Annotated in this window: 804 protein-coding genes, 11 tRNA genes, 6 rRNA genes, 17 pseudogenes, 3 riboswitches and 1 other annotated feature (2 of these 842 cut by a window edge); of the genes and pseudogenes, 376 read left to right on the top strand and 462 right to left on the bottom strand. The window is 69.8% G+C overall.

Features of this window, described 5'->3' with window-relative positions; genetic code table 11:
• Window positions 1–733 carry the 3' portion of a 4-aminobutyrate--2-oxoglutarate transaminase gene (gabT, locus tag MYK68_RS07300; protein WP_247867204.1) on the top strand. 599 nt of this gene lie to the left of the window's left edge, so only the last 733 of its 1,332 coding nucleotides appear in the window; the start codon falls outside the window, past its left edge; its stop codon occupies window positions 731–733.
• A gap of 32 nt (window positions 734–765) precedes the next feature.
• Window positions 766–2,220: an NAD-dependent succinate-semialdehyde dehydrogenase gene (locus MYK68_RS07295; RefSeq protein ID WP_247867203.1), complete on the top strand. Its 1,455-nt coding sequence runs from the start codon at window positions 766–768 to the stop codon at window positions 2,218–2,220.
• Between the two features lie 107 nt (window positions 2,221–2,327).
• Here the strand turns inward: MYK68_RS07295 and MYK68_RS07290 are convergent, their stop codons facing one another.
• Window positions 2,328–3,608 (bottom strand): lysine N(6)-hydroxylase/L-ornithine N(5)-oxygenase family protein, encoded by a 1,281-nt coding sequence (locus MYK68_RS07290; RefSeq protein WP_247867202.1) that lies wholly within the window; start codon window positions 3,606–3,608, stop codon window positions 2,328–2,330.
• A 129-nt stretch (window positions 3,609–3,737) separates the two neighbouring features.
• Between MYK68_RS07290 and MYK68_RS07285 the strand changes: the two genes are divergently transcribed.
• Window positions 3,738–4,910, top strand: a complete 1,173-nt coding sequence (locus MYK68_RS07285; protein WP_247867201.1) for an isochorismate synthase — start codon at window positions 3,738–3,740, stop codon at window positions 4,908–4,910.
• On the opposite strand, the gene MYK68_RS07280 is transcribed toward MYK68_RS07285, so the two are convergent.
• Entirely contained in the window at window positions 4,900–5,130 is a 231-nt protein-coding gene (locus MYK68_RS07280; RefSeq protein ID WP_247867200.1) for a phosphopantetheine-binding protein, read from the bottom strand. The two genes, MYK68_RS07285 and MYK68_RS07280, sit on opposite strands and share 11 nt — an antisense overlap.
• A gap of 63 nt (window positions 5,131–5,193) precedes the next feature.
• On the opposite strand from MYK68_RS07280, the gene MYK68_RS07275 reads away from it, so the two are divergent.
• The gene (locus tag MYK68_RS07275; protein WP_247867199.1) at window positions 5,194–6,498 is read left to right on the top strand and encodes an MFS transporter; all 1,305 of its coding nucleotides are present in this window, start codon (window positions 5,194–5,196) and stop codon (window positions 6,496–6,498) included.
• Here the strand turns inward: MYK68_RS07275 and MYK68_RS07270 are convergent.
• Genes MYK68_RS07270 through MYK68_RS07260 form a run of 3 tightly spaced genes read right to left on the bottom strand, consistent with a single transcriptional unit; the run spans window position 6,458 to window position 9,464 of the window.
• Window positions 6,458–7,318: an ABC transporter ATP-binding protein gene (locus tag MYK68_RS07270; RefSeq protein WP_247867962.1), complete on the bottom strand. Its 861-nt coding sequence runs from the start codon at window positions 7,316–7,318 to the stop codon at window positions 6,458–6,460. The two genes, MYK68_RS07275 and MYK68_RS07270, sit on opposite strands and share 41 nt — an antisense overlap.
• Before the next feature lie 17 nt (window positions 7,319–7,335).
• Window positions 7,336–8,400 (bottom strand): FecCD family ABC transporter permease, encoded by a 1,065-nt coding sequence (locus MYK68_RS07265; RefSeq protein WP_247867198.1) that lies wholly within the window; start codon window positions 8,398–8,400, stop codon window positions 7,336–7,338.
• A complete protein-coding gene (locus MYK68_RS07260) occupies window positions 8,397–9,464 on the bottom strand; it encodes an iron chelate uptake ABC transporter family permease subunit (RefSeq protein ID WP_247867197.1) in 1,068 nt (355 codons plus the stop codon). The genes MYK68_RS07265 and MYK68_RS07260 overlap by 4 nt, the downstream gene beginning before the upstream one ends.
• 130 nt (window positions 9,465–9,594) lie before the next feature.
• Between MYK68_RS07260 and MYK68_RS07255 the strand changes: the two genes are divergently transcribed.
• From MYK68_RS07255 to MYK68_RS07235, 5 genes are all read left to right on the top strand, one after another.
• Window positions 9,595–17,121 (top strand): non-ribosomal peptide synthetase, encoded by a 7,527-nt coding sequence (locus MYK68_RS07255; RefSeq protein WP_247867196.1) that lies wholly within the window; start codon window positions 9,595–9,597, stop codon window positions 17,119–17,121.
• Window positions 17,122–17,387: 266 nt separating this feature from the next.
• Entirely contained in the window at window positions 17,388–18,422 is a 1,035-nt protein-coding gene (locus MYK68_RS07250; protein ID WP_247867195.1) for an ABC transporter substrate-binding protein, read from the top strand.
• A complete protein-coding gene (locus MYK68_RS07245) occupies window positions 18,422–24,823 on the top strand; it encodes a condensation domain-containing protein (RefSeq protein ID WP_247867194.1) in 6,402 nt (2,133 codons plus the stop codon). The genes MYK68_RS07250 and MYK68_RS07245 overlap by 1 nt, the downstream gene beginning before the upstream one ends.
• Entirely contained in the window at window positions 24,820–29,337 is a 4,518-nt protein-coding gene (locus tag MYK68_RS07240) for a non-ribosomal peptide synthetase (protein WP_247867193.1), read from the top strand. The genes MYK68_RS07245 and MYK68_RS07240 overlap by 4 nt, the downstream gene beginning before the upstream one ends.
• A 38-nt stretch (window positions 29,338–29,375) precedes the next feature.
• Window positions 29,376–30,260: a siderophore-interacting protein gene (locus tag MYK68_RS07235; RefSeq protein ID WP_247867192.1), complete on the top strand. Its 885-nt coding sequence runs from the start codon at window positions 29,376–29,378 to the stop codon at window positions 30,258–30,260.
• Window positions 30,261–30,291: 31 nt separating this feature from the next.
• Here the strand turns inward: MYK68_RS07235 and MYK68_RS07230 are convergent, their stop codons facing one another.
• A complete protein-coding gene (locus tag MYK68_RS07230) occupies window positions 30,292–31,869 on the bottom strand; it encodes a (2,3-dihydroxybenzoyl)adenylate synthase (RefSeq protein WP_247867191.1) in 1,578 nt (525 codons plus the stop codon).
• Window positions 31,870–31,892: 23 nt separating this feature from the next.
• Between MYK68_RS07230 and MYK68_RS07225 the strand changes: the two genes are divergently transcribed.
• From MYK68_RS07225 to MYK68_RS07215, 3 genes are all read left to right on the top strand, one after another.
• Window positions 31,893–32,525 (top strand): isochorismatase family protein, encoded by a 633-nt coding sequence (locus tag MYK68_RS07225; protein WP_247867190.1) that lies wholly within the window; start codon window positions 31,893–31,895, stop codon window positions 32,523–32,525.
• Window positions 32,522–33,241 carry an SDR family oxidoreductase gene (locus MYK68_RS07220; RefSeq protein WP_247867189.1) on the top strand — a complete coding sequence of 240 codons (720 nt, stop codon included), beginning with the start codon at window positions 32,522–32,524 and terminating at the stop codon, window positions 33,239–33,241. The genes MYK68_RS07225 and MYK68_RS07220 overlap by 4 nt, the downstream gene beginning before the upstream one ends.
• Window positions 33,242–33,386: 145 nt before the next feature.
• Complete coding sequence (locus MYK68_RS07215; RefSeq protein WP_247867188.1) at window positions 33,387–35,120, top strand: hypothetical protein; 1,734 nt, start codon at window positions 33,387–33,389, stop codon at window positions 35,118–35,120.
• Window positions 35,121–36,398: 1,278 nt separating this feature from the next.
• Here the strand turns inward: MYK68_RS07215 and MYK68_RS07210 are convergent.
• Complete coding sequence (locus MYK68_RS07210) at window positions 36,399–37,739, bottom strand: IS256 family transposase (RefSeq protein ID WP_247867961.1); 1,341 nt, start codon at window positions 37,737–37,739, stop codon at window positions 36,399–36,401.
• A 156-nt stretch (window positions 37,740–37,895) separates the two neighbouring features.
• Between MYK68_RS07210 and MYK68_RS07205 the strand changes: the two genes are divergently transcribed.
• Window positions 37,896–39,086: an IS110 family RNA-guided transposase gene (locus tag MYK68_RS07205; protein ID WP_502798306.1), complete on the top strand. Its 1,191-nt coding sequence runs from the start codon at window positions 37,896–37,898 to the stop codon at window positions 39,084–39,086.
• Between the two features lie 517 nt (window positions 39,087–39,603).
• On the opposite strand, the gene rrf (MYK68_RS07200) is transcribed toward MYK68_RS07205, so the two are convergent.
• From rrf (MYK68_RS07200) to MYK68_RS07190, 3 genes are all read right to left on the bottom strand, one after another.
• A 5S ribosomal RNA gene (gene rrf / locus MYK68_RS07200) occupies window positions 39,604–39,720 on the bottom strand.
• 94 nt (window positions 39,721–39,814) lie between these two features.
• A 23S ribosomal RNA gene (locus MYK68_RS07195) occupies window positions 39,815–42,961 on the bottom strand.
• A gap of 479 nt (window positions 42,962–43,440) precedes the next feature.
• Window positions 43,441–44,963, bottom strand: a 16S ribosomal RNA gene (locus MYK68_RS07190).
• Together the 16S, 23S and 5S rRNA genes form the textbook arrangement of a ribosomal RNA operon.
• A gap of 532 nt (window positions 44,964–45,495) precedes the next feature.
• On the opposite strand from MYK68_RS07190, the gene mftM reads away from it, so the two are divergent.
• Window positions 45,496–46,341, top strand: a complete 846-nt coding sequence (gene mftM, locus MYK68_RS07185) for a mycofactocin oligosaccharide methyltransferase MftM (RefSeq protein WP_247867187.1) — start codon at window positions 45,496–45,498, stop codon at window positions 46,339–46,341.
• A 40-nt stretch (window positions 46,342–46,381) separates the two neighbouring features.
• Here the strand turns inward: mftM and MYK68_RS07180 are convergent, their stop codons facing one another.
• The 7 genes from MYK68_RS07180 to murA form a co-directional block, all read right to left on the bottom strand.
• A complete protein-coding gene (locus tag MYK68_RS07180) occupies window positions 46,382–47,044 on the bottom strand; it encodes a MadR family response regulator transcription factor (RefSeq protein WP_247867186.1) in 663 nt (220 codons plus the stop codon).
• Complete coding sequence (locus tag MYK68_RS07175) at window positions 47,041–48,354, bottom strand: MadS family sensor histidine kinase (RefSeq protein WP_247867185.1); 1,314 nt, start codon at window positions 48,352–48,354, stop codon at window positions 47,041–47,043. Before MYK68_RS07175 ends, MYK68_RS07180 begins: the two co-directional genes overlap by 4 nt.
• 2 nt (window positions 48,355–48,356) lie before the next feature.
• On the bottom strand, window positions 48,357–49,529 hold the full coding sequence (locus MYK68_RS07170; RefSeq protein ID WP_247867184.1) for an iron-containing alcohol dehydrogenase: 1,173 nt from the start codon (window positions 49,527–49,529) through the stop codon (window positions 48,357–48,359).
• Between the two features lie 49 nt (window positions 49,530–49,578).
• A complete protein-coding gene (gene madC, locus MYK68_RS07165; RefSeq protein WP_247867183.1) occupies window positions 49,579–51,129 on the bottom strand; it encodes a MadC family VWA domain-containing protein in 1,551 nt (516 codons plus the stop codon).
• Window positions 51,113–52,180: a MadB family AAA-type ATPase gene (locus tag MYK68_RS07160; protein ID WP_247867182.1), complete on the bottom strand. Its 1,068-nt coding sequence runs from the start codon at window positions 52,178–52,180 to the stop codon at window positions 51,113–51,115. Before MYK68_RS07160 ends, madC begins: the two co-directional genes overlap by 17 nt.
• Before the next feature lie 117 nt (window positions 52,181–52,297).
• Window positions 52,298–53,569 (bottom strand): NDMA-dependent methanol dehydrogenase, encoded by a 1,272-nt coding sequence (mdo, locus tag MYK68_RS07155; protein WP_247867181.1) that lies wholly within the window; start codon window positions 53,567–53,569, stop codon window positions 52,298–52,300.
• A 153-nt stretch (window positions 53,570–53,722) separates the two neighbouring features.
• Window positions 53,723–54,979, bottom strand: a complete 1,257-nt coding sequence (gene murA / locus MYK68_RS07150) for a UDP-N-acetylglucosamine 1-carboxyvinyltransferase (protein ID WP_247867180.1) — start codon at window positions 54,977–54,979, stop codon at window positions 53,723–53,725.
• Window positions 54,980–55,014: 35 nt separating this feature from the next.
• On the opposite strand from murA, the gene MYK68_RS07145 reads away from it, so the two are divergent.
• A complete protein-coding gene (locus tag MYK68_RS07145) occupies window positions 55,015–55,605 on the top strand; it encodes a cob(I)yrinic acid a,c-diamide adenosyltransferase (RefSeq protein WP_247867179.1) in 591 nt (196 codons plus the stop codon).
• 14 nt (window positions 55,606–55,619) lie between these two features.
• Here the strand turns inward: MYK68_RS07145 and MYK68_RS07140 are convergent, their stop codons facing one another.
• From MYK68_RS07140 to rpmE, 16 genes are all read right to left on the bottom strand, one after another.
• A complete protein-coding gene (locus MYK68_RS07140) occupies window positions 55,620–56,072 on the bottom strand; it encodes a DUF2550 domain-containing protein (protein ID WP_247867178.1) in 453 nt (150 codons plus the stop codon).
• A gap of 105 nt (window positions 56,073–56,177) precedes the next feature.
• Window positions 56,178–56,555 (bottom strand): F0F1 ATP synthase subunit epsilon, encoded by a 378-nt coding sequence (locus tag MYK68_RS07135; RefSeq protein ID WP_247867177.1) that lies wholly within the window; start codon window positions 56,553–56,555, stop codon window positions 56,178–56,180.
• 9 nt (window positions 56,556–56,564) lie between these two features.
• The gene (gene atpD, locus MYK68_RS07130) at window positions 56,565–58,010 is read right to left on the bottom strand and encodes a F0F1 ATP synthase subunit beta (RefSeq protein ID WP_247867176.1); all 1,446 of its coding nucleotides are present in this window, start codon (window positions 58,008–58,010) and stop codon (window positions 56,565–56,567) included.
• A 29-nt stretch (window positions 58,011–58,039) separates the two neighbouring features.
• Window positions 58,040–58,999, bottom strand: coding sequence for a F0F1 ATP synthase subunit gamma (locus tag MYK68_RS07125; RefSeq protein WP_247867175.1), 960 nt, complete (start codon window positions 58,997–58,999; stop codon window positions 58,040–58,042).
• Window positions 59,000–59,001: 2 nt separating this feature from the next.
• Window positions 59,002–60,639 (bottom strand): F0F1 ATP synthase subunit alpha, encoded by a 1,638-nt coding sequence (atpA, locus tag MYK68_RS07120; protein WP_247867174.1) that lies wholly within the window; start codon window positions 60,637–60,639, stop codon window positions 59,002–59,004.
• Between the two features lie 58 nt (window positions 60,640–60,697).
• Window positions 60,698–61,513, bottom strand: a complete 816-nt coding sequence (locus tag MYK68_RS07115) for a F0F1 ATP synthase subunit delta (protein WP_247867173.1) — start codon at window positions 61,511–61,513, stop codon at window positions 60,698–60,700.
• Window positions 61,514–61,614: 101 nt separating this feature from the next.
• Window positions 61,615–62,190, bottom strand: coding sequence for a F0F1 ATP synthase subunit B (locus MYK68_RS07110; protein ID WP_247867172.1), 576 nt, complete (start codon window positions 62,188–62,190; stop codon window positions 61,615–61,617).
• Window positions 62,191–62,204: 14 nt separating this feature from the next.
• The gene (locus MYK68_RS07105; protein ID WP_247867171.1) at window positions 62,205–62,453 is read right to left on the bottom strand and encodes an ATP synthase F0 subunit C; all 249 of its coding nucleotides are present in this window, start codon (window positions 62,451–62,453) and stop codon (window positions 62,205–62,207) included.
• Between the two features lie 102 nt (window positions 62,454–62,555).
• The gene (gene atpB, locus MYK68_RS07100) at window positions 62,556–63,377 is read right to left on the bottom strand and encodes a F0F1 ATP synthase subunit A (RefSeq protein WP_298446630.1); all 822 of its coding nucleotides are present in this window, start codon (window positions 63,375–63,377) and stop codon (window positions 62,556–62,558) included.
• Between the two features lie 210 nt (window positions 63,378–63,587).
• On the bottom strand, window positions 63,588–64,079 hold the full coding sequence (locus MYK68_RS07095; protein WP_247867170.1) for a Cg1360 family ATP-synthase-associated protein: 492 nt from the start codon (window positions 64,077–64,079) through the stop codon (window positions 63,588–63,590).
• Between the two features lie 23 nt (window positions 64,080–64,102).
• Entirely contained in the window at window positions 64,103–65,284 is a 1,182-nt protein-coding gene (locus MYK68_RS07090; protein WP_283255283.1) for a glycosyltransferase family 4 protein, read from the bottom strand.
• 10 nt (window positions 65,285–65,294) lie between these two features.
• Complete coding sequence (glyA, locus tag MYK68_RS07085) at window positions 65,295–66,488, bottom strand: serine hydroxymethyltransferase (RefSeq protein ID WP_247867957.1); 1,194 nt, start codon at window positions 66,486–66,488, stop codon at window positions 65,295–65,297.
• A 44-nt stretch (window positions 66,489–66,532) separates the two neighbouring features.
• A complete protein-coding gene (locus MYK68_RS07080) occupies window positions 66,533–67,204 on the bottom strand; it encodes an L-threonylcarbamoyladenylate synthase (protein ID WP_247867169.1) in 672 nt (223 codons plus the stop codon).
• Window positions 67,201–68,106, bottom strand: a complete 906-nt coding sequence (gene prmC, locus MYK68_RS07075) for a peptide chain release factor N(5)-glutamine methyltransferase (protein ID WP_247867168.1) — start codon at window positions 68,104–68,106, stop codon at window positions 67,201–67,203. The genes MYK68_RS07080 and prmC overlap by 4 nt, the downstream gene beginning before the upstream one ends.
• Entirely contained in the window at window positions 68,103–69,173 is a 1,071-nt protein-coding gene (prfA, locus tag MYK68_RS07070; protein WP_247867167.1) for a peptide chain release factor 1, read from the bottom strand. The genes prmC and prfA overlap by 4 nt, the downstream gene beginning before the upstream one ends.
• 138 nt (window positions 69,174–69,311) lie before the next feature.
• Window positions 69,312–69,524 (bottom strand): 50S ribosomal protein L31, encoded by a 213-nt coding sequence (rpmE, locus tag MYK68_RS07065; RefSeq protein ID WP_247867166.1) that lies wholly within the window; start codon window positions 69,522–69,524, stop codon window positions 69,312–69,314.
• Between the two features lie 281 nt (window positions 69,525–69,805).
• On the opposite strand from rpmE, the gene MYK68_RS07060 reads away from it, so the two are divergent.
• Genes MYK68_RS07060 through MYK68_RS07045 form a run of 4 tightly spaced genes read left to right on the top strand, consistent with a single transcriptional unit; the run spans window position 69,806 to window position 79,129 of the window.
• Window positions 69,806–75,118 (top strand): glutamate synthase-related protein, encoded by a 5,313-nt coding sequence (locus MYK68_RS07060; RefSeq protein ID WP_247867165.1) that lies wholly within the window; start codon window positions 69,806–69,808, stop codon window positions 75,116–75,118.
• A gap of 12 nt (window positions 75,119–75,130) precedes the next feature.
• Complete coding sequence (locus tag MYK68_RS07055) at window positions 75,131–76,927, top strand: sulfite reductase subunit alpha (RefSeq protein WP_247867164.1); 1,797 nt, start codon at window positions 75,131–75,133, stop codon at window positions 76,925–76,927.
• Window positions 76,927–77,904, top strand: coding sequence for a ChuX/HutX family heme-like substrate-binding protein (locus MYK68_RS07050; protein WP_247867163.1), 978 nt, complete (start codon window positions 76,927–76,929; stop codon window positions 77,902–77,904). The genes MYK68_RS07055 and MYK68_RS07050 overlap by 1 nt, the downstream gene beginning before the upstream one ends.
• Before the next feature lie 49 nt (window positions 77,905–77,953).
• Window positions 77,954–79,129, top strand: coding sequence for a diflavin oxidoreductase (locus MYK68_RS07045; RefSeq protein ID WP_247867162.1), 1,176 nt, complete (start codon window positions 77,954–77,956; stop codon window positions 79,127–79,129).
• A 601-nt stretch (window positions 79,130–79,730) separates the two neighbouring features.
• Here MYK68_RS07045 and MYK68_RS07040 read toward each other — a convergent pair.
• The 7 genes from MYK68_RS07040 to argS form a co-directional block, all read right to left on the bottom strand.
• The gene (locus MYK68_RS07040) at window positions 79,731–81,983 is read right to left on the bottom strand and encodes a protein kinase domain-containing protein (protein WP_247867161.1); all 2,253 of its coding nucleotides are present in this window, start codon (window positions 81,981–81,983) and stop codon (window positions 79,731–79,733) included.
• A gap of 466 nt (window positions 81,984–82,449) precedes the next feature.
• Window positions 82,450–84,279, bottom strand: a complete 1,830-nt coding sequence (gene rho, locus MYK68_RS07035) for a transcription termination factor Rho (RefSeq protein ID WP_247867956.1) — start codon at window positions 84,277–84,279, stop codon at window positions 82,450–82,452.
• 262 nt (window positions 84,280–84,541) lie between these two features.
• The gene (gene thrB / locus MYK68_RS07030) at window positions 84,542–85,507 is read right to left on the bottom strand and encodes a homoserine kinase (protein ID WP_247867160.1); all 966 of its coding nucleotides are present in this window, start codon (window positions 85,505–85,507) and stop codon (window positions 84,542–84,544) included.
• A gap of 9 nt (window positions 85,508–85,516) precedes the next feature.
• Window positions 85,517–86,602 carry a threonine synthase gene (gene thrC, locus MYK68_RS07025; protein ID WP_247867159.1) on the bottom strand — a complete coding sequence of 362 codons (1,086 nt, stop codon included), beginning with the start codon at window positions 86,600–86,602 and terminating at the stop codon, window positions 85,517–85,519.
• Complete coding sequence (locus MYK68_RS07020) at window positions 86,595–87,920, bottom strand: homoserine dehydrogenase (protein ID WP_247867158.1); 1,326 nt, start codon at window positions 87,918–87,920, stop codon at window positions 86,595–86,597. Before MYK68_RS07020 ends, thrC begins: the two co-directional genes overlap by 8 nt.
• A complete protein-coding gene (lysA, locus tag MYK68_RS07015; protein WP_247867157.1) occupies window positions 87,913–89,334 on the bottom strand; it encodes a diaminopimelate decarboxylase in 1,422 nt (473 codons plus the stop codon). Before lysA ends, MYK68_RS07020 begins: the two co-directional genes overlap by 8 nt.
• A gap of 9 nt (window positions 89,335–89,343) precedes the next feature.
• Complete coding sequence (argS, locus tag MYK68_RS07010) at window positions 89,344–90,996, bottom strand: arginine--tRNA ligase (RefSeq protein WP_247867156.1); 1,653 nt, start codon at window positions 90,994–90,996, stop codon at window positions 89,344–89,346.
• 106 nt (window positions 90,997–91,102) lie between these two features.
• Between argS and MYK68_RS07005 the strand changes: the two genes are divergently transcribed.
• The gene (locus MYK68_RS07005) at window positions 91,103–91,654 is read left to right on the top strand and encodes a Uma2 family endonuclease (RefSeq protein WP_247867155.1); all 552 of its coding nucleotides are present in this window, start codon (window positions 91,103–91,105) and stop codon (window positions 91,652–91,654) included.
• 21 nt (window positions 91,655–91,675) lie between these two features.
• On the opposite strand, the gene MYK68_RS07000 is transcribed toward MYK68_RS07005, so the two are convergent.
• On the bottom strand, window positions 91,676–92,518 hold the full coding sequence (locus MYK68_RS07000) for a shikimate 5-dehydrogenase (protein WP_247867154.1): 843 nt from the start codon (window positions 92,516–92,518) through the stop codon (window positions 91,676–91,678).
• Between the two features lie 76 nt (window positions 92,519–92,594).
• Between MYK68_RS07000 and MYK68_RS06995 the strand changes: the two genes are divergently transcribed.
• The 9 genes from MYK68_RS06995 to MYK68_RS06955 all read left to right on the top strand — a co-directional run bounded on the left by MYK68_RS06995 (window position 92,595) and on the right by MYK68_RS06955 (window position 98,357).
• Window positions 92,595–92,852, top strand: coding sequence for a hypothetical protein (locus tag MYK68_RS06995; protein ID WP_247867153.1), 258 nt, complete (start codon window positions 92,595–92,597; stop codon window positions 92,850–92,852).
• Window positions 92,853–92,857: 5 nt separating this feature from the next.
• Window positions 92,858–93,877 (top strand): hypothetical protein, encoded by a 1,020-nt coding sequence (locus MYK68_RS06990; RefSeq protein ID WP_247867152.1) that lies wholly within the window; start codon window positions 92,858–92,860, stop codon window positions 93,875–93,877.
• 77 nt (window positions 93,878–93,954) lie between these two features.
• On the top strand, window positions 93,955–94,155 hold the full coding sequence (locus MYK68_RS06985) for a hypothetical protein (protein WP_247867151.1): 201 nt from the start codon (window positions 93,955–93,957) through the stop codon (window positions 94,153–94,155).
• Window positions 94,156–94,275: 120 nt separating this feature from the next.
• On the top strand, window positions 94,276–94,527 hold the full coding sequence (locus tag MYK68_RS06980) for a metallothionein (RefSeq protein ID WP_247867150.1): 252 nt from the start codon (window positions 94,276–94,278) through the stop codon (window positions 94,525–94,527).
• Window positions 94,524–94,895, top strand: a complete 372-nt coding sequence (locus MYK68_RS06975) for a hypothetical protein (RefSeq protein ID WP_247867149.1) — start codon at window positions 94,524–94,526, stop codon at window positions 94,893–94,895. The genes MYK68_RS06980 and MYK68_RS06975 overlap by 4 nt, the downstream gene beginning before the upstream one ends.
• Window positions 94,892–95,560, top strand: coding sequence for a methyltransferase (locus MYK68_RS06970; RefSeq protein WP_247867148.1), 669 nt, complete (start codon window positions 94,892–94,894; stop codon window positions 95,558–95,560). Before MYK68_RS06975 ends, MYK68_RS06970 begins: the two co-directional genes overlap by 4 nt.
• Window positions 95,557–95,757, top strand: coding sequence for a CDGSH iron-sulfur domain-containing protein (locus tag MYK68_RS06965; protein ID WP_247867147.1), 201 nt, complete (start codon window positions 95,557–95,559; stop codon window positions 95,755–95,757). Before MYK68_RS06970 ends, MYK68_RS06965 begins: the two co-directional genes overlap by 4 nt.
• Window positions 95,758–96,039: 282 nt before the next feature.
• Window positions 96,040–96,387, top strand: a complete 348-nt coding sequence (locus tag MYK68_RS06960) for a hypothetical protein (RefSeq protein ID WP_247867146.1) — start codon at window positions 96,040–96,042, stop codon at window positions 96,385–96,387.
• Entirely contained in the window at window positions 96,318–98,357 is a 2,040-nt protein-coding gene (locus MYK68_RS06955) for an HNH endonuclease signature motif containing protein (RefSeq protein ID WP_502798305.1), read from the top strand. Before MYK68_RS06960 ends, MYK68_RS06955 begins: the two co-directional genes overlap by 70 nt.
• 27 nt (window positions 98,358–98,384) lie before the next feature.
• Here the strand turns inward: MYK68_RS06955 and MYK68_RS06950 are convergent, their stop codons facing one another.
• Window positions 98,385–99,341 carry an iron-containing redox enzyme family protein gene (locus MYK68_RS06950; protein WP_247867144.1) on the bottom strand — a complete coding sequence of 319 codons (957 nt, stop codon included), beginning with the start codon at window positions 99,339–99,341 and terminating at the stop codon, window positions 98,385–98,387.
• Window positions 99,342–99,507: 166 nt separating this feature from the next.
• Here MYK68_RS06950 and MYK68_RS06945 point away from each other — a divergent pair, with 166 nt between their 5' ends.
• Complete coding sequence (locus MYK68_RS06945) at window positions 99,508–100,260, top strand: hypothetical protein (protein WP_247867143.1); 753 nt, start codon at window positions 99,508–99,510, stop codon at window positions 100,258–100,260.
• Here the strand turns inward: MYK68_RS06945 and MYK68_RS06940 are convergent.
• The 4 genes from MYK68_RS06940 to chaB all read right to left on the bottom strand — a co-directional run bounded on the left by MYK68_RS06940 (window position 100,253) and on the right by chaB (window position 103,272).
• On the bottom strand, window positions 100,253–100,918 hold the full coding sequence (locus MYK68_RS06940) for a PAS and ANTAR domain-containing protein (protein ID WP_247867142.1): 666 nt from the start codon (window positions 100,916–100,918) through the stop codon (window positions 100,253–100,255). The two genes, MYK68_RS06945 and MYK68_RS06940, sit on opposite strands and share 8 nt — an antisense overlap.
• Before the next feature lie 238 nt (window positions 100,919–101,156).
• Window positions 101,157–101,933 (bottom strand): SigB/SigF/SigG family RNA polymerase sigma factor, encoded by a 777-nt coding sequence (locus tag MYK68_RS06935; RefSeq protein WP_247867141.1) that lies wholly within the window; start codon window positions 101,931–101,933, stop codon window positions 101,157–101,159.
• A gap of 203 nt (window positions 101,934–102,136) precedes the next feature.
• Window positions 102,137–102,940: an SDR family oxidoreductase gene (locus MYK68_RS06930; protein WP_247867955.1), complete on the bottom strand. Its 804-nt coding sequence runs from the start codon at window positions 102,938–102,940 to the stop codon at window positions 102,137–102,139.
• A 98-nt stretch (window positions 102,941–103,038) separates the two neighbouring features.
• Window positions 103,039–103,272 (bottom strand): putative cation transport regulator ChaB, encoded by a 234-nt coding sequence (gene chaB / locus MYK68_RS06925; protein ID WP_247867140.1) that lies wholly within the window; start codon window positions 103,270–103,272, stop codon window positions 103,039–103,041.
• Window positions 103,273–103,384: 112 nt separating this feature from the next.
• Here chaB and MYK68_RS06920 point away from each other — a divergent pair, with 112 nt between their 5' ends.
• A complete protein-coding gene (locus MYK68_RS06920; RefSeq protein WP_247867139.1) occupies window positions 103,385–103,717 on the top strand; it encodes a hypothetical protein in 333 nt (110 codons plus the stop codon).
• A gap of 33 nt (window positions 103,718–103,750) precedes the next feature.
• Here MYK68_RS06920 and MYK68_RS06915 read toward each other — a convergent pair.
• From MYK68_RS06915 to MYK68_RS06895, 5 genes and pseudogenes are all read right to left on the bottom strand, one after another.
• A pseudogene (locus tag MYK68_RS06915) lies at window positions 103,751–103,969 on the bottom strand (serine hydroxymethyltransferase); the annotation flags it as partial.
• A gap of 205 nt (window positions 103,970–104,174) precedes the next feature.
• A tRNA-Arg gene (locus tag MYK68_RS06910) sits at window positions 104,175–104,247 on the bottom strand.
• Between the two features lie 66 nt (window positions 104,248–104,313).
• The gene (locus tag MYK68_RS20765) at window positions 104,314–106,917 is read right to left on the bottom strand and encodes an AAA family ATPase (RefSeq protein WP_283255281.1); all 2,604 of its coding nucleotides are present in this window, start codon (window positions 106,915–106,917) and stop codon (window positions 104,314–104,316) included.
• Complete coding sequence (locus tag MYK68_RS06900; protein ID WP_247867138.1) at window positions 106,914–108,131, bottom strand: metallophosphoesterase family protein; 1,218 nt, start codon at window positions 108,129–108,131, stop codon at window positions 106,914–106,916. Before MYK68_RS06900 ends, MYK68_RS20765 begins: the two co-directional genes overlap by 4 nt.
• A gap of 70 nt (window positions 108,132–108,201) precedes the next feature.
• Window positions 108,202–109,704 (bottom strand): DHA2 family efflux MFS transporter permease subunit, encoded by a 1,503-nt coding sequence (locus MYK68_RS06895; protein ID WP_371308443.1) that lies wholly within the window; start codon window positions 109,702–109,704, stop codon window positions 108,202–108,204.
• Between the two features lie 149 nt (window positions 109,705–109,853).
• On the opposite strand from MYK68_RS06895, the gene MYK68_RS06890 reads away from it, so the two are divergent.
• The 3 genes from MYK68_RS06890 (at window position 109,854) to MYK68_RS06880 (ending at window position 118,425) form a co-directional block, all read left to right on the top strand.
• Window positions 109,854–110,672: a hypothetical protein gene (locus MYK68_RS06890; protein WP_247867136.1), complete on the top strand. Its 819-nt coding sequence runs from the start codon at window positions 109,854–109,856 to the stop codon at window positions 110,670–110,672.
• A complete protein-coding gene (locus MYK68_RS06885) occupies window positions 110,669–114,487 on the top strand; it encodes an ABC transporter ATP-binding protein (RefSeq protein WP_247867135.1) in 3,819 nt (1,272 codons plus the stop codon). Before MYK68_RS06890 ends, MYK68_RS06885 begins: the two co-directional genes overlap by 4 nt.
• Before the next feature lie 167 nt (window positions 114,488–114,654).
• A complete protein-coding gene (locus tag MYK68_RS06880; RefSeq protein ID WP_247867134.1) occupies window positions 114,655–118,425 on the top strand; it encodes a multifunctional oxoglutarate decarboxylase/oxoglutarate dehydrogenase thiamine pyrophosphate-binding subunit/dihydrolipoyllysine-residue succinyltransferase subunit in 3,771 nt (1,256 codons plus the stop codon).
• A gap of 70 nt (window positions 118,426–118,495) precedes the next feature.
• Here the strand turns inward: MYK68_RS06880 and MYK68_RS06875 are convergent, their stop codons facing one another.
• Entirely contained in the window at window positions 118,496–119,131 is a 636-nt protein-coding gene (locus tag MYK68_RS06875) for a TetR/AcrR family transcriptional regulator (RefSeq protein ID WP_247867133.1), read from the bottom strand.
• 80 nt (window positions 119,132–119,211) lie between these two features.
• On the opposite strand from MYK68_RS06875, the gene MYK68_RS06870 reads away from it, so the two are divergent.
• Genes MYK68_RS06870 through MYK68_RS06860 form a run of 3 tightly spaced genes read left to right on the top strand, consistent with a single transcriptional unit; the run spans window position 119,212 to window position 122,454 of the window.
• Window positions 119,212–120,723, top strand: coding sequence for a flavin-containing monooxygenase (locus MYK68_RS06870; protein WP_247867132.1), 1,512 nt, complete (start codon window positions 119,212–119,214; stop codon window positions 120,721–120,723).
• Window positions 120,724–120,749: 26 nt separating this feature from the next.
• Window positions 120,750–121,583, top strand: coding sequence for an SDR family NAD(P)-dependent oxidoreductase (locus MYK68_RS06865; RefSeq protein WP_247867131.1), 834 nt, complete (start codon window positions 120,750–120,752; stop codon window positions 121,581–121,583).
• A gap of 34 nt (window positions 121,584–121,617) precedes the next feature.
• The gene (locus tag MYK68_RS06860; protein ID WP_247867130.1) at window positions 121,618–122,454 is read left to right on the top strand and encodes an SDR family NAD(P)-dependent oxidoreductase; all 837 of its coding nucleotides are present in this window, start codon (window positions 121,618–121,620) and stop codon (window positions 122,452–122,454) included.
• 73 nt (window positions 122,455–122,527) lie between these two features.
• On the opposite strand, the gene MYK68_RS06855 is transcribed toward MYK68_RS06860, so the two are convergent.
• The 4 genes from MYK68_RS06855 to MYK68_RS06840 form a co-directional block, all read right to left on the bottom strand.
• On the bottom strand, window positions 122,528–123,364 hold the full coding sequence (locus MYK68_RS06855; protein ID WP_247867129.1) for a hypothetical protein: 837 nt from the start codon (window positions 123,362–123,364) through the stop codon (window positions 122,528–122,530).
• Window positions 123,365–123,456: 92 nt separating this feature from the next.
• A complete protein-coding gene (locus tag MYK68_RS06850; RefSeq protein ID WP_247867128.1) occupies window positions 123,457–124,362 on the bottom strand; it encodes a DUF222 domain-containing protein in 906 nt (301 codons plus the stop codon).
• Window positions 124,363–124,603: 241 nt separating this feature from the next.
• Entirely contained in the window at window positions 124,604–125,467 is an 864-nt protein-coding gene (locus tag MYK68_RS06845) for a glycine betaine ABC transporter substrate-binding protein (RefSeq protein WP_247867127.1), read from the bottom strand.
• Window positions 125,468–125,504: 37 nt separating this feature from the next.
• Window positions 125,505–126,071: a MarC family protein gene (locus MYK68_RS06840; RefSeq protein WP_502798325.1), complete on the bottom strand. Its 567-nt coding sequence runs from the start codon at window positions 126,069–126,071 to the stop codon at window positions 125,505–125,507.
• A 106-nt stretch (window positions 126,072–126,177) separates the two neighbouring features.
• On the opposite strand from MYK68_RS06840, the gene MYK68_RS06835 reads away from it, so the two are divergent.
• Window positions 126,178–127,290 carry a magnesium and cobalt transport protein CorA gene (locus tag MYK68_RS06835; protein ID WP_371308439.1) on the top strand — a complete coding sequence of 371 codons (1,113 nt, stop codon included), beginning with the start codon at window positions 126,178–126,180 and terminating at the stop codon, window positions 127,288–127,290.
• Between the two features lie 7 nt (window positions 127,291–127,297).
• On the opposite strand, the gene MYK68_RS06830 is transcribed toward MYK68_RS06835, so the two are convergent.
• The 6 genes from MYK68_RS06830 to MYK68_RS06805 form a co-directional block, all read right to left on the bottom strand.
• Window positions 127,298–127,939 carry a suppressor of fused domain protein gene (locus MYK68_RS06830; protein WP_247867125.1) on the bottom strand — a complete coding sequence of 214 codons (642 nt, stop codon included), beginning with the start codon at window positions 127,937–127,939 and terminating at the stop codon, window positions 127,298–127,300.
• Window positions 127,939–129,108, bottom strand: a complete 1,170-nt coding sequence (locus MYK68_RS06825) for an ABC transporter ATP-binding protein (RefSeq protein ID WP_247867124.1) — start codon at window positions 129,106–129,108, stop codon at window positions 127,939–127,941. Before MYK68_RS06825 ends, MYK68_RS06830 begins: the two co-directional genes overlap by 1 nt.
• Window positions 129,109–129,111: 3 nt before the next feature.
• Entirely contained in the window at window positions 129,112–129,843 is a 732-nt protein-coding gene (locus MYK68_RS06820) for a carbohydrate ABC transporter permease (RefSeq protein WP_440712271.1), read from the bottom strand.
• Window positions 129,844–130,149: 306 nt separating this feature from the next.
• A complete protein-coding gene (locus tag MYK68_RS06815; RefSeq protein ID WP_283255280.1) occupies window positions 130,150–131,379 on the bottom strand; it encodes a carbohydrate ABC transporter permease in 1,230 nt (409 codons plus the stop codon).
• Window positions 131,376–132,839 carry an extracellular solute-binding protein gene (locus MYK68_RS06810; protein ID WP_247867123.1) on the bottom strand — a complete coding sequence of 488 codons (1,464 nt, stop codon included), beginning with the start codon at window positions 132,837–132,839 and terminating at the stop codon, window positions 131,376–131,378. The genes MYK68_RS06815 and MYK68_RS06810 overlap by 4 nt, the downstream gene beginning before the upstream one ends.
• A 147-nt stretch (window positions 132,840–132,986) precedes the next feature.
• Window positions 132,987–133,466, bottom strand: coding sequence for a YflT domain-containing protein (locus MYK68_RS06805; protein WP_247867122.1), 480 nt, complete (start codon window positions 133,464–133,466; stop codon window positions 132,987–132,989).
• Between the two features lie 56 nt (window positions 133,467–133,522).
• Here MYK68_RS06805 and MYK68_RS06800 point away from each other — a divergent pair, with 56 nt between their 5' ends.
• From MYK68_RS06800 to MYK68_RS06785, 4 genes are all read left to right on the top strand, one after another.
• Window positions 133,523–134,806 carry a magnesium transporter MgtE N-terminal domain-containing protein gene (locus MYK68_RS06800; RefSeq protein WP_247867121.1) on the top strand — a complete coding sequence of 428 codons (1,284 nt, stop codon included), beginning with the start codon at window positions 133,523–133,525 and terminating at the stop codon, window positions 134,804–134,806.
• Window positions 134,803–135,321 (top strand): DUF1003 domain-containing protein, encoded by a 519-nt coding sequence (locus MYK68_RS06795; protein WP_247867120.1) that lies wholly within the window; start codon window positions 134,803–134,805, stop codon window positions 135,319–135,321. Before MYK68_RS06800 ends, MYK68_RS06795 begins: the two co-directional genes overlap by 4 nt.
• 126 nt (window positions 135,322–135,447) lie before the next feature.
• Entirely contained in the window at window positions 135,448–136,593 is a 1,146-nt protein-coding gene (locus MYK68_RS06790) for a lytic transglycosylase domain-containing protein (protein WP_502798304.1), read from the top strand.
• 33 nt (window positions 136,594–136,626) lie between these two features.
• Window positions 136,627–137,769 carry an Mrp/NBP35 family ATP-binding protein gene (locus MYK68_RS06785; RefSeq protein ID WP_247867119.1) on the top strand — a complete coding sequence of 381 codons (1,143 nt, stop codon included), beginning with the start codon at window positions 136,627–136,629 and terminating at the stop codon, window positions 137,767–137,769.
• Window positions 137,770–138,078: 309 nt separating this feature from the next.
• On the opposite strand, the gene tatB is transcribed toward MYK68_RS06785, so the two are convergent.
• The 4 genes from tatB to sigE form a co-directional block, all read right to left on the bottom strand.
• Window positions 138,079–138,567 (bottom strand): Sec-independent protein translocase protein TatB, encoded by a 489-nt coding sequence (gene tatB / locus MYK68_RS06780; protein ID WP_247867118.1) that lies wholly within the window; start codon window positions 138,565–138,567, stop codon window positions 138,079–138,081.
• Window positions 138,568–138,577: 10 nt separating this feature from the next.
• Window positions 138,578–140,074 carry a S1C family serine protease gene (locus tag MYK68_RS06775; RefSeq protein WP_440712216.1) on the bottom strand — a complete coding sequence of 499 codons (1,497 nt, stop codon included), beginning with the start codon at window positions 140,072–140,074 and terminating at the stop codon, window positions 138,578–138,580.
• A gap of 3 nt (window positions 140,075–140,077) precedes the next feature.
• On the bottom strand, window positions 140,078–140,428 hold the full coding sequence (locus MYK68_RS06770; protein ID WP_247867117.1) for a zf-HC2 domain-containing protein: 351 nt from the start codon (window positions 140,426–140,428) through the stop codon (window positions 140,078–140,080).
• An 88-nt stretch (window positions 140,429–140,516) separates the two neighbouring features.
• Window positions 140,517–141,134, bottom strand: coding sequence for an RNA polymerase sigma factor SigE (gene sigE, locus MYK68_RS06765; RefSeq protein ID WP_247867116.1), 618 nt, complete (start codon window positions 141,132–141,134; stop codon window positions 140,517–140,519).
• Between the two features lie 201 nt (window positions 141,135–141,335).
• Between sigE and MYK68_RS06760 the strand changes: the two genes are divergently transcribed.
• A complete protein-coding gene (locus tag MYK68_RS06760) occupies window positions 141,336–141,968 on the top strand; it encodes an O-methyltransferase (RefSeq protein ID WP_247867115.1) in 633 nt (210 codons plus the stop codon).
• Between the two features lie 114 nt (window positions 141,969–142,082).
• Here MYK68_RS06760 and manB read toward each other — a convergent pair whose 3' ends face one another.
• The 3 genes from manB to rfbD are packed head-to-tail and all read right to left on the bottom strand — an operon-like array spanning window position 142,083 to window position 145,046.
• A complete protein-coding gene (gene manB, locus MYK68_RS06755; protein WP_247867114.1) occupies window positions 142,083–143,186 on the bottom strand; it encodes a mannose-1-phosphate guanylyltransferase in 1,104 nt (367 codons plus the stop codon).
• 5 nt (window positions 143,187–143,191) lie between these two features.
• Entirely contained in the window at window positions 143,192–144,130 is a 939-nt protein-coding gene (locus tag MYK68_RS06750) for a glycosyltransferase family 2 protein (RefSeq protein WP_502798324.1), read from the bottom strand.
• A 22-nt stretch (window positions 144,131–144,152) separates the two neighbouring features.
• Window positions 144,153–145,046, bottom strand: coding sequence for a dTDP-4-dehydrorhamnose reductase (rfbD, locus tag MYK68_RS06745; RefSeq protein ID WP_247867112.1), 894 nt, complete (start codon window positions 145,044–145,046; stop codon window positions 144,153–144,155).
• A gap of 137 nt (window positions 145,047–145,183) precedes the next feature.
• Between rfbD and MYK68_RS06740 the strand changes: the two genes are divergently transcribed.
• Window positions 145,184–146,953, top strand: a complete 1,770-nt coding sequence (locus MYK68_RS06740; protein WP_247867111.1) for an LCP family protein — start codon at window positions 145,184–145,186, stop codon at window positions 146,951–146,953.
• On the top strand, window positions 146,941–147,684 hold the full coding sequence (locus MYK68_RS06735; RefSeq protein WP_349306162.1) for a TIGR03089 family protein: 744 nt from the start codon (window positions 146,941–146,943) through the stop codon (window positions 147,682–147,684). The genes MYK68_RS06740 and MYK68_RS06735 overlap by 13 nt, the downstream gene beginning before the upstream one ends.
• Window positions 147,685–147,716: 32 nt before the next feature.
• Here MYK68_RS06735 and MYK68_RS06730 read toward each other — a convergent pair whose 3' ends face one another.
• Together MYK68_RS06730 and MYK68_RS06725 are read right to left on the bottom strand one after the other, a co-directional pair.
• A complete protein-coding gene (locus MYK68_RS06730; RefSeq protein ID WP_247867110.1) occupies window positions 147,717–148,880 on the bottom strand; it encodes an acyl-CoA dehydrogenase in 1,164 nt (387 codons plus the stop codon).
• 89 nt (window positions 148,881–148,969) lie between these two features.
• Complete coding sequence (locus MYK68_RS06725) at window positions 148,970–149,560, bottom strand: TetR/AcrR family transcriptional regulator (RefSeq protein ID WP_247867109.1); 591 nt, start codon at window positions 149,558–149,560, stop codon at window positions 148,970–148,972.
• A gap of 50 nt (window positions 149,561–149,610) precedes the next feature.
• Here MYK68_RS06725 and MYK68_RS06720 point away from each other — a divergent pair, with 50 nt between their 5' ends.
• Window positions 149,611–150,243 carry a Type 1 glutamine amidotransferase-like domain-containing protein gene (locus MYK68_RS06720; RefSeq protein ID WP_247867108.1) on the top strand — a complete coding sequence of 211 codons (633 nt, stop codon included), beginning with the start codon at window positions 149,611–149,613 and terminating at the stop codon, window positions 150,241–150,243.
• A gap of 34 nt (window positions 150,244–150,277) precedes the next feature.
• On the opposite strand, the gene MYK68_RS06715 is transcribed toward MYK68_RS06720, so the two are convergent.
• Complete coding sequence (locus tag MYK68_RS06715; protein WP_247867107.1) at window positions 150,278–150,889, bottom strand: ASCH domain-containing protein; 612 nt, start codon at window positions 150,887–150,889, stop codon at window positions 150,278–150,280.
• A 38-nt stretch (window positions 150,890–150,927) separates the two neighbouring features.
• Between MYK68_RS06715 and MYK68_RS06710 the strand changes: the two genes are divergently transcribed.
• The 3 genes from MYK68_RS06710 to MYK68_RS06700 are packed head-to-tail and all read left to right on the top strand — an operon-like array spanning window position 150,928 to window position 152,806.
• Entirely contained in the window at window positions 150,928–151,299 is a 372-nt protein-coding gene (locus MYK68_RS06710) for a PNPOx family protein (protein ID WP_247867106.1), read from the top strand.
• Window positions 151,296–152,117, top strand: a complete 822-nt coding sequence (locus MYK68_RS06705; protein WP_247867105.1) for a dienelactone hydrolase family protein — start codon at window positions 151,296–151,298, stop codon at window positions 152,115–152,117. The genes MYK68_RS06710 and MYK68_RS06705 overlap by 4 nt, the downstream gene beginning before the upstream one ends.
• Entirely contained in the window at window positions 152,114–152,806 is a 693-nt protein-coding gene (locus tag MYK68_RS06700; RefSeq protein WP_247867104.1) for a GNAT family N-acetyltransferase, read from the top strand. The genes MYK68_RS06705 and MYK68_RS06700 overlap by 4 nt, the downstream gene beginning before the upstream one ends.
• Before the next feature lie 182 nt (window positions 152,807–152,988).
• On the opposite strand, the gene MYK68_RS06695 is transcribed toward MYK68_RS06700, so the two are convergent.
• Window positions 152,989–154,563, bottom strand: coding sequence for an HNH endonuclease signature motif containing protein (locus MYK68_RS06695; RefSeq protein WP_247867103.1), 1,575 nt, complete (start codon window positions 154,561–154,563; stop codon window positions 152,989–152,991).
• A 318-nt stretch (window positions 154,564–154,881) separates the two neighbouring features.
• On the opposite strand from MYK68_RS06695, the gene MYK68_RS06690 reads away from it, so the two are divergent.
• Window positions 154,882–155,892 (top strand): NAD(P)H-dependent flavin oxidoreductase, encoded by a 1,011-nt coding sequence (locus MYK68_RS06690; RefSeq protein ID WP_247867102.1) that lies wholly within the window; start codon window positions 154,882–154,884, stop codon window positions 155,890–155,892.
• Here MYK68_RS06690 and MYK68_RS06685 read toward each other — a convergent pair whose 3' ends face one another.
• Genes MYK68_RS06685 through MYK68_RS06675 form a run of 3 tightly spaced genes read right to left on the bottom strand, consistent with a single transcriptional unit; the run spans window position 155,893 to window position 158,098 of the window.
• A complete protein-coding gene (locus tag MYK68_RS06685; RefSeq protein ID WP_247867101.1) occupies window positions 155,893–156,357 on the bottom strand; it encodes a mycothiol transferase in 465 nt (154 codons plus the stop codon).
• Window position 156,358: 1 nt separating this feature from the next.
• A complete protein-coding gene (purE, locus tag MYK68_RS06680) occupies window positions 156,359–156,865 on the bottom strand; it encodes a 5-(carboxyamino)imidazole ribonucleotide mutase (RefSeq protein ID WP_247867100.1) in 507 nt (168 codons plus the stop codon).
• 9 nt (window positions 156,866–156,874) lie between these two features.
• The gene (locus tag MYK68_RS06675; RefSeq protein ID WP_247867949.1) at window positions 156,875–158,098 is read right to left on the bottom strand and encodes a 5-(carboxyamino)imidazole ribonucleotide synthase; all 1,224 of its coding nucleotides are present in this window, start codon (window positions 158,096–158,098) and stop codon (window positions 156,875–156,877) included.
• A gap of 173 nt (window positions 158,099–158,271) precedes the next feature.
• Here MYK68_RS06675 and MYK68_RS06670 point away from each other — a divergent pair, with 173 nt between their 5' ends.
• Window positions 158,272–158,832, top strand: coding sequence for a GtrA family protein (locus MYK68_RS06670; protein ID WP_247867099.1), 561 nt, complete (start codon window positions 158,272–158,274; stop codon window positions 158,830–158,832).
• On the opposite strand, the gene MYK68_RS06665 is transcribed toward MYK68_RS06670, so the two are convergent.
• Genes MYK68_RS06665 through MYK68_RS06655 form a run of 3 tightly spaced genes read right to left on the bottom strand, consistent with a single transcriptional unit; the run spans window position 158,804 to window position 161,397 of the window.
• On the bottom strand, window positions 158,804–160,114 hold the full coding sequence (locus MYK68_RS06665; protein ID WP_247867098.1) for a sensor histidine kinase: 1,311 nt from the start codon (window positions 160,112–160,114) through the stop codon (window positions 158,804–158,806). The two genes, MYK68_RS06670 and MYK68_RS06665, sit on opposite strands and share 29 nt — an antisense overlap.
• A gap of 3 nt (window positions 160,115–160,117) precedes the next feature.
• A complete protein-coding gene (locus MYK68_RS06660) occupies window positions 160,118–160,804 on the bottom strand; it encodes a response regulator transcription factor (RefSeq protein WP_247867097.1) in 687 nt (228 codons plus the stop codon).
• Window positions 160,801–161,397 (bottom strand): PH domain-containing protein, encoded by a 597-nt coding sequence (locus MYK68_RS06655; protein ID WP_247867096.1) that lies wholly within the window; start codon window positions 161,395–161,397, stop codon window positions 160,801–160,803. The genes MYK68_RS06660 and MYK68_RS06655 overlap by 4 nt, the downstream gene beginning before the upstream one ends.
• A gap of 113 nt (window positions 161,398–161,510) precedes the next feature.
• Between MYK68_RS06655 and MYK68_RS06650 the strand changes: the two genes are divergently transcribed.
• Window positions 161,511–162,140, top strand: a complete 630-nt coding sequence (locus MYK68_RS06650) for a hypothetical protein (RefSeq protein WP_247867095.1) — start codon at window positions 161,511–161,513, stop codon at window positions 162,138–162,140.
• 3 nt (window positions 162,141–162,143) lie between these two features.
• Here the strand turns inward: MYK68_RS06650 and MYK68_RS06645 are convergent, their stop codons facing one another.
• Complete coding sequence (locus MYK68_RS06645; RefSeq protein ID WP_247867094.1) at window positions 162,144–162,959, bottom strand: biotin--[acetyl-CoA-carboxylase] ligase; 816 nt, start codon at window positions 162,957–162,959, stop codon at window positions 162,144–162,146.
• Between the two features lie 188 nt (window positions 162,960–163,147).
• Here MYK68_RS06645 and MYK68_RS06640 point away from each other — a divergent pair, with 188 nt between their 5' ends.
• The 5 genes from MYK68_RS06640 to MYK68_RS06620 all read left to right on the top strand — a co-directional run bounded on the left by MYK68_RS06640 (window position 163,148) and on the right by MYK68_RS06620 (window position 168,100).
• Window positions 163,148–164,818, top strand: a complete 1,671-nt coding sequence (locus tag MYK68_RS06640) for an HNH endonuclease signature motif containing protein (RefSeq protein WP_247867093.1) — start codon at window positions 163,148–163,150, stop codon at window positions 164,816–164,818.
• Window positions 164,819–165,161: 343 nt separating this feature from the next.
• Window positions 165,162–166,787, top strand: coding sequence for an acyl-CoA carboxylase subunit beta (locus MYK68_RS06635; RefSeq protein ID WP_247867092.1), 1,626 nt, complete (start codon window positions 165,162–165,164; stop codon window positions 166,785–166,787).
• 26 nt (window positions 166,788–166,813) lie between these two features.
• The gene (locus MYK68_RS06630) at window positions 166,814–167,020 is read left to right on the top strand and encodes an acyl-CoA carboxylase subunit epsilon (RefSeq protein WP_247867091.1); all 207 of its coding nucleotides are present in this window, start codon (window positions 166,814–166,816) and stop codon (window positions 167,018–167,020) included.
• Between the two features lies 1 nt (window position 167,021).
• On the top strand, window positions 167,022–167,693 hold the full coding sequence (locus MYK68_RS06625; RefSeq protein ID WP_247867090.1) for a Maf family protein: 672 nt from the start codon (window positions 167,022–167,024) through the stop codon (window positions 167,691–167,693).
• Complete coding sequence (locus MYK68_RS06620) at window positions 167,690–168,100, top strand: acyl-ACP thioesterase domain-containing protein (protein WP_247867089.1); 411 nt, start codon at window positions 167,690–167,692, stop codon at window positions 168,098–168,100. Before MYK68_RS06625 ends, MYK68_RS06620 begins: the two co-directional genes overlap by 4 nt.
• On the opposite strand, the gene MYK68_RS06615 is transcribed toward MYK68_RS06620, so the two are convergent.
• Window positions 168,087–169,400, bottom strand: coding sequence for an ISL3 family transposase (locus tag MYK68_RS06615; protein WP_247864711.1), 1,314 nt, complete (start codon window positions 169,398–169,400; stop codon window positions 168,087–168,089). The genes MYK68_RS06620 and MYK68_RS06615 overlap by 14 nt on opposite strands.
• A gap of 114 nt (window positions 169,401–169,514) precedes the next feature.
• Here MYK68_RS06615 and MYK68_RS06610 point away from each other — a divergent pair, with 114 nt between their 5' ends.
• Entirely contained in the window at window positions 169,515–169,934 is a 420-nt protein-coding gene (locus MYK68_RS06610; RefSeq protein WP_247867088.1) for an acyl-ACP thioesterase domain-containing protein, read from the top strand.
• Between the two features lie 7 nt (window positions 169,935–169,941).
• Here MYK68_RS06610 and MYK68_RS06605 read toward each other — a convergent pair whose 3' ends face one another.
• Window positions 169,942–170,850, bottom strand: coding sequence for a neutral zinc metallopeptidase (locus MYK68_RS06605; RefSeq protein WP_247867087.1), 909 nt, complete (start codon window positions 170,848–170,850; stop codon window positions 169,942–169,944).
• Between the two features lie 138 nt (window positions 170,851–170,988).
• Between MYK68_RS06605 and MYK68_RS06600 the strand changes: the two genes are divergently transcribed.
• The 4 genes from MYK68_RS06600 to MYK68_RS06585 all read left to right on the top strand — a co-directional run bounded on the left by MYK68_RS06600 (window position 170,989) and on the right by MYK68_RS06585 (window position 175,735).
• Window positions 170,989–171,879: a sulfurtransferase gene (locus tag MYK68_RS06600; RefSeq protein WP_247867086.1), complete on the top strand. Its 891-nt coding sequence runs from the start codon at window positions 170,989–170,991 to the stop codon at window positions 171,877–171,879.
• A gap of 10 nt (window positions 171,880–171,889) precedes the next feature.
• Window positions 171,890–172,324, top strand: coding sequence for a SufE family protein (locus tag MYK68_RS06595; RefSeq protein ID WP_247867085.1), 435 nt, complete (start codon window positions 171,890–171,892; stop codon window positions 172,322–172,324).
• Between the two features lie 23 nt (window positions 172,325–172,347).
• Entirely contained in the window at window positions 172,348–173,733 is a 1,386-nt protein-coding gene (locus MYK68_RS06590) for a condensation domain-containing protein (RefSeq protein ID WP_247867084.1), read from the top strand.
• Between the two features lie 202 nt (window positions 173,734–173,935).
• Window positions 173,936–175,735 (top strand): acetyl/propionyl/methylcrotonyl-CoA carboxylase subunit alpha, encoded by a 1,800-nt coding sequence (locus MYK68_RS06585; protein ID WP_502798303.1) that lies wholly within the window; start codon window positions 173,936–173,938, stop codon window positions 175,733–175,735.
• Window positions 175,736–175,840: 105 nt separating this feature from the next.
• Here MYK68_RS06585 and MYK68_RS06580 read toward each other — a convergent pair whose 3' ends face one another.
• Window positions 175,841–176,509, bottom strand: coding sequence for a TetR/AcrR family transcriptional regulator (locus MYK68_RS06580; RefSeq protein ID WP_247867083.1), 669 nt, complete (start codon window positions 176,507–176,509; stop codon window positions 175,841–175,843).
• A 102-nt stretch (window positions 176,510–176,611) separates the two neighbouring features.
• Between MYK68_RS06580 and MYK68_RS06575 the strand changes: the two genes are divergently transcribed.
• Both MYK68_RS06575 and MYK68_RS06570 read left to right on the top strand, forming a co-directional pair.
• Complete coding sequence (locus MYK68_RS06575) at window positions 176,612–177,031, top strand: hypothetical protein (RefSeq protein WP_247867082.1); 420 nt, start codon at window positions 176,612–176,614, stop codon at window positions 177,029–177,031.
• 237 nt (window positions 177,032–177,268) lie between these two features.
• A complete protein-coding gene (locus tag MYK68_RS06570) occupies window positions 177,269–182,755 on the top strand; it encodes an ATP-binding protein (protein WP_247867081.1) in 5,487 nt (1,828 codons plus the stop codon).
• 366 nt (window positions 182,756–183,121) lie between these two features.
• On the opposite strand, the gene MYK68_RS06565 is transcribed toward MYK68_RS06570, so the two are convergent.
• Both MYK68_RS06565 and MYK68_RS06560 read right to left on the bottom strand, forming a co-directional pair.
• Window positions 183,122–183,709: a hypothetical protein gene (locus MYK68_RS06565; protein ID WP_247867080.1), complete on the bottom strand. Its 588-nt coding sequence runs from the start codon at window positions 183,707–183,709 to the stop codon at window positions 183,122–183,124.
• Window positions 183,710–183,838: 129 nt separating this feature from the next.
• Window positions 183,839–184,042: a hypothetical protein gene (locus tag MYK68_RS06560; protein WP_247867079.1), complete on the bottom strand. Its 204-nt coding sequence runs from the start codon at window positions 184,040–184,042 to the stop codon at window positions 183,839–183,841.
• Window positions 184,043–184,351: 309 nt separating this feature from the next.
• A riboswitch (cobalamin riboswitch) is annotated at window positions 184,352–184,547 on the top strand.
• A gap of 140 nt (window positions 184,548–184,687) precedes the next feature.
• Here MYK68_RS06560 and metE point away from each other — a divergent pair.
• Window positions 184,688–186,976: a 5-methyltetrahydropteroyltriglutamate--homocysteine S-methyltransferase gene (metE, locus tag MYK68_RS06555; RefSeq protein ID WP_247867078.1), complete on the top strand. Its 2,289-nt coding sequence runs from the start codon at window positions 184,688–184,690 to the stop codon at window positions 186,974–186,976.
• A gap of 667 nt (window positions 186,977–187,643) precedes the next feature.
• On the opposite strand, the gene MYK68_RS06550 is transcribed toward metE, so the two are convergent.
• From MYK68_RS06550 to prpD, 5 genes are all read right to left on the bottom strand, one after another.
• Entirely contained in the window at window positions 187,644–188,267 is a 624-nt protein-coding gene (locus tag MYK68_RS06550; protein WP_247867077.1) for an NUDIX hydrolase, read from the bottom strand.
• 27 nt (window positions 188,268–188,294) lie between these two features.
• Window positions 188,295–191,684, bottom strand: coding sequence for a pyruvate carboxylase (locus MYK68_RS06545; RefSeq protein WP_247867076.1), 3,390 nt, complete (start codon window positions 191,682–191,684; stop codon window positions 188,295–188,297).
• Between the two features lie 144 nt (window positions 191,685–191,828).
• The gene (locus MYK68_RS06540; RefSeq protein WP_247867075.1) at window positions 191,829–192,962 is read right to left on the bottom strand and encodes a bifunctional 2-methylcitrate synthase/citrate synthase; all 1,134 of its coding nucleotides are present in this window, start codon (window positions 192,960–192,962) and stop codon (window positions 191,829–191,831) included.
• Window positions 192,959–193,879 (bottom strand): methylisocitrate lyase, encoded by a 921-nt coding sequence (prpB, locus tag MYK68_RS06535; RefSeq protein WP_247867074.1) that lies wholly within the window; start codon window positions 193,877–193,879, stop codon window positions 192,959–192,961. Before prpB ends, MYK68_RS06540 begins: the two co-directional genes overlap by 4 nt.
• Before the next feature lies 1 nt (window position 193,880).
• Window positions 193,881–195,383: a 2-methylcitrate dehydratase PrpD gene (gene prpD / locus MYK68_RS06530; RefSeq protein WP_247867073.1), complete on the bottom strand. Its 1,503-nt coding sequence runs from the start codon at window positions 195,381–195,383 to the stop codon at window positions 193,881–193,883.
• 119 nt (window positions 195,384–195,502) lie between these two features.
• Between prpD and MYK68_RS06525 the strand changes: the two genes are divergently transcribed.
• Complete coding sequence (locus tag MYK68_RS06525) at window positions 195,503–196,954, top strand: short-chain fatty acyl-CoA regulator family protein (protein ID WP_247867072.1); 1,452 nt, start codon at window positions 195,503–195,505, stop codon at window positions 196,952–196,954.
• A 343-nt stretch (window positions 196,955–197,297) separates the two neighbouring features.
• On the opposite strand, the gene MYK68_RS06520 is transcribed toward MYK68_RS06525, so the two are convergent.
• Complete coding sequence (locus MYK68_RS06520; RefSeq protein ID WP_247867071.1) at window positions 197,298–198,509, bottom strand: PucR family transcriptional regulator; 1,212 nt, start codon at window positions 198,507–198,509, stop codon at window positions 197,298–197,300.
• Between the two features lie 139 nt (window positions 198,510–198,648).
• On the opposite strand from MYK68_RS06520, the gene MYK68_RS06515 reads away from it, so the two are divergent.
• Together MYK68_RS06515 and MYK68_RS06510 are read left to right on the top strand one after the other, a co-directional pair.
• Window positions 198,649–200,163, top strand: coding sequence for a flavin-containing monooxygenase (locus MYK68_RS06515; RefSeq protein ID WP_247867070.1), 1,515 nt, complete (start codon window positions 198,649–198,651; stop codon window positions 200,161–200,163).
• Between the two features lie 110 nt (window positions 200,164–200,273).
• Window positions 200,274–201,800: an acyl-CoA synthetase gene (locus tag MYK68_RS06510; RefSeq protein ID WP_247867069.1), complete on the top strand. Its 1,527-nt coding sequence runs from the start codon at window positions 200,274–200,276 to the stop codon at window positions 201,798–201,800.
• Here MYK68_RS06510 and MYK68_RS06505 read toward each other — a convergent pair.
• Complete coding sequence (locus MYK68_RS06505; RefSeq protein ID WP_247867068.1) at window positions 201,790–203,013, bottom strand: acyl-CoA dehydrogenase family protein; 1,224 nt, start codon at window positions 203,011–203,013, stop codon at window positions 201,790–201,792. The two genes, MYK68_RS06510 and MYK68_RS06505, sit on opposite strands and share 11 nt — an antisense overlap.
• A gap of 59 nt (window positions 203,014–203,072) precedes the next feature.
• Between MYK68_RS06505 and MYK68_RS06500 the strand changes: the two genes are divergently transcribed.
• Window positions 203,073–204,356 (top strand): serine hydrolase, encoded by a 1,284-nt coding sequence (locus tag MYK68_RS06500; RefSeq protein ID WP_371308394.1) that lies wholly within the window; start codon window positions 203,073–203,075, stop codon window positions 204,354–204,356.
• Between the two features lie 9 nt (window positions 204,357–204,365).
• Complete coding sequence (locus MYK68_RS06495; RefSeq protein ID WP_247867067.1) at window positions 204,366–204,833, top strand: SRPBCC domain-containing protein; 468 nt, start codon at window positions 204,366–204,368, stop codon at window positions 204,831–204,833.
• A gap of 14 nt (window positions 204,834–204,847) precedes the next feature.
• Here the strand turns inward: MYK68_RS06495 and MYK68_RS06490 are convergent, their stop codons facing one another.
• The 3 genes from MYK68_RS06490 to MYK68_RS06480 are packed head-to-tail and all read right to left on the bottom strand — an operon-like array spanning window position 204,848 to window position 206,443.
• Window positions 204,848–205,351 carry a histidine phosphatase family protein gene (locus MYK68_RS06490; RefSeq protein WP_247867066.1) on the bottom strand — a complete coding sequence of 168 codons (504 nt, stop codon included), beginning with the start codon at window positions 205,349–205,351 and terminating at the stop codon, window positions 204,848–204,850.
• A gap of 1 nt (window position 205,352) precedes the next feature.
• Window positions 205,353–206,180: a CbtA family protein gene (locus MYK68_RS06485; protein WP_247867065.1), complete on the bottom strand. Its 828-nt coding sequence runs from the start codon at window positions 206,178–206,180 to the stop codon at window positions 205,353–205,355.
• A 26-nt stretch (window positions 206,181–206,206) separates the two neighbouring features.
• Complete coding sequence (locus MYK68_RS06480; RefSeq protein WP_247867064.1) at window positions 206,207–206,443, bottom strand: CbtB domain-containing protein; 237 nt, start codon at window positions 206,441–206,443, stop codon at window positions 206,207–206,209.
• A 231-nt stretch (window positions 206,444–206,674) separates the two neighbouring features.
• Here MYK68_RS06480 and MYK68_RS06475 point away from each other — a divergent pair, with 231 nt between their 5' ends.
• Together MYK68_RS06475 and MYK68_RS06470 are read left to right on the top strand one after the other, a co-directional pair.
• Window positions 206,675–211,354, top strand: a complete 4,680-nt coding sequence (locus MYK68_RS06475) for an ATP-dependent helicase (protein ID WP_247867063.1) — start codon at window positions 206,675–206,677, stop codon at window positions 211,352–211,354.
• Window positions 211,347–212,201 (top strand): DNA-formamidopyrimidine glycosylase family protein, encoded by an 855-nt coding sequence (locus MYK68_RS06470; RefSeq protein ID WP_247867062.1) that lies wholly within the window; start codon window positions 211,347–211,349, stop codon window positions 212,199–212,201. The genes MYK68_RS06475 and MYK68_RS06470 overlap by 8 nt, the downstream gene beginning before the upstream one ends.
• Before the next feature lie 134 nt (window positions 212,202–212,335).
• Here the strand turns inward: MYK68_RS06470 and MYK68_RS06465 are convergent, their stop codons facing one another.
• The 8 genes from MYK68_RS06465 to MYK68_RS06430 all read right to left on the bottom strand — a co-directional run bounded on the left by MYK68_RS06465 (window position 212,336) and on the right by MYK68_RS06430 (window position 222,017).
• Entirely contained in the window at window positions 212,336–212,710 is a 375-nt protein-coding gene (locus MYK68_RS06465) for a carboxymuconolactone decarboxylase family protein (protein ID WP_247867061.1), read from the bottom strand.
• 93 nt (window positions 212,711–212,803) lie between these two features.
• The gene (locus MYK68_RS06460) at window positions 212,804–213,457 is read right to left on the bottom strand and encodes a 3-oxoacid CoA-transferase subunit B (protein WP_247867060.1); all 654 of its coding nucleotides are present in this window, start codon (window positions 213,455–213,457) and stop codon (window positions 212,804–212,806) included.
• Window positions 213,457–214,245, bottom strand: a complete 789-nt coding sequence (locus MYK68_RS06455) for a CoA transferase subunit A (RefSeq protein WP_247867059.1) — start codon at window positions 214,243–214,245, stop codon at window positions 213,457–213,459. The genes MYK68_RS06460 and MYK68_RS06455 overlap by 1 nt, the downstream gene beginning before the upstream one ends.
• Before the next feature lie 11 nt (window positions 214,246–214,256).
• The gene (locus MYK68_RS06450) at window positions 214,257–215,042 is read right to left on the bottom strand and encodes a hypothetical protein (protein ID WP_247867058.1); all 786 of its coding nucleotides are present in this window, start codon (window positions 215,040–215,042) and stop codon (window positions 214,257–214,259) included.
• Between the two features lie 82 nt (window positions 215,043–215,124).
• Complete coding sequence (locus MYK68_RS06445; RefSeq protein WP_247867057.1) at window positions 215,125–217,428, bottom strand: hydantoinase B/oxoprolinase family protein; 2,304 nt, start codon at window positions 217,426–217,428, stop codon at window positions 215,125–215,127.
• 29 nt (window positions 217,429–217,457) lie between these two features.
• Window positions 217,458–219,587: a hydantoinase/oxoprolinase family protein gene (locus MYK68_RS06440; protein ID WP_247867056.1), complete on the bottom strand. Its 2,130-nt coding sequence runs from the start codon at window positions 219,585–219,587 to the stop codon at window positions 217,458–217,460.
• Between the two features lie 47 nt (window positions 219,588–219,634).
• A complete protein-coding gene (locus MYK68_RS06435; RefSeq protein WP_247867055.1) occupies window positions 219,635–220,063 on the bottom strand; it encodes an acetone carboxylase subunit gamma in 429 nt (142 codons plus the stop codon).
• A 46-nt stretch (window positions 220,064–220,109) separates the two neighbouring features.
• On the bottom strand, window positions 220,110–222,017 hold the full coding sequence (locus tag MYK68_RS06430) for a hydantoinase/oxoprolinase family protein (protein ID WP_247867054.1): 1,908 nt from the start codon (window positions 222,015–222,017) through the stop codon (window positions 220,110–220,112).
• 218 nt (window positions 222,018–222,235) lie between these two features.
• Between MYK68_RS06430 and MYK68_RS06425 the strand changes: the two genes are divergently transcribed.
• Together MYK68_RS06425 and MYK68_RS06420 are read left to right on the top strand one after the other, a co-directional pair.
• Window positions 222,236–224,083, top strand: a complete 1,848-nt coding sequence (locus MYK68_RS06425) for a sigma-54-dependent Fis family transcriptional regulator (RefSeq protein WP_247867053.1) — start codon at window positions 222,236–222,238, stop codon at window positions 224,081–224,083.
• Window positions 224,084–224,327: 244 nt separating this feature from the next.
• Window positions 224,328–224,891: a hypothetical protein gene (locus MYK68_RS06420; protein ID WP_247867052.1), complete on the top strand. Its 564-nt coding sequence runs from the start codon at window positions 224,328–224,330 to the stop codon at window positions 224,889–224,891.
• Window positions 224,892–224,906: 15 nt separating this feature from the next.
• Here MYK68_RS06420 and MYK68_RS06415 read toward each other — a convergent pair whose 3' ends face one another.
• Window positions 224,907–225,323 carry a pyridoxamine 5'-phosphate oxidase family protein gene (locus MYK68_RS06415; protein ID WP_247867051.1) on the bottom strand — a complete coding sequence of 139 codons (417 nt, stop codon included), beginning with the start codon at window positions 225,321–225,323 and terminating at the stop codon, window positions 224,907–224,909.
• An 85-nt stretch (window positions 225,324–225,408) separates the two neighbouring features.
• Window positions 225,409–227,151, bottom strand: coding sequence for a glycerol-3-phosphate dehydrogenase (gene glpD / locus MYK68_RS06410; RefSeq protein ID WP_247867050.1), 1,743 nt, complete (start codon window positions 227,149–227,151; stop codon window positions 225,409–225,411).
• Window positions 227,152–227,202: 51 nt separating this feature from the next.
• On the opposite strand from glpD, the gene glpK reads away from it, so the two are divergent.
• The 3 genes from glpK to MYK68_RS06395 all read left to right on the top strand — a co-directional run bounded on the left by glpK (window position 227,203) and on the right by MYK68_RS06395 (window position 231,552).
• Window positions 227,203–228,723: a glycerol kinase GlpK gene (gene glpK / locus MYK68_RS06405; RefSeq protein ID WP_247867946.1), complete on the top strand. Its 1,521-nt coding sequence runs from the start codon at window positions 227,203–227,205 to the stop codon at window positions 228,721–228,723.
• 232 nt (window positions 228,724–228,955) lie between these two features.
• Complete coding sequence (locus tag MYK68_RS06400) at window positions 228,956–230,314, top strand: SLC13 family permease (protein WP_247867049.1); 1,359 nt, start codon at window positions 228,956–228,958, stop codon at window positions 230,312–230,314.
• A 29-nt stretch (window positions 230,315–230,343) separates the two neighbouring features.
• Window positions 230,344–231,552 carry an amidohydrolase gene (locus tag MYK68_RS06395; protein WP_247867048.1) on the top strand — a complete coding sequence of 403 codons (1,209 nt, stop codon included), beginning with the start codon at window positions 230,344–230,346 and terminating at the stop codon, window positions 231,550–231,552.
• A 13-nt stretch (window positions 231,553–231,565) separates the two neighbouring features.
• On the opposite strand, the gene MYK68_RS06390 is transcribed toward MYK68_RS06395, so the two are convergent.
• The gene (locus MYK68_RS06390) at window positions 231,566–232,216 is read right to left on the bottom strand and encodes a DUF2306 domain-containing protein (RefSeq protein ID WP_247867047.1); all 651 of its coding nucleotides are present in this window, start codon (window positions 232,214–232,216) and stop codon (window positions 231,566–231,568) included.
• Between the two features lie 195 nt (window positions 232,217–232,411).
• Here MYK68_RS06390 and MYK68_RS06385 point away from each other — a divergent pair, with 195 nt between their 5' ends.
• Window positions 232,412–232,789, top strand: coding sequence for an ArsR/SmtB family transcription factor (locus MYK68_RS06385; RefSeq protein WP_247867046.1), 378 nt, complete (start codon window positions 232,412–232,414; stop codon window positions 232,787–232,789).
• A 13-nt stretch (window positions 232,790–232,802) separates the two neighbouring features.
• Entirely contained in the window at window positions 232,803–233,294 is a 492-nt protein-coding gene (locus MYK68_RS06380) for an SRPBCC family protein (RefSeq protein WP_247867045.1), read from the top strand.
• Here the strand turns inward: MYK68_RS06380 and MYK68_RS06375 are convergent.
• Window positions 233,257–234,744: an MFS transporter gene (locus MYK68_RS06375; RefSeq protein WP_247867044.1), complete on the bottom strand. Its 1,488-nt coding sequence runs from the start codon at window positions 234,742–234,744 to the stop codon at window positions 233,257–233,259. The two genes, MYK68_RS06380 and MYK68_RS06375, sit on opposite strands and share 38 nt — an antisense overlap.
• A gap of 4 nt (window positions 234,745–234,748) precedes the next feature.
• The gene (locus tag MYK68_RS06370) at window positions 234,749–236,152 is read right to left on the bottom strand and encodes an NAD(P)H-quinone dehydrogenase (protein ID WP_247867043.1); all 1,404 of its coding nucleotides are present in this window, start codon (window positions 236,150–236,152) and stop codon (window positions 234,749–234,751) included.
• Window positions 236,153–236,258: 106 nt separating this feature from the next.
• Here MYK68_RS06370 and MYK68_RS06365 point away from each other — a divergent pair, with 106 nt between their 5' ends.
• Entirely contained in the window at window positions 236,259–236,750 is a 492-nt protein-coding gene (locus tag MYK68_RS06365) for a gamma-glutamylcyclotransferase family protein (RefSeq protein WP_247867042.1), read from the top strand.
• Window positions 236,751–236,781: 31 nt separating this feature from the next.
• Here the strand turns inward: MYK68_RS06365 and MYK68_RS06360 are convergent, their stop codons facing one another.
• Together MYK68_RS06360 and MYK68_RS06355 are read right to left on the bottom strand one after the other, a co-directional pair.
• The gene (locus tag MYK68_RS06360) at window positions 236,782–237,963 is read right to left on the bottom strand and encodes an amidohydrolase (RefSeq protein ID WP_247867041.1); all 1,182 of its coding nucleotides are present in this window, start codon (window positions 237,961–237,963) and stop codon (window positions 236,782–236,784) included.
• Complete coding sequence (locus MYK68_RS06355; RefSeq protein ID WP_247867040.1) at window positions 237,963–238,658, bottom strand: enoyl-CoA hydratase/isomerase family protein; 696 nt, start codon at window positions 238,656–238,658, stop codon at window positions 237,963–237,965. Before MYK68_RS06355 ends, MYK68_RS06360 begins: the two co-directional genes overlap by 1 nt.
• 53 nt (window positions 238,659–238,711) lie before the next feature.
• Between MYK68_RS06355 and MYK68_RS06350 the strand changes: the two genes are divergently transcribed.
• The 3 genes from MYK68_RS06350 to MYK68_RS06340 are packed head-to-tail and all read left to right on the top strand — an operon-like array spanning window position 238,712 to window position 241,805.
• Complete coding sequence (locus tag MYK68_RS06350) at window positions 238,712–239,524, top strand: purine-nucleoside phosphorylase (RefSeq protein WP_247867039.1); 813 nt, start codon at window positions 238,712–238,714, stop codon at window positions 239,522–239,524.
• A 56-nt stretch (window positions 239,525–239,580) separates the two neighbouring features.
• Window positions 239,581–241,065: a phospho-sugar mutase gene (locus MYK68_RS06345; protein WP_247867945.1), complete on the top strand. Its 1,485-nt coding sequence runs from the start codon at window positions 239,581–239,583 to the stop codon at window positions 241,063–241,065.
• Window positions 241,062–241,805: a hypothetical protein gene (locus tag MYK68_RS06340; protein ID WP_247867038.1), complete on the top strand. Its 744-nt coding sequence runs from the start codon at window positions 241,062–241,064 to the stop codon at window positions 241,803–241,805. The genes MYK68_RS06345 and MYK68_RS06340 overlap by 4 nt, the downstream gene beginning before the upstream one ends.
• A gap of 5 nt (window positions 241,806–241,810) precedes the next feature.
• On the opposite strand, the gene upp is transcribed toward MYK68_RS06340, so the two are convergent.
• Window positions 241,811–242,455: a uracil phosphoribosyltransferase gene (gene upp / locus MYK68_RS06335; RefSeq protein WP_502798323.1), complete on the bottom strand. Its 645-nt coding sequence runs from the start codon at window positions 242,453–242,455 to the stop codon at window positions 241,811–241,813.
• 87 nt (window positions 242,456–242,542) lie between these two features.
• Between upp and MYK68_RS06330 the strand changes: the two genes are divergently transcribed.
• Genes MYK68_RS06330 through MYK68_RS06320 form a run of 3 tightly spaced genes read left to right on the top strand, consistent with a single transcriptional unit; the run spans window position 242,543 to window position 245,023 of the window.
• Window positions 242,543–242,842: a type VII secretion target gene (locus MYK68_RS06330; RefSeq protein WP_247867036.1), complete on the top strand. Its 300-nt coding sequence runs from the start codon at window positions 242,543–242,545 to the stop codon at window positions 242,840–242,842.
• On the top strand, window positions 242,839–243,747 hold the full coding sequence (locus MYK68_RS06325) for a C40 family peptidase (protein ID WP_247867035.1): 909 nt from the start codon (window positions 242,839–242,841) through the stop codon (window positions 243,745–243,747). Before MYK68_RS06330 ends, MYK68_RS06325 begins: the two co-directional genes overlap by 4 nt.
• A 10-nt stretch (window positions 243,748–243,757) precedes the next feature.
• A complete protein-coding gene (locus MYK68_RS06320; protein WP_247867034.1) occupies window positions 243,758–245,023 on the top strand; it encodes a SatS C-terminal domain-containing protein in 1,266 nt (421 codons plus the stop codon).
• A 26-nt stretch (window positions 245,024–245,049) separates the two neighbouring features.
• On the opposite strand, the gene MYK68_RS06315 is transcribed toward MYK68_RS06320, so the two are convergent.
• Window positions 245,050–246,168 (bottom strand): adenosine deaminase, encoded by a 1,119-nt coding sequence (locus MYK68_RS06315; RefSeq protein ID WP_247867033.1) that lies wholly within the window; start codon window positions 246,166–246,168, stop codon window positions 245,050–245,052.
• 164 nt (window positions 246,169–246,332) lie between these two features.
• The gene (locus MYK68_RS06310; RefSeq protein WP_247867032.1) at window positions 246,333–248,369 is read right to left on the bottom strand and encodes a DUF222 domain-containing protein; all 2,037 of its coding nucleotides are present in this window, start codon (window positions 248,367–248,369) and stop codon (window positions 246,333–246,335) included.
• A 295-nt stretch (window positions 248,370–248,664) separates the two neighbouring features.
• On the opposite strand from MYK68_RS06310, the gene MYK68_RS06305 reads away from it, so the two are divergent.
• Window positions 248,665–249,438: a hypothetical protein gene (locus MYK68_RS06305; protein WP_247867031.1), complete on the top strand. Its 774-nt coding sequence runs from the start codon at window positions 248,665–248,667 to the stop codon at window positions 249,436–249,438.
• Window positions 249,435–250,199: a hypothetical protein gene (locus MYK68_RS06300; protein WP_247867030.1), complete on the top strand. Its 765-nt coding sequence runs from the start codon at window positions 249,435–249,437 to the stop codon at window positions 250,197–250,199. Before MYK68_RS06305 ends, MYK68_RS06300 begins: the two co-directional genes overlap by 4 nt.
• Here the strand turns inward: MYK68_RS06300 and MYK68_RS06295 are convergent.
• From MYK68_RS06295 to MYK68_RS06285, 3 genes are all read right to left on the bottom strand, one after another.
• Window positions 250,192–251,214, bottom strand: a complete 1,023-nt coding sequence (locus MYK68_RS06295) for an LLM class F420-dependent oxidoreductase (protein ID WP_247867029.1) — start codon at window positions 251,212–251,214, stop codon at window positions 250,192–250,194. The genes MYK68_RS06300 and MYK68_RS06295 overlap by 8 nt on opposite strands.
• A gap of 112 nt (window positions 251,215–251,326) precedes the next feature.
• The gene (locus MYK68_RS06290) at window positions 251,327–252,652 is read right to left on the bottom strand and encodes a thymidine phosphorylase (RefSeq protein WP_247867028.1); all 1,326 of its coding nucleotides are present in this window, start codon (window positions 252,650–252,652) and stop codon (window positions 251,327–251,329) included.
• A complete protein-coding gene (locus MYK68_RS06285) occupies window positions 252,649–253,059 on the bottom strand; it encodes a cytidine deaminase (RefSeq protein ID WP_247867027.1) in 411 nt (136 codons plus the stop codon). Before MYK68_RS06285 ends, MYK68_RS06290 begins: the two co-directional genes overlap by 4 nt.
• A gap of 193 nt (window positions 253,060–253,252) precedes the next feature.
• On the opposite strand from MYK68_RS06285, the gene sdhC reads away from it, so the two are divergent.
• From sdhC to MYK68_RS06260, 5 genes are all read left to right on the top strand, one after another.
• Window positions 253,253–253,660: a succinate dehydrogenase, cytochrome b556 subunit gene (sdhC, locus tag MYK68_RS06280; protein ID WP_247867026.1), complete on the top strand. Its 408-nt coding sequence runs from the start codon at window positions 253,253–253,255 to the stop codon at window positions 253,658–253,660.
• A gap of 15 nt (window positions 253,661–253,675) precedes the next feature.
• Window positions 253,676–254,110 (top strand): succinate dehydrogenase hydrophobic membrane anchor subunit, encoded by a 435-nt coding sequence (locus tag MYK68_RS06275; protein ID WP_247867025.1) that lies wholly within the window; start codon window positions 253,676–253,678, stop codon window positions 254,108–254,110.
• 16 nt (window positions 254,111–254,126) lie between these two features.
• Window positions 254,127–255,881, top strand: coding sequence for a succinate dehydrogenase flavoprotein subunit (gene sdhA / locus MYK68_RS06270; RefSeq protein WP_247867024.1), 1,755 nt, complete (start codon window positions 254,127–254,129; stop codon window positions 255,879–255,881).
• Window positions 255,881–256,663 (top strand): succinate dehydrogenase iron-sulfur subunit, encoded by a 783-nt coding sequence (locus MYK68_RS06265; protein ID WP_247867023.1) that lies wholly within the window; start codon window positions 255,881–255,883, stop codon window positions 256,661–256,663. Before sdhA ends, MYK68_RS06265 begins: the two co-directional genes overlap by 1 nt.
• A 108-nt stretch (window positions 256,664–256,771) precedes the next feature.
• Window positions 256,772–258,106, top strand: a complete 1,335-nt coding sequence (locus MYK68_RS06260) for a D-alanyl-D-alanine carboxypeptidase family protein (RefSeq protein WP_247867022.1) — start codon at window positions 256,772–256,774, stop codon at window positions 258,104–258,106.
• 13 nt (window positions 258,107–258,119) lie between these two features.
• Here the strand turns inward: MYK68_RS06260 and MYK68_RS06255 are convergent, their stop codons facing one another.
• Genes MYK68_RS06255 through MYK68_RS06235 form a run of 5 tightly spaced genes read right to left on the bottom strand, consistent with a single transcriptional unit; the run spans window position 258,120 to window position 262,779 of the window.
• The gene (locus MYK68_RS06255) at window positions 258,120–259,187 is read right to left on the bottom strand and encodes a YhjD/YihY/BrkB family envelope integrity protein (protein ID WP_247867021.1); all 1,068 of its coding nucleotides are present in this window, start codon (window positions 259,185–259,187) and stop codon (window positions 258,120–258,122) included.
• Between the two features lie 33 nt (window positions 259,188–259,220).
• Window positions 259,221–260,249 carry a tryptophan--tRNA ligase gene (gene trpS, locus MYK68_RS06250; protein ID WP_247867020.1) on the bottom strand — a complete coding sequence of 343 codons (1,029 nt, stop codon included), beginning with the start codon at window positions 260,247–260,249 and terminating at the stop codon, window positions 259,221–259,223.
• 13 nt (window positions 260,250–260,262) lie between these two features.
• Window positions 260,263–261,120, bottom strand: coding sequence for an exodeoxyribonuclease III (locus MYK68_RS06245; protein ID WP_247867019.1), 858 nt, complete (start codon window positions 261,118–261,120; stop codon window positions 260,263–260,265).
• A gap of 34 nt (window positions 261,121–261,154) precedes the next feature.
• Window positions 261,155–261,940: a crotonase/enoyl-CoA hydratase family protein gene (locus MYK68_RS06240; RefSeq protein ID WP_247867018.1), complete on the bottom strand. Its 786-nt coding sequence runs from the start codon at window positions 261,938–261,940 to the stop codon at window positions 261,155–261,157.
• Window positions 261,937–262,779 carry a hypothetical protein gene (locus tag MYK68_RS06235; RefSeq protein ID WP_247867017.1) on the bottom strand — a complete coding sequence of 281 codons (843 nt, stop codon included), beginning with the start codon at window positions 262,777–262,779 and terminating at the stop codon, window positions 261,937–261,939. The genes MYK68_RS06240 and MYK68_RS06235 overlap by 4 nt, the downstream gene beginning before the upstream one ends.
• 56 nt (window positions 262,780–262,835) lie before the next feature.
• On the opposite strand from MYK68_RS06235, the gene MYK68_RS06230 reads away from it, so the two are divergent.
• From MYK68_RS06230 to MYK68_RS06215, 4 genes and pseudogenes are all read left to right on the top strand, one after another.
• Complete coding sequence (locus tag MYK68_RS06230) at window positions 262,836–264,371, top strand: aldehyde dehydrogenase family protein (RefSeq protein WP_247867016.1); 1,536 nt, start codon at window positions 262,836–262,838, stop codon at window positions 264,369–264,371.
• Window positions 264,314–265,711, top strand: coding sequence for a hypothetical protein (locus MYK68_RS06225; RefSeq protein ID WP_502798322.1), 1,398 nt, complete (start codon window positions 264,314–264,316; stop codon window positions 265,709–265,711). Before MYK68_RS06230 ends, MYK68_RS06225 begins: the two co-directional genes overlap by 58 nt.
• A gap of 16 nt (window positions 265,712–265,727) precedes the next feature.
• Complete coding sequence (locus tag MYK68_RS06220) at window positions 265,728–266,084, top strand: MDR/zinc-dependent alcohol dehydrogenase-like family protein (protein WP_247867014.1); 357 nt, start codon at window positions 265,728–265,730, stop codon at window positions 266,082–266,084.
• Between the two features lie 56 nt (window positions 266,085–266,140).
• Window positions 266,141–266,740: pseudogene (locus MYK68_RS06215) on the top strand (VIT1/CCC1 transporter family protein); the annotation flags it as partial.
• Here MYK68_RS06215 and MYK68_RS06210 read toward each other — a convergent pair.
• The 3 genes from MYK68_RS06210 to MYK68_RS06200 all read right to left on the bottom strand — a co-directional run bounded on the left by MYK68_RS06210 (window position 266,666) and on the right by MYK68_RS06200 (window position 270,850).
• Window positions 266,666–267,790 (bottom strand): cutinase family protein, encoded by a 1,125-nt coding sequence (locus tag MYK68_RS06210; protein WP_247867013.1) that lies wholly within the window; start codon window positions 267,788–267,790, stop codon window positions 266,666–266,668. The pseudogene MYK68_RS06215 and the gene MYK68_RS06210 overlap by 75 nt on opposite strands.
• Window positions 267,791–268,006: 216 nt before the next feature.
• Window positions 268,007–269,245 carry an MFS transporter gene (locus MYK68_RS06205; RefSeq protein ID WP_247867944.1) on the bottom strand — a complete coding sequence of 413 codons (1,239 nt, stop codon included), beginning with the start codon at window positions 269,243–269,245 and terminating at the stop codon, window positions 268,007–268,009.
• Window positions 269,246–269,293: 48 nt separating this feature from the next.
• Entirely contained in the window at window positions 269,294–270,850 is a 1,557-nt protein-coding gene (locus MYK68_RS06200; RefSeq protein ID WP_247867012.1) for a cutinase family protein, read from the bottom strand.
• Window positions 270,851–271,094: 244 nt separating this feature from the next.
• On the opposite strand from MYK68_RS06200, the gene MYK68_RS06195 reads away from it, so the two are divergent.
• On the top strand, window positions 271,095–272,396 hold the full coding sequence (locus MYK68_RS06195) for a bifunctional o-acetylhomoserine/o-acetylserine sulfhydrylase (RefSeq protein WP_247867010.1): 1,302 nt from the start codon (window positions 271,095–271,097) through the stop codon (window positions 272,394–272,396).
• Between the two features lie 8 nt (window positions 272,397–272,404).
• On the top strand, window positions 272,405–273,556 hold the full coding sequence (gene metX / locus MYK68_RS06190; RefSeq protein ID WP_247867008.1) for a homoserine O-acetyltransferase MetX: 1,152 nt from the start codon (window positions 272,405–272,407) through the stop codon (window positions 273,554–273,556).
• A gap of 1 nt (window position 273,557) precedes the next feature.
• Here metX and MYK68_RS06185 read toward each other — a convergent pair whose 3' ends face one another.
• The 3 genes from MYK68_RS06185 to MYK68_RS06175 all read right to left on the bottom strand — a co-directional run bounded on the left by MYK68_RS06185 (window position 273,558) and on the right by MYK68_RS06175 (window position 275,297).
• A complete protein-coding gene (locus MYK68_RS06185) occupies window positions 273,558–273,881 on the bottom strand; it encodes a DUF3017 domain-containing protein (RefSeq protein ID WP_247867007.1) in 324 nt (107 codons plus the stop codon).
• The gene (locus MYK68_RS06180) at window positions 273,878–274,741 is read right to left on the bottom strand and encodes a bifunctional methylenetetrahydrofolate dehydrogenase/methenyltetrahydrofolate cyclohydrolase (protein ID WP_247867005.1); all 864 of its coding nucleotides are present in this window, start codon (window positions 274,739–274,741) and stop codon (window positions 273,878–273,880) included. The genes MYK68_RS06185 and MYK68_RS06180 overlap by 4 nt, the downstream gene beginning before the upstream one ends.
• A 79-nt stretch (window positions 274,742–274,820) precedes the next feature.
• Complete coding sequence (locus tag MYK68_RS06175) at window positions 274,821–275,297, bottom strand: PASTA domain-containing protein (RefSeq protein ID WP_247867003.1); 477 nt, start codon at window positions 275,295–275,297, stop codon at window positions 274,821–274,823.
• Window positions 275,298–275,461: 164 nt separating this feature from the next.
• Here MYK68_RS06175 and MYK68_RS06170 point away from each other — a divergent pair, with 164 nt between their 5' ends.
• The 4 genes from MYK68_RS06170 to MYK68_RS06155 all read left to right on the top strand — a co-directional run bounded on the left by MYK68_RS06170 (window position 275,462) and on the right by MYK68_RS06155 (window position 279,235).
• On the top strand, window positions 275,462–275,698 hold the full coding sequence (locus MYK68_RS06170) for a YgaP family membrane protein (RefSeq protein ID WP_247867001.1): 237 nt from the start codon (window positions 275,462–275,464) through the stop codon (window positions 275,696–275,698).
• Window positions 275,699–276,102: 404 nt separating this feature from the next.
• Complete coding sequence (locus MYK68_RS06165) at window positions 276,103–277,494, top strand: IS1380 family transposase (RefSeq protein WP_247865770.1); 1,392 nt, start codon at window positions 276,103–276,105, stop codon at window positions 277,492–277,494.
• A 189-nt stretch (window positions 277,495–277,683) separates the two neighbouring features.
• Window positions 277,684–278,688 carry a type I restriction endonuclease gene (locus tag MYK68_RS06160; RefSeq protein ID WP_247866997.1) on the top strand — a complete coding sequence of 335 codons (1,005 nt, stop codon included), beginning with the start codon at window positions 277,684–277,686 and terminating at the stop codon, window positions 278,686–278,688.
• A gap of 61 nt (window positions 278,689–278,749) precedes the next feature.
• Window positions 278,750–279,235 carry a tRNA (cytidine(34)-2'-O)-methyltransferase gene (locus MYK68_RS06155; protein ID WP_247866990.1) on the top strand — a complete coding sequence of 162 codons (486 nt, stop codon included), beginning with the start codon at window positions 278,750–278,752 and terminating at the stop codon, window positions 279,233–279,235.
• A 68-nt stretch (window positions 279,236–279,303) separates the two neighbouring features.
• Here MYK68_RS06155 and MYK68_RS06150 read toward each other — a convergent pair whose 3' ends face one another.
• Window positions 279,304–280,908 carry an HNH endonuclease signature motif containing protein gene (locus tag MYK68_RS06150; protein WP_247866989.1) on the bottom strand — a complete coding sequence of 535 codons (1,605 nt, stop codon included), beginning with the start codon at window positions 280,906–280,908 and terminating at the stop codon, window positions 279,304–279,306.
• 362 nt (window positions 280,909–281,270) lie between these two features.
• Between MYK68_RS06150 and MYK68_RS06145 the strand changes: the two are divergent.
• Window positions 281,271–281,528 (top strand): annotated as a pseudogene (locus MYK68_RS06145) (transposase family protein); the annotation flags it as partial.
• 174 nt (window positions 281,529–281,702) lie between these two features.
• Here MYK68_RS06145 and MYK68_RS06140 read toward each other — a convergent pair.
• Window positions 281,703–283,094 carry an IS1380 family transposase gene (locus MYK68_RS06140; RefSeq protein ID WP_247865770.1) on the bottom strand — a complete coding sequence of 464 codons (1,392 nt, stop codon included), beginning with the start codon at window positions 283,092–283,094 and terminating at the stop codon, window positions 281,703–281,705.
• Window positions 283,095–283,218: 124 nt separating this feature from the next.
• Between MYK68_RS06140 and MYK68_RS06135 the strand changes: the two are divergent.
• Window positions 283,219–284,274: pseudogene (locus MYK68_RS06135) on the top strand (ISL3 family transposase); the annotation flags it as partial.
• A 15-nt stretch (window positions 284,275–284,289) separates the two neighbouring features.
• Window positions 284,290–284,548, top strand: a pseudogene (locus MYK68_RS06130) (transposase); the annotation flags it as partial.
• 88 nt (window positions 284,549–284,636) lie between these two features.
• Here the strand turns inward: MYK68_RS06130 and MYK68_RS06125 are convergent.
• The 5 genes from MYK68_RS06125 to MYK68_RS06105 form a co-directional block, all read right to left on the bottom strand.
• The gene (locus MYK68_RS06125) at window positions 284,637–286,607 is read right to left on the bottom strand and encodes a glucose PTS transporter subunit IIA (protein ID WP_247866986.1); all 1,971 of its coding nucleotides are present in this window, start codon (window positions 286,605–286,607) and stop codon (window positions 284,637–284,639) included.
• A gap of 1 nt (window position 286,608) precedes the next feature.
• Entirely contained in the window at window positions 286,609–287,535 is a 927-nt protein-coding gene (gene murQ, locus MYK68_RS06120; protein WP_247866984.1) for an N-acetylmuramic acid 6-phosphate etherase, read from the bottom strand.
• A 44-nt stretch (window positions 287,536–287,579) separates the two neighbouring features.
• Window positions 287,580–289,679 (bottom strand): glucose PTS transporter subunit IIA, encoded by a 2,100-nt coding sequence (locus tag MYK68_RS06115; protein WP_247866983.1) that lies wholly within the window; start codon window positions 289,677–289,679, stop codon window positions 287,580–287,582.
• 44 nt (window positions 289,680–289,723) lie between these two features.
• Entirely contained in the window at window positions 289,724–290,494 is a 771-nt protein-coding gene (nagB, locus tag MYK68_RS06110) for a glucosamine-6-phosphate deaminase (RefSeq protein WP_247866982.1), read from the bottom strand.
• A gap of 356 nt (window positions 290,495–290,850) precedes the next feature.
• Window positions 290,851–294,168, bottom strand: coding sequence for an error-prone DNA polymerase (locus tag MYK68_RS06105; protein ID WP_247866980.1), 3,318 nt, complete (start codon window positions 294,166–294,168; stop codon window positions 290,851–290,853).
• Window positions 294,169–294,275: 107 nt separating this feature from the next.
• Between MYK68_RS06105 and MYK68_RS06100 the strand changes: the two genes are divergently transcribed.
• Entirely contained in the window at window positions 294,276–294,740 is a 465-nt protein-coding gene (locus MYK68_RS06100; RefSeq protein ID WP_247866979.1) for a hypothetical protein, read from the top strand.
• On the top strand, window positions 294,737–295,030 hold the full coding sequence (locus MYK68_RS06095) for a winged helix-turn-helix domain-containing protein (RefSeq protein ID WP_247866977.1): 294 nt from the start codon (window positions 294,737–294,739) through the stop codon (window positions 295,028–295,030). The genes MYK68_RS06100 and MYK68_RS06095 overlap by 4 nt, the downstream gene beginning before the upstream one ends.
• Window positions 295,031–295,060: 30 nt before the next feature.
• On the opposite strand, the gene MYK68_RS06090 is transcribed toward MYK68_RS06095, so the two are convergent.
• Window positions 295,061–295,477, bottom strand: a complete 417-nt coding sequence (locus MYK68_RS06090) for an MmcQ/YjbR family DNA-binding protein (RefSeq protein ID WP_247866975.1) — start codon at window positions 295,475–295,477, stop codon at window positions 295,061–295,063.
• On the bottom strand, window positions 295,474–296,307 hold the full coding sequence (locus tag MYK68_RS06085) for a DUF1295 domain-containing protein (RefSeq protein ID WP_247866973.1): 834 nt from the start codon (window positions 296,305–296,307) through the stop codon (window positions 295,474–295,476). Before MYK68_RS06085 ends, MYK68_RS06090 begins: the two co-directional genes overlap by 4 nt.
• Before the next feature lie 173 nt (window positions 296,308–296,480).
• Here MYK68_RS06085 and MYK68_RS06080 point away from each other — a divergent pair, with 173 nt between their 5' ends.
• Window positions 296,481–298,424, top strand: a complete 1,944-nt coding sequence (locus MYK68_RS06080) for an SDR family oxidoreductase (protein WP_247866972.1) — start codon at window positions 296,481–296,483, stop codon at window positions 298,422–298,424.
• Between the two features lie 3 nt (window positions 298,425–298,427).
• Window positions 298,428–299,549 carry an alanine racemase gene (locus tag MYK68_RS06075; protein ID WP_247866971.1) on the top strand — a complete coding sequence of 374 codons (1,122 nt, stop codon included), beginning with the start codon at window positions 298,428–298,430 and terminating at the stop codon, window positions 299,547–299,549.
• 10 nt (window positions 299,550–299,559) lie between these two features.
• Here MYK68_RS06075 and MYK68_RS06070 read toward each other — a convergent pair whose 3' ends face one another.
• From MYK68_RS06070 to imuA', 3 genes are read right to left on the bottom strand one after another with little or no spacing between them, the layout of a single operon-like run.
• Entirely contained in the window at window positions 299,560–300,846 is a 1,287-nt protein-coding gene (locus MYK68_RS06070) for a hypothetical protein (RefSeq protein WP_247866969.1), read from the bottom strand.
• Window positions 300,847–300,891: 45 nt separating this feature from the next.
• A complete protein-coding gene (locus tag MYK68_RS06065; RefSeq protein WP_247866968.1) occupies window positions 300,892–302,493 on the bottom strand; it encodes a DNA polymerase Y family protein in 1,602 nt (533 codons plus the stop codon).
• A complete protein-coding gene (imuA', locus tag MYK68_RS06060; RefSeq protein ID WP_247866966.1) occupies window positions 302,475–303,215 on the bottom strand; it encodes a DnaE2-dependent mutagenesis accessory factor ImuA' in 741 nt (246 codons plus the stop codon). The genes MYK68_RS06065 and imuA' overlap by 19 nt, the downstream gene beginning before the upstream one ends.
• A gap of 118 nt (window positions 303,216–303,333) precedes the next feature.
• On the opposite strand from imuA', the gene MYK68_RS06055 reads away from it, so the two are divergent.
• On the top strand, window positions 303,334–303,888 hold the full coding sequence (locus MYK68_RS06055; RefSeq protein WP_247866965.1) for a hypothetical protein: 555 nt from the start codon (window positions 303,334–303,336) through the stop codon (window positions 303,886–303,888).
• Between the two features lie 11 nt (window positions 303,889–303,899).
• Window positions 303,900–304,655: a hypothetical protein gene (locus MYK68_RS06050; protein WP_247866963.1), complete on the top strand. Its 756-nt coding sequence runs from the start codon at window positions 303,900–303,902 to the stop codon at window positions 304,653–304,655.
• A 64-nt stretch (window positions 304,656–304,719) separates the two neighbouring features.
• Here MYK68_RS06050 and MYK68_RS06045 read toward each other — a convergent pair whose 3' ends face one another.
• Both MYK68_RS06045 and MYK68_RS06040 read right to left on the bottom strand, forming a co-directional pair.
• Complete coding sequence (locus MYK68_RS06045) at window positions 304,720–305,376, bottom strand: LuxR C-terminal-related transcriptional regulator (RefSeq protein WP_247866961.1); 657 nt, start codon at window positions 305,374–305,376, stop codon at window positions 304,720–304,722.
• A complete protein-coding gene (locus MYK68_RS06040) occupies window positions 305,373–306,653 on the bottom strand; it encodes an ATP-binding protein (RefSeq protein ID WP_247867943.1) in 1,281 nt (426 codons plus the stop codon). Before MYK68_RS06040 ends, MYK68_RS06045 begins: the two co-directional genes overlap by 4 nt.
• A gap of 115 nt (window positions 306,654–306,768) precedes the next feature.
• Between MYK68_RS06040 and MYK68_RS06035 the strand changes: the two genes are divergently transcribed.
• Window positions 306,769–308,004 carry a PspC domain-containing protein gene (locus MYK68_RS06035; RefSeq protein ID WP_247866959.1) on the top strand — a complete coding sequence of 412 codons (1,236 nt, stop codon included), beginning with the start codon at window positions 306,769–306,771 and terminating at the stop codon, window positions 308,002–308,004.
• Complete coding sequence (locus MYK68_RS06030; protein ID WP_247866958.1) at window positions 308,001–308,207, top strand: hypothetical protein; 207 nt, start codon at window positions 308,001–308,003, stop codon at window positions 308,205–308,207. The genes MYK68_RS06035 and MYK68_RS06030 overlap by 4 nt, the downstream gene beginning before the upstream one ends.
• 137 nt (window positions 308,208–308,344) lie before the next feature.
• Here the strand turns inward: MYK68_RS06030 and MYK68_RS06025 are convergent, their stop codons facing one another.
• Complete coding sequence (locus tag MYK68_RS06025; protein WP_247866956.1) at window positions 308,345–309,034, bottom strand: LpqN/LpqT family lipoprotein; 690 nt, start codon at window positions 309,032–309,034, stop codon at window positions 308,345–308,347.
• Window positions 309,035–309,290: 256 nt separating this feature from the next.
• On the opposite strand from MYK68_RS06025, the gene MYK68_RS06020 reads away from it, so the two are divergent.
• The gene (locus MYK68_RS06020; protein ID WP_247866955.1) at window positions 309,291–309,824 is read left to right on the top strand and encodes a hypothetical protein; all 534 of its coding nucleotides are present in this window, start codon (window positions 309,291–309,293) and stop codon (window positions 309,822–309,824) included.
• Here MYK68_RS06020 and MYK68_RS06015 read toward each other — a convergent pair.
• Window positions 309,781–310,149 (bottom strand): hypothetical protein, encoded by a 369-nt coding sequence (locus MYK68_RS06015; RefSeq protein WP_247866953.1) that lies wholly within the window; start codon window positions 310,147–310,149, stop codon window positions 309,781–309,783. The two genes, MYK68_RS06020 and MYK68_RS06015, sit on opposite strands and share 44 nt — an antisense overlap.
• A 152-nt stretch (window positions 310,150–310,301) precedes the next feature.
• Between MYK68_RS06015 and MYK68_RS06010 the strand changes: the two genes are divergently transcribed.
• The 3 genes from MYK68_RS06010 to MYK68_RS06000 all read left to right on the top strand — a co-directional run bounded on the left by MYK68_RS06010 (window position 310,302) and on the right by MYK68_RS06000 (window position 313,512).
• Window positions 310,302–311,768 carry a hypothetical protein gene (locus MYK68_RS06010; RefSeq protein WP_247866952.1) on the top strand — a complete coding sequence of 489 codons (1,467 nt, stop codon included), beginning with the start codon at window positions 310,302–310,304 and terminating at the stop codon, window positions 311,766–311,768.
• A gap of 28 nt (window positions 311,769–311,796) precedes the next feature.
• Complete coding sequence (locus tag MYK68_RS06005; protein ID WP_247866950.1) at window positions 311,797–312,903, top strand: hypothetical protein; 1,107 nt, start codon at window positions 311,797–311,799, stop codon at window positions 312,901–312,903.
• Window positions 312,904–313,014: 111 nt separating this feature from the next.
• Complete coding sequence (locus MYK68_RS06000; protein WP_247866948.1) at window positions 313,015–313,512, top strand: LysM peptidoglycan-binding domain-containing protein; 498 nt, start codon at window positions 313,015–313,017, stop codon at window positions 313,510–313,512.
• A gap of 7 nt (window positions 313,513–313,519) precedes the next feature.
• Here MYK68_RS06000 and guaA read toward each other — a convergent pair whose 3' ends face one another.
• From guaA to MYK68_RS05980, 4 genes are read right to left on the bottom strand one after another with little or no spacing between them, the layout of a single operon-like run.
• Entirely contained in the window at window positions 313,520–315,106 is a 1,587-nt protein-coding gene (guaA, locus tag MYK68_RS05995) for a glutamine-hydrolyzing GMP synthase (RefSeq protein WP_247866947.1), read from the bottom strand.
• 31 nt (window positions 315,107–315,137) lie between these two features.
• Window positions 315,138–315,458 carry a putative quinol monooxygenase gene (locus MYK68_RS05990; RefSeq protein ID WP_247866945.1) on the bottom strand — a complete coding sequence of 107 codons (321 nt, stop codon included), beginning with the start codon at window positions 315,456–315,458 and terminating at the stop codon, window positions 315,138–315,140.
• A gap of 52 nt (window positions 315,459–315,510) precedes the next feature.
• On the bottom strand, window positions 315,511–316,743 hold the full coding sequence (locus MYK68_RS05985; RefSeq protein ID WP_247866943.1) for an alpha/beta hydrolase family protein: 1,233 nt from the start codon (window positions 316,741–316,743) through the stop codon (window positions 315,511–315,513).
• Window positions 316,744–316,769: 26 nt separating this feature from the next.
• Window positions 316,770–318,047, bottom strand: a complete 1,278-nt coding sequence (locus MYK68_RS05980) for a lipase family protein (protein WP_247867942.1) — start codon at window positions 318,045–318,047, stop codon at window positions 316,770–316,772.
• A 114-nt stretch (window positions 318,048–318,161) separates the two neighbouring features.
• A riboswitch (cobalamin riboswitch) is annotated at window positions 318,162–318,347 on the top strand.
• A 25-nt stretch (window positions 318,348–318,372) separates the two neighbouring features.
• Between MYK68_RS05980 and MYK68_RS05975 the strand changes: the two genes are divergently transcribed.
• The 4 genes from MYK68_RS05975 to MYK68_RS05960 all read left to right on the top strand — a co-directional run bounded on the left by MYK68_RS05975 (window position 318,373) and on the right by MYK68_RS05960 (window position 321,939).
• A complete protein-coding gene (locus tag MYK68_RS05975) occupies window positions 318,373–319,341 on the top strand; it encodes an ABC transporter substrate-binding protein (RefSeq protein ID WP_247866942.1) in 969 nt (322 codons plus the stop codon).
• A gap of 65 nt (window positions 319,342–319,406) precedes the next feature.
• The gene (locus MYK68_RS05970) at window positions 319,407–320,402 is read left to right on the top strand and encodes a FecCD family ABC transporter permease (RefSeq protein ID WP_349306160.1); all 996 of its coding nucleotides are present in this window, start codon (window positions 319,407–319,409) and stop codon (window positions 320,400–320,402) included.
• The gene (locus tag MYK68_RS05965) at window positions 320,399–321,211 is read left to right on the top strand and encodes an ABC transporter ATP-binding protein (RefSeq protein WP_247866939.1); all 813 of its coding nucleotides are present in this window, start codon (window positions 320,399–320,401) and stop codon (window positions 321,209–321,211) included. Before MYK68_RS05970 ends, MYK68_RS05965 begins: the two co-directional genes overlap by 4 nt.
• Window positions 321,208–321,939, top strand: a complete 732-nt coding sequence (locus tag MYK68_RS05960) for a (2Fe-2S) ferredoxin domain-containing protein (protein ID WP_247866935.1) — start codon at window positions 321,208–321,210, stop codon at window positions 321,937–321,939. The genes MYK68_RS05965 and MYK68_RS05960 overlap by 4 nt, the downstream gene beginning before the upstream one ends.
• A 67-nt stretch (window positions 321,940–322,006) precedes the next feature.
• On the opposite strand, the gene MYK68_RS05955 is transcribed toward MYK68_RS05960, so the two are convergent.
• Window positions 322,007–323,308 carry an alpha/beta hydrolase gene (locus MYK68_RS05955; protein ID WP_247866931.1) on the bottom strand — a complete coding sequence of 434 codons (1,302 nt, stop codon included), beginning with the start codon at window positions 323,306–323,308 and terminating at the stop codon, window positions 322,007–322,009.
• A 265-nt stretch (window positions 323,309–323,573) separates the two neighbouring features.
• Between MYK68_RS05955 and MYK68_RS05950 the strand changes: the two genes are divergently transcribed.
• A complete protein-coding gene (locus MYK68_RS05950) occupies window positions 323,574–324,200 on the top strand; it encodes an HdeD family acid-resistance protein (RefSeq protein ID WP_247866929.1) in 627 nt (208 codons plus the stop codon).
• A 106-nt stretch (window positions 324,201–324,306) separates the two neighbouring features.
• Here MYK68_RS05950 and MYK68_RS05945 read toward each other — a convergent pair whose 3' ends face one another.
• The 3 genes from MYK68_RS05945 to MYK68_RS05935 form a co-directional block, all read right to left on the bottom strand.
• Window positions 324,307–325,389, bottom strand: a complete 1,083-nt coding sequence (locus MYK68_RS05945) for a Fic family protein (protein ID WP_247866927.1) — start codon at window positions 325,387–325,389, stop codon at window positions 324,307–324,309.
• A gap of 457 nt (window positions 325,390–325,846) precedes the next feature.
• Window positions 325,847–326,101, bottom strand: a complete 255-nt coding sequence (locus MYK68_RS05940; RefSeq protein ID WP_247866925.1) for a hypothetical protein — start codon at window positions 326,099–326,101, stop codon at window positions 325,847–325,849.
• 84 nt (window positions 326,102–326,185) lie between these two features.
• Window positions 326,186–327,856, bottom strand: coding sequence for a cation:proton antiporter (locus tag MYK68_RS05935; RefSeq protein ID WP_247866923.1), 1,671 nt, complete (start codon window positions 327,854–327,856; stop codon window positions 326,186–326,188).
• 18 nt (window positions 327,857–327,874) lie between these two features.
• Between MYK68_RS05935 and MYK68_RS05930 the strand changes: the two genes are divergently transcribed.
• From MYK68_RS05930 to cysE, 6 genes are read left to right on the top strand one after another with little or no spacing between them, the layout of a single operon-like run.
• Window positions 327,875–328,444, top strand: coding sequence for a biotin transporter BioY (locus MYK68_RS05930; RefSeq protein ID WP_247866921.1), 570 nt, complete (start codon window positions 327,875–327,877; stop codon window positions 328,442–328,444).
• The gene (locus MYK68_RS05925) at window positions 328,441–329,121 is read left to right on the top strand and encodes an energy-coupling factor ABC transporter ATP-binding protein (protein ID WP_247866919.1); all 681 of its coding nucleotides are present in this window, start codon (window positions 328,441–328,443) and stop codon (window positions 329,119–329,121) included. The genes MYK68_RS05930 and MYK68_RS05925 overlap by 4 nt, the downstream gene beginning before the upstream one ends.
• A gap of 20 nt (window positions 329,122–329,141) precedes the next feature.
• Window positions 329,142–329,549, top strand: a complete 408-nt coding sequence (locus MYK68_RS05920; RefSeq protein WP_247866917.1) for a VOC family protein — start codon at window positions 329,142–329,144, stop codon at window positions 329,547–329,549.
• A complete protein-coding gene (locus tag MYK68_RS05915; RefSeq protein ID WP_247866915.1) occupies window positions 329,550–330,146 on the top strand; it encodes a CbiQ family ECF transporter T component in 597 nt (198 codons plus the stop codon).
• Between the two features lie 48 nt (window positions 330,147–330,194).
• Window positions 330,195–331,130 carry a cysteine synthase A gene (gene cysK, locus MYK68_RS05910; RefSeq protein WP_247866913.1) on the top strand — a complete coding sequence of 312 codons (936 nt, stop codon included), beginning with the start codon at window positions 330,195–330,197 and terminating at the stop codon, window positions 331,128–331,130.
• On the top strand, window positions 331,130–331,711 hold the full coding sequence (gene cysE / locus MYK68_RS05905) for a serine O-acetyltransferase (protein WP_247866912.1): 582 nt from the start codon (window positions 331,130–331,132) through the stop codon (window positions 331,709–331,711). The genes cysK and cysE overlap by 1 nt, the downstream gene beginning before the upstream one ends.
• On the opposite strand, the gene MYK68_RS05900 is transcribed toward cysE, so the two are convergent.
• A complete protein-coding gene (locus MYK68_RS05900) occupies window positions 331,702–332,040 on the bottom strand; it encodes a DUF1801 domain-containing protein (RefSeq protein WP_247866910.1) in 339 nt (112 codons plus the stop codon). The genes cysE and MYK68_RS05900 overlap by 10 nt on opposite strands.
• A 38-nt stretch (window positions 332,041–332,078) precedes the next feature.
• On the opposite strand from MYK68_RS05900, the gene MYK68_RS05895 reads away from it, so the two are divergent.
• Window positions 332,079–333,092 carry a DUF6670 family protein gene (locus MYK68_RS05895; RefSeq protein WP_247866909.1) on the top strand — a complete coding sequence of 338 codons (1,014 nt, stop codon included), beginning with the start codon at window positions 332,079–332,081 and terminating at the stop codon, window positions 333,090–333,092.
• 10 nt (window positions 333,093–333,102) lie between these two features.
• On the opposite strand, the gene MYK68_RS05890 is transcribed toward MYK68_RS05895, so the two are convergent.
• The 4 genes from MYK68_RS05890 to guaB are packed head-to-tail and all read right to left on the bottom strand — an operon-like array spanning window position 333,103 to window position 337,982.
• The gene (locus MYK68_RS05890; RefSeq protein WP_247866908.1) at window positions 333,103–334,824 is read right to left on the bottom strand and encodes a GMC family oxidoreductase N-terminal domain-containing protein; all 1,722 of its coding nucleotides are present in this window, start codon (window positions 334,822–334,824) and stop codon (window positions 333,103–333,105) included.
• A gap of 50 nt (window positions 334,825–334,874) precedes the next feature.
• On the bottom strand, window positions 334,875–335,273 hold the full coding sequence (locus tag MYK68_RS05885; protein ID WP_247867941.1) for a DUF1622 domain-containing protein: 399 nt from the start codon (window positions 335,271–335,273) through the stop codon (window positions 334,875–334,877).
• Between the two features lie 26 nt (window positions 335,274–335,299).
• The gene (locus MYK68_RS05880; protein ID WP_247866906.1) at window positions 335,300–336,442 is read right to left on the bottom strand and encodes a GuaB3 family IMP dehydrogenase-related protein; all 1,143 of its coding nucleotides are present in this window, start codon (window positions 336,440–336,442) and stop codon (window positions 335,300–335,302) included.
• A gap of 28 nt (window positions 336,443–336,470) precedes the next feature.
• Window positions 336,471–337,982, bottom strand: coding sequence for an IMP dehydrogenase (guaB, locus tag MYK68_RS05875; RefSeq protein WP_247866904.1), 1,512 nt, complete (start codon window positions 337,980–337,982; stop codon window positions 336,471–336,473).
• A gap of 55 nt (window positions 337,983–338,037) precedes the next feature.
• Here guaB and MYK68_RS05870 point away from each other — a divergent pair, with 55 nt between their 5' ends.
• A complete protein-coding gene (locus tag MYK68_RS05870) occupies window positions 338,038–338,430 on the top strand; it encodes a DUF5319 domain-containing protein (protein ID WP_247866903.1) in 393 nt (130 codons plus the stop codon).
• A gap of 10 nt (window positions 338,431–338,440) precedes the next feature.
• On the opposite strand, the gene MYK68_RS05865 is transcribed toward MYK68_RS05870, so the two are convergent.
• From MYK68_RS05865 to MYK68_RS05855, 3 genes are all read right to left on the bottom strand, one after another.
• A complete protein-coding gene (locus tag MYK68_RS05865) occupies window positions 338,441–339,235 on the bottom strand; it encodes an anti-sigma-D factor RsdA (protein WP_247866901.1) in 795 nt (264 codons plus the stop codon).
• Window positions 339,232–339,804 carry a sigma-70 family RNA polymerase sigma factor gene (locus MYK68_RS05860; protein ID WP_247866899.1) on the bottom strand — a complete coding sequence of 191 codons (573 nt, stop codon included), beginning with the start codon at window positions 339,802–339,804 and terminating at the stop codon, window positions 339,232–339,234. Before MYK68_RS05860 ends, MYK68_RS05865 begins: the two co-directional genes overlap by 4 nt.
• Before the next feature lie 88 nt (window positions 339,805–339,892).
• Window positions 339,893–340,654, bottom strand: coding sequence for a hypothetical protein (locus MYK68_RS05855; RefSeq protein ID WP_247866897.1), 762 nt, complete (start codon window positions 340,652–340,654; stop codon window positions 339,893–339,895).
• 257 nt (window positions 340,655–340,911) lie between these two features.
• On the opposite strand from MYK68_RS05855, the gene MYK68_RS05850 reads away from it, so the two are divergent.
• Window positions 340,912–341,223 (top strand): WhiB family transcriptional regulator, encoded by a 312-nt coding sequence (locus MYK68_RS05850; RefSeq protein WP_247866895.1) that lies wholly within the window; start codon window positions 340,912–340,914, stop codon window positions 341,221–341,223.
• A 38-nt stretch (window positions 341,224–341,261) separates the two neighbouring features.
• On the opposite strand, the gene groES is transcribed toward MYK68_RS05850, so the two are convergent.
• The 17 genes from groES to rplM form a co-directional block, all read right to left on the bottom strand.
• On the bottom strand, window positions 341,262–341,561 hold the full coding sequence (gene groES, locus MYK68_RS05845; RefSeq protein ID WP_247866893.1) for a co-chaperone GroES: 300 nt from the start codon (window positions 341,559–341,561) through the stop codon (window positions 341,262–341,264).
• Between the two features lie 155 nt (window positions 341,562–341,716).
• Window positions 341,717–342,745, bottom strand: coding sequence for a tRNA (adenosine(37)-N6)-threonylcarbamoyltransferase complex transferase subunit TsaD (gene tsaD / locus MYK68_RS05840; RefSeq protein WP_247866889.1), 1,029 nt, complete (start codon window positions 342,743–342,745; stop codon window positions 341,717–341,719).
• Window positions 342,742–343,218, bottom strand: a complete 477-nt coding sequence (gene rimI, locus MYK68_RS05835; protein WP_247866887.1) for a ribosomal protein S18-alanine N-acetyltransferase — start codon at window positions 343,216–343,218, stop codon at window positions 342,742–342,744. Before rimI ends, tsaD begins: the two co-directional genes overlap by 4 nt.
• Window positions 343,215–343,871, bottom strand: coding sequence for a tRNA (adenosine(37)-N6)-threonylcarbamoyltransferase complex dimerization subunit type 1 TsaB (gene tsaB / locus MYK68_RS05830; RefSeq protein ID WP_247866886.1), 657 nt, complete (start codon window positions 343,869–343,871; stop codon window positions 343,215–343,217). The genes rimI and tsaB overlap by 4 nt, the downstream gene beginning before the upstream one ends.
• Window positions 343,864–344,331 (bottom strand): tRNA (adenosine(37)-N6)-threonylcarbamoyltransferase complex ATPase subunit type 1 TsaE, encoded by a 468-nt coding sequence (gene tsaE, locus MYK68_RS05825; RefSeq protein WP_247866884.1) that lies wholly within the window; start codon window positions 344,329–344,331, stop codon window positions 343,864–343,866. The genes tsaB and tsaE overlap by 8 nt, the downstream gene beginning before the upstream one ends.
• A complete protein-coding gene (locus MYK68_RS05820; RefSeq protein WP_502798302.1) occupies window positions 344,318–345,490 on the bottom strand; it encodes an alpha/beta fold hydrolase in 1,173 nt (390 codons plus the stop codon). The genes tsaE and MYK68_RS05820 overlap by 14 nt, the downstream gene beginning before the upstream one ends.
• Window positions 345,487–346,632, bottom strand: a complete 1,146-nt coding sequence (gene alr, locus MYK68_RS05815) for an alanine racemase (RefSeq protein ID WP_247866876.1) — start codon at window positions 346,630–346,632, stop codon at window positions 345,487–345,489. The genes MYK68_RS05820 and alr overlap by 4 nt, the downstream gene beginning before the upstream one ends.
• Window positions 346,629–348,056, bottom strand: a complete 1,428-nt coding sequence (locus MYK68_RS05810; RefSeq protein ID WP_247866874.1) for an NAD(P)H-hydrate dehydratase — start codon at window positions 348,054–348,056, stop codon at window positions 346,629–346,631. The genes alr and MYK68_RS05810 overlap by 4 nt, the downstream gene beginning before the upstream one ends.
• Window positions 348,057–348,058: 2 nt before the next feature.
• Window positions 348,059–349,921 (bottom strand): glutamine--fructose-6-phosphate transaminase (isomerizing), encoded by a 1,863-nt coding sequence (gene glmS / locus MYK68_RS05805; protein WP_247866872.1) that lies wholly within the window; start codon window positions 349,919–349,921, stop codon window positions 348,059–348,061.
• An 11-nt stretch (window positions 349,922–349,932) separates the two neighbouring features.
• Window positions 349,933–350,889, bottom strand: coding sequence for a dienelactone hydrolase family protein (locus tag MYK68_RS05800; protein WP_247866870.1), 957 nt, complete (start codon window positions 350,887–350,889; stop codon window positions 349,933–349,935).
• A gap of 163 nt (window positions 350,890–351,052) precedes the next feature.
• Entirely contained in the window at window positions 351,053–351,613 is a 561-nt protein-coding gene (locus MYK68_RS05795) for a hypothetical protein (protein WP_247866869.1), read from the bottom strand.
• Window positions 351,600–351,905 carry a hypothetical protein gene (locus MYK68_RS05790; RefSeq protein WP_247866864.1) on the bottom strand — a complete coding sequence of 102 codons (306 nt, stop codon included), beginning with the start codon at window positions 351,903–351,905 and terminating at the stop codon, window positions 351,600–351,602. Before MYK68_RS05790 ends, MYK68_RS05795 begins: the two co-directional genes overlap by 14 nt.
• Before the next feature lie 53 nt (window positions 351,906–351,958).
• Window positions 351,959–352,285: a hypothetical protein gene (locus MYK68_RS05785; RefSeq protein WP_247866863.1), complete on the bottom strand. Its 327-nt coding sequence runs from the start codon at window positions 352,283–352,285 to the stop codon at window positions 351,959–351,961.
• A gap of 45 nt (window positions 352,286–352,330) precedes the next feature.
• On the bottom strand, window positions 352,331–352,636 hold the full coding sequence (locus MYK68_RS05780) for a helix-turn-helix domain-containing protein (RefSeq protein ID WP_247866862.1): 306 nt from the start codon (window positions 352,634–352,636) through the stop codon (window positions 352,331–352,333).
• A 209-nt stretch (window positions 352,637–352,845) separates the two neighbouring features.
• Window positions 352,846–354,174, bottom strand: a complete 1,329-nt coding sequence (gene glmM / locus MYK68_RS05775) for a phosphoglucosamine mutase (RefSeq protein ID WP_247866860.1) — start codon at window positions 354,172–354,174, stop codon at window positions 352,846–352,848.
• 2 nt (window positions 354,175–354,176) lie between these two features.
• Complete coding sequence (rpsI, locus tag MYK68_RS05770; RefSeq protein ID WP_247866858.1) at window positions 354,177–354,695, bottom strand: 30S ribosomal protein S9; 519 nt, start codon at window positions 354,693–354,695, stop codon at window positions 354,177–354,179.
• On the bottom strand, window positions 354,692–355,135 hold the full coding sequence (rplM, locus tag MYK68_RS05765; RefSeq protein WP_247866856.1) for a 50S ribosomal protein L13: 444 nt from the start codon (window positions 355,133–355,135) through the stop codon (window positions 354,692–354,694). Before rplM ends, rpsI begins: the two co-directional genes overlap by 4 nt.
• A gap of 245 nt (window positions 355,136–355,380) precedes the next feature.
• Between rplM and MYK68_RS05760 the strand changes: the two genes are divergently transcribed.
• Window positions 355,381–355,908, top strand: coding sequence for a YceI family protein (locus tag MYK68_RS05760; RefSeq protein ID WP_247866854.1), 528 nt, complete (start codon window positions 355,381–355,383; stop codon window positions 355,906–355,908).
• A gap of 81 nt (window positions 355,909–355,989) precedes the next feature.
• Window positions 355,990–356,304, top strand: coding sequence for an EthD family reductase (locus MYK68_RS05755; RefSeq protein WP_247866852.1), 315 nt, complete (start codon window positions 355,990–355,992; stop codon window positions 356,302–356,304).
• 28 nt (window positions 356,305–356,332) lie between these two features.
• Here MYK68_RS05755 and MYK68_RS05750 read toward each other — a convergent pair whose 3' ends face one another.
• Window positions 356,333–357,487, bottom strand: a complete 1,155-nt coding sequence (locus MYK68_RS05750; RefSeq protein ID WP_247866851.1) for a type VII secretion-associated protein — start codon at window positions 357,485–357,487, stop codon at window positions 356,333–356,335.
• A complete protein-coding gene (gene eccCa / locus MYK68_RS05745) occupies window positions 357,484–361,425 on the bottom strand; it encodes a type VII secretion protein EccCa (protein WP_247866850.1) in 3,942 nt (1,313 codons plus the stop codon). The genes MYK68_RS05750 and eccCa overlap by 4 nt, the downstream gene beginning before the upstream one ends.
• Before the next feature lie 86 nt (window positions 361,426–361,511).
• On the opposite strand from eccCa, the gene eccD reads away from it, so the two are divergent.
• The gene (gene eccD, locus MYK68_RS05740; RefSeq protein ID WP_247866849.1) at window positions 361,512–362,966 is read left to right on the top strand and encodes a type VII secretion integral membrane protein EccD; all 1,455 of its coding nucleotides are present in this window, start codon (window positions 361,512–361,514) and stop codon (window positions 362,964–362,966) included.
• Window positions 362,967–364,310, top strand: a complete 1,344-nt coding sequence (gene mycP, locus MYK68_RS05735) for a type VII secretion-associated serine protease mycosin (RefSeq protein ID WP_247866847.1) — start codon at window positions 362,967–362,969, stop codon at window positions 364,308–364,310.
• A gap of 45 nt (window positions 364,311–364,355) precedes the next feature.
• Here mycP and MYK68_RS05730 read toward each other — a convergent pair whose 3' ends face one another.
• A complete protein-coding gene (locus tag MYK68_RS05730) occupies window positions 364,356–364,559 on the bottom strand; it encodes a hypothetical protein (protein WP_247866836.1) in 204 nt (67 codons plus the stop codon).
• Between the two features lie 284 nt (window positions 364,560–364,843).
• Complete coding sequence (locus MYK68_RS05725; RefSeq protein ID WP_283255278.1) at window positions 364,844–366,043, bottom strand: MFS transporter; 1,200 nt, start codon at window positions 366,041–366,043, stop codon at window positions 364,844–364,846.
• A gap of 96 nt (window positions 366,044–366,139) precedes the next feature.
• Between MYK68_RS05725 and MYK68_RS05720 the strand changes: the two genes are divergently transcribed.
• Complete coding sequence (locus MYK68_RS05720; protein WP_247866834.1) at window positions 366,140–367,279, top strand: cysteine desulfurase family protein; 1,140 nt, start codon at window positions 366,140–366,142, stop codon at window positions 367,277–367,279.
• Window positions 367,280–367,349: 70 nt separating this feature from the next.
• Here MYK68_RS05720 and MYK68_RS05715 read toward each other — a convergent pair whose 3' ends face one another.
• Entirely contained in the window at window positions 367,350–368,330 is a 981-nt protein-coding gene (locus MYK68_RS05715) for a 4-hydroxy-3-methylbut-2-enyl diphosphate reductase (protein WP_247866832.1), read from the bottom strand.
• Between the two features lie 34 nt (window positions 368,331–368,364).
• On the opposite strand from MYK68_RS05715, the gene MYK68_RS05710 reads away from it, so the two are divergent.
• The 4 genes from MYK68_RS05710 to MYK68_RS05695 are packed head-to-tail and all read left to right on the top strand — an operon-like array spanning window position 368,365 to window position 371,153.
• Window positions 368,365–369,066 (top strand): lipid droplet-associated protein, encoded by a 702-nt coding sequence (locus MYK68_RS05710; protein WP_247866831.1) that lies wholly within the window; start codon window positions 368,365–368,367, stop codon window positions 369,064–369,066.
• A 4-nt stretch (window positions 369,067–369,070) separates the two neighbouring features.
• On the top strand, window positions 369,071–370,309 hold the full coding sequence (gene xseA / locus MYK68_RS05705) for an exodeoxyribonuclease VII large subunit (protein WP_247866828.1): 1,239 nt from the start codon (window positions 369,071–369,073) through the stop codon (window positions 370,307–370,309).
• On the top strand, window positions 370,306–370,515 hold the full coding sequence (locus MYK68_RS05700; protein WP_247866826.1) for an exodeoxyribonuclease VII small subunit: 210 nt from the start codon (window positions 370,306–370,308) through the stop codon (window positions 370,513–370,515). Before xseA ends, MYK68_RS05700 begins: the two co-directional genes overlap by 4 nt.
• 11 nt (window positions 370,516–370,526) lie before the next feature.
• Window positions 370,527–371,153: a hypothetical protein gene (locus MYK68_RS05695; RefSeq protein ID WP_247866824.1), complete on the top strand. Its 627-nt coding sequence runs from the start codon at window positions 370,527–370,529 to the stop codon at window positions 371,151–371,153.
• A 16-nt stretch (window positions 371,154–371,169) separates the two neighbouring features.
• Here MYK68_RS05695 and MYK68_RS05690 read toward each other — a convergent pair whose 3' ends face one another.
• Window positions 371,170–371,724 (bottom strand): DUF4245 domain-containing protein, encoded by a 555-nt coding sequence (locus tag MYK68_RS05690; protein WP_247866822.1) that lies wholly within the window; start codon window positions 371,722–371,724, stop codon window positions 371,170–371,172.
• A gap of 119 nt (window positions 371,725–371,843) precedes the next feature.
• On the opposite strand from MYK68_RS05690, the gene glpX reads away from it, so the two are divergent.
• The 3 genes from glpX (at window position 371,844) to MYK68_RS05675 (ending at window position 375,259) form a co-directional block, all read left to right on the top strand.
• Window positions 371,844–372,830: a class II fructose-bisphosphatase gene (glpX, locus tag MYK68_RS05685; RefSeq protein WP_247866820.1), complete on the top strand. Its 987-nt coding sequence runs from the start codon at window positions 371,844–371,846 to the stop codon at window positions 372,828–372,830.
• Between the two features lie 4 nt (window positions 372,831–372,834).
• Window positions 372,835–373,638 (top strand): immunity protein CdiI family protein, encoded by an 804-nt coding sequence (locus MYK68_RS05680; protein WP_247866819.1) that lies wholly within the window; start codon window positions 372,835–372,837, stop codon window positions 373,636–373,638.
• Window positions 373,639–373,717: 79 nt separating this feature from the next.
• Window positions 373,718–375,259 (top strand): phospholipase C, encoded by a 1,542-nt coding sequence (locus MYK68_RS05675; protein ID WP_247866818.1) that lies wholly within the window; start codon window positions 373,718–373,720, stop codon window positions 375,257–375,259.
• Between the two features lie 11 nt (window positions 375,260–375,270).
• On the opposite strand, the gene MYK68_RS05670 is transcribed toward MYK68_RS05675, so the two are convergent.
• Window positions 375,271–375,933 carry a trimeric intracellular cation channel family protein gene (locus tag MYK68_RS05670; protein WP_247866817.1) on the bottom strand — a complete coding sequence of 221 codons (663 nt, stop codon included), beginning with the start codon at window positions 375,931–375,933 and terminating at the stop codon, window positions 375,271–375,273.
• 73 nt (window positions 375,934–376,006) lie between these two features.
• Here MYK68_RS05670 and MYK68_RS05665 point away from each other — a divergent pair, with 73 nt between their 5' ends.
• The 3 genes from MYK68_RS05665 (at window position 376,007) to MYK68_RS05655 (ending at window position 379,906) form a co-directional block, all read left to right on the top strand.
• The gene (locus MYK68_RS05665) at window positions 376,007–377,707 is read left to right on the top strand and encodes a fumarate hydratase (protein WP_247866815.1); all 1,701 of its coding nucleotides are present in this window, start codon (window positions 376,007–376,009) and stop codon (window positions 377,705–377,707) included.
• 164 nt (window positions 377,708–377,871) lie between these two features.
• Window positions 377,872–379,266, top strand: coding sequence for a class II fumarate hydratase (locus MYK68_RS05660; RefSeq protein ID WP_247866813.1), 1,395 nt, complete (start codon window positions 377,872–377,874; stop codon window positions 379,264–379,266).
• Window positions 379,267–379,345: 79 nt separating this feature from the next.
• Window positions 379,346–379,906 (top strand): Uma2 family endonuclease, encoded by a 561-nt coding sequence (locus MYK68_RS05655; RefSeq protein WP_247866811.1) that lies wholly within the window; start codon window positions 379,346–379,348, stop codon window positions 379,904–379,906.
• A gap of 8 nt (window positions 379,907–379,914) precedes the next feature.
• On the opposite strand, the gene selB is transcribed toward MYK68_RS05655, so the two are convergent.
• The 3 genes from selB to MYK68_RS05640 all read right to left on the bottom strand — a co-directional run bounded on the left by selB (window position 379,915) and on the right by MYK68_RS05640 (window position 383,134).
• A complete protein-coding gene (selB, locus tag MYK68_RS05650; RefSeq protein WP_247866809.1) occupies window positions 379,915–381,696 on the bottom strand; it encodes a selenocysteine-specific translation elongation factor in 1,782 nt (593 codons plus the stop codon).
• Window positions 381,696–383,012 carry an L-seryl-tRNA(Sec) selenium transferase gene (gene selA / locus MYK68_RS05645; RefSeq protein ID WP_247866807.1) on the bottom strand — a complete coding sequence of 439 codons (1,317 nt, stop codon included), beginning with the start codon at window positions 383,010–383,012 and terminating at the stop codon, window positions 381,696–381,698. Before selA ends, selB begins: the two co-directional genes overlap by 1 nt.
• A 26-nt stretch (window positions 383,013–383,038) precedes the next feature.
• A tRNA-Sec gene (locus tag MYK68_RS05640) sits at window positions 383,039–383,134 on the bottom strand.
• 33 nt (window positions 383,135–383,167) lie between these two features.
• On the opposite strand from MYK68_RS05640, the gene selD reads away from it, so the two are divergent.
• Window positions 383,168–384,163 carry a selenide, water dikinase SelD gene (selD, locus tag MYK68_RS05635; RefSeq protein WP_247866806.1) on the top strand — a complete coding sequence of 332 codons (996 nt, stop codon included), beginning with the start codon at window positions 383,168–383,170 and terminating at the stop codon, window positions 384,161–384,163.
• Here the strand turns inward: selD and nrfD are convergent.
• The 3 genes from nrfD to fdnG are packed head-to-tail and all read right to left on the bottom strand — an operon-like array spanning window position 384,150 to window position 389,553.
• Complete coding sequence (gene nrfD / locus MYK68_RS05630; protein ID WP_247866803.1) at window positions 384,150–385,253, bottom strand: NrfD/PsrC family molybdoenzyme membrane anchor subunit; 1,104 nt, start codon at window positions 385,251–385,253, stop codon at window positions 384,150–384,152. The genes selD and nrfD overlap by 14 nt on opposite strands.
• A complete protein-coding gene (locus MYK68_RS05625) occupies window positions 385,250–386,284 on the bottom strand; it encodes a 4Fe-4S dicluster domain-containing protein (protein ID WP_247866802.1) in 1,035 nt (344 codons plus the stop codon). Before MYK68_RS05625 ends, nrfD begins: the two co-directional genes overlap by 4 nt.
• On the bottom strand, window positions 386,284–389,553 hold the full coding sequence (gene fdnG / locus MYK68_RS05620) for a formate dehydrogenase-N subunit alpha (protein ID WP_247866801.1): 3,270 nt from the start codon (window positions 389,551–389,553) through the stop codon (window positions 386,284–386,286). Before fdnG ends, MYK68_RS05625 begins: the two co-directional genes overlap by 1 nt.
• 24 nt (window positions 389,554–389,577) lie before the next feature.
• Between fdnG and MYK68_RS05615 the strand changes: the two genes are divergently transcribed.
• From MYK68_RS05615 to MYK68_RS05600, 4 genes are all read left to right on the top strand, one after another.
• Entirely contained in the window at window positions 389,578–390,258 is a 681-nt protein-coding gene (locus MYK68_RS05615) for a PIG-L deacetylase family protein (RefSeq protein ID WP_247866800.1), read from the top strand.
• Window positions 390,259–390,555: 297 nt separating this feature from the next.
• A complete protein-coding gene (locus MYK68_RS05610; RefSeq protein WP_247866799.1) occupies window positions 390,556–391,626 on the top strand; it encodes a hypothetical protein in 1,071 nt (356 codons plus the stop codon).
• A 236-nt stretch (window positions 391,627–391,862) separates the two neighbouring features.
• On the top strand, window positions 391,863–393,362 hold the full coding sequence (locus tag MYK68_RS05605; protein ID WP_247866797.1) for a hypothetical protein: 1,500 nt from the start codon (window positions 391,863–391,865) through the stop codon (window positions 393,360–393,362).
• Between the two features lie 41 nt (window positions 393,363–393,403).
• The gene (locus tag MYK68_RS05600) at window positions 393,404–393,856 is read left to right on the top strand and encodes a hypothetical protein (RefSeq protein ID WP_247866795.1); all 453 of its coding nucleotides are present in this window, start codon (window positions 393,404–393,406) and stop codon (window positions 393,854–393,856) included.
• An 846-nt stretch (window positions 393,857–394,702) separates the two neighbouring features.
• Here the strand turns inward: MYK68_RS05600 and MYK68_RS05595 are convergent.
• From MYK68_RS05595 to MYK68_RS05575, 5 genes are all read right to left on the bottom strand, one after another.
• Window positions 394,703–396,253, bottom strand: coding sequence for an HNH endonuclease signature motif containing protein (locus tag MYK68_RS05595; RefSeq protein ID WP_247866794.1), 1,551 nt, complete (start codon window positions 396,251–396,253; stop codon window positions 394,703–394,705).
• Window positions 396,254–396,482: 229 nt separating this feature from the next.
• On the bottom strand, window positions 396,483–397,004 hold the full coding sequence (locus MYK68_RS05590; RefSeq protein WP_247866792.1) for a DUF3558 domain-containing protein: 522 nt from the start codon (window positions 397,002–397,004) through the stop codon (window positions 396,483–396,485).
• Window positions 397,005–397,137: 133 nt separating this feature from the next.
• Window positions 397,138–397,554, bottom strand: coding sequence for a hypothetical protein (locus MYK68_RS05585; RefSeq protein WP_247866790.1), 417 nt, complete (start codon window positions 397,552–397,554; stop codon window positions 397,138–397,140).
• 206 nt (window positions 397,555–397,760) lie between these two features.
• Window positions 397,761–398,807, bottom strand: a complete 1,047-nt coding sequence (locus MYK68_RS05580; protein ID WP_247866788.1) for a protein phosphatase 2C domain-containing protein — start codon at window positions 398,805–398,807, stop codon at window positions 397,761–397,763.
• Between the two features lie 3 nt (window positions 398,808–398,810).
• Window positions 398,811–399,482 carry a vWA domain-containing protein gene (locus MYK68_RS05575; protein WP_247866786.1) on the bottom strand — a complete coding sequence of 224 codons (672 nt, stop codon included), beginning with the start codon at window positions 399,480–399,482 and terminating at the stop codon, window positions 398,811–398,813.
• Window positions 399,483–399,740: 258 nt separating this feature from the next.
• On the opposite strand from MYK68_RS05575, the gene MYK68_RS05570 reads away from it, so the two are divergent.
• Together MYK68_RS05570 and MYK68_RS05565 are read left to right on the top strand one after the other, a co-directional pair.
• Window positions 399,741–400,046, top strand: coding sequence for a CD225/dispanin family protein (locus MYK68_RS05570; RefSeq protein WP_247866785.1), 306 nt, complete (start codon window positions 399,741–399,743; stop codon window positions 400,044–400,046).
• A 44-nt stretch (window positions 400,047–400,090) separates the two neighbouring features.
• Entirely contained in the window at window positions 400,091–401,542 is a 1,452-nt protein-coding gene (locus tag MYK68_RS05565) for a hypothetical protein (RefSeq protein WP_247866783.1), read from the top strand.
• 692 nt (window positions 401,543–402,234) lie between these two features.
• Here MYK68_RS05565 and MYK68_RS05560 read toward each other — a convergent pair.
• On the bottom strand, window positions 402,235–403,104 hold the full coding sequence (locus MYK68_RS05560) for a L,D-transpeptidase family protein (RefSeq protein ID WP_247867938.1): 870 nt from the start codon (window positions 403,102–403,104) through the stop codon (window positions 402,235–402,237).
• Window positions 403,105–403,221: 117 nt separating this feature from the next.
• Here MYK68_RS05560 and MYK68_RS05555 point away from each other — a divergent pair, with 117 nt between their 5' ends.
• Window positions 403,222–403,833, top strand: a complete 612-nt coding sequence (locus tag MYK68_RS05555; RefSeq protein WP_247866781.1) for a class I SAM-dependent methyltransferase — start codon at window positions 403,222–403,224, stop codon at window positions 403,831–403,833.
• A gap of 112 nt (window positions 403,834–403,945) precedes the next feature.
• Here the strand turns inward: MYK68_RS05555 and phoH2 are convergent, their stop codons facing one another.
• From phoH2 to MYK68_RS05530, 5 genes are all read right to left on the bottom strand, one after another.
• The gene (gene phoH2, locus MYK68_RS05550; protein ID WP_247866779.1) at window positions 403,946–405,247 is read right to left on the bottom strand and encodes an RNA 5'-3' helicase PhoH2; all 1,302 of its coding nucleotides are present in this window, start codon (window positions 405,245–405,247) and stop codon (window positions 403,946–403,948) included.
• Between the two features lie 223 nt (window positions 405,248–405,470).
• The gene (locus MYK68_RS05545; protein ID WP_247866776.1) at window positions 405,471–406,229 is read right to left on the bottom strand and encodes a DUF6199 family natural product biosynthesis protein; all 759 of its coding nucleotides are present in this window, start codon (window positions 406,227–406,229) and stop codon (window positions 405,471–405,473) included.
• Between the two features lie 57 nt (window positions 406,230–406,286).
• Complete coding sequence (locus MYK68_RS05540; RefSeq protein WP_247866775.1) at window positions 406,287–407,156, bottom strand: acyl-ACP desaturase; 870 nt, start codon at window positions 407,154–407,156, stop codon at window positions 406,287–406,289.
• Window positions 407,157–407,177: 21 nt separating this feature from the next.
• Complete coding sequence (gene glyA / locus MYK68_RS05535) at window positions 407,178–408,470, bottom strand: serine hydroxymethyltransferase (RefSeq protein WP_247866774.1); 1,293 nt, start codon at window positions 408,468–408,470, stop codon at window positions 407,178–407,180.
• A gap of 10 nt (window positions 408,471–408,480) precedes the next feature.
• Window positions 408,481–409,710 (bottom strand): DUF885 domain-containing protein, encoded by a 1,230-nt coding sequence (locus tag MYK68_RS05530; protein ID WP_247866773.1) that lies wholly within the window; start codon window positions 409,708–409,710, stop codon window positions 408,481–408,483.
• Window positions 409,711–409,757: 47 nt separating this feature from the next.
• Between MYK68_RS05530 and coaA the strand changes: the two genes are divergently transcribed.
• Window positions 409,758–410,699, top strand: a complete 942-nt coding sequence (gene coaA, locus MYK68_RS05525) for a type I pantothenate kinase (RefSeq protein WP_247866771.1) — start codon at window positions 409,758–409,760, stop codon at window positions 410,697–410,699.
• 12 nt (window positions 410,700–410,711) lie between these two features.
• Here the strand turns inward: coaA and MYK68_RS05520 are convergent, their stop codons facing one another.
• A complete protein-coding gene (locus tag MYK68_RS05520) occupies window positions 410,712–411,227 on the bottom strand; it encodes a hypothetical protein (RefSeq protein WP_247866770.1) in 516 nt (171 codons plus the stop codon).
• 85 nt (window positions 411,228–411,312) lie between these two features.
• Between MYK68_RS05520 and MYK68_RS05515 the strand changes: the two genes are divergently transcribed.
• Complete coding sequence (locus MYK68_RS05515) at window positions 411,313–411,525, top strand: helix-turn-helix transcriptional regulator (RefSeq protein WP_247866769.1); 213 nt, start codon at window positions 411,313–411,315, stop codon at window positions 411,523–411,525.
• A 1-nt stretch (window position 411,526) separates the two neighbouring features.
• A complete protein-coding gene (locus MYK68_RS05510) occupies window positions 411,527–412,015 on the top strand; it encodes a hypothetical protein (RefSeq protein WP_247866768.1) in 489 nt (162 codons plus the stop codon).
• A gap of 4 nt (window positions 412,016–412,019) precedes the next feature.
• On the opposite strand, the gene ybaK is transcribed toward MYK68_RS05510, so the two are convergent.
• Both ybaK and MYK68_RS05500 read right to left on the bottom strand, forming a co-directional pair.
• Entirely contained in the window at window positions 412,020–412,508 is a 489-nt protein-coding gene (ybaK, locus tag MYK68_RS05505) for a Cys-tRNA(Pro) deacylase (protein ID WP_247866767.1), read from the bottom strand.
• The gene (locus MYK68_RS05500; protein ID WP_247866766.1) at window positions 412,508–413,290 is read right to left on the bottom strand and encodes an isoprenyl transferase; all 783 of its coding nucleotides are present in this window, start codon (window positions 413,288–413,290) and stop codon (window positions 412,508–412,510) included. Before MYK68_RS05500 ends, ybaK begins: the two co-directional genes overlap by 1 nt.
• 60 nt (window positions 413,291–413,350) lie before the next feature.
• On the opposite strand from MYK68_RS05500, the gene trhA reads away from it, so the two are divergent.
• From trhA to MYK68_RS05485, 3 genes are all read left to right on the top strand, one after another.
• The gene (gene trhA, locus MYK68_RS05495) at window positions 413,351–414,022 is read left to right on the top strand and encodes a PAQR family membrane homeostasis protein TrhA (protein WP_247866764.1); all 672 of its coding nucleotides are present in this window, start codon (window positions 413,351–413,353) and stop codon (window positions 414,020–414,022) included.
• 30 nt (window positions 414,023–414,052) lie between these two features.
• Window positions 414,053–414,586 carry a hypothetical protein gene (locus MYK68_RS05490; protein ID WP_247866762.1) on the top strand — a complete coding sequence of 178 codons (534 nt, stop codon included), beginning with the start codon at window positions 414,053–414,055 and terminating at the stop codon, window positions 414,584–414,586.
• A gap of 85 nt (window positions 414,587–414,671) precedes the next feature.
• The gene (locus MYK68_RS05485) at window positions 414,672–416,162 is read left to right on the top strand and encodes a PepSY-associated TM helix domain-containing protein (protein ID WP_247866761.1); all 1,491 of its coding nucleotides are present in this window, start codon (window positions 414,672–414,674) and stop codon (window positions 416,160–416,162) included.
• Here MYK68_RS05485 and MYK68_RS05480 read toward each other — a convergent pair.
• Window positions 416,159–417,247 (bottom strand): 3-deoxy-7-phosphoheptulonate synthase, encoded by a 1,089-nt coding sequence (locus tag MYK68_RS05480; RefSeq protein ID WP_247866747.1) that lies wholly within the window; start codon window positions 417,245–417,247, stop codon window positions 416,159–416,161. The genes MYK68_RS05485 and MYK68_RS05480 overlap by 4 nt on opposite strands.
• A 258-nt stretch (window positions 417,248–417,505) precedes the next feature.
• Here MYK68_RS05480 and MYK68_RS05475 point away from each other — a divergent pair, with 258 nt between their 5' ends.
• Entirely contained in the window at window positions 417,506–418,129 is a 624-nt protein-coding gene (locus MYK68_RS05475; RefSeq protein WP_247866744.1) for a histidine phosphatase family protein, read from the top strand.
• Here MYK68_RS05475 and MYK68_RS05470 read toward each other — a convergent pair.
• The 3 genes from MYK68_RS05470 to mca are packed head-to-tail and all read right to left on the bottom strand — an operon-like array spanning window position 418,122 to window position 421,449.
• Window positions 418,122–420,260 (bottom strand): thioredoxin domain-containing protein, encoded by a 2,139-nt coding sequence (locus tag MYK68_RS05470; protein WP_247866742.1) that lies wholly within the window; start codon window positions 420,258–420,260, stop codon window positions 418,122–418,124. The genes MYK68_RS05475 and MYK68_RS05470 overlap by 8 nt on opposite strands.
• A 20-nt stretch (window positions 420,261–420,280) precedes the next feature.
• Window positions 420,281–420,601: a hypothetical protein gene (locus tag MYK68_RS05465; RefSeq protein WP_247866740.1), complete on the bottom strand. Its 321-nt coding sequence runs from the start codon at window positions 420,599–420,601 to the stop codon at window positions 420,281–420,283.
• Window positions 420,598–421,449 (bottom strand): mycothiol conjugate amidase Mca, encoded by an 852-nt coding sequence (mca, locus tag MYK68_RS05460; protein ID WP_247866738.1) that lies wholly within the window; start codon window positions 421,447–421,449, stop codon window positions 420,598–420,600. Before mca ends, MYK68_RS05465 begins: the two co-directional genes overlap by 4 nt.
• Before the next feature lie 78 nt (window positions 421,450–421,527).
• Here mca and MYK68_RS05455 point away from each other — a divergent pair, with 78 nt between their 5' ends.
• The 3 genes from MYK68_RS05455 (at window position 421,528) to greA (ending at window position 423,378) form a co-directional block, all read left to right on the top strand.
• The gene (locus MYK68_RS05455; protein WP_247866736.1) at window positions 421,528–421,986 is read left to right on the top strand and encodes a DUF4307 domain-containing protein; all 459 of its coding nucleotides are present in this window, start codon (window positions 421,528–421,530) and stop codon (window positions 421,984–421,986) included.
• Between the two features lie 31 nt (window positions 421,987–422,017).
• Window positions 422,018–422,758, top strand: coding sequence for a queuosine precursor transporter (locus MYK68_RS05450; RefSeq protein WP_371307344.1), 741 nt, complete (start codon window positions 422,018–422,020; stop codon window positions 422,756–422,758).
• 128 nt (window positions 422,759–422,886) lie between these two features.
• Window positions 422,887–423,378 carry a transcription elongation factor GreA gene (gene greA / locus MYK68_RS05445; protein ID WP_247866734.1) on the top strand — a complete coding sequence of 164 codons (492 nt, stop codon included), beginning with the start codon at window positions 422,887–422,889 and terminating at the stop codon, window positions 423,376–423,378.
• Window positions 423,379–423,566: 188 nt separating this feature from the next.
• On the opposite strand, the gene MYK68_RS05440 is transcribed toward greA, so the two are convergent.
• From MYK68_RS05440 to MYK68_RS05430, 3 genes are all read right to left on the bottom strand, one after another.
• Complete coding sequence (locus MYK68_RS05440; protein WP_247866732.1) at window positions 423,567–423,938, bottom strand: helix-turn-helix domain-containing protein; 372 nt, start codon at window positions 423,936–423,938, stop codon at window positions 423,567–423,569.
• Between the two features lie 574 nt (window positions 423,939–424,512).
• Window positions 424,513–425,115 carry a DUF3558 family protein gene (locus MYK68_RS05435; protein ID WP_247867936.1) on the bottom strand — a complete coding sequence of 201 codons (603 nt, stop codon included), beginning with the start codon at window positions 425,113–425,115 and terminating at the stop codon, window positions 424,513–424,515.
• A gap of 71 nt (window positions 425,116–425,186) precedes the next feature.
• Entirely contained in the window at window positions 425,187–425,471 is a 285-nt protein-coding gene (locus MYK68_RS05430) for a hypothetical protein (protein ID WP_247866730.1), read from the bottom strand.
• 681 nt (window positions 425,472–426,152) lie between these two features.
• On the opposite strand from MYK68_RS05430, the gene MYK68_RS05425 reads away from it, so the two are divergent.
• Window positions 426,153–427,073, top strand: a complete 921-nt coding sequence (locus MYK68_RS05425) for an alpha/beta fold hydrolase (RefSeq protein WP_247866728.1) — start codon at window positions 426,153–426,155, stop codon at window positions 427,071–427,073.
• Window positions 427,010–427,693, top strand: coding sequence for a hypothetical protein (locus MYK68_RS05420; protein ID WP_247868151.1), 684 nt, complete (start codon window positions 427,010–427,012; stop codon window positions 427,691–427,693). The genes MYK68_RS05425 and MYK68_RS05420 overlap by 64 nt, the downstream gene beginning before the upstream one ends.
• Window positions 427,694–427,718: 25 nt before the next feature.
• Here the strand turns inward: MYK68_RS05420 and MYK68_RS05415 are convergent, their stop codons facing one another.
• Entirely contained in the window at window positions 427,719–428,891 is a 1,173-nt protein-coding gene (locus MYK68_RS05415; protein WP_247866726.1) for a cystathionine gamma-synthase, read from the bottom strand.
• On the bottom strand, window positions 428,888–430,297 hold the full coding sequence (locus tag MYK68_RS05410) for a cystathionine beta-synthase (protein WP_247866724.1): 1,410 nt from the start codon (window positions 430,295–430,297) through the stop codon (window positions 428,888–428,890). Before MYK68_RS05410 ends, MYK68_RS05415 begins: the two co-directional genes overlap by 4 nt.
• A 54-nt stretch (window positions 430,298–430,351) precedes the next feature.
• On the opposite strand from MYK68_RS05410, the gene MYK68_RS05405 reads away from it, so the two are divergent.
• On the top strand, window positions 430,352–431,575 hold the full coding sequence (locus MYK68_RS05405; RefSeq protein ID WP_247866722.1) for an acetyl-CoA C-acetyltransferase: 1,224 nt from the start codon (window positions 430,352–430,354) through the stop codon (window positions 431,573–431,575).
• A 297-nt stretch (window positions 431,576–431,872) separates the two neighbouring features.
• On the opposite strand, the gene MYK68_RS05400 is transcribed toward MYK68_RS05405, so the two are convergent.
• The 3 genes from MYK68_RS05400 to MYK68_RS05390 are packed head-to-tail and all read right to left on the bottom strand — an operon-like array spanning window position 431,873 to window position 435,677.
• The gene (locus MYK68_RS05400; protein ID WP_247866720.1) at window positions 431,873–432,760 is read right to left on the bottom strand and encodes a Bax inhibitor-1/YccA family protein; all 888 of its coding nucleotides are present in this window, start codon (window positions 432,758–432,760) and stop codon (window positions 431,873–431,875) included.
• 47 nt (window positions 432,761–432,807) lie between these two features.
• Window positions 432,808–433,443, bottom strand: coding sequence for a TetR/AcrR family transcriptional regulator (locus MYK68_RS05395; protein WP_247866710.1), 636 nt, complete (start codon window positions 433,441–433,443; stop codon window positions 432,808–432,810).
• 20 nt (window positions 433,444–433,463) lie between these two features.
• Window positions 433,464–435,677, bottom strand: coding sequence for an MMPL family transporter (locus MYK68_RS05390; RefSeq protein WP_247866702.1), 2,214 nt, complete (start codon window positions 435,675–435,677; stop codon window positions 433,464–433,466).
• Window positions 435,678–435,828: 151 nt separating this feature from the next.
• Between MYK68_RS05390 and MYK68_RS05385 the strand changes: the two genes are divergently transcribed.
• Both MYK68_RS05385 and MYK68_RS05380 read left to right on the top strand, forming a co-directional pair.
• Window positions 435,829–436,953, top strand: coding sequence for a phosphotransferase family protein (locus tag MYK68_RS05385; RefSeq protein ID WP_247866700.1), 1,125 nt, complete (start codon window positions 435,829–435,831; stop codon window positions 436,951–436,953).
• A gap of 11 nt (window positions 436,954–436,964) precedes the next feature.
• Window positions 436,965–438,112: pseudogene (locus MYK68_RS05380) on the top strand (Rv3169 family protein).
• Here MYK68_RS05380 and MYK68_RS05375 read toward each other — a convergent pair.
• The gene (locus MYK68_RS05375) at window positions 438,085–438,747 is read right to left on the bottom strand and encodes a DsbA family oxidoreductase (RefSeq protein ID WP_247866698.1); all 663 of its coding nucleotides are present in this window, start codon (window positions 438,745–438,747) and stop codon (window positions 438,085–438,087) included. The pseudogene MYK68_RS05380 and the gene MYK68_RS05375 sit on opposite strands and share 28 nt — an antisense overlap.
• Window positions 438,748–438,976: 229 nt before the next feature.
• On the opposite strand from MYK68_RS05375, the gene MYK68_RS05370 reads away from it, so the two are divergent.
• Window positions 438,977–439,050: transfer RNA gene (locus MYK68_RS05370), tRNA-Leu, on the top strand.
• Here the strand turns inward: MYK68_RS05370 and MYK68_RS05365 are convergent.
• Complete coding sequence (locus MYK68_RS05365) at window positions 439,051–439,962, bottom strand: aminoglycoside phosphotransferase family protein (RefSeq protein WP_247866696.1); 912 nt, start codon at window positions 439,960–439,962, stop codon at window positions 439,051–439,053.
• A gap of 168 nt (window positions 439,963–440,130) precedes the next feature.
• Here MYK68_RS05365 and MYK68_RS05360 point away from each other — a divergent pair, with 168 nt between their 5' ends.
• The 3 genes from MYK68_RS05360 (at window position 440,131) to MYK68_RS05350 (ending at window position 442,164) form a co-directional block, all read left to right on the top strand.
• Complete coding sequence (locus tag MYK68_RS05360; protein WP_247866694.1) at window positions 440,131–440,832, top strand: nucleoside/nucleotide kinase family protein; 702 nt, start codon at window positions 440,131–440,133, stop codon at window positions 440,830–440,832.
• A 52-nt stretch (window positions 440,833–440,884) separates the two neighbouring features.
• Entirely contained in the window at window positions 440,885–441,679 is a 795-nt protein-coding gene (locus MYK68_RS05355; protein WP_247866692.1) for a tyrosine-protein phosphatase, read from the top strand.
• A gap of 89 nt (window positions 441,680–441,768) precedes the next feature.
• Window positions 441,769–442,164 carry a DoxX family protein gene (locus MYK68_RS05350; protein ID WP_247866691.1) on the top strand — a complete coding sequence of 132 codons (396 nt, stop codon included), beginning with the start codon at window positions 441,769–441,771 and terminating at the stop codon, window positions 442,162–442,164.
• Here MYK68_RS05350 and MYK68_RS05345 read toward each other — a convergent pair.
• A complete protein-coding gene (locus MYK68_RS05345; protein WP_247866689.1) occupies window positions 442,148–443,383 on the bottom strand; it encodes an MFS transporter in 1,236 nt (411 codons plus the stop codon). The two genes, MYK68_RS05350 and MYK68_RS05345, sit on opposite strands and share 17 nt — an antisense overlap.
• A gap of 80 nt (window positions 443,384–443,463) precedes the next feature.
• Between MYK68_RS05345 and MYK68_RS05340 the strand changes: the two genes are divergently transcribed.
• Window positions 443,464–444,135 (top strand): FadR/GntR family transcriptional regulator, encoded by a 672-nt coding sequence (locus MYK68_RS05340; RefSeq protein ID WP_247866688.1) that lies wholly within the window; start codon window positions 443,464–443,466, stop codon window positions 444,133–444,135.
• On the opposite strand, the gene MYK68_RS05335 is transcribed toward MYK68_RS05340, so the two are convergent.
• Window positions 444,136–445,074 (bottom strand): M23 family metallopeptidase, encoded by a 939-nt coding sequence (locus MYK68_RS05335; protein ID WP_247866687.1) that lies wholly within the window; start codon window positions 445,072–445,074, stop codon window positions 444,136–444,138. It lies immediately after the preceding gene.
• 168 nt (window positions 445,075–445,242) lie between these two features.
• On the opposite strand from MYK68_RS05335, the gene MYK68_RS05330 reads away from it, so the two are divergent.
• The 11 genes from MYK68_RS05330 to MYK68_RS05280 all read left to right on the top strand — a co-directional run bounded on the left by MYK68_RS05330 (window position 445,243) and on the right by MYK68_RS05280 (window position 458,853).
• The gene (locus MYK68_RS05330; protein WP_247866686.1) at window positions 445,243–446,655 is read left to right on the top strand and encodes an endoglycoceramidase I; all 1,413 of its coding nucleotides are present in this window, start codon (window positions 445,243–445,245) and stop codon (window positions 446,653–446,655) included.
• Between the two features lie 10 nt (window positions 446,656–446,665).
• Window positions 446,666–447,322: an HAD-IA family hydrolase gene (locus tag MYK68_RS05325; protein WP_247866685.1), complete on the top strand. Its 657-nt coding sequence runs from the start codon at window positions 446,666–446,668 to the stop codon at window positions 447,320–447,322.
• Window positions 447,323–447,403: 81 nt separating this feature from the next.
• Complete coding sequence (gene nagE, locus MYK68_RS05320; protein ID WP_247866684.1) at window positions 447,404–449,437, top strand: N-acetylglucosamine-specific PTS transporter subunit IIBC; 2,034 nt, start codon at window positions 447,404–447,406, stop codon at window positions 449,435–449,437.
• Between the two features lie 18 nt (window positions 449,438–449,455).
• Complete coding sequence (locus MYK68_RS05315; protein WP_247866682.1) at window positions 449,456–450,850, top strand: YibE/F family protein; 1,395 nt, start codon at window positions 449,456–449,458, stop codon at window positions 450,848–450,850.
• Between the two features lie 10 nt (window positions 450,851–450,860).
• Window positions 450,861–451,469, top strand: coding sequence for a phosphoribosylanthranilate isomerase (locus tag MYK68_RS05310; RefSeq protein ID WP_247866680.1), 609 nt, complete (start codon window positions 450,861–450,863; stop codon window positions 451,467–451,469).
• A 44-nt stretch (window positions 451,470–451,513) separates the two neighbouring features.
• On the top strand, window positions 451,514–453,763 hold the full coding sequence (locus MYK68_RS05305) for an MMPL family transporter (protein ID WP_247866673.1): 2,250 nt from the start codon (window positions 451,514–451,516) through the stop codon (window positions 453,761–453,763).
• Complete coding sequence (locus tag MYK68_RS05300) at window positions 453,760–454,356, top strand: TetR/AcrR family transcriptional regulator (RefSeq protein WP_349306159.1); 597 nt, start codon at window positions 453,760–453,762, stop codon at window positions 454,354–454,356. The genes MYK68_RS05305 and MYK68_RS05300 overlap by 4 nt, the downstream gene beginning before the upstream one ends.
• Before the next feature lie 11 nt (window positions 454,357–454,367).
• Window positions 454,368–455,903 (top strand): serine/threonine-protein kinase, encoded by a 1,536-nt coding sequence (locus tag MYK68_RS05295; RefSeq protein WP_247866671.1) that lies wholly within the window; start codon window positions 454,368–454,370, stop codon window positions 455,901–455,903.
• Window positions 455,904–456,008: 105 nt separating this feature from the next.
• Entirely contained in the window at window positions 456,009–456,170 is a 162-nt protein-coding gene (locus MYK68_RS05290; protein ID WP_247866669.1) for a hypothetical protein, read from the top strand.
• Complete coding sequence (locus MYK68_RS05285) at window positions 456,167–457,024, top strand: SDR family NAD(P)-dependent oxidoreductase (protein WP_247866667.1); 858 nt, start codon at window positions 456,167–456,169, stop codon at window positions 457,022–457,024. Before MYK68_RS05290 ends, MYK68_RS05285 begins: the two co-directional genes overlap by 4 nt.
• 32 nt (window positions 457,025–457,056) lie before the next feature.
• Window positions 457,057–458,853 carry an acyl-CoA dehydrogenase gene (locus MYK68_RS05280; protein WP_247866665.1) on the top strand — a complete coding sequence of 599 codons (1,797 nt, stop codon included), beginning with the start codon at window positions 457,057–457,059 and terminating at the stop codon, window positions 458,851–458,853.
• A gap of 260 nt (window positions 458,854–459,113) precedes the next feature.
• Here MYK68_RS05280 and MYK68_RS05275 read toward each other — a convergent pair whose 3' ends face one another.
• Window positions 459,114–459,959, bottom strand: a complete 846-nt coding sequence (locus MYK68_RS05275; protein ID WP_247866663.1) for an alpha/beta hydrolase — start codon at window positions 459,957–459,959, stop codon at window positions 459,114–459,116.
• Window positions 459,956–460,408: a hypothetical protein gene (locus tag MYK68_RS05270; RefSeq protein WP_247866661.1), complete on the bottom strand. Its 453-nt coding sequence runs from the start codon at window positions 460,406–460,408 to the stop codon at window positions 459,956–459,958. The genes MYK68_RS05275 and MYK68_RS05270 overlap by 4 nt, the downstream gene beginning before the upstream one ends.
• A 128-nt stretch (window positions 460,409–460,536) precedes the next feature.
• Between MYK68_RS05270 and MYK68_RS05265 the strand changes: the two genes are divergently transcribed.
• From MYK68_RS05265 to MYK68_RS05250, 4 genes are read left to right on the top strand one after another with little or no spacing between them, the layout of a single operon-like run.
• Entirely contained in the window at window positions 460,537–461,520 is a 984-nt protein-coding gene (locus MYK68_RS05265) for a pirin family protein (protein WP_247866659.1), read from the top strand.
• Window positions 461,521–461,522: 2 nt separating this feature from the next.
• Window positions 461,523–461,993 carry a MarR family winged helix-turn-helix transcriptional regulator gene (locus MYK68_RS05260; protein ID WP_247866657.1) on the top strand — a complete coding sequence of 157 codons (471 nt, stop codon included), beginning with the start codon at window positions 461,523–461,525 and terminating at the stop codon, window positions 461,991–461,993.
• The gene (locus MYK68_RS05255; RefSeq protein WP_247866655.1) at window positions 461,990–462,715 is read left to right on the top strand and encodes a pirin family protein; all 726 of its coding nucleotides are present in this window, start codon (window positions 461,990–461,992) and stop codon (window positions 462,713–462,715) included. Before MYK68_RS05260 ends, MYK68_RS05255 begins: the two co-directional genes overlap by 4 nt.
• A gap of 10 nt (window positions 462,716–462,725) precedes the next feature.
• On the top strand, window positions 462,726–464,060 hold the full coding sequence (locus tag MYK68_RS05250) for a M20/M25/M40 family metallo-hydrolase (protein WP_247866653.1): 1,335 nt from the start codon (window positions 462,726–462,728) through the stop codon (window positions 464,058–464,060).
• A 28-nt stretch (window positions 464,061–464,088) separates the two neighbouring features.
• Here the strand turns inward: MYK68_RS05250 and MYK68_RS05245 are convergent, their stop codons facing one another.
• From MYK68_RS05245 to MYK68_RS05230, 4 genes are all read right to left on the bottom strand, one after another.
• Window positions 464,089–465,084: a serine hydrolase gene (locus tag MYK68_RS05245; RefSeq protein ID WP_349306158.1), complete on the bottom strand. Its 996-nt coding sequence runs from the start codon at window positions 465,082–465,084 to the stop codon at window positions 464,089–464,091.
• 131 nt (window positions 465,085–465,215) lie between these two features.
• Window positions 465,216–466,127, bottom strand: a complete 912-nt coding sequence (locus MYK68_RS05240; RefSeq protein ID WP_247866651.1) for a serine hydrolase — start codon at window positions 466,125–466,127, stop codon at window positions 465,216–465,218.
• Window positions 466,128–466,139: 12 nt separating this feature from the next.
• Window positions 466,140–467,606 carry a serine/threonine-protein kinase gene (locus tag MYK68_RS05235; RefSeq protein WP_247866649.1) on the bottom strand — a complete coding sequence of 489 codons (1,467 nt, stop codon included), beginning with the start codon at window positions 467,604–467,606 and terminating at the stop codon, window positions 466,140–466,142.
• Window positions 467,603–468,175 (bottom strand): TetR family transcriptional regulator, encoded by a 573-nt coding sequence (locus MYK68_RS05230; protein ID WP_247867933.1) that lies wholly within the window; start codon window positions 468,173–468,175, stop codon window positions 467,603–467,605. The genes MYK68_RS05235 and MYK68_RS05230 overlap by 4 nt, the downstream gene beginning before the upstream one ends.
• A gap of 238 nt (window positions 468,176–468,413) precedes the next feature.
• Here MYK68_RS05230 and MYK68_RS05225 point away from each other — a divergent pair, with 238 nt between their 5' ends.
• The 11 genes from MYK68_RS05225 to MYK68_RS05175 all read left to right on the top strand — a co-directional run bounded on the left by MYK68_RS05225 (window position 468,414) and on the right by MYK68_RS05175 (window position 480,072).
• Window positions 468,414–469,490 carry a ferredoxin reductase gene (locus MYK68_RS05225; RefSeq protein ID WP_247866647.1) on the top strand — a complete coding sequence of 359 codons (1,077 nt, stop codon included), beginning with the start codon at window positions 468,414–468,416 and terminating at the stop codon, window positions 469,488–469,490.
• A 45-nt stretch (window positions 469,491–469,535) separates the two neighbouring features.
• Window positions 469,536–470,723 (top strand): fatty acid desaturase family protein, encoded by a 1,188-nt coding sequence (locus tag MYK68_RS05220; RefSeq protein ID WP_247866645.1) that lies wholly within the window; start codon window positions 469,536–469,538, stop codon window positions 470,721–470,723.
• A gap of 104 nt (window positions 470,724–470,827) precedes the next feature.
• Window positions 470,828–471,169 (top strand): hypothetical protein, encoded by a 342-nt coding sequence (locus MYK68_RS05215; protein WP_247866643.1) that lies wholly within the window; start codon window positions 470,828–470,830, stop codon window positions 471,167–471,169.
• A complete protein-coding gene (gene recQ / locus MYK68_RS05210) occupies window positions 471,166–473,025 on the top strand; it encodes a DNA helicase RecQ (protein ID WP_247866642.1) in 1,860 nt (619 codons plus the stop codon). Before MYK68_RS05215 ends, recQ begins: the two co-directional genes overlap by 4 nt.
• Before the next feature lie 163 nt (window positions 473,026–473,188).
• Window positions 473,189–473,707: a DUF4395 domain-containing protein gene (locus MYK68_RS05205; RefSeq protein ID WP_247866640.1), complete on the top strand. Its 519-nt coding sequence runs from the start codon at window positions 473,189–473,191 to the stop codon at window positions 473,705–473,707.
• 85 nt (window positions 473,708–473,792) lie between these two features.
• Window positions 473,793–474,464, top strand: coding sequence for a phosphatase PAP2 family protein (locus tag MYK68_RS05200; RefSeq protein WP_247866638.1), 672 nt, complete (start codon window positions 473,793–473,795; stop codon window positions 474,462–474,464).
• Window positions 474,465–474,507: 43 nt separating this feature from the next.
• On the top strand, window positions 474,508–475,170 hold the full coding sequence (locus tag MYK68_RS05195) for a phosphatase PAP2 family protein (RefSeq protein ID WP_247866636.1): 663 nt from the start codon (window positions 474,508–474,510) through the stop codon (window positions 475,168–475,170).
• A complete protein-coding gene (locus MYK68_RS05190) occupies window positions 475,167–475,973 on the top strand; it encodes a COG4705 family protein (protein ID WP_247866634.1) in 807 nt (268 codons plus the stop codon). The genes MYK68_RS05195 and MYK68_RS05190 overlap by 4 nt, the downstream gene beginning before the upstream one ends.
• Window positions 475,954–477,342: a sensor histidine kinase gene (locus tag MYK68_RS05185; RefSeq protein ID WP_247866632.1), complete on the top strand. Its 1,389-nt coding sequence runs from the start codon at window positions 475,954–475,956 to the stop codon at window positions 477,340–477,342. Before MYK68_RS05190 ends, MYK68_RS05185 begins: the two co-directional genes overlap by 20 nt.
• Window positions 477,343–477,483: 141 nt before the next feature.
• Window positions 477,484–479,031 carry an HNH endonuclease signature motif containing protein gene (locus tag MYK68_RS05180; protein WP_247866631.1) on the top strand — a complete coding sequence of 516 codons (1,548 nt, stop codon included), beginning with the start codon at window positions 477,484–477,486 and terminating at the stop codon, window positions 479,029–479,031.
• Between the two features lie 189 nt (window positions 479,032–479,220).
• Window positions 479,221–480,072, top strand: a complete 852-nt coding sequence (locus tag MYK68_RS05175) for an alpha/beta hydrolase family protein (RefSeq protein ID WP_247866630.1) — start codon at window positions 479,221–479,223, stop codon at window positions 480,070–480,072.
• 6 nt (window positions 480,073–480,078) lie between these two features.
• On the opposite strand, the gene MYK68_RS05170 is transcribed toward MYK68_RS05175, so the two are convergent.
• The gene (locus tag MYK68_RS05170; protein WP_247866629.1) at window positions 480,079–480,756 is read right to left on the bottom strand and encodes a response regulator transcription factor; all 678 of its coding nucleotides are present in this window, start codon (window positions 480,754–480,756) and stop codon (window positions 480,079–480,081) included.
• A gap of 126 nt (window positions 480,757–480,882) precedes the next feature.
• Here MYK68_RS05170 and MYK68_RS05165 point away from each other — a divergent pair, with 126 nt between their 5' ends.
• The 3 genes from MYK68_RS05165 (at window position 480,883) to MYK68_RS05155 (ending at window position 483,704) form a co-directional block, all read left to right on the top strand.
• Entirely contained in the window at window positions 480,883–481,563 is a 681-nt protein-coding gene (locus tag MYK68_RS05165; RefSeq protein WP_247866628.1) for a metal-dependent transcriptional regulator, read from the top strand.
• An 81-nt stretch (window positions 481,564–481,644) separates the two neighbouring features.
• Window positions 481,645–482,334, top strand: a complete 690-nt coding sequence (locus tag MYK68_RS05160) for a metal-dependent transcriptional regulator (RefSeq protein WP_247866627.1) — start codon at window positions 481,645–481,647, stop codon at window positions 482,332–482,334.
• Window positions 482,331–483,704 carry an ATP-binding protein gene (locus tag MYK68_RS05155; protein ID WP_247866626.1) on the top strand — a complete coding sequence of 458 codons (1,374 nt, stop codon included), beginning with the start codon at window positions 482,331–482,333 and terminating at the stop codon, window positions 483,702–483,704. Before MYK68_RS05160 ends, MYK68_RS05155 begins: the two co-directional genes overlap by 4 nt.
• Here MYK68_RS05155 and MYK68_RS05150 read toward each other — a convergent pair.
• The 6 genes from MYK68_RS05150 to MYK68_RS05125 form a co-directional block, all read right to left on the bottom strand.
• Complete coding sequence (locus MYK68_RS05150) at window positions 483,668–484,354, bottom strand: response regulator transcription factor (protein ID WP_247866625.1); 687 nt, start codon at window positions 484,352–484,354, stop codon at window positions 483,668–483,670. The genes MYK68_RS05155 and MYK68_RS05150 overlap by 37 nt on opposite strands.
• Before the next feature lie 15 nt (window positions 484,355–484,369).
• The gene (locus tag MYK68_RS05145; RefSeq protein ID WP_247866624.1) at window positions 484,370–485,359 is read right to left on the bottom strand and encodes a Ppx/GppA phosphatase family protein; all 990 of its coding nucleotides are present in this window, start codon (window positions 485,357–485,359) and stop codon (window positions 484,370–484,372) included.
• Entirely contained in the window at window positions 485,356–485,865 is a 510-nt protein-coding gene (locus MYK68_RS05140) for a DUF501 domain-containing protein (RefSeq protein ID WP_247866623.1), read from the bottom strand. The genes MYK68_RS05145 and MYK68_RS05140 overlap by 4 nt, the downstream gene beginning before the upstream one ends.
• Window positions 485,862–486,341 carry an FtsB family cell division protein gene (locus MYK68_RS05135; RefSeq protein ID WP_247866622.1) on the bottom strand — a complete coding sequence of 160 codons (480 nt, stop codon included), beginning with the start codon at window positions 486,339–486,341 and terminating at the stop codon, window positions 485,862–485,864. Before MYK68_RS05135 ends, MYK68_RS05140 begins: the two co-directional genes overlap by 4 nt.
• Window positions 486,342–486,359: 18 nt before the next feature.
• A complete protein-coding gene (eno, locus tag MYK68_RS05130; protein ID WP_247866621.1) occupies window positions 486,360–487,637 on the bottom strand; it encodes a phosphopyruvate hydratase in 1,278 nt (425 codons plus the stop codon).
• Between the two features lie 75 nt (window positions 487,638–487,712).
• Window positions 487,713–488,462 carry a lytic transglycosylase domain-containing protein gene (locus MYK68_RS05125; protein ID WP_247866620.1) on the bottom strand — a complete coding sequence of 250 codons (750 nt, stop codon included), beginning with the start codon at window positions 488,460–488,462 and terminating at the stop codon, window positions 487,713–487,715.
• Window positions 488,463–488,741: 279 nt separating this feature from the next.
• On the opposite strand from MYK68_RS05125, the gene efeU reads away from it, so the two are divergent.
• The 4 genes from efeU to MYK68_RS05105 are packed head-to-tail and all read left to right on the top strand — an operon-like array spanning window position 488,742 to window position 492,833.
• A complete protein-coding gene (gene efeU, locus MYK68_RS05120) occupies window positions 488,742–489,620 on the top strand; it encodes an iron uptake transporter permease EfeU (RefSeq protein WP_247866619.1) in 879 nt (292 codons plus the stop codon).
• A complete protein-coding gene (gene efeO, locus MYK68_RS05115) occupies window positions 489,604–490,818 on the top strand; it encodes an iron uptake system protein EfeO (protein ID WP_247866618.1) in 1,215 nt (404 codons plus the stop codon). The genes efeU and efeO overlap by 17 nt, the downstream gene beginning before the upstream one ends.
• Complete coding sequence (efeB, locus tag MYK68_RS05110) at window positions 490,815–492,191, top strand: iron uptake transporter deferrochelatase/peroxidase subunit (protein ID WP_247866617.1); 1,377 nt, start codon at window positions 490,815–490,817, stop codon at window positions 492,189–492,191. Before efeO ends, efeB begins: the two co-directional genes overlap by 4 nt.
• 42 nt (window positions 492,192–492,233) lie before the next feature.
• The gene (locus MYK68_RS05105; protein WP_247866616.1) at window positions 492,234–492,833 is read left to right on the top strand and encodes an NPCBM/NEW2 domain-containing protein; all 600 of its coding nucleotides are present in this window, start codon (window positions 492,234–492,236) and stop codon (window positions 492,831–492,833) included.
• Between the two features lie 7 nt (window positions 492,834–492,840).
• Here the strand turns inward: MYK68_RS05105 and MYK68_RS05100 are convergent, their stop codons facing one another.
• Window positions 492,841–493,056 (bottom strand): hypothetical protein, encoded by a 216-nt coding sequence (locus MYK68_RS05100; protein WP_247866615.1) that lies wholly within the window; start codon window positions 493,054–493,056, stop codon window positions 492,841–492,843.
• Window positions 493,056–493,358, bottom strand: a complete 303-nt coding sequence (locus tag MYK68_RS05095; RefSeq protein ID WP_247866614.1) for a hypothetical protein — start codon at window positions 493,356–493,358, stop codon at window positions 493,056–493,058. Before MYK68_RS05095 ends, MYK68_RS05100 begins: the two co-directional genes overlap by 1 nt.
• Window positions 493,359–493,489: 131 nt before the next feature.
• On the opposite strand from MYK68_RS05095, the gene MYK68_RS05090 reads away from it, so the two are divergent.
• Window positions 493,490–494,131 carry a cysteine hydrolase family protein gene (locus tag MYK68_RS05090; protein ID WP_247866613.1) on the top strand — a complete coding sequence of 214 codons (642 nt, stop codon included), beginning with the start codon at window positions 493,490–493,492 and terminating at the stop codon, window positions 494,129–494,131.
• 35 nt (window positions 494,132–494,166) lie between these two features.
• Here the strand turns inward: MYK68_RS05090 and MYK68_RS05085 are convergent, their stop codons facing one another.
• Together MYK68_RS05085 and MYK68_RS05080 are read right to left on the bottom strand one after the other, a co-directional pair.
• Complete coding sequence (locus MYK68_RS05085; protein WP_247866612.1) at window positions 494,167–496,245, bottom strand: GmrSD restriction endonuclease domain-containing protein; 2,079 nt, start codon at window positions 496,243–496,245, stop codon at window positions 494,167–494,169.
• A gap of 314 nt (window positions 496,246–496,559) precedes the next feature.
• Window positions 496,560–496,982, bottom strand: a complete 423-nt coding sequence (locus MYK68_RS05080) for a nitroreductase/quinone reductase family protein (RefSeq protein ID WP_247866611.1) — start codon at window positions 496,980–496,982, stop codon at window positions 496,560–496,562.
• 37 nt (window positions 496,983–497,019) lie between these two features.
• Between MYK68_RS05080 and MYK68_RS05075 the strand changes: the two genes are divergently transcribed.
• The 5 genes and pseudogenes from MYK68_RS05075 to MYK68_RS05055 form a co-directional block, all read left to right on the top strand.
• A complete protein-coding gene (locus tag MYK68_RS05075; RefSeq protein WP_247867932.1) occupies window positions 497,020–497,898 on the top strand; it encodes a LysR family transcriptional regulator in 879 nt (292 codons plus the stop codon).
• A 133-nt stretch (window positions 497,899–498,031) separates the two neighbouring features.
• Window positions 498,032–499,228, top strand: a complete 1,197-nt coding sequence (locus MYK68_RS05070) for an NAD-dependent formate dehydrogenase (protein WP_247866610.1) — start codon at window positions 498,032–498,034, stop codon at window positions 499,226–499,228.
• Between the two features lie 186 nt (window positions 499,229–499,414).
• A complete protein-coding gene (locus tag MYK68_RS05065) occupies window positions 499,415–500,851 on the top strand; it encodes an HNH endonuclease signature motif containing protein (protein WP_247866609.1) in 1,437 nt (478 codons plus the stop codon).
• A 47-nt stretch (window positions 500,852–500,898) separates the two neighbouring features.
• Window positions 500,899–501,147 (top strand): hypothetical protein, encoded by a 249-nt coding sequence (locus MYK68_RS05060; protein WP_247866608.1) that lies wholly within the window; start codon window positions 500,899–500,901, stop codon window positions 501,145–501,147.
• A 59-nt stretch (window positions 501,148–501,206) separates the two neighbouring features.
• Window positions 501,207–503,954 (top strand): annotated as a pseudogene (locus MYK68_RS05055) (DEAD/DEAH box helicase); the annotation flags it as partial.
• Between the two features lie 17 nt (window positions 503,955–503,971).
• On the opposite strand, the gene MYK68_RS05050 reads toward MYK68_RS05055, so the two are convergent.
• Window positions 503,972–505,480, bottom strand: a complete 1,509-nt coding sequence (locus tag MYK68_RS05050) for an IS1634 family transposase (protein WP_502798321.1) — start codon at window positions 505,478–505,480, stop codon at window positions 503,972–503,974.
• 36 nt (window positions 505,481–505,516) lie between these two features.
• Between MYK68_RS05050 and MYK68_RS05045 the strand changes: the two genes are divergently transcribed.
• Window positions 505,517–505,915: a DUF3427 domain-containing protein gene (locus MYK68_RS05045; RefSeq protein WP_247866606.1), complete on the top strand. Its 399-nt coding sequence runs from the start codon at window positions 505,517–505,519 to the stop codon at window positions 505,913–505,915.
• Between the two features lie 114 nt (window positions 505,916–506,029).
• Here the strand turns inward: MYK68_RS05045 and MYK68_RS05040 are convergent, their stop codons facing one another.
• The 8 genes from MYK68_RS05040 to MYK68_RS05005 all read right to left on the bottom strand — a co-directional run bounded on the left by MYK68_RS05040 (window position 506,030) and on the right by MYK68_RS05005 (window position 515,843).
• The gene (locus MYK68_RS05040) at window positions 506,030–507,247 is read right to left on the bottom strand and encodes an AAA family ATPase (protein WP_247866605.1); all 1,218 of its coding nucleotides are present in this window, start codon (window positions 507,245–507,247) and stop codon (window positions 506,030–506,032) included.
• Between the two features lie 76 nt (window positions 507,248–507,323).
• Window positions 507,324–508,754, bottom strand: coding sequence for a nucleoside triphosphate pyrophosphohydrolase (locus tag MYK68_RS05035; protein ID WP_247866604.1), 1,431 nt, complete (start codon window positions 508,752–508,754; stop codon window positions 507,324–507,326).
• Window positions 508,755–508,836: 82 nt separating this feature from the next.
• A complete protein-coding gene (mfd, locus tag MYK68_RS05030; RefSeq protein ID WP_247866603.1) occupies window positions 508,837–512,463 on the bottom strand; it encodes a transcription-repair coupling factor in 3,627 nt (1,208 codons plus the stop codon).
• Between the two features lie 10 nt (window positions 512,464–512,473).
• Entirely contained in the window at window positions 512,474–513,634 is a 1,161-nt protein-coding gene (locus MYK68_RS05025; RefSeq protein WP_247866602.1) for a Dyp-type peroxidase, read from the bottom strand.
• Window positions 513,631–514,110, bottom strand: coding sequence for a copper chaperone PCu(A)C (locus tag MYK68_RS05020; RefSeq protein WP_247866601.1), 480 nt, complete (start codon window positions 514,108–514,110; stop codon window positions 513,631–513,633). Before MYK68_RS05020 ends, MYK68_RS05025 begins: the two co-directional genes overlap by 4 nt.
• A gap of 43 nt (window positions 514,111–514,153) precedes the next feature.
• Window positions 514,154–514,654, bottom strand: a complete 501-nt coding sequence (locus tag MYK68_RS05015) for a hypothetical protein (RefSeq protein ID WP_247866600.1) — start codon at window positions 514,652–514,654, stop codon at window positions 514,154–514,156.
• On the bottom strand, window positions 514,651–515,157 hold the full coding sequence (locus MYK68_RS05010; RefSeq protein WP_247866599.1) for a GNAT family N-acetyltransferase: 507 nt from the start codon (window positions 515,155–515,157) through the stop codon (window positions 514,651–514,653). Before MYK68_RS05010 ends, MYK68_RS05015 begins: the two co-directional genes overlap by 4 nt.
• A complete protein-coding gene (locus MYK68_RS05005) occupies window positions 515,154–515,843 on the bottom strand; it encodes a TetR/AcrR family transcriptional regulator (protein WP_247866598.1) in 690 nt (229 codons plus the stop codon). The genes MYK68_RS05010 and MYK68_RS05005 overlap by 4 nt, the downstream gene beginning before the upstream one ends.
• Before the next feature lie 1,195 nt (window positions 515,844–517,038).
• Between MYK68_RS05005 and MYK68_RS05000 the strand changes: the two genes are divergently transcribed.
• Window positions 517,039–518,298: an IS256 family transposase gene (locus MYK68_RS05000; RefSeq protein WP_247865287.1), complete on the top strand. Its 1,260-nt coding sequence runs from the start codon at window positions 517,039–517,041 to the stop codon at window positions 518,296–518,298.
• Window positions 518,299–518,925: 627 nt separating this feature from the next.
• Here the strand turns inward: MYK68_RS05000 and rrf (MYK68_RS04995) are convergent.
• The 3 genes from rrf (MYK68_RS04995) to MYK68_RS04985 form a co-directional block, all read right to left on the bottom strand.
• Window positions 518,926–519,042: ribosomal RNA gene (rrf, locus tag MYK68_RS04995) — 5S ribosomal RNA — on the bottom strand.
• 94 nt (window positions 519,043–519,136) lie between these two features.
• Window positions 519,137–522,283: ribosomal RNA gene (locus tag MYK68_RS04990) — 23S ribosomal RNA — on the bottom strand.
• A gap of 479 nt (window positions 522,284–522,762) precedes the next feature.
• A 16S ribosomal RNA gene (locus MYK68_RS04985) occupies window positions 522,763–524,283 on the bottom strand.
• A gap of 435 nt (window positions 524,284–524,718) precedes the next feature.
• On the opposite strand from MYK68_RS04985, the gene MYK68_RS04980 reads away from it, so the two are divergent.
• Window positions 524,719–525,120, top strand: a complete 402-nt coding sequence (locus tag MYK68_RS04980) for a hypothetical protein (RefSeq protein WP_247866597.1) — start codon at window positions 524,719–524,721, stop codon at window positions 525,118–525,120.
• 9 nt (window positions 525,121–525,129) lie between these two features.
• On the opposite strand, the gene MYK68_RS04975 is transcribed toward MYK68_RS04980, so the two are convergent.
• Together MYK68_RS04975 and MYK68_RS04970 are read right to left on the bottom strand one after the other, a co-directional pair.
• A complete protein-coding gene (locus tag MYK68_RS04975; RefSeq protein ID WP_247866596.1) occupies window positions 525,130–525,978 on the bottom strand; it encodes a glycosyltransferase family 2 protein in 849 nt (282 codons plus the stop codon).
• On the bottom strand, window positions 525,975–535,196 hold the full coding sequence (locus tag MYK68_RS04970) for a non-ribosomal peptide synthetase (protein WP_247866595.1): 9,222 nt from the start codon (window positions 535,194–535,196) through the stop codon (window positions 525,975–525,977). Before MYK68_RS04970 ends, MYK68_RS04975 begins: the two co-directional genes overlap by 4 nt.
• On the opposite strand from MYK68_RS04970, the gene MYK68_RS04965 reads away from it, so the two are divergent.
• The 4 genes from MYK68_RS04965 to MYK68_RS04950 are packed head-to-tail and all read left to right on the top strand — an operon-like array spanning window position 535,150 to window position 539,271.
• The gene (locus MYK68_RS04965) at window positions 535,150–536,055 is read left to right on the top strand and encodes an ATP-binding cassette domain-containing protein (protein ID WP_247867931.1); all 906 of its coding nucleotides are present in this window, start codon (window positions 535,150–535,152) and stop codon (window positions 536,053–536,055) included. The two genes, MYK68_RS04970 and MYK68_RS04965, sit on opposite strands and share 47 nt — an antisense overlap.
• Window positions 536,052–536,864 (top strand): ABC transporter permease, encoded by an 813-nt coding sequence (locus MYK68_RS04960; RefSeq protein ID WP_247866594.1) that lies wholly within the window; start codon window positions 536,052–536,054, stop codon window positions 536,862–536,864. Before MYK68_RS04965 ends, MYK68_RS04960 begins: the two co-directional genes overlap by 4 nt.
• On the top strand, window positions 536,861–537,715 hold the full coding sequence (locus MYK68_RS04955) for an ABC transporter permease (RefSeq protein WP_247866593.1): 855 nt from the start codon (window positions 536,861–536,863) through the stop codon (window positions 537,713–537,715). Before MYK68_RS04960 ends, MYK68_RS04955 begins: the two co-directional genes overlap by 4 nt.
• 47 nt (window positions 537,716–537,762) lie before the next feature.
• On the top strand, window positions 537,763–539,271 hold the full coding sequence (locus MYK68_RS04950) for an IS1634 family transposase (RefSeq protein ID WP_502798321.1): 1,509 nt from the start codon (window positions 537,763–537,765) through the stop codon (window positions 539,269–539,271).
• A 163-nt stretch (window positions 539,272–539,434) separates the two neighbouring features.
• On the opposite strand, the gene MYK68_RS04945 is transcribed toward MYK68_RS04950, so the two are convergent.
• From MYK68_RS04945 to MYK68_RS04930, 4 genes are read right to left on the bottom strand one after another with little or no spacing between them, the layout of a single operon-like run.
• On the bottom strand, window positions 539,435–541,315 hold the full coding sequence (locus tag MYK68_RS04945; protein WP_247866591.1) for a glycosyltransferase family 2 protein: 1,881 nt from the start codon (window positions 541,313–541,315) through the stop codon (window positions 539,435–539,437).
• Entirely contained in the window at window positions 541,312–543,804 is a 2,493-nt protein-coding gene (locus tag MYK68_RS04940) for an AMP-binding protein (RefSeq protein WP_247866590.1), read from the bottom strand. The genes MYK68_RS04945 and MYK68_RS04940 overlap by 4 nt, the downstream gene beginning before the upstream one ends.
• Window positions 543,801–544,805: an alpha/beta hydrolase gene (locus MYK68_RS04935; RefSeq protein ID WP_247866589.1), complete on the bottom strand. Its 1,005-nt coding sequence runs from the start codon at window positions 544,803–544,805 to the stop codon at window positions 543,801–543,803. Before MYK68_RS04935 ends, MYK68_RS04940 begins: the two co-directional genes overlap by 4 nt.
• Window positions 544,806–544,856: 51 nt before the next feature.
• Window positions 544,857–546,296 (bottom strand): amidase, encoded by a 1,440-nt coding sequence (locus tag MYK68_RS04930; RefSeq protein ID WP_247866588.1) that lies wholly within the window; start codon window positions 546,294–546,296, stop codon window positions 544,857–544,859.
• Between the two features lie 143 nt (window positions 546,297–546,439).
• On the opposite strand from MYK68_RS04930, the gene MYK68_RS04925 reads away from it, so the two are divergent.
• From MYK68_RS04925 to MYK68_RS04880, 10 genes are all read left to right on the top strand, one after another.
• The gene (locus MYK68_RS04925; RefSeq protein ID WP_247866587.1) at window positions 546,440–547,414 is read left to right on the top strand and encodes a helix-turn-helix transcriptional regulator; all 975 of its coding nucleotides are present in this window, start codon (window positions 546,440–546,442) and stop codon (window positions 547,412–547,414) included.
• Between the two features lie 169 nt (window positions 547,415–547,583).
• On the top strand, window positions 547,584–548,174 hold the full coding sequence (locus MYK68_RS04920) for a tyrosine-type recombinase/integrase (protein ID WP_247866586.1): 591 nt from the start codon (window positions 547,584–547,586) through the stop codon (window positions 548,172–548,174).
• 128 nt (window positions 548,175–548,302) lie between these two features.
• The gene (locus MYK68_RS04915; protein ID WP_247865287.1) at window positions 548,303–549,562 is read left to right on the top strand and encodes an IS256 family transposase; all 1,260 of its coding nucleotides are present in this window, start codon (window positions 548,303–548,305) and stop codon (window positions 549,560–549,562) included.
• An 87-nt stretch (window positions 549,563–549,649) separates the two neighbouring features.
• The gene (locus MYK68_RS04910) at window positions 549,650–550,204 is read left to right on the top strand and encodes a tyrosine-type recombinase/integrase (RefSeq protein WP_247866585.1); all 555 of its coding nucleotides are present in this window, start codon (window positions 549,650–549,652) and stop codon (window positions 550,202–550,204) included.
• A gap of 79 nt (window positions 550,205–550,283) precedes the next feature.
• Complete coding sequence (locus MYK68_RS04905; protein WP_349306155.1) at window positions 550,284–550,541, top strand: helix-turn-helix transcriptional regulator; 258 nt, start codon at window positions 550,284–550,286, stop codon at window positions 550,539–550,541.
• Window positions 550,538–551,101 carry a hypothetical protein gene (locus tag MYK68_RS04900; protein WP_247866583.1) on the top strand — a complete coding sequence of 188 codons (564 nt, stop codon included), beginning with the start codon at window positions 550,538–550,540 and terminating at the stop codon, window positions 551,099–551,101. Before MYK68_RS04905 ends, MYK68_RS04900 begins: the two co-directional genes overlap by 4 nt.
• Window positions 551,094–552,407, top strand: a complete 1,314-nt coding sequence (locus tag MYK68_RS04895) for a hypothetical protein (RefSeq protein ID WP_247866582.1) — start codon at window positions 551,094–551,096, stop codon at window positions 552,405–552,407. The genes MYK68_RS04900 and MYK68_RS04895 overlap by 8 nt, the downstream gene beginning before the upstream one ends.
• Window positions 552,404–552,817, top strand: a complete 414-nt coding sequence (locus tag MYK68_RS04890) for a hypothetical protein (protein WP_247866581.1) — start codon at window positions 552,404–552,406, stop codon at window positions 552,815–552,817. The genes MYK68_RS04895 and MYK68_RS04890 overlap by 4 nt, the downstream gene beginning before the upstream one ends.
• A 288-nt stretch (window positions 552,818–553,105) precedes the next feature.
• The gene (locus MYK68_RS04885; RefSeq protein ID WP_247866580.1) at window positions 553,106–553,366 is read left to right on the top strand and encodes a hypothetical protein; all 261 of its coding nucleotides are present in this window, start codon (window positions 553,106–553,108) and stop codon (window positions 553,364–553,366) included.
• A 334-nt stretch (window positions 553,367–553,700) separates the two neighbouring features.
• Window positions 553,701–554,912: a phage major capsid protein gene (locus MYK68_RS04880; protein WP_247866579.1), complete on the top strand. Its 1,212-nt coding sequence runs from the start codon at window positions 553,701–553,703 to the stop codon at window positions 554,910–554,912.
• A gap of 752 nt (window positions 554,913–555,664) precedes the next feature.
• Here the strand turns inward: MYK68_RS04880 and MYK68_RS04875 are convergent.
• The 17 genes from MYK68_RS04875 to MYK68_RS04800 all read right to left on the bottom strand — a co-directional run bounded on the left by MYK68_RS04875 (window position 555,665) and on the right by MYK68_RS04800 (window position 569,656).
• A complete protein-coding gene (locus MYK68_RS04875) occupies window positions 555,665–556,066 on the bottom strand; it encodes a hypothetical protein (protein WP_247866578.1) in 402 nt (133 codons plus the stop codon).
• Window positions 556,063–556,350, bottom strand: coding sequence for a hypothetical protein (locus tag MYK68_RS04870; protein ID WP_247866577.1), 288 nt, complete (start codon window positions 556,348–556,350; stop codon window positions 556,063–556,065). Before MYK68_RS04870 ends, MYK68_RS04875 begins: the two co-directional genes overlap by 4 nt.
• Window positions 556,347–556,472 carry a hypothetical protein gene (locus MYK68_RS20760; protein WP_283255277.1) on the bottom strand — a complete coding sequence of 42 codons (126 nt, stop codon included), beginning with the start codon at window positions 556,470–556,472 and terminating at the stop codon, window positions 556,347–556,349. The genes MYK68_RS04870 and MYK68_RS20760 overlap by 4 nt, the downstream gene beginning before the upstream one ends.
• Window positions 556,473–556,623: 151 nt before the next feature.
• Window positions 556,624–556,698: transfer RNA gene (locus MYK68_RS04865), tRNA-Gln, on the bottom strand.
• Window positions 556,699–556,765: 67 nt separating this feature from the next.
• Window positions 556,766–557,671 (bottom strand): oxygenase MpaB family protein, encoded by a 906-nt coding sequence (locus tag MYK68_RS04860; RefSeq protein WP_247866576.1) that lies wholly within the window; start codon window positions 557,669–557,671, stop codon window positions 556,766–556,768.
• 18 nt (window positions 557,672–557,689) lie between these two features.
• Window positions 557,690–558,598: an oxygenase MpaB family protein gene (locus MYK68_RS04855; RefSeq protein ID WP_247867930.1), complete on the bottom strand. Its 909-nt coding sequence runs from the start codon at window positions 558,596–558,598 to the stop codon at window positions 557,690–557,692.
• A 74-nt stretch (window positions 558,599–558,672) separates the two neighbouring features.
• Complete coding sequence (locus MYK68_RS04850) at window positions 558,673–559,278, bottom strand: Rv1363c family protein (RefSeq protein ID WP_247866575.1); 606 nt, start codon at window positions 559,276–559,278, stop codon at window positions 558,673–558,675.
• Window positions 559,268–560,497, bottom strand: a complete 1,230-nt coding sequence (locus tag MYK68_RS04845) for an MlaD family protein (protein ID WP_247866574.1) — start codon at window positions 560,495–560,497, stop codon at window positions 559,268–559,270. Before MYK68_RS04845 ends, MYK68_RS04850 begins: the two co-directional genes overlap by 11 nt.
• Window positions 560,494–561,576, bottom strand: a complete 1,083-nt coding sequence (locus tag MYK68_RS04840; RefSeq protein ID WP_247866573.1) for an MCE family protein — start codon at window positions 561,574–561,576, stop codon at window positions 560,494–560,496. The genes MYK68_RS04845 and MYK68_RS04840 overlap by 4 nt, the downstream gene beginning before the upstream one ends.
• Window positions 561,573–562,727, bottom strand: coding sequence for an MCE family protein (locus MYK68_RS04835; protein ID WP_247866572.1), 1,155 nt, complete (start codon window positions 562,725–562,727; stop codon window positions 561,573–561,575). The genes MYK68_RS04840 and MYK68_RS04835 overlap by 4 nt, the downstream gene beginning before the upstream one ends.
• A complete protein-coding gene (locus tag MYK68_RS04830) occupies window positions 562,727–563,770 on the bottom strand; it encodes an MCE family protein (RefSeq protein ID WP_247866571.1) in 1,044 nt (347 codons plus the stop codon). The genes MYK68_RS04835 and MYK68_RS04830 overlap by 1 nt, the downstream gene beginning before the upstream one ends.
• A gap of 9 nt (window positions 563,771–563,779) precedes the next feature.
• The gene (locus MYK68_RS04825; protein WP_247866570.1) at window positions 563,780–564,799 is read right to left on the bottom strand and encodes an MlaD family protein; all 1,020 of its coding nucleotides are present in this window, start codon (window positions 564,797–564,799) and stop codon (window positions 563,780–563,782) included.
• Entirely contained in the window at window positions 564,796–566,112 is a 1,317-nt protein-coding gene (locus tag MYK68_RS04820) for an MCE family protein (RefSeq protein WP_247866569.1), read from the bottom strand. The genes MYK68_RS04825 and MYK68_RS04820 overlap by 4 nt, the downstream gene beginning before the upstream one ends.
• A gap of 3 nt (window positions 566,113–566,115) precedes the next feature.
• Window positions 566,116–566,976 (bottom strand): MlaE family ABC transporter permease, encoded by an 861-nt coding sequence (locus MYK68_RS04815; protein WP_247866568.1) that lies wholly within the window; start codon window positions 566,974–566,976, stop codon window positions 566,116–566,118.
• Window positions 566,976–567,785 (bottom strand): MlaE family ABC transporter permease, encoded by an 810-nt coding sequence (locus MYK68_RS04810; protein WP_247866567.1) that lies wholly within the window; start codon window positions 567,783–567,785, stop codon window positions 566,976–566,978. The genes MYK68_RS04815 and MYK68_RS04810 overlap by 1 nt, the downstream gene beginning before the upstream one ends.
• A gap of 174 nt (window positions 567,786–567,959) precedes the next feature.
• Window positions 567,960–568,634, bottom strand: coding sequence for a TetR/AcrR family transcriptional regulator (locus MYK68_RS04805; protein ID WP_247866566.1), 675 nt, complete (start codon window positions 568,632–568,634; stop codon window positions 567,960–567,962).
• A gap of 266 nt (window positions 568,635–568,900) precedes the next feature.
• Window positions 568,901–569,656 carry an SDR family oxidoreductase gene (locus tag MYK68_RS04800; RefSeq protein WP_247866565.1) on the bottom strand — a complete coding sequence of 252 codons (756 nt, stop codon included), beginning with the start codon at window positions 569,654–569,656 and terminating at the stop codon, window positions 568,901–568,903.
• A gap of 180 nt (window positions 569,657–569,836) precedes the next feature.
• Between MYK68_RS04800 and glmU the strand changes: the two genes are divergently transcribed.
• From glmU to MYK68_RS04760, 8 genes and pseudogenes are all read left to right on the top strand, one after another.
• Window positions 569,837–571,231, top strand: a complete 1,395-nt coding sequence (glmU, locus tag MYK68_RS04795; RefSeq protein ID WP_247867929.1) for a bifunctional UDP-N-acetylglucosamine diphosphorylase/glucosamine-1-phosphate N-acetyltransferase GlmU — start codon at window positions 569,837–569,839, stop codon at window positions 571,229–571,231.
• Window positions 571,228–572,205, top strand: a complete 978-nt coding sequence (locus tag MYK68_RS04790) for a ribose-phosphate diphosphokinase (RefSeq protein ID WP_247866564.1) — start codon at window positions 571,228–571,230, stop codon at window positions 572,203–572,205. Before glmU ends, MYK68_RS04790 begins: the two co-directional genes overlap by 4 nt.
• 4 nt (window positions 572,206–572,209) lie before the next feature.
• A complete protein-coding gene (gene arsC / locus MYK68_RS04785) occupies window positions 572,210–572,551 on the top strand; it encodes an arsenate reductase (glutaredoxin) (protein ID WP_247866563.1) in 342 nt (113 codons plus the stop codon).
• A 102-nt stretch (window positions 572,552–572,653) separates the two neighbouring features.
• On the top strand, window positions 572,654–574,258 hold the full coding sequence (locus MYK68_RS04780; protein ID WP_502798320.1) for a GMC oxidoreductase: 1,605 nt from the start codon (window positions 572,654–572,656) through the stop codon (window positions 574,256–574,258).
• Window positions 574,255–575,919 (top strand): thiamine pyrophosphate-binding protein, encoded by a 1,665-nt coding sequence (locus MYK68_RS04775; RefSeq protein WP_247866561.1) that lies wholly within the window; start codon window positions 574,255–574,257, stop codon window positions 575,917–575,919. The genes MYK68_RS04780 and MYK68_RS04775 overlap by 4 nt, the downstream gene beginning before the upstream one ends.
• Window positions 575,916–576,581, top strand: a pseudogene (locus tag MYK68_RS04770) (SRPBCC family protein). Before MYK68_RS04775 ends, MYK68_RS04770 begins: the two are co-directional and overlap by 4 nt.
• On the top strand, window positions 576,578–577,609 hold the full coding sequence (locus MYK68_RS04765) for a 3-oxoacyl-[acyl-carrier-protein] synthase III C-terminal domain-containing protein (protein ID WP_247866560.1): 1,032 nt from the start codon (window positions 576,578–576,580) through the stop codon (window positions 577,607–577,609). The pseudogene MYK68_RS04770 and the gene MYK68_RS04765 overlap by 4 nt, the downstream one beginning before the upstream one ends.
• On the top strand, window positions 577,606–578,403 hold the full coding sequence (locus MYK68_RS04760) for a pyridoxal phosphate-dependent aminotransferase (protein WP_247866559.1): 798 nt from the start codon (window positions 577,606–577,608) through the stop codon (window positions 578,401–578,403). Before MYK68_RS04765 ends, MYK68_RS04760 begins: the two co-directional genes overlap by 4 nt.
• Before the next feature lie 113 nt (window positions 578,404–578,516).
• Here the strand turns inward: MYK68_RS04760 and MYK68_RS04755 are convergent, their stop codons facing one another.
• A complete protein-coding gene (locus tag MYK68_RS04755) occupies window positions 578,517–578,975 on the bottom strand; it encodes a limonene-1,2-epoxide hydrolase family protein (RefSeq protein WP_247866558.1) in 459 nt (152 codons plus the stop codon).
• A 202-nt stretch (window positions 578,976–579,177) separates the two neighbouring features.
• On the opposite strand from MYK68_RS04755, the gene MYK68_RS04750 reads away from it, so the two are divergent.
• From MYK68_RS04750 to MYK68_RS04740, 3 genes are read left to right on the top strand one after another with little or no spacing between them, the layout of a single operon-like run.
• On the top strand, window positions 579,178–579,789 hold the full coding sequence (locus tag MYK68_RS04750) for a 50S ribosomal protein L25/general stress protein Ctc (RefSeq protein ID WP_247866557.1): 612 nt from the start codon (window positions 579,178–579,180) through the stop codon (window positions 579,787–579,789).
• Window positions 579,790–579,797: 8 nt separating this feature from the next.
• A complete protein-coding gene (gene pth, locus MYK68_RS04745; RefSeq protein ID WP_502798319.1) occupies window positions 579,798–580,373 on the top strand; it encodes an aminoacyl-tRNA hydrolase in 576 nt (191 codons plus the stop codon).
• Window positions 580,374–580,399: 26 nt separating this feature from the next.
• The gene (locus MYK68_RS04740; protein WP_247866556.1) at window positions 580,400–581,527 is read left to right on the top strand and encodes a LuxR C-terminal-related transcriptional regulator; all 1,128 of its coding nucleotides are present in this window, start codon (window positions 580,400–580,402) and stop codon (window positions 581,525–581,527) included.
• 11 nt (window positions 581,528–581,538) lie between these two features.
• Here the strand turns inward: MYK68_RS04740 and MYK68_RS04735 are convergent, their stop codons facing one another.
• Window positions 581,539–582,381: an SGNH/GDSL hydrolase family protein gene (locus MYK68_RS04735; RefSeq protein WP_247866555.1), complete on the bottom strand. Its 843-nt coding sequence runs from the start codon at window positions 582,379–582,381 to the stop codon at window positions 581,539–581,541.
• A 102-nt stretch (window positions 582,382–582,483) separates the two neighbouring features.
• On the opposite strand from MYK68_RS04735, the gene MYK68_RS04730 reads away from it, so the two are divergent.
• The 4 genes from MYK68_RS04730 to MYK68_RS04715 all read left to right on the top strand — a co-directional run bounded on the left by MYK68_RS04730 (window position 582,484) and on the right by MYK68_RS04715 (window position 587,399).
• The gene (locus tag MYK68_RS04730; protein WP_247866554.1) at window positions 582,484–583,845 is read left to right on the top strand and encodes a GH1 family beta-glucosidase; all 1,362 of its coding nucleotides are present in this window, start codon (window positions 582,484–582,486) and stop codon (window positions 583,843–583,845) included.
• Window positions 583,842–585,113, top strand: coding sequence for an MFS transporter (locus MYK68_RS04725; protein ID WP_247866553.1), 1,272 nt, complete (start codon window positions 583,842–583,844; stop codon window positions 585,111–585,113). Before MYK68_RS04730 ends, MYK68_RS04725 begins: the two co-directional genes overlap by 4 nt.
• A gap of 88 nt (window positions 585,114–585,201) precedes the next feature.
• Complete coding sequence (locus MYK68_RS04720) at window positions 585,202–586,320, top strand: beta-ketoacyl-ACP synthase 3 (protein ID WP_247866552.1); 1,119 nt, start codon at window positions 585,202–585,204, stop codon at window positions 586,318–586,320.
• A 62-nt stretch (window positions 586,321–586,382) separates the two neighbouring features.
• The gene (locus tag MYK68_RS04715; protein WP_247866551.1) at window positions 586,383–587,399 is read left to right on the top strand and encodes a beta-ketoacyl-ACP synthase III; all 1,017 of its coding nucleotides are present in this window, start codon (window positions 586,383–586,385) and stop codon (window positions 587,397–587,399) included.
• A 2-nt stretch (window positions 587,400–587,401) separates the two neighbouring features.
• Here MYK68_RS04715 and MYK68_RS04710 read toward each other — a convergent pair whose 3' ends face one another.
• Both MYK68_RS04710 and MYK68_RS04705 read right to left on the bottom strand, forming a co-directional pair.
• Entirely contained in the window at window positions 587,402–587,872 is a 471-nt protein-coding gene (locus tag MYK68_RS04710; RefSeq protein WP_247866550.1) for an Rv1443c family protein, read from the bottom strand.
• A gap of 56 nt (window positions 587,873–587,928) precedes the next feature.
• On the bottom strand, window positions 587,929–589,518 hold the full coding sequence (locus MYK68_RS04705; RefSeq protein ID WP_247866549.1) for an HNH endonuclease signature motif containing protein: 1,590 nt from the start codon (window positions 589,516–589,518) through the stop codon (window positions 587,929–587,931).
• Window positions 589,519–589,692: 174 nt separating this feature from the next.
• Between MYK68_RS04705 and MYK68_RS04700 the strand changes: the two genes are divergently transcribed.
• A complete protein-coding gene (locus MYK68_RS04700; protein WP_247866548.1) occupies window positions 589,693–591,315 on the top strand; it encodes a peptide chain release factor 3 in 1,623 nt (540 codons plus the stop codon).
• Window positions 591,315–592,004, top strand: coding sequence for a glutamine amidotransferase (locus MYK68_RS04695; RefSeq protein ID WP_247866547.1), 690 nt, complete (start codon window positions 591,315–591,317; stop codon window positions 592,002–592,004). Before MYK68_RS04700 ends, MYK68_RS04695 begins: the two co-directional genes overlap by 1 nt.
• 25 nt (window positions 592,005–592,029) lie before the next feature.
• Here the strand turns inward: MYK68_RS04695 and MYK68_RS04690 are convergent, their stop codons facing one another.
• On the bottom strand, window positions 592,030–593,034 hold the full coding sequence (locus MYK68_RS04690) for an enoyl-CoA hydratase/isomerase family protein (protein WP_247866546.1): 1,005 nt from the start codon (window positions 593,032–593,034) through the stop codon (window positions 592,030–592,032).
• A 164-nt stretch (window positions 593,035–593,198) separates the two neighbouring features.
• Between MYK68_RS04690 and MYK68_RS04685 the strand changes: the two genes are divergently transcribed.
• Window positions 593,199–594,101, top strand: coding sequence for an SGNH/GDSL hydrolase family protein (locus MYK68_RS04685; protein WP_247866545.1), 903 nt, complete (start codon window positions 593,199–593,201; stop codon window positions 594,099–594,101).
• An 18-nt stretch (window positions 594,102–594,119) separates the two neighbouring features.
• Complete coding sequence (locus MYK68_RS04680) at window positions 594,120–595,343, top strand: adenylate/guanylate cyclase domain-containing protein (protein ID WP_247866544.1); 1,224 nt, start codon at window positions 594,120–594,122, stop codon at window positions 595,341–595,343.
• A 19-nt stretch (window positions 595,344–595,362) separates the two neighbouring features.
• Here the strand turns inward: MYK68_RS04680 and eno (MYK68_RS04675) are convergent, their stop codons facing one another.
• From eno (MYK68_RS04675) to MYK68_RS04645, 7 genes are all read right to left on the bottom strand, one after another.
• On the bottom strand, window positions 595,363–596,652 hold the full coding sequence (gene eno / locus MYK68_RS04675) for a phosphopyruvate hydratase (protein WP_247866543.1): 1,290 nt from the start codon (window positions 596,650–596,652) through the stop codon (window positions 595,363–595,365).
• 326 nt (window positions 596,653–596,978) lie between these two features.
• On the bottom strand, window positions 596,979–598,814 hold the full coding sequence (locus MYK68_RS04670; protein ID WP_247866542.1) for an ABC-F family ATP-binding cassette domain-containing protein: 1,836 nt from the start codon (window positions 598,812–598,814) through the stop codon (window positions 596,979–596,981).
• 55 nt (window positions 598,815–598,869) lie between these two features.
• Window positions 598,870–599,787: a 4-(cytidine 5'-diphospho)-2-C-methyl-D-erythritol kinase gene (locus tag MYK68_RS04665; RefSeq protein ID WP_247866541.1), complete on the bottom strand. Its 918-nt coding sequence runs from the start codon at window positions 599,785–599,787 to the stop codon at window positions 598,870–598,872.
• Complete coding sequence (gene rsmA, locus MYK68_RS04660) at window positions 599,784–600,668, bottom strand: 16S rRNA (adenine(1518)-N(6)/adenine(1519)-N(6))-dimethyltransferase RsmA (RefSeq protein WP_247866540.1); 885 nt, start codon at window positions 600,666–600,668, stop codon at window positions 599,784–599,786. Before rsmA ends, MYK68_RS04665 begins: the two co-directional genes overlap by 4 nt.
• Window positions 600,669–600,690: 22 nt before the next feature.
• A complete protein-coding gene (locus MYK68_RS04655) occupies window positions 600,691–601,803 on the bottom strand; it encodes a resuscitation-promoting factor (protein WP_247866539.1) in 1,113 nt (370 codons plus the stop codon).
• 89 nt (window positions 601,804–601,892) lie between these two features.
• Entirely contained in the window at window positions 601,893–602,750 is an 858-nt protein-coding gene (locus MYK68_RS04650; RefSeq protein ID WP_247867927.1) for a TatD family hydrolase, read from the bottom strand.
• A gap of 17 nt (window positions 602,751–602,767) precedes the next feature.
• On the bottom strand, window positions 602,768–603,634 hold the full coding sequence (locus MYK68_RS04645; protein WP_247866538.1) for a PhzF family phenazine biosynthesis protein: 867 nt from the start codon (window positions 603,632–603,634) through the stop codon (window positions 602,768–602,770).
• Window positions 603,635–603,672: 38 nt separating this feature from the next.
• Between MYK68_RS04645 and MYK68_RS04640 the strand changes: the two genes are divergently transcribed.
• The 4 genes from MYK68_RS04640 to MYK68_RS04625 all read left to right on the top strand — a co-directional run bounded on the left by MYK68_RS04640 (window position 603,673) and on the right by MYK68_RS04625 (window position 610,021).
• The gene (locus MYK68_RS04640; RefSeq protein WP_247866537.1) at window positions 603,673–604,371 is read left to right on the top strand and encodes a beta-phosphoglucomutase family hydrolase; all 699 of its coding nucleotides are present in this window, start codon (window positions 603,673–603,675) and stop codon (window positions 604,369–604,371) included.
• A gap of 148 nt (window positions 604,372–604,519) precedes the next feature.
• Window positions 604,520–606,802, top strand: coding sequence for a glycoside hydrolase family 65 protein (locus tag MYK68_RS04635; RefSeq protein ID WP_247867926.1), 2,283 nt, complete (start codon window positions 604,520–604,522; stop codon window positions 606,800–606,802).
• A 13-nt stretch (window positions 606,803–606,815) separates the two neighbouring features.
• Window positions 606,816–608,357, top strand: coding sequence for a methionine--tRNA ligase (metG, locus tag MYK68_RS04630; protein ID WP_247866536.1), 1,542 nt, complete (start codon window positions 606,816–606,818; stop codon window positions 608,355–608,357).
• A gap of 449 nt (window positions 608,358–608,806) precedes the next feature.
• Window positions 608,807–610,021, top strand: a complete 1,215-nt coding sequence (locus MYK68_RS04625) for an aminodeoxychorismate synthase component I (protein WP_247866535.1) — start codon at window positions 608,807–608,809, stop codon at window positions 610,019–610,021.
• Here the strand turns inward: MYK68_RS04625 and rsmI are convergent.
• Window positions 610,002–610,808 (bottom strand): 16S rRNA (cytidine(1402)-2'-O)-methyltransferase, encoded by an 807-nt coding sequence (gene rsmI, locus MYK68_RS04620; protein ID WP_247867925.1) that lies wholly within the window; start codon window positions 610,806–610,808, stop codon window positions 610,002–610,004. The two genes, MYK68_RS04625 and rsmI, sit on opposite strands and share 20 nt — an antisense overlap.
• Before the next feature lie 101 nt (window positions 610,809–610,909).
• Here rsmI and MYK68_RS04615 point away from each other — a divergent pair, with 101 nt between their 5' ends.
• The gene (locus MYK68_RS04615; RefSeq protein WP_247867924.1) at window positions 610,910–612,448 is read left to right on the top strand and encodes a dolichyl-phosphate-mannose--protein mannosyltransferase; all 1,539 of its coding nucleotides are present in this window, start codon (window positions 610,910–610,912) and stop codon (window positions 612,446–612,448) included.
• A gap of 19 nt (window positions 612,449–612,467) precedes the next feature.
• On the opposite strand, the gene MYK68_RS04610 is transcribed toward MYK68_RS04615, so the two are convergent.
• Window positions 612,468–612,821 carry a hypothetical protein gene (locus tag MYK68_RS04610; protein ID WP_247866534.1) on the bottom strand — a complete coding sequence of 118 codons (354 nt, stop codon included), beginning with the start codon at window positions 612,819–612,821 and terminating at the stop codon, window positions 612,468–612,470.
• Between the two features lie 142 nt (window positions 612,822–612,963).
• Between MYK68_RS04610 and MYK68_RS04605 the strand changes: the two genes are divergently transcribed.
• Window positions 612,964–613,833 (top strand): universal stress protein, encoded by an 870-nt coding sequence (locus tag MYK68_RS04605; protein ID WP_247866533.1) that lies wholly within the window; start codon window positions 612,964–612,966, stop codon window positions 613,831–613,833.
• Window positions 613,830–615,014: an MFS transporter gene (locus MYK68_RS04600; protein WP_247867923.1), complete on the top strand. Its 1,185-nt coding sequence runs from the start codon at window positions 613,830–613,832 to the stop codon at window positions 615,012–615,014. The genes MYK68_RS04605 and MYK68_RS04600 overlap by 4 nt, the downstream gene beginning before the upstream one ends.
• On the opposite strand, the gene MYK68_RS04595 is transcribed toward MYK68_RS04600, so the two are convergent.
• Window positions 615,004–616,692: a cation:proton antiporter gene (locus MYK68_RS04595; RefSeq protein ID WP_349306154.1), complete on the bottom strand. Its 1,689-nt coding sequence runs from the start codon at window positions 616,690–616,692 to the stop codon at window positions 615,004–615,006. The genes MYK68_RS04600 and MYK68_RS04595 overlap by 11 nt on opposite strands.
• 151 nt (window positions 616,693–616,843) lie before the next feature.
• Between MYK68_RS04595 and MYK68_RS04590 the strand changes: the two genes are divergently transcribed.
• The 4 genes from MYK68_RS04590 to MYK68_RS04575 all read left to right on the top strand — a co-directional run bounded on the left by MYK68_RS04590 (window position 616,844) and on the right by MYK68_RS04575 (window position 621,517).
• On the top strand, window positions 616,844–617,857 hold the full coding sequence (locus tag MYK68_RS04590; RefSeq protein WP_247866532.1) for an AurF N-oxygenase family protein: 1,014 nt from the start codon (window positions 616,844–616,846) through the stop codon (window positions 617,855–617,857).
• 55 nt (window positions 617,858–617,912) lie between these two features.
• The gene (locus MYK68_RS04585) at window positions 617,913–619,397 is read left to right on the top strand and encodes a 4Fe-4S binding protein (RefSeq protein ID WP_247866531.1); all 1,485 of its coding nucleotides are present in this window, start codon (window positions 617,913–617,915) and stop codon (window positions 619,395–619,397) included.
• A gap of 153 nt (window positions 619,398–619,550) precedes the next feature.
• Window positions 619,551–619,835 (top strand): hypothetical protein, encoded by a 285-nt coding sequence (locus MYK68_RS04580; RefSeq protein ID WP_247866530.1) that lies wholly within the window; start codon window positions 619,551–619,553, stop codon window positions 619,833–619,835.
• Window positions 619,832–621,517 (top strand): alpha/beta hydrolase, encoded by a 1,686-nt coding sequence (locus MYK68_RS04575; RefSeq protein WP_247866529.1) that lies wholly within the window; start codon window positions 619,832–619,834, stop codon window positions 621,515–621,517. Before MYK68_RS04580 ends, MYK68_RS04575 begins: the two co-directional genes overlap by 4 nt.
• 10 nt (window positions 621,518–621,527) lie before the next feature.
• Here MYK68_RS04575 and MYK68_RS04570 read toward each other — a convergent pair whose 3' ends face one another.
• Window positions 621,528–622,949 (bottom strand): carboxylesterase/lipase family protein, encoded by a 1,422-nt coding sequence (locus tag MYK68_RS04570; protein WP_247866528.1) that lies wholly within the window; start codon window positions 622,947–622,949, stop codon window positions 621,528–621,530.
• Window positions 622,950–623,042: 93 nt separating this feature from the next.
• On the opposite strand from MYK68_RS04570, the gene MYK68_RS04565 reads away from it, so the two are divergent.
• Window positions 623,043–624,008, top strand: a complete 966-nt coding sequence (locus MYK68_RS04565) for a GmrSD restriction endonuclease domain-containing protein (RefSeq protein WP_247866527.1) — start codon at window positions 623,043–623,045, stop codon at window positions 624,006–624,008.
• Here MYK68_RS04565 and MYK68_RS04560 read toward each other — a convergent pair.
• Together MYK68_RS04560 and MYK68_RS04555 are read right to left on the bottom strand one after the other, a co-directional pair.
• On the bottom strand, window positions 623,960–625,057 hold the full coding sequence (locus MYK68_RS04560) for an AI-2E family transporter (RefSeq protein ID WP_247866526.1): 1,098 nt from the start codon (window positions 625,055–625,057) through the stop codon (window positions 623,960–623,962). The two genes, MYK68_RS04565 and MYK68_RS04560, sit on opposite strands and share 49 nt — an antisense overlap.
• Before the next feature lie 521 nt (window positions 625,058–625,578).
• Window positions 625,579–626,922 carry a PQQ-binding-like beta-propeller repeat protein gene (locus MYK68_RS04555; protein WP_247866525.1) on the bottom strand — a complete coding sequence of 448 codons (1,344 nt, stop codon included), beginning with the start codon at window positions 626,920–626,922 and terminating at the stop codon, window positions 625,579–625,581.
• 143 nt (window positions 626,923–627,065) lie between these two features.
• Here MYK68_RS04555 and MYK68_RS04550 point away from each other — a divergent pair, with 143 nt between their 5' ends.
• Entirely contained in the window at window positions 627,066–627,269 is a 204-nt protein-coding gene (locus tag MYK68_RS04550) for a cold-shock protein (RefSeq protein WP_247866524.1), read from the top strand.
• Window positions 627,270–627,410: 141 nt separating this feature from the next.
• Here the strand turns inward: MYK68_RS04550 and MYK68_RS04545 are convergent, their stop codons facing one another.
• The 7 genes from MYK68_RS04545 to sepX all read right to left on the bottom strand — a co-directional run bounded on the left by MYK68_RS04545 (window position 627,411) and on the right by sepX (window position 631,651).
• Window positions 627,411–627,890, bottom strand: a complete 480-nt coding sequence (locus MYK68_RS04545; RefSeq protein WP_247866523.1) for a hypothetical protein — start codon at window positions 627,888–627,890, stop codon at window positions 627,411–627,413.
• A 32-nt stretch (window positions 627,891–627,922) separates the two neighbouring features.
• Window positions 627,923–628,288 carry a hypothetical protein gene (locus MYK68_RS04540; protein WP_247866522.1) on the bottom strand — a complete coding sequence of 122 codons (366 nt, stop codon included), beginning with the start codon at window positions 628,286–628,288 and terminating at the stop codon, window positions 627,923–627,925.
• Between the two features lie 66 nt (window positions 628,289–628,354).
• Window positions 628,355–629,089 (bottom strand): hypothetical protein, encoded by a 735-nt coding sequence (locus MYK68_RS04535; protein ID WP_247866521.1) that lies wholly within the window; start codon window positions 629,087–629,089, stop codon window positions 628,355–628,357.
• Between the two features lie 402 nt (window positions 629,090–629,491).
• A complete protein-coding gene (locus MYK68_RS04530; RefSeq protein ID WP_247866520.1) occupies window positions 629,492–629,854 on the bottom strand; it encodes a hypothetical protein in 363 nt (120 codons plus the stop codon).
• Window positions 629,855–630,164: 310 nt separating this feature from the next.
• A tRNA-Ala gene (locus MYK68_RS04525) sits at window positions 630,165–630,237 on the bottom strand.
• Window positions 630,238–630,426: 189 nt separating this feature from the next.
• Complete coding sequence (locus tag MYK68_RS04520) at window positions 630,427–630,603, bottom strand: hypothetical protein (protein WP_247866519.1); 177 nt, start codon at window positions 630,601–630,603, stop codon at window positions 630,427–630,429.
• A 10-nt stretch (window positions 630,604–630,613) separates the two neighbouring features.
• Window positions 630,614–631,651 (bottom strand): divisome protein SepX/GlpR, encoded by a 1,038-nt coding sequence (gene sepX / locus MYK68_RS04515; RefSeq protein WP_247866518.1) that lies wholly within the window; start codon window positions 631,649–631,651, stop codon window positions 630,614–630,616.
• Window positions 631,652–631,780: 129 nt separating this feature from the next.
• Here sepX and MYK68_RS04510 point away from each other — a divergent pair.
• Window positions 631,781–632,505 (top strand): annotated as a pseudogene (locus MYK68_RS04510) (ABC transporter ATP-binding protein).
• Complete coding sequence (locus MYK68_RS04505) at window positions 632,502–633,260, top strand: ABC transporter permease (RefSeq protein ID WP_247866517.1); 759 nt, start codon at window positions 632,502–632,504, stop codon at window positions 633,258–633,260. Before MYK68_RS04510 ends, MYK68_RS04505 begins: the two are co-directional and overlap by 4 nt.
• Before the next feature lie 204 nt (window positions 633,261–633,464).
• On the opposite strand, the gene MYK68_RS04500 is transcribed toward MYK68_RS04505, so the two are convergent.
• The 3 genes from MYK68_RS04500 to MYK68_RS04490 all read right to left on the bottom strand — a co-directional run bounded on the left by MYK68_RS04500 (window position 633,465) and on the right by MYK68_RS04490 (window position 636,416).
• Window positions 633,465–634,121, bottom strand: coding sequence for a GNAT family N-acetyltransferase (locus MYK68_RS04500; RefSeq protein WP_247866516.1), 657 nt, complete (start codon window positions 634,119–634,121; stop codon window positions 633,465–633,467).
• A gap of 4 nt (window positions 634,122–634,125) precedes the next feature.
• Complete coding sequence (glp, locus tag MYK68_RS04495) at window positions 634,126–635,430, bottom strand: molybdotransferase-like divisome protein Glp (RefSeq protein ID WP_247866515.1); 1,305 nt, start codon at window positions 635,428–635,430, stop codon at window positions 634,126–634,128.
• Window positions 635,431–635,522: 92 nt separating this feature from the next.
• Window positions 635,523–636,416 (bottom strand): UTP--glucose-1-phosphate uridylyltransferase, encoded by an 894-nt coding sequence (locus MYK68_RS04490; RefSeq protein ID WP_247866514.1) that lies wholly within the window; start codon window positions 636,414–636,416, stop codon window positions 635,523–635,525.
• Between the two features lie 80 nt (window positions 636,417–636,496).
• Here MYK68_RS04490 and MYK68_RS04485 point away from each other — a divergent pair, with 80 nt between their 5' ends.
• Window positions 636,497–637,084 carry a 5-formyltetrahydrofolate cyclo-ligase gene (locus MYK68_RS04485; protein WP_247866513.1) on the top strand — a complete coding sequence of 196 codons (588 nt, stop codon included), beginning with the start codon at window positions 636,497–636,499 and terminating at the stop codon, window positions 637,082–637,084.
• Window positions 637,085–637,186: 102 nt separating this feature from the next.
• Here MYK68_RS04485 and MYK68_RS04480 read toward each other — a convergent pair whose 3' ends face one another.
• Complete coding sequence (locus MYK68_RS04480) at window positions 637,187–637,489, bottom strand: FmdB family zinc ribbon protein (RefSeq protein WP_247866512.1); 303 nt, start codon at window positions 637,487–637,489, stop codon at window positions 637,187–637,189.
• An 87-nt stretch (window positions 637,490–637,576) separates the two neighbouring features.
• Window positions 637,577–638,800 carry a Na+/H+ antiporter NhaA gene (nhaA, locus tag MYK68_RS04475; protein ID WP_247866511.1) on the bottom strand — a complete coding sequence of 408 codons (1,224 nt, stop codon included), beginning with the start codon at window positions 638,798–638,800 and terminating at the stop codon, window positions 637,577–637,579.
• A 79-nt stretch (window positions 638,801–638,879) separates the two neighbouring features.
• On the opposite strand from nhaA, the gene MYK68_RS04470 reads away from it, so the two are divergent.
• The 3 genes and pseudogenes from MYK68_RS04470 to MYK68_RS04460 all read left to right on the top strand — a co-directional run bounded on the left by MYK68_RS04470 (window position 638,880) and on the right by MYK68_RS04460 (window position 640,747).
• Entirely contained in the window at window positions 638,880–639,485 is a 606-nt protein-coding gene (locus tag MYK68_RS04470) for an SAF domain-containing protein (RefSeq protein ID WP_247866510.1), read from the top strand.
• 14 nt (window positions 639,486–639,499) lie between these two features.
• Window positions 639,500–640,018: pseudogene (gene mscL / locus MYK68_RS04465) on the top strand (large conductance mechanosensitive channel protein MscL); the annotation flags it as partial.
• A 51-nt stretch (window positions 640,019–640,069) separates the two neighbouring features.
• A complete protein-coding gene (locus MYK68_RS04460) occupies window positions 640,070–640,747 on the top strand; it encodes a biliverdin-producing heme oxygenase (protein WP_247866509.1) in 678 nt (225 codons plus the stop codon).
• Window positions 640,748–641,177: 430 nt separating this feature from the next.
• On the opposite strand, the gene MYK68_RS04455 is transcribed toward MYK68_RS04460, so the two are convergent.
• Window positions 641,178–641,540, bottom strand: a complete 363-nt coding sequence (locus MYK68_RS04455) for a hypothetical protein (protein WP_247866508.1) — start codon at window positions 641,538–641,540, stop codon at window positions 641,178–641,180.
• Window positions 641,541–641,766: 226 nt separating this feature from the next.
• Here MYK68_RS04455 and MYK68_RS04450 point away from each other — a divergent pair, with 226 nt between their 5' ends.
• Window positions 641,767–643,407 carry a DUF222 domain-containing protein gene (locus MYK68_RS04450; protein WP_247866507.1) on the top strand — a complete coding sequence of 547 codons (1,641 nt, stop codon included), beginning with the start codon at window positions 641,767–641,769 and terminating at the stop codon, window positions 643,405–643,407.
• A 199-nt stretch (window positions 643,408–643,606) separates the two neighbouring features.
• On the opposite strand, the gene MYK68_RS04445 is transcribed toward MYK68_RS04450, so the two are convergent.
• From MYK68_RS04445 to MYK68_RS04415, 7 genes are all read right to left on the bottom strand, one after another.
• Window positions 643,607–644,284, bottom strand: coding sequence for an MspA family porin (locus MYK68_RS04445; RefSeq protein ID WP_247866506.1), 678 nt, complete (start codon window positions 644,282–644,284; stop codon window positions 643,607–643,609).
• 3 nt (window positions 644,285–644,287) lie between these two features.
• Window positions 644,288–644,950 carry an MspA family porin gene (locus MYK68_RS04440; protein WP_247866505.1) on the bottom strand — a complete coding sequence of 221 codons (663 nt, stop codon included), beginning with the start codon at window positions 644,948–644,950 and terminating at the stop codon, window positions 644,288–644,290.
• A 29-nt stretch (window positions 644,951–644,979) separates the two neighbouring features.
• The gene (locus MYK68_RS04435; RefSeq protein ID WP_247866504.1) at window positions 644,980–645,597 is read right to left on the bottom strand and encodes an MspA family porin; all 618 of its coding nucleotides are present in this window, start codon (window positions 645,595–645,597) and stop codon (window positions 644,980–644,982) included.
• Between the two features lie 387 nt (window positions 645,598–645,984).
• Window positions 645,985–646,521 (bottom strand): MogA/MoaB family molybdenum cofactor biosynthesis protein, encoded by a 537-nt coding sequence (locus MYK68_RS04430; RefSeq protein WP_247866503.1) that lies wholly within the window; start codon window positions 646,519–646,521, stop codon window positions 645,985–645,987.
• Between the two features lie 19 nt (window positions 646,522–646,540).
• Window positions 646,541–647,965 carry a S1C family serine protease gene (locus MYK68_RS04425; protein ID WP_247866502.1) on the bottom strand — a complete coding sequence of 475 codons (1,425 nt, stop codon included), beginning with the start codon at window positions 647,963–647,965 and terminating at the stop codon, window positions 646,541–646,543.
• A 333-nt stretch (window positions 647,966–648,298) separates the two neighbouring features.
• Window positions 648,299–649,717 carry a HAMP domain-containing sensor histidine kinase gene (locus MYK68_RS04420; protein ID WP_247867921.1) on the bottom strand — a complete coding sequence of 473 codons (1,419 nt, stop codon included), beginning with the start codon at window positions 649,715–649,717 and terminating at the stop codon, window positions 648,299–648,301.
• 57 nt (window positions 649,718–649,774) lie between these two features.
• Window positions 649,775–650,461 carry a response regulator transcription factor gene (locus tag MYK68_RS04415; RefSeq protein ID WP_247866501.1) on the bottom strand — a complete coding sequence of 229 codons (687 nt, stop codon included), beginning with the start codon at window positions 650,459–650,461 and terminating at the stop codon, window positions 649,775–649,777.
• 299 nt (window positions 650,462–650,760) lie between these two features.
• Here MYK68_RS04415 and MYK68_RS04410 point away from each other — a divergent pair, with 299 nt between their 5' ends.
• Entirely contained in the window at window positions 650,761–650,967 is a 207-nt protein-coding gene (locus tag MYK68_RS04410; RefSeq protein WP_247866500.1) for a hypothetical protein, read from the top strand.
• A gap of 28 nt (window positions 650,968–650,995) precedes the next feature.
• Here MYK68_RS04410 and MYK68_RS04405 read toward each other — a convergent pair whose 3' ends face one another.
• The 3 genes from MYK68_RS04405 to MYK68_RS04395 are packed head-to-tail and all read right to left on the bottom strand — an operon-like array spanning window position 650,996 to window position 653,691.
• Window positions 650,996–651,166 carry a hypothetical protein gene (locus tag MYK68_RS04405; RefSeq protein ID WP_247866499.1) on the bottom strand — a complete coding sequence of 57 codons (171 nt, stop codon included), beginning with the start codon at window positions 651,164–651,166 and terminating at the stop codon, window positions 650,996–650,998.
• 10 nt (window positions 651,167–651,176) lie between these two features.
• Complete coding sequence (locus MYK68_RS04400) at window positions 651,177–652,760, bottom strand: FAD-dependent oxidoreductase (protein ID WP_247866498.1); 1,584 nt, start codon at window positions 652,758–652,760, stop codon at window positions 651,177–651,179.
• Window positions 652,761–652,770: 10 nt separating this feature from the next.
• Entirely contained in the window at window positions 652,771–653,691 is a 921-nt protein-coding gene (locus tag MYK68_RS04395; RefSeq protein WP_247866497.1) for an AurF N-oxygenase family protein, read from the bottom strand.
• 181 nt (window positions 653,692–653,872) lie between these two features.
• Between MYK68_RS04395 and MYK68_RS04390 the strand changes: the two genes are divergently transcribed.
• Window positions 653,873–654,643 carry an SDR family oxidoreductase gene (locus MYK68_RS04390; protein WP_247866496.1) on the top strand — a complete coding sequence of 257 codons (771 nt, stop codon included), beginning with the start codon at window positions 653,873–653,875 and terminating at the stop codon, window positions 654,641–654,643.
• Between the two features lie 198 nt (window positions 654,644–654,841).
• Here the strand turns inward: MYK68_RS04390 and MYK68_RS04385 are convergent, their stop codons facing one another.
• Together MYK68_RS04385 and rpmF are read right to left on the bottom strand one after the other, a co-directional pair.
• Entirely contained in the window at window positions 654,842–657,100 is a 2,259-nt protein-coding gene (locus tag MYK68_RS04385; protein WP_247866495.1) for a CocE/NonD family hydrolase, read from the bottom strand.
• A gap of 214 nt (window positions 657,101–657,314) precedes the next feature.
• Window positions 657,315–657,488, bottom strand: a complete 174-nt coding sequence (gene rpmF, locus MYK68_RS04380; RefSeq protein ID WP_247866494.1) for a 50S ribosomal protein L32 — start codon at window positions 657,486–657,488, stop codon at window positions 657,315–657,317.
• A gap of 191 nt (window positions 657,489–657,679) precedes the next feature.
• Between rpmF and MYK68_RS04375 the strand changes: the two genes are divergently transcribed.
• Complete coding sequence (locus tag MYK68_RS04375; RefSeq protein ID WP_247866493.1) at window positions 657,680–658,612, top strand: AEC family transporter; 933 nt, start codon at window positions 657,680–657,682, stop codon at window positions 658,610–658,612.
• A gap of 130 nt (window positions 658,613–658,742) precedes the next feature.
• On the opposite strand, the gene MYK68_RS04370 is transcribed toward MYK68_RS04375, so the two are convergent.
• Genes MYK68_RS04370 through MYK68_RS04355 form a run of 4 tightly spaced genes read right to left on the bottom strand, consistent with a single transcriptional unit; the run spans window position 658,743 to window position 663,358 of the window.
• On the bottom strand, window positions 658,743–659,201 hold the full coding sequence (locus MYK68_RS04370; protein ID WP_247866492.1) for a hypothetical protein: 459 nt from the start codon (window positions 659,199–659,201) through the stop codon (window positions 658,743–658,745).
• Between the two features lie 17 nt (window positions 659,202–659,218).
• Window positions 659,219–659,881: a DUF1707 SHOCT-like domain-containing protein gene (locus tag MYK68_RS04365; RefSeq protein WP_247866491.1), complete on the bottom strand. Its 663-nt coding sequence runs from the start codon at window positions 659,879–659,881 to the stop codon at window positions 659,219–659,221.
• 56 nt (window positions 659,882–659,937) lie between these two features.
• Window positions 659,938–661,926, bottom strand: a complete 1,989-nt coding sequence (locus tag MYK68_RS04360) for a vWA domain-containing protein (RefSeq protein ID WP_247866490.1) — start codon at window positions 661,924–661,926, stop codon at window positions 659,938–659,940.
• Entirely contained in the window at window positions 661,916–663,358 is a 1,443-nt protein-coding gene (locus MYK68_RS04355; protein ID WP_247866489.1) for a sigma 54-interacting transcriptional regulator, read from the bottom strand. The genes MYK68_RS04360 and MYK68_RS04355 overlap by 11 nt, the downstream gene beginning before the upstream one ends.
• Window positions 663,359–663,400: 42 nt before the next feature.
• Between MYK68_RS04355 and MYK68_RS04350 the strand changes: the two genes are divergently transcribed.
• Entirely contained in the window at window positions 663,401–663,985 is a 585-nt protein-coding gene (locus MYK68_RS04350) for a TIGR03086 family metal-binding protein (RefSeq protein WP_247866488.1), read from the top strand.
• A 133-nt stretch (window positions 663,986–664,118) separates the two neighbouring features.
• Here MYK68_RS04350 and MYK68_RS04345 read toward each other — a convergent pair whose 3' ends face one another.
• From MYK68_RS04345 to MYK68_RS04320, 6 genes and pseudogenes are all read right to left on the bottom strand, one after another.
• Window positions 664,119–664,898, bottom strand: coding sequence for a PaaX family transcriptional regulator (locus MYK68_RS04345; RefSeq protein WP_247866487.1), 780 nt, complete (start codon window positions 664,896–664,898; stop codon window positions 664,119–664,121).
• Window positions 664,899–665,061: 163 nt separating this feature from the next.
• Window positions 665,062–665,951, bottom strand: a pseudogene (locus tag MYK68_RS04340) (TauD/TfdA dioxygenase family protein).
• The gene (locus MYK68_RS04335; protein WP_502798301.1) at window positions 665,948–666,793 is read right to left on the bottom strand and encodes an ABC transporter ATP-binding protein; all 846 of its coding nucleotides are present in this window, start codon (window positions 666,791–666,793) and stop codon (window positions 665,948–665,950) included. The pseudogene MYK68_RS04340 and the gene MYK68_RS04335 overlap by 4 nt, the downstream one beginning before the upstream one ends.
• Window positions 666,771–667,808, bottom strand: a complete 1,038-nt coding sequence (locus MYK68_RS04330) for a taurine ABC transporter substrate-binding protein (protein ID WP_247866486.1) — start codon at window positions 667,806–667,808, stop codon at window positions 666,771–666,773. The genes MYK68_RS04335 and MYK68_RS04330 overlap by 23 nt, the downstream gene beginning before the upstream one ends.
• A gap of 5 nt (window positions 667,809–667,813) precedes the next feature.
• Window positions 667,814–668,575, bottom strand: coding sequence for an ABC transporter permease (locus MYK68_RS04325; protein ID WP_247867919.1), 762 nt, complete (start codon window positions 668,573–668,575; stop codon window positions 667,814–667,816).
• Between the two features lie 201 nt (window positions 668,576–668,776).
• Entirely contained in the window at window positions 668,777–669,184 is a 408-nt protein-coding gene (locus tag MYK68_RS04320) for a YchJ family protein (protein ID WP_247866485.1), read from the bottom strand.
• A gap of 87 nt (window positions 669,185–669,271) precedes the next feature.
• On the opposite strand from MYK68_RS04320, the gene MYK68_RS04315 reads away from it, so the two are divergent.
• The 6 genes from MYK68_RS04315 (at window position 669,272) to MYK68_RS04290 (ending at window position 674,223) form a co-directional block, all read left to right on the top strand.
• On the top strand, window positions 669,272–669,646 hold the full coding sequence (locus tag MYK68_RS04315; RefSeq protein ID WP_247866484.1) for a GntR family transcriptional regulator: 375 nt from the start codon (window positions 669,272–669,274) through the stop codon (window positions 669,644–669,646).
• Between the two features lie 2 nt (window positions 669,647–669,648).
• Complete coding sequence (locus tag MYK68_RS04310; protein WP_247866483.1) at window positions 669,649–670,557, top strand: ATP-binding cassette domain-containing protein; 909 nt, start codon at window positions 669,649–669,651, stop codon at window positions 670,555–670,557.
• Window positions 670,554–671,258, top strand: a complete 705-nt coding sequence (locus MYK68_RS04305; RefSeq protein ID WP_247866482.1) for a hypothetical protein — start codon at window positions 670,554–670,556, stop codon at window positions 671,256–671,258. The genes MYK68_RS04310 and MYK68_RS04305 overlap by 4 nt, the downstream gene beginning before the upstream one ends.
• 61 nt (window positions 671,259–671,319) lie before the next feature.
• Window positions 671,320–672,204, top strand: coding sequence for an endonuclease domain-containing protein (locus MYK68_RS04300; RefSeq protein WP_247866481.1), 885 nt, complete (start codon window positions 671,320–671,322; stop codon window positions 672,202–672,204).
• A 376-nt stretch (window positions 672,205–672,580) separates the two neighbouring features.
• Window positions 672,581–673,687 (top strand): DNA polymerase III subunit beta family protein, encoded by a 1,107-nt coding sequence (locus tag MYK68_RS04295; protein ID WP_247866480.1) that lies wholly within the window; start codon window positions 672,581–672,583, stop codon window positions 673,685–673,687.
• Window positions 673,684–674,223 carry a hypothetical protein gene (locus MYK68_RS04290; protein ID WP_247866479.1) on the top strand — a complete coding sequence of 180 codons (540 nt, stop codon included), beginning with the start codon at window positions 673,684–673,686 and terminating at the stop codon, window positions 674,221–674,223. The genes MYK68_RS04295 and MYK68_RS04290 overlap by 4 nt, the downstream gene beginning before the upstream one ends.
• A 65-nt stretch (window positions 674,224–674,288) precedes the next feature.
• Here the strand turns inward: MYK68_RS04290 and MYK68_RS04285 are convergent, their stop codons facing one another.
• The 11 genes from MYK68_RS04285 to MYK68_RS04235 all read right to left on the bottom strand — a co-directional run bounded on the left by MYK68_RS04285 (window position 674,289) and on the right by MYK68_RS04235 (window position 689,389).
• Entirely contained in the window at window positions 674,289–675,035 is a 747-nt protein-coding gene (locus MYK68_RS04285) for a sulfite exporter TauE/SafE family protein (RefSeq protein ID WP_247866478.1), read from the bottom strand.
• A gap of 296 nt (window positions 675,036–675,331) precedes the next feature.
• A complete protein-coding gene (gene purH / locus MYK68_RS04280; protein WP_247866477.1) occupies window positions 675,332–676,912 on the bottom strand; it encodes a bifunctional phosphoribosylaminoimidazolecarboxamide formyltransferase/IMP cyclohydrolase in 1,581 nt (526 codons plus the stop codon).
• Window positions 676,909–677,532 carry a phosphoribosylglycinamide formyltransferase gene (gene purN / locus MYK68_RS04275; protein WP_371307475.1) on the bottom strand — a complete coding sequence of 208 codons (624 nt, stop codon included), beginning with the start codon at window positions 677,530–677,532 and terminating at the stop codon, window positions 676,909–676,911. Before purN ends, purH begins: the two co-directional genes overlap by 4 nt.
• Before the next feature lie 10 nt (window positions 677,533–677,542).
• Window positions 677,543–679,045 carry a cell division protein PerM gene (locus tag MYK68_RS04270; RefSeq protein WP_247866476.1) on the bottom strand — a complete coding sequence of 501 codons (1,503 nt, stop codon included), beginning with the start codon at window positions 679,043–679,045 and terminating at the stop codon, window positions 677,543–677,545.
• Window positions 679,046–679,160: 115 nt separating this feature from the next.
• Window positions 679,161–680,192, bottom strand: coding sequence for a DUF5336 domain-containing protein (locus MYK68_RS04265; protein ID WP_247866475.1), 1,032 nt, complete (start codon window positions 680,190–680,192; stop codon window positions 679,161–679,163).
• A 78-nt stretch (window positions 680,193–680,270) separates the two neighbouring features.
• Window positions 680,271–682,394, bottom strand: a complete 2,124-nt coding sequence (locus tag MYK68_RS04260; RefSeq protein WP_247866474.1) for an acetoacetate--CoA ligase — start codon at window positions 682,392–682,394, stop codon at window positions 680,271–680,273.
• Window positions 682,391–684,058 (bottom strand): AMP-binding protein, encoded by a 1,668-nt coding sequence (locus MYK68_RS04255; RefSeq protein WP_247866473.1) that lies wholly within the window; start codon window positions 684,056–684,058, stop codon window positions 682,391–682,393. Before MYK68_RS04255 ends, MYK68_RS04260 begins: the two co-directional genes overlap by 4 nt.
• 17 nt (window positions 684,059–684,075) lie before the next feature.
• On the bottom strand, window positions 684,076–684,576 hold the full coding sequence (locus MYK68_RS04250; protein ID WP_247866472.1) for a MaoC family dehydratase: 501 nt from the start codon (window positions 684,574–684,576) through the stop codon (window positions 684,076–684,078).
• Window positions 684,573–685,721 (bottom strand): acyl-CoA dehydrogenase family protein, encoded by a 1,149-nt coding sequence (locus MYK68_RS04245; protein ID WP_247866471.1) that lies wholly within the window; start codon window positions 685,719–685,721, stop codon window positions 684,573–684,575. Before MYK68_RS04245 ends, MYK68_RS04250 begins: the two co-directional genes overlap by 4 nt.
• A 19-nt stretch (window positions 685,722–685,740) precedes the next feature.
• On the bottom strand, window positions 685,741–687,747 hold the full coding sequence (locus MYK68_RS04240) for an acetyl/propionyl/methylcrotonyl-CoA carboxylase subunit alpha (RefSeq protein WP_247866470.1): 2,007 nt from the start codon (window positions 687,745–687,747) through the stop codon (window positions 685,741–685,743).
• A 61-nt stretch (window positions 687,748–687,808) separates the two neighbouring features.
• A complete protein-coding gene (locus MYK68_RS04235) occupies window positions 687,809–689,389 on the bottom strand; it encodes a carboxyl transferase domain-containing protein (protein WP_247866469.1) in 1,581 nt (526 codons plus the stop codon).
• Window positions 689,390–689,630: 241 nt separating this feature from the next.
• On the opposite strand from MYK68_RS04235, the gene MYK68_RS04230 reads away from it, so the two are divergent.
• Entirely contained in the window at window positions 689,631–693,155 is a 3,525-nt protein-coding gene (locus tag MYK68_RS04230; RefSeq protein WP_247866468.1) for an indolepyruvate ferredoxin oxidoreductase family protein, read from the top strand.
• Window positions 693,156–693,170: 15 nt separating this feature from the next.
• On the opposite strand, the gene MYK68_RS04225 is transcribed toward MYK68_RS04230, so the two are convergent.
• The 6 genes from MYK68_RS04225 to sucC form a co-directional block, all read right to left on the bottom strand.
• On the bottom strand, window positions 693,171–693,782 hold the full coding sequence (locus MYK68_RS04225) for a TetR/AcrR family transcriptional regulator (protein WP_247866467.1): 612 nt from the start codon (window positions 693,780–693,782) through the stop codon (window positions 693,171–693,173).
• Window positions 693,783–693,796: 14 nt separating this feature from the next.
• Entirely contained in the window at window positions 693,797–694,444 is a 648-nt protein-coding gene (locus MYK68_RS04220; protein WP_247866466.1) for a DUF5336 domain-containing protein, read from the bottom strand.
• The gene (locus tag MYK68_RS04215; RefSeq protein ID WP_247866465.1) at window positions 694,441–694,914 is read right to left on the bottom strand and encodes an RDD family protein; all 474 of its coding nucleotides are present in this window, start codon (window positions 694,912–694,914) and stop codon (window positions 694,441–694,443) included. Before MYK68_RS04215 ends, MYK68_RS04220 begins: the two co-directional genes overlap by 4 nt.
• Window positions 694,911–695,570, bottom strand: a complete 660-nt coding sequence (locus MYK68_RS04210; protein ID WP_247866464.1) for a hypothetical protein — start codon at window positions 695,568–695,570, stop codon at window positions 694,911–694,913. Before MYK68_RS04210 ends, MYK68_RS04215 begins: the two co-directional genes overlap by 4 nt.
• A gap of 92 nt (window positions 695,571–695,662) precedes the next feature.
• Window positions 695,663–696,565, bottom strand: a complete 903-nt coding sequence (gene sucD / locus MYK68_RS04205; RefSeq protein ID WP_247866463.1) for a succinate--CoA ligase subunit alpha — start codon at window positions 696,563–696,565, stop codon at window positions 695,663–695,665.
• A gap of 16 nt (window positions 696,566–696,581) precedes the next feature.
• Entirely contained in the window at window positions 696,582–697,745 is a 1,164-nt protein-coding gene (gene sucC / locus MYK68_RS04200) for an ADP-forming succinate--CoA ligase subunit beta (protein WP_247866462.1), read from the bottom strand.
• Window positions 697,746–698,026: 281 nt separating this feature from the next.
• On the opposite strand from sucC, the gene MYK68_RS04195 reads away from it, so the two are divergent.
• Entirely contained in the window at window positions 698,027–699,040 is a 1,014-nt protein-coding gene (locus MYK68_RS04195; protein WP_247866461.1) for a M23 family metallopeptidase, read from the top strand.
• A 60-nt stretch (window positions 699,041–699,100) separates the two neighbouring features.
• On the opposite strand, the gene MYK68_RS04190 is transcribed toward MYK68_RS04195, so the two are convergent.
• Together MYK68_RS04190 and MYK68_RS04185 are read right to left on the bottom strand one after the other, a co-directional pair.
• Window positions 699,101–701,581 carry a UvrD-helicase domain-containing protein gene (locus tag MYK68_RS04190; protein WP_247866460.1) on the bottom strand — a complete coding sequence of 827 codons (2,481 nt, stop codon included), beginning with the start codon at window positions 701,579–701,581 and terminating at the stop codon, window positions 699,101–699,103.
• Between the two features lie 61 nt (window positions 701,582–701,642).
• A complete protein-coding gene (locus tag MYK68_RS04185) occupies window positions 701,643–703,478 on the bottom strand; it encodes a hypothetical protein (protein WP_247866459.1) in 1,836 nt (611 codons plus the stop codon).
• Between the two features lie 26 nt (window positions 703,479–703,504).
• On the opposite strand from MYK68_RS04185, the gene MYK68_RS04180 reads away from it, so the two are divergent.
• A complete protein-coding gene (locus MYK68_RS04180; protein WP_247866458.1) occupies window positions 703,505–703,837 on the top strand; it encodes a chorismate mutase in 333 nt (110 codons plus the stop codon).
• Between the two features lie 103 nt (window positions 703,838–703,940).
• Here MYK68_RS04180 and MYK68_RS04175 read toward each other — a convergent pair whose 3' ends face one another.
• The 3 genes from MYK68_RS04175 to MYK68_RS04165 all read right to left on the bottom strand — a co-directional run bounded on the left by MYK68_RS04175 (window position 703,941) and on the right by MYK68_RS04165 (window position 706,733).
• The gene (locus MYK68_RS04175) at window positions 703,941–704,258 is read right to left on the bottom strand and encodes a DUF2853 family protein (protein WP_247866457.1); all 318 of its coding nucleotides are present in this window, start codon (window positions 704,256–704,258) and stop codon (window positions 703,941–703,943) included.
• Window positions 704,259–704,324: 66 nt separating this feature from the next.
• Complete coding sequence (gene pgi / locus MYK68_RS04170) at window positions 704,325–706,007, bottom strand: glucose-6-phosphate isomerase (RefSeq protein ID WP_247866456.1); 1,683 nt, start codon at window positions 706,005–706,007, stop codon at window positions 704,325–704,327.
• 39 nt (window positions 706,008–706,046) lie between these two features.
• Complete coding sequence (locus tag MYK68_RS04165) at window positions 706,047–706,733, bottom strand: SDR family oxidoreductase (RefSeq protein ID WP_247867917.1); 687 nt, start codon at window positions 706,731–706,733, stop codon at window positions 706,047–706,049.
• Window positions 706,734–706,929: 196 nt separating this feature from the next.
• Between MYK68_RS04165 and MYK68_RS04160 the strand changes: the two genes are divergently transcribed.
• The gene (locus tag MYK68_RS04160) at window positions 706,930–708,261 is read left to right on the top strand and encodes a glycoside hydrolase family 183 protein (protein ID WP_247866455.1); all 1,332 of its coding nucleotides are present in this window, start codon (window positions 706,930–706,932) and stop codon (window positions 708,259–708,261) included.
• Between the two features lie 96 nt (window positions 708,262–708,357).
• Window positions 708,358–709,251: a DUF559 domain-containing protein gene (locus MYK68_RS04155; protein WP_247866454.1), complete on the top strand. Its 894-nt coding sequence runs from the start codon at window positions 708,358–708,360 to the stop codon at window positions 709,249–709,251.
• A 65-nt stretch (window positions 709,252–709,316) separates the two neighbouring features.
• On the opposite strand, the gene MYK68_RS04150 is transcribed toward MYK68_RS04155, so the two are convergent.
• Window positions 709,317–710,177, bottom strand: coding sequence for a DNA-formamidopyrimidine glycosylase family protein (locus MYK68_RS04150; RefSeq protein WP_247866453.1), 861 nt, complete (start codon window positions 710,175–710,177; stop codon window positions 709,317–709,319).
• A gap of 47 nt (window positions 710,178–710,224) precedes the next feature.
• Between MYK68_RS04150 and MYK68_RS04145 the strand changes: the two genes are divergently transcribed.
• Window positions 710,225–710,974, top strand: coding sequence for a 3'(2'),5'-bisphosphate nucleotidase CysQ (locus MYK68_RS04145; protein WP_247866452.1), 750 nt, complete (start codon window positions 710,225–710,227; stop codon window positions 710,972–710,974).
• Here the strand turns inward: MYK68_RS04145 and cobF are convergent.
• Genes cobF through MYK68_RS04130 form a run of 3 tightly spaced genes read right to left on the bottom strand, consistent with a single transcriptional unit; the run spans window position 710,963 to window position 713,054 of the window.
• Window positions 710,963–711,757, bottom strand: coding sequence for a precorrin-6A synthase (deacetylating) (gene cobF, locus MYK68_RS04140; RefSeq protein WP_247866451.1), 795 nt, complete (start codon window positions 711,755–711,757; stop codon window positions 710,963–710,965). The two genes, MYK68_RS04145 and cobF, sit on opposite strands and share 12 nt — an antisense overlap.
• Window positions 711,757–712,569, bottom strand: a complete 813-nt coding sequence (locus tag MYK68_RS04135; protein ID WP_247866450.1) for an SDR family oxidoreductase — start codon at window positions 712,567–712,569, stop codon at window positions 711,757–711,759. Before MYK68_RS04135 ends, cobF begins: the two co-directional genes overlap by 1 nt.
• Complete coding sequence (locus MYK68_RS04130) at window positions 712,566–713,054, bottom strand: sunset domain-containing protein (RefSeq protein ID WP_247866449.1); 489 nt, start codon at window positions 713,052–713,054, stop codon at window positions 712,566–712,568. The genes MYK68_RS04135 and MYK68_RS04130 overlap by 4 nt, the downstream gene beginning before the upstream one ends.
• Before the next feature lie 211 nt (window positions 713,055–713,265).
• On the opposite strand from MYK68_RS04130, the gene MYK68_RS04125 reads away from it, so the two are divergent.
• The 4 genes from MYK68_RS04125 (at window position 713,266) to MYK68_RS04115 (ending at window position 714,217) form a co-directional block, all read left to right on the top strand.
• Window positions 713,266–713,338 (top strand) — tRNA-Arg (locus MYK68_RS04125).
• 152 nt (window positions 713,339–713,490) lie between these two features.
• Window positions 713,491–713,616 (top strand): hypothetical protein, encoded by a 126-nt coding sequence (locus tag MYK68_RS20755; protein ID WP_283255273.1) that lies wholly within the window; start codon window positions 713,491–713,493, stop codon window positions 713,614–713,616.
• Window positions 713,613–713,828 (top strand): hypothetical protein, encoded by a 216-nt coding sequence (locus MYK68_RS04120; protein WP_247866448.1) that lies wholly within the window; start codon window positions 713,613–713,615, stop codon window positions 713,826–713,828. Before MYK68_RS20755 ends, MYK68_RS04120 begins: the two co-directional genes overlap by 4 nt.
• Complete coding sequence (locus MYK68_RS04115; RefSeq protein WP_247866447.1) at window positions 713,825–714,217, top strand: hypothetical protein; 393 nt, start codon at window positions 713,825–713,827, stop codon at window positions 714,215–714,217. Before MYK68_RS04120 ends, MYK68_RS04115 begins: the two co-directional genes overlap by 4 nt.
• A gap of 588 nt (window positions 714,218–714,805) precedes the next feature.
• Here the strand turns inward: MYK68_RS04115 and MYK68_RS04110 are convergent.
• Window positions 714,806–715,111, bottom strand: coding sequence for a hypothetical protein (locus MYK68_RS04110; RefSeq protein WP_247866446.1), 306 nt, complete (start codon window positions 715,109–715,111; stop codon window positions 714,806–714,808).
• Between the two features lie 653 nt (window positions 715,112–715,764).
• Between MYK68_RS04110 and MYK68_RS04105 the strand changes: the two genes are divergently transcribed.
• Window positions 715,765–716,556: a DUF6414 family protein gene (locus tag MYK68_RS04105; protein WP_247866445.1), complete on the top strand. Its 792-nt coding sequence runs from the start codon at window positions 715,765–715,767 to the stop codon at window positions 716,554–716,556.
• 9 nt (window positions 716,557–716,565) lie between these two features.
• Here MYK68_RS04105 and MYK68_RS04100 read toward each other — a convergent pair whose 3' ends face one another.
• From MYK68_RS04100 to MYK68_RS04050, 11 genes are all read right to left on the bottom strand, one after another.
• Complete coding sequence (locus MYK68_RS04100) at window positions 716,566–716,871, bottom strand: HNH endonuclease (protein ID WP_247866444.1); 306 nt, start codon at window positions 716,869–716,871, stop codon at window positions 716,566–716,568.
• Between the two features lie 127 nt (window positions 716,872–716,998).
• A complete protein-coding gene (locus tag MYK68_RS04095; protein ID WP_247866443.1) occupies window positions 716,999–717,850 on the bottom strand; it encodes a hypothetical protein in 852 nt (283 codons plus the stop codon).
• Between the two features lie 3 nt (window positions 717,851–717,853).
• Window positions 717,854–718,024 (bottom strand): hypothetical protein, encoded by a 171-nt coding sequence (locus MYK68_RS04090; protein WP_247866442.1) that lies wholly within the window; start codon window positions 718,022–718,024, stop codon window positions 717,854–717,856.
• A 1-nt stretch (window position 718,025) separates the two neighbouring features.
• Complete coding sequence (locus MYK68_RS04085; RefSeq protein WP_247866441.1) at window positions 718,026–718,358, bottom strand: hypothetical protein; 333 nt, start codon at window positions 718,356–718,358, stop codon at window positions 718,026–718,028.
• A complete protein-coding gene (locus tag MYK68_RS04080) occupies window positions 718,342–718,677 on the bottom strand; it encodes a WhiB family transcriptional regulator (protein WP_247866440.1) in 336 nt (111 codons plus the stop codon). The genes MYK68_RS04085 and MYK68_RS04080 overlap by 17 nt, the downstream gene beginning before the upstream one ends.
• Window positions 718,674–718,895, bottom strand: a complete 222-nt coding sequence (locus tag MYK68_RS04075) for a hypothetical protein (protein ID WP_247866439.1) — start codon at window positions 718,893–718,895, stop codon at window positions 718,674–718,676. The genes MYK68_RS04080 and MYK68_RS04075 overlap by 4 nt, the downstream gene beginning before the upstream one ends.
• Complete coding sequence (locus MYK68_RS04070; RefSeq protein ID WP_247866438.1) at window positions 718,892–719,320, bottom strand: hypothetical protein; 429 nt, start codon at window positions 719,318–719,320, stop codon at window positions 718,892–718,894. Before MYK68_RS04070 ends, MYK68_RS04075 begins: the two co-directional genes overlap by 4 nt.
• Window positions 719,317–720,561 carry an AAA family ATPase gene (locus MYK68_RS04065; RefSeq protein ID WP_247866437.1) on the bottom strand — a complete coding sequence of 415 codons (1,245 nt, stop codon included), beginning with the start codon at window positions 720,559–720,561 and terminating at the stop codon, window positions 719,317–719,319. The genes MYK68_RS04070 and MYK68_RS04065 overlap by 4 nt, the downstream gene beginning before the upstream one ends.
• Window positions 720,554–721,114 carry a hypothetical protein gene (locus MYK68_RS04060; protein WP_247866436.1) on the bottom strand — a complete coding sequence of 187 codons (561 nt, stop codon included), beginning with the start codon at window positions 721,112–721,114 and terminating at the stop codon, window positions 720,554–720,556. The genes MYK68_RS04065 and MYK68_RS04060 overlap by 8 nt, the downstream gene beginning before the upstream one ends.
• An 82-nt stretch (window positions 721,115–721,196) precedes the next feature.
• Window positions 721,197–721,394, bottom strand: coding sequence for an excisionase family DNA-binding protein (locus tag MYK68_RS04055; RefSeq protein WP_247866435.1), 198 nt, complete (start codon window positions 721,392–721,394; stop codon window positions 721,197–721,199).
• A gap of 551 nt (window positions 721,395–721,945) precedes the next feature.
• Complete coding sequence (locus MYK68_RS04050; RefSeq protein ID WP_247866434.1) at window positions 721,946–723,145, bottom strand: tyrosine-type recombinase/integrase; 1,200 nt, start codon at window positions 723,143–723,145, stop codon at window positions 721,946–721,948.
• Window positions 723,146–723,452: 307 nt separating this feature from the next.
• On the opposite strand from MYK68_RS04050, the gene MYK68_RS04045 reads away from it, so the two are divergent.
• Window positions 723,453–724,058 (top strand): hypothetical protein, encoded by a 606-nt coding sequence (locus MYK68_RS04045; RefSeq protein ID WP_247866433.1) that lies wholly within the window; start codon window positions 723,453–723,455, stop codon window positions 724,056–724,058.
• On the opposite strand, the gene MYK68_RS04040 is transcribed toward MYK68_RS04045, so the two are convergent.
• Complete coding sequence (locus tag MYK68_RS04040; RefSeq protein ID WP_247866432.1) at window positions 724,023–724,463, bottom strand: type II toxin-antitoxin system Rv0910 family toxin; 441 nt, start codon at window positions 724,461–724,463, stop codon at window positions 724,023–724,025. The genes MYK68_RS04045 and MYK68_RS04040 overlap by 36 nt on opposite strands.
• Here MYK68_RS04040 and MYK68_RS04035 point away from each other — a divergent pair.
• A complete protein-coding gene (locus MYK68_RS04035; protein ID WP_247866431.1) occupies window positions 724,441–725,103 on the top strand; it encodes a DNA-3-methyladenine glycosylase in 663 nt (220 codons plus the stop codon). The two genes, MYK68_RS04040 and MYK68_RS04035, sit on opposite strands and share 23 nt — an antisense overlap.
• Window positions 725,104–725,149: 46 nt before the next feature.
• Here the strand turns inward: MYK68_RS04035 and MYK68_RS04030 are convergent, their stop codons facing one another.
• Genes MYK68_RS04030 through MYK68_RS04020 form a run of 3 tightly spaced genes read right to left on the bottom strand, consistent with a single transcriptional unit; the run spans window position 725,150 to window position 729,032 of the window.
• The gene (locus tag MYK68_RS04030; RefSeq protein WP_247866430.1) at window positions 725,150–725,326 is read right to left on the bottom strand and encodes an antitoxin; all 177 of its coding nucleotides are present in this window, start codon (window positions 725,324–725,326) and stop codon (window positions 725,150–725,152) included.
• 11 nt (window positions 725,327–725,337) lie between these two features.
• A complete protein-coding gene (locus MYK68_RS04025) occupies window positions 725,338–727,812 on the bottom strand; it encodes an HAD-IC family P-type ATPase (protein WP_247866429.1) in 2,475 nt (824 codons plus the stop codon).
• Window positions 727,809–729,032: an MBL fold metallo-hydrolase gene (locus MYK68_RS04020; protein WP_247866428.1), complete on the bottom strand. Its 1,224-nt coding sequence runs from the start codon at window positions 729,030–729,032 to the stop codon at window positions 727,809–727,811. The genes MYK68_RS04025 and MYK68_RS04020 overlap by 4 nt, the downstream gene beginning before the upstream one ends.
• An 85-nt stretch (window positions 729,033–729,117) precedes the next feature.
• Here MYK68_RS04020 and MYK68_RS04015 point away from each other — a divergent pair, with 85 nt between their 5' ends.
• Both MYK68_RS04015 and MYK68_RS04010 read left to right on the top strand, forming a co-directional pair.
• Window positions 729,118–730,365: an alanine racemase gene (locus MYK68_RS04015; RefSeq protein ID WP_247866427.1), complete on the top strand. Its 1,248-nt coding sequence runs from the start codon at window positions 729,118–729,120 to the stop codon at window positions 730,363–730,365.
• Window positions 730,362–731,675, top strand: coding sequence for a D-arabinono-1,4-lactone oxidase (locus MYK68_RS04010; protein ID WP_502798300.1), 1,314 nt, complete (start codon window positions 730,362–730,364; stop codon window positions 731,673–731,675). Before MYK68_RS04015 ends, MYK68_RS04010 begins: the two co-directional genes overlap by 4 nt.
• Window position 731,676: 1 nt before the next feature.
• Here MYK68_RS04010 and MYK68_RS04005 read toward each other — a convergent pair whose 3' ends face one another.
• From MYK68_RS04005 to MYK68_RS03995, 3 genes are all read right to left on the bottom strand, one after another.
• Window positions 731,677–732,408 carry an enoyl-CoA hydratase gene (locus MYK68_RS04005; protein WP_247866425.1) on the bottom strand — a complete coding sequence of 244 codons (732 nt, stop codon included), beginning with the start codon at window positions 732,406–732,408 and terminating at the stop codon, window positions 731,677–731,679.
• A 183-nt stretch (window positions 732,409–732,591) separates the two neighbouring features.
• Window positions 732,592–732,951, bottom strand: coding sequence for an FKBP-type peptidyl-prolyl cis-trans isomerase (locus tag MYK68_RS04000; protein ID WP_247866424.1), 360 nt, complete (start codon window positions 732,949–732,951; stop codon window positions 732,592–732,594).
• A 2-nt stretch (window positions 732,952–732,953) separates the two neighbouring features.
• Window positions 732,954–734,267, bottom strand: a complete 1,314-nt coding sequence (locus MYK68_RS03995) for a citrate synthase (RefSeq protein ID WP_247866423.1) — start codon at window positions 734,265–734,267, stop codon at window positions 732,954–732,956.
• A 150-nt stretch (window positions 734,268–734,417) separates the two neighbouring features.
• Between MYK68_RS03995 and MYK68_RS03990 the strand changes: the two genes are divergently transcribed.
• Genes MYK68_RS03990 through MYK68_RS03980 form a run of 3 tightly spaced genes read left to right on the top strand, consistent with a single transcriptional unit; the run spans window position 734,418 to window position 736,916 of the window.
• Entirely contained in the window at window positions 734,418–735,083 is a 666-nt protein-coding gene (locus MYK68_RS03990) for a 5-oxoprolinase subunit B family protein (RefSeq protein ID WP_247866422.1), read from the top strand.
• Window positions 735,071–735,931: a 5-oxoprolinase subunit C family protein gene (locus MYK68_RS03985; protein ID WP_247866421.1), complete on the top strand. Its 861-nt coding sequence runs from the start codon at window positions 735,071–735,073 to the stop codon at window positions 735,929–735,931. Before MYK68_RS03990 ends, MYK68_RS03985 begins: the two co-directional genes overlap by 13 nt.
• Window positions 735,932–735,953: 22 nt before the next feature.
• Window positions 735,954–736,916 (top strand): oxygenase MpaB family protein, encoded by a 963-nt coding sequence (locus tag MYK68_RS03980; protein ID WP_247866420.1) that lies wholly within the window; start codon window positions 735,954–735,956, stop codon window positions 736,914–736,916.
• 82 nt (window positions 736,917–736,998) lie between these two features.
• On the opposite strand, the gene MYK68_RS20880 is transcribed toward MYK68_RS03980, so the two are convergent.
• Window positions 736,999–737,889 (bottom strand): PDDEXK-like endonuclease domain-containing protein, encoded by an 891-nt coding sequence (locus MYK68_RS20880; protein WP_502798318.1) that lies wholly within the window; start codon window positions 737,887–737,889, stop codon window positions 736,999–737,001.
• On the opposite strand from MYK68_RS20880, the gene MYK68_RS03970 reads away from it, so the two are divergent.
• Entirely contained in the window at window positions 737,821–738,096 is a 276-nt protein-coding gene (locus MYK68_RS03970; protein WP_247866418.1) for a hypothetical protein, read from the top strand. The two genes, MYK68_RS20880 and MYK68_RS03970, sit on opposite strands and share 69 nt — an antisense overlap.
• 5 nt (window positions 738,097–738,101) lie before the next feature.
• On the opposite strand, the gene MYK68_RS03965 is transcribed toward MYK68_RS03970, so the two are convergent.
• Genes MYK68_RS03965 through MYK68_RS03950 form a run of 4 tightly spaced genes read right to left on the bottom strand, consistent with a single transcriptional unit; the run spans window position 738,102 to window position 742,626 of the window.
• Window positions 738,102–739,391, bottom strand: a complete 1,290-nt coding sequence (locus tag MYK68_RS03965; protein ID WP_247866417.1) for an MFS transporter — start codon at window positions 739,389–739,391, stop codon at window positions 738,102–738,104.
• Window positions 739,392–739,420: 29 nt separating this feature from the next.
• Window positions 739,421–740,080 (bottom strand): pyridoxamine 5'-phosphate oxidase, encoded by a 660-nt coding sequence (gene pdxH / locus MYK68_RS03960; RefSeq protein ID WP_247867916.1) that lies wholly within the window; start codon window positions 740,078–740,080, stop codon window positions 739,421–739,423.
• Between the two features lie 57 nt (window positions 740,081–740,137).
• Entirely contained in the window at window positions 740,138–741,730 is a 1,593-nt protein-coding gene (locus MYK68_RS03955; protein ID WP_247866416.1) for an efflux permease Rv1217c-related protein, read from the bottom strand.
• Window positions 741,727–742,626 carry an ABC transporter ATP-binding protein gene (locus MYK68_RS03950; RefSeq protein WP_247866415.1) on the bottom strand — a complete coding sequence of 300 codons (900 nt, stop codon included), beginning with the start codon at window positions 742,624–742,626 and terminating at the stop codon, window positions 741,727–741,729. The genes MYK68_RS03955 and MYK68_RS03950 overlap by 4 nt, the downstream gene beginning before the upstream one ends.
• 103 nt (window positions 742,627–742,729) lie before the next feature.
• Between MYK68_RS03950 and MYK68_RS03945 the strand changes: the two genes are divergently transcribed.
• From MYK68_RS03945 to sepH, 5 genes are all read left to right on the top strand, one after another.
• On the top strand, window positions 742,730–743,476 hold the full coding sequence (locus tag MYK68_RS03945) for a hypothetical protein (RefSeq protein ID WP_247866414.1): 747 nt from the start codon (window positions 742,730–742,732) through the stop codon (window positions 743,474–743,476).
• 122 nt (window positions 743,477–743,598) lie between these two features.
• Window positions 743,599–743,730 (top strand): hypothetical protein, encoded by a 132-nt coding sequence (locus tag MYK68_RS20750; protein WP_283255272.1) that lies wholly within the window; start codon window positions 743,599–743,601, stop codon window positions 743,728–743,730.
• A 75-nt stretch (window positions 743,731–743,805) separates the two neighbouring features.
• Window positions 743,806–744,393, top strand: coding sequence for a hypothetical protein (locus MYK68_RS03940; protein ID WP_247868150.1), 588 nt, complete (start codon window positions 743,806–743,808; stop codon window positions 744,391–744,393).
• Between the two features lie 77 nt (window positions 744,394–744,470).
• The gene (serC, locus tag MYK68_RS03935) at window positions 744,471–745,604 is read left to right on the top strand and encodes a phosphoserine transaminase (RefSeq protein WP_247866413.1); all 1,134 of its coding nucleotides are present in this window, start codon (window positions 744,471–744,473) and stop codon (window positions 745,602–745,604) included.
• Between the two features lie 108 nt (window positions 745,605–745,712).
• Window positions 745,713–746,753 (top strand): septation protein SepH, encoded by a 1,041-nt coding sequence (gene sepH, locus MYK68_RS03930; protein WP_247866412.1) that lies wholly within the window; start codon window positions 745,713–745,715, stop codon window positions 746,751–746,753.
• 20 nt (window positions 746,754–746,773) lie between these two features.
• Here the strand turns inward: sepH and MYK68_RS03925 are convergent, their stop codons facing one another.
• On the bottom strand, window positions 746,774–747,619 hold the full coding sequence (locus tag MYK68_RS03925; RefSeq protein ID WP_247866411.1) for a TrmH family RNA methyltransferase: 846 nt from the start codon (window positions 747,617–747,619) through the stop codon (window positions 746,774–746,776).
• A gap of 104 nt (window positions 747,620–747,723) precedes the next feature.
• Here MYK68_RS03925 and MYK68_RS03920 point away from each other — a divergent pair, with 104 nt between their 5' ends.
• Window positions 747,724–748,896 carry a GNAT family N-acetyltransferase gene (locus MYK68_RS03920; RefSeq protein WP_247867915.1) on the top strand — a complete coding sequence of 391 codons (1,173 nt, stop codon included), beginning with the start codon at window positions 747,724–747,726 and terminating at the stop codon, window positions 748,894–748,896.
• A gap of 364 nt (window positions 748,897–749,260) precedes the next feature.
• Here MYK68_RS03920 and MYK68_RS03915 read toward each other — a convergent pair whose 3' ends face one another.
• A complete protein-coding gene (locus tag MYK68_RS03915) occupies window positions 749,261–750,754 on the bottom strand; it encodes an NCS2 family permease (RefSeq protein WP_247866410.1) in 1,494 nt (497 codons plus the stop codon).
• 24 nt (window positions 750,755–750,778) lie between these two features.
• On the opposite strand from MYK68_RS03915, the gene MYK68_RS03910 reads away from it, so the two are divergent.
• A complete protein-coding gene (locus MYK68_RS03910; protein ID WP_247866409.1) occupies window positions 750,779–751,027 on the top strand; it encodes a DUF2530 domain-containing protein in 249 nt (82 codons plus the stop codon).
• On the opposite strand, the gene MYK68_RS03905 is transcribed toward MYK68_RS03910, so the two are convergent.
• The 3 genes from MYK68_RS03905 to MYK68_RS03895 are packed head-to-tail and all read right to left on the bottom strand — an operon-like array spanning window position 751,024 to window position 755,112.
• Window positions 751,024–751,602, bottom strand: coding sequence for a phosphatase PAP2 family protein (locus MYK68_RS03905; RefSeq protein WP_247866408.1), 579 nt, complete (start codon window positions 751,600–751,602; stop codon window positions 751,024–751,026). The genes MYK68_RS03910 and MYK68_RS03905 overlap by 4 nt on opposite strands.
• On the bottom strand, window positions 751,599–754,322 hold the full coding sequence (locus MYK68_RS03900; protein ID WP_247866407.1) for a sacsin N-terminal ATP-binding-like domain-containing protein: 2,724 nt from the start codon (window positions 754,320–754,322) through the stop codon (window positions 751,599–751,601). Before MYK68_RS03900 ends, MYK68_RS03905 begins: the two co-directional genes overlap by 4 nt.
• A gap of 28 nt (window positions 754,323–754,350) precedes the next feature.
• On the bottom strand, window positions 754,351–755,112 hold the full coding sequence (locus MYK68_RS03895; protein ID WP_247866406.1) for a DUF3027 domain-containing protein: 762 nt from the start codon (window positions 755,110–755,112) through the stop codon (window positions 754,351–754,353).
• Between the two features lie 99 nt (window positions 755,113–755,211).
• On the opposite strand from MYK68_RS03895, the gene MYK68_RS03890 reads away from it, so the two are divergent.
• Complete coding sequence (locus tag MYK68_RS03890) at window positions 755,212–757,068, top strand: MFS transporter (protein WP_247866405.1); 1,857 nt, start codon at window positions 755,212–755,214, stop codon at window positions 757,066–757,068.
• 9 nt (window positions 757,069–757,077) lie between these two features.
• Complete coding sequence (locus MYK68_RS03885) at window positions 757,078–757,746, top strand: DUF2771 family protein (RefSeq protein WP_247866404.1); 669 nt, start codon at window positions 757,078–757,080, stop codon at window positions 757,744–757,746.
• Between the two features lie 131 nt (window positions 757,747–757,877).
• Here MYK68_RS03885 and MYK68_RS03880 read toward each other — a convergent pair whose 3' ends face one another.
• A complete protein-coding gene (locus MYK68_RS03880; RefSeq protein ID WP_247866403.1) occupies window positions 757,878–759,902 on the bottom strand; it encodes a DUF222 domain-containing protein in 2,025 nt (674 codons plus the stop codon).
• A 392-nt stretch (window positions 759,903–760,294) separates the two neighbouring features.
• Window positions 760,295–760,708 (bottom strand): cold-shock protein, encoded by a 414-nt coding sequence (locus MYK68_RS20745; protein ID WP_283255299.1) that lies wholly within the window; start codon window positions 760,706–760,708, stop codon window positions 760,295–760,297.
• A 126-nt stretch (window positions 760,709–760,834) separates the two neighbouring features.
• On the opposite strand from MYK68_RS20745, the gene MYK68_RS03870 reads away from it, so the two are divergent.
• From MYK68_RS03870 to MYK68_RS03860, 3 genes are all read left to right on the top strand, one after another.
• Window positions 760,835–761,044 carry a hypothetical protein gene (locus MYK68_RS03870; protein WP_247866402.1) on the top strand — a complete coding sequence of 70 codons (210 nt, stop codon included), beginning with the start codon at window positions 760,835–760,837 and terminating at the stop codon, window positions 761,042–761,044.
• Entirely contained in the window at window positions 761,041–761,598 is a 558-nt protein-coding gene (locus MYK68_RS03865; protein ID WP_247866401.1) for a flavin reductase family protein, read from the top strand. The genes MYK68_RS03870 and MYK68_RS03865 overlap by 4 nt, the downstream gene beginning before the upstream one ends.
• 264 nt (window positions 761,599–761,862) lie before the next feature.
• Window positions 761,863–762,045: riboswitch (cyclic di-AMP (ydaO/yuaA leader) on the top strand.
• A 10-nt stretch (window positions 762,046–762,055) separates the two neighbouring features.
• Window positions 762,056–762,652, top strand: a complete 597-nt coding sequence (locus MYK68_RS03860; protein WP_247866400.1) for a transglycosylase family protein — start codon at window positions 762,056–762,058, stop codon at window positions 762,650–762,652.
• A gap of 140 nt (window positions 762,653–762,792) precedes the next feature.
• On the opposite strand, the gene MYK68_RS03855 is transcribed toward MYK68_RS03860, so the two are convergent.
• Window positions 762,793–762,984 carry a hypothetical protein gene (locus tag MYK68_RS03855; protein WP_247866399.1) on the bottom strand — a complete coding sequence of 64 codons (192 nt, stop codon included), beginning with the start codon at window positions 762,982–762,984 and terminating at the stop codon, window positions 762,793–762,795.
• 87 nt (window positions 762,985–763,071) lie between these two features.
• Between MYK68_RS03855 and MYK68_RS03850 the strand changes: the two genes are divergently transcribed.
• The 4 genes from MYK68_RS03850 to MYK68_RS03835 all read left to right on the top strand — a co-directional run bounded on the left by MYK68_RS03850 (window position 763,072) and on the right by MYK68_RS03835 (window position 768,939).
• A complete protein-coding gene (locus tag MYK68_RS03850; protein WP_247866398.1) occupies window positions 763,072–765,402 on the top strand; it encodes a helicase-associated domain-containing protein in 2,331 nt (776 codons plus the stop codon).
• A 13-nt stretch (window positions 765,403–765,415) separates the two neighbouring features.
• Entirely contained in the window at window positions 765,416–767,062 is a 1,647-nt protein-coding gene (locus tag MYK68_RS03845; RefSeq protein ID WP_247866397.1) for a DNA repair helicase XPB, read from the top strand.
• Window positions 767,063–767,120: 58 nt separating this feature from the next.
• Entirely contained in the window at window positions 767,121–768,236 is a 1,116-nt protein-coding gene (locus MYK68_RS03840) for a pyridoxal phosphate-dependent aminotransferase (RefSeq protein ID WP_247867914.1), read from the top strand.
• 64 nt (window positions 768,237–768,300) lie between these two features.
• Entirely contained in the window at window positions 768,301–768,939 is a 639-nt protein-coding gene (locus MYK68_RS03835) for an alpha-ketoglutarate-dependent dioxygenase AlkB (protein ID WP_247866396.1), read from the top strand.
• 16 nt (window positions 768,940–768,955) lie between these two features.
• Here MYK68_RS03835 and MYK68_RS03830 read toward each other — a convergent pair whose 3' ends face one another.
• The 10 genes from MYK68_RS03830 to MYK68_RS03785 all read right to left on the bottom strand — a co-directional run bounded on the left by MYK68_RS03830 (window position 768,956) and on the right by MYK68_RS03785 (window position 778,187).
• A complete protein-coding gene (locus tag MYK68_RS03830; protein ID WP_247866395.1) occupies window positions 768,956–769,834 on the bottom strand; it encodes an oxidoreductase in 879 nt (292 codons plus the stop codon).
• A complete protein-coding gene (locus tag MYK68_RS03825; RefSeq protein WP_247866394.1) occupies window positions 769,831–771,567 on the bottom strand; it encodes an adenylate/guanylate cyclase domain-containing protein in 1,737 nt (578 codons plus the stop codon). Before MYK68_RS03825 ends, MYK68_RS03830 begins: the two co-directional genes overlap by 4 nt.
• A gap of 87 nt (window positions 771,568–771,654) precedes the next feature.
• On the bottom strand, window positions 771,655–772,209 hold the full coding sequence (locus MYK68_RS03820) for a YceI family protein (protein WP_247866393.1): 555 nt from the start codon (window positions 772,207–772,209) through the stop codon (window positions 771,655–771,657).
• Between the two features lie 130 nt (window positions 772,210–772,339).
• Window positions 772,340–773,503 carry a zinc-binding dehydrogenase gene (locus tag MYK68_RS03815; protein ID WP_247866392.1) on the bottom strand — a complete coding sequence of 388 codons (1,164 nt, stop codon included), beginning with the start codon at window positions 773,501–773,503 and terminating at the stop codon, window positions 772,340–772,342.
• 8 nt (window positions 773,504–773,511) lie between these two features.
• Entirely contained in the window at window positions 773,512–774,663 is a 1,152-nt protein-coding gene (locus MYK68_RS03810; protein ID WP_247866391.1) for an LGFP repeat-containing protein, read from the bottom strand.
• A gap of 23 nt (window positions 774,664–774,686) precedes the next feature.
• Window positions 774,687–777,602 carry a ring-infected erythrocyte surface antigen domain-containing protein gene (locus MYK68_RS03805; protein WP_247866390.1) on the bottom strand — a complete coding sequence of 972 codons (2,916 nt, stop codon included), beginning with the start codon at window positions 777,600–777,602 and terminating at the stop codon, window positions 774,687–774,689.
• Between the two features lie 139 nt (window positions 777,603–777,741).
• A tRNA-Asp gene (locus MYK68_RS03800) sits at window positions 777,742–777,818 on the bottom strand.
• Window positions 777,819–777,876: 58 nt separating this feature from the next.
• Window positions 777,877–777,950: transfer RNA gene (locus tag MYK68_RS03795), tRNA-Phe, on the bottom strand.
• Window positions 777,951–778,001: 51 nt separating this feature from the next.
• Window positions 778,002–778,078, bottom strand: a tRNA-Asp gene (locus tag MYK68_RS03790).
• Window positions 778,079–778,114: 36 nt separating this feature from the next.
• Window positions 778,115–778,187 (bottom strand) — tRNA-Glu (locus MYK68_RS03785).
• A gap of 132 nt (window positions 778,188–778,319) precedes the next feature.
• Between MYK68_RS03785 and MYK68_RS03780 the strand changes: the two genes are divergently transcribed.
• Complete coding sequence (locus MYK68_RS03780; RefSeq protein WP_247866389.1) at window positions 778,320–778,949, top strand: TetR/AcrR family transcriptional regulator; 630 nt, start codon at window positions 778,320–778,322, stop codon at window positions 778,947–778,949.
• Between the two features lie 65 nt (window positions 778,950–779,014).
• A tRNA-Lys gene (locus MYK68_RS03775) sits at window positions 779,015–779,087 on the top strand.
• Window positions 779,088–779,135: 48 nt separating this feature from the next.
• Here MYK68_RS03775 and MYK68_RS03770 read toward each other — a convergent pair.
• The 3 genes from MYK68_RS03770 to MYK68_RS03760 all read right to left on the bottom strand — a co-directional run bounded on the left by MYK68_RS03770 (window position 779,136) and on the right by MYK68_RS03760 (window position 781,591).
• Window positions 779,136–780,041, bottom strand: coding sequence for an alpha/beta fold hydrolase (locus MYK68_RS03770; RefSeq protein ID WP_247866388.1), 906 nt, complete (start codon window positions 780,039–780,041; stop codon window positions 779,136–779,138).
• Window positions 780,042–780,117: 76 nt separating this feature from the next.
• A complete protein-coding gene (locus MYK68_RS03765; protein WP_247866387.1) occupies window positions 780,118–781,032 on the bottom strand; it encodes a CopD family protein in 915 nt (304 codons plus the stop codon).
• Window positions 781,025–781,591 (bottom strand): copper resistance CopC family protein, encoded by a 567-nt coding sequence (locus MYK68_RS03760; RefSeq protein WP_247866386.1) that lies wholly within the window; start codon window positions 781,589–781,591, stop codon window positions 781,025–781,027. Before MYK68_RS03760 ends, MYK68_RS03765 begins: the two co-directional genes overlap by 8 nt.
• Window positions 781,592–781,626: 35 nt before the next feature.
• On the opposite strand from MYK68_RS03760, the gene MYK68_RS03755 reads away from it, so the two are divergent.
• From MYK68_RS03755 to MYK68_RS03745, 3 genes are all read left to right on the top strand, one after another.
• Window positions 781,627–783,645, top strand: a complete 2,019-nt coding sequence (locus tag MYK68_RS03755; protein WP_247866385.1) for an NAD(+) synthase — start codon at window positions 781,627–781,629, stop codon at window positions 783,643–783,645.
• A 121-nt stretch (window positions 783,646–783,766) separates the two neighbouring features.
• Window positions 783,767–785,563, top strand: a complete 1,797-nt coding sequence (locus tag MYK68_RS03750) for an N-6 DNA methylase (RefSeq protein WP_247866384.1) — start codon at window positions 783,767–783,769, stop codon at window positions 785,561–785,563.
• 28 nt (window positions 785,564–785,591) lie between these two features.
• Window positions 785,592–786,356, top strand: coding sequence for a hypothetical protein (locus MYK68_RS03745; protein ID WP_247866383.1), 765 nt, complete (start codon window positions 785,592–785,594; stop codon window positions 786,354–786,356).
• Between the two features lie 25 nt (window positions 786,357–786,381).
• Here MYK68_RS03745 and MYK68_RS03740 read toward each other — a convergent pair whose 3' ends face one another.
• A complete protein-coding gene (locus MYK68_RS03740) occupies window positions 786,382–787,896 on the bottom strand; it encodes a WS/DGAT/MGAT family O-acyltransferase (RefSeq protein WP_247866382.1) in 1,515 nt (504 codons plus the stop codon).
• 175 nt (window positions 787,897–788,071) lie between these two features.
• Here MYK68_RS03740 and MYK68_RS03735 point away from each other — a divergent pair, with 175 nt between their 5' ends.
• From MYK68_RS03735 to phoU, 5 genes are all read left to right on the top strand, one after another.
• A complete protein-coding gene (locus tag MYK68_RS03735) occupies window positions 788,072–788,602 on the top strand; it encodes a nuclear transport factor 2 family protein (RefSeq protein ID WP_247866381.1) in 531 nt (176 codons plus the stop codon).
• Between the two features lie 173 nt (window positions 788,603–788,775).
• Window positions 788,776–789,771 (top strand): acyl-ACP desaturase, encoded by a 996-nt coding sequence (locus MYK68_RS03730; RefSeq protein ID WP_247866380.1) that lies wholly within the window; start codon window positions 788,776–788,778, stop codon window positions 789,769–789,771.
• A gap of 152 nt (window positions 789,772–789,923) precedes the next feature.
• On the top strand, window positions 789,924–791,009 hold the full coding sequence (gene dusB / locus MYK68_RS03725) for a tRNA dihydrouridine synthase DusB (RefSeq protein ID WP_247866379.1): 1,086 nt from the start codon (window positions 789,924–789,926) through the stop codon (window positions 791,007–791,009).
• 77 nt (window positions 791,010–791,086) lie between these two features.
• Complete coding sequence (locus MYK68_RS03720; protein WP_247866378.1) at window positions 791,087–793,381, top strand: LCP family protein; 2,295 nt, start codon at window positions 791,087–791,089, stop codon at window positions 793,379–793,381.
• Between the two features lie 65 nt (window positions 793,382–793,446).
• Window positions 793,447–794,109 (top strand): phosphate signaling complex protein PhoU, encoded by a 663-nt coding sequence (gene phoU / locus MYK68_RS03715; RefSeq protein ID WP_247866377.1) that lies wholly within the window; start codon window positions 793,447–793,449, stop codon window positions 794,107–794,109.
• A 182-nt stretch (window positions 794,110–794,291) separates the two neighbouring features.
• On the opposite strand, the gene pstB is transcribed toward phoU, so the two are convergent.
• From pstB to MYK68_RS03675, 8 genes and pseudogenes are all read right to left on the bottom strand, one after another.
• Window positions 794,292–795,068 carry a phosphate ABC transporter ATP-binding protein PstB gene (gene pstB, locus MYK68_RS03710; RefSeq protein ID WP_247866376.1) on the bottom strand — a complete coding sequence of 259 codons (777 nt, stop codon included), beginning with the start codon at window positions 795,066–795,068 and terminating at the stop codon, window positions 794,292–794,294.
• 30 nt (window positions 795,069–795,098) lie between these two features.
• Window positions 795,099–795,956, bottom strand: a complete 858-nt coding sequence (gene pstA, locus MYK68_RS03705) for a phosphate ABC transporter permease PstA (RefSeq protein ID WP_247866375.1) — start codon at window positions 795,954–795,956, stop codon at window positions 795,099–795,101.
• Between the two features lie 3 nt (window positions 795,957–795,959).
• Window positions 795,960–796,967 carry a phosphate ABC transporter permease subunit PstC gene (gene pstC, locus MYK68_RS03700; protein ID WP_247867913.1) on the bottom strand — a complete coding sequence of 336 codons (1,008 nt, stop codon included), beginning with the start codon at window positions 796,965–796,967 and terminating at the stop codon, window positions 795,960–795,962.
• Between the two features lie 14 nt (window positions 796,968–796,981).
• On the bottom strand, window positions 796,982–798,052 hold the full coding sequence (gene pstS / locus MYK68_RS03695) for a phosphate ABC transporter substrate-binding protein PstS (protein ID WP_247866374.1): 1,071 nt from the start codon (window positions 798,050–798,052) through the stop codon (window positions 796,982–796,984).
• A gap of 119 nt (window positions 798,053–798,171) precedes the next feature.
• Window positions 798,172–799,200, bottom strand: coding sequence for a mycothiol synthase (gene mshD / locus MYK68_RS03690; protein ID WP_502798299.1), 1,029 nt, complete (start codon window positions 799,198–799,200; stop codon window positions 798,172–798,174).
• Window positions 799,201–799,254: 54 nt separating this feature from the next.
• Window positions 799,255–799,941, bottom strand: a complete 687-nt coding sequence (locus MYK68_RS03685; RefSeq protein WP_247866373.1) for a hypothetical protein — start codon at window positions 799,939–799,941, stop codon at window positions 799,255–799,257.
• Window positions 799,942–800,127: 186 nt separating this feature from the next.
• The gene (locus MYK68_RS03680) at window positions 800,128–801,387 is read right to left on the bottom strand and encodes an IS256 family transposase (protein WP_247865287.1); all 1,260 of its coding nucleotides are present in this window, start codon (window positions 801,385–801,387) and stop codon (window positions 800,128–800,130) included.
• 133 nt (window positions 801,388–801,520) lie between these two features.
• A pseudogene (locus MYK68_RS03675) lies at window positions 801,521–802,744 on the bottom strand (ISL3 family transposase); the annotation flags it as partial.
• A gap of 297 nt (window positions 802,745–803,041) precedes the next feature.
• On the opposite strand from MYK68_RS03675, the gene MYK68_RS03670 reads away from it, so the two are divergent.
• Window positions 803,042–804,100 (top strand): IS630 family transposase, encoded by a 1,059-nt coding sequence (locus MYK68_RS03670; RefSeq protein WP_247866371.1) that lies wholly within the window; start codon window positions 803,042–803,044, stop codon window positions 804,098–804,100.
• A gap of 74 nt (window positions 804,101–804,174) precedes the next feature.
• Here the strand turns inward: MYK68_RS03670 and MYK68_RS03665 are convergent, their stop codons facing one another.
• Window positions 804,175–804,714: a hypothetical protein gene (locus MYK68_RS03665; RefSeq protein ID WP_247866370.1), complete on the bottom strand. Its 540-nt coding sequence runs from the start codon at window positions 804,712–804,714 to the stop codon at window positions 804,175–804,177.
• A gap of 491 nt (window positions 804,715–805,205) precedes the next feature.
• On the bottom strand, window positions 805,206–806,462 hold the full coding sequence (locus MYK68_RS03660) for a hypothetical protein (protein WP_247866369.1): 1,257 nt from the start codon (window positions 806,460–806,462) through the stop codon (window positions 805,206–805,208).
• A 63-nt stretch (window positions 806,463–806,525) separates the two neighbouring features.
• Between MYK68_RS03660 and MYK68_RS03655 the strand changes: the two are divergent.
• Window positions 806,526–807,775 (top strand): annotated as a pseudogene (locus tag MYK68_RS03655) (IS3 family transposase); the annotation flags it as partial.
• Window positions 806,813–806,944: a sequence feature (AL1L pseudoknot), on the top strand. It overlaps the preceding pseudogene by 132 nt.
• Before the next feature lie 800 nt (window positions 807,776–808,575).
• Here MYK68_RS03655 and MYK68_RS03650 read toward each other — a convergent pair.
• From MYK68_RS03650 to MYK68_RS03640, 3 genes and pseudogenes are all read right to left on the bottom strand, one after another.
• A complete protein-coding gene (locus tag MYK68_RS03650) occupies window positions 808,576–808,923 on the bottom strand; it encodes a hypothetical protein (RefSeq protein WP_247866368.1) in 348 nt (115 codons plus the stop codon).
• Window positions 808,920–809,377: pseudogene (locus tag MYK68_RS20825) on the bottom strand (MspA family porin). Before MYK68_RS20825 ends, MYK68_RS03650 begins: the two are co-directional and overlap by 4 nt.
• Window positions 809,378–810,003: 626 nt before the next feature.
• On the bottom strand, window positions 810,004–810,711 hold the full coding sequence (locus MYK68_RS03640; protein WP_247866367.1) for a winged helix-turn-helix transcriptional regulator: 708 nt from the start codon (window positions 810,709–810,711) through the stop codon (window positions 810,004–810,006).
• Between the two features lie 90 nt (window positions 810,712–810,801).
• Here MYK68_RS03640 and MYK68_RS03635 point away from each other — a divergent pair, with 90 nt between their 5' ends.
• From MYK68_RS03635 to MYK68_RS03625, 3 genes are all read left to right on the top strand, one after another.
• Window positions 810,802–811,683, top strand: a complete 882-nt coding sequence (locus tag MYK68_RS03635) for an LmeA family phospholipid-binding protein (RefSeq protein WP_247866366.1) — start codon at window positions 810,802–810,804, stop codon at window positions 811,681–811,683.
• A 75-nt stretch (window positions 811,684–811,758) separates the two neighbouring features.
• The gene (locus MYK68_RS03630) at window positions 811,759–812,586 is read left to right on the top strand and encodes a sulfurtransferase (protein WP_247866365.1); all 828 of its coding nucleotides are present in this window, start codon (window positions 811,759–811,761) and stop codon (window positions 812,584–812,586) included.
• A 17-nt stretch (window positions 812,587–812,603) separates the two neighbouring features.
• Window positions 812,604–812,909: a DUF1416 domain-containing protein gene (locus MYK68_RS03625; RefSeq protein ID WP_247866364.1), complete on the top strand. Its 306-nt coding sequence runs from the start codon at window positions 812,604–812,606 to the stop codon at window positions 812,907–812,909.
• A gap of 228 nt (window positions 812,910–813,137) precedes the next feature.
• Here the strand turns inward: MYK68_RS03625 and MYK68_RS03620 are convergent, their stop codons facing one another.
• A complete protein-coding gene (locus MYK68_RS03620; protein ID WP_247866363.1) occupies window positions 813,138–813,725 on the bottom strand; it encodes a flavin reductase family protein in 588 nt (195 codons plus the stop codon).
• 189 nt (window positions 813,726–813,914) lie between these two features.
• Between MYK68_RS03620 and MYK68_RS03615 the strand changes: the two genes are divergently transcribed.
• On the top strand, window positions 813,915–814,532 hold the full coding sequence (locus tag MYK68_RS03615; protein ID WP_247866362.1) for a heme-binding beta-barrel domain-containing protein: 618 nt from the start codon (window positions 813,915–813,917) through the stop codon (window positions 814,530–814,532).
• A gap of 23 nt (window positions 814,533–814,555) precedes the next feature.
• Here the strand turns inward: MYK68_RS03615 and MYK68_RS03610 are convergent, their stop codons facing one another.
• The 6 genes from MYK68_RS03610 to MYK68_RS03585 form a co-directional block, all read right to left on the bottom strand.
• On the bottom strand, window positions 814,556–815,524 hold the full coding sequence (locus MYK68_RS03610; protein ID WP_247866361.1) for an acyl-CoA thioesterase: 969 nt from the start codon (window positions 815,522–815,524) through the stop codon (window positions 814,556–814,558).
• 200 nt (window positions 815,525–815,724) lie between these two features.
• Window positions 815,725–817,446 carry a thiol reductant ABC exporter subunit CydC gene (cydC, locus tag MYK68_RS03605; protein ID WP_247866360.1) on the bottom strand — a complete coding sequence of 574 codons (1,722 nt, stop codon included), beginning with the start codon at window positions 817,444–817,446 and terminating at the stop codon, window positions 815,725–815,727.
• Window positions 817,443–819,230 (bottom strand): thiol reductant ABC exporter subunit CydD, encoded by a 1,788-nt coding sequence (gene cydD / locus MYK68_RS03600; protein WP_502798298.1) that lies wholly within the window; start codon window positions 819,228–819,230, stop codon window positions 817,443–817,445. Before cydD ends, cydC begins: the two co-directional genes overlap by 4 nt.
• A complete protein-coding gene (gene cydB, locus MYK68_RS03595; RefSeq protein WP_247866358.1) occupies window positions 819,143–820,204 on the bottom strand; it encodes a cytochrome d ubiquinol oxidase subunit II in 1,062 nt (353 codons plus the stop codon). The genes cydD and cydB overlap by 88 nt, the downstream gene beginning before the upstream one ends.
• 18 nt (window positions 820,205–820,222) lie before the next feature.
• Entirely contained in the window at window positions 820,223–821,788 is a 1,566-nt protein-coding gene (locus tag MYK68_RS03590; protein ID WP_247866357.1) for a cytochrome ubiquinol oxidase subunit I, read from the bottom strand.
• Window positions 821,789–821,994: 206 nt separating this feature from the next.
• Window positions 821,995–822,867 (bottom strand): aminodeoxychorismate lyase, encoded by an 873-nt coding sequence (locus MYK68_RS03585; protein ID WP_247866356.1) that lies wholly within the window; start codon window positions 822,865–822,867, stop codon window positions 821,995–821,997.
• 53 nt (window positions 822,868–822,920) lie between these two features.
• Between MYK68_RS03585 and ygfZ the strand changes: the two genes are divergently transcribed.
• Entirely contained in the window at window positions 822,921–824,084 is a 1,164-nt protein-coding gene (ygfZ, locus tag MYK68_RS03580; protein WP_247866355.1) for a CAF17-like 4Fe-4S cluster assembly/insertion protein YgfZ, read from the top strand.
• A gap of 167 nt (window positions 824,085–824,251) precedes the next feature.
• Window positions 824,252–824,437, top strand: a complete 186-nt coding sequence (locus tag MYK68_RS03575) for a DUF3073 domain-containing protein (RefSeq protein ID WP_247866354.1) — start codon at window positions 824,252–824,254, stop codon at window positions 824,435–824,437.
• Window positions 824,438–824,574: 137 nt separating this feature from the next.
• Here the strand turns inward: MYK68_RS03575 and purM are convergent, their stop codons facing one another.
• The 3 genes from purM to MYK68_RS03560 form a co-directional block, all read right to left on the bottom strand.
• The gene (purM, locus tag MYK68_RS03570; RefSeq protein WP_247866353.1) at window positions 824,575–825,669 is read right to left on the bottom strand and encodes a phosphoribosylformylglycinamidine cyclo-ligase; all 1,095 of its coding nucleotides are present in this window, start codon (window positions 825,667–825,669) and stop codon (window positions 824,575–824,577) included.
• Between the two features lie 102 nt (window positions 825,670–825,771).
• Window positions 825,772–827,328 (bottom strand): amidophosphoribosyltransferase, encoded by a 1,557-nt coding sequence (gene purF / locus MYK68_RS03565; protein ID WP_247866352.1) that lies wholly within the window; start codon window positions 827,326–827,328, stop codon window positions 825,772–825,774.
• 113 nt (window positions 827,329–827,441) lie between these two features.
• Window positions 827,442–827,828 (bottom strand): sterol carrier family protein, encoded by a 387-nt coding sequence (locus tag MYK68_RS03560; protein ID WP_247866351.1) that lies wholly within the window; start codon window positions 827,826–827,828, stop codon window positions 827,442–827,444.
• A gap of 139 nt (window positions 827,829–827,967) precedes the next feature.
• Here MYK68_RS03560 and MYK68_RS03555 point away from each other — a divergent pair, with 139 nt between their 5' ends.
• The 4 genes from MYK68_RS03555 (at window position 827,968) to MYK68_RS03540 (ending at window position 832,215) form a co-directional block, all read left to right on the top strand.
• Entirely contained in the window at window positions 827,968–828,828 is an 861-nt protein-coding gene (locus MYK68_RS03555) for a PHP domain-containing protein (RefSeq protein ID WP_247866350.1), read from the top strand.
• A gap of 82 nt (window positions 828,829–828,910) precedes the next feature.
• The gene (locus tag MYK68_RS03550; RefSeq protein WP_247866349.1) at window positions 828,911–829,819 is read left to right on the top strand and encodes a tyrosine-protein phosphatase; all 909 of its coding nucleotides are present in this window, start codon (window positions 828,911–828,913) and stop codon (window positions 829,817–829,819) included.
• Between the two features lie 60 nt (window positions 829,820–829,879).
• Window positions 829,880–831,391, top strand: coding sequence for a glutamate-cysteine ligase family protein (locus MYK68_RS03545; RefSeq protein ID WP_247866348.1), 1,512 nt, complete (start codon window positions 829,880–829,882; stop codon window positions 831,389–831,391).
• Window positions 831,392–831,396: 5 nt separating this feature from the next.
• Window positions 831,397–832,215, top strand: coding sequence for a glycerophosphodiester phosphodiesterase (locus MYK68_RS03540; protein ID WP_247866347.1), 819 nt, complete (start codon window positions 831,397–831,399; stop codon window positions 832,213–832,215).
• Between the two features lie 13 nt (window positions 832,216–832,228).
• Here MYK68_RS03540 and MYK68_RS03535 read toward each other — a convergent pair whose 3' ends face one another.
• From MYK68_RS03535 to purL, 4 genes are all read right to left on the bottom strand, one after another.
• A complete protein-coding gene (locus tag MYK68_RS03535) occupies window positions 832,229–832,819 on the bottom strand; it encodes a hypothetical protein (protein ID WP_247868149.1) in 591 nt (196 codons plus the stop codon).
• A gap of 1 nt (window position 832,820) precedes the next feature.
• Window positions 832,821–833,294 carry a DUF2752 domain-containing protein gene (locus MYK68_RS03530; RefSeq protein ID WP_247866346.1) on the bottom strand — a complete coding sequence of 158 codons (474 nt, stop codon included), beginning with the start codon at window positions 833,292–833,294 and terminating at the stop codon, window positions 832,821–832,823.
• 22 nt (window positions 833,295–833,316) lie between these two features.
• Window positions 833,317–833,961: a CD225/dispanin family protein gene (locus MYK68_RS03525; protein ID WP_247866345.1), complete on the bottom strand. Its 645-nt coding sequence runs from the start codon at window positions 833,959–833,961 to the stop codon at window positions 833,317–833,319.
• A gap of 72 nt (window positions 833,962–834,033) precedes the next feature.
• Window positions 834,034–836,313, bottom strand: coding sequence for a phosphoribosylformylglycinamidine synthase subunit PurL (gene purL / locus MYK68_RS03520; protein ID WP_247866344.1), 2,280 nt, complete (start codon window positions 836,311–836,313; stop codon window positions 834,034–834,036).
• A 161-nt stretch (window positions 836,314–836,474) separates the two neighbouring features.
• Between purL and MYK68_RS03515 the strand changes: the two genes are divergently transcribed.
• The 5 genes and pseudogenes from MYK68_RS03515 to MYK68_RS03495 all read left to right on the top strand — a co-directional run bounded on the left by MYK68_RS03515 (window position 836,475) and on the right by MYK68_RS03495 (window position 842,940).
• Complete coding sequence (locus tag MYK68_RS03515) at window positions 836,475–837,890, top strand: ethanolamine ammonia-lyase subunit EutB (RefSeq protein ID WP_247866343.1); 1,416 nt, start codon at window positions 836,475–836,477, stop codon at window positions 837,888–837,890.
• Window positions 837,887–838,669 (top strand): ethanolamine ammonia-lyase subunit EutC, encoded by a 783-nt coding sequence (eutC, locus tag MYK68_RS03510; RefSeq protein WP_247866342.1) that lies wholly within the window; start codon window positions 837,887–837,889, stop codon window positions 838,667–838,669. Before MYK68_RS03515 ends, eutC begins: the two co-directional genes overlap by 4 nt.
• A 79-nt stretch (window positions 838,670–838,748) precedes the next feature.
• Entirely contained in the window at window positions 838,749–840,563 is a 1,815-nt protein-coding gene (gene eccA / locus MYK68_RS03505) for a type VII secretion AAA-ATPase EccA (protein WP_247866341.1), read from the top strand.
• Complete coding sequence (locus MYK68_RS03500; RefSeq protein ID WP_247866340.1) at window positions 840,560–840,976, top strand: hypothetical protein; 417 nt, start codon at window positions 840,560–840,562, stop codon at window positions 840,974–840,976. Before eccA ends, MYK68_RS03500 begins: the two co-directional genes overlap by 4 nt.
• A 651-nt stretch (window positions 840,977–841,627) precedes the next feature.
• A pseudogene (locus MYK68_RS03495) lies at window positions 841,628–842,940 on the top strand (ISL3 family transposase).
• 312 nt (window positions 842,941–843,252) lie between these two features.
• Here the strand turns inward: MYK68_RS03495 and MYK68_RS03490 are convergent.
• Window positions 843,253–843,801, bottom strand: a complete 549-nt coding sequence (locus MYK68_RS03490; protein WP_247866339.1) for a hypothetical protein — start codon at window positions 843,799–843,801, stop codon at window positions 843,253–843,255.
• 80 nt (window positions 843,802–843,881) lie between these two features.
• On the opposite strand from MYK68_RS03490, the gene MYK68_RS03485 reads away from it, so the two are divergent.
• The 3 genes and pseudogenes from MYK68_RS03485 (at window position 843,882) to MYK68_RS20870 (ending at window position 845,633) form a co-directional block, all read left to right on the top strand.
• Entirely contained in the window at window positions 843,882–844,247 is a 366-nt protein-coding gene (locus tag MYK68_RS03485) for a hypothetical protein (protein WP_247866338.1), read from the top strand.
• Window positions 844,248–844,378: 131 nt separating this feature from the next.
• Window positions 844,379–844,937, top strand: a pseudogene (locus tag MYK68_RS20875) (FAD-binding protein); the annotation flags it as partial.
• Window positions 844,938–844,958: 21 nt separating this feature from the next.
• Entirely contained in the window at window positions 844,959–845,633 is a 675-nt protein-coding gene (locus tag MYK68_RS20870) for a HEAT repeat domain-containing protein (RefSeq protein ID WP_502798317.1), read from the top strand.
• Window positions 845,634–845,698: 65 nt separating this feature from the next.
• On the opposite strand, the gene MYK68_RS03475 is transcribed toward MYK68_RS20870, so the two are convergent.
• The 4 genes from MYK68_RS03475 to MYK68_RS03460 form a co-directional block, all read right to left on the bottom strand.
• A complete protein-coding gene (locus tag MYK68_RS03475; RefSeq protein WP_247866337.1) occupies window positions 845,699–847,021 on the bottom strand; it encodes a serine/threonine-protein kinase in 1,323 nt (440 codons plus the stop codon).
• Window position 847,022: 1 nt separating this feature from the next.
• The gene (cysC, locus tag MYK68_RS03470; RefSeq protein ID WP_247866336.1) at window positions 847,023–848,861 is read right to left on the bottom strand and encodes an adenylyl-sulfate kinase; all 1,839 of its coding nucleotides are present in this window, start codon (window positions 848,859–848,861) and stop codon (window positions 847,023–847,025) included.
• Window positions 848,861–849,775 (bottom strand): sulfate adenylyltransferase subunit CysD, encoded by a 915-nt coding sequence (cysD, locus tag MYK68_RS03465; RefSeq protein ID WP_247866335.1) that lies wholly within the window; start codon window positions 849,773–849,775, stop codon window positions 848,861–848,863. Before cysD ends, cysC begins: the two co-directional genes overlap by 1 nt.
• A gap of 114 nt (window positions 849,776–849,889) precedes the next feature.
• A complete protein-coding gene (locus MYK68_RS03460; RefSeq protein WP_247866334.1) occupies window positions 849,890–852,220 on the bottom strand; it encodes a thiamine pyrophosphate-binding protein in 2,331 nt (776 codons plus the stop codon).
• 131 nt (window positions 852,221–852,351) lie between these two features.
• Here MYK68_RS03460 and MYK68_RS03455 point away from each other — a divergent pair, with 131 nt between their 5' ends.
• Window positions 852,352–852,825 carry an Lrp/AsnC family transcriptional regulator gene (locus MYK68_RS03455; RefSeq protein ID WP_247866333.1) on the top strand — a complete coding sequence of 158 codons (474 nt, stop codon included), beginning with the start codon at window positions 852,352–852,354 and terminating at the stop codon, window positions 852,823–852,825.
• Between the two features lie 103 nt (window positions 852,826–852,928).
• A complete protein-coding gene (locus MYK68_RS03450) occupies window positions 852,929–853,645 on the top strand; it encodes a TetR/AcrR family transcriptional regulator (RefSeq protein ID WP_247866332.1) in 717 nt (238 codons plus the stop codon).
• A 64-nt stretch (window positions 853,646–853,709) separates the two neighbouring features.
• On the opposite strand, the gene MYK68_RS03445 is transcribed toward MYK68_RS03450, so the two are convergent.
• The gene (locus MYK68_RS03445; RefSeq protein ID WP_247866331.1) at window positions 853,710–854,306 is read right to left on the bottom strand and encodes a hypothetical protein; all 597 of its coding nucleotides are present in this window, start codon (window positions 854,304–854,306) and stop codon (window positions 853,710–853,712) included.
• A gap of 52 nt (window positions 854,307–854,358) precedes the next feature.
• Between MYK68_RS03445 and MYK68_RS03440 the strand changes: the two genes are divergently transcribed.
• Complete coding sequence (locus MYK68_RS03440; protein ID WP_247866330.1) at window positions 854,359–855,321, top strand: hypothetical protein; 963 nt, start codon at window positions 854,359–854,361, stop codon at window positions 855,319–855,321.
• On the opposite strand, the gene MYK68_RS03435 is transcribed toward MYK68_RS03440, so the two are convergent.
• From MYK68_RS03435 to MYK68_RS03395, 9 genes are read right to left on the bottom strand one after another with little or no spacing between them, the layout of a single operon-like run.
• Window positions 855,293–856,477: an acyl-CoA dehydrogenase family protein gene (locus MYK68_RS03435; RefSeq protein WP_247866329.1), complete on the bottom strand. Its 1,185-nt coding sequence runs from the start codon at window positions 856,475–856,477 to the stop codon at window positions 855,293–855,295. The two genes, MYK68_RS03440 and MYK68_RS03435, sit on opposite strands and share 29 nt — an antisense overlap.
• 23 nt (window positions 856,478–856,500) lie before the next feature.
• A complete protein-coding gene (locus MYK68_RS03430; protein WP_247866328.1) occupies window positions 856,501–857,658 on the bottom strand; it encodes an acyl-CoA dehydrogenase family protein in 1,158 nt (385 codons plus the stop codon).
• On the bottom strand, window positions 857,658–858,539 hold the full coding sequence (locus MYK68_RS03425) for a 3-hydroxyacyl-CoA dehydrogenase family protein (protein WP_247866327.1): 882 nt from the start codon (window positions 858,537–858,539) through the stop codon (window positions 857,658–857,660). Before MYK68_RS03425 ends, MYK68_RS03430 begins: the two co-directional genes overlap by 1 nt.
• The gene (locus MYK68_RS03420; protein WP_247866326.1) at window positions 858,536–859,303 is read right to left on the bottom strand and encodes an enoyl-CoA hydratase/isomerase family protein; all 768 of its coding nucleotides are present in this window, start codon (window positions 859,301–859,303) and stop codon (window positions 858,536–858,538) included. Before MYK68_RS03420 ends, MYK68_RS03425 begins: the two co-directional genes overlap by 4 nt.
• Entirely contained in the window at window positions 859,300–860,496 is a 1,197-nt protein-coding gene (gene pcaF, locus MYK68_RS03415; protein WP_247866325.1) for a 3-oxoadipyl-CoA thiolase, read from the bottom strand. Before pcaF ends, MYK68_RS03420 begins: the two co-directional genes overlap by 4 nt.
• Complete coding sequence (locus MYK68_RS03410) at window positions 860,493–862,115, bottom strand: AMP-binding protein (protein WP_247866324.1); 1,623 nt, start codon at window positions 862,113–862,115, stop codon at window positions 860,493–860,495. Before MYK68_RS03410 ends, pcaF begins: the two co-directional genes overlap by 4 nt.
• A gap of 13 nt (window positions 862,116–862,128) precedes the next feature.
• A complete protein-coding gene (locus MYK68_RS03405) occupies window positions 862,129–862,872 on the bottom strand; it encodes an SDR family NAD(P)-dependent oxidoreductase (RefSeq protein ID WP_247866323.1) in 744 nt (247 codons plus the stop codon).
• A gap of 30 nt (window positions 862,873–862,902) precedes the next feature.
• Window positions 862,903–864,048 carry an acyl-CoA dehydrogenase family protein gene (locus tag MYK68_RS03400; protein WP_247866322.1) on the bottom strand — a complete coding sequence of 382 codons (1,146 nt, stop codon included), beginning with the start codon at window positions 864,046–864,048 and terminating at the stop codon, window positions 862,903–862,905.
• 23 nt (window positions 864,049–864,071) lie between these two features.
• Complete coding sequence (locus MYK68_RS03395; RefSeq protein ID WP_247866321.1) at window positions 864,072–864,869, bottom strand: enoyl-CoA hydratase-related protein; 798 nt, start codon at window positions 864,867–864,869, stop codon at window positions 864,072–864,074.
• A gap of 133 nt (window positions 864,870–865,002) precedes the next feature.
• On the opposite strand from MYK68_RS03395, the gene MYK68_RS03390 reads away from it, so the two are divergent.
• Both MYK68_RS03390 and MYK68_RS03385 read left to right on the top strand, forming a co-directional pair.
• Window positions 865,003–865,671 carry a TetR/AcrR family transcriptional regulator gene (locus tag MYK68_RS03390; RefSeq protein ID WP_247866320.1) on the top strand — a complete coding sequence of 223 codons (669 nt, stop codon included), beginning with the start codon at window positions 865,003–865,005 and terminating at the stop codon, window positions 865,669–865,671.
• A gap of 30 nt (window positions 865,672–865,701) precedes the next feature.
• Complete coding sequence (locus MYK68_RS03385) at window positions 865,702–866,781, top strand: GTP-binding protein (protein ID WP_247866319.1); 1,080 nt, start codon at window positions 865,702–865,704, stop codon at window positions 866,779–866,781.
• A gap of 304 nt (window positions 866,782–867,085) precedes the next feature.
• On the opposite strand, the gene MYK68_RS03380 is transcribed toward MYK68_RS03385, so the two are convergent.
• The 3 genes from MYK68_RS03380 to MYK68_RS03370 all read right to left on the bottom strand — a co-directional run bounded on the left by MYK68_RS03380 (window position 867,086) and on the right by MYK68_RS03370 (window position 872,151).
• Window positions 867,086–867,388 carry a hypothetical protein gene (locus MYK68_RS03380; protein ID WP_247866318.1) on the bottom strand — a complete coding sequence of 101 codons (303 nt, stop codon included), beginning with the start codon at window positions 867,386–867,388 and terminating at the stop codon, window positions 867,086–867,088.
• A gap of 186 nt (window positions 867,389–867,574) precedes the next feature.
• Window positions 867,575–868,174, bottom strand: a complete 600-nt coding sequence (locus MYK68_RS03375) for a class F sortase (RefSeq protein ID WP_247866317.1) — start codon at window positions 868,172–868,174, stop codon at window positions 867,575–867,577.
• 101 nt (window positions 868,175–868,275) lie between these two features.
• Entirely contained in the window at window positions 868,276–872,151 is a 3,876-nt protein-coding gene (locus tag MYK68_RS03370) for a hypothetical protein (RefSeq protein WP_247866316.1), read from the bottom strand.
• A gap of 392 nt (window positions 872,152–872,543) precedes the next feature.
• Here MYK68_RS03370 and MYK68_RS03365 point away from each other — a divergent pair, with 392 nt between their 5' ends.
• From MYK68_RS03365 to fdxA, 5 genes are all read left to right on the top strand, one after another.
• A complete protein-coding gene (locus MYK68_RS03365) occupies window positions 872,544–873,515 on the top strand; it encodes a LacI family DNA-binding transcriptional regulator (RefSeq protein ID WP_247866315.1) in 972 nt (323 codons plus the stop codon).
• A gap of 37 nt (window positions 873,516–873,552) precedes the next feature.
• Entirely contained in the window at window positions 873,553–874,272 is a 720-nt protein-coding gene (locus tag MYK68_RS03360) for a hypothetical protein (protein ID WP_247866314.1), read from the top strand.
• Complete coding sequence (locus tag MYK68_RS03355; RefSeq protein WP_247866313.1) at window positions 874,272–874,424, top strand: hypothetical protein; 153 nt, start codon at window positions 874,272–874,274, stop codon at window positions 874,422–874,424. Before MYK68_RS03360 ends, MYK68_RS03355 begins: the two co-directional genes overlap by 1 nt.
• Window positions 874,425–874,517: 93 nt before the next feature.
• The gene (locus tag MYK68_RS03350; protein WP_247866312.1) at window positions 874,518–875,114 is read left to right on the top strand and encodes a DUF2249 domain-containing protein; all 597 of its coding nucleotides are present in this window, start codon (window positions 874,518–874,520) and stop codon (window positions 875,112–875,114) included.
• Window positions 875,115–875,118: 4 nt separating this feature from the next.
• Window positions 875,119–875,466, top strand: a complete 348-nt coding sequence (gene fdxA / locus MYK68_RS03345; protein WP_247866311.1) for a ferredoxin — start codon at window positions 875,119–875,121, stop codon at window positions 875,464–875,466.
• 39 nt (window positions 875,467–875,505) lie between these two features.
• Here the strand turns inward: fdxA and MYK68_RS03340 are convergent, their stop codons facing one another.
• Window positions 875,506–876,771 (bottom strand): Fic family protein, encoded by a 1,266-nt coding sequence (locus MYK68_RS03340; protein WP_247866310.1) that lies wholly within the window; start codon window positions 876,769–876,771, stop codon window positions 875,506–875,508.
• Window positions 876,772–876,958: 187 nt separating this feature from the next.
• Here MYK68_RS03340 and MYK68_RS03335 point away from each other — a divergent pair, with 187 nt between their 5' ends.
• The 5 genes from MYK68_RS03335 to MYK68_RS03315 all read left to right on the top strand — a co-directional run bounded on the left by MYK68_RS03335 (window position 876,959) and on the right by MYK68_RS03315 (window position 882,969).
• On the top strand, window positions 876,959–877,861 hold the full coding sequence (locus MYK68_RS03335; RefSeq protein ID WP_247866309.1) for an enoyl-CoA hydratase: 903 nt from the start codon (window positions 876,959–876,961) through the stop codon (window positions 877,859–877,861).
• Window positions 877,861–879,027 (top strand): acyl-CoA dehydrogenase family protein, encoded by a 1,167-nt coding sequence (locus MYK68_RS03330; protein WP_247866308.1) that lies wholly within the window; start codon window positions 877,861–877,863, stop codon window positions 879,025–879,027. Before MYK68_RS03335 ends, MYK68_RS03330 begins: the two co-directional genes overlap by 1 nt.
• Complete coding sequence (locus MYK68_RS03325; RefSeq protein ID WP_247866307.1) at window positions 879,027–880,031, top strand: acyl-CoA dehydrogenase family protein; 1,005 nt, start codon at window positions 879,027–879,029, stop codon at window positions 880,029–880,031. Before MYK68_RS03330 ends, MYK68_RS03325 begins: the two co-directional genes overlap by 1 nt.
• Complete coding sequence (locus tag MYK68_RS03320; RefSeq protein ID WP_247866306.1) at window positions 880,028–881,083, top strand: acyl-CoA dehydrogenase family protein; 1,056 nt, start codon at window positions 880,028–880,030, stop codon at window positions 881,081–881,083. Before MYK68_RS03325 ends, MYK68_RS03320 begins: the two co-directional genes overlap by 4 nt.
• A gap of 275 nt (window positions 881,084–881,358) precedes the next feature.
• A complete protein-coding gene (locus MYK68_RS03315) occupies window positions 881,359–882,969 on the top strand; it encodes an HNH endonuclease signature motif containing protein (RefSeq protein WP_247866305.1) in 1,611 nt (536 codons plus the stop codon).
• A gap of 135 nt (window positions 882,970–883,104) precedes the next feature.
• Here MYK68_RS03315 and MYK68_RS03310 read toward each other — a convergent pair whose 3' ends face one another.
• Window positions 883,105–884,106: an IS481 family transposase gene (locus MYK68_RS03310; protein ID WP_247864463.1), complete on the bottom strand. Its 1,002-nt coding sequence runs from the start codon at window positions 884,104–884,106 to the stop codon at window positions 883,105–883,107.
• A gap of 252 nt (window positions 884,107–884,358) precedes the next feature.
• Between MYK68_RS03310 and MYK68_RS03305 the strand changes: the two genes are divergently transcribed.
• Window positions 884,359–885,750 (top strand): wax ester/triacylglycerol synthase domain-containing protein, encoded by a 1,392-nt coding sequence (locus MYK68_RS03305; protein ID WP_247866304.1) that lies wholly within the window; start codon window positions 884,359–884,361, stop codon window positions 885,748–885,750.
• A 48-nt stretch (window positions 885,751–885,798) separates the two neighbouring features.
• Here the strand turns inward: MYK68_RS03305 and MYK68_RS03300 are convergent, their stop codons facing one another.
• The 5 genes from MYK68_RS03300 to hsaA form a co-directional block, all read right to left on the bottom strand.
• On the bottom strand, window positions 885,799–887,040 hold the full coding sequence (locus MYK68_RS03300; protein ID WP_247866303.1) for an Nramp family divalent metal transporter: 1,242 nt from the start codon (window positions 887,038–887,040) through the stop codon (window positions 885,799–885,801).
• 40 nt (window positions 887,041–887,080) lie between these two features.
• A complete protein-coding gene (locus MYK68_RS03295) occupies window positions 887,081–887,701 on the bottom strand; it encodes a TMEM175 family protein (RefSeq protein WP_247866302.1) in 621 nt (206 codons plus the stop codon).
• An 87-nt stretch (window positions 887,702–887,788) separates the two neighbouring features.
• Window positions 887,789–888,301, bottom strand: coding sequence for a 3-hydroxy-9,10-secoandrosta-1,3,5(10)-triene-9,17-dione monooxygenase reductase subunit (hsaB, locus tag MYK68_RS03290; RefSeq protein WP_247867911.1), 513 nt, complete (start codon window positions 888,299–888,301; stop codon window positions 887,789–887,791).
• A 63-nt stretch (window positions 888,302–888,364) separates the two neighbouring features.
• Window positions 888,365–889,282: an iron-dependent extradiol dioxygenase HsaC gene (hsaC, locus tag MYK68_RS03285; RefSeq protein WP_247866301.1), complete on the bottom strand. Its 918-nt coding sequence runs from the start codon at window positions 889,280–889,282 to the stop codon at window positions 888,365–888,367.
• Between the two features lie 8 nt (window positions 889,283–889,290).
• Window positions 889,291–890,475, bottom strand: a complete 1,185-nt coding sequence (hsaA, locus tag MYK68_RS03280) for a 3-hydroxy-9,10-secoandrosta-1,3,5(10)-triene-9,17-dione monooxygenase oxygenase subunit (protein WP_247866300.1) — start codon at window positions 890,473–890,475, stop codon at window positions 889,291–889,293.
• Between the two features lie 122 nt (window positions 890,476–890,597).
• Here hsaA and MYK68_RS03275 point away from each other — a divergent pair, with 122 nt between their 5' ends.
• Window positions 890,598–891,770: a 3-ketosteroid-9-alpha-monooxygenase, oxygenase component gene (locus tag MYK68_RS03275; protein ID WP_247866299.1), complete on the top strand. Its 1,173-nt coding sequence runs from the start codon at window positions 890,598–890,600 to the stop codon at window positions 891,768–891,770.
• The gene (locus MYK68_RS03270) at window positions 891,770–892,159 is read left to right on the top strand and encodes a hypothetical protein (RefSeq protein ID WP_247866298.1); all 390 of its coding nucleotides are present in this window, start codon (window positions 891,770–891,772) and stop codon (window positions 892,157–892,159) included. The genes MYK68_RS03275 and MYK68_RS03270 overlap by 1 nt, the downstream gene beginning before the upstream one ends.
• 151 nt (window positions 892,160–892,310) lie before the next feature.
• Here MYK68_RS03270 and MYK68_RS03265 read toward each other — a convergent pair whose 3' ends face one another.
• Window positions 892,311–892,805 carry an FBP domain-containing protein gene (locus MYK68_RS03265; RefSeq protein ID WP_247866297.1) on the bottom strand — a complete coding sequence of 165 codons (495 nt, stop codon included), beginning with the start codon at window positions 892,803–892,805 and terminating at the stop codon, window positions 892,311–892,313.
• Window positions 892,806–892,903: 98 nt separating this feature from the next.
• On the opposite strand from MYK68_RS03265, the gene MYK68_RS03260 reads away from it, so the two are divergent.
• From MYK68_RS03260 to MYK68_RS03245, 4 genes are all read left to right on the top strand, one after another.
• Window positions 892,904–893,680 (top strand): VOC family protein, encoded by a 777-nt coding sequence (locus MYK68_RS03260; RefSeq protein WP_247866296.1) that lies wholly within the window; start codon window positions 892,904–892,906, stop codon window positions 893,678–893,680.
• A gap of 98 nt (window positions 893,681–893,778) precedes the next feature.
• Entirely contained in the window at window positions 893,779–895,500 is a 1,722-nt protein-coding gene (kstD, locus tag MYK68_RS03255) for a 3-oxosteroid 1-dehydrogenase (protein WP_247866295.1), read from the top strand.
• 4 nt (window positions 895,501–895,504) lie between these two features.
• Window positions 895,505–896,368 (top strand): enoyl-CoA hydratase ChsH3, encoded by an 864-nt coding sequence (chsH3, locus tag MYK68_RS03250; protein WP_247866294.1) that lies wholly within the window; start codon window positions 895,505–895,507, stop codon window positions 896,366–896,368.
• Between the two features lie 33 nt (window positions 896,369–896,401).
• Window positions 896,402–896,833 (top strand): DUF6918 family protein, encoded by a 432-nt coding sequence (locus MYK68_RS03245; RefSeq protein ID WP_247866293.1) that lies wholly within the window; start codon window positions 896,402–896,404, stop codon window positions 896,831–896,833.
• Window positions 896,834–896,846: 13 nt separating this feature from the next.
• On the opposite strand, the gene MYK68_RS03240 is transcribed toward MYK68_RS03245, so the two are convergent.
• Window positions 896,847–896,993 (bottom strand): hypothetical protein, encoded by a 147-nt coding sequence (locus tag MYK68_RS03240; protein WP_247866292.1) that lies wholly within the window; start codon window positions 896,991–896,993, stop codon window positions 896,847–896,849.
• Window positions 896,994–897,076: 83 nt separating this feature from the next.
• Here MYK68_RS03240 and MYK68_RS03235 point away from each other — a divergent pair, with 83 nt between their 5' ends.
• Both MYK68_RS03235 and MYK68_RS03230 read left to right on the top strand, forming a co-directional pair.
• Complete coding sequence (locus MYK68_RS03235) at window positions 897,077–898,684, top strand: MFS transporter (RefSeq protein ID WP_247866291.1); 1,608 nt, start codon at window positions 897,077–897,079, stop codon at window positions 898,682–898,684.
• 9 nt (window positions 898,685–898,693) lie between these two features.
• Window positions 898,694–899,923, top strand: coding sequence for an SLC13 family permease (locus MYK68_RS03230; protein WP_247866290.1), 1,230 nt, complete (start codon window positions 898,694–898,696; stop codon window positions 899,921–899,923).
• A 360-nt stretch (window positions 899,924–900,283) separates the two neighbouring features.
• On the opposite strand, the pseudogene MYK68_RS03225 reads toward MYK68_RS03230, so the two are convergent.
• Window positions 900,284–901,787: pseudogene (locus MYK68_RS03225) on the bottom strand (HNH endonuclease signature motif containing protein).
• Window positions 901,788–901,991: 204 nt separating this feature from the next.
• On the opposite strand from MYK68_RS03225, the gene MYK68_RS03220 reads away from it, so the two are divergent.
• Entirely contained in the window at window positions 901,992–902,537 is a 546-nt protein-coding gene (locus tag MYK68_RS03220; RefSeq protein WP_247866289.1) for a hypothetical protein, read from the top strand.
• A 41-nt stretch (window positions 902,538–902,578) separates the two neighbouring features.
• Window positions 902,579–903,205: a DUF2461 domain-containing protein gene (locus tag MYK68_RS03215; protein ID WP_247866288.1), complete on the top strand. Its 627-nt coding sequence runs from the start codon at window positions 902,579–902,581 to the stop codon at window positions 903,203–903,205.
• Between the two features lie 15 nt (window positions 903,206–903,220).
• Here MYK68_RS03215 and MYK68_RS03210 read toward each other — a convergent pair whose 3' ends face one another.
• The gene (locus tag MYK68_RS03210) at window positions 903,221–904,276 is read right to left on the bottom strand and encodes an FUSC family protein (RefSeq protein WP_247867910.1); all 1,056 of its coding nucleotides are present in this window, start codon (window positions 904,274–904,276) and stop codon (window positions 903,221–903,223) included.
• Between the two features lie 144 nt (window positions 904,277–904,420).
• Between MYK68_RS03210 and MYK68_RS03205 the strand changes: the two genes are divergently transcribed.
• Window positions 904,421–905,344 carry a LysR family transcriptional regulator gene (locus MYK68_RS03205; protein WP_247866287.1) on the top strand — a complete coding sequence of 308 codons (924 nt, stop codon included), beginning with the start codon at window positions 904,421–904,423 and terminating at the stop codon, window positions 905,342–905,344.
• 13 nt (window positions 905,345–905,357) lie between these two features.
• Here the strand turns inward: MYK68_RS03205 and MYK68_RS03200 are convergent, their stop codons facing one another.
• From MYK68_RS03200 to MYK68_RS03190, 3 genes are read right to left on the bottom strand one after another with little or no spacing between them, the layout of a single operon-like run.
• A complete protein-coding gene (locus MYK68_RS03200; RefSeq protein ID WP_247866286.1) occupies window positions 905,358–907,085 on the bottom strand; it encodes a SulP family inorganic anion transporter in 1,728 nt (575 codons plus the stop codon).
• 58 nt (window positions 907,086–907,143) lie between these two features.
• Window positions 907,144–908,364: a sensor histidine kinase gene (locus MYK68_RS03195; RefSeq protein ID WP_247866285.1), complete on the bottom strand. Its 1,221-nt coding sequence runs from the start codon at window positions 908,362–908,364 to the stop codon at window positions 907,144–907,146.
• Entirely contained in the window at window positions 908,361–909,002 is a 642-nt protein-coding gene (locus MYK68_RS03190; protein ID WP_247866284.1) for a response regulator, read from the bottom strand. Before MYK68_RS03190 ends, MYK68_RS03195 begins: the two co-directional genes overlap by 4 nt.
• Before the next feature lie 184 nt (window positions 909,003–909,186).
• Between MYK68_RS03190 and MYK68_RS03185 the strand changes: the two genes are divergently transcribed.
• The gene (locus tag MYK68_RS03185) at window positions 909,187–909,645 is read left to right on the top strand and encodes a hypothetical protein (protein WP_247866283.1); all 459 of its coding nucleotides are present in this window, start codon (window positions 909,187–909,189) and stop codon (window positions 909,643–909,645) included.
• Window positions 909,646–910,161: 516 nt separating this feature from the next.
• Window positions 910,162–911,766 carry an HNH endonuclease signature motif containing protein gene (locus MYK68_RS03180; RefSeq protein WP_247866282.1) on the top strand — a complete coding sequence of 535 codons (1,605 nt, stop codon included), beginning with the start codon at window positions 910,162–910,164 and terminating at the stop codon, window positions 911,764–911,766.
• A gap of 387 nt (window positions 911,767–912,153) precedes the next feature.
• Here MYK68_RS03180 and MYK68_RS03175 read toward each other — a convergent pair whose 3' ends face one another.
• The 7 genes from MYK68_RS03175 to MYK68_RS03145 all read right to left on the bottom strand — a co-directional run bounded on the left by MYK68_RS03175 (window position 912,154) and on the right by MYK68_RS03145 (window position 920,968).
• Window positions 912,154–913,773, bottom strand: coding sequence for an AMP-binding protein (locus tag MYK68_RS03175; RefSeq protein ID WP_247866281.1), 1,620 nt, complete (start codon window positions 913,771–913,773; stop codon window positions 912,154–912,156).
• Window positions 913,774–913,802: 29 nt separating this feature from the next.
• Entirely contained in the window at window positions 913,803–914,981 is a 1,179-nt protein-coding gene (locus MYK68_RS03170) for a lipid-transfer protein (RefSeq protein WP_247866280.1), read from the bottom strand.
• Window positions 914,978–915,421, bottom strand: coding sequence for a MaoC family dehydratase (locus tag MYK68_RS03165; RefSeq protein WP_247866279.1), 444 nt, complete (start codon window positions 915,419–915,421; stop codon window positions 914,978–914,980). Before MYK68_RS03165 ends, MYK68_RS03170 begins: the two co-directional genes overlap by 4 nt.
• Window positions 915,418–916,515 carry a bifunctional MaoC family dehydratase N-terminal/OB-fold nucleic acid binding domain-containing protein gene (locus MYK68_RS03160; protein WP_247866278.1) on the bottom strand — a complete coding sequence of 366 codons (1,098 nt, stop codon included), beginning with the start codon at window positions 916,513–916,515 and terminating at the stop codon, window positions 915,418–915,420. The genes MYK68_RS03165 and MYK68_RS03160 overlap by 4 nt, the downstream gene beginning before the upstream one ends.
• Entirely contained in the window at window positions 916,512–917,678 is a 1,167-nt protein-coding gene (locus MYK68_RS03155) for an acyl-CoA dehydrogenase family protein (protein ID WP_247866277.1), read from the bottom strand. Before MYK68_RS03155 ends, MYK68_RS03160 begins: the two co-directional genes overlap by 4 nt.
• Complete coding sequence (locus MYK68_RS03150) at window positions 917,663–918,724, bottom strand: acyl-CoA dehydrogenase family protein (RefSeq protein WP_247866276.1); 1,062 nt, start codon at window positions 918,722–918,724, stop codon at window positions 917,663–917,665. The genes MYK68_RS03155 and MYK68_RS03150 overlap by 16 nt, the downstream gene beginning before the upstream one ends.
• 78 nt (window positions 918,725–918,802) lie before the next feature.
• Complete coding sequence (locus tag MYK68_RS03145; RefSeq protein WP_247866275.1) at window positions 918,803–920,968, bottom strand: acyl-CoA dehydrogenase family protein; 2,166 nt, start codon at window positions 920,966–920,968, stop codon at window positions 918,803–918,805.
• A 99-nt stretch (window positions 920,969–921,067) separates the two neighbouring features.
• Between MYK68_RS03145 and kstR the strand changes: the two genes are divergently transcribed.
• Together kstR and MYK68_RS03135 are read left to right on the top strand one after the other, a co-directional pair.
• Window positions 921,068–921,724: a cholesterol catabolism transcriptional regulator KstR gene (gene kstR / locus MYK68_RS03140; RefSeq protein ID WP_247866274.1), complete on the top strand. Its 657-nt coding sequence runs from the start codon at window positions 921,068–921,070 to the stop codon at window positions 921,722–921,724.
• A gap of 46 nt (window positions 921,725–921,770) precedes the next feature.
• Window positions 921,771–922,746, top strand: partial view of an acyltransferase gene (locus MYK68_RS03135; protein WP_247866273.1) — the 5' portion only. The gene runs 416 nt beyond the window's last position; the window shows 976 of its 1,392 coding nt (coding positions 1–976); its start codon is at window positions 921,771–921,773; its stop codon lies off the right edge, out of view.

The following is a 922,746-nucleotide window of genomic DNA, read 5'->3' as shown; positions in this document are numbered from 1 at the left end:
GCAGGCCGCGGCCGACGCGATCGACCGTATCGAGAAGCAGATCGGCGCGGACTCGCTGGCCGCGATCATCATCGAGCCCATCCAGGGTGAGGGCGGCTTCATCGTGCCGGCTCCGGGCTTCCTGCCCGCGCTCGCCGAGTGGGCACGGATCAACGGCGTCGTCTTCATCGCCGACGAGGTGCAGACCGGTTTCGCGCGCACCGGCGACTGGTTCGCGTGCGACGACGAGGGCGTGGTCCCCGATCTGATCACGATGGCCAAGGGCATCGCCGGCGGCATGCCGCTGTCGGCGGTCACCGGACGCGCCGACCTGCTCGACGCCGTGCACCCCGGCGGGCTCGGCGGCACCTACGGCGGCAACCCGGTCGCCTGCGCCGCGGCCCTCGCCGCGCTCGACGTGATGGAGGAACGGCAGCTGGCCCGTCGGGCCCGGGAGATCGGCGAGCGGATCGTCACCCGGCTGCGGCGGGTGGCCGACGAGACCGGCATCATCGGCGACCTGCGCGGCCGCGGCGCGATGATCGCCGCCGAGCTGGTTCACCCCGGGACCACCGAACCGGCGCCCGAATACGCCCGCGCGGCGGCCGCGGCCGCGCTCGCCGAGGGCGTCGTGATCCTCACCTGCGGCACCTACGGCAACGTGATCCGGCTGCTGCCGCCCCTGGTGATCGGCGACGACCTGCTCGACGACGGCCTCGAGGTCCTGGCCGCCGCGCTGGCGAACGCGCTGTAGAAGAACTCCCCTCACGGAAGGTTCCGCACCCGATGAACGATGTGAACGCTCTGCTCGACTCCGTGCCCACCGGCCTGTGGCTGGCCGGCGGTCCGGCCGCGGCCGCCTCCGGCGCCACCTTCGACGTCGTCAACCCGGCAACCGGCGACGTGCTCGTCGGTGTCGCCGATGCCGGGGTCACCGACGCCCACCTCGCCCTCGATCAAGCCGTGGAAGCCGGGGCCGCCTGGGCCGCCACGGCGCCCCGCCGGCGCGGCGAGATCCTCCGCGCGGCCTTCGACGCGGTGACCGCGCGCGCCGACGACTTCGCCCTGCTGATGACCCTGGAGATGGGCAAGATCCTGGCCGAAAGCCGCGGCGAGGTGACCTACGGCGCCGAATTCCTCCGCTGGTTCAGCGAGGAGGCGGTGCGCGTGCACGGGCGCACCGCGACCGCCCCGGCCGGGAACGGCCGGATCGTCGTCGTCAAGCAGCCGGTGGGCCCGGCGCTGGCCATCACGCCGTGGAACTTCCCGCTGGCGATGGGCACCCGCAAGATCGGGCCGGCGCTCGCCGCGGGATGCCCGATCATCGTCAAGCCGGCCGAGGACACTCCGCTGACGATGCTGCTGCTGGCCAAGGTGTTCGCCGATGTCGGCCTGCCGCCGGGCGTGCTGTCGGTGATCCCGACGACCAGCGCGGCCGACGTCTCCGCCGCGCTGATGTCCGACCCGCGCCTGCGCAAGGTGAGCTTCACCGGCTCCACCGGTGTGGGCCGCGCACTGATCCGGCAGTCCGCCGACCAGGTGCTGCGGACCTCGATGGAGCTGGGCGGCAACGCCCCGTTCATCGTGTTCGACGACGCCGACCTCGACGCCGCCGTCGACGGCGCCATGCTCGCGAAGATGCGCAACGGCGGCGAGGCCTGCACCGCCGCGAACCGGATCCTGGTGCAGAACGGCATCCGCCCGGCGTTCACCGAGGCGCTGACCGCCCGGATCGCCGCCATGTCGGTGGGCCCCGGGTACGACGACGGCAGCGACCTCGGGCCGATCATCAACGCCAAGCAGGTGGACAGCGTGGCCGCGCTGGTCGACGAGGCCGTCGCCGGTGGCGCGACCGTGCACACCGGCGGGCACCGCCTCGACCGGCCGGGCTACTTCTACGCGCCGACGCTGATCACCGGCGCGCCGGAGGACTCGCGGATCGCCGGTGACGAGATCTTCGGGCCGGTCGCGGTGATCTCCGGATTCGACACCGAGGCCGAGGCTATCGCCCGGGCCAATGACACCGAGTACGGCCTGGCGTCGTACTTCTACACGCGCGACCTCGACCGGGCCATGCGGGTGTCGGCGGCGCTGGAATACGGCATGGTCGGCGTGAACCGCGGCGTGATCTCCGATCCGGCGGCCCCGTTCGGCGGCATCAAGTCGTCCGGGCTGGGTGTCGAAGGCGGCAGCGAGGGCATCGAGGAGTACCTGAACACCAAGTACATCGCGCTGACGTAGGGGCGGGGCTTCGACACGGTCTCGCCCTGGCGGGCTCGACCGGTGGTTCCTGAGCGAAGTCGAAGGGCTCAGCCGGCGGCCAGGCGGCTCAGCCGGTGCCTCGCCGCTCAGCCGGCGCGCGGGGCGGCGAGGCGGGAGTGATCGACCGTCTCGGCGAGCGTGTCGACGATCTCGCCGGCGCGGACGGCGACGTTCGAGAGCAGGCTCGAGGTGAGCCCGTGCGAGTGCTCCGAGTTGCCCTGCACGAAGATCGAGCCGGTGATGTGCGGGTCCGTCGACAGTCGGTAGCGGCGGTCCAGCACCGGCCGTCCGGCCGCATCGGTGCGGCACGACGACGCCAGGCCGCCGAGCAGCCGCTCCACCGGCACCGGCTCGAAGCCGGTCGCCAGGATCACCGCGTCGCAGTCGAGCACGGTCACCTCACCGGTGAGCCGGCTCCGCACCCGCAGGCGCGCGCCGTCGCCGGTCTCGGCGAGATCGGCCGTCTCGGAGGCGCCGTGGACGAAGAAGCGACGCGCGCCGCTCACCCGCTCGGCGTACTCGCGCCGGTACAGCTGCTCGATCAGCTCGCCGTCGACGGCGGAGTAGTTGGTGCCGCGATGGTCGTGCAGGAGCCGCTCGCGGGAACCGGCGTCGGCGCCGAAGAACTCGTCGACGGTGGACGCGTCGAACACCCGGTTCGCGTACGGGCTGTCGTCGGCCGGGGTGTAGCCGTACTTGCCGAAGACCGCGTGCACCTGCGCGCCGGTGGTCGACAGCAGGTACTCGGCGACCTCGGCGCCGCTCTGTCCGGAGCCGATCACCGCGTACCGTCCGTGCGCGGGCTCGGGCAGTTCGGCGAGCCGGTCGAGCAGGTCGTGATTGTGGAAGACGTGCCGGGACGGCGTCACCCCGGCGGGGAGCTTGGCCCGGATACCGCTGCCCAGCACCAGGTTCCGGGCGCGATACACGCCACCGCGACCGCGCACCACGAAGGCATCACCGTCCCAGTCCACGGAGGTGATCTCGCAGCCGTAGTCGACCGGCACGCTCACCCGCGCGGCGGCCCAGCGCAGGTAGTCGCAGAACTCCGCGCGCAGCGGGAAGAAGCTCTGCAGGTTGATGAAGTCGGCCAGCCGCCCGCGATCGGCGAGGTAGGCCAGGAAGGTGTAGCCGCTGCGGGTATCGCGCTGGGTCGCCAGGTCTTTGAAGAACGACACCTGCATCGTCGCTCCCGGCAACAGCATGCCGGGATGCCACGCGAACGACGCGCGGCGCTCGAAGAAACGTGCGGTCAGGCCGGTCCCGAAGGCGGCGTTGTGCTCTTCGAGCGCGATCGCCAAGGCCAGATTCGACGGACCGAAGCCGACGCCGATGAGGTCGTAGACCCGGATCGACTCACTGCGCACTGTCCACTCCTCGTGTCATCGCCCATGCGTGAGGCCGGATTCACACACCGCACACTCGCACCGCTAAGTAGGTGAGTCTATCCTAACCAAAGGGGTCAAATCGGACCCCCACCGCCTAGGAGGAGACCGATGACCGTGTCGACGACAGCGCCGGCCCCCGGCCGAGACGACCTCGCCGACGACGCAGGCCGGAAGGCCGATCGACCGGACTTCCTGTTGTGCCGCAACGGATACCGCGCGGTGGCCCACGGCCGGGCCGGAAGCTTCGACGATGCCGCCGAGGCCGCCGAAGCGCTGCGCTCCGGGCGCGCTCCGGCCGTCACCGGGGCGCTCCCGTTCGACATCCGCGAGGCCGCGGCCCTGTCCGTGCCCCGGCGCATCGACGTCGTGCACGGCGCCTGGGCGCCCGGCCCGGTGACACTCGGACCGTCGACTCGCATCGCACGCCTCGATCCCCCGCTCGACGAACACCGGCGGCGCGTCACCGCGGCCGTGGCGGCACTCGCCGACCCGGGCACCGACCTGCAGAAGGTCGTCCTGGCCCGCAGCGTGCTGCTCGACTGCCCGGACCCGATCGGCGCCTGGGAGCTCGCCGCCGCACTGCGCGCGCAGGACCCGGCCGGATCGGTGTTCGTCACCGGACTGGCCCCGGCCGGCCGGCCCGGCGCCCTGGTCGGCGCGAGTCCCGAGGTCCTCGTCCGCAAGACCGGCACGACGGTGAGCGCCCATCCGCTCGCCGGGTCGGCGCCGCGCTCGGCCGACCCGGCCGTCGACGACGCGCGGCGCCGCGCCCTCGCCGGCTCGCCGAAGGACCACGCCGAGCACGGCTACGTGGTGGCGGCGATCGCCGATGCGCTGGCGCCCCTGTGCCGTCGGCTCGACGTGCCCGCGCGCCCCGAGCTGATGTCGACGCCCGCGATGTGGCATCTCGGCACCCCGATCACCGGTGAGCTGGCCGACCCCACGCTCACCGCCCTCGATCTGGCGCTCGCCGTGCACCCGACGCCGGCGATCTGCGGCACCCCGACCCGCGCCGCGCGCGATCACATCCTGGCCACCGAGTCCTCACGCGGCTTCTACTCGGGCGCGGTCGGCTGGGCCCGGGCCGGCCACGATGGCGGCGACGGCGAGTGGATGGTCTCCATCCGCTGCGCCGAGGTCTCGGGCGACGGCCGGTCGATTCGCACCTGGGCCGGCGGCGGCATCGTCGCCGACTCGGACCCGGACTCGGAAGTGGCCGAGACCGAGGCCAAGCTGGCGACGGTGCTGCGCGCCGTCGGCGTCGAGCGGGCTACGCGGTGAGTTCGCGCACCCACGCCCCGACGACCGGCTCGCCGGCCAGCACGACGATGTCGGCGCGGGTGGCCCCGGCCGCGCGCCAGCGCTCAACCAGCGACATCAGCCGCACCGAGTCCAGCCCCATATCCAGCACGTTCGCGTCGTCGCCGAGTTCCTCGGCGGGCACGTCGAGCACCTCGGCGAGGTCGGCGACGATGCGTTCGCGGTCCAGGGTGTTGGTCATGAATTGCTCCTTCGGTCGGGTATCGGAGTATCGGCGGCGGCCAGCATACCCACGGACGCGCTGATGTCCACCACACCCGTTCTCCTCGACCTGTCCCCGCTGCGGATCTCGCCGGCCTTCCGGCGGATCTTCGTCGCGCGGGCCGTTTCGCTGATCGGCATCGGCATGCTGATGGTGTCGGTGCCCGTGCAGATGTGGCAGCTGACCGGGTCGTCGTTCCAGGTCGGCGCCGCCACGGCGGTGACCGGCACGACCACCTTCGCGGGCATGCTGATCGGCGGTGCCGCGGCCGACCGGATGGACCGGCGGACGCTCATCCTGGCCGGCCGATCCGCGGCCGCCGCGTCGTTCCTCGGGCTGAGCCTCAACGCCTTCGGCGTCTTCGGCGGCTCGCCCCTGGTGTGGATGGTCTACGCACTGGCCGCGGTCGACGGCCTGCTCGGCGCGCTGTCGAGCGCGGCGCTGATGGCCGCGGTGCCCACCCTGATCCCCCGCCGGCGACTGGCCGCCGTCGGCGCGCTGACCTCGCTGACCGTCCGGGTGGGGACCGCCGTGTCGCCCGGTATCGCGGCGGCGATCATCGGGGCCGCCGGGGTCGAATGGGCCTACGCGGCGGCGACCCTCCTGGCCGCCGTGACCGTGGTGATCCTGCTCGGTCTCCCGGAACTGTCCCCGCACGCCGCCCTCGCCGACGACGCCCCGCCCGCCGGCGACGTGCCCGTCACCGACGAGGCGGCCGGCGCCGACGACCCGCGGCGCGGCGGCGTCGCGCCCCCGGGGCTCGCCGCGTTCTTCCGGGAGTCCCCGGTGGTCCTGTCGGTGATGGGCGTCGGCGTCCTGACCATGCTGGCCACCGGCCTCGTCGCGCTGCTGCCCGCCCTGGTCTCCCACCGTTTCGGCGACCAGACCGGGGTGGTCGGCTATCTGATGGCGGCCACCGCGGCCGGCGCCCTGCTGGCCACCCTGACCAGCGGCTGGATCGGCCATGCACGACGCCCCGGTGCGATTCTGCTGAGCGCCACGACCGCCGGACTCGCGCTGATCGTCGTGGTCGGCGTCGCCACGGCGCTGTGGGTGGTCGTGATCGTGCTGGTGGCGATCGGCTTCCTCGATGCGACGGCCGAGGTGATCCGGTACACGCTGATCCAGCAGCACACGCCGGGACCCCTCCTCGGCCGTGTCAACGGCATCTGGATGGCGCAGGAGGTCAGCGGCGTCACGGTCGGCTCGCTGATCGCCGGTGCTCTCGGCACGCTCTGGGCCGCGCCGACCGCGATCGTCTACTACGGCCTGGTGCTCACCGCGCTGGCCGTGATCGCCGTGCTCGTCATGCGGTCGCTGTGGACCGCCCGGCAGCCCGGCTGCTGACCAGCGGCACCACCAGCGGGGTATGCGATTCCGGGTCGTCGATGATCCGGCACGGCAGGTCGAACACCCGCTGGATCAGGCCGGCGTCGACGATCTCGCCGGGCGCCCCCTGAGCGACGATCTCGCCGTCCTTCATCACCACCAGGTGATCGGCGTACCGGAACGCGTGGTTCAGGTCGTGCAGCACCGCGACCAGCGTCCGGTTCTGTTCCCGGTTGAGCTCGGCGCAGAGGTCGAGGAGTTCGATCTGGTGGGCCAGGTCGAGATACGTGGTCGGCTCGTCGAGCAGGATCAGCGGGGTCTGCTGGGCCAGCACCATCGAGATCCAGACGCGCTGGCGCTGCCCGCCGGACAGTTCGTCGACCAGCCGTCCGGAGAGGGCATCGACCCGGGTGGCCCGCATCGCCGCGACGACGGCGGCCTCGTCGTCGTCGGTCCACTGGCGGATCAGGCTCTGGTGCGGGAAACGCCCGCGCGCGACCAGGTCGGCCACCCGGATGCCGTCGGGCGCGGTGGAGGTCTGCGGCAGCAGCCCGAGGCGGCGAGCCACCTCCTTGGCCGGCAGCGAGGTGATCTGCGCGCCGTCGAGCAGGACGGTCCCGCTCTCCGGGGAGAGCAGGCGGGAGAGCGCGCGCAACAGCGTCGACTTGCCGCAGGCGTTCGGGCCGATGATCACCGTGAACGAGTTCTCCGGCACGGTCAGGCTCAGCTCGGTGCTGATCACCCGCTTGTCGTAGCTGAGGGTCAGGTCCTCGGCCATCAGCCGCGGCCCGTCGGTCACCGGTGCGGGCACGTGCGCGCCGCGGCGGAACCAGCTCATGTCACTTCTTCCCATCGTCAGTTCCTTCTCGTCTCGCGGGCCACCAGCCACACCAGGTACAGGCCACCGATCGACACCGTGACCACGCCGACCGGCAGCTGGGTCGGCGCGAACAGCCGCTGCGCCACCAGATCCGACGCCGAGAGCAGCAGCGCGCCCATCGCCGCCGCGGGCACCAGGCTCACCCCGGCGGTGCGGGTGAGCCGCTTGGCGAGCTGCGGCGCGGCCAGCGCGACGAAGGCGATCGGCCCGGCGATGGCGGTCGCGAGGGCGGTGAGCGCCACACCCAGGATCAGCAGCACCAGCCGCGTGCGCTCGGCCCGGACGCCGAGCGCCGTCGCGGCATCGTCGCCCATCTCCAGCAGCTTCATCCGCCCGGCGTACGGCACCAGCGCCACCGCGAGGACGACGAGCACGACGACCGCGATCCACACCTGCGCCCACGTCGACGTGCTCAGCGAGCCCGCGCCCCAGGCGGCGGCCGACATCGCGGTGTCCAGGTCGGCGGTGAGGATGAGCCAGGTGTTGAACGAGGCCAGCATGGCGCTGAGCCCGATGCCGACGATGATCAGCCGGAAGCCCTGCACACCCTGCCGGTACGCCAGGAAGTACACCGCCAGCGCGGTCGCGATACCGCCGACCAGGGCGCCGCCGGACTGGCCGAGGACGGCGCTGCCGCCGCCGAGCACGATCACCACCAGCGCACCGGTGTAGGCACCGATGTTGAAACCGATCACGTCCGGGCTGCCGAGCGGGTTGCGCGTCAGCGACTGGATCACCGCGCCGCTGATGCCCAGGGCGATCCCCAGCAGCACAGCGAGCAGCGCCCGCGGCAGCCGTTTGGTGACCACCACGTAGTGCTCGCGGTGTTCGACGCGGGTGGTGGCCTCGGTGAAGATCGCCCGGAACACACCGCCGGCGCTCACCTGGTAGTCGCCCACCATCAGCGCGGTCAGCGTGATGCCGAGCGCCGCCACGACCATCACCGTCACCACGACGGCGACGCGGACGTCCATCCGCAGCGAGAACGGGCCGGTGCGCCTGCCGAGGACCGCCACCGGGCGGCCGAAGTCGATGCTCACAGGCCGCTCGCCTTGCTTCGGCGGACCAGCCAGATCAGCACCGGCGCACCCACGAACGAGGTGACGATGCCCACCTGCAATTCGTCGGGACGCACCACGACGCGCCCGATGATGTCGGACACCAGCAGCAGAATCGGGCCGAGGACCAGGCTGTAGACCAGGATCCAGCGTTGCTCGGGACCGACGATCCAGCGCGCGACGTGCGGAATCATCAGCCCGACGAAGGCGATCGGGCCGGCCGCGGCCGTCGCCGCACCGCAGAGCGCGGTCACCGCGAGGAAGCCGATCAGCCGGGTGCGCAGGGTGTTGGCGCCGAGCGCACGGGCCAGGTCGTCACCCAGCGCGAGGGCGTTGAGCGGGCGCGCGACGGCCACCGCGAGAACCACCCCGGCCACGACGAACGGCACGATCGCGGTCGTCACGCTCAGGGTGCGCCCGGCGATGGAGCCGGCCTGCCAGAACCGCATCTGGTCGAAGGCCTTCGGATCGAGCAGGACCAGTGCGGTGGTGATGCCGGTGAGCAGGGCGGTCACCGCGACCCCGGCGAGGGTGAGCCGGACCGGGCTGGCTCCCCCGACGCCTCGCGAGCCCACCGCGTAGACCACCGCGGCCGCGACGATCGCGCCGACGAAGGCGAACCAGATGTACGTCCAGATGCCGGTGTAGCCGAACACCCCGATCGCGAGGGCGACGAAGAACGCGGCGCCGGCGTTGACACCGAGGATGCCGGGATCGGCGAGCGGATTGCGGGTCATGGCCTGGATCAGCGCACCGGCGACGGCCAGCGCGATGCCGACCAGGATGCCCAGCAGGGTGCGGGAGATCCGGCCGTCGCGCACGGTCAGCTGCTCCAGCGAGCCCGTGTAGTGAAAGACCGTGTCCCACACCGTGCTCAGCGGGATCGACGTCGGGCCGATCGCCAGGCTGCCGACGACCACGCCGAGCAGGACCGCCGCCAGCACCAGCAGGCCCAGCGCCCGGAACGCATCGGTCCGGGCCACGCCGACCGTGCGCTCGGCGGCGCTCTCGCCGGGCGGCGCGGCCACCTCCGCCACCCCCGTCATCGATGCACCACCCGCACAGCGGCTCCCACAGTCCGGGTTCGGATCGTACGGACCCGAACATCTTTCAAAGGTTTGGTAATGCTTACCTTAATAAGAGCATTGTCCCGATCGAACAGGACCCCCGCCGCCGATGAAACTCGCCGAGATCTTGCCGCTGACTCCGGTGCAGGATGGACTGCTGTACGCGTCCACCCTGGTCGGCGACGGCCCTGACCCGTACACGGTACAGGCCGACATCGCCCTGACCGGCGACCTCGACCCGGGACTGCTGCACCGCAGCGCCCAGGCCGTCTTCACCCGGCACCCCAACCTGCGCACGGCGTTCAGCCGGCGCAAGAACGGGATGCCGGTGGCCCTGGTCCTCGACGGGGCCGAGATCGGCTGGGCGGAGCACGACCTGCGGGAGGACCCCGACCGGTGGGCGGCGATCTGCGACGACGCCCGCGACGAACGCTTCGACCTGGCCCGGCCGCCGCTGCTGCGGCTGACCCTGGCCCGGACCGGAGAGCGCGACTGGCGGCTCCTCATCACCAACCACCACCTGATCCTCGACGGCTGGTCGGCGCCGCTGCTGCTGCGGGAGATCGCGCTGACCTACGCCGCCGGTGGCTCCACCGCGACCTTGCCACCGGTCCGGCCGTTCCGCGACTACCTCACCTGGCTCGGCGAGCAGGACCGCGAAGCGGCGCTCGACCGCTGGCGCCCACTGCTCGACGGGGCCGAGGCGACGCTCCTCGCCGGACCCGACCCGGCGGGGATGGGCGCGCGGCCGCGCGAGGTCCGTCTCGATGACCTGGGAACCCTCGGCGAACGGCTGGCCGACCGGGCCCGCGCCGCCGGGGTCACCCTCGGCAGCCTCGTCCAGACGGCATGGGGACTGACCCTCGGGTACGAGACCGGGCGCACCGATGTGCTGTTCGCCGCGACGGTCTCCGGCCGCAGCCCGGACTTCTCCGGTGCCGAGTCATTGATCGGGATGACGATCGGCGCCGTTCCGGTCCGGGTCCGCGCCGCCGGCGCCGACCGGGTGATCGACGTCGCCGGGCGCGTGCAGCACGACCAGTCGACGGTGCTCACCGACCACTGGGTGGGCCTGCCGGCGATCGCCGGCGCGATCGGCGCGGGCGAGCTGGCCGACACCCTGCTCGTCGTCGAGAACCATCCGGCATCGTCCGGGCCGCTGCGCGAGGCCTTCGCTGCGACCGGTCTCGGGCTCGCCGGGATCGCCCCGCGCGATTCGACGCACTATCCGCTCACCGTGCAGGTGGTCGTCACGCCGCACCTGGAGATCCGCCTGCACCACCTGCCCGCCGCGCTCGGCGCCGAGCGCGTGACCCGGATCGCCGGGACGCTGGTCTCGATGCTCGAGGTGCTCGCCGACCGGCCGGATACACGTGTCGCGGCCTCGGCACCGCCGCCCGCCGCGGTGCTCGCGCTGGGTGCCGGACCCGAGCGGGAGCAGCCCGATCTCGCCGGGCTGCTCCGGGATGCCGGACCGCGCGAACCCCGGGTCCGCGCGCTGACGGCGGCGCTGCGCGCCGCCGGCGCGGGCACCGATGCGGTGGTCGCCGTCGCCCTGCCCCGCGGCGACGATGCGGCGGCCGCGATCCTGGCGACGCTGCGCGCCGGGGCCGCGGTGTTGCCGATCGACCTCGGCTACCCGCGGGAGCTGGTCGAATACATCCTCGGCGACGCCGGTCCCGCGGTGCTCGTCACGACCGCCGATGCCGCGCTGCCGCCCGTCGCGGCGCACCGGATCGTCGTCGACGACCTGCCGGACGACGCCGACGACCATCCGCATCCCGCCGCGCCCGGCTCGGCGCTGGCCTACCTCGCCTACACCTCCGGATCGACCGGGGTCCCCAAGGGTGTCGCCGGCACCCGGGACGCGCTCGCCACCCGGATCGCGTGGGCCACCGCTCTGTGGCCGGCCGCGCCGGGCGACGCGCGACTGCTGAAGAGCTCGTTCGCCTTCATCGACGGGCTCACCGAATTGCTCGGCGCCCTCGCCGCCGGTGCGCGCCTGGTGATCGCCGACGACGCCGAGCGCGTCGACCTCGCCGCCCAGGCCGCCTTGCTGCGCGCCGAACCGGTCGCCCAGGTCACCGCGGTGCCGTCACTCGCGGCCACCCTCGCCGCCACCGAACCGGCGGCGTGCGCCGGCATCACCCGGTGGGTGCTGTCCGGGGAACCGCTCGGCGCCGACGTGGCCGCGGCCCTCCGGGCGGTCTCGCCCTCCGCCCGGGTGGTGAACTCGTACGGGTCGTCGGAGGTGGCCGGTGATGTGACGGTCGCCGAGCTGGATGCCGACGGCGAGCCGGTGACCCTCGGGCGGCCGGTCCCGGGATCGACGGTGCGCGTACTCGACCCGCTGCTGCGGCCGTCGCCGCCGGGGGTGATCGGCGAGATCTACGTCGCCGGACCGCAGATCGCCCGGGGATACCTGGGGCGGTCCGCGCTGACCGCCGAACGGTTCGTCGCCGATCCGTTCGGCCCCGGCCGCCTCTACCGCACCGGCGACCTCGGCCGCTGGCGGCCCGGCGGTCTTCTCGAATTCCACGGCCGTGTGGACGGGCAGGTCACCATCCGCGGCCACCGGGTCGAGACGGTCGGCGTCGAAGCCGCGCTGCGCGCGGTCCCCGGGGTCACCGGGGCGGCCGTCGTCACCCGTCCGGACGCCACCAGGGCATCGGCCCTCTGGGCCTACCTCACCGTCGCACCCGGCGGCCCCGACCGCGAGCGGATCACCGCGGCGCTCGCCGCGCGGCTGCCCTCGTATCAGGTGCCCGCGGTGGTCCTGCTCGACGCGATGCCCACACTGCCCAACGGCAAGGTGGACCGGCGTGCCCTTCCCGATCCGGCCGGTCTGCTCACCGTCGCCGACGAGGCGCCGCGCACGCCGACCGAGATCGGCCTTGCCGCGGCGTTCGCCGAGGTACTCGGCGTCGAGCGGGTCGGGACCGGGGACGACTTCTTCGCGCTCGGCGGGCATTCCCTGCTCGCCACCCGGCTCCTCCACCGGATCACCACCGACCGGGATCTGCCGCTGACGGTGCGGAGCGTCTTCGACCACCCGACCGTCGCGGCGCTGGCCGCCGAGATCGACCGGCATGCCGCCGATCCGGCGCCGACCGGTCCGGTGCCGCCCGGGCCGCGCCCCGACCCGCTGCCGGCGACCGCCGCCCAGCGCGGCGTCTGGGCCGCCGAACAGCTCACCCGGCAAGCACCCGGGACGGCCGAGGCGTCGTACAACCTGCCCTTCGCGGTGTCGTTGCGCGGACTACTCGACACCGCGGCACTCGCCGCCGCCTGCGGGCACCTCGCCGACCGGCACGAGGCCCTGCGCACGCGCCTGATCGCCGGTGACGGCGGCGCCCTCGTGCAGGTCATCGCACCGCCCGGCACGCCCGTTCCGTTCGTCGTGCACGACGACCCCGACGGCCTCGCCGCGGCCCGCGAGCGGCCGTTCGACCTGGCCAGTGAGCTTCCGCTGCGGGTCGACGTCGCCCGTCGCGGCGACGCGTCGTGGACCGTGCAGCTGACCGTGCACCACATCGCCGCCGACGAATGGTGCGCGCCGCAGCTGTTCGCCGAACTCGCCGAGGACTACCGGGCGGTCGTGAACGGCGAGGCTCCCGCCGGGCCCGCCCGGTTGCAGTACGCCGACGCCGCCGGCTGGCAGGAGCGGTCCGTCGACCGGCCGCGCGAGCGTGAGCACCATCGCGCGGCCCTCGCCGGGATCCCCGACGAACTGGCTCTCCCCTACGACCGGCCGCGGCCCGAGACGCCGACCTGGCGCGGCGGCACGGTCGAGTTCACGCTGCCCGGCGACCTCGGCACCGCCGTGCGGGCGCTGGCCGCCCGCGCCTCCGCGACTCCGTTCATGGTGATCCACGCCGCGGTCGTCGCGGTCTGGGCCCGGCTGAGCGGGTCCGGCGACATCGTTCTGGGCACCCCGGTCGCCGGTCGCGGCCATCCCGATCTGGACGCGGTGATCGGCATGTTCACCAACACCGTCGCGGTACGCACCCGCGTCGACGACGACCCCACCGTCACCGAGTTACTCGCCCGCGTCCGGGAGACCGACCTCGCGGCGCTGGAGCATCAGCTGATGCCCTTCACCGAGGTGGTCGACGCCGTCGACCCGCCCCGGCGATTCGGCCGGAACCCGTTGTTCCAGACCATGATTCAGTACCGCGGCCCGGTCCCCGTCCCGGACTTCGCCGGGCTCGAAGCCCGGGTCGAACCGCTCGCGCCGGTGGGCGCGAAGTTCGATCTCACCGTCGAGTTCCTGGAGCGGGCCGATTCTCCGGCGCTCTCCGCCCGGATCGAGTACGCCCGTGATCTGTTCGACCGGCCGACCGTCGAACGGATCGCCGGACTCCTCGCCGCCGCCCTGGCACAGATGACGGCCGATCCCGGGCTGCGGCTGCGCCGGCTCGACCTGCTCGGTGCCGCCGACCGCCGGAGCCTGGACGCGGCGAACACCACCGCGCATCCGGTGCCCCCGGGCGCCGACCTGACCGGGCTCATCGCGGCGGCCGCCGCGGCACATCCCACCGTGACGGCGGTGCTCGCCGACGGCGAGACCACGACCTACGCCGACCTGCTCGCCGCATCCGGCCGGCTCGCCGCACAGCTCGCCACCGCGGGCGCCGGGGTCGACGACGTCGTCGCCGTCGATCTGCCGCGCGGGACGGCGCTCTCGGTGGCGCTGCTCGCCGCGCACCGGGTGGGCGCGGCGTATCTGCCGCTCGACCGCGAACATCCACCCGCGCGGCGGCGCTTCCTGCTCGACGACGCCGCACCGGCGGTGCTGATCACCGACCGCGCCGATACCGGCGACGAGGTGCCCACGCTGGTCGTGAACGCGCGCGGAATCTGCGATCGGCCCGTGCCCGCCGCCGGCCCGCCCGCACCCGGATCCCTCCCGGACCGGCGCGCCGCCTATCTGATCTACACGTCGGGGTCGACAGGCACCCCGAAGGCGGTCGTCGTCGAGCATCGGGCGATCGTGAACCGGCTGTGCTGGATGCAGGATCGCTACGGGCTGGTGCCCGGCGAGCGGGTGCTACACAAGACACCGACCGGCTTCGACGTCTCGGTCTGGGAGCTGTTCTGGCCGCTCATCGCCGGGGCGACGGTGGTGATGGCCGAACCGGACGCCCATCGAGACCCCGCGCGGATCGCCGAGATCCTGCGCCGGGATGCCGTCACGACCGTGCACTTCGTGCCGTCGATGCTCCGGGCGTTTCTCGCCGCGGCCACTCAGCCCACGACGCCCCCTAGCCCCACGACGCCCCCTGACCCCACGACGCCCCCTGACCCCACGCCGCCCCCTGACCCCACGCCGCCCCCTGACCCCACGACGCTCCCTGAGCCCGTCGAAGGGCTGCGCCGGATCCTCTGCTCCGGCGAGGCCCTGACCGCACCCCTGCGCGACGGCGTCGCGGAGCGTTTCCCCGATGCGCGCCTGCACAATCTGTACGGCCCCACCGAGGCCGCCGTCGACGTCACCGAGATCGACGTCACCGGGCTGACCGGACCGGTCGTGCCGATCGGCCGGCCGGTGTGGAACACCGGCGCCCGGGTGCTGGGTCCGGCCCTCGATGAGCGCCCGATCGGCGTCTGGGGCGACCTCTATCTCACCGGGGTGCAGCTGGCCCGCGGCTACGCACGGCGACCGGGCCTGTCCGCGGCGCATTTCGTCGCGTCGCCGTTCTCCCCGGGTGAGCGCATGTACCGCACCGGCGACGTCGCCCGGTGGACCGCCGACGGTGTCCTGGAATACGCCGGACGCAGCGATGCGCAGCTCAAACTGCGTGGTCAACGCGTTGAACCGGGCGAGATCGAGCACGCGCTGCTGCGCACCGGCTCGTTGGCGCAGGCCGTCGTCGTGGGCCATCGCACGGCCGACGACCGGACCGTGCTCGCCGCCTACGGGGTCGCCTCGAGCGGCGCCGACGGCGTCGAGCCCGCCGGCCTGCTCGCGGCCGTCGCCGACGAGCTGCCGGCGCATCTGGTCCCGGCCACGCTCACCCTGCTCGACGCGCTGCCGGTGACCGCGAACGGGAAGCTCGATCGCGCGGCGCTGCCGGATCCGGTGATCTCCGGTACCGGGGAGGCGGTCGAGGGGGCCGCGGAGCGCGTGATCGCCGAGGTCTTCGGTGAGGTGCTGCGCCTCCCGGAGGGGGTGAGCGCGGCCCGCGACGACGACTTCTTCGCCCTCGGCGGCGACAGCATCGTGGCGATCACCGTCGTCAACCGGCTGCGGCGGCGCGGTCTGGAACTCTCCGTGCGCGAGGTCTTCGAGGCCCGCACGGTGGCGCGTCTCGCCGGTCTCGCCCGGGAGGTCGCGGTGAGCGATCCCGACGGCGTCGTCCCGATCACCGAACGCACCCGGCCGCTCCCGCTCACCCCGATCGCCGCGCAGCTGGCCGCGCGGACCGGGCGCTGGCAGTCGTTGGCCCAGTCGGTCACCGTCGCGCTTCCGCACGGTATCGGCGTCGATCGCCTGACCGCCGTGCTCGACGCCGTGCTCGCCCGCCACGAGGCGCTGCGCCTGCGAGTCGGGGTCGCCGCGGGCGGCGTGTGGTCGCCCACGCCGCGCGCCGTCGCCGACTGTCGCGCGGCGGACCTCCTGTCCGTGCACCAGGTGGCCGCCGATCCCGGGGAGGCCGAATTCGCCTCGATCGCGGACCGGGTTCACGCCCGCCTCGACCCGACCGTCGACGGCTGCCTGCAGGCCGGGGCGGTGTTCGCGCCGGACGGCGCGTGGCTGGTCCTGGTGATCCATCATCTGGCGATCGATGCGGTGTCCTGGCGCCTCCTGCTCGACGACCTCGCCGTCGCCGACGCGGCGCTCACCGCCGGGCGCCGCGCCGCGCTCGGCGCACCCCTGACCGGTTTCGCCGATTACGCCGACGCGGTCGCCGCGCTCGCCGCGGCCCCGGAGACCACCGCCGACGCCGCCCGATGGCGGACGTTGCTGGCGAGCGCCTCGCCACTGTTCCCGGCGGCCGCCGGTCCGGCCGTCACCCAGGCCGACCTGCGCACCCGGACGCTGCGCCTGCCCGCCGAGACGCCGACCGCGCCGTCGTTCGTCGCGGCCGTCGCCGATGCCCTCGACCGCTGGCGGGCCGGGCACACCTCGGGCGACGCGGCGCCGTTCCTCGTGGACGTCGAAGGCCACGGCCGTGATCTGGTCGACGCCGATCTGTCGGAGACCGTCGGCTGGCTCACCGCGCTGTGGCCGGTGCGGTGCGATCCGGCCGCGTCCGACGGGCGGGACCGGATCGAGGAGCAGCTGGCGGAACCGGGATACGGCTACGGGCTGGCCCGCTACTGCAATCCACGCACCGCTCGTCTGCTGGCGCGGTCCCCGCGGGCGCAGGTGCTGGTCAACTTCCTGGGCGTACTCGACCTCGGCGCGGAGCAGCCGTGGCGGCCGGCCCCGCAGTCGCGGTGGACACGCACCACCCCGGCGGCGGATCTGGAGGTGGACCACCCGCTGACCGTCGACGGCCGCGTGGAGGTCGCGGCCGACGGCGCCCAGACGCTGGTGGTGGAACTGACCTGGTCGTGCACCGTCCTCACCGACGGTGACGTGGACGCGATCGCGGCCCATCTCGGCGCCGCCCTCCCCGCCCCGGCCTGACGATCCGGGTCTCGGCCCGAAACCCCGCTCAGGAAGACCGTCCCGGCTCGCCCGCGACACTCCTTCCGCCCACACGACAGCCGGCGGTGACGCGACGACCGCGGGGGTCGCATCGCCGCCGGCTGTCGCGGACGTGGTGCGGGTGTCGCGGCACGACCGCGCGCGGCGTACCGGGCATATCCCCCGAGCCGCCACCTCGTGGACTGTAGGTTACCCTAACCTCAGTGCCGAGACCGTCGGCCCCGACCCGCGAAGGAAATCCCACGATGGCAACCCTTTCTCCCCGGCGTCGCCGGGTGCGCCTGGCCGCCGCGTTGCTGGCGACCGGCACCCTGCTCGCCGCGTGCAGCAGCAACGACGGCAACGACTCGTCGTCGCCCTCCACCGGCGCCAATCCCGCGGTGCCCTGCGCATCCGGCGACCTGAGCGGCGAGCGCACCGTGACCGGCACCTACCTCGGCGACGTGAAGGTCCCCGCCGCGCCGAAGCGCATCGTCTCGGGCTGGCTGGTCGGTACCCAGCTGATCGACCTCGGCGTGACGCCGGTCGGCATGCTCGACGACTACAAGCAGAACGCCACCCCCGAGGAGCTGAAGAAGGTCCAGGGCGTGCCGGACATCGGTTCGATCACCGCGGGCGTGAACACCGAGCAGGTGCTCAAGCTCAACCCGGACATGGTGATCTCGTACGTCCGCAAGGACGTCGCCGACAAGCTCGCGATCAAGGAGGTCAACGAGATCGCGGCGCCGACCGTCGCCTTCGAGATCCAGGAGCCGACCGACGTCTGGGACGACTACCAGAAGGTCGCCGACTCGATCGGCTGCGGTGAGTTCGCCAAGAAGCGGCTGGCCGGTCTGGACGACCAGCTCAAGGCGATCGGCACCGACAACAAGGACGCCATCGCCAAGCTCGGCAGCGTCGGCTACGTCGAGGCGTCGACCGAGCCCGGCACCTACACCGTGGCCACCAGCAAGTCCCTGGTCTACGAGCGCCTCACCATGGCCGGCCTGAAGTACTTCGACGCCGTCCCCAATCCGCAGCGCTTCAACCAGAAGATCTCGATGGAGGATCTGGGCCGCCTGTCGTCGGCGAACGTGCTGTTCTACGAGGCCGACTACGAGGGTAAGCCCACCAAGCGCACCCAGGCCCTGCTCGACAACCCGGCGTTCAAGGAACTGCCCGCGGTCAAGGCGGGCAACCTGTTCCCGTACCGCACGCCGTACTCGTACACGACGGCCGCCGTCGAGCGTCAGGCGCAGGACATCGCCGCCGCGGTGAAGGCCGCGAAGCCCGCGCCGTAATGACGACGGATCAGTCTTCCCCCACCCGCACCCTCACCCCGCTCACCGCGGCCCAGCGCGAGATCTGGCTGGCCGACCGGGTGGCCGACGACGCCACCGCGTACTCGACCGCCCTGGTCGCGCACACGGCCGGACCGGTCGACTTCCCCGCGATGACGGCCGCGATCGACGCGACGCTCGCCCGCTCGGAGGCGGCCCGCGTGCGGTTCGTCACCGCCGGCGGCGAGGTGTGGCAGGAGATCACCGACCGCGACCCGCGGTGCGAGGTGATCGACTTCCGGGGGAAGACTGATCCATCATCGGCGGCGCGCGCGTGGATCGACGACGCGCTCGCCCGGCCCTACGACACCGCGGCCGGCCCGCTGCTGCGCGCGTGCCTGCTGCGGGTCACCGACGACCGCACGCTCGCCTTCCTCGCCGCCCATCATCTGGTGCTCGACGGCACGGCCGTCGGCATGCTGCTGTCGGCGGCGCTGACCCGCTACGCCCGGAGCCGGGAAGCCGGGACCCGGGCCCGCGCGGACCGTGAATCCAACGAGACCGCCTGGTCGCTGGACACCCTCGTCGCCGCCGACGAGACCTACCGCGCGTCGCCGCGGTTCGCGGCCGACCGGGACTTCTGGCTCGGCCAGGTGGCCGACGCCCCGGCCCCGCCGCGGCTGCTGGAGAACGTCGAACCCGGCGCCCGGCGCGCCGAGATCGTCGCCGTGCCGCTGACCTCCGATGAGAGCACGGCACTCTACGGCCGGGCCCGGGAACTGCGGGTTCGCACCGCGGGACTGCTCTTGGCGACCCTCGCCGGCTTCCTCTACCGCCGCACCGGCCAACCCGATCTGCTCCTCGCGACCCCGATGTCCGGACGCAGCGAACCCGATCTGCGCGCCCACCTCGGCACCCTCGCCACCGTCCTCCCGCTGCGGGTACGACTGCGCGCGGGCACCACCTGGCGACAGCTCGCCGGGGACATCGACACGCTCCTGAGCGACGTCCACCCGCACAGCCGCTTCCGCGGCGAGGACCTGCGCCGCGCCCTGCGCGACGTCGCGCCCCCGCGCCCGCTCTTCGGGGTCGGCGCCAACATCCTGCCGATCACCACCCGGGCGTTCACCGCCGCCGGTCTGGACGCCCGCCTGGAGATCCTCTCGTCCGGTCCCACCGGCGACGTCGACGTCTTCTTCGAGGTCGACGCAGCGGCCCGCTCCGTCGCGATCTTCTTCCACGGCCCCGGCGCGCAACGGCCGGAGATGACCCGGCTCGCCGCCGAGTACGCCGACTACCTGCGCGAGCTGCTGACCGGGACGGATGCCCCGATCGGTCCGCCGCTGCGGCCGGCATCCGTGCTCCCCGCCGGGCACCCGCACGACGTACCGGTCGGCACCCTGCCCGGTACTGAGGAGTGGGTCATCGCGCACGACGACCTGGACGAGGATGCCCCGGCGGTGACTCCGGCCGTCTTCACCGTCCCGACCCCGCCGCGTGCGCTGCCGGCTCAGGTCCGCGCGGTGTGCGCGGCCGTGAGCGCCGCCCATCCCGAGCTGGCCCTGCGCCCCGAGCGGCCGATCCCCGGCCTGTGGGAGTACGTGCCCGGCCCGGGCGGCGCCGCCTTCGGCTGGATCCCCGGCACCGGCGCGGCGCCCGGCACCCTGGTGATCAGCGCGCATCCGCTGCTCGTCGACGGTCCCGGCCGCGCCCTGCTGCGCAACGAGGTGGCCGAGGCGTTCGCGGCCATCGGCCGCGGTGAGCCGCCCGCACCGCCCGCCGCCGACGAACCGGCCGCCCTGTTCGACCGGTGCGCGCAGCGCGCCGGTGCCTCCGAGGTGCTGGCGCGGCTCGACCGCTGGCGCGACCTGACCGCCCGTGCGCTGCCCGCGACGCCGCTCGACGCCCCGCGGACGGCGGTGGTCGACGGCCTCGACACGGCGGTCTTCGCCGCCGCCGGCCTGACGCCCACCGGCGCGGCGCTCGCCGCCCTCGGCCTCGCGCTCGGCCTGCTGGGCGAGTCGGCGCACAGCGTCGTCGCCGCCGCGGACGACCGGCGCGACGGCGCGCGCACCACCCTGCCGCTCGGCGTGGCGACACCCGCCGTCGTGCGGATCGGCACCGACCCGGCCGCGGCGCTGCGCGACGCACGAAGCGCCGCACTCGAGGACGGCGCGTCGACGGCGGCCGATTTCGGTCTGCTGCGCCACCTGCATCCGCAGGCCGGACCCGCGCTCACCCCGCCCGGCCCGCTGTTCACCGTCGGCGCCGACGACGACCGCGGACTGACCGTCGTCGACCACGGCACCGCGGCCCACCCCGACCTGCACCTGAGTCTCGGCGACGCCGCCACGACGATCACCCTGCGCGCCCGGCCGCCCGGGACCGCCGCCCCCGAGACCTTCCTCGAGGCGCTGCGCCGGGCCCTGGAACTGCTCGCCGCGGCGGCCGCCGATCCGGCGAACCGGCCGATCGCCGCGGTCTGGGGGCTGTCACCGCTGCAGGAAGGCCTCTACTTCCAGTCCGCGGTCTCCGGTGAGCACGACGTCTACAACGCTCAGTTCGTCCTCACCTTCGACCGTGCCCTGGAACCCGGGCGCCTGCGCCGCGCCCTCGCCGCCCTGATGGCCGATCACCCGGTGCTGCGTGCCGGATTCACCCACGACGGCCGGCCCGCGCCGGTCCAGTTCCTGGTCGACCCCCTCAAGCCGCCGCTGGAGACCGTCGACCTGCGTGGGCTCACCGGTGACGCGCTGGCCGCCGCCACCGATCAGGTGATCGCCGCCGATCGCATCCGCCGCTTCGACCTGGACACGCCGCCGCTGTGGCGCGTCACCCTGGTCCGCCGGACCGGAGGCGACGCACTGGTGGTCTCCCGCCGCTTCCTGCTCTGGGACGGCTGGTCCAACGGCCTCGTGATCGGCGGTCTCCTCGCCCACTACGCCGGCACCGCACCGGCCCGCCACGACATCGGCGAGCCGGTCTTCGCCCGCTATCTGCGCTGGATCGACGAGCGCGACCGCGACGCCGCGACCGCCGCCTGGGCCGGCTACCTCGACGGCTACGACGAGCCCTCGCTGCTGCGCCCCGGCGCCGACCCGGTGGTCCGCGGCGGCACCCGCGTCGTCCGGCGGACCCTCGATGCCGCGGCCTCGGCCGGTCTCACCGCCACCGCGCAGCGCGCCGGAGTCACCCTCAACACCGTGCTGGCCACCGCGCTCGCCCTGGTGACCGGCCGGTGGTCCGGCCGCGGCGACGTGGTGATCGGTCAGACCGTCGCCGGCCGCCCGAGCGAGGTGGACGGCGCCGATACCGCCGTCGGCATGTTCCTCAACACCGTCCCCGTCCGCGCCCGGCTGCGCCCGGCCGCGGGCGTCGCCGAGTTCCTGCGCGAGCAGCAGGCCGGCCGCCTCGACGTCCTCGGGCACGACTGGCTCAGCCTCGGCGAGATCGCCGCGGCCGCCGGTACCCCCGCCCTGTTCGACGTGCTCCTGGTCCTGCAGAACTTCATCGACGACGGCCGGCTCGGCGCGGAGCACGGGGTGACCGACCACGACAGCGAGGATCACACCCACTTCGCACTGACCGTCGTCGCGACGCCCGGGCCGCAGCTCGCGGTCGCCGTCGAGACCCGCGACGACCTGATCGACGACGCCACCGCCGCGGGCCTGGCCGACGACCTGTTCGCACTGCTCACCGCGCTGTCACGCCCGGACGTCGACGACGTGCCGCTCGCCCGGCTCCCGGTGACGGCCGCCGAGCCGCCCGACCGCGGGCGCACCCTCGACGTGCCCGGCCTGTCGGTGTCGGAACTGCTCGCCGCCACCGCGGCCCGCGAGCCCGCGGCCCCGGCACTGGTCTTCGCCGACGCCACCCTGACCTTCGGTGAACTCGACGCCGAGATCAACCGGCTCGCCCGGCTGCTGCTCGCCGAGGGCGCACGCTGCGAGACGGTGGTCGCGCTGGCGATCGAGCGGTCCATCGAGATGGTCGTCGCCCTGTTCGCGGTGCTGCGGACCGGCGCGGCCTACCTGCCGCTGGAACTGGTCCATCCGGCACCGCGGCTGCGCGGTCTGGTCGACGATGCGCGCCCGGTGCTGGCGCTGACGGCCGGGGCCGATCCCGGCGATCTCGACGCGATCTTCGACGGACGGCGGCCCCCGCTCGACCTGCGCGCCCCGGACGTCCGCGCCCGGCTGGACGCGCTGTCCAGCGACCCGCTCGACGACACCGAACTGGGCGCGTTCGCCCGCGACCAGCCGCGCCGCCTGGACCATCCCGCCTACCTCATCTACACCTCGGGCTCCACCGGCAAGCCCAAGGGCGTGGTCACCGGCTATCGCGGCCTGACCACGATGTATCTCAACCACGAGGACGAGATCTTCCGGCCGTCCGTCGCGCTGGCGAGCCGGGAGGGCCGCCGGCGCCTCGCGGTGGCCCACACCGTCTCCTTCGCCTTCGACATGTCGTGGGAGGAACTGCTGTGGCTCACCTACGGGCACACCGTCCACATCTGTGACGAGGACCTGCGCCGCGATCCGCAGGCGCTCGTCGCCTACTGCGATGCCCACCGGGTGGACGTCGTCAACGTGACCCCGACCTACGCCGAATACCTGATCGGCGCCGGTCTGCTGGACAACCATCGGCCGGCGCTCGTGCTGCTCGGCGGCGAGGCCGTCGGCACCGGGGTGTGGGACCGGCTGCGTGACGAGCCCGGCACCCTCGGCTACAACCTGTACGGCCCCACCGAGTACACGATCAACACGCTCGGCGGCGGCACCACCGACTCGGCGTCACCGACCGTCGGCCGCCCGATCGGCAACACCGTCGTCCATCTGCTCGATCCGTGGCTGCGGCCGGTACCGCCCGGCGTCGCCGGGGAACTGTACGTCGAGGGCGACGGCCTGGCGCGGGGCTATCACGACCGGCCCGGTCTGACCGCGCTGAGCTTCGTCGCACATCCGGACGATCCCGGTCGCCGGCTCTACCGCACCGGCGACCTGATGCGGCGCCGGGCCGGCGCCGGGAGCGCGGCGAGCGGGCCGAATGTCACCGACGGTCTGCTCGACTACCTGGGCCGCACCGACTTCCAGCTCAAGATCCGCGGATTCCGGGTGGAACCGACCGAGATCGAGGCCGCCCTCGTCGCGATCGACGGCATCGACCGCGCGGTGGTCACCGCCCGCGGCACCGGCGCGCAGGCCACGCTGGCCGCATATCTGGTACCGGACGGCACACCACCAGACTTCCGTGAGGTGCGCCGGACACTCGCGATCACGTTGCCGCCGTACATGATTCCGTCGTCGTACACGCTCATCGACGAGATCCCGGTGACCGTCAACGGCAAGCGGGATCTGGCGGCGCTGCCGGCCCCGGCCGCCGAACTCGCGAACGGCTCACGGACCGGATCGCTGCTCGAACGGGTCCTCGCCGAGATCGCCGCGCAGACCTTCGGGCTGCCCGAGGTGGACGTCGACGCCAATCTGTTCGACCTGGGCGCACACTCCCTGCAACTGATGACCTTCGCCGACGCCGTCCGCGCCCGGCTCGGTGTGGAACTCGCGGTCTCCCAGGTCTTCGCCGATCCGTCCATCGCGGCGATCGCGGCGATGCTCGACGGCGACACCGCCGCCGACCGGCTCCGCGCGCCGGTGATCGGTTTCCGCACCGGCCGCCCCGGGACCGCCCCGGTGGTGGTGCTCCCGCCGGGCACCGGCCTGGGCTGGCGCTTCGGCCAGCTCCTGCCGCACCTGCCCGAAGAGCGCGGGGTGTACGCGGTCCAGTCCCCGCAGATCAGCGGCGACGATGCCCCGGAGCGTCCGGCGGCCGTGGTGGCCGCCTTCGCCGACCGGATCGATGCGGCGGTCCCAGCCGGGCCGGTCGTGCTGCTCGGCTGGTCGTTCGGCGGTTCGCTGACGCCGGCCGTCGCCGACGAACTGATCCGGCGCGGCCGGTCGATCGACGCGCTGGTGCTGCTCGACGCCTGGGCGCAGTCCCCGGACGAGTACTTCGCGTATCTGGACACGCTCTCGCCGGACGCCTCGGCGCTCGGCGCACTGGGGGTGCCGGTGCCCGGCGGACGCGGCACCGACCTGAGCCGCGAGGAGGCCATCGACCTGGTTCGCGGCGGAGCCTCGGTGTTCGCCGGTCTCGACGCGGAACTCGTCGCCGCCGTGCTCGATTCGAGCGCGTGGTCGCTGCGGGTGATGCGCGAGCTGCCCGCCCGACAGACGCCGGTCGATGCCGACGTGCTCTATGTCGAGGCCGAACCCGCCGGCTCGCTGGCCACCTGGGGCGGCACCCTGGCACCGCGCCGGCACCTGCCCGTGCCGTGGGCGCACGGCGACCTCCTCGGACCCGACGCCGTCGCGGCGTGGGGCCCGGCGCTGACCGACTTCCTGGCCGGAGATCCCACCGCATGACGAACCGCACCCCCGTCCCGCTCACCATGAGCCAGGCCGCGCTCTGGTTCGGCCAGACCCTCGACCCGGAGAACCCGACCTTCAACGTCTGCGACGCGGTCGAGTTGTCCGGCGAGATCGACCTCGAACTCCTCACCCGCGCAACGCATCTCGCGGTCACCGAGTCCGACGCGCTGACCACCCGGATCGTCGAGACCGGCGACGGCATCCGGCAACTGCCGGGCGATGCCGTCCTCGATCCGCCGCCGGTACTGGCCTCCGGGACCGGGAACCTCTGGGACCGCGCGCACGAGGTGATCTCCGCGTGGACCGCCCGGCCGCACGACCTGACCGCCGAACCGGGGGTGGCGCACTGGATCCTGCACGGCGGCGACCGCACGCTCTGGATCCTCGCCGCTCACCACGCGCTGATCGACGCGTACGGGCTCTCGCTGGTGTTCACCCGGGGCGCCGAGATCTACCGCGGCCTGGCCGCCGGGGACGACGCCGCCGGCCGACGGCTCGGTTCCCTGCACGAGGTGATCACCGCCGACCTGGACTACCTGGACTCCCCCACCTGCGCCGACGACGCCGCGTTCTGGGCCGGACGGCTCGACGGATCGAGCGATCGCCCGGCGGACGCCGCACAGGCCCGCACGGTCCGCAGCATCCGCACCACCATCGCGCCGCTGACCGGTGGGAACTGGGCCGCGACGGTGGTCGCCGCGGCCGCCGCCTTCGGGGCCCGCCGCACCGGTACCCGCCACCAGAGCCTCGGCTTCCTGCTGATGAACCGGCTCGGTCTCGCCGCCGCCCGCGTCCCGACCACCGCGGTGAATCTGGTGCCGCTCGCCGTGCCGACCCGGCCCGCGGACCAGGTCGCGGCCGTCATCGAGGCCACCGCCACCGCGATGCGCACGGTCTCCGCGCACCAGCGCCATCGCGGTGCACTCATCGGCGACGACCCCACTCTCACCGCGGGCCTGGCCCGGCACGCGGGCACCGTCGTCAACGTCAAACCCTTCGCCACCGTCCTCGACTTCGCCGGGATCCGCGGCGTCGTTCACTCGATCGACCGCGGGCCCGTGCAGGACTACGCGCTGACCGTGGCGATCGGCCCCGACGGCCGTCCGGAGGTGATCCTCGACGCCGACGCCGCCCGGTACGACGTCGCGGAAGCCACCGCGCTGCTCGATGCCTTCGCGGCGTTCCTGCAGGATTTCGCGGCGCCGGAGGCCGCCGGGCGCCCGCTGGCGTCGTTGCCGCTGACCACCGCGGCACAGCGCGCCCACGTGCTGGCCCTCGGCGACGGCGGCACGAATCCGGAGGGCACGACCCCGGTGCTGGACCGCTTCGACGCGACCGTCGCCGCGCAGCCAGAGGCGCTCGCCGTCGTCGCCCACGACGCGACGCTCACCTTCGCCGCGCTGGCCGAACGGTCACGCCGGGTCGCCGTCGCGCTGCGTGCGGCGGGGGTCGAGGCGGAGGACCGCGTCGCCGTCGTCGCCGAGTCGTCGGCGGCCGCGCTGGCGGCGATCCTCGGCGTCTGGCGCGCCGGAGCGGCGTACGTGCCGGTCGACCCGTCGTATCCGGCCGCGCGGATCGCTCATCAGCTCACCGACAGCCGGCCCGCGGCGGTGCTGGTCGGCGCGCCCGATCGCGGTCTGGTGGAGGGTCTGACCGGCGCGACGATCCTCGACCTCGCCGGGCACCCGGCGTCGTCCGGCGAATCCGCCGGACGACGCTCGCACCCGGATGCGGCCGCCTACGTGATCTACACCTCCGGTTCCACCGGCACGCCCAAGGGCGTGGTGATCACCCAGCGGGCGATCGCCACGCTGCTCGGCGCGCACCGGAACTTCACGATGCGGGCACCGCGGCAGCGACTGCTCGCCACCCACACCCTCTCGTTCGATTCGTCGGTCTCGAACATCGCGTGGCTGTGCGACGGCCACACGCTGCACGTCATCGAGCGCGCCGATGTCACCTCCGCGGACCTGGTGGTCGACTACGTGCGCCGGCACCGGATCGACTACGTCGACGCGGTGCCGGTCCTGATCGAGGAGTACGTCCGCGCCGGGCTGATCGAGCCCGCGGCGAGGCGGCATGTCCCTGGCACGCTCTCCACCGGCGGCGAGGCCTTCCCACCGGGGCTGTGGGAGCGACTGACCGACCGTCCCGACGTGACCGTCTTCAACCTGTACGGCCCGACCGAGGCCACGGTGGAGATCACCTACACCGAGGTCACCGACACCCCCGTCCCGTCGATCGGGGTGCCCGCGCTCGGCGCGCGGCTGTACGTGCTCGACGCCCATCTGCAGTTGGTCGCCGAGGGGGCGACCGGGGAACTGTACGTCGGCACGCCGCAGCTGGCACGCGGCTACCACGACCGGCCCGCGCTCACCGCCGAACGCTTCGTGGCGAGTCCGTTCGGCGACGGAACACGCTTGTACCGCACCGGTGATCTGGTGCGCTGGAACGCCTTCGGCGGGCTGGACTACCTCGGCCGCGCCGACGACCAGGTGCAGCTGGCCGGCTTCCGGATCGAGTTCGGCGAGGTCGAGGCGCTGGTCGAGGCCGCGGCCCGGCAGACCGGGATCGGTGTGGAGCGCGTCGTCGCCGACGTCCGGCCCGCCCCGAGCGGGCCGCGCCGCCTCGTGGCGTACCTCGTCGGCACCGACGGCGACGACTTCGCCGGGCTCCGCGCCGCACTCGCCGCGACCGCGCCGGCCCACCTGGTGCCCGCCGTCTTCGTTCCGGCGGCGACGCTGCCGCGCGCCCCGTCCGGCAAGACGGACCGCGCCGCGCTGCCGGACCCCTGGGCGGGCCGAACCGGGGCGATCGTCGCGCCGGGCGACGGCGCCGAAGCGATCCTCGCGAAGATCGTCGCCGATCTCCTCGACCTGGACGAGGTGGACCCGGACGACGACTTCTTCACGCTCGGCGGGGACAGCATCATCGCCATCGGCGTGACCTCGCGGGCCCGCGCCGCCGGCCTGACCGTGACGCCCCGCCAGGTCTTCGAATTGCGTACCCCGCGGGCCCTCGCCGCGGCCGCCACCGACAGCGCCGGACCCGCGGGAGCGGCCGACCCGGTGCACGCGGCCGGCCGGGCACCGCTGACCCCGCTCATGCGCCGGGTGCTGCGCCACGGCGGAATCGGCGGCTTCGCACAGGCGCGGGTACTGCGGGTGCCCGCCGGGCTCGGGACCGGGCTGCTCGACGAGGCGCTGACCGCCGTCGTGCACGCCCACCCGGTGCTGGCCGCCGCCCTGGACGGCGACGCCCTCGTCGTACCCGGGCCGGCGGCGACACCGGCCGTCGCCCTCACCGAGCACGACCTGTCCGGCACCGTCGACCTCGAGGCGCGCGTCGAGGCCCTCGCCGCGGCCGCCGCTCGCGATCTCGACCCCGCGGGCCCGGGCCTGCTGCGGGCGCTGCTGCTCCGCGGCCTCCCGGGCGAGGACGACTGGGACGCGCTGGTCCTCGTGGTGCATCACCTGGCCGTCGACGGGGTGTCGTGGCGGATCCTCACCGAGGATCTGCGCGCGGTGACCGGGCAGCTCTCCCGTGCCCGGGCGGCCGCCCCCGACCCGGAGGGCACGTCGTGGCGGGAGTGGGCGCTGGCGCTCACCGCGCGTGCTCAGGAGCCCGACATCCTCGACTCGTCCCCGCGGTGGGCGCACCCGGGCGGCGCGCCGTCCGAGATCGGCCTCGGGACCCGTCCCCTCGACCCGGCCGTCGACACCGCGACCGGGATGCGGCGCCGGGAGATCGAGTTCCCGGCCGACGCGGCCGTCGGGCGCCTGCCCCAGCTGTACAACACCGGCCCCACCGAGATCCTGCTCGGCACCCTCGCGGTGGCGATCGGCACCGTCGCCGCGGCGCCGGGCTCCCGGCGGCTGTTCGTCGACGTCGAAGGTCACGGCCGTGACGAGGCACTGGTCCCCGGCACGGATCTGTCGCGCACGGTCGGCTGGTTCACCGCGCTGCGGCCGGTACCGGTCGATCTGCCGTCCGGGACCGGCCCGGCCGAGATCGACGCGGCCGAGGTCGACGCGGTGATCAAGCAGGTCAAGGAGACCCTCGCCGCACCGCGCTTCTCCGGTCTGGAGTACGGGCTGCTCACCGAGCTGGGTCCCGCGGCGACGGCACGCCCGGCGTCGCCCGTGCTGTTCAACTACCTGGGGCGGCTCACCACCGGCGAGGGAGACGCGCCGTTCTCGTCGCTCTGGCCGCAGCGTCCGCTCCTGGTCCTCCGCGACGACGCGATGCCCGCGTCGCACCCGCTCGAGGTCAACGCCGTGACGGTGCCCGCCGTCTCCGGAAGTGTGGTCCGCGCCGAGTTCTCCTGGGCCGCGGGAGTCGTCGACGACGCGCACATCGACGAGATCGCCCGGGCCTGGACCGCGCTGCTCACCCTGCTGGACGACCCCGAGCTGCACCCCGCGCTCGGCGGTGCCACCCCCTCGGACTCGCTCGTCGACGACCTGACCCAGGACGAGATCGACGAGTTCTCCGCCCTGTTCGCCTGACCCCGGCGAGCATCCTCCGCCGATCACAGAAAGACGCCATGCCTGCCCTCCTGTTCACCGCCGAGTCCGTCGAGGACATCACCCCGCACATGCGCCGGATCGTCTTCCGCGGCGAGCCGGTGGCCCGGTACATCGCCACCGGCCAGTTCCCGAACATCAAGATCCTGCTGCCGCGGCCGGACGGGTCGTACGGGGTGCCCGAGCTCGACGACCCGTCGTGCGGCGCCGACACCGCGATCCGGACGATCCCCGAACTGCACGAACGCGTCCGCACCTACACCGTGCGGCGGTACGACGCGCAGGAGCAGACCCTCGCCATCGACTTCGTGCTGCACGGCGACGAGGGCCTCGCCTCCGCGTGGGCGCACCGCGCGCAGCCCGGCACCACCCTGGGCATCGCCGGTGGCGGTGGGCGCCCGATCAGCCCCGCCGACGACTACGTGATCGCCGGCGACGAGACCGCGCTCCCGGCGATCGGCAACATCCTGGAGAATCTGCCCGCGCACGCGCGCGGCACCGCGTACATCGAGGTCGGCGACGAGTCCGCACGGCAGGAGCTGACCGCCCCGGCCGGATTCGAGATCCGGTGGCTCTGCCGGGAGGGCGCCCCGGCGGGCACCGCCACCCTGCTCTCGGCGGCCGTCGCCGATCACCCGGTCACCGACGGCACCTTCGCCTGGGCCGCCGCCGAGTCGGCGGAGGTCCTGGCCATCCGCAAGGACCTGCGCGGCCGCGGCGTCGAGCGCCGGAAGATGCTGGTGATCGGCTACTGGCGGCGGGGCCTCGACGAGAACGGGTACGCCCGCAAGGCCAACCACGACCGCGACGACCGGGAGTACGACGACCACGACCACCACGGCGTCGGCGAGACCGTCCGCGGCGGCGCCGCGCGCCTGGCCTCCCGGCTCAGCCGGAAGCGCTGAGCACGCCGGCTGAGCCGTCCCGAGCGCCGGCTCAGCCGGAGAGCGCCTCGCGCAGGGCGCGCCGGCTGACCTTGCCGACCCCGGTCTCCGGGAACGTCTCGAGGATCTTCACGGTGTCCGGCAGCTTCCACTCCGCCAGCCCGGCGCCGCGCAGACTGGACCGCAACTCGGCTAGCTTCGGCGGCGCCTCGGGGTCCGCCGGGATCACGTAGGCGCAGGTGCGTTCGCCGAGGTACTGGTCGGCGACGGCCACCACGATGGCATCGCGGACGGCCGGATGCGCCAGCAGGTGCTCCTCCACCTGCTCCGCCGAGACCTTCTCGCCGCCCCGGTTGATCCGGTCGGTGCCGCGCCCGCGGACGATCAGATTGCCGGCCGGCGAGAATTCGACCACGTCTCCGGTGCGGTACCAGCCGTCCGGGGCGAACGACGACGGGCTGACCCCGTCCCAGTACGAGCGGATCGTGTACGGCCCCTGGGTCTCCAGGAAGCCGGGACCGTCGGTGACGAGCGCGCCGTCCTCGTCGACCAGCCGCAGCTGATCCCAGGTCGACATCGGCCGGCCCTGGGTGGTGACGACCTCGTCTTCGTCGTCGCCGAACCGCGTGTAGCAGACCAGCCCCTCGGCCATGCCGAACACCTGTTGCAGCTCCACGCCGAGGGCCGGGCCGATGCGCCGGGCCAGCTCGTCGGGGCAGCGCGCCCCGCCGACCTGCACCGTGCGCAGACTCGACAGGTCGTGCGCGGCGCCGTTCTCCGCGGTCTCGGTCCAGAGCCGGGCCAGCGGCGGAACCAGGCCCACCATCGTCGCGCGCCGCGCCTCGAGCAGCGGCCAGGCCGCCGACGGCGCGGGCGAATCGGCGAGCACCACCGTGCCGCCGGCGTGCAGCGCGCCGAGGATGCCCGGCGAGCTCATCGGGAAGTTGTGACCGCACGGCAGCACCACCAGGTAGACGGTGGCGTCGTCGACGCCGCAGACCTCGTTGCTGCGGCGCACACTGTAGAGATAGTCGGCGTGGGTTCGCGGGATCAGCTTCGGGGTGCCGGTGCTGCCACCGGACAGTTGGAGGAAACCGAGGTCCTCCGGATCGGCCCGGCCGTGGTCGATCGGCGGCGCCCACAGGTCCTCCAGACCGTCGCAGTCGATCAGCTGAGTCACACTGTCGACCTGTGCGGCGACCGTCTCGGCCAGTGCCCGGTAGTCGAATCCGAGCCGGGCCGCGGGCGAGATGATCGCCGCCGCGCCGGCCGCCCGCGCGATGCCGACGAGCTCGCTCTCCCGGTGCGCGGGGAGGCCGAAGATCGGCAGCGCCCGCGCCCGCCAGAGCGCGAACAGCGCCTCGATGAAGGCCACGCAGTTCGGGATCTGCAACAGCACCCGGGTGTCCGGGCCGATTCCGCGGGCGGCGAATCCGGCGGCCAAGGCGCCCACTCGCTCGTCCAGTTCGGCGTAGGTGAGCGCGCGCTCGGCGTCGGCCACGGCGATCCGGCCGGCGAACGCCGGGTCCGTCGACCGGGCGGTGAGCAGGTCGTCGAAGACCTGGTCGGTCCACACGCCGTCGGCCAGGTACTGAGCACGGAGTTCGGGGGGCCACGGTGTCACTCGCATGAAGGTCAGGCTAGCCTAATACAGTGCCTATCCCCGCCATCGCCCCCTATCCGATTCCGAGCGGCCCGTTCCCCCAGCGCGTGGACTGGGGCCTCGAACCCGGGCGCAGCGCTCTCCTCGTCCACGACATGCAGCGCTACTTCATCACCGCCTACCGGCCCGACGCCGAACCGATCGCGACCGCACTGCCGAACATGGTCGCCATCCGGGAGGCCTGCCATCGCGCGGGCGTGCCGGTGATCTACACGGCGCAGCCGGGCGATCAGCACCCGTCCCGCCGCGGCATCCTCGCCGATTTCTGGGGCGACGGTCTGGCCGGCGGCCCGGACGAGGGCATCGTCCCCGAACTCGCGCCCACCGGCGACGACATCCAGGTCACCAAGTGGCGCTACTCGGCGTTCCAGCGCACCGACCTGCGGCAGCTGCTCGCGCACCATGGACGTGACCAGCTGATCGTCGTCGGCGTGTACGCGCACATGGGCTGCATGATCACCGCGACCGAGGCCTTCATGAGCGACGTCGAACCGTTCTTCGTGGTCGACGCGATGGCCGACTTCAGCCGCGACGAACACGAGATGGCCGCCGAGTACATCGGCAAGCGAGCCGGGCGCGTGCTGTCCACCGCGGACGTCATCGCGGCCCTGGACCGGCCGTGACCGGCACCGTCGTTCCGGGCGTCACCGGCGAGACGGTCGCCGTGACCGGCGCCGCCGGCGGTATCGGCTCGGCGGTGTGCGCGGCGTTGCGCACGGCCGGCGCGACCGTCGTCGCCTGGGATCTGGCCGGCGACGGTATCGAACCGCTCGACGTCACCGACACCGCCGCCGTCGCCGCGGCGTGGGCGGACGCCGAGCGCCGCCACGGCCCCATCACCGGACTGATCTGCGCCGCCGGCGTGATGAGCGACGACTGGGACCGTTGCCTGGCGGTGAACGCCGGCGGAGTGCGCAATCTGCTCGACGCCGCGTTGCCGGCCATGATCGAGCGACGCCGGGGGTCGGTCGTCGTGATCTCCAGCAATGCCGCGGCCACCCCGCGCGCGGCGATGCCGTCGTACGCCGCCTCCAAGGCCGCGGCGACCGCCTATACACGCAGCCGCGGCATCGATGCGGCTGCCGCCGGGGTTCGCGTCAACATCGTCTCACCCGGCTCCACCGATACCCCGATGCTCACCCAGCTGCTCGACGACGACACCGCCCGCCAGGCCGTGCTCGACGGCGATCCAGCCCGCTTCCGCCTGGGGATCCCGCTCGGCCGGATCGCCGCACCGGCGGACATCGCCGAAACGGTCCTGTTCCTGGCGTCCGATGCCGCGCGGCACATCACCCTTCACGACCTGCGCGTGGACGGCGGAGCCACCCTCGACCAGTGAGCTCCCGGCACCGGTGTGACCCTCGCCACCCCGACAAATCGAACACCATTACTTAGGCTAAGCTAAGTCCATTCTTGGGTGGGTCGGGGCCACGCGGACGAGAACGCGCGCGGACATCCACTCAGCACCGACAAGGAGTGGATCGATGACGCCGAAATCTGCCCAGCGGTGGGCCGTCCGCCTCGCCGCCGTGGGCATGCTGAGCACGCTCGCGCTCAACGACGCGGTCCCCGATGCCCGGGCGGCGGAACTGTTCGTACCGCAGCGCACCGTGACCGCCCCGGCCGCCACACCGGCGGCGACGCTGAAGAAGAAGCGCACCAAGCCGGCGGAGACCTACCAGGAGCGCCAGCAGCGGATCGGCGGGTCCCAGCGGTCGATGCTGGCGCCGCTCGCCGAGAACAAGGGCAAGCAGACCACCTGTGTGAGCGCGGAGTTCACCACCCTCGACGTGGTCTTCGACTCCGTCGTCGAGTCGTTGCTGCCGAGCCTCCCGCCGCAGTTGCGGGAGGCCGCGACCGCCAACCAGGCCGGGATCAAGAAGTGGATGCGCGAGGTCACCGTCTCGACCCTCGCCGTCTCGAACAACCCGCTGACCCGCGGCGCCGACCTCGACGATCCACAATACCGCACCGCCCTCTCCCAGCTGGTCGTCGACGATCTGCTGAAGATCCGCGACGGCAAGCAGAACGACGCCATCCCGGTCGCCAACATCACGCTGAGCCAGGCCGTCGAATCGGTGTGGCTGTACGTGTTCGTCGGGATCCTGGCGCCCGCCAAATTCGGCCTGTCGTTCGTGCCGAGCCTGGGCAGTCCGTTCAGCGAGCCGCCGCTCGCCGCCACGCCGCTGTCGTTCCTCGGTGGCTTCGTCACCTACAACACGCTGCTCAGCCTCGGCCTGACCATGAGCCAGCTCGGCATGCAGTACCTGTACCAGGGGACGTCGAGCGCGATCCTCAACCAGTGCGTCGCGCAGGTGACCGAGGAGCAGAAGGAGCGCGCGGGCAAGCCGAGCGAGAAGGTCAAGTACGACATTCCGATCCACCCGCTGATCCAGGGCGCCGCCGATCAGCTCGCGCTCGCCGACAGCGACACCTGCCAGCCGATCGGTGACCTCACTCTCGCCCGGATCGTCACCCGCACCGGCGACTACGCCAAGTCGACGGCGCCGAACGCCGCCACCAAGCGCCGGATCGACGCCGAGGTGGCGAAGATCCTGCGCACCATGAAGACCACCCGTGTGCCGCACAATCTGATTCCGGCCGATCCCGCCGACTTCAGCAACGTCGAATCGATCGCGTCGTTCGCCGGCAACATGGTTCCGTACATCGGCGGCGCCCCGCTCGACATCCTCATCGGCCTCGGCCACAACATCGGCCAGGGCGACGACATGGGCGAGATGGTCAGCCTGCACGATCTGACGGTGACCAAGTCGCTCACCGCGGCCTACTACACGTACTACTTCTCGCTGTATCTCTTCACCACCGTCGGCGGGCTCGCCCTCGATCCGATCTACCAGGCCACCGGCATCGATCCGCTTCCGCTCAGCCCGGTGCGGGTCATCGGCGCCGTTCTCGGTCTGCCGCTCACCTACGGCCTGGTGACCTTCCACCACGTGGTCCGCAGCATGTGCTTGATCGAGGACGACACCACCGGTACCGGCCGCGGCGCCGAGGCCAACAAGCTCGACCCGGCCGCCCACGACAAGGCCGTCGCCGCCAAGAAGAAGGCCGACGCCGCGAAGGCCACGAAGTCGAAGGCGGCGAAGTCGAAGGCGCGCCAGCCGAAGCGGTCCCACTCCACGCCGCGACAGACCCCGTCCAAGCGGACGCCCCCGTCCCGCACGACGCCTCCCACCGGCTCCGCCACACCTTCGTAGCGCCGGCCGGGCCGCGACGGTCCGAGGAAGTTGACGACGGGTCGACCGGAGGTCGATGATGGTCGACCTCCCCTGACCGGCGAACGCGGCCCCGGTGGTCGATCGGCTCCGCCGGCGGTCGAGCGGAGTCCATGATGGGCGCCCTTCGACCGAGGGTCGTCGCTTCGGTCGGACACCCATGCGCGGGACCGGCGGAGTCGAGACCACGCCCACACCCGGAACGGCACAGGCCAGATCAGAGTCACCCGACTCCGGGCTTTCGCCCCTTCGCCCGGTACCTCGTTCTCGCCCCCACTGCCGAGGGGGCGAGAACGAGGTATGGGTGCCGGGCACCCCTGCCACGGGGCGACGCTTGCCACCGCTCCCAGTGAGCCCCGATGACGGTCGAACGCGGAACTCCCCATCCCGGAACGGCTGAGTGCACGAATAGTACGGTCGAGCGGGCTCGGGTCCCCGTCCCGGCCGTGCGGAACCGCTATGCCGGTCAAGCGCACGCACGATGGTCGAGCGCAGTCCCAGACGGTCGCCCTTCGACCGCGGTGTCGTCGCTTCGGTCGGCCACCCATGCTCGGGACCCGCGAAGTCGGACCATCCGCCGAATGGCACAGGCCTACCAGCAGTAGGCCTGCACCAAGATTCCTGCTCCCTTCATCCAGTCACTCGTCTTCGCCCCATCGCCGAGGGTCCGAGAACGGGGGTGGGTGCCGGGCACCCTGTCACAGGGCGACACCTCCGTGCGCGATCGAGCGGAGGCTCGTGGCCGGTCGAGCGCGGCTCTGTAGCGGTCAAGTGCACCATATGGCGGGCGAGCGCAGCCCATGATGGTCAAGCGGAGTCGAGACCATCCCCGGTGTCGGTAGGTGGTATCGGTCGGATAGGCGTGGCCTGGCGCCGAGATTCTTGCGCCTTTCGCCGGGTTCCTCGTTCTGGCCCTCATTGTTGAGGGGGCGAGAACGAGTTATGGGTGCCGGGCATCCCTGGCATGGGGGCGATGACGTTCTGCCGGTCGAATCGAGTTGTGACCCCGCGACGGTCGGTCGGGGTCGCCCGTGCTCGTCAACTGGCACCCCGTTACCTTCTAGGTAGCTCTTCACCGAGGAGCTGCGGTCGCCAGGTCCGGTATGACTGAGCGCCCCTGTCTCACGCATGATCGGGGGGGTGATGTCGCCGGACGTGGTGGACGTCGATGAATCGCTGATAGGGACAGGACCACTCTTCGAGCAAGGTCTCTTCGTAGAGCCTGTCAAGTTTTCTGTGTATGTCGTTCGGGTGTTCGGGTTAGAGGTGATGGTTGATTCGTTCGGGGTAGATCAGGGAGAGTTGTTCCAATGCTCGTTTCCAGTTCGTGGTGACTTGGCCTTCGACGAGTCGGCCAGGGGCTCGGCGTTGATCGGCGGGTAGTCCTTTCTCCTTCTCGCGTTCACGGGCGCGTTTGTCCTCGATGTTGCCGATCGCCATCCACAGCAGCTTCACGGCGGCTGCGTCGTTCGGGAAGTGCCCGCGGTTCTTGATGACCTTGCGCAACTGGTAGTTCAACGATTCGATGCTGTTGGTCGTGTAGATCACCCGGCGCAGCTCCGGCGGGAACGCCAGGAACGGGGTGAACCGTTCCCAGGCGTCGCGGAAACTGCGCACCGTCGACTGGTAGCGGCGCCCGAGTTCGGAGGCGTCGAACTCCTCCAGGGCCTGGAGAGCAGCGTCGGCGCTGGAGGCCTGGTAGACCGGTTTGAGGGCGGCGGCGACGGCTTTGCGGTCACCGTAGGACACGAACCGCATCGACGCCCGGATCAGGTGGACCACGCACGTCTGCACGGTAGCCTGCGGCCAGGTCGCCTCGACCGCGTCGGCGAACCCGGTCAGCCCGTCACAGCACACGATCAGCACGTCCTGCACGCCGCGATTACGGAGTTCAGCGCACACCGACGCCCAGAATTTGGCGCCCTCGGTCTGCGCGATCCAGATCCCCAGGACGTGCTTGATACCGTCCACGTCGACACCGACGGCCAGGTGCGCGGACTTGTTGATCACGTGCCCGCCGTCACGGACCTTGACCACGATCGCGTCGAGGTACATCACCGGGTACAGCGGTTCGAGGTCACGTTGCTGCCACTTGATCACCTCGTCGGCGACCTCTTCGGTGATTTTCGAGATCGTCTCGTGCGACAGGTCCGTGCCGATCGTGGAGGCCAGATGGTGCTGGATATCGCGGATCGTCATCCCGCCGGCGTAGAGCGAGACGATCATCGCGTCCAGACCGTCCAGACGGCGCTGGCCCTTGCGGACCAGCATCGGGATGAACGAGCCGTCGCGGTCACGCGGGATACGTAACTCCACGTCCCCGACCTCGGTGGCGACAGTCTTGGTGCCGTAACCGTTACGGGAGTTGGGAAACGACGACGCCTCCGGGTCGCCGGCCTCGTACCCGAGGTGATCGCTCAACTCGGCGTTCAAACCACGCTCCAGGGCCGCCTTCATCAGCGACCCGAGCAGACCGCCCTCGCCGGTCAACGGCTCGCCGCCATCGATCTTGGCAAGGACATCATCGAGCGCACCCGAGGCGATGAGCGCATCGGTGGCCTCGTTCTGGCGGCGACGCCGCTCTTCTCGTGACTGATCCACAGTCACATCATCGATGGTCACAGTGAGAGTTCCTTTCAGGACTCACCCTCCCGACTTACACAGACCATCTGACACGCCCTCTTCGTAACGTGGGTGCCGAACATTGACGTCAGATCGGCGACCGCCCGATTCAACACCGAATCGAGGTCGATCGACATGACCGAGTACGCCGTCTATTGCGGCATTGACGTGGGAAGATCCGGGCACTACGCCATCGGGCTCGACCCGCAAGGCGCACGCATCTACGACAAGGTCCTCCCCAACGACGAAGCCCGACTCAGAGCCGTCTTCGCGGCATTGGCCAAACGCGGTGAACTGCTCGTGATCGTCGATCAGCCCAACACCATCGGGGCCCTGCCGGTCACCGTCGCCCGGGCCTGCGGGCACACCGTCGCCTACCTTCCCGGCCTGACGATGCGCCGCGCCGCCGACCTCTACCCCGGCCAAGCCAAAACCGATGCCCGCGACGCCTTCGTCATCGCTGACGTCGCACGCACGATGCCGCACACCTTGCGCCGGGTCGACCTGGGTGATGACACGTTGGCCGAGCTCGACGTGATCGTCGGCTACGACGACGACCTGGCCGCTGAAGCGACCCGCACCAGCAACCGCATCCGCGGCCTGCTCACCGGCCTTCACCCGGCCCTCGAACGCGTGCTGGGCGAGAACATCACCCACCCCGCAGTCCTGGAAATCCTCTCCCGATTCGGTGGACCAGTCGGGATTCGCACCGCCGGCCGACGCCGCGTGAGCACCGTGGCAAAGAAGCACGCACCCCGGATCGGAACCCGTCTGACCGACGAGATCTTCGCCGCCCTCGACGAACAAACGGTCGTCGTCCCCGGAACCACCGCCGCCGAAGCAGTGCTGCCCAAACTCGCCGAATCATTGAAAGTGACTCTGCGGCAACGCCATTCACTCGAAACCACGATCGAGGAGATGTTCGCCGCGCACCCTCTTGCCGCGGTCCTGACCTCGATGCCAGGCATCGGCGTCAGGACCGGCGCCCGCATCCTCCTCGAAGTCGGCGACGCCAGCGCCTTCCCCTCCGCCGGGCACCTCGCCGCCTACGCAGCGATCGCCCCCATCTCCCGAATCTCGGGTACCTCCATCAAGGGCGAGCACCCCGCACGCGCCGGGAACCGCAAGCTGAAACGAGCCCTGTTCCTCTCCGCGTTCGCCGCCCTGCACGACCCGACCAGCCGCACCTACTACGACCGCAAACGCGCCGAAGGCAAGAAACACAACGCCGCACTCATCTGCCTCGCCCGCCGCCGCTGCGACGTCCTCTACGCCATGATCAAGAACCGCGAACCCTACCGAGCACCCGTACCCGCCGCGGCTTGACAAGTGTCATAGGGACCCCCCCTATTGGGCGCGCTTCGGGTGTGAACCCTCGCCTTCCCTGACACCGCCAGGAGTTCGCTCGCGACAACTCCCGCGCTGGGTGCCTCCGGTCCGTGCCGTTCCTGGACACAGGGTGTTCTCGACTTCGCTCGGCGACCATCGCGGGTTCACCTGCTCAGCATGAGTGCCTCTCTTCGCCCGATGGTTCGGGGTGTCCGCTATCACTGGAGGGTAAGACCGAGATTGAGCCCCGGCTTCGCTGGCCGTCATGCGGGTTCGCTCGACTGTCATAGGAGCGCCGGCTGACGACATGGCCTCGATTTCGCTCGACCATCGTGCGGGTTCGGCTGCCGGCGGTGTGGTCTGGACTTCGTGGTTCCTGGGCGTGTGTGGCGGAGCGAAGGCGACGACACCGCGGCCGGAGGGCGTCTGTCGTCGGTGGCTGGTGTGGTTGTTGGCCCGGGGATGCGGGAAGGCCCCGAACCATGACTGGTTCGGGGCCTTCCCTTGAGGTTGTGTTCGGCGGTGTCCTACTCTCCCACACTGACTAAAGTGCAGTACCATCGGCGCTGGAGGGCTTAGCTTCCGGGTTCGGAATGGAGCCGGGCGTTTCCCCTCCGCTATAGCCGCCGTAACAATATGAAACTGTCACACAACATTACTGCCGTGTGTTGTTTCAGAAGTACATAGTGGATGCGGTCACATCAAACATTTGGTGTTTGGGTGTTGTTGGTAAGTCCTCGGCCGATTAGTACCAGTCACCTGAACACATTACTGTGCTTACAGTTCTGGCCTATCAACCCCATCATCTGTAGGGGGCCTTACCCCACCACAAGGGTGGGTGAGAAACCTCATCTTGGAACAGGCTTCCCGCTTAGATGCTTTCAGCGGTTATCCCTTCCGAACGTAGCTAACCAGCAGTGCTCCTGGCGGAACAACTGGCACACCAGAGGTTCGTCCGTCCCGGTCCTCTCGTACTAGGGACAGGTTTCCTCAAGTTTCTAGACGCGCGCGGCGGATAGAGACCGAACTGTCTCACGACGTTCTAAACCCAGCTCGCGTGCCGCTTTAATGGGCGAACAGCCCAACCCTTGGGACCTACTCCAGCCCCAGGATGCGACGAGCCGACATCGAGGTGCCAAACCATCCCGTCGATATGGACTCTTGGGGAAGATCAGCCTGTTATCCCCGGGGTACCTTTTATCCGTTGAGCGACACCGCTTCCACATGCCGGTGCCGGATCACTAGTCCCGACTTTCGTCCCTGCTCGACATGTACGTCTCACAGTCAAGCTCCCTTGTGCACTTACACTCAACACCTGATTGCCATCCAGGCTGAGGGAACCTTTGGGCGCCTCCGTTACACTTTAGGAGGCAACCGCCCCAGTTAAACTACCCACCAGGCACTGTCCCTGAACCCGATCAGGGTCCGAAGTTAGAAGCCCAATACGATCAGAGTGGTATTTCAACAACGACTCCACCACCACTAGCGTGACGGCTTCACAGTCTCCCACCTATCCTACACAAACCGTACCGAACACCAATACCAAGCTATAGTGAAGGTCCCGGGGTCTTTTCGTCCTGCCGCGCGTAACGAGCATCTTTACTCGTACTGCAATTTCGCCGAGTCTGTGGTTGAGACAGCAGAGAAGTCGTTACGCCATTCGTGCAGGTCGGAACTTACCCGACAAGGAATTTCGCTACCTTAGGATGGTTATAGTTACCACCGCCGTTTACTGGGGCTTAAATTCTCAGCTTCACCAACAAAGTTGATTAACCGGTCCTCTTAACCTTCCAGCACCGGGCAGGCGTCAGTCCGTATACCTCGTCTTACGACTTCGCACGGACCTGTGTTTTTAGTAAACAGTCGCTTCTCTCTGGTCTCTGCGACCACCCCCAGCTCACAATGCAAGATTGGTCACCGGGCGTGGTCCCCCTTCTCCCGAAGTTACGGGGGCAATTTGCCGAGTTCCTTAACCACAGTTCTCTCGATCGCCTTAGTATTCTCTACCTGACCACCTGTGTCGGTTTGGGGTACGGGCCGTGTACCAACTCACTAGAGGCTTTTCTCGGCAGCATAGGATCACAGAATTCACCACACATTGGCTACGCATCACCTCTCAGGCTACCCGGAACACGGATTTACCAATGCTCCACCCTACCGGCTTACACCAAGACAACCATCGCTTGGCCCTGCTACCTTCCTGCGTCACCCCATCGCTTAACTACTACACACAAGGTCCCACGCAGCCACACCCAAAACCCTCCGAAGAGGATAGAGAGTGTCTTTGGGTGGTTAGTACATGTGGCTCGTCATTGGGCGCGGATACACGGGTACGGGAATATCAACCCGTTGTCCATCGACTACGCCTGTCGGCCTCGCCTTAGGTCCCGACTCACCCTGGGCGGATTAACCTGGCCCAGGAACCCTTGGTCATCCGGCGGACAAGTTTCTCACTTGTCTTTCGCTACTCATGCCTGCATTCTCACTCCCACACCCTCCACAGCCCCTCACAGGACAGCTTCAACGAGTGCAGGACGCTCCCCTACCCAACCACACCACTACACCCACACCCGCAGGCATGGATGGATGTCATGTGTGATTGCCGCGGCTTCGGCGGTGTACTTGAGCCCCGCTACATTGTCGGCGCAGGACCACTTGACCAGTGAGCTATTACGCACTCTTTCAAGGGTGGCTGCTTCTAAGCCAACCTCCTGGTTGTCTCAGCAATCCCACATCCTTTTCCACTTAGTACACGCTTAGGGGCCTTAGCCGGCGATCTGGGCTGTTTCCCTCTCGACTACGAAGCTTATCCCCCGCAGTCTCACTGCCACGCTCTCACTTACCGGCATTCGGAGTTTGGTTGACGTCAGTAACCTAGTAGGGCCCATCAGCCATCCAGTAGCTCTACCTCCAGCAAGAAACACGCAACGCTGCACCTAAATGCATTTCGGGGAGAACCAGCTATCACGGAGTTTGATTGGCCTTTCACCCCTACCCACAACTCATCCCCTCCATTTTCAACTGAAGTGGGTTCGGTCCTCCACCACATCTTACTGTGGCTTCAACCTGGCCATGGGTAGATCACTCCGCTTCGGGTCTAGACCCAGCGACTCAAATCGCCCTATTCAGACTCGCTTTCGCTACGGCTACCCCACACACGGGTTAACCTCGCCACTGAGCACTAACTCGCAGGCTCATTCTTCAAAAGGCACGCCATCACCCACCACAGACTAAACTGTGCACAAGCTCTGACGGATTGTAAGCGTCCGGTTTCAGGTACTATTTCACTCCCCTCCCGGGGTACTTTTCACCTTTCCCTCACGGTACTAGTCCGCTATCGGTCACCAGGAAGTATTCAGGCTTACCGGGTGGTCCCGGCAGATTCACAGCAGATTCCACGAGCCCGCTGCTACTCGGGAAACACACAAACCAGAGGAACCATTTTCAGTTACCGGACTCTCACCGTCTACGGCAGACCATTCCAGGCCACTTCACCTAACAGAACCTTTTATCACTGGCCGTCCAGCCGGCAGACCAAACAAGCATGCTCCCACAACACCACACGCACAACCCCTGCCGAGTATCACATACGCGCGGTTTAGCCTCCTCCGCTTTCGCTCGCCACTACTCACGGAATCACAATTGTTTTCTCTTCCTGTGGGTACTGAGATGTTTCACTTCCCCACGTTCCCCCCGCACCGGCTATACATTCACCGGGCGGTAACACCACACAACTGGTGCTGGGTTTCCCCATTCGGACACCCTCGGATCACAGCTCGTTTGACAACTCCCCGAGGACTATCGCGGCCTACCACGTCCTTCATCGGCTCCTGGTACCAAGGCATCCACCGAACGCCCTAAAACACTTACAACAACACCCACAAACCCACCCCACCACAGCGGGGCACGAATGTGGCTGTCCCACAAATCACATGAGTATATCTATTTACACAGAGACACAACAAAATATTAATTGCAGTACAAACACCAAAAACAAGAAGTCCTGTCTTCACAGTCCTTGATTATTGATGCTCGCATCCACTATGCACTTCTCAAACAACACACACCCACACACCCCTGCACCCCCAACAACGGAAGGCGGAAAATCTGTGAGCAGATCAAGAAAACCCTGCCACACCCGCACACCTCACGGTGCCGGCTGCAGGCCTGTTTTCTCAGAACCCCGATAGTGTGCAATGACTACCCCTGCGGTCACCCGCAGGGAATCCACCTACCCCGAAAACGTCACAGTGACATTCTCAGATCGTGGTGGTTTCTTGTGTTTCACCCATGAACAAACACCCACCGCGGCTCGAACGGCCACGTAATGGGAGTGTTGTTTGCTCCTTAGAAAGGAGGTGATCCAGCCGCACCTTCCGGTACGGCTACCTTGTTACGACTTCGTCCCAATCGCCGATCCCACCTTCGACGGCTCCCTCCCTGACGGGTTAGGCCACCGGCTTCGGGTGTTACCGACTTTCATGACGTGACGGGCGGTGTGTACAAGGCCCGGGAACGTATTCACCGCAGCGTTGCTGATCTGCGATTACTAGCGACTCCGACTTCATGGGGTCGAGTTGCAGACCCCAATCCGAACTGAGACACGCTTTAAGGGATTCGCTCCACCTCACGGTATCGCAGCCCTCTGTACGCGCCATTGTAGCATGTGTGAAGCCCTGGACATAAGGGGCATGATGACTTGACGTCATCCCCACCTTCCTCCGAGTTGACCCCGGCAGTCTCCTGCAAGTCCCCGGCATAACCCGCTGGCAATACAGGACAAGGGTTGCGCTCGTTGCGGGACTTAACCCAACATCTCACGACACGAGCTGACGACAGCCATGCACCACCTGTACACCAACCACAAGGGAAACGACATCTCTGCCGTCGTCTGGTGTATGTCAAACCCAGGTAAGGTTCTTCGCGTTGCATCGAATTAATCCACATGCTCCGCCGCTTGTGCGGGCCCCCGTCAATTCCTTTGAGTTTTAGCCTTGCGGCCGTACTCCCCAGGCGGGGTACTTAATGCGTTAGCTACGGCACAGAACCCGTGAAAAGAGTCCCACACCTAGTACCCACCGTTTACGGCGTGGACTACCAGGGTATCTAATCCTGTTCGCTCCCCACGCTTTCGCTCCTCAGCGTCAGTTACTACCCAGAGACCCGCCTTCGCCACCGGTGTTCCTCCTGATATCTGCGCATTTCACCGCTACACCAGGAATTCCAGTCTCCCCTGTAGTACTCAAGTCTGCCCGTATCGCCTGCACGCCTACAATTGAGTTGCAGGATTTCACAGACGACGCGACAAACCGCCTACGAGCTCTTTACGCCCAGTAATTCCGGACAACGCTCGCACCCTACGTATTACCGCGGCTGCTGGCACGTAGTTGGCCGGTGCTTCTTCTCCAGGTACCGTCACTTGCGCTTCGTCCCTGGCGAAAGGAGTTTACAACCCGAAGGCCGTCATCCCCCACGCGGCGTCGCTGCATCAGGCTTGCGCCCATTGTGCAATATTCCCCACTGCTGCCTCCCGTAGGAGTCTGGGCCGTGTCTCAGTCCCAGTGTGGCCGATCACCCTCTCAGGTCGGCTACCCGTCGTCGCCTTGGTACGCCATTACCGCACCAACAAGCTGATAGGCCGCGGGCCCATCCTGAACCGCAAAAGCTTTCCACCCCCCACCATGAAACAGGAGATGAATATCCGGTATTAGACCCAGTTTCCCAGGCTTATCCCGAAGTCCAGGGCAGATCACCCACGTGTTACTCACCCGTTCGCCACTCGAGTACCCAGCAAGCTGGGCCTTTCCGTTCGACTTGCATGTGTTAAGCACGCCGCCAGCGTTCGTCCTGAGCCAGGATCAAACTCTCCAAACAAAAATCAGAGAAAAGACCTGACCAAAAAATAATCCAAAAAAATAAGAAATTGACTGGCAAAAAAATTCGTCTTGTCAATGACAAACTCCCTCCATGCCAGACAATCACTGGCACAAGAAAATCCATCACACACTATCGAGTTCTCAAAAAACACACACCCATTGACACCACACAACCACAGTCATGCGAACTTCAATGAGCAGAGTTTGCCACCCGCAAGCGGGCAACTGTTCCAGACTAGCGTCTGCAACCCCGGGCAGTCAAACCGCAACCGCCCCGGTGACAGGAACTCTATCAGAGTCCCGGCCCGCCGCGCAACCCCTGGATCCGGATTTCTCCGGGAAACCTTGGCCCTGGCGACCTCGACTAAGTTACACACACCCCAACACAAACACAACTCCGCAGGTCAACGGCCGGATCGAAGCACGACAGGGATGCAACCCGGCGATCGGCGAAGACCCTGTCCGGTCGGTCAGTCGTTGGGCCCGCTCGGCCAGTGACCACTCGCCGCCGGCGCTCCTAGCGTGAAATCATGACCGCTTCCCTCGACGTCCCCACCTCGCTCGACGGGACTGCGCAGCCCCGGACCATCGTCGCCGGCCGCGGACCCGGCGTTCCCGAGCACGACCTCCCGGGACCGCGGTTCCGGGCCGCGACCACCGGGAGCACCGTCTGGATCGAGCACGACCTGTCGCTCGCCACGGTCAGCGATCACCGGCTGGTCACCGGCCTGCTCGGGCTGGTCGCCGACGGGGTGCTCGCCGGCCAGGACGAGTTCGAGCGGGCGTTCGTCGAGGTGGTCACCAGTTGCGCGCCGTCGCGGCCGGCCGCGTGGTCGGCGTTCTACCGCAACTCCCTCGTCGAGCTCCGGGCCGGCACCGCCGACTTCAGCCCGGTCCACCGCCGCGCCCGCTCACTGCTCGCCGGCGACAGCGTCCTCGAAGTCGGTTCGTGCTTCGGTCTCTTCGCCCTGCAATGCGCGCAGGACGGCTTCCGCGTGTGCGCGGCCGACATCTGCCCGGAATCGCTGGACCTGCTCGAGGCGGCGTCGGACGCGCTGGGCATCCCGGTCGGCACCCGCCTCGCCGACGCACGCGCTCTGCCGTTCGCCGACGGCGACGTCGACACGGTGACCCTGATCCATCTTCTCGAGCACCTGGACGACGACGGTGTCGACGCGGCGATCGGCGAAGCCCTGCGCGTCGCCCGCCGGCGGGTGGTGATCGCCGTCCCCTACGAGGACCGGCCCAGTCCGCACTTCGGTCACCTGACCGCGCTCACACCGGCGGACCTGCAACGCTGGGCACGACGCCACCCGGACGTGCCGTCGCGCGTCTTCGCCGATCACGGCGGCTGGCTGGTCTTCGACCACCCCTGAGCCGCCCGGATCCGCCCTGAGCCGCCCGGATCCACCCGGCTCAGATGAGCCCGCGTTTGGTGGCCACGTAGACGGCATCGGTGCGCTTGCTGACACCGAGCTTGCGGATCAGATTCCGGATGTGGAACTTGACCGTCGACTCCGAGATGTACAGGCGCTGCCCGATCTCCACATTCGACAGGCCGTTGGCCAGCAGCTGGACGATCTCGCGCTCGCGGTCGGTCAGTTCATGCCCGACGGTGCGCTCACCGGCCATCGTGCGCATCATGATCGTCGAGCTGCGCGGATCGAAGGCGCTGCCCCCGGCGGCGAGCGCCCGGATCGCCCGCACCAGCTCGGTCGTGTCGACGTCCTTCACCACGTATCCGCGCGCTCCGGCGCGGACGGCCCGGATCACCAGGTCGTCGTCCAGGAAGGTGGTGAGAACCAGCACCGCACCGTCGGGATTCCAGCGGGTCAGCTCCTCGATCAGCCGCATGCCCTCGTAGTCGGTGCCCGCGGTCAGTTTGAGATCGACCACCACCACGTCGGGCCGGGTGTGCGCGACCTCCGCCATCGCGGCGTCGAAGGTGCCGGCCTCCCCGCACACCTCGATGCCGTCGTGGCGCTCCAGCACCGCCCGCAGCCCCTCGCGCAGCAGCGCGTGGTCGTCCACCAGGACCGTCCGGATCGGCCGCTGAGCACCCGCCGTGTCGCCGTTCATCCCTGCGCTCCCTGCTCGATCGGTATCTCCACCGCGATTCGCACCCCGCCGGACCGCGAGCGGCGTATCCGCAGCGTGCCGCCGAGTTCCTCGGCCCGCGACGCCATGTTGAACAGACCGCGGCCCCGGCCCGACCCGAGGTCGCCGGCCGCCGCCGCCCGTAACCGCCCACGCAGGAGTCCGGGATCTCCGTCGCCGTCGTCGTCGACGGCCAGGCTCACCCGATTGTCCGCATAGACCAGCGTGACCGTCACCTGACCGGTGTCGGCGTGCATGGCCGCGTTGAACAACGACTCCCCGGCGATCCGCAGCAGCGCGTGCTGGACGTCGCCGGGCAGTTCCCGCGGGCGGCCGCGCACCACCACCGAGGTCTGCGTCGACTCCGGAAGGTGCAATTCGCACAGGCCGGCGAGGGCATCGGCGATGCTCTCCGAGGCCTCGGTCTGATCATTGAGCGTGTAGATCGCGTTGCGCAGCTGCGTCACGGCCTCACGCGAGAGCCGCATCGCCTTCTCCAGGTGGTCGGCGACGCCCTCCGGCACCTGACCGCGGCACAGTTCGATCTGCAGGCCGGCCGACAGCACCGACTGGCCCACCGAGTCGTGCAGCTCCCGGGCGATCCGGGAACGCTCGCCGTTGAGCAGCGCGGTCCGCTGCACCGCGGACAGCTCGCGTTGCGTCAGTTCCAGTTCCGCGTTCCGGTCGGCCAGCTGCTGCGCCCACCGCCGGGTCTCCAGGAACAGCTCCGAGTTGATCAGCGCCACCGCGGCCTGCCGCGCCAGGATCGTCAGGACCATCAGATCGGTGCGGTCGACCGGCCGCCACTGCGGACTCCACGCCGAGATCCCGCCGACCACCCGGCCGCCGTACTCGATCGGCACGTGCAGGTGGTGGTCGTCGAGGATCGGCGCCGCCAGCACCGTCACCTCACCGCGCAGCACGTCGATCAGCCGGTTCAGCACCGACACCGGCAGCTCGGTCGGCGGGTGGGCCACCCCCACCCCCTCGAACGCCAGAATGCCCTCGTCGCGCCCGGCGATCAGATGCCTCGGCACCACCTGCTCCAGTTGCCCGTCCGCCAGGGCGAACAGCACCCAGTCGGCGTCGAGGTGCTCGGCGATCGCCTCCAGCACCGCGACCGCCAGTTGCTCGGGCCCGCGGTCGGTCTGCACCAGCGCCGCCGAGATGCTCTCCAGCGCGGTGATCATCCGGTTCAGGCGGGCCTCGGTGCCGCGGTACTGGCCGTAGTGACCGCCCTTGACACTGCTCAGCCCGACCAGGCTGGCGAGATCGGCGTCGGGCGTCGTCATCGCTACAGCGCCTGCCGGTAGAGGTCGAGGATGCCCTGCGCCTCCGGGCGGCGCGGGTTGGTCAGCATGCACGAATCGACCAGTGCCCGCTCCGTGAGCAGTTCCAGCTGGTCGGCGCCCACCCCGAGCGGCGCCAGGGTCGACGGCATCCCGATCCGCCCGGCGAGCGCCCCGATCTGGTCGGCGAGCCGGTCGGCGACGGTCCGCGCGTCGCCGGTCGACGACAGGCCCACCGCCCCGGCGAGCTCGGCGAAGTCGTCCGCGCAGACCTTCGCGTTGTACCGGATGACGTGCGGCAGCAGCACCGCGTTGATGGTGCCGTGCGGGGCGTCGCAGTATCCGCCGACCGGATGGCTCATCGCGTGCGTGGCGCCGAGGATCGCGTTGGTGAACGACATCCCGGCCCGCAGCGCGGCCAGCGACATCTCGGCGCCCGCCCGCGCATCGGAGGGGTCGTCGATCAGCCGTTCCAGATTGGTCCACAGCCCGGTCAGCGATTCGACGGCGAGCGCATCGGTGAGCCGCCCCCGCGCGAGCGACACGAAGGCCTCCACCGCGTGGGTCAGCGCATCCATCCCCGCCTGCGCGATCACCTCCGGCGAGGCGGTGGTCAGCAGCACCGGATCGATCACCGCCACATTCGGGACCAGCGTGCGCCCGATGATCGTCACCTTGGTGCGCTGCGCGGTGTCGTTGATGACGCAGAACTGCGAGACGTCGGCGCCGCTGCCCGCCGTCGACGGCACGGCGACCAGCGGCGGCAGCGCCGTGCGCGCCTTGTCGATCCCCTCGTACTCGAGGATGTATCCGCCGTTGGCGGCGAGTACCGCCACCCCCTTCGCGGTGTCGATCACCGAGCCGCCGCCGAGTGCGACCAGCCCGTCGGCGCGATGCGCGGCGTACGCGCGCTGCCCGGCGGCCACCTCCTCGGCGCGCGGATTGGGCGTCACCCCCAGGTACGGCGCGGGGGTGAGCCCGCGTCCACGCAGATCGGCGAGCAGCCGGTCGAACCACGGCGTCTCCGCCAGATTCGCATCGGAGACGACGAGGGGCCGCGCCACCCCGAGGGCGGCGACGGCGTTCGCGGCCTCCGCGAGGGCCCCGGGGCCGAACAGGATCTCCGGGGTGTGGAACTTCACCACCCGGTTCAGGCCGTGGCCCGCTGCCGCACTCATGTGCTTCCGCCTTCCGCCTATGTTTGCCCGAACCGCCCGCCGGCCGCACTCACCGCAGTGCCGCGCCCAGATCGTCGCAGCGTTCGAGGATCTCGGCCCCGTCCCGCGCGCTGATCACCCCGGAACACTCTTGTGCGTAGGCGTCCAGGGCGCATCCGGTCTGGCTCCAGTAGCGCTCCGGCTCCGGTGTGAGCCAGGCTACCCGGTAGGCCCGCCGCGCGACCTCCGCGAACAGATCGGTGCGCGGATCGAACGCGTTGTGCCGGGCGTCGCCGACGACGAGAACGCTGGTGCGCGGGGTGATCAGGTCACCGTGCTCGTCGAGCAGTTCGTGCCACATCCGGCCGTAGTCGCTGGTCGCCGACAGATCGAGGCCGTCGGCGGCCAGCACCGCGGCCAATGCGCCGTCCGGGGAGGCGGTGCGCAGCGCCGGCGTCACCAGTACCGGACGGTCGACGAAGGCGATCACCTCGCAGCGGTCCCCGAAGTCGTGCAGGGTCTGCGCGAGCCGGAGGATGAATCCGGTGACCGGCCGGACCGAGAGGGAGACGTCGATCAGCACCAGGAGCTTGACCGGTCCGGGCGTCGCCGTCCGCCGCCACAGCGCCAGCGGCACCCCGTCGGTGGCGACCGCACCCCGCATGGTCCGGCGGAAGTCGAGTCGTCCGCTGTCGGCCAGGCGGCTGATCCGCCGCGGTGCCCCGCGCATCCGCTGGATCAACCGGTGACAGGCGCGGTCCAGGTCGGCTTGATCGCGATGCGCCCGCCCGGCCGTGCCCTCCTCGTCGTCGTCGACGACGATCGCGGTGGCGGCCAGTCGTTCGGTGAGCGCCTCGACGAAGCGATTCAGGGCCTCCTCCAGTTCGGCGACGGCCTCGTCGTCGAGTCCGGCGGCCCCGTCCACGCCGTAGGCCTGCCGGCCGTCCGCCTGGTCCAGGGCCCGTAGCAGTGCCGCGGCATCGGCCAGCGCCAGGGTGGTGCCCTCGACCCGGGTGGCGGCGGCAGTCAACTCCCCCACCTGCGAGGCGTCGGCGTGATCGACCTCCACGGTGTAGGTCACCCCACCGGACACGCTCGACGAATCGGTGCTCACCTCCAGTTCCTCGGCGCCGCCCGAGACGGAGAAGTCGTTCTCCTCGCGGTGCGCGCTCTCCGCGTGCCGCTCGCGGGCATCCGGGTCGTCGATCATCAGGTCACCGATCTCGACGGTGTGCTCGTCGGCCCCGATCATCCGGCCCGCGCCCTCGAAGTCCTCGGCCCAGACGACGTCGTCGGGCAGGCCGGACAGCAGGCCGCGCACCCGCGGCAGCTCGCCGTCGTCGCCGGCCGGCCGCTCACCGAGGAAGTAGAGGGCGAACGCCTCCTCGAAGGGCTCCCGCTCGTACTCGTACTTCACGGTCACCGCGCGCAGCGCGGTGCGCAGCACGTCGGGATCGGCGGCGCCGACCACGTCGAGCACCCGCCGGATCTCGATCACCTCGGCGGGTGACGCCGCGACCGACAGCGCCCGGAGGACGCGCCCGAAACCGACGGCCACCTCGCCGAGGAGCCGCTGCGGCGCGGCCTGCCCAGCCGCGGAGGGCTCAGCGGCGGGCCGCACTGCGGGCCCGTCCGGCGCCGAAGGCGCGCTCGGTGACCGTGCCGCCAGGGCTGCTGCCGTCGACGGCGACCGGGGCACCGGCAGCGGCGTCCGCCCCGGCGAACGCCCGGCGGACATGGTCGAGGTCGGTCCCGAATTTGACCAGCAGACTCATCAGGGCCGGGTCCTGTCCGCCGATCGGCTCGCCGGTTCGCGGAGCGCCGGCCTCCGACAACCGGGCGGCGGCGCGAGCGGCGTCGATCACCTCCGCGATCGACGGGCTCTTGCGCAGCGGCAGTTCCCGGAGCCGCCGCGCCAGGTCCACCACCTCGCCGATCACCGTCGGCTCGACGTCGGGAGCGCGGACCGCCACGATCGCGCGCTCGCGCTCGGCGTCCGGGTAGGCCACCTGGAAGTGCAGGCAGCGGCGCTTCAGCGCGGGCGACAGTTCCCGGGTGTCGTTGGAGGTCAGGATCACCCACGGCGACGATCGCGCGGTGAAGGTGCCCAGCTCGGGCACAGTCACCTGACGCTCGGCCAGTACCTCGAGCATCACCGCCTCCATCGCCTCGTCGGTGCGATCGATCTCGTCGACCAGCAGCACGGTCGGCTCGGGCGACATGATCGCGGCCAGCAGCGGCCGGGGCACCAGGAATTCCTCGCTGTACACGCCGACCTCGGTCCGCGCGAGCGCCGCGGAGGCGTCGGCGAGCGTGTCGTAGGCGGCGAGCTCGTCGCTGATGCGGTCCCGCAGCATCTGCACGTGCAGCAGCTGCCGGGCGTAGTCCCACTCGTACAGCGCGCGGGCGTCGTCGAGCCCCTCGTAGCACTGCAAGCGGATCAGTTCGCGCCCCGAGGCGGCCGCGAGTGCCTTCGCCAGTTCGGTCTTGCCGACACCGGCCGGCCCTTCCAGCAGCAGCGGGCGGTCGAGGAGGGTCGCCAGATGCAAGACCACCGCGAGATCGTCGGCGATCAGATAGCCCTGCCCGGCCAGTGCCTCGGTGAGTTCACCGGTCGAGGCGAAGTGACGGTCGTCGGCGGGAGTGGCGGTGGCGGTGGTCTGGTGGTTCATGAGGGTCCTTGACGTCGATGTCGCGGTGGCGGGGAGGCGGAGTCCGGGTCGGTGAGAACGGGGCGGACCTGCCGGGTCGGCAGATCCGCCCCGCGCAGCGGAGGTCCCGGCGCGGACTCAGTAGCTGTCGACCATCGCGTGCCGGACCATCGGGATCATCGACTCGACGGTGCAGGTGCGCGGGTTGCCCGGGGTGCACCAGTCGTCCATCATGTGCTCGGAGATCGCCCGGATCTGGTTCTCGGACGTGTCGACCCCCTCGCCGCGACCGTGGTACTTGCCGGTGTTCATCCGGTTCTTCTCGTAGCTGTTGACCGTCAGCTGACCGAAGTTGTCCGGGATGCCGACGTCCTTGGAGATGCGGATGGCTTCCTCGACGGCGGCGTCCGCGGCCTGCACCGTGGTCATGTTGCGGGTGTCCACGCCGAGCAGCCGGGCGATGTCGGCGAAGCGCTCGTAACGGGCGGGCAGGTTGTACTCCCACACGCGGGGCAGCGCGATCGCGTTGTTGAGCCCGTGGTGGCTGTCGTAGAACGCGCTGAACGCGTGCGACAGCGAGTGCACCAGGCCGAGGCCGCCGGAGTTGAACGCCTGCGCCGCGATGTACTGGGCGTGCATCATGCCGGTGCGGGCTTCGAGGTTGTGCGGCTCGAAGACGGCGGTGCGCAGGTGGTCGCGGATCAGCTCGATCGCGTACTTGGCGTTACCGAGCGAGGGCGCGAAGTCCAGCCGCGAGACGTACGGCTCGGAGCAGTGCGCGAGCACGTCGAAACCGCAGAAGGCGGTGAAGTGCTCAGGGCACGAGTAGTACAGCAGCGGGTCGTCGATCGCCAGATCCACCAGGCAGGTGTCGTCGAAGGCGACCCACTTGTGCGGATGGTCCATATCGGAGGTGTCGGTGATGACGTAGGCCCACGACGTCTCCGAGCCGGTGCCCGCAGTGGTCGAGACCGCGATGTGCTTCGGGTTCTCCTTGTTGGTGGCCTTGGAGAAGCCCTCGAACTCGTTGATGTTGCGGCCGTCGTGCGCGATCACCATGCGGGCGCCCTTGGCGGCGTCGTGGCTGGACCCGCCGCCGACGGAGATGATGCCGTCGCAGCGCTCCTCCTGGTACCGCGCCGCGGCGTCCATGACGTTGTAGTCCTTGGGGTTGGACTCGACCTCGTCGAACACGACGACGTCGACGCCCTGATATTCGATCTTGCCCTTGAGCTCGTCGATGATCCCCGAGCCGCGCAGGCCGGTGGTCATCAGCAGCACGCGCGTCATGCCGAGGTCCTTGGCCTCGACGCCGATCATGTCGTGTGCGCCGACGCCCAGCTTGGCCTTGGGGAAGGGGTGGAACTCCTTGATCGGGAAGTCCCAGATCTGGTTCAGCTCGATTGCCATCGCGGATGTCTCCTGTATCGCAGCGGGTTGTGTGGAACACATCCAGACTCAGCGATGACATAGGACACAACAAGGGTCCCTGACCCGTCGTGGCCAGGGTCGGCCCCTCGGGTCAGGACACCCACCTGTCCGACCGGCCAGGTGGCCCGGCGGCTACCCGGTGACGCGCTCGATGGTGCCGCCGAGGCTGCGGAGGTTCTGCTCGAAGTGCGGGTAGCCGCGATCGATGTGCTCGATGTCGTGCACCTCGGTGACGCCGTCGGCCACCAGCCCGGCCAGCACCAGCCCGGCCCCGGCGCGGATGTCGCTCGACCACACCGGCGCACTCGACAGCTCCTCGATGCCGCGGACGACGGCGTGATGCCCGTCGGTACGCGCATCCGCACCGAGGCGGACCATCTCCTCGACGAAGCGGAAACGGGCCTCGAAGACGTTCTCGGTGATCAACGACATGCCCTCGGAGATCGTCGCCAGCCCGATCGCCATCGGCTGCAGATCCGTCGGGAAGCCGGGGAACGGCAGCGTCGCGGTGTTCACGGCGCGCGGCCGCGCATCCTGCCGCACCCGGAAACCGTCGTCGTAGCGTTCCACCGCGGCGCCCGCGTGTTCGAGTTTGGTCAGCACCAGCGCCAGATGCTGCGGGTCGATCCCGCGCACGGTCACATCGCCGCGCGTCATCGCCGCCGCGATCCCCCAGGTGCCGGCGACGATCCGGTCGCCGACCACGTGGTGCCGCGTCGGGCTCAGCCGCGCCACCCCGGTCACCGTCAGCGTCGAGGAGCCCAGGCCGTCGATCCGCGCGCCCATCTGGATCAGCATCTCGCACAGGTCGACGATCTCCGGCTCGCGCGCCGCGTTGTCGATGGTGGTGACGCCCTCGGCCAGCACGGCGGCCATCAGGATGTTCTCGGTGGCGCCGACCGACGGGAACTCCAGCGAGATCGCCGCACCCCGCAGGTGATCGGCCTGCGCGACGACGCACCCGTGCTCGATGGCGCTGGTCGCCCCGAGCGCCCGCAGCCCCGACTGATGCATGTCGAGCGGCCGCGAACCGATCGCGTCGCCGCCCGGCAGCGCGACGACGGCGCGCTTGCAGCGGGCCATCAGCGGACCGAGGACGCACACCGACGCACGGAACTGCTTCACCGCGTCGAAGTCGGCGTGGAACTCGGGCACCTCCGGCGCGTCGATCACCACGGTGTCGCCCTCGATCTGCGCCTCGGCGCCCAGACCGCGCAGCACGTCGGCCATCAGCGGGACGTCGGCGATCTCCGGCACGTTGGTCAGCACGGTGCGGCCGTGCGCCAGCAACGACGCCGCCATCAGCTTCAGCACGCTGTTCTTCGCTCCCCCGACGACGACCTCGCCCGACAGCCGCGCCCCACCCGTCACCAAATAGCGATCGCTCACCGAAGTAGCTTAACCGGCGGCGTAGGTTGGCACCCATGGCCGTACACCTGACGAAGATCTACACGCGGACCGGCGACGACGGCACCACGGGACTGTCCGATTTCTCCCGGGTGTCCAAGACCGATGCGCGCGTGGTCGCCTACGCCGACTGCGATGAGGCGAACACCGCGATCGGTCTCGCCCTCACCCTCGGCGGCGACGTCCCCGCCGACATCGCGGCCGTGCTGGCCACCGTGCAGAACGACCTGTTCGACGCCGGCGCCGACCTCTCCACCCCGGTCGTCGAGAATCCCAAGTACCCGCCGCTGCGTATCGAGGAGGAGTACATCGACGCCCTGGAGGGCTGGTGCGACCGTTTCGGTGCCGAGCTCACTCCCCTGGACTCGTTCATCCTGCCCGGTGGCACTCCGCTGGCCGCGCTGCTGCATCAGGCCCGGGTGATCACCCGGCGCGCCGAGCGCGCGGCGTGGAGCGCCGTACACGAGAATCCCGACCACACCTCGGTGCTGCCGGCCAAGTACCTGAACCGCCTGTCCGACCTGCTGTTCATCCTGGCCCGGGTCGCGAACGTGCGCGCAGGCACGACCGACGTGAAATGGGTCCCGGGCGAGGGCCGCACCCGCTGACCCGGAGCGGTGCGCTACGGCGCCGAACGACGTCGCCGTGACCGGCTCGGCGGTCGCGCCTCCAGCCACGACAGGAACGCCGTCGCCAGTACCGGATCCATCCCGATCTCGTATTCGGTGACCCCGCGCCCGCGTTCGGTCACCCGCAGTTCGAGGACCGCCATCGACGGCTCCATGATCTCGAGTTCGGTGCCCGCCGGCGCCCGGCGCCCGATCAGCTCGGTCCCGCGCCGCGACAGCGTCTCGGTCGGTCCCGGCAGCAGGGCCGTCAGCCGGTAGTAGACGAGCGCCTCGTCGGTGTAGTGCACCGAACCGTGCCGCCAGCCCTGATCCTGCGCGGCGGGCAGCCGGCGCAGCAGCACCGGGGTACCCGCCCGGCGCACCTCCTGAACCCGATGGACCAGTCCGGCCGCCAGCAGCACACCGCCGACCACGACGACGACGATCAACCAGAACCACCACGGCATGGGCGTCACCTCGTCTCGGAACAGCGGATACGGGAGAAAAACGGCCACCAGCCGCCCCGGAGACCGGGACGGCTGGTGGCGTACATCATTGCGGACTCGCCGGGATCAGCTCAGCGCGTCGACCGCGCGAATACGCGACCGGGCGGCGAGATACTCCTCGGTGCCCTCCTCGGCCGACTCCAGCACCGCGCGCTCGGCCTCGACGTCCACCTCGCGGGCGAGCTGTGCCGACTCGGCGAGCACCTTGGCCTCGGTGCCGGTGACGGACAGGAAACCACCCTGCGCCGCGATCGCGACCTTGCTGCCGTCGGCCTCGGTGACCACCACGGCCCCGCCGGGCGCGAGCTCGGCGAAGATCGGCGCGTGGCTGGCCAGGATTCCGACCTCGCCGTCCGTCGTCTGTGCCCGCAGGAACGTCGCGCTCCCCGAGTACAGCACCTGATCGGGCGAGACCACGTCCACCTGGAAGGTCTTGTCAGCCATGGTCCGTGACTACTTTCCGGCGATCTTGGCGGCAGCGGCCTCGACGTCGTCGAGCCCACCGCAGCTGTTGAAGGCCTGCTCGGGCAGGTGATCGAACTCGCCCTTGCAGACGCGGTCGAACGCCTCGATGGTATCGGCGAGCGGCACCACGGAGCCCTTCTGGCCGGTGAACTTCTCGGCGACCAGGAAGTTCTGGCCCAGGAACTTCTGCAGACGACGGGCCCGCGCGACGGTGACCTTGTCCTCTTCGGAGAGCTCGTCCATACCGAGGATGGCGATGATGTCCTGCAGTTCCTTGTACTTCTGCAGGATCCGCTTGACCTCGTTCGCGACGCGGAAGTGCTCGTCGCCGACGATCGACGCCTCGAGGATGCGCGAGGTCGAGGTCAGCGGGTCCACGGCCGGGTAGATACCCAGCTGCGAGATCGGCCGCGAGAGCTCGGTGGTGGCATCCAGGTGGGCGAAGGTGGTCGCCGGCGCCGGGTCGGTGTAGTCGTCCGCGGGGACGTAGATCGCCTGCAGCGAGGTGATCGACCGGCCCTTGGTCGAGGTGATCCGCTCCTGCAGCTCACCCATCTCGTCGGCCAGCGTCGGCTGGTAACCCACCGCCGAGGGCATGCGACCCAGCAGGGTCGAGACCTCGGAACCGGCCTGGGTGAAGCGGAAGATGTTGTCGATGAACAGCAGCACGTCCTGGTGCTGCACGTCGCGGAAGTACTCGGCCATGGTCAGGGCCGAGAGGGCGACGCGCATACGCGTCCCCGGCGGCTCATCCATCTGGCCGAACACGAGGGCGGTGTCCTGGAGGACGCCCATCTCCTCCATCTCGAGGTGGAGGTCGGTGCCCTCACGGGTGCGCTCACCGACGCCGGCGAACACCGACGTGCCGGAGAACTCACGCGCGATACGGGTGATCATCTCCTGGATGAGAACGGTCTTGCCGACACCGGCACCACCGAACAGGCCGATCTTGCCGCCCTTGACGTACGGGGTCAGCAGGTCGATGACCTTGATGCCCGTCTCCAGGATCTCGGTCTTGCCCTCGAGCTGGTCGAAGGCCGGGGGCTTGCGGTGGATGCCCCACTGCTCGCCGTCGCGGCCGGTGCCCGGCGCGTCCAGGCAGTCGCCCAGCGCGTTGAACACGTGGCCCTTGACCACGTCGCCGACCGGCACCGAGATCGGCTTGCCGGTGTCGGTGACGGCGGCACCGCGGACCAGGCCGTCGGTGGGCTGCATGGAGACGGTGCGCACCACGTTGTCGCCGAGGTGCTGGGCGACCTCGAGGGTCAGCACCTTGGCCACGGCCGGGAGGGTGATCTCGGCGTGGAGGGCGTTGAACAGGTCGGGCACGGCGCCGCGCGGGAACTCGACGTCGACGACCGGGCCGATGACCCGGGCGACACGACCGGCGGTCGCCGAAGCGGCCACGGTCGGGTCGGTGACTGCTGCAGTCATGGTTTCTTCTCTTTCCTCGATATGTCTTGTCAGTGCGCGAGCGCTTCGACGCCGCCGACGATCTCGCTGATTTCCTGGGTGATCTGCGCCTGGCGGGCCGCGTTGGCCTGCCGGCTCAGGTTCTTCTCCAGCTCGGTCGCGTTGTCGGTCGCGGCCTTCATGGCGGTACGACGCGCAGCGCTCTCCGACGCCGCCGAATCGAGCAGCGCGGCGAAGATCCGCGCGGCCACGTACTTCGGCAGCAGCGCGTCGAGCAGCGTGTCGGGGTCGTCGCCCTCGAACTCGATGTCGGCCTGGACACCGTTGCCCGGCCGCTCGTCGAGCATGTCTTCCCCGAGGCTCAGCCGCTCCAGCTCGAAGTCGACGTCGATCGGCGCCATCCGGCGCACGGCCGGCTGCTGCGACAGCATGGACACGAACCGCGTGTACACGATGTGCAGTTCGTCGACGCCCTCGATCTGGCCGCTGCCGTCCGGGAGTTCGACGAACTCGCCGGTTCCGGCCAGGAACGCCTCGACCAGGTGACGCACCGCGGGCGCGCCGTCGGCGAAGACCGGCTGCTGCGAGAAGCCCGACCAGCTGCCGGCGATCTCGCGGTCACGGAAGGTGTAGTACCCGATGCCCTTGCGGCCCATCACGTACAGCACCGGCGTCTTGCCCTCGGAGCGGAGCAGCGACAGCAGCTCCTCGGTCTCCTTGAGGACGTTCGAGTTGTAGCCACCACACTGGCCGCTGTCGCTGGTCACGACCAGCACCGCGGCCCGCTTGGGGTCGTGCCGGGCGGTGAGCAGCGGAATGCTCTCCAGGTTGGCACGACTCGCGAGAGTCGTCACGACCTTGGTGATCTCGTCCGAGTACGGACGAGCAGCGGCCACCCGAGCCTGGGCCTTGGTGATCCGCGAGGTCGCGATCAGCTCCTGCGCCTTGGTGATCTTCTTGGTCGACTGGATCGACCGGATCCGCGAACGCAGCTCTCGAATGGACGCCATGGCTACTTGGTCTTCTTCGTCACGCGCAGCGTCTCGGGCTCGACGGCCTCCGGCGAGAGCGCGTCGGCCTCGGCCTCGACGACGCGGGTGCCGTCCGAGGCGATGAAGCCGGTCTTGAAGTTGTTGGTCGCGGTCGCGAGCGCGGCCTTGTCCTCGTCGCCCAGCTTCTTGGCGCCGCCGGCGATGTTCTCGTACACGCCCTTGGCACTGTGGTGCAGGTCGGCGAGCAGTTCGCTCTCGAAGCGGCGGACGTCGGCGACGGGCACCGAGTCCATGAAGCCCTCACCGCAGAGGTACAGCGAGATGATCTGATCCTCGACCGAGACCGGGCTGTACTGGTCCTGCTTCAGCAGCTCCACCCAGCGGGCACCGCGCTCCAGCTGCGCCTTCGAGGCGGCATCCAGGTCCGAGGCGAAGGCCGAGAAGGCCTCCAGCTCACGGAACTGCGCCAGCTCCAGACGCAGCGAACCGGAGACGTCCTTCAGACCCTTGGTCTGGGCGGCGCCACCGACGCGGGAGACCGAGATACCGACGTTGATCGCCGGGCGGACGCCCTTGTTGAACAGGTCCGACTCCAGGAACACCTGGCCGTCGGTGATCGAGATGACGTTGGTCGGGATGAACGCCGAGACGTCGTTGGCCTTGGTCTCGATGATCGGCAGGCCGGTCATGCTGCCGCCGCCGAGCTCGTCGGACAGCTTGGCGCAACGCTCCAGCAGGCGCGAATGCAGGTAGAACACGTCGCCCGGGTACGCCTCGCGGCCCGGCGGACGGCGCAGCAGCAGCGAGATCGCGCGGTAGGCCTCGGCCTGCTTCGACAGGTCGTCGAACACGATCAGGACGTGCTTGCCCTGGTACATCCAGTGCTGGCCGAGGGCCGAGCCGGTGTACGGGGCGAGCCACTTGAAGCCGGCCGAGTCGGACGCCGGGGCGGCGACGATGGTGGTGTACTCCATCGCACCGGCCTCTTCGAGGGCGGTCTTGACGCCGGCGATGGTCGAGCCCTTCTGGCCGACCGCGACGTAGATGCAGCGGACCTGCTGCGTCGGGTCGCCGGTCTCCCAGTTGGACTTCTGGTTCAGGATGGCGTCGATGCAGACCGCGGTCTTACCGGTCTTGCGGTCGCCGATCACCAGCTGGCGCTGGCCGCGGCCGATGGCAGTCATCGCGTCGATGGCGGTGATACCGGTGGCGAGGGACTCCTCGACCGGCTGGCGCTCCAGCACCGAAGCGGCCTGCAGCTCCAGGACGCGGTCGGTCTCGGCGTCGATGGTGCCGAGACCGTCGATCGGCTGACCGAGCGGGTTGATGACGCGGCCCAGGAAGGCGTCGCCGACCGGCACCGACAGCACGTTGCCGGTCCGCTTGACCTCCTGGCCCTCCTCGATGTTCTCGTAGTCGCCCAGGATGACCGCGCCGACGGCATCCAGGTCGAGGTTCAGGGCGACGCCGCGAATTCCGCCGGGGAACTCCAGCAGCTCATTCGCCATGGCGCCCGGGAGACCGCTTACGTGAGCGATGCCGTCGCCGGTGTCGGTGACGATGCCGATCTCTTCACGAGTGGCCTCCCCGCGCACCTCCTCGGTGTAATTTGCGATCGCGCTCCGAATTTCATCGGAGGAGATGGTCAACTCGGCCATATTCCTGCCTGCTCTTCCTGGGCTTTCTAAAGGGTCTGGGAATCGTACTTAGTGGGGGTCACCGCATGCCGCGGCGCAGGGCCGCCAGCTTGCCGGCGATGCTTCCGTCGATGCGCTCGTCGCCCACGCGGACGACGACACCGCCGAGAAGCTCGGGGTCGATCTCGACGTGCAGGGTGACCGGCGCGTCGAAGATGGCGGACAGCTTGCCGGCCAGCGCGGTGCGCTGGGCGGCCGACAGTTCACCGGCGGACGTCACGTAAGCGACCTTGCGGCCACCCGCGGCGGCGGCGAGCCCGGAGAGCTCGTCGATCACATCGCCGGGCGCCTCGGTGGAGGTGGTCACGGCCTGGACCGCGAGCCGCTTGGTCACGTCGTCGACCTTGCCGTCGATCAGCCCGGACAGCAGCCGCGCCCGATCGGCCTGCGACCGCGTGCGGTCGGACAGGGCCTGCTCCAGCTCGGTGTTCTCCTTGACGACGCGGCCGAGACGGAACAGCTCCTCCTCGACGGTGTCCAGGCGGCCCTCCCGCTTGGCGGCCTGCAGCAGAGACTCGCGTCCCAGCTCGAGCAGGGCGTCCGCCAGGTCGGCGTCGCTGGACCAGTGGCGCGCGGCGGCCGACGCCACCGTCTGCAGCGTGACCTCGGTGACCTTGCCGGAGAGAACCTCGCGGGCGATCGCCGCGCGAGTGTCAGGCGGCGTGACCGAGTCGGCCAGAGCGGTACGCAGCGCACGGTTGTCGGACACGGTCTCGGCGACCGACAGCAGCTGTTCACCGGTGGTGACTGCGTCGTCGGTCGTGACGCCGCGCAGGGCGGCTTCCAGCTCGACCCGAGCCCCGTCGAGGGCCTCACGGCTTGATGCTGCGTACATCTACCTACATTCCTTTTGGGTGGCGTTTCGCGACGGAACGGCAACAGGTGCGGCGAACCCGGGTTCGCCGACCTGCACCTGCTCCGACATCATCGAGACTCTTACTTCGCGGCCGGGTCGGCGACGTCGTCGAGCTCCGCGAGGAAGCGATCGACCGTGCCGGCCTGCTTGGTGGCGTCCGACAGATCGGTGGCGACGAGCTTCTCGGCCAGGTCGACCGACAGGCGACCGACGTCGTTGCGCAGTTCGGCGACGACCTGCTGACGCTGGGCCTGCAGCTGCGCGGCACCGTTGGCGATGATCCGGTCGCTCTCGGCGGTGGCCTGAGCCTTCATGTCCGAGATGATCTGCGTGCCCTGCTGGCGCGCCTCGTCGCGGATCGCCGACGCCTCTTCACGAGCGCCCGCGAGCTGTTCGCGGTAGGCGACCAGCGACGCGTTCGCCTCGGCCTGAGCGGCCTCGGCGCGCTCGATGCCGCCCTCGATGGTCTCGCGACGCTCGTCGAGCACCTTCTGGTACATCGGTACCACGAACTTCCAGAAGACGAACAGAACGACGGCGAAGGCGACCAACGACCAGATGATGTCGTACCAGTGCGGAAGCAGCGGGTTCGGTTGCTCCTCAGTGCCCTCGCCGGCCGTGGCCGCGAGGTAGAGGACTCCAGTGGTGTTGATCATGTCGATAGCTCAGATCAGAAGATGAAGCCGACGACGATACCGATCAGCGCCAGCGCCTCGGAGAGTGCGATACCGAGGAACATGGTGGTGCGGATCTGGCCGGCCAGCTCGGGCTGACGGGCGATGCCCTCGATGGCCTTGCCGGCGACGATGCCCACGCCGATGCCCGGGCCGATGGCGGCCAGGCCGTAACCGATGGCGCCGAAGCCGGAACCCTCGAAGGTGGTCTTGGTGTCGGCGAGAGTCTGGGCGATGTAGCTCATCTTGCGATTCCCTTTTCTTTCTTGGGTGGCTCCCCGCCCGGGCGGGCGAGTGAGTCAGTCTGTGGTGGTGGGTCGGGCGGTCTGGGGCGCTGACGGCGGGCGTCAGTGCTGATCGGCGTGCAGCGACAGGTCGATGTAGACGGCCGTCAGCAGCGCGAAGATGTAGGCCTGCAGGCCGATGACCAGCAGCTCGAAGAACGTGAAGCCGACGCCGACGATCAGCGAGAACGGCGCGAACACGATGTGCCAGGTGCCGCTCAGCAGGAAGTACTGGGTGGCCGCGAAGAACAGCACCAGCATGATGTGGCCGGACAGCATGTTGGCCATGAGACGGACGGTCAGCGTGAACGGCCGGAGGATGAAGGTGGAGACGAACTCGATCGGGATCAGCAGCGGCTGGATCGCCATCGGAACACCCGGCAGCACGATGGACGACTTGATGAAGCCGAAGAAGCCGTACTTGCGGATACCGACGCCGACGTAGGTGACGTAGGCGACGGCGGCCATCACCAGCGGCATACCGATCCGGGCGTTCGACGAGATGTTCAGGAACGGGATGATCGACGTCAGGTTGAGGAAGATCGTCGCGAAGAAGATCGTCGCGATGAGGGTGAAGAACTTGCGGCCGTTCTCCTTGCCCAGGATCTCTTCGGCGATGTTGATCCGGACGAAGTCGAGCATGGATTCGGCGACGTTCTGCATACCGCTCGGCACCAGCTTGGCGCCGCGCATGGCCAGCGCGAAGAAGAGCGCGACCAGGCCGGCGACCGCCAGCCGGATGATCATCAGACGATCGAGAGCGAACGGGGTGTCCGCGAAGGCCACGGCCTTCGGGAAGAAGTCGTTCAGGCTCGGCGCGTGGAACTCGGCGGCGGCAAGGATGACGCTCAGCGTTCTCTCCCGTGTTCGGGACCAGACAGTCAGTCCGGCTGTCGGTCCGATCGGCAATCTGTGCGGGCACGAACCATCTACAGCGCCTCACGGCGTTGCGAAGACGGTTGTCGTGCGCTCAGAACTTTATCAAGTGGTTACTTCGTGCAGGTAATCCGGCCCTGGTGACCGGCCTCCCGGCGCCCGGATCGGACCCCTACTATCAGGCGTAGTAGCAGGTCGCGGGCTCCGGAGTGGGACTCGTCACTTCCCGGCGTCGGCGTTGTCCGGATCGACATAGGGCTGGTTGGTGCGCAGCACCCCCCACACCTCCGAACCCAGCACGGCGACGATGGCACCGATCAGCATGCTGACCAGGGCGCCCTTGGAATAGAAGTGCATGTTCGACAGCATCGCCATCACCACCAGCACCACGACCATCTTGAGGAACCACGAGCCCATCACCGCGATCATCGTCGTCGACGGCGGCAGTTTGGTGGTACCCATGATGGTGAGCACCGTGAGCAGGATGAACGAGCCACCGACACCCGCGCCGATCAGCACGCCCCACACTCCGGGCAGGCCGCTGACCGGCCACCAGATCGCGAGGCCGATCAGGGTGAGGGCGAGCAGCCCGAACAGGCCGTAGCGCAGACCGTTCTTGAGGGGAGTGAGCGAGTCGTACGTGGTCTCGGTGACGGTCACGTCACCGGGCTCGTCCGGTCCGGGTTCGGGGCTATCGCTGTTGCTGGGCACGCCGACCAGGCTAGGGCACTCCCCTAGCGGCTGGCGAGTCGGCGCCGCCGGATCCGGGGCGCGAAGGTCGCCGTCAGGGCGATCAGCAGACCGGCGGCGAAGAACGGTGCCACGGTCAGCGGGGAGAACAGCGTGCACGCGGCCACCGAGAACGCCAGCACCCCGACCCACAGGTAGATGAGCAGGGCGACGCGCCGCTGCGAGTGCCCGAGTTCGAGCAGCCGGTGGTGCAGATGCATCTTGTCGGGCGTGTAGAAGCCGACGCCCGCGCGGGTGCGGCGGATCACCGCCATCACCATGTCGAGTATCGGGATGAACATCACGGCGGCCACCAGCACCAGCGGCGAGAGCAGCGTGAACAGGTCCGCGGTGCCGTAGGCGCTGCGCGCCGGGCGGCCGGACGCACTCGTCGCCGCCGCGGCCAGCATCAGTCCGAGGAGCATCGCCCCGGAGTCGCCCATGAAGATCCGGGCCGGCGAGAAGTTGTGCGGCAGGAAGCCCAGGCACGCCCCGGCGAGCGCGGCGGTGATCAGCGCGGGCGGGTAGTAGCTGACGTCGCCGCCCTGATCGTGCAGCAGGCCGAGCGAGAAGATCAGGATCGCGCTGGCCGCGATCAGGCCGAGCCCGGCGGCCAGGCCGTCGAGCCCGTCGACGAAGTTCATCGCGTTGATGGTGGTGACGGTGATGAGGACGGTCAGCAGTCCCGCTTGCAGCGGGTCGAGCACCACCGTCTGAATCCCGGCGAACGGCACGTACAGCGAATTCCAGCTGACGCCCATCACCACCAGGACTCCGGCCGCGGTGAGCTGACCGACGAACTTGGTCAGCGCGTCCAGCCCCCACCGGTCGTCGATCACGCCGACCAGCACGATCACCAGGCCCGCGGTGACCACCGCGATCATGTCGTGCGAGTAGGCGAAGCCGCGGTTCAGGGCGGGCAGCTGTGAGGCCAGGGTGACCGCGCAGACCACCCCGGCGTACATGCCGACGCCGCCGAGCCGCGGGGTGGGGATCACGTGGACGTCGCGTTCGCGCGGGACGGCGACCGCGCCGGCCCGCACCGCGAAGACGCGGACCAGGGAGGTGAGCAGGTAGGTGATCCCGGTGGCGGTGAGGGCGACGAGACCGAGTTCGCGCAGCGGTACACCGGCGCCCCCGACAGCGTCGAGCGCGAGCAGCCCCACGCCGCTTCCGGGTCCAGTCACGATGCCCAGGCTACCGAGCACCGAGCGCCGCGACCTGCTGCGCCAGCGCCTCGTGTCGCGCGTGATCGTCGGCCGGGGTGCGCATCGCGGCGACCATCAGGTCGGCGACGGCCGGCGCATCCGCGGAGGTCAGGCCCTCGGCGACGGCCGCGGCCGTGCCGAAGCGGATCGCCGAGCCCTGCGCGACGGGCGCCGGATCGAACGGGGTGACGGCCTTGTCGACGTAGATGCCCGAGGCGGCGAGCCGGACCGCGGCCTCGCGCCCGGTGATGCCCAGCGCGGTGACCTCGACGATGCCGAGGTGGGTGTCGGTGCCGCCGGCGACGGGCCGCAGTCCGCGGTCGGCGAGTTCGCTCGCCAGGGCGCGCGCGGAGTCCGCGACCGACGACGCGTAGTCCCGGTAGCCGGGGGTCGCGGTCTCGGCGAAGGTGACGGCCTTGGCGCCGATGGCGTGCATCGGCGGCGCGCCCTGCAGGAACGGGAACACGGCGCGGTCCAGGACCCCGCCGTGTTCTTCGCGGGCCAGCAGCAGGCCGCCGCGCGGTCCGCGGATCACCTTGTTGGTCGCGACCGTCACCACGTCGGCGTAGGGCACGGGAGACTCGAGCACTCCCCCGGCCACCAGTCCGGCCAGGTGGGCGGCGTCGACCCAGAGGATGCAGCCGGCCTCGTCGGCGATGGCCCGCAGCCGGGCGTAGTCCCAGGTCCGCGCGTACGACGTGCCGCCGGCCACCAGGATGCGCGGGCGGTGGATCATCGCCAGCTCGTGCATCTTCTCGTAGTCGATCTGTTCGGTGTCCTCGCGGACGCCGTAGTTCACCACGGTGAACCAGCGGCCCGAGGAGTTGGCGCGCGAGCCGTGCGTCTGGTGGCCGCCGTGCCGCAGGCTGAGCGACAGCAGCGGGTCGCCGGGCTGGGCGAACGCGGCCAGGACGGCCAGGTTCGCCAGCACCCAGGACAGCGGTTGCACGTTGGCGTAGTCGGCGCCGAACAGGTCGCGGGCCCGCGCCAGCGCCAGCTCCTCCACCTCGTCGACCACCTCGCAGCCGGCGTGGTAGCGGCGCCCCGGGTAACCCTCGGCGTACTTGTCGGCCAGCACCGAGCCGACGGCGGCGCGCACCGCCGGGGTGGCGACCGATTCGGCGGCCAGCAGTGGCAGCCCGCGGCGGCGCCGCTGCTGTTCGCGGTCGATCAGGGCGGCCATCGCCGGATCGGCGGCGGCCAGCGGGTCGTTCGGGTTCGCTCCGGTCACCGCGCGTCGTCCTTCGCGGGGCGCAGGTCGGCGACGGGCAGGTCGAGCACGTCGGCGATCTCGTCGATCGAGACCGCGCCCTCACGCAGCACCTGCGGGATCTCGCCGGTCAGATCGACGATGGTCGACGCGACCGCGTGCTCGGCGGGCCCGCCGTCGAGGTACACCGCCACCGAGTCGCCGAGCTGGTCGCGGGCCTGCGCCACGGTCGACGACGGCGTGCCGCCCGACACGTTCGCGCTGGACACGGCCATCGGTCCGACCTCGCGGAGCACCTCGATGGCGACCGGGTGCAACGGCATGCGCAGCATCACGGTGCCGTCGGCGTCGCCCAGATCCCACGCCAGCGACGGCGCCTGCTCGACGACGATGCTCAGGCCCCCGGGCCAGAACGACTGGACCAGCGCGCGGGCCTGCGGGCTGACGCGCTGCACCAGGCCGTCGACGGTGTGCCAGGAGCCGACCAGGACCGGCACCGGCATGTCACGACCGCGGCCTTTCGCGGCGAGGAGCGAGGCGACCGCCTCGGCGTCGAACGCATCGCAGCCGATGCCGTAGAGGGTGTCGGTCGGCAGGACCACCAGGCGACCGCCGCGCGCGGCGCCGACCGCCGCGTGCAATCCGGCTGCTCGTTCGTCCGGGTCACTGCAGTCGTAGACGGCGCTCACGCGTTCCATCCTTGCACGGCGGTCACCGGGCGTCGTCGCGCGGTGACGTATCGGGGGCGGCCGGCCAGATCGTCGTGGCCGACGACCTCGGTGAAGGCGCCATCGGCCCCGAAGACGTCCCGGGTACGCCCGCCGGTGGTGTCGTCGTGCTCGATGGCGACCGTGCCGCCGGGCACCAGGGACCCCGCGATCAGCGGAACCATCGCGGTGATCACGTCCATGCCGCTCTCCCCCGAGAAGACGGCCTCGGCCGGGTCGTGACCGACCTCCGGCGACACCAGCGACGATGCGGGGACATAGGGCGGATTGCTGACGATCACCTCGCAAGGCCCGATCAGTTCCCAGACCCCGGGATCGGTGACATCGCCGGCGACGACACGCACCCGCTCGGACACGCCGCCGGGCTGCGCGGCCACGTTGCGCCGCAGATACGCCAGCGCCTCCGGCGACCGTTCGACGGCGATCACCCGCGCCCGCGGCACCGCGGTGGCGATCGCCAGCGCCAGCGCCCCGCTCCCCGAACAGAGGTCGGCGATGCGGATCGTCTGGGCCCCGAAGTGCTCGCGTGCGCAGATCCCGGCGGCCCACTCGACCAGCAGTTCGGTCTCCGGGCGCGGGATGAACACCCCGGGCCCGACGGCGAGTTCGACGCCGGCGAAGTGCGCGGTCGCCGTCAGATGTTGCAGCGGGATGCGCTCGGCGCGGCGCGCGATCAGGGCCTCGTACTCGGCGCGCCGGGCGGCGTCGACGTCGTCGATCAGCAGCAGCCGCCCGGGCTGCGTGCCGAGCACGTGGGCCAGCAGCCAGGCGGCGTCGACCGCGGCACAGTCGATACCGGCCCGCGCGAGGGTGGCCGTCCCGGCCGCGCGCAGCGCCGAGGCGGAGATCACGGAGCCGTTCACTGCTCCAGGCGGGCCTGCTTGTCGGCCTCGACCAGGGCGCCGAGCAACGCGTCCATGTCGCCGGCCAGGACCGCGTCGAGGTTGTTGGCCTTGTAGCCGATGCGGTGATCGGTAATGCGATTCTCCGGGAAGTTGTAGGTCCGGATGCGTTCGGAGCGGTCGACGGTGCGGATCTGCGCGGCGCGGCCGGCGGCGGCCTCGGCCGCGGCCTCCTCCTCGGCGGCGGCTTGCAGCCGGGCGGCCAGCACCTGCATGGCGCGGGCCTTGTTCTGCAGCTGGGAACGCTCGTTCTGGCAGGTCACGACGATGCCGGTCGGCAGGTGGGTGAGGCGGACCGCCGAGTCGGTGGTGTTGACGCCCTGGCCGCCCTTGCCGGAGCTGCGGTAGACGTCCACGCGCAGGTCGTTCTCGTCGATGGCGACCTCGGCCACCTCGTCGGGTTCGGGATAGATCAGCACACCGGCCGCGGAGGTGTGGATACGCCCCTGCGATTCGGTGACCGGCACGCGCTGCACTCGGTGCACACCGCCCTCGAACTTCAGGCGCGACCAGACCCCGTCCCGGCTCGCCTCGCGCGCCTTGATGGAGAGGGTCACATCCTTGTAGCCGCCGAGGTCGGACTCGGTGACGCCGAGGACGGTGGTCTTCCAGCCGCGCTTCTCGCAGTACTTGAGGTACATGCGGACCAGGTCGGCGGCGAACAGCGCCGATTCCTCGCCGCCGGCACCCGACTTGACCTCCAGCACCACGTCGTCGCCGTCGTGCGGGTCGCGCGGGGCCAGCAGGTCGGTCAGAGCGGCGTCGAGTTCGGCGACGGTCTCCTCCAGCCCGGGGACCTCCTCGGCGAACGCCGGGTCGGCCTCGGCCAGTTCACGCGCGGCTTCGAGGTCGTCGCGGGCCGCGGTCAGCTTGGTGTACGTGGCCATCACCGGCGCGAGTTCGGCGAAGCGCTTGCCCACGCGGCGGGCGTTGGCCGGATCGTCGTGCAGCGCCGGATCGGACAGCTGCTGCTCGAGACCGGCGTGCTCGGCGAGGACGTCGTCGATCGCGGTTGCCTGCCTGCTCACTGGTGTTGCTCTCAATCGTTGTGATGCCGCTCATTGAGTCGTTGTGATGCCGCTCATTGAGCCTGTCGAAATGGAAGTAGATGCGAACGACGCCCGGCCTGCGATCGGAACGATCGTGAGCCGGGCGTCGTCTGCGAGCTACTTCTGGCGCTTGCCGTACCGCTTCTCGAAGCGGGCCACGCGGCCGCCGGTGTCGAGAATCTTCTGCTTACCGGTGTAGAACGGGTGGCACTGCGAGCAGACTTCGACGTTGATCCGTCCGTCCTTCTCGGTGCTCCGGGTCTCGAAGGTGTTACCGCAACCGCAGACGACGGTCGTCGCCACGTACTCGGGATGAATCTGCTGCTTCATGCGCTGGGTCCTTAATCTCTGTGGTCGCCGGGTCATCGGTGCGAAGACCCCGATGTGAACCGGAACCGGACTGACCGATCGATTATTCCACAGGCCGTCGGGCCGGGCGAAATCGAGCGGCTCGCCGCGCGGCGCCGGGACGACCGGAGTGTGACGGATATTTCATTTCTACTTAGTGTTGCCTAAGCTAAGTTCAGTTCACACGTGTGTCGCTTCACCGTCGCAGCGCCCACCGGCCCCATGCCCGTATCCCGGGTATCCCTGTCTGCGAGGTGAGTCCATTGCGACCCGAATCCACTGCTGCCGCGACCCTGTGGGATCCGGCGGGCGAGAAGAGCAGTTGCGGCGTCGGCTTCATCACCCGCAAGGACGGCGTGCAGAGCCACGACGTGATCACCATGGCCGCCGAGGCCCTCTGTTCGGTGCCGCACCGCGGCGGCATCAACGCCGAGGGCGTGGGCGACGGCGGCGGCGTCTCGATGGACCTCTCGCAGGCCTTCTTCCGGAAGATCACCGGTCAGCGCGACTTGCGGCTCGGCCGTTTCTGCGTCGGCAACTTCTTTCTCCCCGGCGACGACGCCGCGGCCTCGCAGGCCGCGCGCCTGATCACCTCCACGATGACCGATCGCGGCTTCACCGTCCTCGCCGACCGCGAGGTGCCGGTGGATGATTCGGCGCTGCCGCCGGCCGGACCCGCGGCCCAGCTGCCCATCCGCCAGTGGGTGTTCGCGGCCCCGGATCCGTGCCCGAGCCCGGCCGGCCTGGACCTGCTGGTCCAGGAAGCGCTGCTGCACATCGAGGCGATCGGCTACGCCGACCCGGCGCTGACCGGCCTGTACCCGCTCTCCCTGTCAGCCCGCACCCAGGTCCTCAAGGGCCGGCTCTCGTCGCACGAGGTGATCGACTATTTCGTCGATCTCGCCGACCCCGACCACGCCGTGCACACCCTGTACTTCCACACGCGCTTCTCCACCAACACCGATCCGCATCCGACGATCGCGCAACCGTTCCGCTACCTGGCCCACAACGGCGAGCTGAACACCGACAAGAAGAACCGGATCGCCCAGACCACCGCGGCCGCCGCCGCGCGGCGCACCGTCGTCCGGCCGCCCGGTCAGTCCGACAGTTCACGGCTGGACCAGACCGTCGCGACACGCGTCATCGAGGACGGCCTCGACCTGGTGACCGCGATCGTCTCGATGATGCCGCCGGCCTGGGAGAACGACCTCACCCTCTCCCCGCGCGTCCGCGCGATGTTCGAGTACTTCTCGCTCTACGAAGAGAAGAACGACGGTCCCGCGGCCGTCGTGTTCGGCGACGGCACCGTGATCGGCGCCCGCCTGGACCGGCTCGGCCTGCGCCCGCTCCGCTCGGTCGAGACCGCCGACTACCTCTGCGTCTTCTCCGAGGCGGGACAGATCGACATCGAACCGTCGACGGTCCTCTCCCGCGGCCGCGTCCGCGCGGGCGGAATGATCTACTACGACCACCGCGAACAGCGCACGTACACCACCGACGAGGTGTACGAGAAGCTCGCCGCCGCGGCCGACTACCCCGCGTTGCTCGCCGCCGCCAAGGTCGATCTCGCCGAACTGACCGGAGTCGACGGGCCCCGGCAGACCCCGCCGGCCACGACGCTCACCGATCACCAGCGCTACCGCGCGTACTACCTGGACCAGGAGAGTTTCCGCTTCTTCCTCGATCCGATGATCGAGACCGGCGGGGAACTGATCTCGGCGATGGGCTTCGGACTCGCGATCAACGCGCTGACCGATCGGGAGCCGAGCGTCGCGCGGTTCTTCAGCCAGCGGTTCGCGCAGGTGACAAACCCGCCGCTGGACAGTATTCGGGAAGCCGACGCCATGACCATGCGCGTCGCGCTCGGTGCCCGCCCGCAGGTCTTCGCCTCGGCCCGCGCGCGCGGCGACGAGTCCGCGACGTCGTGCCAGATCGTGCTCACCTCGCCGGTGATCTCCGGCGACCAGCTCGACGTCCTGACGACCCAGCGCCGGGTCCCGGTCGCCGAATTCGATGCGACGTCGCCGGTGCCGGGCGAGGCCGGCGGCGCGGCGGCGCTCTCCGCCGCCATCGAGACGCTGTGCGACGACGTGGTCGCCTTCGCCGGCGCCGCCGGCGGCATCGCGGTGCTCACCGACCGGCGTATCGGGCCGGACGCGATGGCCCTCCCCATGGTGTTCGCCGTGTCGGCCGTGAACCAGCGCCTGATCGCCGCGGGCCTGCGGTTGCGGGTGAGCATCGTCGTCGACTCCGGCCAGGTCGAATCGAGCCATCACCTGGCGCTGCTGCTCGGTTTCGGCGCGTCGGCCGTGCATCCGCACACCGTGCTGCGGCGAGCCGTCGACATGTTCGGGCCCGACGGCGCCGGCGCCGCGTTCGATCGGTGGCGCAAGGCGGCCGAGAAGTCGCTCGGCAAGACCATGGGCCGGGTCGGCCTGTGCACCGTCGAGAGCTACATCGGCGGCGAGTTCTTCGAACCCAACTTCCTCGACACCGACGACCCCGACCTGCACCGGTGGTTCGGCACCATGACCTCGCCCGCCGGTGGTGTCGGCCTGGCCCCGATCGCGGACGCCCTCGTGGCCGCCCACACCGCGGCGATGACCGGCGAGCTCACCGGCGACCGCGACCTGCCGCTGCTCGGCCTCTTCAAGGAGCGCGCCGACGGCGCCGGTCACTCGTTCGGGGCGACGGCCGTCCGCCGCTGGGAGGAGATGAACGCCGCCGGGCTCACCTACGACGGTGCCGAGCGCGATTCGCCCGACGCGGTGGGCGCCGGCGCCCCGGACGCTCTGCGGACGCTGACCCTCGCCGAACTGAACAGCGCGTTCGGGCTGACCGCGAAGGTCTACGACGGCAGCGGCTACGACCGGCTCACCGACGAGCAGATCGACGGATTCGCGATCACCGACGCCTACCGCATGTTCGCCGCCGACATCGCCGCGGCGCGTGCCGAGCGGCCGTCGACGGTCCGCGACGTGCTCGCGATCGCGCCCGCCGGGGACGCGGTACCGCTCGAGCTGGTGATGCCCGCACACGAGATCACCCCGGCGTTCGCGTCCGGCGCGATGAGCCACGGCGCCCTGGTCGCGGCGGCGCACGAGGCCGTCGCCCACGGCACCAACATGGTCGGCGCCCTCAGCAACAGCGGGGAGGGCGGCGAGCACATCTCCCGCTACGGCACCCTGCGGGCCTCGGCGATCAAACAGTTCGCCTCCGGCCGGTTCGGCATCTGGGCGGGCTACCTGGCCGATCCGAACCTGCGGGAACTGGAGATCAAGATCGGCCAGGGCGCCAAGCCCGGCGAGGGCGGTCAGCTGCCGGCGGCCAAGGTGACGGTGGAGATCGCCGCGGCCCGCGGCGGCACCCCGGGTGTCGAGCTGATCTCGCCGCCCCCGCACCACGACACCTACTCGATCGAGGACCTGGCCCAGCTGATCCACGACTGCAAGGCCGCCCGCGTGCGCGTGATCGTGAAGCTGGTCTCATCGGAGGGCATCGGCACGATCGCCGTCGGCGTGGCGAAGGCCGGCGCCGACGTCATCAACGTGGCGGGCAACACCGGTGGCACCGGTGCCGCCGCGGTCACCAGCCTGCGATACGCCGGCCGGGCCGCCGAGATCGGCCTCGCCGAGGTGCATCAGGCGTTGTGCGCCAACGGATTGCGGAAGAAGGTGATCCTGCGCGCGTCGGGGGCGCACCAGACGGGCCGCGATGTCGTCGTCTCGGCTCTGCTCGGCGCCGACAGCTTCGAGTTCGGCACCGCCGCGCTCATGTCGATCGGCTGCGTGATGGCCAAGAACTGCAACATCAAGTGCCCGGCCGGCCTCACCACCAATCCCGAACTCTTCGAGGGCGATCCGCGCGCGATGGCGCAGTACCTGCTGAACGTGGCCGCCGATGTCCGCGAGATCCTCGCGGGCCTTGGGCTGCGCAGCCTCCGTCAGGCCCGCGGCCGAGCCGACCTGCTCAGCGTGATCGACCATCCCGCGATGGTCGGCACCATTCGCCCGGACAAGCTGCTCGCCGTCGTTCCCGAGTCGGTGATCGACGAGCCGATCTACTACGAGGCCGACTTCCGCGTCGACGACGCGCTCCTCGAGCAGGTCCGCCGCGCCCTCGTCGAGCGGAATTCCGGCACCGTCGTCACCGAGCCCGTACACCTGGGCAACCGCGACAAGAGCGTCGGCGGCCGGCTGGCGATCGACCTCGAACGCCTCCTCAACTGGGAACTCGACGCCGAACGGGCCGACGCCCTGACCGCCGTGCTGCACGACGAGCGCGGGCGGCGCTACCTCGCACCCGACGCGGTGACGATCCCGACGACGGGTTCGGCGGGACAGTCGTACGCCGCCTTCTGCAACGACGGCCTGCGCATGACGCACAGCGGCACCTGCAACGACGGCGTCGGCAAGTCGATGTCCGGCGGCACCGTGGTGATCTCGTCACCCGGCGGCGGTTCGACGTCGGCCGGCGGAAACGTGCTGGTGGGCAACTTCGCGCTCTTCGGCGCGACCGGCGGGCGGCTGTTCGTCGAAGGTGAGGCCGGCGACCGCTTCGCCGTGCGGAACTCCGGAGCGACCGCCGTGGTCGAGGGGCTCGGCGAGTACGGCTGCGAGTACATGACCGGCGGGGCCGTGCTCAATCTCGGCGGCTACGGCAAGGGCCTGGCCAACGGGATGAGCGGCGGCTTCCTCTACCAGTACGACCCCGCGTGCCGCGTGGACGAGTATGTCAGCGCCGACTCGGTCATCCTCGGCTCGATCACCGGTGTCGACGACCCGTTCGCGGCGCTGCACCACGCCGCGGTGTTCCAGCTCGTGCAGTGGCACGCCGACGCGACCGGCTCGCGGCTCGCGACACGCCTCCTCCAGAACTGGGAGACCGAACGGCACTACATCACCTACGCGATGCCGAGAGCGCTCGTCGTGCACCAGGATTCGGCGACGATCATGGCGACGCTGGATCGTCGCGAGCTGCTCGACGAACTGTCCGGCGCCATCGCCGTCGACCAGGTCTGCGCACTCAAGCGCGGCGCCCGGACCGGGGTCCCGGTGATCGACGGCGCCGTGCCCGCGTTCGGGCACACCGACGACGAGGCCACCTACGCTCTCCTCGCCGCCTTCACCGTGTTCGAGCTCGCCCGGGAGGTGGCCGCGCGGCGCCTGCGCAAGTCGCGGCACGGCACCCGCCTGACGGCGAACGACAAGACCGTCGCACATGCGGCCCGCAATCTGGTCCTGACCGAGGACTTCGATCTGCTCGGCCGGGTGGCCCGGTACGCGCGGGACATCCTGGCCGAGTACCCGGCCGAGCATCTCGCGGCGCTCATCGGCGCCAAACGGGTCACCGACTACAAGCAGGCGCTCGCGCTGCGCAACGTCCGGTCGATGGACGCGCCGGCGACCTACGGCTGGCTCCTGTTGCAGGACGCGCGGAACCGGGAAGTGCTCGGCGAACTCACGAGCTTCGCCGAACTGTTCGCCACCCGCGCCGTACCCGACATCGCCGAGGCCATGCGCCCTCCCGCGCCGGCCTCGTCCACCGACCCCGCGGCTGTCGCCGCCCCGAGGTAGAAGGCGGTCCCCATGGAACTCCCCTACATTCCGTCCGACATCCCGTTCACCGGTGAGCAGAAGGCCTGGTTCGCCGGGTTCATGTCCGGTCTGCACACGCGCATGGCGATGCCGACCGGTGTGGCCGACGCGGCCCTCGCGGGAACGGCGACCAGCACGCTCGCGCCGGCCGGTGGTCCGGGCCCGCTGCTGATCGCCTACGGCACCCAGACCGGCAACGCCGAGATGATCGCCGAGCAGGCCGGCGAGGCGGCCGCGAGCCTCGGCTTCCGGGTGCGCGTCGCCGACATGGGCGACCTGACCGCGGCGGACATCGCCGCGTCCGGCAAACTGCTGGCGGTCGTGTCCACGTACGGCGAGGGCGACATGCCCGACGCCGCCGAGGATCTCTGGGGCGCGCTCGCCGAGGCCGGCGCACCGCGCCTGGAGGGTCTGCGCTACGCCGTGTGCGGGCTCGGCGACTCGATCTACGACGGTTTCTGTCAGGCCGCGAAGAACCTCGACGGCCGGCTCGCCGAACTCGGGGCCCAGCGTCTCGTCGACCGGGTCGAGTGCGACGTCGACTTCCAGCGCCCGGCCGACGCGTGGCTCCCCGGTGCGCTGCAAGCGCTCGCCGACGCTCCGGCGACCGCGCTCAGCACGACGGCGCCGTCTCCGTCGCCGTCGTCGAAGGACCCGGGAGAGGTCGCGTGGGGCCGCAAGAGGCCGTACCCCGCGACGATTCTCGCGAACTCGATCCTCTCGGGCCCCACCTCCGGCAAGGAGGTGCGGCACGTGGTGATCTCGTTGGGCGACAGCGGGATCGAGTACCAGGCGGGCGACGGACTCAGCGTGGTGCCGGTGAACGACGAGACGCTGGTCGCCGCGCTGCTGTCCCGGATCGGCGCGACCGGCGACGAGGTGATCACCGACCGCAAGACGCAGCGGACCCTGCGCGATGCGCTCACCCACCACTACGAGATCTCCACCCCGTCGAAGTATCTCGTCGACTACGTCGCCTCGCGCACCGGCGACGACGAACTGACGCACCTGTCGGTCACCGGCGACACCGACGCACTCGACGCCTGGCTGTGGGGCCGGGACGTGCTCGACGTCCTCAACGTGGATCCGTCGCTCACGCTGACGCCGGAGGAACTGATCGGCGAGCTGCGCCCGTTGGCGCCGCGCGTGTACTCGATCTCGTCGTCGCCGGCCGCCCACCCCGGCACCGTGCACCTCACCATGGCGACCGTCCGCTACACCTCGGAGAATCGGGAGCGAGGCGGCATCTGTTCGACCTTCCTGGCCGACCGCCGCGCGACCGGCGAGCAGGTGCACGTCTACATCACCCCGAACAAGGCGTTCCGGCTGCCCGAGGACGACGCCGCCCCGGTCATCATGGTCGGGCCCGGCACCGGTATCGCCCCCTTCCGGAGCTTCCTGCACGAGCGGGCGGCTCGCGGCGCCGTCGGCGAGAACTGGCTGTTCTTCGGCGATCAGCACCGCGACGCGGACTTCCTGTACGAGGCCGAGCTCGAGCAGTTCCGCGCCGACGGCGGGCTCACCCGCTTGGATCTGGCCTTCTCCCGCGACCAAGCGCACAAGGTGTACGTCCAGGACCGCATGCGCGAGCGGGGCGAGGAACTCTACCGATGGCTCGAGCGCGGCGCCTACCTCTACGTGTGCGGTGATGCGAGCCGGATGGCGCACGACGTCGACGTCGCGCTGACCGAGATCGTCGCCCGGCACGGCGGCATCGATGCCGAGAAGGCCGGCCTGTACGTCGGTGAGTTGAAGAAGGACAAGCGGTACTGCAGGGACGTGTACTGATGAATGGACAGCAGCCGGAGGATCGGTCACGCCCGGACGACTGCCCGTGCCGGAGGTGTCCACGCGCGCGGGGCCGCGGCACCGACCTGGAGCAGGTGCTCGACGCGCCGGGATCGGCGAGCACTCTCCTCGACGGTCCGGTCGACATCGTCCTGAGTGCGCTGCCCCTGCTGGATGAGGTGGTCGGTGTGACGGCCGCCGGCCCGGTGCTGACCAGCGCCACCGGCGCGCATGCCGCACCCATCGGCGCGGGCGGTCCCCTCCTCGCACCGGCCAGGACGATCGCCCTGCGCGTGCGGCCCGCCGCGCTGGGGCCGATGGTGATCACCGAACCGGTCGACCGCACTCCCCCGACGCTGCGCTTCTTCGACCGGGACGGCACCATCGCGCACGCCGTCTATCTGACGCGCGGCTCCGACCGGCTCGTCTTCGAGTCGCTGTCCCTGGTGGGGCCGTCGGTCGGCGGGGGCGGACTGGCCGGAGTCCACCTCGGCGAAGGACCGAGCACACCGGGTGACTCCGGCGACCAGCTCGCGATGCTCGACGATGTGCTCACCGACCGCGGATGCCGGCGCGGTGCAGCGTTGGCGAGCGGAACCCAGGCCGGCGCGATGCGCGTCGCGTCGTCGCAGGTCGTCGCCGCGCTCACGCACGCCGCCCGGCTGTCCATGCCGATCACCACCTGCGCCGTCGCACCCGGAATCCTCGCGATCCATCACGACCGCCTCGACGGGGTCCGCGAACACGCGGGCGTCATGGTCATGGCGTCCGGCGGCACCAGCACCATGATCGACTTCAATGACATCGAGCACTGCTGGCTCACCCGCGCCGACGGCTCGCGCGGACGCACGAGCGCCGTCGAACTGTACGACCGCCACGGCCGGTGCTGTTTCCTCGCCTCGGTGACCGGCCCGATCACCGAGTCGACGTGGGCCGGATGGGAGCAGCTGATCGATGATCTGCGCGACCACTCGTGACCGCCCGAGCCTGACGGGTACCGCGCGTACCGCGGGGTAGATTACGACCATGACGACCGAATCCGAGCGGCCCGCGGGCCGGGCCAAGAAGGTCCGCTGGTCTCGCCGCAATCCCTACGAGGCGCGGGTCATCGAGAACACCCTCCTCACCGCCCCGGAGAGCGAGAAGGAGGTTCGTCACCTGGTGCTCGACGTCGCCGACGCGGGTCTGGAATACGAGCCCGGCGACGCCGTCTCGGTGCTCCCCACCAACGACCCGTCGCTGGTCACGGCGATCATCGCGCGGCTCGGCGTGCCGCCGGAGACGGAGATCACCGACCGGAAGGGCTCGCAGACGCTGTCGAACGCGCTCACCCACGGGTTCGAGATCACCTCGGTGTCGATGTATCTGCTCGACCACCTGGCGAAGGCCCTCGGCAACACGGCGGCGGCCGCCCTGCTCGACGGTGACCGGGCCGACCTCGACGCCTGGGCGCGCGGCCGGGACGTGCTCGATCTGCTGAACCTGGAACCCGACTGGACGCCGACCCCGGAGGCGCTGCTCGCCGAGCTCCGGCCGCTCGCCGCGCGCACCTACTCGATCTCGTCGTCGCCGAACGTGCACGCCGGGACCATTCACCTGACCCCGGCGACCGTCCGGCACTTCGCCACCGACGACTGGGGCGACGGGCGCGACCGCGGCGGCGCGGCGTCGACGTACCTCGCCGACCGGGTGACGCCGGGCGACACCGTCGGCATCTACCTGACCCCGAACAAGAGTTTCCGCCTGCCCGAACCGGACACCGACATCATCATGATCGGCCCCGGTACCGGAATCGCCCCCTTCCGCGGCTTCCTGCACGAGCGCGCCACCGCCGGCGGCGCGGGCCGCAACTGGCTGTTCCACGGCGCCCGCCGCCGCGACCAGGACTTCCTGTACCGCGAGGAGATCCACGAACTGCACGCCGAGGGCGTCCTGGACCGCCTGGACGTGGCCTTCTCCCGCGAACAGGAGGAGAAGGTCTACGTCCAGCACCTGATGGACGGCCACGGCGAGGACCTCTACCACTGGCTGCGCGACGGCGCGGTCCTCTACGTCTGCGGCGACGCCGACGCCATGGCCGCCAGCGTCGACGACGCCCTGGTCTCGATCATCGCGACCAACGAGGGCCTCGACGACACCGCCGCCCGCGCCCGCCTGGAGGAACTGCGCACCGCCGGCCGCTACCGCCGCGACGTCTACTGACACTTCCTCTGGGACGAGCCCCCAGCCCGTCGAGCCGACCCGCCCCCACCACCCATCGAGCCGACCCTCCCCCACCGCCCGGCGAGCCGATCCGCCCACAGCCCGCTGAGCGGACTCGCCCCCACAGCCCGTTGAGCCGACCCGCCCCCACAGCCCGCTGAGCCGACTCTCCCCCACAGCCCGTTGAGCCGACCCGCCCCCACAGCCCGCTGAGCGGACTCTCCCCCACAGCCCGCTGAGCCGACCCGCCCCCACAGCCCGCTGAGCCGACTCGCCCCCACAGCCCGCTGAGCCGACCCGCCCCCACAGCCCGCTGAGCCGACCCGCCCCCACAGCCCGCTGAGCCGACTCGCCCCCACAGCCCGTTGAGCCGATCGAGGCGCTAGCCGAGATCGTGTCGAAACGCCCTCCTAGCAGCACATCTCCACACGGCCGACGATCTGGGCACCGCGGGAGCAAGACGTCGCGGATCTTGTCGCGGCCGAAATCTGTCGTGGACACGCCGCCGGATCCGGCAAGAATCGCGACATGTGTCGACCGGCGACACGATCCGCGACCGATCGCCGGGCGCGCCGGGGCCGGGGAAGCGCGGGGCGGTCGCTCAGAGCAGGCGACGGTTGCGGTCGTACAGCTTCCCGCCGACGGCGAGCAGCGTGTACCGATCGTCGAGCGTCTGGCGCCACAGCGGGGTGGACGAGTCGATCCCGAACGCGGCGAAGCTGTCCGAATCGAGCGAGACCAGCAGGCGCTCACCGTCGGTACCGAGAGCAGTCCCGAACTGCGCGTCGAAGGTCCCGGTCTTCCCGTCGTACGCGTCGAACCAGCCGAAGGGGTAACCGTCACCGTTCGACGCGGCGGTCCCGGCCGACGGAAACGTCACCACGACCTTGGTGCCGACCGCACCGGTGATCAGACCCGCGGGTTCGGGCCACGTCACAGTCGCGACGGGCTTTCCGGTCGCCGGGTCGAAGGTGGCCGTCTGCTTGGTCGCCTCGTCAGTGAGCACCGGCAACCCGGTGGCGCTCGCACCCTCGTCATAGCCGACCGGCGACCAGCCTCCCTCGACCGTCGCAGTCTTGGTGCCTGCCGCGTTGTACAACTCGACCCGATTGCCGGCGTTGATGACGAATCCCGTGCGGAAGGCTCCCCAGCTGGACTCCCGCTCCGGATCGAGCCCGGACGCCGCGTCCTCGGAGAACACCGTCCGTCCCGTCGCGATCTCCCTGACGGTGAACGTCCGGCCATCGGACAGCGCGATGACCGGTGATCCCTCGACCGGGAGTCGCCACGCGGAAGCCGAACTCTGCGCGGACCACTTCGCAGCTCCGTCGGCGCCGTACGCGGTGATCGCGCCGCTCTTGGCAATGGTCACGACCGTGTCGCCGGACACGATCACGCGGCCGCCGCGCCCCACGGACAACGGGTGGAGCTTGCCGGTGGCCAGGTCAATGATCACGTACGCGCCCTCCACGACATCCGTGGCGCACACCACCGCGTCGCCGGGCTCGAGACCGTGGCAGGAACTCAGCACGACACCCGAGCCGGGAACCGTCCACTGGTGGACGCCCTTGCCCGATCGCGCGTCCACCACGTAGACGGTCGCGCCACCGGAGCCACCGTCGCTAGTCATCATCACGTATCGTTCGTTGCCGCCGACCGCCTGCACCGACCGGGGACCCGCCCCGGTGAACACCCATTTCGGGTCCGTGGGTGCGCTCTTCAGCGAAGCCATGTCCGGGGTCACCAGGAGGCGGCCGTTACGCGCCGAACCTCCGTCGTCGCCGCGCCCCAGCGTCACCACCAGTGCGACGACCAGCGCGATCACCACGACGACCGCGGCGGCGACTCCCGCGATCACCCGGCCCGATCGCCGCGGGCGTCTCCCTGGTACGGGCGCGGACGGCACCGGGACAGCCGGGGCGGGCGGCACGACGACGGGCGGTACGACAGCCGTCGGCACCGCGGCGGTCGCCGAGTGCGGAGCCCCGGGAGCGGATGGGACCGTCGGCGACGGTGCGGCATGAATCGCGCCGCCGAGGGCTCCGGCGAGCGCGTCGACGAAGGCAACGCTCGTCGGGAATCGGTCGGCGGGGTTCTTGGCGAGGGCCCGGAAGAACACGGCGTCCACCGCCGGCGGCAGGCCGGGATTGCGTTGCACCGCACTCGGAATCGGCGAGGTCACGTGCTGAACCAGGATGGCCCCGGCATTCACACCACCGTACGGCGCGCTTCCGGCGAGCAACACGAACGCGGTGCACGCGAGCGCGTATTGGTCGGCCCGGGCGTCGACGGCCATACCCTGCAGTTGCTCGGGTGAGGCGTAGGTGACGGTCCCGACCGTCATCCCGGTCCCGGTCAACTCCGCCGCCTCCGACACCAGATGCGCGATCCCGAAATCCGTCAGCAACGCCCGGCCACGACGATCGACCAGAGTGTTCGCCGGCTTCACGTCCCGATGCACCAGCCCGTACCCGGCCGCCTCATCCAGCGCCGAAGCGATCTCCCCCAGCCACCGCACCGTATCGGCGAACGGCACCGGCCCACGGGCCGTCACCGCGGTCAGATCCGCGCCGTCGATCAACTCCAGCGTGATCCACAGCCGCCCCTCGGCCTCCCCACGGTCGTACACCTTCACGATGTTCGGATGACTGAACCCGGCCACCGCATCGGCCTCCCGCTCGAAGCGGCGCCGGAACTGATCGTCGGCGGCGAGCCCCGGAGCCAGTATCTTCAGGGCGTCCCTGCGCGGAAGACGCGGATGCCGAGCGACATACACCTCGCCCATGCCACCCGCCCCGAGTAGCCGTTCGATCGTGTACCCGGCGAAGACCTCGCCGGACTGCAATGTGCTCACCCGCCCCCTCACATCGACCCCGGTAACGCTACCCTCCCCAGTTTCGGGGCTCGGCTTCGACACGGTCTGCGCCCCGCCACCTGGCGGGAACTTCCAGAGCGGATCCGAAGGGTGGTCTCAACTTCGCTCGACCAGCATGGGCCACACGCCAGGCGAGCAAGATGTCGCGGATCTTGTCGGGCCCGAAATCTGTCGCGGACACGCCGAGAGATCCGGCAAGATCCGCGACATCTGTCGAAGCGCGACACGATCCGCGTCATATCCGCCGGGGTCAGTCGCTATCGAGCTCGCCCAGGGCCGTCTGGACTCGGCGAGGCGGAGAATAGTCCAGGCAACGCTCCCGCGCCAAGGCCACTTCGCCAGGCGTCCACGCCGAACACGTCGATCGACGCGGCCACCCTGCACCGCGCGGAGCGCCGACGACTGACCCACCCAGACGACGGAAGCCAGACGAAAAGACCCGAGGTCAGTCGTTGTCGATACCGCCCGGGGCGGTCTTGGAGACCTGCATCAGGAACTCGACGTTGTTCCGCGTCTTCTTCAGCTGGCTCACCAGCAGGTCGATCGCCTGCTGGCTGTCCAGGCCGGCGAGGAGCCGGCGCAGCTTGTGCACGATCGCGAACTCGTCGGGCGAGAGCAGCAGCTCATCCTTGCGGGTGCTCGACAGGTTGACGTCGACGGCCGGGAAGACGCGGCGCTCGGAGATCTTGCGGTCGAGCTTGAGCTCGGCGTTGCCGGTGCCCTTGAACTCTTCGAAGATCACCGTGTCGCCGGTCGAGCCGGTCTCCACCAGCGCGGAAGCGATGATGGTGAGCGAACCGCCGTTCTCGATGTTGCGCGCCGCGCCGAGGAACCGCTTCGGCGGGTACAGCGCGGTGGAGTCGACACCACCGGACAGGATACGGCCCGACGCCGGGGAGGCGTTGTTGTAGGCGCGGCCCAGGCGGGTGATCGAGTCGAGCAGCACGACGACGTCCTTGCCCTGTTCCACGAGACGCTTGGCGCGTTCGATCGCCAGTTCGGCGACGGTGGTGTGGTCCGACGGCGGGCGGTCGAAGGTGGAGGCGATGACCTCGCCCTTCACGCTGCGCTGCATGTCGGTGACCTCTTCGGGCCGTTCGTCCACCAGCACGACCATGAGATGGCACTCGGGGTTGTTGGTGGTGATCGCGTTCGCGATGTCCTGCAGGATGGTGGTCTTACCGGCCTTCGGCGGCGACACGATCAGGGCGCGCTGGCCCTTGCCGATCGGCATGATCAGGTCGATCACGCGCGTCGACAGCCGCTCGGGCGTGGTCTCCAGCCGCAGGCGCTGATTCGGGTACAGCGGCGTCAGCTTGGTGAAGTCGGGCCGCTTGCGCGACAGCTCCGGATCGCCGCCGTTGACGGTGTCCAGGCGGACCAGCGGGTTGAACTTCTGCCGCTGGTTGCCGCCCCCGCCGCCCTGCTCGCCGTCGCGCGGCACCTTCACGGCACCGGTGATCGCGTCGCCGCGCCGCAGGCCGTAGCGGCGGACCATGTTCATCGAGACGTAGACGTCGTTCGGGCCGGGCAGGTAGCCGGAGGTCCGGACGAAGGCGTAGTTGTCGAGCACGTCGAGGATGCCGGCGACCGGTGCGACGACGTCGCCCTCGTTCAGCTGCGGCTCCGCCCCGCCGCCACCGTCGCCACGATCGCGGTTGCGGCGGTTGCGTTCCCGCAGCCGACGGCCGCGGCGGCGGCCGCCGCCCTCACCGTCGTCCGACGGGCCCTGGTTGCCCTGGTTCTGGTTGCCCTGGTTCTGGCCGCCCTGCCCCTGGTTGCCCTGGTTCCGCTGGCCGCCCTTGTTGCCGCCGTCGTTCCTGTTTCCGTCGTTCCTGTTTCCGTCGTTCCTGTTGCCGTCGTTCTTGTTGCCGTCGGACTTCTCGCCGCGCGCGTCGTTGTTCTTGTCGGCGGTGTTCTTGTCGCCCTGCTTGGCCGCACCCTTGTCACCGTTGTCCGGCTTGTTGGCCCCGTTCCGGTTCTCACCGTTCCGGTTGTCGCGGTTCTCGCCGCGCCGCGCGCCGCGGCCGCGCTCCTCGCCCTGCTCGGGGCCGGACTTCGGCGCGGAATCGGCCGGGGCCTTCTCCGCCGGGGCCTTCTCGGCCGTCTTCGCGACGACGGGCTTGTCGGCGGCGGGCTTCTCGGCAGGTGCGGTGTTCGCGGCCCCACCGGACTGCTGAGCGCGGATCGCGTCGATCAGCGCGCCCTTGCGCATTCCCGAAATGCCCTTGATGCCCAGGCCGGCGGCCACGGTGCGGAGTTCCGGGAGCAGCATGCTGCTGAGGCCGCGCTTGGCCGTGTCGGGAGTGCTCAGGTCCGTATCGGTCACGGATGTCCTTTCGTTGCCCGCGGCAGAGGCCGCCGGGCCCACAACAATGAAGAAGTGGTGTGGAGATTCTCTGTGCTCCGCCGCGGCGAAAGATCACGACCGGCCGACGCTGCGGCCGGTCGGAGTCGACGGCCTGTGGCGGTGTGTACCGAAGACGTGAGAGAAGATGTCTTCGCGGCGGAACGCTGCCAGTGTAGCACCGTACCGGTCAGTTGTGGGGTTTGACACCCTCGCCGATGGGCAGCGACAGCATCGCGAAGCCGTGTTCGGCCCCCAGGGCGCGGGCGTCGTCGCCGAGTTCGGCCTCCCCCAGCACCAGGACCGACGGACCGGCGCCCGACACGGTCGCCGCGTGTCCGCGGCGCCGCAGCTCCGCGACCAGCGCCGTGGTCTCCGGCAGCGCCGTCGATCGGTAGTCCTGATGCAGGCGGTCCCGGGTGGCCTCCATCAGACAGCCGGGATCGCTGGTGAGTGCGACGACGGCCAGTGCCGCACGACTCAGGTTGAAGATCGCGTCGCCGCGGGGCACCGCGTCGGGCAGCAGCCCGCGGGTCACGGCCGTCGACGACTCGATCTGCGGGACGAACGCGGTGGCGACGATCGCCGGGTGCAGGTGCAGGCGGCGGGCGAAGTAGCCGGTGTGGCCGGACTCGTCGGTCATCCAGGTCACCACGGCGCCGCCGAGCACGCTGGCGGCGGCGTTGTCGGGGTGCCCCTCGAACTCACCGGAGAGCTGCACCAACTCGTCGTCGGTGAGCGCGGGACGTCGTCCGTCGGCGGCGATGAGCGCCGACGCGGCGGCCAGCCCGCCGACCACCGCCGCGGCCGACGACCCCAGGCCGCGCGAGTGCGGAATGACGTTGGTGCACTTCAGGTGCAGTCCCGGCGCGGCGATACCGGCGAACTCCAGACCGCGAATCACCGCGCGGGCCACCAGATGACGGCCGTCGCGCGGCACGTCGCCGGCGGCCTCGCCGGTCACCTCGACGGCCACGCCGCCGTCGGTCACCGTCACGACGATGTCGTCGTACACGCCCAGCGCCAGGCCGAGACAGTCGAAGCCGGGGCCGAGGTTGGCCGACGACGCCGGGACGCGCACGCCGGCACGCAGGCCGGGGCTCAGCCGCAGGTCCGCGTCCGGTGCGCCGAGCAGCGCGAGGGGGCTAGCACTCATGAGGACGTACTATCCCACGCCGAGCGCCCCGGCGACCGCAACCGGGTCGACGGCGATGGCATCCACCTGCGGCATGTCGCGCAGGGCGGTGTCCGGATCCTTCAGGCCGTTGCCGGTGACGGTGCAGACCACCAGCGAGCCGGGCTTCACCCAGCCGTCGGCGTGAGCGGCGAGCAGGCCGGCCACGCTGGCGGCCGAGGCGGGCTCGACGAAGACGCCGACCTTCCCGGCGAGCAGGCGGTAGGCCTCCAGCAGCTTCTCGTCGGTCGCGGCCCGGAACTGGCCGTTCGACTCCTCCTTGGCGGCGACGGCCTGGTTCCAGCTGGCCGGGGCACCGATGCGGATCGCGGTGGCGATGGTCTCCGGGTTCAGTACCGGCTCGCCGAGGACGAGCGGCGCGGCGCCGGCGGCCTGGACGCCGAGCATCCGCGGCAGCGCGTCGATGATCCCGTCGGCGTGGTACTCCTTGTAGCCCTTCCAGTACGCGGTGATGTTGCCCGCGTTGCCGACCGGGAGAGCGTGCACGTCGGGGGCCCGGCCGAGGACGTCGACGATCTCGAACGACGCCGTCTTCTGGCCCTCGATGCGAGCCGGATTCACCGAGTTGACCAGCTCGATCTCCGGGTAGTCGGAGGTCACCTTGCGGGCCAGCTCCAGACAGTCGTCGAAGTTGCCCTGCACCTGGATCACCTTGGCACCGTGCATCACGGCCTGGGCCAGCTTGCCCATCGCGATCTTGCCCTCGGGGATCAGCACCGCGCTGGTGATGCCCGCGCGGGTGGCGTAGGCGGCCGCCGAGGCGGAGGTGTTGCCGGTGGACGCGCACAGCACGGCGCGCTTGCCGTTGTTGACGGCGGTGGTGACGGCCATCGTCATGCCGCGGTCCTTGAACGACCCTGTCGGGTTGAGGCCCTCGACCTTGAGGTAGACCTCGCAGCCGGTGACCTCGCTGAGGTACGGCGCCGAGATCAGCGGGGTGCCGCCCTCGAGCAGCGTCACGATCTTCCAGTCGTCGCCGACCGGCATGCGCGAGCGGTAGGCCTCGATCAGGCCGGGCCAGCCGCGGTGAACAGGTGCGTAGGTGGTGTCAGTCATCGGTTCCCTCCAGGCGGAGCACACTGGACACCTCGATCACGGAGTCCATTTCTTCAAGTCCGGCAACGGTTTCCGACTGAGCGCGGTCGGAGGCGCGATGGGTGACGATGATCAGGCGCGCGTCCTCGCCCGCACCCTCCTGGCGCATGGCGGAGATGCTCACGCCGCGTTCGGCGAACGCGCCGGAGATCTGGGCGAGCACACCGGGGCGGTCGGCGACGCGCATCGACACGTAGTAGCGGGTGGGCACGTCGTCGATCGGCGCGATCGGCAGCGACGCGTAGGTCGACTCCAGCGGACCGCGGCCGCTGTAGACGCGGTTGCGCGCGGCCATCACCAGATCGCCCATCACGGCGGCGGCGGTGGGCGCGCCACCGGCGCCCTGCCCGTAGAACATCAGCCGGCCGGCGTTCTCGGATTCGACGACGACGGCGTTGAACGCACCGTTGACGGCCGCCAGGGGATGCTCCAGCGGAATCAGCGCCGGGTAGACGCGTGCCGAAATCCGTTCTGCCCCTTCATCATTCAGTCGCTCGCAGATCGCGAGGAGCTTGACGGTGCAGTCGAACTTCTTCGCCGCTTCGAGGTCGTCGGCGGTGATCGCGGTGATGCCCTCGCGGTAGACGTCGTCGGCGGTCACCCGCGAGTGGAAGGCGATGGAGGCGAGAATGGCGGCCTTGGCGGCGGCGTCGTAGCCCTCCACGTCGGCGGTCGGATCGGCCTCGGCGTAGCCCAGGCGACCGGCCTCGGCGAGCACGTCGGCGTAGTCGGCGCCGGTCTCGGCCATCTCCGAGAGGATGTAGTTGGTGGTGCCGTTGACGATGCCTGCCACCCGGTTCACCGAGTCACCGGCGAGCGACTGGGTCAGCGGCCGGATCACCGGGATCGCACCGGCGACGGCGGCCTCGAAGTACAGGTCGACGCGATTGCGCGCCGCCGCCTCCGACAGCTCGCCGGAATACGCAGCCATCAGCGCCTTGTTGGCGGTGATCACCGACTTGCCGGCCTCCAGAGCGGCGCGGATCAGCGTCCGCGGCGGCTCGATGCCGCCGACCAGCTCCACCACGAGGTCCACGTCGTCACGGGCGACGAGTGCCTCGGCGTCGCCGGTCAGCAGCGCCGGGTCGATGCCCGGGCGTTCCCGCGCGGTGTCGCGCACGGCGACACCGCGCAGCTCCACCGGCGCACCGACGCGGGCGCGGATGTCGTCGGCGTTCTCGATGAGGATGCGGACCACTTCGGTGCCGACATTGCCCATCCCCAGGACCGCGACGCCGATCGGGCGCCCCGGAAGCTCCTGCACTGCGGAGTCACTCATTGCCTACCTCCAGGCTCAGGAAGTCATCGACGCTCTCTCGCCGCAGCAGGGTGCGGGCGGCGCCGTCGCGAACCGCCACCACCGCGGGCCGCGGCACCAGGTTGTAGCGGCTCGACATGGAATAGCAGTACGCGCCGGTGGCGCCGACGGCCAGCAGGTCACCGGGCCGCAGGTCCTCGGGCAGCCAGCAGTCGCGGACGACGATGTCCCCGCTCTCGCAGTGCTTGCCGACCACGCGGCACACCACGGCGCGGGCCTGCGACGCGCGCGAGGCCAGCCGGACGTCGTACTCGGCGTCGTACAGCACGGTGCGGATGTTGTCGCTCATACCGCCGTCCACCGAGACGTACCGTCGCACGGCCTTGCCGTCGAGCGCGACGTCCTTGACGGTGCCGACGCGGTAGAGGGTGACACCGGCCGGTCCGGCGATGGCGCGGCCGGGTTCGACGGCGATCTTCGGGGTCGGCAGTCCGAGTTGTGCGGACTCCCGCTGAACGATCGCGGCCAGCGCATCGGCGAGGACCTTGACCGGCGGCGGATCATCGCTCGGCATGTACGAAATGCCCAGTCCCCCACCGAGATCCAACGTCTCGATCTGCGAGGTCTTCGCGACGCCGAACTCGGCGACGATCTCGGCGAGCAGGCCGAGGACACGGTGGGCGGCCAGTTCGAAGCCGTCGATCTCGAATATCTGCGAGCCGATGTGGCTGTGCAGGCCGACCAGGCGCAGATGGTCGGTGGCGAACACGGCCCGCACGGCGTCCATCGCCACTCCGCCGTTCAGCGCGAAGCCGAACTTCTGGTCCTCGTGGGCGGTCGAGATGAACTCGTGGGTGTGCGCCTCGACGCCCGGAGTGACGCGGACCAGCACGTCCGCGACCACGCCGCGCTCCCCGGCGAGGCGGTCCAGGCGCTCGATCTCGATCATCGAATCGAGCACCACGTGCCCGATGCCCGCGTCGAGCGCGGCGGCCAGCTCGGTCTCGCTCTTGTTGTTGCCGTGCAGGGCGATCCGCTCGGCCGGGAAACCGGCGCGCAGGGCCACCGCGAGCTCGCCGCCGGAACACACGTCGAGCGACAGGCCCTCGGATTCGACCCACGTGGCGATCTGCACCGAGAGGAAGGCCTTCGACGCGTAGTGCACGCGGCCGTAGGGCGCGAAGGCCGCTTGCATGTCGGCGCAGCGCGAACGGAAGTCGTCCTCGTCGTAGACGAAGAGCGGCGTCCCGTAGTCGGCGGCCAGTCGGTCGACGGTCACTCCGGCGATCTCCAGGACACCATCGGCATCACGAGAAGCGTTGCGCGGGAAGACATTTGCGGGAATCTCGGCCATCGCCTCGGGGGAACTCGGCCGCTCCGCGAGATGCGGGGCGGCCAGGATCTCGGCGTGCCGGGGGCCTGCGGGGTGTGCCATATCGGTTCTCTACATCCGTTCGGGGGCGCTGACGCCGACCATGTCGAGGCCGTTGGCGAGCACCTGGCGGGTCGCGGCGCACAGGGCGAGACGCGCGGCATGCACGTCGCCCGCCTCCTCGTCACCCTGGGGCAGCACGCGGCAGTGGGCGTAAAAGCGGTGGTAGCTCCCGGCGAGGCTTTCCAGGTAGCGCGGAATCCGGTGCGGCTCACGCAGTTCCGCGGCGGTGGCCACCGTGGAGCCGAAGTCGCCGAGGGTCCGGATCAGCTCACCCTCGGCCGGGTCGGTGAGCAGGTCGAGGTGATCGAGGCTCGCGGTCAGGCCCAGTTCCGCGGCGTTGCGGGCGAGCGCGCAGAGTCGCGCGTGGGCGTACTGCACGTAGTAGACCGGATTCTCCGCGGACTGCTTGCGCAGCAGGTCGAGGTCGATGTCGATGTTGGCGTCGATGGACGAGCGGATCAGCGCGTAGCGGGCGGCGTCGACGCCGACGGCCTCCACGAGGTCGTCGAGGGTGATGACGGTGCCAGCCCGCTTGCTCATGCGGACCGACTTGCCGTCGCGCACCAGGTTCACCATCTGCCCGATCAGCACCTCGACGCTGTCCGCGTCGTAGCCGAGCGCGGCCGCGGCCGCCTTCAGGCGCACCACATAGCCGTGGTGGTCGGCGCCGAGCATGTAGATGAGGTGATTGAAGCCGCGGTCGTGCTTGTCCTTGAGGTACGCGATGTCACCGGCGATGTAGGCGGCGTTGCCGTCGCTCTTGAGGACCACACGGTCCTTGTCGTCGCCGTAATTGGTGGAGCGCAGCCACCAGGCACCGTCGGCCTCGTACAGGTTGTCGCTGGCCTTGAGGTCGGCGATCGCGTCCTCGACCAGGCCGCGATCGAACATCGAGTTCTCGTGGGTGTAGACGTCGAAGACGGTGCCGAACTCGGCGAGCGTCCGCTTGATGTGGGTGAACATCAGGTCGACACCCTGCGCGCGGAAGGTCTCCAGGCGCTCGTCGTCGGACTCGTCCAGCACGCCCGGGTGAGCGGCGACCACCGCGTCGGCGATGTCGTTGATGTACTCGCCGGCGTAGCCGTCCTCCGGCGCCGGGAGACCGCGGGCGGCGGCCTCGAGAGAGCGGGCGAAGCGGTTGATCTGTTCGCCGTGGTCGTTGAAGTAGTACTCGCGGGTCACCGTGGCGCCGCGGGCGGCCAGAACACGGCCGAGGGCGTCGCCGACGGCGGCCCAGCGGGTGCCGCCGAGGTGGATCGGGCCGGTCGGGTTGGCCGAGACGAATTCGAGGTTGACCACCGAATCGGCGAGTTCGTCGCCGAGACCGTACTTCTCGCCCTGCTCCAGGATGGTCGCCACGGTCGCGTTCTGCGCCGCGGCGGCCAGCCGCAGGTTCACGAAACCCGGACCGGCGAAGTCGGCGTCGTCGATGCCGTCGGACGCCCGCAGTTCCTCGACCAGCCAGCCGGCCAGCTCGCGCGGGTTGACGCCGGCCCGCTTGCCCAGCTGAAGTGCGATGTTGGTGGCGTAGTCGCCGTGCTCAGGGTTGCGGGGCCGCTCCACCACCACGGTCTCGGGGACGAGCGAAACGTCCAGGTCGTGCGCGGCGAAAACAGCCAGCGTCGCAGCACGAATCAGGGCGGCGAGATCGGTGGGAGTCACGGCTCCCCATTCTATGGCCGCGCCGGTCGCGGGCGACAATCGGGCTGCGGCCGGGCCTGTGGACAACGCGCTTTCCGCCGTCCGGGTGCGCGCCTATCGTGGTCGTATGACCGCGCAGCACTCCCCCATGCCCGAGCCTCTCGGGTTGCTGACGCTGTCCGACTGGGCCGCGATGCCCGAGGACGAGCTCGTTCACACCGAGCTGCAAGAGGGCGTACTGCGGGTGTCACCGAGGCCGAGACAAGAGCATCAGAACGCGCAGTTCGAGATGCTGGCGGCGCTGCGTGCCGCCTGCCCGCCGGGTATACAGGGATTCGGCGAGATCGATGTCGTCGTCGAAGCGCGCGGCCCCGCGACGGTGCGAGTGCCCGACATCGCCGTGATCCGCACCGGAGGCCCACAGCCTGTCGCGGCCTCGGACGTCGTCCTCGTCGTGGAGATAGTCTCCCCGGGCAGTGCCGGGACCGACCGGGTGATGAAGCGGTACGAATACGCCCGCGCGGGCATCCCGCACTACTGGATTCTGGAACCCGACCGCTCACTCACCGTGCTGAGACTCGGCGACGACGGCGAGTACACCGAATCGTGTCCGCCCGTCACCGGCGTGTTCCGTACCGCCGATCCGTTCCCCGTCGAGATCGACCTGCCGGGGATGTGAACGTCGTGACCGGCGGCGCCCCTACGACCTCGCGTATTCCGACGCCGCCCGGACCAGTTCGGGCGGCGGGGTGACACCGGTGTACAGCACGAACTGCAGTGCCGCCTGACCGGCGATCACCGCGTCGCCGCTGATCACCGGCTTGTCCGCGGCGCGCAGTCGTCGTACCAGCGGGGTGTCCGGCGGCATCGCGACCACGTCGAACCCGGCCAGGGCGGCGTCGATCACCGCGTCCGGGAAGGGTGCCGACTCCGCCGCGTCACCCGCCATCCCGATCGGGGTGGCGTTGACCAGGAGCGCGGGGCGGTCGTCGTCGTTCAGCACCGGGCGGTAGGCGAACCCGTAGCGGCCGGCGAGGTCGGTGCCGGTGGAGGTGTTGCGGGCGACGACGGTGACGTCGCCGAACCCGGTGTCGCGCAAGGCCGCCACCACGGCCTTGGCCATCCCGCCGCTGCCGGCGACGGCGACCGGCCAGGCGCGGTCGAATCCGGACCCCTCGAGCAGGTCGGCGACGGCCTGATAGTCGGTGTTGTAGGCGCGCAGCACCCCGTCGTCGTTGACGATCGTGTTCACCGATTCGATCGCCGCGGCCGACGGTTCCATGATGTCGACCAGGTCGATCACCGCTTCCTTGTACGGCATCGATACCGCGGCGCCGCGGATCGGGAGGCCGCGGATGCCTTCGACGGCGGCGGCGAGGTCGCGCGGTGCGAAGGACTTGTAGACGTAGTTCAGCCCGAGCGCGTTGTACAGGTAATTGTGGAATCGGGTGCCGTGGTTCGACGGCCGCGCGGCGAGCGAGACGCAGAGCGCGGTGTCGCGGTCGAGGGCGCGGGCGTGCGGCGGGTCCGGCAGGTCGGTCATGTGCTCAGCGTAGGCGGAAAACACGAAGCCGACTGGTGCCCGGGCCATCGCACACGCCCATGGCAGGATGAACGCCATGCGTGTGAGCGGATTCCTGGTCCTCATGGTCGGCCTCGGCTTCGTCGGGGTGATCTGGGCGATCGTCGACGTCGTCAACCGCGGATGGTCGCACGTCCCCGGCAGCACCTACGCGTGCGGCGTCCTCGGCCTGATCCTCGCGGTGTTCGCGCTCTACCGCGAGTTCGGCGGCCAGTCGTTGATCACCGAGAATCCCGAGCACGAGAGCGCCGCTGCGCAGTACGAGGAGCAGAAGCGCCGGGACGGGCTGAACTGACCGCCATGAGCGACGTATCGATCGCCGAGCAACTGCTCGACGCGCAGGTCCGCTGGGCGCTGGGACGCCTCACCGGCGACGAGGTCACCGAGGTCACCACTCGGCTCGTCGACGACGTCCTGGCCGCCGCCGAGAAGACGACCGTGGGCGAGCTGGTCGACCCCGCCCAGGTGAAGTCCCTGGTCAGACTTCTCGCCGCGCGGCTGCCGGCCAGTTCCGCAGCGACGACGCTCGCCGAGTCGGGAGCGTCGATCGTGGTCGGCAACCCGGCCGGTGAGTACACGCTCCGCGAACTCATCGACCGCGACAACATCGAACGGCTCACCGACGAGACGCTCGCGCTCACCCCCGCCCTCGAACGCGCGCTGGACGAGCTCACCAGCAGCCCGCTCGTCGCCTCGCTGGCGTCCCGCTTCGTCGGGCGCATCGTGAACGACGTCCTCGCGGGCAATCGCGCGGTCGCCGAGAAGATCCCCGGCGTCGGCTCGCTGGTCAACCTGGGCACCTCCGTCGCCGGCAAGGCCATCGGGAAGACCGGCGAGCAGTTCGAGCAGTTCTTCGGCGACACCGCCGCCAAGGGCGCGGAATTCGCGATGAGCAGGCTGAACAAGATCATCATCGCCACCCTGAACGACCCGCAGACCCGGACCGCCGTCCTGGAGGTCTTCGATCTGTACGCCGATCGCCCGGTCCGCCGCCACGACACCGTGCTCTCCCCCGACGACGCCCTGCGCGTCGCCGGGCTGGCCCAGGACGTCGTGATCGCGGCCGCCACGAGCCGGCCGGTCATCGCGCTGGCCGAGGCGTTCGTCGACGGATTCTTCGACACCTATGCGGGGCACCCCGCGGCCGTGCTCATCGAGGACATCGACCTGACCCGCGACGATCTGGTCGGCTACGCCGTCCAGATGGCACCCCGTCTGCTGGCGGCGTCCGCCGCGAACGGCGAACTGGAGCGGATCGTGCGCGAACAGCTCGCCCCGTTCTACGCCTCACCGGAGGTCACGGCGATTCTCGCCGGCTGACGTTTAGCACTCGCCCGCTCGGGTACTCCTTGGCCGCGGAGCTTCCGCGACAACACACGACAAGGAGGTGTTCGACGATGGCAGATCCGAACAACCCAGGACAGTTCGGCAACCGGTCCGACACGGAGGAACAGGCTCACAAGGGCGGCGAGGCCAGCCCGGGCAAGTTCGGTTCCCCGGAAGGCGCCGACCCGCATGAGGCCGGCCGCAAGGGTGCCGAGCAGCAGCCGCACGAGGCCAAGGTCCGCGGCGGCGAGCACAGCCACGGCGGCCAGTGACACGGGGCGGGAGGGGAAACGCGATGACGCTCCCCTCCCGTTCGCATCCGTTCACCGCTCAGCCCGTGACGCATACCGGGCGAGCGGAGTCGAGACCACGCCGCCGGAGAGAGGATTCCCATGGCTACCTGTGACATCTGCGGCAACGAGTACCGCAACGCACTGCTGATCTCGGTGGAAGGACTGCCGGGACGCGGCGTCTACGACAGCTTCGAGTGCGCCATCGCCGGTCACGCCCCGCGGTGCGCGCGGTGCGGCTGCGCGATCATCGGCCACGGCGTCCAAGACGACGTGTCCATCTACTGCTGCGCGAACTGCGCCCGGCGCGACGGCAACCGCGAACTCGTCGACAACGCCGGAGTGCGGTCATGAGCGGGCCCCGAAGGCCCGCCCACGATCCGGCGGCCGACCTGCTCCCCGGCGAAGTGGCCCGGCCGCTGAAGGCGCTCGGGCTCCTCGGCTACGTTCTGCTTCTGATCGCGATCGCACTGATCGGCATGGCGATCGCCGCCGCGGCCCTCGGCTGGGCACTGACGGGCTGGGTCGCCGGCGCCGTCGTCTGCACGGCGTTGGCGCTAGGCTGCCTGGTGGGCGGGCGTGCCGCGCTCACCACGCGGCCCCAGCACGACCGTGCCGAGCACGATCCGTTGATCCCGGAGGTCACCGCGGAGGAGGCCGCCGACTATCGGCGCCATCATCCGCATCCGCCGGTCCCGCCCGACTCGCGAGGGCCCCAGTGACTGCCCCGGCGCCCGCCGCTGCGGCCACGGTCTACCGGCCTCAGGAAGACACTCGACTGCTGATCGACGCGCTGTCCCGTCTGCCGGTCCGCGGTCGGCGGGTGCTCGATCTGTGTACCGGATCGGGCCCTGTCGCCGCCGCCGCGCTCAGGCTCGGCGCCCGCGAGGTGATCGGCGTCGATTCCAGCGAGCATGCCGTCGCCGCCGCCCGCGCACGCAGTTCGTCGCCGACATGGACGACGCTGGAGGGCACCGTCGCCGAATTCACCCACCCGGAACTCTTCGACATCGTGACCTGCAATCCGCCGTACGTCCCGGCGCCGTCGGATCCGGCGGACTGTCGTGCGGTGCCGGGCCCGGCGCACGCCTGGGATGCCGGGATCGACGGCCGCGCCGTCCTCGATACGCTGTGTCGCCGGGCTTCTGATCTCGTCGCACCGGAGGGACATCTGCTCGTCGTGCAGTCGCAGCTCGCCCAACCCGAACGGACCTGGGACCTGTTGCACCACAACGGCTTTCACGTCGTCAAAGCGGGATTCTTTCGCATTCCGTTCGGCCCCGTGATCCGCGCGCGGCGCGGCTGGCTCATCCGGCGCGGGCTTCTCGGTGCACACGAACCCGGCGAACTGCTCACCGTCCTGCTCGCCCGCCGGAGTCGACGATGACCGCCGGCCCCGACCGTCCCGCCCGCCGCGTGCGCATGGTGCGCGGCGGTCCGCTGATCATCGACGGTCCGGTGGAGATCGACTATCACGGCACCACTCTCTACTGCGATCGTTTCAAAGTCGCACTGTGCCAATGCGGCCGCAGCCGAATCAAGCCCTTCTGCGACACGAGTCATCGCCGCCTCCGCCACCGGTGACTTGTCGAGTGAGATTCGCGGTGTCGGTCGAGGGGCTCGTCATGATGGTCGAGCGGAGTCGAGACCTCCCTCCCGGCCGAGGCAAGTCGTTCATCTGTTCGGATTGTCGGAGGGTCGTGTCATGATGTAGCCAACAGCACAAAGACGCCGGAAAACCGATGTTGACCAGCACGGATCGTCGAGTGGATGGTGGGTATGTTGCTCGGATTCGCGCCGTCGGCGTGGCCGGCCGCGGACTTGTCTGCTCTCGGTCTGGGTCCTGCCGGGCAGGACGTGTCCGGATTGACGCAGGCCGAGGTGGCCGGGCGGATCAATACGGTGAAGAAGGCTCACGCGTTCCTGGATTGGACACAGTTCCAGGGTGCGCTCGTGATCTACGATCAGGTCGCCGCGAAGGCCGCCGCCGAGGCGGTCGAGGATGCGGGGCGGGCCGCGCATAAACTCCTCGACGTCGATGCGCAGGTGATCCTGTGTCTGGCCCAGTATGTCGAGGGCACCGAGCATCAAGGGCGTTGCTCGACGATGCGTTCGCCGCCCGCGACCGGCTTCCCCGGTGTGCGGTGTTGTTGCGGGACGGGATTCTGGACCGGCGACGGTTCCACAAACTGGTCCTGGCGGTCGAGTTGGTGACCGACCCGGTCACGCTCGCCGCCCTGGACGCCCAGCTCAGCGGAGAACTTCTCCGGCTCCACGGTCGGCGTGCGGTGCTCTCGGAGAAACAGGTCACCGATCTGGCGAACCGGTTCCTCGCCTTGGCCGATCCGGATGCGGCGCGGCGCCGGCGCGAAGACGCCAAGGCCCGCCGCACCGTCTACGTCGATACGCGGCCGGACGGGATGTCGGCGGTCACGATCGTTGCTCCGGCCGAGGACAATCGTCTGCTGCTGGCTGCCGCGGACGCGTTCGCCGCCGGGGTGTGCGCACATGATCCGCGGACCGCCGGTGCCCGGCGGGCCGATGCGATCAACGCCCGAGTCACCGGACAGGAGTTCACCTGCCGGTGCGGGCGTGAGGACTGCACCGCCCGGCCCGATCCGGCCGCGTTGGATGAGCGACTCAAGCGAGTGGTGATCCACGTCATCGTCGATTCGGCCACGCTAGAGGGCGGCGACCAGCCGGGTTATCTGGACGGGCACGGGGTGATCTCGGCTGATCACGCCCGGGATCTCGCTGGTCGGGAGGATGCGGTGATCCGGCCGGTCGACCTCAACGACGTGTGCGAGCCCACCGACTCCACTGGTCACAGCGATCCGGCCGAAGCCGGCGATCCGGTCACGACCAGCGGCGACGCCGCGGTGCATCGACGACGACCCCGCCCCGCCACCTCCGACGAGCGCGGAGGCGATCACCGGCGCCCCGGCCCCGCCGCAGACGACCCGCGCGACGACGAGAGCCACGACGACATCGAGGCAGACACCACAGAAGATGCCACCGACGCCGAAGACTCGAGCCTTGGCGGCATCAGAGCCCGGGACCGCGCCCAGTGCGCACCCGAATCCGATCTGCACGTCGGATGCGGTGAGGGCGACGCCGCCGAGGAGGGCCGGGACGGCCTCGATACCGGCATGGGTCCGGTCACCACGGACCGATCAGACCCGGCCGCGCTCCGGGGCGACTCGGCATGTTGGTCACGGCGTGTCTGTGATCTCGACGATGCCGACATCGCCGTCCTCTTCGCCCAACTGGTGCGCGAGGCCGGACTGCACGACCTCACCGAGCGAGACGACCTCACCGAGGGGATCGACCCGGCCGGACAGAAGGACCCGGCCGCGCTCATCGATCACTCTGTTCCGGACGCGCCGCGCGGTGGTCACCCGTCCGGCTCCGGTCCACCGAACAGTGGCGGCCCGTGCGCGGAGACGTGCTCCAACGACATCGGGGCCTGGTTCGATTCGGTCTTCGGCGGCGTCGACTGGGCTGCTGTCGATACGGCTGCTCTGGCGTATATCGCCGACCGCGCCATTCCCTTCGACATCGCTGACGCAACGATCGCGGACGCCGCGAGCGCTCACTCGGCACCGTCCGGGCGAGTCATCAGCCGTACCACTCTGCCGAGCGACCCCTATCGGCCGAACACCGTCACCGACACCGTCGCCCGGTTCCTCTGGGGCACCTGCTCGATCCCCGGCTGCGGACACGCCGCATTCTCCTGCGATCTCGACCACGTCACCGAGTTCGATCAGGTCTGCCCTCGCGAGGGCGGACCGACCTGCTTGTGCAACCTCTTGCCGAAGTGTCGCTATCACCACCTCGCGAAAACCCATCTCCCCGGATTCGTCGACGAACTCTGGATCGACGACGACGGCCTCTACCACTGCGCGATGACCCTGTTCGGGATTACCACCGAAACCCTCGCACCCAACCAGTGGCTATTCCCTCGACTGGAGCGACTGCGCTGCCGGCACCAACTCGCCGGACAGACATCGCGAGCCGGCCGACCCGATCACGACGCCTACGACCTGGGTCCAGACCGGGCACGGACCCGCACGCAGGCCAAACACGCACGCCGCCGTGCCGAACGCGAGGCCAACCGCCGCGAACGCCACGCCCGCGACGCCGACGGCGGATACCCGGGCTTCCCCGAAGAGCCGCCGTTCTGACCCGGTCGACCGGCACGGCGAGCGGACTCAGATCGATTCGAACAGCGTGTCGACGGCCGGCATCAATGTGTCCCCCGCTTCCCAGGCAGTCAGGAAAGCTCGTTCGAGGTGGTTCTCCGCCCAGGTGAAAGCCCGGATACCCGAGACCACGTCGTCCTCGAGATCCGGCTCGGCGGCGAGCAGACCCGCGACCACCTCGTCGCGCATCACCTGCTCGTGCACGGCATCGGCTTCCACGTGCTCGCGGTAGAAGTGGCGGGCCGCCTCCGGAGCGTCGAGTCGTTCGAGCCCGGCGAGCAATCTCGCCGAGCCCGGAGAGGACGTCACCTCGGTCGCCGCGAAATGGCCCACCGTCGCGCCGCACCGGCTGCGGCGCAGCCCCAGCGCCGTCATCAGCGTCACCGGAACCAGCGCCGGTGCGGGCGCACCCGGCAGGTAGGCGAGGTACCCGGCGTCGAGGCCGAGGGAACTCAGCAGATCCGCGAACAGCCGCTGATGGACGTGCGACGCCCGGCCACCCCCGTACTCGTCGAATTCGACCGCCACGAATGCCGCCTTCGCCGCCGTCGGCAGCCGCGGGATTGCCCAGGCGTGCGGATCGGCCTCCTTCAGGTGATACAGCGACCGGGCGGCGACATAGTCGGCGAATTCACGCTCGGTACCGCGGTCCCGCAACCACTCCGACACGCCGCCGCGGCCGTTCGACCCGATCAACACGCCGAATTCCGCACCGGCACCGTCCGACGGGCCCGCGCAGTCCGCGTCGATCACGGCAAGCATGGCGTCCTCCAGCGCGGTCCGCAGACCTATCAGGGCGGTATCCCACTCCCGGCGCGGGTCGACGCCCACCCATCCGCGATAGTGCAGCTCCTGCAAGACGAAGAGCGCCGATTGATGATCAGCCCCCAGCGGATCGTCGTCGCCACGCACGGCGACGACGGGTTCGGTGCCGTCGCGCAGCGCCGCGACGACCGCACCGGACATCGGACCGCACGGTCGCGGCAGACTCGGACCGACCAGAGGCGCTGCGCGCGCGGGAATCGTCGTCGTACTCATGCTCTGGGATACCCGCAGACCTCGCTCGCCAAACCGGGGACCGCACACCACGGCCCGCACGATTGATCCGGCGCCGCCTCGGGTATCCACCGGCATGACCCGCCGCGACCGCTTCTCCCATCGACCCGCCCTGACCGGCGGGCCGATCGGCTGGCTCGCGCGCCTCCGGCAAGGCCGGGTGTTCCATCCGAGCGGCACACTGTGCACCGGATACGCGACGATCGGCGACCCGGTCCTCCCCGTCCGCTCGGGAGCGGTGACCTTGCGGCTCTCCAAGGGACTCGGCACCCCGCGGGGACTGCCCGACGTTGTCGGGGTGGCGGTCCGGCTCCAGACCACCCAGCGCACGACGCCGACGACCGGACGCTCGGCGACCGGCGCCTGGGATCTGTTGCTAGCCGGCCCGGTCCGCTACCACACCGGACTCCCGTTCCCGGTGCCGTTGCCGGCGCTCACCTGGGATGACATTCCGCTGTCGAGCATTCAGCGCTTCCGGTACGACGGCACCGACTGGCGTCTGGAGGGCCGGCTGCTGATCCCGGCGACCGCGCACGGACACTCCGTTCCCGGCGGTGAGCCGGTACCGCCCGGCCTGGACGTATCGGCCACGGTGGCCCGGCTGTCGCACGCCCCCGGAGTGCTGGCCCTCGGCGCCGGCGATCGCGCCGGCCGAACCCGGCCGCTCGGCGTCGTCAACTTCACCGCTGCTCCCCGCGACCGCGACATCGCGTTCGATCCGATGCGCGTACGCCCGCCGGAAATCGTTCCGGTACCGGGCTGGCTCGATCGGGTGCGCCGCTCCGCGTACCGGGCGAGTCGTGCCGGCCGCGGCGCGCGCCTCAGCTAGACGTCCGCGAACAGCCGCCGTCGAATGGACTGAGGACTATCAGATCGAATTCCCGACGCAGTTGCTCAGGGATCCGCAGCCGAGCGGGTGCCAGGTCGACGAGCGCGCGGCACATGTCGTTGAGTTTGCGATTCTCCTGCTGCGAGCGCCACCGCAGCACATCGAACGCGCGGTCCTCGTCGATCCCGTACATCAGCATGAGCATGCCCTTGGCCTGCTCGATCGACGACCGCTGCCGGCGGAAGCTCTGCACGTGCGTGTTCACCTCGTCGCGTACCTCATCGCCCACGAGCACACCGAGATCGACGTAGTAGCCCTCCGACCCGGCGACCGCGCCGTCCTCGGTGAAGGTGCGGCCGATCACGGCGACCGAGTGCACGCGTCCGCGGGTGTCGACGATCCGGTGCCGGCTGGAGAACTGCGTCCGGGTGCGGCGCATGGTGTCGACGAGCGCGTCGAATGTCGCCCGGTCGTCGGGGTGTTTGTGCCCGCGGAGAAGCTCCGTGGTGGGTTCGCACTCACCCGGGCCGTAGCCGTGCATCGCGGCCACTTCCGGCGACCACTCCCAGACATCGGAGTCGAACCAGTAGCGGAAGCCGCCGACCCGGTTGCCGAGGGGATTGTGCGCCGCGGTCCGTCGCGCCGGTTCCTGCTGCATCTGACAGCCCCCTATCGAGGGAACGATGTGGCGCTCCAGCGCGGATCCGCACGATCGCGAGCTCTGCTCGAAGGCCCGGACATCTCTCCACGCTACGCAGAAGCCGTCGCCTTCGCGCCACCTCAAGAGCCGACGAGCAGTCACGGCCACAGAAGCGATGATCCGCTCGCGCAGCAGATCCTTGCCGAGCGTGGCGCCCTTGCGGCTGTCAGGACCAAGCCCTCGCGTCGACCGCTGCTCAGGCCGCGGCGGGCAGCGGCTCGAGTACCCGGCGCAGGTGGTTCAGCGTCCGGCGCAGCAACCGGGACACATGCATCTGGGAGATCCCGATCTCGTCGGCGATCTCGCTCTGCGACATCAGCCGGACGAACCGCAGGCCGAGGATGCGACGTTCCCGGCGGCCGAGGTCGCCGAGCGCCTCCCCGAGTTCCAGGGAGTCGTCGACGCGGCGGTAGCCCGGGTCGACGTCGCCGAGCCGGTCGATCACGGCGGGGCCGGCCTCGTCATCGACGGACCGGCACTGGTCGAGGGAGATCGCGGCACCGGCGCGGCAGTCGTCGATCGCCTTCCGTACCTGGCCGGGTTCGGCGCCCAGCCGCTCGGCGATGTCGGTCGTGGTCGGCATGCACGACCGTTCCTGCGCGAGTTCCTCGCGGACGGCGAGCACCTTGTCGTGCAGGTCGCGCGATCCGCGGGGCACCCGCAGCACCGGCGCCCGGTCGCGGAAATGGCGGCGCACCTCGCCCATCACGGTCGGCACCGCGAAGGAGAGGAAGTCGTGCCCGGCGCCCGGATCGAAGCGATCGATCGCCTGAATCAGCCCGAGCCGGGCCACCTGCAACAGATCGTCGTACGGTTCGCCGCGGCCGCTGAAGCGCCGCGCGATGTGTTCGGCGAGCGGCAGGCACTCGACGATGCACTCCTCGCGCAGCCTCGCGGCGCTCTCGCGGGAACACTCCGGTCGTGCCCGCTCCGTCATCAGTTCCGTAGCCCGCTGGTATTGATCGGTGGTCATCGTTCCTGGACTCCTCTGTTCGATGGACGACGCATGAAGTCGGCAGCGACCGGCGGTGAGAATCGACCGGGGGGTGAAACGCCGCCGCGCGTCGTCGATGAACGGCGGCGCACCGAAAGGGGCCGCCCGGGGAATCCCGGCTGTGTGTTGAACCGGGTGTGCCCGACGTTACGACGGGCCGCCGCCGATCTCAACCCCCGTCCTCAGCCGGGCAGGGTCTCGCCGCCGACCGGCGAGAGGACCTCGCCGCTGTAGTAGGACGACAGCCGGTCGCTGGCGAGGAAGACGTACGAGGGCGCGATCTCGTCCGGTTCGGCGGCCCGTCCGTACGGCGCCTGGGAGCCGAACTCGCCGACCTGCTCGGCCGGGAGCGTCGCCGGGATGAGCGGCGTCCAGACCGGTCCCGGTGCGACGCAGTTGACGCGGATGTTCCGGTCCATCAGCGCCTTGGCCAGGGAGAAGGTCAGCACATGCACGGCGCCCTTGGCGGCCGCGTAGTCGATGAGCTGCTTGTTGCCGCGCAGGCCGTTGATGGAACCGGTGTTGATGATCGTGCCGCCCGGCGTCAGGTACGGCAGCGCGGCGCGCGTGGTGTGGAAACAGCTGTCGACGTTCACCGCGAACGTGCGTGCCCACTGCGCCGGACTCAGGTCCGCGAAGTCGTCGACCGGCGCCTGAAAGGCCGCGTTGTTGACGAGGATGTCCAGCGTGCCGAACGCCGCGACCGTCCGTTCGACGGCGCGATGGCACTGCTCGGCCTCGGCCAGGTCGCCGCGGATGGCGACCGCCGCGCGGCCCTGCGCCTGCACCAGGCCGACGGTGTGCGCGGCATCGTCGTCTTCCTCCTCGGACAGGTAGGCGATCGCCACGTCGGCGCCCTCCTTCGCGAAGGCGACCGCGACCGCCCGGCCGATCCCTGAGTCGCCGCCGGTGATGAGGGCACGACGCCCCCGCAGCAGGCCGCGGCCCTGGTAGTCGTGCATCTCGTCACGCGGCTGCTCGGGCATGTCGCCGGTGGCGCCGGGATAGCCGGTGGTACGGGGCGGATGGGAACCCGACGCGCCCGGAGTGCGCGGGCCCTCGGTGCCGGGATCGAACCGCCGCATCACGAGTCCCGGTGCCACTTGTCGTCGTCGCCCTTGCGATAGCCGCCCTTCTCGACGGCGGACCACGCCACCTTGTGCGCCGTCTCCTCCCGGCCGGCGTGGCCGCGGCGCTTGTCCGGGTCGGAATACTCGTCGTAGGCGTGGTTGAACGCCTCGCGATAGATCTCCTGCGCGTGGGCGGGCAGCACGTGCTGCACCGAGTCGGGCAGTTCGCTTCTGGATTCGTACGGCATGGTTCTGCTCCTTCGATCGGTGACCGGGCCCTCTCCGCGTACCCGTTCCACCTCGACGGTAAACCTCACCTGGAAGCTGGACCGCGACGCCGGGGACGCGTAGACCGGAGACATGGCTACCGACGAAGAACCCCTGGACCCCGGTCGCCGCGACGTCGAGAAGCGGTGGTCCGACCCCCGCCCCTACCGGGCGCCGACGGTCTACGCGCTCGCGGTGATCGTGCTCGCCCTGGTGGTGCTGGCCGTCTTCGCCGCCCTCGGCGGCGACAACCGCGGCCTGGCCCTCGCCGTGCCCGGTGTCTTCCTGCTCGGCGGGATCGGTGCGCTCGGCACCGGCATCGCGGTGTACACGCGTGGCAAGCCGTGGGTGCCGTGGCAAGGCGCGGGCTGGTTTCTGCTGGTCCTGATGCTCGGCGCCCTGACCGTCCCCTACGCTGCGTGGTGACCACGCGAGGGGACGGCCAGGGCGCCGATCCGGTCAGGACAGACCGGGGTACAACTCGAATCGCTCCGCGAGCACCGAGACCCGCTCGGCCAGCGCGGTGAGATTTGCGCCGTCGGGCGCCGTCAGCGCCTGCGCAATCACGTCGGCCACCTCCCGGAACTCGTCCGCGCCGAAGCCCCGCGCGGCGAGCGCGGGCGTCCCGATGCGCAGTCCCGAGGCCGGAATCCGCGGCGGGCAAGCTCCACGTCCGACCAGGCAAGTTGCATACTCTGCAACAGGTCTCACTATCCAATAGTGAAGTGTGAGGCACGACACATGAGCCTGTCAATGCAAACTGATATATCTATCGGACTCAGCGAGATGGCAGTCCCGGCAGCAAACGACGGACGGGGCGCAGAAAGACCACTGGCCAGGACCGATAGGGTCCTGGCCAGTGGTCTTCTTCTGCGTTTATCTGTGCCCCCCGTAGGATTCGAACCTACGACCTTCCGCTCCGGAGGCGGACGCTCTATCCCCTGAGCTAGGGGGGCGGGTGAAGCGAGAGCAACATTAGCGCACCCATGCCGCGGACCCCAACACGGGGGTCGCGGCGCGCGCTAGACGGCCACCACCCGGGCGTCGGGCACCGCCGCGTAGCGATCCGGGGTGCAGGTCAGGACGATGATCTGCGCGCCGCCGGCGGCGTCGCCGAGCACACCGGCCATCGAGGCCAGCCGCGCCGGGTCGGAGTAGCCGAGGGCATCGTCGAGGATCACCGGGACGCCGTCACCGGGGTCGACGATCATCGCGCAGGCGAGCCGGGCGATCAGGCCCAGCTGCTCCCGCGCTCCCCCGGACAGGGCGCTCGCATCGACGGTCACACCGTCGAGCGTGCGGCTGGCGATGGTGAAGTCGTCATCGACCTCGAAGCGCACCGACTCCCCGAAGACGGGCTTGGCGAGCGTCTCCAGCCGCTCGGTGAACGGCGCGACATACCGCGCACGACTCTCGGCGCGCGTACGCGTGAGCGTCCGGTACAGCAGCCGGGCGCCCTCGGCCCGCCGGGTAACGCGCTCCAGCTCGGCCGCGGCGGCCCGATCGGCGGTCTGGGCACGGGTGAGGTCGTCGAGCCGGTTCTCGGTGCGGCACTGCTCGATCAGCGTGCGCAACTGCGTCCGCTGATCCCGCAGCGACCCGATCCGGCCGCGCAACCGGTCCAGCCGCTGTTCGGCCTCGGCGCAGGCGGCACGAAGCCCCGGCAGGTCCAGCCGCTGCGCCCGAGCCCGCTGCTCGTCGACGACGGCACACGCCTCGGCGTGCTCGGCCCGCGCCGTGTCCGCGACGCCGGACAGGGCCTCGTCGCTGATCCGCGCGCGCTGTTCCAGCAGTTCGGCACGAGCGACGGCCAGGTCCGACGCCGCCCGCTCGGCGGTCTCCGCCTGCGCCTGCGCACGCACCCGCGCCGCGGCGGCCTCCGCACGACGCGCACTCGCCGCCCGCTCGCCACGCGCCACCAACCCCTGCTGCTCACGCTCGGCGGCCCGCAACCGGTCCACCGGCCGGTCGCCGGCGGCCGGCGCCTCGCCGGGCGACGCCGCGAGCAGCCGGTCACGCTCGCCGGACAGCGCCTGCTCCGTCGACCCGCCGAGCAGCCGCCGGCCGGCGGCCTCGACGTCGGCGAGCGCACGTTCTGCGGCGCCACGCTCGGCGGCGCGCACGGCCACCTCCGCCAGCGACTCGACCCGGCAACCGGTCAGCAGTTCCCGTTCCGATCGCCGCAACGCATCGAGGTCGTCCGACAGCGCGCGAGTGCCCGCGGCGCCGATCACCCGGACCCGGACACCGGTGGTCTCGATCACGGTGTCCCCGACAGCGGACAGCGCGACCGCGTCACCGATCGCCGCACCGTCGACGAGGACCTCCTCGCCGCCGAGCGGGGTGACCTCGACGCGGGCGGCAGCGGCCTCGACGCGCGCCTGCGCGACGGCCAGCGCACGATCCAGGCGCACCGCCTGCTCCGCCTGCTCCGCGCCGACCGGATTCGACTCCAGTCCGGCGACGATCCCGGCGCGCGAGGCGGCGAGTTCACTCAGCTCGTTCAGCACGGCCTCGATCTCGGCGATCCGGGCGCGATCGGCACGTACCCTCTCGGCCTCGACTGCGGCCGTCAGCTCCGCGGCCAGCGCCTCGTGCCGCGCCCGCGCCGCCGTCACGGCCCCGTCCAGCTCTGCGACCTCGGCGTCGGCGCGCTCCGCCGTCCCGGCCAGCTCCGCGGCCGACTCCCGTGCCGCGTCGACCTGGTCCGCGAGGACGGCGACCCGGCGCTGAGCGTCCTGGCGGTCGGCCAGGTCACGCTCGGCGAGCCGCACGGCGATCTCCCGGCGCTGCGCCCGCTCGGCGGCCTGATCCAGCGCGGCGGCGACCTTCTCGGCGTCCGCCACCCGACGGCCCGCGTCTGCCAGTTCCTCGAGCGCGTGCACCTCGGCCGCCGTCGCCTCCCGGTACGCCTGCTCCACCTCCGGCAGTTCGGCGGCGGCCCGTTCCGCCGCGTCCAGTCCACGATGGCGCTCGTCCAGCTCCGCGCGCGCCGCCCGGGCCGCCGCCATCGCCGCGGCGAGCTCACCGGCCGGGCGGCCCGCCTTGAGCGTGTAGTACCGCTGGTACTCGGCTTCCGCGGCCGCGATCAGCGCCTGGGCGTCCGCGTCGCCGTCGCCGTCGTCCGCGTGAGCGTCGACCGGTGTGGTGACCCGATCGAGGGCCCGCGCCAGCGCCGACGAATCGCTCAGCCGACCGAGTTCGGGCGCACCCGACTGCTGCAACCGCAGCGCCCGGTAGAGCGGGCTGTCCAGCGACTCGGCGAGGATCTGCTCGACGCGCTCGTGCGCCGCCCGCCCGGTGAGCTGTTCGCGGCGCGGCTCGATGATCGTGAGCGCCGCCTCGGCCTTCTTGTTGAACCGCTTGAAGTATTCGAAACGCCAATGTCCACAGCTGATCTCGGCGAAGACCTCCGAACCCACGTCCCGCCCGGCCGGCTGCACCGCGCGCACCGCCGTGCTCTTGCTGCTCGACGGATATTGCAGCAGCAGGTCGAGCGCCTCGATCATCGACGACTTGCCCGCCTCGTTCGCACCCTCGACCACGGTGATCCCCGAGTCGGCGAAGTCGATCTCCCGCTCGGCGATGCCGCGGTAGTCGCGCAGGCGCAGCCGGTGGAGTCTCACGACGACGATCCCGCCAGCCGGAACAACAGCGACAGCGCGCTGCGCGCCGCCCCGGCCTCGGGCGTTTCGCCGGCGGCGAGAGCCGACAGCTCGTCCGCCGCCTGCGCCGCGTACCCCTGCAGACCGAGCGCCGACACGTCGGACGGATCGGCGACGACGGTCAGGTCGTGGTGGCGCTCCCACAGCCACAGCCCGGCCAGGCGCTCGGCGAACTCGGCGAAGAGCGCATCGAAGGCCGCCTCGTCGGCCAGGCTCAGGGTGCCCACCAGGGCCAGTTTGACCACGGTCCGCGACTTGTCCGGCAGCGCCGTCAAGCGTTCCCGCAGCACCTCGAGGTCGGCGGCGCCGTCGACGTCCTGGCGGAGAGTCGTGAAGGTCCACTGTCCGACGCGGTGCGGGACCACCTCCACCTCGCGCGCGGCCCCGGCATCCCGGCCCACGGTCACCGCCAGGACCTGGCCCGAGCCGGTCTCGACGTGATCGAAGTCGGTGACCTCGGGGGCACCCGCGTACCAGATCCGGCCGGACTCCCCGATCGGCGTCGCCGAGTGCCGGTCGCCCAGTGCCACGTAGTCGACCAGACCGGACCGTACCGCGGCCTCCAGATCCGCCGCGGCCACCCGGGCCGGATCCGACCCCGGACTGAACGTGTCGACACCGCCGTGCCCGACCACGATCCGCACCTCGTCGGCGGGCCCCAGCCGGGCCAGCTGCTCGGCGATCAGGTCGCCGTCCGGGCGCTTGGTGGTCCACGGCGCCGCCACCAGGGTGACCCCGTCCCGGACACGGACGAGGCCTGCTTTCTCGAGCACGTGCACGTTCGGCGGGCAGGCCGCGGCGAAGGTCGCACTCCGGTACACCGAGGTCGCGTCGAGCGGGTCGTGGTTGCCGGGCAGCAGATACACCGGTGCCGGATAGTCGCCGAGGGCGTCGAGCGTGCGGCGGATGATCCGCGACGAGACGCGCGGGTCGTCGAACACGTCGCCGCAGACCACCACGAATTCGGCGCCGGTCCGGGCCGCGAGCCTGCCTATCTCGGCGACCGCGTCCGCGCGGGCGGCGTCGTACGTGTGCTGCGCGTCGGCGCCCAGGAAATGCCGGGTCATGCCGAGCTGCCAGTCGGCGGTGTGCAGGAAGGTGACCTCGCGCGCCGCGTCGCCGCCGACGGCGGTTCCGGGCTCCGACTCGGGCAGATCGAACAGTGGCACGGTCATGGCGGCCCCCTTTCGCTGTCGTCGACCACCTCGTCGAGACGATGGTAGGAGGCCCCTCCGACAAAGTCGGTCAGGCCGCGCCGCGCGGCGATCCCTGATGGTCGGGCCGGACCAGGAAGAGGGTGGCGATCGCACCGACGACGAGCACCGCCGCGCCCAGGAACAACGACTGTCCCATGGCCGAGGCGAAGCCCTCGCGCACGTGCACCCCGAACACCACCTCGGGCAGCCGGTGCACCTTCGATCCCTCCGAGGCCGCCGCGTTCATCCCCGGCAGCTTGTCGGCCAGCAAGGTCATCATCAGCGCGCCGATCGCCGCCGTGCCGACCACCGAGCCGATCATCCGGGTGGTGTTGTACACACCCGCGCCCGCGCCGGCGTCGCTCCACGGCAGATTGCGCGTGGCCGTCGCGGCCAGCGGCGCCCAGATGCACGCCGACGACAGGCCCATCAGGCACGTCGGGATCAGCAGCTGCCACACCGGCGTCGACGGCGTCATCAGCCAGCCGAGCAGCCCGGTCGCGATCGCGTACCCGGCCAGGCCGGTGGAGATGATGTTGCGCGGATGCACCCGGTCCAGGATCCGCCCGACGATCGGCGAGCACACACCGGTGAGCACGGCCATCGGCACCATCATCAGCGCCGACCGCGTCGGCGACATGCCGCCCACGAACTGCAGGAAGAACATCAGCGGAATCATCGAGCCGGACACCGCGAAGCCCATCGAGGTGATGCCGACGTTGCAGAGCGAGAAATTGCGTTCCCGGAACAGGCTCAGCGGCACCAGCGCCTCGGTGCGCGTGCGGGCCTCCCACAGCAGGAACAGCCCCATGAGCGCCACCCCGACCGCGATCAGCACCCAGATCCACGCCGCCCAGTGATAGGTCTGGCCCTCCTGGACGCCGAAGACGAGCGCCGTCAGACCCAGCCCGGAGAGGATCACGCCGATCCAGTCGAAACGGTGATCGTGCGTCTCCACCTGCGGGACCAGCGTCGCGGCCAGGACCAGGCCGACCGCGCCGACCGGCACGTTGATGAAGAAGATCCACTCCCAGCCGAGATTGTCGGTCAGGATGCCGCCCAGCAGCGGGCCGACCAGCGTCGCGACACCGGCGACGGTGCCCCACACGCCCATCGCCGCACCCCGCCGCTCGGGCGGGAAGATCCGGGTCACCAGCGCCATGGTCTGCGGAGTGATCAGCGCCGCACCGATACCCTGCACCGCGCGAGCCGCGATCAATTCGCCGATCGAGCCGGCCAGACCGCACCAGATGCTCGCGAGCGTGAACACCACGAGGCCCACCTGGTAGACGTTCTTCGGCCCGAACTTGTCGCCGAGCCGGCCGGCGATCAGCAGCGGCACCGCGTAGGTGAGCAGGTAGGCGCTGGACACCCAGACGATCCCGTTGACGCCGGCGTGCAGCGCCTCCATGATCTCCGGCTGTGCGACCGCCACGATCGACATGTCGACCAGGATCATGAAGAAGCCGACGCACAGGGCGAGCAACGCGGCCCACGGGCGGTCGGTGACCGACTTGAACTGCGGCGGAGCGGGAACGGTCATAACGGTCATCCTCGGTTCGGCGGGGCCGCGAGCGCGGCCCGCGGCCGCACCTGTCAGCGGAGCGAGCCGACAGTAGCACCGACCGCCGACAACGCGAGTTCCCCTAATCTGGACGGCGGCGGAGAACAGCCCGTCCGCCCGCGAGAACGGAGCAGCAGATGGCGCGAAGAAGCAAGGCCGCGAAGACCGTCGTGGACCCGCACGCCCGGCTCGACGTCTACCACGGCGGCGCGCTCCCGGTGCCGGTGAGCGACGTCGCCGTCCCGGAGACGGCACTGCCGCGTGACGCCGCCGAGAAGTCCACGCGGACCGTCGCGCTGGTCACCCGGATCGTCGAGAAGGCGCATCGGCTGCAACAGCCGGCCGTCGCGAAGTACGTCACCCGGCTGCGCGCCAAGTACCCCGACGACTCTCCCGAACAGATCGTCCGGCGCCTCGAGCGCCGGTACCTCAACGCGGTCACCACCTCCGGCGCCGCGGTCGGCGCCACGGCCTCGATCCCCGGCGTCGGCACCATCACCGCGCTGTCCGCGCTGACCGCCGACACCGCCGTGTTCATCGAGGCCTCCGCGCTGCTCGCGCTGGCCACCGCCGAGGTGCACGGCATCTCGCCGCACGAGGCGGAACGGCGCCGCGCCCTGGTCCTGGCCGTCGCCATGGGCGAGGAGGGCGTCGCCGCCCTCGGCAAGGTCGCCGGGACGCGCGGCACCGACGCGATCGTGCGAATGGCCGGAGGACGCGTGTCGGCCGGCCGGCTGGCGAGCCTGAACAAGACGCTGACCACCAAGCTGGTCAAGAAGTTCGCCGTCCGCCGGGCCCCGATCCTGGTCGGCAAACTGATCCCGGGCGGGATCGGCGCCGCGGTCGGCGGTGCGGGCAACCGCGCCCTCGGCTCGCTGGTGCTGCGCAACGCCCGCGAGGCCTTCGGTCCCCCGCCGCGCTTCTGGGACGTCGACGGCACCGTGCTGCCACGGTGACGCCCGGCTGGCTGGCGGCACTCGCCGCTCGTTGCTGGGAGCATCGGCGTCTCACGCTGCTGACCGTCGCGGTGACGCTCGGCGCGGTGGCCGTCGACCTGGTGACGCCGCTGATCGCCCGGTCCGCCATCGATCACGCCACCGGCGAGGTCCGCGGCGGGGTCGCCCTGTCGGTGCTGGTGGCGGCGCTGCTGGTGGCCGCGCTGATCCGCTACGGCTGCCAGTTCGGCCGGCGGCTGCTGGCCGGGCGGCTGTCCATCGTCGTGCAGGACGGGCTGCGCCGCGCGATGCTCGCGACCCTGTTGCGGCTCGACGGACCCGCCCAGGAGACGCTGCGCACCGGGCAGGTGGTGTCGCGGTCGATCTCCGACCTCCAGGTCGTGCAGGGGCTTCTCGCGATGGCGCCGCTGTCCCTCGGCGGCGCCGTGCAGGTGGTCCTGGCGATCGGCATCATGGCCTGGCTCTCCCCGCTGCTGACCGTCGTCACGCTGGTCACGGTGCCGCTGGTCGCCGTCGTCGCCTATCGCGGGCGGCGGCGCCTGTTCGCGGCCACCTGGTCGGCGCAGCAGGCCGCCGCCGAGCTGGCCGGGCACGTCGAGGAGACGGTCACCGGCGTGCGGGTGGTGAAGGGCTTCGGCCAGGAGCGGCGCGCCACCGCCGAACTCGCCGAACTCGGCGGCACCCTGTTCCGCCTGCGGATGCGGGCCGCCCGCCTCTCCTCCCGCTTCACGCCGACCATGGCGGCCGTCCCCGAGCTGGGCATGGTGCTGGTGATCGCGGTCGGCGGCTGGCTCACCCTGCGCGGCTCGCTCACCGCGGGCACCTTCCTCGCCTTCACCACCTACCTCGCGAGCATGACGGCGCTGGCCCGCATCCTCACCAACCTGGTGGTCGCCAGCCAGCTCGCGGCCTCTTCGGCGTCCCGCGTGTTCGACGTGATCGACCACCCGCTCGACCCCGCACTGACCAACACCGGGCAGCTCCCAGACGGCCCGCTCGGACTGCGTCTCGACGGGGTGGCGCTCACCCGCGGGACGCGCCCGGTGCTGGCCGGGGTCGACCTGCGCGTGGCACCCGGCGAGGCCGTCGCCGTCGTCGGCGGCCCCGGCTCGGGCAAATCGACGCTCGCCGCGCTCCTGGAGGGCGCGTCGCGGGCCGACGCCGGCCGGGTCAGTCTCACCGATGCGGACGGGCACCGGTACGACGTCGACGCGCTCGACCCGGACGCGCTGCACGGCGCGCTCGCGGTCGCCTTCGACGAGCCCTTCCTCTACTCGGACACCATCGCCGCCAATGTCGCGCTCGGCCCGCTGCCGCCGCCCGACCCCGGCGATCCGGCGCTGCGCGCGGCCACTGACGAGGCCGCCGCCACCGACTTCGTCGACGACCTGCCCGACGGCTTCGCCACCACCGTCGGCGAACGCGGCCTCACCCTGTCCGGCGGGCAGCGGCAGCGCATCGCCCTGGCCCGCGCCTTCTACGCGCAGCCGCGCGTCCTGGTCCTCGACGACGCCACGTCGGCGGTCGACGCGGTCACCGAGGCGGCGATCCTCACCCGGCTGCGCGCCCGGCGCACCACCATGCTGCTGCTGGCCCACCGCCGCTCCACTCTGGCGGTCGCCGACCGGGTGGCGGTGCTCGACGAGGGCCGCATCCTCGACATCGGCACGGTCGAGGAGCTCGACGCGCGCTGCCCGAGGTTCGCCGAACTGATGTCCCCGCCCGACGGCGCCGAGGCCGAGCGCGCCGCCGCGCAGCGGGTGGCCCGGCAGGCCGCGCTGACCGTCGACGACCTGTGGCGCGCCGACGCACCGCGCGCCGCCGAACCGGCCCGCGCCGCGGCCGCGTCCCCCACCCGCCCCGGTCCCGGTGGCGGAGGCGGCGGTGGCGGCGGGGCCCGCGGCGGCGGACAGCTGTCCAGTGCCCTGGGCAGCATGCCGGCCACCCCGGAGATCACCGCGGCCGTCGCCGCGCTGCCGCCGGCCGACGAGGATCCGCGGGTCGACGTCGCGGCGGCCGCCGCCGAGAACCCGGTGTTCTCGCTGCGCCAGATCCTGCGCCCGGTGCGCGGCCTGCTGGTCGTGATGCTGGTCGCCCTGGCGCTCGACACCCTGATCGGCCTCGCGTACCCGTCGCTGGCCCGGGTGGTTCTGGATGCCGGCACGCACGACCGGGCCGATCTGCTGTGGGCGGCCACCGGGGTGGGCCTGGCCCTGGTCGCGGCCGGCTGGGTGGTGGAGGCGGTCAACACGCTCGTCTCGGCACGGACCGGCGAACGCGTCCTCTACGCGCTGCGCGTGCGCAGCTACGCCCACCTGCAACGACTGGGCCTCGACTACTACGAGCGCGAACTGTCCGGCCGCATCATGACGCGCATGACGACCGACGTCGACGCGCTCTCCACCTTCATCCAGACCGGCCTGGCCTCCGCGGTGGTCGCGATCTTCACCGTCGTCGGCGTGTTCGCGATGCTGATGGTGACCGACTGGGAGCTGGGCCTCACCGTGCTGCCGGTGTTCCCGATCCTCGCGCTGGCGACGCTCTGGTTCCGCCGCGTCGCCGCGGGCGCGTACCGCCGGGCCCGCGAGCTGGTGTCCGCGGTCAACGCCGACTTCCAGGAGAACATCGCCGGGCTCGCCACCACCCGCGCCTACCGCCACACCGCCATCGCGCAGGCCCGGTTCGGCCGGCTCAGCGACGCCTGGGTGGCCGCGCGGATGAGCAGCCAGCGCGCGATCGCGTCGTACTTCCCGTTCATCACCTTCTGCGCGGACGTCGCGGCCGCCGTCGCGATCGGCTTCGGCGCCCATCAGCTGGCACACGGCCGGCTCTCCGCGGGCACGCTGGTGGCCTTCGTGCTGTACCTGTCGATGCTGTTCGGGCCGGTACAGCAGCTGACCACCGTGTTCGACGGCTATCAGCAGGCCAGTGTCGGTCTGCGCCGCATCGGGGACCTGCTGACCACCCCGAGTTCCCTCGTCGAGGCCGCCGTCGTGGCCGAGGAGGCGGCGATCCCGGCTCCGCTCGACCGGCACGGGGACCACCGTTCCGGGATGGCCGACGTCCGGCTCGACGGGGTCAGTTTCCGCTACTCGGGCGCGCCTGCCGACGCGCTGCACGACGTGGACCTGCATCTCCCGCCGGGCGCGTCACTGGCCCTGGTGGGGCCCACCGGCGCCGGCAAGTCGACCATCGTCAAACTGCTCGCCCGCTTCTACGATCCGACCCGCGGCGCGGTGGAGTACAACGGCGACGATCTGCGGACCCTCGATCTGCACGACTACCGCGCCCGGCTCGGCGTGGTCCCCCAGGAACCGCATCTGTTCGCCGGGACCGTCGCCGACAACATCGCCTACGGGCGCCCCGGCGCCGGTCGCGAGGAGATCGCCGAGGCCGCCCGCCGGGTGGGTGCCGCGGCGATGATCGCCGGTCTGCCCGGCGGCATGAACTTCGCCGTCTCCGAGCGCGGCCGCGGTCTGTCCTCGGGGCAGCGGCAGCTGATCGCGCTGGCGCGTGCCGAGCTCGTCGAGCCCGAGCTGATCCTGCTCGACGAGGCCACCGCAACCCTCGATCAGGCCACCGAGGCGCAGGTGCTCGCCGCAGGCACCGCGCTGCGCCGGAAGCGGACCAGCGTGATCGTCGCGCACCGCCTGGCGACCGCGGCCCGGGCCGACACCATCGCCGTCGTCGAGGCCGGCCGGATCGTCGAACGCGGTCCGCACGACGCCCTGCTGGCGGCCGGTGGCACCTATGCGCGGATGTGGGCGGCGGGCGTCGCGCCCGACGATGCGGGCGCCACAGCCGGACGCCGGTAGTGATTCCCGCCACTTACTCGTGAGTCGGCCGGTCAGGGCGCCCGGAAGCCGGGCGTGCGGACTTTTCTGGGCGTACGATCGACTGTTGGCCGGTGCTGCACGCAATCCGACGCGGCCGGCCGGCGATCGAAGACCACATCGATATATCTAAGAGGCGAGACGACGCTGTGAGCAGTTCGACATCCCAGACCGACTACGGACAAAACGAATGGCTGGTCGAGGAGATGTACCAGCGATTCCAGAAGGATCCCGGATCGGTCGATCCCAGTTGGCACGACCTGCTCAAGTCGTACAAGCCCGACCAGGTCGCCCCCGCCCCCACACCCGCCGCCCCGGTGGCACCGGCCGCGCCCGCCGCCCCGGCCCAGGTGGCCCCCGCCGATCCCCCGGCCGCCGCGACCGGACCGGTCTCGGCCAAGCCCGCGATCACCCTCGACGCCGAGCCCACCCGCACCACCGCCCCGCGCAAGGCGGCCCCGGCGCGCGAGGCCGCCGCCACCAAGGCCGCCTCCGGCGTCAGCCGCTCGGCCGCCGTCGCCAAGCCCGCCAGCGAGCCCGCCGCCGACGAGAACAAGGTGATCCGCGGTCCCGGCGCCGCCATCGTCAAGAACATGAACGCCTCGCTCGAGGTGCCCACCGCCACCAGCGTCCGGGCCATCCCGGTGAAGCTGATGTTCGACAACCGCGTCGTCATCAACAACCATCTCGCCCGTACCCGCGGCGGCAAGGTGAGCTTCACTCACATCCTCGGCTACGCGATCATCCAGGCGCTCAAGTCGTTCCCCAACCTGAACCGGCACTTCGCCGAGATCGACGGCAAGCCGAACGTGGTGACCCCGGCGCACTCGAACCTCGGCCTGGCGATCGACCTGCCGGGCAAGAACGGCCAGCGCACGCTCGTCGTCGCCGCCATCAAGGGCTGCGAGACGATGGGCTTCGGCGAGTTCTGGGCCGCCTACGAGGACATCGTCCGCCGCGCGCGCGACGGCAAGCTGACCGCCGAGGACTTCGCCGGCGTCACCATCTCGCTCACCAACCCGGGCACCATCGGCACCGTCCACTCGGTCCCCCGCCTGATGCCGGGTCAGGGCGCCATCATCGGCGCCGGTGCGATGGAGTACCCCGCCGAGTTCCAGGGGTCGAGCGATCAGCAGCTCGCCGACGCCGGCGTCGGCAAGGTGATGACGCTGACCTCCACCTATGACCACCGCATCATCCAGGGCGCCGAGTCCGGCGACTTCCTGCGCCGGATCCACGAGCTGATCCTCGACGACGCCTTCTGGGACGAGATCTTCACCGCGCTGCACATCCCGTACGAGCCGATCCGCTGGCGCCGGGACATCCCGGCCGGCGCGGTCGACAAGAACACCCGCGTGCTCGAGCTGATCGCCGCCTACCGCAGTCGCGGCCACCTGATGGCCGACACCGATCCGCTGATGATGGAGAGCGACGCCCGCGCCGCCCACCCGGATCTCGACGTGCTCACCTACGGCCTCACCCTCTGGGACCTGGACCGCACCTTCAAGGTCGGCGGCTTCCACGGCCAGAACGAGATGAAGCTGCGCGACGTCCTCTCCATCCTGCGCGATGCCTACTGCCGCCACATCGGCGTCGAGTACACGCACATCCTCGACCCGGGGCAGCAGCGCTGGCTCCAGGAGCGCGTCGAGGTGAAGCACGTCAAGCCGCCGGTGGCCGAGCAGAAGTACATCCTGAGCAAGCTCAACGCCGCCGAAGCCTTCGAGACCTTCCTGCAGACCAAGTACGTCGGCCAGAAGCGCTTCTCGCTGGAGGGCGCCGAGTCGGTGATCCCGATGATGGACGCGGTGATCGACCGCAGCGCCGAGCACAGCCTGCAGGAAGTCATCATCGGCATGCCGCACCGCGGCCGCCTCAACGTGCTGGCCAACATCGTCGGCAAGCCGTACTCCAAGATCTTCACCGAGTTCGAGGGCAACCTGGGCAGCGCCCAGGCGCACGGTTCCGGCGACGTCAAGTACCACCTCGGCGCCGAGGGCACCTACTACCAGATGTTCGGCGACAACGAGATCAACGTGTCGCTGACCGCCAACCCCAGCCACCTGGAAGCCGTCGACCCGGTCCTGGAGGGCATCGTCCGCGCCAAGCAGGACCTGCTCGACGAGGAGCACCAGTTCGACATCCTCCCGCTGATGCTGCACGGCGACGCCGCGTTCGCCGGCCAGGGCGTGGTTCCGGAGACTCTGAACCTCTCCATGCTCAACGGCTACCGCACCGGCGGCACCGTGCACATCGTGGTCAACAACCAGGTCGGCTTCACCACCGCGCCCGAGTACTCGCGGTCGTCGCAGTACTGCACCGATGTCGCCAAGATGATCGGCGCGCCGATCTTCCACGTCAACGGCGACGACCCCGAGGCCTGCGTCTGGGCCGCGCAGCTGGCCGTCGACTACCGCGAGCAGTTCCACCGCGACGTGGTGATCGACATGGTCTGCTACCGCCGCCGCGGCCACAACGAGGGCGACGACCCGTCGATGACGCAGCCGGCCATGTACGACGTGATCGACAATCTGCGCAGCGTCCGCAAGAGCTACACCGAAGCGCTCATCGGCCGTGGTGACATCTCCACCAAGGAGGCCGAGGACGCCCTGCGCGACTACCAGGGCCAGCTCGAGCGGGTCTTCGTGGAGGTCAAGGAGCTCGACCGCTTCCAGCCGGAGCCCAGCGAGCCGATCACCGAGGACCAGCAGCTGCAGGTGAACCTGAACACCGGGGTCCCGACGGCCGCGCTGGAGCAGATCGGTGACGCCTTCCTGAACGTGCCGGAGGGCTTCACCCCGCATCCGCGTGTCAAGCCGGTCCTGGAGCGCAGGCACGACATGTCGCGCAATGGCGACGTCGACTGGGCGTTCGCCGAGTTGCTGGCCTTCGGCACCCTGGTGCAGGAGGGCATCACGGTGCGCCTGTCCGGTCAGGACTCGCGCCGCGGCACCTTCACCCAGCGGCATTCGGTCCTCATCGACCGAGAGAACGGCAGCGAGTACACCCCGCTGAACACCCTGGCGCCGCAGGGCCCGGGCCGGTTCATGGTGTACGACTCGCCGCTGAGCGAGTTCGCGGTGCTCGGCTTCGAGTACGGCTACGCGATCGGCAACCCGGACGCGCTGGTGCTGTGGGAGGCGCAGTTCGGCGACTTCGTCAACGGCGCCCAGTCGATCATCGACGAGTTCATCAGCTCCGGCGAGGCCAAGTGGGGCCAGCGCAGCGACGTGGTCCTGCTGCTGCCGCACGGCCACGAGGGCCAGGGCCCGGACCACACGTCCGGCCGGATCGAGCGCTTCTTGCAGCTGTGCGCCGAGGGCTCGATGACCGTCGCCCTGCCGTCCACCCCGGCCAGCTACTTCCACCTGCTGCGCCGCCACATGCACGACGGCATCAGCCGCCCGCTGGTGGTCTTCACGCCGAAGTCGATGCTGCGCAACAAGGCGGCCGTCTCGCCGATCGAGGAGTTCAGCGAGGGCAAGTTCCTGTCGGTGCGCGACGATCCGCGCTTCGCCGGCAACTTCCGCGGCGACGGCGACAAGCTCGACCGCTCGGCCGTCACCCGCGTGCTGCTGACCTCGGGCAAGCTGTACTGGGAGCTGGTCGCCCGGGCCAAGAAGGACGGCCGCGGCGACATCGCGATCGTCCGGATCGAGCAGCTGCACCCGGTGCCGCACCGCCGTCTGGGCCGCATCCTGGAGCAGTACCCGAACGCGACGGACTTCGTCTGGGTTCAGGAGGAGCCGGCCAACCAGGGTCCGTGGCCGTTCCTCGGGCTGTGGCTGCCCGAGCAGCTCCCCGAGCTGCTGTCGGGTCTGCGGCGCATCTCGCGCCGCCCGATGGCCGCACCGTCGTCCGGCTCGTCCAAGGTCCACGTCGTGGAGCAGGCCGAGATCATCGACGGCGCCTTCTCCTGACGGGCCGTACCGCCTGACGACGACGGGGCCGCACCTGCACTGGTGCGGCCCCGTCGTCGCCGGTCGGGGTTCACTCGATCAACGACGCGCTCGCGGCGAGGGCGGGCAGCGAGCCGACCAGCATCCCGAGGACCTGGTCGCGGTTCAGTTCCGGCTCCGGATCGGTGATCCAGCGGATCACGACGTCCTCGACGAAGGCGGTCCAGCCGCGGACCGCGGTCGCGACGGCCGGCGACGGCTCGATCCCCAGCCGCGGCGCGTGGTCCAGCACCCGCCGCGCCATTGCCGCGCGCGTGCCGTCGACCACCCGCCGCATCGCCGGGTCCGAGCTCATCGCGCCGCGGAGCAGGCCGACGAAATGCTCCTTGAACTCCTCGACGTAGTCCAGGTACGACGACATCGACACGACCAGCGCGGCGAGCGGGTCATCGACCTCGGACGGCGGCAGCGTGCGGGTGAGCATCACCTCGGCCTGCTCCTGCACCAGCGCCACGTGGAAGTCCTGTTTGGACTCGAAATAGTGGAAGATCAGCGCCCGCGACACCCCGGCCCGCTCGGCGACCTCGTCGATCGTCACCTGTTCCAGCGACCGCTCCAGGGCGATCTCCTGGCCCAGATCGAGCAGCTGGCGACGCCGCTCCTCCGGGCTCATCCGCCTGCGGCGCACCGTCCCGGCAGCGCCGGCGTCCTTCCCGGTCACCGTCATACATCTCACTGTAGGGCACTTGTTGACTTCGATTCAACAAGTCGTTGACTCCGATTCAGTAAGGCTCTATCGTGAGCACCATGACAACACGCGATGTAGAGATCGTCATCGTCGGAGCGGGCTTCTCCGGGCTCGGCGCGGCCATCAAGCTGGGACAGAACGGCTTCGACGACTACCTGGTGCTCGATCGCGGCGCGGACTTCGGCGGAACCTGGCGCGACAACGTCTACCCCGGCGCCGCGTGCGACGTGCCCTCGCACCTGTACTCCTACTCGTTCGCCCAGAACCCCGACTGGTCGCGCTCGTACTCGCACCAGCCGGAGATCCATCGCTACCTCAACGGCGTCGCCGACCGGTACGGCATCTCCGAGCGGACCTGGTTCGGCACCGAGGTGACCCGCGCCGACTGGGACGAGGACACCGCGCGCTGGACCATCGCGATCGAGCGCGACGGCGAGGCGAGCACCGTCACCGCGCGCCAGCTGATCGGCGCGATCGGCCCGCTGTGCGAGCCGAATCTGCCCGACATCGAGGGCTTCGACGATTTCGCCGGCACCATCGTCCACTCCGCCCGCTGGGACGCCGACGCCGACTACGCGGGCAAGCGGATCGCCGTCATCGGCACCGGTGCCTCGGCCATTCAGATCGTCCCCCGTCTCGGCGAGATCGCCGGTCACCTCGACGTCTACCAGCGCACCGCCCCGTGGATCGTCCCGCGCACAGAGCGCCCGTACCTGCCCGTCGAGAACTGGGCGTTCAAGCACGTGCCGGGCCTGCAGAACCTGATCCGCGGCACCATCTACACCGCCAACGAGTCCGTCGCGGCCGGCATGACCTACGCCCCCAAGGCGCTCAAGCCGGTCGAGGCCCTCTGCAAGGCGAACATCTTCCGCGGCATCCGCGACCCGGAGCTGCGCGCCCGCGTCACCCCGACCTTCGCCGTCGGCTGCAAGCGCATCCTCAAGTCCAACGAGTGGTACCCGACCCTCGACCGCGACAACGTCGACCTGGTGACCTCGGGTATCGAGAAGATCACCGCCGACGGCATCGTCACCCGCGACGGCGAGTCGCACCCCGTGGACGTCATCGTCGTCGCGACCGGCTTCCACGTCACCGATTCGCCGATGTTCGACGCCATCCACGGCGCGGACGGCCGGAGCCTGGCGCAGGTGTGGGCCGAGAGCGGGATGGCGGGTTACAAGGGCAGCTTCGTCCACGGTTTCCCGAATCTGATGCTCCTGGTCGGCCCGGGCACCGGCCTCGGCCACACCTCGATGGTGTACATGATCGAGTCGCAGCTCAACTACCTGGTCGACTACCTGCGTCAGGTGCGTGAACGCGGCCTGACCCGCGTCGACGTCTCCGCGGCAGCGCAGGAACGCTACAACGCCCGTCTCCAGCAGACCCTGCGCCACAGCGTGTGGGAGAACGGCGGCTGCTCGTCCTGGTACAAGGATGAGCACGGCAACATCACCACCCTGTGGCCCGGCTTCACCTTCGTCTTCCGCAATGCGACGCGCCGTTTCGACATCGCGGCCTACGACGTCTCGACCACCGTATCCGCCCCCACCGCCACCCCGGCGCACGTCTGACAGCCCCAGAAAGAGAGCACTCCCGCATGAAGAACTTTCGCGACAAGGTCGTCGTCGTCACCGGGGCCGGTTCCGGGATCGGCCGGGCGCTAGCGATCGATCTCGCCCGGCGCGGTGCGAAGCTGGCGATCTCCGACATCGACCCGGACGGCCTGGCCACCACCGAATCGTTGATCACCGAGGCGGCGGCCGGCACGCAGGTCCACTCGCAGTTGCTCAACGTCGCCGAGCGCGAAGCCGTCCTGAGCTACGCCGACACCGTCGCCGAGCACTTCGGCACCGTGAACGCCATCTTCAACAACGCCGGGATCGCCCATCACGGCGATGTCGAGGTGATGGAGTTCAAGGACATCGAGCGCGTGATGGACATCGACTACTGGGGCGTGGTGAACGGCACCAAGGCGTTCCTGCCGCACATCATCGCCTCCGGCGACGGCGCCGTCGTCAACGTCTCCTCCCTGTTCGGCATCCTCTCCGAGCCCGGTCAGAGCGCCTACAACTCGGCCAAGTTCGCGGTCCGCGGCTTCACCGAATCGCTCCGCCAGGAGATGCTGCTGAGCCACCCCGAGGTCGCCGTCACCTGCGTGCACCCCGGCGGCATCAAGACCGCCATCGCCCGGAACGCGACCACGTCGGGTGACCTGGAGTCCTTCTCGGACATGTTCGACAAGTACCTCGCGCACACCTCGCCCGAGCGCGCGGCGCGGATCATCCTGTCGGCCGTGCACCGGGAGAACGCCCGCGTGCTGGTCGGCGCCGACGCGAAGATCATCGACGTGCTGGTGCGTCTGACCGGTTCGGCCTACCAGGGCTTCACCGCGCGCGTCACCAAGTTCGCCTTCGAGAAGCTGAACCGATGACCCGACCGGGCCGTCACTCACCGAGCGCGCCGCGATGAAGGATCTGCGCGACAAGGTCGTGGTGATCACCGGCGCCGGATCGGGCATCGGCCGTGAACTCGCGGTGCTGGCCGCGCGCCGCGGCGCGAAGGTCGCGATCTCCGACGTCGACGCGGAGGGACTGGGCGCCACCGAGCGTCTGGTGACCGGTGCGGTGCCGGGCGCGCAGGTGCACACGCAACTGCTCAACGTCGCCGAACGCGAAGCCGTCCTGACCTACGCCGACACCGTCGCCGAGCACTTCGGCACCGTGAACGCCGTGATCAACAACGCCGGGATCGCCCACAACGGGGACGTCGAGACCATGGGGTTCACCGATCTCGAACGCATCATGGACGTCGACTACTGGGGCGTGGTGAACGGCACCAAGGCGTTCCTGCCGCACATCATCGCCTCCGGCGACGGCGCCGTCGTCAACATCTCCTCCCTGTTCGGCATCCTGTCCCAGCCGGGTCAGAGCGCCTACAACTCGGCCAAGTTCGCGGTCCGCGGCTTCACCGAATCGCTCCGCCAGGAGATGCTGCTGAGCCACCCCGAGGTCGCCGTCACCTGCGTGCACCCCGGCGGCATCAAGACCGCCATCGCCCGCAACGCCACCGCGTCGGGTGACCGCGATGCGAAGGCCGGCGCCGACTACTTCGACAAGCACCTGGCCCGCACATCGGCCGAGCGGGCGGCCCAGATCATCCTGAACGCGACCGTCAAGGAGCGGGCCCGCGTCCTGGTCGGCCCCGACGCGAAGGTGCTCGATCTCGGCGTCCGGCTGGCCGGTTCCTGGTATCAGGGCATCTCGGCGCGGGTGACCAGACTCGCCGGGCCGTCCGCCGACTGAGCCGGCGAGGCGATAGCCGAGCCGCGTCGAAGCCCCTCAGTTCCCGGCCGCGCCAAGGCAGTGGGCAGTGGCGCTAGAACGGTGGTGGGCCGTCAGCGGCCTCGGCGCGCTCCCGGGCACGACGCAGTCGCGCGCGTTCGGCGCGGCGCCAGGCGTGTTTGTACGCGGTCGCGGCCCGCAAACCACCCCCAGCCACGCTCCCACCCGCACCGCCGGGTCGTGTTGGACCCGTTGGCGATGATTCGGGTGGCGGGTGGGCCCGGTGGGCACAACTCACCCCGGCCAGCTGGGGGAACAGCCACTGATTCTCCGCGCGGGTCTCGACGGTGATGCCGTAGGCGGTGATCGCCGTCCACACCACACCGCGATCGTCGATCCACTGCTCATCGACCCACCCATCCTCGGGATTGGCCGCGCCGAGGAACGTTTTCAGCAGGTGATGACGCTTACATTTGGGTCCGACATTGCACAAGCAGGTCGGGCCGCCGGAAGCGGGACAGAACTGGTCGAACTCCTCACAGTGATCGAGTTCGCAGTTCCACGCCGGCTGCTCGCAGCCGGGCACGGTACAGGTCCCGAACAGGGCGCAGACCAGGACTCCCAGGGCTTCGGTGGGCCGGTAGGGGTCACTCGGCAGGGCCTGCCCGGCCAGAAACGCCGCCGGAAGCCCGCCGCCAGATTCGGCCGGCTCGGCCGGGTGCTCTTCGGGGTCGGGTGCCTCGAATGCCGGTTCGTTGTTCTCGACCTGTCCGCACTCATCAGTGGGCCGGAACTCGGCCAGCCATCCGGCGTCGGGATCGGTGGCGTGCTCGTCCGAGTCGACGGGAGCACCGGCCGATGCGTCGCCGTCCTCGCGGGTCACCGCATCGGGCCGGGGACGCAGCAGGGCACCCAGGTCGAGGTCCCGCACCAGCGCGTCGGGGCGCTGGGCGAGATCGCGGACATGCCCGGCACTGATCGGGCCGTGCCCATCAAGAAGCGCCGGCTCATCATCGTCGCCGGTCAGGTCGACTTCTGACAGATCGCGTGCACGATGATCCGCGCCTGCCGCTCCGAAATCTCCTCCTCACCCAACGTCGCTGTACACGCTTCTTTGTCGGTGCACGCACAGGTGAACGGCAGCCGCCGCAGGCGTGCGATAGCAGCCGCCGACCGGAGCATGCCCTTGGTACGGGGGTCGTTCGGGCAGACCCCGGCGATCATCGCCTCCACCGCCTCATACGCCAGGCGGGCTTCTTCGGCGTCGGCGGTGATGGTGACCCCACCCAAACCATCGGTGAAATCACGACTGGTGACATTCTTCCGCCGCCGCGCCTTCTCCCGCTGCTTCCGCTCCGCATCGGCGTCGCGCTTGTGCACCACCCGATCGGCGATCCGCTCGGCCGCCTTCTCCGAGATGTGCCCGGCCGCGGCGAGCGCACCGGCCAGATCGGCGTCGACCTGCGCCATGATCGCGCTGTCGTCGACGATGTCCGTGCGATAGGCGACCTTGTCGAACATCTCCGGCGAAATGACGGTCCGGCGCAACAGGTCCGCGGTCTGCGGGAGCCGCTGGGCGGCCGCGATCGCCGTCCCGACCAGCGCGCGGGTGGCCCGCCGATTCCCGGCGAAGTAGCACGCGAAGAATTCCACCGCCGCCGTGTACGGATCGAACAAGTCGTGCTGGTCCTCGCCCGCGCAGACCCGGTCATCCAGGGCGGCCAGGGCGATGTCGAGGAACTGACCGACCGCATACAACTGCTGCCAGTACAAGAACGTCTGCCCCCGCCAGGCCGCCTCGGCATAGACGGCCCACGACCGGCACTGCGTCTTGTCGTCATCAGCCCGGTCCGCGGGGACAATCCCGGCCCCAGTGAGGTCGACCGCGGCCCAGCGGGCGGCGAACACGTCGCCGATCGCGTCGGCCATGGCGGTCACCTCCCCCGAAGTGAGTGTTCGATCTACCTATGGTCAACAGTACTGGCACATCACGGTGTGCGCCACCCTCGTTTTCGGTACCGTCAAAATGACTATAAGACCTGGATACGACACCAAACGACGACCCGGTGACGATCGCGGAATCGCACCGAATCGGCGATGCTTCACCCGTTGACGTCATCCAATCGGGGGTGACGTGTTCGAATACAATTCGCGAACATCTCCGGGCCTCTCAGTCCCCGGCGCCGGACAGCCAGTCGGCGGCGACTACGCGCGGGTCCTCCCCCGCCCGCACCCGGGCGGCGAGCTTCGCGAGGTCGCCGGTGGTGAGTTCCCCGGCGATCCGGCCGAGCTGCTTGAGACCCGACTTGCTCAACGCCGCACTGCGGTACACCGGCACCAGATCCTGCGCGCGGGGCGCACCGGTCGCTTTGAGCGCCTGCACGTCGCCCAGGTCGCCGGCCCCGGCGGTGTCCAGCGCGGGCAGCACGCCCAGTGCCTGCCCGGTCGACACCCGGGCGATCACCGCGCGCGGATCGGCGACCGTCTCGACCGGCCCGGGACGGCAGCCGGCGAACGCCGCGAGCGTCTGCGGCCCGGGGTCACCGGTCACCACCAGCGGCAGTCCGGCGGGCAGCCGCCCGCAGTCGTCCAGAGTCGCCACGTCGTGCCGGTCCCGCAGACCGGCCGCGATCAGCAGTTGCGGGCGGTTGCTCGCCCCGGTCGGGTCGCCGATGGAGACGCCCTGCGGCAGCGCGCGGGCCACCTCGGTCAGCAGGTCCTCGCCACCCATCGCCTCGGGCGTGCTGGAGAGCTGGGTGAGGAGGTCGCCGGTGAAGGCGGGGAACAGATCGACGCGGCCGGTCCCGGCATCGCCAAGCAGCTGCGCGTCCGATCCGGTCGGTGCGCCGTCGGTGGTCGCCGGGATACCGGCCCGGGTCAGCGAGACCGCGTACACGGCGGCCGCGGCCCGCATGGCGGGCGACGACGACGAGCCGATCAGCAGGGGGCGCGCGGTGTCGTCACCACACGCGGTGAGGGTCGCCAGCGCCGCGAGGATCGCCAGGATCGCGGCCGGGATACGCAGCTTCAGCATCGTTGCCCACGGTAGCCGACCCGACGCCGACGCGAACTCACGAGGCGGCCTGCACGAATCCGGTCACCGAGGTCGCGATCAACTGGACGGCGATGGTGGCCAGCAGCAGACCGGCGATCTTGGCCAGCAGGGTGATGCCGCTGACCTTCAAGACGCGGATCAGTACCGTCGAATACAGCAGTGCCAGGCAGACCACGGCGTGCGCCGTGATGATCGCCGCCGCGATCGCCAGGTAGGCGCCCGGCCGGCCGTGCGCTTGGCTGACGGCGACGATCACCGCGGCGATCGCACCGGGGCCGGCCAGCAGCGGGGTCCCCAACGGCACCAGCGCGACGTTGACCTCGTCGTCGGCCGCCGCGGTCTTCGGGCCGCCGGTGGTGGTCAGCAGTTGCAGCGCCACCAGAAGCAGCAGCAGGCCGCCGGCCCCCTGCAACGCCGAGATGGAGACGTGCAGGTAGTTGAGGATGAACCGGCCGGCCACCGCGAAGATGCTGATGACCAGCAGCGACACCAGCGGCGCCTGGATCGCCGCGCGTCTGCGGTACTCGGGTGAGCGGCGTCCGACCAGGGACAGGAACACCGGAACCTGGCCCGGCGGATCCATGATGACGATCAGCGTGATCGCCGTCGTGGTGTAAACCGCCGTCTCGAAGTGCACGGGGCGCATGTTACCCGGGCCCCGCGGCACGATGCGCCGTACGATCGTGGACGTGCCCTCACTCCCCTGGGGCGGCAACGGCGGCCGCCGCGGCGGCGACGGCCCGATCCTGCCGCCGATACCGGCGAGCCGCGCCATCGTGGACTGCGGCATCTACGTCGACGGCAGGCGCGTGTCCGCGCATGTCGACTACGCCAGCGCGCACGAGATCGTCCGCGAGACCGGCGAGGGCTTCGTGTGGCTCGGCCTGCACGCGCCGACCCAGGGTCAGATGAACACCGTCGCCGAGGTCTTCGGCCTGCACCCGCTGCTGGTGGAGGACGTGGTGCACGCGCACCAGCGGCCGAAGCTCGAACTGTACGACGGCACGCTCTTCATGGTGCTGCGCACCATGAAGTACATCGACCACGACTCGCTCGACCGGGCCAACGACATCGTCGACACCGGCGAGATCATGATCGTCGCCGGCCACGACTTCGTCATCACCGTGCGGCACGGCGACCACACCGGGCTCGCCGGCGTGCGGGCGCGGCTGGAGACCAACCCCGAGCGCCTGGCCGTCGGTCCGCCCGCGGTGGTGCACGCCATCGCCGACCACATCATCGACGGCTACCTGGCCGTCGTCGAGGAGATGCAGGACGACGTCGACGAGGTGGAGGAACGGGTGTTCTCCTCGAGCACCAAGAACCTCGACATCGACGTGGTCTACCTGTTCAAGCGGGAGATCCTGGAACTGCGGCGAGTCGTGATGCCGCTCGACGAGCCGCTGGCCTGGCTGTCCGGCGACGACCAGCGGCCGCGCGCGCTGCTGCGCGTGGAGCGCACCGAGACCTTCCGGCAGAAGGAGAATCGCCGGCACTTCCGTGACGTGCACGACCACCTGCGCACCGTGATCGACGCCGTGACCGAGTACGACGAGCGGCTCACCTCGCTCCTGGGCGCCGCCGCCACCAAGGTCGGTATCCAGCAGAACACCGACATGCGCAAGATCTCGTCGTGGGCGGCGCTGGCCGCGGTCCCGACGATGGTCGCCGGCTTCTACGGCATGAACTTCGACTGGATGCCCGAGCTGCACTGGCATTGGTCGTATCCGGTGCTGCTGCTCAGCGTGATCAGCGTGTGTCTGCTGCTATGGCGGACCCTGCACCGCAACCACTGGCTCTGACGCCCGGTCAGGCGGGGGTCACGCCCCCGCGGGCCGGATCGGTGACGTCCACGCCGCCCTCGGCCCACGCCTCGCGGAGCGCCGCCGCGCCCTTGAGCCGCACCCAGGCGGCCTCGTTCGCGGTGATCGGGACGGCCCGCAGAAAGCGCACCGGGTCGGCCGGGGCGTCGAGCGGCAGGTCGTCGACGCCGGAATCGGCCGACAGCAGCAGCGCCGAACACACGGCGCCGGCCCAGAGCGGTTCCTGCAGGTCGATCAGCGAGTCATCGCCCAGGACCAGGCCCTCCACCGCGGGCGCGGCGGCCACCGTCGCGAGGGAGCGGTGCAGCCCCGGCAGCGGCGACACCGCGCGCATGCGCACCACGAGTTCGGCGCGCGGCCCTCGCTCCGGGTCCGGCGCGAGGTCGGCCGGGTCGTGCATGGGATGACGGGCGCAGCCCACCGTCGCGAACACCAATTCCGCCGCCCCCTGAGCCCCGTCCATCGCCCCCTGAGCTCCGTCCATCGCCCCCTGAGCTCCGTCGAAGGGACCGAAACGCAGCACGTCGATCGGTTCGACCCCGAGGAAGGTCACCGACGCGCGCTGCGGCTGCGCACCGAGTCGCGCGGTCAGGTGGGCGGCGATGCGATCGGTCGTCGACGCCGCCACTACCGGAGCGCGACGCCGGACGCGGCGTCGAACACGTGGAGCAGGCGCGGCTCCATCGCCAGGTGCAGGATGCCGCCGCGCGGCACCCGGGTGGCCGGCAGCAGACGCGCCACCTTCTGGCCGCCCGAGGTGGTGGCCCCGAGGTCCTCGGCGAGCTGATTCAGCAGGTCCGCGTGGCGCCCGCCGTCGTCGAGGGTGAAGTAGTAGTACTTGTCCGAGCCCATCGACTCGACGATGTCCACGCGGGCGTCGAAGGTCTTCATGATCGGCAGCTGCGCCGGGTCCATCTGTTCGGCGTCGGCCAGGTGCTCGGGGCGGATGCCGAGCAGCACCTCGCCGGAGGAACCCGCGCGCTGGGCGGCCTCGACCACCCGCGCGTAGTCGGGCAGCTCGATCGGTCCGAGCACGCTGTCGACACCGGTCTGGGTGAGCCGGCCGGGAATGAAGTTCATCGCCGGGGAACCGATGAAACCGGCGACGAACAGGTTGGCCGGATGGTCGTAGAGGTCCTGCGGCGCCCCGACCTGCTGCACCACACCGCCGCGCATCACCACCACGCGGTCGCCGAGGGTCATGGCCTCGGTCTGATCGTGGGTGACGTACACGGTGGTGACCCCGAGCCGGGACTGCAGTTCGGCGATCTCGGTGCGCATCTGCACGCGCAGCTTGGCGTCGAGGTTGCTCAGCGGCTCGTCCATCAGGAACGCCTTGGGGTGCCGGACGATCGCCCGGCCCATGGCGACGCGCTGCCGCTGGCCGCCGGACAGGTTGGCCGGCTTGCGGTCCAGGTATTCGGTGAGGTCGAGGATGCGGGCGGCCTCGTCGACCTTGGCCGCGATCTCCGCCTTCGGCAGCTTCGCCAGGCTCAGCGGGAAGGCGATGTTCTCCCGCACCGTCATGTGCGGGTAGAGCGCGTAGCTCTGGAACACCATCGCGATGTCGCGGTCCCTCGGCGCGACGTCGTTCATCCGCTCGCCACCGATGTACAGGTCGCCGCCGGAGATGTCTTCCAGGCCGGCGATCATGTTGAGCGTCGTCGACTTGCCGCAGCCCGACGGGCCGACCAGGATCACGAACTCGCCGTCGGCGATCCGCAGGTTGACGCCGTGCACGGCCGTCGAGCCGTCCGGGTACTGCTTGGAGACGTTCTCCAGAACGATGTCGGCCATGGGTTATCCCTTCACCGCGCCGGAGGTGAGACCGGCGACGATACGACGTTGGAAGAAGAGTACGAAGACGATGATCGGGATCGTGATCACCACGGCGGCCGCAGCGATCGATCCGGTGGGTTCCTCGAACTGGCTGCTGCCGGTGAACTGCGAGATCGCGACCGGCGCGGTGATCGCCCGCGGGGTCGAGGTCAGCGACAGGGCCAGCAGCAGGTCGTTCCAGGCGAAGATGAAGACCAGGATCGCGGCGGTCACCACGCCCGGCGCGGCGAGCGGCACGATCACCCGGCGGAAGGCCTGCCCGGAGGTGGCACCGTCCATCATGGCCGCCTTCTCCAGATCCCAGGGGATCTCCCGGAAGAAGGCCGACAGCGTGTAGATCGCCAGCGGCAGCGCGAACGCCACGTACGGGATCACCAGGCCGGTCCAGGTGTCGAACAGACCGAGCCGGCGCTCGATGTTGAACAGCGGCGTCACCAGCGAGATCTGCGGGAACATGGCGATCAGCAGTGCGACGCCGACCAGCAGCTTCTTACCGCGGAACTCCAGGCGCGCGACCGCGTAGGCGGCCATCGTGCCGAGAATCACGGCCACGGCGGTGGTGATCAGGCCGACACCGATCGAGTTCAGCAGCGGCCGCCCGAAGTTGCCACCGTCGGTCAGCGGCACGATGATGCCCCAGATCAGGCCGACCACCCAGGCCACCGAGAGCACCGCGACCAGCGCGGTCGCCACGCGCTTGCGCTGGGCGTCGCCCGACTCCTCGGCACCGCGGCGCCACCACAGCGCGACGGCGAGCACGACGCCGCCGATCGCGAGCCCGAGCAGCGCCCACAGCAGGTCGGTGAGCACCCCGGAGGCGAACAGCCCGCGATAGTTCTCCATGGTCCACTCGCGCGGAATGAAGTTGCCGTCGAGCACGCTGCCCGAGGGCTTGAACGACAGGCTGATGATCCACCAGAGCGGCACGATCGCGTACAGGATCACCAGCACGTTGGCGACGGTCCAGCCGACGCGGCGATTGACGTTGTTCACCTCCGGCTACCTCCCCTCGTTGTCGGAACCGGGCGCGGCGGCGCCGAAGACCTTGATGAAGATGAAGGCGATGATCGCCACGCACACGAAGATCAGGATGCTGATCGCCGAGCCGACGCCCAGGTTGAAAGCCTTGAACAGGTTGTCGTAGCCGAGCATCGAGACCGAGCCGGTCTGATTGTTGCCCTTGGTCAGGATGTAGATGTTGTCGAAGATCCGGAACGCGTCCAGCGTGCGGAACAGCAGAGCGACCAGGATCGCCGGCTTCATCAGCGGGATGATGATCTTCCGCAGCCGCGTCCAGGCCCCGGCGCCGTCCACCTGCGCGGCCTTGAGCAGGTCGTCGGGCACCAGCGCCAGACCGGCCAGCAGCAGCAGCGCCATGAACGGGGTGGTCTTCCACACCTCGGCCAGGATGATGATGAACAACGACGGCCACTGCTCGGTGAGCGGCGGCGTGGCCCCGTCGGGCAGCAGGTTCGCCAGGTAGCCGGTGCCCGGGGTCCAGGCGTAGTACCAGGAGAACGCCGCCGCCACCGTGACGATGCCGTACGGGATCAGCACGACGGTCCGGATGGTGCCGCGGCCGAAGATGGTGCGGTGCATCACCAGCGCGATCATCATGCCGAGGACCAGTTCGATCGCCACCGAGACGACGGTGATGAACAGTGTCACCCAGAGCGAATTCCACCAGTAGCTGTCGGTCAGGACGGTCGCGTAGTTGCCGAAGCCGATGAACTTGTTGTCGTCCGGCGCGGTCAGCGTCGCCTTGTTCAGCGACAGCCAGAACGCGTAGACGATCGGGTAGCCGGTCACCAATAGCATGACGATCGCGGCAGGCGCAACCAGCAGATACGCCAGCCGGCGCTCGCCGGCCTTGCGGGCGGTGGCGCCGCGCGAGCGCACGGGCTTGGCCTTCGCCGCGGGGGCGGCGGGCGGCGGGGGCGATGCGTCGAGCAGGTCGGTGATGGAGCCGGTCGCGGTGGCCGCCGGCGCGGGCCGCGGCGTCTGCGGCCGCGGCGGCTGGGCCGGCTGCGCGGGCGGCCCCTGCGGCGGCAGCGGCCGCGGCGCCGACGGCGGCGGCACCCAGGCGTCGGAGTGCACCGGCGCGATGGGGCCGGTCTCGGCGGGTCCCGCGGGCGGCGCCGGCCGCGTCTCGTCGCCGCGGGAGTGACGGCCGGGCGCGTCGTCGCCGGCCGGGGTCTCGCGGGTGGTGTCGTCGTCACCGGTGGTCATGGGATGATCCCCTCCCCGTCGATCGCCTTCTGCACCTGCTCGGCCAGCTTGTCGACCATCGACGCCGGGTCCCATCTGCCGACCGGGCTGAGCGTGGCGGTGACCAGCGTCGACATCGCCTGGTATTGCGGGGTGGCCGGACGCGGCGCCACGTGGTCGGCCTCCAGCTGGGTGCGGATGTCGTCACCCATCGGGTAGGCGACCTTGAAGTCCTTCTCGTCGTACAGCGACGCCACCGTCGGCGGCAGCGCGCCCTCCAGGGCGTACACGCGCTGGGCGTCCTTGCTGGTGAGGCAGGAGGCGACCTTGGCCGCGAGTTCCGGTTGCCGCGAGGTGGAGGCCACCGCGATGTTCAGGCCGCCCAGCGTCGACTTGGCCGGCAGGTCCTTCGACACACCCGGGTAGAGCGCGAAATCGAACCGCGTGCGCAGTTCCCGGTTGATCGGGACCAGCTCGGCCGCGGTCGGCGGGTTCTCCTCATCGAGGATCCGCTTCGCGAACGGGGCCATCTCGGTCTTGAGGAAGTCGATGTTGCCGGAAGCGCCGTTCTTACGGGCCGAGTCGAAGACGAACGGCCAGTTGATCTCGAAGGCGGCCTCGCCACGCTCCATGCCGTCGCGGGCCGAGCCCTCGTCGGAGTTGCTGATCGACGGATCGGCGCCCGGATAAGTGGACACCGCCTTGAGGATCTGCAGCGCCCTGAGGGTCGCCGCGCGGTGCTCGGGCGTGTCGTTGAGGGTCTGCTTGGACGGGTCGTCCGGGTCCAGGATGTGGCCGCCGGCGCTCTGCAGCACCGAGTTGAACCACACCATCAGGCCTTCGTACTGGCTGCCCTGCACCAGGATCTGGGTCGGCCCCTTGGGGTCCTGCCGGTGGATCTCGGTGGCGTTCTCGATCATCTGATCCCAGGTGACCGGCACCTGGGACTTGCGCCCGAGGAACTTCTTCAGCACGTCGGGGCGGTACCACATCAGCTCGGTGTTGGTCCAGATCGGCAGCGCGTACAGCCGCTTCTCGGCGTCGTCGGGCCGCTTCCACATGGCGGTCTCCACCGGGCCGGCGAGATTGTTCTCGATCACCTGCTCGGCCTCGGCGTCGGGCACCGGCACCAGCCATCCGGCGTTGGCGAACTCGGCGGTCCACACCACGTCCATCGCCATCACGTCGAGGCCGTGGTCGTTGCCGGCCAGGCGGCGGGCCAGCTGCAGACGCTGACCGTCGGCGTCCTTCGGGAGGATCGTGACCGCGGCACGGTACGCCCCACCGGATTCCTTGTTGCAGATCGCGGCGCGCGCGGTGATCTGGTCGGCGCCGTCGGCGGGCGCGTAGACGTTGATCACGCCGGGCGAGTAGCCCGAGCCGCAGGCTGCCAGCAGCGGCACCGCGGCGGCGGCCGCGACCGCGGCGGCCGTCAGCCGGGTGCGCGCGCGGCGGCGCTTCGTTGAAGACTTCCGGACCATCTCGCTAGACGCCTCCTCGACACATACGGCCACCGGCGTAGCTGAAAAACGCCTGTGAAAATTGCTGTGCCGCTTAGGCTAACCCACCGGCGAGTGACAAACCGCACACATCGGCCGGGACGGAGTGTCGCCCGGGGGCGACGGGTCCTAGAGCGCGAGCTTGGTCAGCATGTCGCGGGCCTGCTCGGCGCTGCCCGGATCGCAGAGGACGTCGTACCGCCCGGCGACCAACTGCATGGTCGACGCGAAGTCGCGCTGGCCGCGGGTCGCGGCGTACGGGATCGCGCCGCTGATCACGCCGAAGACCATGCCGGCGATCACGCAGAACACGATCGGCCACCAGAAGTCCTGGCCGTTGAAGAAGATCGAGATGATCAGACCGACGAACAGGCCGAACCACGCGCCCGACGCCAGCCCGCCGCCGAGCACCTTGCCCCACGTCAGTCGGCCGAGGACACGCTCCACCTGCATCAGGTCGACGCCGACGATCGTCAGCTTCTCCACGTGGAACTGGTTGTCGGACAGGTAGTCGACGGCCCGCTGCGCCTGCTCGTAGGTGTCGTACGAGCCGACGGGCCAGCCGGTCGGCTTGGTCGGCAGGCCCGGGGTGGGTCGCGGCTGAGTCATGGTTCCCCCTCGAGGAATGTGCGTGGCAGCGGGCGGCTACTTCTACTCTTGAGACCATGACGTCAACGCTCAAGGTCTTCGTGGCCAGATTAGTCGGTCTCGTCGTCCTGGGTCCGGACGGCGAGTCGATCGGGCGTGTGCGCGACGTGGTGGTGTCCATGTACCTGCCCGGTCAGCGCCCGCGCGCGCTCGGCCTCGCCGTCGAACTGGCCGCCGGCCGGCGCCGGATCTTCGTGCCGATGAGCCGGGTGATCAACATCGACGCCGACGCGATCACACTCACCACCGGCCGCATCAACATGCGCAAACTGCAACTGCGGGTGAACGAGGCGCTGGCCGTCGGCCAGATCCTGGAGAGCCGGGTGCAGACCGACGACCCCGACCATCCCGAACTGCACGGCACCGGGCTGTCGGTGGTCGACATGGAGATCGAGCGGACCCGCAGCCTGGACTGGGTGATCGGGCGCGTCGCGCTGCGTACCACCCGTAAAGGCCTGCGCCGCCGCGGCGAGACGGTCGTCGTGCCGTGGAATCACGTCGTCGGCATCACCGAACTGAACCTCAGCCAGCCCGGGCACGGGGTGGAACTGGCGCTGGCCCAGTTCGAGGGGATGCGCCCGGCGGATGTCGCCAACGCACTGCGCGAGTTGCCGGAGAGCCGCCGCGAGGAACTGGCCGCCGCCCTGGACGACGAGCGCCTGGCCGACATCCTGCAGGAGATGACCGCCGACGACCAGACCGCGCTGCTGGCCAGCCTGAAGCCCGCCCGCGCCGCGGACGTCCTGGAAGCGATGGACCCCGACGACGTCGCCGACCTGCTCGGCGAGATGCCGGCCGCCGAGGCCGAGGCGATGCTGGCCCGGATGGACCCCGAGGAGTCGGCACCGGTCCGCCGCCTGCTGCTGCACTCCCCCGACACCGCCGGCGGCGTGATGACGCCGGAGCCGATCATCGTGGCGGCCAACGCCACCGTCTCCGAGGCGCTGGCCCGGGTCGCCAACCCGGACATCGCCTCGGCGGGCGCGAGCATGGTCTTCGTCGTCCGCCCGCCGACCAGCACCCCGACCGGAAAACTCCTCGGCGCCGTCCACACCCAGGCCCTGTTGCGCGAGCCGCCGGCCAACCTGGTGGCCGGCATCCTCGACGCCGACATCCCGCGCCTGAGCCCCACCGACTCCCTGGAGGTGATGACGCGATTCTTCGCGACCTATAACCTGGTCCTCGCGCCCGTGGTCGACGACGACGCGCATCTGCTGGGCGCCGTGGCGGTCGACGATCTGCTCGACGCCGTGCTGCCCCGCGACTGGCGCGATCAGGAACCGGAGGCCCTCCCGCGATGAGCCCACGCCGCCTCGACACCCCCAGCGAAGGCCGGCGCCGCTTCTCTCCGCAGATCGACGCCGACGTGATCGGTGTCTACGCCGAGCGGGTGGCCCGGTTCCTCGGCACCGGCAGCTACCTCGCGATCCAGACCATCATCGTGGTGGTGTGGATCGGGCTGAATCTCGGCGCGTTCGCCTGGCGCTGGGATCCGTACCCGTTCATCCTGCTCAATCTGGCGTTCTCCACGCAGGCCGCCTACGCCGCCCCGCTGATCCTGCTGGCCCAGAACCGGCAGGAGAATCGCGACAAGGTGGCCCTCGACGAGGACCGTCGCCGGGCCGCACAGACCAAGGCCGACACCGAGTTCCTGGCCCGCGAACTGGCCGCCGTCCGGCTCGCGGTCGGCGACACCGTCACCCGCGACTACCTGCGGCGCGAACTGGACGATCTGGTCGACGAACTCGTCGAACGGCTCCGCGAGCAGCCCGGAACCGGCGGTACCGAGGCCGGTGAACCGGAGATCGCGCGGTAGCCCTGACCCGCCGGGCTACCGCAGGGTATGCTGGCTCACAGTCAGCGTCCGGAGGGCCCGGCCTCACCGGGGAGGGACGCCACCGACGACGGCACAGCACAGTACCGACTGGAGTAATCGGAACCGATGGGGATCAGTTTTTTGCGGCGCGGGGACCGCCCGGCACCCGGCATACCGTGGCGTGGCGTGGCCGTCACCACCGGCATCGCGGCCGTCGGCGCCGTCATGCTCGCGGGCGCGACCGCCAGTTCCTCCAGCTCACCGGCCGCCGCCTACACCGTAGCCAGCGTGACCGTTCCCACCGCCGGCGACGCGTCGGCCGTCGCCGCGTCGGTCCCGGCGGATGCCACCCAGTTGTACGGCTTCGCGCCGCCCGCCGAGGCCGCGCCCGCCGCGAACCCGCAGTTCCGGATCGCGGCGGACCTGCCCAGCGGCCCGCTGGGCATCCCCGGCGTGGTGCTGCAGGCCTACAAGCTGGCCGCCACCCGCGTCGCCGCGGAGAGCCCGCAGTGCAAGCTGCCCTGGTACCTGCTCGCCGGGATCGGCCGCATCGAGTCCGGTCACGCCGACGGCGGCGACGTGGACGCGTACGGCAACACCCGCGTCAAGATCCGCGGACCCGTGCTCGACGGTTCACTCGCCGGCAACGCGGTGATCCACGACAGCGACGGCGGCCGCCTGGACGGCGACGCCGGACACGACCGCGCGATGGGCCCGATGCAGTTCATTCCCAGCACCTGGGCGTCGTGGGGCTCGGACGCCAACGGCGACGGCAAGGCCGACCCGGACAACATCTTCGACGCCACCTACTCGGCGGGCCGCTACCTGTGCGCCGGCGTCACCGACATCATGTCGAGCAGCAACAAGGTCGCCGCCGTGCTGCGCTACAACCGCTCGATGGCCTACGTGAACAACGTCCTCGGCTGGGCCGCGGCCTACGCCACCGGCGTGATCCCCACCGGCGGCATCCCGGAGATGAGCCACGCACCGGCGACCAAGACCGACGCGAAGAAGAAGCCCGGCGACAAGACCAAGCCGGGCGAGACCACCAAGCCGGGTGACGGCTCCACCGCGCCGTCGACCACGACGCCCACGCCCACGCCGCCCCCGCAGAACTGCCTCGGCGCACTCTGCCTGCCGCCGGGCATCGGCCCCGCTCCCCAGCCCCAGCCGAAGGCCCCGAAGAGCGCCGCCCCCAAGTCGAAGGCCCCGCAGGCCAAGCAGCCGACCACCAAGAAGCCGACGGCCAAGACCACCGTCCAGCCGCGCTGAGGTCCCGCCGGGCGGGTCGCTAGTCTGGATTGCGTGACTAGTGCAGCCCTCCCCACCGAGTCCGCCGTCCGTTCGGCGCTGAGCAAGGTCTCCGATCCGGAGATCGGCCGGCCGATCACCGACCTCGGCATGGTCAAATCGGTGGCCGTCGCCGACGACGGCACCGTCGACGTCGGCGTCTACCTGACCACCGCGGGCTGCCCGATGAAGACCAAGATCAGCGAGAACGTGGTCTCGGCCGTCTCCGACGTCCCCGGCGTCGGACAGGTGCGCGTCGAGCTGGACGTGATGAACGACGAGCAGCGCACCGCGCTGCGCAAGCAGCTGCGCGGTGACCGCCCCGAGGCGGAGATCCCGTTCGCCAAGCCCGGCAATCTGACCCGGGTGTACGCGGTCGCCTCCGGCAAGGGCGGTGTCGGCAAGTCGAGCGTCACGGTGAACCTGGCGGCCGCCCTCGCCGCCCGCGGTCTGTCGGTCGGCGTGCTCGACGCCGACATCTACGGCCACAGCGTGCCCCGGATGCTCGGCAGCGACGCCCGGCCGACACAGGTCGAGTCGATGATCATGCCGCCGATCAGCCATGACGTGAAGTTCATCTCGATCGGACAGTTCACCGACGGCAACACCCCGGTCACCTGGCGCGGCCCGATGCTGCACCGCGCGCTGCAGCAATTCCTCGCCGACGTCTACTGGGGCGACCTGGACGTGCTGCTCCTCGACCTCCCGCCGGGCACCGGCGACGTCGCCATCTCGATCGCCCAGCTGATCCCGGGCGCGGAGATCCTGGTGGTCACCACCCCGCAGCAGGCCGCCGCCGAGGTCGCCGAGCGGGCCGGGTCGATCGCGCTGCAGACCAAGCAGAAGGTGCTCGGCGTGGTGGAGAACATGTCGTGGATGGAGCTCCCCGACGGCTCCCGGATGGAGCCCTTCGGTTCCGGCGGCGGCGCGCGGGTCGCCGAGAGCCTCAGCCGGCTGATCGGCGCACCGGTGGAACTCCTCGGTCAGGTGCCGCTGGAACAAGATCTGCGCGAGGGCGGCGACGCCGGCACCCCGGTGGTGCTGTCGTCCCCAGACTCGGCGTCCGGGACGGCGCTGCGGGCCGTCGCCGACAAGCTCGCCGTCCGCAAGCGCGGGCTGGCCGGGATGAGCCTGGGCATCGACACCGTCCGCCACTGAGCGGGACCGCACGACGGCCCGGGCCGGTGACGTTTCGACACGCCGACTCGCCCTTGCGGGCTCGTCGTCGGCTCAACGGGCTGCAAAGGGCCCACCGTCAGCTCAACGGGCTGTGCAAAGGGCCACCGTCAGCTCAACGGGCTGCAAAGGGCCACCGTCAGCTCAACGGGCTAGAAGGGACTCGTCGGCGGCTAACACCGGCCACACGACAACGACCGCTCGGCGACATTTCGCACAGCCCGTTGAGCCGACGAGCCGCTAGGCGAGATCGTGTCGAAACGCACCCTGGCCCACAAGGAGAGCCTCAGGCTACGTGGCGTCCCAGTCGGCGACGTCGTGGCGACGCGGGGTGCCCGAGGGTTTCGGCGGAGCGGGGACGTCGCCGTTCAGCCGGCCCGGATCGGCCTGTGTCGCGCGCTCCAGGCGGTCGACGTCGGCGGCGTCCGGCTGCGGATGCGGGTTGGCCGGGGCGGTGCCGCTGATGCTGAGCGAGTCGCGGACCGAGGACTCCAGCGAATCGAGCGTCGACGCGTCGCCGTCGAACAGATGCTTGGTGACGAGCGCTTTCGGCGTCATCTGGCGCAGTTCGTTGAGTTGCTGCAGCGGCTCGCGGAGCGAATCGAAGTCGGTGCCCATCTGCTCCTGCAGGTCCTGGGAGGCGCCCGTCGCGTAGTCGCGCGCCTTCTTCAGCGACTGCACGGTCCAGGTGATGGCGCCGGGGAGGCGTTCCGGACCGAGGATGACCAGAGCGGCGACGAGCAGGATGAGGACCTCGCCCCACCCGATACTGCTGAACATCGCGCCGCCTCTAGTCGCTCGCCGGCGTGATGGTGCCGTCGAAGGTGCGGCCGTCGCGCCAGTAGGTGAACTTCACCTCGCCACCGATCTTCGACTTCCGGACGGCGACCGTCAATTCGTCAGCGCCCTCGATCGGCTTGCCGTTCCACTTGGTGATCACGTCGCCCTCCTTGAGCCCGGCGCGGGCAGCGGGGCTGCCGTCGGCGATGCTCTTGACCTGGGCGCCGAACACCTGGTCGTTGCGGACCGTGGCGGCGCTGACACCGATCTGCGGATGGTGGATCTTGCCGTCCTTGATCAGCGTGTCGACCACCGGGATCGCCTCGTTGATCGGGATCGCGAAGCCCAGGCCGATGGAGCCGCCGCCGGTCACCGCCGCGGCGGTATTGACGCCGACCACGCGGCCCTTACCGTCCACCAGCGGTCCACCGGAGTTGCCGGGGTTGATCGCCGCGTCGGTCTGAATGGCGTTGATCACCGCGTCGGTGTCGGAGTCGGCGTCCGGCCGCAGCGGCACGGCCCGGTCGACGGCGCTGACGATGCCGGTGGTGACGGTGCGGTCGAGCCCGAGGGGCGCGCCGAACGCGATCACCGGCTGCCCGATCTCCAGCTTCGACGAGTCGCCGAGCTTGGCGACCGTGATGTTCTCGACGTTGTCGACCTTGAGCACCGCGATGTCGGTGCGGATGTCGCGGCCGACGATGCGGGCCGGCACCCGGCTGTGGTCGTCGAAGACCACCTCCAGCTTGGCCTCCTTGTCGTTGGCGGCCTGGCTGATCACGTGGTTGTTGGTGACGATGTAGCCGAGCTTGTCGACCACGAACCCGGAGCCGGTACCACCGCCGCCCGCGGTGCGGACCTCGATCATCACGACGGCGGGGGCGAACGCCTTGGCCACCTGGGCGACGTCGCCGGAATCGGCCTTGCTGTGGTCGACGTGCAGCTCCACCGCATTGGTGTTGCGCGGCGGGATCACCTCGGCGGTCCAGCGGCCGAGCAGGCCGCCGCCGAGACCGATCAGCACCGCGACGAGCGCCAGGGAGACCAGCGCCCACCAGTGCACACGGTCGCCGAACAGCAGATCCCGCACGCCCAGCTTGGGACCGGCGGTGAGGACCGGTTCGCCGGTCGATGCGCGCAGCGCCGGCCCGTCGAGCCGCGCGGCGCTCGCCGGATCGCGCCACGGATCCTCCGGTTCGGCCTCACCCTCCGGTGCGCCGTAGGTGGCGTAGGGGTCACGCTGCAGGGTGTCGGCCGCGCCGGCCGGCCGGCCGAAGGCTTCGGCGAGCACCGGGTCCGGCGGGGCGATCTGCGGCTGCGGTACGGGCGTCGACGACCGGTTGCCGAACGAGTCCTCGACGCCGGGCGGACGACCGAACACGGCGGCGACCTGCTCCGGCACCGGCGGACGGGTCACCCGTGACGGCACAGCGGTCACCGGGTCGGTCGCGCGATCGGCCGGGGGCCGATTCTGGTCGCGGTCCGACCAGTCGGGGGTATCGGTCACGTGTCAGCGGCTCCGGCGGTCGAGGTCCCGCACATCGATCTCGCGGGTCGGGATCTTGCTGAGCTGGCCGATCAGATCCATGGGCGCGGACACGTCGCGACTGGCTCTCAGGACCGACCGGGCACCGGCCTGCGCGGCGACCTCGGCGGCGCACTGTGTGCACAGTGCGAGATGCCGTTCGGCCCGCCCCTGGGCGGACGCGCTCAGCACGCCGTCGACATACGCGACGACGGCGTCGGCGGCGAGGTGATCGGTGGAACCGAACGCACGACCGGCGCGGTATTCGGGGTTGGGCGCGAACGTGGCACCCACCGGCGCCCAGCGCCCGGGCCGCGAGGAACGCTCGTCACCCACGCACGGCTCCCCTCGTCGCTCGGAACAGCTCCCGCCGCGGACGCGGCGAAGTCGACCCCAGCTTATCGGAACGTTGCGGGCGGTGCGCTCAGGCATCGCTGCCGACAGCCACCGAACGACTGCCGGTGTGACCGCGCGCGAGCAGGAACTCCCGGATTCCCTGGCGTCCACGATGGATCCGGCTGCGCACCGTCCCCTTCTTGACGCCCATGGTCGCGGCGATCTCCTCGTACGACAGACCCTCGATGTCACAGAGCACCACGGCGGCGCGGAACTCGGGCGCCAGCGCGTCGAGCGCCTGCTGCAGATCCGGGTCCAGGCTCGCATCGGCGTACGCCTGCTGCGGGTCGGGCGTGTCGGCGCTGATGCGCTCGTAGCCGGTCTCCAGCGTCTCCATCCGGATCTTGTTGCGGCGCCGCACCATGTCCAGGAAGAGATTGGTCGTGATGCGGTGCAGCCAGCCCTCGAAGGTGCCCGGCTGATAGTTGTGCAGCGAGCGGAACACCCGGATGAACGTCTCCTGGGTCAGATCCTCGGCGTCGTGCTGATTGCCGCACAGCCGGTACGCGAGCCGGTAGACGCGGTCGGCGTGCTCGGCGACCAGGTCCTCCCACGACGGCATCAGCGCGGCGTCGCCCGTCTCGTCGAATCCGGCGGTACCGGCGAACGGCGAAGACCCCTGCCCGCTGTGTCGAACCTGCTTCACCGCTCTGCACGGCTCCTTCCCTGACCTCGCCCGGTGAAACGCCGTGACCGGCGCCGGTATTCCGGGCTGCTTGCGGTTCAGCCTCTCCCACCGGCGTGTGCCAGTGCTGTTACTCGCCTAAGTGTTTGCTGAGGATGCCGATCGGCCCCTCGCGGCGTGCCACCCGCACCGGCCGGACCACGGTCTGGCACCCTCGTGAGCATGAGTGACACCTCCGCATTGGCCGCCTACGCGGACTCGGCGATCCTGGAAGACGAGGCGCTCCGTGCCGCGCGGGCGCGGGCCGCCGAACTCGGCGCGACGACGATCAGTCCCGCGGCCGGTGCGCTGCTCTCGGTGCTCACCCGCGTCGCCGGCGCCCAGCATGTCGCCGAGATCGGCACCGGGGTAGGTGTGAGCGGTCTGTGGCTGCTGGCCGGGATGCCGGTCAGCGGGGTGCTGACCACCATCGACCCCGAACCCGAGCACCACCGCGCCGCCCGCCAGGCGTTCGCCGATGCCGGGATCGCGCCCGGCCGCACCCGGCTCATCACCGGTGCCCCGTCGGACGTGCTCACCCGGCTCGCCGACGAGTCGTACGACGTCGTCTTCGTCGACGGCCCGCTGCTCGGCTATCCGGCGTTCGTCGCCGAGGGCGTCCGGATCCTGCGGCCCGGCGGCGTGCTGGTGCTGACCGATGCGTCGGCCGGGGGCACCATCGCCGACCGCGACGTGACCGATCCGCGGACGCTCGCGGTTCGCGAGGCCGCGCAGCTGATCGCCGACGACGACCGCCTGCTGCCCGCGGTCGTCCCGGTGGACACCGGCCTGCTGGTCGCCGCGAAGGCGCGGTAGGGGCTTCGACAAGCTCAGCCGGCGAGGTGGACAGCTCAGCCGGCGAGGTGGACGGCCCAGCCGGCGAGGTGGACGGCTCGGCCGGCGGGTTCGACAAGCCCTGTCGGCGAGGACCTACACGTCGGTCGAGAAGCGGATTCCGGCCTCCGGGATCTGCACGCCGGGCCACACGCGCGCGCCGCGCAGCAGCTCGCAACGGTTGCCGATGTGGGCCTGGTCGCCGATCACCGTGTCGCGGATCAGGGCGCCGCGGCCCACGCGGGCACCGAAGCCGACGATGCTGCGCTCGATCGCCGCGCCCGCCTCGATGATGGCGCCGTCGAAGATCACCGCGCCGTCGAGCCGCGCACCCGGACCGATCTGCGCGTCGGCGCCGACCACCGTGCCACCGACCAGAACGGCATCGGCGGCGACGTGCGCCCCCTCCTTGACCAGCGATTCCCCGCGCTCGCCGTCGAGCACCGGCGACGGCGCGATGCCGCGCACCAGGTCGGCCGAGCCGCGGACGAAGTCCTCCGGGGTGCCCATGTCGCGCCAGTAGGCGCCGTCGACGTGGCCCTGGATGTGGCGGCCCTCGGCGAGCAGCCGCGGGAACACCTCGCGCTCCACCGACACCGGCCGGCCGGTGGGGATCTCGCCGATCACCGAGCGGCGGAACACGTAGGTGCCGGCGTTGATCTGGTTGGTGGGCGGGTCCTGCGTCTTCTCCAGGAACGCGGTGACGCGCCCGTCGCCGTCGGTCGGCACGCAGCCGAAGGCCCGCGGGTCGCCGACCTGCACCAGGTGCAGCGTGACCTCGGCCCCGGAGGTGCGATGGGTGTCGAGCACCTCGCGGATGTCGGTGCCGCCGAGGACGTCGCCGTTGAACACCAGGACGGTGTCGGCGGTCAGCGAGTCGTACACGTTGCGGATGCCGCCGCCGGTGCCGAGCGCCTCCTTCTCGGTGACGTACGTCAGCCGTACCCCGAGGTCGGCACCGTCGCCGTAGTACTCGGAGAACACCTCCGCCTGGTACGACGTGCCCAGCACGATGTCGGTGACCCCGGCCTCACGGATACGCGCGATCAGATGGGTCAGGAACGGCACCCCGGCGGTCGGCAGCATCGGCTTGGGCGCCGACAGGGTCAGCGGCCGCAGCCGGGTTCCCTTGCCGCCCACCAGGATCAGGGCCTGCACATCGGGATTCTGGGACCTGGGATTCTGGGATTCGGGAGCCACAGCGCTCACCCTTCTCTTGCGGCGGTCGACTGCTGCTCGGCGGCGCGCAGTTCTCGGAGAGCGGAGGCGACGGCGATGCGCCGGCGCACGGCGAGGCCGCCGCGCAGTGCCCAGCGCACCGGTGCCCAGCGGGCACCGGGATGGCGGTCGGCCTGGAATCGGTACGCACTGTCGTGGTGCGCGGTGAGCATCCGCTCGGGGTGCTTGGACACCGAGTGGCTCTTGGCGTGCATCACCCGCGCCGAGGGGACGAAGACGTTGAGCCAGCCGGCCTTGGCCAGCCGGTCACCGAGGTCGACGTCCTCCATGAACATGAAGTAGCGCGAGTCGAAGCCGCCGATCGAGTCGAACGCGGCCCGGCGCACCAGCAGGCACGAGCCGGACAGCCAGCCGACCGGCCGCTCGGTGACGTCGTCGTTCTCGTTGCGGTAGGCGACCGTCCAGGGGTTGCCCGGCCAGATCGTGCCCAGGATCGCGTGACCGGACCCGGACACCAGGTCCGGGACCCGCCGCGCCGACGGGTAGACGGTGCCGTCGGGCTCGGTGATCAGCGGGCCGAGGGCTCCGGCGCGGGGCCAGCGGCGCGCCGCGTCGAGCAACTCGTCCAGCGATCCGGGCGTCCATTCGACGTCCGGATTCGCGATCACCACGAACTCCACCTCCGGGGCGATCTCCGCGATGCCGCGGTTCATGCCGCCGCCGTAGCCGAGATTGCCGCCGGTGTGCACCAGGGTCACCTCGGGCCGCTGCGCCGCGGCCTCCTCGGGCGCACCGTCGGTGCTGCCGTTGTCGGCGATCACCACCTGCACCGGGCGCGTCGTGGCGGCGCCCAGCGTGCGCAGGAAGCTATGCAGATACTCCCCGGACGAATACGTCACGGTCACCACGGCGACGGGCTCGGCGTCGCCGCGTCCGGCGGCGTCGGGTCCAGAAGTCACCGCCATAGAGTAGGACATCGGCCCGCTCTCACCGGCTTTCGAGGGCCTCGGTGAGGGCCTCGCGCCAGTCGCGCAGCGGCGTCAGACCGGCCTGAGCCCACGACCGTCCGGAGAGGACGGAGAACGCCGGGCGCGGCGCCGGACGCGGGAATTGATCCGTGGTGCACGGGAGTACACGGCCCGGATCGGCGCCGAGACCTGCGAAAACGGCCTGCGCGAGCTGAAACCAGGTGGCCTCGCCCGCGCCCGTGGCGTGCAGATCCGCGCCGGCGGTGGTGTCACTGGGTGCCCCGACATGCCCGACCAGCTCCCACAGGCCGCGCGCGAGATCGCTCACATAGGTCGGCGAGCCGCGCTGGTCGTCGACCACCGAGATCTCCGGACGGCCGGCTTCGAGGCGGCGCATGGTGCCGACGAAGTCGGGCGAGTCCGGTCCGCCGGTGTACACCCAGGCGGTGCGGACCACCGTCGACGACGGATCGGCGGCCCGCGCCGCCCGCTCCCCCGCCAGCTTGCTCGCGCCGTAGATCGACTCCGGCTCGGCCTCCGGATCCAGATCGCCGGGTTCCAGAGGCACGGTCCACCCCGGCGGGGCGCTGAACACGTAGTCGGTGGACAGGTGCACCAGCCGGGCCCCCGCGGCGGCGGTCGCCTCAGCCAGCAGAGCCGGACCGTGCGCGTTCACCCGGAAGGCCAGGTCCCAGTCGGTCTCGGCGTCGTCGACGGCGGTGTAGGCGGCCGCGTTCACGACGACGTCGCCGGAACGCAGACCGGCCAGCGCGTCGCGGACCGAGAGGCGGCGGATCAGATCGATATCGTCGGAGGTGTACGGCTGCACGACGGCCCCAGCCGGGGCGGTCGCTCGCAGAGCCGTGCCGAGCTGCCCGGAGGCGCCGATCAGGTGGACGGTGCGCTGTGACATGGCTCCCATGCTGCCGCACCCGGACTCGGCGGACCCGGACACCCCGGCGTTGCGTTCCGGGCACGGCGGTCCGAAACCAGTACCCTGAACACCACACTTGTCACATCAGCCACACGAACGGAAGGAACCGAGGCGCGGTGGAAGAACGACGCGAAGGCCGCGCCCGGGCCGAGGGTGCCCGCGCCGGACGCGCCGCACCCCGGCCGCGGACCACGCCGACCTCGACCCGCGGCACCGGAACCACCAAACGCAAGACGAACACGTCGGCCGAGATCCACACCCGCCGCCGCACCTCCGCCGAACGCGGCCGGCCCGAACGCACGGCGGGCACACGCGAGAACGCGGGCCGTCCGGCGCGCGCCCGCCGCCCGGCCCGGCCCACCCCGCGGCCCGCGGCCGGCCGCGGTGGACCGCCGCGCGGACCACGCACCTTCCTCGCCCGCCTGACCGGCGGCCGCCCGGGCGCGGCGCTGCCGATCGGTCGCGGACTCATCGCACTGATCACCGCCGTCGTCCTGATCGTCACCGGCGTCGCCTGGAACCGGATCGCGAGCCTCAACTCGGCGGTCACCCTGCTGGGCGGCCTGGGCCTGGGCGGCGGCAGCGACGGCGCCGTCGACATCCTGCTGGTCGGCACCGACTCGCGCGTCGACGCCAAGGGCAACCCACTCTCGCCGGACGAACTCAAGTGGTTGCGCGTCGGCGACGACATCACCACCTCCACCGACACGATCCTCCTGATCCGGATCCCCAACGACGGCTCCGGCGCGACGGCCATCTCCATCCCGCGTGACTCGTACGTCGAGGTCCCCGGCCTCGGCATGAGCAAGATCAACGCCGCGTACGGCGCCACCCGCGAGCAGGTGCGGCGCACCGAGGTGGAGAGCGGCACCGCCGAGGCCAAGGCGGAGGCCGACGGCACCAAGGCCGGCCGCAAGGCCCTCATCGAGTCGGTCGCCGGCCTCACCGGCGTCACGGTCGACCACTACGCCGAGGTCGGCCTGCTCGGCTTCGCGCTGCTGACCGACGCGGTCGGCGGCGTCGACGTCTGCCTGAAGAACGCCGTGAACGAGCCGCTCTCCGGCGCTCATTTCAAGGCCGGACGGCAGACCCTGAACGGGCCGAAGGCGCTGAGCTTCGTGCGCCAGCGGCACGACCTGCCGCGCGGCGACCTGGATCGCATCACCCGCCAGCAGGTGTACATGGCCTCGCTCGCGCAGAAGATCCTGTCCACCAAGACGCTCACGAACCCCGGCAAGCTGACCGAGCTGGAGCACGCCGTGTCCCGGTCGGTCGTGATCGACGACGGCTGGGACGTGGTGAAGCTCGCCGAGCAGATGAAGGACCTGACCGGCGGCAACGTCAAATTCACCACCATCCCGGTGGTCAGCGAGCATGGCTGGAGCGACGACGGCACGCAGAGCGTGGTCGAGGTGGATCCGAAGCAGGTCCAGACCTTCGTCGACCGCCAGCTCGGCAAGGCGTCGACCGTGAAGACCGGTCGCGGCGCCTACCAGGTGGACGTGGTCAACGCGGGCACCGTCGACGGCCTCGCCGCGAACGTCTCGGGTCTGCTCACCGCCAAGGGCTACCGCGAGGGCGCGACGTCGAGCAAGCCGATGAACGAGTTCAACTCGATCGTCTTCGCCAAGGACCCCGACGGTGACGGCGCCAAGCAGCTGGTGAAGGACCTCGGCGGGGACATCGAGATCCGGAAGGACACCTCGCTCCCGGACGACCGGCTGCGCGCGGTCCTGACCAACACCTACACCGGTACCGGGGCCATCTGGAACACCGGACCGCAGGGCGACAACGCCAACGACCAGACGTCCGGCGCCTCCGACGGCGAGGTGAAGGCCACCCCGGCCATCAAGGCCGACACCAACGGCCCGGTGTGCGTGAACTGATGCCGTCGACCGTCACCGGGGCCGTGTTCGAGGCCGTCACCGACCGCGCCCGCCCGCTGCTCACCTACTACGGCACCGGGGCGCCGGGAGCGGGCCCCGATATGCCGACTCAGCGCGTCGGGCTGTCCGGGGCGACGCTGGAGAACTGGTCGGCCAAGATCGCGAACTATCTGCGCGACGAGGCCGGCCTGCTGCCCGGCGACACGGTGGCCGTGGACCTGCCCGAGCATTGGCAGAGCGCCGCCACGCTGCTCGGCGCCTGGTGGGCCGGGCTGCGGGTGGCACTGCCGGGTGACACCGGTGACGCGCGCGTCGTGTTCACCACCGCCGGCCGGCTGGACGATCATCCGGAGGCCGAGGAACTGATCGCGGTGCCGCTGGACCCGTTCGGCGGCCGGGTCCCCGGCCTCCCCGCCTTCGCCGGCGACTTCGGCGATACGGTGCGCCCGCACGGCGACCGCTTCTCCCCCTCCGGAGCCGGCCCGCTGGCGCTCGGTGAACTCGGTGTGGCCGACGTCCTCGCCCGCGCCGCCGCGGCCGCCGAGACGGCGGGCATCACGGCCGGAATGCGGGTGCTCTCCACCCGTCCGTGGCGCACCGACGACGGCGTCGTCGATCATCTGCTGGCCCCGCTGCTGGCCGGAGCGGCCCTGGTGTGGGCCGATCCTGTTGCGGGACTTGATCTTCCGGCGATCGCCGAGACGGAGAAGACCGGCCTCACCCTGGGGTGAGACCGGCCTTGTCGTCGTCGTGCGGCTGGGCGTCAGCGCAGAAGCTGCCGCGCCATCACCAGGCGCTGGATCTGGTTGGTGCCCTCGTAGATCTGGGTGATCTTGGCGTCGCGCATCATGCGCTCGACCGGGAAGTCGGTGGTGTAGCCGGCACCGCCGAACAGCTGCACGGCATCGGTGGTGACCTCCATGGCGACATCCGACGCGAGGCACTTGGACGCCGAGCTGATGAAGCCCAGGTTCTTCTCGCCGCGCTCGGCACGCGCGGCGGCGGTGTAGACCATCAGGCGCGCGGCCTCCACCTTCATCGCCATGTCGGCGATCATGAACTCGACGCCCTGGAACTGGCTGATGGTCTTGCCGAACTGCTTGCGGTCCTTGACGTAGGCGATCGCCTGGTCGAGGGCGCCCTGCGCGACACCGACGGCCTGCGCGCCGATGGTCGGGCGGGTGTGGTCGAGGGTGGCCAGCGCGGTCTTGAAGCCGGTGCCCTCGTCGCCGATGATGCGGTCCTCCGGGATGGTGCAGTTCTCGAAGTACAGCTCGGCGGTGGGGCTGCCCTTGATGCCGAGCTTGTGCTCCAGCGGGCCGACGGTGAAGCCCGGGTCGTCCTTGTGGACCATGAACGCCGAGATACCGTTGGCGCCCTTCTCCGGGTCGGTCACGGCCATGACGGTGTACCAGGTGGACTTGCCGCCGTTGGTGATCCAGCACTTGGAGCCGTTGATCACCCAGGTGTCGCCGTCCTTGCGGGCGCGGGTCTTCATCGACGCGGCGTCGGAACCGGCCTCGCGCTCGGACAGCGCGTACGACGCCATCGCCTCACCCGACGCGATCGACGGCAGCACCTTCGCCTTGAGCTCGTCGGAACCGGACAGGATCAGGCCCATGGTGCCGAGCTTGTTGACGGCCGGGATCAGCGACGCCGAGACGTCGACGCGGGCGACCTCCTCGATCACGATGCACGCGGCCACCGAGTCGCCGCCCTGGCCGTCGAACTGCTCCGGCACGTGGATGGCGTTGAAGCCGCTGGCGACGAGGGCCTCGCGGGCCTCCTCGGGGAAGCGGGCCTTCTCGTCGACGTCCTTGGCGTGCGGGGCGATCGCCTTCTCGGACAGATCGCGGATCGCCTCGCGCAGCGCCTGGTGCTCCTCGGGCAGCTGGAACAGGTCGAAGTCGGGGTTGCCGTAAGCCATTGTCATCTCCTCTTGGCACTGAGTGCCACGTCTGGGCTGTCCCTAGTGCACCACGGACGCGGCGGTAGGTCAACCGCGCCGCGGGAGACTCAATCGTGGCCGATGGTGTCCGCCAGCCGCCGCAACTCGGCGGCGAGCGCCTCGGCGGTGGCCGTCTCGTCGCCGCGGCTCATCCGGCGCAGCAGGTAATTGTGCACCCCGGTCACCGCGGCGGCGTAGGCGACGATCCGGGTCCGCGCCACCTCGGGCAGCTCGCGGGACAGGAAGTCCTCGAACAGCCGCTGATAGCGCGACGACATCACCAGTTCCCGATCACGCAGCGGCGCCACCCGGGAGACGACGGCGTAGCGCCGCGCGGCGAACTCGCGGTCCGCGGCGAAATGGGTGAAGACCAGTTCCGCCCCCTCGGCGACCGCCGTCCACGGATCCCGGCCCTCCCGGCCGGCCGCGGCCAGGTGCGCGGCCACCTGTTCGAGCAACGCGTCGTGGTCGGCGAAGATCAGCCCCTCCTTGGAGCCGAACTGCCGGAACAGGGTGCGCCGGGACGTTCCGGCGGCCGCCGCGACGTCGTCGACGGTGGTCGCGTCGTAGCCGCGCTCGGCGAAGAGCCGGATCGATTCGGCCGCCACCCGGCGGCGCAGATCGACCGCTTCGCCGGATACCTGATCGGTCGCTGCCATGGGTGCCAGTATGTCGCACACCCCGGCGTCTCCACCGATAGCCTCGACCCGTGGACCTCGCGCTGCTGTCGTGGGGTGCGGGCGCGCTACCGGGATTCCTGGCCCGCACCACCGGGAAGACCGCGGAGCAGACTCGCCTCGGCTATCTGAACGACGCGGCGCTCCCCTACGAGGACGCGGAGTTCGTCAATATCGACCGCTACCGCCTGATCGACTTCGGCTACCGGCCGACGACGATCACCGCGCGCGATGTCCCGACCGCCGCCGAGTTCGCCGATGTCCTGGACGGACTCGACGCGCTCTACGTGTGCGGCGGCGAGACCTTCGTACTGCTCGGCAACCTGCATGCGCGCGGTCAGGACGAGGTGCTGGTCGAGAAGGTGCGCGACGGCCTGCCGTACCTCGGGCCGTCGGCGGGCGCGGTGATCGCCGGGGCCGGCGCCGAACCCGCATCGCTGATGGACGACCCGTCCTTGGCCCCCGGACTGACCGACCACCGCGGGCTCGGGCCGGTCGGCACCTCGATCGTGCCGCACGCGGACGGCCGGATCGAACTCTTCCCGCCGGAACTGATCGCCGAGGCGTCGCGGGTGTATTCACCGCGCCTGCAGCTGACGCTTCTTCACGACGACCAGGCCCTCGTGGTCTCGGACGACGCGATCGACATCGTCGAGTCTCGCTGAGGGGTCCGGGCGCAGATCACTCCGGCCGCCGCGGTCACCGCCGCAGCCAGGCGAGATAGGCCGCGCCGCGCGGGGACAGTTCGTAGCCGACGTCGTGGCTGATGGTCAGGCCCAGGGACTTGAGCTTGCGGATGTCGGTCTTCATCGGCGCCAGCTCCACGCCGCGCAGCTCGGCCAGTCGCTTGGACACCACCCGGGGGTTGGCGTCGATCCATTCCAGGGTTTCGCGGGTCCAGCCGTCACCGAGACGACGATCCAGCACCGCGGTGCGGCGGGCGATCTCCGCGCACGCCGCGGCGTCGGGCAGCTCCTCGCGGAGTGCCAGCCGCGGGTCCTCGCCCGCCCATTCCAGATTGATCCGGTAGATGTGCTCGCCGCCGCGCGAGCCCCGCTCCGAGGGCGCGCGGTTCGGTCTGGGCGCCAGCGCCTTCCGCAGGGCGTCCGCGTTCTTCATCCCCGCGGCGCGGGCGGCCCGGTCGGTCAGCCGATCGAGGTCGTTCACCCGGGCGACCCGGGTGAACCGCACCACCCCGGCCGGGGTCAGCTGGGTGCCGCCCACCTTCACCCGCGGCACGTCCCAGCGCCGGTACTGCGCGGTGACCGTCCCGGCCCGGATCTGCTCGGCGATCGCCTTGGAGATGAGCACCTGATGATCGTAGAACGCCGATGGGCCACTATGGAGGGGTGAGAGTCCCCCGCGCCGTCGCCCGGATGAACAAGTACGTCACCAACCCGATTCAGAGCGCGTGGGCGCCGCGGCTCGCGCCGTGGGCCGTGGTGCGGCACGTCGGCCGCACGTCCGGCACCGTCTACTCCACGCCGGTGCTCGCGTGGACCGAGCACGGCCGCATCTCCATTCCCCTCGTCTACGGCGCCGACTCCGACTGGGTGCGCAACGTCCTCGCCGCCGGCGAGTTCACGATGATCCGCCGCGGCCGGCGCCTCCGCATCGCCGGTGTCCGGATTCTGCCGCCGGACTCGCCCGACGTCGCCGGATTCGCCAAGTACGCCGGCCGCCCGTTCGAGGGTGTGCTCTACGGAAGGATCGTGTCGTGACCGCACTCCTCGACGACTTCGCCGCCGACGAATTCACCCACGACGGCATCACCCACCGCTACTACCGCTACGGCACCGGGCCGGCGGTCATCGTGATCGCCGAGGTCCCGGGCATCACCCCGAAGGTGATCGAGTTCGCGCGCCGGGTCGCCGCCGCCGGACTCACCGTCTACCTGCCCTCGCTGTTCGGCACCGACGGTGCGTCGCCGTCGCCGTCCGGCCCCACCGACCTGCCGCGCGTCGGCATGACGATGGCCCGGACGCTCGGGAAGGTCTGCGTCTCCCGCGAGTTCACCATCTTCGCGACCGGCAAGACCTCCCCGGTCGTCGGCTGGCTGCGCGCCCTGGCCGCCAAGGCACACGAGGAGTGCGGCGGACCCGGCGTCGGCGCGGTCGGCATGTGCGTGACCGGTGGTTTCGCCCTCGCCATGGCCGTCGACGACCGGATGCTCGCCCCTGTGCTCTCCCAACCCTCCCTGCCGTTCGGGATGACACCGGGCCGCCGCCGGACCATCGACATCTCCCCCGACGACCTGGCGACGGTGAAGGTGCGCTGCGCGAACGGACTGCAGGTGCTCGGCGCGCGCTTCGAGGGCGACCTGATGGTGCCAGGCACCCGCTTCGACTTCCTCCGCGAGCAGCTCGGCGACGCCTTCCTCGGCGTCGAACTGCCCGATTCGGCGGCCAACCCGGAGGCACTGATCCCGCCGCACTCGGTCCTCACCGAGCACCTGATCGACGAGCCCGGGCAGCCGACCCGCGACACCCTGGATCAGGTGATCGACTTCTTCGCCACCAAGCTGGGCGTCGCCGGATGACCACCCTCGATGCCGCGGTGCTCGACGACCCGTTCGGGTGCGCGCTGCGCGGACGCCACGCCCGGTTCGCGCGGGCGCACGGCAGCGCGATCGCCTACCGGCGCGACGTGTCCGTCTTCTACGCGCATCCGCGCGAGCTGACCGGCGACGACTACGCCGACCTCGCCACGCTCGCCGGCCCGGGCGGCACCGTCGGCCTGCGCGGCCGGTCCACCCCGCTCCCGACCGGCTGGGACGCGCTGGAGACCTTCGAGCTGGTGCTCTACACCGGTGAGGCGGTGGAACCGGCGGCCGATCCGGAGTTCGTGGCACTGACCGGCGACGACGTCCCCGAGATGACCGCCCTGGTCGACCTCACCCGGCCCGGGCCGTTCCTGCCGCGCACCATCGAACTCGGCGACTACCTCGGCTACCGCGACCCCGGCACCGGCCAGCTGCTCGCGATGGCCGGAGAACGCGCCAAACCCGACGGCTGGACCGAGATCAGCGCGGTCTGCACCCATCCCGACGCTCGCGGCCGCGGCCTGGCCCGGCGGCTCATCGCCGCGGTCGCCGACGGGATCGTCGCCCGCGGCGACCTCCCGTTCCTGCACACCACCGCCGACAACCCGGCGCGGGCCCTGTACGAGTCGATGGGCTTCGTCCACCGCGCCACCGTGCCCCTGGAGATCGTGCGGGTTCCGAGCTGACGCTCCTGAGGGAGACAGCCGGTCCTCCAGTCAGCGCACCGCCGCCGGGCCGGGACCGATAGGACTCCAGTACGCACGTTTTGCGGCAAATTTTCTGAATGGGCGATTCATCCAGCGTCAAGGCTCTGGTCGCAGTCATGGGCCCTGGTACACGCACCGGTGGCCTGACCACCACGTGGTGATCAGGCTGCCAGGTGCTGTTCGAGAAGAGCTTCGACGCCGGAGTCGGTGCCGGGCGGTGAGGTGCTCTCGACTTCGCTCGACCAGCACGGGGTGTCGCCGAGGCGATGATTCACCACCGGCGGCGGCGTCCGTTCAGCCTCCGGGACGTCGGGGCCGGTCCGCAGCTTGTCCGGGTGGAAGAGCGGGTTGACGATCCACGGCCCGCCACTTCCGACCGGCCGCCACCCGACGCGTCCCTTGTTCGGGCCGTCGGTGAAGACGATCGTCTCCCACTGGCCGGAATTCTTGCCGTGGCGGCGGTTGTGTCGTCCGCAGGCCCCGCCGAGACGGTCGACGTCGGTGGTCCCACCGTCCTGCCACTCCGGCGTATGGTCCATCTCACACTGCGAGAACGGCCGGGTGCAGCCCGGCGCCGTGCACCCACGATCGCGGGCGAACAGCGCGAGCCGCTGCGCGCGTGACGCGAGGCGGTGGGCGCGGCCCAGATACAACGGCTGCCCGGTGGCGTTGGAGAACACCGCCAGCCACGGCACGCAGTCCGCGGCCATCTTCACCAGATCAGAAACGGGCATGCGGGTCCCGGTCGTGGTCCAGGCGACGCCAGCGCCGCGGGCAAGGTCCTCATCGGTGACGGTCACCACGACCTGATTCCGCAGACTCTCCGGCCGGGCGTGCGAGGCTTGAGCGTTGACCCAGTCGAGCATGGCTTCGAGGGCGTCGTGCTGACGCTGCCCGAGCAGCCGGTCATCGCGCTCAGCCGCGGCGGCCAGAACCGCCGGATCGAGTCCGGGTTGATCGGCGGACCCAAAGGGCGAGTCGGGATCACCGGGATTGTTCATCCCGGGGGCGGCCCACAGGCTGAACATGACCTCGAACTGTGCCCGCAGTTGCGGGGTCATGCGGGCTTGGATGGCCGACATCAACTGCCGGTCCTGCGGAGATAGACGGAATTTGCGCTGCCGCTGGCGTTCCTTGTCGTCGGCCAGCGTGCCGTCGGGGTCGAGGTGGGCGAGGATCCGGTTGCCGACGACCATCAGACCGGCCGGGTTCAGGGTGCGCGCGGCCCCGGCGAGGAGTTCCTCGGCCTTGTCCCGCGCAGCCGGGTCCACCGCACGTGGAATCCGGTCCATGACTTCTTCGATCACCACGACATGCGCTTCACCGATCGCACCCTCGGCTACGGCCTCTGCGGTGCACGGGAGGGCGGGTTCGCGGCGTTCGCCGGTCATTTCGGTGAATCGGCCGATCGACGCGGCGGCGACCCGCCGCCGTTTGGATTCACCGTCGCCCAGGCGCAGGGCGCCGGTGTACAGCTGGTGCATCGTGTTGTATCCAGCCCGCGAGTAGGCACCGCGATCGGAGATCTCCACATACAACGCGGCATCGACGGCCACGCCCGTACGGCGGGCCTGCTCCCGCGAATCCAGCAGAGCCAGGAGCCCATCCTCGGACAGCGCGGCCAACGGCGCATCAGCGAGTTGTTCCTCGGCGGCGCCGATCACCGCGACCAGGGCCGCCGGCGAGAGCCCGGCAAGGAGGCCCGCGGCGTTGAACGAGCCATCGTCGCCGTTCATGGCGCTCCCCTTTTCCGCTGGTCAGGAATCGTTTAGCGTCCTGTTCTCAGGATATCTCACACTATGTTGTGTGTGCAATAGATTTGTCGAACTAGTTTTCGGGTAGGGTCTCGGCGGGGCTCAGCCGGCTGTGGTGACCGGCGTACCCGGCTGTGATGGCGGGTCTCAGCCGCCTGTGGTGTCACGGGGCATCACACGGTCCGCTCCGGGTCCGACGCACCCGCGCTCACGACAACCCGGCCGGGCCCGCTGCGCGGCCCCACCACGCGAAGAGTAAGCAGTAAGACGACGCCGCGTATCCGCCGACGAGGGAGACCCATGCTCGACCTGACCGCCCTGTCCGTCCCGATCGTCGGAGCGCCGATGGCCGGCGGACCGTCCACTCCCGCGCTGACCGCCGCGGTCAGCGCCGCCGGCGGTTTCGGGATCCTGGCCGGCGCCTATCTCTCCCCGGACCAGCTGCGCGAGCAGATCGCCGCGGTGCGCGACCGCACCGACGCGCCGTTCGGGGTCAATCTCTTCGTCCCCGAGGAGATTCCGTTCGACGCCGCGGCGTTCGACGCCTACCGCGAGGCCCTGCTGTCGCTCGCCGCCCGGTACGGCGCCGAGCTGCCCGAGCACGTCGACTACAGCGACGACCGGTTCGACGCCAAGGTCGGCGTACTGCTCGACGAGGGGGTCGCCGCCGTCTCATTCACCTTCGGAGTGCCCGAGCCCGCCGTCTTCGCCACCTTCACCGAGCGCGCTGTCGCGACGATCGCGACCGTCACCGGGCCGCTCGAAGCGGAGATCGCGGTCGCCGCCGGTGCCACCGCGCTCTGCGCCCAGGGCGTGGAGGCGGGCGGGCATCGCGGTACCTTCCACATCAGCAACGACGACCGCGAGATCGGCGTGCTCGACCTGATCGGCCAGGTCACCGGGCTCGACGTGCCGGTGATCGGTGCGGGCGGGGTCGGCGGCCGCGACGACGTCGCCGCGATGCTCGACGCCGGGGCGATCGCCGCCCAGGCCGGCACGGCATTCCTGCGCACCCCGGAGGCCGGCACCCGGCAAGCCCACCGGGACGCCCTCACCGACCCGCGGTTCACCGAAACGGCCACCACCCGGGCCTATTCGGGCCGCCTCGCGCGGGGCCTGGTCAACGACTTCATTCGCGACTTCACCGAGGCCGCTCCCCCCGTCTACCCGCAGATCAACACCCTCACCGGTCCGCTGCGCAAGGCCGCCGCCCACGACCCGCAGGTGATCAACCTGTGGGCAGGCACCGGTTGGCGCGGCGCCCGGGAGACCGGTGCCGCCGACGTCGTCGCCGCCCTCGACCCGCGCTGATCAGCGCCGGGCGACCAGGTCCCGGCAGATCTGCACGTGCCCGGTGTGCTGGGTCAGCTCGCGCAGCAGGTGGATTACCACGAACTCCGGGGTCGACGACGCGGCGTCCGCGCGGGTCGACGAGATGCCCCGCGGGTTCGCGATCCCCTCGGTCAGCGCGAGGTCCAGGTAGCGCGGCAGCCGGTCACGCATCCGGTCGAGCAGAGCGCGCGCCTGCGCGACGGTGCCGGTCGCGGTGAACTCGGCCGCGCGGTCCCGCAGAAGATGTTCACCGGCCACCAGATTCCCGCCCCAGTCGGCGATCACGCCGTCGAGGTGCGTCACCAGCGCGAACACCGAGTTCACCGTGCCCGGCAGCGGGGTGGCGTTCACCGTCTCGTCGTCGCAGTCGTCGAGCGCCGCGGCGATCGCGCCGAAGGTCTCCTCGGCGACGGTGCGGCACGCGTCCTCGAGCGGCCCGGCCATCTCAGTCCTCGAGGAGGCTGCGGCGCAGTTTCTCGTCCTTCTCCAGGACCAGCGCCTCCAGGTCGGCCTGGAACTCGGCCATCGCGGCGCGCAGGCGCTCGTCGGAGGCGCCGAGGATCCGGACCGCGAGCAGACCCGCGTTCCGGGCGCCGCCGATCGAGACCGTCGCCACCGGAACACCGGCCGGCATCTGGACGATCGACAGCAGCGAGTCCATGCCGTCGAGGTACTTCAGCGGCACCGGGACACCGATCACCGGCAGCGGGGTCGCCGCGGCGACCATGCCCGGCAGGTGGGCGGCGCCGCCCGCACCGGCGATGATCACCTGCACGCCGCGGTCGGCGGCGCCGCGGGCGTAGTCGATCATCCGCTGCGGGGTGCGGTGCGCGGACACCACGCCCACCTCGAAGGGCACGCCGAACTCGGCCAGCGCCTCGGCGGCCAGTGTCATCACCGGCCAGTCCGAGTCGCTGCCCATGATCAGGCCGACACGCGGTGCGGGGGTCATCTGTTCTCCTTAAGCGTCGTGGCCGGGACGGTCGTCGGCGCGGCGATCCCAGCCGTCGGTCCACACACCGTGGCTCATCCAGTGGGCGGCCCGCTCGGCCCGCTCACGCACGTCGTCGCGGGACTGCCCGGGCCGCGACACGATGTTGACGTGGCCCACCTTGCGGTCGGGCCGCTCGGACTTGCCGTACAGGTGCACCTTGGCCTCCGGCAGCCGGGCCATCAGGTGATGCAGCCGCTCGTCCATGCTCATCTCGGGGGCCTGCGCGGCACCCAGGATGTTCGCCATCACCACCGTCTCCGCGGTCGCCGAGGTGTCGCCGAGCGGATAGTCGAGGACCGCGCGCAGGTGCTGTTCGAACTGCGAGGTCACACAGCCGTCCATGGTCCAGTGACCGCTGTTGTGCGGGCGCATCGCCAGTTCGTTGACCACCAGCTCACCGCCGGTGGTCTCGAACAGCTCCATCGCCATGTTCCCCACGACCCCCAGCTCGGCGGCCAGTTCCAGCGCCATCCGCTGCGCGCGGGCGGCCGTCTCGGGATCCAGGTCCGGCGCGGGTGCCAGCACGACGGCGCACTGACCGTGCCGCTGGATGGTCTCCACCACCGGCCACGCCGCGCCCTGCCCGTACGGGCTGCGCGCCACCATGGCCGACAGTTCACGGGCCATCGCGACCTTCTGCTCGGCCATCAGCACCGTGTCGCCGCCGCGGGCGCCGTCGAAGACCTCCAGCGCGGCGGCCTCGTCGCCGTCGATCAGCCAGACGCCGCGGCCGTCGTACCCGCCGCGGACGGCTTTGAGGACGATCTGCCAGTCGTGCGCGGCGCCGAACGTGAGCAGGGCCGCGCGGGCCTGCTCCGGGTCGCCGGACAGGTCGGCGAAGTCGGGCACCGGCAGGCCGAGCGCCGCCAGCCGGCGGCGCATCTCGAGCTTGTCCTGCGCGTACCGCAGCGCCGCCGACGGCGGCCGGACGGCCACCCCGCGCTGCTCCAGCGCCTCCAGGTGCGCCAGCGGCACGCCCTCGTGGTCGAAGGTGAGAGCGACGGCGCCTTCGGCGGCGCGCAGCAGGTCGTCGAGCGAGTCGTGCGAGCCGAGGACCACATCGGCGCTGACCGCGGCGGCCGGTTCACCGGGTGAACCGGCGAGCACACGCAGGCACTGGCCGAGCGCGATCGCGGCCTGATGGGTCATCCGGGCGAGCTGTCCGCCGCCGATCATGGTCACGGTCGGCATGCCCCCGGTGGACGGTCCGGGGCGGGCGGGGTCGGGACGCGAGATCACGGGCTCAATCCTGACATGAACCGCGCCCGCGCCCGGCATCGCCCGAGATGTCCGACCGGCGATTCCCTCACATCCGCGCGTCGCGATTCCGGCCCCGTGCGTCTGATTACGTACACTCAGAACTTGTGCCATCCATCGACGGGCTCGTCTCCCAGCTCCCCGGGCCCCTGCATCGGTTGGTGATCAAGCACAGCGAGCTCATCAAGTTCGCGATCGTCGGCGGCTCCACCTTCGTCGTCGACCTGGTGATCTACTACGCGCTCGCGTTCACCGTGCTCGACGCCAAGCCGACCATCGCCAAGGTCATCTCCGGCGTGGTCGCCACCATCGCCAGCTACATCCTGAACAGCGAATGGGCGTTCAAGAACCGCGGCGGCCGGGCGCGGCACCACGAGGCGCTGCTGTTCTTCGTGATCAGCGGGATCGGCGTGCTCATCGCGGCCGCGCCGCTCTGGCTGGCCAACAACGTGTTCGACATGCGCCACAACATGAGCGGTGTGGAACTCGCGATCGTCGACTTCCTGCTGGCCTTCATCATCGGCAACATCGCCCAGATGGCGTTCCGGTTCTGGGCGCTGCGCCGTTTCGCGTTCCCGGAGGAGCAGGGGCCCGGCGGTCACGGCGGGTCCGCCGACGCCGAGCCGACGCCGGAGGAACTCATCGATGAGGAACTCGGTCACGCCTGACGGCGTCCCCGCCCGCCTCGTCGTCTGACGGCGCACCCGCCCGGACCGGGACGACGACGGAGAACACCGCGGGCCGCCGCGACGCCAGATCGAGGCGGCCGCCGTCGGCCTCCACCAGCGCCCGCGCCAGCGACAAGCCCACCCCCGTGCTGGTACCGCCCGAGAAACCGCGCCGGAAGATGTCCGGGGCGATCGCATCGGCCACCCCGCGTCCCGCATCGCTCACCGTGATGCGGACGACGTCGGCCGAGCCGAGATCGTCGACGCGCACGGTCACCATGCCGCCGCCGTGCCGCAGCGCGTTGTCGAGCAGGGCGCTCAGCGCCTCGCGGAGCCGTCCCGGGCGCCCGGAAACCGGTCTCGGCTGCTCCTCGATCCGGGTGACGAGCACGCGGCCGGCCGCCTCGAACTGCGCTTCGTAGTCGTCGGCCAGGGCCGTCACCACGGCGACGACGTCGATCTCGGTCCGCACGCCGCTCTCCGCCCGCGACGCCGACACCAGCTCGTCGAGTTCGGAGGCCAGCCGTTCCACCTGCGCCACTCCCGCCTGCGCCTCGGTGACGACGTCCGGATCAGGGTGCAGGGTCAGTTCGTCGAGCCGCAGGCCGATCGCGGTCAGCCGGCTGCGCAGCTGGTGGGAGACGTCGCCGATGATCTGTCCCTCGCGTTCGAGCCGGCGGGTGATCTCGGCGTTCGCCTCGGCGAGCGCCTCGGAGACGCGGTCGAGTTCGTCGATCCCGTAGCGCGGCCAGGCCGTGGAGAGGTCGCCGCGCGCCATCGCGGCGGCGCGCCCCGCCACCCGGGTCAGCGGTTCGGTCAGCCGGCGCGCGGTGACGGTGGCCACCAGCGCCCCGCCGCCCACCGACGCGGCGATCACCACCACCAGCACGGTCACCGCCAGCCACTGGCTCGGGCGCACGTCGCTGGCCGGGATCGACAGGGTGAGGGTGTAGCCGGAACCCAGGGTGACCGACTCGGACAACCGGTCGGCGGGCAGCGGCTCGCCCAGCTCCTGCGTGCCCGTCGGGCCGTGCAGCGTGAGGGTGCCGGTGCGCGGGACCAGCAGCCGGAAGTCGTCCAGGTGCACCTCTTCCGGCCCGGTGATGGCGCCCGCCGCCTCCTCGGCCAGCACGTCCTCGTACATCGTCTTGAGGCGGTTGGAGAGGTCCTCGTGCGCGGTGGTGGAGATCCACGACCAGGTCACGATGGTCAGTGGCACGCCGAGCAGCACCGCCATCGCGAGCAGCGAGACGATCATCGTCCGGAGAATGCGCTGGCGCATAGGCTACGGGTCGAACCGGAAGCCGACGCCGCGCACCGTGGCGATGTGCTTCGGGCGGCTGGGCTGGTCGTCACCGAGTTTCCGGCGGACCCACGAGATGTGCATGTCGAGGGTCTTCGACGACCGCAGATCGGTCGAGCCCCACACCTCGGTCATGATCTCATCGCGCGTGCGGACCTGGCCGGGGGTCTCCATCAGGAAGCGCAGCAGGTCGAACTCGCGGTTGGCGAAGGTCAGTTCGGCGCCGTCGACGACGACGCGGCGCGCGCGGACGTCGAGCTGGATGTCGCCGCTGTCGAGCACCACCTCGTCGTCGCCGATGCTGCGCCGCAGCAGAGCCCGCACCCGCGCCAGCAGTTCGGCGAGCCGGAAGGGTTTGCCGACGTAGTCGTCGGCGCCGGCATCGAGGCCGACCACGAAATCCACCTCGTCGGTGCGGGCGGTCAGCATCAGCACCGCGAGCTGCGGACGCTCATCACGGATGCGGCGGCACACCTCCAGCCCGTCCATCCCGGGCAGCCCGAGGTCGAGGATCACCAGCGAATACGCACCGGACAGCGCGGCGTCGAGGGCCTCCGGTCCGGTCGCGGCGACGGTGCAGTCGTTACCCTCGCGGATCAGGGCGCGGGCCAGCGGTTCGGCGATCGCCGGATCGTCCTCGGCCAGCAGGACCGCGCGGCCGGGCGTCATCGCCGGCTCCGATCGCCGTCACGCCGGTCCCGGTCACCGCGCCGGTCCCCATCACCGCGGCGATCCCAATCACTGCGGCGATCCCAGTCCTCGTCGTCGACGTGGTCCAGCAGCCGCTCGTACAGCAGCGCGTGCACCGACTCGACCCGCGGGATCGCGACGAAGGTCAGCGGATCATCGGACGCGGACTGGATCTGCAGCGACCCGGTGCGCAGGATCCGGTCGAGCAGTCCGTGCGAGAACTCGACGGTGTTGATGCGGCCGATCGGGATGTCGATCCCGGAGCGGGTGAGGATGCCGTTGCGGTAGATCACCCGGCGATCGGTCACCACGAAGTGGGTGGTGGCCCAGGCGGCGAGCGGCCGGGCGAGCCACCAGAAGGCGCCCAGCCCCCACACCACGCCGACCGCGACGGTGGCCCACGTGCGCGCGGGACCCGGGCCGGCTGAGTTCCACAGCAGCCCGAGCAGCAGTCCGGCGACCGCGGTGAGCAGCCAGAACAAGAGCACCGGCGCCACCAGGCTCTTCCAGTGCGGATGCCGGTGGACCAGCACGGTCTCGCCGGGCGCGAGGTTCTCCCGCGGATATGCCATGGATGCCAGCGTAGTCATCACCGGGTAAAAGACGCCTGAGACGCCAGTACACTGGGCGGCCAGGACACCGGCGCGCAAACGCCGAGACACCGACCAGAGATGCAGGGGACGTGATGACCTACTCCGATCCGCAGGATCCGCGACGCCGCCCGCCGCAGACGCGGGCGTACAGCCAGGACTCCGGATACACCGACCCCCGCTACACGCAGAGTCAGCCCGCCTACGACCCGCAGGGCTATCCCCAGACCGGGTACAGCCAGTCCGGCTACCCGCAGTCCGGCGCCCCGGCGAAACCGCCCCGGCAGGGACCGGACATCGACCCGCTGCTGTACTCCGGCGGCGTGTTCATGACCGGTGTCGTCACCGGCCTGGCCGGCTGGCTGGTCGCGTGGATCATCGGCCTCATCGCCCGCGGGGTGAACGCCACCGGGCATTTCGGCTGGTGGAGTCCCCTCGATCCGGGCGGCGAGTACTGGTACGCGATCGTCGGCTTCGTCGCGGCCCTGCTCGGCGGCGCGCTCTGGTTCGTCCTGACCCTGGTCACCCCGACCCCGAACAGCTTCTACCGGTGGATCGTCGGCCTGCTGATCGTCGCGGCGTTCGTGGTGCCGCTCGCCACCCAGAGCGACATCTGGAGCGGTCTGGTGACCGGCATCCTGCAGGTCTGCATCGGTCTGCCGATCCTGTCGCTGATCCCGACGATGGGCGACCGCAGCCGCCGGACCGCGTCGCCCGCCCGGTAGCCGTCAGGCCGGGCGGAGGTGGGTGACGTCGCCCGCCGAGGCCGTCACGCGGCCATCCGGGCCCTCTACCACGATGCGGCCCTCGTCGTCGACGTCGATCGCACGGCCGATCACCTCCCGGTCGCCGGGCAGCACCAGCCGCACCCGCTTACCGAGGGTCGCCGAGGCGGCCCGGTAGTCGGCGGCCAGCGCCGTCAGGTCCGACGGCCAGCGCGTGAGCAGATCCGAGAGCGCCCGCAGATAGGCGATCGCCACGACGGTCGGGTCGGGGACGTCACCGGTGAGGCTCCGCAGGCAGGCCGCCGTCTCGATCGGCGGCCGCGCCGCGGTCAGGTCGAGGTTCAGTCCGGTGCCGATCACCGCGATGCCGCCGCCGTCCGGATGCCCGGACGGTGCGAACTCGCACAGGATTCCGGACAGCTTCTTGCCCTCCCCGGGTGTCCCGGCCGGGACGAGGACGTCGTTCGGCCATTTGAGATCGGGACGGATTCCGGTGATCTCGCCGACCGCGGCGCGCACGGCCAGCCCGGTCAGCAGGCTCAGCCAGCCGACCGCGGCGGCGGCGCCCGCGGTGACCGGGACCGCCGCGGAGACGGCGAGTTGACCGGGCGGGGTCTGCCACACGCGGGTGTGCCGTCCGCGGCCGGTGCGCTGGTGCCCGGCGATCAGGACGGTGCCGGCGATCCCCGGTTCGCCGGCGCGGGCCACCAGGTCGGCGTTGGTGGAGCCGGTCTCGGCGATCACGTGGATGTCGTGCCAGCGGGTACCGGCCAGAGATCCGGTCAGGGTGGCGATGTCGGGCAGCGGCGGAACGGTCACGACATCCACCCTAGGTGAGTGATTCCCGGGTTTGTGGGCTCGAAGCCGGGTCCACGTCCAGCGCCGGGACGTTGCCATGGAGATCTACTCGAAAGTAAGTTCTAGCGATCTATTGCGTACACATCATGGTGTGCGTATTCTGGGGGTAGGGGAAGAACTATCCTCGATCGGCCGGAAGGGGGTCCGCGATGAGCAACGACGCGTTCGACGCCCACGGCCTCCTGGCCGGTCTGTCGCCCGCCGAGTTGGTGGCCGTGAGTGCGGCTGTCGAGGAATCCCTGGGCGGCGCGCCGCTGGCGGCGCTGTCCGAGGACGGCCTGCTCGATCTGCTGGAGGCGCGGGAGCAGGCCCGCCGCATGGGTGTGGCCGTGGACGCGGCCTTGTTCGTGGAGATCTCTGATCGGGGTGCGTGTGCGCGGGCCGGGTACAACACGATGCACCAGTTGCTCACCCAAGGTCTACGGATCGGGGAGGGTGAGTCCCGGCGGCGCCGGGTGGTGGCGGCCTCGATCGGCCGGTTCACCGCGATGACCGGCCAGCGCCGCGACCCGCAATATCCAGAGACTGCGGCGGCGGTCGCCGAGGGGGCGATCGGGGAGACGCATGTGTCGGTGATCGATGAGGTCATGGACAAGATCCCCGCCTCCGTCGATCCGGAGAAGCGGGCGAAGGCCGAGGCCATGCTCGCCGATGCCGCCCGGACGTTGAATCCCGGTGGGGTGACGATGGTCGGGAACCGGATTCTGGCGCACCTGGACCCTGATGGCACCCTGGCCGGTGACAACGACCGGGCGCGGCAGGCGAAGTTCCGGTTGTCTGCGCAGGACCGGCAGTTGATGACTGCGGTGCAGGCGCGGATGGACCCGGAGTTACGGGCGGAGTTCGAGGTCACGTTCAGCTTGTGGGCCGTCCCGGGCATGAACAACCCGGATGATCCGGAGTCCCCGCACGGCGCGGCCGATCAGCCCGGCCTCGATCCCGCAGTGCTGGCGGCGGCGGCTGAGCGCGATACCCGGCTCCAAGGACGCCGCCAGCATGATGCGCTCAAAGCGTTCGTGAAGTGGGCCAACGCCCAGGCCTCCCACGCCCGGCCGGAGAGTCTGCGCAATCAGATCGTGGTGACCGTCACCGATGAAGATTTGGCCCGGCAGGCCGGGGTCGCGTGGACCGCGACCGGGACCCGGATACCGGTCGGCGATCTGGTGAAGATCGCCGCGGACTCGGTCCCGTATCTGGCGGTGTTCTCCACAGCGACCGGGCAGCCCCTCTACCTTGGGCGGGCGCATCGTCTGGCGTCGCGGGCCCAGCGGCTGGCCCTGTTCGCCCGGGACCGCGGCTGTACCGCACCTGGCTGTACGCGCCCGTTCGCGCAGTGCGAAATGCACCACATGCCGGACTGGCAAGACGGTGGCCCCACCGACATCGATCACCTCGGCGGGGCCTGCGGGAAGCACAACCGGTGGAACGGCAAGCAGCCCGGGGACTGGGAATCGACGGTCCTGACCGACGGCCCCGACACCGGCCGGGTCGGGTGGCGCCCGGTCGGGCGGGTGGGGCCGTGGATCGTCAATCCGCTGTTCCATCCCGACAAGTTGCGGACCGGCCCGGACACCCCGGAAGAAGACCGGAGTCCGCCACCGATCGTGAACCACCGACTCGGGGACAGTACGCAGCCCGGGGGCCTTGGCTTCGAGATCCGGGTCCTGAGCCGGCGTGGCGGAGTCCATCGACGCCGCGCGCGAATCATGAAGGGACGACACGGCGTCGAAGGGCGCCCTGGCGGGCTCGTCGCACCTCAGCCGGCGGACGGCACGACTTCCGGCGTCGAAGCGCTCCTCGAACAGCACCTGGCAGCCTGACCGTCGTGCGCAGCCGGGCCGTCAGGGCTGCGCGGCGTGGCGCCCCAGGGGGCTCGGCGGGGCTCAACCGGCGGGCTGGAACCGGCGGCACGACTTCCAGCGTCGAAGGGCGCCCTCGCCGGCTCGTCACACCTCAGCCGACGGACGACACGACCTCCGGTGCCGAAACCCTCCTCGAACAGCACCTCGCTGCCTGACCACCACTGGTGGCCGGGACGGCAGGGCGTGCCCGGCCGACGACCACCCGGCACCAGGGATCATTCAGCAAGTGTCGTCACCGGCTACCCGCCGGTACCCGTGTCGGTTGCCGGTGGCCACGGCGACGTCGTTAGCATGGGTGTCCATGACGACTGCTCGCCGCGACGATGACGCCGCCCCCGACATCCACACGACGGCCGGCAAACTGGCCGATCTGCGCAACCGACTCGCCGATGCCGAGCATCCGGTGGGTGAGACCGCCGTCGAGCGGGTCCACGCCAAGGGCAAGCTGACCGCGCGCGAGCGCATCACCCACCTGCTCGACGAGGGCTCGTTCGTCGAACTCGACGCCCTCGCGCGGCACCGCAGCACCAACTTCGGCCTCGCCGAGAAGCGCCCGCTCGGCGACGGTGTGGTGGTCGGCTACGGCACGGTCGACGGCCGCGAGGTCTGCGTGTTCAGCCAGGACGCGACCGTGTTCGGCGGCAGCCTCGGTGAGGTCTACGGCGAGAAGATCTGCAAGGTGATGGATCTGGCCATCAAGACCGGCCGCCCGCTGGTCGGCATCAACGAGGGCGCCGGCGCCCGCATCCAGGAAGGCGTGGTCTCCCTCGGCCTGTACGCCGAGATCTTCCACCGCAACGTCAAGGCATCCGGCGTGATCCCGCAGATCTCGCTGATCATGGGTGCCGCGGCCGGCGGCCACGTCTACTCCCCCGCGCTCACCGACTTCACCGTGATGGTCGACAAGACCAGCCAGATGTTCGTCACCGGGCCCGACGTGATCAAGACGGTCACCGGCGAGGACGTGACGATGGAGGATCTGGGTGGCGCCCACACCCACATGACCAAGTCGGGTGTCGCGCACTATGTCGCCACCGATGAGGAAGACGCCCTCGAGTACGTCAAGGAACTGCTCAGCTACCTGCCGAGCAACAACCGCGCCGAGGCGCCGCGCCTGCCCGCCCCGGCCCAGTACGGCTCCATCGAGGACAACGTCACCGAGGAGGACCTCGAGCTCGACACGCTGATCCCGGATTCGCCGAATCAGCCGTACGACATGCACGAGGTGATCCGCCGTCTCCTGGACGACGACGAGTTCTGCGAGGTCCAGGCCGAGCGCGCGATGAACATCATCGTCGGCTTCGGCCGGGTCGACGGCCGCAGCGTCGGTATCGTCGCCAACCAGCCCACCCAGTTCGCCGGCTGCCTGGACATCGACGCCTCCGAGAAGGCCGCCCGCTTCGTCCGCACCTGCGACGCCTTCAACATCCCGATCATCACGCTGGTCGACGTCCCCGGCTTCCTGCCCGGCACCGACCAGGAGTACAACGGCATCATCCGCCGCGGCGCCAAGCTGCTGTACGCCTACGGCGAGGCCACCGTCGGCAAGATCACCGTCATCACCCGCAAGGCCTACGGCGGCGCCTACGACGTGATGGGCTCCAAGCACATGGGTGCCGACGTGAATCTGGCCTGGCCGACCGCGCAGATCGCCGTGATGGGCGCCTCCGGCGCGGTGGGCTTCGTCTACCGCGGCCGCCTCAAGGAGGCGGAGGCGAACGGCGAGGACGTCGACGCGCTGCGCCTGGAACTCCAGCAGGAGTACGAGGACACCCTGGTCAACCCGTACGTCGCCGCCGAGCGCGGCTACGTCGACGCGGTGATTCCGCCGAGCCATACCCGCGGCCAGATCGCCACAGCGCTGCGCCTGCTCGAACGTAAATTCGTGCAGCTGCCGCCCAAGAAGCACGGGAACATCCCGCTGTGAGCGCAGCGAACGATGAGGATGGCGCTGTGAACGCCGACCAAAGGCAGCCCTTCCTGACCGTCGTCAAGGGTGCCCCGACCGATGAGGAACTGGCCGCGCTGGTGACCGTCCTGTCTGCCGCGGCATCGCAGCAGACAGGCCCGGCGTCGGCCGGCCCGCTCAATCGCTGGGGACGGCCGACGGATCTGCACCGCCAGGCGTGGGGTATGCCGACCAGCTACATCCACGGCTGAGGTGACCCGGGTTCTGCTCGGGTCGGCGTCCCCGGCCCGCCGTGGCGTGCTGCGGGCCGCCGGGATCGATCCGCTGGTGCTGGTGTCCGATCTCGACGAGGACGCCCTGATCGCCGGACTGGCCGGTCACGCTCCCGAGGCGGTCGTGACCGAGCTGGCGAAGGCCAAGGGTGTCGCGATCGTCGCGCAGGTACTGGCCTCGGCGGATCCGGACATCGCCGCCGTCGCCGACGACGGCGTGATCCTCACCTGCGACTCGATGCTGCTGATCGACGGCGAACTGACCGGCAAACCGAAGACCCCCGAGATCGCCCGCGAACGCTGGAGGCGCATGCGCGGCACCACCGGCCGGCTGCTGACCGGCCATTGCGTCACCCGGATGACCGGCGGCACCGTCGCGCGCGCGGCATCCGGCACCAGATCCACGCGGGTGCACTTCTCCGACGTCTCCGACCAGACCATCGACGCCTATGTCGCCACCGGCGAACCGCTCCAGGTCGCGGGCGCCTTCACCCTCGACGGCCTCGGCGGCTGGCTGCTCGACGGCATCGACGGCGACCCGTCGAGCGTCATCGGCATCAGCCTCCCGCTGACCCGCGATCTGCTGGCCGACGTCGGCGTCGACGTCACGAGCCTGTGGCAGCCGGAGGCGAGTGAGACACCCCGGTCATGATCGGAGAACCCCTTTCCCCGCGCCTGGACCCCGAACTGCGCCGCGAGTTGCTTTCCGAGGGCGCGGTCTTCACCAGCACGTGGCCGGTCCGCGGCGACGACATCAGTCACGACCGCCGGCTCAAGTTCGACGGCGTGGCCCGGTGCCTGCAGGACGTCGGCCAGGATCACCTGGCGCACATCGGTCACCTGGAGATCCATCCGCACTGGGTGTTACGCCGCACCGTGATCGAGATGCACGCACTCGGTGGGCAGCCGGATCAGCTGACCGCCGAGCGCTGGGCCGCGCAGGCCGGCTCCCGCTGGTTCACCGCACGGATCAACATCGACGGCGAACGCGGCACACGGATCGCCACCGAGGGCTTCTGGATCAACTTCAACGGCTCTTCGCCTTTCAGAGTGCGTTGATGTGTTCGGCGAGCTGACCGGAGTGCAGGAGGGATCGCAAGATGTAGTGGTCGAGGTTGCGGAAGCCCTGGGCGATTCCGCGGAGGTGTTCGAGGCGGCCGTTGATGGCTTCGACGGGTCCGTTGGAGACTCCGGTATCGAAGTAGGCCAGGATGTCGGCGCGGCGTTTCCAGAGACTTCGCCCGAGTTGGGCGAGTTCGGCTAGCCCGGCGGGGAGTCCGGTCTGGATGCGTTTGAGGACCTTCCACATCAGTTTCTTGCCCTCGCGGCGCTGCGGGTGCTGGTAGGCGGCGATCAGCTGCTGATACACCTGGTAGGTGATCTCGACCGCGACGTGCGCGTCATGGCTGGTCAGCGACTCGTACAACCGGATCTTCTGCTTGGCGGTGAGCAACCCGGTACGGGTGTGCAGGATCCGGCGGATCGTGTACAACGGGTCACCGGCGCGTCCGCGGTGCCCGCATGTCTGCTGCTGAACGCGTTGGCGGCACAGATCGAGCTTGTTTCCGGCCAGCGCGACGACGTGGAACGGGTCCATCACGACCCGGGCGGCGGGGAGTTCCTGGCTGGTGGCGGTCTTGTAGCCGGTGAATCCGTCCATGGCCACGACTGTGATCCGGTCGCGGAATCGCTGGTCACGAGTGTTCATCCAGTCTTTGAGGACCTGCGCTGACCGGCCGCCGATCATGTCCAGCAGCCGAGCCGGGCCGGTGCCCTCGACCACGGGCGTCAAGTCGATCAGAACGGTCACGAAGCTCGGGTCTCCTTGTCCGCGAACGTGTTTCCACTTGTGCTCATCGACGCCCAGGTGCCGTACACCGTCGAGGTGGCCGCCGTCGTAGACCAGGGCCCGGGCCGCACTCACGGCGATCGCGTTGACTGTCTTCCACGCCAGGCCCAGCGCTGTGGCCACCGCTTTCACGCTCATCTTGTCGATCGCGATGCGTTGCAGGATCCAGCGTGTGGTCCGGGCGGTGACCACGGCCCGGGGCGCGGCGACATGATCGATCCCGCCGCGGAAGATCGTTCGTGGGCAGTCGCTGGTACGGCACACGAACCGGGGCACCGCGACATGCAGAACAACAGGATGGCCGCTGATCGGCACATCAGTGAGCACGCGGTCGGCGTGATCACGCAGGTCGCCGGCGATCTGACAGCCCGGACAATGCCGATCGGCCTGCAGCACCCGGCACCACAAGTGCGTGCGGCCGCGGGCATCGACAGCGGCGCCGGTGATCGTCACCCCCAGCTCGACGGTTCGGCAGATCGTGTCAGCAACATCGGCAGTAAGCTCGCTCATGGGTCCTGTGGCGTGAAAATGGGTGTGTAGGAACTTCCATCTTCACACCCAGGACCCGCCTACATCTTGTGCCCACGCCCGGTCAGCCCAGATCCCACCTACGCACTCTCAGAGTTGAAGAGCCACTTCAACGTCGACACGCTCACCCCGTCCGCGCTGAGCGACACCTTCCGGCGCCGGATCGGCGGCGACGCGGTGCCCGGGCGGCTGCGCCGGAAGAAATGGCTCGATCCAGTGCCGCACCCCGATGCCGTGCCGGTGCCGTTCCTGCTGCGCGTCTGCGATCTGGACCTCATCGAGCACGTCAACAACGCCGTGTACTGGACGGCGCTGGAGGAGGCCCTCGCCACTCAGGGCGACCTGCGCGAGCGGTTGCCGCTGCGGGCCGTGGTCGAACACGACTCGCCCCTGCAGCTGGCGGATGCACCGCGGCTGCTGGCGCACCGCGACGGCGATGTGCTTTCGGTCTGGCTGATGGCCGGTGAGCGCACCGCGGCCACAATGTCCGTCGAGGCGCTGCCCGTGTCGCCATAAGGTCTGCCTACGCCGAGCCCAGCGCCTGCGGCCAGTACTTCTTCAAGCACGTCACCGGGGCGGAGTCGCCGGTCACGCCGAAGCCGCGGCTGATCGCCGAGACCCGCGCCGGGATGGAACCGTGCCCCATTCCGTTCACCGGGTCCGCGACGCTCGCCATCAGCACCACCGCCTGGCCGATCTCCTTCACCGACAGCTCGTCTCGGCGATACACCGTCGCCAGCCAGTTCCCGGCGAAGCAGTCGGCCAGCAACTCCGTGTCGTCCCCGGTCGGATACTGCTCGGAGGTCATGCCGTAGGCGTCGGCCATCCGGTACATCACGTTGTGCCCGTATTCGTGCGCGACGATGGTCGACGCGCTGAAATCGCCGAGCAGGAAGCCGCGCTGGCCCATCAGCTTGCCGTCCCAGATGTCGGCGAAGGTCTGCACCGGCAGGATCACCGATCCGGTGCGCGGATGCCCGGCGCCGTCCTTCTGCGTGTCCTTCGGGCAGAAGAAGGCATTCGGGAAGTCGCTGTCGACCGCGACGGTCTTCCCGTCCTCGTCGGTGCACTCACTGGTGAACGTGTCGCTGCCGGAGATCAGCACCCGGCCCGGCGTCACCCGGGTGATGTTCAGCTGCGTGAACCAGGCGGGCCAGACGGTGTCGAGGTCGTCGAGCACGGTCGTCAGATACTTGGGCACGGTCGACGCGGCGTTCTCGTCGGTCACCCCGCTCGGCCCGATCCGTCCCGCCGGGTCGGCCAGCGCCGGACAGTCGTCGACGGTGCAGTGCTTGGGCGGGGCCGTCGGCGTCGGCTCCGGTTCCCCGCGGTGCTTGGCCGCCGGGGAGCATCCCGCCAGGGCGGCGGCGATCGCCACGATGAGGACGACCAGTGCGACGACGGGACGGCGCCCGTTCTGCGGTGAAGGCATGTGCGGAAAAGTACCAAGCCCGCGCGACTCGCACGCACGTAACCACCCCTGCGCCCCGGCGGGGTCTCGGGTCCCGCCGTATGCTGAAAGCCATCGGCGCCCGCCCCGGGGGCGTCCCCGGCGATCAGGAGCTCTCCCGTGACAGTCGAACTCGATCCGAACCCGGCGTTCGCGTCGTACGCACATCCCGAGCGCCTGGTCAGCACCGAATGGCTGTCCGCGCATCTCGGCGCGCCGGGCCTGAAGATCGTCGAGTCCGACGAGGACGTGCTGCTGTACGACATCGGGCACATCCCGACCGCCCAGAAGATCGACTGGCACCTGCACCTGAACGATCCGGTGACCCGCGATTACATCGACGGCGAGGCCTTCGCCGAACTGATGCGCAGCAAGGGCATCGAGCGCGACGACACCGTCGTGATCTACGGCGACAAGAACAACTGGTGGGCCGCGTACGCGCTCTGGGTGTTCACCCTCTTCGGCCACCAAGACGTCCGGCTACTCGACGGCGGCCGCACCGCCTGGATGGACGAGCAGCGTGAGACGTCGTTCGACGTCCCCGAGTACCCGCGCAGCGACTACCCGGTGATCGAGCGCGACGACACGCGTATCCGTGCGTTCGCCGACGAGGTGCGCGCCGCCATCGGAACCCAGCCGCTGGTCGATGTCCGCTCCCCCGAGGAGTACACCGGCGCCCGCACCCACATGCCCGACTACCCGGAGGAGGGCGCCCTCCGCGGCGGCCACATCCCCACCGCGGTCTCCATCCCGTGGGCCAAGGCGGCCGCCCCGGATGCCCGGTTCTGCTCGCGGCCCGAGCTCGAGGAGATCTACACCGACCTCGATCCGGCCACGCCGACCATCGCGTACTGCCGCATCGGCGAGCGTTCCAGCCACACCTGGTTCGTGCTCACGTACCTGCTCGGCTTCGACGCCGTCCGCAACTACGACGGGTCGTGGACCGAGTGGGGCAATGCGGTCCGCGCACCGATCGCCGTGGGCGACGAGCCCGGCACGCTGAACGGCTAGCCTCACCGCGATGACCCTGACACCAGCCCTGCAGGAGATCGTCGACGATTTCACCGCGCTCGGCGACGCCGACCGCACCACTCTCCTCCTGGAGTTCGCCGACGACCTCCCCGCACTTCCCGAGCACCTGCACGCCGATGCCATGGAGCCGGTCCCGGAGTGCCAGTCGCCGATCTTCCTGTCGGTCGACGCCGCCGACCCCGACGCGGTGCGCTTGTATTTCAGCGCGCCGCGGGAGGCGCCCACGACCCGCGGTTTCGCGTCGATCCTGCACGCCGGGCTCGACGGTGCCCCGGCCGCGGCGATCCTGGACACCCCCGCCGACTTCGTGAACAGCTTGCAGCTCGCATCCATCATCTCCCCGCTGCGCCTGCGCGGGATGACCGGCATGCTGGCCCGGATTCAGCGTCAGGTGACCGAGCAGACCCGCTCCGGCGGGGCGTAGCCGGGGCCCGTCGCACCGCCGACATGGAATTTCTGCAGATCCTGGACTCGGACATCCGGCCGGGCGGACTCATCGAGTGGATCCCGGCGGCGCCCGGCGGACTGGGCGCGTGGCATCGTGACCCGCGCGGCACGTCCCACAATCACGAACAGCATCTCCGCTCGGCGCACGACGACCGGGGCGCCACCCGGCGTGAGGGCGGCCGCGAAGCCTGGCTGGGCCTGGCCGTCGAGTTCGATCAGCAGATCGACTTCCCGGCGGTGCAGGGCGCGCTCCTTGCCTGGATCAACCGGCACGAGGTGCTCCGCACGCACGTCCGCCTCGACGGCCCCGACGTCGCCCGGTACACCACCGATCCCGGGACGGTACTGCTGCGGCGGAGCCGGATCGGCTGGTATCACGACCCCCGGTTGCTGATCGAGCAGATCGCCGGCTCCTTCGACCGCGCCACCACGCCGATGCACTGGCCGGCGTACCGCTTCGCGACCGTCGCCCGGGCGGGCAGTTTCACGCTCTTCTTCGCCGCCGATCATTCGCTGGTCGACGGCTATTCGCTGGTCAACGCCCAATACGAGCTGCGCGAGCTGTACCAGGCCGCGCGCGAGCGCCGCCCCGCGGCGCTGCCGCCGGCGGGCAGCTACGTCGATTTCTCCAGCTCCGAGCGAACCGCCGCCGACGCCGCCGACGACCGGCATCCGGCGGTGGCCGTCTGGCGGGAGTTCCTCGGCGGCGCCGACCGGCTGCCCCCGTTCGGCATCCTGCCCGCGCCGCCCACCGGCGCCGGGCCGCCGCCCGCGCAGCACTCGCACACCACACTGCTTCTCGACGACGACGCCACCCGCGCGCTGACCGACCGCGCCACCGCGCTGGGCGGCTCGCTGATCGGCGCACTGCTGGCCGTCGCGGCACTCGTCTACCACCGCCACGGCGGCCGTCGTTTCACCACTCTGATGCCCCGGCACACCCGCCACCACGTGGAGTTCCACGGCGCGCTCGGCTGGTTCGTCGCGCTGGCACCGATCAGCGTCAACGTGTCCGACGACCCCGATTTCGCGCTCGCCCTGGAACGGACGATGGTGTCGCTCGACCGCGCCCGCGAGGGCGCGTCGTTGCCGATGCTGCGGCTGGCCGAGCTGATCGGGATCCCGCCGGAACCGAAGTTCGTCGTCTCGTTCATGGACACCCGCGGCGTCCCGGGGGCCGTCGAGGCCGACGCCGGGGCCGCGGTGGCGCTCCGCAGTCACACCTACGCCGACGACGAGGTGTACGTCTGGTTCAACCGCACCCCAGGCGGCCTGCGGCTGCACAGCCGGTTCCCGGCCGGCGGCGACGGCCCCGGCGAGGCCGGGCTGGCCGCGTTCCTCAACGAGTTCGCGCACCTACTCGCGAGTATCGCCGCGGGCGGCTGAGCACCGGAATCGTCGCTGCGCGAGCCCCGGAACCTAGCAGGTGCTCGGTGAGTTACTGTGATTCCCGTGTATGCACGGCACCGAGAATCAGCGGCGCCGTGCCGGACGTCACGCGGCCCCACCGTGGCGGCGGCGCCCGCACCGTATTCGTTGTCCCCGACGACGGCCCGCGTCACCGCGTGAGCCCCAGGCAGGAGAGCCAGTGTCCAAGACCGAGATCCCCCAGAAGACGATCAACAAGGTACTCATCGCCAACCGCGGTGAGATCGCGGTCCGCGTGATCCGGGCGGCTCGGGATGCCGGTATCGCCAGCGTCGCCGTCTACGCCGAGCCCGACGCCGGTGCGCTGTTCGTCGAACTGGCCGACGAGGCCTTCGCCCTGGGCGGCCAGACCTCGGCCGAGAGCTACCTGGTCTTCGACAAGATCCTCGACGCCGCCGCCCGCTCGGGCGCCGACGCGATCCACCCCGGCTACGGCTTCCTGTCGGAGAACGCCGACTTCGCCCAGGCCGTGCTCGACGCCGGACTCACCTGGATCGGCCCGTCACCGCAGTCCATCCGCGACCTCGGTGACAAGGTGACCGCGCGGCACATCGCCGAGCGGGCGCAGGCCCCGATGGCGGCGGGCACCAAGGACCCGGTCGCCGACGCCGCCGAGGTGGTCGCCTTCGCCGAGCAGTACGGCGTCCCGGTCGCCATCAAGGCCGCGTTCGGCGGCGGCGGCCGCGGCATGAAGGTCGCCCACACCATCGAGGAGATCCCCGAGCTGTTCGAGTCGGCCACCCGCGAGGCGGTCGCCGCCTTCGGCCGCGGCGAGTGCTTCGTCGAGCAGTACCTGGACAAGGCCCGCCACGTGGAGGCCCAGGTGATCGCCGACCAGCACGGCAACGTGATCGTCGCCGGCACCCGCGACTGCTCGCTGCAGCGCCGCTTCCAGAAGCTCGTCGAGGAGGCCCCCGCGCCGTTCCTCACCGACGACCAGCGCGCCCGCATCCACTCCTCCGCCAAGGCCATCTGCCGCGAGGCGCACTATTACGGCGCGGGCACCGTGGAGTACCTGGTGCAGGGCGACACCGTCAGCTTCCTCGAGGTCAACACCCGCCTGCAGGTGGAGCACCCGGTCACCGAGGAGACCGCGGGCATCGACCTGGTGCGCCAGCAGTTCCGCATCGCCGAGGGCAAGGCCCTGGAGCTCACCGAGGACCCGACCCCGCGCGGCCACTCCTTCGAGTTCCGCATCAACGGCGAGGACGCCGGCCGCGGATTCCTCCCCGCCCCCGGCCCGGTCGCGGTCTACCGCGAGCCGAGCGGCCCGGGCGTGCGCGTCGATTCCGGTGTCCGCCAGGGCGACGTGATCGGCGGCCAGTTCGACTCGATGCTGGCCAAACTGATCGTCACCGGCGAGAACCGGCAGCAGGCCCTCGAGCGCAGCGCTCGCGCCCTCGCCGAGTTCGAGGTCGACGGCCTCGCCACGGTCATCCCCTTCCACCGCCACATCGTGGAGAACCCGGCGTTCATCGGTGACGGCGAGTCGTTCGAGGTCTACACCAAGTGGATCGAGACCGACTGGGAGAACCCGCTCGAGCCGTACAGCGGCGGCGGCGCGCAGACCGACGACGACGAGGAGCTGCCGCGGCAGAGCGTGGTCGTGGAGGTCGGTGGCCGACGCGTCGAGGTATCCCTGCCGGGCGACCTGAACCTGTCCGGCGGCAACGGTGGCGGCGACGGCGCGATCCGCCGCAAGCCCAAGTCCCGTTCGCGGACCAAGGGCGGCGCCAAGGCCGCCTCCGGCGACGCCGTGGCGGCACCGATGCAGGGCACCGTGGTCAAGGTCGCCGTCGCCGAGGGCGACACCGTCGCGGCCGGCGACCTGGTGGTGGTGCTGGAGGCCATGAAGATGGAGAACCCGGTCACCGCGCACAAGGACGGCACCGTGACCGGCCTGGCCGTCGAAGCCGGCGCCGCGGTCACCCAGGGCACCGTCCTGCTGGAGATCAAGTAGTCCGCGACACGACCGCCTGACACGCACGCGACCGCCCCGGAACCTTCTCGGTTCCGGGGCGGTCGCGCCGGTCGAGCCCGCGGCCCGACCGCGAGATCGCCGGGGTTACCCGGTCTCTTCGGTGTCGTTCGTGACAGTCAGGCAGTCGATCAGGCTCTCGATATACGTCTCGAAGACCGCCGCAAGCTCGATCTCCTCCGGATCCAGCAGCCACTGCAGTTGCAGCCCGTCAATCGTCGCGACCACCTGACTGGCGATCGCCGGGATATCGATGCCGGACCGGAACTCTCCGTTCGCGACGCCGCCCTCGAGTGCGGCGGCGGCGTGCAATCGCATGGTGCGGTGGCGGCGAACGGCCCAGTCGCGGGCCGGATGATCCACGGTGACCGACTCCCCGGCGACAACCGTGAACAATCGCACCAGATCGGGTGCCTGCTCTTTCGCCTCGATCAGCGTCACCAGCCGCCGGAGCCCGTCGGCGCCGCGCAACGGCAAGTCGTGACCGAACCGGGCCAGGTCGTTCTGGTCTCGGTGTGCGAGCGCCGCAGTCAGCAGCGCATCCTTGTTCGGAAAGTAGTGCCACAGCCCCGGCTGCGAGAGCCCGCACCGCTCGGCGATCTCGGCCGCAGAGGCGTTCCGATAGCCGTGTTCGGCGAAGACCCTGAGCGCCTCTGAGATGATCTGTTCCCGACGGGCCTCCCCGCGCGCGCGTCGTTGTGGCTGCGGCCTCATGAGCAGCGACCTTAGTTGCCATGCTGCAGATCGGGCAAACACCCACCGCGGACACGCTGGCCGTAACACCCATTCGCTCCGTCCGTTGAGAGGTGCGGACGCAGCGAATGGGTGTTGCTGGTCTCGTCCGCTATCGTGCAGATCGTGGACCCCGACCCCGCATCGACCGTGCCGGCGACCGCCGTCGAGATCAACGCCGGCGCGTGGTACCTCCGCGCCCTGCGCGCCGATGACCGGCTGTCCGACGTCCCCGCGCTGACCGACCTGGGGATCACCGACCCGGCCGGGTACGTCGCCGGTACCGCCGAGCCCGCCGAGCCCGCCGACCCCGGCGACCCCGGCGAGCCGGACGCGGTCCGGTGCGTCTGGGCGGTGTGCATCCCGACCACCGGTGAACTCGTCGCGCTCATCGGCGTGACCGGACGGCCCGGCGCCGGCGCACTGCGCGGCTGCCATCGAGCGGGGTACGCCGGCGCACTCGCCGCGGCAGCCGATCCGGTCCGGCGTTTCGCCGCCCAGGCCCTCGATCTACCGGCCGGTGAACTCCGCACCGGGGTGCCTTGACCCCCTACCACACAGTTGACTGGCCGGTAACTGTGTCATTCATCGCACCGGACGTGGTTACGTACCGGTAGGCACTACCCGGATGAGCTCGCTCCGCATACCGTGGACTGACCGGTTCCACCGTGATCCGGTGGCTTTCGTGCGCGCGCCAGCCCGCCCGCCGCCCGATCACCCGGGCGAAGCCAGCAGAAGTACCGATCGTCGTGGACCGCCACGGCACCGACGCAGAGAGGGCGCATGTTCCGTCGTATCGCGATTGTCAACCGGGGAGAGGCCGCCATGCGGCTGATCAACGCCGTCCGGGACCTGAACGCCGAGACCGGGGAGTCGGTGCAGACGGTCGCTCTGCACACCGACGTGGACGCCGGCTCCACCTTCGTCCGGGAGGCCGACCTCACGTACGACCTGGGACCCGCCGCGGCGCGCCCCTACATCAACCTCGAGGTGCTCGAGCGTGCCCTGATCGAGAGCGGCGCCGACGCCGCGTGGGTGGGCTGGGGCTTCGTCGCCGAGGACCCGGCCTTCGCCGAGCTCTGTGAACGGATCGGGATCAGCTTCATCGGCCCGTCGCCCGACGCGATGCGCCAGCTCGGCGACAAGATCGGCGCCAAGCTGATCGCCGAGGAGGTCGGCGTGCCGGTCGCACCGTGGAGCGGCGGCGAGGTGGAGACCCAGGAGCAGGCCGTCGCGGCGGCCGAGAAGATCGGCTACCCGCTGATGCTCAAGGCCACCGCGGGCGGCGGCGGGCGCGGCATCCGGCGCGTCGACGACGAGGCCGATCTGGTCGACGCCTACCAGCGCACCCGCGACGAGGCCGAGCGCGCCTTCGGCAGCGGCGTCGTCTTCCTGGAGCGTCTGGTCACCGGCGCCCGCCACGTCGAGGTCCAGGTGATCTCCGACGGCGAGACCGCGTGGGCGCTCGGCGTCCGCGACTGTTCGGTACAGCGCCGCAACCAGAAGGTGATCGAGGAGTCGGCGTCGCCGGTCCTCGGCCCCGAGCAGGTCGCCGAGGTCAAGGCCGCCGCCGAGCGGCTGGCCGTGAAGGTCGGCTACCGCGGTGCCGCCACCGTCGAGTTCCTGTACCACCCGGGCGAGCAGATGTTCGCCTTCCTCGAGGTGAACACCCGACTGCAGGTGGAGCACCCGATCACCGAGGTCACCAACGACTTCGACCTCGTCCGCGCGCAGATCCACGTCGCCTCCGGCGGCACGCTCGACGGCGAGAAGCCCTCCGAGCGCGGCCACGCCGTCGAGGCCCGGCTCAACGCCGAGGACCCCGACCGCGACTTCGCGCCGTCCCCCGGTTACATCGCCCGGCTGGAGCTGCCGAGCGGCCCCGGCGTGCGCGTGGACACCGGTGTCAGCGAGGGCGACACCATCCCCGCCGACTTCGACTCGATGATCGCCAAGATCATCGCCTACGGCAACACCCGTGACCAGGCGCTCGCCCGCCTGCGCCGCGCCATGGGCCGCACCCGCGTGGTGATTGAGGGCGGCGCCACCAACAGCAGCTTCATCATCGACCTGCTCGACCAGCCCGAGGTGATCGACGGCAGCGCCGACACCGGCTGGATCGACCGGGTCCGCACCGAGGGCCGCCTGGTCAGCCACCGGCATTCCTCGATCGCACTGGCCGCCGCCGCCATCGACGCCTACGAGGAAGAGGAGCAGGCCGAACGCAACCGCCTGTTCGCCACCGCCCGGGGCGGTCGCCCGCAGGTGATGCACGAGAGCGGCCGGCCGATCGACTTCAAGCTGCGCGGCGTCGGCTACCGGGTGCGCGTCGCCCGCGTCGGGGCACAGCGCTTCCGCGTCGTCATCGAGGCCGGCGCCGACTCGGCCGCCGCCGACGTCAGCGTCGAGCGGTACGACGAGCACACCGGCCGCGTCACGGTCAACGGTGAGCGCTTCCGCGTCCTCACCGACACGCACGGACCGATCCACCTGGTCGACGTCGACGGCGTCACCCACCGCGTCAGCCGCGACGAGGGCGGCGTCGTCCGCTCCCCCGCACCCGCGCTGGTGATCGCGACCCCGCTGGAGGTCGGCGACGAGGTGGCCGCCGGCGATCCGGTCCTGGTGCTGGAGTCGATGAAGATGGAGACGGTGCTGCGCGCGCCGTTCGCCGCCCGCCTCAAGGAGTGCGTGGTCAACGTCGGCGCGCAGGTGGAGACCGGCGCCCCGCTGCTGCGTCTAGAGCCGATCGGCGACGGCGACGAGGAGCAGGACACCGCCTCCGAGGCCGCCGTCCTCGATCTGCCCGCGCAGCCGACCATCCCCGACGCCCACGACCTCGCCGAGCGGGGCCGCGAAGCGCTGCACAGTCTGATGCTGGGCTTCGACGTCGACCCCGAGGACAGCAGCCGGCTGCTCAGCGGCTACCTCGCCGACCGCCAGGCGGAGATCGACGCCGGCAGCCGCCCGCTCGCCGGCGAGACCGAGCTGGCCAGCGTCTTCGCCGATCTGGCCGAGCTGGCCCGGCGCCGCCCGGCCGACGACGAGGTCGACGACCGCGTCCACTCGACCCGCGAGCAGTTCCACACCTATCTGCAGAGTCTCGACGTGGAGCTGGCCGGCCTGCCCGAGCAGTTCCAGCGCAAGCTCGCCGCCGCCCTCGCGCACTACGACGTCGAGGACCTGGAACGCACCGACGACCTGGAGGCCGCGGTCTTCCGGATCTTCCTCGCGCTGCAGCGGCTCGACGACATCGTGCCGAGCGTCGCGACCCTGCTGCGCCGCTGGATGAAGGAGCCGGCACCGGCGCCGGAGCTGCGGGAACGAGTCGGCCAGGTGCTCGAGCACATGGTGGCGGCCACCCAGATCCGCTTCCCGGCGATCGCCGACCTGGCGCGCGGCGTCCTCTACGCCTGGTACGGCCAGCCGCGTCTGATGCGCACCCGCGAACGGGTGTACGCCGCGATCGACAGCGATCTGACGTACCTGGATGCCAATCCGGAGGCCTCCGACCGCGCCGAGCGCATCGCCGAGATGGTCAAGAGCACCGAGCCGCTGGTGCGCGTGCTGAGCCGTCGCCTGGCCGATGCGTCACTCGACAACGCCGTCATGCTGGAGGTCCTGACCCGCCGCTACTACGGCAACAAGGGTCTGAGCGGCGTCGCCACCCACCGCGCCGGCGGCGTGACCTTCGTGCTGGCCCAGCGCGGCGGGTCGTTGCTGGTGTCGGCGGCGACCAGTTTCGACGACCTGGACACCGCGATGTGCGGGCTGGCCGAGCTCGCCGACGGTGCCGCGTCGATCGACGCCGACGTCTACGTGCGCTGGGAGGAGCAACCCGAGGACCTCGACGAGATGGCCGCCCAGTTGCAGGAGGTGGTCGGCGCCCGCCTGCTGCCCAGCCAGATCCACCGGGTCACCGCGACCGTCGCCGGTTCCGGCGACGAGGCCATGCACCACCACTTCACGTTCCGGCCGTCGGCGACCGGGATGAGCGAGGACCGCCTGATCCGCGGCCTGCACCCGTACATCGCCCAGCGCATGCAGATGGAACGGCTCCGCAAATTCGACGTCACGCGCCTGCGGTCGTCGGACGACGAGGAGGTGTACCTGTACCGTGCCGTCGCGAAGGCCAACCAGAACGACGACCGGCTGATCGCATTCGCCCAGGTCCGCGACCTGACCGCGGTCAGCGAGCAGAACGGCAAGCTGCTCACCCTGCCGACCGCCGAGCGCACCTTCGAGGCCTGCGTGGACTCGATCCGCCGCGCGCAGGCCAAGCGCCCGTCGTCCAAGCGGTTCAACACCAACCGCATCGTGATGTACATCTGGCCGCCGCTGGACGTGGACCGCAGGCAGGTGGCGCGCGTGGTGCGCCACACCCTCGGCACGGCGGCATCGACCGACGGCGCGGGGCTGGAGGAGATCCTGCTCATCGCCCGGCACCGCGATCAGGAGACCGGCGAACTCACCAAGGTCGCCGTGACGATCGGGTTCGACGCCGCAGGCGAAACCCAGATCACCGTCGACGAGCCGGATAGCACGCCCATCGAGCCGGTCGACGAGTACCGGCAGAAGGTGCTGCGGGCCGCGCGCCGCAACAACGTGTACCCGTACGAGCTGACCGACCTGCTCGGCGACTTCACCGAGTACGACCTGGAACCGGCCGCCGAGCCGGACCGGGACGAGGTCGGCGAACTGGTGCCGGTGGACCGGCCGAAGGGGCACAATACCGCAGCGGTCGTCGTCGGTATCGTCAGCACCCCGACCGCCAAGTACCCGGAGGGTGTCCGCCGCGTGGTGATGCTGGGCGATCCGACCAAGTCGCTCGGTGCCCTCACCGAGCCCGAGTGCCGCCGGTACATGGCGGCACTGGATCTCGCCGAGCGGGAGCAGCTGCCCGTCGAGTGGTACGCGCTGTCGTCCGGCGCCGCGGTCAAGATGGACTCGGGCACCGAGAATCTTGACTGGGTGGCCGCCGCGCTCAAGCGCATCGTCGAGTTCACCCAGGACGGCGGCGAGATCAACATCGTCGTCTCCGGCATCAATGTCGGCGGCCAGGCGTACTGGAACGCCGAGGCCACCATGCTGATGCACACCAGGGGCATCCTGGTGATGACCCCGGATTCGTCGATGGTGCTGACCGGCAAGCAGGCCCTGGACTTCTCCGGCGGCGTGTCCGCGGAGGACAACTTCGGGATCGGCGGCTACGACCGCGTGATGGGCCCGAACGGTGAGGCACAGTACTGGGCGCCGAATCTGACCGCGGCCATCGGCGTCGTGATGAGCCACTACGACCACAGCTATGTGGTGCCCGGCGAGGACGGGCCGCGCCCGGCGGTGACCGGTGACCCCGTCGACCGCGACATCTCGGACTTCCCGCACGAGCTGGAGGGCTCCGAGTTCGCCACGGTCGGCGAGATCTTCTCGCCCCTGGGCAACCCGGATCGCAAGAAGCCGTTCGACATCCGTTCGGTGATGAGCGCGGTGGTCGACCAGGATCTGCCGTCGCTGGAGCGCTGGGCGGGGATGGCCGACGCCGAGACCGTCGTCGTGCACGACACCCACATGGGCGGGCATGCGGTGACCCTGATCGGCATCGAGTCGACGCCGATCGCCCGTCGTGGCTTCCTGCCGGCCGACGGCCCGGACACCTTCAGCGCGGGCACGCTGTTCCCGCAGTCGTCGAAGAAGGCGGCGCGCGCGATCAACGCGGCCAGCGGCAACCGGCCGGTCGTCGTGCTGGCCAACCTGTCCGGCTTCGATGGCTCACCGGAGTCGCTGCGCAAGCTGCAGCTGGAGTACGGCGCCGAGATCGGCCGGGCCATCATCAATTTCGAGGGCCCGATCGTCTTCTGCGTGATCTCCCGCTACCACGGTGGCGCGTTCGTCGTATTCTCCAAGGCGCTCAACCCGAACATGACGGTGCTGGCCATCGAGGGATCGTTCGCCTCGGTGCTCGGCGGCGCTCCCGCCGCGGCCGTCGTCTTCGCCGGCGACGTCCGCACGCGCACCGAGAACGACCCGCGCGTCCAGGACCTGCAGAATCGCCTGGAGCAGGCCTCGGACACCGAGCACGCGTCGCTGTCGGCCGAGCTCGAAGAGGTGCGCGCCAGCGTGCGGGCCGAGAAGCTCTCCGAGGTGGCCGCCGAGTTCGACGCGGTGCACAGCATCGAGCGCGCCGTCCAGGTCGGTTCCGCCGACGAGATCATCAAGGCCGCCGAGCTGCGCCCGAAGATCATCGAAGCGATCACCGCCTCGCGCGACTGACCGGCTGAAACAGCGGCCGCCCCCGGACTTCCCGGGGGCGGCCGCCGTCGTCCACCCCCGGCCGAGCCACCGCCCGCCGAACCGCCCTCCCGCCGCCCGTTGAGCCGCCCTGCCGCCGCTCGTCGAGCGGACCTCGCACCGCCTGCCGAACCGCGCTGCCACCGCCCGTTGGGCCGCCCTGCTACCGCCCGCCGAGCGGACCCACCCGCCCGCCCCGCCGGTCAAGCCGCTAGGCGCAGACCGTGTCGAAACGCCCCCGGACGGGCGGGCGTTTCGGCTCGCCGCCTCGCCCTGGCGGGCTCGGCGACGGCTCAACGGGCTGCTGGCGGGCTCGTCGAAACGCCCCCGAGCCAAGTCGGCCGACGCTCAGCCCAGCACGTCCACGACCGGCCCGGCCAAATCGCTGCAATCGACCGTGACCACCTCACCGGCGTGCTCGCGGAGATACCGGACCGCGCCGCCGGAGTCTGCGATCACCCGGGAGACGTCGGTGAGCAGTCCCGCCCCGACGTACACCGGCTGCGCCAGATGCCCGTGGCACGACGCCCGCACCAGCACTTCCGGCCGCCCCGCGGCGGCGTCGAGGACGCGGGCCACGCCGACGTCGCCCAGGTCTTGACTGTCGATGGTCTGCACCAGGACCCCGGCGACGCCGTCGATGCCGGCCGCGAAGGTCAGCGCTGCGCCGACGGTCTCGTCGAGGGCGTCGTACCATTCGGGCACGTAGAAGGCGGTCGACGAGTCCCGCGGCGCCTGAACCACCCGGCTGCCGAGCGCGACATACAGGTCGCCGCATCCGCCGGCGCCGAACCCCGCCAGAAGTGCGCGGAGCCGCTCGAGCTGCGGGATGTCGTCGCTGTCGTCGGGCACGGCCCCCTCGTCGCCCCGGGACACCAGCACGACCCCGACGACCGGCCCCGACCGGCCGCCGGTGGCGACTTCACCGAGCGACATGATGAGCCCAGTTTACGCGCGCTTCCCGCGGCCCGCCGGTCCACGTCGCTGCCAGCGACTTCGTCGTCGCCCAGCCCGCGGAGTGGGCGACGAAGTGCTGGCCGACTCCGTGGGCAAGAACCGCGCCGGTCATCCGACGCCGATTCCGAGCCGCCGCAGCCACGACCGGAGCAGCGGGACCAGTTCACCCCGCACACCGCGGCAGAGCCGCACCAGCAACCCGGCTCTCACCGCGACGCACAGCCGATCGTCGGACACCCCGGCCTGGTGCGCGGAGGCGCGCCGGATCAACCCGTAGCGGTCGCGGGGCAGGTCGTCGATCGCGATGGTCATGGTCCAAGGAAAGGCCACTCCGGCGCCCTCGTCGAACGACAGTCCACAGACCTGTACCAGTGAGCCCCGGGTTGTCCACAGCCCGTGCCAGCGATTTCGATGTCGCCCACACCGCAGAGTGGGCGACGACCCACTCACTGGGCGCTGCCCACCGAATCGGTGGGCGTCAAGCCGGGCCCCGAATTAAACCCACTCCCGCCGGCCGTCGTGACACCCCATCCATGCGCGACCTACACTGAACCCGCAATCGGTTCGTCCGTCGCGCCGTCGCCCAGGAGCCCCTGTGACCGCGCGGACGTCGAGCGGCAGGCATCGCACGACGCGGTGGATGTCGCGAGAGGGAATCCGGTGAGACTCCGGAGCTGACCCGCAGCGGTATATCGGAACGACCGCCGTCACCACGCACTGGCCGCCCCCAGCGGCCGGGAAGCGACGGCCAGTAGGAGCGTCACTCTCCCGACGCGCGCCGATGAGCCCGAAGACCTGCCCGTTGTACCGGATGCGCCGCATCCGGTGACGTTCCGCCTCGTGGACCTGGGCGAAGTCGAAGCGCGTCTCTGGGGCTTTTCGTCTCTGGGGCTCTTCGTCTCCGCTTCCGGTAAGGGCGTTCGTCGTCACCCTTGTATGCAGGAGAACAGAAGAAAGATGGTTTTCACCACCACCGTGCCGGGCACCGCCCGGATCGGCGCCGATCGTGAACTCAAGCGAGCGGTCGAGGGGTACTGGGCCGGCCGGATCGACGCCGCCGAGCTGGAGCGCGTCGCCGCGCAGCTGCGCCGCACCGGCTGGGCCGAGCTGCTGACCGCCGGACTCGACTCGATCCCGACGGGCACCTTCAGCTACTACGACCAGATGCTCGACACCGCCGTGCTCCTCGGCGCGCTCCCGCCGCGCGTCGCGGGCGTCGAGAATCCGCTGGACCGCTACTTCGCCGCCGCCCGCGGCGCCTCGGCGCCGGGAGCGGAGCGAGCGGGCCGCGAAGACACTGGCATCCACCCGCTGGAGATGACGAAGTGGTTCGACACCAACTACCACTACCTGGTCCCGGAGATCGACGGGGACACCGTCTTCGCCCTCGACCCGACCAAGGTTCTCGCCGAGTACCGGGAGGCGACGGCGCAGGGCATGCCCGCCCGCCCGGTCGTCATCGGCCCGATCACCTTCCTCGCGCTCGCCAAGGCGGTGAACGACGCCGCCGAGCCGCTGAGCCGCATCGACGACCTGCTCCCCCTCTACGAGCAGCTCCTCGCCGAGCTCGACGCCGCGGGCGCGCAGTGGGTGCAGCTCGACGAGCCGGTCCTGATGACCGACGCCCACGAGGGCCTCGCGGAGCTCGCCGAGCGCGTCTACACCCGGCTGTCCAGCGCCCCGGATCGGCCGAAGATCCTGGTGCAGACCTACTTCGGCGACGCTGGCCAGTCGCTGGCCGCGCTCGCCCGCACCCGCGTCGAGGGTGTCGGCGTCGACCTCGTCTACGGCTCCGCCGAGTCGGTGAAGGCCGCCGGCCTGAACGACAAGCTGGTCGTGGCCGGTGTGGTCGACGGCCGCAACATCTGGCGCACCGACCTCGACGCCGCCCTGGCCACCCTGGAGGACCTGCGGCCGGCGGTCGGTGAACTGGCCGTGAGCACGTCGTGTTCCACGCTGCACGTCCCGTACTCGCTCGCCCCGGAGACCGAGCTCGACGACGCCCTGCGCGGCTGGCTCGCCTTCGCGAGCGAGAAGTTCGCCGAGGTCGCCGCACTGTCGGGGGCACTGAAGAACGGGCGCGCCGCCCAGAAGCAGGCCTTCGACGCCGCCCGCGACGCCCTGGCCTCCCGTGCCACCGACCCGCGCCTGCACGACGCCGCCGTCCGCGATCGGCTCGCGGCCCTGGCCGAGGCCGACCGCCGCCGCCACGACGCCGCGGACCGCCGCGAACGCCAGCGCGCGGCCCTGAAGCTGCCGGAACTGCCGACCACGACCATCGGCTCGTTCCCGCAGACCGGCGACATACGCAAGGCCCGCCAGCAGCTGCGGACCGGGGAGATCGACCAGAACACCTACCGCGAGCGGATGGAGGCCGAGATCGCCGCCGTCATCGCGCTGCAGGAGCAGATCGGCCTCGACGTCCTGGTGCACGGCGAACCCGAGCGCAACGACATGGTGCAGTACTTCGCCGAGCAGCTCACCGGCTTCTTCGCCACGCAGAACGGCTGGGTCCAGTCGTACGGCTCGCGCTGTGTGCGCCCGCCGATCCTGTACGGCGACGTCGCCCGCCCCACGCCGATGACCGTCGGCTGGATCACCCACGCGCAGTCGTTGACCAACAAGATCGTCAAGGGCATGCTGACCGGCCCGGTCACCATCCTGGCGTGGTCGTTCGTGCGCGACGACCAGCCGCTCGCCGACACCGCCGACCAGGTGGCCCTCGCCATCCGCGACGAGACCGTCGACCTCGAGCGCGCCGGCGTCGGCATCATCCAGGTGGACGAGCCCGCCCTGCGCGAGCTGCTGCCGCTCCAGTCCGCTGATCGCCAGGCGTACCTGGACTGGGCCGTCGGCGCGTTCCGGCTGTCGACCTCCGGCGTCGCCGACGAGACGCAGATCCACACGCACCTGTGCTACTCGGAGTTCGGCGACGTGATCGGTGCCATCGCCGACCTCGACGCCGACGTGACCTCGATCGAGGCCGCCCGCTCGCACATGGAGGTTCTGGACGACCTCAACGCGATCGGCTTCGCGAACGAGGTCGGCCCGGGCGTGTACGACATCCACTCGCCGCGCGTCCCGGACGCCGGCGAGATGACCACGCTGCTGCGTGAGGCCCTGGATGCCGTTCCGGCCGAGCGCCTGTGGGTCAACCCGGACTGCGGCCTCAAGACCCGCACCACCGAGCAGGTCACCGCGGCCCTGACCGCGATGGTCGACGCCGCCAAGGCCGTCCGCGCCTGAGCCGGCGAGCCCCATCAGCCCGTTGAGCGGCCACCGGGTCCCATCAGCATCAGCCCGTTGAGCCGTCGCCGAGCCCGCCAGGGCGAGGCGGCGTGTCGAAACGCCCACCAGTCAAGGGGGCGTTTCGACACGGTCTGCGCCTAGCGGCTTGACCGGCTCAACGGGCTGGCGGCGGTGGCTTCACGAGCTGACAGCGGCCGCTCAACGAGACAGCACCGAACCCCAACAGCCCGGTGAGCCGCCACCGGGTCCCCCACCAGCCCGTTGAGCCGTCGCCGAGCCCGCCAGGGCGAGGCGGCGTGTCGAAACGCCCACCAGTCAAGAGGGCGTTTCGACACGGTGTGCGCCTAGCGGCTTGACCGGCTCAACGGGCTGGCGGCGGTGGCTTCACCAGGCCCGCGGTAACACCCCACGAGCTGACAGCGGCCGCTCAACGAGACAGCGCCGAACCCCAACATCCCGCCGAGGCGCCGCCGGGTCCTCTCAGCCCGTTGAGCCGTCGCCGAGCCCGCCAGGGCGAGGCGGCGTGTCGAAACGCCCACCAGTCAAGAGGACGTTTCGACACGGTCTGCGCCTAGCGGCTTGACCGGCTCAACGGGCTGGCGGTGGTGGCTCCACCGGGCTGGCAGCGACCAGGCTGGCGGTGGTGGCTCCACCGGGCCGACCCCTACTTCCAGGCGAAGACCGGCTGTTCCAGCTGGTCCACTCGAGTCCGTCGCCCGCGCACGACCACCTCCGCGAACTGGTAGATCACCGCCGCGGTCGGTGCGTGCACCCAGTAGCCGAAGATCGGCAGGCGGATCACCGGGCGTGGCGATTCCGGGATCGCGTCGAACTCGGGCGGCGCGGTGACCTCGTCGAGGGTGACGAAGAACAGCTCGTGCACCTCGTCCGGGCTCGGCACCGGCACCACGGGTTCGTCGGTCCAGCACACCACCGGCGTCATCACGTACCCGGAGCGCGTCTCGTAGTCGTCGAGCACGCCGATCACCGAGTCCTCGCCGAGCGATACGCCGAGCTCCTCGTCGAGTTCCCGCAGGGCCGCCTCGATCGCGGTCTCCCCCGGGTCGACACGCCCGCCGGGCAGCGCGAACTGATACGAGTGGCTGCGCAGCGACTTGGCCCGCCGCATCACCCAGATCCCCCGCTCCGGGCCCTCGCCGCCACCTGAGCCCGCCGACGGCACCACGGTGATCGCCACCGCCGCCCGCTTCAGCTCCGGCGACGACGCCGCGGCGCGGCGCTCCCACGAGGAGAGTCGCCGCGCCGCCACGTCCCGGGTCAGATCCATGACATCCAGGCTATGCCGGTCCGGTTCTCATTCCAGCTCGACGAGCAGGTCGCCGGCACCCACCTCGGTGGCCGGGTGCACGACGACCCGCTTCACCACGCCCCCGGTCTGCGCCGAGATGGAGGCCTCCATCTTCATCGCCTCGATGGTGCCGATCACGTCGCCGGCGGCCACCTCGTCACCGGGGTGCACCGAGACGGTCACGACGCCCGCGAACGGCGCGCCGATGTGATGCGGGTTGTCCTTCTCGGCGCGTTCACGCACCTCGACGGTCACGTCGGCGGTGCGGTCAAGCACCGGCACCGGCCGGAGTTCGCCGTTCAGCGTGCACATGACGGTGCGGATGCCGGCCACGTCCGGCTCGCTGACCGCCTCGAGCGTGATCAGCAGCTGGACGCCGTCGCGCAGGATCACGCGATGCTCGTAGCCCTGCTGCAGCCCGTAGAAGAACTGGTACGCGGGCAGTCGCGAGGTGTCGCCGTATTCGGCACGGTGCGCGAGGTATTCGGCGGTCGGGCCGGGGAACAGCAGCCGGTTGAGCGCGGCCTGCCGCTCCGGACCGGGAGCCGCGAGCAGCGCCTGGTCCTCCGCCGACAGCACCTCTTCGGTGAGCGAGGAACTGCGACCGGCCAGGATCTTCTCCCGCAGCGGCTCCGGCCACCCGGCGGCCGGCTCACCCAGTTCACCCTGCAGGAAGCCGACCACCGAATCGGGGATGTCGTAGGCGGTCGGGTCGGCCGCGAACTCCTCGGCGGTGATGCCCTGCGCCACGAAGGCGATCGCGAGATCACCGACCACCTTGGACGACGGCGTCACCTTGACCGGGCGGCCGAGCAGCCGGTTGGCGCCCGCGTAGGCCTCCTCGACGGCCTCGAACTGGTCGCCGACACCGATCGAGATCGCCTGCTGACGCAGGTTGGAGAGCTGACCGCCGGGGATCTCGTGGTCGTAGACGCGGCCGGTCGGCGCCGGGATGCCCGACTCGAAGGTGCCGTACATCTTGCGCAGCGCCTCCCAGTACGGCTCCAGCGAGGTCACCTTGTCCAGGTCCAGGCCGGTGTCGTAGTCGGTGTGCGCGGCGGCGGCCACGATCGCCGAGAGCGACGGCTGGCTCGTCGTGCCGGACAGCGGTGCGCTGGCCCCGTCGACGGCGTCGGCACCCGCCTCCCAGGCGGCGAGATAGGTGGCCAGCTGGCCGCCCGGCGTGTCGTGCGTGTGCACGTGGATCGGCAGATCGAACTCGGCGCGCAGCGCGCCGACCAGCTTCCGCGCCGCGGCCGGGCGCAGCAGTCCGGCCATGTCCTTGATCGCCAGGATGTGCGCGCCGGCGTCGACGATCTGCTCGGCCAGCCGCAGGTAGTAGTCGAGGGTGTAGATGTCCTCGGCCGGGTTCGCCAGGTCCCCGGTGTAGCTCATGGCGACCTCGGCGACCGTGGTCCCCGTCTCGCGCACCGCGTCGATGGCCGGCCGCATGGCGTCGACGCTGTTCAGGGCGTCGAAGATACGGAAGATGTCCACACCGGTGCGGGCCGCCTCGTCGACGAAGGCGGTGGTCACCTGCGTCGGGTACGGCGTGTAGCCGACGGTGTTCTTGCCGCGCAGCAGCATCTGGAGACAGACATTGGGCAGCGCCCTGCGCAGCCGCGCCAGCCGCTCCCAGGGGTCCTCCTTGAGGAAGCGCAGCGCGACGTCGTACGTGGCCCCGCCCCAGCACTCGACGGACAGCAGTTCGGGGGTGAGGGCGGCGACGTACGGTGCCACCGAGACCAGGCCCGACGTGCGCACACGCGTGGCGAGCAGCGACTGGTGCGCATCGCGGAAGGTGGTGTCGGTGACGGCGAGCGCCTTCTGCTCGCGCAACGCCCGCGCGAAGCCCTCCGGACCCAGCGCGTCCAGGCGCTGCTTGGACCCGGCCGGCGGGTCGGCGAGCACCGCCGGGCGCAGATCCGGCAGCTTCTTGTGCGGGTGCACCGCGGTCGGAACCAGCCCGTGCGGCCGGTGCACGGTCACGTCGGCCAGGTAGTTGAGCAGGCGCGACCCGCGCTCGGGCGAGCGCACCGCGGTCAGCAGCTCCGGACGGTCGTCGATGAACGACGTCGTGATGGCGCCGGCCTGGAAGTCCGGGTCGGCGAGCACGGCCTTGAGGTAGTCGATGTTGGTGTGCACGCCGCGGATCTTGAACTCGGCGAGCGCGCGCTGGGTGCGTCGTACCGCGGTGGTGAAGTCGCGGCCGCGGCAGGTCAGCTTGACCAGCATCGAATCGAAGTGGCCGGTGATCTCGGAGCCGAGCGCCGCGGCGCCGTCGAGCCGGACACCGGTGCCGCCCGGCGCGCGGTAGACGATGATGCGGCCGGTGTCCGGGCGGAACCCGTCCGCAGGGTTCTCGGTGGTGATGCGGCACTGCAGGGCGGCGCCGTGCACGGCGATCGCGTCCTGCGACAGCCCCAGATCGGCCAACGACTCGCCCGCCGCGATGCGCAGCTGCGAGGAGACCAGGTCGACGTCGGTCACCTCCTCGGTGACCGTGTGCTCCACTTGGATGCGCGGGTTCATCTCGATGAAGAAGTGCTGGCCACGCTCGTCGACCAGGAACTCCACGGTGCCCGCGCAGCTGTAACCGATGTGCCGGGCGAACTTCACGGCGTCGTCGCAGATGCGACGCCGCAGATCAGGGTCCAGGTTCGGTGCCGGCGCCAACTCCACCACCTTCTGGTGACGGCGCTGCAGCGAGCAGTCGCGCTCGTAGAGGTGGATCACGTCGCCCTGGGTGTCGGCGAGGATCTGCACCTCGATGTGCCGCGGATTCACGACCGCCTGCTCCAGGAACACCGTCGGGTTGCCGAACGCGGCCTCCGCCTCACGCGAGGCGGCGCCGATCGCGTCGGCCAGCGCGGCCGGGTCGTCCACCCGGCGCATCCCGCGGCCACCGCCACCGGCGACCGCCTTGACGAAGATCGGGAAGGTCATGTCCTTCGACGCGGCGACCAGCGCGTCGACGTCCGACGACGGCTCGCTGCCGGCGAGCACCGGCAGACCGGATTCGCGCGCCGCCTGCACCGACTGCTTCTTGTCACCGGTCAGCTCCAGCACGCGGGCGCTGGGTCCGACGAAGGTGATGCCCTCGGCCGCGCACGCCGCGGCCAGCTCGGGGTTCTCCGAGGCGAAGCCGTAGCCGGGATAGATCGCGTCGGCGCCCGCGTGTTTGGCCGCGCCGATCAGTTCACTGACCGACAGGTACGCCTGGACGGGACGGCCGGGCTCGCCGATCTGATACGACTCATCGGCCTTCCCGCGGTGGACGCAGTTGCGGTCCTCCACCGGGTACACCGCGACGGTGCCCGCGCCCAATTCGTACGCGGCGCGGAAGGCGCGCACCGCGATCTCGCCGCGGTTGGCCACCAGGACTTTTCTGAACATCACTGCCTCATTGTCGGGTTCGATGAGTGGTGCCAGGACGGTGCTCGTTCCCGGCGCACAAACGACGGGGAAGGCGCTCGGGATCTGCCGATCCGCCCTCCCCGTCTTGTGCTGTTTCCGATGCTTACACGTCGGTTGGGCGCTTCACGCCGGAATCGGACGTTGCACCGGGCCGTCGTACGCGGAGAGCGGACGGATCAGCGCGTTGGACCGGGTCTGCTCGACGATGTGCGCGGTCCAGCCGGTGATCCGGCTCATCACGAACATGGGCGTGAACATCGGAATGTCGAAGCCCATCAGGAAGTACGCCGGGCCGGTCGGGAAATCCAGGTTCGGCTTGATTCCGGTCCGGGCGTCCATCGTCGCGGCGAGTTCGTGGTAGATCTTCAGCCACTTGTCCTCGCCCACGTGCGCCGAGACCTTCTCCAGCGCCTGGTACATGGTCGGGACGCGGGAGTCGCCGTTCTTGTAGACGCGGTGCCCGAAGCCCATCACCTTCTCCTTGGCGTCGAGCTTGGCGTTCAGCCAGTCCTTGGCGCGTTCGGGCCGGTCGATCTCGATCATGTCGTACATGACGGCCTCGTTGGCGCCGCCGTGCAGCGACCCCTTGAGTGCACCGATCGCCGCGGTCACGGCACTGTAGATGTCCGACTGAGTGGACGTCACCACGCGGGCGGCGAAGGTCGACGCGTTGAAGCTGTGCTCGGCGTACAGGATCATCGAGACGTTGAACGCGTCGACGATCTCCTTGTCCGGCACCTTGCCGAAGCACATGTTCAGGAAGTTCTCCGCGTAACCCAGCCCGTGGTGCGGGCCGATCGGCTCCTGCCCACGACGACGGCGGAAGTCGGCGGCGACGATCGTCGGCAGCACCGCGAGCATCCGCAGCCCCTTGTCGAGGTTGGCCTCCGGGGTCGGCACGTCCTCGTACGGATCCTCGCTGCCGAGGTAGCTGATCATCGTGCGGACGGTGTCCATCGGATGGCAGTTCTCCGGGATCCGCGCCAGCACCGCCTGCGCCGACCGGTCGAGGCGCCGGTTGGCACGCTCCCGCTGGGTGAAGAGCGCGAGCTGCTGGACGTTCGGCAGTTCGCCGTACCAGAGGAGGTACGCCACCTCCTCGAAGCTCTTGGTGGCGGCCAGATCCGCGGCCGCGTAGCCGCGGTAGGTGAGGCTGTTGGTCTCCGGGACCACCTTCGAGACGGCGGTGGTGTCGACGACGACGCCGGCCAGGCCCTTGCGGATCTCGATCGGCTCGGTGTTCTGCTGCTCGGTCATGACGCGTCTCCCGCGGGTGCGCGATAGGTGAAGATGGAGGAATCGAAGTCGTTGTAGTCGGAGTACTGCAGGAACTCGTACAGGCGGGCACGGTGCTGCATGCCGTCGAGGACGCCTTCCTGCGTGCCGTCCTCGGCGATCCGCTTCAGCCCGGCCTCGACCGCGCCCATCGCCAGCCGCAGCGTGGTGACCGGGTAGATCACCACGTTGTAGCCGATGGCGCGGAACTGATCGGCGGTGAACAGGTCGGACTTGCCGAACTCGGTCATGTTCGCCAGCAGCGGCACGTCCACCGCGCCCCGGAACCGCTTGAACTCGTCGAGGTCGGCGAGCGCCTCGGTGAAGATCAGGTCGGCACCGGCCGCGGCGTACTCCTTGGCCCGCGCGATCGCGGCATCGAGTCCCTCCACACCGCGCGCATCGGTCCGCGCGCAGATCACGAAGTTCTCGTCGCGGCGACCGCCGACGGCGGCCCCCAGCCGGCGGACCATGTCCGCGACCGGGACCACCTCCTTGCCGTCGAGGTGACCGCACCGCTTCGGGTTCACCTGGTCCTCGAGGTGACATCCGGCCAGCCCGGCGTCTTCCAGGACGGCGACGGTGCGGGCGGCGCTCATCGGCTCGCCGAACCCGGTGTCGGCGTCGATCAGCGTCGGCAGGTCGGTGGCCCGGGCGATCGCCCCGCCCCGGGCGGCCACCTCGGTGAGGGTGGTCAGTCCGATGTCGGGCAGCCCGAGATCGGCCGAGAGTGCCGCGCCGGAGACGTAGACGCCCTCGAATCCGGCGTCGGCGACGATCTTCGCGACCAGCGGCGAGAACGCCCCGGGCCAGCGCTGCAACTCGCCGGAGGCGAGTCCGGCGCGCAGCGCCCGGCGCTTCTCGGTGTCGGTGACGCCCGACGAGAACAGTGCGCTCATGTCAGAGGATTCCTTCCCCGGTGGCCGGCGCCGAAGCCAGCACCTCATCGAGCACACGCACGTTCAGCGCACCCAGGCCGCCGGCCGGGATACCGGCCAGGCCCTCGGCCGCCGCGGTGAAGCGCTCCTGCTCGGCCGCGTCGACGACGCCCTGCGCCATCCGCGCGAACTTGTTCAGGTACTGCGGCCGCGCGAACGGCCGGGCACCGAGCGGGTGGGCGTCGGCGACGGCCAGCTCGTCGACGATCACGTCGCCGTTCTTCATGGTGATCACGGCGCGGGCGCCGAAGGCCTTCTCGTTCGGGTCGGTCGAGTGGTAACGGCGAGTCCACTCCGGGTCCTCGACGGTGGAGATCTTCTTCCACAGTTCGACGGTGTCCGGGCGGGCCGCCCGCTCCGGCGCGTACGAGCGCTCGTGATCCCAGTCGCCGTCCTGCAGCGCGACGGCGAAGATGTACATGACCGAGTGATCGAGGGTCTCGCGGCTGGCCTTCGGGTCGAACTTCTGCGGGTCGCCCGAGCCGGTGCCGATCACGTAGTGGGTGTGGTGGCTGGTGTGCAGCACGATCGACTCGACGTCGTCGGTGTTGCCGACCCGCTCGCGCATCCGGCGCGCGAGGTCGATCGGCGCCTGGCTCTGGTACTCGGCCGAGTGCTCCTTGGTGTAGGTGTCCAGGATGCCGCGCTTGGCCTCGCCCGGGCCGGGCAGCGGCACGGTGTAGCGGGCGTCCGGGCCGCCGAGCAGCCACGCGATCACGCCGTCCTCGCCCTCCCAGATGGGCGACGGCGCGCCCTCGCCGCGCATGGCTCGGTCGACGGCCTCGACGGCGATCTTGCCGGCGTGCGCCGGGGCGTAGGCCTTCCAGCTGGAGATCTCGCCCTTGCGCGACTGGCGGGTGGCGGTGGTGAGGTGCAGCGCCTGGCCGACGGCCTGGTAGATGGTGTCGATCTCGAGGCCGAGCATGGTGCCCAGACCGGCGGCGACCGACGGGCCGAGGTGTGCCACGTGGTCGATCTTGTGCTCGTGCAGGCAGATGCCCTTCACCAGGTCCACCTGGACCTCGTACGCGGTGGCCAGGCCGCGGATCAGGTCGTGGCCGCTGGCGCCGACGCGCTGGCCGACGGCGACGAGCGCGGGGATGTTGTCACCCGGGTGGCTGTACTCGGCGGCCAGGAAGGTGTCGTGGAAGTCGAGCTCGCGGACCGCGACGCCGTTGGCCCAGGCGGCCCACTCCGGCGCGTACTCACCGTCGATACCGAAGACGCCGGAACCGCTGGTGATCGGCCGGGTCTGGGCCTGGCGACGGGCGCTGGTGACCGGGCGGCGGGCCACCGAGGCCGCGCTCACCGCGGCGTTGTCGATGATCCGGTTGACGATCATCTCGGCCGTCTCGGCCGGGACCTCCACCGGATCGACGGCGATCTGAGCGATCTTGTAGGCCAGGTGGTCCTCCTTGGGGAAGACCTCGGAACTGCGACGCGTGTACACCTCGTGATTGATCATGTTCGCACCGTACGCAGACCGTCCACGCGATGAAAAGACCTGGCAAATGCGTATTTCTGCGAACGTCAAAGACCGATTCTGCGAACTTTGCGGACGCTCCGGCGGGTAGACTGACCGTCATGGCGAAGACGTACGTGGGCGCGCGGCTGCGGCGACTCCGCGACGACCGCGGCATCTCGCAGGCCGCCCTCGCCCGCCGGCTCGATCTGTCGACCAGCTACGTGAATCAGCTGGAGAACGACGCCCGCCCGATCACCGTCCCGGTCCTCCTGCGACTCACCCGCGAGTTCGACCTCGCCCCCGACTTCTTCGCCGCCGACCCCGACGCGCGGCTCACCGCCGACCTCGCCGACGTGCTGCTCGCCCACGGCGACGGGTCGTTGCCACCGGCCGAGATCACCGAACTCGTATCCCGGATGCCCGGCGTCGGCCGCACCCTGGTCACCCTGCACCGGCGGCTCACCGCCGCGACCGGCGAACTGGAGAGCCAGCGCGGGAACGTCACCGATGTTCCGTACGACGATCTGGCCGCCGCCGGCACCCCGTTCGAGCAGGTCCGCGACTACTTCTACGACCGCCGCAACCACATCGCGGAACTCGACGACGCGGCCGAGGCGCTCTTCGAGAGCGCCGGTCTGCATGTCGGCGGGCTCGATCTGCAGCTGGCCCGGGTCCTGGATGCCGACTACGGGATCAGTGTCCGGATCAGCCGCGCCGCACCGACCGATCCCACCGCGGAGAGCGGGCCGAACGGCGCGGTGCCCAAGCGCCGGTACGACCCGGTGACGGCCACGGTGACCCTCGCCCGGCGCCTCACCCCGGGCCAGCGCGCCTTCCAGCTCGCCACGCAGCTCGCCCTGCTCAGCCAGCGGGACCTGATCGACCGGCTGATCGACGACGCCGGAGATCAGCTTGACCCCGGCTCGGTCCCGGTCGCGCGCACCGGCCTCGCCAACTACTTCGCCGGCGCCCTGCTGCTCCCGTACACCCAGTTCGCCGCCGCCGCCCGCCGGGTGCGCTACGACGTCGACCTGCTCAGCCGCGACTTCGAGGTCGGCTTCGAGACCGTCTGCCACCGCCTGTCGACGCTGCAACGGCCGGGTGATCGCGGAATCCCGTTCATCTTCGTCCGGGTCGACAAGGCCGGGAACATCTCGAAACGCCAGTCCGCCACCGCCTTCCACTTCTCCCGGGTCGGCGGCAGCTGCCCGCTGTGGGTGGTGCACGACGCCTTCTCGATGCCCGGCCGCGTCCACACCCAGGTGTCCGAGATGCCCGACGGCCGTACCTACTTCTGGCTCGCGCGCACCACCGACCCGATGCAGCGCGGCCACCTGGCGACACCCTCGAACTTCGCCGTCGGCCTGGGCTGCGACCTCTCCCACGCCGACGAACTGGTCTACGCCACCGGGGTGGACCTGCGCGAAGAACGGACGGTGGTCCCGATCGGTGCCGGCTGCAAGGTCTGCCCACGCCCGACCTGTCCGCAGCGCGCCTTCCCCCTCCTGGGCCGCGCCATCGACGTCGACGAACACATCAGCGACGCCCTCCCCTACCGCCCCGCCCCCTGATGCCGTGCCCTCGCCCACCACTGCGAATCGGCCACCGCCGGGCGAGGTTCCCACCGACGGAAGGTATGGATCCCCGTTGTCCGCAGCAGATGGTGAAGAACAACGACTCTCGGTAGCGGCCCGGGCGTCACTCCATCAACGGTGGACCAGACGTCCGAACACGGCCGCAACAAGGACGCCTGACTCGCTGACCTGACCGTGACGTAGCCTCCGCTGGAAGTCACCCCGACCTGCGCGAATCGGGATCACTCCGAGGAATCGAGCCGGATACGCCACGGTACGGTCAAGCCTGCACTCCCCGAAGCGCCCGCCCCCGGGGCGCCGCGGACCGGCCGATGCGGACTCACCCCGGCGAACCCCGCCAGTGGCGCACCTCCAGCGCCGCGGCGACGGCGATCGCGTTGTCGGCCAGCGGGATCGGGAGGAGTTCTTCAGCCCGGGCCAGCCGGCGCACGACCGTGTTGCGGTGCGTGTACAGGCGCGCGGCGGTCGCGCTCGCGTTGCACTGCTGGGTGAACCAGACCCGCAGACACTCGGCGACCTCCGGGTCGGCGTCGAGCAGATCGCCGAGGGTGGCGGTGACGAAGTCGGTCACCTTCTCCTCGTCGTCGCTCAGCGCGTCGATCATCCGGACCTCGTCATACCGCGCGGTACGCCGGTCCCCGCCCGCCCGCTGCAGAATGCGGTGCGCGGTCAGTGCCTGAAAGTGGCTGCGCCGGAAGCCTTCCCGCCCCTCCCCGGGGGCACCCAGCGCGATGTGCACGTCACCGTGGCTGCGCACCGCCGGGCCCGGATCGACGTCGACGGCGGGGAACCACACCCACAGCTGCGAGACGCCGGCGAGAACCACCAGGCGCCGCGCGATGCCGCCGGCCTGCATGATCGCCTCGCACGCCGACTCCAGGTGATCGGCCGAGACCCGCGGGCCGCCGGAGATCACCGCGGCCAGCTGCGGGCCGTCGAGCCGGTAGCCGAGCTGCGCATGGGCCCGCGCGTCGGAGACGGGCGCCCCCTCGAGGATCAGCGCCACCGCGGCGCGTCGTTGCGCGTGGGTGTCACCGGCGAGTTCGGCGCGGGCGACGTCGATCATCTCGGCCAGCGAACGCACGGTGTCGTCGATGTAGGTGGCGATCGACGTCGAGGTGACCTCGAGTAGCCGCCGCAGGAGGTCCCGGTCGTCGGTGAGGGCGAAGCAGATCTGCATCCACAGCTGCCACGCGACGTTCTGCGAGGTCCGGAACGCGTCGAGCGCGGTCGCATCCATGCCCCGGCGCACCAGATCGCGGACGAAGATCTCCGTGTCTTCGCTGGCCCGGACGCTGACGCGCAGGCCGGGCGCGGCGAGATTCGCCGCCGCCCAGTGCTCGATGTTCGCCGTGGAGGTGGCCATCGCGATGCCGAGGAGCTCGGGATCTTCGGCGACCACGTCCATCCCGGTGCCCTGGAGCACGCTCTCGTCGAGCGCCTGCGCCCATTCCGGCGGTGCGGCGAGGACCACCTGAACGCCCCGCCGGATCAGTTCGGCGATCTCGGGTTCCACCGGTTCATCGAGCACGTGATTGATTGTGCACCAATTTGGAGCACAATTTGGTGCGATTCACTCTTGCCAGGCGGCATTGTTACCAACGATCATTGATACATAACGGTGACGCACCCGGCGTCGCCCAGCCGCCCGCCCTAACGAACGGACTCGCATGACCACCGACACCAACGCCGGAATCCTCGATGTACTGATCATCGGCGCCGGCATCTCCGGCATCGGCGCCGCGCACTACCTGACCACCGAGCATCCGGAGCGCTCGTTCGAGATCCTGGAATCGCGACACACCATCGGCGGCACCTGGGACCTGTTCAAGTACCCGGGCATTCGGTCCGACTCCGACCTGCACACCTTCGGCTTCGGCTTCAAGCCGTGGACCGACAACCAGTCGATCGCCGACGCCGACCGGATCCTCGATTACCTGCGGGAAGCCGTCAACGACGACGATCTGACCGGGAAGATCCGCCTGCACCGCCGGGCGATCGGCGCCGACTGGAGCACCGAGGATCAGGCGTGGCACGTCGCCGTCGCCGATACCGAGAAGGGTGAGGACGGGACCACCGAACTGATCAAGGCGCGGTGGATCTTCGCCGGCACCGGCTACTACAACTACGACGAGGGCTTCACCCCGGACTTCCCGAGCGCCGAGCGCTTCACCGGCCAGATCGTCCACCCGCAGCACTGGCCCGAGGACCTGGACTACCGCGGCAAGCGCGTGGTCGTGATCGGCTCCGGCGCCACCGCCGTCACCCTGATCCCGTCGATGACCGACGACGCCGAGCACATCACCATGCTCCAGCGCACGCCCACCTACGTGATCCCGCTGCCGCGCGAGGACGTCATCGCCAACGCCTTCAAGAAGGTCCTCGGCGCCGAGCGCGGGTACCGCCTGTCGCGGGAGAAGAACATCCTGCAGCAGCGCGTGATGTACGAACTCTGCCAGCGCTTCCCGAAGCCGATGCGCGCCGTGATCCGCGGCACCAACAAGGCCATGCTCGGCAAGGACTTCCCGCTGGATCCGCACTTCAACCCGCCGTACAACCCGTGGGATCAGCGGCTGTGCGTGGTGCCCGACGGCGACATGTTCTCCGCTCTCAAGCGCGGCGACGCGTCGATCGTGACCGACCGGATCGCCACCTTCACCGAGAAGGGCATCCTGCTGGAGAGCGGCCGCGAGCTGGAGGCCGACATCATCGTCACCGCCACCGGCCTGAATCTGCAGATGTTCGGCGGCATGGACCTCGCGGTCGACGGCGAGCCGGTCGAACTGAACGACTGCGTCGCCTACCGCGGCGTCATGCTGTCCGGTCTGCCGAATCTCGCTTTCGCGATCGGCTACACCAACTCCTCGTGGACCCTGAAGGTCGACATGCTGTGCCAGTACTGGTGCCGGATGCTCACCTACATGGACGCCCACGGCTACACGAGCGTCCGCGCGGTCCCGAAGCCGGACATGGAGACCCGTCCGCTGCTCGACTTCGGCGCCGGCTACGTCCAGCGCGCCCTCTCCGGCCTGCCCCGGCAGGGCGTCGACAAGCCGTGGACCATGTCGATGAGCGTCTACGCCGACCGCAGCCAGCTCGATCGCGGTGCCGTCGACGACGAGTTCCTCGCCTACGAGCGGGTCGTGCCTGCGGAGATCCTGGACGGGGAGCCCGCCGCGGTCTGACCCCGCACCACCGCAGTGATCCCACGAACCCCGCACCACTCCGGTGCGGGGTTCGTTAGATTCGGCATCGGTGGCGCCGTCTGGCGTCGCGTGTCGAGACGCGAGGCGGAATGATGTCCGGACTGTCCAGCTGGATCACCCGACGTGCCGAGCGGACCCCCGCGGCACTGGCCCTGATCGACTCCGGCGACGGCACCGAGATCACCTACGCGGAGCTGGCCGCGCGGAGTGCCCGGCGGGCCGCCGCGCTCCGGGCCCGCGGGGTGCGCCGCGGCGACCGGGTGATGATCATCAGCCTGAACTCGGTGGCCCAACTGGAGACGATCTTCGCGGTCGCGCGCCTGGGAGCGATCACCGTGCCGGTCAACTTCCGGCTGAGCCCGGCGGAGATCGGCTACCTGATCTCCGACGCCGCACCCGCCCTGCTCCTGCACGACGACATGTTCGCCGAGCTCGCCGCCGATTCCGCCGACGCCGCCGCGGCGTCGTCACCGGCGGTCGAGGTCGCACATCTGGACGCGCTGGACGGGCCCGAGGAGGTCTTCGCCGACGAGGAACCGGTGGGGCCCGACGACGTCGCCATGATCATGTACACCTCGGGCACCACCGGCAAGCCCAAGGGCGCCATGCTCACGCACGGCAATTTCGAGTGGAACGCCATCAACATGATCACCGCGGGTGAGGGCGTCACCCCGAAGGACCGATCGCTGGCCGTCGCCCCGAATTTCCACATCGGCGGACTCGGGCTGTTCGTGCTCTCGCTGCTGTACGCCGGTGGCACCGTCGTGGTCGCGCCGGCGTTCGATCCGGGCCAGACCCTTCGGCTCCTCGCCGAGTACCGGGTGACGGTGCATTTCATGGTCCCGGCCATGTGGGCGGCGATGGCCAAGGTCCCCGATTTCGGCGACTACGACCTGTCCGCCCTCCGCTGCCTGCTGTGCGGCGGTGCGCCCTGCCCCCTCCCGGTCATCGACTTCTATCAGAGCCGGGGCCTGACCTTCATGGAGGGCTTCGGCATGACCGAGCTCGCCCCGACGGCGACGGTCCTGGAATCCCGGTACGTCCGCAGCCACGCCGGATCCGTCGGGCGGCCCGTGCTGCACGTCGACATCCGGATCGTCGACGACGCCGACCACGACGTGCCCGTCGGCGAGGTCGGCGAACTCCTGGTCGCCGGGCCGAACGTCTTCGCCGGCTACTGGGGACTGCCGGCGGTCACCGCCCATGAGAAGCGCGGCGGCTGGTTCCACACCGGCGATCTCGCCCGCCGTGACGCCGACGGCTTCGTCACCCTCGTCGACCGCAAGAAGGACATGATCGTCACCGGCGGCGAGAACGTCTACCCGATCGAGGTGGAGCAGGTGCTGTTCGCGCACGGCGACGTCGACGACGTCGCCGTGATCGGTGTCCCCGACGAGACCTGGGGTGAGGCGGTGACCGCCATCGTCACCCTGCGCGAAGGAGCGAGCACCTCCGCCGACGACCTGATCGCCCACTGCCGGGCGCGGATCGCCGCGTTCAAGGCTCCCCGGCGGGTGGAGTTCGTCGACGTCCTCCCGCGCAACGCCACCGGCAAGCTGCTCAAGCGCGCCCTCCGCGAGGAGTTCGGCACCACGGGCTCCGCGGTCAGTCGTTGAGCAGCCCCTTGGCGACGTGGGTCACCTGGATCTCGTTGGAACCGGCGTAGATCATCAGCGACTTCGCGTCGCGGGCCAGCTGTTCGACGCGGTACTCGGCCATGTAGCCGTTGCCGCCGAACAGCTGCACCGCCTCCATCGCCACCTCGGTGGCGGCGCGCGAGGAGTACAGCTTCATCGCCGACGCCTGCGCGAGCGTCGGCGGCTTCCCCGACCCGGACGCCTCGATCGCGGTGAACAGCATGTTCTGCACGTTCATCCGGGCGATCTCCATCTCGGCGAGTTTGAGCTGGATCAGCTGGAACCTGCCGATCTCGCTCCCCCACAGCGTGCGGCTCCGCGCGTAGTCCACGCACAGTCGCAGACACTCGTTGATGATGCCCAGACTGAGCGCCGCGATTCCGATGCGTTCGGCGGTGAAGCCTGCCTTCGCGCCCTCACCGCCGCGGCGATCCGCGCCGGTGTCCTCGGTCTCGCCGAGCAGCCGGTCCCTGGACACGCGGACGTCGTCGAAGAACAGTTCCCCGGTGGGCGAGCTCATCATGCCCATCTTCTTGAAGGGCGGTCCCTGGGTCAGCCCGTCCATGCCGCTGTCCAGCACGAAGGTCAGCACCTTGCGCTCACGTATCGGAGTGCCGTCACCCTCATCGAGCTTGGCGAAGACGACCAGGGTGTCGGCGTACGGCCCGTTGGTGATGAAGGTCTTGTTGCCGTTCAGGATGTAATCGTCGCCGTCACGCCGCACCGTGGTCTTCATGCCACCGAGCGCATCCGAACCGCTGTCCGGCTCGGTGATCGCCCACGCGCCGACCTTCTCCATCGTGACCAGGCCCGGCAGCCAGCGCCGCTTCTGCGCGAGGGTGCCGCGGCTGCGGATGGTCGAGACCGTCAACCCCATCGACACCCCCAGCGAGGCGATCAAGCCGAGACTGACCCCGGCCATCTCCATGTTCAGGATCAGGAACATCGTGTTCGCCAGCGACGTCGAACCGCCCGCTTTCCGCTGCTCGCCAGCCTCCTCGGCGGCCAGCTCCTTCTGCAGGCTCTCCGCCGCGAGCGCGTCCATCCCGAACGCGGCGAGCATCTTCCGGGTGATGTCGTACGGCGGCAGCGTCCCCGATTCCAGCTCGTCGACGTGCGGCCGGACCTCCTTGTCGATGAACCCGCGCACCGCGTCGCGCACCATCAGGTCTTCGTCGGACCACTCGAACAAGGCCGGCCTCCCAGAGTTAGAACACGTTTCAGTTTCCCGTCGAGACTAGCGTGAACGTCGTGACCGCGACAACGACGCTCGAATCGGGCCGCATCCATCCGCCCGACAGTCTGGCGCCCGACTACCTCGACTCGATCACCGACGTCGGCGACGAAGCCGGCCTGCCGGCGAATCCCGCGGGGCCGGACCGGATCTGGTCGGCCGCCCGGCACTGGTATCAGGCGGGCGTGCAGCCCGGCATCTCGGTGTGCGTGCGGGTGGACGGCGAGGTGGTCCTCGACCGGGCGATCGGTCACGCGACCGGCAACGGACCGGACGACGCCGCGCGACGCGCCGGCGGCGAGACCGTCCTCACCACACCGCTGCACACCGGCACTCCCGTCTGCGTGTTCTCCGCCGCCAAGGCGATGGCCGCGACCGTCGTGCACATGCTCGCCGAGCGCGGCGAACTACGTCTGTCCGACCGGGTCGACGACCTGCTGCCCGGCTACCGCGCCCACGGCAAGGGACGCACGACGATCGACCACGTCCTCACCCACCGCGCCGGCGTGCCGATCCCCACCGGGCCGCGTCCGGATCTGCGCCGCAGTGAGGACAGCGCCTACACCCGCGAGATGCTGGCCCGGCTGCGGCCGGTCTATCCGCCGGGCGCCGTGCACGTCTATCACGCGTTGACCTGGGGACCGCTGGTCCGCGAGATCGTCGCGGCCGCCACCGGCCGCGGCATCCGGGACATCCTGGCCGACGAGATCCTCGACCCGCTCGACTTCCGGTGGACCAACTTCGGCGTCCACCGCGGCGACGTCGCCCGGGTGGCCCCGAGCTACGCGACGGGCCCACCCACCTCCGGACTGGCCGACGCGGTGTTCACCAAGGTGGTCGGCGGCTCGCTGGCGAAGACCGTCGAGCGCGCCAACCGGCCGGAGTTCCTGACCGGCGTGGTGCCGTCGTCAAACACCGTCTCCACCGCGCACGAACTGTCCCGGTTCGCCGAGTTGCTGCGCCGCGGCGGCGAGCTGGACGGCCACCGGGTGCTCTGGCCGTCGACCCTGCGCGCGGCCACCCGGCAGCGACGACGACTGCGCCCCGACGTCGCGACCGGCGGCGTCCCGCTGCGCTGGGGTACCGGCTACATGCTCGGGTCCACCCGGTTCGGGCCGTTCGGCCGCGACGCCCCCGCCGCGTTCGGGCACACCGGTCTCACGCAGATCGCGATGTGGGCCGACCCGCAGCGGAGGCTGGCGGCCGCCGTCGTCTCCACCGGCAAGCCCGGCGACCACCCGGAGTCCGGCCGGTACGGCGAACTGCTCGACGCGATCAGCCGGGAGATCCCCCGCGGGTAGAGTCCGGCCATGGGCAGAACCGACCGCGCCAGCCTCCTCGTCCACGCCGATCGCGCCGCGATCTTCGACGCGCTGACCAGCGAGACCGCGCTGTCCGGGTGGCTGCCGCCGCGGGGCATGAGCGGACGTTTCGAGCACTTCGACATGCGGACGGGCGGGTCGTACCGGCTCGTCCTCACCTACGACGACGCCCGCGGCGCCCCCGGCAAGACGGCCGCGGACTCCGACGTGTCCGACGTGCGCATCACCGGCGTCGTGCCCGGCGAGCGCGTGACCCAGGAGGTCGACTTCGTCTCCGCCGACCCGGCCTTCGCCGGCACCATGCGGATGGACTGGACGCTGTACCCCGACGACGACGGAACGCTGGTCGAGTTCACCGCACGGGACGTCCCGCACGGGATCAGTGCCCGCGACCACGCCGCGGGCCTCACCTCGTCGCTGGCGAACCTCGCGGCGTATCTCGAACCGGAGGAATGACTACCGCACCCGCGTCACCGCGAGCCACGACCCAGGCCGTCCACCGAGTGCGTCGACGCCGGCCGGACGTCGGCGGCGAAGAACACGTCCGGACCGCCGCACAGCAGCGCTTGCGCGACCGGGGCCGCCACCACGAGAACCGTTTCCGGTTCGAGGCCGGCCACGTGATCGCGGATCCGTTCGACGAAGGCGCGCACGGACTCCCCACCGTGCGGAACCGCGTCGGGATCGGCGAACCACGCCCCCAGCTCGCCGGGCGGGATCTCCTCCGGAGGCCGGCCCCGCCACGACCCGACGTCGAGCGTCGCGAGGCCGGGGTCGACGTCGTACGACCGGCCCAGCAGCCCGGCGCTCTGCCGCACCGATGCCTCCGGGCCGGCCCGCGTGGCGGACCGGCCCGGAGGTGCGACGATCAGGGCCTCGACGCTCGCGATCCCGCGCGCGTCGAGAGGGTCGTGCTCGCCACCGAAGCGCACCGACCGATTCGGCGCGGTACGCCCGGCGACGACGACCAGCACGTCAGGCGCCGGCCGGCTCGGCGGCCCGCTCCTGCGTGTCCGCGGGATTGCGCAGCATCCGGCCCAGGATCAGGCAGAAGACCAGCACGAGCACGGACCAGAGGATCACCTGGTTGGCGATCGCGCAGACGCGGAAATCGGCGACCACCTGACCGGGGAAGCCGGCGCCGAAAATGGTGCCGTCGTGCTCCACCGGGCCCGGGATCTCCTTGAAGGTCGGGAGCAGCGCGGCGGCGATCGTCACCACGATCAGGAATCCGATGCCCGAGAAGATCCCGGAGATCAGACCGCCGAACCGGTCCCACAGCGCGAAAGTGACCCACACGGCGAGGACCATCGCGACCACCGACACCGCGGTGATCGTCAAGTACGACCCGGAGCGGGCACCGATGGTGTCCTCGTCGCCCACCGCGGGCGGGTTCGGGGGATACACGAAGAACGGCACGCCGATCACCGCGACCCAGCCGAGCACACCCAGCGCCCCGGCGACCAGGCGCGGGTCGACGCTCGCCCAGCGCCGTCCGACGTACGCCCAGAGGAAGGTGAAGGCCACCGCGAAGAAGGCGCCCATGCAGAGCGCGAAGATCACCGTGCCGATACCGGCTCCGACGTTCTCCTGGATGGTCCGGGTGAAGACCTCGTGCTCGTGGCCGTGCTCGGGAGCGCCGCCGAGCGCGACGTTCATCTTCTCCTCGGCGTGCGACCGGTACTCCTCGTAGTCGATCGCCTTCTCGACCTGCGGTTCGATGAAGATGCGGGCGTAGATGAACGTGATGATTCCGGCGATCAGGCCCGAGAGCAGGCCAGCGCCGACGAATTTGCGTTCCATGTTCTGTTGTCCTCGTTCCGCGGTGATCAGTGGCAGGGGAAACCGAGGAAGTGCCGCGAGTCGTGAATGAACTCGTGGATATGAGTGTCCGAGCCGAAGACCGAGACGGCACCCTGGTCGTAGCCGAGGAAGTAGTACGCGAGCGCGGCGACCAGGACGGTGGCGGTCAGGAACAGTGCCGCCGACGCGGTGTCGAGATGCGGGACGGCCAGGCTGCGGGCGCGCTGCGCGGCATTGCCGGCCGAGTGGGTCGATGCGGTCATGAGACAACCTGCTTCCGGGATCGTGCGTCCCGTTGACGTGGGCATCCGCCGGGTGAACGGACGACACCCGCCGTGGCGTTCTGACTCGGAACCTGTAGACAGGACCCTCACAGTGGCGCGACCGTTACGGACTTTCACCGTATTTCCCGCGTCGGGTGCAGCGGTCAGCTTATCGCGAACGCGGCTGCTCGGTGCACCCGACTGTCGGAGGGCTGGGGTTCAATGGACGCCATGGCCGCCAGGGACACTCCGGCGGGATTCGGTCCCGCGACACGTCGCTGGTTCGACGGCGCGTTCGGTGCGCCGACCCCGGCACAGGAGCGAGCCTGGTCCGCCATCAGCCGGGGCGAGAACACGCTGGTGATCGCGCCGACCGGATCGGGTAAGACCCTCGCCGCATTCCTGTGGGCCATCGACCGACTCACCGCCGGGCCCCCACCTTCTCCCTTCGACGGGGAGGGTCCTGAGCTCGCGTGGCGGAGCTTGCGACGACACGCGGTCGATGGGCAGGGGTCTGGAGGCGTCCGCGTCCTCTACGTCTCGCCGCTGAAAGCCCTCGCGGTCGACGTCGAACGGAACTTGTCGGCGCCGCTGGTCGGGATCGGTCACGCGGCGGCCGAGCTGGGGCTGCCGGCGCCGACGATCAGCGTCGGGGTCCGCTCCGGCGACACCCCGGCCGCGGCCCGCCGCGCCCTCGTCGCCGATCCGCCGGACATCCTCATCACCACACCCGAGTCGCTGTATCTGATGCTGACCTCGGCGGCCCGCGAGACGCTCCGGACCGTCGAGACGGTGATCGTCGACGAGATCCACGCTCTCGCGCCGACCAAACGCGGCAGCCATCTCGTCCTCTCCCTGGAACGGCTCGACGAACTCACCGGCCGGCCCGCTCAGCGCATCGGCCTGTCCGCGACGGTGCGCCCACCCGAGACCGTCGCCCGGTTCCTGGCCGGCGCCGCCGAGTGCACCATCGTGCGCCCGCCCGCGGCGAAGACCTTCGATCTGAGCGTCGACGTGCCCGTCGAGGACATGACGAACGTCCCCGTGCCGGCCGCCGAGAACGACGAACTCGACGACGCCTTCTCCCCGACAGCCGGTTCCCTGTGGCCGTTCGTGGAATCGTCGATCGTCGACCTGATCGAGGCCAACCGCTCGACCATCGTCTTCGCGAACTCCCGGCGTCTCGCCGAACGACTCACCGCGCGCCTCAACGAGATCGCCGCCGAGCGCGCCGGGATCGACGTCGACGCCCTGGCCCGCAATCCCGCGGTCCCGGGCGGTAAACCGTCGTCGATCAGCACCCTGGACGTGGCCGGAGCCCCGCCGATCCTGGCCCGCGCCCATCACGGGTCGGTGAGCAAAGAGCAGCGCGCCGACATCGAGGACGCCCTCAAGTCCGGTCGCCTGCGCTGCGTAGTCGCCACCAGTTCCCTGGAGCTGGGCATCGACATGGGCGCGGTGGACCTGGTGATCCAGGTGGAGACCCCACCGTCGGTGGCCTCGGGCCTGCAGCGGATCGGCCGGGCCGGGCACCAGGTCGGCGAGATCAGCCAGGGTGTGGTCTTCCCGAAGCATCGGATGGACCTCATCGGCTGTTGCGTCACCGTGTCGCGGATGCGCAAAGGCGAGATCGAACAGCTGACCGTCCCGCGGAATCCGCTCGACATCCTGGCCCAGCAGACCGTGGCCGCCACCGCCGTCGACGACGTGAACGTGGACGACTGGTACGACGTGGTGCGCCGCGCCGCGCCGTACCGGGACCTCACGCGCGATGTCTACGACGCGGTGATCGACCTGATCTCCGGCCGCTACCCGTCCGACGAGTTCGCCGGTCTTGCGGCCCGCGTCGACTACGACCGGGCCACCGGGACCCTCACCGCGCGGCGCGGCACCCTGCGGGTCGCGGTCACCTCGGGCGGCACCATCCCGGACCGCGGCATGTTCGGAGTGTTCCTCGCCGGGGACGAATCCGGAGGTGCCCGCCGCGTCGGCGAACTCGACGAGGAGATGGTCTACGAATCGCGCGTCGGCGACGTCTTCGCGCTCGGCGCGAGCAGCTGGCGCATCGTCGAGATCACCCACGACCGCGTGCTGGTGATCCCGGCCCCGGGCCAGCCGGGCCGGCTGCCGTTCTGGATCGGCGACGCCGTCGGGCGGCCCGCCGAGCTGGGCGCGGCGATCGGCCGGTTCGTCGGTACCGTCGGCGACGCGGCGAAACTCGACGAGTCCGCGCGGGAGATCGGCCTGTCCGACTACGCGCGCGGTAATCTCGCGGCGCTGATCGCCGACCAGCGCGAGGCGACCGGCACGCTGCCGACCGACCGGACGCTGGTGGTCGAGCGCTTCCGCGACGAGCTCGGCGACTGGCGACTGATCCTGCACTCCCCCTACGGACTCCGCGTGCACGCACCGTGGGCGAGTGCGATCGCCGCGCAGCTCGACCAGCGTCTCGGCCTCGACGGGGTCACCACCGCCACCGACGACGGCATCATCGTCCGCCTGCCCGATACCGACGACGCGCCGCCCGGCGCGGAGGTGTTCGACGTCGCGCCCGACGAGATCGACGATCTGGCGACCCGCGCGCTGGCCGACTCCTCGCTGTTCGCCGCGCGTTTCCGGGAGTGCGCCGCCCGTGCGCTGCTGCTGCCGCGGCGGGATCCGGGTAAGCGCGCCCCGCTGTGGCAGCAGCGCCAGCGCGCCGCGCAGCTGCTGTCCGTGGCCGCCCGCTTCCCGGAGTTCCCGATCATCCTGGAGACCGCGCGCGAGTGCCTGGAGGACGTGTACGACCTGCCGGCCCTCACCGAGGTGCTCACCAGGATCGCCGCGCGCCGGATCCGGATCGTCGAGGTGGAGACCGCCACCCCGTCACCGTTCGCCGCCTCGATGCTGCTCGGCTACGCCGGGAACTTCATGTACGACGACGACGCACCCCTCGCCGAGCGCCGCGCCGCCGCCCTCACCCTCGACACCGCCCTGCTCGCGCAGTTGCTCGGCCGGGTGGACCTGCGCGAGCTGCTCGACCCGGTGGTGCTCGCCGACACCGTCGCCCGCCTGCAGCGCACCGCGCCCGAGCGGCGGGCGCGGGACGGGCAGGACGTCGCCGACCTGCTGCGCTGGCTCGGCCCGCTCACCCGCGACCAGATCGCCGAGCGGTACGACGGTGCCGAGGATCTGGACGCCGTGCTCGCCGGACAGCTCGACGCCGGCCGGGTGGTGACGGTGACGATGTCGGGCACCGCGCACCTGGCCGCCATCGACGACGTCGCCCTCCTGCGCGACGGACTGGGCATCCCGCCACCGCTCGGTGTCCCGGCGGCCTATCTGACCGGCCCGAACGATCCGGTCGGCGACCTCATCCACCGCTACGCGCGCACCCACGGCCCGTTCACCGCCGCCGATGCCGCGGCCGATCTCGGCATGGGCGTCGCGGTGGTGCGCGACACGCTCACCAGACTGGCCGGACGGCGGACGGTGATCGAGGGCGAATTCGTCGTCCGCGAACCACCGGAGCGCAGCCAGTGGTGCCACGCCGACGTCCTCGGCCAGTTGCGGCGCGGATCCCTCGCCGCCGGACGCGCCGAGGTGGAGCCGGTGGACCACGCCACCTACGCCCGCTTCCTCCTGGACTGGCAGCACGTCACGACGCCGCTCTCCGGCGCGCACGGCCTCCTGTCGGTGATCCAGCAGCTCGCCGGCCAGCCGCTCCCGGCGTCGGCCTGGGAATCTCTCGTGCTGCCGTCCCGCATCTCCGACTACCGGCCGGCGCTGCTCGACGAACTGCTCGCCGGCGGCGAGGTGGTCTGGTCCGGCCACGGCCGGATCGGCGCAGCCGACGGCTGGATCGCCCTGCATCCGGCGCAGGACGCCCCGCTGACCCTGCGCCCAGCCGACGACCTCGACGCCGACGAGGTGCACACCGCGATCCTCGACCGGCTCGACGGCGGCGCCCTCCGGTACGCGAGCCTGGCGGGTGCCCTGGATGACGCCGGCCTCGCGGTCGGCGACGATCCGCGACGGCACGCCGCACTGTGGGATCTGGTGTGGACCGGACGCATCGCGAACGACTCCTTCGCCCCGGTACGTGCCCTGCTCACCCCCGGCCGCTCCCGGGCCGGCGCGACGGGCGGCACCCCGGCGCACCGGGTCCGCGGCGGCCGGGCCCCGCGCCTGCGCGCCGGGCGGCTGTCGTCCCGGTATCTGGCCGGGACCGACGCGGCGCCCGTGCCCCCGCTCCTCGGCGGCCGCTGGGTGCGGCTCGACCGCGCCGAGATCGATCCGACGACCGCCGCCGCGGCCGCCTGCGAGATCCTGCTCGACAGGTACGGGGTGGTCACCAAGGGCGCCGTCGTCGCCGAGGAGGTGCCCGGCGGATTCGCGCGGATCTACAAGGCGCTCAGTGTGTTCGAGGACTCCGGACAGGCCCGGCGCGGCTACTTCGTCGACGGTCTGGGCGGCGCGCAGTTCGCGGCGGGCACCACCGTCGACACCCTGCGCGACGCCGCCCCGATCCCGCGCGAGGAATCACTACGGGCGGTCGTACTGGCCGCGACCGACCCGGCCGATCCCTACGGCGCCGCCCTGGGCTGGCCCGCCTCGGCGCGCCCCGAGTCGGGGCACCGGCCCGGCCGCAAGCCGGGCGCCCTCGTCGTGCTGGTCGACGGCGAGGCGACGCTCTTCGTCGAGCGCGGCGGCAAACGGATCCTCACCTTCACCGACCAGACCGACCGTCTGGAAGCCGCCGCCGCGGCGCTCACCGACGCGGTCCGCCGCGGCCGGGTACCCCGCATTCACATCGATCAGGTCGACGGCGACGCCGCGGCGCGCACCGGCCTCGGCGCGATCCTCGCCGAGCAGGGCTTCGCGTCGACCCCGAAGGGACTCCGGATGAACTACGACCCCCGTCATGCCTGAGGGCGACACCGTCTTCCTCGCCGCCCACCGCCTCCACACGGCGCTGGCCGGAAAGACCCTGTCTCGCACCGATTTCCGCGTCCCGCGGCTCGCCACCGCGGACCTGTCCGGCGCCCGGATCGACCGCGTCCGCGCCGTCGGCAAACACCTCTTCATCGATTACTCGTCCCCTGAGCCTGTCGATTCGCCCCCTGAGCTTGTCCACTCGCCCCCTGAGCTTGTCCACTCGCCCCCTGAGCTTGTCGAAGGGTCCATCCATTCCCACCTGATGATGGACGGCGCCTGGCACGTCTACCGCGCCGGCGAGAAGTGGCGCCGCCCCGGCTTCACGGCGCGCGTGGTCCTGCGGACCGGCGACGGCACCGAGGCCGTCGGCTTCGACCTGGGCATTCTGGAACTGACCGGCGATCCGGCGGCGACCGTCACGCACCTCGGCCCCGATCTGCTCGGGGAGAACTGGGATCCGGCGACGGCCGTGGCCAACCTCGCGGCGCGGCCGGATCGGGCACTCGGCCTGGCCCTCCTCGACCAGCGGAATCTGGCCGGGATCGGCAACATCTACCGCAGCGAACTCTGCTTCCTGGCCGGGCTGCACCCCGCGCGGCCCGTCGCCGAGGCCGATCTCGACGCCGTCGTCGCCGACGCCCACCGGCTGCTGACGGCGAATGCCCGCCGCGCCGTGCGCTCCACGACGGGCGACCATCGCCGCGGGCGGGAACTGTGGGTGTACGGCCGGGAGTGCCGTCCCTGCCGGCGGTGCGGCACCCCGATCCGGCGCGGCATGCTCGCGGGCGACGACCGCGAGAACGAACGGGTGATCTACTCGTGCGCCCGATGCCAACCGTAGGCGACGGCACCGACGTGGTATCGGCCACTTCCGGCGGAGCCGGCGTCCCCTGCCATCCGGCACGGGACGCCCGCCCCCGCGAGGCTCACGAGCCGCTACCGCGACTCCCTACGTCGCAACCTCGGCCCCCGCGATCACTCGTCGAACACCGCCTGCACCACCTTCATCGCCGACAGTGCCGCCGGCGCCCCGCAGTAGCCCGCGGTATGCACGATCGACTCCACGATCTCAGTGCGGGTCAACCCGTTGGCAAGCGCTCCGCGGACGTGCCCGCCGAGTTCCTCATGCGCCCGCAAGGCGGTCAGGATACCCAGATTCAGCAGGCTCCGGCTGCGCCGGTCCAGACCCGGGCGAGTCCAGATCGCACCCCACACATGCTCGGTCACCAACCGCTGCAGTTCCTCCGATTCGGTGCCCGCGGTCCGGTTCAGCGCACGGTCGACGAAGTCGTCGCCCATCACCGCGCGCCGAACCGCGAACCCGGCCTCGACGGCTTCCGGGTCACCCATCGCCGCGCGCCGGGAGTCGGGTGGGCCCGCGTCTGCCGGCCCCGGAGAGAAAAGCGGCGGCCTGGGCGCACCCGACGCGGCACGCCGCGGCCGTCATCGATCTTCCGTCGTTGCCAGGGCCACCGACACCGGGGCGTCGGTCTTGGCAACGACCTCGGTCACCTCCACTCCGGGGGCGAGTTCGACCAGTCGCAGCCCTTCACCGGTCACGTCGAGCACGCCCAGATCGGTGATGATCCGGTCCACCACCCGCCGGCCGGTCAGCGGTAGCGTGGTGGACCGCAGGATCTTCCGGGAACCGTCCCGCGCCACGTGCTCCATGACGACGATCACCTTCCGGGCACCGTGCACCAGATCCATGGCACCGCCCATGCCTTTGACCAGCTTGCCCGGAACGACCCAGTTGCTCAGATCCCCGTGCTCGCTGACCTGCATGGCACCCAGTACCGCGATGTCGATGCGGCCCGACCGGATCATGGCGAAGCTGGCGGCGGAGTCGAAAAAGCTCGCCCCATTCAGGACGGTCACCGTCTCCTTACCCGCGTTGATCAGGTCCGCATCTTCCTCACCGTCGAACGGGTACGGACCCAACCCCAAGATGCCGTTCTCTGACTGCAGGACGATGTGCATGTCATCTGGTACACACCCGGGCACCAGTGTGGGGAGCCCGATCCCGAGATTGACGTAGTCACCGTCATGCAATTCGGCGGCAGCCCGCGTGGCCATCTCTTCTCGTGTCCAGCCCATCACACGGCCGCCTCTCGCATACGCGGACGTACCGTCCGCCGTTCGATCCCCTTGTCCGACGCGTCCTCGCGGGACAGCGGCAGAACGGCGTTGACGTACACCCCGGGAAGGTGGATCTGGTCGGGGTCGAGGACACCGGGTTCGACGACCTCCTCCACCTCGGCGATGGTGATCGCCGCCGCCATCGCACACAGCGGGTTGAAGTTGCGCGCGGCCTTGCGGAACAGCAGGTTCCCGTGCCGGTCCCCCTTCCACGCCCGAATGAGCGCAACGTCCGGGTAGATGGCGTGTTCGAGTACGAAGTCACGCGGCTGACCGCGCCACTGGAACTGCTCGACGCGCTTGGCCTCCGACGACAGCGCCACCGTGCCATCCGGACCGTACCGAATCGGCAGCCCCCCGTCCGCGACGACGGTACCCACCCCACTCTGGGTGAAGAACGCGGCGATGCCGGCACCGCCGGCCCGGAGCCGCTCGGCGAGGGTGCCCTGCGGGTTCAGCTCGATCTCGATCTCACCGGCCAGGTACTGCCGTTCGAGCTCCTTGTTCTCGCCGACATACGACGCGATCAGGCGGCGAATCTGACGGTTCTCCAGAAGCAGTGAATTGCCGACGCCCTCGATCCCGCAATTGTTGGAGACCACCGTGAGATCCGGGGTCCTTTGATCGGCGAGGGCGGCGAGCAGGATCGACGGGATCCCGCACACTCCGAATCCCCCCGTCGCGACGGTCATCGACTCCTCGACCACCGCCACCGCATCTGCGGCATTGTCTACTGACTTGTCCATGTGTCCTTCCTTCAGACCATCTGCTTGAGCTTGTCGAGCACGGTCTCGGGATTGGCCTCGGCCGGGATCGTCGTGAGCACGACGTCGCCTTCGGGCATCTCCGCACCGTCACACCAGAAGCCGGCCGGAAGCACACCGACGGTGACCCCGGTCCCGACCTCGACCCGGTCCGGATGGCGCAACAGCACCGACCAGTCGAAGTGCGCGGCGACGTTAGTGATGGCCGTGTACTCGGAAAGGGACTCCACCAGGCCCTCAGGCGCGCCGGTGGCATCGAGAACGACGGCGTCCACCGGCAGAGCACCGAGCTGTCCGAGCCATTCGGCGATATACATCGACGCACCGTCGGCATCGTCGGCGTCGATCTCGTCTGGGGACGTGCCCGCCACCGCGTGCGCCCATGCCAGCCAGGCGGCGGGTGAAGGCACCCGCAGTACGAGATTCCGGCGGGTGGTCTGCGCGACCGTGCTTGCCGCCAGAACGAACTCTTCCACCAGATCGGGTGCCCCGAGAAGAGCGCGCAGGGCGTAGCCGGTGCGTGAGCGCTCGGCCATACCGACGACGAGCTCACGGCGGATCTGGAGGTGGGCACGCTGCCAGCGCTGGACGTCGATCCAGGTGGCATCGGCATTCAGGAGAGAATGGACCTGCCCGAAATGCCCGGCGAGGGCGGCGACGTCGGTCCACGGCGGGGTGGAGCCCTGCCGGATCACTGCGGTCGCGTAGTCGGTGTCGTCGATGATGAGGGGGCGACCGCGGCCGGTCGGGGGTGCGGCCGCGAGCGAAGTGAGACTCATGAGTGTGTCCTTGGCTGACAGAAACGGATGTCGGGCGGACATGCTCCCGAGACGCGACCAGCGTCTCGGGAGCATGAAAGGATCAGCGAAGTCGGTTAACGGTTTCGCCGTGCTTGGCTTCGAGTTCAGCGACGCGCTGCTCGAGCACGGCGATCTTGACCTCACGCCGGTCGGGGATGTTGATGATCGGCAGTTCGGCGAGCGGCGCGGTCACCCGCTTGGGGCCGTCGATGCCGAACACCGTGGCGGTCAGTTCCTCGGAATCCGAACCCCACGACCCGTAGTAGTGCAGTTCCTGCGGCGGTTCGGGCTTCACGAACTCCTCGCAGAACTGCGGAAACGGCTTGCCGCGCTCCAGGCGGGCCCGGCGCGCCTCCGCGCGAGCCTGCTCGGTCTTCTCGACATCGAGCCGAAAGGTCTCCGGGTCGTAGTGTACGGCGAAGATGTCCGCGGCCACCTTCGCGCTGATCCGGCCGAGTTCGGCGTCGGCGACGACCGACTCCGGCAGACGCTCCAGCGGATCGCCGTAGCCACCGCCGGCGCCCTGGCTGATCATGTACAGTTCGCCGTCCTTGGCGAGATCGAACTGCAGCCCCATGTGGTAGGTCGAGTACTGACCGTCCGCGAAGGGCCGCTCGTTCATGATCTTCTCGATCGACAGGTCGAAGGTCTTGCTGTCCCGACGGAAGTGCTCGTAGACGTTGGTGCCCTTGACCATGGCCAGCGGGTAGGTACCACATCCGTAGCCGCCGTACATCCCGTAAATGGACGAGAACTTCGAGCCGGAAGTGACCGTCATGAAGCCCCACTCCGGCGTGCCTTCGGCGGCGACGATCATCTCGTATCCCATACCGCCGTTGAACTTGCCGAAGCCCATGTTGTCACGCACCAGCCGCTTGGCGACCAGCTGCATGAACGGAACTTCCTCCTCCATCACCTCTTGCTCAGCGGTGTCAGCCATCGCACAGAAGAGAGGCGAAACCGCGTCCTCGCCGTCGCGGAACGGCTTGGCTCCGCCGGGCATTCCGTTCAGGTCGGCACAGAGGTTGCCCACCATATCGCCGTGCTGGGTGATACCGCCCCACAGGAAGGTGTTGATCTGGTTGAACCAGTTCGCGACCACATTGCTGTACTTGTGCGGGGTGGAGAACGAGATGCGGCTATACAGCGCCTGCATCGCCGAGAAGCCACGGAAGGACGCCTGCAGCGACTGCCCCATGGGGGCGTCGTACGAGGCGTCGGCCCAGGTGCCCTCGTCGGAGATGATCTCGATACAACTCATCGCGGCCGTGCACCGCGGCAGATCCGGCCACCAGAACGCCAGAATCGCCTGCATCATCATCGACTTCACCGAACACAGCGGCGAGTTGATCGCCCTGTTGCGGATCTCCGGGCCCGTGCCCCGAAGGTCGACGGTCATGTGGTCACCCTTGATGGTCACCTTGCACGCGATCTTGATCAGGATGTTCTCTTTGAGCGTGCTGTCCATGAACTGGTCGAATCGGTACGTGCCGTCGGGCAGCTCCGAGATCCGGCGACGGACCTCGACGTCCACGTCTTCCACCGTGGTGCGCAGGGCGGCCACGAAGGTGTCGACACCGACCTCATCGATCACGTTGTCGACGCGCTCCATGATCTTGCGGACCGCGGTCATCTTGACCTTGAGGTCGGCGAGCTGCAGCTTCGGGTCGCGCACCGAGTGCTGCAAGAAGGTCAGCAGGTCTCGGCGCAGGTGACCGCGCTCGACGATCTTGAACGGGCTCATCCGCAGACCGTCGTCGAACGGCGTCTCCGAGCCCGAGGGCATGCCACCCGGCTCGCACGCTCCGTTCTCGCCCTCGTGGATCGTGGCCGCGACCCAGGCGATGATCTGCCCCTCACGAATGACCGGCATGATCATCGACTGGTCGGTGTTGTGGACGTTGCCGTATCGCGCGTCGTTGTGGATGAAACCGTCGCCCTCGTGGATTCCCACGGTCGGCTCGTCCTTCCAGTACTTCATGATGTACCGGATCGGGTGGTGCAGGATCGCGCTGAAGGCGATCACGCCATGGCACGACAGGTACGAGACGTCACCGGAGGCCGTGTAGATCGCGGTCGTCAGGTCGCCCCACTTCGCGCCAGGAGCGGCGCCCTGCGCTTCGCACATCTCGTAGCCCTCATCGAGGGCTCCGGCGATCCGCTTGCGGATGCGCTCCACCTCGAGCCGGTCGACGCCGGCCGCGATCGCGATCTCTTCGTGGTCGCTGCGCGCGGCGATGCTGTGATCGCGCATGATCTCCGGGTCAGGCCCCAGAAACAGGGTGGTCTCGTCCATGAACTTGTCGACCCACTCCTGCTCCTCGGAGGTGAGCGGAGTCGCGGGACGTTCGTTGATTGCAGTCATTGTGTGTCCTTCGTTGGGAGATGTGTCGGTCAGTCCTGGAGGAACCAGACCGCACCCTGTTCGGTCGGCTCCAGTCGCCACGACGGCTCGACGAGGAAAGTGGTGGTTTCGGTGGTGACGATGGCCGGCCCGGGGATGACCCGGTCCGCGGAGAGCGCCTCCTCGTTGTACAACGGGGTGTCGATGGGCTTGTCGTGCCCGATGAAGTACGCGCGGCGATGGCCGATCGGGTCCGGAACGGTGCGCTCGCCACTGCTTTCCAGGGTGTCGAAATTGACCACGTCGCCGTCGACGAAGGCGGCCACTCGCACGGTGTTGCAGCGGATTCCCGCCTCCGGCGCGGCCGAAGCGGCACCGAATCGGTGACTGTAGACATCGCCGAAGGTCTTGATGATCTCCAGTACGTCGCCGACCCCGGAGACGCGGGAGAGGTCCGGTAGTGCGACGGCCTGGGTCAGCAGCTGATTGCCGTAGCGCATGTCCAGTTCCAGCCGGAACTTCACCTCGTCGCCGTCGAATCCCTGCCGAACCAGATCCTCGCGGCCCTGGTCCTCGAGTTCTGTGATCACCGCGTTGAGGTCGGCGTAGTCGGAGTAGAGCGCGCGGGTGGTGGCGTTGTACAGGGTCACGTGCACGCCCCGCTCGTGGAAATGCAGCTGGCGCATGTTTCCGGCACCGCATGCGGAGAAGACCGACGAGAACGGCGGCGCCAGCACCCGCTTGATCCCGGCGTGACGGGCGATGCCGCACGCGTGCAGGGGCCCATTGCCGCCGTAGGCGAGCATGGTGAAGTCCTCGGGAAGGTAGCCGCGCACCCGCAGCTCCTTACCGATGCCGATCGCCATCTGCTCATCGACACCGTCCTTGATCACCCGGGCGACCTCGACGACATCCATGTCGAGGTAGTCACAGAGGTTCTCCTCGATCGCGAACTTCGCGCGGCGCGGATTCAGCTTGATGTAGCCGTTCGCGTAGTTGTCCGGATCGAAGTAGCCCAGCACCAGATCGGCATCGGTGACCGTGGGCTTGAGACCGCCGCGGTCGTAGCACGCCGGGCCCGGGTTGGAGCCCGCCGACTGCGGGCCGATCTTCACCGAGTTATGGATGCGGTCGTAGCTGGCGATCGAACCACCGCCGGCCCCGAGCGTGTCGAGGTGGACCATCGGCACCGAGACGAGCCAGCGGTCGATCGTGGGGAGGAAGTCGTAGTGCTTCACCCCGCCCTCCGGCACCAGACCGATATCGAACGATGTGCCTCCCATATCGGTCGAAATCAGGTTGCCGATGCCCGTCTCGTTCGAGAGGTGCTCCGCGGCCCCGACGCCGGCGATCGGCCCGGAGTGGATGGTCTGGAGCGCGTCGGTCGAGTTCATCTGCGCCATTCCGCCGGAATTGTGAATCACCAGCATCGGGCGGTCGTAGCCGAAGTCGCGCAGATTATTCGACAGCTGCGAGAGCGCATGGAACATGATCGAGTGCAGATAGCCGTCGACGATGGTCGACGTGGCACGGACGTACTCGCCCTTGCGGCCGGACACCTGGTGGCCCAGCAGCACCGGGATGGCGCCGAGCTCATGCGGCGGGAACTCGTCGAGGATGATCTCCTGGATCGCCAGCTCGTGTTCGGGGTTCTCCGTCGCGTTGGTCAGTGAGACGACGATCGCCTCAGCCCCGGCGTCCACCAGTTCGCGGACGACGCTGCGCACGTCGTCGGGATCGATCCGCGCAACGATCTTGCCCGCCGAGTTGATCCGTTCCTTGACCGACCGGATCAGCGACCGCGCCACCAGCGGCTCCGGACGTTCAGCGGCCGGCAGATTCTGCTGCATCGAGTAGTCCAGGCCCTCGCCGTAGCCGCGGCCGCGGGAAAGCGGAATGGTGTCCTCGAATCCGTGCGTCACGATCGCCGCCACCTTGGGCCCATTGCGCTCAATGAGCGCGTTGGTTCCCAGCGTGGTGGCGTAGCGCACGGAATCAACCTCGGACAGCACCGTCGACCGGTCGAGTCCGGCGCGCTTGCACGCGAGGTCGAGGGCATCGTTGAAGCCCAGCGCGAGGTTGTGATGGGTGGTCAACGCCTTGGCGTCGACGTAGATATCGTCCCAGACGAAGAAGCAGTCGGTGAAGGTTCCACCGATATCGACGGAGATACGTTTCATGGGATTTGACTCCTGGGGGGGGGAAGATGGATCGCGGTGGACCCGGATCAGCGGATGTGCCCTGCGGCCTTGAGCTCGGCGGTGTACTTCTGTGCGTCCTCGCCGGGGCCGTAGTTGTGCGCCTCCTCGGCGTCCACTCCACGCTCGGCCCACTGCGCCCGCAAGGCGGGGATGTCGATGATCATGTCGATGGCCGGAGGATGCCCCGGCGGGAGGTACTCGACCTCGATCTGGGTGGCACAGCCGGGGCAGTAGTACTCGACGATCCGGCAATAGCCCGGGTCGGGACTGAAGGTGTACTCGTACTGTTCCGGATCGATGATCGGCTGATGGATCTCTCGCGGATCGCGGTCGTAGGCGAGGGTCGCGGGCTTGTAGTTGCCGTGCGCGGACCCCATGTCCTGGGCGCACACGCGGCAGACCCAGCGCTCGGTATCGAGATCGATCAGCAGGTATTCGGTCATGGGCACTCGCATGAGGGCCCTCCTTTCAGGAAGATGTGTGAATTCGGGTCGATCGACATCAGAGGTCGTCGGACAGGTACAGGTCACCGGCCGCGGTCACCCGGAAGGACCACCCCGGCAAGACGCGAGCGGTGAAGAACGGGCCCTCGATGATCGCCGGACCCGACCCTCCCTGGCCCGGCAGCAGGTCGTCGAGAACATGTACTGGAACCTCATCGACCTGGTCGGCCGAAGAACGGACCATGCGGGTGTTGGCAGCTTGAGCCGCGCTCGCCGCGACGGGAGCGTCAGTCTCGAGCTCGGGATGAGGCAGACGCGCGGAAACCGCGAGTTCCAGGGAGACCGCATTGCCCGGGTACTCGACCTCGTCGCCGACGGCGTACGGGATCCGGCTGATCGAGCCGTCGTCCAGGTTCTCCAGCACCAGCCGCCACACGGCCTGGCAGTCGGCGAAGGTGTAGCCCTCTTGGAACATGTCCCGGCTGGCGCGCGCGGTGAGGCCCTCGTACGCTTCCTCCGCCGCTTGACGCGTCGTCTCGGGCAGGATCACCTGGTAGGTCTTGCCGATATCGGAGAACGCGATACCGAACGCGGAGAAGACCGCCGCGGTGCGCGGAATCAACACATTCTTAACGCCCGCAAGCCGGGCGGCCCCTGCCGCGCTCATCGGGCCGGCGCCACCGAAGGCGAGCAGCGTCGTATCGGGCTCGACCAGAGCGGAGAAGGAGCCGGCCAGTGCCGTGAAATAGGCGTTCTCCATCTGCACCAAGGCCTCGTCGAGGCTGATTCCGAGCGGCTCGGCGACCGTCTCGTTGATGACCGCCCGCGACCGTTCCGGATCGAGTGTGAACGTTCCATCCAGATAGGTGTCGGGGTCGAGCACGCCGAGCAACAGGTTGACATCGGTGATGGTGGCCTGTTTGCCGCCGAAACCGAAGCAGGCCGGACCGGGCGCCGCGCCGACTGACTGTGGGCCGACGGTGATCTGTCCGTCCACGACCTTGATCACGGACGAGCCCCCCACGCCGGTCGACGTGACGTCACTCATGCCGTAAGAGATGTCGACGCCTTCGATCGCACCGTGTTCACGCACCACTACCTCGCGGTCACCGACCACTCCGACATCGGTGGTGGTGCCGCCGATGTCCATCATGAGTGCGTGCCGGATGCCGTACACCTCGGCGAGGGCGGCGGTTCCTTCCAGTCCGCCACGCGGGCCGGAGGAGTAGGTCTTGAGCGCCACCGACTTGGCGACCCGCGAGGACGCGCCGTCATTTCGGTAGACCAGCAGCGGATTGGCGACCTTGTGCTCTTTCAGTCGCCGCTCGGCTCCGTAGAGGAACCGCTCCATTGTCGGGTGCAAGAAGGCGTTGATAACGCACGACCAGGTACGACGTGCAGCGTTCCGATCGCCGGAGAGGTCCCAGCTGTAGATCAGCGGGACCGAACCGAGCAGATGCCGCGGGAACCCGCGCAGCAGGATATTGCGCAGCTTCCGCTCCTCCTCCGCATCGGCGCCGGCGATCACCACACGCGCGGCACCCAGCGTGGTGAGCCGGTTGACCAGTTGCACAACCTCGAACTCGAGATCGTCCGCGTCCGGATCGACGAACAGAAGGCGCTCGCCGATCAGGCCGTCCCGGAGCTTCTCCTCGTCGCTGCTGGAGACCATGTCCTCGGCCAGGCCGTCAATGGTGGTGACGACGCCGATCATCGGGCCCTTGCGCTCCACCAGTGCGTTGGTTCCCTGGGTGGTGGAGTACCGGATGTGCTGTGCTTGGTGCAGCAGCCGAGTCAGGTCGGCGTCTCCGTAGAGCTTCGCCGAGGCCTTCTCGATTCCGGTGAAGAGGCACTCAGACAGGTCGTGGGGGGTCGTCAGAGTCTTGGTGAAGCTGAGCTCGGTGCCGTCCCACACGCAGATGTCGGTGAGCGTTCCACCGTTGTCGATGTTGATAAGAGTTTCCATGCCGGTCCGTTCATGAGACTGTCGGGGCGTTGTGGACGTGGCCTCCGCCACATCCGCCCTCTAAGAGTGGTGGTTGTCTCATGGGGCATGCGTGTCTCACAATGAGACAGTCCGGCACATGGACCGTGACGCAGATCTCGTTCACACTTGTGCATGTGATTCGCGCGCCTCCTCGGGCGCCGACCGGCCATCCATCCGGAGACATACGGAGGGCAGACATGCCGAATACCGATAACCGACTGCTTCGGGTAGCGGCCGCGAGGGCCGATTTCCTCGAATCGGGCCCTCAGGGAGCAGCCGGTGTCGGTGATGTCGTCGTCGCGTCATGGGAACGCAGCCACGCCGCCGGCGTCGACGTCTCGGCGGCGCACAGCACATTCACCGACGACATCGATACCGGTTCGCTCCTAGTCCGCTGCGCACGGCCGGTTCTCAATCAACTCACCAGCGACACCATTGACATGCCGCTGGTGGTCGCACTGACCGACAGCCACGCTCGTGTGGTGCAACGGATCGACGCCTCCCCCGCCGTCGGACGGCTCCTTGAACGCGTCGATTTCGCCCCCGGATACACCTATGCCGAATCGACGATGGGCACCAACGGCGTAGGCACGGTCCTGGAAGCAGGACAGCCGGTGAGCGTCGTCGGGCCCGAGCACTTCACCGAGTACCTCCAGCCCTTCGCCTGCACCGGTGCGCCCATCATCGATCCCGTCACCCGACGTATCGAGGGCGTTCTCGACATCTCGACGCTCAGCCATAGCTGGAGCCCGATCATGCACGCGCTCGTCAAGAGCGCGGCGAAGGACATCGCCCAGAACCTGTTGCTCGATCGCAGCCAGGCACAGCAGGCGATCTTCGCCACCTACCTGCGGGAGTCCGCCCGCACCACCAAGAACGCCGTGTTCGCCTTCGGCGGCTCCATCTTCATGGCCAACGACGTCGCACAGGCATGGTTCGACGCAGGCCAGCAACAGGCGCTGCGGGAGCATGCCGCGTTCCTGATGCTTCACAAAGATCGGATCCACGACACTGTTCCACTCGACGACGGTCGGCAGGTGCACATCACGGGAACTCGGATCATGACCGGTCTCGATGTCGCCGGAATCGTGGTGACAGCAGAAATCGCGGGTGGCGGCCGGCGCGGGCCGGGGGCGGAGATCGCCGACCACCATCTGCCCGAAATCGGGCTGGCCACAAAGACGACATCCTCGCTCATCGACGACCTCGCACGTCCGCGCGAACGAACAATCTCCGGCCGGTCACCCGCCTGGCAGAGCGTCTGCCGAGAACTCCGCACCGCGCTCATCGAACGAACCCCGACGATAGTCGTCGGCGAAACCGGCACCGGCAAGTTCACCTTGGTCACCGAACTGTTCCACGGTCTTTTCGACGATGCCCGGAGCATCAGCGTGGATGCCGAACAGTTCAGCGCTCAGAACGATCCGACGGTCATCGAGAAACTTGTCAGTGCCGATACCACGCCGACGCTGTACATCTTGCGCAACATCGATCAGTGCACCACCGACGCCGCCGAAGAGGCCGAGAAGTTCCTGACCACGCTCCGTGAGCTGGAGCAGCCCGTCTGGTGTATCGCCACGCTGTCAGATTCAGCCCTTGACTCCGACCTCCCCTTCAAGCAGATCCTCGGCCACTTCGACAAATCGGTGAGCGTCCCGCCACTGCGTTTCCGAACCGACGATGTCGACGATGTGACGGCGGCACTACTGCGTTTGCTGGCCCCCGACCGAAGGGTCCGAATCAGCCCGGAGGCGCATCGCGTCATCATCCGGTACTCGTGGCCACGGAACGTATCGCAGCTACGCGAGGCACTCGTTCACGCACTACGCCGACGACCGGTCGGCGAGATCCAAGCCGGCGACCTCCCCGGCTATTGCCAAACGTTTTCCCAGCGAATGCTCACCCCGGTCGAATCCGCAGAACGGGATCTGATCGTCTCTGCGCTGCGCACCAATGACGGCAACCGATCGGCCGCGGCCGAACAGTTGGGAATGGCCCGTTCGAGCCTCTACCGCAAGCTCCGCACCTACGGGATCGCAGGCTGAGGTCACCCCCGACGGTCTAGACAGGGTGGCGGTCGGGCGCCGGGCCGATCGTGAGACGGCGCCCGGCGATCGGGGGGGCCGAAGACCATGCGACGGCGATCTCGACGTGGTTCATCGTGCGCGTCGGCACCCAACGCTGCAGCGGCAGTGGGAACGACGACCGTGCAAGCGACCCGGTGATCCCGACCTGTCCGGCCCGGCGTGAACGGCGACCGCCGAGTCGCCACCTTAGGGTCACCTAAGAATGTGGTTCAAGGACTACGGCGGCGCGCGCCTCGTCCGCAAGGCCGTCATCCTGTCCGGGATGGTCCTCGGTTCCCCGTACCAGTCGTACTGGCTGCGCCAGGGAAAGTGCCCGCCCGCGGACCGGATGCAGTACCTGCCGCCGCGGTACCGCGGGATGAACCCCACTCCGGCCTGCCTGGAACAGGCGATGGGCGGCGCGGACATCACCGCGCTGAACACTCCGACGCAGGCGTTGCCCGGTATCACCTACTACAACGTGACGACGCTGCGCGAAGAGGAAGCCGCGCCGTTCTGGATCAACCTGATGACCGGCCTCGGCGACTATCGCAACATTGTGACCCAGGATCTGTGCCCGAACGACCCGATCGTCCACACGACGCTGAACGTCGCCCCGTCGATGTGGGCGCTGATCGATTCGCTGTTGCGGACCGGAACCCCGCGGATGAGCTGCATGACGCCCTCCGCGCCGGCGATCAAGGTCCGGCCGGTCCGCGCGCCCTCGGGTATCCCGCTGCCGCCCGGCACCGTCATGCCCGCACAGTTCGAGAAGTACTACCGCTGAGCGAGCGGCCGTGCGCTACACCGGGTAGCGGTCGGGCTCCGGGCCGAACTTGAAACGACGCCCGGTGATCTCGGCGACGTCGATCTCGACGTAGTTCATCTTGAGGGTCGGCACCCAGGGCTTCAGCGGCAGCTGGTCGGCCTCCTGGATCTCCTTGGTGCCGGTCAGGATCCGCGCGGTGCCCTTGGCGACGACGCTCCAGCCGATCTTGCTGGTGAAGCCGTCGGTCTCGAAGGCCACGCGTCCGTTCACCGCGATCTCGGACAGCTTGGTGCCCTCACCGGTGCGGAAGAGGATCTTGCCGTCATGGGCGTACGCGTTGACCGGGAAGATCTCCGGCTCACCGTCGACGCTCAACGCCAATCGCCCGAACACGCTCTCGCTCAACAGATTCCAGCACTGATCCGCATCCAGCGCGGTGATCGCTTCCATGGCTCCTCTTCCGCCGATTCGTCAATAGAACCCTATGCGGATAATCCTGGTCGCGCAGCCGTCGCGCGGACAAGAGCCCTAGGGCCTACTCCGGCACCGGCACCGGTTCGAGGATCTCCCGGCGCGCCTCCGGCGCCGCCACCCGCAGGGCGTCCGCCGACTCGTCGTCCGGCTGGCGCTGCGAGGCGATCTCCGCCTCCACCCGCGCGCAGTAGTTCTCGATCTCCCACTCCCGCTTCTCCTCGCTCCACCCGAGGATCGGGGCGATGAGCCCGGCCACCTCCCGGGCGCAGTCGGCACCGCGATGCGCGTACTCGATGGCGATCCGGGTCCGGCGGGCCAGCACGTCTTCCAGGTGCAGCGCGGCCTCGAAGCGCGCGGCGTACACCACCTCGACGCGCAGATACTGCGGCGCGGCGTCGATCGGCTGCAGCAGCGACGGGTCGTCGGCGGCGAGCGCGAGCACGTCGTCGAGCATCGAGCCGTAGCGGTTGAGCAGGCGGCGGACCCGGTACGGGTGCAGGCCGTAGTGCTCGCCGAGGTGCTCACACTGGTTGACCAGCGCGAAGTAGCCGTCGGCGCCCATCAGCGGCACCCGCTCGGTGACCGACTTGCCGACCCGGTCCGGGATGTACTCGGCGGCCGCGTCGACGGCGTCGGCACCCATCACGCGGTAGGTGGTGTATTTGCCGCCGGCGATGGAGATCAGCCCGGGCGCGACCGCGGCGACGGCGTGCTCACGGGAGAGGGCCGAGGTCGATTCGTCCTCCCCGGCCAGCAGCGGCCGCAGGCCCGCGTACACGCCCTCGATGTCGTCGTGGGTCAGCTCGGTCACCAGTTCGGCGTTGACCCGCTGAAGGAGATAGTCGATGTCGGCGCGGGTCGCCGCCGGGTGCGCGAGGTCCAGGTTCCAATCGGTGTCGGTGGTGCCGATGATCCAGTGGGTCTCCCACGGGATCACGAACAACACCGAGTTCGCGGTGCGCAGGATGATCGCGGTCTCGCTGACGATGCGATCGCGCGGCACCACGATGTGCACGCCCTTGGAGGCCCGCACCCGGAAGTGACCGCGCTGGCCGGACAGTTTCTGCACCTCGTCGGTCCAGACACCGGCCGCGTTCACCACGCAGTGCGCGCGAACCTGCGTGGTCTCCCCGGTCTCGCTGTCCCGGAGCTTGACGCCGGTGACGCGGTCGCCCTCGGTAAGGAAGCCGACGGCCTGGGTCGAGGTGCGGACCACGGCGCCGTAGTGCGCGGCCGTCCGGGCCAGGGTGAGGCTGTGCCGGGCGTCGTCGACCACCGTGTCGTAGTAGCGGATGCCGCCGACCAGGGCGCCGCGCCGCAGACTGGGCGCGATGCGGTGCGCGCCGGACCGGGAGACGTGCTTCTGGCCGGGGACCGACTTGGCGCCGCCCATCCGGTCGTACAGGAACAGGCCCGCGGCGATGTAGGGCCGTTCCCAGAAACGCTTGGTGATCGGGAAGAGGAAGGGCAGCGGCTTCACCAGATGCGGGGCCAGCAGGCTGAGCGAGAGCTCGCGTTCGCGCAGCGCCTCCCGGACCAGACCGAACTCCAGCTGCTCCAGGTAGCGCAGGCCGCCGTGGAACATCTTGGACGACCGGCTCGACGTTCCGGAGGCGATGTCGCGGGCCTCGACGAGGGCCACGCGCAGTCCGCGCGTCGCCGCGTCGAGCGCGGTGCCGACGCCGACCACGCCGCCGCCGATCACGACGAGATCGAACTCCTCGTCGGTCAGCCGCTGCCACGCCTGCGCCCGCTGTGCGGGTCCCAGGTCTGCCGGTCGTTCCTCGCGATGCTCGTTGGACACGCCGAAATTCTACCGGAGAGTAATAGCCCGCGTGGCACACTGACTCCCGTGATGACGCCCACCGGCTCCGCCGCTCCCCGCTACGTCGCCGCGATCGACCAGGGCACCACGTCCACGCGCGCGATCATCTTCGACCGCCGCGGTCAGGTGATCGCCACCGAGCAGGTGGAACACCGGCAGATCTTTCCGCGCGCCGGGTGGGTGGAGCACGATCCGATGGAGATCTGGCGCAACACCCGGCGCGTCGCGGCGGCGGTCCTGGCGGCCTCCCAGGTGAACACCTCCGACATCGCCGCGTGCGGCATCACCAACCAGCGCGAGACCACCGTCGTCTGGGATCGCACCACCGGCGAGCCCGTTCACAACGCCATCGTGTGGCAGGACACCCGGACCGCCGCCCTCTGCGAGGAGCTGGCCGGCGACGAGGGCGTCGACCGCTACCGCGCCCGGACCGGCCTCCCGCTGTCGACCTACTTCGCCGGCCCCAAGGTGCGCTGGATCCTGGACAACGTCGACGGCGCCCGCGCCCGCGCCGAGCGCGGCGAGCTGTGCTTCGGCACCATCGACAGCTGGCTGGCGTGGAACATGACCGGCGGCGTCGACGGCGGTCGGCACCTCACCGACGTCACCAACGCCTCCCGCACCCTGCTGATGGACCTGCGCACGCTGGACTGGGACCCGCAGATCTGCGCCGACCTCGCCATCCCGATGTCGATGCTCCCGGAGATCACCTCCAGTTCCGCGGTCCTGGCCTCGCTGCGCACCCGCGGGTCGTTCCCGGAGGTTCCGCTTGGCGGCATCCTGGGCGATCAGCAGGCGGCCACCTTCGGGCAGGCCTGCCTGACCCCGGGCGAGGCGAAGAACACTTACGGCACCGGCAACTTCCTGCTGCTGAACACCGGTACCGAGCCGGTCTTCAGCGAGCACGGCCTGCTGACCACGGTCTGCTACCGGCTGGGCGATGAACCCGCGCGCTACGCCCTGGAGGGCTCGATCGCGGTCACCGGCTCGCTGGTCCAGTGGCTGCGCGACAATCTGGGCCTGATCCCCACCGCCGCCGACGTCGAATCCCTGGCGGCCGCGGTCCCGGACAACGGCGGCGTCTACTTCGTCCCGGCCTTCTCCGGCCTGTTCGCCCCGCGCTGGCGGCCGGATGCGCGCGGCGTGATCGTCGGACTCACCCGGTTCGCCGACAAGCGGCACATCGCCCGTGCGGTCCTGGAGGCCAGCGCCTACCAGACTCGCGAGGTGATCGAGGCGATGGAGGCCGACTCCGGCGTCGCCCTGACCACGCTGAAGGTGGACGGCGGCATGGTCGGGAACGACCTGCTGATGCAGTTCCAGTCCGACCTGCTCGGCGTTCCGGTGGTTCGGCCGCAGGTCACCGAGACCACCGCGCTGGGCGCGGCGTACGCCGCCGGCCTGGCGGTCGGTTTCTGGGAGAGCCCGGACGACATCCGCACCAACTGGGCCGAGGGCAAACGCTGGACTCCGGCCATGGACGACGACGAGCGCGCCCGCCTGTACGACGGCTGGAACCGCGCCGTCACCCACTCGTACGATCTGGCGTAGTCCACGAGCCGACACAGCGCTCCCCCACCGGGAGCGCCCCGTGCTCCCCGCGGGACACGAATCGTTCATTCTGTGCCAGGGAAACGTGGTTTCTGTGCCGCGTGCGGCCGGGACAGGGGTCGTACGTCCCTAGCGTCCCCGAAGCGCTCCCCGCGCACCGCGCCGGCGGGACACAATACGGCGACGGCTTCTCTCGCCGTCCCTGACCTCATCCCCCGAGGAGCGCTTCGTCGTGGAAATCTTCAAGCTCATCATCGAGATCCTGCTGTTCCTCGCACCGCTGGCCGTGGGCGCCCGCTACGGGCCACTCGCCCTCATCGGCATGTCCGGTGTCTCGGTATTCATCCTGGTCGAGGCCCTGCGGCTGCAGCCCGGCTCGCCGCCCATCACCGCCATCTTCATCATCCTCGCCGTGATCGTGGCCTCGGCGGCGATGAGTGCCGCCGGCGGGATGGACTTCCTCGTCCGGATCGCGGGGAAGGCGATGGGCAAGCACCCCAAGGCGATTCCGGTGGTCGGCCCGCTGATCGTCTGGCTGTTCACCGTGATGTCCGGCACCGGCAACATCACCTTCGCCCTGATCCCGATCATGTATCGGGTGTCGTACTCGGCCAAGATCCGGCCCGAACGCATTCTCGCGACCGCCAACGCGGTGTGTCAGCTGGCGCTGATGTCGAGCCCCGTCGCCGCGATCACCTACGTCTTCATCAACATCGCCGAGAAGCAGGGCGAGCACGTCGGGCTCGGCAAACTGCTCGCGGTGACGGTCCCGGCGTCGTTGATCGCCACCGTCCTCACCTCGCTCATCATGTCCCGCTACGGCAAGGAGCTGGACGACGATCCGGAGTACCAGCGCCGACTGGCGGCCGGCGAGGTGGAGCCGCCCGCACCGCTCGTCGACGACGACCTGCCGCCGCTGCGGGAGCGCGCCTCGTGGAGCGCCTACATCTTCCTGATCGCCGTCGTCCTGGGTGTGGTCCTCGGCTTCTTCGAGAAGTTGCGTCCCACCTATTCGAAGTCCCTGGAGGACGGCTCGGTGGTCGAGACGCACGTCTCGATGAGCTTCATGATTCCGATCGTCATGTTCGCCGCGGCGGGCCTGATCATGGTCATGTGCAAGGTCAAGACGCCGGAGGTGCTGAGCGAGTCGATGATCGGCACCGGCGTGATCGCCGCGCTGCTGCTGCTCGCGGTGCCGGTGCTCGCCGGCACCATCATCAACGACCACATGAAGGAGATCACCTCCTTCGTGGAGAGTTCGATCGGCGTCTCGGTGGCACTGTTCGCGGTGATTCTGTTCGTGCTCGCGGCCCTCATCCAGAGCCAGGTCGCGTCGGTCTCCGTCCTGCTGCCGATCGCCCTGACCGCCGGACTCGGCGTCGGTCCCGCGGCCGGCATGCTCGGCGCGGCCGGCGGCAACAATCTGCTGGCATCGATGGGCGGCCTCGGTCAGGCGTGCATCATGACGGACAAGACGGGCTCCACCAAGCAGGGCTCGATCCTGATCAACGGCTCGTTCCTGGTCCCCATGCTGCTGTCGTCCGCGTTCGCCGTCGCCATCGGTCTCGGCATGCAGTTCCTCGTCTTCTGACGACTTCCCACCAACCGAAAGCCTGAGACATGACTGACCTGAAAGACATCTACATCGACCTGCACCGGCATCCGGAGCTGGCCGGTCAGGAAGAACGAACGGCGGGCATCGTGGCGGCCGATCTCACCGAGACCGGCTACGAGGTGATCGAGCACATCGGCGGCCACGGCGTGGTGGGGATCCTCCGCAACAACGATGGCCCGGTCGTCTGGCTCAGGGCCGACATGGATGCCCTGCCGGTCGCCGAGAACACCGGGCTGGACTATGCCAGCACCGCGCACGCGGTCGACGCCGACGGCGAGACGGTGCCCGTCATGCACGCGTGCGGGCACGACATGCATGTGACCGCGCTGATCGGTGCCGCCCGCGACCTCGCCGCGAACCGCGACGATTGGTCGGGCACCGTCGTCACCGTCTTCCAGCCGGCCGAGGAGAATCTCTCCGGCGCACGGGCGATGATCGCCGATGACCTCCTCGACCGGGTACCGCGGCCGGACGTCGTGCTCGGCCAGCACGTGGCCCCCGGCCCCGCCGGGATGGTGTTCTACAAGCCGGGTCCGATCCTGGCGGCCAGCGATGCCCTGGAGATCACCCTGTTCGGCAAGGGCGGGCACGGCTCCCGCCCGGAGACCACCGTCGATCCGGTCGTGATGGCCGCGTCGACCATCATGCGGCTGCAGACCATCGTCTCGCGCGAGGTGGCCGCCGGCGATCAGGCCGTGGTCACCATCGGTGTGGTCGAGGCCGGGACCAAGAACAACATCATCCCGGAGACGGCGACGCTGAAGATGTCGGTGCGCACCTACGACCCGGATGTCCGGGACAGCGTGCTCGCCTCCATCACCCGGATCGTGAACGCCGAGGCACAGGCCGCCGGCGCCGAGCGGATGCCGGAGATCACCACCCTCTACGGGGCGCCGGCCACCGTCAACGACGATGACGCCACCGCCAAGGTGGTCGCCTCGTGGACCGAACGCCTCGGCCCGATCGCCCTGCCGGTGCCGCCGGGCACCGGTTCGGAGGACTTCGGGGTCTTCGGCCGCGCGGCCGGCGTGCCGTCGGTGTACTGGTTCCTCGGCGGCGCCGATCCGAAGCTGTTCGCTCCCCCGGCCGAGCTGATGAAGGTACTGGCCGAGTTGCCGTCGAATCACTCGGCCGAGTACGCGCCGGTGATCGAGCCGACGATCACCGTCGGCGCCAAGGCTCTCGTCGCGGCCGCGAAGGCCTGGCTCGGCTGACCGCCGGGCCCGCTCACCGCGGTAGACCCCGGCGCACGATCAGCCACTCGGCGACCACCAGATTGGGCACCCAGCAGAGGAACGGCACGATCAGGTAGGCGGTGCCGAACGGCACCTGTGACGCCGTCAACAGCAGCAGCCAGAGCCGCAGGGTCACGCCCGCGTAGGTGAGCGCGAAGTTCCGCGTCACCGCCGCGCGGTGCGCCGCGACGTCGCCCCGCCGGATCGCCCGATAGCCCAGCGCGCCGGTCGTCAGCCAGAGCAGTGCCAGTACGCCGAAACCGAGTGTCCCGATCAATCCGGCATCCGTGCACGGCGCGATCACCAGACCCGCCAGCCCACCGGCACCGACCGCGGTCAGATAGGCCTTGCCTGTCCAGCGGTGCACTGCGGGCCACCGGGTGCGAAGCCCGCGCCAGAACTGCAGCGGACCCAGGATCAGCGCGCACCCACCGCCGCCGATGTGCGTGTAGAACGCGATCCGGATCGCCGGTGCGGCGTTCACGTAGTTGCCGGCCACGCTGCCCGACGACGAGTCGGCGAGTTCCCGCAGATTCGCCGTCAGGTACGGGGCGACGGCGAACGCGGCGACCGCGAGAGAGGAGAGCAGGACCCAAGTCCACGCGATCCGGCCGGACTCGGCGGCAGTGGCGGAGGTGGTCATCGCGTTCCTGACGGTCGAGGGCGGCCGGACTCGGCTTCGGGTCTCAGCCAATCGGTCGGCCCGTGCGGCGTCGAGAGCCCGCGCGGAAGTTCAGGGTGATCCGCACCGAAGATCGGGGATGCCACGCACGCCGCGAAACGAAACCTCGGCGCTGCCACTCATTGACATACAACCAGATGGTTGTATATTGAGGTGGTGACCGACGAGGACGAGGACCGGGCCGATGCCCTGTTCCACGCCCTGGCCGACCGGACCCGCCGCGACATCCTGCGGCGCGTGCTGGCCGGGGAACACTCGGTCACCGCACTGGCGGAGCACTACGACATGACCTTCGCCGCGGTACAGAAGCACGTCGCCGTCCTCGAACGTGCCGGACTGCTGACCAAACGGCGCAGCGGCCGGCAGCAGATGGCCTCGGGCGACGTCGCCGCTGTGCGGTCGGTGCGCGGCATGCTCGGCGACCTGGAACAGATCTGGCGCGGCCGGATCACCCGGGTCGACGAACTGCTCGCCGCCGATCCCCCGCACCCCGATCCCCCGCATCCCGAATCCACCCCTTCCCCATCACCCTGACCAGGAGCCCGTCATGCCCGTCATCGATGTCACCCACGACCCCGACACCTTCACCCTGACCATCACCGCCGAGTTCGCCGCCCCGCGCGAGCGGGTCTGGCAGATCTACGCCGACGCCCGGCAGCTGGAACGCATCTGGGGCCCGCCCAGTCACCCCGCGACCTTCGTCGAGCACGACCTGACGCCCGGCACCCTCTGCACGTACTACATGACCGGCCCGGACGGCGAGCGGTTCGGCGGCTGGTGGCGGATCACCGCGGTCGACGCCCCGAACTCGTTCGCCTTCGACGACGGGTTCGCCGACGCCAACCTGAACCCGGTCGCCTCGATGCCGGTCTCGAAGAACGTCTACACGTTCACCGAGCACGACGGCGTCACGCGCGCGGTCTACACCGGGACGTACACCGACGCCGAGAGCCTGCAGAAGGTGCTCGACATGGGCATGGTCGAGGGCGCGACGTCGGCCATCAACCAGATCGACGAGCTTCTCGCCGCCGAACGATAGGCGGCACGTCGCTAACGGCCGGTGCCGGGGGCGGCCCGGAACGACGCGCCACGGTGAACTCGCGCACCGCGATACCGACGGCCACCACACCGATCACGGCGTAGCCGAAGCTGAGCACCCGCGCCGAGCCTAGCAGCGACGGCCCGCCAAGAGCGACCAGCAGACCGGCCAGCGCCGACCCGAAGGCCGTCGCGATCAGCTGCGCGGTGTTCATCCCGGCCGACACCCGCGCGGCCTCGCGCGGCTGGGCCGCCACCTTGAGTCCGGCGGTGAGCCAGTGTGCCATCGCCATGCCGATCCCGCAGCCGGAGACGAACAGCGCCAGGTACCAGCCCGCCTGGATCGCGCCCGACGGCGCCGCGATCTGCAGGGCGCCGTAGCCGAGGAGGCCCGCCGACACCGTCAGCGGCCCCGCCACCCGCACCAGCTTCTTCCCGCGATCGCCGTCGACGTTCGAGCTGGCGATGGAACCGACGGTCCAGCCCCACGAGATCGCCGCCCCGAGGAAGCCGGCGACCAGCGGCGACATCCCGCCCAGCCGCTGACCGAACAGCGGAATGAAGGTCTCGATGGTCGAGGCGAGGGTGAGCACGGCGATCGAGGCGTAGATCCAGCGCAACGGCGAACGCCCGCGATACGTCGACTCGGGCAGCACACGCGGCCCCGACGTCGTCCGTTCCCGGATCACGAATGCCGCGGCCACCCCCGAGGCGGCGACCACCAGGACCGCGACCAGCAGCGGTGACGACTCGATCGAGGCGACGCTCACCAGCAGCGCAGCGCTCGCCAGCAGCACCAGCGCCAGCCAGGGCACGCCCTCGCCGGGCGACTCGCCCCGCGACGCCGCCGCCGGCAGCGAGGTGAGAGTGAGCACCGCGAGCGCCACCGATCCCACGGCCAGGAAAACGAACGCACCGCGCCACCAGCCGATCTGCGCGAAGAATCCGCCGATCACCGGGCCGAGGAGATTGCCGACGCCCCACATCGCCGACATCAGCGCCACCGCCCGCTGCCACAACTGCTCCGGCAGCACCAGACGGAGCACCGCGAAGCCCAGGCCGGCCAGTAACCCGGCCGCGAGCCCCTGCACGCAGCGGCCCACCAGCATGACGGGCATGGTGGGCGCGGCCGCGGTGATCACGGTGCCGGCCGCGAAGACCCCGAAGCCCAGCAGATACGACGACCTGCCGCCCAGTCGTTCGAGCGAGCGGCTCACCAGCATCGAGCTGATCACCGCGGAGACCACGAAGACGGTCATCGTCCACGCGTACAGCTTCTCGCCGCCGATCTCGGCGACGGCACTCGGCAGCAGACTCGTCGTCACATAGGTGTTGGTCGCGAACAGGCCGACGCCGCCGGCCAGCACGATCACCGGCGCACGGTGATCGCGGTGGAAGAGCCGGCGCCACGTGCCGGCCTGCCCGTTCCCGGGCGCCTGGCCCGGAGTCACCGGGTCAGTCGAGGTCGTCGTGCCGCACCAGCTGGCGCGCGGCCTCAGTGATCGACCCGGTCAGCGACGGATACACCGAGAAGGTGTGTGCCAGGTCGGAGACCTGCAGCTTGTTCTCCACGGCGAGCGCGATCGGCAGGATCAGCTCGGACGCGTTCGGCGACACGATGACGCCGCCGATCACCACACCCGTCGCGGGGCGGCAGAAGATCTTGACGAAGCCGCGTCGCAGGCCGCTCATCTTGCCCCGCGGATTGGTCGCCAGCGGCAGCATGACCGTGCGCGCGGGGTACTCCCCGGCGTCGATCGCCTTCTGCGAGACGCCGACGGTGGCGATCTCCGGCCGGGTGAAGATGGCCGAGGCCACGGTCTTCAGCCGGAGCGGGCTCACGCCCTCGCCCAGCGAGTGGTACATCGCGATGCGGCCCTGCATGGCGGCCACCGAGGCCAGCGGCAGCAGTCCGGTGCAGTCGCCGGCCGCGTAGATCCCCGGCACCGAGGTGCGCGAGACGCGGTCGACGGTGATGTAGCCGCCGCGGTCGGTGGCCACCCCGGCACCGGCCAGACCGAGGTGCGCGGTGTTCGGGATCGAGCCCACCGTCATCAGCACGTGCGAGCCGGTCACCGTCCGGCCGTCGGCCAGTTCCACGGTCACCTCGTCGCCCCGGCGCGTCACCCGGTCGGCGCGGGCGTGCTTGATCAGGGTGACGCCGCGCTCGGCGAACGCCTCTTCCAGGACCAGTGCCGCATCCTCGTCCTCGTGCGGGAGCACGCGGTCACGGCTGGACACCAGGGTCACCTTCACGCCGAGCTCGGTGTAGGCGTGGACGAATTCCGCGCCGGTCACACCGGAACCGACGACGATCAGGTGCTCGGGCAGCTCGTCCAGGTCGTACAGCTGCCGCCAGCTGAGGATGCGCTCGCCGTCCGGCTTCGCGTCGGGCAGCTCGCGCGGGGAGGCGCCGGTCGCGATGAGCACCACGTCGCCCTCCAGGGTTTCCGTGGACCCGTCCGCATGCGTCGCGATCACCTCGTGAGCGCCGTTGCCCGGCTGCGTCGCGGAGAGCGCGCCGTACGCGTTGATGATGCGCACGCCCTCGCTGACCAGGCGCGCCCGGATGTCCGCGGACTGCGCGAAGGCGAGATCCTTCACCCGCTGGTGGATCTGCGGGAGGGTGACCAGCGCGGACCCGGCGTCGATGTCGATGCCGAGATCATGCGCCTTGCGGACCTCGGTGCGCACCCCGGTCGACGCGATGAAGGTCTTGCTCGGCACGCAGTCGAACAGCACGCAGGCGCCGCCGATCCCGTCCGAGTCGATCAGCGTGATGTCGGCGCCGTAGGCCGCTCCGGCGAGCGCCGCCTCATAGCCGGCGGGCCCGCCTCCGATGATCACGATCCGCGCCACGACACCACTCCTCGACTTCCACACCAATATGTCCGCGTCCAACTTATCCGGTGGCGCGGATGGACGCGCAGTTCCGTCCGCCGCGGGGATCACCTAGGCTTTTCGCGTGCCCATCTATGCCGCGTATGCGTCGAACATGGACCCCGCACAGATGTTGCAGCGGGCTCCGCACTCGCCGATGTCGTCCACCGGCTGGCTGCACGGCTGGCGACTGACGTTCGCCGGCGACGACATCGGCTGGGAGGGCTCGCTGGCCACCGTCACCGAGGACCGGGACGACCCCGACGCGCGGGTCTTCGTGGTGCTCTACGACGTCCCGCCCGAGGACGAGGCCAACCTCGACCGCTGGGAGGGCACCGAACTCGGTGTGCACCGGAAGATCCGGGCCCGCGTCGACACCCCGAACGGCCCGGTGCTCGCCTGGCTGTACGTGATCGACGGCTACGAGGGTGGGCTGCCGTCGGCCCGCTATCTCGGCGTGATGGCCGACGCCGCCGAGATCGCCGGAGCCCCGGGCGACTACGTGGAGCGGCTGCGCCTGCACGAGGCGCGCAACGTGGGGCCCGGTCCCGACGACCCGCTCGACAACCAGTCCTGACCCACCGCCGCGGGATGCGCGGCGGGAATGCTCAGGGCAGCGGGCCGCCGTGCAGGACCGTGCCCGCGAGCGTGGCGATGCCGACGGCGAGGGCGCGCTCGTCGATGTCGAAGTTCGGCTGATGCAGGTCGCACTGCGGGCCGGTCCCCGACCAGACGCCCAGCCGCGCCATCGCGCCGGGGACGTGCTCCAGGTACCAGGCGAAGTCCTCGCCGCCCGGGGACTGCGGGGTGTCGACCTCGGCCGCGGGGTCCATCGCGGCCACCGATCGTCGCAGCATGCCGACGCTGCCCTCGTCGTTCACCACCGGCGGGACGCCCCGCACGTAGGTCAGGTCGTAGCTGACGCCGAGCGGTGCGACCAGTTCGCCGACGACGCTGCGCACCAGCGGCTCCATGTCGTCCCAGATCGCGTGGTCGCCGGTGCGGACGGTGCCGCGCAGCCGCCCCTCCTGCGGGATCGCGTTGGGGGCGTCACCGGAATGCACCGCGCCCCAGCTCATCACGGTGCCCGAACGCGGATCGATGCGGCGGGCCAGGACGCCGGGCAGACCGGTGATGAGCGTGCCCATCGCGTAGATGAGGTCGCTGGTCAGGTGCGGACGCGAGGTGTGGCCGCCCGGACCGCGCAGGTGCACCTCGAGCCGGTCGGCGGCCGAGGTGAGCGGCCCGGACCGCAGCCCGACGGTACCGACCTGCAGGTGCGGATCGCAGTGCAGCGCGAAGATGCGCGCCAGGCCGTCGGTGACGCCGGCGTCGATCGCGTCGAGCGCACCGCCCGGCATCACCTCCTCGGCGGCCTGGAAGATCAGGCGCACCCCGAACGGCAGGTCGGTGCGGCCGGCCAGCAGGCAGCCGACGCCCATCAGGATCGCGCTGTGCGCGTCGTGCCCGCACGAGTGCGAGACGCCGTCGACGCGCGAGGTGAACGGCAGACCGGTCTGCTCCGGGATCGGCAGCCCGTCGAGGTCGGCGCGCAGGCCGATGCGCGGCCGGTCGGCCGGTCCGAAGTCGCACACCACGCCGGTGCCCTTGGGCAGCACGACGGGCGAGAGCCCCGCGCCGGTGAGCACGTCGACGACCTTCGCCGTCGTGGCGAACTCGGCCATCGAGAGCTCCGGGTTCGCGTGGATCTCGCGGCGCCAGGCGATCACCCGGCCGAGGTTCGCCTCGAGCCAGGCACTGATTCCGGCGTCGACTCCTCCGGCGGTCATCAGAGCAGAGACGGCGGCGTCGGCACGGCGAGGGCCTCCAGCAGCGGGCCGCGCAGGCCGCGCTTGATGGTCGCCTGGTTCGGGCCGACCAGCCCGGCGCGCTCGCGGGCCACCTCGCGGGCGCGGTCCAGCAGCGACTCCACCCCGACGGACTCGTCCACGGCTCCGGCGGCGACCGCATCGGCGGCGCCGTAGCGGCGCGAGGTCAGCATCGCCTCGGTGGCCGTGGCGTCCGGAGTGCGGGTGCGCACGAGGGCGGCCATACCGCGGGTGAAAGGCATGGTCAGGGCGGCCTCGGGCAACGACCAGAAGCCCCGCTCGGTCCGCATCACCCGGTGGTCGGCGCAGAGGACCAGCATGGCGCCGGCCCCGAAGGCGTGGCCGTTGACGGCGGCGATCGTCGGGGCCGGAAGGGTCAGCACCCGGGTGTACAGCGCATGGACGCGATCGAGGTACGCCGGAAGCTCGCCCGGTGCCGCGGCGACGTAGTCGGTATCGAGACCGTTGCTGAAGAACTTTCCGGTCGCGCTGAGGATGATCGGCTTGTTCGCGGCGACGGCCTCGTCGAGGGTGGCGCCCACGGCGTCGAGCCACGCCGGCGAGAAGCGATTCTCCGGATTGTTCTCATCGAGTTCGACGCCCGCGGTGCCCAGGAAGACCTCGGCGGCGTCGTCGGTCACGTTCAGATACGGCATGGCAGAGACTCTATCGCTGCTCGATCCACCCCTTGCCCTTTAGGGTGATCACCATGGACCCCACCGTCGATCCAGACGCCGCGGCCGCCGCGGCGGCGGCCACCATCTCCGCCGAAACCGACTGCGGCAGACACGATGTCGCGATCGTCCTCGGCTCCGGATGGGCGCCGGCCGCGGACGCCCTCGGGCCGCCGGTCGCCGAGGTCCCGATGTCCCGGCTGCCCGGCTTCACGCCGCCGACCGCGCAGGGTCACCGCGGCACCGTGCGCTCGGTCCGGATCGGCACCAAGCGGGTCCTGGTCCTGCTGGGACGGGTCCACGCCTACGAGGGTCACCACCTGGCCCGGGTGGTCCACCCGGTCCGGACCGCGGCCGCCGCCGGCTGCCACACCGTGGTGCTGACCAACGCCGCCGGCGGGATCGCCCCGGGACTGCGGGTCGGCGAACCCGTCCTCATCAGCGACCAACTCAACCTGACCGGCCGCTCCCCGCTGTCCGGCGCACAGTTCGTGAACATGGTCGACGCCTACGCGCCCGCCCTGCGCGCACTGGCCCGCTCCGTCGACCCGGACCTGCGGGAGGGCGTGTACGCGGGACTGCCCGGCCCGCAGTACGAGACCCCGGCGGAGATCCGGATGCTCGGCGCCGTCGGCGCCGACCTGGTGGGCATGTCCACGGTGCACGAGACGATCGCGGCACGGGCCGCCGGCATCGACGTCATGGGCATCTCACTGGTGACCAACCTCGCCGCGGGCATCACCGGCGAGCCGCTGAATCACGCCGAGGTGCTGGCGGTCGGCGCGGCGTCGGCGAGCCGGATGGGTGAGCTGCTGGCCGACGTCGTGGCCGCGATGGACTCGCGGTGACGCTCCACTTCGGCACCGCCGGCCTGCGCGGACCGGTCGGCGACGGCCCGGACGCCATGAACGTCGAGACCGTCACCCGGGCCACCGCGGGCCTCGCGGACTGGCTGCGCCGGCGCCACGCGGCGGGCGGCGCCGTCGTCGTCGGACGCGATGCGCGCCACGGTTCCGAGGACTTCTTCGCGGCGACGACGCAGACCTTCGCCGCCGCCGGCTTCGACGTCGTCGCCCTGCCCGTACCCGGCCCCACCCCGCTCGTGGCCTTCGCAACCCGCCGGCTCGGGGCGGTGGCCGGGGTGATGATCACCGCCTCGCACAACCCGCCGCGCGACAACGGCTTCAAGGTGTACCTGGACGGCGGCGCGCAGCTGATCGAGCCGGCCGACCGCGAGATCGAGGCGTGCATCGCGGCGGCCCCGCCCGCCGCGGACATTCCACGCGTACCCGTCGAGCCCGACGCCCGGGCCCGCGCCGTCCGCGACGACTACCTGGCCCGGCTCGACGCGCGCTTCGGCGCGCCGGAGACCACCCCGCTGCGGATCGCGCTGACCCCGCTGCACGGTGTGGGCGGCGCGCTCGCCGTCGAGGCCCTGCGGCGCAGCGGATTCGGCGATGTCCACGTCGTCGCCGCACAGGCCGAACCGGATCCCGACTTCCCCACCGTCGCCTTTCCCAACCCAGAGGAGCCCGGCGCCACGGACCTGCTGCTGTCGCTGGCCGCCGACCGCCGCGCCGACCTGGCGATCGCCCTCGACCCGGACGCCGACCGGTGCGCCGTCGGCGTACCCGGCCGCGACGGCGAATGGCGGATGCTGACCGGCGACGAGACCGGCGCCCTGCTCACCGCTGCGATCCTCGACGAGCGGCAGGCCGCCGGCCGGCACGGCCGCGCACCGGTGGTGGCGTCGTCGATCGTGTCCGGCACTCTCGCCGGCGCGATCGCCGAGGCGCGCGGCGCGCGCTCGGTGCGCACGCTGACCGGTTTCAAATGGCTGGTGCAGGCCGGGGAACCGCTGGTCTACGCCTATGAGGAGGCGCTCGGGCACTGCGTCGACCCGGATGCCGTCCGCGACAAGGACGGCATCAGCGCCGCGGTGGCCCTGGCACGACTCGCCGCGGCCCGCACGCGGGCCGGCAGCGATCTGGCGGCCGCGCTGGAGGAACTGATGACCGCCTACGGCCGGCGGGTCACCGCGCAGCGGAGTCTGCGTGTCGAACGGCAGGCGGACCTCGCGGCCCTGATGGCCGGGCTGCGCCGCGACCCGCCTGCCGCGCTCGCGGGTGTGCCGGTCGTCGTGGCTGATCTGGCCGCCGGCGGCCCCGGTCCGCACACCGACGCCGTAGAATTGGCCGGTCGTGATCGGTCGGGGATCACCGTGCGGATCGTCGCCCGCCCGAGCGGGACCGAACCGAAACTCAAGTACTACGGGGAGGCGGCCGTACCGCCTGGGGACCAGCGGCCCGCGGAGGCGCTCGCCGGACTGCTGTCGGCGGTCCTGGCCGGGCTTCCGGACGGGACGCTGTCAGAGAGGGGAACGCCGTGACCGACCCGAATCATCCGCATCCGTACGAACCGACCCAGATCGGGCCGACATCCGACGCGTACACGCAGCCGCAGAGCGCGCCGCCGCCGTACAGCGGCGACTACACCCAGCCGCACGCCTACCCGGCCGGGTATCCCGGCGCGTACCCGGGCGGCTATCCCCCGCAGCGCCCGAACCGGACGCCGCAGATCCTCGCCGGCCTCGCCGCGGGGGTCGCGGCCGTCGCGGTGATCGTGCTGATCGTCGTCGCCCTGCGCGGCGGATTCGGCGGCCATCAGAAGAACGACGACGCCGCGCAGCCCGGCGCGGTCACCACGGTGACCGAGCACCGGCCGGGCGGCACCGCCGCGGAGACCACCGTGCCGCCCGCGACGACCACCGTGACCACCACGCCCCCGACGGTGGTCACCGGCTCCCCGGTCTCGGTGACCGGCGCGGACATCCACGGCTTCTACTCCGGCCCGCGCTGCAACGTCGGCGAGGACCCGGCGGTCTTCATCGGCCGCACCAACCGCTCCCTCGTCGTGATCTGCCAGGTCGGCGACCAGACCGGGCGCTACTACTACAAGGGCTACGCCGACGGGAACACCATCGAGGTCGGGTATCCGACGCGCTCGGGGTCGTCGTTCACCGCGACCAACGGGGCCACCCAGTACCTCGTGTCGCCGTCCGCGCTGGTCATCACCGACGGCGGCAGCACCGTGGCGAACGAGCCGATGCTGGACTCCTGGGTGAACTGAGCCCGTCAGAAGTTCCGCGGGCCGAACAGCCGGTCGCCGGCATCGCCGAGGCCCGGCACGATGTACGACTGCTCGTTGAGGCCGTCGTCGATCGCGCCGATCACCAGCCGCAACCGGCGAGGCGAGCGGGTGGCGGCGGCTTCCCGCAGCGCCGCCACGCCCTCCCGCGCGCCGATCACGCAGATCGCGGTCACGTCGTCGGCGCCGCGCCGGTCCAGGACCTCCAGGGTGTGCCGCATCGATCCGGCGGTCGCCAGCATCGGGTCGAGCACCAGGACGGGACGTCCGGACAGGTTCTCCGGGAGGGACACCAGGTATTCGTGCGGCCGGGCGGTCTGCTCGTCGCGGGCGACGCCGACGAACCCGACCTGCGCCTCCGGGAGCAGGTTCATCGCCGCGTCCAGCATGCCCAGACCGGCGCGCAGGACGGGCACCAGCAGCGGCGGCCGGGCGAGTTCAGCGCCCTCGAACGGCCCGATCGGCGTGTTCACCATGACCGGCGCGGTGTCGTGCTCGGCCGTCGCCGCGTAGATCAGGTGCGACGACAGCTGCGTCAGAAGTGTCCGGAACTGCGCATTCGGGGTGCGCTCATCGCGCAGCGCGGTGAGTCGTGTCCGGACCAACGGGTGGTCCACCACGGTCAGTTCCAGGGTTCCGTCGTCCATGGCGAGCAAGCGTAACGCGACGCGCCGCGGGAGAAAGTGGAACCGAACGGGACGCTGGCGCGTCAAAACACCATGAAGAATCTCTCAGTCTCACCGCCCGTCCTGTCCACCGTCGCCGGCCGGCACTCCAGCGCCGCCGGCCTGATCGCCGATCGCGCCGTCGCCGAACGGTTCGACGCCGCCACGCTCGCGCCGACCTTCGGCCTGATCGGCGCGCCCTTCCTGGCCGCGCTGTCGGCCGCCCTGCACGCCCGCACCGGGCGGCTCGACGACCTCGCCCGGGCGCATGCCGGCCAGGCCGCGAACACGCTGACCGGGGCGGCGGCCTACGCCGCCGCCGACACCGCCGGTGGACGGGAGATGCGAGCATGAGTTTCGAGTTCCTCATCGCGCCACTGCGGACGCTGATCGCGACGCTCGGCACCGGTGATCTCCCTGCCGGCGGTCCGGTCGGCGCCCTGACCGCCTCGGGTCCCGCCCTCGGCTGGGCCGCCGCTCTGGCCGGCCGCGCGGCCGCCGACACCGCGGCCGGCTGGACCGGCACGGGCGGGACTGCCGCGGGCACCTTGAGCACCGCCACCGGTAAGGCCGATGCGGCCGTCGGCGACGACGGCGCGGACATCGCCGCCCTCGTCGGCTCCGCGGCACGGCGGGTGAAGGCGGCCAACACCGAACTCAACGCGCTCGCCGACGGGTTCGTCGCGGCCGCCGGCGCCGCGGTTCCGTCGCTCACTCCGGCCGCTCTGCTCACCCTGGTGCCGCTCGCCGCGAGCTACCTCGCTCGCGGGCTCGCCGTCGTCCATCGCACCCAGTCCGAGCTGGCCGGCGACACCGCCGGGCTCGCCCGGCACCAGGCCCCGGCGACGATCACGTCGACCACCCCGGGCGCGGTGCCGATCCGGCTCCCGGACGGGTCGGTGGCGTACGCGCCCAATCAGCGGGCGGCGACGGCGGTCCGTGCCGCACTGAGCCAGCGTGGCGTCCCGTACGTGTGGGGCGGCACCACGCCGGCCGGCTTCGATTGCAGCGGGCTCACGCAATGGGCCTACCGGCAGGCCGGACTCGAGCTCCCCCGGCTCGCGCAGGACCAGGACACCGCCGGTTTCCGGGTCTCGCAGTCGGACTTGCGGCCGGGCGATCTCGCGGTCTGGAGCGGCCACGTCGCGATGGTCATCGGCAACGGCCAGATGGTCGAGGCCGGAGATCCGGTACAGGTCAGTGCCATTCGCACCGCGAATCTGGACCAGCAGTTCGAAGGCTTCTACCGGCCCCGGTAGTCTCATGCGCATGGCCGGAGACATCGTCCCCATCGAGCTCGGACTCACCGATGGCAACCTGTTCACCCTGTGGGCCCCGCGCTGGCGCGAAGGCGACGACGAGTGGGAGGCCTTCCTCGGGCTCGAGGAGGACCTCTACGGGTTCGATTCGGTCGCCGCGCTGGCCGCGTTCGTCCGCACCGACGACGACAACGACCTGGCCGATCATCCCCAGTGGGACACGGTCCGGAAGCTCAAGGCCGAGGAACTGATCCCGGACGACAAGCACAGCTACGACCTGATCGGCGTGCCGGAGCTGGCCGCCGAGGATCCGCGCGGCGAGGTGATCGCGGAGCTCGAGAACGCCCTGGAGATCACCCGCATCATCGGTGAGGTCTGCGAGCTGACCCCGGTCACCAAGTTCTTCACCGCCAACCCCATCCTGGGCGCCGTCACCGTCGGCACCGACAACTTCCACGGCCGCGAGGGCGTGGACCTGTGGGTGCGTATCGGCCGCCTGATCGCCAAGCACTGGGACGACGTGATCGACGCGCTCGACGACGTCGTCACCACCCCCGAGGTCGACGCCGAGGCCCTCGTCGTCGCCGAGGACGAGCTGGATGCCGCCGCCTCCGCCGAGGACGAGGACGAGCCGGAGTTCGAGCCGGTGGATCCGCTCAGCGACGACGAGGACACCGACGACGAGCAGGACGACGCGGACGACCTCGACGAGGAAGACGAGGACGAGGGCTTCTGGGCCGAGGTCGGCATCGACCCGATCCGGATCTTCACCGACGAGGGCGAGTTCCTCACGCTGCGCTGCTACGTGGGCGACAAGCCGGTCTTCCTGGGGGGCAAGGGCACCATCTACGGATTCAGCTCCGAGCGCGCCCTCACCCGCTACCTGGCCGAATCCAACAGCCATGAGCTCGCGCGCGTGTCCACCTACGACGAGGTCCAGTCGATGGCGAACGCCGGCGAACTGACCTACGACGTGCTGCCGGAGAACGAGTACGCGCTGCCCGGCATCGACGAGGACATGCTCGAAGGTCCCCGCCGCGTCGACAGCCGCCAGCTCGATCTGGCCGTCGAACTGCTCACCGACGCCGCCGACTTCGCCGGGATCGACACCGTCGACGAGGCGCTGCGCACCACCACGCCGCTCGGCTGGTTCGTCGACTACGCCATCAAGCCGGACCCGAACCGGCTCGCCCCGTCCGGTCCGTTCGACAACGAGTCCGAGTCGTGGCGCGCCCTGGTCGGCGACTTCGAGGAGCGCCTGGTCCGCCGCGGCTGACCCCGATCGAGCGGAGTGTCGCCGGCTTAGCCGAGGAGCACCGCGTACCCGGGCTTGATCACGTCGTCGATCAGCGCGAGCCGCTGGTCGAAGTGCAGGAACGCCGACTTCATCGCGTTGACGGTGAACCGCTCGAAGTCGGCCCAGCCGTAGCCGAAGGCGTCGTGCAGCACGGTGAACTCGCGGCTCATGGTGGTGTTGCTCATCAGCCGGTTGTCGGTGTTCACCGTGACCCGGAAGCGCAGTCGGGCCAGCACGTTGAAGGGATGCTCGGCGATCGACGCCACCGCGCCGGTCTGCACGTTGCTGCTCGGGCACAGTTCGAGCGGGATCCGCTTGTCCCGCACGTAGTCGGCGATCGGTCCGAGCACCGCACCGGAGTAGTCGTGCTGGTCGGGTGACGACCCCGGCGGCAGCGTGATGTCGTCGATGACGCGGACGCCGTGGCCGAGCCGGTCGGCACCGCAGAAGGCGATCGCCTCGTGGATCGACGGCAGCCCGAACGCCTCACCCGCGTGGATGGTGAAGTGGGAGTTCTCGCCCCGCAGGTACTCGAACGCGTCGAGATGCCGCGACGGCGGGTTGCCCGCTTCGGCCCCCGCGATGTCGAATCCGACCACGCCGCGATCCCGGAACCGGATTGCCAGCTCGGCGATCTCCCGCGACCGCGCGGCATGCCGCATCGCGGTCAGCAGGCACCGCACGACGATCGGCCGCCCCGCGTCGCGGGACAGTTCCTCGCCCTCGGCGAATCCGAGCAGCACCGCCTCGACCACCTCGTCGAGGCTCATCCCCCGCTCGGTGTGCAGTTCCGGGGCGAACCGGATCTCCGCGTACACCACCCCGTCGGCCGACAGGTCCTCCGCGCATTCGCGGGCCACCCGGGTCAGCGAGTGCGGGGTCTGCATGACGGCGACGGTGTGCGTGAAGGTCTCCAGATAGGTCTCCAGCGAGCCGGAGTCGGCGGCCGTGGCGAACCAGGTGGCGAGCGCGTCGGAGTCGTCGGCGGGCAGGGCGTCGTAGCCGTTCTCGCGGGCCAGGTCCAGCACGGTCGAGGGCCGCAGCCCGCCGTCGAGGTGGTCGTGCAGAAGCACCTTGGGTGCGAGTCGGCAGGAGTCCAGGGTGATCGCTTCGGGGATGGCCATGGCCCCACGGTAGCCGCGCCGGACCGGCCCCGGCCGCCGCGCATCGGCAGGTCCGGTGATATCCACCCGGGCGCCACCGCCCGTTCCCCGGCCCGACGCTCCCCCGCCACGCCGAACGGTGACGGTCGAGCGGAGTCGAGGCCACTCGTTCTGGCCGGGGCCGGTCAGAACGGTGGTGGTCCGGCGGCCTCGGCGGCGCGTGCGTGTTCTCGGCGCAGGCGGGTGCGTTCGGTGCGGCGCCAGGCGTGTTTGTAGGCGGTGGCCGCCCGCAGACCGCCCCTGGGTGTGTATCCGCCCTCGTTCCCGGGGCCTGCCGGTACGTGTGGGCCGGGTTCGGGTGGTGCTTGGGACTGGTGGGCACACCTCACCCCGGTGAGCTGGGGGAACAGCCACTGGTTCGGTGCGCGGGTCTCGAACGTCATGCCGTGGACGGTGATCGCGGTCCAGACGGTGCCGTCGTCGTCGATCCACTGCTCATCGACCCACCCGTCTGCGGGGTTCGACGCGCCGAGGCGGGTTTTCAGGAGGCGATGACGCTGACACTTGGGGTTGACATTGCACAAACAGGTCGAGCCGCCCGAGGCCGGGCACACCTGGTCGTATTCCTCGCAGTGATCCAACTCGCAGCGCCACGCCGGCTGGTGACAGCCCGGGATCGTGCACGTGCCGAACAGGGCGCGGACCAGGACGTCCAGGGCCGCGGTCGGCCGGTAGGGGTCGCCGGGCTGGGCGCCGCCGGTCAGGAACGCGGCCGGAGCCGCGCCGTGGGCACCGCTGTCGTCTCCGGTGCTATCGGTGCTATCGGTGCTGTTGGTGGTGTCTCGGTGTTGTTCGTCGGTGGCGGTGCTGCTCGACTCCGCCGCGCCGGAATCGGTGGCGCGGCCGGAACCTGCACGGCCCGCGCCATCAGCGTGGTCGTGACCGTCAACCTGCTCGTCGCCGTGGTCGTGCTCGTGCTTGTGCTCGTCGGGTGGCCGGATCTCGGCCGCGGGACCGGGGCTGCCAGTGGCCTCGGTGTCCGCGCCGTGCTGGGCCGCGGTGCCGGCCGGGTTGTCACCGGTCGCCACGGACCCGGCCATCGTATCGAGACCTCGACCAGCATGGAGTCCACTCGATCGGCGGGAAGACGCGTCAGGCCCCGCTGCCGTTGCCGTTGCTGTTGCTGTTGCCGCCGAGTGTGGGGTCAGGAGTTTGTCCAGGTCGAGGTCCCGCACCAGTGCGTCGGGGCGGCGGGTGAGGTCGCGGGCATGGTCGGCGCTGATCGGGCCGTGACCATCGAGGAACCCGGGCTGATCGTCCTGCCCGGTCAGGGTGGACTTGCGGCACACCGCGTGCACGATGATCCGTGCCTGCCGCTCAGAAATCTGCGCGTCGGTCAGGGTCGCGGTGCAGGTGGTCTTGTCCGGGCAGGCACAGGTGAACGGTAATCCCCGTAGACACGCGATCGCCGCCGCCGACCGCCGCGCCCCCATGGTGCGGGGGTCATTCGGGCAGACCCCGGCGACCATCGCCTCCACCGCCTCATAGGCCAGGCGAGTCTCCTCGGCGTCAGCGGTGACATGAATCCCGCCCAGCCCTTCCGCGTAGTCGCGCCGGGTGACATTCTTCCGGCGCTGTGCCTTCTCGTGTCGTTTCCGGCTCGCCTCGGCGTCATGGGTGGTGGCGATCCGGTCGGCGATCTGCCCGGCCGCCTTCACCGAGACATGCCCCGCCCGAGCCAGGGCCGTGGCGAGGTCGTCATCGACCCGCTCCATCACGCCGCGCTCATCAACGATGTCGGTGCGGTCGACCACCGTCACGAACATCTCCGGCGAGATCACAGCCTCCCGCAACAGGTCCGCCGTCTTCGGGAGACGCTCTGACGCGGCGATCGCGACGCCGACCAGAGTCCGGGCAGCGCGCCGGTTCCCGGCGAACACGATCGCGAACACCTCCACGGCCTGCGTGTACGGATCGAACAAGTCCTTCTGCTCTTCCCCGCCGCACACCCGGTCATCGAGTGCGGCGAGGGTGATGTCGAGGAACTGGCCGATCGCATGGATCTGCTGCCAATACAGGAACGCCTGACCCCGCCACGCCGCCTCGGCATACACGATCCACTCGCGACACTGCGTCTTCTCATCGTCAGCGGCGTCGGGGGCGACCATCCCGGCCGGAGTGAAGTCCATAGCCGTCCAGCGGGCGGCGAATACATCGGTCACCGGTCTCACCCCCTTGCCCCGAACTATCTGTGTTCGATGACTATATGATTCATGCTACTCACACATTCTAGTGTGCGCCACTATCGGTTCTTGCGGCCTGGATCAAGAGTATCTGCTGTTTACGACCACACTTCTCGCCGCAGATCAGACAAACATCCAGGGCACGCCGCAGCGAATTGGGAGGCCGATCATGGACCTCGACGTCGAAGATGTTCGAATACGACACGTCATTCGCGAGCGCCCCGGCTCGGGGCCGGTGTCGTCGCATATCAAACCGAACGGAATGATGTCCCCCGTGACCGAAATCGGGGAATCCAGACCTGATCCCACCCGAGTGTCGCTCTCCGGGGCCCTGCGGTGGGCATGGACCAGATGGCGAACGTCGGCGGGTGTCTTCGCGGGAGCGACGGCGCTGTGGGCGGCCGGACTCGTCGTGACCGGCGTCGGCGTCTCCTGGGTGATCAGCGCGATCGTGCAGGTCGCATTCAATCTCATGTCGATCGCACCGGACGAGTCGTTCGACGAGGGCAGCACCTATTGGGCGGTCGCCGGCTACGCGGTCTACCTGGCCTGGATGGCCCTCTTGGCGGTCGCCGCATCGTGCTGGCTGCGGCCGACGGTCGCGATCGCCGAGGGCCAGCGACCCGAACTCGGCGACTTCTTCCGGCCTCTCGCGGCCGGATCGGTCCTGCTCGTCGCACTGGTCTTCGTCGTCGTGTATTCGGTGATCGACGTCATCGTCGCCTCCTACCTCGACGCGCCCTGGCTCGCCACCATCCTCGAGGTGATCATCGTGTATCTCTTCGCCTGGGCTCCCCTCGCGGCCGTGGACCGGCCACAGCCCTCCGCGATCGCCGGACTGCACGAGGGAGCGGTACTGGCGCTCGCCCGCCCGGGGGCCACCTTCCTGACCGCCCTCGTGTGGGCGGTGTCCATCGCCCTCGGCGCCGCGGCGATCCTGGTCGGCCTGCTGGTGACCGTCCCGCTCGCCACCCTCACGACGATCTACCTGTACCGAGCCTTCAGCGGGCACCCGCTGACCGGCACGGACGACGTGACGCAACCATGAACGATGTTCCCCGGCCGGCGACATCCACGGTCGTCTCCGCGCGCGCAGCGCTGCGCTGGTCGTGGACCCGTTTCCGCGAGACTCCGGCGGTTCTCGCCGGCGCGACCGCACTGTGGCTGCTCGTCCTGGTCTGGGTGGTCGTCGCACTGCAATGGGCTGAAGATATGTTGACCGGCCACCTGAATCACCGCGCGCTGGAGGCCGCCGCCGGCGGCGGCGACTATATGGCCGCGGTGTTCACGTATCTCCGGTTCGTCGATACGGCGCCCTACATCGAACAACTCTTCTTCGTCATCCCGTCGGCCCTCCTCACCTCGTGCGCGGTGCATGGCCTGCTGGTGATCGCGGACGGGCGACGGCCGCACCTCGCCGACTTCTTCCGCGCCGTCTCCTTCTGGCCGATCCTTCTCTTCTCGCTCGCCGGCACCGGGCTGTCGATCGCCGACGAACTCGTGGTCAGCAAGCTTCTCGGCCTGACCTGGCTCTACGTGGCCATCGAGATCATCGTCGCACTACTGGCCGCGTGGATGCCATACGCCATCGCGGACCGGCGCGGCGCGCCTGTGCTCGCCGCCGTCGGCGACGGTCTACTCCTGGCCGTCAGGTATCCGGGTCAGACGATCGTCGCCGGGCTACTCGGTATCGGTCTGATCCTCGCCGGGCTGTTCCTGCTGGGCGTCGGTCTGCTCGTCGCCCTTCCCCTCAGCGGACTGGTCGCGATCTACTACTTCCGCACGCTCCGCGGAAGGCCGCCTACCTGAACAGCGGAGCCAGGGTCTCGCCCGCGAGGCGCACCATCCCCGGAACATGGCCGTTCGCGACCATGTTGAACACGATCCCGTCCAGCCCGCGGTCGAGGACCCGGGTCTGAATCTGCTCGGCGACGTCGTCGGGCGTGCCGACGAACATGCGCGCGGTGGCGCGCGCGAAGGTCTCGTCGTCGAGCGTGGCCGGGTCGGTGCCGAGCTTGCGGAGATATTCGCCCACCATCGCCCGGGCGACGTCGCCGTCCTCGTCCATCATCACGAAGCCGAGCAGGCTGGTCTCCAGCGTCGACCGGTCGCGGCCCGCCTCCTCGCAGCGGGCGGCGAGCGCGTCGAGCTTGCGGGGGATCTCGTCGGGCGAGCAGTTCATGTTGATGTGGTCGGCGTAGCGGGCGGCGAGCGCGAAAGTCTTCTTCTCGCCCGCCCCGCCGAGCATGATCGGCAGATCGGTCCGCACCAGCGGGCTCGCGAACGCCCCGTGCGACGAGTAGTACTCGCCGTCCACCTCGGGCCGCCCGCCACGCAGCATCGGTTCGATGATCGTCAGCGCCTCCGAAAGCTTGGCGAACCGGTCGGTGAAGGTCCCGAACTCGTAGCCCATCGCGTCGTGCTCGCGCTCGAACCAGCCCGCGCCGATCCCGAGCACGGCGCGGCCGCCGCTCACCGCGTCAAGGGTGGTGACGGCCTTGGCCAGCAGCGCCGGATTCCGGTAGGTGTTTCCGCTGACCAGCGTCGACAGCTTGATCGACGACGTCCCCGTGGCGAGCGCGCCGAGCGCCGTGTAGGCCTCCAGCATCGGCTCGTCGAACGCGCCGATGCCCGGCAGCTGGAAGAAGTGGTCCATCACGAACACCGTGTCGAAGCCGGAGTCCTGCGCGTCCCGCGCCTGGGCGAGCACCGACGGGAAGATGTCCGAGTCCGGCCCGCGGACGCCGTGCAGCGGATCGGGGTAGGTGAAGTTGGGGATCTGGTAGCCGAGCCGGATGCGGTTGTCGGTGGTGCCGGAGGTCATGGAAGCCACGGTAGCCCCGCGCCGCCGGCCGCGCGCCGCGATCTTCCGCGGATCCGCGCGGGGCCGGGGTCCGATCAGCGGATCGGCGCGCCGGGCGCGCGGATCCGCTGCGTCAGCCGGACGCCGGAGAGGGATCGACGCGCCCGATCACCCGGTCCACCGGCGGCAGTCCGGCCGGCGCGTCCGACGCGACCTCGTAGGCGCCGTCCAGCCGTGCGAGAGCGCGGTCGAAACGAGCCGGATCGTCGGCGTGCAGGGTCAGCAGCGGCGCCCCCTCGCTCACCCGATCACCGACCGCGGCGTGCCACGTCACGCCGGCGCTCGGCGACACCGCCGCCCCCGGCACCGACCGGCCCGCGCCCAGTTCCCAGGCGGCCAGGCCGACGGCGAGCGCATCGAGTCGCGTGAGAAAGCCGGACGACGGCGCCGCCACCGAGCAGATCTCGGCGGCGCGCGGCAACGGCGCGCCCGGATCTCCACCCTGCGCGGCGATCATCGCGCGCCAGACGTCCATCGCCTGACCGCCGGCCAGGTGCTCCGCCGGATCGACGTCGGGCAGACCGCCGGCGGCGAGCATCTCGCGGGCCAGCGCGAGGGTCAGTTCGACGACGTCGCGCGGCCCGCCACCGGCCAGTACCTCGACCGCCTCGGCCACCTCCAGCGCGTTGCCCGCGGACCGGCCCAGCGGCGACGACATGTCCGTGAGCAGCGCACGAGTGCGCACCCCGGCGTCCGAGCCGAGTTCGACCATCACCCGTGCCAGCTCGGCGGCGGCGTCGTACGTCGTCATGAACGCCCCCGACCCGACCTTCACGTCGAGCACCAGCGCACCGGTGCCCTCGGCAATCTTCTTGCTCATGATCGACGCCGCGATCAGCGGGATCGACGCGACGGTTCCGGTCACGTCCCGCAGGGCGTAGAGCGCCCGGTCGGCGGGGGCCAGGTCGTCGGACGCCGCACAGATCACCGCGCCCACCTCGATGAGCTGCGCGCGCAGCCGGGCCGGCGTCACCGACGCCGACCACCCGGGAATCGCCTCGAGCTTGTCGAGCGTCCCGCCGGTGTGTCCGAGGCCGCGGCCGGACAGCTGGGGCACCGCGAGCCCGTACGACGCGACCAGCGGGGTGAGCGGCAGGGTGATCTTGTCCCCGACCCCGCCGGTGGAGTGCTTGTCGACGGTTCGCAGCGCCCGCCCGCCGCGAGCGAGTCCGGACAGGTCCATCCGTCGCCCCGACGCGATCATCGCCGCGGTCCAGTCGGCGATCTCCCGGCGGCTCATGCCGCGCCACACGATCGCCATCGCCAGCGCCGACATCTGTTCCGGCGCCACCGTGCCCGCGGTGAATCCGGCGACGACGGCGTCGATCTGCCCGGTGGTCAGTTCCCCGCCGTCGCGTTTGGCGCCGATCACGCTGACCGGATCTGTCGCGGCCGTCATTTCCGGCCGTCCGCGCGCTCGAGATCGGCCGGACCGAACGCCTCGGGCAGGAGTTCGGCGAGCGCCCGCGGACCGGCCGGAGTGTCGACGACGAGGCCCGGTCCGCCGAACTCGAGCAGCACCTGACGGCACCGCCCGCAGGGCAGCAGCACCCGGCCGTCCGGGTCGCAGACCGAGACCGCGCGGAGGCGTCGAACACCGGACGAAACGGCCACCGCGACCATCGCCACTTCCGCGCACACACCGAGCCCGTATGAGACATTCTCCACATTGCATCCGGCGACGATGCGGCTCTGCGATCCGATGCCGGCCGCCCCGACCGGAAAGCCCGAATAGGGGGCGTAAGCCCTGGTCATCACGTCCCGCGCGGCGGCACGCAAGGCGTCGAAGTCGATTTCAGTCGTCATGGCCACTCTCCATTAGCCCGGAACGAAAAGGTAAGGCATACCTAATGTTCAGGTGCGTTTCGGGTCACTTTGTCACGGTCATTTATGACAACCCTCAGCAGGGGTTTAAAGTCAAGAGTCATTGGGTCCTTCGGCCGTTCCGACGCGCCACCCGGCCCGCAGAAAAGTCGACACTCTGGAGGCGTAGAACGCGATGAGCACCCCCACCGAGGTTGCACCGGATCCGGTGCGCAAACGCTCCCTGTACCGCGGAGACCCCGGGATGTGGGCCTGGGTGCTCCAGCGCATCACGGGCGTCTCGATCTTCTTCTTCCTCTTCGTGCACGTGCTCGACACCGCGGTGATCCGGGTGAACCAGAACACGTACACGGAGATCATCCACACCTACCAGACCTGGTACATCGGCCTGATGGAGATCGGCCTGGTCTTCTGCGTCCTGTACCACGCGCTGAACGGTATCCGGGTGATCCTCATCGACTTCTGGGGTAGCGGACCCAAGTACCAGCGGCAGATGCTGTGGATCGCGATGACGGTCTTCGCGGTGGTCTTCATCGCCGGCGCCGTCCGCCTGCTGCAGATCCTCATCGTCCACACCTTCTAGGGAGCGGTGACAGACATGACTGTTGAAGCCAAGACCATCATCACCGACTACGACCGCCCGCCGAGCCTCGACGCTCCCCGTGCGCCGCGCGGTCTGTCCCGGACCAACTTCGAGAAGTGGGCATGGCTGTTCATGCGCTTCTCGGGCATGTTCCTGGTCATCCTGGCCATCGGCCACATCTTCATCATGCTGGCGTGGAGCGATGGTGTGCACCGGATCGACGCCGCCTTCGTCCTCGAGCGCTGGCGCCAGCCGTTCTGGCAGATCTGGGACCTGCTGATGCTGTGGCTGGCCGAGTTGCACGGCGCCAACGGCCTGCGCACCGTGATCGCCGACTACTCGCGGAACGACAAGACCCGCTTCTGGCTCAACTTCCTCCTGGCGATCTCGGTGATCCTGGTGCTCGTGCTCGGCACCTATGCCCTCCTCACCTTCGGCAGCAGCTCCTAAGGAGATCTGAAAACTCATGCAGGAACATCGCTTTGACGTCGTCATCGTGGGCGCTGGTGGCGCCGGGATGCGCGCGGCCATCGAGGCCGCTCCCCGGGCCCACACCGCGGTGCTGACCAAGCTCTACCCCACCCGCAGCCACACCGGCGCGGCGCAGGGCGGCATGTGCGCCGCCCTGGCCAACGTCGAAGAGGACAACTGGGAGTGGCACACCTTCGACACCGTCAAGGGCGGTGACTACATCGTCGACCAGGACGCCGCCGAGCTGATGGCCAAGGAGGCCATCGACGCGGTGCTCGACCTGGAGAAGATGGGCCTCCCCTTCAACCGCACCCCCGAGGGCCGGATCGACCAGCGCCGTTTCGGCGGCCACACCCGCGATCACGGCAAGGCCCCGGTCCGCCGCGCCTGCTACGCCGCCGACCGCACCGGCCACATGATCCTGCAGACGCTGTACCAGAACTGCGTCAAGCACAACGTGGAGTTCTTCAACGAGTTCTACGCCCTGGACCTCAACCTCACCGAGGACGAGAACGGCGAGCCCGTCGCCAGCGGTGTGGTCGCCTACGAGCTGGCCACCGGCGAGATCCACGTCTTCCACGCGAAGTCGATCGTCTTCGCCACCGGCGGGTCGGGCCGCATGTACAAGGTGACGTCCAACGCGCACACCCTCACCGGTGACGGCATGGGCATCGTCTTCCGCAAGGGCCTGCCGCTGGAGGACATGGAGTTCCACCAGTTCCATCCGACGGGCCTGGCCGGCCTGGGCATCCTCATCACCGAGGGCGTCCGCGGCGAGGGCGGCATCCTCCGCAACGCCGAGGGCGAGCGCTTCATGGAGCGCTACGCCCCGACCATCAAGGACCTCGCGCCGCGCGACATCGTCGCCCGTTCGATGGTGCTCGAGGTGCTGGAAGGCCGCGGCGCCGGCCCGAACAAGGACTACGTGCTCCTGGATGTCACGCACATCCCGGAGGAGACCCTGATGGCCAAGCTGCCGGACATCATGGAGTTCTCGCGCACCTACCTCGGCGTCGATCCGGTGACCGAGCTGGTGCCGGTCTACCCGACCTGTCACTACGTGATGGGCGGCATCCCGACGACGATCACCGGCCAGGTGCTCGCGAACAACGAGCAGGTGGTGCACGGCCTGTACGCGGCCGGCGAGTGCGCCTGCGTGTCGGTGCACGGCGCCAACCGCCTCGGCACCAACTCGCTGCTGGACATCAACGTGTTCGGCCGTCGTGCCGGCATCGCGGCCGCCGAGTACGCCAACACCCACGGCTTCGCGCCGCTGCCGGAGAACCCGTCTGCGATGGTCGAGAACTGGGTGGCCCAGATGCTCAGCGATCACGGTCACGAGAACGTCATGACCATCCGCACCGAGCTGCAGCAGACCATGAACGACAACGCCGCGGTGTTCCGCACCGAGGAGACGCTCAACCGTGCGCTCGAGGACGTCCGCGCCCTCAAGGCCCGCTACGACCACGTCACCGTGCAGGACAAGGGCAAGCGCTTCAACAGCGACCTGCTCGAAGCCATCGAGCTGGGCTTCCTGCTCGAACTGGCCGAGGTCACCGTCGTCGGTGCGATCAACCGCAAGGAGAGCCGCGGCGGCCACGCCCGCGAGGACTACCCCGACCGCGACGACGCGAACTACATGGTGCACACCATGGCGTACAAGAAGGGCGACGGCCTGATCTCGGAGATCGAGCTCGACTACAAGCCCGTCGTTCAGACCCGTTACGAGCCGATGGAGCGGAAGTACTGATGACTGCCACCCTCGAAAACGATTCGGTCGCTGCCCAGCCGACGCCGCCGGTTCCGGACGGCGCGACGATGGTCACGCTGAAGATCTACCGGTTCAACCCGGAGGATCCGGACGCCCAGGGCTTCGAGAGCTTCCGCGTCCCGGCACTCCCCTCGGACCGTCTGCTCAGCCTGCTGCTGTACGTCAAGGGCTACCTCGACGGCACCCTGACCTTCCGCCGCAGCTGCGCGCACGGCGTGTGCGGCAGCGACGCGATGCGGATCAACGGTGTCAACCGGCTGGCCTGCAAGCTCCTCATGAAGGACCTGCTGCCGAAGGACTCCACCAAGGAGATCACCATCACCATCGAGCCCATCAAGGGACTCCCGGTGGAGAAGGACCTCGTGGTCGACATGGAGCCCTTCTTCGACGCCTACCGCGCGATCAAGCCGTTCCTGATCACCGACGGCCACCTGCCGTCGAAGGAGTTCATCCAGTCGCAGACCGACCGCGCCCGCTTCGACGACACCACCAAGTGCATCCTATGTGCGTGCTGCACCACCAGCTGCCCGGTGTTCTGGACCGAGGGCTCCTACTTCGGCCCGGCCGCGATCGTCAACGCACACCGGTTCATCTTCGACAGCCGCGACAAGGGCACCGTCGAGCGGCTGGACATCCTGAACGACGCGGACGGCGTCTGGCGCTGCCGCACCACCTTCAACTGCACCGATGCGTGCCCGCGTGGCATTCAGGTGACGCAGGCGATCCAAGAGGTCAAGCGCGCCCTGATGTTCTCGCGATAAGAACCACTCTGCAGCCCCCGGCGAACGCCCCGTACATCCCCTGAGCTTGTCGAAGGGAAAGTACGGGGCGTTCGCTGTTTGGTCACCAGGCGGTACTATTACTGCCTCATGCGCCTGCACCACGTGTTCCGGAGTCTGCCCGCCCTGGTCGCGGCCGCGATGATCGTCGCGTCGGTGCCGCTGACCGCACCGGCCGCCGCGGCGCCGGGCGACGCGTCCAGCGTCGTGCCGACCGGAAGTCCTGCCGCCACCACCACGCCGGCCCCGGATCAGTCGTGCCCGCATCGGGCCACCCCGCCGCCCGCGGTCGACGATTCCGAGACCGTCGCCCCCGGCGACACCACCCCCGCTCCCCTGCCGGTGCCCGCCGCGCCGGTCGGCGGGAATCGGCTCGGCGACTGCGGGGTGATCGCCGATCCGGCGGCCGGCCCGACCCCGGCCGATCTGACCTCGCAGGGCTGGCTGATCGCCGATCTGGACAGCGGCCACATCATCGCCACCCAGGACCCGCACGGCCGGTTCCGCCCGGCCTCGACCATCAAGACCCTGCTCGCACTGGTCGCCCTGGAGGACCTCGACCTGAACAAGCCGGTCGAGGACAACGCCCGCGACTGGTCCATGGAGGGCGACGCCTGCGGTGTCGGGCCGGGCGGCAAGTACACCATCCGCGACATCGTGACCGGCCTCCTCGTGGTCTCCGGCAACGACTGCGCCAACATCCTGGCCCGCGAACTCGGCGGCTACGACGAGACGCTGGCCAAGATGAACGCGAAGGCGAAGTCGCTCGGCGCGCTGGACACCCGCGCCGCCTCCCCGTCCGGGCTGGATGCCGCCGGAATGTCGACGTCGCCCTACGATCTCGCCGTGATCTTCCGCGCCGGCATGCGGAATCCCGAGTTCGCGAAGCTGGTGTCGACCAAGACCTACGAGTTCCCCGGCTACCCGCCCCGCAAGGACGTCCCCGGCGACGAGAACCATCCCGCCTACCTGATGCAGAACTCCAACTCGCTGCTGGTGCAGGGTGTGCCGGGCATGACCATCCTGGGCGGCAAGACCGGCTACACCGACGACGCGAAGAAGACCTTCGTCGGCGCCGCCGAGCGCGACGGCCGCAAGATCCTGATCGTGCAGATGTACGGCCTCACCGAGGGCACCAACACGTACCACGACCAGGCGGTCCGGATGTTCGAGTACGGCTTCGCGGCGCCGGCGTCGGTCTCGGTGGGCACCCTGGACAACCCCGCCGCGCAGCATGCGCACCTCACCGCGACGCAGACCCGCGCGGCCCCGTCGGGCTCGGATTCGCTCGCGCTCGGCGTGCTGCCGGCGGTACTGATCATCGTGGTGGTGCTCGCCGGCGCCGCGCTGCTGGTCTTCGCGATCCGGCGCCACCGTCGTCGCGCCTCGGTGCCGGGCGACGACACCACCGGCTCAGAGCAGTAGCGCGAGGCGGGTCTCAGCGGCGCCGCAGCCACCCGTAGACGCCGGCGGCCGCCGCCCCCAGCCCGGCCGCGGTGAGCAGGGCGCGGGTCTTCGGCGCCACGGGCTCCTCGTACACCGGTGCCAGCACGACCGGCGCCGGCTGTTCGGGCGGCGGGACGTCGAATTCGTCGACGATCCGGTACTGCGCGTTGTCCTCGCTGGCCGCCGACCACGCGGCCGCGTACAGCACGATCCGCGACGCGAGGTAGGTGAAGACCATGACACCGAGCAGCGGACCGAAGGCGACACCCGCCGGGCTGGTGAGCACCGACTGCAGGTACAGCCCGCCGAGCTCCTTGAGGACGGTGAAGATGATCGCGGTGGTCAGCGCAGGCCAGCGCACCGCCCGCATCGGCACCGGATGCAGGGGCAGCCGGGCCAGCACGATCGAGAACAGCCACCAGGTGCCCAGGGTGGCGATCAGCGTGCTGCCCCAGCGCAGCAGCGTCACCTGCCGGGTGAGCCAGGCCAGGTCGAGCCAGTCGAGCAGCGCGTGCGTCACCGGCCCGACGGCGAGCGCGGTGAGCGCGAAGGTCAGCACGAACATCAGGCCGAGGAAGAAGAACGTCGCCAGGTCCGAGACATACGACTTCACCGCGTTGCGCTTGACCCGGCCGCCCCACATCTCGCTGAGCGCCGTGCGCACCAGTGACATCCAGCCGATACCGGTGAACGCGGCGCTGAGCAGACCGATCACGCCGACCGCGGCACGCGAATCGATGGCCGACTGGATCACTCCGCTGAGCGTCTCCCCCATCTGGCCGGGTGCGGCGTCGACCACGGCGTCGACCATCCGGTCGACCAGCTGCGGCTGGCTCGCCAGCACGAAACCGGCGATCGCGAAGGTCACCATGAGGATCGGGACCAGCGACAGGATCCCGGAGAAGGTGATCGCCGCGGCGTAGACGTTGCCGCGGCGATCGGTGTACCGCGCCAGCGTGTTCAGGATGTGGGTGAGCCACGGCCAGCGCACCTTGAGATCGTTGAACAGCGCCGTGGCCCGCGCCACCAGCGCCTTGATCTTGCCCACGATCGCGCCCATCGGTTCCTGACGCTACCTGTCCGGGCTCCGCGATCAGCCGCGCGGTGCCAGAAAACCGATCTTGTCGTACACGTCGGCGAGCGTCCCGGCGGCCACCTCGCGGGCCTTCGCGGCACCGTCGGCGAGCACGGCGTCGAGCCCGGCCCGGTCGTCCAGGATCTCGTCGACCCGCCCGCGCAGCGGGGTGACGAACGCGGACAGCGCGGCGGCGGTCTCGACCTTGAGGTGCCCGTACTGCTTGCCCTGATAGCTCACGACCAGCTCGTCGATCGAGGTGCCGGTGAGGGCGGACTGGATGGTGAGCAGATTGGAGACACCGGGCTTGTTCTCCCGGTCGAAGACGATCTCGCTGCCGCTGTCGGTGACCGCAGAGCGGATCTTCTTGGCCGAGCGCTTCGGATCGTCGAGCAGGTTGATCAGGCCGTTCTCGGTCTCGGCCGACTTGCTCATCTTCGCGGTCGGGTTCTGCAGGTCGTAGATCTTGGCGAACTCCTCGACGATGAACGCCTTGGGCACGGTCAGTGCCTTGCCGTACCGCTTGTTGAAGCGCTGCGCGAGATCGCGGGTGAGTTCCAGGTGCTGGCGCTGGTCCTCGCCGACCGGGACGTCGTCCACCTGGAAGGCCAGGATGTCGGCGGCCATCAGGATCGGGTAGGTGAACAGGCCGACGCCGGCTGCGTCCTGCCCGGCCTTGGCCGACTTGTCCTTGAACTGCGTCATCCGGCTGGCCTCGCCGAAACCGGTGAGGCAGGTGAGCACCCAGGTGAGCTGGGCGATCTCCGGGACGTGCGACTGCACGTAGATCGTCGACCGCTGCGGATCCACGCCGAGAGCCAGCAGCTGGGCGACGCTGCGGAGCGTCCGCTCGCGCAGCACCGCCGGATCCTGCGGCACGGTGATCGCGTGCATGTCCGGGATGAAGTAGTAGGCCTCGTCGAACTCGTCCTGCAGGGCCACCCACTGGCGGACCGCGCCCAGGTAGTTGCCGAGGTGGAAGGAGTCGCTGGTCGGCTGGATTCCGGAGAGCACCCGGCGCGGCCGGGCGGGAACGGGGGCGGTCATGGCGTTCATTCTCTCAAACCCCGGAAACCGAGAATTCGACGGTCACCGGCGCGTGATCGGACCACCGCAGGTCGTACGCGCCGGCGCGATCGACCCAGGAACGACGGGTCCGCGCGGCCAGCTCCGGGGTCGCGAGGTGGTAGTCGATGCGCCAGCCGGCGTCGTTGTCGAAAGCCTTTCCCCGCCACGACCACCAGGCGTACGGCCCGGCGACGTCGCCGTGGTGTTCGCGGGCGACGTCCACCCAGCCGGCGCCGAGCCGCGCGGCGACCCATTCGCGCTCGTGCGGCAGGAACCCGGCGTTCTTGAGATTGCCCTTCCAGTTCTTGATGTCTCGCTCGTCGGGGGCGATGTTCCAGTCCCCCGCCACGACGGCCGCGCGGCCCGACGCGAGCAGGCCGTCGAGATACGGGCCGAAGGAACCCAGGAAGCGGCGCTTCTCCTCGTGCTTCTCGACGTCCTTGGGCTCGTCGGTGAGGGCCGCCCCGGACGGCACGTACACCGAGGCGACGGTCAGCGCGTCATCACCGGTGCCGAAGTCGGCCTCCAGGTAGCGGCCCAGCGCGTCGAACTCGTCGTCGCCGTAGCCGACGCGCACCGCCTCCGGTGCGGTCTTGGACAGCACACCGACTCCCGAGCGACCGGCGACGGCGGACTCGGTCATCGCCAGGTGCCAGCCGGCGTCGAGCGCGGGGGCCAGCGCCTTGCGGGTGAGCGCCTCGGAGGCCCGGATCTCCTGCAGCAGGACTACATCAGGATCACGCTCGGTGAGCCACGGCAGCATTCCGTGGTTGCGCTCGTTGCGGGTCTTCACCGCCGCCCGGATGCCGTTGACGTTGACGGAGGTGACGGTGAAGGGTGCCAGAGACATGACTGGCACCCTATCGGCCGCTCCCGACAGCCGGTCAGCGGCCGCGCCACACCGGCGCGCGGCGCTCGGCGAAGGCCGCGGCCCCCTCGGCAGCGTCCTCCGAGTCCAGCACCGCACGGGAGATCGTCTCCTGGCGGCACCAGTCATCGGCCGGGTCGGCGAGGCCGCGCGCGATCCGCACGCTGGCCTCGACCGCGAGCGGCGCGTGGCAGCCGATCCGGCCGGCCAGCTCGAGGGCCGCGGCCAGCGCCCCGCCCGGCGGGGTCATCGCGTTGAGCAGACCCAGTTCGCGAGCCCGGGACGCCGAGAACGACTCCCCGGTGAGCAGGATCTCCGTCGCGATCGCCGACGGAATCCGCGACGGCAGCCGGAGCGCTCCACCGGCGGCCGCCACCAGACCGCGGGTGACCTCGGGCAGACCGAACCGCGCGGTCTCGGCGGCGACCACGAGATCACACGCGAGCACCAGCTCGAAGCCGCCGGCCAGCGCCCATTCCTCGACGGCGGCGATGAGCGGCTTGCGCGGGGGTGCCTCGGTCAGGCCGCAGAGCCCCCGGCCGTCCAGAAACGGCGTCTCACCGCGGGCGAAGGCCTTCAAGTCCATTCCTGCTGAGAAGGTCCCGCCCGCGCCGGTGAGGATCCCGACCCGGAGCCGGTCGGTCGCGTCGAGCCGGTCGAGGGCATCGGCGATCGCCCGGGCGACGGCCACGTCAAGCGCGTTCTTCGCCGCGGGCCGATCGATGGTGATCACCAGGGCCGCACCCACCTCGGTGACCGTCACCGGTGCGGACGTGACGCCACCGGACCGCTGCGCCGTCATGCGGCGACGTTCGCGGCCGGCCTGCGCAGCCCGAACGACTCCCCGGCGACCACGTAGAGGAGTGTCACCAGAATCAGCCAGTTCATGAAGCCGAGGCCGTTGCCGCTCATCGACGCACCCGGGGCCACCGACGGCTCGTGCAGGATGGTGCCGGCGAGCACGTAGAAATACAGCAGGAACATGCCGATCGCGGCCACGCCGGTGATCAGGATCCGGACCACCGGTCGGCCGAGGTTCCCGAAGGCGTTGGCCCAGACGATGATCGTGAAGACCCAGCACACGCCGAGCTGCGCCGGATACTGGTGGATCGCGTGCCCCAGCAGATCGGCGTTCGCCGATCCGACCAGCAGGCGGACGAACCACAGCAGAACGAAGTAGGCGACGGTGCCGATCAGCGCGGTGCCGATCAAGGAGGCCGCGGCGATACGGCCCGGCGTCCCGGCCCAGGCCCACGGGCTGTTGCCCAGCAGCGAACCGGAGACGACGATCACCACGATCATGCAGTAGAACCAGCCGATGACGGTGTCGAGTGACATGAGGGCCGAGCCCGGCGTGGTGACCTCCGAGATCGCCGGCAGGCCGAGGATCAGGAACAGTGCGAGGGTCGGCAGGAACCAGAACGCGATCTCACACCAGCCGATCGCCGGCTGGCCCAGGCCGAGGCGGCGCCACGGATAGTGGTCCCAGTTCACGACGGTCAGCACGTAAGTGCCGAAGGCGAAGAGGACGAAGAGCGCGGCGGTGAAGTATCCGAGGCCTCCGGCGCGGGACGCCGCGAAGTCCGGGTAGAAGTGACCGACCCCGTACGCCATGACCAGCGTCACGACGATCGCGAACACCGCGGTCGCCGCGGTGGGAATCGAGGCTCGGGTTCCACGTCACGAACGGAGACACGATGAGTACGACCGTCGATCACCTCGCCGCACCCGCGGGCGCCCGGACTCTGCTCGACCACGACTACCGCCAGTTGATCGACGGACGGCTCGTCCCGGGGGCCACCACCCAAGAGGTCATCGATCCCGCGACCGGCGCGGTGATCGGCGTCGCACCGGTCGCCGACGCGGATCAGATCGAGGCCGCCGTCGGCGCGGCCTCGGCGGCCTTCGGCGACTGGAGCAGCCGCAGCCTGGACGACCGTGCCGCCGTCCTCGGCGAACTCATCGCCGCGGTCGAGGCCCGTCGGGAGGAGATCGGCCGGACCATAGTGCTGGAGGTCGGCAAGCCCTGGGAGGCCGCCGTCGGCGACGTCGATCTCGCCCTCTCGTGGGCCCGGCACGTCGCCGGAATGCGCCTGGACCCGGTTGTCGCCTACGACGACGACGAGCGTTACGTGGAGGTGCGCCGTAAGCCGCTGGGGGTGGTCGTCGCGATCGTGCCGTGGAACTTCCCGTTCTTCCAGGCGATGTACAAGATCGTCCCGGCCCTGCTCGCCGGGAATACCGTCGTCGTCAAACCCGCGCCCACCACTCCGCTCAACGCGATGCTGCTCGGTGAGATCCTGGCCGGAGTCGTACCCGCGGGCGTCGTCAACATCATCGGTGACGCCGGTAATGTCGGACCGATCCTCACCGCCCACCCCGCCGTGCGCAAGGTGTCGTTCACCGGTTCCACCGCCGCCGGCCGGTCGGTGCTGGCCAGCGGCGCATCCACCATCAAGCGAGTGGTCCTCGAGCTCGGCGGCAACGACCCGGCGATCGTCATGCCCGATGCCTCGGTCGACGCGGTCGTCGACGGGATCGCCACCTGGGCCTTCGCGAACACCGGACAGGTATGCCTGAACATCAAGCGGGTCTTCGTGCCCGACGCCCTGTACGACGAGTTCTGCGAGCGCTTCACGGAGCGTGCTCGCGGCTTCGTGGTGGGTCATGGACTCGATCCGGAGACCGACCTTGGCCCGATTCAGAACCGCCGTCAGTTCGAGACAGTGAAGGGCCACCTCGAACTCGCGGCGCGGGAGGGCACGGTGATCGCCGGCGGTTCGGTGATCGAGGGCAGAGGCTTCCTGGTGGAGCCGACCGTGGTGCGGGATATCGATGACGCGAGCCCGCTGGTCGCCGAGGAGACATTCGGCCCGATCCGCTCGATCCTGCGGTACAGCGATCTCGACGACGCGATCACGCGCGCCAACAGCGTCGACTACGGCCTCGGCGCGTCGGTATGGGGCACCGACGTCACCGCGGCGACCGCCGTCGCCGACCGGCTTCAGGCGGGTACGACCTGGGTGAACACCCACTTCGCTCTCGATCCCGCGGTTCCGTTCGGCGGACGCAAGCAGTCCGGCCTGGGCGTGGAGTTCGGCCAGGAGGGCCTCGAGGAGTTCACCGACCCGCAGGTGATCTACGTCGCCCGGCAGCAGGCTGGGCAGGCAAATGGATCACGTCATGGCAACGATCGGGGGGCGACGGCGGGGGTGCCCCGCTGCGGCCACTGATCGAGACTTCCTGGCGCAGATCCCGGGGCTACGGTCTGCGCTGCGACGACGATGTCCGCGCACCCGGCACCGTCCAGTACGATCCGGCAAGCCGGCTGCTGCGCGCGGCCGGCCCCGTCCTCGAGAACGCCCGCGACTCACTGACCGGGCTCCGGGTCGGTGGACTTCTCGCCGATGCGGGCGGCACCCTGGTGGACCGGTTCTTCGGCGATCGGGCACTGGACAGGTCCACCGAACGGATCGGCGGAAGCACCGGTGCGGTGTTCGACGAGCAGAGCAGCGGAACCAATGCCATCGCCACCTGCCTGGAGACCCGTGCACCGGTGAACGTCTTCGGCGCGGAGCACTACCTCGATCGTTTGCGGAGCTTCGACTGCTATGGCATTCCGATCCTCAATCCGGTCACCCGGCGCCTGGAGGGCGTCGTGGACCTGATGATGGACGCCGGGCTCGCGACCGATCACCGCCGTGCCCTCGAGGCCCTGCTGGACCGCATGGTCCACGAGATCTCGCTGCGGTTACTCAGCGACTACGACCCCGACGTGCAGCAGGCCGTGGCGGCATTCACCACGCTCGCCCGACGGTCGGACGATGCGGTGATCCTGCTCGGCCGCGACTTCGTCCTGCACAACCGGCGCGCCCTCGACGAACTGACGACCGCCGACATCGCAGGCCTTGAGGCGCATGCGAGCACTCCCGGCGAAGCCCTCGAAGCGACGGTCACCCTGGAGTCCGGTCGCGAGGTCACCGTGCAGACCTACCAGCACCTCGCCGGACAGCCCGTGATGCTGCGAGTCCGCAACGGTGTTCGCGCCCGGCCACCGGTACCCCGGGTGGAGGCGGGATCGGCGACCGCACGGACCGCCACCCGCATCGATCGGCTCACCGGCTCGACGGCACCGGTACTGGTGATCGGCGAGCCGGGCACCGGCCGATCCACCGCGGCCCGCCGGATCGCGGGAGAGGACGCCCGGACCGTCGCCGCGGCGATGCTCGACGACGACGCGGCGGCGGCCCTGTACACGGCGGACCCGGCGACGGCGGCACCCCTCATCGTCGAAGAGATCGACCGGCTGTCCGCGCACGCGGTGACCGATCTCGCGCTCCTCGTCCGCCAGGGGCGTCGCGTCGTCTTCACCGTGCGCGCCGAAGCGCGCGACGACATCGGCTATCTCGGCGGCTTGTGCGCCGAGTGGCTCGAACTCCCGCCGCTGCGTCGCCGGCGCCTCCAACATCATCGCCGTCGACCTGCTGCCCTGGAAGACGCAGTTGGCCGTCGACCAGTTCGGTGCGACCCACCAGGCGGCGTCCATGGAAGAGGCCCGCGAGATCGTTTCTGAGCTGACGACCGTCCGGATGGCCGACCGTCTCGCCTACACCGTCGGCAACGGGCTCGGCTCGGACATCGAGATCGCACTGTCACTCGTCGGGAAGCTCGGCGTCATGGTCTTCACCGCGGTGGCCGACGCGCGGGCGCGGGACGCGAAGATCGATCTGTTCACACTCACGCACTTTCAGCAGCAGTTGCGCGGAGCCCTGTTCGGCGCCGCGAATCCCCGGATCGATATTCCCAAGATCCTCGACCTGTACATGAAAGGCGAAGTCAAACTCGATGAACTCGTCACCCGCACATACACCCTGGACGAAGTGAATCAGGGATATGCCGATCTGATGGACGGTAAGAATATCCGCGGGGTGATTCTCTTCGATTGACCTGCCGTCGGCCCGCTCGCCCAGGCGCTACCCTTCACGTCAGGGCGAGCGGGCTGATGCGGTGGTGGCGGGACATGGATCCCGGCGACGTGCGCGAACGCATCACCGACGTCAACGACGGCATCCTCGCGATCACCGGCACCGGGCTCGGCCTGGCGGGCGCCGAGGTGGGGGCGTCGACGTCGTACGCGGTCCTGGGGATCACCGCGACCGCCGGCACCCTGTCGATGTTCGCGGTGAAGCTCGGCGAGATGATGGCCGAGCGCGAGGCCCAGCAGTCGGCGGCCGACCACGAACGACGGAACCTCGACGCCGACCCCGAAGCCGAACTGGCCGAGCTGATCGCCTGGTTCGAGCGCCACGGCGTGCAGTCGGCCACGGCGCGGCGGGTCGCCGAGGAGATGTCCGACGCCGACGCGCTGGGCGCGCAGCTGGAACTCGAGTACGGCTTCGGCGGGGTCGCGACCTTTCGGGAGACGGTGACCGCCGCGCTGTGGGCCGGGTTCGCGTTCTTCCTCGGAGCGTTCCTCCCGGTCCTGGTGACCGTGCTGGTACCGCTGCAGTGGCGCACCGAGTGGACGCTACTGGTCGCCGGGTGTTCGCTCGCCGCGACGTCGCTGGTCCTGGCCCGCCGTGGACACTCCAATGTCACGATGACCGTCGTCCGATCGCTGCTCATCGGCCTCGCGACGCTCGCCGTGACCTATCTGGTCGGCGACTGGCTGATCTGAACCCGGGGACATCTTCCCCAGCGCTCCGGCCGTCTCGGTGACGACCGTGATCACTCCGCGGACGGTCGGCTGCGGCACCACGGTCTGCTGCGGCACCACGGTCTGCTGCGGCACCACGGTCGGGTCCGGAACGGTGGCCGGCGCCTCGATCGGCGTGACACCGATCGAGGCCAGCGCGGGCGTCACCGTCGTCTCCGCCACCTGGACGACGGCGGGTTCGGCCGGGACCACGCAGTCGTCGACGTCCGGTGCCGGCGAGGCACCCGAGCGGCAGTCCCAGACCGCGGTGTCGCTGACCGGCGCGTTCATCCGGGCCGGGTAGTACCCGTGCTTGGTGAAGTACCCGACGACGCCGTCGATCGCCCGGAGCGGGTGCCACAGCGGGGACGGCAGGTCGCAGATCGGATCGCCCTGCAGGCAGTACTCGGTCACCGGGACGTCGCCGAAGCCGCCCGGCCGGGGCCCGCTCATCGTGGTGCCCGGGAGCAGCCCGATCAGGACGTTCTCGATCCCGCCGCCACCGGCCGGGTCGTCACGCCGGGGATCCGAGTACAGCTCGCCGGACAACCCGTGCGGATCGATTCGGGACCGCCCGTTGGCGGCGTCGGAGAGCACGTCCCCGGCGATGCGCGCACCCTGCGAGTAGCCCGCGATCGTGACCGGACGCCCCGGGCACCGCCGCTGGTACGACTCCACGGCCCGGCGCGTCGCCGCCTTGCCGAGAGCGACGTCGTCGTCGTACGGAATGGTGCCGAGCGGGGCGAGCTGGGTCGGATAGTCGACGTACTGCACGTCGTACCCGCGAGCCTTGTATCGCGCGCCGATGCCGGTGACGCCACCGGTCGGGAGCCCCTGAGCGTTGCGGGGTGCCTGGGTGCCGGCGACGATCACCACACCGCCGTTGCCGCATCCCTTCGCGTGTGCCGCACCGGCGAGCGCTCCACCCGTCGCCGCCGCGAGAGTGACGGCGACCACGGCGCCGATTCCTATGAGTTTGCTGAAAGTCCTTGCCACGCAATGGAATCAACAGTGCTCCGGGGGTACCGGCAACCGCTGGGCGCGGCCTGGGCGCAATGTTCAACGATCCGTCATCTCCGGACGCGCCGCTGAACACCGCACGTCATCTCGCGGCAACACGGCACGAGACGCAGCTCACCGCGGGGTATCTCCGGTGAGGTCGCCGGTCCCGGCTCACGCGAGTTCGACGGATTCCTCGTGGTGGGTCCGGCGATCGGCGCCGCTACCGCGGCCGCGCACGACGGCGACCGCGAAGACCACGAGACCGGCGAGCGCCAGCCCGGCGCCGACCGCGGCGGGCGCGCGATAGCCCAGACCGTGCGCCAGCACGAGCCCGCCGAGCCACGCACCGAGAGCGTTCGCGACGTTCAGTGCCGAGTGGTTCATCGCCGCGGCGACCGTCTGGCCGTCGTGGGCGACGTCCATCAGCCGGGTCTGCAGCGCGGGAATCGCGATGCTGCCGGTGGCCCCGATGACGAAGGCGAAGAGCACCGCCAGCCATCCGATGCCGAGCAGGAGCGAGAAGGCCGCCAGCGCGACGCCGACCGATGCCAGCCCGGCGACGACACCGAGATCGACGCTGCGGTCGGCGAGCCGGCCGCCCACGATGTTGCCGGCCACCATGCCGCAGCCGAACAGCATGAGCGCCACCGGCACGATCGACTCGCTCACTCCGCCGACCGAGGTCAGCGCGGTGTTGAGATAGCTGTAGAACGCGAACAGGCCGCCGAAGCCGATCATCCCGACCGCCAGCGTGAGCAGCACCTGACCGTTCCGGAGGGCACCGAGTTCGGAACGCATGTCGCCGATCGGCATCGCCGACAGGTCCGGCACCACCCACACGAGCGCGGCGACGGTGATCGCCCCGATGACCACCACCAGCGCGAGCGCCGACCGCCAGCCGAGGGCCTGCCCGATCCAGGTGGCGGCGGGGACCCCGAGCACGTTCGCCACCGAGAGACCGAGCATCACGTAGCCGACCGACCTGGCGCGCTTCCCCGGTGCCGCGAGGTGCGCGGCCACCAGGGCGGCCACCCCGAAGTACGCGCCGTGCGGCAGACCCGCGATGAACCGCGCGGCCAGCAGCGCCGGGTAGGTCGGCGCGACCACACTCAGCGCGTTGCCCGCGGTGAACGCCACCATCAGCCAGATCAGCAGCCGGCGCCGCGAGACCTTCGCGGCGATCGCGGTGATCAGCGGCGCACCGATCACCACCCCGAGCGCGTAAGCGGAGATCAGGTGGCCCGCGGTGGGCTCGCTGATCGACAACGACGACGCGATATCCGGCAGCAGCCCCATCGCGACGAACTCGGTGGTCCCGATCCCGAACCCGCCCAGCGCGAGCGCCAGGATCACCCAGCCGAACCGCCGTGCGCCGGCGCCCGTCGTCGGATCCGTGGCAGGAGGCGTCAGATCGTGCACTCCGGGGTCAACACCCCGTCGGCCGGGATTGATTCCGGCTCAGCCGATGACTGTTCTCACATCCGCCGCGTCGCCGTCGGCCGCGTCGTCGTCGGCCGGCGGCTCGGCCCCGTCGCGAGCCGCGGCCCCGTCGCGAGCCGCGGTCTCGTCGTCCTGGGCCACGGTCTCGTCGTCCCCGGCCGCGGTCTCATCGTCCCGAGCCGGCGAGCCGACCCGCTCTCCGGATCCGGCCGGGTCCGGCGCGGACGACGGCGGATCCACCGGATCGGCCGCCGGCCCGTCGTCCACCACCCCTTCATCGACGACCCGCGGACTCATCGACGCCGTGGGGTGCGCGGTGAGTCCGTCCAGCGCCTCCGAAGCCGCGGACTTCACGGCGTTGACCGGCATCGTCGCGATCGACAGCGCGCTCTTGCCCAGTGCCTCCAGGCTCGCACCGATCGCACCGACGTCGAAGCGGGCGAGACCGTCGAGCAGGCCCGTGAACACGAACACGTCCGGCAGGTAGCCGCCGTAGCCGAGGTTCGGCAGCTGCGGCAGCACCGCCATCACCGGGGTGAGGTACTTCTGCAGGTCCGACAAGTTCGCGTGCGGGAAGATCCCGTCGATGTCGGGCAGCGCACTCCAGAAGTCGAGCACCTGGCGCGGCGGCAGCCCGACCAGGCCACGCACGCCGTTGATCACGTCACGCCGGACCAGGGAGATCGACGACGGCGCGGGCACCACGCAGTCGATGTAGCCGTCGCCGTTCGGTGTCTTGCTGACGCAGTTCCAGGCGCCGCCGGTCACCGGCTGATACATCCGCCACGGGTAGTAGCCGTGTTTCACGAAGTAGCCGACGAGGCCGTCGATCGCGCCGAACGGGTCGTGCAGCGGGTCGGGCAGGTCGCAGATGGGGTCGCCCTGGTAGCAGTAGCTGGTCACCGGGATGGTCCCGAAGCCGCCGGGCCGGGCACCGTTCATCGTCAGCCCGGGGATCACCCCGAGGAACGACAACTCGATGCCGCGCCCGCTCTCCGGTCCGTCGCGACGCGGGTCGGAGTACAGCTCACCGCGCATGTTCTCCTGCGAGATCCAGTACTCCTCGCCGTCGATCACCACTTTCTTGTAGGTGATGCCGTTGCCGGTCATGGTCTCCGCCGACGTCGCGACGCGGTTCAGGACGTCACCCGCGACGCGCGCGCCCTGCGAGTAACCGACGACGACCACCTCTCTACCGGGGCATTCGCGCTGGTATTCGGCGATCGCCGCCACCGTCGCGGCGGTCCCGCGCGCCACGTCATCGTCGTACCCGACCGTGCCTATCGGCCAGAGCGTCGTCGGATAGTCCGGTTTGATCACCTTGTACTCGTTCTGGCCGGCATAGGTGCCGTCCGCCGGACTCTTGCCGGTGTACCGCTGCTGCACACCGAGTTGCGACGGCGCGCCGACGTCGGTGGTTCCGGCGACGATCACCACCGCCCCGGCCCGGCAGTCGGGAAGGTCGTCGGCGCGGGCTGCCCCCGCGCCGTCCGGTGATCCGGCGGCGCACAGGAGAACGCAGGCGGCGGCGATGATGGCGAAGCGGCGCGCACGCGCGCCGGATGAGATGTTCATGGCTGCGGGTCCTCGGGCTGGCGGCGACCCCCCGAAGGCCGCCCTACTCCACCATCGTGAGATGTAGATCACATTTCGTCTATCCTCCGAACAGGGGACATACGCACGGTGAACCGCCGGGCTTAGCACGACCGGCGACCACCGGGAGGGTTTTGCTCAGCGCAAATCCGACGTTCGGGGTGCCGGACCGGGGTGCTATATCCTCAGTCGCAGGCCCTGACCCCGAGAAAGAGGATCGCCACCCATGTCCGACGCCAACGACTGGAGCTTCGAGACCCTGCAGGTGCACGCCGGACAGCCGGTCGGTGACACCAAGGCACGCGCGCTCCCGATCTACCAGACCACGTCGTACGTCTTCGACGACACCGACCACGCGGCGAACCTGTTCGCGCTGGCCGAGCCCGGCAACATCTACACCCGGATCATGAACCCGACGCAGGACGCCGTCGAGCAGCGTCTGGCCGCCCTCGGCGGCGGCGTCGCGGCGCTGCTGGTGTCGTCCGGACAGGCCGCGACCACCTACGCGATCCAGAACATCGTCGAGGCCGGCGGCCACGTGGTCTCCAGCCCCCGCATCTACGGCGGCACCTACAACCTCTTCCACTACACCCTGCCGAAGTTCGGCATCGAGGTGAGCTTCGTGGAGGATCCGGACGACCTGGAGTCGTGGAAGGCCGCGATCCGCCCGAACACCCGCGCCGTGTTCGGTGAGACCATCTCGAATCCGCACAACCAGATCCTGGACATCGAAGGTGTCGCGAAGGTCGCCCACGACGCCGGGCTTCCGCTGATCGTCGACAACACCGTCGCCACCCCGTACCTGCTCAACCCGATCGCACACGGCGCCGACATCGTCGTGCATTCGGCCACCAAGTACATCGGCGGCCACGGCACCGCCATCGGCGGCGTGATCATCGACGGCGGCAACTTCGACTGGCGTGTGCAGCGCGACGGCGAGGACCTGTTCCCCGGGTTCACCACCCCGGATCACAGCTACGGCGGCGTGGTGATCGCCGACCTCGGCGCCCCGGCGTACGCCCTCAAGGCGCGGATCCAGCTGCTCCGCGACACCGGCTCGGCCATCTCGCCGTTCAATGCCTTCCTGCTGGCCCAGGGCATCGAGACCCTGAGCCTGCGGGTGGAGCGTCACGTGGCGAACGCCCAGAAGGTCGCCGAGTACCTGGAAGCGCACCCGCAGGTCACCTCCGTGTCGTACGCGGGCCTGCTGTCGTCCCCGTACTACGAGCGCGGCCAGCAGCTGCTTCCCAAGGGTCAGGGCGCCATCGTCAGCTTCGAGATCGACGGCGGTGTCGAGGCGGGCAAGAAGTTCGTCAACGCCCTGGAGCTGCACAGCCACGTCGCGAACATCGGCGACGTCCGCTCGCTGGTGATCCACCCGGCGTCGACCACGCACAGCCAGCTCTCCCCCGAGGAGCAGCTCGCCGCCGGCGTGACCCCCGGCCTGGTCCGGCTGGCCGTCGGCATCGAGAACATCGACGACATCGTGGCCGACCTGGACAAGGGCTTCGCGGCCGCGAAGGCCTGAGTGTCACCGTGTCGTTGAGCTGCGACGCGGTCGCGACGATCAGCGGCGCCGACTGGACCTCCGGTCCGGACGGCGTCAGCATCGCCGTGCCGATCGGCGATCTGGAGCTCGAGTCGGGGCGGCGGCTCGAGGACGTGACGGTCAACTTCCAGCGATGGGGCACTCCCACCGCGGATCGCGACAACATCGTCCTCGCGCTGCACGCCCTGACCGGCAATTCGCATGTCACCGGCCCGCCCGATGAGCGTTTCTCGATGGAGGGCTGGTGGAACGGGCTGATCGGCCCGGGCTGCCCGATCGACACCGACGAATGGTGCGTGATCTCGCCCAACGCGATCGGCGGCTGTTTCGGCTCGACCGGTCCGGGGTCGCTCGCGCCCGACGGTGCGCCGTGGGGTGCGCGTTTCCCCCGGCTCACCGTGCGCGACCTGGTCGAATCCGAGCGGCGGGCGTTCGCCGAGATCGGCGTGACGCGGTTCGCCTCGGTCGCCGGCGGTTCGATGGGCGGCGCCCGCGCTCTGGAATGGCTCGTCACCCATCCCGGGCTGTTCGATTCCGGTCTGGTGCTGGCGGTGGGCGCCCGCGCCTCCGCCGATCAGATCGGCACCCAGACCACGCAGATCGCCGCCATCACGTCCGACGCCGACTGGCAGGGCGGCGAATACTACGGAACCGGCCGCGCCCCGATGGCCGGGATGGGTATCGCGCGGCGGATCGCGCACCTGAGCTACCGGTACGACCGTGAGCTTGACGAGCGCTTCGAGAATCTGCCGCAGGGCAACGAGAATCCGCTGGCCGACGGCCGCTACAGCGTCCAGAGCTATCTGGAGTACCAGGCCGAGAAGCTGACTCACCGGTTCGACCCGGGCAGCTATGTGGCGCTCACCCACGTGCTGAACAGCCACGATGTGGGGCGGGGCCGCGGCGGGGTCCGCGCCGCGCTGGCGGCGTGCGACGTGCCGATCGTCGTCGGCGGTATCGACTCCGACCGCCTGTATCCGCTGTACCAGCAGGCCGAACTGGCCGCCGAACTGGGCAACTGCCCGGACGGCCTTCAGGTGGTGCGCTCCGGGGCCGGGCACGACGGCTTCCTCACCGAACGCGGACCGATCGGCGATCTGCTGACCCGCACGATGGAACTGGCCCGCGCGCGACGCTGAGCTACAGCGTGTCGCCGGTCCCCAGGGAGTCGATCGACGTCGCGAGCCAGATCACCAAGACGCCGGCCGCGGCCATCGCGCCGATGTCGAAGGCGCGGCTGCGCACCTGCAGGAGGCCCGCGCGCTCACTCGGCAGTGCGGCCCGCAGGACGGCGCCGAGCAGGAGCGCCGCACCGAAGGCGACGCTGCCGCGGCGCCAGCGATCGAAGAGCACCAGGATCGCGGCGACCGCCACCACCGCGAGGACCGCGAAGAACGGGATCTGCCGCACGATGCGCTGCCTGCGCCGGGTGCGACGCTGGCGACGGGCCTCGATGGTGGTCATTCCGACCGGGCCGCCAACTGCTGCTCGGCCCGCTCGACGACGTTGACCAGCAGGAACGCACGCGTCAGCGGGCCCACTCCCCCGGGATTCGGGGAGACCGCACCGGCCACCTCCCACACTCCGGGGTCGACGTCGCCCACCAGGCCGTCGGGACCGCGGCTGACGCCCACGTCGATCACGGCGGCGCCGGGCTTCACCATGTCGGGGGTGATCAGGTGCCCCACACCGGCCGCGGCGACGACGATGTCGGCGCGCCGCACCTCCTCGGCGAGGTCCCGGGTCCCGGTATGGCAGAGGGTCACCGTGGCGTTCTCGCTGCGGCGCGTCAGCAGCAGGCCGATCGGGCGGCCGATGGTGATGCCGCGGCCGACCACCACCACGTGGGCGCCGTTGATCGGGATGTCGTACCGGCGGAGCAGGTGGATCACGCCGCGCGGGGTGCACGGGAGCGTCGACTCCTTGCCCAGCACCAGACGGCCGAGGTTGATCGGGTGCAGCCCGTCGGCGTCCTTCTCCGGGGCGATCCGTTCCAGCGCGGCGTTCTCATCGAGGTGCTTCGGCAGCGGCAGCTGCACGATGTAGCCGGTGCACGCCGGGTCGTCGTTCAGCTCGTCGATGGCGGCGTTCAGCTCGTCCTGCGTGATGTCGGCGGGCAGGTCCCTGCGGATGGAGGCGACGCCGATCTTCGCGCAGTCGCCGTGCTTGCCCTTGACGTACGAGTGCGATCCGGGATCGTCGCCCACCAGGATCGTGCCGAGGCCCGGGACGATGCCCGCCTCGCGCAGCCGGTCCACGCGCGCGGTGAGGTCGTCGAAGATCTCGTCGCGGGTGGTCTTGCCGTCCAGTCGAATCGCCGTCACGACTCCCCATTGTTCCATCCAGCACGCCGATCACCCCAGCGGGGCGGTCGGTGTGGCGCTCCGAAACGGCGGTGCGCGGTCAGCCGTGCGGGCAGTTGTTCGGTTCGCCGGTCTTGACCACCGAAAGGACCGCGTCGCCCTCGCCGAACTGCGCGCCGGGCGCCGGACGCTGGGCGACGACGATCCAGTTCCGGTCCCACACCTGGTGCCGGCCCTTGCCGGTCGCGTCCTCGCTGCGCGAGTAGAAGACGCCGTGCTTCTGGATGCTGTCCTGTGCTTTCTGCAGGTTCATGCAGACCACGTCGGGCATGATGCCCTTCTTGGTGGCGACCTTCTGGTCGTCGGTCGGCTTGACCGACGACGCGCCGGACACCGGCGCCGTGCCGGCGGTGTCGCGGTGGGTCGTCACCGGCGGCGTGGCGGTAACGGTGGTGGCCGAGGGGGTCACGGTGACCGTCTTGGCCGTCTCGTTCGACGACGACCCGCATCCGCTCAGCGCCAGCACCCCGGCAATGCCCACGACGACCGCCGCCCCACGAACAGTCTCCGAGCGCATGACCCCTCACTTCCCTCCGGCTTTGCACCGTTTGTACCAGCCCCGGGCGCCACGCCTCGGCCGAGCCGTCCCGCGGCGGTCGAGCCGCCGCGGGTTTCGGGCGACACATCTAGATACCCCATGGGGTATATTTGTGAGACTTGCCCGCTTCTCGAAGGAGTCTCATGTCGATCTCGCGTCATACCGGTCGATTCCTCACCATCGACCGACTGGTACCGGCCCTCGCATCGCTGATGATCGTCGTCAGCATCGTCCTGGTCGCCACACTCGGCCCCTGGTGGCTGTTCCTCACCGGATTCGTCGCCGCCAATCTGGCGCTCTACGCGTTCGCCGGATGGTGCCCGGCGTCGCTGATCATGGAGAAGGCGGGTCTTCAGCGATCCGGGGTCTGCCCGCGTTAAGAGGCTGAGGTGGTGGCGGAGCATCCCAGCCCGGGCCCTTCGACCTCAAGATCATCTCCCACCAGCCGTACCCCACCAACACCGACGACGCCATCCGGATCTCTACGAACATCAGGGGCCTTCGTCTCGCAATTTTGCGATCTCAGGCCGTCGTGTGGTCGACCGGGATAGCCTCCCGATACACATGGGAGGATTCGCTATGAGCACCGCAGAGGCAGTCAAGGCACTCGCCAGCAAGGTCCGGGCCATCCAGGACAGCATCGAGACAGAGGAGGCAACTAACCTCGGCCTTTCACGGGTGAATTCGACGCGCCCTTGCTGAAGTAGGAAGAAAGGTGCTCTCACCTGCGATAATTGGAGTTGCGACACTACCGATTACGCAAAGAGCGAGGAGCACCTTTCTGGTGAGCGACTCTACCGTGTTCTACCCACAGGTCCAGGCCACCGGCGACGGCGCGGGGCTGGTGTCCCATGCCGGCGCGATCCTGCTGACCCGGACCGCCGAAGTCAGCGCCCTGACGGCGGCTCTGTCGCGGGGGCTGGGGCGGTGGCGTAAGCCCCTGGCCACTCATGATCCGGGCAAGATCGTCGCCGATCTGGCGGTCTCGCTGGTCGCCGGCGGTGACTGCCTCGCCGACCTCGCGACCCTGCGCGGCCGGAACGAAGTATTCGGGCCGGTCGCCTCTGATCCGACCGTGTCCCGCCTGATCGCCGACCTGGCGAAGTCTCCGGCGGCAGCAATAGCGGCGATCGCCGGTGCACGCGCCACCGCACGATCGCGCGTGTGGACGCTGCTCGGTGGGCACGCACCGAACGCCGGTATCGACGCTGCCACACCGTTGATCATCGACCTGGACGCGACCCTGGTGACCGCGCACTCGGACAAGGAGTCCGCAGCGGGAAACTACAAGGGCGGCTACGGATTCCACCCGCTGACCGCGCACATCGACCACGGCCCCGGCGGCACCGGCGAAGTCGCGACGATGCTCCTGCGCCCGGGGAACGCCGGAGCGAACACTGCCGCCGACCACATCACCACCCTCGGCCACGCCCTGGCCCAGATACCCGGACTCCCCACACGGCCCGGCCGCAAGATCCTGATCCGTGCTGATAGTGCCGGCGGCACCCACGACTTCCTCGACCACCTGACCAAGCTACGGGTCTCCTACTCGATCGGATTCGGCCTGGACCAGCGCCTCGGCGATCTGGCCGACGCCCTCCCGGCAGCGGCGTGGACCCCGGCCTACGACGCCGAACGCACACCACGGGAGAACGCTGACGTCGCCGAACTGACCGGCCTGATGGACCTGTCCGGCTGGCCGGACGGTATGCGGGTGATCGTGCGCCGCGAGAAACCCCACCCCGGCGCCCAACTGCGCATCACCGACCGCAACGGCTGGCGGCTGACCGCGTTCGCCACCAACACCCGCCGCGGACAGCTGGCCGACCTGGAACTACGCCACCGCCGACGCGCCCGCTGCGAGGACCGGATCCGCCAGGCCAAAGACTGCGGCCTACAGAACCTACCGTTCAAGACCTTCGCCCAGAATCAGATCTGGCTCGCCGTCGTCGCTCTCGCCCTCGATCTGAACGCGTGGATGCAGATGCTCGCCCTGACCAGCACCGACGCCCGTACCTGGGAACTGAAGAGTCTCCGATTGCGGTTGTTCGCCACCGCAGCCCGTCTGGCCCGACACGCCCGCACCCGTCGCCTGCGATTCGACAACCAGTCCCGACACACCAGCCTGCTCATCACCGGCCTCACCAGACTCGAGGGATACCGAAACACCGGCTGAACAGCACAAAAAGAACCGGCCCAACGACCCAAAGACCACCCTTCGGACCCGTGAAACCCGACCGCACACCGACGGCCTCGGCGATCCAGTCGTACCTCACAGCCATAATCAACCCTGCCGCAACCAATCCGAACACCTCAGGCCGGGATCAGCGCCTCACGAAAGATCGAGGCTAAGAACGCCTTCATCATGCCGTTCATCTCCAACGTACTTGGATATGACGTGTTCGACCCGACCGAGGTCGTTCCAGAGTTCACCGCCGACGTTGGACTCAAGAAGGGCGAGAAAGTCGACTACGCGGTATTCCACAATGGTGAAGTTCAAATTCTCATCGAATGCAAACCCATCGGTGCCCCGCTCGATTTGAAGCATGCCAGTCAGCTTTTTCGCTATTTTTCGGTCACCTCAGCAAGAATTGCGATTCTCACCAATGGTCGAGAGTATCGAGTCTTCACCGACGGCGACCTACCGAACCGGATGGATGACAAGCCGTTTCTAGTCTTTGATCTTCTCGACATCGACCGAAGCCTGCTCCCCGAGATCGAGAAACTTGCGAAGGACTCATTCGATCTCGACTCAGTGATCAACGCCGCACAGGAGCTCAAGTACGTCGGCGGCATCAGGAGAGTAATCGCGAACGAGGTCAAAGACCCGTCCCCCGAGTGGGTTCGATACTTCGTCGGTCGCGTCTACGACGGCAAGGCGACGCAAAGAGTTCTCGACCAATTCCGCCCACTCGTCGCCCAGGCCCTCAGTCAGTACATCGGCGCACAAGTCAATGAGAGACTGAAGACCGCCCTTGGCGAAGAGGCAACATCGATCGAGAACGAGACCCCTGAACCTAGACGAGTAACAGACACAAGCCATGTGGCACCGTCGAACGATTCACCCACCGATCCAGATATCGTCACCACCGACGAAGAACTCGAAGGATTCAATATCGTCCGAGCAATCGCGGTGTCCGAAGTCGCCCCGGAACGAGTAGTTTACCGCGACTCGAAATCTTACTTTGCCGTACTTCTCGATGACAACAACCGGAAGCCGATCATCAGACTTCATCTGAACGGAAAGAGTGTGAAGTTCGTTACCACCTTCGAGAACGGCAAAGATGGAACTCGACACGACATCGAGACCGTGGTCGACATCTATCGAATCGCTGAGCAGGTGCGGCTGACAATCCGCAACTACGAGTAGGCGGAGGCCAGTCGCACCCCCGACGACTGGATCGCGACCCGCGCTGAGAGATGATGGCGGGGTGTCCCAGCCCGAGCCGTTCGACCTCAAGATCGTCTTCTACCAGCCCTGCATTCCGCCTAACACCGGCAACGCCATCCGGATCGCGGCGAACACCGGGGTCCAGCTCCATCTGATCGAGCCGCTCGGCTTCACCATGACCGACGCCCAGGTGAAGCGCGCGGGCCTGGACTATCACGAGATGGCACACGTCACCGTGCACCCCGATCTCGAGGCCGCGTGGGAGGCCCTGCGGCCCGAGCGCGTCTTCGCCTTCACCGCGAAGGCGAGCCGCTTCTACACCGACGTCGAGTACCGCCCGGGCGACGTCCTGCTGTTCGGTCCCGAGCCGACCGGGCTGCCTGACGAGGTGCTCGACGACGCACACGTCACCGACCGCCTCCGTATTCCGATGCTGCCCGAGCGTCGCTCGATGAACCTCGCCAACGCGACCAGCGTCGCCCTCTACGAGGCCTGGCGCCAACAGGGCTTCCCCGGCGCCGTCTGACGATCCGCGTGACACTCCAGGTCGGGTCGGCCGTGCCCGCCCTGGCAGCCTGCCCACACTGGTGGTGGTCAGGCTGCCAGATGCTGTTCGAGAAGGCGTTCGACGCCGGAGGTCGTGCTGTCCTCCGGTGCAGGTCCAGCGGGCACGTCGGGGTGAGGTGCCTCGACGCCAAGCCCTCCGGCCCGCTCGCCGGTCTTCCCGAGCCGGTGGTTCACGATCGGTGGTGGGGAGCGGTCTTCGGCCGGGAGGTCTGGTCCGGTGCGGAGTTTGTCGGGGTGGAACAGTGGGTTGATGATCCACGGCCCGGCGCGTCCGGCGGGCCGCCAGCCGACGCGCCCTTTGTCGGGGCCGTCGGTGAGGACGGTCGATTCCCAGGTTCCGGGTTGTTTGCCGTTCCACCGGTTGTGTGTGCCGCAGGCCCCGCCGAGGTGATCGGCGTCGGTGGGACCGCCGTCTTGCCAGTCGGGCATGTGGTGCATCTCGCACTGGGCGAACGGCCGGGTACAGCCCGGCGCGGTACAGCCCCGGTCGCGGGCGAACACCGCCAAGCGTTGCGCCCGTGACGCGAGGCGGTGGGCGCGGCCGAGGTAGAGGGGCTGCCCGGTGGCCTTGGCGAACACGGCCAGGTACGGCACGGCGTTCGCGGCGATCGTCACCAGGTCCGATACGGGGATGCGGGTGCCGGTGGTGGTCCAGGCGATCCCGGCTTGCCGGGCGAGGTCCTCATCGGTGACGGTGACCACGATCTGATTGCGCAGACTCTCTGGGCGCGCGTGGGTGTTCTGGGCATTGACCCAGGCGAGTAGTGCCAGGAGAGCGTCGTGCTGGCGGCGCCCCAGCAGCCGGTCATCGCGTTCGGCCGCGGCAGCCAGCACGGCCGGGTCCAGGCCGGGCTGGTCGGCCGCACCGTGCGGGGAGTCCGGATCGTCGGGGTTGTTCATGCCGGGAGCGGCCCACTGGACGAACACGACCTCGAACTCGGCCCGCAGTTGCGGTGTCAGGCGGGCCTGGACCGCGCTCATGAGTTGCCGGTCCTGGGCGGACAACCGGAACTTCGCTTGCCGCTGCCGGTCTTTGTCGTCGGCGAGGGTGCCGTCGGGGTCGAGATGGGCCAGAATACGGTTGCCGACCATCGTCAGCCCGGACGGATTGAGCCGCCGGGCGGCGTCGGCGAGCATGGCCTCAGCCTTCACCCTGTCATCCGGGTCGACCGAGGTGGGGATTTTGTCCATCACTTCCTCGATCACCGACACGTGCGTCTCGCCGATCGCCCCGTCGGCCACCGCGGCGGCGGTCGCCGGGAACTTCGGATCGAGACGCTCGCCGGTCATCGCCGTGAACCGGCCGACCGAGGCCGCTACCACCCGGCGCCGCCGGGATTCGCCTTCCCCGATACGTAGTCCCTGGGTGAGGAGTTGGTGCATGGTGTTGTATCCGGCCCGCTGGCAGGCGCCGCGGTCGGAGATCTCCACCAGCAGCGCCGCATCGACCCCGACACCCTTGCGGCGGGCCTGCTCCCGCGACTCCAACAGATCCAGCAACCCATCCTCGGACAGCGCAGCCAGCGGCGCCTCGGCCAGGGATTCTTCGGCGGCATCGATCACCGCGACCAACTCGGCGGGAGACAGACCGGCCAGGACGCCACGGGCATCGAACACGTCATCGTCACTCATCGCGGACCCCCTTCCGGCCGATGATGGATGGTTCTCCTCCTACCCCAGGATAACGCACACCAAGATGTGAATACAACAGTTGGATAGAACTTATTTTCGATTAATTCACAGCGTGCGATGCCGCCGGTGTTATGTCGTCGGACATAGCGGTGGAACCCGTCCGCATCGGACGGTCTGGGCTCCGCCACATCGCCGAAACCCGCAAGAAGGCCATTCCCCGACACGACGATGATTTCCGGCTCTTCGGTTCTGAGAGTGCGTAGGTGAGGTTCGGGCCGAGCGCGGGCGACCACAACATGTAGGTAGGCCCTGGGTGTGATCATGGAAGTTCTCACACACCCCTGACGCACACCACAGGACCCATGGCCGAGCTTACTTCCGATGTTGCCGACACGATCTGCCGAACCGTCGAGTTGGGCGTGACGATTACCGGCGCCGCCCTCGACGCCCGCGACCGCACGCACGTATGGTGCCGAGTCCTGGACGCCGATCCACACTGCCCGGGCTGTCAGATCGCTGGTGAACTGCGTGATCACACCGACCGCGCCCTGACCGATGTGCCGATCAGTGGCCACCCGGTCATCCTGCACGCCGCGGTTCCCCGGTTCGTGTGCCGCACTAGCCTCGATCTTTCGTGAGGCGCTGATCCCGGCCTGAGGTGTTCGGATTGGTTGCGGCAGGGTTGATTATGGCTGTGAGGTACGACTGGATCGCCGAGGCCGTCGGTGTGCGGTCGGGTTTCACGGGTCCGAAGGGTGGTCTTTGGGTCGTTGGGCCGGTTCTTTTTGTGCTGTTCAGCCGGTGTTTCGGTATCCCTCGAGTCTGGTGAGGCCGGTGATGAGCAGGCTGGTGTGTCGGGACTGGTTGTCGAATCGCAGGCGACGGGTGCGGGCGTGTCGGGCCAGACGGGCTGCGGTGGCGAACAACCGCAATCGGAGACTCTTCAGTTCCCAGGTACGGGCGTCGGTGCTGGTCAGGGCGAGCATCTGCATCCACGCGTTCAGATCGAGGGCGAGAGCGACGACGGCGAGCCAGATCTGATTCTGGGCGAAGGTCTTGAACGGTAGGTTCTGTAGGCCGCAGTCTTTGGCCTGGCGGATCCGGTCCTCGCAGCGGGCGCGTCGGCGGTGGCGTAGTTCCAGGTCGGCCAGCTGTCCGCGGCGGGTGTTGGTGGCGAACGCGGTCAGCCGCCAGCCGTTGCGGTCGGTGATGCGCAGTTGGGCGCCGGGGTGGGGTTTCTCGCGGCGCACGATCACCCGCATACCGTCCGGCCAGCCGGACAGGTCCATCAGGCCGGTCAGTTCGGCGACGTCAGCGTTCTCCCGTGGTGTGCGTTCGGCGTCGTAGGCCGGGGTCCACGCCGCTGCCGGGAGGGCGTCGGCCAGATCGCCGAGGCGCTGGTCCAGGCCGAATCCGATCGAGTAGGAGACCCGTAGCTTGGTCAGGTGGTCGAGGAAGTCGTGGGTGCCGCCGGCACTATCAGCACGGATCAGGATCTTGCGGCCGGGCCGTGTGGGGAGTCCGGGTATCTGGGCCAGGGCGTGGCCGAGGGTGGTGATGTGGTCGGCGGCAGTGTTCGCTCCGGCGTTCCCCGGGCGCAGGAGCATCGTCGCGACTTCGCCGGTGCCGCCGGGGCCGTGGTCGATGTGCGCGGTCAGCGGGTGGAATCCGTAGCCGCCCTTGTAGTTTCCCGCTGCGGACTCCTTGTCCGAGTGCGCGGTCACCAGGGTCGCGTCCAGGTCGATGATCAACGGTGTGGCAGCGTCGATACCGGCGTTCGGTGCGTGCCCACCGAGCAGCGTCCACACGCGCGATCGTGCGGTGGCGCGTGCACCGGCGATCGCCGCTATTGCTGCCGCCGGAGACTTCGCCAGGTCGGCGATCAGGCGGGACACGGTCGGATCAGAGGCGACCGGCCCGAATACTTCGTTCCGGCCGCGCAGGGTCGCGAGGTCGGCGAGGCAGTCACCGCCGGCGACCAGCGAGACCGCCAGATCGGCGACGATCTTGCCCGGATCATGAGTGGCCAGGGGCTTACGCCACCGCCCCAGCCCCCGCGACAGAGCCGCCGTCAGGGCGCTGACTTCGGCGGTCCGGGTCAGCAGGATCGCGCCGGCATGGGACACCAGCCCCGCGCCGTCGCCGGTGGCCTGGACCTGTGGGTAGAACACGGTAGAGTCGCTCACCAGAAAGGTGCTCCTCGCTCTTTGCGTAATCGGTAGTGTCGCAACTCCAATTATCGCAGGTGAGAGCACCTTTCTTCCTACTTCAGCAAGGGCGCGTCGAATTCACCCGTGAAAGGCCGAGGCTAGCGACTGCCCGCGCACGATCTTCCGCGGCAGGATCGACCACATAGCCCCAGCACGGGCAGTGGTCACCGCACGGACCGCACGGTGGATTCTGCAGCGCATCGTGGTCGACAAGATGAGCGTTGCCGCCGTGGCCGCCAACCTCGGTATCGCCTGGGGAACCGTCAATACGATCGCCCTGGACGCCGCTCGTGCCCTGGTCTACGACGGCGGCCACCTCGACGGGGTCCGCTGCCTCGGCGTGGACGAGCACAAGTGGAAACACGTTCGCGGACAAGGGGATTCGAGTTTCGTCACCGTCTTGATCGACCTGACCCCGGTCATCGACGGGACCGGCCCGGCACGCCTGCTCGACATGATCGGCGGACGATCCAAACAGGTACTCAAGACGTGGATGGCCGCCCGGGACAAGCAGTTCCGGGATCGGATCAAGGTCGTGGCGATGGACGGATTCACCGGCTACAAGAGCGCCACCGCCGAGGAACTCCCCGCGGCCCGGGTAGTGATGGATCCGTTCCACGTTGTACATCTGGCCGCAAGCAAACTCGACTTGTGTCGGCAACGGATCCAGCAGCAGGTGTGCGGGCACCGGGGCCGCAAGGACGACCCGCTGTACAAGATTCGCCGGATTCTGCATACCCGCACCGAACTGCTCACCGACAAACAGAAGATCCGCCTCTTCGAGTCGCTGACCAGTCACGACGACCATGTCGCTGTCGAGATCACCCACCAGATCTACCAGGAGCTGATCGCCGCCTACGAACACCCGCAGCGCCGCGAGGGGAAGAAACTCATGTACAAGATCCTGCGCCGTATCCGCACCGGACTGCCGGCAGGCCTGCAAGAGCTGGCCCAACTCGGACGAAGCCTGTGGTCCCGGCGCGCCGACATCCTCGCCTACTTCGACGTCGGCGTCTCCAACGGGCCGGTCGAAGCCATCAACGGACGCCTCGAACACCTCCGCGGCATCGCGCAAGGCTTCCGCAACCTCGACCACTACATCTTGCGGTCCCTACTGCACTCCGGTCAGCTCGCGACTCGGATCAACGCACTCTGAGAGACGAAGAGCCTGATTTCCGAACGCACCGGCATCCCCGGGTTCTTCTGCGATCCGCACAGTCCGTGGCAACGCGGTTCCAACGAGAACACCAACGGCCTGTGTTCCACCAGTACTTCTCGAAGGGCGATGACCTCCACCAGTACTCGCAGAAACTGCCTGAACGCAGTCGGCGCCGAATTGAACGGCCGCCCGCGGTAAACAACTCGGGTGGCGTATCCCGATGAGAACCTCGATCATGCCCGTAAGGACACCGGTGGTGCATTGCACCTGACTTCGACGTATCCTGGTATTTCAGACGCCCCGGTGTCGCCTCTGTCTTTCTGGACATGCGCCCGGGGCTTTGTCATCTGGGCTAACGACTATCCCTTGCCGGTCACCGTCACGACCGCGGCCGGGTCGTCGAGCGACGGGCTCGACACATCGAAGTCCTTGCCGTTCATCACGATCACCGGGGTCACCAGCGAGGGCACCTTGGCGCCGATCGCCGCGAGGTCCGCACGGATGACCGGTGTGCCCGCCGACACGCGGTCGCCCTTGGCCGCCAGCGCCTCGAAGCCGTCGCCCCTGAGCGCGACGGTCTCCAGCCCGATGTGCACCAGGATCTGGACACCGTCGTCGGTCGTGACAGCGAAGGCGTGCTTGGTCGGGAAGACCATGGTGAGCACGCCGTCGACCGGACTGCTGAACACCTCGCCGGTGGGCAGCACCGCGAATCCCGGTCCCATCGTGCCTGTGGAGAACATCTTGTCGGGCACTTGATCCAGCGGGATCACCTCACCGTCGACGGGCGCGGCGACTCTCACCTTGGTCAGCAGTGCGGTGGTCGCCCCGGAAGCCGGGGCGGCTTCGCTCGGGCCACCCAGCGCCGGGTCGGCCTCCAACTCGCCGAACTCGTCGTCGTCGCGATTGTGCTCCTCGAGGAGTTCCGGGGTGAAGCCGAAGAAGTAGGTGAACAGGAAGCCGGCGACATAGCCGGCCACCAGGCCGATGACGTAGGCCATGATCGCGTAGCCCTGCCCCTTGCTGCTGTCGACCAACGGCAGCAGTGCCCAGCCGGACGGCCCGATCGCGGTGGCACCGAACGGCGCGACGAACTGATTGAACGCGCCGGCCACGGCGCCGCCGACCGCACCGCCGAGACACGCCGTGATGAACGGCCGCCCGAGCGGTAGCGTCACGCCGTAGATCAGCGGCTCCCCGACGCCCAGGATGCCGACCGGCGTCGCGCCCTTGATGGTGTCGCGCAGGGCGCGGTTCTTGCGGAGCTTGAGATAGACCGCGATCGACGCGCCCACCTGACCGGCGCCGGCCATCGCCAGGATCGTCAGCAGCGAGGTGTAGCCGGACTGCTCGATGAGCGCCATGTGAATCGGGATCAGCGCCTGGTGCAGACCGAGCATCACCAGCGGCAGGAACAGGCCGCCGAGGATGAAGCCCGCCGCCACCCCGGAGTGCTCCAGCAGCCAATCGGCACCGTTGCCGATGCCGGTGGCGATCCAGTCGGCCACGAACATGAAGACGTAGATGGTCGCCAGCCCCGAGACCAGCAACGCGATCGTCGGCGTCACCAGGATGTCGATCGCGTCGGGGATCCGTCCGCGCAGCATCCGCTCGATCCAGGCGCACAGCGCGGCGGCCAGGATCGCACCGATCACGCCGCCCTGCCCAGGCGACAACTCCACCTGCCCGAAGCCGGGCAACGAGTAGTGGACGTCGGCGACGCCCGGGAATACGATGATCGCCGCCACCGCCCCGCCGAGCGCCGGGGTGCCGCCGAACTCCTTGGCGGCGTTGATACCGGCGAAGATCGCCAGGTAGGCGAAGAACGCGCCACCGATCACGGTCAGCGACGGCAGGATCGACTCGACCCAGCCCGGCGCGCCGCCGGCGGTGACCCAGTTGTTCAGCAGGCCGCGGATCGCCGCGACCAGACCGGCACCGATCAGCGCCGGGATCAGGGGGACGAAGATGTTCGCGATCTTGCGCAGCAGATTCTTGAACGGGGTGTTGTTGCGTTCCTTCTGCGCCGCCTTGATCGACGCGCCCTTGTCGGCGAGCGCCTTCGCGTCGTGCCCGGACGCCTCGAGCAGCCCACGGAACGCGGTGGTCACCTTGGTCACCGCGCCGGGTCCGAGCACGATCTGGAAGGTGTCGTCCTCGACCACCCCCAGCACACCCGGCACCTTCTTGACGGCGGCGACGTCGATCAGGCCGGGATCGACGGGCGTCACCCGCATCCGGGTCATGCAGTTCTCGACGGCGGCGATGTTCGACGCTCCGCCCAGCAGCGGGAGCAGCGCCTGCGCGGTCGCCAGGGACTTATCGGCCATGTCACGCCTCCTGATCGGAAGTGAGAGCGCCGCGGACAAAGCCGCCGGCGTCATCGAGTCGTCGTCGTGCGGCCGCCGCGTCGACGCCGGCGAGGATCATCACGATCGCGGTCTTGGCATGCCCGCCGGCCGCGTCGTACGCCGCCGCGGCCTCCGCCGCCGAGCACCCGGTGGCCTCGGCGACGATCCGCTGTGCCCGGGCGACCAGCTTCTCGTTGGTCGGCATCACGTCGACCATCAGATTCCCGTAGACCTTGCCGACCTGCACCATCGACGCGGTGGAGATCATGTTGAGGATGAGTTTCTGACTGGTGCCCGCCTTGAGCCGGGTGGATCCGGTCAGGACCTCGGGTCCGTTGTCGACCTCGATGGCGACATCGGCGTGCCCGCTGACCACCGCGCCCCGATTGCAGGCGACGGAGATCGTCGACGCACCGACGCCGCGGGCGTAGTCGAGACCGCCGATCACATAGGGAGTACGCCCGGAGGCCGCGATCCCGACCACCGCGTCGTCCGCGTTCAGACCGATGCCGGCGAGCTCGGTCGCGGCCAGCTCGGCCGAGTCCTCGGCGCCCTCGACCGCCTTGACGAAGGCCCGCTCACCCCCGGCGATCAGCCCCACGACCTGCTCGGGCGGGGTACCGAAAGTCGGCGGACACTCGACGGCGTCGAGCACCCCGAGCCGGCCGCTGGTGCCGGCCCCCAGGTAGATCAGCCGCCCGCCGTTCCGGAAGGCCGCCGCGACGAGGTCGACGGCGGCGGCGATCTCGCCGATCGCCTCCCCCACCGCCTCGGCGACCTTCCGGTCCTCGGCGTTCATCACCGTCAGCAACTCGGTGACGCTCATCGCGTCGAGTGCCGTCGTCCGCGGATTGCGCGTCTCGGTCCCCAGGTTCGCCAGGTTCTCGAGGTGTGCTGAATCGTCCACGATCCTCCCCTTATTCGTTTGTCGATCGGCCCGATCGGCGGCCGCTACCCCTCGCGAGGCGCCGTGGCGACGGCGATCACCGGATCACCGACCGACACCGGTCCCTCCGTCAGCGCCTCCACCGAGGCGAACTTCTTGGTGTTCATCACGACGATCGGCGTGATCACCGCGTAGCCGGCCTCCTCGATCACCGCCCGGTCGAAGCGCACCAGCGGAGTCCCGGCGGTCACCTTCTGTCCGGCCTTGACGAAGACCTCGAAGCCCTCGCCGCCGAGGGCGACCGTGTCGATGCCGATGTGGATCAGCAGCTCGACGCCGTCGAACACCAAGCCGAAGGCGTGACCGGTCGCCTGCGCCGCCACCACCAGGGCGTCGGCCGGGGCGTAGACGGTGTCGCCGGTCGGCTCGATCGCGATGCCAGCCCCCATCGTTCCGCCGGCGAACGCCGCGTCGGGCACCTCCGACAGCGGGCGGGCGATGCCCTCGACCGGGGCGCCGATGAGCACCGTGCCGTCCTCGCGTTCCAGCACCGCGACCGAGGCCGCGGACGGGACGATCGCCGTCGCCTCCCCACCGCCGGTGTCCGCGACGATCGCGGCGGTCGCCGCGGCGACGTCGTCGCCGAGGTCGCCACCCTGCTCGGCCGCGCGCTCGGCGGCCTCGTCGGCGTCCCGCTGCAACTCGAACTCGGCCTGCTGCTCAGGTGTCCGGAAGCCGGAGAAGATCACCAGGAACATCGCGGTGAAGAAGGCCGCGGCCACCGCGATCCCGTACAGGAAGGTCGGGTAGAACACCGGGATGGTCAGCAGCGAGGTGAACGCGAAGGCGTTGGTCTTGACGCCGCCGCCGATACCGATGATCAGGCCGCCGACGAAACAGCCCACCAGCATCCGCGGATAGATCCGCTTGAAGCGCAGATGGATGCCGTACAGCGAGGGTTCGGAGATGCCGCCGAGCAGACCCGCCGCCAGCGCGCCGGTCGCCGTCTGTTTCATGTTCTTGTCACGCTGCTTCCAGGCCAGCACCAGCACGCCCGCGGTGGCGCCGAAGCACGCGAAGTTCCACGCACCCATCGGGCCCTGGATGAAGTCGTAGCCGAGGTTCTGGATGTTCAGCAGCATGATCGCGTTCAGCGGCCAGTGCAGACCCAGCGGCACCATGAACGGGTAGGCCAGCGGGATGACGATGGCGAAGATGAACGGTGAGAAGTCGTTGATGCTGCGCAGCACGTTGCCCAGGCCGGCACCGGCGTACACGCCGATCGGGCCGATCAGGAAGGCGGTCACCGGGATCATGATGAGCATGGCGAAGAACGGCACGAACACCAGGTGCAGGTTCTCCGGGATGATCCGCCGCAGCCCCTTGTAGAGCAGGCCCAGCACCGCCGCCATCAGCAGCGGCGGGAACACCTGCGAGCTGTAGTCGTTCAGGGTCAGCGGGATGCCGAAGATGTCGATGGTGTTGACGTCGAACCCGAAGATCTTGTGGTGCTGGATGTTCGGGTTGTCGAGGAAGCCCTTGTAGCCGGGCAGCATCAGCACCGCCATGATCGCGAAGCCCACCCACGGGTCGGCGCCGACCTTGCGTGAGGCGTTGTAGGCGATCATCAGCGGCAGCATGACGAACACCGACTGCCAGCACAGGTTGATGAACTGCCAGCCGGGTGAGAGCGTCACGTCCGGCGAGTTCCACGCCGGGATCACCTTCAGGGAGGCCATCAGGGCCATGAAGGTGATGAACAACGACGCGCCGAGCAGCGCGCCGAGGATCGGCCGGAACGAGTCGGAGAGGAACTCGAACAGCGAGTCGACCCAGCTGACCTTGCCGCGCGGCCCCTTGGCGCGCGCGGCAGCCTTGATCGACGCGGCATCGTCTCCGCCGCCGGATCCGCCGCCCGCCATCGCGGGCAGACCCATGATGTCCTCGTAGACCGACTGAACGCCGCCACCGATGATCACCTGGTAGTGGTTGGCGCCCTGCGGCACGGCACCGAGCACCCCCGGGATCTTCTCGATCGTGTCCTTGTCGACCCCGCTGCCGTCGCGCAGTGCGAATCTCAGGCGCGTCGCGCAGTGCGTCAGCGATTCAATGTTCTGTGGGCCGCCGACCGCGTCGACGATCTGTGCGGCAGATTCCTTACTCATCGAACCTCCTGCTGTCGCGCGCCGCGGATCGGTCGCGTGAGCCTCTAGTGACCGGCCTGGTTCTCCGGCTTGTTGGTGTAGACGTAGCGGTAGTAGTCGGCGTCCCGCAGCTTGCTCGCGGCGGCCTCGTCGACCACGATCGTCGCGCGCGGATGCCACTGCAGGATCGACGCCGGGCACGACGCCGACAGCGGCCCCTCGACCGTCGCGGCGATCGCGGCGGCCTTGCCCTCCCCGGTGGCGACCAGCGCGAGGCGCCGTGCATCGCAGATGGTGCCGAGGCCCTGGGTGATCACGTGGAAGGGCACCTGATCGAGATCGTCGTCGAAGAACCGCGCGTTGTCTCGCCGCGTCTTCTCGGTGAGCGTCTTGATGCGGGTGCGTGAGGTCAGCGACGACGACGGCTCGTTGAACCCGATGTGGCCGTTGCTTCCGATGCCGAGGATCTGGACGTCGACCGGGCCGACTTCGCCGATGAGCGCGTCGTAGGCGTCGGCGGCGATGCGGCTGTCCGGGGCCATCCCGTCCGGCGAGTAGACCTCGCCGATGTCGATGTGATCGGTGAAGTTGTCACGGATGAACCGCGCGTACGACTCCGGGTGCGTCGGCGGCAGACCCACGTACTCGTCGAGCAGCACCGCGTCGACCCCGGCGAAGCTCAGGCCCTCCTCGCGATGGCGGCGGATCAGTTCACGGTAGGTCGGTAGCGGCGACGATCCGGTCGCCAGCCCGAGAGTCGTGGCGCCGCCACGAACGGCTCCGGTGATGATGTCGGCCATCACCTGTTCCGGGTGATCGGTGATCACGACCTCCATGTGCGTGCACTCCCTTTGCTGTCGTCTCCGTTGGCGATGGGCTGAGACTAACGCGCACGCGGGGCTCGTGTTATCCGATCCGGAATCGCTTCATCTCGGCGATCCGTTCGGACCGGTCCGTCGGGTATACGTCGGGCGAACCTCGACGTGGCCGCGGCCGGCGCGGCCAGCACGCCGGCACGGCCGAGTCTCCGGAGACCGGATGCCGCGAGCGGTGCGAGATCACCGGAACCGTCCCGCGAGCGAGTATCCACGCGCAGGGCTTGCCGGCCGATCAGTGATCACGAAACGCGACCAATCGATCTGCATCGGGGTCCGAGACGATCCGGTGCAGGTTGGATATAGGCAGCTTCTAATCAGCACCAGTCCCGTGAGCGAGTGCCCACGCGCAGGTCCAACTGCTGCAGACGGTCGGCGACGACGGTCACCGCACCCTCCGCGTTCTGCACCTTCCCGCGGATCAGCAGCGCCGACGCGGTCTGGGCCAGCGTCCGGTACCTCGCCCACAGGCCGACCGAGCAGACCACGTTCACCATGCCGGTCTCGTCCTCCAGGTTGAGAAAGGTGACGCCCGACGCGGTGGCCGGGCGCTGGCGGTGGGTCACCGCGCCGCCGACCGTGACGCGCGAGCCGTCGGGCACCGACAGCAGCCGATTCGCGGGCGTCACCCCCATCGCGTCCAGCCGCGGCCGCAGATACTGGGTCGGATAGGTGTGCGGGGTGATCCCGGTCGACATCGCATCCACCGCGGCGAGCTCGACATCGGACATGCCCGGCAGCGTAGGCACCTGACGCGGAGAGACGACGGGCAGCTGGTCCTCCCGCAGCCCGGCGACGGCGCCCGCCTCCCACAGGGCGGCACGCCGATCGAGCCCCAGCGACCCGAATGCCCCCGCGGTGGCCAGCGATTCCAGTTGCGGTGCGGTCAACTCCGTACGACGGGACAGCTCGGCGACGCTCTCGTAGCGGCCGCGTTCGGCACGTTCGGCGACGATCCGCTGCGCCGCCGCCTCACCGAGCGCGCGGACCGCGCCGAGCCCGATCCGGACGTCGAGGCCGTCGTTCTCCAGCTCCGCGTGCGCAAGCGACCGGTTGATATCGGGGCGGTGCACGGTGACCCCGTGCCTGCGCGCATCGGCCACCAGCGACTGCGGCGAATAGAACCCCATCGGCTGTGCGCGCAGCAGTGCCGCGCAGAACGCCGCCGGATGGTGCAGCTTGAACCAGGCCGAGTAGAAGACCAGCGACGCGAAACTCTGCGAGTGACTTTCCGGGAAGCCGAAATTGGCGAACGCCGCCATCTTCTCGTAGATCCGGTCGGCCAGCTCCCCGGTGATCCCGTTGACGTGTTCCATGCCCTCGTAGAACCGGTCCCGCAGGCGTTTCATCTTCTCCGGGGACCGCTTGGAGCCCATCGCCCGGCGCAGCTGGTCGGCCTCGGCGGCGTCGAATCCGGCGACGTCGACCGCCAACTGCATCAGCTGCTCCTGAAACAGCGGAATACCGAGAGTGCGATGCAGCGCCCGTTCCATCGACGGATGCTCGGCCGCGGTGCCCTCGTCGCCGTTGCGGCGCCGAATGTACGGGTGCACCGAGCCACCCTGAATGGGGCCGGGCCGGATCAGCGCCACCTCCACCACCAGGTCATAGAAGTTCCGCGGCTTCAGTCGCGGCAGGGTGGCCATCTGCGCCCGGGACTCCACCTGGAAGACGCCGATCGTGTCGGCGCGACACAGCATGTCGTACACGGCCTCCTCGGTCAGATCGAGCTGCGCCAGATCCACTTCGATTCCCTTGTGGTCCTTAACCAGGTCGATCGCGTAGTGCAGCGCGGAGAGCATGCCGAGGCCCAGCAGGTCGAACTTCACCAGGCCGACCGCGGCGCAGTCGTCCTTGTCCCACTGCAGCACGCTGCGACCGTCCATCCGCGCCCACTCGGTGGGGCAGACGTCGGCGATCGGCCGGTCACAGATCACCATCCCGCCCGAGTGGATACCGAGATGTCGCGGCAAGGAGGAGACCTCGGCGGCCATGGCGCGGACGTCGTCGGGCGCCGAATCGGGTACCTTGCTCCACGCGTCCTGCTGACCGGGGTCGTAGCCGAGAGCCCGCGCCATGTCGCGCACCGCCGACCGGCCGCGATAGGTGATCACATTGGCCACCTGCGCGCTGTATTCGCGGCCGTGCTTGGCGTAGACGTACTGGATCGCCTCCTCTCGGCGATCGGACTCGATGTCGACATCGATGTCCGGCGGGCCGTCGCGTTCGGGCGCCAGGAAGCGCTCGAACAGCAGCTGATTCGCCACCGGGTCGACGTTGGTGATGCCGAGCGAGTAACAGACCGCCGAGTTGGCCGCACTCCCTCGGCCCTGGCAGAGGATGTCGCTGCGCCGGCAGAAGTCGACGATGTCATGGACGATCAGGAAGTACCCGGGAAAGGTCAGCGTCTCGATGATGTCCAGTTCGTGGTCGATCTGCCGGTAGGCATCGGGGCGCTGCTCGCGAGTGCCGTAGCGGCGGCGGGCGCCCCGCTCGGTGAGCTCGCGCAGCCAGCTCACCTCGGTGTGCCCGTCCGGGACATCGAACGGCGGCAGGTTCGGTGCGATCAGGCCCAGCGAGAACGCACAGTCGGCCGCCACCTGTGCCGCGGTGTCGATGGCGTCGCGATGAGCGGGCAGCAAGCGCGCCATCTCGTCGCCGCTGCGCAGGTGTGCTCCCCCGACGCCGGGCAGCCACCCAGTGATGGTGGCGATGTCGGTGCGGGCCCGCACCGCGGCCACCGCCATGGCGAGTCGTCGTCGATCCGGGCCGGGGAAATGCGCTCCGGTGGTGGCGACGGCCGGCAACGCCAGCTCGGCGGCCAGCCCGGCCAGGACGGCGTTGCGCTCGTCGTCGTCGCTGCAACCGGAAGCGGTCAGCTCGACCAGCACATTGTCCGGCCCGAAACGATCGGCCAACTCCCCCAACGATTTTCGTGCAGCAGCCACACCGCCGCGAGCCAGTGCCCGGCGCACCGATCCCTTCCGGCAGCCGGTGAGGATCAGCCAGTGCCCGGCGGCCGAGGAAGTGATCAGATCGGCGTCGTACCGCAGCACCCCCTTCCGGTCCCGGGTGCCCTTCGATGAACCGTCCCTGAGCTCCGTCGAAGTGTCACCACCGCGCATGTGCGCGTCGGCGATGGTCCGGGACAGTCGCCGGTAGCCCTCGGCGTCCCGGGCGAGCACCAGCAGGTGCTCGCCCGGCGGATCCACCGCGCCCGCCCGTCGACGATTCGGCGACGAGGCCTCCACCGAGAGCTCCGCGCCGAACACCGTCGGCATGCCGTACTCCCGGGCCGCCTCGGCGAAGCGCACCACCCCGTAGAAGCCGTCGTGGTCGGTCAGCGCCAGCCCGGTCAGGGCCAATCGCCGCGCCTCGGCGACCATCTCCTCCGGCATCGCGGCCCCGTCGAGAAAGCTGTAGGCACTGTGCGCGTGCAATTCGGCGTACCGGATCGACGACTCCACCGGTTCCACCTCGTCGGGGAGGAACGTTCCCCGCTTACGCGACCACGCCGGCGAATCTCCGCCGTCGCCCGGCACGTCCGGTTCGGCGAGTCTCCGTCCATCGGCCGGCCGGCCGGAGAGCACCCGCTCCATCTCCGACCAGCTCGGCGGCCCGTTACTCCATCCCACCGAATCATTTTAGAACGTACGTTCGATAGAGGCCAGCCATTGACTTTCCTCCCAGGAAAGAGAACACTTACTTTCCAAGTAGGAAAGTCAATGAGGAAGTGGTCCAGATGAACGACACCACCCACGAGGGCGCACGATCAGCCCTCGACTCGATCGACAGCGCCCAGCACGCGATGGCCGGAGAGATCGGACTGCCACGCTGGTACTGGTGGATGATGGCCGCCGGCTGGATCGTCCTGGGCGTCCTCGGCGATCTGACGCCCGGCTGGGTCGCGATCGTCGCGACCGTGCTCTTCGGCGCGGGCAACGCCACCCTGGCCGGCCGCCTCTACGACGGCACCCGCGGCACCGCCGGTGTGCGGTTGAACCGGTCCCAGGTCAGCCGTCGGATCCCCTGGCTGATCATCGGAATCCTGGTGGTGCTGGTGCTGCTGACCATCGGTGTCGCACTGGGACTGGACGCGGACGGCGCCGGGCACCCGGGCCTCCTCGCGTCGGTGTTCGTGGCCGCGATCGTCGGTTTCGGCGGCCCGGAGATCCTCCAGCGCCTGCGCCGGCTGGTCCACGCATGAGCGGATTCGACGAACTCATCCACCCCAGCACGCGGCTGTCGCTGGTGGCGACGCTGGCCGCCGCCGACTGGGCGGAGTTCGCCTTCCTCAAGGAGAAGCTGAACCTCTCCGACTCGGCCCTCTCCAAGCAGCTGACCACGCTGGAGAAGGCCGGGTACGTGGCCACCGAACGCCGCCTCACCGGCCGCCGCCACACCCTCCGCGCACGACTGACCCCGGTCGGCCGGGCCGCGTTCGACGGTCACGTCGCCGCCTTGCGCGCCATCGTCGACGGTGCGGGGGCGTCGTAGGCCGTCACGGCGGCGCCGGCCCGCCGGATGTCACAGCAGTCCGTGCTCGGCCAGCCACTGCTCGCCCCGGCGCTTCGACGCCTGGGCCAGCCAGGCGTCGGAGACCAGCTCGGCCAGTTCATCCCGACTGATCTCGTGCAGGCGCGACGCCCGGAGCAGCACCGACGGGTGGCCGTCGAAGTGCGGGGTGGTGAAGTACGGCGAGGTGTCGTCGCGCACCAGCGCGTCCTTCTCCTCCGGCGACCCGACCCAGAAGACGATCACGTCGTCGTACTTCTCCCCGGTCGCCGGATCCCGCGCGTCCGGGCGCGGGGTGCGGAAGAAGACGAAGGACTTGCCGCCGACCTGGTAGACCGCGTTGCCGGACTTGCCGTGGACGACGGTGACGTGCGGCATCGCGGCGGCCAGATCGTGGACGTCGCCGACGGTCGCCGGCCGCGGACTCATCGGTCCGCGGGCTTTCGCGGCGGCAGCGGAACCAGCATCGACACGCGCCGGCGGTAGTCCGCGTAGGCGGGGTACCTACCCGCCGAGATCGACTCGGTGAACCATGTCGAGCCGAGGAACAGCAGCGTGAGCAGCACCGCGCCGATGATCGTCCAGTTCAGCGCCCCGCCCCAGAAGCCGAGGCCGGCGGCCACCCCCGCGACGCCGGCAAAGAAGTAGAACACCCACCACTGCGCCTGCTCGAAGAAGAAATTCGGGTGGCGGCTGTAGGCGAACAGCCCGGTCGTCACGAAGCCCGGTTCGAGCGTGCCGCCCGCTCGCCGCTTGGCCTGCTGGAAGTTCCACTGCTGCTGGTCGGCGACCGACTCGCCGCACAGACACAGCAGGAACAGCGCCGCGCACACGACATCGGCCGCGGTGAACCCGGCCGGATGCGCCCACACGAAGTAGGCCGGCAATGTGATCAGTACCAGCAGCGCGTTCTGATAGAACGCGATGAACGTCGCGTTGAAGAGCTGGAACTGCCCGGGCGTCATCGCGCCGCGCAGCACCGCCCACCGGTAATCCTCCATGCCGGTGTAGCCGCCCTTGCGGGCGAAGTTGAACGTGAGTCGAGCGCCCCACAGGGTCGCCAGCATCGCCATGACGATCAGCCGCCCGGAGTCGCGGCCGTCGAGGATCGCCGAGATCGCGAAAATCCACACGTAGACCACCGGCACGACCGACCACAGCCGGTCGACCCATGACGTCTCGTTCGTGACCAGGGACGTCACCCAGCAGAACAGCGCGGCGGCCGCACCGAGCACGACGACCAGAAGAAGCGGGTCCACCAGGTCATCGTAGAACCGCGGTGACACCCCGGCATGCAGAACACCGGCCGTCTCCGCGTCGCGAAGGGAAGATCGCCGCCCGTGGCGCTGACACGGCCGATGTTCTGCGGGGACGCGGCCGACGCGCCACGCCGACGGCACCTCCGGCCGCGCGAATGTGAGAACCTGTTGCAGTGACGCATTACTTCGTGACCGGCGGCAGCGGCTTCATCGGCCGCCGCGTCCTGGCACGGCTCCTCGCCGACGACGACGCGCAGGTGACCGTGCTGATCCGCCGCGGATCACTACCGCGTTTCGCGACCGCCCTGGAGCAGATCCCCGGCGGCGAGCGGGTCGTGACCGCCGTCGGCGACCTCGCCGAGGAGAACCTGGGCCTCGCCCACGACGACCCGCTGTCGCTCGCCGCACCGGACCGGCGTATCGACCACGTCATCCACCTCGGCGCGATCTACGACCTGAACGCCGACGACGACGCCCTGCGCGCGGTGAACGTCGACGGCACCGCGCGGGTGGCCGAGTTCGCGGTCCGCCACGACGCCATGCTGCACCATGTCTCCACCGTCTCCGTCGGCGGCGACCACGACGGTGACTTCACCGAGAACGACTTCGACCTCGGCCAGGACTTCCCCACCGCCTACCACCGCACCAAGTTCGAGGCCGAACGCGCGGTGCGGGAGACCCCGGACCTGCGCTGGCGGGTCTACCGCCCGACCGGGGTGGTCGGCGACTCCGTCACCGGCGAGATGGACCGGGTCGACGGCCCCTACTTCTTCTTCGAGCACATCTCCGCGCTCGGGCAGCTGCCGTCGTTCGTGCCGATCCCGATCTGGAACCTGGGCGAGGCCAACCTGGTCCCGGTCGACTACGTCGCCGACGCGCTCGTCGCCCTCCTCGGTTACCACCCCGGCGAATCGGGCCTGGTGTTCCACCTCGCCGACCCCCGGTGCCGGACCATCACCGACGTGCTCAACGCCCTGGCCCCGGCGGTCGGCGCGCCGCGCGTGTTCTCCGCCGTCCCGCCCGCACTGGCCCGCCCGGTACTGGCCGCGACCGGCTACGCACCACTGCGGCCCGGACGCGACCTGGTGGTCGGGCAGCTCGGCGTCCCGCCGGTCCTTCTCGACATGGTCGCCCTCCCGATGCACGTCCGATCGGAGACGACCGCGGAGGTGCTCGACGGCCTCGGCGTGGTCCTCCCCGACCTCGACGACTACGCCCCGCGCCTGTGGGAGTACTGGGCGGAGCACCTGGACCCGTCGCGGCATCGCCGGGACGACGAGCGGGGCCCGCTGGTCGGCAAGAAGATCGTGATCACCGGCGGCTCGTCGGGCATCGGGAAGGCGACGGCCCGCATGTGCATCACGCGCGGCGCCGACGTGATCCTGGTGGCGCGCGACGCCGAGCGGCTCACCGAGGTGGCCGACGAACTGAACGCCGAGGTCCCCAAGCCCGGTCTGCCGCTCGGAACGGCGAGCGCCTACCCGGCCGACATCACCGATGAGGCGACCGTGCGGACCCTGGTGAAGTCGATCATCGCCGAGCACGACCACATCGACATCCTGGTGAACAACGCCGGCCGGTCGATCCGCCGTGCCACGGTCAACGCCCTCGACCGCGCCCACGACTACCAGCGCACCATGGCTGTCAACTACTTCGGCGCGGTCTACATGACGCTGTCGGTGCTGCCGCACATGATCTCCCGGCAGTCCGGGCACATCGTGAACGTCTCGTCCGCGGAGATGCTGCGCCGCGCCCCGCGTTTCGGGGCCTACGCGGCGTCGAACGCCGCCCTGGAGGCCTTCGCCGACTCGACCAGCGCCGAGACACTGTCCGACCACGTCACCTTCACCAACGTGCGGCTGCCGCTCACCCGGACCCGGATGATCACGCCGACCAGCGCCTACGACGCCCGCCGCGGGATCTGGGGCGTGGACAAGTCCGCGAACCGGGTCCTCAAAGCGATCGTCACCCGGCCCAAGCGCGTCAACTCGTTCCTCGGCGGCCTCGCCGACTTCGGGCACTGGGCCGCGCCGCGCCTGACCACCCGGATCTTGCATCAGGAGTATCTGCTGCAAGAGGAGTCCCCCGCCGCGCTCGGCGAGGTCCGCGGAGTCTGAACCGTGCCGCCCGACACGCCGTATCTGCTGGTCGACGACGCGGTGCTGCGCCGCAACGTCGAGCAACTGGCCGAGCGGGCCGCCGGGCTCGGGCTTGCGGTGCGCCCGCACGCCAAGACCCACAAGTGCGCGCAGGTGGCCCGCCGCCAGGTCGACTGCGGCGCGAGCGGTCTCACCGTCGCGACCATCGGTGAAGCGGAGGCGTTCGCCGACGCGGGGTACACCGATCTGTTCATCGCGTACCCGCTGTGGCTGTCCGGTGACAAGGCCGCCCGGCTCCGGGCCCTCGCCGGCCGGGCCGCCGTGCGGGTCGGAGTGGACTCGCCGGAAGGGGCACGGCGCCTGGCCGCGGGACTCGGCGGAGCCCACGTCCGGGTTCTCGTCGAGGTCGATTCGGGCATGCATCGCACCGGGGTACCGCCCGCCGACGCCGGCGCGGTCGCGGCCGTCGCCCGCGATGCGGGGCTCGACGTGGTCGGCGTCTTCACCTTCCCCGGGCACGGGTACGGACCCGGCCCGGCCCGCGCCGACGCCGCAGGCCAGGAGATCCGGGCACTCGCCGACGCGGCGGAATCGTTGCGCCGTCACGGGATCGAACCGGCCGTGGTCAGCGGCGGGTCGACGCCCACGGTCGCGCTCCTGCGGCAGAGTTCGGCCGCCGCGGGTGTCCTCACCGAGATCCGGCCCGGCGTCTACCCGTTCAACGACGCCCAGCAGATCGAACTCGGTTCGTGCGCATTCGGCGACGTCGCCCTCGTCGCGGTCGCCACCGTGGTCCGCGCCGAGCCACCTTCGCCCCTTGAACCCTTCGACTCCGCTCAGGAACCACCCCGCCGAAAGGTAGTGCTCGATGCGGGCAGCAAGGTCCTGGGCGCGGACCGGCCGGCGTGGACCACCGGGTTCGGGCGTCTTCTCGATCACCCCGAGGCGCGGATCGTCTCGCTGTCCGAGCACCACGCCGTCGTCGAGTTTCCGGCCGGCACGACCCGTCCCGGGCTGGGAGACCACGTGCGGGTGGTGCCGAATCACGTCTGTTCCGCGGTGAATCTCGCCGACGAGCTGGTGGCCGAGACCGCGCACGGCACCGAGGTCTGGCCGATCATCGCCCGCGGCGCCAATCGCTGATCGGCCGCGGTCACCGCGGCAGCGGCCGGTCCCTGCCGTAGATGTGCACGGCGCCGGGCCCGCCGGCGAAGCACTCGTCGAATCGGGCGGTCGCGGTCATCTCGATCACCGTCACATCGACGTCCGGAGCGGGCGCGAACCGTGCGTCGTGCGATCCCGTCCCGCGCTGATCGGCGCCTCGCGGGCCGGTCTCGATCCGCGCCAGCTGGGTGTGAGCGCCGTAGCCCGGCCACGCCGGATCCCGGTAGTCGGCGTGCACGCAGGGCACTCCGCCGTCGTCGCCGAGCGCGTACTGACCGTCGCAGTTGAAGGCCCATCCACCCGACCGGGCGGCCACCGCGGGCGGATGCAGCTGCATGCCGCAGGACGGGATGAGATGCAGATCCAGGCCGTCGCCGCGGGACGGCCAGGGGCTGCGGTCGACACCTTTGCGCAGCCTCCGGTCGGCGTGGTCGAGGCAGATCTCCACACCCACGGTGAGCGCCTCGCCACCGGGGCCGCCGCCGATCCGGAACAGCGAGTAGGGGTCGCGCGGGGTGGTCTTGAGATCGCCGCCGGAGGTGTCGAGGATCGGATAGGCGGCCATCTGCTCGGTGATCACCGGGCGGCCGGTCACGTCCCACAGCAGCAGGTCCTCGTTGGAGTCGAAGTACTTCTCGGTGGTGACCGCCCGGGCCCCGAGCGGCCCGGTGACGCCGTCGAAGGCGCCGGGACCGAGCACGAACGACCGGTTCCGCACCTGGACCTGCGGGTAGGAGTGGCAGTTCTTGATGAAGTTCACCAGCGTGTCGAGCACCACCTGCGCCAGCGGCCCGTCGGCGGTCCGCCATGCCTCGCCCAGAGACCGGACCACATCGTTGCGGACGGTGCACGACGCCGAGCTCAGGACGGCGTCCAGGTCGACGATCCGCGCGCTGATCGCGGTGCCGAGCACCAAGAGGAAGTCCGGGTACTCCTCGGCCGGGAAGAGCCGTTCCAGTTCGGCGAGGATCAGATCCGCCGGGTCGGGCTCATCGGGCGCGTGCACGTAGGGCCCCATCGGGCCGTGCCAGTAGAACTCCGGCGCGACGAAGACGTTGAGCACCCCGGGTTCGGCGCCGGCCAGCGTCTCCCGCGCCGCATCGACGGCCGCCTTGAGCGCGTGCGCGCGGACGGCGATGTCGTCGGCGAGATCGGCCGCGGCCCGGTATGTCCCGGCGACGGCCCCGCGGCCGTTGGGGTCGCCCACCGGGACGATGTCCGCGGGGGTCGTGGGCACCGCGTATCCGACGAAGCGCACCTTCTCATAGCCCGCCATGGCCGTCCCCTCCCGTTGCGCGATGATGCCGAACTCTACCGGGCCTCACTCGTACACCCCCTCCACCTTCCAGCGGGCCCCGCGGTAGCAGAGCAGCAGCGCGCGCGACGGCCGCGAGTCCGCCGGGGGCTCCAGCAGCACCTGCGCGCGGGCCATCACCGCGTCGGGTTCGGCCGGCGAGTCGACACCGAACGGCCAGGGGCCCGCCCACCAGCAGACCCGGTGCGGTGCGGCCGCCATCCGGAGTTCGACTGGCTCGGCGCTGAACGCACCGCGGCCGGTCACCGCGACCGGCTCACCCGCGGCGTCGAACAACTCCACCTCGCCGGTGGTGAGCAGCGCGGGCAGCGGCCGGGCCAGCGCATCCGGCCAGGCCGCCTCGACCGGACGCTCGGGGACCCGGTCGTCGCCGTAGGCCACCAGCGACACCCGCTCGGCCGGTCCGCGGCCGCCGCTGCGCACCGGGACCCGGACGGCCTCGCCGCCCAGCAGCCCCTGCACCCGGACCAGGGAGCGTCGCGCCTTCTCCCCCAGCCCGTTCGCCGCCTCACCGGGCAGTCCCGCGCCGGTCAGCGCGTGCTGCAGCATCCCCGGATTCACCAGTTCCACCGGCTCCAAGCGCAGCCGCACCAGCGGCGAGTCGGGCGCCTCGAGCGAACCCCGGGTACGGGTCAGCCAGCCCTCCAGCTGCCACCGGATCCGGTCGGCGGTCGACTCCGGGGTCAGCGGCTCGGCGCACCGCCAGGTCCGCGAGTGCTCCTGGCCGAGTTCGGTCACCGCGTGCACCGTCAGCCGGGTGCACGCCAGCGCCGCCGACGACAGCCTGCCGTGCAGCTCCTCCGCCAAGCGGCGCCCGAGGAAGGCGACCGCGTCGATCCGGTCGACGGGCGGATCGCACTCGTAGGTCACCTCGATCTCCGGTGGTATCGGGGCGCGGGCGGGTCGGCGGCCGGGCCGGGCCGCCGCGAGCCGATGCGCCACCACCCCGTCCGGCGAGAACCGCGAGGCCACGTCGACCGTCTCCAGTTTCGCGAACGCCCCCAGCGTGCGGAGCCCCAAGCGCCACAGCAGATTCACCAGATCGTCGCGGCCCGGCGCGGAGAGCGACGGCTCGATCACCAGGTCGGCGATCGGCCGCGGCGCGAGGAACTCGGCATCGCCGCCGGGCGGGACGGCGCACCCGGCCCGGGCGGCCAGCACCGCGGTGAACAGCTGATCGGCGACGCCCACCTGCGCGGCGATCCCGAGGCTTTCGACGGCCTCGGCCACCGCCTCGCCCAGCCCGGTCTCGCCACCGAAATAGCGGGCGGCCCGGTCGGCCGCCACCGCCAGCAGCCCGGGGCGCAGCACCTCGGTCATCGGCACGACGGCGGTGACCGCAGCGGCCACCGGATCGAAGAGCCGCCCGTCGCGATGCGGATCGGACGGCGTCACCAGCAGTTCCGGGCATGCGGCCTGGGCCTGGCGTTTCCGCATGCCGCGGCGCACCCCGGCGCGTCGTGCCGCCCGCGTGCACGCGACCACCTTCCCCGCCGCCAGCGTCGCCACCGGTTCGGTCACCGCCACGTCGAGGAACTGCGCCGCCGCGGCGGCCGGCCAGTCCGGACACCACAGCACCAGCACCCGGCTCAATTCGCCACCTGCCATCGGCTCTCGCGCTCGGCCACCGAGACCAGCCGCAGCGCACCTTCTTCCCCGATACCCGGCATGACGAGCTCACAGCGCACCCCGCGCGGCACGATTCCGGTGCCGGCCACCTCGATGTCCACCTGCAGTCCGCCGATCCGGCCGTAACCGTTGCGACGCAACGGCAGGTGCCGATAACCGGCCACCTGCGCCGCCATCCGCACCGCCGCACCGGGCCACGCGCCGGGATCGCCGACCGCCACCAGCGTCGCCGCTTGGCGTCGTGCCCGGCCGGCCAGCACCCGGGCCCGCGCCGGCATCACCCGGGGCGTGCCGACCAGCACCAGGTCGAGCCCGTCGAGCAGCACCCCGGCCACCTCCAGGGCATCGACCCCCGGTTCCCCGACCACCGCGATGCGGTCCAGATCGGCCCCGAGATCGGCCGCCATCGCCAGATTCAGCCGCGGCAGTCCGACGAGCGCCGCGGTGGCCCCCGAGGAGGTGGCCGCGGCCAGCAGGGCCACCGGCAGGGTCATCGCCCCGCTCACCTCGACCGTCGTCCCCGGCGCCAGTCCGCGCCGCGGAAGCAGCTCCGCGATGGGCGCGGGCACCGGCAGCACGGCGGCGGCGAGCCCACCCGGCGACAACTGCGCGAGCGTGCGTCGCAGCGCCGCCACGGTGGCGGGCCTGCCTACACTGGGCTCGGCGATCCCGCCCGGCCGCGGGTTCTGGTGATCGGACATGCGCTTCCCCTCGCTTGGACGACCATTCGCTTCGCGGCAGGGAAGATACCGCTCATCGAACTGATGTTCTAAAGATAGCGACGGGGTCCGACAACCGTCAACGAGGAGACCGATCGGCATGCAGCAACGGGTATACGCACTGGTCATCGCGGCGCTGGCGATCGTCGCCATCGTGCTCACCGCGCTGCCCTGGGCCAGCACCGATCGGATCGGCGTCCCGATGAACTGGAACGGTTTCGGCTCCGTCGACTACCACTCCCCGCAGAACGATCTCGCGGCCCGGCCGCTCGGCGACTTCGTGGTCCTGGTCGCCGTCATCGCTCTCCTCACCGCCGTCGCGATGGTCGTGCCCGCCCTGCGCGCTCTCGCGACCGCGCTGCGCTGGGTGGCCGCGCTGTTCTCACTGTGGGCCGCCGCGGTCCCGATCATGGTCCTCGTCAACCCGCGGATCTTCCTGGAACCGGCCTTCACGGCGCTCGGGGTGGGCGACATGCTCGGCGGGCACTACACGAGCATGATTCGCGACATGGTCCTGAAACGTCCGACGCTGATCTCACTGACCGTGGTGCTGGTCCTGATGGCCGCGCTTCTGGTGGCCGCCGCGGTCAGTGCGCTCCGCCACCGCGCTCCAGCACCGACGCCGGCACCGGCCACCCCCGCCGGCGCCGAGTAGATTCGGGAAGCATGCAGCCGTCCCAGCGCCGCCTTTACGCGTCCGCGATCGGTCTGATGGCCGTACTGACCATCGGCACCGTCTTTGTCCCCTGGGTATCGCTCTACACGCTCGGCACCCCGGTCGGCTGGGACGGGATCGGGCGGACCCACGACGCCGCCTACGCCGCACTGCACGTCGGCCCCCGGCCGTACGGCTGGTATGTGATCGCCGCGGGCGCCGTCGGCCTCCTGGCCGCGCTCACCCTGTTCGTCTCCCGCCCGCGAGTGACCGTCTGGGCGCTCTGGATCGCGGCGCTCGCCGCACTCGCCGCGACCGCGGTCCCGATCATCGCGCTGGCCGATCCGGCCTGGCTGATCGGCGGTTTCATCCACCAGATCACCCTGCACCCGCTGCCCGGGAAGATGGGCCGGGAATTCCTCAACGTGCCGGTGCTCGGCTTCGTCATCGGCGCGCTGGTGCTGCTCGCGATCCTCTGCATCGGCACGGCCCTGGCTCTCCGTCCGCTCCGCTGGCGGATCCGGGTCAGTATCGATCGGACACCCGCCGCCCGAGCCGGTGCGGACGCGGCCGACGGGGACGCGGACGATGCCGTTGCGGACGAGACCGAGACGGACGACGATGTCGAACCCGCGACCACCGGGACCGAGACCACCGAGGACGAAGACACCGAAGACAAGGCCGGCGACGACGAGGACGAGATCACCGAACCCGAGCCCGCCGATCCGCTGGCCATGGTCATCATCGACAAGACCGGCGGCAGCTAGGCGGGGCTTCGACTCGGTCTCGCCTAACGGCTCGACCGGTGGTTCCTGAGCGGAGCCGGCGGGCTCAGCCGATCTGCCGGTTCACCGCCCAGCGAGTGAGGGCGTTGCGATTGGACTGCTGCGTCTTGCGCAGCACGTTCGACGCGTGGGTCTCCACCGTCTTGACCGAGATGAACAGTTCTTCGGCGATCTCCCGGTAGGTGTAGCCGCGGGCGAGCAGCCGCAGCACCTCCATCTCGCGTTTGGTCAGCGAGTCCAGCTCCGGGTCGAGCGCCGGTTCACCCGCAGGCGACCGGCCGGTGAAGGAATCGAGAACGAAGCCGGCCAGGCGCGGACTGAAGACGGCGTCGCCCTCGGCGACGCGTCGTACCGCATCGGCCAGTTCGGGTCCGCTGATCGTCTTGGTCACATACCCGCGGGCCCCGGCCCGGATGGTGGCGATCACGTCGGCGGCGGCGTCGGACACCGAGAGCGCGAGGAAGACCGGGGCGTCGGAGCCGAGCGCATCGGTCACCCCGCGCAGCACCGCCACCCCGCCCCCGGCCGGCATGTGCACGTCGAGCAGCACCACATCGGGGCGCACCCGCGTGATCCCGGCGACCGCCTCGGCGACGGTGCCTGCGTCGCCGACCACGTCGAGCCCGTCCTCGCTGGCCAGTTCGGCGCGGACCCCGGAGCGGAAGACCGCGTGGTCGTCGACCAGAAACACCCGATACGTCATGAATCCTCCTGTGAATCGTCCCCGCCGCCGGTCGAGCCCTCCCCGCCGGCCGAACCCTCCCCGCCGGCCGAGCCTGTCGAGGCCCGCGGCAGCGTCAGCGTGACATTGGTACCGCGGCCGGGCGTCGACCGCACCTGGGCGCAGCCGCCCGCGCGCTCCATGCGCGCATTGATCGACCGGGCGATGCCCTGCCGGTCGTCGTCGACCGCATCCGGCTCGAAGCCGCAGCCGCGGTCGCGGACGAACACCTCGATGCGATCGCCGCGCACCTCGGCGTACACGTCCACCTGCTGCGCCCCGGAATGCTTGGCGGCGTTCACCAGCGCCTCGCGCGTCGCGGCGATCAACGACGACGCCGAGCGCGCCCACGCCTCGTCGCGCAACTCCTCGGGCGTGGTGTCGCCGACGGTCACCGCCTCGATCTCCGTCCCGTACGACTCCTCGATCTCGGCGGCCAGCGCCGCGATCGCCGCCGCGAACGACTCGCGGCGCTGCGCCGGATCGCCGAACAGCCAGGTGCGCAGCTCGCGTTCCTGCCGGCGGGCCAGTCGTGCGACGGTGTCCGGGTCGCCCGACTGCTTCTGGATCAGTGCGAGGGTCTGCAGCACGGAGTCGTGCAGGTGCGACGCGATCTCCTCGCGTTCGGCGGTCCGGATCCGTTCGGCGCGCTCGGCGTCGAGTGCCCGGATCAGCCGCATCCAGAGCGGCACGGTCAGCAGGATCACGCCGACCAGGGTGGCCAGCACGGCGAGCACCGTCGAATTCATGCCGCCGAGCACCGAGCCGCTGGCGACCACCATCACCACCAGGCCGCCGATCACCAACAGCGCACCGGCGCCGACCCGCAGCCAGGTGACCACCGTGCGCCGTCCGCCGACGCCGGTGACGTCGACCTCACGCCAGACCAGTCCGGCGCCGCCGAGCACGAAGACCACCGCGACCAGCTGCTGAGCGGGGGCGTTGGCCGCCACCAGCATGCTCACCACCAGCGCCACCGCGCCGAGCGCGACCAGCCCGTAGGCCTGTCGCCGTTCGGCCGGGCCGGGCCGGGCGGTATCGTCGCCCGGCGGGCAGAAGAACCAGAGCGCGGCGTACGCGAAGGCGCCCGCGCCGGCGAGAGCGGCCAGCACGACGAAGACCACGCGCACGCGGAAGACGTCGACGCCCAGATGGTCGGCGAGGCCGCCGGACACCCCGGCGATCACCTTGCCGCCGTTGCGCCGGTACAGCTTGGGCGCGTCCCGTCCGGCGGGCTCGCGCGCGGTCGTCGTCGTCATCACCTTCGATACTGACATGTCGCCGCACCACCGGACGCCCGGCGGGCAGAGTTCAGGGACCATCTCAGGGTCCTTCCCGATACTGCGCGGGCGGAGCCGCCGCGAGGATGGAGTCATGAACCCCACGACCCTCTCCGACTTCTGGGCGACGCGCCCGCTGCGCCGCCGGTCCGGCCGCAAGGTGGCCGGTGTGTGCGCGGGATTCGGCGCCCGGTACCAGGTCGATCCGACGCTGGTGCGCGTCGCCTTCGTCGTCGCCACCGTCTTCGGCGGCGCCGGTGTGCTGATCTATCTCATCGCCTGCGTGGTACTGCCGTCCGAGCACTCCCGCGGCGCCTCGGCGCGGGAGCGCCGCGACACGTCGTTCCGGTTCGGTTCGCTGATCCCGCTGGGCATCCTCGCGATCGTGCTGATGGCGACGTTCGGCGGCGACCGCACGTGGAGCGGCGGAGGTCTTCTCGGCACGCTGCTGCTGGGCGTGGGATGGTGGCTGCTCTACCAGCGCACCCCGATACCGCCGGAGGGCACCAGCGCCGCCACGATCGACCCCGCACCGCCCGCCGCGGCGGGCGGGTCGTACTCGTGGCGTGCCGCCGACGCCTCCCCCTCCGACGACGACACCGCGAAGACCGGCGCACTGTCCTCCGCGGACCCGAACGACACCGGCGACGGCACCGTCCCGCCCGCCTGGGATCCGCTCGGCGCCGCCCCCTTCGCGTGGGATCTGCCCGAACCGACCCCGGCCACCGCGCCCGTGTCACCGCGCGGCCCGCGCTCGCCGATGACCCCGATCACCATGGGCCTGGCCGTCCTGGTCGCCGTCGGCGGCGCCGCCGCCCAGCTGGCCGGTGCGCACTGGTTCACCGTCGGCCGGATCGCCTCGCTGTCGCTGATGGTGATCGGGCTGGGGCTGGTCGTGGCCGGGTTCCTGCGCCGGCCGGAGGGCAGGCACGCGTCCGGCCTGATCCCGCTCGGCTTCCTGGCGGCCGGTATCGTCGTCGTCTCGACCCTGGTGAGCGCGTCCGGCTGGTCGGCCCCGCGCGGCGGCGTCGGCGACCGCAACTGGTCGGTCAGCGACCAGTCGGAGCTGCGCGACGACTATCAGCTGACCGTCGGTTCCACCACGCTCGACCTGCGTCACCTCGACCGGATCGATCACGATAAGACGGTGACCGTGAAGCAGGGCGTCGGTGAGATCAAGGTGCTGCTGCCCGAGAACGTCCGCGTGCGGGCGCAGTGCGACGTCGGCATCGGCGACGTCCACTGTCCGCCCGGCGTGACCGGCGGCGACGGCCCCGTCCTGACCATCGACGCCCACGTGGGCATGGGAGACGTGGAGATGAAGCGATGAACGACGAGAACCCCGGCACCCTCGAACCGCGCCGCGCCCCGATCCTGGTGATGGCCGGAGTCCTGGCGATCGCCGTCGCGGTCTGGGGCCTCACCGGCGGCCCCGACCTGCCCGACCTGAACCTGCTGCCGTGGGTCCTGATCGGGGTGGGCACGCTGGCCGGAGTGGTGCTGATCGCCAGCGGATTCCGCAGGCGCCCCTGACGCCGTGGCCGGCCGCCTCTCCCTCGGCCGGCCACGGCCTTTCCGTCCGCCGACCGGCTGAACTCCCCCGCCCGCCAGGCTGATTTCCTCCGCCCGCCGACCGAGCTCCTCCGCCCGCCGACCGAGCTCCGTCGAGGTCAGGTGGTGATCTCGGTGCCGCGATCGATCTCGTCGGTGGCGGTCATCAGGATCTCCGACTCGGCCTCCGCGCTGGTCGCGTTGAGCTGCAACACGTAGACGTGGTCGCGCCCGGGGATCACCACGGTCTGCTGCGCGATCACCGCAGGCATTCCCTCGCGGTGGTATTTCCCGGCGATCTTCAGCGCCGGGAAGCCGTCCAGTTCGTCGCGCGTTGGCGGACCGAACGGCGAGAACTCGGGCAGGTTCTCCAGTTCCCCGCGCGCCAGGCTGAGGACCTTGTCCTGGTCCACGCCGGGCGGCAGCGCCGACAGGATCGCGACGACGTTGGGAACGTAGCGCGCGGTCTTCACCTCGGGACCGCGGTAGACGATCGCGCCGACCGAATAGTCCGGCGTCTCGTCGCCCGCATCAGCCCAGCCGTCGGGCGTCGGGATGGACAGTTCGGGGGCGCCGTCGACGCCCGGCTCCGCCTTCTGATCGGTCACGCCCAGTTCGGCGAGGTAATCGGCGATGGTCTGGTGCGTCGTCTGGCCGACGTCATCCACCTGGGTCGTGGTCGCCGGGGTCGACGATGAGGTGGTGCGCTTGGCCGGTGACGTCCCCACGTGGACGTCGCACGCCGTCAGGCCGATGGCCAGCGTCGTCGTCGCGGTGATGACGGCCGCCGCCCGGAACATTGCTCGCATGGCTTCTCCTCCGTATGCCGCCCGGACACCCCGCCCGAGCTGGTGAGGAGAAGGTATGACCGCCCGTTTGGAGCCCGGTTGGAAGTCTCTTGAACCTCGCAAAACCGGTGCGGCCGGCCCCGTCCCCGGCTACCCCAGGTACGAAGCGGACGGCCGCACCGACTCGGGTAGCGGGCTACCTACGACCGCGCCGCCGCCGGAGCGGACGATCGAATTCTCCAAGATATTCACAAGTCTTCCCACGGAGGATCCGGTCATGAGCATCGCTTACGCACACGAGGGACGTGTTCTCCGATTCGGGTCGCGCCGGCGCGCGAAGGCGCCCACCGTGGCGCCCGACCTGCGCCTCGACCTGGATCCGCCGGTGGCGCACCTGCGCTGGGACACCCACGGGCTCATCGGCTGCACGCTCCACTGGTCGGAGTCCGCCGCCGTCATCGACCTGGACGACGACGAGACCTGCCTGCCGATCTACAACACCGATCACCCGGCGCAGCACTGGTGGATCACCGGCCCCGACGGCGTCCGCAGCCCCGCGGTCTACTGCTACGGACCGCGCTGCACGGTCACCGACCTGCGGACGCGATTCAGCCAGTTGTCACGACAAGCACACGATTGCACGCCCCGCCGCCGCGACACCCGTGAGGAGCCCGCGACATCCGTCACGGTCGCGACACCCGCGAGTGTCGCTTCCCGGTCGGGCGTCGCGTCGACAATCACGCTGTCGCGAAGTCACTCATCGCCGGTCAGGCCGAGCCCCGGCTCCCCGGACGGCGCTCGGCCTCGGTGAAGTCGTCACCGACCGGGAACGACACGCGGAACTCGTCGCCCACGTCACCGACGGCATCGGTGAGGGCGGTGGTGACGACGACGTGATCGTCGTACACGTGCCGGATGCGGACCGTGCGGCCCCCGACCACGAATCGGCCGGTCAGGAAACGCAGGCCGAGGTCGTCGAGGGCCTCCTCGGCCTCGGCCCAATCGTCGACCGCCGGGAGCGCGCGGCCGAGCCGGTCGTACGGGGCGATCCGGGGTGCGGCCGCGTCGAGGTCGATCCAGCCGATCACCTCGCCGTCGGGACGGCGGTGCGGAATCCAGTTCTCGGGGACGCTCATTCCCGCCGAGCCTACCGGGTACCCGCCACTCGGAACAGGTAGCCGGCCGGCGCCGAAACGGGTAGTCGAGCCTCCTTATGGACCGCACCGGATCGGCCGGACGATGGTCCCCACAACCCCACCTCATCCCCATGGAAGATCAGGAGTCCGTCATGGCTTTCCCACTCAACGATCTCGGTAGCGCACTGACCGGCCAGATCTACCAGTCCATCCTCGGCGGCGGCGACGGAAAGGTCGCCCCCGACCCGAATACCTTCTTCACCTGGTGCATGCCCGGTCTGCCGTTCTCCGAGAGCGATCTGGACTTCTGCGGCGCGGGCATCTTCTCGGCGAAGGATGCGGAGACGCAGAACGAGCGGCTGATGCACGCGTACCAGCTGTCGGCGCTGCTCGACTTCGTACCCGATGTCGGCGCCGCCTACACCAGCGACAAGCAGCAGGGCATGTACAAGCCGGACGCCGAGAAGCATCTCAGCGAGATGTATCACCAGATCCTGAAGTTCTCGAAGGTCGTCGACTATCCACTCACCCCCGAACAGCAGGCGAAGCTCGACAAGTTCCGCGGATTGCTGTGGGAGAAGAAGACCGTCAAGGACCTCATCACCGACGAGGAGAAGGAGACGGTCGAACCGTCCGCCGTGATGCGCGCCTACACCAGCGCGCTCGGCAAGTACAACGACGCGGTCATCGAGTACAACACCAAACGCGTCGCCGCCGCCGGCGCGACCGGCCCCGAAGGCAAGGCCGCGTCCGCCGATTGGGCGCTCAACCAGCAGAACTACTACTTGAAGGTCAAGGCTGCGGCCGACGAGTGGACCAGCGCCGGGTACCGCAACGAAGTGGACCAGATGAATGCGTACATCAGTCAGACCACCGAACGCAGCATGATCATGTGGAAGCAGTCCCTGCTCGAGCGGTTCCAGCTGGCGCTGATCTCGACTCCCGAGGTCGCGATCCCCTTCCCGTACACCACGCTGGTACCCGGCAACATCGCCACCTCCGGCGGCTGGACCAGGATCGGGATCTCCCACAAGACCGACAACTGGAGCAAGGAGTCCGAGGCGACCAGTTGGAAGGCCGGCGGCGGCGTCAACTTCGGCCTGTTCAGGTTCGACGCGAAAGGCGGGCGCGATTCGTCGAGCTACCAGGAGAACCACCAGGTCAGCGAGTTCTCCATGACGTTCGAGATGGCGCAGGCCGTGATCGTCCGGGCCGGTTTCTACCCGGAGTTCTTCGCGAACCGGGGATGGATGCTGCGCAAGGGCGAAGGCTGGACGTTCGACGATCTGCCCTCCGACGGCCAGCAGCCGCCGCACGGCTCGTTCGTCGGCTACGCCACCCAGGCCGTGTTCGTCCGCAACGTCGAGATCAAGTCTCGCGACTTCGTCTCCGCCTACCGCGACACGAAGTCGAAGGTGACCGCGGGCGGCGGCGTGGGCTGGGGCCCGTGGTGCCTCAACGCCGACTACAGCCACGAATCCCACAAGGAGAACTTCACCTCGACCGAGGACGGGGAGACCCTGAACGTCGACGGGATGCAGATCATCGGATTCGTCAATCACCTCCTCGGCAAGGCCCCGAATCCACTGGAAGACATCCCCGAAGAGCAGTTCGCGTAACCACGCACTCCGTCCGGAAGGAGGAATCATGGCTGGAATCGATGCTCAGGTCGTTCTCGGTCTCGCGGGCAAACTCGGGCAGGTGTTCGCCGACGACGGCACCTACCAGGCCTATCCCCTGTCACCGATCGGTCTGCGGGCCGAGCGCCTGCGCAGCCTCGTCACCGATCCGCTCGGCGCGGGCATCGGCCCGCACGCCGAGTTCTCGACGCTGGTGAACAGCATCCCCGCCGGACCCGTCTGGAACAGCACGGAGCAGGGATCGCTGTGGGACGTCTACGGCGACGTCCTCACCCGGGCGGAGCTGATCGAAGACGGCTGGGACCCGAGTGAGAAGGCGAAGTACGACGCCGCGTTCGGCCTCCTCTACGAGAACAGCGAGGACGGGATCCCCCGGCCCACCGCGACAGCCCTCGAATACGAGCGGTACCGCGACCGCTATCTCGCCGCCACCACCGAGTACAACAACCGGCGCGGCGAGGCCGAACTCAGCGACGACGCCGACGTCAAAGACCGCTGGGCGCGGGACGAGCCGACGCTGCGGGCGGAGATCGAGGCCGCCGGCGCGGCGTGGTCCGGGGCCGGGCGGCGCGCGGCCGTCGACCAGGCGCGTCAGACGATCCGGGACATCGGATCCACGCTGCCCGCCGCGGTGTGGGCCGGCGCGCGCACGCTGTTCGACCCGGCGATTCCGGAGATCTTCTTCTGGACGACGACGGAGGGCCTCCGGTACCTGCCGACCGGCTACATCCCGTCCGACGCGGTGGACACCGCGTGGGCCCGGATGACGGTCACCGCCGACGAACTCTGCCGACTCGCGGCGAGCGCACCCGAGGCACTGCGCTCCCGGCTGGGCGGGTCCACGACGACACCGGTGAAGCTGGTGACCTTCGAGTACTCGTACCTCACCGTCAACCGGCCGTGGTTCACACCGCAGCTCTTCGCGTCGACGTCCTGGCGTTTCCCGGCCGGCGTCGAGCGATTGTCCGACGGCGGGTCGCCGCCGACCGGACGCTGTACCGCCTACGTCACCGGCCTGGTGCTCGCCCGCAACATCACGGTGCAGCAGGGACCGGCGCCGTCGGGCGAATCCGCGGAAGAGCCGGAGATGGGCTTCCTGCCCTCGGCCAGATGAACCCGGCTGCTTCGCGCAGACCGCCCCACGCTGGTCTCGCGAATCCCGATCGCGGCCGTCACGTCACTGGTGAACGCCGAGCCCGCGGCCCCGCCGGCCGACACCGCGCCGGTGACGACCGACGCACGAATCCTCGAGCGCTTCCCCAACGCGCGACTCACCCACGTCAGCCGGGCGCAGCTCGAGATGTCGGTCCCGGCGATGCGGCCGGACACCGGGATGCAGCGGCCCGAGCCGCAGCCCGTCGATCCCGGCATCACCACGACCAGCACCGGCCCCGACGAACTGTTCATCATCGCGTTCCAGTGCCGGGTGGTACCGAAAGCGCCGAACCCGGGCGGGACGCCCGCCGACACCGCTACCCCCGTCGCCGTCGTCGCCACCCCGGTACCTCCGGCGGCCACCGGCTGCCTAGCGGCCGGGCACGGCGGCGCCGAGTCGTCCGCGGAACACACCTACATCGTCCGCGGCGGCGACACGCTCTCCCGTATCGCGAAGGCGCAGTACGGCGCCGCCGATCAGTGGCGGAAGATCTACCAGGCGAACACCGCGGTGATCGGACCGGACCCGGACCGCATCCAGGTCGGCCAGGTGCTGGTGATCCCGTAGCGGGATCTCACTCCCACTCGATGGTGCCGGGGGGCTTGCTCGTCACGTCGAGGACCACGCGGTTGACGTCGGGCACCTCGTTGGTGATCCGGGTGGAGATGATCTCCAGGACCTCGTACGGCACCCGCGTCCAGTCGGCGGTCATCGCGTCCTCGGACGAGACCGGGCGCAGCACGATCGGATGCCCGTAGGTGCGGCCGTCGCCCTGGACGCCGACGCTGCGGACGTCGGCCAGCAGCACGACGGGGCACTGCCAGATCTGGCCGTCGAGCCCGGCCGAGGTCAGCTCCTCGCGGGCGATCAGATCGGCCTTGCGGAGCAGTTCCAGACGGTCCTTGGTGACCTCGCCGACGATGCGGATCGCCAGGCCGGGGCCCGGGAACGGCTGACGGCTGACGATCTCCTCGGGCAGGCCGAGTTCGCGGCCGACGGCGCGGACCTCGTCCTTGAACAGCAGGCGCAGCGGCTCGACCAGCGCGAATTCCAGGTCCTCGGGCAGGCCGCCGACGTTGTGGTGACTCTTGATGTTGGCCGTGCCGGAGCCGCCGCCGGATTCGACGACGTCCGGGTACAGGGTGCCCTGGACCAGGAAATCGACCTTCTTGCCCGCGGCGGCCTGATCGCCCAGGACGTCGGACACGGCGCCCTCGAACGACCGGATGAACTCGCGGCCGATGATCTTGCGCTTGGTCTCCGGATCGGACACCCCGGCGAGGTGTCCGAGGAAGGTGTCCTCGGCGTCGACGGTGACCAGTCGTGCCCCGGTGGCGGCGACGAAGTCGGTCTGCACCTGCTCACGCTCCCCCGCCCGCAACAGACCGTGGTCGACGAAGACGCAGGTCAGCCGGTCACCGATGGCGCGCTGGACCAGCGCGGCGGCCACCGCGGAGTCGACGCCGCCGGACAGGCCGCAGATCGCCAGACCCTCGTCGCCCACCTGGGCGCGGACGTCCGCGATCAGCGACTCGGCGATGTTCGCGGCGGTCCACGTCGGCGTGAGCCCGGCCACCTCGTAGAGGAAGCGCGTCAGAACCTCCTGGCCGTGCGGGGTGTGCAGCACCTCCGGGTGGTACTGGACGCCGGCCATGCGCCGGTCGAGGCACTCGAAGGCGGCGACCGGCGCTCCCGGCGTGGACGCGGTCACGGTGAAGCCCTCCGGAGCCGCCTGCACGGCATCGTTGTGGCTCATCCACACCGGCTGCGACTCCGGCAGCCCGTGGAACAGCGCGCTGTCGGCGGCGGCGACGTCGAGCATGGTCCGGCCGAATTCGCGACCGCCGGTGTTGGCGACGGTGCCGCCGAGCGCAGCGGTCATCTTCTGGAAGCCATAGCAGATGCCGAAGACCGGAATGCCCTGGTCGAAGAGCTGCGGATCGATGGTCGGGGCGCCCTCGGCGTACACCGACGCCGGGCCGCCGGACAGGATGATCGCGGCCGGGTCCTTGGCGAGGAACTCCGACAGCGGCGCGTCGTGCGCGATCACCTCGGAGTAGATGCGGGCCTCGCGCACCCGTCGCGCGATGAGCTGCGCGTACTGGGCACCGAAGTCGACGACGAGGACAGGACGCGGGTGGTCAGCCGAGGTTTCCGTCACGGCGTTCAGTGTATCGGCGCGGCGACGACGGTCAGTCGACGGCCATCTCCCCGAGCAGATCCCACTCGTCCCGGTCCATCCGGACGTTCCGGACGCTCGGGGTCTTCTGGAGCAGCGGCGGCAGCTCACGCTGCGCCGTCCGGAAATGCTCGCTGGTCACGTGGGCTTCGGCGGCGTCGTCCGCGAAGGCCTCCACCAGGACGTATTCGTTCGGGTCGTCGACGCTGCGCGACCAGTCGAACCAGAGGTTCCCCGGCTCGGCGCGCGTCGCCTCGGTGAACGGCCGCGACAGGGCGATCCAGTCGTCGGCGTACTCGGGCTTGACGGTGAATTTCGCGACAATGAAGATCATGGTCCCAGCCTGCCATCAAAAGCCTGACATCGAACACGGGCTGCACGCGACGCTAGGTCAGGATCTGATCCAGCCGCGCGAAGACCCGTGTCTCCGTGAGACGGCGCGCCAGCGGCTGACAGTGGTAGTCGGCGCCCTCCGCCGCGGTGAAGTGCACCACCTCGGCGCGACCACCGGTCCGTTCCGCGAGCATCTCCGACTGTCCCGGCCAGAATTGCTCGTGTTCTGGAGCGGTGAGAATCAGCGGCGTCGTGATCCGCGCGGCCTCAGTGTCGGACAGGACGTATCGATCCACTTCGGCGAGGGTGTCGTAGTAGCTGTCTTGCCCGTACGGCCGGGCGCGGAACTTCCAGGTCCGCGCCGCGGTCGGCGAGAGTCTCATTCCGAGGGCCATGTCGCGGTCGAACGCCTCGCGTTTTCCCGCGTGGAAGAGCTTCATCAAGCTCGCGGGAATCGACGACTCCCACGATGCCGCCACGCGTACGACGCCCGGATCGGCCACCGCGGCCGCGAGCCGGTGCTCCGTCGCGAGCGCGCTAGGCAGCCAGTAGCCGCCCTGACTGATCCCGTACCCCACCAGGCGGTCGGGGTCGACGCCGTCCTGCGCCACCGCGAAGTCGACCACGGCCGTCAGTACCGCGCCCCAGTCGGCGCGGAATCGGGTCCCCCGCTCGAAGAGCATCGACTGCTGTCCGGGGCCGTCGAACATCAGCACGTGATAGCCGCGGGCCAGGGCCGCGCCAGCTCCGGAGGACCACTGGTCGCTGATCGCTCCGTCACTGCCGTTGACCATGATCAGCGTGGGGCGCTGCTCGTGGCCGACCGTCCGGAAGAAGTAGCCGGGCAGCGTCGTGCCGTCGTACGGAATCTGGACGCGGGTGACACGTTGTCCGCACGCGTCGACGAACGCGTCCCAGCTGGAGCGTTGCAGGCGGAACGTCGGAAGGAGCGGGTCGTCGTGCTTGAGTGCGCTCGCCGCGTTCACGGCGACGGCGAAGTAGGTCGCCGCTCGCAGGTACGACGACGATGCGCTCACCGTCCGGCCCGCGTCGCGTTCGGCGTCCGCGTCGGCCCGCACGCGTCGTCCCAGGGCGAGCCACGCGTCGAACCAGCGCTGATGATCACCGTCGGGGACGCCGTCGATGGCGGCGAGTACCTCCCCCACATCCGAGCCCCCGTGCGCCGACGCGCCGAGCACGCACCGCACCGAGAAGTCGAAGTCCTTGTCCCGATAGAACCCTTTGCTGAACACCCGGTTCAGGTGCGAGTCGAACGGACCGGCCATGGCGATTCCTTCATCGGTCGGTGCCGTCACGGCACCGAGGTCGGGCTGAGGCCGCCACCGGGTCTCAGCGTGGCGCAGTTCGAGGCCGTCGGCCTCCTTGCGAAGCGGTCGGTGAGGAAGCGCGCGGTCTGCTCCTGGAAGGGAATGAACGCCTCTCCATGCGCCTTGCCGGTGAACTGCGCGTACGACACCCGCACACCGCGGCGGCAGTACGAGTACGCGAGACTCTCGACGTCGCGGGTGATCATCACCCCGTCACCGGTGCCGTCGACGTCACCGACGCCGAGGAGCATCGGTATGCGCGGGGTACCGGATGTGCCCATGATGTTGTCGTTGATCGCCCGCACGACACCCGGCACGTCGAGCAGCGAACGGTAGGGCGGTCGTACCATGTCCGCGTCGGTCAGCCCCGGATATTTCGCGGCGAAGGCGTTGATGCACTGCGACGACACCGTCTTGACGATCTTCTTGCCCCGTGCGGACAGGAACGCATCGGTGTCCAGCGAGTACGCGCGCCGATAGGCGACGATCAGCGCCGGGATCACTCCCGCCCAGTCCTTGCTTCCGCTGACGTAGGGCAGGTTGTGCGCGAGGTTGACCGGAAGTCCGCCCGCCGCAGCGGCGATGAGCCGGATCTCCGGGGCGTATGACGGCGCCACCTCCGCGCCCCACTGCGTCGGCACCGAACCGCCGGAGTATCCGGCCATGGCGACCGGCGTGGTCGTCGGCAGCCGCAGGATCTTCTGCGTCGCGCGGACCCCGTCGAGCGCGGCGTATCCGGCCTCCCGCCCGATGGTCCACTGCAGATCGGGGCCCTCGTAGTCGGGCACCACCACCGTGTACCCCTGGGAGAGATATCCGCTGATCACACCCTGTTCCAGGGTTCCGGCCGCGCCGGGGGAACCCGCGCCGGTGAGCGTGTACGACGGGTCGCATTGCGGCCCGAGCGCATCGTAGGCCATGTGATACGACAGCAGCTTCGGCGGTCCGGTGACCGGGGGCTGAAGGATCGTCGCGACTGTCGACGTCGGCCGCCCCTGTTGATCGGTGGTCCTGTACAGCACCTGGGAGCTGCGGATCGGCGCCGTCGCCCCGCGGTAGCCGAAGGGCACCGACCGGGTCCGGAGCACCGCGCCGGGTGCATAGGCGCCGAGCAGACCGTCGTATCGGTAGAACGGGTCCGCCGAGGGCGGCGGGATCGGTGGTGCCGCCGAGACCGGAGCCGATCGCCACCCCGGCCCGACGACGGCGAGGAGGACGATCGCCAGCACTGCACCGACACGATGACGAACCGTGCCATGCATGCCGGCACGCGGTGACCTCATCAAGGAATGTTCCCACGATGGACCCGGTCGCCGGTGATCATCGACAGAAGTACCTGTGTACCTGTCCGATAGCGTCCCACCGTTCGCGCGCTACCATGCAGGCGACGTCGCGGTGTTCGGGAAGTCCGGTGAAGTGCCGGCGCGGTTCTCGCCACTGTGAGCAGGTCCGGGTACCACGACGGGGTATGTCCCCAGCCACTGGGCGCTCAGCGCCCGGGAAGGTGTGGTTCCCGGTAGACCCTGCGTAGCCAGGAGACCGGCCGCGACGTGAACCGATTCCACGAGATATGGAAGGCGGGTCGCTTTGCGCACCCTCACCACCGTCGCGGCCGCATGCACCGCCGCCGCGCTCACCCTCACGCTCGCCGCCTGCGGCAGCAGCACCGACGACAAGGCCACCGACGGCGCGATCACCCTGAAGAACTGCGGTCACACCGTCACGCTGAAGGCCCCGGCCACCCGCGCGATCACCGTCAACCAGGGCGCGACCGAGTCGGCGCTCGCGATCGGCGCCGAGAACGACATGATCGGCACGGCCTACCTGGACGACGAGATCGCCCCGCAGTTCAAGGCCGCCTACGACAAGATCCCGGTCATCGCCCCCAAGTACCCCGACCTGGAGACCGTGATCAGCAAGAAGCCCGATCTCGTGGCCGCGTCGTACGGTTCGGCGTTCGCTGACAAGGGCATCGGCACGCGCGAGGAGCTGGCGAAGCTGGACATCGCGACCTATGTCTCGCCCTTCGGCTGCGAGAACAAGGCCGACCGCGCGGCGTCGTCGTGGGATGCGATCGCCGGTGAGGTGTCCGACTACGGCAAGCTCTTCGGCCGCACCGACGCCGCCGACGGCGTGAACAAGAAGATGCGCGACACCCTCGCCGAGCTCAAGAAGAAGGACGCGGGCAAGGGCACCACGATCATGTGGTGGGACGACGCCACCGATACCCCCTCGGTCGGCGCGAAGAGCGGTGGACCGCAACTCATCATGGACGCGGTGGGCGCCACGAATGTCTTCGCGGACCTGGACGGCAACTGGGCCGACACCAGCTGGGAGCAGGTCATCAAGGCCGACCCGGACGTCATCGTGCTGATCGACGCCAACTTCTCCCGCGCCGACGCCAAGCGGCAGTTCTTGGAGAGCGACCCGGCGCTAGCGGGCCTGAAGGCCGTGAAGAACAAGTCGTACATCGTCATCCCGTTCTCCGAGTCGACGCCGGGGGCGCGCACCATCGACGGTGCTGTGACGCTGTCCGACGCGCTGGCGAAGCGCTGACCCGGACCACCGGCGCACCGGCCGCGCCGCGCCGATCGCGCGTCACCTTTCCGATGCTGGTGGCGGTGCTCGTCGTGCTGGTCGCGCTGAGCATCGGCGCCGGCGTGGTGATCGGTTCGGTCGGACTCAGCCTCGGCGACGTCGCGGCGGCGGTCGGCGCACGCCTCGGGTTCCACACCGGTGTCGGCGCGGGGAACGAGTACATCGTCGTCGATCTGCGGATGCCGCGCGTGGTGACCGCCGCCGCGGCCGGCGCCGGCTTGGCCGTCGCCGGCGCCGTCCTGCAGTCGCTGACCGGGAACGTCCTGGCCGACCCGTACCTGCTGGGCATGTCGTCCGGGGCATCGGTCGGCGCGGTCCTGGTCCTGGTGACCGGGCTCGGCGTCGGGGTGGGGGCCGGCCTCGGCCCGGTCGGTGTCGCCGCGTTCGTCGGCGCGCTCGGCGCCCTGGCTCTGGTCTTCGCGATCGCGACCACCCGGACGGGGGCGTTGCTGCCCAACCGGCTGATCCTGGCCGGCGTCGCCGTCGCACAGGGCGGCGCCGCGATCTCGTCGGCGCTCGTCTATTTCAGCGATCCGCACGCGGCCGCCGCGGTCCTGCGGTGGACGCTCGGCTCGGTGGCCGGTGCCCGCTGGCCGTCGACCACGCTGGTCACCGTCATGGTGATCCTCACGCTCGGCGTCGTCTGGTCGTACGCGCGCACGCTCGACGCCTTCGCATTCGGCGACCGCGCCGCGTCGAGCCTCGGCATCTCCGTCACCGCGACCCGCTGGACGCTGTACATCGCCGTCTCGCTGTGCACCGCGGTGATCGTCGCGAACTCCGGCATCATCGGCTTCGTCGGGCTGGTGGTGCCGCACGTCGCCCGCCTGATCATCGGGCCGCTGCACCGGCGGATGCTGCCGGTCACGGCGCTGCTCGGCGCTCTGCTTCTGGTGTGGACCGACATCCTGGCCCGCAGCATCCTGAATCAGCAGGAGTTGCCGCTCGGCCTGGTCACCGCGATCATCGGTGTCCCGGCGTTCGTCTGGATTCTGCGACGGCACGGGGCGGCCGCATGACCGGGACGACGTCGCCGGCGCTGTCGATCCGCCTCGAGGACGTCGGGTACGCCGTCGGCGAGGCCCGGCTGCTGACCGGGATCACCGCCACCGCGCCGGCCGGCGGGTTCACCGGGCTCATCGGGCCGAACGGGTCGGGCAAGACCACCCTGCTCTCGACCATCGCCCGCTGGACGCGTCCGGACACCGGCCGGGTGCTCCTCGGCGACCGGCCGGTGCGCAGCTATCCGCACCGCGAGCTCGCACGCGTCGTGGCCGCCGTGGAACAGCATTCGGCCACCGAGACCGAGCTGACCGTCGAGCAGGTGGTCGATCTGGGCACCATTCCGCACGCCGGGAGCCGATTCCGGCGGGTCGACACGCGAGAGCTGGTCGACGACGCCCTCGCCACGCTGGGTATCGAGGAACTGCGCACCCGCACGTGGCAGTCGTTGTCGGGCGGCGAACGCCAGAAGACGCAGATCGCCCGCGCCCTGGTGCAGCAACCGAGAGTCCTGCTGCTCGACGAGCCCACCAATCACCTCGACACGTCCGCCTCACTGGACGTGCTGACCCTGCTGCGCTCGCTGCCGATCACCACCGTCGCCGCCCTGCACGACCTGCAGCTGGCGGCCATGTACTGCGACCATCTGATCGTGCTCGACGACGGCCTGCTGGTCACCGAGGGGCCGCCCGCGCAGGTCCTGACCCGCGAGCTGCTGGCCGACGTGTACCGGCTCGACGTCGAGATCACGCCGCATCCGCGCACCGGCGCGCCGATGGTCGTGCTGTGCGGGACCATCGGCGGCCCCGGCCGGGGAACGCGATGACGGCCGACTGGGTGATCGTCACCGCCCCCACCGACCGCGGCGACGCCCCGGCCCGCGCGCTGACCACCGCACTCGGCCGGCTCCGCGCCGCCCGGCCGGACATCGAGTTCCGCGTCGCGGTGCTCGGCGGATCGGACACGACGATCACCGAAGCGCTCGACGACGCCACCGGCGCCGGGGCACGGGCGGTGCTGCTGATCAGCGGGCAGACCCTCGGCGACGCCAAGCAGGACTCGTGGATCGCGCGGATCGTCGGACATTGGCTGCGCACCCGGCCTGCCGGAACACCGACGCCGCAGGTGCGCGTCGCTCCCCTGCTCACCGACCACGACGGCTTCGCCGGACTGCTCGAGCGGGCGATCGACGACGGCGGCACGCCGGCCCGGACCACCACCGCACCGATCCTCTCGCCGGCCTGGGAGCAGGTCCCCGCCTTCACCCGTCACGTGCTGGTCTGCCGCGGACCCCGATGCAGCGTCGAGGGCGCCCGCGAATCCGCCGCGACGCTCAGCAGGGCGCTGGCCGATCGCGGGCTCGGCGACGACGACGTCCTGACGACCGTCACCGGCTGTCTGTTCCCCTGCGCCCTCGCCCCGGTGATGGCGGTCTACCCGGACGGCACCTGGTATTCGGGCATGCGGCCCGATCGGGTCGAACGGCTGGTCGTGGACCATCTGGCAGGCGGAGAGCCCGTGGCGGAGTGGATCGCCCGGGATCTGCGGGGCTGAACCAGACGACGGCGCGCGCCGAGATGTGCCGGGTCACGAGACGACTTTCCCGGGTTCGTCCGCCCGGTCACGGTGCGGTGATGCCCAGTCGATACGCCAACCAGGGAAGACTCCTCCGGAGCCCGACGCTCCACACCTGCCAGGTGTGCGCGCCCGGAAGCACAAGCAGACGAACGTCGATACCCGCATGCCGACAGGCCGCGTACACCAGCCGCTGCTGCGGACCGAAGGTGGTGTCGGCTCGGCCCAGCCCGATGATTCCCGCCACCGACGGATGCGGCGCGGCGGCCAGCATGTGGAGCGGAGTGGCCCTGGTGTAGGCGGCCGCGTTTCCGTTGAACGCGACCCGGATCGTCTGCGCCCGGGTAGCGAGTGACGGCTCGACCTCCCCCGACAGGTCGATGAACGTCGGATACGTGGCCGGCCTGCGGAGTGCGAGCTGCCACGCGCAGGTGCCGCCATAGGAGAGTCCGGCGATGGCCCACCGGCGACTATCGTCGTCCACTTGCAGATGGCGGCGGATCCACATCGGGACGTCCACGGCCAGGTAGCTCGCACTGTTGCCCAGCCGGGAATCCATACACATCGGATCACCGAGCAACGACCCGGTGGCGTCGGGCATCACGACGACCGGCGCCAGTCCCCGATGGGCCGCGGCGAACCGGTCCATCGTGGCCGCCAGGCCGCCGGCCGTCAGCCAATCCGACGGACTGCCGGGGATTCCGTGCAGGAGCACCAGCACGGGCAGCAACGGTCTTCTCGGATCCGAGTACGCCGGCGGCAGGTAGATGTAGGCCCGTCGGGTGACGGTGAAGCGAGATACCTTTCCCGGGATGTAGACCTGCGTCACCACGCCTTTCGCCGGCGGGCGGACGGTGGGAGTCCAATCCTGATCCAGCGCGCGGCCACTCACCGGGAGCTGCGGCTGCTCGACCACCGCGGACACCGACTTGAAGGCGACTTCACCGGCGGCAGGCAACCCGAGAGCGGCGCGGAATGTCGGGAACTCGCCGTAGTAGCGGTTGACGCTGTTCGCGGCCATGGCGACGACGACCAATACCGTGACGACCACGACCCCGCGCTGCCACCACGTCGCTCGCCATGCCCTGGCGACGCCCAGGGCGATCGCGCCCGCGCCGAACCCGATCCATGCCAGGACCTCCACGGGCACGGACGCGGAATACAGGACGTGGTCGATCACCTTGTCGGCGATGACGCTGACGATCACGCCGATCATCACGACGATCGGCACGGTCCGCGACCACCATCCACGCCGTCCCCGGGCGGCGAGAAGGTAGATGCAGGAGACGGCGCCGAGGATCACCACGACGCTCGGAACCGGTCCCCGCAGGAGCGGCCAGTCAAACACGGGCGCGGTCCGGTCCTACGGACCGCCCGTCACGTGAGGCGCCCCGTTCTTCCTCCGGTGGGGTTCCAGAAAGGCCTCTGCCTCGACTCGCGTGTGCCACAACCACATACTGGCGAAAACTCGAGGCCGCGCGCCACCGTGTTCTCCCGCGCAGGCCGTCGGACCCGCGTGATTTCAACTGTCGCGACGCCGCCTCCCGGGGGATATCGTCACCATGAGCGGCCGGCACACCCGTGTCCGTGCTGTCTGACCAGGAGGGGAAGCCATGACAACGAACAATCCGGTGGGCGCAGCGGTTCTCGGCGGCGTGTCCGACATCGTCGATCGCACGTGGAAGAGTCTGCTCGGGATCGGTATCGCGTCGATCGTGCTGGGCATCATCGTGCTGGTCTGGCCGGGTAAGACGCTGGTCGTCGTCGCCGTCCTGTTTGGTATCTACCTACTCATCTCCGGCATCTTCCAGGTCATCGCGACGTTCGGTGTGCCCGATGCCGACGGCTGGTGGCGTCTCCTGACGTTCGTGTCCGGAACCCTCTCGGTGATCCTGGGCGTCATCGCCCTGCGGCACCTCGGGTCGTCGCTGGCCCTGCTGGCGATCTGGATCGGTATCACCTGGATCTTCCGCGGCTTCTCGAACCTCTCGCTGTTCGCCGGTTCCCCCGGCGTCCCCGGCCGCGTCGCCGGCATCATCCTGTCGATCATCACGGTGATCGCCGGCATCATCCTGATCGTCAGCCCGCTCACGTCGATCGCGACGCTCGCCCTGGTCTCCGGCATCCTGCTGGTCGTGGTGGGTGTCTTCGAGGTGATCGACGCGTTCAGCCTGCGGAGCTCGGCGAACAACGTCCGGGACACCGTGTCCACGCTCCGGGACGCGGAGTCGAACGCCTGACAGCCGGCGTACGACGCCACGGCGGCGTCTGACCCGTCGTCTACAGTCACCGCTGTGATCACCGGTGGGGCATGCACCGCAGGTTCTGATATCGCGGAAGCCCAGTTCATTCCGGGCGCGTCAACACGTCCATGAACTCGTCGTTGACGAAGAGGACCTCCCGGCCGGCCTTCACAGCGCTGAGAAGCCCAGCCTCCACCAGCGCATGCAGCCAGGTCGAGGCAGTCTGGCGAGAGACATCGCACCGATCTGCGACCGTGCTGATGCGGCAGTACGGCTGCTCGAAGAGGACTGCAAGGAACTGAGCGTCACGTCCACCGGGGGTGGCACCTCTGGCTCGCTCGGCGATTTCTTCCTGACACGAACGAATCGAACCGATCTTGCGCGTCGTCGAGGTCGCCGATTCGCGCACCACCTCGAGCATGTACAGGATCCAGTCGATCCATGCGCCCTCGGCCGTCACCGCGCGCAGCAGGCGGTAGTAGTCGTTCTTCCGTGCGATGATCGCGCGCGACAAGTAGAGGATGGGGTCACGCAGCAGTCCGGCTTCGATCAGCATCAGGATATTGATGACACGGCCCGTGCGTCCGTTCCCGTCGTGGAACGGATGGATCGCCTCAAACTGAAAGTGCGCGAGCGCCATGCGTACCAGTGGGTCGAGTCCATCGTCGGCGTGCACGAAGCGCTCCCAGTCCGCGAGCTTCTCCCGGATGATCTCCGCGCCCTCGGGTGGCGCATAGATGACCTCGCGTGTTGCCGGGTTGGCGATCCGTGTTCCGTGCATCGTCCTGACCGTCATCTCACGACCCTGCAACTCTGAGCAGACACGGGCAGCGGTCGCCGCGGTCAGCGGTCGATCCCGGATCGACTCGACCCCTGCGAACAGTGCGCCGCGGTACCGCAACGCTTCCTTGGTGGCGTGATCACCTCCGCCAGAATCGGCGTGCTTGAACAGCTCGTCGGCAGTCGTCACGATATTCTCGATTTCAGAGCTCGCCTGCGCCTCCAGGAGCGGGACGGCGTGAATCAGGATGTTGGGGTTCGGCAGCAACTGACCGGCCTGAGCAAGCGTGGCCAGTGCGGTCCGGGCCTCGATCGTCGCCTTGAGGACCCGCTTAGGCTCAAGATCGAGACCGACCGGCGGCAGAGACGGCAGATCGTTGAAGGGAATTTCCGGGTTCCATGCCACGTGGTAGCTCCTTCAACACATTCGCCATTCATGTTAAAAATTATCCACAAAGCTAACATGTTTTGGAGACATGTTAGCTCGCTCGACACAACGACACACACGTCGTCGCACTGAACCCAGCGCGACGCCTATGCAGCCTCACGCCTGTCGAATCGCCCACCAGCCGAACGCGATAGGCTCGGCGTCGACCGCAACCCATTCCGGGAAGCGGTGTCCCCTCTGGGATGATCCCGGTGCGGCAACGGACGCCGTGCGTGAGCAGGTGTGCTCCCCGCGCGAGCGGGGATGTTCCGCGCCGGGGCCGGCGCGCTCTACCGCCCCCGTCACGGGGCCGGGAAGTTCGGGTATTCTCGGAAGTGGCGAGGGTGTCCCCTGTTTCACAGGGGAGCGCACCCTCGCCTTTCACATCACGGTCAGTCGGCGTCGAGGTCGATCTTCGTCAAGGTCCCCCGAGACATCACCCAGAGATCCGATAGCCGGTACTTCTGTCGGCCGACGTTGAATCCGCGAAGCTCGGCGTCGACGCGTCCCGCCACGACACCCCGACCGTCCGGAACGAATCGCGGTCGTAGCCACTGGCGACCATCAGCGCGAGCTGGGCGACCTCGCGCCAGCCGAGACCGAAACTCGCCTGGCGGCGCTCGGCGCGCTTGACGAGCGTGCTCCCCGCGCGAGCGGGGATGGTCCGTGGCCGCACCCTGGAACCAGACACACCCACAGGCCATCCATCCAACGACACGCCAACTCTCCCCAGCAGGACCTCCGCCATCGACGACACCACAGTCCCCGCGGCGCGCTATTCGACGTGCCGACCCCGCAGCTCGATGGCGATCTGGGACGCGTCCACGTTCATCAGCGCCTCCTCCAGGATGTCGGCGTCGAACGTGCCGTCGTCGCGCGCGTCGAGGAGCGCGACCCGCTGGGCGTCGAGCACCGCGATCCGGTGCCGCAGGGCGAGTTCGAACTCCGCCTGACGGTCGTCGCCGGCCGGGGGTTCCGGCTCCGGTACCGCTTCGGCGGCATCGCGGATGAGTTGCAGAAGCCGCTCGCGTTCGGCCGCGTCCTGGGCCGCGCGCGAGCCGTCGTCCTTGGGGGCGATCATCGCGAGTAACGGCCCGATGGTGCCGCCCTGCACGGTCAGCGAGGCCACCGCGACCGCGTAGGCGACGAGAATCAGTATCGACCGCTGCGGGGTGTCGGCGGGCAGGGTCTGCGCGGCGGCAACGGTCACGGCACCGCGCATGCCGGCCCACACCACTGTCGTGCCCTCCCGCCAGCCGAGCGGCTCCCGCAGAAAGTAGTCGATGTCGGCGAGCCCGCGGGTCACGCGCGTGGCGAACTTGTCGAGCCGCTTCTCCGACAGCGACCGGCCGCGGGTGGCCTCGAACTTCTCCGCGGTGCGCGCCCGGCCCTCCGGCGTGCTCAGCTTCTCCTGCAAGCTCTCGAAGCGGGGCTGGGCGCGCGCGTATCGCCGGGCCCGGCGAGCGATGACGCCGAGTGCGGGCGCGAAGTACGCGGCCCGGATCACCAGAGTGAGCGCCAGCGCCGCGACCGCGATCACCAGCGCCGTGCCGACCCCGGCGTGATCGCGCTCCACGCTCTCCACGATGTGCTTGATCTGCAGCCCCATCGTCAGGAACACCACGCCCTCGAGCACCAGTTCCATGGTGTGCCAGTTCTGCGTGTCCGACAGCCGGTTGCGCGGCGACAGCACCCGCGGCGCGCCCACCCCCGTCACCAGTCCGGCCACCACCGCGGCCACCAGCCCCGAACCACCGGCCAGTTCCGCGGGCACGGCCGCGATGAACGGCACCGTGAACGACACGACGGAGTTCACCGGCGCCGCGGCGATGAACTTGCGGACCCACAGGTTCCCCACCCCGACCAGCGCACCCACCACGGCCGCGACCAGCACCGACCAGGCGAACGTGCCCAGCGCGCCCCAGAAGCTGAACGACGCCGCGGTGGCCACGATCGCGGTGCGCAGCACCACCAGGGCGCTCGCGTCGTTCAGCAACGACTCGCCGTCCAGGATCGCCACCACCCGTTTGGACACCGACGTCTGCTTGACGATCGACGTCGCCACCGCGTCCGTCGGGCTGATGATCGCACCGAGCGCCACGCCCCACGCGAACCCCAGATCGGGGATCACCAGCATGAAGAAGACGCCGAGCAGCAGCGCACTCGCCACCACCAGCACCACCGACAGTCCACTGATCGCGCGGAACTCACGACGGAAGTTCATCGCCGGCATCGACACCGCCGAGGAGTACAGCAGGGGCGGCAGCAGACCTTCGAGGATCCACTCGGGATCGATCTCGACGTCGCGCAGCGCCGGAACGAAGCTCGCCCCGACCCCGATCGCGACCAGCAGCAGCGGAGCGGCGAGACCGACCTTCGGTCCGATCACGGTGGTCGCGGCGATCGAGAGCAGTGCCACCACCATGATGACGAGTGATTCAGCCATCTTATTAGGCTGTACTACGTGCCAGGCTTCCTCAAATTCTCCATCGGCGACATCACCCAGGCCGCCGTCTTCGCAGCACTCATCGTGGTGCTGGGTCTGCCCGGCTCGTTCAACCTCGCCAGCGGCGTCCCGATCACCCTGCAGACGATGGGCGTCATGCTGGCCGGCGCCGTCCTCGGACCGCGCAAGGGCACACTCGCCGTCGTGCTGTTCATGGTGCTGGCCCTCGCCGGCCTGCCGATCCTGGCCGGCGGCCGCACCGGCACCATGGCGATCGCCTCCCCCACGGCCGGCTACTTCCTCGGCTTCCTGCCCGGGGTGATCGTGATCGGTCTGCTGACCGCCCTGATGATGCCGCGCTACCGGATCTGGCTCGGCATCATCGTCAATCTCGTCGGCGGCGTGCTCGTCATCTACCTCTGCGGTATCGCGGGCCTGATGCTCCGCGGCGGCGTCCCCTTCGTCACCGCGATCACCACCAACGGGCCGTTCGTCCTGGGCGACGTGATCAAGGCGGTCCTCACGGCGCTGATCGCCGCCGCCGTGCACCGCGGACGGCCCGGCCTGATCACGCCGATCCGCCGGTGACGGGCATCTCGTTCGACGGGGTCGCCCACGCGTTCTCCGGGCGGCCGGTCCTGCGCGGGATCGACCTCGACCTCACCGAACACCGCATCGGGATCATCGGTGCCAACGGCAGCGGCAAATCGACGCTGGCGCGAATGATGAACGGCCTGGTGATTCCGGACTCGGGCACCGTCACCGTGAACGGCCTGAACGTCGCCAAACACACCCGGAAGGTCCGGCGGCAGGTCGGCTTCATCTTCTCCGATCCGGACCGGCAGATCATCATGCCGACGGTCCTCGAGGACATCGAACTCTCCCTCACGCGCACCGATCTCGACAAGCAGCGACGACGCGAACGCGCCCTCGCCACGCTGGGCGACTTCGGCCTCGCCGGGCATGCCGACCAGCCGTCACACACCCTCTCCGGCGGTCAGAAGCAGCTCCTCGCGCTCGCGTCGATCATGGTGATCGGCCCCCGCATCCTGATCGCCGACGAACCCACCACCATGCTCGACCTGCGCAACACCCGGATGCTGCACGACGTCCTCGCCGCGCTCGACGAGCAGATCATCGTGCTCACCCATGACCTCGACCTGCTCACCGGCTACGACCGGGTGCTGGTCCTCGACGACGGCCGCGTGGTCGCCGACGACGAGCCCGCACCCGCGATCGGCTTCTACCGCCGTCTCATGTCGTAGTCCCGGCGCATACTGACTCCATGACGTTCACCCCGTACCTCTTCTTCAGCGGCGACTGCGCCGACGCCTTCACCCGCTACCACGAGATCTTCGGCGGCGAGCTCTCGATCATGCGGAACTCCGACGCTCCCGCCGACGCGCAGATGCCCGGCGGCGGCGACTTCGTGATGCACGCTTCCATCGCGCTGCCCGACGGCGGCGGCTTCCTGGGCTCGGATGACCCCACCGGCGACGACGGCCCCAAGACCGGTTTCTCCGTCTCGTACACGGCCCCCGACCTGGACAGCGCCCGCACCGTCCACGCGGCGCTCGCGGACGGCGGAACCGTGACCATGCCGGTCGAGCCCACCTTCTGGGCACCCGGGTTCGGCATGTGCGTCGACCGGTTCGGCGTGCCGTGGATGATCAGCGTCGCGCACAGCAAGTAGATGCTCGGCGCCTACGTCCCCGGCTCTTCGCCGATCCACCGGCTACCGGCCGGGTTCAAGCTGGTCGCCCTGCTGGGCGCGATCATCGCGATGACCCTCACCGTCCGCACCCCGGTCGGTGCGGCGGTCGCCGTCGGCGCCACCGTCGTGGTGTTCGCGCTGGCCGGGATCGGTCCGGTCCGCGCATGGCCGATGATGCGCGGACCGCTGGTGATGATCGCGCTGATCGTCGTCCTGCAGCTGTTCCTCACCGACTGGCGCAAGGCGACCGTGGTCGGCGCGGTACTCCTCGCCTCGATCGGCCTGGCCGCCGTCGTCACGCTGACCACCCGCACCACCGATCTGCTCGACGCGATCGTCCGCGCGCTGTCGCCGCTGCGGAAACTCGGCGTCCGGACAGATTTAATCGCCATGGCTTTAGCCTTGACAATCCGCTCGATCCCGTTGCTCGCCGAGCTGTTCACCCAGGTCGACCAGGCACGACGCGCCCGCGGGCTGCGCGCCGGCCCGCGTGTGCTGTTCGTCCCCGCGGTGCTGGCCGCATTGGATACCGCCGATGGTTTCGCAGACACCCTCGCCGCCCGCGGGCTCGACTAGGCTCGGAAACGACGCCCCTCTGCCCACTCATGAGTCTAAGGATTCCCCGTGTCGAAGATCTTCGATGATGTGACCGCCGCCGTCGGCCGCACCCCGCTCGTCCGGCTCAACCGGATCACCGACGGCGCTGCCGCCACCGTGCTGGCGAAGCTCGAGTACTACAACCCCGCGAACTCGGTGAAGGACCGCATCGCGGTGTCGATCATCGACGCCGCTGAGGCCGACGGCACCCTGCCCCCGGGCGGCACCATCGTCGAAGCCACCAGCGGCAACACCGGTATCGCCCTGGCGATGGTCGGCGCCGCCCGCGGCTACAACGTGGTGCTCGCGATGCCCGAGACCATGTCGAAGGAACGTCGTGCGCTGCTCCGCGCGTTCGGCGCCGAGCTGATCCTGACGCCGGGCGCCGAGGGTATGGCGGGCGCCGTCCGCAAGTCCGAGGAGATCGCCGCGGAGCGTCCCGGAGCCGTCCTGGCCCGGCAGTTCGCCAACCCGGCCAACTCCGCGGTCCACCATGCCACCACCGGCCCGGAGATCTGGGACGACACCGACGGCCAGGTGGCCGCGCTCGTCTCCGGTATCGGCACCGGCGGCACCGTCACCGGCGCCGGCAGCTACCTCAAGGAGCAGAACCCGGAGATCAAGGTCTTCGCCGTCGAGCCCGAAGAGTCGCCCATCCTCAACGGCGGTGCCCCCGGCCCGCACAAGATCCAGGGTCTGGGCGCCAACTTCGTCCCGGAGGTCCTCGACCGCGACGTGTACGACCAGGTGATCGACGTCAACGTCGGCACCGCCATCGAGTGGGCGCGCCGCGCCGCCACCGAGGAGGGCCTGCTCGTCGGTATCTCGTCGGGTGCCGCGCTGGCCGCCGCCGTCGACGTCGCGAAGCGTCCCGAGTTCGCGGGCAAGACCGTCGTCGTCGTGCTTCCCGACTTCGGCGAGCGCTACCTGTCCACGCCGCTGTTCGAAGGGCTCGTCGACTAGTGTCCGCCGCGCAGCCCGGCCTGGCGGCCATCCTCGCCGAAGACCTCCAGGCCGCCTGCGACCGCGACCCGGCGGCCCGATCCAAGTTCGTCGTCGCCATCGCCTATCCCGGCGTGCACGCGCTGTGGTTCTATCGCGTCGCCCACACCCTGTGGATCAGCGGCCTGCCGCTGAAGCTCCCGGCCCGGCTGCTGTCGCAGTTCGCCCGGTTCCTCACCGGGGTGGAGATCCACCCCGGTGCGGTGATCGGCCGCCGCTTCTTCATCGACCACGGCATGGGCGTGGTGATCGGTGAGACCGCCGAGGTCGGCGAGGACGTCCTCATGTTCCACGGCTCCACCCTCGGCGGCACCAGCATGAACAAGGGCAAGCGGCATCCGACCGTCGGCGACCGTGTACTGATCGGTGCGGGCGCCAAGATCCTCGGCCCCATCACCCTCGGCGACGACGTCAAGGTGGGCGCCAACGCGGTGGTGGTGCACGACGTCCCGGCCGGCTACGTGGCCGTCGGCGTCGCCGCGAAGTCCCGCCCCGGACCCGACACCGTCGACCCGTACGCCGAACCGGCGCTCTACATCTGATTCGCGGCGACCGCCGCCCGGATCAGTGCGACGAACGCGTCCTCGTCGAGCACGTCGTTCTCCCCGAGGTCGACCGCGCGGCGCGTGCCCGCGGTCAGGCTCGCGTTGAACACCGACGCCGGATCGGGCAGCGATGCCCCCTTCGCGAAGGTCACCTTCACCTTGTCCTTGTAGGTCTCGACCGTGCAGACCAGGCCGTCCAGCGAGAACGTCGGAACCCCGTCCGGGTTCGACGGCTTCCGCCACTTGGCCTCCTCGACGATCGCCGGATCGGCCGCCCGGATCAGTCCCTTGATCTCCTCGACCCGTGTCTCACGCCAGTCACTCATGACTCTCACGGTAGCGCCCGTGTGGTTGACTGCTGACCGTGAGCTCCCTCCTCGACCGCGTACTGCAGCACACCGGGAACCTCGTCAACCGGATCGGCCCGCTGAACGGCGCGCCCTACGATCCCGCGCTGCCGTCGCATCCGCCGACCGGCGGCTGGGGGGTCGCCCACTACGGGATCATGGTGCCCGATCTCCCGGCCCCGGTGAACTTCTTCGACGTCATCAGTCTTTTCGGTACCGCGAAGCGCATCCGCGCCTACTCGGTGCCCTCGCTGGTGCGGACCACGCCGGAAGACTCGGCCTGGCTGCTGCTCGGCTCGGCGGTCTCCCGGGACAACTTCCGGCCCTACAGCATCGCCGACGATTGCACCGTCACCGAGGACGCCTCCGACATCCGGATCGGCGACGTGCTGCGGATCCGGCGCGACCACGAGATCACCGTCCACGCCCGCCCGGACGGCCTCACCGCCGATCTCGTCCTGCGCCCCACCGAGCACATCTCCCACTTCGCGCACCTGCCCGGCGTCTACGACCACTGGAGCCGGCTCTGCGAATACGAGGGCACCTTCACGCCCGACGGCGGCGAGCCGATCACCAGCAGCGGACTGTGCACCTGGGAGTACGCTCGCGGCCGGACCGACGTGCCGCTGCCGATCCGGTTCTTCACCTATCAGATCCTCAACATCAGCGACCGCGTGCAGGTGCTGATGACGGAACTGCTGGGACCGGCAGGCATCCCCTTCCAGCGCATGGTCTTCGTCCGCGACCTGGACCGCGGCACCGCGACCTATACGCGCGGCTTCGTGAACACCGTGCACCGGCGCCTGCCCACGCACACCACCCCGGACGGGGCCGCGATGGAGCTGCCCGCCGAATTCACCTGGTCGGTGAACGACGACGACGGCCGCGAGCTGATCACCGTGCACGGCGTCGCCCGGGACGACTTCGCCTACGGGATGGCCGCCGGCTTCGCGGGCAGCTACGACTACACCGGCCGCTACCTCGGTACGGAGATCGCCGGCGGCGGCTACATCGAGTGGATCGACCGCTGACCGGGAATCGCTAGACCGGCGTGATCGGCAGGCGCAGCGCGCCGGGCGCCCCCTCGGGCACCACCGGTGACACCGGGCGCACCGGCGCGAGCCGCCGGTAGGGCTCGCCCTGCGCCGGCCGCTGGTCGTCCTCGCCCTTGTTCGGCCACAGCGAGGCCGCACGTTCGGCCTGCGCGCTGATCGACAGCGACGGATTGACGCCCAGGTTCGCGGTGATCGCGGCGCCGTCGGTGACGTGCAGCGTCGGGTAGCCCCAGACGCGGTGATACGGGTCGATCACGCCGGTGGCCGGATCGTCGGAGATCACGCAGCCGCCCAGGTAGTGGGCGGTCATCGGCATGTTGACGATGTCACCCCAGGTACCGCCGGCCAGGCCGCCGGGCAGCTTGTCGGCGATCCGCCGGGTCGCCTCGTTGCCCTTCGGAATCCACGTCGGATTCGGCTCGCCGACCCCCTGCTTGCTGGTGACGTACTTGAACGGTCCGCGCTTGCGCACGAAGGTGGTCAGCGAGTTGTTGTTGTTCTGCATCACCAGCGCGATCACCGTCCGCTGGCTCCATTTGCGGACCATCAGCAACCGCACCAGCATCAGGGGATTCTTGACGACCTGCTTGAGGAACTGGCCGAACCGGTTCGCGACACTGCCGCCGTCGGTCAGCAGCGTTTGCAGGTAGGCCATGGCGTTGCTGCCCTTGCCGTACCGGACGGGCTCGATGTGCGTGTTCGACGCCGGATGGAACGACGACGTGATCGCGACACCCTCGGAGAAGTCCTGGCTCGGGTCGTAGGTCGCCGACTGCGCACCCAGGATCGACTCGGAGTTGGTGCGGGTCAGCACGCCCATCGCATCGGAGATCTTCGGGAGCGTCGAGCCCTTGGCCCGGTGCATGATCTTCTGCGTGTTGAAGGTGCCGGCCGCCACGATCACCTGGCCGGCGGTGAACTGGCGCCGCCGTGCGCCGAACGGGCCCCACGACGACGAGCCGTGCGCCGAGACGATCCACGATCCGTCGCCGCGCTGTTCGAGCCGGTCGACGGTGGTGCGGTCGATAACCCGCGCGCCGTTCGCCTCGGCGAGGCCGAGGTAGTTCTTGAGCAGGGTGTTCTTGGCGCCGACCCGGCAGCCGGTCATGCAGGCGCCGCACTCGGTGCAGGCGGTGCGGCGCGGTCCGGCGCCGCCGAAGAACGGATCGTCGACCGTCTCCCCCGGCGCTCCCGCACCGCCGGTCTTGGCGCCGAAGAAGACGCCCACCGGCGTCGGCCCGAAGGTGTCGCCGACGCCCATCTCCTCGGCGACCTCCTTCATGATGCGGTCGGAGTTGGTGAACGTCGGATTGGTGACCACGCCGAGCATCCTCCGCGCCTGGTCGTAGTGGGGGCTGAGCTCGGCTTCCCAGTCGGTGATGTGATTCCACTGCGGGTCGGTGAAGAACGGCGTCGGCGGCTTGTACAGCGTGTTCGCGTAGTTCAGGGATCCGCCGCCCACGCCGGCACCGGCCAGGATCATCACGTCTTTGAGCATGTGGATGCGCTGAATGCCCATCAGCCCGAACTTCGGCGCCCACACGAACTTGTTCAGCCGCCAGCTCGTTTTCGCGAACTGGTCGTCCTCGAAGCGCCGGCCGGCCTCGATCACCCCGACCCGGTATCCCTTCTCCACCAGCCGCAACGCGCTCACGCTGCCGCCGAAACCGGAACCGATGATCAGGACGTCGAAGTCGGTGCTCGCCATGACAGACGATACTAATGAGCGTTGTCACAGTAGAGATAGGAAGTGTGCCCTTACCTGGACGCCGCCCGATCCTTCGCCACCTGATGGGCGACGACGGTCGCACCGCTGGTGAGCAGGGCCCGCCGCCACGGCAGCACGCCCTCGATCTCGATCTGGATGGAGATCGACAGGATCGTCCGGATCAGCACGATGATGCCGAGGATCAGCGCATCCTGCAGCGACGGCTTGGACGTGATGGTCCGGACCAGATCGGCGGCCACCAGCACCTCGAGACCCAGCAGGATCGCCCCGCCGAGCGTCTGGCGGACGACGGCGAAGACCTCCTCCCCCGGCCGGCCACGCAGACCGGCCCGGACGCCCAGGACGATCGCGACGACGGTGCCCACGACCATCACCACAGCGCCGAGCGCCTCGAAGGCGACCGCCACCCACGTGAACACGTCCTCCATCACGTCCACGCGGTCAGTTTAGGCCCCTAGCCCCGAACGGACAGGCCCACCTTCTGAAATTCCTTCAGATCCGCGTATCCGGCCTTCGCCATCGACCGGCGCAGCGCGCCGATCAGGTTGAGCAGGCCGTCGGGGTCGTCGGACGGTCCGGTCAGGATGCGCTCGAAACTCGCCCGCGTCTCCTCCTCGGCCACCTGCAGCAGCGCGCCGCGCGGGGTGTCCGGGTGAGCGGCGGCGGACGGCCAGTACCAGCCCCGGCCCGGGGCCTCCGCGCCGGCCGCCAGCGGCGTGCCGAGGGAGACCGCGTCGGCGCCGCAGGCGATGGCCTTGGCGACGTCGCCGGAGGTGTGCAGATCACCGTCGGCGATCACGTGCACGTAGCGTCCGCCGGTCTCGTCCAGGTAGTCGCGGCGCGCGGCGGCGGCGTCGGCGATCGCGGTCGCCATGGCGACGCCGATGCCGAGCACCTCGTTGGTGGTGGTGGCGCCCTCCGCCGAGCCGTAGCCGACGATCACGCCGGCCGCACCGGTCCGCATCAGGTGCAGCGCGGTGCGGTGATCCTGCACGCCACCGGCGATCACCGGGATGTCGAGGTCGGCGATGAAGGTCTTCAGATTGAGCGGTTCGCCCTCGGCCTTCGCGACATGCTCCGCGGAGATGATGGTGCCGTGCACCACCAGGATCTCCAGCCCGGCCTCCAGCAGCGCGGGCGTCAGCTCGGGCGCGTGCTGCGGGCTCACCCGGACCGCGGTGGTCACACCGGCCGCGCGGACCTCCGCCACGGCGGCGGCCAGCAGCGCGGGCTTCACCGGCGCGGCGTGCAGCTCCTGCAGGAACCGCACCGCGGCCGACGGATCCGGATCGCCGTCGGCGATCTCGATCAGCTGGGCGAGCTTGCCCTCGACGTCCTCGTGCCGGGCCCACAGGCCCTCACCGTTCAGGACGCCGAGCGCGCCGAGCCGGCCGAGTTCGATCACCGATGCCGGGGAGCCGATCGCGTCGGTCGGGTGGTTCAGGATCGGCGTCTCGAAGCGGTACGCGTCGATCTGCCAGGCCGTGGAGACATCCTTGGACGACCGGGTGCGCCGGGACGGCACGATCGAGATGTCTTCGAGTTCATAGGTCCGGCGGGCCGTCCGGCCCATACCGAATTCGACGAGGTCACGCACCAGGGCGCCTTTCTGCGAAGGAGAAGGTTCAGCGGGTGTAGTAGTTCGGGGCTTCGGCGGTCAGCGTGATGTCGTGCGGGTGCGACTCCTTGAGTCCGGCCGCGGTGATCTGCACGAACTGCGCCTGCTGAAGCTCACCGATGGTCGACGCCCCGGTGTATCCCATCGCGGCGCGCAGCCCGCCCACCAGCTGGTGGATCACCTGCGACAGCGGGCCCCGGAACGGCACCCGGCCCTCGATGCCCTCGGGCACCAGCTTGTCCTCGGCGAGCACGTCGTCCTGGAAGTAGCGGTCCTTCGAGTACGACTTGCCCTGGCCGCGGCCCTGCATGGCGCCCAGCGAACCCATGCCGCGGTAGCTCTTGAACTGCTTGCCGTTGACCAGGATCAGCTCACCCGGCGACTCGGCGGTACCGGCCAGCAGCGAGCCCAGCATCGCGGTCGACGCCCCGGCCGCGAGCGCCTTGGCGACGTCGCCCGAATACTGCAGCCCGCCGTCGGCCACCACCGGGATCCCGGCGGCCGACGCGGCCGCGCACGCCTCCAGGATCGCGGTGATCTGCGGGGCGCCCACGCCGGCGACCACGCGCGTGGTGCAGATGGAGCCCGGCCCGACGCCGACCTTCACCGCATCCACGCCGGCGTCGATCAGTGCCTGCGCACCGTCGCGGGTGGCGACGTTGCCGCCGATCAGCTGGACGCGTCCGCCGAATTCGGCCTTGAGCTTGGCGATCATGTCGAGCACGCCGCGCGAATGACCGTGCGCGCTGTCGACGACCAGCACGTCGACGCCGGCATCGGCGAGCGCCATGGCCCGGTTCCAGGCCTCGTCGCCGGCACCGACCGCGGCGCCGACCAGCAGGCGGCCGTCGGCGTCCTTGGTGGCGTTCGGGTGCTGCTCGGTCTTGACGAAGTCCTTGACGGTGATCAGGCCGGTCAGCTTGCCCGCGCCGTCGACGATCGGCAGCTTCTCGATCTTGTGCCGCCGCAGCAGCCCGAGCGCAGCCTCGGCGGAGACGCCTTCCTGCGCGGTGATCAGCGGCGCCGGGGTCATCACCTCGGACACCGGCCGGGACTGGTCGTGCTCGAAGCGCATGTCCCGGTTGGTGATGATGCCGACCAGGTCGCCGCGATCATCGACGACCGGCAGCCCGGAGATCCGGTACTTGCCGCACATGGCGTCGACCTCGGCGAGGGTGTTGTCCGGGCGGCAGGTCACCGGATCGGTCACCATGCCGGCCTCCGACCGCTTGACCGTCTCGACCGACGACGCCTGCGCCTCGATCGACAGATTGCGGTGCAGCACGCCCATGCCACCGGCGCGCGCCATGGCGATGGCCATCCGCGACTCGGTCACCGTGTCCATCGCCGAGCTGACCAGAGGCACACGGAGGGTGATCTCCCGGGTCAGCCTCGACGAGGTGTCGACGGCGTTGGGAACGACGTCGGATGCGGCCGGAAGCAGCAGCACGTCGTCGAAGGTCAGGCCGAGCATCGCGACCTTGTTCGGATCATCTCCACCAGTGCGTACGGGCGTCATCGTTCCATCGTATCGGCCGAGGCGGCCACCGACCCGATCGGCTACGGTGGAGGACGTGCATGACCACTTCCCTCCCGGAATGCCGCCGGACCCGTTCGCGGACGACCCGAGCGATCCCGCCGCAGCTCTGGACGCGATGGAACCCGGTGTGCCCCTGGATGATCAGGAGCGCGAGGCGGTCCGCGAGGATCTGGCCGACCTCGACGTGTACGAACGGCTGCTCGCCCCGCGCGGGATCCGCGGTCTCGTGGTGATCTGCGAGGATTGTCGGGAAGATCACTTCCACGACTGGGACATGCTGCGCGCCAGCCTGCATCAGCTGCTCGCCGACGGCTCGGTCCGTCCGCATGAGCCGGCCCTCGATCCGCGCCCCGAGGACTACGTGACCTGGGATTACTGCCGCGGATTCGCCGACGCCCACGGCATCTTCGGCGAACGCCGGCGCTGACGCCGGGCGGTTATTCGGCCGGAACCGCGCTCTCCGGAATCGAACTCGACGGCGGCGACGCGGACGCGCTGGTGCTCGACGACGGCGACGCGGACGAGGACGGCGAGGACGACGGCGGCTTGGTCGGGGTCACCGGCACGGTCACCGAGGTGGTCGGCGAACCGCTCACCTCCGACGGCAACGTGGTCGGATCCACCGGCGTGGTCGCGCTCGTCGACGACGCCGAGGTCACCGGCTTGTCGTCGGACAGCAGGCGCTGAATCCACTGCTGCATCCGCTCGCGGGTGGCCTTGTCGTGGACCGGCTTGAGGTCCTCTTGCGCCTTCCGGACCAGCACGGTGGCCCCGGTGGTGTCGCCCGCGGCCATCGCGACCTCGGCGCGCTCCAGCGTGTTCTGGACGTCGACGGTGGCCTGGGTCTGCTTGGCGGACTCGGCGAAGACGACCTTCTTGACGTTCCACAGCGGGTCACCCGGCTGCGAGTTCTCCGACAGCACCAGCAGGCCGGCGGCCGCCACCGCGGTGATCGCGGCGGCGCCGGAGATCAGGCGCAGGTGGCGGGCGGTGGCGCGGCGCTTGCGTTCGGCCTCGGCGACGGCGATCGCCTGCTCGACGTCGGGCAGCCGGGGTTCCACCGGGATCGGCTCGGCGAGGGTCTCGGTGCGCCACGCGAACAGCAGCGCTCCCAGCCGCTGCTCGGCGGGATCGGGATCGGGCAGCGCCCGGCCCTCGATGAGGGCGTTCAGGAAGTCGTCGTCGTGGTGGACGGCGTTCAGGTCGACGGGCGACTCGTCCTCGTGCTTCACCACTCACCTCCCGGTCGTATCTGCTTCTTGAGCTTCGCGAGCGCGCGATGCTGCGCGACGCGCACCGCGCCGGCGCTGCTGCCGACCATCTCGGCGGTCTCCTCCGCGGACAGCCCGACCACCAGGCGCAGCACGAGGATCTCGCGCTGCTTCTCCGGCAGGGTCTCCAGGAGCGCGGCCATCCGGCGGCTCGCATCGTTGTCGAGAGCTCGTTGTTCGGGGCCGCGGGAGACGTCGACCGATTCGGGGACGGCGTCGGTGGGGTCGGCTTTGACGCGTGCCGCCGAGCGCATCGCGTCGGCGACCTTGTGCGAGGCGATGCCGTAGACGAAGGCCATGAACGGGCGACCCTGGTCTTGGTACCGGGGCACCGCCGTCATCACCGCCATGAGCACCTCCTGCGCGACGTCGTCAGCCGAGAACAGGTGCCGTTCGCCGGCACCCATGCGTGCCCGGCAGTAGCGGAGAACGGGTTCTCGCACACTTTCGAGCACTGAGCTCAGCGCCACGCGGTCCCCGCTCACCGCTTCCCGGACCTTCTGGTCCAGCGCCTCACCTGTCAGTTTCATCGTCACACTGTGCTCGAAGTGTTACATCGCTGTGCCGAGTCCGGTCCCCGGTGGAGGCGGGACGGGTTCGGCGGATCACCGGTCCACCTTATCGACCGTGGCGCTCGCCGGGCCGAAGGGGCGCGAGCGGCATGCCGCGGCGGGCCAGTACGCTGCGCAGTTCGGCGGCGGACGCCGCGTACTCCCCGGTACCGGGGTCGACGCCCGCGAGGAGCGTCGCGGCCGCCCAGCGCAGCGGGAGCAGACCCAGTTCCCCCGCCCGGTCGTAGGCGGCCCGCCCGCCCCGCACCGCCGCCTCGGTGTCGCCGGTCGCGGTTGCGACGGCCGCGGCGATCAGTCCGGTCTTGAGGCCGTGGCGCGGCGAGTCGAGCGCCTCGGCGAGGTCGGCCGACCGGGCCGCCGCCGCGCGGGCGACGGTCAGGTCTCCGGAGTAGAGGCCCCATTCGCTGCGCACCCACGATAGCCGCAGCGCGGTGCGCGCGTCGGCGCGGCAGGCGGCGGCCCGGTCGAGGAGGCGGCGGGACGCGGCGAAGTCGCCGATCCCCAGGTTGTCCGCGGCCAGCCCGACGAGCCCGTCCATCCACGCCGCGGAGAGCCATTCGTCGTCGCTGTCGGCGCCGGCGACGGCGAGCGCGCAGGCCCGGCCGTCCCCGGCCCGGGCCGCGGCGTGTCCCCCGGACTGCCGGATCAGCGAGGCACGGGTGCTGTGGGCGAGGGAGACCACCGCCGTGGACGTCCGCGGATCGGCGACCAGCGCCGCCAGGGCGGTGCGGGCGGCCGCCGCCCACCCCTGCGCGCCGAGTTCGACGGCCCGCTGCCACTGCGTGAGTCCGGCGTGCTCCCCGGTCATCGTCCTCTTCTCGTCGGATTTCGTGCGGCGTAACAATCGGTGACCACTCGTCGCTTCTCGTGACATCGGGTCCACGTCATGTTTACCCGGTGTTACCGCGAGACGGCGAAACGCCAGGAGCCGCACCACCCGTTAACCTGACCGCAAAATTGCTGCTCACAGACCCTGTCGCGGCTGTTTGACTCGCCGGATTCGGCCACCCTAGCGTGAGCGATGCGAGCGCGGATGCGCACGCGGAATGAGGAGAGGAAAGAGCCGTGACCATCACCGCAGACCGCCTGCCCGGCCCCAACGCCGATTTCTGGGACTGGCAGCGCGAGGGTGGCTGCCGGGGCCTGGACTCGTCGGTGTTCTTCCACCCCGAGGGCGAGCGCGGGCACGCACGACTGCAGCGCGAACGTCGTGCCAAGCAGATCTGCGCCGCGTGCCCGGTGATCGCGCAGTGCCGCTCCCACGCCCTGTCCGTCGACGAGATCTACGGCATCTGGGGCGGCCTGTCCGAGCATGAGCGGCACCTGATCCGCCGCCGCCGGCCCAGCCACGGAATGAAGAACACCCCGGCGGCCTGACGGCCGTCCGGGGTGTTCTCGGGTTCTTGCGTCTGCGATCAGCCGACGACCGCGAGGATGTCGCGCGCCGACAGGATCAGGTAGGCCTCGCCACCGTAGGTGATCTCGGTGCCGCCGTACTTGCTGTAGATGACGGTGTCACCCTCGCTGACGTCCAGCGGGATCCGCTTGTCGCCGTCCTCGTCCCAGCGGCCGGGGCCCACAGCGATGACCTTGCCCTCCTGGGGCTTCTCCTTGGCCGAGTCCGGAATGACCAGACCCGAAGCGGTGGTGGTCTCAGCCTCGACGGCCTGAATAAGGATCTTGTCCTCAAGCGGCTTGATGTTCACGCCTGCCACGATGTCAGTCCTTTGCGTTCGTGATGGGGGTTGTCGGCTCGGATCGGTGCCGCGTCGTCGCGGGTGCCGCGGCGGTGAACCTCTGCCATCTGGCACTCTACCCATGCGAGTGCCAGCACTCAACCCTTGGGTCCGCTAAGACGCGATGAGTTCGCTCAGAGCTTGCTGATCTGCACCGACATCCCGGGATCGGTCGCCACGTTCAGCGACGACGCCGGGGCGCCGCCGCCGATCACGTGCGCACCCAGCGTCGCCACCATGACGCCGTTGTCGGTGCACAGCCGCGGCTTCGGGACGCGCAGCCGCACCCCCGCGGCATCGGCGCGCTCCTGCGCGAGGGACCGGATCCGGGAATTGGCGGTGGCCCCGCCGCCGAGCACCAGGGTGTCGACGCCGCGTTCGGCGACCGCACGCATCGCCTTGGCGGTCAGCACGTCGGCCACCGCCTCCTGGAACGACGCCGCCACGTCGGGCACGCTGACCTCGCGACCGGCCCGCACCTCACCCTCCACGTAGCGCGCGACGGCCGTCTTGAGGCCGCTGAACGAGAAGTCGTACGGAGCGTCGCGGGGACCGGTCAGACCGCGCGGGAACTTGATGGCCGCCGGATCGCCGTCGCGGGCCAGCTCATCGATCACCGGCCCGCCGGGATAGCCGAGGTCGAGCAGCCGCGCGACCTTGTCGAAGGCCTCCCCGGCCGCGTCGTCGATGGTGGTGCCGAGTTCGTCGATCGGCCGGTCCAGGGCCTCGATGCCGAGCAGATGGGTGTGGCCGCCGGAGACCAGCAAGGCCACCGAGGGCGGCATCGGGCCGTGTTCCAGGGTGTCGACGGCGACGTGGCCGCCGAGGTGGTTCACCGCGTACAGCGGCACATCCCAGGCCAGCGCGTACGCCTTGGCGGCGGCGACGCCGACCAGCAGGGCGCCCGCCAGCCCGGGGCCGATGGTCACCGCGATGGCATCCGGCCGGTCGATCCCGGCGGCCTCGCGGGCGCGGGTCATGGTCGGCACCATGGCCTCCAGGTGCGCGCGGGAGGCCACCTCGGGGACCACGCCGCCGTAGCGGGCGTGCTCGTCCTGGCTGGAGGCCACCTCGTCGGCCAGCAGCGTCGCCGATTCGCCGTCCCAGGAGACGATCCCGACGCCCGTCTCGTCGCACGAGCTCTCGATACCCATCACGATCACGGTGACGCTGTCCCCTCGTCGGCCGGGCGCACCATGGTGTAGGCATCGGCGCCGGACGGCTGATAGTAGTTGCGCCGGACCCCGGCGACGGTGAAACCGACGCTCTCGTACAGCCCGATGGCCAGCGTGTTGTCGGTACGCACCTCCAGGAATACCGGCGCGCCCGCGGCATCGGCAACCGCCAGCATCGCCGACATCAGCGCCCGGCCGCCGCCGGTGCCCTGGAACTCCGGTGCGACGGCGATGGTGTGCACCTCGCATTCCTGCCCGCCGGGCGGCCCGAGGAGGCTGATCCCGGCGTAGCCGGCGACCGGCCCGCCGGGCTCGGCGCGGAGCGCGAAGTAGCGGTTGTGCGCCGCGGCGAGTTCACTCACGAAGCCCGGGAGCGGCCAGGGCGAGTCGCCGGCGAACAGCACGGTCTCCAATTCGGCGCAGCGCGGCAGGTCGCGCGGGGTGAGGGCGTCGACGATCACGGCAGCAACGACTTGCGGCGCTGGTCCTTCAGTTCCACCGCATCCGGCCGCCGCAGGTACAGCGGCGTGAGCGGCCCGGGAGCGGTGAGATCCGCGGCGGCCACCAGCGAGGCCGGCGTCGGGACGGTCACGGCCGAGACCGGCAGCCCGTACCGGTCGGTGAAGCCGGGGGTCCCGGCGACGACGGCCGCCTCCCCCACGACGACGGCATCGGGTGCGCTCACCTGCGGGCCGTCGATCCGCTGCCCGCCCCGGTACCGGGCCCAGTAGGCCTCGCGACGCCGGGCGTCGGTCACCACCAGCACGTCGGCGGACTCACCGGCCGCCCCGGCGATCGCGTCCAGGGTGCACACCCCGTACACGCCGATGCCCAGGGCGTCCGCGTACGCGGCGGCGGTCGCCATGCCCACGCGCAGACCGGTGAACGGGCCCGGCCCGCAGCCGACGACCACCCCGTCCAGATCCGCGCCCGTGACGCCGGCATCGGCCAGCACGTCGCGCATCAGGGTGGTGAGGACCTCGGCGTGGCGGCGGTGGTCGTCCACGACCCGTTCGGCGAGGGTGCGCGGACCGGCGTCGCCGAGTTCCACCAGCCCCACCACCACCGTCGGAGTGGCGGTGTCCAGGGCCAGGATCAGCCGCGGGTCACTCATGGCTCACCCATTCCCATTCCGCGGTGCGCACGTCGGAGTCGTCCGCGCGCCGCAGCCGCACCGTCAGATACTCGTCGACCAGCCGTTCGGCCACGCCCTCACCCCATTCGACGACGACCACCGAATCGGTGAGATCGGTGTCCAGATCGAGGGCGTCGAGATCGTCGAGCCCGCCGAGGCGGTAGGCGTCGACGTGGATCAGGCCGGGGCCGCCGCCCTCGCCGGGCGCGTGCTGGCGCGCGATGATGAACGTCGGCGAACTGACCCGCCCGCGCACGCCGAGCCCGGCGGCCAGGCCGCGGGTCAGCGCGGTCTTGCCCGCACCGAGCGGCCCGTCGAGGATCACCAGATCCCCCGCCCGCAGGATCCGCGCGAGGTCGGCGCCGAGCGCCTCGGTGTCCGCGACCTCCGGCAGCTCGCGCCGCCCGGCGGCGCCGCGGACCGGATCAGACGCTCCCATCACGCCCCCAGTACCACCGCATCTTGGGCCGGTTCAGGGCGATCCGGGATCGCTGGACCAGCCCGTCGATACCGTCGTTGACCAGGTCGGGGTGCTCCATCGGCAGCATGTGGCCGCAGCCCTCCCCGATCAGCAGCCGCGAGTCGTCACCCAGTTCGGAGTACATGCGCAGCGAATTCGGCAGCGGGGTCAGCCGATCGATGTCGCCGCACATCACCACCGACGGCACCTGCGCGAGCACCGGCAGCGCGGTCGACTCGTCGTGGCTCTCCAGGGCGTGCAGAAAGTTCACCATCGTCGAGATGGGGGTGTTCTGGATCATCGACTCCACGGCGTGACCGGCCGACGGACTGTAGAAGTCGGGACCGAAGCTGGCGGCGATCAGCACCGGTTCCACGGCCTGACGGGTGACGCCGCGCCCGGCCTGCACCAGGCGCGGGAAATACCGGACGGAGACGCGCAGCGCGTCGACGACCGGATTGTTGAGGCCCTCACCGAGACCGGCCTCGGTGATGCCGCGCGCGGCGGTCGAGATCAGTGCGACACCGGAGACGCGTCCCTTGTAGCCGAAGAGTTCGGGATGGCTCCGGGCCAGCGCCATGATCGTCATGCCGCCCATCGAATGCCCCACCAGCACCACCGGGCCGGTCGGTGCGACGGCCCGGATCACCGCCGCGAGGTCGTCCCCGAGCTGCGGGACCGACGAGCTCGCGGCCGAGGCCGGGTCGCTGCGGCCGTGTCCGCGCTGGTCGTAGAAGACCATCCGGATCCGCCGGTCGGCCCACCGCTCGGCGAGGCCGTAGCGCTGGAAATGCCACGACGCCATCCGCAGCGTGAAGCCGTGGACGAAGATCACCGTCAGTTCCGGTGAGCGCTCGGGGTCGTCGCCGGTCAGATGCGTGCGCACCGCGAGACCGACGCCGTCGTCGGCGATGACGGTCGACGACTCGTCGGTGTAGATGCGCTTGAAATCGACGCCGGTGTTCGGGTCGACCGCGGTGCCGCTCTTCTTGCGGCGCCGGGAGCGCCGGACGTTGCCGCCCAGGGTCGCGCCCAGCGAACCGACGTCCCGCAGGCCCGACGCCCAGCCCGGGCGCCGCTGCTCGGGCACGTGGACCGCCGGCCGGGCGGGTCCCGGCTCCTGCTGTTGCTCGCTCACTGCGCCTCCCCCGCCGCGCCGCGGTAGCTGCGCACGGCACGTCCGCGGATACCGGTGACGATCTCGTAGTCGATGGTGCCGATGGCATCGGCCCAGTCGGTGGCCGTCGGGAGCGACGGCTCACCGGGGCCGGTCGCGCCGAACAGGACGGCCCGGTCGCCTTCGGTCACGCCGCCGCCGTCGGGTCCCAGGTCCACCACCAGCTGATCCATGCAGACCCGGCCGACACCGGGGAATCGTCGCCCGTTGATCGAGACCTCGAAACGCCCGGACAGCAGCCGTGGCACGCCGTCGGCGTAACCCGCGGGCAGGACCGCGATCGTCGTGTCGCGCGGCGCCACCCACCGGTGGCCGTACGACACCCCCTGCCCGGCCGGGATGTTCTTGACCAGGGCGACCTGGGCGGAGAGCGTCATCGCCGGGATCAGGCCGAAGTCGCCGAGCTCCGGGATCGGCGAGTAGCCGTAGACGGCGATGCCGGGGCGGACCAGGTCGCGGGCCAGGTCGGGCCGGGTGAGCGCGGCCGGCGAGTTGGCGATGTGCACCACGTCGGGTGCCGCACCGAGCCGGCGCAGATCGGCGACGGCCGCGTCGAGACGGTCGGCCTGCCGCGTGTTCATCGGGTGGTCGGGCTCGTCACCGAAGGCGAGATGGCACATCGCGGCGCGCAGCCGGACGGCGCCCTCGGCCTGCGCGGCGGCGACCTCGCGCGCGGTCTGCTCCCATTCGCCGGGCGCGATACCGCTGCGGCCGAGCCCGGTGTCGACCTTGACGGTCACCGTCGCGGTGGTGCCGAGTTCACGGGCCGCGGCGACCACGGCGGCCAGCTGCCGCGGCGACGACACCGCGAGGTCGACGCCGGCGGCGATCCCGGCCGCGAAATCGGTGTCGGGGGTGTGCAGCCACGACGTGAGGTGCGCGTCGATCCCGTCCGCGCGCAGGGCCAGGGCTTCGGTCAGATGCGCGACGCCCAGTTCGGCGGCACCCGCGGCGAGCGCGGCCCGGGCGACCGGTGTCGCGCCGTGGCCGTAGCCGTCGGCCTTGACCACGGCGATCAGCGGCACGCCGGCGCGTTCGGTGATCACCCCGACGTTGTGGGCGATCGCCGACAGGTCGACGGACGCCTCCAGTGCCGGTCTCACGACGCGCCTCCCGAGGCACGGAGCACGCGGATGGCCTCCGGCACCGTGTCCGCCAGTGCGGAAGCGCCGATCGGCGCGCCGCGGGCGGCGAGTCGTGCGGCCGTCGCGTGCGCGCGGGCCGCCGCCGCTCCGGCGAGTCGCGGCGGCAGGCCCGCGGCGAGCAGTGCCCCGGCGATCCCGGAGAGCACGTCGCCCGCTCCGGCGGTCGCCGCCCACGACGAGCCCGCGTCGTTGCCGAGCACCCGGCCGTCCGGATCCGCGATCAGCGTGATCCGGCCCTTGAGCAGCACGGTGACGCCCAGGCGCCCGGCGAGGTCGCGGACCGCCGCCAGCCGGTCGTCGCCGGGCGGATGCCCGGCGAGCCGGGCGAACTCACCGGCGTGCGGGGTCAGCAGGGTCGGCGCGGTGCGGCCGTCGAGCAGATCGAGCCGGCGGGCCAGCACGGTCAGTCCGTCGGCGTCGACCAGCACCGGAACATCGGTGCCGAGCACCTGCTCGACGAGTCGTTCGGCGTGCGCGCCGGTGCCCAGGCCCGGTCCGATCACCCAGGCCTGCACGGTGCCCGCGTCGGCGAGTTCGCGCACGGCGACCACCTCGGGCCGGTGCGCGACCACCTCGGGTGCGGCCGTGCCGACGAAGCGGGTCATGCCGGAGGTCGCGGCCACCGCGCCGCTGGTGGAGAGCACCGCGGCCCCGGGATAGGCGTCCGAACCGGCCAGGATCCCCACCACACCCTGCGTGTACTTGTCGTCGTGCGGCCCGGGCACCGGCCACAGCGCGCCGGTCTCGGCGTCGGTGAGGGCCGCCACCTCCGGGTCGGGCGTCGTCAGGCCGATGTCGATCACCTCGACGCGGCCGCACTCGGGTGCGGCGAGCAGGTGGGCGAGGCGCCGTTCGCCGAAGGTGACGCAGACGTCGGCGCGCACCGACGGGTGATGCACCACGCCGGTGTCGGGATCGATCCCGGACGGCAGGTCGACGGCCAGCACCGGGACCCCGGAGACGGCCGCGAACGCCTCCGCGGCGGCCGGGCGCAGCGGGCCACGGCCGCCGAGTCCGACGACGGCGTCGATCACCAGATCGGTGTCGGGACCGAGCCGGTCGACGATGTGCCCGCCCGCGCGCCGGAGCGCCGCGAGCCCAGCGGGGTGGGTGGAATCCGGGGCCAGCAGCACCGCGTCGACGGCGACGCCGCGGCCCGCCAGGCGCGCGCCCGCGTAGAGCGCGTCACCGCCGTTGTTACCCGCGCCGATCACCAGGCCGACGCGCCGTCCGTAGGTCTGTCCGTACCGCCCGCGCAGCTCACGCAACGCGACCGCGGCGACCCCCGTGGCAGCCCGGCTCATCAGGACACCGCTGGTCAGGAGATCCCCGGTGGCCTCTTCGGCGGCGCGGATCCGATCGGCGGAGTAGTAGCCGAGCACGGCTATTCGACCGTCACCGATTTCGCGAGGTTACGCGGCTTGTCGACGTCGTAGCCTCGCTCCTGCGCCACGGTCGCGGCGAAGACCTGCAGCGGCACGGTGGAGACCAGCGGCTGCAGCAGCGTCGGCGTGTGCGGGATCGGGATCAAGTGGTCGGCGACCGACGCGGCGATCTCGTCGCCGGGCTCGGCGAGGATGATGGTCCGCGCGCCGCGGGCCTGGATCTCCCGGACGTTGCTGATCATCTTCGAGTGCAGCACCGGGCGGCCCTCCGGCGAGGGCATCACGACCATCACCGGCAGGCCGTCGTCGATCAGGGCGATCGGCCCGTGCTTGAGTTCGCCGGCGGCGAAGCCCTCGGCGTGGATGTAGGCCAGTTCCTTGAGCTTGAGCGCGCCTTCGAGGGCCACCGGGTAGCCGACGTGGCGGCCGAGGAACAGGACGGTGTCGGCGGCGGCGTACTCGCGGGCGAGGGCGCGGACCGGCTCCATCTGCTCCAGCACGGTCTCCACCGCGGCGGGCGCGGCCTCCAGGGCACGGAACTCGGCGACCACCTCGTCCGGGTATTTGGTGCCGACGGCCTGCGCGAGGGCCAGGCCCACCATGTAGGCGGCGGCGATCTGGGCAAGGAAGCACTTGGTGGACGCGACACCGATCTCCGGGCCGGCGTGCGTGTAGAGCACCGCGTCGGATTCGCGCGGGATCTGCGCGCCGTTGGTGTTGCAGATCGCCAGGACCCGGGCCTTCTGCTCCTTGGCGTGCCGGACGGCTTCCAGGGTGTCGGCGGTCTCGCCGGACTGGCTGATGGCCACCACCAGCGTCGACCGGTCGAGGACCGGATCGCGGTAGCGGAATTCGCTGGCCAGCTCCACCTCGACGGGCAGGCGGGTCCAGTGCTCGATCGCGTACTTGGCGATCATCCCGGCGTGGTAGGCGGTGCCGCAGGCGACGACGAAGACCTTGTCGACGTCGCGCAGGTCCTGGTCGCTCAGGCGCTGCTCGTCGAGCACGATGCGCCCGTTCTCCAGGTGCCCGAGGAGGGTGTTCGCCAGCGCCTCGGGCTGCTCGGCGATCTCCTTGAGCATGAAGTACTCGTAGCCGCCCTTCTCGGCCGCCGCGAGATCCCAGTCGATGTGGAAGGGCTTGCCGCCGGTGGGGTTGCCGTCGAAGTCGGTGATGTCGAAGCTGTCGGCGGTGATCACCACCACCTCGTCCTGGCCGAGTTCGATGGCGTCACGGGTGTGCTCGATGAACGCCGTGACATCGGATGCGACGAACATCTCGCCCTTCCCGACACCGACCACGAGGGGGGTGGAGCGGCGGGCCGCGACGATCACGCCGGGATTGTCGGCGGACATGAAGACGACGGTGAAGGCGCCCTCCAGGCGGCGCAGCACCGCGTAGGCGCTGGCCACGAAGTCGCCGGCGTTCGCACCGGAGGTGTACTCGCGGCGCAGCAGGTGCACCGCCGTCTCGGTGTCGGTGTCGGAGGCGAATTCGACCCCGGCGTCTTCGAGTTCGGCCCGCAGCGGGGCGTAGTTCTCGATGATGCCGTTGTGCACGACGGCGAACTTCTCGTCGTCGCTGACGTGCGGGTGCGCGTTGCGGTCGGTCGGCTGTCCATGGGTGGCCCAGCGGGTGTGACCCATGCCGGTGGTGCCGCGCAGGGTGTCCGGGCCGACCTGAGTGATCAGCTCTTCCAGGTTTCCGAGGCGCCCGGCCTTCTTCTCCACCGTCAGGTGGCCGGCACCGTCGGCGACGGCCACGCCGGCCGAGTCGTAGCCGCGGTATTCCATCCGTCGCAATGCTTCGACGACGATGTCCAGAGCCTGGCGCTCCCCCACGTATCCGACGATTCCGCACATGGTCGTCGAGTTTACCTGGCGAGAGCGGCCGGGCCCTTCTTGCGCTTGCCGTCCTCGTCGTCGTCCGCCTTGTAGGCGGGAATGCCCAGCAGCTGGGAGACGTGGTCGACGTCCGCGCGGCGCGCGGTCGCCACGTCGACGGCCGTGACCGCGCCCATGTCGGCTTCCGGATCGGCGAAGGCGGCGTAGCGTTCGTCGCCGGTCAGGGTGTGCAGCAGATAGCCGGTGACCTGCGCACGAACCGCCGCGTGCACCTTCCGCTCGGCCCCGTTGATCCCGATCAGCGACTTGATCGACGGATTCTCCAGCAGCGCGCGGCCGTCCACCCCGGCGAGTGTGCGCAAGACCACGTCGCCGCCCAACGCCTTCGCGAGTGGCACCGCGTTGCCGATCATGGAATCCATCTCATCGGCCGCCGCGACGATCAGCGACGGTGCGGTCACCGAGGCGGCCGCGTCCAGCAGGCTCGATGTGGTCGGCGCCGGGAACAGGCCGATCACCGCCCGGACCGGGATCTGCGGCCGGCCGAGCAGCGCCTGCGATCCGGCGGCCCGGACCGCGGCGGCCGCACCGAAGCCGTGACCGGCGACCGCGATGCGCTCGGGGTCCACGCCGATCTGGCCGGGTGCGCCGAGCCGCACGCTCTGCAGCACGGTGAGCGCCGCGCGCAGATCGGTCGCGAGTTCCACGTCGGAGGCGAGCGGTCCCCGCTCCGAATCCGGCGCCGCGACCACGATGCCCCAGCTCGCGAGGTGGAACATCAGGTCGCGATAGTGGCGGCTGCCGCGCAGCCAGCTGTGCGCGAAGGCCACCCCCGGCAGATCCTTGCCGGTCCGCGGTGCGAACACCTGACCGGCCAGCCCGACGATGCCCAGGTCACCGCGATCGACCTTGTGCGGTCCACGGCGCGCCAGCTCCTTCATCAGCCGATCCGGCGGGGGCGCTATGACCTTCTTCTTTCCGGGCACGGTCCTACCCTATCCAGTGGCACGGCGACCATCAGGCGCGGCAGCGATTCCGTTTCGCGAAAACCGCCCCGACGCTCGTCGGTGACCCGCCGATACGTCCGGCGCGCCCGCGCCAGTCGATGCCGCGCCCGCGCCCCGATGGCCTCCAGTTCGGCGATGACGCTCACCGCTCACCCGCCAGGACCAGTTCGCCGTCCGATCCCCATTCGCCGCCGAGTGCGGCGATCGACTCGTCCACCGCGCGGGAGGTGGCCCGCCCCGCGGCTTCGGCCAGGTCGAGCCGTGCGGCGAGCTCGTCGCGCACCGCCGCCGGACCGGTCCCGGCCGCGACGGGTCCGGTCACCTGTTCCATGGTGCTGCGGTAGTCGGCGAACACCTCGCCGAGGATCTCGTGCGCGGTGCTCACCGTCCGCGCGTACCGGCCGACCGCCTCCGCGGTGGGCAGCAGATCGGCGGCCAGCCGCGCCGCCGCGTGCTGCGCGGCCAGCGCGCCCGTGCCGGTCCAGCCGAGCGGCGTCTCGGCCACGACGGCGTCGAGCCTGGTCAACGAGTCGTCGAGCACCGCGGACTGGGTGCGCAGGGCCTGCGCCGTCGCCCCGAAAGCATCGAGGTCGAAGTCGCGGAGCGCGCGATGCGGGGCGGCCACCTCGTCGTCGTCGAACGCGACCGCACCGCGGTCACGCCACAGCCGCAGGAGTGCCAGGAACGCCTCAATCGGATTCACCGGAGGCCCCCGCGGCCGGTAGCGGCGTATCCGTCTCGGTGACGGTGGCGGCCTGCACGGCGGTGGTCAACGCGATCACCGCGAGCGACCGGCCCGCGGCGCCGATCCGCGCGGAGAGCTCGTCGAGGCGCCGCTCGAGCGTCCCCGCCACCTCCCGGTGCGCCGGCGTCCGCGCCCAGTCGAGCGGCGGTCTCAATCGCTGCGCACAGCCGTCGAGCGCATCGGCGATCGCGAATTGCCGGGCGACGAGCAGATCCAGCGCGGCGGCGTCGAGCCGCAGTTCGGTCCCCATACAGAATTAGACGCACCAGGCCCCCGTCCGGTTCCACTTCTTCCGAAAACGGTTCAGGCGACCTGCACCCGCTCACGGGCGACGGTGAACTTCTCCCATACCCCGGTTGGACCGCCGGCCGCATGCACCGCAGCTCGAACCGCGGCCAGGCCTCTGCGCGCGGCGCGCTCATCATCGTCGTCGTCGTCGTCGTCGAGTGTGATCGCCAGTGAGATGAGGCGCTCGGCCACCGTCATGCCGACGTCGCCGTCGAGAGGTCCGTGGTCATCGGAACCGATATCGGCGACAGCATCGGCAAGCGCGTCGAACACAGACTGCAGTTGTTTCACGTCTGTGTCCAGGTGTACGACGAGCCCCACCTCCACCAGGTGGTGATTCACAACTACTCCTCCCGGCACTACACGCCGGACCGGCGCAAGAGCATCTCAGGCGATCTGCCCCCGGTCGTCGCCCCTCGCGTACTCGATCACGAGGTCGCCGTCGACGGCCGCGACATATTTCCGGAGAGTACTCACCTTCGAGTTGTCGAGGTCCCCGCTCTCGATCTTCGACACCTGCCGCTGCGACACGCCGATCCGCTCGGCGACATCGGCTTGCGTGAGTCCCGCCGCCTCACGCAGTTCCCGGAGACGATAGGCCCGCACCTCCCCCAGCATCCGGCGCTTGTGCTGCTCGACACGATCCCGATTCACCGGGTGGTCGGCAATGAACTCCTGTAGCGACTTCGACATGCGAGTCACCGCCCCTTCATGTTCCGCAGGTGCTGACTTAGACGCACCAGCCCTCGCGCCGGATCCCCGACACGCCCCAGAAAGCAGCGGATCGGTACAGAAGCAGCGCGTCGGTGCACAGGCAGCGCTCGCGACCGCTGCTTGCGCACCGATCCGCTGCCACGTTCGTCGGTACCCGGATTCTTCCGCGGTACCTGTCGTCCGTGCCGTCAGACCGCGGCGACGACCTCGGCGACGCGTTCGGCGATGGCCTGCGCGTCGTCGGCGGTGGTGGCCTCCACCATCACCCGGACCAGCTGCTCGGTCCCCGACGGGCGCAGCAGGATACGACCGGCACCGTGAAGTTCCGTCTCGGCGGCGGCGACCGCGGCCTCGACCGACTCCGCGGCGGCGACGGCGTGCTTGTCGCTGACCGGGACGTTGATCAGTACCTGCGGGAGCACGGTCATCACCGCGGCCAGATCGGCCAGCCGACGACCGGTCTCGGCGACCCGGCGGGCCAGCAGGAGGCCGGTGAGGACACCGTCGCCGGTGGTCCCCGCCGACGGGATCACGATGTGCCCGGACTGCTCGCCGCCGAGGGCGTAGCCACCGGCGCGCAGTTCCTCGAGCACATAGCGGTCGCCCACGCCGGTCACCTTGACGTCCACCCCGGCCGCCGTCATGGCCAGGTGCAGGCCGAGATTGCTCATCACGGTCGCCACCAGCACGTCGTCGGTCAGTTCCCCGCGCTCGTGCATCGCCAGGGCGAGGATCGCCATGATCTGGTCGCCGTCGACCACGGCGCCGGTCGAATCGACCGCGAGGCAGCGGTCGGCGTCACCGTCGTGCCCGAGGCCGAGGTCGGCGCCGTGCTCCAGGACAGCGCGCTGCAGATCGCCCAGGTGGGTGGAGCCGCAGTCCTTGTTGATGTTGAGTCCGTCCGGCGCGGCATGGATGGCGATCACCCGTGCCCCGGCGGCCTCGTACGCGCGCGGGCCGACGTGCGCGGCGGCGCCGTTGGCGCAGTCGACCACGACGGTCAGACCGTCGAGGTGCGTGCCGCCGTGCGCGGCGAGATGGTCGAGGTAGCGCGTCACCGCGTCGGGGGCGTCGACCAGCCGGCCGACTCCCGCGCCGACCGGGCGAGGCTGCTCACCGGCCATGGCGGCCTCGATGGCGTCCTCGGTGGCGTCGTCGAGCTTATGCCCGCCGGCGCCGAAGAACTTGATGCCGTTGTCGGGCATCGGATTGTGGGAGGCGGAGATCATCACGCCGAAGTCCGCCGCGTAGTCGGCGGTGAGGAAGGCGACCGCAGGGGTCGGCACCACGCCGACGCGGATCGCGTCCGCACCCGCGGCGGCCAGACCGGCGCACAGCGCGGCTTCCAGGAGTTCCCCCGAGGCGCGGGGGTCGCGGCCCACGACGACGCGGGGCCGCGTCTGAGCATCTGCACCGAGAACGCGAACGGCGGCCGAGGCCAGGGCCAGCGCCAGCTCTGCAGTGAGCTGGTCGTTGGCCCGGCCCCGGACGCCGTCGGTGCCGAACAGTCGCGCCAAAATCAGCGCTTGCTGTACTGCGAAGCCTTGCGGGCCTTCTTCAGGCCGTACTTCTTCCGCTCCACGGCGCGATCGTCGCGGGTCAGGAAGCCGGCCTTCTTCAGGGCCGGACGGTCCTCCGGGCTGACCTCGATCAGCGCACGGGCGATCGCCAGGCGCAGCGCGCCGGCCTGGCCCGAGGGGCCGCCGCCGACCAGCTTGGCCTGGATGTCGAAGACGTCGGGACGCTCGACGGTGACCAGCGGAGCCTTGATCAGCTGCTGGTGCACCTTGTTCGGGAAGTAGTCCTCCAGGGTGCGGCCGTTGAGCTTGAACTCACCGGTGCCCGGCAGCAGCCGGACGCGCACGATGGCCTCCTTGCGGCGGCCGACGGTCTGGATCGGGCGATCGATGACGACCGGGCCGCGCGAGACGACCTCGGCGACCTCGACGTCAGCCGACTCGGTGGTGTAGCCGCCGTCTTCCAGGACGACCTCGTCGAGAGCGACCTCGACGTCGTTGTTCACGTTCTCGTTGGTCACTGGGAAACCTGCTTGATCTCGAAGGGAACGGGGCGCTGGGCCGCGTGCGGGTGGTTCGGGCCGGCGTAGACCTTCAGCTTCGAGGCGATCTCGGCGCCGAGCTTGTTCTTCGGGAGCATGCCCTTGACGGCCTTCTCCACGAGACGGTCGGGACGGGTCGCCAGAACCTCACCGACGGTGCGGGACTTCAGGCCGCCCGGGTGACCCGAGTGGTGGTAGATCTTCTTGTCGGTGGCCTTGTTGCCGCTGATCGCGACCTTCTCGGCGTTGATGATGATGACGTAGTCGCCGCCGTCGACGTTCGGGGCGAAGGTCGGCTTGTGCTTCCCGCGCAGCAGGTTCGCGGCCTGCACGGAGAGGCGGCCGAGCACCACGTCGGTGGCATCGATGACGTGCCACGTGCGCGTGACGTCACCGGCCTTCGGGGTGTAGGTAGGCACAGTAGTCCTCACTGTTCGTTCGATTCTGCCGGTCGGGCGCGGCGACACAGCTCATTCCCGGCGACCGGTAGGGACCCGGGGCTGACGTTCCGGCTCCGGCGGAGACGGGTCGAGCACCAGCGGACAACCTTACCCTCCGTGGGCTGACCTCCCCAAATCGCCGACCGGGGTCCTTGGGCCCGACATTCGCCCCGACCGCGCCCGATCACTGGCCGCCGGGTCGCACACCTGCCACAGTGGAGACCATGGGCTCCACCTGGAATCTCACCGCCGCCGACGGCGATCTGCTCCTGCACACCGCTACCGCCGGCCGCGCCGCCCGCACCGGGCATCGGCTGACCATCGAGATGACCTCCTGGACGGCGACGGCCGAGGTCGACGACGACGGCCATCCCCTCTCGGTGACGCTGACCGTCGACGTCGACTCGCTGACCGTGCTCAAGGGTGAGGGCGGCCTCGCACCGTGGACCGGCGCCGAGCCGGGCATCGCCCGCAGCAACGCGCTCAAGTCGCTCGACGCCAAGAAGTTCCCGACCATCACCTACCGTTCCACCGCGGTACAGCGCGACGGCGACACCTACCGGGTCGACGGCGAACTCACCGTCCACGGCGTCACCCGCCCGCACCCGCTGACCGTCACCTCCGCCGACGGCGTCTTCTCCTGCGAGACCGTCGTGACGCAAACCGACTTCAAGATCAAGCCGTTCTCGCTGATGATGGGCACCGTCAAGGTGGCCGACGACGTCGCGCTGACGATCTCCGCGCGCACCTGAACCTCTGGCGGGGTTGTCCCGATTCCGGACACTTTCGGCTACTCGCCGGTTCGGCGGCGGCCACCCCCTAGCGTCGCGGCCATGACCTATCGCATCACCGTTCTGTACGGACACCCCGCCGATCCCGCCGCCTTCGACGCCTACTACCAGGGCACACACGCCCCGATCGCGCTGAAGATTCCCGACTTGCAGGGCGTCGAGATCCAGCGTCTGGACCCGGATGCCGAGGGCAACACCCCGCCCTTCTATCAGATCGCCACGCTGACCTTCGCCTCCGCCGAGGCCATGGGTGCCGCCCTCGCGACGCCGGAGGGGCAGGCCGCCCTCGCCGACGTGCCGAACTTCGCCGACGGCGGCGCGACCGTCGTCACCGGCACCGTCGTCACGGCACTGTAGGGTACAGAGCACACGACGACCGAGCACGTCACGACCGCACCGAGGCCACGGCCGCCCGGCACGGCGGGTCGATCGGCGCGTCACCGGTTCCCGGCTGACATCCGACGCTGACCTGCAGCGGGGCGGCCGTCGTCGTGAGTTCCGGACCGACGACGACGTACCAGCGGATCGCCGCGCCCGACGCCGGCGCCTCCCGGTAGCTGATCACCCGGCGCCCGCCGTACGTGCTGGTCTCGGCGAACTCGACCACCACGTCGTCGCCGCGCTGGGCGATCCGGTTGCGCAGACTGGCCGCGACCGAATCCACGGTCGCGCCCTCGCGGAGTCCGGTCACCACCACGATCAGCCGGCGGCCGTCACCGCCGTCGGCGAACACCGCCCGCAGTCCGCGCCCGTCGTCCGGCCGCTGCCCGGTCAGCGCGGTCCGCCGCCAGCCGGCCGGAATCTGGATCGAGACCGGGCCGATCCGTTCGACGCCGGGACGGGCCGCGACGGGCCCCGGGCGCGGCCAGCGCGCGACGGCCCCGGCCGCCCCGAGCAGCACGACGACCGTCGCCGCGAGCGCGATCGCCACCGCCGCGCCGCGGCGCGTCTCGGTGATCGGCGGCGGGGCGAAGTCGAAGGTCAGCGCGCCCCGCGGCGCGAAACGGTGGCCGTGCGCCGCGATCAGCGCACGATCCACCGGTATCGCGGCGTCCGGTGCGAGCGCGGCCGCGAGGTCCGGGGTGCCCGGTTCGGCGAACACCGTGTCCGCCCCGCTCACGAAGGCCGCCAGCTCGTCGAGGTCGCCGGGCCACCCCGCCGTGCACCGCTCGATCCGCCAGCCGTCCGCCGACCGGGCGACCCACTGCGCCGTCCAGAGACCGCCGGGGTCGTCGCCGGGCGGCCCCGGCACCGGCAACGGTTCGACGACGACGCAGCTGCGCGTCGCCGCGTCGGCGTGACTGCCCGCGATCAGCAGTGCCCTCGGCACCAGGCGCGCCGGACTCCCGACCAGCCGCAACGCGCGGTTCAGACGATCCCGGCGTGGGCTGCCCCAGGCACTCGGGCCGCCGATGATCCGCGTGTCCGGCCCCACCCCGGCGGTCGCCAGCCCGGCCGCGAACCGGGCCACCGCATCGGAGTCGTCGGCGGCGCGCAGGAAGCCGGCGCCGCCGAGGTCGACCGTGCCGCACCCGCTCACCGGGCTACCTGGATCATGTCGGCGGCCCGGCTCCGCGAGACCAGTTCACCGCGGCCGGCGCCGAGCTTCTGCATCCGGTGACGGCCCACGATGTAGCCCTCGTCCGGATCTCCGGACAGCAGCAGGACGTCGCACGAGAGGTCGCGGAGTCCGGCGATCACCTGGTCGAACATCGCCCGGCCGAGCCCGCCGGAGCGTCGTGCCAGAATCACCCGCAGCCCGATGTCCCGCGCGTGGCCGAGCAGTTCGGTCAACGGCTGCAACGGATTTCCCGTCGCCGTGGCGACGAGGTCGTAGTCGTCGATCACCAGGTACACCGTCGGCCCGGTCCACCAGTCCCCGGCCGCCAACTGTTCGGCGGTGACGTCCTCACCGGGCAGTCGTGCGCGGAGATACTGCGCCAGCTGGACCATCATCGGCCCGGCCGTCTGCGCCGAGCTCGCATACCCGGCGAGGTGATCCACGTCGACCTCACCGAGCAAGGAGCGCCGATAGTCGACCAGCACCAGTTTCACGTCCTCCGCGGAGCCGCCCGCGGTGAGACCGGCGATCAGGGTGCGCAAGGTCTGCGTCTTGCCCGATTCCACGTCTCCGAAGACGAGGAGATGGGGTTCGGCGGCGAAGTCGATCAGTACCGGCGCCAGGTCCGACTCGCGCAGCCCGAGCGCCACCCGTCCCGCTCGCGGCGAAAGACCCTGTGCGGCCACGAGTTCGGCGACCTCCCCGATGGACACGTCGTCGCCGAGCAACCGGACGGGAGGCGCGGAGCGGCCCGGGTAGTGCCGGACCGCGCTGTCGACGAACGCGGCGGTGCCCGCGGCCAGGGTGTCGGTCTCGGCCGTCCCGTCGAACCGCGGCAGCGCGACCAGCAGATGCTTCTCATCGGCGGTGATACCGCGCCCCGGCCGGCCGGACGGCACCGTCGCCGCTCCCCTGCGGCCCATCTCCGAATCCAGCGGATCGCCCAGGCGCAGTTCCAGCCGCGCACCCAGCAGGTCTTTCACCGCCGGCCGGATGTCGGCCCACCGGGCGGCGGTCACCACCACGTGCACGCCATACGAAAGACCTTGCGTGACAAGCATGTTGACGTCGTCTTCCAGTGACTCGAAGTCCTTGCGGAGGACGGTGAGACCGTCGATCACCAGGAAGACGTCGCCGTGCCGCTGATCGGGATACCGGCCCTGTTCCCGCGCCGCCCGGTACTCGCGCATCGACTCCAGACCTTCGGCGGCGAAGAACTCCTCCCGGTCGGCGAGGATCGTCTTCACCTCGGCGAACGTCCGCCGGACCGCGTCGCGCCGCGCCTTGGTGGCCACCCCGCCCACGTGCGGCAGTCCGGCGAGAGCGGCGAGGGTGCCGCCACCGAAGTCGACGCAGTAGAAGGCGACCTGTTCCGGAGTGTGCGTGGCGGCGGCCGCGCAGATCATGGTCCGTACCGCGGTCGACTTGCCGGACTGCGGACCGCCGACGATCGCCGCATTGCCCGCCGCGCCGGTCAGGTCGAGCCACAGCGTCTCGCGCCGCTGGTCGTAGGGACGATCGACGACGCCTATCGGGAGGCGCAGCGACCCGGCCGGTCCCTCCGGGTCGACATAGGCATCGAGGGTGACGGCCTCCTCGAGGGGCGGCAGCCACACCTGGTGCGGCCGCGGCCCGATGCCGGCGATCCGCCCGACCAATGTCTCCACCAGCGTGGGTGCACTCGTGACGGCCTCGAGGGCGGCGTCGTCGGCCGCCGGTGGCAGCGGTACCCGGCACGCGGTGAACCGCAGGAGTTCACCGCCGCCGCGCCGTCCATCGATCAGGGCGGCGACCGGAGATCGGGGCGGTTCGTACGGCCCGGACACGAACGACGTCGAGAAGCGCAGCGGCGCACCCGAATCGGATTTGAGATACGCGGCGCCCGGTGAAGCCGGCAGATGATAGGCGTCGGGCACACCGAGCACCGTGCGGGATTCGTTGGCGGAGAAGGTCTTCAGGCCGATCCGGTAGGAGAGGTGGCTGTCGAGGCCCCGCAGCCGCCCCTCCTCCAGACGTTGCGAGGCCAGGAGCAGGTGGATGTGCAGTGAACGCCCGAGCCGGCCGATCGCCACGAACAACTCGGCGAACTCCGGTTTCTGCGCCAACAGCTCGGAGAACTCGTCGACGACGATGAACAGCGCGGGCAGCGGGTCCAGCGCCGCCCCGGCCTCCCGCGCCCGTTCGTATTCGCCGACGTTGGCGAAATTGCCCGCGGCCCTGAGCAGTTCCTGCCGCCGGTGGAGTTCTCCGGAGAGCGCATCGGCCATCCGGTCGACCATCGAGAGTTCCTGCTCGAGGTTGGTGATCAGTGCGGCGACATGCCTGGTCGATTCCAGGTTCGCGAACGTGGCGCCGCCCTTGAAATCGACCAGGACCAGGTTGAGTTCTTCCGGGGAGTGCGTGGCGATCAGCGCCAGCACGAGAGTCCGCAGAAATTCGCTCTTACCGCTGCCCGTCGCGCCGATGCAGAGTCCGTGCGGCCCCATCCCGCCGTGCGCGCTCTCCTTCAGGTCGAGGTCCACCGGTGTGCCGTCCGCCGTGTAGCCGATCGGGACGCGGAGCCGTTCGTGTGCGGTGCGACCCCGCCAGGCCGTCACCGGGTCGAAGGTCGTGGCGTCCGGAATCCCCAGCAGCGCAGGCAGTCCGGGATCGGCGGCGACGTGCGAGGCGTCGAGTCCGGGCAAGGGAAGACTGCTCGCCGGCCGGTACCGCGCGAGTCCCCGGGCCAGCGCCTCGCTGCGCGGCAGCGACAACTCGTCGACCACGCCGAACCGCTCCAGCCCCGCCGCGCTGTACGCCGAGATGCTGCCCGGGCGCGCCACCAGTCGTAGCCCACGCCGCGCCGCCAGTGACTCGGCGTCCGCCTGCAGGTCGAGCACCGTCACGCCCTCGCGGCCCGCGCCGATGGTCAGTTCCTCGTCGCCGGTGCGCCGCCCGCCGTCCAGCACCACGACCACGTGCGGGCGCCCCGTGATCGGCGGCGCCGACCGGGAGAACCGGCCGCGCTCGGCGAGTTCGCCGGCGAGATCGGATTCGCAGTCGTCGAGCGCGTCGTAGATCATCCGGACCGGGCCGAGGCGGTCGCGGAGCGCCGGGTGCCCGGTGTGCGGCAGCCATTTGGCCCAGTCCCAGTCCGGACTCCGCGGGTCGTCGGCGACGATCGCGATCAGCACGTGATCGGGGCCGTGCAGCACGGCGAGCTGCGCGAGCATCGCCCGGGCGAGGGCGAGCACGCAGGCGCGATCACCGTCCAGGCAGACGGCCGGAAAGGCGCGCAGCGACACCGCGGTGGGCAGGTCCGCGACGGTGGCGTGCACCTGCACGAACCGCCGCAACGCCAGCGCACAGACCGGTTCCAGGTCCTCGGCCGGCGCCACCTCCGGCGGCACCAGTGCGGTGGCCAGCGGCTGGGTGCCGACGCCGACCCGGACCTGGGCGAAGTCGGCGTCGCCGGGCCTGCGCTCCCACATCCGGGTGCCGCCGAGCACGGCGGCCAGCGCCGCCGGCGCGGGGTGGCTCCACAGCGCGCAGGCCCGCTGCGCACTCGCCGTCTGCCTGACCTGTTCGCGTGTCTGGCCGAGATACCGCAGGTAGTCCTTGCGTTCCTCGTTGAGTTCGGCGGCCCGCGCCGGGCCGCCCCGCCCGCCGCCCGCGAGCATGCCGACCATGGACATCACCATCATCAGCGGAAACATCAGGAACAGCGGATTCGACAGCGCGCCGCGCCCTCCGGTCACCACCATCAGCCCGACCATTCCCACTACGGCGACGACCATGACCACCGGCAGCAGGCGCACGAGCATGCTCTGCGGTACCGCCCGCCCGACCTCCGGAGGGCCGGTCAGCACCAGTTCCCCGCCGGGCGGCACCGGCGGAGCCGGCCGGCCACGGCGCACGAAAGCGACTGTCGAACTCATCGCGAATTCCCCCGAATTCCCCCGTACCGCCGTTCGCCCGGCGATGATGTCGGTTGTATCAAGAACCTCGGGGGAGGGTTTGCGAAATGGCGATAGGCACCGCGGAACCGGATCTGGTCCGCATCTCGATTCTCGGCGGCGACACCCAACTCGATCTGGCGCTGCCCGGCGATCTTCCGATCACCGCACTGATCGGCGACGTCCTCGGCCTGCTCCGGCTGCCCGAGCCCGCCCACGACCCCGAGCGCGCCGGCGAACTGCCCCGCTGGACGCTCGCCCGGATCGGCGCACCGCCACTGCCCGCCGAGCAATCGCTGTCCGGCGCCGGCGTGGTCGACGGCGAGCTGCTGATGGTCCATCCCGATCTGCCTGACGCACCCGGGGCGCTGATCGACGACGTCGTCGACGGCCTGGCGCACCTGGCGGGCCGGCAGCGCCCGGGATGGTCGTCGGAGGCGGCCCGCCTGCTCGGCTACGGGATCGCCGTCGCGGCCACCCTCGCCGCGGTGATCGCCGGCCGCACGGTGGTCGCCGCGGGGCCGCTGGTGCCGATCGCGAGTGGCGTCGCGTGTGCGGCCTTGCTCGCCGGGGTGCTGCTCGGTCACCGGCTCGCGGTCGATCCGCGCAGCCTCGCCACCGCGTCGTGCTGCGCATTCCTCACCGGTGGCCTCGCCGGATCCTTTGTGCCGCACGGTGACTCACCGGGAGCAACGGCGGCGACCGCGGCGGGGTGCGCACTGGTCGTCGCGGTCATCGTGCACCGCTGCACCGGGGTCGCGCCGCGTCTGCACGCGGGCCTCGGCACCGGCGCGACCCTCATCGTCCTCGGTGGACTGCTCGCCATGGTCCTGCCGGGCGGACCGCCCGCGGCGGCGGCCGTCACCGCGGCCCTCGGCGTCCTGACCGTCCTGCTGTCGGCACGGGTCGCCATCGCGGCGGGCCGCTTGCCGCTGCCACCGGTGCCGTCGGTCCCCCCGCCACCGCCGGACGCACTCGACACCGACGTGGTGCTCGACGGCGTCGGCGCCCTCGGCACGCCCGCCGAGCACGACCCGCTCACCGCCATCGCCGATCTCGCCCTCGTCGACATGCGAAGCCTCCAGCGTCGCGCGGCCGTCGCCTCGGCCTATCTCACCGGGATCGTGGCGGGGGCCGTGGTCGTCACCGTCGCGGCCGTCGCCGGCGTCGCGGCGACCTGCGGTGGGGCGATCGCCGCACTGCTCTTCTGCGCCGCGGTCTCCGTCGCACTGCTGGCCCGCGGGCGCGTGCACGCCGATCGGGCGCAGAGCGCGATACTGCTCGGCGGCGGCAGCGCCGGGCTGCTCGCGATGCTCCTGGGTACCGGATCACCGGCGATCGTGTTCGTCGGCGGTCTGGCCCTGGGTCTGGCCGCATTCGTCATCGGGGTCACCGCCGACGCGCACGACTACTCGCCGCTGCAACGCCGCACCCTGGAGCTCGCCGAGTACGCGGTGATCGCCGCGATTCTGCCGCTGCTCTGCTGGCTGCTCGACGCCTACCGCGCGATCCGCGAGTTCTAGATGCGAGCCGCCGCCGCGGTGAGCGCCGCGGGAATCCTCGCCGCCGCCGTCACGACCGGGCCCGCCGCCGCACTGCCACCCGCGCAGGTCGCCGCTCTCGTCGCGGTCGACGCGCAACCGGTCGGTCCGCCGCAGCCGACCCGGCAACGTACCCGGTGTGCTCGCGGCGCACCGGCCACCACCGATCTCACCGCGCTTCCGCCCGGGCACGTGCTGCTCGATCTGCCCGGCGCCTGGCGGTTCAGCCGAGGCGCCGGCGTCACGGTGGCGGTCATCGACACCGGTGTCACCCCGCACGGGCGGCTCCCCCGGCTCAGCGGCGGCGGCGACTACGTCTCGGCCGGTGACGGCCTGACCGACTGCGACCTGCACGGCACGGTGGTCGCCGGGATCATCGCGGGCCGGTCGTCGGCCGCCGACGGCTTCGCGGGCGTCGCCCCGGAGGCCACCGTCGTCTCGATCCGGCAGTCCAGCGGCGCCTACGACGCGGTGTCCCGGGAATCGTCCGACGCGCCGGCGGTCGGCGCCGGTTACGGGCCGCTCTCGACGCTCGCGAAGGCCATCATCCGGGCCGTCGAGGCCGGTGCCGGCGTCATCAACATCTCCGAGACCGCTTGCGCTCCCAGTGGTTCCGGTATCGACGACGACGCGATCGCCAGCGCGCTCGATCTCGCCCACCGGCGCGACGCCGTCGTCGTGGCCGCCGCGGGGAACGTCGCCGACACCGGGTCGTGCCGGGAGCAGAATCCACTCGCGGCGGCCTCGGAGAGCCTGGCCTACGCCGGGGTGACGACCGTCGCCACCCCGGCCCGGTTCGGTCCGGCGATCCTCACCGTCGGGGCGGTGGACACGGCCACCGGCCTGCCTGCCGACTTCAGCCTGCGCGGGCCGTGGGTCAGCGTCGCCGCACCGGGCACCCGGATCGTCGGGCTCGCCGCCGGCCGCCCGATCGACGCCCTCGACGGCGCGGACGGCCCGCGCCCACTGGCCGGGACCAGCTACGCGGCCGCCTACGTCTCCGGTGTGGCGGCCCTGGTCCGGGCGGCGTTCCCCCGGCTGTCCGCCGACGAGGTGATCGACCGGATCGTACGCACCGCGCGCGGCGGCTCGGCCGGTGATCAGGCGATCGGCGCCGGCCTCGTCGATCCGGTCGCCGCCCTCACCGCACAGTTGCCCGCCGGCGACTCACTCCCCGACCCGCGCACCGGTAAGGACGTCGCCGCGCCGGAACCGAAGCGGCCCGACCACACCGCCTCGACCGCCGTCACCACCACTCTCGCCCTCGGCACGGCACTGCTCGCGGCGGTGTTCGCCCTGACACGCGCGGCCCGTCCACGCGACTGACCGCCTGCGAGACCGAACCGCCGGACCATCCCGCCCCGGCAACGATCACCCGCGCTCGTCACCGTCCCCGGTCCGCGCACCCCGCTCGCGCGCCGCCTGAATCGCCGCGACCACCGCACCGGCGGAGAGCGCGATCACGATCCCCAGCACCTTCCCCGGCCCGGCGATCGTCGCCGCACACGCCAGCGCGACCAGGATCAAGAACCACGGAAACAACAGCCGCGACGTATTCCCTGCTCGTTCCTCCACGTCGTCTGCCGCACCTTGCTACTAGATGAGTTACTTGACCTTCAGTCTGTCCCAGTTCAGTGGCCTACCGGAACTCGCGGTCTTTCCCGCTGCCCACTCGCCGGGGCGGCGCCGGTGACGTCCCCGATTGCCCTATCCGTGACACGTTCATGTCCAGAGCACACGATCGAGATCCGTTCGCCCAGGTCGCCAAACGTGACAGAGGTGCCTACGCCACAGTTGGGACAACTCGGCCGATACCCCGGGAGAACGAGCCCGCGCGCGGTCCAGCGTCGTCCGAGAGGTCAGCGGCGGCGCCCGGCGCGAAGCTGCGCCGCACCGACCAGCACGGCCAGCACCGCGACCACGATCGCGAAGACCAGACCCGACTCGCGCAGGCCGATCGCCGTCCCGAGAAGCCCCACGCCGATCGCCGGACAGGCCAGCAGCACATACAGCGATGCGAAGAACGCCGACGAGACCTCGCCGCGGTGCTCCTGCGGCACCTGTTCCACCGTGGTGGCCAGCGCACCGTTGAGGCAGAAGCCACCGGACACGCCGAGCACCACCGCCGCGATCACCAACGGCGCGAGAACCACCACGCCGAGGGCGACCGCCAGCAGGACACCCGCCAGCACCAGACCGGCGCACCCGCCCACGATGGCGCGGTTCGGCGCGACCCGTCCCGCCGCCAGCTGCCCCAGCGCCATCGTGGAGAAGATGAGGAACACGATCAGTCCGGCGAGCCAATGGTTGCGCACCCCGAGATCCTCCGCAAGGAACAGCGCGGTCACCGCCGTCAGCACCCCGGAGACGGAGAACGCGACCCCGGCGGCGAGGACCCCGCGAACGAACGCACCGCGGATCTCGGCGGGCACGCGCAGACGCTGAATCCGCCAGCGCACACCGGGCTGCCGGCCGGGCCGCGGGGTGAGCAGCCACAGGCCAGCGGCGGCCAGCACGACCAGCCCCAGATGGATCGCGAACGGCACTCGCAGCGGCGACGCGCTGAACGACGCGACCAGGCCGCCGAGCAGGTTGCCGACGCCCAGACCGCCGGAGTTCACCGCGATCGCCAGCATGCCGCCGACCGACCGCCGGGCCGCCGGAAACAGGTCGATCACCGCGGCCGTGCCTGCGCCGCTCATGAAGCCCGCGCTGAAGCCAGAGATCACCCGCGCCACGATCAGCAACCCCAGGGACGGCGGCAGCATGAAGAGAACGGCGCTGACGGCCGCGCAGCCGAGGGCGATGAGCAGCACGGGCCGTCGTCCGATCTGGTCGGACAGCCGCCCGAAGACCAGCAGCGCGAACACCACGCCGAGCGCATAGACCGCGAACAGCACGGTGACCGTCAGCGAGGAGAACGAGAGCCGTGCCGAATAGATGGAGTACAGCGCGGTGGGCAACGTCGTGCCGACCATGGTCGCGAAGAACGCGAACGCGGTCGCCGCGATCGCCCAGCGCCGCGGCGAAGTTCCCGGTCGGCGGAAGTCGAGAGTCACCGCACGTAGTCTACGACTGCGGCCCCTGCCACCATCGACCACGGAGCACCATCGACCGTGGAGCACCGGCACCCCGTTCGCACGAAAGGATCGGCCATGCCCATCACGGACGACCCGATCTACCTCGATCACAATGCGACCACGCCGGTCGCGGCCGAGGTCGCCGAGGCGATGTGGCCGTACCTGACCGGCGTCTTCGGCAATCCGTCGAGCACGTCACCGCAGGGCGCCGCGGCCCGGCGCGGCGTCGACCGGGCCCGCGGGCAGGTCGCCGCCCTGCTGGGCGCGCACGCCGACGAGATCGTGTTCACCTCCGGCGGCACGGAGTCGAACAATCTCGCGATCCGGGGAGCCGCCGAGCACCGCGGCCGACGACTCGCGATCACCTCGGCGGTCGAACATCCGGCCACCGCGGCACCGCTGCGGCACCTGCGGGACCGGCACGGCTGGCGGGTCACCGAGCTCGGCGTCGACGGGGACTGCCGCGTGCGGCTCGACGACGCGCTACCGCACCCGGCCGGCCTCGGCACCCTGATCCTGGCGCACAACGAGACCGGGACCATCCAGCCGATGCGCTCGTTCGCCGAGCTGGTGCGCGAGCGCGGCGGCGTGACGCACGCCGACGCCGCGCAGGCCGCGGGCAAGATCCCGGTGAACGTCGACGATCTCGGCGTCGACCTGCTGAGCATCGCGGGCCACAAGATGTACGCGCCGAAGGGCGTCGGCGCCCTCTACGTCCGCCGCGGCACCCCGGTGGCACCGGTCCTGCTCGGCGCCGGGCAGGAGAACGGCCTCCGGCCGGGCACCGAGAACGTCGCCGGGATCGTGGCCCTCGGCGCCGCCGCCGAACTGGCCGCCGGGATGCTCGACCGCGAGTCACTGAGGCAGGCAGAGCTGCGCGACACCCTGGCCGAACGTCTCGCCGCCGCCATCCCCGGACTGGTCCGGGTCACGCCGCGCCGCGACTCGCTGCCGAACACGCTGATGGTCGCCGTCCCCGGTGTGGTGGGCGCGACGGTCCTGGACGACGCCACCGCGATCGCCGCGTCCACCGGCAGCGCCTGTCACGCGGGCACGCACACGCCGTCGGCCGCGCTACTCGCGACGGGTCTCGAGCCGGAGCTGGCACTCGGGGCGCTGCGCCTGTCCCTCGGGCGCTCGACCACCCCGGCGGACGTGGAGACCGTCGCGGAAACGCTGGCCGGCGCCGTCGACCGCGCCCGCCGCCGCTCGTGACGGCCTCGATCACGACGCGGCCTGCTGTCCGGTGGTCGCTGAGCAACCACGGAACAGCAGGCCGGACGTTCTAGGACGAGTTCCGGGCCGGGCGCAGCTCGCGCGGAAGCGCGAAGGTCAGCGTCTCCTCCGCCGTCGTGACGGTGTCGACCTGGGTGAAGCCGTGTTCGGCCAGCAGGTCGAGCACGCCGCGCACCAGCACCTCGGGCACCGACGCGCCGGACGTCACCCCCACGGTCGACACCCCGTCCAGCCAGGCCAGGTCCATCTCGCGCGCGTAATCGACCAGGTACGACGCCTGCGCACCGTTCTGCAGCGCCACCTCCACCAGGCGCACCGAGTTCGACGAGTTCTTGGATCCGACGACGATCACCAGATCGCAGTCCGGGGCCATCGCCTTCACCGCACCCTGCCGGTTCTGGGTGGCGTAGCAGATGTCGTCCGACGGCGGGTCGTTGAGCAGCGGGAAGCGCTCACGCAGCCGCTTGACGGTCTCCATCGTCTCGTCCACCGACAGCGTGGTCTGGGAGAGCCACACCAGTTTGGCCTCGTCGCGCACCTGCACGTCGTCGACATGATCGGGGCCGTCGACCAACTGGATGTGCTGCGGTGCCTCCCCGGCGGTGCCCTCCACCTCTTCATGGCCCTCGTGGCCGATCAGCAGGATGTCGTAGTCGTCGCGGGCGAAGCGCTTGGCCTCCTGGTGCACCTTGGTGACCAGCGGGCAGGTGGCGTCGATCGTCTTGAGGTTCCGGCGCTCGGCGGTGGCGTGCACCTCCGGCGACACCCCGTGCGCCGAGAAGACGACGATGGCGCCTTCCGGCACCTCGTCGGTCTCGCTGACGAAGATGGCACCGCGTTCGGCGAGCGTGTCGACCACATGCCGGTTGTGCACGATCTCCTTGCGGACATACACCGGGGCGCCGTGCTTGTCGAGTGCGCGCTCGACGGTTTCCACCGCCCGGTCGACTCCGGCGCAGTAGCCGCGCGGCGAGGCGAGCAGGACGCGCTTGGGCGAGTCTTGCGACGGGAAATGATCGGTATCGGCCATAACTCCCAGGGTACGGATGTGGCACAGTGAAAGCATGAGACGTCCTCCGTATCCCGCTCGCGTGGCCGCCGGCGTGCTGGTGACCACCCTCGACGAGACCAAGCGGTTGCCGACCCGGATCATCACCTTCCCGATGTCCGCGGTGAGCCGCGGGCTGCAGATGGGCATGCGGATCCAGCAGAACATCGCGGAGATGGCGATCAAGGGCGACGAGTTCTTCGCCCCCTTCTGCGATCAGCCGGAGGAACAGCCGTCGTGGGCCCGGTTCGACGACGACGAGGCCGTCATCAGCCTGCCCGAGCCCGAGCCGGCCCCGCCGACGACACTCGCCAAGGCAGCCGCGACCGCGCCGCCCGCCGCGAAGAAGACCGCCCGCAAACCGGCCCGCCAGGCCGCGCCGGTACCGGCGACGACGGCCCTCGATGCCGAGCCGCCGTCGGCCACCGCGGGACGCTTCGCGCTCTACAGCTCGCCGCCGGCCGACGCCGCGCCCGCCCCGGGGCCGGACGCAGCCGCGAAGCCCGCACCGGCCGCCGACGCGCCGGCGATCGCGGAGACCCTCGAGTACGACGGCCTCACCCTCGCCCAGCTGCGCGCCAAGCTGCGCGGTCTGTCCACCGACGATCTCGAGGCCCTGGCCGCGTACGAGCGGGCCGGCCGCAACCGCACCCCGTTCGTCACGATGATCGACAACCGGATCGCCAGCCACCAGAAGAAGTCGAGCCCGTCGGCGTGAGCGAATGACCGGTGACTCCGCGCCCAACACGGCGGAGAACCCCTGGCCGGTCCGCACCCTCAGCTTCAAGCTCGCCGAATGGATCCACCGCCTCGGCCAGGTCTGGGTCGAGGGTCAGCTGACGCAGGTCAACGCCCGGCCGGGCACCCGCACCGCGTTCCTCACGCTGCGCGACCCGGCCGCGGACATCTCGATCTCGCTCACCTGCGACCCGGACCTGCTGCGGCGCAGCGAGGTGCCGCTGACCGAGGGCGCCCGCGTGGTGGTCTACGGCCGCCCCAGCTTCTACGCCGGGCGCGGCACCCTGTCGCTGCGGGTCACCGACATCCGCCCGGTCGGCATCGGCCAGCTGCTCGCCCGTATCGAGCGGATCAAGTCGCTGCTGGCCGCCGAGGGACTGTTCGACGCCCGGCGCAAGCGGCCGCTCCCCTTCCTGCCGCACACCATCGGCCTGATCAGCGGCCGCGGCAGCGCCGCGCAGCGCGACGTGATCGCCGTGGCCACCGCCCGCTGGGGCCACGTGCGGGTGCGCCTGAGTGAGACGCCGGTACAGGGCCCCCTCGCGGTCCCGGCCATCGTCGAACAACTGGAACTGCTCGACGCCGACCCGCACGTCGAGGTGATCGTGATCGCCCGCGGCGGCGGCAGCGTCGAAGACCTGCTGCCGTTCTCCGACGAGACGCTGCTGCGCGCCGTCGCCGCGTGCCGCACGCCGGTGGTCAGCGCGATCGGCCACGAACCGGACAATCCACTGCTCGATCTGGTCGCCGATGTCCGCGCCGCCACCCCGACCGATGCCGCCAAACGCGTGGTGCCCGAGGTCGAGGCCGAACTCGCCGGCATCGAGGCGCTCCGCAACCGCAGCGCGCACGCCCTGCGCAACTGGGTCACCCGGGAACAGCGGCTGATCGACGGCCTGCGCGCGCGGCCCGTCCTCGCCCGGCCGCTGCGCCTGGTCGACGAACAACGTGCGGCCGTCGACCGGCTCACCGGTGACCTGCGCCGCTCCGTCCGGCACCACCTCACCGTCGAGCAGCACCGGCACGCACAGCTGTCGGCGCGCCTCGCGACCCTGGGGCCCGCGCAGACGCTGGCGCGCGGTTACGCCGTCGTGCAGCGGCTCGACGACGACGCGCCGCACGCGGTGAGCAGTGTCGATCAACTACCGTCCGGGGCGCGGGTGCGTATCCGGGTGGCCGACGGGGCCGCGCGCGCCGTCGTCGAACAGGAAGGACACCCGTGACCGACCAGGCACCCGTGGAATCACTCGGCTACGAGGCCGCCCGCGACGAGCTCGCCCAGGTGGTGGCGACGCTGGAGCACGGCGGATTGGGCCTCGACGAGTCGCTGGCTCTGTGGGAGCGCGGCGAAGCCCTCGCCACCCACTGTCAGGCGCAGTTGCAGGGCGCCGCCGAGCGCATCGAGGCCGCGCTGAACAGCGACGACTAGGTCATCGCCTCATGATCGAACGCCAGGACATCCCGTGGGGCCGCCCGCCGGTCCCCGGGATTCCGGTGCCGCCGTTCGACGACGCCGAACAGAGCCGGGCGTTCCATTCGGCACTGGCCGAACACGTCTTCTGCCTGGCGCGGGCCGCGGGCCGGTTCGATCCGGCGACCTTCGCCCTGCTGTCGATCCTGCCGGGCGCGGCACCGGGCACCGGCCTCGAGCCCTGGGTACTGCGGATCGCACTGTCGACGTTCTTCCCGGCACCCTGGACGCCGTGGAATCTGGCCACCGCGCTCAACGCGGCGGCGCTCGACGGATACCAGAGGTGGTTCATCGAACGCGACCGCATCGGTTACCACAGCGATCCCGAATTCTGGGCGGACCGTTCGCCCGACGGAAGCTGGACGTCGTACTTCCGGGAGCGAGGGCAGCTGCGACGCGACCGCGAGGCCGCCTCCGACGACGACATGGTGCTCCTGCTGACCGCGCACGTGCGCGCCCATCCCTACCCGTTCGGCTGGCGCGTCCGTGACGAGACGCGGATGGCAGCGCTCGCCGATCGCGCCGGACCGACCCTGGCAGCCTGGGAACAGCACGCCACCTGGCCGTACATCGCCGACCGTCTGACCGGCGACTGAAGCAGGCGATCAGCCGCTACTGATCCCGCGGCAGCGGCGACGCGGCGAGCACGGCCTTCGCGAGCACGGTCATGTCGTCCTCGGCGCCTGAACTCAGCACCGCGATCCGGACGTCGCCGAGGTCGGTGATCCACACCTTGTTGTTCTTCTCGGTGTCCAGGTAGGCGATCCAGTGGTGGCCGGCGATGGTCTTGTCGCCGGTACCGGTCACCGAGTCCCCGCCGAGGGAGCGCGCCAGCTGTTCCTCGGTGGCGCCGGACTGGGTCAGCTGAACGAAGTTGCCGTCCTTCTGCGCGGTGATCCAGCCGACGTTGCTGGCCAGCGAACTGCCGACATCGGTGGTGGAACCGGAGTTCGCGATCCACGCGGCGGGGACCGCCGGCTCGCGGATCGGGAACGGCATGGTCCGCGCGTCCGCCTTGAATCCCGCGGCGCTGTCGAAATGCGGGATGTTCTGTTTGGCGGCATCACCGGAGAAACTGCACTGGCTGAGTCCGGCGATCGCGGCGAAGACCGCACAGATCGCGAGCAGCGGGATCAGCGACCACACCATGTCCCGGCTGTCTTGCATTATCCGCGGTTTCTTCTCGGCCATGACGCCCAGTATCGCAGTCGGCCCCGAGCCGGAACCAATCGCCGGTCGTGACAGAATCAGAGCAATCTCACGCACCGACGCAAGGAGCCGACCACATGTCGAAGCAAGCCCCGGACCGCAACCTGGCCATGGAACTCGTCCGCGTGACCGAGGCCGCTGCTCTCGCGGCCGGCCGCTGGGTCGGCCGCGGCGACAAGAACGCCGGTGACGGTGCCGCCGTCGACGCCATGCGCGAGCTGCTGTCGACGGTGTCCATGCGGGGCGTCGTGGTGATCGGCGAGGGCGAGAAGGACGAGGCCCCGATGCTGTACAACGGCGAAGAGGTGGGCAACGGCGAGGGCCCCGAGGTCGACGTCGCCGTCGACCCGATCGACGGCACCACGCTGATGGCCGAGGGCCGCCCCAACTCGATCGCGGTGATCGCCGTCTCCGAGCGCGGCACCATGTACGACCCGTCGGCCGTCTTCTACATGAACAAGATCGCCGTCGGCCCGGAAGCCAAGGGCGCCATCGACATCACCCAGCCGGTCGCCTGGAACATCAACTCGGTGGCCGCCGCCAAGGGCATCGACGTGGCCGACCTCACCGTCGTCGTGCTCGACCGTCCCCGCCACGCCGAGCTGATCCGCGAGATCCGCGAGGCCGGCGCCAAGATCCGCCTGATCTCCGACGGCGACGTCGCCGGTGCGATCGCCGCCGCCGGTGACTACAGCACCGTCGACATGCTGATGGGTATCGGCGGCACCCCCGAGGGCATCATCACCGCCGTCGCTATGAAGTGCATGGGCGGCGAGATCCAGGGCCAGCTGTGGCCGAAGGACGACGCCGAGCGGCAGAAGGCGATCGACGCCGGCCACGACCTCGACATGGTGCTCACCAACGACATCCTGGTCCGCGGCGACAACTCGTTCTTCTGCGCCACCGGCGTCACCAACGGCGACATGCTGCGCGGCGTCACCTACCGTCCGAACGGCGCCACCACCCGCTCGCTGGTGATGCGCTCCAAGTCGGGCACCGTGCGCAACGTCGAGGCCCGCCACCAGACCGCCAAGCTGCGCGAGTTCGCCCGCCTCGACCTCTGACCCCATGCCCGAGACCAGTGGCGGCCTCCGCGCGTTCATCGACATCCGCGCGGAGGCCGCCGCCGTCTTCGGTGTGCTCACCGTCGCCGCGAACTGGCCACTCCTGCTGCCGGAGGGGATGACCGCCGACCGTCCGGTGAACGATGTGACGGCGGGCGCCGAGTTCCCGCTGCGCCTCGCCTGGCCGTTCACCGAGGCCGCGGAGCGGTCGACGACCGCGCGCTTCGGCGTCGTCGATGAGACCGCCGGGCGGCTGTCGCTGGAATTGCGCGACCCGCGGCGGCCCTTGACTCTGGTGTGGTCTGTCGAGCCGGTGCCCGGCGGCTCGGCGACCCGGGCCGGCGTCACCGTCGACGACCCGCCGCCGGATCTCTCGGAGTTCTCGTTTCAGCAGGCGGCGACCCGCGCACTGTACGGCCTCGCCGCGCTCGGCGAGGGCCCCGAACTCTGGGCGTCGACACCGCGCGGCTTCGAACCCAGGCCGAGGCAGGGCACCTGGGGCGGCGGAATGCCACCGGCGCGCCGCGTGATCCGGTTGTTTCCGGACTGGGGCCGCGACTACCCGCTGTGGGAGAACTCGGCCGGCGCCTGGGACGTCGGCTACACGACCGGTCCGGACACCTATTTCCTCTCTCCAGAGCTCGCGGGGCGGCTGGCCGCGTGGCAACGGGATTGGGAGGGCATCTTCGACGAGGATCGCGAGCCGGATCCCCGCGCCTCGGCCCGCTGGCGGACCGAGGGCGACGAGTTGGCCCGGCTCCTCGCCGACGAGGTGGCCGAGTACGCGGACGTCGAATACCGGCCCTGAGCGGCACGAATCGGGCATCTCGGCCGACTCCGCGGGTGAACCCGGCGCGAGCGCTCCGGGTGCGCTAGCGTCACCACTCATGGGGTCAGATCAGATCGCCGGGATGAACCGGCGGGAGTTCATGCGGCGCGTGGGTGCCGTCGGCGGTACCGCTCTGCTCACGTCGTGGGCGGCGCCGATCATCGAGAAGGCGTACGCGTCGGCCGACCCGGCCGGGACCGGCGGCCTGCACGACATCGAGCACATCGTGCTCTTCATGCAGGAGAACCGGTCGTTCGATCACTACTTCGGCACGTACTCCGGCGTCCGGGGCTTCGCCGACGCCGGTGACGCGCTCAAACAGCACGGCTGGGCACCCGGTAAGGGCCCCACCCGCACCGGCTACACGCTCCCCTTCCGGCTGAACACCCAGCACGACGCGTCGCTCGACGGCTCGTGCATCAACGACCCCGACCACTCGTGGCAGGGCATGCACGAGGCCCTCCACGGCGGGCGCAACGACCGCTGGCTGCCGATGTCGATCAAGGCGGTCGGGCCGAACAACGCACCCGCGCTGATGGGGTACTACGAGCGCGAGGACATCCCCGTGCACCGGCTGCTCGCCGAGACCTTCACGCTCTGCGACAACTACCACTGCTCGGTGCTCGGTCCCACCGATCCCAACCGCCTGTACTGGATGAGCGCCACCCTCGATCCGGACGGCACGCACGGCGGCCCGCTGCTGACCACGCCGACGATCATCCCGAAGAACGCCTACAGCTGGCGGACCATGCCGGAGAACCTGCGCGACGCCGGCGTCAGCTGGAAGATCTACAACAACCGCGATCTGGGCCCGATCTCGTCGGTGATCCTGGACGGCATGATGGGCTGCTTCAAGCAGGCACAGGACCCGAAGTCCGAGCTCTACCGGCGCGGCATCGCGCCCACCTACCCGGACGGTTTCGCCCAGGACGTCAAGAACAACCGGCTGCCGAAGGTCTCCTGGGTCATCCCACCGGTGATGAACTGCGAACACCCGGCGCTGCCGGCCGCCCTGGGCGCCGTCGGCATCGTGCAGCTGCTCGACATCCTGACCTCCAATCCGGCGGTCTGGGAGAAGACCGCGCTGATCATCAGCTACGACGAGAACGGCGGCTTCTACGACCACGTGGTCCCACCGACCGCGCCGCCCGGCACCCCCGGCGAGTACGTCACCGTCAAGAACCTGGCGAACGTGGACGGCGCCAAGGGCATCCGCGGCCCGATCGGTCTGGGCTATCGCGTCCCCGGTCTGGTGATCTCGCCGTATTCGCGCGGCGGCCTGGTCGCGTCGGAGACCTTCGATCACACCTCCCAGCTGCGGCTCATCGAGCGCCGCTTCGGCGTCGACGTCCCGAATCTGACGAAGTGGCGGCGCAGCGTGACCGGCGACATGACGTCGGCGTTCGACTTCGCCCGCAAGCCGAACGCCGCGCGCCCGCACCTCGGCGATCCGGTCCCCGAGATGAAGAACTCGCTGGTTCAGTGCGGGCCCAACATCGCCCTGGGCACCGCCGGAATGGGTATCGCCTACCCGGTACCGCCGAACCGGATGCCGCGCCAGCAGCCGGGCACGCGGCGCGCGCCCTCGGGCGTCGTCTGATCAGAGTCTGATCAGAGGCGATCGCGCCGCCACCGCGCCACGTACCACGGTTGCGGGCCGTGCCAGCTGAACCGCAGGGACGCCAGCCGCACCGCGGTGGCCATCGCGGCGCACGCCAGGCCCATCCACGGCTGGTAATGCGCGAAGCGGAGCAGCGCGGCGACCGTCGAGGAGCAGAGCAGCGCGGGGATCGCGTACAGGTGCTGCTGAGGCAGCAACACGCTCGGCACCTGACCGGTGAGCACGTCGCGGATCGCACCGCCACCGATCGCCGTGGTCATACCGAGCAGCGCCGATCCGGGCGCGTTGAGGCCCGCACTGTAGGCGATGACGGTGCCGGTCACCGCGAACAGGCCGAGGCCGATCGCATCGGTGATGTCCAGCGGCCAGCGGGTGTAGCGGAACGGCGGATGCCAGACGCACACCACGGCCCCGGCGATCAACGCGCAGATCAGGTACTGCATGTTGGTGAACGCGCTCGGCGGCGTATTACCGATCATGACGTCGCGGATCACACCGCCGCCGAGCGACGTCGCCACCGACAGCAGCATGATGCCGACGACGTCCAGGTGCCGGCGCACCGCTGTGAGCGCCCCGGACGCCGCGAAGGCCACCACTCCGGCCAGCTCGCCGATGTGGTGGAGCGTCGACGCCGCATCATTGATTCCCGTCACGGATACGAATCCTAGCCGAGTTAGGATGCACTAAGACGCAGGTCAGGGCGGGTGCTCCGTATCATCGAGACCCGTGAGTGAATCAGCCCCCGCCCCCGAATTCCTCTACTCCGATCTGCTGCCCGCCGATCACGACGACACCCCGTATCGCCTGATCACCAGCGAGGGCGTCTCGACCATCGAGGTCGACGGCCGGACCTTCCTGAAGGTGGATCCGGAGGCCCTGCGGAAGCTCACCGCGGAGGCGATTCACGACATCAGCCACTACCTGCGCCCGGCCCATCTGCGCCAGCTGCGGAAGATCATCGACGACCCGGAGGCCTCGGGCAACGACCGCTTCGTCGCGCTCGACCTCCTCAAGAACGTCAACATCTCGGCCGGCGGGGTGCTGCCGATGTGCCAGGACACCGGCACCGCGATCGTGATGGGCAAGAAGGGTGAGGGCGTGCTCACCGGCGTCGACGACGGCGAGTGGATCTCCCGCGGCGTCTACGACGCGTACACCAAGCTGAACCTGCGCTACTCGCAGCTCGCACCGCTGACCATGTACGACGAGAAGAACACCGGCACCAACCTGCCCGCGCAGGTGGAGATCTACGCGACCGAGCAGGGCCCGAAGGGACCCGAGTACAAGTTCCTGTTCATGGCCAAGGGCGGCGGCTCGGCCAACAAGTCGTTCCTGTTCCAGGAGACCAAGGCGATCCTGAACCCCAAGAAGATCCTCTCCTTCCTGGACGAGAAGATCCGCTCGCTGGGCACCGCGGCCTGCCCGCCGTACCACCTCGCCGTGGTGATCGGCGGCACCTCCGCCGAGTTCGCGCTCAAGACCGCCAAGTACGCCTCGGCGCACTACCTGGACGATCTGCCGACCGAGGGCGACATGACCGGTCACGGTTTCCGCGACACCGCGCTGGAGGAGGAGGTCTTCAAGCTGACCCAGTCCTTCGGCATCGGTGCGCAGTTCGGCGGCAAGTACTTCTGCCACGACGTCCGCGTGATCCGGCTGCCGCGCCACGGCGCGTCGTGCCCGGTAGCGATCGCGGTGTCGTGCTCGGCCGACCGCCAGGCGCTCGGCAAGATCACCGCCGACGGCGTCTTCCTGGAGCAGTTGGAGACCGATCCGGCGCAGTACATGCCCGACGCCGGTGTCGCCGAGGACATCGAGGGCGGCGCCGTGGTCGAGATCGACCTGAACCGGCCGATGGACGAGATCCTCGCCGAACTCACCAAGTACCCGGTCAAGACCCGGCTGTCGCTGACCGGCCCTCTGGTGGTGGCGCGCGACATCGCGCACGCGAAGATCGCCGAGCGCCTCGAGGCAGGCGAGCCGATGCCCGAGTACCTGAAGAACCACCCGGTGTACTACGCGGGCCCGGCGAAGACCCCCGAGGGCATGGCGTCGGGATCGTTCGGCCCGACCACCGCCGGCCGCATGGATTCGTACGTCGAACAGTTCCAGGCCGCCGGCGGTTCGCTGGTGATGCTCGCCAAGGGCAACCGCTCCAAGCAGGTCACCCAGGCCTGCGACGCGCATGGCGGCTTCTACCTGGGCTCCATCGGCGGCCCCGCCGCCCGCCTGGCACTGGACTGCATCAAGAGCCAGGAAGTGATCGAGTACCCCGAACTCGGCATGGAGGCCGTCTGGAAGATCGAGGTGGAGAACTTCCCCGCCTTCATCGTCGTCGACGACAAGGGCAACGACTTCTTCACCGATCCCTCGGGCGCCGTGAGCGTCCCGATCTCCGGCGTCCGGATCCGCTCCAAGGAGCGCTGACCCGTCAGGGCCGAGCTCGTCGAGCGCAACGGGCGAGGACACTGCCCCGAGTGATGCGGTGACACGGCGGGGTTGTGGGGTCGTGACGACCCACAACCCGCCGTCTCAGATCCGCGCGCTAGAGTTAGGTAACCCTAAAGTTCTCTGGCGCGAGGAGCAGACCGATGACCGAGTACCGCATCGAGCACGACACCATGGGCGAGGTCAAGGTGCCCGTCGACGCCCTCTGGCGGGCGCAGACCCAGCGCGCCGTGGAGAACTTCCCGATCTCGTTCCGTCCGCTGGAACGCTCCCAGATCCGCGCCATGGGCCTGCTCAAGGCGGCCTGCGCACAGGTCAACTCCGACCTCGGGCTGCTCGACGAGACCAAGGCCGAGGCCATCATCGCCGCGGCCACCGAGATCGCCGACGGGCGCCACGACGACCAGTTCCCGATCGACGTGTTCCAGACCGGCTCGGGCACCAGCTCCAACATGAACGCCAACGAGGTGATCGCCTCGATCTGTGCCCGCCGCGGCGTCGACGTGCATCCGAACGACGACGTCAACATGTCGCAGAGTTCCAACGACACCTTCCCCACCGCGACGCACATCGCCGCCACCGAGGGCGTCGTCCGCGATCTGGTCCCCGCCCTGCAACATCTGGCCGACGAACTCGGCGTCAAGTCCGATACGTGGCGCACCGTGGTCAAGAGTGGCCGCACCCACCTGATGGACGCCGTGCCGGTGACCCTCGGCCAGGAGTTCGGCGGCTACACCCGGCAGATCGAGGCCGGTATCGAACGCGTCCAGAGCACACTGCTCCGCGTCGGTGAACTGCCGATCGGCGGCACCGCGGTCGGCACCGGACTCAACGCCCCGGACGGCTTCGGCACCAAGGTGGTCGCCGAGTTGCAGCGCCTCACCGGCGTCGAGGCGCTGGCGCTCGCCCAGAACAACTTCGAGGCGCAGGCCGCGCGCGACGGCCTCGTCGAACTGTCCGGCCAGCTCAAGACGGTCGCGGTCTCGCTGACCAAGATCGCCAACGACATCCGGTGGATGGGCTCCGGCCCGCTCACCGGTCTCGGCGAGATCGCGCTTCCCGACCTGCAGCCGGGCAGTTCGATCATGCCCGGCAAAGTGAATCCCGTCCTCCCCGAGGCCGTGACGCAGGTCGCCGCGCAGGTGATCGGGAACGACGCCGCCGTCACCTGGGGCGGCGGCAACGGCGCCTTCGAACTGAACGTCTACATCCCGATGATGGCGCGCAACGTGCTGGAGTCGATCACCCTGCTGGCGAACGTGTCCCGGCTGTTCGCCGACCGCTGCATCTCCGGGCTGGTGGCGCACGAGGACCGGCTGCGCACCCTCGCCGAGTCGAGCCCCTCGATCGTCACGCCGCTCAACAGCGCCATCGGCTACGAAGAGGCGGCGGCCGTCGCCAAGGAGGCCCTCAAGGAGGGCAAGACCATCCGGCAGACCGTGATCGACCGCGGCCTGATCGGCGACGCCCTCTCCGAGGAGGAACTCGACCGTCGTCTCGACGTGCTGAAGATGGCGAACCTCGACCGCGAGCGGTAGTCCACAACTCGCGGGTAGGGTCTGGCAGGCGCGCCCTCCCCCGTCTTCACTGGAGACATGACGGGGGAGGAACACTACGATGGCGACCATGACGACGCAGGTACGAGGTTTGCCCTACGGCAGGCCCCTGACCAACGCGGATCTGGACTCGATACCCGACGACGGGCATCGCTATGAGCTCATCGACGGCGTGCTCATCGTGAGCCCGGCACCGAGGCTACGTCACCAACGGGTATCCATGCGGCTCAGCGTCGTGTTGTTCAACGCCTGCCCGGACGACATCGAAGTTCTCGCCGCACCCTTCGATGTGGTCTTGGCCGGCGACACCACGATGCAACCGGATCTGATCGTCACCAGAACCGAGCACCTGACGGAGCGAAACCTGCCCGTTGCCCCGCTCCTCGCGATCGAGATCCTGTCACGCTCCACACGCACCTTCGACCTTCTTCTCAAGAAGGACCGCCTCGCCCGCGCCGGCTGCCCGCACTACTGGGTGGTCGACCCCGACGAGCCGTCGATCACCGCCTGGAGCCTCGGTGACGGCGACTACGTCGTCGCCGCCGAGGCCACCGGCGACCGGCCCTTCGCGGTCACCGACCCCTTCCCCGTCGCCTTCGCGCCGAGCGATCTCGTCCTCTGACGCGCGGATCAGCGCACGACTTCCCGGTGTCCGCCGTCGATCCGGCGGGTCCAGCCGCGGGCATCGAGGTGTTCCAGCAGCGGGATCGCCACGCGGCGCGAGGTGTGCAGCGCCCGTCGCGCCTCCGAGGTGGTGAACGGCTGCGGCAGCCGCACCAGTTCCCGCATGGCCAGGGCCGGGGACGTCGGCAGCAGCACCAGACCGTCGGCCAAGCGCAAGAGCCGGCCGCTCCGCTCGGCCGCAGCCAGTTCCCTCGTGCCCAACCGCAAGCCTGCCAGATCGTCGGCCTCGGGAGCGGCGAACGGCGCCGCCCGCAGACGACGCTCCAACTCCCCTATCCCGGCTTCGGCCTGCCCCAGATCGCGCCGCAACTCGGGCAGGAACAGGAGTCCGCCGTCGGCCGTCACCCCGGCACCGCCGACCACGGCCGCCAGCAACGCCGGATCCGGCAGCGCCAGCACATCGCGCGCCGCCCCGTACGACAACCCGGCCGCCAACGGGTCACGCTCGTGCAGATCGACGACGGCCCCGCGCAGCCGCGCCTGCCAATCGCCGAACACCTGCTCGCTCACCCACCAGTCGCCGAGCACGACGACCCCGTCGGGCACCGCCGCGGTGTCGAGTCCCAGTTCCGCCAGCCGCGCGGCGGGCACCGCACCGCCCCTGGCCACCTCGTCGGCCGCACCGGCGGAATCATCGAACCCGGACAGCGCGTCCGCGCGGCGCGCCGCATCGCCGCGGCGGCGCAGCGGCGGCGGATCGACGTCGAGCACCATGCCGCCGCCGACGATCCGTCCGGCCGCCGGATCGTGCAGCAGAAGACGGTCGTCGCGCTGCAGCGGGAGCGGCCGCGCGAGGGTCAGTCGCAGGTGCGCGTCGCGCAGCGGCCGGGCCCGGGCCGGAACGGCCGCCGTCCCGGCGTGCACCGTCAGCCACTCGGGCACGTCGCCGGTGGCATCGGTCCGCACCACATCGACGACGGCCACCGACCGCCACGCGCGCGGGGTCGCCAGCGCGTCGCCGCGGCGGATCTCCTCCGCGCCGGCGCCGCGCAGGTTCACCGCCACCCGGCTGGTCGGCCGCACCACACCGGCGTCGCGGCCGTGCGTCTGCAGGCCGCGGACCGTCACCGTGCGCCGCCCGTCACGCGCGTGCAACTCGAGTCGGTCGCCGTCGGCGAGGCTCCCGGCCGCGAGCGTGCCGGTGACCACCGTGCCCGCACCGGTGATGGTGAACGACCGGTCCACCCACAGCCGGACCCGTCCGGTGTCCGACGGCGCCGGTGAGCCGCCGAGGACGGTGTCGAGCGCGGCGCGCAGCTCGTCCATTCCGGTTCCCGCGACGGCGGAGACACCGACCGCGGGCACCCGCGCGAGCCCGGTCCCGGCCAGTTCGGCGCGTGCCTGCGCCACCACCTCGCGCACGCGCTCCGGCCCGGCCCGGTCGGTCTTCGTGACGACGATCAGTCCCCGCTCGATACCCAACGCGCGCACCGCATCCCGGTGATCGGACGACTGCTCCTGCCAGCCCTCGTCGGCCGCCACCACGAAGCACACCACCGGCGCCGGGCCGATCCCGGCGAGCATGTTCCCGAGGAAGCGCTGGTGCCCGGGGACGTCGACGAAGCCCACCTCGCGGCCGGACGGCAGGGTGGTCCAGGCGAACCCGAGATCGATGGTGAGCCCACGCCGTCGTTCGTCCTCCCAGCGGTCGGGCTCCATCCCGGTGAGCGCCTTGACCAGCGTCGACTTCCCGTGGTCGACGTGCCCGGCCGTCGCGACGACGAACATCAGGGCACGGCGTGCGCGGCCAGTACCGCCGCGGCGACGCGTTCATCGTCGGCCTCCGGAACGCACCGCAGGTCGATCAGGGCGGCGCCGTCGTGCACGCGCGGCACCACCGCCGGGGTGCCGGTGCGCAGCGGCCGCGCGAGCGACTCCGGCAGCCGCACCGCGTATCCGGGCAGCGGCACGCCGGGCGCGCCTCCCCCGCCGACCCGGCCGTCGTGCTCGACGACGGTCCCCCCGACCCGCGCGGCGAGGGCCTCGGTGCGCTCCCGCAGCCGCTCCGGATCGGCGTGCAGGGACCGCATCACCGGAGCCGCGGACCCGGCGACGGTGGCCTCCAGCGCGGCCAGTGCGAGCTTGTCGATGCGGACGGCGCGGGCCAGCGGATGCCGGGACAGCCGCTGCACCAGCGGAGCCCGGCCCAGGATCAGCCCGGCCTGCGGACCGCCGAGCAGCTTGTCGCCGCTGGCGGTGGTCAGGTCGGCGCCGTCGTTCAGGGTGGTGGTGGCGTCCGGCTCGTCGGGCAGCAGCGGGTCGGGTGCCAGCAGCCCACTGCCGAGGTCTACGACCAGCGGGATCCCGCGCTCGGCGGCGGGACCGGCCAGCTCGCGCACCGAGACCCCGGACGTGAAGCCGGTGACCCGGAAGTTGCTCGGGTGCACCTTGAGGATGCAGCCGGTGTCCGGCCCGATGGCATCGAGGTAGTCGCGCAGGTGGGTGCGGTTGGTGGTGCCCACCTCGCGCAGTCGTGCGCCGGTCGACGCGATCAGGTCCGGCAGCCGGAAGCCCGCGCCGATCTCGATCAATTCGCCGCGGGAGACGATCACCTCGCGTCCGGCGGCCAGGGCGGTGGTCGCGAGCACCAGCGCCGCCGCCCCGTTGTTCACCGCGAGGGCATCCTCGGCGGCCGGGCAGGCCGCCAGCAGCGCGGCCCGCGCCCCGACGCCGCGTTTGCTGCGGACTCCGGCGTCCAGATCCATCTCGACGTCCACGTATCCGGCGGCGTCGACCAGCGCGGCGATCGCGGCAGGCGGCAGCGGCGCCCGCCCGAGGTTGGTGTGCACCACCACCCCGGTCGCGTTGATCACCGGGGTCTGCGACACCGGACGGGCGGCGGCCAGGTCGTCGGCCAGGGCCCGGGCGACGTCCTCCGGGGCGAGTTCACCGCGCCGGGCCCGCTCCGCGGCGTCGCGCACCCGCGCAGCCACCACGTGCTCGGCGAGTCGTGCGCGGGCCGCGGCGACCTCGGGCAGCGCGAGCAGCACATCGGTGCGGGGGATGCGACGACGCGGATCACCTTGCGCGGCAATCTGATTCATCGCGACCTCTCACATCCGGCACAAGTTGGCGGAGACGGACGGGAATCGAACCCGCCAGACCGAGATACTCGATCTCACCGGTTTTGAAGACCGGGGGGCCCACCAGGAACCCAGACGCCTCCGCTGACCAACATAGCGGCCTATCCTCGGTTGGTGTGAGCGACCTGAAGCGACTGACCGATTACGCGCACGGCGGCGGGTGCGCGTGCAAGATTCCCGCGGGCGAATTGGAGGAGGCGGTGGCCGGGCTCGTCGGCCAGACCTCCCCGGATGTCCTGGTCGGCCTCGATGACGGCGACGATGCCGCCGCCGTCCGGATCGCCGACGGTCTCGCGGTGCTCTCGACGGCCGACTTCTTCACTCCGGTGGTCGATTCGCCCTACGACTGGGGCGCGATCGCAGCGGCGAACGCGCTCTCCGACGTCTACGCGATGGGCGGGCGCCCGGTGGTGGCGATCAACCTGGTCGGCTGGCCGCGCGGCGTGCTGCCGATGGAGATGATGACCGAGGTGCTGCGGGGCGGCCTCGACATCGGCGCACGGGCTGGGTGCCCGGTGATCGGCGGTCACACGATCGACGATCCCGAGCCGAAATACGGCATGGCGGTGACCGGTGTCGCCGACCCGGACCGCTTGCTGCGCAACGACTCCGCGGCCGCCGGGCTCCCGCTCACCCTGACCAAGCCGATCGGTGTCGGTCTGCTGAACAACCGGCACAAGCGGACCGGTGAGGTGTTCGCGGGTGCGATCGCGTCGATGACCGCCCTCAACCGGGAGGCCGCCGCGGCGGCGCTCGCGGCCGGTGCCCGCGCGGCGACCGACGTGACCGGTTTCGGCCTGCTGGGCCACCTGTACAAGATGTGCCGCGCCTCCGGGGTCTCGGCGGTGCTCGACGCCGCCGCGGTGCCGGTGCTCGAGGGGGCCCGCGAGGCCCTGCGCGACGGGTTCGTCTCCGGCGGCACGCAGCGCAACCTGGACTGGGTCCGGCCGCGGCTCTCCGCCGGGGCCGGGATCAGCGAGGACGACCTCCTGCTCCTGGCCGACGCCCAGACCTCCGGCGGCCTGCTGGTGGCCGGCGAGGTGCCCGGCTACCCGGTGATCGGCCACCTGGTGCCCGCCGACGGCGGCCCGGCCGGCATCACAGTCCGGTGATCGCGTCGCCGGTGATCCCCTCGGCACGACGCCGCGCGAGGCGCCGCTTCTGCGGTTCGATCGTGTAGCGCGGATCGGCCGCCGACTCCAGACCCGCCTCGAAGACGCCGAAGCGGGTGCACGCCGAGGCGGCGAGCAGCGTCGCCCCGGACAGCGCGGCCACGCCGCGTCGCACGCGCCCCCGGCGACCACCGGCCAGCAGGGCGCCGACACCCCCGGCGACGGCGAGTCGTTCCGCCCAGCGCATCAGTTTCCCGGGTGTCCCGTGGTGCAGCGGCTCAATGGCCACCGGGTCGGCCCGCTTCTCCATCACCCGGGTCGCGATCACGTCACCGATCACCCCCAGCACCGCGAGGTTGCGGGCGGGTCCGGCCTCCGGTGCCGGTGTGGTGACGAGTGCGGCGCCGGCGGCCGCGAGACTCGCCGAGCTGACGAACACGAACGGCAGTTCCCGGTGCACCGCGTTCCAGGTCGGCATGGCGGTGTCGCCGAGCAGCACGGCCGTGTACGCGGCGAGCGGGGCGGCCAGGCCTGCCGCGGCCACCCCGGCGGTCGGCTCCACGGCGCGCATCACCGGGCGGAGCGGCCCGAGCGGCAGCCGGTCACCGGTGAGCCGGTCCACCTCCCCGGCCGCGGCCACCCCGATGAAGCTGCTGTAGCCCACCAGGATCCAGGAGCCCACGCTCATCGGCGAGGTGACCTTGAAGGTGCGCAGCATATGCAGGAAGCGTTCGGGCCGGCCCAGATCCGCCAGGAGCGCGACGGCGCCCAGGCCTGCCGCACCCAGACCGGCGAGCCGGGTGTTGCGGCGCAGGACCGGCCGGCCGGTCAGTTGCGCGCCGAGGGCGAGGAGACCCGATCCCCCGGCGACACCGCCGAGGAAGAGATAGGCGCCGACCGGCCATTCCCACGGCGGCGCCTTGACCACCGGGTGACCGTAGTAGCCGCGCGCGTCGAGGTGCTCCACCTCGGCCTGCGGCACCATGAGGTCGTCGCCGCGGCGACCGGGCCCCTTGCCGCCGCCCTTGCGTCCCTTGCCTTTCCGCGGTGGACGCGGCGGGCGGAACTGGTCGTACTCCGAACTCGTCATCGGCTTCTCCCGGAGCGGTCCCGCCAGGAACCGAGGAACGACACGGCGACAGCCGCGGCCATCCCGGCCACCGCCACCCCGGCGCGCTTGTACATCGACGGCAGGTCCGCGGTGCACACGCGCGGATCCGGCGGCAAGCCGTAGACCTCGGGCTCGTCGAGCAGGAGGAACACCGAACCGGTGCCGCCGACGCCGTCGTGCTCGTTGGCGCCGTAGAGCCGCGCCTCGGTCATTCCCTGCGCGTGCAGCTGCTCCACCCGCGCGTGTGCCTGCGCCACCATGTCCCTGCGGTCCCCGAACTTGATCGAGGTGGTCGGGCAGGTCTTGGCGCACGCCGGAGTCTCGCCGTCGCGCAGCCGGTCGTAGCAGAGGGTGCACTTCTGTGCGATGCCCTTGTTGGGAACCTCCGGCTGCTCGCCCTTGCGCTCGCCCTGCCGGGTGGTCGGCGCGGCGGTGCCGTCGCTGCGCCGCTCCACCACCCCGAACGGGCAGCCCGCGACGCAGGTGCCGCACCCGTTGCAGATGTCGGTCTGCACCACGACGGTGCCGAACTCGGTGCGCATCATCGCCCCGGTCGGGCACACGTCCAGGCAGCCGGCGTGCGTGCAGTGCTTGCACACGTCCGACGACATCAGCCAGCGGAACTCCGGAGTGTCCGGCGGCGTCGTGTCCGGTCGTTCCCCCTCCGTCGGCGCCTGCTCGGCCGCGGACGACGAGCCGCGCATCTGCGGCATACCGAGCCCGACCAATCGCGCGCCGGACTCCCGGGCCGCGGCGATCCGTTCGGCGTCCTGCTCGATGAAGGCGACGTGCCGCCAGGTGCTGGCGCCGAGCGAGACCGAGTTGTCGTACGACATCCCGGTGAACTCCAGATCACCGTCCCGCGGGTTGCGGTTCCATTCCTTGCACGCCACCTCGCAGGCCTTGCAGCCGATACAGATCGAGGTGTCGGTGAAGAAGCCGCGGCGTTCTTCATGGACCGGCCAGTGCGCGTCGGCGCTGGGGTCGGACGGTCCGGTCAGCTGGCCCATCAGGCACCTCCCTCCATCGGCTCGGTCCCGGTCGTCTCGTCCGGAACCGTATCCTCCATCGCCGAATGAACGATGCGGTGGCGCGCGGTGACCGCCGACGCGGCCGCGATCTCCGGCGGCACCGTGAGCCGGACGTTGTCGGTCTCCACCGTCGTTCCGGCGCGTTGCTGATATTCGCGCACCAACTCGTCGACGGCCGCGCCCTGCGGTCGTCGCCCGGCGACCACCGCGCACGAACCGACCTTCGACTCCTGGATGAAGACGTTCGGATCCATGGTGACGCCCACCAGGTCGTTGGCCGCATCCCCGGCGACCACCGCATCGCTGCCCACTCCCCAGTGATAGGGCAGGCCGACCTGATGCACCACCCGGCCGTTGATCTGCAGCGGTCGCAATCGGTCGGTCACCAGCACTCGGGCCTCGATCGCCGCACGCGGTGAGATGATCGTCGCCCAGCCCTCGTTCACCAGCCCGCATTCGGCGGCCAGCTCCGGGGACACCTCGCAGAACATCTCCGGCTGCAGTTCGGCCAGGTACGGCGACCAGCGGCTCATGCCGCCCGCGGTGTGGTGCTCGGTGAGCCGGTAGGTGGTGAACACGTACGGGTACACGTCGTCGCCCGGCTGCCCGGCACTGGGGGCATCGAGGTTGTCGGTGCGCGGCATGGTGAGCCGCGCCGGCGCCTGCTGCTGCGGGTAGAGGGCGTTCGCGACCGGCGATTCCTGTGCCTCGTAGTGCGTCGGCAGCGGGCCGTCGACCAGCCCGGTCGGGGCGAACAGCCAGCCCTTACCGTCGGACTGCATGATGAACGCGTCGTCGCCGCCGATCGCGTCAGCGCCGGTGGCGCCGTCCGGCGGCACGGTGCCCGGGGCCCGGGTCGCCGGGAAGTCGACGACGTCGGCTCCGGTCCAGCGGCCGGCCTCCTCGTCCCACCAGACGTACTTCTTGCGCTCGCTCCATGGCCGGCCGTCCCGGTCGGCCGAGGCGCGGTTGTAGAGGATCCGCCGGTCGGCGGGCCAGACCCAGCCCCACTCCGACTGGGTGACGCCGGGCCCGCCCTGCGGCACCCGGCGCGCCGATTTGTTCACGCCGTCGGCGTACACGCCGGTGTAGATCCAGCAGCCGGCGATCGTCGAGCCGTCGGCCTTGAGCTGGCCGAACGAGGTGAGCGGTTCCCCCGCGCGCTCGCCGGTGAGATAGCGGCCGTTGATCTCCGCGAGCACCGACTCGGGAATGATCTCACCGTCCTCGTCGACTGGGTAATCCCAGGTCAGGTCGAGCAGCGGCCGGTCCCGGGGATCGTCGGAGCCCGCGAGGCGCTCGCGGATCCGCTTGCCGAGTTCGTAGTAGAACTCCAGCTCGGACTGCGCCTGCCCCGGCGGGTTGACGGCCTTGTGACGCCACTGCACCATGCGCTGTGTCTGGGTGAACGAGCCCGCCTTCTCCACGTGGGTGGCCGCCGGGAGGAAGAAGACCTCGGTGCCGATCTCCTCGGTCTTGAGTTCACCCGACGCGATCTCCGGGCCCTCCTTCCACCAGGTCGCACTCTCGATCATGTTCAGATCGCGCACCACCAGCCACTTCAGCTTGGCCATCGCCATCCGCTGCTGGCGGCTGTTGGCCGAGCCGACGGCCGGGTTCTGGCCGACGACGAAGTAGCCGTCGACCTTGCCGTCGAGCATGTCCACCACCGTCTGGTAGGTGCCGGCCGGCCCGTCCAGGCGCGGCAGATAGTCGTAGCACCAGTCGTTGTCGGCGGTCGCCGCATCGCCCCACCAGGCCTTCAGCAGGCTGACGGTGTAGGCGTCCGCGTACTCCCAGTAACCCTTGTGCGTTTCCGGGCGGATCGCGTCGAGGTACTGCCCGAGGGTGTCGTGCCGGCCGGCCGACGGCATCGGCAGATAGCCGGGCAGCAGGTTGAACAGCGTCGGGATGTCGGTGGAACCCTGAATGCTCGCATGTCCGCGCAGCGCCATGATGCCGCTGCCCGGACGTCCGACGTTGCCCAGTAGCAACTGCAGGATCGACGCCGTCCGGATCACCTGCGCGCCCATCGTGTGCTGCGTCCATCCGGTCGCGTAGCCGATACAGCCGGTGCGCTCGGGGCCGGAGTTGTCGAGCATCGACTCGGCCAGGTACACGAACTCGTCCTCCGGGACGCCGCACATCTGGGCGACCATCTCCGGGGTGTACCGGGCGTAGTGCCGCTTGAGGATCTGGAACACCGTCCGCGGATCCTGCAGCGTCTCATCGCGCTCGTCCGCGTACTGCCACGACGTCTGATCGTAGGTGCCGGTCTCGCCGTCGAACCCGGAGAACAGCCCGCCGAGGTCCTCCGCATCCTGGTATTCGGCGTCAATCAGGGTCGCCGCGTTGGTGAAGGCCACCACGTAGTCGTGGAAGTACCGCTCGCGGCTGATCGCATAATTGATCAGCCCGCCGAGCAGCACGATGTCCGATCCGGCGCGGATCGAGATGTGCCTGTCGACCACCGCCGAGGTGCGGGTGAATCGCGGATCGACGTGGATCACCCGGGCGCCGCGTGACCTGGCCTCAGTGACCCACTGAAATCCGACGGGGTGCGCTTCGGCCATGTTCCCGCCCATGAGCAGGATGAAATCCGCATTGGCCATGTCCTGCAGGGACTGGGTGGCGCCGCCGCGGCCGAACGAGGCTCCCAGACCGGGAACCGTGGCGGAGTGTCATATGCGCGCCTGATTCTCGATCTGGATCGCGCCGGCGGCGGTGAAGAGCTTCTTGATGAGATAGTTCTCTTCGTTGTCGAGCGTGGCGCCGCCGAGTGAGGCGATGCCCATCGTCCGGCGCAGCGGCCGGCCATGAGCGTCCACGTCCTGCCAGTGGTGGCGGCGCGCTTCGATGAACCGGTCGGCGATCATGTCGATCGCGGTGTCCAACTCCAGGTCCTGCCACTGTGTGGCGTACGGTGCCCGGTAACGGATCTTGGTCTGCCGCAACGGGTTATTGACCAGTTGCTCGCTCGAGCTGCCCTTCGGGCACAGTCGGCCCCGGGAGATCGGCGAATCCGGGTCGCCCTCGATCTGGATGACCCGATCATCTTTGACGTACACCTTCTGCCCGCAGCCGACGGCGCAGAACGGGCACACACTCTGCACCACGCGGTCGGCGGTCGTGGTGCGCGACTCCATCTTCTTGGTGCGCGCCGATTCCACCGCGGGACCGCGGCCGAACGTGTCGCCGGAGCGGAGTTGCCGGATCACCGGCCATTCGAGGGGGCTGAACCTCGCCATGAATCCAGGGTAGCGTCTGGGGCCATGGAGATCACCGCTTTCCCCGGGGACTGGTCCACCGCGCTCGTGCTCGTTGCTCATCCGGACGATCCCGAGTACGGGATGGCAGCCGCCATCGCGAGGTGGACGGCCGAGGGCAAGGTCGTCACCTACGCCCTCGCGACGTCCGGCGAGGCCGGGATCGCAGGCATGTCGCCGGAGCAGGCCGGGCCGCTCCGCGAGGACGAGCAACGTGCCTCGGCAGCCGTCGTCGGCGTCGGCGAGGTCGAGTTCTGGGGATTCACCGACAGCGAGTTGTTCAACACCCCCGAACTGCGCGCGAAGATCGCCGAGACCGTCGTGCGGGTGAACCCGGACATCGTGCTGTCGTTGTACGGCGGGCCCGAGTGGGCTCCCGGGCGACCCAATCAGCGTGATCACATGGAGTTCGCGGCGGCCGTCGTGGACGCCTACGACTCCCTGCCGGATCCACCGCGTGCACTGTTCGTCAACGGCCCCGGTTCGACGCACGCCGTGGACGTCGACGGCTTCGTGGAGACCGCCGTCGCCTCCCTGGCCGAACACCGCGAGTACCTCTCCGTTCTCGATCCGAGCACCCCGGTGGTCGACCAGGCGCGCGCCCAGGTCGAGATGACCACCGGCCCGATCGACGGCTTCCCCGCCGCCCACGCCGCCGGCTTCACCCGGCTCCGGCCCACCGATTGAGAAGACCCCCTCAACGACGCGGACCGGACGGGCACCACAGACCGAGGTCGGGGGGCCAGACAGAACCATGTCGCGGGCGCGCTCGCGACATGGTTGACCGGCAACACCCCGACCCCTCGACTCCGCGCGAGCATCGAACGCCACGGCTGGGGCGACCTCCTCGACACCGAGTCACGTACCGCATAGTTCTCCGGCCCGTCAAGACCCGGTGGCTCGATGCTGTGGACGACGTGAGTTGTCCACAGCACACCGCAACCACCTCTTCCGCGCGGCACACGCACCGACGACGGTGGTCACATGACGACCGCCGAAGTACCCGTTCCCGATCTGCTCCGCACCCTGGACCACGCCGTCCATCGCAGCGAGTTGAAGGCCGCCGGCCTGGCCATGGCTCCGATCCGGGCGGCCGAACGCGCCGGGCTGATCGCCGAGTTCCGAAGCGAGTTCTTCGGCCCGCCGGACATCGCCCGCGGTGACGGCCGCCGCCAGCTGCTGGCCGCGATCGGCGCCTACCTGCGGCTACCGGAGGTGTCGGGGCTGGTCGTCGGTGGCAAGACCGCGGCCCGACTGCACGGCGTGGTGCCGCTGGAGAACAGCCATCGAACCTACTCGCACTACCGCTACGACCCGATCGAGTTCTACAACTACCTCGACGAGCGCAGGACCATCCGGCGCAGCGCCGCGACCAGTACTCATGATCATCGGCCGCCGTCGACGGTCGTCGTCGAGGGCGTCGAGGTGATCAGCCTGGCCCGGACCCTCGTCGACCTGTGGCGGCCCCGGCAGTACGCACAGAGCGACGGCTTCGTGGTCGTCGGCGACCGCATCCTCCGCGAAGGCATCGCGACGATGGCCGAGTTGGAAGCGGAGGCCGCGCTCCTGGGTCCCGGCGAACGCCAGCGTGTCACCGACGCACTCGCCCTGCTCGACGGCCGCGCTCAGACCGAATCCCAGAGCCGAAGCCGGATCCTCCTCGCCGGACTCGGCCTGCCCACACCCGAGCTGTGTATCGACATCATCGACGACGACGGCATCGTCGTCGCCACGCCGCCGTTCGTGTGGCCCGAGCAGAAGGTGATCGGCTTCTGTGAAGAGGTCGACCGGTTCTGCGATTTCGACCGGCGCGGCGACGAGGACGACCGCCGCGGCTGGCGGCGCGAGCGCGACTGGCGGCCCCGCCATCCGGACGGCCCGCACCGCGAATGCCGCGAGCGCGACGCGATCGACGCTCGCCTCCGCGACCTCGGGTACCAGGTCTTCCGCTGGACCGGCGAGATGATCGACCGCGATCCGTGCAACCCGTGCGGCCTGCGCCGCGCATTGACCGTCCCACTCCCACCGAAGTTCGACGACCCCTTCGCCTGGTGACCCCGGCGCGCGAATCCGATTTCCGCGCGCCGTCGAATCCCAGACAGAGAAGGGGTGGGTCCCCGGCCGCACCCCTCCCCGCGGCCGGGGACCATCCACGTGACGTGTCACCGTTGAATCTCGGATATTCTCTGCACACCACGGTATGCACGACAAGGGGAACAGTGACCACGACACCGATCGATCGCGCTGCGCTCAACCTCGGCGACGAACTCGGCAAGGGCGGTCAGGGCGCGGTGCTGCGCACCGGTTCGGCGCTCTTCGGGCGGGACATGGTCTACAAGGCGTACAAGCCCGGACCACTCGCCGACCTCGACGTCGACGCCCTCCACGCCATGGTCGCGACCATGGCCGGGATCGACGATGTCCAGCGAGACCGCCGGCTGGACGTCTTCGCGTGGCCCTGCGCTCTGGTCGCCGACTCCGGCGCGGTCACCGGTTTTCTGATGCCTGCCGTCCCGGCTGAGTTCACCTCGCCGAGTCCGCGCGGCGCGGACCGCAAACCGATCCTCAACGAATTCCAGCATCTACTCAACAGCCCGCAGTTTCTCGGCAATCTCGGCTTCGCGATCAGCCGACGCACCCAGATCGACCTGCTGATCTCCGTGGCGACCGCGATGGCGGTCCTGCACAAGGGCGGCTACACGATCGGCGACTTCTCGCCCAAGAACATTCTCTTCGACCCGGCGACCAGCGCGGTCTACTTTCTCGACTGCGATGCCATGGTCCATGGCGGCAGAAGTGCCCTCCCCCAGGCCGAAACGCCGAGCTGGAACGTTCCCGCCGGAGAACAGGTCGGCACTCCCGAGGGCGATGCCTACAAGCTCGGCCTCCTCGTACTGCGCCTCTTCGCCGGTGACCAGCACACCCGCGACGCCGACGACCTGCCCGCGGATCTCGAAGTCCTGAAACCCCTCCTCGTTCGAGCACTCACCACGACTGTCGCCGACCGTCCCACCCCCGGTGTCTGGGTGAGCCTCCTCCGCGATCTGCAGCCCCAGGCAGATCCCACTCCGCTGATGTCCGCCGGGCTCCCCGCTCCTGCGACCACTATTGGCCTGCGGCAAACTCCGAGTCGCCCGCAGTCGGCGTCCCGGACGACTCCGGTCCAGACGCCACTCGGAGCACCCGTGAGCGCGCCACCCGCACCATCACCCGCCGCTCCCTCTGCCGCCGCCTACCAACCGCCGCCGTCGCAGCCGCCAATTCCAACGCTGCTCCGATACACACTCGGCATGGATCGCGTTGAGGCCGCAGACTATTGGAGGCGCGCTCGCATCACAGCTGAGCGACGCGGCACCGGATGGGCGATCGCCGCCGTACCTGCGATCTGGGCCGGAGGAGCGTTCGCATTCAGCGCGCAGGACATGACCGGCCCCGGCCACCAGCTCAGCGCGCCGGTGGGCCTCTTCCGCACGATCGGAGTGGTTCTTCTCCTCGTCGGCGTCTACGCCATCCGTTCGTGGTGGACCAACCGGAAAGCGCGCGTTTACCTCACGACAGCCCAAGCAGCACTCAGTTCCGTCCTCGCACCCGCGGCCGTCATCGACGCCGTCCTGGACGTCGTCCAGATCCACGGCGAGCGGCGAACGATAGTCTCCGTTCGAGTTGCCGATCCTTACCTTGACCTCGCTGAGTATCAAGACTGGGAACAGCGGATCACCGCGGCATACCATCGCAAATCAACGAGTCTCCCGGCTCTCGGTGCGGTCTTCATCTATCCGACGGATCAGTAGTGCACCCCGAGCGCTCACTGCAGAAGCTCGCATTGATAGCTGTGATCGGCATACTGGCCGGCTGTTCGACCCACGACCACGCCGCCCCCGAGCCTTCCGGCCACACCACCTTCGAGCGCTCCGAAGACCTGTTCCCGCCGCTCGCAAATCCCGCGCCGATGGCCGGTCCACCGCCGCACACGCAGGTGTGTCCCGGGCTGATCACCCCGCGCTACTACGCGATGGACCGCACCGACTTCGCCGAGCGACTGAAGGTCGCCATCCCGACCTGGCCCACACCTGTCAGCGTCAGACCGAGTTGCGACCTTGCCGAACAAGTCATGTACCAGGACCCGGCCGACGGCACGACGAACAATGTGTGGGAGCGCGGGATGGCGATCGGCAAGCCCGTGGCGTGCCGGCAGACCGGCGACTACGACGGCTTCGTGTTGCGGTGCGCGACGATGTTCGACGAGCAGCGGATCGGCGACGTCGTCGCGTACTTCTACTACTGACCCGTACTGACCCGCCAAGCCACCGAGCGGGGGCACGGGCGACCGCCCATGGCACGACGAGGAGCATCGCGGCCAAGCCGAGGGACGCGTAGTAGGCCCAGCCCATGTGGATCGCGACCCCGTCCGGCAGGTGGGCTCGATTCGGCCACGCCGCACGGCCGATCCACGTCAGGAGAACCACCACGAACACCACGATGCCGCCGATCGACGACGCCGCCGCCGAACCGGCCGTGGTAGGTCGCTGCCACGCCCGGACCGCGAGGAACGCGAGCAGCGCGGCAAGCGAGATCGCCCAGCCCGGACTGCCCGAGAAGTCGTCGACCTCCGGCGTCGCCGTGTCTACCTGCCGCGAGAGTGTAACGGTCACCAGTGACGTGTCACCCGCTCGCACGACCACCCACGGCGCGGTAAACGCGAGGATCCCGATCGTCGCCAGGATCACGGTCGCCACGACCGCAGGACCTCGCGGAACATTCGACGGTGATGCCGTCACTGCGGCACGCAAGTCGGGTACACGCGACGAGTCTACGGCCGCTGTCGCATTCGATCTCCCTCCGCCTTGCGGCCTGGCCGGGGGATCATTCCGACGAGCGTCAAAGACGAGGGAGGTCCGATAGCACGCCGGGTCGGCGCCGCTGGTGTTCTTCTGCGAGACCGCCGGATCTGGACCGTGCTGGCGTTACCTGAACCGCACCGTCCAGATTCGCCAGCACGGTCTAGATTCGCCAGCACGGTCTAGATTCGCCAGCACAGCGGCGATGCAGGCTCGGAAGGGTGACGTGATCTCCCCTCGGACGTGCTCGCTCGTCGCGGCACGTTCCAGCGGCCTGGCCACTCAGGTGGTGGTCAGGCTGCCAGGTCCTTCCAGCTGAGGCGCGTGACGCCGGATTCGGCGGTGGTTCCGATCCCGGGCGGGCCGGTGGTGCCGAGCCGGTGATTGACCGCCGGCGGCGGGGTGCGCTCTGCTTCCGGGGTATGCGGTCCAGTGCGGAGTTTGTCCGGGTGGAACAGCGGATTGACGATCCACGGCCCGTCCTGTCCGACCGGCCGCCATGCCATGCGGCCCCTGTCCGGGCCGCCGGTCAGGACGGTCGATTCCCAATCACCCGGATTCTTCCCATTCCAGCGGTTGTGCTTGCCGCACGCGCCTCCCAGGTGGTCGATGTCGGTAGGACCGCCGTCCTGCCAGTCCGGCGCATGGTGCATCTCGCACTGAGAGAACGGCCGCGTACAGCCCGGGGCGGTACAGCCGCGGTCCCGGGCGAACAACGCCAAGCGTTGCGCGCGCGACGCCAGCCGGTGCGCCCGCCCGAGGTAGAGCGGCTGCCCGGTGGCCTTGGCGAACACGGCCAGATACGGGACCGCGTCGGCGGCCATCTTCACCAGATCCGAGACCGGCATCCGGGTCCCGGTCGTCGTCCAGGCGATGCCGGCCCCGCGAGCCAGATCCTCATCGGTCACGGTCACCACGATCTGATTACGCAGACTCTCCGGCTTAGCGTGCACCGACTGCGCGTTGGCCCACGCCAACAGGGCCAGCAGCGCGTCGTGCTGACGCCGGCCCAACAGCCGCGTATCGCGCTCGGCCGCCGCGGCGAGCACGGCCGGGTCGAGGCCGGGCTGATCGGCCGCCCCGTGCGGGGAATCGGGGTCGTCGGGGTTGTTCATGCCGGGGGTGGCCCACTGGGTGAACATGACCTCGAACTCGGCCCGCAACTGCGGCGTCAGGCGGGCCTGGACTGCCGACATCAACTGCCGGTCCTGCGCGGAGAGTCGGAACTTGGCCTGCCGCTGCCGGTCTTTATCGTCGGCGAGAGTGCCGTCGGGGTCGAGGTGGGCCAGGATCCGGTTCCCGACGATGGTGACACCGGCCGAGTCCAGGGTGCGGGCCGCCGCGGCCAATAGTTCCTCGGCCCGCGCCCGCTGCTCCGGGTCGACCGAGGCCGGGATCTTGTCCATCACCTCGTCGATCGCCCACACGTGTCCGTCCCCGATCGCCCCGTCGGCGACCGCGACCGCGGTCGCCGGATACTTCGGCGCCAGACGCTCGCCGGTCATCGCGGTGAACCGGCCGACCGAGGCCGCGGTCACCCGGCGGCGCCGGGATTCGGCTTCCCCGATCCGCAGTCCGTGGGCGAGCAACTGATGCAGTGTGGTGTACCCGGCGCGCCGGTAGGCGCCGCGGTCGGAGATCTCCACCAGCAGCGCCGCATCGGCGACCACACTCTTACGGCGCGCCTGCTCCCGGGATTCCAGCAAGGCGAGAAGACCATCCTCCGACAGCGCGGCCAGCGGTGCATCAATCAGCCGCTGCTCGGCGGCGCCGATCACCGCCACCAACTCCGCCGGCGTCAACTCCGGCAGCAGGGCGTCGGCGTCGAACGCGTCGTCGCACATCGCGGACCCCTTTCGCTGCCGGCGGATAGTCCTTCCCCTACCCCCAGGATACGCCCGCCGTGATGTTTAGACAACAGGTCACTAGAACCTACTTTCGAGTGCGCTGTCGTACCGATTCCCGGACTGTTATGTCGCAGGTGCGCCGGCCGGCGGCCCGTCGGTCCACCCACCACAGTCGAACATCACTGACCGGCACCACAGTCCCCGCCCCCGCTGCGACACCGGGAGATCAGGGAGCGATACTCCCCGAATCGATCAGGATCGCCGCAAGCTTCAGCGCGATGGCGCGGCAGTCGGGACAGCGAGGGGAAACACCGGCCGTGATCTCCGCGAGGGCTTTGTCACCGCCCACCGGAATCAGCGCGATCCAGAACGTCTCCTCGATGCCGCGCGACTTGAGGGTCTCGCTCTGCAGATAGGCCCGGCGCCCGGAAATCGGGTGGGGCTCGGTGTGCCATCGGGTCTCCGACACGTGCGACTGCGGTGCGGACGACGCGGGTGTCCGTGTCTGCCGGTTCAGAGCCTGCAATCCCCGGCTGACGCTGACCGCCACCAAGACATCCTGGGTGCGCCAGGCGCACGTCCATTCCACCGACCTGGTCGGGTACCGCTGCCACTCGGTGTCGTACAAGCCGACCGCGGCGAGGTCTTCCTCGGTCAGCACCGAGCACGGATCCCGCGTCCACCGATCCCACCAGGCGGTGAACGCGGCGTCGCCGGTCGGTACCGGGAGCGTTGAGCTGGTCGTCACCGAGTGATCCATGGTCGACCGGACCGTCGACGAATCGGGAGTAGCGGGCCCGGACAACGAACAACCCGTCGCGGCAACGATCACGATTCCGGCAACGATCAACGCACCGAGACCGCGATCGGTCACGCGCACGCTACCCCTCCGTCGCCGCGGCGACGATCGACGGCACCACGAACAGCGCCACCGTCAGCGCGAGCGACACGTAGTAGGCCCAGCCCATGTGCATCGAGACTCCGTCTGGGAGGTGCTTCGTGTTGAGCCACACCGCCCGGCCGAGCCAGGTGAACAGGACAGCCAGCAGCACGACGACCGCACCGACCGAGGTCACCCCCGCCGAGTCGTCCGCGCCAGGGCGATTCCACGCACGAATCGCGACGATCGCGAGCAACACCGCGAGCGAGATCGCCCAGCCCGGGCTTCCGGAAAGCTCGCCCATCTGCATGGCCACTCCCTCGGCGCGCCTCGACAACGTAATGGTGAACAACGACGTCTGGTCCGCCTTCACCACCACCCACGGCGCCGCGAACGCCAGAATCCCGATCACCGCCATGATCGCCGTCGCCACCGCAGCGGGCGCCCGGGAGGTGTTGGGTACGGACGACTCAGGTCCGGGCGTCTCCGTTCGCCGATTCCCGGGTACCCGCTTCGGCGTCGCCGGCACATTCGACGGCGGTGTCGCCGGACGGGGCGCGGGCCCGCCGGCGCCCGGCACCGGCCGCCATCCGCCGGGCGGCTCGCTGGGACTCTGCGGCCCGGTCACGACGGAGCCGCCGTCGGGTACACGGCGACGAGCGTCCGGTCGTCGTCGAACCGTTCCCGGGAGAAGTCCAGCGCATGCGCGAGGTGGATCAGGGCGGGCGGCCCGTCTCCGAGCACACTCCGGAAGAAGTCGCCGACCACGCCCTCCCCGGTGCCCAGCGGATCGCCGAAACCATCCGTCCCGACCAGCAGCGCCTCGCCCGGCCACAGCGTCAGGTCCACCGGCTCGACCTCGCCGATCGTCGTCGGCAGCGCACTGGTCGCGTGACTGATCAGGCCGTCCGCCGAGGCCTTCCCGGCACCGAGCGGCACGAAGCCCGCCCGGCCGAGGATCCAGCACCCCGAGTCGCCGACGCTGATCGTGCGGCCCCACAGCTCACCGGCACCGCCGTCAGCCGCCTCGAGCACCGCGACCACCAGTGTGGTCGCGAAGTCCGCGGCTGCCGCGGGATCGGGCTCCACCAGCCCGAGCGCCTGCGCCGCCGTCGCCACCAGCCCGTAGTTCGCATATTCGAGCAACTTCCGGAAGTCCAAGTCCCACAAGGGAACCGACCGGCTCTGGTCCAGCCACGCGGCGGCATAGCGGCAGACCGCCGCCGCCCCCACGTGCGCGTACTGCGCCGCGGACACCCCGTCCGCGACGCACACCACGACCCGCCCGGAATCCTCGGCCAGCACCATCTCGTCTTGCCGTGGCGCCCCGTTGAAGCGGTGCAGGTGGCCTCGCATCGTGGTGCCGCGCACCGCCATCGAGTCGTTATCCCATCCGTCGATCACGGTGTCGGCACGGTAGGGCGTGCGCCGGTACGACGCCGACGTCGGCACCGTCGTCACCACGGGCGACGGTTCCCCCACCATCACCTGCTCGCGTGAGTCGAACCGCGAGGTGCCTCGCTCGAGCTCACCGGCCATCAGCGCCGCGTCGAAAACCGGTTCTGGTATCGGTGGCGCATTCTCGTAGGCGAGCGCCGGCGGCGAATCCGGGATATGCGGCACCGGCTGGGTCGGCTCCTTGCCTCCGCCGAGCCACGACGGCCTGTCCATCGCCTACAGCACGTCCATGTCGAGCGAGATGAAGTTCGCCGGTCTCTCGATCTCCAGCTTGTTCTGTCCGGCGGCGACGTTCTGTCCGGACTGGATGATCGACTGCGTCAGCGAACTGAAGAACTCCACCAGCGCGTCGGCCACGCTCACCCCGTCACGAACCAGGAACGCGTACTTCGGCTCGGTGGCCACCGCGCGGACCACATCGGCGTCGGCGTCACCCATGCCGAACGCCAGCAGGTTGGGCCGTTCCCGGATCGAGAGCAGTCGTTCGCGGGCGGGCTGCCAGCGGCCGTCGTCGGTCGGCAATCCGTCGGTGAGGAAGTAGACGGCGGGGCGCGTCACCGAGAAGCCCTGCGCTTTCAGCTGCTGGACATCGTACGGGATCTGCGCGGTCAGCAGATCGAATGCGGAGGCGTACTCGGTGGTCGCTTCCGCCGCCAGCGACGGAAGGTGCGTGACCTCCCGCAGATCGGTGGGCGGCAGATAGACCCGCGCCTGGTTGTTGAAGCCCAAGATCGCCAGCCGCACCTTCGAGGTGGCGAACGACTGCTCGTGCAGCGCACCCAGCAGGTCGTCGAGTGCCGTGTTCAGGCCGTTCATGTGCGGATCCATCGACCCGCTCTCGTCGGCGACGAGATAGAACGGCAGAACCGTCCCCAGCGATTCGGTCATTTGCTTCTCCCCAGTCCGAGGCGGCGTTGCCCGCCATGCCATACACACCATAGTGTGCTCAGCTTCGCTATGCTGACGACGGACGTGAATCCGGCGATTGCCGGAAGTGCAAGGAAGGGGGAGGCATCCGTGGGCGGTCCCGTACGACCGGTGGAGCCCGCCGGAGGTTGGCGGACACCCGGCAGCGCATCAACGACCAGCACGCGCCGGCGCGCGTCGCTTCCCCGAACCACTGCGCCCGGTGTCGTCGCCCGACCGATGGACTACACCCCGACTCTGCTGGCACCCGCCGCACCGGCACCGCGTTCCGCGCCGACCGCCGTTCAGCGCACCATTCCAGTTGGAGGGTCGCATCTGTTCCTGCCGATCCTCGCCTGCCTGTGCTTCCTGCCCGCCGGGGTCTGGTCGCTGATCGACGCCCGCCAGGCCCAGCGCTACCTCGCGACCGGGGACGACGCAGCAGCACACCGCTGTATCCAGACCTCGAGAACGATCGCTCTCGCCGGGATCGGTGTCGGCCTCGCCGTGGCCATCGTCATTCTGGTCGTGGCGCTCACCGGATGAGACGCCGTCCTCGGCCCGCCTGAACCCCCGACGAATCCGGACACATGACAGACAGCATCCCCAGCGGCACCCCGCTCGATCGTGACCGCATCGGCCGTGTCGAACCGCCGATCGGCGGAGGCGGACAGGGCAAGGTCTACCGGGTTGCCGCCACCTACGGGGCCCGGGCGCTGGTCTACAAGGAGTACAGCGCGGCGGCTCGCTCCGAGCTCGATCCGGCCGCCCTCGACGCGCTGATCGCGTACCTGTCCGAGACCGGCGCCGCCGACCGCGCGGCTCTACTGGCGACCTTCGCCTGGCCGATCGCGCCGGTGACCTCCGGCGGCACCACGGTCGGCTTCGTCATGCCCGCCGCCCCGTACGACTTCACCTCGGAACGCCCGCGGGGCCCGGCCGGGGCCCGCCGTCTCAACGAGATTCAGCACCTCCTCAACGAGCCCGGCTTCGTCGCGCGCCTCGGATTCCAGATCAGCCGCCGCACCCAGATCGAGGTGCTGGTCTCCGTCGCGACCGCGCTCCGCGGGCTGCACAACGCAGGCTTCGCCCTCGGTGACCTCTCCCCCAGAAATCTCCTGTTCGACCCGGACAGCGGCGAGATCTTCGTCCTCGACTGCGACGCGATCACCCGGCCCGGACTCTGCGTCCTGCCGCAGGCGGAAACGCCCGGCTGGCACCTCCCGAACGGCGAACCCACCGGCACCACGGCCGGCGACCGCTACAAGTTCGGCCTGTTGGTCCTACGCCTCCTCGCCGGCGATCAGCACACCACCAGCCCGTCGGCGCTCCCAAGCGAGCTCGCGGTCCTGCGGCCGCTGCTGATCCGGAGCCTGACGGATACTCCGGACAACCGCCCGTCGGCGGCGGTGTGGATCAGCGCGCTGCGCGACGTGGTGCCCGGTGCCCCGATCACACCGCTCACGACGACCATCAGCGCGCCGACCGTCCGGTCGGCGTCCACTCCGCCGAAGACCGCGGCATCGAACGCCCCGGCGGCGGCCCACACCGCGACGCCCCCGGCATCACCGGGAGCGAGGCACCAATCCAAGGCCGGTCTGTGGATCACAGGCGCCGCCGTTGTCCTCGCCCTCGCTCTCTTGGGAGCGCATGCGGCCTTCGTGCACGTGTCGAACCACTCCGCAGCGACTCGGTCGGCGACCACCACAGACCAGACGACCGGCACCTACCCCGGGACCACCTACGACCCCGGACCCACCAGCGACAACGACGTCCCGAACGTCACCTATTACCCGGAACCCTCGATCACCACACCCGAACCGACCACTCGGGAGTACACCCCACCGCCGACCCGACCGATGCCGGGGCCACCCACCGACGCGCATTCCGCGGACACATCCTGGATACTCAAGGGTCCGTATTCCTCGACATGGACGTGCGACCAGGACCGCGGCAACTGGCCGCTCACCACCTCCGTCTGCTTCACGCACAACGGCTCGGCGTACTTCTACGGCCTGTACCCCGACTCTCAGCGCGGCTGACCGCGCCGGGATGCACACCCGGATCGTGCTTCACCCGACCGCCGATCCCCAGGCCGCACGGCGACGGATCGACCGTACTGTGACGTCAAGGTCACCGACGGGATCGAACGCCCTGATCCCTCGGCGCACCACCGCGTACGCGACTCTCGACATGCGAAGCTACGTCACAGTTAGGCCGGGAGAGCGAAACGCTCGGGCACGGACAGGCCCCCAGAAGACTGCTGAAGAGCCCCTGCGTGTGCACTTGCCGCTGGTTGAGCCGGTGACCAGCGCAGGACGGATCCGAGGAGCCGTGTCGAAACCCCGCCGGTGCCGGGGTCGGAAAGCGCAGCGCCCCAGCACATCTCGCAGGGTTTCGACACGGAACTCCGCTAACGCTCCGTTCCGGCTCAACCGGCGGGTACCGGCAGCCGACGTGCTCCGAACACCGTGTTGGTTGGGGCGACGCGCTGACCGGATGCAGACAGGCCCCGAGACGTCTTCCCCCGGAGTCCTGCCTTCGCATGCTGGTCTGCGCCGGCCGGCGTGGGCGAAGTCCGTCGCGCTTCTCCCCAACCGTTCCCCGCACGCCGCTCGCCGGGGCCGCCCCTACTGTCCCGCGGCCGGCGGCACCACCCCCGCGCTCCCACGATGCGCACCGGGGCCGCGCGCAGACTGAACTGCACACGGCCCCGGGCGGGAACGATCGGCGGCTACGAACCGGTCGCCGACCCGAGAAGCTGCGGGATCACGCTGGTGAACTGGCTCAGCACGCCGGTCAGGGCGTCCCCGGTCAGCGGTGAGCCGGACTGGTCGTTGAGCGACGGCGCGGTGGCCGGATCGGTCGGGGTCTTCTCGTTGACGCCGATCGCGATCTTCGGGTTCTTGGCCGGGTCGAGCCACTTGAGGATCTTGACCATCGACTCCTTGTCGATGGCGACGCAACCCCAGGTGGGCTCGCTGCCGACGTGCAGGAAGATCGCCGACGCCTTGCCCGGCGTGTTGGTCGGGTTGTGCACGATCTGCACGGCGTAGTCGTAGGCCGGGCCCATGTCGTACAGGTTCTCGCTGTCCGCGCCCGGGCTCTGCGACTGGCGGACCATCCGGTTGTAGGTGGGCGACTTCATGTTCGCGTCCCACCAGTCCTGGTCGTCGACCTTCTTGTACGGCATCTTGGTGCCCGGATTGTCCTGGCGGCCGAAGGCCTGGCCCAGCGTGAAGGTGCCCTCGGGGGTGCGGTGGACGTTGTCCTCCGGCGCACCGATGCCCTTGTCACCGACGTACGCGTCGACCGGACCGATCACCGGCTCCCACTGACCGTTCGCGTTCTTCTCGAACGCCGTCAGCGTGCCCTTGGTGGCCGACGCCTCCGGCACCGACACGACGATCATCTGGCTGGTGTCCCCGGCCGGTGTGGTCGGGCTACCGGCACCGGGCAGGAACGACTTGAGCAGGTTCTCGATCATCGTCTGCACGTCCGGGGTCGCCGGCGCCGCGGGCGCCGTCGGCGCGGCATTGGCCGTTCCGGGCGCGACGACGAGGGCGACCACTACGGCCATCCCGAGTAGTCCCAACTGCCACATACGACTCATCAGCAACTTCAGCACCACCCCAGTGTGCCAAGGAATCCGGCCCCGTGCCACCCTGGGAGATCATCGTCACCGGACCGCAACCCGGCGAAGACGCACTACCGTGGAGCCATGACGACGCCGCAACCCCGCTGGATCACCGACACCAAGCCCGGCCACAGCCAGTGGTACGTCGACCGTTTCCGCAAGATGGCGGCCGACGGCGACGACCTGGCCGGAGAGGCGCGCTTCCTCGACGCGATGGTCCCCCGGCACTCACGCGTCCTGGACGCCGGCTGCGGGCCGGGCCGCGTCGGCGCCCACCTGTACGCGGCGGGACACGATGTGGTCGGCGTCGACGTCGACCCGGTCCTGATCGCCGCGGCCGAGGAGGACCACCCCGGACCGACCTGGCTGGTCGACGACCTCGCCCGGCTCGACCTCCCCGCCCGCGGTGTCCCCGAGAAGTTCGATGCCATCGTCTGTGCGGGCAACGTCCTGATCTTCGTGGCGCCCGGCACCGAGGCTCAGGTGCTGCGGCGCCTCGGCGCGCACCTCAAAGACGACGCGCCGTTGGTGGTCGGCTTCCACACCGACCGCCACCTGACCCTCGACGTGTTCGACACGGCCGTGGCCGAAGCCGGACTCCGCCTCGATCTCCGCCTGGCGTCCTGGGACATCCGTCCGTGGACCCCGGAATCGGACTGGGCCGTCTCGATCCTGCGCCGAGGACGCGCCGACTGACGGTCGCACCCGATCGGACGACCGGCCTGCTGTTCTGTGGTTGCTCAGCGACAGAACAGCAGACCCGACTGGCGATCCACCATTCACCGTCCGGGCGACGGCGCCCGCGCCGTCAGCCCTGTCCGGGCGCGAACTCCTCCAGCATGTCGGTCACCAGCGCCGCGATCGGCGAGCGCTCGCTGCGCGTGAGCGTCACGTGCGCGAACAGCGGGTGGCCCCTCAGCTTCTCGATCACGGCGGCCACCCCGTCGTGCCGCCCGACCCGCAGGTTGTCGCGCTGGGCCACGTCGTGCGTGAGGACCACGCGGGACCCGGCGCCCAGCCGGGACAGCACGGTCAGCAGCACATTGCGTTCCAGGGATTGCGCCTCGTCGACGATCACGAACGAGTCGTGCAGGGAGCGCCCGCGGATGTGGGTCAGCGGCAGGACTTCCAGCATGCCGCGGGAGAGCACCTCGTCGATCACCTCCGTGGACACCAGCCCCTCGAGGGTGTCGAAGACGGCCTGCGCCCACGGGCCCATCTTCTCGTCGGCGCCACCGGGCAGGTAGCCGAGTTGCTGGCCGCCGACCGCGTAGAGCGGCCGGAAGACGACCACCTTGCGCTGGGTGCGCCGCTCCAGCACCGCCTCGAGCCCGGCGCACAGCGCGAGCGCCGACTTCCCGGTGCCGGCCTTGCCGCCGAGCGACACGATGCCGACCGACTCGTCGAGCAGCAGGTCCAGCGCGACGCGCTGCTCGGCGGACCGGCCACGCAGCCCGAACGCCTCCCGGTCGCCGCGGACCAGCTGGACCTGCTTGGTCTCGGTGACGCGGCCGAGCGCCGACGATGTCGCGCCGACCAGCTTGACGCCGGTGTGGCAGGGCAGGTCACGGCCACCGTCCAGGTCGATGATCCCCTCGTCGAACAGGTCGTCGACATCGGAGTCGAGCACGTCGAGCTCGTCCATCCCGGTCCAGCCCGAGACGACGACGTCCTGCGCGTGGTACTCGTCGGCGGCCAGGCCGACGGCGCCCGCCTTCACCCGCAGCGGCGTGTCCTTGGTGACCAGTACCACCTCGCGGCCCTCGGCGCGCAGGTTGAGTGCGCACGCCAGGATCCGCGAGTCGTTCGAGTCGTTCCGGAAACCGGCCGGCAGCACCGACGGATCGGTGTGGTTCAGCTCCACCTGCAACGACCCGCCGCAGTCCCCCACCGGCAGCGGCTGATCGAGGCGCCCGTGCTCGATCCGCAGATCATCGAGCAGCCGCAGCGCGGTGCGCGCGAACCAGCCGAGTTCGCTGTGATGGCGTTTACCCTCGAGTTCGCTGATCACCACCAGCGGGAGGACGACGTCGTGCTCGTCGAAGCGGGTCACCGCCCACGGATCGGAGAGCAGGACGGAGGTGTCGAGGACGTAGGTGCGTGCGGTCACGGCGGACTCCCGGTTCCCGTGCGGCTCCCGCGCGGGCGAGATCTAGTGGCCGGCAGGCTCGACGAGAGCCGGGGCCGGCTCCCTCGTGACCCAAAGGTCGTTCACGAATCGAACCTCCCGGACGAACCGCTTCCCCACGGCCCGTCACCGCTGACGCTACGCCCGGCGCAGGTGACGGCCAGGGAGCACCGGGCAGCGTGTCGGTGAACGTCGTGTAACGGGACTATGCCGCCGGTGCGGGCGCCAGCAGCGGCACCGTCGTCCACGAGGGATCGATCCTGACCGGCCGCAGCGGTTGCTTCACACCGGGCTTGGCGACCTCTTCGAGCGGCTGCGCGGGCCTGCGCGCGTAAGCCAGGCCGACCGTGGCCGGGTCGACCATCGGTGCCGCGGTCAGGAACGGCCGGCCACCGAGGGGACGCTGCAATTCACGGGTGACGGCCGAGGGCTTCTCGTCGTCGCACATGGGCCTCAGCGCACGCGGCTCCGCCGGGTCATCGGACCAGTGGACCGAGAAGTCGATGACCGAGCGCGTCACCTGAACCACGATCGCGTTGGTGTGCTCGTAGACGCCCACCCCGGTGGTACAGCTCGCCAGATAGGGCGCGTCGCCTTCGAGAACGACGAACTGCAACGTCAACTCGCTCGGGTAGCGATAGCCGACGATCGTCCCGGGACCGAGATCCTCCTGGCGCGGGGACGGGTCGGCGGACGTCAGGGTCACCGAGGTTCCCGACCGCGACCGCTCGGGCTCTCCGGAGTGGCGGCTCGCCGTGTACAGCATGATCCCGCCGAGTATGAGCCTCACCAACGTCAACACACCGCCGAGGCGGGACAGCGCGTACGCCGCGTCGATCGGCTCGTTGGCCTCGGGATTCTTGTACTTCCACGCCTCCGACGCGCGCCACGCCCCCTTGGGATCGAAGATCGCCCAGAGCAACAGCGGCACGAGGATGAGGAAGATGAGAATGACGAAACCCATGCCCGTTGGACGGGCATGGGTTTCGGAAATGTTCCCTTCGGCGGAACCGCCGGGCGATCAGGCCTTCGCGGCGAGCGCCAGGATGCGCCGGCGCGCGGCCTCCGCGGTCTCGCTGAGTTCCTGCACGCTGTCGAGCTTGAGCTCATCGACCAGCTTCGCGGCGATCGCCGCATCGGTCTGCTCGGTCTCGAAGTCGGCGAACAGCGCGCGCTGGGCGTCGTAGTCGGCGACGTCGGAGCCGATGTGCTCGATCTCCGCGAGCGCCTTGTCGACGGCCAGCACGGTTGCCTCCTGGTCGGCGACCATGCCGGCCATCAGGAACGCCTGGAAGGTGGACGCCTGCACGGCATCATCGACGGCGATCTTCTCCAGGATCGTCACCAGCTGCGGGTCCTCGGCGCGCTCGGCGAGCCGGCCGATGAACTGGACGCACTGGTTCTCGTGCACGGCCAGCAGAGCGAGCGCGTTCATCGGGCCGACCTGGGCGACGGCCTCCGGGTTCTGCTTCCATCCGGCGACGACGTGGATGCGGCGCCGGTTCTCGGCGTCCACCGGATCCATGGCGCGCGTCACGACCAGGTAGTCGCGCAGCGCGATGGCGTGCCGGTTGTCCTCGGCGGTCCAGACGCCGACCAGCTGGCGCCAGTCGGAGAACGCCGGGAAATGGATGGCCAGCACGCGGTGGAACGACGGCAGGTTGTCCTTGGTCAGCAGCAGCGCCAGCAGCGGCGCGGCGGTCGCCGGATCGAGGCTCGCCTGGTCGGGCTCGAAGTCCTCGCCGCCGAGGAAGCGGAAGTTGCGGCCCCGGCTCCACGGCACCCAGTCGTGGGGCTCCCAGGCAGCCGCACCGAGCTGGTGCTCCTCGGCGATCTCCGGGAGCGCCTTCTCGAGCGCATTGATCAGTTCTTCGTCGTCCAGTACAGCCACGGGGTCCACCTTAATCGACGGTCAGCGTCCGCTCATCATTCCCCAGTCCTCGAGTCCCTCGTACAGGGGGACGTCGAGGGACAGTTTGGCGACCCGCGAGCGCAGGGCGACCACATCGGCGTTCTTGCCCGCCGCGAGTGCGGTGGCGATGATGTCGGCCACCTCGGCGAACTCGGTCTCTCCGAATCCGCGGGTGGCCAGCGCCGGGGTGCCGATGCGCAGGCCGGACGGGGTCATCGGCGGGCGCGGGTCGAACGGGACGGCGTTGCGGTTGACGGTGATGCCGATCTCGTGGAGCAGATCCTCGCCCTGCTGACCGTCGAGGTCGGAGTTGCGCAGATCGACCAGCACCAGGTGCACGTCGGTGCCGCCGGTCAGCGGGGTGATGCCGGCGTCGGCGACGTCCTTCGCGGTCAGGCGCTCGGCCAGCGCCTGCGCGCCGGCGACGGTGCGGCGCTGGCGCTCGGCGAACTCCTCGCTCGCGGCGATCTTCAGCGCGGCGGCCTTGGCGGCGATCACATGCATCAGCGGGCCGCCCTGCTGGCCGGGGAAGACCGACGAGTTCAGCTTCTTGGCCCACTCCTGCTTCGCCAGGATCAGGCCCGAGCGCGGGCCGCCGAGGGTCTTGTGGACGGTGGTCGAGACGACGTCGGCGTACTCGACGGGATTCGGGTGCAGACCGGCGGCCACCAGACCGGCGAAGTGCGCCATGTCGACCCATAGGTACGCACCGACCTCGTCGGCGATCTCCCGGAAGGCCTTGAAGTCGAGGGTGCGCGGGTAGGCCGACCAGCCGGCGACGATCACCTTCGGCTTGGTGTCGAGGGCGATCTTGCGCACCTCGTCCATGTCGATGCGGTGGTCTTCCTTACTGACCCCGTAGAAGGCGTTCTCGTACAGCTTGCCGGAGAAGTTGAGCCGCATGCCGTGCGTCAGGTGACCGCCGTGCGCCAGGTCCAGGCCGAGGAGGGTCTCACCCGGCTCCATCAGCGACATCAGCACCGCCGCGTTGGCCTGCGCACCCGAGTGCGGCTGCACGTTGGCGAAATCGGCCCCGAACAGCGCCTTCGCCCGGTCGCGCGCGATGTCCTCGACGACGTCGACGTACTCGCAGCCGCCGTAGTAGCGGCGGCCCGGGTAGCCCTCGGCGTACTTGTTGGTCAGCACGCTGCCCTGCGCCTGCAGCACGGACCGCGGCACGAAGTTCTCCGAGGCGATCATCTCGAGGGTGTCGCGCTGCCGCGCGAGTTCGCCGTTCATCGCGGCGGCGAGGTCCGGGTCGAGCTCGGCCAGGGACTGCGTAAACAGGGTCATGCGCGCCATTTTAGGCGGCCAGCTCGGCCCGCAGCCGGGCCGGGGTCAGCGGCTCGTCCAGCAGGCGGCCGAAACGGTCGATCCGGCGATCCCCGGCCGCCTCACCGGCGTCGAGCCAGCGGCCGAGCAGCTCGTAGCCCTCGACGTACGTGGAGATGTAGGCCCGCCACAGCGGCGAGGTGAGGAAGCGCAGCATCTGCCGGGCGCGTTCCGGGGGCGCCAGCAGCCACCGCTGTAGGAACTCGGCGACGTCGTCGGGGTCGGTGTGTGCGTCGTGCAGGGCCAGCGCCGCATCCTGGCGGACGTGCAGCAGGCCGGCCGTCGCCGCGGAGAGCGCGCGGGCCTTCTCGGCGTCGAAGCGCAGCCCGAAATCGGCGTAGATCTCCGCCGCCCACGTTTGCCAGTCGTTCCCCTTCGCGGCCGCCAGCGCGTGGTCGGCCAGCCCCTCGGCCATCAGACACTGCGGCGTGTTGACCAGGAAGATCATCTGCTCCGCCTCGCCGCGCTCACCGACCAGGAACTGCTCCTTGCGGCAGTGTTCGGTGTGATGCCCGGGGTAGGCCTCGTGGGCGACGAGTCCGGGCAGCACCGACAGGTATTGCGGCAGATCGGTGTTGATGGCGACCTTCGACCGGTAGTCCCCGAGGTAGTAGTTGAAGCCCGACCACGGCTTGTCGGAGACGATCTCGAACTCGACCGCCTCGCTCGGCGGAAGCGGATACCGCCCGCGCACCACCTCGCGGAGGGCACCGGCGAACTCGTCGACCAGCGGCTGGACCAGGTGCGGCGGGATCTCCTCGCTGCGCCGATGCGCGGCGTAGGCCTCGCGCAGCCGGTCGCCGGTGGCCCCCGGGACGCCGAGCGCGTCGGCGATCGCCGCGTGCGCCTGCGCGTACCCGTCCGGGTCGGCGGGCGTGATGTCGACGTCGAAGTAGGCCTTGACCTCGTCGACGAAGCCGATCCGTTCCCCGGCGAACCTGCGCGCCGAGCATTCGAGCGCCGTCAGGTGCGAGCCGATGAACGCGGCGCGATCGGCCGGGAGGGCGCCCGGCAATGCGCGCGACAGGTCCCGGGCACGGCGGGCCAGTTCGGCCGGATCGGGCGCCGGAGCGTTGTCGGCCTCGGCCCGCAACGCGGGGTCGCCGGTGTACGCATCGACGAAGCCCGGCTCGATCCGGTCGAAGGCCAGCCCGAGCCGCAGGTAGTCGTCGACCAGTGCGTGGGCAGCGTCGGTGCTCATGTCGGCCCACGCTACCGGCCGCACCCCCGGCCTGTAGTGTCCCTGCCATGGCGCGCCTATCCAGCGATCGCGACCCCGGTCTCTATCTCGAACTGGACCGGCGGCAGTGGCGCGAACTCCGGCAGTCGATGCCGATGGTGCTCGATGAACGCGAGCTCGAGCAGCTGGTCGGTCTGGGCGAACAGATCGACCTCAACGAGGTGGCCGAGGTCTATCTGCCCCTCTCGCGGCTGATCCACCTGCAGGTCGAGGCCCGGCAACGGCTGTTCGCGGCGACGTCGACCTTCCTCGGCGAACGCCAGCGCAACCGCCAGGTGCCCTTCGTCATCGGCATCGCGGGCAGCGTCGCGGTCGGCAAGTCGACCACCGCCCGTGTGCTGGCGAAACTGCTGTCGCGCTGGGAGACCCACCCGAAGGTCGACCTGGTGACCACCGACGGCTTCCTGTATCCGACCGCCGAACTGCAGCGCCGCGGGATCATGCACCGCAAGGGCTTCCCCGAGTCGTACGACCGGCGCGCGCTGCTGCGGTTCGTCACCGAGGTCAAGTCGGGCACCGAGTCGGTGCGGGCACCGGTGTACTCGCACGTCTCGTACGACATCGTGCCCGGGGTGTTCCACACGGTGAATCAGCCCGACATCCTGATCGTCGAGGGCCTGAACGTCCTGCAGACCGGACCCACCCTGACCGTCTCGGACCTGTTCGACTTCTCCGTCTACGTCGACGCGAAGCTCGCCGACATCGAGGAGTGGTACATCTCCCGATTCCTGACGATGCGCACCACGTCGTTCACCGATCCGGAGTCGCATTTCCACTACTACTCGTCGCTGACCGACGAGCAGGCGACGATCGCGGCGCGCGACATCTGGACGTCGATCAACCGGCCGAACCTGATCGAGAACATCCTGCCCACCCGGCCGCGGGCCACACTGGTGCTCCGCAAGGACCGCGACCACTCGATCAACCGGGTGCGGCTGCGCAAGCTCTGAGCTCCGGCCCGATCAGAGTTTGCCGAACGCCACGCCCCGCCAGCCCCAGCCGTTCGCCAGGGCCGCCTCCTGTAGCGGCTTCTTGATCTCGCCGGTCGAGAACGAGTAGTCGTATACGACGCCGAGCCGACGGTCCTCCTCCCGGAAGGCGGCGGCCGTGCCGAAGCTGATCTCCTTCTTCGGCCCGCGGAATGCCTCGGCGGCCAGCGAGAGCCGCGGCACACCGGCCTGCCACTGCACCGACCACTCCTGATCAACGGCACGGAAATCCCCGGCGGCGTCGTCGAATCTCATCAGGGTGCGGAACACCTTCTCCAGTCCGGCCTTGCCGAAGACCTCGTACCAGCGCGCGTCGACGATCTTCCACTCGGCGACCAGGTCGACACCCACGGCGGAGCCGTCACGCACGCCCCATGGCGCGGTCGGCCGATTCAAGTTCAGCAGCGCCTGCCGGACGACCGGCAACGGCTGGCGGGCCACTCCCTTCGGCGCGGACTTGGAACCGGTGAAGACGTCGAACATTCCCATGGAACGACCCTACCCAGGCGGCGACGGAAAGTCGTGACGTAAAGGACTCTTGACATTGTCATGTCAAGAGTCCTTTACTTATGTCGTGCCCGAGAAGACCCTCACCGACGTCCGCGCGGCCCGCACCCGCGCCGGACTGCGCCAGGCCGACCTCGCCACGGCCGTCGGGGTGAGCCGGCAGACGATCGTCTCGCTGGAACGCGGCGACTATTCGCCCTCGGTGTATCTCGCGCTCCGGATCGCCCGGACCCTCGGCAGCACCGTCGAAGAGCTGTTCCCACTCCCGGAGGAGAATTGACATGACCGCCCGCACCCTGCCCGACCTGCTACTGGCCCCGGCCGCCCACTCCTGGGGCGACGAACGCGAACGCACCGTGATGCTCGAGGGCTACGCCTACGTCTTCCTACTCACCCAGTTCCTCCTGTGGACCACCGGCGCCGTCGTCGCGTGGTTCGTCCCGGGGTGGGTCATCGTGGTCCTGTTCGTAGCCTTCCTGCTCCCGGCGATGGAATGGCAGCGATACACGCGGGCGCGCGATGTCGACGCCAACACGCTCGCGTACGCCGGCGGCTCGCTCGCACGGGTCGTCACGACCGGCTTCTACTTCGGCGCCTGCGCGATCTCGATGTGCGTCGCGGCCACCACACACTGGCTGCCGAACGACGGCTCAGCCTCCGGCGCGGTGGTCGGCGGCGTGATCGGCGCGGGCACAGCGATGTTCCTCGGCTGGTGGCGCGCGAAGCGCGTCGCCGCCCGGTCCCACGACGACGCACCCGACGAGTTCTGACCGATCAGCCCACCGCGATCGGGGCGACCATCGCACCGGTGACCTCGATCAGATCGGCCGGTGCCAGTTCGATCTCCAGCCCACGCCGGCCCGCGCTGACCAGCACGGCGTCCCACTCGCGCGCCGACGCATCGACGACGACGGGCAGCGGCGTCTTCTGACCGATCGGCGAGACCCCGCCCAGGACGTATCCGGTGGCCCGGGTGACCGCCGCCGCCTGTGCCATCACCGCCTTGGACACCCCGAAGGCCCGCGCCGCGGCCTTGAGCGAGAGCTGCTGCGGGACCGGAAGAACCGCGACCCCGAGCCGGCGGTCGCCGAGGTCCACCACCAGCGTCTTGAAGATCTGCCCGGGCGCCGCGCCGATCCGCTCCCCCATGATCGCGACGGCCTCGGCGCCGTAGTCGGTGCTGGTCTTCTCGTGCGCGTAGCTGTGCACCGCATGCTCGACACCGGCCTTCTCCAGCGCGGTGATCGCCGGGGTGGCACCCATTACTTGCCGTACCGCCGGCCGCGGGCGGCGAAGTCGCGCAACGCCCGCAGGAAGTCCACCCGCCGGAACTCGGGCCAGTAGGCATCGGTGAACCACATCTCCGAATACGCGCTCTGCCACAGCAGGAAGCCGGAGAGCCGCTGCTCCCCCGAGGTCCGGATCACCAGGTCCGGGTCGGGCTGGCCGCTGGTGTAGAGGTTCGCGTCGATCCCCTCCACCGACACGGCGTCGATCAATTCCTCGGCGGTGGCGCCGGCCGCGAGCTTCTCCCGCAGCAGGGCCCGCACGGCATCGACGATCTCCTGCCTGCCGCCGTAGCCGACGGCGACGTTGACGTTCATCCCGGTGCGGCCGTCGGTGCGCGCCGAAGCATCGCGCAGGCGCTGGGCGACGTCGCCGGGCAGGACGTCGAGGTTGCCGACGATGCGCACCCGCCAGTCGCCGGGGGCATCGGCGATCTCGTCGACCACGTCGGGCACGATCTGCATCAGCGCGTCGAGCTCGTCGGACTCGCGGGCCAGATTCTCGGTGGACAGCAGGTACACCGTCACGGTACCGATGCCGAGTTCGGAGCACCATCCGACCATGTCGGCGATCCGCTTGGCACCGACCCGGTGGCCGTGCGCGACGTCTTCGAAGCCGGCCTCGCGCGCCCAGCGGCGGTTCCCGTCGCAGATGATCGCGACATGCCGCGGCACCGATTCGGGTTCCATGAGCTGGACCAGCCGCGTCTCGTAGACGTGGTAGAGCCCGCCCCGCACACGATCTGGGATCAGTTTCACACGCAAGAGCTTACGCGGGAGAGAAGTTACCGAAGCGGAACTTACGCTACCGTAGGTTCTATGGCAGACCTGATCTCGAACGCCGTCGAAGCCGTCAAGCCCCGGCTGCGCGGCGTCATCCACAAATACTCGGCGTTCATCGCGGCCTCGGTGGGCATCCTCCTGATCGTGGGCACCGCCATGCATCGCAGCGCCGTCGACGTGGCAGCGGTCTGCATCTACGTCCTCGGGATCACCGGGCTCTTCACCACCAGCACCGTCTATCACCGGATCAATTGGGTCTCGCCCCGCGCGCGGATCGCGATGAAACGCGCGGATCACTCGATGATCTTCATCTTCATCGCGGCCACCTACACGCCGTTCTGCATGATGGGACTGGACAGCCCGGAACGGTGGTGGGTGCTCGGCATCGTCTGGGCCGGCGCGCTCGGCGGAGTGCTGCTCAAAGTCCTGTGGCCGGGTTCGCCGCGCTGGCTCGGGGTGATCCTCTACATCGTGCTCGGCTGGGTGATCGTCTGGGTGGCCCCCGACCTCCTGCGCAACACCGGGGTCGCGGTCTTCGTGCTGCTGGCCGTCGGCGGCGTCTTCTACAGCCTCGGCGGCATCCTGTTCGCCCTTCGCTGGCCGGAGCCGTGGCCGGGCACTTTCGGTCACCACGAGGTGTTCCACACCTGCACCGCGATCGCCGCGCTGCTGCACTACATCGCGGTGTGGCTGGTGGTCCTCGGGTAACGACCCGGGGCCGACGTCTAAGATCGGCGGGTGCCCACCTCGTCCGACGCCCCGCTGCTTCCGCGGTTGCGAGCGGGCGCCGTCGGCGGCACGGTCGCCGGCACCGGCATCGCCGCGCACGCCCAGGGCCAGGGCTGCCTTCCCGGTTCGGACGGACTACTGCTGGTCGCGGCGATCGGCGTCGGCCTGGGTGTCATCGCCGGCCGGCCGGGCACCACGACCCGAACCGCCTCCGCGTGGCGGCTGCTGCCGCTGCTCGGGGCAGGCCAACTGCTGGTGCACCTGGCACTGATCGCACTCACCGGGCACCATCACGACCTGATCACCGCCCCGATGGCGGTCACTCACACCCTCGGCGCTCTCCTGGCACTCGGCCTGGTGGTCGTCGCCGAGGCCCTGGTGCGCGCGGCCGGTGGCCTCGCACGGCGCGTGGTCGCGCTCGTCGGCCGCCGCCCGATCGCGGCGACCGGCTCGCTCGTCGTCGTCGCGTACGACGGCCCGCGCATCCCGTCGCTTCGGCGACTCGGCACCGCAGGCACCCGCGGGCCTCCCCTGCACGTCTGAGCACGCATTTCTTTCCGCCGACCCGACGGTGGCGCCCGGCGCCACCGCGGCCGGTGATCTCTGCTTGGACGAAAGGCACTGCCCCATGGCGAAATCCGCCGAACCTTTGACCCCCACCGAGACCCCGGGCTCCCCCGCGGTCGCCACCGATCCCGGCCCACCGCGCCCCCGCGCGGCGAGCATCACGCACCTGCTGCGCAGGCTGCACTTCTACGCGGGTGTGATCGTCGGCCCATTCCTGCTGATCGCGGCGATCAGTGGCGGCCTCTACGCGCTGGCACCGTCGGCCGAACAACTCATCTACCGTGCGCAGTTGCACACCGATTCGACCGGCGAGGCGCATTCGATCGCCGAACAGGTCGACGCCGCGCGGGCTCAGCGCCCCGACCTCACCGTGTCGGCGGTCCGCCCGCCCGCGTCGCCGGGCGACACCACGCAAGTGCTGTTCGCCGACCCGTCGCTTCCGGAATCGACTCGGCTCGCCGTCTTCGTCGATCCGGTGACCCTGCGTGTTCAGGGCGAACTGCCGAGCTATGGCAGCAGCGGCTCGCTTCCCGTACGGACCTGGCTCGACGGCCTGCACCGCAATCTCCATCTCGGTGAGCCGGGCCGGATGTACAGCGAGTTCGCCGCATCATGGCTCTGGGTCATCGCCCTCGCTGGCCTGGCGCTGTGGGTGGTGAACGTCCGCAAACAGCGCCGTACCCGGGGCACCGGCCGGCTCCTGACCCTCGACCGGTCCGCCCGGGGCCGGGCACGCTCGATGAACTGGCACGCCGTCGTCGGTATCTGGATCATCCTCGCGCTGCTGTTCCTGTCGGCGACCGGTCTCACCTGGTCGCGGTTCGCGGGTGAGAACGTCTCCGAACTGCGCTCCACACTGAGCTGGACCCAGCCGTCGGTCGACACCTCGCTGGGGAATTCGCCGTCCGCCGACGACGGCATGGCCGACATGCCCGGCATGGGTCACGGCCACGGCGGATCCGCGCCGGCCGCGACCGGCTCCGCGGCCGTCGCCGCCACCAACGCCGGGTACGTCGACACCGCGCTCGCCCTGGCCCGGTCGGTCGGGGTCGGCCGCAGTGACGCCGTGGAGATCTCGATTCCGTCGGACGACGACACCGCGTTCACCGTCGCCGAGGTCCGCGCGCCGTGGCAGTTCTCCCCGGACACCGCCGCCGTCGACCCCAGCCGCGATCGGGTCGTCGCGGTGGATCGGTTCGCGCACTGGCCGCTCGCGGCGAAACTGGCGAACCTCGGGATCGCCCTGCACATGGGCATCCTGTTCGGGCTGCTCAATCAGCTGGTGCTGTTCGTGGTGGCGGTCGCGCTGGTCTTCCTGATCGTGTGGGGCTATCGGATGTGGTGGCAGCGCCGCCCGCGCGGCGCCCACCGGCCGGGCCGGGCACCGACCCGCGGCGCGCTGCGGGAACTGCCCTGGCCGGCCATCGGCGTGCTGGCGGCGATCGCCGCGGCCGTCGGCTGGTTCATCCCGCTGCTGGGCTGGCCGCTGCTGGCCTTCCTGGTGATCGACGTGGTGTTCGGGCTCGCGCAGCGGGTCCGGCCCGACGCCTAGCCTGCGGCGCGGGCGAGGGAGGCCAGGACCTGGGCACTGGCCTCCCAGCCCATGCACTTGTCGGTGACCGACTGACCGTAGACCAGCGGCTCGGCGTCGACCGGCTGCGCGCCGGGCACCAGGAAGCTCTCCAGCATCACGCCGCTGATCAGCGGATCGAGGCCGGCCGCGCGCGCCGCCGCCACCTGCTCGGCGACCTCGACGGCTACCCGCGCCTGCCGCTCGTGGTCCTTGCCCGAGTTGGCGTGCGAGCAGTCGACCATCACCTTCGGCGCGAGACCGCCCCGACCGAGCGCGTCGACCGCGGCGGCCACCGAGTCGGCGTCGTAGTTCGGTCCGCCGGTGCCGCCCCGCAGGATCACATGGCAGTCCTGGTTTCCGGTGGTCGCCACCACGGCACCGCGGCCGAAGTCGTCGAGTCCGAAGAAGACGTGCGGGCTGGCGGCCGCCTTGGCGCCGTCGACCGCCACCTGCACGTTGCCGTCGGTCCCGTTCTTGAAGCCGATCGGCATGGACAGCCCCGACGCGAGCTGCCGATGCACCTGCGATTCGGTGGTGCGGGCGCCGATGGCGCCCCAGGCGACGGCGTCGGCGATGTACTGCGGGCTGGTCGGTTCGAGGAATTCGCAGCCGACCGGGAGACCGAGGTCGATCACGTCGAGCAGCAGCTTGCGCGCGAGGCGCAGACCCTTCTCCACGTCGTAGGACTCGTCCATGTCGGGGTCGTTGATCAGGCCCTTCCAGCCGATCGTGGTCCGCGGCTTCTCGAAGTAGACGCGCATGACGATCTTCAGGGTGCCGGCGTATTCGGCGGCCAGGGGTGCGAGCCGGCTGGCGTAGTCGAGCGCCGCGACCGGGTCGTGCACCGAGCACGGGCCGACGACGACGATCAGCCGGTCGTCCCGGCCGGCCAGGATCGCCGCGATCTCTTCGCGGTCGCGGGCCACCGCCGCGGCGCGGCGAGCGGTGAGCGGCAGTTCGCTGCGAAGGGTGTCCGGTGACGGGATCGGCGAGAACGCGGTGATACGGCGGTCGGAGGTCGAGGCGGTCGTCTGGGCGGCGACGGCGTCGGGGGCGATGGTCATCTGTTCGGGCCCTTCGGGTTTCGGCGGAGTTGCGGGGAGTCCGTCGTTCCCGGGCGGTCGCACTTCATCCCCGGAAACGACGGAAGCAGCGACCTGATGGTCACTGCTTCGGCTCCGGGTTGCGGCGTTGCGTGCGCGCGTCAGCGCTTCATCGCAGGCTCACCCGGAGCCTCGATAAAGCGCCAATAGACGCGCGCGGTGGTGTTCACGCGTTCGAGGCTAGCACAGCGCCCGGACAAGCGGTCTACCGTCGAATCCATGAGCTCCCGCGTCCATCACCCCCGCGTCCTGCTGATCCGCCACGGCCAGACGGAGTGGTCGGCCACCGACCGGCACACCGGGCGCACCGACATCGACCTGACCGCCAAGGGCGAAGCCGACGCCACCGAACTGGTGGGAATCGCCGACCGCCTGGCCCTGCGCGACCCCTACGTGATCTGTTCGCCGCGCCGCCGGGCGCTGCGCACCGCCGAACTCGCGGGACTGCGGGTCGATGAGGTCGACGACCGGTTCGCCGAATGGAACTACGGGGACTACGAGGGCATCACCCGCAAGCAGATCCAGGCGGAGTACGAGCCGGGCTGGATGATCTGGACGCACGGCGCCCGCGGCGGCGAGTCGGTGGCGCAGATGACCGCCCGGGTCGACGGCGCCGTCGCCCACGTCGCCGCTCTCCTTCCGGAACGCGACGTGGTCGTGGTGTCGCACGGGCACTTCTCGCGGTCGTTCGTGTGCCGGTTTCTCGGCTGGCCGATCGCGCAGGGCGCCGCGATCGACCTGCGTCCGGCGGGCGCCGCACTGCTCGTCGATCTCGCCGGCGATCGTCGGCTGTGCCATCTGGTCGGCCCCGAGGGCGCGATGGCCGGTATCGGCGCTATCTGATCGGGCCGAACTCCAGGCGATCGGCCGAGGTGACGGGCAGATCGCACACCTGACCGCGGCACAGGTAGGCCGCATCGACTCCGTCGACCGGTCCCCGGCCGTCCAGGAGCGGCAGCGCGCCCGGGTCACCGGCGACGACGACGGTCCCGCCGGGCGCGCGGTGCCGTACCCGACGGGCCAGGTCGCCGGTGCTGCCGGCGGTCTGGGCGACGGCCACCTGGATCGGGCCGGCGAGTCGTGCGAGGGCCACGGCGAGCCAGTGCCCGGCCGAGCGCGGCATCTTCCGCAGGATCAGCACCCCGCGCGCGAGCGTCTGATCGGCGAACTCGGCATAGCGGGCCGCCGCCTCGTCGGGCGCGAGCGCCGCCGCGGTGAGCAGCGCTTCGGCCATGAGCGACGCCCCCGACGGCGTCGCACCGTCGACGGGATCACGGGGACGGGTCAGGAGCGTGCCGGGCGGCGCGTCGTACCAGGCCCCCGGAGCGTCCGGATCGGCGAACTGCCCGATCGCCGAGTCGAGGACCGCCAGCGCGCGATCCCGCCAGTGCGGTTCGCCGGTGACCTGGTGGAGGGTGAGCAGTGCGGTCGTGAAGGCGGCGTAGTCGTCGAGCGCGCCCAGGGGTTCGCCGACCCGGCCGTCCAGCGAGGCCCGGCGCAGCGTCGGCCCGTCGTCGCCGGGCACCACGTGTGACGACCACAGCGCCTCAGCGGTCTCCCCGGCGCGCTCCACCCACTCCGGGTGCGCCAGTGCGCCACCGGCTTCGGCGAGCGCCGTGACCGCGAGGGCGTTCCAGACGGTGACCACCTTGTCGTCGCGGGCGGGCTGCGGCCGCCGGTCACGGGCCGCGAGGAGTCGTGCGCGCACCGATTCGTAGCGGGTGGCGTCGTCCGGGTCATGCTTGAGTTGGAGCGTCGAGGTCCCGTTCTCGAAGGTGCCGCGCTCGGTGACCTCGAAAAGCTCTGCGGCCCAGGCACCGTCGTCGCCGCCGAGGACTTCCCTGAGCTGCGCCGGAGTCCAGACGTAGGTCAGGCCTTCTACCCCGTCGGTGTCGGCGTCGAGCGACGACGCGTAGCCGTGACCGGTCCAGAGCGCGTCGTTCAGGAAGGCGACGGTCTCGGCGGTGACGCGCTCGGCGAGGGTCCGATCGCCCGTCGAGCCCGCCCCGCCGCCCATTGAGCCCGCCCCGCCGCCCATTGAGCCCGTCCCGTCGCCCATTGAGCCCGTCCCCTCGCCCATGGAGCCCGCCCCGCCGCCCATTGAGCCTGTCGAAATGCTCCGCGCGAGATGCGCGTACGCCCGCAGGAGCAGCGCGTTGTCGTACAGCATCTTCTCGAAGTGCGGGACCACCCAGTCGTTGTCCACCGCGTACCGGGCGAAACCCCCGGCGAGCTGGTCGTAGATGCCGCCCCGCGCCATGGCCTCGCACGCCCGCTGCACCCCACCCCAAGATGGTCGAGCGGAGTCGAGACCATACTCACCGGCCCGAAGCAGCGCCTCGAGCACCGACGACGGCGGGAACTTCGGCGCACCACCGAACCCGCCGGCACGCGGATCCTCGTCGTCGAGAATCGCGGCGACCGCCCCCGCGAGGAGCCCCGCGTCGATGCCGGGCCCGGCCGGAACGGCCCCGGTGCTGGCGCGCAGATGCTCGGCGATGCGCGACGACGCCTCGGTCACCTCGTCGCGCCGGGTGGCCCAGGTGTCCGAGATCGCGGCGAGGATCTGCCCGAAGCCCGGCATCCCGCCGCGCGGCACCGGCGGGTAGTAGGTGCCGCAGTAGAAGGGCTCGCCGTCGGGCGTGAGGAAGCAGGTCATCGGCCAGCCGCCCTGTCCGGTCATCGCGACCGTCGCCGCCATGTAGACCGCGTCGATGTCCGGCCGCTCCTCGCGATCCACCTTGATGCAGACGAAACCGTCGTTCATCTGCGCCGCGAGGGCCGGATCCTCGAACGACTCGTGCGCCATCACATGGCACCAGTGGCAGGCCGCGTAGCCGACGCTGAGCAGCACGGGTACGTCGCGCTCCCGGGCCTCGGCGAACGCGTCGTCGCTCCATTCGCGCCAGTGAACCGGATTCTCGGCGTGCTGTCGCAGGTACGGACTGGTGGCGCCCCCGAGTCGATTGGCCATGCCGCCCAGCCTAAGCCCGGTCAGCGACCGGGGTCGTCTCCGTTGTCCGACTGTGTGGCACCGGCCGATGCCGCGGCGCCGCCCTCGGCGCCGTCTGCTTCGTCGACCGTGTCGGTGCCCTCGTCGAAGGCCTGGTCGGGTTCGGGATGCGAGGAGTCGAAGCTGTCCGGGAGTTTCCGGAGTTGCTTGTTCATCGACCGGATCAGCAAGAACGTCGCGAGCAGCAGCACGATCACGGCGAGCAGCCCGATGGGCGAGGCCTTGCCGAATTCGGGGCCCTTCGTCTCCTGGTCGGCGGCGAGCCGAAGTGCACCGCCGGCCAGCGTCATTACGCCGTTCATGTCTCCTCGATTCCCGCGAAGAGGTCCGTCTCCGGGATCGCAGTCTGCACGCGCGTCTGCGCGAGCTCGAATTCCTCGGTCGGCCACAGTCGCTGCTGCCATTCCAGCGGCACCGCGAAGAAGAAGCCGTTCGGGTCGATCTGGGTGGCGTGCGCGCGCAGGGCGTCGTCGCGCTGCGGGAAGTAGTCACCACACGTCACCTGGGTGGTCACCCGCCCCATCAGGTCACCCTGTTCGCGCCGCCACTTCGACAGCCACTCCTTGAACGGGCTCTCCTGGCCCGACTTCTCGAACTCGTCGGAGAAGCGGTGGATCCGGTCGCGGATGAAGCCGTGCGTGTAGTACAGCTTCAGCGGCGTCCACGGCTCGCCGGCCTCCGGATAGGCGTCCGGGTCGCCCGCCTTCTCGAAGGCCGCCACCGACACCTCGTGGCACTTGATGTGATCCGGGTGCGGGTAGCCGCCGTTCTCGTCGTACGTGATCATCACGTGCGGCTTGAACTCACGCACCACCTTGACCAGCGCCTCGGTCGACTCCTCGATCGGGACCAGCGCGAAGCAGCCTTCCGGCAGCGGCGGCAGGGGGTCGCCCTCGGGCAGTCCGGAGTCGACGAAGCCGAGCCAGGTCTGCTGCACACCGAGCGCCGCCGCGGCCGCGGCCATCTCTTCCTTGCGGATCTCCGGCAGGTTCTCCTTGACCCCGGGCCGATCCATCGCGGGGTTGAGGATGTCGCCGCGTTCGCCACCGGTCAACGTCACGACCAGGACGTCGTGCCCGGCCGCGGCGTACTTGGCCAACGTCGCCGCCGCCTTGCTCGACTCGTCGTCAGGATGTGCATGCACAGCCATGAGTCGCAGGCGCCCCGTGCTTTCGGTCACGCTTCCTCACCTTCGCTCGGTTCCGCCTTCCATGGTAGGTATTGAGCCGTGAGCAGTTCAGACGGGGTCTCCGACCAGCCGAAACCACAGAGCGGTCCGAGGGCGACGTACCCGGCAGAACAGTCACGGTCGAGCCGTCGGCGCTGGTTCATCATCTGCTCGGTGGTGGTGCTGATCGCCGGCGTCGTGATCGCCTACATCGGCTACCGGCAGTTCGGCGACCCGGACGTGTCCGGGCAGGCCACCGCGCACGAGGTGCTCAGCTCGGACACCGTGTCGGTGCAGTACACCGTCAATCGCAAGGACCCGCACAAGGCGGTCGCCTGCGTCGTGCGGGCTCGCGCACAGGACGGTTCGGAGGTCGGCCGCCGCGAAGTGCTGATCCCCGCCTCAGACGACATCCAGGTCGGTGCCCGCACCGACGTCTACACCTCCCGGCCCGCGGTGATCGGCGAGGTCTTCGGCTGCACGACGGCGGTTCCCGCCTATCTGCGGCCGGACAAGTGATTCATCTCTCGAACCTGTAAAGGAGCTGCTCGTGACCGAGGAGCCGACCGAGTCTGGGCAGCCGGGCGACCACCGCCCGGCGAAGCACCAGAACGCCGTCTTCGCGACGATCTCGTCGCCCTACTATCCGATGCTGATGGCCGTCTTCGTGGCCATCATGCTGATCAGCAACATCGCCGCCACCAAGGGCGTCGGCCTCTTCGGGGGCTGGCTGGTGACCGACGGCGCCTTCTTCCTGTTCCCGCTGAGCTACGTGATCGGCGACGTGATCAGCGAGGTCTACGGCTTCAAAGCCATGCGCCGCACCATCTGGACCGGCTTCGGCATCCTCATCCTCGCGTCCGTCGCGTTCACGATCACCATCGCGCTGCCGCCGCTCGACGGCTACGACAACCAGTCGGCGCTGGAATCGGTCGTCGGGGCCGTCCCGCAGCTGGTCGCGGCGAGCCTCGCCGGCTACCTGGTGGGCGAGTTCACCAACTCGTGGGTGCTGGTCAAGATGAAGGAACGAACCGGGGAACGACGGCTCTGGGCCCGCCTGATCGGTTCCACCGTCGCCGGCGAGTTCTTCGACACCCTCGTCTTCTGCACCATCGCCGCCCCGGTGATCGGCGTGCACGGCTGGGGCCAGTTCACGTCGTACGTGGCGATCGGCTTCGTCTGGAAGACGGCCGTCGAGGTCGTCGTGATGCCGGCCACGTACGCGGTGGTCCGCTTCCTCAAGCGCGCCGAGCCGTCGTACGCCGAGGCCCTGGGCTCATCTGTGCGATAAACCACATCTGGTGATAGCATGGACGGCGCACGACTCCGCAAGGGGTCGTGCTGCTGCATTCAGAGCATGATTGCCGGCAGCGAGTAACGAACGCGCAGTCCAATGGCGGACAGCAAAGGAGATCCACAATGACCGACGCAGGCGTGACCTGGCTGACTCCGGAGTCGGCCAGCCGGCTGAAAGAGGAGCTCAATGCGCTGATCGCGAACCGAGAGGTCATTGCGGCAGAGATCAACGAGCGACGTGAAGAGGGCGACCTCAAGGAGAACGGCGGCTACCACGCCGCCCGCGAGGAGCAGGGCCAGCAGGAAGCCCGCATCCGCCAGCTCCAGGACCTTCTGAACAACGCGAAGATCGGCCAGGCCCCGACCCAGTCGGGTGTGGCGCTGCCGGGTTCGGTCGTCACCGTCTACTTCGACGACGACAAGAACGACACCGAGACCTTCCTCATCGCGACCCGCGAGGAGAGCATCTCGACCGACGTCGAGGTCTACTCCCCCAGCTCCCCGCTGGGCGCGGCGATCATCGACGCGAAGGTGGGCGAGACCCGCACGTATCTGGTGCCGAGCGGCGCCGAGATCAGCGTGACGGTGGTCAGCGCGGAGCCCTACCAGCACTGAGATCGTCGACGAAGCCGGGCCGCAGCCTCCTGCGGCCCGGCTTTCGTTTGCGCACTTCCGGTTCCGGGTCGTGTCCGCGACAGCCGGATCCCCCGCGCGACACCCGTCGCGGAAGCGACGACCCCGATCGTCGCGGGAATGACCGGCCGTCGCGTAAACCGTCCGGCTGTCGCGGTGCGGTCAGCGGTTCAGTAGATCGAGTCCCGCTCCGCGGCGATCACGCCGTACAGCTCGGCCTCGATACGCGACATCGCCTTGTTCGACTCCTGCTCGGTCGACCGCGTCTTCAACGGCATCGAAACGTCCGGCAGCAGCAGTTCCGGTGCGACGTCGAGCGCCTTGGCCAGCCGGTACACCGTCGAGAGTTGTGGATCCGACACGTACGGCTCCCGATTACCGGTGCCGCGCTCCAGGTTCGACACCGCGTTGCGGTGCATCCCGCTCCGGTGAGCGAGCTCTTCTTGCGAGTATCCACGCGCCTTCCGGACGGTCACGAGCCGATGCGCGAACGAGAACGCGAAGGTGTCCCATTCGAGGGATCCACGTTCTCTGCCGGACATGGTTCCAATCTGTCCAACACACACCAAAATGTCTGCCCACCATGATGTGTAGACGTCCGGCACCCCGTCAGCGACCCTTCTCTACCCGGCTGACCAGGCACGACACGCCCGCCCGTGACCAGCCCCACCGAGGCCCTATGGCGTCGCAGGACCCGCGCGGCGCGGCAGCGAGCGAGCGTCGTGGCAGCGCCTGAGCATCGTGGCAGCGCCTGAGCATCGTGGCAGCGCCCGAGCATCGTGGCAGCGCCCGAGCATCGTGGCAGCGCCCGAGCATCGTGGCAGCGCCCGAGCGCCGTGGCAGCGGATCGATACATGCGCAGCACTCGCGAGCGCTGCCTATGGACTCGACCGCTGCCACGTCCGACGATGCACACGAGTGAGGCGGAGGCCGGGCTCCCCGCTGCCCGACCTCCGCCTCGTTCCCCCAAGCGGCCGACCACCGGTTCCCCCGTACCGGCTGTCGACCATCCCCCTCGGCGATCAACCCGCCGTCCCCCGGGCGGCAGCTTTCTCGCGTCACATATTTAGACGCACCAGACCTCTGTTCGGTTCCATCCGTCGGTGAGGAATCTCCTCAACGCGGCATCTTCCCGATCGTGGCGCGCGTGAACTCGATCGCCTTGGCGCAGATCTCCTCCGGCGCCGGGTGCGGGGAGCCATGGTGAATGACCATCGTGTTGACTGCAGCCATCCCCGACTGCACATAGGTGTCGCAGTTCGCACCGTTTGTGAAGCGGTGCACCCCAACCACGCGGCCGTCGATCAAGATGTCCGGGAGCCACATGTCTAGCGACGACGCCTGGCGCTGCTTATCCGCCGCAAGCCCGGGCGAGTTCCCAACGAACTGGCTGAGGTCCCACTCGACTCGACCTCTCTCAACAGCCGAAGTCCACACGCAGCCACGGAGCGTCTGCCCATCAGTTCCCGCGGCATCACGCACCGAGCGAGGCTCCATTCCTACCGCCAGCAAGTCCGTGGCTGTCACCGCAGTGCACGGTTCATAGGTCGTTCCGTCGTTCGCGCCACTCCAACGATGAGCGTGAGTGGTGACGAACGGCAGCACGTGCCCATCAGCATCCGTTTGCCGAACACCGGCGGCTCGCGAGTCAGCCGCCACGGAACCAGATCCGACCACTTCGGACCTACGGTCATCGTCCGCGCTGCACGCACTCGTCATCGTCAATACCGCGCCGCCCGCCATCAACAATCGGACCAACCCGAGTGACCGTTCTGACCATAACCAGCCTGTCACCAGACGTCCGCCTCGTCGTATGCGGCAGCGGCTGCCGTACACCGACTCGATAGCTGGTCCAGTTCGGCACATTGAGCGTCGAAGTCGGCGGCAACTTGACCCGTCACCTGGATCAGCTTGTCGAAGAGCGCCTGCCCCTCAACGCAATCGACGCCGAAGTAGTTCCGTCGAAGCACTCGTCGCAAGTCCGACGCGAGACCCCCGAGTTCCCGCGCCGCGTCCTCAGCCGCCGCGGCGCGCAAGCGCCACACGTCGGCTTCCGACCTCACCTCGCCGGCCATCGAGCTCCCCCTCCGTCGTCCCCGATACGGATGCGGTTGGGGATCCGGCTCCCCCGCCGTCGGACCCCCAACCACGTCCCCCGGAGTGACGTGCGCCCGGCTCCCCCTGCCGGGCCGCCCGCCACTTCCCCTCAACCGCGAGGCTCCTCATGATCCCCCGTTCCACCAGGAACCTCGTTGTAATAGTTAGACGCACCGACCCCCCTTTCCGGTTCCACTTCCGGAAACATACTCTTGGATGCTTTTCGCAATCCTCTGACCAGGACGTTTCCCTCACGCCAGTCGGCCTTCCGCAAACCTTGAAGTGCCTTGTCCGACCCGTCGGCTAGTGTTCTCACATCTTGGTGTGCATGCACCATTCGGGACGATGGAGGGATTTCATGAAGGTCGTATACCTGCACTGTGTCGGGCCGGACGGCGACGCCGACCATGAAGGCTTGCCGCGCTGAACGGATCGCTCGCGATCCTCGGCGCCGAGCCGATCGACGAGCGGGGCGTCGTGGCGCCGCGCTACGCCGCCCTGCTCGGGACCACGGGGCTCAGCGTCGCCCACCCCAAGAACACCTACAAGGAGAAGGACGACCGCGCCGCGCCTTCGAGCGGCGCCAGGCGTAGGTCGAGCGCACGATTCGCCGCTGCGAGGACGTCAAGACCTTCGGATTTCACCGGATCTCCGGGGCGATGGTCCACCCCATCCAGAGCGCCGCGATCAATGCGGCCCCGATCGCGGAACTCAAGCAGGTCAAGAACTACTTGACCGACGAGAAGACGCGCGCCGCGGTGCTGCAGCGCGTCATCGACGATCTGCCGCACAAGGACGACATCATTCTGATCGGGCACAGCCTCGGCAGCGTCATCGCGATCGATCTGCTCGACAACCTGCCCTCCGGCGTCCATGTGCGGCGCTTCATCACCATCGGCAGTCCCGCGGGCTCGCCGGTCCTGCATCAGGGTCGGGCCCGCATCCTCAAGCGATTCCCGTATTCGCGCGTCGACGACTGGTCCAACTTCCTCGATCCCGCCGACGCGGTGACCGCCGGCAAGGGACTCGCGGCACTGTTCCCCGGCGCTCAGGACTTCATGATCACCGGCGCGACCGGGCACCGGTCGCCCTCGTACCTGCGACATCCGGCGATCGCGACGCTGGTCGACCAGATACTGAATCCGGGCAAGGACGTCGTGATCGCGTCGAGCGCGGTCGTCCCCCGTCTCACCGAAGACCAGGCGAGCACCCTCGCGACCATCGAGTTCGCCAATCACGTCACCGACAAGATCGACGACGAGAGGGCGAACCGTTTCGAGGACGCCGTTCAGCGTTCTCCGCGACAACTACGTCGCCGAACTGATCGAGCAGAGCACCGGGCACGCGATTCCGCAGGAGATCGAGGAACTCAGCAAGGGTCGCATGCCGAACCTCCCCCGAAGGTGGGACCTGTCCGAGGCGATCGCGCTGACCGTCGTGCTCGCCAACACCAACCTGATCGCGCCGCACGAGATCGACACCGGCGACGCCGCACTCCAGGCGATCGTGGCCGTTCATGGTGCAGTTGGGCTATCCGACCGGAACCGGCAAGAAGGTGCAGGCGGCCGTGCAGGAGGTGAACGATCACCTGTCGGGCAGCCGATGGTCCCCGAGCACCACCACCCGGGTCGCGATGGCCGCGGTCGGCGTCGCCCTGCTCGCCGCGGGACCGGTCGGCGTGGCCATGGCCGGCGCCGCGGGCACCGCGGGCGCCGCGGCGGTCACCAGCGGGCTCGCCGCCTTCGGCCCGGGCGGCATGGCCGGCGGCATGGCGATGCTGACCGGCCTCGGCGGTACCGGCGGGATGGTGGCCGCCGCCGCGGCGACCGCCCGCACGGGCGGCGAGAACCTGGTCCTCGATCCCACGAGCCTCGCGATCCGGGTCGCGACCGCTCAGGCCCTGCGCGATGTCGGGGAGCCGTTCGACGACAACCTGTGGCAGGACATCGCCGATGCCGAGACCGGACTCGCCGCCGACTACAACCGCATGGAGACCTTCAGCGATCCCAAGTCGCCGGCACTGAAGAAGATCGACGCCGCGCGGACCACGCTCACCGGGCTGCAGGGCTACATGCTCGCGCACGGCCTGGTGCCCGACGACTTCGAGGCACCGCTCCGGGACGGCTCAGCGCCCGAGCCCTCCGGATCCGGCAAAGCGAAGACCCGCTTCCAACTGCGACGCGGCCGCGACGACGACTGACGACCGCCGAAGCGGCCGCGGGCCCTCAGCCGAGGGCCTGCTCCACGTCGGCGATCAGGTCGTCGGCGTCCTCGATGCCGACCGACAGCCGCACCAGGTCATCGGGTACCTCGAGCAGGGACCCCGCGGTCGACGCATGCGTCATCGCGCCGGGGTGCTCGATCAGCGACTCGATGCCGCCGAGCGATTCGGCCAGCGTGAAGACCTTGGTGCGGGCGCAGAAGTCGAGCGCCGCCTCCTTGCCACCGGCCAGCCGCACCGAGATCATGCCGCCGAAGCGGCGCATCTGACGGGCGGCCGCGTCGTGCCCGGGGTGATCGTCGAGCCCGGGGTACAGCACGGACCGCACCTTCGAGCTGCCGGAGAGCACCTCGACCAGCTTCTCCGCGTTGTCGCAGTGCCGCTCCATCCGGACCGCGAGGGTCTTGATCCCGCGCATGGTCAGGTAGGCGTCGAACGGGCCGGGCACCGCGCCCGCGCCGTTCTGCAGGAAGGCGACGTCGGCGTCGAACTGCTCGTCGGCGGTGATCAGCGCGCCGCCGACGACGTCGGAGTGGCCGCCCAGGTACTTGGTGGTCGAGTGCAGCACCACGTCGGCCCCGAGCGCCAGCGGCTGCTGCAGGTACGGGGTGGCGAAGGTGTTGTCCACCACCAGTTTCGCGCCGCCCTCGTGTGCGACGTGGGCGATCGCCGCGATGTCGCCGACGTTCAGCAGCGGATTGGTGGGCGTCTCGGTCCAGACCAGCCTGGTCTTCGGGGTCATCGCCGCGGCGACGGCGGCGACGTCGTTGACTGGCGCCACCGAGTATTCGATCCCCCACTGCGAGAACACCTTGTCGATCAGCCGGAAGGTGCCACCGTAGGCGTCGTTCGGGATGACGAGGTGGTCACCGGGACGCAGGGCGGCCCGCAGCACGGCGTCGGTCGCCGCCATGCCGGATGCGAAGGCCCGGCCGTACGCACCGCCTTCGATGGCGGCGAGGTTCGCCTCCAGCACCCGGCGGGTCGGGTTCCCGGTCCGCGCGTACTCGAAACCGTCGCGCATGCCGCCCACGCCGTCCTGCGCGAACGTCGAACTCGCGTAGATCGGCACATTGACGGCGCCGGTGCGGCCGTCCGGATCCCAGCCCGCGTGAATGGCCTTGGTCGAAAATCCGGCGGTCGAAAATCCGGCGGTCGAGAATCCCTCTTCTGTCACTGCTTGTCCTCACGAATCGGAAGCGGATGGGTGCTGGCGTAGGCGAGCAGGTCGTGCCGGGTGATGACGCCGATCGGCTTGCCGTCCTCCACCACCATCAACGCATCGGAGGTACTCAGAGCTTCCAGCGCCGACGACACGGGTTCGCCGGCACCGATCAGCGGGAAGGCGGGCCCCATGTGCGCCGACACCGGATCGGCCAGCGTCGCCCGGCCCTCGAAGACCGCCGACAACAGGTCACGCTCGTTCACCGCACCCGCGATCTCACCCGCCATGATCGGCGGCTCCGCGCCCACGACCGGCATCTGCGACACACCGAACTCGCGAAGGATCTCGATCGCGTCGCGCAGCGTCTCCTGCGGATGCGTGTGCACCAGGTCGGGCAGAACACCGGTCTTGCTGCGCAGCACCTCGCCCACGGTGAACTCCGGCAGCTCGCCTTCCAGGGGCGTGCGCAGGAAGCCGTAGCTGCTCATCCAGTCGTCGTTGAAGATCTTCGACAGGTATCCGCGGCCGCCGTCGGGCAGCAGCACCACCACCACAGCGTCCGGCCCTTCGCGCTCGGCGACCTCCAGTGCGGCGACGACGGCCATACCGCACGACCCGCCCACCAGCAGGCCCTCCTCGCGGGCCAGGCGCCGCGTCATCTCGAACGAGTCGGCGTCGGAGACCGCGATGATCTCGTCGGGGATGGTCGGGTCGTAGGCGTCCGGCCAGAAGTCCTCGCCGACGCCCTCGACCAGATACGGACGGCCCGAGCCGCCCGAATAGACCGAGCCCTCGGGGTCGACGCCGACCACCTTGACGCGGCCGTCGGACACCTCCTTGAGGTAGCGCCCGGTCCCGGTGATGGTGCCGCCGGTGCCGACGCCGGCGACGAAGTGCGTCACAGTGCCGTCGGTGTCGTTCCAGATCTCCGGGCCGGTGGTCTCGTAGTGGCTGAGCGGACCGTTCGGATTCGCGTACTGGTTCGGCTTCCACGCGCCGGGCGTCTCGCGCACCAGGCGGTCGGAGACGTTGTAGTAGCTGTCCGGGTGCTCCGGCGGGACCGCCGTCGGGCACACGACCACCTGCGCGCCGTACGCGCGCAGCACGTTCCGCTTGTCCTCGGCCACCTTGTCGGGGCAGACGAAGATGCACTTGTAGCCGCGCTGCTGCGCCACCAGAGCCAGTCCGACACCGGTGTTGCCCGACGTCGGCTCCACGATGGTGCCGCCCGGCTTCAGTTCGCCCGACGCCTCGGCGGCGTCGATCATCCGCGTGGCGATGCGGTCCTTGGAACTGCCTCCCGGGTTCAGGTACTCGATCTTCGCGGCGACCAGTCCCGCACCCGGTTTCACCACCGAGTTGAGCTTGACCAGCGGTGTGTTTCCTACCAGGTCCACGACGTGATTCGCGATGCGCATGGGTCCATAGTGACACTCCGCCCGGAACCACTCGACCCCGGCTATTCTGACCGCATGTCTGAAGCTGTGATCGTCTCCACCGCCCGTTCCCCCATCGGCCGCGCCGGCAAGGGATCCCTCAAGGACGTCCGTCCGGATGAGCTCGCTCGCCAGATGGTCGCCACCGCACTGAGCAAGGTGCCCGAGCTCGACGTCGCCGACATCGACGACATCCACCTCGGCATCGGCCAGCCCGGCGGTGCAGGCGGGTACAACATCGCGCGCGTCGTCGCCGTCGAACTCGGCCTCGACCACGTCCCCGGCGTGACGGTGAACCGCTACTGCTCGTCGTCGTTGCAGACCACCCGCATGGCCCTGCACGCCATCAAGGCCGGTGAGGGCGACGTGTTCATCTCCGGCGGCGTCGAGAGCGTCTCCAGTTTCGGCACCGCCGGTGCCGCCGACGGCCTGCCCAACTCCAAGAACCCGATCTTCGCCGACGCCGAGGCCCGCACCGAGCTCGCCGCCCAGGGCGGCCAGGGACCGTGGCACGACCCCCGCCAGGACGGCCTGCTCCCCGACGTCTACATCGCCATGGGCCAGACCGCCGAGAACGTCGCCAGCTTCACCGGCATCTCCCGCGAGGACCAGGACCGCTGGGGCGTGCTCAGCCAGAACCGCGCCGAGAAGGCCATCGCCGAGGGCTTCTTCGCCCGCGAGATCGACCCGGTCACCCTGGCCGACGGCACGCAGGTCACCACCGACGACGGCCCGCGCGCCGGCACCACCTACGAGAAGATCAGCCAGCTGAAGCCGGTCTTCCGCCCGGACGGCACCATCACCGCGGGCAACGCCTGCCCGCTGAACGACGGCGCCGCCGCCCTGGTCATCATGAGCGACACCAAGGCCAAGGAACTCGGCCTCACCCCGCTCGCCCGGATCGTCGCCACCGCCGCGACCGGTCTCTCCCCGGAGATCATGGGCCTGGGCCCGATCGAGGCCGTGCGCAAGGTGCTGCGTATCGCGAACATGACGATCGACGACATCGATCTCTACGAGCTCAACGAGGCCTTCGCCGTCCAGGTGCTCGGCTCGGCCGCCGAACTGGGCATGGACCACGACCGGCTGAACGTCTCCGGTGGCGCGATCGCCCTCGGCCACCCCTTCGGTATGACCGGCGCGCGGATCACCACCACCCTGCTCAACAACCTGCGGACCCACGACAAGACCTTCGGTCTGGAGACCATGTGCGTCGGCGGCGGCCAGGGCATGGCGATGGTCATCGAACGCCTCAGCTGACCCGTCACGAACCACGACGCGCGGCCCCCGGGAAACTTCTTCCCGGGGGCCGCGCCCGTCTGCCGATCGACCGATGAGCCGTGATCTCCGATGACGACCACGGCCGGACAGATCGCAGACCGTCGCACAAGCGGGAATAGTGACCGCATCTGCGACGGTCTGCGGATGCGCACCTGAAACGAGCGGCCCCGCGGGTCTCAAAGAGGATCGCGGGACCGCTCGTGGGGTTTCGACAGGCTCAGCCGGCTTACTTGGGCTCAGCCGGCTCACTTGGGCTCAACCGGCGAGCCGAGGCGACTAGTCGCTGTTCAGGTAGCTCAGCAGGCGCAAGATCTCGACGTACAGCCAGACCAGGGTGACGGTCAGGCCGAGGGCGATACCCCAGGCGGCGCGGGACGGGGCGCCGGCCTTCACCAGGCGGTCGGCGGCGTCGAAGTCGACCAGGAACGAGAAGGCGGCCAGCGCGATGCAGACCAGCGAGAAGATGATCGCGATGGGTCCTCCGCTGTACAGGCCCATGTTCACACCGAACAGGCTGAGTACGAAGTTGCCCAGCGCCAGCACGATGACGCCGACCATGCCGGCCATCAGCATGCGGGTGAAACGCGGAGTGACGCGGATGGCGCCGACCTTGTAGACCACCAGCATGCCGATGAACACGCCGATGGTGCCGAGGACGGCCTGGCCGATCATCGCGCCGGCGCTCACGTTGTCCCCGACGGTGAGGTTCGCGAAGACGAACGAGATGGCGCCGACGAAGAGGCCTTCCAGCGCGGCGTAGCTGAGCACGATCGCCGGATTATCCTGCTTGCGGCCGAAGCTCGCGATCAGGACCATGATCAGGCCGCCGATCGCGCCGACCAGCATGATCGGCATGGCGAGGGTCACCTGGGCCGATTCGGTGGCCCGGGTCGCGATCGCGGCGTAGGTGGCGATGGCGACCGCGATCAGCACACCGAGCGTGATCCCGGTCTTCACCACGACGTCATCGACGGTGAGCTGCCCCTGCGCGGTGGCGGGTGCGTAGTTCTGGGTCTGCGAGTCCTGCAGATACGGGTTGGCTTGCTGGCCGGTCATCATGGCGCCCTGCTGGGCGCCGGGGATGGCCTGGCCGAAGCCGGCATAGGGGGCCGGCTGATTGTCGCGGACCACGCCGCGCATCACCGGGTTGCTGCTGTCACGCACTCGTTGCTCCTTAGGCAGGGGTGGTAGACGGGACGCTCTCATCGAGTTCAACGCACGACGCGCTGTTCTGGTTCCGACTTTACCGATTCTTTAACGAATCCGCGGAGTGCGGCGGTCAGGACGTCCTCGGCGAGCGACAGGTCGTCGCCCCATGGTAGACCGGGTTTGGCCGTCATCAGGTCGGCGATGCCGTGTGCCACCGACCAGAGTTTGAGCACCATCGCGACCACGTCGCCGCGCGGCAGCACGCCGGTGTCCATCGCTTCGACGACGGTGTCGGCGAAGTGCCGGAACGCCGACGCCATCAGCACCTCGTCGGTCTGGGTGGGCGTCGTCGACGAGCGCGCGAACGCCTCGCGGAAGATCACCGGATTGTCAATGGCGAACCGCACGTAGGCCATGCCCTGGGCCAAGCCGCGGTCGACGACGTCGTCGACCCCCTCGGACGCGGCCATCATCACCGCATCGAACTGCTCGAAGAAGCGGGCGCAGACGGCGTCGAGCAGTTCCTCCTTGTCGGTGAAGTGCAGGTAGATCGACGGCGGGGTGACACCGACGGCGTCGGCGACGGCGCGGATCGACACGGCCGCGTGACCACCGCGCTCGATGAGGAGATCGGTGGCGGCCTGCAGGATCTCGTCGGCCAGCAACTCGCCCGAACCCCTCGGCGACCGCTTCCGCATCCCGCACGTCCCCTTCCTTCTCACTCGTCGACCAGCCCGATCCGGTCGTGCAACCGCCGCAGCGGGGCCGGCGCCCACCAGTTCCACCGGCCCGCCAGCCGCATGAACGCGGGCACCAGCATCATGCGGATCAGCGTCGCGTCCATCAGCACGGCGAGCGCCAGTCCCACCCCGAACATTCGCATGAACGACACCTGCGAGGCGGCGATCCCGGCAAAGACGATGGCCATCAGCAGCGCGGCGGCGGTCACCACGCGGCCGGTCCGGGCGAGCCCGATCGCGACCGCGTGGTCGTTGGCGGCGCGCGTGCGGTCCGACTTCAGCCACTCCTCACGGATCCGGCCGAGCAGAAACACCTCGTAGTCCATCGACAGCCCGAACGCGATGCAGAACATCAGCACCGGCATGGTCGCCACCAGGTAACCCATCGGCGTGGTACCGAGCCCGCCGAGATGACCGTCCTGGAAGATCCAGACCATCGCGCCGAAGGTCGCCGACAGCGACAGCACGTTCATCACCAGCGCCTTCAACGGGAGAACGACGCTGCCGGTGAACAGGAACAGCAGCAGGTAGGTGGCGACCGCGATCACGACCAGCACCCACGGCAGCGAGGCGTAGATGGCCGAGACCGTGTCGGCGTTGACCGCGGCGAGACCGGTGAAGCTGACCTGCACCCCCGCCGGTCTCTCGACGGCCCGCAACGCGGTGATCTGTTTCTGGCCGCTCGGCCGCATCGGCTCGACGTCGCCGGTGATCTGGATCAGCGAGTCGTCGCCGCGGACCAGACCCGGCGGAGCCGGCGCGAGCCGCCGCCCGTCGCGGAACACTCCGGCCGGACTCGACACCGAGGTCACGTCGCGCACTTTCGAGAGCTCCCCGGCGTAGTGCGCCATCCGTCCCTCGTCCAGCTTGCCGTGCACCACGGCGGTCACGTTCGACGCCGCGCTCTCGTCGTACTGGTCCCGGATCTCCTGAGCGATGGCGTGCGGCGGAGACGACGCCGGGAGCACCCGATCGTCGGGGAAGCCGAACTTGATACCGGCGAACGGCAGACCGAGAACCACCAGGAACGCCGTCACCGCGAGCGCGACCGGGACGGCCCGGCGGAGCACCCACTGGGCGCTGCGGTACCAGAAACCCTCTTCGAGAGGCTTCGGCTCGGGCGCCGGCCGGCGCAGCAGCTTGCGGACCCCGCGACGCAGGTCGAGAGCGTCGACCCGCCCGCCGAGGACCGCCAGCAGCGCCGGGGTGATCACGATCGCCGCGACCACGGCGACCACCACCACCCCGATACCGGCGTACGCGAACGACCGCAGGAAGTACATCGGGAAGATCGCGAGCGCCGCCAGCGACAGTCCGACGGTGACCGCGGAGAAGATCACCGTGCGGCCGGCCGTGTTGATCGTCCGCACGATGGCCTCGTCTCGCGGCCGCCCGGCGGCGACCTCCTCGCGGTAGCGGGTGACGATCAGCAGCGTGTAGTCGATCGCGAGCGCGAGTCCCATCGCCGTGGTGAGGTTCAGCGCGTAGATCGAGACGTCGGCGAACTCGGTGATCACCCGCAGCAGCGCCATGGTGCCGACGATCGCGACGATCCCCACCAGCACCGGCAGCGCGGCGGCGACCACACCGCCGAAGATCACGATGAGCAGCAGGAAGCTGATCGGGATGGCGATCGCCTCGGCGATCGCGAGGTCTTTCGAGGTCTGCTCGTTCACCGTGCCGTAGACCATTGCGGCGCCGCCGACCTTGATCGTGATCCCGTCCCGGGTCCCGGAGAACTCCTTGCTCAGCTCCTCCGCGCGGCCGGGCGCCTTCGCGTCGCCACCGTCGAGACCGGCGATGATCTGCGTCGACGACTTGTCCCGGCTGAGCAGTTCCCCGGCGAGTTCTGGCGACGACCAGATCGACAGCACCGGCTTCTGCACCCACGACGTGGTTTCGAGCCGGTCGAGGATCTGCTGTCCGACGGCGCGGGCGGCCGGATCGGTCGCCATGTCGGTGCCGGCGGGGCCGTCGAGTTTGAAGACCACCTGCGGCCCGCCCTGGCCGAACACGTCGTCGAGCACGCTGGTGGCGTGCGTCGATTCGGCGCCCGGATCTTCGTAACCACCGGGCAGCATCTTGCTCGCGGCACCCGCCCCGTACAGGCCGGCGGCGATGAGCAGGACGACGGCCAGACTCAGCACCAGTCGTGGCGCCGCGATCACGCGCCTGGTCAGCGAATCGAGCATGGAGAACCTCTTCGACGGGGTCCGGCGGACGCGGACACGAGTGGGTTATCAGCGTTAAGTTATCACCGATAACTTTGAGACGGTAGAGCGTTCTCGTCCGGCTTCCCTCAGATCCTCACGACGGCGGTCACGGCCGTGTTTGGATGACGGCGTGTCTTCCCTCGCCTCCGATGCCGATGAGGGTCGCGAGATCGCGCGACCGACCCGATCCCAGCGCGACCCGGAGTGGCTGCGCGAACGTCTCACCGCCTGGATCAAGACCCGGGCCGGCGACGACGCCGAAGTCACCGAGGTGGTGCTGCCGTCGGCGAACGGCATGTCCAGCGAGACGCTGCTGGCCGAGGCACTGATCGACGGTGCACCGCAGAGCCTCGTCGTGCGGGTGGCGCCGGTCGCCGAGAGCGATCCGGTGTTCCCGTCGTACGACCTGGACGGCCAATACCGCTTGATCGAACATGTCGCCGCCACCACCGACGTGCCGCTGCCGCGGCTGTGGTGGTCCGAACCCGACCCCGCCCCGCTCGGGGCACCGTTCTTCATGATGAGCCGAGTGGACGGGCGGGTTCCACCGGATGTGATGCCGTACACCTTCTCGTCGTGGGTCACCGAGGCCACGCCGGACGAACGCGCCGAGATGGCACGACGCAGCGTCGAGGTGCTCACCCGGATCCATACCGCGCCGATCGAGGGCTCCGGAGTGGAACCGCCCCGCGAGGGCGAGACACCGCTGCAAGCGCATCTGCGGCGGCTCCGCGACTTCTACGAGTGGGCGAGTCGCGACGGCGTCTCGTCGCCGCTGATCGAGCGCGGTTTCGCCTGGGCCGAGGAACATCGGCCCGCCGAGACCGAGACCGTGCTCTGCTGGGGTGACTCGCGGATCGGCAACATCATCTACGACGGCTTCACGCCCGCCGCGGTGCTCGACTGGGAGATGGCCACCGTCGGCCCCCGCGAACTGGACATCGCGTGGATGATCTTCATCCACCGGTTCTTCCAGGACATCACCGAACTCGCCGGGCTCGACGGCCTCCCCGACTTCCTCACCCGCGACCAGGTGGCCACCGACTATCTCGCCGCCAGCGGGCACCAGCCGCACGATCTCGACTACTTCACCCTGTACGCCGCACTGATCCACGCCGTCGTGATGTACCGGATCCAGACGCGCGCGATCCACTTCGGCCAGGCGGAGGCACCGGCCGACCCGGACGACATGATCATGCACCGCAAGACGCTCGAGGCCATGCTGGCCGGCACCTACTGGGGGTCGATCAAGTGACGCTCTCACCGATGGACGACCACCCGGTCCACCAGGTCGCCGAACCGATCCGGAACGTCGGCACGTCCGACCGCAACTTCTACGACCGCTACTACTTCAACTGCCATCCCCGGCTGTCGAGCGATCCAAGCCGGTCGAGCGACGTCGAGACCCCTGGTTCATCTTCGGTCTCGGCGTCTATCCGAACCTCGGCGTCACCGACTGCTTCGTCGTCGTGCGCCGGGGAGACGACCACATCGTGGTGCGCGGTTCGCGGGCGCTGGGCGCCGACCGCGACGATCTGCGGGTCGGGCCGTTCCGGACCGAGGTGGTGGAAGGTCTTGCGCGCCTGCGGATCTCACTGGAACCCGGTCACGGTGACGTCTCCTTCGACCTGGAGTTCACCGCCGACGCCCCCGCCGCGCTCGAACCTCGGCACTTTCAGCGGCAGCTGGAGCGCGTCACTTTCGACACCCAGCGATTCGTGCAGACGGGCGACTGGACCGGGTCGATCACCGTCGACGGCACCCGGTACGACGTGACCCCCGAGGAGTGGCGCGGCAACCGCGACCGGTCGTGGGGCGTGCGGCCCGTCGGCGAGGCCGAACCGCCGGGGCGGCGCGCGGCATCGTCGGACGATGCGAGCTTCTTCTGGATCTACGCGGTGATGCGTTTCGACGATTTCGCGGTGGTCTCGATCGTGCAGGAGAAGCGCGACGGTGAGCGCGTGATGGACGACGCCCGCGTGATCTGGGCCGACGAATCACGGGGCGTGCAGTGGCTCGGCCGTGTCGAGCACGACGTGACCTTCCACCCGGGCGGACGCGAACCCGCAAGCGCCACCTTGCGATTCATCAAACCGTCGGGTGCGACGACCACGGTGACCGCCGAGCCGAAGCTCGCCAACTACCTCGGGTTCGGCACCGGCTACGGGCTGGAACAGGATTGGCGGCACGGCATGTGGCAGGGCGACGAGAAGGTGGAGGCCCTGCGCCTGAAGGTCTCCGAGATCGACCCGACGATGAAGCTGTTCTGTCCGGTCGATCATCTGGCGTCGTTCACGCTGACCGACGCGGACGGGACCGTCCACACCGGAGAGGGCCTCTTCGAGTTCGCCGTGATCGGCCCGCACGATCAGTACGGGTTCCGCGACTACGTGGACGTCGCGCCCGAGATGTAGTGCTCCCAGCCCTGTCGCAGGAAGTCGGCGTAAACCTCGACCGGCTGCGCCCCGGAGAGCACGTAATGGCGGTCGAGCACGAAGTACGGCACGCCTTGGCATTTCAGTTCGTGGGCGAGCGTCTCGTCGTCGCGGACGGCCTGCGCGAAGCGGGTGTCGTCGGCGAGCACCGCGCGCACCTGCGCCTCGTCGAAGCCCTCGCCGACGGCGATCTCGACGAGTCGTTCGTGGCTGCCGAAGAGCTTGCGCTCGTCGGCGAAGTTGGCGTGAAAGAGGGCGAGGAGCATGTCCTCGGCGCGGCCCGACTCGCCGGCGAAGTGCACCAGCCGGTGCATGTCGAAGGAGTCGCCGAAATCCCGGCCCGACGTCACATAGGGGAGCCCGAACTCGGCCGCCTTCTCCCCCAGCTGGATCTCCCCCTGCGACGCCTGCTCCCGCGTGAAGCCGTATTGCTTGGCCAGATGCGCGACGACCTCCCCCGATGCCCCGCGCGGCTGCGTCGGATCGAGCTCGAACGACCGGTGGATCACCTCGGTCTGATCCTTGTGCTCGAAACCCCCGAGCGCCTCGAGGAACTGGTGGACACCGAGGTAGCAGAACGGGCAGTTGATATCGGACCAGATCTCGACCTTCATCATCCCTCCATCGAACCAGAGCGCCGCCACGCCGGTCGAGCGACGCCCAGGACAGTCGATCCCCATGCTGGTCGAGCGGCGTCGAGACCACCCACTTGTCCAGAGGTCTGATCTCGACTCCGCTCGATCATCATGAAGAGCACCTCGACGCACGGCCCTCTGTTGGTCGAGCGGAGTCGAGACCACCCCTCACCTCGCCGGGCCACCCACCTGGCAAGATCGACCCCGCGCCCCCGTAGCCCAATTGGCAGAGGCAGCGGACTTAAAATCCGCCGAGTGTCGGTTCGAGCCCGACCGGGGGCACTACTGCACCGCCTTGGCCACGCTGATGCACCGCGTGATCCACTCACGCTCGGCGTCGTCCAGCTGGCGATTCACACGTCGCGCATCCTCGACGGCCCAGTGCGCGTTCAGCATCATGCGGACGATCACCCAGTCGCGGGCGCGCTCGTCGTCGAACCCGGCCGCTTCCACGACCGCGAAGAAACGCCGCCGGATCGATTCGCGCAGGTAGCCGTCCATCTCGGCCCAGCGGTTCCAGAGCAGCGGCGCCACCTCGTAATGCGGGTCGCCGGAGAGAGGCTGCGGGTCGATCACCAGCCACGGCTCCCGCTGAGCGGCAAGGACGTTCCCGTAGTGCAGATCGCCGTGCACGATCGTCCCGGCCGAATCCGGATCGGCCACGAACTCCCGTCCGCGTACGAGTGCGCGGTCGATCAGCCGGCGCGGCACCGGCAATTCGTGCGCGCCGGCGTCCATCGCGTCGAGCCACCGCGCCAGCAGGTCAGGCAGCGCGGGGAATCGGCGCGGGGCCGGGCGGTGCAGTCGCGGATAGAACGACGCGACGATCTCGCATGCCTGCAAGTCCCATTCGCCGGACAGATCCTCGTGGCCGAGCCGCTCGAGCAGCATGGCGCGCCGGGCCGGATCGGCGCGGTACATCCGGACGGCACCGTCACCGGCCCATGTCTGCAGCGCCAGATGCTCCTGCGCGGACTCCTCGGCACCGTCGAAGCCGACCTTGAGGACGGCCTCGGTGTCGTCGTCCGCGCGGACCGGGATCACGACCGACGCGAAGCCGTGCAGGGCGTCGCCGTCCAGGGTCAAGCGCCATTCGGCCAGCAGCTCATCGCACAGTCTGGGGAGTCGGTCCAGCCACGACACCCAGTCCGGCCCCAGCCGCCGCTGGGCTTCGAGACCGTCGGGAATCCGCACACGCCCACCCTACGAGCAGTCGTGGGGCGGCGGGCCCACCCGAGCTCGGGGAGCGCGTCGGCCACCCCCGAATATCGGCTCACGAGGGACGATTCCCGTCGTCACCTGATATTCGGGGATGGCCGACGAGACCGCTCGTCCACACCGCCGCCCAGGCAGAATGGCGCCATGCAGACTCCATCCGTCCGGATCATCGAGCGGATTTCCGCAGAATTGATCGCCGCCGACCCCGGCCGTCCCTGGCGCGTCGGCGTCGACGGGGTGTGCGGTGCCGGGAAGTCGACGTTCGCCCGCACGCTCACCGCGGTGATCCAGGGTTCCGGCCGCCCGGTCGTCTTCATCGACTCGGACGGATTCCATCACACGCGTGCGCGGCGCTACCGGCAGGGACGATCGTCGGCGCGCGGGTACTACGACGACGCGTACGACTTCGACTCCCTGGCCTCCGAGGTCTTGCGGCCCCTCGGTCCGGATGGATCGCGACGGTACGCGACCAAGGTTCATGACCTGACGTCGGACGAGGTGATCACCGGCGCCACAGCCGTCGCGGCGGCGAACTCGATCGTCATCTTCGATGCGACGTTCATTCAGCGTCCAGAACTCGACGGTCTGTGGGACGACGTGCTCTATCTCCACAGCGACGAATCCGCCGCGATCGCCCGCGGAGTGACGCGCGACGCCGATGCCCTCGGTGGCGAGGCCGCCGCACGCATCGCGTTCGAGTCGCGCTACATGGCCGCATGTCGTATCTACCTCGCCGAACGGCAGCCGAGGTCACGCGCGTCCATCGTCATCGACAACACCGACCCCGGAAGACCGGTCGTCGAACGGCTGAACTCTCGCGCGCGCCAGGCCCGCTTTGTAGTCTGAGCGGACAATTGTCCCTCGCTCGGGGGACAGACGATCCGCAAAGGAATCCGCGATGCGTGCACGATTCGCCGCCGTCCTCGCCGCCGTCGGCCTCCTCCTCGGCGTGTCCGTCCTCGCTCCCGCGGAAGTGCACGCCGCGCCCCGACTCGAGGGGGCGTCGAACTTCCGCGACCTCGGCGGCTATCAGACCTCCGACGGCAGGACCGTCCGCGAGGGCCTGGTGTTCCGGTCGAACAAGCTGAGCGATCTCACACCGTCCGATAAGCAGAAGATCACCGACGCCTCGATCACGCTCGCCGTCGACCTCCGCAATGTCCAGGAACGCAAGGACGAACCCGATCAGTTGCCTCCGGGGGTGCGCTACCAGGTCGCCGACGTGGTGAGCTTCACCAACGGGATCTGGTTCCACGAGCCGGTCCCGCTCACGCTCGGCCGCGGGCTGATCGACTACTACACGACGGGGTCGTCGAACATCGGCCAGAGCCTCGGCTATCCGTTCATGGTCAGCTATCACGGATCCGATGTCGCCTTCCACGACCTGCTGGTGGCGATCGCCCGCAACACCGACGGCGGCACCGTCTTCCACTGCAGCGCGGGCAAGGATCGCACCGGCTGGGGCGCGGCGATCCTGCTGAGCATCCTCGGCGTCCCGCGGGCCACCATCGACGCGGACTTCCTGAAGTCGAACACCTACCTCGGTCGCGACGACGCCGTGGAGCTGTCGTGGCTGAACGCGGCGTTCGACCAGGTCAAGCGGCTCTACGGATCGATGGATCGCTATGTCCGCCACGGCCTGCGGATCGATCAGCCGACCATCACCGCGCTCCGCACTCGACTGCTCACCTGAACCCGGGCGACTCCAGCGATAGCGGACCGAAGTCCGGATAGGCGGGGTGTTCGGTACCCTCGAAACGACATCGAGAACCGAGGAGAACCATGAGCCTGTTCGACATCGCCGGCCGCGCCCTGACCGGACTGCCCTTCGTCAAGCTCGGCTACGCCGCCGCCACCGCACCCGGCCCGCGCGTCGACATGGCCAAGCCGGTGCTCGATCCGCTGCGCAAGGTGGTGCCGATCCCCGTCGACGACGAGATGGTCGTGCGCGCCAACGGTGCCGCGCAGGCCGTCGGCGGCGCCCTGCTCGCCGCCGGGGTCCTGCCGCGCGCCGCGGCGCTCGGCCTCATCGCCTCGCTGGTCCCGACCACCCTCGCCGGTCACGCCTTCTGGACCTCCGACGACCCCGCGGTCCGCGGACAGCAGCAGGTGCAGTTCCTGAAGAACGTCACGATGATCGGCGGCTTGACCGCGATCGCCGCTACGTCACGGAAGTAGCCGGCGCCACCTCGGCGTCGCCGGGGACGTCGACGACCTCGATCTGTGCGGGCGCCCGTTCGGCCAGCACGAACGAGGTGCCGAACCCGACCGCGAGCAGCGCCGCGAGAATGACGAAGACCCAGCGCACGCCCACACCGTCGGCGATCATGCCCAGCAACGGGCTGACCACACCGCCCAGCGACAGGGTGAGCCCGAGCGTGACCCCGCTGGCCACGCCGATCCGGTTCGGCAGATACGAATGCGCGAGGGTGATCTGCCCGGCGAACGGCGCGAAAAGCGCCAGCCCGAGCGCGCCGGTCGCCACGAAGACGACCAGTGGCGACGGCGCGAGAACGATCGCGACGATACCGCCGACCCCGGCCAGGTAGCCGCAGCGCAAGACCGGCAGCCGGCCCACCCGGTCCGAGAGCCACCCGCCCGCCAGCGTGCCGACCGCGCCGGCGGCGGGGAACACCGTCAGGGCGATCGACGCGTAGTCGGGCGTGGAGTGAAAGCGCGCGACGCAGTACAGCACGACGAAGGTCGAGGTGCCCACGTAGGCGACAGACCAGGTGGCGAGCACCGCGGTGAGCCAGCCGAAGGCCCGCCAGTCGTCGCGCAGATCGGTGTGCGCGGCGACCGCGACATCCCGGGGTTTCACCCGCCGGAACAACTGATGCCGCGCGACGACGAAATACGCCAGCGCGAGCACGACTGCCGGCACGATCAACAGCCCGGTCCCCCGCAGCCCGAACGCACCGACCACGGCGACCGCCGCGGCGGGCGCGAGTGCCACCCCGGCGTTGCCGCCGACGGAGAACAGACTCATCGCGGCCGTCGTGCCGCCGCCGGCCTCACGGGCCTGCATGGTCGCGGCCGGATGATAGGCGGCCACCCCGATTCCCGACATCGCGATGAGCACCCACACCACGATGTACGACGATGAGAAGAACCCGCTCAGCGCGACACCGGCGCCCGCGGCCAGCAGTCCGGCGAGGCTGATCCAGCCGAGCCCGTACCGGTCACTCAGATAGCCGAAGCCCGGTTGCGCGATGCTCGACAAGGCAGTCGCCGCCAGTGTGATGCCCGCGACCGCCGCATACGAGTAGTGCGCGTGCAGCACGAAGAACGGAAGGAGCGCGGCCACCGCCCCGGTGTAGAAGTCGTTGGCGGCGTGCGTCGCAGTCAGCACCCACAACTGTGCGCGGCGCCGTTCGGGCGCTACGGTCGAATCCATGATGTTCCTCTCGATCTCCCCTGCCAGGGACGAGACGGACTCTACACAACTCCTCAGACAAGTAGACAATTGAGGTTACGGTGAGCCAGGTCAAAAGAACTCCACTCGCGAATCAGGCGGCCGAGCTGCTGCTGAACCGGATCCGCGCCGGGGAGTGGCCGCTCGGAGCCAGGATCCCCGGTGAAACGACCCTCGGACCGCAGCTCGGGGTCGGTCGTTCCACGGTCCGGGAGGCCATCCGGCAGCTCGCGGGCAAGGGCGTCCTGCAAACGAGACAGGGAGCCGGAGTGTTCGTCACGGCGCTCGACGCCGCCGAGGACTGGAACACCGTGTTGCAGCGGGCCGAGATCGCCGCGGTGATCGAGGCCCGCACGGCCATCGAAGCCGAGGCCGCCTACCTGGCCGCACAGCGTCGCTCACCGCAGGCGTTGCGCGCCATCCGGCGCACCCTCGCCGACCGCGAGCGCCACCGGGAATCCGCCGCCGACTACGTCGACGCGGACATGCGCTACCACCGCGCCGTCGTCGAGGCCGCAGACAATCCCGTACTGCTCGAGCTCTTCGATTCTTTCGTTCCCCGGCTCCGGCAGGCGATGATCGACATGCTCGCCCTCGGCGCCGGCATGGATGACGACGCCGACCGCGGCGCACACGAGCAGCTCACCGAGGCGATCGCCGCCCACGACGGCGACGCGGCACGTCGGCTCAGCCGAACCCACCTCGACGCCCTGTGCGAACGCATCGCGCGCTGACTACAGCCGGAGGAGCCGGTTCCGCACCGGGAAGTGTCCGTCGATGGTGAGCCACAGCGGGTCTCCGGCGAAGGGCTTCGCCGGATCCGGCGACCGCCGCTGCGCATGGATGTGCAGGTGCGGTTCCGCCGCGTCGCCGCTGTTCCCGACCTTGCCGAGCGGAACGCCGATCTCGACGTGGTCACCGGCGCGCACCACGACGCTCTCGTGCTGCAGATGCGCGAGCAGCACCTCGTAGTCGCCGCAGGAGACGAGCACATAGTTTCCGGCCGGGTTGTCGCTGTCGATGTCCGGAACCCGATGGTCCGGCAGGTCGGCGCGCGTCTCGGCGACCGTCCCGACGCACGGGGAGATCACCGGCGCACCGTAGATGTAGTACGCGGCCGGATCGGCCGGTGCGATCCCGTGCGCACGACGCCCCAGGCCGTCGACCTTGACCAGATCGACGCCGCGGCGCTGCCCACGCCACTGATCCGAGTCGGATGTCAGCAGGTGCCGGTTCACGGCGGAGCGGGACCCACCACTGGTGACGTAGTACGCGCCGGGGTCGAGCGGTTCGGCGATGTCGACCGCCCCCGGCGGCTGGGAACGACCCGCCGCGGCGGGCACCACCAGCAGTGCGACGACCGCCACCACGAGCAGCGCCACGATCGTCGTCTCCGACCACCGCCAGCCGCGCCGCCGGGTGGTCCCCCGGCGCGACAGCCGCAGCACCGGCCGGACGAAGCTCGCGAGCGCCAGAACGACCAGCACGAACGGCGTCCACCACGGCGGATACAACCACGTGCCGCCGAGGATCAGCCAGGCCAGCCCGGTGGCCAGCAGCAGTGCGCGCAGGCCGAGCGCCCACCACGACGACGCCGGCACCACCGCGTTGAGCAGGATCAGCAGCAGCGGAATCCCCACCTGGATGATCGCCAACTGTGCGATCGGCGTCATCGGCGCGCCCTTCTACGATTCTCGATCTGCCAGGATTCCGTCATCTCATCTCAAATCGGTCACCGTGACGCATCGACTCGACCACACAAGTAACACCCGACTCTTCAGTAACGCGAGACTTCTCGCATAGTCCCCAATTCAGGTGACACGACTGGAGAAAGATCGACCATGACCACCGTCCTCCGGCGGCTCGCCCTCGTCCTGGCAGCCCTGCTCGTCCTCCCCGTTCTGCTCGCGGCGCCACCCGCGCGGGCCGCTACCCCGCTGAGCCAGCTCACCGCGCGCGGCGGTGCCATCGTCGACGCACAGGGCCGCACCGTGCTCCTGCACGGCGTCAACAACGTCGACAAGGAACCGCCGTACGTCCAGCTGAAGGACGGCTTCACGCTCACCGAGAACGACGCCCAGTACCTCGCCGACCAGGGCCTCAACGTGGTCCGCCTCGGCGTCTCGTTCGACGGTCTGATGCCCGAACGCGGCCGGATCGACCACGCCTTCATCGATCGCATCGTCGCGGTGGTCGACCTGCTCGCGGCGAAGGGGATCTACACCCTCATCGACAACCACCAGGACGGCCTGTCGTCGATCTGGGGCGGCAACGGCTTCCCGGCCTGGTCCCTCACCGCGCGCCCGGCCGGCTGGGAACCCAACCCCGGGTTCCCGCTCTACTACCTGATGCCGAGCATGAATCAGGGCTGGGACGAGGTCTGGAGCAACAAGAACGGCCTGATCGACTACCTCGGCACCGCGCTCGCCGCCGTCGCCGACGCGGTCAAGGGCAAGCCGGGCGTCGCCGGCATCGAACTGTTCAACGAGCCGTGGCCCGGCACCGCGGCACTGACCTGTTTCCCGGTCGGCTGCCCGCTGTTCGACCAGCAGTACCAGTCGGTGATGAACAAGCTGACCACCCGGATCCAGGCCGCCAATCCCGCGGTCCCGGTCTGGTGGGAGCCGAACGTCACCTGGAACCAGCTGATGCCGAGCTACCTGGGCCTGAGCAAGATCGCCTCGCCCAATGTCGTGATCTCCCCGCACGACTACTGCATCCCGTCGCAGCTGGGCATCTACCTCGGCCTGCCCGAGCAGCTGCGCAGCCTGTGCCCGCTCCAGCACGACCACACCTGGAGCAACATCGACCTGGTCAAGGCCCGCACCCGTCGGCCGGTGGTGGTCACCGAGTTCGGTGACATCGACCCGACGGTCATCGGCAACACCGTCACCCGCGCCGATGAGCGGATGGCCGGCTGGATCTACTGGCACCTGAGCTCCGGTCAGCGATTCGGCGCCGACGTGGCCAAACACCTGGTGCGCACGTACCCGCAGGCCACCGCGGGCGCCCCGCTGTCGATGTCGTACGACGAGGACACCGGCGCCTTCCGCTACACCTATCGGCCGAACCGCGCGATCAGTGCGCCGACGGTCATCGCGGTGCCCGCGCTGCACTACCGCGGGCACCCGGCCATCACCGTCGACGGCGGTTCGGTGGTCGGCCCGACGGACGGCCCGACCGTCTCGATCAAGGCCGACGGCGCCGGTCCGGTCACCGTGAACATCGTCGCGGGCGGCACCGCGTCGCCGTAGGCTCGGCACCATGACAGACACGTTCGACGTCGGCGCGGTCCTCCTCGACATGGACGGCACCCTGGTGGACTCCACCGCCGTCGTCGAACGTGTCTGGACCGCCTGGGCACACGAGCACGGCCTGGACCCGGCGGCCGTACTGGCCGTCTGCCACGGGCGGCAGGGTCACGAGACCATGGCGGAACTGCTTCCCGACCGGCCGCGCGAGGTCAACGTCGCCGAGAACGACGCCCTGCTGAAGGTCGAGACCACCGACCTCGACGGGGTGGTCGCGATACCCGGCGCCCCGGAATTCCTCGCCGCCCTGCACGACGTCCGGCACGCGCTGGTCACCTCGGCCGACACCGGGCTGGCCACCGCCCGGATGGGTGCGGCCGGGATGGCGCTGCCGGAGCTCTCGATCACCGCGGAGAAGGTGACCCGCAGCAAGCCCGACCCCGAAGGCTTCCTCGCCGCCGCGGCCGCGTTGCACGTCGACCCGGCCGACTGCCTGGTCTTCGAGGACTCCCCCGCCGGCATCGCCGCCGCTCATGCCGCCGGAATGCCGGTGGTCGCGGTCGGCCCGCACGCGACGGATCTGCCCGCCGAGCGGCACATCGACGACTATCTCGGAGTCCGGGTCACCGCGCGGCCGGACGGCCGGGCACTCATCCTGATACCAACCTGAGGAATCGGGCCTCAGCGGGCACCCGCACCAGATAGCGCGTGCGTCGCATATGTCCACCCAGAGCAGGCGGTCACCCGACAAATGATGAAGTTCCTTCAGAACCTCGGCAAATCAATCATGCTGCCGGTGGCTGTGCTGCCGGTCGCCGCGATCCTGGTCGGTATCGGCAACTGGATCAAGGGCGCGGCCGGCCCGAACGTGGTCGAGGCCTTCCTCACCACCGCCGGTCTCGCCGTCGTCGGCAACCTCGCCCTGCTCTTCGCCGTCGGTGTCGCGATCGGTATGGCCGAGAAGTCCGACGGCACGTCGGCCCTGGCCGGCCTGGTGTCCTGGCTGGTGATCACCAGTCTGCTCGCGCCGAGCTCGGTGATGAACCTCCTGGGCAAGGGCTTCACCTCGACGCCGGTCGCCGACGGGACGGCCGTCACGGCCGGCCAGCAGATCGCCGAACAGAACGGGCACTTCGTTCTGCAATCACCGGACGTCAACGCCGCGTTCGCGCCCGGCGCGTTCCAGAACGCATTCATCGGCATCCTGTGCGGCATCATCGGCGCGCTCTGCTACAACCGCTTCAAGGACGTCCAGCTGCCCGACGCGCTGTCGTTCTTCTCCGGTCGCCGCAGCGTCGCGATCGTGACCGCGGGCGTCTCCCTGATCGTCGCCCTGTTCCTGCTGTTCCTCTGGCCGCTGATCTACACCGGCCTGGTCAACTTCGGCGAGTGGATCGTCGACCTCGGCGCCCTCGGCACCGGCCTGTACGGCTTCTTCAACCGCCTGCTGATCCCGTTCGGCCTGCACCACGCGCTGAACTCGGTGTTCTGGTTCGACGTCGCCGGCATCAACGACCTCGGCAACTTCCTCCAGGGCAGCGACGGCCCGGGCGTCTTCGGCGTCACCGGCCAGTACATGACCGGCTTCTTCCCGATCATGATGTTCGGCCTGCCCGGCGCCGCCCTGGCCATGTACACCACGGCCAAGCCCACCCAGAAGAAGGTGGCCTACGGCATCCTGCTGTCCGGCGCGGTCGCGTCGTTCTTCGTCGGCGTCACCGAGCCGCTCGAGTTCTCGTTCATGTTCCTGGCGCCCTTCCTGTACGTGCTGCACGCGCTGTTCATGGGCATCTCGATGGCGATCAGCCAGCTGCTGCCGGTCCGCATGGGCTTCGGCTTCTCCGGCGGCTTCGTCGACCTGGTGCTGAACTGGACCAACCCGCTGGCCGAGAACCCGTGGATCATCCTGGTGATGGGCGTCTGCTGGTTCGTCATCTACTTCGTGGTGTTCCGCTGGGTGATCCTGAAGTTCAACCTCAAGACGCCGGGCCGCGAGGACGACGCCGACTTCGTCGAGGAAGAACTCGACAACGGCGGCGACAGCCCGTTCCTCGGCACCGCCGCCCGCTTCATCGACGCCCTGGGCGGCGCCGCGAACATCACCAGCCTCGACAACTGCGCCACCCGGCTTCGCATGGAACTGGCCGACACCTCGGTGGTCGACGAGGCCGCGCTCAAGAAGGCGGGCGCCGCCGGCACCATGAAGCCCGGCGGGCACTCGATCCAGGTGATCTACGGGACGCGCGTCCAGTTCGTGAAGGACGCGATGGAAGACCTCATCGCGGGCCGCGCCGCCGCACCGGTGACCACCGCGGTGATCGACAGGCCGGCCCCCGAGAACGACACGCCCGAGGACGACGCCGACGAGCCCGCCACCGGCAAGACCGTCATCCTGCAGCAGCCGATCCCGGGCGAAGTCCTCGCGCTCGACGCGGTCCCCGACAAGGTCTTCGCCAGCGGCATGATGGGCCCCGGCCTGGCCGTCGACCCGGCCGCCGGTCTCGTCGTCGCCCCCGCCGACGCCACCGTGGTGACCGTGTTCCCGACCGGTCACGCGCTCGGGCTGAGGCTGGCCGACGGCACCGAGATCCTGATCCACGTCGGCCTGGACACCGTCAAGATGAAGGGCGACGGCTTCTCGCCGCTCGTCAAGGCCGGCGACACCGTGAGCGCCGGGCAGCCGTTGCTCGAGGTGGACCTGGACAAGATCCGCGAGGCCGGCTTCTCCCCGATCACCCCGGTCGTGGTGATGAACGACAAGCAGGCGACCGTCACGTTCGGCTGATCGGCTACCGTCGAGCGTGTGAGCCACCGTCTCCCCGAGCCCGCGGACTCACCGGCCGCGAGCGGCCCGCCGCCCGGCGCATCGCCGGGACCGGCGCCGGGTGGCCACACGCACGCCGGACACGTCCACGCGACGGGACCGGTGGAGAACCTCGCCCGCTACTCCCGGCCGGCCGTCGTCGGTCTGCTGGTCCTGGCCGCGCTGGCAACGGTGATCGGCGCGATCCTGCTCTGGCCGAGCCACGCCGAACGACCCCTGCCGATCCCGTTCCAGGCGGCCGACGGCGGGCCGATCCGGACGGTCGACGCCACGGTGATCTCACAGTCGCGCGCCGACTGCGGAACGCTGACCCCGGGCACCGCGACCACCGCGTATCCGGCGATCGCGGCGACCGGCGGGCCCTGCATCGCTTCGGTCACCCGGCTCACCTCGGGGGCGCAGCAGGGGCAGTACGTGGTGCTGTCCATCGCCACCAACCGCACCCAGACCGACGACGTCCCCGGCCAGCCCTCCACCAAGGGACTGGACCCGAACGCGCCGATGGCCGGACAGCCCGACCTGCACCTCGACGACCATCTGCGGCTCTCCGTCATCACCGATCCGTCGGGCACGCTCCGCTACGCCTTCTACGACTATCAGCGCGGCACTCCGCTGATCTGGTGGGCACTCGCCTTCGTGGTGGCGGTGGTGGCCGTCGCGACCTGGCGCGGACTGCGGGCGGTGATCGGACTGGTCTTCGCGTTCGGCGTGCTCGGCTACTTCACGCTGCCGTCGATCCTCGACGGGCACTCGGTGGTGGGCGTGGCGCTCGTCTCGTCGGCCGCCATCCTGTTCCCCGTCCTCTATCTGGCGCACGGGGTCAACATGCGGACCAGCTCCGCGCTGTTGGGCACCGTGGTCTCGCTCATCCTGGCGGCCGGGCTCAGCCAGGCGGCCGTCACCTCACTGTCCCTGACCGGCTTGTCCGGCGAGTCCACCCGGACCCTGCAGCTGTATCAGGGCTCCCTCTCGCTGTCCGGGCTGCTCCTGGCCGGCTTCGTGATCGGTACGCTCGGCGTGCTGAACGACGTCACGATCACCCAGGCGTCGACCACTTTCGAGCTGGCCGCCGCGGCGGGCCAGTCCCGGCTGGGCGCGTTCCGCGGCGCCATGCGCGTCGGCCGCGACCACATCGCCAGCACCGTCTACACCCTCGTCTTCGCGTACGCGGGCAGTGCGCTGCCGCTGCTGCTCCTGTTCTCGGTGGCCGGACAGCCGTTCTCGTCGCTCCTGACCGGCGAAGAGGTGGCGATCGAGCTGGCCCGCACCTTTGTCGGCGGTATCGCGCTGGCCCTGTCGGTGCCGTTCACCACCGCGATCGCCGCCGCCCTGATCGCACCGCCGTCGCCGGAATCCGGCGTCGCGCGGCCGTAAAGTGGGCGGCATGTACGCCAAGGTATGCGGCCTGACCGCGATCGACGACGTCGACGTGGCCGTCGCCGCGGGCGCCGACGCGATCGGCGTGGTGATCAACCGCACCAGCCCCCGGGCCATCGCGCCGGAGCTGGCACGACGGATCGTGGCCGCCGCCGACGACCGGGTCGACACCGTCCTGGTCGTGAACGACATGCCTGCGACCGACGCCGCCGAGCTCGCCACCGACCTCGGCGTGAGCGTCCTCCAGCTGCACGGCACCTATACGCGCGACGACTTCGCCGCCGCCACCGCGCACTTCGGCCGCGTCTGGCGCGCCACCTCCCTCGCCCACGACCCCGACCTGCACGTCGGCGCGTACGGCGAGGAGACGCTGCTGCTCGACGCCCCGCGCCCCGGGTCCGGTGAACAGTGGGACCTGAGTGTGCTCGCCGAGAACGGCCCCGACGGACGGTGGATTCTGGCCGGTGGGCTGCGCCCGGACAACGTCGCCGCCGCGATCGCGCAGGCGCGGCCGTGGGGCGTCGACGTCTCCTCCGGCGTCGAGTCGTCGCCCGGACGCAAGGACCACGATCTGATCCGCCACTTCCTCGCCGAGGTGTGCGCGGCTTCACGCTGAAATCACGTTGCCGACGGAAGTGTTACTCAGTAACACTTGTTGGCATGTCTTCAGTTCTCTTCCGGCTCGGCCGGTTCTCCTTCCGTCACAAGTGGTGGGTACTCGCCGCGTGGGTCGCGGTCGCGGCGATCTTGAGCACTCTCGTCCTCACTCTGCATCCCAAGTTCGCCAAGGACTTCGAGCTGCCCGGCACCGACGGCGGCGTCGCGATGGAGCAGTTGCAGAAGAACTTCCCGGCGCTCTCGCAGCAGCAGACCAAGTCGCGCACCATCGTCGTCGTCGGCGCGGAGAACGGCCTGGCCGCCCACACCGGGCAGATCAACAAGCTCACCGGTGAACTCGCGAAGCTGCCCAGCGTGACCGATCCGCAGACCATCACCGACCCGGTGACCGCGGCCAAGGCCGATCCGGCGATCGCCGAGAAGGTGCTGTCCAAGGACGGCAAGATCGGCCTGATCACGGTCAGCCAGGACGTCGACCTCATGGACGTCAAGGCCGCCGACAAGGAGAAACTGGTCAAGATCCTGGAGGACAACCGCACCGGCGGCCTCCAGGTGGAGGCGACCGGCAGTCTGATGCAGGCGCAGGAACAGAGCATGGCCGAGGTTCTCGGCTTCGCCGTGGCCTTCGTCGTCATGATCGTGGCGTTCGGCGCTCTGATCGCGGCCTTCATACCGCTCATCACCGGCATCGTGGGCGTCGGCCTGACGATGATGCTGCTCATGGTCAGCGCGACGTTCATGAGCGTCAACCAGACCGCGACCGGCATCGTCATGATGCTCGGTATCGCCGTGTCGATCGACTACGCCCTGTTCATCGTGACCCGGTACCGCACCGAGCTCAAACGCGGCGGCTCACCCGCCGACGCCGCGGGACGGGCCGTCGGCACGGCGGGCACCGCCGTGGTCTTCGCCGGCCTCACCGTCATCATCGCGGTGGTCGCGCTGATGGTGATCGGCATTCCGCTGATCACCCAGATGGGCCTGGGCGCCGGTCTGGCCGTCCTGGTCGCGGTGATCGCCGCCCTCACCCTGATCCCGGCGCTGCTCGGCGCCGTCGGACGCTTCGCCTTCCTGCCGAAGATCCCGTGGATCAAGCACGCCGAGGAGTCCGACACCGCCGATACCCTCGGGGTGAAGTTCGGCCGCGCCGTCGTCGCCAAGCCGATCCCGTTCATCGTCGTCGGCCTGGCGATCCTGATCGCCGCCGCCATCCCCGTCAAGGGCATGCAGCTCGGCATGGACATGAACTCCGATGAGGAGGCCGCCGCGCAATCCCTGGTCGCCAAGGGCTTCGGCGAGGGCATCAACGGCGAGCTCTACGTGGTCGTCCACGCCAACGACGCCGCGGACCTGGCTCCGGCCGCCGATGCCGCGGTCGCCCGGATCAAGACCATGAAGGACGTGTACCAGCCCGAGTCGCTGGCCTGGATGGGCAACGGCACCGACAAGCAGAATACGAACGCCGGTGCGGACACCGCCCTCATCGTGGTGACCCCGAACAGCAAGCCGAGCGCGCCACAGACCCACGACCTGATGGAATCGGTCCGCGCGCTCAGCCCCCAGCTGCGCGAACAGCACGCGGAGATCCACGTCGGCGGCCAGACCGCGATCATGTCCGATCTGTCGGCCAAGCTCGACAAGGCACTGATCCCGTACATCGCGGTGGTCGTGGGCCTGGCGTTCCTCATCATGATCGCGGTGTTCCGGTCGATCTGGGTGCCGCTGATCGGCACGCTCGGCTTCGTCTTCTCCGTGCTGGCCACGTTCGGCATCACCACCCTGGTGTTCACCGACGGCGCCCTCGGCCTGATCGATCACACCAAGCCGCTGCTGTCGTTCCTGCCGATCTTCCTGGTGGGTGTGGTCTTCGGCCTGGCGATGGACTACCAGGTGTTCCTGGTGACGCGGATGCGCGAGGAGTTCTTGCACGGTATGTCGCCCAAGGACGCGATCATCGCCGGGTACCGGCACGGCGCCCGCGTGGTGACCTCGGCGGCGATCATCATGATCAGCGTCTTCGCCGCGTTCATGCTGTCGCCGGAGACCACCAACAAGATGCTCGGCTTCGCGATGGCCGTCGCGGTCTTCTTCGACGCCTTCATCATCCGGATGACGGTGGTGCCCGCGGTGATCTCGCTGCTCGGTGAGAAGGCGTGGGGTCTGCCCCGCTGGCTCGACAAGCTGGTGCTCAACTTCGACGTCGAGGGCAGCGCGGTCCGTAACCGCGGCCTGAGCGAGGAGACCTCCGAGCCCGTCGAACTGACCCCGGCCACCCCGGCGGCCGCCACGTGATCGAGCCCCGGCCCGGGTCGCGCGCCGAGCACAAGGCGCGCACCCGGGCCGCGATCCGCGCCGCCGCCCTGGAGCTGATCTCCAAGCAGGGTTACCAGGCCACCACGGTCGCGCAGATCGCCGAGCGCGCCGGGGTCTCGCACACCACGCTGTTCCGGTATTTCGACTCCAAGGAGCAGGTGCTGGTCACCGATGACCTCGGCGAAGCCCGACAGCGGATGCTCGACGCGGTGCCGCCCGGTCTGAGTCACTTCGACCTGGCCCGCCGGATGCTCACCGACCTCTTCGAGGTGGCCCGTGACGACCCCTGGGCCAGTGATCCGCAGCGGCTGCATCTGCTGCGCACCGAACCGGTACTCCGCATGGCGTATCAGCTGGAGGCCGACCGGGTGATGCTCGAAGCCGTCGAGTTCATCGCCGACTACACCGGCACCCCCGCCGATGCCCTCGAACTGCGGGTCTTCGTCGCGGCGCTGTCCGGGGTGATGATGATGATCGCCGAGCAGGCCGCCGAGCCCGACGAGGCCACCCTCGCCGAGTTCCTGGCCGCCGTCGACCTCCTGGAACAGGGCTTACCGCTGGTCACCCGGTAACCTCAACCCCTATGAACACGGGGGATCGCCGGGGAACACAGCTCGGCCCGTACCGCCTCGTCCGGCTCCTCGGGCGGGGCGGTATGGGCGAGGTCTACGAGGCCGTCGACACGGTCAAGGACCGCACGGTCGCACTGAAACTGTTGCCGCCGCAGCTGTCCGGCGACGACGACTTCCGCACCCGCTTTCTCCGGGAGTCCCAGACGACGGCCAAGCTGCACGACCCGCACGTCATCCCGATCCACGACTACGGCGAGATCGACGGCCAGCTCTACCTGGACATGCGGATCGTCCGCGGAGACGACCTCCGGGCACTCCTGCGACAGGGATCGCTGCCGGCCGAGCGAGCCGTCGACATCGTCTCGCAGATCGCCGGCGCGCTCGATTCGGCCCACGACGCCGGACTCACCCACCGCGACGTCAAACCGGAGAACATCCTCCTTGACAAGGGCGGCTTCGCCTACCTCGTCGACTTCGGACTGGTCCAGTCCGCGGGCCAGACCTCACTCACCGCCACCGGCGCGGCGATCGGGTCGTTCAACTACATGGCGCCGGAGCGATTCGGCGCCGGTGCGCCCGGCACGGCGGTCGGCCCGGCCAGCGACACCTACGCTCTCGCCTGCGTGCTCTACGAATGTCTCACCGGCGCCAAGCCGTTCGGCGCCACCAGCATGGAGCAGATCATCGCCGGGCACCTGCACCGGCCACTGCCGTCGACCGGGACCGCGTTCGACGCCGTCATCGCACGTGGGACCGCGAAGGACCCGGCGCAGCGGTACCCCACCACCGGGGAGTTCGCGGCCGACGCACGGCGGGTCCTCGCCGGCTCGCCCCCGGCGCTGCCCGCGCCGCCGCCGGCAGCGCCGTTCACCGCCGAGGCACCGACCGGGCCGACGCCGGCCGGGACCCGCCCCGTGACCGGATCGGCCGGGTTCACCACCCCGACGTACCCGCACCCGGTCGGCGCCGCCGGGTACCCGCCCGCTTCGCGCCGGGACGCCCCGAACACCGCGCTCCTGACCATCGCCGCGGTGGTCGCCGTGCTGGCACTCGCCGTCGTCGGCATCTGGCTGTGGCCGCGCGGAGACGACAGCCACCAGACCACGACCGCGGCCGGCGATGTGACCGTCACCGAGACGTCGCCCGCGACCTCCCCCTCGGCGGGCGAAGCCCCCGCCGGCACCGTCACCCGGACACAGACCCCGATCCCGCAGGCACCGCCGGGCACGACCACCGCCCGCGGCGTCGGTGACCTCGGCCTGTCCACCCCGATCTCCACACCGCCGTGCGACGGCCGCATCATCACCATCGTGCAGAGCCCCCTGGGCGACGCTCCTGTCGCCGAAGTGCAGGCCGCTTTGGACAAGTACGAGGGCTCCCAGTACCTGCGCGCGGATCAGTCGTGCTCATCGCTGCGCCCACGCGACGAGCACGGCAACGTGATCTACGCCGTCTACTACGACGGCTGCTCGAAGAAGTATCGGTACCCCGGCTCCTACGGGCGCCGCCTGGAGAACTCGGGTGTCACCGGTGTGGAGGTCTGCTGATCACCGTGGTCGCTGAAACACTCGTTGACCTGCCATGACAGACCTTGGTCACAAGGTGTTCCGATCCCGTCTCGGTTGTTCACCTTGAGGGGTTACCATCCACACGTGCTGGAAGATCTCAACAAAAAGGCGAAGGGCGTCGGGTTGCACGTCGCCGACGCCAAACGGTCCAAGCTCTATACCATCCGCAAGGTGAAGAACGGCAAGCTCGTGGCCAAGAACGTCGACGCCGACGAGGCCTTCAAGATCATCAAGAAGTACAAGTGATCCCCGGCGTGCGCGCCGTGATCACTACGGCGCTGCAGCCGGCCCGCACCCTCACCGACCTCCCCCGCCTTCTCGGGTTCCAGCACACCGATGCCGCGGGCGACCTGGTGGTGATCACCGGCGCATCGTCGGGAATCGGGGAAGCCGCGGCCCGCCAGTTCGCGCGGTCCGGTGCGGAGGTGGTCGCCGTCGCGCGGAACCTCGACGCGCTGGCCGCCGTCTGCGACTCGATCGCCGCCGACGGCGGAATCGCCCATCCGGTCACCGCGGATCTGTCCGAGGTCGCCTCGGCCGAGGCCCTCGCCGAGACCATCCTGGCCCGGTTCGGCACCCCGGACGTCCTGGTCAACAACGCCGGACGCTCGATCCGCCGCTCCGTCGTCGACAGCGTCGACCGATTCCACGACTTCGAGCGCACCATGGCCGTCAACTACTTCGGCGCGGTGCGGCTGACCACCGCGCTCCTGCCCGCCATGCTGCAGCAGCGCCGCGGCCGGATCGTCAACGTGGTCACCTGGGGCGTCGGCGCCGGCTCGATGCCGCGATTCAGCGCCTATCACGCCTCGAAGGCCGCCCTCGCCGCGTTCGGGCGCAGCCTGGACGACGAGTGCCGCGGCACCGGCGTCAGCGTGAGCAACGTCGGGTTCCCGCTGGTGCGGACCCCGATGATCGCGCCGACCGCCGAGTACGACGAGGCGCCCGCCCTCGACGTCGACGACGCGGCCCGCTGGATCGTGCGCGCGGCGGCCACCGGCCGGCCCGCCACCTATCCGCGCTACACCGTCGTCCTTCGCGCGATCGCCGACGTCTCCCCGCGTCTGGCCGGTGAGCTGATCCGCCGAGCCGGAATCTGAAACCGAGCGAGCGATCTGTCAGACTGGTAGGCATGGCCGATTTCATGTCTCGCAACGACCTCGACTTCCTCCTCTACGAATGGCTGAACGTCACCGAGCTCACCGAGCGGGAACGGTTCGCCGAGCACTCCCGGGAGACCTTCGACGACGTCCTCGACCTCAGCCACGACATGGCGGCCAAACTCTTCGCGCCGCACAACAAGAAGTCGGACCAGAACGAGCCGTCTATCGGCCCCGACGGCAAGGTCGTGCTGCTCGACGAGGTGACCGAGGCGGTGCGCGCGTTCTCCGCCGCAGGTCTCAACGCCGGCTCGTTCGACGAGAAGCTGGGCGGAATGCAGTTGCCGCACACCATCTCTCGCGCGTCGATGGTCAACTTCCAGGCCGCGAACGCCGCGACCTCGTCGTACGCGTTCCTCACCGTGGGCAATGCGAACCTGCTCGCCAAGTACGGCACCGACGAACAGATCGACACCTGGGTGCGCCCGATGCTCGAGGGCCGTTTCTCCGGAACCATGTGCCTGTCCGAGCCGCAGGCGGGGTCGTCGCTGGCCGACATCACCACGCGCGCCGTACCCGCCGGCGACGGCACCTACCGCATCACTGGCACCAAGATGTGGATCTCGGCCGGTGACCACGAGATCACCGAGAACATCGTCCACCTGGTGCTCGCGAAGGCGCCCGGCGGCGGCCCCGGGGTGAAGGGCATCTCGCTGTTCATCGTCCCGAAGGTCCTGCCGGACGGGACCAGGAACGACGTCGCCCTGGTCGGTCTCAACCACAAGATGGGCAACCGCGGCACCACCAACACCCTGCTGAACTTCGGCGACGGCACCTTCGCCCAGTCGCCGGCTGAGCCCCGTCGAAGCCCCGGCGCCGTCGGCTATCTGGTCGGCGAGGAGCACAACGGCCTGCGCTACATGTTCAACATGATGAACGAGGCACGGATCGGCGTCGGTTTCCTGGCGACCGCACTCGGCTACGCCGGCTATCTGCAGTCGGTCGAGTACGCCAAGACCCGCGTCCAGGGCCGTCCGGTCGACGCCAAGAGCGCCGACGTGCCGCCGGTGCCGATCATCGAGCACGCCGACGTCAAGCGGATGCTGCTGGCGCAGAAGGCCTATGCCGAGGGCGCCCTCGCGCTGGGGCTGTACGCCTCGCGGCTGGTCGACGAGGAGATGACCGCACCTGTGGAGGCGGACCGGGTCGCCGCACACACCCTGCTTGAGGTGCTCACGCCGATCGTGAAGAGCTGGCCCAGCCAGTGGTGCCTGGAGGCCAACAGCCTCGCGATCCAGGTCCACGGCGGCTACGGCTACACCAAGGAGTTCGACGTCGAGCAGCTCTACCGGGACAACCGGCTCAATCCGATCCACGAGGGCGCCCACGGCATCCACGGCCTGGATCTGCTCGGCCGGAAGATGGTGATCGACGGCGGCGCCGGATTCACCGTGTTCGCCGAGGCCGTCGGCGCCACCGTCGCCACCGCGCGCGACGCCGGAGGCGACGCCGCACGGTACGCGGACGCGCTGAACGACGCCGTCGGCCGGCTCGGCGCGGCGACCGCCGCCGCCTGGTCCTCCGGCGATCCGGCGCTGGCCCTGGCGAACGCCACCGCGTATCTGGAAGCGGCCGGGCACATCGTCGTCGCCTGGATGTGGCTGGAGCAGCTGCTGGCCGCGGGCGACAAGACCGGCGACTTCTACGACGGCAAGCGCGCCGCGGCCCGGTACTTCTTCGCCTATGAACTGCCCAAGACCCGGGCTCAGCTCGACCTGGTGTCGTCGAACGACCGCACGACGCTCGACACCGATCCCGCCTGGTTCTAGGCGGCGAGCCCCATAGCCCGTCGAGCCGCCCCCAGCCCGTTGAGCCGTCGAGCCGATAGGCGAGACGTGTCGAAACGCAGCCCCGACTGAAGGCCGCTTCGACACGGCCGGGCCCTGAGGGGCCCGACCGGCTCAACGAGCTACTGACGTGGTGCCCGACCGGCTCAACGAGCTACTGACGTGGTGCCCGGCCAGCTCAACGAGCTGCTGACGTGGTGCCCGGCCAGCTCAACGAGCTACTGACGTGGGGCCCGGCCAGCTCAACGGGCTACTGAGGATCCGGGGTGCTCGCCCAGCCACGCGAGCACGTCGCCCTGCACCTCGTCCTGTTCGGGCTCGTTGAAGATCTCGTGGTACAGCTCGGGATAGATCTTCACGGTCACGTCGCCGCCACCGCCGAGCTCGCCGATCATCCGGGTGCCGTCGGGGTTGGCGAGGACGTCGCGGCCGCCGTGCAGCGCCAGGGTCGGCACCCGCAGCGTCGGCAGCCGTGCGGGGAACTCCCCCATCGCGCCGATCAGTGCGCCGCCGAGCCCGGCCGGGATCTTCCCGTGCCAGACCAGCGGGTCGTTCTCGTAGGCCGCCACCACGGCCGGGTCGCGGCTCACCGCCGACGCCGACAGCGCCGCCGCGGGCAGCCGCGGCACCAGCTTCCCGAGCACCGGCGCCGCCTTGATCATCAGCGGCGAGAGGTCGTCGCCCGGCATCACGGCGGGCCCGGAGAGCACCAGACCGGTGAGGTCGTCGGGGTGGTCGAGCGCGTAGCGCAGCGCGATCGCGCCGCCCATGCTGTGTCCGAGGACGTACAGCGGAAGGTCGCCGGTCCACACCGCGGCGATCACCCGGTGCAGGTCGTCGCCGAAATCGCCGAAGTCCCGCACCTCGGCGAGGGTGCCGGACGACCGGCCGTGTCCGGCGTGATCGGGCGCGACCACCAGGTAACCGGCGCCGGTCAGCCGGGACACCACGTGCCCGTACCGGCCGGCGTGTTCACCGAGTCCGTGCACCAGGGCGATGACACCCACCGGGTCACCGTCGGGGCGATGGACGTCGTACACGATGGTCCGGCCGCGCGAACCGGTCAGCGAGCGTTCCTCCGACCTCACGTGCCCACCCCCGGCGTCGACTGGTCACGGACGGGCAAGGCGGGGCGCGGCGGCCGCGACGTCTTACCGCCGAAACCCAGCAGCCCGGCCACGCCGTGCGCCGCGGACTCGACGGCGCTGATGGGCCGCAGGGCCGTCTCGGCGATCGCGACGAGGCCCTCCACCTGCGTGACGATCCGTTCCAGCCGGGTCACGACTCCCGCCATCCGGTTGACGGTGCTGTCGACGTTGTCGAGCGAGGTGTTGAGCCGTTCCAGCGTGACGTCCAGGCTGTCGATCGACCCGTCGAGGGAAGCGACCGTCGTGGAGAGTCCTTCCAGCACCGGTCCCATGTCGCCGAGGATGCCTTCGACCTGGTCGACCGTCTGGTCCGCGTTCATCGCGGCCTGCGCGAGCTTGCGCAAGCGCTGTCGTTCGCGGCCGGGCCGGTCGTTCAGGGGGTTCGCCATGCTTCTGATTATGACGGTTGTCACTTCAGTTGGGAGCGATTGGGCCGGGAACCGCCGGGAATAGACCGACCCGTGACACAGTTGAGTCGTGTGTAATACTTCAAATCTGAACTACTTTGGAGGACACCATGCCCGCCATCACCGTCGACACCCTGACCCTGCCCCGCCTGGCCGACGCCGCTCCGGCCGAAACCGAACGCACCGTCGTCTCGGTCACCACCGGTCCCCGCGCCTACGAAGGTGAGGGCTTCCCGGTGGTCCGCGCCTTCGCCGGCGTCTCCTCGGCCGCGCTCGACCCCTTCGTCCACATGGATCAGATGGGCGAGGTGGAGTACGAGCCGGGCGAACCGAAGGGCACCTCGTGGCACCCGCACCGCGGTTTCGAGACCGTCACCTACATGATCGACGGCCTCTTCCAGCACCAGGACTCCGCCGGCGGCGGCGGTCTGATCACCGACGGCGCCACCCAGTGGATGACGGCCGGCTCCGGAATCCTGCACATCGAGACCCCACCGGCCGAACTCGTCGAGTCCGGCGGCACCTTCCACGGCATCCAGCTGTGGGTCAACCTGCCGGCCAAGGACAAGTTCGCCGCACCGCGCTACCAGAATCTGGAAGGCAGCGCGACCGCACTGGTGTCGTCGTCCGACGGCGGGGCGCTGCTGCGCGTCGTCGCCGGTGAGGTCGACGGCCACACCGGGCCGGGCGCCACCCACACCCCGATCACCTTCGCGCATGCGACCATCGCACCGGGCGCTCAGCTCTCGGTGCCGTGGCGCCGCGACTTCAACGCGCTGGTCTACGTGCTGTCCGGCAACGGCACCGTCGGTCCCGAGCGGCGCCCGATCACCGGCGGCCAGCTCGCCGTGCTCGGCACGGGCGACCGGATCACCGTCGCCGCCGACGCCCACGGGCAGGACTCGCATCGCCCGGCGATGGAGGTGCTGCTTCTCGGTGGCCTGCCGATCCGCGAGCCCGTCGTCTCCTACGGCCCGTTCGTCATGAACACGCGGCAGCAGCTGATCGAGGCCCTCGAGGACTACCAGGCCGGACGGCTCGGCGTGATCCCCGACGACGCCCTGATGCCACACGTCGCGGGGAGCGACCGCTGAGCATGCAGCCGCTGCCGATCGACGACGCCGACCCCCGCGGCGTCGCCTGGCGCCTGTTCATCGAGACCAGCGCCCGCCTCACCACGGCGCTCGATGAGCAGCTCCGCCGGGACGCGCACCTGACGCTCGCCGACTTCCATGTGATGCTGCTGCTCTCCGAGGCGCCGGATGGGCGCCTGCGGATGAAGGAGGTCGCCGAGCGGATGGTCTTCTCCCCGTCCCGGCTCACCTATCAGGTGGATCAGCTGTGCAAGCGCGGCTGGCTGTGCCGCGAACGGGCCGCCGAGGACCGGCGCGGCAGCTACGCCGTCCTCACCGATGACGGCCACGAGGTGTTCGCGACCGCGGCCCGCGACCACGCCGCGCTGGTGCACCGGCTGTTCCACGATGCCCTGTCCCCCGCCGACGGCGGCGAGCTGGCGACCCTGATGCGCCGGCTCGCCGACCACCTCGACCGACAGGACCCGCGATGACCAGCGAGATCATCCGTGCCGACGACCGGCACCACTGGCGCAACGAATGGCTCACGTCGTGGCAGTCGTTCCCGGCCACCGGCAACTACGACCTGTTCGGCAACGCGCACGGCGTGCTGGTGGTGCACAACGACGACGTCGTCGATCCCGGCGAGGGCCTGGACGCCCACCATCACCAGAACATGGAGATCCTCACCTGGGTGGTGGAAGGCGCCGTGGCGCACCGCGATTCGTACGGCAACGAGGTGGTTCTGCGGCCCGGGACAATCGGCCACATGAGCGCCGGGCGCGGAATCACGCACTCCGAGCGCAATGCCGGAGCCCGGCACGACGGCGCGCGCCTGCGAGTGGTGCAGATGTGGGTCGCACCGCACGCCGACGGCCTGCCACCGGCCCACGCCGAGCACGACTTCTCGGCGGAGCTCGCGACCGGAGAACCGGTCGCCGTCGCCTCCGGCCGCGCCGGGCACCCCGGCGCGCTGCCGATCGCGAACCGGTTCGCGACACTGCATGTCGCGCGGCCGCATCGGGGCACGACCATCGAGTTGCCCGCGGCGCCGTTCGGTCACCTGTACGTCGTGCGCGGAAGCGTCGTCGTCGAGGATGCGGAGCTCGCCGCGGGCGACGCCCTGCGGACCACCGGGGCCGGCGGCCTCACCCTGACCGCGCCGGACGACGCGGAAATCCTCTACTGGGAGATGCACGCCGCGTTCGACGTGTGACAGTGGAGGGATGACACCGAACCCCCTCGCCGACCGCGTCGACGCTCATCTGGATCTCGCCCGTTCCGACCTGGCCGCGCTGGTGGCCCACGCCTCCGTTCACGGCGACCCCGCGCGCGCCGAAGCGGGCCGGCTCAGCGCCGAATGGGTGGCCGGCCGCTTCGGCGAGCTGGGCTTCGCGTGCGAAGTGATCGTCACCTCCGACGGCTCACGCGCCGTCGTCGGCCACCGGCCCGGTCCGGCAGGCAGCCGCACCGTGGCCCTCTACAGCCACCACGACGTGCAGCCCGCCGGGGACGAATCCCTTTGGAACACACCGCCTTTCGAGCTGACCGAGCGAGACGGCCGCTGGTACGGCCGCGGCGCCGCCGACTGCAAGGGCAACGTGATCGCACATCTCACCGCGCTGCGGGCACTGGGCGACGATGCGTCGTGCGGAATCCGGATCATCATCGAGGGCTCCGAGGAGGCCGGCGGCGAGGGACTGGACCACCTGGTGCGCGAACGGCCGGAACTGTTCGACGCCGACCTGATCCTGATCGGCGACACCGGCAACGTCGAGGTCGGTGTACCGACGCTGACCACCAGCCTGCGCGGTGTGGTGAATGTGCGCGTTCGGGTGGCGGCGCTGGCCGGTGCGGTGCACTCCGGCCAGTTCGGCGGTGCCGCTCCGGATGCGATGGCGGCGCTGATCGCCCTGCTCGGCACGCTGCGGGATGCCGACGGCGACACCACGATCGACGGCCTGCCCGCCGATCAGACCTGGGCCGGAGCCGCCTATCCGGTGGACCGCTTCCGCACCGATGCCGGCGTGCTGCCCGGCGCCGACGTGCTCGGCTCCGGCACCCCGGCGGACATGGTCTGGGCACGACCCGCCGTGACGGTGATCGGTGTCGACGCCCCCGGCATCGACGACTGCGCGGCGGCCGTCGTGCCCGTCGCGTCGGCACTGCTGAATCTGCGGATCCCGCCGGGCGTCGACCCGCAGCGGGCGTACGACGCGCTCGCCGCGCACCTGCGCGCCCACGTGCCGTGGCACTGCGACCTGCGGGTCAGCGCCGAGGCGATGGGCGCACCGTTCGCGCCGGCCACCGACGGCCCCGGCTACGCGGCGCTCACCGCGGCGATGTCGGAGGCGTATGACGGAGCCGCCGTGGTCCAGTCCGGGCAGGGCGGCTCCATTCCGCTGTGCACCGCGCTCGCCGAGGCCGTCCCGGGCGCCGAGATCGCGCTCCTCGGCGTGGAGGAACCGCGGTGCGCGATCCACGCGCCGAACGAGAGCGTCGATCCGGCCGAGATCCGCCGCACGGCCCTGGCGGAGGCGCTGCTGCTGAGCCGGTTCTGACCGGTCTCCGCGGCGCGCGCCGCCCCCCCTACCGCCGTTCCGGTGCCGGAGTCGTGGCGGTCGGAGCCGGGGCCGTGGGAGTCGAGGTGTCGGGAGCCGGGACCTCGGGCGACGCCGGCACCGGGGCCTCGGCCGCCGGTGCGGCGAGCGGCGCACATCGGCCCGCGGGCAGCTTGTCGAGGTTGGCGAGCAACCACTTGCCGACACGGGTGACCATCGCGGTGCCGTCACCGAACGACCCGCTCGCCGGCAGCGCCGCGATGGAGACGCCGTAGCGGCCGGCCGGCGTGGTGACGACGGCCAGCTGGCGAACGACGTACTTGCCGGTGGCGTCGCTGGCCGGGCCCCAGCCGCCCTTGACCGCCGAGGTCACGGCCTTGGCTTTCGGCTTGGCGACGCCCCACTGCTGATTCGGCGCAACCCGGTTCATGTGCCGCAGCACGTCCGCGGTGCCGGGCAGGCACGGCAGGTGCGCGGCGAAGACCGACTGGTCCCGGAGGGCCCAGGGCGTGTAGCCCGGGTAGCTGCGCGGCACGTCGATCTCCGACGAGACGCGAGTGTTCGTATCGTGCCCTTCGCGCAGCACCGCGGTGACGGCGTCGACCGAGGACCGGCCGCCGCCGAGCGAGGCCCAGAGCGCCTCGGCTGCGTCGTTGTCGGAGAGTTCGATCGCCCGGGTCTCGGCGGGCGCCACCGCCGCGCCGCGGGCACGTTGCGCGGCGATCGAGACGGGCACTTTGAGCGTCGACCAGGCGCGCGCCGTCTTCAGCGTGCCGAACGAGACCGGGACGTCGCCGTTCACCGGGGTCACCGCGAGACCGATCCGGCCGGGCAGGGTCTTGGCGAGTGACTTCGACATGGCCGCGAAACTCTTGTCGAGCTGCGCCTTCGGCACCACCGGGTCGCCGAGGCTGCCGAGCGGCGGCAGCGGCAGCCCCCGGGCGGCCCCGGCCCCGGTCACCACCGCGGCCGTCACCACGGCCGCCACACCGAAACCGACCATCATCCGCCGAAGCTGCACCACACTTACCCCTCACACCACTTTAGTAACAGCAGTAACACTAGGGAGTCCGCCCGACCGGAGCCAGCCGGGCGCCCTCGCCGAGACCCAGCCGTGGCCGCGCCGTGACCGGACTCCGGCGAATCCGGCAGAATTCAGCAGCGCCCGCCCGGCATGGCGGCGAGATGAGCGCCGATCCAGGTGCCGACCTGGTTGAGTGCCGCGATACCGCTGTTCATCGACGCACCCGGCGCATGGGTACTCAAGGCGAACGCGACCTGCGTACCGTCCTTCCGGGTGAGCAGACCGAGCTGGCGAACCACGTAGCCGCCATCGAGGCTGGGACCCCAGCCGCCCTTGACCGCGGTGGATCGCCCGGGGATCACTTCGATCCCCCACTGCTGGTTGCCCGCGACCTGCCCCATGAGCGTGACCACGTGCTTGCTGTCCGGCAGGCAGGGCAGGTGCGCGGCGAAGGTCGCCGCCGCGGGAAGCGCCCAGACCGTCTGCCCGAAGATCGTGAACTCACCGCGCCGCCGCACCGACGGCACCGTGGTGGACGTGTCCCCGCCCTCGCGCAGCACGGCCGTCACCGCCGCGGCGGCCTGCGCGTCGGTGCCGAGCGAGGACCACAGAGACTCCGCGGCGTCGTTGTCGGAGTTGACGATCGCCGGAGTCTCGGCCGCCAGGACACCGTTCTTACGCTGCGCGGCGATCGCCAGCGGCACCTTGATCGTCGACCAGGCCACCTGCGCCGTCTGGTCCCCCAGATCGATCGGCGCGCCGCCGCCGACCGGCACGATCGAGACCCCGACCGGCTGACCGAGCGTCTTCGCCAGCGCCGCGTAGCTCGTCCGCAGACCGGCCGCGCCCTTCTGCGTCGGCACCGGCGCCGAGGAGGCCGCCGGTGTGCTCGACGACGCCCCGGCCGTCACGTACACGATCTCGGTGGCGGCGGGCTTGCCGTCGTCGTTCGATGAGCACGCGGTCAGTCCCGCGGCCGCGACCATGACGGCGAGCAGCGCCAGCGCGCGGCGCGGTGACTTGCGTTCGGAACGCACGATCACGAGGAATTCCGATCAGTAGATGTGGACGATGGCGTTGTTGCCGCCCCGGCAGACGACGATGTCGCCTTCCGGACCGCACGACATCGTGTAGTTCACGCCGGTCACCGGGCTGTAGGCACTGATGACGCGGGCGCCACCCTTCGGGCCCGCGGCCAGATAGGCGGCGCGGACACTCGCCGCGAACTCGCAACTCGTCACCCCGCTGCCGATTCCCTCCGTCGATGAGCACGGGGTCGACCAGGACGGCGGAGCCGCCACCGTGGTGGCGCCGTCCGGGGTGACGGTGCTGGTCAGGGTGGTGGTCGACGACGGCGCGGCGGACGAATCGTCGCCACTGCCGCCGAAGACGCCCAGCCCCCACGCGATGCCGAGGCCGGCGAGGACCGCGATCAACAGGCCGATGAGACCGGCCAGCACGTAGTTGGTGGCGCGGCCGCTCTCGGGCGGCTGCTGGTAGCCGATCGGCCCGGAGTACATCGGCGGCGCACCGTAGGGGCCGGTCACCTGCGGCCCGGAGACCTGCGGTCCGAGCGGCTGCGGCCCGCTCGCACGCAGCTGCGTCGCCGAATACGCCGCACCCGCCTCCGGGCCGGTGGCATGGACCTCCGTGGGGCCGGGGATCACCCCGGTCGGCATCACGACCGTCACGCCGCCGCCGGAGAGGGCCTGTTTCGCGGCGCGGCCGAGATCACCGGCGGTGGCGAAGCGCTGCGCCGGACTCTTGGCGAGCCCGCAGGCCAGCACCGGATCGAGCGACGCCGGCACCGCCGGATTCACCGTGCTCGGCGCGGGCACGTCGTTCAGGACGGCCGCCTTGATGATGGCGCTGACCGACTCACCGTAGAACGGGGCGCGACCGGTGAGCAGTTCGAAGAGGACCGCCGAGAGCGAGTACACATCCGAGGCCGGTGAGACCGGTGCGTTGTCGAACTGCTCGGGCGCCAGGTACGACGTGGAGCCGATCGCGGTGCCGGTCTTGGTCAGACCGGGGTCGGCGTCGTCGTGCGCGATGCCGAAGTCGACCAGGTACGCGAATCCGGTGGGCGTGAGCAGGATGTTCTCCGGCTTCACATCGCGGTGCACCAGCCCGGCTGCGTGCGCGGCGTCGAGCGCGTCGCCGACCTGGGACACGATGTCGATCGCCTTCTCCGGCGGCAGCGCGCCCTCGCGACGCAGCACCTGGCGCAGGTTCTCGCCGTCCACCAGCCGCATGTCGAGGTAGAGGCGGCCGTCGATCTGCCCGTAGTCGTGGATCGGGATGATGTGCGGTTCGCCGAGCTTGGCGACCAGGTGGCACTCGCGGCGGAATCGCTCGGCGAACGTGCCGTCGTCGGCACCCGAGCCGCCGAGCAGCTTCAGCGCCACCTCGCGGTCGCGGACCGTGTCGTAGGCGCGGTACACCGCGCCCATCCCGCCGCGCCCGATCAGGCCGTCGATCCGATACGGGCCGAACCGAGTCCCCACCAACTCGTCACTCATCGAGTCCTCCACTGCCCCATCCCCAGGATGACCATGATCATCTGCTTCTCCGTGCGCTCGACCAGGGCCTTCTCCGCCCCGGGCCGGCCGTCGCCGTCGAGCAGTTCGGCGATCGCGGTCATCATGATGGTCACGATCAGGTCGGCGGCGACCTCAAGATCATCGGCCTCCCAGCTCGCCAGCGCGGGAGTACGCGCCAGATCGATCGCCAATTCCCTCGAAAAGAGCCGCAATTCCGTGTTGATGGCGCGGCGCACCTCGGCGACGCCGCCGTGCTGCTCGCGAATCAGGAAGCGGAATTTGGCCTCGTCGGCGTGGACGTGGCGCAGCAGGATCGCCAGCGATTCCCGCGCCGGAGGCAGTCCACTCGTCGCCAGATCGCGCCGCCCCTCGCGCAGCGCCCGCCGCAGGACCCGCATCGAGTCCTCGACCAGCGTGACTCCCACGTCCTCCATCGACGCGAAGTGACGGTAGAAGGCGGTCGGCACGATCCCCGCACCGCGGGCCACCTCGCGCAGCGAGAGACTGCCGAATGAACGGTCGTCCACCAATTCGATCGTGGTGTCCAGGAGCGCCTGGCGGGTCTGTTCCTTCTTCTCCGCGCGGGAGCCGCCACCCTCGGCGCCGGCGCGACCGCGACCGGTACGACGGCGCGCCCCGCCAGCGGAATCGGTCGTTGCAGCCACTCGTTCAGTCTAGGCGGTGACGGGCGACACAATCGAAACCGCTTGCCGACCACCGGCCGATGTGTCAACCTTTTTGGTGTACAGACGTTCACCGAAACGGAACACAGCCCAAGGAGAAATCATGGCAAGCCGACTCGCAGGCCTCCTGGAGAACCTCGTCGAAGCGACCGCCACCCCGTATCCGGTGGATCGCTACCTGGAATTCGTCTCGCCGATGCTGACCTGGCGTGAGACCCACGCCAAGGTGGTGGGCCTCGAGCACCGCACCGACCGCACCGTGACCCTGACCCTCGCGCCGACGCGACAGTGGAAGGGCCACACCGCCGGTCAGTACATCGAGGTCAGCGCCGTGGTCGATGGTGTTCGCCATCGCCGGTTCTTCTCCCCGGCCAACGCCGAGCAGGACACCAAGACCATCGAGCTGACGGTCACCGCGCACGACGACGGCTTCATCTCCAAGCACCTGCGCGACGACCTCGGCCTGGGCGACGTGCTGACCATCGGCGCTCCCGCCGGCGATTTCCAGCTCCCCGCCGCGCGCCCCGGGCGCGTGATCCTGGTCAGCGGCGGCAGCGGCATTACACCTGTCATCTCAATGTTGCGCACCTTGATCGCCGAAGGACACTCCGAGCCGATCACGCTCGTGCACTACGCCCGCACCCCCGACGACGTGCCCTACGCCGTCGAACTGGACGTCGCGGCGCGGACCCTCGACAACGTCGACGTCCAGCTCCACTACACCCGCGAGGCCGACGGCGGACACTTCGCACCGGAGCATCTCGACGGACTCGCCGACGCCGAGGGTGCACAGGTGTTCCTGTGCGGACCGCCGTCGCTGATGGCCGCCGTCCGCGAATACCACGACGAGCGCGGGCTGTCCGACCGGCTGCACAGCGAGGCCTTCACCATCGACACCACCCCGGTGATCGACCCGAACCAGCCGATCACCGGCACCGTCACATACTCCGAGTCCGAGACGACGAGCGAGAACGACGGCCGCACCATCCTGGAGCAGGCCGAGGCCGCCGGACTGAATCCGGAATTCGGCTGCCGCATGGGGATCTGCTTCTCGTGCACCAAGGTCCGCAAGTCCGGCTGCACCCGCAACATCCTGACCGGCGAACTCGACTCGGAAGCCGATCAGCAGATCCAGATCTGTGTCAGCGCCCCGGTCGGCGACGTCGACATCGAACTCTGACCCTCCATCCCCTTCCCCGCCCAGCCACTCAGAGAGGCGACCATCATGGCCATCAACATCACCGACTACTTCAAGAGCGACAAGAAGTCCGACGTCATCGAGGTCGATCTGACCGCCGCGCAGGTGGAACAGATCGGTGCCGAACTCGACGAGCTGCGCGCCCGCGTCGTCGCCGACCTGGGTCAGTCCGATCGCGATTACATCTACGGCATCATCGAGGCGCAGCGGAAGCTGGAGTTCGCCGGCCGCGCCATGATGTACGTCCCGTTCATCCCGCCAGTGTGGCTGGCCGGCGTCGCCTCGCTCGGTGTCGCCAAGATCCTCGACAACATGGAGATCGGCCACAACGTGATGCACGGCCAGTACGACTGGATGCGCGAGGACACCTACAACTCGCGCGAGTTCGACTGGGACAACGTCTGCCCGGGCGACCAGTGGAAGCACAGCCACAACTACCTGCACCACACCTTCACCAACGTGCTCGACGAGGACCGCGACATCGGCTACGGCATCCTCCGGATGGCCCGCGACCAGAAGTGGAACCCCTACTTCCTGGGCAACCTCGCCTACGCGACCGCACTCATGCTGCTCTTCGAGTGGGGCGTCATGCTGCACGACCTCGAGGCTGAAAACCTGGTCCAGGGCAAGCGCAAGTGGAGCGACGTCAAGGGCCTGGTCAAGGGCATGTGGCACAAGGCCAGCAAGCAGGTCGCCAAGGACTACATCCTGTGGCCCGCACTGACCGGACCGTTCTTCGTCACCACGCTGATCGGCAACGCCGGCGCCAACCTGATCCGCAACGTCTGGGCGTACTCGATCATCTTCTGCGGCCACTTCCCGACCGGCGCGCAGACCTTCACCAAGGAGGAGACGGCGAACGAGACGAAGGGCGAGTGGTACCTGCGCCAGATGCTCGGCTCCGCCAACATCGAGGGCGGCGACCTGTTCCACATCATGAGCGGCAACCTGAGCCACCAGATCGAGCACCACCTGTTCCCCGACGTCCCGGCCAACCGCTACCCGGAGATGGCCAAGGAGGTCCGGGCGATCTGCGAGAAGTACGGCCTGCCCTACAACACCGGCAACCTGCGTCATCAGCTCGGCTCCACCTGGATGAAGATCGCCAAGCTGTCGCTGCCGAACTCGTTCACCGCCGATGACAACAACATCGTGCTGAACATCGAGCGCGAGCACGACGCGAGCAAGGCGACCCGCTCCGAGAAGGTGGCCTGACCACCGCCTCCGAGTCATCGAGGGGAAGGGCCCGGTGCGGACAACCATGTCCGCACCGGGCCCTGTCGGTATCCTCGTACCTCGAGCGAAACGAAGGAGTCGCCATGGTCGGCAAGCTGGAACGAAACAAGGATCTGATTCAGGACGTGGTCGAGAACACCGCGCGCGGTGTCGGATCGATCACGTCGATCATCACCGGGGCCGTCGCCGATGTGACCCGCGAGATCGGCGACATCGTGACCGACGGATTCGAGATGCGCGAGGCCGCCAAGGCGGCCGGTCGTGCCGAGCGCGCCGGGGCGGCGGGCCTCGACGCCGGCGAGGCCGCCGACACCGAACTCGACGCGGCACCGGAGCCGGAGCCCGCACCGGAACTGGAACTCGAGGCCGCCCCCACCGAATGGGAACTGGAGCCCGCACCGGGCGACGACTCGGCCGCCGGTTGAGCCCCGTCGAAACCTCGGCCGGCGCCGAGACGCCCGCGCGCCAGACGCTCCGCACCGTCTTCGGCTACGAGGCGTTCCGCGGCGATCAGGAACAGATCGTCGAGCAGGTGATCGGCGGGGGCGATGCCGTGGTCCTGATGCCGACCGGCGGCGGTAAGAGTCTCTGCTATCAGATCCCCGCCCTGGTGCGCCCGGGCTGCGCGATCGTCGTCTCACCGCTCATCGCGCTGATGGCCGACCAGGTCGGCGCGCTGCGGCAGCTCGGGGTCCGGGCCGCGTACTTGAACTCGACGCAGAGCCTCGACGAGCGGCGCGACGTCGAGCAAGCGTTCCTCGCCGGCGAGCTGGATCTGCTGTACATCGCGCCGGAACGCCTCAGTCAGCAGTCGGCGCGGGAATTCCTGAGCCGCGGCGAGCTGAGCCTCATCGCGATCGACGAGGCGCACTGCGTCTCGCAGTGGGGGCACGACTTCCGGCCCGACTACCTCGCGCTCGGCGACCTGGCCGAACTCTGGCCGGACGTCCCGCGCATCGCGCTCACCGCGACCGCCACCGACCGCACCCACGCCGAGATCACCGAGCGCCTGCACCTGGACCGGGCACGGCACTTCATCGCCAGCTTCGACCGGCCCAACATCAGCTACCGGATCGAGGCCAAAGACCGCGTCCAGCAGCAACTCCTCGAGTTCATCGCCGCCGAGGGGTTCGACGACGGCGTGCCGCTCTGCGGGATCGTCTACGCCCTCAGCCGCAAGAGTGTGGAGAACATCGCGAAGTTCTTGTCCGCCAACGGAATCGACGCGATGCCGTACCACGCGGGCATGGATGCCGCGGCGCGCGACGCCACCCTGCGCCGCTTCCTCCGCGAGGACGGCGTGGTGGTGGTCGCCACCATTGCGTTCGGCATGGGGATCGACAAGCCCGACGTCCGCTTCGTGGCCCACGTCGATCTGCCCAAGAGCGTCGAGGGTTACTACCAGGAGACCGGCCGCGCGGGTCGTGACGGACTGCCATCGGTGGCGTGGATGGCCTACGGCCTCGCCGACGTGGTGCAGCAGCGCCGGCTGATCGAGATGTCCGACGGCGACCAGATGCACAAGATGGCGCAGGGCCGGCTGCTCGATGCCATGCTCGCGCTCTGCGAGACCGCGACCTGCCGCCGGGTGCAGCTGTTGCGCTACTTCGGGCAGGAGATCGCCCCCTGCGGCAACTGCGACACCTGCCTGAATCCCCCCGCCACCTGGAACGGGACCGTCGCCGCGCAGAAGGTGCTGTCGACGGTCTGGCGGCTCGACCGGGAATTCAGCGGTCAGCGCTACGGCGCCGGGCACCTGATCGACATCCTGCTCGGCAAGGAGAACGCCCGGATCACCCAGTTCGGGCACAGCCGGCTGTCGACCTACGGCATCGGCACCGAACTCGACGCGAACGCCTGGAAGGGGGTGATCCGTCAGCTCATCGCGCAGGGCCATCTCGCCCCGCACGGCGACTACGGCGTCCTCACCCTCACCGAATCGTCCGCCGGTGTGCTGCGCGGCGAGGCGACGGTGACCTTCCGCGAGGAGGCCAAGCGGGTGCGGTCGTCGTCGGGCGGCCGGTCCAAGCGGACCGCGACCGAACTCTCCGGCGAGGAGGGGCAGCTGTTCGAGGTGCTGCGGAAGTGGCGGTACGCGGTGGCCAAGGAGGCCGACGCCCCGGCCTACACGGTGTTCAACAACGCCACCCTGGAGGCGATCGCCCAGGTCCGTCCCGGGAATCTGGACGAGCTGCTCGGCATCTCCGGTGTCGGCCAGGCCAAGGCCGACAAGTACGGCGAGGCCGTCATCGGCGTGATCGCCGACTTCGACGCCGCCTGAGCCCTTCGACTCCGCTCAGGAACCACCGGGCGAGCCCGCCGGGGCGAGACCGAGTCGAAGGCAAGCCGCCGTCTCGCGGGAGTTCGGATCACGGCGCGCACAACCCTGTCGTGCGCGGCGCCACCGCCGTACCGTGAAGCGTTCGGTAAGCATGGAGGTAGCAATGACGGACCTGTTCACGCAGGTGGACGAGTCGATCTCGGTGGAACGGCGGGGCGTGTTCGCGTTCCCCAATCCGGTCAACGACTACGCCGCCCGGTCCACCGCGGGCCTGGTGATCCTGCTGGCCATCGCCGCCATCGTGGTGAACCAGTGGTGGCTGTACGCGGTGCTGACCGCCGGATTCGCGCTGCGCGTCGCCGGTGGCCCGCGCTACTCCCCCTTCGGGCGACTGGCCGTGCACGTGATCGTGCCGACCATCGTGAAGAAGACCAAGCTGGTGCCCGGCCCGCCTAAGCGCTTCGCGCAGACCGTGGGCCTGGTGTTCTCCGGCACCGCCCTGATCCTCTCGGCCACCGGCTTCGGTCTCGCCGCGCAGATCGTCACGGGTGTGCTGATCGCCGCGGCCTTCGCCGAGTGCGCTTTCGGTTTCTGCCTGGGCTGCGTGGTCTTCGGCTACCTGCAACGCGCCGGGGTGATCCCGGACACCGTCTGCGAGGCCTGCAACCGCGTCGGCGCCTGACCCGGCGTCGGCGCCCGACGTCCGCGTCGCGGACCCCCGCCGTTCACCCAGCGTCTCCTCAGCATGGATGCGCGACGATGTCCGGATGACCTCGTCTCGCAACACCCGGATGACCGCGGGCCTCGTGCTGCTCGCCCTGGCCGTGATCGGCGGAGTGGTGTTCGCCGTCCACCCGGGTCCGCTGGGTGTCGATTCGTCCATCGCGCACTGGCTGATCGACGGCCGCACGCCCGGCCTCGACCGCGTGGCGAAGGCCCTGACCACGGTGTTCGGTCCGAGCTGGATGCTGGCGGCGGCGCTGCTGATCGGCGTCGCCCTGGCCGTCCACGACCGCTCACCGCGCCGCGCCCTCCCGGTCGTGGCGGCGGAGGTGGCCGCTTTCGCTGTCGCCGAGGTCCTCAAGCTCGGCGTCGACCGGCCGCGGCCGCCGCTGTCGCTGCGGATCGGTACGCCCGACTCGTCCGCGTCGTACGTCTCCGGGCACGTGTGCGGCCTCTCGGCGCTGGTCGTGGCGCTGCTGGTGGTGGTCGTGCCGTCGTTCCCGCGCGGCTGGGCCGTCGTCTCGTACATCGCCGGAGTCGCGCTCATCGCGTCGTGCATGTGGACCCGCGTCTACCTCGGTATGCACTGGCCGACCGACGTGCTCGGGGCACTACTGGTGGGCGCCGGCAGCGCGCTGGTGGTACCACCGCTCGTCGATCAGGCACTCGCCCGACTCTGGCCCCGGCAGGAGGCCCGGCACCGGGCCGGAGCCTGACACCCTCAGCGTTTACTCAGCACCGGATCCGCACCGTGGACGCATGGAATCGGTACGTGGCCGGCAGCAGCTCGGCATCGTCTTCTTCGCGCTCGCCGTGCTCGGCGCCGGCCTCTTCGCGGCGCATCCCGGGCCGCTGGGCATCGACACCTCGGTGTTGCACGGGCTCGCGTCCACCCGGAACCCGGCTCTGACGACCTGCGTCGACGATCTGAGCTATCTCTTCAGCCCGGTCGCGACCACCGTCGCGGCCGGGGTGATCGCGGTGGTCCTGCTGCTGCGTGACCGATCATTGCGGCGGGCGCTGCCGGTCGGCGCCAGTGTCGCGATCGCCGCCGGCGTCGCGGGCGTACTGAAGCTGGCCACCGCACGCCCCCGGCCGCCGGAGTACCTGCAGGTCGGGTCCCCCGAGGCCACCTACTCGTACCCGTCGGGCCACGTGACCGGCACGTCCGCGCTGGTCGTGGCGCTCCTTGTGGTGGTGGTGAGCACCTGGCCGCGCCATCGGGCGATCATCGCCGGCGTGCTCGGCGCCGCCGTCGTCGCGATCTGCGCGTGGACCCGCCTGTACCTCGGCATGCACTGGTTCACCGACGTGACCGGCGCCGCCCTCCTCGGCCTCTCGGCCGGACTCCTCGTCCCGCCAGTGGTCGATCTCCTCCTCGCCCGTCTGGGCCCCCGCCTCGCTCTGAAGGAACACCGATGACACACGCGAGATCCGCCTTCACCACCGTGCTCCTGAGCAAGGTGCCCGAGGTCACGCTCTACTTCTGGATCATCAAGATCCTCTCGACCACGGTCGGCGAGACGGCCGCGGATTACCTCAACATGAACCTGGGCTTCGGCCTGCGGTGGACTACGCTCATCACGGTGGTGCTTCTAGCCGCAGTCCTGACCGCCCAGTTCCGGCTGAACCGATACGTTCCGGCCGTGTACTGGGCCGCGGTGCTGCTGATCAGCGTCACCGGCACCCTGATCACCGACAATCTGACCGATGTCGCGGGCGTCCCGCTCCCCGCGTCGACGACGGTCTTCGCGATCGCGCTCGCGGTGGTGCTGGTCGTCTGGTACCGCGTCGAGGGCACCCTGTCGATCCACTCGATCCGGACGCGCCGCCGCGAGGCCTTCTACTGGCTGACGGTGCTGGTGACCTTCGCGCTGGGCACCGCGGCCGGCGATCTGATCGCCGAGAAGCTCAGCGTCGGCTACGGCTGGTCGCTGGCGATCTTCGCCGTGGTGATCGCCCTGATCTTCGCCGCGCATCGCGGTCTGGGCCTCGGCGCGGTGCCCGCGTTCTGGGCCGGGTACATCGTCACCCGCCCGCTGGGCGCGTCGGCCGGCGACCTGCTGATCCAGCCGGCCAGCGCCGGCGGTCTGGGTCTCAGCTCGACCCTGGTGAACGTCGTGTTCCTCGCCGTGATCGTCGTGCTGGTCGCCTATCTCTCGATCAGCCGCGTCGACCGGATCGACGACGAAGGCGCCAGGGCCGATGCTCCGCTGGCTGCCTGACCGGGCGCGGTCGGTCCGGGTCCGCACCACACTCCTTGCGACCGGACTGGTGACGCTCGCTCTGCTGTTCGCCGCGGTCGTCATGGTCCTGGCCCTGAAACATATCCTGATCCGGAACGCCGACGCCGCCACGCTGGCGCGCGCCCATCAGATCGAGACGGCGCTGGCGACCGACCGGCCCGCCGACCTCGACCGCGCGCTCTTCGTCGCCGCGGGTGATGTGGACGTGGTCCAGGTGATCGACGACTCCGGGCGGGTCCTCCTCGCGACCGATCCGCGGTACTCCACCCCGCTGAGCAGGCCCCTCGCCCCGGGCACACGGATCACGATCGACGACGGCCACGCCGCCGGCGACACCGACTACCGGGGCAGCGCACTCGGCATCCGCACCGGGGAGGGCGACCTCACCGTCGCCGTCGGCACCGCCGAGGAACCGCTGAACCGACTGGTCGTGATCGTCGGGGTGCTGTGCTGCATCCTGTTCCCGCTGATCGTGATCGGCATGGCGGTCCTCACCTATCTCCTCGTCGGGCGGGCGCTGCGGCCCGTCGACGACATCGCGTCGCAGGTCGACGAGATCACCGGCGGCGACCTGAGCCGGCGCGTGCCGGTGCCGGATACCGGCGATGAGATCGCCGGTCTGGCCGCCACGATGAACCGCATGCTCGCCCGCATCGAGCGATCCCGGCGGGAACAGCTGCGTTTCGTGGGCGACGCCTCCCACGAGCTGAACAGCCCGCTCACGACGCTGGTGGGCCTGCTCGATCTGGCCCGCGCCACCGGGGAACCGATCGATGCCGAAACCGCGGGCACCGTGATGCTTCCCGATGCGCTGCGGCTGCAGCAGATGGTGGCCGACCTGCTGTTCCTCGCCCAGTCCGATGAGAGCGGCGTACCCCTGGCGACCGGCGAGGTGGACCTGGACGACGTCGCGGCCGCCGAGGTCACCCGCCTGCGGGCGATGACCGGCCTGCGGGTCGAGGCCCGGATCGTGCCGGTCCGGATCGACGCCGACCGCGACAAGATCGTCCGCGCGCTGCGCAATCTGGCCGACAACGCGGTGCGCTACGCGGCGGGCGCGGTGTCGCTGCGGATGAGCGTCGACGACGCCGGCGTCACCCTCCTGGTGTCCGACGACGGTCCGGGAATCCCGGACGGCGATAAGGCCCGCGTCACCGAGCGGTTCGTCCGGCTCGACGATGCGCGCGGCCGCACCACCGGCGGCTCCGGCCTCGGACTGGCGATCGTCACCGAGATCGTCCACGCGCACGGCGGCCGGATGATCGTGGCCGATTCGGACAGCGGCGGCGCGGCCGTCGGTTTCACCCTCCCCTCGACGGATGATCTCCCGGGTTTCCGGACTCGCTGATCAGGCCTCGGCCGCGCGGGATAGCCCCACGCGATCTACTCGAAAGTAAGTTCTATCCAACTATTGCCTACATATCACGGTGTGCGTATTCTGGGGGTAGGGGAAGAACCATCTACCGTCGGCCGGCAAAGGGGGTCCGTGATGAGTGACGATGACGTGTTCGACGCCCGCGGTCGTGTGGCCGGTCTGTCTCCCGCCGAGTTGGTCGCGGTGATCGATGCCGCCGAAGAATCCCTGGCCGAGGCGCCGCTGGCTGCGCTGTCCGAGGATGGGTTGCTGGATCTGTTGGAGTCGCGGGAGCAGGCGCGCCGGAAAGGTGTCGGGGTCGACGCAGCCGTGTTCGTGGAGATCTCCGACCGCGGTGCCTGCCGGCGGGCCGGATACAGCACCGTGCACCAGTTGCTGACGCAGGGCCTGCGTATCGGGGAGGGCGAGTCCCGGCGGCGCCGGGTGGTGGCGGCCTCGATCGGCCGGTTCACGGCGATGACCGGCGAGCGTCTGGATTCGAAGTTCCCGGTGACCGCGGCCGCGGTGGCTGACGGGGCGATCGGTGAGACGCATGTGTGGGTGATCGAGGAAGTGATGGACAAAATCCCCACCTCGGTCGATCCGGAGGCACGGGTGAAGGCTGAGGCCATGCTCGCCGACGCCGCCCGGCGGCTCAATCCGGCCGGGCTGACGATGGTCGGCAACCGGATTCTGGCCCATCTCGATCCCGATGGCACCCTCGCCGACGACAAAGACCGCCAGCGGCAAGCGAAGTTCCGGCTGTCGGCGCAGGACCGGCAGTTGATGTCGGCGGTGCAGGCCCGGATGACGCCGCAGTTGCGGGCGGAGTTCGAGGTCGTGTTCGTCCAGTGGGCCGCTCCCGGCATGAACAACCCGAACGATCCCGACTCCCCGCACGGTGCGGCCGATCAGCCCGGCCTGGACCCGGCCGTTCTGGCCGCCGCTGCCGAGCGTGATACCCGGTTGTTGGGGCGCCGCCAGCATGACGCGTTGCTGGCACTGTTGGCGTGGGCCAACGCCCAGTTCTCCTTCGCCAAGCCCGACAGTCTGCGCAATCAGATCGTGGTCACCGTCACCGATGAGGACCTCGCCCGGCACGCCGGGATCGCCTGGACCACCACCGGCACCCGCATCCCGGTGTCGGATCTGGTGACGATCGCCGCCGACGCCGTCCCCTACCTCGCGGTCTTTTCGAAGGCCACCGGGCAGCCCCTCTACCTCGGCCGCGCCCACCGCCTCGCGTCGCGCGCGCAACGCTTGGCGGTGTTCGCCCGCGACCGCGGCTGTACCGCGCCGGGCTGTACCCGCCCGTTCACCCAGTGCGAGATGCACCACATGCCCGACTGGCAGGACGGCGGTCCCACCGACGCCGATCACCTCGGCGGGGCCTGCGGGACACACAACCGGTGGAACGGCAAACAACCCGGAACCTGGGAATCGACCGTCCTCACCGACGGCCCCGACAAAGGCCGCGTCGGCTGGCGGCCCGCCGGACGCGCCGGGCCGTGGATCATCAACCCCCTGTTCCACCCCGACAAACTCCGCACCGGCCCAGACACCCCGGCCGAAGACCGCTCCCCACCACCGACCGTGAACCACCGCCTCGGCGACACCACCGACTCCGGAGCGCCCACCGATTCCGGCGTCGACATCCGCCTCGCACGGCACCTGGCCGCCTGACTACCCGGGGTGGCCGTCCGCCGGGGCATGCACGACCCGCTCGACCCCGACCACCATTGCAGGGCCCGGCCGGGCGACCGGGGCGCGCCCGCGCTGTGCCGACGCTGAAACCTCCTTAAACCGGCCTGAACTGGGCAATTCTTCCCGCGGCTCAGCAGATCCTCAGCGCCGCAGAGGATTCTGGTGTTCATGCGCCGCGCCCTGCCCCTGCTGCTGATCCTCTTGATCGCACTCACCGGTTGCTCCGCGGCACCGCGCCATCACCCGCCCCACCCGTCCGCGGCGCCGGCCGGACCGCCCGCCCTCACGCTGGCCTACCCGGTCACCGACCCCGATCCGGCGCAGAACGTCGGCGACCTCTACCTCCCGCCCGCGCGCACGGGCCCGCGGCCACTCATCGTCTTCTTCCACGGTGGCGGCTGGCACGACCGGATCGGCTACCACGCGACCGCATCTCTCGCCCAGCACATCGCCGCGAAGGGCTTCGCCGTCTACAACGTCGAGTACCGGCGCACCGGCTCCGGCGGCGGAAGGCCGACGACGCTGACGGATGCGCTCGCCGCCGCCCGGTACGGCGAGACGCTGCACCAGCGGTTCCCGCAGATCAGTCCGGTCACCTACCTCGCCGGCCACAGCGCGGGCGGTCAGCTGGCGGTGTGGGTGTCCGGGCATCTGCCCGACCCACCGGCCGGCGTCGTCTCCATCTCCGGCCCACTCGCGATGGCGTACGCGGCCGGGCGCGGCGACCGCAGCGTCCTCGGATTCCTCGGCGGCACACCGGCTCAGGTCCCGGCACGCTACCGGTACACCGATCCCGCCGAGCAGTGCCCGACCGTGCCGATCGTCGCGATCCAGGGCACCCGGGACAGGGTGGTGCCGCCCGCCGTTCTACAGGCGTACCGGGCGGCGACCGCACGGTGCCCGGGTCACCGGCTCCGCGTCGTGGAGGTGCCGGGCGCGACGCACCTGTCGCTTCTCAAACCGCACCACACCGGTTATCCGAAGATGCTCGACACGCTGATCACCAGCGTCCGCGCGTGACGGCGGTCATCCCCCGTCGGCGGCCAGCCGGTAGCCGACACCCCGCACCGTCTCGATGGCCTTGCGGCCGAACGGCGTGTCGATCCGGCGGCGGAGGTAGCTGATGTACACCTCGACGATGTTCTCTTCGCCCTCGTAGTTCACATCCCACACCGAGTCGATGATCTCCGTCTTCGACACCGCGGTCCCCTTGTGCCGCAGCAGGAAAGCGAGCAGCGCGAATTCGCGGGGTGTCAGGGTCAGCGGCACACCGCCGCGCGCGGCGGTGTGCGCGGCCGGATCGAGTTCCAGGTCGCCTGCGGTCAGCACCGCGGGACGCTCGACGGCGTTGCGGCGCGCCAGCGCCCGCAGTCGCGCGGTCAGCACCACGAACGAGAACGGCTTGGTCAGGTAGTCGTCGGCGCCCAGATCGAACGCATCCGCCTGGTCGTACTCACCGTCCTTCGCCGTCAGCATCAGCACCGGAGTCCAGACCCGCGCCGCCCGCAGATCACGCACCACCTCGTAGCCGTTGCGGCCGGGCATCATGATGTCCAGGACGATCACGTCGAACGAGCCGGTCAGCGCCTTGTCGAATCCGGCGGCGCCGTCGTGCACCACATCGACCACCCAGCCCTGGGCCACGATCATCCGGCGGACGGTCTCGGCCACGTTCCGGTCGTCGTCGACGAGAAGAATACGCATCCTTTCAGCATGGCCGCCCGGCGCTGTGAAATCACTGAGCCGCCCTTCGGCCATGCGTCTGGGTGAATGAATCGAACCGCGCTATGGTGATCACCAGACAACCGATTCGGGGGATCCAGCACAGCCATGACCGACGTCTCGCCGACGACGAGCGCGTTCCTCCGCACGATCTACAACCTGTCCGAGGATCACATCCCGGTGCGCCGCGCCCGCATCAAGGAGCGCCTGCATCTGTCCGGACCCACTGTCACGCAGGCCGTCTCGCGCATGCTCGACGCCGGGCTGATCGAGATCCGCCACGAACAGTATCTCTCGCTCACCGAGCAGGGCCTGCACGCCGCGATCGTCGGGGTGCGTCGTCACCGCCTCGTCGAGCTGCTGCTCACCGGGATGCTGTCGCTCCCGGCCCAGCACGCGCACGCCGAGGCCACCCGCTGGGCGTCGACCATCAGCGAGGAGACCGAACGTGCCGTCTTCGCGGCGCTCGGCGGCCCGGTGGCATCGCCGTGGGGCAATCCGATCCCCGGTCTGGAGCTCATCGGCGGACCCGTGCCGGACTTCATCGAGCCGGACCTCCTCTATCAGCTGGGACCGCCCGGCACCACGGTCGACGCCGTCGTCCGCTTCGTCTCCGAGGACGCCCAGGACGACCCCGAGATCGCGGCGGCGCTGGTGACGGCGGGCATCGTGCCGGGGGCGGCGGTCACCGTCCGGGTCGGCGACGAGTCGTACGAGCTGCGCGGCCTCAGCCGCTACGACCTCCCGGTCAAGAACGCCCACATGGTGCGCATCGACCTCGCCCGGTAGCCGCCGCGGCCGGTCACCGGAACCTTAACGACCGCTTAAGCCCGCTATGTCCGATGTCGCTGGGTCCGTAAAGTCGAGCCGGTGTCCGACGTGTCTCCGTCGGTAGGCGCTGCCCTACGGACCATCTACAACCTCCGCGAAGACCGGATCCCGGTGCGGCGCGCGCGGATTCGTGATCGCCTCGGACTGGCGGGACCGACGGTGACGCAGACCGTGGGCCGGATGGTCGACGCCGGGCTGGTCCGCCTGCGCGACGAGCAGTACCTCGAATTGACCGAGGACGGCGATCGGGTCGCCGCCGCCCTGGTCCGGCGGCACCGTCTCACCGAGCGGTTGCTGACCGACGTCCTGAAGGTGCCCGCGGCGCTCGCGCACCATGAGGCCGTCACGTGGTCGAACGCCCTCGCCACCGCGACCGAACGGGCCATCGTCGACCAGCTCGACGCGCCGTATCTCTCCCCGTGGGGCAATCCGATTCCGGCGCTCGATGAACTCGGCGTGTGTCCAGCCGATCCCGGGCCCGAACCCGCGTCGCTCGCTCAGCTCGGGCCGCCCGGCGCGACCCTCCCGGTGGCCGTCCGATGGATCTCCGAGGACGCCCAGGACGACGAGGCCCTCGTCGCCCAGCTGGTCTCGGCCGGGATCGTCCCCGGCGCGCAGGTCCGGGTGACCGTCACCGACGGCGGCTACGAGCTCCGCGGGCTGTCCCGGATCGACCTGCCGACTAGCCTGGCTCACGTGGTACGTCTGGACGTGATGGCCGGCCGATGAGGTTCCGGCTGACGCTGATCGCCACCCTGCTGGTCGCGGTGGCGCTCGGCATCGCGGGCGCAGGTCTGTCGCTGGCGCTCAATCACATCCTCACCGAGTCCGCGACCAGCGCCGGGCTGGCCCGCGCCGAGCAGCTCACCGGCGCGCTGGAAGCCGGCGGTATGCCCGCCGTCACCACCGCGATGATGCGGCCCGACGACGACATCGACATCGTCCAGATCATCGACTCCAGCAGCCGGGTGGTCCGCAGCTCGGCCACCGAATTCCATGTGGCCCTCGCCTTTCCGGTGCGGCCCGGGGTGGTCGAACGGCGCGGGCATCTCGAAGCCGATTTCGGCAGCGACTACCGGGCGACCATCGCCGGCGCGCGCAGCCCGGCCGGCGGCGACTACACGGTGATCGTCGCCTTCGCCGGGCACCGGATCGAGCGGACCGTCATCACGGTGGTCGCCCTCTGCTGCTTCGCGTTCCCGCTCATCGTGGCCGGGGTCGGCTGGCTCACCTACCACCTGGTCGGACGGACCCTCCGGCCGGTCGAAGACCTCCGGTCGCATGCCGCGGAGATCACCGGCGGCGACCTGTCGCACCGGCTGCCCGTCCCCGGCACCGGCGACGAGATCGACTCCCTCGCCCGGACGATGAACGAGATGCTCGCCCGCCTCGAAGCCTCCCGGCAGCGCCAGTCCCAGTTCGTCAACGACGCCTCACACGAACTCAACAGCCCGCTGACGTCGATCCTGGGGATCGTCGAACCCGCGGCAGCCGGGGACCGGGGTGTCGACGCCGCGACCGTCCACACCGTCGTGCTCCCCGAGGCCCTGCGGCTCAAACAACTGATCGCCGACCTGCTGTTCCTGGCCCGTGCGGACGAGCGCGGTGTCGCTCGCCGCGACATCCTCCTCGATCTGGACGATCTGGTCCTCACCGAGGTCGAGCGCCTGCGGCACGTCAGCGCGCTCGATCTCGAGGTCGACATCGTCGCCGCGCGGGTGCGCGGCGACGCGGCGCAGCTCGGCCGCGCACTGTGTAATCTCACCGACAACGCGATGCAGCACGCCGAGGACCGCGTCGCCCTTCTCATGCGCGTCGACGACGGCGCCCGGACCGTCGTCGTCTCGGTGATCGACGACGGCCCCGGAATCCCCGACGCCGACCGCGCCCGGATCTTCGGCCGGTTCGTGCGGCTGGACGCGGCTCGCGAGCGACGGGCCGGGGGAACCGGCCTCGGTCTGGCGATCGTCGCGGAGATCGCCGGTGCGCACGGTGGCCACGTCGCGGTGGTCCCCAGCGAGTCCGGCACGCGGATCGACCTCACGCTGCCGCTGGCCGCGGCTCAGGCGGAGGCGCCACCGTCGGCGGCGAGGCGGTAGCCGACGCCGCGGACCGTCTCGATGGTCCGCCGCCCGAACGGCAGGTCGATGCGCTGCCGCAGGTAGCTGACGTAGACCTCGACGATCTTGTCCGATCCGGAGAAGCTGGAATCCCAGACGGCGCCGACGATCCGCGCCCGGGCGAGCGCCTCGCCCTTGTGGCGCATCAGGTACTCCAGCACCGCGAACTCCCTCGGCGTCAGGTCGATTTCGGTCTCCCCGCGCCGGACGATGTGCGCGGCCGGGTCGAGCGACAGGTCCCCCGCGGTCAGCACCGCCGGGCGCACGACGGCGGACCGGCGGCCCAGCGCGCGCAGCCGCGCCAGCAGCACCACGAAGGAGAAGGGCTTGGTCAGGTAGTCGTCGGCCCCGAGATCGAACGCATCGGCCTGGTCGTACTCGCCGGTCTTGGCGGTCAGCATCAGCACCGGGGTCCACACCTGCGCCTGCCGGATGTCGCGAAGCACCTCGTACCCGTTGCGCACCGGCATCATGATGTCCACGATCAGGACGTCGTAGGTGCGGCGGCACGCGCGGTCGACGGCATCCGCGCCGTTGCCGACCACGTCGACCACCCAGCCCTCGGCCACCAGGATCCGGCGCACCGCCTCGGCGATCTTCTCATCGTCGTCGGCCAGGAGAATCCGCATCCGCCCGGGGCCCGTTCAGTCGAGCAGGCCGAGGGCGATGCCGTCGAGGATGTCGTGCTCGGAGACCACGAGCTCGTCGATCCCCGCGCGGCGGGAGAACTCCCGGGCCAGCGCCAGCGTCACCAGGGCGCCGCCGCCGATCACGTCGACGCGGCCGGGATGCATGGGGCCCAGGGCCGCCCGCTCGGCGCGCGGCATGGCGACCAGTTCCCGGCAGATCCGTTCGATCGACGCGATCGGGTGGCGCGACAGGTGGATCTTCTCGGAGTCGTAGTGCTCCAGACCGAGGTTCAGCGCGGCGAGCGTGGTGAGGGTGCCGGCCACCCCGACCCAGGTGCGGGCCTTCTCCAGCGGCACCGCGGCGAACGCGGAGGCCAGGCGCTCGGCGACGAAGGCCTCGGCGGCGTCGACCTCCGCCGGGGTGGGCGGATCGGAGTGCAGGCAGTGCTCGGTGAGCCGGACGCAGCCAATGTTCGACGAGTAGGCCGCGGAGTCCATGACGATCTCGGTGCTGCCGCCGCCGAGGTCGGTGACCACGAACGGCCCGCTCCCCTCGCGCGTCGAGCTTGTGCCCTCGCCCGACGAGCTTGTCCCCTCGCCCGTTGAGCTTGTCGAAACGTCCCCGACGGCACCGCGGAACGAGAGCGCCGCCTCCTCGTCACCGGAGATCACCTCGGCGACCGCACCCGGTGCGACCCGGCCGAGCAGTTCCGCGGTCATCGTGAAGAAGTCGTCCCGGTTGCTCGCGTCACGGGTGGCCGACGTCGCGACCATCCGCACTCGCGTCACGCCGTGGGTGCGCATCGCCTCGACGTAGCCGTCGAGCGCGTCGCGGGTGCGGCCGATCGCCTCGGTGGTGAACCGGCCGGTCTCGTCCACGCCCTCGCCGAGCCGCACGATCACCATGTCGCGCACCACGTCGGTGAGCGCGCCGTCCCCGGCGTCGTCGGCGATCAGCAGCCGGATCGAGTTGGTACCGCAGTCGACGGCCCCGACACGCGTCATCGCGCGGCCCGCACCGGCCAGTCGGCGGGCACCGCCGTGCCGCGCAGGCCCTCCTCGTCGGCGAGGAGAGCGACGGCCTCGTCGCCGAGCGGGTTGACCCCGGGCCCCTTCGCCAGGGAATGAGCCACCAGCACATGCAGGCACTTGACCCGGTCCGGCATGCCGCCGCCGGCGAAGTCGGTGCCGAGCGATTCGATGGCGTCACGTTCGGCGAGGTAGCTCTCGTACGCGGCGCGGTACGCGGCGGCGAGTTCGGCGTCGTCGGTCAGGCGCTCGGACATCTCCCGCATCACGCCACCGGATTCGAGGCGGCTGCACGCCCCGGTCAGCCGCGGGTCGGTCAGGTAGAAGAGCGTCGGGAAGGGCGTGCCGTCGGGCAGGCGCGGAGCGGTCTTCACCACGGCGGGCTGGCCGTCGGGCGTGAGGTAGCTGACCTCCAGCACCCCCCGCGGCTCCCGGCCCAGTTGGGCGGCGATGACGTCGAGCTGAGACTGGGGAACGGTCACTTGTCCTCCGGCGGTGTGGACAGCGAGTCCCACAGATTCTGGTACCAGGGGTTGGCGGCGTATTCGCGCGCCTTCTTCTCTTCGGCCTTCTGCTTCTCCCGCGACGGGTAGGTCAGCACGACGGTCTTCTCCCCCGGCATCGCGTATTGCAGTCGTTCGCGGGCCTGCGCCTCGATCCAGGCCGGATCGTTCTGCTCGGTCACCTTGCGCTGGTAGTCGGCGATCTCCTTGGAGAGCTCGACGTTCTGCGCCTGCAAGCGGCTCATCTCCGAACGCTGCGAGAGGTACGTGCGGATGGGCACGACCAGCGTCAGTGCCACCAGGATCACGACCACCGTCAGCGCGAAGGCCCGCGTGGAATTGACCGATGCGACGCGCTGCCACAGCGTGGAAACGGCCGAGCGAGCCCGGGCACTCGAGGCCGAATGAGGGGTCTCATTCTCGCCTTCGGGGTACCCGGACTCGTTCGTCACCATGCGTCTAGCTAATCACGCTCACACGTTGAAACGCGGGAACGCCAGGTCACCGGCGTAGCGCGCGGCGTCGCCCAGTCCCTCCTCGATGCGCAGGAGCTGGTTGTACTTGGCGACGCGCTCGCTGCGGGCCGGGGCGCCGGTCTTGATCTGACCGCAGCTGCACGCGACGGCCAGGTCGGCGATGGTGGTGTCCTCGGTCTCGCCCGAGCGGTGGCTCATCATCGTCTTGTAGCCGCTGTTGTGGGCCAGCGCGACGGCGTCGAGCGTTTCGGTGAGGGTGCCGATCTGGTTCACCTTGACCAGCAGGGCGTTCGCGATGCCCTTGGCGATGCCCTCCTCGAGTCGCTCGGGGTTGGTGACGAACAGGTCGTCGCCGACCAGCTGCACCTTGTCGCCGATGGCCTCGGTCAGCGCGGCCCAGCCGTCCCAGTCGTCCTCGGCGAGGCCGTCTTCGATCGAGACGATCGGGAAGTCGGCGACCAGCTTCTCGTACACCGACACCATCTGCGCGGCGTCGAGCTGCTTGCCTTCGAGGGTGTACTTGCCGTTCGAGAAGAACTCGGTCGACGCCGAGTCGAGCGCGATGGCGATGTCGCTGCCGAAGGTGAAGCCGGCCTTCTCGACCGCCTTGGCGATCACCTCGATGGCGGCGTCGGTGCCCGGCAGGTCGGGGGCGAAGCCGCCCTCGTCGCCGAGCGCGGTGCTCAGGCCCTGCGCGTGCAGCACCGACTTGAGCGAGTGGTACACCTCGGCACCCCAGCGCAGCGACTCCTTGAAGGTCGGCGCACCGATCGGCGCGATCATGAATTCCTGGAAGTCGATGCCGTTGTCGGCGTGCTCGCCGCCGTTGATGATGTTCATCATCGGAACCGGCAGGATGTGGGCGTTCGGGCCGCCGACGTAACGGAACAGGGGCAGGCCGGCCGACTCGGCGGCGGCCCGGGCGACGGCCAGCGAGACGCCGAGCGTGGCGTTCGCGCCCAGCCGGCCCTTGTCCGGGGTGCCGTCCAGATCCACCAGGGTCTGATCCAGGATGCGCTGGTCGTCGGCGTCGATGCCGATCACCTCGGGGGCGATCTGGTCGAGCACGCCCTCCACGGCCTTGGTGACGCCCTTGCCGCCGTAGCGCTCGCCGCCGTCCCGCAGCTCGACGGCCTCGTGCTCACCGGTCGACGCGCCCGACGGGACCGCCGCGCGCGCGAACGTGCCGTCTTCCAGAAGAACCTCGACCTCGACGGTCGGGTTACCGCGCGAGTCCAGGATCTCCCGCGCGCCTACCTGCTCGATGATTGCCACTGCTCGCCCCATTCGCCGGGTTGGATGTCGGCGCCGAAGAATTCGCCGACGGGTACGGCCTCAGCCTAATGGAGGTCAGTAACGGACGTTGACGGAGTACGCATTGGCGTAGTTGCGCACCCGGATCACGTAGTTCATCGAGTTGTTGTAGGTGAGAATCGCCTTCTCCCAGCCCTTGGCGGTGGTCATGTCGCCACCTGAGGAGACGCAGAGATAGCGCGCCGCGGACAGCGCGGCATCGTCGATGTTGTCCGGGTCGGCCTTGCCGTCGCCGTTGGCGTCGACGCCGAAACGCTGCCAGGTCTCCGGGATGAACTGGAACGGGCCCATCGCGCGGTCGTACTTGGCGTCGCCGTCGAGCTTGCCGTGATCGGTGTCCTTGATCTCCCAGTTCCCGTTGGTGCCGTCGAGCACCATGCCGCGGATCTTGGGCCGGACGTCGCCGTTGGGGGCGACGGTGGAACCCCGGTGGGTGCCGTGCTTGCTCTCCACCCCGGCGATGCCGGCGATGGTGGTCCAGGTGATGCCGCACTCGGGGTGCTGCTGACGCTGGATCTCCGCGGCGTTGCCGTAGGCCTCGAGCGAGGTCACCGGGATGCCGGTGGCGTCGGCGATCGGGACCGCCCACTCGTGCATCTTGTCCGCGGTCCGGCCCGGCGCCTGAATGTCGATGTACGGCTGCTGCACACCGCCGCCCGGGGGAATGCCCTCGGGGATGTCGGGCTTGCTCCACGGCATCGAGATACACGCGGTGCTGGTCAACGCGACCGCGCCCAGCATCAGCGGAGCCGCCAGACGTCGGCGCAGCGTCGTGCGTACCGGCATCGGCGGCTCTCCTCTCGGTGCGGCGGACACGGCTCCGCCCCGACGGGGAAGACTGCCATACCAAGGGGGTAACGACGCAAGTCGTGCAAGAGTTCCCGGAAGTGACGGGACAGCACTCACCTGCGCGCTCACACGTGCGACCGAGGCCGGGACCAACGGCCCGTCTTCAGCGTTTCCCAAGCTTCGCATTGTTCACCCGGGCTGAGCGCGCGCTATTGTAAGCCTGTCCAAAATTAGGACTGGCTAAGGCAAGAGGCCACCGAACGACGAGAGAACAGTATGACCATCCTCGCAGAGGGCACGCCCTCGGTCGTGACGCAGATGTTCGGCAGCGGCCTGATCGGCGTCCGTGAGGGACTGGAAGCCGGAATCGTCGTGATGGTGCTGATCGCCTTCGCCGCCAAGTCCGATCGGCGCGATGCCCTCAAGTGGATCTGGGCCGGCGTCGCCGCCGCCCTCACGATGACCATCGGCACCTTCCTGATCATCCAGTTCGGGACGTCGACCATCTCCAGTCTCACCGCCGAATTGATCGCGGGCATCGCCTCCCTGGTCGCCGTGGTGATCGTGACGTCGATGCTGCTGTGGATGCGTAAAGCATCGGCGCACATCTCCGGTGATCTGAAGTCGGGCCTGAGTTCGGCACTGGAGATCGGCGGCATCGCGGTGTTCGGTCTGGCTTTCCTTGCCGTCGGGCGCGAGGGCTTCGAGACCGCGCTGCTGATGGTCGGCTACGCCGAGAGCGTCTCCGGCGGACTGTGGCCGCTGATGGGGCTGCTGCTCGGCATCCTGATCGCCGCACTGCTGACCGCGCTCCTCTACTACGGCGCGATCAGCATCAACTTCAGCAAGTTCTTCACCTACACCGGACTGTTCCTGGTGATCGTCGCCGCCGGCATCCTGTCGTACGGGGTGCATGCGCTGCAGGTGTACGGCTGGCTGCCGGGGCACGGCGCCGTCGCCTATGACATCAGCGCGACCTACGACGCCAGTTCCTGGTACGGCGTGATCCTCTCCGGCATCTTCAACTTCTCTCCCAACCCGTCGTGGTTGCAGGTCATCGCCTGGATCCTCTACGTCGCGATCGTCACCCCCCTGTTCCTGCTGCGTGGCAGGACGCCCTCCCGAAAGGAAGTCGCCGATGGCGCCACTGTCTAAGTCCCTGCGCATCCCCGCCCTGGTCGGGCTCGCCGTCGCCACGCCACTGGTACTGACGGCGTGCGAGTCCAAGTCCGGCGGCGACGCCATCGCCGTCACGTCGACCGACGACAAGTGCGAGCTGGCGACCACCGACGCGAAGACCGGCGAGGTGAGCTTCGCCATCACCAACAACGGCAAGAAGATCACCGAGTTCTACGTCTTCGGCAAGAACAACCGCGTGCTCGGCGAGGTCGAGAACATCGGCCCGGGCCTCAAGGGGAAGCTGACCGTCGACATCACCGAGCCGGGCACCTACGATGTGGCCTGCAAGCCGGGCATGGTCGGCACCGGCATCCGGCAGAAGATCAACGTGACCGGCGAGAAGAAGGACAAGTCGCAGGCACCGGCCGACGTCACGCAGGCCAAGGCCCGCTACCTCGACTACGTCCGCGGCCAGGTCGACGCGCTCGTGGCCCAGACCGAGGTCCTCGTCAATCACGTCAATTCGGGCGACCTCGACGCCGCGCGCGCCGAGTTCGGCCGCACCCGCACCTTCTACGAGCGCGTCGAGCCCGTCGCCGAGAGCTTCCAGAACCTCGATCCGGCGATCGACATGCGGTGGGACGACACCGAGGACGGCAAGCAGCCGTTCACCGGCTTCCACCGCCTCGAGCGCTACCTGTGGCCGCCGAAGGCCGACGAGATCGGTGACGCGCCGGGCCAGATCGCACCGGCCGACGCCGACGATGCCAAGAAGAACGACACCAAGGAGAACATCACCGCGGCGGCCAACCAGCTCCTCAAGGACGTCAAGTCCCTGCAGGCCGAGGTCACCAAGCCGGACTTCGAGTTCGACACCCGCATGTTCGTCCAGGGCCCGCAGGCGCTGATCGACGAGATCGCCGCGACCAAGGTCGGCGGCGAGGAGGATCGCTACAGCCACACCGACCTGTGGGACTTCGCGGCCAACGTCGACGGCGCGGAGACGCTGATCGCGGAGATGCAGCCGATCATCTCGGCCAAGAACCCCGCGCTGATGGACAAGATCACCGCGCAGTTCGCGGACGTGCGCAATGCCATCGACGCCCTGCGCGAGGGTGACGGCTTCATCTCGTACGACAAGGTCCCCGAGGCCACCCGCAAGGAGCTCTCGGACAAGATCGACGCACTGTCGGCGACGCTCTCGCAGGTGCCGGGCGTCGTCATGCCGAAGTGACCGTCCCGCCGACTGAGCCGGCCGAGGCGCTCGCCGAGGCCGAGGCGAAGCCCGCAGCGGATACTTCGCCGACCGAGACCGGGTCGAAGCCCGCAGCGGAGAAGTCCACCGTCTCCCGCCGCACCGTCCTCGGTGCGGCGGGGGCCGGTGCCGGCCTGGCCGCCGCCGGATTCGCCGGCGGCTGGGCGGTCGGCCGCACCGACAGCGGCCCGCACGGCGACCAGGTGGTCCCCTTCCGCGGCACCCACCAGGCCGGGATCGTCACCGAGGCGCAGGACCGGCTCCATTTCGCGGCGTTCGACGTCGTCACCGACGACCGCGCCGCCGTCGTCGATCTGCTGCAGAAGTGGACCGTCGCCGCCGAGCGGATGACGCGCGGCGAGGAAGTGTCGCCGGACGGCGCCACCGGCCTGGGCGACTACGTTCCGCCGTCGGACACCGGCGAGGCCCTGGGACTCTCGCCCGCGCATCTGACCTTGACCATCGGTTTCGGGCCGGGCCTGTTCGGCCCGAGTGCCGCCTATCCCGACCGCAAAGACCGGTTCGGGCTGGCCGCCCGCAAGCCGGCGGGCCTGACCGACCTGCCGGCCTTCGCCGCGGAGAAGATCGAGCCGCTGCGCAGCTACGGCGACATCTGCATCCAGGCGTGCGCCAACGACCCGCAGGTCGCCGTGCACGCCATCCGCAATCTGGCCCGGATCGGTGTCGGCATCGTCTCCGTGCGCTGGTCGCAGCTCGGTTTCGGCCGCACGTCGGCCACCACCCGATCGCAGGAGACCCCGCGAAATCTGTTCGGTTTCAAGGACGGCACCAACAACATCCGGTCCGACGAGACCGATGACCTGGGCAAATGGGTGTGGGTGTCGGAGGACGACAACCCGCCCGCCGCGCAGTGGATGACCGGCGGCAGCTACCTGGTGACCCGGCGTATCCGGATGGACATCGAGCCGTGGGACCGCGCGAACCTGCTGGAGCAGGAGGACATCATCGGGCGCACCAAGCGGGCCGGGGCGCCGCTCGGGCAGGAGAACGAGTTCGACACCCCCGACTTCCAGATCAGCACCGGCAGCGCACCGATGATTCCGCGGAACTCCCATGTGGCGATCACCAATCCGCAGAATCGCGGCGGGGTCCGGATCCTGCGCCGCGGCTACAACTTCACCGACGGGTCCGACGGCTTCGGCCATCTCGACGCCGGGCTGTTCTTCATCGCGTTCAATCGGGACTCGCACAAGCAGTTCATCCCGATGCAGCAGGACATCTCGCGTAAGGACGCGATGACCGAATACCTGATCCCGAACGCGTCCGCGCACTTCGCCGTCCCGCCGGGCCTGAAGCCGGGCGAGTACTGGGGCCAGCACCTCTTCGCGTAGTCCGGCACGCGAGCACCGGCCCGGTGGCTATTCTCAATACTCGTGAACCGGTCACTCCTCGTTGTCGCCGCCGCGGCGCTACTGCTCACCGCAACGGCGTGCACCACCTCCGGCCAGGAGCCGGCGGCCACGTCGTCGGCGTCCGCGGTCGCCTCCGTTCAGCCCAGCGCCGCCGTCTCCGCGGTGAGCGTGTCGTCGTCGACCAGCAGCACCGCGACGGCCACCACCACGCCCCTGTACGCGCGACTCGACGCGGCGAGCGCCGCTGGCCAGACCGGCACGCGCGTCGACCAGCAGGTCGACGGCCAGAAGGTGGAGGCGACGGGCATCTGGATCGGCTGCGACGGCACACCAGCCACCGCGACCTACGACCTGGACGACGACTTCGCCTCCCTGACCGGCGACCTCGTGCTGGCCGATCCGACGCCCGCCCGCGTCGAGGCGCGGGTCGACTTCGTGGTCGACGGTAAGACCGTGCACCGCGTTCAGCTGACCGCGGGCACCGACCCGACTCCGGTGACGATCGATCTCAAGGGCGCGAAGATCCTGACCGTCAGCGCCATCTCGATCGCCGGCGACTGCTCGACATCGGACCTGCCCTATGGCGCCTTCGTCGGTGCGACACTCACCGCCGGGAAATAGGTGGCAATTAGACGAACTGCTTGCGCTCGAAGAAGAAGCGCCATAATCGTCCGGCACGCTTCGGCATTTCGTCGGGCGAGAAGTCCGCAAGCGCGAGCAGTTCGGGATCGACCTCTTGGCCGTTCTTGATCCGGCCGATGACAATGATGCGAGCCTTCTTACGCTCGATCTCACGAGCGTAGGCCCGTCGTTCTTCGACCGAGAGCGCGTGTGGGTCCGCCATCAGACTGTCCCGTCGTTCCGGAGGCCACACGGGTCATCCGGGGCCTTCATCGATCCTACCCAACGGTCGAGCAGGACACGATCGGCATTCGTCGCCAACTTGGAGTCTTGGAGCACCTCGAGGACCTCCAAGCCGACTGAGATCGCCTCGGCCTCTCGTGACAGCACGTGATCCGCCGCCCACGCCGCCCGGCGCCACCACTCAGCGCGCCGATCCGCATAGGTCCGCTGAAACAGTCCCGCCGCAACCCCGCCGAAGCCGACCACCCCGACGATCAATGTCACCCACGCCTGCGCCGGCATCGCCTTCCCCCTTCCTCCGACGATCTACTCACCGTAGAACGCCGCGCACCGAGCCGCGCCGGGCTGTCCACAGGGTCGGTCCAGTGTGAGTCCGCTGTCCACAGGCCACCCGGCAGGCGGATACTGGCGCCATGCCCGACGACTACCTCTCGCCCGACTGGCCGAATTCCGCTCTGGTGATGATCGACGTCCAGAACGACTTCGTTGACGGCGCAACACCTATCCCGGGCACCGCGGAATCGCTTCCGGCGATGGCCGGCCTCGTGGGACGGTTTCGGGCCGCGCGAAGGCCGATCTTCCATGTCGCGCGGTCGTACACGCCCGGCGAGCACGACGTCGACCTGATCCGCCGCGCATCCATCGAGGCGGGCGCCGAGGTCGTCGCACCTGGTACCGAGGGTGCACGGATCCCCGGCGCACTGTTGCCCCGAGATTCCCCAGAGCTCGACTGGCCGGCGCTTCGCGCCGGACGGCTGCAGCGGCTCGGCCTCGAGGAGTACGCGCTCTACAAGCCGCGGTGGTCGGCGTTCCACCGCACACCGCTCGACGGCGAACTTCGCCGACGCGGTGTCACCACCATCGTCGTCGCGGGCTGCAATCTCCCGAATTGCCCGCGCGCCACCCTGTTCGACGCGTCCGAGCGCGACTTCCGCACTGTGCTGGTCGCCGATGCGACCTCGCAGGTGACGCCCGGGCGTCTCGCCGACCTCGCCCTGATCGGCGTGCAGATGTTCGACGTCGCCGATGCCCGGGCGGCGCTTCCGACGCGGTGAACTGCGTTTCCGGAATGAGGGCCGAAGTCAAGGCTTCACGCACCCGTGCGTAGTTCAGTGCGTACGTCCGAGAGGGACCGGCCGTCATCGAGCGACCAGTACAGCCATCCGTTCACCTGTCGCCCGTCACTCACGTGCCGCGATGCACCCGACGGAGAGGTGAAGCGTTTGCCGTCGAGCATGATGGTGCCTCCTTCTCCAACGACGGCCTCAATACCGGGCCGACGCCCTTTGAGCCGCGCACCGACGGCAAGCAGGCCCGCGACGACGAGGTCTCCGATCGTCACGCCATCCGCAGTCTTCGCGTGCCGATCCACCACCGTGCCTTGGTGTCCGGCTGGCACCGGCCAGATCGAAAGCAGAGCGTCGATCATGACGCCTGTACGTGCGTCGATCAGGCGCTCCGACCAGTCGGCACCGTCGGCCAGGGTAAGCAGCCTCCCGGTCATCGTGATCGTGTTGTGATCGCGTAGCGCACGGCACTTTGTACCCCACGCCGCATTCGACACCTTGGAGTTCAACGAGGTCGTGAGCAGCGTCAGGTTGCCGAGCCGGTTGACGTGCGCTTGCCGCTCGGCGGCAGCCGCTTCGTCGTCCACCGGCCAGGTGTCTTGCCACCGCTGCGGCAAGACGTGCTCGATCGGCAAGCCTGTTCGTGCGACCTGCGGCTGACCCGTCTCGGCACGATAGCTGTCCTCGATCGCTTCGAGGAAGCCGCGGAGTCGGGGCCGCGGAAATCGCGTATACGCTGGCGCGGTGAACAACTGAGTACGAATCTCGTCGTCGCCGGGCCAGTAGGTGCTGGCTACGTTCAATCGACTCAGATGGCCGGCGATCCGCTCGGGAAGCTCCGCTGTCGGCGCCGCTCGGACGCTCGCGATCAGGTCGGCGACTACTCGCCCGAGGTCAGAATTCGACAAACGGAGCAGTTGCCTGCGGTACACCCAGCTCTCTGCAACGCGGATCACAGCAGCGATATCGTCCTCCGCAACCGTGCGACCCGGCTCGTGCAGCCAGATCAACAGCGGTTTGAGGAGTTCGATTCCGCCCGCCTGCATCCGATACACGGCCATTTCGGTCGCGTTCAATTCGCGGCCCGGATCGGCGGCGGCCGCCGTCCATCGCTCGTAGAGATCCGCTTGCTCCTTCAGAATCGGCAGCAGCATCCCCATAGCCGTTCCGGACTGGTTCACGTACGACTTGAACCGGGTGAACGTGGCGTGCGGACTGATCTCCTCACCGATCCGCGAGACCAGCCACTGGTTCAGGAACAGCGAGTTGCGGCTAACCTTGGTGCGTCCGACGCTGACCTCCTTTGACCAGAACGGCGTATCGAACGGCCAGTCGCGCGCGTAAGCGTGCGCGGTGTCGGCCCCTTCCGCTTCAAGGCGCTGGAAGACGAAGTTACGCACCATATCGGCAGCGGTGAGCGGAGTGCCACGCGCGTTCAGGGTTTCGAAGATCTCCTGCGAATCCTCTGTGGACAGCAACTCGATCGTGACCAACTGCAGGTTCGACTGCAACACCTCAGCGAGGACGTCGCCCCGAGGGACCGAGTCGTCGCCTGCGCCGAGCCACTCTCCGACGGCGTCCGTGAAGTACTGGTGTGCGCGGGCAAGGAGCGATCGCTGATGGTCCAGATTCGCGTAATCGACGGGCGCCGGCGCTTCCATCACCTCATCGAACGCTGCGCGATCGACATTCAGATGACGCAGTTTCAGCGCCGGTTCATCGCCGGACACGAAAGCGGATGGGTTATGGGTGAGCGCATCGAGCTGCAAGGCCGCCTTGGAGGCGCCTCGCTCGGCCAGGACCGCGCTGGTGGCGTCCATCAGCAATTGAAGCGTGGTGAGCCGCTGCTGACCGTCGATTACGTTCCAGGACTGTACGTTCGCGCTGCGCGCCTCATAAGCCTGGAGCACCACGGCGCCGAGGAAGTGCTGTGGCGATGACGCTGACTCGGCCAGCTTCAAGTCAGCGATCCGCCGGATGTCTTTCCACAGGGGCGCCCACTGTTCCTCTTCGTCCCACACGTACTTCCGTTGGAAAAGCGGGATCACAAAGTGCTGCGGCAGGCTGAACAACTGCTGCGGCGTGCGCTTGAACGTCTCCATGCCGCCATCGTGCCAGGCCCCTCGGACAGAGCCGGGTGGTCGGCCGCCCATGTTGCCCGTCTCCACCTTTCGGCCGACGGTCCGCGTACGTCCGCTGGAACAGCCCTGCGATCACCCGCTGAATCCGATCACGCCGACGATCAAGGTCGCCAGTGCCTGCGCCGTCATGAACGCCTCCCCTGCGCCAGTGCTGACACACGGCACCGTAACGCGGATCCGCCTTGAACGGATCCGCGTATCCACAGCCTGCGCGGTGCTTCTCAGTCGTACACAGCAACTATGGTCCGGGTCTCGACAGCCGACGCGGCATGTGCCTATTCGATCGTCTGCAACTCGAAAATCGGGAAACGACGGCCCTCCGCGGTCTTCGTGTACTCACCGAAGCCCTTCGATCTGTCGGTGAACCGCTTCCAGGCCGGCGCCCACTCGTCGTCGTCGAGTTCACGCGCGTGGACCTGTTCGGTCACGATGCCATCGTCGCCGCGTCGTTCGATGGTGACGTCGGGGTTGGCGCGGAGGTTGTGGACCCAAGCGGGGTTCTTCGGCGACCCGCCCGCGGATCCGACGATCAGGATGCCGCCGTCCCCGGACGGCAAACCCATGAGCGGGTTCTCCAGTTCGCGTCCGGTCCGGGCTCCGACCGTGTGCAGAACCACCAGGTGCGACCCGAATCCCATCGTCGACACGACGCCGTGGTGTTCGCGGAACTCCGCGATGATGTCTTCGTTGAAAGCCATGCTTCAGGTCTACTCCTTCTTCGTGTTACAACGGGTCATGCTGTTCCGCCAACTGGAGTATTTCGCTGCACTGGCCCGTGAGCAGCATTTCGCCCGCGCCGCCGCCGCGTGCCACGTGTCGCAGCCCGCACTGTCGGAGTCGCTGCGCAAACTGGAACGCGAGCTCGGTGTGCCACTGGTGAGACGGGGCTCGAACTTCGAGGGACTGACCGCTGAAGGCGAGCGACTGCTGCGCTGGACGCGGCGCATCCTGGCCGACCGCGAAGCGATGCGCAGCGAGGTCACCGATATACGGGCGGGCCTGCGCGGGCAGCTGCGGATCGGGGTGATCCCGGCGGCCACCGCGAGCGTGGCAGGGATGGTCGACCGGTTCGGCCGCCGACACGGCATGGTCGACGTGCGCATCCATTCGGGACTCACCTCGTCCGAGATCGTCGAGCAGGTGCGCACCTTCGAGTTCGAGGTGGGACTGGTGTTCACCGACGCTGTCGATGTGGACGACGTGCTGCTCACCCCGCTGTACGAAGAGCACCATATGCTGGTGGTGCCGCCCGGGCTGATCGACCACAAGGCGTCGACCATCGACTGGGACGCGGTCGGCGAATTGCCACTGTGCCTGCTGCACAAGGGGATGCGCGGGCGTGACGTGCTCGATGAGGCGGCCGCGATGGACGGCTTCCACCTGCGACCGCGCGTCGAGACCGACTCGGTGAGCACGCTGCTCGCCCTCGTCCAGACCGGGCACTGGGCGTCCATCGTGCCACGCTCCCAGGTGGTCGGCGACCATGGGACGCCTGCGCTGCGGACCATCGACCTTCCCGCTCCCCCACTCGGCAAGGTCGCGGTGATCCGGAGCGCCCGAGAACCGGCGCCGCTGCTGGCCACTGCGTTGATCGACAGCTTGAAGTCTTCGTGAGCTAGTCCGATAGCCGTCGCCTATCGGCCGATCGACACCAGGGCTTGGACGCGCACACCCACGTAGGGCGACCGTAGAAGAGGAACAAACGAGTTCCTCTCCCAACCGCCATCCGCTGCGAGGAGTGACTGACATGGCGAAGATTCTCTGCGTGCTCTACCCCGATCCGGTGACCGGCTACCCGCCGGTTTACGCCCGCGACTCCCTGCCTTCTCTCGGCGCCTACCCGGACGGTCAGACGCTGCCGACGCCGAAAGACATCAGCTTCAACCCGGGCGACCTGCTCGGCTGCGTCTCCGGCGAGCTCGGTCTGCGTCAGTACCTCGAGGCCGAAGGGCACGAGTTCGTCGTGACCTCCGACAAGGACGGCCCCGACTCGGTCTTCGAGAAGGAACTGCCCGACGCCGACATCGTCATCTCGCAGCCGTTCTGGCCCGCCTACCTCGATGCTGACCGCATCGCCAAGGCACCCAAGCTCAAGCTCGCCCTCACCGCCGGAATCGGCTCGGACCATGTCGATCTCGACGCCGCGATGAAGGCCGGAATCACCGTCGCAGAGATCACCTACTGCAACAGCATCAGCGTCGCCGAGCACGCCGTCATGCAGATCCTCGCCCTGGTCCGCAATTACCTGCCGTCGCACCAGTGGGTGCTCGACGGTGGCTGGAACATCGCCGACTGCGTCGAGCGTGCCTACGATCTCGAGGGCTTCGACGTGGGTGTGATCGCGGCGGGTCGTATCGGCCAGGCGGTGTTGCGCCGGCTCGCTCCGTTCGACGTGAACCTCCACTACTTCGACACCCGGCGGCTGCCCGAGGAGACGGAGAAGGAACTGAATCTGACCTACCACCCGAACGTGCAATCGTTGGTCAGCTCGGTCGACATCGTCGATATTCACGCGCCGCTGCATCCGCAGACCTATCACATGTTCGACGCCAACCTGATCAACTCGATGCGTCGCGGCTCGTACATCGTCAACACGGCTCGCGCCGAGATCATGGTGCGCGACGACGTCGTCGAGGCCCTGCGTACCGGCCAACTCGCCGGGTATGCCGGCGACGTGTGGTTCCCGCAGCCGCCGGCCCCCGACCACCCCTGGCGGACCATGCCGCACGAGGCGATGACTCCGCACATCTCCGGCACCACCCTGTCCGCTCAGGCCCGCTACGCGGCCGGTACCCGCGAGGTCCTGGAGAACTTCTTCGACGGCACGCCGATCCGTGACGAGTACCTGATCGTCGAGGGCGGTTCCCTCGCCGGTACCGGCGCCAAGAGTTACACGGCCGACGGCAAGGCCAGCCCCGGCGCCCAGACCGAGACGCAGGTCTAACACCACGGTGGCCCATGATCCCCGACATCCGAGCGTTCCGCGGAACGCTCGGATGTCGGGAGCGCCGGGGACCGCGCGGTTCACGCGGCGTCGACTCGATCGACGACGCCACGACCAACCATCATCAATGTCGTACCCTCGCAATACCCTAAGACTAGAACATCAGTTCTACTCAGGGGGTCTTCAATGTCCGCGACCGACCTCTTCGACCGCACCGCACCAGCCGATCTCGACGACGAGCAACTCGCCGAACGCGTCATCGGCTATGCGACTCAGATCGCCGCCCTCACTGCTCGTATGCTCGACTACCTCGCCGAATTCGACGAGCGCAAGGCCTGGGCCGGCGAGGGTATCGCCTCGTGCGCGCACTGGCTGGTCTGGCAGGCCGGCTTCAGTCTGCGCACCGCGCAGGAACATGTCCGCGCCGCACGCGCACTGCACGACCTCCCGAAGATCCACGACGCTTTCGCCGCCGGACAGCTCTCCTACGCCAAGGTGCGCGCCATGACCCGCGTCGCGACTCCGGACCGGGAAGAAGAACTACTCAACGTCGCACGCGCAGCGACCGCGGCGCAGGTGGAGACTCTCTGCCGCGCAATCAGGGACAACGACGCCCGAATCAACGACAGCAGCGGCGACAACGACGCCGAGCCTCCACTGCCCGAATCGTGGGGACGCTGGAAGTGGAACTACGACGGCACGCTCACGGTGAATATGCGGCTCAATGCCGTGGACGGTGCCCACTTCCTCGCCGCGATCGTCCGTGCGGAATACGACCGCACCCGAACTCCCGATGACCCCGACCTTCCGGCTGAACCCCCATCGTCGGCTGAGCTTGTCGAAGCCCCGTCGGTCGAGTTCATCGAGACCCAGCCCGGGCCCATCGACACGCGTCGCGATCTGTGGCGCAATGTTCCCGGCAACATCGCCCCCGAGGTGACCGCGATCGCCGACACCATCATCGCCGGGATCGATATGCCCGAGGTCGCCGCCGGTGCGGAAATCCTCGTCCACCGAGTCAATGCCGAAGCATCGCTCGACGACGGCCCGGCCCTGCGTTCCGCGGAACGCGAGGAGATGGAATGCGCTGCCACCGTTCGCGAGATTGGCCATGAACCCGGCAACTCGGTGACCGTCGGCGGCCGCCGGATGGGACCAGTGCTGTGGTGGGGCCGCAAGCGTCGCGTTCCGAACGCCGCACTCGTCCGCACGATCCTGATGCGCGACCGGACCTGCCAGGCCCCCGGCTGCACCCGCACCCGTCACCTGCACATTCACCACGTCACCATGTGGTCTGCCGGCGGCACCACCGATCCTGACAATCTGATCCTGCTCTGCAGTTCGCACCACCGAGCCCTGCACCACGGCGCCTTCTCGATCGAAGCGCTTGGCCACCAGCGATTCGCGTTCCGCGGAACGCACGGCGAGATCCTCGACCTGGCACCCCTGCACACCCCGGCCGGCGACTGGCACCCCGACCTTCATGTCGAACCCGACGGCGTGACGACGATCGGCGGAGGCCGTATCAACTACGGCTACGCCACCGAGGTGCTCTATGCCGCCTGGGCCTGGCGCGAACGACAGAAGCACGACGAAGATCCGACATACGCCAAAGCTGCCTGATCCGCGTTCCGCGGAACGCGGCATCACCGCCATCAAGGGGCCACGAGATGAAGACAACCATCAGATTCACCAACGTGTACGACGGTCGAGTGCATGTGCATGACGAGGAGGTCGACCTCGCCGAACCTCCAAGCGATGTCGACGACCACGACCTCAGCGATTGGGCCGCAGACGAGATCTTCCCCCTTACCGGAGACGGCAAGTCCGCCGGGAAGGAGGCCGGCTACTTCGCCGAGGTCATTCAGTGCCCGAACCGCCCCGAGCTCGTCGGAATCGAGTTCAGCTGGGGTATCTGACGGCGCCCCTACCGAGCAGGTCCCGTGGAATGTCTGAGCCCGGTGAAAGACTGTCCATCATGGACGAAGGCATCTACGAGCTGCTCGTCACCCAGGGGGTCGACGCAGGACTGGCGGCCAGCCGGCTCAAACATCAGATCGAGACGATCGACAAGGCCGACCAGCCTCATATTCTCGCCCGGCACATCGGCGAGGTTGTCGCGCAACGGCTGTCGGAGATCCGCGAGCCAGAGGACCGCGTCGCCCTCGCCAACGCGATCTTGCAGATTGCGACTGGTCCCGGAGCCTTCGTCGTAGATCCCCCGCAGCAGTTGCTCCGTGTGCACCGCGAATCCGCGCCGGGCGTCATCGACAGAACGGCGACTCGTCCGTCGACTCCCCTGTCCGAGGTCGCCCTACTGACCAATGGCAACGGAGAGCCTTCCATCGGGCACGAACTCCCTGCAGAAATCGCCTCCGCCGACTCCGTCGATCTCGTCTGCGCCTTCATCAAGTGGAGTGGCGTCCGGCTCCTGGAAGAACAGCTTCGCGACCTGACGCGGGCCGGGAAGAGATTCAGAGTCATCACTACGACGTACTTGGGCTCGACAGAACGCGCGACGCTCGATCGGCTCATCAACCACTATGGCGCCGAGGTTCGCGTTCAGTACGACGCGCAGCGCACGCGCCTCCACGCGAAGGCCTGGATGTTCCACCGCCGCAGCGGCTTCGACACCGCGTACATTGGGTCATCCAATCTCTCCAATGCAGCCTTGGTAGACGGTGTAGAATGGAACGTTCGGCTCTCGCGGACTGCCACACCCAGCGTCTTGGATCATTTCGGCTCAACCTTCGAGACGTACTGGAACGACCCCGCATTCGAGGAGTACACCCCAGCGCGCGATCGAGACCGCCTCGACGACGCCCTCGCCGCCGCCGGCACGGCACAGCAGCGCGGCGTCACTCTCAACATTTCCGGCCTCGAAGTCCGGCCCTTCCCCTATCAGCAGGCGATGCTCGAGGAGATCTGGGCCGAGCGAGAGGTCCACGACCGGCACTGGAATCTAGTCGTTGCAGCCACAGGAACAGGCAAGACCGTGCTCGCCGCCCTTGACTATCGCCATCTCGCGGCAGGTCAGCGCCCACGACTGCTCTTCGTCGCGCACCGACGCGAGATCCTGCAGCAGGCACTTCGCACGTTCAGGGAGGTGCTCAACGACGGTGATTTCGGCGAGCTCTACGTGGCCGGCAGTCGACCGGAGAGGTGGGACCATGTCTTCGCGTCCGTCCAGTCTCTGACGTCGTACGGTGTCCACACGATCCCCGCAGACCACTTCGCGGTGGTGACCATCGACGAGTTCCATCATGCCGAAGCCTCCACCTACCGGAAGTTGCTCGACCACCTGAAGCCAACCGAGCTACTCGGCCTCACTGCTACGCCCGAGCGGGCCGACGGTGTGGACGTACGGCAGCTCTTCGGTGGGCGAATCGCCACCGAGCTGCGGTTGTGGGACGCCCTCGACGCTCAACTGCTCTGCCCATTCCACTACTTCGGAATCTCCGATCAGACCGACCTCACCGCCATCGAGTGGCGACGCGGCGCGTACGACGTCACCCAGTTGGAACAGCTCTATACGGGCTCAGACGCCCGAGTTCGAGTCATCCTGAAGGCCCTCGAGGACAAGATCGTTGATCCCCAGGGGATACGTGCGCTCGGATTCTGCGTGTCTGTCGCGCACGCGCAGTTCATGGCGGATCGGTTCAGCGCCGCGGGAATCCGCTCCGAGGCTGTGCACGGCGACACGCCCACGGCGCGGCGCACTGACGCCCTGCGCGGTCTACGTGAGGGCACGATCAAGGTGCTCTTCTCAGTAGATGTCTTCAACGAGGGGGTTGACCTCCCCGACGTCGATACGATCCTTATGCTCCGGCCCACGGAGAGCGCCACGGTCTTCCTCCAGCAACTTGGCCGCGGCCTTCGAAGCACCCCGAGCAAGCCGGTTCTGACAGTGCTCGACTTCGTCGGACACCAACGCGAAGAGTTCCGCTGGGACCGGCGCCTGCGCGCGATGACGGGGCTCTCCCGCGGCAATCTGATTCCCAATGTCGTCGACGACTTCCCCTTCCTCCCGTCGGGTTGCCGGATTGTGCTCGACGAACAGACTCAGGCATCGGTCGTCAGCAGCCTCAAGCGGCAGCTGATGATGCGCTGGCCCGATATGGTGTCGGAGCTACGAGGCCTCGGCGACGTGAGTCTCCGCGAGTATCTGGATGACACCGGTCTAAGCCTGACTGACGTGCTGAAGTCGGGTCGCTCATGGTCGCGGCTCCGCCGCGACGCGGCCATCGATACGACCACCTCCAGTCCACTCGAGGAGAAGCTACTCAAGCGCGTCCGAGCCTTCGCCCACATTGCGGATCTAGTCCGAGAAGAGGCACTACGCCGGATTCTCGGAGCAACGGACATCGAGTACGAGCAGCTGTCGGCGTTCGACCAGGCGATCGCCCGCATGGTGTACTTCAGCTTCTTTCCTGCGGCCAACGAGTTCGACAACTACAGCGATGCCCTCCGAGCCATCCGGGCCAGCCGAAGCGCGTGCGAAGAGATCCTCACGGTCGTCGCGATGAATTGCGACGCTTCTCGACAGAGCACGATCGCGCTCGACGGCGACCTCGCCGATGTTCCACTTCAGATCCATGCTCGGTACAACCGCGAGGAAATACTGGCCGCACTCGGTACAGCGTCATTCGACTCGAAGCCGGCACACTTCCAGGAAGGCGTGAAATACGTCCCCGAACGCAACGTAGATGCGCTCCTGGTGACTCTGACCTGACTCGTGCCACTTTAGTGCCCTGCTGACTCTCGGAGCTTGGCGACGATGTCGGCGGCGTCGCCCTCGAGCGGTGTTTCGGCCATGACGTGCTGGCCGCGGATCCGGATCATGACATCCCGGACTGGGCGTAGCGCGGTGATGATGCGTTTGATCGAGTAGCCGGAAGTCTCGGTCAGGTGTCGGGTGACTGCGAGTGCGGCGAACACGATTGTCAGGTGTGCCTCGATCGAGTCACGCTCGTGATGGAACATCGGCCGCGCTTTCAGGTCGGTCTTGGCCATCCGAAACGACGCCTCGACCTTGAACAGATCATGATAGGCGGCCATGACCTTGTCACCAGCGAGTTTCTCAGTGGAGATGCTGGTGACGTAGCCCTTCAGCCCGAGGTACTCGCGGGCCTTCTCCACGGCATCCCAGTTCACGCCGGGTCGGGTGCCGAGGGAGACGAACCGGTCCTTCTTCGGCGGCCGTCGTCCTTCGGCGATGTCTTGCGCGCGCTCGATCTGCTTGTTGAGGGTGATGTTGTCGCGGCGTTCGCGGGCCCGCGAGTAGTGCCACACGACGCGCCGAGTCCGCTTCGCCTGGCCGGTTCCCATCTCCCGGGTGGTCTCGACGGTGGCGCCATCGGCGAAGAAGTTCCCGACCCGGTCGTAGTGGTCGGCCAGATCCCTTGGGGCTGAACCGGTTCGGGATCCGACGATGAAGTCGAACCCGGCTTCCTCGAGCGCGTTGAGGTTCGCTGCCGAGAGCATACCGGCGTCAGCGACAACGACCACGTCGGCTCGTCCGTGCCGTTCGCGGAACCCGTTCAACACAGGAAGCAGGGTCGTCGTCTCACCGCGGTTGCCGGCGAAGGCGTGTACTTCCAGCGGGAACCCGGTCGGGTCGACCAACAACCCGATGAGGATCTGCGGATCGACTCGCCGTTCCTTGCTCATCCCGACCTTGCGGAGCCGGTCTTCGTTCTCGGCCTCGAAGTACAAGGTGGTCACGTCGTACATCACGATCGACAGCGCGCCGTCGGCGGTGACGTGCGCGAACGCTGCCGCGGCGAGCTGGCTGCGCCAGTCCTCGGCGATGCTGCGATTGAGCGTGCGCCAGATCGTCCGCAGCGACGACGGCGACCGAACGCCGAGATCGGCCAGGACGCGGATCGTGTCGGCTTTGCTGGTCGGCTCGACGATCCGCGCCAACACCAACTGCTTGAACGTCTCGGTACCGACCTGGTCGAACCCGAGATCACGGTAGGCGTTGTCGAGGACTTCCCACAGGACACGCGACTGCGAACCGGCGACCTCCGGAATGGAAGAAACCTTAGCCGGCGACAGCGAGTTCAGATCGAATGCGAGCTGACCTGCGTGGATCTTCGTATCGGCGACCTCGAGTAGGGCAGCGAGCTCGTCGTCGGTGTGCGCCGAGCCGATGTGCTCGACGATCCGGCGCACGCCGCGTTCCTTCGACACGATCTGCACCGCAGTCGCACCCGACGCGGTACGTACCTTCCGGACGAACAGGCCCACACCGACGATCGTAGACACCTGATTTAGTGACCCAAAATGACACTAAATCAGAACGAAACCCCAGGTAGCGAGAGCCCGCCGATCCAACTCACCCGAAAGTGGCACGAGTCAGGTCTGACGAAGACCGATGGCGGCTTCTCCCCGACGACAATGTACCGCGATTACCCGATCAGTCGGACACTATTCCACTGGGAGACACAATCGCGCACCACCACTAGCTCGCCCGTTGGCCAGCGCTACCTTAGCGGCGCGAGCACGGTCCTGCTCTTCGTGCGCCAGGAGAAGCAGGACGAGCTCGGCCCCGAGCCCTACCTCTTCCTCGGCCCGGCGAAGCTCGTAGACCACCAAGGCAACCGTCCGATCGCGATTACATGGAAACTACGACATGAGATGCCAACAGAATTCTTCAACAACTCCAAAATTGCCGCGAGCTAGCCGCAATGAACTTCAAATTTGATAATTCCGAATCGCATGAGTCGGATCAATCACATACGCCTTCGCTAGACAATTGAACACCAAATACTCAGGAAATCTCGACCAAAATACACATTACCGAATCGCAGTCAATCTGAGATATGGCCTCATATACGGGTCGCTGAACTGATAGATATACTTGTTTCGAGTACCCTTTCTGCGAAGCATACTCCCGTGCGCCTCGTCAAGGAGCGCAGCCAAAGCAACGTGCAAGAATTGATACGCATCACGCGAGCCGTATTCCGCCTCCCAGGCGGAAATCACATCGGCGCTCTTCCACTCACGGAGGCCCGATTGCGCCAGCAAGTGCAGGATACTTTTTCGCGGGCGGATCTCGCCACCGACCTCGAACGCCCGTTCAATCCTATCAGCAAAAGACTGATCAACCGACTTCACCGCACGCTTGAGAGCCGGCTCGACCTTTGACTCGTCGATTCTGACACCTTTTAGCCTGCGTGACTCACGGGCTAGATACAACCCAAGCAGGTGCGCGAAGTACGGGAATCCGTCGCTGTAAAACACCAAGTTGTCAAGGACGGGTCTGTCAACATCCACTTCCAGTATCTCAAACCCGCGCTTCAAAACGGAGCGGATTTCCTCATCCGGCATTCTCGGAACACCGATTTCGGTAACTCTTCGCCGAAAGGAACCTGACCCATGAATAAGCGACGGCGCATCTTCTGCGATACCAATGACAGCAATCTTGATATCACCAGTTTCCGCAGCCCGGTCAGACAGGAACTCCATTGTCTCAGCAACGAGGCGACGATCCTCCGCCCTCACAATGTTCTGAAAATTGTCTAGCACCAACACTCGCTTGCCAGTCTTCATCATCGCCTCAACAAGTGCGTCAAGCGGAGACTTCTGAACAACTTCGAACTCAACAGCCTTCTCGGCGCCGATATTCAATTTACCCTTGAGCGAGACGAGCAACTTTACCGTACCCCCGGCCTCAATTCCAGCCGAGCCAGACTTCCGCGATGTTCGCTTAATCTCCTTAACGTCGATCAACTTGCGAAGCGCATCTTCCATCAGATCGTCATAATTCTTCGAGGACAAACACTCGACAATGACGCACTCCATTGATTCATCCTCGGACGCATATCTTAATAGTGAAGATTTCCCAACACCCGTATCGCCATAAATTACAACTTGTCCGCCGAGCTCTCTCAACGCCTCGCCAAGACTGTCCTGAAGGCCAGGATTGTCATCGAGATCGCGTTCGTTTCGACGCTCAAACATTTCGCGCGTGGCAATCGTCTTTGGCGTAAAGATGTCTTCTGGATTTCGCACGCTCGACATTTCAGCAGGTCTCCATCGCAAGGAAGTTTGAGTTTGGTATAGGTCTGAGACTGACGGGAAGTGCCAGTCAGTCGTCCTCGTCGTCCCACTCGTGACGGATGACCATCTGCGGAACGTCCGAGCCGTACGACACGTCGACCTCGCGCTCCGTCGCCGCGTGCGGGTCGACGTCCACCGTGCGGTACTTCGGGGGCGGGCCGGGGAAGTCGTCGGGCTCGGGGAAGTCGTTGCTCGGCGCCGGTTCGGGCTCGGGGGCGGCGCGGTGTTCGGCGAGATCGGGGAAGTCGAAACGCTCGCCCGGCTTGGGGAACTCGAAGTAGTAGGCGCGGGGATCGGTCGAGGGAGCGGCGACGCGGACGGGCCGGAACTGGCCGGTCGTTTCGGCGTCGACGGGGGCGGGCGTTTCGACACGGTTCGTCACTTCATTCGTCACCGGCGGGGCGGGTGATCTCGACTCCGCTCGATCATCATGGAGAGCTCGATCGTCGGGGGGCGTTTCGACACGGCTCGTCGCTTCGCTCCTCACCGGCTCAACGGGCTGCGAGGAAACCTGCTCAACGGGCTGCGCGGGAACGACGGTCTCGTCGTACGACATGCCCAGGTACTTGCGCCAGGTGTTCTCGTCGCGCGGGATCACGCCGTCGATGCCCGCGGCGTTCTCGGCGGCGCGGACGTCGGACATCAGCTGCATCACGAGGCGGCGCTGGGAGTCCTCGACGCTGTCGCGGGCGTGGCGGCGGATCGGGATGTCGATCCGGGTCAGCGACGGGCTGATCGCGTTGCGGGGGAAGTCGGCGGCGACGAGACGCTCGAACAGCTTCTGCGTCAGCGCCAGGACGGGCTGACTGGTGACCAGACCGTCGAGCACACTCCCCCGGCTCCGCTCGGCGGCCTTGCGATCCTCCCACTCCTGGATCTGCCGTTCGAGGTCGGCGTGCTCGCCCGACAGCACGCCGGGCGTCCGGTACGACACCTTGTCGATGAAGCTCTGCGCGACGTCATCGATGGTGAACGCGCCCTGCGCGGCGTCCTCGGCGATCCGCGCGTGGAACAGCACCTGCAACAGCAGGTCACCGAGTTCGGAGCGCATCTCGTCGGCGTCGACCCGATCGAAGGTGTCGAGCAGCTCGTACACCTCCTCCAGCAGGTAGCGGCGCAGCGAGTCGTGCGTCTGCTGCTTCTCCCACGGCCCGGTGCGCCGCAGCCGGTCCATCAGGGCGACGGCCTCGAGGAGCCGCGTTCCGCGGAGCGCGTCGGCGGTGATCACCTCCTCACCCCGCGCGACCTCCTGGCGGACCAGCGGATGCGTGCGATCCGACGACAGCACGACGGCACGCGGCGGCAGGTCCCGCGCGAAGCTCACGTACTCGTACGACGGCAGGTCCCACAACAGCCTGGGATGGACGTCTTCGGTGACGAACACGTGCCCCGCCAGATACGCGACCCCGCGCGCCGGGATCAGGTCGGGCAGCGCAGGATCCATCAGGATCACGGGCATCGGTACACCTCCGGGTAGTCACTCGAAGAGAACCTTACTGACAATGAGTCCACTCGCGCGCCACCGTTCGTGAGCACGGGTGTTACAACTGCGCGTCCGCGCTCTCGCGGGGCTGCAGGGTCGTCAGGAAGGTCGTCAGGTACGCGACCAACTCGTCGTCGCGCAGGCGCGGGGAGCCGACGCCGCCAGTGCGCGGGATCGGGAGGGTCACCGTGTGCGTCGTCGCCCGGTAGTTCGCCGACGAATACAGCCGGTTGAGCCGGACCTGCTCGCTGTCGACCAGCAGCATCGGCGCCAGGCGCACGTTGGTTCCGGCGAGCGTCACCTCGGTGATCCCCCGCTCGCGGCACCGCAGGCGCAGGCGCGCGATGGCGGCGAGCCGCTGAGTCTGGACCGGCGGCTCACCGTAGCGGTCGGTCAGCTCGGTGATCACCTCGTCGACATCGGCGTCCGACGACGCCGACGCGAGCTTCCGGTAGGCCTCCAGCCGCAGCCGGTCGGCCTCGACGTACTCGACCGGGATGTGCGCGTCGACCGGCAGGTCGATGCGCACCTCCTTGGTCTCCTCCTGCGCGACGACCTGGCCGTCCGCCGCGGCGCGGTACGCCTCGACGGCCTCGCCGACCAGCCGCACGTACAGGTCGAATCCGACGCCGGCGACGTGCCCGGACTGCTGCGCACCGAGCACGTTGCCGGCACCGCGCAACTCCAGGTCCTTCAGCGCCACCGCCATGCCCGCGCCGAGCTCGTTGTTCTGCGCGATGGTGGCGAGCCGGTCGTAGGCGGTCTCGGTCAGCGGCTTGTCACCGCTGTAGAACAGGTAGGCGTACCCGCGCTCCCGCGACCGGCCGACCCGGCCGCGCAGCTGGTGCAGCTGGGACAGACCGAAGTTCTCGGCGCGGTCGACGATCAGCGTGTTCGCGTTCGAGATGTCCAGTCCGGTCTCGATGATCGTCGTGCACACCAGCACGTCGAACTCGCGGTTCCAGAAACCGTCGACCGTCTTCTCCAGCAGTTCCTCGGGCATCTGGCCGTGCGCCACCGCGATCTTCGCCTCCGGCACCATCCGGGCCAGATCGCGGGCGGTCTTGTCGATCGTCGAGACCCGGTTGTGCACGTAGAACACCTGACCGTCGCGCAGCAACTCCCGGCGGATCGCCGCACCGACCTGCTTCTCCGAATACGCACCCACGTAGGTGAGCACCGGATGCCGTTCCTCCGGCGGGGTCAGAATGGTCGACATCTCACGGATACCGGCCATCGACATCTCCAGGGTGCGCGGGATCGGCGTCGCCGACATGGTGAGCACGTCGACGTGCGTGCGCAACGACTTGATGTGTTCCTTGTGCTCGACGCCGAAGCGCTGCTCCTCGTCGACGATCACCAGGCCGAGGTCTTTCCAGACGACCCCGGTCTGCAACAGCCGGTGCGTGCCGATGACGATGTCGACCTCGCCCGACGCCATCTCCCGGATGATCTCCTTCGACTCGGCGGGCGAGGTGAAACGCGAGAGTCCCCGCACCTTCACCGGGAACCCGGCCATCCGCTCGGTGAACGTCTGAAGATGCTGGCCCGCGAGAATCGTCGTCGGCACCAGCACGGCGACCTGCTTGCCGTCCTGCACGGCCTTGAACGCCGCGCGCACGGCGATCTCGGTCTTGCCGTAGCCGACGTCGCCGACGATCACCCGGTCCATCGGCACCGGCTTCTCCATGTCGGCCTTCACCTCGCCGATCACCGTCATCTGGTCGACGGTCTCGGTGAAGTCGAAGGCGTCCTCCATCTCCCGCTGCCACGGGCTGTCCGGGCTGAACGCGAAGCCGGGCGCGGCATGTCGTGCCGCGTAGAGCTGCACCAGCTCGCCCGCGATCTCGCGAACGGCCTTGCGCGCCTTGCGTTTGGTGTTGGCCCAGTCGCTGCCGCCGAGCTTTGACAGCGAGGGCTGCTCACCGCCGACGTAGCGCGACAGCTGGTCCAGCGAGTCCATCGGCACATACAGCCGGTCGCCTGGCTGACCGCGCTTGCCCGGCGCGTACTCGATCACCAGGTACTCCCGGCGCGCCCCACCGATGGTCCGCTCGATCATCTCGACGAACTTGCCGATGCCGTGCTGGTCGTGCACCACCATGTCGCCCGCGGTCAGGGCCAGCGGGTCGACCTGATTGCGGCGCTTGGCCGGCAGCTTGCGGCCGTCCTTCACGCCGACGACGCGGGCGCCGGTCAGGTCGGCCTCGGTGACGATCACCAAAGACCCTTCGCCCTTCGACTCGGGCTCGTTCCTCGCCCGGCTCAGGGCGCGGATCGAGGGGCAGACCAGTCCGTGGCGGAGGGTGCCGTGGTACACCGTCACCGCGTCGGCGAGCGGCTCCTCACCGTCGGCGGCGAGCCGCGCCGGCACCTCGGCCTCCCCGAGACGTTCGACGAACCGCTGCGCCGTGCCCTTGCCCGCGGCGACCACCGCGGCACGACCACCCGACGCCAGCTGAGCGCGGAGCCCCGCGAGCAGGTCCGCGATCGCCGAGTCGTCGCCGTGCGGCGCGGGCCCGGGCTGCAGGTCGAGTTCCACCTCGTCGCCGCTGCCGGACGACAGCGGACTCATGGTCCACCAGGCACGACCGGCTGCCACCGTCGCGGCCTCCACCTCGCCCACCGGCCGGTAGGCGCTCGCTTGCAAATCGACGCTGCCGGCCTGCACCGGCGCGCCCGCGCCCAGCGCCGCGGCGTTCCACGACGCCTCCAGGAACTCCGCGCCGGTGCGTTCCAGATCGGCCGCACGGGTGCGGACCTTCTCCGGATCGAGCACGAGCACCCGGGTGCCGACCGGCAGCACCTCGGTGAGCAGCTGCATCCGTCCCTCGACGAGGGCCGGGATCATCGCCTCCATGCCCTCGACCGGGATGCCTTCCGACAGCTTGGTCAGCATCTCGGCCAGCGCTTCGTCGTCGGTGGTGGCCGCCAGCTCCGCGGCCCGGGCACGCACCTGTTCGGTGAGGACCAGTTCGCGGCACGGGTGGATCATCACCGTGGCCGCGTCGATCTCCGGCTGCGTCCGCTGATCGGCCACCGAGAACGCCCGCAGGTCGGTGATGTCGTCACCCCAGAACTCGACGCGCACCGGATAGTCCGCCGTCGTCGGGAAGACGTCGAGGATGCCGCCGCGCACCGCGAACTCACCGCGCCGGCCGACCATGTCGACGCGCTCGTACGCCATCTCGACGAGTTGCTCCACCAGGGCGTCGAAGTCGACCTCGAGGCCCTCGCGCAGGGTGACGGTGCGCAGCTCGCCGAGCCCCGGCGCCATCGGCTGGATCAGCGACCGCACGGTCGTCACGACCACCCGCAGCGGATCACCCTCCGGAGCGGCGAGCCGGTGGAGTACGGCGAGCCGCTGCCCGACGGTGTCCGCACTGGGCGAGAGCCGCTCGTGGGGCAGCGTCTCCCACGACGGGAACTGCGCGACCGCGTCGGCACCGCCCGCGAGAAGCTCGCGCAGTTCGGCGGTCAGATCGTCGGCCTCCCGGCCGTTCGCCGCGACCACCAGCAACGGGCCGTCGCCGGACCCCGCCAACGACGCGGCGACGAAGGGCCGCGCCGCGTCGGGCGCGGTCAGATCGAGCCGCGGCTGCGCCCGTCGTTCGGCGAGCACGGCGAAGGCGCCGTCCCGCGTGGCGTAGGAGTTCAGCCCGGACAGCGATGGGGTGGTCGACACTCACACCATTCTAGGTGGCGAGCAGCGACGTCCCCAGCGGCGCCTGCGGCGTCGCCCCGGGCAGCAGCGCGTAGACCGCCGACCCGATCGGGGTGGTCCATTCGTTGAGGTCGTCGTGCTCGGCCAATCGCTGCTGGGACGGCAGAAACTGCCGCACCGGATCGCGTTGCACCGTCGTGAAGATCAGCCCGGTACCGTCCGGCCACTCGTCATAGGTGTACGGACGACGCAGGTACTGCTCGTGGTCGGCCCGCCGGTGTGCGCGGGCGATGTGCGACGACGCCGGAATCACCGGAATGCCGCCCTGCGTCATGGCGAAGTCGGGCTGGTCGTGCTCGTGGGTGCCGGTCAGCGGCGCTCCGGTGTCTTGCTTGCGCCCGAGCACCAGGTCGCGCGGCCCGCGGTCGAGTTCCTCCCAGGTGTCCATGTGCATCGCGATCCGCCGGATCACCATCGAACTGCCGCCGGCGAGCCACGGCTGCTCGGCGCCGTCGTTCCAGATCAGCTTGTCGTAGTCGGCCGACGGCGGCTGCTCGGTGCCGTCGATCTGCCCGAACATGTTCCGGCGCGCGTGGAAGCCACGCTGGACCCACGCCACCGGCGCGATGGTCCGCACCTCGGCGGTGAGAATGCTGGTCGCATGCGCGAGCGACATGGCGTCGTCGGACGTGATCAGCAGCAGCAGGTCTGTTTGACCCCAGCGGGATTCGAGCCGGTCGATGCCGAATGCGGGCAGCGGTCGCAGCCACGACGGACGACGGCTCGCGAGCGTCGGGCTGTCGAAGACCCCCGGCCCGACGCCGACCGTCACGGTCATGCGCGACGGGGCGGCCGCCAGTTCCGGCTCGATGTCCGAGAGACCGGCGACGCCCTGGGTGAGCCGCGCCCCGTCCTGCGTCCACAGCGTGAGGACTCCGCGCAACGCCGCCGTGTCGGTGCGGTCGGCGAGGTTCAGCCCGATGTAGTTGGCGTGCACGGCCATCGGTGTGGTGATACCCGCCTGATGCCGGCCGTAGAAGTCCACGGTCTCCCGGGCCGGGTCCGCCGTCGACGCATCGCGTTCGACGGCGAACCCGACCGCGGCAGCACCCACACCGGCGCCGGCCAGTCCGGCGGCCCCGGTGAGGAATCCACGGCGCGAGATCCCAGCGGATCTGCGCGAGGAGGTCACGGCTGGTAGTTCTCCTCGTTACCGGCGAAATCGCGCGCCACCCCGCTCACCTTATGCGTCGAACCGTCGGCGAGCCGCAGTGTGACGACGACGGTCTCGCCGGCCACGATCGGCTTCTTCAGGTCCATCAGCATGATGTGCTCACCGCCGGGAGCGAGCTTGACGGTGCCGTGCGCGGGAATGGCGAAACCGCCCGTCTTCTCGCGCATGATGCGCTGGCCGCCCTCGTCGACCATTTCGTGCAGTTCAACCTTGCCCGCGACATCGGAGGTTCCGGACACGATGCGGATCTCGGAGTCGCCGTCGTTCTTCAGAGTGCCGAACATGGCGGTCATGCCGCTCGGCGCGGCCTTGACCCACTGGTCGCTGACGGTCAACGCCGCGGCCTTGGCCTTGTCGTCGTCGCTGCACGCGGTGAGGAACGAGGCCGCCGCGATCGTGGCGAGCACAGCACAAAGCAATCGGATTCTGAACATGATGAGTTGCCCTCTCGGGAAAGTAGGTGTGTGATGACGAAACTCAGGCCGAAACGGGCGGAGCACGCATCCCTACCGAGAGGCGCGGCGTGAGGTGATGCAAGACGACCGCGAGGCCCGCGCGCAGCGCTCGACCGCAGTCACCGATGGCAACACTCGTGGCTCGCACGACGGCGTCGATCGTGGAATGCAGGAAGCGCAGGAGCCACGAGATCACGCACAGCGCCGCCGCAGAGGCCGGCAGCGCCGCCGCGTGCCAGCCCAGCATGGCGAGGGTGTGCGTATCGTGCTGGTGTCCGGTGGGCGAACTGAGCATCGACAGAGCGATGTGCGATGCCACCTGGCCACCCGACAGCAGTGCGATGACCGTGACGCAGGAGTCGCTGCGCTGCGCCGAACGGACTGCGCCGACCCCGACCGCGATCGCCCCCAGCATCAGAAGCTGTCGCGAGTCGGGCACGTAACCGCCCGCGATGCCGTGCGCCGCGATTCCCAGCAGCAGCGAAACGGCGGCCGCTAGCACACCGTTCGCCCTGGGAATCATGTCTCTAGTGTAGACCGCTGCATGATCACGCAATCCAGGCGCTGCCCGAATTTCACCCCGGTCCGGCGCAGCCGGCCGATCTCGGTGAAACCGAGCTTCCGGTGCAGCGCGACGGATCCGGCGACCTCCGCGGAGATCATCGCGACGACCTGCTCCACCTGGACGGGATCGACCGCGTCGAGCAACGCCTGCAGCAGGCGAGAGCCCCGGCCACCGCCGGCCGACTCCGGACGGAGGTAGATGGTGTCCTCGACGGTGTGCCGCCAGCCCTCGATGCCGCGGAACGGCGCCAGATACGCGAACCCGCACACGTGGCCGTCGCCGCCGGCCAGGACCAGGAACGGCAGGCCGAGGGACCGGGTGCTTGCGAGCAGGTCGTCCCACGCGGCGAGGTCTGGCGCGTCGTGGCGCCACGTCGCCGTGGTCTGGTCGACGTAGTGGGCGTAGATCTCGGTGATCTGTTCCAGGTCCGACGTCGTCGCGGCCCGGATCTCGCAGCTCACTCCGGCTCCTGATAGTCGGCGTCGACCAGGACCGGATTCGCGTCGAGGCGCGTCAGGCCGTTCCAGCACAGGTTCACCAGGTGCGCGGCGACGACCTCCTTGGCCGGCTCACGGACGTCGAGCCACCACTGCGCCGTGACCGAGACCATGCCGACGAGGGCCTGCGCGTAGAGCGGAGCAAGCGAGGGATCGAATCCGCGCCGCTCGAAGTCCCCGGCGAGGATGTGTTCCACCTGGCTGATGGCGTCGTTCAGGAGGCTGCCGTACCTGGTGTCCTCACCGGTGGTGCTGCCGCCGGTCGACTCGCCGCGGACCAGGATCTGAAATCCGTCGGTCCGCTCCTCCATGTAGGTGAGCAGCGCGAGCGCCACCTGCTGGATGCGATACAGCGACCGGTTCTCGACGAGCGACGAGGTCACCATCTCCAACAGCGTCTCCATCTCTCGATCGACGACCACGGCATAGAGTCCCTCTTTGCCGCCGAAGTGTTCGTAGACGATGGGCTTGGACACTCGGGCCCGCAGTGCGATCTCTTCGATCGACGTCCCGTCGAACCCGCGCTCGGCGAAGAGTCCGCGGGCGACCTCGATCAGCTGCTGCCTGCGCTGCGCACCGGTCATGCGCGCGCGCGGCGCCCGCACCACGCCCTCGGACTCTGTTCCCTTCTCGGGCCGCCCCACTGTCATGCTCCTCATTCTAGGGCTCACCTGCGACACCGCTTCCCCACCTACCTGGCAGGTCGTATCTCGTGCGCGCTGCGGTGGGGTCGCCGCGTGTCGGGCAAGCGCCGCTCCATGACAGTCGAGCGCTGCCGTACGGGGGGCGACGCCTCCGCCCCACGCCACAGTCAAATTCGCCCACCGAGTGCAGCCCATGACGGCCGAACGGAGCCTCATGAAGGTCGAGCAGAGCTCACGATGGTCGACCGTAGCCTCTCCGGTCGAGTGCACCATGTGACGGTCGAGCGGAGTCGAGACCACACCGATGCCCGGAGCGGCGTCGACCGGGCTGAGACTCACCCCAGCTCTGGGGATTCTCGCCCCTTTCGCCCGATTCCCGGTCTCGCCCCCACTGCTGAGGGGGCGAGACCGAGGAATGGGTGCCGGGCACCCTTGGTGCGGGTGCGACGTTTCCGGGCTTCGGTCGTGGGCGCCTCATGGCGGTGGCTGTGCGGGCGCGGTTCCTCACTCTGTTCTCGCCCCCTCGCCGAGGGCGAGACCGAAGTATCGGTGCCCGACATCTCTGGTGCGGGGTGACACTTACGTTCACGGTCGTGTGATGCTCGCGGTGCTCACTCTTCGACCGCGTGTCCTACGGCTCCGCTCGGGAGCCTCTCCCACCGTCCGCCGCGCACGCCCGACGCCAGTCGAATCCGGGTCGTCCATACCGATCGCGCGGAGTTCCCTGATGGTCGCCCTTCGACTGCGTGTCGTCGCTTCGCTCCGCCACGCACGCTCAGGACCTGAGGAGTCGAGACCATCGCCGGTGTCCGGAGGTGGTCTCGGCCGGATAGGAGTCATCCGGCGCCGAGTTCTCGCCCCGTTCGCCCGATTCCTCGCTCTCGCCCTCACCCCTGAGGGGGGCGAGACCGAGGAATGGGTGCCGGGCACCCTTGGTGCGCGGGCGACACTCCAGATTCCGGCGGGGGCGCCTCACGACGGTCACCGTGCGGGTGCGGGTCCTCACGTCCGCCTGGCATGCTCAGCTCCCTCGGAGCCGAACCACTCGTGCGGGTCGAGGGAGGCTCCAGTAGTGCCCCATAAGGTGGTGTAACTCGGTGGCCGAGATCGTCTCCGACTTCGTGTCGGGACGGACGTAGAGCGGCCACCGTGTGATCCTTCGAGTCAACCGTCTAAAGAATCCTCGAACGGAGTCATCACGATGACCGCACCTCATATTGTCGACCCTGCAGGCCTGCTTGGCCAAGCCCTCGCCGACGCGTCACCGGATCTGATGCGCGAGCTGCTGCAAACCATCATCAACGCCCTGCTTTCCGCCGATGCCGACGCTGTCTGCGGCGCCGAGTGGAACGCCCGCTCGGCTGAGCGCACCAACTACCGAAACGGCTACCGCCACCGGCCCCTGGATACCCGCGTCGGAACCGTCGATGTCGCCGTCCCGAAACTACGCTCGGGTTCGTACTTCCCCGAGTGGCTGCTCGAGCGCCGCAAGCGGGCCGAATCCGCCCTGATCACCGTCGTGGCGGACTGCTACCTTGCCGGAGTATCGACCCGCCGGATGGACAAACTGGTCAAGACGCTGGGCATCGACTCACTGTCCAAATCCCAGGTCTCCCGCATGGCCACCGAACTGGACGAGCAGGTCGCCGCCTTCCGACACCGCCGCCTGGACGAGGCCGGCCCGTTCACCTTCGTCACCGCCGATGCGTTGACGATCAAGGTCCGCGAGAACAAGCAGGTCGTCAAGGCTTCAGTGCTGCTGGCCACCGGCGTCAACGGCGACGGCCACCGCGAAGTCCTCGGGATGCAGGTGGCCACCAGTGAGACCAAGGCCTCATGGAACACCTTCTTCGCCGACCTGGTGGCCCGCGGCCTGGACGGAGTCCGGTTGGTGACCTCCGATGCCCACGCCGGACTGGTCGAGGCGATCGCGGCGAACCTGCCCGGCGCCGCCTGGCAGCGCTGCCGCACCCACTACGCCGCCAACCTCATGGCCACCTGCCCCAAGAGCATGTGGCCGGCCGTGAAAGCCATGCTGCACAGCGTCTACGACCAGCCCACCGCCACCGCGGTGCATGAGCAGTTCGACCGGCTCCTGGAGTACACCGAAGACAGGCTGCCCGAGGTCGCCGACCACCTCGACGATGCCCGCGAGGACCTGCTGGCCTTCACCGCGTTCCCCGACGACGTATGGCGTCAGATCTGGTCCAACAACCCCACCGAACGCCTCAACCGTGAGATACGACGCCGCACCGACGTCGTGGGGATCTTCCCCAACCGAGACGCGATCATCAGGCTCATCGGCGCCGTCCTGGCCGAGCAGACCGACGAATGGGCCGAAGGCCGCCGATACCTCGGCCTCGAAGTCCTGAGCCGCTGCAGGCTGACCCTGACCACCGACACAAACACCGACTCGACGACGGAGGTGACCACCGATGACCTGATGCAAATACCAGCCTGACCACCACCGAAGGATCAACAACGAGTTACACCACTACTTGGGGCTTGACCGAGGCTCCTGGTGGTCGAGCGGAGTCGAGGTCACCTCATGTCCGGACGCGGCGCCGACCGATTCGAGAACGCTCGGCGCTGAGTTCTCTCCCCTTTCGCCCGGCTCCCCGCTTTCGCCCCCACTGCTGAGGGTGCAAGACCGGGAAATGGGTGCCGGACACTCCTGGTACGGGGGGATATCTACCGTCCCTGTCGTTGATAGTGGTCGAGCTGAGTCGAAGCCATCCCATGTCCAGAGGAGGAGCCGGCCGCCAGAGATCGCTCGGCACCGAGTTGGCGCCTCCTTCGCCCCGCGGTTCGGTCTGGCCCTTATCGCTGAGGTGCGCGGACCGGAATAGGTCCCAGGCACCGCTCGTGTGGGACGGGTATGGGGGTCTCGACCTCGCGGGTCCTGAGCATGCGGGGCGACGACACGCGGCCAGAGGGTTGCCGTCAGGGGTGCGAGCCCGACCGTCATCGGGGCTTGTTCGGTCGTCGTCGGTTTCGGTCGTCGTGGGTGGCTGGTGTGGTGTGTTTGGCCCGGGGATGCGGGAAGGCCCCGAACCATGACTGGTTCGGGGCCTTCCTTTGAGGTTGTGTTCGGCGGTGTCCTACTCTCCCACACTGACTAAAGTGCAGTACCATCGGCGCTGGAGGGCTTAGCTTCCGGGTTCGGAATGGAGCCGGGCGTTTCCCCTCCGCTATAGCCGCCGTAACAATATGAAACTGTCACACAACATTACTGCCGTGTGTTGTTTCAGAAGTACATAGTGGATGCGGTCACATCAAACATTCGGTGTTTGGGTGTTGTTGGTAAGTCCTCGGCCGATTAGTACCAGTCACCTGAACACATTACTGTGCTTACAGTTCTGGCCTATCAACCCCATCATCTGTAGGGGGCCTTACCCCACCACAACGGTGGGTGAGAAACCTCATCTTGGAACAGGCTTCCCGCTTAGATGCTTTCAGCGGTTATCCCTTCCGAACGTAGCTAACCAGCAGTGCTCCTGGCGGAACAACTGGCACACCAGAGGTTCGTCCGTCCCGGTCCTCTCGTACTAGGGACAGGTTTCCTCAAGTTTCTAGACGCGCGCGGCGGATAGAGACCGAACTGTCTCACGACGTTCTAAACCCAGCTCGCGTGCCGCTTTAATGGGCGAACAGCCCAACCCTTGGGACCTACTCCAGCCCCAGGATGCGACGAGCCGACATCGAGGTGCCAAACCATCCCGTCGATATGGACTCTTGGGGAAGATCAGCCTGTTATCCCCGGGGTACCTTTTATCCGTTGAGCGACACCGCTTCCACATGCCGGTGCCGGATCACTAGTCCCGACTTTCGTCCCTGCTCGACATGTACGTCTCACAGTCAAGCTCCCTTGTGCACTTACACTCAACACCTGATTGCCATCCAGGCTGAGGGAACCTTTGGGCGCCTCCGTTACACTTTAGGAGGCAACCGCCCCAGTTAAACTACCCACCAGGCACTGTCCCTGAACCCGATCAGGGTCCGAAGTTAGAAGCCCAATACGATCAGAGTGGTATTTCAACAACGACTCCACCACCACTAGCGTGACGGCTTCACAGTCTCCCACCTATCCTACACAAACCGTACCGAACACCAATACCAAGCTATAGTGAAGGTCCCGGGGTCTTTTCGTCCTGCCGCGCGTAACGAGCATCTTTACTCGTACTGCAATTTCGCCGAGTCTGTGGTTGAGACAGCAGAGAAGTCGTTACGCCATTCGTGCAGGTCGGAACTTACCCGACAAGGAATTTCGCTACCTTAGGATGGTTATAGTTACCACCGCCGTTTACTGGGGCTTAAATTCTCAGCTTCACCAACAAAGTTGATTAACCGGTCCTCTTAACCTTCCAGCACCGGGCAGGCGTCAGTCCGTATACCTCGTCTTACGACTTCGCACGGACCTGTGTTTTTAGTAAACAGTCGCTTCTCTCTGGTCTCTGCGACCACCCCCAGCTCACAATGCAAGATTGGTCACCGGGCGTGGTCCCCCTTCTCCCGAAGTTACGGGGGCAATTTGCCGAGTTCCTTAACCACAGTTCTCTCGATCGCCTTAGTATTCTCTACCTGACCACCTGTGTCGGTTTGGGGTACGGGCCGTGTACCAACTCACTAGAGGCTTTTCTCGGCAGCATAGGATCACAGAATTCACCACACATTGGCTACGCATCACCTCTCAGGCTACCCGGAACACGGATTTACCAATGCTCCACCCTACCGGCTTACACCAAGACAACCATCGCTTGGCCCTGCTACCTTCCTGCGTCACCCCATCGCTTAACTACTACACACAAGGTCCCACGCAGCCACACCCAAAACCCTCCGAAGAGGATAGAGAGTGTCTTTGGGTGGTTAGTACATGTGGCTCGTCATTGGGCGCGGATACACGGGTACGGGAATATCAACCCGTTGTCCATCGACTACGCCTGTCGGCCTCGCCTTAGGTCCCGACTCACCCTGGGCGGATTAACCTGGCCCAGGAACCCTTGGTCATCCGGCGGACAAGTTTCTCACTTGTCTTTCGCTACTCATGCCTGCATTCTCACTCCCACACCCTCCACAGCCCCTCACAGGACAGCTTCAACGAGTGCAGGACGCTCCCCTACCCAACCACACCACTACACCCACACCCGCAGGCATGGATGGATGTCATGTGTGATTGCCGCGGCTTCGGCGGTGTACTTGAGCCCCGCTACATTGTCGGCGCAGGACCACTTGACCAGTGAGCTATTACGCACTCTTTCAAGGGTGGCTGCTTCTAAGCCAACCTCCTGGTTGTCTCAGCAATCCCACATCCTTTTCCACTTAGTACACGCTTAGGGGCCTTAGCCGGCGATCTGGGCTGTTTCCCTCTCGACTACGAAGCTTATCCCCCGCAGTCTCACTGCCACGCTCTCACTTACCGGCATTCGGAGTTTGGTTGACGTCAGTAACCTAGTAGGGCCCATCAGCCATCCAGTAGCTCTACCTCCAGCAAGAAACACGCAACGCTGCACCTAAATGCATTTCGGGGAGAACCAGCTATCACGGAGTTTGATTGGCCTTTCACCCCTACCCACAACTCATCCCCTCCATTTTCAACTGAAGTGGGTTCGGTCCTCCACCACATCTTACTGTGGCTTCAACCTGGCCATGGGTAGATCACTCCGCTTCGGGTCTAGACCCAGCGACTCAAATCGCCCTATTCAGACTCGCTTTCGCTACGGCTACCCCACACACGGGTTAACCTCGCCACTGAGCACTAACTCGCAGGCTCATTCTTCAAAAGGCACGCCATCACCCACCACAGACTAAACTGTGCACAAGCTCTGACGGATTGTAAGCGTCCGGTTTCAGGTACTATTTCACTCCCCTCCCGGGGTACTTTTCACCTTTCCCTCACGGTACTAGTCCGCTATCGGTCACCAGGAAGTATTCAGGCTTACCGGGTGGTCCCGGCAGATTCACAGCAGATTCCACGAGCCCGCTGCTACTCGGGAAACACACAAACCAGAGGAACCATTTTCAGTTACCGGACTCTCACCGTCTACGGCAGACCATTCCAGGCCACTTCACCTAACAGAACCTTTTATCACTGGCCGTCCAGCCGGCAGACCAAACAAGCATGCTCCCACAACACCACACGCACAACCCCTGCCGAGTATCACATACGCGCGGTTTAGCCTCCTCCGCTTTCGCTCGCCACTACTCACGGAATCACAATTGTTTTCTCTTCCTGTGGGTACTGAGATGTTTCACTTCCCCACGTTCCCCCCGCACCGGCTATACATTCACCGGGCGGTAACACCACACAACTGGTGCTGGGTTTCCCCATTCGGACACCCTCGGATCACAGCTCGTTTGACAACTCCCCGAGGACTATCGCGGCCTACCACGTCCTTCATCGGCTCCTGGTACCAAGGCATCCACCGAACGCCCTAAAACACTTACAACAACACCCACAAACCCACCCCACCACAGCGGGGCACGAATGTGGCTGTCCCACAAATCACATGAGTATATCTATTTACACAGAGACACAACAAAATATTAATTGCAGTACAAACACCAAAAACAAGAAGTCCTGTCTTCACAGTCCTTGATTATTGATGCTCGCATCCACTATGCACTTCTCAAACAACACACACCCACACACCCCTGCACCCCCAACAACGGAAGGCGGAAAATCTGTGAGCAGATCAAGAAAACCCTGCCACACCCGCACACCTCACGGTGCCGGCTGCAGGCCTGTTTTCTCAGAACCCCGATAGTGTGCAATGACTACCCCTGCGGTCACCCGCAGGGAATCCACCTACCCCGAAAACGTCACAGTGACATTCTCAGATCGTGGTGGTTTCTTGTGTTTCACCCATGAACAAACACCCACCGCGGCTCGAACGGCCACGTAATGGGAGTGTTGTTTGCTCCTTAGAAAGGAGGTGATCCAGCCGCACCTTCCGGTACGGCTACCTTGTTACGACTTCGTCCCAATCGCCGATCCCACCTTCGACGGCTCCCTCCCTGACGGGTTAGGCCACCGGCTTCGGGTGTTACCGACTTTCATGACGTGACGGGCGGTGTGTACAAGGCCCGGGAACGTATTCACCGCAGCGTTGCTGATCTGCGATTACTAGCGACTCCGACTTCATGGGGTCGAGTTGCAGACCCCAATCCGAACTGAGACACGCTTTAAGGGATTCGCTCCACCTCACGGTATCGCAGCCCTCTGTACGCGCCATTGTAGCATGTGTGAAGCCCTGGACATAAGGGGCATGATGACTTGACGTCATCCCCACCTTCCTCCGAGTTGACCCCGGCAGTCTCCTGCAAGTCCCCGGCATAACCCGCTGGCAATACAGGACAAGGGTTGCGCTCGTTGCGGGACTTAACCCAACATCTCACGACACGAGCTGACGACAGCCATGCACCACCTGTACACCAACCACAAGGGAAACGACATCTCTGCCGTCGTCTGGTGTATGTCAAACCCAGGTAAGGTTCTTCGCGTTGCATCGAATTAATCCACATGCTCCGCCGCTTGTGCGGGCCCCCGTCAATTCCTTTGAGTTTTAGCCTTGCGGCCGTACTCCCCAGGCGGGGTACTTAATGCGTTAGCTACGGCACAGAACCCGTGAAAAGAGTCCCACACCTAGTACCCACCGTTTACGGCGTGGACTACCAGGGTATCTAATCCTGTTCGCTCCCCACGCTTTCGCTCCTCAGCGTCAGTTACTACCCAGAGACCCGCCTTCGCCACCGGTGTTCCTCCTGATATCTGCGCATTTCACCGCTACACCAGGAATTCCAGTCTCCCCTGTAGTACTCAAGTCTGCCCGTATCGCCTGCACGCCTACAATTGAGTTGCAGGATTTCACAGACGACGCGACAAACCGCCTACGAGCTCTTTACGCCCAGTAATTCCGGACAACGCTCGCACCCTACGTATTACCGCGGCTGCTGGCACGTAGTTGGCCGGTGCTTCTTCTCCAGGTACCGTCACTTGCGCTTCGTCCCTGGCGAAAGGAGTTTACAACCCGAAGGCCGTCATCCCCCACGCGGCGTCGCTGCATCAGGCTTGCGCCCATTGTGCAATATTCCCCACTGCTGCCTCCCGTAGGAGTCTGGGCCGTGTCTCAGTCCCAGTGTGGCCGATCACCCTCTCAGGTCGGCTACCCGTCGTCGCCTTGGTACGCCATTACCGCACCAACAAGCTGATAGGCCGCGGGCCCATCCTGAACCGCAAAAGCTTTCCACCCCCCACCATGAAACAGGAGATGAATATCCGGTATTAGACCCAGTTTCCCAGGCTTATCCCGAAGTCCAGGGCAGATCACCCACGTGTTACTCACCCGTTCGCCACTCGAGTACCCCCGAAGGAGCCTTTCCGTTCGACTTGCATGTGTTAAGCACGCCGCCAGCGTTCGTCCTGAGCCAGGATCAAACTCTCCAAACAAAAATCAGAGAAAAGACCTGACCAAAAAATAATCCAAAAAAATAAGAAATTGACTGGCAAAAAAATTCGTCTTGTCAATGACAAACTCCCTCCATGCCAGACAATCACTGGCACAAGAAAATCCATCACACACTATCGAGTTCTCAAAAAACACACACCCACCAACACCACACAAACCACAGGCCTGCGCGAACTTCAATGAGCAGAGCACCACCCGGCAAGCGGGCAACTCTTCCAGACTAGCGTCTGCAACCCCAGGCAGTCAAACCACAACCACCCCGGTGACAAGAACTCTATCAGAGTCCCGGCCCGCCGCGCAACCCCTGGATCCGGATTTCTCCGGGAAACCTTGGCCCTGGCGACCTCGACTAAGTTACACACACCCCAACACAAACACAACTCCGCAGGTCAACGGCCATTCGGTACGATCGAGGCATGTCAAACGTGCGCACTCTCGGCGGCTCGGTTCTGCTCGCGAGCACCCTGGTCACGACCCTTTCGGCCTGCGGCTCCGATCCCACGCACCCCAAGAACGACCCGGCGACCAACGCCGCCACCGCGCAATCGATCGTCGACGCCTTCGTCGCGCAGTACAACCAGTCCGGTGCGGCCGATGCCGTGGAGCAGTCCTTCTGCAGCGACGACGTGGCCGAGTACTCGGACACCACCTCGTTCGGGACGACCCCCTACTCCCCCGACTCCATGCGAGTGGAGTCCCAGGCCACGGTGAACGGGTCCGCCGGGCACTCCGAGGTGAGTGTCGCCGATACCGACCGGCTGACCGTCACGCTCCGTAAGGATCGCGCGCAGGGATGGTGCATAGCCTCGGTGCGGTGACCGGTCGCGTCACCAGTAGAGGGTGCGGTATCGGATGCTGCCGCGAATCCGCCCGGCGAGATTCCCGGTGACCCACGTCCATTGACCCAGCCGGCGCCGTGACCACGCCCACGGCCATACCGGCGCCGTGCCGGCGACGACCGCGGCGTGGATCGGGAACCACCACCACCGTCGGCCCGGCGCCCCGTACTGTTTGGCGACCCGCGCCTCCTCGCGGCCGTACTCGACAGCCTGCGGCCAGGTCTCCCGCAGGCCCGTGCGAAACCGGTACGCCACCATCGCGTCCCGGGCGTAGCCGAACCGGTATCCCGCCGTCTGCACCCGCCAGCACAGCTCGACGTCGCTCGCGGCCGTGGGATACGACTCGTCCCAGCCCGCGACCGCGTCGAACACCGTCCGGCGGATGCCGAGGTTGCACCCGAAGGTGATGGGCAGGAAGCGGCCCATCACGAACGGCTCGTCCGGATCCGGCAGCGCGCGCCACGAAGCGACCACCGGATCGTTCAGGCTGTCCCGTTCCAGCGGGCCGCCGACGAGGTCGTGCTCCCGGCCGGCAGAGGCCATCGCCCGCACCCAGCCGGGGTACACCGCGTCGTCCTGATCGCAGTACGCGATGAAGTCGTACTCGGCGGCACGCGTCCCGACATTGCGTGCGTGAGAGGTGCCGGCGACGTCCGAGGAGTCGACCCGCCGCAGGCGCAGCCGTTCGCGCTCGGGGTACCGATCGAGGTACCGCTGCAGATCGGTGCTGCCCTCGTTGTCGCTCACGATCACCTCGAACGACCCCTCGTAGTCCTGCCGGGCAAGCGCATCGAGCTGGACGGCGAGGCCGGGCAACCCGCGGTAGTAGGCGATCACCACCGACACCGTCTTCGGGCGCTCACCTCGATTCCGGCGGCCGTGAGTTCGCCGACCGTTCGGGTATCCGCCTCTCCCAGCGCCGTATCCGCGAGGCGGGCGAGCACCAGCTGGAACTGCTCGACGACCCGCCGCGCGGTCCGCTCGGGGACGTGCCGCACCGGATACAGCAGCGTGCCGACGATGCCGTCGGGCACACCGTCGTCGAGCGTTCGCAGGAGCGCCATCTCGTACCGGTGCTTGGCGACGGTGTTCGCGAGCGGTTCCCGGCGCACCCGAACCGGACCGAGGTCGAGGTCGAGGCCCGCGGCGCCGGCTTCCGCCTCCTGAAGGATCAAGGTGGCGTCGAAGAACGGTGCCCCCACCGGACCGCCCGGATCCGGCGGCAGCCCGAACTCGTCACGCAGATCCGGAACGGAGAGGTCGGGATGGGCGAGTCCGCCCAGCAGCTGGTCCTGGACCCGGCGCACCAGGTCGGCGAAGCGGAGGTCTCCGGTCACCGACAAACGCATCGGAAGGTCCTCGGCGAGGTTGCCGATCACCCCGTCGAGCGCCGGATGCGCGCGATTGGCGTTGGCCGTGCCCACCCGCACCTCCGGCTCCCCCTGGATCTGCGCCAGCGTGACCGCGAACGCGGCCTGGAGCACCGCGAACAGCCCGGCCGACGCGGCGGCGGCGTAGTCCTCGATGTCGCGATGCAGTCCGGCGTCGACGCGGAACTCCACGGTCGCGCCCGCCGTGTCCCAGGTGCCGTGATCCGCGCCATGATCGGAATCGGTATCCGGGGTGCCCAGGCACGACCGCCAGTAGGCGGCCTGCCGCCGGTACTCGGCGGTGCGGGCGCCGGGCGTTCCCAGCACACCGGTTCGCCAGCGCGCGTAGTCGGTGAATCCCACCTCCGGCTCCGGCAGCGCCGGTACCGCACCGTGGCATCGCGCCGCGAACGCGGCGACGACATCGCGCATCAGTACCGACATCGAATGCCCGTCGGCACTCAGGTGATGGACCACGACCACGAGCACATGGGTCCGCCGGTCGAGCCGGAGCAGCCGGGCGCCGATCGGCCCGGTGCCCGCCAGGTCCAGCGGCGCCCAGGCGAACTCGGCGATCGCCGCGTCGATCCGGTCCGCCGCGACGTCGACGGGCCGCAGCGCGGCGCGCAGGAACCCGGCGATCTCCGTCACCGGTGCGAGGTGGATCTCCGGCCCGCGGCCGGTCGCCCGATACTTGGCCCGCAGCGCGTCGTGCCGTTCGACGACGTCGGCCAGCGCTTCCGCCAGCGCGTCGGTGTCCAGGTCACCGGTCAGCCGGATGGCGACCGGCACATTCCAGTCGTGGCCGCTCCCGGCACACACCGCCTCCCAGATCCGGCGCTGTGCCGGGGCGAGCGGGGCGGGACCGTCGTCGTCGGATCTCCGCAGTTCGGGGCCGGCAGCACCGTGTTGCGGCAGCGCCTCGACGGACCGGCAGAAGTCGCCGAGATCGACCGCCTCGAAGAGCAGCCGCACCGGCACCTGTCTGCCGAGTTCGGCCTCGATCCGGGCACAGACCCGCGTCGCCGACAGCGAGTTGCCCCCGAGGTCGAAGAAGCCGTCGGTGAGGCCGGCCCGCTCGGCGCCCGTCACGTCCGCGACGATCCGCGCCACCCGGACCTCGATCGCGGTGACCGGGGCGACGTACGTGCGCTCGCCGGCCGGCGGTTCCGGCAGCCGCGCGCGATCCACCTTGCCGTTCGCGTTGTACGGCAGCTCGTCGACGACGACGATGCGCGGCCTCAGGTACGCCGGAAGCCGGTGGCCCGCCTCCCGCGCCACCCGGTCGGCATCCACGGTCGTGCCCGCCACGAACGCCACCAGTTGCTCGCCGCCGCCGCGCGCATGCGTCGTCACCACGGCGTCGGTGACGCCGTCGCACTCGCGCAGCACCGCTTCGACCTCGCCGGGCTCGATGCGGAAGCCGTGCAGCTTCAACTGGTGGTCGGAACGGCCGAGGTAGGTCAGCAGCCCGTCCCGGCCGCGCCGGACCAGATCACCCGTGCGGTACATGCGCGCGCCCGGGTCGTACGGATCGGCGACGAACGACGACGCCGTGCGCGCCGGATCGCCGTGGTAGCCGCGCGCGAGCTGCACGCCACCGAGGTAGAGCTCTCCGGCCACGCCGTCGGGCACCGGATGCAGCCGCTCGTCGAGCACCCGCAGCGTGACCGACGGCTGGGCGGTGCCGATCGGGACGCGGCCGTCGGCGATCGGTGTCACCGCGTACCCGGTCACACTCACCGCGGTCTCGGTCGGCCCGTACAGATTGTGGATCTCGGTGCCCGTGCCGCCGTCGACGACGCGCGCCGCGAGTCCGGCCGGGAGTTCCTCGCCGATGCACAGCACGCTGCGCACGCACGACGGCAGCGCCCCGTACTCCAGCACCATCGCCAGGGCGGACGGCACGGTCGGCACGACGGTGATCCGGTGGTCGGCGAACGCCCGGCGCAGTGCCCGGCCGTCGCGTTCGATGCCGGACTCCCCCAGCACGATCCGCGCTCCGGTCCGCAGCGGCCACCAGTACTCCCAGACGGAGAGATCGAACCCGGCGGCGGTCCGCACCAGCACCGCGTCGTCGCCGGTGAGCCGGTACCGCTCCTGCATCCACCGCAGTTGCTCGCCGACAGCCCGGGCCGGCACGCTGACGCCCTTCGGGACTCCCGTCGACCCGGACGTGAACATCACGTAGGCGGGGCTCTCCGGTCGCGCTCTGCCGAGGAAGGTTTCCGGATCCACCGGCTCACCGGCCGCGAGGGCGTCGACATCGACGTCGTCGGCGCCCAGGACGAGCAGCGGCTCGACGGCGTGGAGGATCGCCTCGGCGCGCGCCGGTGCCGAGAGGTCGACCGGCACGTAGGCCGCCCCGGTGGAGGCCGTCGCGTACATCGCGACCAGCTGCGGAAGACCGCGCGGTGCGGTGAGGGCGATCGTGGTCTCCGGTCCGGCGCCGCGTGCGGCGAGGCGGGCCGCCAGGCGGAGGACGATCTGCGAGAACTGCCGGTACGAGAGAGTCCGGTCGCCGTCGACGACGGCCGGCACGTCCGGTGTACGCAGCGCCTGCCGGTGGAAGGCGTCGGCCAGGCCGCCGCAGTCTTCAGCGGGCCGCGGTGCGGCGGACCGCAGCCGCCGCGCGCTCGCCTTGTCGAGAAGTTCCAGATCGCCGATCGGGGTCTCCGGCGTGTCGACGAGTCCGGTCAGGACCCGGAGGTACTGCGCGGCCGTCTCCCGCGCGGTCTCCTCGTCGAACAGATCCGTGGCGTACTCCAGCTGCGCGAGCAGCCCGCCGGATCCGTCGGCGTCGGACAGCGTGAGGTGGAGGTCGAACTCGGCCACGTGCTGGTCGTCGTCGATCACCTCGACTTCGACGCCGGGCAGCGCGAGCCGCAGCGGTCCGATGTTCTGGAACGAGAGCGCCACCTGGAAGACCGGGTGATGCGCGGTGGTGCGCGGGACGTGCAGTGCGTCGACGACGCTGTCGAAGGGCACCGCGGCATCGGCGAAGCCGTGCAGGGCGGCGTCCTTGGCGACGGCGAGCGCCTGGGCGCCGGAGAGGTCCGGCGACAGCACCGTCCGCAGGGCGAGCATGTTGACGAACATCCCGACCATGGCGTCCAGGTGTTCCTCACCGCGGCCGGCCACCGGCGTGCCGATCACGACATCCCGGTTGTCGCCGAGCCTGCCGAGGAGCACGGCGAAGGCGGTGTGCGCCACCACGAACGGGGTCGCCCCGTGGCGGTGGGCGAACGACGTCACCCGGGTGTACAGCTCCGGGTCGACGGCGAACTCGACGCGCGCGCCGCGGCGCGACGGGTGCACCGGCCGGGGCCGGTCGACCGGGAGGTCGATCACCGCGGGCGCGCCGTCGAGGCGTTCTCGCCAGCGTTCCAGCTGACCGGCCGCGCTGGTCGCCAGCACCGCCCGCTGCCAGATCGCGTAGTCCGCGTATTGCACCGGCTGCTCACCGAACTCGGCCGTCCGCCCGGCGCGCCCGGCCCCGTAGGCCGCGGCGACCTCGCCCGCGAGCACTGTCATCGACAGGCCGTCGGCGCAGATGTGGTGCATGACCAGCGCGAACAGGTGCTCGCCGGTGCTCGGTGACGTCCAGAGCGTGGCACGCAGCGGCACCTCGCGGGTGACGTCGAAGCCGCGCCGCACGGTGGCGCGCAACGTCTCGGCGTCGGGCAGGCCGTACTTCACGGCGAGTGCGGCGCCCGTGTCCGTCGCGGGCAGCACCACCTGGCACGGGCCGTCGGGTCCGTCCGGATAGACGGTCCGCAACACCTCGTGACGCATCACGACGCGGTGCAGTGCCGCCGCGAACGCGTCCGCGTCGAGCTGCCCGCGGAACTTCAGCACCACCGGGATGTTCTCGGTCAGGGCATCGGAATCGAACCGGTTGAGGAACCACATCCGCTGCTGCGCGGGTGACAGCGGGACGCGCTCCGGGCGCGGCACCGCGCCGAGCGCGGGCACCGGTTCGCCGGACGAGTCCCTGAGGAGCGCGGCGAGTTCACGCGCGGTGGGCGCGGTGAACAGGTCACGCACCGAGAGACCGGCGCCGGAGGCCGCCCGGATCCGCGCCACCGCCTGCGCCGCGCTGAGCGAGTTGCCGCCCGCCGCGAAGAAGTCGTCGGTGACGCCGACCCGTTCGCGGCCGAGCAGTTCGGCGAAGACCGCGGTCACCAGTCGTTCGGTCTCGGTGACGGGCGCGACGAAACCGGTCTGCCCGAAGTCGGGAGCGGGCAGGGCACGCTCGTCCACCTTGCCGGAGACCGTCAGTGGCAGCGCATCGAGTTCGACGATCGCCGCGGGCACCGCGTACGACGGCAGCTGCGCGCGCAGGTGCTCGGTGAGACCCGTGCGGTCGAGTCCGTCCTCGCTCGTCACATAGGCGATGAGAGCGGTGACGCCGTCGGGTCCCGGCCGGCCGGTGACGGCCGCGGCCCGGACGCCCGGGAAGGTCCGCGCCGCCGCCTCGACCTCGCCGGTCTCGATGCGGTGGCCGCGGATCTTCAGCTGGCGGTCCACGCGTCCCAGATGGACGAGCTGGAGACCGCCGCGCCCGTCGGGGACCGCGCGGACCAGGTCGCCGGTGCGATAGCAGCGTTCGCCCGGGCGGCCGGACGGATCGGCGACGAACGCGCCGGCCGTCAGACCGGCGCGGCCGTGATAGCCGCGCGCCAGCCCCGGACCCGACAGATAGAGTTCGCCGTTCACGCCCGGCGGGCATTGTGTGAGGTCGACGTCGAGCACGCGGGCCCGCACCCCGGTGATCGCCGTGCCGATCGGCATCGGGTCGGTGTGGCCGGTGGCCAGGGGGCCGGTGAGCGTGGCCATCACCGTCGATTCGGTGGGCCCGTACGCGTTGAAGAAGCGCTTGCCGAGGCCGATCCAGTGCCGTGCCGTCGCCGGCGGGCACGCGTCGCCGCCGACGATCACCGTGGTGAGCCGCGGCAGCGGGTGGTCGACGGTGCCCAGCACCGCCGGGGTCAGGAAGGCGTGCGTGACGGCCCGATCGCGCAGCACCGCGGCGAGATCGTCGGCGCCGTACACGCCGGCCGGAACCACCACGGTGGTCGCGCCGGCGTCGGCGGCCAGCAGCAGTTCCAGGAGCGCGGCGTCGAAGCTCGGGGAGGCGAAGTGCAGTACACGACTCGATGCCCCGGCGCCGTACCGGCGCTGTTCGGCGGCGAACGACGCGAGGCCGCGGTGGCTCACCGCCACGGCCTTCGGGCGGCCGGTGGAACCCGAGGTGTAGATGAGGTAGGCGGTCTGGTCCGGGTGCCGCGGGGAGCGGAGTTCGGCGTCGTCGACGCGGCCGGCCGGGAGCGCATCGCGGTCGGCCCGCGTCCCCGGGTCGTCGAGGATCATCGCCGCCGCGGCGAGCGCGGGGTCGAGCGCGTCCAGGCACGACGCGTCGGCACAGGTGGTGACCACGATCGACGACGACGAGTCGCCCGCCATGAAGGCGATCCGCTCGGCCGGGTAGGCCGGATCGATCGGGACGAACGCCGCACCGGTGGCGGCGACCGCCCGCATGGCGATCACCGACCACGCCGAGCGGGACAGGCACAGCGCGACCACGGTCTCCGGTCCGGCGCCGCGGCGGATCAGCGCACGGGCCAACCGGTTGCCGTGCTCGGCGAATTCACGCGCGCCGAGGCCGTCGAGCCGCCAGCCGGGTGTGGTGAGAATGTCGTGCAGGTAGCGGGCCGGGGCCGCGACGGTCCCGGTCAGCGTCGCGAGGGCGGCGCGCTCGGCGGGCAGCAACGCGTCGAGCGTGGTCAGCGGCCGGGTGGGTTCGGCCGCCGCCTGCCGCAGGACGTGGACCAGACGGGCGAGCAGTGCCGCCGCCGTCTCCGGGCGGTACACGTCACCGCGGCGCACACTCAGTTCGAGGCCGCCGTCGGTGGTCGGCACCCCGGTGAACTCGTGGTCGAACCGGGCGACCGGCACGTCGACGTCCAGGGTGCCCGGGTGGCGGGCATCCTCGTCGACGGTCAGGGTGACGTGCACCAGCTGGTGGTCGGCGATGTCAAGGGCGTCGACGCCGCCGTGGTCCAGGGCACCGAGGATCTCGTCGCGCGAGCGCTCGACCACCTGCCCGAAGGTGTCGCCGGGGCGCAGCACGGTGCGCAGCGGCGCCATCGTGACGAGCATGCCGACCAGCTCGGCGACCCGCGGGTCGGTGCGGCCGGACAGCGGGGTGCCGATGATCAGGTCACGGCCGGATCCGCTGCGGCTCAACGTGATCGCGAGGGCCGCGTGCAGCACGGCGAACACCGAGGTGCGGGCGCCGTCGGCGACGGCGCGCAGCACCCCGGCCTCGGCGGCGTCCAGGGTCAGGCGGGTCACCTCGCCGGCCGCGGCCCCGTCGGCGGCGCCGTCCGGTTCGGGCGCCGACCGGAAGCCCGGATCGAGCGGTGCACCGGCGAGTCGTGCGCGCCAGTAATCGAGGTGCACGTCGGTCACCTGCCCGGCTCGGGTCAGCAGATGATCGGCGTAGTGGAGCGGCCGCGGCGTCCAGTCCGGCCGCTCCCCCGCCTGTCGTGCGCGGTAGGCCCGCTCGAGGTCGGCGGCCAGCACGCGCAGCGACCAGCCGTCGGCGGCGATGTGGTGGATCGCGAGCACGAGCACCGAGGAGTCGCCGTCCGGGCAGAGCACGACCCGCAGCGGCAGGTCCCGGGTCAGGTCGATCGGTGCGCCGAGGGCGGCCTCGAGCGCCCGCTCTTCGGCGGGCCGGTCCGCGGCGTCGTCGTCGATGACGGTGAGCAGCGTCGCCGGATCGCAGTCGGCGGTCTCGAGAATCGACTGGTGCGGGCCCCCATCGCCCTCCGGATAGACGGTGCGCAGCACCTCGTGGCGTTCGAGCACGTCACCGAGCGCCGCGGTCAGCGCGGCACGATCGAGCCGCCCGGGCAGGCGTACCGGCGCCACGATGAGGTAGGCGACCGACTCCGGGTCCTTGCGGTTGTGCAGCCACATCGGCAGTTGGGCGGGGGCGAGCGGGATCCGTGCCGGACGTGCGATCGGGTCCGCCGGGCTGGGCTGTTCCGGCTGTTCCCGCTGTTCCGGCGCGAGGCCATCGATCGTCGCGGCCACCGCGGCCGGGGTGCGACCGTCGAACACGGCCCGCACCGGGACCCGGACGCCGGTGCGCGCGGCGACGGCGGCGACCAGCCGGGTGGCGATCAGTGAATTGCCGCCGATCGCGAAGAAGTCGTCGTCGAGACTCGCCGACGGGCCGAGCAAGTCGTGCACGAGGTCCAGCACGAGCGCTTCGTGCGGGGTGGCCGCGGCGCGCGCCGGCGCCACCGGCCCCGTGTCCGTCGGTGCCGGCTGCGCGGCGCGGTCGACCTTGCCGTTGCGGGTGACCGGCAGTTCGCGATGGGTCAGAATGTGCGACGGCACGATGTGCTCGGGCAGGTGCGCGGCCAGATACGCGCGGAGTTCGGCCGCCTCGGCTCCGGAGTCCGCCACCGCGTGCGCGACGAGCCGTGGACCGACGTGCGGGTCCGCGGTCGCGACGACGACGGCCGCCCGCACGCGCGGATGCCGCTGCAGCACCGCCTCGATCTCACCGAGTTCGACGCGCTGGCCGCGGATCTTCACCTGGAAGTCGCCGCGGCCCAGGTAGTCGAGCACCGGGGCGCCGTCGGCGGTCTGGGTGCGCGACCACCGGACGAGGTCGCCGGTGCGGTAGAGCCGCGCGCCGTCGCCGAACGGCGACGCCACGAACCGGCTCGCGGTGAGGTCCGCGCGGCCGTGATAGCCGCGCGCCAGTTGCACACCGGCCAGGTACAGCTCGCCGGTGACCCCGGCGGGAACCGGCCGCAGACGCTCGTCGAGCACGTAGACGGCGGTGCCCGGCGTCGGCCGGCCGAGCGCGACCGATCGGTGCGAGACCAGGCCGGCGGCCCGCACCGCCAGCGCGGTGACGTCGACGGCGGCCTCGGTGGGCCCGTACAGGTTGTGCAGCCCGGCGCCGGTCCGCGCCAGGAGCGCCGCCGCGGACGCCGGGCCCAGGGCTTCACCGCTGGTGAAGACGAGGCGCAGGGACGGCGGGAGCGGGCCGCCGTCGCCGGAGGCGAGGAAGGCGTCGAGCATGGCGGGGACGAAGTGGACGACGGAGACGCGCTCGGCGGCGAGGAGGTCGGCTAGTTCGAGGGTGTCGCGATGGGCGCCGGGCGCGGCCAGGACCAGCCGCGCACCGGTGGCGACCGGCCAGAACAGCTCCCAGACCGAGACGTCGAAGGTGATCGGGGTCTTCTGCAGGACGGTGTCGGCGGCGCCGATCGGCGTGCGCGCCTGCATCCAGCCCAGCCTCGCCGCGATCGCTTCGTGACTGATGCTGACCGCCTTCGGTTCCCCGGTGGAGCCCGAGGTGAACAGCACGTACGCGGGATGCCCCGGCCGCAGCGGCGCACGCCGGTCGGCGTCGGTCACCGGTGCGTCGTCGTGGTCGTGGCAGGGGTCGGCGGCGTCGAGTACCGGGGCGGCGAGCCACAGCGGAAGGGCCCGTTGTCCGCGGGCGTCGGCGATCACGGCGACCGGCGCGGCCGTGGCCAGCATGCGCTCGAGGCGGGCGGCCGGCTGATCGGGGTCGAGCGGCACGTCCTTCGACGACGTCCACGCCCTGCGCGGAGTGTCGTTCGAGGTGCCCCGCGGAACCGTGCTGGGCATCCTCGGACCCAACGGCGCGGGCAAGACGACCCTGGTCGACATCCTGTGCACGCTGGCGCAGCCCGACGCCGGGACCGCCGTCGTCGCCGGGCACGACGTGGTGACCGACGGTGCCGGGGTCCGCGCGAGCATCTCACTGACCGGTCAGTACGCCGCGCTCGACGAAACCCTCAACGGCCGCGACAATCTGGTCTTCTTCGGCCGCATGCAGGGCCTGCGACGACGCGCCGCCGCGGCCCGCGCCGACGAACTGCTCGACCGCTTCGCCCTCGCCTACGCCGAGAAGCGCCCGGTCCACACCTACTCCGGCGGCATGCGGCGCCGGCTGGACATCGCCTGCGGGCTGGTCGTCGAACCGTCCGTCGTGTTCCTCGACGAGCCGACCACCGGCCTGGACCCGCGCAGCCGCCAGGAGGTGTGGGAGCTGGTCGAACTGCTCAAGAACGACGGCATCACCACCCTGCTGACCACCCAGTACCTGGAGGAGGCCGATCGGCTGAGCGACGACATCATAGTCCTCGATCGCGGCCGTGTGGTGGCGCACGGCACCGCCGCCGATCTCAAGGAGAGGGTGGGCGGCGTCGCCTGCGCGGTGGAACTGACCGAGCCGGGCGACACCGCGCGGTTCGCCGACGCGGTGAGCGCCGGACTCGGTCCGGGCCATCGCGTGGCCGTCGCCGAGCCGGGCCGGGTGAGCCTCGCCGCCCCCGACGGGGTCGACACCATGGCCGAGGTGATCGCGCTCGCCCGGGCCACCGGCATCGGGCTGCGCGACATCGGGCTGCGCAGCCCGTCGCTCGACGACGTCTTCTTCGCGCTCACCGACGACGCGGCCCCCGCGCCGAGCGCGGCATCGTGAGCCTCACCTGGCCCGACCGCGCCGACCCGGAGGTCGTCGCCACCGGCTGGACCTTCGGCAGGCAGTGGGCCGCGCTCACGGCCCGTGGTCTGCGGTCGGCGCACAAGCAGGGCGAGTTCACCATCGCCGTCGTCATGCCGATCGTCTTCGCGCTGGGCTTCTACCTGCCGCTGCGCCTCATCATGGCCGATCGGGGCGTCGACTACGGGCAGTTCCTGATGCCGATCATCGTGCTGCAGGCGGTGGCCTTCACCGCGGTCGCCGCCGCCCAGCGCGCCACCCTCGATCGGCTTCGCGGGATGACCCGGCGGCTGGCTTCGATGCCGGTGCGGCCGCTGGTCCCGCTGTCGGCACGGATGACCACCTCGCTGGTCCGGTCCGCGATCTCCATCACCGTCGCCCTGGTGTTCGGGACGCTGCTCGGCTTCTCGTTCGACGGCGGCCCCGTCGACACCGCAGGCTTCCTCGCGTTCTCCCTCGCGGTCGGCCTGGTCCTCGCGATCGGCGCGGACTCGCTCGGCCTCGTCGCCCGCAATCCCGAGTCCACCTCCCAGCTGCTGGTCCTCCCCCAGCTGGTCCTCGGCATGCTGTCGACCGGATTCGTACCCGAGTCGAGCTTCCCCGGCTGGGCGCAGCCGTTCGCGCGCAACCAGCCGATCTCCCATTTCGCGGCGACCATGCGCGATCTCGCCGCCGGCGATCCGCACTGGGCGACGGCCCGGCCGGCCCTGATCTGGCTGGCCGCGCTGGCCGCGGTGTTCATCGCCGCCGCTCACTACACCCAGACGCATCGGCGGTTGTACCCGTGACTCTGATCTTCCCCGCCCGCGACACCGCCGCCCCCGAGACGAGCGGCCGCTCCCTGGTGCGCGCGTCGGCGCTGCAGGCCGAGCGGATCGTCGTCAAATGGTGCACCGACATCCCGACGCTGCTCCAGTCGCTGCTCTTCCCGGCGGTGATGGTGCTGCTGTTCTGGCTGATCCTGGACCGCACGGTCAGCGACTACTCCGGCACCTCGCAGGCCTTCGGCATGGTGCCGATGGTGGCGCTGGTCGGGGCCATGAGCGGTTCGGCGATCAGCGGGCTCGGGCTGCGCCGGGAACGGACCAGCGGCCTGCTGTCGAAGATGTGGACGCTGCCCGTGCACCGCGCGTCGGCGATGACCGGCCGCCTCGCCGCCGAAGCGCTCCGGATCGTGGTGACGGTGAGCGCCGTCCTCGCCGTGGGCACGGTCATCGGTTTCCGGATCCAGACGGGTCCGGCCGGCTACCTCGCGATCATCGCGGTGGCGCTGATGTTCGGAGTGTCGTTCTCCATGATGGTCACCGCCCTGGCGCTCCGCGGCGGCGACTCCCGCATCGTCGAATGGGTCGCGATCGGCACCAATCTGGCGATGTTCTTCAACACCGGCTTCGTCCCGGCCTCGGCCTATCCCGCGTGGCTGCGGCCGATCGTCGAGTACCAGCCGCTCAGCTGCGCGGTCGACGCGATCAAGGGCCTCGCCACCGGCGGCCCGATCGCGCAGCCGTTGGTGTTGACGGTCGTCTGGTCGGTGGTGCTGCTCGCCGCGTTCACCCGGCCGACGCTCACCGGACCTGACTCGTGCCACTTTCGGGTGAGTTGGATCGGCGGGCTCTCGCTACCTGGGGTTTCGTTCTGATTTAGTGTCATTTTGGGTCACTAAATCAGGTGTCTACGATCGTCGGTGTGGGCCTGTTCGTCCGGAAGGTACGTACCGCGTCGGGTGCGACTGCGGTGCAGATCGTGTCGAAGGAACGCGGCGTGCGCCGGATCGTCGAGCACATCGGCTCGGCGCACACCGACGACGAGCTCGCTGCCCTACTCGAGGTCGCCGATACGAAGATCCACGCAGGTCAGCTCGCATTCGATCTGAACTCGCTGTCGCCGGCTAAGGTTTCTTCCATTCCGGAGGTCGCCGGTTCGCAGTCGCGTGTCCTGTGGGAAGTCCTCGACAACGCCTACCGTGATCTCGGGTTCGACCAGGTCGGTACCGAGACGTTCAAGCAGTTGGTGTTGGCGCGGATCGTCGAGCCGACCAGCAAAGCCGACACGATCCGCGTCCTGGCCGATCTCGGCGTTCGGTCGCCGTCGTCGCTGCGGACGATCTGGCGCACGCTCAATCGCAGCATCGCCGAGGACTGGCGCAGCCAGCTCGCCGCGGCAGCGTTCGCGCACGTCACCGCCGACGGCGCGCTGTCGATCGTGATGTACGACGTGACCACCTTGTACTTCGAGGCCGAGAACGAAGACCGGCTCCGCAAGGTCGGGATGAGCAAGGAACGGCGAGTCGATCCGCAGATCCTCATCGGGTTGTTGGTCGACCCGACCGGGTTCCCGCTGGAAGTACACGCCTTCGCCGGCAACCGCGGTGAGACGACGACCCTGCTTCCTGTGTTGAACGGGTTCCGCGAACGGCACGGACGAGCCGACGTGGTCGTTGTCGCTGACGCCGGTATGCTCTCGGCAGCGAACCTCAACGCGCTCGAGGAAGCCGGGTTCGACTTCATCGTCGGATCCCGAACCGGTTCAGCCCCAAGGGATCTGGCCGACCACTACGACCGGGTCGGGAACTTCTTCGCCGATGGCGCCACCGTCGAGACCACCCGGGAGATGGGAACCGGCCAGGCGAAGCGGACTCGGCGCGTCGTGTGGCACTACTCGCGGGCCCGCGAACGCCGCGACAACATCACCCTCAACAAGCAGATCGAGCGCGCGCAAGACATCGCCGAAGGACGACGGCCGCCGAAGAAGGACCGGTTCGTCTCCCTCGGCACCCGACCCGGCGTGAACTGGGATGCCGTGGAGAAGGCCCGCGAGTACCTCGGGCTGAAGGGCTACGTCACCAGCATCTCCACTGAGAAACTCGCTGGTGACAAGGTCATGGCCGCCTATCATGATCTGTTCAAGGTCGAGGCGTCGTTTCGGATGGCCAAGACCGACCTGAAAGCGCGGCCGATGTTCCATCACGAGCGTGACTCGATCGAGGCACACCTGACGATCGTGTTCGCCGCACTCGCAGTCACCCGACACCTGACCGAGACTTCCGGCTACTCGATCAAACGCATCATCACCGCGCTACGCCCAGTCCGGGATGTCATGATCCGGATCCGCGGCCAGCACGTCATGGCCGAAACACCGCTCGAGGGCGACGCCGCCGACATCGTCGCCAAGCTCCGAGAGTCAGCAGGGCACTAAAGTGGCACGAGTCAGGCCGGATACCGCCGCGCCGCCCAGCGCGGATAGCGCAGCGACTCCGCCGATGCCGCCCGTTTAGAGGCTTGGCTTCGAGGCTCCTCGGCTAGCGCCTCGTCACACCTCAGTCAGCGGGCTGGACAGGCTCCACTATCGAATCGGCCGTCTAGATGTACCAGCAGCGGTGGCGGAGGCTTCCCTTGATCCGGCCCAGCAGGTTGCCGGCCTGGAACAGCCAGCGGCCGGTCGGCACCCGGGTGATCGCCGTCGGGAGCAGCGGGTTCCGCAGCAGGAGATAGGCGATGACGTCGGCGGTCATGTACCAGGGCCGCTTCGGGAGTCCGTAGCCGCGGTATTCCGCGTACAGCCGGGCGTCGCCCTCCCCGCACATCACCGACTGGTCCCATATCCCGCGCAGCGTGTCCCGGAGGCGGTAGGCCACGAGTGCGTCCGGCGCGTGCCCTAGCACGCCGCCCGCCAACTGGATGCGGATGGTGAAGTCGGCGTCTTCGGCGCCGCGGTCGTATGCCGTATCGAAGCCGCCGACCTGCTCGAACCGGTCCTTCCACACCCCGAGATTGCAGGTCGGCGACACCCGCAGGAAGCCGAGGAACTCGTACGGCATCTCCGGCGGCAGCATCTGCCGCCAGCTCTGCGCGTCGGCACCGTTGAGCGAGTGCGTCTCGACCGCACCGCCGACGGCGCTGCAGCGCCGCCCGACGGCGGTCAGTTCGGTCAACCACCGCGGAGAGACGCGGTCGTCGTCATCGCAGAAGGCGAGGAAGTCGCCGTCGACGGCGGCCGCTCCGGCGTTGCGGGCGTAGGACGCACCGGCCGGGCCGGAGGCGTCGACCCAGCGCAGCGCGAGCCGCTGCGTCAGCGGGTGCCCGTCGAGGTGATCGCGGAGACCGTCGGTGGAGTTGTTGTCGGCGACGAGGACCTCGAACGGCCGATCATAGTCTTGCGCGGCGAGCGCGGCGAGCTGGCCGTCGATCACGTCGGCGCCGTTGTGCACCGGGATCACCACGGACACCAGTTCCGGCAGGCCGCGATCGGCCTCCGGGGGACGTTCGGGCCGACCGTGCGCCGTCGCACCCAGTCCGGCGCGGCGCAGGGTCCGCGGTGGAATCTTCCCGGTCTCCCCGCGCAACGCGGCGCGGGTGCCGGCGGCGCTCAGGTACACCCGCCGCAACCGGTGGGAACCGATGAGCATCGCACGGCCCCGGCTGAGCGTGTCCTTCGCGATCGACACGGCGCACCACAGCGGTTCGGCGACGCCGTAGCGCCGGTAGTGCGTCAGCCGGTTGCGGGCGATGTAGTAGTGCCGGAACGGCGCATCCTCGGAGAACTCGATCCCGGCGCCGTAGCCGCGAAGGACCGCGCGCAACGGGCGAGGCGGCATCCAGCGGGCGGGCGTGCCGAGCCGGTGCACGATCCGCGTGCCCGGCACGATCAGCGCGTGTCCCCCGTGCGCACGGGCCCGCAGATAGAACTCGGTCTCCACGCAGTCGATGAACAGTTCTTCCTCGAAGAGGCCGATCTCCTCGAACAGGCTCCGGGTGATCACCAGGCCCGACTGGATCGGCTCGAACGCCAGCGTCAGGCCCTTCTCGGCGAACCAGAACGGGGCGACGTCGTCGTTGATGCGGGCGGGCGAGACCATCACGCGGGTCAGGCCGAGGCCGGCCGCGAGATGCAGGTGGGCGACGGCCCGTTCGACGTAGTCGTCGTCGAGGTGGGTGTCCTGGTCGAGGGTGAGGACGGCGTCGGCGCCCTCGTCCAGTGCACGCCGGACGCCTCGGTTGAGCGTGTGGGCGATCCCGCGATTGGCCGGGTTCTCCAGGACGGTGGCGCCGAGGTCGGCGCAGGCGTCGAGCGCCCGCCGCGCCGGGCCGGTGGGCGCGGTCCGCAGCGAGGGCGAGCCGTCGTCGACGACGATGAGCGAGGCGACCTGCGGTATCGCCGCGCGCACCACCTCGACCAGTTCGGGCCCGGGCTCGAAGGCGGCGACGACCCCGATCACCCGGGTGCGCGGCGCGTCGGTCATCGGGCGGGCTCCTGCTCGTTGGTCTCGCGCTCGGCGATCGCGGCGCGCAGCGCCGCGGCGGTGGCGGTCACGTGCGGGGCACGCATCATGGAGTGATGGTGGCCGGGCACCCGGGTCACGGCGAGGTCGCCGGTGGTGATCGCCGCCCAGCGTTCGAGATCGTCGTGATTGTCGGTGGCCGCGATCAGCGTGACCCGGCCCGGATAGGGCGTCGGCCGGTGACGGCGCAGCAGCCGGCGGCCGAGATCCCAGAAGACGGTCCACTGCAGCGTGGTCGGGAGCCGCCAGAGTCCCGCCGTGGCGACCAGGAAGCGCATCGCGAGCGCGTTCCACCGGGCGGCGAGACCGCCGGGCTTCGCCGCGTCCGCGGTGTCGGCGCACGCTGCCACCTCGTCCCGCTCGGGCAACGCTGTGCGGGCGGCGGCGTCGGGTTCGAAGAGCGCGTCGAGTAGCACCACGCGGGTCACCTCGGCGCCGCGGGCACGCAGGATGGTCGCCGCTTCGAGGATCACGAACGCGCCGAAGGAGTATCCGGCGAGCAGGTAGGGGCCGCGCGGCTGTACCGAGAGGATGTCGTGCACGGCGCGCACCGCCGCCGCGCGCACGGATCGGTCGGCACGGCCGCGTCGTTCCAGGCCGTGCGCCTGGAGACCGTGGACCGGCCGGTCGCCGCCCAGTTCCCGGACCAGGGGCAGCAGACTCGCCGCCGGGCTGCCGGCTCCCGCGGCCAGGAACAGCGGGGTCCCGTCCCCGTCGCGCAGCCGGGTGAGCGAGCCGTCCGCCTGTGAGCGGCGGCGGTCCCGGTGAGCGGCGTCGAGCAGCCGGGCGAGTCCGGCGATGGTCGGATCGGCCGCGAAGCGGGAGGACGTGATCTCCACCAGCCAGCGATCGCGGATCTCGGTGAGCATGGTCGCCGCGGCGAGGGAGTCACCGCCGAGCGAGACGAAGTCCTCGTTCCGCCCGACGGTGTCGAGGCCGAGGACATCGCACCACAGGTGCAGCAGCGCCGCCTCGGTGGGACCGCGCACCGGCTCCGGATCACGCGCGGCCGGTGGGGGCAGTGCGGCGCGATCGATCTTGCCGCGCTCGGTGCGCGGGAGTTCGGCGAGTACGACGACGTCGCGCGGAATCATCCAGGGCGCCAGCGTCTTTCCCAGTGCGGTCCGGATCTCGGCGGGCGACGGCGACCACTTCTCGCGGTCGACGGCCACGTGCGCGATCAGCCGCCCGGCGTCGGCGGTCACCACGGCGTCGACCGTCCACGGCAACGCGCGGATCGCCGTCTCGACCTCGATCGGCTCCACCAGGTAGCCGCGGATCTTGACCGCGTCGTCGCGGCGGCCGAGCAGATGGAGTTCGCCGTGCGTATCGAATCGGCCGAGGTCGCCGGTGCGCAGTACCGTCCGGCCCTCGCTCGCCGGACGGAAACGACGGGCCGTGCGCTCCGGATCGCCGTGGTAGCGCAGGGCCAGATGCGCCGATTCGACGGTCACCTCCCCGGTGACGCCGGGTGGCACCTCGGCACCGTCGGCGTCGACGATGCGCACGGTCTTGTCCGCGGCGGGACGGCCGACGGGCAGCGGACCGGTGGGCAGCGGCCGCCCGGGCGGAAAGCGGTTGAAGGCGAGATTCCCGGCTTCCGACGAGCCCGACCAGCTGCAGAACACGCCGTCGGCGGGCAGCAGCGTCGCGCGCAGGGCGGCGACGTCGGTGCTGTACACCGGCTCGCCGCAGGTGGTCGCCAGCCGCAACTCCGGCAGCGCGCCGGGCGCGTTCGGCCCGCCCAGCCAGGACCGCAGGAGTGACGGGGTGCAGTGCAGCGTCGTCGCCGGGTGCAGCGACAGCCAGTCGTGCACGCCGGCGGCGGTCCGGCGGCGCACGTCCCACAGCAGCACGCCTGCGCCGTTCAGCAGCGGCATGAGCAGGGCGTCCAGTCCCGCGCCGAAACTCAGCGGCAGGAGCACCGCGGCGGCGTCGCCGGGCCCGAGGCCGAGCACGTCGTGCCCGTCGCGGGCCTGGTTGACCCAGCTTCGCTGTCCGTGCACGACGCCCTTGGGGGCGCCGGTGGAGCCGGAGGTGAAGACGATGACGGCCGGCTGATCCGGCTCGGGGTCGGGCACCGCGCCGCCGGACGGTGGCAGTTCGGCGATCTGGGCCGGACTCAGTTCGAGCGCACCGGAGAGCCGCAGGATGTGGTCCCGGCGCTCGGTGGGCAAGAAGGGATCGAGCACCACGAGCGGCCGGCCGGAGCAGAGGACGGCGAGGATCGCGATCGCCGACTCGACGTCGGATTCGGTCGTGACCGCCACCGGTCGTCCCGGTTCACCGACGGCGGCGGCGACGGCCCGTGCGCGTTCCGCGGAACGCTCCCCCGCCTCGGCGAAGGACACCGACGCCTCGGGCGTGACGAGTGCTGGCGCATCCCCGCGCTCGGCCGCCACGGCGAGCCAGCGGCCCGCGGTCGTCGCCCGGTCGAGCGACGCGGTCATGAGTGCAGGCCGGCGGCGATCGTCGGCCACGAGCGCTTGAGCTCGTCGCGCCAGTAGTTCCAGGAGTGGGTGCCGGTCGCCGGGAGGTGCACCTGTGCCGGGATGTGCAACTCGCGCAGACGCGCGGCCATCCGGTCGGTGCAGTAGCGGACGGCGAATTCCAGGGCCCCGCCGACCAGGATCTGGTCGGCGAGCGGGGGTGCGCCGGGCGCCTGTTCCTGCGGCGTGTCGTACCGGCCGGGCAGACCGCTGCCGCTGGACAGGTAGATCCGCGAGCCGCGGAGCTTCGCCGCGTTGAGATACGGGTCGTTCCGGCGCCAGGCCGGCGAGGCCGGACCGCCCCACATGTTGGTCGCGTCCGCGCTCGAGGCGGTGTAGACGATCCCGCGGACCGCGGCCTGCCCCTCGGGGGTGCTGGTGAGTGCGCATCCGCTGTACGACGCGACCGTGCGGTACAGGCCGGGCGCGGCGATCGCGAGGTTGAGGACCGACGTGCCCGACATCGACAGTCCGGCGATCGCATTGCGCCCGCTGCTGTTCAGCGCGGCGTCGAGCACCGGCGGCAGTTCCTTGGTCAGGAAGGTCTGCCACATCGGCTTGCCGAGCTTGCTGTCGGCGCTCTGCCAGTCCGTGTAGTAGCTGCCGCGGCCCTTCTCGGGAATGACGACGTTGACCCGCTTGCCGTCGAAGAACTTCTGCGCGTCGGTCTGCGCCAGCCAGTTGGCGCCGTCCTCGCCGCCGCCCGCCCCGTTGAGGAGGTACAGGGTCGGCGCTCCGGCCGCGTCGGTGCGCGGCCGGAGCAGCAGGAACGGAATGTCGTGACCCATCGCCGGCGAGCGCACGACGACCCGCCAGAGATTCTGGTCGAGGTGGGTCAGCGAGACCACCTGCGCCCCGGCCGCCCGGGCCGGCGCCGCCGTGGAGATCATCGTGCCGAACAGCAGCGAAACCAGCAGGAGGACGAGAGGAAGCCGACGGCGACCCGAGAACACAGCCTTCATAGTGTAGGTCAGCCTACACTTGCATAGGTTTACCTAACCTACCGGTGTGCGTCAGATCCTGCTCGCATGCACCGCCGGGGTACGGCCCGCCCACGGCATCGCGGCTTCGAGCTGAGCGGCGAGCCGCAGGAGCATGGATTCCGAGCACATCGGACCGGCCAACTGCACCCCGATCGGCAGCCCCTCGCTCGACTGGCCGAGCGGCAGGCTGATCGCCGGGGTCCCGGTGGTGTTGAACAGCGGGGTGAACGAGAAGGCGTCGAAGATCCGCCGCGTCCAGCCGTGCGCGTCGAGATCGTGTTCGTCGGCGTTGAGATAGCCGAGTTCCATCGGCGGATGGTTGGTGGTCGGGGTCAGCAGGACGTCATAGCCGGTGAAGAACTCGCCCACGGTGCGGGAGACGGCGGTGAAGACGGCTCCGGCGGCCGCCAGGTCGAGCACGCGGAGTTCGCGGCCGTACTGGATACACGCCCAGCTGGTGGCTTCGACACTGTCCGGGCCGGCGACGGTCCCGGTCATCGCCTCGACGGCGGCGACCGATTCGGCCAGGAACGCCGCCCAGGTCGTGACCGTGGCCTCCAGGAACGACTCCCAGTCAAAGGCCGGGGCGACACGGTCCACCCGGTGGCCGGCTGCCTCCAGGGCGCGGCCGACGGCCTCGACCGCCGCGACGACCTCCGGGTCGACGGCGGTGCCCGACCAGGCCTCGGTGTGCAGCGCGATACGCAGCCGGCCCGGATCGGCACCGACCTCCTGGGCGAACGGACGACGCGGCGGGGCGATCAGGACACGGTCCCCCGGGTACGGGACGGCGACGGCGTCGAGCAGGGCTGCGGCGTCGCGAACCGAGCGGGTGACCGCGAACTCGGCGGCGAGACCGCTGAGCGCGTTGCTGTCGAGGTCGGGGCCCAGCGGCACGCGGCCGCGGCTGGGCTTGAGTCCGACGAGCCCGTTGCAGGCCGCCGGGATGCGGATCGATCCGCCACCGTCGTTGGCGTGCGCCATCGGCACCGCACCGGCGGCGACCAGCGCCGCCGAGCCGCCGCTGGAGCCGCCCGCACTGCGGCCGGTGTCCCACGGGTTGCGCGTGGAACCGTAGGCCAGTGCCTCGGTGTTGGCATTGAAGCCGAACTCCGGTGTGGTCGACACGGCGACGGTCGCCAGGCCGGCCGCCCGGAACCGTTCCATGAGGTGGGTATCGGCCGGCGGCACCAGCCCGTCGCCGAGCATGCGCGTTCCCATCCGGGTCGGGACGCCCTCCGCATGGCAGATCAGGTCCTTGATGACGAAGGGCACTCCGGCGAAGCACCCGTCGTCGGCGTAGGCGAGCGGCCGGCCGAACGGTCCGCCGGCGACCGCGTTGATCTCCTCGTTCACGGCGTTGATCGCGTCGGTCGCCAATTCGGCGGCCTCCGCCGCCGTGAGGTCGCCCGCGGCGATGGTCGCGGCCAGCCCGGTCGCGTCGAGTGCTGTGTACTCGTCGAAGTTCATGATGTGGTCTCCTCTGATCGTCGAGCGTCCGGCCCGATACCGGACGCGCACCGTCGACGATGGCAAGATGTGTCACACGACACATCGGCCGAACGGCCGAGGCGGTCGGCCCCGTCCGACCGCGACAGCGCTGGGAGGTGCCTATGGCCCCGGGCCTGACATGGTGGACCCGGGTGGCCGACGCGGTGCGTGCCGCCGGTCGCGGTGAGGCGCCGATCGCCGAGCCCGTCCGCATGCTTCGCGACGGCCTCGGATACGACTGCGCCACGTTGATCGGCCGGCAACCGGCGAACCGCGCCCCGCAGCCGATCCTGGTGAACCTCGACTACCCCACCGCCACCGCCGATTTCGTCGCCTCGACCTATGCGCGGGAATGCCCGGCGCACCGATACGCGCTCCAGCGCCACATCGCGGTCCGGTTCGTCGATCTGCCCTTCGACTTCCGTGACTCACGTACATACCAGGAAGCCTTGCGGCCCTGCGGATTCCGAGAGGGTCTCACGCTGCCGCTCGGCGGGATCGACGCGACCGGGCGCCGCCCGGGATTCATCGCGATGAGCTCGACCCATGGACGCCCGCTGGGCGACGACGACCGCCTCGCGCTGACGCTGTTCGCCTCCGAGATCGCCGGGCTGACCGCGCCGCAGATCCGCCCGGACCCCGACCCCGCCGATCTCGTGGTGTACCTGGCCGGGGGCCGCGCCGAAGTGCGCCTCGGCGATCCGTCACAGAGCCCGTTCGACGCCGCCGCGATGACCCGGCTGGCCGTCCTTCATGCGCGGTCGACGGGCGCACTGCGGTTCCGGCGGCGCGGTGCCGACGGCCAGTGGTGGTCGGTGCGGACCGACGCCGTCGCCGATGGGGTGCTCCTGTGCCTGTGGCGGACCGGGACACCGGAGGGACTCACCCCGCGTGAACTCGATGTGGCCGGGCTCGCCTCCCGCGGCTGGTCCAACGACCGGATCGCCGAGGCACTGGGCATCTCGGTCCGCACCGCTCGCGCGCACATCGAATCGGTGCTCGCCAAACTCGGCGCCGCCAACCGGACCGAGCTGGCGCGCATCGCGTACGAGCGAGAGCTGGACAGCCTGGATGCGATCCGGTGCGAAATCGGCTGACAGATGGCTCTCCCGCCAGGACTCGAACCTGGCTCCGTATACGAGCTATTCGATTGGGTCTACCTGCGGTGATTGACTCGTTATCCGCAGGTGAGACACACTCTACATATGGACACGACCAGACACAATACGACACGCGAAATCACCTGTAGTGCACGTGTGGTGCACGATGGCTAAGCGGCGGACTGCCCGCCGATCATTCGGAAAGCTCCGCAGGCTGCCAAGTGGCCGCTATCAGGCCAGCTACCCCGACCCCGGTCCCGGCGGCAGCAGTCGCTACCACAACGCGCCGCACACGTTCGACGCGAAGATCGACGCCGAGGGCTGGCTCGCAGCCGAGCGCCGCCTCATCGAACTCGGCAACTGGACTCCCCCCGCCGAACGCGCCGAGGGCGAGCAGACACCCGCCGTCACACTCCGCGCGTACGCCGACCAATGGCTGCCCGAGCGGAACCTCACGCCGAAGACGCGCGCCCTCTACCGCGACCTGCTCGACTCCCGGATCCTTCCCCTGCTCGGCGACGAGTTCCTGAACGACCTCTCCCCGGCGCTCATCCGCACATGGTGGGCTGGTCTCGGCGACAAGACGCCCACCCGCTCAGCGCACGCCTACCAGCTGCTGCGGACGATCCTGAACACCGCGGTCGACGACCACCTCATTGCCGAGAACCCGTGCCGGATCAAGAACGCCGGCCGAGCGCCGAAGCGGTCGAGCGTCGATATCCTCACACCGGCCGAGCTCGACGACGTGGCCGAGTAGTGCCCCATAAGGTGGTGTAACTCGGTGGCCGAGATCGTCTCCGACTTCGTGTCGGGACGGACGTAGAGCGGCCACCGTGTGATCCTTCGAGTCAACCGTCTAAAGAATCCTCGAACGGAGTCATCACGATGACCGCACCTCATATTGTCGACCCTGCAGGCCTGCTTGGCCAAGCCCTCGCCGACGCGTCACCGGATCTGATGCGCGAGCTGCTGCAAACCATCATCAACGCCCTGCTTTCCGCCGATGCCGACGCTGTCTGCGGCGCCGAGTGGAACGCCCGCTCGGCTGAGCGCACCAACTACCGAAACGGCTACCGCCACCGGCCCCTGGATACCCGCGTCGGAACCGTCGATGTCGCCGTCCCGAAACTGCGCTCGGGTTCGTACTTCCCCGAGTGGCTGCTCGAGCGCCGCAAGCGGGCCGAATCCGCCCTGATCACCGTCGTGGCGGACTGCTACCTTGCCGGAGTATCGACCCGCCGGATGGACAAACTGGTCAAGACGCTGGGCATCGACTCACTGTCCAAATCCCAGGTCTCCCGCATGGCCACCGAACTGGACGAGCAGGTCGCCGCCTTCCGACACCGCCGCCTGGACGAGGCCGGCCCGTTCACCTTCGTCACCGCCGATGCGTTGACGATCAAGGTCCGCGAGAACAAGCAGGTCGTCAAGGCTTCAGTGCTGCTGGCCACCGGCGTCAACGGCGACGGCCACCGCGAAGTCCTCGGGATGCAGGTGGCCACCAGTGAGACCAAGGCCTCATGGAACACCTTCTTCGCCGACCTGGTGGCCCGCGGCCTGGACGGAGTCCGGTTGGTGACCTCCGATGCCCACGCCGGACTGGTCGAGGCGATCGCGGCGAACCTGCCCGGCGCCGCCTGGCAGCGCTGCCGCACCCACTACGCCGCCAACCTCATGGCCACCTGCCCCAAGAGCATGTGGCCGGCCGTGAAAGCCATGCTGCACAGCGTCTACGACCAGCCCACCGCCACCGCGGTGCATGAGCAGTTCGACCGGCTCCTGGAGTACACCGAAGACAGGCTGCCCGAGGTCGCCGACCACCTCGACGATGCCCGCGAGGACCTGCTGGCCTTCACCGCGTTCCCCGACGACGTATGGCGTCAGATCTGGTCCAACAACCCCACCGAACGCCTCAACCGTGAGATACGACGCCGCACCGACGTCGTGGGGATCTTCCCCAACCGAGACGCGATCATCAGGCTCATCGGCGCCGTCCTGGCCGAGCAGACCGACGAATGGGCCGAAGGCCGCCGATACCTCGGCCTCGAAGTCCTGAGCCGCTGCAGGCTGACCCTGACCACCGACACAAACACCGACTCGACGACGGAGGTGACCACCGATGACCTGATGCAAATACCAGCCTGACCACCACCGAAGGATCAACAACGAGTTACACCACTACTTGGGGCTTGACCCGTGGCCGCGAAGATGCCCGTCGCGTACCGGGCTGCCGTGCCGGTCGCAGCATGGGGCGGCCTGCGGTTCGGCGAACTGATCGAGCTACGTCGCAAGGACGTGGTGAAGGACGAGAACGGCTCCACCGTGCTGCGGATCCGCCGAGCCTGCGTACGCGTAGAGAACCAGATGCTCGTTGGCTCGCCGAAGTCTGAGGCCGGTGTCCGCGATGTCTACCTGCCGCCGCATGTCGGCGCACTGCTCGCCGAGCACATGAAGGCGAACACCGGTCCCGGTCCGGAGTCTCTGATCTTCCGTAGCTCCCGCGGGAACCGGCTCGATCAGTCGACGTTCACCGCAGCGTTCAAGAAGGCGCTACCGAAGGGCAAGGAGACGATGCGCGTCCACGACCTACGCCACACCGGCGCAGTCCTGGCCGCTCAGGCCGGCGCGACGGTCAAGGAACTCATGCACCGGATCGGACACACGACGCCGACGATGGCGATGAACTACCAGCATGTCGCCGCGGGACGTGACGCTGAGATCGCTGCCAGAATGTCGGCGCTTGCAGGCGGTTCGTCGCCGAACACTACAGCGGACCTTGACGGTTAGTCACTCTCCGAGTGAACCCATAGTTTCGCGTTTCTGACCTGCGGATAGCTCCCGATTCGGCCATGTTTCGCTGCACGCAATGGCACGGGCCGAGGGTGCAATGCCCCGGCACGCCCGGTCATCCGAGACCAGGGCCGGAAGAAGGGGACCGCCCATGACTGAGACCACCCGAGAGCGTTGGCTCTCTCTGCAAGAGGCCGAAGCTCGCACCTCGTTCTCCGAACGCACCCTGCGCCGCAGGATCGCTGACGGATCATTGAAAGCGCGTCGCGTTGGGCCACGCGCCATCCGAATCGCAGAATCGGATCTCGACGCGTTCATGCGAGGCGAGAAGTGACCGGCCCGCAGAAAGAAGTCGCCGGCCCCGAGGCGAACGGGACCGGCGACCAGATGACCAGCGAAGATCACGGCAAGCATACCGCGCTGACACTGCTCAGCGCCATCATCGCCGCGCCGACCGCCCAGGTCGCCGAAGTGCTCACCGTGTGCACACCCGACGATGTGCGACTGATTGACGCCCCGGTCGCCGCGGCGCTCGACGTCGCGAAGGACCTGGCAGACGCCGGTATACAGCCCGTCGTCGAGGTGCTCCACGCCGAATGCATGCGTCGCGGGCTCTATGCCGGGCAAGGCCGACTGATCGCACTGCGGATTGTGGACGCCTTCGCGCCATCCAGTGGCCGGCCGCCGGTGCCCGAGCTGCTGCCCGAGTTGGCCGCCGCATGCCTGGCTGCTGTGTTCCGAGCGCGACTCGACAGTGCGTGCCACGGAATCGGCGCCGTGACATGGACCGCTCCCGAGTCCGATCTCTGGACGTGGCTACTGCGCGAAGGACAGGTCGCCCGAGACACACTGGGCCGACTGGCGCGTCTCCGAGGGGAACGCGCCGATGACTGAGTTCTGGGAAGCGCGCCCGGTCCTGCGCCATGTCCGCAACTATGCCCGCGCTGAGGGGGCCGGGCCGCGCGCTGTCCTGGCCGGCGTCCTCGGTAACGTGATCGCCTCAACCGACCCCGACATTCAGCTACCCGGCGGCGGATCGCTGAATCTGTGCATCGCCTACGTCGGAGCCTCCGGTGCCGGGAAAGGCCGCGCCGAACGCGCCGCCCAAGGCGCCGTGAGACTGGTGCACGGCGACGACGTGCAACGCTGGTCAGTCGGTTCCGGCGAAGGTCTCGCCACGCTGTTCGCAGTGAGCCGGGACGGTGAGCAGGAATGCCGGCGCGCAGTGATCGACGTGCACGAGGTCGACGGCCTGGCCGCTCTCGCCAAGCGTCAAGGCGCCACCATCATGGCGACCATCCGGCAAGTGTGGTCCGGTGAACCGATCGGTCAGTTGAACGCCGCCGCGCGCCGGTACGCGCCCGCGCACTCCTACCGCGCCGTGTTCAGCGTCGGCGTCCAGCCCGAGCGCGCCGAGGCACTGCTCGGGGATCGGGCCGGCACCGCGCAACGATTCCTGTGGGTGCCGGTCTCCGACCCCGACGCGCCGCGTCATCGCCCGCCGCTGCCCGCCCCGGTCACGATCGACGTGAACGGGATCGGCGGCACCATCGAGATCCCCGACATCGCTCGGGAAGCTCTCGACGAGCACCGCTGGCACGTGCTCACCGAATCCGGCGAAGTCGATCCCCTCGACGGTCACGCCCTGTTCTCTCGCCTGAAGGTCGCCGCGGGTTTCATGCTCCTCGACGAGCGCACCGCCGCGATCAACGCCGAAGATTGGGAACTGGCCGGTGCTCTCATGCGGCAGTCGGCACGCACGCGCGCCCGGATCCAGAACACGATCAGCGAGACCATGCGGCGCTCGAACCGCGCCAAGGCACACGCCGCCGCCGAACGCGACGAAGTGATCGGAGACCGGAAGCTGGAACGTGCAAAGAGCGCAGTGCTGCGGTGGATCGAGAAGCACGGCCAGCAGACCGAAGGCGCACTGTCGCGGCGTGCCCGGTCGGACTGGCGATCGGACGTACCGGCTGCGATTGAAGCACTGATCGACGATCAGGCGATCGTCAAAGTCGCCGATGATTCCTACGCGCTCAGGGTCCACGTGGACCCCCGGTCCACATCGGATAACGCCAGTTCAGAGTATGTGGACTCAGGGTCCACGTGGACCCCGCCGGGCGGCCTCAAACCAGACTCGCCCGGCCAAGCCGAGCGCGTCGCCACCGCACTCGCCAACGCACAGAAGGACACCCAATGAGATCCCCCGACCCCAACACCGACCACCTGATCCATGCCGCCCGCCGCGTCGTCCGCACCGGGACTTGGCTGATACAGGAACTCTCCGACCACGGCCACAGCGACGGTTGCTGCACCGGCGCAGCCGAAGCATTCACCGACGCCCTGGCCACCATGCCAACCGATCCGTTCACCCGCTACAGCGACGGCCGGCCGATCTGCTCAACCGTGGCTGTCGACGGCGACGGCATGGAGTTCCAACACCTGTGGCCGGCCGATCCCGCGGACATGCCAGCCGAGCCGTGGGAAGAGTTGCCGACCGCGCTCGCACCACGCGCTCGGCACGGCGATCGCGGCTACGTCGTCGTCCGATGGGATCCGCGATCGCTCACCGGCTCGGTCCGCTACATCGAACCACTCCGAGCGGTCTGACTTGACTCGCCTCGACTGGTGGGCACGGCACCCAGCGAACCCGGCGAACGCGGACGGCCCACCGGTGCTCGACGCGCGAGTTCGGCACACGTGGCAGACCCCGGCCGGCCCGCGTGTCGTCGTGAAGTGCCCCTACTGCCGAAATATCCACACCCACACCGTCCAGGACGGCTTTCCAGCCGTCGTGCGCTCACACTGCCGCGACGAGCTCGACCCCGCCACCGGCGAGCGAACCAGAATCCACAATCCCGCCGACTACCGAATCGCCAACCCAGAAGGAGAACACCCATGAGTGACTACGCCCGAGCCGCTCGACTGCTCACCGCCTACGTTGACCGCGACGCCGACACCATCACCGCCGCACACGCCGACCTCGACCGCGACGAAGCTGTGCAACTCGCCCTCGACACTGCCGCGGTCGCTTTCGCCGCCATCGACGAACTCCTACAGCACCTCGGCGCAGCGATCGACGCCGACCACCTCGGGCTCGGCTTCCACCAGATCGCCGACCGCCTGACCGACGAGGACCAGCGACACGAACACGGGTAGGGCGCTAGCGTCTCGACCACCCCCACCACCCCGGCTCCCCGCGGTAAGCCGGGCTCTCCCCCCGGATTGTCTGGGGGATTCCATGCCAGGTCAGGGGCAGTTCGTGGTGAACCGTTCCTGATCAGCGCGTCACGGTCGGTTGTCCCTGCCCGTGGCTACCATGCGGGCGCACTCCGGTGCAGCGGCCAGCGCGGCCGCCCGTCGCCACCTGTGGAGAGGCCGGCCCTGTACGGGGTCCGTCTCAGATCTGGTGGCCGGCCAGCGAATCACGCGCCCGTCGACTCCGAAATCACTCATGCAGCGGCTACCGCTGCACAGACGTAAAGGATCGAACATGAATATCCGTGAGAAGCATGACGCACTGCTGAAGAAGGCTCAGGATCTGATCGCCGAGCGCAAGGCCGCTGGCGCCGAGCTGTCCGACGAGGACCGCACCGCCCTGGCGGACTACAAGAAGCAGATCGACAGCTTGGCGGCGCAGATCGCCAAGGCTGGCGAGGATGAGGCGATTGTGGCCGCGTTCTCGAAGGTCACCCGCGAGGATGGGTCGGCCGTCGACGACGAAGGCGCGAAGGGTGTGCTGACCGGCCGCAACTTCAAGCATGTCGCGAGCGAGCTCGCCCGCAAGGCGACCGCGCACCGCGGCGAGTTCGGCGTGAAGGCCATGTCGCTGACCGGTGCCACCAACACGATCGTGACCGCGTTCGCGCAGCAGCCCGAGAAGCCCGTCGAACTGCTCGATGTGCTCCCGGTGATCACCCTCGGAGGCGGCGGCGTCCGCGGGAATGACGCCGGCGACCTCGACCTCACCGGTGGCGGCGCGGGCCCGACGTTCCGGTATTTGCGCGAGAGCACGCGCACCAACAACGCCGCCCCGGTCGCACCGGGCGCGAGCAAGCCGACCTCGGTGTACGGGATCACCCCGGTCGACGCGTCGCTGCAGGTGATCGCGCACCTGACCGAGGAGATCGGCAAGTACGATCTGCGCGACGTCCCGGGCCTGACTCAGTTCCTCTCGACCGAGCTCCTGTACGGCCTGCGCGCCAGCCTGGAACACCAGATCATCAACGGCACCGGGACCGCGCCACAGCTGTCGGGGATCATCACGACCTCGGGGATCCAGACTCAGGCCGCCGGCACCGACATCGCGCTCACGGTGCGCAGCTCGATCACCAAGCTCGAATCACTCGGGCACGTGCCGTCCGCGGTGGTCCTGTCACCGGCCGACTGGGAGAAGGTTGAGACCTCGACCGCGAGCGGTTCGGGTGAGTTCCTGTTCAACAGCTCCCCGGTCGATCGCGCGGCCCGCACCCTCTGGGGCGTGCCGGTCGTCTGCTCGACGTCGCTGCCGGCGAACAAGGCACTGCTGCTCAGCCACGAGTCGATCGTCGTCTACACCGATGGCGCACTCGACTTGGAGTGGGAGCAGGGCGGCGAGCTGTTCGAGAAGAACCAGCTGCGCGCCCGTTTCGAGTCCCGCTTCCAGACCGCGGTCCTACGACCGCAGGGAATCGTCTACGCGTCCCTGCCGACTGCCGGCGGATAAGGCTCCGTCCCGGCGCGTCGATAGCCTCCACACTTCTAGAGGCAAAGGGCCGCCCATGACGGCCGCTCTGAGCGGCTGAGGTGGTTCCTGCGGGGCCGAGACACCTGCGACGAGATCCCCTCACCTTCATGCGGGTGGGGGGATCTCGTGTCTCATTCGACGCATGAGTAGTTGCCGTTCTCGTCATCAGCGGGGTGGTTCCGGCTGTGCCGACGTTTCTCTATGCACCGCCCGTCGGCGTCGTTCTCGCACCGATAGCGGAACGTCCGGAGGCCTCGATCAATGATCTCCTGCTCGGTGACCGTGCCCCCGCCGCAATGGTTGTGAACCCAGCCTGTCGGAGTCCACTCGGTCACTTCGGTGATCTGAATCCCCGCCATGCGACACCTCCCTGTGTGGGTCGACGGTATCGAGCTAGCGCATGGCATCGCAGGCGAATCGAACCCAAGGGTGCCGGTGTCGTTGCCCCATCGCCGGAATCGACCCACGGACCAAGCTCATTACCGCGTCAGACCACGACCAGCGGCCCGACCGGGAACCGGTCGAGCTTGGGTGTGGCACCCTCTGCGCGCGCTGCTCGGGTGGCTCTGGACCAGGCAGAGACTGGGCTACTGGTCGCCGGTCGGTTTACGTCGGACTCGGCAATAGCGACGGCAACGCGGTCGGAACGGTTGCGTGCGTGCCCTCAGCGGGAATCGAACCCGCGACTTTTTGCGGACCTCCGCAATAAGCGACCGTCAGGGCTGATCGGTTCAGAGAAGGTCAACGGCCTGACACACCGAGGGGCCATCGACACCGAGCCAGTGCGCGAGCACGTCTCGGTGCAGTGGCTTGTCGACCACAAAGCCGCGATCGAGGAACCGGGCCAGGACATCGAAGTCGACCAAGCGCCGCAGTACCGCACGATCTACCCCACTCTCGATCTGGGCCGATTGCGGGCCAGCGTGGCCGCGCCGGTGGTGCTCGATCTCATGGGCGAGAGTGACGCGTTCCTGAGCGACGGTCAGTTCCGGGTCGAGAATCACTGTCCGCGCGGAGTGGTCGTAGGCGCCGCACATATCGTCAGGCAGCCGCCGATAGGTGACCGCGAGGCCGAGTTCCTGCGCGTGAAGCCACGGGTTATACCGGTGGCCCCGCTGCTGCGCAGCGCTCATGCGAGCACGTACCCGTCCGACGGATCGGTCGTCGGCCAAACGATCACCTGCGCATCGTCGGAAAGCTGACACACGGAGATCGTCACCGACGACGGCCACCACCGGGCGCGCATGGCCTGCTCCCGGTACCGCGCCTCCCGGGATGCGTCGTCGTAGGCGGCGAGGTCGGCGGCGGTCAGTCCACGGTCGCGGGCTGTGTTGAGCCGGTCGCGCGCAGCGGCGCGGATGTCGCGGATTGTCTGCGCCTCGGCGGCCTGTTCAACGGTCAACGACGTGGTGCTCATGACGGTGCTCCGGCGTACCAGCCGAGCACGAACACCAGGTGAGCGAGCAGCAGGAACGCGCCATAGACGGCGAGCGTGCCGACCCCGATCAGGGCCGCGGATAGGATGTGATGACGGTGCATCGGATCAAGTCTCCGGTGTGTCGTAGACCCCGGGTGCAGCGCTGGCACGCTGACCGGGGTCGACTCGTATCCGGAGACAGTCGAAGTGCACGTGTAGTGCACGACACCCTTACGAGGGTGGAGCCGAAATGCTGCTACCAGCACTTACAGGTGGCTCTCCCGCCAGGACTCGAACCTGAAATGTCTGAACCAAAATCAGAAGTGTTGCCGATTACACCACGGGAGAAAGGCGCGCTGACGATTGTGCCATAGCGGCGGTGTGCGACGTCCGGGCCCGGGCGTCGCCACCGGGGCTATCCCGTCTCGCTCCGCGCGGCCAGGCGCCGCTCGTGTGCCTTGGCCTCCGTGTACGACCGCACCTGGTACTCGCGGAGCCGCCGCGCCGCCTTGCGGCGGCCCTTGCGGCCGTTTCGCCGGCGCACGACTCCCGGGCACGTCCGCAGCGCGCGGCGCCAGCGGCGCGCCTGCCGCTCGAAGCGGGCCTGGTGGTCGTCGGTCCACTCGATGCCGTACACCCCGCGGAGCAGCGGGCCGGCCATCCCCCAGGTCAGCAGCCGGACCTTGGGTGCCCACCGCACATATCGCAGCGGGAGCGAGTACGCCGAGAACACCGAGGCCGCCACATCGCCCGGAAGCAGTTGCTCGGGCGGCGCGTCCGGCCCCGACCGCGGCAACCGCGGCGGGTAGCCGCGTTCGACACCGGCGACGAGTTCGGTGAGCCCCGCGTAGTCGGCGGGCCAGCCGGACACGTCCATCTGTAGCAGTCCGCCGACCCGCGCGAAGTCCGCGAGCAACTGGTCGAGGACGTCGTCGTCGATCTCGGAGATCAGCAGCCGATAGGTGTCGACCATGCTCAGGAACCAGGTGACCGCGGCCCAGCGCTGGCCGTCCGAATCGAACACCGGGCGGCGTGATCGGTGACCGTCGTGCCCCTCCGGCACGCTCACCGTCGCGTGGATGCGGTTCACCTCCCGCACCAGCCGGTCCAGCGTGTCGTCGTCGGCCTCGGCGACCAGCCGGAGATAGTCGATGGTCGCCCGCCAGCGCTGCGCACCGCGGTTGGCGTACGCGCCGCTCTCCACCTCGGTCGGCGCGATCGAGGGATGCGCCAATTGCATCAGCGCCGCCCGCGGCCACAGCAGGTAACTGCTCGGCTCGTCGAGGACGCGCCGGAGGGTGGGACGGCGCTTGGTGGACATCGTTCTCCCCCGGCGGCCCTAGATCATCGCCTTGTCGTGCTTCAGCCGGCGGCGCAGATCCTTCATCAGCATCCGGCTTCCCCCGACGCGGAACCACTTGGGCAGGAACTTGTTGACGATCGAGACGAACGTGAACAGATGCTCGAACCGCCGCCGGTCGTCGTCGGTCCATTCCAGCCCGAGCTGCCGGTGGAACAGCGGCGGCAGGAAGCCGATCGTCAGGAACCGCAGCAGGTTGACGAACGGCAACCGGATCAGCGGATTGATCATCTTCAGGTCGACGAGGTCGTTGAGGAAGTCGCACGTCGTGTCGTCGATCACCACCCGCTGGCACGCGACGTTCCAGTAGTGGTCGAAGTCGGCGCGCGTCGCCGGCCACATGTCCTCGGGCACCTGCAGCGTGGTCCCCAGCGGCTTCGCCGACTGATAGAACGCCTCGGCCTCCTGCTCGTTCATCAGGCCGTGCAGCAGTTGGTGACTGTCCTCCAGCCCGATGAACAGGCACGCGGCCACCCACAGCTGAAGTTCCCGGTTGAACGCGTTGTACTTCACCGGGCTGCGAGCGTCCGATTTCACGTGCCGGTGCGCCGAGTTCACCGCCTCCCGGAACGCCCGGCGTTCCTCCTCGGTGCCCAGCAGCGCCACCGCGAGGTACATGGTGGTGGTCCGCGCCCGCTTCCACGGATGACGCATCAGGGTGCCCGATTCGACCTTGCTCTCCATCACCCCGTACGCCACTTCGGGCCAGCCGAGCTGCATGACGACGTTCGCCGCCGCGCCTGCGAACGACCAGAAGTCCATCGCCTCCTGCGCCGCGGCCGGCTTGCGCAGACTGGTGACGCGGCGTTTGCGCGTCGTGATGGTGATCCGGGTGTCCGCCGTCCGCAGCTCGGGCCGCGTCTCGTCCAGGTCCGGCAGATACTTCATGTGGTAGCCCGGCCGCGTCTGCGGCGGGTTCTCACTCAGGGCGGGGTTCTCTGTCTCGGTCATCGCGGTTCTCCTCACACCGTTTCGACGTCGTCGACCAGCCAGCGGCCGTCGACCTTCTTGAGCTTCACGACCATCCGGTACGGCTGGCTGCGCCCCTCCGGCGCGACGACGTTCTTCGCCGTCTGGTCGACGAAGAGCAGCACCGTCGCCTGATCGCCCTTCAGCGACTCGACCGCCGAATGCGAGACCTCGGCGGTGGCCTCCCCTTTGCCGTTGGCGACGATCTCGGTCAGGGCCTTGACCATCTCGTCGTACTTCTTGCCGAAGTCCGCGGTCGACATCGCCGCGATCGCCGTGCGGTTCTTGCCGAGATGCCGATAGTCGAAGCTGGACAGCTTGACCGCGTAGTCGTTGGCGACACCGAGGACCGCCGCCTGCGACGAGGAGGCCGTGCTCGGAGCGTCGTCGCCGGCGAAGTACCGGTAGCCGAAGAAACCGGTGGCACCGATCAGGCCGGCGATCGCGGCCGCGACCGCCCACCTCACCCAGCGCGGGCGCTCGGCCGGCGAGCGCCGGACCGGAGCGCTGCGGCGCGGTACCGAGGCCGGTTCGGCGGCCGATTCGGCGATCTCGATGTCGTCGATCTCCTCGACGTCCTCGACGGTGTCAGTTGCCATTGCGTGCCCTTTCCAGGAGTTGCGCCCACATCTGCAGGAGTTCGGTGCCGTTGGGGATCAACAGCGGGTCGTCGACGGCAGGCGGTCCGGAGACGCCACCGGGAGAGGTCCAGTTCTGTGTCCCGAGCTGATTCGGCCGCGGTGCGTTCACCGCCCCGCGCTGCCCGTAGCCGTTGCCCGGCGGGCAGTAGCGGGTCAGGTTCGGCTGCGACGGCGAGAGGTCGCCGACCGCGCGGCGCGGCTCGTCGTAGAACAGGCAGACCGGGCCCTGAGTGCCGATGAGGGCGAAGTCCGCGCGGCCGTTCTTGACGATCGACCGGAGATCGAGCAGCCCCTGCGGGATGGTCCGCAGGCCGGTGGCCAGCGACGACGACCGGTCGCTGATGATCGGCTCCACCGCGACGAGGTTCGCCAGCACACCGCCGAAGGTGCCGCGGTACTTGTCGAATAGCGAGGTCGCGCGATCGAGGGCGGCGGGTGACCGGTCGAGTAGGTAGACGAACACCGGCTGGGCGGCATCGAGTTGATCGGTGAACGTCGCCATCGACGCCATGCCGGACTCGAAGTCCGCACGCGTCTGATCCATCGCGCCGAGCACATCGAGCCAGTCCCCCAGCAGCGAGCGCAGCATCGGCGCGTTCGCGCGGACCAGCCTGGCCAGCGCCGACCCGTTGGTCACCAGCTTCTCGAGCGAGTCGTCGTCCCCGCCGAACGCCGCGGACAGTTCGGTGCTGACCGACGCGAGTGTCCCGGTCCGGAAGGTCTGGAGCAGCGACGCCGCCCGGGACATCAGCGCGTCCATCTGCATCGGCTGGCGGTCGGCCGGCGCGGCGAGCCGGTCGCCGTCGTGCAGGTATCGGCCGTCGTCGCGCCCGGTCACGATGTCCACGCTCTGGATTCCCGCCATCGATGCCATCGTGACCTGCAGGAACGAGTCGCGGGGAATGCGTGTGCCGCCGCGCAGAACCAACTCGATCCGCGCGCCGCCGCCGTCCGGGTTCAGCCCGGCGGACTCGACCGTGCCGGCGTCGACCCCCCGCACGCTCACGCCGGTGCCCTTGGTGAGGCCGAACGCGTCGTCCATCACGGCGTACAGCCGGAGCGTGGACCCGAAACCCTGCGGCCCGGCGATGTAGTGGATGCCGAAGGGAATCACCACCGCCGAGATGACGATGAAGAGCACGAATTGCACGGTGCCGACGGGGAAACGGTCTCTCATCGCTCGCCCTTCTTCCGCGGTCCGGCCAGACCTCCGGTGAGCAGGTCGCCGAGCTCGCCGGGAGTCGGCAACGGCTGTCCCGACAGCAACAGCCCGCCGGTCAGGATCTTGTCGATGCCGCCCGGGATGTCGAGGGCACCGTCGAACACCAGGTAGTCGCCCCGGATCGCCCGGGACATGTTCGCCATGAAGCCGTTCATGCTGGTCAGGGTCTGGCCGACGCGGCTGTTGAAACCGGCGAGCGCATCGACCAGCTTCGCCGCATCCGGGACCAGCCGGTTCAGATCGGTCGTGGTGCCGTCGACCACCCCGTCGAGGTTGGCCGCGAGGTCACCGGTCTGTTTCAGGAGGCCGGCGATCTGATCGCGCTGCTGCGCCAGCACGTCCACCGCGCGCGGTGTCTGCTCCAGGAACTGCGTGATCTTGTCTTCCTGCGCGGCGAGCAGCTCACTGACCTGCGCCGCGGCCGTCATCGCGGCATCGAAATCACCGGTGAACGACGACGACTTCGCGAGCAGGCGGTTCAGGGTGTCGATCAGGTCGCCGACCTTGTCCGAACGCGACGCGAACGCCTCGTTCAGGCTCTGCATCACCGACTGCAACTGGCCGACACCGCTGCCGCTGACCACGTTGCCCAACGCCGCGAGCATGCTCTCGATCTGCGGACCGACCGAGGTGCTGCCGACACCGATGTGCGCTCCCGCGGCGAGCCTGCCTTCCGGGTGCTCCGGTGCACTCAGCCGGATGAACGGGGTGCCGAGGGCCGAGGGGATCTCCACGGCCGCGGTGACGTTGGCCGGCAGGTCGGTCCCGGCGTCCAGCGCCATCGTCAGCCGGGCGGTGTGCCCGTCGAGCGCGATCCCGGTGACCCGGCCGATCACCTGCTGTCCGCTGCGGACGTCGGCACCGTCGACCACGCCGTCGGCGGTGACCAGGTCCGCGGTGACTCCGAAGGTGTCCCGGAATCCGGCGATGGGCAGATCCTGCAGGCCCACCCCGCAGCCGGACAGCGTGCACACCGCCAGGCACAGGGCCAGCAGGCGGCCACCGCGTCGCCGGATCCACCGCCGCGCGCTCATCGCGGTCCCCCTTGCTTCGGCGGCAGCCGGCCGCCGGTGATCGCCGAGACGATGCCGAGCGGATCGGAGGCCGAGATCGGGAAGGAGATCGGGTTGGTCAGTCCCGCGCCGACGCACAGCGGCATCGGGAACCGGTCGCAGAGCGGTTTCAGCGTGGCGAACTGGGTGAGCGTGGTCGACACGTTGAGGCGGATCCGGCCGCGCCGGTCCGGGCCGATCGTGCTCGACAGGTTCTGCATCATCAGCGGCGCCAGATCCATGAACTCGGCCAGGCCCGCACGGTTGGCGACGAGCACCTTCCCGAGTGCTTCCAGGTTCTCCGCGACCGTCCCGACGTCGTTCCCGTGTTGCAGCACGAAGTCGCTGATCTGGTCGAAGACCGTCTTGAGGTCGGCGATCGGCACGGAGACGTCCTGGTCGGCGGCGTTCCACTGCCGGGACAGTTCGCCCATCGACCGGATGAGTCCGTCGAGGGAGACCTGCTTGGCCGAGAAGGCCGTCATCAGGCGATCCAGTCCGGTGATCAGTCCTTCGAGGTCTTCGCCGCGCGCACCGACGATGCCGCTCGCGGCGGCGAGCTGATCGAGCGCGCGGTGCAGATCCGGGCCCTTGCCCTCCCACGCCGCGGCGGTGGTGCCGATCAGCGAACCCAGGTCCGCCGTGCCGGGGCCGTCGCCCGGATCGAGGATCTCGGTCAGCGTGCCCAGACTGGAGAGCAACTGGTCGAAGCCGATCGGCGAATGCGCACGCGTGAGCGGAATGGTCCCGCCGTCGGGGAATCGCGGACCGCCCCGGTACGCCGGTCCGAGTTCCAGGTGACGCTCGCTGATGACCGACGGATTGAGGACGAAGGCGCCGACGTCGGCCGGCAGCGCGACGTTCCCGTCGACGGTCATGCTGACGTGGACGTGATCGCCGCGCGGCTCGAGCTTGTCGACGCGCCCGACCGGCACACCGAGGACCGTCACCCGGGAGCCGGCGAACAGGCCGTTGACGAACGCGAAGTCGGCGTGCACGGTCCGGACGTCGGGCCGGCGGATCAGGGCGTACCAGCCGCCGACCGTGAGCGCCGCGATCAGCAGAAGGGCGAGCAGGATCCGGCCACCGCGGCGCTTGCGGCGGCGGACCTCGCGGACTTGACGGAAGGTCATCAGCGGCACCCCTGCATCACGCCGAGGACGCACAGCATGCCGTCCGGAATCACGGCCGACGGCGACGTGACGTCGGCCCAGTTCCCGTTGCCGGTGGCGTCGGTGATCGTGCGCATCGCGGGCGGCAGGTCGGTCAGGATCTGGTCGACCTTCGCGGCGTTGACCTTCAGCGTGCCGGTGACCGCGACGATGTTGCCGATGAGCCGGCCCATCGGGATCGTCGGGAAGGTCCGGGCCATGCGATCGAGCACCAGCCGGAGGTTGTCGGCGAGCCGGGTCAGCACCGCTTTGCGGACGACCAGTGTCTGCACGATCGCCTGGGTGTTGCGCATGGCGGTCGACAAGGCGTCCGACTGCTGCGCGGTGACCTGCGCCAGCCGCTGAGACATCGTCAGCAGTCTGCTCAGCTGATCGCCGGTCCCAGCGACGGCGAGTGCGGCGCCGCCGGCCCCTTCGATCGCGGCGGACAGGTCACCGGAGTCGGGCACCAGCGAGTGCATCGTCGACATCATCGCGCGGACCACTTCCGGATCGATCCCGGAGGCCGCGTCGACCGTGTCGGCGGAGAGATCGTCGAGCGAATACGGCGAGTCGGTGCGTGCGAGCGGAATGGTGTCGTTCGGTCCGACCCGGCCGGTACCGGCCGGGGTCACCTCGAAGTACCGCTTGCCGAGCACGGTCCGCAGCCGCACGGTGGCCCGGGTCTGGTCGCCGAGCGGCTGGTGCCGATCGAGCCGGAAGGTGACGCGCACCCGGTCCCCGGCCAGCGAGATCGACTCGATCCGCCCCGCGGGCACACCCGCGACCAGCACCGGGTCCGCGGTGGTGAGTCCGCCCGCGTTCGCCAGTTCGGCGGCGTACGGCACCGTCCCAGTCCGGTAGGTCACCTGCGGCACGCCGACCGCCACCAGCACCAGGACGAGGAGGGTCACGATGCCGGCGGTGCCCAGCACCGCGGGCGAGGCGCCCTGACCCCGTTTGTCGCCCTTGAAGACGAATTCCAGGACACCGACGAAGACGTCGATGAGTCTGACGAGAAACATCGCGGCCGCCTACCTGCACACCGGCGAGTGCAGCGGGCCGAAGATGTTCGCCTCCAGGTCCCCGGCCTTGAGGGTGAAATTGCAGAGATAGAGCATCATGAATCCTCCGTATCGCCCGCTGTGGTTGAGCTTGTCGGCCAGCGCGGGCAGACGCGTCAGGAAGGTCTCGAACTTCCCGGTCTGCGGAATCCAGGCGGCGGTCACGTCGGTCAGTCCGGAGAGGGCTCCGGCGAAGGAGTCGCCGCCGGCGGTCATCATCTGGGCGAGCGCGCTCAGCGCGCGGTCACCGGAGCTGATCAGGCGGGTGAAGTCGCCGTCGTCGCCGACGATCGCCGACGTCAGCCGGCCCAGTCCGGAGAAGAGGTCGCCCAGTTCGCCGCTGTGTTCCTCCGCCGCCGTCATCAGCGTGTTCAGGTTGGTCACCAGCCGCGCGAAGACGGCGTTGTTGGCGCGCAGGTTGGCGCCCAGCGATCCGATCTGGCGCAGCAGCAGTTCCACCGATTTGGTGCGGCCGGCGAAGGTGTCGACGAAGCCCTGGGCCAGCTCGTTGACCTCCCGCGGTTTGAGCGAGGCGAAGAGCGGCTGGAACCCGTTCATCAGCGCGGTGAGGTCGATCGGCGCCGTGGTCGCCGCCACCGGGATCTGCGCGCCCCGGCGTTCCGGGGTGCTCTCGTCGCCGGGCGACAGCGCGATGTACCGGGCGCCGAGCATGTCGCCGTACCGGATCGCCGCCCGCACCCGCTGCGGCACCGGGTGGGAACGCTCGATCCGGACCGTCACCTTCGCCAGCGCGGTGCCGCCGGGCTGCGCCTGCCGGGTGACCGACTCCACGCGGCCGATGCGTACCCCGGACATCTTCACCGGATTGCCCTCGGTCAGCCCCTCGGCGTCGGTGAACATCAGCACGTAGCCGTCGGCGGGGCCGCGCAGCGGCACCCGGAGAGTGTTCACGACGAGCACCGCCGCCAGCAGGCCGACCAGCACGAACAGGAAGGCTTTGATCGCGGTCGTCACGGACAGTGTGGTCATGAGAGGTGTACCTCGCTGCCGCGGACCATCGGGCCGAGCATGTACACCGTCGCCGGATTCGGGGCACCGTCACGGCTCGTCGACGCCGGGCGCACCGCACCCTCGATGGCGTGCAGGCCCGGAGCCTCGGCCGCACCGTCGATCACCTCCGGCCCGGTGTACGACGACGGTTCCGCCGTCACCGGCTTCCTCGGATGCAGCACGGTGCCGCCCCGCTCTCCGGGTCCGCGCACCGGCCCCGTGCCCACCCCGGTTCCGGTCCCGAAGCACTGCGCACCGCGCAGCGATCCGTATCGCGGGCAGTCGGCCGCGGTGTAGGGCATCGGCTGGGAGAACGTCGGCACGGCGGTGATGTCGAACCGGCCGGTGGAGAAGAGGATGGTTCCGGCCGCGCCGAACTTGTCGGCCGCGAGCACCGTGCGAGTGATTCCCGACGGGTTCGCGGCGACGGTGGACAGGATCTTCCCGGTCGAGTCGAGGACGGTGATCAGGTTCTTCCGTTGCTCGGCGAGGAAGGACCCGGACGCGGAGACGAATCCGCTTGCCGCCGTGAGGAAGACGCCCAGCTGGCCGCCGTGGTCGGCGATCCCGCGGGAGATGTCGGTGACCGACGAGATGGTCTCCAGGATGTCCGGGGTGGCCCGCCGCAGCGATTCGGCCACCCGCCGGAACGTGGGCGTCGCGGAGAGGAACGCGTTCACCGATGATTCGAGTTCGCGGGAGGCGGCCCACCAGTCGTCGATCATGACGCCGATCTGATCCCCGCGGCCGCCGATCGCCTTGTCGACCGCGGCCAGTGCGACGTTCAGCTGGTCCGGCCGCACCTCGGCGATGAGGCCGGACAGTTCGGTGAAGATCCCGTACAGGTTGACCGCGTCCGGGCCGTCGTCCACACCGAGCACCGAGCCCGGCGTCAACGACCCGCTGCGCGCGGTCGAGGTGCCCTCGGCGGGCACCAGTTGCAGGTAGATGTCCCCGAAGAAGGTGCGGGGCAGCACCCGGACACTGACCGATCGGGGAATCCGGGAGAGCAGGTCGTGGCCGACCGTGACCTCGATCCGCGAGGACCGGGTGCCGGCCTCGATGGAGGTGATCTCCCCGACCTTGATGCCGTGATAGCGCACCGGAGCACCCGGCTGGATCAGCCCGACCGATTCGGGGACGTCCGCGTAGACGGTCGGGTCCGACGACAGTGTGCCGGTGCTGCGCGCGATCATCCACAGCGAGAACGCGACGATGAGCGCGGTGGCCACCAGCGCACGGAGCACGTAGCTGCGTCGCGACACCGGCCTGCCCGGAAGCATGACGGTCATCGGCTACAGCCCCAATCCCGGGATCTTCGGGACCAGGCCCCACAGGCCGAAGGTGAAGATCACGTCGAAGATGCCGATCGCGAGGATCGACGTGCGCAGCGCGCGGCCCGCCGCCTGGCCCACTCCTTCGGGTCCGCCCGACGCGAAGTAGCCGTAGGAGCAGTGCACCAGGGTGACGATGGCGGCGAACACGACCGCCTTGGTGGCCGAGAAGAGGAGATCGCTGGGGCCGAGGGCCAGGTGGAAGTAGTAGTCGTATGTGCCCGGCGACTCGCCGTGGAACCAGACGACGACCATGCGCGTCGCGAGATAGCTGGCCAGCAGACCGATCATGTAGATCGGCAGCACACAGACCATCGAGGCGATGACCCGCGTGGTCGCCAGGAACGGGATCGACCGGATCGCCATCACGTCGAGCGCGGCGATCTCGTCGGAGATCCGCATGGCGCCGATCTGCGCGGTGAAGCCCGTACCGACCTTCGCCGCCAGGGCGATCGCGACGACCACCGGCGCGAGTTCCCGGGTGTTCGCGATGGCCGCGAGCATCCCGGACAGCGACGTCATCCCCACCAGTTGCAGACCGCGGTAGGTCTCGACGCCGAGCATCATCGCGGCGGCGAGCGACATCGCGAGGACGATGCCGAGGGTGCCGCCGCCGGAGAGAAGGGATCTGGTGCCGAAGGTCATCTCGGCGATCTGGCGGACGACATGCCGGCGATAGTGCACCAGCGTGTAAGGGATCGCGGCGACCGCGCGGGCGCTGAACGTGACGTATTCACCGAACGTGACGAGGCCGTCGGCCAGCGGGTCCACCCGGCGCCGGTAGCCGTCGCGCACGCGCAGCGTGAGATCCGCGGAGACCATCAGAACGACCCCACGGCGGGCACGATCACCGAGTACAGCTCGCTGAGGATCGTGTTGAAGATGAAGACCAGCGCGAACGCGATCACCACGGCTTCGTTGACCGCGTCGGCGACACCGCTCGGCCCGCCGCGGGCATGGAGCCCCTTGAAGCAGGCGACGATGGTAGACAGCAGCGCGAACAGCGACGCCTTGATCAGCGCGGTCCCGAAGTCGCTCAGGCGCCCGTACTGGCTGAAGGTCGCCAGGAACGCGCCGGCCGGCAGATGCTGCACGTACAGGTGGTAGGCGTAGCAGGCGCCGACGCCGACGACGGTGATCAGCGAGCACAGGACGAGCGAGACGATGATGGCCGCCGCGATCCGCGGGGCCACCAGCCGCTCGATCACGTTGATGCCCATGACCTCCATCGCGTCGATCTCCTCCCGGATCTTCCGGGAGCCGAGATCGGTGCAGATCGCCGATCCGGCGACGCCGGCCATCATGAGCGCACAGACCAGCGCCGCCGCCTGACCGACGATGATGAAGGCCACCACCGCGCCCGAGTAGCCACCGGCTCCGATGCGTCCCGCGAGCTCCCCGACCGAGACCGCGATGAACACACCGACCGGGATCATCAACAGCAACGACGGCCCGGTGCTCACCCTGCCGATGAAGATCAGCTGGTTGAGCGTCTCGCTGAGCGACAGCCGGAAGCGCACGATCGCCACGACCAGACCGCCGACCGACTGCAGAGCGAACCCGAGGGTGTGGCCGGCCTCCACCGCGAGGTCACGGACCGGCCCCTTGGACGCGGGCAGTTCAAACGCCATCGTTGATCCCCAAATCACCGAATCGCGCGGCTGATGTTACAACCGCGACGGAACCGTAACATGGGATCGAGTCGCGATGCGACAACTTTCAATCTTTTGTTTCATCGAGCCGGTGCGACGGTCGCCGAGACGGCAGTACAAGCCGCCGCGGAGACGCGGACGAGTGGCGAAGAATCAGGCGGAGAGGCCGACGAGCGGCAGGATGAACTCCTGCGCGAGCGCCGTCAGCGCGGGCTCGTCGTCGAGTTCGATGAGATCACTCGGTGAGGTCAGGAACGATCCGGTGATCCGCACGATGAGATCGGCGGCGAGCACGGTCGACACCGTCCGGGCGATATTGCCCGACTCCTGCTCGCGGGCGATCTGCTGGGCGACGAAGTCGCGCACCTCGAACATCGTCCGGCTGTCGCCGCCGCCGACCACCCCGGGCACCAGCGCCGGCTCGATCTCCAGCAGTTTGGTGATGAGCGGATTGCGGCCGATGGTCCGCAGCGACGTGACGAAACCCGCGACGACCCGCTCGGCGACGGTGGTCGCCTTGCCCATCTCGGTGACGAACTCGCCGAAGTACCGCTGGAATTCCCGGAGCATCACCGCGTCGACCAGCTGATCCTTGCTCTCGAACTTGCGGTAGATGGTGATCCGGGCGGTGCCCGCCCGGCGCGCGACCTCTTCCATCGAGGCACGGGCGATGCCGGTCTCGCAGAACTGGTCGTAGGCGGCATCCAGCAACCGGGTGCGCGTCTTGTCCTGCCGCACATCCGTCGTCTGCTCACCGTCACGCGCCGCCTGACGGAGCACACGCTCGATCAGCGTGCCTTCCACCACGTCCGGACCGTCCGATCCCACGCCGTTCCTCCTGACCACCCCGGCCCGGTTCAAAGTTACGTCACCGCCCCCTCCTGCGATCCGAGCCACCGATCGTCACAGTGTTACACAGTTATCATATTTGTTTCATAACGTACCGGATCGGACGCTTGGCAGGAAAACGCACATCAGCGGCACCTGAAGGACCGCCGACGCCGACGGCGCAGATCAGGTGCCGCACCGACGGCACGGCGCGGCCCCGGACCTGGAATCCACTCCGTGCCCGGGGCCGCCACGTCGTCGTCCGGTCAGGCCTTGGGGCCACCCGCGACGTACAGCACCTGGCCGCTGACATAGCGGGCGCGCTCATCGGCGAAGAACGACACCGCGTTGGCGATGTCCTCCGGCTGACCGGCGAGCTTCACCGCGGTGTCGTCGGCGCACGCCTGGAGGAAGGCGTCGAACGGGACGCCCATGCGCTCGGCGGTCGCGCGGGTCATGTCGGTCTCGATGAAGCCGGGGGCGATCGCGTTGGCGGTGACGCCGAACTTGCCGAGCTCGATCGCCAGGGTCTTGGTGAACCCCTGCATGCCGGCCTTGGCCGCCGAGTAGTTGGCCTGGCCGCGGTTACCGAGCGCCGAAGTGCTCGACAGGTTGACGATGCGGCCCCAGCCGGCGTCGAGCATGTGACGCTGGCAGGCGCGGCTCATCAGGAAGGCGCCGCGCAGATGCACGGCCATCACGGTGTCCCAGTCCGACACGCTCATCTTGAACAGCAGGTTGTCGCGCAGGACGCCGGCGTTGTTGACCAGCACGGTCGGTGCGCCGAGTTCGGCGACGACGAGATCGACCGCGGTCGCGACGTCGTCCTCGTTCGAGACGTCGGCGCCCACCGCGATGGCCTTGCCGCCCGCGGCGGTGATCTGCTCCACGGTGCCCGCGCAGGCCTGCGCGTCCAGGTCGAGGACGGCGACGGCCATCCCGTCCTCGGCCAGACGACGCGCGACGGCGGCGCCGATACCGCGGGCCGCACCGGTGACAATTGCTACTTTCTGAGTGCTCATGTCCGGAACACTACTGGGGCCAGCGTAGAATTTCCGGCGGCACTCGACAGAGCGCCGCCACGCAGCGTGCACCGCGGAGGAGATGCATTGAGCCGACAGCCCAGCGGCGCGTACGAGCCCGATCGCGCGTACGACCAGCGGCTCGCCGTCATCGTGCTGGCGGCGGGTGCGGGCACCCGGATGAAGTCGAAGACCCCGAAGATCCTGCACCGGATCGCCGGGCGCTCGCTGGTCCACCACGCCCTGGCCGCGGCCGAGGACGTCTGGCCCGCCCATGTGGTCCCGGTGGTCAGCCACGAGCGGGAGAAGGTGACCGCCGAGATCGAGCGGGTCGCCGGCCATCTGGGCAGCGCGCTGACCGTCGCCCTCCAGGAGGAGCCGCTCGGAACCGGCGACGCCGCCCGCGCCGGCCTGACCGGACTTCCGGCGGACTTCAGCGGCACCGTCCTGGTGACCGTCGCCGACGCCCCGCTGCTCGACGGCGACACCCTGCGCGCACTGATCGCCGAGCACACCGGATCGGGTGCCGCGGTCACACTGACCAGCTTCGTCGTCGACGATCCGACGGGTTACGGCCGTATCGTCCGCGGCGACGACGGCGCGGTGACCGCCATCGTCGAGCACAAGGACGCGTCCCCCGCGGAGCTCGCGATCACCGAGGTGAACGCCGGGATCTACGCCTTCGACGCGGACCTGCTGCGCGCGGCGCTGAGCGAACTGACCTCGGACAACGCGCAGGGCGAGTTCTACCTCACCGATGTGGTCGCGATCGCGCGCGCGGCCGGCCGGACGGTCGCCGCCCACGTGGTCGGCGACCCGGCGGTGGTGGCCGGCTGCAACGACCGCGCCCAGCTCTCCGAACTCGCCGCCGAACTGAACCGGCGCATCGTCCGCGGGCACCAGCTCGCCGGGGTCACCGTCGTCGATCCGGCATCCACCTGGATCGACGTCGACGTGGTGATCGGCCAGGACACCACCATCGAGCCCGGTACCCAGCTGCGCGGCCGCACGGTGATCGGCCCCGATGCGCTGATCGGCCCGGACACCACGCTCGACGGCGTGATGGTCGGCGAGGGCGCCCAGGTGATCCGCACCCACGGCAGCGGCGCGATCATCGGGGCGGGGGCCCTGGTCGGCCCGTTCGCCTACCTGCGACCGGGCACCGACCTCGGCGACCACGGCAAGATCGGCACCTTCGTCGAGACCAAGAACGCCGCCATCGGGGCGGGCACCAAGGTGCCGCACCTGACCTATGTCGGCGACGCCGAGATCGGCGAGTGCACCAACATCGGGGCGTCGAGCGTCTTCGTCAACTACGACGGCGAGAACAAGCACCGCACCGTGATCGGCTCGCACTGCCGGACCGGCTCGGACAACATGTTCGTCGCCCCCCTGACCATCGGAGACGGCGTCTACACCGGCGCGGGCACCGTCGTCCGGGAGGATGTTCCGGCCGGGGCGCTCGCCGTCTCGGCCGGCGAGCAGCGCAACATCGAGAACTGGGTCCTGCGCAAGCGGCCCACCAGCCGGGCGGCCCAGGCGGCCCGGGCAGCCCAAGAGGAGAGCAACTCATGAAGTGGACCACCGACGCACAGAAGAACCTGATGCTCTTCTCCGGGCGTGCGCACCCCGAACTCGCCGAAGCGGTGGCTCAGGAACTGGGTGTGCAGATCGTTCCGCAGACGGCCCGCGACTTCGCCAACGGCGAGATCTTCGTGCGCTTCGAGGAGTCGGTGCGCGGCAGCGACGCCTTCGTCCTGCAGAGCTGTCCGCTCCCGGTGAACCAGTGGATCATGGAGACGCTGATCATGGTCGACGCGCTCAAGCGCGGCTCGGCCAAGCGGATCACCGCGGTGCTGCCGTTCTATCCCTATGCCCGCCAGGACAAGAAGCACCGCGGCCGCGAGCCCATCTCGGCCCGCCTGATCGCGGACCTGCTCAAGACCGCCGGCGTCGACCGCATCATCACCGTCGACCTGCACACCGACCAGATCCAGGGCTTCTTCGACGGCCCCGTGGACCACATGCACGCGCAGGGCCAGCTGGCCGAGTACGTCCGGGAGAACTACGGCACCGACAACATCTGCGTCGTCTCCCCCGACGCCGGCCGCGTGAAGGTCGGCGAGAAGTGGGCCGACGCGCTCGACGGTGCCCCGATGGCGTTCGTCCACAAGACGCGCGACCCCGATGTCGCCAACCAGATCGTCGCCAACCGCGTGGTCGGTGAGGTGGCGGGCAAGACCTGCGTGCTGATCGACGACATGATCGACACCGGCGGCACCATCGCCGGCGCGGTGAAGGTCCTCAAGGAGGCCGGGGCCGGCGACGTCATCATCGCCACCACGCACGGCGTCTTCTCCGATCCGGCCACCGAGCGGCTGTCGTCGTGCGGTGCCAAGGAAGTGATCGCGACCGACACCCTGCCCATCCCGGAGGACAAGCGGTTCGCGAACCTGACCGTCCTGACCATGGCGCCGCTGCTCGCGCAGACCATCCGCGAGGTCTTCGAGAACGGCTCGGTGACCAGCCTCTTCAACGGAAACGCCTGAGTCGGTGGACGCGACCATCTACCACAACCCCCGCTGCTCGACCTCGCGCAAAACGCTCGACAAGCTGCGGGCAGCGGGCGTGGAGCCCACCGTGGTGAAGTACCTGGACACCGGCTGGACCCGCGAGCAGTTACAGCGGTTGTTCGCCGACGCGGGCCTGACGCCGGGCCAGGCGGCACGCAAGCGGGAAGCCCTCTACAAGGAGCTGAACCTCGCCGAGGCCACCGACGACGAGATCCTCGACGCGATGGTCACGCACCCGGTGCTGGTCGAGCGGCCGATCGTGGTGACCGACAAGGGCACCCGCCTGGCCCGCCCGATCGAGAGCGTCGACGAGATCCTGTAGCGTCATCGCGCCGCCGATCGAATTCGTACACGTTAGGTTTCCCTAAGCTAACTAGTGGGCTAGGGTGTGGCCGTGCCCCACTCTCGCTCAGCGACCTCTCAGCTGTCGCGCCGCACCTTCCTGCGCGGTGCCCTCGGAACGTCCGCGGTCCTCGCCGGCGCCGCGGCCGCCGGATCGATCGACGGGCCGGCCGCGGCCGACCCCGGCGCCCCCACCGCGATCGTCATCGGCAGCGGATTCGGCGGCGCCGTCGCCGCGCTCCGGCTCGGCCAGGCCGGTTTCCGCACCACGGTCTTCGAGCGCGGTCGCCGCTGGCCGATCCGCAAGGACGGCAACACGTTCGCCACCTTCGACAACCCGGACAAGCGCGCCGCCTGGTTCTCCGATACCGCCGGGATCTCCAGCTCGATTCAGGTTCCCGTCGAGCGCTACCCGGGCGTGCTGGAAACCATCAAGGGCAACGGCCTCGAATCGGTGCACGGCGCCGGTGTCGGCGGCGGGTCGCTCGTGTTCGGCGCCTTCTCGATCCAGCCGAACAAGGCCGACTTCGAGGAGGTCTTCCCGGGCGGCACCGGGTACGACGAGCTGGCCGCGACGTACTACCCGCGGGCCCGGAAGATGCTCAACGCCACGGGCCTGCCACGCGACATCCTGTCCACCCCCAACTACCGGGGCGCGCGCACGTGGCTGAACACGATCGCCCGGTACGGCGTCACGCCCACCTTCCCCGACTTCGCGGTCGACTGGGACCTCGTCCGCCGCGAGCTCGCCGGAAAAGCACGGCCCGGAGTCAGCGTCGGGGACCTGTCCTACGGGGTCAACAGCGGCGCCAAGAACTCCGTCAACCACAACTACCTGCCTGCCGCCGAGGCCACCGGCAACGTCGTCGTCAAACCCATGCACGAGGTGTTCGACATCCGGCCCCGCCACCGCCGGAAGGGCTTCGTGGTGCGCGCCCGGCTGATCGACGACCACCACCGCACCGTGCGTACGGTGACCGCCGAGGCCGACTACCTGTTCCTGGCCGCGGGCTCGTACCACACGACGTCGCTGCTGGTCCGGGCGCGGGCGCAAGGCGCACTGCCCGCGATCCCGGGCACCGTCGGCGACGGATTCGGCGGCAACGGCGACTTCCTCATCGTCCGCACCAATCTGCGCGACGCTCAGGGGCCGCGCCAGGGCGGCCCGGGCTACGCCCGGATCCACGAGGACCGGCTGCCCGGCGGCCCGGCCTCGATGATCTACCAGGCCGCACCGTTCCCCGCACCGCTCGGCGGGGCCGCGCTCACCCATCTGATCCAGGTGCACACCCCCGAACGCGGCACCATCGACTACGTCCACGCCACCCGCGGCACCGAGCTGAACTACCCGTTCGCCGAGGGCACGAGTGTGCTGGACCGCCGCGCCGTCGCCTTCGCCAAGCACTTCCACCAGATGACCGAGGTGCGGCACGGGACCCCGAACAACGGGATCGTGATCTCCTCGCGCGCCGCCGGATTCGGCTCGGGCGCCACGTTCCACGGGCTTGGCGGCGTGGTGATCGGCAAGGCCGCGAACGCGGACGGATCGATCAAGGGTTACGACAATCTCTTCGTCGTCGACGGCTCCTTCTGCCCCGGTGCGGTCGGGCTGGCCAACCCCTCGCTCACCATCACCGCGCTGGCGGAACGCACGATGGACCGGTTCCTGGCCGCTGTCGGCCGGTGAGCCAGGCGAGCCCGACGGTCGCCGACCGGCTCGTCGAACGCCTCACCGGCCTGCACGTATCCACCCTGTTCGGGGTGCACGGCGCCAACGCCGAGGACGTCTTCGACGCCGCGGTGCGCCATCGCGGGATCACCCCGGTGATCGCCAAGCACGAGTTCGGCGCGGGCGCGATGGCCGACGGTCTCGCCCGGATCGGCGGCGGCCCGGCGGCGGTGCTGACCACCTCCGGCGGCGGGGCCCTCAACGTGGTGCCCGCGCTCGGCGAATCGTACGACAGCCGGGTGCCGGTCCTGGCGGTCATCGGCAGCGCAGCGCGAACGACGGTGGGGCGCGGCGGATTCCAGGACATGCTCGCGCCGCCCGACACGATCGACCTGCCCGCCGTCCTGTCCGGCGTGGTCGGATGCTGCCGCGTCATCGATGAGCCGGCCGGACTGGACGAGGCCGTCGACGAGGCGGCCGCCACGCTCTCCCGGGGCAGGCCCGCCGCCCTCATCATCCCGAAGGACGTGCAGGCCGCCGCGGCACCGGACCGCCGGGGCGTCGCGGCCGACGATCGAGCCACGAGTCCCCCGCCTCCCGAGGTGACCGAGGTGGCCGACCGGCTGCGCGGCGCCTGCCTACGCGGCGCACGCATCTGTTTCTGGGCCGGTGAGGAGGCATCCCGGTCCGGCGTCGCCGGGCCGCTGCGCGCGCTCGCCCGACGGCTCGGCGCCGACCTGGTGGTCTCGCCCGGCGGGCGGGACGTCGGCGATACCGATTGCCCCGGCGTCACCGGGGTGATGGGCCATCCCTCGGCGCATGCCGCGATCGCCGCCGCCGAGGTCCTGGTGGTCGTGGGCTGCCGGATGTCGCTGACCGATCGAGCCGGTCTCGACGGGGCGATCGCCGCCGCGGACACGATCCATCTCGGCCGGGTCGCCCCGCGCGTCCCGGGCGTCGAACACCTCGCCACACCGGACCTGCCGGCGGCGATCGGCGCGCTGCTGACGTCGCTGCACGGCCTCGCCGGACCGGCGGCCCGGCCCGCGCGGCCTCGCGAGTTCCTGTCCACGCCGCGGATCACCGGACCGCTGACCGTGCGCGAGACGATCGAGACCATCGGGGCGGCCCTGCCCGCCGGGTGCAGCGTGTTCGCCGACGCCGGAAACGCCGGGGCCGCCGCGATCCACCATCTGCCGTTCGGCGACGGCCGCTTCGTGGTGGCACTCGGCATGGGTGGCATGGGCTACGGCATCGCGGCAGGCATCGGTGCCGCCATCGGCGGGGCATCGTCGAACCCGGCGACCCGGACGGTCGTCATCGCCGGCGACGGCTCGTTCCTGATGCACGGTATGGAGATCCACACCGCGATCGAGTACGGCGCGCCGATCACCCTCATCGTCCTCAACAACAATGCGCACGGCATGTGCGTGACGCGGGAGAACCTCTACTTCCCCGCCACCGCGGACCCCGGCCTCAACCGATTCGGCGCGGCCGACCTCGCCGCCGGGCTGGCCGCCATGTTCCCCGGGCTCGACGTGCGGCGCACCGCCGGACCCGCCGACCTGTCCTCCGCCTGCGCCGGGCTCCTGTCCCGGCCGGGCCCCAATTGCCTGGTGGTGGACATCGATCCCGACGAGATTCCACCGTTCGGCCCATTTCTGAAGGGAACCCCATGACCTCCGTACCCGGAAGCCGGACCGATCTCGACGCCGGACCGCCGCTCGACGGCGTGATCCGGATCGAGACGCACGGCCGCGCCGAGAACACCTTCCGCGTGGTCGACATGATCCGGTCGGTCTATCCGCACAACCAGATCTTCGGCGATTTCTGCACGATCCAGGGATTCGTCGACGCCCCGCCGCGGGAGCTCTACGAGTGGCTCGCGCACACCAGGTCGCTCGAAGAGTGGACCTACAGCTCACGCGGCCTGCGCCCGTGCGACGACGACCCCGGGCTCTACGTCGGCTACGACATGCTGAACCCCGGCACCGAGTTCTTCGTGCGCACCGTCGCCAATCCCGACGCCATGACCGTCGACTACCACTGCGCGTGGGACCAGGGCGGCGACCTCTGGATGATCTACCTGATGCGGGTCGTCGACGCCTAGCTGGTACTGAACAGGCCCGGCTCGGTGGTGCTGTGGACCAACTGCCACCACCCCTACTACGACGAGAACCTCTACCCGGACATCGCTCCGGCCGACCGCGAGGAGTGGGTCGGCGACCTGTGGGACATGTTCTGGGCCGGCCATCGGATAGAACTCGACAACCTCACCCGGATCGCCGAACACCGTCATCGGACCGGCCGGCCCCTGACCCCGGAATGGATGCGCCCATGACCGCCGCCGCCACCCCGCCGGTGGCCCTCGCCGACCTGGCCACCTACCGTCCGGCGAACCGGGTGCCGTCATCGTATTTCGCCGCCTTCGCCGAGGACGACGACCTCGCCGGCAACGTGATGTTCCGCGCCCCGGCGTTCCGGCACCATGCCGCCGACGGCGAGACCTCCGCGGACATGATCGTGAGCACCGCGGCGGTTCTCACCGACCGCCACGGCCCGGACTATCTCGACGACGTCGACGTCCTCCTCACCCACAGTCAGCTGCCGGAGGTGCCCGTGCGCGGGTGCGGCGGCGAAGTGGCACACCGCCTGGGCCTGGCCCCGGCGACGGTCGTCGACGTTCACAACGGCGGCTGCGCGGCCTTCGCCCATCTGATCGAGATCGGCGGGGCACTGCTCGCCGCGCGTGGCGGCCGCAAGGCGCTGATCGCGCTGGCGCAGAACAGCGCCGGGCAGATCTTTGTTCAGGAGCAGGTCCGCGGCAAAGCCCAGGCCGCCATCCCCGGCGACGGGGCCGCGGTGGCCACGCTCACCCTCGGCACGGGCGGGAACCCGGTGCTGACGACACTCAGCCGCTCGTACGGCGAGTACGCACCGGACATGACGGCGGTCTCGACCCCGCCGCGCAAGTACTGGGAAGCCGGTGACGGCCAGATCCACGTCGGTTTCACCAACGCCAAGATCGCCAAGGTCCTCTCCCGCGGCAACCGGCAGGTGCCCGAGGTCGCGATCGAGGCGGCCGAGCGGATCGGCGTGCGGCCGGCCGACCTGGACTGGTTCATCACCAACCAGCCCAACCGGGTGTTCCTGCGCAACTGGCGGGAAGCGCTGGAGTTGCCCGAGGAGCGCCATCCCGACACCTTCGACGAGTGCGGCAACCTGTTCGCGGTCGGCGTGCCGATGACCTTCGATGCGTTGATCGAGTCCGGCCGGATACGGCCCGGCCAGGTGGTGATGACGTCGGCGTTCGCGCACGCGGGCGACTTCGCGGCCGCCGCGGCGATCCGGTGGAACGGCCGGTCGTGACCGCGCCGCGACCGATCATCCGCTGCGACCTCAACGAATCGGCCTATCAGCCGCTGCCCGCCGTCGCGGAGGCGATCGCGACCACGGCCGCGACCGCGAACCGCTACCCGGAGTTCCGCCCGGAGACGGCACGAGCGGCGATCGCCGCGCACCTCGGTGTGGATGCCTCGGGCGTCGTGGTCGGTCCCGGCGGGACCGCGGTGGTCTCCGCGCTGCTGAGTGACGCCGCGGCCCGGCACCGTGCCGCCGGCCGGGACACGCCGCACCTGAGCACCCCGGCGCCGACGTTCGACGGTTTCGCGATTCTCGCATCGATGCTCGGGTACCGGGTCGACGCCACCCGGCTCCTCGACGACGGAGCCCCCGATCTCGATGCCCTGGTGGCGTCGGTGACACCGTCGACGGCCGCGCTGATCGTGTGCTCGCCGCACAATCCCACCGGAGCGGTGCTGACCGAGGCGCGGCTCCGCGCCCTGCTGCTGTCGGTGCGCGCCGATCTGCCGGTGATCCTCGATGAGGCGTACGTGGAGTACTGCGAGCGGCCGCCGGACAGCCGGGCATTGGTGGCGGAGTTCCCGAATCTGACGGTGCTGAGGACCTTCTCGAAGGCGTACGGCCTGGCGGGCGTGCGGATCGGCTACGCGTTCGGCACCCCGGCCGCCGTGGCCGGCGCACGACGGCGCGAGATCCCGTTCGCGGTCTCCACCGCCGCGCAGCAGGCCGTGCCGGTGGCGCTGCGTGCGCAGACGCAACTGGCCGAGCGGGTCGCCGCGTGTTGCGCGGCGCAGGCGTGATCGGCCGCGAGTACCCCGATCACGGTTCCGGCTGACCGTCGCCGATCGCGGGGTCACCGACTACCTCGTCGGCGCCCTCCGCCTCGCGGTGGCGTGCGCGTAACGACAGTCCGTCAGCCGGCGACCGTCCGCGCGGAGACCGGAGCGGCCAGCGGCCGGCGATTCAGCGCGGGGACGACCGCTCCGGCCAGCGCGCGGACGAGGCCGCGGGTGCAGTCCCAGAAGTCGAAGTAGTCGCGCCACACGACGATCTGCCCGTCGCGCACCTCGTTGCGCCCGCAGACCCAGAACCGGATGCGCAGCGGCCCCACCGTGAGCTCGTCGATCCGCTCGGTGAGCACCACGCCGTCGTCGTTCCCGGCGATCGTGCGGAGTTCGGCGTCGAAGCTTACGAGGCCCCCGTTGAGGGCGCCCATGATCGCCGCGAAGCGCTTCTTCCCGCGCACGGTCGGCAACGACACGTTGGTGTAGACGATCGAGTCGGCCACCGACGCCAGCGCGTCGTCGAGGCGCTGCTGCGCGAGGGCGGCGAAGAAGTCGGCGACCAGGTCTTCCGGTGTCTGAGACGTCATGACGCCATCGTAGATGTGACAACCTGACCTGCACTGATCTAGGGTGGACGACGTTGTCTCGGCGAGGGTGCCCCGTGTCCACCACGGAGTTCACCGTTATCGGCGCGACGAGAAGCAGAATCCCGCTCTCGGCGGTGTGGTTCCTCGATCTCGGCCGTCGTGCGCCGCGAAACCACCGCATACGAGTAACGAGGAGATTCTCATGTCGCAGACCCCGAAGCTGACGACCACCGTTCGCACCGAGTCGGGCAAGGGTGCCGCGCGCCGCGCCCGCCGCGCCGGTCAGGTCCCCGCCGTGCTGTACGGCCACGGCAGCGAGCCGCAGCACCTGCTGCTCCCCGACCGCGAGCTGGCCGCCATCCTGCGCGCCAACGGCACCAACGCCGTGATCGACCTGGACATCGACGGCAAGAGCCAGCTCGCGCTGACCAAGCAGGTCGACGTCCACGCCATCAAGAACAACATCGAGCACGTCGACCTGCTGCTGGTCCGCCGCGGTGAGAAGGTGACCGTCGACGTCAACATCGTGATCGAGGGCGACGCCGCCCCGGGCACCCTGGTCGTCCAGGACGCCAGCACCATCCAGGTCGAGGCCGAGGCGCTGCACATCCCGGAGAACATCACCGTGTCGGTCGAGGGCGTCGAGGCCGTCACCAACATCACCGCCGGCGACCTGGAGCTGCCGCAGGGCAGCACCCTGGTCTCCCCGGAGGACACCCTGATCGTCGCCGTGAACGAGGCCGCCAAGGCCGAGTCCGAGGACGCCGAGGGTGAGGGCGACGCCGAGGCTCCCGCCGAGGAAGCCGCGGAGTAATTCCCGCCCTGATCGTCGGACTGGGCAATCCCGGTCCCGCTTACGAGAAGACCAGGCACAACATCGGCGCGATGGTCGCCGATGGCCTGGTCTTCTCGTACGGCGAGAAGTACACCGTGCACCGCAAGTCGGGCGCCGAGGTGGCGACCGTGCGGTTGTCGACAGGCTCAAACGAACACGAGTCCGTCCTGGTCGCCAAGGCGCGGACCTACATGAACGTCACCGGCCGGCAGATCGGACCGCTGGCCAAGTACTACGGCGTCGCCCCCGAGGACGTGATCGTCCTGCACGACGAGCTCGACATCGACTTCGGTCAGGTGCGACTCAAGCGCGGCGGCGGCGAGGGCGGCCACAACGGCCTGCGCTCGCTGACCCAGGCCCTGGGCACCCGCGACTACACCCGCGTCCGGCTCGGTATCGGCCGCCCGCCCGGCCGGCAGGATCCGGCCGATTTCGTGCTCAAGTCGTTCCCCTCCGCCCAGCGTGCCGAGGTCGATCTGCTGATCGGGAACGGCGTCGACGCCGTCGAGCTTCTGCTGAAGCAGGGCCTGGAAGCGGCGCAGAACGTCGTGCACGCGTGGTGAGGTGAAATCGAGTAGTCCACTACTCGATGCAGACGCCCCCTGAGATCCCGGCCGTCGTGGCCGAGCGGATCGGCGCCCGGATCGCGCAGGCCGGCCCCGCTGCGGCCGAGGTACTCGACTGCCTGTTGGAGGCCGGTGATCTGCCGGCCGATGTGCTCGCCGGCCTGATCCGGGCCGTCCGGGTGTCCGACGACGGGTTGGCGGCGCCGGCGGTGTCGATCGCGCACCCGATGATCGCCGCCGTGCGGCGTGCCTCGTCCGGGATCGCCCATCGACGCCGACTGCGCGCGCTGCTCGCCGCGCGGCTGCGCGAGGTGCAGCTGGACCACCGGAACCTCAGCCTGGAACTGGGTCTGGCGTCCCTCGCCCTGGACCAACCCGGGTTCACCGGCCGGGACCGTCTCCTGGTCCGCGGTGCCGATGCCGCGGTGCGCGGCCTCGACTTCGCCCTCGCGATCCGTTTCGCGCGCGCGGTGGGGCCCGGTCCCGTCCGGTCCGCCGCGCTGCTCACCGAGGGGTACATCGCCTCGGTCACCGGCTCTGGCGATCTGGCCGACGAACTGCTGGCCCGGGCCTGCGCGGCGCGCACCGAGCCGGCGCTGACCCGCACCTCGACACTCCTGCGCGTGCTCAACCAGGTGACCGCGCGCGCCGCGCCCGACGAGGCGCAGCGGATCCTCGACGATGCCGCCGGCACCCTCGGCGCCGCCACGGCGGCCGCCGCCCGGGGCTTTCTTCTCGCCACCCGGGGCCGGGCGGTGGAGGCCTGCGCCCTGCTGCGGTCCCACTCGGCCCCCACCGGCGCCGGGGCTCTGCCCGAGCTCGCCCGCACGTTCCGGACGATGGGACTGGTGATCGGGGCCGGGGACGCCGGTCTCCCGCACCTGCTGGACGAGGCGATCCGCGCGGGCGACGCCGACGGTGACCGCTGGCGCAGGGCCCCGCACCAGCGGATCTCGCTGGCCTGCCTGGACATCCACGCCCGGCATCTGTGCGGGGACATCGCGGGAGCCGTTCGCGCCGGTGACCGGCTCACTCCGCGACAGCGGGAGATCATGCGGCTGGCCGCGGCGGGCTTGTCGAACCGGCAGATCGCGTCGGCGACGGGGCTGTCGGTGCGGACTGTCGAAGGCCATACCGCGCCGCACAGCTGAGTCCGTAGTCCTCAGCGCTGGTCGCGGAACGCGGCGGCGACCAGCTTCGCCACGTGCTTGCGCCCGGCGAGCGTCGGATGGATCGGGACGCCGTCGTCGCCCGGGCCGACGCCGGTCAGCGAGACCCAGCGCGCACCGTCCGGGGCGCACATCGAGTGTCCGGGTGCGGTGTTCGGATCGACGACGGTGAATCCGGCGCGCTCGGCGCGCTGGGTGATCGTCTTGTTGAGGCGCTTCTGCACCCGATTGGCACGCTGCACGGCGACGTCGCCCATCAGCACGTCGGCGAAGCAGCCGCGCGGATCATCGGGCAGGATCCGCAGATACGGCACGACGACCACCTGCGCGTTCGGCGCGGCCTTGCGGACCGCCGCATAGGTGGCGTCCAGGCGCGGGCCGAGGACGTCGATCTTGGCCATCGCGTCCTTCTCGACCTCCGGCGTGCAGAACGCCCCGACCAGGCACTTCTGAATCAGGTCTGCGAAGAGCGCGTCGTCGTTGCCGCCGATGGAGATCGAGACGTACTTCGTCTTCGGGCCGAGGCCGCGGATCTGCGGTCCCATCGCGGTGTCGGTCGTGATGTCCTTGGTCGCGGCGCCCGAGCACGCCCAGTCGGCGAAGCGCACGCCCGGCATCCGGGCCGCCACCAGGTGCCCGACGTCGTCGGAGGCCTGCGAACACCCGTCCCGGTCGCTGGTGGTCGCCGAGCCGGCGGCGACATACGAATCGCCGATCGAGACGTACAGCGCCCCGCGCGGTGCGGGGTCGGGCATCGCCGCCGCGTGCGGCGCGAGCACCACCCCGAGCGCGAGGGCCGAGACGGCGGACATCAAACGGACGGCATTCTTCTTCACAGTGACTCCCCGACGTGTCATAGGTCACTCGGCAACATACTCCGCGGAACAACTCAATACAAGCGTGTATCGAGTCCCGCATCGATCGGTTAGCCTTGCGCGGTGTCTCCCGCACTCCCACTCGACCAGCTCCGGCGACTGCGCTTCTCGTCGGCCACCGCCGCCTTCCAGATCGAGGGCGCCCGCACCGCCGACGGCCGCGGCGCCGGCATCTGGGACCGTTTCGTCGACACGCCGGGCCGCGTGGTCGACGGTGCGACGGCCGACCCCGGCGCCGACAGCTATCACCGGTGGCGGGAGGACGTCGCGCTCGCGGCCGGGCTCGGCCTGGACCGCTACCGCTTCTCTATCTCCTGGACCCGGGTGCAGCCCGGCGGCCGCGGAGCCGCCAATCCCGCCGGCCTCGACTACTACTCCCGCCTGGTCGACGCCCTCCTCGAGGCGGGGGTGACGCCGTTCCCGACGCTGTACCACTGGGATCTCCCGATCGAACTCGAGGACGACGGCGGCTGGCTGTCCCGGGACACCGCCTACCGTTTCGCCGAGTACACCGCCCTGGTCACCGAGCGCCTCGGCGACCGCGTGCAGCACTGGTACACCCTCAACGAACCGGCCATGACCACGCTGCAGGGCTACGGCATCGGCACCCTGGCTCCCGGCAAGTTCCTGCTGTTCGACGCCCTGCCGACCGTGCATCACCAGTTGCTGGCGCACGGGCTGGCGGTGCCGGTCCTGCGCGCCGCCGGTGCCGCCGCCGTCGGCCTGGCGAACAACCACACCCACGTGCTGCCGGCCACCGACTCCGCCGACGACGCGCGGGCCGCGGACGTCTACGACCTGCTGCACAACCGGTTGTACGCCGAGCCGATCCTGCTCGGCACCTATCCGGATCTGAGTCCGCTGGGCGCCCCCGATCTCCCGATCCGGGACTGCGACCTGGATCTGATCTCCCAGCGGCCCGACTTCTACGCCGTCAACTTCTACAACCCGACGACGATCGGGGCGCCGGCCGCCGACGGCCCGATCCCGTTCGAGATGCTGCCGACGCCGGGCGTGCCGGTCACCGGGTTCGGAGAGGAGTGGCCGATCATGCCCGCGGCCCTCACCGCGCTGCTGACCGGTTTCACCCGGCGCTACGGTGACGCCCTGCCGCCCCTGATCATCAGCGAGAACGGGGCGTCGTTCCCGGAGCCGGAGGCCGCCGGACGGGTCGACGACGCCGACCGGATCGCCTATCTCGACGGGCATCTGCGCGCGGTCGCGACGGCCATGGCGGACGGCGCGAACGTCGAGGAATACACGGTATGGTCGCTGCTCGACAACTTCGAGTGGGCCGACGGATACACCCAGCGGTTCGGTCTGACACACGTCGACTTCGCGACCGGAGAGCGCACGCCGAAGGCGTCATACGACTGGTACCGCCGGGTGATCGCGGCGGCGCGGGAGAACGGGAACCTCGCATGAGAGCACGGGTCGGCCGGACATGGATGACGGTCTTCACCCTCGCGTGGCTGGTGATCTGGATGGTCCAGCTGACCCCGCTGCAACTGCTGCTCCCCCTGCAGCTGGACAGTCAGGTCTCCGACGACGGCGACCGCTGGGTGCACGGGGTGGTCGTCTCCGGGCTGATTCTCGGCGTCGGCGGCCTGGTCGGTGTGATCGCCGGGCCGCTGGCCGGTGCGCTGTCCGACCGCACCGACTCGGCGGGTTTCCCCGGCTGGCTCGGCGGGCGGCGCCGGGTGTGGGCCATCGGCGGTTCGCTCGGCACGGCGGTCTGCCTGATCCTGACCGGGTTCGCGCACCGGCCGCTGCTGGTCGGCGCCGCGTGGATCGGGGTGTCGGTGGGGGTCGCGGTGGCCTCGGCCGCGTTCACCGCCCTCATCGCCGACCAGCTGCCCGCTGATCAGCGCGGTGCCGCCGGCGCCGCGATCGGCTCGTCGCAGGCCGCCGGCATCGTGATCGGCGTCGGCGCGGTGGTGACCCTGGGGCTGACCGTGCTGGCCGGCTACCTGTTCCTCGCCGTCCTCATCGCCGTCGTCGGCGCCGGGGCGGCGTGCCTGCTGCCCGACCCGCCGGATCCGCGGGAGACGCGCGCCGCGCTGCGCGAGCACGATCCGTGGCGCTCGCTGCGCGACCGCGACTTCAGCTGGATGCTGGCCGGCCGGCTGATCGCCAACATCGGCAACGCGCTGGGCACGTCGCTGTTCCTGTTCTTCCTGCTGTACGGGCTCGATCAGGAGAAGTCCGCCGCCGAGGACAATCTGTTGCTGCTGGTGGTGGTCTACACCATCTTCGTGGTGATCGCGTCGATCGTGTCCGGCGTCTATTCCGACCGCACCGGCAGGCGCCGGGTTCCGACGGTGGTCGCGGCCATGGTCCAGGCGGTCTCCGGCGTGGTGATCTGCGTGCATCCGACGTTCGCCGTCACGATGGCCGGTGCCGCGCTGATGGGTGTCGGCTACGGCGCGTTCTCCACCGTCGGCCTCGCGTTCGCGACCGATCTGCTGCCGCACGAGGAGGACCACGGACGCGATCTGGGGATCGTGAACGTCGCCGCGGCACTCGGTCAGCTGATCGGCCCGATGCTGGGTGCGGGGCTGGTCGCGGCGGTCGGCGGCTTCTGGTTGCTGTTCGCGATGGCGGCCGTCCTGTCGGTTATCGGGGGCCTGCTGACGATGCTCGCCCGGGACAAGAGCACAATCGCGGTGACGGATGTGCTCTCAGGGCAGTAGTTCACGAGTAACACATTCGGCGTTCATTACCATTTCGCAACCAGGACGACGTGCACGGACGCCGGTCCACGACAGACAGGAATGCAGCGTGGCGAAGCTGGTCACCCCCGAGGGCCATCAGAATGTGTCGATGCTGGGTATCGGCGCCTATCGGCCGGCCCGGCTCGTCAGCAACGACGAGCTGTGCAAGGTGATGGACTCGTCCGACCAGTGGATCTTCGAACGCAGCGGAATCCGAAACCGCCGGTTCGTGACCGGAGACGAGGACATGCGCTATATCGCGGCGCAGGCCGCCCAGCGCGCGATCGTCAACTCCGGTATCGACCTCGAGCTGATCGACCTGATCGTCTTCGCCACCAGCAGCTGGCCGTACAACGTGCCGCACGGCGCCCCGTCGGTCGCCTACGACATCGGACTCAACGGCATCGCCGCGTTCGACGTGACCGCGGGATGCGGCGGTTTCGGCTATGGCCTCGGAGTAGCCGCCGACGCCATCCGCGCGGGCAGCGCGAACTACGCCGTCGTCATCGGCGCCGAGACCATGTCGGTGGGCCTGGACCTGCACGACCGCAGCACCGGATTCATCTTCGGCGACGGCGCCGGTGCCGTCGTGGTCGGTCCCAGCGAAGAGAACGGTATCTCGCCGATCGTCTCCGGCAGCGACGGTGAACATGCGGCGGCGATCAGCCAGAACTTCGACACCGTGGAGTACATGGCCCGCGCCGTCGAGTACCAGCACAAGGATCCCGAGACCGATCCGGTCGGCCGCCTGGTGATCAGCATGGAGGGCCCCGCCGTCTTCCGCTGGGCCGCTGTGACGCTGCCCAAGGCGCTCAAGTCGCTGCTGACCGAGTCCGGCGCCGGGGTCGACGACATCGACGTGTTCATCCCGCACCAGGCCAACGCCCGGATCAGCGAACTGATGAAGAAGAATCTCGGCTTCCCCGACGATCTGCCGATGGCGGGCGACATCGAGAACACCGGCAATACCTCGGCGGGCTCCATTCCGCTGGCCATCGAGGAGATGCTGGCGACGGGCAAAGCCAGGGGCGGCGACACCGCACTGATGCTCGGCTTCGGTGCGGGCCTGAGCTACGCGGGCGCCGTCGTCACCCTTCCGCCGGCGCCGAAGATCTCCAGCTTCGACACTCTCGATTCGCAGCCGGTCGGCCCGCTCGCCGCCCATCTCGCCGCCATCGACGCCTGAGACGCGCGCCGGATCGGCGTGTGCTACTTCCAAGTAGCCGTCGTGCGTGCCACATTGGGACGATGGTGGAAATCGCCCAGCCTTCGGGACTCACGACGTTCGGCATGCTCGGGATCGGCGCCTACCGCCCCGAGCGTGTAGTCACCAACGACGAGATCTGCGAGCACATCGACTCGTCCGACGAGTGGATCTACACGCGGACCGGCATCAAGAGCCGCCGCTTCGCGCGGCGCGACGAGGACGTCATCCAGATGGGCGTGCAGGCCGGCCGCAAGGCCATCGCGAACGCGCTGCTGAACGGCGCGGACATCGACGCGGTGATCCTGGCGACCAACACGCACCTGCTGCTGACCCCGGCCGGCGCGACCAAGATCGCCACCGAACTCGGCGCGAACGGGGTGCCCGCGTTCGACGTGACGGTCGGCTGCGCCGGCTTCGGCTACGCGATGTCGCTGGCCGCCGACATGGTGCGCGGCGGCAGCGCGACCCACGTGCTGGTGATCGGCGCCGAGCAGCTCTCGATCGCGCTGGACATGACCGACCGGACCAACTGCTTCATCTTCGGCGACGGCGCCGGCGCCGTGGTGATCGGTCCGACCAAGCAGCTGGAACTCGGGCCGGTGGTCTGGGGCAGCGACGGCAGCCAGTACAACGCGATCCGGCAGGACATCGACTGGGTCACCTTCCTCGACGGCGACCGGGTCCAGCGCCCCTATCTGCGGCTGGAGGGCACGGCGGTGTTCCGCTGGGCCGCGTTCGAGATGGGCAAGGCCGCCCAGAAGGCGCTCGACGCGGCCAAGGTCGACGCCGCCCAGATCGACGTCTTCGTGCCGCATCAGGCCAACTCACGCATCAACGACCTGCTGGCCAAGAATCTGCACTTCCCGGAGACGACGGTGGTCGCGAACGACATCGAGACGACCGGCAACACCTCGGCCGCCTCCATCCCACTCGCCATGGAGCAGCTGCTGTCGACCGGTGCCGCCAAGCCCGGTGACACCGCGCTCCTCCTCGGCTACGGCGCCGGCCTGAGCTACGCCGCGCAGGTGGTCACCATGCCGCCCATCCCCTTCGAGTGAGATCAGCGGAAATGCGCCGCCAGCCTGCGGTGCCGGTGCCGGAAGAACGCCGCCAGGACGCGCTGTAGGAGCGGCCCCGCGACGACCAGCCCGATCCGGGGCCCGAAGGTGATGACATCGCTGACCCGGGTTCGGTCGCCGGCGATCGGTTCGACGGTCCGCTCGTGCGTCCAGCGCCGCATGCTGATCATCGTGGACTCCTCGTGGAAGCGGCGGCCCGGATCGAGTTCGGCGATCGACAGGTGGTCGAAGTCGTACGGGACGACGCCGAACAGCCGGAGCCAGGCGCGGCCGATCGGCCGGCCGATCTCGAGGCTGTCGATGGTGACGTCCTCGGCGCCGCCCGGCACGGACATCGTCATCCAGGGCCGCATCTCGTCGTTGATGCCCTCGGGAGTGACCACCCGAGCCCACACCGCCGTGCTGTCCGCAGCGATCTCACTGCTCTGCCGGAACTGCCAAGTGCGCTTCATGCTTTCATGATAATCACTATCATTAGTGCCCTGGTGGCCCGGCCACGCGCTGGTGGTCAGGCTGCCAGGTGCTGTTCGAGGAGCGCTTCGACACCGGACGTCGTGCGGTCCGCCGGCTGAGATGCGACGAGCCCGCCGGGGCGCCCTTCGACGCCGTGCTGCGCATCCTCCCCGAGTCGGTGATTCACGATCGGCGGCGGACTGCGGTCTTCTTCCGGGGTGTCCGGGCCGGTCCGGAGTTTGTCGGGATGGAACAGCGGGTTCACGATCCACGGGCCTTCTCGCCCGACCGGGCGCCACCCGACCCGGCCGGTGTCCGGGCCGCCGGTGAGAACCTTGGATTCCCAGTCGCCGGGTTGTTGGCCGTTCCACCGGTTGTGTTTGCCGCAGGCCCCGCCGAGGTGGTCGATGTCGGTGGGTCCGCCGTCTTGCCAGTCGGGCATGTGATGCATCTGCGTCTGGGTGAATGGGCGGGTGCAGCCCGGGGCGGTGCAGCCGCGGTCCCGGGCGAACAGCGCGAGTCGTTGTGCCCGCGACGCCAGACGATGCGCCCGCCCGAGGTAGAGTGGCTGGCCGGTCGCGGTGGAGAACACCGCCAGATACGGGACCGTGTCGGCGGCGATCTTCACCAGATCGGTGACCGGCATGCGGGTCCCGGTCGCGGTCCACGCGACCCCCGCCTGCCGGGCCAGGTCTTCGTCGGTGACGGTCACCACGATCTGATTGCGCAGACTCCCGGGCCGGGCGTGGGAGGACTGGGCGTTGACCCACCTCAACAGCGCTTTGAGCGCATCGTGCTGGCGGCGGCCCAACAGCCGGTCATCACGTTCGGCCGCGGCCGCCACGACGGCGGGGTCCAGGCCGGGCTGGTCGACAGCGCCGTGCGGGGAGTCGGGGTCGTTGGGGTTGTTCATACCCGGGGCGGCCCACAAGCCGAACACGACCTCGAACTCGGCGCGTAGTTCCGGGTCCATCCGCACCTGCACCGCGCTCATCAGCTGCCGGTCCTGTGCGGAGAGCCGGAACTTGGCCTGCCGCTGACGGTCGTTGTCGTCGGCGAGGGTGCCGTCGGGGTCCAGGTAAGCGAGGATCCGGTTACCCACCATCGTCACCCCGGACGGATTCAACGTCCGGGCGGCATCGACCAGCATCGCCTCGGCCTTCGCCCGTTCGGCGGGGTCGACCGAGGCGGGGACCTTGTCCATCACCTCCTCGATCACCGACACATGCGTCTCACCGATCGCTCCTTCGGCGACCGCGGCGGCGGTCGCCGGGTATTTCGGGTCGCGGCGCTGGCCGGTCATCGCGATGAACCGGCCGATCGAGGCCGCCACGGCCCGGCGGCGCCGGGATTCGCCTTCCCCGATGCGTAGTCCCTGGGTGAGGAGTTGGTGCATGGTGTTGTAGCCGGCGCGCTGGCAGGCGCCGCGGTCGGAGATCTCCACGAACAAGGCCGCATCGACGGCCACACCCATTCGGCGGGCCTGCTCCCGCGACTCCAGCAGATCGAGAAGGCCGTCCTCGGAGAGGGCGGCCAGCGGCGCTTCGGCCAAGGAGCCTTCGGCGGCACCGATCACTGCCACCAGCTCGGCGGGCGAGAGACCGGCCAGGAGGCCGCGAGCGTCGAACGCGTCGTCGTCACACATCACGGACCCCCTTCCGGCCGATCGGGAATGGTTCTTCCCCTACCCCAAAGAATACGCACACTGTGATGTGTATGCAACAGAAAACTAGAACTTACTTTCGAGTATAATTACATGCCAGCTTCCGTCACGTGCCGCGTTTTGCCTGACCACGGGCGCGCCCGATAGCGTGGACAGGTGAGTTCAGAGTCCATCGCCCGCGAGGTCAGGCGCCGCCGGACCTTCGCGATCATCTCCCATCCGGACGCCGGTAAGTCGACCATGACCGAGGCGCTGGCACTGCACGCGCGCATGATCAGCGAAGCGGGCGCCGTGCACGGCAAGGGCGGGCGCCGCGCCACCGTCTCGGACTGGATGGAGATGGAGAAGGCCCGCGGCATCTCGGTCAGCTCCACGGCCCTGCAGTTCAACTACACGCCGACCGGTGCCGACGGGGACGCACCGGAGCCGGACGAGCCGAACGTGATCAACCTGGTCGACACGCCCGGCCACTCGGATTTCTCCGAAGACACCTACCGGGTGCTGACCGCCGTCGACGCCGCCGTGATGCTGATCGACGCCGCCAAAGGTCTGGAGCCGCAGACCCTCAAACTGTTCCAGGTCTGTCGCCACCGCGGCATCCCGGTGATCACCGTGATCAACAAGTGGGACCGGCCGGGCCAGTCGCCGCTGGAACTGATCGACGAGATCACCGACCGCATCGGCCTCATCCCGACCCCGCTGTACGTGCCGGTCGGCATCGCGGGCGACTACCGCGGGCTGCTGGATCGTCGCACCGGGCAGTTCATCAAGTTCACCCGCACTGCCGGCGGTTCCAAGATCGCGCCGGAGGAGATCCTCTCCCCCGCCGCCGCGCACGACGCCGAGGGCGACGCCTGGACCGCCGCCGTCGAGGAGAGTGAACTCCTCGGCGAGATGGGCCAGGACCACGACCAGGAGATGTTCCTGGCCGGGCAGACCTCGCCGATGATCTTCACCTCCGCGATGCTCAACTTCGGCGTCCGCCAGCTGCTGGAGGCGCTCGTCGAGTTCGCCCCGCCGCCGGCCGGGCGGACCGGGATCGACGGCGCCGAGCGCGACGTCACCGACCCGTTCAGCGCCGTCGTCTTCAAGGTGCAGGCCGGGATGGACTCCAGCCACCGGGACCGCCTCGCCTACATGCGGATCGTGTCGGGCGAGTTCGAGCGCGGCATGGTGGTCACGCACGCGCAGACCGGCAAACCGTTCGCCACCAAGTACGCGCAGGCCGTCTTCGGCCGCGACCGCTCCACCGTCGACACCGCCTATCCGGGCGACGTGGTCGGCCTGGTCAACGCGATGGCGCTGGCCCCGGGCGACACCCTGTACATCGACCCGAAGGTGCAGTATCCGCCGATCCCGTCGTTCGCGCCGGAGCACTTCTCGTCGCTGCGGGTGACCACCGCCGACAAGTACAAGCAGTTCCGCAAGGCCATCGATCAGCTCGACGCCGAGGGCGTGGTGCAGGTGCTGCGCAACGAGCTGCGCGGCGACGCCTCCCCGGTGCTGGCCGCCGTCGGGCCCATGCAGTTCGAGGTGGTGACCGCCCGGATGAAGGCCGAGTTCAACGTCGACACCATCATCGAACCGCTCGGCTACTCGCTGGCCCGCCGGACCGACGAGGCGAGCGCGCCGGAACTCGCCCGCCAGCGCGGCGTCGAGGTCTTCACCCGCAGCGACGGCGCCATCCTGGCGCTGTTCAGTGACAAGTGGCGGCTGCAGTTCATCGAGAAGGAGTTCCCGGCGCTGACGCTGGCTCCGCTCGTGGCCGCGGCCGACTGATGCGCACGCTCGCGATCCGCCACGTCGCCTTCGAGGATCTCGGCCTGATCGCCAGGGTCCTGGCCGAGCGCGGGCACACCGTCGACTACCTCGACGCGGGCCTCGATCCGATCGAGCAGTCGTCCGTGCTCGATGCCGATCTGGTGGTGGCGCTCGGCGGCCCGATCGGCGTGTACGACACCCCGGTGTACCCGTTCCTGCACGACGAGAAGGCGGCCCTCGCGGCACGACTGCGCGCCGGCCGCCCGACCCTCGGGGTCTGTCTCGGGGCCCAGCTGATGGCCGACGCGCTCGGCGCGCCCGTCGAGCCGACCGGACGCACCGAGATCGGGTACGGCGCGCTGACGCTGACCGCCGACGGCCGCGACTCGGTGCTGGCTCCGCTGGACGGGATCCCGGTGCTGCACTGGCACGGCGACCAGTTCGGCATTCCCGACCGAGCGCGGCGCCTCGCGCAGACGCCCGGCTTCCCGAACCAGGCGTTCGCCTACGGTGCCACCGCGCTGGGCCTGCAATTCCATCTGGAGGCCGACCACACCCGGATCGAGCGCTGGCTGATCGGGCACGCGCACGAGCTGGCCGCCACCGGCCACAATCCCCGGCAGATCCGCGCCGACGCTGCCGTGGCCGGGCCCCGGCTCGCCGGGGCCGCGCGGGCCGTCGTCCACGACTGGCTCGATCAGCTCTGAGTCGCGTCGGGTCCGGCGCGGCCGGTCACTCGCCGACGATCCGGGCGACGACGGCGGGATCCACCTCGTCGAGCGTGGCCGGCGTCCACGACGGGTTCCGGTCCTTGTCGACCAGCACCGCGCGCACGCCCTCGGCGAAGTCGGGTGTCACGGTGATCTGCTCGGCGGCGTGCAGCTCCCGCTCCAGACACTGGGCGAGCGAGCTCTGCGCCCCCGCTTCCAGCAGGGCGGCGGTCACCGCGACACTGGTCGGCGACGACGCCTGCAGCAGCGTGGCCATCTCGTCGCACCACTCGTCGCCGACGGCGCCCTGCAGGCCCCCGAGGATCGCCACCGGATCGGCACCGAGCGGGAAGTAGCTCGCGATCTTGGTCAGCGGGAGGTCGGTGGTCACCGGTTCGCGGTACTCGGCGAGCGCGTCGGCCAGCCCGGCTCCGTCGCGGATCCGCTGCGCCACACCGTCCAGGTCGGCGGACGGAACGTAATGCGTCGCCAGGCCCAGCGCCACCGCGTCGGCACCGCGGATCCGCGCGCCGGTCAGACCCATCCACATGCCGACGCCCTCGGGCAGCCGCGGCAGGAAGTACGTGGAGCCCACATCCGGGAAGAAGCCGATCCCGACCTCCGGCATGGCGATGAGCGCGTTCTCGGTGACGATCCGCAGTTCGCCGTGAACGCTGATGCCCAGGCCGCCGCCCATCGCCGCGCCGTCGATCAGCGCGATGTAGGGCTTCGGATACTCGGCGACCAGCTGATCGAGCCCGTACTCACCGGCGAAGTACCGGGTGATCGCGGCCGTGTCGCCGGCGAGGGCGTTGGTCCGGATCTCCCGGATGTCGCCGCCCGCGCAGAACGCCCGCGGGCTCGCCGAGGTCACCAGCACGGTCTCGATCGCGTCGTCGTCGCCCCATTCGAGGAGCACGCGATGCATGTCGTCGATCATCGTCTGATCGAGCGCGTTGAGCGCCTTCGGGCGGTCCAGGATGATTTCGCCGACATCGTTGCCGACCGAGGTGCGAATGAACGACATGGGCCCCACGCTAGCGCAGAGCGGTGTGGTCGCCGACATCACGCTTCGGTCGCCGTTCGATAACCACATCTGTCACTTCAGTAACAAGTCTGGCAGAGTCCTTGTCTTGTGGGCCGTCGGGGAAGCGGCCCTCACCAACCTGTTCGATCTCCGGCGAGGACACCATGCGACGACCACTGCGCGCCGCCCTGACGGCGGCCCTGGTGCTGGGCGCCGTCCTGGTTCCGGGAGCCTCGGTGCGAGCCGAACCCGCACCGGCCGAGCCCGTGCCGCCGCCCGCGTCGAAGGTACAGCCGTATACCGGCGGCCCCTACGTCGCGATGGGCGATTCGCGCGCCGCCGGCACGCACCGCACGCCGACGCTCGGGTACTACCTCGGCTGTCTGCGCTCAGCCGACAGCTACCCGGAGATCCTGCGCGCCACCCTGCGCCCGAGCAGCTTCACCGACACCTCGTGCGCCGGGGCCACCAGCCCCAACCTGTGGTCGACGGCCCAGCAGGCGCCGTACTACCCGCGACCGCCGCAGGTCACCCAGATCCCGGCGGGCGCACAGCTGCTCACCGTCAGTATCGGCGGGAACGACATGGGATGGCCGTCGATCCTCGGCAAATGCCTGGTGCGCACGGCCTCCGGCGACAAGAACTGCCGCGGCCGGGCCGACATGGCCCAGCTCGTCGACACCCGGCTGGCCAAGATGGACCGCGACGCCCACGCCGCTCTGAAGGCGATCCGCGCCCACGAGCCGCGCGCGCAGATCGTGATGGTCGGCATCGGCGGATTCGTCGGCGAGAACGGCTGCTTCCCGGCGGTCCCGCTGCCGGACGGCGACGCCGCCTGGATGCGCGGGGTGTTCGACCGCGCGAACACGATCCTGCGCGCCGTCGCCGAAAGCGTCGACGGCAGCTTCATCGACATCCAGAACCTCTCGGTGGGCCGCGACGCCTGCAACCGGACCGATCCGTGGTTCGAGGGTCAGACCAACGAAGACGGCACCCTGAAGTGGCATTTCAACCACGCCGGGTCGACCGAGATCGCCCGCCTCGTCGACCGCGTCATCATCCGGTGACCGGATAGGCGACGCCCCGTGCCCGCCCGCGACGAGACGCTGACCCGTTGTCTGCGGGAGCCGCACGCCTCCGGGCCGCTCGACGACGCGGCCCGCCGGCAACAACTCGTCTCCCGCGCTTCCTATGGCGCCGCCGCGGTGAACGTCGGCTTCGCCGCCGCCGGCGCCACGTTCGGCGGGCCGGTGGCGGTCACGCTCGTGAACGTCGTCGGCGGCCTTCTGATGCTGCTGGTGCCGACGCTGCGCCGACTCGGCACTCTCGCCTCCCCCCTCGCATTCTTCGTGGTCGCCACCGCCGTACTGTGCGCACTCACCGTGTATCTGGGCACCTCGGCCGGACTGCTCTTCTACTTCTTCGCGATGGCCGCCGGCGTGCCGATGGTCGTCGGTGGCGCGCGCGGCCCCTACACGGCCCTCTGCGTCGTCATCTGCTCGACCGCCGTCGCAGTGCTGCATTTCTGTGTACCGTACGACACCGGGCTCGCCCCGGATTGGCTGATGACCACCGGATTCGTGGTCAACACGCTCGCGGCGGGTGGCTTGGCCGCCTATCTGATGACCTTCGGCATGCGGCAGATCCGGCGCGCCGAGACCGCCCTCGAAGAGCAGTACGAGCGCTCCGAGGATCTCCTGGACAACATTCTTCCGCGCAGCGTCTCCGATCGGCTCAAGCGTCCCGATCCCGGCGAGATCGCCGATACCTACGACGACGCCTCGATCCTGTTCGCCGACATCGCCGGGTTCACCGCGATGTCCAGCCACAACACGCCGGCCGACGTCGTGCACTTCCTCAACCGGCTGTATTCGACCCTCGATCGCCTGACCGACCGGCACGGGCTGGAGAAGATCAAGACCACCGGCGACTCGTACATGGTGGTCAGCGGGGTTCCGCTCCCACGGCCGGACCATCTGGAATCGCTCGCGCGCTTCGCGCTGGACCTGCGCGCCGAGTGCGCCCGGGTACCCGGCCCCGACGGCCGGCCGATGCATCTGCGCATCGGCCTCGCGCACGGCCCGGTGGTCGCCGGCGTGGTCGGCTCCCGGAAGTTCTTCTACGACGTCTGGGGCGATGCGGTGAACCTCGCCTCCCGCATGGAGTCCACCGGCGAGCCCGACCGGATCCAGGTGCCCGAGTCCGTCCGGGACCGGCTCGCCGGCGAGTTCAGATTCGAGCCGCGCGGCGTGGTGCCGGTCAAGGGCAAGGGCGACCAGCGGACGTGGTTCCTTCTCGGGCCGGCCTGATTCCCGCGCGCCAGGGTCCTCATCGATCCAGCCCGTATGGCAGTTCGGGATGATCGCGCTCGATCTCCATCAGCCGGTTGTACTTGGCGACACGTTCGCCGCGGGCCGGCGCACCGGATTTGATCTGGCCCACACCGGTGCCGACGACGAGGTCCGCGATGAAGGTGTCCATCGTCTCCCCGGAGCGGTGCGACACCATGCACGACATGCCGCAGTCCCGGGCGGCGGCGATGGCCGCCAGCGTCTGCGAGACCGTGCCGATCTGGTTCGGCTTGATGAGCACCGCGTTGGACAGCCCCGCTGCCGCGCCGCGCTCGATCCGCTCGGGATCGGTCACGTACAGGTCGTCACCGACCAGCTGCCACCGGCCGGCGGCAGCGGTCGCCATCGCCACCCAGCCCTCCGGGTCGTCCTCGGCGAATCCGTCTTCCAGGCTGCGGATCGGGTATTCGTCGAACAACTCGAGGTAGAAGTCGACCATCTGCGCCCGGTCGCGCAGGGTCCCGCCGGTCTCGTAGCGGCCGGCGCCCCGGTAGAAATAGTTGGCCGCCGGATCGAGAGCGATCGCCACCGTGTCCCGGCCGGGCCGGTACCCGGCGTCGCCGATCGCCTCGACCAGCAGATCCAGGACGGTGCGCGGATGCTCGACCGGTGGCGCGAAGCCGCCCTCGTCACCCAGTCCCGCGGTGCCGTATCGCTGCCGGATCAGTGCGGCGAGGGCGTGGTAGACCTCGGCACCGATCCGCACCGCGGCCGCCTCGTCGGGGGCGCCGACCGGCGCGATCATGAACTCCTGGAAATCGAGAGCGTTGGCCGCGTGAGCGCCGCCGTTGAGGACGTTGAAGTGCGGGACGGGCAGCCGCTCCGACGATCCCGATGCGGCGGCGATCCAGGTGTGCAACGACAGACCGGCGACATGGGCGAAGGCCCGAGACGCCGCGATCGACACCGCCACCACGGCGTTCGCCCCCAGCCGCCGGTAGTCGTGCGTCCCGTCCAGATCCCGCAGTGCCCGGTCCACCTCGGTGATCGACGCCCACGCCGAGCCGACCAGCGCCGGGGCGATCTCCCGCTCCACTCCGGCCACCGCGGCGTCGACACCGCGACCGGAATAGGCCTCGCCGCCGTCCCGCCGTTCGACGGCCTCGTGGGCACCGGTCGAGGCTCCGGCGGGCGCCGCGGCGCGCACCCGGGTGCCGTCATCGAGGACGGCGCTCACCTCGACGGTCGGGTAACCGCGCGAGTCGAGGATCGGCCGCGCGGTGAGCGCGGTGAGAACGATCGGGGCGGAGGGCGAATCGGCGGACATGACGGTCTCCTACCTTCCCGGCGCAGGGTGCAATCCGGGTGGTAGGGACTGTTGTCGGGTCTCCGCCGGCCGGCGGGTACCGAGGTTCGGGTGCGGCAAGCCCCACTGCCGCGGTGCGCAGGGCACCTGCCGTCCAGTGTAGGCCGGTCACACGTCCCGATCCACCACCCGCGGTGGGCGTGGCAGCGGCTCCGCGTAGAAGCAGCGCTCGCGAACGCTGCTTCTGTATCGACGCGCTGCTACGGACTCCTCTCATCCCCCGGCTGAGTGTGCGGTGGCACGACCAGCGTCGGGCGGAGGAACCTCGGAACGCTCCCGATCGGGCTTCAGCCGAGGATCTCGGCGGCTTCCATCCACTCCATCTCGGCGGTCTCCTTGTCCGCCAGGACCAGCTGCAACTCGTCGTTCAACGACGCGAGGCGGGTGGGGTCGACGGCCGCGTCGATCATCGCCGCGTGCAGCTCCTCCTCCCGCTTGCCCAGCTTCTCCATGGTCCGCTCGGCGCGGCTCATCGCCTTGCGGGCTGCCTGGTGCTCGGCCGGAGTCGGACCCGACCGCTCAGAAGTCTCGACCTCGCGGGTCCTGAGCTGGCGTGGCGGAGCCTGCGACGACGCGCCGTCGAAGGGCGACGGGCGCGGTGCCGCCCGACGCTCCAGATACTGGTCGATCCCCCGCGGCAGATTGGTCAGCTTCTCATCGCCGAACAGTGCCCACGTCGAGTCACAGATGCGCTCGATCAGGTAGCGGTCGTGGCTGATCACCACGAGGGTCCCGGCCCAGGAATCGAGCAGATCCTCCAGCTGCTGCAGGGTGTCGATGTCGAGGTCGTTGGTCGGCTCGTCGAGCAGCAGCACGTTGGGTTCGGCCATCAGCACGCGGGTGAACTGCAGACGACGGCGCTCGCCGCCGGACAGGTCGCCGATCGGCGTACGCTGCCGCGCCGGCGAGAAGCCGAGACGTTCGGCGAGCTGGCTGGCCGACAGCTCCTTGTCGCCGAGCATGATGTGTCCGGCGACCTCCTCGACGGCATCGAGCACGCGCATCGACTCGTCGAGGTCGTCGAGTTCCTGCCGCAGCCAGCCGAGTTCGACGGTCTTGCCCACGACCCGCCGCCCCGGGGTCACCGGCACCTCCCCGGCCAGGGCGCGCAGCAGCGTCGTCTTCCCCGAACCGTTGACGCCGACCAGGCCGATCCGTTCCCCCGGCGCGAGGCGCCAGGTGGTGTCGTCGAGCAGGGTGCGGCCGGGGGTGCCGTCCGCGCTCGACGGCGCGTCGAGGTGCGCGTTCTCCAACTCGATCGCCACCCGCCCGAGCCGCCGCTTGGCGAACGCGGAGAGCGTCACCGTGTCACGCGGCGGCGGCACGTTCGCGATCAGTTTCTCGGCCGCCTCGATGCGGTACTTCGGCTTCGAGGTCCGCGCCGGAGCGCCGCGCCGCAGCCAGGCAAGTTCCTTGCGGGCGAGGTTGCGGCGCCGTTCCTCGGCGGCGTCGGCCAGCCGTGAACGTTCGGCGCGCGCGAACACCCAGTCGTTGTAGCCGCCCTCGTACTCGTCGACGCGGCCGGAGTGGACCTCCCAGGTCCGGGCGGCGACGGTGTCGAGGAACCAGCGGTCGTGGGTCACGACCACCAGCGCGCTGCGGCGGGCCTTGAGATGCTCGGCGAGCCAGGCCACGCCCTCGATGTCGAGGTGGTTGGTCGGCTCGTCGAGGATCAGCAGATCGGCGTCGGTCACCAGCGCGGCGGCCAGCGCGACGCGCCGCCGCTGCCCGCCGGACAGCTCCTGCACCTGACGGTCGAGGATGTCGTCGACGCCGAGCCCGGCCAGGATCCCGCGAACCCGAGCGTCCGACGCCCACTCGTGCTCGGGGGTGTCCGCCCCCAGGACCACCTCGGACACCGTGGCGCCGGACGGCAGCTCGCCGCGCTGGGTCACCGTCACCATCCGCAGGCCGCCGACCCGGGTCACCCGGCCGGAGTCCGGCTCGGTGATCCCGGCGAGCAGTTCCAGGAGCGTCGTCTTGCCGCCGCCGTTGAGGCCGACGACGCCGATCCGCTCACCTTCGTGCACGCCGACGCTCACCTCGTCGAGCAGCGGCTTGATGCCGAAGCTCTTACTCACCTTCTCGGCGATCACCAGCGAGGTGTTGGTGCCCGCGGCCATGGTTCTCCATTCGTTTCGTCAAGCAGATCGTTTCGTCAAGCAGGGAATGCGGCGGTCAGTGCGCCGGGATGAGGCGCGCGCCCGGGACCGGCCCGTGCGCGGTGCGCACCGCCTTGGCGACGCCCAGCCCGGACAACTCGGTCGCCACCGAGATGGCGGCGTCCTCGCCGTCGCACAGGAACACGCAGGTCGGGCCCGAGCCGGAGACGATCCCGGCGAGTGCACCGGCCTCACCGCCGGCGCGCAGGGTCCGCCGCAGCCGCGGCTGCAGGGAGAGCGCGGCCGGCTGCAAATCGTTGTGCAGTAGCGGCGCCACCGCGTGCACGTCACCGGAGGCGAGCGCCACGATGAGTTCGTCGGGCCGCTCCGGCGGCGGCACCGTCTCCCCGCGCCCGGCCCGGAGCCGATCGAGTTCGTGGTAGACGGCCGGGGTGGAGAGCCCGCCCTTCGCCGCCACGATCACCCAGTGCAGTTCGCCGCGGTGCAGCACCGGCAGCAGTTCTTCACCGCGGTTGGTACCGAGGGCCGCGCCGCCGAGAAGGCTGAACGGCACATCGCTGCCCAGGCTCGCGGCGAGGTCGTGCAGTTCCTCGCGGTCCAGATCCAGCCGCCACAGCCGCGCGGCGGCCAGCAGTGCCCCGGCCGCATCCGCGCTGCCGCCGGCCATGCCTCCGGCGACGGGGATCTGCTTCTCGATCTCGATGGCCACCTGCGGGTCGGGCACCTGGGCGTATTCGGCGATCGCCGCGACCGCGCGGGCCGCGAGATTGGTGGCGTCGGAGGGCACGTCGTGCTGACCTTCGCCACGCACGGTCACCGAGAACTCGTCGGCGGCGCGCACGGTCACGTCGTCGTACAGCGAGAGCGCGCAGAAGACGGTGTTCAGTTCGTGGTAGCCGTCCTCGCGGAGCGGGCCCACCCCGAGGTGCAGGTTGATCTTGGCCGGGACGCGCGCCGTCGCGCCGCCCATCATCGCGTCGCCACCGGATCGGTGCCCGCCGCCCGCGCCAGCCGGACGAAATCGGCGACGTCGAGCCGCTCGCCCCGGATTCCGGGATCGATGCCGGCCTCGCGCAGCAGTTCCTCCGCGCGCGGGGCGCCGCCGGCCCAGCCGGCCAGCGCCGAACGCATGGTCTTGCGGCGTTGTGCGAACGCGGCGTCGATGACGGCGAAGGTCGCCGCCCGCTGCGCCTCGTCGGTGCCGAACGGATCCCGCCGGTCGATCCGCACCAGCCCCGACTCGATCTTCGGTTCCGGCCAGAACACGTTGCGGCCGATCGCCCCGGCGCGTTTGACGTCGCCGAAGTAGCGCGCCTTGACGCTCGGCACCCCGTAGATACGGCCCCCGGGGCCGGCGGCGAGCCGGTCGGCGACCTCGGCCTGCACCATCACCAGCACGGTGCGCAGCGTCGGGAAGTGCGTCATCAGGTGCAGGATCACCGGCACGGCGACGTTGTACGGCAGGTTCGCCACCAGCGCGGTCGGCGTCACGGGGAGGTCGGCGGGCAGCACCGTCATCGCGTCGGCGGTCACCACGTCGAAGTCGGCGGCCCGCCCGGGGGCGAACTCGGCGATGGTCCGCGGCAGACGCGCGGCGAGCACGGGATCGATCTCGACGGCGACCACCCGGCCCGCGGTCTCCAGCAGTGCCAGCGTCAGCGAACCGAGACCCGGGCCCACCTCGAGCACCACGTCGTCGGGGCCGACCCCGGAGGTGGCGACGATACGGCGCACCGTGTTGGCGTCGTGCACGAAGTTCTGGCCGAGCTGCTTGGTGGGCCGGACGCCGAGTTCGGCGGCCAGGCCGCGGATCTGCCCCGGGCCGAGGAGCCGAACGCCCGCTATGTCACTCACCAGAGCATTGTGTCAAACCGTGTCAGCGCAGACCCAGTCGCGAGGTGCACAGCGGCCAGGCGCCCCAGCCCTGCGCGGCCTGGACCTTCTTAGCGATGGCGATCTGCTCCTCGCGCGTCGCGAGGTCCGCGCGCGGCGCGTACTCCTGGCCGCCGAACGAATCCCAGGTGCCCTGGGTGAACTGGATGCCGCCGTAGAAGCCGTTGCCGGTGTTGATGGCCCAGTTGCCGGTGGACTCGCACTGCGCGATCGCATCCCAGACGCCGAACGGCTCGTGCGGGGCACCCGGCTTGGTGCCGATGCGGACGGTGGCCGGCTGCGGGGCGACGAGGACCTTCTCGCCGACCTTCTCGCGCTTGGTGACCTTGCCGTTGACGGTCGTGACGTTGTATGTGACGGTGGCCTTGCCCGGGGTACCCGGCTTCACGACGACCTTCTTGCCGTTGATCAGCGTCGGGTCCTCGGTCTTGGTCTCCGGCGGCGCGACCTTCTCGTCGACGGTCTTCTGCTCGGTCCGGATACGGGTCACCTTGATGGTCATGCCCTTGGTGACCGGCGTGCTCGCGGCGGGCACCACCTTGTCGGTGGGCGCCAGCGGCTTCCCGATGCGCTCGAACAGGTCGCCGACGGTCTTCGCCGCGACGACGGTGCGCTCGGTCTTGCCCGCGTCGGTGAGCACCACCGACTTGGGCAGGATCACGTCGACGTCGCCGCCGCTCACCGGCACCCGATGGTCCAGCGAGGTGCTGACGGCGGCCTGGGTCAGGCCCTGCTCGGCGAGGATCTCGCCGACGTTGTTCTTGTGGGTCTTCACGATCTCCGGCTTGCCGTCGACCGTGAGCTCGACGCTCTTGAGCCGGTCGACGACGACGGTCTGGCCGTCGTGCGGCATGCTCGACAGCGCGACGTTCACCTTGTCGCCCGACTTCGGCTGGACGCCGTGGGCCTCGAGGACGTCGCCCACCGAGAAGGCCATGGTGGAGACCTCTCGGCTCTGACCGTCGATCGTCAAGGTCAGTTCCTTGTGCATGACGGCGCCGGTGGCGCCGCCGGCGGCGACGGTGAACAGCAACGCGCCGGTGACGACGCGGGCGCTGACCGAGTTGGTCGCATTGATGCGCGTGAAAACTGACAAGAAAATCTACCTGCTTACCACTCAAGCCCGCCGTCCCGACCGGCGGGCCCCCGAAAAGGGATCACAGTACGGTAACGAACAGACCGTCGTTACCGCAACGGCATCCCGTACGCCCGTCGGGCGTTGGCCCCCAGGATCTGGGCCATCCGTTCGGGCGATACGCCCCGGACATCCGCCAGACACCGGGCCGTGTACGGCACGCAATACGACTGATTCGGCTGGCCACGGTAGGGATGCGGGGTGAGGAACGGTGCGTCGGTCTCCACCAGGATCTGCTCGTCCGGGGTGAGTGACGCGGCCTGCCGCAGCTCACCCGCGTTGACGAACGTCACAGTCCCGGAAAAGCTCAGCAGGTAGCCGCGGTCGATGCATTCGCGGGCGATCGGCACATCCCCGGAGAAGCAGTGCATGATCACCGTCTCCGGCGAACCCTCGGCCGCGAGCACGTCGAGCAGGTCGCGGTCGGCGTCCCGGTTGTGGATCATCAGCGGCTTGCCCGACCGCTTGGCCAGGTCGATGTGCCAGGCGAAGACGTCCTTCTGGGTGGCCGGATCGGCGCAGGTGTCCGAATGCACCGTCCAGTAGTAGTCGAGGCCGGTCTCGCCGATCGCGACGACTCGCGGGTCAGCCGCCATCGTCTCCAGTTCGGCGCGCGCCGCGTCGTCCAGGTCCGCCGCATGGGTCGGGTGCAGGCCGACGGCCGCGAAGACCCGCGGGTCCCAGTGCGCGGCGGCCACCGCCCAGCGGGCGTCGACCATGTCGTCGGCGACGGTCACCACCTGCTCCACACCGGCCCGCTCGGCGTGATCCATGATCTCGGCGACGGACTCGGCGGTCCGCCCGCCGCACGACGCGAGGTGGGTGTGCGCGTCGACCAGCCCGGGCAGCGGTTCCGGATCCGGCGGCGGCTCCCGGCGCTTGCGGCGCTTGATCTCCTTGGCCGACATCTCCTTGCTCTCGTCGCTCACAGGTCGACCGTCCCGGCGATCACCGACGCACACCGCCCGCCGATCCAGATCTGCTCGCCGTCGTCTCGCACGCTCACCCGGCCGGTGCGGCCGAGCGCCGTCCCCTGGGCGGCCACGTACGACGACGGAACCAGCCCGACACCGCGCAGCCAGACCGCGATCCCGGCATTGAGGCTGCCGGTGACCGGGTCCTCCGGCACGCCGACGCCGGGGATGAAGGCGCGCACCTCGTAGTCGACGCCGCCCGGACCGGCGCCCGCCCGCCACGGCCCGACCACGCCGACGAAGTCGTCCGGACCCAGCGCACTCATGTCCGGGCGCAGATCCAGGACGGTCTGGCCGTCGTCGAGCAGCAGCGCCAGCCACGGCGGACCGTTGCTGACCCAGTTCGCGGCCACCACGTCCGACGGCCGCAGGCCCAGGGCAGCGCGCACGCGGTCGAGATCGGCGGCGGCGACCGGGCCGCCGCGAGTCAGCGGCGGTGCGACGAACGCATAACGATCGGCGGCAGCCTCGCGGCGCACGGTGACCAACCCGATGCCGCATTCCTGCACCAGGTCGGCGCCCTCGGAGCCCCGGCGGCGCGGGATCCCGCCGGCCGCCAGCCAGGCATGCGCCGAGCCGAGGGTGGGGTGTCCGGCGAACGGCAGTTCGCCACCGGGAGTGAAGATCCGCAGCCGGTAGTCGGCCCCGTCCGCGGTCGGCGGCAGCACGAACGTGGTCTCCGACAGGTTGGTCCAGCGCGCGAAGCGCGCCATCTCGTCGTCGGTCAGGTCAGCCGCATCGCAGACCACCGCGACCGGGTTGCCACTCGCCGGTCCGTCACCGAACACATCCACTTGAAAGAATCGCCGCTGCGTCACCCGGCACAGCGTATCGGGTGCGGGTAGCGTTTCCGATTGTGCTCGGACTACCACCTGCGATCACCGTCCTGCTCTTCGATCTGGACGGTGTGCTCACCACGACCGCGACGCTGCATATGACCGCCTGGCGGGATGCGTTCAACGATTTCCTGCGACCGCGCGGCGGCGCACCGTTCACCGATCAGCACTACCTCGACTACGTCGACGGCCGCCCCCGCATCGACGGCGTTCGGAGCTTCCTGGCGTCCCGGAACATCACGGTCGACGACGCCGTGGTCGACCAGATCGCGGACAGCAAGAACGCCGCCTTCATCGCGAGCCTGGAGCGCGACGGAGTGACGCCCTACCCGGGTTCGGTGCGCTACCTCGACGCGGCACGCGCGGCGGGGCTGCGTATCGCGGTGGTGACCTCCAGCAAGAACGGCGCGCCCGTGCTCGACGCGGCGGGGCTGACCGGCTACGTGGAACAACGGGTGGACGGCAACACCATCGTCGCCGAGGGACTGAACGGCAAGCCCGCGCCCGACTCGTACCTGCGCGGCGCCGAACTGATGGGGGTGCCTCCGGAACAGGCCGCCGTGTTCGAGGACGCCATCTCGGGGGTCCAGGCGGGCGCCGCCGGGCACTTCGGCTACGTTGTCGGGATCGATCGCGTGGGCGGCACCCAGGCCGACGCGATGCGAGCAGCCGGCGCCGACGTCGTCGTCGACGATCTCCACGACCTTCTCTCCGAGTAGCCAGGAGGCCTGTCCCATGGTCGACACCCCGACCCACAGCACGCACGGCGACACCGCCAGCCACACCGACCCGACGAACGTCCCGCAGCACGGCGTCCACCCGGTGCACGGTTTCGACATCAATCCCTGGCAGCTGTGCTGGCGCGGGATGGACGTCGACATGATCGGCCGGACCGAGACGCTGTTCGCGCTGTCCAACGGCCACATCGGGCTGCGCGGCACCTTCGAGGAGGGTGAGCCGGTGGAACAGCCGGGCACCTACCTCAACGGCTTCTTCGAGGCCCGCGACCTGCCGTACGCGGAGAGCGGCTACGGCTATCCCGAGTCCGGGCAGACCGTGGTCAACGTGACCGACGGCAAGATCATCCGCCTGCTGGTGGAGGACGAGCCGATGGATCTGCGCTACGGGCGGACCGTCGATCACGAGCGGGTCCTCGACTTCCGCACCGGCACGCTGCGGCGCAGCACGCTGTGGACGTCGCCGACCGGGCGCACCGTCCGCATCCGCAGCGAACGGCTGGTGAGTTTCACCAAGCGGACCATCGTCGCCACCCGCTACGAGGTGGAGCCGATCGGCGAGGACATGAAACTGGTGCTGCAATCCGATCTGCTGGCCAACGAGCCGGTGCCGCTCCCCGGCAACGACCCCCGGCTGGCCGCCGCGCTCGACGCGCCGCTGGTCCCGGCGCTGGCCGACTGCGAGGGGACCGCGGCGGTCCTGGTGCACCACACCAAGCGTTCGGGTCTGACGGTGGCCGCGGCGATGGGTCACGAACTCGATGTGCCCGGCAACGCCGACGTCTTCGTGCGGGCCGACGGCGACCTGGCCCGGATGACGGTCGCGGCGGCCGTCCCGCAGGGCAGCAAGCTGGTGCTGACCAAGTACGTCGCCTACGGCTGGTCGGCGCGGCGCTCGGTCCCCGCGCTCCGCGCCCAGGCCGAGGCCGCCCTCGCGATGGCGGCCGAGACCGGCTGGGATGCGCTGAAGGCCGAGCAGGCCGAGTTCCTCGACGAGTTCTGGCGCGATGCCGACATCGAGATCGACGGCGACCCCGAATTGCAGCAGGCGATCCGGTTCTCCCTGTTCCACGTGCTGCAGGCCGGCGCCCGCGGCCAGTCCCGGCAGATCCCGGCGAAGGGGCTCACCGGCCCCGGCTACGACGGCCACACGTTCTGGGACACCGAGAGCTTCGTGCTGCCGATGCTCACCTACACGGTGCCCGGCGCGGCCGGCGAGGAACTGCGCTGGCGGCACGCTACGCTCGACAAGGCCAAGGCCCGCGCCGCCGAACTCGCCCAGCACGGCGCCATGTTCCCGTGGCGCACCATCGACGGCGACGAGTGTTCGGGCTACTGGCCGGCGGGCACCGCGGGCGTGCATGTGTCCGCGGACATCGCCAACGCGACGGGCCGCTATCTGCGCGCCACCAACGACGAGGCCTTCGAGGTCGAGTGCGGCGTGGAACTGCTCGTGGAGATCGCCCGCTTCTTCGCCGGCTTCGGCCACCACGACACGGCCGGCCGCTTCCGCATCGACGGGGTCACCGGACCGGACGAGTACACCGCCATCGTCAACAACAACGTGTTCACCAATCTCGCTGCGCAGCAAGCGCTTCGGGACGCGGTGGCCGTCGTGCACCGGCAGCCGTCGGTGGCCCGGGAACTCGGCGTGACCGACGACGAGGTGACGTTCTGGGCGTCGTGCGCCGATCACATGACCATCCCGTACGACGAGGCGCACGGCGTGCATCAGCAGTGCGAGGCCTTCACCCTGCTCGACGAGTGGGATTTCGAGGCCTCCCGCGACAAGTACCCGCTGCTGCTCAACTACCCGTACTTCGACCTGTACCGCAAGCAGGTGGTGAAGCAGGCCGATCTGGTGTTCGCGACCTATCTCTTCGGCGACAGCTTCACCGCCGAGGAGAAGCGCGCGGTGTTCGACTACTACTACCCGATCACCGTGCGCGACTCGTCGCTGTCGGCGTGCTGCGAGGCCGTGGCCGCCGCGGAGGTCGGCTACCTGGATCTGGCCTACGACCTGATGTGCGAGTCGGTGTTCACCGATCTGCACGACCTGCACAACAACGTGTCGTCGGGCCTGCACATCGCGGCGCTGGCCGGCGCCTGGACCGACTGCGTCGCCGGTTTCGGCGGGATGCGCGACTTCGGCGGCAACATCACCTTCGCGCCGCGGCTGCCGTCCCGGCTGAACTACATGTCGTTCCGGATGCTGATCCGGGAGTCGCGGATCGTCGTCGCGGTCGACACCGACCAGGCCACGTACCGGCTGCTCGACGGCCCGCCGATCGAGCTGGCGCACTTCGGTGAACGGTTCACGCTGAGCGATGTTCCGGTGACCAAGCCGATCCCGGCGATCGAGCCGGGCACGCCGCCGGAGCCGCCGATCGCCTGCGCCCCCTACCGCCGGTAATCTGTGACGCACTATGCGACCCCCCTTCTACATCACCACCGCCATCGCCTACCCGAACGGTGTGCCGCACATCGGGCACGCCTACGAGTACATCTCGGCGGATGCGCTGGCCCGGTTCAAGCGGCTCGACGGCTACGACGTCCGGTTCCTCACCGGCACCGATGAGCACGGCCAGAAGATGCAGCAGACGGCCGAGAAGGAAGGCATCGGCACCGCCGAACTCGCGCGCCGCAACTCGGACCGCTTCCAGGACCTGCAGGAGCGACTCGGGTCGTCGTTCGACCGCTTCATCCGCACCACCGACGACGACCACCACCGCGCCAGCCAGGCCATCTGGCAGCGCATGGTCGACGCCGGGGACATCTACCTCGACTCCTATTCGGGCTGGTACGACGTCCGCGACGAGACCTTCGTAGTCGAGGACGACACCCGGGTCGACGACGACGGCAACCGCGTCGCCGTCGAGAACGGGCACGTGCTGACCTGGACGGAGGAGCAGACCTACTTCTTCCGGCTCTCGGCCTATCAGGACAAGTTGCTGGCGCTGTACACCGAGCATCCCGAGTTCATCGGGCCGGACGTGCGCCGCAACGAGGTGGCGAGCTTCGTCGCCGGCGGCCTGAACGACCTGTCCGTCTCGCGCACCACCTTCGACTGGGGGGTGCCGGTCCCGGACGGCGACGGCCACGTGATGTACGTCTGGGTCGACGCCCTCACCAACTACCTGACCGGCGTGGGCTTCCCCGACGACCCCGAGACCTTCGCGCGCTACTGGCCCGCCGACCTGCACATCATCGGTAAGGACATCATCCGGTTCCACTGCGTGTACTGGCCGGCGTTCCTGATGAGCGCGGGGATCGAGCTGCCCAAGCGGGTCTTCGCGCACGGCTTCCTGTTCAACAAGGGCGAGAAGATGAGCAAGTCGACCGGCAACGTGATCGACCCGAACTCGCTGATCGACCGGTTCGGCGTCGACCCGGTGCGCTTCTTCTTCCTGCGCGAGGTGAGCTACGGGCAGGACGGGTCGTACTCGACGGAGGCCATCGTCACCCGGATCAACGCCGATCTGGCCAACGAGTACGGCAATCTGGCGCAGCGCACGCTGAGCATGATCGGAAAGTACTTCGACTCGGCCGTTCCGGAGCCGGGCGAGTTCACCGCCGACGACCGCGCGCTCCTCGACGCCGCGGGCACCCTGCTGGGTACCGTCCGGGGACACTTCGACGCCCAGGCGATCCACCTCGGTCTGGAAGCGCTGTGGTCGACGCTCGCCGACACCAACCGCTACATCTCCGCGCAGGAGCCGTGGAAGCTGGCCAAGACCGATCTGGAGCGCACCGCCACCGTGCTGTACGTGTGCGCCGAGGTGATCCGCATCGTCACGCTGCTCGCCCAGCCGGTGATGCCGACCGCGACGGGTACCGTCCTCGACCTGCTCGCCGTGGGCGACGACGACCGCGACTTCGCCGCGCTCGACAAGCGCCTGCTTCCGGGCACCCCGCTGCCCAAGCCTGCACCGGTCTTCCCCCGCGTCGAACTCCCCACCGCCGACTGAGCCTCGCGTCACGATGGTCCTTTCGACACGCCGACTCACTTCGTTCGCCGGCGGCTCAAGGGGCTGTCGACCCCGAGCCCGCCCCGGCGGCGAGGAACGCAGTGACCCGAAGCGGGCCCTTACGGTGAGGAACGCAGTGACCCAAGCCCGTTGAACCGGTGAGAAATGCAATGACCCAAGCCCGTTGAACCGGTGAGAAATGCAATGACCCAAGCCCGTTGAACCGGTGAGGAATGCAGTGACCCAAGCCCGTTGAGCCGGTGAGAAACGCAGTGACCCAAGCCCGTTGAGCCGGTGAGGAACGCAGTGACCAAGCCCGTTGAGCCGGTGAGGAACGCAGTGACGAACCGTGTCGAAACGCCGCCCTTTGAGCCGGGCCGACGAAGGAGGCCCGTGTCCCGCCACTTGTGCCGGGCCGACGAAGGAGGCCCGTGTCGAAAGGCACCCCCGTGACGAACCGTGCCGAAACGCCGCCCGCCCTGGACCTCTTCCGCGCCCTCACCGCACGCACCGAGGCCGACGGCCGCCCCGGTCCCGCCGCCCTGATCGGCGACTGGTGCGACGGCGATGCGGTGATCGCGCCGTCGATCGAGATCGTCCCGGACCTGCGCCCGCCCGACCGGCCGGACCGGTTCTGGCTCGGCTACCTGGGCTTTCCCGTGCACGGCGACGCCGGCCCGCTCCCCGAGGTCGCGGGCGGACTGACCGACGGGATGCTGATCCTGCGCGACGGTGACTGGTCGTGGGAGTCCCCGGCCGGCGCGCCCCTCCCCGCCTGGGTCGCCCAGACTCTCGAAGTGCCGAATCGGGGCTCACCGGGAAGCCCGACTCGGCACTCCGCCGACACCGCTCCGCCCGGGTGGACCGCCACCTGGACCCCGCCCGACCGCGACCCCCACCTGGAAGCCGTCGCGGCCTGCCGCGAGGCGATCGCCGCCGGCGAGGTGTACCAGGCCTGCATCTGCACCCGGTTCACCGGCTCACTCGACGGCCGCCCGCACGACTATTTCGCCGATCTCGCCGTGGCCACCACCCCCGCGAAGGCCGCCTTCCTGCACGGTGAGTGGGGCTCGGTGGCGAGTCTGTCCCCCGAATCGTTCCTGTCCCGGCGGGGCGGGCGCGTCACGTCGTCGCCGATCAAGGGCACCGTGCCGCGCGATGTCGACCCGCTGGTGCTCGCCGCGTCGGCCAAGGACGTCGCCGAGAACGTGATGATCGTCGATCTGGTGCGCAATGACCTCGGGCGGGTCGCCGCCATCGGCAGCGTCACCGTTCCCGACCTGCTCACCGTGGTCGGCGCACCCGGTGTCTGGCACCTGGTCTCCACCGTCGCGGCGACGCTCGCGGAGACCGTCGGCAACGACGCCCTGCTGGCCGCGACCTTTCCCCCGGCGTCGGTCACCGGCACGCCGAAGATCCGGGCCGCGGAGCTGATCGTGGAGTGGGAGCGTGATCCGCGCGGGGTCTACTGCGGCGCCGTCGGCATCGCCGGCCCGGACGGCCTCCTCGACCTGAACGTCGCGATCCGGACCGTGGCGATCACCCCGGACGGCACCATGACCCTCGGCGTCGGCGGCGGCATCACCTACGACAGCGACCCGGCCGCCGAATGGCAGGAGTGCCTGGACAAGGCGGCCTCGATCGTCACTCGCGGCGGGCGGTGAGCACCGCCTCGTAGACCTCGCGGCGGCTGAACGGAGTTCCGGCGGCGGCCTGCTCGCACGCGTCCTTGAGGCGCGTCCCGGCATCGGCGAGCGCGGCCGCACGAGCCACCACCGAGCCGAGGTCCGCCTCGTCGTCGACGGCGGAGGCCCCGGCGATCACGACGGTGATCTCCCCCTTCACGCCCCCGGCGGCCCACTCGGCGAGGTCGGCGAGGCCGCCGCGGCGCACCTCCTCGTAGGTCTTGGTCAGTTCGCGGCACACCGCGCCACGCCGGTCGGGGCCGAGCACCTGCGCCGCATCGGACAGCGTCTGCGCCAGGCGATGCGGCGATTCGAAGAAGACCACCGTGCGCGGCTGCGTGCGCAGGGACGCGAGCCAGTCGCGGCGGGCACCCGGTTTGCGCGGCGCGAAGCCGTCGAAGCAGAAGCGTTCGGAGGGCAGCGCGGACAGCGCCAGCGCGGTGGTGACGGCCGACGGCCCCGGCAGGCAGGTGACCCGCAGTCCGGCATCGGCGCACGCGGCGACCAGCCGGAATCCCGGATCGCTGACCGACGGCATCCCGGCGTCGGTGATCAGCAGCACCGTCGCCCCGCCGGCGATCGCCTCGACGAGTTGCGGTGCGCGCTGCGCCTCCACGTGGTCGTAGTAGCTGACCAGCCGGCCGCCGATGGTCACGTCCAGCGCGGCCGCGAGCGAGCGTGCCCGGCGGGTGTCCTCGGCGGCCACGATGTCCGCCGAACCGAGCGCTTCACGCAGCCGCGGCGACGCATCTCCGGCCTGCCCCATCGGTGTCCCGGCCAACACCAGTGCTCCACTCACCTGCACCAAGCTACCCGTCCTCTACCATCGGCCTGGTGAGTCCCGCCGTCGCCGATCGCGCCACCGTCCTGCCCCGGGCGCGCGTCGAAGACCTCGGCACGGCACCCGGCCCGGAGATCCCCGAACCGGTCTTCGGCGCCACCGACCGGCTGCGCGGCACGATCGTCGGCGCCGTCATCACGATCCTCGCGGTGATCACCCGGTTCTGGGACCTGAGCGATCCGACCGACCAGGGCACCCCGGTGTTCGACGAGAAGCACTACGTCCCGCAGGGCTGGCAGGTGCTGACCGGCGGCGGCTGGATCGAGGACAATCCGGCGTACGGCCTGGTGGTGCACCCGCCGGTCGGCAAATGGATGATCGCCGCCGGTGAGGCGATGTTCGGCTACGGCCCGGTGGGCTGGCGGTTCGCCGCCGCCGTCTCCGGCGTCATCATCGTCCTGGCGGTCTACCTGACGACGCGCCGACTGAGCCGCTCGACGCTGATCGGCGCGCTCGCCGGCCTGTTCGCGATCTGCGACGGCGTGCTGTTCGTGCAGTCCCGCATGGGCATGCTCGACATCTTCCAGGCCCTCTGGCTGGTGCTGGCCTTCGCGTGCCTGATCGCCGACCGCGACCAGGTCCGGGCCCGGCTGCACCGCGCGTACATCGAAGGCCGGATCGGTGACAGCCCGCTCGGCCCGCGGCTGGGCTTCCGCTGGTACCGCTTCACCGCCGGCGTGATGCTCGGGCTGGCGCTCGGCACCAAGTGGTCGGGCGTCTACTTCATCGTCTTCTTCGCGGCCCTGTCCCTCGGGTTCGACGTCGCCGCGCGCAAGGCGTACCACGTGCCGAAACCGTGGAAGGGCACGCTGCTGCGCGATGTCCCGGCGGGCCTGGCCTCGCTGGCGGCCATGCCCGTGGCGATCTACCTCGCGACTTTCGCGGCGTGGTTCCGCTCGGAGAGCTCGGTGTACCGCTACGTGGTGGGCACCGAGGTCGGCACCGGCGGACCGTTCTCCTGGGTGCCGGCCGCCCTCCGGTCGTTCTGGTACTACGAGAGCGGCATCCTGAAGTTCCACGAGGGCCTGACCAACGCGGCGGGCAATCATCATCCGTGGGAATCCAAGCCGTGGACCTGGCCGATGGGTCTGCGTCCGATGCTGTACGCCATCTCGTACGGCCCCGATCAGTGCGGTGGCGGCGACTGCATCCGCGCCCAGATGCTGGTCGGCACCCCGGCCCTGTGGTGGCTCTCGATCCCGATGCTCGTCTGGGGACTGTGGCGGATGATCGGCCGCCGCGACTGGCGGTACGCCGCCGTGCTCACCGCGTACGGCGCCGGGATGCTGCCGTGGTTCGCGTCCATCGACCGGCAGATGTACTACTTCTACGCGACGGCCTTCGCCCCGTTCCTGGTGATGGGCCTGGCGCTGTGCTGCAGCGACGTACTGGCGAGCGCGTCGAAGGGCAGATATTCGCAGACCCGGGTACTCGCGATCCTCGCCGTCTCGGTCTATGTGGCGCTGGTGGTCGCGAACTTCGCCTTCCTCTGGCCGATCCTGACGGGGGCGCCGGTCTCCAACGACTTCTGGAACTCCGAACTCTGGCTGCCGAGCTGGACCTGACCGGCCCCCGGCCGCGGGACTACTCCGCGAGCACGATGCCGATGCTGGTCATCACCCAGACCAGGAAGATCACCAGCAGCAGCCACATTCCGCCCTGCCAGATCTGCCAGTGACCGCCGGTGCGCCACCACCCGTAGGCCCGGGAGCCGGTCACCAGCGCACCGATCAGGACGACGGCCGGGGCGGCCAGCAGCAGGACCGTCGCCGGCACACCGGACGACGCGGCACCGGTGGCCGCGATCGCCGCGGCGAGACCGAGCGTCACGATCACCGAAACCGCCATCTCGCGCAATTCGCCGCGCGGCAGCCGGGGTTCCAGGTCGTCGTCTCCGGGCTGTTGCTGGGGCACGGCCGGGCGATCCTGGGTGTTCACACCTACGCAGAATACGCGTAGAGCAGAAAGTCCTTCCGTCCGTGCATCCGCGCTGCGCTTGGGACAGAATGAGGTCAAGGCTTCTGACGGATGCACACCGGAGGTGTCCGGGCCGCGGGTAATCGAGGATGTGGAACTCACGATGAGCGTGATTCTTGTCGGTGTAGACGGTTCGGCCGAAGCGGTCAACGCGGTGCGCTGGGCGGCACAGACCGCCGCGCTCGAGGGTGCCGACCTCAAAATCGTCTCGGCCTACACGACCACCACGAGCGACTACGCTCCCGGGCTGGTGATCCCGCAGGACGTGATCGACGCGATCCGCGGCGAGGTCAGCAAGTACGTGCAGGATGCCGCCAAGGTCGCCGAGGAAGCGGCGCCCGGCATCACCATCCACGGCTCCATCGCCGAGGGCGACGCCGCGCACGTGATGATCGACTTCTCCGAGAGCGCCGAGATGGTGGTGCTCGGCAGCCGCGGCCTGGGCGGGCTGAAGGGTCTGTTCCTCGGCTCGGTGAGCACCAGCGTCGCCGCGCACGCCAAGTCCAAGGTCGTGATCGTGCCGACCGAGGCCAAGCTGAACGACGGCCCCGTCGTGGTCGGCGTCGACGACTCGAAGATCAGCGACCCGGCCGTCGCCGAGGCCTACCGGCAGGCCGACCTGCGCAAGGCCGAGCTGATCGCCGTGCACACCTGGACCCCGCTCGACGCCGATGCCCTGCACGGCTTCGGACTGAGCGCCGAGGAGATCCAGGAGATGAGCGAGCAGGCCATCGAGGCCGTTTCCGAGCGCATGGCCGGCTACACCGAGGACTACCCGGATGTCCCGGTCAAGCGCGTGGTGATCCCCGAGGAGCCCGGCAAGGCCATCCTCGACGCGGCCGGCGATTCCGCGTCGCTGATCGTCATGGGCAGCCGCGGCCGCGGCGGCTTCACCGGCCTGCTCCTGGGTTCGCGCAGCCAGAAGGTGCTGCACAACGCCCAGGTGCCGGTGATGATCGTGCGCCACCACTGAAACACCTTCCACGCGGCCTCTGGGTCCTGCTGGCGGCCAATGTCGTCATCGCCCTCGGCTATGGACTGATCGCCCCTGCGCTGCCGCTGTTCGCGGACACCTTCGGGGTGTCCCTGACGGCGGTCACCGCGGTGGTCTCGGCGTTCGCCGTGATGCGGTTGCTGTTCGCCCCCGCCACGGGGCGGCTGGTGACCGTGCTCGGCGAACGCCGGATCTATCTGACCGGTCTGGCGATCGTCGCCGTGTCGACCCTCGCGTGCGCCTTCGCGGCGAGCTACTGGCAGCTGCTCGTCTTCCGCGCCGCCGGCGGCATCGGGTCGACGATGTTCTCCGTATCCGCGATGGCGCTGCTGATCCGGCTGGCCCCGCCGCAGATCCGCGGACGTGCCTCCGGGTACTTCTCGGCGGGCTTCCTGATCGGCAACCTCACCGGACCGCTGATCGGCGCGGCGCTCGTCGGCTACGGTCTGCAACTGCCGTTCGTCGTCTACGCGGTGGCCCTGGTGATCGCGGCGATCGGTGTCGCCACCATGATGCCGCCGGTGCCCGCGCACGGGGTGGATCAGACGCTGGCGACCGCCACCGCCCCGGTCGAGACGGTCACCTTCGGCCGGGCGTGCCGCGACGACGCCTACCGCGCGATCCTCGCCTCCAACTTCGCCCAGGGCTGGGCCTCGATGGGTGTGCGCATCGCCCTGGTCCCCCTCTTCGTGACCCAGGGCCTCGGTTCCTCGGATGCCTGGGCCGGCGTCATCCTGGCGTTCTACGCCGGCGGGAACATGATCGCCATTCTCACCGCGGGCCGGCTCTCCGATCGCTTCGGGCGACGCCCCGTCCTGATCCCCGGCCTCGCCATCGCGGCGGCGTCGACCGCGGCCCTCGGCTACTCCCCGAACCTCGCCGTGGCACTGGCCCTCACCACCGTCGGCGGCCTCGGTTCGGGACTGTTCGCGCCGACCCATCAGGCCGCGCTGGGCGACGTCCTCGGCATCCACCAGCGCGGCGGTTCGGCGCTCGCCGCGTACGGCATGTCGTCCGATCTGGGCGCGGTCACCGGACCGATGGTGACCGGCGCGGTCGCCACCGCCTGGGGCTTCGGCCCCGCCTTCGTGCTGACCGGTCTGGTATGCGCGGTCGCGCTGGCGATGTGGCTCGCAGCCCGGGAGACGCTCAGCCGCTGATGCTCAGCTCGGCGGCGTCGAGCTGAGCGAGTTCCGCGGTCAGCACCGCCGAGCTGTAGGCGCCGCGGTTGCGCAACTCCAGCAGCCGCCGGCGCTGGGCGGCGACCACCCGGCGGCGGATCCGCCGCAGTTCCTTCGCGGTCGCGATCCGGCGCTCCAGCACCTGCGCGTCGTCGTGCTCCTCGTCCTCGGGGTTCTCCAGCTCGTTCAGCAGCTCCACCTGCTGGGCGATCAGCGAGTCCTCGCCGACCACGGCCGGATCGGACAGGACCTCCCGTCCCACCTCGATCATCTCCCCGCGCAGCCGCTTCTTCTCCGCTCGCACCAGCGCGGACTGGTCGGGCAGCTTCAAGGCGCGCAGCACCGGCCCCATCAGGCCGCCCTGGATGGTCAGCGACAGCGCGGCGACGAAGAAGGCGACCAGGATCAGCAGCGCCCGGTACGGGGTGTCGGCCGGCAGCGTCTGCGCCGCGGCGAGCGTCACCACACCGCGCAGACCGCCCCACACGACCACGGTGCCCTCCCGCACCCCCATCGATTCGGTGCGGTAGTAGTCGATGTCGGCCAGCCGCCGGTCGATGATCGAGTGGTACCGGCGGCCGCGGGTGTCGGCGTCCTCGAGCGGGTCGAGCGAGTCCTTCATGGCGGCGAGCGTCTGTTCGTGCGCGATGATGCGCCGGGACCGTCGTTCCAGCAGCCAGACCATCGGCACCACGAACACCCAGCGCAGCGCCAGGATCATCACCAGCGCCACCGCGGCCGGCCACAGCGCGTGCAGCCAGCTCTCGTGTTCGTTACTCACCTCGACCACCAGGGTCCACAGCTCCAGGCCCATCATCAGGAACAGCCAGCCCTCGAGAAGCACCTCGACGGTCCGCCAGTTCTGCACATCGGACTGCCGGTGCGCGGCGGTCAGGTACTTCACCGCGGACAGGCCGGACACCAGACCCGCCGCCACCGCCGCCACCAGCCCGGACGCCCCGATCAGCTCGGCCGGGATGTAGGCGATGTAGGGCAGCGTGAACGACACCGCCGTCGCCACCGCGGTGTTCCGGATCCGGGCCCGCAGCCGGCCGCTGATCAGGCCGATCGCCACGCCGACGGCCACCGCCGCGATCAGCGACCACAGGAAGTTGAGCACCACGCCGCCGAACGAGATGCCGCCCGCCGTCGCCGCGATGGCCGCGCGCAGCACCACCAGGGCGCTCGCATCGTTGAACAGACTCTCCCCGGACAGCACGGTGACGATCCGGTTCGGCGCGCCGAGTCGTTTGATGGTCGCGGTGGCGACGGCATCGGTCGGACTCACGATGGCACCGAGCGCGACGCCGAAGGCGTAGTCGACGTTCGGCAGGATCGCCTCGAAGAACAGGCCGAGCACCAGCGCCGACACCACCACCAGCACGATCGACAACGCTCCGATGGCCTGGAAGTCGCGGCGGAAGTCCATCACCGGCATGGCTCGCGCGGCGGCGAAGAGCAGCGGCGGCAGCACGCCGACCAGGATGATCTCCGGATCCACGTCGAATTCCGGCATCGCGGGCAGAAAGCTCACCGCCACACCCACCGCGACGAGGAGCAGGGGCGCCGCGATCCGCAGCTTGGGGGCGAGCGTGTTGGCGGCGGCGATCGCGAAGACGCACAGCACCGCGACGACAGCGATCTCTATCGGGTCCACCGCCTCATTGTGGCGGACGCCTCTTTCTTCCCGCAGATCAGATCAGATCATGACATTGCTCGTTGACAAGAACTACCCGGCCTGTCACCGTTGATTCAGAACACGTTCTCGCTGCCGGGCATGACTTGTCCGGACCGCCGAAGGGACCGACATGACCAGCACACAGCCGCGACCGATCGCGTACGAGCCGCCCGCCGATAAGGCCGGGACCGACGCCGACTACAACCAGATCGTCGAGGACCTCTCCGCCGCCTCGGTGCACCGGAATTTCGATCCCTACGTGCACATCGCGTGGGACGCCCCGGAGATGGCGATCATCCCGAACGACGAGCGCTGGATCCTCGATCCCGAGGTCGACCCGGTCGGCAAGCACCCCTGGTACAAGGCCCAGCCGATCGAGAAGCAGATCGAGATGGGCATGTGGCGGCAGTCGAACGTCGCCAAGGTCGGCCTGCAGTTCGAGTCGATCCTGATTCGCGGCCTGCTGCAGTACGCCTCGAAGCTGCAGAACGGCGACAAGCGCTTCCGCTACGTGACGCACGAGTCCAAGGAAGAGTGCAACCACACCCTGATGTTCCAGGAGATGGTGAACCGGGTGGGCATGGACGTGCCCGGCATGCCGCGCTTCCTGCGGACGATCGATCCGATCATCCCGCTGTTCTCCACCATCTTCCCGTCGGTGTTCTTCTTCGGTGTGCTGGCCGGCGAGGAGCCGATCGACCATCTGCAGAAGGACTTCCTGCGGGCCGGCGCCAACGTGCACCCGGTGATGGCCGCCGTGATGGAGCTGCACGTGGCCGAGGAGGCGCGGCACATCTCGTTCGCCCACCACCACCTGCGTGAGACCATCCCTCGCCGCAGCAAGCCGACTCGGCTCGCCCTGTCGGTCACCATGCCGCTCGTCATGCGCATCCTGTGCAGCGCCATCGCGAAGCCCCCGGCCGCTTTCCCGCGCACGTTCGACATCCCGGACGACGTCTGGAAGGAGATGTTCTGGAAGTCGGAGGACTCCGAGCGCTTCCTGATCGACGTCTTCGGCGACGTCCGCATGCTCGCCGAGCAGTGCGGCCTGATGAACCCGGTCTCGCGACGGGTCTGGAAGGCCCTGGGCATCTACGGTCGCGCCTCGCGCTACCGCAGCGAGCCCGCGTACGACGCGCACTGAGCCGAAGCACCGCAAGACGCCTCGAGGCGTCTCCGATCACGAACTGAGTGACTCCATGCCCCACGTCGTCACCCAGGCATGTTGCGGCGACGCCTCGTGCGTTTACGCCTGCCCGGTCAACTGCATCCATCCGACCCCGGACGAACCCGATTTCGGCACCGCCGAGATGCTCTACATCGATCCGGACACCTGCGTCGATTGCGGCGCCTGCGTCACCGCCTGCCCGGTCGGCGCGATCTCCCCCGGCCACCGGATCCCGGAGACGCAGAAGCGTTTCGCCTCGGTGAACGCGGACCACTACCGCGATCCGTCGCCGGACGCCGTCCGGTTCCCGGTCAGCGCGCTGTGGCGCAAGCCGCTCGCGCCGATCGAGAAGCCGAGATCGCTGCACGGCACCCCCGACCCGCTCCGGGTCGCGATCGTCGGCTCCGGGCCGTCGGCCATGTACGCCGCCGACGAGCTGCTCAAGCACCGGCAGGTCCACATCACGATGTACGAGCGGCTGACCGAGCCCTTCGGTCTGGCCCGCTTCGGCGTCGCGCCCGACCATCCGGCGACCCGCAGCGTGGTGAACCTGTTCAACACGATCGCGCAGAACCCGCGCCTGCGGATCCTGCTGAACGTGGAGATCGGCCGCGACATCACGCTCGACGAACTGCGCGAGCAGCACCACGCCGTGCTCTGGGCCGGCGGCGCGCCGACCGACCGGCCGCTGGAGATCACCGGCGTCGACCTGCCCGGCGTGCAGAGCGCGACCTCGGTCGTCGGCTGGTACAACGGCCACCCCGACTTCGTCACGGCCGGCCCGCGACTGGACACCGAGCGCGCGGTCATCATCGGCAACGGCAACGTCGCCCTGGATGTCGCCCGTATCCTCACCGCGGACACCAATCGACTCGCGGTCACCGAGATATCTCTCGATGCCCTTGCGGCGCTGCGTGATTCGCAGCTCCGCGAGGTGGTCGTGGTGGCTCGCCGCGGCCCCGAGCACGCGGCGTTCACGCTGCCCGAGCTGATCGGCCTGGCCGACGGACCGGCCCGCGTCTGGGTCGACCCCGCCGACCTGGAACACGTCGACGACGACGCGGTGCACGACATCGAGACCGCCGAGAAGATCGTGCTCCTGCGCGAGATCGCGGCCGGCCCGAAGCCGGAAGAACCGTACCTGCGGCTGGCGTTCGGCCTCACCCCCGAGCGGGTTCTGGGCACCGATCGCGCCGAGGGCGTCCGCTTCCGCCGGACGACGACCGACAGCGAGTTCGTCGACCTCGACGCCGGGCTCGTCTTCACCGCGATCGGCTACCGCGGCCGCCCCGTCCCGGGCCTGCCGTTCGACGACGCGCGCGGCACCGTCGCCAACGTCGCCGGCCGGGTGGTCGCCGATCAGCATCCGGTGCCCGGTCTGTACGTGACCGGCTGGATCAAACGCGGACCGAACGGCTTCATCGGCACCAACAAGACCGACTCCACCGAGACGGTCGCGAAGCTGCTCGCCGACGCCGAAGCGGGCCTGCTGTCCCCGGCTCCGGTCGGCGTATAGCGCAGAGGCACACCGAACACAAGAGAACACCGAGATCGACCGCCCGGGCTGTGGACAGCCCGGGCGGACTCGTCCGGCCTGTGGACAGCGCCACCCACGCGGAGGCGCGATGCGCGTCAATGGGAGGACATCGCATCGACCACGGGGGTTCTCATGAGCGAGTTCGGGATCACACCGGAGCATCTGCACACCATCGCCGACACCTGGCAGCACGAGGGGCAGACCCTCACCGGGCTGCGGTTCACGCCCGGTCTCGCGCCGGCGTTCGGGTGCGCCACGCTCGACGGGCTGCTGCGGTGCGCCGAGGCCGCCGAGCAGACGTCCGGACGCCTCGGTGACGAGCTGGCGGCCCTCGGCCGCGCGGTCGGCCGCTTCAACGCGCTCACCCAGGAGTCGGACGCGGCCGCCGCCGCGGCGATCATCGGCGGCGGGTCGTGATCAGCCTCAGCGCGGTACGGGCCTGGCCGCTGGAGCAACTGGAACCGGCCACCGGCACCGTCGACCGCGGCGCCGAGTCGATCTTCGGCGGCACCGGACGCGCGCAGTCGGCCATGTCCGGCGGCGGCGACTGGATCGGCGCCACCCACGATGCCGCCGGACGTGCGATCGAGATTCAGGCGGCCCGCGGCAAGCGCCTGGTGACCGCCCTCGAGGCCGTCGCCGCGGACGGCAGGCGCGCGAGCGGCGAACTCATCCCGATGCGCTCGGAACTGCTGAAGCTGGTCGGCGCCGCCGAGGCCGCGGGCTTCACCGTGACCGACGACGGCCGGGTGACGCACACCGCGGCCGAGCGGAGCGCGGACGCGTCGTATCTGGCGGGCCGCATCACGCCGCTGCTGCACAGGATCGGCGACCTGGACGCGGAGATCGGCCGCGGCCTGACGGAGCGGGCCGGGCAGCTCACCGGACACGGCCGGCTGATCGCCGCCCCGGGCGGCGGCTGGGACATGCCGGTCGGCGCCATCGAGGCACTCAAACGCATGCCGCCGCAAGCGCGTCGCGCGTACTGGGAGTCGCTCTGGCCGGAGGAGATCGACGTCCTGCTCGCGACGCGACCGGAAACACTCGGCAACCTCGACGGCATCCCGTTCGCCGACCGGGCCCGGGCCAACAACGTGAACATCCGCGTGGCGCTGGCCGTGGAATACGCGGAGGGCCGCGGCGGCGGATCCCGCGCCCGTGAACTCGCCGATCTCCTCCGTCCGGTGCGGGGCCGCGACGGAGAACTCGTCCCCCGCACGTTCATCGCCTTCTCTCTCGCGGGCAACGGCCGCTACATCGAGCAGGTCGGCGAGCTGCATCCCGGGGTGCCCGGCGTCGGAGTGCTGATCCCGGGGACCGGCTCCCACCTCGGGAACAGCGACAAGTCACGGAGCAAGGCGGCCGAACTGGCCGCCCGCTCGGGCGCCCCGGTCTTCGTCTACTGCGACGGCGACCTGCCGCAGCGGATCGCCCCGGAGGGCGGGCACAGCACTCTGGGCGACCCGCTGGGCGTCACCGGCACCGCGGTCGACCCGGGACCGGCCGCGACGATGGGCGCCTCGCTGGTCGGCTTCGGCCGCGCCCTCGACGCCGAGATCGCCGCGCAGGCACCCGGTGCGCCGACCACCTACATCGGCCACTCGTACGGCGGTTCGGTGCTCGGCACCGCCGAGCAGTACGGTCTGCGCGCCGACAACGTCGTCTTCGCCTCCTCCGCGGGCATCGGCGTCGCCCACACGCCGTGGCACGACCCGAACCCGGACGTCCACCGCTATTCGATGACCCCGCCCGGCGATCCGATCCACGTGGCGCAGCGGTACGGCGGCGCCGTGCACGGCGGCGATCCGGACTCGGTGCCCGGCGTGCAGCGCCTGGACACCGGGTTCTACGGTCCGCACGGCAAGCATCCCGGCGCGCTGGTCGCGGGGATGGACGCGCACTCGGCGTACCTCGAAGATCCCGATTCGACCGCGTTCGGGAACCTGGTGACGATCCTCCGCGGCGAGACGCCGACCCCCTACGTCGATCGTGGGCCGGACATCCCCGGCTCCGAGCGCACGGCGGGGGCGCCCGGTGGCGTGTCGGGGATGCCGATCACCGACGTCGCCGGGATGCTGGCCGGACTCCTCGTCCACTGACTCCGGCGGGTCAGGCGAAGCGGTGGATCTCCCCGGCGGGCCAGCCGGGATCGCCGGTGACGGCGAAGCGGACCCAGGCGCCGTGCATGTCGTCGGCGACCCGCTGATCCGGCTCCGGTCCGGCGAGCCGCTCCGCATCGGCGAGGTGGTCGAAGACGAACGGGATCTCCACCGCGTGGCCGGCGCGGATGTCGGCGACCGGGCTCGGGGAGTCGAACTCGAACAGGTACGTCGCCGAGTCCGCCCGCAGCTCGGCGATCGCCCGCGTCGGCAGCGCGAACGCGACCGCGGTCAGCGCCGCGCACAGCGCGTCGCCGGCCGACTCCCCCGCGGCCAGGCGGGCATCCAGGTCGGCGGTGTCCATATTCGAGCGCAGCAGCATGCCGCGGGCCAGTTCTGGAGTCGCCATCGCGGCCACCCCCGTCGGAACCAGGAAGAAGCGGAACTCGTCGGCGTTCCAGCCGGCCAGCAGCGGCACACCGCGCCCGGCGCCCGCGGCGATCGAGGCCACCGGGACGTCCGGCAGCACCGCACCGTCGAGCACCGGGAACACCCCCATGATGCCCATGCCCTGGTCGACGACGGTGCGGCCCCAGATCGCCGGGTCCGGGTTCAGTGTCAGCTCGAGCGCCGCCTGCGTCTGCGCGGAGAGCAGTGCCTCGCGGGACAGCGAGGCGAGGCCGTCGACGTCGGCCGAGACCCCGGCGATCTCGGCGATCCGCGCCGTCACCCGGCGCGCATCGGCGGGGTCGGCGGCGATGTGCCCGCCGCCGCTCTCCATCACCGCCTGCTGGAACAGCCCCTCGGCCAGTGGCGAGGAGAGAAGTGACGCGACGCTCATCGCGCCCGCCGACTCCCCGAAGATCGTCACCCGCGCGGGGTCGCCGCCGAAGGCGGCGATGTTCTCGCGCACCCAGGTCAGCGCGGCGATCTGGTCGAGCAGACCGCGATTCTCCGGAGCCCCGTCGACCGACCCGAAGCCGGGAACACCGAGCCGGTAGTTGATACCGACCGCGACCACTCCGTCGCGGGCGAAGGTGTCCCCGGCGTACATCGGAAGACGATTGGAGCCGCGCGCGAACGCCCCGCCGTGAATCCACACCATCACCGGCAGCCCGTCGGCATTCGGGTCCGGCGTCCAGACGTTCAGGTTGAGGTAGTCGTCACCGAGTTCGATGACGTTGTCGAGGATCGCGGCGATCGGTGCCGGATAGCCGACCTGCGGCGCGGTCGGGCCGTACGACGTCGCATCGCGGACTCCCGTCCACGGCTCGGCGGGGGCCGGCGGCTCGAAAGCCGCCCGGCCCGTCGGCGGTGCGGCGTACGGGATCCCGAGGAAGGCGCTGATGCCGCCGGTGGTGGTTCCGCGGATCTCGCCCGCGATCACGGTGACGACGGGCTGGGTATCGGAGGAATTCTGGTCGAGGCTCACGATTTCGGACCCTACGCGTCGATCCGCGATACTGGGGCGAGAGTCTTCAGTTACCCGGGGGTCGGAGTGAAAGTCACTGCTCGACGACGTGTCGTGCTCGCCGCAGCGGTCGGCGCGGTGCTGTCGCTGTCCGGCTGCGGCCCGCAGGACACCATGCAGGCCGCGGACTCGTCGTCGGCCGTTGCCACATCCGGTACGGACCGGACAGCGGACACCACCACCGCGGCGGCACCGACGAGCCGGGACACCGGGAGCGCCGATCAGGCCGCGACCGCCGCACTGACCACCCTGGGCACGCTGCCGGTCAAGGGCCGCGCGCCGAAGACCGGGTACGCGCGCGACCTGTTCGGCCAGCGCTGGAGCGACGACGTGAACGTCGAGTTCGGGCACAACGGCTGCGACACCCGCAACGACATCCTGCGCCGCGACCTGACCGGTGTCGTCGCGAAGGCCGGCACCCGCGACTGCGTCGTCGCCGCCGGCACCCTCGATGATGCGTACACCGGCAAGACGATCGCGTTCACCCGGGGCGAGTCGTCGTCCGCGGCGGTGCAGATCGATCACCTGGTGGCGCTGTCGGATGCGTGGCAGAAGGGCGCGCAGCAGCTGTCGTCCGACGAACGGCGCGACTTCGCGAACGACCCGCGCAATCTTCAGGCCGTCGACGGTCCCACCAACCAGGCCAAGGGCGACGGCGATACCGCCACCTGGCTCCCGCCCAACCGGCGCTATCGCTGCACCTACGTGGCCCGGCAGATCGAGGTGAAGGCCGCCTACCGGCTGTGGGTGACGCCCGCGGAGAAGGCGGCGATGACGCGGGTGCTCACCGGGTGCGGCGGTACCGCACCGGCCGACGAGAACACGTCGACGACCACCCCCGGCGAGACGCCCGAGACGCCGCGGCCCCGGCCGCTGGTGGAGACCCCGCAGGCCGGCGGCGACGTCTACTACGAGAACTGCGCGGCGGTCCGGGCCGCGGGCAAGGCGCCGCTGCTTCGCGGCGAGCCCGGCTACTCCGCCAAGCTCGACCGTGACGGCGACGGTATCGCCTGCGAGTGATCGGCCCGGCGGCGTCGACCGACCGCCTCCACCGACTTCACGACGGCCGCGAGCACCGGTGCGCCCAGGACCATCCCGAGCAGACCGGCGATGGTGCCACCGATGATGGTCGCCAGCAGCACCGAGATCGGATGCAGCCGCAGCGACGAACCGAGCGCCCACGAACTGACCGCGCTCTGGATGGTGCCGTTGGAGATCAGGAAGGTCACCGCCATGACCGCCGCGGCCGTCGTACCGCCCGATCCGAAGGCGATGATCACCACGAACGCCCCGGCGATCCACGCCCCGAGGAAGGGCACGAAGGAGAGGAAGAAATACAGGATGAAGATCGGGATCGCCAGTGGCACACCAAGGATGAACAGCGGGATCATGAAGATCGGCGCGGTGAGGACGGCGGTGATCGCGGTGCCGCGGAAGTAGCCGCGGATCGACTGGCGGGAGATCTCGGTGACCTCGTCGACGGTGCCGAGGTCGAGGTGTGCGACGGTGGCGAACCAGGCGGCGAACCGCCGGCTGTCGCGCAGGACGAAGAACAGGAAGAAGACGCCGAAGAAGACACCCATGACGAGCGAGATGGTGCCGTAGAAGGTACTCGTCACCGCGCCGAGGACACCCGAGCCGACCGCGGGGGCCACGTCGTCGAGCGCCGCCCGGCCGCGCTCCATCCAGGCATCCTCGATGTCGAGCGTCTCAACCCACTTGAGGAGACTGTCCCAGCCCGCGGTCAGCTGGGCCTGGATCTCCGACCACTGATCGATGAACCCGAAGACGACGATCGCGATGGTGCCGGCGAGGACCGCCAGCGCGACGAGCAGCGTGATCGCCGTGGCCAGGGAGGTCGGGCAGCGATGCCGCTCCAGGAACCCGACCATCGGCTCCAGCACCACGCCGAGGATCACCGCGACCGCGAGCGGGATGAGGATGCCGCTGACCGCGGCCAGAGCGAGGAAGACCACCACGATCAAGGCGATCACGCCCAGCGCCGACCACGACAGCACGCCCAGCCGTTTGATTCGCCCGAAGGCCGCCTTCTGCTCGGATCGATCCATCGCCACAGTCCCCCTCGTGTCCGGCGCCGAGTGAACCACGGCCTCAGCACTCTATGCCGAAGCTCAAGGACTACTCAAGGGTCCTAAGTCGCGATACGGTCCGCACCCGGATCCGCGCGAGTGAACAGCGCGTGACCGGAGGATTTCGGTCAGACTGACCCGATCCGGCGATCGCCGGGGTTTCCGGAGGTGAAGCGCCGCGAACCGGTCCTCACGGAAGCGGGTATGGGTGGCATCACATGACGCCTCCAATGTGATTCGGCGCCGCACTGCAGAGCTGAAAGCGCTTGGGGTGCAACGCTTTTCTCACATCGAACGATGTGCTTCACCCCAACGAAAGGAAACACCATGTTCCCCGCCCTGACCCAGTTCTTCGACAGCTTCACCGTCTTCGGCGGCGACCTGCTGCACATCGCCATCACCCTCGGCCTCGGCGGCTGATCGCCGGACCGCATTTCCTGTCGGAGGATACTCACGCCGTTCGCCCCAGCCGGGGTGGACGGCGTGAGTCTATTCGGGGGTCAGGACAGGCGGCCCTCCGTGCCGTAGAGGCCGCCGCCGAACGCCGCCGCACCGTCGAGCGGGACGCGCCAGCGCTGGTGGACCGCGTCTCCCGGGCGGTAGGCCACCACCGCGGAGGTGTCGACCCGGCCGTCGCTGAAGTAGGTCAGCATCGCCAGGTCCTCACCGTCGGTGCCGAGCACCGGCGAGCACGGGATGGCGCCCCCGGACCCGTTCGCGGCCGCGAAGGCGTAGCAGTGACCGGCACCGGCGTCGACCAGCACTTGCTTGCCCACACCCCACACCTGGATCTTCGACGCGTCGCGTTGCGACACCGTCTTCTTCCAGAGGTTCCGCTTCTGCGCGGGGTCCAGTGCCACGACGACGACGTCACGGTCGTCGCGTTCTTCGAGCACCACCGGGACGGGGGCGGCCGGAAGCGGCCGGTACGCGAGCCCGGCGTCGAACCGGTCGTCCCGGGGTACCGGCGACATGGTGACCGCCGCGAGCCGCTGCCCGCCTTCGGCCGACACCGCGCCGGGCAGCGCCGTGCCTCGGCCGTCGAAGAACCGGATCGCGTTGCCGCCCCGTTCGAGCGCGAAGCCACCCGGATAGCCGAGGTAGCGCACCTGCTGTCCCTGCTTGACGGTGATCTTGACCAACTCACGGCCGTCGTCGGCCGACCGGACGATGCCCTCGCCGTCGGCACCGGGCTTCTTGTGGAGTTCGTAGACCGTGTGCGCCCCGGGCGAGGCGACGAACGAGTCGCCGCTCGCCCGCCACACGACGGTGCCGTCGGTACGGAAGCGGGTGGGCGGACTGTCCGGGGACCAGACCAGGAAGCCGTCGCCCACCGGGTAGCCGGCCGCCGCGCCGGTGCCGGTCACACGCTGAACCACCTTGCCCGCGTCGAGGTCGAGGAAGAAGAGTTCCGGGCCGTCCGGCCCGCCGACGGCGCACAACGCGCGGGCGTCGTTCACCAGGCAGTCCGGCACGGCGGTCTTCTCGCCCAGGCCGATGGTGGCGATCCGCTCGCCCGTCGTCGCCCGTACGACGGCGAGTGACCAGGCGCTGAACGGGTCGTCCCGCAGTGCGTAGAGCACGCGGCGGCTGTCGCCCCCGACCGGTGCCGCCACGAATTCCGGCTGCTCGGCGGGGAAGGTCCAGCGCATGGCCGGCTGTGCCGTCAGGGACGACAGTTCCGGGGTCACCGCACTGAGCGGCGACGGCGGCTGCTTCGCCAGTTCCGCCGCCCGGCGGGCCGAAGCGATCAGACCGGCCACCATCAGCGCCACCACCGCGAGCACACCGAAGACGAGCAGTCGGCCCCGCCATGTCGAGAGCAGCTTCCGCAGGAAGTTCACCCCGGACACGGTACCGTCGCAGGCCGCCGACCAGCGTTCACCAAGAAATCTGCGTCCCGGTCTCCCAATTCCGGGCGAGACGTGACATAGTGAACCGGGGCCAGAATCTTGGTCTGACACTCTGAAGAAGGCAGTAAATAAGCATGGCACAGGGAACCGTCAAGTGGTTCAACGGCGAAAAGGGCTTCGGCTTCATCGCTCCCGACGGTGGTGGCGAGGACGTCTTCGTCCACTACTCCTCGATCTCCGGTAGCGGCTTCCGCAACCTGGAAGAGGCTCAGCGCGTCGAGTTCGACATCGAGCAGGGCGCCAAGGGCCCGCAGGCGACGAACGTCTCCGCGGTCTGAGACCGATACACCCAGAACGCCCCGGTGATTCATTTCACCGGGGCGTTCCGGCATCTCCGGGACTCGCAGCCCGCGAAGGCCCGGGGCTGATGACCCGATCGTGGGCACCGCCGACGGACCTCCCCACGGCGTCACCGGACTTCAGGGACCGCCGACCCACGTCTCGCCCCCGCACATGATCGCTTTGCCGCTCGGATCCTGGGCGACGCGGTCGACGGAGATGTCGCACGGCTCGCCGATGTCGTGGACCTCGCCCGAGTTCTCGGCGTGGCCCACCCAGACGTAGCCGCCGTCGGCGCCCATGTAGTTGCAGACCAGGCTCTCCCCGTCCGCCGCCGTACCGAAACTCCGCGCTTCTGACTCCAGACACGGCCCGCCCTCGACCACCGTCGACCCCGTCGGCACCGGCGGCGGCACATAGGCCGTCTCGGTGGTCGTCGATACCGGCGGCGGGGCGGGAGCCGTCTCGATGACGGTCGCCGTGGCCCCCGCCGGCGGCGCCGCATCCCCGGTCCCGCGGTGCAGCACGACGATGGTCACCACCACGGCCACCGCGATCGCCAGCAGTGTGGCGACGATCGCGAGCAGGATCGTCGTCGAGCGGTCTCGGGACGCCATCATCGATCTCTTTCGGTAGTCACGGGTGGGCGTCGCTACGCGGCACCCCGCGCCAGGCCCCGGGGTGCCACGAATGTTCTCCAGCGGCGCCGGAATCGTCGTCCGAAGCCTTTGAACCAGTTGTCGTCGCCACGGTCGTAGAACGTCTTCGCGACCCACAGACCCATGATCAGCAACGCGGCGTCCAGACCGAGCGACCAAGGACCCGCGCCGCCGGCGAGATCGTCGGCGAGCCCGATCAGGGCCCAGACCGGCACCGCGAGCACGGTCACCGCGCGCACCGACGCGAGGACATATCGCCGGTGACTCCCCGGCACCGACCTCGTGTGCAGGATGTTCGCCATCAGGTCGATGACGACGACCGGCAGCAGAACGCATTGAACGATCAACACCGGATCCATCGCTCCCCCCTTCACGGTGTGTGTTATGTCATGACAGTACGACGCACCTCCGACAACGCTCCCCGGTCAGAGGCCGATCGCCTCGGGATGGTCGTCGATCCACGCCTGGCTGGCCTTCACCGCGCGGCGCAGGGCGATCCGTTCGCCGAGGTAGGTGGCCGGGCCACCCAGCAGCGGCACCCAGCCGAGGTGACTCAGCAGTGCCGGCGACTGCGGCCGCGCACCGAGCGCCTTCTCCAGTTTTCGCAGGCCGGTCGCGATGTCCCAGAGACCCTTCACGACGGCCGTGGTCAGTTCCCCCGCGGATGACGGAAATTCGCGCGGCGGCGCGTGGTCGATGTCGGACCCGTCCACCTGGCGGCCGAACAGGACCGCACCGAGCAGAGCGATCTGGTCGCTGCGCCGGACCACGCCGTATTCGCGGCCGGCTGCCAGCACGATCAGCGCCTGACTCGCGGCCCCGAGGAGCGGGCCGACCGGGAGCTTCTTGGTCCACGCGCCGAACATGCCCGGGAAGGCCACGCCGAGCGTGCTGAGCGCCCCGACCCGGCCCACCCACCAGTCGATGCGCTCCTGCAGGTTCAGCTTCTCCCAGCCTGCGGTACCCGGCCAGTCCGCGATGGTCAGCGCGGTCGCCGTCACGTCACCGAATCGGGTCGGGATCAGGTCGTACCAGCGGCGGCCGAAGGTTCGCGGCTTGAGGTTGAGCGGGTCCGACGTCGCCAGGATATCGAGGATCGGGTCGGCGACCGACGCCGCCCGGTCGAGGATCGTGGCGATCTGCGCGTCACTCATAGCCATGGCGCCAACCTACCGGGGCCGCGCGTCGAAAGTGCTTCGGTATGTGCTCGGCGTGAGCCCGATGACTCGGTGGACGTGCTGGAGCGACATGCCGGCGCGCGGATCGGTCCTTCCGGAGGAAGAGACCGACCGCCGGGATGCGCTGCGGCTCAAACAATCGAGCCGTCCGGCTGGGCGTATCCGGCAAGCCGGGATATGGAGAACTCCCCTGTTCTGATCTGCCTCGTTCAGATCCGAGCACGCTGCCGACCTGGCACCTCGCCGTCGCCTACTCCGCGACTGGACCGAAGCCCACCTGTCCGGCAGGTGCCCGACCAGCGACCTCGTACAGATCGTCACCGGCTCGCGCAGCGCGATGGAGGCCGACCCAACGGCCGGGCGCTCACCGACCGAAAGACGGACTCAGTCGTCGCCGCCGTCCTCCCCACCCTTCTTCCCCTTCTTGTCACCTTCGGTATTGCTGCCGCTACTCCTGCCGTTGTCGTCGCCGCTTCGAGCGATGCTCATCCCGAAATACGCTGCGGCGATCGAGACCACGGGAGCGACGACAACGCCCATCAGCGCGGTGACACCCTCGACATTCGTCTTGGTCTCACTCTTGGTGACGCCGTCCTCGATCACCGTCGTCGTGACCTGCATCGCGTCGACCGAAATCCACATCATGAGGACGAGCGCGGCCAACGCGAATGTGACCACCCACAACCCTGTCCGGATCCGGCTGTTCCCGCGCTTTCGCTGGAACCACAGCTTCCAGAATTCGGTCATGATCGCCCCTTCCTCGCAAAGTGGTTCTCGGATCATAGGTGCGGGCCCTCGTCACCGGTGACGACTTCGGAAGACCGGTTCGCGAAGGATGCCGGACACATCACCGTGCTCGACGGACGGAAACAGTCGTGCCCGCCCGCGAAGAGAAGCTGCGCTCCGTCCGGGAGTGTCGTCTCTGCGACGCCGACCGGGAGACCGCGCACCTCCGCCGCACCCGCCCCGGTCAGTCCGTCGACCGGAAGTCGGGACGGCGACCGCCAATCCGGCATAAAAAAGCCGCCCACCTGTGTGGACAGGTGGGCGGCGGATGTGGAGCTAAGGGGAATCGAACCCCTGACCTACTCGATGCGAACGAGTCGCGCTACCAACTGCGCCATAGCCCCGGATCTCACTCTCGCGAGCGAACCGGAGACCAGTGTAACAGCGTCTCCGGGAGGTCCAAATCGGGGTCGGTCGCCGACCGGGCGGGCGTCGTCACACGGCGCCGGCAAAGCTCAACGCCGCTGGTCAGGTAGGACCAGCGGCGTTGAAGTCGGCGTGAATGACGGACGTGCGCCAGCGGCGCGGAAGGGTCAGTCCTCGTCTTCGGCGTCGGCTGCGGCGTTGCGCTCGCGGGCGATCTCGATGGCACGACGGGCGTCGTCCTCGGTGGCGTACGGACCCATGCGGTTCAGGGCGTTGGGCACCTTGCCCCGGCTGACCTCACCGGTCGCGACGTCGTAGTACCAATCCCCATCGGTTGCACTCATGCCACTCACCTTAGACGGCGCGTCGGTACTCGTCGTCGTCCGCCACCGACTCGGCGTACGAGAAGTCGTAAACGGGCAGGTGGTCGAATGCCGGGTCCTCGTCGTCGAGCTCTACCACGATCATGCCGCCGGGGCGACGACGCGGCGGCGCCGCCGGACGGGCCGGGATCGCCTCCTCCTGCTGACGGCGAACCCGCTCGTCCTCGGCGGCATGCCGGCGCAGCCGCTCGGCGCGCTGCGCCCGGTACTGCTGCTCCTCCAGCGCGGTGCGCCGCAGGAAGTACAGGTACAGCCCGCTCAGCACGACCATCGTCGCGGCCGCGATGTAGCCGTACGGCTGCCAGAAGAAGCAGCTCGCGATCGCCAGCACCGTCACGGCCAGCAGCCCGGTGACGGTACGACGCCGCTCCGCGTACCGGCGCGCGTCACGCTCGGCGATCCGGTCCGGCGTGTACGACCCGCGGCCACGCAATTCCCGCGGCGTCGGCCGCGCCGCCGGCGCCGGCTCGTCTAGTTCGTCCAGGTCGTCGGCCTCGTCGTCTATCCGGTCGTCGGCGTCGTCCTCGGCCTCCGCGTCGAGATCGTCCTCGTACTCGTCGTCAAGGTCCTCGAGGTCGTCGTCGAACTCGTCGTCGAGGTCGGCGCCGGCCTCGTCGTCGAGCTCGACCTCCGCGTCCAGGTCCACCTCATCGGCCTCGATCGCCTCATCGGCATCGACGGCGTCGAGCACGTCGGTCACCTCGGCGTCGACGGGAGCGTCGGTCCGGGCCTGCGTCGCGGTTTCGGTCTCCTCCGGCACGTCGTCCTCCTCGATCACGGCTCGTTTCAGAGCGGGTTCCTCGCGCTTGCGCACGTAGTCGGGATTGCTCGGATGACGGCCGGCGGAACGACGGCGCACCGCGGCGCGCTCACCGCCCCGATGCAGAACGCGGGTATTGGCGACCGCTTCGGTGGTCTTCCGGACCTCCGGACGACCGCGCAGCACCATCGGCAGCAGGATGAACAGCCAGGCGACGATGAGGAAGATCCACAGCACCGACGAGTTCATGACGCAGCCTCCGCTTCCTTTCTGGACCGACAATCGACCACCCTTCAACCTAGGTGCGCACTCCCCGATCGCGGTGCAGGCGCGCCGTGGCCCCGGCGAATCGGCACCCCGGTGATCTACCGTGAAGAAATGAGCACTCCGGACGCCGCGGTCGTCGCACGAGGAGTCACCGTGCGGCGGGGCCCGCATCTCGCGCTCGACGACGTCTCCGCGACCGTTCCGCGCGGGTCGATCACCGGGCTTCTCGGTCCGTCGGGGTGCGGGAAAGCACCCTGATGCGGGCGATCGTGGGCACGCAGAGCCACGTGGACGGCACGCTGACCGTGCTCGGTCTGCCCGCCGGAGTGCGTGCGCTCCGGTCCCGCGTCGGGTACGTGACCCAGGCGGCCTCCGTCTACGTGGACCTCACCGTGCGCGAGAACATCGCGTATTTCGCACGGCTGCAAGGCAATTCGTCCGGCGTCGACGACGCACTCGCCGCCGTCGACCTCACCGGCGTGGCACGACAGCGCGCGGCGAACCTCTCCGGCGGCCAGCTCCGCCGGGTCTCCATCGCAAGTGCGCTGGTCGGCGCGCCCGAACTGCTGATCCTCGACGAGCCCACCGTCGGCCTCGACCCCGTGCTCCGTGCCGATCTCTGGCAACGCTTCCGGCGCCTCGCCGACGACGGCACCACGCTTCTGGTCTCCAGCCACGTGATGGATGAGGCCGACCACTGCGACGGCCTCATCCTGCTCCGCGACGGCAGGCTGGTCGCGACCACGACCGCCGACAAGATGCGCGTCCGCACCGGATGTTCCAGCCTGGACGCCGCCTTCCTCGATCTCATCACCCACGGCGGTGACGCCGCGTGAACAGCCTCCGCACCACCGGCGCCACCACGCTGCGGGTCCTGCAGCAACTCCGTGCCGACCCGCGCACCGTCGTCATGCTGCTCGCCATCCCCGCGGTACTGCTGACCCTGCTCTACTACATGTTCTCCGGCCTGCCGCAGTTCCCCGGCCAGCCGAGCACCTTCGACCGGGTCGCCACCGCGATCCTCGGAATCCTGCCGTTCGTGGCGATGTTCCTGGTCACCTCGATCGCCATGCTCCGCGAACGCAGCTCCGGCACCCTCGAGCGCGTGCTCTCCACCCCGATCAGCAAGGGCGCGCTGATGGGTGGCTACACCCTCGCGTTCGCACTGTTCGCCGCGGTGCAGGCGTCGGTCGCGTGCGGGCTCGCGTTCGGCGCCTTCGATCTGACCGTCGCCGGGACGGTCGGCGGCGTGATCGGCGTCTGCATCCTGGTCGGCGTGCTGGGCGTGGCGCTCGGACTGCTGTGCAGCGCCTTCGCGCGCACCGAGTTCCAGGCGATGCAGTTCATGCCCGCGCTGGTGTTCCCGCAGCTCTTCGTGTGCGGGCTGTTCGTGCCGCGGGCGCAACTGCCGACGTGGATGCAGTACCTGTCCGATGTCATGCCGCTCACCTACGCGGTGCAGGCCCTGGAACAGATCCGCGACTACGCGGCGCCGACCGGGCTGCTCTGGCGCGACATCGGGATTCTGCTCGGGTTCACGGTCGCCTCGCTGGCCCTGGGCTCCGCCACGCTGCAACGGCGCACCGACTGAGACCGGTACCCGGCGCAACTGTCCCTACCGTGGCGTAGGAATCGGCGGGTCGGAGCGCGACCTGGGCAGATGACGTGTGATGACGACGGTCGGCCGATCTACGCCACAGTACGGTCACGCGGGGCGGGTACAGCGCGGTCTCGACGGAGATGTCGGTCGACCGGCATGACGCGCACGACCAGCCAAGCGCACGCCCCCACTCCGCTACACGGCCCAGGCACGACCCGCCCGGATCAGGGTCTGAGCCGCCGTGTCGGTCACCTCTTCGACGGTCAGGGCCACCAGCAGGTGGTCGCGCCAGCGGGCGTTGACGTCCATGTACCGCTTGAGCAGGCCCTCCTCCCGGAAGCCGGCCTTCGCGAGCACCGCCTGCGACGCGCCGTTGGTCGGTTGCACGGTCGCCTCCAGCCGGTGCAGCCCGACCGGGCCGAAACAGTGATCGACGCCCAGGGCCACCGCGGCGGTGGCGACGCCCTTGCCGCTGACGTCCTCGTCCACCCAGTAGCCGATCCAGGCGCTGCGCACCGCGCCGCGCTGGATGTTGCCGACGGTCAACTGCCCGGCGTAGCGCCCGTCCACCTCGATCACGAACGGCAGCACGTTCCCGCGCCGCGCCTCGGCCTTGAGAACCGAGTGCAGCGGCGTCCACGACGACGGCTGGTGCCTGCGCGCCCACGACCCCTGCGCGGTGGGTTCCCACGGCAGCAGCAGGTTCTGGTTCTTGATGCGGAGCCGGCTCCATTCGCGGCCGTCGCGCGCGCGGATCGGCCGCGCCGTCACCACGCCAGCGGCGGTGCCGATCGGCCCCAGTGTCGCGGGCCAGCCGGGATGGGAGGGTGAGTCGACCAGCCAGCTCAGCATCTCGTCAGCCGCGCTGAGCCAGGAACATGACCTCCACGCGGTCGCCGGTCTCGAGTTCTTCGACGTCCTCGTCGACGATGATCAGGCAGTTGGCCTCCGCGAGTTCGGCGAGCAGATGCGAACTCCCCGTGGGAGATTCACCGATGACCTGGACCAGGTACTCCCCCGAGCGCTCGTCGCGCATCAGCTGTCCGCGAAGGTAGCCGGTACGGCCCACGACCGACGCGATCGGACCGACCGTACGCGCGGTGACCGTGCGCCGCTTGGGCTGGCGCTTCCCGAGGGCGATGCGGATCAGCGGCCGGACCATCACCTCGAAGGTCACCAGCGCGCTCACCGGGTTGGCGGGCAGCCAGAACACCGGGATCTCGTCGCGGCCGAGCCGGCCGAAGCCCTGCACCGAGCCGGGGTGCATCGCGATCCGAGCGATCTCCAGGTCGCCCAGGTCGGCCAGCGCCTCGGCGACATCGCGCGAGGCCTCGCCGCCGACGCTGCCGCAGATCACGACGATCTCCGAGCGGATCAGCTGCGCCTCGACGGTCTCACGCAGGCGGTCCTTGTCGCGGCCGGCGACGCCGACGCGGTGCACGTCGGCGCCGGCATCGCGGGCCGCCGCGGCCAGTGCGTAGCTGTTGACGTCGTACACCTGACCGGGACCGGGATCGCGATCGATGTCGACCAGTTCGTTGCCCACCGAGATCACCGCGACCCGCGGTCGGGGATGGACCAGCACCCGGGAACGACCGACCGCGGCCAGCAGCCCGACCTGCGCCGGACCGATCACCGCGCCCTCGCGCACCGCGACATCGCCGGGCATCACGTCGTCACCGATGCGCCGCACGTATTCGCCGCTCTCCACCGCATGCCCGATCATCACGCGCTGGTCGCCGCCGTCGGTCCAGCGCAGCGGCACCACGGCGTCGGCCAGCGTCGGCATCGGCGCACCGGTCTGGACGCGTACCGCCTGCCCGGGCTGCAGCCGGATCGGGGTGCGCGAACCGGACTCCACCTCGCCGACCACCGGCAGGTGCACCACCAGATCGTCGCTCTCGTCGGGCCGGGTGACCTCGATGCCACCGCCGTCCAGGTCCGCCATCTCGGCCGGCGCCGGCGTCCCGGCGAGCACCACGTCCACGGCGCGCACCGCATAGCCGTCGACCGCCACCTGATCGAACCCGGGCAGCGGATCGGTGGTCACCACCTCCTCGGCGCACAGCAGACCCTGTGCCTCGGAGATCGCCACCTGGACCGGTCGCGGAGCCACCACCGAGGCGGCCACCAGGCTCAACTGGTCCTGCACCGAGCGCATGTTCTCTCCTCACCGTCGCTGGCTCCGAGGTTAATCAACGGACGACGCGCCCGACGGCAGGCGCGCGGGGTTTCGGCGAGCTCAAGCGGTGGCTACTGCGAGAGCCGCTGCTCCAGCCACTCGCGCAACTCGGGGCCGTAGTCGTCGCGGTCGAGCGCGAAGTCGACGGCGGCCTTCAGATACCCGCCGGGGTTGCCCAGGTCGTGCCGGGTGCCCTCGTGCACCACGACGTGCACCGGCTCGCCCTTCGCGATGAGCAGCGCGATCGCGTCGGTCAGCTGCAGTTCCCCACCCGCACCGGGAGTGATCTCCCGCAACGCGTCGAAGATCTTACGGTCCAGGATGTAGCGGCCGGCGGCAGCCAGGTTCGACGGTGCATCGGCGGCGGCGGGCTTCTCGACCATCCCCTTGACCCGTTTGACGTTCGGCGTCACCGGATCGGCCTCCTCGACGTCGAACACGCCGTAGGAGCTGATGGCGTCGGGCCCGACCTCGATGGCGCAGAGCACGCTGCCGCCGTAGCGGGCACGCGTCTCCGCCATGCGCGTCAGGACCCCGCCGGGCAGCACCAGATCGTCGGGCAGCAAGACGGCGATGGCGTCCTCGTCGGCGCGGAGTTCGGGCTCTACGCACCCGACGGCGTGGCCGAGGCCGAGCGGCTTGTCCTGGACCACCGAGGCCACCTGGAGCAACGAGGGCGCGTTGCGGACCTTGGCGAGCATGGCCTGTTTGCCGCGCGAGGAGAGGGTGTGCTCGAGCACCAGGTCTTCGACGAAGTGCGCCACCACGCCGTCCTTGCCGGGCGAGGTGATGATGAGCAGCCGCTCGGCTCCGGCCGACTTGGCCTCCTCGGCGACCAGCTCGATCCCCGGGGTGTCGACCACGGGCAGCAATTCCTTGGGCACCGTCTTGGTGGCCGGCAGGAATCGGGTTCCGAGACCGGCCGCGGGCACCACCGCGGTGTGGGGGATTTTCGACTGCGACATGAGCCTCACCTTACTGGCGGGTTCTGGCAGGATCGGACACGAGTCCTGGACGAACACTGAGATTCCGAACGGTGAGAGTGATGCCCGCAGACAAGAACGACCTCCGTGCCGGCCTGCTCGCCGCCCGCGCGGCGATGAGCCCGTTCGCCGAATCGCAGGCCATCGGCGACCTGGCCGAATGGATGTACGCGCTGCCCGTCGAACTGGCCGAGGGCGACACCGTCGCCGCCTATGTCGCCACCCGGCGCGAGCCCGGCGGCACCCCGATGCTCGACGCTCTGGCCGACCGTGGGCTGCGGGTGATCCTGCCGATCGTGCCCGAGGGACCGCCGCAGCGACTGGAGTGGGGTGTCTATCGCGGCGAACGGCACCTCGGCGAGGGTCGCTGGAATCTGTTGGAGCCCAACGGAATGCGCCTCGATCCGGACACGCTGGTCGACGCGAAGCTGATCCTGGTGCCCGCGGTGGCCGCCGACCGGCGCGGCGTGCGGCTGGGCCGCGGCGCCGGCTACTACGACCGGACGCTCGCCGGGATGCCCGGCGCGATCGTGGCGGTGGTGCACGACGGCGAGCTGGTGGAGCACGACCTGCCGGAGGACCCGACCGACGTCCGCGCGCACTGGATCCTCACCCCGTCGAGGGGTTTCGTTCCCGCCACGGCCGGCTGAGCCCGCAGCACCAGCCCGCCCCGCCGGTCCGAGCCCGCAGCACCAGCCCGTTGAGCCGGTCCGAGCCCCCTGGGGCGAGGACCGTGTCGAAACGCCCCGACGCTAGGAGGCGGCGCTGGTGGTCGACGTCGTCGACGACGAGGTGCCCGGCGACGAAGAGCTCGACGACGAGCTCTCGGACGAAGAACTGCTCGACGACGAGTTGGACGACCCCGACGGCACCGAGCCCTTGCGGGAGTCGGTGCGGTAGAAGCCGCTGCCCTTGAAGACCACGCCGACCGAGTTGAACAGCTTGCGGAGCTTGCCCTGACACTGCGGGCACGTGGTCAGCGCATCGTCGGAGAACGACTGCTGGACGTCGAACTTGTTGTCGCAGTCGGTGCATGCGTAGCTGTAGGTGGGCACGAATACCTCCGAGAAATCAGGTAAAGATCGGTGTTCAGTGTAACCCGCATTGGCACTCGATCATTCCGAGTGCCAATCGGGGTGCGATCATTCGATCGCGCGGGTGTCCGTGTCGGGCACACCGTCGCGATTCATGTCCGCGCTGCGGGCCCGGCCCGCATCCCAGCGCAGCAGCGCGCCGCCCAGGACGGCGGCGAGCAACGACCCGACCAGGATGCCCACCTTGGCCGCGGCGGTGTGCCCGCCTGCGGACTCGTCCGGGAACGACAGCTCGGCGATCAGCAGGGCGACGGTGAAACCGATGCCGCAGAGGAAACCGATCGGCAGCAGGTCGCGCAGGCCGATCGCATCGGGCAGGCGCAGCGGCGTGAACCGGGTGACCAGCCAGGTGGTGCCGAGGACGCCGGCCACCTTCCCCACCACCAGGCCCACGACCACGCCGACGCTCACCGGCTGCACGATGTGTCCGACCCCGACCACGGTCACCCCGGCCGCGGCGAACGCGAACAGCGGCAGTGCCACGCCCGACGACCACGGCGTCAGCGCGTGCGCCCCGACGATCGCCCGCGGCAGCGCCTCGCCGTGCCGCGCGACCGCCGGGACGGTGAACCCGAGCAGTACCCCGGCCACGGTGGAGTGCACCCCGGAGGCGTGCACCAGGCCCCACGTCAGGACCGCGATCGGCACCAGCAGCCACCAGTACAGGCGGCGGGCCCGCACCAGCAGGCCGAAGACGACGACGCAGCCGAGCGCCGCGAGAAGCAGTGGCAGGTCGATGTGCTCGGTGTAGACGGTGGCGATCACGGCGATGCCGAGCAGGTCGTCGACCACGGCCAGGGTCATCAGGAACACGCGCAGCGCGATCGGCAGCCCGCGCCCGCAGATCGCCAGCACCGCGAGCGCGAAGGCGATGTCGGTGGCCGACGGAATGGCCCAGCCGCCGACGGCGTCGCCGTCGAACGGGCCGACGATCGCCGCGTAGCAGAGCGCGGGCACCACCATGCCGCCGACCGCGGCGGCGACCGGGACCCCGGCGCGGCGCGGATTGCGCAGGCTGCCGGCCACGAATTCGTGCTTGAGTTCCATCCCGACGATGAAGAAGAACAGGGCCAGCAGGCCGTCGGCGGCCCACTCCCCGAGCGTCAGCCGCAGGTGCAGCGACGACGGCCCCACCTCGGTCTCCAACAGGGAGTGATAGGCCGCTCGCCAGGGCGAATTGGCCCAGACGAGGGCGATCACGGCGGCGATCACCAGCAGGACGCCGCCGCTGACATCACGGGAGATCCAGCTCGAAAGTCGTCCCTGCACCATGTGGACATCTTCGCATCCACTCGTACGGGCCTGTGGACAGCCGGTCGCAGGCGGCGGCGATCGGTGTCAGCGTCGAAGCATGAGAACTCCGATCACCACCGGTTCGCTGTCCCGGGTCCGCGCGGCCACCGTCCGCCGGGCGATCGCCGTCGTCTGCGTACTGGCGGCGGCCGCACTGTTCGTCGCCCGGCCGGCCGACGGACGGGATCGGACCGTCGTCGTCGCGGCGCGGGATCTGCGGCCGGGCGTCGTGCTGTCCGACGATGACCTGCGCGTCACCCGCGTCCCCCGGGACGTCGCGCTCGGCGCACTGCATGAGAAACGGGAGGCCACCGGCTCGCGGCTGACCGGTGCCGTCGCCGCGGGCGAAGCCCTCACCGCGACGCGGCTGCTCGGCTCCCGGCTGCCGTCGGCGGTGACCGGAGATCCGCGGGCACGACTGGTTCCCGTCCGTCCGGCCGACGCCGCGGTGACCGGGCTGCTGCGGTCCGGGGACGTCGTGGACGTGCTCGATGAGGACGCCCACCTGCTCGCGGCCGGGGCCGTGGTGGCCGTGCCCGCGGCCCCGCCGCGATCGGCCGTCGCCGCCGCGGATGCGCCGGTGCTGCTCGCGATGGGCGAGGACGCGGCGCACCGGGTGGCCGCCGCCGGGCTGGCTAACGCCCTGACGCTGGTGATTCACTGAGTTACACTCGACCCGTGCTCAAGGGTTTCAAGGAATTCATCCTCCGCGGCAACGTCGTCGAACTGGCCACCGCCGTCATCATCGGCGCCGCGTTCACCGCGATCGTGACCGCGTTCACCGACAAGATCATCAGCCCGCTGCTGGCCGCGATCCCCACCGGCCAGGACTGTGGCCAGACGATGGCCACCGGCGCCGACAAGGCGCAGGCCGCCGCCGTCCAGGTCTGTGGCCTGACCTATCAGCTGGTCGACAACTCGCCGTCCACGGTGATGGACTTCGGAGCCGTGATCGCCGCGTTCATCAACTTCCTGATCGTCGCTGCGGTGGTCTACTTCCTGATCATCGTGCCGTACAACAAGCTCAACGAGCTGGCGGCCGCCCGCCGCTCGGCGTCGGCCGAGGAAGAGGCCGAGCAGACCGAGGTCGGCCTGCTCACCGAGATCCGCGACCTGCTCGGCGCGAACCGCCCGGCCGCCCCCGCACCGGCACCCGGCCTGCCCGATCCGGCCGCCGGCCAGTACCCGCCGGAAGGGCCGCGCCACTCGCTCTGACCCCCGCGATCAGCACAGGGTACCCTTAGTGCCATGACCACGACCCCGCTGGAACCCGCCGAGCTGGCCGGACTCACCCTGTCCGCCGCGATGAAGCAGGGTTCGGCCATCGAGCACGATGAGGCCGAGCACTCGGCGTTCATGGATCAGCTGCTCGGCGGACACGTCAATCGGACCGGCTACGCCGACTACCTGCGAGCACTCCGCCCGGTGTACGCGACGCTGGAACGGCTGGGCCGTGAGCTCACCGACGATCCCGTCGCCGGCCCGGTGATCGACGCCGGACTGGAACGACTGGCCGCGATCGACGCGGACCTGGACTACTGGGCACCGGGCGAGTCGCACGAGACCGATTCCGCGGCGGCCAACGCGTACGCCGCCACCATCGCGGCCAGCGCCGCCTGGGGCGGGCAGTACCTGGCCCACCACTACACCCGTTATCTGGGCGATCTCTCCGGCGGCCAGGCGGTCGGCAAGATCCTGGACCGGGCCTTCGGGCTCGACGGCGCCGGCCTCGCCTTCTACGACTTCGCCGAGATCGGCAAGAGCAAGCCGTACAAGGACGAGTACCGGGTGAAGCTCGACGCGATCGGCGCGACACTCACCGACGAGCAACGGCTCACCGTGGTCGACGAGGTCCGCCGGGCCTTCCGCCTGAACCACGACGTCTTCACCGAACTCAGCGGAAACCTGGACCGCTACCGCCGCTGATCGAGGTCGTTTCGACACGGTTCGTCACGAAGTTCATCCTGAGCTTGCCGAAGGGTTCCTCACCGGCGGGCGGGCCGCCTATGCCGCTGAGCCGTGTCGAGACGCCCCCGCACCCCCACACCGCCGTCTCGCAACGCCCCCGCCGCCCCCACACACCGCCGTCTCGCAACGCCCCCGCCGCCCCCACACACCGCCGTCTCGAAACGCCCCCGCCTCGCCCGTTGAGCCGGGCGAGGCGCTAGCCGAGCCCGTGTCGAAACGCCTCGCACAACCCGTTGGAGCCGGGCGAAACACCTCGCACAGCCCGTGCCGAAACGCCCCGCACAGCCCGTTGAGCCGGGCGAAACACCTCGCACAGCCCGTGCCGAAACGCCCCGCACAGCCCGTTGAGCCGGGCGAGGCGCTAGCCGAGCCCGTGTCGAAACGCGCCCTAGTCAAGCCCGCCCCCGGCGAAGAACCGCTCCAGCCGCGCCGCGTACGGCGCAGGATCCAGCCCCTCATCCACCAGCCAGTCCGCGCAGTAGTACTTATTCACATAGCGATCACCGGAATCACACAGAAGAGCCACCACACTCCCGGTACGACCCGCATCCCGCAACTCGCCCACGATCCGGTACGCCGCCCACAACCCGGTCCCGGTCGACGCACCAGCACGCCGGCCGGTCACCGCCTCCAAATGGGCGATCGCCGCGACAGCAGCGGCATCGGGCACCGACACCATCCGGTCGACCACCGCCAGCAAGAAGCTGGGCTCCACCCGCTGACGACCGATCCCCTCGATCCGCGAACCCACCACCGTCCTCACACCAGGATCACCGTCACGCCAGGCCGGGAAGAACGCCGAGTTCTCCGGATCCGCCCGCCCCACGCCGATCGAGCGGAGTCGAGATCAGGCTCCGCCACCACCGGACTCCACCCGTTCGAACACTTGCACATCACGGTGGTAAGGCGTAGTTTGAAGGCAGAATTCGAACGTATGAGCGATTTCTATCGGAAGCTCAGCAGGGGGGTGAGGGTCGATGTATTTCGGTGATGACACACCGGTCGGGCTCGACGACGCCGGTGCCGTCCCGCTCACCCCCGATCAGCTGGAAACCGCGGCCGGTGTGTCTCTTCCGGATGATCCGATGTTGTTGTGGCAGATCGTCGACACGGCGATGGCAGTGCTCGGTGACACGCCGCTGGCGTCTGGGTCGGTGCGGCAGGTCGCCGATATGGCCGAGATCTCCGAACGGGTCCGGCGCCGCCACGACGGGCTCTCCGCCGGCCTGTATGCCGAGTGCAATGACCGCTCGGTCGATCGCGCCACCGGGTATCTGACGATGATCAGCTACCTCGCTTACGGGCACCGCCTCGGGCTGGGTCAGGCCCGGGCCCGCACCGCCCTGGCCAATCGCCTCGCCCATCGGACGGCTTTGACCGGCGAGACACTGGATCCGGTGATGCCCGCGGCCGCCGTGGCTGTCGCCGACGGCCTGATCAGTGCCCGGCACGTGGAGGTGATCTCCGCGGTCCTGGCGAAGATCCCCGAATGCCTCGGCCCGCAGGTGATTGCCGATGCCGAGGAGCGTCTGGTCCAGGCGGCGAAAGACCTCAACCCCAAGGATCTGGCCCGCGTGGGAGCGCATCTGCTGGCGTATCTGAACCCCGATGGGGACTACACCGATCCTGAGGATCGGCAACGCCAGCGGGATCTGACCGTATACGGCCAGGACGACGACCTGATGTCGGAGATCGACGGACACCTGACCCCGTCCGCGCGCGCCAAGCTGGACCTCATCCTCACCACGTGGGCCGCCCCGGGGGTCAACAACCCCGCCGATCCCGATTCCCCGCACCCGGCCGGCGACGAACCCGACGCCGACGCTCTGGCCGCCGCCCGGGAACGCGACACCCGCGCCCCCGGGCAACGCCGTCACGACGCCTTCGAGGCGGCCCTCGACTTCGTGATCGCCCACGGGGGCCTGGGCAAGCCCGGCACCATCTCCACCGATCTGGTGATCACCGTGTCCGACGCCGACCTCGCCCGTCACGCTGGGATCGCCCAGTCCGCCACCGGCACCCTCATCCCGGTCAGCGACCTGATCGAACTCGCCTCCCGGAACCAGGCGCGGCCGTACCTGGCCGTCTTCCGCGACCACACCAGCCAGCCGCTCTACCTCGGGCGTGGACGGCGCTCCGCCTCCAAGGCACAACGGCTCATGCTGTTCGCCCGCGATCGCGGCTGCACCGCACCGGCCTGCGACATGCCCTTCGCCCGCACCGAAGCCCACCACTCACCCCGCTGGGAAAACGACGGACGCACCGACATCGACGCCCTCGGCGCCGCATGCGGTGGCCACAACCGCGCCGAAGGTCCACTGCCTGGTCACTGGACCACCGACATCCTGCATACCGGTCGCGACGCCGGACGCATGGTGTGGCGGCCCACCGGCGCCCGTCGCCCCTGGAATCTCAATCCGCTGCACCATCCACAGCGACTCGCCGAACAGATCGCCGACCGCGTCCACGGGCCACCACACCCACCCGGCACCCCCGCCACCCACGATGCGGTACGGCGCAACGACTCCCGCTCGATCATCGAAAAGGAACTCGAACCCCGACTCGGACTCACGCGACTCTGGGCCGACCCGGAGAACCCGGCCGACCACGCCGCCTGACCACTCGGCGACATGGCCCTCGCCCTGCGGGGACTCGGGGGTGGCGCCGGCTACCGCCGGCTGAGCCGCGCCGAGCCCGCAAGGGCGAGGCGAGAGCTACCGCCGGACCGGCAAGGCGGGGAACACCTCGGACGACGATATGGCTCGGGCCCCGTCTCACGAAGAGACGGGGCCCGAACCGGGTATCGCGGAGAAGCGGTCAGCCGAGGCTGAACGGCGCTCCAAACAACGTGATGTTGCCCTTGTAGTCGTCCGACGAGACCTGAACGTTCACGAGGGCCCGCGCCTGTGCGAAACCGGCACAGCCGTCGACGCCGAAACGCTCCTGGCTGTAGGCGACGCCGCCGCGGGGATCCTTGAAGGTGAAGCTGTTGACCGTGGTGCCGTCGATCGTGGTCTTGATGATGGGCACGAACATCGCCTGGCCGGGTCCGATCGCGAATCCGCCGTTGATGTTCGTCTTGCTCGTCTTGGTATCGATCAGTTCGGTGATGCTGGTGACACCATTGGTGAGCTGATCAGTGGTGATCCCGCCCTTGCCTTTGGCACCCATGTTGGCGCCGAAGTTGAGCTGGCATCCGATCAGATAGCCCGTAGTGACAGTCCCACCTTCGACTGCACCCTTCGTGGTCACCTTGACCTTGCCGGAAACCCATACCTCGCGGCTCAGCGGGGTATTGGTCACGGCGCGTTGAACGGTGTAGCTCTCATCGAACAGCCGGATGCCGACGCTGCCGCCGGGAACCTTCTTGCTCAGGTGGGCACCCGGAAGCCGTGCGGCATCCGCCGCGCCGACACCGGCAACGAGGGAGGCCACGGCTACCCCGGCCGTCGCGAGAACGGCGGCCACTCGGGCGGTGCGCTTGCGTACGATCATGGCTTATCCGAGACTAAAGGGCTTGCCGTACATGGTGATGTTGCCCTTAAAGGTGTCGGTGGCAACCCGGACAGTCACCTTGGCCATGCCCTCGGCGTGCCCAGCGCAGCCGTCCACGCCGAAGCGCTCCTGGCTGTACGCCACGCCGCCGCGCGCCTGATTGAAGTTGAAGCTGTTGACATCATTGCCGTTGATCGAGGTCTTGATGATCGGCACATACGCGGCCTTGCCTGGCGACAGCTCGAAGCCGCCGTTGACGCCGGGCACGTTGTCCGAATTCCAGCCAGGCTTAGCGTCCTGCGCCGCCAAGGGGCCGAATGGAACATCGTACTGTCCGCTACCACCGACGCTGGCGCCGAAGTTGAGCTGGCACCCGATGAGGTAGCCGACGTTGATGTTACCGCCCTTGACGCCGCCCTTGGTGGTAACGGCGACCTTGCCGGAGACCCAGACTTCACGAGAGGTCGGGACGTTGGTCACGGCGCGCTCGATGCGGGCCGACTCGTCGTAGAGCCGCATGGTGATGCTGCCCTCGTCGAAGCTGCGGGTCTTGGTGGCGCCCGGGAGCTTCTGGGCGTCCGCGACGCCAGCGGTACCGGTGACGGCGACCAGCGCGGCCCCGGCCACGGCGGCCACGGTCACCACGCGCTTGTTCAGGTTCTTCATGTGTCAGGTCCTTTTCGCGAATGGTCGGGTCAGCCCAGGCTGAACGGGGCGCCGTACAGGGTGGTCTGGACGAAGCCGCTGTCGCCGGAGAGCTGATCGTCGTCGGTCGACATGCCCTCGGCCGCCATCACGCGTACCACCGAGCGGGCAGAGGCGTAGCCACCGCACTGCTCGACGTTGATGTAGAAGTTGTCGACCATCAGGGTGGCCTTGCCCTTCTTGATGCTCATCGCGTCCGAGTTGATGAACGCGACCTGGCCCGGAGTCAGCGGGACAGAGACCGAACCACTCAGCGAGCCGCCCGCGAGGCCGATCGACCCCGACAGCCCGCCCTGCAGCCCGGTGATGTCGACCTGGCAGCCGACGAGGTAACCGACGGTCATGTGACCTGCACCCTTGCTCAGAGTCGCCTTGTAGGTGCCGGAGACGGCCGCAGCGCGGCCCGCACCGTTGTTCGCGACCGACGGCATGATGCGCGAGTGCTCACCCGTGCGCTTGATGGTGACCTTCTGGCCGTCGATACCGGTGGAGCTCTTGAAGCCGTTCGGCAGGGCCGAGGCCTCGCCCGCACCGGACAGGATGCCTGCGGCACCGACTGCGGCGATCGCACCGGCGATCACGCTATTGCGCATTAGGTTCTTGCGCATATCTGATTCTCCTCGTTCGGGGAAAGTGTCTACTGAGAAGCGCCCCCGGGTAAGAGTTCCCTGAGTGACACCCGTCGCGAGAACGGTAACCGATGCGAGGCACCCGCCGCCATCGGATCAACGAGGCACTTTGTTACTTCCAGGTATCAGACGATGAACGGCGCATTGCGTGCGATTTGCGGTCATATTGCGTTTTATTTATAGGCCCTGGCCAGGCACTACTCGTAGTGAGGGGGCCGGTTTTGGTCGAACCAGTGACGATCGCGCGCAGTGTGAGGAGTGTCACCATCCTTGGTGACCTGATCCGGAAGCAGATCCCCAAAAATCTCTTCGAGCCGTCGCTTGCGGCGCCACTCAGGTTCGTCCAAGGAATAGTCCCTGGGTGCGTCAGAATTCACTGATCTGATCGATGATGTAGTGCGACAGCGGAATCAGGGTGGCCATCCCGTCGCGGACGGCGGCGCGCGAGTTGGCGAGGTTCACCACCAGGGTCTGGCCGGAGATCCCCGCCATGCCACGGGACAGGCCACCGTCGGTGGCGCCGGCCGACAGCCCGGACGCCCGCAGCGCCTCCTCGATACCGCGCAGCCGACGATCGAGCACCGGCTCGGTGGCCTCCGGCGTCACGTCGCGGGCACGCACACCCACGCCGCCGACCGAGACCACCAGATCAACGCCGCCGATCACCGCGGTATTCAGCGCGTTGCGGATCTCCACCTCGTCCTCGGAGACGGTCACCGTCGCGTCGACGTGGTACTCCCCCTCTTCGAGGAGTTCGCACACCAGCGGGCCGAGCCGGCCGGCATCGCCCTCGTCGTCGACCACGACGACCAGCGCACGGAGCAGTGCCTCCGCCGGAATACTGTCGGCAGCCAGCGCGGCGGCGTCGGCCTCGAACTCGTCGATGTCGGGTGCGTCGATCATGGTCATCTCCTCGCAGGTGTCAGGACGATCCGAGTTTCACCGTAGCGGTCTGCTGACGGCCCCGGTCGGTGTAGGTGATCTTCACCGTGTCACCGGGCGCATGCGACCGGATCGAAGCCACCAGCGCCTCCGACGACGGGATCTTGCGGTCGTCGACGGCGGTGATCAACGCGCCCTCCGGGATACCGGCCTGTGCGGCGGAACCGCCGCGGACGACGCTTGCGACCAGCGCGCCCGGCTGGGTTGCGTCGGTGCTGGGCCGCACGTTGACGCCGAGGCTGGCGCGCGTCACCTTCTCCCCCTTGATCAGCTGGTTGGCCACGCGCATCGCCTGGTCGATCGGGATGGCGAAACCGAGACCGATGGAGCCGGAGGAGCCCTCCGAAGCGCCCAGCGTGGCGATCGCGGTGTTGATACCGATCAGCGCGCCGGAGGCGTTGACCAGCGCACCACCGGAGTTGCCCGGATTGATGGCGGCGTCGGTCTGGATCGCGTCGATCACCGATTCGGTGGAACCGTCGGCGCCCGAGGTGGACACCGGACGGTTGAGCGCGCTGATGATGCCGGTGGTGACCGTGCCCTCCAGGCCGAGCGGCGAGCCGATCGCGATCACGTCCTGGCCGACCGACAGGTTGTCGGACGTGCCGATGGGAATCGGGGTGAGGCCGGTCTTCTCGGTCTTGATGACGGCGATGTCCGACGTCGGGTCGGTGCCGATCACGCGGGCCTTGGACACGGTGCCGTCGCTGAAGCTGACCAGCACCTCCTGCGCGGGGGTGCTGCCGCCCGCCGAGACCACGTGGTTGTTGGTCAGGATGGTGCCGTCGGAGTTGAGGACGACGCCGGAACCCGAGCCCGATTCGCGGCCCACCGTCACCAGGATGGACACCACGGCAGGCAGGGTCCGCGCGGCGACGTCCTGCACGGAACCCGGCTTGGCCGGGGGCTGCGTGGTGACGCGGGCACTCGGCGACCCGGCCGCGACGACGTCGGTGGAGCTCGAGGAGGTCGAGTCCCGGGTCGCCACGACGCCGATGACGCCGCCGACCACACCGGCGACCAACGCCAGGATCGCGATCAACGCGATCCACAGCGGGCCGCGGCCACGGCCGCCGCCGTTCGACGACGGCCCGCCCGTGCCCGGTGGTGCGGGCGGCGGCCCGGCGGGCGGCTGCGCGACGCCGAAAGCGCCGGTGCCGTAGGGCTCCTGGCCGTAAGGGCTGCTGGTGCCCTGAGTGCCTGGGCCATAGGTGCCCGGGCCGTACGGGAGGGTGGGCTGCGGGCCGGTCATGGGCGGCGGGGGCGCGGCCGCTCCGGGAACGTTCTCGTAGGGGGTGAACGGTCTCGACTCGGCGTGACCGTCATGCAGGTCCGCTCGAGAATCGGGTGCATAGGGATTCGGATCATGCGGCGTCTGCGCGTCGCTGGGTCCCCGGTCTGTCATGCGCACCACCCTAAGACACTTTCCTGTGAGGTAGCTCGGTGGTTCCTGTCATCGGACTCGGTGTCGTGGGTTGGGCTTCGACACGCTCTACGCCTGGCGGTGGTTCCTGAGCGAAGTCGAAGGGCTTGACCGGCTCAACCAGCCGGCGGCGGCCCGGTGGGCTCCTGGGACTGGTGGGCGATTCGACTCGCCACCTCGCCCTATCGGGCTCGGCGGCGGCTCAACGGGCTGGTGATGGGCTCGGCGGCGGCTCAACGGGCTGGTGATGGGCTCGGCGGCGGCTCAACGGGCTGGTGATGGGCTCGGCGGTAACCGCAGCGGCATGACAAGGTACTACCGCGGGACCAGCACAGGGTCGGGTTCGGTGTGGATGGGCAGGCCGGGGAAGGTCATGCGGATCAGGGCGCCGCCCTGTTCGGACTGCTCCGCCCGCACCCGGCCACCGAGGCGCTCCACCACCTGCCGCACGATCGCCAGGCCCAGGCCGGAGCCCGGCATGGACCGGGTCGACGCCGCTCGGTAGAAACGCTCGAACACCAGCTCGCGATCCTCCGGCGGGATGCCCGGACCCGCGTCGGCGACGGTCAGTTCGGCGGTCTCCGGGCCGGTCTGGCGCAGCCGGACCTGCACCGCGCGGCCGGGCGGACTCCACTTCGCGGCGTTGTCGAGCACGTTCAGCACCGCCCGGGAGAGCCCGCTGACCTCGCCGAAGACGAACCACGACTGGGTCGACACCTCGAAGTCGACGTCGGTGCGGCGTCGTCGTACCCGGACCAGGCACTCGTCGATGATCTCCTCGAGGTCGCACTCCTCGAAGACCGCGTCGTGGGAGTCCTCGCGGGCCAGGTCGACCAGGTCGCCCACCAGCGTCGACAACTCCTCGATCTGGGCGACGACATCCGAGCGCAGCTCGATCATGTCGGCGGCGGGCACCGGCGGCGCGCCCGGTTCGGACGCGGCGATCAGCAGTTCCAGGTTGGTGCGCAGCGAGGTGAGCGGCGTCTTGAGTTCGTGGCCGGCGTCGGCGACCAGCCGCGCCTGTTTGTCCCGCGACTCCGCCACCGCGGCCAGCATCGCGTTGAACGCCTCGGTGAGACGGGCCAGCTCGTCGCGCCCGACCACCGGCATCGGCCGTAGATCCTGCGTTCGCGCGACCCGTTCGGCGGCCTCGGTGAGCCGGGCCACGGGTCTCAATCCGCCGCGAGCGACGACGGTGCCGGCCACCACCGCGAAGACGACGCCGATCCCGCCGGCCACGAACAGCACCGAGGCGAGTCGCCGCAGGATGGCGTCGGTGTGGTCCAGACTCTGGGCCAGCACCAGCGTGGTGCCGTCGGACAGCTTGCGGGCGAGCACCCGGTAGTTGCCGACCGTGCGCAGGCTCTGGTTGAGCTTGCCTGGCGGATTGGTCGAGGCGGCGATCTTGCGTTCGGCCTCCTCGAAGGGGACGTCGCCCACCCCGTACGCGTGCCCGTCCGGCTGCACCAGCGCGATGGTGATGTTGGTGGAGAAGACGGTGCCGGCGAGCAGCCGCTTGGGGTCGGCCGCGAGTTGTCCGGTGGTGGCCAGCGCCGTCATCCCGTCGGCGCGCGCGGTGAGCTGGGTGTCCACGTCCTGATACAGCGCGCGGTAGACGAAGACGTAGGTGGCCCCGGCCATCAGCATCGCGCTGAGCGCCACGACGGCCGCCGCGAGCAGCGCGACGCGGCTGCGGAGCGACACCGAGCGGGTCAGCGGCAGCGGGTCGCGCATGGTGCGCTTGGCCGCGTGCGCGCGGCGGGTCAGGCCGCGCCCGAAGGGACCCATGAGCTACGGCGCGTTCTCGCGGAGCACGTAGCCGACGCCGCGGACGGTGTGGATGAGGCGCGACTCGCCGTCGGCCTCGGTCTTGCGGCGCAGGTAGCCGATGTACACCTCCAGCGCGTTCCCCGAGGTCGGGAAGTCGTAGCCCCAGACCTCCTCCAGGATCCGGCTGCGGGTGAGCACACGGCGCGGATTGCTCATCAGCATCTCCAGCAGCGCGAATTCGGTGCGGGTGAGGCTGATCTGCCGTTCACCGCGGGTCACCTCACGGGTCACCGGATCGAGGGTCAGGTCCTCGAAGCTCATGGCCTCGGAGTCCAGGTCGTCGTCACGGGTGGTGCGCCGGGACAGGGCCCGCAGCCGCGCGAGCAGTTCTTCCATGGCGAAGGGTTTGGGCAGGTAGTCGTCGGCACCGGCGTCCAGGCCGCTCACCCGCTCGGACACCGAGTCGCGCGCGGTCAGCACCAGGATCGGCAGGTCGTCGCCCGCCGAACGGAGCCGGCGGCACACCTCGAGTCCGTCCAGGCGCGGCATCATCACATCGAGCACCATCAGGTCGGGCCGATCGGCCACCACCTTCTCCAGTGCCTCCAGCCCGTCGCCGGCCGTCTCCACGGTGTAGCCGTTGAAGGTCAGGGAGCGGCGCAGCGACTCCCGGACGGCACGATCGTCGTCGACCACAAGAATCCGCATGGCTACTAGTCTTAACCCTCCCAGGTAAGAAGGCGCTGAGCGCCGCGCCGGGAAAGCGCCTTCCACGGCGGCGCGGCCTCCGGACCGCATTCCGGTCCGGCATGCCGGCGCCCACCGGGCCGGTATCCGACGGTCGCAAGATTTCTGGACCAGAAACCGGTTTCGACGAATCTACCTGCGCGTATTCACCTCAGCGACGCTTGCGGCGCCGCGCCGCCCCGGATGATCACGTGAGCCGGTACGCGATACCGCACAGAACGGGAGCGACGATGGTGTTGACAAGGAACCGCGATGTCACGGTGCGCGGGATCGCGTGGCGCGGGGCTTGGCTCGCGGCACTGACGGTTCTGGCCTGGTGCGGAACCGGGCTCACGACGCAGGCGATCGCCGGGCTGATCGGGTTCGCGATCGTCGCCGTGTGCTCGGTCTTCTACGGCACCTGGTCGTTCGACGGTGAAGCCCGGCGCAAGCGGCTGGACGCGGACGGCGCCGCCCGGGCCCGGTAGCCGCCGGCCTCGGTGGACCCGGGCAGGGTCACTCCGGCGCGGTCGGTTCCTCTTCGGCTTCCAGCGGCTCGTCCGGATCGGTGAACGAATCGTCGGTCTCGGTGTCGCGGACGGCGGCCTCGGCCTGCTCGCGCGCCTGCGCCAGCTCGGCGTCGTGCATGCGCTCGTTGCGCCCCTTCATGCCGAACATCCCGGTCACTCTCCTTCCGTCAGCGTTTGCGGCGGCCTGCGGCCGAGAGCATGTCGGAGACCTCCGTGAACTTCACCCGCGGGCGCCCCTGCTGCCGCCCATTCTCCCGCTCCCGGCGGTCGATCGCCAGGATACCGCGGTATCCGACGACGGCCCGCTTCCGGCGGCGCAGCAGGGCGTCGAACGCCTCCGGCTCCGACGTCGGCCGCACGATTCCGCCGTTCACCACGTCGTCGATGAACCTCTCGACCGTCGCGGTCGCCTGCAGTTTGTTCGCACCGATGCCGCCGGTGGAACCGCGGCCGGCCCAGCCGAGGACGTAGGTACCCGGCAGCGGCTCGCCGTCGGCACCGATCACCCGTCCGTCGACGTTCGGGAAGTAGCCGGCGTCGGCGTCGAACGGCAGGCCGCCGATCGGCGCCGACCGGTAGCCGATGGAGCGCACCAGCAGGTCGGCCGCGATCGGATGTTCGCGCTCGCCGGTCCGCACCGTCACCGTCTCCAGGTGGCCGTCGCCGTCGGTCCGCACCGGGGAGGTGTGGAAGAGGAAGACGATGCGCCGGTTCTCCGGGTCCGCCGGCCGGTCCAGTTCGGGCAGCGGCCCGTCGGCGTCGTCGTGCACGACCACCTCCACGCCCGGGATCACCGACAGCGCGCGGTATTCGGCAGTGGTGTAGGCCGCGGACTCCTGGCCGCGGCGGCCGAGCACGACCACCTCGTGGATGTTCTGTTCCCGAAGCAGCGCCAGGGCGCGGTCGGCGATGTCGGTGCGGGCCAGCAGTTCCGGCGGCGACACCAGGATGCGGGCGACGTCGAGCGCCACGTTGCCGGTGCCGACGATCACGGCGCGGCCGGTGCCGTGCGCCGGGATCCGGGGGCCGGGCGCGCCCGGCACCGCGTTGTACCAGGCCACCAGATCGGTCGCCGAGGTCGATCCGGGCAGATCCTCCCCCTCGATCCCGAGGCGGCGGCTCTGGGATGCGCCGACCGCGTAGAAGACGGCGTCGAAGTGCTCGGCCAGTTCGGCGGGCGTGATCTGGCCGGCCTCGACGTCGTCCCCGACCTCCACGTTGGTCGCCATGGTCACCTTCGGATCCCGGTAGAGGATGTCGAAGGTGCGCATCACGTCCTTGGTGCTCGGGTGATCCGGCGCCACCCCGGCGCGGACCAGGCCACCCGGTGTGGGCAGCCGGTCGATCACCGTGACGTGCGCGCGAGTCCGGTTCAGGAGGGTCCGCAGGGCGTAGCCGCCGGACGGACCGGTGCCGACCACGGCCACGCGCAGGCCGTCCGGCAGCCGCGGCAGGTCCGGATAGACCACATCGCTCCACCCGGACGAGATGTGCGGGTTGTTCGCGTAGTAGTCGGCGTTGATCTCGGCGAAGATCGCCTCGCGCGGGCCGAGCCTGTCGGCCGGGAAGATCGCGTTCACCGGGCACGCGTCGGCGCACGCACCGCAGTCGATGCAGGCCTGCGGGTCGACGTGCAGGATGTCGGAGGTACCGAAGCCGCGTTCCTCGGGCGTCGGATGGATGCAGTTCACCGGGCAGACGGCGACGCACGCGGCGTCGCTGCAGCACGACTGCGTGATGACGAAGACCATCGTCGCTCCGTTACAGCATGTGGGCGGCGCGATAGTACCGCATCGCCGGCTTGGTGAGCAGTCCGACCTCGTCGAGGAACTCCATGAGGTGCGCACAGCTGCTGCGGATCATCGAATGGAAGTGCGCGTTGGCGCCGGCCTCGGCGACGGCGCGGTCGGCGTCGAGCCCGGCGTCGGCGTAGGCCTGCGGCTGGATCAGGTTGGTGACGATCATGTACGCGCCGAGGGCGACGTAAAGCGCGCTGAACTGGCGGCGGAACCGGCTGATCCCCTGCACCGACTCGCGCACCTCTTCGCGCGCGAACTTCATGTGGCGCGACTCTTCGAGGACGTGGATCTCGTTCACGGTCCGGATGAACGGGAGGACGCGATCGTCGCGCATGCAGCCGCGCTGGAAGACGTCGAGCACCTCCTCGGCCACCAGGATCCCGGCGTAGGCGACCTCGTTCTTGGCCGTCGCCTTGAAGAACTTGCCGAGCCGTCCGACCGTGCGCCCCGGCCGGTACGACCGGCCCACCATCTTCTCCGATGCCTTGGCGAACATGATCGAGTGACGGCACTCGTCAGCGATCTCGGTGAGCGCGAACTGGAACTCCGGCGAGTGATACTGGCCCAGGTACTGGTCGCGGACGACCATCTCCTGAAGGATCATCTCGAACCAGATACCGATGCACATGATCGACGCGAACTCGTGCCGGGTCAGCGAGATCCGCTGCTCCTCGGACATCTCGTTCCAGTAGTCGGTGCCGTAGAGCGAACTCCACTCCGGGCTGCAGCCGTACTTGTCCGGGTCCATCGGCAGCGACCAGTCGATCTCGGTCATCGCGTTGCGGGACAGCCGGGCGGCCGAGGCCAGCAGTCGTTCCGAGACCTCGTTCGGTCCGTCATCCTGCAGGCTGGTGAGAACGTCGTTGTTCACGGTGACAGTCATGTCGTCCACCTCCATTGGGGACGTCGTGTGCGCGAGCCCGTCGTGTGACGGACTTCATTGTTACAACATCTATTGTCACGTTATCACCGGGTTGCGCCCGGGTCGAGGCGTCTGGAACCGTTACTGATCAGTAAGTTTTGCGGAGGGACACGCCCTGCGCGCGGGACGAGTGGAGGAACTCATGTCATCGATCTTCATCTCCGGAGGTGCCGCCGGCATCGGTCTGGCGACGGCCAAGCGCTTCGCCAGCGAGGGCTGGACCGTGGGGATCTACGACGTCAGCGACGACGCCCTCGCCGCTGCGAAGGCGGAGAACCCGGACTTCATCACCGGCAAGCTCGACGTCCGCGAGCCGCAGCAGTGGGCCGACGCGCTGGCCGATTTCACCTCGCACACCGACGGCCGTCTCGACGTCCTCGACAACAACGCCGGAATCCTGATCTCCGGCGACCTGGCCGACATCACCCCCGAGGCGATCAAGGCACAGATCGACATCGATGCCCTCGGCGTCGCCCTCGGCGCGCAGGCCGCCCACCCCTACCTCAAGGCGACCCCCGGCGCGCACCTGGTGAACATCGCGTCGGCCTCGGCGATCTACGGCCAGCCCGGCATCGCCGTCTACAGCGCCACCAAGTTCTTCGTCGGCGGCCTCACCGAGGCGCTGGAACTGGAATGGCAGCACGACGACATCCGCGCCGTCTCGATCTGGCCGCTCTGGGCCAAGACCGCGCTCGCCGACACCGACGCGAAGTCGACGCAGACCCTCGGCGTGCGGCTCACCCCCGAGGACGTCGCCGAGAAGGTGTGGGAGTCGGTGCACCCGAACCGCGTCGACCTGCTGACCCGTCGCACCAGCTACTCGGTCGGCGCCCAGACCACGTTCCTCGGCAACGCCTCCAAGTTCCTCCCGAACAGCGCCGTCCGCCTGGTCAACAAGGTGCTGTCGCAGTAAGTCGCCGTTTTCGGGAGGGGCGTTTCGACACGTCTCCTCACGGAGTTCACATTGAGCTCCGTCGAAATGTTCGTCGACGGCGGGGCGGGCTGCGGCAGGTCACCGACAGCCCGTTGAGCCGTCGAGGCGAGCAGGCTGCGACAGCCCGTTGAGCCGTCGAGGCGCTAGCCGAGACGTGTCGAAACGACCTTCCCGGCGCTAGCCGCCGTTGAAGGCGGGGCGGTACGACCGGCAGGGCTCACCGCGCAACGATTCGCACGGCGGGGTGGGCCCGCCGGCCCGCTGGCCCGGAATCACCGGGAGCACCAGCGTCGAACCGCCCGCGCCCAGTTGCAGCGTGTCGATCACCCGGCCGCCGGTCGCCGGGGTGTCGAAGCGCCACGACGTCTTGTCGCCGCCGGGCGCGGTGATCGTGACGCGGATCCTCGACCCCGCGCGGAAGGTGTGGGCGATCGGATTCAGCGAGATCCGCATGGTCTGGACCCCCGACATCGGTGTCGGGGTGAGCCAGTCGCGGCGCGGATCCAGCGCCGTCGCCTGCGCGTTGGTCTGACGCAGCGAGGCCCGCAGCACCCCGGTGGTCACCAGGATCTCGGTGCCGTCCGGCCGCACCTCCGACACGGTCGCCTGCAGATCGGTGTCGGGCGCACTGCTCGACAGCTTCAGATCCAGGCTCGCCGGGCCGACCGCCATCAGGTCGTGAGGCTGGGCACCGGTCACGAATCCGACGCCGGCCCGGCCGGGGATCGGCGCCCAGTCGTACTTCGCCGAGGCCGACCACGGCTCGGTCGAGGCGCCCGAGACGTTCATCGTCCCGGCCGGGCGCGCCTTCGGATCGGGCCGGAAGGCGACGGTCGACGCGGCGCCGGGCGCGCCGGTCAGCGCGCCGCGGGCGTCGAGCGTCCAGCGCTGGCCGTCACCGGCCGCCGGGACCGGCCACGCGCTGAAGCCCCGCGACCACGGGGACGACAGATTGCCCGGGATCGGGGTGCCGGACCCGTTGTCGAAGAACACCTGCACGCGCGGGTCCCGCTCGAAGGCCCGCTTGGCCTGCGCGAGCGTGGTGGCTTCCGGGTGCCGGGCCGTCACCAGCGGCCGTCCCGGAGAGTTGGTCACCGCCCCGTAGATCACCGGCATCAGCCCGGTGAGTGCGTCGTTCTGCGTCGGTGCCGTCCGGTCGACGAAGATGCGCAGGAACTCGTACCACGGGCCGAGGAACTGCGGCCCGATCGAGTCGAGGTGGGCACCGTTCATCATCCGCACCCACACGTTCTTGTTGCCGTTGAACTTGTCGATGATCGACGTCCACTGCGGTCCGGTCTGCTCGTCCTGCAGGGCGCCGACCAGGTACACCGGCACGTTCACTTTCGGCGCCCAGTACGACGGCGACCGGTGGTCGAGCAGCGCCCGGTTGCGGGTCGGGTTCTCCTCGATCAGCTGCTTGATCTGCTGGGTCTGTAGCCGCAGCTTCTGGTTGGCCTTGCAGTGCTGGTCACCCCGGCGGACCAGTTCGATCGCGTACGGCTGGGCGCCCTTCTCCGGCGCCGGGCGCGCCTCGGCCTGCCGGTCGGACAGCCAGGAGTTCGCGAAACCGGTGTTGAAGATGCCCCCGGGGAAACCGGTCGAGTAGAGGTCGTCGGTGAGGCTCATCGGGGCGATCGCGGCCAGGCTCGGCGGCCGTGTGCCGGCGACGGAGATCTGCGAGATGCCGGAGAACGAGATGCCGACCATGCCGACCTTGTGGTGCTTCACCCAGGACTGCGCGCCGACGGTCTCGACGATGTCGTAGCCGTCGTAGATGGTCGGGTAGTCGAACAGGTCGAAGGCGCCACCGGAGCAGCCCGAGCCGCGCATCTGGACATTGACCGAGGCGAAACCGGCGACCGGCGCCACCTCGTTGCCCAGCAGCGTGCCGGTGGCCGGGGCCATCGGATCGGGCATGTGGGCGAGGCCGCCGAGCGCGCCGAGCAGGAAGTCGTCGGGCGCCGCGTGCTGGTAGCCGGAGTATTCGATCACGGTCGGGAACGGGCCGTCGGCCATGGTCTTGCCGATCGGCAGCCGGACGGTGACGGCCAGTTCGACGCCGTCGCGCATGCGCACGTAGTTCAGTCCGGGCCGCAGATGCTGGCCGGTGTAGAGCGAGCGGTTCGGCGGCGCCTCGTCGCGCACGGCGAAGGTGTTGCCGGTGGCGCCGTTCACCACGAAGCGATAGCCGCCGCCGGCCGGCAGATCGCGCACCAGGAAGGAGCCGAGGCGGTCGACCGTTCCGCTGCCGACCGTCGCCCCGGCGCCGTTGAGGAGCCGGACCTGCGCGCCCGGCCGGGCGTCGAGCAGATACGCCTGGTAGACGCTGCCGTGGCCGCTTCCGACGCGCGGCGCGGCGGTCGCGGGCGACTGACCGAGCCCGGCGAGCACGAGTACGGCCGCCAGGACGGCGGTCCAGATCGAACGGCGCATGGATTCCCCAACCCTGATTCGTCTTCACCCTCGGCGAGGGCGATCTCTGTCACATCTGAGGGCTGAGAGTAACAGATTCAATACAGATTCGTATTGAGCGATCGTGGTTTCGGTACATCTTCGTATCGCGAGGGCCGGGCACGACCGCCGCGGCGGAGAGACGACGAAGCCGCGATCCCCCGGAGGGAATCGCGGCTTCGTCGAGTGTCTTAGCTCAGCGGCGGTCGAGGTCGACCAGGCCCAGCTTCGCGGCCTTGACCAGGCGGCGCGGCATGCGCTGGGTCACGCCGTTGATCTTCTCTTCCTGCAGCGGGGCGTTGTCCGCCTTCCACTGCGAACGACGACTGCGGGTGTTCGCCCGCGACATCCGGCGCTTCGGTACTGCCATGGTTCCAGCCCTTCTCTACTAGCTCTATCCTGCGTGCGCGAGTGGGGTTCGGGGTGCCCGATCCGGCCGACTCGCGGCCAAGTCTCGCTGAGGTGTTGCGCGCTACCCGCGCAACACACAACCAGAACAGACTAACGGTCGCGGGTGCCCGGTGGCAAAACGCGGCGCCAGGCACCTTTAGACTGGCGGCAGTGTCAGGCGTCGTCTCCGGTTTCACCGTCATCCTCATCGTGGTCGTGATCGGCTGGCTGCTCGGCCGATTCGACGTCCTCGGTGAGCACGGGATCTCCGTCCTGGCCCGGCTGGTGTTCTTCGTGTGCACGCCCGCACTGATGATCACCTCGCTGACCAGCAACGATCTGTCCGTCGTCTTCTCCTCGACGTTGGCCGTCGCGGCGATCACCGCCGTGACGGTGGGGGCGATCTACTTTCTCCTGGTCCGCCTGCTGTGGCGGCGGCCGGTGCCCGAGGCCGTGATCGGCGCGCTCTCGTCGTCGTACGTGAACAGCGTCAACCTGGGGCTGCCGATCGCACTGTTCGTGCTCGGCGATGCGTCGTTCATCGCACCGCTGCTGCTGTTCCAGATCATGCTGTACTCGCCGGTGGCGCTGACCGTGCTCGACCTCACCGCGCTCGACGCGGCGCACCGGGGGTCGCTGTGGCGCACCATCGGCACCCCGCTGAGCAACCCGATCGTGATCGGCGGCCTGATCGGTCTGGCACTGTCGCTGGCCGGTGTGCACCTGCCCGCGGCGGTGTTCTCGCCGCTGGACATGCTGGGAAAGGCCTCCGTTCCGCTCGCCCTGCTGGCCTTCGGATTGTCGTTGACGGGGGTGAAGGTGTTCGCCAAGGGTGCGGCGCCGCGCCGGGACATCGCGCTGGCGAGCGTGCTGAAGATGCTGCTCATGCCGGCGCTCGCCTATGTGCTGGCCCGGTGGGGCTTCGGCATGACCGGCCACCACCTGTTCGCGCAGGTGGTGATCGCCGCCCTGCCGACCGCGCAGAACGTGCTGGTCTACGCGACTCGCTACTCCCGCGGCGATATCCTGGCCCGGGACAGCGCCCTGGTCACCACCATCGCGTCGATCCCGGTGATCGCCCTGCTGGCCGTCGTGCTGACGTAGCGGCTCGGCGCCTCATGACCCGACCGTGGCGTAGCTTTCGGTGATGTGCCGCCGAAATGCCGGCGACCTGCGGTTTCACCGAGGACGACGGGTTCCCCGGCGAAGCTACGTCACGGTACGGTCAGCTCCGTCAGAGAGTCGTGAGGCAATAGACGCGCGCCGTGGACTCCGCCCGCCGGCACAGCTCGCGCAGGGCGGTCGCCACCGCCAGCAGCACCTCGGGCTCGGCCTGCCCCCAGAACTCCTCGGCCTGCGACCACGGACCGGCCGCTCGTTCCAGCGCACCGTCGTCGGCGTCCAGCAGTGCGGCCACCGTGCCGTCCGCGACCGCCAGCACCGCCTGCTCGCCCGGATCACCGGCGACGACCCGCCCGCAGTCGGGGCGGTCGATCAGCGCGATCGCGGCCTCGTCCGGCAGACCCCGGAGCAGGGCTTCCAGCGTGGTCAGTTCGACGACGGGGTCGGGCCCCAGGACCGGACCGCCGAGGACGAAGCCGTCGTCCAGCGGCCCGAGCACCACTGGAAGGCCCGCGCCCAGGACCCGCGCCGCGGCGGTGTCGTCAGCCGCCGCGAAGTACTCGTTCGTCACGCCCATCCTCGCGGGCTTCAGTTCGCGCGGCGGGGGCCGGTGTCGTCGCCGCGGCCCACGCGCCGGGTGTCGACCCCGCCCATCAGCGCGAAACCGCGGATCACGATGCGCGGAGCGCCGGGCTGGCCGGGGCCCGCCGCGCGCCCGGAGAAGCCGCCCATGATGCCCGAGCCGTGGACCTCGACGGTCACATCGGTCGGCACGGTGATCCGGATCCCGCCCATGATCGCCTGGCACGAGATCTCCAGGATCGGGGAGGTGAACTCGACATCGCGCAGGTCGATCTCGGCGCCGCCCATGAACGCCACCACCGACAGGTGAGCGCCGACCACCGCGCCACCGCTGATCTCGCTGCCCGACATGATGGCGACGGCCCGAGTCACCGGGGCGGCGCCCGAATCGCTCACCCGGGTCTCGTTCAGTGTCACGTCGGCCACGGCGCCGGTCAGCCGGTTCATCGGAAGGTCGGCGCACAGGGCGTCGAGGTCGGCGAGGGTGGTCGCCGCCATCGCCGTACCGGCCCGGTCGGTGTACTCCTCGGGGGTCAGCGCACCCACGCTCATCGCGGCCGAGAGAAAGGCGTGCGCCTCCTCGCGGTCCGCGTTGCTGGCGCGAATCCCGGCGCGCTGGTCGTTCCCGATCGGCGCCGGGTAGTACTTGCCGTGCTGCGGTTGGGTCACGCTTGTCAGTGTATGTGCGCGGGAGTGGTCTCGACTCCGCTCGACCGTCATGGGGGTCAGTGGCGCGAGCGGAGGTAGTCGCCCACGACGGCGGCGCCCAGGCCGTCGAGGTCCGGACTCACCACGCGGCCGCCGATGCGGCGGGCGATCTGGTCGACGAAGCGGGCGAGCCCGGGGTCGTCGCCCAGTTTGAAGAAGGTCACCTGGGCGCCCATCCGGGACAGGTGGTCGAGTTCGCGGACGGTGAGGCCGATGGTCTGCGGGTGCGGCGGGTAGTAGAAGAACGGTTCCCCGCCCGAGTCGAGATGAGCGGTCGGCTCGCCGTCGGTCACCACCAGCACCACCGGCTGCGCGTTCGGGAAGCGCCGCAGATGCCGCTGCGCCAGCAGCAGCGCGTGATGCAGATTGGTGCCCTGCTCCATCCGGGGTTCCAGCGAGGTCAGTTCGTTGACGTCGGTGTCGCGGGCGTAGCGGCCGAACTCGATCAGGTGCAGTTCGTCGGAACGGAACCGCGTCGAGATCAGCTGGTTCAACGCGAGGGCCGTGCGCTTCATCGGCGTCCAGCGGCCCTCCATCACCATCGAGAACGACGTGTCGACCAGCAGCACGACGGCGGCCTGCGGGCGTGCCTGCGTGTCGGTCACCTCGACGTCGCCCATGTCGATGCGCACACCTCGAGTGGCCATGTCCGCCAGCGGATCGGACCCGGGCGGGGCCTCGGCGACGGTCCGCAGCACCGAGTTCCCGATGGTGCGCGTGACATCCCAGGGCTCGGTGTCGCCGTACGCCCATTCGCGCGTGGCGCCGGTCGGCTCACCGAGCCGGCCCGCGACGTCGGCGTCGCGCTCCCCCGCTCGCGACGACAGCTGCGCGGCGATGTCGCGCAGAATCGCCTGCCCGAGCTGACGCATCGCCTTGGGCGACAACCGCAGCTGCCCGTCCGGGTCGCGCTGGAAGAAGCCTTGCTCACGCAGTGCCCGGTCGAGCTCGGCGAGTGTCCGCGCGTCGGCGGCGGCCTCGTGGCCGAGCTGCCGGGTGAGGGCGTCGAGGTCGATGTCCTCCAGCTGCGCCCCGGCGTAGCCCTGGGAGAGCTGTTCGGCCAGGTCTTCCAGCTCCCCGATGTCACGCAGGGCCGCGGCGCCCTCGCCGAGTCCCATCGGGTTGTCGCCGGAGAAGCGCTGCCCGCCATCCCAATCCAGGTCCGGCCGCGCCTCCCGTAGCGCCGCATCCATCTGCGACAGCTGCCCCATCAACTGCGGTGAGCCGAACGCCTGCTGCGAGAGTTCCGCCAGTTCGGCCTGCTGCTCCGGGGTGAGCGAGTTGAAGAACTGCTGCGCCGCCGCCGATCTGCGTGCCAGCGCGTCGATCAGTTCCTCGGTGTTCTCCGGATTCTCCGGAAAGTACTCTCCGTGCTTGTTCATGAACTCGGCGAACCGCTCGGTGGTGTCCTCGCCGCGGTTGTAGGCGTCGAGAAGCTCGTTCAGGTCGCTGAGCATCTCCGAGATCGCTTGGCGGTCTTGCTCATTCGCGCCTTCGAGCGCCTGCTTCATCCCGGCGAACCGCTGGTCCAGGAGTTCCCGGCCGAGGAGGTCGGCGATCTGCTGGTACTTCTCCCGGGCCTGCGAGCTGCGCCACTGGTAGTCGGCCAGTTCGCGCACGGCCTGCGCCGTCGACGACGGGAGCGCGCCGATCTGCATCTCGGCGAACCGGGCCTCGTCGTCGAGGTCCCGGGCGAGCTGCTTGCGTTCGGCGAGCACCGCCTCGTCGAGCAGTTTCCGGATGTCGCCGAAGGTGCCGTCAAGGTTGCGTTCGCGCAGGAGTTCCCGGCGCCGCCGGTTGGCGAGTTCGGCGAGCCGGTCGAGCCCGCGGGTGGTGCCGTCGCCGCGGCGCAGGAATTCGCGCAGCGCCCGCTCCGGCGACACCCCGGACATCACGTCCTCGCCGATCGCATCCAGCGCCGACCGCAGATCCACCGGCGGCGCCAGCGGATCGGGGCCACCGGTGTAGCGCCGGTAGCGGGTGCGGTGATAGCGGTCAGGACTCATCGTCGGGCTGCTCGACGTGGTAGACGGTGCGGCCGCGCTCGTCGGGCTCCTTGCCGATGCGGCGCGCCAGATACAGCCCCTCGAGGGCGAATTCGAGGGCGCTCGCGCGTTCGGCGTCGTCGATCTCGAGCTGCTCGGCCAGCTCGTCGAGCAGATCGGTGACGGCATCGTCGTCGAGCGCGTCGAGCACCTGCGCGGCCGGGATCCGGTCGCCGGTGAGCACCGCGTCGCCGCCTTCCAGCCGCTCGACGAGCGGCCGCATGTCGATGCCGCCGAGGCCCGCGCGGACCGCGTCGGCGGTGGCCTTGCGCAGTAGGTATTCCAGGATCTCCAGTTCGCGGCCCTCTTCGCCGGACTCGAACTCGACCTTGCCGCGCAGCACCTCGATCACCGATTCGAGGTCGATCGGCCGGGCGACGGCGATCTCTTCGCCGGTCACCGTCGCGCGGTGGAGCGCCGCCGCGGCGACGGTCTCCGCCCCGGCGATGGAGAAGCGCGCCGAGACACCGGAGCGCTGGTCGATCGACGGGTGGTCGCGCAGGTAGCGGGTGAACCTCGCGAGGATCTCAATGAGGAAGCCCGGCACCGTCGCGACGAGGTCGGCCTCCTGCTCGATGACGTCGATCTCGTCGTCCAACTCCAGCGGGTAGTGGGTGCGGATCTCGGCGCCGAAGCGGTCCTTGAGCGGGGTGATGATGCGGCCGCGGTTGGTGTAGTCCTCGGGGTTGGCGCTGGCCAGGACGAGGACGTCGAGCGGCAGGCGCAGATTGTAGCCGCGGACCTGGATGTCGCGCTCCTCCATCACATTGAGCATGGAGACCTGGATGCGTTCGGCGAGGTCGGGCAGCTCGTTGATGACGATGAGTCCGCGGTGCGCGCGCGGGATGAGACCGAAATGGATGGTCTCCGGATCGCCGAGGCTGCGGCCGGCGGCCACCTTCATCGGGTCGATGTCGCCGACGAGGTCGGCCACCGAGGTGTCCGGGGTGGCGAGCTTCTCGCTGTATCGCTCGCTGCGGTGACGCCATTCGACGGGCAGGTCGTCGCCGAGACCGGCGGCGCGGCGGATCGATTCGGGGAGGATCGGCGAATACGGGTGCTCGTCGAGTTCGGAGCCGGCGATCACCGGCGTCCACTCGTCGAGCAGGTTCGGCAGCGTGCGGAGGAGTCGAGTCTTGCCCTGGCCGCGCTCGCCGAGGAGCACTACGTCGTGCCCGGCGATCAGGGCCCGCTCCAGCTGCGGGACCACCGTGGACTCGAAGCCCACGATCCCTTCCCACGGGTCGTCCCCGGCGCGCAGGGCGGTCAGCAGGTTGTGCCGGATCTCGTCCCGGACGTCGCGTTCGACGTGCCCGGAGGCGCGAAGTTCGCCGAGTGTCGCGGCGGTCGGAGCGGAAGATTTCGCGGAGTGGTGCGCAGTCTCGAATGCCACGATTCCACGCTACTCGCCGATCCCGCGGGTAGCGTCGATCTCATGGCCTGGGACTCACTGCAGATGTACTCCAACGGACTCGACTTCTTCGGTGAGGTGGTCGACGCGGTGCCCGCCGACGGGTGGGGCCGGCCGTCGCCGTGCGCCGGTTGGACGGCGCTCGACGTCCTCGGTCACGTCGGCGCGGCCACCGCGATGGGCGCCGCGATCCTCGCCGGTGAACCGGTGGAGTTCACCCGCGTCGATCCGCCGGGTGGGGCGGTGACCGGCGACCCCGGCACGTGGTGGGCGCAGGTGGAGGCCGCCGCCCGCGACGCCGCGACCTCGGTGGACGACCTCGATCGGGTGGTGAACTCGCCGCGGGGACCACGCACCATCGAAGAGGGTTTGAGTTTCCCGGCCGCCGACCTGTTCCTGCACGGCTGGGACATCGCCGCCGCGGCCGGCCGCCGGGTGGAGATCCCCGGCGAGGCCGTCGACTTCATTCACGGCATGTTCAAGGACATGCCAGCCGAGATCTACCGCGGCCCCGGGATCTTCGGTCCCGAGGTCCACGCCGGTCACAGCGCCTCCGCCACCGACAAGCTGATCGCGTTCACCGGCCGGGACCCGCGCTTCGGCTCCTGACGCGCTGCGAAGGATGACCAGACGGCCGCGGTGACCATCAGCGTGGCGGCCGTCGAGCGAGCCGGGGCAGTGCACGGCGGGTACCGAGATCAACGGCCGGCCTGCGTCGATCAGGGCCCTTCCCATGGGGCGTCTACAGGCCGGATATCTCACGCCAGCGGGCGTGAGCCCCCGGCGTCAGGTCGGTGCGCAGTTCACGCAGGCGACGAGCCGCCTCCAGGCCGCGCCACTCCGGCAGCAGCACTTCGGGCAGTCGCGGATCCATCGAGGCCATCCGGCGCAGGCCGTCGGCGAGTTCGAGGTGAGCGAACAACTGCTCGTCGCCGGGCGCGAAACGCCGGCCGTCGAACCGCTGGAGCAGATCGTCGTAGGCCTGCTCGGCGGCGGCCAGATCCCACGAGCGCCGGACCAGCCGATCCTGGGAGACCCCGGGAATGGGCAGCTCACCGACGAACGACAGCGTGCTCTCGGTCAGCCGCAACTCATCGATCGTCCTGGACACCTCGGCGGCGCGCCGGTGATGAGGCGTGACCCACACGCCGGGCGCGGGATTGCCGAGACCGATCCAGCGCAGCGCCGCGTAGAGCCGGTTGCGGGCCGACCGCTGCGACTCGGGGATCGAGACGCACACCACCAGCCAGTGTCCGTCCCAGCGCGTGCTGTCGATGTCGGTGGAGAACCCCCGGATGTCGCCCTCGGTGAACAGCCGGTGCGCCGGATCGGTCAGGGCCCACAGCGTCTCCCGCCCGCTGCGGGTGGGCGTCAGCAGCCCCGACGCTCCGGTCCGGACGATCGCCTGGCGCGCGGCGTGCTCGCCGTAACCCAGACCCTGGAGCACGTAGACGAGAGCGGCGGTGCGCACCGGACGGTCGCCGAACGGCTCCAGCAGGTCGCCGAGCACCGTGACCAACACCGATCACCCGTCCGTCGACGACCGCCGCGGTGTCCGGACAACGCGCAGGCCACGCCGCGAGCGCGAGCCCGACGACCTCGCCGAGCTGATCGGTGTTCCTGTGCGGTCCGCGCTTCCGCCGCATCACCGGACAGGTGATCAGCCCCGGCGGCGGGATCTCGGCCTAGTTCAGGTAGGGCTCGATCGGGCCGTTCGGGCCGACCGGGAGGTCGCCGCGCAGGGTGACCCGATGCATCAGGCGCCGCTGAGCATAGTCGCGGTTGGCGTAGTGGGCGGTGCTGCGGTTGTCCCAGAGCACCAGGTCGCCGAGGCGCCAGCGGTGCCGCACGAGGTGCTCTGGCTTGGTGAGGTGCGCATAGAAGACGTCGAGCAGGCCCCGGCTCTCCGCGTCCGACACGCCCTCGATGTGCGAGGTGAAGCCGGGGTTCACGAACAGGCTGCGACGGCCGGTCTCCGGGTGGATCCGGACCACCGGGTGCCGGACCGGGCGCAGGTCGCGGACCTGTTCGCCGTCCCAGACGTTGCCCGACCCGCCGCGGCGCTGGCGCAGGTAGTAGCCGAACTCGCGGTTCCCGTCGTGCACGGCCACCAGCTGATCGGCGAGCCGTCGCAGCGGCGCCGAGAGCGAGGCGTACGCGGCCTCCGCGTCGGCCCACCGGTGTCGGGCAGAATCAGCGGCCGCAGGACCGACGCGGCCGGCGGACGCGGCATGAAGGTGACATCGGTGTGCCAGACGTCGGCGAAACCGCCGTCGGCGCTGTCGAGTTCGTACACCTCATCGGGCACGTCGCCGCTGTCCCAGACCGGATGCCCGAAGGTCACGTCACCCAGACGGCGGGCGAAATCGATGTGCGCGGCGTCGTCGATCGCCTGGTCGCGCAGGATGAGCACCTTGAATTCGGTGAGCGCCGCGCGGATCGCGGCGACCTGGGCGTCGTCGACGGCGGCGACGTCGACGCCGTGCAGCCGCGCACCGAGGTTCGGGCCGAGACGTTCGACGTCGAACTCGACTCCGCGGTTCAGCGCGGCCGGGGCGGTGATGATGGCGGTCATGATCGTTGTCCTCTCTCGGCTGCGGCGGCCGCCGCCTTGACGGCCGTCGCGATCTCGGTCCGGAGCCGGTGGTAGTCACCGGTCTCCCGCAGGGCATCGGGGTCGACGCCGGTGCGTGGCAGCGTCGAGCGCAGATCGGCGACGATCCGGCCGGGCCGGCCGGACAGCACGACGATCCGCGTCCCGAGGAAGGCCGCCTCGTCCGGGCTGTGGGTCACGAAGATCGTCGTGCGGCCCGATTCGGCGCCGACCCGGCGCACGTCCGCCTGGAGTCGTTCGCGGGTGAGCGCGTCGAGGGCGGCGAAGGGCTCGTCCATGAGGAGCAGCGAGGTCGGCACCGCGAGTGCCCGGGCGATCGCGACGCGTTGCTGCTGGCCGCCGGAGATCTCCCAGATCCGCCGGTCGCCGGTGCCGTGCAGCCCGACCCGTTCGAGCAGGTCGTCGGCGCGGGCGGCGCGTTCGCCGCGCGGGACTCCGGCGTATTTCAGGGCCAGTGCGACGTTGCCGCGCACGGTCCGCCACGGGAACAGCCGGGGCTGCTGGAAGACCACCCCGGAGCTGTGTCCCGGCACCGGCGCCGCAGCGTCGACGAGCACCGTGCCGGCCGTCGCCGGCTCGAAGCCGGCGATCAGCCGCAGCAGCGTCGACTTGCCGCAACCGGACGGTCCGACGAGGACCACGAACTCCCCGGCCGGTACCTGCAGGTCCACCGGTCCGAGCGCGGTGACGCGCTGGTCGCCCTTGCCGTATTCGCGGACCGCACCGGTGATCGAGACCCGGCCCGCCGGGCGGTCCGCGGGTGCGCGGGTGGTGCCGCGGTCAGTGGACGTCGTCGAAGACACCGGGCAGTCCTTCCGTGTAGATCGCCGCGTCGAAGTCGGCTTGCGACGGCACCGAGGGAATCTGGTTCTGCTCCTTGAGGAACTCCGCGGCGGCGCGCAGATTGTGCGCGACATTGCCCGGAGGCCCCTGCGTGCCCAGCCATTCCGGCGAAGCGATCTGCGCCGGAGTGAGGAAGATTCCCTGGCTCAGCTGCGCCGCGGCGTCGGCCTCGGTGGTGCCGATCTGCGCGGCGACCGCCTTCGCGGCGGCGGCCGGGTCGGACTTGATCAGGTTCAGCGCACGGGCCTGCACCTGTCGCCAGGCGTCGACGACCTTCGGGTTCTTCGCGGCGAAGTCGCTGCGCACCACGCCCAGGTCGAGGGTCGGCTTGCCGTCTGTGGCGAGCTGGCGGCTGGAGATCAGCTGCTTGCCGGTCTTGCGCAACTCGTCGAGCGTCGGCAGCCAGGTGTAGACGGCGTCGACGTCCCCGCGCTGCCAGGCGGCGAGCGAGGCCTGCGGCTGCAGGTCGATGATGTCCACCGACTTCGGGTCGACGTGCGCCTGGGCCAGCGCGGCCAGCAGGCTGTAGTGCGCGGTGGACGCGAACGCCGTCGCCACACGCTTGCCCTTCAGGTCCGCGACCGATTCGATCCCGGTGCCGTTGCGGGCCACCAGAGCCTCGTTGTCGCCGGCGACGTCGAGCACGAAGGCCACCTTGTAGCCGATGCGCAGCGGGTCGGACAGACCCCGGGCGACCGGGCTGGACCCGATGGCGCCGAAGTCGACCTTCTTGGCGATGAACGCGGTGTTGATGTCGGCACCCGAATCGAACTTGGTCCAGACGATGTTGTAGTCCGGGAGCGCCTCCTCCAGCCAGTGGTTGTTCTTCACGATCAGGTCACCGCTCGGGAAGCTCTGGTACGCGAGCCGGATGGTCGGCTTGGACGAGTCGCCCGAGTTCGACACCGAGCAGCCGGTGACCGCGGCCAGCACCACGGCGATCACGGCGAGCAGCAGGTGGGGACGAATCTTCATGGGGGTCAAGCCTTTCCACGCCAGGGAACGACGCGCGTCTCGACGCCGCGCAGCACCCCGTCGATGATCAGTCCGGACAGGCCGATGGCGATGATGCCCACCAGCACGACCGGGATGTTGTTGTAGTTGGAGGCGTCTTTGACCACGCCCCCGATTCCGGGAACTCCGTTGAACAGTTCGGCGGCGACCACCGACGAGTAGGCGATGCCGACCGACAGCCGGATGCCGGTGAAGGTCTCCGGGAGGGCGGCAGGCAGCACCACATCACGCAGCACCGCGCGCCGCGAGGCGCCGAGCGCCCGGGCCGCCTCCACCAGCGGGAGCGGCGTCGCGGCCACCGCGGACGTGGTGGCGACGGCGGCCGGCGGCAGCGCGGCGAGGGCCAGCAGGGTGATCTTCGGCGCCTCGTCGATGCCGAGCCAGATCACCAGCAGGAAGAAGTACGCGAGCGGTGGGAGCGCACGCAGGAAGGTCAGCCACGGCTCCAGCAGTCGTCGCACCCAGGGCACCGAGCCCATCGCGACGCCGAGCGCCACGCCCGCGGTCACACCGATCAGCACGCCGACGAAGACCCGCCGGAGCGTCATGTACAGGTGCTCGGCCAGGTAGTAGTCCGCGTAGCCGCGGACGCCGTCGTGCGTGGTCGACATGTCGACGAACGCGTCCCAGATCTTGCCGAGCGGCGGCACGAAGGTCTCCGACCAGATCCCGGAGATCGCGGCGAGCTGCCAGAGACCGAGAAAGATCAGGACCGAGGCGACCGGCAGGGCGACGGCGCGGCCGGCCCGGCGCCAGAGGGGCTGGTGGTCGCCCGAGCCGGGGCTCCGCTCGCCCGGCTGCACGGCGGCATCCGGCAGAGCGAGGCCCGCGGCCGGGTTGTTGGTCAGTGAGGTCACCCGACAAGGTGTACGCGGCCTGGCCCGGTGAGCCCATGCTTGGAATCAGGGCGCGCGCAACCCCGTCGTGCGTTACCCGATAGCGCCGTCGACGTAGTACCAGCGGCCGTCCTCGCGGACGAAGCGGCTGAGTTCACGCAGCTCTCCGCGGCCGTCGGGACCGCGGCAGACGGCGGTGAACCCCACCGTGCCCTCGGTATCGAAAGGCCCACCGCCACTCCATGATTCGACATTCAGGTGAAGCCATCGCTGCTGTGGATCGAGGTCGAGCGATGCCGGCCTGGTGCTCGGATGCCAGGTGTCGAGCAGGTGCGCGACGTCGCCCAGAGCGAACGCCGTGTAGCGGCTGCGCATGAGCGCCCGGGCCGTCGGCGCCGGCGCCCCGCCGCCCCCGGCGAGGTAGCGGAGGCAGCAGGCCCCGAGGGTGTCGCCGCTCCCGCACGGACAACGACTGCTCTCCGACCATGCCCGTTCACCCATGCCGCTCACGCTACCGATCCGGCGTTGACAGCCCGGCATCGAGGTGTCATGGTTAATTAGTCAGGTAAGTAACCAAGGGAGTCGACGATGAAGGACGACGGCCGGCCGCTCTTCCAGCAGATCGCCGACCGGGTCGCGGACTCGATCGTCGACGGATCACTGGCCGAGGAGACCCGCGCGCCGTCGACCAACGAGCTGGCGGCCTTCTACCGGGTCAACCCGGCCACCGCCGCGAAGGGCATCACCCTGCTCGTCGAGCAGGGGGTGCTCTACAAGCGCCGCGGCATCGGCATGTTCGTCGCCGACGGCGCCCGCGACCGGCTGCGGCGGGAGCGGCAGGAGTCGTTCGCCGTCCGATACCTCGATCCCCTGCTCACCGAGGCCGCCCGGCTCGGCCTCGACGCCGGGGACGTCATCGACCTCATCCACCGGCGCAGCACCGACGCCACCGAAAAGGAGTAGCAATGAGCGCCACCACCGCCGCACCGGCCGTCCGGGTCCGGGGGCTGACCAAGGCCTACGGCGACAAGACCGTCCTGAACGCGATCGATTTCGACATCCCGGAGAACGTGATCTGCGGCCTGTTCGGCCGCAACGGCTCGGGCAAGACCACCATCATGTCGATCCTGACCGCGCAGAACTTCGCCGACTCCGGTCGCGCCGAGATCTTCGGCGAGCGGCCGTACGAGAATCCCCGCGTCCTGCCGCGCATCTGCTTCGTCCGGGAGAGCCAGCGCTACCCCGACGACGCGAAACCGCGACACGCCTTCGCCATCGCGAAGCTGTTCTTCCCGAACTGGAGCGACGACCTCGCCGCGCAGCTGATCGACGACTTCGATCTCCCGATGAACCGGCGCATCAAGAAGCTCTCCCGCGGGCAGCTGTCGGCCGTCGGGGTGATCATCGGACTCGCGTCACGCGCCGACATCACCTTCTTCGACGAGCCCTATCTCGGGCTCGACGCCGTCGCCCGGCAGATCTTCTACGACCGGTTGCTCGCCGACTACGCCGAGCACCCGCGCACGGTGGTGATCTCCAGCCACCTGATCGACGAGATCGCCGACCTGATCGAGCAGGTCCTCGTCGTCGATGACGAGCGGATCGTCGTGAACGAGCCGGTCGAGGACCTGCGCGGACGCGCGGTGACCGTCGTCGGCCCCGAGCCCGCCGTCGACGAGTTCATCGCCGGCCGCGAGGAACTGCACCGCGAACGGCTGGGCTCCGTCACCTCGGCCACCGTCCTCGGCGCGCTGTCCGGCGACGACGAGCGCCGGCTGGCCGCCGCCGGTCTGAGCACCGCACCGGTCTCGCTGCAAGAGCTGGTCGTGCGCCTGACCCAACACCACGACTCCGCGAACGGAGCAGTCCGATGAACCGCACCACCAATGTCGTCCGTATGCAGCTGATGAACCGCCAGACGTTCGTCGGGCTGCCGCTGCTCATCCTGTTCGCGTCGTTCGCGATCACCCTCGCGATCTACGGGATCATCCTGTTCACCGTCCCCGGTCCGGTCGAGCATCCGATGTACAGCGGGGGCACGCAGGCGCCGCTCTGGTACTTCCTGGTGGTCGGCGTGCAGGCGATGAACCTGACCTTCCCGTTCTCCCAGGCGATGAGCGTGACGCGCCGCGAGTTCTTCTCGGGCACCGTGCTGACCGCCGCGGGAACGTCGTTGATCCTGGCCGTCACCTTCGGAATCGGCGGCCTGATCGAGCGGGCCACCGACGGCTGGGGCTTGTCCGGCTACTTCTTCTATCTGCCGTGGATCTGGGCGCACGGCGCCCTGGCCGCCGCCCTGTTCTACTTCGTCGTCGCGATGCTGGCCTTCCTCCTCGGCTTCCTCGGCGCGGTGATCTACAAGCGGTTCGGTCTGCTGTGGCTGCTACTCACCGCGATCGGGCTGGTCGTGGCGCTGGTGATCGCGGCGTTCGCGATCTCGGCGACGCATTCGTGGGCGGGCGTCGGACACGCCCTGGTGCACGCCGACGCGCTGTATGTGGCGCTGATCGCTCTCGGCGTGTGCGCCGTCCTCGCCGGGCTGGGCTACCTCACCCTCCGCCGCGCCGTCCCGTAGCGGACACGCCCGGCACGCCGGCCGTTGGAACCGGATCGGCGCCGCGCGCGTCTAAGTACACATGGGGGATGTCGTATCGGCCGTCGTATCCGTCTCGTCGGCCACCGAATGTCACGGCGGCGCCGTCCACGGCGTGTACTACCGGGACGAGCTGGAAGCGCTCGGAATCGGCGACCGCGAGCGGCGCGAGATGCTCGCGGCCGGTGAGCTCGAGTCGCCGCGCAAGGACTGGTTCGCCGTCCCGGCCCACCACACCACGGTGCACGAGGCGGTCCGGGGCGGCGGCGTCCTGTCGTGTCTGTCGGCGCTGAAGTACTACGGGTTCTGGGTTCCGCCCGGCTACCCGGAGGTGCATGTGCGCCGCGCCCGCGGCGCCGCGAAATACGAGTCGTCGTGCCGGGGTTTCTCCCGGATCGCCGCCGGTCGCACGGCGGTGGATCCGGTGGCGGTCGCCCTGGAATGCGCGGCGCGGTGCATGCGCGAGGAGGACTGGATCGCCGTCTGCGATTCGGTGCAGAATTCACTCGGGGTCTCGGCCGAGATGCTCCGCGCCGAGATGGGCGATCTTCCGCAGCGCGTGCAGGAGTGGTTCGGTCGAACCGACGCCCGTTCTCAGTCGGGCACCGAATCGGTGGTCCGGGTCCGGCTCCGCTCGCTCGGCTACAAGGTGACCGTCCAGCCGCGAATCGACGGTGTGGGCCACACCGATCTCCGTATCGGGCGGCTGGTGATCGAATGCGACGGCCGCCAGTACCACTCGTCGGCCGCCGAGTTCCAAGCCGACCGCACCCGCGACCGGAAGGCCGTGGTCGACGGCTGGATCGTCATTCGGCTCACCTACGACGACGTCCTCTTCGGCTGGGCGGAGGTACTGGAAGACATCCGGGCGATCACCACCAAGGACCGCCACCGATCACGCCGCCCCGCGCAGAACACCGGCCGATAGCGGGCCGCCGAGGGAAGATCGCCGCCCGCGGCCCTGAGACGGCCGATGTTCTGCGAGTACCGCACGCCGCAGCCACGGAAAAGCGGGCGAGCACGCCCGGCCGGCCTCCGAAGACTCGCGACTCCCGCCCGGATAGTCGTTCCGGCTCCCGCTGCGAGGGGGCAGACGGCCGAGACGGGAGCCCGGCGCCACGGCACGGGGTGCCCGATAGTCCAGATCAGCCGGTGGCGAGCAGCGGCCCGCAGAACACCGGCCGATAGCGGGCCGCCGAGGGAAGATCGCCGCCCGCGGCCCTGAGACGGCCGATGTTCTGCGCGCATCGCGGCGACGGCGTTCACGGCGGCCGGGCACGTCCAACGCTTGACCTTCGACCGACGTGAGACCCGACGATGGAGGGGTGATCGACGACGACTACCTGCCGATCGGCGAGTTCGCCCGCCGCACCGGCCTCACCCCCAGCGCACTCCGGTTCTACGCGGACACCGGGGTGCTTCCGCCCGCGCACATCGACGCCGAATCCGGCTACCGGTACTACCTGCCCGATCAGGCCGACCGGGCCGTCCTGCTACGCCGCTTGCGGGAGACCGGAATGTCGTTGCCGGTCTGCACCGCGGCGCTCACCGGTGGACCGGCCGAGACCACCCGGCTGCTCGCCGAGCATTCGGCGGTCGCCGACGCTGAGGCCCGCCGGCGGGCACGAATCGCCGCCGAACTGCTCGGATCGTTCGCGCCTCATCGGACGACCGGGACTGCCACCGTCCGCGGGCCGGCATTCGCGAGTGCGGTCGATCAGGTCCTGACGGCCACCGGCGATGACCCCGCCCACCCGATCCTGCGCGCCGTGCACCTGGAAGCCGGGCCCGATCAGGTGACGTTGACGGCGACCGATCGATACCGGCTCTCGACCCGCACGCTCGTCATGACCGGCACCGGGGAGCAGGCAGATTGGTCGGCAGCTCTGGAGCCCGCGGACCTCTTGCCCGCCCTTCCGGAGATCCGGCGGCGCCCCCGCATCGCGATCTTCCGCGACGACGACGCGGTCTGGGTGCGGAGCCCCGATCAGCCCGCGCATCGGATCGCGGCGATCGACGAGAGGTTCCCGGACCATCGAAGCATGGTCGCCGGTCTTCCCGAACCGGCCACGCGTCTGGTGACTCCGCAGAACCGGCTCCTCGAAGCGCTCGAACGGATCACCGGCCCGGTGTGTCTGCGGATTCTTGGCGATCTGGTGACCGTGGGAGAAGGCGGCGGGGAGCCGACCGCGGCGATCGGCCTCGCCGGGTCGTCGGTGACCGGGGCGGCCGTGACGATCTGGTTCGATCACGCGACCCTCTACCCGGCGATCAGCACCGCCGTCGGCGGCGACCTACTGCTGGACCTGCGCGGCCCGGAACTCCCAGCCACCGTCCGGTCCGCGGACGACGGCGCCCTCACCACGGTGCTGATGCCGATCGCCGCGCCGAGTCCGGGGCACACCCGATGACCGACTCACTCATGTCCGCGATCACCGCCGCGGTCACGGCCGGGCGAGACGGAGACACCGACCATGCGCGCACTGCCCTGCTGGCGATCTGGAACCGGACCCCCACGCCGGAGGCCGGGTACCGGTGCGTGCTGGCCCACTACCTGGCCGACCTGTACGACCATCCCACCGAGGCACTGATCTGGGACACCCGCGCGCTCGACGCCGCTCACGATCTGACCGACGCGGAGCTGTCGTCGATCCTCTCCGGCGGCACCGTCGCGGCGCTGCGGCCCTCCCTGCACCTCAATCTCGCGGACCAGCTGCGCAGGCTCGGGGCCTTCGACGGCGCGGCGGAACACGTCGCCGCGGCGCGCACTCACCTGTCGGCACTGGCCGCCGACTCGTACGGGGAGTGGATCCGCGCGCTCGGCGAGCAGGTGGCGGCGGTCGCGGCCCGCGATTCCGCTCCGCTGCGGTCGTCGGCCGATCCGACGGCGGCGAGCAGCGTCGCGCCGGAGCGTGCCACGCCCGGACCGGCGGGTGGGCCGCCGTAGCCGGGGGATTCGTCGTACCCGGGGGATTCGTCGTGCGGGGGCACCCTGAGCAAGGGGCTCGGCGGTCAGTGAATGGCGAGCCAGACGGCCAGACCCAGGCCGCCGACCCCGATCGCGATCCGCAGCGGGGTGGCCGGGAGGCGGGCGACGATCGGCGGGCCGGCCCAGCCGCCGAGGAGGCAGCCGAGGCCCATCGCGAGCGCCGCACCCCAGTGGACGTGCGAGAACACGATGAACAGGGCGGCCGCGACGGCGTTCGCGACGCCCAGGAGCGCCGACTTCAGGAGGGTGGCGCGCCACAGCGGCATCGCGGACAGCACCATCGCGAGCGCCACGAACATCACGCCGGCGCCCGCGCCGAAGTAGCCGCCGTAGATCGAGACTGCGAAGACGCCGAGCAGCCACCAGCCGGGATGGCTCACGCGCTCCCCCATCCGGGCGCGCAGCCGCGGCTGGAGCAGCAGGGCGATCGAGGCGAGCGCCACCAGGTACGGCACCACGACCTCGAACACGGTGTCCGGAGAGGCGAGCAGCACCACCGCGCCGACGCCGCCACCGGCGAGCGCCACCAGCACCGCGCGGACGAGCGCCGGGGCGTCGCCGTCCTCGACCAGTACCCGGCCGGATTTGGCGAAACTCCCCACACCGACCGCCACCATCGCCACCGTGTTGGTCACGTTGGCGACGATCGGTGGCAGGCCGGCCGCGAGCAGCGCCGGATAGCTGATGATCGAGGCCAGACCGGTGACGTAGCCGACGACGCCCGCGGCGAACCCGGCCGCGAACAGGAGTGCGACGTCGGCGAGGGTCATGTGGACTTCGATTCTAGAAGCTGCGTTTCGACACGATCTCGGCTAGCGCCTCGATCGGCGGGGCGGGCTATCGGGGGGTCACTTCGCTCCTCACCGGCGGGGCGGGCTGCGGCGAAGCGGCCGGGTCGGCAGCGGGGCGGGCTGTTGTTTACCGCCCTTTGAGCCGACCCGAGGCGCCAGCCGAGGGGCGAGTCGAAAAGACCCGCTGACGGGCGCGTTTCGACACGGTTCGTCTCTTCGTTTCTCACCGGCGGGGCGGACCGGCGGGCGCGGAGCGGCCGGGCGGGCGACGACCGTCAGTGGGCGAAGTGGCGGGCGCCGGTGAAGTACATGGTGATCCCGGCGGCCTGGGCGGCTTCGATCACCTCGCTGTCGCGGACGCTGCCACCGGGCTGGACGACGGCGCGGACGCCGGCATCGATCAGCACCTGCAGGCCGTCCGGGAACGGGAAGAAGGCATCGGACGACGCCACCGAGCCGGCGGCGCGGTCGCCCGCGCGCTGCACCGCGAGGTGCGCCGAGTCGACCCGATTCACCTGGCCCATGCCGACGCCGACGGAGGCACCGCCGGACGCCAGCAGGATCGCGTTCGACTTCACCGCACGACCGGCCCGCCACGCGAAGTCGAGATCGGCGAGCGTCTGCTCGTCCGCGGGCTCGCCGGACGCCAGGGTCCAGTTCGCCACGGCGTCGCCCTCGGCGTCGAGCACGTCGCGGGCCTGCAGCAGAACGCCGCCGGAGACCGGGCGCAGCTCCAGGCCGGTCGCGGCCGGCGGGGTGGCGATCAGGATGCGCAGGTTCTTCTTGCGGGTCAGCACCTCGACGGCACCGTCCGCGTACGACGGGGCGATGATCACCTCGGTGAAGATGTCGGCGACCTGCTCGGCCATCTCGACGCTCACCTCGCGGTTCGCGGCGATCACGCCGCCGTAGGCGCTCACCGGGTCGCAGGCGTGCGCCTTGCGGTGCGCCTCCGCGATGTCGTCGCCGATCGCGATGCCGCAGGGATTGGCGTGCTTGATGATCGCGACGGCGGGGGCATCGAAGTCGAAGGCGGCGCGCCAGGCGGCGTCGCCGTCGGTGTAGTTGTTGAACGACATCTCCTTGCCGCCCAGCTGCTGCGCCTGCGCCAGGCCCGGCGCACCCGCGTTGTTCACGTACAGCGCGGCCGGCTGGTGCGGGTTCTCGCCGTAGCGGAGGACCGCGGAGCGATCCCAGGTGGCACCGGCCCACACCGGGAAATCACTGTCCCCGGCCGGCGCGACGACGCTGCTCATCCAGGAGGCGACGGCCACGTCGTAGTCGGCGGTGTGGCGGAACGCCTTGGCGGCCAGCGCCTTGCGGTCGTTCAGCGAGAACCCGCCGGCGGCCACGGCCTCGGCGACGCGGGAGTAATCGGCCGGGTCGACGACGACGGCCACCGAGGGGTGGTTCTTCGCGGCGGCCCGCACCATCGACGGTCCGCCGATGTCGATCTGTTCCACGCACTCGTCCGGCGATGCCCCGGAGGCGACGGTCGCGGTGAACGGGTACAGGTTGACGCAGACCAGCTCGAACGGCTTGATGTCGAGGTCGGCGAGCTGGGCGAGGTGGTCGTCCTTGCGGGTGTCGGCGAGGACACCGGCGTGCACCCGCGGATGCAGCGTCTTGACGCGGCCCTCGAGGCATTCCGGGAAGCCGGTCAGCTCGCTGACCTCCACCACCGGCACGCCCGCGGCCGCGATGGTCTTCGCGGTAGACCCGGTGGAGACGATCTCGACCCCGGCGGCCGCCAGCGCGGTGGCGAGCTCGGTGAGGCCGGTCTTGTCGTAGACGCTGATCAGAGCGCGCCGGATGGGCCGCTGTCCGCTGCCGTCCGTCGAAGTGCCTGCGTTCACGGGATGTATGCCTTTCGTCCATCGGTGACCACGCCGCGGGTCACCACCGCCTCCACCACCGTCGGCAGAAGCTCACGTTCGGTGGTCTTGATGCGCTCGTGCAGCGATTCGACCGTATCGCCGGTCCGGACCTCGACCACGCCCTGCGCCAGGATCGGGCCGGTGTCCACACCGCCGTCGACCAGGTGCACGGTGCACCCGGTGACCTTGACGCCGTAGGCCAGCGCGTCGGCGACGCCGTGCGCACCGGGGAACGCCGGCAGCAGCGCCGGATGAGAGTTCAGGACTCGCGCGGCATAGGCGCCGAGGAATGCCGGGCCGAGGATCTTCATGAAGCCGGCGGCGACGATCCACTCCGGGGCGTACTCGGCGACCCGCTCGCGCAGGGCCCGGTCCCAGGCCTCGCGATCGGCATAGTCGCCGACCTCGCAGCGCACCACCGGCACTCCGGCGGCCTCCGCGATCCCGATCGCCGGGCAGTCCCGGTCGACCACCAGGGCCGCGACCGTGAACGACGACGACGGCCGCTCCGCGAACGCCAGCAGCGCCGCCAGCAGCGAACCGGTGCCCGAGGCCATCGCCACGACGGGCGTGCGGGTCGATCCGGGGCTGCTGGTCACTCCCAACAGGTTAGTGCCCGGGACCGTCGCGGCGGCGATCGGGGGCGATACGGAGTTCCGCGGTGACCTCGGCGTCGTCCTGGTCGCCGGGGTGCCCGGCCGCGGCGCCGCGCCCGGGACCGCCGGAATCGTCGGCGGAGAGCTCCTCGTCGCCGTCGAAGTCCGGGTCGGGGTCGGGGTCTGGGTCGAAGTCTGGGTCGACAGCATCGAGATCATCGTCCGGCATGTCGTAGTCGGCGTCCGGGTCGTCGATGATCTCCAGGTCGGCGAACTCCTCGGAGGCCAGCAGCTCGTCGAGGTCGAAGTCGGCGACGTGGCGACGGCGCGGCGAGGGCAGCAGACCACCGGCGGCGGCCCCGACGCCGGCCACCACCGCCCCGGTGACCGCGATCCAGGCGAACGCGTACACCCCGGCGAGCGGGGCGCTGACGCCGACGCGGCCGAGTTCGCCCGCCCCGCCGGAGGCCAGCGCGCACGACAGCACGATCAGCGCCGCGCACACGGCGGCGGCCACTCCGACGGCGCGCAGATGCTTGACGAGGTCGACGCTGCGGCAGTACCAGCCGACCAGCAGACCGATGGCGACGGGCAGGACGAACACGAGTGCGCCGATCCCGCCCAGGCTGTGCCCGGGCAGGATCCCCAGGATCGGCAGCGGCGGCACGGTACCCGGCGCGACGCTCAGCGCGTCGACCGTGGCGGTGCCCGCCTGGGCGGTGGCCCCGACCGAGATGCCGAGCGCGCCGATGATCACGTTGGGCAGGTAGAGGATCGAGAGCAGGGTGAGCCCGAGGTAGCCGTCGAACGAATGGCCCTCCCCGATCAGGAGCCCGATCCGGCCCCATTCGGCGACGATCCCGGCGGCCACCAGCACCCCGCCTCCGGCGAACAGGCCGAGGAAGGCGAGCAGTCCGGCGCGGGCACCGACGCGATCGGTGACGGGGAACTCGTACACGTCGAAGAGCGGTTGCAGGCAGCGGCGGCCGACCCCGATCGCCACGCCGATCAGCTGCACGGCCAGCGTGTGGCCGAACGCCGGGAGCGGCGCGGCCTGGCCGATCGACGACACCGCGGCGCCGTCGGCGACGACGGCCAGCGCCAGCGCGGTCCACAGCAGCGGGCCGGCGAGCGCGGCCGCGGCGATGCTGGCGACCTCGTGCAGCGTCTCCACCTCGCGCGATGCCCGCGCCGTGACCACCGCGGCCGCGGCGATCATCGCCAGCGTCGGCACCAGCGGCAGCACTCCGACGGTGACCCCGCCGATGGTCAGCGGCACCTGGTTCACCGCCAGCCATGCCGCGGCGGTCTGCGCGCCGATCCCGCCGAACGACCCGCCCGCGAGGAATTTGGTCACCGTCACCGCCAGCGCCAGGAGCACGGTGGTGACGGCCGGGACCAGGAGCGCGACCTTCAGCAGATCCCAGGTGGCCGCGCGGACCGGCTGACGCTCGGCACGACGGTTCACCCGTCCCTGCCGGAGTCGGGTCGCCAACGATTCGGTGGTGGAAGCCATCACCTTCGAGGGTGGCACGACCGCCCGGCTCGCCGTCCGTGGCGCGCCGCGCGTACCCGAAATGTGATCGAGGGGCCCGCGAGCATGTGCTCACGGGCCCCTCGATCGACCGCTGTCAGTTGTCGGACGGCTTCTCGTCCGAGCCTTCCGCCGTGTTGAACACGGTGGTCTCCGAGCCGCCGGCGGCACCGGGATCCGAGCCGGGCGTCGGCAGCGGGTTGTACGTGGTGGCCGAGGAATCGGCCGCCGGGCCGTCGCCGTACGAGGGCGACGAACCGTGCGACGGCGCCGAGCCGTAGGACGGGGACGAACCGTAGGACGGCGACGAACCGTACGACGACGGCGCCGAGCCACCGGTGTGCGAGCCGTAGCCGGAGCCGGACTGCTGCTCACCGTAGGAGTACGACGGCGCGGCCGGGGCCGCCGGGGCGGCGGACTGTTCACCGTAGGAGTACGACGGGGCCGCGGCGGCCGGAGCCTCGGCCGCGGGGGCGACCGGCGCGGCGGCCGGGGCCGGGGCGCGCTTGACGAACTCGGCCTCGATCAGCAGCCAGAACACCGACACGGCGGCACCCAGGATCGTGAAGATCAGCAGCAGGATCGCGCCGGCGCCCTTGCTGATGTCGGCACCGTCGTAGCTGAAGACGCCGTCGCTGGCCGCGAACTGGAAGATGGTGATGAGTGCGGCCACGACGGACAGCGCGCTCACGGTCGCCGCGTAGTGCTTGGTGGCGCCGACCAGCAGGCTCAGCAACGCCATCACGCCGGCCACGGCGAACAGCGACCACGGAGTGGCGAACTCGGTGGAAAAGACCTTGACCGAGTCCGAACCGCGGCCGGAACTGCTGTCACTGGTGTACCCGGACAGGAAGCCGCAGAAGAGCATGATGACGCCGAGTGCGCCGACCACACCCGCAAGTATGGTGCCGATGTTGTGCGGTAGGCCCTGCGACGGCGGCTTGGGCGCCTGGTACTGCTGCGGCGCACCGTACTGCTGACCGTACTGGTCCTGGCCGTACTGGGCCTGCGGCGCGGTGCCGTACTGCTGCTGACCGTACTGGGGCTGCGGCGCGCCGCCGTACTGCTGCTGGCCGTACTGACCGGCGTCGCCCTGACCGTAGCTCGGTCCCGACTGCGGATACGTCATGAAGCATCTCCTGGTAGTAGTTCGCCGACCACGCTAATACAGGAGCACCCCGGGCCGCACGGTCCGGGGTGCGGCCCACTACCAGGCGTGGACGGCGCCGCGCTCGCGATACCAGTCGATCAGCGACGGATCGTCCACCGACTTCGGGTCCACGTTCACGTTGTCCCGGCCGGCCAGAATCGCGGTGACCGGAACCTCCAGCTTCTTACCGGTACGGGTGTGCGGGATGCCGGGCGCGACGATGATCTCGTCCGGCACGTGCCGCGGCGACAGGCGCGTCCGTACCTCACCCGCCACTCGGGCGATCAGCTCGTCGGTCAGCTCGGCGCCGGGCACCAGGGTCACGAACATCGGCATCCAGTACGCGCCGTCGGGGCCGTCGACACCGACGACGAAGGCCTCGGCGATCTCGTCGATCCCCTCGACCACCTCGTAGATGTCGGCCGAACCCATCCGGATGCCGTGCCGGTTCAGCGTCGCATCGCTGCGCCCGTGGATGATCAGCGAGCCGCGGTCGGTGAGCGTCACCCAGTCGCCGTGCCGCCAGACGGGGGCTTCGACAAGGGGTTCCTGAGCGGAGTCGAAGGGCTCAGCCGGCGACGAGGACTCCCAGACGTGGTCGAAGTACGCGGCGCGATACCGGGACTGATCGTCGTCGTTCCAGAAACGCACCGGCATCGACGGCATCGGCTTGGTGACGACGAGTTCGCCGACCTCGCCGATCAGCGGCTGCGCATCCGGCGACCAGCTGGCCAGGGCGACGCCGAGATGGCGCACCGACAACTCCCCGGCGACGACCGGGACGCCGACGCTGCCACCGGCGAACGCACTGACGATGTCGGTGCCGCCGCTGATCGACGAGATCGGCAGGTCCTCGCGCACGTTGGCATACACCCACTCGAACAGGTCACCCGGAAGTGTCGAGCCGGTGCTGCCGAGCATGCGCAGCGCCGTCAGATCGTGGTCGCGACCCGGAACCAGTCCCGCCTTGCGGGAGGCGTTGAGCTGACCGGGGCTGGTGCCGAACAGGGTGACCCGCTCGTCGGCCACGATCTGCCACAGCCGGTCGGCGTCCGGGTACAGCGGCGAACCGCTGTAGGTGACGATGGTCGAACCCGCCAGCAGACCGGCCACCTGGAAGTTCCACATCATCCAGCTCAGCGCGGTCTGCCAGAAGAAGACGGATTCCTCGTCCAGGCCGGAATGCAGCGCCGTCTCCTTGAGATGCTCCACCAGCACCCCGGCGTGCCCGTGCACGATGCCCTTCGGCCGGCCGGTGGTGCCCGAGGAGAAGAGGACCCAAAGCGGGTGGTCGGCGGCCACCTTGACCGTGGTCAGGGGGCGGGCCGTGTCGGCGGCGGCGTCGTGCCAGGAGGTCGTCGAGGGGGTCGTTTCGATCCTTCGACCTCGTGTCGTCGCAAGCTCCGCCACGAGCTCAGGAACCACACGGCCGGGCCCTAGCGGGCCCGTCCGGCTCAACGGGCTGTTGGGATCGCCCCGCCCCTTGAGCCGGTCCGAGGCGCTAGCCGAGGACCGTGTCGAAAGGTCGACCTGGATGTGCAGGACCAGGTCGTCCAGCAGCGATGCCAGCTCGGCGCTGTCGGCGCGCTTGTCGACGTCCTTCCCGTTCCAGCGGTAGCCGGCGCAGGTAAAGAGGGCCTTCGGCCGCAGCTGGGCGAGGCGCCCCGCCGCGCCCTCGGGGGCGTAATCCTGCCCGCATCCCGACCAGACCGCGCCGAGCGAGGCCGTCGCCAGGAAGGCGATCACCGTTTCGGGGATGTTCGGCAGGTAGGCGGCGACCACATCGCCCTCGCCGATCCCGGCGTCCGACAGGGTGCCGGCGACGGCCGCGACCAGCCCGGGCAGCTCCCGCCAGGCGATCTCGGTGCGCCGGCCGTCCTCGTCGAGCCCGACGATCGCGGTCCCGTCACGATCACACCGGGCCGCCACCGCGTCGGCGTAGTTGAGTCGCGCCCCCGGAAACCAGCTCGCGCCCGGCATCCGGGCATCGGCGAGCACCGCGACGTCGCCCGGCGCGAGAGGTTCGGCGGCGATCTCGTCGAGCCCGAAGAAGTCCCACACCGCGCGCCAGAAACCCGGCAGATCGTCGACGGAGTACTGCCAGAGCTCGTCGTATGTCGCGAACGTGCGCCCCGTCCGTTCCTCGCAGAAGGCGGTGAAACGGTCATAGGGGGTCGTCATGAATCATCCATTCCCAGTAATTCGATCGCCTGCGCGCGCATCTCGACCTTGCGGATCTTGCCGGTCACCGTCATCGGGAACGACTCCACGATGTGCACGTACCGGGGGATCTTATGCCGGGTGATCTGGCCTTCGGCGAAGGTCCGCAGATCCTCCACGGTGATCTGCGCCGCCCCCTCGCGCAGCCGGATCCAGGCCATCAGCTCCTCGCCGTACTTCTCGTCTGGCACACCGATCACCTGCACGTCGACGATGTCCGGATGGGTGTAGAAGAACTCCTCCACCTCGCGCGGGTAGATGTTCTCGCCGCCGCGGATCACCATGTCCTTGATGCGCCCGGTGATGCGGACGTAGCCGTCGTCCTGCATCACGGCGAGGTCGCCGGTGTGCATCCAGCCCTCGGCGTCGATCGCGTCGGCGGTCTTGTCCGGCTCGTTCCAGTAGCCGAGCATCACCGAGTAGCCGCGGGTGCAGAACTCGCCGGTGCCGCCGCGCGGCAGCGTCTCACCGGACATCGGGTCGACGACCTTGATCTCCAGGTGCGGTCCCACCCGGCCGACGGTGCTCACGCGCAGGTCCAGTTCGTCGTCCATCCGGGTCTGCGTCGACACCGGGCTGGTCTCGGTCATGCCGTAACAGATCGACACCTGCGCCATATGCATCTCGCCGATCACCCGCCGCATCACGGCCTCCGGGCACGGCGACCCGGCCATGATCCCGGTACGCAGCGACGACAGGTCGTACGACGCGCCCGAATCGAGGAGATCCAGCTCCGCGATGAACATCGTCGGCACCCCGTACAGGCTGGTGCAGCGGTACTTCTCGACGGCCGCGAGGGTGGCCGCCGGATCGAACGCCGGCGCCGGAATCACCATCGCGCTGCCGTGCGCGATCGCCGCCAGATTCGCCATCACCATGCCGAAGCAGTGGTAGTAAGGCACCGGCGTACAGATCCGGTCGGCCTCGGTGTACTCGAGCAGGTGACCGACCAGATAGCCGTTGTTGCCGATGTTGTGGTGCGAGAGGGTGACGCCCTTCGGGTTGCCGGTGGTCCCCGAGGTGTACTGGATGTTGATCGGATCGCTCGCCCGCAGACCGGCCGCGACCTCATCGAGTTCGGCCAGCTCGGCGCCGGTGGGCTCACCGAGCAATTCCGTGAAGTCCGGCGACTCGAACACCCGAACGTCGCGCAGTTCCGGCAACTCGCCGCGGACGTCGTCGAGCATCTGCGCGTACTCCGAGGTGCGGAAGCTGCGCGCGGCGAAGACCACCGAGGTACCCGACTGCGCGAGGGCGTAGGCCACCTCGTGCCGCCGGTACGACGGGTTGAGCACCACCAGGATCACCCCGGCCTCGGCCGCGGCGAACTGGGTGAGCACCCACTCCCAGCGGTTCGGGGACCACAGTCCGAGGCGGTCCCCCGGTGCCAGACCGAGCCGCCGCAGCCCGGCGGCGAGCGCCCGGACCTGCGCACGGAACTCGCGATAGGTCCACTGCCGGTCCGCCTCGGCGGAACTCGGCCCGCTCGCTTCGTTCCCGGCGCCGGCGTCGATCAGCGCGACGGCGTCCGGATACCGCTCGGCGGTGGCGGCCAGGGTGGCCCCGATGGTGCACTCGAGCAGCGGCGGGGTGTCCTCTCCGCGCGCGTACGACGGTTCGGTCATGACGGTTCCTCCTGGGACTATCCGGGCAGATCGGGACTGCGACGAACGAGCGTGGAACGGGCGGCGCGGGCGACGATCACGCCGTCCTGATTGCGCCCGATGTGGGTCAGGTTCACGATGCCCTCGCCCGGCCGGGACGACGACACGCGCTTGCCGGTGCATTCGGTCTCCGCATACAGCGTGTCCCCGGCGAAGAGCGGCTTGGGAAAGGCGACCTCCGAGAAGCCGAGGTTCGCCACCAGGGTGCCCTGCGTCAGCTGGGACACCGACAGCCCGACGATCATCGAGAAGGTCATCATCGAGTTGATCAGGCGCTGACCGCCGAAGCCCGGCTGCTGTGCCGACCACGCGGCGTCCAGGTGCAGCGCCTGGGTGTTCATGGTCAGCGTGGTGAACAGGACGTTGTCGGCCTCGGTGAGGGTCCGGCCTGGGCGGTGTTCGTAGACCGTGCCGATCTCGAACTCCTCGAACCACAGTCCCCGCTGGACGACGTGGCGGCGCTCGCCCTCCCCGCTCATGCCGGAAGTCCCAGCGACCGCGCGATCAGCATCAACTGCACCTCGGTGGTGCCCTCGCCGATCTCCAGGATCTTGGAGTCCCGGTAGTGCCGCGAGACCGTGTACTCATTCATGAAGCCGTAGCCGCCGTGGATCTGCGTCGCCATCCGCGCGTTGTCCATGGCCGCCTCCGACGACACCATCTTGGCGATGGCCGCCTCCTTCTTGAACGGCTTGCCCGCCAGCATCTTGGCGGCCGCGTCGTAGTAGGCGGTGCGGGCGGTGTGCGCGCGGGCCTCCATCCGGGCGATCGCGAACGAGATGGTCTGGTACTCGTTGATCGGCCTGCCGAACGACTTGCGCTCGGCCGCGTACTTGATGCACTCGTCCACGCAGCCCTGCGCGACGCCGGTGGCGACGCCGGCGATCGCGATGCGGCCCTCGTCGAGGATGGACAGGAAGTTCGCGTAGCCGCGTCCGCGCGTGCCGAGCAGGTTCTCCCGCGGCACCCGGGCGTCGGTGAAGCTCAGCGGATGGGTGTCGGACGCGTGCCAGCCGACCTTGTCGTAGGCCGGTTCGGCGACGAAGCCGGGCGTCCCGGCCGGCACGATGATGGTGGAGATCTCCTTCTTGCCGTCGTCCCGCGTGCCGGTGACGGCGGTGACGGTGACCAGCGAGGTGATGTCGGTGCCCGAGTTGGTGATGAACTGCTTGGCGCCGTTGATCACCCAGTCCGGGCCGTCCTCGACGGCGGTGGTGGCCGTCGCTCCGGCGTCGCTGCCCGCGCCCGGTTCGGTGAGGCCGAAGCCGGCCAGCCGGCGGCCCGCGACGAGGTCGGGCAGCCAGGTCTCCTTCTGCTCGGCGGTGCCGAACTTGAAGATCGGCATGGCGCCCAGACCGACGCCGGCCTCGACCGTCATCGCCACCGACTGGTCCACCTTGGCCAGTTCTTCCAGGGCCAGCGCGAGGGCGAAGTAGTCGCCGCCCATGCCGCCGTACTCCTCCGGGAAGGGCAGGCCGAACAGGCCCATCTCGCCCATCTGCTTCACGACCTCGTACGGGAAGGTCTTGTTCTTGTCGTGCTCGTACGACACCGGCGCCACGACCTGCTGCGCGAAGTCGCGCACGCTGCCGATCAGATCGGTGTACTCCTGGCTCAGTTCCATCGTCGAATTGCTCTCTCGCTCACTCGTTCTGGTCGGTGGTCACGTGTGCGAGCACCTGCTGGGCGTCGACCTTCTGGCCGGCCGACACCGTGAGCTGCGCGACACCGTCGACCGGGGCCCGCAGCGTGTGTTCCATCTTCATCGCCTCGACGACGACCAATGGATCGCCGGCCGCGACGGTCTGCCCGGTGGTCGCGGGCACGGCGACCACGGTGCCCGGCATCGGGCTGCGCACGTCACCGGCCGCGGCATCGTCGTCCGACGACGCCAGCGTGTGTGCCGGCGTCATCACCCAGGTGCCGTCCTCGCCGCACACCCAGCGCTGCGCGCCGAGCTGCTGCACCACCCAGGGTTCGGCGATCGGGCCGCAGCGCACCGTTACGGCGTGTCCGGCGCCGGGTTCGAGGTAGACGGCACCGGACCAGAGCGGCTCGTCGTCGGCCGTGATGGTGGCGGCGGCCTCCAGGGTCCACACCGTCGAGGCGCTGACCTGTGCGGACACCGTGTACCGGCGGCCGCCGCAGAGCAGCCGGGTGACGATCGGCGACGGCGCACCGATCCGGAAGGCGACGGCGCTGCTCCACAGGTCGTCGGCGGTGCCGAGGTCGAGGGCACCGAGAGCGCCGGCGACCAGCGCGGCCGGGGTCGGTACCGGAGCGGCGTAGTCGATGACGAGCCGGTCGAGGAGTTCGGTGTCGAGCTCGGCGCTGCGCACCGCGGGCTGAGCCAGCACGAAGCGACAGAAGTCGACATTGGTGCCGACCCCGGTCAGCACGGTCCGCGCCAGGGCCTCGTCGAGGCGGTCGAGCGCCTCGGCGCGGTCGGTGCCGTGGCAGATCACCTTGGCCAGCATGGGGTCGTAGTCGGTGCCGATCACCGAGCCCTGCTCGATACCGGAGTCGATGCGGACGTTTCCGCGGGGCGAGGAGGGCGCCGTCGGCCAGCGGAGGGTGCCGACGGTGCCGCCGGTGGGGAGGAAGCCCGCCGCCGGGTCCTCCGCGTACACCCGCGCCTCCACCGCGTGGCCGGTGAGCACCACGTCGTCCTGAGCGATCGCCAGCGGCTCCCCCCGGGCGACACGGATCTGCTGCTCCACCAGGTCGATGCCGGTCACCATCTCGGTCACCGGATGCTCCACCTGCAGGCGGGTGTTCATCTCCATGAAGTAGAAGTCGTCGGGTGCGGTGGCCGAGACGATGAACTCGACGGTGCCCGCGCCGGTGTAGCCGACACTGCGCGCGGCGTCGCACGCGGCCTGCCCGATACGGGCGCGGGTCTCGGGGGTGAGCAGCGCCGACGGCGCCTCCTCGATCACCTTCTGGTGGCGCCGCTGCAGCGAGCATTCGCGCTCGCCGAGATGGATCACGGTGCCGTGGGTGTCGGCGAGCACCTGCACCTCGATGTGCCGCGGGGTGGCGACGAAGTGTTCCAGGAACAGGGTGTCGTCGCCGAACGCCGAACCGGCCTCCCGCCGGGCGGTGACCAGGGCGGCGGGCAACTCGGCGGGGTCGTCGACGCGGTGCATGCCCTTGCCGCCGCCGCCGGCGCTGGGCTTGATGAGGACCGGGAACCCGATCTCCGGGGCGGCCGCGATCAGCTCGTCGTCGGTGAGCCCGGGCCGCGACAGCCCGGGCACGACGGGCACGCCGCGAGCGGTGACGGCGGCGCGGGCGGTGATCTTGTCGCCCATGGTGGCGATCGCCGCGGCGGGCGGGCCGATGAAGACGATCCCCGCGTCGGCCAGTGCCGCCGCGAAGTCCTGGTTCTCCGACAGGAAGCCGTAGCCGGGGTGGACCGCGTCGGCGCCGGTCGCCCGCGCCGCGTCGACCACCTTCGCGATGTCGAGGTAGCTCTGTGCGGCCGGCGCCGGGCCGAGCCGCACCGCGACATCGGCGGCCCGCACGTGCGGAGCCTGCGCGTCGGCGTCGGAGTAGACGGCGATCGACCGGATTCCCATGTCGCGCAGGGTGTCGATCACCCGGCAGGCGATCTCGCCGCGGTTGGCGACGAGGACGGAAGAAATCACCGACGCTCCTAGAGCTTGCCCTGCATTGAGCTTGTCGAAATGTCGAAAGGTAGTCATCTGCTCACATCCTGAAGACGCCGTTGTTGACCGGCGACAGCGGCGCGTAACGGCATGCTTCCAGCGCCAGGCCGAGCACGGTCCGGGTGTCGGCGGGATCGATGATCCCGTCGTCCCACAGCCGCGCGGTGGAGTAGTACGCGTCCGACTGTTCCTCGAACTGCCGGCGGATCGGTTCCTTGAAGGCCTCTTCGTCCTGCGCCGACCACTCCTGGCCGGAGCGTTCGACCCCGCCGCGTCGCACCGTCGCGAGGGTGTCGGCGGCCTGCGGGCCGCCCATCACCGAGATCCGCGCGTTGGGCCACATCCAGAGGAAGCGCGGCGAGTACGCACGGCCGCACATCGAGTAGTTGCCCGCCCCGAACGACCCGCCGATCATCACCGTCAGCTTCGGCACGCGGGCGCAGGCGACGGCGGTGACCATCTTGGCGCCGTTCTTGGCGATGCCGCCCTCCTCGTACTGCCGGCCGACCATGAAGCCGGTGATGTTCTGCAGGAAGATCAGCGGGATGGACCGGCGGTCGCACAGCTCGATGAAGTGGGCGCCCTTCTGCGCGGACTCGGAGAACAGCACACCGTTGTTGGCGACGATGCCGACCGGATGCCCGTGCAGGTGCGCGAAGGCGGTGACCAGCGAAGTGCCGTAGTTCGCCTTGAACTCGGTGTACTCGCCGGCGTCGACCAGCGTGGTGATCACCTCGCGCACGTCGTACGGGATGCGCGGGTCGGTCGGCACCACGTCGTACAGCGAGGTCTGCGGCCGGATCGGGTCGCGGGTCTCGGCGGTGTCCCACTGCGCCGGGTCACGCGGGCCGAAGGTCGCGACGATCTCGCGGACCTTCGCCAGGGCCTGCTCGTCGTTGTCGACGAGGTGATCGGTGACGCCGGAGACCGACGAGTGCATGGTGCCGCCGCCGAGGTCCTCGGCGGTGACGTCCTCGCCGGTGGCCGCCTTCACCAGCGGCGGGCCGGCCAGGAAGATGGTGCCCTGGTTCTTGACGATCACGTTCTCGTCGCTCATCGCCGGGACGTAGGCGCCGCCGGCGGTGGATGACCCGAGGACGGCGGAGATCTGCGGGATGCCCGCGGCGCTCATGGTGGCCTGGTTGAAGAAGATCCGGCCGAAGTGGTCGCGGTCGGGGAACACGTCGTCCTGGTTGAGCAGCATGGCGCCGCCGGAATCGACGAGGTAGATGCACGGCAGCCGGTTGGCGGCGGCGATCTCCTGGGCGCGCAGGTGCTTCTTGACCGTCACCGGGTAGTAGGTGCCGCCGGAGACCGTCGCATCGTTGGCGACGACCATGCACTCGCGGCCGTGGATGCGGCCGATCCCGGCGACCACCCCGGCGGCGGGCGCTTTGCCGTCGTACATGCCGAACGCGGCGAGCGGGGCGACCTCGAGAAACGGCGAGCCGGGATCGAGCAGCCCGTCGATGCGGTCCCGGGGCAGCAGCTTGCCGCGGGCGAGGTGCCGGTCCCGCGCCTTGGCGCCGCCGCCGGCCGCCGACGCGGCCAGCCGCTCGCGCAGAAGTCCGACGTTGGCGCGATGCTGCGCCGCCGGCTCGCGATTCTCCACGGTCGTCATCGACTCCCTTTCAGTTATCGAAGATTAACTGAATGTGACCGTACGGCACCGGCGCCGTCCTGTCACCCGATCCCGCCAGATCCGCCGAACATTCACCCTTCCGTGACGTCCGTCACTTCTCCTCGTATCCTAGGTGTGGGGTCGCACAACCACCGCGGCCCCGAAAACCCGCTCGCGGCGTCGCGGCACCCGTCACCCCGGGGACCGGCACCACCGAGCCGACACGAAGGTTGGGCACCCCATGACCATCGCCGATCACCGTGCCTCCGGCACCGGCCTCCCCTCCCCCGCGACCGGCCGGACCGGCGCTTTCTCGCTCGACGACCGCTATACCGCGGAGTCCGGCACCGTCTATCTCACCGGCATCCAGGCCCTGGTCCGGATGGTTCGCGACCGCGCGATCGCCGATCGCCGAAGCGGCCTGCGGACCGCGTCGTTCCTGTCCGGCTACGAGGGCTCACCGCTCGCCGGATACGACCTGGAGATCGCCCGCCGCGCCGCCTGCCTCACCCCGTACGACGTGGTGCACCGGCCCGCGGTCAACGAGGAACTCGCCGCCACCTCGGTGATGGGCTCGCAGCTGGCCGCCCGCGTCGGGACCCTGGCTCCCGCCCCGGACGGGGCGCCGCGCGACGGCATCGTCGGCTACTGGTACGGCAAGGCGCCCGGTCTGGACCGCGCGACCGACGCCCTGCGCCACGCGAACATCATCGGCACCTCGCCCACCGGCGGCGCGGTGGCCCTGGTCGGCGACGACCCCGGCGCCAAGAGCTCGACGGTCCCGTGCGCCTCCGAGATGGCGCTCGCCGACCTCTACCTGCCGATCCTCTACCCGGCCGACAGCGCCGACATCCTCGACTTCGGCATCCACGCCGCCCAGATGAGCCGCGTCTCGGGCCTCTGGACCTCGCTCAAGATCTCGGCGCACGTCGCCGACGGCGCATCGACCGCGGTGGTCGACGCCGACCGGTTCACCATCGATCTCGGCGGCCTCGGCAGCAGCCCGCACGTGCCGAGCGGCCGGCTCCTCGGCGCCAGTCTGATGGAACTGGAGCAGAACCAGCTCACCACCCGGATGCCGCGGGCCGTCGAATACGCGCGGCTCAACGGCCTCAACCGGATCGTCGCCCGCTCCGGCGACGATCGCATCGGCATCGTCGCCGCGGGCAAGACCTATCTCGACGTCCGCGAGGCCCTCCGACACCTCGGCATCGACGACGACGATCTCGCGCGGCTGGGCATCCGGATCCTCAAACTCGGCATGGTCTATCCGCTGGAGCAGAGCATCGTGGAGACCTTCATCGACGGGCTCGCCGAGGTGATCGTCGTCGAGGAGAAGCGCGACTTCGTGGAGACGATGCTGCGCGACAACCTGTTCGGCCGCTCGCGGCTACCGGCGATCGTCGGCAAGTCGCACGAGGACGGTTCCACCCTCTTCTCCCGGTTCGGCGAGCTCGACGTCGACGCGGTGACCCGCGGCCTCGCCGAGCGTCTGGGCCGGCGGCACCGGATCGAGCCGGCCCGGCGCTGGCTGGAACGACACACCGCGCGCGGCTCCCGGATCACGCTGCCGCTGGCGGTGCGCTCGCCGTACTTCTGCTCCGGCTGCCCGCACAACAGCTCCACCCCGGTCGCACCGGACACCCTGGTCGGCGCAGGCATCGGCTGCCACGCGATGGTGCTGCTGATGGATCCGGCGCAGGTCGGCGACGTGGCCGGGGTGACCCAGATGGGCGGCGAGGGCGCGCAGTGGCTGGGCATGGCGCCGTTCGTGCAGGAGCGGCACTTCGTGCAGAACATCGGCGACGGGACCTTCGCGCACTCCGGTTCACTCGCGCTGCGCGCGGCCGTCGCCGCCGGGGCGAACATCACCTACAAACTGCTCTACAACGGCACCGTCGCGATGACCGGCGGCCAGGATCCGGTCGGCGAGATGAGCCTGCCGCAGCTGGTCACCCTGCTGCGCGCCGAGCGGGTCGCCCGCGTGGTGGTCACCTCCGACGACCCGGCCCGCACCCGCAAGTCGCTGGGCAAGACCGCGGCGCAGGTCCGGCACCGTGACGACCTGCTCGACGTCCAGCGTGAGCTGGCCGCCACCGAAGGCGTGACCGTGCTGATCCACGACCAGGAGTGCGCGGCGCAGAAGCGGCGCAAGCGCAAGAGGGGGACGGCGTCGACCCCGGCGACCCGGGTGATGATCAACGAGCGGATCTGCGAGGGCTGCGGCGATTGCGGCGCGAAGTCGAACTGCCTGTCGGTGCACCCGGTGCCCACCGAGTTCGGCCGTAAGACGCGGATCGACCAGAGTTCGTGCAACCTCGACTACTCGTGCCTGGACGGCGACTGCCCGGCGTTCGTCACCGTCACCCCGGCGCCCCGCCGGGCGCGGCGCGCCGCCGCCCTGGCCGACACCGTACTCCCCGCGCCGCCGACGGCACCGGCCGATTCGGGCACCTTCACCATCCGCGTCACCGGCATCGGCGGCACCGGCGTGGTGACCGTCTCGCAGGTGCTGGCCACCGCGGCCGTGCTCGATGGCCTGGATGCCCGCACCGTCGACATGACCGGCCTCGCCCAGAAGGGCGGCGCGGTGGTGAGCGACCTGAAACTCTCGCGCACCCGCGTCGAGCAGGCCGCGAAGGTGGCCACCGGCGACTGCGACCTCTATCTCGCCTGCGATCAGCTGGTCGGCGCCGATCCGGTGAACCTCAAGGTCGCCTCCGTCGCCAAGACCACCGCGGTGGTCTCCACCGCGCAGGTCCCGACCGGCGCGATGGTGTCCGACAGCGCCGTCGTCTTCCCGGAGGCGCCGCGGGTGCGGTCGGCGATCGACGCCGAGGTGTCGCGCTCGGTGTATCTGAACGCGGCCCGGCTCGCCGAGGAACTGTTCGACGACGAGCAGTTCGCCAACATGCTGATGGTGGGCGCCGCATATCAGGCGGGCGCGCTGCCGATCTCGGCCGCCGCCGTGGAGCGGGCGATCGAACTCAACGGCGTCGCCGTGGAGGCGAACGTGCAGGCGTTCCGGCGCGGGCGGCAGGTGCTCGCCGATCCGGACGAGCTGGCGCAGGCCGCGCACGGCCACGCCGCTGTCCCCGCGTATCGGCCCAGCCCCGGGGCGCTGCGCGCGGCGGCCGGGCTGATCGGGGCCGGCGACGAGACGCGCGAGGTCGTCGCCCGCCGGTACGACGAACTGGTCACCTACCAGGACGAGGCCTATGCGCGGGAGTTCGCGTCGTACGTCGGCGGCATCTCCGAGCGCGTCGGCGACGACCGGCTCACCGCGGCGGCGGCCCGCAACCTGTACAAGCTGATGGCCTACAAGGACGAGTACGAGGTGGCCCGGCTGACTCGCGATGCCGGGTTCGCGGCGCAGGTGGCCGAGCAGTTCGGCGACGGCGCCGCGACGGCCGTCCGCCTGCACCCGCCGGTGTTGCGCGAGCTGGGGATGCGCAAGAAGCTGGCGGTCGGCCGCTGGGGCCGCCCCGGGCTGCGCGGACTGGAGTCGCTGAAGCGGCTGCGGGGCACCCGGTTCGATCCGTTCGGCCACACGCAGGTCCGCCGGACCGAGCGCGCGCTGATCGGCGAGTACCGGGCGGCGCTGGATCGGGTGGTCGCCGGCCTGGGCGAGCACCCCTCGGCCGCGCAGCTCGAGCAGGCGGTCGCCGTCGCGGAACTGCCCGATCTGGTGCGGGGTTACGAGGGGATCAAACTCGCGAACGTCGAACGCTTCCGCGCCGAACTGACCCGGCTGACCGAGGTCTGAGACTTCGGTGACGCCTCAGTCGACGAGGAGGGCCGCCAGCGCCATGTCGGTCAGGAGCGCGGCCAGCCGGGTCACGTCGAACGGCGGCAACCGCGGTGACGAGTTGAGGAGGCCGAAGGTCGCGTGCGCCCGGACCCGGGCCTCCTCGGCCGGCAGTGCACGTCCGGCCGCGGCGGCGGCGTCGACCAGCACCGACACCCAGGTCTCCACGTAGCGGCGCTGCAGCGTGCGGACGCGGTGGCGCGCGTCGGCGCTCAGCGAGTGCAGGTCCCGGTCCTGAATCGCGATCAGGTCCGGCTTGGTGACCAGCACGTCGATGTGGAATTCGACCAGCCGGCGCAGCACCTCGTCCGGGGAGCCGCCGCGGGCCACCACCTCGTCGCCCCCGGTCTGCAGCCGCTCGCTGATGTCGAGCAGCAGCTCGTCGAGGACGTCGTTCTTGGACGAGAAGTGCCGGTACATGGCCGGACCGCTGATGCCGACCTCCGCGCCGATGTCCTCCAGGCGCACGGCGACGAAGCCGCGGCGCGCCATTTGGCGCGCCGCGGCCGCGAGGAGTTCACCGCGCCGCGCGGCCTTGGCCTGACCTCGGCGGGTGGTGGGAGCCGGCTGCGTCGTCTCGCTCACCGGACGGACACGGCCTAACTCTCCGAACGTCCGTCGACGATCACGGCCGCACCGATCAGCGCCAGCTGCAGCGAACCCAGGACCAGCGAGACGATGGCGCCCGCGCCCAGGCTGATGAACGACGGCAGGCCGAGCGCGCAGGCCAGCAGGCCCAGCCATGCCAGCACCACTAGGGCGGCGACGTGCGGCAGGTACCGGCGCCACTTCGGCACCAGGAACGCGAACGACGCGACGCCCGCGGCACCGAGGAAGAGCAGGAAGTAGCCGGGGGTGAACACCATGGTGAGGAACGCCGGGATACCCACCTGATTGCTGTTGTCGTCGGCCCAGCGGCTGGCCTTCTGCTCGATGCTGTCGTCGATCGTGACCCACGACAAGAAGCCCATGATGTAGGTGAGCACACCGAAGACCGCCGACCCGAGGGACAGCTTGTACGGCAGCGGCAGCTGCGTGAAGAAGTTCGGGACCGGCTGCTGCGGCGCGCCGTACTGCGTGGGCGGGCCGGTGTACGGGCCGGTCGGCGGGCCGTACGGGCCGGTGGCCGGCGGGCCGTAGGGGCCCGACGGCGGGTACGGACCGGCGACCGTCGGCGGCGGGTCCTGCGGCGCGGGACCCCACTGCGTGGGACCCCCTTGCGGGCCGTAATTCGGATTCTCTGTCATGCCGGTATTGAACCACTGACCGGCGAATGATCGGGCAGGACGTCGTGCGTGTAGACCACTCGGGTGAAGCACACCAGGTCCGACAGGGACCAGCGCCGGGGCGAGACCACCACCCAGAACAGGCCCACCGGGACGAAGGCGCTCAGTGCGGCCCGGCCGAGTGCCCGCACCAGCTTCGGCTTGCGGCCGGTCCCCCGGCTCACCACCGCGACTCCCATCACGAGCTGGCCGAAGGTGCGGCCGAACGCCGCCCACGACAGCGTCAGGTAGGCGATGGCGATCGCGATGAACGACGTGGTGCCCCAGACCCAGGCGTAGTCGGGCAGGGTGAACGCCCGCACGCTGAGCACCAGCCGGACCAGGGCGATCGCCAGATAGACGCCGACCTGGAAGCCGAGGACCACCAGGCCGTCGATCATCGCCGCCACGAAGCGGCTGACGATCCCGGCGTTACGCAGCTCGGCCGTCACGGCGCGTCACGCTGCTGCGGATCGGCGGTCTTGCGGCGCAGAATGCGTCCGACGAACTGGTCCACCTTGTCGTCGGCCCGCTCGCTGCCGCTGCGCACGTCGGTGATCATCTCGGTGGTCACCGATGAGCTGGCCTCCCGGACGATGTTGTTCAGGTCGATGCCGTCGACCACCGTGGCGGCGACGCCGACCAGGTCGGTGCGGTGAAGCACGGCATCGATGTCGACGCCCTCCAGGACCCGGTTGAGGTCGATCGCGGTGATCACCGGTTCCAGTTCGAGCGCCGCGACCGCCGGGTTCAGGTCGAGCCCGGCGATCATCTGGTTGAGGTCCACGTCGGCCAGCAGCGCGTTCAGGTCGACGTCGGCCAGCAGCGCGTTGAGGTCCACCTGCCGCAGCAGCGCGTTCAGGTCGACCGAGGCCAGCAGCCGGTCGAGGTCGACCGAGCGGAGCAGCACCGAGGTCAGATCGGTCTCCGAGACGTACCCGAAGATCTCGTCGAGCACCGCGTGCAGGACGGTCCGGGGTACAGCGGCCACCGTCGACACGACCTGTCGCGGTACGGCCAGCGCGGCCGCGGCGAGCGCGTCGACCGGGCCACCGATCACCGGCAGCCGCGACAGCGGTCCGTCACCGCGGCGCATCACCTCGTTCACCCGCTCATTATGCCCCGGCACCGCCGCGAATACACCGCGCCCCGGAGACCGTGGCGGTCTCCGGGGCGCGGTGAGCGGTACGAGTGCGGGATCTACAGGTTCTCGAAGATCTCGCGGGCCAGGCGGGCGGTCTCGCTCGGCGTCTTGCCGACCTTGACACCGGCGGCCTCGAGGGCCTCCTTCTTGGCCTGCGCGGTGCCCGAGCTGCCGGACACGATGGCGCCGGCGTGACCCATGGTCTTGCCCTCGGGTGCGGTGAAGCCCGCGACGTAGCCGACGACCGGCTTGGAGACGTTCTCCTGGATGTACGCGGCGGCACGCTCCTCGGCGTCGCCGCCGATCTCACCGATCATCACGATGACCTTGGTCTCCGGATCGGCCTCGAAGGCCTCGATCGCGTCGATGTGAGTGGTGCCGATGACCGGGTCGCCGCCGATGCCGATGGCGGTGGAGAAGCCGAGGTCACGCAGCTCGTACATCATCTGGTAGGTCAGGGTGCCGGACTTGGAGACCAGTCCGATCGGGCCCTTGCCGGTGATGTTGTTCGGCGTGATGCCCACCAGGGCCTCGCCCGGCGTGATGACGCCCGGGCAGTTGGGGCCGATGATGCGGGTCTTGGCGCCCTTGTCCTTGTTGTAGGCCCACGCGTACGCGGTGTCCTGGACCGGGATGCCCTCGGTGATGACCACGAGCAGCGGGATCTCCGCGTCCACGGCCTCGATGATGGCGTCCTTCGAGAAGGCCGGCGGCACGAAGGCGATCGAGGTGTCGGCCCCGGTCTTCTCCATGGCCTCGGCGACGCTGCCGAAGACCGGCAGCTCGATCTCGCGGCCGGCGGCGTCGAGGTGCTTGACGGTGGTCCCGGCCTTGCGGGCGTTGACGCCGCCCACGATGTTGGTGCCGGCCTTGAGCATCAGAGCGGTGTGCTTGGTGCCCTCGCCGCCGGTGATGCCCTGGACGATGACCTTGTTGTCTCGATTGAGGTAGATCGACATGTGTTTCCCGGCCCCTTTACTTGTTCGCCAGTTCGGCGGCCTTGTCGGCGCCTTCGTCCATCGACTCGGCGAGGGTCACCAGCGGGTGGTTCGCCTCCGCCAGAATCTTCCGGCCCTCGTCGACTTTGTTGCCGTCCAGACGGACCACCAGCGGCTTGGTGGCGGTGTCGCCCAGCTGGTTCAGCGCGCCGACGATGCCGTTGGCGACCGCGTCACAGGCGGTGATGCCGCCGAAGACGTTCACGAACACGCTCTTGACCTGTGCGTCACCGAGGATGACGTCCAGGCCCGCGGCCATCACGTCGGCCGAGGCGCCGCCGCCGATGTCCAGGAAGTTGGCGGGCTTCACGCCGCCGTGCAGCTCACCGGCGTAGGCGACGACGTCGAGCGTCGACATGACCAGACCGGCACCGTTGCCGATGACACCGACCTCTCCGTCGAGCTTGACGTAGTTGAGGTCGTGCTGCTTGGCCTTGAGCTCCAGCGGATCGGTGGCCTCGACGTCGGCGAAGAGGGCGTGATCCGGGTGACGGAACTCGGCGTTGTCGTCCAGGGTGACCTTGCCGTCGAGGGCCAGGATCTCATCCTGGGGGGTGCGCACGAGCGGGTTGACCTCGACCAGCAGGGCGTCTTCTTCGACGAAGACCTCCCACAGCTTGGCGATGGTCACCGCGGCGGCGTCGAGGATCTCTTCCGGAAGATGTCCGGCCTTGGCGATCTCGCGCGCCTTGGCGACGTCGACACCGGCGACCGGGTCGATCGAGATGCGGGCCAGGCGATCGGGCTTGGTCGCGGCCACCTCCTCGATCTCCATGCCGCCCTCGACCGAGCACATGGCCAGGTAGTCACGGTTGGCGCGATCGAGCAGGAAGGAGATGTAGTACTCCTCCGCGATGTCCTTCGCCTCGGTGACGAGCAGCTTCTTGACGATGTGGCCCTTGATGTCGAGGCCGAGGATGTTCTGCGCGTGGGTGAGAGCTTCGTCCGCGGTAGCGGCGAACTTCACACCACCGGCCTTGCCACGGCCACCGGTCTTGACCTGGGCCTTGACCATCACGGCCTTGCCGATCTGCTCGGCGATCGCGCGCGCGTCGGCCGAAGCCTCGGCAACGGAGCCCGCGCTCGAAGGAACGCCGTGCTTCACGAACAGTTCCTTCGCCTGGTATTCGAATAGATCCATTCAGCTCACCATCTGAAGTGTGGGAAGTAGACCCACTCGGGTAACGCGGGCCACAAGAAATTCTAGACCCGCCGACCCCTACTCCCGAGTCGGGTCCGGCTCCGAGTGGAAAGAATCACTTACCTGCGGGTAGGAAGAAACCCGCCGGTGAGACACCGTTCGCTGTCCGTTCAGTCAGGAACGGGCGGTCGGCGGGTGGACTTAGCACCTGCCCACCGGTTACCGTTCATGGGGTTGATAACGAGATGGTTACAGCGAAAGGGCGGCTCGAGGTGACTGAAGTGACCGAACGTATCCGGCGAGACGCGGTGTCTGCCGCCGATCCCGCCGCCGTCGGTCCCATGACCCGCGACATCCCGCTCCCGCCGCGCAGCCTTCGGCTCGGCCTCGGTCCGGCACGATCGGGCGAGCCCGTCTCGCCGGTGTCCACGCCCGCCGAAACCACTCGTGCCGAGGTCCCGCTCGTCACCTCCGCCGTGCGCGGGTCCACCGCGATCACCGCCGCCGATCGTGCGCCCGCCGGCGAGCCCCAGCCGCAGGATCCGCCGGTCACGAAGCCCCCGGTCACCGGGAAGCGCGGCGCGCATCGGGCCGGACCGCCGAGTTCGCTGCGGGCCCGGACCGCGCTGATCGCCGTGGCCGCCGGTGCCGCGGCCGCGGCCGTCGCCGGTTCGAGCACCCACGAGACCACCGTCGCCGCCGATCCCGCACCGGCCGGCGACAGCGCTCCGGCCCCGGCTCTGGCCGCGAACACCTCCGACCTGAACGGCGGCGCCGTCCCGGCCGCCGCCGGAGCGGACATGACCGGCTACACCGATCAGCTGAAGATCGGCAAGCAGCTGTCCGCCGAGCAGGCCGCCCGGGAGAACGCCGCACGCAAGCCGCTGTACGATTCGCCGATCCCGCTCGGCCACTACGCCTTCACCTCCGGGTTCGCGATGCGCTGGGGCACCATGCACACCGGCCTCGACTTCGCCGCACCGCTGGGCACCCCGATCCACGCGGTCACCGACGGCACCATCGTCAAGGCCGGACCGGCGTCCGGGTTCGGCAACTGGATCTGGCTCAAGGCCGCCGACGGCACCATCACGATGTACGGCCACATGGCGTCGTCGGGCGTGCTGGTCAAGGAGGGCCAGAAGGTGACCGCGGGCGATGTGATCGCCCTGGTCGGCTCCGAGGGCTTCTCCACCGGCCCGCACCTGCACTTCGAGGTGTGGCAGCACGGTAAGAAGATCGACCCGGCACCCTGGCTCGCCGCGCACGGCATCCGCATGTCCGCCTACACCGGCTGAGCGACACCACTCCCATCACCGACCGGCATTTCCCGCCGCCCGCGGGTGTCCGGCGACCGGTTACAGCTTCTCACCGGGGAGACCGCCGAGGGTAAGCAGGGTCACCCGGCCGACGTTGCCGCCGAAATCGAAGGTGATCTGCTCGGTGGGACCCGCGCCGGTCTTGGCGACGGCCTTCCCCATCCCGTACTTCGGATGGTTGATCCGGTCGCCGATGTCGTAGTGCACCGACTTGTTGCGGCCGCGCGTGGGGTCCGATGAACGGTCCCTGAGCCCCGTCGAAGGGTACGACGCGCGTCCGCGCATCCCCGACGACGCACCACCGGCGGCTGAACCGTATCCGAACGGCCGGCCCGCGCCGGGGCGCGAGCCGCCGAAACCGCCGCGCTCACGGCGCGGTTCGGTCCGGCGCCAGTCGACCAGGTGCTGCGGGATCTCTTGCAGGAAGCGGGATTCCGGGTTCTCCACCGGCTGGCCCCAGGCCGCGCGCATGATGGCGCGCGAGACGTACAGGCGCTGCCGCGCGCGGGTGATGCCGACGTAGGCGAGGCGTCGTTCCTCGCTCAGCTCGGCACCGTCGCCCAACGCCCGCTGATGCGGGAACATGCCGTCTTCCCAGCCGGTGACGAACACGATCGGGAACTCCAGGCCCTTGGCGGTGTGCAGGGTCATCAGGGTCACCACACCCTCGTCCTGCTCCGGCACCTGGTCGGCGTCGGCCACCAGCGCCACCTTCTCCAGGAACGCGGCGAGGGATCCCGGCTCCGGTTCCCCTTCGGCGACGGCGGAGTCCTCGTCATCGGGCTCGTCCTCGTACTCGTCGTCGAGGTCGCGTTGCGCGGCTTCCAGGCTGAAGTCACGAGCGACGGCGACCAGTTCGTTCAGGTTGTCCAGGCGGGCGCCGTCCTGCGGGTCGTTGGAGGCCTCCAGCTCGGCGCGATAGCCGGTGCGGTCGACGATCGCCTCGACCAGGTCGCCGATGTCGGCTCCCTCCGCGGTCGCATCGGCGATCGCCGCGTCACCGTCGTCGTCGGACGCGAAGGCGAGCAGGAAGTCGCGCCGCAGCCCCTCGATCAGGTCGACGAAACCGCCGATCTGCTTCACCGCACGCGTGTTCAGCAGCGGCACCCGGTTCTCCTGCGCCTCCACCAGCGCCTGATAGAAGCTGATCCCGAGGTTCTCCGAGTGCACGGCGACGCAGGCCTCGGCACGGTCCCCGATGCCGCGGCGCGGGGTGTTGAGGATGCGGCGCAGGCTCACCGAGTCGTCGGGGTTGGCGACCACGCGCAGGTACGCGACGACGTCGCGCACCTCTTTACGCTCGTAGAAGCGGGTGCCGCCGACCACCTTGTACGGGATGCCGTGCCGGATGAACGACTCCTCGATGGGCCGCGAGCCGGTGTTGGTGCGGTAGAACACCGCGATGTCGGAGTACTTGGCCGAGCTCGATCCGCCGACGGAATAGTCGCACAGCTCGTCGATCTCCTTGGCGATGAACTGCGCCTCATCCCGATCGGAGTCGGCGACGTAGCCGACGATCAGCTCACCGTCGCCGGCGTCGGTCCACAGCTTCTTCTCCCGGCGGTTCGCGTTCCGCGCGATCACCGCGTTCGCGGCCGACAGGATCGTCTGCGTGGACCGGTAGTTCTGTTCCAGCAGCACCGTCTCCGCGTTCGGGTAGTCGCGCTCGAACTCCTCGATGTTGCGGATCGTCGCACCGCGGAAGGCGTAGATCGACTGATCGGAATCGCCGACGACGCACAGCTCCGACGGCGCCGTGACCCCCGAGTCGGCTTCGCCGACCAGTTCCCGCACGAACATGTACTGCGCGTGGTTGGTGTCCTGGTACTCGTCGACCAGGACGTGCCGGAACCGGCGCCGGTAGTACTCGGCCACCTCGGGATGCCGCTGCAGCAGGGCTACCGTCTCGCCGATCAGGTCGTCGAAGTCGAAGGCGTTGGCGTCGGCGAGCCGCCGCTGGTACTCGGCGTAGACGCGCGCGATGTCCTCGGCGGTCTGCCCCTGTTGCGGCCGGATGTCCGCGAGGGTGGCGGCCACCTCCTCCGGATCTTTCAGCTCGTTCTTGAAGTTGGAGATCACCGTCGACAGGCCGCGCGGGCTGTACTTCTTCGGGTCGAGTCCGAGATCGCGCACCACCATGCCGAGCAGCCGCCGCGAGTCGTCGGAGTCGTAGATGGAGAAGTTGGAGTTCCGGTTGCCCAGGAGCGACGCCTGCGCGCGGAGGATCCGCACGCAGGTGGAGTGGAAGGTCGACACCCACATGTAGTTGGCGCGCGGGCCGACCAGATCGATCACCCGCTCGCGCATCTCGGCGGCGGCCTTGTTGGTGAAGGTGATCGCCAGGATCTGCCCGGGCGTCACCCCGCGTTCGGCGAGCAGGTAGGCGATCCGGCGGGTGAGCACCGCCGTCTTTCCCGACCCGGCGCCGGCCACGATGAGCAGCGGCGAGCCGCTGTGCAGCACCGCCGCGCGCTGCTGGGGATTGAGGCCGTCGAGAAGCTGGTCAGAAGAGGATGTCATCGCCTGTCCAGGCTACCGGCGACCTCCGACACGACCGACCGTGGGAGGGCCGGCGAGCCGGTCACGGCGCGTACGCGGCGACGATCGGCTCGCCGACCCGCCCGGCGCCGGTGTGCAGGGCCAGGCCCGGCGTCAGCGGACGCACGACGAGCTCGTGCCCGCCGCCGGACAGCTGGAAGTAGACAGGGTGCAGCCCCGCGCGCACGGGCACGCGCAGCTCGTCGCCGTCGAGCCGGACGCCGATCTCGCCGTCGACGTCGGCGCAGTAGCTCAGCGCCACCGTCCACTTCCATTCGATCAGCGGACCTGACAGCGTCAGCCGGGTCGGACCGGTGAGCGCCGGCCTGGCGCACGTGCCGCCGCTCTCGGGTACCTCGCGCACCGGACTGACCCCGCCGGGCACCATCGCCCCGGCCTCGTCGAGGACCATCAGACGGTCGGTCACCGAGCCGAACCGCGGGCGGTCACGGACCCGCCCGAAGACCCGGCTGATCTGGTTGTTCGGGTAGGCCACCGGGGTGAGCACCTCCAGCGGCAGAGCCTGATCGAACATCACCAGGTCGCGGTGCTGCGCCAGGGACTTCTTGGCGGTCGCCAGATAGTCGCCGGTGGGATCGTCGCGCCACGACGCCGAGAACGACGCCGTACCGACCAGCGCCGACGCCACGACGGCCACCGCACCGACGGCCAGCGCCACCCGCGGGGCGCGGGAGGTCGCCGCGGCCCGCGGCGCGTGCGCACCCCGCGGCGGGGCCGAGGCCACCAGCGCGATGGCGATCGCGATCACCAGCGCGGTGTCGGGCAGGTAGCGCATGGTCTGCGCCAGCTCCAGCGCGGTGGCGGGACTGGACCGGTTCCACATCACCGGGATCTGCGCGCCGACCGCGTAGAGCGCCGCCGCGGCCCAGACCGCGAGACCGCCGCGCCGGGTCTGCCAGGTCCACACCACGACCGCGGCGAGCAGCACCCAGCCGGCCACGATCATCCAGACGGCGGGGAAACCCATCGGCGGCGACGGCAGCCACCGGTCCCAGTGCCACGGGCCGCCGACCAAGGACGGCACGATCGCGTCGTTCACGCTGCGCCAGACCAGTCGGCCCGTCTGCCCCAGCGAATGCGGACCGGCCGTCGCCGACGACACCGAGAGGTAGACGACGATCCAGACCGCGAAGACCCCGGTGAGGGCGAGCCAGAGCGGGCGTGCCCGGCGTGCGGTGACCGTCAGCGCGGAGTCGCGGTAGTCGCCGCCGCCGACGCCGGCCTCCCGGCCGGTCACCAGCACCGCCGCGACGAAGGCCACCGGCAGGATGAACAGCGACTTCTCGAAGAACAGCAGCGCCACCACGAAGGCCGCGATCGCACCCGCGGTGAGGACGCGGCGCCGTCGTTCGTCGACCGCCGGATCCCGGCGGACCAGCAGCACCGCGTTGGCGACGACGACCGCCATCGCGGCCTGCATGGGCAGCGAGTTCAGGCCGGCCGCCCACCAGGCGAAGGAACTCACCGTCATCGGGGAGAAGAGGTAGAACGCCAGCGCCACGATCGCGCCGAGTCGCGCGGTCGGCGCCAGCGTGCGGATCATCCGCCACACGGCGAGCGAGGCGAGCACCTGCAACACCACCAGCGTGGCGGCCGGCAGCCACCACTGCACGGGGGCCGCCACCGTGGTGATCCCGGCCAGCAGGAACGCACCGGGCATGAAGTGGCCGTCGTGATCGGCGCCGAGGTAGTCCCAGCTCAGGATCGGGTGGGCGGAGGCCTTCCCGATGAGGATCAGGTCGTCCCAGTAGAAGTTCCCCCGGGCCACCAGGATCCCGCGCACCACCGCCTGGGCGACGATCGCGACGGTGGCGATGATCCCGATCCGGGCCAGGCCCGCGGAGTGCTCGTCGGTCATGCCGTCCAGTGTGCCAAGCACCCGGCATGGCAAGATCGGTAGACGTGAGCGAGCAGGATCCGAAGCAGCAGATCGATCTGTCGGCGTACGACCTCGGCAGCGACGTGGCCGACCTCCCGGACGACATCGACGAACTGCGCGGCGAGATCGACCGGATGGATGCGATCATCCTGGCCGCGGTCCAGCGACGCTCGGCCGTGTCGAAGAAGATCGGCGCGGCGCGGATGGCGGCCGGCGGCCCGCGACTGGTGCACAGCCGCGAGGTGAAGGTGCTGGAGCGGTTCTCCGCGCTCGGACCGGAAGGTCACACGCTCGCGATGCTGCTGCTGCGTCTGGGACGCGGACCGCTCGGGCGGTAGCCCCGACTCCGCCCGATCATCGTGCGAGCGGAGCCGAGGACTTCGACCCTTCGACTTCGTGTCGTCGCAAGCTCCGACACGAGCTCAGGGACCGCAGGCCGACTCAGGCGAAGACGTCGAGCTTGCCGAACTTGGCGGCCAGCTTGTAGTAGACGGCCAGGCGCGGGTTGGCCTTGCCGTCCTTCATCTCGGCCAGGACCTCGGCGATGGCAGCGTCGAGAGTGGCGTCGTCCTCGGTGAGGCCGAGCTTGCCCTTCAGGAAGTTCTCGCGGACGGTCTTGAGCTCCTCGGGGTCGCTGGCCGAGACGAGCGCGGCGTCCCGGTTGCTCAGGGCCAGCCGGTAGACGGAGGCCATCTTGTCGACCACGTCGACATCGGCGTCCGGCACGTAGGCGAGAACGGTCTCACGGGCATCACTCATGGTTTCCTCCAGGTCATCGATGTTCCGACTCGCTCGACAGTACCGCGCACACCGCGATCCGGCCGGTTACGACGTGCGGCCCCGCTCGGCGCGGTACCAACGCACCATGGCGTCAGTGGACGAATCCGGCAAAGGCGGCGGCGAGGCCGGATCACTGAGCGCGGCGACCAGTTTGTTCGCGGCCTGCTTACCCAGTTCCACCCCCCACTGATCGAACGGATTGATCCCCCAGACCATCGCCTTCACGAACACCTGATGCTCGTAGAGGGCGATCAGCTGGCCGAGCACCGACGGGGTCAGCGCCGGGGCCAGGATCGACGTCGTCGGCCGGTTCCCGGGCATCACCTTGTGCGGCACCAGCCGCGGATCGACGCCCTCAGCGGCCACCTCGTCGGCGGTCTTCCCGAAAGCGAGGACCTCGGTCTGGGCGAAGAAGTTGCTCATCAGCAGGTCGTGCATGGAGCCGCCGTCGGCGGTGGGCAGGTCGTCCAGTGGTCGGGCGAAGCCGATGAAGTCGGCCGGGATCAGCCAGGTGCCCTGGTGCAGCAGCTGGTAGAAGGCGTGCTGCCCGTTGGTGCCCGGCTCACCCCAGACCACCGTCGAGGTGGGGCACGGAACCGGCTGCCCGTCCCGGGTGACCGACTTGCCGTTCGACTCCATCACCAGCTGTTGCAGGTAGGCCGGGAAGCGCGCGAGGTCGTTGGAGTACGGCAGCACCGCGTGTGACTGGGCATCCCAGAAATCGGAGTACCAGAGGCCGATCAGGGCGAGCAGGACCGGCGCGTTGGCCTCCAGCGGGGCCGTCGCGAAGTGGGTGTCCATCCGGTGGAAGCCGTCGAGCATGTCGGCGAAGTTCCCCGGCCCGACGGCGATCATCAGCGACAGTCCGATGGCCGAGTCCAGCGAGTAGCGCCCGCCCACCCAGTTCCAGAAGCCGAACATGTGGGCCGTGTCGATGCCGAAGGCGGCCACCTCGGCGTCGTTGGTGCTGACCGCGACGAAGTGCCGGGCGACGGCGGCGTCGTCGCCGGCGTAGTGGTCGAGCAGCCAGGTCCGGGCGGCGCGGGCGTTGGTCAGCGTCTCCAGGGTGGTGAAGGTCTTCGACGCGATGATGAAGAGCGTCGTCTCCGGGTCGAGCCCGGCGAGCGTGCCCGCCAGATCCGCCGGATCGATGTTGGAGACGTAGTGGCAGCGCAGGCCGGGCTTCCGGTAGTGCCGGAGCGCTTGGTAGGCCATCGCCGGCCCGAGGTCGGAACCACCGATGCCGATGTTGACGACGTCGGTGATGGCCTTCCCGGTGAAGCCGGTCCAGTCTCCGGAGCGAACCCGGTCGGCGAACTCGCCCATCGCGTCGAGCACCCGGTGCACATCACCGACCACGTCCTGGCCGTCGACGACCAGCGTGGCATCGTCGGGCAGCCGCAGCGCCGTGTGCAGCGCGGCGCGATCCTCGGAGGAGTTGAGGTGCTCACCGCGCAGCATGGCGTCGCGCAGGTCCGCGACGCGCGCGGTACGCGCGAGGTCGGCGAGCAGGGCCAGCGTCTCGCCGGTGACCAGGTTCTTCGAGTAGTCGATGCGCAGGTCTGCGGCGTCGACCGTCAGTCGTTCACCCCGGTCGGGATCGTCCGCGAACAGGCCGCGGAGGCCGGCGTCGAATCGTTTCCGATGCTCGGCGAGGGCACCCCAGGAGGATGTGGCGGTGATGTCGAGTCCGTCGTCGTTTCCGCGCTGCCCGGTGTCGCCGTTCATGGGTTCGACAGTAGTGACCCGCGGCGCGGACCGCAGGGTCTACACCAGCTTGGCGGACAGGGCGTCGGGGAGATAACGCAGCGCGGCGGCGATCGGCTTCCACGGCCACGCGGGCACCTCGGCACGGCGCGGCTCGGCCTCGATCGCGGCGACCATGGCCCGCACACCGGAGTCGGTGTCGGTCATCAGCTTGGTCTTGACCCCGCGGTTGATGTCGGTCTCGATGTAGCCCGGCAGGATCACGCTGACGGTGATCGGGCTCCCGGCCAGTTCGGCCTGCAACCCCTGGCCGAGCGCGGACACCCCGGCCTTCGACGCGGAGTACGCCGCCTGGGCCTTGGGCAGCCCGCGGACAGCGCTGATGGAGCTGACCAGGACCAGGTGGCCGTGGCCCTGCGCGCGGAAGATCTCCATCGCGGCCTCGGCCTGGGCGAGCGCGCCGATCAGGTTGGTCTGCACGGTCTCGATGTTGGCCGCCGCGTGGCCGGTGCCGATCGGGGAGCCCTTGCCGAGGCCGGCGTTCACGATCACCCGGTCGACGCCGCCGAGTTCGGTGGCCAGTTCGGTGAAGGCGCGCGGCACGTCGTCGACATCGGTGACGTCGAGGCGGGTCACCGCGATCTGCCCGGCCTGCGGCGCGAGCTCGTCGGCCAGTTCGGTGAGACGGTCGAGGCGGCGCGCGGCGAGGCCGAGAGCACGGCCGCGGCGGGCGAACTCGCGGGCCATGCCCTCGCCGAGTCCGGAGCTGGCGCCGGTGATGAGGATTCGCTGACGGGTCACGGGAGACGAATCTACCCGGACCGTCCCGCGGGCGATCGTTACCGGATCGTGACGGACACCGGGGACCTCCGGGACGGACATTCACGCCAAAACCTCTACTGTCACTTTCATCACATCCGTCACAGGTTTCCTGGGGGAACGCATGGCCGTCCTATCTCGCACCGCGATCCGTCTCGTCCTGGGAACCGCGATCGCCGCGGCCGCGACCCTCACCACCGTCGCGGCGCCACCCGCGACGGCCGCCCCGTGCGGGGACAGCTCGTCGACCGGATCGAGCGGCAACAGTTCCCTCGGCGGCAACAGTTCCCTCGGCGGCAACAGCTCACTGGGCGGCAACGGTTCCCTCGGCGGCGGCGCCGACCCGGTCGAGCCCGGCTCCGGACCGCAGGGCGCACTCCCCACCTGGAAGGACTCGACCTCACGGATCGTCTCGTGGGTCACCGGCCCGAAGAGCCCCAACACCACCCTGAACCGCTTCACCATCTCCGGCACCGACCTCGGCGTCGCCTGGGACAACGGGCAGGGGCAGACGCTGATGGCTTTCGGCGACACCTTCGGCTGGTGCAACGTCACCGGCCATCAGTGGCGCAACAACGTGCTGACCCGCACCGACGACGACAACCTGGCCGACGGCCTCACCATCGAGCCGGGAAAGCCCGGGGACACCGCGTCCGGGGCGGTGGTGATCGCGCCGAACGACAACTACGCGACGGAGATGATCCGCGCCATCGGGCAGGACTTCGTCGAGGTCACCACCATCCCGACCGCCGGCATCAGCCTCGGCGGCAAGCAGTACGTCAACTTCATGTCGGTGCGGCACTGGGGCGACGCCGGGGTCTGGGACACCAACTTCTCGGCGATCGCCGTCTCCTCGGACAACGGCCAGACGTGGGCCGCCGACACCTCCACCATCAGGGTGAACGCCCCGGTCACCCTGGCGCTGCCGCAGGATGCACCGACGGTGAACGTGAACAACAGCCGCTTCCAGCAGAGCGGCTACGTGCGCGGGCACGGCGACGACCCGTACGTCTACCAGGTCGGCACGCCGAACGGCCGCTTCGGCCGCGCCTATCTCGCCCGGTTCCACCCCGGCGACATCCTGAATCTCGCGGCCTACGAGTACTGGACGGGCACCGCCTGGACGTCCGACCTGGGCGCGCTCAGCGACGACTCGGCGATCGTGAAAGACCAGGTCACCGAGCTGTCCGTGGCCTGGTGCGAGTATCTCGGCAAGTACGTGATGATCGACGGCGACAACGGGATCCGGATCCGCACCGCCACCGCGATCCAGGGCCCGTGGAGCGCCCCGAAGACGCTGGTCCCGGCGGGGGCCGTGGTCCTGTACGGCCCGATGATGCTGCCGCACTCCCCCGCGCTGACCAGCACGACCGACAACCGGCTGTACTTCAACGGCTCCCGCTGGAGCGACTACAACGTGATGCTGGTCGAGTCCAAGCTCAACAAGAACTGGTAGGTCGCGAGACCGTCGTATCTGTTGGTCGCCGACCAACAGATACGACAGTCTCGATCACGACGGAACCGGCATCACCGTCTGCTGCGTCTAAGTGTCATGGACGAATCGGCGGATCTGGCGAGTATCTTCGCCGCCCAGGACGGACTGATCACCACCGCACAGGCCAAGTCGTGCGATCTGACGGCGAGCGACGTCCACGGACGACGCACACGACGGGAATGGCTGCCGGTCGCGCCGGGGGTGTGGCGACTCGCGGCCTTCCCGTACACCGAGCGAGCGATGGTCCGGGCCGCCGCCCTGGTTCACCGCGGCGTCCTGGACAGGACCACGGCAGCATGGTGGCACGGACTTCTCCCCGACCTGCCGCAGCCGCTGACCCTCTCGGTGCGGTCCGCCGTTCCCGAGAGCCGCTGGACGGGGTGCCCGATCGACATCGTCCGGCGGACCTTCTGCGCCGAGGACCTCGCGGTAGTCGACGGCGTGTCGGTCACCGGGCTCGCGCTGAGCATCCTGGGCGCCGTCGCCTCGGCCGACGATCCCTCGCACTTCCTCGACCAGCTACTCCAGACGAGCGTGGTGACTCTCAAAGACTTGGAGAAGGCCCTGCTGCGGAATCCGCGTATGCGGGGCATGTCGCTCGCGCGCGAGCTCGTCGCCGTGCTCGACGCCGACACCCAGTCGAAGGCCGAAGAGGTGTTCCGGCGACTGGTGAAGGCCGAAGGACTCGACGGCTGCGTTCAGCAGTATCCGTTCCAGGGCTGGGCCGTGGATTTCGCCTGGCCCGGGCTGAAGGTTGCCGTCGAGATCGACGGGTGGGCCTACCATCGCGACCACAAGTCGTTCCTTCGGGACATGCGCAAACGCAACGCGCTCGCGCGCGCCGGGTGGGTGACACTCTCGTTCAGCTGGCATGACCTGACCGGCGACCCGGCGGGCTGCATGGAACTGGTGATCGGCCTGCTACGCGAGAGGATGCTCCTCGCCGGATGACCGCGCCGCGACACTGTCGTATCCGTTGGTCGGCGACCAACGGATACGACAGTGTCGGGACACCGCTACTTGAGCAGCCGGGACATGCGGCGGTCGGCGAGGACCTTGCCGCCGGTCTGGCACGTGGCGCAGTACTGGAACGACCGGTCCGTGTACGACACCTCGCGGACGATGTCGCCGCAGTGCGGGCAGGGCAGCCCGGTCCGCGCGTGCACTTTCAGGCCGGTGCGCTTCTCGGCCTTGAGCCGGGCCGCACCCTGTCCTTCCAGACGCGCGGTCGCGTCCAGCAGGGTGGCGCGCATGGCGTCGTACAGCGCGGTCACGGCATCGCCGGTCAGCGACTTCGCGGTGGCGAAAGGGGAGAGCCGCGCGGCGTGCAGGATCTCATCGGAGTAGGCGTTGCCGATCCCGCACAGGGTGCGCTGGTCGGTCAGGACCGTTTTGATCCGGCGGCCGTCGCCGGCCAGGAGCGCGGCGAAATCGTCGCGCGACAAGGCGAGCGCGTCGGGCCCGAGGGTCGCGATGCGCGGGGCGTCGTGCGGGTCGCGGACCACCCAGGCGGCGAGTCGTTTCTGGGTACCGGCCTCGGTGACGTCGAACCCCTCCCCCGGCAGTCCGCAGTGCACGCGCAGCGCGATCGGCCCCTTGCCGCCGGGCCGCGGCGGTGCGGGCGCGAGGTTCTCGCTCCAGCGGATCCAGCCCGCCCTGGACAGGTGGATCACCAGGTAGATCCCGTCGGCGTCGATGACCAGATATTTGCCGATGCGCCCGACCGAGGTGACGACCCGCCCGGCGAGTTCGGTGTACGGCGGCTCGGCGGTCTTGAGCACGGACAGCGAGGCCACGTCGATCCGGCGGATCGGGAAGCCCGCGGCCCGGTCGTCGAGGAATGCGGCCAGGGCGGCGACTTCGGGGAGTTCGGGCATGCCTCCAGTGTGCGCGAGGCCGCGCGCCGATGTGCTTGGGTAGAGGAATGACCCGCCCCTCCTCGCGCCACACCGACGCCGAACTCGCCGCGGTGATCGCCGAGGGCGCGGGCCAGTTGCTCCTCGGGGTGGGGCACGGCGGGCTGCTCGATCGCCGGGAGCTGGGCGACGTCGGCGATGCGCTCGCCCAGGCCTGGATCTCGCGGGTGCTGACACGGCAACGGCCGCGCGACGCCGTGCTGTCCGAGGAGGCCGACGACGACCTCGCGCGCCTGGGCGCCGAACGCGTCTGGATCATCGACCCGCTCGACGGCACCTCCGAGTTCTCCCGCGGCACCACGCACTGGGCCGTGCACGTCGCGCTGACCGTCGACGGCCGCCCGGTGGCCGCGGCGGTGTCGTTGCCCGCCCAGGGCGAGGTGTACCGCTCCGACGAGGTGCCGCCCGCCGACGGACCGCTCACCGGGCGCATCGCGGTGTCCCGCTACGGGCACTCCTATCCCAGCGCGACGGTCGCCGATCGGCTCGGCCTGGACGCGGTGCACATCGGTTCGGCGGGCGCCAAGGCGATGGCCGTGGTGCGCGGCGACGTCGACGCGTATGTCCACGCCGGAGGCCAGTTCGAGTGGGACAACTGCGCGCCGGTCGGGGTCGCCGAGGCCGCCGGTCTGCACTGTTCGCGGCTGAGCGGCGCCCCGATCGTCTACAACAATCCGCAGCCGTACATGCCGGACTTCGTCATCTGCCGGCGGGAGATCGCCGACGACCTGCTGGAAGCGCTGCGCTCACCCTGGTGAACCGTCGCCGGTGCCCCCCGCGCGACGCAGCAGGTAGACGTCCATCACCCAGCCGGTCCGCTCGCGGAGCCGGGCGCGCTCGCGCTCGATGTCGGCGGCGACGTCGCCGACCCGCCCGCTGCGCAGCACCTGCTCGGGGGTGCCGAGATTCGCTCCCCAGTAGACGTGGTCGTCGGGGGCGGCAGCGCTCGTGAAGGCGAGGTGGGAATCGAGCATGACGATCCGGTTGGGGCCGTCGTCCTCGCCGAGCCGTCGCCCGGTGGTGATGACGACCGGCTCCCCGATGTCGTGCGCGACGATGCCGTGCGCGGCGGTCAGCGCGGACGCGCTGGTGACCCCGGGGATCGCCTCGACTTCGATGTCCAGTCCGGCGCGCCCGGTGAGCTGGTCGGTGAGCCGGAGCGTCGAGTCGTACAGGGCGGGATCTCCCCAGACCAGGAAGGCGCCAGACTCACCCGGGCTCAACGAACCGGTGATCGCCGCCGCGAGGGCGTCGACACGGGCGGTGTGCCAGCGCCGTACCTCGGCGGCGTAGTCGGCGGGCTCCCGGTCGCGCGGCGGGTCGTGCACGACGACGACGCGGTGGCCGTCGCGGGCGTACCGGTCGAGGAAGTCCTGGCGCACGGCGGTGAGCTGCGCGACGCGGGATCCCTTGTCCAGCAGGAAGAACACGTCGGTGGCGGCGATCGCGTCGATCGCTTCGAGGGTGATCTGCCGCGGGCCGCCGGGGCCGATCCCGATCACCCGCAGGGTGATCGCGGGATTCGCCGTGCCGGAAGGCATCAGGGGCGAACCTTGGCGAGGCCGTGGATCTTCGAGCTCAGGTCGAGCACCATCTGGCGCGGCGCCAGGCGGCGGAGGAAGAAGACGACCGGCGCGCGGTTCCCGCGGGCGTAGAAGGGCTTCGGATGCGCGGAGAGGGCGGCGGACACGATCTGCTCGGCCATGTCCTCGGCGCTGATGCCCTGCGTCTCGTTCCGCGCGGTGGTGGCCTTCACGATCTCGAACTCCTCGCGGTACGGGGAGTCGTCGGCGATGTGCAGGGTGCGGCGGGTGCCGATGCCGGTGGCGATGGTGCCCGGCTCCACCGAGATCACCCGGATGCCGTAGGGCGCCACCTCGCGGCGCAGCGAGAAGGCGTACGCCTTGATCGCGGACTTGGTGGCGGCGTAGGTGGAGCGGAAGGCGATCGGAAAGCTCGACAGCATGGAGCCGACCATCACGACGGTGCCGCGGCGTCGTGCCCGCATGCCGGGCAGGACGGCCTTGGTGAGGGCGAGCGGCCCGAAGACGTTGACGGCGAAGAGCCGCTCGATCTCGTCCATCGGGGTGTCCTCGAACGCGCCGGCGTGGCTCTCGCCGGCGTTGTTGATCAGGATGTCGACCTCGCCGACCTCGTCCGCGCAGGTCTGGGCGGTAGCGAAGTCGGCGTTGTCGAGGCGGACGTAGATGACGCCGGGGATCGGGTCGCTCACCGTATCCGGGTTGCGGGTGGTGCCGTAGACGCGCAGGCCCTGGGCGGCGAATTGTCGTGCCACCTCGGCGCCGATGCCGCTGGTGGCGCCGGTGACCAGGACGGTCCGGGGCGCGGTCATCGGGTCGCCGCTTCCTCGGGGTCGCTTCCGGCCCGCCGGAACCCGCCGGCCCGCGCGGCGGCCTCGCTGGCGAACCACACGGCGGCGATCACCTCGCCGAACCACGGATCCTCCGGCAGGTGGTAGAGGCCGGTGTCGGCGTCGCCCTTGATCGGGTAGCCGTCCGGCGCGCGCTGAGCGTCGGCGACGAGCGGCGCGTGCCCGCCGATCGGGATCGGCACCCGGTCGCCGGCCGCGTCGAGGTACGACCCGACGCCGTCACCGGTCGCCGTACGACGCGGCTGCGGCGCGGCGGCGGGCACGTCGACCTCGGCGGGCGCGGGCACCGGCGCGGGCGGCGGCGTCGCGGGGCCGCTCGACAGGTCGATGCGCGGCACGTCGTCGCCGTCCGGACGCCCCGCATGCACCACGTGCTCCTTGACGCGGCCGCGGCGCGAGTACGCCCACCCGCCCCAGATCACCGGGATGAGGAGAAGGAGGAGCAACCACCACCACATCGTCGTACCCGCCTGTCTTCGCTCGTCTGCCGCTTTCCTCCGGCATTGCCGGAGTCCTTACGAAGCAAGGTACCGGGTCGTTCGCCGCAACCGGCGCACCACCGGGCACGCCCCGCCCGTCCCGTACCCGCTGACGTACACTTCCACACGCGGACCGTCGACCCCACGAGCACGGTCCGCACCGGCCGGAGACGGTCGCGCTCTCGTAGCTCAGGGGATAGAGCACCGCTCTCCTAAAGCGGGTGTCGCAGGTTCGAATCCTGCCGGGAGCACTTAGATCAGTGCAGGTCAGATATGTTTTCTGGCTTTCACTGACGCTTACGTGCCAGATACGTGCCTCTTGGTACTCGTCCGAACAAAGATCGGCCCCGCTCAGCGCGGTAACGCTGAATCGGGGCCTCGGACACACCGGAGGTCAAGTCCGATGCACCGTTCCACGATTCTATCTACGGCCCTGATCGGGGTCGGCACGCTCGCCGTCTATGGCGCGTTCCTGCTGCTCGCTCACCTGGTGTTCGCGCTCGGCTGGTACGCCGGGGCACCGTCATGAGCACCACGATGTTGACCGTCCACCACGCCGCGCCATCCCGGAAGGGCAGCAGGCAGTTCACGTACGGGCTCACACCTGAGGCCGCAGTCGACCAGTTGGTTAGCGATCGGTTCCCTGGTGCGCTCGTCACATTCAGCGCCCACGGCACCGTCGCCTACCTGTGGCGCGACGACCGGTTCCTCGCCGACGTCGAGATCGAGGTGATCTCGTGAGCGGAGAAACCGTGAGCTACTACGGCTGGTGCGCCACGTACTGCGATCAGGCACTCGACGGCGAGATACCGGTGCACGGCGCCGATCCTGCCGTACATGGCCGCTGGTGCCGATCGATCTCGGTTGGTGCGGACGGTATCGCGCCAGACGGTCAGCCGCGCACGGTCTACGTCGAGGCCAACTCCGAGTACATCAACGGGGAGATGCCCGCCGATCGGGTGCCGCTCCACAACAAGCTGAAGAACGTCGTCGGCCTCTACCTTCACGGGTCCGATGATCCCGACATCGCGCTCACGCCGGGCGAGGCCCGTCAGCTCGCGGCCGCGCTGGTGTACTTCGCCGACGTCGCCAGCAGGATCGACCAGCCCGCACCACGTCTGCCTCGCTGATCGACCAGCCCTGACGGTCACCTGCATGGTCGTTTTCCCCATGCAGGTCGCGGGTTCGATTCCCGCGGGGGCACGCACGCAACCGTTCCGACCGCGTTGCCGTCGCTATTGCCGAGTCCGACGTAAACCGACCGGCGACCAGTAGCCCAGTCTCTGCCTGGTCCAGAGCCACCCGAGCAGCGCGCGCGGAGGGTGCCACAGTCTCGCCTTGCCGGTCACCGGTGAGGCTATGAGTCGTGGTCTGACGCGGTAATGAGCTTGGTCCGTGGGTCGATTCCGGCGATGGGGCAACGACACCGGCACCCTTGGGTTCGATTGCCTGGATGTGAACGTAGACCGGGCGTGCCGTGCCAATCAGTCCAGCTCGGGAAGTGCCCGGCCCGTGCGCAGCGGAGAACAGCGAAGATCTTCGTTTATCTGCGACGGCTAAGGCGTCCGGCCCGCGCACAGCGGAGAGCACCGACGACGATTTTGAATCTTTCAAAATCTCTCCGTCCGGCCCACGCGCAGCGGAGAGCACGGGCCAGCATTGGGCCTGCACCGCTGTAACACCGGTCCGGCCCGCGCACAGCGGAGCACGCGTAAGCGTCACCGCGTCTTAGGCTTGTGACGACTCGGGGTGATGATGTTGGTCAAGCGTCGGTCGATCACCTGCCACGCCACCCGAGCCTTCGACGCCATCGTCACGGCCTCGTCGACCGGAACCTTGCCAGGCCGGACAAACTGCACCAGCTCGGCATAGTCGGCGATCGAGCCGATGATCTCGTCCAGCATCTCGGCATCGGACTTCTTGACCGGCCGCGGCGAGTCATCATCGACCAACGTAACCGTTACAGCAGGTTCGGCGTGTGACAGATCGGCGATGATCTGATCGAGCTGATCGCGGACCCGCACCAGCGATCCACGGTTCATCTGCGCGACGACCTCCCGGTTCCGGCCGAACCGATCATCGGAGACCAGACGCCCCAGCGACTCCACACGCCGTTCCAGGTCGTACGTGCCCTTCCAGAACGCGTCAGGCAGCGGCCGACGCTTACGCGGTGCACGCTCAGGCTCGTTGCGCTTGCGGTAGGCGATCGTGCGACACCGGCCCGAGCAATACCGGGCGTCAGCACGCGCCGGGGAGAACTCAGACCCGCAAGTGTCACACTCAGTAGCCATGTGACGACTATAGCAGCTAGCCGTTACACGTCGATTGAGTTGTGACAGATAGAGACTGCGGCGGCCGCGAGTTGAGCAGTCGTCGACGTGCTCTCCGCTGCGCGTGCGCCGGACCTGACCTCGTCTGAACGGATCGAGCGGGCACGACGGTCACAGGGACATTGTCCGGTGACCAGCCCTCTGCGAGGGACCGCTACTAGTTAGGCGGTATTTCTCCGATCCCCCCTCCCCGTTGGCGAGAATCCCCAGACCCGTAGCGACCCTCAGCGCGTATGCCCTACGTGGCCCCTACAGGTGCTGGGGAGGGGCATCCCCCCACCCCCCTCCGAACCAAACAAATGATTTCCGCCCCCCGGGTTGTCGGGGCTCGGCTCTATGGTGAGCAGATGGCATTCCGCAGATTTCTCTACCTCGATGACTCGATCGTCTCGGCGTACCTAGGCTCGTTCGAGGACGGCGCACGCGAGTCCATTGCGCGCGAACAGGCGTCGGAAGGAAAGTTCGATGCACGGCTCGGTATTGGCCCGGTGTCGGCGGGAGTCGGCAAGGGGCGGACGACACGCGAGACTCATTCGATCGTCGATACGCCGGAAGCGAGGTACGAGCGGCTGTCGACCCTCGGCCGGGATACTCCAAACGAGTGGTCTGTCGAGTTTGAACCAGCGGGGCTCGGGCAGCTGCCGATCGGCCATATCGTCGAGCTGTCGGTCGACATCTACGTCCCGGAGATGGTGAAGATGCTTCAGCGAGACGGTGACGTAGTTCAGGCTCTCGATCTGATGGCCAGCTTCGAGCCGATGGCTGAGACTCTGGGACTCGACACCATTGGTCTACCGGATAGAACGGAGCGGGACTCCGTGCGCCAGGCACTCGCGTCCATGCCGGACACCGACCTCATGGTGGTCGGAGAGTTCGAGGACGCCACGTGGAAGGTCGCTGGCAAAGTCGAGCGCCAGCACCTGCGGTCAGCAGACCTCGATGGCGATGTGGTTGTCGTGGGCAAAGTGATCAAGCGTTGGGCTGATGACGAGTGGCTGCCTATTCTCGCACTGCCAGGTATGAATCTCCTGCCGCGAGACCAGCGCCGCCAGATGGCTCGTGAGGTGCCAAAGGATGGCGACGCAAGTTCGATCAAGGGACCGGGCCTCACCCTCGACATCATCGCGATCTATCGGTAGGACGGACACCTAGCTACTCAGACCGGGGTGTTGTTCGGTGGGTCGGTAGCGGCGGGCTGCTCGGCGTTGTCGGCCGCGGGCTGCCTCGCTGCGGGTCTTGGGCTGGTGGCAGGGTCCGCACAGCATGGTGGCGTTGTCGAGGGTGTCGGTGCCGCCTTCGGCGACGGGGATGATGTGGTCGCAGAACAGTTGCACTTGACGGCCGTCGGCGCCGCAGCGGGTGCAGGCGTTGCCGTCGCGAATGATGGCTTGCCGGCGGATCTTGCGCCATGCCGGTGTGCTGGTGCGGCTGTTTCCGTTGACCCAGGGGGACATGGGGGCGGCTTTCTGTCGGTGGGTGTGGTTCAACCCCGACCCCGGGACGTGTGCAAGAACCGGGGTCGGGGTTGCCGTGGTGTGGCGAGCAGGAGTGATCAGACCGCGCTCGTCGCACCAGGTTCTTTCAGCCGCTGGTGGCTGAGCTGATGGCGGCGATCGCTTGGGTGAACCATCCGCGGTCGGTGCCGGCGGTGGCCGAATGCCAGGGTCGCGAACAGAGTTGTTCGAGCTGACTGACGATCGTGTCGAGCTGGACTGGTGTGGGCAGCCAGGGCTGGTGATCGGCGACGGCGAGGATCCACTGGTTCGGCGCCAGTGGCTTGATGGTGTGACCGCTGCGGAACCATTGGACGATCTGTGGTTCGGGGTAGCTGTCGGAGATGGGGACGACTGCGCGTTTGCGCGCCCAGTAGGGGTCGATGGCGAGGAAGTCGCGGGCCTGGATGCCGTTGATCGTGGCGCCGCCGATCGCCGGGTTGAGTAGCCGGATCTGTCGTACGTACTCGGCGCGCAGGGCGTCGTAGTCGCTGAGGATCTTCTGCACGGTCTGATAGTCGTCGATGTTGCCGTTGAGGGCCGCCTCGGCGGTCATAGGGTGTTCGGCGATGAGGTCGCGGTGCTGGTCGACTCGGGTGAAGATGGCGTCGAGTTCATCGCGGCACATGGCCAGTGCGGTCTCGGCGAAGTGTTCTTCGTGGCTGCGCGGGTCGGCGACTCGTTGTAGGACGTTGGCGGTGAGTGCACCGAATGCGTTCTCGGCGTTCTCGCGGAGCTTCGCAGCGCAGTAGTCGTCGATCAGTTCGGCGGGGTCGGCGCCAGCGTGGAGCTTCTCGGTGTAGTCGGTATCGACGTTGTGTGCGTGTCGTGTAGCGGCGAACCGGTTGATCTGGTCGCGGACCGTGTTCGCGTGTTGAAGGCCGGTGTTGGCTTGGCGGATCCGTTCGCGGAGCGGCAGGTCGACGGTGGTGTTGGTCATGGTTCAGGCTCCTCGGCCGGCGTGGTAGCGGTCACGACCGGACTGCACGCTCTTGTCGTCGGGCTTGTGGTCGGCGGGTTCGCGGACTTCGGCGATCAGGTCGTCGAACTCGTTGTCGGACAGTTCGGCGAGGTACTGCTTGACTCCGGCGATGAGCGGGTCGGTGTTGGCCATGTCAGGTTCCTTTTGCTTCGGCGTATTCGGTGACGGCGCGGCGGGCGAAGACCCATCTGCCGGCGATCTGTTGCCCGTCGAGGTCGGCGGCGATGCCGCGGATCCGGCGGGTGGAGACTCCGATGATCTGGGCCGCTTGGGCGGTGTCGATCAGGTCGTCGGTCTCTGGTTTCGAGTGTGGTTGGGCGTCCCGACGTGAGGTTCCGTGCGCGGAAACCTCGGCGAGGAGTCGACGAACCCGCTCGGGTACGGGCTGCCCGCAGAGTTGCCGGCGGCGTACGAACTCAGCGACCACGTACCGCACGAGTGCGACTTGGTCAGTCGAGATTTCCACCAGGACCGCCCTCCTCTGCCGTGGCCTTTCTCGGTCGGCCCGCGGCTGGGTGGGGGATCGTCCCGGCCAGCACTCCGGGCGGCCGGTCACGCGCCGGGAGCGAGTCCGCCCATTCCCGGCACTCGGTGAGGGCAGGGCACGCCGAGCAGATCGCGGCGGCGTGCCGGTGGCGATACTCGACATGCTCGTCGGGCTCGTCGGGCTCGGCCGGGGCGAAGAGTTCCGCCCGACCGACACACGCCGCACCGGACAGTTTCGGCAGCCCGGCCAGGATTCGCTTCAAGATCTGCAGGGTCGCATCGTCATCGAGGTCGCTCACTGGACGACCCCGCGATCGGCGGCGTCATGCAGAGCGTCGGCGAGACGGCGGGCCTGCCCGGCCGTGAGCGTGATCCCCTCCAGCGACACCATGCCGTCGCCGAGCAGGTGCACGGTCGGGATCAGCTGATCGGGCCGGCAGTTCCGGCAGTACCGGGTCGCTGAACGGGTGACCTTCGGACACGATCTGCATCGGACACCACGGCGTTTTTTCTTCATCGGACAACCTCCAGCCGCGGAGGGGCGATGTACCTGACAGACCCGGTGAAGGTCACCGGGCACCAGCGCACCACCACGTAGCCGCGATCCCCGTGCCGGGCGTGCGGCGCCACGGCGGTCGGCAGTTCCTCCCACGCCTCGGTAGGCATGTCCGCCGGGTGCGGCGGCCAGAGTGTGTAGAACTGCATACCGCCGCCGTCGGCCTTGACGTACGAGACGATCGGGCGGCCGTCGGAATAATGCGTGAACGCGGCGAGTTGCCGCGGCAGATCCACCAGCGCACCAGCGAGCGCGTCGGCCGGACCGTCACAGCACTCGTCGGCATGGCCGTGGTCGCTGATCTCCTGCAGCAGCCATTCGCCCGCCCCCAAGACGCGGCGCACCGACCAGACAAGCAAGTCAGTTTCGTGATTCGGAGAGATCATCGAGCGTCTCCTTTCTGGTTGGCGAGCAGACATTCGAGATGGCTCGCAATGGTGGGTTTGCAGGGCCTACCGCAGACCTTGCAGAGGTGTTGATCCCCGGCATTCCTGGTGATCCCGGACTCGGGGATCACGCCAGGATCATCGGAATGTTTGTGCAGGTCAGGGCGTGATCCCCGATCCTGGACCCTAGGGTGGGGATCACGGGGATCATCGGCCGATTCCGACGTCTGGTCCTTGGTCCCGGCGTGATCCTCGGGATCGGGGATCACAAGGTGTTCACCGCTACGCAGCGCCTTCAGTGCGGCAGCAGCTCGGGTGCTACCCCACTTCATCCGGGCCTTCACTTCGCGGAGCGTCTGCGGCTCGGGATTCAGCTTGGCCAGGGCAAGAACATCAGCGGGGGAAGCGGTCTCGGTCGGCCGGTCAGAGGCGAGCGGGGCGCGCACCGCCCACCCCATGTTCCCCTCGGCGACGGTCATCTCGAAGATCGCCGCGATCGGTTCCTTCGAGCCCTCGTCCAAGTGCGCATGCTCCCGAACACCACCGTGCCGGTCCTTGTTCACGGTGATAACTGCCGATCCGCCCCGCCCGGGGGTGAAAGGACTACGCAACGTCACGCGCAGATACGCGCCGTCGACAGCACGCCGTTTCGCGCCGGCACCGATCGCACCACGACTCGCCGAGTCCGCAGACTTCGCGACGTGGTCGATCAGGATGACGCACGCGCCCAGCTTCGCCAGCCGCGCCGCAGTCTTGCGATGCACACTGGTGTAGTCATCGCCCGAGTTCGAGTCGCCCTTGAACATCGGGACCAGCTCACCGACCGAGTCGATGACCACCAGACTCGGCGCCCACTGCTCGCAGTCGGCGATCGCACCATGCACTTCAAGTGACTCATCGGGGTCGGTGTAGCGGAACCGGGCCGGGTCGGTCAGTACCGACTGCGGAACGCCCATGTCCAGCAGGCGGAGCACTACCGACCTGGCGCCGTTGTGGTCGAGATCGATGAACAGGCACCGGCCGTCGCGGGACCGGAGTTCTTCGACGATCGCCGCAAGCGCGATCCACGTTTTGCCGGATTCGGCTTCGCCGAACAGACCGTTGACCGCCGCCCCGTAGAGCAGGCCGTGGCCGTCGAGGCGGCTCAGGAACTCCGGGGCCGGCGGGTCGAGCGTTCCCGCGAGCAGCCCGGCGATGTCGGTGTACCTGCCGACAATCGGAACGTTCTGATCATCAGTCATCGCTCACCGCCCCGGAATGCTGACGCAGCGCTGTGAGTGAGTCTCGCACCGCCCGGATCGCACGGCCCTCGCGTTCCAGCGTGACCCACAGCTCCGACTCCGCGGCGGTCTCTGCCATCGTGTCCAGCGCGTACGCGAGGGCCGCAAATTTTGCCCGGTACACCTCGGCCAGGACGGCGGCGGCGAACTCCGGCAGACGCTCGGGAGGCTCGGCCGGCGACGTCGCGGCGATCACGCGGTTCCGCACCTGCTCCCCGGCATTCCCGGCGTAGCCACCGAGACGCAGCAACTCGGCGTGCAAGGCGACCGCCGTCGGCTGGCGACCCTGGTCGACCATGTCGAGCGCCACGTCGAGGGCGGCGGCGGTCGGCGCGTCGATGAGACGCACATCATCCGGTCGGGCGAATCGGAGAACCGTGCGGATCGGAGCCAGGTTCTCCGCAGACAAGACTGCAGACAAGAGCGGAATCGAGCTAGACTGTGCTTGATCCACCGCATGGATTTCGTGAGCCCCGGTTGCCTGCCCAGCGCCGGGGTTTCGCATTTCGCTCACTCGGTCTCACCGCCGATCGCGTCGGCCTGGTGATCGCGGAGCCCGAGGTCTTCGAGCTCGTCGAAGTAGTCGTAGACGCTCATCAGGCAGCACCCATCGGACGCATGGCGGCGTCCACCTCGTTGAGGTCAAGGCGGACGAGACGCTTGCCGTTGCGGTAGCCGTTGAGACGCCCGTCGGCAATCATCTGCCGTACGGTGCGGTCGGTGACGCCGATGTACTCGGCGGTTTCTTGAATGGATGCCCAGCGGCGATTCGCTCGGGCGATGAGTTTGGACATGCGGTAGCCATCCCCTTTACGGGATCTGGCTCACCGGCCCCTCAAAATGTGTGAGCGTCCGCGGCCCCAGCCGCATTGACCTGATCTGACGATAGCAGCCGCCAGGTTCCGCTTGGCGCTACGCGTCGTCGCGTGTCGGCTTCGCTGTCGAATGGCTTCCGCCCCTGGAGAGGATGTTCTGCAATGTGAACCTGAACTGAGCGCACGAGCATGCAGCCGGGATCATCAGCCGCGGGTCTCCATGTTCGTCATCGGCAATCGGGAAGAACTTCCACCGTGGATCGAGGCGCACTTGGGTCGGGCCTGGTTCGTAGTCACCGCCATCGAGCCATTTCTGTAGACGGGCACCCGAAGTCGGCCCATCGCTGATAGTCCGGTATCGAATCACTCTGTACGGAACCGTCTCGACTATCTGCACGACGGGATCCCCGCACCGCTGGCACCTAATCTCATGCTGAACAAACCGCTTCATACGCTCGCGGCCACCCTTGGTTAGCGCGGTGAGTTGTGATCGCAGGTAGTCATTCTGAGCTGCCATCTCGTCCTGAAAGTCACTCATCATCTACGTCCTTGACGAGGGCCGAGAGTCGCTCAGCGATGGCCTTGTCGGAGCCGCTCGCCGCGTGCATGTACCTGATTGCCGCGGCCGCGGACTCATGTCCGAGACGCTGTTGTAGCTCGGACAACGTAGCGCCGGTCGAGGCGGCCCACATTGACCCGGCGTGTCGTAGATCGTGCAACCGGAGCTGATCGAGTCCAACTGCGCGGCGTGCAGTCTCCCAGTGGTAGCGCAACGTCCACTCGTCGAGCAGGTCGCCGGTCGAGTTGTCGGCGACCACCGAGGGGAACAGGGGCGCGAACTGGGCCGCGGGGACGTGCTCGTCGAGGTGGCGCACCACGGCGGCGTGCAAGTGCGGCGGGACCGCGACGGGCCGTTCCTTCTCGTTCTTCAACGTGCCCACTACCGGCTTGCGTTCGACGAACGTTACGTTGCGGCGGACGATTAGCTCAGATCCGTCCTTGGCTACATCGCGGCGGCGCAGACCGAGCAGCTCGCCCCGGCGCATCGCACACCACGCAGCCAGTAGCACCAGCAGGTGCAGACGGTCGGGCATTTCATCGGCGAGCGCAGACACCTCGGCCGGGGTGGGCACCACGATGGCGCGCTGTCGCTTCACAGTGCCCGCACCTTTGATCCGGCACGGATTCTGGTCGAGTAGGCCGTCGTCGACCGCCGAGGCGAGCACCGTGCGCAGCCACGCGTAGACCCGTGCATTACGCGTCGCGCCGTCGTTCTTCTTACCGGCCGGCCGCGAGCGGACCTCGGACCACCAGTCGCGGACATCGGCGAGGGTGAGCACACCTACCGGCGTCGATCCAAGATCGGTGCCGTCGAGAAAGTTCTTGCAGTAGCTCTCGTACTGGGCGCGCGTGGTCGGCTTTAGTCGACGCTGGCGGATCCATTTGTCGGCGTAGTCGGAGGTGCTGACCGACTGTGCTTGTTTGGACGCGTCACGCACCTCGGGCGCCCGCCACAGGTCGAGCTCAACAAGTCGTTCCTCGGCGCGCAGCCAACCGACGGCGTCATCCTTCGCTTCCCACGTTCGCGGCCCTTTGTGGATCCGCAGATCGGGGCCGGTGTAGCGGGCTTGGTATCGCCCCGATGGAAGCTTGCGGACGTTCCCGAATCGACGCTTGCTCATGCCAGTTACGTGCCGTTCTACGTTGTTTGTGCTTCCGTCACCTTCCACAATATGCCATATGCTACGGCGGTCTCACCAGCGGAATGAATGAGTATCCGCAGGTGAACAACTCAATCCAGTCGGTCGAGTGCGTGAGGTTCGAACCCTGCCGGGAGCACAGCAGACGCCGAACCGCCCGCGGATCCGAGACGACCGGCCACAGGCGCGGCGGGCGCAGGTGCCGCGTCTGCGGCCGAGTGCCGCGGGAGGGGTTCCGGGTGCCGCGGATACCGTCGTGACCACCACGTTCGACGCAATACCGGCACTCAGCGGCAACAGCCGGAGGCCGCGCGGCGCACCGGCGTAGCCTGTCGCCATGGCTCAGCAGGTACTCACTCCCGAGCAGATCGACGCACTCGACCCGGTCGCCCGGCGAGACCTCATCCGTGAGTTGTCCCGCACGCCGGAGGGACGTCTGGTGGATCCCCGGGGACGACGGCGACTGCGCTGGGAGACGCTGACCGTGATGGGCGGCGGGGCGCTCGCGCTGATCCCGTGGATGGTCTATCTCGGATTCACGCTGCCGTCCACACACACCAACGAGCACTTCGCGACCATGTGGCTCGGCTTCGACACGTTCCTGGTGATCCTGATGGCGAGCACGTTCGTGCTGGCGCTGCTCCGCAGGCAGATGGTGGCGGTCACCGCGCTGGCGACCGCGACGATGCTGATCTGCGACGCCTGGTTCGACGTCATGACCTCTGCCGGCAGCGAGCTCGTCGTCTCGGTGCTCACCGCGGTGTTCGCGGAGCTGCCCCTGGCCGCGGCGCTGATCGCCGGAACGGTGGCGCTGATCCGGCACAGCGCGATCCGGCTGTGGGAGCTCCAGCCCGGGCAGTCGATCTGGTCGCTGCGGATCATCAGCACCGTACTGCCGGAGGAGACGTCAGTCGACGAAGACCCGGCGGAAACGCGTCAGTGAGGCGTGGACGTCGCCGTGCACGGCCTTGGCGGCCGCCTTACCGACCGGGCCCATCAGCGGCAGACCCCCGAGGTCGATCAGGAAGGTGACCGTGGAACCGTCGCCGTCCGGCTCGACGGTCAGGTCGATCTTGGCTTTCACGCCGCCCTTGCCGTTGCCGGAGAACCGGACCCGGCGCGGCGGATCGTAGGTGTCGACCTTCCAGTCGAAGCGCACCCGCGTGCCCTTCGCCTTGACGACCGACGTCGCCCGGGTGCCCACGGCCAGGTCGTCGGGCGACGGCACGTCGCCGCGCCAGCCGTCGTGCAGCACCAGCCAGTCGTCGAACCGGGACAGGTCCGACGCCGCCGCGAAGGTGTCCTCCGGGCTCAGGTCGACATGAATGGAATCACTGGTCTTCGCCATGGTTGACGAGCCTAGACCACTCGGCGGGCACCGCGGCGACGCGCGGTACGCTCCGCCCGTGGTCCCCGAATTCCCGCCCGGCGCACCGGAGGTCTGCGCGGCGGCGCGGTCGCTGCTCGGCGCACTGGTCACCGGGCACGACGGCGTGCTCGCCCGGATCACCGAGGTGGAGGCCTACAACGGGCCGGACGACCCGGCGTCACACGCCTTCACCCGTACGCCGCGGTCGGCCATGATGTACGGCCCGCCCGACCGGCTGTACGTCTACCGGATCCACACCCACCACTGCGCCAACATCGTCACCAGTCCCGAGGGCGAAGGCGCCGCGGTACTGCTGCGGGCGGCCGAGATCGTCGACGGGCACGACGCGGCGCGGGCCCGGCGCGGGGACGTCGCCGATCACCTGCTGGCCCGCGGTCCCGGAAATCTGGCGAAAGCGCTCGGCATCACGATGACCGATCTCGGGACGGATGTGCGCACCCCGCCGGGGATCGTGCTGCGCTCCACCCCGGCACTGCCGGACGACGCGATCGCCGCGGGACCGCGCGTCGGGGTACGACTGGCCGCCGACCGGCCGTGGCGCTACTGGGTGGCCGAAGATCCGACGGTGTCGGCGTATCGGCGGCACCCACGGGCCTGACGCTCACCTGCCGACGCTCACTCGCCGAGTCGCCGGCGAGGCCGGGCTACTTCTTGTCGTCCTCCGCGCCGACGGCCTTGCGGGCGGCGTCCTGGGCCTTGTCGACCTGGGCGGCGTACTTGCCGTGCGTGGCCTTGTCGACCATGTCGCCGCCCTTCTCGATCAGATCGGGGTTCGACTTCAGTGCGTCCTTGGCCTTGTCGACCATGCCTTTGAGATCCATAGCTGACGAATCTACCCCGCGCTGCCGACGGACGCCGCGACGGCGAGCCGACGCTCCAGGCGCGCCTTCAGGATCCGCGAGGAGATCTCGATCGCCACGACGCCGATCAGCGCGCAGATCCCGGCCTTGCCCATCATCGCCGCGTTGGTCGAGTCCAGTTTGAACAGGTGCTCGGTGAACGACCAGGTGAAGATGATCCCGTAGGCCACCACCGAGACGGACACCAGGATCACCTTCCACCAGGTCATGGGGCGCGCGACGACGACCAGCACCCACCAGGCCATGGTGATCATCGCGGCCAGGGTGGCCGTCGCGGCCTGCGTCTGCGCGGCGGTGAACGCCGATTCGGCGCCGATCACCGAGACGTGGTCGCCGCCCGGATCCACCCACAGGTAGCAGAGGAACGTCAGGGTGCCGATGATCAGGCCGTTCGGTACGGCCTGGGTCAGCACCCGGCGCACGAAACCGGTCTTGGCGCGCTCGTTGTTCGGGGCCAGCGACAGGATGAACGCCGGCACGCCGATGGTGAACCACGCCGAGATGGTGACGTGGATCGGCTGGAACGGGTAGCTGATCGGGGCGTCGCCGAGGGCGTGCGCGATCAGCCCGGCGATGCCGACGGCGAGCGCGAGCAGCACCGCGTACACGGTCTTGGTGAGGAACAGGTTGGAGACGCGCTCGATGTTGCCGATCACCCGCCGGCCCTCGCCGACGACGTACGGCAGCGTCGCGAACTTGTTGTCCAGCAACACGATCTGCGCGACGGACCGCGCCGCCGACGACCCCGAGCCCATCGCGACGCCGATGTCGGCGTCCTTCAGGGCGAGGACGTCGTTCACGCCGTCGCCGGTCATCGCGACGGTGTGCTCCCGCGATTGCAGGGCCTGCACCATGGCGCGCTTCTGGTCGGGCCGGACGCGCCCGAAGGTGACGCCCTCCTCCACCTGGTCGGCCAGTTCGGCGGGGTCGTCGGCCAGTGTCCGGGCGTCGACGGAGGTGTCGGCGCTGCCCAGGCCGAGCGATGCGGCGACAGCGCCGACCGAGCGGGCGTTGTCGCCGGAGATCACCTTGACCTCGACGTTCTGTGACTCGAAGTACTTCAGGGTGTCCCCGGCGTCGGGCCGCACCCGCTGTTCCAGCACCACCAGCGCGACCGGCGTCAGCGTGCCGGGCACCGCGCTGTCCCCGGTCGCCGGGGTGTCGACCGGGACGTCGGTGGCACCGATCATCAGGACGCGCAGGCCGGTGGACCCCAGATCGGACGCCAGCACAGCCGCCTCCGACTCGGGGTCGAGGAGCACGTCCGGCGCGCCGATCAGCCAGTTGCCGCCGCCGTCGCCGCTACCCGCGAACGACACACCACTGAACTTGTTCGCCGACGCGAACGGCAGCACCGCGGTGGTCGTCCAGCCCGGCGCGTCCGGGTACGCCTCGGCGATGGCCTCGATGCTGGCGTTCGGGTGCGGGTCGGCGGCGGCGATCGCCGCGAGGGCCGCAGTCACCGCGGCGTGGGAGTAGTCGTCGTCGAGGACCCGCACCTCCGACAGCCGCATGCCGTTCTCGGTGAGCGTGCCGGTCTTGTCGGTGCAGACGACGTCGACGCGCGCCAGACCCTCGATGGCCGGCAACTCGTTGACCAGGCATTGGCGCTGCCCGAGCCGGATCACCCCGACGGCGAACGCGATCGAGGTCATCAGCACCAGTCCCTCGGGCACCATCGGCACCAGGGCGGCGACCATGCCGAGGAGAGCGTCGTTCAGCTGCTGCTTGCTGATCACCAGCTGGTTGAAGATGGTGAGGATGCCGGCCGGGATCAGGATCACCGTGATGACGGCCAGGATCTTGTTGATGCCGGTGCGCAGCTCCGACGACACCAGCGTGAACTTGGAGGCCTCGGCGGCCAGCTTGGCGGCGTAGGCGTCGGCGCCGACCTTGGTCGCGCGGTAGGTGCCCGAGCCGGAGACCACGAAGCTGCCGGACATGATCTCGTCGCCGGGCGCCTTGTCGACGGCATCGGCCTCGCCGGTGAGCAGCGACTCGTCGATGTCGAGCGACTCCGACTCGACGGTCTCGCCGTCGACGACGATCTGGTCGCCGGGCGCCAGTTCGATGAGGTCACCGAGGACCACCTCGCCGGGCGGGACCGGCTGCGACACCCCGTCGCGGCGGACCGTCGGCTGCGCCTGGCCGACGATCGACAGCCGGTCGAGCGTCCGCTTGGCGCGGATCTCCTGCACGATGCCGATGCCGGAGTTGAAGACGATGAGCAGCGCGAACAGGCCGTTGATGAACGACCCGGTGTACGCGACGATCGCGAACAGCACACCCAGGATCGCGTTGATCGGGGTGAAGACGTTCGCCTTGACGATGTCGGCGACGCTGCGGCCGGTGGAGTCCGGCTGGGCGTTCACCTGGCCGGCGGCGACGCGTTCGGCGACCTCGGCGGCCGTCAGCCCGGTCGGCCGGGTTCCGGTCGGTGTACTCATGCGCAGCGCTCCCACCAGGTCGGATCGTCGTAGGCGGTGCCGTTGCGTTTGCGGACGTCGACGGAGTCGCCGGGACGCGGGACGCACACGCCGACCCCGGCGGTGCCCGACGCGGACAGCAGCCGCTGGATCGGCTCGGCCCACGGGTGCAGCGCCAGATTGAAGGTGCCCCAGTGGATCGGCAGGAGCAGGGAGTCGTGCGCCGCACCAGGGTTCAGCAGGTGGTGGATCGACAGCGCCTCTTCGGGATTGATGTGGATGTCGGGCCACTCCTTGCCGTATGCGCCGACCGCGATCAGGGTCAGGTCGAACGGTCCGACAAGGTCGCCGATCTCGGCGTAGCGCTCGGTGAAGCCGGTGTCGCCGGAGAAGAAGAAGCGGTGATCGGGGCCGACCACCGCCCAGCTGACCCACTGGGTCAAATTCCGGATCAGGCCGCGGCCGGAGAAGTGCCGGGCCGCCGTCGCATGGAACCGGTACGACTTCCCGTGCACGTCGAGGTCGATGTGTTCGTACCAGTCGGCGGCGAAGATCCGCGCCGGATCGACGCCCCACGCGATCAGGTGTGCGTCGACCCCGATCGGCACCACGAACCGGGCCTGCGGGTGCAGCGCGGCCAGCGCGTCGATGGTGGCCGTGTCGAGGTGGTCGTAGTGGTCGTGCGAGAGCAGCACCACGTCGATCGGCGGCAGCGCCCCGACGGACGACGGCGCCGGATGCATCCGCGCCGGGCCGACCACCTGCGACGGCGAGCAGCGCGCACTGAACACCGGATCGGTGAGGATCCGCGCGCCGTCGAGTTCGACCAGCACGCTCGCGTGGCCGAGCCAGGTGGCCGCGAGCGTGGCTGGTTCGGCGTCGAACCGCGGGGTGGTGACCGGTATCGGCGCGCCCGGCCGGCCGGGACGACGCGCCATCTCCACGAACGTGCCGACGCCGGGGCCGGGGCCGGCGAACGCGGCCTCGCGGTTGGCGAACACGCCGTCGGTGGCGAACGGCGAGCGCGCGGTGAACGGCGCGATGGTCTTCGCGTCGGCGCCGAGCGCCCGGGCCGGGCCGACGCCGCGCGCGGCGAGCCGATCGACGGCGCCGACCGCGGCGGCCTCGCCGCGCGCACTCGTGGCGGCGGCCAGTCGTGCGGTGGCGGACCGCGTACGCAGGATGGCCGAACCCACGGGTTCGGCCACCCCGTCGAGCAAGATACTCCGGATCGATGTCACGCTTGACTAGCGTAATCGTCGTCATCGTCGCGTGCGTCCGCCGCGCCGACCGTCCCGCCGTCGCATACCAGGAGCCGTGCCCGCCATGTCCCGTCCCACCGAGTACGTCACCGACCCGAATGCCTACTGGGGCGGCATCGACGACGCCGTCGCCCGCGCCGGACTGGACTCCCCGGTCCTCGCGCTGGACCTCGGCGCACTGGAGCACAACATCGCCGACCTGCGACGACGCGCCGGCGGAGTGCCGATCCGGATCGCCAGCAAGTCGCTGCGAGTCCGCTCGGTGATCGACGACGTCCTCGCTCGCGACGGCTTCGCCGGAGTGCTCGCCTTCGACGTCGACGAGGCGCGCTGGCTCGCCACCGAGTCGGGCGTCACCGACGTCCTGCTCGGCTATCCGTCGGTGCGGCGGACCGCGCTCGCCGAGTTGCTGGCCGACGACGTCGCCGCGGCGCGTGTCACGCTGCTGATCGACGACCCCGCGCAGCTCGACGTGCTCGACGCGGTGGCCGCGCCGTCGTCCCGGCCGGTCGTGCGGGTGGCGATCGACCTCGACGCCTCGCTCACCGCACTCGGCGACCGGGTGCACCTGGGGGTACGGCGCTCCCCCGTGCACAGCATCGACCAGATCCGCCACCTGGCGCGGACCATCACCGAACGGCCCGGGTTCACGCTGGTCGGCGTCATGTCGTACGAGGCGCAGGTGGCCGGGCTCGGCAACGGGGTCCCCGGCAAGGCCCTGATGAACACCGCGATCCGGGCGGTCCAGTCGGTGTCGATGACCGAACTGCGCCATCGCCGCGGCAAGGCGATCGCCGCGGTGCGTGAGTACGCCGACCTGGAGTTCGTGAACGCCGGCGGCACCGGGTCGCTGGAGGAGACCGCGCGCGATTCCGCGGTCACCGACATCGCCGTCGGCAGCGGCCTGTTCGGCGGGCACCTGTTCGACACCTACCGGCATTTCCAGCCGGCGCCGGCGCTGAGTTTCGGGCTCGACGTGGTGCGTCGTCCGAGCCCCGACTACGCCACCTGCGCGGGCGGCGGCTGGATCGCCTCCGGCCCGCCCGGACCGGACCGGCTGCCGAAACCCGTGTGGCCGCAAGGACTGTCGTATGTCGGCACGGAGGCCGCGGGCGAGGTGCAGACACCACTGCGGGGCGAGGGCGTCGCACACCTGCGGATCGGTGACCGGGTGTGGTTCCGCCACACCAAGTCCGGCGAGCCGTGCGAGCGGTCATCGCGGGTCGCACTGATCGGCCGCGACAGTTCGGGCGAGGCCGAGGTGGTCGACGTGATACCCACCTACCGCGGCGAGGGGAAGTGCTTCCTGTGACCGCCCACGCCACCTGGTCCAATTGGGGCCGCACCGCCCACGCCACCCCGACCCGGCTGATCGCGCCGCACAGCGCCGACGAACTGGCCGCCGACGTCGCCGCCGCCGCCGGACGCGGCGAGAAGGTGAAGCCGGTCGGCGCCGGACACAGCTTCACCGAGATCGCGGTGGCCCCGCAGATCCAGATCAGCATGGCCGGCCTCGGCGGGCTGCGCGACGTCGACACCGCCCGCAAGCGGGTCACGCTGGGTGCCGGCACGCACCTGCATCAGATCCCGGCGCTGCTGGAGCCGCACGGGCTGGCCATGGCCAATCTCGGTGACATCGACCGGCAGACCATCTCCGGGGCGACGTCGACCGGCACGCACGGGACCGGACTGCGCTTCGGCGGCATCAGCACGCAGATCGTCGGGGCCCGGCTGGTCGACGGTCACGGCGCGCTCCACGAGATCGGCGAGGACCACCCGGACCTGCCGGCCGTCGCCCTCGGCCTCGGCGCCCTCGGTGTGCTGACCGACCTCACGGTGCAGTGCGTCGACGCCTTCGCGCTGCGCGCCCACGAGGCGCCGGGCACCGCCGACGAGACCATCGACGGCTTTCTCGACCGCGTCGCCGAGCACGACCACTACGAGTTCTACTGGTTCCCGCACACCAGCCGAACCCTCACCAAGACCAACACCCGGCTGCCCGCCGACACCCCCGCCGAAGGTCCCGGCAGCGTACGCCGGTACATCGACGACGAGCTGCTCTCCAACGGCGTCTACGGCGCGATGGTGGCGCTGGCCGCGCGGGTCCCGCGGGTGGCGCCCGGTTTCAATCAGATCGCCGGGCGGGTGCTGTCGGAGCGCACGTACACCGACCGCAGCGACCGTGTCTTCGTGTCCTCACGCTCGGTCCGCTTCCGGGAGATGGAGTACGCGATCGGGCTGGACGCCGTCCCGGAGGCGCTGCGCGAGCTGCGCGCGATGATCAACCGCCGCCGCTACCGGGTGAGCTTCCCGGTCGAGGTACGGGCCGCCGCCGCGGACGATCTCTTCCTCTCCACCGCCTCCGGCCGCACCTCCGGATACATCGCGGTGCACCGTTACTACCGGGACGATCCGGCGTCGGCGGCACAGTATTTCCGCGACGCCGAGGAGATATTCCTGGCGCACGGCGGCCGCCCGCACTGGGGCAAGATGCACACCCGCGACGCGGACTACCTGCGCGGCGTCTACCCGCGGTTCGACGACTTCCTCGCGGTCCGCGACCGCTACGACCCGGACCGGACGTTCGCCAACCCGTATCTGCGGCACGTCCTGGGCGCGTAGGTCAGCGACCGGTGAAGACCGGGGGGCGCTTCTCGGTGCGGGCGGCGCGGGCCTCCTGGACGTCCTCGCTCTCCCAGGCGGCCATCATCGCGGCGACGCGGTCGGCGGGGGCCTCGTCGCGGGCGCCGTCGCCCTTGAGGACCAGCTTGTAGTGCGCCAGGGTCAGCGGGGCCAGCTCGGCGATCTGGGCCGCCCAGTGCTGAGCGTCCGCGAGGTCGCCGATCCGATTGGCGAAGCCGAGGGCGTGCGCGCGATCAGCGGTGAGCGGCTCACAGCCGAACAGCATGCCCGCGGCCTGGCCCGCCCCGACCAGGGACACCAGCCGGCGGATGGTCCACTCGTCGACGGCGACGCCGATCCGGGCCGCCGGGATCCCGGCGAGCGCGCCCGGGTCCATCACGCGCAGGTCGGCGGCGACGGAGAGTTGCAGGCCGGCGCCCAGCGCCGCGCCGTTGAGCGCGGCGATCACCGGCACTGCGGTGGCCTCGATCTGCGCGTTCAGAGCGATCAGCTTGTCCAGGAAGCCCTTCTCGTAGACCGGGCCGGACAGATCCGCCCCGGCGCTGAAGACCTCGCCGCGCCCGGTCAGCACGATGGCCCGGGCACCGCCGTCGACCGCCGCCGTGAACGCCGCGGACAGGTCGTCGACCATCTGGTGGTTGAGGGCGTTGCGCTTCTCCGGACGCGCCAGCTCGATGGTGGTCACGGCCCCGGTGGTGCTGCTCACGATCATGACGAGGAGCGTACTAGGACCAGCCTTGCCCGTCGGAAGCCACCCGAACACAACGTCCAATCGGTCGGCGCCCTGGCGCTGCGCGCCAGCAACCGTCAGCCGGAGACGACGACGGGCGGCGCACTCCCCAGGGAGTGCGCCGCCCGTCGTGATTTCGCTTCGCTCGACCGGCCCGGTGCGACCTCAGGCGCCGAGAAGGTCGATCACGAAGATCAGCGTCTTGCCGGACAGGCGGTGACCCCCGCCCGCTGGTCCGTAGGCCAGTTCCGGCGGAACCACCAGGCGGCGGCGTCCGCCGACCTTCATGCCGGGGATGCCTTCCTGCCAGCCCTGGATCAGCGCGCCGAGCGGGAAGTTGGCGCTCTGGCCGCGATCCCACGACGAGTCGAACTCCTCGCCGGTGTCGTACTCGACGCCGACGTAGTGGACGTCGACCATGCCGCCGGGGACGGCCTCGGCGCCGTCGCCGATGATCAGATCTGTGATCTGCAGCTCGGCCGGGGCCGGGCCCTCCGGGAATTCGACTTCGGGTTTGGTGCTCATGATCAGCGGTTCTCCATCGGGGTGTAGTCGCGCTCGGTGTATCCGGTGTACAGCTGACGCGGGCGGCCGATCTTGGTGGCCGGGTCGGCGTGCATCTCGCGCCAGTGCGCGATCCAGCCGGGCAGGCGGCCGAGCGCGAACAGCACGGTGAACATGCGGGTCGGGAAGCCCATGGCCCGGTAGATGACGCCGGTGTAGAAGTCGACGTTCGGGTACAGCTTGCGCTCGATGAAGTAGTCGTCGTGCAGCGCGACCTCTTCCAGGCCCTTCGCGATGTCCAGGAGCTCGTCCTGAACGCCGAGGGAGGCGAGGATCTGATCGGCGGTCTTCTTGACGATCGCCGCGCGCGGATCGTAGTTCTTGTAGACGCGGTGCCCGAAGCCCATGAGCTTCACACCGTCTTCCTTGTTCTTCACCTTGTTCATGAAGGCCGCGGTGTCGCCGCCGGAGGCCTGGATGCCTTCGAGCATCTCCAGGACCGCCTGGTTGGCGCCGCCGTGCAGCGGGCCCCACAGGGCGTTGATGCCGGCCGAGACCGAGGTGAAGAGGTTGGCCTGCGAGGAGCCGACCAGGCGCACGGTCGACGTCGAGCAGTTCTGCTCGTGGTCGGCGTGCAGGATGAACAGCATGTCGAGCGCCTTGGCGACGTCCGGATTGACCTCGTAGGGCTCGGCCGGGAAGCCGAAGGTCATGCGCAGGAAGTTCTCGACCAGACCGTAGGAGTTGTCCGGGTAGAGGAACGGCTGGCCGACCGACTTCTTGTAGGCGTAGGCCGCGATGGTCGGCAGCTTGGCCAGCAGCCGGATGGTGGACAGCTCCACCTGCTCGGGATCCTTGGGATCGAGCGAATCCGGGTAGTAGGCCGAGAGCGCGTTGGCCGCCGACGAGACGACGGGCATCGGGTGCGCGTTGCGCGGGAAGCCGTCGAAGAAGCGCTTGAGATCCTCGTGCAGCAGCGTATGCCGGCGGATCTTGTCGGTGAACGCCTCGAGTTGATCGGTTGTCGGCAGCTCGCCGTAGATCAGGAGGTAGCTGACCTCGATGAACGTCGACCGCTCGGCGAGCTGGTCGATCGGGATGCCGCGGTAGCGCAGGATCCCCTCGTCGCCGTCGATGTAGGTGATGGCCGACTTGGTGGCCGCCGTGTTGACGAAACCACCGTCGAACGTGGTCATCCCGGTCTTCGACAGGAACGGGCCGAGTGCGACCGAGTCGCTGCCCTCGGTCGCCTTCAGGATCGACAGGTCGATGGACCCGCCGGGGTACGTGAAGGTACCGGTCGCCTGTTCATCGGTCGTTGCTCTATCCGCGGACACACAAACCCCTTATAAACTCGCGGTCTGACCAGCTGTTGGTTACAAGCTAGTCGGCTGCCACTAGCGCCGCCCAATTGAGGGTCCCTCAGCAAGAATTCCGGGCGGCTGTCGTCGTCCGCTCAGCTTACCCACAGGGACTACGGTGGTGTCATGCGAGAGCTACCCGCGGGCGACGACGCGGTCCTGCTCGACTTCTCCGCCGAGCCCGATCCGGCGGCCGCCGCGGCGCACTCGGCGCGGGTCCTGCGCGCCGCCTCCGACGCCGGCATCCTGGACGTCTCCGACGCGATTCCGGCCGCCGCCACGGTGCTCGTATCGGCCCGGCGCGGGCACCGTATCGACGCGCTCGCGGTGCGTCGTGTCCTGCGCTCGGCGGGCACCTCGGCGACCGGTCCGGCCGGTGCCGGCGACCCCGAGATCGTGGTGCCGGTGACGTACGACGGCGCCGATCTCGGCGAGGTCGCCGCGCTCGCCGGAGTGACCCCGGAGACGGTGATCTCCGCTCACTGCGCGACGGTGTGGCGGGTGCAGTTCATGGGCTTCGCGCCCGGCTTCGGGTACCTGGTCCCCGACGTCTCCTCGCCGGCCGATGCGCGGGCCGTGTTCGACGGTCTGACGCGCCGCGCGCAGTCCCGTCCGGCGGTGCCCACGGGCTCGGTCGCGGTAGCCGCCGGTTACAGCGCGGTGTACCCCCGGACCAGCCCCGGAGGATGGTTTCTGTTGGGGCACACCGACATTCCGCTGTGGGATGTCTCCGCCGAACCTCCGGCGCTGCTGACCGCCGGCGCCACGGTGAGGTTCTCGTGCGCGGGCTGACCGTCGTCTCCCCCGGACCACTCGCCACCTTCCAGGACTTCGGCCGGCCGGGCTACGCGCATCTGGGCGTGCCGGTGTCCGGGGCCGCCGATCTGGGGTCGCTGCGGCAGGCGAACCGGCTCGTCGGCAATCCCGAATCCGCGGTGGCGATCGAGACCACTCTGGGCGGGTGGTCCGCGCGGGCCCGCGGGCACGTGGTGCTGGCCGTCACCGGACCGGCGACGGCGGTACGGATCGACGGACGCGTGGTCGGCAGTCACGCGGCGGTCGGGCTGCCCGACGGATCACTGATCGAGGTGCCCGCCCCGGCATACGGCTGCCGCAACTACGTGGCGGCGCGCGGAGGGTTCGTCGTGTCGCCGATCCTGGGCTCGGCGTCCACCGACACGCTGTCGGGACTGGGCCCGGATCCGTTACGCGAGAGTGAGGAATTGCACATCGGCGAGACCGCTCTGGAGTGGCCCCCGGAGACCGTCGCGCCGGGGCCGCCGGCGCCGGGCCGCTACCACGAACTGACCATCCGGCGCGGGCCCCGGTACGACGATCTGGCCGACCCGGCGGCCCTGTCCCGGATCACCTGGACGGTGAACCCGGCGAGCAACCGGATCGGCGTGCGGCTGGATGCTCTCGATGACGCCCTGCGCCATCGCGCTGGCCTGCCCGCGCAGCCGTCGGAGGGGGTGCCGCTGGGCGCCGTGCAGGTGCCGCCGAGCGGTCAGCCGGTGCTCTTCCTGGCCGACCACCCGGTGACCGGCGGCTATCCGGTGGCCGCGGTGCTCACCACCGAATCGGTCGACCGCGCCGCCCAGTTGGTCGCCGGAGACACGGTGCGGCTCCGCCTCACTTGACACAGATGTATGATTTTGTGTCATGACCTCGGAGATGCTGGGCCCCGACTCCGTCACCTGGCGCTTCTTCGGCGGCTGGCGCGGCATGCTGATGGGTCTCTGGTCCGGGTCCATGCAGAACATGCACCCGAAGCTGGCGGCGGGAGTGTGGGACCACTCCGACTTCTTCGGCGAGCGGTGGGAGCGGCTGATGCGCTCGCTCTATCCGATCAGCGGCGTCGTCTTCGATCTCGATCCGGCCACCGGCCGGCAGGTCCGCGACTATCACCTGACCATCAAGGGCACCATGGCCGACGGCGGGCGCTACCACGCCCTCGACCCCGACGTCTTCTACTGGGCGCACGCCACCTTCTGGTACGGCAACATCCGCTGCGCGGAGGCCTTCGGCCCGCCGATCACCGAGGCGGACAAGCGCGCCCTGTTCGAGGAGTCCCGCACCTGGTATTCGATGTACGGCGTCAGCATGCGGCCGTGCCCGGACACCTACGAGGAGTTCCTGGAGTACTGGGACCACATGTGCCGCCGCGTGCTGCGCGATCACGACGCGGTGCGCACCGTCCTGGACATCACTCAGCTGCCATCGCCACCGTGGATGAAGCCGTGGATGCCGCAGTGGCTGTGGCGCCGCCAGGTCGCCGTCGTGCAGCGCGTGTTCCGGTGGATCACCACCGGCCTGTACGACGAACCCGTCCGCGAGATGTTGGGCCTGACGTGGACCGCGTCCGACGAGCGACGCTTCCGGCTGTTCGGCCGCCTCGTCGACCTCAGCCAGCGGCTCACGCCGAGCCGCTACCGGCGACATCCCCGGGCGCGCGACGCGTTCGACCGGGTGAGCGGCCGCGTCGCCGCCGATGCTCCCCTGCTCGAGACCCCGGCGCGCAACCTCCCGAGCGGCGCCGAGCGGGAGAACCCGATCCACTACTGCCCGGTGCACACCGCGCGTCGTGCACGGTTGCCGTGGCAGAGCAATGTCGTGAACGACTGACTGCGCGCGTCCGCGGATCCGCGCGGTCTTGCATCGTGTTTCCGCACATGCGCGCGCTGGGCGCGCCGATCCGCGGAAAGTCTCATGCACCTCGCCGGGCCGCGAGGTCGAGGTGCCAGCGGATCATGGCGACGGTCTGGGCGGGCCGCTCGACGATGTCGGCCCACGTGAAGTGGATGACCGTCCACCCGGCCGCCGAGAGTGCATTCCCTCGCGTGCGATCGTGCTGGAAAGCCTCGGCATCCGAGTGATACGACATGCCGTCGATCTCCACCGCGAGCCGCTGTTCCACGAAGGCGACGTCGACGGCGTAGCCGCCCACCGCCGAGTAGTTCAATTCGAACGGCGGCAGATCCGAGGACGACAGCAGATTCGTGAGCGCACGACGCTCCGCAACCGACCGCGCACCCGCTGCGGCCTCGTTGAGCATGGCGGCGACCGCACTCGCGCCGCGTCGGCCCGGATAGCGAGCATCCGCGGTGACGAGATCGGCGAGATCCACCGCCGAACTCTGCAGCGCGCGGTCCACGATCGCCATCCCGAGCGACGACGCCGAGTCGAGCACGGCGAGCGGAGCCGATACGGTCGCGAGATTCCTGACGACCGTGCAGTCGACCGCGTCCAGCTCGCGATACCAGAGGTTCACCCGGCCGAGGCATGGCGAGAACGGCTTTCGTGAACTCCGGCTCCGCGGAACGGTCACGTGGACCGTCGCCGGCGGCCTCGGCCACAACCCACGCCAGTACGCGGCCGAAGGCCCGCACAAGACCGCGCGGGGACCAGCACTCCACACGACCGCGCGAATCCTCGCGCGCACCGTCATCAGATGGTCCGCGGCGCGATATACCGAGGGACCGACCCGTTCCCACTCCCCGGACCTGCACTTCCGGGAGACGACGGACCGATGCAGACCGCACGCGCGTGTCTGTTTGAGGGTGATGACGCCATCCTGCCGTGCCAGGAGACGCCGCATCTTGACCAGGCCGACAGTGGTCGGCGGTGCGGATTCGGCGGTGTCGGCAACGGTCATGGTTCTTGGACGCGCCAGACCCCCGACCGGTTCCACGACGCGCCGACGATCACCGCCACCCGGACCCCACGGACTCAGCGGGTTCGCGCGGTCGACCCGGATCGTCAGCGGATGCGCGCGCTGGGCGCGCCGATCCGCGGAACGACCTGACACCGTCAGGGCGTGTCGACCGGTTGCTCGTTCCGGGTGACGCGATAGCGCCAGAACATCGGGAAGGCCAGGGCCGCGACGACGGTGAGGATCACCGTCAAGACACCGCCGCCGGCGAAGGTCACCGCGGTGCCGACCATCGCGGCGGAGGCACCGTGGGCGACATCGGCGATACGCGGCCCACCGGCCACGACCACGATGAACACGCCCTGGAGACGGCCGCGCACGTCGTCGTTCGCGGCGGCCTGCAGCATCGTCTGCCGGAACGCGGCGGACGCCATGTCGGCGGCACCGCCGATCATCAGCGCGACCATCACGATCGGCAACACCGGCAGCGCGGTGCCGTGCGCGAAGAACAGCGCACTGCCCGCGACGACGATCGACAGCCCCCAGATACTGATCGCGATCACCACCGCGCGGCCCTGGCGCTGCACGCGGGAGACCCAGCCGGAGAACACGCCGCCGAGTACCGCGCCCAGCGGGATGGCGATGAACAGCAGCGCGAACGCGTAGCCGCCGTCGGACGGCCCGCCGAAGCTCTCGTGCGCGATCTGCGGGAACAGCGCACGCGGCATACCGAAGATCATCGCGATCAGGTCGACCACGAACGACGCCAGCAGCACCGGATGGTGCCGCAGATACACCAGGCCGTCGATCACCGATCGCAGGCCGGGCGTGGACGGCGCCTCCCCGTCGCGCTCGGGGCGCAGCGACGGCAGCGCCACCACCGCCCACAGCGTCGCCAGCATGCAGATCGCGTCGGTCAGGTAGAGCAGCGAGAAGCCGAGGACCGGGATCAGCGAGGCCCCGACGAGCGGGCCGGCGATCGCACCGGCCTGCATCACGGTCATGTTGAGCGAATTCGCGGCGGGCAGCAGGTCGTCGTCGAGGAGGCGCGGAAGCACCGCCGTACGCGTGGGCTGGTTGACCGCGAAGAACGCCTGCTGCACCGCGAAGAGGGCAAGCAGTGCCCAGACGTTGTTCCAGTCGAAGAATGCCTGCACCCAGAACAGGACGGACGTGGCGATCAGACCGAGGGTGGTGATGACAAGAATGATGCGGCGGTCGAAGACGTCGGCCAGCGACCCGCCCCAGAGCCCGAAGATCACCAGCGGCACCAGCCCGAAGACACCGGTGAGACCGACGTACGCCGAGCTGCCGGTGATCGCGTAGATCTGCGCGGGCACCGCGACGACGGTCAGTTGCGCGCCGATGACGGTGATGATGTTGGCCCACCACAGGCGCGCGAAGTACCGGTTGGCGAGTGGCCGGGTGTCCGCGAAGATGTTCGCCACTCAGACCCCTTCCGGCGCCGGGCCGCCGGTCACGGCTGAAGACGGCGAGTGATCCACTCGCCGCCCTCGAATTCCGCGACGGCGCGGTTGTGCAGGCGGTCGGCACGACCCTGCCAGAACTCGACGCGCCAGGGCAGCAGCCGATAGCCGCCCCACTGCGAGGGAACCGGGACGGGCTCGGCGTCGCCGAATTCGGCCGCCACCCGCGCGGCCTGCGCTTCGAGCGCGGCCCGCGACTCGATCGGCTCCGACTGCGCCGACGCCCGCGCCGACAGCTGCGATCCGCGCGGGCGCGCATTCCAGTAGGCCGCGGTCTCGGCCGGGTCGACCTTCTGGACGGCGCCGCAGAAGTGGACCTGTCGTTCCAGGGCGATCCAGGGGAAGGTGACCGACGCGACGGGGTTCGCCTCCAGGGCACGGCCCTTGGCCGAGTCGTAGCCGGTGAAGAACACGATCCCGCGCGGGTCGGCGCCCTTGCAGAGGACGGTCCGGGTCATCGGGATGCCGTGGGCATCGGCGGTGCCGAGCACCATCGCGTTCGGCTCCGGGATCCGTGCGGCGACGGCCTCGCCGAGCCAGCGCTGGAACAGCCCGAGCCACGGCGGATCCCCCGTCAGCCACGACGGATCCAGATGGTCGACGACGCCGTCGGCGCCCGCCGTGGAGGCCGCCCCGTAGCCGACGCGCATGTTCGGAAGATCCAGTTCGCTCACCTCTCGGATGCTACTGACCGGCGTCCCCGCGGTTCAGCCGAGGTCGCGCCGCGAGTAGGCGGCCGCGCCGACGGCGCCGACCGCGACGGCGAGCACGCTCATCACGGTCAGCGGCAGCCACGCCCCGGACGGCACCGGGACGGCGGGCGTGTGCGTGAAGGGCGAGACCTCGCGCAGCCAGTGCGGGAGACCGAACATCTCGGCCAGCGGGCCGAGCGCGAAGGCGATCAGCAGGATCGGCCAGCCGGCGAGGGCCAGCGCCTCGTGCGCGGCGTACGCGGCCAGCACCACCGCCACGGTCAGCGCGACCGCCGGGACGGCCACCGCCGCACCGGTGAACGCGATGCGCGCGGTGTGCGCCCATCCACCGCCGGCCAGCCCGGCGCCGACGGTGATGCCGGTCGCGGACGCGACCAGCACCGCGAGCGCGGCGGTCAGCGCCGCTCCGGCGTAGACGACGTAGTAGCGCAGCCGCGAGACCGGCGCCGACAGCAACAACTCGGCGCGGCCCGACCGCTCCGCCGAACGCATGGCGATCACCATCCCGACGCCGCCGCCCGCCGCCGCGACCGCCAGGAAGACGCCCATCGTCGACAGGAACATGTCGGTCAGCGTGCCGCCGCCGGCCGATGCGATCACCCGCTGCACCACCTCGTTACCGGTCGCCAGCGACGCCACCTGCGTCGACAGCACACCGACGACCAGTGCGTACAGCCCGGTGCCACCCGCCCACGACACGGCCACCACCCGGGTCAGCCGCTCCACGATGCCCGGCAGCGACCAGTGCCGCGGGCCGCGGCTCGGTCCCGGACGCCGCACGAACAGACCCGCGCCGAGGTCACGGCGCCGTCGCACCCCGGCAGCCACCGCACAGCCGGCGGCGAACACCGCGAGACACGGCAGCACGAGCCAGAGCCGGTCGGCGCCGAACGGGTCCATCCGCTCGGCCCAGCCGACCGGGGTGAGCCAGCGGAGCCAGCTCACCGCGGACACCGTGTCGGCGACACCGCGCAGCAGATAACCGCCGACCACCACCGCACTGCCCGCCAGCGTGGCGGCGTGCGCACTCGCCGCCACCTCGGCGGCGATCAGCGCGGTGCCCGCGGCCGCCAGTCCCACGCCCCAGTATTGGGCGAAGACGGTCGCGACCGGCAGCGCGCCGCCGCCGTACGCGGCGATCACCCCGGCCATCGCCGCGCTGGTCGCCGTCACCAGCACGGTCACCGCGATCATCGCCGACAGCAGCGGTGCCAGCGGTCCCACCGCACCGGCGAGCACCATCTCGGTGCGCCCGGCCTCCTCTTCCCGCCGGGTCTGCCGCACCACGGCCATCACCGCGCAGACACCGAGCGTCGCGATCATGAACAGGCCGGCGCGCCAGGTAGTGAGGGCGGCAACCGCGTCGTCGTCCGGAATAGGGCCGAGCAGGAAGACGAACATGGCGCTCGCACTCAGGCCCGACCGCAGCTGGGCGATCTGCTCCGGGTGGGCGTACATGGTCTTGATCGACGCCGCCGTCGAGACGTTCATCAGCGCGAACACGACCACCGTGAGCGGGGTGATGATCCGTTCGGCGCGCAGCCCGGTGCGCAGCAGCAGCGGCCAACCCGCCACCGGAGCGTTCACGGTGCGCCCACCCCGTAGGTCTGCAGGAACAGATCCTCCAGGCTCGGCGGGGTGATCGACACCGACGACGGGTCGAGCGCGGCGAGCCGCGACAGCACGCCGCCCAGCGCGCCGGCGTCGACCGTGAAGACCAGCGACTCGCCGTCCCGCGACAGGTCGTGCACGCCGTCGACCCCGGCCAGGGTCTCCGGCCCCACGGCGGCGGCGGAGACCCTGACGCTGGACCGGCGCAGATGCCGCAGCGCCTCGAGCGATCCGGCGAGCACCGTGGCGCCGTCGCGGATGATGGTGACGGTGCTGCACAGCTCTTCCACCTCGGACAGCAGATGCGAACTCATCAGCACCGCGGCGCCGTGACTCGCCCGCTCCCGCACGGCGAGCGTGAACTCGCGGGTCATCAGCGGGTCGAGACCGGAGGTGGGCTCGTCGAGCACCAGCAGGTCGGTGTCGGTACACAGCGCCGCGATCAGTGCGACCTTCTGCCGGTTCCCCTTGGAGTAGGTCTGCGCGCGTTTGCCCGGATCCAGGTCGAAACGCTCGATCAGTTCGGCGCGGGACGCGGCCGCGGCGGTCTGCCGCCCGCGCAGGGCGAGCAGCAGATCGATGCATTCGCCGCCGGTCAGGTGCGGCCAGAGGGTGACATCGCCGGGCACGTACGCGAGACGACGGTGCACGGCGACCGCATCGCGGTGCGGGTCGTGCCCGAAGAGGCGCACCTCGCCGGCATCCCGGCGCAGCAGGCCGAGCAGGATGCGGATCGTCGTCGACTTGCCCGCACCGTTCGGCCCGAGGAATCCCGCGACCTCACCGGGCGCCACGGACAGGTCCAGTCCATCGAGGGCCACGAACCGGCCGAAATGCTTGACCAGACCTCGAACGTCGACCACTGCGTTCATCGGGAATACTCCTTGGCAGACACGGAGCGGGAACGGAGACCGTCGTGTCTCTCATTGAACACCCGGCCGGGCACCCCCGCCCGAACGAGCTGAAGGAATCGCCATGACGCAGCCGACCGACCCCACCGAGCGGCCCGGCGACCAGTCCGCGGCACCGCACGCGCCGGCTCCCGCTGCGCCGGAGCCGTACACGCACGAGCCGTTCACGCAGGAGCCGTTCAGCGAATCGTCGTTCGCCCGGGCCGTACCGGAGACCGGACCGAGCAGCCCGTACGCGCCGACGACGTCCGGGACGCCGCTGCCCGGGACCGGGTACCCCGGTCCCGCCTATCCGGGCGCGGCGTACCCGCCGCAGTCGTACCCGGGACAGCCGTACGCGGTGGCCGGCGCTCCGGCCACCGCATACCCGGGCATTCCGGCCGCCGTCGCACCGGCGCCGACTCGCCGGCCGGTACCGGTGATCGTCGCGGCGATCATTCTGATCGTGGGCGGCGTCTTCCTGGCGATCCTCACCGGCGCCCTCATGGCCGCCGGGATCAACATCGGGGACTACACCGACACCAGCAAACTCGACCCGGACGCCGAGCAGCTCGGTCAGAGCGTGATGAACGTATTCCTCATCGTCCAGATCGTCCTCTGCCTGGTCGCCGCGGGAATCGGTGTCTGGCTGCTGGTCAGCCGGTCGAATGCCGCCCGGATCTGCGCGACCATCGCCGCGGTGCTGCTGGCGATCACCTGCTACGGGATCGTCGCCTCCATCGCGGTCCCGATCCTGCTGTTCGCGCCGGAGTCGGCGAAGAAGTGGTTCCGCGCCGAGCCCGAGGCCCCGCTCCCGCCGGCCCCGTACTGACGGGCAGTTCCGGATCGCCCGTGCGCATGGATGTCGGCGGACGATTCCGGCATAGGAGAAGCAGGGACTCAGCCCTTCCACGCTCCACGCAAGACCCGCCGGGCGCCGCAACCGTCGTCGCCGTGCTCTTGCTTCTCACCTGCAGCGCGATCGCGGCCGCGGTCGCGGCGCCGATCCTGCCGTTCGCGCCGGAGTCGTCGAAGAAGTGGTTCCACGCGGAGCCCGAAGTCCCGTTTCCACCCGCCGCGCGCTGACGAAAGACTCGCGTCACCGCATTCACATGCTTGGATGACGTTCAGACAGATCCGACACAAAGGAGAAGCAACTCGATGACACAGCCGCCTCACGACCCTAATCAGCAGCCGTCCGGCGAGCCCTTTCAGCCGCCCCAGTACCCCGGCGGCGTGCCGCAGGACAATCCCTACCAGGGCGGCCAGTACCCCGGCGCCGGAATCCCGGGCACCCCGTACCCGGCCGGACAGCCCGGCCCGCCGCCGCCCGGTTTCGGCGGGCCCGCACCGCTCACCACGCGGCCCGGTTCGGTCCTCGCCGCGGGCATCATCCTGTGCGCGATCGGCGCCGTCCTCGCGGTCATCCAGGTGATCAGTCTCATCGTCGGGTCCTCGAGCGGCGTCTACTCGGGCGTCTCCCACGGCCTGGTCGTCGTCGCCGGCCTGATCGGCCTGCTCCTGTCGCTGTTCGCCGTCGCCGCCGGCGCCTGGCTGTTCACGAGCCGGTCGAACGCGACCCGCATCACCGCCACCGTCGCCGCGGCGCTGCTGATCCTCACCTGCTGGGGCATCGTCGCCACCATCGCGGTGCCGATCCTGCTGTACGCCACCGAGACCGCCAAGCGCTGGTTCGCCACCGCGCCGGAAGCGGGCGCGGGCTACCCGCCGGCACCCGGCCAGTACTGAGTCCCTCGCTCGCACCCGGTCAGGCGTTGCGTACGCCCTGACCGGGTGCGACGCGTGTCACACCCTAAACTGTCTCCATGACCGATTCGCAGATCACGCTGCCCGCCGAACTCCTGCCCACCGACGGCCGCTTCGGCTGCGGACCGTCGAAGGTCCGTCCCGAACAACTGCAATTCCTGGTGGACACCGGCGCGTCGGTCTTCGGCACCAGCCACCGCCAGGCCCCGGTGAAGAACGTGGTCGGCGACATCCGCGCCGGACTGACCGAGCTCTTCTCGCTGCCGGACGGCTACCAGGTGGTCCTCTCCAACGGCGGCACCACCGCGTTCTGGGATGCGGCCGCGTTCGGCCTGGTCCGCAAGCAGGCACTGAACCTGACCTACGGCGAGTTCTCGTCGAAGTTCGCCACCGTCACCAAGAAGGCGCCGTGGCTCGACGACCCGAAGGTGATCTCCACCGACCCGGGCACCGCCCCCGATCCCGCCGCGATCACCGCCGACGACGCGGCCGGCGTGGACCTGATCGGCTGGGCGCACAACGAGACCTCGACCGGCGTCGCCGTGCCGGTGCTGCGCCCGGCCGCCGCCGGTGACGCGCTCGTCGCGATCGACGCCACCTCGGGCGCGGGCGGCCTGCCGGTCGACATCAGCGCCACCGATGTCTACTACTTCGCACCGCAGAAGTGCTTCGCCTCCGACGGCGGCCTCTGGGTCGCGATCATGAGCCCGGCCGCGCTGGAGCGCGTCGCCGAGATCGCCGCGACCGACCGGTACATCCCTGAGTTCCTGTCGCTGCAGACCGCGGTGGAGAACAGCCCGAAGGACCAGACCTACAACACCCCGGCCGTCGGCTCGCTGCTGCTCTTCAAGAACCAGATCGACTGGATGAACGCGAACGGTGGACTCGACTGGTGCGTCGCGCGCACCAAGGATTCCAGCTCGCGCCTGTACGACTGGGCCGAGAAGTCGTCGTTCGCCACCCCGTTCGCCGACGAGGCGCATCGCAGCCAGGTGGTCGGCACCATCGACTTCACCGACGACGTCGACGCCGCGGCCGTGGCGAAGACGCTGCGCGCCAACGGGATCGTCGACACCGAGCCGTACCGCAAGCTGGGCCGCAACCAGCTGCGCATCGGCATGTTCCCGGCGATCGAGCCGGCCGACGTCACCACGCTGACCCAGGCCATCGACTACATCGTCGAGCGGCTCTGATCGCTCTCCGCACAACACCTGTGAACAGCACGTTTGCCGCGTGTCCGACCGACGGACACGCGGCATTCGGCTAGGCTGGGCGCAACCGGCGAGTCGAGGGAGGACCGTATGCGTGAGCTCGAAGTGCTGCGCGTCGAGTCCGACGGGCAGTACGTGGTCTGCATCGATCGCGAGACCGACGAGCACTTCCGGATCCGGGCCGACGACGATCTGCGCGCCGCCGCCCGCGCCGACACCACCGAACTCGGACAGATCCCGGTGGCCGGCGACGCCGCGCTGCGGCCCCGCGAGATCCAGTCCCGGATCCGGGCCGGCGCCTCCGTCGAGGAACTGGCCGAGATCGCCGGCGTCTCCGTGTCGAAGATCGAGCGCTACGCGCATCCGGTGCTGCTCGAACGGGCCCGCGCCGCAGAACTCGCGCGCGCCTCGCATCCGATGAGCATGGACGGCCCGCGCCTGGCGACGCTCGGCGAGCTCGTCACCGAATGCCTGGTGCTGCGCAGCGCGGTGCCCGCCGACGCCCGCTGGGATTCGTGGAAGGCCGACGACGGCCAGTGGGTGGTCCAGGTGTCGTTCTACGAGGGCTCCACCGAGAACTTCGCGCACTGGCGCTTCTACCCGGGCACGCACGGCGGCACCACCGACGCGATCGACGAGCTGGCGGTCGAACTGACCGACCCGGAGATCGCGCGCGCGGCACGTCGGACCCGGCTGGCCGCGGTGCCCTCGCGGCCCGCACCTCGCCCCGAGCCCCACCGCGAGGTGCTGCCCGACGGACACGAAGAGGTGACCGTCGACGCGAACACGCTGATCGAGACGCAGCAGGCGGCACCGATCCGCCGGAAGGCACCGACCCACGTGCCGCTGGCCGACGTCCTGGACCTGCAGTACTCGACACCCCCGGCACGGCCCGACGAGGAGCCCGCGCCGGCCGATGCGGAGCCGGAGCCCGCGACGGAGACGGCCTCCGCGGAGACCGCGCCGCCGTCGATCCCGACGCCGCGGGAACTCGCCGAGCGCAAGCGGCCCTCGACGTCGTCCGACGACGATCGGCCCGCCCAGAATCGGCACCGTGCCAAGCGCGGCAAGCCCGCGGTACCCGCGTGGGAGGACGTGCTGCTCGGCGTCCGCGCCCACCCCGAGGACTAGGGCGCGTCCGACGTTCCGCGTCAGCGGGCCCGTTCGTAGAAGGCGACCGCCGCGGCCGTGGCCACGTTGAGCGAGTCGGTGCCGCGGCTCATCGGAATGCGGGCACGGACATCGCACTGCCGCATGGTGTGCTCGACGAGCCCCGGCCCCTCCGCGCCGACCAGGAAGGCCACCTTGTCCCCGGTCACCGCCTCGGCCAGCGGCACCGACCCCTCTCCCGGTGTGAGCGCCACCAGCGTGAATCCGGCCCCGGAGAGCAGACCGAGCTGGTCGGGCCACCGGCCGTCGTAGGTGGCGAACGGCACCAGCAGCACGTGCCCCATCGAGACGCGGATGCTCCGGCGGTACAGCGGATCCGCGCACCCGGCGCCGAAGATCACCGCGTCCACGCCCAGACCGGCGGCGTTGCGGAAGATGCTGCCGATGTTCTCGTGGTCGTTCACGCCCTCCAGTACCGCGACCGTTCGCGCGCCGGCGATCACCTCGGGGATCGACAGCGGTTCGGGTCGTCGTGCCGCGCCGAGCACGCCGCGGTTGAGATGGAATCCGACGATCGCGGCCATCACGTCGGCGTCGGCGCGGTAGAACGGCACGCCGTCGGCGCCCGGTGTCACCGAGCCGGCGGCGGCCAGCTCGCCGAGCCGCTTGTCCACGCCGAGGAAGGCGTGCGGGGCGAACCGGGAGGCGATCATCCGCTGCGCGACGGTCACGCCCTCGGCGATCACCAGGCCCTTGCCCTTGCGGCCACCCGGGAGCGCGGGCAGGTCGGGACGGCGGTCCACCGAGTTGAGATCGCGGAAGTCGTCGACGCGGGGGTCGCTGGGATCGGTGATGTCCACGACGTCGACGGTCAGGGGATGCGGCATGGGTCCACCCTGGCAGACTCATCACGGTGACCAGCAACGTGCCCCGCCCCCTCGCCGCCCCGCTGTCCCTGCGCCGCGCCGTCGACGACGACTGGCCCGAGATCATGGCGCTCGACGCCCGCAGCTTCGCTCTGCCCGCGCCGCTGCCGGACGCGGAGATCGAGGAGTTCCGCGGCAAGGTGCGGGAAACCATCGTGGTGCGCGATGAGGGCTCCGAGGGTGCTCCGCTGGTCGCCGTCTCGCTGTGGCATCTGCTGCCACTGACCGTCCCGGGCGGGACGGCGGTGCGGACGGCCGGGCTGTCGTGGGTGTCGGTGGCGGCCACGCACCGTCGCCGCGGGCTGCTGCGCGCGATGATGACCGAGCAGTTCGCCTCCTGGCGGCGGGCCGAGGTCCCGCTCGCGATCCTGACCGCATCGGAGGGCGGCATCTACGAGCGCTTCGGCTTCGGTCCGGCGTGCTTCGCCGAGTCGGTCACCGTCGACCCGGCCGCGGTCTCGTGGCGCACCCCGCCGGAGAGCGACTCCCATGTCCGCTACGGCACGCCCGAGCAGATCGCCGCGCGCATCCCCAAGCTGCACGACCGGTGGGCCCTCACCCGGCCCGGCGCCGTCGGCCGCCCGAAGACCTGGTGGCCGTCGATCCTGGCCGATCGCGGCTTCCGCCGGAACTCCCAGACCACCGGGCTGCACTATCTGCTGCACGAGGACGGCTACGCCGCCTACCGGCTCGACGCCCGCACCAACACCGCCACCGTCGAGGACTTCTGCGCGGTGACCGAGCAGGCGCACACCGATCTCTGGCGGGTGCTCACCGGGCTCGACCTGGTCGGCTCCGTCGTCGCGAAGATCCCCGTCGACGACCCGCTGCCGTGGAAGCTCCGCAACCACCGCGCCGTCCGCTCGACGGGCCGCACCGACGAACTGTGGGTGTCGATCCTCGACGTGGCCGCCGCCCTCGAACTGCGCTCGTACGACGTGAACGGGGCCGTCGTGCTCGACGTCGCCGACGGCTGGGGGAAGCGCGGCGGCCGGTACCTCCTGCGGGTCGCCGACGGGCGCGCCGAGGTGCGGCGGGAGCCGTCGTCGTCCGAGATGGCCACCGTGCCCCAGGTGAAGCTCGACATCTCGGTGCTGTCGTCGCTGTACTGCGGCGGGATGTCCGCGCGCGAGTTCGCCGCCGCGGGCCGCCTGTCCACCTATTCGGAGGCCACCGTCGCCCTGCTCGACGCTCTGTTCTCCAGCCGCCGGGCGCCCTTCGCCGGAACCTACTTCTAGGGATTTCGCCGCTGCCGCGGTTGCGGTACTTCCTCGACGACCTGACCGCCGCCGACGCCGCGGGACCCCCCAACCGCCCGTTGAGCCGATCGAGCCGCCAGGCGAGATCGAGTCGAAACGCACCCCCGACCGCAGAAAGTCGTTTCGACACGGCCGGGCCCCGGGGGCCCGACCGGCTCAACGAGCTATTCGAAGCGGCGTTCGGGGACATGCTGCCGCGGCTGCGGTACTTCCTCGACGACCTGACCACCGTCGATGCGGCGGGGTTGCGGGCCCGGGACCTGACGACCACGGTCGAACTCACGTTCTTCGCTTTACGGCGTGGCCCGGACTTCACGCGGTGGCTCCTCGACTGGGCCCGGACTCAGCCGATCAGGTGGGAGATGGGACCGCGGGCAAAGTAGAGCAGGAACAGCGCGGCGACCACCCACAGCAGCGGGTGGACCGTGCGCCACTTGCCGCGGGCGGACGCCATCACCACCCAGGTGATGAAGCCGACGCCGATGCCGTTGGCGATCGAGTAGGTGAACGGCATGATCACGATGGTCAGGAAGGCCGGCAGCGCGTATTCGAAGCGGCTGAAGTCGATGTCGCGGACCTGCGCCATCATCAGCGCACCGACGACCACCAGGGCCGGGGTCACCGCCTCCATCGGCACGATCTCGTAGAGCGGCGTGAAGAACATCGCGATCACGAACAGCCCGCCGGTCACCACGTTCGCGAAGCCGGTCCGCGCGCCCTCGGCCACACCGGCCGCGGATTCGACGAAGACGGTGTTCGACGACGCCGAGGCGGCGCCGCCGACGATCGCGCCGGCACCCTCGACCACCAGGCCGCGCCCGATGCCGGGCAGGTTGCCGTCGGCGTCGGTGAGGCCGCCTTCCTTGCCGACGCCGGTCATCGTGCCCATGGCGTCGAAGAAGTTCGAGAGCACCAGGGTGAACACGAAGACGCAGGCCATCAGCACGCCGACGTCGGCGAACGAGCCGTTGAACGCGCCGAACAGGTCGACTTTGCCGAGGAGGCTCAGGTCGGGCAGGCTGCCGAAGCTGTGCGGGGTGCCCGGGACGTTCATCGCCCAGCCGCCGGCGTGGGTCTGAGCGCTCCCCAGGTGCAGGATGCTTTCGACGATCAGCGCGACGATCGTCATCACGACGATGCCGATCAGCAGCGCACCCGGCACCTTGCGGACGGTCAGCACGCCCATCAGCAGGACGCCGATCGCGAACAGGAGCACCGGCACGGTCGCCACCGAGCCGTCGACACCCAGCTGCACCGGCGGTCCGCCGGGCGTGCGGCTGACGAAGCCCGAGTCGACGAGACCGATGAACGCGATGAACGCGCCGATACCGGCGGCGATCGCCGACTTGAGTTCGGCGGGCACCGCGTTGAAGACGGCCGTCCGGAAGCCGGTGACACCGAGAATCACGATGATGATGCCGTCGATCACCACCAGGCCCATGGCCGCGGGCCAGCTCATGGTCGGCGCGATGGTGACCGCCAGCAGACTGTTGATGCCCAGACCGGCCGCGATCGCGAACGGGAAGTTGGCGACCAGGCCCATCAGCAGCGTCATCACGCCGGCGACCAGCGCCGTGACCGCGGCGACCTGCGGCATCGGCAGCACGTGGCCGTTGACGTCGAGGTTGTGGTCGACGCCGTCCACACCGCCGATGATGATCGGGTTCAACACCACGATGTAGGCCATGGTGAAGAAGGTGACCAGGCCGCCGCGGATCTCCCGCCCGTACGACGACCCGCGCTCACCGATCTTGAAGAAGCGGTCGACGGCGCCGGCCCGGCCGCCGCCCGGGGGCGTCACCACCGGGGTGCCGGCCGGCTCGTTGGTATCGCTCATTCGAGAAAAGCTACCGTAGGTAGCATGACCGCGCCGACCCCTGTCCCCGACCTGCCCGCACGACTGCGCGCACCGGGTCCGGTGATCGTCGTCGGCATGCTCGCCTGGCTAGTCGCCACCATCGTCGTCGCCGCCACCGGAATCGGCGGCGACCGGACGCTCCTGGTGTGCCTGGTCGGTCTGGCGGTGGGTCTGCTCGGCACCACCATCGTCCTGGTTCAGCAGGCGGCGGTGCGCCGCGGCAGCAAGGGCGCCCAGCAGGGCCTCGACTAGGCCGCGGACGGCTCGGTCCGGGCCCGGACCCAGGGGGAGATCTGGGCGTGCGCGATCAAACAGACCGCGATCCACACCGCGCCGAGCGTCCAGCCGACCAGGACGTCCGACAGCCAGTGCGCCCCCAGGTAGACGCGGGACAGCCCGACCACCACGGCCAGCAGCGGCGCGACCGCCAGCACCAGCGGATGCTCGCGGACCCACGCGTACAGCCGATAGCAGATCACCGCGGCCAGGCCGTAGACCACCGTCGACATCATCGCGTGCCCGGACGGGAACGACAGGCCGCCGACGTCGATCAGCCGGTCGGCGATCGGCGGGCGCTGGCGGCCGAAGGTGTGTTTGAGTATCGACATCAGCGCGTAGCCGGACAGCGTGCCGGCCGCGATCAGGGCCGCGAGATCGATCCGGTTGCCCATCCACGCGAGCACGAACACCGCGATCACCACGAGCGTGAGAGTGAGTGTGTCGCCCAGCACGGTCACCATCTGCCAGAGCGAGTTCCACGGCTCGCCGCGGATACCGAGCACCCAGTGGGTCACGTTCTGGTCGAAGGCGAACGGCGAGAGACTCATCGAGTCCACCGTACAGACCCCAGGTGCAGGGTGTCCGCGGCATCGCGCCAGCGTGGAACGGTCACCCGGCGCTCCTCGCCGTCGGCCAGCACGGCCACGTCGAGGCGGTCGTGCAGCAGCAGCAGACCGCTCAGGTCCCAGCCGGTCGCCGCGGCGATCTCGACGGCCTCGGGCGCGTCGGCGTCGAGCGGCCGGCCCGACGACACCACCTGTGCCACCACCGTCTCCGAGGCGAGCGGCGCGTCGGCCAGTTCCGCGAACGCGGCCGCCGACGACGGCTCCGGGTGCGGCCCGGCCAGGACCGCGATCTGGCGCGGTACCACCGGCAGCAGCCACGGCTGGTCGACGACGACGGGCTCGCGGGTGACCGTCCCGGTCATCGTGCGCAGCGCCTCCGGCGGCTCGATGTCGTCGAGCCGGATCCGTCCGGCGGCCCGCGCCGCGACCAGGGCGGCATGGGCGCGCGCCGCGACCCCCGGCGCGACGGCCCGGCCGGGATCGGCGAGCGCCGCCAGCCAGGCGGCCGCGTCGTCGGCGTCGTCCGGTCCGGCACCGGCCGTCAGGGGCGCGAGAACGTCCGCGGCGGGATGGTCGAGCGGGTCGAACAGGCCCGCCCAGCGCGGGTCGCCGGGAGCGCGGAACTCCCGCAGCGGGCGACCGTCGATCTCGGCATGGCGCCGCAGCCACCACACGAGGTAGCCGTCGCGGTCGGCGAACTGCGCGGCGATCTCCGGATCGGCCGCGAGGAGCGCCAAGGCCGGGCGCCACCGGTCGGGGTCCACCAGGTCGAGGTCCCGCACGGCGATCAGCCGCTCGGGCGGCACGCCCACGAAGTCCCACCAGTCCTCCTCGCCGTCGAGGTCGTGGTCGGGCGCGGTCGGCAGGTCGTCGTAGACCGGCGCGAAGCCCCAGCCCGCGCCCAGCCGCCGCAGCGGGCCGGCGCCGTACGCCTCGACGACGGCCGGGTCGACGAGGCCGAGCCCGGCGTCGTCGTACAGCACGTCGTGCAGCGGGCTCCCGGGCAGCAGCAGCTCGTCCACCGGCCGGTCGCTGCCGTCGGCGGCCCGCACCGGCAGCGCACCGAGCCACCCCGGAAGCGCCGAGCCGGCCGATTCGTCCGCGGCGACCAGCCGCAGCACCGTATCGGCCAGTTCCTCGAGTTCGTCGTCGTCGGCGGCGTCCATCCGCTGCTGCAACGCCGGGTGCGCGAGCACGTCGCCGATCGAGAGTCGTTCCAGGCCGAGCCGGTCCAGCAGCGGGTGGTACGCCGCGGGATCGATCACCGGGATCCAGTCCACCGGAATGTCGGCGCCGCGGGGCAGGTCGACGACGGCCAGCCCGCGCACCCCGCGGCGGGTTCGTCCATCGGCGCGCGGCACCGGGAGCGCGCCCAGTTCCTCGGCGGCTTCCCGGGTCGAGGTCAGCGGGTCGAGCGCCGCGTAGAGGCGTGCCCACCACCGCGCCGGCCGCACCACACCGGCGAGCAGGTCGGCGACCTCGGCCAGGCTCGTCTCCCGGGCGCCGAGGCGCAGCAGGGTGCGGGCGGCAGCACCGTCGCTCGACTCCGGAGCGGCGAGCGGTGCGATCACCTCGCCCAGCAGCTCCGCGAGATCGGCGGTGAGGCCGCGCAGCACCCAGGTGCGTTCCGGCGCCAGCGGTTCGTCGCCGGACGACGACGGCACCCAGCGGGTCGCCGCGAGTTCGGCGAGCACCGCCTCACGCAGCACCCCGTCGGGCCCCGACGCCGCGAACGCGGGCGCCGGCACCAGCAGGTGCCGCTGCTCGGCGGCGACCAGAAGCAGGAGACCGGTGTATCCGGCGGCGGCCGCCGCGGCATCGGCATCGGGGTGCAGCCCGCGCCGGTCGGGGGTGAGCGGCAGGTCGGTGATCAGCCGCGCGGGCAGCGAGAGCGGGATCTGCGTGGGCGTCGGGGCGCGGAGGACGTCACCGGTCAGCGGGTGGATACCGGCGTCGTCGACCGGCACCAGCCAGCGATGGCCGCCCGCGGTGCTCTCCAGCCAGGTCGCCACCACCCGGCCGTCGTCGATGATCTCGACCCGGCCGGCCCGCTCGCGGCGGGTCAGCACCCGCCCGGCCACGTCGATCTCGCCCAGCGCGGTCAGTTCGAGCAGCAGGTCGGGGGCCTCGGCACGAGCCTGGTCGAGCAGTTCGGTCACCCGGGCGGCATCGCGGACGTGCAGCACCACCTCCGAATCGAGGCCGGTCGACGGCGCCTCGTCGAGCGGCCAGGCCAGGCGCTGACCGGGGACGCGATGGCCGCGCAGCGCCGGATCGAGTGCGTCGGCGGTGCGCGCGCGATCGAAGGTGATGGAGCCGGACGACGACAGCAGATCCACCCGGTCCGCGAACGAGGTGGCCCGGAAGCCGACGCCGAACCGCCCGACCTCGCGGTGCCCGCCCTTGGGCGAGACACGCAGCGCGGTCAGCGCGCGCACGCCGTCGACGGTGAGCGGTGCACCCGTGTTCCCGACCCGCACCAGGCCCGCCGCGGCGTCGGCGCGCACGACCAGCCGCCCCGGAACCCCGGCGGCCAGCGCCGCATCCGCCGCGTTCGCGGCGAGTTCGGTGAACCACCGGTCGCGATAGCCGATCTGCCGGAGGTCGTCCTCGGCGGCGGCGTCCTCGGCGAGCCGGGTCGGCGAGTCCCGCCAGGCCGCCAGCGTCGCGGCCCGCAACGCGGCCGTGCCGAACGGGTCCACGCCGGGCTCACGCCCCGCCGACAAGTCGCTAGGCCTCGCGGACCACGGTCACGACCTCGACCGCGCCGTCGTCGTAGGCGTCGTACGCCGGGCTGCCCTGACCGCCGGGCGGCATCGGGGTGTCCGCGTGGGCGCCGCAGCCGTAGTCGGCGGCGACGACGTGCCCGTCGGCCGCGTATTCATTGGCGCAGACGCCGAATGCGCCGTGCAGCGCCCCGGCGAGCGGCAGGTAGTAGCCGCAGGCCGCGCAGTTGAACCGGGCGGCGCGGGCCATCGCCGAATCGGGGCCGTATTCGCCGTCGTGCCAGCGCTGGGCGGCCTCGGCGCGGCCCTCGTAGGAGAGCAGGCGGTCGCGTCCGAGACCGATCTCGCCGGCCACCTGGCCGACCTGGTCGCGGTCGATCGGATCGACGTCGAGGGTGTCGATGTAGCCGGGAACGAGCCGAGGATCGTCGGGCGGCGAGGCGAGGAGATCGCCCGGACCGAGGTCACCGCTCGCGATACGGTCGGACCACGGCACCCACTCGGGCGCGAGCAGCGCACCGTCGCCGGGCAGCAGGACCACCTCGGAGACGGTGATCTCCGACGACCCCGGCGCCCCGGCCAGCACGACGCACCACTGCCAGCCCCGGTACCCCGGCACCTGCGCGGTGAAGTAGTGGGCCACCGCCGAGTCGCTCTCGGCCCGCGCGCCGAGGTGCTCACCGGGGATCTCGCCCTCGCTGACCAGCACGCTCCGCGCGAACTGCTCCGCCTGCTCCAGCAGGTCCGTCTGTGCTACGACACTCACCCCTCTAGTGTGCAACAGCGCGTCGCCCGAATGCACCTTCGCCGCCGCGCCGCCCGCCCATCCGCCGCGGCGCCCACCGGATAGGGAACAATCGACGTCGTGGCATCCCGATCCCCCCGCGACGACGGTCACCGGTCCCCCGGTGCACCGCCGCCGCGTCGCCGCGCGCCGCATCCGGGGCACGGGAACTACCCGGCGGACCCGCCGGGCGGCCGGGGCCGCCGGTACGACGCGGCCAGCGGCGCCTACCTTCCGCCGCGCACGCACAATCCGCATCTCCCGCCGCTCGGCGACGCGCCGACGCATGAGTTCGGTGACGACGCGGCCACCGCCTCGCACACCCGGGCCGCCCCGTCCGGACGTGCCGGAGCCGCGTACGTCCCGCCGGAGAAGGTGACCGTGCTGCGCGTCATGGCACGCCGGACCCGGTATTTCGGCGCCCGCGGCGTCGACATGGTGTACCGCGCCGCCACCGCCGACGGCGCCGACCGGTCCGGCCTCACCGCGCTGACCATGCCGGTGATCGTCAACTACGCGGTCGACGCGGCGATGGCCGTCGCGCTGGCCAACACCCTCTTCTTCGCCGCCGCGACCGGTGAGTCCAAAGTGAACGTCGGGCTCTACCTGGCGCTGACCATCGCACCGTTCGCGGTGATCGCCCCGCTGATCGGGCCGATCCTGGACAAGCTCCAGCACGGCCGCCGGATCGCGATGGCCACGACGTTCGCGCTGCGCACCGTGCTGGCGCTGCTGATCATCGTGAACTCGTCGTGGGATCCGGTCTCCGGCCAGCTGCAATACAAGCCGTGGATCCTGTATCCGTGCGCCCTCGGGCTGATGGTGCTGTCGAAATCGTTCGGCGTCCTCAAGTCCGCGGTGGCGCCGCGCGTCCTTCCGCCGTCGATCGACCTGGTGCGGGTCAACTCCCGCCTCACCATGTTCGGCCTGGTCTTCGGGACCATCGTGGCCGGCGGTATCGCCGCGGCGCTGGAATTCCTGCTGGGCAAGCTGATGCCGTTCCACATCCCGGGCGCGATGGTGTTCCTGGCGGTGCTCGGCATCGCCGGCGCGTACTTCTGCATGAAGATCCCGTCGTGGGTGGAGGTGACCGAGGGCGAGGTGCCGACCACCCTCACCTATCACGGCGAACCGCAGGCCGACCCCGCCGCGCGGGCGACCGGTGCCCGCGGCCTGTCGTCGCGCCTGGCCGCGAGCATGCGCCAGCCGCTGGGCCGGACCGTGGTGACCGGTCTCTGGGGCAACGGCACCATCCGCATCCTGACCGGCTTCCTCACCCTGTACGTGGCCTTCTACGCCAAGGCCCAGAATCACAGTGGCGGCGGCTGGGCTCAGCTGGCGATGCTCGGCGCGGTCGGCGCCGCCGCCGGCGTCGGCAACGGGCTCGGCAACGGGCTCGGCACCCGGCTCAAGCTGTCCAATCCGCCGCGGATCATCGTGCTGTCCACCGCGGCCGCCACCGTCGCCACCGTGCTGGCCGCGGTCTTCGGCACCCTGGCGATGGTCATCGTCGCCGGCTTCGTCGGTTCCGCGGTCAGCGCGATCGCCAAGGTCTGTCTGGACTCCACCATCCAGGACGACCTGCCCGAGGCCTCCCGCGCATCCGCCTTCGGCCGCTCCGAGACGGTTCTTCAGCTGTGCTGGGTGATCGGTGCCGCCCTGGGCGTCGTGCTGCCGACGACGCTCTGGATCGGCTTCACCGTGGTGTCGGTGCTGATGGGCGCCGGCCTGGTGCAGACCGTCGTGACCAGCCGCGGCGGCACCCTGATCCCCGGTTTCGGCGGCCGTCGCCCGGACGAGCCCGCCCCCACCGCACCCCTGCGCACGCCCGAGCGCCGCACGCACGACAGCCCGTCGCAGCGGCCGACCGCGGCCCAGCGCTCCGTTCCGCCGACGCGTCCGCAGCCCCGGCCGCGTTCCCCCCGAGCATCCGAGTGAGGTCAGTCCGTGTCCCTGCAGCCGAGTGACAAGAAGGCACTGACGATTCTGGCCGCGGCCGTCGCCGCGGCCGTCGTCGTGATCGCGGTGGCGACCACGCTGCTGGTCGTGAACACCGCCGAGCCCGAGCCGAAGGTCTCGCTGGCGGCGGGCAAGTCGTACACGCGGCTCGCGCCGACGTTCTGGTGCGATGTGAAGCTCACCGAGTGCACGCCGCGGCTGATGAGCGACGAGGAGATCGCCGCCCTCCCGGTCGACCGTTTGCCGGTGGCCATCGGTGACGCGCTGACCGTGTCGGTGCCGTCGGAGGTGTCCGACGGCCCCTGGATCCTGATCGCGAGCTACGCGACACCGCGCGGCGTGACCCAGCAGGACTGGCTCCACCTGCCGGACACCACCTACACGCAGACGCTGCCGTCCACCCGCGACCGCGTCCTCCTGGGCATCGAGATCCAGCCGCTGTCGGCGCGGGTCACCGGCACCGGGAACGACGACATCGAGGCGGCGATCAACGCCGGGCGCGGCGACATCGCGGCGCGCGGCCACTTCGCCGTCTCGACCGTGCCGGATGGCTTCACGGTTCCGGCGTCAGACGAGACGCCGGCACCGGCACCTGCCACGCCGCCGACGAGCGAGACGCCGCAGGCCCCGCCCGCGGAGACCGCGCCGGTCGCGTAGTATTCCAGCCTTACATCGGAACCGAAATCACTTCGCTCTGACCTTGTGGTGACAGCTGCGTTTTGCCAGCAAGGCTGCGCCGTGGCGCAGATCCCGCGTCCTCCGCGTGGTGTCTGGACTCCGCCTGGTTCTTAGAACGGTGGTGGGCCGTCGGCGGCTTCGGCGCGCTCCCGGGCGCGACGCAGGCGCGCGCGTTCAGATCGTCGCCAGGCGTGCTTGTAAGCGGTCGCGGCCCGCAAACCGCCCCCTGCCGCGCTCCCGCCCGCGCCGTCGGACGGTGTTGGACCGGTTGGTGGTGATTCGGGAGGCGGGTGGGCCTGGTGGACACAACTCACCCCAGCCAGTTGGGGGAACAGCCACTGATTCTCCGCCCGGGTCTCGACGGTGGTGCCGTACGCGGTGATCGCCGTCCACACCACACCGCGATCGTCGATCCACTGCTCATCGACCCACCCATCCTCGGGATTCGCGGCACCCAGGAACGTCTTCAGCAGGTGATGACGCTTACATTTGGGTCCGACATTGCACAAGCAGGTCGGGCCGCCGGAAGCGGGACAGAACTGGTCGAACTCCTCACAGTGATCGAGTTCGCAGTTCCACGCCGGCTGCTCGCAACCCGGGACGGTACAGGTCCCGAACAGGGCCCGCACCAGGACGCCGAGAGCTTCGGAGGGCCGATACGGGTCACTCGGCAGAGCCTGCCCGGCCAGAAACGCCGCCGGAACCTCACCACGGGATTCGGCCTGTCCGGTCCGGTGCTGCTCGGGCTGTCCGGGCTCGCGATGGTCGGGCTCGGTGTGTTCGCTCGCGCGTGGTCCGGGACCAATTCCGATGCCGGTGTCATGCTCGTGCACCTCGGCGCCGCGGCCGGTGCCGCCGGGGTTAGGCGCCTCAGTTGCGGGGTCGTTTCTCTCGACCTGTCCGCGGTCGTCGGCGGGCCGGAGCCCAGCCGGCCGCCCGACATCCGGATCATCAGACCGGGCGGGGTCGGCGGCTGCACCGGGCCGGTGCCCGGCGCCATGTCCGCCGTCCGTGGCATCGGTGTCGGTGGCGTCCTCGCCCGGTTCCGCGGGAGCACCGGCTGGCGTGTCGTCAGTCTCGGGGATCACCGTGGCGGATCGGGGACGCAGCAGGGCACCCAGGTCGAGGTCCCGCACCAGCGCGTCGGGGCGCTGGGCAAGGTCGCGGACATGCCCGGCACTGATCGGACCGTGCCCATCAAGAAACGCCGGCTCATCATCCTCGCCGGCCAGCGTCGACTTCTGACAGATCGCGTGCACGGTGATCCGGGCCTGCCGCTCCGAAATCTCCTCCTCACCCAACGTCGCGGTACACGCTTCTTTGTCGGTGCACGCACAGGTGAACGGCAGCCTGCGCAGGCGTGCGATAGCGGCCGCCGACCGGAGCATGCCCTTGGTACGGGGGTCGTTCGGGCAGACCCCGGCGATCATCGCCTCCACCGCCTCATACGCCAGACGCGCCTCCTCAGCGTCCGCGGTGATCGTGACCCCACCCAAACCATCAGTGAAATCACGACTGGTCACATTCTTCCGCCGCCGCGCCTTCTCCCGCTGCTTCCGCTCCGCATCGGCGTCGCGCTTGTGCACCACCCGATCGGCGATCCGCTCGGCCGCCGTCTCCGAGATGTGCCCGGCCGCGGCGAGCGCACCGGCCAGATCGGCGTCGACCTGCGCCATGATCGCGCTGTCGTCGACGATGTCCGTGCGACAGGCGACCTTGTCGAACATCTCCGGCGAAATGACGGTCCGGCGCAACAGGTCCGCGGTCTGCGGGAGCCGCTGGGCGGCCGCGATCGCCGTCCCGACCAGCGCGCGGGTGGCCCGCCGATTCCCGGCGAAGTAGTAGCCGAAGAATTCCACCGCCGCCGTGTACGGATCGAACAAGTCGTGCTGGTCCTCACCCGCACAGACCCGGTCATCCAGGGTCGCCAGCGCGATGTCGAGGAACTGACCGACCGCATACAACTGCCGCCAGTACAAGAACGTCTGCCCCCGCCACGCCGTCTCGGCATAGACGGCCCACGACCGGCACTGCGTCTTGTCGTCATCGGCCCGGTCGGCCGGCACCATCCCGGCCGCAGTGAAATCGACCGCGGCCCAGCGGGCCGCCAACGCGTCGCCGATCGCGTCGGCCATGGCGGTCACCTCCCCCGAAGTGAGTGTTCGATCTACCTATGGTCAACAGTACTGGCACATCACGGTGTGCGCCACCTGATTCTGTACCGTTAAAATGACTATAAGACCAGGGTATGACAAGAAATGACGATGCGGTCGACGGTCGCCAAATCCAATGGGCCGGCGTCGAACCAGCCGTAGCCGTCACGCAGTCGGGGCTGGATGTTCGAATGGGATCGAGGCGAGAGACGTGCTCCGCCGGAGGCGACGTTCACGGTGTACACCGGACCCGTGTAGGAGCGCACGCGATCCTTCCGGTCCTGCGAACAGCGCCGGGCCAAGACGCAACCTCCGCCTCAGAATTCCGGTAGGCACAACAGGCCGAGTCCGATATCAGCCTGCGACACTCGGACTCAGCGGTCGAGTTCGCGGGTCACCGCGCGCACGACCTCCGAGATGCGCCGGGCCGTCTTGCGGTCCGGGTAGCGGCCGTTGCGCAGATCCGGCTGCACCTTGCCCTCGAGCAGGGTGATCAGATCGGCGATCAGGCCGTGCAGCTCATCCGGGGTGTGCCGCTTGGTCGCGGCCTGCTGGGTCTCCCGCACGTTCCGGGCGACACTCGGCGCGGCCTCCAGCACGGTGACGCGCAGCGCCTGCGGGCCCCGTCGCCCGGCCGCCATGTCGAACTCGACGCGCTGACCGGCTTTCAGGCCCTCGGCCCCGTCGGACAGCGCGGAGGCACGCACGTAGACGTCCTCCCCGTCTTCCTGCGACAGGAATCCGAACCCCTTCTCGGAGTCGTACCACTTCACCCGGCCGGTCGGCACTGCGCTCACCCTCAAACTGCTCGTGACTGCTCATACGAAAGCGCCCTGCCCGGCCCGTCGGACATCCGCGGAAAGGGCAAGAGGCGCACTTCGCCTGATCGTACGCCCAGGACTACGGTGGGGGCCATGGAGACCCAGAAGTCGTCCCCGCTGCTCCCGGCGGCCGTGATCATGGTGGTGATCGGCGCGATCGCCAGCCTGCTGCTGCTGGTGCCGGCCGTCCGCGACTCCAACGAGGCGGTCGTGGTGGTCACCTACCTGCTCGCGTTGCTCGCTCCACTCGGATTGCTGCTGGCCGTCGTCTTCGCGCTGCTGCAGGGACGTCGCCGCCGATGACCGACACCGCGATCGTGCTGGACAGCGCCGACGACTCGAGCGCCCTCAAACGGGCCTACAGCTGCTTCCCGTCCGGCGTGGTCGCGGTCTGCCGCCGGGGCGGCCCCGCCGACGTCGATCCCGCCGACGCCCCGGCCGGTGACGGCCCGATCGGCATGGCGGCCAGCGCGTTCACCACGGTGTCCCTCGATCCGCCGCTGGTGTCGGTGTGCGTGCGCCGCGAATCGGCCACCTGGCCGTTGCTGCGCACCGCACCGGAACTCGGAGTGAGCGTGTTCGCCGCCGATCAGGGCGATCTCTGCCGTCAGCTCGCCGGTCCGCCTGCGCACCGGTTCGACGGCGTCGAGCCGCTCACCGCCGGCGGCGGCGCCCTGTTCCTGCCCGGGGCCGTCGCCCATCTGCTGTGCACGCTCGCCGGCGAGTACGAGGCGGGCGACCATACCGTCGTGCTGCTCCGGATCACCTCGCTGTGCAGCGACCCGGGAGCCGAGCCGCTCGTCTTCCACGCGAGCACCTTCCGCGCGCTGGAGGCGCGCCGCGAGTCCGGCGGATAGTCGCGCGTGTTCCAGGTCTCAATCTGGCTGTGACCTTAGTCACATAACGGGGCGATAACGAACGAGACACGGGACGGCCGTCAGTGCGATTACCTGCGCGGATGCCCGAACGGGCCGAAAGACCCGGGAACACCCCGGAAATCCGGGGTTTCCGGACGGGGTGACTTCCCCCATTCCGATTACGTAGTCTTCATTCCGGTCGCCCTCACCGGCACCGACAACCCAATATCCCGACGGTCGCGCCCAACCTCGTTCCGCCGCCGGGAGTACCGAACGACACAGTTCAGGAACGAGGGCGGGGGACCCACCATCCCACCGGATAACGGCAGGCCATCGCAGGATGGCTCGCCTTGGGGTTAAGTCCCCGGACCGGCTCGCCGGACCGGGACCGAGCACCTCTCGCTCGAACCCGACAGCTGACTTCGCAGGCGCGTGGAGAGAGGAATACCAGAGACCTATGGCACGTCACGCGAAGCCGTCGTCCAGCACCACCAAGACCATCGCCAAGGTGGCCCTGACCTCCGCCGTCCTCGGCGGCGGCGCGGCCCTGTTCGGCGGCGGCCACGCCGCCGCTGCGACCGACTCCGAGTGGGACGCCGTCGCTCAGTGTGAGTCGGGCGGCAACTGGCACATCAACACCGGCAACGGGTACCAGGGCGGCCTGCAGTTCGCCCCGAGCACCTGGGCCGCCCACGGTGGCACCCAGTACGCTCCGTCGGCCGACCAGGCCAGCCGCGAGCAGCAGATCGCCGTCGGTGAGCGCGTGCTCGCCAGCCAGGGCAAGGGCGCCTGGCCGGTCTGCGGCACCGGGCTCTCCGGCGCCACCCCGCGCACCGCTCCGGCCACCCCGAAGCTGCCGAAGGTCGGCCCGTCCGGCAACGGCTCGTCGAACGGCTCCTCCGCCGACGCGGCGAACACCGACGAGGCCATCGCGCAGGCCAAGAAGAACCCGGAGCTCGCCAGCGCCGCTCAGGCCCTGCAGAACTCGGGCTACAAGCTCGACAAGGGCCAGCTGGACCTGTTCAATCAGAACAAGAAGGCGCTCGGTCTCTGACCGACACCCCCGAACGACGAGGAAGCCCGCACCGATTCGGTGCGGGCTTCCTCGCATCCGCCGACCGGCGGACGGTCACGCGTAGGAGAACAGACGAAAAACCCCGCACCGAGCCGGTACGGGGTTTCGGACGCTGCGCGTCAGCGGTTGACGACGGTCTTCGGCTGAATGAACGAGAGCTCGCTCGCGGGCACCGGGAACGGGGTCTCGTTGCCGAACGGCGACAGTGCGCCGGCGAGGTGAGCGGTGAACTCGGTCACGGCGTGATCCTCTTCCGAGATCTCAGGCCAGCCGTTGTCGACGTAGGAATTCTTCTTAGCCACGACGCTCATTCTGCCATGGCGGTGCCGGGCACGCGGCACCCACCGGCAAAGCCGGGACCCAAGTCCCCTCCGCACGCGGTCGGTAGCATGGATCCGATGACCACGGACCGACCCCAGCGCGGCCTGGCCGAGACGCTGGCCGGACGCTCCGACGACGAGTTGAGCGCGCTGCTGCTCCGCCGTCCGGATCTGGCCTCACCGCCGCCGCGCGGCACGGCGGTGCTCGCCCAGCGCGCCCTGTCCGCCGCGTCGATCGCGCTGGCCGGCGACGGCCTGGATCTGGCCGGGATCGCCGTCCTGGAGGCGTTTCTCGACGCCGCCGGCCCCGGCGTCCAGCACGACCTGCTCGGACCGGTCGGCCGCGACGAGATCGTCGCCCGCCTGGGCCGTCGCCTCAAGCGCGCCGAGGTCGACGCCCGGCTCGCGGACCTGGCCGCCCGCGGCCTGATCTGGGACTCGGGGACCGGCACCGCGCGCAAACCCGCGTGGGTCGCCGGCATCCACCTGAGTTCGGCGCTCCCGTGGCGCGGGCACCACCTGATCGGCCCGCTCGCCACCGCGACCCCCGACGAGATCCGCGCCCTGCTCGACGGTCTCGACGACCGTCCCCGCGAACTGCTCACCACGCTGGCCGCCGGGCCGCCGCTCGGCCGCAGCCGGGACGCGGCCCCCGACGCCGATCCGAGCGCGCCCGTGCCCCGGCTGATCGCGTGCGGCCTGCTGGCCCGGATCGACGAGCAGACCGTCGAGCTGGTGCCGATGGCCGGACAGCTGCTGAAGGGCGAGCCGCCGCTGCGCACGGCCGTCCTCGAAGCGCCGGCCCTGACCAGCGGCACCGGCCGGTTCACCGCCGACCAGATCGATGCCGCCGGCGCCGGTGAGGCGCTCGAACTGCTCCGGCACGCGGGCGACCTGCTCGACGTCCTCGGCCGTGCCCCGGCCGCCGAACTGCGCTCGGGCGGCGTCGGTATCCGCGAACTGCGCCGCCTGGCCAAGGCCACCGGTCTGCCGGTGGCCCGCGTCGGACTCCTGGTGGAGCTGCTGGCCGGTGCCCGGCTGCTCGATTCCGGCTTCCCCGAACCCGAACCCGCCGACTGGAACGGCGAGGAGTCGTTCGCGCCCACCACCGCCGTCGATGCCTGGGAACACACCGGTCCCGAGCGGCGCTGGTACACGCTGGCGACCGCCTGGCTGGAGCTGCCGCGGCGGCCGTGGCAGATCGGGGACACCGATCGCGACGGCAACACGCTCGCCGCGCTGAGTTCCGGCTTGTTCGACGCCGCCGCCCCGCTCACCCGGCACCAGGTCCTCGAACCGCTGGTGTCCGCCGAAGCGGCCGCCCCGGTCGAACTCGACGACCTCATCGCCGCACTCGTCTGGCGGCATCCGCGGCAAGTGCGCCGCTGGACACGGCGCTTCGTCGGCGAGACGCTGCGCGAGGCCACCGAGCTCGGCCTGGTGGCCCACGGCTGCCTCACCGCACCCGGACGGGCACTGCTGACCGGGGCCGGCCCGGACGACGAGGACACCGCCGCGGCGACGCTGGCCGCGATGGACCGCGCGCTGCCGTCGCCCGTCGACCACTTCCTGGTGCAGGCCGACCTCACCCTGATGGTGCCCGGCCCGATGACTCCGGAACTGGCCGAGCACGTGCAGGCGATCGCCGATCTGGAGTCCGGCGGCGCCGCGTCGGTGTACCGGATCAGCGAAGACAGCCTGCGCCGCGCCCTCGACTCCGGCCGTTCCGGATCGGAGATCAACGCGCTGCTGGCGAGTCGTTCCCGGACGCCGGTCCCGCAGTCGCTGACCTACCTCGTCGACGACGTCGCCCAGCGGCACGGGAGTCTGCGGGTGGGCGTGGCGTCGTCGTTCGTGCGCTGCGAGGATCCCGCGCTGCTGGCCGGCGTCCTGCGCAGCGAGGCCGCCGCCGAGGTCTCGTTGCGCGCGCTGGCGGCGACCGTGGCCGTCTCCCCCGCACCGGTCCGCGACGTGATCGACGCCCTCCGGCGCGGCGGATTCGCTCCGGCCGGCGAGGACTCGTCCGGCGCCCTGATCGATCTGCGCGCCCGCGGCAGCCGTGTCCCGGCACGCACCCGGGGCGCCCGGGCGCCGCAGCGTCGTGCCCGGATCTCCCCCGGCCAGGCGGCGAGCGTGGTCGACCGGCTGCGGGTCGCCGACCGAGCCGACGAGCCCGCGGCCGGCTCGGTGCGGGTGACCGGCGGCGGCGAGAGCGCCTCCGCGCTGGTCCAGCTGGCCCTGCGCACCGGCAAGCAGGTGCGCGTCGGCTACGTCGACGCGCACGGCGCGGCCAGCAAACACGTCGTCCGGCCGCGGTCACTGGCCGCCGGGCAGCTGATCGGCAGCACCGACACCGACGACGACGCCCGGTACTCACTCCACCGGATCACCACCCTCGAGCTGCTGTAGGACAATAGAACGCGTGACTGACGGACCCCTGATCGTCCAATCGGACAAGACCGTGCTGCTGGAGATCGATCACCCGCAGGCCGGTGCCGCGCGTGCGGCGATCGCCCCCTTCGCCGAACTCGAACGCGCCCCCGAGCACGTCCACACCTACCGGGTGACACCGCTGGCGTTGTGGAACGCGCGGGCCGCCGGGCACGACGCCGAGCAGGTGGTCGACGCCCTGGTCACCTTCTCGCGCTATCCGGTGCCGCAACCGCTGCTGGTCGACATCGTCGACACCATGGGCCGCTTCGGCCGGCTGCAACTGACCAAGAATCCGGCGCACGGCCTGAGCCTGGTCTCGCTCGACCGCGCCGTCCTCGAAGAAGTGCTGCGCAACAAGAAGATCGCGCCGATGCTCGGCGCACGGATCGACGAGGACACCGTCGTCGTGCATCCGTCCGAGCGGGGACGGCTGAAGCAGGCACTGCTGAAGATCGGCTGGCCGGCCGAGGACCTCGCGGGCTATGTGGACGGCGAGGCGCACCCCATCGAACTGGAACAGGACGACTGGGAGCTGCGCGACTACCAGCAGTTCGCGGCGGATTCGTTCTGGGCGGGCGGCTCCGGCGTCGTCGTGCTGCCGTGCGGTGCGGGCAAGACGATGGTCGGCGCGGCGGCGATGGCCAAGGCCGGGGCGACCACGCTGATCCTGGTGACCAACACCGTCGCCGGCCGGCAGTGGAAGCGCGAGCTGATCGCCCGCACCTCGCTCACCGAAGAGGAGATCGGCGAGTACTCCGGCGAGCGCAAGGAGATCCGGCCGGTCACCATCGCGACCTATCAGGTGATGACCCGGAAGTCGAAGGGCGAGTACCGCAATCTCGACCTGTTCGACTCGCGCGACTGGGGCCTCATCATCTACGACGAGGTGCACCTGCTGCCCGCGCCGGTCTTCCGGATGACCGCCGACCTGCAGTCGCGCCGCCGCCTCGGCCTGACCGCGACACTGGTCCGCGAGGACGGCCGCGAGGGCGACGTGTTCAGTCTGATCGGCCCCAAGCGGTACGACGCGCCCTGGAAGGACATCGAGGCACAGGGCTGGATCGCACCCGCCGAGTGCATCGAGGTGCGCGTCACCATGTCCGACGACGAGCGGCTCCAGTACGCCGTCGCCGAGGCCGACACGAAGTACAAGCTGTGCTCGACGGCCCATTCCAAGCTGCGGGTGGTGCGGTCGATCCTCGCCCAGCACCGCGGCGCGCAGACCCTGGTGATCGGCGCCTACATCGACCAGCTCGAAGAACTGGGCCGGGAACTGGACGCGCCGGTGATCCAGGGCTCCACCCGCAACGCCGAGCGGGAGAAGCTGTTCGACGCGTTCCGGCGCGGCGAGATCACCACGCTCGTGGTCTCCAAGGTCGCGAATTTCTCCATCGACCTGCCGGAGGCCTCCGTCGCCGTGCAGGTGTCGGGCACCTTCGGCTCCCGGCAGGAGGAGGCGCAGCGCCTCGGCCGCCTGCTGCGCCCGAAGGCCGGCGGCGGGCAGGCGCACTTCTATTCCGTCGTCTCCCGGGACAGCCTGGACGCCGACTACGCCGCGCACCGGCAGCGGTTCCTGGCCGAGCAGGGCTACGCGTACCGGATCATCGACGCCGCCGACCTGCCGATGGTGGAGTGAGGTGACCGCGCACCTGGTGCGGCGGCTGCGGCCGTTCGCCGAAACCATTTTCGCCGAGATGTCGGCGCTGGCGGTCGCGCACGACGCGATCAACCTCGGGCAGGGCTTCCCGGACACCGACGGGCCCGCGGCCATGCTCGACGCCGCGCGAGCCGCGATCGCCGACGGGCACAACCAGTACCCGCCGGGGATCGGCGTGCCCGTGCTGCGGCAGGCGATCAGCGAGCAGCAGAGTCGCGACTACGGCCTGTCGTACGACCCGGACACCGAGGTGCTGGTGACCGTCGGCGCCACCGAGGCCATCGCCGGAAGCGTGCTCGGCCTGGTGGAACCGGGCCGCGAGGTGATCATGATCGAGCCGTACTACGACTCGTACGCGGCCACCGTCGCCCTCGCCGGGGCGGTGCGGCGCACCGTGCCACTGGTCCCCGACACCCGCCCCGACGGCGGCGCCGGCTTCCGGCTCGATCTCGACGCGCTGCGCGCCGCGTTCGGCCCGGACACCGCCGCGATCCTGGTCAACACCCCGCACAATCCGACGGGCACCGCGCTGACCGACGACGAACTCGCCGAGATCGCGCGGCTCTGCGTGGAGCACGACGTGGTGGCCATCGCCGACGAGGTGTACGAGCACCTGCTGTTCGGCGGGCTGACTCATCGCCCGCTGGCGACGTTCGACGGCATGCGCGAGCGCACCCTGCGGATCTCCAGCGCCGCGAAGACGTTCAACGTGACCGGCTGGAAGGTCGGCTGGGTCTGCGGCCCGCCGGAGCTGGTGGCCGCCGCACGCGGGGCCAAACAGTATCTGAGCTACGTCGGCAGCGGGCCGTTCCAGCCCGCCGTCGCCCTCGCCCTGCGGACGGAGGCGGCGTGGGTGCGGTCGATGGCCGGCGACCTGGAGCAAGCCCAGGTCGCGCTGTCGGCGGCCCTGGCCGATGCCGGTTTCGGCGTCCACCACACCGACGGCACGTACTTCGTGCTGGCCGATCCCCGGCCGCTCGGCTACCACGACGGCGCGGCGATGTGTCGTGCACTGCCTGCCCAGATCGGCGTCGCCGCGGTCCCGGTGAGCGCCTTCACCGATCACCCCCACTGGGACCACCTCGTCCGCTTCGCCTTCTCCAAACGCCCCGAAGTGATCGCCGAAGCCGCCCGCCGCCTCCGCTCCCTGTAGCCGCTCCGACACGGTCGACGAGACACGCATCGCACATACGTTCTATTCGGCGTACGCTGGCGACATGACCGGCGCCGGGATTCAGGATTCGCTGTTCGACGCGCCCGCGAATACAGCCGGGCCGGTGGTCCGTGCCCTCGCGACCGGTATCCGCCGCCGCGAGCTCAGCGACGGCGCCTGGGTGGACCTGCGGCCGGGGTGGCTGACCGGGGCGGCGCCGCTGTTCGACAGGCTCGTCCAGACGGTCCCGTGGCGGGCGGAGCGGCGCCGCATGTACGACGCGACGCTCGACGTCCCGCGTCTCACCGCCCACTATCCGGCCGGACGGACACTCCCCGATCCACTGCTGAACACGCTGCGCGCCGACCTGAGCGCCCACTACGCACGCGACCTGCCGGAGGGCTTCGCGAGCGCCGGGCTCTGCCTCTACCGCGACGGGCGGGACAGCGTCGCCTGGCACGGCGACCGCATCGGCCGCGGCGCCCACCACGACACCCTCGTGGCGATCGTCTCGCTCGGCGCACCGCGCGCCCTGCTGCTACGGCCTCGCGGCGGCGGGGCGTCGTTGCGCTTCACCCTCGGCAGCGGCGATCTGCTGGTGATGGGCGGCAGCTGTCAGCGCACCTGGGACCACGCGGTCCCGAAGGCGACCGGCGCCGGGCCGCGGATGAGTATCCAGTTCCGTCCGCCAGGCGTGCTGTAACCGACGGGACGGCCGATCAGACGTCGAAGGTGACGCCGGTCAGCTCCTCGGCCTTGGCCCAGAGCTTCCGGCGCACGGCGCGGTCTCCGGCGACACGACGGTAGCCGGACACCGCCGGACCGCCGCGCATGCCGCCGAGCCCCTTCGGCCCGTAATACTCGCCGTTCACCGCATGCGGCGAGGTGGCCGCGAACAGGGCCGGGAGCGCGCCGTCGGACGCCGACTGCGCGAGCGGCGTCAGGTTGCCCAGCCGCATCACCCAGTCCAGCGGCGATTCGGTGTGCATCTGCAGGTCGGTCGCCGCGTATCCGGGATGCGCGGCCATCGAGAGCTTCGGCGAGCCCGCCTCCGACAGCCGCTCGGCCAGTTCCAGGGCGAGCATCAGGTCGGCGAGCTTCGAGTCGCCGTACGCCGTCCAGCGGTTGTACTTGCGGTGTTCCCAGTTGAGGTCGTCGATGTCGAGCCGCGACTGCTTGTGCATCAACGACGACATCGTGACCACCCGGTCGGAGATCCGCCCGAGCAGCAGCCCGGTGAGCGCGAAGTGCCCGAGGAAGTTGGTGCCGATCTGCATCTCGAAGCCGTCGGCGGTGCGGCGCAACGGGATCGCCATCACCCCAGCGTTGTTGATCAGGACATCGGCGCCGTCGAACGAGTCGGCGAAGTCGCGCACCGAGGCGAGGTCGGCCAGGTCGAGCGAGGCGACGGTCGCGTTCGGACCGATCTGCTCGGCCACCAGGCGCGACTTCTCGACGTTGCGGGCCGCGAGGACCACCTCGGCGCCCGCGGCGCCGACGGCGAGCGCCATCTGCTCGCCGAGCCCGCTGTTGGCGCCGGTGATGACGAAGCGCCGCCCCCGCTGATCGGGGATGTCCGTGATCGACCAACCATTCATCGGGTCCTCTTCTCTCGTTCCTCGCGCGCCCGCGCGCCGGGCATTCTCAGCAACTCGGAAAGAACGCTACCCAAGGTCGGCGGTTCGGTCCGCGCGGCCAGTGCGGTCGGGACGTAGACGTCCGTCGCCTCGCTGCGGCCCCGCAGGGTCACCCGGGCGCTGCGCGACCACCGCGCAGCCTCATCCGGATCGGCCGCCGCGATCGCGGCGCCGCTGGCGCAGACCGGGGTTCGGCTCTCCTTGGCGCGGTCGGAGAGGCGCGCAGCCTCGTTCACCGGGTCGCCGATGACGGTGTACTCGTAGCGGCTGGCCGCGCCGATGTTGCCGGCGAATACGCTGCCGTAGCCAACCCCCATCCCCCATTCGAGGGGCAGTCTCTCGCTCAGCGCGTCGCCGAGTTCCCGGGCGGCCCGCAGGGCGGCGCCCGCCGGGTCGTCGAGCTCGGCCGGCGCCCCGAAGATGATCAGGGCGGCGTCACCCTCGAACTTGTTGATCAGTCCGTCGTGCCGCTCCACCACCTCGGCGACCACGGAGAAGAAGACGTTGAGCACCACCGCGGTCTCCCGCGGATCCCGCTGTGCCGCGAAGGCCGTCGACCCGCTCAGGTCGACGAAGACGACCGCCACGTCGGCATTGGTACCCGCCATCCCCCCTTCGCGGGAGATGGCGAGTTCGGCGACTCGATCGCCGACGTGACGGGAGAAGAGCGTCCGGATGCGCTCGCGTTCGGCCAGGCCGTCGAGCATGCCATTCAGGCCGCTCTGCAACACCCCGAGCTCGGACGAATCGTAGACGGCCACCCGCCGGTCAAGGTCACCGGCGGCGGCGGCCTCGACCACCGAGCGCATCTCGGTCAGTGGATCGGCGATGGCGCGGCCGACCAGCACGACGATGTTCAGTCCAGAGGCCAGCGACAGGATCGCCAGAAAGACCGTCGCCCAGTCGAGCCGGCCGGCGGGCGGCAGCAGACCGGCCCACCGCCCGATGTTGAGGGCGATCAGACCGACCATCGGCACCGCCGACGAGACCAGCCAGACCACGAGCATGCGCTCCCGCACACCATGGACCACGCGGGCATCCGAGGTACCGCTGAGCGCCAAGACGGCGAGCGGCCTCGCCGATGATTCGGCGAACAGGTAGGTCAGACTGCAGGAGGTGACCGCGGCCAGCGCGAACGCACCACCCACGGTGACCAGGAACAGCGCCGTGACGTCGGCGATCAGCGCATAGAGCAGATAGCTGGTCAGCCAGCCGAGAATGTCGGCACCGACCTGCTGAATCGGGATGCGGGCGACGTCACGGCGCCGGGCGACGTCAGCGGGCTCACCGGACGCGAACCACCGGAAGTGCCGTCGCAGCAGCACGTACGAGACCAGGATGCTCACCGTGCTGCCGATCACCGTGGCGATCAGCATGTCGTAGAAGTTCGGATGGTCCAGCTTGGTGTTCAACGTGAAGCGGCCACCGGTGAACGCCAGTAGGACCAGCACGAAGGTCTCCAGACCGATCGCCGACCGGGAGCCGATGCCGACCGCGATGCCGACGAACGCCGCGCGCCGCAGTACGCGCTGGCGGACCGACGGGGCGAGTGCCCGCCATTCGGTGGCGAGCAACTCGCCGTCCATCGGGCCGCGGCCGCGGCGGAGCGGACGGAGCACCCAGGAGCGGGGTGCCCACGCCTCGATCCGGGTGGCGACGTCGTGCATCGCCTCGCGCGAACGCTGCAATTCCACCCGTCACCTCCCGCGACCGCGCCCGACAATGGGTCGAGCGTACCGAACACGCACCGCAGCGCGGCGCGGTCGCGGGCGGGGCTGGAATCAGGCGGAAGCCTGGCCCGCCTCGATCTCGAGGGTGAGGTTGATCTTGTCGCCGACCACGGTGCCACCGGTCTCCAGCGGCATCTCGATGTCGATACCGAAGTCCTTGCGGTTGATCACCGCGGTGGCCTCGAAACCGGCGACCGGGCCGTGGCCCATGCCCGGGTTGACGCCGTTGAACTCGAGCTTCAGGTCGACCGGCTTGGTGACGCCCTTCAGGGTGAAGTCGCCGTGCACCACGTAGTCGTCGCCGTCGGACTCGACCGAGGTGGAGACGTAGGTGGCGGTCGGGTACTTCTCGGCGTCGAAGAAGTCCGCCGACCGGATGTGCGCATCGCGCTGGTCGTTACGGGTGTTGATCGAGGTCACGTCGATCTCGGCGCGCACCGACGGGGTGCCGTCCTCGGCGACCTCGATGGCGCCGGAGAACGTGGTGAACTCGCCGCGGACCTTCGACACCATCAGGTGGCGGACCGAGAAGCTCACGGCCGAGTGCACCGGGTCGATGGTCCAGGTGCCGGCGGACAGCAGGGGAAGGGCATTGATCGAAGACATGGGGACTCCTGGGAGGAACGGGGCGGCGCTCACCGCGCCGGCGGATCATTCGATCCACATCCAAACTTAACCGGACTACGGTCCGTATTGTTTCGGGCGAGGCATGATTGTGAAGCAGATCATACCGCGATCAGGGCGTGACGGCCGCCGACGCCGGATCGATGAGGATCTTCACGTGCGTCTCCGGATCGCCCAGCGCCGCGAAGGCCGCGTCGACGCCGTCGAGCCCGACGGTCCCGGTCAGCAGCGGCCGCGCGTCGATCCGGCCGTCCGCCATCAGGTGGAGGGTGTCGCGGAACTCGTCGGGGTCGTAGGCGAAGACGAAGCGGAGATCGATCTCCTTGTTCGACAGCAGCGCCGGCCGCACCGTGTCGGGTTCCATGCAGACACCCACGACAACGATCCGCGAACGATAGGGCATCTCGGCACTCAGCCGGTCGAGCATGCCGGGCAGGCCGACGCATTCGAAGACGACCGGCCCCTTCGGCACCTGACCGAGCCGCTCCCCCAGTCCCATCAGCCGCCACCACGGCAGACCCGGGACCGTCCGCAGCTTGTGCATCGCGTCGAGCGCGAAGTCCAGCAGCTCCGGTCCCCGGCGAAAGTGCATGGCGCGCTCCGGAATCCGGTCGGCGAGCTCGGATCGGGCCGGGTCGACGACGACATCCGCCCCGCACGACCCGGCCAGAGCCCGGCGGGCCGGCGACAGGTCGCTGGCCACCACCGTCTTGACCCCCTGGGCCTTGAGCATCAGGATCACGGCCAGGCCGATCGGACCGCAACCGACGACGACGGCGACGTCACCGCGCCCGATACCACTGCGGGCGACGGCATGACGGCCGACGGAGAGCGGCTCGGTCAGGGCGGCCAGATCGGTGTCCAGGCGGTCCGGCACCGGCATGGTGACGTCCTCCTCGACCAGGACGTACTCGGCGAACGCCCCGGCGGCACGCGCGGACAGCCCGGTCATCTGGACCTCGTCACCGTCGCGCCGGATGGGCAGCGACACGACGCGGGTACCGGCCTTCCAGCGGCGCCGGCAGCCGCGGCCGTACGAGACCACCTCGCCGACGAATTCATGCCCCATCACCACGCGCTCGTCCGAGCGCATGAAGTGGTCGTAGCCGACCTCGCCGGTGAGCGCGGCGACCTCGTCGCAGTGGATCCGCGCGTGCAGATCGGAGCCGCAGATCCCCGCCCGCAGGACCTTCAGCAAGACCTGTCTGCGGCCCGGCTCGGGCATCGGGAGATCGACGACCTCGAATTCGCCGCGTCGGCAGACCGTCGCCTTCATGTGCCGAGTTACCCCTCGCCGCCGGTCTCCGCGGCACCCGCGCCGTGCAGCCAGGCGCGTGTGGCGTCCTCGCCGCCGGCGTGATCGGCACCGAGTGCGTTGTTCTCGTAGGCGATCCGCGGCCCGTGATCGACGTCCTCGGCGTAGGTCACCACCAGTGACGACGCCAGCGCGGTCTCCTCGCTGAGCACCGGCTCCGGCGGCTCCTCGGGCTCCGGCTCCGGTTCGGGTTCCGGCTCCGCGACCGGTTCGTCCGCCGCTGCGGCACCGGCGGCGGGTACGACGGCCTCGCTACCCGGCGAGGCGACGGCGGCGGGGGTCCCGGCCGCCGTCGGAGCCGGCGCGGCGTCGTCGTCCGGCTTCCGGGATCCACGGCCGCGCCGGAACAGCACGACGAGCGCGATCAGCAGAACCAGCACGCACGCCGCGGCGACCGCCCACGGCCACCATTTCCGCCACCCGGACCGGGCGGCCGGGGCCGGCGGCGCGGGCTTGGCCGCCGAGATGGTCTCGGTCGAGTCCGCGGCGACCGCCATCGTCGGCATCGACGCCAGCAACTCGGCCGGCGTGGTCTCCAGGCCGGTCGTCGACGACCACGCGATGTGCGTGCCCGCCGGTCCGGCGAAGTCGGCCTCGTCGGCGCGGCCGGTGTTCACGGTGTCCGAGGTGGGGAACCCGAACGGACCGGTCACCCCGCCGGAGGCCCGCCACGCCCGCAGCACGCCGCCGGTCAGCAGCGAGGCGCGCGTCGTGGGACTCCAGTAGATGGCGGCCCCCTCCGGGCCGTTGAACTCGGAGAACCGGCCGTCGCCGGCGGCCTGTTCGCCGCCGGTCGGATAGCCGATCGCGGCGGGTCCGCCGACCGCGCGGTATCGCGCGGCGATCGCGCCGTACACGGCCTGCGCGCCGGTGTCCGGCGAGTAGTAGACGGTGCCGCGTTCGAAGGTCTGCGATGCACCTCCGCCGCCGCGGACCATCCGCAGCGTGCCGGTCGGACCGCCGAGCAGGGCGGCATTGCCGGAGTCGGCGGCGAAGGCGCCGATCGCCGCGGTGGCGTCGCCCCGCACGTCCGCCCGCGCGAGGCCCCCGCCCAGCACGACCGTGAACAGCACGGCGAGCACCGACACCACACCGAGCGCCGATGCGCTCGCGACACGCATACCCGGTCGGGTCCGGCCGGACATCAGGACTGACGGTCCCGGAACTCGTCGTCGGTGTCGTCGTCCCCGGGCACCGCGTACTGCGCGACGCCCTTCACATCGAGTTCCGGCGACGACGCGCCGGCGACCCCGTCCTCGGGGTGCGCGCCGGTGCGGGCGTCGAGCCAGTTGGTGTCGGTCTGCTCGCGCTCCACGAAGTGCGCCTGCACATCCTCGCCGCCGCGCGGCGCGTGTGTGACGGTGCGGGTGGCGCGCTCGTCCTCCACGACGTGCTCCACCTCGCGCTCGACCACCTTGCGCACGAAGACCGGCTTCTCGACCACGACCTCGACGATCTTCTCGACCGGCTTCTCGATCACCTTCTCGACCTCGACGTAGACCGGTCGCTCGATCACCTTCTCGACGTCGACGAAGACCGGCTTCTCGACGACGCGCTCGACGACCTGCTTGATGTCCTTCTCGACCAGCTTCTCGACGAGAACGGGGTTCTCGACCAGCTTCTCGAACTCGCGGGTGACCGGCTTCTCGACCAGCTTCTCCACGATCTCCGGGCGCTCGACCACCTTCTCCACGACATGCTGGACCGGCTTGTCGATCACCTTCTCGACCACGTTCGGCTTCTCGACCACCCGCTCGACCACCCGATCGACCGGCTTCTCGATCACCTTCTCGACCACGTTCGGCTTCTCGACCACCCGCTCGACCACCCGATCGACCGGGGTCTCCACGACGTTCTCCACGACGTTGGGCACCTCGACGATCCGTTCCACCTCGCGGTCGACCGGCGATTCGACGATCTTCTCGATGATGTTCGGCTGCTCGATCATCCGCTCCACGACGCGGTCGACCGGGGTCTCGATCACCTTCTCCACGATGTTGAGCTTCTCGACGACCTTCTCGACCTCGCGGTCGACCTCCTTGTCGACGACCTTCTCCACGATGTTCGGGACCTCGACAATCCGCTCGACCACGCGGTCGACCGGCTTCTCGATCACCTTCTCCACCACGTTCGGCTGTTCGACGACACGCTCGACGACGTGATCGACCGGCTTGTCGATCACCTTCTCGACGATGTTGGGGACCTCGACGGTCTTGGCGACCTCGCGGTCGACCGGCTTCTCCACCACCTTCTCGATGATGTTGGGCGCCTCGACCGAGCGCTCGACCACGCGGTCGACCGGCTTCTCCACCACCTTCTCCACGATGTTCGGGGCCTCGACCGTCCGCTCGACGACCTTGTCGACGGGCTTCTCGACGATCTCCTCGACCACGTTGGGGGCCTCGACGACGCGCTCGACCGTCCGGTCGACGGGCTTCTCGACGATCTCCTCGACCACGTTCGGCACCTCGACGATGCGCTCGACCACGCGATCGACCGGCTTCTCCACCACCTTCTCGATGATGTTCGGCTGCTCCACCACCCGCTCGACTACGCGGTCGACGGGGGTCTCGACGATCTTCTCGACCAGGTTCGGCTTCTCGACGACCCGTTCGATCTCCTTGTCGACCACCTTCTCGACCGGGACCTGAACGACCTTCTCGACGATCAGCTCGCGCGGTACCTCGACGTGCTTGACGACCGGCTTCTCGACGACGAGTTCGACGACCTTCTCGACCTCTTTCTCAACCATCTTGTAGACGATCTTCTCGACGGGGACCTCGACGATCTTCTCGACGATCTTCTCGACGGGCTTCTCGACGGTCACCTCGACGATCTTCTCGACCGGGACCTCGACGACCTTCTCCACGATCTGCTCGATCGGGACCTCGACCTCACGCTCGACGACGGTCACCACCGGCTTCTCGACGATCCGGTCGACGGTGACCTCCTTCTCGACGATCTGGTCACGGATGTCGACGATCAGCTTCTCCACGAGGCGATCGACCTCGACGGGCGCGTCGACCACCTCATCGACGACGGTCACGACCAGCCGCTCTACCAGGCGCGGCACGTCGACGGCGCGTTCGGTGATCTCGTCGACGAACGAGACCACGAGCTTCTCCACCAGCCGCGGCACGTCGACCGGGCGGTCCACCACCTCGTCGACGAAGGTGACGATCGGCCGCTCCACCTCGCGCGGCAGCTCGACCGGCACCTCGACCACCTGGTCGACGAAGGTGACGATCGGCTTCTCCACCGCACGGGGGACGTCGACCGGCGTGTCGACGATCTCGTCGACGAAGGTGACGACGGGCTGCTCCACCTGGCGCGTCAGCTCGAGCGGCTTCTCGGTGATCTCGTCGACGATCGAGACGATCGGCTTCTCGACCTTGCGCTGGATGTTGACCGGCTTGTCGGCGATGTCGTCGACGATCGTGACGATCGGCTTCTCCACCAGGCGCGGAACCGCGATCTCCTTGTCGACCACCTCGTCGACGACGGTGACGATCGGCTTCTCCACCAGGCGGGAGACCGGCTTGGGCTTCTCCACGACGTCGTCGAGCACCGTCACGATCGGCTTCTCCACGATCCGGGAGACCTCGACCGGCTTGTCCACCACGTCGTCGACGATGGTGACGATGGGCTTCTCCACCCGGCGCGGCACGTCGACCGGCTTCTCCACCACCTCGTCGACCACGGTCACGACCGGCTTCTGGACCAGCCGGGACACGTCGACGGGGACGTCCTGTACGTCGTCGCGCACGCTGACCACGGGTCGCTCGACCAAGCGGCTGACCTCGATCGGCTTGTCCTCGACGGAGTCGACGATGGTCACGACCGGGCGCTCGACCAGGCGGCTGACGGTGGTCGGCTTGTCCACCACCATGTCGACCGTGTCGACGACGAGTCGTTCGACGATCCGCTCCATGGTGACCGGCTTGTCGACGATGCGTTCCACTGGATTCTCGACGAGCCGCTCGACGGTGAACTCCCGATCCACGACATTGTCGACGACCTTCGGACTCGGATTCGGATCCTTGGGGTCGTTCTTAGCCACGGTGCCTCCCTAGTGCTGGCTGTGTCCAGTGTGGTTCGAGGTGCGCACGAATACAAGAAAACTCGCCAGGCCAGCGTACGGGAGCAGCCCAACAGACGAACAATCCCCCAGATTTTATCTCTGGGGGATTGTTCACACATGGCGACCCTGACGGGACTCGAACCCGCGACCTCCGCCGTGACAGGGCGGCGCGCTAACCAACTGCGCCACAGGGCCATGTTTTGTTGTCTCCCGCGCCGGACGCAGGAAAACCCCCGGAATACCGGGGGCCGAGTGGCCAGGGCCGGGATCGAACCGGCGACCTTCCGCTTTTCAGGCGGACGCTCGTACCAACTGAGCTACCTGGCCGTGGTATTGCTGACATGCACGCACGCGACGTGCGACACATCGTCGCCATACTGGCGACCCTGACGGGACTCGAACCCGCGACCTCCGCCGTGACAGGGCGGCGCGCTAACCAACTGCGCCACAGGGCCATGTTCAGTTATGTCCGCGATTTTCATCGCAGAGCGTACCCCCTACGGGATTCGAACCCGCGCTACCGCCTTGAAAGGGCGGCGTCCTAGGCCGCTAGACGAAGGGGGCCGGATGTCCTCGTTGGGAGCTTGATCAGCGTATGGCACACCGTCCGCGATTCACAAATCGCCTGGTCAAGCCTCCCGTTTCGGATGACCGCACCGTGTCGCGCGGATCGCCTCGGCCGAGTACCTTCTAGCCATGACGCAGGACGCCCCGCGCCCCAGTCGCCGCGGCCGGCCCCGGACCGGCGAAGTGGCCGCCCGCAAGTCCGCGATGCTCGACGCCGCCGCCGCACTTCTGGTGGAGCGCGGCTATCCGTCGTTCACGGTGAACGCGGTCGCCGAGCGGACCGGCGCCTCCAAGAGCACCATCTATTCGTGGTTCGGCAATCGGGAAGCGCTGGTCAGCGCCATCGCCGAGCGCAACTACGACCTCACGCAGATCCAGGTGCACGCCTCGTCGCCCACCGAGCAGGACCCGCGCGAGGTCCTGACCGCCTGGACCCACCAGCTGCTGCGGGTCCTGCACGGCGACCTGTCGCTCGCGATTCTGCGCGCGGCGATGAACGAGCCGGCGCTGGGCCCGGTCGTGCTCCGCGACGGCGCGGACCGGCAGCGACCGCTTCTCGCCGCGTACTTGGCCGACGCCTCGCGTGCCGGACTGCTCCGCATCGACGACGCCCCGCGCGCCGCGAAAGAGCTCTACGGCCTGGCGATGCAGGACGACCAGATGCGCGCCCTCCTCGGCGACGCCCGCATGACTCCCGACGCCGTCCGGGTGCGCGCCGACCAGGCCGTCGCCAACTTCCTGCGCATCTACGGCCCGTGACCGGCGTGGCCGGTGCTGCCCGGGACGCGAACACCCGGTAAGCTGCATTCGCGCATGACGCGCCCGCCCCTATAGCTCAGTTGGTAGAGCTACGGACTTTTAATCCGCAGGTCGTAGGTTCGAGCCCTACTGGGGGCACCGCGAAGGGTCCTGGCCGGAAGGTCGACCGGGGCCCTTTGGCGCATCTCAGCCGGACAGCGCCGCGGGTTCCCGCGTGCGGGCGAGCACCGAGCGGACGGCGTCACCGAAGGCCGGGACGAAGCGTTCGGCGCCGAGCACACACACCGCGTGACCGCCGTCGACCGGGAATTCGAGCGCGCCGCCGATCCCGCCGGAGAGCAACCGCTGCCGTTCCGGGGGGACGGTCTTGTCGCGGGTGGAGACGACGACGGAGGTCGGCACGTCGACCTCGCCCAGCCAATCGCGCGCGTCGAACGCGGCCATCGCCCCGCTGAACGCGCCGAGCTTGCTCATCGGGGTGGACAGGAACTGGCTGATCCCCCACTTCGCCGGATGCGCAGACCAGTCGTTGAGCCGCCGGTCGGACGGAACCGGCACGAAGCGGTCGAAGCGCGCCGCGACCGCGCCCATCCGCTGATCCCGGGCCAGTTCCTCGGGGTCGTTGCTGGAGAAGTACGGCCCGGTGGAGCACAGCACCAGACCGTCGACGCGATCCGCGTGCCGGCGCCACGCGAGTTGCGCGATGCCGCCGCCCATGGAGAAGCCGGCCGCGATGAAGCTCTCGATACCGAGCCGGTCGGCGACCGCGACCGCGTCGTCGGCGCAGAGTTCCAGCGTGAAATCCGCCGACCGGATGCCGCGGCCGTGCCAGCGATGGTCGATGGTGATCACCCGGAAATCGCGGCCGAGCTCCGGAATCACCGGGTACCAGCAGAGCAGGCCGGTGGTCGCCACCGAGTGGAGCAGAAACAGCACCGGCGCTTCACGCGGGCCCGAGTCGGTGATGAACGTGGTGCCCCGGCCCGGCAACTCCAGGTACCGGCCCTCCGGCAGGTCCCGGACCGGATAGGGCCGCACGACATGCCCGACGGCGCGCTTGAGAGAACCGAACCCGAGACTGTTCTTGCCCACGGCGAGTAACGCTACCCGGCGAGGCTGGACAACTCCTGTGAATCGTCTCGGCGGTTTCCTGTGCGCCGGACAGCGCTCACGACACTCCGGGCGCGGTCGTGGCCAGCCCCGCGGCCAGCCCCAGGACCACGCTCAGCAGGATGGTCTCGACGGCCGCGCGCCGCAGCGACACCGCCTCGGGCGCCGCGTGCCGGGCCGCCGCCGGCACCCATCGACGGCGATGCGTCGCCGCGAACGCCAGCACCACGACCAGGATCGCGGCCTTGGCGAGCACCACCCGGCCGTAGCCGGTGTCCCACCATCGCGCGCTCACCCCGAGCTCCACCAGCGCGGCCAGCACCCCGGTCGCGACGAGCACCGCGGCCGCGTACAGCGCGTACCCGGAGAACAGCGGCAGCGACACCGACCATCCGCGCCGCCCGCGGACGCTGACCGCCAGCGCGGCAAGCGTCCCCGTCCACCACGCGGCCGCCAGGGCATGCGCGCCGACCAGCAGCGGGGTCCACGCGCCGGTCGCGGCGTGCCCGCTGATCGACAGGGCCAGCACGCCGGCCGCGGCGATCACCGCGACCAGCACCTGCGCGGCGAACGGCCGGGCGCACCAGATCAGCACCAGGACCGCGCCGCCCACGCAGATCAGCGGGGCGAGTCCGGATTCCAGGCCGAGCATCAGATCGCCGAGACCCAGCCGCCACGGTCCGACGCCGGCCCGCCCGGCCAGTTCCAGCCAGGCCGCGACCAGGGACGTGGCGCCCCAGAATCCGGCCACCGCCGCGATCAGTGCGCGCGAGGGCCGGGCCTCGACGTACTCGAGTCCGCCCAGACCGACCAGCAGGCAGGCCGCGCCGAGCGAGAGCGCCGCGGCCCACGCCGAACCCTCCGGCCCGGCGCGTCCGGCGAGCAGCCCGCAGATCGCGACGCCGAGGAGCGCACCGGCCGCCGCGACGGCCGGCAGCGCCGCCCGGACGGGGCCGATCGGGAGGTCAGGCACCCCGGCGGCGGAGGGCGACGGCCAATCCGCCGCCGATCACGACGAGCGCCGCGATGATGATCAGCACGATTCCCCAGACCGGGAAGCCGTGGTCCTCGTTCTTGATGGAGAGCGTGTCGGCGTCGGCCTTCGCTCCCGGCTGACCGTTACCCGCGACGGTGAGGGTGAACGTGCGCTGCCCCTGCACGGGGTGGCCGTCGGCCGAGGTGACGCGATAGTTGACCTGGTATTCCCCGGTCGGTCCGAGAGCGTTGACCGGCACCGAGATCACCCGGCCCTGGACCGTCGGATCGCCCTGCTGCCAGAAGTTGCCGTCCGGCCCGACCACCTTGAGGACCGCGTATTCGGGCCGCAGGTCCTCGTTGAAGGTGATCGACACGACGCCCGGCGAGCGGTCGACCTTGGCACCGTTCTCCGGGCTCGATCCGACGACGGCCGAATGCGCGGACGCCGGGCCCGCCCCGAGCAGCGCCCCGGTCAGGGCGAGCACCGTCAGCAGCGCAGCGAGCAACGGAATGCGCCGGACCGACAGGGTGCGGGCGGAGGCCGGGTTCGTCATGCCCCCATGCTGCCACGCGCGATACCGTGGACGCCGTGTCGGTCTACTCACACGGCTTCGCCCGTCTCGCCGCCGCCGTGCCCGTGCTGGCGCTGGCGGACCCGCGCCGCAACGCCGAGCGCACCATCGAACTGATCCGCGCCGCCCACGAGCGCGATGCGGCACTGGTCGTCTTCCCCGAACTCGGGCTGTGCGGCTACAGCGTCGACGACCTGGTGCAGCAGGACGCCCTGCTCGACGCGGTGATGACGGCGCTCGACGAGATCGCCGCGGCCACCGTCGGCCTGCGCCCCCTGGTGGCCGTCGGCGCCCCGCTGCGGGTCGACGATGCCCTCTTCAACTGCGCGGTGCTGATCCAGGACGGGGAGATCCTCGGGGTGACCCCGAAGAGCTACCTGCCGAACTACCGCGAGTTCTACGAGCAGCGCTACTTCGCGGCGGCGCGCGACGCCGTGGTCGACTCGGTGCTCCTCGGCAGCCGCGAGGTGCCGTTCGGCACCGACCTGATCTTCGAGGCGACCGACCTGCCCGGTTTCCGGGTGCACGCCGAGATCTGCGAGGACGGCTGGGTGCCGATCCCGCCGAGCACGTGGGCGTCACTGGCCGGCGCGACGGTGCTGATCAATCTCTCCGGCAGCCCGGTGACCATCGGCAAGGAGAGCTACCGGCAGGCACTCGTCACCGGACACTCCGCGCGGTGCGTCGCCGCGCAGGTGTACGTCGCGTCCGGATTCGGCGAGTCCACGACGGACCTGGCGTGGGACGGCGACGCGCTGATCGCCGAGAACGGCACCCTTCTGGGCCGCAGCGAGGCCTTCGCGATGACCGAACAGCTGGTCGTCGCCGACGTCGACCTGGACCGGCTCCGCCAGGAACGCGCCCGGATGATCAGCCTGCGCGATCAGGTCGGCGACGTCGCCGACCAGGTCCGCGGTTTCCGCCGGATCGGCTTCACCCTCGGTGACCTCGACCGCGCCGACGACCATCTGCTCCGCGCGGTCCCCCGCTTCCCGTTCGTCCCCGCGTCCGGCGCCGACCGTGACCGCCGCTGCCGCGAGGTGATGAACATCCAGGTCCAGGGCCTGGCCCAGCGGTTGCGCGCGACCGGACTGTCGAAGATCGTGATCGGTGTCTCCGGCGGCCTCGACTCCACGCTCGCACTGCTGGTGGCGGTGGAGACCTTCGACCGGCTCGGTCTGCCGCGCAGCGACATCCACGCGTACACGATGCCCGGTTTCGCGACCGGCGGGCACACCCTCGCCCGCAGCCACGTCTTGATGGACTCGCTCGGGGTCAGCGGCAACGAGCTCGACATCCGGCCGTCGTGCGAGCAGATGCTGATCGACCTCGGTCACCCGTTCGCCGACGGGCACCCCGTGTACGACGTGACCTTCGAGAACGTGCAGGCCGGCGAACGCACCTCGCATCTGTTCCGGCTCGCCAATCGGCTCGGCGGGATCGTGCTCGGCACCGGCGACCTCTCCGAGCTGGCCCTGGGCTGGTGCACCTACGGCGTGGGCGATCAGATGTCGCATTACAACGTCAACGGTTCGGTCCCCAAGTCGCTGATCCAGCATCAGATCCGCTGGATGATCGACGCCGGGTCGTACGCGCCGGAGACCACCGCGGCGCTGCGCGAGATCCTCGCCGACGTGATCACCCCCGAGCTGGTCCCGCCCGGGGAGGACGGCGCCGTACAGAGCACCGAGGACACCGTCGGCCCCTACGAGCTGCACGACTTCTTCCTCTACTACCTCACCCGCTTCGGCTACCGGCCGGCGAAGATCGCGTACCTCGCCGAGCAGGCGTGGAGCGACGTGGCGGCCGGTATCTGGCCGTCGATGATGAGCGACGACGAGCGCCACGCCTACGACGCCGCCACCATCCGGCGCTGGCTGGAGGTGTTCCTCAAGCGGTTCATGGCGAATCAGTTCAAGCGCACCGCGATGCCGAACGGCCCGAAGATCGGCTCGGGCGGCTCGCTGTCCCCGCGCGGCGACTGGCGCGCACCGTCGGACGCACCCTCGACGGCCTGGCTCGACGCCCTGGACTGACCGGATCCGGGCTCGATCGGCGGCGGGCTGTCGTAGGCCCGCGCTAGCCTTCGCACGGCGATCATCGCTCCGGTGTCGGCAGGCTCGAGGAAGTGTCGTAATGACTCATTACACTCACGGGATGGTCCCTGAGTCAGCTCTGGACGGCCCCGTCCACGGGCTCGTCGACAATCGTCGCGCCGCCCTCATGCTCGGGGTTCCGCTGAACACGTTCAAGGTCTGGGCCACGCGCGCCAAGACCGCCAAGACGGGGATCCCCACGGCCATGCCGGAGCCGGTGGCATCGATGCACGGCAACGTCTACCGGGCCGAGGACATCGAGGAGTTCGGGCGCCAGATCGCCCTGCACGCCCGATCCCCCCGCTCGGACCAGCGCTCCCGGGGCGCGTATTTCACGCCCGACGACGCGTCGACGCTGATCGTCCAGTGGGCGATCCGGTCCCCCGACGACGTCGTCCTCGAGCCGAGCGTCGGCGACGGGCAGTTCGCCCACGCGGTCAACGCGTACGCCGACTCCCGCGCCTGGAGCCGGCCGCACCTGTACGCCTGCGAGCTGGACCCGGAGACCGCCGCGAACGCGATCGACAGCGGAGCGGTCGCCGCCGAACGTCTGCGCGTCGGAGACTTCCTGGCCGCGACCGACCTGCCCATGGTCGATGCCGTCATCGGGAATCCGCCGTACGTCCGCGTCCGGGAACTGCCGCCCGCTCTCCGGCGATCGGCGATGCGCAGCGCCGATGCGGCGCTCGGGTCGCCGATGGAGCCCAGCGGCAGCGCCTGGATGCCGTTCGTCGCCAAGGCCACCGCCCAGCTGCGGCCGGGCGGCCGGCTGGCCTTCGTACTGCCCCTGGACTTCACCTATGTCCGCTACGCACAACCGCTCTGGCGCCATCTGGGCCGGTCGTTCGGCTCGCTGACGATCCTGCGGTTCCGGGAACGCGTGTTCAAGGGCATCCTGCAGAACGTCCTGATCCTGCTGGCCGATGCCCGGGGCGGCTCGACGCAGCAGGTGAACGTGCTCGCCTGCGACAAACTGTCCGACCTGCCCGCCACCGTCACCGGACGAGGGGTGCCGGTGGCTCTCGACGACGTGGTGGCCGGCAAGCGGGTCTTTCAGCACGCGCTCCTGCCGCAGGCGACCAGGGAGACCCTCGCCGCGCTGGAACCGCACAGCGGACGAGCCGGCGACCGGGCGAAGTTCAACATCGGCTACGTCTCCGGCAACAAACCCTTCTTCCACCCCGACCGCGAGACGGTCCGCGACTTCCGGCTGCCGAGCCGTTCCCTGCTGCCGACCATCGCCAGTTCTCGCCAGGTGTCCCGGGCGGCGCTGACCACCGGATCCATGGATCCCGAGGCCACGCTGTGGCTCCCGGACCCGCGGCGACTCACCGAGGGTGAACGGACATACATCGCGCAGGGCGAGCACGACTCCGTGGACATGGCCTACAAGTGCAGAATCCGCAAGCCCTGGTATGTCGTTCCCGGCGTCCGGGTACCCGACGTCATCCTCACGACCTTCAGCGATCGGCCCCGGCTCCACGTCAACGACGCCGGGTGGATGATCTCCAACAGCGTTCTCGGCGGCTATCTGCGCAGCGGCGAGACCGCCCGGGATTTCGCCGACTCGTGGTACACGCCGCTGACCCTGCTCAGCATCGAGATCGAGGTCCACTCCCTCGGCGGCGGCGTGATGATCGCGGTGCCGAGCGAGGCCGACGGTGTCAAGGTCCTCCACCGGCCCGACTCGCTGCCGCCGGACCGCCGGGCCCTCGACACCGCGCTGGCCGGCGGCGACACCACGGCGGCCTACGACGCCGGGGCCGCGTCGATCAGGCGGCTCGTCGGCGACGACGGCCTCGCGGCCGTCCGGGACGGTGCCCAGACCCTCCGGCGCTGGCGCCGAGCGAAGGACTGAGCACCCTCCACGGACGGCGGCGCCGTCGGTGACCACGCGTAATGTGCAGGCCATGCCGAAGCCCGCCACCACGCCCCCGCTCGCCATCGCGCCGCCGTCGCTCGAAGACGTCCTGCGCGATATGAAGGCGACGTACGACCTCGACCCGGTCAAAGCGGTGCGCGGGCAGGGCTTCATCAAGATGCTTCACAAGTACATCGCCGACGATCTGCGGTCCCGCCTCACCACGACCGCGCTCAGGGACGGCGTCGAAGTCAAAGAGGAAGTGAAGCTGTTCGGCTCGCACAAGCCGAAGGATGCGGACGTCGCCGTGATCCACCCCGACAACGGCGTGCTGCTGAGCGTCGGGGTGCGGAGCCAGATGACCTCCGTGGGCAACAACGTCCTCGAGTACTACCAGGGGATCATCGGCGAATGCATCAGTCTCCAGGACCGGTTCCCCATGGCCGTCTACGGATACGCGTACCTCCATCCCCTGCTGAGTAAGAAGTGGGGAACGGTCCAAGGGCGGAAGGTCCTGCGCGACGAACATCCCGACCACGCCCGATACGCGCTCATGTACAACGCCATCACGGGCCGGGACGGCACCTTGTACAAGGACATTCGCGGCGTCTACGACCAGTTCGCCTACCTGGTCGTCGACTTTCAGAACACCCCGCTGCCGACGATCCGCGATGACCTCGTGCAGACCTCGGTGCCGCTCGGCCAACGCGATCTCCGGGTGAGCACGTTCGTCGACAGGCTCGTCGACACGTTCCGGCAGCGCAATATCTGGCTGGACTACTTCGAGTAGTCCGCGGGCTCCCGAGACTCGCGGGTCACGGCTTGTCGGTTCCGTCGAGGTCGACGGCGATCTCCTCGATCTCGGCGGCCTCCGCGGCGGCGCGCTCGGCCGCGTCGAGACGCTCGGCCACCTCGGTGGCGGCCACCTCGGCGTCGACGGCGGCGGTCAGCAGGTCGAGCTGAGCGTGGAAGGCGCTCGCCAGATCCCAGATGTCCGTGGTCAGGTCGGCGCAGGTCAGGATCCCGACGTTCAGCATGCCGGCCGCCGAGAACACGGTCATGTTCAGGCCGAGCCCGTGGAAGATCGGCGCCAGCGGATAGACCGACTCCACCTTGCCGCCGAGGAAGTACATGTCGAACGACGGCCCCGCGACATTCGAGATCACCGTGTTGAACACCGGCGGATGCAGCACCGACAGCCGGCGGTCGGCGTAGATCCGCATCAGCGCGCCCAGCGTGTTGCCGGGCGCGAACTCGGCGAACGCGCGCAGCATGTTCGGGTCCACGTCCTGGTGGTGCGCCTTGGCCTGGTTCGCGTAGATGCCGGCCACCCGGATGCGCTCCACCGGATCGGCGACGAGACTCGGCAGCCGGGTGAACATGCCGGTCACCTTGTTGGTGCCGGCCACCACCAGGTCGCCTTCGTCGGCGCCGCGCACCGACACCGGCACCAGGCCGACCAGCGGCTCCTCCGGCAGTTCGTCGTGCTCGGCGAGGTAGTCGCGCAGCGCGCCACCGGTCATCGCGAGCACCACGTCGTTCATCTTGACGCCGTAGTGGTCCTTCACCCGCTTGACGTCGGCGAGCGGCAGCTGGGTGAGCGCCAGGCTGCGCCGCGGGGTGAGCGGTGCGTTGAACCGCGTGCGCGGCGCCAGGAACGGCGCGGGCATGCCGTCGCCGGATCGCACCCGCTTGATCCATTCGAACGGCACCGGCACGGTCTTGGGGATCAGCCTGAGCGCCGCCACCGGGCGGTGGACGAAGAAGTTGAACGCGCCGCCGACCGCCAGTTCACCGCGCGGCGCACTGCCCGCGGTGGTGGCGACCAGTTCCGGATCCAGCTCCGGCGGCTCCGGGCTGAGGGTGGCGAGCTGTCCCAGGATGTCGGCCACGGTGGCACCGTCGACCGAGGCGTGATGCATCCGCAGGAGCAGCGCCACGCGGCCCTGCGCCATGCCCTCCATCACCCAGAGGTCCCAGAGCGGCTTCTTGCGGTCGAGTTCCTGGCCGATCAGGTGGCTGGACATCTGCGCCACCTCCTGGATCCGGCCGGGCGACGGGATCGCGATGCGGTGCACGTGCCGCTCGATCACGAAGTCCTCGTCCTCCACCCACACCGGGTGGTCGAGGTTGGTCAGCGAGTCGGCCAGCTTGCGCCGGAAGATCGGGAGACCCTTGACGCGGCGGGCCATCTCGCCCCGCATCTTCTCGAAGCTGTAGCCCCCGGGAATCGTCCCCGGATCGATCTGCATGATCGCGGCGACGTTCATCACCTGCGACGGCGTCTCCAGATACAGAAACGACGCATCCAGACCGCTCAGCCGTTCCATTCCCGCTCCTCCATCGGCACCGATCGCGTCCCGCGACCACCCCGGGGACACAACAATCCACACTAGACCCGCCGCCCGCACCGGGTGGGCCGACGTGGACGCACGTCACACATCGGCGGCGCGACCTTCCCGCCACCAGTGGAACACGTTCTATTTCCGGCCTATGATCGGGGTCGTGACCACGCCCTTCACCGCCGCCGAACTCGACGCGGCCTTTGCCGGATTTCAGCGCACCGTCGCCGAGGTCGCCGTCAGCCGGGACTGGGATCGCTGGGCCGATCAGTTCACCCGTGACGCGCAGTACGTCGAACACGCCTACGGCGCCTTCACCGGCCGCGAGGCCATCCGCGCCTGGGTCACCAAGACCATGACCGCGTTCCCCGGCAGCCACATGACGGAGTATCCAGCGCTGTGGCACGTGACCGATCCGGCCACCTCCCGGGTGATCTGCGAGGTGGACAACCCGATGCGCGATCCGGGCGACGGTTCGGTGTGGACGGCCACCAACCTCACCATCCTCACCTACGCCGGCGACGGCCTGTGGTGCCGCGAGGAGGACGTCTACAACCCGCTCGAATTCGGCGCGATGGCCTACGGCTGGTGCGAACGGGCGCGGGCCTGCGGCACGCTCGATGAGCCCGCGCTCGACTGGATGCGGACCGTCGGCGCCGCCTTCGCACCGCGCCCGAAAGCTACGGAAGCGTAACAACGGGCCGCCCACGGTGCGATATGCCGGGTGAATCACCCCGGACGACGTGCCGCAAAACCCTGCCGAACAACTTGGGAGGGGCGCCGCGATTGACGTAGCCTGGGAAACAGCAGAACTCTGCCGACCGTGAACGACGGCAGAAAATGTCCCCGACCAAGAGGAATCAACCGATGGCACGTCAACTCACGCAGCTCGAGCTTCTCCGGGAGCTCGAGTCGACCGCGGAAGCGAACGTCAACCGGCACCTCAAGGTGGCCCGTGACTGGAATCCGCACGACTACGTCCCGTGGGACGAGGGCGAGGACTACGCGGCCCTCGGCGGTACCGATTACGACCCCGAGCAGAGCCAGTTGAACGAGGTGGCCAAGGCCGCCATGATCACCAACCTGCTGACCGAGGACAACCTGCCCTCGTACCACCGGGTGATCGCCGACAACTTCTCGATGGACTCCGCGTGGGGCCACTGGGTCGGCCGGTGGACCGCCGAGGAGAACCGCCACGGCATCGTCATGCGCGACTACCTGGTGGTGACCCGCGGCGTGGATCCGGTCGCCCTCGAAGAGGCCCGGATGATCCACATGACCAACGGGTACGACCCGCTGCTCGTCGCCCAGGATCACGCCGCCGAACTCGAAGAGCACGACATCGACGAGGTGGGCCTGCTGCACTCGGTCGCCTACGTGACCTTCCAGGAGCTCGCCACCCGCGTCAGCCACCGCAACACCGGCAAGGCCTGCAACGACCCGATCGCCGACAAGATGCTGCAGCGCATCGCCGCCGACGAGAACCTGCACATGATCTTCTACCGCAACATCTGCGGTGCCGGCATGGACCTGTCGCCCGACCAGACGCTGCGCGCGGTGACCGACATCGTCACCAACTTCCAGATGCCGGGCGCCGGCATGCCGAACTTCCGCCGCCACGGCGTGCTGATGGCCAAGCACGGCATCTACGACCTGCGCCAGCACCTGGACGAGGTCGTCATGCCGGTCCTGCGCAAGTGGGACGTCTTCAACCGCACCGACTTCGGCCCGGAGGGCGAGAAGACCCGCGAGGAGCTGGCCACCTTCCTCGAGCAGCTGGACAAGGACGCCACCCGCTTCGAGGAGATGCGCGACCGCGCTCTCGCCCGCGAGGCCGCCAAGGCCGCCAAGCAGGCCTCCTGAGCGACGGGGCCACGGCACTGACTCTCGATACGCACCCGACACCGGCGCCCTCGATCTTCGAGGGCGCCGGTTCGCCGTCGCCCGGACACGACGCCCGCGCACCCCTGCGGATCGGTTCGCTGGAACTCGGCAGCCCGGTGGTCCTGGCCCCGATGGCCGGCGTCACCAACGTCGCCTTCCGCATGCTGTGCCGCGAACTCGAACTCGCGCGCACCGGCACCGTCTCCGGGCTGTACGTCTGCGAGATGGTGACCGCCCGCGCGCTCTACGAGCGCCATCCGGTCACCATGCACATGACCACCTTCGACCCGTCGGAGACGCCGCGGTCGATGCAGCTGTACACCGTCGACCCGGAGTACACCTACAAGGCGGCGAAGATGATCGTCGACGAGGACCTCGCCGACCACATCGACATGAACTTCGGCTGCCCCGTCCCCAAGGTCACCAAGCGCGGCGGCGGCTCGGCCATCCCCTACAAGCGCCGGCTGTTCCGCAACATCGTGGCCGCCGCCGTGAAGGCCACCGAGGGCACCGACATCCCGGTGACCGTCAAATTCCGCATCGGGCTCGACGACGACCACCACACCCACCTCGACGCCGGGCGCATCGCCGCCGAGGAGGGGGCCGCGGCCGTCGCGCTGCACGCGCGCACCGCCTCGCAGCGCTACTCCGGCACCGCGCACTGGGACCAGATCGCCCGCCTCAAAGAGCACGTCACCTCGGTACCGGTGCTCGGCAACGGCGACATCTTCGAGCCCGACGATGCCGCCGCGATGATGGCGCAGACCGGCTGCGACGGCGTCGTGATCGGGCGCGGCTGCCTGGGACGCCCGTGGCTGTTCGCGGAGTTGTCGGCCCGTTTGCGAGGTCTGCCCGCTCCGGCGGCGCCGACGCTGGGCGAAGTGGCCCAGATCATGTACCGGCACGGCGAACTGCTCAGCGCCCACCACGGCGAGGACAAGGGCATGCGCGAGATCCGCAAGCACATCGCCTGGTACCTGCGCGGCTTCCCGGCCGGCTCGGACCTGCGGTCCTCGCTCTCACTCGTCAAATCCCTCGCGGACCTGCAACGATTGATCGACGGCCTGGACCCAGACGCCCCCTTCCCCGCCGATGCCCACGGACCGCGCGGGCGACAGGGGTCACCGGCGCCGGTCCACCTGCCGGAGGGCTGGCTCGACGATCCCGAAGAGGACGTCGTGCCCGAAGGCGCCGAAATCATGCACTCCGGAGGCTGACGCGAAGGCCGAGTTGAGATCTTTCTCAGTTCCTGCCTCTACGATGTTTCCAGCCCATCTCTAAAGGACTACTTGACGTGACTTCAGACGAACCCGGTTCGCCGACGCCGGACGGCCCTTCGGGCCCGGCGCGTCGATCCCGGCGTGCGGGACGAACGTCGCAGTCGTACGACTTCCGCGCCCGGTTCGGCGAGCCGCAGCCGACCGAACGCCGCGAAGGACTCCGCGAACCCGCCCGCCGGGAGATTCCGGTGCGCGGCCGCGGCCGGGTGACCGTCCGCGAGCTGATGGAGCAGATGGGCGTCCAGAATGCTCCCGCCACGCCTCCGCCGCCGGCCCAGAACCCGCCGCGCGCGCAGGCTCCGGTCCCGCCCCGCCCGGCGACGCCCACCGGTCCGCCCGCGCCGCCCGCCGCCCTGCCCGCGCAGCCTCCGGTCCCCACCCGGCCCCCGGTCCCCGCGCCGCCCGCCGACATCACCCAGATGCTCCCGCCGGTCGCCGAGACCACCGGGCCGGTCGACCTGTCGGCCGCGGCGACCGCCGAGCGCGCCCAGCGCGAGTCGCGATCCCAGGCCCCCCGGACACCGGCCGAGCAGACCTCCCCGGCCCCGGACCACCCGCAGCCGGCCGCGCCCGAACAGCCCGCCAAGGCCCCCTCGGCGCCGGCGCCCGGTGACACCGCCGCGGCTACGGCCGCCCCGCAGCCGCCGAGCGCCGAGCACGCCGCTCGCGAACGACGTCCCCTGGAGCCCACCCCGGATCTGACCGGCGCGATCGAGCAGGTCCAGCTCGACCGGCGGCGTCCCCGTCGCACGGGCCGGTCGTTCAGCGTGGCCGCGGCCCGCAACACCGGGCGCGTCCTGGTCGCCCTCGCGTGCGTTCTGACCCTGGTCGGCACCGGCTACGTGTGGAACGCCCTCGCCATCGACAGCAAGTGGAACACCACCGCCGCGATCAACGCCAACGACCCGAACATCCGCAACAAGGGTGCGCAGACCGGCGACGAGAACTACCTGATCGTCGGCACCGACTCCCGGGCCGGCGTGAACGGCAAGATCGGCGGCGGCGACAGCACCACCATCGAGGGCATCCGCTCGGACACCATCCTGCTGGTGAACATCCCCGCAGACCGCAGCCGCGTCGTCGCCGTCTCCTGGCCGCGCGACCTGCAGGTCGACCGCCCCGAATGCGAGCAGTGGGACGCGAACACCGGCACCTACCCGGACGATCCGTCGACCGGCAAGCCCGTCGTGGTGCCGGCCGAGTCGGACGTGAAGCTGAACAGCATCTACGCGATCGGCGGACCGTCGTGCCTGGTCAAGACCCTGACCAAGATCAGCGGCCTGTACATCAATCACTTCATCGGGATGGACTTCGAGGGCTTCGAGAAGGTCGTGAACGTGATCGGCGGCGTCAAGGTCTGCTCCACGGTCCCGCTGTACGACTACGAACTCGGCTACATCCTGCGCAAGCCCGGCACTCAGAAGCTGACCGGTAAGCGCGCCCTGAACTACGTGCGCGCCCGGAACATCTCGGTCGAGGGCAACGGCGACTACGGCCGGATCAAACGCCAGCAGCTGTTCATGTCGTCGCTGCTGCGGTCGACGCTGTCGAGCGATGTGATGTCGAATCCGACGAAGCTGAAGAAGATCCTCAACACCTTCATCAAGTATTCGACGGTCGACAACGTCAACATCGACTCCCTGGTGCAGCTCGCCGACTCGATGCAGGGCGTCGACGCCGGGCGCGTCACCTTCGTCACCATCCCGACGTCGGGCACCGCGCAGGACGGCTCCAACAACGAGATCCCGCGCATGGACGACATCCACGCGATCTTCAACGCGATCATCGACGACAAGCCCCTCCCCGGCGAGAAGAAGCAGAAGCCGAAGAAGGGGGAGACCACGGCCCCGAAGTCGTCGTCGGAGAAGCCCGCGCCGACCCCGTCGCAGGTGGATGCCACCGCCCAGTACCCGACCAACATGACCGTCCGGGTGCTCAACGGCTCCGGCCAGACGGGCGTCGCCACCGAGGTGATGAACGTCCTGATCCGCGAGGGCTTCACCGTGCCCGGCGTCGCCGACGCGTCGACCGAGGAGAGCGACACCGTCGTGCGCTACGGCGCCGGTGAGCAGGACTCGGCGGCGACCATCGCGAAGATGTTCCCGGGCGCCAAGATCCAGGAGGATCGCACCGTGAAGGTGGGCGTGGAGGTGATCCTCGGAACCGACTTCCAGGGCACCTCGGCGATCGCCGATCCGCCCAGCCCGGGCAACACCCTGTCGGTCGGCCAGCTGCCCCCGGCCAACACCAACAGCGACCTGCCGAACGACCTGTCGGTGACCAACGCCGGCGACACCACCTGCTCCTGACTGTTCACTCCCGCGTCACCCGCAGGTCGGTCCCGGGTACCGGTCGCCGCCGTACTATTGGCGCCATGCGGGATGCCTACCAGGAGCAGATGGCTGCGCTCAACGCGCTGCTCGGCGAGATGTGTGACACCGTCGGCAACGAGATGGAACGCGCCACCCAAGCCCTCCTGGAGGCCGATCTGGAACTCGCCGAGCAGGTGATCAGCGACCACGACCGGCTCACCGAGCGCTCCGCCGAAGCCGAGGAGATGGCCTTCGAGCTGCTGGCCCTGCAAGCCCCGGTCGCCGGTGATCTGCGCACCATCGTCGGCGGCTTTCAGCTGGTGTCCGAGATCGACCGGATGGGCGCACTGGCCCTGCACGTCGCCAAGGTGGCACGACGCCGCCACCCGTTCCGCGTGCTCCCCGAAGAGGTGGCCGGATACTTCACCGAGATGGGCCGCCTGGCCGTCGAACTGGCCCGCAACGCGCACCGCGTGCTGGAGAGCCAGGACCCCCAGGACGCCCTCGCGCTGATGGAGGACGACGATGCGATGGACGACCTCCATCGCCATCTGTTCACCGTGATGATGGACCGCGACTGGGAGCACGGGGTGGCCTCCGCCGTCGACGTGACCCTCCTCGGCCGCTACTACGAGCGCTTCGCCGACCACGCCGTCTCCATCGCCCGCCGCGTCGTCTTCCAGGCCACCGGCAAGACCCCGGAACAGCTGCAAGAAGCAGGCTGATCCTTCCGCCGCGAAGACCCCGACGGAACACCGCCGGGGTCTTCTGCATCGAGTGCCTCGAGCCGAGCCGGAATCCGCGGCGCGAGATCGTCGTATCTGTTGGTCAGCGACCGACAGATACGACGACTTCGCGCGGGCCCCTGTCGGGACCCGCGCGAACGGTCGGCTGTCTCGGGCGGCGATCAGCCGAAGCGGCCGGAGATGTAGTCCTCGGTCTCCTTGCGCGTCGGGTTCTGGAAGATCTCGCTGGTCGCGCCGACCTCGATCAGTTCGCCCGGCTGGCCGACACCCGACAGGTTGAAAAATGCCGTCTGGTCGCTCACGCGGGCCGCCTGCTGCATGTTGTGCGTGACGATGACGATCGTGTACTGCTTCTTCAGCTCGGCGATCAGGTCCTCGATCGCGAGCGTGGAGATGGGGTCGAGCGCCGAGCACGGCTCGTCCATCAGCAGCACCTGCGGCGACACCGCGATGGCGCGCGCGATGCACAGCCGCTGCTGCTGGCCGCCGGAGAGCGCGCCGCCTGGCTTGTTGAGCCGGCCGGAGACCTCGTTCCAGAGGTTGGCGCCGCGCAGGCTGGCCTCGGCCACCTCGTCGAGCTTCTTCTTGTCGCGCACGCCGGCCAGTTTCAGTCCGGCGACCACGTTGTCGCGGATCGACATGGTCGGGAACGGGTTCGCCTTCTGGAAGACCATGCCGACCGTCGTCCGCACGCTCACCGGGTCGACGCCCTTGCCGTACAGGTCGAGGCCGTCGAGCAGCACCGATCCGGTGGCGTAGGCGTTCGGGGTCACCTCGTGCATGCGGTTGAGGGTGCGCAGCACCGTCGACTTTCCGCAGCCCGAGGGGCCGATGAAGGCGGTGACCGTCCGGGGCGCGATGTCGAGGGAGACGTCCTTCACCGCGTGGAAGTCGCCGTAGTAGATGTTCAGGTCTTGCAGTGTCAGGCTCTTGGCCATGGGATCGCTTTCTTGTACTTCCGGAACGGGTCAGGCGGCCTTGACGCCGGTGAATCGGGCCAGCAGGCGCGCGGCGACGTAGACGATGCCGACCGCGATGACCAGGGTGAGGGCGGCGCCCCACACGGTGTCGTAGCCGCTGGGGCCGTTGTTGTACTCCTGCAGCATCATCAGCGGCAGCGATTGCTGGTTGCCCTCGAAGGGATTCCAGTTGGTGGCGCGGGTGGCGCCGACGAGGATCAGCACCGGCGCCGACTCGCCCATCACGCGGGCGACGGCGAGCATCACGCCGGTGATGATGCCGCTCATCGCGGTCGGCAGGACGATCTTCGTGATCGTCTTCCACTTCGGGACGCCGAGGGCGTACGACGCCTCGCGCAGGTCGTGCGGGACGATCTTGAGCATCTCCTCGGTGGACCGCACCACCAGCGGCACCATCAGCAGCACCAGGGCGAGGGCGACCACGAAGCCCGAGCGGGGCAGGTCGAGGCTGGTCCGCCAGACGGCGTACACGAACAGCGCCGCGACGATCGACGGCACACCGGACAGGACGTCGACCATGAACGTGGTGAGCTTGATCAGCCGCTTGTTCCGGTCGGCGTACTCCACCAGGTACACGCCGACCAGGATGCCGAGCGGCACCGCGATCACGGCGGCCAGGAGTGTCTGGATCAGCGTGCCGATGATCGCGTTGGCCGCACCGCCGTAGCGTTCGGCCTGGGTCCACCACGCGGCGTTGAGGATCGGCGAGATCCCGTGGCTGACCAGAGTCACCACCAGCCAGCCGAGCGGCAGCACCGCGAGCAGCACCGACAGGGCGACGGCCATGCGAGCGACCTGGTTGGTCACCTTCCGGCGCGTCGACGTCGTCGTCAATTCGAGTGCCATGGTTCAGCCCTTCCGGGAGATCACGCCACGCGCGGCCGCGTTGACGATGAAGGTCAGGACGAAGAGCACCAGACCGGCCGAGATGTAGGCGCCGGTCTTGACCGGCGAGTCGAACTCGGCGGCGTTGTTGGCGATGACGGTCGCGAAGGTCTCGCCGCTCTCCATCAGGTTGAAGTTGATCGGGCCGACGCTGGAGATGATCAGCAGCAGCGCCATGGTCTCGCCGAGCGCGCGGCCGAGGCCCAGCATGGAGCCGCTGATGTAGCCGGAGAAGCCGAACGGCAGCACCGCGGTGCGGACCACTTCCCATTTGGTGGCACCGAGCGCGAGGGCCGCTTCGCGCTGACCCCCGGGGGTCTGGGTGAACACCTCTCGGGTGACGGCGGTGATCACCGGCAGAATCATCACGGCGAGCACGATGCCCGCAGTGAGCAGGGTGCCGCCGGTCGACATGTTGGCGACGTTCTGCGGCTGCCGGAAGAACGGGAGGAAGCCGAGGGTGTCGACCAGCCATTTGTTGGGGCCGACCATCGCCGGGCCGAGGACCAGGATGCCCCACAGGCCGTAGACGATCGACGGCACGGCGGCGAGCAGGTCGACGACGTACGCGATCGGCGCGGCCACCTTCGGCGGCGCGTACTCGGTCACGAAGATCGCGATACCGAGCGACACCGGCATGGCGATGATCAGGGCGATCACCGACACCAGCACGGTGGCGTAGAACTGCGCGGGGATACCGAACTTCAGCTCGCTGCCGGAGACCACCCACGTCCCGGTGAAGGTGAAGAAGTTCTCGGTGTTCTTGGCGAGCGCGGGGACGGCCTGGATCAGCAGGAACAGCGCGATCAGGCCGATCGCCGCTGACACGAGCATGCCCGAGCCGGTCGCCAGGGTCGCCATCACCCGGTCACCCAGGTGCGAGACCTTGGTCAGCGGGCTGTCCGGGCGCTCCGGGCCGCCCCGGTCGTCGTTCTTGACGACCGGGGCGGGAGCGGCGTGCGGACTCGCCATCAGCTCGGGGCTACTCATCCGAGTGCGTCAACCGTGCCGCGCAGGGCGGCGGTGAACTGCGCGGGCAGCGGTACGAAGCCCAGGTCGGCGAGGCCGTCCTGGCCCTTGTCGAGGATCGTGCTGAACGCGGTCTTCAGCGCGGGGCCGGTCTTGGAGTCGGAGTAGCCCTTGGAGCAGACGATCTCGTAGGTGGTCAGCATGAGCGGGTACGCGCCCTCCTCGGAGAGCCCGAAGAGCGCGTCGGTGTCGACCACGAGGTCCTTGCTGCCCGGGTTGGCGAACTTGGCGTTCTCCAGGGCCTTACCCGCCGACTGCGCGGTGAGCTCGGTCTGGCCGGCGCCGAAGTCGAGGTTGGCGACACCCAGCTTGTTCTCGGTCGCGAAGCCCCACTCGACGTAGGTGATGGCGCCCGGGGTCTTCTTCACGGTGTCGCCGACGCCGGTCGACTTGGCCGCGCCCGATCCGCCCTGACCGGCCCATTCCTTGCTCGGCTTGTGGGTCCACTCGGCGGGGGCCGCGACGCTGAGGTAGCGGGTGAAGTTCTCGGTGGTGCCCGAGCTGTCGGTGCGGTGCACCGGCACGACGGCGGTGTCCGGGAGCTTGACGCCCGGGTTCAGCGCGGCGATCTTCGGGTCGTTCCACTTGGTGATCTTCGAGTCGAAGATCCCGGCCAGCACGGCGGCGTTGAGGTTGAGCTTGTCGACACCGTCGAGGTGGTACGCGATGGCGACCGGGCCGGCGACGAGCGGCAGATGCCAGGCGTCGTTGCCGCCGCAGCGCTTCTTGGCGTCGGTGGCCTCGTCGGGCTTGAGGGGCGAGTCGCTGCCGGCGAAGTCGACGTCGCCGGCGATGAACTTCTTGACGCCGGCGCCCGAACCCGAACCGGTGTAGTCGAGGACGACGTCGCTGTTCTTGGTGAGCACGTCGGCGAAGTAGGTCATCGCCTTCTGCTGCGAGGTGGCGCCTTCACCGGTCACGGTGGTCTGGCTCCCGGAGCCGCCACACGCGGACAGCAGAAGCCCCGCGGCGACGGCCACCGAGAGTGCGGCGGAGGTACGGGCGGTGGTCTTGGAGATCGCAGACATGCGGGTGAAAGCCTTTCGATTGCTTCGACAACACTGCGAAGCTATCGACGCCCGATGAGCCCGAACGATCCGTCAGGTGTCGTGAATACGAACAGCTGACGCCCGGGCGGCGAACCCGTTCACCTGTAGGCCACGTCTATCGCGTAGGGAGTGAAGCCGAGGCGGCGATAGGTGGAGAGTGCGGCGACGTTGTCGCCCTCGACGTACAGCTCCACCTCGGTGAGCCCGCGATCGGCCAGATGATGCAGGCCGGCGAGGGTCAGCAGGGATCCGAGCCCGCGTCCTTGAGCGTCGGGATCGACGCCGACCACGTACACCTCCCCGAGTGCTTCCGGGCCCTTCTCCCCCGCCGGGTGCACCTTGGTCCAGTGGAAACCGAGCAGCTTCCCGTCCCCCGTGCCGTCGCCCCCCGCCCCGTCGCCGCCCCCTGAGCCGCCGACGAAGGAGGCGTGTCGAAGGGAAGACGGCCCCCGGTCCGCCGGCGCGTCGAACGCCAGGAACAACCCCGTGGGATCGAACCACTCCGACCCGGTCCGGTCGTCGATCTGGCGCTGCGTCCAGCCGCCCTGTTCCGGATGCCAGGAGAACGCGGCGTTGTTCACGCGCAGGATCTCGGCGTCGTCCGACGGTCCCGCGTAGGTGCGCAGCACGATGTCGTCGCGCCCCGGCAGCGGCGGCAGTGGGAGCGCCCCCGCCCCGGCCGGCGGGAGCGCGCGACGCAGTTGCAGCAGTTCGCGGACGCGTTCGAGGCCGAGGTTCCGGGCCAGTCCCGCGGCCCCGGGCAGGTCGCCGTGGGCCCAGAGGGACGGGGCGGAACCGGAACCGGCATGTCGTGCTTCGCCGAGCGCCGCCGCGATCAGCAGCGCGCCTTCACCGCTTCCGCGGTATTCGGGATCGATCACGCCTTCCACCGCGGCCTCCCCCGACGGTGCGACGACGATCCCCGCGTACCCGTGCGGCGACAGGAGGTGCAGTCCGTCCGGCGATTGGAGCGCGAGCCGGAACTGTTCGGACAGCGGCGCGACGCCGTCGGCGGCTTCGGCCCGGGCGATCACCCCCCGGACGTCGGCCAGATCGGCAGCGGACAGAGGGCCGCGATGGGTGCGCGGAGGCGTCGTCGGTGTCACAGGCTCCACGGTAGTGGACATGTCGTGCGTGTCCAGCGGCTCGCACCTTCGGATCCGGCACGCCGGCCCACACCGTCACGTGCGGCGCTGATGCACCTGAACCTTCTTCGCCTGAGCTTCCAGAATCGTCAAGAAGGTCTGGCGGACGCCGGGATCGAACCAGCTCAACGAATCATCTGTGGCGTACCTGGTCGCGACCAGCTGCACCGTCAACGAACCCACTCGTACCCGCGACGAGAAATTCACCGACTGCCAAGGCGGCCCAACGGGAGGACGAGAAGACCATTCACTCCATAGTTGCTCGTACACGGTCGAGGCGGCGAAGGCCCGCATCCACGGCGGCGGGGCCAGCACTGTCGCCGAGATCAACTGGTATGGGTCATCCGTCCTGTGATCGATCACGAGCACGTGCCCGCATTGTCCAGCCACCGCCGATTCCAGAAGCTCAGTGTCCTGCGCCGTCTCTCCGCTGAATACCGAGATGCTCACGTCGGTGCGCCGATCAAGCATGCCGGTGACACGACTTCCGTAGGTGTTCTCACTCCTGATCGACTTCACCCATTTCATCTTCCGCTCCTGACATTCGGCTGGCCGAGTCTCGAGAGCTTCGACGTCCTCGATCACCGATCTATCCGGTCTGCCCATCGACTGGATTCCACTCTGCCCGTAATCAGCCAAGGGCACCGGAAGCTCCTGAGCGGTCAGGAGCAGGCCGGAAAGGTCTGCGGTCTTCGCCCTCGGCCACAACAGCGCAACGCTCACTGCCAGAAGCGCAACGAGGACAAGCGGCTCTTCGCCTTTCAGAGTGCGTTGATGTGTTCGGCGAGCTGACCGGAGTGCAGGAGGGATCGCAAGATGTAGTGGTCGAGGTTGCGGAAGCCCTGGGCGATTCCGCGGAGGTCAAGCCCCAAGTAGTGGTGTAACTCGTTGTTGATCCTTCGGTGGTGGTCAGGCTGGTATTTGCATCAGGTCATCGGTGGTCACCTCCGTCGTCGAGTCGGTGTTTGTGTCGGTGGTCAGGGTCAGCCTGCAGCGGCTCAGGACTTCGAGGCCGAGGTATCGGCGGCCTTCGGCCCATTCGTCGGTCTGCTCGGCCAGGACGGCGCCGATGAGCCTGATGATCGCGTCTCGGTTGGGGAAGATCCCCACGACGTCGGTGCGGCGTCGTATCTCACGGTTGAGGCGTTCGGTGGGGTTGTTGGACCAGATCTGACGCCATACGTCGTCGGGGAACGCGGTGAAGGCCAGCAGGTCCTCGCGGGCATCGTCGAGGTGGTCGGCGACCTCGGGCAGCCTGTCTTCGGTGTACTCCAGGAGCCGGTCGAACTGCTCATGCACCGCGGTGGCGGTGGGCTGGTCGTAGACGCTGTGCAGCATGGCTTTCACGGCCGGCCACATGCTCTTGGGGCAGGTGGCCATGAGGTTGGCGGCGTAGTGGGTGCGGCAGCGCTGCCAGGCGGCGCCGGGCAGGTTCGCCGCGATCGCCTCGACCAGTCCGGCGTGGGCATCGGAGGTCACCAACCGGACTCCGTCCAGGCCGCGGGCCACCAGGTCGGCGAAGAAGGTGTTCCATGAGGCCTTGGTCTCACTGGTGGCCACCTGCATCCCGAGGACTTCGCGGTGGCCGTCGCCGTTGACGCCGGTGGCCAGCAGCACTGAAGCCTTGACGACCTGCTTGTTCTCGCGGACCTTGATCGTCAACGCATCGGCGGTGACGAAGGTGAACGGGCCGGCCTCGTCCAGGCGGCGGTGTCGGAAGGCGGCGACCTGCTCGTCCAGTTCGGTGGCCATGCGGGAGACCTGGGATTTGGACAGTGAGTCGATGCCCAGCGTCTTGACCAGTTTGTCCATCCGGCGGGTCGATACTCCGGCAAGGTAGCAGTCCGCCACGACGGTGATCAGGGCGGATTCGGCCCGCTTGCGGCGCTCGAGCAGCCACTCGGGGAAGTACGAACCCGAGCGCAGTTTCGGGACGGCGACATCGACGGTTCCGACGCGGGTATCCAGGGGCCGGTGGCGGTAGCCGTTTCGGTAGTTGGTGCGCTCAGCCGAGCGGGCGTTCCACTCGGCGCCGCAGACAGCGTCGGCATCGGCGGAAAGCAGGGCGTTGATGATGGTTTGCAGCAGCTCGCGCATCAGATCCGGTGACGCGTCGGCGAGGGCTTGGCCAAGCAGGCCTGCAGGGTCGACAATATGAGGTGCGGTCATCGTGATGACTCCGTTCGAGGATTCTTTAGACGGTTGACTCGAAGGATCACACGGTGGCCGCTCTACGTCCGTCCCGACACGAAGTCGGAGACGATCTCGGCCACCGAGTTACACCACCTTATGGGGCACTACTTCCGCGGAGGTGTTCGAGGCGGCCGTTGATGGCTTCGACGGGTCCGTTGGAGACTCCGGTATCGAAGTAGGCCAGGATGTCGGCGCGGCGTTTCCAGAGACTTCGCCCGAGTTGGGCGAGTTCGGCTAGCCCGGCGGGGAGTCCGGTCTGGATGCGTTTGAGGACCTTCCACATCAGTTTCTTGCCCTCGCGGCGCTGCGGGTGCTGGTAGGCGGCGATCAGCTGCTGATACACCTGGTAGGTGATCTCGACCGCGACGTGCGCGTCATGGCTGGTCAGCGACTCGTACAACCGGATCTTCTGCTTGGCGGTGAGCAACCCGGTACGGGTGTGCAGGATCCGGCGGATCGTGTACAACGGGTCACCGGCGCGTCCGCGGTGCCCGCATGTCTGCTGCTGAACGCGTTGGCGGCACAGATCGAGCTTGTTTCCGGCCAGCGCGACGACGTGGAACGGGTCCATCACGACCCGGGCGGCGGGGAGTTCCTGGCTGGTGGCGGTCTTGTAGCCGGTGAATCCGTCCATGGCCACGACTGTGATCCGGTCGCGGAATCGCTGGTCACGAGTGTTCATCCAGTCTTTGAGGACCTGCGCTGACCGGCCGCCGATCATGTCCAGCAGCCGAGCCGGGCCGGTGCCCTCGACCACGGGCGTCAAGTCGATCAGAACGGTCACGAAGCTCGGGTCTCCTTGTCCGCGAACGTGTTTCCACTTGTGCTCATCGACGCCCAGGTGCCGTACACCGTCGAGGTGGCCGCCGTCGTAGACCAGGGCCCGGGCCGCACTCACGGCGATCGCGTTGACTGTCTTCCACGCCAGGCCCAGCGCTGTGGCCACCGCTTTCACGCTCATCTTGTCGATCGCGATGCGTTGCAGGATCCAGCGTGTGGTCCGGGCGGTGACCACGGCCCGGGGCGCGGCGACATGATCGATCCCGCCGCGGAAGATCGTTCGTGGGCAGTCGCTGGTACGGCACACGAACCGGGGCACCGCGACATGCAGAACAACAGGATGGCCGCTGATCGGCACATCAGTGAGCACGCGGTCGGCGTGATCACGCAGGTCGCCGGCGATCTGACAGCCCGGACAATGCCGATCGGCCTGCAGCACCCGGCACCACAAGTGCGTGCGGCCGCGGGCATCGACAGCGGCGCCGGTGATCGTCACCCCCAGCTCGACGGTTCGGCAGATCGTGTCAGCAACATCGGCAGTAAGCTCGCTCATGGGTCCTGTGGCGTGAAAATGGGTGTGTAGGAACTTCCATCTTCACACCCAGGACCCGCCTACATCTTGTGCCCACGCCCGGTCAGCCCAGATCCCACCTACGCACTCTCAGAGTTGAAGAGCCGGACAAGCACGGCGACGGCAATCAGGCGAGGACGACGTGACCGCCTCAGAGAATCCGTCGAGGATCGCATCACTCTCCTTCACATAGACCGCGCCGCCGACTGGTGACTCCACCCACCACTAGTGTCGCGTGGCGTTAATTAGTTTCCTGTTCCGGGGTTGAGAGAATGGGTTATGGCGAATTCTCCGGCCCCGGCACTGGAATTGCGTGAGGGCGATGATGTTGAGCTTGATCGGTTGCTGCGATCGACCTCGACGCCGGCTGGCGTGGTGAGGCGGGCGCGGATCGTGGCGCTGGCCGCTGAGGGGTGGGCGAACTCGCATATCAGCGACGTCGTCGGGGTGTCGATCCCGACGGTCCGCAAGTGGCGGTACCGGTACCTGCACGACGGGATGGCCGGCTTGCTCGATGCTGATCGGCCCGGCCGGCCCCGGCGTATCGATCACGCCGACATCGTGTCGGCCACGTTGATGCCGCCTCCGAAGAAGTACGGGGTCACGCACTGGTCCTCACGGTTGCTCGCCGCCCATCTCGGGGTCGGGAACGCCACGATCGCACGCGCGTGGCGCGAGTACGGTGTGCAGCCGTGGCGGTCGGGAACCTTCAAGTTCTCCACCGACCCGGAGCTGGCCGGGAAGGTCACCGACGTCGTCGGCCTGTATCTGGAACCGCCGGAGAACGCGATCGTGCTGTGCGTCGATGAGAAGTCGCAGATCCAGGCCCTGGACCGGACCGCGCCGATGCTGCCGATACGGCCCGGGCAGATCGAACGCCGCACTCATGACTACAAGCGGCACGGCACGACCACGTTGTTCGCCGCCCTGGACATCGCGACCGGCCAAGTGACCGGCGCAGTCAAGCCACGGCATCGTCACCAGGAGTTCCTGTCGTTCCTGCGACAGATCGACCGCACCTACCCCGGCCAGGAACTGCACCTGGTGATGGACAACTACGCCACCCACAAGAAGGCCGAAGTCCGCGACTGGCTCGTCCAGCACCCGAACATGCACGTGCACTTCACCCCGACCTCCGGATCCTGGCTCAACCTCGTCGAGGTCTGGTTCGGCATCATCGACCGGCAAGCGATCCGCCGTGGCGTATTCACCTCAGTCAAAGACCTCAACGCGAAGATCCGGGCATTCATCAGCGGCTGGAACGACCGCAAACACCCCTTCGTCTGGACCAAGACCGCCGACGACATCCTGAAGAAAGCCCAACCGAAAACTAACTAAAGACACGCGGCACTAGATCAGCGCAATAACGGCGCAAAATCTCCACTCGAACGTCAGATAAATCCTGCACTCTCCTAGTCCCCGGCTAGGGAATTAAACATCTCAGACGCCCTTGCCAATCGGCGCCGGACATCGCGCGAAGAATGCATACTGTAGATCTCCTCCCAGTCGTCCAGGTTGACCGTCAATGACAGGAGCAGTGCCGAAATAAGTTCGAAGTCATCATCATATGTACCGATGTCAGTCATCCCCCCGCGCGCCCCGGCCGCGAGTATTCTGGCAACTGTCTGCACCATATTCGATTCATCAAACGCCTCCCCGAAAACCTGCGCTCGGGGTGCGATCGCCGCTCCAATGGATCGCGCAAGATCGTCGGCCGGTAAACTTCCCGCCAGAGCCTGTGGAGCACGGCCGCCATCGCTGAACGCACTGCGCCGTATCTGATCGACCCGAATGAGAGTCACAGACATTGCGGCTCGCGCAAGCACAATGCTTCGACTCCCGAAGACTTCTCGAATAAACTCTTCAATCAGAGTAGTTCTATCCTGCGCTACAGGAACACGATCCCAGACATCATCCATCCTCGATCGCAACTCGTCGATGTCACGCTTCACAGTCTTCCGGCTAAGAATTCTCAAGGGGACCCCAACCTCGCATGTCCTCAATCATCTCCTGCCACAGGTCATCTCGCCAGGGGTTTGTTCCATATAGAAATGTTCCGAAAGCCGCATGCACATTGAACATTGAATCATACTGTCCAGTCGCTGGATCCGTTGGAATTCGCCGATCTGCGCCTATCAGCCTTGCTATCAGGTCGTAGACATATGTGAAATCTACGGCAGAGTACCCGCCCACAGACGGATGAAGCGCACTGCACCAAGCCCCCAACCTGCGCTTATCCATTCCCGACTCCTCACGACATGCTCTCGCCGCCCACCACGCGCCCGCAGCTCCGCACACATATAGGACTGCGTCGGCGTCAGTCCACGACATCATTGTCTTGATTTGCTGATGAAGTTCTTCTTCTCGGCAGAGCAAAGCGTTGGCAACCATGCTCCGGATGTGATCCATCCGCACGTCGTCCCTCACCACAGTAAGAAACTCTTCACTTCCCTCCATGTGGAATCAGCCCCTTTATCCAGTTGAGTAGCAATGTCAATAGAACCGCACCGAACACAAGCAGTGAACCACCCTCAATGTGCGGCGGACCGCCCGGCAACACCCGAGGCGCCTCAGGAACCCGCTGGCCAGTGGTGAGGGGGCCAGCAGGCCGACCCCCGATCTTCTGTATGATATCAAGAAAGGCGTCCCCCGACTTACGAACGGTCCCAGCCCCACGCGTTACTACTTCAACACCTTTCGACCCGCCTTCAGCACCCTTCTCGACTATCGACCTGTGCCGTTCGGAAGCTCCTCTACCACTCCGACCGCCGCGCAATCCGGTCTTGACAGAGGGCTTCTCCTTGCCTTTTCGAAGAAGTCTCCATAGTGCCATCCCGCCTCTAGCGGCTGGTCCAATTCCGCGGGTCAGGACGGCGGAAAGTATGAAGCGGTTGGTCGAGCTGTCAGCGACGACCCGGCCGGGGTCTAGCTGTTGTTCGCTGAGTAGGTTGCCGTCAAAATCGTATATTCGCCGCCAGTATCCTGGTCCCGTCACCATCAGGTTCCCGTTCGGCAATCGGGTCTGTGTGACCCGTACGGTCTTGCCGTTGATGAGTGCGGTCATCTCGGTGGTGCGGTCGCTCACGGGTTTGATGACCCAGTAGACGCCGTCGATCTTCTCGACGGTGTCTCCGGCGCCGTTCGTGGCGGTTCCGTCGTCGAAGTAGTAGACGGGCCCTTCTTCGGAGATCTCCAGGTGGTCGACCGGGCGCTCGGTTGTTGTTCCGGTCTGATCGGTGTCGCGTCTGAGGTAGGTGACCGATCCGTCGTCGTTGCGGCGCTCGATCAGCATGTTGTCGAGTTGACCGCCATACAGCATCGGGGCGGTCTGACCGAAGTCTGTGTGCTGACCTGGTGCGGGGCGCTCGCGCGGCCCTTGACCAGGATCGCCGTGATCGCCGAAGGGATCCAAGAGCTGCATCTGCGCCCGGTCCTGATCGTCCTCAATGCCGCCACTATCAGTGGCTGCCAGGGCCGCGGCGGAGACCGCGATGACCGCGGGATCTCCGCCTGCGGCGATCGCTGCAGCGGTGCCGCCCGCGACGGCGGTGTCGGTGGGGTCGGCCAGGATCGGGTAGAGGGCGTTGTCGGCGGGTTCGACGTGCTGGATGAGGTCGCCGTTCTGGTCGACTTCGTACCAGGTCTTCTGTGGCCGCCCTGCCGAATCGAAGGCCCAGGGCCGCGCGTAGCTGCGAACCACGTTCCCGTCACTGAACCGTCCTGGGTCTGGTGGAGACCGTGAACGCACCAGGAGAATGCGATCATGGCAGCACCACGCAAGTTCGATCAGGAGACCCGTGAGCGGGCCGTCCGGATGTATCACGACCGGCTGAAGGAGAACGACGGCGAGTCCAAGCTTGGCGCCCGCCGACACGTCGGCGCTCTCCTCGATATCAATCCCGCCACTCTGCGCAACTGGATCGACGCCGACGAAGCAGCAGGGTCGTCGGGCGATGCAGTATCGGGCTCGTCGGTCTCGGCTGAGCTGAAGGCCCTCCGGAAGGAGAATGCTGAATTGCGAAGGGCCAACGAGATTTTGAAGACTGCGTCAGCGTTTTTCGCAGCGGCGGAGGTCGACCGCCGACTGCGGTGATCGTCGACTATATCGACGCTCACCGGGAACGGTTCGGGGTCGACCCGATCTGCCGCGTGCTCACCGAGCACGGCATGGCGATCGCCCCGTCAACCTATTACGCACGCAAGAAGACCGGCGCGGTCTCCGAGGTCGTGCTGGCCGAGGCGTACGCCGCGCACGCGGTGTTCCAGGTCTACGACCGCAATCGTCGCGTCTACGGAGTCCGCAAGCTCTGGCACGCGATGCGGCACGCCGGCCACGCGATGGGGCGTGATCAAGTGGCCCGGTTGATGGTGGTCAGCGGCATCTCCGGCGCCGTTCGAGGCGCGCATCGCACCATCACCACCAGAGGCGATGATCGGGCACCAAGGTTCCCCGATCATGTCGAGCGGCAATGGAACCGGCCGACTGCGCCCGATCAGTTGTGGGTGGCCGACTTCACCTACGTGTGGACCCTCGCCGGCTTCGTCTACGCCGCGTTCCTCGTCGACGTCTTCTCTCGCCGGATCCTGGGATGGCGGGTCATGTCGAGCAAGCACACCCCGTTGGTGACCAGTGTCGTCGAGCAAGCCCTCTTCACTCGCCGACGAGGTGAATTCACCTTCACCCCAACAGGTTTAGTGCACCACAGCGACGCCGGTAGCCAGTACACGTCCATTGCGTTCTCCACCGAGCTCCGCGAGGCCGCGATCACCGGGTCGATCGGCTCCGTGGGCGACGCGCTCGACAATGCGCTGATGGAGTCGACGATCGGCTTGTACAAGACCGAGCTGATCGACGGTGAACGGTCCCGATCTTGGACCGGCCGTGCCGAGGTGGAACGTGCGACCGCCGCCTGGGTGCACTGGTACAACACCGAGCGCCTGCACTCAGCGATCGGCTACACCTCGCCGACTGACCATGAGGAGCGCTACCGTCAGAACGCCGCCTCAACACCGAGGTGGCCTAATCCAGGTCTCCAACCGGACCAGGACGGTTCACACGGTCGTACAAGGTGGCCGAACCATACGATTGATCGTCGTGTGCCCACCATCAGGGGTGTTGGTGGCGAACCGGTACGTCGTGGGCGAGGTCTCATCATGGATCAAGACCAGACGACTCGGGCCGATCTGCCCCCGGGTGGAACCACCCCGCCGCAGCCACGACCGGGCACGGGGATGGGAGCCGGCCAGCGCCGCACCAGCGACCAGCAGCCACGCCTCGACCGGAATCCCACCCGAATCCGGATCGGCCGGATCGGCGGGCGCGGGACGAAGAACGGGACCACCATGATTGGGCACCGTCGTCGGGGCAGGCGCCGTCGGGGCGGGCCTCGTTGCCGGGGCGGGCGCCGGCGTCCGGCCCGGAACACCAGGACCGGTAGGCACCTCACCACCGGTACCGCCGGGGTTGCCAGGGACCGCGGGTAGCGGTGTCGCCCCGGGGACGGGCACGATCGGCGTCCCATTCCCCACCCCCGGGCCCGCACCCGGATCGGCACCGAAGTTACCTCCCCCACCACCAGGAGCACCGGTCTGCCCGGGCACGGTCGGCAACGGCTCCTGGGTGGGCGGGGTGTAGTTCGGCACACTGACACACGGCCAGTTCGGCCCGTACTGGGCCCGCATCTGATCACACAACGCATCCGCACCGGCCACACCAGACCCGGCGGCCGCACCGAGAATTCCGGCGGCGGCGACGATCACGCCAGCTGCACCGGCCCGCACCCACAGCAAGCGGCGGGATACTCGCCGCGCGTTCACTGCTTCGGTCCGCGCAACGCGCCGATGATGGCATCGATCCCAGCCCAGAACCAGCGACCGGCGATCGCCATCACCAGGAAGAACACCAGGAACACCCACACCTGTCCCCACCGCTTCGACCACTCGGGCAAATGCAGGATGTTCACCGCCGCCAGAACCAGCACCACACACCCGGCCAGGAACAACACCATCGTCACCACCGGCACCGTCCGTGCCCCAGCCCCGGACGGGCCTTGCTCACCCGTCGGCCCCGGTACCGGGGTGGGCGGCGACACGGCGATCGGGTCCGTCTGAACGGCGGCGGCCGCGGCCGTCTCCGGCGCGGTCGTCTCCGGCGCGCTCACAGGACGTGCGCCTTCGAGTACACGTGCACAGTCGAATCATTGTTCGATGTACTGACCGCCGCGCGAACTATCACACGCAGGGCGACCGTACCGGCACATCCGGTCACCCGGATCGACACATTGTCGATGTCGATCCCGCCCGTCGGGCCGGACAGCGGCCGGGAGGCCAGCTCGATCGTTTCCATGGTGCCGGGCCGGAAGTTCGCCGTCACCGTGCCCATGGCCTGACCGCCGATCGTGGCCCCGGGGGCCAACTCACCGAAAGTCCCAACTGCGGACCCGCTGAGCCCCCGATGGTGACCCCATCCAAGGCTAATTGGCAGCCATATTCAAGAGCGATACCGACCGACGCCGCCCGCACCGGAGACGTCCCCGTCCCGGTGATTCCCGCGGCGCCCCGCACCGACAGGAATCCCTCCCGCGAGGTCTGCGGCGCATTGTTCAGCGGATGCACCCGCACCAGCCGCTCATCGAGCTTGCGGGCCGTCAGCGTCCACCCGTCCGGCAACTTTTTAGCGACCGACTTGTCCACAAATCGGATGGTATTCGACGCTGAAGCGATACCACCCCCCCTGCCGTCAGGCCCATCACCGCCGCGACGAATACCACACCCACACGCGAGAAACCGATCACAGAGACACCCTCACCAATAGAAACTGCCAGTACACATGGCCGCACCGGCTTACAGCGCAAGGACGCTATCAGAAGATCCGCGGCATTCCGGCCAGAATCCCGAGACCGCGACAATAGGCATCAAAGATCCAAACACGGTTACACAGTTCTGTACATTCGGTCTGTTTCATAATCACCCGGGAGTAGGCGTTTTCGACTCTGCTGGACCAGCATGAAGAGCCACCCGATCGGCGTGAAGAGTCACTCGACATGGAGGAGACGCGCCGCGAGAGCCAGATGGCGGCGCGGGCGCGACAGTCGAACTGCAGACGCGACACCGGTCAGGGAAGCGACTCCCGCTGGTGTCGCGATCGCGGCGGGCGTCGCGGGCACACCACGGGTATCGCGACCGTGTGGCAAGCGAGGGTGCGCAGGTCGGCAGGCGACACGCGACCCCGAGGGGGACGGTCAGCCGGCCTCGTCGTCGGGTTCTTGGTCCGGGGCGGCGTCGCGGCCGCGCGGGGGACGGACCGCCTTGTAGCCGACGTTGCGGACGGTCCCGATCAGGGCCTCGTGGTCGCTGCCGAGTTTGGCGCGAAGTCGTCGTACGTGCACGTCGACGGTGCGGGTGCCGCCGAAGAAGTCGTAACCCCACACCTCGTGCAGCAGTTGCGCGCGGGTGAAGACCCGGCCGGCGTTCTGCGCCAGGAACTTGAGGAGCTCGAACTCCTTGTACGTCAGGTCGATCGGCTTGCCGCGCAGTCGTGCGGTGTAGGTGGCCTCGTCGATCACCAGCTCACCGAGGGTCACCCGGTCGTCGGGCTCGGCGTCACCGCCGGCACCGCGGGCGACCAGCAGCCGCAGCCGGGCGTCGAGCTCGGCGGGTCCGGTCTCCGGGAGCAGGAAGTCGTCGATACCCCAGTCGGCGGTGATCGCGACCAGACCACCCTCGGTGAGGACGGCGGCCAGCCGTGCACGCCCCCCCTGCAGCAGACGGCACAGCGCCCGCGCGCCGGCCAGGTCACGCCGGGCGTCGACCACGATCACCTCGGCGTCACCGAGTTCAGTGAGGGCGGAAGTGTCCGCGGGAAGCACCCGCACACGGTGCGGAAGCAGGGAAAGAGAGGAGAGCACCGCGTCCGCGGAGTCCTCGTCGGTCAACAGCAACAGGTCCACTACCACTCCGATCTCGAGGTGGCCTTGCGTGTGGGCTGTCGATCGACGCTGGCCGCAGCTCCGTAAAACTCTAGTGACAGAATAGCGGCAATGACCCCTCCGACCCGAATCACCGGTGCCGTACGCGCTCGCCGGAGCGTCGCCGCGGCCGTGGTCGTGGTGGTCGCACTGCTGGTCATCGCCCTGATCGCGGACCTGATCACCGCCTCACGGGCGGAGCATCGGATGGCGCGGGCACTGATGTCGTCGCCCATGATCACCTACGAACCCGAGGTGGTCTACTCGGGCCGCCCGTTCCTCACCGAGATGTCGAGCGGTGCGCTGCCCAAGATGACGATCAGCGCCCGCGGAGTCGGCATCGACGACTGCGGCGACCTCGGCGGCTGCACCGTCGACGTCGGCGCGCGGCTGTATCACCCGACCGTCGGGAACGTCTGGGACGTCTCACCGACGTCACCCATCCATTTCCATCGAATGGTGGCCGAGACGCGCGTCAATTCGCCGAACCTGGGCCGGCTGATGAACATCATCGACCTCTATATCAACAGCCCCGCACCGAAGGGCAAGGTCGGCGGCGGCGGTCCGGGCGACGGTCTGATCGAGCGCACCGACGGCATCATGCTCAGCGGCACCGTCCCGCTGCCCGGCTCGCCGCCGTACGACGGCAAGTACCCGCCGTCGGCGTCGGAATACCACCATCCGAAGGTGAAGGTGAGTGTCACCGCACGGGTTTTCGTGAAGGAGGGACGCCTCCGGATTCAGGCCACCGACTTCTACACCGGGCCCGAAGAACACTTCTCCGACGACGTCCCGCCGGAATTTCGCTCACGCGTACTTAAACTCTTCTCAACGACGCTGCCGATCCTCCCGATGGCGTGGAAAACTGCCCCGACCAGTGCATTCACCCGCGGAAGCGACCTGATCCTGGCCGGCGATGCCCCCTCGGGCACGGTGACCCCCGGCACCTACTGAACTCGTCGGTCAGGACCGTCGGCGAGCTGTTGTACCGTCGGGTCCCAGTGGCAACCACCGATGAAAGGATCGACCATGGCACGTGCCGATGTGCTGGTCAGCGCCGACTGGGCTGAGCAGAATCTGAACAACCCCGAGGTGGTGTTCGTCGAGGTCGACGAGGACACCTCGATCTACGACCTCAACCACATCCCGGGCGCGGTTCGCCTCGACTGGCGCAAGGACCTGCAGGACGGCGTGCGCCGCGACTTCCTGGACGCCGACGGCTTCTCCAAGCTGCTGAGTGAGCGCGGCATCGGCAATGACGACATCGTCGTGCTGTACGGCGGCAACAACAACTGGTTCGCGGCCTACGCCTACTGGTACTTCAAGACCTACGGCCACAAGGACGTCCGTCTGCTCGACGGCGGCCGCAAGAAGTGGGAGCTGGACGGCCGCCCGCTGAACGGCGAGACCGTCGTGCGCGAGGCCACCACCTACGTCGCGCAGCCGGCCGACGCCTCGATCCGCGCTTTCCGCGACGAGGTGGTCGAGTCGATCGGCGTCAAGAACCTGGTCGACGTCCGCAGCCCCGACGAGTTCTCCGGCAAGATCTCCGCGCCGGCGCATCTCCCCCAGGAGCAGGCGCAGCAGCGCGGCCACGTCCCCGGCGCGATCAACATCCCGTGGTCGACCACCGCCAACGAGGACGGCACCTTCAAGAGCGACGACGAGCTGACCGCGCTGTACGCGGAGAAGGGCTTCGACGACGCCAAGGAGACCATCGCCTACTGCCGCATCGGCGAGCGCTCCAGCCACACCTGGTTCGTGCTGCAGGAGCTGCTGGGCAAGAAGAACGTCAAGAACTACGACGGCAGCTGGGTCGAGTACGGCTCGCTCGTCGGCGTTCCGATCGAGATCTGAGAAAGAGGACAACTGCTATGTGCGCAGCCCCCAAGCAGGGTCAGACCATCCCGGCCGGCGTCGACGTCGAGAAGGAGACCGTCCTGACCGGGCAGGTCGTCGACGGTGCGGGCACCCCCGTGGCCGGCGCGTTCGTGCGTCTGCTCGACGGCACCGGCGAGTTCACCGCCGAGGTCGTGGCCTCGGCTACCGGCGACTTCCGCTTCTTCGCCGCCCCCGGCACCTGGACGCTCCGCGCGCTCAGCTCGCAGGGCAACGGCGACGTGACGGTCAGCCCCGAAGGCCCCGGCATCCACAACCAGGACGTCACCGTCGCGAAGTAGCTCTTCGCTCGTCGAAGCCCCGATCCGCCTCATGGCGGGTCGGGGCTTTCGAGTTCTTGCACTGCAAGACTCTCAGAAGCCCTCCACACCGCGGACACCGCCCGGGGCGATCTGTCGGGATCTTGTCGACGCCGAAATCTGTCGCGGAGTCCATGAGAGATCCGGCAAGATTCACTACGTCTGTCGGCCCGCGACAAGATCCGCGACACATCGCCCAGGACGGGGTCGTCAGTCCGGGCGCGCCCGGCGCGCCACCTCGGGCGGGAGGCCCCACTCGTCGCGGCCGAGCCGGGACACTGGCCGCAGCCTCCCGAAGTCGGGGTGCTCGCCGTCGAGCACGTCGTCGTCGATGCTGAAGGCGACCACCTCGCCGAAGATCATGGTCGACGCCCCGAAGCCCACGGTGGTGTGCAGCCGGCATTCCAGGGCGGCCGGACTGGCGGCGACGAACGGCGGAGCGACGACGCTGCTGGGCGCCATCGCCAGACCGACGTGCTCGGCTTCGTCGACCTCCGGGCCGAAACCGGCGCTGGTGTCGTTGGCCGTGACCATCAGGTCCTCGCTGACCAGGCTGACGGTGAACTCCCGGGTCGCCAGGATGTTCCGCAGCGTGTCCTTCACACCGATCGACGTGAACGCGATGATCGGCGGCCGATGCGAGGCGACGGTGAAGAACGAGTGCGGTGCCAGATTGCCGACACCGTCGCGATCGCGGGTGGCGACCCAGGCGATCGGCCGCGGCACCACCAGGGCGGTCAGCAGAGAATAGGGGTTCACGCCGGTGTCACCGGGGCGCAGGATCCGTCGCTCAGTCACGCCGCCACGGTACCCGCGACCGCCCGGCAGTGGGATCGGCCATAGCTGCCCGGGCGGACTCTGATCGTCACGCCCGGCGCGGTATCATCGGCGTGTGGTTATCTTCTTCGAAGTTCTGCTGGGACTGGCAACGCTGCTGATCATCTGGACCTCGCTGTACGTCATCTACCGCCTGGTCTCCGACGAGTCATGACGCGCTCGGGCAACGAGGCCATCGCCGACGCCGAGCAGCGCGCCGCCGACACCGCGGACAAGAACGTCCCGACGGTCGGCGACCTTCCGCTGCCCATCGACACCGCGAATCTGCGCCTCGGGCCCGACCTGCATCCCGGCCTTCTCGGCCTGCTTCCGCTGGTCGGAGTCTGGAAGGGTGAGGGCGAAGGCCACCACCCGCTGACCGGCGACGACTACGCGTTCGGCCAGCAGATCATCGTCAGCCACGACGGCGGCAACTACCTCTCCTGGCAGTCGCGCTCGTGGGTACTCGACGAGAACGGCGATTACGTCCGCCCCGACCTGCGGGAATCCGGCTTCTGGCGCATCGGCGACGACGACACCATCGAGCTGTTGCTGACCCACGCCGAGGGCTCCATCGAGCTCTACTACGGGCGGCCGCTCAACCAGACGTCGTGGAACCTCACCACCGACGTCACCATCCGCACCGAGACCGGCGCCCACACCGGTGCGGCCAAGCGCCTCTACGGCCTGGTCCCCGACGGCGACCTCGCCTACGTGGAGGAACGCCTCGACGGCGAGGGCGACCTCACGCCCCGCCTGTCCGCGAAACTCAAGCGCGTCATCGGCTGACCCTCCCGCGATACCGGCCCGGCTCAGATCTCGACCATCCGGTGCTGGCTGGCCGGTTCCCGACGCCCCCGAATCGCGATCAGCTCCCGCGCGTGCAGATCCAGGGCGACGTCGCCCGGCAGCTGCGGACGCCAGGGCTTGACCGACGTGGCGTCGCCGGCGCCGTCGAGCGCCGCCAGCACGGTCAGGCTGTGCGCGGCCAGCCGCGAGGTCTCGCTCCCCTCGCGCGGCCAGTGCGCCCGGACGTGCACGGCGACGTGCATGGTCTGCCGCCCGGTGTGGATCAGCCGCGCCGACACCTCCACGACCTGGCCGATGTGGATCGGCCGATAGAACCGCACCCCGCCCATGTACGCGGTGGCCACCTCCCCGGAGCACCAGCGGACGCCGCAGAGGTAGGCGGCGTCGTCGATCCAGCTCATCACCCGGCCGCCGTGCGCCTTCCCGCCCCAGTTGATGTCCGTCGGCGCCGCCAGGAAGCGGGTGCCCGCGTCCAGCGCCGCCGAGGACGCCCGGTAGTCCGCCAGCTCCATCGCCGCCTCGATCCGGCGACGACGTTCGGCGCGTTCCTGAGCCTCCCGGCTCTTGGCGACGTCCGCACCGAGCACCGGCTGCCACTGGCGGACCGGCGTGGGGCGCCCGCCGTCGTCGACCGCGACGAAGACGAGCAGGCAGGAACTCGCCGCGTGGAAGGTCCCCTCGCGCGGATCGGCCGAGCCGACCGTGCATTCGATGTGCATGGAACTGCGGCCGGTGTGCACCAGCGTGGCCGTCACCTCGACGATGTCGCCGGACGAGATGTCCCGGCCGAAACTGATGTTGCCGACGTACGCGGTGACGCTGTAGCCGCCCGACCACGCCGCCGCGCAGGCGTACGCGGCCTTGTCGACCCACTCCAGAATCCGGCCGCCGCGGACGCCCCCGCCGAGCGTGGCGACATCGGTCGGCGCGGCCAGGAAGCGCAGGGTGATCTGCCGGTCGGTGATGGGCATGGGGTACCTCCTCGTTTAGGTTCACCCATGCTGACCCACCGTCCGTTCGCACACGACGATGCCCCGGACCGGTGAGCGCGCGGTGATCCGGGCGTAACACCGGTGAGACCAGGCGTCACACCTCAGCGCACGACCCGAGAGCCACCCGGACAGGAGCCGAACGCCCCGATGTCCGCACCCGAGGGCAATCCGGGCCCGGGTCAGCGCGCGACGTCGAGTGCGAGAAGACGCGCGCCGGCCGCGCCGGCGGCCACCGCGTGCTGGTGCGTCACGACCACGACCACCCGTTCCGGGCCGAACAGCGCGCCGTCGCCGCGGGCGCAGATGCGTTCGAGGATCGCCTGGGCGTCGAGCTCGTCGAGGTGCTCGGCGGGCTCGTCGAGCAGGACGATCGGCGCCGGGTGGAGCAGAGCGCGCGCCAGCAGCAGACGGCGGCGCTGACCGCCGGAGAGGGCGGAACCACCGCCGGTGAGGTCGGTGTCCAGCCCGTCGGGCAGCGCATCGACCCAGTCGCCGAGGCCGACGTCGCCGAGCGCCGCGCGGACCTGCGCGTCGGCGGCATCACCGCGCGCGACCAGCAGATTCTCCCGGACCGAGGTGGAGAACAGGTGCGCCTCCTCGGCGAAATAGCACGACGCCGAGCGCAGCGGGACCGGTGCGCCGTCGTCGTGCGTCGCGGTCACCGTGCCGCCGAGGGGATCGAGCAGTCCGGCGAGGGTGAGCAGCAGCGTCGACTTACCGCAGCCGCTCGGGCCCACGACCACCAGCCGCTCCCCCGGGGCCAGCGCCAGATCGAGCCCGCGTTCCGGGCCGAGCGGCGTCTCCCAGCCCCACTGGAGGCCCTCGGCGGCCAGCGCCGCGGGCGCGGGATCGATCACCGGATCGGCGGTGGTCTCGACGAAGACGTCGGTCGAGCGGAGTCGAGACCCCGACCGGCTCGGGGCCGCCCCGTCGACCAGTGCCATCACCCGCCGGGCCGCCTGGCGGCCTCGTTCCCATGCGATCCCGGCCTCGGTGAGCGGGCCGGTCGACTCGAACGACGACAGCGGGAGCAGCACCAGCACACCGAACAGCATCGGGGTGAAGCGCGTCGACTCCGACGACACGCCCAGCAGCGAGCCGTGCACGCCGGTGGCCAGGTCGACGGCGATCAGCGCGGCCGCGACCACGCTGACCGCGAGGGCCAGCGGCGTCGCCGAGGTACCCCAGACCTGCCACGCGGTCCCCCGGTCGGTGGCCGCCGCGGCACGGCGATCCGCCGCCGCCAGCGAGTCCAGCACCGCGCGCCGCCGTCCGGCGACCGCCAGCTCCGGCGCGTGCCACAGCAGCGCGGTCGTCTCGGCGGCGACGTCCTCGCGGGCACGGGCACTGTCGTCGAGTGCCAGCGACGAACCCCGCGCGGCCAGCCACGGCGCCAGGACCCCGCTGACCAGCAGACACACCGCGAGCACCAGCGCCGCCCGCCACGACACCATCCCCATGATCAGCACCGCCGCCACCGAGGTCACCGCGCCGACCGCCATCGGGATCAGACCGCGGATCAGCGCGTTGCCGATGTCGTCCACGTCGTCGGCGGTGCGGGCGAGCAGCTGCGACTGGCGCAGGCTCACCGAGTACGCCGGCGACCCGCCGGCCAGCACCCGGTAGATGCGGGTGCGCGCGGTGGCCATCATGTTCAGCGCGGCGTCGTGGGTGGCGAGTCGTTCCAGGTAGCGGAACAGCGCGCGCGAGATGCCGAGGGCGCGGACCGAGGTGATGGCGACCGACAGGTAGAGGATCGGCGGCATCTGCCAGGCCCGGGTGATCAGCCACGCCGACAGCGCGGCCAAGCCGAGAGCGGACAGCGCGCCGGCCACGCCGAACAGCACCGGGATCACCACCGGCCGCCGCCCGAGGCCCAGGAACCGCAGTGCCGCGATCATCGGAGGGCTCCGTCCACCGGCGCGGCCGGGCCGAGTTCGACGACCACGTCGCCGCCGCCGACGGCCACCGGATGGTGCGCCACCATCACGACCGTCGCACCCGCCGCGGCGCGCTCGGCGATCGCCGTCAGCACCCGGTCCTCGCTGTCCGCGTCCAGGTGCGCGGTCGGTTCGTCGAGCAGCAGCAGCGGCGCCGGCGAGGCGAGCACCCGGGTGAGGGCGAGCCGCTGGCGCTGACCCGCCGACAGGCCCGCACCACCGGCGCCCAGGATCGTGTCGTGACCGTCGGCCGTATCGGCCAGCACCTCGTCGAATCCGGTGGCCGCACAAGCCTTCTCCAGCAACCCGGGATCGGCGGCGCCGAAGAGTTCGAGGTTCTGCCTGATCGTCCCGGGAATCACGACGGGCTGCTGCGGGAGCCACGCGATCTGGGCTCGGTAGGCATCGAGGTCGACGTCACCGAGCGGCTGCCCGGCGATCGTCACCGTGCCCTCATCGGGCCGCAACAGGCCGAGGATCACTTCCAGCACCGACGACTTGCCGCTGCCGTTCGGCCCGGTCAGCACGCTCACCCGGCCTGGCTCCAGCCGCGCGGTGACCCCGCGCGGCGCCCAGCCGTCGCGGCCGTGCACCCCGATCCCGGTGAGTTCGACGGCCGCGCCGGCCACCTCCACGGCGGCCCCCGGACCATCGGACACCGCAGCGGAGTCCCCGGATTCGATCAGCGCGAGGATCTCCCGGGCGGCGGTCATGCCGTCTTCGGAGTTGTGGAACTGCGCGCCGACCCGGCGCAGCGGCTGGTACGCCTCGGGGGCCAGCACCAGCGCCAGCACGCCCGCGTACAGCGTCATCTCACCGCTCACCAGGCGCACGCCGATGCCGACGGCGACCAGCGCCACCGACAGGGTGGCGATGAGTTCCAGCGCGGTGCCGGACAGGAAGGCGACGCGCAGCGCCGACATGGTCCGGCGCCGCAGGTTCTGGCCGAGGCGCTCCACCCGGGCGGCGGGCGCCTGCGCGCGGCCGAGGGCGCGCAGCGTCGGCAGGCCGGTGATCAGGTCCATCAGCTGCGCGGTGAGCGCGCTCATCGACTCCAGTTTGCGTTCGGTGCGGTCGCGGGTCAGCAGCCCGATCAGCACCATGAAGATCGGGATCAGCGGGAGCGTGATCAGCACCAGGATCGCCGAGGTGAGGTCGGCCGACCCGATCACGACCACCACGACCGGGGTCACGATGGCCGTGGCCAGCAGCGCAGGCAGGTAGCCGGCGAAGTAGTCGACCAGGCTGTCGAGCCCGCGCAGGGCGACGGTCAGGGCCCGTTCCCGCTCGGCCAGCAGGTCGCGCGGTGACGTGCGCGCAGGGTCGGTGAGCCGGTCGAGGGCCCTCCGGCGCAGCTGCCCGATGGTGCTCAGCGCCGCGCGATGCGCGTACCGGCCGGCGACGTAGTCGAGCACCACCCGGACCGCGAGCGCCGCCCCGAGCACCCACAGGTGCGTGGCCTGGGCGGCGAAGCTGCGCGCGGCCGGATCGGTGATCACCTCGGACAGCAGCCCGGCCAGGGCGACGGCGGCGACGATCATCGCGACCACCGTCGCCGCCTGGCCCAGGGCCGTCAGCACCACATACCAGCGCGCGGACGGCGAATACTTCAGCAGGCGCGGGTCCAGCGGCGGGCGCCGGACGCCGGCGGGCACCGTCAGACCGTGGTCTTCAGCGACAGACCCGCCGGCGTCTCCGGAACGTCGTCGATCGACAGCCGCTTCCGGAACACCCAGTAGCTCCATGCCTGGTATCCGATCACGATCGGCGTCATGATCACAGCCGCCCAGGTCATGATCACCAAGGTGTACTGGCTCGACGAGCTGTTCATGATCGTCAGACCCTGATCGCTGCCCAGCGTGGACGGCATCACGTACGGGTACAAGCTGCCGAACAGCAGGCCGACCGTGGCCGCGATGGCGATCGCGGTGCCGAGGAAGGCCCATCCCTCGCGCCGCAGGTTGGTCGCGATCACCACGCCCACCGCCGCGAGTGCACCGATCACGACCAGCGCCCACGTCCAGTCCTTGCCGTATGCCAGCTGCGTCCAGAGCAGGAAGGTGCCGGCGATCACCAGCATGGCCACCGACAGGGCGGCGGCGAGCTTGGTGGCGTCGTCGCGCATCTGGCCCTTGGTCTTCAGCGCGATGAAGATGGCGCCGTGCGTCAGGAACACCACCAGGGTGGTGAGGCCGCCGACGATTCCATACGGGTTCAGCAGGTTCCAGAAGCCGCCGGTGTAGACGTGGTTGGGACCGCGGACCTCGATCGGCACACCGCGCACGACGTTGGCGAACGCGACACCCCACAGCAGGGCGGGCACCCACGACCCGATCCCGATCCCGACGTCGCACCACAGGCGCCAGCGCGGGTCGTTGATCTTGGCCCGCCATTCGATCGCGCACACGCGCACGATCAGCGCCAGCAGGATGAGGAACAGCGGCAGGTAGAAGCCGGAGAACATGGTGGCATACCAGCCGCCGAACGCGGCGAACAGCGCGCCACCTGCGGTCAGCAGCCACACCTCGTTGCCGTCCCACACCGGGCCGATGGTGTTGATGATCAGACGGCGGCGCTTGTCGCCGTCGTGCTCACTGCTGCGGCCGAGGAACGGCATCAGCATGCCCACGCCGAAGTCGAAGCCCTCGAGCACGAAGTACCCGGTGAACAGGACGGCGATCAGGACGAACCAGACGATTTCCAGAGCTGACGGATTCATGGCAGTTCAGGTCCTTTCTCAGTACTGGAAGGAGAGCGGCTCGTCACCGTCTCCGTCGTCGGTGGACTCGGCGTCCTCGGCACCCGGCGCGGCCGGGCCCTCCAGGATGTAGCGCCGTTCGAGCACGAACCACGCCACGCCGAGCGCCGCGTACAGCAGCGTGAAGATGATCAGCGAGGTCCACACCAGGCCGGAGCCGTTGAACGACACACCGTCCTTCACCAGCATGTGGATCTTGTACGGATCGGCCTGATCGGGATCGGCCCAGTTCGGGGCGACGACCCACGGCTGCCGGCCCATCTCGGTGAAGATCCAGCCGGAGGCGTTGGCCAGGAACGGCGTCGGCAGCATCCAGAGGCAGAGGATGCCGAACCTGCGCGACACCTCGATCCCGCCGCCGGGCCGCTTCTTCCGCAGCAGCCACAGGCCGCCCAGCGCGACGACCACCGAGCCGAGCGCCCAGGTGATCATGGCGCGGAAGCTCCAGTAGGTGACGAACAGGTTGGGTGCGAAGTTCTGGTGCGGCATGTTCAGCGCCTCGCGGTACTGCTCCTGCAGCTCGTCGACGCCCTGCACCTTGCTGTCGAAGTGATGGTCGGCGAGGAACGACAGCATGTTCGGGATGGTGATCACGTGGTCGATGTGCGCACAGTTGTTCTGCCGCCCGATGCTCAGCACGGAGAAGCCCGCGCCGGTCTCGGTGGTGCACAGCGACTCGGCGGCGGCCATCTTCATCGGCTGCTGCTTGAACATCAGCTGGGCCTGCATGTCACCGGTGATGAACAGGCCGATTCCCGAGAAGATGGTCATCCACAGCGCGAACAGCGCCACCGGCCGCCACAGCTTCCGGTTCTCCTCGAGCAGTTCCTCACCGGTCGCGTCGACGCCGTCGCGCAGCTGGCTCGGGGCGGTCGTGACCGGGGCGTCACCGGCATCCAGTTGCTTGGCGCGCAGCGTGTTGCGGGCCATCCAGTACAGGCAGACGACGGCGACCACGGTGGCCGCGGTGAGCCAGGCACCCAGGATGACGTGCGGGAACGCGACCAGCGTGGTGTTGTTGGTGATCACCGCGACGAAGTTGTTCATCTGCGGGCGCGCCAGCGTCTCATTCCATTCGACACCGACCGGGTGCTGCATGAACGAGTTGGCCGCGATGATGAAGTACGCCGAGGCGGTCACGCCGATCGCGACCAGCCAGATCGACGTCAGGTGCGCCCATTTGGGGAGGCGCTTCCAGCCGAAGAACCACAAGCCGAGGAAGGTCGATTCGAGGAAGAACGCGACCAGGCCCTCCATGGCCAGCGGGGCGCCGAAGACATCGGCGACGAACCGGCTGTACTGGCTCCAGTTCATGCCGAACTGGAATTCCTGCACGATGCCGGTGGCGACGCCGAGGGCGAAGTTGATCAGGAAGACCTTCCCGAAGAACTTGGTGGCCCGCAGCCATGCCTCGTTACCGGTCTTGACCCAGACCGTCTGCATGACGGCGATCATCGGCGCGAGGCCGATGGTCAGGGGCACCAGGATGAAGTGGTAGACGGTGGTGATGCCGAATTGCCACCGGGATAGATCGACGACGTCCACGCGGAAGTTCCCTTCACGATCTCCGGGCGAGCGGGGCTGCCGCTGCCGTAGTACTACCCGCAGTAGTACACGATATTCACGCTACGTGCTCATCGAGCCGGGACCCAACCTCGATCGGGACCTAAGTCCCCAGCGTGTGCCGTGTTTCACAGGTAGTTCTCATGGTCGCCGACGGGCTCTGTGAGCGCACGATGTGTGCCAGATTCTCAGGAATCCGTGCCGCGGTCGAGGGCCGCGTCGACCAGACCGGCGACGTCCAGGCGCACCGCCCGGTCCGGCAGCGGCCGGCCGTCGAGCGTGTGGACGCGCGCGGCGAGCGTGACCGACGACAGCAGCCACACCCCGTCCGCGGCCCGCAGGTCGTCCACGGTCAGCGCTTCCTCCCGGGCGAGCAGGCCCCGCTCCCGCGCGACGGCGAACAGCGCCGCCTGCGTGGTGCCAGGCAGGATCGGGCCGGACCGCGGCGGCGTCACCAGCCGCCCGGCGGTCTGCACGACGACCGACGAGCGCGGCCCCTCCAGTACCGTCCCCGCGGCGCCCGTGAAGATCGCGTCGTCCGCGCCGCGTTCCTGCGCGTAGCGCAGCGCCGCGGTGTTCCCCGCGTAGGCGAGAGCCTTGATACCGGCGAGTACCCACGGCAGCGCGGCAGCGCGCGGGTCGAGGCCGCGGTCGAGAGTGAGCACGGCGATCCCGTCGCGCCGTGCCACAGCCACCCGCGCGGGCACCGGGGCGACGGTCAGATAGCAGGTCGGCGGCCCGCCGGGCGTGCTCTCCCGGCCGCGCGCGTAGACGATCCGCAGCATGGCCTCGGGCGCGCCGCCGGCGCGTCGTCCCCATTCCGCCTCCGCGACCGCGACCGCCCGGCGCAGCGCGACCCGGTCGGGCGCGGGCAGGCCGAGCGCGGCCGCGCCGTCGGCCAGCCGGTCGAGGTGGGCGTCGAGCAGCCGGGCGCGGCCCCCGCGGATCAGCAGCGTCTCGAAGACTCCGTCGCCGCGCAGCGCGGCGAGGTCGTCGGCGTGCAGAAGTGGGCGCGCCGCATCGTGCACCCGCCCGTCGCCGGTGACCACGAACATCGTCATGCCTCACAGGTTCGCACATCGCGCGGTCGTGACCGCGCCGTAGACTCGGGTACATGGCGGCCTCCGACCACTCCCCGATCCTGCTCAGCCATCCCGGTGCGGTGCCGACGCCGGACGACGATCCCAGCCCCGGCGTCGCCTGGCACTACGGCGACCCGCTCGGCGAGCAGCGCGCCGCGCAGCGTCGCGCCGCCGTGATCGACCGCAGCGACCGGGCGGTCCTGGAACTCGACGGCGACGACCGCCTCACCTGGCTGCACTCCATCGTCACCCAGGATGTCGCGAGCCTGCGCGACCGGACCAGCGCGGAGAGCCTCTCGCTCGACGGCAACGGCCGCGTCGAGGACCACTTCGTCCTCACCGATGTCGACGGCATCACCTGGCTCGACACCGAGTACGCCCGCGGCGGGCCGCTGCTGGAATACCTGAGCCGGATGGTGTTCCGGGCCGCGGTGACCCCGGTCGCCCGGCCCGACATGCACGTCCTCACCCTGATCGGCCCGAACGTACGGACCGGGCCGATCGCCGAACTGCTCGACATCCCGGCCTCCGCGCAGGTGTACGACGCCGGCGACCTCCCCGAGGTGCACCACGAGGACGAGCCGCTCGGATTCTGGCGCATCATGCCGCCGACCGGCGAGGACCGGGACCTGCCGGTGGTCGACCTGGTGGTGCCCGACACCGAGCTCGCACTGTGGTGGCGCGAGCTGGTCGGCGCCGGAGCGGCCGCGGCCGGCGTCTGGGCGCAGGAGGCGCTGCGGGTCGCCGCCATGCGTCCCCGGCTGGGGCTGGACACCGATGAGCGCACCATCGCCCACGAGGCCGACTGGATCGGCACCGCCGACGAGGGCGGCGCCGTCCACCTGAACAAGGGCTGCTACCGCGGTCAGGAGACCGTCGCACGCGTGCAGAACCTCGGCCGCCCGCCGCGCCGCCTGGTGCTGCTCCACCTCGACGGCAGCGCCGACGAGCGGCCCGCGCTCGGCGATCCGGTGAACCTCGCCGGACGGGCGATCGGCCGGATCGGGACCGTCATCGATCATCACGACCTGGGACCGATCGCGCTGGCGCTCGTCAAGCGCACCGTCGCGGTCGACGCCGAGCTGACCGTCGGCGCGGCGGGTACCGCAGCCCGGATCGATCCGGACTACTACACCGCCGACGACGCCGTCCCCGCGGGCCGTGCCGCCGTCAACCGGCTGCGCGGCCGAGACTGACCCCCGACACCGGCATATCCGCTGCTCAGCGCCCCCGCCGCGCGGACCGCACCCGGCGGCGACATATTCCCCGGAAGCGGGGTAGACTGTGCCTCAGGAACATAACTAACGAGTAGAACGGGGCCGCCACAAAGTGGCCGCCCCGTCATTGTGCGAGGGGGTCCCTAATGGGCCGTGGCCGGGCAAAAGCAAAGCAGACGAAGGTCGCTCGTCAGCTGAAGTACTCGACGCCGAACACAGATCTTGACAGCCTCCAGCGGGAGCTATCGGGCGGTGGAGGTCAGTCCCACAACCCGGTCGACGACTGGGCCGACGACGACCGCTACTCCGAAGAGGAGTGGCGGCGCGCCTGACGCGCCTGCTCACACGCATTTCCGGTGAACCCGGGTGCTCTTGACCGAGCACCCGGGTTTTCTGGCGCCTTCGGTCCGGCGCATCGGCATCTGAAAAGGCCCGGCCACCGCGGTGACCGGGCCTGATCCTTCCGGCGCTAGAAGCGCGCGTACTCGCCGCGCAGTTCGACCCGGCCGGGTGCGCCGGCATCGCCCCGCACGACCGTCCCGAGCACCCAGTTGTCCACGTGCCGCGCGGTCAGGATGGCCTGCGCGCGGTCGGTGTCCTCGGGGGCGACGACGGCGACCATGCCGACGCCCATGTTGAAGGTGCGCTCCATCTCGGCGCGTTCCACCCGGCCGCGCTGCGCGATCATCGAGAAGACCGGCGCCGGGGTCCAGGAGCCGCGCTCCAGTTCGGCGGCCAGCCCGGCCGGAAGCACCCGCGCGAGGTTGTCGGCGAGCCCACCACCGGTGATGTGCGCGAAGGTGCGGACGTCGGTCTCGGCAGCCAGCGCCAGGCAGTCCTTGGCGTAGATGCGCGTCGGCTCCAGGAGTTCCTCACCGAGGGTGCGGCCGAACTCCTCGACGTGCCCCTCCAGGTCCATCCGGCCCCATTCGAGCAGCACCTTGCGGGCCAGCGAGTAACCGTTGGAATGCAGGCCCGACGAGCCCATCGCGATGATGACGTCGCCCGGGCGCACGCGGTCCGGGCCGAGAACGGCGTCGGCCTCGACCACGCCGACGCCGGTGGCGGAGATGTCGTAGTGACCGTCCTCCATCAGGCCGGGGTGCTCGGCGGTCTCGCCGCCGAGCAGCGCGCAGCCGGCGTCGTAGCAGCCGTCGGCGATACCGCGCACGATGTCGGCGACCATCTCCGGGATCACCTTGCCGATGGCGATGTAGTCCTGCAGGAAGAGCGGTTCGGCGCCGCAGACCACGAGGTCGTCGACCACCATCGCGACCAGGTCGCGACCCACCGTGTGATGGATGCCGAGGGCCTGCGCGACGGCCAGCTTGGTACCGACACCGTCGCTGGACGCGGCGAGGACGGGCTCGCGGTAGTCGCCCTTGAGGGCGAACAGCCCGGCGAATCCGCCGAGACCGCCGAGCACCTCGGGACGGGTGGCGCGCTTGGCGTGCGGCGCGAAGAGTTCGACCGCGCGTTCACCGGCGTCGATGTCGACACCGGCCGCGGCGTACGACGCCCCGGCTCCGCTGTCGGCGGGATTGGCGACGGGACCGTCGTTCATGGTCGTGGCGCTCCTCGAGTTGGCCGTGGGAAAAGACATGATGCGCAGACCAGGCTACCCGAGCGCCTGGTCGCGACCGCGCCGGGAGAGGCCGGGAAGACCTTACGGGCGCATGACCGCGCTGACGTTGTCGTTGGCGGTGGTGAGCGGGTCGATGATCTCGCCGGCCGAGGAGTTCTTGAGCATCGTCTCCAGCACGGCCTTGCCCATCGAGGTCTCCTTGGGCAGATCGATCGGGTAGTGCCCGTCGAAGCACGCCTTGCACAGCGCGTCGGACGGCTGCTCGGTGGCGGCGACCATCCCGTCGACGCTGAGGTAGCCGAGCGAGTCCGCGCCGATCGCCTGCCGCACGCCCTCGACGAGGCCCTCCTCGGACTCCATGCCGTTGGCGATGAGTTCGGCGGGCGACGCGAAGTCGATGCCGTAGAAGCAGGGCCAGCGCACCGGCGACGACGCGATCCGGACGTGCACCTCGGCGGCGCCGGCCTCCCGCAGCATGCGGATCAGCGCGCGCTGAGTGTTGCCGCGGACGATCGAGTCGTCGACCACCACGAGCTTCTTGCCGCGGATCACTTCCTTGAGCGGATTCAGCTTCAGCCGGATACCGAGCTGCCGGATGGTCTGGCTGGGCTGGATGAAGGTGCGGCCCACGTAGGCGTTCTTCATCAGGCCCTGGCCGTAGGGGATGCCCGATTCCTGGGCGTATCCGACGGCGGCGGGGGTGCCGGATTCGGGCACCGGGATCACCAGGTCGCCGTCGGCGGGATGTTCGCGGGCCAGGCGCCGCCCGATGTCGACGCGGGTGGAGTGCACCGAGCGGCCGTTGATCACCGAGTCGGGCCGCGCCAAGTACACGTATTCGAAGATGCAGCCCTTGGGGGTGGGCTCGGCGAAGCGGGAGCTGCGGACGCCGTCGGCGTCGATCGCGAGCAGTTCGCCCGGTTCGATGTCGCGGACGAACGACGCGCCCACGATGTCGAGCGCGGCGGTCTCCGAGGCGATCACCCAGCCGCGGTCCAGCCGCCCGAGCGACAGCGGGCGGATGCCGTGCGGGTCGCGCGCGGCGTACAGGGTGTTCTCGTCCTGGAAGGTGAGGCAGAACGCGCCCTCCAAGGTCGGCAGCAGCTCGAGGGCCGCCTGCTCCAGGGTCTTGTCGGCCGCGCCGTAGGCCAGCAGGGCGCCGACGACGTCGGAGTCGGAGGTGGCGCCCTCGTTGTCGCCGTAGATGCCGAGCGCGCGGGCGCGCTGCGCGAGGGCGGCGGTGTTCACCAGGTTGCCGTTGTGTCCGAGGGCCACGCCGTTGCCGGCCGCGGTGTGCCGGAAGATCGGCTGCGAGTTCTCCCAGCTGGTGGAGCCGGTGGTCGAGTAACGACAGTGCCCGACGGCGATGTGACCGGCCATCGAACCGAGCGTCTGCTCGTCGAACACCTGGCTGACCAGGCCGAGATCCTTGAAGACCAGAACCTGGTGGCCGTCACCGACGGCGATGCCGGCCGCCTCCTGGCCGCGGTGCTGCAGAGCGTAGAGGCCGTAGTAGGTGAGCTTGGCGACGTCCTCGCCGGGAGCCCAGACACCGAAGACGCCGCATTCCTCGCGCGGTTCGTTCTCGGGTTCGTCGAGATTCAGCAGGTTGGGCGAGTGGACGGAAAGGTCTGTCACCGGGACGCTCCGATTTCATGGGCTGGGGACGGGCGTACGTCCTACAGAGTTTACGTGCCGGTATCGCAAGTGAACAGTCGCGATCGGCCGATCGGGCGTGGGAATCGACACACTCAGACCCGGACCAGCGGCAGGTACGCCGCGATGTCGGGCGCCCGGTGCCCCGAGGCGCTGACCCGATGCGCCGCGATCGACTCGTCCAGCTCGGCGAGGCCGGTCACCAGCAGCAGCCACTCCCGCGGCGTCGTCTCCACGACGTTCGGCGGCGTGCCCCGGGTGTGCCGCACCCCTTCCAGGCACTGCACGGCCACGAACGGCGGCACCCTGACCTCCACCGCGTTGCCGGGCGCGTCCTGGGCCAGGGCACGCGCGGACAGTCGTACCGCGGCGGCCAGCTCACCGCGGGCGGGCGCCGGCCGCGCGTCGTCGTGCAGCCAGTCCACGACACCCAGCACCGCGGCCCGCAGCTCCGCCGGATCGACGGTCTTCTTGGTCACCACGGCGTCAACCCGCCCCGAGATGGTCGGCCATTGCCAGATACGAGCTCACGAGGGGAATCTTCCCCCGTCGCCCGCCATCTGCCAACGGACGACGTCCATGCCGGAGGAATCCGCGCGGCCGGGGACTACTCTCGACCGGGTGACCCGCACCGCCGATCTGCACGTCCACACGCACTACTCGGACGGCACCGACACCGTGCCGGAACTGTTCGACGCGGCCCGCGCGGCGGGGCTGACGACGGTCGCGATCACCGATCACGACACCGCGCAGCACTGGGACGACGCGCGCGACCTGGTCCTCCCGGGTATGCGGGTGCTGGCCGGCACCGAGTTCTCCACCAAGCATCCCGGCCCGGACGGGGAACTGGTCTCCGTGCACCTGCTCGGCTATCTCTTCGACCGCGAGCACCCCGGCGTGGTGGCCGAGTGGGAGCGGATGCGCACCGAGCGCGCCGGGCGCGGTGCGCGGATCGTCGAGAACCTGATCGCCGCCGGATACCCGATCACGCTCGACGAGGTGCGTGCGCACGCCGGGCCCAGCAACATCGGCCGGCCGCACATCGCTCGCGCGCTGATGGACGCCGGGGCGGTCGGCTCGGTGTCCGAGGCCTTCGACCGGCTCCTCCACGACCACAGCCCGTACTACGCCGCCCTCCGCTCCACATCGCTGATCGAGGGCATCGCCCTGGTCCGAGCGGCCGGGGGCGTCCCGGTCGTCGCCCATCCGCGGGCGCGGGCCGCCGCGAGCGTGCTGACCGCCGAGGTACTCGCCGACCTCGCCCGGGCCGGGCTGGCCGGGATGGAGGTGGAGCATCCCGACCATGACGCGACGGCCCGCACCGAACTGGCCGGGATCGCCGCCGACCTGGGCCTGCTTCACACCGGTTCCAGCGACTATCACGGGGCCAACAAGACCCTGCGGATCGGCCAGGAGCGCACGCGCGACGAGGTGGTCGAGCGCATCGTGGAGCTGGGGACCCTCGCGCCGTTCGTCGCCTGACCGGCGCGGTTCGTTCCGGCGACACCCGGCGGCCACCCGAGGTTGGGCCGCCGCACACCCGGGCCGCCTAAGAACTTCAGGCATGACGATCTTCTCCCGCCTCCGCCTCCTGGGCGCCACCGCCCTGACCGCCACCGCCCTGGTCTCGTTGGGTCTCGCCCCGGCCGCGCACGCCGCCCCGACCACCACGGCACCGTCCGCCGCCCACCTCGCCAATCCCGATCTGCTGACGCCCCGGCTGGCCTCGGTCGACAACTTCCGCGACCTCGCCGGGCCCGCCCTCCTCGGCTACCCCGCCGCCGGCGGCAAGCACGTGCGCCACCGGGTGGTGTACCGCTCCAACGCGCTCACCCCGGACAAGCAGGATCTGGCCACCCTGAACACCCTCGGCATCCGCCGCGTCTACGACCTGCGCACCACCTCCGAGGTCACCGCCAAGCCGGACACCGTGCCGGCCGGGGCGAAGTACACGCGCGTCAACATCATGGGCGACGATTCGCAGGCCGCCGCCGGCTTCGACTACTCGACGCTCACCCCGGAGTCGGCGCGGCAGTTCCTGATCGAGGCCAACCGGAACTTCGTCACCGACCCCGCCCAGCGCGCCGAGCTCGGCCGGCTGCTCCGCTCGATCGCCGCGCAGCCCGGCCCGGTGCTCTACCACTGCACCGCGGGCAAGGACCGCACCGGCTGGACCTCCGCGCTGCTGCTCAGCAACGCGGGCGTCTCGCACAGCGACATCATGAGCAACTATCTGCTGACCAACAAGTACTCGGCGAAGTCGATCGACGCCGCGGCGCAGGCGTTCACCAAGCAGTACGGCCCGACCGCGGGCGCGGGTGCCCGGGTCCTGCTCGGCGTCTTCCCCGAGGCGTTGCAGGCCGGCCTCGACCAGGCCGTCAAGGACTACGGCAGCATCGACGGCTACCTGCGCAAGGGACTCGGCCTGGACGGCAAGACCCTGAACGCGTTGCGCGCGGAGCTGACCTACTGATCGGCGAGTGAGGGATCCGATCGGCCTGCGGCGGCAGCGTCGTTCCGGCACGATGGCGGCATGGGCGAAGACGTCAGCCGCCAGCAGTTCACCGGAGCCGATCGGGTCCGCTTCCGGTCGCAGGTCTCCCGCGGCACCGAGGCGATCGCCCGGATGCTGGCGGGCGGGCTGTTCACCGATCACGGGCAGCCACCCGAACCGCTCCTCGGGATGGAGGTGGAGCTCAATCTGATCGACGCGGCCGCCAACCCGTCGATGGCCAACGCCGAGGTGCTCGAGGCGATCGCCGACCCGATGTACCAGACCGAACTCGGCCAGTTCAACATCGAGATCAACGTCTCGCCGCGACCGTTCGTCGGAGGCGACACCGTCAGCCTCGAGCAGGGGCTGCGCAGTTCCCTCAACCGGGCGGACGCCGCCGCGAAGACCACCGGCAATCATCTGGTGATGGTCGGCATGCTGCCGACCCTGCGCGCGGAGCACTTCGCCCACCACTGGATCTCCGCCAATCCCCGCTACGACCTGCTCAACGAACAGATATTCGCCGCCCGCGGTGAAGACCTGGAACTCGACATCACCGGTGTCCCGCTGACCGAGAGCGGCCCGGCCGACCGACTGCGGACCACCACCGACTCGATCCTCCCCGAGGCGGCGTGCACCTCCCTGCAACTGCATCTGCGGGTGGCCCCGGAGGATTTCGCCGCGCACTGGAACGCCGCCCAGGCCATCTCCGGCGTCCAGGTGGCGATCGCCGGGAACTCGCCGTTCCTCGACGGCAAGGCGCTCTGGCACGAGACCCGTATCCCGGTGTTCGAGCAGGCCACCGACACCCGGCCGCTGGAACTCAAGAATCAGGGTGTGCGGCCGCGCGTCTGGTTCGGCGAGCGCTGGATCAACACCATCTTCGATCTGTTCGAGGAGAACATCCGCTACTTCCCCGCCCTGCTCCCGGTCTCCACCGAGGTCGATCCCCTCGCCGTGCTCGACGACGGCGCGATCCCCACCCTCGACGAGCTGCGCCTGCACAACGGCACCGTCTACCGGTGGAATCGCCCGGTGTACGACGTCGTCGACGGCCAGGCGCACCTGCGCGTGGAAAATCGCGTCCTGCCGGCCGGCCCCACCGTGGTCGACGTCATGGCGAACGCCGCCTTCTACTACGGCGTGGTCCGCGGCCTGGTCGAGAGCGACCGGCCGATCTGGTCGCGGATGTCGTTCGACGCGGCGCGCGAGAACCTGTCGGCCGGCGCCCACTGGGGCATGAACGCACAGTTGTACTGGCCCGATGTCGGCTGGGTGCATCCGGACGAGCTGGTCCTGCGCCGTCTGCTGCCGCTCGCCGAGCGCGGGCTCGACGCCTTCGGGGTGTCCGAGAAGGCCAAGAGCCGCTACCTCGGGATCATCCACGGACGGTGCGTCACCAAGCAGACCGGCTCGGTGTGGCAGCGCAAGGCCGTCGCCGCCCGCGAGGCGGCCGGTGAGGGCCGGGCCGAGGCGCTGCGCGGCATGCTCGCCGACTACGTGGCCCTGATGCACGAGGGCGAACCGGTCCACAACTGGCCACTACCCTGAACGCCATGGCCTCCCCCGCACGACTCCCGCGCCTCAAATGGCATCGGGCCCGGAAGACGGCGAGCGACGTGCCCTTCACCGCGACGCGCATCCTCGAAGGCCTCCGCCTGGGTGCGAGCGTCGAGGTGGATCTGCTGGTGCACGCCGACGGCGGTTTCGCGATCCTGCACGACGCCGAGCTGGCCGACTCCACCACCGGTCGGGGCAAGGTCCGCAAGACGCCCGCCGCCACCCTCCGGACGTTGGAACTGCTCGACGCCCAGCACCGTCCGTGCGGCGAGCCCGTCCTGCTCCTGGAGGACCTCGCAGACCTGCTCAGCGGCGAACAGCTGCCCGCCGACGCACTCCTCCAGCTGGACTTCAAGGACACCGCGCGGGCCCTGGACCGGCAGAGCATCGCCGCGTTCGCGGCGGCGGTCGAACCGATCGCGGAGCACCTGATCCTGTCGTGCGGGGATGCGAAGGCGGTACGGCTGCTGACCGGCGCGGCGCCGGGCGTGGCGGTCGGTTACGACCCGTGCCATCGCGGCGCCGTCGACCGCGTACTCGTCTCGGGCCGGTTCGCGCGGTTCGTCGAGAAGGCGTGTGCGGCGTCACCGCGGGCGACGACGATCTATCTGGAGATCCGGCTGGTCACCGCGGCGGCGGACCGCGGATTCGACGTGATCGACGCCTTCCACGCGCGCGGCCGGGAAGTGGACGCCTACACCTTCTACGGCGCGGCGAACCCGGGCATGGTCCCGGTGGCGACGCGCCTGGTCGGGCTCGGCGTCGACCAGCTCACCGTCGACGACCCCGAGGGCCTGGCCGCGCTGCTGGGCTGACCGTCGCGGGCGACTACGTCGAGTAGCCCGACGACGACGTGCTGTCCGCGTAGTAGACGGCCCAGATGATGATGGCGACCACCACGATCACCGCGATCACGAAGCCGATCGCGAAGGCGATCCACGCCCACATGGCCATCTTCTTCGACGACTCGGCCGTCTGGACGGCGAGTTCGGCCTGACCGGTGCGCCAGTAGTTGCCCGACGCGTTCGACTTGGTCAGCCCCAGGATGCCGAGGATCAGCGGCGCGAGACCGACCGGCAGGCCGTAACAGGTGACAGCGAACAGGCCGCCGATCACGATGGCGACGATCGACGACACCTGCCCGGTCGCCGGGGCCGGGCCCGGAGCGGCCACCGGACCGTACGACGGCGCGTACGGGAACGGTGCGGGAGCGGGCGCCGGGTAGGGCGCCGGAGCGGGCATCGGCGCCGGTGCCGCGTAGTACGGATCCGCCGGCTGGTCGTAGTAGGGCGTCTCCGGCGCCGGGTTCGGCGCGGGCGACGGGCCCGGGGTCGGCGCGATCTGGGTCGGTTCGTACGCCGACCAACTGTCGTCGTTCGACTTCCCGGAGCCGGGCTTGGAGAAATCAGGCGGCGTCATGTCACACTTTCAGGCTGTCGAACGGCGCGATCGGGATGTTCCGGATCACGAACCACACCAGGGTCACGACGAGGGCGACCGTCGGGGTGTGGCGCCAATTCTGCCAGCCCCTCACCGCCCGCCCGCGCCACAGGCCGATGGTGTAGGTCACGAAGCTGACCGCAAGGAGGGCGAGCGCGACCACCCCGACGGCGTTGTAGTGCAACGCGGTGCCGAGTTCCCCGTGTTCCAGGTAGTAGATGGCGCGGGACATCCCGCAACCGGGGCAGTCGATGCCCAGGAGCGCATGCGTCGGGCACACCGGCATGATGCCGCCCGGCTTCGACGGATCGGCGAACCAGATGAAGGTCCCCGCCGCCGCGACGCCCGCGAGAATCGTCGCCGGGCCCGCGATCCGGTGCCGTGCCACCTTCTGAAAGGCGGCGACGGCCCGGTTCGCGGGCTTCGGCGGCGGTGGGGCGACGACGGCGGTCATCGTTCCAGCGTACGGCGAGATGTCAGTAGTAGGCGTAGCCGAGGCTGAGACGGACGATGAACCAGATGACGGCGATCAGCACCGAGACGCCGAAGACGATCCAGGCGATGTTGGTGAACTTCTTCGCGTCGTCGGCCGCCCGCTGGGCGTTGATCGCGTCGCCGGAGGCCCACAGCTGGTTCACCGAGTTGGCCTTGGTGATCGCGATGACGCCCAGAATGCCGGCCACCAGGCTCAGGCAGGTGAAGAAGGTGAAGATGAAGCCCAGGACCGTCACGACGATCGACATGGTCATGTTGTTGTCCGGGGCGGCGCCGGGCACACCGGCCGGGGCGCCCGGGTACTGGGCCGCACCGTACGACGCGCCGGGGATCGGCTGTCCGGGCTGCGGCTGCTGACCGTACGGCGGGACCTGGCCGTACTCCGGGGCGGGCTGACCGTATCCGGGAGCAGGCTGGCCGTACTCGGGCGCGGGCTGGCCGTAGGGCGGCACCTGACCGGGGTCGGGCTGCGCGGGCTGCACGAACTCGGTCTGTCCCTCCGGCTGCGCGGCCCGTCCCGGCGGCGTCAGGTCGGGTCGCTGCACGTACTCGGTGGCTCCCTCGGAGGCCGGCTGGGCGCCCTCGGTCGGTTCCGGAACATTCTGCGGGTCGTTCGGGGTCGTCATCTCGGTCCTCTCGGGGTGACTGTCACAGTAGGCCGATCGTAGCGGACCGATCCGGCAGGAGAATGAACGCCGTCAGGCGAACAGCGCTGGCAGGGTGCCCTCGTGCACGGCACGGACCTCATCGAGGGTCACCGAGAACTGTCCCTGGACCTCGATCGAGTCGCTGCCCTGGTCGACGACGCCGATGCGCGACCACGGCAGGCCACGGGCGTCGAGCATGGAGCAGAAGCGCGATTCCTCGGTGCGCGGAACCGCGGCCAGCACCCGGCCGGTGGACTCGGAGAAGAGCGTGACGAACGGATCGGCTCCCTCCGGCAGCACCAGCCGGCAGCCGGTCTCCCCGGCCAGCGCCGATTCGGCGACGGCCTGGATCAGGCCGCCTTCGGACAGGTCGTGTGCGGCGGAGATCATGCCGTCACGTGAACCGGCGACCAGGATCTCGCCGAGCAGGCGCTCGCGTTCCAGGTCGACCTGCGGAGGCACGCCGCCGAGGTGGTCGTGACTCACCTGGGCCCAGATGGAGCCGTCGAACTCGTCGCGGGTCTCGCCGAGCAGGATCAGCGTCTCGCCCGGCTCGTTGCCGAAACCGGTCGGGATGCGGCGGTCGACGTCGTCGATCACGCCGAGGACCGCGACCACCGGGGTCGGCAGGATCGCGGTGGTGCCGGTCTGGTTGTAGAAGCTGACGTTGCCGCCGGTCACCGGGATGCCGAGCTGCGCGCAGCCGTCGGCGAGGCCGCGGACGGCCTGGCTGAACTGCCACATCACGGCCGGGTCCTCCGGCGAGCCGAAGTTGAGGCAGTTGCTCACCGCGCGCGGCGTCGCGCCGGACGCCGACACGTTGCGGTAGGCCTCGGCCAGCGCGAGCTGCGCACCGCGGTACGGATCGAGGAAGGTGTAGCGGCCCGACGCGTCGGTGGCGAGCGCGATGCCGCGGCCGGTCTCTTCGTCGATGCGGATCATGCCGGAGTCGGCGTGCTCGGCGAGCACGGTGTTGCCGCGCACGTAGCGGTCGTACTGCTCGGTGATGAACTTGCGGCTGCACAGCGCGGGGCTGGCCAGCAGCGTCAGGAAGGTCTCCCGGAGTTCGTCGCCGGACGACGGCCGCGCCAGGCCCGCGGTGGTCGACGCGATCACCTCGTCCTGGCTGTCCGGACGCGCCACCGGACGCTGGTAGACCGGGCCGTCGTGGGCGACGGTGCGCGGCGGCACGTCGACGACGGTCTCGCCGTGCCAGGTGATCTGCAGGTGGTCGCCGTCGGTGACCTCGCCGATCACGGTGGCCAGCACGTCCCACTTGCGGCACACGGCCATGAACGCGTCGACGTTCTCCGGCGACACGACCGCGCACATGCGCTCCTGCGACTCGCTGGAGAGCACCTCGGCCGGGGTCATCCCCTCGGCGCGCATCGGGACCTTCTCCAGGTCGATGTGCATGCCGCCGTCACCGGCCGCCGCGAGTTCGGAGGTCGCGCAGGAGAGTCCGGCGCCACCGAGGTCCTGGATGCCGACCACCAGGTGGTCGCGGTACAGCTCGAGGCAGCACTCGATCAGCACCTTCTCGGTGAACGGGTCGCCCACCTGCACGCTCGGCAGCTTCTTGCGCGACGGCCCGCCGTCGTCGTTGAAGGTCTCCGAGGCGAGCACCGAGACGCCGCCGATGCCGTCGAGCCCGGTCCGCGCGCCGAACAGGATGATCTTGTTGCCCGCGCCGGAGGCGAAGGCCAGGTGCAGGTCTTCGGCCCGCAGCACACCCGCGCAGAGCGCGTTGACCAGCGGGTTTCCCTGGTAGCTGGCGTCGAAGACGGTCTCGCCGCCGATGTTCGGGAGGCCGAGGGAGTTGCCGTAGCCGCCGACACCGCGGACCACGCCGTCCACCACGCGGCGGGTGTCGGGATGGTCGACGGCGCCGAACCGCAGCTGGTCCATCACCGCGATCGGCCGGGCACCCATCGCCATGATGTCGCGGACGATGCCGCCGACGCCGGTGGCCGCACCCTGGTACGGCTCCACGTAGCTGGGGTGGTTGTGCGACTCGACCTTGAAGGTCACCGCCCAGCCGTCGCCCACGTCCACCACGCCGGCGTTCTCCCCGATGCCGGCCAGCATCCCGGCCTTCATCTCGTCGGTGGTGGTCTCACCGAAGTAGCGCAGGTGCACCTTGGACGACTTGTAGCTGCAGTGTTCGGACCACATCACCGAGTACATCGCGAGTTCGGCGTCGGTGGGACGACGGCCGAGGATCTCGCGGATCCGCGCGTACTCGTCGTCCTTCAGGCCGAGTTCGGCGAAAGGCTGCGGGTGTTCGGGGGTTTCGGCGGCGTGGGAAACGGTATCGACCTGGGCGCTCACATCGGACAGTCTATGTCAGCGGGTTCGGAGCCCCGCACCTCGATCGGCGGGCCGGAACGACCGTGGCGAAGTCGGGCGCCGGTGCTCCCGGTCGGCTATATGTGGAAGATGGTCAGCCACATCGCGCTGCGCCACCGCGCCGAAGCCGAGTGCGGTGCCGCATGATCGCCAGTCAGACGGTGCACGGTCGCACCTACACGTTCGGCTCCCTCATCGAGATCCTCGCGAAGGCCACGCCGCTGCGCAGCGGTGACCAGCTCGCCGGCTGCGCCGCCGACTCCGACGCCGAGCGCGCGGCCGCGAAGTGGGTGCTCGCCGATCTGCCGCTCACCGTCTTCCTGGAGGACCCGGTGGTGCCGTACGAGACCGACGAGGTGACGCGGCTGATCATCGACACGCACGACCGGGCGGCGTTCGCCCCGATCGCCGCGCTCACCGTCGGCGGTCTGCGCGACCTGCTGCTGACCACGGTGACCCGCCCGGACGCCGCGGCCCGGCTGTCCGCACTGTCGGCCGGCCTCACCCCGGAGATGGTGGCCGCGGTGAGCAAACTGATGCGCAACCAGGACCTGATCGCCGTGGCCCGCGCGATCGACGTGCGGGCCGCGTTCCGCACCACGATCGGCACCCCGGGCACACTGGCCACCCGGCTTCAGCCGAACCACCCGACCGACGACCCGCGCGGCATCGCCGCCGCCACGCTCGACGGCCTGCTCCTCGGCTGCGGCGACGCGGTGATCGGCATCAACCCGGCGACCGACTCGCCGCACGCCACCGCCGATCTCCTGCGTCTGCTCGACGAGATCCGCACCCGCTTCGAGATCCCCACCCAGTCGTGCGTGCTCAGCCACGTCACCACCACTCTGGGCCTGATCGAACAGGGCGCGCCGGTCGACCTCGTCTTCCAGTCGATCGCCGGGACCGAGGGCGCCAACCGGGCGTTCGGCGTGACGCTCGCGCTCTTGGAGGAGGCCAATGCCGTGGCCCGCGAACTGCGGCGCGGCACCGTCGGCGACAACGTGATGTACCTGGAGACCGGTCAGGGTTCGGCGCTGTCCTCGGGCGCCCATCTCGGCACCGGCGGCCTGCCGGTGGACCAGCAGACCTTGGAGACGCGGGCGTACGCCGTCGCCCGGCGGCTGGAACCGCTGCTGGTGAACACCGTCGTCGGTTTCATCGGACCGGAATACCTGTACGACGGCAAGCAGATCACCCGGGCCGGACTGGAGGACCACTTCTGCGGCAAGCTGCTCGGGCTGCCGATGGGCGTCGACGTCTGCTACACCAACCACGCCGAGGCCGACCAGGACGACATGGACGACCTGCTCACCCTGCTCGCGGTGGCCGGCGTCGACTTCGTGATCACCGTGCCCGGCGCCGACGACGTGATGCTCGGCTACCAGTCGCTCGCCTATCACGACGCGCTCTACATCCGGCGTGCCCTCGGCCTGCGGCCCGCTCCCGAGTTCGATGCCTGGCTGGCGGCGCAGGGCATGCTCGACGACGCCGGCGGCCTGCGCGACATCACCGTGGACGCCTCCCCGCTCCGCGCTCTCGCCGCCCGGGAGCCGGCGTGAGCGCCGCCGACGAGTCCGCCGCGGTCTGGGACGGTCTGCGCACGACGACCCGGGCGCGCATCGGGCTGGGCCGCGCGGGTGACGCCCTCACCACCACTCGCCTGCTGGAGTTCGGCGCCGCGCACGCCGCGGCCCGCGACGCCGTCCACCAGCCGCTCGACGTCGACGCTCTGGCCGACGAGGTCGCCGCACTGGGCCTGGGTGACCCGATCGCCGTGCGCTCGCTCGCCGCGGACCGGGCCGAGTACCTGCGCCGGCCCGAACTCGGCCGCCGTCCGGCCGATCTGAGCGCGTTGACCCCGGCCGGGGCCGATCTGGCGGTCGTGCTCGCCGACGGCCTGTCGCCGCGGGCGGTCTCCGTGCACGGAACGGGCCTGCTCGCCGCGATCGCCGACCGGCTCGCGGCCGACGTCGTCGTCGCACCCCCGGTGATCGCGACGCAGGCGCGGGTGGCGCTCGGCGATCACATCGCGCATGCGCTCGGCGTCCGGACCGTGCTGGTGCTGATCGGCGAACGCCCGGGCCTCTCGGTGGCCGACAGCATCGGCATCTATCTGACGCATCGCGCAGACCCGGGCGATTACGCGACCGGGGTCACCGACGCCGACCGCAACTGCATCTCCAACATCCATCCGCCCGATGGTCTCGACTACCGGTCGGCGGCCGCCGTCGCCGCGGCCCTGGTAACCGGTGCGCGCCGGCTCGGACGATCCGGCGTCGACCTCAAGGACACCTCGCGGGCCGAGCTCGATGCCCCAGTGGTCGACGGCCTCGAATAACGCGTGCGCCGGCGCCGCGGCGACTACAGTCACGGAGCAACGGCTCGGGGTTCGGGGAGCTGGAAGGTTCGGGGGGACCATGACCGATCTGCGACGTCTCGCGCGCGATTACTTCGACGCCGGTGTGCTCCGGCTCGGTATCCCGATCGACGGCCAGGATCCCCGGCCGCGACCGGCCGACGCGATGCTCGCCTTCACCCGCGCCACCGAGGCGGACCCGGCGATGGGCGACGCCTGGCTGGGCCGGCTCGCCGCCGGCGACGCATCCGGCGAGACCCTGTTCGGCCTCTACGCGGCCCGGGCGACGATCGGCGCGCAGCAGCGTCGTCTCGGCCTGCCCACCGGAATGCTGTGCGGCCGCGCCCCGACCGGGATGTTCGTCGACTACCCGGTCGCCGACGCCACCCAGGCCGCGCTCGCGTACGCTGCGTCGTTGCTGTCCGGGAACGACGTCGACGGGGCCCGCCGGGTGCTCGACGACCTCGGCGACGATGGCTCGCCTATCACCGAGTTCTGCTGGGCGATGGTGCATCTGCGCGCCCACGACTGGCCGCGGGTGCTGACCGCACTCGCCCGGGCCGACCGCTGGGACGACGAGTACCTGGCCACCGCCGCCGCGGTGATGGCCGGCACCGCGTGCGTCCACCTCGGCCTGTTCGACGAGGGCATCCGCCGGCTGACCGAGGTCCGCGACGGGCCGCTCACCAACTGCCGCGCGCAGGCCGCGTTCACCATCGGCATGGCGCAGCGGGAGCGGGGCGACGAGGCCGCCGCGCGCCCCCTCTTCCAGGAGGCCGTCGCGCTCGATCCCGGACTGACCGAGGCCACCCGGGCGCTGACCGATCCGGCCTACCGACTGGTGCTCGGCGAGGGAGACGACGGCGCTCGGCCCGACGTCGACCCCGCGGATACCGGCGGAGATCCCGCCGCCGCACGACTGGCCGAGCTGGAAGCCGAACTCGATGCACAGGTCGGGCTGACCGAGGTGAAACAGCAGGTGGCGCGGCTCCGGTCGACGGCGACCCTCGCGAAGGTCCGTGCGCAGCGCGGTCTGCGGACCGGGGAACGCAGCCTGCACCTGGCCTTCACCGGCCCGCCCGGAACGGGTAAGACCACCGTCGCCAGGATCGTCGCGAAGCTCTATTGCGCTCTCGGCCTGCTCGCCACCGACCGCGTAGTCGAGGTGTCCCGCCGCGACCTGGTCGGCCAGCACCTGGGCAGCACCGCACCGAAGACCGGGAAGGTGATCGACTCCGCCCTCGACGGTGTGCTGTTCCTCGACGAGGCGTACACGCTGATCCAGGAGGGCCTGTCCGGCGGCGATGCCTTCGGCCGCGAGGCCCTCGACACCCTGCTACAACGGATGGAGTCCGACCGCGACCGGCTCGTCGTCATCATCGCCGGATACGACGACGAGATCGACCGTCTGCTGGCCGCCAACGAGGGCCTGGCCTCCCGTTTCGCGCGGCGCATCCGGTTCCCGTCGTACCTGCCCGGCGAGCTGACCCGGATCGCCGAGGTGATCGCCGACCGTCGCGACGCCCGTCTCACCGCGGAGGCCTCCGCGCTGCTCATGACGGCTTTCACCGCCCTGTACGACGACCTCGCACCCACCCCGGTGGGACCGCGCCGCGGCACCGACGCGGCCGGAAACGGCCGGCTGGTCCGCAATGTGATCGAGGCCGCCGAGGAGGAGCGCGAACACCGGCTCGCCACCCGCGACGACCTCGATTCGCTCACCGAGACCGACCTCATGACGCTCGACGCCGCCGACATCCGCCGCGCACTGGACGCCGTCGTCCCGCGGCCGCCCACGTCTGCTCCGGGACCGGAACAATCCAGGTATTTTCGCGCATCCGCGCCGGGCCCGGCGCGGGCAGACTCCTTCGGGTGACCGAACTGATCGACCCCTACTCTCCCCGGCCCGGCCGCCGCGGCCGCGGGCCCCGCCGGACTGGGTCTCCCGGCCCCGTCGCGCGCACTTTCGACGCCCTCGGCGCGCTCGTGCTCTGGCTGCTCCAGATGGTCGCGGCGGCGATCGGCTTCTTCCTCTCGGCTCTGGCGGCGATCGGCACCGACAGCTGCGACGACTCCACCCCGTGCGGCGGCGCCGGCTACATCGACGCGGGCATGACGATCTCGTTGATCTCCGGAGTGGTGCTGGCGCTCGGTGTTCTGACATGGTGCGTCTCCCGTTTCTGCCGGGAGCGGCTCTGCTGGTGGGTCGGCCTGCTCGGGCTCGGCGCGCAGGCGGTGTTCACGATCATCGCCGTCGCCCTTGCTGTCCATGCCGGCCCGATCCACTGAGCCGTATCGAAGCCTCGCGAGCGATATCGGAACGCCCCACTCGCCGGCCCAGTACCGACAGCGTTTCGACTCCGGGCGGCGACCATCGTCGTCGCCGCGGGTAATCGGGGCCGGCGTGGCGGGTAACCGGCGCCGGGGAGTGGCGCGTGTCGAAGCCGGATCCAGAATCGAACACAGACTCAAGATTGCACATCGCCGACGTCCGGAAATGCGCCGGAAACCCACGTTGGACGGGTGTGGACTTCACCCCCACCGGGATGATCGCCGCCCCTTCTCACGTAGAGAAGACGCACCGACATCGTCGATGACCGACAGATCGTCGCCCAGGTCGATAGATAACTTGCGAAGGCACTACTTGGAGTAGTTCGGCGGAAGACGGTTCTCGGAAGTGCCAATTTCCAGCAACTTATCCCGACCAATCGATCCACCCACCTCCACCCTCAACCCTGGAACCCACACGCACGCCGGAAGTGGGTGGTTGCAGCTCGAATCCCGCTAGGAGCGGTGAGCTTATCTGCCCCATTGTTGGCTCTTCAACTCTGAGAGTGCGTAGGTGGGATCTGGGCTGACCGGGCGTGGGCACAAGATGTAGGCGGGTCCTGGGTGTGAAGATGGAAGTTCCTACACACCCATTTTCACGCCACAGGACCCATGAGCGAGCTTACTGCCGATGTTGCTGACACGATCTGCCGAACCGTCGAGCTGGGGGTGACGATCACCGGCGCCGCTGTCGATGCCCGCGGCCGCACGCACTTGTGGTGCCGGGTGCTGCAGGCCGATCGGCATTGTCCGGGCTGTCAGATCGCCGGCGACCTGCGTGATCACGCCGACCGCGTGCTCACTGATGTGCCGATCAGCGGCCATCCTGTTGTTCTGCATGTCGCGGTGCCCCGGTTCGTGTGCCGTACCAGCGACTGCCCACGAACGATCTTCCGCGGCGGGATCGATCATGTCGCCGCGCCCCGGGCCGTGGCACCGCCCGGACCACACGCTGGATCCTGCAACGCATCGCGATCGACAAGATGAGCGTGAAAGCGGTGGCCACAGCGCTGGGCCTGGCGTGGAAGACAGTCAACGCGATCGCCGTGAGTGCGGCCCGGGCCCTGGTCTACGACGGCGGCCACCTCGACGGTGTACGGCACCTGGGCGTCGATGAGCACAAGTGGAAACACGTTCGCGGACAAGGAGACCCGAGCTTCGTGACCGTTCTGATCGACTTGACGCCCGTGGTCGAGGGCACCGGCCCGGCTCGGCTGCTGGACATGATCGGCGGCCGGTCAGCGCAGGTCCTCAAAGACTGGATGAACACTCGTGACCAGCGATTCCGCGACCGGATCACAGTCGTGGCCATGGACGGATTCACCGGCTACAAGACCGCCACCAGCCAGGAACTCCCCGCCGCCCGGGTCGTGATGGACCCGTTCCACGTCGTCGCGCTGGCCGGAAACAAGCTCGATCTGTGCCGCCAACGCGTTCAGCAGCAGACATGCGGGCACCGCGGACGCGCCGGTGACCCGTTGTACACGATCCGCCGGATCCTGCACACCCGTACCGGGTTGCTCACCGCCAAGCAGAAGATCCGGTTGTACGAGTCGCTGACCAGCCATGACGCGCACGTCGCGGTCGAGATCACCTACCAGGTGTATCAGCAGCTGATCGCCGCCTACCAGCACCCGCAGCGCCGCGAGGGCAAGAAACTGATGTGGAAGGTCCTCAAACGCATCCAGACCGGACTCCCCGCCGGGCTAGCCGAACTCGCCCAACTCGGGCGAAGTCTCTGGAAACGCCGCGCCGACATCCTGGCCTACTTCGATACCGGAGTCTCCAACGGACCCGTCGAAGCCATCAACGGCCGCCTCGAACACCTCCGCGGAATCGCCCAGGGCTTCCGCAACCTCGACCACTACATCTTGCGATCCCTCCTGCACTCCGGTCAGCTCGCCGAACACATCAACGCACTCTGAAAGGCGAAGAGCCCCATTGTTGCGCAGCTGAGGATATCGATCTTCCGCTGGAACGCGCTGGGATCAAGCGTCCAGAACCTCACCGGCAGACCTACTTTCTGCTGAGCGCCGCCGGGGCATGGGCGCCATGTTTCCGAGGCCGAACTCGCAGTCTCGGCTCGCGCCTCGACGGCCCAACGGGCTACCAACAGGGGCGTGCCGGCCCGCACCCTGTTCGGCACGTGCACGATCCCGGTCTGCCATCAGCCAGCCTCGCGCTGCGAGGTGGATCACTGCGAGGACTACGACCGGCACGGACGATCTCGGCAACGACTACTTCGCCGGGAAGCCCTTCGCATACGCGGCCTTGGTGCGGTCGAAGTCCTTGCGATCGTCCGCCGAGAGGGTGGAACCGCACTTGTCGAGCGCGGTGGTGAACAGCCCCGACTGGTCGCGCACCGCCGTGCTCGCCTGGCCGCGCTGATTCGCGGCGAGAGCGGCGTTGTACCGCTTCTGGATCGCGATGGAATCGACGACGACGGTGCGCAGCGGATCGTCGTTCATCTTCTTCACCAGCGCCTGGCTGTTCTCGATGAAGCCGAGCGGCACCGCGGACGGAAGCTCCGCCTCGTCCCGCAGGTCGGCGGTGTCGTTGTACAACTCCAGATACTGGCCGATCTGCGCGGAGACCTGCAGGGCCGCCTGGCAATCGGTCAGATCCCCGGTCGCCAGCGTCGGCCCGGAGTCCACGACGGACGAGTCCCCGTCCGACTCCGCGGGCGACGAGTCGTGCCCGCCGCCGCAGGCGGTGAGGCCGAGGAACGCGGCGGCGCACACCAGTCCGGCGGTCGTACGGGTAAGACGGCGAGGTGCGGCGTTCACGGTTGAGCAGCCTACCGCGCGGGCGCATCCGGGTAGTTCTACGCTTCCTGGCGGCGGACCGTCGTCGAAGACTGGACACCGTGCACGCGCTCCCCGACTCCGCCCATCGAGTTCTCCGTACCGCCGACAACGCCGCCGCCGGCGTCCTCGTCTTCGGTCAGGCCCTCGTCGCGATCGTCGGAAGTCTCGTCCTGTCCGTCTCCACGCTGTGGACCGCTTCGACCTGCGAGCCCGGCGCCGCCTGCGGGGAGCGGGCCTGGGTCTGGCCCGTCGCCGCGGTCGCCCTCTCGGCGATCGGCGGTCTCCTGCTCCTGAACCGGACGGGCCGCTGGATCAAGTCGCGAGTGGCCCAGGATCTTCCGGTCCTGGGTGTCGCGCTGCTCGGCGCGGTCGCCGAGGCCGTGCTGCTCGCGGCGTGCTTCCAGCTGGCGCAACTCGCCGGGTAGCCCGCGCCCGAAAGCCGGCGCGGGCGGCGCGGGCGACGCACCGCATCTTGCGCGCGCTGAGTTCAACGCGCAGGCCCGCCGAACCGGTGGCGGAATCACCGGCAAACGACTCCTCGCCGCAGGTCATTCACGGTTGCATGGCGGCGCTCACCGCGGCCGAGAACGCCGCGAATGTGCTGTTGCTGGAGAAGGCGCACGTCCGGCATTCCGGCGCCCTCGCGATGGGCATGGACGGGGTGAACAACGCGGTGATCCCGGGCAAGGGGCTGCCCAAGGACTACGTTGCCGAGATCACCCGAGCCAACGACGGCATCGTGAACCAGAAGACCGTCTACCAGACCGCGACCAGCGGTTTCGGGATGATCTCCCGGCTGGAGCGCTACGGCGTGAAGTTCGAGAAGGACGAGTACGGCGAGTATGCGGTGCGCCGCGGGGTCGTACGTGTTGCCGATGCCGGAGGGCCGCGACGTCAAGAGGGTGCTGTATCGCGTGCTGCGCCGCCGCGAGATGCGGGAGAAGATCACCATCGAGAACCGGCTGATACCGGTGTGCGTCCTCACCGAGTACGGCCGCGCCGTCGGCGCGGCGGCCCTGCACACCCGGACCGGCGAGTTCTACGTGATCGGCGCCACCGTCGCGACGCTCACCGAACACACGCCGCCCGGTTTCGACCTCGCGCTGGCCGCGGCGTTGCGCGACGCCGACGGCGGGGTGCGCCGCGCCGCCGTCGAGGCCCTGCGCGAGCTGATCGAGGTGGTGAGCGGCAAACCCGAACTGGTGTCGGTGCTGCTGGGCGCGGCGGCGTCGGACGATCCGCTGGTGCGGGCCGGGGTGCTCGACGTCCTGCGCGCCCTGAAGGAGGCCGAGTCGGCGTTCTTCGCCGGATTCCTGACCGATCCGCATCACCGGGTGCGGATCGAGGCCATCCGCGGCCTGGTCTCCCTCGACGACGCGGCATCGATCGCGCGGGCGGCCGCCGACGGTGACCGCGAGGTGCGGGTCGTCGCCGCGCAGGGCCTGGCGACCGTCGGCGCCGGCGCGGACACGCTGCGCGCGCTGGCCGTCGACCCCGACCCGCTGGTGCGCGCCGCCGCACTCGCCGCGCTGAGTTCCCTCGGCGACGCGCAGGCCGACGGGAAACTGCTACGGAAGGCGCTGCGCGACAGCGCCTGGCAGGTCCGCAAGGGGGCGGCCACCGGGCTCGCGGTGGCGCCGGGCAGCGAGTCGATCGACGCCCTCGCGCCGCTGGTGTCCGATCCGCACGGCGACGTGCGCAAGGCCACCGTGCAGACCCTCCGCCCGTGGTCGGACGACCCGCGGGTCGCCGAGCTCATCGCGCTCGCCCGCGCCGACGACGACGCCGACGTCCGCGCCGCGGCCCGTTGACCGGCCGCGGGACGGACGGACTCAGCCAGCGGTGCGGCCCGGCGACGGTGCGTTTCCGCCCGTCGTCAGGCCGTGCTCGACCGGTCGAGTTTCGCTTCGAGGTCCCGGATGTATAGCGGTGACAGGGCCAGGCCGCCGATCGTCGGCAGCAGCCACAGCGTCAACAGCGCGGCATCGGAGGCCGGCGCCTCGGTCGGAACGCTGCCGATGATCGCGGCGCAGACCATCCACAGCACGACCGAGGCGCCGAACAGGACCCACCACAACACCTTGTTGATCCGGATCGCGCAGTATAGATACGCGGCAGGGCCGAGGATTCCGCAGGTCAGAAGCGGGACCAGTGTCCACAGACACTGAAGTACCTTCCAGCCGCCGGTACGTCGCGGGGGCGTCGGGAAGTACGGCACCACGGCTCTCGGATCGCCCGAGGCGGCGGGCGCGTACCAGCCGGGTGCGGTGGAGAGCGACGGCAGCGTGTCCCAGTGCGGGCCGGACCGCACCGGTGCACTCGGCGGCGGCGTCGCGACCCGCGGCAGCACCGATTGCGTTTGTGGGTGGACCGGCGCTTGCGCGGTGGTGCTCGCGCGGAGCGCGGCGATGAAGCTTCGACAGTCCGGGTACCGCTGGGCCGGTTCCTTGGCCAGGGCGCGCGCGAACACCGGATCGAGCGGCCGCAGATCGGGACGGTGGGTACTCAGCGGATTCGCCGTCTTCGAGACGTGCGCCATCATGATCGCCGAGGCGACGGTCTCGTCGAATACCGGCCGGCCGGCGAGCACCTCGTACAGGGTGCAGGCCAGCGAATACTGGTCGGAACGTGCGCCGGCACGCGCGCCCCCGATCACCTCGGGCGCCGAGTACCGGAGGGTGCCGACGAAGGCATCAGTGGCGGTCAGGCTGGTGCCGTCGGCCAGTTTCGCGATGCCGAAGTCGACTACCACCGCACGCTCCAGCAACCCGCTCTGTGGGTCTCGGCGGATCAGGATGTTGGCCGGTTTGATGTCGCGGTGCACCACACCGTTGCGGTGCGCGTAGTCGAGCGCATCCGCCACCTGCTCGGAGGCCCGGAGAATCTCCTCGTGCTCGGACAACCGCGCGGCGGCCAGATCCAGGCCCTTGATGTACGACATGGTGAACCACGGCTGCCGACCGGCGACACCGTGCTGGTAGATCGTGACGATGCTCGGATGATCGAGGGCCGCCGTCGTCTTCGCCTCGGCGGAGAACCTACGCTGAAAGTCGTCGTTTCCCGATCCGGCCATCGAGATCACCTTCATTGCCTCGCGCCGCTCCAACGTCGGGTTCCAGACCAGGTACACCTCACCCATCCCGCCCTGTCCGAGCCTGTCGATCACCTCGTAGCCGGCGATCTGCTGGCCGCGCTCCACCTCAGATTCCCAGGTTCCGCAGCACCGCGTCGGCGGTATCGCCGGGGGTGCCGTCGGCGGGGGTGACGACGATGTCGGCGTGCTCCGGAGCCTCATACGGGGAGTCGATCCCGGTGAACTGGGTGATCTCGCCGGCCCGGGCCTTCGCGTACAGGCCCTTGGCGTCGCGCGCCTCGCACTCGGCGAGCGGCGTGTCCAGGAAGACCTCGTAGAAGGGCAGGTCGCGGGCCTCGTGGATCTCCCGGGCCCGCTGCCGCTCGTCGGCGAACGGGCTGATCAGCGACACCAGCACCACCGCGCCGGAGTCGGCGAACAGGGCCGCCACCTCGGCGGTGCGCCGGATGTTCTCGCGGCGGTCGTCATCGCTGAAACCGAGGTCGGAGTTGAGGCCGTGCCGCAGATTGTCGCCGTCGAGCAGGTAGGCGGGGCGGCCGGACGCGATCAGCCGCCGCTCGAGTTCGACGGCCAGCGACGACTTCCCGGAGCCGGAGAGCCCGGTCATCCAGATGGTGGCGCCGCGGTGCGCGCGCTGGTCGCGGCTCACCTTGGTGGTCTGCCAGACCACGTTCGTGTCGTGGGCGACCGGCCCGGTGATCATGCCGGCGGCCACCGTCGCGTTGGTGGCCTCGTCGATCAGGATGAAGCTGCCGGTGGCGCGGTTGCGCCGGTACGCGTCGAACAGCAGGGGCTGCTGCGCATGCAGGGTGACGCGGCCGATCTCGTTGAGCGCCAGCCCGGGCGCCTGCTCGTCGCGGTGCAGCGTGTTGACGTCGAGCCGGTAGTTGAGGCCGCTGACCTGGACGCGGGTCTGCCGGGTGCCGCAGGTCATCAGGTAGGTGGCGCCCGGCCGCAGCTCGGTGTTCTCGGAGAACCAGCAGACCATCGCGTCGAGATCGCGGTCGACGTGCGGCCGGTTGTTCGGGCGCACGATCATGTCGCCGCGCACGATGTCGATCTCGTCGGACAGTTCCATCGACACCGCCATCGACGCGAACGCCTCATCGAGTTCGGCGCCGCCCGGACCCCACAGCTTGTCGATCGTGGTGGCGAACCCGCTCGGCAGCACCACCACCTTGTCGCCCACGGCGAACACCCCGCCGCCGACGGTGCCCGCGTACGCGCGGTGGTCCAGGCCGTCGCTGCGCTGCGGCCGGATCACGTACTGCACACCGAAACGGGCGTCGATCAGGTTTCGGTCCGACGCGATGTACACGTTCTCCAGGTGCCGCAGGAGCGGGCGGCCGTCGTACCAGTCCATCTCCGCGCTGCGCTCGACCACGTTGTCGCCCCGCAACGCGGAGAGCGGGATGAAGCTCAGATCGGTGACGTTGAGCTTGGCCGCGAACGCCACGAACTCGTCGCGGATCTCCTCGAAACGCTCCTGCGAGTAGCCGACCAGGTCCATCTTGTTGACGCAGACGGTCAGGTGCGGGATGCCCAGCAGCGACGACAGGAAGGCGTGCCTGCGGGTCTGTTCCAGCACCCCCTTGCGAGCGTCGATCAGGATGATCGCGAGGTCCGCGGTCGACGCGCCGGTCACCATGTTGCGCGTGTACTGCACGTGTCCGGGCGAGTCGGCGATGATGAACTTGCGCTCGGGTGTGGAGAAGTAGCGGTAGGCGACGTCGATCGTGATGCCCTGCTCGCGCTCGGCGCGCAGGCCGTCGGTGAGCAGCGACAGGTCGGCGAACTCGTCGCCGCGGCTGGCGCTGGTGCGCTCGATGGCTTCGAGCTGGTCGGCGAAGATCGACTTCGAGTCGTACAGGAGGCGGCCGATCAGCGTGGACTTGCCGTCGTCGACGCTGCCCGCGGTGGCGATCCGTAACAGTTCCCCGGCCATCAGAAGTACCCCTCCTTCTTGCGGTCTTCCATCCCGGCTTCGGAGATCCGGTCGTCGGCGCGCGTCGCTCCGCGTTCGGTGATCCGGGTGGACGACACCTCCTCGATCACCTTCGCGGGCGTGTCCGCGTCACTCTCCACGCAGCCCGTGCAGGTGGCGTCGCCGACGGTGCGGAAGCGGACTCGTTCGACGTGGCCGGTCTCGCCCGGATAGGTCTGCAGGAACCGCGTCTTGGCCAGCAGCATGCCGTCGCGCGGCACCACCTCGCGGTCGTGCGCGTAGTAGATCGACGGCAGCTCGATGTTCTCGGCGTCGATGTACCGCCAGATGTCGAGCTCGGTCCAGTTGCTCAGCGGGAAGACCCGGATGTGCTCGCCCCGGTGGTGGCGGCCGTTGTAGAGGTTCCACAGTTCCGGCCGCTGATTGCGCGGGTCCCACGCACCGAACGAATCGCGGAAACTGAACACCCGCTCCTTGGCGCGGGCCTTCTCCTCGTCGCGGCGGGCCCCGCCGAACACGGCGTCGAACCGGTTCTCGGTGATGCCGCGCAGCAGCGCCGCCGTCTGCAGCCGGTTGCGCGACGTGCCGGGCCCGGTCTGTTCGACGACGCGGCCGGCGTCGATGTCGTCCTGCACGCTCGACACCAGCAGCGTGGCACCGGTCTCGGCGACCACGCGGTCGCGGTACTCGATCACCTCGTCGAAGTTGTGCCCGGTGTCGACGTGCATCAGCGGGAAGGGCATCGGCGCGGGCCAGAACGCTTTGCGCGCCAGGTGGAACATCACCACCGAGTCCTTGCCGCCGGAGAACAGCATCCCGGGGCGCTCGAACGTGGCCGCGACCTCCCGGAAGATGTGGACGGACTCGGCCTCGAGGGCCTCCAGGTCCGACAACTCGTAGCCCTGCTTGTCCATCCCTCTCCTACCGGCTCGGCGGCGGAACGCCACCCGCCGCGCGCTCCGCACTCACCCTAGGGCATTTGCGAGACATGCCTGAGCCGGACGGGCCGTCCGCGACCCGGACGACGGCTACCGGCCGAGCAGATCGAGCGCCGCGCGGACGATGCTGTCCGCGTCGATGCCGTGGTACCGGTACACGTCGTCCAGCGATCCGGCCTGACCGAACCGGCTGACGCCGAGCGCCACCGAAGGCACCCGATTGATCCCGGACAGGAAGGCGAGAGCGTGCGGGTGCCCGTCGATCACGGTGACCAGGGGCGCCGCCCGGCCGGCCGGAAACACCTGGTCCAGGATCCAGGCCGGGCCGTCGCCCACCCCGCGGCGGGACTGGAGGGCGTCGAACAGGTTGCCCGGGCTGGACACGCAGATCACGTCGGCCGCGATGCCCTGCTGCCCGAGCCGGGCCGCCGCTGCGAGGGTCTCGGTGAGCATCGCGCCGACCCCGGCCAGGACCACGTCGGGCCTGTCCCGTTCGGCGCGGCGCAGCGTGTACGCACCGGCGATCACCTGACGGCGCCGCCGCTCCCGCGCCGCCGGGTCGGCCGGTACCGCGGCCAGCTGCTGATCGACCGGCCGGGTGGACAGCCGCAGGTACGACGACGTGCCGTCCGGTGTACCGAGGCGGCCGATGCACAACAGCAGGATCCACTCCAGGTCGAGGGCGAAGGCCGGCTCATAGCTGAGGCAGCCGGGCTGCTCGAGGCCGATGGAGGGCGTCTTGATCGACTGGTGCGCGCCGCCCTCGGCGGCGAGCGTCACCCCGGACGGCGTGCCGACCAGGATGGACTGCCCACCGGCGTAGATGCCGTACGACCACGGTTCCAGCGCCCGCTCGACGAACGGGTCGTACAGGACAGCGATCGGGTACAGCGGGTGGTCCCAGCGGCTCCACGTGGCGCCGAGTTCCCCGATCAGGCCGACCAGATTGGTCTCCGCGATGCCCAGCTCCAGGTGCTGGCCGTCCGGCTTCTCCCGCCAGTGCATGATGGTCTCGGCGTCGTCGCCGAACCAGTCCGGCTTCTCGGTCGGCGAGAACACGCCGACCTTGTTGAGCCAGCCGGCGAGGTTCGTCGTGGAGCTGACGTCCGGGCTCACCGTCACCACGCGGCTCGCCGTCTCGGGCGCCTCCCGCAGCAGCGACAGCAGGGTCCGGCCGAGGGCGGCCTGGGTGGACGCGGTCCCGGTGGGTGTGCGGCCGAAATCGGTGGGGACAACGCTCTCCGGCGCGGGCACGCCCGGCGTGCGGCGCAGGCGGGCGGCCGCCGCCGCGCACATCCGCCCGGCCTCGGTATCCGGGCCGAACCGCGACCACGGCCGATCGGGGTCCTCGCCCAGTTCACCGGCCAGCTGCTCGTACTGTTCGACGGTGAGCAGCGACGAGTGGTTCTGCGGGTGACCCTGGGTCGGCAGCCGGTGGCCCTTGATCGTGTAGGCGATGATCGCGGTCGGCCGGGTGTCGTCGATCCGCGCGTACGCGGCCTGCAGCGCGCCGATGTCGTGACCGCCGAGGTTGCGGATCGCGCGCATCAGGGTCTCGTCGTCGAGCGTGGCGAGCAGTCCGGCGATCGGCGCGGCGCCCGCACCGTCGCCCGGCAGCCGTTCCCGCAGCTGCGCCGCCGGGCAGCGGAGCAGGCGCTGATACTCGGGATTGGGCATCTCCAGGATCCGCGTGCGCAGTTCCGGTCCACCGTCCCGGGTGAACAGCTCCTCCAGCAGCGCCCCGAACATCACGGTGATCACCTGCCAGCCGACCGCCGAGAACATGGTCGCCAGCCGCTGCGCCGCGATGTTCGGCACCACCCGGTCCAGGGACTGCCGGTTGAGGTCGACGATCCACACGACCTCGCCGAGGCCCTGGACCGCCGGATCCATGAGGGCCTCCCAGACCGCCCCCTCGTCGAGCTCCGCGTCGCCGACCAGCGAGTACTGCCGGCCGGTGCCGGCCTGTCCGCCGTGCGCGTTCACGTACCGCCGGGCGACGGCTCCCCAGATGGGCGCGGTGGCCCCGATGCCGACCGACCCGGTGGAGTAGTCCACCGGATCGGGGTCCTTACTGCGGCTCGGGTACGACTGGAGGCCGCCGAACTCACGCAGCGTGGTCAGCCGGTCCTCACCGAGTTCGCCGAGCAGGTAGTTGATGGCGTGCAGAACCGGGGAGGCGTGCGGCTTCACCGACACCCGGTCGTCGGCGGTCAGCGGACCGAACCACAGCGCGGTCATGATCGTCGCCATCGACGCGCACGACGCCTGGTGCCCGCCGACCTTCAGGCCGGACGGATTCGACCGCACCCGATTCGCGTGGTGGATCATCGCGGTGGACGTCCAGAGGACGCGCCGCTCGATCTCGCTGATCGCCGTCTGCACCGCGCTTCCGCGCTGCCGCGCCGCTGCCTGAGTCATCGTTGCATCCCTCGAAGTGGACGATTCATTGTCGAGACCTCACCACCGCTGGTCGTCACGCGCAACGTCTGCTCCTCGGATTGATCGTTCTGCACAATCCGCATGGTCGGCGCCGACGGTACGGTGGCACTATGCCCAATCCCGATCGGATCGATCGCTCCGATGCCCTGATCCTCCGGGCCCTCAACGACGACCCGCGCGCCACGGTGATCGCCCTGGCGACGACCACCGGCCTGTCCCGCAACACCGTGCAGGCACGACTGGCCAGGCTCCAATCCCGGGGCGCGCTGCGTTCCTTCGAACGGTGTGTCGACCCGGCCACCCTCGGTTATCCGCTCACCGCCTTCGTCTTCACGGTCGTCACGCAGCGGAAACTCGCCGGCGTCGCCGAGGCCCTCGCCGCGATTCCGGAGGTCATCGAGGTCCAGGGACTCAGCGGGGTCGCGGACCTGCTCATCCACGTCGTCGCCCGTGACGCCGACGACCTCTACCGCGTCGCCGGCCAGATCCTGGACGTAGACGGCGTCAAGAAGACGACGACGGGTCTGGTGATGCGCCGCCTCATCGACTACCGCACCCAGCAGCTCCTCGATCCGGCCGACTGAACCGCGAGCGGGTCCGCCCCGTCGGTGACCGGTCGCCCGATCGCGGCGTGCCACGATCGAGAGACCACCGCGCACGTGACGACCGGAACGAGGGATGACACCGATGGCCGAGAAGCTGACCGCGAGCGACCGGGCACGACTGCGCCGCGAACGCATCGAGAACGACGTGTTCGACGCCGCCGCCCGCCTGTTCGCCGAACGCGGCTTCGCCGGGACCAGCATTCAGGACATCGCGAACGACCTCGGCGTCAGCCGCACCTCGCTGTACTACTACGTCCCGAACAAGGACGAGCTGCTGGCACGCATCGTGCACGACCTGACCGAGCGGGGCCTGCGGGTGCTCGAGGAGCAGCGCGCGCGACCGGTCCCCCTGGAGCAGCAGTTCAGCGATTCGGTGCGGGAGATGACGCGGCTGGTCGCCGCGAATCCGGCACGTTTCCGGCTGCTGCAGCAGAGCGAGGCGTTCATGCCTCCGGAGGTGGCCCGTCAGCATCGGCGCAACCGCCGCGCGATGCTCGACGCCATGATCCGGCTGATCGAGGACGGCCAGAACGCGGGAATCCTGCGCTCCGCCGATCCGCGGCTGGCGGCCTTCGCCCTGTTCGGCATGTGGAACTGGACCGCCTACTGGGTCCGGGACACCGACAATCTCGACACCATCGTCGACGAATTCGCCACGATCGCGCTGCGCGGTCTCCTCGCGGACGGCGACGGCACCGATCGACGTGCCACCGACGTGCTGGAGAACGCGCGGCGCGAGCTGGCCACCCTGGCGCTGATGCTGGATCGACAGGACGAATCGACGCCCGGCCAGCGCTGACGGTGAGAGGCGATCACCCTCTAGGCGGACTTCGTCGTTTATGACGATTATTTGACACTTATGACTAAACGTGTCTACGGTCACGGTCATGCCCAAGACGGTCGTCATCGTCGGCGGTGGGCCCGCGGGTCTCTTCGCCGCTCGCCTCATCGCCCAGCGTCACCCCGAGTGGCCGGTCACCCTCTACGAGCGCAGCGATCCCGCGCACACCTTCGGCTTCGGCGTCGGGCTGACCGGCGCCGCCCTCGCCGCCGTCGACGCGGTGGATCCGGAGACCGCCGAGCGCATGCGTGCGGGTTCCGCCCGGGTTCCGACCGCGGAGTTCCGCCTGCCGGACCGCGCCGTGCGCATCCCCGGCTTCCACCGCGGCGTGGCGGTCTCCCGCTCGGCGATGCTCGCCGCGATGACCGATCAGGCACGACAGGCCGGCGTCGACGTGGTGATGGCACCGGCCCCGGACATCGAGGTTCTGCGCCGGTCGGCCGACCTCCTGATCGCCGCGGACGGCGTCTCCAGCGCCGCTCGCGAGACCTACCGCGAGGCGTTCGGTCCCGAACTGATCGAGGGTCGCGCCCGCTACCTGTGGTGCGGCACCGACGCCGTGCTCGAGGGCACCGTGTTCGCTCCGGTGTGGACGGCCCACGGCGTCTTCACCGCACACGCCTATCCCTACGGCACCGACCGCTCGACGCTGGTGATCGAGGCCGACGACGATGCGGTGGCACGACTGCTGGCGGGATCACCGGCCCCCCGGCCCGGCCGCAGACGCGATCGACGAGCACTCCCTCGCCTTCCTGACCGGGGCCTTCGCCGATCTGCTCGGCGGCCGTCCGTTGCTCGGCAACCGTTCCCAGTGGTTCCGGTTCCGCACCTCCCGGTGCGCGAGGTGGGCGGACGGCAACATGGTGCTGCTGGGCGATGCGGCCGCGAACGCCGACCCGTCGCTCGGCTCGGGCACCAAGCTCGCCGCCGAATCGGCGATCGCCCTCGCCGATGCCCTCGACGCCGACCGGCCCATCGAGGAGAGCCTGCGGGCCTTCGAGGCGCAGCGGCGCCCGGCCGTGGACAGGTTCCAGCGCTGGGCCTGCCGCAGTCAACGGTGGTGGGACTCGTTCCCGGCCCGCCTCTCGATGGACGGCGACCGTCTCGCCCTGGCGTTCATGTCCCGGTTGCGGCCGGTGCCGCTGACCACCACCGGCGACCTCGCCACGATCATCGTTCCCGCCGTCGCCGCCTGGGCCGGTGTGTCCCCCGGCGAACTGCCCGACGGCGATCTCACCGACTGGATCACGCATCGCCCGGCCCGCATCGCCGGCGCCGGAGTCGGCGGGCGCATCGTCTCGCAGGCCGATCTCGCCGCCGCGGGCGTACACGTCGCGCGGATCGACTCGGCCACCGACGACCCGTGGGGCCCGGACGCCGACCGGGTACTCGCCGCCGCCCGCACGGCGATCGGCGACGGCGCGGACGCGATCCTGCTCGCCGGGCCCCCGGACAGTACCGAGGTCCTCGAGCGGATGGACGTGGCCGAGCGGATCCGTTTCGAACTCGGCGTGCCCACCGGCGTGGCGGCCCCGGCCGCGCAGACCGGCGCCATCGCGTGCGGGCTCGTCGCCGGGCGGATCGACTTCGCCTGCGACACCGGATTCAGCCGCGATAGGCGGCCTGCCCGGTGAGCGTCTGCCCGATGATCAGCTGGTGCACCTCGGAGGTGCCCTCGTAGGTCAGCACCGATTCCAGGTTGTTCGCGTGCCGCATGATCGGGAACTCGCCGGTGATACCGGCCGCGCCGAGCACGGTGCGGCAGTTCCGGGCGATCGCGATGGCCTCGCGCACATTGTTGAGCTTGCCCAGACTGACCTGCGCGGGAGTGATCGCACCGGCGTCCTTCAGATCGCCGAGCTGGGCCGCCAGCAGCACACCCTTGCCGTATTCGAGGGCCATGTCGGCGAACTTGGCCTGCGTGAGCTGGAAACCGGAGAGCGGGCGGTCGAAGATCTCCCGCTCACCGGCGTACGCGAGCGCCGTCTCCAGGCAGTCACGAGCCGCGCCCATGGCGCCGAAGACGATGCCGAAACGCGCTTCGGACAGGCAGCTCAGCGGACCGCGGAGCCCCTGCGCCTCGGGCAGCATCGCCGACGCAGGCAGTCGCACGTCGTCGAGCACCAGCTCGCTGGTCACCGAGGCGCGCAGCGACAGCTTGCGGGTGATCTTCGGCGCGGAGAATCCGGGGGTGCCGGTCGGCACGACGAAGCCGCGGACACCGTGCCCGTCCCCCTGTTCCCCGGTCTGCGCCCAGACGACGGCGACATCGGCCACCGAGCCGTTGGTGATCCACATCTTGTTGCCCGACAGGATCCAGTCGTCGCCGTCGCGGCGCGCCCGGGTGCGCATGCCGCCGGGATTGGAGCCGTAGTCCGGTTCGGTGAGGCCGAAGCAGCCGATCGCCTCCCCGGCGGCCATCGCGGGCAGCCACTGCTGCTTCTGCTCCTCGCTGCCCCAGCGCCAGATCGCGAACATCGCGAGCGACCCCTGCACCGAGACCAGCGATCGCAGTCCCGAGTCGGCGGCCTCCAGTTCCAGGCAAGCGAGACCGTAGGCCTTCGCGGAGGTGCCGGCGCACCCGTAGCCCTCCAGGTGCATGCCGAGCACCCCGAGGGCACCGAGGCCGCGTGCCAGTTCGCGGGCCGGGATGTCGCCGGCCTCGTACCACTCGGCGATGTGCGGGGCGACGTCCCGCGCGAGATAGTCGCGGACGGTGCCGGCGATCTCCCGCTCCTCAGTGGAGAAGAGCCGGTCGACGGCGAACAGGTCGTTCAGGGTGCTGGTCATGCGAAAACTCCTGGTGAAAGAGGTCAGACGAAGGCGGAGACACCGGTTTCGGCGCGCCCGATGAGTAGTTTCTGGATCTGGCTGGTGCCCTCGTAGAGGGTCATGACGCGGGCATCGCGCAGGTACTTGGCGGGCGGGTACTCGTCGATGTAGCCGTAGCCGCCGAAGGCCTGCACCGCCAGGTTGGCGGCGCGCACCGCCGCCTCGGAGGCGAACAGCTTCGCCTTGGAGGCCGCCAGGGCGAGGGCGGCCGGATCGTCGCCGTCGATCAGCGCGGCCGCCCGCCAGCTGAGCAGGCGCGCGCAGTCGGCGTCGACCGACATGTCGGCGATCATGTCCTGGATCAGCTGGAACGACGCGATCGGCCGCCCGAACTGGGTGCGCTCGGTGGTGTACCGCACCACCGCGTCCAGGCAGCCGGCGATGATGCCGGTGCAGCCGGCCCCGACCGAGACCCGGCCCTTGTCGAGTGAGCCCATCGCGAGGGCGAAGCCCTGCCCTTCCTCGCCGACCATCGCGGCGGCGGGCACGCGCACGCCGTCGAACCGCAGTTCGGCGGTGGCCTGTCCGCGCAGCCCGAGCTTGCCGTGGATCTCGGTGGCCTCGAAGCCCGGTGCGTCGGTCGGCACCAGGAAGGCGGAGATGCCCTTCGGTCCCGGCCCGCCGGTGCGGGCGAAGACGATGCAGACGTCGGCCCAGGTGCCGTTGGTGATGAAGATCTTGTTGCCGGTGATCACCCAATCGGAGCCGTCGCGGACGGCGCGGGTGGACAGCCCGGCCGGATCGGAACCGTTGTCCGGTTCGGTCAGCCCGAAGCAGCCGAGCAGCGAGCCGTCGGCGATGCCGGGCAGCCAGCGCTGCTTCTGCTCTTCCGTGCCGTGCGCGAGCACGATCTTGCCGAACAGGCCCATCGACACCGACACGATGCCGCGGATCGCGGAGTCGGCGCGGCCGAGTTCCTCCATGCCGAGGCAGTAGGTGAGGTAGTCGCCGCCGAGGCCGCCGTATTCCTCGGGGATGGTGAGGCCGAAGAAACCGACCTCGCCGAGCTTCGGGATGATCGACGTGTCGACCGCCTCGTCGCGGTCCCATTGCGCGCGGTACGGCACCACTTCCTTGTCGAGGAAGTCGCGGGCCAGGCGCTGGAAGTCGCGCTGCTCCTGGGTGAGGGTGAAGTCCATCAGAGCGCCTTTCCGAGACGGTGCCCCGACTCGTCGTAGAAGTAGAAGCCGCGGCCGGTCTTGCGGCCGAGGTGTCCGGCCTCCACCAGCGCGGTGACGGTCCGCGAGGGCAGATCGGCGGGGTCCCCGGAGTCGGCGTACCGGGCCTGTTTGGTCAGGTAGCCGATGTCGACGCCGGTCAGATCCATCAGCTCGAAGGGCCCCATCGGATAGCCGAGTGCGGTGCGGGCGGCGGTGTCGATCGCCTCGACGCCGGCGTAGCCGCCCTCGTACAGCGCGAGCGCTTCATCGCGCACCGCGTTCAGCAGACGGTTCGCGACGAAGCCCGGGATCTCCTTCTCGAGCACGACGGGGATGCGGGCCAGCCCCTCGACGAAGGCGATCGCCCGGGCCGCGGTGGCGTCGGAGGTGTCCGGTCCACGCACCACTTCGACGCAGGTCATCACCAGCGCGGGATTGAAGAAGTGCAGGTTGACGAAGCGATCGGCGCGGTGCGTGGCCGAGGCCATCGACGACGGCACGAAGCTCGACGAGTTGCTGGCGAAGACGGTGTCCGGCCCGCAGCGCGCGTCGAGCCCGGCGAACAGCTCGCGTTTGGCGGCCAGCTTCTCGACGATCGCCTCGATCACCAGGTCCGAGCCGGCGTCCGGCTCCGCGGCGGTGCGCAGCCGCGCCCAGGCGGCGTCGACGTCGGCGGCGCCGCGCCGGCCCTTGGCGACCATCGCGTCGGTACGTCCCCGGAGGGCGGCCGTGGCCCGGTCGAGGGCTTCCGGAGCAGCGTCCACCAGCGTCGTCTCGTGGCCGGCGAGGGCGCAGAGCATGGCGATCTGCGAGCCCATCGCCCCGGCACCGATCACCGTGACGCGTTCGGCGCCGCTCATCGCCCGGTCCATTCCGGCGCCCGCTTGCCGAGGAAGGCCGCGGCGCCCTCGGCCTTGTCGGCGGTGGTGTAGAGCAGCGATTGCGCCAGCTGCTCCACCACCTGGCCGGTGTGCCGGTCGGCGTCCATCCCGGTGCGGATGACGAGCTTGGCCAGGCGCACCGCGATCGGGCCCTTGCTCAGCACGGTGGTGGCGGTCGCGCGGGCGGCCGCCACCACCTCGCCGTCCGGCACCACCTGCGTCACCAGCCCGTTGACCAGCGCCTCGTCGGCCGTGAACATCCGGCCGGTGAGGACCGCCTCGATCGCCCGGCCGACCCCGATCAGCCGGGCCAGCCGCTGCGTGCCGCCCGCGCCGGGCAGCACCGACAGCGTCGTCTCCGGCAGGCCGAACCGAGCGGACCGCGCCGCGATACGGATGTCGCAGGCCATCGCCAGTTCGCAGCCGCCGCCGAGGGCGTACCCGTTGACCGCGGCGATGGTCGGCTTCGGGTAGGCCTCGATCGTGTCGTAGAGACGCGCCATGGTCGACGCCAGACCGGTGTGCAGGTCGTAGTTCGCGAGCTGACCGATGTCGGCGCCGGCCGCGAAGGCCTTCTCGCCGGCGCCGGTGAGGACGATCGCGCCGACGGCGCTGTCGGCGCGGCAGTCGTCCAGTACCGCGGCGAGGTCGGCCTGCACCTGCGCGTTGATCGCGTTGCGGACCTCGGGACGGTTCAGGGTGATCAGGGCGACGGAGTCCGTCACCTCGACGGTGAGAGTCATACTGCCTCCAAGAGCAGGGAGATGCCCTGGCCGACGCCGATGCACATGGTGGCGAGGGCGCGGCGGGCATCTCGAAGGTTGAGTTCCAGTGCCGCGGTGAGGGCGAGTCGGGCGCCGCTGGCGCCGAGGGGATGGCCGAGGGCGATGGCGCCCCCGTGAGGATTGACGTGCTCGGCGTCGTCGGGCAGGCCGAGTTCCCGCAGCACGGCGAGCGCCTGGGCCGCGAAGGCCTCGTTGAGTTCGATGACGTCGACGTCGCCGAGCCCGATACCGTGGCGGGCCAGGAGCTTCCGGGTCGACGGGGCCGGCCCGATGCCCATGATGCGCGGCGGTACTCCGGCCACCGCGGCCCCGGCGACCCGGGCCAGGGGTGAGAGCCCGTATCGCTCGACGGCGCTCTCCGAGGCCAGGATCACGGCGGCGGCACCGTCGTTCACACCCGAGGCGTTGCCCGCGGTGACACTGCCGCCCGCGACGATGGGCCGCAGCGCCGCCAGCTTCGCCGGCGTGGTGGCCCGCGGATGTTCGTCGGTGCCGACCACCGTCGTTTCGCGGCGCCCGGTCACCTCGATCGGCACGATCTCGCGGGCCAGGCGCCCCGACGCGATCGCCGCCGCGGCCCGCTCCTGCGAGCGCAGCGCGAACGCGTCCTGATCGGCCCGCGAGATGCCCCGCTCGTCGGCGAGGTGCTGGGCGGTCTCCGGCATCGAGTCGGTGCCGTAGCGCCGGGCCATCTCCGGATTGACGAAACGCCAGCCGATGGTGCTGTCGTACACGGCGGTGTCGCGGGCGAAGGCGGTGGCGGCCTTCGGCATCACCAGCGGTGCCCGGGTCATCGATTCGGTGCCGCCGGCGATCACCAGGTCGGCCTCGCCGACGGCGATCATCCGCGCACCCTGCGCCACCGCGTCCAGGCCGGAACCGCACAGCCGGTTGACGGTGGCGCCGGGGACCCCGACCGGCAGACCGGCCAGCAGCGCCGCCATGCGGGCGACGTTGCGATTGTCCTCGCCGGCCTGGTTGGCGCAGCCCAGGAGCACGTCGTCGGTCCGCGACCAGTCGATCTCCGGATGGCGGTCCACCAGCGCCGTGAGCACCCGGGCGGCGAGATCGTCGGGCCGGACGGCGGCCAGCGCACCGCCGTAGCGGCCGATCGGAGTGCGCGCGCCGTCGACCAGATAGGCGGCCGTCATCCCCGCCCCTCCTCGGCGCCGACCTGAGTGCGCAGATGGAACTTCTGGATCTTGCCGCTCGGCGTGGTGGGCAGCGCGTCGAGCACTTCCAGTCGTTCCGGCCAGTACTGTTTGGCGACGCCCTTAGCCGCCAGGTAGTCCTGCATCTCGGTGAAGGTGAAACCCTCGCCGCGCGCCTCCGGCTTGAGCACCACGCAGGCGCAGGCCCGCTCCTGCAGACGCGGATCGGGGAGGCCGATCACCGCGACCGACTCGATCTTCGGGTGCTCGTAGAAGACGTTCTCGACGAAGGCGACCGGGATGTTCTCGCCGCCGCGGATGATGATGTCCTTGGTGCGCCCGGCGATCTTCAGGTATCCGTCGGCGTCGATCACGCCGACGTCGCCGGTGTCGAACCAGCCGTCGTGGAACTGCGCGCGGGTCTCGTCGAGCCGGTTCAGGTAGCCGACGAACAGCGACGGGCCGCGCACCTGCAGCCGCCCGGATTCCCCGGCCGGCGCGGGCTCGCCGTCGACGTCGACGGTCCGGATCGCCATCCCCGGCCACGGGTAGCCGTCGGTCCCCACGATCTTGTCGATCGGGTCGCCCGGGATGCCGAGCGTCACCAGCGCGTTCTCGGTCTGCCCCCAGCCGCCGAGAACCACCATCTCCGGTACCGCGGCGAGAGCCTGTTCGACGATGGCCCGCGGGATCGGCGCGCCCATGCAGCAGAACAGTCTCAGGCTGCTCACGTCGGTCCCGGCCAGCGACTCGGCGGAGATGAAGTCGTGCAGGAAGGGCGTCGCGCCCGAGGTGTAGGTGATCCGGTGCTCGGCCACCAGCGCGACGAATCGCTCCTTGTCCCAGACGTCCTGCAGCACGCACGTGGCGCCGTTCTGGACGTTGAGCCGCGCGCCGTACAGGAAGCCGGTCAGATGGGCGAGCGTCGAGGCGATGTGGAAGACCGTCGCGTCGGTGATGCCCAGCCGCCCCGGCAGCGGCAGGTTGGCCGCCACCATCGTGTTGTGCGTGTGCATCACGCCCTTGGGTTCCCCGGTGGTGCCGGAGGTGAAGATCAGCAGGGTGACGTCGTCCCCGGCCGGCCGCAGCGCCGCCAGTTCGGCCGGGTCGCGGCGCTCCTCCCACGGGGTAGCCAGGAACTCGTCGAAGCTCGATCCCACGACCAGCGTGTGCTCCACGGACGGCAGCGCGCCGTCGAGGGCGTCGTACATGGCGGGATAGTCGAAGCCGCGGAAGCTCTCCGGGATCACCAGCACCTTGGTCTCGGCGAGCTGGATCATGAACGACACCTCGCGCTCCCGGTAGATCGGGATGAGCGGATTGCTGACGGCGCCGATCCGGCTCGCCGCGTAGTGCACGACGATCCACTCGATCCAGTTGGGCAGCTGGAACGACACCACGTCACCGGGCCGCACACCGAGTTCGAGGAAGCCGAGGGCGCAGCGATCGACCTCGTGACGCAGCTGCGCGTAGGTGATCTCCCGGCGATGGTCGATGAAGGCCACCTTGTCCGGCGTGGCCGCCGCGAATCGGTCGAGGTAGTCGGTGATGACGCGGTCGGTCCAGTAGCCGTCGGCGTGATAGCGCCCGGACAGCTCGGGCGTGAGCAGGGTCTCCATGATGGGTGTCCCGTCAGCTCATGGTCAGGCCGCCGCTGACGCTGACGGTCTGGCCGGTGATGAAGCCGGCGTCGTCGGAGGCCAGGAAGGCCACGGCCTTGGCGAGGTCGTCGGGCTGACCGAGCCGCCGCATCGGGATGGCCCTCTTGAGCGCCTCGCGCAGCTTCTCGCCGCCCATGGAGGCGAACAGCGCCGTGTCGGTCGGACCGGGGCAGACGCAGTTGACCCGCACCTGGTCGCGGGCGGTCTCCCGGGCGAGGGATTTGGTGAAGGCGATGACGCCGCCCTTGGCCGCGGCGTACACGGCCTCGCCGGACGAGCCGACCCGGCCGGCGTCCGAGCCGAGGTTGACGATGCTGCCCGAACCCTGCGCGATCATCATCGGCGCGATCTTGGCGCAGGTGTTGAGCACGCCGTAGAGGTTGATGTCGATGATGCGGTCCCAGGTCTCCGGGACCGAGTCGACGAAGGGCTCGCCCTTGTCCCAGCCGGCGTTGTTCACCAGCACGTCGATGCGGCCGAAGCGGTCCACGGTGGCATCGACCGCGGCGTTCACACTGGTGCGATCGGTGACGTCGACCTGCAGGCCGATCGAGCCGACGCCGAGTGCGGCGGCGGTGGCCGCCGCGGTCTCGGCGTTGAGGTCGGTGACGATCACGGTGGCGCCGTCGTCGGCGAGGCGGCGGGCGATGGCGGCGCCGATACCCTGTCCGGCGCCGGTGACGAAGGCGATCTTTCCGTCGAGTCGGGTGGTCATGTCGTACTCCTGTGAGGTGAGAAGGGGTGGTCAGGGCGCGAAACTGCGGCCCAGGAGGTTGCGGGAGATCACCAGCTTGGAGACCTGCGCGGTCCCGTCACCGATCTCCAGGCCGATCACGTCGCGCAGGCGCTGGCCCACCTTGTGTTCGGTCGAGTAGCCGATGTGGCCGAGGGTGAGCAGGCACTGGTGGATGACGTCGACGGACAGCTTGGGCGCCCAGAACTTGGCCATCGCGGCCTGCGCGGAATGCTCGAGGTCCTCGTCCTTGCGCCACAGCGCCTCATAGCAGATGTGCCGGGCACCGGCGAGGTAGGTGGCGGCCTCGGCGAGCGGGAACGAGACGCCCTGAAACCTGCCGATCGGCTGTCCGAAGGCCTCCCGGTCGCGGGCCCAGTCCAGCGCCTCGTCGAGCGACTGCTGCGCGGCGCCCAGGCAGAGCAGACCGATGATGGCGCGTGAGTAGTCGAAGCCCTCCATCACCGAGACGAAGCCGCCACCGGGTTCGCCGATCAGCCGGTCCCGGCCCACTTCGACGTCGTCGAAGAAGATCGACGCGCGGCCGATGGCGCGGCTGCCGAGGTCGTCGAAGGCGCTCCGGCTGATGCCCGGGGCGTCCATGTCGACCCAGAAGGCCGAGACACCGCGGGCACCGGGGCCACCGGTGCGAGCGAGCACGACGGCCTTGTCGGCGGCCATGCCGAGGGTGATCGAGGTCTTCTCGCCGGTCAGCCGCCAGCCGTTCTCGGTCTCCTCGGCGCGCAGCGCCAGCGACGCCGCGTCGGTGCCGTGACCGGGCTCGGTGATCATGATGCAGGGCACCGTCGCGCCCGACGCGATGCCCGGCAGCCAGTCGCGCTTCTGCCGCTGCGTGGCATTGCGCACGATGATGTCGCTGATCAGCGCGGTGTTGATGATGAGGTATCCGGCGTTGAAGTCGGCGCGGCCCACCTCCTCGGCGGCGATCCCGGCGATCACCGCCGAGGCCTCCTGGCCGCCGTATTCCTCCGGGATGCGGAGGCCGGTGAGGCCCATCCCGGCCATGTCGGTCACCTGCTGCCCGCGCAGCCGCGCGGCCTTGTCGTCGTCCTGGTAGTGCGGAGCGAGCACCTTCCCGGCCCAGCGGGCCATCTCGGTGCGGAAGAGTTCCTGCTCGTCGTCGAATCCGTAGTCCATGGTGGCGTCGTCGATTCGGTGTCTCAGTGCCAGTCCACGACGGACGCGAAGTCCGGGGTGCGCTTCTCGGCGAACGCCTTGGCGCCCTCCATGCCCTCGGCGGAGACGCCGAACATGTCCAGCGCGGTCATCGCCATGTTCGACAGGCCCAGCTGGTGGTCGCTGTCGGCGTTGAACGACTGCTTGAGGAACTTGATGGCGGTGGGGCTCAGCGCCGCGGCCTCGTCCACCCAGGCGCGGGCCTCGGTCAGCAGGTCGGCGGCCGGGACCACTTTGTTCACCAGGCCCATGTCCAGGGCCTGCTGCGCGTCGTACTGGCGGCAGAAGAACCAGATCTCGCGGGCCTTCTTCTCCCCGACCACGCGGGCCAGGTACGCCGAGCCGAAGCCGGCGTCGAAGGAGCCGACGCGCGGACCGGCCTGGCCGAAGCGGGCGTTGTCGGCGGCGATCGAGACATCGGCGAGCACCTGGAGCACGTGACCGCCGCCGACCGCGATGCCGTTGACGGCGGCGATGACCGGCTTGGGGATGTCGCGCATCAACTTGTGGAGGTCGCCGATACGGAAGCGGCCGAGTTCGCTCGGCCCGTAGTCGCCGGTCTCGGCGCGCTGCTTCACGTCGCCGCCGGTGCAGAACGCCTTCTCCCCCGCACCGGTGAGGATCACCGCGCGGACGTTCCGGTCCGACCACGCCTGCTGGAAGGCGGCGATCAGCTCGTCGACGGTCTTCGCACGGAAGGCGTTGTACCGCTCCGGACGGTTGATGGTGATGATCCCGGCGGGACCGTCGACCTCGTAGGTGATGTCTTCGAACTGAGCCATGGCTGGCACCTTCCTCGATTGAGTGAATCTATGTTCAGTGAGAGTGAATCTATATTCACCATGCCGATCGTGTCAACAGTCACAGCCGGGGCGGCCTGTACAGTGAATTCAGATTCACCCGAGGGAGGCAGTCATGACCAGCGGTTCGACCACCCAGACGGCCACCGAAGCGGCCCGCGCCGCGGGCGCCGCGGTGCGCTCGCGGCAGATCCTCGACGCGGCGGCCCGGCTGATGGAACATCGCGGCTCCGAGGCGGTGTCCATGCAGGCACTCGCCGAGGAGGCCGGAGTCAGCGTCGGGCTGCTGTATCGGTACTTCGGCGGCAAGGACGAGATCCTGCTCGCCGTGATCGTCGACGTCCTGAACGCCTTCGCCGAGGACGTCCCGGCCGCGGTGGCCGCCGCCGGCGACGACCCGGTCCGCCGGCTGGCCGCCGCCTTCGCGGCCTACTGCCGGGTGATCGACCGCTACCGGCACGCGGCCGTGCTGACCTACCGGGAGTCCAACGCACTGTCGGCCGAGGGGCGCGAGCGGATCAAGGCACTCGAGGTGGAGACCAGCGAGCCGCTCCGCGAGGCCGTTCGGGAGGGAGTCACCGCCGGCGCACTGGTGACGGCCGATCCCGATCTCGTCGCCTACAACCTGCTGCTGCTCGCCCACTCCTGGGCGCTCAAGCACTGGTACTTCGAGCGCACCATGACGCTGGAGCAGTACATCGCCGCCCAGCGATCACTGATCCTCGGCGCGGTGATCGACCCGGCGCGGCGCGCGGCCTACGCCGACCTTCTCGCGCCTTATTGATAATCGTTTTCATTAGTGTACGGTGGGCGCATGCCCTCGACCCCCGTCACCGTCCTGTCCGGATTCCTCGGCAGCGGCAAGACCACCCTGCTCAATCACCTCCTCGCCAACCGGGCCGGCCGCCGGCTCGCCGTCATCGTCAACGACTTCTCCGAGGTCAACATCGACGCGGGCCTGATCGCCGCCGGCGGCCACGTCGAACGCGGCGAGGACCGGCTGGTGGAACTGTCCAACGGCTGCATCTGCTGCACCCTGCGGGAGGACCTGGTGGAGAACGTCGGCCGCCTGGCCGAATCCGGGAAGTACGACCAGATCGTCATCGAATCGACCGGGATCTCCGAGCCCATGCCGGTCGCGGCGACCTTCGAGTGGCAGTTCGAGGACGGGCGCCGGCTGGCCGACGTCGCCCCGATCGACACCATGGTGACGCTGGTCGACGCCTCGCAGTTCCTCGAACAGATGGCCCGGCACCGGGCGCTGGCCGACGCCGACGACGCGGCCGACCCGGAGGACGAGCGCTCCGTCGCCGACCTGCTCGTCGACCAGGTGGAGTTCGCCGATCTGATCCTCGTGACCAAGACCGACCTCGTGCGCCCGGAGATCGCCGCGGCCACCGTGGACGCGGTGCATGCGATGAATCCACACGCGCGGATCGTGACGGTCACCCACGGCGAGATCGCCGCCGGCGCCGTCCTCGATGCCGCCCTGTACGACCCGGAGGCCGCGGCGGCCCGGCCGGACTACGCCGACGAACTGATCAATCCGCACACGCCGGAGACCGAGGAATACGGGATCTCATCGGTGGTGTTCCGCGGCGACCGCCCGTTCCATCGCGAGCGGCTGATCGCCGCACTGCGCGGCACCACCGGCCTGATCCGGTCCAAGGGCCACTGCTGGATCGCCGATCGGCCCGACATCGCCCACGTCTGGAGCCAGGCGGGACCGAATCTCACCATCCAGCCGGCCGTCCCCTGGTCGCACACCACCGTCACACCATCCAGCGAAGTGGTCCTGATCGGCGTGAACTTCGACGGCCGCGGCGCCCTCGACGCCTTCCACCGCGCCATGCTGAACGACGACGAGGCGCGCTCCCTGCTCACCGCCCGCTGAGCCGGGACGGCCCGGTTACCAGAGATTTCCGCACCGCCGCCGCGGCCGTGAGGATCGTTCGCGGGCGTCGTGCGGGAGTGAGATTCAGCCCCGGAGCGAGCCTGTCGCCGACATCCTCTTCGGTATCGCAGGACGCGACGTCGGATCGTCGATGATCTGCTGAACCCAGTCAGGAACCGGCTGCTTCCGTCGTGTGTACACGTCCGAGATCAGAAGGGCGATAAGTCGTCGTTCCTCCGGCGTCGACCCCCGGCGACTCCTGCGTCGTTCAGTCATATCAGCTCCTTCGACGTCATCGCCAACGCTACGCGCTGTCACCCTCGAAGTCTTCGAGCTCCAGCACCAACCCACCGACGTCAAGCGAGAGTTCATCGATGATCTCCCGCTCGGTTCGGGTCATCATCTCCGAAGCGGCAAGGGTGCGGACCACCCTCCAGCCATCGGCGCGCTTGTCCTCCAAATCGCTGTATGTCGCATCCAGCGCCCACTCGAATCTCGCCCACGACTCCCGCCTATTGTCGGCGAGAGTCCGCTGCCGAATCGTGAACATCACACCGCCGACGGCTATCAGGCCGGCGATCAGATTCACCCAGGCTTGTGCAGGCATGCCTCAGGTCTATCCCGGCACATCCACGCGGGCCAGACCCCGCCCGGCCGACCTGTGGACAAGTGAGGTCGTCCACAAGCGACCCGGTCGACCCTTGACACTCACCACTCCGGATGCTTCGCACGGTCCCCTCGAATACCAGCGGCAGCTACCTCCATCAGGTGTCAAGGGAAGCCCGGCGAACCGTCAGGTGATCTTCTCGGCGAAGACGATCGAGTTCTCCATCGACGCACCAGCCGATCGGTCGAAGGGACCGTCGCACGTGACCAGGGCGAGATCGGCGTGCTCGCGGGCCTTCTCCAGGGCCAGGCTCAGCGCGCGAGGGTCGCGTTTGGGGATTCGGAGCGAGCGGCCGCTGACCCGATAGCGGTACGTGCGGCCGGCGTCGATCACGTCGACTCGAGCGTCGGCGGGCATCGCTCCGAGACCGTTGAACACACCGGGACCACCGACCTGCGTATGGCCGAGGACCACCGCCATACCCGGTTCGCCGAAGCCGGGGCCGTCGCTCCACCGCACGACGGACGTCATGTCGTCCGGAACACCGAAGCTGCGCACTTCCTCGCCGAGGAACGGATCCCACTGAACGGTCGACGATTTCTCCGTCAACGGTGCGGTGACGCCGAGAACGGGGATCTTGAGCCGGGGACCGCTCGTCTCGATGTGGACGGGACGTGCCGACCCCGGCGCGGCCGGGGAGCCGGTCCGGAGACCCGCGACGACCAGCACACCGGCGACGACCAGCAGTACGGCGATCAGCGCCGCGCGGCGCCACGTGCGCACCATGTCTTCTCCGATCTGAGAAAGGACGATGACGGAGCGGGCGCCGACGCTGCCGGGAAGCGGCACCGTCGACGCCCGCCGTCATCCGGCGGTGCGGACCACGGTCAGACGAGTTCTCGTTCCTCTTCGAGTTCGTCTTCACGTCGTCGCACACCGGCCAGGAGCACGCCGCACAGCAGTGCGATCAGCACTCCGGTGCCGACGAGCGAGTCGCCGACCGGCAGGGACCGGCCGTCGCCCTCGGCGGGGTTCGAACCGCCCGTCGCCGCCTGCACCGGGAAGTCCCGGTCCTCGACGTCGGAGACGGCCCCGGCCACAGCGCAGTCGCCGCCAGGCGTGACCGCACTACCGCCGTTACCAGGCGTAACCGCATTGCCGCCGTTACCAGGCGTAGTCACGCCGCAGTCGCCGCCTCCGCAGGAGTCGTCGCACGGTTCGAGCACATGCCCGATCGCGTCGATGATCTCCTGCGGCGACGCCGGGGATTCTCCGTCCCGGCTGGGGCGGAACCATCCCGCGACGGCACCGGTCACCACGCCGAGAACCCCGAACACCGAACTGCCGAACAGCCCACCGAGAACTCCGGTGAACAGGCCCGTGGCCAGGGCCACGAGCACGACCGCCAGAACGGCTCCGACGACCGCGCCCGGCAATCCGCCCGCGATGCCACCGGCGAAGCCGCCGATCAGCATGCCGGCGAATGCGCCGGGGAGGGCGCCGGACAGGTTGATCGGGTTGATCGCACCGATCAGTCCGCCGATCACGGCGCCGGCGACAGCCGCCGGAATCCCGGCCAGCAGGCCGGCGAGGCCGCCGAGCACCAGCCCGGCGAGGGCGCCGAGAACACCGCCGATACCGATCGTGAACGGCGCACCGAGTGCACCGGTCACCCCGGCCGCGACAAGCGCCCCGAGTCCCGCGACGCCGAGCCCCGCCACCAGGGCCGCGAGCAGCCCCAGTCCACTGATCACCGTGGCGATGATCATCAACGGAGCTCCGATCAACAGCAGGTGCGCCGCATAGAACACCACTGCCAGCGGGATGCCGACGCCCACGAGAAGGGCGGCGATCGCGATCACCGCGACCACCAGTCCCACCGCCGCCACCGCCACACCCGCGAGAACGAGCGCGCCGATGACGAAAGGCGCGAACGGACCCGACAGGAGCGCGAGCACGAGGCCCGCACCGATCACGACGAGCGCCCCGATGATCACCGGGATCGCCAGCACCATCGCACCGGCCACGATCAACGCGGCCGGAAGCAGTAGCGGCAGCAGCAGGCCGATCAGGGCCGGGATCAACCCGGTGATCAGAACGCCGGCGCCGGTGGCGAGCCATCCGAGAACCGGTAGGGCTCCGACCAGCACCGCCGTCAACGGCAGCAGGACCGCGCCGGTGACGAGCGCCGCGAGTGCGGACAGCACCAGCGACACCGCGGCCCCGGCGGAAGCACCGAGACCCACACCGGACAAGGCACCCAGCAGCGCCGTCACTCCGGCGCCGCCCAGGTAGCCGACGATCGCGCCGACCACGGCGGTCACCAGCGCGTCGAGCACGGCCGCGACGGCCGTCCCCACGATCGCCCCAGGAAGCGCACCGGCGATCGACCCGAGAGCCGCACCGTCGAGCGCCCCGAGCACCAGACCCACCACCGCACCGGGCACCGCCCAGAGCAGGTTGAGCGGATTGAGCGCACCGACCGCGAATCCGGCGGTCACACCCGCCGTTCCGCCGGCGATCGCGCCGACGAGCAGACCCGCGATCGCGCCGTAGGCGATGTTCACGCCGTCGGCCCGGCCGCGCGTCAGTGCCGCGACGAGGTCACCGAACGCCGACCACTTCTGCCTCAGGCAGTGGGTACCGCAGCCCGACCGGGTCCAGCGATACGGTGCCCACCGTCGCACGACGGACCCGATCGCGATACCGCCGACCAGCGCACCGGCGAGCAGCGCCCACCAGGACCCGAAGGCCGCCCCGAGGGCTCCGCCGATCAGTGCACCGGGCACCGCGGCGAGAACGAAGCCGAGTCCTCCACCGAGCAGCGCCGACAAGATCGCGGCCAGCGCGGCACCCACCAGCAGTCCGGCGACGGCACCGATGAGCCCGCCGGTAAGTCCACCGGCGATTCCGCCGACGACGGCGCCGAGCAGCGCCCCGCCGAGGAACCCGAGCAGGTTCAGCGGATCGAGTGCGCCGAGCAGCGCACCCAGGAGTCCACCCAGCGGCGCGGTGATCAGTGCGAGCAACGGTGCGAGAAGCACACCCGCGAGCGCGCCCAGGACGATGCCGGGCAGCGCGCCCAGGAGCATCGCCGGAATGGTGATCAGCCCGATGAGCCAGGTGAGGCCCATCGCCAGAACGCCACCGAACACCGCCGCCAACGCCAGCAGTCCGCCGAGGAGGATCGCCAGGGGAAGCAGCAAGGGCAACGACAGCAGATACGCCAGCGCCCCCAGTGCCAATCCGATCATCACGAGAACCGCGGGGATCAGCACGAATGCCGTCAGCGCGGCGAGCGGACCGAGAATCGCGAACGCGACGAGCGCACCGAGGCCGAGCCCGACGAGCGGCCACCAGATCGGCAGTGTCACGCCACCGATCACGAGGACGAGGAAGCCGAGACCGACCACGCCGAACGCCACGACGACGATCAGGACCACGAGGGCCGCTAACGCGAACGGCCAGGTGACGAGCCCGATCAGGAACCACGCCGGCATGGTCACGACCACGATCCCCAGCACGATCACGACGACGGCGACCATGTACGCGACGTACAGGAACGGGACGATGATCACGATCGGCAGCCAGATCGGCGTGGTGAGAACGGCGAGGACGAGAGCGCCCGCGCCGAGGATGAGTCCACCGATCGTCACCGCGAGGATGACGGCCGCGACGATCCCGCCGATGATCAACGCCGGCAGCAGGAACGGCAGGGCGACGAGCGCGCCGATCGCCAACGGCAGCAGGACCAACGGCAAGACGAACAGCACCAGTGGCAGCCACATCGGCGCCGTGATCAGCGCCAGACCCAGCCCGAGGCCCACCGCGGCGAGCAGTGCGCCCGTCGCGAGTGCCGTGAGCAGTCCGCCGATGATCGCTCCGAGGACAGGCATCACCAGGAACGCGGCGGCCACGCCCGCACCGAAACCGAAGAGACCGGTGACGACGGCGTCGACGATCGCGGTGAGCATCCACCCGATCACGCCCCCGGGCAGCACCCCGAGAAGTGCCCCGATCGGCGCCCCGGTGAGCAGACCGAGGAGTCCGCCGAAGGGTGCTCCGAGAACGCCTCCGACCATCGGGGCGAGCGGGTTGAGTACCCCGAGAACCGCCCCGAGTATCGCGCCCGGCACACCGGCCGCCACCATCCCCGGAATCGCTCCGATCACCGCGGTCAGCGCGCTCACGCCGCCGCCCGCGTACACGCCGAGTTCGAGTCCGCGGGGCACGGGGAGAATCCGTGCGTCGAAGACCGTGGTCAGCGCGGTTCTCATCGCCGGCGTTCCGAACCTCGTCTCGATGTCGGCCACGATCGACGGCGGCGTGCGAAGCAGCACCGCGGGATCGCGCATCACGGTCGGCAATCGGTCGACGGCCGAGGTGATCACCGAGGCGGCGCCGTCGATGATCCGGTCGATGCACGCGTTCACGTCGCACGCATCCGCCTCCGAGGTCACCGTGGGCGCCGGGCCGACGTTCGGCCACGGGACCTCCGCCAGCGGCAGCCGCTTCCACGTCTGCGCCTCGGCGACCACCGAATCGACGGCATCGGCGACGCCCAGCCTGCGCGCGGGCTCGCTGTGCGCGGCGACGGCCGCCATGTCCAGGACCGACTTCACCGTCGTGGCGTCCTGGGTGCCGGCCGCCGCGGTTCCAGCGACGATCGCACTGAAACCGAATGTCACGGCCAATCCGATCAGGACGCGCACCAGGATCCTCCTCGTTCTCACCCCCTCGATGTCCCGTCTGTTGTGGGCCATGTCGAGCCACCTCCGTTCGTCTTCGGCCGAACGCTGCCGCGCCCGACCGGGAACGCATCTCGTTCCCGGACCAACCGTGCGCCCCTGAACCGCGGTATCGCAATGCCTTGTGACACGTGCAACTAACACGCGTTAGTAACACGTGTAATCTGAGGTTCGGAACCACCGCTACTACACGAAGAGACGCCAGCTCATGATCGATATTCTCAGGGACATTCGCCTTTCGGGACCTTGGCCTCTATCGCGTACGATCGGTGGTGGTTCCGAACACGAGTCAGTGGCACGTATCAGTGTTCGGCGGCATCATCCACCGGACAAGACTGGGGAACACGCTCGTGAACACCTCCCGACCGACCCGAGCGACGAGCGCGGACGTCGCCAGACACGCGAAAGTGTCCCGGACCACCGTGTCGCTCGTCCTCAACGGGAACGACGCCGCGATCAGCCCGGCGACCCGCGAACGGGTACTCGCCAGCGCACGCGCCCTCGACTACGTCCCGAACCCGTCGGCGCGGTCGCTCCGGTCGCGGGCGTCGAACCTGGTCCTCGTCCCGGCCGGCGGATACTCCGACGCCGAGACCGTGAACAACTTCATCTACGCGCTACGCGCGCAGCTCGAGTCGCACGGGCTGGTCCTCGCCTACGACGGCGACGTCTCCGGATCGGAGGACGATCTGGTCCGCCGCTGGAGCGAACGCCGGCCGTGGATGGTCATCTCGACACCGGCGACCGTCACCCCGGCGATCGCCGGCCGGCTGCGGAAGCAGGGCATCGACCAGATCCTCCTCTTCGCCGAAGGCCCCCTCGACTACGCGTCGGCGGCCATCCTGAAGAAGGGCATCGGAGCGGCCGCCGCCAACCATCTCATCAACGATCTCGGCCACCGTCGTATCAGCATTCCGGTGCCGCCGGGCACCCGTCCCATCGACTTCGCCGGCCAGCGCTTCTCGGAGTTCGCCGCCGCGGCGATCGACCTCGGCGCCGAGGTGCGGCGCGAAGAGGTGGCGTGCACCCGGGACGACTTCGGTCACCTCGTGCGGCGCTGGCTGATCGAAGACTCCCTGCCGACGGCCGTCTACGCGTACAGCGACACGTACGCCCTCGCCGTGATCGACGCGCTACGCGTGCAGGGGGTCGCCGTACCCGGCGACGTGTCCGTGGTCGGCACCGACAACTCGATCCTCGGCCGCCTCACCACGCCGGCGCTGACCAGCGTGAGCGGCGACATCGATGCCGCCGCGAATCAGCTCGCCGACCGCATCGCGGAACTGCACGCGCAGGCGAGCACCGCGAACACCGCCCTGTACATCGACCCCGACAACCAGATCCACACCCGCGAATCGAGCGGCCGCCCGCGTACCTGACGGCGAGTCGGCTCGGTTCGTCACCGAAAGGACAGCCGTGAGCCTCCGCCGACTCTCCCCCCGTATCCGCCATCCCCTACGAGCCACACTGATCGCGCTGGTCGTCCTCGGCGCCGTCGGGTTCGCCGTCGCCCGGTGCGACGTCGACGGCGGCCTGCTCAACCCCGACTCCGCGGCCTCGGCCGACCACCGCGACGACCGCCGGCGGGCGTCCGACGCGGCCTACCGCCGACACCACGCGAACGACGTGTACTACGACGTCGTCGACTTCGTCGGATCGATCGACGCCGGACTCACCGCCGTCGATGCCGCGGCGAAGCAGAGCCCGCCGGACACGCCGCTCCCCCTTCAGCAGGCGGCCGACCAGGCGCGTGACTACCTGGGACTGCTCGCCCGCTCCGCACGGTCGGCGGCCTCGCGGATCGACGCCACACCACCGCCCCGGTGGTACCGGGCGCTGGCCCCCGACACGTCGCCGGGCTACTGGATCGACCAGCACGCCTCCGCCCGATCCGCGTTCACGACCTTCGCGGACACCGTCGAATCGACCGCGAAGTCGCTCGACGATCCGACCGTGCTCGCCGACACGACCCGATCGCGCGCGATCTCCGACCGCATCGACGACGCCGCCCGCTGCCTCGGCGACGACATGAGCGCTCTGATGAAGCGCATCGCCATTCCCACCGAAGCCACCCGTCACGAGATCGAACGCCGCGGCTACTTCGCCGATGCCGATCACCCGGAAAGGACCCGATGATGACCGACACGACCGCCTCCGCCCGTCCCCGCAACCGCAAGGTGCGCAAAGCCGCCACCGTCGTCATCGTGTGCGTGCTGATCGCCGTGCTGGCCGGCCGCCCCCTGCTCTCGACCCTCGCCCTCCTGGGTGTCACTTTCGGCTGGTCGTGAGCCCACCGCCGGTCGCGGTGCCGCGGCACTTGCCCCTGGACATTCGCCGCGAGTAATTTCGACTATACAAATAGTTTTTATTAGGAGGATCCGGTGCCCGACGTGACCATCGATGTGCGTGAGATCCCGAAGCCGGAGCGGCACCCGAAGATACTCGGGCTGTTCGACGGCCTTCGGGTCGGCGAGGCGCTGATCCTCGTCAACGACCACGACCCGGTCCCGCTGCACCGCCAGTTCGACGACAAGACGCCGGGCGGCTTCGAGTGGGAGTACCTGGTCCGCGAGCCCGGCGACTACCGCATCCGGATCGGCAAGACGCTCGCCGCGCCTGTGCCTCGCGCGCTCGGCAACGCGGCGGAGCTGGTGACCGGCGGCGAGCCCGGCGTCGCGTGGAAACTCGACTTCCCCGACCGCGATCTCGACTCGAACCTCATCACCCTCGCCCCGGGCGGCTCGATCGGCGACCACGCCGGCGCCGAGGTCGACGTGCTCGTCTATGTGCTGTCCGGCGGCGGCACCGTCGGCACCGCGAACGGCCCGATCGAGGTCCTGCTCGGCGACATCCTGTGGCTGCCGAAGCGTTCACGCCGGTCGTTCACCGCCGGAAACGACGGCCTCTCGTACCTCACCGTCCACACCCATCGGGAACCCGCACTGACCCTCACCCCGACGGTGCGGCCGGCATCGTGACGCCATGACGTACGTGATCGCCGAACCCTGTGTCGACGTGATGGACCGCGCCTGCGTGGAGGAGTGCCCCGTCGACTGCATCTACGAGGGCGGCCGCAGCCTGTACATCCACCCCGACGAGTGCGTCGACTGTGGCGCCTGCGAACCGGTCTGCCCGGTCGAGGCCATCTTCTACGAGGATGACCTCCCGGAGGAGTGGGCGCCCTACCTCACCGACAACGCCGACTTCTTCGAGAAGTGCCTGCCGGGCCGCGAGTCTCCCCTCGGCTCCCCCGGTGGCGCCATGAAGCTCGGCGCCACCGGCACCGACGCACCCCTGGTCGCCGGCCTCCCACCGCAGAACGAGGACTGATTCCGCCGAGCCGCGGCCCCACCCGCGATCCGGCGAGAATCACTCCGTGTCCAGTTCCAGGAGCGAGGCGGTCCGCGCAGTGAGTCGGAAGCGCAGCGGCTTCCTCGTCGCCGTCTCGATGATCCCGGCGTCGTCAAGTCGTTGAAGTCGCGGACGGACGAACTGACCGGAGCGCCCCACGGCATCGGCCAGAGTCTTCAGCTTCGCGGTACCGGTGACGCTGAAACAGCGGGCCTGGCCCAGCACGAAGAGGATCGCGCCGAGGTCGTGGCGGTCGACCGGCGGCGCCGACCCGCGGTCGAGTCCGGCACTCAGCGGACCCCGTTCGCATTCCAGCACCTCACCGATCCGTGCGCCGAGCGCATCGATCTTCCGCCGCCGATCGGCGAGGTCGAGCAACAGGCGATGCTGTGCCTCGGCGATGATCTCCAGCATGTCGACCAGGTAGGGCGTCAGGTCTCCACGGTTCAACGGGTCCTCCGCGCCCGCGAAGGCCCGGTAGTAACGGTCCTTGTTGTCGGCGATCGTCGCCGACAACGCCAGGCTCGCATATGGAGCCAGCACCTGCCGGAGGTCGACCGCGAGGAGGTAGCGCCCGGTCCGACCGTTGCCGTCGTAGAACGGATGCGTGTATTCGAAGATGAAATGGGCGACGACCGCCCTGACCAGCCGGGGGATCGAGTCGTCGCGGCCCTGGCTCAGCATCACGGTGAGGGCCTCGTCGATCGCCGACTCGGGCACCACGCCGGTATGCACGATCTTGGTTCCCGATTCGATCGACACCGGCCCCTCGCGGAATCGTCTGCCGTCCGGGGCATCCTCGGCGCGGATCTCCCCGCGCGTCACCGCGTCGTATACCGTCCGGATGTCGTGGAGCGTCTGCGGACTCACCACCTCGGCCTCGCCGATGTCGAGGTAGAGACGGGCCATCTCCATGAACCGCTTGTTCGCCGCGGGCCGTTCCGCCCGCAGCGCCTTGAGCGCTTCGCCGATCTCCTTCCGAGTAGAGCGAACCTGTTCGATCTCGTTCGTCGACTGGATCTCGTCGATCACCATGCGATCCAGATAGTGCCGCCGCGCGCTGCCCGGCAACCCCTCCCACTCGGCCCGGATCTTCGGCTCGAAGCTCATGATCCGCTCGATCAGCGCGGTGACTTCGGGTGTCGTCAGCGCGAACATCGCGTGCTCACCGATCATCAGGTCCCAATGAAGGGCAGCGGGAGACTCCCGCCGGGCGCGCTCCTCAGCGTCGACACCCGCCCGATCGCGCTGGTGAAAGACCGTCTTCAGCGTGCGGTACGACATCGACCATCCTTCCGGCCTACAGCACATAGCACACCAAGATCGCCACCCTATTTGCTCCAATACCCATTCTAGATCAAATAGCGCAGCAATTGCCGAGCCGCTTCTGCGCGGATCCACCGTGACATCCAAGCGTCAGTCGACCACGACCAACTACCAACCAAGCACTTGCTAGGTTACGATCGATGGCATGAGCGACGCCGTCATTCCGCCCGCGCTGGGGCCCGACGATCTGACCGCCGAATCGACCCCGGTCGCCTACGAGACGGGCGGGCCCGAGGGGGCGGTCGCCTACGTGACCCTCAACCGCCCCGAATACCGGAACGCGCAGAACTCGGTGATGACGTATTCGCTCGACGCCGCGTTCGCGAAGGCGACCGACGATCCCGCGGTCAAGGTGATCGTGTTGCGCGCGAACGGGAAGCACTTCTCTGCCGGGCACGACATCGGGACACCCGAGCGGGACTTCGACACCCACTATGAGAACGTCGCCGCCCTGCACTGGGATCACACCGACTCCTCCGGTGCCGACCAGCGGCTCGCCCGAGAGATCGAGGTGTACCTCGGGATGTGCCGCCGGTGGCGTGACATGCCGAAGCCGCTGATCGCGCAGGTCCACGGCGCGTGCATCGCCGGCGGATTGATGCTCGCGTGGTCGGCCGATTTCATCGTCACCTCCGACGACGCCTTCTTCTCCGATCCGGTGGCGCGCATGGGGATTCCGGGCGTCGAGTACTTCGCGCACGCCTATGTGCTGGGTGCCCGGCGCGCCAAGGAGATCTTGATGACCGGGCAGCGGTTCACCGCGCAGCAGGCTCTCGAGTGGGGCATGGTGAACCACGTCGTGCCGCGCGAGGCTCTGGCCGGCAAGGTCGACGAGCTCTGCGGGCAGATGGCCGCCATGCCCATGCAGGGTCTGTTCCTGTCCAAGAAGGCGGTCAACATCTGCGAAGACCAGATGGGTCTGCGCAACGCGATGGACTCGGTCTTCGGCTGGCACCACTACGCGCACAGCGCGAACGCCGAGGCCGGCGGCGACTCGCTCGGCGGCATGGACGCCAAGTCGATGAAGTCGGCCGGGGGGCCGGCCTGATGGACCTGCTGTTCGACGACGCCGCACAGGCGTTCCGCGACGAGGTCCGCGCCTGGCTGACCGAGCACGTCCCCGCTCGGCCGCTGCCGTCGATGGACACCGCCGCCGGCTTCGAGGCGCACCGCGCCTGGGAGGCCGAGATGGCCGCCGATGCCATGTCGGTGGTCAGCTGGCCCGCCGAGTTCGGCGGCCGCGACGAGCCGCTGCTGCACTGGCTGATCTTCGAGGAGGAGTACTACCGCTCGGGCGCGCCGGGGCGGGTCAGCCAGAACGGCATCTTCCTGCTCGCTCCCACACTCTTCGAGCACGCCCATCCCGATCAGCTCGCCCGGATCCTGCCGCGGATGGCCCGCGCCGACGACATCTGGGGCCAGGCGTGGAGCGAGCCGGAGGCCGGCAGCGACCTGGCCTCCCTTCGCTCGACGGCCACCCCGACCGAGGGCGGCTGGCTGCTGAACGGCCAGAAGACCTGGAGTTCCCGATCGAGCTTCGCGGACAAGGGATTCGGGCTGTTCCGCTCCGATCCCGACCAGGATCGGCACCGGGGTCTCACCTACTTCATGTTCGACCTGCGCGCCCCCGGCGTCACCGTCCGCCCGATCGCCCAGCTCGACGGTGAACCCGGGTTCGCCGAGATCTTCCTGGAGGACGTCTTCGTGCCCGACGACCCCGCCGACCCGGGCGCCTCCGGCGTGATCGGCGAAATGCACCAGGGCTGGAAGGTCGCGATGAGCACCGCCGCCAATGAGCGCGGCCTGTCGCTGCGTTCGCCCGGCCGCTTCCTGGCCACCACCGACCGGCTGCTGGCGCTCTGGCACGAACGCGGGGACACCCCGCCCACGACGGCGGCCGCCGACCACGGCGTGGTGGACGCCTGGATCGGCGCCCGCTCCTACGAACTGTCCACCTACCAGACCGTCAGTCGCCTGGCCGCCGGCGGGCAGTTGGGCATGGAGTCGTCGATCAACAAGGTCTTCTGGTCGCAGTGGGACATCGCCGCCCACGAGACCGCGCTCGACCTGCTCGGCGCCGACGCCGAACTCGACGGACCGTGGCTCGGCGGCTACCTCTTCTCGCTCTCCGGTCCGATCTACGCCGGCACCAATGAGATTCAGCGCAATGTGATCGCCGAGCGGCTGCTCGGCCTGCCCCGCGGAGATCGATAGTGGACTTCCTGCTCGACGACACCCATTCCGATCTGGCCGAGACGGTCACGGCGATCGCCACCCGGGCCGGGGGCACCGCCGTCGCCCGCGCGTGGGCCGACGGCGACCGCGAGCCGGGCCTGGCCGTGTACCGGCAGCTCGCCGAGGCCGGGATCACCGGCCTGCTGGTCGACGACGGTCTCGGCGGCAGCGGCGCCGGAGCCGTGGAGATGACGGTCGCCGCCGAGCGACTCGGCCGGTGGTGCATGCCCGGGCCGGTCGCCGATACCGTCGCGGCGGTTCCGGCCGCGCTCGACGCCGTCGCCACCCGCGGCGCCGGTGCCGGTGACCTCGCCGAACTGCTGGCCGGGCGGCCGGCGTCGTGCGTGCTGGCGCCGGTCAACCCGCGCGCCGCGGACCCCGGCGCCGCCCAGCCCTATCTGATCCGCGACGGCGCCCTGTTCCGGGCCTCCCCGGCGGGACCGGCGCGCAGTACCGTCGATCTCACCCGGACGGTCGCCGAGGCCGCCGAAGGCGCGCGGATCGCCGCCCTCGACGACGCGACCGCGCGCATCCTGAATCTCGCCGCCCTCGCCACGGCGGCCCAGTCGCTCGGCCTGGCCGCGGCCATGCTGGCGATCGCCGCCGACTACGCGAAGGCGCGACACCAGTTCGGCCGGGCGATCGGCTCGTTCCAGGCGGTGAAACACCACCTCGCCGACGTCGCGATCGCCGTCGAGATGGCCCGGCCGCTGATCCACGGCGCGGCCGTCGGAATGGATGGCGGCGCACCCGGGACGGCCGACGTGACCTGCGATGTGTCCGCGGCGAAGGTCGCCGCGAGCGACGCCGCCGACCTCGCCGCACGCCGCGCCCTGCAGGTGCTCGGCGCCATCGGCTACACGGCCGAGCACGACCTGTCGCTGCACCTCACCAAGGCCCGCGCCCTGCGCGGCGCGTGGGGCCCCCCGGCCTGGCACCGCGCCCGCATCGCCGAGCGCCTGCGCGGAGGCCGGCCGCGATGAACGAGCTCGAAGCCCTCGGCGCCGCCGTGCGGGACGCGATCGCCCGCCGCGGCGGCCGCACCGCCGTCCGCGAGGCGATCACCCGGCCCGGCCGGTACGACGACGAACTGTGGCGCCTCCTCGCCGGACACATCGGGGTCGCCGCCCTGGCCGTCCCGGAGAAATACGACGGTGCCGGAGCCTCCCTGCGCGAGGCCGCCGTCGTCGTCGAAGCCCTCGGCGAGAGCCTTGCGCCGGTGCCGATGCTCTCATCGGCGGTGGTGGCGACCGGAACGCTCCTCGCCGCCGGTGACGACGACACCTGCGCGCGCCTGGTCCCGGACCTGGCGGCCGGCACCCGGACCGCCGCACTGTGCTGGGCCGGACCGGCCGGCTGGGACGCGCCCGGCGTCACCGCCGAGGCCGGGCTGCTCAGCGGCACAGCCGAATACGTGATCGACGGCGAATCCGCCGACACCTTCCTGGTGCTCGCCGGACCCAGCCGCCCCACGCTGCACGAGGTCCCCGCCGACGGCCCGGGCGTCACCGTCACTCCCCTGCCGGTACTCGACGCGACCCGTCCGCTGGCGCGTGTCTGCTTCGACCAGACACCGGCGCATACCATCGGATCGCCGCCCGGTCTGCCCGGCCGGATCCGCACGCTCGCCTGGGCACTGCTGTCCGTGGAGCAGGTCGGCGGCGCGGCCCGGGCGCTGGCCCTGACGGTGGAGCACACCCGGACCCGCAAGCAGTTCGGGCGCGAGCTGGCGTCGTTTCAGGCCCTCAAGCACGCCATGGCCGACATGTACGTCCTGGTCGAGACGATGCGCTCGATGTCCGCGGCCGCCGTCGCCGCGGCGAGTGACGACGACCCGCAGGCCGCCGAACTCGCGGCGGCCGCACACGTCTACTGCTCGGAGGGCTACGTGAGCGTCACCGGGCAGGCGATCCAGTTGCACGGCGGCATCGGGATCACCGCCGAGCACGACATCGGGCTGTACTTCAAGCGCGCCCAGGCCGACGCACAGTTGTTCGGCTCGCCGCGTCGCGCATTGGCGGACATCGCCGTCTAGATGAGTGATTCCCGGTGATCGGGGCGCTGTTTCTCGGTCGTGCGAGCCGGTCTGAGCCCGGTGATGCCGGTCTCGGCCGGTTCGGCGTCGACGGCGCTGCCGATGCCCCTTGGCGACGATGATCGGGATGCCCGGCAGGGACAGGCGGGCAGGACGGCGGCAAGCAATCTACTCGAAAGTAAGTTCTATCCACCTGTTGCATACACACCTTAGTGTGCGTTATCCTGAGGTAGGAGCAGAACTATCCACCATCGGCCGGCAAAGGGGGGTCCGCGATGAGCGATGATGTGTTCGACGCACGCGGTCTTGTGGCCGGCCTGTCGCCCGCCGAGTTGATGGCGGTCAGTGCGGCGGTTGAGGAATCGCTGGCCGAGACGCCGTTGGGCGCCCTGTCGGAGGATGGTCTGCTGGATCTGCTCGAATCGCGGGAGCAGGCCCGCCGGAAAGGTGTCGGGGTCGATGCGGCGCTGCTGGTGGAGATCTCCGACCGCGGCGCCTGCCGGCGCGCCGGATACAACACCATGCACCAACTCCTCACCCAGGGACTACGTATCGGGGAAGGCGAATCCCGGCGGCGCCGGGTGGTAGCGGCCTCGATCGGCCGGTTCACCGCCATGACCGGCGAGCGTCTCGATCCGAAGTTCCCGGCGACCGCGGCCGCGGTCGCTGACGGTGCGATCGGTGAGACGCACGTGTCGGTGATCGAGGAAGTGATGGACAAAATCCCCACCTCGGTCGACCCGGATGACAGGGTGAAGGCTGAGGCCATGCTCGCTGACGCCGCCCGCACCCTCAACCCGGGTGGGGTGACGATGGCCGGCAACCGGATCCTGGCCCACCTCGACCCCGACGGGACCCTCGCCGGCGATGAGGACCGGCAGCGGCAAGCGAAGTTCCGGTTGTCCGCCCAGGACCGGCAACTCATGAGCGCGGTCCAGGCCCGCCTGACGCCGCAGTTGCGGGCGGAGTTCGAGGTCGTGTTCGTCCAGTGGGCCGCTCCCGGCATGAACAACCCCGACGATCCGGACTCCCCGCACGGGGCGGCCGATCAGCCCGGCCTGGACCCCGCGGTCCTGGCTGCCGCGGCCGAGCGCGATGACCGGCTGCTGGGGCGCCGCCAGCACGACGCGTTGCTGGCACTACTCGCCTGGGTCAATGCCCAGAACACCCACGCGCGCCCGGAGAGTCTGCGCAATCAGATCGTGGTCACCGTGACCGATGAGGACCTGGCCCGCCACGCCGGGATCGCCTGGACCACCACTGGCACCCGGATTCCGGTGTCAGATCTGGTGAAGATCGCCGCGAACGCCGTGCCGTACCTGGCCGTGTTCGCCAAGGCCACCGGGCAGCCCCTCTACCTCGGCCGCGCCCACCGCCTCGCCTCCCGCGCGCAACGCTTGGCGTTGTTCGCCCGCGATCGCGGCTGTACCGCGCCGGGCTGTACCCGGCCGTTCGCCCAGTGCGAGATGCACCACATGCCCGACTGGCAGCACGGCGGCCCCACCGACGCCGATCACCTCGGCGGGGCCTGCGGCACACACAACCGGTGGAACGGCAAACAACCCGGAACCTGGGAATCGACGGTTCTCACCGACGGCCCCGACAAAGGCCGCGTCGGCTGGCGGCCCGCCGGACGCACCGGGCCGTGGATCATCAACCCCCTGTTCCACCCCGACAAACTCCGCACCGGCCCAGACACCCCCGCCGAAGACCGCAGTCCGCCACCGACCGTGAACCACCGGCTCGGCGACACCGGCGCGCAGGCCGGGGGCCCTGGCGTCGAGGCTCCTCGCCCCAAGAGGCTCGTCACACCTCAACCGGCGGACGCCACAGACACCACCAGTTCCGGCGTCGAACACCTCCTCGAACAGCACCTGGCCGCCTGACCACCACCAAAGTGGCCGGGCCGCCAGGGCGTGCACGCTCACCCGAGAGCGACTCGACGCATCGGCAGCAGTCACGAGCACCGCCGCTGCCCGCGAACGCCGCCATGTCCATCACCGACACCGGGAATCACTCATCTAGGTGTACTTCCCCGTGAGGTTGTGAACGCGGGCTGAGGGGACGAGGCCGCCGATCCCGGTGTGGGGTCGGTGGTGATTGTAGTGGTGCAGCCAGTGCTGGTAGGCCGCTGCGCGTTCGGTGTCACTGGTGTACGGGGCGGCGTAGGCCCATTCGGCGGCCAGCGTCCGGTTGAAGCGTTCGACTTTCCCGTTGGTCTGGGGCCGGTACGGCCTGGTCCGCTTGTGCTTGATACTCGGGCCCAGGGCCGCGGCGAACACACGCGAGCGGTAGCAGGATCCGTTATCGGTCATCACCGCGGTCACGGTGACTCCGATCTCGGCGAAGAACGCGTTGGCCCGTTCCCAGAACCCTGCCGCGGTCTCCTTGCGTTCGTCATCGAGGATCTCCGAATACGCCACGCGCGAGTGGTCATCGACAGCGTGGTGCAGGTACCGGTAGCCCCGCGATCCTGCTGCGCCGCCGCGGGCAGCCTGGTCACGGTGCCGCCCGGCTCTGAGGTCCTGGGCCGAGCCGCGTCCATGGACCCGCCATCCGCCGCCGTCAGGGATTCGGCCGAGTTTCTTGATGTCGACATGGACCAGCCGGCCGGGACGGTCGACTTCGTACCTCTTGGGCGCGGGCCGGCGCACCGGCAGCCCGGTGGCCTGGTCCAGGTGCGCCAGCGGCGGCATCCGGTACCGAGTCAGGACCCTGCCCACGGTCGAACGCGGAAGCCGCAGGTGGTAGGCGATGCGGTGTGGTCCCCAGCGGCGAGTGAACCGCAGACCGATGATCCGCCGCTCGGTGCGCCGGTTCAGACGCGTCGGACAGGTCTGGGGACGGGAACTACGGTCGGTCAACTCCTGACCGGCGCGGTACCGGTCGGCCCATCGCTTGGCCGTGGCCAGGGAAACCTGGAACCGCTGCGCTGCCCGCCGCAGCGGCCAACCGTCCTCGACGATCAGCACCGCCAGGCGTCGTCTGCCCTCCGGCGTCAAGGGTGCGTTAGCGTGGACCATGAAGACCTCCGTGGCTTGATGTCAGTGTGGTAACCCACATCCTGCCCGGAGGTCTTCACTTCACCTCAGATGTTCACAACGTGTCGGGGAAGTACATCTAGGCCGGCCAAAATGTCGGGACTCGCGCGGCTAGGGCTGCCGATCACCGCGCGCAGCATACCTACTGACATGCCTACCGTCTGCGCCATCCTCGTAGGCATGAAATCGCACGGTCACCAGCGCCGGGCACCTGTCTGGGCGAGAATCGACCACATGGCCACCAGGGATGAACGGATGGGGGCGTTCGACGCCGTCATGTTCGGCATCGAGGGCGACCCGTTGCTCCGGTCGGGAATCGTCGCCGTCATCGTGCTCGAATCGCCGCCCGACCGGGATCGGGTCGTCGAGCGCACCGAACGGCTGACCCGGCTGTTCCCTCGCCTGCGCCAGCGCGCGGTCGGGAATCCGCTGTCCCCGGCGCCGCCGCGGTGGGAGACCGACCCCAACTTCGACCCCGACTATCACATCCGCTGGCGGCGCCTGCCCGACGGCGACGACGACCTCACCGGCGCCCTCGCCTTCGCGGCGCGGATGGGCGAACAGGACTTCGACAAGTCGCGCCCGCTCTGGGAGATCGCCATCCTCACCGGTCTGGACGACGGCCGGGCCGCGGTGATCTTCAAGATCCACCACAGCGTCGCCGACGGTATGGGCGGCCTGGCGCTCGGCGCGGCGCTGTTCGACGTGGCCCCCGACCCCGGCGATCTGGGCGCGCTGCCACCCGCGCCGGAGCCGGCACCGGCAGGTCTGACCGATCGGTTCCGGCAGGCCGCCGCGTTCGAGATCGACGCGCTGACCGAGGTGGTCACCGGTGCCGCCCGGTCCAGCGCGACGGGTGCGGCCGCCCTGGTGCGCGACCCGTTCGGCTCGACGCGGACGGCCTGGCACACCGCGTCGTCGGCGGCGGCGATGCTGGCTCCGCAGAGCGAGCCGCTGTCCCCGCTGATGTCCGGGCGGTCGCTGGCCTGCGTGTTCACCGTGATCGACGTTCCGCTGGCCCCGCTCAAGGCGGCGGCCGACGCCGCCGGGGTGACGCTGAACGTCGTCTTCATCGCCGCGGTCGCCGACGCGGTCGGCGCCTATCACCGCGCCCACGGCACCGAACTGCCCGGATTCCGGGTCAACATGCCGATCAGCCAGCGCCGTCCCGGCGACGAGGCGATCGGCAACCACTGGGTACCCGCACGGTTCGTCGTGCCGTGCGGACAGACCGGCGCCGCCGAACGGCTCCGCCGGCTGCACGGCGTGGTCGACGACGCTCGCACCGATCCGGCGCTCGGCCTGTCCGAGATCATCTACAAAGCGCTGGCGCTGCTGCCCGCGCCGGTCACCGAACGCCTGGCCGGAATGCTGATGAAGGGCGTCGACGTGGCCGCGACCAACGTCCCGGGGCCACCGGTCCCGATCTACCTGTGCGGTTCCCGGGTCACCATGATGGTGCCGTTCGCACCGAAGTCTGGCGCCGCGGTGAACGTCGCGCTGTTCACCTACGACGGCACGGCGCTGCTCGGGGTCAACACCGATCCCGCGGCCGTCCCCGATCCCGGCGAGTTCACCCGCTACCTCGCCGAGGCCGTCTCTCGGTATTCCTCCCCCGCCGGCTGAGCTCCCTCGCCGGCTGAGTTCCCTCGCCGGCTGAGCTCGTCGAAGCCCTCACACCTCGCCGGCGAACAGCAGGACGAGCAGCAGCAGGTTGAGGACGACGATGACGACGCCCGCGACGGCGGACGCCAGTTGCAGCGGGCGCCCGTCGGCGAAGCCGCCCATCCGGCGCGGGTCGCGGGTGAACCGGCGCAGCGGCAGCAGCGCGAACGGGATCCCGAAGCTCAGCACGGCCTGGGAGACGATCAGCGCCATCGTCGGGTCCACGCCGGCCGCCAGGATCGCGATCGCCGGCACCAGCGTGGCGCTGCGCCGCGCCACCATCGGGATGCTGCGGCGCAGCAGCCCGGCCATGATCGCGCCGCCGGCATAGGAGCCGACCGACGTCGACGCGATGCCCGAGGCCAGCAGACCGATCGCGAAGAGCGCGGCCACCACCGGCCCGAGTGCGTCGGAGACCGCGGCGTGGGCGCCCTCGATGCTGTCGGTGCCCTCGCGCCCGGACAGGCTGGTCGCGGCCAGCACCAGCAGCGCGATGTTCACCGTGCCCGCGACCACCAGGGCCAGCACCACGTCGTACCGGGTGGCGCGGAGCAGTCGGCGCACGCGGGCCGGGTCACCGTCGTGCCCGTGCCGGTCGATCACCAGCGAGGAGTGCAGGTAGATCGCGTGCGGCATCACGGTGGCGCCGAGCATGGAGGCCGCCAGCAGAACCGTCTCGCCGCCGTCGAGGCGCGGGATCATGCCGTTGAGCAGGCCGCCGACCTCCGGCGGGTTCACCAGCAGACCGCTGAGGAAGCCGAGCACGATCACCGCGAGCAGGCCCATGATGACCACCTCGAACCTCCGCTGCCGGGCCGGGTTGGCCAGCGTCAGCAGCGCCATCGAGACGCCGCCGACGATCACCCCGCCGATCCACAGCGGCAGCCCGAAGAGCAGTTTGAGAGCGATCGCACCGCCGACCACCTCGGCCAGGTCGGTGGCCGCGGCGACCACCTCGGCCTGCGCCCAGAAGGCCAGTCGCGCGCGGCGACCGGGCAGCGCCTCGCCGAGCGTCTGCGGCAGGGTGCGGCCGGTCACCACGCCGAGCTTGGCCGACTGGTACTGGATCATCACCGCGATCACGTTCGCCACCACCAGCACCCACACCAGCAGGTAGCCGTACTTGGCGCCGGCGGTGAGGTTGGCCGCGACGTTGCCGGGATCGACGTAGGCGATCGCCGCCACGAACGCCGGCCCGAGCAACCTCGACACCGAGCGTGGCACAGCGGTCGGTGTCGTCACCCTGGTCATGTTTTAAGGGTAGACGACTCTTCAAGTTCGGCCAACCGAACTATCGAGTGTGGTTCAGCACTTTCTCCAGCGGGCCGACGGCGAGCAGCAGGAGCAGCGGCCAGCTTCCGGACCCGGGTACCAAGATCGTGACGACCAGCGCGATCACCATCACCGCGACGGTGATCCCGCCACCCCTGTTCGCGACGAAACGGCGGCGGGCGTCACCCTCCACGAGCAGCCCGGGGTGATGGCGGCCCCAGGCGTAGATCGCCGACAGCGACGCCGACGCGATCGTCAAGATCACCACGTACAGGACATTCGAACCGGCGACCGGGCGAGCGCTCCCGAGTTCGGTGGAGAACGGCAGCAGCACGATCATCAGCAGCCAGAGCAGATGGAGGAAGACCGTTACCCCGTCGTAGCGCTCGAAGTACTCGGCCATCCGATGGTGATGCCACCAGAACCAGGCGATCACCGCGAAGCTGATCAGCACGCTGATCACCAGCGCCGAGTGGTCATCGAGGAAGTCCCAGGCACTCGCCGCCTCGGTGTCGCCGGCCGCGTCGGTCAGCGGCAGCACCAGCAGGGTGAGAGCGATCGCGACCACCGCGTCACTGAAGGCGACCAGCCGCCGCCAGCCCTCGATGGTGCGCTGCACGTCTCCCGCGTCGTCGGCCATAGCCCGAACGGTAGCCCCCAGGCCGATCGGGAGGGGTCCACATCGCCGATCGAGACGCGGTCTCACATGCCGGCCGTCATCGAGCGGCTACAGCCACTCGTCGCCGCCGGTCCAGGTCAGGAAGTCGTCGAGGTGTTCCTGGGCCGGTGTGACCCGCGGGCGTTCGGTGGACAGGTAGCCGCCCCGGTAGAACAGCAGCGGTTTGTCCTGCAACACCTCGCCGAGGGTCTGGGCACGGCCGACGACGATGCAGTGATCCCCACCGTCTAGGACGTTCTCGATGGTGCACTCCACCCAGGTGAGACAGTGCCGGATCACCGGCAGACCGAGCGGCGACGCATCCCACTGCACGCCGGCGAACTTGTCCTCGCCGGGAGCACCGAACTTCGCGCTCACCTCCTGCTGCCGGTGCGCGAGCACGTTCACGCAGAACGCTCCGCGCGCCTCGATCAGCGGCCACGTCCGGGAGGTCTTCATCGGGCAGAAGATCACCAGCGGCGGATCCAGGGAGAGCGCCGCGAACGACTGGCACGCGAAGCCGACGGGCACGTCGTCGCGCATGGTCGTGATGATGGTGACGCCCGTGCAGAACTGGCCCATCGCGGTGCGGAACTGCCGCGAGTCGAAGTCGGCGGTGCCGTAGGGCGAGAGCGGCGCCACGACTCAGCCCTGCAGCCCGATGGTGAAGTCGTGCCCCCACAGGCTGACCGCGGTCGATTCGCGCGCGATCCACGCATCGTCGTCCACTTGCCTGCCCTCGCAGCCGAATTCGATGTCGAAGCCGCCCGGGGTCTTCATGTAGAAGCTGAGCATCAGGTCGTTGACATGGCGGCCGAGGGTCGCCGACATGGGCACCTTGCGGCGCAGCGCACGGTCGTGGCAGAGCCCGACGTCGTCGGCGGTCTCCACCTCCACCATCAGGTGCACGATGCCGGTGCTGTTCGGGATCGGCAGGAAGGCCAGCGAATGGTGCCGCGGGTTGCAGCCGAAGAAGCGCAGCCACGCCGGCTCCTCGCCCGCCGCGCGGCCGACCACCTGCGGTGGCAGCCGCATCGAGTCGCGCAGCCGGAAGCCGAGGACGTCGCGGTAGAAGGCCAGCGAGGCGGCGTCATCGCTGGTGGTGAGCACGACGTGACCGAGTCCCTGCTCGCCGGTGACGAAGCGATGCCCATACGGGCTGGCCACGCGCCGATGCTGCAGCGCGACCCCGTGGAAGGCCTCCAGGACATTGCCGTCCGGGTCGGCGAAGACCACCAGGCCGTCGACCGCGCGATCGGCCTTCTCCTCGGGCGTACCCTCCCGGAATTCCACGCCCGCGCCCGTCAGCCGATCGCGGACCTGTTGCAGCGCTTCAGCGTTCGCGCACTCCCAGCCCGACGCCGCGAGATGGTCGCGGTCGGACGGCACGATCACCAGGCGCGCCGGGAAGTCGTCCATCCGGAGGTACAGCGCGCCCGGAATCGATCCGCGTCCCTCCACCATGCCCAGCACCTTCAGGCCGTACTCGCGCCACGCGTCGACGTCGGTGGCGTCGATCCGCATGTAGCCGAGGGACCGGATCGGGCTCAGATCGTCACTCATCGGCCGCCTCACACCATCGTGTCGCCGATGGGCAGCCCGAACTCCCCGTTGCCGTAGGCCACGTAGGCCCGCTCGGGGTCGTTGGCCGCGTGCACGCGACCGGCGTGCGCGTCGCGCCAGAAGCGCTGGATGGGCGTGCCGTTCTCCAGCGCGTGCGCACCGGAGTTCTCGAAGAGCCGGTCGATGGCCGAGATGGCCCGGCCGGTGGCCCGCACCTGGTCGCGCCGGGCGGCCAGCCGCAGGTCCATCGGGATCTCCTCACCGGCGAGGATCAGGTCGTACTCGGTCTGCAGGTTCCCCGACAGCTGCCGCCAGGCGGCGTCGATGTCGCTGGCCGCCTCGGCGATCCGGACCTTGGCGAACGGATCGTCCTTCGACTTCTCCCCGGCGTAGGCGGCGCGGACGCGCTTGCCCTGGTGCTCCACATGCGCCTGATAGGCGCCGTAGGCCATGCCGACGATGGGCGTCGAGATGGTGCTCGGGTGGATGGTGCCCCACGGCATCCGGTAGACCGGTGCGGTGTTGCGTTCCAGGCCGGGCGCCTCGCCCATGCTCATGGTGCGGAAGCTCAGCATGCGGTGCCGCGGCACGAAGACATCCTTGACGTCGATCGTGTTGGAACCGGTGCCGCGCAGGCCGACGACGTTCCACACGTCGCGGATGGTGTAGTCCTCGCGCGGGATCAGGAAGCTGACGAAGTCGACCGGCTTGCCGTCCTTGAAGACCGGGCCGCCGAGCACCGCCCATTCGGCGATGTCGCAGCCCGACGACCACGCCCACGACCCGTTGACCACGTAACCGCCGTCGACCACCTCGCCGGCGCCCATCGGCGCGTACGACGACGAGATGCGCACCGCCGGATCGTCACCCCAGACGTCCTCCTGCGCCTGCTGGTCGAACAGCGCGAGGTGCCAGTTGTGGATGCCGATGATGCCGGCCACCCAGCCGGTGGACCCGCACGCCGAGGCGAGCCGGCGGACGGCCTCGTAGAAGGTGACCGGATCCACCTCGTATCCGCCCCACTGCGCGGGCTGCATGAGCCGGAAGAAGCCGGTCTCGGCGAGCAGCTCGGCCACCTCGTCGGGCACCCGCCGGGCATCCTCGGTCGACTGGGCGCGCTGCTCCAGCTCGGGCAGCAGCGCGTTGATCTTGTCCAGAACCTGCCGGCCGGCTTCGCTTCGCTGAGCTCCCATGGCCTCTCCAATCTCGTTGCGTACGGGGGTCGCTGATTCAATATTAGAACACGTTCTCATTCTGATGTGGAACGTGTTCTACTATTGGAGTCGACAGAGCTGTTCGTAGGAGGCGACCGACCATGACTGCGACCCCCAGTGGTGTCCGGGAGATCGATACCGGTAACCCGCCGAGCCGTTTCGCGCGCGGCTGGCACTGCATCGGCCTGGTGGACCAGTACACCGACGGCAAGCCGCACTCGCTGGAGATCTTCGGCACCAAGATCGTCGTGTGGGCCGATTCGGCGGGCGAGGTGAAGGCACTCGACGCCTACTGCCGCCACATGGGCGCCGATCTCGCGCAGGGCACGGTGCGCGGCGACAACATCGCCTGCCCGTTCCACGGCTGGCAGTGGAACGGCAAGGGCCGCTGCGCTCAGGTGCCGTACGCCAAGCGGAACCCGAAACTGGCCAAGACCCGCCCCTGGCCGACGATGATCCGCAACGGCCAGGTGTTCGTCTACAACGACCCCGAGGGCAACCCGCCGCCGGAGGACTGCGTGATCCCCGAGGTGGCCGAGTTCGGGTCGGACCAGTGGACGTCGTGGACGTGGAACACGCTGGTCATCGAGGGCTCCAACTGCCGGGAGATCATCGACAACGTGGTCGACATGGCGCACTTCTTCTACGTCCACTACGCGCTGCCCGACTACTTCAAGAACGTCTTCGAGGGCCAGACCGCGGCCCAGTACATGAACAGCCACGGCCGTCCGGACGTCGGGATCTCCACCGCCTACGGCGACACCCGGCTGGAGTCGATCGCGGCGTATTACGGGCCGTCGTACATGCTCAACCCGATGGTGCAGTACTACGGCGAGTACGCCGTCGAGACCATCCTGACCAACTGCCACTACCCGATCGACGCGAACTCGTTCGTCCTGATGTTCGGCGTGATGGCGAAGATCCCCGAGGGACTCTCGCCCGAGCAGGCCGACAAGATGGCGAAGAAGATCACCGCGGGCATCGAGGTCGGCTTCCTGCAGGACGTCGAGATATGGAAGCACAAGACCCGCATCGACAATCCGCTGCTGGTCGAGGAGGACGGCCCGGTCTATCAGCTGCGACGCTGGTACGAGCAGTTCTACGTCGACGTCGACGAGGTGACCGACGAGATGACCGCCCGCTTCGAGTACGAGATCGACACCTCGAAGGCACTGGAGAACTGGAACATCGAGGTGCAGGAGAATCTGCGGCGCCAGGCCGAGGAGAGGGCCGCGCGCGAAGCGGCGAGCGCCCCCGAGAACACCACGGTCTGATGGCCGCCGCCTCGGACCGCCCCCTGAGCTTGTCGAAGGGCTGGGCCAAGGCGCCGGACTACACCGGGGATCCGGCGCGCCTGGCCGCCATCGCGACGGCCACCGCCCGGGACAAGCGGCACTACCTGCGCGGCGGCCTGACCGAACTGGAATGCCGCGCGTGCCACGGCTGCGTGCTGGTGAAGAAGACCAGTCCGCACCACACGAGCGTGCAGTGGACCGATGACGCCCTCGCCCGCTGCCCGGAGATCGCCGAGATCCGCGCCGGCGGCGGCAATCCCGCCCTGCTGCCGACCTGTCCCCGACTGTCCGCGTCGATCGATCACGGCGTCGCCGAGGGCATCGTGCCGCCGCGCTCCCCCGCCGCCGACCCCGACGGGTACTGGTGACACCGCCGGAGCAATCTGTCGCGGATCGTGTCGGGGCCGAAATCCGTCGCGGATCCGCTGGGAGATCCGGCAAGATCCGCGACGGAAATCCTCGCCCGACAGAATCCGCGACAGATCGACGCCGGAGCACCAGTCGGCCGCACGCCCGGCGCTAGTCCGCTTCGGAGACGACCTCCGCGACGAACGCACCGACCCGGCGCCGCAATTCGGCGATCTGCGACTCCCGGATCGCGTCGAGGTCGGTGCCCTTGTGGTAGGCGGGCGGGAGCTTGCGGACGTTCCGGTTGCACCCGAACGACTCGCAGACCAGCACCCCGACGCTGTCACCACGGCGGCCGCGCGCACCCACCCGGCGCGCGGTGTAGAGGACGGCATCCTCGTCGACGTCCACATCCCGGCACCAGGCGCACATCACGCGGCGGGGCGACTTCGCCATGGACCGGTTGAGGATGAGCGCAACGGGACCGTCGTCGTGCGGCACCACGAGGTACGCCCGGCGGGGCGCCTTCCGGTCCCGCCAGGCGTAGAACTCCCGGCGCTCGAAGTCCACCCGGTCGAAGTCGAGCGGGAAGCTCACCCGGTCCAGTTCACTCTTGGTGGCGCCGCGGAACGCGGCGAGGATCTGCTCTTGCGTCAGTGACTGCATAGGCCGTCCATCGTAGTCGCGCAGACGGAGGTGAACGACAGTCGACGGATCGCGGCAAGCCCTTTCGCGCCGGCCCGCGCCGGTGGAGGATGGACCCCATGACTGCTTACTCCGCACCCGTCGGCGCTCCCATCTGGTTCGACCTGTCGACCACCGATCCGCTCACCGCGGCGTCGTTCTACAACGAGCTCTTCGGCTGGGATGCGGAGGTCGCGTCTGAGGAGTTCGGCGGCTACCAGAACTTCACCCTGAACGGGAAGCGCGTGGCCGGGATGATGCCGTACATGCCCGAGGGCGGCGGTCCGGAGAACGTCTGGTCGGTCTATCTGCGCACCGACGATGCGGCGGCCACCTCCGAGGCGGTGAAGCAGGCCGGCGGGCACGTGATCGTCGAGCCGATGAAGGTGGGCGACGAGGGCACCATGGCCGTGTTCATCGACCCGGCGGGCGCGGCGATCGGCGCGTGGCAGTCGGACAAGCACACCGGCTTCGCCGAGTGGGGCGTACCGGGCGCCCCGTACTGGTTCGAGAACCTCTCCACCGATCAGCCCGCGGCCGTGCCGTTCTACGAGAAGGTCTTCGGGGCGCGGCCGCAGGTCGTGGAAGGGGCGCCGGGCAACTACACGCAGTACTTCTGGGGCGACACGTCGTACGGCGCCACCATGAACGCAGCCGGCATGCTGCCCGAGGGCACACCGTCGTACTGGGGCATCTACATCACGGTCGACGACGTCGAAGCGACCCTCCAGAAAGCGGTGGATCTCGGCGGCGGCATCGTGATGGGCCCGGACGTGACGCCGTGGGGCACGCTCGCCGCCATCACCGACCCGCTCGGCGCGATCATCAGCCTCGGCAAGGCGCCCGAGGGCATGTAGCGGGCCTCGGCTACCCCTGGAACACGTTCTCGTTTATGCTCGCATACTGGAACGTGTTCTAGTTTGTGGCGGCCCGGCCGCCCACAGGAGGAAAGCCGATGACGCAGGCAGCCGAGACCGTGGACGTCGTGGTGGTGGGTGCCGGGGGCGCCGGCCTGGCCGCCGCGCTCACCGCCGCCACCGAGGGCCTGCGGACGGTCCTGATCGAGAAGTCGCCGTACTGGGGCGGTTCCACGTCCCGTTCCGGCGGCGGCGTCTGGATCCCCAACAATTCGGTGCTGCGCCGCGACGGTGTGACCGACACCGTCGAGGCCGCCCGCACGTACGTCCACGCGATCATCGGCGAGCACGCGCCCGCCGAGCGGATCGACACCTACATCGATCGCGGACCCGAGGCGCTTGACTACCTGATGGCGCACGCGCCGCTCGACCTCGAGTGGGTCAAGGACTACTCCGACTACTACCCGGAGGCCCCCGGCGGGCGGGTCGGCGGCCGCTCGGTGGAGCCGCGGCCGTTCGATGCACGACGCCTCGGCGCCGACCTGGACACGCTGCACCCGCAGTACACCAAGGCACCGCTCAACATGGTGGTGCTGCAGAGCGACTACAAGTGGATGAACGTCGGCCTGCGGCACTGGCGCGGCGCGGCCAAGATGGCGAAGGTCGCCGGGCGATTCACCTGGTCCAAGAGCCGCCACAAGAAGATGATCGCGATGGGCGCCGCGCTGGCCGCCGAGTTGCTGCTGGGCTGTCGTGAGGCCGGGGTCGACCTCCGGCTGAACACGCCGATGACCGGGCTGATCGTCGAAGGCGGGAAGGTCGTGGGAGTGCGGACCACCCACGACGACGAGCCGCTGGAACTGCGCGCGCGGTTCGGCGTGATCCTGACCAGCGGCGGCTTCGAGCACAACGCGGAGATGCGCGTCGAGTACCAGCGCGCACCGATCGGCACCGAGTGGACCACCGGGGCGCCGTCGAACACCGGCGACGGCATCCGCGCGGCGCAGGCGGCCGGGGCGGGCCTCTCACTGATGGACGACGCCTGGTGGGGCCCGACCATCCCGCTGCCCAAGGGACCGTGGTTCGCGCTGTCCGAGCGCAGCGTGCCCGGCACGTTCATGGTCAACGAGCGGGGCGAACGATTCATGAACGAGTCGCTTCCCTATGTCGAGGCCGTGCACCAGATGTACGGCGGCGAATTCGGGCAGGGCGCCGGCGCCGGCGCGAACATCCCGGCGTGGCTGGTGATGGATCAGCGTTGCCGCAACCGCTATCTGTTCGCCGGAATACCCGCCCGGCAACCGCTGCCCAAGCGCTGGCTGGAGTCGGGCGTGGTGGTCAAGGCGGGTACCGTCAGCGAACTGGCCGCCAAGATGGGCGTTCCGGCCGACACACTGGCCGCCACCACCGAACGCTTCAACCGGTTCGCGCACACCGGCGTCGACGACGACTTCGGCCGCGGGAAGAGCGGGTACGACAACTACTACGGCGACCCCACCAACAAGCCGAACCCGAATCTGGGTCCGGTCGACCGTGCGCCGTTCTACGCGGTCAAGATGGTGCCGGGCGACCTGGGAACAAAGGGCGGGATCGACACGGACGCGGCCGGTCGTGCCCTGCGCGCCGACGGCACCGTGATCGACGGTCTCTACGCCGCGGGAAACACCAGTGCCCCGGTGATGGGTCACACGTATGCCGGGCCCGGCGCGACCATCGGGCCGGCGATGGTGTTCGGCTACCTGGCCGCCCTCGACGTCGCGGCGCGGGCGCGGCGCAAGCCCGCCGCCCCGGACACCTCCGACGCGGCCGTGGGGGCGTAGCGCCATGCCGATCGATCCCACCGTCGCCGTCGGCGCCGAACTCGGCGCGACCACCTTCTCCTGGACCCCGCGGGAGGTGGCGCTCTACAACCTGGCCGTCGGCGCCGCCGCCGATCCGATGGACACCGGCGGCCTGGGCTACGTCGACGACACCGAGCCCAAGGTGCTGCCGACCTTCGCCACCGTGGCGGCGACCTTCCTCGCCACCGAGCCGCCGAAGGTCCGCTTCCCCGGCGTCGACATCGACCTCGCCAAGGTGGTGCACGGCAGCCAGGAGGTTCGGGTGCACCGGCCGCTTCCCGCATGCGGAACGGCCACCACCCGCACCCGGATCGCGGAGGTCCAGGACAAGGGTTCGGCGGCGGTGATCGTGCAGGAGTCGGAGACCGTCGACGACGCGGGCGTCCCGCTGTGGACGGCGCGCAGTTCGATCTTCGCCAAGGGTGAGGGCGGCTTCGGTGGGGAACGCGGGACGTCGAGGCGGGTGTCGTATCCCGAGCGCGACCCCGATCACGACCTGCTCGTTCCGACGCTGCCGCAGCAGGCCCTGCTCTACCGCCTGTGCGGCGACCGGAATCCGCTGCACAGCGATCCGTCATTCGCCGCGGCGGCCGGATTTCCGCGGCCGATCCTGCACGGGCTCTGCACGCACGGCACGGTGTGCCGGGCGCTGATCGACGACGTCTTCGGCGGTGACCCGGCCTCGGTCGGCGCGTTCTCGGCGAGTTTCGCCGGGGTGGTGTTCCCCGGCGAGACGCTCCGGATCCGCGCCTGGGAGGATGGCAACCGACTGCTGGCGACCGCGTCGATCGTCGAACGCGACGACGCGCCCGCGCTGGGCGATGTGGTGGTGCAGCGGTCGTCCTGAGAAGAGTTCCCACGCCTGGAAAGGGCCGCCCGCATGTCTTCGCTCGCTCCCCTGCTCACCGACCGCGCCGCCGTCTCGAACGATCTCGCGGAGGTGATCGACGCCCAGGTCAAGGCGCAGACGGGGATGTCGGGCACCGCGGTGAAGGGCGCCTACGCGGCGGCCCGGAAGTTCAAGCCGGGGATCGTCGTCGCGGCGACGTCGGCCATGCTGCCCGACTTCCTGGATGCGCTGTCGCCGCTGTGGGATTCCCGGCCGGCCGGAACGTCGTTCGGCGCCCATCTCGCGGCCCGTTCCGACGAGGCGAGTGAGGCACTGCTCGCGGTGACCGACCGCCAGGCGCAGACCGCTCCGGCGGCCCTCGCGAAGGCCTACAAGAGCCTGCGCGGCAAGGCCAAGACCTACGTGGCGCAGGCGCTGGTGCCGGTGGGCGACGTGATCGAGCGTCACGCCGCCGGGGCCTGAGCGGCCCGATCGGTCAGGCGGCGCCGGCGAGGATGATCAGGATGACGGCCAGGAGACCGGCGAGCATGGTCAACAGGGCGACCACTCGCCAGACGTGGAGCCGGACCGGAGCCAAGTCGGTGACGGATGCTCGGGAGGGTGCGACGTGCTGAGTAGCCATGACGGTTCACTTTCGGTTGGACGCGGCGTGAGCCCGTGCAACCACTGTGACACAAGTTACGAAAGTTTCAGGTGAGGAGCGTTATGCGTGTCGGGACGTGGAGCCTTCGGACCATCTGGCTGATTCTGGTCGCCTGTTTCGCCGTCAGTCTGGTGGTGGCGGCGATGGCCGCGCTGAACACCGCCCTGCCCGACATCGCCCGTGACGTGCACGCGTCCAGCTCGGACATGACCTGGATCATCGATGGATACACGCTGGTCCTGGCCGCACTGCTGCTACCGGCCGGCGCCCTCGGTGACCGTTTCGGCCGCCGCGGCATCCTGATGATCGGCCTGGTGATCTTCGGCTTCGCGTCGCTGGCCGCGGTCTGGGTCGACACCCCCACCGCGCTGATCCTCACCCGCTGCGCGGCCGGGGTGGGCGCCGCGCTGATCATGCCGACCACGCTGTCGCTGATCACCGCGGGCGTGCCACGCGAGCAGCGGGCGATCGGGGTGTCGGTCTGGGCCGCGGTGGCCGGTATCGGCGCCATCCTCGGCTTCTTCGTCACCGGCGTGCTGCTTATGTTCTTCAGCTGGCATTCGGTGTTCATCGCCTTCGCGATCTCGGCCGCCGGCACCCTGGCCCTGACCTTCACCGTCGGCAGTTCCAAGGACGACGATCCCGGCTCGTTCGACGTCCTCGGCTCGCTCACCTCGGTGCTCGCGGTGGCGGGCGTCGTCTTCGGACTGCTCGAAGCACCGACGCGCGGGTGGAGCGATCCGCTGGTGCTGGTCGCCCTGATCGGCGGCGTGGTGCTCGGCGGGCTGTTCATCGTGATCGAACGACGCCGGACGTCACCGCTGCTCGACGTCGGACTGTTCCGCAACCGCGCCTTCGCGTCCGGTTCGCTGTCGGTGGCGCTGCAGTTCTTCGCGTCGTTCGGCGTCTTCTATCTGATCCTGCTGCTGCTCCAGCTGATCTACGGCTACTCCCCGCTGCGGTCGGCGTTCGCGCTGATTCCGATGGTCGTGGGCGTCGGAGTCTTCGCGCTGCTGGGCAACTGGGTGGCGGTGCGTTTCCACTCGCTGCGCTTCGTGCTGGCGGCCGGAATCGCCATCGCCGGCGCCGGGGTGCTGGCGATCGGCATCGTCGACCCGGACGTCTACTGGAAGCTCGCGATCATGCTCGGCGTGTGCGCGGTCGGGATCGGGCTGGCGACCGCGCCGTCGACCACCGCCATCATGTCGAACACGCCGCTGGAGAAGCAGGGCGTCGGCTCGGCCGTCAACGACACCGCGCGGGAACTCGGCGCCGCGATCGGTATCGCCCTCGCCGGCAGCCTGGTTGCCGCCGGATATGCGAGCCGTATCGGGCCGACCGCCGATGCCGCCCACCGGCAGATCGCCGCACTCGATCCGGCGTCCGCGGATGGCGCCGCCGACGGGATCCGCCGCTCGCTGGCCGGGGCAGTCGCGGTGAGCGACCAGCTGCCGCCGCAGGCCGCACCCCTCGCCGACTTCATCCGCACCGGCGCCGAGAACTCCTTCCTGCCGCCGATGCAGCAGGCCTGCCTGGTGCTCGGCGGCATTCTGCTGGCGGGCGCGGTCTTCCTGGGGTGGTTCGCTCCGCGGCAGGTGATCGCCACGGAGCCCGAACCCGCCGCCGGGCCGGAGCTCGTCGCGGGATCGCCCGTCGGCGACTCGCCGTAGAATCGTCGAGTGCTGGCCGTCCCACTTCTCGCGGCGGTCATCGTCGCCGCTGTCGCTGCACGCCGGTTCTCGCCCGCGTGGATCGCGGTGCCCGCCGCCGGGCTGGTGGTGGTCACCGGGATGGCATCCTGGCGGGCCGCGGCCGACGAACTCGTCTTTCTCGGTCCCACCCTCGGTTTCCTCGCCGCCATGCTGGTGGTGGCTCAGGTCTGCGCGCGGACCGGGGTGTTCATCTGGGTGGGCGCGGCGATGGCACGGCTGGGCCGGGGATCCCCGGTGCGGCTGCTGCAAGCGGTGTTCGCGGTCGCCGCGGCGACCACCGCCACGCTCTCGCTCGACACGACGATCGTGCTGTTGACGCCGGTGGTCGTGCTCGCCGCGTATCGCACCGGTGCCCGGATCGCGGCGCCCAGCGCGGCCACCGCACACCTGGCGAACTCGGCGTCGACCCTCCTGCCGGTGTCGAATCTGACCAACCTGCTCGCCTTCGGCGTGATCGGCGTCGGTTTCGCCGAGTTCGCCGGCCTGATGGCGCTGCCGTGGCTCGTCGCGATCGGCGTCGAGTACGCCGCGTTCCGCTGGTTCTTCCGCGGGCGGCTGGGCGACGGCGCCGTCGCGCCTGACACCGGGGATCCGCCAGCCCGCGCGCCGCGGGCCGCGCTGATCGGTCTCGGTCTGCTTCTCGTCGCGTTCGTGGCGGCCGGTCCGCTCCACCTGCCGCTCGCGGCGGTCGCCGGGGCGGGAGCGCTGGTGATGGTGCTGCCGTCGCTGCTGCGCTCGCCGGTCCGGACCGCCACCGAGACCGTTCGCGCGGCGAACATCCCGTTCCTGCTGTTCGTGGCGGCGCTCGGCGTCGTCGTGCTGCCGGTGCGCGAAGGGCCGGCCGGCCACGCGCTGGCTGGGCTGGTGCCCTCCGGCAGCGGTTTCCTCGCCCTGCTGGGCGTCGCGGCGCTGGCCGCGGTGGCCGCGAACCTGTTCAACAATCTCCCGGCGGTGCTGCTCCTGCTGCCGGTGGTCGCCGACCGCCCGGGCATGGCGCTCGCGATGCTGCTCGGGGTCAACATCGGGCCGAACCTCACCTACTTCGGGTCGCTGGCGAACCTGTTGTGGCGCGAGATGACGCACCGGGCCGGCGCGCGGCCGTCGGCCCGGCAGTACACGGCGCTCGGTCTGCTCACCGTGCCGCCGGCGCTGGTGTGCTCGGTCGCCGCACTCTGGCTCGCCCTGCACTGGGCGTGAGCTCGCCAGTTCGGTCGGCCCGGTTCCGGCCACACCCCGATAGGCCCTGAGTCTCGTTCAGCGCTGTCCGGCCCGCCGGGCGAAGTGCGACGCCTGGCCCTGAGCATGCGACGACACGCGGCCGAAGGAAGGAGCCTCGACGCCGAAGTACCCGTAGCCGGGCGTGGCTTCGACGCGGACTCACTTCGTTCGCCCGGCTCAGCCGGCGCACCAAGTCGCAGGATGAGGTGCGACGAGCCGCTAGGCGAGGAGCCTCGAAGCCGAAGTCGTTGTCGGTGGTCTTGTCGGGGCCGGAATGCCAGGCACGTTGTGGCAGTGCGGTTCTGTGCACGCCGGGTGGCCTGACCGCCGGGTGGGTGGTCAGGCTGCCAGGTGCTGACGCAGGAGGCGTTCGACGCCGGATTCGGTAGCGGCATCGACGTCGCCCGAGGTGCGGGAGTCGGGTGGATCGGTGTGGCCGAGTCGGTGATTGAGCACCGGCGGCGGTGTGCGCTCGGCCTCCGGGACATCCAGGCCCGTGCGGATCTTGTCCGGATGGAACAGCGGGTTGACGATCCACGGTCCGTCCGCGCCGACGGGCCGCCATGCCATGCGGCCCTTGTCGGGGCCGTCGGTGAGGACGGTCGATTCCCAGTCGCCGGGATTCTTCCCGTGTGCGCGGTTGTGTTTGCCGCAGGCACCGCCCATCTGGTCGATGTCGGTGGTGCCACCGTCCTGCCATTCCGGCGCGTGGTGGACCTCGCATTGACTGAACGGCCGGGTACAGCCCGGGGCGGTGCACCCGCGGTCACGAGCGAACAGCGCCAGGCGCTGCGCGCGGGAGGCGAGGCGATGGGCCCGGCCGAGGTAGAGGACCTGTCCGGTCGCCGTGGAAAAGACGGCGAGCCAGGGCACGCAGTCGGCGGCGGTCTTCACCAGGTCGCTGACCGGCATGCGGGTGCCGGTGGTGGTCCAGGCGACACCGGCCTGCCGGGCGAGGTCTTCGTCGGTCACCGAGACCACGACCTGGTTGCGCAGACTCTTCGGCCGCGCGTGCGCGCGCCTAGGCGTTGACCCACTGCAACATCGCCAGTAGGGCGTCGTGCTGCCGCTGGCCGAGCAGGCGATCGTCGCGCTCGGCGGCGGCAGCCAGCACCGCTGGATCCAGGCCGGGCTGATCGGCGGACCCGAAGGGTGAATCGGGGTCGTCGGGATTGTTCATCCCGGGGGCGGCCCAGAGGGTGAACATCACCTCGAACTCGGCCCGCAACTGCGGGGCCAGGCGGGCCTGGATGGCGGACATCATCTGCCGGTCCTGCGGCGAGAGCCGGAACTTGCGTTGCCGTTGGCGTTCCTTGTCGTCAGCGAGGGTGCCGTCTGGATCGAGGTGGGCGAGGATTCGGTTCCCGACGGTCATCAGCGCACTCGGAGGCAAAGTCCGGGCCGCACCGGCCAACAGTTCTTCGGCCTTGTCCCGCGCCGCCAGATCGACCGCACGCGGAATTCGGTCCATCACCTCATCGATCACCACCACATGCGCTTCACCGATCGCACCCTCGCTGACCGCGGCGGCGGTGCAGGGGAAGGCGGGTTCACGGCGTTCACCGGTCATCTCGGTGAATCGACCGATCGAGGCGGCGGCGACCCGGCGGCGCCGCGATTCACCGTCACCCAAGCGCAGGGCACCGGTGTAGAGCTGGTGCATCGTGTTGTATCCGGCCCGGGTGTATGCGCCCCGGTCTGAGATCTCCACGTACAGGGCGGCGTCGACGGCCGCGCCTTTGCGGCGGGCCTCCTCCCGGGCACCCAGCAGAGCCAGAAGACCATCCTCAGACAAGGCGGCGAGCGGGGCATCGGCGAGACGTTCCTCGATCGCCCCGAGCATCGCAACGAGATCGGCGGGCGACAGTCCATCCAGGCGGCCGTCGGCGTCGAAGGCGTCGGCATCATCGTTCACCACGACCCCCTTTCCGCTGGTCAAACTGCATTTCCCTCCCTGTTCCCAGAATAACTCACACCGTATTGTGCACGCAATATATGCCTAGAACTTACTTTCGAGTACCGTTCCAGTGAGATCGCTGATGGGTGGTTGTCAGAACGTCGAGGCATACTGCAAGCCGTGAAACGGACAATCATCGCAGCCACGGCTACGCTCACTCTGTTCCTCACCGGATGCTCATCGACCGACGACGCCGCCCCGCCGGCGGGCGAATCGTCGGCACCGGCGGCAGCCGAATCATCGGCACCCAAGGCGGATGAATCGTCAGCACAGGCGGCGGAACGGATCAAGGCAGACGTACCGTCGGTCACCCATATCGTCGAGATCACCGAGGACAACGACGGTAACGACCTGATCGGCAGGCCGAACGGGTACAGCGCGGCGACGGTGCTGGTCGATCGCCGCACGAAGTGCGACGACGCCGAGAAGCCGGCTACCTCGTGCGGAGCGATGATCGAGCAATGGGCTTCCAAGTCCGACGCCGAGAAGCGGAAGAAGTACATCGACGACATCCTCAAGGCCTCGCCGATGCTCGGTTCCGAGTACTCGACCGTCAAGGGAAACCTGCTCCTACGCGTCACCGGCAAGCTGAAGCCTTCCGAAGCCGAGGCGTACCGAAAGGCCTTCCTGAACTAAGGCATGGTCGACGGCGTGGGTGGTCGTCGTACGCTCGACGCATGACGTTCGACGGTTTCCCCGAGGCCGCCCTCGACTTCTACGACGATCTCGAGATCGACAACTCGAAGGTCTTCTGGGAGGCGCACAAGGACACGTACGCCACGGCCGTGCGCGCGCCGATGACGGATCTGATGGCCGAACTGGCCGACGAGTTCGGCGCCGCGAAGATCTTTCGCCCCCACCGTGACGTGCGTTTCTCGAAGGACAAGACCCCGTACAAGACGCACCAGGGCGCCTTCATCGCGACCGCTCCGGCGACCGGCTACTACGCACACCTCGGGGCACCCGGCTTCCGCGTCGGCGGCGGCTTCTACGAGGCGAGCGCTGAACGACTCGCCGCACTCCGGGCCGCCATCGATCACGACCGCCACGGCGCCGAACTGGCGAAGATCCTCGGAAGACTCGAACGCGCCGGCTGGACCATCGGCGGCGATCGCCTCAAGACCGCCCCGCGCGGCTGGCCCAAGGATCATCCCCGCATCGAGCTGCTGCGCCATCGCTCGCTGACCGCGATGCGCGACTACGGCTTCGACGAGGTGATCCACACGCCGGGCCTGGTCGCCCGGGTCCGTGCCGACTGGCGTCAGGTGACCCCGCTGATCGACTGGGTCACCCGGCACGGATAGCGCCGCGCCGGCGGGTCAGCGGGCGATGTCGACGACGTGCACGGTCGGCGCACGACGCGGACCCCGCACGACGACGGCCACCGTGACGCCGACGGCGACGCCCAGCAGCGTGTCCAGGGTGCGTTCGACGATCATCCGGGCCGGGTCAGCCGGTGTCTCGAGTTCGCTCAGCAGCATGATCAGCGGCGTGAAGAAACCGATAGCCAGAGCGTAATGCCTGGTCATGAACAGTTCCGTCGGGAAGATCAGCAGCAGGATCAGCGCGACGAGCCCGGTGCTCCCCAGGTGCAGCGGCACCAGCGCCGCGGTGACGGCGAGCCCGACCAGCGTCCCGGCGATTCGGTGCCCGGCCCGGCGCAGCACCATCCGCAGCTCCGTCGACGACACGCTGCCACTCTCGATGGCCGCCAGCGGCACCGCGGCGGCGGCCATCGCCCAGTTGGCGTGCGCGAATCCGAACAGCAGGCCGATCGAGCCGGCGCCGCCCACCGCCAGCAGATAGCGCAGCGCGTGCACCCGGGCCGCTTGGACCTGTTCCCGGCCGACGGCGGGCGCCGGGTGCCCGGAGACCGGCGAGGTGTCCGTCCGGCGGCCGATCCGGCCGATCGCCGCGGCCAGCAGCGCGGTCCCGGCGCCGAGCGCGATCGCGATCTCCGGCCGTACGGTCGACGCGGGCACCAGAGCCGTCGCGCCGAGCGCGAAGATCGCGAAGAACGGCCCGGCCGGGCGCAGGCGCCACCGGTCGGCCAGCAGCGACGCGGCCCCGGCGAAGGTCGTCTCGACGATCACCAGGATCCATCCGGCGGCGTGCGCCTGCGACAGCGTGACGCCGATGACCATGCCGGCGCACAGCAGCGCACCACCGCGCAGCTGGGCGAGCGTCCGCGTCCGCCCGCGATCGGTCCGCCCGTACATGCCGGCGAACGATCCGAAGACCGCGTACACGAGCAGTTCGGGACGGCCGATCGCGAGCAGCACCACGCCCGGGATCGCCAGCGACGCGGCCACCCGCAGGGCATGCGTGTGATCCTCGCGGCCGGGCCGGTAGGCGTCGGGCACGCTCACGCGCATCGTCGTCACGCAGGAGTCCTTTCGTCGCTCTCCATGGTCGGGCACCCGGCGGCAGTACGTCCAACATCGAGCACCGTGCAGCCGATCGGCGGCGCCTATCGCCGCCGGTAGACGCCCGGTTCGGCGCCGTGCTACAACCGTCGAATGCTGTTCCGCCAGCTCGAGTACTTCGTCGCCCTCGCCGCCGAGCGCCATTTCGCACGCGCGGCGGCGGCCTGCGACGTGTCACAGCCCGCGCTGTCGGAGGCGATCCGCAAACTGGAACGCGAACTCGGTGTCCCGCTGGTGCGCCGCGGCCAGAACTTCGAGGGCCTCGCCACCGAGGGCGAACAGCTCGTCACCTGGGCGCGGCGTATCCTGGCCGACCGCGATGCGATGAACCTGGAGGCGGCGGCCTTTCGGACCGGGGTGAGCGGCGACCTCCGGCTCGGCGTGATCCCGGGCGCGGCGACCACGGTGGCCGCATTGGTCGACACCTTCTGCGCCGCTCATCCGCGCGCCCGGATCCGCCTCGACGCCGGACTGCGATCCGGGGAGATCGCCGAACGGGTCCGGCGCTTCGAGCTCGACGCCGGGCTCCTCTATCCGGACGGAGTCGACACCGCCGGGCTGGTGCTCACCACGCTCTACCGGGAACGACACGTCCTCGTCGGCACCGCCGGCCTGCTCGACGACGCCCCGCTCGACGACGACCCGGCCGGCCCGACGTGGTCCGGCGTCGCCGGACTGCCGCTGTGCCTGCTGCGACCCGGTATGCGCGGGCGCGATCTGGTCGACGAGGCCGCCGCGGCGCACGGCACCCGGCTGCGGCCGCGGGTCGAGACCGACTCGGTGGCGACCCTGATCGCCCTGACCGAGACCGGCCGATGGGCGTCGATCGTGCCGCACGCCTGGCTCAGCGCGCTGCCCTCGCCGGCCCGACTGCGCACCGTCGCCCTGCCGAGCGCCCTGGACGACGCCGCACCGCTCGGCGCCCGGGTCGCCCTGGTCCGGGCCGACACCGAACCGACGTCGGTGCTCACCGCCGCCTTCGAGTACGAGGCCCGGAACGCGGCCTGGACCGGCTGAGCGGTCCCGCGGATCAGTCGTCCTCGTCGAGGATCTCGTCGACCATCGAGCCGACCGTCGGAGCGAAGTGGCCGGGCCCGAAGCGCGGTTCGCCGTTCACCTTGAGCCGATACCGCTCCAGCTGACGGCGCACCGGATCCTTCATCTCGGCGAAGACCAGGTCGATGCCGTGTTTGGAGAGGTAGTCGTCGAGTTCCACCAGCTCGTCGATCGCGGAGGAATCGATGTCGGTGATCGGCTCGCAGGCCAGCACGACGGTCGCGATCTCGCGGCCCGCCGACCGCGCCGCCTTCACCTCGCCGCGCACCCAATCGTCGAACATCGCGCCGTTCGCGAAGAACAGCGGGGCGTCGAACCGCAGGATGAGGGTCGCCGGGACGCGGCGCGCGTTCGGGTAGCTGGCGAGGTCGTGATAGCCGCGCAGGCCGGGGACGTCGCCCAGCTCGGTCCGGTACGGTCTCGACACCGAGTAGACGAACGCGAGGACGGCCAGGCCGATCGCCACCAGGATGCCCTGCAGCACGCCGAGCACCGCGACACCACCGAACGCGACGACACTGATCAGGCCCTCGACCCGGTCGATCCGGAACAGTTCGATCACCGCGCTCACGTCGACCAGCGCGAGCGCGGCGGTGATCACCACCGCGGCCAGCGCCGACGACGGCAGATACCGGGTGATGCCCGGGACCAGCAGCAGCGCGAGCAGCACCAGCAGCGCCCCGGTGACCGACGACAGCTGACTCCGCGCCCCGGACGATTCGGCGACCGCGGTCCGCGAGCTGGAGCCGATCGCCGGGAACCCGCCGAAGAAGCCGGCCGCGACGTTCGCGAGACCGACGGCCCCGACCTCCTGGTTGCCGTTCACGGTGTATCCGGCCCGCGCGGCGAAGGTCCGCGACAGCACGCTGGTGTCGGCGAACGCGATCAGAGCGATACCGGCGGCCGGAACCATCAGCTCCACCCAGTCGTGCCAGATGCGCGACGGCAACTCCGGGGTCGGCAGCCCCGGCGGCATCGCCCCGACCACCGGCACGTCGTGCTGCCACGCCGCCGCGGCCAGGAAGATCATGGCGCCGACCACCGCGATCAGGACACCGGGAATCGCCCGGCGCCACCATTTGAGCAGCAGGATCACCGCCAGGGCGACCACCCCGATCGCCGCCGCCTTCGGCTGCACCTCGCCGCCCACGATCCCCTTCCAGTCCTCGACGATCACCTCGACGATCGACGCCCCGTCCCCGGAGAAGCCCAGCAGCTTGGGCACCTGGCCCAGCACCACCACCAGCGCGATCCCGTTGAGGTAGCCGATGCGGATCGGTTTGGCGAGCAGCGTGGTGAGGAAACCGAGCCGGAACAGCCCGGCCAGCACCAGGATGATGCCGACCTCGATCGCCAGCACCCCGGCCAGTTCGACGCGCCGCGGCGAGCCGGCGACGGCGAGCGGCACGATCGCGGCCGCGATGATCGGCGCCAGCGCCGAGTCGGGGCCGAGGACCAGGATGCGCGACGGTCCGATCACCGCGTACACCAGGATCGGGATGATGGTCGCGTACAGACCGGTGACCGGCGGCAGCCCGGAGACCTCTGCGTAACCGAGCCCGGCGGGGATCATCAGCGCGGCGACCGCGACGCCCGCGACCAGGTCACCGCGCAGCCAGCCGAACCGGTAGGCCCGGACGGTCGCCAGCGCCGGCAGCCCACGCGTCAGGTACCGGACACTCCGCGTTCCCCCGCGATTCATGGAGCGATCATCCCGCACCCCGGCGACCGGCGCGGCCCGATCGGGCCGGGCACGACGGTCAGTCCGGCAACGGCACCGCGGCGATCGCGACGGTCCCGCCGCCGGTGCGCTCGGCGAAACTCAGCGTGCCGCCGACGGCGGCGAGTCGTACCCGGCGCGACGACAGCCCCAGATGCCCCTCGGCGAGCCGGGCCGCGAGCCGCTCCGGCCGCACCTGTTCCGCGGGCATCCCGACACCGTCGTCGACGACGACCAGCCGCGCACCGCCGTCGTCGTCGACTTCGAGAGTCATCTCCACTCGCCGCGCCCGGGCGTGCTTGACGACGTTGGTCAGCAGTTCCCGGGCGGTCGCGTACAGCACCTCGTCGATCGGCGACGGCCCCGGCGGCCAGGCGGCGGTGTCGACGATCACGGCCAGGCCCGGCGCCGCGGTCGACGTCGCCAGATCCCCGAGCGCCACCGCGAGTCCGTGCTGTTCCAGCACCGCCGGATGCAGCGAGGTCAGCGTCGAGCGCAGCAACCCGGACGACTCCCGCAGCGCCTCGTCGACGCGGTCGGCCGCCGCGGAGTCCCCACGCCGGACGGCACCGAGTTCGCCGCGCGCGGCGAGGACATACTGCAGCACGCCGTCGTGCAGGGCCTCGGCCAGGTCGCGGCGGGCGCGCCGGTCGACGCTGAGGACGTCGTCGAGCAGTCGTGCACGGTCGGCGGCCAGCCCGGCGATCGTCTCGACGCGGGACCGCTGCAGCCGGGAGATGCCGATCGCCCCGACGGCGAGTCCGCCGATCACCAGGGTGTGCAGCAGGACCAGTGACCACGGCTCGCCGTTCGCCGGGCGGGCGGCGACGCTCGCCCCGAAGAACACCATGGTCGCCGGGATCGCGACGGCCGCGCAGATCACCGGCCGCAGCTGGGTGGCCGCTGCCATCGGGATCAGCGCGAAGCCGGTCAGCAGCACGTCGGACGTCCAGCTGATGGTGTCTGAGTAGGCGGCCAGCACCGCGACCGCGGTGACCGCGGCGAGGTCGACGAACAGCGCCGACCAGGCCCAGTGCAAGGTCCGCGGCCCCGGGTGCCGGGCCGGGATGACGGTCGCCACCGCCCAGGCGAGGTAGCAGCCGACGACGGTCCAGATCAGCGCCACCCAGCTCGCCGGCGGGTCGAGGAGGACGGCGAGCACCAGGAACACCGCGAGGAACAGCCGCAAGACCACCTGCACGCGCATGCCCAGCAGGGCGTGATCGGCGTGAATCCGATCGATCTCCGGTGACGCGCTCATTCGATCAGGCGCCGCCGCATGCCCTCGGCGACGGCCGCCGCCCGGTCGGAGACACCCAGCTTCTGGTACAGGTTCGCGGCGTGCGTCTTGACCGTCGACGCGCCGATGTAGAGCTCGCCGGCGATCTGCGGGATCGACAGTCCCCGGGCGAAGCCGTCGAGCACCTGCCGTTCCCGTTCGCTCAGCGCCGGCGCCTCGGGGCCGGCCTGCTGCCGGATCTGCGCGACGAGCCCGCCCGCCAGCTCGGGCGGCAGCACCGTCTCACCGCGCGCCACCCGTTCGACGGCACCGACGATGGCGTCGCGGTCGGCTTCCTTGGACAGGTACCCCGACGCGCCCTCGCGCAGTGCCTCGAAGACCACCGCCGAATCGGTGACCGCCGACAGCAGCAGCACCTTGGTGGGCAGCCCGTCGCGCACCACCGCGTGCACCAGGTCGACGCCCGTCATCCCGGGCATCTGATAGTCCACGACGGCGACCTCGGGCCGCAGTTCAACGATCAGGGCCAGGCCGATGCGCGCATCGGCGGCCTCCCCGACCACCGTCATCCGGCCGCTGCTCGTCAGAGCACGGGAGACTCCGTCCCGGAAGAACGGATGGTCGTCGACCACGACGACGGAGATCGACCTGGGCGCCATGCCCGGTCACCCTACTCGCCGGGCCACCCCGCCCTCCCCCGATCGGGGGAGGGCGCGATCAACCGGGCGATCCACCCGTCGGGGGACTCCGCGAAGCCCCTACGCCCGGCAGAGTCATAGGTGTCAGAAACAACGACGGCCACCACCCCACAAGGGCACCGGTCACCAGACAGGGAGACACACCATGACCACCCGGAACACCACCATCAAGACCCGCACCGCCGCCGTGATCGCCGGATTCGGCGCCCTCGCCGCCGTCGCCACCGGTGCTGCGGCCGGAGCCGCCCACGCCGGTACCTTGCCGGCCGGCCAGTCCACCGTCGCGATGACGCTGACCAACCACACCGATCGCACCGAGTACCTCGCCGGCGCCAACCCGGGCAGCGGCCACTGGATCAACGCGCCCCGCCGCACGCTGGCGCCCGGGGCCAGCGAGATCGTCACCGCCGCCGCCCCGCACGCCCAGGCCGTGACCGTCGACTACCGGATCGGCACCGCCGGACCGCACGCGATCTACCAACTCGTCAACACCCCGGCCGGCGCCAACACCAATGCCACCGGCACCACCGGCGGCCACTACTTCATCAACGCGAACCTCAGCAGCGGCTACCCGCACACCAACGTCGGCTACGACCTCTGGTGAGCCGTTCGTGATCGACGGAGACCGCGGAGAGGACCCGGTCCGGGGGCACCGCGCCCCCGGACCCGGTCTGTCGTGCGCGGTGCTCGGGCGGCGGCCGCACCGGCCCACTGACCGGAGTGCGCCGATCCGAGACAATTCGGCCGGAGCCTGCTCAGTCGAGAATGTCATCGAGACGGTCGGCGCCGTCGAGTAGGCGACGCGGCCACCGGCTGAGCTGTTCGGAAGTCGCGGACCGTACTTGATGAGCGCTTCCCGGTGATCGGGACGCTGTTTTCTCACGCTTACGGGTCGGTCTGAGCCGGGTGAGCCAGCCTCGGCCGGCTCGGCGTCGATGGCTCTGCCGTTGCCCCCTTGGCGACGATGATCGGGACGCCCGGCCGGGCCAGGCAAGCAGGACGGCCGCAAGCAATCTACTCGAAAGTAAGTTCTATCCAGCTGTTGTATTCACATCTTGGTGTGCGTATTCTGGGGGTAGGGGAAGAACCATCTACCGTCGGCCGGCAAAGGGGGTCCGTGATGAGTGACGATGACGTGTTCGACGCCCGCGGTCGTGTGACCGGCCTGTCTCCCGCCGAGTTGGTCGCGGTGATCGATGCCGCCGAAGAATCTCTCGCGGACGCGCCGCTGGCTGCGCTGTCCGAGGATGGGTTGCTGGATCTGTTGGAGTCGCGGGAGCAGGCCCGCCGGAAAGGTGTCGGGGTCGACGCAGCCGTGTTCGTGGAGATCTCCGACCGCGGCGCCTGCCGGCGCGCCGGATACAACACCATGCACCAGTTGCTGACGCAGGGCCTGCGTATCGGGGAGGGCGAGTCCCGGAGGCGCCGGGTGGTGGCGGCCTCGATCGGCCGGTTCACGGCGATGACCGGCCAGCGTCTGGATCCGAAGTTCCCGGTGACCGCGGCCGCGGTGGCCGACGGGGCGATCGGTGAGACGCACGTGTGGGTGATCGAAGAAGTGATGGACAAAATCCCCACCTCGGTCGACCCGGATGAGAGGGTGAAGGCTGAGGCCATGCTCGCCGACGCCGCCCGGCGGCTCAATCCGTCCGGAGTGACGATGGTCGGGAACCGGATCCTGGCCCACCTCGATCCCGACGGCACCCTCGCCGACGACAAAGACCGGCAGCGGCAAGCGAAGTTCCGGCTGTCGGCGCAGGACCGGCAGTTGATGTCGGCGGTGCAGGCCCGGATGACGCCGCAGTTGCGGGCGGAGTTCGAGGTCGTGTTCGTCCAGTGGGCCGCTCCCGGCATGAACAACCCGAACGATCCCGACTCCCCGCACGGTGCGGCCGATCAGCCCGGCCTGGACCCGGCCGTTCTGGCCGCCGCTGCCGAGCGTGATACCCGGTTGTTGGGGCGCCGCCAGCATGACGCGTTGCTGGCACTGTTGGCGTGGGCCAACGCCCAGTTCTCCTTCGCCAAGCCCGACAGTCTGCGCAATCAGATCGTGGTCACCGTCACCGATGAGGACCTCGCCCGGCACGCCGGGATCGCCTGGACCACCACCGGCACCCGCATCCCGGTGTCGGATCTGGTGACGATCGCCGCCGACGCCGTCCCCTACCTCGCGGTCTTTTCGAAGGCCACCGGGCAGCCCCTCTACCTCGGCCGCGCCCACCGCCTCGCGTCGCGCGCGCAACGCTTGGCGGTGTTCGCCCGCGACCGGGGCTGTACCGCGCCGGGCTGTACCCGCCCGTTCACCCAGTGCGAGATGCACCACATGCCCGACTGGCAGGACGGCGGTCCCACCGACGCCGATCACCTCGGCGGGGCCTGCGGGACACACAACCGGTGGAACGGCAAACAACCCGGAACCTGGGAATCGACCGTCCTCACCGACGGCCCCGACAAAGGCCGCGTCGGCTGGCGGCCCGCCGGACGCGCCGGGCCGTGGATCATCAACCCCCTGTTCCACCCCGACAAACTCCGCACCGGCCCAGACCTCCCGGCCGAAGACCGCTCCCCACCACCGACCGTGAACCACCGGCTCGGCGAGACCAGCGAGCGGGCCGGAGGGCTTGGCGTCGAGGCTCCTCGCCCCGACATGCCCGTCGCACCCGCACGCGCGGACACCACCGGCTCCGGCGTCGAACGCCTCCTAGAACAGCACCTGGCCGCCTGACCACCACCACGGTGGCCAGGCCGCCAGGGCGTACACGATTACCGGTAGCGACCCGGCACACCAGCAGCGGTCCCCCGAGCACTGCCACTACCCGCGAACGCCGCCACGTCCATCACCGACACCGGGAATCACTCATCTAAGGCGCGAGTCGTCTCGTCGACGGCGCCGAGGCGCATCTCGAGACCCCGGCCGCCTGTCGAACGCCGTCTCGAATAGATCGTTGAGCCGGTCGGGCCCCCGGGGACCCCGACCGAGTCGGAACGACTTTCCGCGGTCGGGGGTGCGTTTCGACTCGATCTCGCCTTGCGGCTCGATCGGCTCAACGGGCGGTTGGGGCGTGGCGAACCGATTCCGGTGGACAACTCCGATTCCGCCGCGAAAACGGAGCTACACCGAAACCGGGGCCGTCTCGGCGGCGGCCTTGGCCCACCGGTAGTCCGCCTTGCCCGCCGGGGTGCGGCGCACCTCCTCCACGAACACGACCGTGCGCGGCACCTTGTATCCGGCCAGCGACGTCCGGCAGAACTCCTGCAACTCCGCCAGGGTCGGTTCGGCTGCACCCTCGGCCACCTGCACGACGGCCGCGACGCGCTGCCCGTACTTCGGGTCGGGGGCCGGGACGACGAGAGCGTCGGCCACCGCCGGATGCCCGTGCAGCGCGGCCTCCACCTCCTCGGCGTAGACCTTCTCGCCACCGGTGTTGATGCACTGGCTACCGCGGCCGAGGAACACGATGTTGGCCTCGTCGTCGAGATAGCCCATGTCGCCGAGCACGGAGATCCGGGTGCCGTCGGCCATCGTCGGGAACGTGCGGGCCGTCTTCTCCGGGTCCTTGTAGTAGCCGAGCGGAATGTTGCCGACCCGCGCGATGTAGCCGACCTCGTTCGGCGTGGTGATCCGCTCGAAGTGCTCGTCGACCACCATCATCCGGTCGGTCGGCGGCACCTTGAGGTTGCCGTTCTCGTCGATCATGATCTCGCCGTCGTTCCCGGACTCGGACGCGCCGAAGTTGTCGCGCAGCACGAGTTCCGGCTTCACCGCGGCGAACCGGTCGCGCACGCTCTTGCTCCAGATGGCACCGCCGGAGGCGATCATGAACAGCGACGAGTAGTCGACGTCGCCTGCCCGCTTCTCCATCTCCTCGACCAGCGGCATACCCATCGCGTCGCCGACGATCAGGATCATCTGCGTCTGGTCGCGCGGGATGTTCGCCACGATGGACTCCGGATCGAAGTCGCGTTCCAGGATCAGCCGCCCGCCCAGGCTCAGGAAGGTGAACAGCGAGTACGACGCGGCGCCGTGCATCAGCGGCGCCGCGATCAGGAACGCCAGCGACGGGAAGTTCGCCACCTCGCGGCCCAGTTCCTCGTAGCTCTCCCGCGCCGGACCGTACGGGTTGCCGCCGGAGATCGGCTTGCGGAAGAAGTCGTCGTGCTGCCAGACCACGCCCTTCGGGTAGCCGGTGGTGCCGCCGGTGTAGATCAGGTACAGCTCCTCACCGTTGCGCTGCGGGAAGTCGCGCTCGGTCGACTGCTCGGCGACGTCGCCGAAGTCCACCAGCGTGACCGACTCGTCGGCGTCGACGGCCGAGCGCAGCGCGTCGGTCGCCTCCCCGATCACGACGACGACCCGCAGGTCGGGCAGGCTCGGCAGCAGTCCGGCCAGCATGTCCTGGTGCTCGGGCAGCTCGACGAAGACGGCCGCCGCGTCGGAGTTGGTGAAGATGTACTCCAGCTCGGGCGCGGTGTAGCGATAGTTGACGTTGACCGGCACCGCCCCGATCTTCAGCATGCCGAGCAGTGCGAGGACGTGCTCGACGCTGTTCTTCAGGTACAGCGCCACCTTGTCGTCGCGGCCGATCCCATTACCGGCCAGCAGGTGCGCGACCTGGTTGATTCGCGGGTCCATCTCGGCGTAGGTGTAGCCCGTCCCCTCGTAGGTCAGCATCACCCGGTCCGGCACCGCATCGGCGACGGTCTCGAAGACGGAAGCGAGGTTGAACTTCATCGTGGTTCTCCTTGCGAGGGCTGGATCGGTCAGTCGGTGGTCAGGATGAGGCCGGAGGTGGGGACGCCGGTGCCGGCGGTGACCAGGGCGGAGCGTGCTCCGTCGACCTGGTTCACCGAGTCGCCGCGCAGCTGGCGGACGGCCTCGGCGATGCCGTTCATGCCGTGGATGTAGGCCTCGCCGAGTTGTCCCCCGTGGGTGTTCAGCGGGAGCCGGCCGCCGACCTCGAGCGCACCCGGCTCGGCGACGAAGTCCTTCGCCTCCCCGCGGCCGCAGAAGCCGAGTTCCTCGAGCTGCATCAGCGTGTACGGGGTGAAGTGGTCGTACAGGACGGCGACGTCGACGTCGTCGGGTGCGAGTCCGGCCTGGGCCCACAGCTGACGCCCGACCAGGCCCATCTCCGCCAGCCCGGCGAGTTCGTCGCGGTAGTAGCTGGTCATGATGAACTGATCGCGTCCACTGCCCGAGGCCGCCGCCGCGATCGAGACCGGACGTTGCCGCAGGTCGGCGGCCCGTTCCGGCGAGACGACGACGATCGCGACGCCGCCGTCGGACTCCTGGCAGCAGTCCAGCAGGTGCAGCGGCTCGGCGATGTACCGACTGGCCTGATGGTCCGCCAAGGTGATCGGCTTGCCGTAGAAGAAGGCCTTCGGATTCACCGCGGCGTGCTTGCGGTCGACGACGGCGATGCGCCCGAAGTCCTCGCTCGTGGCCCCGTACTCGTGCATGTAGCGCCGCGCGACCATCGCCACGAACGCCGCCGGGGTCGACAGACCGTGCGGATAGGAGAACGCGTTGTCGGTGCCCGACGAGTTCTCCTGGTTCGCGACGGCCGCGTTGACCTGGCCGAACCGGTTCCCTGACCGCTCGTTGAAGGCCCGGTAGGCGACGACGACGTCGCACACTCCGGTCGCGACGGCCATCGCCGCCTGCTGCACCGTCGAACACGCCGCACCGCCGCCGTAGTGGATGCGGGAGAAATAGGTCAGTTCGCCGATGCCGACGGCCCGCGCGACGGCCACCTCCATGTTGGTGTCCATGGTGAAGGTCACCAGGCCGTCCACCTCCGCGGCGGTCAGGCCGGCGTCGGACAGTGCCGCCTCGACGGCCTCGGCGGCCAGCCGGAGTTCACTGCGCCCGGACTTCTTGGAGAAGTCGGTGGCGCCGATCCCGGCGATGGCGGCCTGCCCGGACAGGTTGCGGGTCACTGTTCCTCCAGGGTGAAGGTGACCGTGGAGATCACATGCTTGCCGAGCGGGTTGGTGCCGGTCACCGCGACCTCGACGGTGTCTCCGCACTCCGCCTCCGCACCCGCCCCCTGAGCCTCCCCGCCCGCCCCCTGAGCTTGTCGAAGGGTGACCACCTCACCGGTGAAGGTGAGCGTGTCGTGCGCGTACCAGGGCACGCCGAGTTTCAGCGTGATCGACGCGATGCGGGCGCGGGGACCGGCCCAGTCGGTGACGAACCGCTCCACCAGCCCGGTGTCGGTGAGGATGTTGACGAAGATGTCCTGGGAGCCCTTCGCCTGCGCGAGGTCCCGGTCGTGATGGACGTCCTGGAAGTCGCGGGTGGCCAGCGCCGTCGCGACCACGAAGGTCGGGGTCGCCTCGATCGTCAGGGGCGGCAGGGTGTCGCCGACGCGGATCATCGTGCCCGCCAGGCGTAGAGGGTCCAGTCGTCGAAGTCGAGGAATTCCACCTCGACGTCCATGCCGATCTGGACATCGGCGGGATCCACGCCGCGCAGTTCGCCGAGCATCCGCACCCCTTCCTCGAGTTCCACCAGCGCGACCACGAACGGCAGCGACCTGCCGGGCACCTTCGGCGCGTGATGTACGACGAAGCTGTACACGGTCCCCCGCCCGGAGGCCACCGCGTAGTCGGTGGGCGGGAACTCGCCGTCGTCGCCGCGGGGCTTCCAGGTGGCCGGGATCGGTGGATGGCGGAGGGTGCCGTCGCCCTGCCGCTGGATGCGCAGCTCGTGGGCGGCGACGCCGTCCCAGAAGAAGGCGGTGTCGCGGGAGACGGTGGGGCGGATCATCGCCGACGGGTCCAGGTCGGTGCGGTCCCGAAGCTGTTCCGGCGCAAGGTCTCGACGAGGTGGTTCCTGAGCGGAGTCGAAGGGTGGTTCCTGAGCGGAGTCGAAGGGTTGTTCCTGAGCGGAGTCGAGGGGCTCGACCGGCGTAGGCCGCGCGGCGGGCCGGAATTTGAGGATGCGGAAGTTCATCTCGGCCACCGTCTCGTCGCCGACCCGCCAGGTGTTGCGGGTGGTGAAGAACCAGCCCTCGCCGAGCGCGGTCTGCTTGGGGCCGGCGACGTCGATGAGCTCCGCGGAGAGCGTCACCTCCTCGCCGGGTCGCATGTAGCGGTGGTAGACGGTGTCGCAGTTGGTGGCCACCACCGACGTGTAGCCGGCCGCGTCGAACAGTTCCGTCGCGCGGCCGAGCGGATCGTCGTCGGCGCGCACGCCGTGCAGACCGCGCATGGTCCACACCTGCGCCATGGCGGGCGGGGCGACGACGCCGGGATGCCCGGCGGCGCGGGCCGCGTCGTCGTCGACGTAGACCGGATTGGCGTCGCCCATCGCTTCGACCCAGTTGTGGATCATCGGCCGGTTGATCGGATCGCGGCCGCCGATCGGCGCGCTCGGCCCGGCCGTCATGATCTCGCGGGCGGCGGCTTCGATCTCCGCCGGCTGAGCACCGTCGAACCCCGCCGGCCGAGCACCGTCGAAGCCGGTCATCGCTTGCTCCTCGGCAACCCGAGCCCGGCCGTCGCGATCATGTCGCGCATCACCTCGTTGACGCCGCCGCCGAAGGTGATCACCACGTTCCGTTTCGCCTGGATGTCAAGCCATTCGGCGAACGCGGCGGTGGCCGGATCGGTCAGGTCGCCGTAACCGGCGAGGACGTCGTCGATCATTCGGTAGATCGCTTGCAGCCGCTCGGTGGCGAACACCTTGGTGGCCGCGGCGTCGGCCATCGAGATCTCCCCCGAGCTCGCGACCTGCCAGTTGAGCAGTTCGTTGAGTCGCTGGTAGGCGCCGATCCGGGCGACCGTCCGGCGCACCTCCTGCTGGCAGATCACCGGCCGTCCGTCGTAGGTGGCGCCGGTGGCCCAGGCCCGCAGACGGTCGGCGAGGCCACCGATACGACCGGCCGGACCGAGCATCACGCGCTCGTGGTTGAGCTGGGTGGTGATGAGCTTCCAGCCGTCGCCCTCCGCGCCGACCCGCATCGCGACCGGTACCCGCACGTCCTGGTAGTAGGTGGCGTTGACGTGGTGGGCGCCGTCGGCGGTGATGATCGGGGTCCAGGAGAACCCCGGATCGGTGGTGTCGACGATCAGGATCGAGATACCCCGGTGCTTCGGGGCGTCGGGATCGGTCCGGACCGCGAGCCAGATGAAGTCCGCGTCGTGCCCACCGGTGGTGAAGACCTTCTGGCCGTTCACCACGTACTCGCCGCGGTCGGCGTCGAGCACGGCGCGGGTGGTGAGCGAGGCCAGATCGGTGCCGGCCGCCGGCTCGGTGTAGCCGATCGCGAAGTGCACGTCACCGGCCAGGATGCCGGACAGAAAACGTTCCTTCTGCTCGGGTGTCCCGAACCGTTGCAGCGTCGGACCCACCGTCTGCAGGGTCACCGACGGCAGCGGGACATCCGCGCGCACCGCTTCGTCGGTGAATATCTGCTGCTCGATCTCGCCGAATCCCTTGCCGCCGTACGCCTCCGGCCAGCCGACGCCGAGACGGCCGTCCGCGCCGAGTTGCTTGACGATGCCGCGGTAGGCGGCACCGTGCCGCTGCGTCCGCAGTTCGGCCTCGTCCTCCGGCGAGATGAGGCCGGCGAAGTAGTCCCGCAGTTCGGCGCGCAGGTGCCGCTGTTCCGGGGTCAGTTCGGGGAACACGCCGCCTCCTTCACGGTGACGTCAGCGAGCGCATCGAGTGCGGCCGTCGGGCCGCCTGCGAGTCGTGCCAGGTCCTTGGCCAGCGAGAAGTACCGGTGCAGCGGGTAGCTGCGGTCGACGCCGATCCCGCCGTGCAGGTGCGTCATGGTGCGCAGCGCCGCGGGCAGTTCGGCGGCCAGCCAGTACGACGCGGTGGCCAGATCCTCGTCGGCATTGCGCCCGGCGGCCAGCCGCCAGGCCGCCGAGGTGGCGATCAGGTGCAGTGTCCGCGAGACGACGTAGACGTCGGCGAGTTGCTGCCCGACCGCCTGGAACGCCGCGATCGGCTTCCCGAACTGCTGCCGCTCGCTCACGTGCGCGGCGGTGCGCTCCATCGCCCCGGCCAGCAGTCCGTCGGCGTAGGCCGCGCACAGCGCGCGATACACGTCGCCGAGCGGCGCACCGTCGAGCACGGCGGCCGGCTGCGCACCGTCGAAGGTGACCGCGAACTCCGCGGCCCCGGTGGACGACGGCGTGCGCGTCAGGAGCACGCCTGGCGCGGACGGATCGACGACGGCGGCGCCGCCGGCGATCTGGACCAGCAGCGCACCGGCGCCCTCGGCGAATTGGACGCCCACCGCGGTCCCGGACAGCCGTCCGGCGGCGTCGAGCGCGAGGCGCGACGGCGCACCGGGAGCCGGGTTGCGCTCACCGAGTGCCACCGCGAACCAGCCGCCGCCGGTCACGACCGGCGCCCAGCGACGCGCGGCCTCGTCGTCGTGCGCCAGCGCGGCGGTGCCGGTGAGCGTGGCGATCAACGGGGTGACGACGGCCCCGCGGCCGGCCCGCACCGCGAGCGGCGCCAGCGCATCGAGAGCGAGCCCGTCGCCACCGGCGGTCACGGGCAGGCCCAGCACGGTGAGCCCGGCGCCGGTCAGCGCCGCCCAGGCGGCCCGGTCGAAGCCGTCGGCGTCGAAGGCAGCCGTCCAGTCCGGACTCAGCCTGTTCACCACCTCGTCGGCCGCCTCGGCGACCGCCGCTCCCGCCTCATCGAGGGTGAAGTCCACCCGATCCTCCCAAGTGCTCGCCGCGAAGAAGTTAGAACACGTTCTATCTTAGAACACGTTCTACTTCAAGGCGGCCCGTCATCGTGGCAGCCCGAGGATCCGCTCGGCCGCGGCGTTCTTGAGGATCTGCGTGGTGCCGCCCGCGATCGACAGACAGCGGTTGAGGAGCAGCAACTCGGTGGCCCGGGTGGCGGCGAGGGCGTCGACCCCGAGCAGGTCGGTGGCGAATTCCGGCACCGACTGGCGATGGACCACACCGATCAGCTTCCGGACGCTGGAGATCGCCCCCGGATCGGTCCCGGAGAGTCGTTGCACCACGGCGCGGGCATCGAGCGCCCGCCCGATGTGCGCATCGGCGACGATCCGCCCCAACTCGCCCAGCACGTCCGGCGGCAGCTCGCACCCGTCGATCTGCCGCAGCAACGCGTCGACCTCCTTGCCGAGACCGGCCCCGCCCATCGCCACGCGCTCATTGGCGAGCGTCGTGCGCGCCAGCCGCCAGCCCTCGCCGGGCGCGCCGACCACCAGCGCGTCGGGCACGAACACCCCGTCCAGGAAGACCTCGTTGAACATCGCCCGGCCGGTCAATTCGCGCAGCGGCCGGATCTCGATGCCCGGACTGCTCATATCGACCAGGAAGTAGCTGATGCCCTTGTGCTTCGCGACGTCGTGATCAGTACGCGCCAGGCACACCGCCCACTGGGAGAAATGCGCTTCCGAGGTCCACACCTTCTGGCCGGACAGCAGCCAGCCGCCGTCGACCCGCTCGGCGCGGGTGCGCAGCGACGCCAGGTCCGAACCGGCCTCGGGCTCGGAGAACAGCTGACACCACCGGATCTCACCGGCCAGCGTCGGTCCGACGAAGCGCTCACGCTGCTCGTCGGTGCCGTGTTCCAGGATCGTCGGCAGCGCCCAGCCCGCGATCACCAGATCGGGCCGGGTCACCCCGACACGATCCAGTTCGGCGTCGATCAGCAGTTGCAGCGCGGGATCGGCACCCAGCCCGTACGGCGGCCGCCAGTGCGGCACCAGGAACCCGGTGCGCGCGAGTTCCACGCGCCGGCGATCCTCGGGCGCGGCGGCGATCGTCTCGGCCGTCGCCGCGATCTCCAGCCGTCGCGCCTCCGCCGCCGCCAGATCGAGCGTGAACTCCCGGCGGAGGCCGTCCCGGGCGAGAGCGGCCAGCTCGGCGCGCTGCACCGACCCCTGTCCGAGCAGCATCCGCGCGGCCAGGGCCGAGCGCAGCGACAGGTGAGCGTCGTGCTCGAAGGTGAAACCGATGCCGCCGAGGATCTGGATCGCGTCTTTCGCGGTCGCCGGGGCCAGGTCGGCGGTCAGGACCGCGGCGGCCAGCCGGCTGAACCGGACCTGTTCCCGCCGGGCCGCGTCGGCGCCCGGGCGCACCAGGTCGTCGAGTGCGGCCGCGAGATCCCACGCCGCGGCACCGAGCTGCTCGCTGCGGCACAGCATGTCGGCCGCGAGGTGCTTCACCGCCTGGAACGAGCCGATCGGCGCACCGAACTGAGTGCGGACCTTGGCGTAGTCGACCGCCGTATCCAGCACATGTCGTGCGACGCCCGCCTGATAGGCGACGACCCCGAGAGTCAGCACCGCGAAGAACAGTTCACCGTCCGCCAGTTCGGTCAGCCGCGCGTCGTCGACGCCGTCGATCCGGATGCGCCGTGGCACGGCGGTGCCGTCGAGCGGCCCCGGCATCTCGGTGACCGCCACGGACGTCGCCGGCGCGTCGATCAGCCACCAGCGCGGCCGGTCGTCCCCGAAGTCCAGCGGTGCGGCGATCAGCGCGTCGCCGGTCCAGCCCGGCACCGGCCCGAGGTCCACGCCGCCACCCGTCACCCGCAGCGGCAGGCCCGCCGCGACCGCCGTCGCCGGGACCACGACCGGCCGGGTCCCGGCGATCAGTTCCGCGGCGATCGGGGAGCCCTGCCGGGCGGCGACGAAGGCCGCGGCGACGGTCGGCGCCAGGGGTCCCGGCACCAGCGCGGCCCCGCACGCCTCGAGCATCACCGCGACGTCACCGAGGCCGCCGCCCGCTCCCCCGCACTCGTCGGGGACCGCCGCCCCGAACACGCCGAGGTCGCCGATCTCGGTCCACCACGCGCGCCACGATGCCTCGCCGGTGTCGAGATCGGACCGCACCGCCGCGGCGGTGCCGCGCGATTGCGCCCACGCCGCCAACGCCTGGGTCACGGCCGTCTGCTCGGCCGAGGTGGCGATCATCACGGCTCTCCTTCGCGTTTACGCTTGTTCCCGGCAATTAGAACCTGTTCTAATCAGGTTAGGGTTACAACGAATACCCGAGGAAAGCAAAGGACGCTACCCATGGCCGCTTCCGGACCCAGCAACGCCGACACCACCGCCCCGGCTCCGCCGGCCGGAACGCCGACGTCGGGTGCCGAGGTCGGCTCCGCCGCCCAGCGCGAACGACGCCGCCGCATCCTGGACGCGACACTCGCACTGGCCTCCAAGGGCGGCTACGACGCCGTGCAGATGCGCACCGTCGCCGACAAGGCCGAGGTGGCCGTCGGCACCCTGTACCGCTACTTCCCGTCCAAGGTGCACCTGCTGGTCACCGCACTGGCGCGCGAACTGGAACGCGTCGAGGGCCGGGTGGACCGTACCCAGCTGCCCGGCGACACCCCGATCGAGCGACTCGGCAACGTCCTCGACATGATCACCTACGCCATGCAGCGCGACCCGCTGCTCACCGAGGCCATGACCCGCGCCTTCATGTTCGCCGACGCATCGGCCGCCGGCGAGGTGGACCGGGTGGCGACCACCATCGACCGGCTGCTGGCCGGCGCGATGCTCGACCCCGCCGATCCCACCGTGGAGCCGACCGAGAACGAACTCGCGATCGCCCGGGTGATCTCGGACGTGTGGATGTCAAACCTCGTGCAGTGGCTCACCCGCCGCGCCTCGGCGACCGATGTGACCAATCGCATGGCTCAGACGGTGCGTCTGCTGCTCGATCACTGACGCACGAATACGGGTTCTGGGGCCTCCACCGGTAACGTGTTGCCACATGGATTCGTCTGCTGACACGCGGCCCGAGGCACCGGCCGCGACCCCGCAGGACAAGCCGCGCAAGAAGGACAAACACCTCTATCAGATCGACTTCGTCCGGCTGGTCACCTTCGCCGGCGTCGTTCTCGATCACGTCATTCTCGCGATCGCGCCCTACACCGAGCTCATCGCCCAGGGCGTCGGCCTGCTGCTGCGCTACACGCGCTACTGCTTCTTCGCCCTCACCGGCTTCGTCCTGACCTACCAGTACCGGCACCGTGAGCTGCACGCGCCGACGTTCTGGCGGCGGCGGTTCAAGCTGATCGGGCTCCCCTTCGTCACGTGGTCGCTCTTCTACTGGGTGTACAACCGCTGGCGCCGCGGCGGCTGGGGCGACGTGTGGGCCGCGTTCGACGGCCCGCACGCGGCGCTTACCGCGGGCAAGTCGATCGCCTACGACCTGATCACTGGGCACGCCGCCTACCACCTGTACTTCCTGTCGGTGAGCATGCAGATCTACGTGGTCTTCCCGGCCGTGCTCTGGGTGCTCCGCCGCACCAACGGCTACCACCGCTATCTGCTCGCCGTCTCGGGCATCTTCCACCTCTGGCTGCTGTACCACATGGTCCGGCCGGCGCTGGACATCTTCACCCACGGCCCCCTGGGCCTGCTGTGGCGTTACCTCGGCATCACCTTGCTGCCGTACCAGTTCTTCGTCCTGGCCGGCTGTCTCGCGGCCTTCCACTTCGAGGCGTTCAGCGCCTTCATGAAGCGCTGGCGCTGGCCGCTCTCGGTGATCGCGCTGATCACCATCGCCGCGACCCTGGCCTACTACGCCGATCAGGTGATGGGCCTCGGCGGGAAGCTGACCGCCGAGGACGTCTTCCGCGCCACCAACGTGTTCATGGTGCACAACGCCTTCGCCTTCATCGGCATCATCGTGCTCCTGTGGACCGGCGGCGTGATCTGGCAGACGCGCCGTCGTCCCGGTTCCA

The sequence above is a fragment of the Gordonia sp. PP30 genome, from assembly GCF_023100845.1.
GTDB lineage: Bacteria > Actinomycetota > Actinomycetes > Mycobacteriales > Mycobacteriaceae > Gordonia.
This window is presented reverse-complemented; position numbering and strand designations above follow the sequence as displayed.

Coding starts and splice junctions, on each gene's coding strand:
- MYK68_RS04030 (WP_247866430.1), bottom strand. CDS start 725,326: ATGGATCTCAAAGGCATGGTCGACAAGGCCAAGGACGCACTGAAGTCG.
- MYK68_RS03200 (WP_247866286.1), bottom strand. CDS start 907,085: ATGAATCGCGGGGGAACGCGGAGTGTCCGGTACCTGACGCGTGGGCTG.
- MYK68_RS05420 (WP_247868151.1), top strand. CDS start 427,010: ATGGTGCAGTTGGGCTATCCGACCGGAACCGGCAAGAAGGTGCAGGCG.
- MYK68_RS04150 (WP_247866453.1), bottom strand. CDS start 710,177: ATGCCCGAACTCCCCGAAGTCGCCGCCCTGGCCGCATTCCTCGACGAC.
- MYK68_RS06390 (WP_247867047.1), bottom strand. CDS start 232,216: ATGACCACCTCCGCCACTGCCGCCGAGTCCGGCCGGATCGCGTGGACT.
- MYK68_RS06275 (WP_247867025.1), top strand. CDS start 253,676: ATGACTGTTGAAGCCAAGACCATCATCACCGACTACGACCGCCCGCCG.
- MYK68_RS03425 (WP_247866327.1), bottom strand. CDS start 858,539: ATGAGCGGCGCCGAACGCGTCACGGTGATCGGTGCCGGGGCGATGGGC.
- MYK68_RS05095 (WP_247866614.1), bottom strand. CDS start 493,358: ATGCCGGCGCAGGCGTGGGTGACATTGATCGTCGGGGTGGTCGGCTTC.
- MYK68_RS04940 (WP_247866590.1), bottom strand. CDS start 543,804: ATGACCGCGTCGCTCGACCGGGCGACGACCGCGGGCCGCTGGCTCGCC.
- MYK68_RS06485 (WP_247867065.1), bottom strand. CDS start 206,180: ATGGAACGCAAATTCGTCGGCGCTGGCCTGCTCTCGGGCCTGATCGCC.
- MYK68_RS04920 (WP_247866586.1), top strand. CDS start 547,584: ATGGCTAAGCGGCGGACTGCCCGCCGATCATTCGGAAAGCTCCGCAGG.
- MYK68_RS06510 (WP_247867069.1), top strand. CDS start 200,274: ATGATGTCCGGACTGTCCAGCTGGATCACCCGACGTGCCGAGCGGACC.
- MYK68_RS04360 (WP_247866490.1), bottom strand. CDS start 661,926: ATGAGTCCTGACCGCTATCACCGCACCCGCTACCGGCGCTACACCGGT.
- MYK68_RS04915 (WP_247865287.1), top strand. CDS start 548,303: ATGACCGCACCTCATATTGTCGACCCTGCAGGCCTGCTTGGCCAAGCC.
- MYK68_RS06325 (WP_247867035.1), top strand. CDS start 242,839: ATGAGTTTCGAGTTCCTCATCGCGCCACTGCGGACGCTGATCGCGACG.
- xseA (WP_247866828.1), top strand. CDS start 369,071: ATGACCGGTGACTCCGCGCCCAACACGGCGGAGAACCCCTGGCCGGTC.
- MYK68_RS03880 (WP_247866403.1), bottom strand. CDS start 759,902: ATGGCCGACGCGATCGGCGACGCGTTGGCGGCCCGCTGGGCCGCGGTC.
- MYK68_RS06070 (WP_247866969.1), bottom strand. CDS start 300,846: ATGGCGGGCTATGAGAAGGTGCGCTTCGTCGGATACGCGGTGCCCACG.
- MYK68_RS03390 (WP_247866320.1), top strand. CDS start 865,003: ATGACCAGCGGTTCGACCACCCAGACGGCCACCGAAGCGGCCCGCGCC.
- MYK68_RS04395 (WP_247866497.1), bottom strand. CDS start 653,691: ATGACTGTCACCGTGAACAACGACGTTCTCACCAGCCTGCAGGATGAC.
- MYK68_RS05280 (WP_247866665.1), top strand. CDS start 457,057: ATGGCCGATTTCATGTCTCGCAACGACCTCGACTTCCTCCTCTACGAA.
- MYK68_RS04945 (WP_247866591.1), bottom strand. CDS start 541,315: ATGACCGACGCGCCGCGCACCCGGGTGATCGGGGTCGTCGCCGCCTTC.
- MYK68_RS06360 (WP_247867041.1), bottom strand. CDS start 237,963: ATGACCGCCGGAGGAGTCGACGCCGGAATCAGTGCCTGGCTCGAGGCG.
- MYK68_RS05915 (WP_247866915.1), top strand. CDS start 329,550: ATGCTCGGCGCCTACGTCCCCGGCTCTTCGCCGATCCACCGGCTACCG.
- MYK68_RS05475 (WP_247866744.1), top strand. CDS start 417,506: ATGAGCTCCCGCGTCCATCACCCCCGCGTCCTGCTGATCCGCCACGGC.
- MYK68_RS04765 (WP_247866560.1), top strand. CDS start 576,578: ATGACCGCCGCCGCCACCCCGCCGGTGGCCCTCGCCGACCTGGCCACC.
- MYK68_RS05125 (WP_247866620.1), bottom strand. CDS start 488,462: ATGCCGGTACGCACGACGCTGCGCCGACGTCTGGCGGCTCCGCTGATG.
- MYK68_RS04635 (WP_247867926.1), top strand. CDS start 604,520: ATGGACGTCGACATGATCGGCCGGACCGAGACGCTGTTCGCGCTGTCC.
- MYK68_RS03305 (WP_247866304.1), top strand. CDS start 884,359: ATGGCCACCAGGGATGAACGGATGGGGGCGTTCGACGCCGTCATGTTC.
- MYK68_RS05990 (WP_247866945.1), bottom strand. CDS start 315,458: ATGATCTTCATTGTCGCGAAATTCACCGTCAAGCCCGAGTACGCCGAC.
- MYK68_RS04980 (WP_247866597.1), top strand. CDS start 524,719: ATGTCAAACGTGCGCACTCTCGGCGGCTCGGTTCTGCTCGCGAGCACC.
- greA (WP_247866734.1), top strand. CDS start 422,887: ATGACCGACGCAGGCGTGACCTGGCTGACTCCGGAGTCGGCCAGCCGG.
- MYK68_RS03760 (WP_247866386.1), bottom strand. CDS start 781,591: ATGACGAACCCGGCCTCCGCCCGCACCCTGTCGGTCCGGCGCATTCCG.
- rsmI (WP_247867925.1), bottom strand. CDS start 610,808: ATGGGGCAGGCCGGAGATGCGTCGCCGCGGCTGCGTGAAGCGCTCGGT.
- MYK68_RS03810 (WP_247866391.1), bottom strand. CDS start 774,663: ATGCGTGTCGCGAGCGCATCGGCGCTCGGTGTGGTGTCGGTGCTCGCC.
- MYK68_RS05035 (WP_247866604.1), bottom strand. CDS start 508,754: ATGCCCGTGATCCTGATGGATCCTGCGCTGCCCGACCTGATCCCGGCG.
- MYK68_RS03815 (WP_247866392.1), bottom strand. CDS start 773,503: ATGAAGGCGACGGTCTGCCGACGCGGCGAATTCGAGGTCGTCGATCTC.
- metE (WP_247867078.1), top strand. CDS start 184,688: ATGGTTTTCACCACCACCGTGCCGGGCACCGCCCGGATCGGCGCCGAT.
- MYK68_RS05675 (WP_247866818.1), top strand. CDS start 373,718: ATGGGGTCAGATCAGATCGCCGGGATGAACCGGCGGGAGTTCATGCGG.
- MYK68_RS03870 (WP_247866402.1), top strand. CDS start 760,835: ATGGAGACCCAGAAGTCGTCCCCGCTGCTCCCGGCGGCCGTGATCATG.
- MYK68_RS06090 (WP_247866975.1), bottom strand. CDS start 295,477: ATGAGTCCGCGGCCGGCGACCGTCGGCGACGTCCACGATCTGGCCGCC.
- MYK68_RS06470 (WP_247867062.1), top strand. CDS start 211,347: ATGCCTGAGGGCGACACCGTCTTCCTCGCCGCCCACCGCCTCCACACG.
- purE (WP_247867100.1), bottom strand. CDS start 156,865: ATGACCCCCGCACCGCGTGTCGGCCTGATCATGGGCAGCGACTCGGAC.
- MYK68_RS07280 (WP_247867200.1), bottom strand. CDS start 5,130: ATGACCAACACCCTGGACCGCGAACGCATCGTCGCCGACCTCGCCGAG.
- MYK68_RS05780 (WP_247866862.1), bottom strand. CDS start 352,636: ATGTCGAAGTCGCTACAGGAGTTCATTGCCGACCACCCGGTGAATCGG.
- MYK68_RS03175 (WP_247866281.1), bottom strand. CDS start 913,773: ATGAAGTTCAACCTCGCTTCCGTCTTCGAGACCGTCGCCGATGCGGTG.
- MYK68_RS06420 (WP_247867052.1), top strand. CDS start 224,328: ATGTGGTTCAAGGACTACGGCGGCGCGCGCCTCGTCCGCAAGGCCGTC.
- rho (WP_247867956.1), bottom strand. CDS start 84,279: ATGCTGCTCCCGGAACTCCGCACCGTGGCCGCCGGCCTGGGCATCAAG.
- MYK68_RS04090 (WP_247866442.1), bottom strand. CDS start 718,024: ATGGCCAACACCGACCCGCTCATCGCCGGAGTCAAGCAGTACCTCGCC.
- MYK68_RS04235 (WP_247866469.1), bottom strand. CDS start 689,389: ATGACGACCGTGGAGAATCGCGAGCCGGCGGCGCAGCATCGCGCCAAC.
- MYK68_RS04175 (WP_247866457.1), bottom strand. CDS start 704,258: ATGAGTGATGCCCGTGAGACCGTTCTCGCCTACGTGCCGGACGCCGAT.
- tsaB (WP_247866886.1), bottom strand. CDS start 343,871: ATGAGTGACCCGCGGCTGATCCTGGCCCTGGACACCGCCACTCCGACG.
- MYK68_RS06380 (WP_247867045.1), top strand. CDS start 232,803: ATGCCCGTCATCGATGTCACCCACGACCCCGACACCTTCACCCTGACC.
- MYK68_RS07245 (WP_247867194.1), top strand. CDS start 18,422: ATGACGACGGATCAGTCTTCCCCCACCCGCACCCTCACCCCGCTCACC.
- MYK68_RS07020 (WP_247867158.1), bottom strand. CDS start 87,920: ATGAGTGACTCCGCAGTGCAGGAGCTTCCGGGGCGCCCGATCGGCGTC.
- MYK68_RS05235 (WP_247866649.1), bottom strand. CDS start 467,606: ATGAGTGACGAGTTGGTGGGGACTCGGTTCGGCCCGTATCGGATCGAC.
- ybaK (WP_247866767.1), bottom strand. CDS start 412,508: ATGGGTGCCACCCCGGCGATCACCGCGCTGGAGAAGGCCGGTGTCGAG.
- MYK68_RS05680 (WP_247866819.1), top strand. CDS start 372,835: ATGCCCGAGACCAGTGGCGGCCTCCGCGCGTTCATCGACATCCGCGCG.
- MYK68_RS05270 (WP_247866661.1), bottom strand. CDS start 460,408: ATGGCGAACCCCCTGAACGACCGGCCCGGCCGCGAACGACAGCGCTTG.
- MYK68_RS04520 (WP_247866519.1), bottom strand. CDS start 630,603: ATGAGTGCAACCGATGGGGATTGGTACTACGACGTCGCGACCGGTGAG.
- MYK68_RS06605 (WP_247867087.1), bottom strand. CDS start 170,850: ATGCCTTCACCGCAGAACGGGCGCCGTCCCGTCGTCGCACTGGTCGTC.
- MYK68_RS03240 (WP_247866292.1), bottom strand. CDS start 896,993: ATGGCTACTCAGCACGTCGCACCCTCCCGAGCATCCGTCACCGACTTG.
- MYK68_RS05480 (WP_247866747.1), bottom strand. CDS start 417,247: ATGACCATCGCCCCCGACGCCGTCGCCGCCCAGACGACCGCCTCGACC.
- MYK68_RS06685 (WP_247867101.1), bottom strand. CDS start 156,357: ATGGCCGGGCCGCTCGAGGACGCGTGCCGCACCGTCGCCGAGGAGACC.
- MYK68_RS05610 (WP_247866799.1), top strand. CDS start 390,556: ATGACGACCGCCGAAGTACCCGTTCCCGATCTGCTCCGCACCCTGGAC.
- MYK68_RS07170 (WP_247867184.1), bottom strand. CDS start 49,529: ATGAGTGCGGCAGCGGGCCACGGCCTGAACCGGGTGGTGAAGTTCCAC.
- MYK68_RS04485 (WP_247866513.1), top strand. CDS start 636,497: ATGCCCGCAGACAAGAACGACCTCCGTGCCGGCCTGCTCGCCGCCCGC.
- MYK68_RS05330 (WP_247866686.1), top strand. CDS start 445,243: ATGACCACCGTCCTCCGGCGGCTCGCCCTCGTCCTGGCAGCCCTGCTC.
- MYK68_RS06160 (WP_247866997.1), top strand. CDS start 277,684: ATGCCGTTCATCTCCAACGTACTTGGATATGACGTGTTCGACCCGACC.
- trhA (WP_247866764.1), top strand. CDS start 413,351: ATGGCAGACCTGATCTCGAACGCCGTCGAAGCCGTCAAGCCCCGGCTG.
- MYK68_RS06640 (WP_247867093.1), top strand. CDS start 163,148: ATGAGCAACGACGCGTTCGACGCCCACGGCCTCCTGGCCGGTCTGTCG.
- MYK68_RS04850 (WP_247866575.1), bottom strand. CDS start 559,278: ATGGCAACTGACACCGTCGAGGACGTCGAGGAGATCGACGACATCGAG.
- MYK68_RS07110 (WP_247867172.1), bottom strand. CDS start 62,190: ATGATCAACACCACTGGAGTCCTCTACCTCGCGGCCACGGCCGGCGAG.
- MYK68_RS05860 (WP_247866899.1), bottom strand. CDS start 339,804: ATGAAACTGACAGGTGAGGCGCTGGACCAGAAGGTCCGGGAAGCGGTG.
- MYK68_RS05660 (WP_247866813.1), top strand. CDS start 377,872: ATGACCGAGTACCGCATCGAGCACGACACCATGGGCGAGGTCAAGGTG.
- MYK68_RS03165 (WP_247866279.1), bottom strand. CDS start 915,421: ATGATCCGCGTCGGCGACACCCTGCCGCCCCTGACGATCGAGGCGACC.
- MYK68_RS03370 (WP_247866316.1), bottom strand. CDS start 872,151: ATGGCCCACAACAGACGGGACATCGAGGGGGTGAGAACGAGGAGGATC.
- MYK68_RS04160 (WP_247866455.1), top strand. CDS start 706,930: ATGGCCGTCCTATCTCGCACCGCGATCCGTCTCGTCCTGGGAACCGCG.
- MYK68_RS05695 (WP_247866824.1), top strand. CDS start 370,527: ATGATCGAACGCCAGGACATCCCGTGGGGCCGCCCGCCGGTCCCCGGG.
- MYK68_RS04070 (WP_247866438.1), bottom strand. CDS start 719,320: ATGATCTCTCCGAATCACGAAACTGACTTGCTTGTCTGGTCGGTGCGC.
- MYK68_RS04415 (WP_247866501.1), bottom strand. CDS start 650,461: ATGCGGATTCTTGTGGTCGACGACGATCGTGCCGTCCGGGAGTCGCTG.
- MYK68_RS03180 (WP_247866282.1), top strand. CDS start 910,162: ATGAGTGACGATGACGTGTTCGACGCCCGCGGTCGTGTGACCGGCCTG.
- MYK68_RS04230 (WP_247866468.1), top strand. CDS start 689,631: ATGACCATCGCCGATCACCGTGCCTCCGGCACCGGCCTCCCCTCCCCC.
- MYK68_RS05510 (WP_247866768.1), top strand. CDS start 411,527: ATGACCGCCCGCACCCTGCCCGACCTGCTACTGGCCCCGGCCGCCCAC.
- MYK68_RS04715 (WP_247866551.1), top strand. CDS start 586,383: ATGGTGGAAATCGCCCAGCCTTCGGGACTCACGACGTTCGGCATGCTC.
- MYK68_RS05175 (WP_247866630.1), top strand. CDS start 479,221: ATGCGCCGCGCCCTGCCCCTGCTGCTGATCCTCTTGATCGCACTCACC.
- MYK68_RS06065 (WP_247866968.1), bottom strand. CDS start 302,493: ATGGCAGGTGGCGAATTGAGCCGGGTGCTGGTGCTGTGGTGTCCGGAC.
- MYK68_RS05565 (WP_247866783.1), top strand. CDS start 400,091: ATGACAGACAGCATCCCCAGCGGCACCCCGCTCGATCGTGACCGCATC.
- MYK68_RS04685 (WP_247866545.1), top strand. CDS start 593,199: ATGCGACGACCACTGCGCGCCGCCCTGACGGCGGCCCTGGTGCTGGGC.
- MYK68_RS04490 (WP_247866514.1), bottom strand. CDS start 636,416: ATGTCGCAGTCGAAAATCCCCCACACCGCGGTGGTGCCCGCGGCCGGT.
- sucD (WP_247866463.1), bottom strand. CDS start 696,565: ATGTCGATCTACCTCAATCGAGACAACAAGGTCATCGTCCAGGGCATC.
- MYK68_RS05335 (WP_247866687.1), bottom strand. CDS start 445,074: ATGACGCCGATCGCACAGTTGGCGATCATCCAGGTGGGGATTCCGCTG.
- MYK68_RS03190 (WP_247866284.1), bottom strand. CDS start 909,002: ATGGCGCCCAGGTCGATCTCCGTCGTCGTGGTCGACGACCATCCGTTC.
- MYK68_RS04025 (WP_247866429.1), bottom strand. CDS start 727,812: ATGAGTACACCGACCGGAACCCGGCCGACCGGGCTGACGGCCGCCGAG.
- MYK68_RS06840 (WP_502798325.1), bottom strand. CDS start 126,071: ATGGATCCGCCGGGCCAGGTTCCGGTGTTCCTGTCCCTGGTCGGACGC.
- MYK68_RS03375 (WP_247866317.1), bottom strand. CDS start 868,174: ATGGTGCGCACGTGGCGCCGCGCGGCGCTGATCGCCGTACTGCTGGTC.
- MYK68_RS05710 (WP_247866831.1), top strand. CDS start 368,365: ATGAGACGTCCTCCGTATCCCGCTCGCGTGGCCGCCGGCGTGCTGGTG.
- MYK68_RS07140 (WP_247867178.1), bottom strand. CDS start 56,072: ATGCCGTGGTGGTTCTGGTTGATCGTCGTCGTCGTGGTCGGCGGTGTG.
- MYK68_RS03455 (WP_247866333.1), top strand. CDS start 852,352: ATGCCCAATCCCGATCGGATCGATCGCTCCGATGCCCTGATCCTCCGG.
- MYK68_RS04970 (WP_247866595.1), bottom strand. CDS start 535,196: ATGCCCAGCACGGTTCCGCGGGGCACCTCGAACGACACTCCGCGCAGG.
- selA (WP_247866807.1), bottom strand. CDS start 383,012: ATGAATCAGATTGCCGCGCAAGGTGATCCGCGTCGTCGCATCCCCCGC.
- MYK68_RS05145 (WP_247866624.1), bottom strand. CDS start 485,359: ATGACGCGTGTCGGGGCCGTCGACTGCGGTACCAACTCGATCCGGCTG.
- MYK68_RS05165 (WP_247866628.1), top strand. CDS start 480,883: ATGACCGACGTCTCGCCGACGACGAGCGCGTTCCTCCGCACGATCTAC.
- MYK68_RS03410 (WP_247866324.1), bottom strand. CDS start 862,115: ATGGAGACCCTGCTCACGCCCGAGCTGTCCGGGCGCTATCACGCCGAC.
- MYK68_RS04535 (WP_247866521.1), bottom strand. CDS start 629,089: ATGGCTATGAGTGACGCGCAGATCGCCACGATCCTCGACCGGGCGGCG.
- MYK68_RS06175 (WP_247867003.1), bottom strand. CDS start 275,297: ATGCGCTCGGAGACTGTTCGTGGGGCGGCGGTCGTCGTGGGCATTGCC.
- MYK68_RS06760 (WP_247867115.1), top strand. CDS start 141,336: ATGAGTGACACCTCCGCATTGGCCGCCTACGCGGACTCGGCGATCCTG.
- MYK68_RS06095 (WP_247866977.1), top strand. CDS start 294,737: ATGAGCGGATTCGACGAACTCATCCACCCCAGCACGCGGCTGTCGCTG.
- MYK68_RS05625 (WP_247866802.1), bottom strand. CDS start 386,284: ATGGGCCAGCTGACCGGACCGTCCGACCCCAGCGCCGACGCGCACTGG.
- atpA (WP_247867174.1), bottom strand. CDS start 60,639: ATGGCCGAGTTGACCATCTCCTCCGATGAAATTCGGAGCGCGATCGCA.
- MYK68_RS05305 (WP_247866673.1), top strand. CDS start 451,514: ATGTCTTCAGTTCTCTTCCGGCTCGGCCGGTTCTCCTTCCGTCACAAG.
- MYK68_RS03330 (WP_247866308.1), top strand. CDS start 877,861: ATGGACCTGCTGTTCGACGACGCCGCACAGGCGTTCCGCGACGAGGTC.
- MYK68_RS04835 (WP_247866572.1), bottom strand. CDS start 562,727: ATGACCTTCCGTCAAGTCCGCGAGGTCCGCCGCCGCAAGCGCCGCGGT.
- MYK68_RS03545 (WP_247866348.1), top strand. CDS start 829,880: ATGGGCGAAGACGTCAGCCGCCAGCAGTTCACCGGAGCCGATCGGGTC.
- MYK68_RS06995 (WP_247867153.1), top strand. CDS start 92,595: ATGCGTGTGAGCGGATTCCTGGTCCTCATGGTCGGCCTCGGCTTCGTC.
- MYK68_RS07180 (WP_247867186.1), bottom strand. CDS start 47,044: ATGAACGGCGACACGGCGGGTGCTCAGCGGCCGATCCGGACGGTCCTG.
- MYK68_RS05615 (WP_247866800.1), top strand. CDS start 389,578: ATGGAGATCACCGCTTTCCCCGGGGACTGGTCCACCGCGCTCGTGCTC.
- MYK68_RS03270 (WP_247866298.1), top strand. CDS start 891,770: ATGGCCGCCGCCTCGGACCGCCCCCTGAGCTTGTCGAAGGGCTGGGCC.
- MYK68_RS07050 (WP_247867163.1), top strand. CDS start 76,927: ATGAATGGACAGCAGCCGGAGGATCGGTCACGCCCGGACGACTGCCCG.
- MYK68_RS05100 (WP_247866615.1), bottom strand. CDS start 493,056: ATGGCGGACCCACACGCGCTCTCGGTCGAAGAACGACGGGCCTACGCT.
- MYK68_RS03245 (WP_247866293.1), top strand. CDS start 896,402: ATGTCTTCGCTCGCTCCCCTGCTCACCGACCGCGCCGCCGTCTCGAAC.
- MYK68_RS04040 (WP_247866432.1), bottom strand. CDS start 724,463: ATGGCGAAGACCAGTGATTCCATTCATGTCGACCTGAGCCCGGAGGAC.
- nagE (WP_247866684.1), top strand. CDS start 447,404: ATGATGAAGTTCCTTCAGAACCTCGGCAAATCAATCATGCTGCCGGTG.
- trpS (WP_247867020.1), bottom strand. CDS start 260,249: ATGACCGCCCCCGTTCCCGCCCGGCCGCGCCGGGTGCTCTCCGGAATC.
- MYK68_RS07260 (WP_247867197.1), bottom strand. CDS start 9,464: ATGACGGGGGTGGCGGAGGTGGCCGCGCCGCCCGGCGAGAGCGCCGCC.
- eccCa (WP_247866850.1), bottom strand. CDS start 361,425: ATGAGTTCGACAGTCGCTTTCGTGCGCCGTGGCCGGCCGGCTCCGCCG.
- MYK68_RS06900 (WP_247867138.1), bottom strand. CDS start 108,131: ATGACCGTGCCACTGTTCGATCTGCCCGAGTCGGAGCCCGGAACCGCC.
- MYK68_RS04435 (WP_247866504.1), bottom strand. CDS start 645,597: ATGCGCAAGAACCTAATGCGCAATAGCGTGATCGCCGGTGCGATCGCC.
- MYK68_RS04605 (WP_247866533.1), top strand. CDS start 612,964: ATGAGCGTGATTCTTGTCGGTGTAGACGGTTCGGCCGAAGCGGTCAAC.
- MYK68_RS03260 (WP_247866296.1), top strand. CDS start 892,904: ATGACTGCTTACTCCGCACCCGTCGGCGCTCCCATCTGGTTCGACCTG.
- MYK68_RS04895 (WP_247866582.1), top strand. CDS start 551,094: ATGACTGAGTTCTGGGAAGCGCGCCCGGTCCTGCGCCATGTCCGCAAC.
- MYK68_RS03575 (WP_247866354.1), top strand. CDS start 824,252: ATGGGCCGTGGCCGGGCAAAAGCAAAGCAGACGAAGGTCGCTCGTCAG.
- MYK68_RS03210 (WP_247867910.1), bottom strand. CDS start 904,276: ATGCGCGTGAGCGTGCCCGACGCCTACCGGCCCGGCCGCGAGGATCAC.
- nrfD (WP_247866803.1), bottom strand. CDS start 385,253: ATGACGAGTTCGGAGTACGACCAGTTCCGCCCGCCGCGTCCACCGCGG.
- MYK68_RS05950 (WP_247866929.1), top strand. CDS start 323,574: ATGACAACGAACAATCCGGTGGGCGCAGCGGTTCTCGGCGGCGTGTCC.
- MYK68_RS04815 (WP_247866568.1), bottom strand. CDS start 566,976: ATGGTCTCCGCGGATCTCACGCTGCGCGTGCGCGACGGCTACCGGCGC.
- MYK68_RS05225 (WP_247866647.1), top strand. CDS start 468,414: ATGGCAAGCCGACTCGCAGGCCTCCTGGAGAACCTCGTCGAAGCGACC.
- MYK68_RS06230 (WP_247867016.1), top strand. CDS start 262,836: ATGAGTACGACCGTCGATCACCTCGCCGCACCCGCGGGCGCCCGGACT.
- MYK68_RS05005 (WP_247866598.1), bottom strand. CDS start 515,843: ATGACAGTGGGGCGGCCCGAGAAGGGAACAGAGTCCGAGGGCGTGGTG.
- MYK68_RS04855 (WP_247867930.1), bottom strand. CDS start 558,598: ATGAAGTATCTGCCGGACCTGGACGAGACGCGGCCCGAGCTGCGGACG.
- MYK68_RS05790 (WP_247866864.1), bottom strand. CDS start 351,905: ATGGGGACCGAACTGCGGCTCGACGCCGCCGCGCTGGATCTGCTCGTC.
- fdxA (WP_247866311.1), top strand. CDS start 875,119: ATGACGTACGTGATCGCCGAACCCTGTGTCGACGTGATGGACCGCGCC.
- MYK68_RS05435 (WP_247867936.1), bottom strand. CDS start 425,115: ATGACGAGTGCGTGCAGCGCGGACGATGACCGTAGGTCCGAAGTGGTC.
- pstB (WP_247866376.1), bottom strand. CDS start 795,068: ATGGCCAAGAGCCTGACACTGCAAGACCTGAACATCTACTACGGCGAC.
- MYK68_RS04330 (WP_247866486.1), bottom strand. CDS start 667,808: ATGAAGATTCGTCCCCACCTGCTGCTCGCCGTGATCGCCGTGGTGCTG.
- MYK68_RS20880 (WP_502798318.1), bottom strand. CDS start 737,889: ATGCGGCGTCTCCTGGCACGGCAGGATGGCGTCATCACCCTCAAACAG.
- coaA (WP_247866771.1), top strand. CDS start 409,758: ATGGCGCGCCTATCCAGCGATCGCGACCCCGGTCTCTATCTCGAACTG.
- MYK68_RS06940 (WP_247867142.1), bottom strand. CDS start 100,918: ATGCAGCAGGAACCGGCGCGACGGACCGCGGCGCACAATCCCCTCGGC.
- MYK68_RS03905 (WP_247866408.1), bottom strand. CDS start 751,602: ATGAGTCTCTCGCCGTTCGCCTTCGACCAGAACGTGACCCACTGGGTG.
- MYK68_RS05325 (WP_247866685.1), top strand. CDS start 446,666: ATGACAGACACGTTCGACGTCGGCGCGGTCCTCCTCGACATGGACGGC.
- MYK68_RS03395 (WP_247866321.1), bottom strand. CDS start 864,869: ATGGCTCAGTTCGAAGACATCACCTACGAGGTCGACGGTCCCGCCGGG.
- MYK68_RS06040 (WP_247867943.1), bottom strand. CDS start 306,653: ATGACGACGACGACCGCGCGCGAGCCCGCCGGACGGGACGCGCCCAAG.
- mdo (WP_247867181.1), bottom strand. CDS start 53,569: ATGGCAATCGAGCTGAACCAGATCTGGGACTTCCCGATCAAGGAGTTC.
- MYK68_RS03405 (WP_247866323.1), bottom strand. CDS start 862,872: ATGACCACCCGACTCGACGGAAAGATCGCCTTCGTCACCGGCGCCGGA.
- MYK68_RS04000 (WP_247866424.1), bottom strand. CDS start 732,951: ATGAGCACCAAACCCGAAGTCGAATTCCCGGAGGGCCCGGCCCCGGCC.
- thrC (WP_247867159.1), bottom strand. CDS start 86,602: ATGACTGACACCACCTACGCACCTGTTCACCGCGGCTGGCCCGGCCTG.
- MYK68_RS03585 (WP_247866356.1), bottom strand. CDS start 822,867: ATGACGATGTTCGTGGTCACCGGCGACGGGCGGGTGCACGATGCGGCG.
- glp (WP_247866515.1), bottom strand. CDS start 635,430: ATGCGCTCGGTGCAGGACCAGTTGAGCCTGGTGGCCGCCTCGGTGGTG.
- pdxH (WP_247867916.1), bottom strand. CDS start 740,080: ATGCGCGTCGGCTACGGGGCGGCCTCCACGGCGGGCGCCGACGGCGTC.
- MYK68_RS03235 (WP_247866291.1), top strand. CDS start 897,077: ATGCGTGTCGGGACGTGGAGCCTTCGGACCATCTGGCTGATTCTGGTC.
- MYK68_RS06320 (WP_247867034.1), top strand. CDS start 243,758: ATGGCCGGAGACATCGTCCCCATCGAGCTCGGACTCACCGATGGCAAC.
- MYK68_RS04580 (WP_247866530.1), top strand. CDS start 619,551: ATGAGCGAGTTCGGGATCACACCGGAGCATCTGCACACCATCGCCGAC.
- MYK68_RS06515 (WP_247867070.1), top strand. CDS start 198,649: ATGACCACCGACACCAACGCCGGAATCCTCGATGTACTGATCATCGGC.
- MYK68_RS03925 (WP_247866411.1), bottom strand. CDS start 747,619: ATGCCGCATCCCCTGACCGTCGACGTCGTGGACATCACCGATCCCAGC.
- MYK68_RS03160 (WP_247866278.1), bottom strand. CDS start 916,515: ATGACCGGCTTCGACGGTGCTCGGCCGGCGGGGTTCGACGGTGCTCAG.
- MYK68_RS05570 (WP_247866785.1), top strand. CDS start 399,741: ATGGACTACACCCCGACTCTGCTGGCACCCGCCGCACCGGCACCGCGT.
- MYK68_RS07005 (WP_247867155.1), top strand. CDS start 91,103: ATGACCGCGCAGCACTCCCCCATGCCCGAGCCTCTCGGGTTGCTGACG.
- MYK68_RS06035 (WP_247866959.1), top strand. CDS start 306,769: ATGAACCCCACGACCCTCTCCGACTTCTGGGCGACGCGCCCGCTGCGC.
- MYK68_RS07270 (WP_247867962.1), bottom strand. CDS start 7,318: ATGAGCTGGTTCCGCCGCGGCGCGCACGTGCCCGCACCGGTGACCGAC.
- glyA (WP_247867957.1), bottom strand. CDS start 66,488: ATGGCCGCCCTGATCGACCGCGAACAGCAGCGGCGCCGCCGCGGGCTG.
- MYK68_RS06025 (WP_247866956.1), bottom strand. CDS start 309,034: ATGCGAGCAATGTTCCGGGCGGCGGCCGTCATCACCGCGACGACGACG.
- MYK68_RS06890 (WP_247867136.1), top strand. CDS start 109,854: ATGGCGCGAAGAAGCAAGGCCGCGAAGACCGTCGTGGACCCGCACGCC.
- MYK68_RS04185 (WP_247866459.1), bottom strand. CDS start 703,478: ATGACCGACGAGCACTCCGCGGGCCTGGCCCGGATCGGGATCATCGCC.
- MYK68_RS03205 (WP_247866287.1), top strand. CDS start 904,421: ATGCTGTTCCGCCAGCTCGAGTACTTCGTCGCCCTCGCCGCCGAGCGC.
- MYK68_RS03940 (WP_247868150.1), top strand. CDS start 743,806: ATGACACAGCCGCCTCACGACCCTAATCAGCAGCCGTCCGGCGAGCCC.
- MYK68_RS06810 (WP_247867123.1), bottom strand. CDS start 132,839: ATGGTCCGGAAGTCTTCAACGAAGCGCCGCCGCGCGCGCACCCGGCTG.
- MYK68_RS03355 (WP_247866313.1), top strand. CDS start 874,272: ATGACCGACACGACCGCCTCCGCCCGTCCCCGCAACCGCAAGGTGCGC.
- MYK68_RS03835 (WP_247866396.1), top strand. CDS start 768,301: ATGACCGGCGCCGGGATTCAGGATTCGCTGTTCGACGCGCCCGCGAAT.
- metG (WP_247866536.1), top strand. CDS start 606,816: ATGCGACCCCCCTTCTACATCACCACCGCCATCGCCTACCCGAACGGT.
- MYK68_RS07160 (WP_247867182.1), bottom strand. CDS start 52,180: ATGAACCACCAGACCACCGCCACCGCCACTCCCGCCGACGACCGTCAC.
- MYK68_RS04860 (WP_247866576.1), bottom strand. CDS start 557,671: ATGTCCACCAAGCGCCGTCCCACCCTCCGGCGCGTCCTCGACGAGCCG.
- MYK68_RS04270 (WP_247866476.1), bottom strand. CDS start 679,045: ATGGCTTCCACCACCGAATCGTTGGCGACCCGACTCCGGCAGGGACGG.
- MYK68_RS06395 (WP_247867048.1), top strand. CDS start 230,344: ATGACTGACCTGAAAGACATCTACATCGACCTGCACCGGCATCCGGAG.
- MYK68_RS03420 (WP_247866326.1), bottom strand. CDS start 859,303: ATGACTCTCACCGTCGAGGTGACGGACTCCGTCGCCCTGATCACCCTG.
- MYK68_RS03820 (WP_247866393.1), bottom strand. CDS start 772,209: ATGTCTTCGATCAATGCCCTTCCCCTGCTGTCCGCCGGCACCTGGACC.
- MYK68_RS04180 (WP_247866458.1), top strand. CDS start 703,505: ATGGCAAGATCGGTAGACGTGAGCGAGCAGGATCCGAAGCAGCAGATC.
- MYK68_RS05375 (WP_247866698.1), bottom strand. CDS start 438,747: ATGAAGGTCGAGATCTGGTCCGATATCAACTGCCCGTTCTGCTACCTC.
- eno (WP_247866543.1), bottom strand. CDS start 596,652: ATGTCCGCCGATTCGCCCTCCGCCCCGATCGTTCTCACCGCGCTCACC.
- MYK68_RS06980 (WP_247867150.1), top strand. CDS start 94,276: ATGGCTACCTGTGACATCTGCGGCAACGAGTACCGCAACGCACTGCTG.
- MYK68_RS05045 (WP_247866606.1), top strand. CDS start 505,517: ATGACACTAAATCAGAACGAAACCCCAGGTAGCGAGAGCCCGCCGATC.
- MYK68_RS07175 (WP_247867185.1), bottom strand. CDS start 48,354: ATGACGACGCCCGACGCCGATCTCGCCAGCCTGGTCGGGCTGAGCAGT.
- MYK68_RS06655 (WP_247867096.1), bottom strand. CDS start 161,397: ATGGCATATCCGCGGGAGAACCTCGCGCCCGGCGAGACCGTGCTGGTC.
- mca (WP_247866738.1), bottom strand. CDS start 421,449: ATGGCTGTGCATGCACATCCTGACGACGAGTCGAGCAAGGCGGCGGCG.
- MYK68_RS04545 (WP_247866523.1), bottom strand. CDS start 627,890: ATGATGGCGTCCCGAGACCGCTCGACGACGATCCTGCTCGCGATCGTC.
- eccD (WP_247866849.1), top strand. CDS start 361,512: ATGGCGATAGGCACCGCGGAACCGGATCTGGTCCGCATCTCGATTCTC.
- cysC (WP_247866336.1), bottom strand. CDS start 848,861: ATGGCCGGGGAACTGTTACGGATCGCCACCGCGGGCAGCGTCGACGAC.
- MYK68_RS05200 (WP_247866638.1), top strand. CDS start 473,793: ATGACCTCGTCTCGCAACACCCGGATGACCGCGGGCCTCGTGCTGCTC.
- MYK68_RS04670 (WP_247866542.1), bottom strand. CDS start 598,814: ATGGCCGCGGGCACCAACACCTCGCTGGTGATCGCCGAGAAGGTGAGT.
- MYK68_RS04095 (WP_247866443.1), bottom strand. CDS start 717,850: ATGACCAACACCACCGTCGACCTGCCGCTCCGCGAACGGATCCGCCAA.
- MYK68_RS06545 (WP_247867076.1), bottom strand. CDS start 191,684: ATGTTCAGAAAAGTCCTGGTGGCCAACCGCGGCGAGATCGCGGTGCGC.
- MYK68_RS20760 (WP_283255277.1), bottom strand. CDS start 556,472: ATGCACCGTCATCACATCCTATCCGCGGCCCTGATCGGGGTCGGCACG.
- MYK68_RS05075 (WP_247867932.1), top strand. CDS start 497,020: ATGCTGTTCCGCCAACTGGAGTATTTCGCTGCACTGGCCCGTGAGCAG.
- MYK68_RS04710 (WP_247866550.1), bottom strand. CDS start 587,872: ATGAAGCGCACTTGGCAGTTCCGGCAGAGCAGTGAGATCGCTGCGGAC.
- MYK68_RS03635 (WP_247866366.1), top strand. CDS start 810,802: ATGACCCCTCCGACCCGAATCACCGGTGCCGTACGCGCTCGCCGGAGC.
- MYK68_RS06570 (WP_247867081.1), top strand. CDS start 177,269: ATGTTCCGTCGTATCGCGATTGTCAACCGGGGAGAGGCCGCCATGCGG.
- sepX (WP_247866518.1), bottom strand. CDS start 631,651: ATGAACTCGTCGGTGCTGTGGATCTTCCTCATCGTCGCCTGGCTGTTC.
- MYK68_RS06005 (WP_247866950.1), top strand. CDS start 311,797: ATGGCTGGAATCGATGCTCAGGTCGTTCTCGGTCTCGCGGGCAAACTC.
- MYK68_RS05425 (WP_247866728.1), top strand. CDS start 426,153: ATGGTCCACCCCATCCAGAGCGCCGCGATCAATGCGGCCCCGATCGCG.
- MYK68_RS05410 (WP_247866724.1), bottom strand. CDS start 430,297: ATGCGCATCGCGAATCACGTCGTGGACCTGGTAGGAAACACACCGCTG.
- MYK68_RS04930 (WP_247866588.1), bottom strand. CDS start 546,296: ATGAACTTCGACGAGTACACAGCACTCGACGCGACCGGGCTGGCCGCG.
- MYK68_RS05205 (WP_247866640.1), top strand. CDS start 473,189: ATGACGGACCTGTTCACGCAGGTGGACGAGTCGATCTCGGTGGAACGG.
- MYK68_RS06750 (WP_502798324.1), bottom strand. CDS start 144,130: ATGGCGGTGACTTCTGGACCCGACGCCGCCGGACGCGGCGACGCCGAG.
- MYK68_RS05900 (WP_247866910.1), bottom strand. CDS start 332,040: ATGAGTGACTGGCGTGAGACACGGGTCGAGGAGATCAAGGGACTGATC.
- MYK68_RS05935 (WP_247866923.1), bottom strand. CDS start 327,856: ATGGCTGAATCACTCGTCATCATGGTGGTGGCACTGCTCTCGATCGCC.
- MYK68_RS06865 (WP_247867131.1), top strand. CDS start 120,750: ATGAAGAACTTTCGCGACAAGGTCGTCGTCGTCACCGGGGCCGGTTCC.
- MYK68_RS03385 (WP_247866319.1), top strand. CDS start 865,702: ATGCCCTCGACCCCCGTCACCGTCCTGTCCGGATTCCTCGGCAGCGGC.
- selB (WP_247866809.1), bottom strand. CDS start 381,696: ATGTTCGTCGTCGCGACGGCCGGGCACGTCGACCACGGGAAGTCGACG.
- MYK68_RS04840 (WP_247866573.1), bottom strand. CDS start 561,576: ATGAGCGCGCGGCGGTGGATCCGGCGACGCGGTGGCCGCCTGCTGGCC.
- MYK68_RS06455 (WP_247867059.1), bottom strand. CDS start 214,245: ATGGACAAGTCAGTAGACAATGCCGCAGATGCGGTGGCGGTGGTCGAG.
- MYK68_RS04135 (WP_247866450.1), bottom strand. CDS start 712,569: ATGACCGCGCCCCGGACCGTCCTGGTCACCGGCGCCACCAGCGGCATC.
- MYK68_RS04430 (WP_247866503.1), bottom strand. CDS start 646,521: ATGATCGACGCACCCGACATCGACGAGTTCGAGGCCGACGCCGCCGCG.
- MYK68_RS05530 (WP_247866773.1), bottom strand. CDS start 409,710: ATGAGCACCGACGCTGCCCACGCACTGGTCGACGACTACCTGCGGCTC.
- MYK68_RS05085 (WP_247866612.1), bottom strand. CDS start 496,245: ATGGAGACGTTCAAGCGCACGCCGCAGCAGTTGTTCAGCCTGCCGCAG.
- MYK68_RS04935 (WP_247866589.1), bottom strand. CDS start 544,805: ATGAAGGCTGTGTTCTCGGGTCGCCGTCGGCTTCCTCTCGTCCTCCTG.
- glpK (WP_247867946.1), top strand. CDS start 227,203: ATGACGCCCACCGGCTCCGCCGCTCCCCGCTACGTCGCCGCGATCGAC.
- lysA (WP_247867157.1), bottom strand. CDS start 89,334: ATGGCACACCCCGCAGGCCCCCGGCACGCCGAGATCCTGGCCGCCCCG.
- MYK68_RS06330 (WP_247867036.1), top strand. CDS start 242,543: ATGAAGAATCTCTCAGTCTCACCGCCCGTCCTGTCCACCGTCGCCGGC.
- MYK68_RS03440 (WP_247866330.1), top strand. CDS start 854,359: ATGCGGTGGCACGACTGCTGGCGGGATCACCGGCCCCCCGGCCCGGCC.
- MYK68_RS03990 (WP_247866422.1), top strand. CDS start 734,418: ATGCGAGAGCTACCCGCGGGCGACGACGCGGTCCTGCTCGACTTCTCC.
- MYK68_RS05755 (WP_247866852.1), top strand. CDS start 355,990: ATGACCTATCGCATCACCGTTCTGTACGGACACCCCGCCGATCCCGCC.
- MYK68_RS05135 (WP_247866622.1), bottom strand. CDS start 486,341: ATGGTGACGAACGAGTCCGGGTACCCCGAAGGCGAGAATGAGACCCCT.
- MYK68_RS04875 (WP_247866578.1), bottom strand. CDS start 556,066: ATGAGCGCTGCGCAGCAGCGGGGCCACCGGTATAACCCGTGGCTTCAC.
- MYK68_RS04540 (WP_247866522.1), bottom strand. CDS start 628,288: ATGGATCCGGTGTTGATCGTTCAATGCGTTCTGCTGCCGGTCGTCGTC.
- MYK68_RS05180 (WP_247866631.1), top strand. CDS start 477,484: ATGAGTGACGATGACGTGTTCGACGCCCGCGGTCGTGTGGCCGGTCTG.
- MYK68_RS04725 (WP_247866553.1), top strand. CDS start 583,842: ATGAGAGCACGGGTCGGCCGGACATGGATGACGGTCTTCACCCTCGCG.
- MYK68_RS05310 (WP_247866680.1), top strand. CDS start 450,861: ATGTACGCCAAGGTATGCGGCCTGACCGCGATCGACGACGTCGACGTG.
- MYK68_RS04500 (WP_247866516.1), bottom strand. CDS start 634,121: ATGCTGAGCTGGCTGGTCGACTCACCCTCCCATCCCGGCTGGCCCGCG.
- MYK68_RS07105 (WP_247867171.1), bottom strand. CDS start 62,453: ATGAGCTACATCGCCCAGACTCTCGCCGACACCAAGACCACCTTCGAG.
- sucC (WP_247866462.1), bottom strand. CDS start 697,745: ATGGATCTATTCGAATACCAGGCGAAGGAACTGTTCGTGAAGCACGGC.
- MYK68_RS05965 (WP_247866939.1), top strand. CDS start 320,399: ATGACCGGGACGACGTCGCCGGCGCTGTCGATCCGCCTCGAGGACGTC.
- MYK68_RS06265 (WP_247867023.1), top strand. CDS start 255,881: ATGACTGCCACCCTCGAAAACGATTCGGTCGCTGCCCAGCCGACGCCG.
- MYK68_RS06185 (WP_247867007.1), bottom strand. CDS start 273,881: ATGACCACCATCGAGGCCCGTCGCCAGCGTCGCACCCGGCGCAGGCAG.
- MYK68_RS04065 (WP_247866437.1), bottom strand. CDS start 720,561: ATGACTGATGATCAGAACGTTCCGATTGTCGGCAGGTACACCGACATC.
- MYK68_RS03195 (WP_247866285.1), bottom strand. CDS start 908,364: ATGAGCGCGTCACCGGAGATCGATCGGATTCACGCCGATCACGCCCTG.
- pstC (WP_247867913.1), bottom strand. CDS start 796,967: ATGGCGAGTCCGCACGCCGCTCCCGCCCCGGTCGTCAAGAACGACGAC.
- MYK68_RS04400 (WP_247866498.1), bottom strand. CDS start 652,760: ATGGTCTTCGTCATCACGCAGTCGTGCTGCAGCGACGCCGCGTGCGTC.
- MYK68_RS06315 (WP_247867033.1), bottom strand. CDS start 246,168: ATGGCCATCCCCGAAGCGATCACCCTGGACTCCTGCCGACTCGCACCC.
- MYK68_RS05485 (WP_247866761.1), top strand. CDS start 414,672: ATGGCGAAATCCGCCGAACCTTTGACCCCCACCGAGACCCCGGGCTCC.
- MYK68_RS05545 (WP_247866776.1), bottom strand. CDS start 406,229: ATGGGTTTCGTCATTCTCATCTTCCTCATCCTCGTGCCGCTGTTGCTC.
- MYK68_RS05890 (WP_247866908.1), bottom strand. CDS start 334,824: ATGGCGAGCACCGACTTCGACGTCCTGATCATCGGTTCCGGTTTCGGC.
- MYK68_RS03430 (WP_247866328.1), bottom strand. CDS start 857,658: ATGGACTTCACCCTCACCCAGGAGCAGCGCGACTTCCAGCGCCTGGCC.
- MYK68_RS07235 (WP_247867192.1), top strand. CDS start 29,376: ATGCCTGCCCTCCTGTTCACCGCCGAGTCCGTCGAGGACATCACCCCG.
- cysD (WP_247866335.1), bottom strand. CDS start 849,775: ATGGACAAGCAGGGCTACGAGTTGTCGGACCTGGAGGCCCTCGAGGCC.
- MYK68_RS06985 (WP_247867151.1), top strand. CDS start 93,955: ATGGCAGATCCGAACAACCCAGGACAGTTCGGCAACCGGTCCGACACG.
- MYK68_RS06725 (WP_247867109.1), bottom strand. CDS start 149,560: ATGGCAGCGACCGATCAGGTATCCGGCGAAGCGGTCGATCTGCGCCGC.
- MYK68_RS06975 (WP_247867149.1), top strand. CDS start 94,524: ATGAGCGGGCCCCGAAGGCCCGCCCACGATCCGGCGGCCGACCTGCTC.
- MYK68_RS04290 (WP_247866479.1), top strand. CDS start 673,684: ATGACCGACTCACTCATGTCCGCGATCACCGCCGCGGTCACGGCCGGG.
- MYK68_RS06845 (WP_247867127.1), bottom strand. CDS start 125,467: ATGCTGAAGCTGCGTATCCCGGCCGCGATCCTGGCGATCCTCGCGGCG.
- pstA (WP_247866375.1), bottom strand. CDS start 795,956: ATGGCACTCGAATTGACGACGACGTCGACGCGCCGGAAGGTGACCAAC.
- MYK68_RS06950 (WP_247867144.1), bottom strand. CDS start 99,341: ATGTCCGGTGCGGTCGTCGCGGCGCTGCGCGACGGCACCGAACCCGTC.
- MYK68_RS07255 (WP_247867196.1), top strand. CDS start 9,595: ATGAAACTCGCCGAGATCTTGCCGCTGACTCCGGTGCAGGATGGACTG.
- MYK68_RS04825 (WP_247866570.1), bottom strand. CDS start 564,799: ATGACCACACTGTCCGTGACGACCGCGATCAAAGCCTTCCTGTTCGTG.
- hsaB (WP_247867911.1), bottom strand. CDS start 888,301: ATGGGCCAGTTCTGCACGGGCGTCACCATCATCACGACCATGCGCGAC.
- pstS (WP_247866374.1), bottom strand. CDS start 798,052: ATGTCTGCGATCTCCAAGACCACCGCCCGTACCTCCGCCGCACTCTCG.
- MYK68_RS03830 (WP_247866395.1), bottom strand. CDS start 769,834: ATGAATGGTTGGTCGATCACGGACATCCCCGATCAGCGGGGGCGGCGC.
- MYK68_RS05155 (WP_247866626.1), top strand. CDS start 482,331: ATGAGGTTCCGGCTGACGCTGATCGCCACCCTGCTGGTCGCGGTGGCG.
- sepH (WP_247866412.1), top strand. CDS start 745,713: ATGCGTGAGCTCGAAGTGCTGCGCGTCGAGTCCGACGGGCAGTACGTG.
- MYK68_RS05015 (WP_247866600.1), bottom strand. CDS start 514,654: ATGATTCCCAGGGCGAACGGTGTGCTAGCGGCCGCCGTTTCGCTGCTG.
- MYK68_RS06010 (WP_247866952.1), top strand. CDS start 310,302: ATGGCTTTCCCACTCAACGATCTCGGTAGCGCACTGACCGGCCAGATC.
- MYK68_RS05655 (WP_247866811.1), top strand. CDS start 379,346: ATGGCGACCATGACGACGCAGGTACGAGGTTTGCCCTACGGCAGGCCC.
- sdhC (WP_247867026.1), top strand. CDS start 253,253: ATGAGCACCCCCACCGAGGTTGCACCGGATCCGGTGCGCAAACGCTCC.
- MYK68_RS03340 (WP_247866310.1), bottom strand. CDS start 876,771: ATGTCGTACCGCACGCTGAAGACGGTCTTTCACCAGCGCGATCGGGCG.
- MYK68_RS04665 (WP_247866541.1), bottom strand. CDS start 599,787: ATGATGGGCGGCGCGACGGCGCGCGTCCCGGCCAAGATCAACCTGCAC.
- MYK68_RS06690 (WP_247867102.1), top strand. CDS start 154,882: ATGCTCGACCTGACCGCCCTGTCCGTCCCGATCGTCGGAGCGCCGATG.
- MYK68_RS04190 (WP_247866460.1), bottom strand. CDS start 701,581: ATGACATCCTCTTCTGACCAGCTTCTCGACGGCCTCAATCCCCAGCAG.
- MYK68_RS04425 (WP_247866502.1), bottom strand. CDS start 647,965: ATGACAGACCGGGGACCCAGCGACGCGCAGACGCCGCATGATCCGAAT.
- imuA' (WP_247866966.1), bottom strand. CDS start 303,215: ATGTCCGATCACCAGAACCCGCGGCCGGGCGGGATCGCCGAGCCCAGT.
- MYK68_RS03950 (WP_247866415.1), bottom strand. CDS start 742,626: ATGAACGCAGTGGTCGACGTTCGAGGTCTGGTCAAGCATTTCGGCCGG.
- MYK68_RS04015 (WP_247866427.1), top strand. CDS start 729,118: ATGTCCCGTCCCACCGAGTACGTCACCGACCCGAATGCCTACTGGGGC.
- MYK68_RS06020 (WP_247866955.1), top strand. CDS start 309,291: ATGAGCATCGCTTACGCACACGAGGGACGTGTTCTCCGATTCGGGTCG.
- MYK68_RS06300 (WP_247867030.1), top strand. CDS start 249,435: ATGAACGATGTTCCCCGGCCGGCGACATCCACGGTCGTCTCCGCGCGC.
- MYK68_RS04470 (WP_247866510.1), top strand. CDS start 638,880: ATGAGAACTCCGATCACCACCGGTTCGCTGTCCCGGGTCCGCGCGGCC.
- mycP (WP_247866847.1), top strand. CDS start 362,967: ATGCGAGCCGCCGCCGCGGTGAGCGCCGCGGGAATCCTCGCCGCCGCC.
- MYK68_RS06495 (WP_247867067.1), top strand. CDS start 204,366: ATGGGCAGAACCGACCGCGCCAGCCTCCTCGTCCACGCCGATCGCGCC.
- prpD (WP_247867073.1), bottom strand. CDS start 195,383: ATGATCAATCACGAGGTGTACACGCGTCGCAGTTCCGAGGTCTTCCCC.
- ygfZ (WP_247866355.1), top strand. CDS start 822,921: ATGGCGGCCTCCGACCACTCCCCGATCCTGCTCAGCCATCCCGGTGCG.
- MYK68_RS04740 (WP_247866556.1), top strand. CDS start 580,400: ATGCAGACGCCCCCTGAGATCCCGGCCGTCGTGGCCGAGCGGATCGGC.
- MYK68_RS04220 (WP_247866466.1), bottom strand. CDS start 694,444: ATGACAGAGAATCCGAATTACGGCCCGCAAGGGGGTCCCACGCAGTGG.
- MYK68_RS06700 (WP_247867104.1), top strand. CDS start 152,114: ATGACCACCCTCGATGCCGCGGTGCTCGACGACCCGTTCGGGTGCGCG.
- MYK68_RS06895 (WP_371308443.1), bottom strand. CDS start 109,704: ATGACCGTTATGACCGTTCCCGCTCCGCCGCAGTTCAAGTCGGTCACC.
- mshD (WP_502798299.1), bottom strand. CDS start 799,200: ATGTCCACTACCGTGGAGCCTGTGACACCGACGACGCCTCCGCGCACC.
- MYK68_RS04790 (WP_247866564.1), top strand. CDS start 571,228: ATGAAGTGGACCACCGACGCACAGAAGAACCTGATGCTCTTCTCCGGG.
- MYK68_RS04450 (WP_247866507.1), top strand. CDS start 641,767: ATGTATTTCGGTGATGACACACCGGTCGGGCTCGACGACGCCGGTGCC.
- tatB (WP_247867118.1), bottom strand. CDS start 138,567: ATGTTCAGCAGTATCGGGTGGGGCGAGGTCCTCATCCTGCTCGTCGCC.
- MYK68_RS03740 (WP_247866382.1), bottom strand. CDS start 787,896: ATGGAACGGCTGAGCGGTCTGGATGCGTCGTTTCTGTATCTGGAGACG.
- MYK68_RS05220 (WP_247866645.1), top strand. CDS start 469,536: ATGGCCATCAACATCACCGACTACTTCAAGAGCGACAAGAAGTCCGAC.
- MYK68_RS05575 (WP_247866786.1), bottom strand. CDS start 399,482: ATGACCGAATCGCTGGGGACGGTTCTGCCGTTCTATCTCGTCGCCGAC.
- MYK68_RS05720 (WP_247866834.1), top strand. CDS start 366,140: ATGCCCATCACGGACGACCCGATCTACCTCGATCACAATGCGACCACG.
- MYK68_RS05150 (WP_247866625.1), bottom strand. CDS start 484,354: ATGCGGATTCTCCTGGCCGACGACGATGAGAAGATCGCCGAGGCGGTG.
- MYK68_RS06150 (WP_247866989.1), bottom strand. CDS start 280,908: ATGAGTGACGATGACGTGTTCGATGCCCGTGGCGTCCTGGCCGGTCTG.
- MYK68_RS03625 (WP_247866364.1), top strand. CDS start 812,604: ATGTGCGCAGCCCCCAAGCAGGGTCAGACCATCCCGGCCGGCGTCGAC.
- MYK68_RS03915 (WP_247866410.1), bottom strand. CDS start 750,754: ATGAGCGATACCAACGAGCCGGCCGGCACCCCGGTGGTGACGCCCCCG.
- MYK68_RS04105 (WP_247866445.1), top strand. CDS start 715,765: ATGGCATTCCGCAGATTTCTCTACCTCGATGACTCGATCGTCTCGGCG.
- MYK68_RS06805 (WP_247867122.1), bottom strand. CDS start 133,466: ATGACTCAGCCGCGACCCACCCCGGGCCTGCCGACCAAGCCGACCGGC.
- MYK68_RS05215 (WP_247866643.1), top strand. CDS start 470,828: ATGGTCGGCAAGCTGGAACGAAACAAGGATCTGATTCAGGACGTGGTC.
- MYK68_RS03840 (WP_247867914.1), top strand. CDS start 767,121: ATGTCGGCGCTGGCGGTCGCGCACGACGCGATCAACCTCGGGCAGGGC.
- MYK68_RS05855 (WP_247866897.1), bottom strand. CDS start 340,654: ATGACCGGGGAGCACGCCGGACTCACGCAGTGGCAGCGGGCCGTCGAA.
- MYK68_RS06200 (WP_247867012.1), bottom strand. CDS start 270,850: ATGAACATCTCATCCGGCGCGCGTGCGCGCCGCTTCGCCATCATCGCC.
- MYK68_RS04885 (WP_247866580.1), top strand. CDS start 553,106: ATGAGTGACTACGCCCGAGCCGCTCGACTGCTCACCGCCTACGTTGAC.
- MYK68_RS04390 (WP_247866496.1), top strand. CDS start 653,873: ATGTCATCGATCTTCATCTCCGGAGGTGCCGCCGGCATCGGTCTGGCG.
- MYK68_RS04265 (WP_247866475.1), bottom strand. CDS start 680,192: ATGACGTATCCGCAGTCGGGACCGAGCTACGGTCAGGGCGACGCCGGT.
- MYK68_RS04315 (WP_247866484.1), top strand. CDS start 669,272: ATGAAGGACGACGGCCGGCCGCTCTTCCAGCAGATCGCCGACCGGGTC.
- chsH3 (WP_247866294.1), top strand. CDS start 895,505: ATGCCGATCGATCCCACCGTCGCCGTCGGCGCCGAACTCGGCGCGACC.
- MYK68_RS06435 (WP_247867055.1), bottom strand. CDS start 220,063: ATGCGAGTGCCCATGACCGAATACCTGCTGATCGATCTCGATACCGAG.
- MYK68_RS07135 (WP_247867177.1), bottom strand. CDS start 56,555: ATGGCTGACAAGACCTTCCAGGTGGACGTGGTCTCGCCCGATCAGGTG.
- MYK68_RS07205 (WP_502798306.1), top strand. CDS start 37,896: ATGACCGAGTACGCCGTCTATTGCGGCATTGACGTGGGAAGATCCGGG.
- MYK68_RS04055 (WP_247866435.1), bottom strand. CDS start 721,394: ATGTCCAAACTCATCGCCCGAGCGAATCGCCGCTGGGCATCCATTCAA.
- MYK68_RS06350 (WP_247867039.1), top strand. CDS start 238,712: ATGGACCCCACCGTCGATCCAGACGCCGCGGCCGCCGCGGCGGCGGCC.
- MYK68_RS03730 (WP_247866380.1), top strand. CDS start 788,776: ATGGCACGTCAACTCACGCAGCTCGAGCTTCTCCGGGAGCTCGAGTCG.
- MYK68_RS06665 (WP_247867098.1), bottom strand. CDS start 160,114: ATGCGCCAGCGCATTCTCCGGACGATGATCGTCTCGCTGCTCGCGATG.
- MYK68_RS20755 (WP_283255273.1), top strand. CDS start 713,491: ATGCACCGTTCCACGATTCTATCTACGGCCCTGATCGGGGTCGGCACG.
- MYK68_RS05520 (WP_247866770.1), bottom strand. CDS start 411,227: ATGGGAATGTTCGACGTCTTCACCGGTTCCAAGTCCGCGCCGAAGGGA.
- MYK68_RS06825 (WP_247867124.1), bottom strand. CDS start 129,108: ATGGCCGACATCGTTCTGGAGAACGTCTCCAAGCAGTACCCGGACGGC.
- MYK68_RS04755 (WP_247866558.1), bottom strand. CDS start 578,975: ATGACGTCTCAGACACCGGAAGACCTGGTCGCCGACTTCTTCGCCGCC.
- MYK68_RS06920 (WP_247867139.1), top strand. CDS start 103,385: ATGGCTACCGACGAAGAACCCCTGGACCCCGGTCGCCGCGACGTCGAG.
- hsaA (WP_247866300.1), bottom strand. CDS start 890,475: ATGGGAGCTCAGCGAAGCGAAGCCGGCCGGCAGGTTCTGGACAAGATC.
- MYK68_RS07285 (WP_247867201.1), top strand. CDS start 3,738: ATGACCGTGTCGACGACAGCGCCGGCCCCCGGCCGAGACGACCTCGCC.
- MYK68_RS04550 (WP_247866524.1), top strand. CDS start 627,066: ATGGCACAGGGAACCGTCAAGTGGTTCAACGGCGAAAAGGGCTTCGGC.
- MYK68_RS04260 (WP_247866474.1), bottom strand. CDS start 682,394: ATGACGACCCCCTATGACCGTTTCACCGCCTTCTGCGAGGAACGGACG.
- MYK68_RS06815 (WP_283255280.1), bottom strand. CDS start 131,379: ATGACCACCGGTGACGACGACACCACCCGCGAGACCCCGGCCGGCGAC.
- MYK68_RS03860 (WP_247866400.1), top strand. CDS start 762,056: ATGGCACGTCACGCGAAGCCGTCGTCCAGCACCACCAAGACCATCGCC.
- MYK68_RS03215 (WP_247866288.1), top strand. CDS start 902,579: ATGACGTTCGACGGTTTCCCCGAGGCCGCCCTCGACTTCTACGACGAT.
- MYK68_RS05690 (WP_247866822.1), bottom strand. CDS start 371,724: ATGCAAGACAGCCGGGACATGGTGTGGTCGCTGATCCCGCTGCTCGCG.
- MYK68_RS05390 (WP_247866702.1), bottom strand. CDS start 435,677: ATGCTCGATTCGCTGACCAGGCGCGTGATCGCGGCGCCACGACTGGTG.
- MYK68_RS05000 (WP_247865287.1), top strand. CDS start 517,039: ATGACCGCACCTCATATTGTCGACCCTGCAGGCCTGCTTGGCCAAGCC.
- MYK68_RS06050 (WP_247866963.1), top strand. CDS start 303,900: ATGCAGCCGTCCCAGCGCCGCCTTTACGCGTCCGCGATCGGTCTGATG.
- MYK68_RS03615 (WP_247866362.1), top strand. CDS start 813,915: ATGACGCGCTCGGGCAACGAGGCCATCGCCGACGCCGAGCAGCGCGCC.
- MYK68_RS04590 (WP_247866532.1), top strand. CDS start 616,844: ATGACCAGCACACAGCCGCGACCGATCGCGTACGAGCCGCCCGCCGAT.
- MYK68_RS07125 (WP_247867175.1), bottom strand. CDS start 58,999: ATGGCGTCCATTCGAGAGCTGCGTTCGCGGATCCGGTCGATCCAGTCG.
- MYK68_RS06430 (WP_247867054.1), bottom strand. CDS start 222,017: ATGGAAACTCTTATCAACATCGACAACGGTGGAACGCTCACCGACATC.
- MYK68_RS04870 (WP_247866577.1), bottom strand. CDS start 556,350: ATGAGCACCACGTCGTTGACCGTTGAACAGGCCGCCGAGGCGCAGACA.
- MYK68_RS06930 (WP_247867955.1), bottom strand. CDS start 102,940: ATGCCCGAGCAGCCGCGTGACGAGATGCACGACTACCAGGGCCGCGGC.
- MYK68_RS06295 (WP_247867029.1), bottom strand. CDS start 251,214: ATGACCTCCGGCACCACCGACAACCGCATCCGGCTCGGCTACCAGATC.
- MYK68_RS06030 (WP_247866958.1), top strand. CDS start 308,001: ATGAACGACGAGAACCCCGGCACCCTCGAACCGCGCCGCGCCCCGATC.
- MYK68_RS06620 (WP_247867089.1), top strand. CDS start 167,690: ATGATCGGAGAACCCCTTTCCCCGCGCCTGGACCCCGAACTGCGCCGC.
- eccA (WP_247866341.1), top strand. CDS start 838,749: ATGACCGATCTGCGACGTCTCGCGCGCGATTACTTCGACGCCGGTGTG.
- rpmF (WP_247866494.1), bottom strand. CDS start 657,488: ATGGCAGTACCGAAGCGCCGGATGTCGCGGGCGAACACCCGCAGTCGT.
- MYK68_RS06480 (WP_247867064.1), bottom strand. CDS start 206,443: ATGACCGCATCGACCCACTCGGCCGGCAATGCCGCGCAGCGCGCCCGC.
- MYK68_RS07275 (WP_247867199.1), top strand. CDS start 5,194: ATGTCCACCACACCCGTTCTCCTCGACCTGTCCCCGCTGCGGATCTCG.
- MYK68_RS03275 (WP_247866299.1), top strand. CDS start 890,598: ATGACTGCGACCCCCAGTGGTGTCCGGGAGATCGATACCGGTAACCCG.
- MYK68_RS07240 (WP_247867193.1), top strand. CDS start 24,820: ATGACGAACCGCACCCCCGTCCCGCTCACCATGAGCCAGGCCGCGCTC.
- MYK68_RS05405 (WP_247866722.1), top strand. CDS start 430,352: ATGTCTGAAGCTGTGATCGTCTCCACCGCCCGTTCCCCCATCGGCCGC.
- MYK68_RS03540 (WP_247866347.1), top strand. CDS start 831,397: ATGGCCTCCCCCGCACGACTCCCGCGCCTCAAATGGCATCGGGCCCGG.
- MYK68_RS06730 (WP_247867110.1), bottom strand. CDS start 148,880: ATGGCTTACGGCAACCCCGACTTCGACCTGTTCCAGCTGCCCGAGGAG.
- MYK68_RS04800 (WP_247866565.1), bottom strand. CDS start 569,656: ATGAGCACTCAGAAAGTAGCAATTGTCACCGGTGCGGCCCGCGGTATC.
- MYK68_RS03550 (WP_247866349.1), top strand. CDS start 828,911: ATGACGATCTTCTCCCGCCTCCGCCTCCTGGGCGCCACCGCCCTGACC.
- MYK68_RS04245 (WP_247866471.1), bottom strand. CDS start 685,721: ATGGAACTGAGCCAGGAGTACACCGATCTGATCGGCAGCGTGCGCGAC.
- MYK68_RS04440 (WP_247866505.1), bottom strand. CDS start 644,950: ATGAAGAACCTGAACAAGCGCGTGGTGACCGTGGCCGCCGTGGCCGGG.
- MYK68_RS05395 (WP_247866710.1), bottom strand. CDS start 433,443: ATGCGGAAGCGGTCGCCGAGGGGTTCGGGCGAGTTGCTGGCCGACGAG.
- MYK68_RS06450 (WP_247867058.1), bottom strand. CDS start 215,042: ATGAGTCTCACTTCGCTCGCGGCCGCACCCCCGACCGGCCGCGGTCGC.
- MYK68_RS05885 (WP_247867941.1), bottom strand. CDS start 335,273: ATGGAGGACGTGTTCACGTGGGTGGCGGTCGCCTTCGAGGCGCTCGGC.
- MYK68_RS06565 (WP_247867080.1), bottom strand. CDS start 183,709: ATGTCGCTCGGTGAAGTCGCCACCGGCGGCCGGTCGGGGCCGGTCGTC.
- MYK68_RS03630 (WP_247866365.1), top strand. CDS start 811,759: ATGGCACGTGCCGATGTGCTGGTCAGCGCCGACTGGGCTGAGCAGAAT.
- MYK68_RS03320 (WP_247866306.1), top strand. CDS start 880,028: ATGAACGAGCTCGAAGCCCTCGGCGCCGCCGTGCGGGACGCGATCGCC.
- MYK68_RS06125 (WP_247866986.1), bottom strand. CDS start 286,607: ATGGCCGATAAGTCCCTGGCGACCGCGCAGGCGCTGCTCCCGCTGCTG.
- MYK68_RS06440 (WP_247867056.1), bottom strand. CDS start 219,587: ATGAAACGTATCTCCGTCGATATCGGTGGAACCTTCACCGACTGCTTC.
- MYK68_RS05260 (WP_247866657.1), top strand. CDS start 461,523: ATGCAGCCGCTGCCGATCGACGACGCCGACCCCCGCGGCGTCGCCTGG.
- MYK68_RS03980 (WP_247866420.1), top strand. CDS start 735,954: ATGACCTCGGAGATGCTGGGCCCCGACTCCGTCACCTGGCGCTTCTTC.
- MYK68_RS03265 (WP_247866297.1), bottom strand. CDS start 892,805: ATGCAGTCACTGACGCAAGAGCAGATCCTCGCCGCGTTCCGCGGCGCC.
- MYK68_RS04830 (WP_247866571.1), bottom strand. CDS start 563,770: ATGTTTCTCGTCAGACTCATCGACGTCTTCGTCGGTGTCCTGGAATTC.
- MYK68_RS06590 (WP_247867084.1), top strand. CDS start 172,348: ATGGAATTTCTGCAGATCCTGGACTCGGACATCCGGCCGGGCGGACTC.
- MYK68_RS06990 (WP_247867152.1), top strand. CDS start 92,858: ATGAGCGACGTATCGATCGCCGAGCAACTGCTCGACGCGCAGGTCCGC.
- MYK68_RS03610 (WP_247866361.1), bottom strand. CDS start 815,524: ATGCCCATCACCGACCGGCAGATCACCCTGCGCTTCCTGGCCGCGCCG.
- MYK68_RS05760 (WP_247866854.1), top strand. CDS start 355,381: ATGGGCTCCACCTGGAATCTCACCGCCGCCGACGGCGATCTGCTCCTG.
- glyA (WP_247866774.1), bottom strand. CDS start 408,470: ATGACCCTGTTTACGCAGTCCCTGGCCGAGCTCGACCCGGACCTCGCC.
- MYK68_RS03945 (WP_247866414.1), top strand. CDS start 742,730: ATGACGCAGCCGACCGACCCCACCGAGCGGCCCGGCGACCAGTCCGCG.
- cydB (WP_247866358.1), bottom strand. CDS start 820,204: ATGAATCCGTCAGCTCTGGAAATCGTCTGGTTCGTCCTGATCGCCGTC.
- nagB (WP_247866982.1), bottom strand. CDS start 290,494: ATGGAGGTCGTGATCACCGATCACCCGGAACAGGTGATGGCCGACATC.
- MYK68_RS04255 (WP_247866473.1), bottom strand. CDS start 684,058: ATGACCGAACCGTCGTACGCGCGCGGAGAGGACACCCCGCCGCTGCTC.
- MYK68_RS05920 (WP_247866917.1), top strand. CDS start 329,142: ATGACGTTCACCCCGTACCTCTTCTTCAGCGGCGACTGCGCCGACGCC.
- MYK68_RS03335 (WP_247866309.1), top strand. CDS start 876,959: ATGAGCGACGCCGTCATTCCGCCCGCGCTGGGGCCCGACGATCTGACC.
- MYK68_RS03680 (WP_247865287.1), bottom strand. CDS start 801,387: ATGACCGCACCTCATATTGTCGACCCTGCAGGCCTGCTTGGCCAAGCC.
- MYK68_RS04530 (WP_247866520.1), bottom strand. CDS start 629,854: ATGACCGAATTCTGGAAGCTGTGGTTCCAGCGAAAGCGCGGGAACAGC.
- MYK68_RS06935 (WP_247867141.1), bottom strand. CDS start 101,933: ATGACCACCGATCAATACCAGCGGGCTACGGAACTGATGACGGAGCGG.
- MYK68_RS04155 (WP_247866454.1), top strand. CDS start 708,358: ATGGACGAATCGGCGGATCTGGCGAGTATCTTCGCCGCCCAGGACGGA.
- MYK68_RS04385 (WP_247866495.1), bottom strand. CDS start 657,100: ATGCGCCGTTCGATCTGGACCGCCGTCCTGGCGGCCGTACTCGTGCTC.
- MYK68_RS06560 (WP_247867079.1), bottom strand. CDS start 184,042: ATGACCATCGCGATCGACGACCTGCCCCGCGACCGCTACGGGTTGATC.
- MYK68_RS04820 (WP_247866569.1), bottom strand. CDS start 566,112: ATGACCGTCATGCTTCCGGGCAGGCCGGTGTCGCGACGCAGCTACGTG.
- MYK68_RS05985 (WP_247866943.1), bottom strand. CDS start 316,743: ATGGCCGGTCCGTTCGACTCGCACCTGAACCGGGTGTTCAGCAAAGGG.
- MYK68_RS06850 (WP_247867128.1), bottom strand. CDS start 124,362: ATGGCCGACGCGATCGGCGACGTGTTCGCCGCCCGCTGGGCCGCGGTC.
- MYK68_RS05070 (WP_247866610.1), top strand. CDS start 498,032: ATGGCGAAGATTCTCTGCGTGCTCTACCCCGATCCGGTGACCGGCTAC.
- prpB (WP_247867074.1), bottom strand. CDS start 193,879: ATGAGCGCACTGTTCTCGTCGGGCGTCACCGACACCGAGAAGCGCCGG.
- MYK68_RS05560 (WP_247867938.1), bottom strand. CDS start 403,104: ATGTGGCAGTTGGGACTACTCGGGATGGCCGTAGTGGTCGCCCTCGTC.
- MYK68_RS07055 (WP_247867164.1), top strand. CDS start 75,131: ATGGAACTCCCCTACATTCCGTCCGACATCCCGTTCACCGGTGAGCAG.
- MYK68_RS07250 (WP_247867195.1), top strand. CDS start 17,388: ATGGCAACCCTTTCTCCCCGGCGTCGCCGGGTGCGCCTGGCCGCCGCG.
- cobF (WP_247866451.1), bottom strand. CDS start 711,757: ATGCCTTCCGGCACGGCGAATCCCGCGATCACCCTGCGGGTGATCGGG.
- MYK68_RS06800 (WP_247867121.1), top strand. CDS start 133,523: ATGACGTCAACGCTCAAGGTCTTCGTGGCCAGATTAGTCGGTCTCGTC.
- MYK68_RS06255 (WP_247867021.1), bottom strand. CDS start 259,187: ATGGGCGCGATCGTGGGCAAGATCAAGGCGCTGGTGGCGCGGGCCACG.
- MYK68_RS06345 (WP_247867945.1), top strand. CDS start 239,581: ATGAACGTCGAGACCGTCACCCGGGCCACCGCGGGCCTCGCGGACTGG.
- MYK68_RS05250 (WP_247866653.1), top strand. CDS start 462,726: ATGACACCGAACCCCCTCGCCGACCGCGTCGACGCTCATCTGGATCTC.
- MYK68_RS06875 (WP_247867133.1), bottom strand. CDS start 119,131: ATGACGGTGACCGGGAAGGACGCCGGCGCTGCCGGGACGGTGCGCCGC.
- MYK68_RS06790 (WP_502798304.1), top strand. CDS start 135,448: ATGGGGATCAGTTTTTTGCGGCGCGGGGACCGCCCGGCACCCGGCATA.
- MYK68_RS05190 (WP_247866634.1), top strand. CDS start 475,167: ATGACACACGCGAGATCCGCCTTCACCACCGTGCTCCTGAGCAAGGTG.
- MYK68_RS04305 (WP_247866482.1), top strand. CDS start 670,554: ATGAACCGCACCACCAATGTCGTCCGTATGCAGCTGATGAACCGCCAG.
- MYK68_RS04250 (WP_247866472.1), bottom strand. CDS start 684,576: ATGAGCGGGGAGGGCGAGCGCCGCCACGTCGTCCAGCGGGGACTGTGG.
- MYK68_RS03185 (WP_247866283.1), top strand. CDS start 909,187: ATGACCACCCGGAACACCACCATCAAGACCCGCACCGCCGCCGTGATC.
- MYK68_RS05580 (WP_247866788.1), bottom strand. CDS start 398,807: ATGGACAGGCCGTCGTGGCTCGGCGGAGGCAAGGAGCCGACCCAGCCG.
- MYK68_RS06220 (WP_247867014.1), top strand. CDS start 265,728: ATGGCCGACCGTCTCGCCTACACCGTCGGCAACGGGCTCGGCTCGGAC.
- MYK68_RS04445 (WP_247866506.1), bottom strand. CDS start 644,284: ATGATCGTACGCAAGCGCACCGCCCGAGTGGCCGCCGTTCTCGCGACG.
- MYK68_RS06550 (WP_247867077.1), bottom strand. CDS start 188,267: ATGGATCTGACCCGGGACGTGGCGGCGCGGCGACTCTCCTCGTGGGAG.
- MYK68_RS06100 (WP_247866979.1), top strand. CDS start 294,276: ATGAACGACACCACCCACGAGGGCGCACGATCAGCCCTCGACTCGATC.
- MYK68_RS07000 (WP_247867154.1), bottom strand. CDS start 92,518: ATGACCGACCTGCCGGACCCGCCGCACGCCCGCGCCCTCGACCGCGAC.
- tsaE (WP_247866884.1), bottom strand. CDS start 344,331: ATGGGAGCGTCTGATCCGGTCCGCGGCGCCGCCGGGCGGCGCGAGCTG.
- MYK68_RS06795 (WP_247867120.1), top strand. CDS start 134,803: ATGAGCCCACGCCGCCTCGACACCCCCAGCGAAGGCCGGCGCCGCTTC.
- MYK68_RS04810 (WP_247866567.1), bottom strand. CDS start 567,785: ATGGCGTTTGAACTGCCCGCGTCCAAGGGGCCGGTCCGTGACCTCGCG.
- MYK68_RS06660 (WP_247867097.1), bottom strand. CDS start 160,804: ATGACGCCCGGCCGCGCGGTCCTGCTGGCCGAGGACGATCCGGCGATC.
- MYK68_RS03780 (WP_247866389.1), top strand. CDS start 778,320: ATGACGCAGGACGCCCCGCGCCCCAGTCGCCGCGGCCGGCCCCGGACC.
- MYK68_RS06695 (WP_247867103.1), bottom strand. CDS start 154,563: ATGAACGGCGACGATGGCTCGTTCAACGCCGCGGGCCTCCTTGCCGGG.
- MYK68_RS04350 (WP_247866488.1), top strand. CDS start 663,401: ATGGCCTGGGACTCACTGCAGATGTACTCCAACGGACTCGACTTCTTC.
- thrB (WP_247867160.1), bottom strand. CDS start 85,507: ATGAGTGCTAGCCCCCTCGCGCTGCTCGGCGCACCGGACGCGGACCTG.
- cydC (WP_247866360.1), bottom strand. CDS start 817,446: ATGATCGCGGCACTGCGGTTCCTGGGCCTCGGGCGGCGGCCGGTGGTG.
- MYK68_RS05715 (WP_247866832.1), bottom strand. CDS start 368,330: ATGGCCGATACCGATCATTTCCCGTCGCAAGACTCGCCCAAGCGCGTC.
- MYK68_RS04100 (WP_247866444.1), bottom strand. CDS start 716,871: ATGTCCCCCTGGGTCAACGGAAACAGCCGCACCAGCACACCGGCATGG.
- MYK68_RS05020 (WP_247866601.1), bottom strand. CDS start 514,110: ATGTTCAGAATCCGATTGCTTTGTGCTGTGCTCGCCACGATCGCGGCG.
- MYK68_RS03300 (WP_247866303.1), bottom strand. CDS start 887,040: ATGACCAGGGTGACGACACCGACCGCTGTGCCACGCTCGGTGTCGAGG.
- MYK68_RS05465 (WP_247866740.1), bottom strand. CDS start 420,601: ATGAACGGCGTAATGACGCTGGCCGGCGGTGCACTTCGGCTCGCCGCC.
- MYK68_RS05470 (WP_247866742.1), bottom strand. CDS start 420,260: ATGGCCAATCGACTCGGGGGCGCCACCAGTCCGTACCTGCGACAGCAC.
- MYK68_RS03535 (WP_247868149.1), bottom strand. CDS start 832,819: ATGACGCCGCCTGATTTCTCCAAGCCCGGCTCCGGGAAGTCGAACGAC.
- MYK68_RS03380 (WP_247866318.1), bottom strand. CDS start 867,388: ATGCCTGCACAAGCCTGGGTGAATCTGATCGCCGGCCTGATAGCCGTC.
- atpD (WP_247867176.1), bottom strand. CDS start 58,010: ATGACTGCAGCAGTCACCGACCCGACCGTGGCCGCTTCGGCGACCGCC.
- MYK68_RS06260 (WP_247867022.1), top strand. CDS start 256,772: ATGCGCCTGCACCACGTGTTCCGGAGTCTGCCCGCCCTGGTCGCGGCC.
- MYK68_RS04905 (WP_349306155.1), top strand. CDS start 550,284: ATGGCACGGGCCGAGGGTGCAATGCCCCGGCACGCCCGGTCATCCGAG.
- MYK68_RS06965 (WP_247867147.1), top strand. CDS start 95,557: ATGACCGCCGGCCCCGACCGTCCCGCCCGCCGCGTGCGCATGGTGCGC.
- MYK68_RS04165 (WP_247867917.1), bottom strand. CDS start 706,733: ATGGCCCGCGAGTTCGCCCGCCGCGGCCGTGCTCTCGGCCTCGCCGCG.
- MYK68_RS06615 (WP_247864711.1), bottom strand. CDS start 169,400: ATGAGCGAGCTTACTGCCGATGTTGCTGACACGATCTGCCGAACCGTC.
- MYK68_RS03435 (WP_247866329.1), bottom strand. CDS start 856,477: ATGACCAGCACCCTGAACGACCTGTTCGCCGTCGACCGGCTCTTCTCC.
- efeU (WP_247866619.1), top strand. CDS start 488,742: ATGACCATCCTCGCAGAGGGCACGCCCTCGGTCGTGACGCAGATGTTC.
- pcaF (WP_247866325.1), bottom strand. CDS start 860,496: ATGACGGCCGCCTATCTGGTCGACGGCGCGCGCACTCCGATCGGCCGC.
- MYK68_RS04705 (WP_247866549.1), bottom strand. CDS start 589,518: ATGTGTGACGACGACGCGTTCGACGCTCGCGGCCTCCTGGCCGGTCTC.
- MYK68_RS06445 (WP_247867057.1), bottom strand. CDS start 217,428: ATGACTGCAATCAACGAACGTCCCGCGACTCCGCTCACCTCCGAGGAG.
- MYK68_RS03855 (WP_247866399.1), bottom strand. CDS start 762,984: ATGAGCGTCGTGGCTAAGAAGAATTCCTACGTCGACAACGGCTGGCCT.
- MYK68_RS03310 (WP_247864463.1), bottom strand. CDS start 884,106: ATGGTCCACGCTAACGCACCCTTGACGCCGGAGGGCAGACGACGCCTG.
- serC (WP_247866413.1), top strand. CDS start 744,471: ATGACCGATTCGCAGATCACGCTGCCCGCCGAACTCCTGCCCACCGAC.
- MYK68_RS03865 (WP_247866401.1), top strand. CDS start 761,041: ATGACCGACACCGCGATCGTGCTGGACAGCGCCGACGACTCGAGCGCC.
- MYK68_RS05960 (WP_247866935.1), top strand. CDS start 321,208: ATGACGGCCGACTGGGTGATCGTCACCGCCCCCACCGACCGCGGCGAC.
- MYK68_RS04695 (WP_247866547.1), top strand. CDS start 591,315: ATGCGCACGCTCGCGATCCGCCACGTCGCCTTCGAGGATCTCGGCCTG.
- MYK68_RS04880 (WP_247866579.1), top strand. CDS start 553,701: ATGAATATCCGTGAGAAGCATGACGCACTGCTGAAGAAGGCTCAGGAT.
- MYK68_RS04035 (WP_247866431.1), top strand. CDS start 724,441: ATGGAATCACTGGTCTTCGCCATGGTTGACGAGCCTAGACCACTCGGC.
- MYK68_RS05090 (WP_247866613.1), top strand. CDS start 493,490: ATGCCCGACGACTACCTCTCGCCCGACTGGCCGAATTCCGCTCTGGTG.
- MYK68_RS06245 (WP_247867019.1), bottom strand. CDS start 261,120: ATGTCTCTGGCACCCTTCACCGTCACCTCCGTCAACGTCAACGGCATC.
- MYK68_RS07115 (WP_247867173.1), bottom strand. CDS start 61,513: ATGTACGCAGCATCAAGCCGTGAGGCCCTCGACGGGGCTCGGGTCGAG.
- MYK68_RS06355 (WP_247867040.1), bottom strand. CDS start 238,658: ATGCCGTATCTGAACGTGACCGACGACGCCGCCGAGGTCTTCCTGGGC.
- MYK68_RS06425 (WP_247867053.1), top strand. CDS start 222,236: ATGCCGAATACCGATAACCGACTGCTTCGGGTAGCGGCCGCGAGGGCC.
- MYK68_RS06595 (WP_247867085.1), top strand. CDS start 171,890: ATGACCCTGACACCAGCCCTGCAGGAGATCGTCGACGATTTCACCGCG.
- mftM (WP_247867187.1), top strand. CDS start 45,496: ATGACCGCTTCCCTCGACGTCCCCACCTCGCTCGACGGGACTGCGCAG.
- MYK68_RS05170 (WP_247866629.1), bottom strand. CDS start 480,756: ATGCGTATTCTTCTCGTCGACGACGACCGGAACGTGGCCGAGACCGTC.
- MYK68_RS04310 (WP_247866483.1), top strand. CDS start 669,649: ATGAGCGCCACCACCGCCGCACCGGCCGTCCGGGTCCGGGGGCTGACC.
- MYK68_RS06240 (WP_247867018.1), bottom strand. CDS start 261,940: ATGACGGCGCAGCGGTCCGGTGGCGTCACGTCCGCACCGGTGACGGTC.
- MYK68_RS06115 (WP_247866983.1), bottom strand. CDS start 289,679: ATGAGTAAGGAATCTGCCGCACAGATCGTCGACGCGGTCGGCGGCCCA.
- MYK68_RS07215 (WP_247867188.1), top strand. CDS start 33,387: ATGACGCCGAAATCTGCCCAGCGGTGGGCCGTCCGCCTCGCCGCCGTG.
- rpmE (WP_247867166.1), bottom strand. CDS start 69,524: ATGAAGCAGCAGATTCATCCCGAGTACGTGGCGACGACCGTCGTCTGC.
- MYK68_RS05065 (WP_247866609.1), top strand. CDS start 499,415: ATGTCCGCGACCGACCTCTTCGACCGCACCGCACCAGCCGATCTCGAC.
- MYK68_RS03460 (WP_247866334.1), bottom strand. CDS start 852,220: ATGACTCAGGCAGCGGCGCGGCAGCGCGGAAGCGCGGTGCAGACGGCG.
- MYK68_RS03315 (WP_247866305.1), top strand. CDS start 881,359: ATGAGCGATGATGTGTTCGACGCACGCGGTCTTGTGGCCGGCCTGTCG.
- MYK68_RS03910 (WP_247866409.1), top strand. CDS start 750,779: ATGACCGCGCCGACCCCTGTCCCCGACCTGCCCGCACGACTGCGCGCA.
- MYK68_RS06635 (WP_247867092.1), top strand. CDS start 165,162: ATGACGACTGCTCGCCGCGACGATGACGCCGCCCCCGACATCCACACG.
- MYK68_RS05595 (WP_247866794.1), bottom strand. CDS start 396,253: ATGTGCGACGACGCGTTCGACGCCGACGCCCTGCTGCCGGAGTTGACG.
- MYK68_RS05185 (WP_247866632.1), top strand. CDS start 475,954: ATGCTCCGCTGGCTGCCTGACCGGGCGCGGTCGGTCCGGGTCCGCACC.
- glmU (WP_247867929.1), top strand. CDS start 569,837: ATGAAGTCGAAGACCCCGAAGATCCTGCACCGGATCGCCGGGCGCTCG.
- glpX (WP_247866820.1), top strand. CDS start 371,844: ATGTCGAAGCAAGCCCCGGACCGCAACCTGGCCATGGAACTCGTCCGC.
- MYK68_RS05355 (WP_247866692.1), top strand. CDS start 440,885: ATGCGTGCACGATTCGCCGCCGTCCTCGCCGCCGTCGGCCTCCTCCTC.
- nhaA (WP_247866511.1), bottom strand. CDS start 638,800: ATGGTGCAGGGACGACTTTCGAGCTGGATCTCCCGTGATGTCAGCGGC.
- MYK68_RS03450 (WP_247866332.1), top strand. CDS start 852,929: ATGGCCGAGAAGCTGACCGCGAGCGACCGGGCACGACTGCGCCGCGAA.
- MYK68_RS03970 (WP_247866418.1), top strand. CDS start 737,821: ATGCAGACCGCACGCGCGTGTCTGTTTGAGGGTGATGACGCCATCCTG.
- MYK68_RS04585 (WP_247866531.1), top strand. CDS start 617,913: ATGCCCCACGTCGTCACCCAGGCATGTTGCGGCGACGCCTCGTGCGTT.
- MYK68_RS04045 (WP_247866433.1), top strand. CDS start 723,453: ATGGCTCAGCAGGTACTCACTCCCGAGCAGATCGACGCACTCGACCCG.
- MYK68_RS05195 (WP_247866636.1), top strand. CDS start 474,508: ATGGAATCGGTACGTGGCCGGCAGCAGCTCGGCATCGTCTTCTTCGCG.
- MYK68_RS03515 (WP_247866343.1), top strand. CDS start 836,475: ATGATCGCCAGTCAGACGGTGCACGGTCGCACCTACACGTTCGGCTCC.
- MYK68_RS05265 (WP_247866659.1), top strand. CDS start 460,537: ATGCCCGCCATCACCGTCGACACCCTGACCCTGCCCCGCCTGGCCGAC.
- MYK68_RS05350 (WP_247866691.1), top strand. CDS start 441,769: ATGAGCCTGTTCGACATCGCCGGCCGCGCCCTGACCGGACTGCCCTTC.
- MYK68_RS06870 (WP_247867132.1), top strand. CDS start 119,212: ATGACAACACGCGATGTAGAGATCGTCATCGTCGGAGCGGGCTTCTCC.
- MYK68_RS05360 (WP_247866694.1), top strand. CDS start 440,131: ATGCAGACTCCATCCGTCCGGATCATCGAGCGGATTTCCGCAGAATTG.
- MYK68_RS04750 (WP_247866557.1), top strand. CDS start 579,178: ATGTCGCAGACCCCGAAGCTGACGACCACCGTTCGCACCGAGTCGGGC.
- MYK68_RS07045 (WP_247867162.1), top strand. CDS start 77,954: ATGACGACCGAATCCGAGCGGCCCGCGGGCCGGGCCAAGAAGGTCCGC.
- MYK68_RS06475 (WP_247867063.1), top strand. CDS start 206,675: ATGGCCGCCAGGGACACTCCGGCGGGATTCGGTCCCGCGACACGTCGC.
- MYK68_RS04285 (WP_247866478.1), bottom strand. CDS start 675,035: ATGACCCTCGCCGACGTCGCACTCCTGTTCGCGGCCGGGTTCGCCGCG.
- MYK68_RS06460 (WP_247867060.1), bottom strand. CDS start 213,457: ATGGGCTGGACACGAGAAGAGATGGCCACGCGGGCTGCCGCCGAATTG.
- MYK68_RS03530 (WP_247866346.1), bottom strand. CDS start 833,294: ATGACCGCCGTCGTCGCCCCACCGCCGCCGAAGCCCGCGAACCGGGCC.
- MYK68_RS05060 (WP_247866608.1), top strand. CDS start 500,899: ATGAAGACAACCATCAGATTCACCAACGTGTACGACGGTCGAGTGCAT.
- MYK68_RS04690 (WP_247866546.1), bottom strand. CDS start 593,034: ATGTCGTTCATTCGCACCTCGGTCGGCAACGATGTCGGCGAAATCATC.
- MYK68_RS06285 (WP_247867027.1), bottom strand. CDS start 253,059: ATGACGACTGAAATCGACTTCGACGCCTTGCGTGCCGCCGCGCGGGAC.
- sdhA (WP_247867024.1), top strand. CDS start 254,127: ATGCAGGAACATCGCTTTGACGTCGTCATCGTGGGCGCTGGTGGCGCC.
- hsaC (WP_247866301.1), bottom strand. CDS start 889,282: ATGAGTGACGATCTGAGCCCGATCCGGTCCCTCGGCTACATGCGGATC.
- cydD (WP_502798298.1), bottom strand. CDS start 819,230: ATGGAGCTACTGGGTGTTCCGGAAGCGGCTGTCGATCGACGACGTTCC.
- MYK68_RS06195 (WP_247867010.1), top strand. CDS start 271,095: ATGTCCGACGCCAACGACTGGAGCTTCGAGACCCTGCAGGTGCACGCC.
- MYK68_RS06170 (WP_247867001.1), top strand. CDS start 275,462: ATGTCGATCTCGCGTCATACCGGTCGATTCCTCACCATCGACCGACTG.
- MYK68_RS03850 (WP_247866398.1), top strand. CDS start 763,072: ATGACCACGGACCGACCCCAGCGCGGCCTGGCCGAGACGCTGGCCGGA.
- MYK68_RS06650 (WP_247867095.1), top strand. CDS start 161,511: ATGACCTACTCCGATCCGCAGGATCCGCGACGCCGCCCGCCGCAGACG.
- MYK68_RS04460 (WP_247866509.1), top strand. CDS start 640,070: ATGACCACGACCCCGCTGGAACCCGCCGAGCTGGCCGGACTCACCCTG.
- dusB (WP_247866379.1), top strand. CDS start 789,924: ATGGCCGGCGTCACCAACGTCGCCTTCCGCATGCTGTGCCGCGAACTC.
- MYK68_RS06945 (WP_247867143.1), top strand. CDS start 99,508: ATGACCCGCCGCGACCGCTTCTCCCATCGACCCGCCCTGACCGGCGGG.
- MYK68_RS05440 (WP_247866732.1), bottom strand. CDS start 423,938: ATGTCCGGCAGAGAACGTGGATCCCTCGAATGGGACACCTTCGCGTTC.
- chaB (WP_247867140.1), bottom strand. CDS start 103,272: ATGCCGTACGAATCCAGAAGCGAACTGCCCGACTCGGTGCAGCACGTG.
- MYK68_RS04005 (WP_247866425.1), bottom strand. CDS start 732,408: ATGATCGTGAGCAGCACCACCGGGGCCGTGACCACCATCGAGCTGGCG.
- MYK68_RS06465 (WP_247867061.1), bottom strand. CDS start 212,710: ATGGGTGACCCGGAAGCCGTCGAGGCCGGGTTCGCGGTTCGGCGCGCG.
- MYK68_RS04845 (WP_247866574.1), bottom strand. CDS start 560,497: ATGAGAGACCGTTTCCCCGTCGGCACCGTGCAATTCGTGCTCTTCATC.
- MYK68_RS06055 (WP_247866965.1), top strand. CDS start 303,334: ATGCAGCAACGGGTATACGCACTGGTCATCGCGGCGCTGGCGATCGTC.
- MYK68_RS05295 (WP_247866671.1), top strand. CDS start 454,368: ATGAACACGGGGGATCGCCGGGGAACACAGCTCGGCCCGTACCGCCTC.
- MYK68_RS06415 (WP_247867051.1), bottom strand. CDS start 225,323: ATGGAAGCGATCACCGCGCTGGATGCGGATCAGTGCTGGAATCTGTTG.
- MYK68_RS03525 (WP_247866345.1), bottom strand. CDS start 833,961: ATGACGACCCCGAACGACCCGCAGAATGTTCCGGAACCGACCGAGGGC.
- pgi (WP_247866456.1), bottom strand. CDS start 706,007: ATGAACGGCGACACCGGGCAGCGCGGAAACGACGACGGACTCGACATC.
- MYK68_RS06540 (WP_247867075.1), bottom strand. CDS start 192,962: ATGACCGAGCAGCAGAACACCGAGCCGATCGAGATCCGCAAGGGCCTG.
- rfbD (WP_247867112.1), bottom strand. CDS start 145,046: ATGTCACAGCGCACCGTCCACCTGATCGGCGCCTCCGGGCAGCTCGGC.
- MYK68_RS06015 (WP_247866953.1), bottom strand. CDS start 310,149: ATGAGCGTCCCCGAGAACTGGATTCCGCACCGCCGTCCCGACGGCGAG.
- glmS (WP_247866872.1), bottom strand. CDS start 349,921: ATGTGCGGAATCGTCGGATACGTGGGGGAGCGCCAGGCTCTGGACATC.
- MYK68_RS06860 (WP_247867130.1), top strand. CDS start 121,618: ATGAAGGATCTGCGCGACAAGGTCGTGGTGATCACCGGCGCCGGATCG.
- MYK68_RS06675 (WP_247867949.1), bottom strand. CDS start 158,098: ATGCCGACCGTGACCATGATCGGCGGCGGACAGCTCGCCCGGATGACC.
- MYK68_RS04300 (WP_247866481.1), top strand. CDS start 671,320: ATGGGGGATGTCGTATCGGCCGTCGTATCCGTCTCGTCGGCCACCGAA.
- MYK68_RS05345 (WP_247866689.1), bottom strand. CDS start 443,383: ATGGATTCGACCGTAGCGCCCGAACGGCGCCGCGCACAGTTGTGGGTG.
- MYK68_RS06525 (WP_247867072.1), top strand. CDS start 195,503: ATGGCGAAGACGTACGTGGGCGCGCGGCTGCGGCGACTCCGCGACGAC.
- MYK68_RS04925 (WP_247866587.1), top strand. CDS start 546,440: ATGGCCCCGGGCCTGACATGGTGGACCCGGGTGGCCGACGCGGTGCGT.
- efeO (WP_247866618.1), top strand. CDS start 489,604: ATGGCGCCACTGTCTAAGTCCCTGCGCATCCCCGCCCTGGTCGGGCTC.
- MYK68_RS05585 (WP_247866790.1), bottom strand. CDS start 397,554: ATGGCGGTGATCGGGATTCTGGCGTTCGCGGCGCCGTGGGTGGTGGTG.
- MYK68_RS07295 (WP_247867203.1), top strand. CDS start 766: ATGAACGATGTGAACGCTCTGCTCGACTCCGTGCCCACCGGCCTGTGG.
- kstD (WP_247866295.1), top strand. CDS start 893,779: ATGACGCAGGCAGCCGAGACCGTGGACGTCGTGGTGGTGGGTGCCGGG.
- MYK68_RS07145 (WP_247867179.1), top strand. CDS start 55,015: ATGGCCGTACACCTGACGAAGATCTACACGCGGACCGGCGACGACGGC.
- phoU (WP_247866377.1), top strand. CDS start 793,447: ATGCGGGATGCCTACCAGGAGCAGATGGCTGCGCTCAACGCGCTGCTC.
- MYK68_RS03750 (WP_247866384.1), top strand. CDS start 783,767: ATGGTCCCTGAGTCAGCTCTGGACGGCCCCGTCCACGGGCTCGTCGAC.
- MYK68_RS07230 (WP_247867191.1), bottom strand. CDS start 31,869: ATGCGAGTGACACCGTGGCCCCCCGAACTCCGTGCTCAGTACCTGGCC.
- MYK68_RS04145 (WP_247866452.1), top strand. CDS start 710,225: ATGACCCGCCCCTCCTCGCGCCACACCGACGCCGAACTCGCCGCGGTG.
- MYK68_RS04075 (WP_247866439.1), bottom strand. CDS start 718,895: ATGAAGAAAAAACGCCGTGGTGTCCGATGCAGATCGTGTCCGAAGGTC.
- MYK68_RS03670 (WP_247866371.1), top strand. CDS start 803,042: ATGGCGAATTCTCCGGCCCCGGCACTGGAATTGCGTGAGGGCGATGAT.
- MYK68_RS04320 (WP_247866485.1), bottom strand. CDS start 669,184: ATGGGTGAACGGGCATGGTCGGAGAGCAGTCGTTGTCCGTGCGGGAGC.
- MYK68_RS03295 (WP_247866302.1), bottom strand. CDS start 887,701: ATGGCCGACGACGCGGGAGACGTGCAGCGCACCATCGAGGGCTGGCGG.
- MYK68_RS05430 (WP_247866730.1), bottom strand. CDS start 425,471: ATGGCCGGCGAGGTGAGGTCGGAAGCCGACGTGTGGCGCTTGCGCGCC.
- MYK68_RS05255 (WP_247866655.1), top strand. CDS start 461,990: ATGACCAGCGAGATCATCCGTGCCGACGACCGGCACCACTGGCGCAAC.
- MYK68_RS04420 (WP_247867921.1), bottom strand. CDS start 649,717: ATGCGCGACCCGCTGCCGCTGACCCGCTCGGTGTCGCTCCGCAGCCGC.
- MYK68_RS03400 (WP_247866322.1), bottom strand. CDS start 864,048: ATGGACTACGGATTCGACGACGAGCAGGAACTCTTCCGCACCGAGATG.
- kstR (WP_247866274.1), top strand. CDS start 921,068: ATGGCCGCTTCCGGACCCAGCAACGCCGACACCACCGCCCCGGCTCCG.
- purM (WP_247866353.1), bottom strand. CDS start 825,669: ATGAACGACGGTCCCGTCGCCAATCCCGCCGACAGCGGAGCCGGGGCG.
- MYK68_RS04560 (WP_247866526.1), bottom strand. CDS start 625,057: ATGGATCGATCCGAGCAGAAGGCGGCCTTCGGGCGAATCAAACGGCTG.
- MYK68_RS04890 (WP_247866581.1), top strand. CDS start 552,404: ATGAGATCCCCCGACCCCAACACCGACCACCTGATCCATGCCGCCCGC.
- MYK68_RS05080 (WP_247866611.1), bottom strand. CDS start 496,982: ATGGCTTTCAACGAAGACATCATCGCGGAGTTCCGCGAACACCACGGC.
- guaB (WP_247866904.1), bottom strand. CDS start 337,982: ATGACGCCCGTACGCACTGGTGGAGATGATCCGAACAAGGTCGCGATG.
- MYK68_RS03920 (WP_247867915.1), top strand. CDS start 747,724: ATGGCGCTCGACGCCCGCAGCTTCGCTCTGCCCGCGCCGCTGCCGGAC.
- MYK68_RS05555 (WP_247866781.1), top strand. CDS start 403,222: ATGACGACGCCGCAACCCCGCTGGATCACCGACACCAAGCCCGGCCAC.
- MYK68_RS04120 (WP_247866448.1), top strand. CDS start 713,613: ATGAGCACCACGATGTTGACCGTCCACCACGCCGCGCCATCCCGGAAG.
- MYK68_RS06290 (WP_247867028.1), bottom strand. CDS start 252,652: ATGACGGCCGCGACAGATCCGGTCAGCGTGATCGGCGCCAAACGCGAC.
- MYK68_RS04650 (WP_247867927.1), bottom strand. CDS start 602,750: ATGTCGGCCAAGGAGATCAAGCGCCGCAAGCGCCGGGAGCCGCCGCCG.
- MYK68_RS05980 (WP_247867942.1), bottom strand. CDS start 318,047: ATGCATGGCACGGTTCGTCATCGTGTCGGTGCAGTGCTGGCGATCGTC.
- MYK68_RS06045 (WP_247866961.1), bottom strand. CDS start 305,376: ATGACGTATCGGGTGTTTCTGGTCGACGACCACGCGGTCTTCCGCTCC.